This window comes from Cupriavidus sp. H18C1, assembly GCF_049311595.1.
GTDB classification, from domain to species: domain Bacteria; phylum Pseudomonadota; class Gammaproteobacteria; order Burkholderiales; family Burkholderiaceae; genus Cupriavidus; species Cupriavidus cauae.
On the sequence record NZ_CP186009.1, the window covers coordinates 286,660 to 1,209,405 of the forward strand.

Annotated in this window: 661 protein-coding genes, 7 tRNA genes, 3 rRNA genes, 146 pseudogenes and 1 riboswitch (2 of these 818 cut by a window edge); of the genes and pseudogenes, 374 read left to right on the forward strand and 443 right to left on the reverse strand. The window is 68.3% G+C overall.

Annotated elements, in window-relative coordinates:
* The 13 genes and pseudogenes from OJJOAM_RS17145 to OJJOAM_RS17205 all read right to left on the reverse strand — a co-directional run.
* On the reverse strand, positions 1 to 487 hold the 5' portion of the coding sequence (locus OJJOAM_RS17145; RefSeq protein ID WP_422650511.1) for a phosphotransferase-like protein. The gene continues 62 nt to the left of window position 1, outside the view; the window shows 487 of its 549 coding nt (coding positions 1-487); its start codon is at positions 485 to 487; its stop codon lies off the left edge, out of view.
* Positions 488 to 499: 12 nt separating this feature from the next.
* The gene (locus tag OJJOAM_RS17150; RefSeq protein ID WP_422650512.1) at positions 500 to 1,099 is read right to left on the reverse strand and encodes a hypothetical protein; all 600 of its coding nucleotides are present in this window, start codon (positions 1,097 to 1,099) and stop codon (positions 500 to 502) included.
* 50 nt (positions 1,100 to 1,149) lie between these two features.
* Positions 1,150 to 2,910: pseudogene (locus OJJOAM_RS17155) on the reverse strand (ShlB/FhaC/HecB family hemolysin secretion/activation protein).
* A gap of 276 nt (positions 2,911 to 3,186) precedes the next feature.
* Positions 3,187 to 3,450, reverse strand: a complete 264-nt coding sequence (locus OJJOAM_RS17160) for a hypothetical protein (protein ID WP_422650513.1) — start codon at positions 3,448 to 3,450, stop codon at positions 3,187 to 3,189.
* A gap of 63 nt (positions 3,451 to 3,513) precedes the next feature.
* Positions 3,514 to 4,584: a hypothetical protein gene (locus OJJOAM_RS17165; protein ID WP_422650514.1), complete on the reverse strand. Its 1,071-nt coding sequence runs from the start codon at positions 4,582 to 4,584 to the stop codon at positions 3,514 to 3,516.
* Positions 4,502 to 4,867 carry a hypothetical protein gene (locus OJJOAM_RS17170; RefSeq protein WP_422650515.1) on the reverse strand — a complete coding sequence of 122 codons (366 nt, stop codon included), beginning with the start codon at positions 4,865 to 4,867 and terminating at the stop codon, positions 4,502 to 4,504. Before OJJOAM_RS17170 ends, OJJOAM_RS17165 begins: the two co-directional genes overlap by 83 nt.
* Positions 4,864 to 5,682, reverse strand: coding sequence for a hemagglutinin repeat-containing protein (locus OJJOAM_RS17175; protein WP_422650516.1), 819 nt, complete (start codon positions 5,680 to 5,682; stop codon positions 4,864 to 4,866). The genes OJJOAM_RS17170 and OJJOAM_RS17175 overlap by 4 nt, the downstream gene beginning before the upstream one ends.
* Positions 5,679 to 8,852: a hemagglutinin repeat-containing protein gene (locus OJJOAM_RS17180; protein ID WP_422650517.1), complete on the reverse strand. Its 3,174-nt coding sequence runs from the start codon at positions 8,850 to 8,852 to the stop codon at positions 5,679 to 5,681. The genes OJJOAM_RS17175 and OJJOAM_RS17180 overlap by 4 nt, the downstream gene beginning before the upstream one ends.
* A complete protein-coding gene (locus tag OJJOAM_RS17185) occupies positions 8,758 to 9,756 on the reverse strand; it encodes a hypothetical protein (RefSeq protein WP_422650518.1) in 999 nt (332 codons plus the stop codon). Before OJJOAM_RS17185 ends, OJJOAM_RS17180 begins: the two co-directional genes overlap by 95 nt.
* A gap of 16 nt (positions 9,757 to 9,772) precedes the next feature.
* Positions 9,773 to 11,230: a beta strand repeat-containing protein gene (locus tag OJJOAM_RS17190; RefSeq protein ID WP_422651078.1), complete on the reverse strand. Its 1,458-nt coding sequence runs from the start codon at positions 11,228 to 11,230 to the stop codon at positions 9,773 to 9,775.
* Positions 11,231 to 11,383: 153 nt separating this feature from the next.
* Positions 11,384 to 11,662, reverse strand: a pseudogene (locus OJJOAM_RS17195) (hypothetical protein); the annotation flags it as partial.
* Between the two features lie 49 nt (positions 11,663 to 11,711).
* Positions 11,712 to 14,087 (reverse strand): annotated as a pseudogene (locus tag OJJOAM_RS17200) (filamentous hemagglutinin N-terminal domain-containing protein); the annotation flags it as partial.
* Positions 14,088 to 14,587: 500 nt separating this feature from the next.
* Positions 14,588 to 15,493, reverse strand: a complete 906-nt coding sequence (locus OJJOAM_RS17205; protein WP_422650519.1) for a LysR family transcriptional regulator — start codon at positions 15,491 to 15,493, stop codon at positions 14,588 to 14,590.
* 147 nt (positions 15,494 to 15,640) lie between these two features.
* Here OJJOAM_RS17205 and OJJOAM_RS17210 point away from each other — a divergent pair, with 147 nt between their 5' ends.
* The 8 genes and pseudogenes from OJJOAM_RS17210 to OJJOAM_RS17245 all read left to right on the forward strand — a co-directional run bounded on the left by OJJOAM_RS17210 (position 15,641) and on the right by OJJOAM_RS17245 (position 23,146).
* Positions 15,641 to 16,639: a 2Fe-2S iron-sulfur cluster-binding protein gene (locus tag OJJOAM_RS17210; protein WP_422650520.1), complete on the forward strand. Its 999-nt coding sequence runs from the start codon at positions 15,641 to 15,643 to the stop codon at positions 16,637 to 16,639.
* A 66-nt stretch (positions 16,640 to 16,705) separates the two neighbouring features.
* The gene (locus OJJOAM_RS17215; RefSeq protein WP_422650521.1) at positions 16,706 to 17,959 is read left to right on the forward strand and encodes an aromatic ring-hydroxylating dioxygenase subunit alpha; all 1,254 of its coding nucleotides are present in this window, start codon (positions 16,706 to 16,708) and stop codon (positions 17,957 to 17,959) included.
* 2 nt (positions 17,960 to 17,961) lie between these two features.
* Positions 17,962 to 18,432 (forward strand): aromatic-ring-hydroxylating dioxygenase subunit beta, encoded by a 471-nt coding sequence (locus tag OJJOAM_RS17220; RefSeq protein ID WP_422650522.1) that lies wholly within the window; start codon positions 17,962 to 17,964, stop codon positions 18,430 to 18,432.
* A 14-nt stretch (positions 18,433 to 18,446) separates the two neighbouring features.
* Positions 18,447 to 18,794: a non-heme iron oxygenase ferredoxin subunit gene (locus tag OJJOAM_RS17225; protein ID WP_422650523.1), complete on the forward strand. Its 348-nt coding sequence runs from the start codon at positions 18,447 to 18,449 to the stop codon at positions 18,792 to 18,794.
* 97 nt (positions 18,795 to 18,891) lie between these two features.
* Positions 18,892 to 19,587 carry a GntR family transcriptional regulator gene (locus OJJOAM_RS17230; RefSeq protein WP_422650524.1) on the forward strand — a complete coding sequence of 232 codons (696 nt, stop codon included), beginning with the start codon at positions 18,892 to 18,894 and terminating at the stop codon, positions 19,585 to 19,587.
* Between the two features lie 33 nt (positions 19,588 to 19,620).
* The gene (locus OJJOAM_RS17235; protein ID WP_422650525.1) at positions 19,621 to 20,298 is read left to right on the forward strand and encodes a DUF2848 domain-containing protein; all 678 of its coding nucleotides are present in this window, start codon (positions 19,621 to 19,623) and stop codon (positions 20,296 to 20,298) included.
* Positions 20,295 to 21,618, forward strand: a pseudogene (locus OJJOAM_RS17240) (amidase). The gene OJJOAM_RS17235 and the pseudogene OJJOAM_RS17240 overlap by 4 nt, the downstream one beginning before the upstream one ends.
* Before the next feature lie 190 nt (positions 21,619 to 21,808).
* Positions 21,809 to 23,146 (forward strand): MFS transporter, encoded by a 1,338-nt coding sequence (locus tag OJJOAM_RS17245; RefSeq protein WP_422650526.1) that lies wholly within the window; start codon positions 21,809 to 21,811, stop codon positions 23,144 to 23,146.
* A 96-nt stretch (positions 23,147 to 23,242) separates the two neighbouring features.
* On the opposite strand, the gene OJJOAM_RS17250 is transcribed toward OJJOAM_RS17245, so the two are convergent.
* Entirely contained in the window at positions 23,243 to 24,085 is an 843-nt protein-coding gene (locus tag OJJOAM_RS17250; RefSeq protein ID WP_422651079.1) for an AraC family transcriptional regulator, read from the reverse strand.
* Between the two features lie 145 nt (positions 24,086 to 24,230).
* On the opposite strand from OJJOAM_RS17250, the gene OJJOAM_RS17255 reads away from it, so the two are divergent.
* Together OJJOAM_RS17255 and OJJOAM_RS17260 are read left to right on the forward strand one after the other, a co-directional pair.
* On the forward strand, positions 24,231 to 24,776 hold the full coding sequence (locus tag OJJOAM_RS17255) for a carboxymuconolactone decarboxylase family protein (protein ID WP_422651080.1): 546 nt from the start codon (positions 24,231 to 24,233) through the stop codon (positions 24,774 to 24,776).
* A 104-nt stretch (positions 24,777 to 24,880) separates the two neighbouring features.
* Positions 24,881 to 25,586: pseudogene (locus tag OJJOAM_RS17260) on the forward strand (glutamine amidotransferase).
* A 40-nt stretch (positions 25,587 to 25,626) separates the two neighbouring features.
* Here the strand turns inward: OJJOAM_RS17260 and OJJOAM_RS17265 are convergent.
* Positions 25,627 to 25,779, reverse strand: a complete 153-nt coding sequence (locus tag OJJOAM_RS17265) for a hypothetical protein (RefSeq protein WP_422650527.1) — start codon at positions 25,777 to 25,779, stop codon at positions 25,627 to 25,629.
* A gap of 75 nt (positions 25,780 to 25,854) precedes the next feature.
* Positions 25,855 to 26,289 (reverse strand): NUDIX domain-containing protein, encoded by a 435-nt coding sequence (locus OJJOAM_RS17270; RefSeq protein WP_422650528.1) that lies wholly within the window; start codon positions 26,287 to 26,289, stop codon positions 25,855 to 25,857.
* 216 nt (positions 26,290 to 26,505) lie between these two features.
* Here OJJOAM_RS17270 and OJJOAM_RS17275 point away from each other — a divergent pair, with 216 nt between their 5' ends.
* Positions 26,506 to 27,870, forward strand: coding sequence for a porin (locus OJJOAM_RS17275; RefSeq protein WP_422650529.1), 1,365 nt, complete (start codon positions 26,506 to 26,508; stop codon positions 27,868 to 27,870).
* Positions 27,871 to 28,253: 383 nt separating this feature from the next.
* Positions 28,254 to 29,270: a cation diffusion facilitator family transporter gene (locus tag OJJOAM_RS17280; protein ID WP_422650530.1), complete on the forward strand. Its 1,017-nt coding sequence runs from the start codon at positions 28,254 to 28,256 to the stop codon at positions 29,268 to 29,270.
* A gap of 85 nt (positions 29,271 to 29,355) precedes the next feature.
* Here the strand turns inward: OJJOAM_RS17280 and flgL are convergent, their stop codons facing one another.
* The 11 genes and pseudogenes from flgL to flgB all read right to left on the reverse strand — a co-directional run bounded on the left by flgL (position 29,356) and on the right by flgB (position 40,243).
* Complete coding sequence (flgL, locus tag OJJOAM_RS17285; protein ID WP_422650531.1) at positions 29,356 to 30,582, reverse strand: flagellar hook-associated protein FlgL; 1,227 nt, start codon at positions 30,580 to 30,582, stop codon at positions 29,356 to 29,358.
* Positions 30,583 to 30,616: 34 nt separating this feature from the next.
* Complete coding sequence (flgK, locus tag OJJOAM_RS17290; RefSeq protein WP_422650532.1) at positions 30,617 to 32,512, reverse strand: flagellar hook-associated protein FlgK; 1,896 nt, start codon at positions 32,510 to 32,512, stop codon at positions 30,617 to 30,619.
* A gap of 283 nt (positions 32,513 to 32,795) precedes the next feature.
* The gene (gene flgJ / locus OJJOAM_RS17295; protein WP_422650533.1) at positions 32,796 to 33,803 is read right to left on the reverse strand and encodes a flagellar assembly peptidoglycan hydrolase FlgJ; all 1,008 of its coding nucleotides are present in this window, start codon (positions 33,801 to 33,803) and stop codon (positions 32,796 to 32,798) included.
* A gap of 16 nt (positions 33,804 to 33,819) precedes the next feature.
* Positions 33,820 to 34,986 (reverse strand): annotated as a pseudogene (locus OJJOAM_RS17300) (flagellar basal body P-ring protein FlgI).
* Between the two features lie 24 nt (positions 34,987 to 35,010).
* On the reverse strand, positions 35,011 to 35,700 hold the full coding sequence (gene flgH / locus OJJOAM_RS17305) for a flagellar basal body L-ring protein FlgH (protein ID WP_422651081.1): 690 nt from the start codon (positions 35,698 to 35,700) through the stop codon (positions 35,011 to 35,013).
* 11 nt (positions 35,701 to 35,711) lie between these two features.
* Positions 35,712 to 36,497, reverse strand: coding sequence for a flagellar basal-body rod protein FlgG (gene flgG, locus OJJOAM_RS17310; RefSeq protein WP_023264122.1), 786 nt, complete (start codon positions 36,495 to 36,497; stop codon positions 35,712 to 35,714).
* Positions 36,498 to 36,579: 82 nt separating this feature from the next.
* A complete protein-coding gene (flgF, locus tag OJJOAM_RS17315) occupies positions 36,580 to 37,323 on the reverse strand; it encodes a flagellar basal-body rod protein FlgF (RefSeq protein WP_006579130.1) in 744 nt (247 codons plus the stop codon).
* 74 nt (positions 37,324 to 37,397) lie between these two features.
* Positions 37,398 to 38,615, reverse strand: coding sequence for a flagellar hook protein FlgE (flgE, locus tag OJJOAM_RS17320; protein ID WP_422650534.1), 1,218 nt, complete (start codon positions 38,613 to 38,615; stop codon positions 37,398 to 37,400).
* Between the two features lie 98 nt (positions 38,616 to 38,713).
* Positions 38,714 to 39,376 (reverse strand): flagellar hook assembly protein FlgD, encoded by a 663-nt coding sequence (flgD, locus tag OJJOAM_RS17325; protein ID WP_422650535.1) that lies wholly within the window; start codon positions 39,374 to 39,376, stop codon positions 38,714 to 38,716.
* Between the two features lie 43 nt (positions 39,377 to 39,419).
* Positions 39,420 to 39,827 carry a flagellar basal body rod protein FlgC gene (flgC, locus tag OJJOAM_RS17330; protein ID WP_006579133.1) on the reverse strand — a complete coding sequence of 136 codons (408 nt, stop codon included), beginning with the start codon at positions 39,825 to 39,827 and terminating at the stop codon, positions 39,420 to 39,422.
* A 7-nt stretch (positions 39,828 to 39,834) separates the two neighbouring features.
* Positions 39,835 to 40,243: pseudogene (gene flgB, locus OJJOAM_RS17335) on the reverse strand (flagellar basal body rod protein FlgB).
* Between the two features lie 329 nt (positions 40,244 to 40,572).
* On the opposite strand from flgB, the pseudogene flgA reads away from it, so the two are divergent.
* The 3 genes and pseudogenes from flgA to OJJOAM_RS17350 all read left to right on the forward strand — a co-directional run bounded on the left by flgA (position 40,573) and on the right by OJJOAM_RS17350 (position 42,329).
* Positions 40,573 to 41,359 (forward strand): annotated as a pseudogene (gene flgA, locus OJJOAM_RS17340) (flagellar basal body P-ring formation chaperone FlgA).
* A gap of 109 nt (positions 41,360 to 41,468) precedes the next feature.
* Complete coding sequence (gene flgM, locus OJJOAM_RS17345) at positions 41,469 to 41,777, forward strand: flagellar biosynthesis anti-sigma factor FlgM (RefSeq protein WP_149319459.1); 309 nt, start codon at positions 41,469 to 41,471, stop codon at positions 41,775 to 41,777.
* 93 nt (positions 41,778 to 41,870) lie between these two features.
* Entirely contained in the window at positions 41,871 to 42,329 is a 459-nt protein-coding gene (locus OJJOAM_RS17350; RefSeq protein WP_422650536.1) for a flagella synthesis protein FlgN, read from the forward strand.
* A 17-nt stretch (positions 42,330 to 42,346) separates the two neighbouring features.
* Here the strand turns inward: OJJOAM_RS17350 and OJJOAM_RS17355 are convergent, their stop codons facing one another.
* Complete coding sequence (locus OJJOAM_RS17355; protein ID WP_422650537.1) at positions 42,347 to 42,778, reverse strand: hypothetical protein; 432 nt, start codon at positions 42,776 to 42,778, stop codon at positions 42,347 to 42,349.
* 395 nt (positions 42,779 to 43,173) lie between these two features.
* Between OJJOAM_RS17355 and OJJOAM_RS17360 the strand changes: the two genes are divergently transcribed.
* The gene (locus OJJOAM_RS17360) at positions 43,174 to 43,308 is read left to right on the forward strand and encodes a hypothetical protein (protein WP_422650538.1); all 135 of its coding nucleotides are present in this window, start codon (positions 43,174 to 43,176) and stop codon (positions 43,306 to 43,308) included.
* A gap of 20 nt (positions 43,309 to 43,328) precedes the next feature.
* Here OJJOAM_RS17360 and clsB read toward each other — a convergent pair whose 3' ends face one another.
* The 7 genes and pseudogenes from clsB to flhB form a co-directional block, all read right to left on the reverse strand.
* Positions 43,329 to 44,540 carry a cardiolipin synthase ClsB gene (clsB, locus tag OJJOAM_RS17365; protein WP_422650539.1) on the reverse strand — a complete coding sequence of 404 codons (1,212 nt, stop codon included), beginning with the start codon at positions 44,538 to 44,540 and terminating at the stop codon, positions 43,329 to 43,331.
* A 140-nt stretch (positions 44,541 to 44,680) separates the two neighbouring features.
* Positions 44,681 to 45,085, reverse strand: coding sequence for a flagellar protein FlhE (locus OJJOAM_RS17370; protein ID WP_422651082.1), 405 nt, complete (start codon positions 45,083 to 45,085; stop codon positions 44,681 to 44,683).
* Between the two features lie 111 nt (positions 45,086 to 45,196).
* Entirely contained in the window at positions 45,197 to 45,913 is a 717-nt protein-coding gene (locus tag OJJOAM_RS17375; protein WP_053824398.1) for an RNA polymerase sigma factor FliA, read from the reverse strand.
* A 19-nt stretch (positions 45,914 to 45,932) separates the two neighbouring features.
* Positions 45,933 to 46,710: pseudogene (locus tag OJJOAM_RS17380) on the reverse strand (MinD/ParA family ATP-binding protein).
* Positions 46,613 to 49,366 (reverse strand): flagellar biosynthesis protein FlhF, encoded by a 2,754-nt coding sequence (gene flhF / locus OJJOAM_RS17385; protein ID WP_422650540.1) that lies wholly within the window; start codon positions 49,364 to 49,366, stop codon positions 46,613 to 46,615. Before flhF ends, OJJOAM_RS17380 begins: the two are co-directional and overlap by 98 nt.
* Before the next feature lie 482 nt (positions 49,367 to 49,848).
* Positions 49,849 to 51,936 (reverse strand): flagellar biosynthesis protein FlhA, encoded by a 2,088-nt coding sequence (gene flhA, locus OJJOAM_RS17390; RefSeq protein WP_422650541.1) that lies wholly within the window; start codon positions 51,934 to 51,936, stop codon positions 49,849 to 49,851.
* Positions 51,933 to 53,075, reverse strand: a complete 1,143-nt coding sequence (flhB, locus tag OJJOAM_RS17395) for a flagellar biosynthesis protein FlhB (RefSeq protein ID WP_422650542.1) — start codon at positions 53,073 to 53,075, stop codon at positions 51,933 to 51,935. The genes flhA and flhB overlap by 4 nt, the downstream gene beginning before the upstream one ends.
* 407 nt (positions 53,076 to 53,482) lie before the next feature.
* Between flhB and OJJOAM_RS17400 the strand changes: the two genes are divergently transcribed.
* Complete coding sequence (locus tag OJJOAM_RS17400; protein ID WP_422650543.1) at positions 53,483 to 55,588, forward strand: hypothetical protein; 2,106 nt, start codon at positions 53,483 to 53,485, stop codon at positions 55,586 to 55,588.
* A gap of 15 nt (positions 55,589 to 55,603) precedes the next feature.
* On the opposite strand, the gene cheZ is transcribed toward OJJOAM_RS17400, so the two are convergent.
* The 17 genes and pseudogenes from cheZ to OJJOAM_RS17485 all read right to left on the reverse strand — a co-directional run bounded on the left by cheZ (position 55,604) and on the right by OJJOAM_RS17485 (position 73,485).
* On the reverse strand, positions 55,604 to 56,242 hold the full coding sequence (gene cheZ, locus OJJOAM_RS17405; RefSeq protein WP_149319450.1) for a protein phosphatase CheZ: 639 nt from the start codon (positions 56,240 to 56,242) through the stop codon (positions 55,604 to 55,606).
* Between the two features lie 10 nt (positions 56,243 to 56,252).
* Positions 56,253 to 56,648: a chemotaxis response regulator CheY gene (gene cheY / locus OJJOAM_RS17410; RefSeq protein WP_006577576.1), complete on the reverse strand. Its 396-nt coding sequence runs from the start codon at positions 56,646 to 56,648 to the stop codon at positions 56,253 to 56,255.
* 82 nt (positions 56,649 to 56,730) lie between these two features.
* Complete coding sequence (locus tag OJJOAM_RS17415) at positions 56,731 to 57,807, reverse strand: protein-glutamate methylesterase/protein-glutamine glutaminase (protein WP_226109396.1); 1,077 nt, start codon at positions 57,805 to 57,807, stop codon at positions 56,731 to 56,733.
* A 22-nt stretch (positions 57,808 to 57,829) separates the two neighbouring features.
* Positions 57,830 to 58,477 carry a chemoreceptor glutamine deamidase CheD gene (gene cheD, locus OJJOAM_RS17420; RefSeq protein WP_265634940.1) on the reverse strand — a complete coding sequence of 216 codons (648 nt, stop codon included), beginning with the start codon at positions 58,475 to 58,477 and terminating at the stop codon, positions 57,830 to 57,832.
* On the reverse strand, positions 58,477 to 59,331 hold the full coding sequence (locus OJJOAM_RS17425) for a CheR family methyltransferase (RefSeq protein ID WP_422650544.1): 855 nt from the start codon (positions 59,329 to 59,331) through the stop codon (positions 58,477 to 58,479). The genes cheD and OJJOAM_RS17425 overlap by 1 nt, the downstream gene beginning before the upstream one ends.
* Before the next feature lie 194 nt (positions 59,332 to 59,525).
* Positions 59,526 to 60,021, reverse strand: a pseudogene (locus OJJOAM_RS17430) (chemotaxis protein CheW).
* Between the two features lie 34 nt (positions 60,022 to 60,055).
* On the reverse strand, positions 60,056 to 62,089 hold the full coding sequence (gene cheA / locus OJJOAM_RS17435) for a chemotaxis protein CheA (protein WP_422650545.1): 2,034 nt from the start codon (positions 62,087 to 62,089) through the stop codon (positions 60,056 to 60,058).
* 101 nt (positions 62,090 to 62,190) lie between these two features.
* Positions 62,191 to 63,144: a flagellar motor protein MotB gene (gene motB / locus OJJOAM_RS17440; RefSeq protein WP_422650546.1), complete on the reverse strand. Its 954-nt coding sequence runs from the start codon at positions 63,142 to 63,144 to the stop codon at positions 62,191 to 62,193.
* Positions 63,145 to 63,202: 58 nt separating this feature from the next.
* Positions 63,203 to 64,066 (reverse strand): flagellar motor stator protein MotA, encoded by an 864-nt coding sequence (gene motA / locus OJJOAM_RS17445; RefSeq protein ID WP_174106419.1) that lies wholly within the window; start codon positions 64,064 to 64,066, stop codon positions 63,203 to 63,205.
* Between the two features lie 118 nt (positions 64,067 to 64,184).
* Positions 64,185 to 64,787, reverse strand: a complete 603-nt coding sequence (flhC, locus tag OJJOAM_RS17450) for a flagellar transcriptional regulator FlhC (RefSeq protein WP_422650547.1) — start codon at positions 64,785 to 64,787, stop codon at positions 64,185 to 64,187.
* Positions 64,784 to 65,101 (reverse strand): flagellar transcriptional regulator FlhD, encoded by a 318-nt coding sequence (gene flhD, locus OJJOAM_RS17455; RefSeq protein WP_006579236.1) that lies wholly within the window; start codon positions 65,099 to 65,101, stop codon positions 64,784 to 64,786. Before flhD ends, flhC begins: the two co-directional genes overlap by 4 nt.
* Before the next feature lie 403 nt (positions 65,102 to 65,504).
* A complete protein-coding gene (locus tag OJJOAM_RS17460; RefSeq protein WP_149319443.1) occupies positions 65,505 to 66,284 on the reverse strand; it encodes a DUF4088 family protein in 780 nt (259 codons plus the stop codon).
* Positions 66,285 to 66,348: 64 nt separating this feature from the next.
* On the reverse strand, positions 66,349 to 68,184 hold the full coding sequence (locus OJJOAM_RS17465; RefSeq protein ID WP_422650548.1) for a methyl-accepting chemotaxis protein: 1,836 nt from the start codon (positions 68,182 to 68,184) through the stop codon (positions 66,349 to 66,351).
* A gap of 249 nt (positions 68,185 to 68,433) precedes the next feature.
* Positions 68,434 to 70,089, reverse strand: a complete 1,656-nt coding sequence (locus OJJOAM_RS17470) for a methyl-accepting chemotaxis protein (protein WP_422650549.1) — start codon at positions 70,087 to 70,089, stop codon at positions 68,434 to 68,436.
* Positions 70,090 to 70,123: 34 nt separating this feature from the next.
* Positions 70,124 to 70,606: a chemotaxis protein CheW gene (locus OJJOAM_RS17475; protein WP_422650550.1), complete on the reverse strand. Its 483-nt coding sequence runs from the start codon at positions 70,604 to 70,606 to the stop codon at positions 70,124 to 70,126.
* Positions 70,607 to 70,814: 208 nt separating this feature from the next.
* On the reverse strand, positions 70,815 to 71,210 hold the full coding sequence (locus tag OJJOAM_RS17480; RefSeq protein ID WP_149320208.1) for a response regulator: 396 nt from the start codon (positions 71,208 to 71,210) through the stop codon (positions 70,815 to 70,817).
* Between the two features lie 328 nt (positions 71,211 to 71,538).
* A complete protein-coding gene (locus OJJOAM_RS17485) occupies positions 71,539 to 73,485 on the reverse strand; it encodes a putative bifunctional diguanylate cyclase/phosphodiesterase (RefSeq protein ID WP_422650551.1) in 1,947 nt (648 codons plus the stop codon).
* Positions 73,486 to 74,282: 797 nt separating this feature from the next.
* On the opposite strand from OJJOAM_RS17485, the gene OJJOAM_RS17490 reads away from it, so the two are divergent.
* Positions 74,283 to 74,588 (forward strand): H-NS family nucleoid-associated regulatory protein, encoded by a 306-nt coding sequence (locus OJJOAM_RS17490; protein WP_149320206.1) that lies wholly within the window; start codon positions 74,283 to 74,285, stop codon positions 74,586 to 74,588.
* Positions 74,589 to 74,833: 245 nt separating this feature from the next.
* Here OJJOAM_RS17490 and galE read toward each other — a convergent pair whose 3' ends face one another.
* Entirely contained in the window at positions 74,834 to 75,853 is a 1,020-nt protein-coding gene (gene galE, locus OJJOAM_RS17495) for a UDP-glucose 4-epimerase GalE (protein WP_422650552.1), read from the reverse strand.
* A gap of 56 nt (positions 75,854 to 75,909) precedes the next feature.
* Positions 75,910 to 76,929 (reverse strand): tyrosine-type recombinase/integrase, encoded by a 1,020-nt coding sequence (locus OJJOAM_RS17500; RefSeq protein ID WP_422650553.1) that lies wholly within the window; start codon positions 76,927 to 76,929, stop codon positions 75,910 to 75,912.
* 253 nt (positions 76,930 to 77,182) lie between these two features.
* Here OJJOAM_RS17500 and OJJOAM_RS17505 point away from each other — a divergent pair, with 253 nt between their 5' ends.
* The 3 genes from OJJOAM_RS17505 to OJJOAM_RS17515 all read left to right on the forward strand — a co-directional run bounded on the left by OJJOAM_RS17505 (position 77,183) and on the right by OJJOAM_RS17515 (position 79,125).
* A complete protein-coding gene (locus tag OJJOAM_RS17505) occupies positions 77,183 to 78,172 on the forward strand; it encodes an NAD(P)H-dependent flavin oxidoreductase (RefSeq protein ID WP_422650554.1) in 990 nt (329 codons plus the stop codon).
* 260 nt (positions 78,173 to 78,432) lie between these two features.
* Complete coding sequence (locus tag OJJOAM_RS17510) at positions 78,433 to 78,705, forward strand: AbrB/MazE/SpoVT family DNA-binding domain-containing protein (protein ID WP_422650555.1); 273 nt, start codon at positions 78,433 to 78,435, stop codon at positions 78,703 to 78,705.
* A gap of 102 nt (positions 78,706 to 78,807) precedes the next feature.
* Positions 78,808 to 79,125: a type II toxin-antitoxin system PemK/MazF family toxin gene (locus OJJOAM_RS17515; protein ID WP_422650556.1), complete on the forward strand. Its 318-nt coding sequence runs from the start codon at positions 78,808 to 78,810 to the stop codon at positions 79,123 to 79,125.
* A gap of 66 nt (positions 79,126 to 79,191) precedes the next feature.
* Here the strand turns inward: OJJOAM_RS17515 and OJJOAM_RS17520 are convergent.
* A pseudogene (locus tag OJJOAM_RS17520) lies at positions 79,192 to 79,735 on the reverse strand (PadR family transcriptional regulator).
* A 219-nt stretch (positions 79,736 to 79,954) separates the two neighbouring features.
* Between OJJOAM_RS17520 and OJJOAM_RS17525 the strand changes: the two are divergent.
* A pseudogene (locus OJJOAM_RS17525) lies at positions 79,955 to 80,180 on the forward strand (hypothetical protein).
* A 330-nt stretch (positions 80,181 to 80,510) separates the two neighbouring features.
* Here the strand turns inward: OJJOAM_RS17525 and OJJOAM_RS17530 are convergent.
* The 7 genes and pseudogenes from OJJOAM_RS17530 to OJJOAM_RS17560 form a co-directional block, all read right to left on the reverse strand.
* A complete protein-coding gene (locus OJJOAM_RS17530) occupies positions 80,511 to 81,515 on the reverse strand; it encodes a Bug family tripartite tricarboxylate transporter substrate binding protein (protein ID WP_422650557.1) in 1,005 nt (334 codons plus the stop codon).
* A gap of 66 nt (positions 81,516 to 81,581) precedes the next feature.
* Positions 81,582 to 82,313, reverse strand: coding sequence for an SDR family NAD(P)-dependent oxidoreductase (locus OJJOAM_RS17535; RefSeq protein ID WP_149320200.1), 732 nt, complete (start codon positions 82,311 to 82,313; stop codon positions 81,582 to 81,584).
* Between the two features lie 4 nt (positions 82,314 to 82,317).
* Entirely contained in the window at positions 82,318 to 82,506 is a 189-nt protein-coding gene (locus OJJOAM_RS17540; RefSeq protein WP_422650558.1) for a hypothetical protein, read from the reverse strand.
* Positions 82,507 to 82,682: 176 nt separating this feature from the next.
* Positions 82,683 to 83,887 (reverse strand): annotated as a pseudogene (pcaF, locus tag OJJOAM_RS17545) (3-oxoadipyl-CoA thiolase).
* Positions 83,888 to 83,971: 84 nt separating this feature from the next.
* A complete protein-coding gene (locus OJJOAM_RS17550) occupies positions 83,972 to 84,619 on the reverse strand; it encodes a CoA transferase subunit B (RefSeq protein WP_422650559.1) in 648 nt (215 codons plus the stop codon).
* A 37-nt stretch (positions 84,620 to 84,656) separates the two neighbouring features.
* Positions 84,657 to 85,373: a 3-oxoacid CoA-transferase subunit A gene (locus OJJOAM_RS17555; protein WP_422650560.1), complete on the reverse strand. Its 717-nt coding sequence runs from the start codon at positions 85,371 to 85,373 to the stop codon at positions 84,657 to 84,659.
* Positions 85,374 to 85,899: 526 nt separating this feature from the next.
* Positions 85,900 to 86,106, reverse strand: a complete 207-nt coding sequence (locus OJJOAM_RS17560; protein WP_422650561.1) for a dodecin — start codon at positions 86,104 to 86,106, stop codon at positions 85,900 to 85,902.
* A gap of 379 nt (positions 86,107 to 86,485) precedes the next feature.
* Here OJJOAM_RS17560 and OJJOAM_RS17565 point away from each other — a divergent pair, with 379 nt between their 5' ends.
* Positions 86,486 to 86,971 carry a phospholipase D family protein gene (locus OJJOAM_RS17565; RefSeq protein WP_422650562.1) on the forward strand — a complete coding sequence of 162 codons (486 nt, stop codon included), beginning with the start codon at positions 86,486 to 86,488 and terminating at the stop codon, positions 86,969 to 86,971.
* A 49-nt stretch (positions 86,972 to 87,020) separates the two neighbouring features.
* Here the strand turns inward: OJJOAM_RS17565 and OJJOAM_RS17570 are convergent, their stop codons facing one another.
* Positions 87,021 to 87,368: a hypothetical protein gene (locus OJJOAM_RS17570; protein WP_422650563.1), complete on the reverse strand. Its 348-nt coding sequence runs from the start codon at positions 87,366 to 87,368 to the stop codon at positions 87,021 to 87,023.
* Between the two features lie 121 nt (positions 87,369 to 87,489).
* The gene (locus OJJOAM_RS17575) at positions 87,490 to 88,302 is read right to left on the reverse strand and encodes a hypothetical protein (protein ID WP_422650564.1); all 813 of its coding nucleotides are present in this window, start codon (positions 88,300 to 88,302) and stop codon (positions 87,490 to 87,492) included.
* A gap of 121 nt (positions 88,303 to 88,423) precedes the next feature.
* On the opposite strand from OJJOAM_RS17575, the gene OJJOAM_RS17580 reads away from it, so the two are divergent.
* Entirely contained in the window at positions 88,424 to 88,636 is a 213-nt protein-coding gene (locus OJJOAM_RS17580; RefSeq protein WP_422650565.1) for a hypothetical protein, read from the forward strand.
* Between the two features lie 167 nt (positions 88,637 to 88,803).
* Here the strand turns inward: OJJOAM_RS17580 and OJJOAM_RS17585 are convergent, their stop codons facing one another.
* Positions 88,804 to 89,196: an endonuclease gene (locus OJJOAM_RS17585; protein ID WP_422650566.1), complete on the reverse strand. Its 393-nt coding sequence runs from the start codon at positions 89,194 to 89,196 to the stop codon at positions 88,804 to 88,806.
* Between the two features lie 707 nt (positions 89,197 to 89,903).
* On the opposite strand from OJJOAM_RS17585, the gene ligD reads away from it, so the two are divergent.
* The 4 genes from ligD (at position 89,904) to OJJOAM_RS17605 (ending at position 97,012) form a co-directional block, all read left to right on the forward strand.
* Positions 89,904 to 92,900, forward strand: coding sequence for a DNA ligase D (ligD, locus tag OJJOAM_RS17590; RefSeq protein ID WP_422650567.1), 2,997 nt, complete (start codon positions 89,904 to 89,906; stop codon positions 92,898 to 92,900).
* 171 nt (positions 92,901 to 93,071) lie between these two features.
* The gene (locus OJJOAM_RS17595) at positions 93,072 to 93,422 is read left to right on the forward strand and encodes a hypothetical protein (RefSeq protein ID WP_149320188.1); all 351 of its coding nucleotides are present in this window, start codon (positions 93,072 to 93,074) and stop codon (positions 93,420 to 93,422) included.
* A 194-nt stretch (positions 93,423 to 93,616) separates the two neighbouring features.
* Entirely contained in the window at positions 93,617 to 95,842 is a 2,226-nt protein-coding gene (locus OJJOAM_RS17600; protein WP_422650568.1) for a response regulator, read from the forward strand.
* Positions 95,843 to 95,890: 48 nt separating this feature from the next.
* Positions 95,891 to 97,012 (forward strand): Ku protein, encoded by a 1,122-nt coding sequence (locus tag OJJOAM_RS17605; protein ID WP_422650569.1) that lies wholly within the window; start codon positions 95,891 to 95,893, stop codon positions 97,010 to 97,012.
* A 13-nt stretch (positions 97,013 to 97,025) separates the two neighbouring features.
* Here OJJOAM_RS17605 and OJJOAM_RS17610 read toward each other — a convergent pair whose 3' ends face one another.
* The 5 genes and pseudogenes from OJJOAM_RS17610 to OJJOAM_RS17630 form a co-directional block, all read right to left on the reverse strand.
* The gene (locus OJJOAM_RS17610) at positions 97,026 to 97,508 is read right to left on the reverse strand and encodes a PRC-barrel domain-containing protein (RefSeq protein WP_422650570.1); all 483 of its coding nucleotides are present in this window, start codon (positions 97,506 to 97,508) and stop codon (positions 97,026 to 97,028) included.
* Positions 97,509 to 97,661: 153 nt separating this feature from the next.
* Positions 97,662 to 98,238 (reverse strand): annotated as a pseudogene (locus OJJOAM_RS17615) (hypothetical protein).
* Between the two features lie 104 nt (positions 98,239 to 98,342).
* Positions 98,343 to 98,654, reverse strand: coding sequence for a hypothetical protein (locus OJJOAM_RS17620; protein ID WP_422650571.1), 312 nt, complete (start codon positions 98,652 to 98,654; stop codon positions 98,343 to 98,345).
* Between the two features lie 320 nt (positions 98,655 to 98,974).
* Positions 98,975 to 99,916, reverse strand: coding sequence for a sensor histidine kinase (locus tag OJJOAM_RS17625; RefSeq protein ID WP_422650572.1), 942 nt, complete (start codon positions 99,914 to 99,916; stop codon positions 98,975 to 98,977).
* A gap of 137 nt (positions 99,917 to 100,053) precedes the next feature.
* On the reverse strand, positions 100,054 to 101,496 hold the full coding sequence (locus tag OJJOAM_RS17630) for a sigma-54-dependent transcriptional regulator (protein WP_422650573.1): 1,443 nt from the start codon (positions 101,494 to 101,496) through the stop codon (positions 100,054 to 100,056).
* Positions 101,497 to 101,878: 382 nt separating this feature from the next.
* Between OJJOAM_RS17630 and OJJOAM_RS17635 the strand changes: the two are divergent.
* Positions 101,879 to 102,926, forward strand: a pseudogene (locus tag OJJOAM_RS17635) (sigma-54 interaction domain-containing protein).
* Here OJJOAM_RS17635 and OJJOAM_RS17640 read toward each other — a convergent pair.
* The 3 genes and pseudogenes from OJJOAM_RS17640 to OJJOAM_RS17650 all read right to left on the reverse strand — a co-directional run bounded on the left by OJJOAM_RS17640 (position 102,911) and on the right by OJJOAM_RS17650 (position 106,184).
* Positions 102,911 to 103,072, reverse strand: coding sequence for a hypothetical protein (locus OJJOAM_RS17640; RefSeq protein ID WP_422651093.1), 162 nt, complete (start codon positions 103,070 to 103,072; stop codon positions 102,911 to 102,913). The pseudogene OJJOAM_RS17635 and the gene OJJOAM_RS17640 overlap by 16 nt on opposite strands.
* 278 nt (positions 103,073 to 103,350) lie before the next feature.
* Positions 103,351 to 103,683: pseudogene (locus OJJOAM_RS17645) on the reverse strand (endonuclease/exonuclease/phosphatase family protein); the annotation flags it as partial.
* A 96-nt stretch (positions 103,684 to 103,779) separates the two neighbouring features.
* Positions 103,780 to 106,184 (reverse strand): annotated as a pseudogene (locus tag OJJOAM_RS17650) (VTT domain-containing protein).
* Between the two features lie 235 nt (positions 106,185 to 106,419).
* Between OJJOAM_RS17650 and OJJOAM_RS17655 the strand changes: the two are divergent.
* Positions 106,420 to 107,197, forward strand: a pseudogene (locus OJJOAM_RS17655) (dienelactone hydrolase family protein).
* A gap of 20 nt (positions 107,198 to 107,217) precedes the next feature.
* Here the strand turns inward: OJJOAM_RS17655 and OJJOAM_RS17660 are convergent.
* The gene (locus OJJOAM_RS17660) at positions 107,218 to 107,670 is read right to left on the reverse strand and encodes a MarR family winged helix-turn-helix transcriptional regulator (RefSeq protein WP_422650574.1); all 453 of its coding nucleotides are present in this window, start codon (positions 107,668 to 107,670) and stop codon (positions 107,218 to 107,220) included.
* Positions 107,671 to 107,874: 204 nt separating this feature from the next.
* Between OJJOAM_RS17660 and OJJOAM_RS17665 the strand changes: the two genes are divergently transcribed.
* The 4 genes from OJJOAM_RS17665 (at position 107,875) to OJJOAM_RS17680 (ending at position 111,986) form a co-directional block, all read left to right on the forward strand.
* Positions 107,875 to 108,444, forward strand: a complete 570-nt coding sequence (locus OJJOAM_RS17665; RefSeq protein ID WP_149320178.1) for a YggT family protein — start codon at positions 107,875 to 107,877, stop codon at positions 108,442 to 108,444.
* Positions 108,445 to 108,695: 251 nt separating this feature from the next.
* Entirely contained in the window at positions 108,696 to 108,974 is a 279-nt protein-coding gene (locus tag OJJOAM_RS17670; RefSeq protein ID WP_149320177.1) for a hypothetical protein, read from the forward strand.
* Between the two features lie 293 nt (positions 108,975 to 109,267).
* Entirely contained in the window at positions 109,268 to 110,860 is a 1,593-nt protein-coding gene (locus OJJOAM_RS17675; protein ID WP_422650575.1) for an MFS transporter, read from the forward strand.
* A 262-nt stretch (positions 110,861 to 111,122) separates the two neighbouring features.
* Positions 111,123 to 111,986, forward strand: coding sequence for an IclR family transcriptional regulator (locus OJJOAM_RS17680; RefSeq protein WP_422650576.1), 864 nt, complete (start codon positions 111,123 to 111,125; stop codon positions 111,984 to 111,986).
* A 137-nt stretch (positions 111,987 to 112,123) separates the two neighbouring features.
* On the opposite strand, the gene OJJOAM_RS17685 is transcribed toward OJJOAM_RS17680, so the two are convergent.
* The gene (locus OJJOAM_RS17685) at positions 112,124 to 112,975 is read right to left on the reverse strand and encodes a phytanoyl-CoA dioxygenase family protein (RefSeq protein WP_422650577.1); all 852 of its coding nucleotides are present in this window, start codon (positions 112,973 to 112,975) and stop codon (positions 112,124 to 112,126) included.
* Positions 112,976 to 113,260: 285 nt separating this feature from the next.
* Here OJJOAM_RS17685 and OJJOAM_RS17690 point away from each other — a divergent pair.
* Positions 113,261 to 113,750: pseudogene (locus tag OJJOAM_RS17690) on the forward strand (MarR family winged helix-turn-helix transcriptional regulator).
* 176 nt (positions 113,751 to 113,926) lie between these two features.
* A pseudogene (locus OJJOAM_RS17695) lies at positions 113,927 to 115,419 on the forward strand (MFS transporter).
* 69 nt (positions 115,420 to 115,488) lie between these two features.
* Here OJJOAM_RS17695 and OJJOAM_RS17700 read toward each other — a convergent pair.
* The 8 genes and pseudogenes from OJJOAM_RS17700 to OJJOAM_RS17735 all read right to left on the reverse strand — a co-directional run bounded on the left by OJJOAM_RS17700 (position 115,489) and on the right by OJJOAM_RS17735 (position 123,790).
* Positions 115,489 to 115,806 carry a hypothetical protein gene (locus OJJOAM_RS17700; RefSeq protein WP_149320172.1) on the reverse strand — a complete coding sequence of 106 codons (318 nt, stop codon included), beginning with the start codon at positions 115,804 to 115,806 and terminating at the stop codon, positions 115,489 to 115,491.
* 389 nt (positions 115,807 to 116,195) lie between these two features.
* Positions 116,196 to 117,671 carry a DegQ family serine endoprotease gene (locus OJJOAM_RS17705; protein WP_422650578.1) on the reverse strand — a complete coding sequence of 492 codons (1,476 nt, stop codon included), beginning with the start codon at positions 117,669 to 117,671 and terminating at the stop codon, positions 116,196 to 116,198.
* Between the two features lie 207 nt (positions 117,672 to 117,878).
* A pseudogene (locus tag OJJOAM_RS17710) lies at positions 117,879 to 118,208 on the reverse strand (GIY-YIG nuclease family protein); the annotation flags it as partial.
* 292 nt (positions 118,209 to 118,500) lie between these two features.
* Positions 118,501 to 118,614 (reverse strand): 5S ribosomal RNA (rrf, locus tag OJJOAM_RS17715).
* A 112-nt stretch (positions 118,615 to 118,726) separates the two neighbouring features.
* Positions 118,727 to 121,706, reverse strand: a 23S ribosomal RNA gene (locus OJJOAM_RS17720).
* A gap of 320 nt (positions 121,707 to 122,026) precedes the next feature.
* Positions 122,027 to 122,102 (reverse strand) — tRNA-Ala (locus OJJOAM_RS17725).
* A gap of 13 nt (positions 122,103 to 122,115) precedes the next feature.
* A tRNA-Ile gene (locus OJJOAM_RS17730) sits at positions 122,116 to 122,192 on the reverse strand.
* A gap of 63 nt (positions 122,193 to 122,255) precedes the next feature.
* A 16S ribosomal RNA gene (locus OJJOAM_RS17735) occupies positions 122,256 to 123,790 on the reverse strand.
* The 16S, 23S and 5S rRNA genes sit together here with 2 tRNA genes alongside, the layout of an rRNA operon.
* Positions 123,791 to 124,371: 581 nt before the next feature.
* Between OJJOAM_RS17735 and OJJOAM_RS17740 the strand changes: the two are divergent.
* The 11 genes and pseudogenes from OJJOAM_RS17740 (at position 124,372) to OJJOAM_RS17790 (ending at position 136,977) form a co-directional block, all read left to right on the forward strand.
* Positions 124,372 to 125,979 (forward strand): annotated as a pseudogene (locus OJJOAM_RS17740) (exonuclease domain-containing protein).
* Positions 125,980 to 126,281: 302 nt separating this feature from the next.
* Entirely contained in the window at positions 126,282 to 126,611 is a 330-nt protein-coding gene (locus OJJOAM_RS17745; protein ID WP_422650579.1) for a hypothetical protein, read from the forward strand.
* Positions 126,612 to 127,026: 415 nt separating this feature from the next.
* The gene (locus OJJOAM_RS17750; RefSeq protein ID WP_422650580.1) at positions 127,027 to 128,100 is read left to right on the forward strand and encodes an ABC transporter substrate-binding protein; all 1,074 of its coding nucleotides are present in this window, start codon (positions 127,027 to 127,029) and stop codon (positions 128,098 to 128,100) included.
* Positions 128,101 to 128,181: 81 nt separating this feature from the next.
* On the forward strand, positions 128,182 to 129,219 hold the full coding sequence (locus OJJOAM_RS17755; RefSeq protein WP_422650581.1) for a Rieske 2Fe-2S domain-containing protein: 1,038 nt from the start codon (positions 128,182 to 128,184) through the stop codon (positions 129,217 to 129,219).
* A gap of 3 nt (positions 129,220 to 129,222) precedes the next feature.
* A complete protein-coding gene (locus tag OJJOAM_RS17760; protein WP_422650582.1) occupies positions 129,223 to 130,062 on the forward strand; it encodes an ABC transporter ATP-binding protein in 840 nt (279 codons plus the stop codon).
* Between the two features lie 101 nt (positions 130,063 to 130,163).
* Positions 130,164 to 130,889 carry an ABC transporter permease gene (locus OJJOAM_RS17765; RefSeq protein WP_422650947.1) on the forward strand — a complete coding sequence of 242 codons (726 nt, stop codon included), beginning with the start codon at positions 130,164 to 130,166 and terminating at the stop codon, positions 130,887 to 130,889.
* A 33-nt stretch (positions 130,890 to 130,922) separates the two neighbouring features.
* A pseudogene (locus OJJOAM_RS17770) lies at positions 130,923 to 132,373 on the forward strand (amidohydrolase family protein).
* A gap of 287 nt (positions 132,374 to 132,660) precedes the next feature.
* Positions 132,661 to 133,233, forward strand: a complete 573-nt coding sequence (locus tag OJJOAM_RS17775; RefSeq protein WP_422650583.1) for a sigma-70 family RNA polymerase sigma factor — start codon at positions 132,661 to 132,663, stop codon at positions 133,231 to 133,233.
* Positions 133,230 to 133,337, forward strand: a pseudogene (locus OJJOAM_RS17780) (hypothetical protein); the annotation flags it as partial. The gene OJJOAM_RS17775 and the pseudogene OJJOAM_RS17780, both read left to right, overlap by 4 nt.
* Before the next feature lie 288 nt (positions 133,338 to 133,625).
* A complete protein-coding gene (locus tag OJJOAM_RS17785; protein WP_422650948.1) occupies positions 133,626 to 134,336 on the forward strand; it encodes a FecR family protein in 711 nt (236 codons plus the stop codon).
* A gap of 433 nt (positions 134,337 to 134,769) precedes the next feature.
* A complete protein-coding gene (locus tag OJJOAM_RS17790) occupies positions 134,770 to 136,977 on the forward strand; it encodes a TonB-dependent siderophore receptor (RefSeq protein WP_422650584.1) in 2,208 nt (735 codons plus the stop codon).
* A gap of 11 nt (positions 136,978 to 136,988) precedes the next feature.
* Here OJJOAM_RS17790 and OJJOAM_RS17795 read toward each other — a convergent pair whose 3' ends face one another.
* Complete coding sequence (locus OJJOAM_RS17795; RefSeq protein ID WP_422650585.1) at positions 136,989 to 138,041, reverse strand: pyridoxamine 5'-phosphate oxidase family protein; 1,053 nt, start codon at positions 138,039 to 138,041, stop codon at positions 136,989 to 136,991.
* 27 nt (positions 138,042 to 138,068) lie between these two features.
* Positions 138,069 to 138,734 (reverse strand): glutathione S-transferase family protein, encoded by a 666-nt coding sequence (locus OJJOAM_RS17800; protein WP_422650586.1) that lies wholly within the window; start codon positions 138,732 to 138,734, stop codon positions 138,069 to 138,071.
* Positions 138,735 to 138,889: 155 nt separating this feature from the next.
* Here OJJOAM_RS17800 and OJJOAM_RS17805 point away from each other — a divergent pair, with 155 nt between their 5' ends.
* A complete protein-coding gene (locus tag OJJOAM_RS17805) occupies positions 138,890 to 139,780 on the forward strand; it encodes a LysR family transcriptional regulator (RefSeq protein ID WP_226107009.1) in 891 nt (296 codons plus the stop codon).
* Between the two features lie 63 nt (positions 139,781 to 139,843).
* Here OJJOAM_RS17805 and OJJOAM_RS17810 read toward each other — a convergent pair whose 3' ends face one another.
* The 4 genes from OJJOAM_RS17810 to OJJOAM_RS17825 all read right to left on the reverse strand — a co-directional run bounded on the left by OJJOAM_RS17810 (position 139,844) and on the right by OJJOAM_RS17825 (position 145,489).
* Positions 139,844 to 140,797, reverse strand: coding sequence for a Bug family tripartite tricarboxylate transporter substrate binding protein (locus tag OJJOAM_RS17810; RefSeq protein ID WP_422650587.1), 954 nt, complete (start codon positions 140,795 to 140,797; stop codon positions 139,844 to 139,846).
* A gap of 94 nt (positions 140,798 to 140,891) precedes the next feature.
* On the reverse strand, positions 140,892 to 142,118 hold the full coding sequence (locus tag OJJOAM_RS17815) for a DUF1254 domain-containing protein (protein WP_422650588.1): 1,227 nt from the start codon (positions 142,116 to 142,118) through the stop codon (positions 140,892 to 140,894).
* A 219-nt stretch (positions 142,119 to 142,337) separates the two neighbouring features.
* Entirely contained in the window at positions 142,338 to 144,473 is a 2,136-nt protein-coding gene (locus OJJOAM_RS17820; RefSeq protein WP_422650589.1) for an acetate--CoA ligase family protein, read from the reverse strand.
* 209 nt (positions 144,474 to 144,682) lie between these two features.
* The gene (locus OJJOAM_RS17825) at positions 144,683 to 145,489 is read right to left on the reverse strand and encodes an IclR family transcriptional regulator (RefSeq protein WP_422650590.1); all 807 of its coding nucleotides are present in this window, start codon (positions 145,487 to 145,489) and stop codon (positions 144,683 to 144,685) included.
* A 296-nt stretch (positions 145,490 to 145,785) separates the two neighbouring features.
* Between OJJOAM_RS17825 and OJJOAM_RS17830 the strand changes: the two genes are divergently transcribed.
* Together OJJOAM_RS17830 and OJJOAM_RS17835 are read left to right on the forward strand one after the other, a co-directional pair.
* On the forward strand, positions 145,786 to 146,469 hold the full coding sequence (locus tag OJJOAM_RS17830) for a TetR/AcrR family transcriptional regulator (protein ID WP_422650591.1): 684 nt from the start codon (positions 145,786 to 145,788) through the stop codon (positions 146,467 to 146,469).
* Positions 146,470 to 146,573: 104 nt separating this feature from the next.
* Positions 146,574 to 147,587: a Bug family tripartite tricarboxylate transporter substrate binding protein gene (locus OJJOAM_RS17835; protein WP_422650949.1), complete on the forward strand. Its 1,014-nt coding sequence runs from the start codon at positions 146,574 to 146,576 to the stop codon at positions 147,585 to 147,587.
* Here the strand turns inward: OJJOAM_RS17835 and OJJOAM_RS17840 are convergent.
* Entirely contained in the window at positions 147,574 to 149,274 is a 1,701-nt protein-coding gene (locus OJJOAM_RS17840) for a pentapeptide repeat-containing protein (protein WP_422650592.1), read from the reverse strand. The two genes, OJJOAM_RS17835 and OJJOAM_RS17840, sit on opposite strands and share 14 nt — an antisense overlap.
* Before the next feature lie 132 nt (positions 149,275 to 149,406).
* On the opposite strand from OJJOAM_RS17840, the pseudogene OJJOAM_RS17845 reads away from it, so the two are divergent.
* Positions 149,407 to 150,086, forward strand: a pseudogene (locus OJJOAM_RS17845) (histidine phosphatase family protein).
* A gap of 83 nt (positions 150,087 to 150,169) precedes the next feature.
* The gene (locus OJJOAM_RS17850; RefSeq protein WP_422650593.1) at positions 150,170 to 151,039 is read left to right on the forward strand and encodes a crotonase/enoyl-CoA hydratase family protein; all 870 of its coding nucleotides are present in this window, start codon (positions 150,170 to 150,172) and stop codon (positions 151,037 to 151,039) included.
* A gap of 92 nt (positions 151,040 to 151,131) precedes the next feature.
* Here OJJOAM_RS17850 and fusA read toward each other — a convergent pair.
* Positions 151,132 to 153,239 (reverse strand): annotated as a pseudogene (gene fusA, locus OJJOAM_RS17855) (elongation factor G).
* Positions 153,240 to 153,474: 235 nt separating this feature from the next.
* Between fusA and OJJOAM_RS17860 the strand changes: the two are divergent.
* Positions 153,475 to 155,760 carry a mechanosensitive ion channel domain-containing protein gene (locus OJJOAM_RS17860; protein ID WP_422650594.1) on the forward strand — a complete coding sequence of 762 codons (2,286 nt, stop codon included), beginning with the start codon at positions 153,475 to 153,477 and terminating at the stop codon, positions 155,758 to 155,760.
* A 214-nt stretch (positions 155,761 to 155,974) separates the two neighbouring features.
* On the opposite strand, the pseudogene OJJOAM_RS17865 reads toward OJJOAM_RS17860, so the two are convergent.
* From OJJOAM_RS17865 to OJJOAM_RS17880, 4 genes and pseudogenes are all read right to left on the reverse strand, one after another.
* Positions 155,975 to 157,508: pseudogene (locus tag OJJOAM_RS17865) on the reverse strand (SpoVR family protein).
* Positions 157,509 to 157,642: 134 nt separating this feature from the next.
* Complete coding sequence (locus OJJOAM_RS17870; RefSeq protein ID WP_422650595.1) at positions 157,643 to 158,923, reverse strand: YeaH/YhbH family protein; 1,281 nt, start codon at positions 158,921 to 158,923, stop codon at positions 157,643 to 157,645.
* Between the two features lie 38 nt (positions 158,924 to 158,961).
* Positions 158,962 to 160,883, reverse strand: a pseudogene (locus OJJOAM_RS17875) (PrkA family serine protein kinase).
* A gap of 1,145 nt (positions 160,884 to 162,028) precedes the next feature.
* A complete protein-coding gene (locus OJJOAM_RS17880) occupies positions 162,029 to 162,955 on the reverse strand; it encodes an SDR family NAD(P)-dependent oxidoreductase (RefSeq protein WP_422650596.1) in 927 nt (308 codons plus the stop codon).
* A gap of 184 nt (positions 162,956 to 163,139) precedes the next feature.
* On the opposite strand from OJJOAM_RS17880, the gene OJJOAM_RS17885 reads away from it, so the two are divergent.
* From OJJOAM_RS17885 to OJJOAM_RS17900, 4 genes are all read left to right on the forward strand, one after another.
* Positions 163,140 to 164,042: a LysR family transcriptional regulator gene (locus OJJOAM_RS17885; protein WP_422650597.1), complete on the forward strand. Its 903-nt coding sequence runs from the start codon at positions 163,140 to 163,142 to the stop codon at positions 164,040 to 164,042.
* A 219-nt stretch (positions 164,043 to 164,261) separates the two neighbouring features.
* Entirely contained in the window at positions 164,262 to 165,431 is a 1,170-nt protein-coding gene (locus tag OJJOAM_RS17890; RefSeq protein ID WP_149318648.1) for an acyl-CoA dehydrogenase family protein, read from the forward strand.
* 100 nt (positions 165,432 to 165,531) lie between these two features.
* Positions 165,532 to 166,902: an MmgE/PrpD family protein gene (locus OJJOAM_RS17895; protein WP_422650598.1), complete on the forward strand. Its 1,371-nt coding sequence runs from the start codon at positions 165,532 to 165,534 to the stop codon at positions 166,900 to 166,902.
* Between the two features lie 103 nt (positions 166,903 to 167,005).
* On the forward strand, positions 167,006 to 167,899 hold the full coding sequence (locus tag OJJOAM_RS17900) for an FAS1-like dehydratase domain-containing protein (RefSeq protein ID WP_422650950.1): 894 nt from the start codon (positions 167,006 to 167,008) through the stop codon (positions 167,897 to 167,899).
* A 121-nt stretch (positions 167,900 to 168,020) separates the two neighbouring features.
* On the opposite strand, the gene OJJOAM_RS17905 is transcribed toward OJJOAM_RS17900, so the two are convergent.
* The 6 genes and pseudogenes from OJJOAM_RS17905 to OJJOAM_RS17930 all read right to left on the reverse strand — a co-directional run bounded on the left by OJJOAM_RS17905 (position 168,021) and on the right by OJJOAM_RS17930 (position 175,342).
* The gene (locus OJJOAM_RS17905; RefSeq protein ID WP_422650951.1) at positions 168,021 to 169,004 is read right to left on the reverse strand and encodes a Bug family tripartite tricarboxylate transporter substrate binding protein; all 984 of its coding nucleotides are present in this window, start codon (positions 169,002 to 169,004) and stop codon (positions 168,021 to 168,023) included.
* Between the two features lie 422 nt (positions 169,005 to 169,426).
* A complete protein-coding gene (locus tag OJJOAM_RS17910; RefSeq protein ID WP_422650599.1) occupies positions 169,427 to 170,413 on the reverse strand; it encodes a hypothetical protein in 987 nt (328 codons plus the stop codon).
* A 614-nt stretch (positions 170,414 to 171,027) separates the two neighbouring features.
* Positions 171,028 to 172,200 carry a thiolase gene (locus OJJOAM_RS17915; RefSeq protein ID WP_149318644.1) on the reverse strand — a complete coding sequence of 391 codons (1,173 nt, stop codon included), beginning with the start codon at positions 172,198 to 172,200 and terminating at the stop codon, positions 171,028 to 171,030.
* Positions 172,201 to 172,204: 4 nt separating this feature from the next.
* The gene (locus OJJOAM_RS17920; RefSeq protein WP_422650600.1) at positions 172,205 to 172,612 is read right to left on the reverse strand and encodes a Zn-ribbon domain-containing OB-fold protein; all 408 of its coding nucleotides are present in this window, start codon (positions 172,610 to 172,612) and stop codon (positions 172,205 to 172,207) included.
* A 248-nt stretch (positions 172,613 to 172,860) separates the two neighbouring features.
* A complete protein-coding gene (locus OJJOAM_RS17925; protein WP_422650952.1) occupies positions 172,861 to 174,399 on the reverse strand; it encodes an acetolactate synthase large subunit in 1,539 nt (512 codons plus the stop codon).
* Between the two features lie 174 nt (positions 174,400 to 174,573).
* Positions 174,574 to 175,342 (reverse strand): annotated as a pseudogene (locus OJJOAM_RS17930) (GntR family transcriptional regulator).
* Between the two features lie 343 nt (positions 175,343 to 175,685).
* Here OJJOAM_RS17930 and OJJOAM_RS17935 point away from each other — a divergent pair.
* The gene (locus OJJOAM_RS17935) at positions 175,686 to 176,183 is read left to right on the forward strand and encodes an acyl-CoA thioesterase (protein WP_422650601.1); all 498 of its coding nucleotides are present in this window, start codon (positions 175,686 to 175,688) and stop codon (positions 176,181 to 176,183) included.
* Positions 176,184 to 176,261: 78 nt separating this feature from the next.
* On the opposite strand, the gene OJJOAM_RS17940 is transcribed toward OJJOAM_RS17935, so the two are convergent.
* Entirely contained in the window at positions 176,262 to 177,839 is a 1,578-nt protein-coding gene (locus tag OJJOAM_RS17940) for an ATP-binding protein (protein ID WP_422650602.1), read from the reverse strand.
* 340 nt (positions 177,840 to 178,179) lie between these two features.
* On the opposite strand from OJJOAM_RS17940, the gene OJJOAM_RS17945 reads away from it, so the two are divergent.
* Both OJJOAM_RS17945 and OJJOAM_RS17950 read left to right on the forward strand, forming a co-directional pair.
* Positions 178,180 to 179,088 carry a DMT family transporter gene (locus OJJOAM_RS17945; RefSeq protein ID WP_422650603.1) on the forward strand — a complete coding sequence of 303 codons (909 nt, stop codon included), beginning with the start codon at positions 178,180 to 178,182 and terminating at the stop codon, positions 179,086 to 179,088.
* Between the two features lie 217 nt (positions 179,089 to 179,305).
* Entirely contained in the window at positions 179,306 to 179,746 is a 441-nt protein-coding gene (locus OJJOAM_RS17950) for an HU family DNA-binding protein (RefSeq protein WP_053824472.1), read from the forward strand.
* Positions 179,747 to 179,991: 245 nt separating this feature from the next.
* On the opposite strand, the gene OJJOAM_RS17955 is transcribed toward OJJOAM_RS17950, so the two are convergent.
* The 4 genes and pseudogenes from OJJOAM_RS17955 to OJJOAM_RS17970 all read right to left on the reverse strand — a co-directional run bounded on the left by OJJOAM_RS17955 (position 179,992) and on the right by OJJOAM_RS17970 (position 183,166).
* Positions 179,992 to 180,714: a PA1136 family autoinducer-binding transcriptional regulator gene (locus tag OJJOAM_RS17955; protein WP_422650604.1), complete on the reverse strand. Its 723-nt coding sequence runs from the start codon at positions 180,712 to 180,714 to the stop codon at positions 179,992 to 179,994.
* A pseudogene (hchA, locus tag OJJOAM_RS17960) lies at positions 180,714 to 181,563 on the reverse strand (glyoxalase III HchA). The gene OJJOAM_RS17955 and the pseudogene hchA overlap by 1 nt, the downstream one beginning before the upstream one ends.
* A gap of 143 nt (positions 181,564 to 181,706) precedes the next feature.
* Entirely contained in the window at positions 181,707 to 182,021 is a 315-nt protein-coding gene (locus OJJOAM_RS17965) for a hypothetical protein (protein WP_422650605.1), read from the reverse strand.
* Positions 182,022 to 182,314: 293 nt separating this feature from the next.
* Positions 182,315 to 183,166 carry a GntR family transcriptional regulator gene (locus tag OJJOAM_RS17970; protein ID WP_422650606.1) on the reverse strand — a complete coding sequence of 284 codons (852 nt, stop codon included), beginning with the start codon at positions 183,164 to 183,166 and terminating at the stop codon, positions 182,315 to 182,317.
* A gap of 52 nt (positions 183,167 to 183,218) precedes the next feature.
* Here OJJOAM_RS17970 and OJJOAM_RS17975 point away from each other — a divergent pair, with 52 nt between their 5' ends.
* Both OJJOAM_RS17975 and OJJOAM_RS17980 read left to right on the forward strand, forming a co-directional pair.
* Positions 183,219 to 184,121 carry an enoyl-CoA hydratase/isomerase family protein gene (locus tag OJJOAM_RS17975; protein ID WP_422650607.1) on the forward strand — a complete coding sequence of 301 codons (903 nt, stop codon included), beginning with the start codon at positions 183,219 to 183,221 and terminating at the stop codon, positions 184,119 to 184,121.
* A gap of 38 nt (positions 184,122 to 184,159) precedes the next feature.
* Positions 184,160 to 185,391, forward strand: a pseudogene (locus OJJOAM_RS17980) (CaiB/BaiF CoA transferase family protein).
* Positions 185,392 to 185,454: 63 nt separating this feature from the next.
* Here OJJOAM_RS17980 and OJJOAM_RS17985 read toward each other — a convergent pair.
* From OJJOAM_RS17985 to OJJOAM_RS17995, 3 genes are read right to left on the reverse strand one after another with little or no spacing between them, the layout of a single operon-like run.
* Complete coding sequence (locus tag OJJOAM_RS17985) at positions 185,455 to 188,595, reverse strand: efflux RND transporter permease subunit (protein WP_422650608.1); 3,141 nt, start codon at positions 188,593 to 188,595, stop codon at positions 185,455 to 185,457.
* Positions 188,596 to 188,608: 13 nt separating this feature from the next.
* Complete coding sequence (locus OJJOAM_RS17990) at positions 188,609 to 189,790, reverse strand: efflux RND transporter periplasmic adaptor subunit (RefSeq protein ID WP_422650609.1); 1,182 nt, start codon at positions 189,788 to 189,790, stop codon at positions 188,609 to 188,611.
* Positions 189,791 to 189,824: 34 nt separating this feature from the next.
* Entirely contained in the window at positions 189,825 to 191,258 is a 1,434-nt protein-coding gene (locus OJJOAM_RS17995; RefSeq protein ID WP_422650610.1) for a TolC family protein, read from the reverse strand.
* Between the two features lie 313 nt (positions 191,259 to 191,571).
* On the opposite strand from OJJOAM_RS17995, the gene OJJOAM_RS18000 reads away from it, so the two are divergent.
* Complete coding sequence (locus tag OJJOAM_RS18000) at positions 191,572 to 192,309, forward strand: sulfite exporter TauE/SafE family protein (RefSeq protein WP_422650953.1); 738 nt, start codon at positions 191,572 to 191,574, stop codon at positions 192,307 to 192,309.
* 203 nt (positions 192,310 to 192,512) lie between these two features.
* Here the strand turns inward: OJJOAM_RS18000 and OJJOAM_RS18005 are convergent, their stop codons facing one another.
* Positions 192,513 to 193,127, reverse strand: coding sequence for a DUF938 domain-containing protein (locus OJJOAM_RS18005; RefSeq protein ID WP_422650954.1), 615 nt, complete (start codon positions 193,125 to 193,127; stop codon positions 192,513 to 192,515).
* Between the two features lie 136 nt (positions 193,128 to 193,263).
* Here OJJOAM_RS18005 and OJJOAM_RS18010 point away from each other — a divergent pair, with 136 nt between their 5' ends.
* Positions 193,264 to 193,878 carry an IMPACT family protein gene (locus OJJOAM_RS18010; protein ID WP_422650611.1) on the forward strand — a complete coding sequence of 205 codons (615 nt, stop codon included), beginning with the start codon at positions 193,264 to 193,266 and terminating at the stop codon, positions 193,876 to 193,878.
* Positions 193,879 to 193,982: 104 nt separating this feature from the next.
* Positions 193,983 to 194,291 carry a 2Fe-2S iron-sulfur cluster-binding protein gene (locus OJJOAM_RS18015; protein ID WP_422650955.1) on the forward strand — a complete coding sequence of 103 codons (309 nt, stop codon included), beginning with the start codon at positions 193,983 to 193,985 and terminating at the stop codon, positions 194,289 to 194,291.
* Between the two features lie 11 nt (positions 194,292 to 194,302).
* Here OJJOAM_RS18015 and OJJOAM_RS18020 read toward each other — a convergent pair whose 3' ends face one another.
* The 5 genes and pseudogenes from OJJOAM_RS18020 to OJJOAM_RS18040 all read right to left on the reverse strand — a co-directional run bounded on the left by OJJOAM_RS18020 (position 194,303) and on the right by OJJOAM_RS18040 (position 198,174).
* The gene (locus OJJOAM_RS18020) at positions 194,303 to 194,914 is read right to left on the reverse strand and encodes an alpha/beta hydrolase family esterase (protein ID WP_422650612.1); all 612 of its coding nucleotides are present in this window, start codon (positions 194,912 to 194,914) and stop codon (positions 194,303 to 194,305) included.
* Positions 194,910 to 195,467, reverse strand: a pseudogene (locus OJJOAM_RS18025) (PHB depolymerase family esterase); the annotation flags it as partial. The pseudogene OJJOAM_RS18025 and the gene OJJOAM_RS18020, both read right to left, overlap by 5 nt.
* A gap of 255 nt (positions 195,468 to 195,722) precedes the next feature.
* Positions 195,723 to 196,478 carry a sulfite exporter TauE/SafE family protein gene (locus tag OJJOAM_RS18030; protein WP_422650613.1) on the reverse strand — a complete coding sequence of 252 codons (756 nt, stop codon included), beginning with the start codon at positions 196,476 to 196,478 and terminating at the stop codon, positions 195,723 to 195,725.
* 11 nt (positions 196,479 to 196,489) lie between these two features.
* Positions 196,490 to 196,853: pseudogene (locus OJJOAM_RS18035) on the reverse strand (antibiotic biosynthesis monooxygenase family protein).
* A gap of 79 nt (positions 196,854 to 196,932) precedes the next feature.
* Positions 196,933 to 198,174 carry a cytochrome P450 gene (locus OJJOAM_RS18040; protein ID WP_422650614.1) on the reverse strand — a complete coding sequence of 414 codons (1,242 nt, stop codon included), beginning with the start codon at positions 198,172 to 198,174 and terminating at the stop codon, positions 196,933 to 196,935.
* A gap of 181 nt (positions 198,175 to 198,355) precedes the next feature.
* Between OJJOAM_RS18040 and OJJOAM_RS18045 the strand changes: the two genes are divergently transcribed.
* Together OJJOAM_RS18045 and OJJOAM_RS18050 are read left to right on the forward strand one after the other, a co-directional pair.
* Entirely contained in the window at positions 198,356 to 199,045 is a 690-nt protein-coding gene (locus OJJOAM_RS18045) for an ArsR/SmtB family transcription factor (RefSeq protein WP_422650615.1), read from the forward strand.
* A 128-nt stretch (positions 199,046 to 199,173) separates the two neighbouring features.
* Positions 199,174 to 199,677, forward strand: coding sequence for a DUF6630 family protein (locus OJJOAM_RS18050; protein WP_422650616.1), 504 nt, complete (start codon positions 199,174 to 199,176; stop codon positions 199,675 to 199,677).
* Between the two features lie 108 nt (positions 199,678 to 199,785).
* Here OJJOAM_RS18050 and OJJOAM_RS18055 read toward each other — a convergent pair.
* From OJJOAM_RS18055 to OJJOAM_RS18070, 4 genes and pseudogenes are all read right to left on the reverse strand, one after another.
* A pseudogene (locus OJJOAM_RS18055) lies at positions 199,786 to 200,700 on the reverse strand (LysR substrate-binding domain-containing protein); the annotation flags it as partial.
* A gap of 109 nt (positions 200,701 to 200,809) precedes the next feature.
* Positions 200,810 to 201,895, reverse strand: a complete 1,086-nt coding sequence (locus OJJOAM_RS18060; protein ID WP_265635095.1) for a Zn-dependent alcohol dehydrogenase — start codon at positions 201,893 to 201,895, stop codon at positions 200,810 to 200,812.
* Between the two features lie 219 nt (positions 201,896 to 202,114).
* A complete protein-coding gene (locus OJJOAM_RS18065) occupies positions 202,115 to 203,857 on the reverse strand; it encodes an MBL fold metallo-hydrolase (protein ID WP_422650617.1) in 1,743 nt (580 codons plus the stop codon).
* An 88-nt stretch (positions 203,858 to 203,945) separates the two neighbouring features.
* The gene (locus OJJOAM_RS18070) at positions 203,946 to 205,184 is read right to left on the reverse strand and encodes a mechanosensitive ion channel family protein (RefSeq protein ID WP_422650618.1); all 1,239 of its coding nucleotides are present in this window, start codon (positions 205,182 to 205,184) and stop codon (positions 203,946 to 203,948) included.
* A gap of 153 nt (positions 205,185 to 205,337) precedes the next feature.
* Between OJJOAM_RS18070 and OJJOAM_RS18075 the strand changes: the two genes are divergently transcribed.
* Positions 205,338 to 206,822, forward strand: coding sequence for an amino acid permease (locus OJJOAM_RS18075; RefSeq protein ID WP_149318620.1), 1,485 nt, complete (start codon positions 205,338 to 205,340; stop codon positions 206,820 to 206,822).
* 178 nt (positions 206,823 to 207,000) lie between these two features.
* Here OJJOAM_RS18075 and OJJOAM_RS18080 read toward each other — a convergent pair whose 3' ends face one another.
* The 5 genes from OJJOAM_RS18080 to OJJOAM_RS18100 form a co-directional block, all read right to left on the reverse strand.
* Entirely contained in the window at positions 207,001 to 208,629 is a 1,629-nt protein-coding gene (locus OJJOAM_RS18080; protein ID WP_422650619.1) for a sulfite reductase subunit alpha, read from the reverse strand.
* The gene (locus OJJOAM_RS18085) at positions 208,626 to 209,846 is read right to left on the reverse strand and encodes an FAD:protein FMN transferase (protein WP_422650620.1); all 1,221 of its coding nucleotides are present in this window, start codon (positions 209,844 to 209,846) and stop codon (positions 208,626 to 208,628) included. The genes OJJOAM_RS18080 and OJJOAM_RS18085 overlap by 4 nt, the downstream gene beginning before the upstream one ends.
* Before the next feature lie 65 nt (positions 209,847 to 209,911).
* Positions 209,912 to 210,736, reverse strand: a complete 825-nt coding sequence (locus OJJOAM_RS18090) for a DUF4198 domain-containing protein (RefSeq protein ID WP_422650621.1) — start codon at positions 210,734 to 210,736, stop codon at positions 209,912 to 209,914.
* Positions 210,737 to 210,822: 86 nt separating this feature from the next.
* Positions 210,823 to 211,374, reverse strand: coding sequence for a DUF2271 domain-containing protein (locus tag OJJOAM_RS18095; RefSeq protein ID WP_422650622.1), 552 nt, complete (start codon positions 211,372 to 211,374; stop codon positions 210,823 to 210,825).
* Between the two features lie 12 nt (positions 211,375 to 211,386).
* A complete protein-coding gene (locus tag OJJOAM_RS18100; RefSeq protein WP_422650623.1) occupies positions 211,387 to 212,106 on the reverse strand; it encodes a PepSY-associated TM helix domain-containing protein in 720 nt (239 codons plus the stop codon).
* Between the two features lie 408 nt (positions 212,107 to 212,514).
* Between OJJOAM_RS18100 and OJJOAM_RS18105 the strand changes: the two genes are divergently transcribed.
* The 3 genes from OJJOAM_RS18105 to OJJOAM_RS18115 all read left to right on the forward strand — a co-directional run bounded on the left by OJJOAM_RS18105 (position 212,515) and on the right by OJJOAM_RS18115 (position 216,631).
* Positions 212,515 to 214,068 (forward strand): methyl-accepting chemotaxis protein, encoded by a 1,554-nt coding sequence (locus tag OJJOAM_RS18105; protein ID WP_422650624.1) that lies wholly within the window; start codon positions 212,515 to 212,517, stop codon positions 214,066 to 214,068.
* Between the two features lie 240 nt (positions 214,069 to 214,308).
* The gene (locus tag OJJOAM_RS18110; protein ID WP_422650625.1) at positions 214,309 to 215,472 is read left to right on the forward strand and encodes an asparaginase; all 1,164 of its coding nucleotides are present in this window, start codon (positions 214,309 to 214,311) and stop codon (positions 215,470 to 215,472) included.
* Between the two features lie 865 nt (positions 215,473 to 216,337).
* Complete coding sequence (locus OJJOAM_RS18115) at positions 216,338 to 216,631, forward strand: hypothetical protein (protein WP_422650626.1); 294 nt, start codon at positions 216,338 to 216,340, stop codon at positions 216,629 to 216,631.
* 241 nt (positions 216,632 to 216,872) lie between these two features.
* On the opposite strand, the gene OJJOAM_RS18120 is transcribed toward OJJOAM_RS18115, so the two are convergent.
* Both OJJOAM_RS18120 and OJJOAM_RS18125 read right to left on the reverse strand, forming a co-directional pair.
* Positions 216,873 to 217,784, reverse strand: a complete 912-nt coding sequence (locus OJJOAM_RS18120; RefSeq protein WP_422650627.1) for a DMT family transporter — start codon at positions 217,782 to 217,784, stop codon at positions 216,873 to 216,875.
* Positions 217,785 to 218,246: 462 nt separating this feature from the next.
* Positions 218,247 to 221,066, reverse strand: a complete 2,820-nt coding sequence (locus OJJOAM_RS18125) for a bifunctional diguanylate cyclase/phosphodiesterase (protein ID WP_422650628.1) — start codon at positions 221,064 to 221,066, stop codon at positions 218,247 to 218,249.
* 239 nt (positions 221,067 to 221,305) lie between these two features.
* Between OJJOAM_RS18125 and OJJOAM_RS18130 the strand changes: the two are divergent.
* From OJJOAM_RS18130 to OJJOAM_RS18145, 4 genes and pseudogenes are all read left to right on the forward strand, one after another.
* Positions 221,306 to 223,385, forward strand: a pseudogene (locus OJJOAM_RS18130) (diguanylate cyclase domain-containing protein).
* Between the two features lie 201 nt (positions 223,386 to 223,586).
* Positions 223,587 to 224,963: a class II fumarate hydratase gene (fumC, locus tag OJJOAM_RS18135; protein ID WP_422650956.1), complete on the forward strand. Its 1,377-nt coding sequence runs from the start codon at positions 223,587 to 223,589 to the stop codon at positions 224,961 to 224,963.
* A gap of 164 nt (positions 224,964 to 225,127) precedes the next feature.
* Positions 225,128 to 226,114: a diguanylate cyclase domain-containing protein gene (locus tag OJJOAM_RS18140; protein ID WP_422650629.1), complete on the forward strand. Its 987-nt coding sequence runs from the start codon at positions 225,128 to 225,130 to the stop codon at positions 226,112 to 226,114.
* A gap of 134 nt (positions 226,115 to 226,248) precedes the next feature.
* A riboswitch (glycine riboswitch) is annotated at positions 226,249 to 226,365 on the forward strand.
* Between the two features lie 56 nt (positions 226,366 to 226,421).
* Positions 226,422 to 227,759 carry a D-amino acid dehydrogenase gene (locus OJJOAM_RS18145; RefSeq protein ID WP_422650630.1) on the forward strand — a complete coding sequence of 446 codons (1,338 nt, stop codon included), beginning with the start codon at positions 226,422 to 226,424 and terminating at the stop codon, positions 227,757 to 227,759.
* 461 nt (positions 227,760 to 228,220) lie between these two features.
* On the opposite strand, the pseudogene OJJOAM_RS18150 reads toward OJJOAM_RS18145, so the two are convergent.
* The 8 genes and pseudogenes from OJJOAM_RS18150 to zwf all read right to left on the reverse strand — a co-directional run bounded on the left by OJJOAM_RS18150 (position 228,221) and on the right by zwf (position 235,771).
* Positions 228,221 to 229,016: pseudogene (locus OJJOAM_RS18150) on the reverse strand (SDR family NAD(P)-dependent oxidoreductase).
* Between the two features lie 304 nt (positions 229,017 to 229,320).
* A pseudogene (locus OJJOAM_RS18155) lies at positions 229,321 to 229,584 on the reverse strand (BrnA antitoxin family protein); the annotation flags it as partial.
* Positions 229,547 to 229,837, reverse strand: a complete 291-nt coding sequence (locus OJJOAM_RS18160) for a BrnT family toxin (RefSeq protein ID WP_422650631.1) — start codon at positions 229,835 to 229,837, stop codon at positions 229,547 to 229,549. The gene OJJOAM_RS18160 and the pseudogene OJJOAM_RS18155, both read right to left, overlap by 38 nt.
* A 234-nt stretch (positions 229,838 to 230,071) precedes the next feature.
* Positions 230,072 to 231,571, reverse strand: a complete 1,500-nt coding sequence (locus tag OJJOAM_RS18165) for a sensor histidine kinase (protein ID WP_422650632.1) — start codon at positions 231,569 to 231,571, stop codon at positions 230,072 to 230,074.
* Positions 231,571 to 232,410 carry a response regulator gene (locus OJJOAM_RS18170; RefSeq protein WP_422650633.1) on the reverse strand — a complete coding sequence of 280 codons (840 nt, stop codon included), beginning with the start codon at positions 232,408 to 232,410 and terminating at the stop codon, positions 231,571 to 231,573. Before OJJOAM_RS18170 ends, OJJOAM_RS18165 begins: the two co-directional genes overlap by 1 nt.
* 43 nt (positions 232,411 to 232,453) lie before the next feature.
* Complete coding sequence (glk, locus tag OJJOAM_RS18175) at positions 232,454 to 233,428, reverse strand: glucokinase (RefSeq protein WP_422650634.1); 975 nt, start codon at positions 233,426 to 233,428, stop codon at positions 232,454 to 232,456.
* A gap of 144 nt (positions 233,429 to 233,572) precedes the next feature.
* Entirely contained in the window at positions 233,573 to 234,253 is a 681-nt protein-coding gene (gene pgl / locus OJJOAM_RS18180) for a 6-phosphogluconolactonase (RefSeq protein ID WP_422650635.1), read from the reverse strand.
* A 68-nt stretch (positions 234,254 to 234,321) separates the two neighbouring features.
* Positions 234,322 to 235,771 (reverse strand): annotated as a pseudogene (gene zwf, locus OJJOAM_RS18185) (glucose-6-phosphate dehydrogenase).
* Positions 235,772 to 236,029: 258 nt separating this feature from the next.
* On the opposite strand from zwf, the pseudogene edd reads away from it, so the two are divergent.
* A pseudogene (gene edd, locus OJJOAM_RS18190) lies at positions 236,030 to 237,854 on the forward strand (phosphogluconate dehydratase).
* Positions 237,855 to 237,907: 53 nt separating this feature from the next.
* Here edd and OJJOAM_RS18195 read toward each other — a convergent pair.
* The 7 genes and pseudogenes from OJJOAM_RS18195 to OJJOAM_RS18225 form a co-directional block, all read right to left on the reverse strand.
* Positions 237,908 to 238,897, reverse strand: a complete 990-nt coding sequence (locus OJJOAM_RS18195; protein WP_422650636.1) for a mechanosensitive ion channel family protein — start codon at positions 238,895 to 238,897, stop codon at positions 237,908 to 237,910.
* A complete protein-coding gene (locus OJJOAM_RS18200) occupies positions 238,888 to 240,147 on the reverse strand; it encodes an osmoprotectant NAGGN system M42 family peptidase (protein ID WP_422650637.1) in 1,260 nt (419 codons plus the stop codon). The genes OJJOAM_RS18195 and OJJOAM_RS18200 overlap by 10 nt, the downstream gene beginning before the upstream one ends.
* A gap of 59 nt (positions 240,148 to 240,206) precedes the next feature.
* Complete coding sequence (gene ngg / locus OJJOAM_RS18205) at positions 240,207 to 242,102, reverse strand: N-acetylglutaminylglutamine synthetase (RefSeq protein WP_422650957.1); 1,896 nt, start codon at positions 242,100 to 242,102, stop codon at positions 240,207 to 240,209.
* A gap of 134 nt (positions 242,103 to 242,236) precedes the next feature.
* Positions 242,237 to 243,460: an N-acetylglutaminylglutamine amidotransferase gene (locus tag OJJOAM_RS18210; RefSeq protein ID WP_422650638.1), complete on the reverse strand. Its 1,224-nt coding sequence runs from the start codon at positions 243,458 to 243,460 to the stop codon at positions 242,237 to 242,239.
* 118 nt (positions 243,461 to 243,578) lie between these two features.
* A pseudogene (locus tag OJJOAM_RS18215) lies at positions 243,579 to 243,656 on the reverse strand (hypothetical protein); the annotation flags it as partial.
* A gap of 79 nt (positions 243,657 to 243,735) precedes the next feature.
* Positions 243,736 to 244,020 (reverse strand): annotated as a pseudogene (locus tag OJJOAM_RS18220) (N-acetylglutaminylglutamine amidotransferase); the annotation flags it as partial.
* Positions 244,021 to 244,395: 375 nt separating this feature from the next.
* Complete coding sequence (locus OJJOAM_RS18225; protein WP_422650639.1) at positions 244,396 to 245,658, reverse strand: MFS transporter; 1,263 nt, start codon at positions 245,656 to 245,658, stop codon at positions 244,396 to 244,398.
* A gap of 368 nt (positions 245,659 to 246,026) precedes the next feature.
* Here OJJOAM_RS18225 and OJJOAM_RS18230 point away from each other — a divergent pair.
* Positions 246,027 to 248,268 (forward strand): annotated as a pseudogene (locus OJJOAM_RS18230) (TonB-dependent receptor family protein).
* Between the two features lie 133 nt (positions 248,269 to 248,401).
* Here the strand turns inward: OJJOAM_RS18230 and OJJOAM_RS18235 are convergent.
* Together OJJOAM_RS18235 and OJJOAM_RS18240 are read right to left on the reverse strand one after the other, a co-directional pair.
* Positions 248,402 to 249,977, reverse strand: a pseudogene (locus OJJOAM_RS18235) (peptide chain release factor 3).
* Between the two features lie 159 nt (positions 249,978 to 250,136).
* Positions 250,137 to 251,109 (reverse strand): annotated as a pseudogene (locus tag OJJOAM_RS18240) (YihY/virulence factor BrkB family protein).
* Between the two features lie 424 nt (positions 251,110 to 251,533).
* Between OJJOAM_RS18240 and OJJOAM_RS18245 the strand changes: the two are divergent.
* Both OJJOAM_RS18245 and OJJOAM_RS18250 read left to right on the forward strand, forming a co-directional pair.
* Positions 251,534 to 251,716, forward strand: a complete 183-nt coding sequence (locus tag OJJOAM_RS18245) for a hypothetical protein (RefSeq protein ID WP_422650640.1) — start codon at positions 251,534 to 251,536, stop codon at positions 251,714 to 251,716.
* A gap of 1,131 nt (positions 251,717 to 252,847) precedes the next feature.
* Positions 252,848 to 252,988, forward strand: coding sequence for a hypothetical protein (locus tag OJJOAM_RS18250; protein WP_422650641.1), 141 nt, complete (start codon positions 252,848 to 252,850; stop codon positions 252,986 to 252,988).
* A gap of 69 nt (positions 252,989 to 253,057) precedes the next feature.
* On the opposite strand, the gene OJJOAM_RS18255 is transcribed toward OJJOAM_RS18250, so the two are convergent.
* From OJJOAM_RS18255 to OJJOAM_RS18265, 3 genes are all read right to left on the reverse strand, one after another.
* Positions 253,058 to 254,428, reverse strand: coding sequence for a sigma 54-interacting transcriptional regulator (locus OJJOAM_RS18255; RefSeq protein ID WP_422650642.1), 1,371 nt, complete (start codon positions 254,426 to 254,428; stop codon positions 253,058 to 253,060).
* 125 nt (positions 254,429 to 254,553) lie between these two features.
* Positions 254,554 to 255,033, reverse strand: a complete 480-nt coding sequence (locus OJJOAM_RS18260; RefSeq protein ID WP_422650643.1) for a hypothetical protein — start codon at positions 255,031 to 255,033, stop codon at positions 254,554 to 254,556.
* 536 nt (positions 255,034 to 255,569) lie between these two features.
* On the reverse strand, positions 255,570 to 256,853 hold the full coding sequence (locus tag OJJOAM_RS18265; protein WP_422650958.1) for an NCS2 family permease: 1,284 nt from the start codon (positions 256,851 to 256,853) through the stop codon (positions 255,570 to 255,572).
* Between the two features lie 459 nt (positions 256,854 to 257,312).
* Here OJJOAM_RS18265 and OJJOAM_RS18270 point away from each other — a divergent pair, with 459 nt between their 5' ends.
* Both OJJOAM_RS18270 and OJJOAM_RS18275 read left to right on the forward strand, forming a co-directional pair.
* Positions 257,313 to 257,516, forward strand: coding sequence for a cold-shock protein (locus OJJOAM_RS18270; RefSeq protein WP_006576725.1), 204 nt, complete (start codon positions 257,313 to 257,315; stop codon positions 257,514 to 257,516).
* 1,733 nt (positions 257,517 to 259,249) lie between these two features.
* Positions 259,250 to 260,344 (forward strand): replication protein RepA, encoded by a 1,095-nt coding sequence (locus tag OJJOAM_RS18275; protein WP_053823267.1) that lies wholly within the window; start codon positions 259,250 to 259,252, stop codon positions 260,342 to 260,344.
* 138 nt (positions 260,345 to 260,482) lie between these two features.
* Here the strand turns inward: OJJOAM_RS18275 and OJJOAM_RS18280 are convergent, their stop codons facing one another.
* Positions 260,483 to 260,686: a cold-shock protein gene (locus tag OJJOAM_RS18280; protein WP_006576252.1), complete on the reverse strand. Its 204-nt coding sequence runs from the start codon at positions 260,684 to 260,686 to the stop codon at positions 260,483 to 260,485.
* Between the two features lie 362 nt (positions 260,687 to 261,048).
* Between OJJOAM_RS18280 and OJJOAM_RS18285 the strand changes: the two genes are divergently transcribed.
* Both OJJOAM_RS18285 and OJJOAM_RS18290 read left to right on the forward strand, forming a co-directional pair.
* Positions 261,049 to 261,705 (forward strand): ParA family protein, encoded by a 657-nt coding sequence (locus OJJOAM_RS18285; protein ID WP_149318590.1) that lies wholly within the window; start codon positions 261,049 to 261,051, stop codon positions 261,703 to 261,705.
* Positions 261,706 to 261,710: 5 nt separating this feature from the next.
* Positions 261,711 to 262,727 (forward strand): annotated as a pseudogene (locus OJJOAM_RS18290) (ParB/RepB/Spo0J family partition protein).
* A gap of 63 nt (positions 262,728 to 262,790) precedes the next feature.
* Here the strand turns inward: OJJOAM_RS18290 and OJJOAM_RS18295 are convergent.
* Both OJJOAM_RS18295 and OJJOAM_RS18300 read right to left on the reverse strand, forming a co-directional pair.
* Positions 262,791 to 262,982 (reverse strand): hypothetical protein, encoded by a 192-nt coding sequence (locus tag OJJOAM_RS18295; RefSeq protein ID WP_422650644.1) that lies wholly within the window; start codon positions 262,980 to 262,982, stop codon positions 262,791 to 262,793.
* Positions 262,983 to 263,221: 239 nt separating this feature from the next.
* Positions 263,222 to 264,532: a phage integrase family protein gene (locus tag OJJOAM_RS18300; protein WP_422650645.1), complete on the reverse strand. Its 1,311-nt coding sequence runs from the start codon at positions 264,530 to 264,532 to the stop codon at positions 263,222 to 263,224.
* A gap of 667 nt (positions 264,533 to 265,199) precedes the next feature.
* On the opposite strand from OJJOAM_RS18300, the gene OJJOAM_RS18305 reads away from it, so the two are divergent.
* The 12 genes and pseudogenes from OJJOAM_RS18305 (at position 265,200) to OJJOAM_RS18360 (ending at position 279,689) form a co-directional block, all read left to right on the forward strand.
* A complete protein-coding gene (locus OJJOAM_RS18305; protein ID WP_422650646.1) occupies positions 265,200 to 266,057 on the forward strand; it encodes a LuxR C-terminal-related transcriptional regulator in 858 nt (285 codons plus the stop codon).
* Between the two features lie 108 nt (positions 266,058 to 266,165).
* The gene (locus tag OJJOAM_RS18310; protein ID WP_422650647.1) at positions 266,166 to 266,684 is read left to right on the forward strand and encodes a DNA-binding response regulator; all 519 of its coding nucleotides are present in this window, start codon (positions 266,166 to 266,168) and stop codon (positions 266,682 to 266,684) included.
* A gap of 99 nt (positions 266,685 to 266,783) precedes the next feature.
* Positions 266,784 to 267,092, forward strand: coding sequence for a hypothetical protein (locus OJJOAM_RS18315; RefSeq protein WP_422650648.1), 309 nt, complete (start codon positions 266,784 to 266,786; stop codon positions 267,090 to 267,092).
* Positions 267,093 to 267,491: 399 nt separating this feature from the next.
* Complete coding sequence (locus tag OJJOAM_RS18320; RefSeq protein ID WP_422650649.1) at positions 267,492 to 268,187, forward strand: phosphatase PAP2 family protein; 696 nt, start codon at positions 267,492 to 267,494, stop codon at positions 268,185 to 268,187.
* A gap of 110 nt (positions 268,188 to 268,297) precedes the next feature.
* Positions 268,298 to 269,710 carry an undecaprenyl-phosphate glucose phosphotransferase gene (locus tag OJJOAM_RS18325; protein ID WP_422650650.1) on the forward strand — a complete coding sequence of 471 codons (1,413 nt, stop codon included), beginning with the start codon at positions 268,298 to 268,300 and terminating at the stop codon, positions 269,708 to 269,710.
* 108 nt (positions 269,711 to 269,818) lie between these two features.
* Complete coding sequence (locus tag OJJOAM_RS18330; protein ID WP_422650651.1) at positions 269,819 to 270,070, forward strand: acyl carrier protein; 252 nt, start codon at positions 269,819 to 269,821, stop codon at positions 270,068 to 270,070.
* Positions 270,067 to 271,302, forward strand: a complete 1,236-nt coding sequence (locus tag OJJOAM_RS18335; protein WP_422650652.1) for an acyl-CoA dehydrogenase family protein — start codon at positions 270,067 to 270,069, stop codon at positions 271,300 to 271,302. The genes OJJOAM_RS18330 and OJJOAM_RS18335 overlap by 4 nt, the downstream gene beginning before the upstream one ends.
* Before the next feature lie 11 nt (positions 271,303 to 271,313).
* Positions 271,314 to 272,327 carry an amino acid--[acyl-carrier-protein] ligase gene (locus OJJOAM_RS18340; protein ID WP_422650653.1) on the forward strand — a complete coding sequence of 338 codons (1,014 nt, stop codon included), beginning with the start codon at positions 271,314 to 271,316 and terminating at the stop codon, positions 272,325 to 272,327.
* Positions 272,320 to 273,313, forward strand: a pseudogene (locus OJJOAM_RS18345) (DUF1839 family protein). Before OJJOAM_RS18340 ends, OJJOAM_RS18345 begins: the two are co-directional and overlap by 8 nt.
* A 34-nt stretch (positions 273,314 to 273,347) precedes the next feature.
* Positions 273,348 to 276,254 (forward strand): glycosyl hydrolase 2 galactose-binding domain-containing protein, encoded by a 2,907-nt coding sequence (locus OJJOAM_RS18350; RefSeq protein WP_422650654.1) that lies wholly within the window; start codon positions 273,348 to 273,350, stop codon positions 276,252 to 276,254.
* Between the two features lie 306 nt (positions 276,255 to 276,560).
* Positions 276,561 to 277,283: a Crp/Fnr family transcriptional regulator gene (locus OJJOAM_RS18355; RefSeq protein WP_006577453.1), complete on the forward strand. Its 723-nt coding sequence runs from the start codon at positions 276,561 to 276,563 to the stop codon at positions 277,281 to 277,283.
* Positions 277,284 to 277,310: 27 nt separating this feature from the next.
* On the forward strand, positions 277,311 to 279,689 hold the full coding sequence (locus OJJOAM_RS18360) for a polysaccharide biosynthesis tyrosine autokinase (RefSeq protein WP_422650655.1): 2,379 nt from the start codon (positions 277,311 to 277,313) through the stop codon (positions 279,687 to 279,689).
* A gap of 375 nt (positions 279,690 to 280,064) precedes the next feature.
* Here OJJOAM_RS18360 and OJJOAM_RS18365 read toward each other — a convergent pair whose 3' ends face one another.
* Positions 280,065 to 280,613, reverse strand: a complete 549-nt coding sequence (locus tag OJJOAM_RS18365) for a hypothetical protein (RefSeq protein ID WP_422650656.1) — start codon at positions 280,611 to 280,613, stop codon at positions 280,065 to 280,067.
* 100 nt (positions 280,614 to 280,713) lie between these two features.
* Here OJJOAM_RS18365 and OJJOAM_RS18370 point away from each other — a divergent pair, with 100 nt between their 5' ends.
* A complete protein-coding gene (locus tag OJJOAM_RS18370) occupies positions 280,714 to 282,024 on the forward strand; it encodes a hypothetical protein (RefSeq protein WP_422650657.1) in 1,311 nt (436 codons plus the stop codon).
* A 582-nt stretch (positions 282,025 to 282,606) separates the two neighbouring features.
* Here the strand turns inward: OJJOAM_RS18370 and OJJOAM_RS18375 are convergent.
* The 5 genes from OJJOAM_RS18375 to OJJOAM_RS18395 form a co-directional block, all read right to left on the reverse strand.
* The gene (locus OJJOAM_RS18375; RefSeq protein ID WP_422650658.1) at positions 282,607 to 284,850 is read right to left on the reverse strand and encodes a polysaccharide biosynthesis tyrosine autokinase; all 2,244 of its coding nucleotides are present in this window, start codon (positions 284,848 to 284,850) and stop codon (positions 282,607 to 282,609) included.
* Complete coding sequence (locus OJJOAM_RS18380; protein ID WP_422650659.1) at positions 284,847 to 285,311, reverse strand: low molecular weight phosphotyrosine protein phosphatase; 465 nt, start codon at positions 285,309 to 285,311, stop codon at positions 284,847 to 284,849. The genes OJJOAM_RS18375 and OJJOAM_RS18380 overlap by 4 nt, the downstream gene beginning before the upstream one ends.
* Positions 285,312 to 285,320: 9 nt before the next feature.
* The gene (locus OJJOAM_RS18385) at positions 285,321 to 286,415 is read right to left on the reverse strand and encodes a polysaccharide biosynthesis/export family protein (protein ID WP_422650959.1); all 1,095 of its coding nucleotides are present in this window, start codon (positions 286,413 to 286,415) and stop codon (positions 285,321 to 285,323) included.
* A 343-nt stretch (positions 286,416 to 286,758) separates the two neighbouring features.
* The gene (locus OJJOAM_RS18390) at positions 286,759 to 287,694 is read right to left on the reverse strand and encodes a DNA-binding response regulator (RefSeq protein ID WP_422650960.1); all 936 of its coding nucleotides are present in this window, start codon (positions 287,692 to 287,694) and stop codon (positions 286,759 to 286,761) included.
* Positions 287,695 to 287,960: 266 nt separating this feature from the next.
* Entirely contained in the window at positions 287,961 to 288,989 is a 1,029-nt protein-coding gene (locus OJJOAM_RS18395) for a hypothetical protein (RefSeq protein ID WP_422650660.1), read from the reverse strand.
* Between OJJOAM_RS18395 and OJJOAM_RS18400 the strand changes: the two genes are divergently transcribed.
* The 6 genes and pseudogenes from OJJOAM_RS18400 (at position 288,988) to OJJOAM_RS18425 (ending at position 294,893) form a co-directional block, all read left to right on the forward strand.
* Positions 288,988 to 289,761 (forward strand): glycosyltransferase, encoded by a 774-nt coding sequence (locus tag OJJOAM_RS18400; protein ID WP_422650661.1) that lies wholly within the window; start codon positions 288,988 to 288,990, stop codon positions 289,759 to 289,761. The genes OJJOAM_RS18395 and OJJOAM_RS18400 overlap by 2 nt on opposite strands.
* A 20-nt stretch (positions 289,762 to 289,781) precedes the next feature.
* Positions 289,782 to 290,543 (forward strand): ChbG/HpnK family deacetylase, encoded by a 762-nt coding sequence (locus OJJOAM_RS18405; protein WP_422650662.1) that lies wholly within the window; start codon positions 289,782 to 289,784, stop codon positions 290,541 to 290,543.
* Complete coding sequence (locus OJJOAM_RS18410; protein ID WP_422650663.1) at positions 290,540 to 291,487, forward strand: glycosyltransferase family 2 protein; 948 nt, start codon at positions 290,540 to 290,542, stop codon at positions 291,485 to 291,487. The genes OJJOAM_RS18405 and OJJOAM_RS18410 overlap by 4 nt, the downstream gene beginning before the upstream one ends.
* A gap of 31 nt (positions 291,488 to 291,518) precedes the next feature.
* Positions 291,519 to 292,664: a glycosyltransferase family 4 protein gene (locus tag OJJOAM_RS18415; protein ID WP_422650664.1), complete on the forward strand. Its 1,146-nt coding sequence runs from the start codon at positions 291,519 to 291,521 to the stop codon at positions 292,662 to 292,664.
* Positions 292,665 to 292,815: 151 nt separating this feature from the next.
* Positions 292,816 to 293,651, forward strand: a pseudogene (locus tag OJJOAM_RS18420) (NAD-dependent epimerase/dehydratase family protein).
* Between the two features lie 75 nt (positions 293,652 to 293,726).
* Positions 293,727 to 294,893, forward strand: coding sequence for a glycosyltransferase family 4 protein (locus OJJOAM_RS18425; protein WP_422650665.1), 1,167 nt, complete (start codon positions 293,727 to 293,729; stop codon positions 294,891 to 294,893).
* 51 nt (positions 294,894 to 294,944) lie between these two features.
* Here the strand turns inward: OJJOAM_RS18425 and OJJOAM_RS18430 are convergent, their stop codons facing one another.
* Positions 294,945 to 295,502 carry a putative colanic acid biosynthesis acetyltransferase gene (locus tag OJJOAM_RS18430; RefSeq protein ID WP_422650666.1) on the reverse strand — a complete coding sequence of 186 codons (558 nt, stop codon included), beginning with the start codon at positions 295,500 to 295,502 and terminating at the stop codon, positions 294,945 to 294,947.
* Positions 295,503 to 295,656: 154 nt separating this feature from the next.
* Here OJJOAM_RS18430 and OJJOAM_RS18435 point away from each other — a divergent pair, with 154 nt between their 5' ends.
* Positions 295,657 to 296,532: an MBL fold metallo-hydrolase gene (locus tag OJJOAM_RS18435; RefSeq protein WP_422650667.1), complete on the forward strand. Its 876-nt coding sequence runs from the start codon at positions 295,657 to 295,659 to the stop codon at positions 296,530 to 296,532.
* Between the two features lie 532 nt (positions 296,533 to 297,064).
* Here OJJOAM_RS18435 and OJJOAM_RS18440 read toward each other — a convergent pair.
* The 3 genes from OJJOAM_RS18440 to OJJOAM_RS18450 form a co-directional block, all read right to left on the reverse strand.
* Positions 297,065 to 297,385, reverse strand: a complete 321-nt coding sequence (locus OJJOAM_RS18440) for a hypothetical protein (protein ID WP_422650668.1) — start codon at positions 297,383 to 297,385, stop codon at positions 297,065 to 297,067.
* 157 nt (positions 297,386 to 297,542) lie between these two features.
* Entirely contained in the window at positions 297,543 to 298,805 is a 1,263-nt protein-coding gene (locus OJJOAM_RS18445; RefSeq protein WP_422650669.1) for a glycosyltransferase WbuB, read from the reverse strand.
* Between the two features lie 30 nt (positions 298,806 to 298,835).
* Complete coding sequence (locus OJJOAM_RS18450; protein WP_422650670.1) at positions 298,836 to 299,837, reverse strand: GDP-L-fucose synthase family protein; 1,002 nt, start codon at positions 299,835 to 299,837, stop codon at positions 298,836 to 298,838.
* Between the two features lie 311 nt (positions 299,838 to 300,148).
* Here OJJOAM_RS18450 and OJJOAM_RS18455 point away from each other — a divergent pair, with 311 nt between their 5' ends.
* Genes OJJOAM_RS18455 through OJJOAM_RS18465 form a run of 3 tightly spaced genes read left to right on the forward strand, consistent with a single transcriptional unit; the run spans position 300,149 to position 302,891 of the window.
* Positions 300,149 to 301,420, forward strand: coding sequence for a hypothetical protein (locus OJJOAM_RS18455; protein ID WP_422650671.1), 1,272 nt, complete (start codon positions 300,149 to 300,151; stop codon positions 301,418 to 301,420).
* Positions 301,417 to 302,220, forward strand: coding sequence for a glycosyltransferase family 2 protein (locus tag OJJOAM_RS18460; RefSeq protein ID WP_422650672.1), 804 nt, complete (start codon positions 301,417 to 301,419; stop codon positions 302,218 to 302,220). Before OJJOAM_RS18455 ends, OJJOAM_RS18460 begins: the two co-directional genes overlap by 4 nt.
* Complete coding sequence (locus OJJOAM_RS18465; RefSeq protein ID WP_006577967.1) at positions 302,217 to 302,891, forward strand: acyltransferase; 675 nt, start codon at positions 302,217 to 302,219, stop codon at positions 302,889 to 302,891. Before OJJOAM_RS18460 ends, OJJOAM_RS18465 begins: the two co-directional genes overlap by 4 nt.
* Positions 302,892 to 303,118: 227 nt before the next feature.
* On the opposite strand, the gene OJJOAM_RS18470 is transcribed toward OJJOAM_RS18465, so the two are convergent.
* The 6 genes and pseudogenes from OJJOAM_RS18470 to OJJOAM_RS18495 all read right to left on the reverse strand — a co-directional run bounded on the left by OJJOAM_RS18470 (position 303,119) and on the right by OJJOAM_RS18495 (position 309,206).
* Entirely contained in the window at positions 303,119 to 304,423 is a 1,305-nt protein-coding gene (locus tag OJJOAM_RS18470) for a lipopolysaccharide biosynthesis protein (RefSeq protein ID WP_422650673.1), read from the reverse strand.
* Between the two features lie 107 nt (positions 304,424 to 304,530).
* Entirely contained in the window at positions 304,531 to 305,757 is a 1,227-nt protein-coding gene (gene gmd, locus OJJOAM_RS18475; RefSeq protein ID WP_226106902.1) for a GDP-mannose 4,6-dehydratase, read from the reverse strand.
* Positions 305,744 to 307,169 (reverse strand): annotated as a pseudogene (locus OJJOAM_RS18480) (mannose-1-phosphate guanylyltransferase/mannose-6-phosphate isomerase). The gene gmd and the pseudogene OJJOAM_RS18480 overlap by 14 nt, the downstream one beginning before the upstream one ends.
* A gap of 241 nt (positions 307,170 to 307,410) precedes the next feature.
* The gene (locus tag OJJOAM_RS18485; RefSeq protein WP_422650674.1) at positions 307,411 to 307,740 is read right to left on the reverse strand and encodes a hypothetical protein; all 330 of its coding nucleotides are present in this window, start codon (positions 307,738 to 307,740) and stop codon (positions 307,411 to 307,413) included.
* 203 nt (positions 307,741 to 307,943) lie between these two features.
* Positions 307,944 to 308,321, reverse strand: coding sequence for a hypothetical protein (locus OJJOAM_RS18490; RefSeq protein WP_422650675.1), 378 nt, complete (start codon positions 308,319 to 308,321; stop codon positions 307,944 to 307,946).
* A gap of 27 nt (positions 308,322 to 308,348) precedes the next feature.
* Complete coding sequence (locus OJJOAM_RS18495; protein ID WP_150084722.1) at positions 308,349 to 309,206, reverse strand: MurR/RpiR family transcriptional regulator; 858 nt, start codon at positions 309,204 to 309,206, stop codon at positions 308,349 to 308,351.
* A gap of 220 nt (positions 309,207 to 309,426) precedes the next feature.
* Between OJJOAM_RS18495 and OJJOAM_RS18500 the strand changes: the two are divergent.
* From OJJOAM_RS18500 to OJJOAM_RS18515, 4 genes and pseudogenes are all read left to right on the forward strand, one after another.
* A pseudogene (locus OJJOAM_RS18500) lies at positions 309,427 to 311,395 on the forward strand (bifunctional 5-dehydro-2-deoxygluconokinase/5-dehydro-2-deoxyphosphogluconate aldolase).
* Positions 311,396 to 311,406: 11 nt separating this feature from the next.
* A pseudogene (gene iolB, locus OJJOAM_RS18505) lies at positions 311,407 to 312,223 on the forward strand (5-deoxy-glucuronate isomerase).
* A gap of 140 nt (positions 312,224 to 312,363) precedes the next feature.
* Entirely contained in the window at positions 312,364 to 313,371 is a 1,008-nt protein-coding gene (locus OJJOAM_RS18510; protein ID WP_422650676.1) for a Bug family tripartite tricarboxylate transporter substrate binding protein, read from the forward strand.
* A 72-nt stretch (positions 313,372 to 313,443) separates the two neighbouring features.
* Positions 313,444 to 314,424 (forward strand): tripartite tricarboxylate transporter substrate binding protein, encoded by a 981-nt coding sequence (locus OJJOAM_RS18515; protein ID WP_422650677.1) that lies wholly within the window; start codon positions 313,444 to 313,446, stop codon positions 314,422 to 314,424.
* A gap of 204 nt (positions 314,425 to 314,628) precedes the next feature.
* Here OJJOAM_RS18515 and OJJOAM_RS18520 read toward each other — a convergent pair whose 3' ends face one another.
* Together OJJOAM_RS18520 and OJJOAM_RS18525 are read right to left on the reverse strand one after the other, a co-directional pair.
* Positions 314,629 to 316,029, reverse strand: coding sequence for an MFS transporter (locus tag OJJOAM_RS18520; protein WP_422650678.1), 1,401 nt, complete (start codon positions 316,027 to 316,029; stop codon positions 314,629 to 314,631).
* Positions 316,030 to 316,034: 5 nt separating this feature from the next.
* On the reverse strand, positions 316,035 to 316,478 hold the full coding sequence (locus OJJOAM_RS18525; RefSeq protein ID WP_150084724.1) for a nucleoside deaminase: 444 nt from the start codon (positions 316,476 to 316,478) through the stop codon (positions 316,035 to 316,037).
* A 282-nt stretch (positions 316,479 to 316,760) separates the two neighbouring features.
* Here OJJOAM_RS18525 and OJJOAM_RS18530 point away from each other — a divergent pair, with 282 nt between their 5' ends.
* Positions 316,761 to 317,645: a LysR family transcriptional regulator gene (locus OJJOAM_RS18530; RefSeq protein ID WP_422650961.1), complete on the forward strand. Its 885-nt coding sequence runs from the start codon at positions 316,761 to 316,763 to the stop codon at positions 317,643 to 317,645.
* Here the strand turns inward: OJJOAM_RS18530 and OJJOAM_RS18535 are convergent.
* The 3 genes and pseudogenes from OJJOAM_RS18535 to OJJOAM_RS18545 all read right to left on the reverse strand — a co-directional run bounded on the left by OJJOAM_RS18535 (position 317,586) and on the right by OJJOAM_RS18545 (position 319,434).
* Positions 317,586 to 317,735 (reverse strand): hypothetical protein, encoded by a 150-nt coding sequence (locus OJJOAM_RS18535; RefSeq protein WP_422650679.1) that lies wholly within the window; start codon positions 317,733 to 317,735, stop codon positions 317,586 to 317,588. The two genes, OJJOAM_RS18530 and OJJOAM_RS18535, sit on opposite strands and share 60 nt — an antisense overlap.
* A 60-nt stretch (positions 317,736 to 317,795) precedes the next feature.
* Positions 317,796 to 318,822: pseudogene (locus OJJOAM_RS18540) on the reverse strand (MBL fold metallo-hydrolase).
* 93 nt (positions 318,823 to 318,915) lie between these two features.
* Positions 318,916 to 319,434: a MarR family winged helix-turn-helix transcriptional regulator gene (locus tag OJJOAM_RS18545; RefSeq protein ID WP_150084726.1), complete on the reverse strand. Its 519-nt coding sequence runs from the start codon at positions 319,432 to 319,434 to the stop codon at positions 318,916 to 318,918.
* A gap of 371 nt (positions 319,435 to 319,805) precedes the next feature.
* On the opposite strand from OJJOAM_RS18545, the gene OJJOAM_RS18550 reads away from it, so the two are divergent.
* The 12 genes from OJJOAM_RS18550 to OJJOAM_RS18605 all read left to right on the forward strand — a co-directional run bounded on the left by OJJOAM_RS18550 (position 319,806) and on the right by OJJOAM_RS18605 (position 333,058).
* A complete protein-coding gene (locus tag OJJOAM_RS18550; protein ID WP_150084727.1) occupies positions 319,806 to 321,089 on the forward strand; it encodes an amidohydrolase/deacetylase family metallohydrolase in 1,284 nt (427 codons plus the stop codon).
* Between the two features lie 10 nt (positions 321,090 to 321,099).
* Positions 321,100 to 323,601: a xanthine dehydrogenase family protein molybdopterin-binding subunit gene (locus OJJOAM_RS18555; protein WP_422650680.1), complete on the forward strand. Its 2,502-nt coding sequence runs from the start codon at positions 321,100 to 321,102 to the stop codon at positions 323,599 to 323,601.
* Positions 323,602 to 323,715: 114 nt separating this feature from the next.
* On the forward strand, positions 323,716 to 324,429 hold the full coding sequence (locus tag OJJOAM_RS18560) for an FAD binding domain-containing protein (protein WP_422650681.1): 714 nt from the start codon (positions 323,716 to 323,718) through the stop codon (positions 324,427 to 324,429).
* A gap of 9 nt (positions 324,430 to 324,438) precedes the next feature.
* On the forward strand, positions 324,439 to 324,924 hold the full coding sequence (locus tag OJJOAM_RS18565; RefSeq protein WP_422650682.1) for a (2Fe-2S)-binding protein: 486 nt from the start codon (positions 324,439 to 324,441) through the stop codon (positions 324,922 to 324,924).
* 62 nt (positions 324,925 to 324,986) lie between these two features.
* The gene (locus tag OJJOAM_RS18570; protein WP_422650683.1) at positions 324,987 to 325,691 is read left to right on the forward strand and encodes an SRPBCC family protein; all 705 of its coding nucleotides are present in this window, start codon (positions 324,987 to 324,989) and stop codon (positions 325,689 to 325,691) included.
* Between the two features lie 58 nt (positions 325,692 to 325,749).
* The gene (locus OJJOAM_RS18575; RefSeq protein WP_150084732.1) at positions 325,750 to 326,943 is read left to right on the forward strand and encodes an amino acid ABC transporter substrate-binding protein; all 1,194 of its coding nucleotides are present in this window, start codon (positions 325,750 to 325,752) and stop codon (positions 326,941 to 326,943) included.
* 24 nt (positions 326,944 to 326,967) lie between these two features.
* Positions 326,968 to 328,830: an ABC transporter permease gene (locus OJJOAM_RS18580; protein WP_422650684.1), complete on the forward strand. Its 1,863-nt coding sequence runs from the start codon at positions 326,968 to 326,970 to the stop codon at positions 328,828 to 328,830.
* A complete protein-coding gene (locus OJJOAM_RS18585; RefSeq protein ID WP_422650685.1) occupies positions 328,830 to 329,624 on the forward strand; it encodes an ABC transporter ATP-binding protein in 795 nt (264 codons plus the stop codon). Before OJJOAM_RS18580 ends, OJJOAM_RS18585 begins: the two co-directional genes overlap by 1 nt.
* Positions 329,621 to 330,409 carry an ABC transporter ATP-binding protein gene (locus OJJOAM_RS18590; protein WP_422650686.1) on the forward strand — a complete coding sequence of 263 codons (789 nt, stop codon included), beginning with the start codon at positions 329,621 to 329,623 and terminating at the stop codon, positions 330,407 to 330,409. Before OJJOAM_RS18585 ends, OJJOAM_RS18590 begins: the two co-directional genes overlap by 4 nt.
* Before the next feature lie 18 nt (positions 330,410 to 330,427).
* The gene (locus tag OJJOAM_RS18595) at positions 330,428 to 331,711 is read left to right on the forward strand and encodes a DUF1116 domain-containing protein (protein ID WP_422650687.1); all 1,284 of its coding nucleotides are present in this window, start codon (positions 330,428 to 330,430) and stop codon (positions 331,709 to 331,711) included.
* 127 nt (positions 331,712 to 331,838) lie between these two features.
* Complete coding sequence (gene folE / locus OJJOAM_RS18600; protein ID WP_150084737.1) at positions 331,839 to 332,603, forward strand: GTP cyclohydrolase I; 765 nt, start codon at positions 331,839 to 331,841, stop codon at positions 332,601 to 332,603.
* Positions 332,604 to 332,614: 11 nt separating this feature from the next.
* Entirely contained in the window at positions 332,615 to 333,058 is a 444-nt protein-coding gene (locus OJJOAM_RS18605; RefSeq protein WP_149318550.1) for a BLUF domain-containing protein, read from the forward strand.
* Between the two features lie 254 nt (positions 333,059 to 333,312).
* Here OJJOAM_RS18605 and OJJOAM_RS18610 read toward each other — a convergent pair whose 3' ends face one another.
* The gene (locus OJJOAM_RS18610; protein WP_053823305.1) at positions 333,313 to 333,498 is read right to left on the reverse strand and encodes a glycine zipper 2TM domain-containing protein; all 186 of its coding nucleotides are present in this window, start codon (positions 333,496 to 333,498) and stop codon (positions 333,313 to 333,315) included.
* 350 nt (positions 333,499 to 333,848) lie between these two features.
* Here OJJOAM_RS18610 and OJJOAM_RS18615 point away from each other — a divergent pair.
* The 7 genes and pseudogenes from OJJOAM_RS18615 (at position 333,849) to OJJOAM_RS18645 (ending at position 340,362) form a co-directional block, all read left to right on the forward strand.
* A pseudogene (locus tag OJJOAM_RS18615) lies at positions 333,849 to 334,470 on the forward strand (2-hydroxychromene-2-carboxylate isomerase).
* Positions 334,471 to 334,527: 57 nt separating this feature from the next.
* Entirely contained in the window at positions 334,528 to 335,043 is a 516-nt protein-coding gene (locus tag OJJOAM_RS18620) for a class IV adenylate cyclase (RefSeq protein WP_422650688.1), read from the forward strand.
* 141 nt (positions 335,044 to 335,184) lie between these two features.
* The gene (locus OJJOAM_RS18625) at positions 335,185 to 335,412 is read left to right on the forward strand and encodes a hypothetical protein (RefSeq protein WP_422650689.1); all 228 of its coding nucleotides are present in this window, start codon (positions 335,185 to 335,187) and stop codon (positions 335,410 to 335,412) included.
* Positions 335,413 to 335,604: 192 nt separating this feature from the next.
* Positions 335,605 to 336,783, forward strand: a complete 1,179-nt coding sequence (locus tag OJJOAM_RS18630; protein WP_422650962.1) for an ABC transporter substrate-binding protein — start codon at positions 335,605 to 335,607, stop codon at positions 336,781 to 336,783.
* A 99-nt stretch (positions 336,784 to 336,882) separates the two neighbouring features.
* A pseudogene (locus OJJOAM_RS18635) lies at positions 336,883 to 338,802 on the forward strand (ABC transporter permease); the annotation flags it as partial.
* Between the two features lie 45 nt (positions 338,803 to 338,847).
* Positions 338,848 to 339,649: pseudogene (locus OJJOAM_RS18640) on the forward strand (ABC transporter ATP-binding protein).
* A 107-nt stretch (positions 339,650 to 339,756) separates the two neighbouring features.
* Complete coding sequence (locus OJJOAM_RS18645) at positions 339,757 to 340,362, forward strand: ABC transporter ATP-binding protein (protein WP_422650963.1); 606 nt, start codon at positions 339,757 to 339,759, stop codon at positions 340,360 to 340,362.
* A gap of 54 nt (positions 340,363 to 340,416) precedes the next feature.
* Here the strand turns inward: OJJOAM_RS18645 and OJJOAM_RS18650 are convergent, their stop codons facing one another.
* From OJJOAM_RS18650 to OJJOAM_RS18660, 3 genes and pseudogenes are all read right to left on the reverse strand, one after another.
* On the reverse strand, positions 340,417 to 341,313 hold the full coding sequence (locus tag OJJOAM_RS18650) for a hybrid sensor histidine kinase/response regulator (protein WP_422650964.1): 897 nt from the start codon (positions 341,311 to 341,313) through the stop codon (positions 340,417 to 340,419).
* A gap of 120 nt (positions 341,314 to 341,433) precedes the next feature.
* Positions 341,434 to 341,547: pseudogene (locus tag OJJOAM_RS18655) on the reverse strand (histidine kinase dimerization/phospho-acceptor domain-containing protein); the annotation flags it as partial.
* Between the two features lie 139 nt (positions 341,548 to 341,686).
* Positions 341,687 to 342,715: pseudogene (locus OJJOAM_RS18660) on the reverse strand (MEDS domain-containing protein); the annotation flags it as partial.
* Positions 342,716 to 342,883: 168 nt separating this feature from the next.
* Here OJJOAM_RS18660 and OJJOAM_RS18665 point away from each other — a divergent pair.
* A pseudogene (locus tag OJJOAM_RS18665) lies at positions 342,884 to 343,379 on the forward strand (MarR family winged helix-turn-helix transcriptional regulator).
* Positions 343,380 to 343,442: 63 nt separating this feature from the next.
* On the opposite strand, the pseudogene OJJOAM_RS18670 reads toward OJJOAM_RS18665, so the two are convergent.
* Positions 343,443 to 345,847 (reverse strand): annotated as a pseudogene (locus OJJOAM_RS18670) (molybdopterin cofactor-binding domain-containing protein).
* A gap of 163 nt (positions 345,848 to 346,010) precedes the next feature.
* Here OJJOAM_RS18670 and OJJOAM_RS18675 point away from each other — a divergent pair.
* Positions 346,011 to 346,787 carry a TetR/AcrR family transcriptional regulator gene (locus tag OJJOAM_RS18675; RefSeq protein ID WP_422650690.1) on the forward strand — a complete coding sequence of 259 codons (777 nt, stop codon included), beginning with the start codon at positions 346,011 to 346,013 and terminating at the stop codon, positions 346,785 to 346,787.
* Between the two features lie 40 nt (positions 346,788 to 346,827).
* Here OJJOAM_RS18675 and OJJOAM_RS18680 read toward each other — a convergent pair whose 3' ends face one another.
* The 4 genes and pseudogenes from OJJOAM_RS18680 to OJJOAM_RS18695 form a co-directional block, all read right to left on the reverse strand.
* Positions 346,828 to 347,460 (reverse strand): N-carbamoylsarcosine amidohydrolase, encoded by a 633-nt coding sequence (locus tag OJJOAM_RS18680; protein ID WP_422650691.1) that lies wholly within the window; start codon positions 347,458 to 347,460, stop codon positions 346,828 to 346,830.
* Between the two features lies 1 nt (position 347,461).
* Complete coding sequence (locus tag OJJOAM_RS18685) at positions 347,462 to 348,541, reverse strand: 2,5-dihydroxypyridine 5,6-dioxygenase (RefSeq protein WP_422650692.1); 1,080 nt, start codon at positions 348,539 to 348,541, stop codon at positions 347,462 to 347,464.
* Between the two features lie 43 nt (positions 348,542 to 348,584).
* A pseudogene (locus OJJOAM_RS18690) lies at positions 348,585 to 349,371 on the reverse strand (alpha/beta fold hydrolase).
* Positions 349,372 to 349,430: 59 nt separating this feature from the next.
* Positions 349,431 to 350,132, reverse strand: a complete 702-nt coding sequence (locus OJJOAM_RS18695) for a maleate cis-trans isomerase family protein (RefSeq protein ID WP_422650965.1) — start codon at positions 350,130 to 350,132, stop codon at positions 349,431 to 349,433.
* A 386-nt stretch (positions 350,133 to 350,518) separates the two neighbouring features.
* On the opposite strand from OJJOAM_RS18695, the pseudogene OJJOAM_RS18700 reads away from it, so the two are divergent.
* The 5 genes and pseudogenes from OJJOAM_RS18700 (at position 350,519) to OJJOAM_RS18720 (ending at position 357,948) form a co-directional block, all read left to right on the forward strand.
* Positions 350,519 to 351,710, forward strand: a pseudogene (locus OJJOAM_RS18700) (FAD-dependent oxidoreductase).
* 188 nt (positions 351,711 to 351,898) lie between these two features.
* Positions 351,899 to 352,375 (forward strand): (2Fe-2S)-binding protein, encoded by a 477-nt coding sequence (locus tag OJJOAM_RS18705; protein ID WP_422650966.1) that lies wholly within the window; start codon positions 351,899 to 351,901, stop codon positions 352,373 to 352,375.
* Positions 352,372 to 355,566, forward strand: coding sequence for a c-type cytochrome (locus OJJOAM_RS18710; protein WP_422650693.1), 3,195 nt, complete (start codon positions 352,372 to 352,374; stop codon positions 355,564 to 355,566). The genes OJJOAM_RS18705 and OJJOAM_RS18710 overlap by 4 nt, the downstream gene beginning before the upstream one ends.
* A gap of 201 nt (positions 355,567 to 355,767) precedes the next feature.
* Positions 355,768 to 357,078 carry an MFS transporter gene (locus tag OJJOAM_RS18715; RefSeq protein ID WP_149318532.1) on the forward strand — a complete coding sequence of 437 codons (1,311 nt, stop codon included), beginning with the start codon at positions 355,768 to 355,770 and terminating at the stop codon, positions 357,076 to 357,078.
* A 126-nt stretch (positions 357,079 to 357,204) separates the two neighbouring features.
* Positions 357,205 to 357,948 carry a GntR family transcriptional regulator gene (locus tag OJJOAM_RS18720; protein ID WP_422650694.1) on the forward strand — a complete coding sequence of 248 codons (744 nt, stop codon included), beginning with the start codon at positions 357,205 to 357,207 and terminating at the stop codon, positions 357,946 to 357,948.
* Positions 357,949 to 358,055: 107 nt separating this feature from the next.
* On the opposite strand, the gene OJJOAM_RS18725 is transcribed toward OJJOAM_RS18720, so the two are convergent.
* From OJJOAM_RS18725 to OJJOAM_RS18740, 4 genes are read right to left on the reverse strand one after another with little or no spacing between them, the layout of a single operon-like run.
* Positions 358,056 to 358,799, reverse strand: coding sequence for an aspartate/glutamate racemase family protein (locus OJJOAM_RS18725; RefSeq protein ID WP_422650695.1), 744 nt, complete (start codon positions 358,797 to 358,799; stop codon positions 358,056 to 358,058).
* A gap of 53 nt (positions 358,800 to 358,852) precedes the next feature.
* On the reverse strand, positions 358,853 to 360,277 hold the full coding sequence (locus OJJOAM_RS18730; RefSeq protein WP_422650696.1) for an amidase: 1,425 nt from the start codon (positions 360,275 to 360,277) through the stop codon (positions 358,853 to 358,855).
* The gene (gene hydA / locus OJJOAM_RS18735; RefSeq protein WP_422650697.1) at positions 360,277 to 361,713 is read right to left on the reverse strand and encodes a dihydropyrimidinase; all 1,437 of its coding nucleotides are present in this window, start codon (positions 361,711 to 361,713) and stop codon (positions 360,277 to 360,279) included. Before hydA ends, OJJOAM_RS18730 begins: the two co-directional genes overlap by 1 nt.
* Positions 361,714 to 361,762: 49 nt before the next feature.
* Positions 361,763 to 363,103 (reverse strand): MFS transporter, encoded by a 1,341-nt coding sequence (locus OJJOAM_RS18740; RefSeq protein WP_422650698.1) that lies wholly within the window; start codon positions 363,101 to 363,103, stop codon positions 361,763 to 361,765.
* A 441-nt stretch (positions 363,104 to 363,544) separates the two neighbouring features.
* On the opposite strand from OJJOAM_RS18740, the gene OJJOAM_RS18745 reads away from it, so the two are divergent.
* On the forward strand, positions 363,545 to 364,570 hold the full coding sequence (locus OJJOAM_RS18745) for a hypothetical protein (RefSeq protein WP_422650699.1): 1,026 nt from the start codon (positions 363,545 to 363,547) through the stop codon (positions 364,568 to 364,570).
* 30 nt (positions 364,571 to 364,600) lie between these two features.
* Here the strand turns inward: OJJOAM_RS18745 and OJJOAM_RS18750 are convergent.
* Positions 364,601 to 365,537: pseudogene (locus OJJOAM_RS18750) on the reverse strand (LysR family transcriptional regulator).
* Positions 365,538 to 365,669: 132 nt separating this feature from the next.
* Between OJJOAM_RS18750 and OJJOAM_RS18755 the strand changes: the two are divergent.
* Both OJJOAM_RS18755 and OJJOAM_RS18760 read left to right on the forward strand, forming a co-directional pair.
* Positions 365,670 to 366,458, forward strand: a complete 789-nt coding sequence (locus OJJOAM_RS18755; RefSeq protein WP_422650700.1) for an alpha/beta fold hydrolase — start codon at positions 365,670 to 365,672, stop codon at positions 366,456 to 366,458.
* Between the two features lie 117 nt (positions 366,459 to 366,575).
* A complete protein-coding gene (locus OJJOAM_RS18760) occupies positions 366,576 to 366,914 on the forward strand; it encodes a VOC family protein (protein ID WP_422650701.1) in 339 nt (112 codons plus the stop codon).
* Between the two features lie 152 nt (positions 366,915 to 367,066).
* Here OJJOAM_RS18760 and OJJOAM_RS18765 read toward each other — a convergent pair.
* Positions 367,067 to 369,225 (reverse strand): annotated as a pseudogene (locus OJJOAM_RS18765) (TonB-dependent siderophore receptor).
* A gap of 351 nt (positions 369,226 to 369,576) precedes the next feature.
* Between OJJOAM_RS18765 and OJJOAM_RS18770 the strand changes: the two are divergent.
* A pseudogene (locus OJJOAM_RS18770) lies at positions 369,577 to 370,274 on the forward strand (phosphoribosyltransferase).
* 13 nt (positions 370,275 to 370,287) lie between these two features.
* Here the strand turns inward: OJJOAM_RS18770 and OJJOAM_RS18775 are convergent.
* The 4 genes from OJJOAM_RS18775 to OJJOAM_RS18790 are packed head-to-tail and all read right to left on the reverse strand — an operon-like array spanning position 370,288 to position 374,192.
* On the reverse strand, positions 370,288 to 370,902 hold the full coding sequence (locus OJJOAM_RS18775; RefSeq protein WP_422650702.1) for a 3-isopropylmalate dehydratase: 615 nt from the start codon (positions 370,900 to 370,902) through the stop codon (positions 370,288 to 370,290).
* Entirely contained in the window at positions 370,899 to 372,203 is a 1,305-nt protein-coding gene (locus OJJOAM_RS18780) for a 3-isopropylmalate dehydratase large subunit (protein WP_422650703.1), read from the reverse strand. The genes OJJOAM_RS18775 and OJJOAM_RS18780 overlap by 4 nt, the downstream gene beginning before the upstream one ends.
* Entirely contained in the window at positions 372,200 to 373,357 is a 1,158-nt protein-coding gene (locus OJJOAM_RS18785) for a tripartite tricarboxylate transporter substrate binding protein (RefSeq protein WP_422650704.1), read from the reverse strand. Before OJJOAM_RS18785 ends, OJJOAM_RS18780 begins: the two co-directional genes overlap by 4 nt.
* A gap of 52 nt (positions 373,358 to 373,409) precedes the next feature.
* Positions 373,410 to 374,192 carry a GntR family transcriptional regulator gene (locus tag OJJOAM_RS18790; RefSeq protein ID WP_149318515.1) on the reverse strand — a complete coding sequence of 261 codons (783 nt, stop codon included), beginning with the start codon at positions 374,190 to 374,192 and terminating at the stop codon, positions 373,410 to 373,412.
* A 734-nt stretch (positions 374,193 to 374,926) separates the two neighbouring features.
* Between OJJOAM_RS18790 and OJJOAM_RS18795 the strand changes: the two genes are divergently transcribed.
* From OJJOAM_RS18795 to OJJOAM_RS18805, 3 genes are all read left to right on the forward strand, one after another.
* Positions 374,927 to 376,318 carry a hypothetical protein gene (locus tag OJJOAM_RS18795; RefSeq protein ID WP_422650705.1) on the forward strand — a complete coding sequence of 464 codons (1,392 nt, stop codon included), beginning with the start codon at positions 374,927 to 374,929 and terminating at the stop codon, positions 376,316 to 376,318.
* A 135-nt stretch (positions 376,319 to 376,453) separates the two neighbouring features.
* Positions 376,454 to 376,933, forward strand: coding sequence for a hypothetical protein (locus OJJOAM_RS18800; protein ID WP_422650706.1), 480 nt, complete (start codon positions 376,454 to 376,456; stop codon positions 376,931 to 376,933).
* A gap of 32 nt (positions 376,934 to 376,965) precedes the next feature.
* The gene (locus tag OJJOAM_RS18805; RefSeq protein ID WP_422650707.1) at positions 376,966 to 377,658 is read left to right on the forward strand and encodes a C39 family peptidase; all 693 of its coding nucleotides are present in this window, start codon (positions 376,966 to 376,968) and stop codon (positions 377,656 to 377,658) included.
* A gap of 332 nt (positions 377,659 to 377,990) precedes the next feature.
* Here the strand turns inward: OJJOAM_RS18805 and OJJOAM_RS18810 are convergent, their stop codons facing one another.
* A complete protein-coding gene (locus OJJOAM_RS18810; protein ID WP_422650708.1) occupies positions 377,991 to 378,224 on the reverse strand; it encodes a hypothetical protein in 234 nt (77 codons plus the stop codon).
* An 86-nt stretch (positions 378,225 to 378,310) separates the two neighbouring features.
* Here OJJOAM_RS18810 and OJJOAM_RS18815 point away from each other — a divergent pair, with 86 nt between their 5' ends.
* From OJJOAM_RS18815 to gcvA, 4 genes and pseudogenes are all read left to right on the forward strand, one after another.
* Positions 378,311 to 378,565 (forward strand): hypothetical protein, encoded by a 255-nt coding sequence (locus OJJOAM_RS18815; protein WP_422650709.1) that lies wholly within the window; start codon positions 378,311 to 378,313, stop codon positions 378,563 to 378,565.
* Between the two features lie 189 nt (positions 378,566 to 378,754).
* Positions 378,755 to 380,181: pseudogene (locus tag OJJOAM_RS18820) on the forward strand (acetate kinase).
* A gap of 305 nt (positions 380,182 to 380,486) precedes the next feature.
* A pseudogene (locus tag OJJOAM_RS18825) lies at positions 380,487 to 381,000 on the forward strand (DUF1269 domain-containing protein).
* 208 nt (positions 381,001 to 381,208) lie between these two features.
* Positions 381,209 to 382,130, forward strand: a pseudogene (gene gcvA, locus OJJOAM_RS18830) (transcriptional regulator GcvA).
* 54 nt (positions 382,131 to 382,184) lie between these two features.
* On the opposite strand, the gene OJJOAM_RS18835 reads toward gcvA, so the two are convergent.
* Entirely contained in the window at positions 382,185 to 382,856 is a 672-nt protein-coding gene (locus OJJOAM_RS18835; protein ID WP_422650710.1) for a hypothetical protein, read from the reverse strand.
* 331 nt (positions 382,857 to 383,187) lie between these two features.
* Between OJJOAM_RS18835 and OJJOAM_RS18840 the strand changes: the two genes are divergently transcribed.
* Positions 383,188 to 383,913 carry an SDR family oxidoreductase gene (locus tag OJJOAM_RS18840; protein WP_422650711.1) on the forward strand — a complete coding sequence of 242 codons (726 nt, stop codon included), beginning with the start codon at positions 383,188 to 383,190 and terminating at the stop codon, positions 383,911 to 383,913.
* Positions 383,914 to 383,936: 23 nt separating this feature from the next.
* Here the strand turns inward: OJJOAM_RS18840 and OJJOAM_RS18845 are convergent, their stop codons facing one another.
* Positions 383,937 to 384,863, reverse strand: coding sequence for a LysR family transcriptional regulator (locus OJJOAM_RS18845; RefSeq protein ID WP_422650712.1), 927 nt, complete (start codon positions 384,861 to 384,863; stop codon positions 383,937 to 383,939).
* A 322-nt stretch (positions 384,864 to 385,185) separates the two neighbouring features.
* Between OJJOAM_RS18845 and OJJOAM_RS18850 the strand changes: the two genes are divergently transcribed.
* The 4 genes from OJJOAM_RS18850 to OJJOAM_RS18865 all read left to right on the forward strand — a co-directional run bounded on the left by OJJOAM_RS18850 (position 385,186) and on the right by OJJOAM_RS18865 (position 389,679).
* Positions 385,186 to 386,550 (forward strand): acyclic terpene utilization AtuA family protein, encoded by a 1,365-nt coding sequence (locus OJJOAM_RS18850; protein WP_422650713.1) that lies wholly within the window; start codon positions 385,186 to 385,188, stop codon positions 386,548 to 386,550.
* 8 nt (positions 386,551 to 386,558) lie between these two features.
* Positions 386,559 to 386,900, forward strand: coding sequence for an AtuA-related protein (locus OJJOAM_RS18855; RefSeq protein ID WP_422650714.1), 342 nt, complete (start codon positions 386,559 to 386,561; stop codon positions 386,898 to 386,900).
* 94 nt (positions 386,901 to 386,994) lie between these two features.
* Positions 386,995 to 388,017, forward strand: a complete 1,023-nt coding sequence (locus tag OJJOAM_RS18860) for a Bug family tripartite tricarboxylate transporter substrate binding protein (protein ID WP_422650715.1) — start codon at positions 386,995 to 386,997, stop codon at positions 388,015 to 388,017.
* Positions 388,018 to 388,200: 183 nt separating this feature from the next.
* Entirely contained in the window at positions 388,201 to 389,679 is a 1,479-nt protein-coding gene (locus OJJOAM_RS18865) for an AMP nucleosidase (RefSeq protein ID WP_422650716.1), read from the forward strand.
* An 87-nt stretch (positions 389,680 to 389,766) separates the two neighbouring features.
* On the opposite strand, the gene leuA is transcribed toward OJJOAM_RS18865, so the two are convergent.
* Positions 389,767 to 391,452 carry a 2-isopropylmalate synthase gene (gene leuA / locus OJJOAM_RS18870; RefSeq protein ID WP_422650717.1) on the reverse strand — a complete coding sequence of 562 codons (1,686 nt, stop codon included), beginning with the start codon at positions 391,450 to 391,452 and terminating at the stop codon, positions 389,767 to 389,769.
* A gap of 831 nt (positions 391,453 to 392,283) precedes the next feature.
* On the opposite strand from leuA, the gene OJJOAM_RS18875 reads away from it, so the two are divergent.
* Positions 392,284 to 393,492, forward strand: coding sequence for a hypothetical protein (locus OJJOAM_RS18875; RefSeq protein WP_422650718.1), 1,209 nt, complete (start codon positions 392,284 to 392,286; stop codon positions 393,490 to 393,492).
* Positions 393,493 to 393,683: 191 nt separating this feature from the next.
* Here OJJOAM_RS18875 and OJJOAM_RS18880 read toward each other — a convergent pair whose 3' ends face one another.
* The 10 genes and pseudogenes from OJJOAM_RS18880 to OJJOAM_RS18925 all read right to left on the reverse strand — a co-directional run bounded on the left by OJJOAM_RS18880 (position 393,684) and on the right by OJJOAM_RS18925 (position 403,579).
* On the reverse strand, positions 393,684 to 394,331 hold the full coding sequence (locus OJJOAM_RS18880) for an OmpW/AlkL family protein (RefSeq protein WP_422650967.1): 648 nt from the start codon (positions 394,329 to 394,331) through the stop codon (positions 393,684 to 393,686).
* Between the two features lie 228 nt (positions 394,332 to 394,559).
* The gene (locus tag OJJOAM_RS18885) at positions 394,560 to 394,916 is read right to left on the reverse strand and encodes a DUF6587 family protein (protein WP_422650719.1); all 357 of its coding nucleotides are present in this window, start codon (positions 394,914 to 394,916) and stop codon (positions 394,560 to 394,562) included.
* Positions 394,917 to 394,933: 17 nt separating this feature from the next.
* Positions 394,934 to 396,820 (reverse strand): ferrous iron transporter B, encoded by a 1,887-nt coding sequence (feoB, locus tag OJJOAM_RS18890; RefSeq protein ID WP_422650720.1) that lies wholly within the window; start codon positions 396,818 to 396,820, stop codon positions 394,934 to 394,936.
* Positions 396,821 to 396,843: 23 nt separating this feature from the next.
* Positions 396,844 to 397,168: pseudogene (locus tag OJJOAM_RS18895) on the reverse strand (FeoA family protein).
* 293 nt (positions 397,169 to 397,461) lie between these two features.
* Positions 397,462 to 398,163, reverse strand: coding sequence for an ABC transporter ATP-binding protein (locus tag OJJOAM_RS18900; protein WP_149318501.1), 702 nt, complete (start codon positions 398,161 to 398,163; stop codon positions 397,462 to 397,464).
* On the reverse strand, positions 398,163 to 398,939 hold the full coding sequence (livG, locus tag OJJOAM_RS18905; RefSeq protein ID WP_149318500.1) for a high-affinity branched-chain amino acid ABC transporter ATP-binding protein LivG: 777 nt from the start codon (positions 398,937 to 398,939) through the stop codon (positions 398,163 to 398,165). Before livG ends, OJJOAM_RS18900 begins: the two co-directional genes overlap by 1 nt.
* Positions 398,936 to 400,180, reverse strand: a complete 1,245-nt coding sequence (locus tag OJJOAM_RS18910; protein WP_422650721.1) for a high-affinity branched-chain amino acid ABC transporter permease LivM — start codon at positions 400,178 to 400,180, stop codon at positions 398,936 to 398,938. The genes livG and OJJOAM_RS18910 overlap by 4 nt, the downstream gene beginning before the upstream one ends.
* Before the next feature lie 10 nt (positions 400,181 to 400,190).
* Positions 400,191 to 401,118 (reverse strand): annotated as a pseudogene (gene livH / locus OJJOAM_RS18915) (high-affinity branched-chain amino acid ABC transporter permease LivH).
* Between the two features lie 183 nt (positions 401,119 to 401,301).
* Positions 401,302 to 402,417 carry a branched-chain amino acid ABC transporter substrate-binding protein gene (locus OJJOAM_RS18920; protein WP_422650722.1) on the reverse strand — a complete coding sequence of 372 codons (1,116 nt, stop codon included), beginning with the start codon at positions 402,415 to 402,417 and terminating at the stop codon, positions 401,302 to 401,304.
* A 364-nt stretch (positions 402,418 to 402,781) separates the two neighbouring features.
* Positions 402,782 to 403,579: an IclR family transcriptional regulator gene (locus OJJOAM_RS18925; protein ID WP_422650723.1), complete on the reverse strand. Its 798-nt coding sequence runs from the start codon at positions 403,577 to 403,579 to the stop codon at positions 402,782 to 402,784.
* Positions 403,580 to 403,806: 227 nt separating this feature from the next.
* On the opposite strand from OJJOAM_RS18925, the gene OJJOAM_RS18930 reads away from it, so the two are divergent.
* The 3 genes and pseudogenes from OJJOAM_RS18930 to OJJOAM_RS18940 all read left to right on the forward strand — a co-directional run bounded on the left by OJJOAM_RS18930 (position 403,807) and on the right by OJJOAM_RS18940 (position 406,442).
* Positions 403,807 to 405,036 carry a CaiB/BaiF CoA transferase family protein gene (locus OJJOAM_RS18930; protein WP_422650724.1) on the forward strand — a complete coding sequence of 410 codons (1,230 nt, stop codon included), beginning with the start codon at positions 403,807 to 403,809 and terminating at the stop codon, positions 405,034 to 405,036.
* A gap of 33 nt (positions 405,037 to 405,069) precedes the next feature.
* A pseudogene (locus OJJOAM_RS18935) lies at positions 405,070 to 405,664 on the forward strand (cysteine dioxygenase).
* Positions 405,657 to 406,442: an enoyl-CoA hydratase/isomerase family protein gene (locus OJJOAM_RS18940; protein ID WP_422650725.1), complete on the forward strand. Its 786-nt coding sequence runs from the start codon at positions 405,657 to 405,659 to the stop codon at positions 406,440 to 406,442. The pseudogene OJJOAM_RS18935 and the gene OJJOAM_RS18940 overlap by 8 nt, the downstream one beginning before the upstream one ends.
* Here the strand turns inward: OJJOAM_RS18940 and OJJOAM_RS18945 are convergent.
* On the reverse strand, positions 406,439 to 407,335 hold the full coding sequence (locus tag OJJOAM_RS18945) for a LysR substrate-binding domain-containing protein (protein ID WP_422650726.1): 897 nt from the start codon (positions 407,333 to 407,335) through the stop codon (positions 406,439 to 406,441). The genes OJJOAM_RS18940 and OJJOAM_RS18945 overlap by 4 nt on opposite strands.
* 266 nt (positions 407,336 to 407,601) lie before the next feature.
* Between OJJOAM_RS18945 and OJJOAM_RS18950 the strand changes: the two genes are divergently transcribed.
* Positions 407,602 to 408,654, forward strand: a complete 1,053-nt coding sequence (locus OJJOAM_RS18950) for a DnaJ C-terminal domain-containing protein (RefSeq protein ID WP_422650727.1) — start codon at positions 407,602 to 407,604, stop codon at positions 408,652 to 408,654.
* Here the strand turns inward: OJJOAM_RS18950 and OJJOAM_RS18955 are convergent.
* On the reverse strand, positions 408,569 to 408,925 hold the full coding sequence (locus OJJOAM_RS18955; protein WP_422650968.1) for a tripartite tricarboxylate transporter substrate-binding protein: 357 nt from the start codon (positions 408,923 to 408,925) through the stop codon (positions 408,569 to 408,571). The genes OJJOAM_RS18950 and OJJOAM_RS18955 overlap by 86 nt on opposite strands.
* A gap of 76 nt (positions 408,926 to 409,001) precedes the next feature.
* Positions 409,002 to 409,652: pseudogene (locus OJJOAM_RS18960) on the reverse strand (tripartite tricarboxylate transporter substrate binding protein); the annotation flags it as partial.
* A 320-nt stretch (positions 409,653 to 409,972) separates the two neighbouring features.
* Between OJJOAM_RS18960 and OJJOAM_RS18965 the strand changes: the two are divergent.
* The 8 genes and pseudogenes from OJJOAM_RS18965 (at position 409,973) to OJJOAM_RS19000 (ending at position 417,776) form a co-directional block, all read left to right on the forward strand.
* Positions 409,973 to 411,763 carry an acyl-CoA dehydrogenase family protein gene (locus OJJOAM_RS18965; RefSeq protein ID WP_422650728.1) on the forward strand — a complete coding sequence of 597 codons (1,791 nt, stop codon included), beginning with the start codon at positions 409,973 to 409,975 and terminating at the stop codon, positions 411,761 to 411,763.
* Positions 411,764 to 411,965: 202 nt separating this feature from the next.
* Positions 411,966 to 412,955: a Bug family tripartite tricarboxylate transporter substrate binding protein gene (locus tag OJJOAM_RS18970; protein WP_422650729.1), complete on the forward strand. Its 990-nt coding sequence runs from the start codon at positions 411,966 to 411,968 to the stop codon at positions 412,953 to 412,955.
* A gap of 81 nt (positions 412,956 to 413,036) precedes the next feature.
* Positions 413,037 to 414,065 (forward strand): annotated as a pseudogene (locus OJJOAM_RS18975) (CaiB/BaiF CoA transferase family protein); the annotation flags it as partial.
* Positions 414,066 to 414,337: 272 nt separating this feature from the next.
* Positions 414,338 to 414,691 (forward strand): DUF1428 domain-containing protein, encoded by a 354-nt coding sequence (locus tag OJJOAM_RS18980; protein ID WP_422650730.1) that lies wholly within the window; start codon positions 414,338 to 414,340, stop codon positions 414,689 to 414,691.
* 120 nt (positions 414,692 to 414,811) lie between these two features.
* Entirely contained in the window at positions 414,812 to 415,411 is a 600-nt protein-coding gene (locus OJJOAM_RS18985) for a TetR/AcrR family transcriptional regulator (protein WP_265633522.1), read from the forward strand.
* Between the two features lie 73 nt (positions 415,412 to 415,484).
* Entirely contained in the window at positions 415,485 to 416,342 is an 858-nt protein-coding gene (locus OJJOAM_RS18990) for a Bug family tripartite tricarboxylate transporter substrate binding protein (RefSeq protein ID WP_422650731.1), read from the forward strand.
* A complete protein-coding gene (locus OJJOAM_RS18995) occupies positions 416,266 to 416,577 on the forward strand; it encodes a Bug family tripartite tricarboxylate transporter substrate binding protein (RefSeq protein WP_422650732.1) in 312 nt (103 codons plus the stop codon). Before OJJOAM_RS18990 ends, OJJOAM_RS18995 begins: the two co-directional genes overlap by 77 nt.
* A 7-nt stretch (positions 416,578 to 416,584) precedes the next feature.
* Positions 416,585 to 417,776, forward strand: a pseudogene (locus tag OJJOAM_RS19000) (M24 family metallopeptidase).
* A 54-nt stretch (positions 417,777 to 417,830) separates the two neighbouring features.
* On the opposite strand, the gene OJJOAM_RS19005 reads toward OJJOAM_RS19000, so the two are convergent.
* The 5 genes and pseudogenes from OJJOAM_RS19005 to OJJOAM_RS19025 all read right to left on the reverse strand — a co-directional run bounded on the left by OJJOAM_RS19005 (position 417,831) and on the right by OJJOAM_RS19025 (position 423,582).
* Entirely contained in the window at positions 417,831 to 418,253 is a 423-nt protein-coding gene (locus tag OJJOAM_RS19005; RefSeq protein WP_422650733.1) for a hypothetical protein, read from the reverse strand.
* A 148-nt stretch (positions 418,254 to 418,401) separates the two neighbouring features.
* A pseudogene (locus OJJOAM_RS19010) lies at positions 418,402 to 420,124 on the reverse strand (lactate permease LctP family transporter).
* A gap of 180 nt (positions 420,125 to 420,304) precedes the next feature.
* Positions 420,305 to 421,751, reverse strand: a pseudogene (locus tag OJJOAM_RS19015) (LutB/LldF family L-lactate oxidation iron-sulfur protein).
* A 152-nt stretch (positions 421,752 to 421,903) separates the two neighbouring features.
* Positions 421,904 to 422,623: pseudogene (locus tag OJJOAM_RS19020) on the reverse strand (LutC/YkgG family protein); the annotation flags it as partial.
* A complete protein-coding gene (locus tag OJJOAM_RS19025) occupies positions 422,620 to 423,582 on the reverse strand; it encodes a (Fe-S)-binding protein (protein ID WP_422650734.1) in 963 nt (320 codons plus the stop codon). The pseudogene OJJOAM_RS19020 and the gene OJJOAM_RS19025, both read right to left, overlap by 4 nt.
* 307 nt (positions 423,583 to 423,889) lie before the next feature.
* Between OJJOAM_RS19025 and OJJOAM_RS19030 the strand changes: the two genes are divergently transcribed.
* From OJJOAM_RS19030 to eutC, 3 genes are all read left to right on the forward strand, one after another.
* The gene (locus tag OJJOAM_RS19030) at positions 423,890 to 424,591 is read left to right on the forward strand and encodes a FadR/GntR family transcriptional regulator (RefSeq protein WP_422650735.1); all 702 of its coding nucleotides are present in this window, start codon (positions 423,890 to 423,892) and stop codon (positions 424,589 to 424,591) included.
* A 407-nt stretch (positions 424,592 to 424,998) separates the two neighbouring features.
* Positions 424,999 to 426,381 carry an ethanolamine ammonia-lyase subunit EutB gene (locus OJJOAM_RS19035; protein WP_149318479.1) on the forward strand — a complete coding sequence of 461 codons (1,383 nt, stop codon included), beginning with the start codon at positions 424,999 to 425,001 and terminating at the stop codon, positions 426,379 to 426,381.
* A gap of 18 nt (positions 426,382 to 426,399) precedes the next feature.
* On the forward strand, positions 426,400 to 427,185 hold the full coding sequence (eutC, locus tag OJJOAM_RS19040; protein ID WP_422650736.1) for an ethanolamine ammonia-lyase subunit EutC: 786 nt from the start codon (positions 426,400 to 426,402) through the stop codon (positions 427,183 to 427,185).
* On the opposite strand, the gene garD is transcribed toward eutC, so the two are convergent.
* The 3 genes and pseudogenes from garD to OJJOAM_RS19055 form a co-directional block, all read right to left on the reverse strand.
* Positions 427,163 to 428,725: a galactarate dehydratase gene (gene garD, locus OJJOAM_RS19045; RefSeq protein WP_422650969.1), complete on the reverse strand. Its 1,563-nt coding sequence runs from the start codon at positions 428,723 to 428,725 to the stop codon at positions 427,163 to 427,165. The two genes, eutC and garD, sit on opposite strands and share 23 nt — an antisense overlap.
* Before the next feature lie 25 nt (positions 428,726 to 428,750).
* Positions 428,751 to 429,711: pseudogene (locus tag OJJOAM_RS19050) on the reverse strand (Bug family tripartite tricarboxylate transporter substrate binding protein).
* A 126-nt stretch (positions 429,712 to 429,837) separates the two neighbouring features.
* A pseudogene (locus OJJOAM_RS19055) lies at positions 429,838 to 430,975 on the reverse strand (L-talarate/galactarate dehydratase).
* Positions 430,976 to 431,254: 279 nt separating this feature from the next.
* Here OJJOAM_RS19055 and OJJOAM_RS19060 point away from each other — a divergent pair.
* A pseudogene (locus tag OJJOAM_RS19060) lies at positions 431,255 to 432,264 on the forward strand (LacI family DNA-binding transcriptional regulator).
* Positions 432,265 to 432,358: 94 nt separating this feature from the next.
* Here the strand turns inward: OJJOAM_RS19060 and OJJOAM_RS19065 are convergent.
* Entirely contained in the window at positions 432,359 to 433,282 is a 924-nt protein-coding gene (locus OJJOAM_RS19065; RefSeq protein ID WP_422650970.1) for a LysR family transcriptional regulator, read from the reverse strand.
* 252 nt (positions 433,283 to 433,534) lie between these two features.
* Between OJJOAM_RS19065 and OJJOAM_RS19070 the strand changes: the two genes are divergently transcribed.
* Together OJJOAM_RS19070 and OJJOAM_RS19075 are read left to right on the forward strand one after the other, a co-directional pair.
* Entirely contained in the window at positions 433,535 to 434,692 is a 1,158-nt protein-coding gene (locus OJJOAM_RS19070; protein WP_422650737.1) for an acyl-CoA dehydrogenase family protein, read from the forward strand.
* 28 nt (positions 434,693 to 434,720) lie between these two features.
* Complete coding sequence (locus tag OJJOAM_RS19075) at positions 434,721 to 435,707, forward strand: hypothetical protein (protein ID WP_422650738.1); 987 nt, start codon at positions 434,721 to 434,723, stop codon at positions 435,705 to 435,707.
* Positions 435,708 to 435,725: 18 nt separating this feature from the next.
* Here the strand turns inward: OJJOAM_RS19075 and OJJOAM_RS19080 are convergent, their stop codons facing one another.
* The 3 genes from OJJOAM_RS19080 to OJJOAM_RS19090 all read right to left on the reverse strand — a co-directional run bounded on the left by OJJOAM_RS19080 (position 435,726) and on the right by OJJOAM_RS19090 (position 437,995).
* Complete coding sequence (locus OJJOAM_RS19080; RefSeq protein WP_422650739.1) at positions 435,726 to 436,379, reverse strand: hypothetical protein; 654 nt, start codon at positions 436,377 to 436,379, stop codon at positions 435,726 to 435,728.
* Positions 436,380 to 436,573: 194 nt separating this feature from the next.
* Positions 436,574 to 436,945 carry a PHA-granule associated protein 4 gene (locus OJJOAM_RS19085; RefSeq protein WP_150084824.1) on the reverse strand — a complete coding sequence of 124 codons (372 nt, stop codon included), beginning with the start codon at positions 436,943 to 436,945 and terminating at the stop codon, positions 436,574 to 436,576.
* A 132-nt stretch (positions 436,946 to 437,077) separates the two neighbouring features.
* Positions 437,078 to 437,995, reverse strand: a complete 918-nt coding sequence (locus tag OJJOAM_RS19090) for an NmrA family NAD(P)-binding protein (protein ID WP_422650740.1) — start codon at positions 437,993 to 437,995, stop codon at positions 437,078 to 437,080.
* A 160-nt stretch (positions 437,996 to 438,155) separates the two neighbouring features.
* On the opposite strand from OJJOAM_RS19090, the gene OJJOAM_RS19095 reads away from it, so the two are divergent.
* Positions 438,156 to 439,049, forward strand: a complete 894-nt coding sequence (locus OJJOAM_RS19095) for a LysR family transcriptional regulator (RefSeq protein ID WP_422650741.1) — start codon at positions 438,156 to 438,158, stop codon at positions 439,047 to 439,049.
* A gap of 63 nt (positions 439,050 to 439,112) precedes the next feature.
* Here the strand turns inward: OJJOAM_RS19095 and OJJOAM_RS19100 are convergent, their stop codons facing one another.
* Positions 439,113 to 439,535, reverse strand: coding sequence for a VOC family protein (locus tag OJJOAM_RS19100; RefSeq protein WP_422650742.1), 423 nt, complete (start codon positions 439,533 to 439,535; stop codon positions 439,113 to 439,115).
* 184 nt (positions 439,536 to 439,719) lie between these two features.
* Here OJJOAM_RS19100 and OJJOAM_RS19105 point away from each other — a divergent pair.
* The 5 genes and pseudogenes from OJJOAM_RS19105 to OJJOAM_RS19125 all read left to right on the forward strand — a co-directional run bounded on the left by OJJOAM_RS19105 (position 439,720) and on the right by OJJOAM_RS19125 (position 444,318).
* Positions 439,720 to 440,615, forward strand: a pseudogene (locus OJJOAM_RS19105) (LysR family transcriptional regulator).
* Between the two features lie 79 nt (positions 440,616 to 440,694).
* Positions 440,695 to 442,146: pseudogene (locus OJJOAM_RS19110) on the forward strand (DNA-3-methyladenine glycosylase 2 family protein); the annotation flags it as partial.
* 126 nt (positions 442,147 to 442,272) lie between these two features.
* Positions 442,273 to 442,810 (forward strand): annotated as a pseudogene (locus OJJOAM_RS19115) (methylated-DNA--[protein]-cysteine S-methyltransferase).
* A 115-nt stretch (positions 442,811 to 442,925) separates the two neighbouring features.
* Positions 442,926 to 443,483 (forward strand): RNA 2',3'-cyclic phosphodiesterase, encoded by a 558-nt coding sequence (gene thpR, locus OJJOAM_RS19120; RefSeq protein ID WP_422650743.1) that lies wholly within the window; start codon positions 442,926 to 442,928, stop codon positions 443,481 to 443,483.
* A 91-nt stretch (positions 443,484 to 443,574) separates the two neighbouring features.
* Positions 443,575 to 444,318 (forward strand): flagellar brake protein, encoded by a 744-nt coding sequence (locus OJJOAM_RS19125; RefSeq protein ID WP_422650744.1) that lies wholly within the window; start codon positions 443,575 to 443,577, stop codon positions 444,316 to 444,318.
* Between the two features lie 157 nt (positions 444,319 to 444,475).
* Here OJJOAM_RS19125 and OJJOAM_RS19130 read toward each other — a convergent pair whose 3' ends face one another.
* The 18 genes and pseudogenes from OJJOAM_RS19130 to OJJOAM_RS19215 form a co-directional block, all read right to left on the reverse strand.
* Entirely contained in the window at positions 444,476 to 444,709 is a 234-nt protein-coding gene (locus OJJOAM_RS19130; protein ID WP_006576881.1) for a hypothetical protein, read from the reverse strand.
* A gap of 364 nt (positions 444,710 to 445,073) precedes the next feature.
* Positions 445,074 to 445,815 (reverse strand): annotated as a pseudogene (locus OJJOAM_RS19135) (IclR family transcriptional regulator domain-containing protein).
* Between the two features lie 362 nt (positions 445,816 to 446,177).
* Positions 446,178 to 446,963 (reverse strand): histidinol-phosphatase, encoded by a 786-nt coding sequence (gene hisN / locus OJJOAM_RS19140; RefSeq protein WP_422650745.1) that lies wholly within the window; start codon positions 446,961 to 446,963, stop codon positions 446,178 to 446,180.
* Positions 446,939 to 449,128, reverse strand: coding sequence for a sigma-54-dependent Fis family transcriptional regulator (locus OJJOAM_RS19145; protein ID WP_422650746.1), 2,190 nt, complete (start codon positions 449,126 to 449,128; stop codon positions 446,939 to 446,941). Before OJJOAM_RS19145 ends, hisN begins: the two co-directional genes overlap by 25 nt.
* A gap of 268 nt (positions 449,129 to 449,396) precedes the next feature.
* Positions 449,397 to 450,974, reverse strand: a complete 1,578-nt coding sequence (locus OJJOAM_RS19150; RefSeq protein ID WP_422650747.1) for a GMC family oxidoreductase — start codon at positions 450,972 to 450,974, stop codon at positions 449,397 to 449,399.
* Positions 450,975 to 451,106: 132 nt separating this feature from the next.
* A complete protein-coding gene (locus OJJOAM_RS19155) occupies positions 451,107 to 451,700 on the reverse strand; it encodes a gluconate 2-dehydrogenase subunit 3 family protein (RefSeq protein WP_422650748.1) in 594 nt (197 codons plus the stop codon).
* A 140-nt stretch (positions 451,701 to 451,840) separates the two neighbouring features.
* Entirely contained in the window at positions 451,841 to 452,620 is a 780-nt protein-coding gene (locus OJJOAM_RS19160) for a lipoate--protein ligase family protein (protein ID WP_422650749.1), read from the reverse strand.
* Positions 452,620 to 453,363 carry a 2-oxo acid dehydrogenase subunit E2 gene (locus OJJOAM_RS19165; RefSeq protein WP_422650750.1) on the reverse strand — a complete coding sequence of 248 codons (744 nt, stop codon included), beginning with the start codon at positions 453,361 to 453,363 and terminating at the stop codon, positions 452,620 to 452,622. Before OJJOAM_RS19165 ends, OJJOAM_RS19160 begins: the two co-directional genes overlap by 1 nt.
* Positions 453,364 to 453,366: 3 nt before the next feature.
* Entirely contained in the window at positions 453,367 to 453,612 is a 246-nt protein-coding gene (locus OJJOAM_RS19170) for a lipoyl domain-containing protein (RefSeq protein WP_422650751.1), read from the reverse strand.
* Entirely contained in the window at positions 453,609 to 454,688 is a 1,080-nt protein-coding gene (locus OJJOAM_RS19175) for an alpha-ketoacid dehydrogenase subunit beta (RefSeq protein ID WP_422650752.1), read from the reverse strand. The genes OJJOAM_RS19170 and OJJOAM_RS19175 overlap by 4 nt, the downstream gene beginning before the upstream one ends.
* 52 nt (positions 454,689 to 454,740) lie before the next feature.
* Positions 454,741 to 455,748, reverse strand: coding sequence for a thiamine pyrophosphate-dependent dehydrogenase E1 component subunit alpha (locus OJJOAM_RS19180; RefSeq protein WP_149318455.1), 1,008 nt, complete (start codon positions 455,746 to 455,748; stop codon positions 454,741 to 454,743).
* Positions 455,749 to 456,104: 356 nt separating this feature from the next.
* Positions 456,105 to 456,872: an IclR family transcriptional regulator gene (locus OJJOAM_RS19185; RefSeq protein WP_422650753.1), complete on the reverse strand. Its 768-nt coding sequence runs from the start codon at positions 456,870 to 456,872 to the stop codon at positions 456,105 to 456,107.
* A gap of 93 nt (positions 456,873 to 456,965) precedes the next feature.
* Positions 456,966 to 458,186 carry a CaiB/BaiF CoA transferase family protein gene (locus OJJOAM_RS19190; protein ID WP_422650754.1) on the reverse strand — a complete coding sequence of 407 codons (1,221 nt, stop codon included), beginning with the start codon at positions 458,184 to 458,186 and terminating at the stop codon, positions 456,966 to 456,968.
* 42 nt (positions 458,187 to 458,228) lie between these two features.
* The gene (locus OJJOAM_RS19195; protein ID WP_422650755.1) at positions 458,229 to 459,395 is read right to left on the reverse strand and encodes an acyl-CoA dehydrogenase family protein; all 1,167 of its coding nucleotides are present in this window, start codon (positions 459,393 to 459,395) and stop codon (positions 458,229 to 458,231) included.
* Positions 459,396 to 459,566: 171 nt separating this feature from the next.
* Entirely contained in the window at positions 459,567 to 460,556 is a 990-nt protein-coding gene (locus tag OJJOAM_RS19200; protein WP_422650971.1) for a Bug family tripartite tricarboxylate transporter substrate binding protein, read from the reverse strand.
* A 67-nt stretch (positions 460,557 to 460,623) separates the two neighbouring features.
* Positions 460,624 to 461,014: pseudogene (locus OJJOAM_RS19205) on the reverse strand (cupin domain-containing protein).
* Between the two features lie 297 nt (positions 461,015 to 461,311).
* Entirely contained in the window at positions 461,312 to 462,931 is a 1,620-nt protein-coding gene (locus OJJOAM_RS19210; RefSeq protein WP_422650756.1) for an ATP-binding protein, read from the reverse strand.
* A gap of 195 nt (positions 462,932 to 463,126) precedes the next feature.
* Positions 463,127 to 464,347: a tetratricopeptide repeat protein gene (locus OJJOAM_RS19215; RefSeq protein ID WP_422650757.1), complete on the reverse strand. Its 1,221-nt coding sequence runs from the start codon at positions 464,345 to 464,347 to the stop codon at positions 463,127 to 463,129.
* Between the two features lie 467 nt (positions 464,348 to 464,814).
* On the opposite strand from OJJOAM_RS19215, the pseudogene OJJOAM_RS19220 reads away from it, so the two are divergent.
* From OJJOAM_RS19220 to OJJOAM_RS19240, 5 genes and pseudogenes are all read left to right on the forward strand, one after another.
* A pseudogene (locus OJJOAM_RS19220) lies at positions 464,815 to 466,137 on the forward strand (BTAD domain-containing putative transcriptional regulator); the annotation flags it as partial.
* Between the two features lie 43 nt (positions 466,138 to 466,180).
* Positions 466,181 to 466,759 (forward strand): annotated as a pseudogene (locus OJJOAM_RS19225) (AAA family ATPase); the annotation flags it as partial.
* 586 nt (positions 466,760 to 467,345) lie between these two features.
* A complete protein-coding gene (locus tag OJJOAM_RS19230) occupies positions 467,346 to 468,782 on the forward strand; it encodes a tetratricopeptide repeat protein (protein WP_422650972.1) in 1,437 nt (478 codons plus the stop codon).
* Positions 468,783 to 469,063: 281 nt separating this feature from the next.
* Positions 469,064 to 470,260: an F-box protein gene (locus OJJOAM_RS19235; protein ID WP_422650758.1), complete on the forward strand. Its 1,197-nt coding sequence runs from the start codon at positions 469,064 to 469,066 to the stop codon at positions 470,258 to 470,260.
* A 512-nt stretch (positions 470,261 to 470,772) separates the two neighbouring features.
* Positions 470,773 to 472,476: a hypothetical protein gene (locus OJJOAM_RS19240; RefSeq protein WP_422650759.1), complete on the forward strand. Its 1,704-nt coding sequence runs from the start codon at positions 470,773 to 470,775 to the stop codon at positions 472,474 to 472,476.
* A 43-nt stretch (positions 472,477 to 472,519) separates the two neighbouring features.
* Here OJJOAM_RS19240 and OJJOAM_RS19245 read toward each other — a convergent pair whose 3' ends face one another.
* Both OJJOAM_RS19245 and OJJOAM_RS19250 read right to left on the reverse strand, forming a co-directional pair.
* Positions 472,520 to 474,028, reverse strand: coding sequence for an ankyrin repeat domain-containing protein (locus OJJOAM_RS19245; RefSeq protein ID WP_422650760.1), 1,509 nt, complete (start codon positions 474,026 to 474,028; stop codon positions 472,520 to 472,522).
* 304 nt (positions 474,029 to 474,332) lie between these two features.
* Positions 474,333 to 474,584 carry a GlsB/YeaQ/YmgE family stress response membrane protein gene (locus OJJOAM_RS19250; protein ID WP_006577258.1) on the reverse strand — a complete coding sequence of 84 codons (252 nt, stop codon included), beginning with the start codon at positions 474,582 to 474,584 and terminating at the stop codon, positions 474,333 to 474,335.
* Between the two features lie 215 nt (positions 474,585 to 474,799).
* Here OJJOAM_RS19250 and OJJOAM_RS19255 point away from each other — a divergent pair.
* Positions 474,800 to 475,715: pseudogene (locus tag OJJOAM_RS19255) on the forward strand (DedA family protein/thiosulfate sulfurtransferase GlpE); the annotation flags it as partial.
* A gap of 222 nt (positions 475,716 to 475,937) precedes the next feature.
* Positions 475,938 to 476,969 (forward strand): LLM class flavin-dependent oxidoreductase, encoded by a 1,032-nt coding sequence (locus OJJOAM_RS19260; protein WP_422650973.1) that lies wholly within the window; start codon positions 475,938 to 475,940, stop codon positions 476,967 to 476,969.
* Positions 476,970 to 477,054: 85 nt separating this feature from the next.
* Here OJJOAM_RS19260 and OJJOAM_RS19265 read toward each other — a convergent pair whose 3' ends face one another.
* Entirely contained in the window at positions 477,055 to 481,101 is a 4,047-nt protein-coding gene (locus tag OJJOAM_RS19265) for a transglycosylase domain-containing protein (RefSeq protein ID WP_422650761.1), read from the reverse strand.
* 244 nt (positions 481,102 to 481,345) lie between these two features.
* Positions 481,346 to 482,986: a nitric oxide reductase transcriptional regulator NorR gene (norR, locus tag OJJOAM_RS19270; RefSeq protein WP_422650762.1), complete on the reverse strand. Its 1,641-nt coding sequence runs from the start codon at positions 482,984 to 482,986 to the stop codon at positions 481,346 to 481,348.
* A gap of 163 nt (positions 482,987 to 483,149) precedes the next feature.
* Between norR and hmpA the strand changes: the two genes are divergently transcribed.
* A complete protein-coding gene (gene hmpA, locus OJJOAM_RS19275; protein WP_422650763.1) occupies positions 483,150 to 484,337 on the forward strand; it encodes an NO-inducible flavohemoprotein in 1,188 nt (395 codons plus the stop codon).
* Positions 484,338 to 484,515: 178 nt separating this feature from the next.
* Here hmpA and OJJOAM_RS19280 read toward each other — a convergent pair whose 3' ends face one another.
* Both OJJOAM_RS19280 and OJJOAM_RS19285 read right to left on the reverse strand, forming a co-directional pair.
* The gene (locus OJJOAM_RS19280; RefSeq protein WP_422650764.1) at positions 484,516 to 485,376 is read right to left on the reverse strand and encodes a hypothetical protein; all 861 of its coding nucleotides are present in this window, start codon (positions 485,374 to 485,376) and stop codon (positions 484,516 to 484,518) included.
* Positions 485,377 to 485,662: 286 nt separating this feature from the next.
* Positions 485,663 to 486,289 carry an HAD domain-containing protein gene (locus OJJOAM_RS19285; protein WP_422650765.1) on the reverse strand — a complete coding sequence of 209 codons (627 nt, stop codon included), beginning with the start codon at positions 486,287 to 486,289 and terminating at the stop codon, positions 485,663 to 485,665.
* Positions 486,290 to 486,696: 407 nt separating this feature from the next.
* Between OJJOAM_RS19285 and OJJOAM_RS19290 the strand changes: the two genes are divergently transcribed.
* Positions 486,697 to 488,217, forward strand: a complete 1,521-nt coding sequence (locus OJJOAM_RS19290) for an alanine/glycine:cation symporter family protein (protein WP_422650766.1) — start codon at positions 486,697 to 486,699, stop codon at positions 488,215 to 488,217.
* 54 nt (positions 488,218 to 488,271) lie between these two features.
* Here OJJOAM_RS19290 and OJJOAM_RS19295 read toward each other — a convergent pair whose 3' ends face one another.
* The 4 genes and pseudogenes from OJJOAM_RS19295 to OJJOAM_RS19310 all read right to left on the reverse strand — a co-directional run bounded on the left by OJJOAM_RS19295 (position 488,272) and on the right by OJJOAM_RS19310 (position 492,608).
* Entirely contained in the window at positions 488,272 to 488,943 is a 672-nt protein-coding gene (locus OJJOAM_RS19295) for a response regulator (RefSeq protein ID WP_422650767.1), read from the reverse strand.
* Positions 488,944 to 489,307: 364 nt separating this feature from the next.
* Complete coding sequence (locus tag OJJOAM_RS19300; RefSeq protein ID WP_422650974.1) at positions 489,308 to 489,511, reverse strand: Hpt domain-containing protein; 204 nt, start codon at positions 489,509 to 489,511, stop codon at positions 489,308 to 489,310.
* Positions 489,512 to 489,716: 205 nt separating this feature from the next.
* Positions 489,717 to 492,116, reverse strand: a pseudogene (locus OJJOAM_RS19305) (ATP-binding protein); the annotation flags it as partial.
* A 69-nt stretch (positions 492,117 to 492,185) separates the two neighbouring features.
* The gene (locus OJJOAM_RS19310) at positions 492,186 to 492,608 is read right to left on the reverse strand and encodes a hypothetical protein (RefSeq protein WP_422650768.1); all 423 of its coding nucleotides are present in this window, start codon (positions 492,606 to 492,608) and stop codon (positions 492,186 to 492,188) included.
* On the opposite strand from OJJOAM_RS19310, the gene OJJOAM_RS19315 reads away from it, so the two are divergent.
* On the forward strand, positions 492,607 to 492,855 hold the full coding sequence (locus tag OJJOAM_RS19315; protein WP_422650769.1) for a hypothetical protein: 249 nt from the start codon (positions 492,607 to 492,609) through the stop codon (positions 492,853 to 492,855). The genes OJJOAM_RS19310 and OJJOAM_RS19315 overlap by 2 nt on opposite strands.
* 81 nt (positions 492,856 to 492,936) lie before the next feature.
* Complete coding sequence (locus tag OJJOAM_RS19320; protein ID WP_422650770.1) at positions 492,937 to 494,073, forward strand: alpha/beta hydrolase family esterase; 1,137 nt, start codon at positions 492,937 to 492,939, stop codon at positions 494,071 to 494,073.
* Positions 494,074 to 494,234: 161 nt separating this feature from the next.
* Here the strand turns inward: OJJOAM_RS19320 and OJJOAM_RS19325 are convergent.
* Positions 494,235 to 495,549, reverse strand: a pseudogene (locus OJJOAM_RS19325) (MFS transporter).
* Between the two features lie 372 nt (positions 495,550 to 495,921).
* Between OJJOAM_RS19325 and OJJOAM_RS19330 the strand changes: the two are divergent.
* The gene (locus OJJOAM_RS19330; RefSeq protein ID WP_422650771.1) at positions 495,922 to 500,010 is read left to right on the forward strand and encodes a DUF748 domain-containing protein; all 4,089 of its coding nucleotides are present in this window, start codon (positions 495,922 to 495,924) and stop codon (positions 500,008 to 500,010) included.
* On the opposite strand, the gene OJJOAM_RS19335 is transcribed toward OJJOAM_RS19330, so the two are convergent.
* A complete protein-coding gene (locus tag OJJOAM_RS19335) occupies positions 499,994 to 501,274 on the reverse strand; it encodes a cytochrome P450 (protein WP_422650772.1) in 1,281 nt (426 codons plus the stop codon). The two genes, OJJOAM_RS19330 and OJJOAM_RS19335, sit on opposite strands and share 17 nt — an antisense overlap.
* Positions 501,275 to 501,455: 181 nt before the next feature.
* Between OJJOAM_RS19335 and OJJOAM_RS19340 the strand changes: the two genes are divergently transcribed.
* The gene (locus OJJOAM_RS19340; RefSeq protein ID WP_149318430.1) at positions 501,456 to 501,641 is read left to right on the forward strand and encodes a rubredoxin; all 186 of its coding nucleotides are present in this window, start codon (positions 501,456 to 501,458) and stop codon (positions 501,639 to 501,641) included.
* 78 nt (positions 501,642 to 501,719) lie between these two features.
* Here the strand turns inward: OJJOAM_RS19340 and OJJOAM_RS19345 are convergent, their stop codons facing one another.
* On the reverse strand, positions 501,720 to 501,932 hold the full coding sequence (locus tag OJJOAM_RS19345) for a hypothetical protein (protein ID WP_422650773.1): 213 nt from the start codon (positions 501,930 to 501,932) through the stop codon (positions 501,720 to 501,722).
* A gap of 88 nt (positions 501,933 to 502,020) precedes the next feature.
* Entirely contained in the window at positions 502,021 to 502,203 is a 183-nt protein-coding gene (locus OJJOAM_RS19350; RefSeq protein ID WP_006578697.1) for a hypothetical protein, read from the reverse strand.
* Between the two features lie 195 nt (positions 502,204 to 502,398).
* Between OJJOAM_RS19350 and OJJOAM_RS19355 the strand changes: the two genes are divergently transcribed.
* The 6 genes from OJJOAM_RS19355 to OJJOAM_RS19380 all read left to right on the forward strand — a co-directional run bounded on the left by OJJOAM_RS19355 (position 502,399) and on the right by OJJOAM_RS19380 (position 508,069).
* The gene (locus OJJOAM_RS19355) at positions 502,399 to 502,902 is read left to right on the forward strand and encodes a sodium/proton-translocating pyrophosphatase (protein WP_149318428.1); all 504 of its coding nucleotides are present in this window, start codon (positions 502,399 to 502,401) and stop codon (positions 502,900 to 502,902) included.
* A 264-nt stretch (positions 502,903 to 503,166) separates the two neighbouring features.
* Positions 503,167 to 504,339, forward strand: coding sequence for a c-type cytochrome (locus OJJOAM_RS19360; RefSeq protein WP_422650774.1), 1,173 nt, complete (start codon positions 503,167 to 503,169; stop codon positions 504,337 to 504,339).
* Positions 504,340 to 504,510: 171 nt separating this feature from the next.
* Entirely contained in the window at positions 504,511 to 506,268 is a 1,758-nt protein-coding gene (gene ctaD / locus OJJOAM_RS19365) for a cytochrome c oxidase subunit I (protein WP_422650775.1), read from the forward strand.
* Positions 506,265 to 506,918, forward strand: a complete 654-nt coding sequence (locus OJJOAM_RS19370) for a cytochrome c oxidase subunit 3 (protein WP_422650776.1) — start codon at positions 506,265 to 506,267, stop codon at positions 506,916 to 506,918. Before ctaD ends, OJJOAM_RS19370 begins: the two co-directional genes overlap by 4 nt.
* 39 nt (positions 506,919 to 506,957) lie before the next feature.
* Positions 506,958 to 507,680 (forward strand): heme-copper oxidase subunit III family protein, encoded by a 723-nt coding sequence (locus tag OJJOAM_RS19375; protein ID WP_422650777.1) that lies wholly within the window; start codon positions 506,958 to 506,960, stop codon positions 507,678 to 507,680.
* Positions 507,681 to 507,718: 38 nt separating this feature from the next.
* Entirely contained in the window at positions 507,719 to 508,069 is a 351-nt protein-coding gene (locus OJJOAM_RS19380; protein ID WP_422650975.1) for a cytochrome C oxidase subunit IV family protein, read from the forward strand.
* Between the two features lie 48 nt (positions 508,070 to 508,117).
* On the opposite strand, the gene OJJOAM_RS19385 is transcribed toward OJJOAM_RS19380, so the two are convergent.
* Complete coding sequence (locus tag OJJOAM_RS19385; RefSeq protein WP_422650778.1) at positions 508,118 to 509,626, reverse strand: MATE family efflux transporter; 1,509 nt, start codon at positions 509,624 to 509,626, stop codon at positions 508,118 to 508,120.
* A gap of 82 nt (positions 509,627 to 509,708) precedes the next feature.
* On the opposite strand from OJJOAM_RS19385, the gene OJJOAM_RS19390 reads away from it, so the two are divergent.
* Positions 509,709 to 510,605, forward strand: coding sequence for a DMT family transporter (locus tag OJJOAM_RS19390; protein WP_422650779.1), 897 nt, complete (start codon positions 509,709 to 509,711; stop codon positions 510,603 to 510,605).
* A 37-nt stretch (positions 510,606 to 510,642) separates the two neighbouring features.
* Complete coding sequence (locus OJJOAM_RS19395; protein WP_422650780.1) at positions 510,643 to 511,863, forward strand: MFS transporter; 1,221 nt, start codon at positions 510,643 to 510,645, stop codon at positions 511,861 to 511,863.
* 38 nt (positions 511,864 to 511,901) lie between these two features.
* Here OJJOAM_RS19395 and OJJOAM_RS19400 read toward each other — a convergent pair.
* A pseudogene (locus OJJOAM_RS19400) lies at positions 511,902 to 513,423 on the reverse strand (gamma-glutamyltransferase family protein).
* Positions 513,424 to 513,632: 209 nt separating this feature from the next.
* Positions 513,633 to 514,619 carry a Bug family tripartite tricarboxylate transporter substrate binding protein gene (locus OJJOAM_RS19405; protein ID WP_422650781.1) on the reverse strand — a complete coding sequence of 329 codons (987 nt, stop codon included), beginning with the start codon at positions 514,617 to 514,619 and terminating at the stop codon, positions 513,633 to 513,635.
* Positions 514,620 to 514,741: 122 nt separating this feature from the next.
* Between OJJOAM_RS19405 and OJJOAM_RS19410 the strand changes: the two genes are divergently transcribed.
* On the forward strand, positions 514,742 to 515,704 hold the full coding sequence (locus tag OJJOAM_RS19410) for a LysR family transcriptional regulator (RefSeq protein ID WP_422650782.1): 963 nt from the start codon (positions 514,742 to 514,744) through the stop codon (positions 515,702 to 515,704).
* 48 nt (positions 515,705 to 515,752) lie between these two features.
* Here OJJOAM_RS19410 and OJJOAM_RS19415 read toward each other — a convergent pair whose 3' ends face one another.
* Both OJJOAM_RS19415 and OJJOAM_RS19420 read right to left on the reverse strand, forming a co-directional pair.
* Positions 515,753 to 516,127 carry a BON domain-containing protein gene (locus tag OJJOAM_RS19415; RefSeq protein WP_422650783.1) on the reverse strand — a complete coding sequence of 125 codons (375 nt, stop codon included), beginning with the start codon at positions 516,125 to 516,127 and terminating at the stop codon, positions 515,753 to 515,755.
* A gap of 455 nt (positions 516,128 to 516,582) precedes the next feature.
* Positions 516,583 to 518,011 (reverse strand): annotated as a pseudogene (locus tag OJJOAM_RS19420) (NAD-dependent succinate-semialdehyde dehydrogenase).
* 385 nt (positions 518,012 to 518,396) lie between these two features.
* Here OJJOAM_RS19420 and OJJOAM_RS19425 point away from each other — a divergent pair.
* The 3 genes and pseudogenes from OJJOAM_RS19425 (at position 518,397) to OJJOAM_RS19435 (ending at position 520,752) form a co-directional block, all read left to right on the forward strand.
* Positions 518,397 to 518,858 carry a tripartite tricarboxylate transporter TctB family protein gene (locus tag OJJOAM_RS19425; RefSeq protein WP_422650784.1) on the forward strand — a complete coding sequence of 154 codons (462 nt, stop codon included), beginning with the start codon at positions 518,397 to 518,399 and terminating at the stop codon, positions 518,856 to 518,858.
* A gap of 11 nt (positions 518,859 to 518,869) precedes the next feature.
* Positions 518,870 to 520,373: pseudogene (locus OJJOAM_RS19430) on the forward strand (tripartite tricarboxylate transporter permease).
* A gap of 82 nt (positions 520,374 to 520,455) precedes the next feature.
* Positions 520,456 to 520,752: a helix-turn-helix transcriptional regulator gene (locus tag OJJOAM_RS19435; RefSeq protein ID WP_023264200.1), complete on the forward strand. Its 297-nt coding sequence runs from the start codon at positions 520,456 to 520,458 to the stop codon at positions 520,750 to 520,752.
* Positions 520,753 to 520,802: 50 nt separating this feature from the next.
* On the opposite strand, the gene OJJOAM_RS19440 is transcribed toward OJJOAM_RS19435, so the two are convergent.
* On the reverse strand, positions 520,803 to 521,597 hold the full coding sequence (locus OJJOAM_RS19440) for a DUF4397 domain-containing protein (RefSeq protein ID WP_422650785.1): 795 nt from the start codon (positions 521,595 to 521,597) through the stop codon (positions 520,803 to 520,805).
* A 464-nt stretch (positions 521,598 to 522,061) separates the two neighbouring features.
* Here OJJOAM_RS19440 and OJJOAM_RS19445 point away from each other — a divergent pair.
* A pseudogene (locus tag OJJOAM_RS19445) lies at positions 522,062 to 523,400 on the forward strand (putative bifunctional diguanylate cyclase/phosphodiesterase).
* Positions 523,401 to 523,550: 150 nt separating this feature from the next.
* Here the strand turns inward: OJJOAM_RS19445 and OJJOAM_RS19450 are convergent.
* The 5 genes from OJJOAM_RS19450 to OJJOAM_RS19470 form a co-directional block, all read right to left on the reverse strand.
* Entirely contained in the window at positions 523,551 to 524,729 is a 1,179-nt protein-coding gene (locus OJJOAM_RS19450) for an ABC transporter substrate-binding protein (protein ID WP_422650786.1), read from the reverse strand.
* A gap of 106 nt (positions 524,730 to 524,835) precedes the next feature.
* Positions 524,836 to 525,543, reverse strand: a complete 708-nt coding sequence (locus OJJOAM_RS19455; protein ID WP_174106123.1) for an ABC transporter ATP-binding protein — start codon at positions 525,541 to 525,543, stop codon at positions 524,836 to 524,838.
* On the reverse strand, positions 525,530 to 526,294 hold the full coding sequence (locus OJJOAM_RS19460; RefSeq protein WP_149316434.1) for an ABC transporter ATP-binding protein: 765 nt from the start codon (positions 526,292 to 526,294) through the stop codon (positions 525,530 to 525,532). The genes OJJOAM_RS19455 and OJJOAM_RS19460 overlap by 14 nt, the downstream gene beginning before the upstream one ends.
* Positions 526,273 to 527,352, reverse strand: coding sequence for a branched-chain amino acid ABC transporter permease (locus tag OJJOAM_RS19465; RefSeq protein ID WP_422650787.1), 1,080 nt, complete (start codon positions 527,350 to 527,352; stop codon positions 526,273 to 526,275). Before OJJOAM_RS19465 ends, OJJOAM_RS19460 begins: the two co-directional genes overlap by 22 nt.
* Before the next feature lie 45 nt (positions 527,353 to 527,397).
* The gene (locus OJJOAM_RS19470) at positions 527,398 to 528,261 is read right to left on the reverse strand and encodes a branched-chain amino acid ABC transporter permease (RefSeq protein ID WP_149316432.1); all 864 of its coding nucleotides are present in this window, start codon (positions 528,259 to 528,261) and stop codon (positions 527,398 to 527,400) included.
* A gap of 505 nt (positions 528,262 to 528,766) precedes the next feature.
* On the opposite strand from OJJOAM_RS19470, the gene OJJOAM_RS19475 reads away from it, so the two are divergent.
* From OJJOAM_RS19475 to OJJOAM_RS19485, 3 genes are all read left to right on the forward strand, one after another.
* A complete protein-coding gene (locus OJJOAM_RS19475; RefSeq protein ID WP_422650788.1) occupies positions 528,767 to 529,645 on the forward strand; it encodes an IclR family transcriptional regulator in 879 nt (292 codons plus the stop codon).
* 77 nt (positions 529,646 to 529,722) lie between these two features.
* Positions 529,723 to 530,538, forward strand: a complete 816-nt coding sequence (locus tag OJJOAM_RS19480) for an SDR family oxidoreductase (protein WP_422650789.1) — start codon at positions 529,723 to 529,725, stop codon at positions 530,536 to 530,538.
* A 155-nt stretch (positions 530,539 to 530,693) separates the two neighbouring features.
* Positions 530,694 to 531,680: a Bug family tripartite tricarboxylate transporter substrate binding protein gene (locus tag OJJOAM_RS19485; protein WP_422650790.1), complete on the forward strand. Its 987-nt coding sequence runs from the start codon at positions 530,694 to 530,696 to the stop codon at positions 531,678 to 531,680.
* A gap of 39 nt (positions 531,681 to 531,719) precedes the next feature.
* Here OJJOAM_RS19485 and OJJOAM_RS19490 read toward each other — a convergent pair whose 3' ends face one another.
* The 8 genes from OJJOAM_RS19490 to fliL form a co-directional block, all read right to left on the reverse strand.
* Positions 531,720 to 533,111 (reverse strand): MFS transporter, encoded by a 1,392-nt coding sequence (locus tag OJJOAM_RS19490; protein WP_422650791.1) that lies wholly within the window; start codon positions 533,109 to 533,111, stop codon positions 531,720 to 531,722.
* A gap of 274 nt (positions 533,112 to 533,385) precedes the next feature.
* Complete coding sequence (gene fliR, locus OJJOAM_RS19495; protein ID WP_422650792.1) at positions 533,386 to 534,171, reverse strand: flagellar biosynthetic protein FliR; 786 nt, start codon at positions 534,169 to 534,171, stop codon at positions 533,386 to 533,388.
* Positions 534,172 to 534,271: 100 nt separating this feature from the next.
* The gene (fliQ, locus tag OJJOAM_RS19500; protein WP_149316426.1) at positions 534,272 to 534,541 is read right to left on the reverse strand and encodes a flagellar biosynthesis protein FliQ; all 270 of its coding nucleotides are present in this window, start codon (positions 534,539 to 534,541) and stop codon (positions 534,272 to 534,274) included.
* Between the two features lie 52 nt (positions 534,542 to 534,593).
* Positions 534,594 to 535,382 carry a flagellar type III secretion system pore protein FliP gene (gene fliP, locus OJJOAM_RS19505; RefSeq protein WP_064574341.1) on the reverse strand — a complete coding sequence of 263 codons (789 nt, stop codon included), beginning with the start codon at positions 535,380 to 535,382 and terminating at the stop codon, positions 534,594 to 534,596.
* Complete coding sequence (gene fliO, locus OJJOAM_RS19510) at positions 535,379 to 535,924, reverse strand: flagellar biosynthetic protein FliO (protein ID WP_422650793.1); 546 nt, start codon at positions 535,922 to 535,924, stop codon at positions 535,379 to 535,381. Before fliO ends, fliP begins: the two co-directional genes overlap by 4 nt.
* Entirely contained in the window at positions 535,921 to 536,358 is a 438-nt protein-coding gene (fliN, locus tag OJJOAM_RS19515) for a flagellar motor switch protein FliN (RefSeq protein WP_006576009.1), read from the reverse strand. Before fliN ends, fliO begins: the two co-directional genes overlap by 4 nt.
* Positions 536,351 to 537,358, reverse strand: a complete 1,008-nt coding sequence (gene fliM, locus OJJOAM_RS19520) for a flagellar motor switch protein FliM (protein WP_149316423.1) — start codon at positions 537,356 to 537,358, stop codon at positions 536,351 to 536,353. Before fliM ends, fliN begins: the two co-directional genes overlap by 8 nt.
* A gap of 141 nt (positions 537,359 to 537,499) precedes the next feature.
* Complete coding sequence (gene fliL / locus OJJOAM_RS19525; RefSeq protein ID WP_174105354.1) at positions 537,500 to 537,979, reverse strand: flagellar basal body-associated protein FliL; 480 nt, start codon at positions 537,977 to 537,979, stop codon at positions 537,500 to 537,502.
* A gap of 239 nt (positions 537,980 to 538,218) precedes the next feature.
* Between fliL and OJJOAM_RS19530 the strand changes: the two genes are divergently transcribed.
* Positions 538,219 to 539,595 (forward strand): esterase-like activity of phytase family protein, encoded by a 1,377-nt coding sequence (locus OJJOAM_RS19530; RefSeq protein WP_422650794.1) that lies wholly within the window; start codon positions 538,219 to 538,221, stop codon positions 539,593 to 539,595.
* Here OJJOAM_RS19530 and OJJOAM_RS19535 read toward each other — a convergent pair.
* The gene (locus OJJOAM_RS19535) at positions 539,583 to 540,077 is read right to left on the reverse strand and encodes a hypothetical protein (RefSeq protein ID WP_422650795.1); all 495 of its coding nucleotides are present in this window, start codon (positions 540,075 to 540,077) and stop codon (positions 539,583 to 539,585) included. The genes OJJOAM_RS19530 and OJJOAM_RS19535 overlap by 13 nt on opposite strands.
* A 260-nt stretch (positions 540,078 to 540,337) precedes the next feature.
* Between OJJOAM_RS19535 and acnB the strand changes: the two genes are divergently transcribed.
* The 8 genes from acnB (at position 540,338) to OJJOAM_RS19575 (ending at position 547,547) form a co-directional block, all read left to right on the forward strand.
* Positions 540,338 to 542,929 (forward strand): bifunctional aconitate hydratase 2/2-methylisocitrate dehydratase, encoded by a 2,592-nt coding sequence (acnB, locus tag OJJOAM_RS19540; protein WP_422650796.1) that lies wholly within the window; start codon positions 540,338 to 540,340, stop codon positions 542,927 to 542,929.
* A gap of 264 nt (positions 542,930 to 543,193) precedes the next feature.
* Positions 543,194 to 543,373 (forward strand): helix-turn-helix domain-containing protein, encoded by a 180-nt coding sequence (locus tag OJJOAM_RS19545; RefSeq protein ID WP_422650797.1) that lies wholly within the window; start codon positions 543,194 to 543,196, stop codon positions 543,371 to 543,373.
* On the forward strand, positions 543,339 to 544,205 hold the full coding sequence (locus OJJOAM_RS19550; RefSeq protein ID WP_422650798.1) for an ImmA/IrrE family metallo-endopeptidase: 867 nt from the start codon (positions 543,339 to 543,341) through the stop codon (positions 544,203 to 544,205). Before OJJOAM_RS19545 ends, OJJOAM_RS19550 begins: the two co-directional genes overlap by 35 nt.
* Positions 544,206 to 544,324: 119 nt before the next feature.
* A complete protein-coding gene (locus OJJOAM_RS19555) occupies positions 544,325 to 544,765 on the forward strand; it encodes a hypothetical protein (RefSeq protein WP_422650799.1) in 441 nt (146 codons plus the stop codon).
* A gap of 147 nt (positions 544,766 to 544,912) precedes the next feature.
* Positions 544,913 to 545,305, forward strand: coding sequence for a DUF2846 domain-containing protein (locus tag OJJOAM_RS19560; RefSeq protein WP_422650800.1), 393 nt, complete (start codon positions 544,913 to 544,915; stop codon positions 545,303 to 545,305).
* Between the two features lie 231 nt (positions 545,306 to 545,536).
* Positions 545,537 to 546,130, forward strand: a complete 594-nt coding sequence (locus OJJOAM_RS19565; protein ID WP_422650801.1) for a tetratricopeptide repeat protein — start codon at positions 545,537 to 545,539, stop codon at positions 546,128 to 546,130.
* Positions 546,131 to 546,181: 51 nt separating this feature from the next.
* Complete coding sequence (locus OJJOAM_RS19570) at positions 546,182 to 547,009, forward strand: hypothetical protein (protein WP_422650802.1); 828 nt, start codon at positions 546,182 to 546,184, stop codon at positions 547,007 to 547,009.
* A gap of 184 nt (positions 547,010 to 547,193) precedes the next feature.
* Positions 547,194 to 547,547 carry a hypothetical protein gene (locus OJJOAM_RS19575; protein WP_422650803.1) on the forward strand — a complete coding sequence of 118 codons (354 nt, stop codon included), beginning with the start codon at positions 547,194 to 547,196 and terminating at the stop codon, positions 547,545 to 547,547.
* Here the strand turns inward: OJJOAM_RS19575 and OJJOAM_RS19580 are convergent.
* The 10 genes and pseudogenes from OJJOAM_RS19580 to OJJOAM_RS19625 form a co-directional block, all read right to left on the reverse strand.
* Positions 547,519 to 548,343, reverse strand: a complete 825-nt coding sequence (locus OJJOAM_RS19580; protein WP_422650804.1) for a tetratricopeptide repeat protein — start codon at positions 548,341 to 548,343, stop codon at positions 547,519 to 547,521. The two genes, OJJOAM_RS19575 and OJJOAM_RS19580, sit on opposite strands and share 29 nt — an antisense overlap.
* Positions 548,246 to 549,052 carry a tetratricopeptide repeat protein gene (locus OJJOAM_RS19585; protein WP_422650805.1) on the reverse strand — a complete coding sequence of 269 codons (807 nt, stop codon included), beginning with the start codon at positions 549,050 to 549,052 and terminating at the stop codon, positions 548,246 to 548,248. Before OJJOAM_RS19585 ends, OJJOAM_RS19580 begins: the two co-directional genes overlap by 98 nt.
* A gap of 14 nt (positions 549,053 to 549,066) precedes the next feature.
* Complete coding sequence (locus OJJOAM_RS19590) at positions 549,067 to 549,945, reverse strand: hypothetical protein (protein WP_422650806.1); 879 nt, start codon at positions 549,943 to 549,945, stop codon at positions 549,067 to 549,069.
* Positions 549,942 to 551,369, reverse strand: coding sequence for a hypothetical protein (locus OJJOAM_RS19595; RefSeq protein ID WP_422650807.1), 1,428 nt, complete (start codon positions 551,367 to 551,369; stop codon positions 549,942 to 549,944). The genes OJJOAM_RS19590 and OJJOAM_RS19595 overlap by 4 nt, the downstream gene beginning before the upstream one ends.
* A gap of 14 nt (positions 551,370 to 551,383) precedes the next feature.
* Positions 551,384 to 553,109, reverse strand: a pseudogene (locus OJJOAM_RS19600) (Hsp70 family protein).
* Positions 553,110 to 553,282: 173 nt separating this feature from the next.
* Positions 553,283 to 554,149 (reverse strand): NmrA family NAD(P)-binding protein, encoded by an 867-nt coding sequence (locus OJJOAM_RS19605; protein WP_422650808.1) that lies wholly within the window; start codon positions 554,147 to 554,149, stop codon positions 553,283 to 553,285.
* 139 nt (positions 554,150 to 554,288) lie between these two features.
* Positions 554,289 to 555,548 carry an MFS transporter gene (locus OJJOAM_RS19610; RefSeq protein WP_422650976.1) on the reverse strand — a complete coding sequence of 420 codons (1,260 nt, stop codon included), beginning with the start codon at positions 555,546 to 555,548 and terminating at the stop codon, positions 554,289 to 554,291.
* 245 nt (positions 555,549 to 555,793) lie between these two features.
* A complete protein-coding gene (locus tag OJJOAM_RS19615; protein ID WP_150082883.1) occupies positions 555,794 to 555,997 on the reverse strand; it encodes a DUF2783 domain-containing protein in 204 nt (67 codons plus the stop codon).
* Positions 555,998 to 556,035: 38 nt separating this feature from the next.
* Positions 556,036 to 557,782, reverse strand: a pseudogene (locus OJJOAM_RS19620) (FAD-dependent oxidoreductase).
* 43 nt (positions 557,783 to 557,825) lie between these two features.
* The gene (locus OJJOAM_RS19625; protein ID WP_422650809.1) at positions 557,826 to 558,785 is read right to left on the reverse strand and encodes an MBL fold metallo-hydrolase; all 960 of its coding nucleotides are present in this window, start codon (positions 558,783 to 558,785) and stop codon (positions 557,826 to 557,828) included.
* 271 nt (positions 558,786 to 559,056) lie between these two features.
* On the opposite strand from OJJOAM_RS19625, the gene OJJOAM_RS19630 reads away from it, so the two are divergent.
* Both OJJOAM_RS19630 and OJJOAM_RS19635 read left to right on the forward strand, forming a co-directional pair.
* Entirely contained in the window at positions 559,057 to 559,830 is a 774-nt protein-coding gene (locus tag OJJOAM_RS19630) for an IclR family transcriptional regulator (protein WP_422650810.1), read from the forward strand.
* Between the two features lie 3 nt (positions 559,831 to 559,833).
* On the forward strand, positions 559,834 to 560,679 hold the full coding sequence (locus OJJOAM_RS19635; protein WP_422650811.1) for an IclR family transcriptional regulator: 846 nt from the start codon (positions 559,834 to 559,836) through the stop codon (positions 560,677 to 560,679).
* A 759-nt stretch (positions 560,680 to 561,438) separates the two neighbouring features.
* Here the strand turns inward: OJJOAM_RS19635 and OJJOAM_RS19640 are convergent.
* Complete coding sequence (locus tag OJJOAM_RS19640; RefSeq protein WP_422650812.1) at positions 561,439 to 561,834, reverse strand: hypothetical protein; 396 nt, start codon at positions 561,832 to 561,834, stop codon at positions 561,439 to 561,441.
* Positions 561,835 to 561,893: 59 nt separating this feature from the next.
* Between OJJOAM_RS19640 and OJJOAM_RS19645 the strand changes: the two genes are divergently transcribed.
* Both OJJOAM_RS19645 and OJJOAM_RS19650 read left to right on the forward strand, forming a co-directional pair.
* Positions 561,894 to 564,923 (forward strand): autotransporter outer membrane beta-barrel domain-containing protein, encoded by a 3,030-nt coding sequence (locus tag OJJOAM_RS19645; protein ID WP_422650813.1) that lies wholly within the window; start codon positions 561,894 to 561,896, stop codon positions 564,921 to 564,923.
* A 93-nt stretch (positions 564,924 to 565,016) separates the two neighbouring features.
* A complete protein-coding gene (locus OJJOAM_RS19650; RefSeq protein WP_422650814.1) occupies positions 565,017 to 565,517 on the forward strand; it encodes a cupin domain-containing protein in 501 nt (166 codons plus the stop codon).
* Positions 565,518 to 565,579: 62 nt separating this feature from the next.
* Here the strand turns inward: OJJOAM_RS19650 and OJJOAM_RS19655 are convergent, their stop codons facing one another.
* The 3 genes from OJJOAM_RS19655 to OJJOAM_RS19665 all read right to left on the reverse strand — a co-directional run bounded on the left by OJJOAM_RS19655 (position 565,580) and on the right by OJJOAM_RS19665 (position 568,920).
* Positions 565,580 to 566,971 carry a tripartite tricarboxylate transporter permease gene (locus OJJOAM_RS19655; RefSeq protein ID WP_422650815.1) on the reverse strand — a complete coding sequence of 464 codons (1,392 nt, stop codon included), beginning with the start codon at positions 566,969 to 566,971 and terminating at the stop codon, positions 565,580 to 565,582.
* Positions 566,972 to 566,994: 23 nt separating this feature from the next.
* Entirely contained in the window at positions 566,995 to 567,513 is a 519-nt protein-coding gene (locus OJJOAM_RS19660) for a hypothetical protein (RefSeq protein WP_422650816.1), read from the reverse strand.
* Positions 567,514 to 567,669: 156 nt separating this feature from the next.
* Positions 567,670 to 568,920, reverse strand: a complete 1,251-nt coding sequence (locus tag OJJOAM_RS19665) for a hydroxymethylglutaryl-CoA reductase, degradative (protein WP_422650817.1) — start codon at positions 568,918 to 568,920, stop codon at positions 567,670 to 567,672.
* Positions 568,921 to 569,150: 230 nt separating this feature from the next.
* Between OJJOAM_RS19665 and OJJOAM_RS19670 the strand changes: the two genes are divergently transcribed.
* Complete coding sequence (locus OJJOAM_RS19670) at positions 569,151 to 570,572, forward strand: PLP-dependent aminotransferase family protein (RefSeq protein ID WP_422650818.1); 1,422 nt, start codon at positions 569,151 to 569,153, stop codon at positions 570,570 to 570,572.
* A 220-nt stretch (positions 570,573 to 570,792) separates the two neighbouring features.
* Here OJJOAM_RS19670 and OJJOAM_RS19675 read toward each other — a convergent pair.
* Positions 570,793 to 570,869 (reverse strand) — tRNA-Val (locus tag OJJOAM_RS19675).
* Between the two features lie 193 nt (positions 570,870 to 571,062).
* On the opposite strand from OJJOAM_RS19675, the pseudogene xth reads away from it, so the two are divergent.
* The 3 genes and pseudogenes from xth to OJJOAM_RS19690 form a co-directional block, all read left to right on the forward strand.
* Positions 571,063 to 571,866: pseudogene (gene xth, locus OJJOAM_RS19680) on the forward strand (exodeoxyribonuclease III); the annotation flags it as partial.
* Positions 571,867 to 572,248: 382 nt separating this feature from the next.
* On the forward strand, positions 572,249 to 573,268 hold the full coding sequence (locus OJJOAM_RS19685) for a MerR family transcriptional regulator (protein ID WP_422650819.1): 1,020 nt from the start codon (positions 572,249 to 572,251) through the stop codon (positions 573,266 to 573,268).
* A 106-nt stretch (positions 573,269 to 573,374) separates the two neighbouring features.
* Positions 573,375 to 574,265: a class I SAM-dependent methyltransferase gene (locus tag OJJOAM_RS19690; RefSeq protein WP_422650820.1), complete on the forward strand. Its 891-nt coding sequence runs from the start codon at positions 573,375 to 573,377 to the stop codon at positions 574,263 to 574,265.
* Positions 574,266 to 574,437: 172 nt separating this feature from the next.
* Here OJJOAM_RS19690 and OJJOAM_RS19695 read toward each other — a convergent pair whose 3' ends face one another.
* Together OJJOAM_RS19695 and OJJOAM_RS19700 are read right to left on the reverse strand one after the other, a co-directional pair.
* Positions 574,438 to 575,211 carry an aldolase gene (locus tag OJJOAM_RS19695; RefSeq protein ID WP_422650821.1) on the reverse strand — a complete coding sequence of 258 codons (774 nt, stop codon included), beginning with the start codon at positions 575,209 to 575,211 and terminating at the stop codon, positions 574,438 to 574,440.
* Between the two features lie 102 nt (positions 575,212 to 575,313).
* Positions 575,314 to 576,291 (reverse strand): Bug family tripartite tricarboxylate transporter substrate binding protein, encoded by a 978-nt coding sequence (locus tag OJJOAM_RS19700; RefSeq protein WP_422650822.1) that lies wholly within the window; start codon positions 576,289 to 576,291, stop codon positions 575,314 to 575,316.
* Positions 576,292 to 576,426: 135 nt separating this feature from the next.
* On the opposite strand from OJJOAM_RS19700, the pseudogene OJJOAM_RS19705 reads away from it, so the two are divergent.
* Both OJJOAM_RS19705 and OJJOAM_RS19710 read left to right on the forward strand, forming a co-directional pair.
* A pseudogene (locus tag OJJOAM_RS19705) lies at positions 576,427 to 576,558 on the forward strand (helix-turn-helix domain-containing protein); the annotation flags it as partial.
* 190 nt (positions 576,559 to 576,748) lie between these two features.
* Complete coding sequence (locus tag OJJOAM_RS19710; RefSeq protein ID WP_422650823.1) at positions 576,749 to 576,979, forward strand: cupin domain-containing protein; 231 nt, start codon at positions 576,749 to 576,751, stop codon at positions 576,977 to 576,979.
* A 129-nt stretch (positions 576,980 to 577,108) separates the two neighbouring features.
* Here OJJOAM_RS19710 and OJJOAM_RS19715 read toward each other — a convergent pair.
* Both OJJOAM_RS19715 and OJJOAM_RS19720 read right to left on the reverse strand, forming a co-directional pair.
* Positions 577,109 to 577,964, reverse strand: a pseudogene (locus tag OJJOAM_RS19715) (D-amino acid aminotransferase).
* A 383-nt stretch (positions 577,965 to 578,347) separates the two neighbouring features.
* Positions 578,348 to 579,409 carry an alpha/beta hydrolase gene (locus OJJOAM_RS19720; protein WP_422650977.1) on the reverse strand — a complete coding sequence of 354 codons (1,062 nt, stop codon included), beginning with the start codon at positions 579,407 to 579,409 and terminating at the stop codon, positions 578,348 to 578,350.
* A gap of 211 nt (positions 579,410 to 579,620) precedes the next feature.
* Between OJJOAM_RS19720 and OJJOAM_RS19725 the strand changes: the two are divergent.
* The 5 genes and pseudogenes from OJJOAM_RS19725 (at position 579,621) to OJJOAM_RS19745 (ending at position 587,672) form a co-directional block, all read left to right on the forward strand.
* A pseudogene (locus OJJOAM_RS19725) lies at positions 579,621 to 581,628 on the forward strand (alkaline phosphatase D family protein).
* Between the two features lie 371 nt (positions 581,629 to 581,999).
* A complete protein-coding gene (locus OJJOAM_RS19730; protein WP_422650824.1) occupies positions 582,000 to 584,702 on the forward strand; it encodes a M16 family metallopeptidase in 2,703 nt (900 codons plus the stop codon).
* A 149-nt stretch (positions 584,703 to 584,851) separates the two neighbouring features.
* Positions 584,852 to 585,583 (forward strand): glutathione peroxidase, encoded by a 732-nt coding sequence (locus OJJOAM_RS19735; protein WP_422650825.1) that lies wholly within the window; start codon positions 584,852 to 584,854, stop codon positions 585,581 to 585,583.
* A 177-nt stretch (positions 585,584 to 585,760) separates the two neighbouring features.
* Positions 585,761 to 587,162: pseudogene (locus OJJOAM_RS19740) on the forward strand (dihydrolipoyl dehydrogenase).
* 207 nt (positions 587,163 to 587,369) lie between these two features.
* Complete coding sequence (locus tag OJJOAM_RS19745) at positions 587,370 to 587,672, forward strand: H-NS family nucleoid-associated regulatory protein (RefSeq protein ID WP_149316543.1); 303 nt, start codon at positions 587,370 to 587,372, stop codon at positions 587,670 to 587,672.
* Positions 587,673 to 587,944: 272 nt separating this feature from the next.
* On the opposite strand, the gene OJJOAM_RS19750 is transcribed toward OJJOAM_RS19745, so the two are convergent.
* Entirely contained in the window at positions 587,945 to 588,283 is a 339-nt protein-coding gene (locus tag OJJOAM_RS19750) for a DUF2917 domain-containing protein (RefSeq protein ID WP_422650826.1), read from the reverse strand.
* Between the two features lie 272 nt (positions 588,284 to 588,555).
* On the opposite strand from OJJOAM_RS19750, the gene OJJOAM_RS19755 reads away from it, so the two are divergent.
* Positions 588,556 to 589,476, forward strand: coding sequence for a LysR substrate-binding domain-containing protein (locus tag OJJOAM_RS19755; protein WP_422650827.1), 921 nt, complete (start codon positions 588,556 to 588,558; stop codon positions 589,474 to 589,476).
* Between the two features lie 91 nt (positions 589,477 to 589,567).
* On the opposite strand, the gene OJJOAM_RS19760 is transcribed toward OJJOAM_RS19755, so the two are convergent.
* Both OJJOAM_RS19760 and OJJOAM_RS19765 read right to left on the reverse strand, forming a co-directional pair.
* Positions 589,568 to 590,644: a porin gene (locus tag OJJOAM_RS19760; RefSeq protein ID WP_422650828.1), complete on the reverse strand. Its 1,077-nt coding sequence runs from the start codon at positions 590,642 to 590,644 to the stop codon at positions 589,568 to 589,570.
* A 374-nt stretch (positions 590,645 to 591,018) separates the two neighbouring features.
* The gene (locus tag OJJOAM_RS19765) at positions 591,019 to 591,942 is read right to left on the reverse strand and encodes a LysR family transcriptional regulator (protein WP_422650829.1); all 924 of its coding nucleotides are present in this window, start codon (positions 591,940 to 591,942) and stop codon (positions 591,019 to 591,021) included.
* A gap of 207 nt (positions 591,943 to 592,149) precedes the next feature.
* On the opposite strand from OJJOAM_RS19765, the gene OJJOAM_RS19770 reads away from it, so the two are divergent.
* Together OJJOAM_RS19770 and OJJOAM_RS19775 are read left to right on the forward strand one after the other, a co-directional pair.
* On the forward strand, positions 592,150 to 592,575 hold the full coding sequence (locus tag OJJOAM_RS19770) for an OsmC family protein (RefSeq protein WP_422650830.1): 426 nt from the start codon (positions 592,150 to 592,152) through the stop codon (positions 592,573 to 592,575).
* Positions 592,576 to 592,718: 143 nt separating this feature from the next.
* Positions 592,719 to 593,456 (forward strand): BON domain-containing protein, encoded by a 738-nt coding sequence (locus OJJOAM_RS19775; RefSeq protein ID WP_422650831.1) that lies wholly within the window; start codon positions 592,719 to 592,721, stop codon positions 593,454 to 593,456.
* A 58-nt stretch (positions 593,457 to 593,514) separates the two neighbouring features.
* Here OJJOAM_RS19775 and OJJOAM_RS19780 read toward each other — a convergent pair whose 3' ends face one another.
* Positions 593,515 to 594,642, reverse strand: coding sequence for a GlxA family transcriptional regulator (locus tag OJJOAM_RS19780; protein ID WP_422650978.1), 1,128 nt, complete (start codon positions 594,640 to 594,642; stop codon positions 593,515 to 593,517).
* 206 nt (positions 594,643 to 594,848) lie between these two features.
* On the opposite strand from OJJOAM_RS19780, the gene OJJOAM_RS19785 reads away from it, so the two are divergent.
* From OJJOAM_RS19785 to OJJOAM_RS19815, 7 genes are all read left to right on the forward strand, one after another.
* Positions 594,849 to 596,120 (forward strand): M20/M25/M40 family metallo-hydrolase, encoded by a 1,272-nt coding sequence (locus OJJOAM_RS19785; protein WP_422650832.1) that lies wholly within the window; start codon positions 594,849 to 594,851, stop codon positions 596,118 to 596,120.
* 344 nt (positions 596,121 to 596,464) lie between these two features.
* Complete coding sequence (locus OJJOAM_RS19790; protein ID WP_422650833.1) at positions 596,465 to 597,640, forward strand: hypothetical protein; 1,176 nt, start codon at positions 596,465 to 596,467, stop codon at positions 597,638 to 597,640.
* 87 nt (positions 597,641 to 597,727) lie between these two features.
* A complete protein-coding gene (locus tag OJJOAM_RS19795) occupies positions 597,728 to 598,477 on the forward strand; it encodes a DUF892 family protein (protein ID WP_422650834.1) in 750 nt (249 codons plus the stop codon).
* A 155-nt stretch (positions 598,478 to 598,632) separates the two neighbouring features.
* Entirely contained in the window at positions 598,633 to 598,953 is a 321-nt protein-coding gene (locus OJJOAM_RS19800) for a hypothetical protein (RefSeq protein WP_422650835.1), read from the forward strand.
* Positions 598,950 to 599,228 (forward strand): DUF2795 domain-containing protein, encoded by a 279-nt coding sequence (locus OJJOAM_RS19805; protein ID WP_422650836.1) that lies wholly within the window; start codon positions 598,950 to 598,952, stop codon positions 599,226 to 599,228. Before OJJOAM_RS19800 ends, OJJOAM_RS19805 begins: the two co-directional genes overlap by 4 nt.
* 141 nt (positions 599,229 to 599,369) lie before the next feature.
* Positions 599,370 to 599,615 (forward strand): type II toxin-antitoxin system Phd/YefM family antitoxin, encoded by a 246-nt coding sequence (locus tag OJJOAM_RS19810; protein WP_422650837.1) that lies wholly within the window; start codon positions 599,370 to 599,372, stop codon positions 599,613 to 599,615.
* Positions 599,612 to 599,998, forward strand: coding sequence for a type II toxin-antitoxin system VapC family toxin (locus OJJOAM_RS19815; RefSeq protein WP_422650838.1), 387 nt, complete (start codon positions 599,612 to 599,614; stop codon positions 599,996 to 599,998). The genes OJJOAM_RS19810 and OJJOAM_RS19815 overlap by 4 nt, the downstream gene beginning before the upstream one ends.
* A 30-nt stretch (positions 599,999 to 600,028) precedes the next feature.
* On the opposite strand, the gene OJJOAM_RS19820 is transcribed toward OJJOAM_RS19815, so the two are convergent.
* Positions 600,029 to 600,994: a LysR family transcriptional regulator gene (locus OJJOAM_RS19820; protein ID WP_422650839.1), complete on the reverse strand. Its 966-nt coding sequence runs from the start codon at positions 600,992 to 600,994 to the stop codon at positions 600,029 to 600,031.
* Positions 600,995 to 601,310: 316 nt separating this feature from the next.
* Here OJJOAM_RS19820 and OJJOAM_RS19825 point away from each other — a divergent pair, with 316 nt between their 5' ends.
* The 4 genes and pseudogenes from OJJOAM_RS19825 (at position 601,311) to OJJOAM_RS19840 (ending at position 608,613) form a co-directional block, all read left to right on the forward strand.
* On the forward strand, positions 601,311 to 602,231 hold the full coding sequence (locus OJJOAM_RS19825; RefSeq protein ID WP_422650840.1) for an alpha/beta hydrolase: 921 nt from the start codon (positions 601,311 to 601,313) through the stop codon (positions 602,229 to 602,231).
* 194 nt (positions 602,232 to 602,425) lie between these two features.
* Entirely contained in the window at positions 602,426 to 603,673 is a 1,248-nt protein-coding gene (locus tag OJJOAM_RS19830; RefSeq protein ID WP_422650841.1) for an efflux RND transporter periplasmic adaptor subunit, read from the forward strand.
* 170 nt (positions 603,674 to 603,843) lie between these two features.
* A pseudogene (locus OJJOAM_RS19835) lies at positions 603,844 to 607,045 on the forward strand (efflux RND transporter permease subunit).
* Positions 607,046 to 607,125: 80 nt separating this feature from the next.
* Positions 607,126 to 608,613, forward strand: a complete 1,488-nt coding sequence (locus OJJOAM_RS19840) for an efflux transporter outer membrane subunit (RefSeq protein WP_422650842.1) — start codon at positions 607,126 to 607,128, stop codon at positions 608,611 to 608,613.
* Positions 608,614 to 608,746: 133 nt separating this feature from the next.
* Here OJJOAM_RS19840 and OJJOAM_RS19845 read toward each other — a convergent pair whose 3' ends face one another.
* Positions 608,747 to 609,508 (reverse strand): SDR family NAD(P)-dependent oxidoreductase, encoded by a 762-nt coding sequence (locus tag OJJOAM_RS19845; protein WP_422650843.1) that lies wholly within the window; start codon positions 609,506 to 609,508, stop codon positions 608,747 to 608,749.
* Positions 609,509 to 609,663: 155 nt separating this feature from the next.
* Here OJJOAM_RS19845 and OJJOAM_RS19850 point away from each other — a divergent pair, with 155 nt between their 5' ends.
* The gene (locus OJJOAM_RS19850; RefSeq protein WP_422650844.1) at positions 609,664 to 610,572 is read left to right on the forward strand and encodes a LysR family transcriptional regulator; all 909 of its coding nucleotides are present in this window, start codon (positions 609,664 to 609,666) and stop codon (positions 610,570 to 610,572) included.
* Positions 610,573 to 610,679: 107 nt separating this feature from the next.
* A complete protein-coding gene (locus OJJOAM_RS19855) occupies positions 610,680 to 611,624 on the forward strand; it encodes a cation diffusion facilitator family transporter (RefSeq protein ID WP_422650845.1) in 945 nt (314 codons plus the stop codon).
* Here the strand turns inward: OJJOAM_RS19855 and OJJOAM_RS19860 are convergent.
* Positions 611,621 to 611,833, reverse strand: a complete 213-nt coding sequence (locus OJJOAM_RS19860; RefSeq protein WP_006576618.1) for a DUF3820 family protein — start codon at positions 611,831 to 611,833, stop codon at positions 611,621 to 611,623. The genes OJJOAM_RS19855 and OJJOAM_RS19860 overlap by 4 nt on opposite strands.
* Positions 611,834 to 611,914: 81 nt before the next feature.
* On the opposite strand from OJJOAM_RS19860, the gene OJJOAM_RS19865 reads away from it, so the two are divergent.
* Positions 611,915 to 612,385, forward strand: coding sequence for a nucleotidyltransferase domain-containing protein (locus tag OJJOAM_RS19865; RefSeq protein WP_422650846.1), 471 nt, complete (start codon positions 611,915 to 611,917; stop codon positions 612,383 to 612,385).
* Positions 612,386 to 612,423: 38 nt separating this feature from the next.
* On the forward strand, positions 612,424 to 612,705 hold the full coding sequence (locus tag OJJOAM_RS19870) for a hypothetical protein (RefSeq protein ID WP_422650847.1): 282 nt from the start codon (positions 612,424 to 612,426) through the stop codon (positions 612,703 to 612,705).
* Between the two features lie 33 nt (positions 612,706 to 612,738).
* On the opposite strand, the gene OJJOAM_RS19875 is transcribed toward OJJOAM_RS19870, so the two are convergent.
* Entirely contained in the window at positions 612,739 to 613,929 is a 1,191-nt protein-coding gene (locus OJJOAM_RS19875) for an MFS transporter (protein ID WP_422650979.1), read from the reverse strand.
* A gap of 178 nt (positions 613,930 to 614,107) precedes the next feature.
* Between OJJOAM_RS19875 and OJJOAM_RS19880 the strand changes: the two genes are divergently transcribed.
* The gene (locus OJJOAM_RS19880) at positions 614,108 to 615,031 is read left to right on the forward strand and encodes a LysR family transcriptional regulator (RefSeq protein ID WP_422650848.1); all 924 of its coding nucleotides are present in this window, start codon (positions 614,108 to 614,110) and stop codon (positions 615,029 to 615,031) included.
* Here the strand turns inward: OJJOAM_RS19880 and OJJOAM_RS19885 are convergent.
* From OJJOAM_RS19885 to OJJOAM_RS19925, 9 genes and pseudogenes are all read right to left on the reverse strand, one after another.
* Entirely contained in the window at positions 615,024 to 615,635 is a 612-nt protein-coding gene (locus OJJOAM_RS19885; protein ID WP_422650849.1) for an AAA family ATPase, read from the reverse strand. The genes OJJOAM_RS19880 and OJJOAM_RS19885 overlap by 8 nt on opposite strands.
* A 74-nt stretch (positions 615,636 to 615,709) precedes the next feature.
* Positions 615,710 to 616,231 carry a M23 family metallopeptidase gene (locus OJJOAM_RS19890; protein ID WP_422650980.1) on the reverse strand — a complete coding sequence of 174 codons (522 nt, stop codon included), beginning with the start codon at positions 616,229 to 616,231 and terminating at the stop codon, positions 615,710 to 615,712.
* 70 nt (positions 616,232 to 616,301) lie between these two features.
* A complete protein-coding gene (locus tag OJJOAM_RS19895) occupies positions 616,302 to 616,706 on the reverse strand; it encodes an OsmC family protein (RefSeq protein WP_422650850.1) in 405 nt (134 codons plus the stop codon).
* Between the two features lie 199 nt (positions 616,707 to 616,905).
* Positions 616,906 to 619,122, reverse strand: a complete 2,217-nt coding sequence (locus tag OJJOAM_RS19900) for a glycogen debranching N-terminal domain-containing protein (RefSeq protein ID WP_422650851.1) — start codon at positions 619,120 to 619,122, stop codon at positions 616,906 to 616,908.
* A 19-nt stretch (positions 619,123 to 619,141) separates the two neighbouring features.
* Positions 619,142 to 620,035, reverse strand: a complete 894-nt coding sequence (locus OJJOAM_RS19905; RefSeq protein WP_422650852.1) for a glycosyltransferase family 4 protein — start codon at positions 620,033 to 620,035, stop codon at positions 619,142 to 619,144.
* A pseudogene (locus OJJOAM_RS19910) lies at positions 620,025 to 620,261 on the reverse strand (glycosyltransferase); the annotation flags it as partial. The gene OJJOAM_RS19905 and the pseudogene OJJOAM_RS19910, both read right to left, overlap by 11 nt.
* A 260-nt stretch (positions 620,262 to 620,521) precedes the next feature.
* Positions 620,522 to 621,022 (reverse strand): GFA family protein, encoded by a 501-nt coding sequence (locus OJJOAM_RS19915; RefSeq protein ID WP_422650853.1) that lies wholly within the window; start codon positions 621,020 to 621,022, stop codon positions 620,522 to 620,524.
* Positions 621,023 to 621,210: 188 nt separating this feature from the next.
* Positions 621,211 to 621,287 (reverse strand) — tRNA-Asp (locus tag OJJOAM_RS19920).
* Positions 621,288 to 621,388: 101 nt separating this feature from the next.
* Positions 621,389 to 621,464 (reverse strand) — tRNA-Glu (locus OJJOAM_RS19925).
* 157 nt (positions 621,465 to 621,621) lie between these two features.
* On the opposite strand from OJJOAM_RS19925, the gene OJJOAM_RS19930 reads away from it, so the two are divergent.
* The 3 genes from OJJOAM_RS19930 (at position 621,622) to OJJOAM_RS19940 (ending at position 623,326) form a co-directional block, all read left to right on the forward strand.
* On the forward strand, positions 621,622 to 622,017 hold the full coding sequence (locus OJJOAM_RS19930) for an NINE protein (RefSeq protein ID WP_223129660.1): 396 nt from the start codon (positions 621,622 to 621,624) through the stop codon (positions 622,015 to 622,017).
* A gap of 49 nt (positions 622,018 to 622,066) precedes the next feature.
* Complete coding sequence (locus tag OJJOAM_RS19935) at positions 622,067 to 622,534, forward strand: DUF2127 domain-containing protein (protein WP_422650854.1); 468 nt, start codon at positions 622,067 to 622,069, stop codon at positions 622,532 to 622,534.
* A gap of 195 nt (positions 622,535 to 622,729) precedes the next feature.
* Positions 622,730 to 623,326, forward strand: a complete 597-nt coding sequence (locus OJJOAM_RS19940) for a CDP-alcohol phosphatidyltransferase family protein (RefSeq protein WP_422650981.1) — start codon at positions 622,730 to 622,732, stop codon at positions 623,324 to 623,326.
* 168 nt (positions 623,327 to 623,494) lie between these two features.
* Here OJJOAM_RS19940 and OJJOAM_RS19945 read toward each other — a convergent pair whose 3' ends face one another.
* The 4 genes and pseudogenes from OJJOAM_RS19945 to OJJOAM_RS19960 all read right to left on the reverse strand — a co-directional run bounded on the left by OJJOAM_RS19945 (position 623,495) and on the right by OJJOAM_RS19960 (position 628,737).
* A complete protein-coding gene (locus OJJOAM_RS19945) occupies positions 623,495 to 624,880 on the reverse strand; it encodes an aldehyde dehydrogenase family protein (protein WP_422650855.1) in 1,386 nt (461 codons plus the stop codon).
* A 219-nt stretch (positions 624,881 to 625,099) separates the two neighbouring features.
* Entirely contained in the window at positions 625,100 to 626,935 is a 1,836-nt protein-coding gene (locus tag OJJOAM_RS19950) for a hybrid sensor histidine kinase/response regulator (RefSeq protein ID WP_422650982.1), read from the reverse strand.
* Between the two features lie 71 nt (positions 626,936 to 627,006).
* A pseudogene (locus OJJOAM_RS19955) lies at positions 627,007 to 627,656 on the reverse strand (response regulator).
* A 400-nt stretch (positions 627,657 to 628,056) separates the two neighbouring features.
* On the reverse strand, positions 628,057 to 628,737 hold the full coding sequence (locus OJJOAM_RS19960) for a flavodoxin family protein (protein ID WP_422650856.1): 681 nt from the start codon (positions 628,735 to 628,737) through the stop codon (positions 628,057 to 628,059).
* A 134-nt stretch (positions 628,738 to 628,871) separates the two neighbouring features.
* On the opposite strand from OJJOAM_RS19960, the gene OJJOAM_RS19965 reads away from it, so the two are divergent.
* The 8 genes from OJJOAM_RS19965 to OJJOAM_RS20000 all read left to right on the forward strand — a co-directional run bounded on the left by OJJOAM_RS19965 (position 628,872) and on the right by OJJOAM_RS20000 (position 635,640).
* The gene (locus tag OJJOAM_RS19965; protein WP_422650857.1) at positions 628,872 to 629,753 is read left to right on the forward strand and encodes a LysR substrate-binding domain-containing protein; all 882 of its coding nucleotides are present in this window, start codon (positions 628,872 to 628,874) and stop codon (positions 629,751 to 629,753) included.
* Between the two features lie 298 nt (positions 629,754 to 630,051).
* On the forward strand, positions 630,052 to 630,840 hold the full coding sequence (locus OJJOAM_RS19970; RefSeq protein ID WP_422650983.1) for an alpha/beta hydrolase: 789 nt from the start codon (positions 630,052 to 630,054) through the stop codon (positions 630,838 to 630,840).
* 103 nt (positions 630,841 to 630,943) lie between these two features.
* Positions 630,944 to 631,309, forward strand: a complete 366-nt coding sequence (locus OJJOAM_RS19975) for a glyoxalase superfamily protein (protein WP_422650858.1) — start codon at positions 630,944 to 630,946, stop codon at positions 631,307 to 631,309.
* Between the two features lie 124 nt (positions 631,310 to 631,433).
* A complete protein-coding gene (locus OJJOAM_RS19980; RefSeq protein ID WP_223819544.1) occupies positions 631,434 to 632,111 on the forward strand; it encodes a LuxR C-terminal-related transcriptional regulator in 678 nt (225 codons plus the stop codon).
* A 510-nt stretch (positions 632,112 to 632,621) separates the two neighbouring features.
* Positions 632,622 to 633,953 (forward strand): sensor histidine kinase, encoded by a 1,332-nt coding sequence (locus OJJOAM_RS19985; protein WP_422650859.1) that lies wholly within the window; start codon positions 632,622 to 632,624, stop codon positions 633,951 to 633,953.
* A gap of 45 nt (positions 633,954 to 633,998) precedes the next feature.
* A complete protein-coding gene (locus tag OJJOAM_RS19990; RefSeq protein ID WP_422650860.1) occupies positions 633,999 to 634,517 on the forward strand; it encodes a GNAT family N-acetyltransferase in 519 nt (172 codons plus the stop codon).
* A gap of 149 nt (positions 634,518 to 634,666) precedes the next feature.
* Complete coding sequence (locus OJJOAM_RS19995) at positions 634,667 to 634,849, forward strand: hypothetical protein (protein ID WP_422650861.1); 183 nt, start codon at positions 634,667 to 634,669, stop codon at positions 634,847 to 634,849.
* Positions 634,850 to 635,187: 338 nt separating this feature from the next.
* Complete coding sequence (locus tag OJJOAM_RS20000; RefSeq protein WP_422650862.1) at positions 635,188 to 635,640, forward strand: hypothetical protein; 453 nt, start codon at positions 635,188 to 635,190, stop codon at positions 635,638 to 635,640.
* A gap of 152 nt (positions 635,641 to 635,792) precedes the next feature.
* On the opposite strand, the gene OJJOAM_RS20005 is transcribed toward OJJOAM_RS20000, so the two are convergent.
* The 4 genes from OJJOAM_RS20005 to OJJOAM_RS20020 all read right to left on the reverse strand — a co-directional run bounded on the left by OJJOAM_RS20005 (position 635,793) and on the right by OJJOAM_RS20020 (position 638,620).
* Positions 635,793 to 636,695 (reverse strand): NAD(P)/FAD-dependent oxidoreductase, encoded by a 903-nt coding sequence (locus OJJOAM_RS20005; RefSeq protein ID WP_422650863.1) that lies wholly within the window; start codon positions 636,693 to 636,695, stop codon positions 635,793 to 635,795.
* Positions 636,685 to 637,149: an Rrf2 family transcriptional regulator gene (locus OJJOAM_RS20010; RefSeq protein WP_149316532.1), complete on the reverse strand. Its 465-nt coding sequence runs from the start codon at positions 637,147 to 637,149 to the stop codon at positions 636,685 to 636,687. Before OJJOAM_RS20010 ends, OJJOAM_RS20005 begins: the two co-directional genes overlap by 11 nt.
* A 163-nt stretch (positions 637,150 to 637,312) precedes the next feature.
* Positions 637,313 to 637,732 carry a cupin domain-containing protein gene (locus tag OJJOAM_RS20015; RefSeq protein WP_422650984.1) on the reverse strand — a complete coding sequence of 140 codons (420 nt, stop codon included), beginning with the start codon at positions 637,730 to 637,732 and terminating at the stop codon, positions 637,313 to 637,315.
* A gap of 63 nt (positions 637,733 to 637,795) precedes the next feature.
* Positions 637,796 to 638,620 (reverse strand): AraC family transcriptional regulator, encoded by an 825-nt coding sequence (locus OJJOAM_RS20020; RefSeq protein WP_422650864.1) that lies wholly within the window; start codon positions 638,618 to 638,620, stop codon positions 637,796 to 637,798.
* A 162-nt stretch (positions 638,621 to 638,782) separates the two neighbouring features.
* On the opposite strand from OJJOAM_RS20020, the gene OJJOAM_RS20025 reads away from it, so the two are divergent.
* Positions 638,783 to 640,285, forward strand: coding sequence for an argininosuccinate lyase (locus tag OJJOAM_RS20025; RefSeq protein WP_422650865.1), 1,503 nt, complete (start codon positions 638,783 to 638,785; stop codon positions 640,283 to 640,285).
* 92 nt (positions 640,286 to 640,377) lie between these two features.
* On the opposite strand, the gene OJJOAM_RS20030 is transcribed toward OJJOAM_RS20025, so the two are convergent.
* A complete protein-coding gene (locus tag OJJOAM_RS20030) occupies positions 640,378 to 641,268 on the reverse strand; it encodes a DUF72 domain-containing protein (RefSeq protein WP_422650866.1) in 891 nt (296 codons plus the stop codon).
* Positions 641,269 to 641,509: 241 nt separating this feature from the next.
* Here OJJOAM_RS20030 and OJJOAM_RS20035 point away from each other — a divergent pair, with 241 nt between their 5' ends.
* The gene (locus OJJOAM_RS20035; protein WP_006576660.1) at positions 641,510 to 641,680 is read left to right on the forward strand and encodes a hypothetical protein; all 171 of its coding nucleotides are present in this window, start codon (positions 641,510 to 641,512) and stop codon (positions 641,678 to 641,680) included.
* A gap of 5 nt (positions 641,681 to 641,685) precedes the next feature.
* On the opposite strand, the pseudogene OJJOAM_RS20040 reads toward OJJOAM_RS20035, so the two are convergent.
* Both OJJOAM_RS20040 and OJJOAM_RS20045 read right to left on the reverse strand, forming a co-directional pair.
* A pseudogene (locus tag OJJOAM_RS20040) lies at positions 641,686 to 642,629 on the reverse strand (EamA family transporter).
* 10 nt (positions 642,630 to 642,639) lie between these two features.
* Complete coding sequence (locus OJJOAM_RS20045; RefSeq protein ID WP_422650867.1) at positions 642,640 to 643,257, reverse strand: nitroreductase family protein; 618 nt, start codon at positions 643,255 to 643,257, stop codon at positions 642,640 to 642,642.
* A gap of 205 nt (positions 643,258 to 643,462) precedes the next feature.
* Here OJJOAM_RS20045 and OJJOAM_RS20050 point away from each other — a divergent pair.
* The 3 genes and pseudogenes from OJJOAM_RS20050 to OJJOAM_RS20060 all read left to right on the forward strand — a co-directional run bounded on the left by OJJOAM_RS20050 (position 643,463) and on the right by OJJOAM_RS20060 (position 646,302).
* A pseudogene (locus tag OJJOAM_RS20050) lies at positions 643,463 to 644,359 on the forward strand (LysR family transcriptional regulator).
* 129 nt (positions 644,360 to 644,488) lie between these two features.
* Entirely contained in the window at positions 644,489 to 645,508 is a 1,020-nt protein-coding gene (locus OJJOAM_RS20055; RefSeq protein ID WP_422650868.1) for a Bug family tripartite tricarboxylate transporter substrate binding protein, read from the forward strand.
* 59 nt (positions 645,509 to 645,567) lie between these two features.
* Positions 645,568 to 646,302, forward strand: a complete 735-nt coding sequence (locus OJJOAM_RS20060; protein WP_422650869.1) for an aldolase — start codon at positions 645,568 to 645,570, stop codon at positions 646,300 to 646,302.
* A 15-nt stretch (positions 646,303 to 646,317) separates the two neighbouring features.
* Here the strand turns inward: OJJOAM_RS20060 and OJJOAM_RS20065 are convergent, their stop codons facing one another.
* Complete coding sequence (locus OJJOAM_RS20065) at positions 646,318 to 647,214, reverse strand: LysR family transcriptional regulator (RefSeq protein ID WP_422650870.1); 897 nt, start codon at positions 647,212 to 647,214, stop codon at positions 646,318 to 646,320.
* 126 nt (positions 647,215 to 647,340) lie between these two features.
* Here OJJOAM_RS20065 and OJJOAM_RS20070 point away from each other — a divergent pair, with 126 nt between their 5' ends.
* The gene (locus OJJOAM_RS20070; RefSeq protein WP_422650871.1) at positions 647,341 to 648,168 is read left to right on the forward strand and encodes an AraC family transcriptional regulator; all 828 of its coding nucleotides are present in this window, start codon (positions 647,341 to 647,343) and stop codon (positions 648,166 to 648,168) included.
* Between the two features lie 103 nt (positions 648,169 to 648,271).
* On the forward strand, positions 648,272 to 649,231 hold the full coding sequence (locus tag OJJOAM_RS20075; RefSeq protein WP_422650872.1) for a DMT family transporter: 960 nt from the start codon (positions 648,272 to 648,274) through the stop codon (positions 649,229 to 649,231).
* On the opposite strand, the gene OJJOAM_RS20080 is transcribed toward OJJOAM_RS20075, so the two are convergent.
* Positions 649,214 to 649,972 carry an AraC family transcriptional regulator gene (locus OJJOAM_RS20080; RefSeq protein ID WP_422650873.1) on the reverse strand — a complete coding sequence of 253 codons (759 nt, stop codon included), beginning with the start codon at positions 649,970 to 649,972 and terminating at the stop codon, positions 649,214 to 649,216. The two genes, OJJOAM_RS20075 and OJJOAM_RS20080, sit on opposite strands and share 18 nt — an antisense overlap.
* 172 nt (positions 649,973 to 650,144) lie before the next feature.
* Here OJJOAM_RS20080 and OJJOAM_RS20085 point away from each other — a divergent pair, with 172 nt between their 5' ends.
* The gene (locus tag OJJOAM_RS20085) at positions 650,145 to 650,408 is read left to right on the forward strand and encodes a hypothetical protein (RefSeq protein ID WP_422650874.1); all 264 of its coding nucleotides are present in this window, start codon (positions 650,145 to 650,147) and stop codon (positions 650,406 to 650,408) included.
* A 35-nt stretch (positions 650,409 to 650,443) separates the two neighbouring features.
* On the opposite strand, the gene OJJOAM_RS20090 is transcribed toward OJJOAM_RS20085, so the two are convergent.
* The 9 genes from OJJOAM_RS20090 to OJJOAM_RS20130 all read right to left on the reverse strand — a co-directional run bounded on the left by OJJOAM_RS20090 (position 650,444) and on the right by OJJOAM_RS20130 (position 659,773).
* Positions 650,444 to 650,869 carry an organic hydroperoxide resistance protein gene (locus OJJOAM_RS20090; RefSeq protein ID WP_149316340.1) on the reverse strand — a complete coding sequence of 142 codons (426 nt, stop codon included), beginning with the start codon at positions 650,867 to 650,869 and terminating at the stop codon, positions 650,444 to 650,446.
* A gap of 136 nt (positions 650,870 to 651,005) precedes the next feature.
* Entirely contained in the window at positions 651,006 to 651,476 is a 471-nt protein-coding gene (locus tag OJJOAM_RS20095) for a MarR family winged helix-turn-helix transcriptional regulator (protein ID WP_422650875.1), read from the reverse strand.
* A 115-nt stretch (positions 651,477 to 651,591) separates the two neighbouring features.
* On the reverse strand, positions 651,592 to 653,688 hold the full coding sequence (locus OJJOAM_RS20100; RefSeq protein WP_422650876.1) for an acetate--CoA ligase family protein: 2,097 nt from the start codon (positions 653,686 to 653,688) through the stop codon (positions 651,592 to 651,594).
* 92 nt (positions 653,689 to 653,780) lie between these two features.
* On the reverse strand, positions 653,781 to 654,818 hold the full coding sequence (locus tag OJJOAM_RS20105) for a tripartite tricarboxylate transporter substrate binding protein (protein ID WP_422650877.1): 1,038 nt from the start codon (positions 654,816 to 654,818) through the stop codon (positions 653,781 to 653,783).
* Between the two features lie 129 nt (positions 654,819 to 654,947).
* Positions 654,948 to 655,334, reverse strand: coding sequence for a Zn-ribbon domain-containing OB-fold protein (locus OJJOAM_RS20110; RefSeq protein WP_422650878.1), 387 nt, complete (start codon positions 655,332 to 655,334; stop codon positions 654,948 to 654,950).
* Positions 655,334 to 656,488, reverse strand: a complete 1,155-nt coding sequence (locus OJJOAM_RS20115) for a thiolase family protein (protein ID WP_422650879.1) — start codon at positions 656,486 to 656,488, stop codon at positions 655,334 to 655,336. The genes OJJOAM_RS20110 and OJJOAM_RS20115 overlap by 1 nt, the downstream gene beginning before the upstream one ends.
* Before the next feature lies 1 nt (position 656,489).
* On the reverse strand, positions 656,490 to 657,713 hold the full coding sequence (locus OJJOAM_RS20120; protein ID WP_422650985.1) for an ABC transporter substrate-binding protein: 1,224 nt from the start codon (positions 657,711 to 657,713) through the stop codon (positions 656,490 to 656,492).
* Between the two features lie 95 nt (positions 657,714 to 657,808).
* Complete coding sequence (locus tag OJJOAM_RS20125) at positions 657,809 to 658,861, reverse strand: cyclase family protein (RefSeq protein ID WP_422650880.1); 1,053 nt, start codon at positions 658,859 to 658,861, stop codon at positions 657,809 to 657,811.
* A 75-nt stretch (positions 658,862 to 658,936) separates the two neighbouring features.
* Positions 658,937 to 659,773 (reverse strand): IclR family transcriptional regulator, encoded by an 837-nt coding sequence (locus OJJOAM_RS20130; RefSeq protein WP_422650881.1) that lies wholly within the window; start codon positions 659,771 to 659,773, stop codon positions 658,937 to 658,939.
* A 262-nt stretch (positions 659,774 to 660,035) separates the two neighbouring features.
* On the opposite strand from OJJOAM_RS20130, the gene OJJOAM_RS20135 reads away from it, so the two are divergent.
* Together OJJOAM_RS20135 and OJJOAM_RS20140 are read left to right on the forward strand one after the other, a co-directional pair.
* Positions 660,036 to 660,290 (forward strand): helix-turn-helix domain-containing protein, encoded by a 255-nt coding sequence (locus OJJOAM_RS20135; RefSeq protein WP_422650882.1) that lies wholly within the window; start codon positions 660,036 to 660,038, stop codon positions 660,288 to 660,290.
* A 50-nt stretch (positions 660,291 to 660,340) separates the two neighbouring features.
* Positions 660,341 to 661,558, forward strand: a complete 1,218-nt coding sequence (locus tag OJJOAM_RS20140; RefSeq protein ID WP_422650986.1) for a type II toxin-antitoxin system HipA family toxin — start codon at positions 660,341 to 660,343, stop codon at positions 661,556 to 661,558.
* Positions 661,559 to 661,607: 49 nt separating this feature from the next.
* On the opposite strand, the pseudogene OJJOAM_RS20145 reads toward OJJOAM_RS20140, so the two are convergent.
* The 6 genes and pseudogenes from OJJOAM_RS20145 to OJJOAM_RS20170 all read right to left on the reverse strand — a co-directional run bounded on the left by OJJOAM_RS20145 (position 661,608) and on the right by OJJOAM_RS20170 (position 671,246).
* A pseudogene (locus tag OJJOAM_RS20145) lies at positions 661,608 to 664,417 on the reverse strand (molybdopterin-dependent oxidoreductase).
* 76 nt (positions 664,418 to 664,493) lie between these two features.
* A complete protein-coding gene (locus tag OJJOAM_RS20150) occupies positions 664,494 to 665,723 on the reverse strand; it encodes an NAD(P)/FAD-dependent oxidoreductase (RefSeq protein WP_422650883.1) in 1,230 nt (409 codons plus the stop codon).
* A complete protein-coding gene (gene nirD, locus OJJOAM_RS20155) occupies positions 665,720 to 666,073 on the reverse strand; it encodes a nitrite reductase small subunit NirD (protein WP_422650987.1) in 354 nt (117 codons plus the stop codon). The genes OJJOAM_RS20150 and nirD overlap by 4 nt, the downstream gene beginning before the upstream one ends.
* Positions 666,074 to 666,169: 96 nt before the next feature.
* A complete protein-coding gene (nirB, locus tag OJJOAM_RS20160; protein ID WP_422650884.1) occupies positions 666,170 to 668,776 on the reverse strand; it encodes a nitrite reductase large subunit NirB in 2,607 nt (868 codons plus the stop codon).
* Between the two features lie 88 nt (positions 668,777 to 668,864).
* Entirely contained in the window at positions 668,865 to 670,109 is a 1,245-nt protein-coding gene (locus OJJOAM_RS20165) for an MFS transporter (protein WP_422650885.1), read from the reverse strand.
* A gap of 627 nt (positions 670,110 to 670,736) precedes the next feature.
* On the reverse strand, positions 670,737 to 671,246 hold the full coding sequence (locus OJJOAM_RS20170) for a winged helix-turn-helix transcriptional regulator (protein WP_265633625.1): 510 nt from the start codon (positions 671,244 to 671,246) through the stop codon (positions 670,737 to 670,739).
* Positions 671,247 to 671,334: 88 nt separating this feature from the next.
* Between OJJOAM_RS20170 and OJJOAM_RS20175 the strand changes: the two genes are divergently transcribed.
* Positions 671,335 to 671,955: a GNAT family N-acetyltransferase gene (locus OJJOAM_RS20175; RefSeq protein WP_422650886.1), complete on the forward strand. Its 621-nt coding sequence runs from the start codon at positions 671,335 to 671,337 to the stop codon at positions 671,953 to 671,955.
* A 19-nt stretch (positions 671,956 to 671,974) separates the two neighbouring features.
* Here the strand turns inward: OJJOAM_RS20175 and OJJOAM_RS20180 are convergent, their stop codons facing one another.
* The gene (locus OJJOAM_RS20180; protein ID WP_422650988.1) at positions 671,975 to 672,625 is read right to left on the reverse strand and encodes a DsbA family oxidoreductase; all 651 of its coding nucleotides are present in this window, start codon (positions 672,623 to 672,625) and stop codon (positions 671,975 to 671,977) included.
* A gap of 164 nt (positions 672,626 to 672,789) precedes the next feature.
* Here OJJOAM_RS20180 and OJJOAM_RS20185 point away from each other — a divergent pair, with 164 nt between their 5' ends.
* The 3 genes from OJJOAM_RS20185 (at position 672,790) to OJJOAM_RS20195 (ending at position 675,397) form a co-directional block, all read left to right on the forward strand.
* Complete coding sequence (locus tag OJJOAM_RS20185) at positions 672,790 to 673,383, forward strand: TetR/AcrR family transcriptional regulator (RefSeq protein ID WP_422650887.1); 594 nt, start codon at positions 672,790 to 672,792, stop codon at positions 673,381 to 673,383.
* A 144-nt stretch (positions 673,384 to 673,527) separates the two neighbouring features.
* Positions 673,528 to 674,217, forward strand: a complete 690-nt coding sequence (locus tag OJJOAM_RS20190; protein ID WP_422650888.1) for a type 1 glutamine amidotransferase domain-containing protein — start codon at positions 673,528 to 673,530, stop codon at positions 674,215 to 674,217.
* Between the two features lie 82 nt (positions 674,218 to 674,299).
* On the forward strand, positions 674,300 to 675,397 hold the full coding sequence (locus OJJOAM_RS20195; RefSeq protein ID WP_422650889.1) for an NADH:flavin oxidoreductase/NADH oxidase: 1,098 nt from the start codon (positions 674,300 to 674,302) through the stop codon (positions 675,395 to 675,397).
* A 191-nt stretch (positions 675,398 to 675,588) separates the two neighbouring features.
* Here OJJOAM_RS20195 and OJJOAM_RS20200 read toward each other — a convergent pair whose 3' ends face one another.
* A complete protein-coding gene (locus tag OJJOAM_RS20200; protein ID WP_422650989.1) occupies positions 675,589 to 676,440 on the reverse strand; it encodes an EamA family transporter in 852 nt (283 codons plus the stop codon).
* Between the two features lie 276 nt (positions 676,441 to 676,716).
* Here OJJOAM_RS20200 and OJJOAM_RS20205 point away from each other — a divergent pair, with 276 nt between their 5' ends.
* Entirely contained in the window at positions 676,717 to 677,346 is a 630-nt protein-coding gene (locus OJJOAM_RS20205) for a hypothetical protein (protein WP_422650890.1), read from the forward strand.
* Complete coding sequence (locus OJJOAM_RS20210) at positions 677,346 to 678,053, forward strand: RES family NAD+ phosphorylase (RefSeq protein ID WP_422650891.1); 708 nt, start codon at positions 677,346 to 677,348, stop codon at positions 678,051 to 678,053. The genes OJJOAM_RS20205 and OJJOAM_RS20210 overlap by 1 nt, the downstream gene beginning before the upstream one ends.
* Before the next feature lie 7 nt (positions 678,054 to 678,060).
* Here the strand turns inward: OJJOAM_RS20210 and OJJOAM_RS20215 are convergent, their stop codons facing one another.
* Together OJJOAM_RS20215 and OJJOAM_RS20220 are read right to left on the reverse strand one after the other, a co-directional pair.
* On the reverse strand, positions 678,061 to 678,438 hold the full coding sequence (locus tag OJJOAM_RS20215; protein WP_422650892.1) for a hypothetical protein: 378 nt from the start codon (positions 678,436 to 678,438) through the stop codon (positions 678,061 to 678,063).
* Between the two features lie 42 nt (positions 678,439 to 678,480).
* Positions 678,481 to 678,903, reverse strand: coding sequence for a VOC family protein (locus tag OJJOAM_RS20220; protein ID WP_422650893.1), 423 nt, complete (start codon positions 678,901 to 678,903; stop codon positions 678,481 to 678,483).
* Between the two features lie 632 nt (positions 678,904 to 679,535).
* On the opposite strand from OJJOAM_RS20220, the gene OJJOAM_RS20225 reads away from it, so the two are divergent.
* Positions 679,536 to 680,825 carry an FAD-binding oxidoreductase gene (locus OJJOAM_RS20225; RefSeq protein WP_422650894.1) on the forward strand — a complete coding sequence of 430 codons (1,290 nt, stop codon included), beginning with the start codon at positions 679,536 to 679,538 and terminating at the stop codon, positions 680,823 to 680,825.
* 70 nt (positions 680,826 to 680,895) lie between these two features.
* On the opposite strand, the gene OJJOAM_RS20230 is transcribed toward OJJOAM_RS20225, so the two are convergent.
* Positions 680,896 to 682,065 carry an MFS transporter gene (locus OJJOAM_RS20230; RefSeq protein WP_422650990.1) on the reverse strand — a complete coding sequence of 390 codons (1,170 nt, stop codon included), beginning with the start codon at positions 682,063 to 682,065 and terminating at the stop codon, positions 680,896 to 680,898.
* A gap of 314 nt (positions 682,066 to 682,379) precedes the next feature.
* On the opposite strand from OJJOAM_RS20230, the gene OJJOAM_RS20235 reads away from it, so the two are divergent.
* The 7 genes and pseudogenes from OJJOAM_RS20235 to OJJOAM_RS20265 form a co-directional block, all read left to right on the forward strand.
* Positions 682,380 to 684,038, forward strand: a complete 1,659-nt coding sequence (locus tag OJJOAM_RS20235) for a RecQ family ATP-dependent DNA helicase (RefSeq protein ID WP_422650895.1) — start codon at positions 682,380 to 682,382, stop codon at positions 684,036 to 684,038.
* 161 nt (positions 684,039 to 684,199) lie between these two features.
* Positions 684,200 to 685,450 carry an efflux RND transporter periplasmic adaptor subunit gene (locus OJJOAM_RS20240; RefSeq protein WP_422650896.1) on the forward strand — a complete coding sequence of 417 codons (1,251 nt, stop codon included), beginning with the start codon at positions 684,200 to 684,202 and terminating at the stop codon, positions 685,448 to 685,450.
* 13 nt (positions 685,451 to 685,463) lie between these two features.
* Positions 685,464 to 688,631, forward strand: coding sequence for an efflux RND transporter permease subunit (locus OJJOAM_RS20245; RefSeq protein ID WP_422650897.1), 3,168 nt, complete (start codon positions 685,464 to 685,466; stop codon positions 688,629 to 688,631).
* Positions 688,632 to 688,770: 139 nt separating this feature from the next.
* Positions 688,771 to 689,220 (forward strand): hypothetical protein, encoded by a 450-nt coding sequence (locus OJJOAM_RS20250; protein ID WP_422650898.1) that lies wholly within the window; start codon positions 688,771 to 688,773, stop codon positions 689,218 to 689,220.
* 110 nt (positions 689,221 to 689,330) lie between these two features.
* Positions 689,331 to 689,855 (forward strand): host attachment protein, encoded by a 525-nt coding sequence (locus OJJOAM_RS20255; RefSeq protein ID WP_422650899.1) that lies wholly within the window; start codon positions 689,331 to 689,333, stop codon positions 689,853 to 689,855.
* Positions 689,856 to 689,868: 13 nt separating this feature from the next.
* The gene (locus OJJOAM_RS20260) at positions 689,869 to 690,831 is read left to right on the forward strand and encodes a YihY/virulence factor BrkB family protein (RefSeq protein ID WP_422650900.1); all 963 of its coding nucleotides are present in this window, start codon (positions 689,869 to 689,871) and stop codon (positions 690,829 to 690,831) included.
* Between the two features lie 95 nt (positions 690,832 to 690,926).
* A pseudogene (locus OJJOAM_RS20265) lies at positions 690,927 to 691,658 on the forward strand (YoaK family protein); the annotation flags it as partial.
* A gap of 17 nt (positions 691,659 to 691,675) precedes the next feature.
* On the opposite strand, the gene OJJOAM_RS20270 reads toward OJJOAM_RS20265, so the two are convergent.
* From OJJOAM_RS20270 to OJJOAM_RS20290, 5 genes and pseudogenes are all read right to left on the reverse strand, one after another.
* A complete protein-coding gene (locus tag OJJOAM_RS20270) occupies positions 691,676 to 692,563 on the reverse strand; it encodes a DUF3626 domain-containing protein (protein ID WP_422650901.1) in 888 nt (295 codons plus the stop codon).
* Positions 692,564 to 692,684: 121 nt separating this feature from the next.
* Positions 692,685 to 694,952, reverse strand: a complete 2,268-nt coding sequence (locus OJJOAM_RS20275) for a molybdopterin cofactor-binding domain-containing protein (RefSeq protein ID WP_422650902.1) — start codon at positions 694,950 to 694,952, stop codon at positions 692,685 to 692,687.
* A pseudogene (locus OJJOAM_RS20280) lies at positions 694,945 to 695,944 on the reverse strand (FAD binding domain-containing protein). The gene OJJOAM_RS20275 and the pseudogene OJJOAM_RS20280 overlap by 8 nt, the downstream one beginning before the upstream one ends.
* A complete protein-coding gene (locus OJJOAM_RS20285; RefSeq protein WP_422650903.1) occupies positions 695,941 to 696,651 on the reverse strand; it encodes a 2Fe-2S iron-sulfur cluster-binding protein in 711 nt (236 codons plus the stop codon). The pseudogene OJJOAM_RS20280 and the gene OJJOAM_RS20285 overlap by 4 nt, the downstream one beginning before the upstream one ends.
* Before the next feature lie 237 nt (positions 696,652 to 696,888).
* Positions 696,889 to 697,155: a hypothetical protein gene (locus OJJOAM_RS20290; RefSeq protein ID WP_422651094.1), complete on the reverse strand. Its 267-nt coding sequence runs from the start codon at positions 697,153 to 697,155 to the stop codon at positions 696,889 to 696,891.
* Between OJJOAM_RS20290 and OJJOAM_RS20295 the strand changes: the two genes are divergently transcribed.
* Positions 697,042 to 697,401 carry a helix-turn-helix domain-containing protein gene (locus tag OJJOAM_RS20295; RefSeq protein ID WP_422650991.1) on the forward strand — a complete coding sequence of 120 codons (360 nt, stop codon included), beginning with the start codon at positions 697,042 to 697,044 and terminating at the stop codon, positions 697,399 to 697,401. The genes OJJOAM_RS20290 and OJJOAM_RS20295 overlap by 114 nt on opposite strands.
* Positions 697,284 to 697,952, forward strand: coding sequence for a substrate binding domain-containing protein (locus OJJOAM_RS20300; RefSeq protein ID WP_422650904.1), 669 nt, complete (start codon positions 697,284 to 697,286; stop codon positions 697,950 to 697,952). The genes OJJOAM_RS20295 and OJJOAM_RS20300 overlap by 118 nt, the downstream gene beginning before the upstream one ends.
* A gap of 36 nt (positions 697,953 to 697,988) precedes the next feature.
* Here OJJOAM_RS20300 and OJJOAM_RS20305 read toward each other — a convergent pair whose 3' ends face one another.
* Together OJJOAM_RS20305 and OJJOAM_RS20310 are read right to left on the reverse strand one after the other, a co-directional pair.
* Positions 697,989 to 699,425 (reverse strand): alpha/beta hydrolase family protein, encoded by a 1,437-nt coding sequence (locus tag OJJOAM_RS20305; RefSeq protein WP_422650905.1) that lies wholly within the window; start codon positions 699,423 to 699,425, stop codon positions 697,989 to 697,991.
* A 234-nt stretch (positions 699,426 to 699,659) separates the two neighbouring features.
* Positions 699,660 to 700,365 (reverse strand): annotated as a pseudogene (locus OJJOAM_RS20310) (glutathione binding-like protein).
* 322 nt (positions 700,366 to 700,687) lie between these two features.
* On the opposite strand from OJJOAM_RS20310, the pseudogene OJJOAM_RS20315 reads away from it, so the two are divergent.
* Together OJJOAM_RS20315 and OJJOAM_RS20320 are read left to right on the forward strand one after the other, a co-directional pair.
* Positions 700,688 to 703,121: pseudogene (locus OJJOAM_RS20315) on the forward strand (penicillin-binding protein 1A); the annotation flags it as partial.
* Between the two features lie 396 nt (positions 703,122 to 703,517).
* The gene (locus OJJOAM_RS20320) at positions 703,518 to 704,189 is read left to right on the forward strand and encodes a MarC family protein (RefSeq protein WP_149316305.1); all 672 of its coding nucleotides are present in this window, start codon (positions 703,518 to 703,520) and stop codon (positions 704,187 to 704,189) included.
* Positions 704,190 to 704,289: 100 nt separating this feature from the next.
* Here OJJOAM_RS20320 and OJJOAM_RS20325 read toward each other — a convergent pair whose 3' ends face one another.
* The gene (locus OJJOAM_RS20325) at positions 704,290 to 705,723 is read right to left on the reverse strand and encodes a methyl-accepting chemotaxis protein (protein WP_422650906.1); all 1,434 of its coding nucleotides are present in this window, start codon (positions 705,721 to 705,723) and stop codon (positions 704,290 to 704,292) included.
* A 421-nt stretch (positions 705,724 to 706,144) separates the two neighbouring features.
* Between OJJOAM_RS20325 and OJJOAM_RS20330 the strand changes: the two are divergent.
* Both OJJOAM_RS20330 and OJJOAM_RS20335 read left to right on the forward strand, forming a co-directional pair.
* Positions 706,145 to 707,003 (forward strand): annotated as a pseudogene (locus OJJOAM_RS20330) (SDR family oxidoreductase).
* A 177-nt stretch (positions 707,004 to 707,180) separates the two neighbouring features.
* A complete protein-coding gene (locus tag OJJOAM_RS20335) occupies positions 707,181 to 709,328 on the forward strand; it encodes an ATP-binding protein (protein WP_422650907.1) in 2,148 nt (715 codons plus the stop codon).
* 102 nt (positions 709,329 to 709,430) lie between these two features.
* On the opposite strand, the gene treY is transcribed toward OJJOAM_RS20335, so the two are convergent.
* The 5 genes and pseudogenes from treY to OJJOAM_RS20360 all read right to left on the reverse strand — a co-directional run bounded on the left by treY (position 709,431) and on the right by OJJOAM_RS20360 (position 718,859).
* Positions 709,431 to 711,425, reverse strand: coding sequence for a malto-oligosyltrehalose synthase (gene treY, locus OJJOAM_RS20340; RefSeq protein WP_422650908.1), 1,995 nt, complete (start codon positions 711,423 to 711,425; stop codon positions 709,431 to 709,433).
* Between the two features lie 280 nt (positions 711,426 to 711,705).
* Positions 711,706 to 712,158, reverse strand: a pseudogene (locus OJJOAM_RS20345) (alpha-amylase family glycosyl hydrolase); the annotation flags it as partial.
* Positions 712,159 to 712,177: 19 nt separating this feature from the next.
* Positions 712,178 to 714,238, reverse strand: a complete 2,061-nt coding sequence (locus tag OJJOAM_RS20350; protein ID WP_422650909.1) for an alpha-amylase family glycosyl hydrolase — start codon at positions 714,236 to 714,238, stop codon at positions 712,178 to 712,180.
* An 84-nt stretch (positions 714,239 to 714,322) separates the two neighbouring features.
* On the reverse strand, positions 714,323 to 716,092 hold the full coding sequence (gene glgA, locus OJJOAM_RS20355) for a glycogen synthase GlgA (RefSeq protein ID WP_422650910.1): 1,770 nt from the start codon (positions 716,090 to 716,092) through the stop codon (positions 714,323 to 714,325).
* Between the two features lie 241 nt (positions 716,093 to 716,333).
* Positions 716,334 to 718,859 (reverse strand): annotated as a pseudogene (locus tag OJJOAM_RS20360) (glycogen/starch/alpha-glucan phosphorylase).
* A gap of 596 nt (positions 718,860 to 719,455) precedes the next feature.
* Here OJJOAM_RS20360 and OJJOAM_RS20365 point away from each other — a divergent pair.
* Positions 719,456 to 720,474: pseudogene (locus OJJOAM_RS20365) on the forward strand (DNA topoisomerase IB).
* 7 nt (positions 720,475 to 720,481) lie between these two features.
* Here the strand turns inward: OJJOAM_RS20365 and OJJOAM_RS20370 are convergent.
* The 9 genes and pseudogenes from OJJOAM_RS20370 to OJJOAM_RS20410 all read right to left on the reverse strand — a co-directional run bounded on the left by OJJOAM_RS20370 (position 720,482) and on the right by OJJOAM_RS20410 (position 736,839).
* Positions 720,482 to 720,847 carry a response regulator gene (locus tag OJJOAM_RS20370; protein ID WP_422650911.1) on the reverse strand — a complete coding sequence of 122 codons (366 nt, stop codon included), beginning with the start codon at positions 720,845 to 720,847 and terminating at the stop codon, positions 720,482 to 720,484.
* Between the two features lie 183 nt (positions 720,848 to 721,030).
* A complete protein-coding gene (locus tag OJJOAM_RS20375; RefSeq protein ID WP_422650992.1) occupies positions 721,031 to 721,597 on the reverse strand; it encodes a 4-alpha-glucanotransferase in 567 nt (188 codons plus the stop codon).
* 151 nt (positions 721,598 to 721,748) lie between these two features.
* A pseudogene (gene malQ, locus OJJOAM_RS20380) lies at positions 721,749 to 723,371 on the reverse strand (4-alpha-glucanotransferase); the annotation flags it as partial.
* A gap of 161 nt (positions 723,372 to 723,532) precedes the next feature.
* Positions 723,533 to 725,662 (reverse strand): glycogen debranching protein GlgX, encoded by a 2,130-nt coding sequence (gene glgX, locus OJJOAM_RS20385; protein ID WP_422650912.1) that lies wholly within the window; start codon positions 725,660 to 725,662, stop codon positions 723,533 to 723,535.
* 11 nt (positions 725,663 to 725,673) lie between these two features.
* On the reverse strand, positions 725,674 to 727,950 hold the full coding sequence (gene glgB, locus OJJOAM_RS20390) for a 1,4-alpha-glucan branching protein GlgB (protein ID WP_422650913.1): 2,277 nt from the start codon (positions 727,948 to 727,950) through the stop codon (positions 725,674 to 725,676).
* A gap of 61 nt (positions 727,951 to 728,011) precedes the next feature.
* A pseudogene (treS, locus tag OJJOAM_RS20395) lies at positions 728,012 to 731,396 on the reverse strand (maltose alpha-D-glucosyltransferase); the annotation flags it as partial.
* Positions 731,393 to 734,734 carry an alpha-1,4-glucan--maltose-1-phosphate maltosyltransferase gene (locus tag OJJOAM_RS20400; RefSeq protein ID WP_422650914.1) on the reverse strand — a complete coding sequence of 1,114 codons (3,342 nt, stop codon included), beginning with the start codon at positions 734,732 to 734,734 and terminating at the stop codon, positions 731,393 to 731,395. The gene OJJOAM_RS20400 and the pseudogene treS, both read right to left, overlap by 4 nt.
* A complete protein-coding gene (locus tag OJJOAM_RS20405) occupies positions 734,688 to 735,869 on the reverse strand; it encodes a hypothetical protein (protein WP_422650915.1) in 1,182 nt (393 codons plus the stop codon). The genes OJJOAM_RS20400 and OJJOAM_RS20405 overlap by 47 nt, the downstream gene beginning before the upstream one ends.
* 385 nt (positions 735,870 to 736,254) lie before the next feature.
* A complete protein-coding gene (locus OJJOAM_RS20410; RefSeq protein ID WP_422650993.1) occupies positions 736,255 to 736,839 on the reverse strand; it encodes a type 1 glutamine amidotransferase domain-containing protein in 585 nt (194 codons plus the stop codon).
* 472 nt (positions 736,840 to 737,311) lie between these two features.
* Here OJJOAM_RS20410 and OJJOAM_RS20415 point away from each other — a divergent pair, with 472 nt between their 5' ends.
* From OJJOAM_RS20415 to pdeM, 4 genes and pseudogenes are all read left to right on the forward strand, one after another.
* Positions 737,312 to 738,532, forward strand: coding sequence for a ligase-associated DNA damage response exonuclease (locus OJJOAM_RS20415; protein WP_422650916.1), 1,221 nt, complete (start codon positions 737,312 to 737,314; stop codon positions 738,530 to 738,532).
* A pseudogene (locus tag OJJOAM_RS20420) lies at positions 738,529 to 740,142 on the forward strand (ATP-dependent DNA ligase); the annotation flags it as partial. The gene OJJOAM_RS20415 and the pseudogene OJJOAM_RS20420, both read left to right, overlap by 4 nt.
* A 318-nt stretch (positions 740,143 to 740,460) precedes the next feature.
* On the forward strand, positions 740,461 to 743,133 hold the full coding sequence (locus tag OJJOAM_RS20425) for a ligase-associated DNA damage response DEXH box helicase (RefSeq protein WP_422650994.1): 2,673 nt from the start codon (positions 740,461 to 740,463) through the stop codon (positions 743,131 to 743,133).
* Positions 743,134 to 743,141: 8 nt separating this feature from the next.
* The gene (gene pdeM, locus OJJOAM_RS20430; protein ID WP_422650917.1) at positions 743,142 to 743,885 is read left to right on the forward strand and encodes a ligase-associated DNA damage response endonuclease PdeM; all 744 of its coding nucleotides are present in this window, start codon (positions 743,142 to 743,144) and stop codon (positions 743,883 to 743,885) included.
* Positions 743,886 to 744,122: 237 nt separating this feature from the next.
* Here the strand turns inward: pdeM and OJJOAM_RS20435 are convergent, their stop codons facing one another.
* The 7 genes and pseudogenes from OJJOAM_RS20435 to OJJOAM_RS20465 all read right to left on the reverse strand — a co-directional run.
* Entirely contained in the window at positions 744,123 to 745,478 is a 1,356-nt protein-coding gene (locus tag OJJOAM_RS20435; RefSeq protein ID WP_422650918.1) for an efflux transporter outer membrane subunit, read from the reverse strand.
* A gap of 181 nt (positions 745,479 to 745,659) precedes the next feature.
* Entirely contained in the window at positions 745,660 to 746,757 is a 1,098-nt protein-coding gene (locus tag OJJOAM_RS20440) for an HlyD family secretion protein (RefSeq protein ID WP_422650919.1), read from the reverse strand.
* A gap of 115 nt (positions 746,758 to 746,872) precedes the next feature.
* Positions 746,873 to 748,546 (reverse strand): MFS transporter, encoded by a 1,674-nt coding sequence (locus tag OJJOAM_RS20445; protein ID WP_422650920.1) that lies wholly within the window; start codon positions 748,544 to 748,546, stop codon positions 746,873 to 746,875.
* Positions 748,547 to 748,731: 185 nt separating this feature from the next.
* Positions 748,732 to 749,538 (reverse strand): fatty acid hydroxylase family protein, encoded by an 807-nt coding sequence (locus OJJOAM_RS20450; protein ID WP_422650921.1) that lies wholly within the window; start codon positions 749,536 to 749,538, stop codon positions 748,732 to 748,734.
* Positions 749,539 to 749,740: 202 nt separating this feature from the next.
* Positions 749,741 to 751,054 carry an MFS transporter gene (locus OJJOAM_RS20455; RefSeq protein ID WP_422650922.1) on the reverse strand — a complete coding sequence of 438 codons (1,314 nt, stop codon included), beginning with the start codon at positions 751,052 to 751,054 and terminating at the stop codon, positions 749,741 to 749,743.
* 293 nt (positions 751,055 to 751,347) lie between these two features.
* A pseudogene (locus OJJOAM_RS20460) lies at positions 751,348 to 752,659 on the reverse strand (iron-containing alcohol dehydrogenase).
* A gap of 132 nt (positions 752,660 to 752,791) precedes the next feature.
* Positions 752,792 to 753,439, reverse strand: a pseudogene (locus OJJOAM_RS20465) (alpha/beta fold hydrolase); the annotation flags it as partial.
* 219 nt (positions 753,440 to 753,658) lie between these two features.
* Here OJJOAM_RS20465 and OJJOAM_RS20470 point away from each other — a divergent pair.
* The 7 genes and pseudogenes from OJJOAM_RS20470 to purT all read left to right on the forward strand — a co-directional run bounded on the left by OJJOAM_RS20470 (position 753,659) and on the right by purT (position 761,856).
* A complete protein-coding gene (locus OJJOAM_RS20470) occupies positions 753,659 to 754,726 on the forward strand; it encodes a type IV toxin-antitoxin system AbiEi family antitoxin (protein ID WP_422650995.1) in 1,068 nt (355 codons plus the stop codon).
* On the forward strand, positions 754,723 to 755,148 hold the full coding sequence (locus tag OJJOAM_RS20475; protein WP_422650923.1) for a hypothetical protein: 426 nt from the start codon (positions 754,723 to 754,725) through the stop codon (positions 755,146 to 755,148). The genes OJJOAM_RS20470 and OJJOAM_RS20475 overlap by 4 nt, the downstream gene beginning before the upstream one ends.
* Before the next feature lie 90 nt (positions 755,149 to 755,238).
* A complete protein-coding gene (locus tag OJJOAM_RS20480) occupies positions 755,239 to 755,964 on the forward strand; it encodes a GntR family transcriptional regulator (protein ID WP_422650924.1) in 726 nt (241 codons plus the stop codon).
* Between the two features lie 211 nt (positions 755,965 to 756,175).
* Positions 756,176 to 757,204 (forward strand): hypothetical protein, encoded by a 1,029-nt coding sequence (locus tag OJJOAM_RS20485; protein WP_422650925.1) that lies wholly within the window; start codon positions 756,176 to 756,178, stop codon positions 757,202 to 757,204.
* A gap of 175 nt (positions 757,205 to 757,379) precedes the next feature.
* Positions 757,380 to 758,171 carry an SDR family NAD(P)-dependent oxidoreductase gene (locus OJJOAM_RS20490; protein WP_422650926.1) on the forward strand — a complete coding sequence of 264 codons (792 nt, stop codon included), beginning with the start codon at positions 757,380 to 757,382 and terminating at the stop codon, positions 758,169 to 758,171.
* Between the two features lie 193 nt (positions 758,172 to 758,364).
* On the forward strand, positions 758,365 to 760,395 hold the full coding sequence (locus OJJOAM_RS20495; protein WP_422650927.1) for a gamma-glutamyltransferase family protein: 2,031 nt from the start codon (positions 758,365 to 758,367) through the stop codon (positions 760,393 to 760,395).
* A gap of 253 nt (positions 760,396 to 760,648) precedes the next feature.
* Positions 760,649 to 761,856: pseudogene (gene purT / locus OJJOAM_RS20500) on the forward strand (formate-dependent phosphoribosylglycinamide formyltransferase).
* On the opposite strand, the gene OJJOAM_RS20505 reads toward purT, so the two are convergent.
* The 3 genes from OJJOAM_RS20505 to OJJOAM_RS20515 all read right to left on the reverse strand — a co-directional run bounded on the left by OJJOAM_RS20505 (position 761,778) and on the right by OJJOAM_RS20515 (position 764,474).
* Positions 761,778 to 763,253: a sensor histidine kinase gene (locus OJJOAM_RS20505; RefSeq protein WP_422650996.1), complete on the reverse strand. Its 1,476-nt coding sequence runs from the start codon at positions 763,251 to 763,253 to the stop codon at positions 761,778 to 761,780. The pseudogene purT and the gene OJJOAM_RS20505 sit on opposite strands and share 79 nt — an antisense overlap.
* Positions 763,254 to 763,255: 2 nt before the next feature.
* On the reverse strand, positions 763,256 to 763,963 hold the full coding sequence (locus tag OJJOAM_RS20510) for a response regulator (RefSeq protein WP_422650928.1): 708 nt from the start codon (positions 763,961 to 763,963) through the stop codon (positions 763,256 to 763,258).
* A gap of 133 nt (positions 763,964 to 764,096) precedes the next feature.
* The gene (locus OJJOAM_RS20515; RefSeq protein ID WP_422650929.1) at positions 764,097 to 764,474 is read right to left on the reverse strand and encodes a hypothetical protein; all 378 of its coding nucleotides are present in this window, start codon (positions 764,472 to 764,474) and stop codon (positions 764,097 to 764,099) included.
* Between OJJOAM_RS20515 and OJJOAM_RS20520 the strand changes: the two genes are divergently transcribed.
* Positions 764,467 to 766,341, forward strand: a complete 1,875-nt coding sequence (locus OJJOAM_RS20520; RefSeq protein ID WP_422650930.1) for a ligand-gated channel protein — start codon at positions 764,467 to 764,469, stop codon at positions 766,339 to 766,341. The two genes, OJJOAM_RS20515 and OJJOAM_RS20520, sit on opposite strands and share 8 nt — an antisense overlap.
* On the opposite strand, the gene OJJOAM_RS20525 is transcribed toward OJJOAM_RS20520, so the two are convergent.
* A complete protein-coding gene (locus OJJOAM_RS20525) occupies positions 766,311 to 766,604 on the reverse strand; it encodes a hypothetical protein (protein ID WP_422650931.1) in 294 nt (97 codons plus the stop codon). The genes OJJOAM_RS20520 and OJJOAM_RS20525 overlap by 31 nt on opposite strands.
* A 1-nt stretch (position 766,605) precedes the next feature.
* Between OJJOAM_RS20525 and OJJOAM_RS20530 the strand changes: the two are divergent.
* A pseudogene (locus OJJOAM_RS20530) lies at positions 766,606 to 767,058 on the forward strand (ABC transporter substrate-binding protein); the annotation flags it as partial.
* Between the two features lie 79 nt (positions 767,059 to 767,137).
* Positions 767,138 to 767,440, forward strand: coding sequence for a hypothetical protein (locus OJJOAM_RS20535; protein ID WP_422650932.1), 303 nt, complete (start codon positions 767,138 to 767,140; stop codon positions 767,438 to 767,440).
* A 129-nt stretch (positions 767,441 to 767,569) separates the two neighbouring features.
* Here OJJOAM_RS20535 and OJJOAM_RS20540 read toward each other — a convergent pair whose 3' ends face one another.
* Together OJJOAM_RS20540 and OJJOAM_RS20545 are read right to left on the reverse strand one after the other, a co-directional pair.
* Positions 767,570 to 768,070, reverse strand: coding sequence for a DinB family protein (locus tag OJJOAM_RS20540; protein ID WP_422650933.1), 501 nt, complete (start codon positions 768,068 to 768,070; stop codon positions 767,570 to 767,572).
* A gap of 171 nt (positions 768,071 to 768,241) precedes the next feature.
* On the reverse strand, positions 768,242 to 768,595 hold the full coding sequence (locus tag OJJOAM_RS20545; RefSeq protein WP_226106145.1) for a thioredoxin family protein: 354 nt from the start codon (positions 768,593 to 768,595) through the stop codon (positions 768,242 to 768,244).
* 169 nt (positions 768,596 to 768,764) lie between these two features.
* On the opposite strand from OJJOAM_RS20545, the gene OJJOAM_RS20550 reads away from it, so the two are divergent.
* Positions 768,765 to 770,369 (forward strand): methyl-accepting chemotaxis protein, encoded by a 1,605-nt coding sequence (locus OJJOAM_RS20550; RefSeq protein WP_422650934.1) that lies wholly within the window; start codon positions 768,765 to 768,767, stop codon positions 770,367 to 770,369.
* 204 nt (positions 770,370 to 770,573) lie between these two features.
* Here the strand turns inward: OJJOAM_RS20550 and OJJOAM_RS20555 are convergent, their stop codons facing one another.
* From OJJOAM_RS20555 to OJJOAM_RS20565, 3 genes are all read right to left on the reverse strand, one after another.
* A complete protein-coding gene (locus OJJOAM_RS20555) occupies positions 770,574 to 773,261 on the reverse strand; it encodes a PEP/pyruvate-binding domain-containing protein (RefSeq protein WP_422650935.1) in 2,688 nt (895 codons plus the stop codon).
* On the reverse strand, positions 773,258 to 774,124 hold the full coding sequence (locus tag OJJOAM_RS20560; RefSeq protein ID WP_422650936.1) for a TetR/AcrR family transcriptional regulator: 867 nt from the start codon (positions 774,122 to 774,124) through the stop codon (positions 773,258 to 773,260). The genes OJJOAM_RS20555 and OJJOAM_RS20560 overlap by 4 nt, the downstream gene beginning before the upstream one ends.
* 89 nt (positions 774,125 to 774,213) lie before the next feature.
* The gene (locus tag OJJOAM_RS20565; RefSeq protein ID WP_422650937.1) at positions 774,214 to 774,666 is read right to left on the reverse strand and encodes a YybH family protein; all 453 of its coding nucleotides are present in this window, start codon (positions 774,664 to 774,666) and stop codon (positions 774,214 to 774,216) included.
* Between the two features lie 379 nt (positions 774,667 to 775,045).
* On the opposite strand from OJJOAM_RS20565, the gene OJJOAM_RS20570 reads away from it, so the two are divergent.
* The 4 genes and pseudogenes from OJJOAM_RS20570 (at position 775,046) to OJJOAM_RS20585 (ending at position 780,034) form a co-directional block, all read left to right on the forward strand.
* Positions 775,046 to 776,356, forward strand: coding sequence for a PQQ-dependent sugar dehydrogenase (locus OJJOAM_RS20570; RefSeq protein ID WP_422650938.1), 1,311 nt, complete (start codon positions 775,046 to 775,048; stop codon positions 776,354 to 776,356).
* Positions 776,353 to 778,479, forward strand: a complete 2,127-nt coding sequence (locus tag OJJOAM_RS20575) for a TonB-dependent receptor family protein (protein ID WP_422650939.1) — start codon at positions 776,353 to 776,355, stop codon at positions 778,477 to 778,479. The genes OJJOAM_RS20570 and OJJOAM_RS20575 overlap by 4 nt, the downstream gene beginning before the upstream one ends.
* 174 nt (positions 778,480 to 778,653) lie before the next feature.
* A pseudogene (locus OJJOAM_RS20580) lies at positions 778,654 to 779,824 on the forward strand (DUF4382 domain-containing protein).
* 36 nt (positions 779,825 to 779,860) lie between these two features.
* Positions 779,861 to 780,034 carry a hypothetical protein gene (locus OJJOAM_RS20585; RefSeq protein ID WP_174105085.1) on the forward strand — a complete coding sequence of 58 codons (174 nt, stop codon included), beginning with the start codon at positions 779,861 to 779,863 and terminating at the stop codon, positions 780,032 to 780,034.
* Between the two features lie 106 nt (positions 780,035 to 780,140).
* Here OJJOAM_RS20585 and fdxA read toward each other — a convergent pair whose 3' ends face one another.
* From fdxA to xsc, 17 genes and pseudogenes are all read right to left on the reverse strand, one after another.
* Positions 780,141 to 780,473 (reverse strand): ferredoxin FdxA, encoded by a 333-nt coding sequence (gene fdxA / locus OJJOAM_RS20590; RefSeq protein WP_422650997.1) that lies wholly within the window; start codon positions 780,471 to 780,473, stop codon positions 780,141 to 780,143.
* A gap of 312 nt (positions 780,474 to 780,785) precedes the next feature.
* Positions 780,786 to 781,844 (reverse strand): porin, encoded by a 1,059-nt coding sequence (locus OJJOAM_RS20595; RefSeq protein WP_150082486.1) that lies wholly within the window; start codon positions 781,842 to 781,844, stop codon positions 780,786 to 780,788.
* A gap of 322 nt (positions 781,845 to 782,166) precedes the next feature.
* Positions 782,167 to 782,919, reverse strand: coding sequence for a M48 family metallopeptidase (locus OJJOAM_RS20600; protein ID WP_422650940.1), 753 nt, complete (start codon positions 782,917 to 782,919; stop codon positions 782,167 to 782,169).
* A 182-nt stretch (positions 782,920 to 783,101) separates the two neighbouring features.
* On the reverse strand, positions 783,102 to 783,842 hold the full coding sequence (locus OJJOAM_RS20605) for an enoyl-CoA hydratase (RefSeq protein ID WP_422650998.1): 741 nt from the start codon (positions 783,840 to 783,842) through the stop codon (positions 783,102 to 783,104).
* Complete coding sequence (locus tag OJJOAM_RS20610) at positions 783,815 to 784,003, reverse strand: hypothetical protein (protein ID WP_422650941.1); 189 nt, start codon at positions 784,001 to 784,003, stop codon at positions 783,815 to 783,817. The genes OJJOAM_RS20605 and OJJOAM_RS20610 overlap by 28 nt, the downstream gene beginning before the upstream one ends.
* Positions 784,004 to 784,010: 7 nt before the next feature.
* A pseudogene (locus tag OJJOAM_RS20615) lies at positions 784,011 to 784,947 on the reverse strand (Bug family tripartite tricarboxylate transporter substrate binding protein).
* A 199-nt stretch (positions 784,948 to 785,146) separates the two neighbouring features.
* On the reverse strand, positions 785,147 to 786,298 hold the full coding sequence (locus OJJOAM_RS20620; protein WP_422650942.1) for a CaiB/BaiF CoA transferase family protein: 1,152 nt from the start codon (positions 786,296 to 786,298) through the stop codon (positions 785,147 to 785,149).
* A gap of 114 nt (positions 786,299 to 786,412) precedes the next feature.
* Positions 786,413 to 787,346 (reverse strand): annotated as a pseudogene (locus OJJOAM_RS20625) (LysR family transcriptional regulator).
* Positions 787,347 to 787,410: 64 nt separating this feature from the next.
* Positions 787,411 to 788,802: an erythromycin esterase family protein gene (locus OJJOAM_RS20630; RefSeq protein ID WP_422650943.1), complete on the reverse strand. Its 1,392-nt coding sequence runs from the start codon at positions 788,800 to 788,802 to the stop codon at positions 787,411 to 787,413.
* 105 nt (positions 788,803 to 788,907) lie between these two features.
* A complete protein-coding gene (locus OJJOAM_RS20635; RefSeq protein WP_422650944.1) occupies positions 788,908 to 789,606 on the reverse strand; it encodes a protein-L-isoaspartate(D-aspartate) O-methyltransferase in 699 nt (232 codons plus the stop codon).
* A gap of 211 nt (positions 789,607 to 789,817) precedes the next feature.
* Positions 789,818 to 792,037, reverse strand: a complete 2,220-nt coding sequence (locus tag OJJOAM_RS20640; protein ID WP_422650945.1) for a tannase/feruloyl esterase family alpha/beta hydrolase — start codon at positions 792,035 to 792,037, stop codon at positions 789,818 to 789,820.
* 322 nt (positions 792,038 to 792,359) lie between these two features.
* Positions 792,360 to 793,544: a PLP-dependent aminotransferase family protein gene (locus OJJOAM_RS20645; RefSeq protein ID WP_422650946.1), complete on the reverse strand. Its 1,185-nt coding sequence runs from the start codon at positions 793,542 to 793,544 to the stop codon at positions 792,360 to 792,362.
* Positions 793,545 to 793,680: 136 nt separating this feature from the next.
* Positions 793,681 to 793,884: pseudogene (locus OJJOAM_RS20650) on the reverse strand (GntR family transcriptional regulator); the annotation flags it as partial.
* A gap of 275 nt (positions 793,885 to 794,159) precedes the next feature.
* Positions 794,160 to 795,642, reverse strand: a pseudogene (locus tag OJJOAM_RS20655) (FAD-dependent oxidoreductase).
* 28 nt (positions 795,643 to 795,670) lie between these two features.
* Complete coding sequence (locus tag OJJOAM_RS20660) at positions 795,671 to 796,093, reverse strand: nuclear transport factor 2 family protein (protein ID WP_149316512.1); 423 nt, start codon at positions 796,091 to 796,093, stop codon at positions 795,671 to 795,673.
* A 228-nt stretch (positions 796,094 to 796,321) separates the two neighbouring features.
* The gene (locus OJJOAM_RS20665) at positions 796,322 to 797,722 is read right to left on the reverse strand and encodes an amino acid permease (RefSeq protein WP_265635364.1); all 1,401 of its coding nucleotides are present in this window, start codon (positions 797,720 to 797,722) and stop codon (positions 796,322 to 796,324) included.
* A 203-nt stretch (positions 797,723 to 797,925) separates the two neighbouring features.
* A pseudogene (gene xsc, locus OJJOAM_RS20670) lies at positions 797,926 to 799,694 on the reverse strand (sulfoacetaldehyde acetyltransferase).
* A gap of 339 nt (positions 799,695 to 800,033) precedes the next feature.
* On the opposite strand from xsc, the gene OJJOAM_RS20675 reads away from it, so the two are divergent.
* Positions 800,034 to 800,972 carry an AAA family ATPase gene (locus OJJOAM_RS20675; protein WP_149316509.1) on the forward strand — a complete coding sequence of 313 codons (939 nt, stop codon included), beginning with the start codon at positions 800,034 to 800,036 and terminating at the stop codon, positions 800,970 to 800,972.
* Positions 800,973 to 801,100: 128 nt separating this feature from the next.
* Positions 801,101 to 802,859 (forward strand): annotated as a pseudogene (locus OJJOAM_RS20680) (cobaltochelatase CobT-related protein).
* A gap of 82 nt (positions 802,860 to 802,941) precedes the next feature.
* On the opposite strand, the gene OJJOAM_RS20685 reads toward OJJOAM_RS20680, so the two are convergent.
* Both OJJOAM_RS20685 and pta read right to left on the reverse strand, forming a co-directional pair.
* On the reverse strand, positions 802,942 to 803,715 hold the full coding sequence (locus tag OJJOAM_RS20685; protein ID WP_422649654.1) for a TSUP family transporter: 774 nt from the start codon (positions 803,713 to 803,715) through the stop codon (positions 802,942 to 802,944).
* On the reverse strand, positions 803,712 to 804,809 hold the full coding sequence (pta, locus tag OJJOAM_RS20690; RefSeq protein WP_422649655.1) for a phosphate acetyltransferase: 1,098 nt from the start codon (positions 804,807 to 804,809) through the stop codon (positions 803,712 to 803,714). The genes OJJOAM_RS20685 and pta overlap by 4 nt, the downstream gene beginning before the upstream one ends.
* Before the next feature lie 482 nt (positions 804,810 to 805,291).
* Between pta and tauA the strand changes: the two genes are divergently transcribed.
* The 3 genes and pseudogenes from tauA to OJJOAM_RS20705 all read left to right on the forward strand — a co-directional run bounded on the left by tauA (position 805,292) and on the right by OJJOAM_RS20705 (position 808,077).
* A complete protein-coding gene (gene tauA / locus OJJOAM_RS20695) occupies positions 805,292 to 806,302 on the forward strand; it encodes a taurine ABC transporter substrate-binding protein (RefSeq protein ID WP_150082493.1) in 1,011 nt (336 codons plus the stop codon).
* Between the two features lie 57 nt (positions 806,303 to 806,359).
* Positions 806,360 to 807,137: pseudogene (locus tag OJJOAM_RS20700) on the forward strand (taurine ABC transporter ATP-binding protein).
* A gap of 10 nt (positions 807,138 to 807,147) precedes the next feature.
* Entirely contained in the window at positions 807,148 to 808,077 is a 930-nt protein-coding gene (locus tag OJJOAM_RS20705; RefSeq protein WP_422649656.1) for an ABC transporter permease, read from the forward strand.
* A 203-nt stretch (positions 808,078 to 808,280) separates the two neighbouring features.
* On the opposite strand, the gene OJJOAM_RS20710 is transcribed toward OJJOAM_RS20705, so the two are convergent.
* The 6 genes from OJJOAM_RS20710 to OJJOAM_RS20735 all read right to left on the reverse strand — a co-directional run bounded on the left by OJJOAM_RS20710 (position 808,281) and on the right by OJJOAM_RS20735 (position 815,558).
* Positions 808,281 to 809,066 (reverse strand): IclR family transcriptional regulator, encoded by a 786-nt coding sequence (locus tag OJJOAM_RS20710; protein ID WP_149316507.1) that lies wholly within the window; start codon positions 809,064 to 809,066, stop codon positions 808,281 to 808,283.
* Positions 809,067 to 809,291: 225 nt separating this feature from the next.
* Positions 809,292 to 810,143, reverse strand: a complete 852-nt coding sequence (locus tag OJJOAM_RS20715; protein WP_226106118.1) for an EamA family transporter — start codon at positions 810,141 to 810,143, stop codon at positions 809,292 to 809,294.
* A gap of 154 nt (positions 810,144 to 810,297) precedes the next feature.
* On the reverse strand, positions 810,298 to 811,431 hold the full coding sequence (locus OJJOAM_RS20720; RefSeq protein ID WP_422649657.1) for a 2-aminoethylphosphonate--pyruvate transaminase: 1,134 nt from the start codon (positions 811,429 to 811,431) through the stop codon (positions 810,298 to 810,300).
* A 56-nt stretch (positions 811,432 to 811,487) separates the two neighbouring features.
* Positions 811,488 to 813,176 carry a putative 2-aminoethylphosphonate ABC transporter permease subunit gene (locus tag OJJOAM_RS20725; protein ID WP_422650999.1) on the reverse strand — a complete coding sequence of 563 codons (1,689 nt, stop codon included), beginning with the start codon at positions 813,174 to 813,176 and terminating at the stop codon, positions 811,488 to 811,490.
* Positions 813,177 to 813,278: 102 nt separating this feature from the next.
* A complete protein-coding gene (locus OJJOAM_RS20730) occupies positions 813,279 to 814,388 on the reverse strand; it encodes a putative 2-aminoethylphosphonate ABC transporter ATP-binding protein (protein WP_422649658.1) in 1,110 nt (369 codons plus the stop codon).
* Between the two features lie 138 nt (positions 814,389 to 814,526).
* On the reverse strand, positions 814,527 to 815,558 hold the full coding sequence (locus OJJOAM_RS20735; RefSeq protein WP_422649659.1) for a putative 2-aminoethylphosphonate ABC transporter substrate-binding protein: 1,032 nt from the start codon (positions 815,556 to 815,558) through the stop codon (positions 814,527 to 814,529).
* 310 nt (positions 815,559 to 815,868) lie between these two features.
* On the opposite strand from OJJOAM_RS20735, the gene OJJOAM_RS20740 reads away from it, so the two are divergent.
* The 5 genes and pseudogenes from OJJOAM_RS20740 to gdhA all read left to right on the forward strand — a co-directional run bounded on the left by OJJOAM_RS20740 (position 815,869) and on the right by gdhA (position 821,948).
* Complete coding sequence (locus tag OJJOAM_RS20740) at positions 815,869 to 816,639, forward strand: phosphonate utilization associated transcriptional regulator (RefSeq protein WP_422649660.1); 771 nt, start codon at positions 815,869 to 815,871, stop codon at positions 816,637 to 816,639.
* A gap of 128 nt (positions 816,640 to 816,767) precedes the next feature.
* Complete coding sequence (phnA, locus tag OJJOAM_RS20745; RefSeq protein ID WP_422649661.1) at positions 816,768 to 818,057, forward strand: phosphonoacetate hydrolase; 1,290 nt, start codon at positions 816,768 to 816,770, stop codon at positions 818,055 to 818,057.
* A gap of 72 nt (positions 818,058 to 818,129) precedes the next feature.
* On the forward strand, positions 818,130 to 819,593 hold the full coding sequence (gene phnY, locus OJJOAM_RS20750; protein ID WP_422649662.1) for a phosphonoacetaldehyde dehydrogenase: 1,464 nt from the start codon (positions 818,130 to 818,132) through the stop codon (positions 819,591 to 819,593).
* Between the two features lie 129 nt (positions 819,594 to 819,722).
* Positions 819,723 to 820,478 (forward strand): DeoR/GlpR family DNA-binding transcription regulator, encoded by a 756-nt coding sequence (locus OJJOAM_RS20755; protein WP_422649663.1) that lies wholly within the window; start codon positions 819,723 to 819,725, stop codon positions 820,476 to 820,478.
* Positions 820,479 to 820,602: 124 nt separating this feature from the next.
* A pseudogene (gene gdhA, locus OJJOAM_RS20760) lies at positions 820,603 to 821,948 on the forward strand (NADP-specific glutamate dehydrogenase).
* Positions 821,949 to 822,121: 173 nt separating this feature from the next.
* Here the strand turns inward: gdhA and OJJOAM_RS20765 are convergent.
* Positions 822,122 to 822,652 carry a hypothetical protein gene (locus OJJOAM_RS20765; protein ID WP_422649664.1) on the reverse strand — a complete coding sequence of 177 codons (531 nt, stop codon included), beginning with the start codon at positions 822,650 to 822,652 and terminating at the stop codon, positions 822,122 to 822,124.
* Positions 822,653 to 822,703: 51 nt separating this feature from the next.
* Between OJJOAM_RS20765 and OJJOAM_RS20770 the strand changes: the two genes are divergently transcribed.
* Together OJJOAM_RS20770 and OJJOAM_RS20775 are read left to right on the forward strand one after the other, a co-directional pair.
* The gene (locus OJJOAM_RS20770; RefSeq protein ID WP_422649665.1) at positions 822,704 to 824,314 is read left to right on the forward strand and encodes an SDR family oxidoreductase; all 1,611 of its coding nucleotides are present in this window, start codon (positions 822,704 to 822,706) and stop codon (positions 824,312 to 824,314) included.
* On the forward strand, positions 824,302 to 824,775 hold the full coding sequence (locus OJJOAM_RS20775; protein ID WP_422649666.1) for a DUF2269 family protein: 474 nt from the start codon (positions 824,302 to 824,304) through the stop codon (positions 824,773 to 824,775). Before OJJOAM_RS20770 ends, OJJOAM_RS20775 begins: the two co-directional genes overlap by 13 nt.
* 211 nt (positions 824,776 to 824,986) lie before the next feature.
* On the opposite strand, the gene OJJOAM_RS20780 is transcribed toward OJJOAM_RS20775, so the two are convergent.
* Both OJJOAM_RS20780 and OJJOAM_RS20785 read right to left on the reverse strand, forming a co-directional pair.
* On the reverse strand, positions 824,987 to 825,406 hold the full coding sequence (locus tag OJJOAM_RS20780) for a hypothetical protein (RefSeq protein ID WP_422649667.1): 420 nt from the start codon (positions 825,404 to 825,406) through the stop codon (positions 824,987 to 824,989).
* Between the two features lie 112 nt (positions 825,407 to 825,518).
* Positions 825,519 to 827,139 (reverse strand): annotated as a pseudogene (locus OJJOAM_RS20785) (glucan biosynthesis protein).
* Positions 827,140 to 827,508: 369 nt separating this feature from the next.
* Between OJJOAM_RS20785 and OJJOAM_RS20790 the strand changes: the two are divergent.
* The 3 genes from OJJOAM_RS20790 to OJJOAM_RS20800 all read left to right on the forward strand — a co-directional run bounded on the left by OJJOAM_RS20790 (position 827,509) and on the right by OJJOAM_RS20800 (position 829,421).
* Complete coding sequence (locus OJJOAM_RS20790; protein ID WP_149316245.1) at positions 827,509 to 828,483, forward strand: 2-dehydropantoate 2-reductase; 975 nt, start codon at positions 827,509 to 827,511, stop codon at positions 828,481 to 828,483.
* A gap of 17 nt (positions 828,484 to 828,500) precedes the next feature.
* Complete coding sequence (locus OJJOAM_RS20795) at positions 828,501 to 828,635, forward strand: hypothetical protein (RefSeq protein ID WP_422649668.1); 135 nt, start codon at positions 828,501 to 828,503, stop codon at positions 828,633 to 828,635.
* 66 nt (positions 828,636 to 828,701) lie between these two features.
* A complete protein-coding gene (locus tag OJJOAM_RS20800; protein WP_023263628.1) occupies positions 828,702 to 829,421 on the forward strand; it encodes a GntR family transcriptional regulator in 720 nt (239 codons plus the stop codon).
* A 105-nt stretch (positions 829,422 to 829,526) separates the two neighbouring features.
* Here the strand turns inward: OJJOAM_RS20800 and OJJOAM_RS20805 are convergent, their stop codons facing one another.
* Positions 829,527 to 830,441 (reverse strand): LysR substrate-binding domain-containing protein, encoded by a 915-nt coding sequence (locus OJJOAM_RS20805; protein WP_422649669.1) that lies wholly within the window; start codon positions 830,439 to 830,441, stop codon positions 829,527 to 829,529.
* A 206-nt stretch (positions 830,442 to 830,647) separates the two neighbouring features.
* Between OJJOAM_RS20805 and OJJOAM_RS20810 the strand changes: the two genes are divergently transcribed.
* The 6 genes from OJJOAM_RS20810 to OJJOAM_RS20835 all read left to right on the forward strand — a co-directional run bounded on the left by OJJOAM_RS20810 (position 830,648) and on the right by OJJOAM_RS20835 (position 836,335).
* Complete coding sequence (locus OJJOAM_RS20810; protein WP_422649670.1) at positions 830,648 to 831,649, forward strand: Bug family tripartite tricarboxylate transporter substrate binding protein; 1,002 nt, start codon at positions 830,648 to 830,650, stop codon at positions 831,647 to 831,649.
* Positions 831,650 to 831,760: 111 nt separating this feature from the next.
* Positions 831,761 to 832,780, forward strand: coding sequence for a DUF1338 domain-containing protein (locus tag OJJOAM_RS20815; RefSeq protein WP_422649671.1), 1,020 nt, complete (start codon positions 831,761 to 831,763; stop codon positions 832,778 to 832,780).
* A gap of 10 nt (positions 832,781 to 832,790) precedes the next feature.
* Positions 832,791 to 833,369: an FAD-binding oxidoreductase gene (locus OJJOAM_RS20820; RefSeq protein WP_422649672.1), complete on the forward strand. Its 579-nt coding sequence runs from the start codon at positions 832,791 to 832,793 to the stop codon at positions 833,367 to 833,369.
* On the forward strand, positions 833,299 to 834,219 hold the full coding sequence (locus tag OJJOAM_RS20825; RefSeq protein WP_422649673.1) for an FAD-binding oxidoreductase: 921 nt from the start codon (positions 833,299 to 833,301) through the stop codon (positions 834,217 to 834,219). The genes OJJOAM_RS20820 and OJJOAM_RS20825 overlap by 71 nt, the downstream gene beginning before the upstream one ends.
* Positions 834,220 to 834,249: 30 nt before the next feature.
* Entirely contained in the window at positions 834,250 to 835,473 is a 1,224-nt protein-coding gene (locus OJJOAM_RS20830) for a PLP-dependent aminotransferase family protein (protein ID WP_422649674.1), read from the forward strand.
* 112 nt (positions 835,474 to 835,585) lie between these two features.
* Entirely contained in the window at positions 835,586 to 836,335 is a 750-nt protein-coding gene (locus OJJOAM_RS20835) for a sulfite exporter TauE/SafE family protein (protein ID WP_422649675.1), read from the forward strand.
* Between the two features lie 57 nt (positions 836,336 to 836,392).
* On the opposite strand, the gene OJJOAM_RS20840 is transcribed toward OJJOAM_RS20835, so the two are convergent.
* The gene (locus OJJOAM_RS20840; RefSeq protein WP_422649676.1) at positions 836,393 to 837,202 is read right to left on the reverse strand and encodes an IclR family transcriptional regulator; all 810 of its coding nucleotides are present in this window, start codon (positions 837,200 to 837,202) and stop codon (positions 836,393 to 836,395) included.
* A 117-nt stretch (positions 837,203 to 837,319) separates the two neighbouring features.
* On the opposite strand from OJJOAM_RS20840, the gene OJJOAM_RS20845 reads away from it, so the two are divergent.
* The 6 genes and pseudogenes from OJJOAM_RS20845 (at position 837,320) to OJJOAM_RS20870 (ending at position 843,970) form a co-directional block, all read left to right on the forward strand.
* Positions 837,320 to 838,141 (forward strand): enoyl-CoA hydratase, encoded by an 822-nt coding sequence (locus tag OJJOAM_RS20845; protein ID WP_422649677.1) that lies wholly within the window; start codon positions 837,320 to 837,322, stop codon positions 838,139 to 838,141.
* Positions 838,131 to 840,245: an acetate--CoA ligase family protein gene (locus OJJOAM_RS20850; protein ID WP_422649678.1), complete on the forward strand. Its 2,115-nt coding sequence runs from the start codon at positions 838,131 to 838,133 to the stop codon at positions 840,243 to 840,245. Before OJJOAM_RS20845 ends, OJJOAM_RS20850 begins: the two co-directional genes overlap by 11 nt.
* A 168-nt stretch (positions 840,246 to 840,413) precedes the next feature.
* Entirely contained in the window at positions 840,414 to 841,397 is a 984-nt protein-coding gene (locus tag OJJOAM_RS20855; RefSeq protein ID WP_422649679.1) for a tripartite tricarboxylate transporter substrate binding protein, read from the forward strand.
* 4 nt (positions 841,398 to 841,401) lie between these two features.
* Positions 841,402 to 842,193, forward strand: a complete 792-nt coding sequence (locus tag OJJOAM_RS20860; protein WP_422649680.1) for an acyl-CoA dehydrogenase family protein — start codon at positions 841,402 to 841,404, stop codon at positions 842,191 to 842,193.
* A gap of 76 nt (positions 842,194 to 842,269) precedes the next feature.
* A pseudogene (locus OJJOAM_RS20865) lies at positions 842,270 to 842,554 on the forward strand (acyl-CoA dehydrogenase family protein); the annotation flags it as partial.
* A 210-nt stretch (positions 842,555 to 842,764) separates the two neighbouring features.
* A complete protein-coding gene (locus OJJOAM_RS20870) occupies positions 842,765 to 843,970 on the forward strand; it encodes an acyl-CoA dehydrogenase family protein (protein ID WP_422651000.1) in 1,206 nt (401 codons plus the stop codon).
* A gap of 56 nt (positions 843,971 to 844,026) precedes the next feature.
* Here the strand turns inward: OJJOAM_RS20870 and sucD are convergent, their stop codons facing one another.
* A complete protein-coding gene (sucD, locus tag OJJOAM_RS20875; protein ID WP_422649681.1) occupies positions 844,027 to 844,902 on the reverse strand; it encodes a succinate--CoA ligase subunit alpha in 876 nt (291 codons plus the stop codon).
* 1 nt (position 844,903) lies between these two features.
* A pseudogene (gene sucC / locus OJJOAM_RS20880) lies at positions 844,904 to 846,113 on the reverse strand (ADP-forming succinate--CoA ligase subunit beta).
* A gap of 429 nt (positions 846,114 to 846,542) precedes the next feature.
* On the opposite strand from sucC, the gene OJJOAM_RS20885 reads away from it, so the two are divergent.
* The 5 genes and pseudogenes from OJJOAM_RS20885 (at position 846,543) to OJJOAM_RS20905 (ending at position 853,298) form a co-directional block, all read left to right on the forward strand.
* Positions 846,543 to 848,297 carry a thiamine pyrophosphate-binding protein gene (locus OJJOAM_RS20885; RefSeq protein WP_422649682.1) on the forward strand — a complete coding sequence of 585 codons (1,755 nt, stop codon included), beginning with the start codon at positions 846,543 to 846,545 and terminating at the stop codon, positions 848,295 to 848,297.
* Positions 848,298 to 848,475: 178 nt separating this feature from the next.
* Positions 848,476 to 849,706: pseudogene (gene frc, locus OJJOAM_RS20890) on the forward strand (formyl-CoA transferase).
* Positions 849,707 to 849,784: 78 nt separating this feature from the next.
* On the forward strand, positions 849,785 to 851,914 hold the full coding sequence (locus OJJOAM_RS20895; RefSeq protein WP_422649683.1) for an acetate--CoA ligase family protein: 2,130 nt from the start codon (positions 849,785 to 849,787) through the stop codon (positions 851,912 to 851,914).
* A gap of 232 nt (positions 851,915 to 852,146) precedes the next feature.
* Positions 852,147 to 852,921: pseudogene (locus OJJOAM_RS20900) on the forward strand (fumarylacetoacetate hydrolase family protein).
* Between the two features lie 47 nt (positions 852,922 to 852,968).
* Positions 852,969 to 853,298, forward strand: a complete 330-nt coding sequence (locus OJJOAM_RS20905; protein ID WP_422649684.1) for a hypothetical protein — start codon at positions 852,969 to 852,971, stop codon at positions 853,296 to 853,298.
* 123 nt (positions 853,299 to 853,421) lie between these two features.
* Here the strand turns inward: OJJOAM_RS20905 and OJJOAM_RS20910 are convergent, their stop codons facing one another.
* Both OJJOAM_RS20910 and OJJOAM_RS20915 read right to left on the reverse strand, forming a co-directional pair.
* Positions 853,422 to 853,745 carry a LysR family transcriptional regulator gene (locus tag OJJOAM_RS20910; protein WP_422649685.1) on the reverse strand — a complete coding sequence of 108 codons (324 nt, stop codon included), beginning with the start codon at positions 853,743 to 853,745 and terminating at the stop codon, positions 853,422 to 853,424.
* Positions 853,746 to 853,948: 203 nt separating this feature from the next.
* A pseudogene (locus tag OJJOAM_RS20915) lies at positions 853,949 to 854,906 on the reverse strand (LysR substrate-binding domain-containing protein).
* A 414-nt stretch (positions 854,907 to 855,320) separates the two neighbouring features.
* Between OJJOAM_RS20915 and OJJOAM_RS20920 the strand changes: the two are divergent.
* The 5 genes and pseudogenes from OJJOAM_RS20920 to fdhF all read left to right on the forward strand — a co-directional run bounded on the left by OJJOAM_RS20920 (position 855,321) and on the right by fdhF (position 863,537).
* Positions 855,321 to 856,229, forward strand: coding sequence for a LysR family transcriptional regulator (locus OJJOAM_RS20920; protein ID WP_422649686.1), 909 nt, complete (start codon positions 855,321 to 855,323; stop codon positions 856,227 to 856,229).
* A 128-nt stretch (positions 856,230 to 856,357) separates the two neighbouring features.
* Entirely contained in the window at positions 856,358 to 856,570 is a 213-nt protein-coding gene (locus OJJOAM_RS20925) for a hypothetical protein (protein WP_422649687.1), read from the forward strand.
* Positions 856,571 to 857,202: 632 nt separating this feature from the next.
* Entirely contained in the window at positions 857,203 to 858,522 is a 1,320-nt protein-coding gene (gene oxlT / locus OJJOAM_RS20930) for an oxalate/formate MFS antiporter (protein ID WP_422649688.1), read from the forward strand.
* 159 nt (positions 858,523 to 858,681) lie between these two features.
* Positions 858,682 to 860,392 (forward strand): annotated as a pseudogene (locus tag OJJOAM_RS20935) (NADH-ubiquinone oxidoreductase-F iron-sulfur binding region domain-containing protein).
* 76 nt (positions 860,393 to 860,468) lie between these two features.
* Positions 860,469 to 863,537, forward strand: coding sequence for a formate dehydrogenase subunit alpha (fdhF, locus tag OJJOAM_RS20940; protein ID WP_422649689.1), 3,069 nt, complete (start codon positions 860,469 to 860,471; stop codon positions 863,535 to 863,537).
* On the opposite strand, the pseudogene OJJOAM_RS20945 reads toward fdhF, so the two are convergent.
* The 4 genes and pseudogenes from OJJOAM_RS20945 to OJJOAM_RS20960 form a co-directional block, all read right to left on the reverse strand.
* A pseudogene (locus tag OJJOAM_RS20945) lies at positions 863,536 to 864,462 on the reverse strand (glycosyltransferase family 9 protein); the annotation flags it as partial. The gene fdhF and the pseudogene OJJOAM_RS20945 overlap by 2 nt on opposite strands.
* Complete coding sequence (locus OJJOAM_RS20950; RefSeq protein ID WP_422649690.1) at positions 864,443 to 865,174, reverse strand: DUF4254 domain-containing protein; 732 nt, start codon at positions 865,172 to 865,174, stop codon at positions 864,443 to 864,445. The pseudogene OJJOAM_RS20945 and the gene OJJOAM_RS20950, both read right to left, overlap by 20 nt.
* 188 nt (positions 865,175 to 865,362) lie before the next feature.
* The gene (locus tag OJJOAM_RS20955) at positions 865,363 to 866,337 is read right to left on the reverse strand and encodes an alpha/beta fold hydrolase (protein ID WP_422651001.1); all 975 of its coding nucleotides are present in this window, start codon (positions 866,335 to 866,337) and stop codon (positions 865,363 to 865,365) included.
* 261 nt (positions 866,338 to 866,598) lie between these two features.
* Positions 866,599 to 867,198 carry a TetR/AcrR family transcriptional regulator gene (locus OJJOAM_RS20960; RefSeq protein WP_422649691.1) on the reverse strand — a complete coding sequence of 200 codons (600 nt, stop codon included), beginning with the start codon at positions 867,196 to 867,198 and terminating at the stop codon, positions 866,599 to 866,601.
* 249 nt (positions 867,199 to 867,447) lie between these two features.
* Here OJJOAM_RS20960 and OJJOAM_RS20965 point away from each other — a divergent pair, with 249 nt between their 5' ends.
* The 5 genes from OJJOAM_RS20965 (at position 867,448) to fahA (ending at position 874,454) form a co-directional block, all read left to right on the forward strand.
* Entirely contained in the window at positions 867,448 to 867,849 is a 402-nt protein-coding gene (locus OJJOAM_RS20965; RefSeq protein ID WP_422649692.1) for a helix-turn-helix domain-containing protein, read from the forward strand.
* A 457-nt stretch (positions 867,850 to 868,306) separates the two neighbouring features.
* Positions 868,307 to 869,266 (forward strand): MBL fold metallo-hydrolase, encoded by a 960-nt coding sequence (locus tag OJJOAM_RS20970; RefSeq protein ID WP_422649693.1) that lies wholly within the window; start codon positions 868,307 to 868,309, stop codon positions 869,264 to 869,266.
* Between the two features lie 65 nt (positions 869,267 to 869,331).
* Positions 869,332 to 871,674, forward strand: coding sequence for an FAD-dependent monooxygenase (locus OJJOAM_RS20975; RefSeq protein ID WP_422649694.1), 2,343 nt, complete (start codon positions 869,332 to 869,334; stop codon positions 871,672 to 871,674).
* A 71-nt stretch (positions 871,675 to 871,745) separates the two neighbouring features.
* Complete coding sequence (gene hmgA, locus OJJOAM_RS20980) at positions 871,746 to 873,074, forward strand: homogentisate 1,2-dioxygenase (RefSeq protein WP_422649695.1); 1,329 nt, start codon at positions 871,746 to 871,748, stop codon at positions 873,072 to 873,074.
* A gap of 99 nt (positions 873,075 to 873,173) precedes the next feature.
* Entirely contained in the window at positions 873,174 to 874,454 is a 1,281-nt protein-coding gene (gene fahA / locus OJJOAM_RS20985) for a fumarylacetoacetase (protein ID WP_422649696.1), read from the forward strand.
* 250 nt (positions 874,455 to 874,704) lie between these two features.
* Here the strand turns inward: fahA and OJJOAM_RS20990 are convergent, their stop codons facing one another.
* The 10 genes and pseudogenes from OJJOAM_RS20990 to OJJOAM_RS21035 all read right to left on the reverse strand — a co-directional run bounded on the left by OJJOAM_RS20990 (position 874,705) and on the right by OJJOAM_RS21035 (position 886,091).
* Positions 874,705 to 875,160 (reverse strand): hotdog family protein, encoded by a 456-nt coding sequence (locus tag OJJOAM_RS20990; RefSeq protein WP_422651002.1) that lies wholly within the window; start codon positions 875,158 to 875,160, stop codon positions 874,705 to 874,707.
* A 62-nt stretch (positions 875,161 to 875,222) separates the two neighbouring features.
* A pseudogene (locus OJJOAM_RS20995) lies at positions 875,223 to 876,027 on the reverse strand (beta-ketoacyl synthase chain length factor).
* Positions 876,024 to 877,298, reverse strand: coding sequence for a beta-ketoacyl-[acyl-carrier-protein] synthase family protein (locus OJJOAM_RS21000; RefSeq protein WP_422649697.1), 1,275 nt, complete (start codon positions 877,296 to 877,298; stop codon positions 876,024 to 876,026). Before OJJOAM_RS21000 ends, OJJOAM_RS20995 begins: the two are co-directional and overlap by 4 nt.
* 126 nt (positions 877,299 to 877,424) lie before the next feature.
* A complete protein-coding gene (locus tag OJJOAM_RS21005) occupies positions 877,425 to 878,423 on the reverse strand; it encodes a methyltransferase domain-containing protein (RefSeq protein WP_422649698.1) in 999 nt (332 codons plus the stop codon).
* On the reverse strand, positions 878,420 to 879,274 hold the full coding sequence (locus OJJOAM_RS21010) for a polysaccharide deacetylase family protein (RefSeq protein ID WP_265633724.1): 855 nt from the start codon (positions 879,272 to 879,274) through the stop codon (positions 878,420 to 878,422). The genes OJJOAM_RS21005 and OJJOAM_RS21010 overlap by 4 nt, the downstream gene beginning before the upstream one ends.
* A pseudogene (locus tag OJJOAM_RS21015) lies at positions 879,271 to 882,289 on the reverse strand (MMPL family transporter). Before OJJOAM_RS21015 ends, OJJOAM_RS21010 begins: the two are co-directional and overlap by 4 nt.
* Positions 882,286 to 882,918: a LolA-related protein gene (locus OJJOAM_RS21020; RefSeq protein ID WP_422651003.1), complete on the reverse strand. Its 633-nt coding sequence runs from the start codon at positions 882,916 to 882,918 to the stop codon at positions 882,286 to 882,288. The pseudogene OJJOAM_RS21015 and the gene OJJOAM_RS21020 overlap by 4 nt, the downstream one beginning before the upstream one ends.
* Positions 882,919 to 883,027: 109 nt before the next feature.
* Complete coding sequence (locus tag OJJOAM_RS21025) at positions 883,028 to 883,981, reverse strand: acyl-CoA synthetase (protein ID WP_422649699.1); 954 nt, start codon at positions 883,979 to 883,981, stop codon at positions 883,028 to 883,030.
* Entirely contained in the window at positions 883,978 to 884,448 is a 471-nt protein-coding gene (locus OJJOAM_RS21030) for a hypothetical protein (RefSeq protein ID WP_422649700.1), read from the reverse strand. The genes OJJOAM_RS21025 and OJJOAM_RS21030 overlap by 4 nt, the downstream gene beginning before the upstream one ends.
* A complete protein-coding gene (locus OJJOAM_RS21035; RefSeq protein WP_422649701.1) occupies positions 884,445 to 886,091 on the reverse strand; it encodes an AMP-binding protein in 1,647 nt (548 codons plus the stop codon). Before OJJOAM_RS21035 ends, OJJOAM_RS21030 begins: the two co-directional genes overlap by 4 nt.
* Before the next feature lie 302 nt (positions 886,092 to 886,393).
* Here OJJOAM_RS21035 and OJJOAM_RS21040 point away from each other — a divergent pair, with 302 nt between their 5' ends.
* The 3 genes from OJJOAM_RS21040 to OJJOAM_RS21050 all read left to right on the forward strand — a co-directional run bounded on the left by OJJOAM_RS21040 (position 886,394) and on the right by OJJOAM_RS21050 (position 888,367).
* Positions 886,394 to 886,654: a phosphopantetheine-binding protein gene (locus OJJOAM_RS21040; RefSeq protein ID WP_006577304.1), complete on the forward strand. Its 261-nt coding sequence runs from the start codon at positions 886,394 to 886,396 to the stop codon at positions 886,652 to 886,654.
* The gene (fabG, locus tag OJJOAM_RS21045) at positions 886,654 to 887,424 is read left to right on the forward strand and encodes a 3-oxoacyl-ACP reductase FabG (protein ID WP_422649702.1); all 771 of its coding nucleotides are present in this window, start codon (positions 886,654 to 886,656) and stop codon (positions 887,422 to 887,424) included. Before OJJOAM_RS21040 ends, fabG begins: the two co-directional genes overlap by 1 nt.
* 154 nt (positions 887,425 to 887,578) lie before the next feature.
* Complete coding sequence (locus tag OJJOAM_RS21050; protein ID WP_149316214.1) at positions 887,579 to 888,367, forward strand: glycosyltransferase family 2 protein; 789 nt, start codon at positions 887,579 to 887,581, stop codon at positions 888,365 to 888,367.
* Positions 888,368 to 888,616: 249 nt separating this feature from the next.
* Here OJJOAM_RS21050 and OJJOAM_RS21055 read toward each other — a convergent pair whose 3' ends face one another.
* From OJJOAM_RS21055 to OJJOAM_RS21065, 3 genes are all read right to left on the reverse strand, one after another.
* A complete protein-coding gene (locus OJJOAM_RS21055) occupies positions 888,617 to 888,775 on the reverse strand; it encodes a DUF3309 domain-containing protein (RefSeq protein WP_006577307.1) in 159 nt (52 codons plus the stop codon).
* A 281-nt stretch (positions 888,776 to 889,056) separates the two neighbouring features.
* Positions 889,057 to 889,920 carry an NAD(P)-dependent oxidoreductase gene (locus OJJOAM_RS21060; RefSeq protein WP_422649703.1) on the reverse strand — a complete coding sequence of 288 codons (864 nt, stop codon included), beginning with the start codon at positions 889,918 to 889,920 and terminating at the stop codon, positions 889,057 to 889,059.
* A 149-nt stretch (positions 889,921 to 890,069) separates the two neighbouring features.
* Positions 890,070 to 892,280: a cation:proton antiporter gene (locus OJJOAM_RS21065; protein WP_422649704.1), complete on the reverse strand. Its 2,211-nt coding sequence runs from the start codon at positions 892,278 to 892,280 to the stop codon at positions 890,070 to 890,072.
* Between the two features lie 266 nt (positions 892,281 to 892,546).
* Between OJJOAM_RS21065 and OJJOAM_RS21070 the strand changes: the two genes are divergently transcribed.
* Positions 892,547 to 893,032, forward strand: a complete 486-nt coding sequence (locus tag OJJOAM_RS21070; RefSeq protein WP_422651083.1) for a hypothetical protein — start codon at positions 892,547 to 892,549, stop codon at positions 893,030 to 893,032.
* Between the two features lie 201 nt (positions 893,033 to 893,233).
* On the opposite strand, the gene OJJOAM_RS21075 is transcribed toward OJJOAM_RS21070, so the two are convergent.
* Positions 893,234 to 893,620, reverse strand: a complete 387-nt coding sequence (locus tag OJJOAM_RS21075) for a hypothetical protein (RefSeq protein WP_422649705.1) — start codon at positions 893,618 to 893,620, stop codon at positions 893,234 to 893,236.
* Between the two features lie 404 nt (positions 893,621 to 894,024).
* Here OJJOAM_RS21075 and yjdN point away from each other — a divergent pair, with 404 nt between their 5' ends.
* The gene (gene yjdN, locus OJJOAM_RS21080) at positions 894,025 to 894,456 is read left to right on the forward strand and encodes a VOC family metalloprotein YjdN (RefSeq protein ID WP_422649706.1); all 432 of its coding nucleotides are present in this window, start codon (positions 894,025 to 894,027) and stop codon (positions 894,454 to 894,456) included.
* Between the two features lie 249 nt (positions 894,457 to 894,705).
* On the opposite strand, the gene OJJOAM_RS21085 is transcribed toward yjdN, so the two are convergent.
* Entirely contained in the window at positions 894,706 to 894,975 is a 270-nt protein-coding gene (locus OJJOAM_RS21085; RefSeq protein WP_422649707.1) for a hypothetical protein, read from the reverse strand.
* 105 nt (positions 894,976 to 895,080) lie between these two features.
* On the opposite strand from OJJOAM_RS21085, the gene OJJOAM_RS21090 reads away from it, so the two are divergent.
* Complete coding sequence (locus OJJOAM_RS21090) at positions 895,081 to 897,357, forward strand: heavy metal translocating P-type ATPase (protein WP_422649708.1); 2,277 nt, start codon at positions 895,081 to 895,083, stop codon at positions 897,355 to 897,357.
* Positions 897,358 to 897,574: 217 nt separating this feature from the next.
* Here OJJOAM_RS21090 and OJJOAM_RS21095 read toward each other — a convergent pair whose 3' ends face one another.
* The 9 genes and pseudogenes from OJJOAM_RS21095 to OJJOAM_RS21135 all read right to left on the reverse strand — a co-directional run bounded on the left by OJJOAM_RS21095 (position 897,575) and on the right by OJJOAM_RS21135 (position 907,026).
* Positions 897,575 to 898,465 carry a polysaccharide deacetylase family protein gene (locus OJJOAM_RS21095; protein ID WP_422649709.1) on the reverse strand — a complete coding sequence of 297 codons (891 nt, stop codon included), beginning with the start codon at positions 898,463 to 898,465 and terminating at the stop codon, positions 897,575 to 897,577.
* Between the two features lie 84 nt (positions 898,466 to 898,549).
* A complete protein-coding gene (locus tag OJJOAM_RS21100; protein WP_422649710.1) occupies positions 898,550 to 899,602 on the reverse strand; it encodes a bifunctional UDP-4-keto-pentose/UDP-xylose synthase in 1,053 nt (350 codons plus the stop codon).
* Positions 899,603 to 899,615: 13 nt separating this feature from the next.
* Positions 899,616 to 900,549, reverse strand: a pseudogene (locus tag OJJOAM_RS21105) (formyltransferase).
* A complete protein-coding gene (locus tag OJJOAM_RS21110) occupies positions 900,537 to 901,775 on the reverse strand; it encodes a glycosyltransferase (RefSeq protein ID WP_422649711.1) in 1,239 nt (412 codons plus the stop codon). The pseudogene OJJOAM_RS21105 and the gene OJJOAM_RS21110 overlap by 13 nt, the downstream one beginning before the upstream one ends.
* Positions 901,754 to 902,932, reverse strand: a pseudogene (locus OJJOAM_RS21115) (DegT/DnrJ/EryC1/StrS family aminotransferase). The gene OJJOAM_RS21110 and the pseudogene OJJOAM_RS21115 overlap by 22 nt, the downstream one beginning before the upstream one ends.
* A gap of 119 nt (positions 902,933 to 903,051) precedes the next feature.
* Positions 903,052 to 903,423, reverse strand: a complete 372-nt coding sequence (locus OJJOAM_RS21120) for an EamA family transporter (protein ID WP_422649712.1) — start codon at positions 903,421 to 903,423, stop codon at positions 903,052 to 903,054.
* Positions 903,420 to 905,196, reverse strand: a pseudogene (locus OJJOAM_RS21125) (glycosyltransferase family 39 protein). The gene OJJOAM_RS21120 and the pseudogene OJJOAM_RS21125 overlap by 4 nt, the downstream one beginning before the upstream one ends.
* Before the next feature lie 411 nt (positions 905,197 to 905,607).
* A complete protein-coding gene (locus OJJOAM_RS21130) occupies positions 905,608 to 905,898 on the reverse strand; it encodes an amino acid ABC transporter permease (protein WP_422649713.1) in 291 nt (96 codons plus the stop codon).
* 183 nt (positions 905,899 to 906,081) lie between these two features.
* Complete coding sequence (locus OJJOAM_RS21135; protein WP_422649714.1) at positions 906,082 to 907,026, reverse strand: amino acid ABC transporter substrate-binding protein; 945 nt, start codon at positions 907,024 to 907,026, stop codon at positions 906,082 to 906,084.
* 245 nt (positions 907,027 to 907,271) lie between these two features.
* Here OJJOAM_RS21135 and OJJOAM_RS21140 point away from each other — a divergent pair.
* The 7 genes and pseudogenes from OJJOAM_RS21140 to OJJOAM_RS21170 form a co-directional block, all read left to right on the forward strand.
* Positions 907,272 to 908,165 (forward strand): annotated as a pseudogene (locus OJJOAM_RS21140) (acyltransferase family protein); the annotation flags it as partial.
* A gap of 376 nt (positions 908,166 to 908,541) precedes the next feature.
* Positions 908,542 to 909,780 (forward strand): GTP cyclohydrolase II, encoded by a 1,239-nt coding sequence (locus tag OJJOAM_RS21145; protein ID WP_422649715.1) that lies wholly within the window; start codon positions 908,542 to 908,544, stop codon positions 909,778 to 909,780.
* Positions 909,777 to 911,099, forward strand: a complete 1,323-nt coding sequence (locus OJJOAM_RS21150) for a URC4/urg3 family protein (protein WP_422649716.1) — start codon at positions 909,777 to 909,779, stop codon at positions 911,097 to 911,099. Before OJJOAM_RS21145 ends, OJJOAM_RS21150 begins: the two co-directional genes overlap by 4 nt.
* A 219-nt stretch (positions 911,100 to 911,318) precedes the next feature.
* Positions 911,319 to 911,937 (forward strand): annotated as a pseudogene (gene upp, locus OJJOAM_RS21155) (uracil phosphoribosyltransferase).
* 213 nt (positions 911,938 to 912,150) lie between these two features.
* Positions 912,151 to 912,603 (forward strand): annotated as a pseudogene (locus OJJOAM_RS21160) (TetR/AcrR family transcriptional regulator); the annotation flags it as partial.
* A gap of 366 nt (positions 912,604 to 912,969) precedes the next feature.
* Complete coding sequence (locus OJJOAM_RS21165; RefSeq protein WP_422651004.1) at positions 912,970 to 914,277, forward strand: amidohydrolase family protein; 1,308 nt, start codon at positions 912,970 to 912,972, stop codon at positions 914,275 to 914,277.
* 103 nt (positions 914,278 to 914,380) lie between these two features.
* Positions 914,381 to 914,467 (forward strand) — tRNA-Leu (locus OJJOAM_RS21170).
* Positions 914,468 to 914,923: 456 nt separating this feature from the next.
* Here the strand turns inward: OJJOAM_RS21170 and OJJOAM_RS21175 are convergent.
* Positions 914,924 to 915,451, reverse strand: a complete 528-nt coding sequence (locus OJJOAM_RS21175; RefSeq protein ID WP_422649717.1) for a hypothetical protein — start codon at positions 915,449 to 915,451, stop codon at positions 914,924 to 914,926.
* On the opposite strand from OJJOAM_RS21175, the gene OJJOAM_RS21180 reads away from it, so the two are divergent.
* From OJJOAM_RS21180 to ampC, 3 genes are all read left to right on the forward strand, one after another.
* Positions 915,444 to 915,851, forward strand: coding sequence for a hypothetical protein (locus tag OJJOAM_RS21180; RefSeq protein WP_187829065.1), 408 nt, complete (start codon positions 915,444 to 915,446; stop codon positions 915,849 to 915,851). The genes OJJOAM_RS21175 and OJJOAM_RS21180 overlap by 8 nt on opposite strands.
* 213 nt (positions 915,852 to 916,064) lie before the next feature.
* Positions 916,065 to 916,141, forward strand: a tRNA-Arg gene (locus OJJOAM_RS21185).
* A gap of 335 nt (positions 916,142 to 916,476) precedes the next feature.
* On the forward strand, positions 916,477 to 917,658 hold the full coding sequence (gene ampC / locus OJJOAM_RS21190; protein WP_422649718.1) for a class C beta-lactamase: 1,182 nt from the start codon (positions 916,477 to 916,479) through the stop codon (positions 917,656 to 917,658).
* A gap of 220 nt (positions 917,659 to 917,878) precedes the next feature.
* On the opposite strand, the gene OJJOAM_RS21195 is transcribed toward ampC, so the two are convergent.
* Both OJJOAM_RS21195 and OJJOAM_RS21200 read right to left on the reverse strand, forming a co-directional pair.
* A complete protein-coding gene (locus OJJOAM_RS21195) occupies positions 917,879 to 919,258 on the reverse strand; it encodes a sensor histidine kinase (RefSeq protein ID WP_422649719.1) in 1,380 nt (459 codons plus the stop codon).
* 176 nt (positions 919,259 to 919,434) lie between these two features.
* Positions 919,435 to 920,094: pseudogene (locus OJJOAM_RS21200) on the reverse strand (response regulator transcription factor); the annotation flags it as partial.
* 762 nt (positions 920,095 to 920,856) lie between these two features.
* Here OJJOAM_RS21200 and OJJOAM_RS21205 point away from each other — a divergent pair.
* The 5 genes in view from OJJOAM_RS21205 to OJJOAM_RS21225 are tightly spaced (at most 44 nt apart) and all read left to right on the forward strand, a layout consistent with a single transcriptional unit that may run on beyond the window.
* The gene (locus OJJOAM_RS21205) at positions 920,857 to 921,582 is read left to right on the forward strand and encodes a helix-turn-helix transcriptional regulator (protein WP_422649720.1); all 726 of its coding nucleotides are present in this window, start codon (positions 920,857 to 920,859) and stop codon (positions 921,580 to 921,582) included.
* A gap of 4 nt (positions 921,583 to 921,586) precedes the next feature.
* Positions 921,587 to 921,811 (forward strand): EscF/YscF/HrpA family type III secretion system needle major subunit, encoded by a 225-nt coding sequence (locus OJJOAM_RS21210; RefSeq protein ID WP_422649721.1) that lies wholly within the window; start codon positions 921,587 to 921,589, stop codon positions 921,809 to 921,811.
* Positions 921,812 to 921,855: 44 nt separating this feature from the next.
* Entirely contained in the window at positions 921,856 to 922,140 is a 285-nt protein-coding gene (locus OJJOAM_RS21215) for a DUF1039 domain-containing protein (protein ID WP_422649722.1), read from the forward strand.
* 27 nt (positions 922,141 to 922,167) lie between these two features.
* The gene (gene sctI / locus OJJOAM_RS21220; RefSeq protein ID WP_422649723.1) at positions 922,168 to 922,494 is read left to right on the forward strand and encodes a type III secretion system inner rod subunit SctI; all 327 of its coding nucleotides are present in this window, start codon (positions 922,168 to 922,170) and stop codon (positions 922,492 to 922,494) included.
* Positions 922,491 to 922,746: the 5' portion of a hypothetical protein gene (locus tag OJJOAM_RS21225; protein ID WP_422649724.1), read on the forward strand. 35 nt of this gene lie beyond the right edge of the window; only the first 256 of its 291 coding nucleotides appear in the window; it begins with the start codon at positions 922,491 to 922,493; its stop codon lies beyond the right edge, outside the window. Before sctI ends, OJJOAM_RS21225 begins: the two co-directional genes overlap by 4 nt.

A 922,746-nucleotide genomic window follows, 5' to 3' on the forward strand; every position in this document is an offset into this window, starting at 1 on the left:
CCGTCATGGCGGAGGTATCGAGCCACAAGCCGATTCGCGGCGTGTGCTCCAGCCCTGCCGCCAGCGAAGCAGGGGTCCAATCACCGGCATAGGCGGTCTTGCGCCGTTCGGCATCGCGCCGCGCGACCACCTCCAACGCAGGGTTGAGCACCAGTACGCCGGGGGACCAGCGGGACAGCCTCGTGTGGACCTCGTTCAGATACTCGCCGAGTATCACGTCCTGATAGATCACGGTAAAGCCCGCATCGGCATAGGCTTCGCACGCGTCGCACGCCAGGCGGTAGCGCAGCGAGAGTTGTTGCAGGGCCTCGTGCGTCAGTTCGGGTGTGATCTCCGCTCTGCCGTTCACGATCATTTTGCGGAACGTGTCGCCACGCAGGTGGACGGACTTTGGCAATCGCTCCGCGATGGCCTGAGCCACCGACGATTTGCCGGCGGCCATCAGGCCGGTGATGATCAGGATGTTGGGGAAGGCGGAAACAGTCATCGGAAGACGGACTCAGGAACTAGCGCTGCACCGCGACGCCTCGTTCGGCTTGATTGGAATGTCCTTTCCGTCGGCGTCGATCTCGCGGACTTCGATCCAGCACCGTCTATATTGGGTCGACATGAAGACGTCATAGTCCTTCCCCGGCTCCGGCACGAAGGATACGGAAGGAGGATCGCACTTCCAGTTCTGCGAAGTCTCGGACATCGAAATGGTCATGGGCTTGGCGCCCTTTACAACATATTCGTTGATCGCAGATTTGAAAACGAGCCCTTCGAAGCGCATCCAGGGACGGGGGCTTTGCGGCATTCCAATCGTCGTACTGTGCGACGAGTATTTCCAGCTGTCAAAGAGACCTGTGCCGGTAACCGCCACGCGCTTGCTGTCCTCCTCATACCACGGTGAATAGCATGTCGAATCGGCGCGATATGACGCAGAGGTCCCCGCCTCTACGTAAAACCGGACCCGTGCTGAATCGGCCGGGTTGTAGTCGACGGTCACTTCGGACAGGTATCGCTTCGGCTGCGGTATCAGGGAACATGCGGACAGGACAAGCGCTCCGCCTATCGTCAGGACAAGCGTGCCGATCCACTCGATGCGTTGAATTTTCATGATGAACGTTGCAATAGAAACAGGATTTTCTGAATACTGAAATCGGTGCGTCAGTACTGATACACCAATTGAAATCCACCAGTGACGCCGGCGGTATGGAAAGCCGTTGGCTTGTACACGGGCGTACCGATGAACACGTCATACGAGATCGCACCCAATCCGGTTCCAACGCCCCCCGCGTAAACCCAGCACTGCGCCCGCAAGCTGGGTACCGACCAACGCGGCGGTGGAAGGCCCAAACACGCGGCCGTAATCCAGCCCTGCGTAGAGTGCCTGCCCAGTATTCGCGACCGGAAGCTGCAGTTCGTTCCGCCAATAGAAGCCCCTCTCCCCGGCGAGCAAGTTCTCTCCATCGAAGCCACGTACGGTATAGCGGCTGCCGATGGTGATGGCATCGACGAAGTACAACCGGTCGTTGGTGAACTGGCCACGGAACGTGGTCACATAGCGAAGGGGCTGATTGCCCAGCTTGAACGGCACGGAAAGGTTGACATCGGCTACCGCCATCTTGAATTGCCAAGTCGGCCCTCCCTGCGCCGCCAGCGTGTCGGCCTGCGATCCGAAGCCGCCGACACCCTGGCGATACAACAGGCTCGCGTCGAGTTGCGCAGCGCCAAAATAATGCCGGTCGGTAATGCCGAACTCCGCCACGGTGTTGTTGCGCCGTTGCTGCGCGATTTCCGTGTCTTCGATATAGCTCTTGCCGAAACGGCGCGACAACCGCCATTGCAAACCCAAGACGTCGTTCTGCGAGCGGCGAATTACACGATGCAGTTTGAGGTCGACGCTCTGCGACTCACCGCTGAAGACAAACGTTTGATTGACGCCGGCGACTTGCTGGAAATAGTCGCTGCGATAGGCGGAAAGCGTCGCGGTCCAATAGCCCCACGGTACGGAATAGAAGCCATTCCACCCTTTGGTACCGCGAGCCTTATCGCCAAATTCCAGATCTCGGGAATAGCCCACGTTGAAGAGATCGTTGAGCCCGATTGGATTGTCGATGGCGAGACTGACATTGCCTTGTCGCTTGCCGGTCGACCGGCTGCCCGAATCGTCGATCGACGCAACGACCGTCCAACGTTTGCTTCGCTTGACCGCGATGACGACGTCGCTGACTCCGGGCGTTGCGGTCGGCACGACCTGCATATCGACGTCCTGGCTCGCGACGCGCTTCATCTGCTCAAGCCCTTGCTCGAGATCGCGCAGGTTCAGTAGCTCACCGCTCCGGGTGGGAAATGCACTCCGCCACGTTCCCCATATCTCCGGCTCGGCAAAGCGCAATTCGCCAATGACACCGGGTATCAAGGTCAACCGTAGCGCTCCTGCGCTCAGGTTCTGCTCAGGCACCAGCACGCGGCTGGTCACGTAGCCGCGGTCGAGGATGGCTTGCGAGACGCCTTTGATCAGCATGTCGACGCCATGCTTGCCAATACAGCTGCCCTTGTAGTGGTCTAGCCACGCACGGGCGAATGCAAGGGGTCCTGCGGCAGACCGGACGCGCCCTGTTCTCGTACAGGTGCCGGCAGATCGGCCGGCAGATCGAGAACGAAGTGCTCGATGCGGAAGCATGGAGTCTCGTCCGGGAGGGCGGGATATTCCGCCGGCGCCGACGCGGCTGCGCGAACGCCGGGAGCATCTACCGTCTGCGCTCGTTCACGTGCTTCCTGTTGTTGGCGGATGCGTTGCTCTTGCTCGATTACGGCTTGAGCCGCGGGCTGGCCAGGGCCGACGGGGGGAACCTGTCCCTGGCTGACCTGAGATAAAACCAGGGCACCCCCGGCGCACAACCAACGCGCGGGAGAAGCGATCATCTTCTGTAGCTTCATGAGTCTTTATGGCAGTGCCAGTAGCGCTTTCGTGCGGACTTCCTTCCAGAAACGCGGCACGACGTTCTGGCCATTTTCCCGAAAGACTGCGATTCCTTCACCATATGGCTACGAACTCGATATGTTTATTTTTGCTTTTTTGTCGTAGGCAGGAGAGAGCGCATACCACGCAACCGATTTATCCGAGTGCATGACGACGGTCACTATACTGCACGTTAAATTTAGTAATCACTTAACCATCGTCCATGAGGCAAAAGAATTCTACGGAAGCAGAAAGATCCATTGCGAACGAATTAAGTTTACGAACCCAGCCAGCGCCATTGCAATCACAATGGCGTGCACAAAGCTTATGCCCGGCTCCTTATAAAAAATCCACGCAGAAATACACGCCCCCATGAAAAGGCTTGATTTAAGCCAATACAAGAATCTAGCCGATTTTTTATCCATCAACTCTCGACCGAAGGCAAACCATGTTACAAACATTGAAACGATACAAATCAAAACTACGCCAATCTCGAGACTCATCGATTCTGCCCCTTAACGCTTTCCATCGTATTTCTTAGACCCCACCAAGGGTTGGTACTTGGATCAAAAAGAGGGTCTACTGCTCCCCCCTAGGCCTGAAGCGTTTCCGATTGGAATAGCCGTTTGCTTACCAGCAAAAACAGGTGCCATCTTCGTGCCTCCCAGTACGAGCCTCTCATACCAAGTGCCAAGTTCTCCGGCCCAGGAACTGAGATTCGCACCATACGCTGCCCCGACCAACCCGCCCAATGCACTTCCGAAAGCTTCGGCCGTAGTGAATGGACTATTCGTAATATAACTTGTAGCGGCCCCCATACCGAACCCAGATGCCGCCGCTTGGCATGCCGTTCCGCCTGAAATAGCACATGCAGTGATAGCCAGCGCGCCCTTACCGAAACGCTCGTATATCAGATTTTTTTCCCTCAATTGAGCACTACTCATTCCAGTGCCAATCTGCTTCTGTCCCGATTTAAACGCCTCCTCATACAATGAAACATATTGGCTGTTATAATCGTGGTCCGCGTAGTTCTTGTCGTTCTTATATCCATCGCAATTGAGATTATTACAGCCAATAATACTTCTCACTTCATAGTCACGCCTCCCTCCAGCACCATCGGCTGTTTGTTTATCGGAATTACGAAGAATTTCGGCAACAATTCTTCCCTCAGCCTCTTCTTGCGAAATTCCAAGCTTTTCTGCCACCACTCTTGCGTTCTTCTTCGCAAATTCGTATTCATCAGGGTGCAATTGTCTGTTAAACCGATCCACGTTCGCGGCCGTCGCGGCACCCGAGCCCTCCCCCACAGCAGCACCCAATCCTCCGGCAACAATGTTGGCGACGAGGTTCCCCAGCGCCTCATTCAGATCGGCATTGCCTGTCCCGATACTGCCCGCGACCGTATTTCCAAGTTCGGAGAGCTTCGGCGCCGCTAGTGACGACAACCCAGCGCCCGCTGCTCCGGCGAGCGCATTGCCACCGCCGAGTCCAGCCACCAACGCGCCGCCCGCCGTATGCAATGCCGCGCGATACTGTCCGCCCTCCTTCCAACCGTCAACAGCGGCTTGCGCCTCGGCGATGGCCGCGCGATTGGCGTCGGTAGGATCGTTTTGGTAGGCCGCTTCCGCCTTCTTCAACGCGATTTGCGCATCCTTCTGCTTGCTGTCGGCAATATCCCCCCACGGTGCGCGCTACCGCCTCGCCAGCCGCCTGCGCCGCGGCCATCATATCGGCCTGCTCGCTCAATACATTAGCCAGATCCGGGTTCTTGCCCACGGTGGAGTTCGTGGAGGAGGTATCCCGGTTCAGCGTCGCCACATCCTGCTTCTGATTCGCCGCATCGGTAATCGAAATGGTGCCGCCAGAAACCCCGGCTTGGGTGAGACCCTCCTGGCTGCCGCTTTCGCTCTGCGGGATCATCGGACTGACGCCACCGGTATTTTTCCGGACGTCGGGCCGCTGTTGCTTTGACCCACGGGACCACCGAAGGCGCCCCCGGCCGAGATGCCGACCGAAGTTGCGCTGAAGTCGGAATGATTGCGGACGTCGTTCCACGACAGCGTTCCAGTCGTCAAACTGTTCTTGTCGGCCGTCGCCGTACTGGAAATCACCGCACCATCGAGGTCCGTGTTGCCCTTGACCGTGATATCGAAGCCACCTTCACCAGCTCGAATCGCAGTCTGCTCTGTGACGTTCGCGTAGCTACCGTCGGCCTTGCCCTTCGATGCCGAGAAGCTCGCAGACCCGCCACCCTGACTGATGCTGAAGCCACCGCCCTTGCTTTCCTGACGGGCGTGGAATTCCTCGGTGTCTTGACGGCTTTGCAAGTTCAGGTCGCCCCCCACATTCGCCGCAACCTTGCCCCCGGTGACGACGCCGCCCAGGATACTGGTGTCGCCTCCGGATACGATGGTGACGGAATCGGTCCCGCTGATGTGGCTGTTCACCTGTGTCGCGCTAACGCTATCCGAATTTCCTTTGGCCTTCGAGGCCGACGCCGACACGCCGAATCCCTGAGCGCCATACGAGATGCCAATGCTGCCGCTGCTCGATTTGTTGGTGCTGTGGCTCTCCGCCGTATCGGTCGCCGACACGATGTTGACTTGGTTTTTCGCTCCCAACGCGACATTGGCACCAGACACATCAGAGCCGACGATATTGATATTTCCCCCAGTTGCATTGCCCATGGCGTCCACGCCCGATGCAACAAACTTGGCATTGCCCCCAGCCGTCACGCTGGACGCTGTATGAGTCGTGCTGTCCTCCGTGAACGTTTGCTTGCTATGGCTCGTCCCCCACGAGAGAGTGATCGCTGCCCCTTCTGTTGGGCTCTTCCCCCTGCTAGCGCGCTACCAGCGTCGAACGCATCGCGCCCGGCCGCCATGCCCCACAAGGCGGTGGCACGTCCGTCCTTGCTCTGGCTAGCCGAGCTGACCTTTTGGCCGGCACTAATGGCCGAGCCGATTGCGCCCCCCGAAACGCCAAGCGTGAACCCACTTTGCTTTACTTCATGGGTTTCATCATGATGCTGCGTCCCCTTGGCGGCCTCGATCGTGATATCCGCCGCGATGCCGGTAATGTCCTTCGCGGCGATCAGGTCGCTGCCGCTGACCATCAACGCATTGCCTGCTGACATATGGACGCTTCCGTCCGTACTGCCCACCAGACTACCGGTCTGTGTCACCGAGCTCTGGTTGATCGTGTCTTTCTGATCGCGTTTGCCGTAGGACAAGCCAGAACCCGTAGCGCCAAAGCCCGTCTTCGTAGTGTGCTCAAAGTTGTAGCTTGAGCTAGTGCTCCCGGCACTTCCAATTGTGAGATCACGGCCGGCGCTCAGCGCGATGTCGTTGGTAGCCGCCACGGTTGAACCGTTGATCGTAATGTCCCGGCCCGCGTTACTCTCCACACTATCGGCGGACACCATCGAGCCGACCGCAACACTATCGCGCTGGCTGCTCTCTTTCGTGGTCTTCGATTTGGATAGGAAGCCGGACTTCTTGCTCTCGGACCAGCTATCCGATTGGTGTGTTTCATTGACCGTGCCGACGGTCACGTCGCCGGCAGCGATCAGTTGTGCCACGCCACCACCGCCGGACTCATCACCCGTCGTTACGCTGGATCCAAGCACCGAGAGATTGCCGGTGTTGGTTCCATTGTTGGTATCGAGGATCGGCGAGATGCCATTGCTTTGCAGCATCGCAGAGGCAAGCGCGCTTTGGCCGGCTGCCAAGGTGGCATTGCCGCCCGCCTGCACCGCGCTCCCCCGGGCAGTCTCGTCATACGACGACTGCGTGTACTGCGCACCCTTCCCGCCTAGCGATCCTTCGCTGTGCGTATGTGTGTCCATCACGGCGGTAACCGTGGTGTCGCGGCCGGCGATCAACGAGGCGTTGCCACCAGCCTCGATTGCCGAGCCGCTCAGCGTCGCATCGCGTCCCGCGACGGCGACGATGTACTGCCCTGCCTGGATGGTACTGCCGGCGTTCGTCACGACTTGATCGTGGCTGTAGCTCTGGCCTCCGCGGGACACGGCGTCTTGCGTGGTGCCCAGCGCCACTGTGCCGATATTCAGATCTCGGCCTGCTGCAAGCAACGCGTTCGCCCCGGCATCCACTCGTCCGCCGTTCATATTGATGTCCCGGCCCGCAAGCACGGCCGTCGTGCCGCTGGACGAAATCGTCCCAACAGCGCCCACGCCTGTGCCGCCCGCACTGTAACCGTTGGAGAGCGTCCGCAAGGCCGTGATGGCATGCGTTTCATTTACGACGTCGCGTCCCGCCGCGACCACCGTGTCTTTACCGGTGATCGTTCCACCCTTGTTCAGAACGTCGAGCGCCGCCTGGACAACCGTATTGCTGCCGGAACCACCGATGGTGCCGCGATTGACGATGCTATTGCCCAGCACCTGGGTCGCGACGTCGCCGACAATGCGGCCGCTGTTGTCCGCATTACCGCTCGCGTCGATGGACACCGACTTGCCGGTCACCAGCGCGCCGGTGTCATTGAGGTTGACCGTATTGGCTTGGGCCAGATAGAGCTTCGGTACCAGCACCGATTGTGTTGTGCCATCGGGCAGCGTCACTTCCTGGGAAACGAGCCACACCATGTCCGTCGTCAGCTGTTGCATCTGCTCGTCGGACAGGCCAATTCCGGGCGTTAGCCCGAACGCCTTGCCGTATGCAACGCCATTGTTCATCAACGCCTTGTACTCTTCCATCTGGTCGGAATAGCCGACCAGGAAGGTTCGCCCAGTGAGCTGCGTCACCTGGTCGCGTATCAACTTCTCTTCATAGAAGCCGTCACCGAGTCGCTTCTGCACCTTGTGAGGATCCAGCCCAAGTTCGCCCAGCAGGTAGTCGCTGGAGATGAAGGACTTGTATTGCGTGAAACGCGGGTCGGTGGCAACGAGGTAGGTTGCGCTCGGTGCAGGCTGGATCCTGAATAGGCCGTTTGTCGGTAGCGTCAGGTTGGGGAGGCCGCCGCGAGCCGTACCAACGGTCTGCGGACGGACTGGTTGGCCGGATATACCGCCCACCGGCGCTCCAGCTGCTCCTCCACCGCTGACATTGCCGCCCGTCATGTTTCCACCGGTAACGCTGCTACCGGTCATGTTGCCGCCGGTGACGCCACCAGCAGTCGCGTTTCCGCCGGAGACACCGCCGTTCGTCATTCCCGCTCCGTTCACACCACTACCGGTCACCGTGTTTCCCACACGATCCACCGTTGTCACCGAAACATCCCGAGCCGTGGTCTGCACCGACTGGTTGGACGATGCGATGGCCGGGAGCGCCATCACGGTTGTGGAAGCGACGGGGATGGTCGGGTAGGGCACCACCTGGGTGTCGCTGTTGCCACCGGACTTTTGATGCCAATAGAAGGTGGAGGTGTCGGTCGTGGTAACGGTCTGCTGCAGCGCCGTACCCACATCGCTTACCGAGCCCCCGATGGCACGGCGGACCAGATCGCCGCCGGCGGCCATCGTGGAGGACTGGTTCAGGATGGCGCCGCCATCGCTGTTGATGCGGATGGCGCCCTGTGCGCGCACGATGCCGGCAGCGGTTGCGCTGACGAGGCGATCGGTACTGACCGAGGTCGTGGTGGTTCGCTCGATCTCGCTGTAGTCGTGATTGTCTACGCCCAGATCGAAGCGAAGCCGAATCTGGTCCGGCCGGATATGGCGAGCCGGATCATAGTCGGGCCAGAAGGTTATCTTGTAGCTTGCGCCCGTGTCTTCGATGGCCTCGTAATGCTGTGTCGCGTTCGTGGTGAGCGGCCGCGTCAGGATCTCGTCCCAAGGTTGACAATTATTGTCATCGCAGATCTTTGACGACCTGTTGTAAAACTCCTCGATCGGAGCCTTGGTAAAACGAAAGGGTCTTGTTGGCCGTATCAAGGTTCCCAACATCGGATTTCGGTACTTCAATCGTGATCGGGTTCCGCAACGCCTGCATCAGTGCAGCGCTGATTTTCGCTGCTCCACCAGTCCATCGCCATTGCGGGATGGTGATGCTTTGATGGCCCGACAACTCGAAGTCAGGCAAGCCGGCGAGCCATGCCTTGAGTGTTTGAGTCGTCGACGTCGGCGTGCCCGCCTCAGTCACCACGCTTGTACGCGAATTCGTAACCGACCTCGCCGCGATATCCACGTCCCCATCCGCTTCAATCGTGGCGGATCGGTTCAGCAGCGATCCGGTCTGGTTCGCCAGCATCCCGCTACCATCGCGGATGCCATCGCGACCGATCTGGAGATTGCCTGCGCTATAGATCGTCGCGCCGTCCAGGTTTGAAACCGAATTGCTGGCGTAGAGCTTGAGATCCTGTGCAGCGGCGATGATCGCGGCAGCTCCATTGTTGACGATGTCCCCTGCCTGGACCTGCACCGCATACCCGATGATCGTGCCGGTATTGTCGAGCGAGGCACTGGTGGTGTGCACAGTGCCGCCATCGATGCGGCCCGCGTTCGTGATCGCGTTGCCGGCGCTAACCGTGGCGGTAGCGCCCGTGAGGACGGCGCCAGCGCCGTTCACCAGATTGGCGCCGGTAACCGACAAGTTCCCGGCGGCCGCGAGTGTACCGGTATTGGTCAGCGTACCGGTGCTCGACACACGAAGTTCGCCATCTGCCTTCAGCTTGTTGGCGGCATCGTTCAGGTAATCGCCCGTCACGTCGAGCGTCAGATTGCGGCCGGCCGTCATTTCACCACTGCCGCCGACGGCGCCGGCGACGCCGATATCCCGATTGGCGCGAACGATACCGCCGGCATTGGCTACCGAAGCAACCTTGACGACGACATCTTGCCCGCCCAGCACGGTGCCACCTTGATTGTCAAGGGGAAGCGCCCGCCTGGGCCCACGTCAGCGCAGTGCCGCCGTATACCGTGCCCCCGCGATTGTCGACGGTACGCACGACCTGAAGTCCGAGATCACGGCCTGCGGTCACATTGCCGCTGCCGGTATTGGCGAGGTCTTGTGCGGCTACGGTGGTGTTGCCATTGCCGCCGAGCACGCCGGCATGATTGAAAAGGGCACCGACCATTTTGATAGTCGTTGTACCGTCGCCGGCATTGACCACCCGTCCGGCGTTGTTGTCCAAACTCGCCGCGGATACGGACATGGTGCCGTGCTGCCCATTGGCGGCGAGCGTACCGCCGGCATTCGACAGCGCTCCGCCGGCCGACAGCGTCATGTCCCCCGTGGTCTGTACATCGCCGTGGTTGTTGTCGAAGCCTGCGCCACTTGACGCGGCCAATCCCGTCTGCCCGTAGAGGGTGCCGCCGCTGTTATCGACAGTCTGCGCGACATGCAAGGCCAGCGCCTTATCCGCGACGATGTTGCCGCCCGACGTATTGATCAGGCCGCTCGCCGTCACGGTGGTATTGCCGTTGCCTCCAAGGACTCCGGCCGCGTTTGTCAGCGCGCCGGTGGAAGCCACCATCGTAGCTTCATCTCCTGCATTGACAAGCTTCCCACCGCTGTTGTCGATACTGGCCGCCGATACCGTCATGGCGCTGTCCTGACCATTGGCGGCGAGCGTGCCGCCAACGTTGCTGATTGCACCCAGTGCGGTGATGGCGAGATCTCCGCTGGTTTCAATATCTCCTGCGGCATTGTCTATGCCAGCACCCGTATTCAGTGTCAGGCCAGTCTGACCGAACAGGGCACCACTACGGTTGTTCAGTGACTGTTCGACTGCCAGATTCAAGGCACGGGCGGCCACGACACTGCCGTTCGCAGTATTGATCAAGTCGCGCGCCGCGATGGTAGTGTCGCCATTGCCGCCGAGTACGCCGCGACTGTTGGTCAGCGTACCTGTCGCCGTCACGGAGGTTGCGCTTTCGCCTGCATTGGCAAGCTTGCCGCCGCTATTGTCGATGCTTGAGGCCGATACCGCCATGGCACTGTGCGCGCCATTGGCGGCAAGCGTGCCATCGGTATTGTTCAATGCGCCACCAACCGTGGCGATGAGGTTTCCATTGGTCTCCACATCGCCGCTGGAGTTGTCGAAAGTGCCGCCGGTTTTGACGTTCAGGCCACTCTGGCCGTATAGCGTGCCACTGCGGTTATCGACGCTCTGCTCGACATTCAGCGACAGCGATCTGCCGGCCACTACGCTGGCCCCGGACGTATTGACGAGGGCGCCAGCAACGACAGACGTATCGCCATTGCCGCCCAGCACGCCAGCTGCGTTGCTCAAGGTTCCTGCGACGGTCATCGTCGTAGCGCCATCGCCGGCGTTGGTCAGCTTGCCGCCACTATTGCCCAAGCGATCGGCCGACACCAGCATGGTGCTGTGCGATCCGTTTGTCACGAGCGTGCCCGTATCGTTCGCCAGCGCCCCGCCCGCCGTCACGGAAAGGTCGCCTGCAGTTTGACTGTTGCCCCCGCGGTTGTCGAAGTCTCCTCCGCTGGAGACCGATAGCCGTGTCTCCCCGTACAGGGTACCGTCGCGGTTGTCCAGATCTCGTGCGACCTCCACCGCGAGGGCACCAGCTGAAGTGAGTTTCCCACCTGATGCGTTGGCGAGGTGTTCCGCAACGATCGTCGTGTCGCCATTGCCGCCGAGGACCCCACCCGTGTTGCTCAGATCGCCATGCGACGTCACTGTCGTGGCGCCATCCCCCCGCATTGACCATTCGGCCGGCGCTGTTGTTAATGCCGTTCGAGGACACTGCCATTGCGCTGTGCATGCCGTTCGCGGCCAAAATGCCATTGGCATTGCTCAACGTGCCGCTCCCAGAAAGCGTCAGATTTCCCGAAGTCTGTACGTCGCCTCCCGTGTTATCGACGCCTGCATTGCTCCGCAGTGCCAGTCCCGTCTGCCCGTACAGCCGACCATTCCGATTGTCGATGGCGCCCGCCTGCGCCACCAGAGAGCCATTGGTCTGGATCGTGCCACGTTCGTTTCCGAACGATCCGGCACTGGACAACATCAGGGTGCCCGCACCGGCTTGCTTGATCTTGCCACCGCTGTTGTCGATGGCACTGGCTGTCACATTCAAGTTCTGGCCGTTCGTCGCCAAGGTGCCGCCGTTGTTGTCGAGCACACCGCCCACGGCAATGGTCGTGTCGCCCTGCCCGTACTGGCTGATGGCGCCGCCACGGTTGGCAAGGCCGGCCTCTGTCTCTATCGCTACATGGCCGGCTTCGATGCGACCGGCCGAGTTGTCCAACGCGTTCGCGGAGACGGTCGCGGTCGCCGCTGCCAGCTTGCCGCCACGGGTCGTCAGCGAGCCGGTGACATCGGCGATCAGTGCGCCACCCGCGGCGATGCTTCCGCCATCGTTGTTCAGGGAACCGGCGACGAGGTTGGCGTTTGCCGCCGCCTCGATCCGGCCATGGTTGTCCAGTGACTGGACAGCAAGGCCTACGTTGCCGTTGCTCCCAATCACGCCTCCTTCTTCGCCCGTCGCGCTATTGCCGCCAGCATTGATGACAGTGCCAGCATCGATCGACAGGCCCTCTCCGTTGAGCGAAACGATCCGCCCCGCGGTGTTGTCGATCAAATTCGCCGTCGAGATTGCGAGAGCGCCGCTGGATTGCAGCGTGCCTCGGGTGTTGTTCGTTACGCCATTGGACCGGATGATCATCGGCCCTTGCGCCAGGATCTGACCGGATTGATTCGAGACTGTCCCGGCATTCACCGTAACCGCGTTCTCACTCGAGAGCCGGCCACGATCATTGATCAGTGCACCTCGCGCCCGGACGTCTAGACCAGCGCCCGCGCTTGTTGTTGCGCCTGAGAGATCGAGATTACCGCCGGCTGCCGTCAGGCTCACGTTTCGATTGCCGGCCGTCTGACTGCCGACGAGATTCAAGGCACTGCCATGCAGCGTGACATTCGCGCCAGCCACATTCCGGCCGGTCGCGGAGAGTGCGCCGGTGGATACGATAGTCAGGTCGCCGACCGTCCCTACCGATCCATCGCTGCCAACGCCAGCGCCGAACGTCCCGCTGGAAGCCACGCTACCGGCATGCACCGCGAGTCCTTGCTGCGCGGCCAGCATTCCGGTGTTCGACAATGTGCCACCGGTGTCCATCGACACGGCACCGGCGCCATAGGTCGTGCCGCTATTTTCTATCCCATCGCGCGCGTTGGCGGTGAGGCGGCCGCTTGCGTTGGTTTGTCCGGCCAATACCAGCCGGCCTTCCGTCGTAAGGGTCAGCTCTCCAGCCTGTGCGGCCACTACGCCCCGGTTGGAAACGCCCACGCCGAGTTCGGTCGACGCGAGGAGGATCTTGTTGGCATACATGCCGCCCAATTGACTGACGTCGATGCCGAACGCGGGCGCTCCGCCAACGCCTTCGATGGAAGTCGCCGCCAACGTTCCGCGCTCCACGCGGTTTGCGCCGGCAACGATGTTCAACTGATTGGCGTAGAGAGCGGCATTGGCCCTCACCGCCCGCGCGATCAGGTCCACCTGGTCGACGTTGGTGGCATTCAGGCCGGCGCCATCGATACTGATCTGTCCGCCGGTAACCCGATACGCGTCCAGACTCCCGCTGCCGCCAAACATCGGCACCCCGGTGGTCAACGTGGCGCGACTCGTATTGATGAAACCGGCGCCATCGACCAGGATGCCGTTCGGGTTGGCAACGATCACCTCGCTGCGTGGCCCTGCGACTTCCAGATATCCGCGCAACTGACTGGGCAGCGCGCTGGTGACCTGATTGACGATGATGCGTGCTGACCCGCCAGGCAAGAGATTGGGGTTGCCGTTGATGTAGCCCCCCTGCTGTGTCGCGATGATCTCGGGCGAGTTGTTCAGGATCACGCCCGCACGCGGAACATCAAACTGTGTGAACGCATTGGTGGATACGCCCGCCGCCGAGGGGCGGGTGATGTTCACCTGATTGAGGCCGTTCGCAGTCTGTACCACCGTCGGTCGGTTGACCCCGGCGTTGGGGTCCGCGACCACTTGCGCGGCAACCTGCGCCGGTAGTCCGCACGCTAGCCACACTCCCAACGTCAGGGCCGGCAGCGCAAAGCGGACGAGGACACGTCCACCCGCCCCTTCTGCCGTTCCCGCTGTCGCGCGCGACCCACCCTGACGTCCCTTGCACATACCGACGGCCGACTCTTCGACGGCCATCAGCATGCGACGGTGTTGGTTGAAAACCAGGCGGTAACGGTGGCGATTCATGGGATAACAATGCGGAGAGAAATGGCCGGGGGACTATAGCGAGAAATGCGCTGGCCTAATGTCAAGAATTGATTCTTTACGCCCCGTTCTCTTATGGGGGCCAAGCCTTTTCCCGTCGTCGAAGGCTAATTAAAAATTATTTTTATCTGATAAACAAAAAACTTATCACTCTGCGCTCTCATTGACATGCGCGAACACCAAGCACCGTGCAGGGGATCCAAGCGCAACGACATGGGCTCTCCGCAGGCGGCGAGGCGGAATGGTCGCGCAAGAAGGAAAACCGCAATACCCCCGATTAGTAGGAAACGGGAGATGTGTCGTCGATTTGCAATAAGCAAATCAACCTGTCCGACGGTAGATTTAAATGCCTTTAACGCAAATCAATCTATTTCGCGTTAAAGGCATTTGTTAACGGCATTAAGGGTCAGAACTTTTCCCTACTGAAGTCGGGTTGCAAACGTTTCGACCGCAGCACCGATTCCGCGCCCGGCTTCCAACGCTCACCCCTCCGCAAACAACTCAAATATCAAATCCCGCAACCACTGATTGCCGGGATCGCGGTGATACCGCCCATGCCAGAACAGATTGATCTGGATGTCCGGCAGATCGACCGGATGGCGGATCGATTTGAGGCCGAAGTACGCGGCGCTGCGCTGGGCGAACTTCTCGGTGACGGTCGCCACCAGGTCCGTGGTGGCGACGATATCGGCCAGCGCGACGAAATGCGGGACGCGCAGGCGGATGTTGCGGCGGACCCCGAGTTTGGCGAGGATTTCGTCGACCCGGGCGTGGCCGGTGCCGGCCGCGGTGACCACGACGTGGTCCGCGCGCTCGAAGTCCTGCAGTCGCACGGTACGCTTGTCCAGCGCATGGCCCGCGCGAAACATGCAGACGTAGCGCTGGCGAAACAGCCGGCGCTGGTAGAACTCCGACGGCAGTTCGGGCAGATGGCCCACCGCCAGATCGACCTGTCCCACGCTCATCGCGTCGGCGAGGTCGATCGCGGTATTGCGCACAGTGGCGATCGACACGCCGGGTGCCCTTTCGCGCAGCGCGCTCATCAGCCTGGGAATGAAGTGCACCTCGCCGATATCGGTCATCGCCAGCTGGAAGCTGCGGTCGCTGCGCAATGGGTCGAACTCGACCTTGCGGTTCAGGGCTGACTGCAGCGCGTCCAGCGCGTAGGCGACCGGTTCGGCGAGGTCCTCCGCCACCGGCGTCGGCAACATTCCCTTGGCGCTGCGCACGAACAGCTGGTCATCGAAGATTCGCCGCAAACGTGCCAGCGCATTGCTGACGGCCGGTTGCGTCAAGCCGAGTTCGCGGGCCGTTCCCGACACGGTACGCAGCCGCAGCAGGTGCTCGAACACGACGAGCAGATTCAGATCGACGTCCTGCAGCCGCATGTCTCCCCCTTTCTCGTTATCACTATGGTGAATGGGTCATATAAGCGGGATTCTATTGGTTTATCACCGGTGATGTCCGATGATGGGCCCGGACCATAACGACCACACCCACAACAACCACAACAACAACGACGAACCGGAGACGACATGGAAGTCCGCGTCCTTCCCCATGGACAGCGTCTGGACGTGCCGCAGGGCGAGAATCTGCTGCGCGCGTTGCAGCAGCATGGCGTGCCGATCTCGTACAGCTGCATGGCGGGCCGCTGCGGCACCTGCCGCTGTCGTCTGCTCGAGGGCGATGTGCGGCCAGCCGGCGATGACAGCGCCCACGCCCCCATCAACGACGATGAGCAAGGCGGACGTGCCCTGCTCGCCTGCCAATCGATGGTGATGGGCCCCTGCATCATCGAGATTCCCGAGCCCGACGAGGTGGTCGTCCACCCCGCTCGCATCGTAAAAGGCACGGTGACCGCACTGGCGGACCTGACGCACGACATCAAGCTGATCCGGCTCGCGCCGTCCAAGCCGTTGTCGTTCTCTCCGGGCCAGTACGCGACGCTGCAATTCACGCCGGACCATATTCGCCCCTACTCCATGGCACGGCCGCCGGGCGATGGGGAGCTGGAATTTCATGTGCGGATGGTTCCGCAAGGCCGCGTCACCGGCTATATCCGCGGGCAGTTGAAGGTGGGCGATACCGTTCGCGTCAGCGGGCCGCTCGGCACGTCCTATCTGCGCATGCGCAACGACGATCCCATTCTTTGCATTGCCGGAGGGACGGGCCTGGCGCCGGTGCTCGCCATCGTGCGAGGCGCGATCGCCGCCGGGCTCTCGAATCCCATCCATCTGTACTTCGGCATTCGATCGCCGCGCGACGCGTATGGGCTGGACTGGTTGAACGAACTAGCGCAGCGGCATCCGCGCCTGCGCATCGATGTGGTTTCCACTGAGATGGGCAGCGACCGCGATCTGCGCACCGGGCTCGTCACGGAAGCGGTCGCGCACGACTACGCCGATTTGAACGGATGGCGTGCCTATCTATGTGGCGCACCGCCGATGGTCGAGGCCGCGACGGTACTGCTGCGCGATCGCGGCATCCAAGCCGACCATATCTACGCGGACGCCTTCTACGCATCGAACGCTTGATTCACCCGCGCCCCGAATGCACTGACCAACGACAGCCAACCGTCCAACAAGAACAGGAGACATCGCATGGACAGCAACGCCCCACGCAGCGACCCGATATGGACCGACGACGGCATCAGCCGCATCCCATTCCGCGTCTACACCGACCAGCAGCTCTATCAGCGCGAACTGGAGCGCTGCTTCTATCGGGGCCATTGGAACTATGTCGCCCTCGAAGCGGAAATTCCCAATCCTGGCGATTTCAAGCGCACCGCGATCGGTGAGCGCTCCGTCATCGTGGTCCGCGATGCGGATGGCGATATCAATGTGGTCGAGAACGTCTGCGCGCATCGCGGCATGAAGTTCTGCCGCGAGCGCAGCGGTAATCGCAAGGACTTCCACTGCCCCTATCACCAGTGGAACTACGACCTGAAGGGCAATCTGCAGGGCGTGCCGTTTCGGCGCGGGGTCAAGCAGGACGGCAAGATCAACGGCGGCATGCCCGCGGATTTCCGGCCGGAGGAACACGGGCTGACCAGGCTGAAGGTCGCCACGCGCGGCGGGGTGGTCGTCGCGTCGTTCGATCACGAGGTCGAACCGCTGGAGGGCTATCTCGGCCCGGACATCCTCGGCTACTTCGATCGTCTCTTCAACGGCCGCAAGCTGAAGCTGCTCGGCTACAACAAGCAGCGCATCCCGGGCAATTGGAAGCTGATGCAGGAGAACATCAAGGACCCCTACCACCCCGGCCTGCTGCATACGTGGTTCGTGACCTTCGGCCTCTGGCGCGCCGACAACAAGGCGCGCCTGGTGATGGACTCGCATTTGCGTCACGCCGCGATGGTTTCGACGCGCGGACAGGGCGGAAAGAGCGACGTGACTTCGGGCGTCGCCAGCTTCAAGGACCAGATGGCATTGCAGGACGACCGGCTGCTCGACATCGTGCACGAACCCTGGTGGGGCGAACCCACGGCCGTGATGATGACGATCTTTCCGAGCGTGATCTTCCAGCAGCAGGTCAATTCGGTATCCACGCGCCATATCCAGCCGCGCGGTCCCGATGCGTTCGATTTCGTCTGGACGCATTTCGGCTTCGAGGACGACGACGAGGCCATGACGCGCCGCCGCCTGCGCCAGGCCAATCTGTTCGGTCCCGCCGGCTTCGTCTCGGCCGACGACGGCGAGGCCATCGAATGCTCGCAGCAAGGATTCGCGCAGAAGCCATGGCATCGCGTGCTGGCCGAACTCGGCGGACGCACCGCGGAGAACACCGACCATATGGTGACCGAGACGCTGATTCGCGGCATGTACGCCTACTGGCGCAAGGTGATGGAGGTCTGAAGATGGAATTCGCCGACTACCACGCGTTGCTGACCTTGTACGCCGATTACGCCAGCGTCGTCGACAACGGCGACTGGGACCGCTGGCCCGATTTCTTCACCGACGACTGTATCTACAAGGTCCAGCCGCGAGAGAACCACGAACGCGGCCTGCCGCTGGCGACGCTGTCGTTCGAAAGCAAGGCCATGCTGCGCGATCGCATCTACGGCATTCGCGAGACGCTGTTCCACGACCCCTATTACCAGCGCCACATCGTCGGCGCGCCGCTGGTGCGCAGCGCCGACGGCGAGCGCATCGTGTCCGAGGCCAATTACGCGGTACTGCGCACCAAACCCGATCAGCTGACCGATGTGCTGAACACCGGCCGCTATCTCGACACCGTCGTGCGCACGCCCGATGGCCTGCGTTTCGCCTCGCGGCTTTGCATATTCGACAGCGAGATGATCCCCAACTCGCTGATCTACCCGATCTGATGCTGGAGAGAACGATGACGGAAAGCTGGACCGAGGCCGCTCCGCTGGCGAGCGTGCCGCAGGACGACGTGATCGCCGTGGATGTGGGCGGGCGCGAGATCGCGCTGTACGGCGTCGATGGCGAGATCTATGCCACCGACAACCTCTGCACGCATGGCCACGCGAGGCTGTGCGACGGCTTTCTCGACGGACACGAGATCGAATGCCCGCTGCATCAGGGCAAGTTCGACGTCCGGACCGGTGCAGCCCTCTGCGCGCCGGTGACGGAGGGCGTTCGCAGCTATCCAGTGCGGATCGAGGAAGGGAAGGTCTTTATCGACCTGGGCCTCCAGCACGCCGCACGGGGGGAACCGCTGGGCTAAGAACGACCCCGCGTAAACCCTGATAAATCCGGCCCTTGTCCTCTGTGAAATATCACACTAGTATCACTCCAACTTCAGAGAGAACGAGAACCGGACCATGGCGACATCCATCCGACTGGTAGGAACCGACGACGACAGTGGCAAGCAGACCGCCTCCCAGACCGGGGCGGCCATGCGCGAACTGGCCTATACGGAAATCAAGCGACGCATCATTTCGTGCGAATTCCGGCCTGGCGAGCCATTGAACGAGGCCCAGGTGGCGACCATGCTCGGGCTGGGCCGCACGCCGGTCCACCAGGCGCTGCATCGGCTGGAGGTCGAAGGGCTGGTGTCCATCATGCCGCGCAAAGGCGTGCTGGTGACCCCGCTGTCGCTGAACGAAGTGCTGGACATGATCGAGGTTCGCGCCACCAACGAGGTGCTGTGCGCCACGCTGGCCTGCGAGCGCGGCCACGACAGCGATTTCAAGGCCATGCGCGACATCGTCGACCGCTCGCCCCCGCTGATCGCCGGTCGTGACATCCCCGCTTTGGCATCGTTGGATCTGAAGTTCCATACGGCGATGTCCGCCGCCTCGCGCAATCGGGTGCTGGCCGAATTGCTGCGCGGCCTGCACGAGAAGCAGGCCCGCTTCTGGTTCCTGTCGCTGTCCGACCCGCAGCATCTCGAGAACGTCTACCAGGAACACCTGGAGATCGTCGACGCGCTGGAGCGCCGGGATGTGCCGGCGGTGCGGGAAGCGGTCCGCACGCATATCGACGAATTCCGGAAGAACATCATCCGGACGCTCTAACCCCCCTCTTTTCCCCAATCAAGGTAGTACGCAATGCCGACACTGCAATTCCAAGTCGCCGGCGGGGGCGAACTCGCCCTCGACATTCAACGCCTGATCGTTGCCGGATGGACCGGGCGCGATCTCGAGGCCGTCCAGCACCATATCGAAGAGCTGCAGGCCATCGGCGTGAAGCCGCCCGCCAGCGTGCCGACCTTCTATCCGCTGGCGGCGTCGCTGCTGACCACGGCCGATGTCATCGAGGTGCCGCGCGACGACTCCTCCGGCGAAATCGAAGTGGTGCTGCTGCAGGCGGACGATGGACTGTACGTCGGCGTCGGCTCGGACCATACCGACCGCAAGGTCGAGGCCTATGACGTGACGGTGTCCAAGCAGATGTGCGACAAGCCGGTCGGCAAGCAGGTCTGGCGCTTCGAGGAAGTGGCCGACCATTGGGACAGCCTCGAGATGCGCTGCTGGCGCGTGCGCGATGGCGAGCGCGCGCTGTACCAGGAAGGCAAGGTCACGCGCCTGCTCGATCCGCGCGAGCTGATCCATCGGCTGACCGGCGAGTCGTCGCTGCCGTCCGGCACGGCGATGTTCTGCGGAACCCAGGCGGTGATCGGCGAGCTGGGCCATGGCGAGGCCTTCGAGGTCGAACTGCATGACCCGGTGCGCAACCGCACGCTGCGCCACGCGTATCGCGTCGAAAGCCTGGCGGTGGCCGAATGAGCGAGTCGACCATTGCGGCGCTGGCGGCCAAGCTGGCCGCCGGACAGACCACCAGTGTCGCGCTGACCGAGCAGGCGCTGGCGCGCATCGACAGCCATCGCCGCGCCGGCGGTGTGGCCTTTATCGAAGTGGACGAGGCCGGCGCGCTCGCCGCTGCGCGCGCTGCCGACCAGGCACGTGCAGCCGGCCTGGTGACCTCCCCCTCTCGCCGGACTGCCGGTGTCCATCAAGGACCTGTTCGATGTGCGCGGACAAGTGACCCGCGCCGGTTCGCGCGTCCTCGACGGCAATGCGCCGGCGACCGCCGATTCGCCCGCCGTGGCGCGCCTGCGCGCTGCCGGTGCGGTGCTGATCGGTCGCACCAACATGAGCGAATTCGCGTTCTCGGGACTGGGCCTGAACCCGCATTACGGCACGCCGCGCACGCCCCTCGACACCGAGCGGATCGCCGGAGGGTCCACCTCCGGCGGCGCGGTCAGCGTGGCGGGCGGCATGGCGGTGGCCGCGCTGGGCACCGATACCGGGGGCTCCATCCGCATTCCGTCGGCGTTCTGCGGCCTGACCGGTTTCAAGCCGACCGCGCGCCGCGTGCCGCTCGATGGCGCCGTCCCGCTGTCGACGTCGCTCGATTCCGCCGGCCCGTTGGCCCGATCGGTTGCCTGCTGCGCGGCCATGGATGCGGTGCTGAGCGGCGAAGCACTGGACGCGCGTCCGGCTTCGCTGGCAGGGCTGCGCCTCTACGTGACCCGCGATTTCGTTTGCGATGGCCTGGAGGCCGAGGTCGCCCAGGCATTCGAGGACATGCTGTCGCGGCTGTCGGCGCAAGGCGCGCGAATCGTGCCGTTCGACTTCCCCGAGCTGCGGCGCTTGCCCGAGATCAACGCGGCCGGCGGCCTGACGGCGGCCGAAGCGTGGGCGCTGCATCGCGACTGGCTAGCTGCACAGGGAAACCGCTACGACCAGCGGGTCGCGCAGCGCATCCGGCGCGGCGAACAACTGAGCGCGGCGGACTACATCACGCTGCTCGCCGAGCGCCGCGCGATGCAGCGCCACGCCACCGAGCGGCTGCGCGATGCCGATGCGTGGCTGATGCCCACCGTCGCGATGCGCCCGCCGCGGCTCGATGCGCTTGACCGTGACGAGGACTTCTTCGCGACCAACGCGCTGGTGCTGCGCAACCCGAGCGTGATCAATTTCCTGGACGGCTGCGCGGTGTCATTGCCGGTCGCATCCGGGATCGGCCTCGGCGTTTGCGGCCTGCATGGCCAGGATGCCCGCGTGCTGCAGGTCGCCGGATCCATCGAGCCGCTGCTGCGCTGATGCGGCCGCCGTCCGCGGTCGGCCCGCAGTAGCGCCGACCGCAGCGGCCCCAGCAGGCGCACGCAGCACGCCGCACGCCGCGGCAGAGAGAAGATCGCGCCGCCACCGCGGCGCCCCCCAGCACAGCGACCGTCCGAGGGCTGCGCCAACGCAGCGCAGCCCCGTCCACCACACCCAAGGAGCAACACCGATGTCTTCCGTGATGAGCGGCGCCGCGGGCGCCTTAGAGAACTTGCAGCCCACCGAGGTGGCGCGGCAATGCGAAGTGGCATATCGCAAGATCGCCGTCCGCCTGATTCCCTTCCTGGTCTTTCTCTTCATCCTTGCCTGGATCGACCGCGTCAACGTCGGCTTCGCCAAGCTGCAGATGCTGCAGGACCTGCAATTCAGCGAGGCGGTGTACGGCTTCGGCGCCGGTATCTTCTTCCTCGGCTATTTCCTCTTCGAGGTGCCCAGCAACCTGCTGCTCGAGAAGATCGGCGCGCGCAAGACGCTGGCCCGCATCACGATCCTGTGGGGGCTGGCGTCGATGGCAATGATCTTCGTCAAGACGCCGATGCAGTTCTACGCGCTGCGCTTCCTGCTCGGCGTGTTCGAGGCGGGCTTCTTCCCCGGCGTCGTGCTGTATCTGACGTACTGGTTTCCGGCGGCGCGGCGCGCGCGCATCAACGGCCTGTTCATGACGTCGTTCGCCATCGCCGGCGTGATCGGCGGCCCGCTGGCGGGCTTCATCATGACGACGATGGATGGCGTCGATGGGCTTGCCAACTGGCAATGGCTGTTTGTGCTCGAAGGCATTCCGTCGGTGCTCGCCGGCATCGCCGTGATGATGTACCTGCCGGAGAAGCCGGCAAACGCGCGCTGGCTGTCCGACGCCGAAAAGCAATTGGTCACGCGCACCATCGAGGCCGAGAACCGCGATCCGGCCAAGCACTCGACGCTGAAGGCCGCGTTCGCCAATTCCCGCGTGTGGATCTGCGCCGCGATCTACTTCTGCGTCGTCAGCGGCAACGCCACCATCGCGTTCTGGTCGCCGTCGATCATCAAGGAGCTGGGCGTGCAGGGCAATCTGCAGATTGGCCTGGTATCGGCCATCCCGTTCATCGCGGGCACCATCGCCATGGTCCTCAACGGCATTCATTCGGACCGCAGCGGCGAACGCCGGATGCACTGCGCGATGGCGACATTGCTGGCGGCCGTCGGCCTGACGCTGACCGGTCTGTGGCTGCACAGCGCCATGCTGGCCCTGGTGGCGCTGACGCTGGCGTCGATCGGCATCCTGGCCGCGTTCCCGGTGTTCTGGTCGCTGCCGTCCGCCTTTCTGGCCGGCACCGCTGCCGCCGGCGGCATCGCGCTGATCAACTCGATCGGCAACCTGGCGGGCTTCGTGGCGCCGTACATGATCGGCTGGTTCAAGACCAATACCGGCCAGCTGTCGTCGGGCCTGTACTTCGTGGCGTTCCTGGAGGCGTGCGCGACCGTGCTGGTGCTGGCCGCCATACGCGGCCGCGCCGCGGTGGTTCGCTGACACCGGGAATTGCGCTCGCCTGCCGAGGCCCCCACAAGGCAACGCGTGGGGGGAACGCGAAAGCCCGCCTCGTCCGTCGATCGATGGCGGCGCTCGCTACACCGACTCCGCCAACCACTTGCGCGGCGACACCCCCATCCGCTGCCGGAACGCCTTCGAGAAAGACGACGCACTGGCAAACCCGAGCTCCGTGGCGATCAGGTTCACCGGTCGCCCGGAGCGCATCATCGATGCGCCGAGGCTGAGCCGCCAGTCGGTCAGATAAGCCGCCGGCGTGGTACCCGTCGCGTCCTTGAACGCCGCGGCAAACGCGCTGCGGGACATGCCCGCGGTCGAGGCCATCCGTGCCAGCGACCAGTCCTCATACGGCGAACGATGCAGCGCGACGAGCGCCTTCGCCAGGCGCGGGTCGGACAGCCCCATGATCAATCCGCTCGTCACACCGACCTCCGCGGGATGGTCAATGATCCAGCGCAGCAGCTGGATCAGCACGACCTCGAACAATCGGTCGGCCAGCACGCGCGAGCCGCAGCGGACGTGATCCGCCTCGGCGAACAGCAGGTCCAGCGCAGGCCGCAGCCCTTCCACCGCATCCAGCGGCACCCGCACCAGCGAAGGCAGCGATTGCACGATCGGGTTGCGTTCGCCGCCGTCGAAATCCAGCGTGGCGCAGGTGAAATCCGAGCCGTCCTCGGGCGGATTGACGAACTGATGGTGCACGGGGCGGGGATAAAGCAGCAGCGTCGGCTCGGCAAGGTGGAAACGCGGCACGTCTGTGTCGCCGGGCCGGTGCCGTACCTCCATCTCGCCACGGCGCAGCACGTGCAGGAAGGCGCGTCCCGGCAGCGGCTCGAAGGTCGATCGCCCGCACAGCTTGCCGGTATGGAACAGCTTGGTGCGGACACGGAACCGGTCCAGCAACGCGGTCAGCCGATCCACCGGATCGGGCGTGGGCTGGGCGAGCGTTTCGGATGGAAGGACAAGTTTCATGGACGTTATTGCACCTCGCGTCCAGCCATTCTACCTACCATGGATTCCGACCGCTCCATTCGGACGGCAGCCATCCACTTCAAGGAGTTACCCCATGTCCCGTGTCCCGCTGATCGATCCCCATCACACCACCGCGGACCGCCAGGCGCTGCTGGCGCAGATCCACGGCGCGTTCGGTGCCACGCCGAACATGTTCAAGGCCGTGGCCAACTCTCCTGCGGCGCTGCAGAGCATGTGGGGCAGCTTCGGCGCACTTGGCGGCGGCGTCATTCCTGCCCGGCTTGGCGAGCAGATCGCCGTGGCGATCGCCAACCGCAATGCCTGCGAATACTGCCTCGCGGCCCACACGGCGCTGGGCCGCAAGGCAGGCGCCAGTGCCGAGGAAATGTCCGCGGCGCAGGGGGGCGAGTCCGCCGATCCTAAGACCGCCGCAGCCCTGCGCTTCGCGTTGAAAGTCGTCGAGGCGCGCGGGCAGGTCAACGATGCCGATGTCCGGGCCGTTCGCGAGGCAGGCTTCAGCGACGAGGAAATCGTCGAGATCCTCGCGCACGTGGCGCTGAATCTGTTCACCAATTACGTCAATGTGGCATTCGCCGTGCCGGTGGATTTTCCGGCGGTGAAGCTGCGCGCCGCGGCGTAAGCGAGCCGGCCATGGCGGCGGGCGGGCCGGAGCATGCATCCCGCCCTGCCGATCGAATTGCCAACCAATATCGCGAATCGTTGGATTGAATGGAGCAGAACCGGATGAATCGCATCGCATTGGCGATCCGCCATGTCGCCTTCGAAGACCTGGGCATCGTTGAACCGCTATTGACCGAACGCGGTTATACGGTCCGCTATCTGGAGGCCGGCGTCGATGCGATCGACAGCGCGACGGTGACGGCTGCGGATCTGTTGGTAGTGCTGGGCGGCCCGATCGGTGTGTACGAGACCGAGCGCTACCCCTTTCTCGCCGCGGAGAAGGACGACATCGCGGCGCGGCTCAGGCAAGACAAGCCGACCCTGGGCATCTGCCTCGGTGCGCAATTGATGGCGGCGGCGTTGGGCGCAACGGTGGCGCCGACGGGCAAGGTCGAAATCGGCTACGGGGCGCTGACGCTGACCGGGGAAGGTAGAGCGTCGCCATTGCGGCATCTCGGCGACATTCCAGTACTCCATTGGCATGGCGACCAGTTCGCGATTCCGGAGGGGGCATCGCGTTTGGCTGAAACGCCTGGATTCCCCCAATCAGGCGTTCGCGCTAGGGCCACGCATTCTCGGCCTGCAATTTCATCTCGAGGCCGATCACCGGCAGATCGAGCGCTGGTTGATCGGCCATGCGCATGAACTGGCGGCGCATCGGCTGGATATCGCTGCCATTCGTGCGGATGCGGCGCGGCATGGCGCGGTACTCGAGCGCGCCGCGCGTGCCGTCATCGGCGAATGGCTCGACGCACTGCGGTTCGGCTAAACACTCGGATGAACCGGAATCGAGACAGGCTGGACCGGCCCTATCTGTCCCGCGTGACGCTGACGCCGGCGTCGACAGTCCCATACATGGTGATGCCGGATTGCCGGTCGCCCGGGGCGCCGGTGCTGCTGCAGCCGGACACCACGCCCAGCAGCAAGACAAGACTCGCGGCACTGAAAAAGACTCTTCGCATGACGGTTCTCAAATCGGTCTGGATCGGGGTTGGACGATATCGGGCCGCGCGAGTTTCCGGGCATGCCATCCCTTGCTACGGATATTGTCCGGCGCCGGCTTCCACCACGGCCTGCGCCCATTGCAAAATCGGCCCGAAGCGCGGCGGCAGCAATTCGAGTGCCGCGGCGAACGACACCCAGCGAAATTCGTGATGCTCGGGCCGCCCGAGCTCCGCGCTGACCGGAAGGCCGACCTGCCCTTCGCGGGACAGGGCAATGTAAAAGCGCGCGACCTTGCCTTTGGCGTACGGCTCGGTCTCCCGATAGTCATCGCCCCAGGGCAATGTCAGCGCCGACAAATCCGTCTCCTCGGCAGTCTCGCGCAGTGCCGTCTCCAACAGCGCCTCACCGGGCTCCGGCCTTCCCTTCGGAAGGTCCCAATTGCGGTACGCGCGCAGGACCAGGCAACGCCATTGGCCTTCGATCCGACGCACCACCACCAGCCCCGCCGAACGGTTCGCGACGGCCATGTCTCCCTCCGCTTCTCGATCCGGTGACTGTACCCGATTGGCCAGATTGCATCGCTGTTCCGGCATGTGGCATCGCGCAGCACAGTGAGCGGAAATGACACACGGCATGCGACGGACAGCGTGGCGGCCGTGCCGGCGCATCGCTGACCGATTCCGCAACAACTGTCCTCGCGCGGCGCATCGGCCGGTCATTGAACGCGGCGTCTCGGGGCGCCCATGCCGAGCCTCCTGTTTCGTTTTGCCGCATCGATCGGCACGGCTGCTTCAAGCGTGCACATCGATGCCTCACCGCGCCACAACCCTTCGATCTGCTCCTCTTCTTCCACTGCTCCGGCACGCCGCTTGCGCAATGCGCCCCGCCGGCAAACCGGCCGCATCAGATCAACAACACAAGAGGAGACATCCATGCAGAAGAAACACGCAACACCGAAACCGGGCCAACCATCCATCCGTTCTGCCTGTGTCATCGGCGCACTTGCCTGCGCCAGCCATGCAGGCGCGGCGGAGTTCCAGGCCGGCGACTGGACGCTGACGGTGGGCGGCAATATCAATGCCTTCTATACGACGAACTCATGCTCGGGCGACAACATCGGCGGCCTCGCGCTTGGCAGCCGCGCGCTCGCTTGCGGCGGCAAGGACAACAGCACGGTGATCGGCAACGGCCTGCTGCCCAGCTATCTGTCCGTCGGCGCGAAGTCGCGCCAGGACGAATACGATGTGGCCGCGCTGATCGGTATCGGGGCGGCAGCCGCGACCGGCGACGCCATCTCGCAGAACAATGTGGTGGACGTGCGTCAGGCCTACCTGACGTTCGGCAATGGCAGCATGGGCACGGTCAAGCTCGGTCGCGACTATGGGCTGTTCGGCTACAACGCGATCATCAACGACATGACGCTGCTCGGCGTCGGTGCCGCAACCCGTGCCACGCAGCGCGGCCGCGTATCGCTCGGTCATATCGGCGCGGGGTACGCCTATGTCGGCACCTATGGTCAGTTCGTCTACACCACGCCGTCCTTCAGCGGCTTGTCCGTCGACGTGGCGGTGATGAGCCCGGTCGACCAGCAGCCCGTGATTGGCGTGCCCGACTACACGGCGAAGAACACGCCGCAGTTCCAGGGCCGCGTCAATTTCGGCACCGACCAGTACAAGCTGTGGCTCGGCGGCAAGTCCCAGCGGCTCGAAGATGCTGCCGGAAGATCGCTGAACATGACGGCAGTGGAAGTCGGCGGCTCCGTGAACGCGGGGCGTTTTGGTCTGCTGGCAAACTTCCAGACCGGCAAGGGCCTGGGCATCCTTTCGGACGCCGACCAGGGCGACGTGCGGAGCTCGGCCTACCTTGTGCAAGGGACCTACAAGGCAACGGACCGAATCAAGCTGGGCCTTGGCTATGGCCAGAGCCGCAACAGCGACAACCCCGGGACCGGCCTCAAGTCCAACGCCAATCTCACTGCGGGCCTGTACTACAGCCTGACCAAGAGCATCACGCTGGTCGCCGAGATCGGCGAGACGCGATCGAAGTCGTTCGACGGGCTGTCGGCAAGACAGCGGGGCGGCGCGTTGGGGGGCATCCTGTTGTTCTGATCGCAGAGCTGTGGCCTGAAGCTGCCGACGTGAAGGCGGATCAGGCGACGACGCGAGCCCACGATATCCGCCCGTCATCCCGGCGCAAGGGACACGGGCGGAGACCGCCGGGCGTGCCGGCGTACGATTTACATCGCGTCAAGAACAATTTACCGGTAGCCAACGGCCTGGAGACGGTCTCTGCCGCTCTGTGCCGCCACGACAAGGGAAGGGACCGATCGGGAACGCGTGTTGCATCACGACGCATGGGCCGCGAATTGAGAACCGCCGCACGACGATCTGCTCGGCTGGCGGGTCGGCATTCGAGACGCCCTGGCGGACAAACACCTTGGCGCAAGGAGCGGCAGCGCCGTCATCGCGAGTGCGGCGCCGCAACGGGCAACATGATCGGATACCAGGATTCCCCCGCACGCAACCCGGCACCGGCGACGGGGGCGGGCAAATCAGCGAAATCGCCCATCGCCATCTATGGAGCGATCGCGGCCAACTCCGCCATTGCCATCACGAAGTTCATCGTGGCCGGCGTCACGGGCAGTTCGGCAATGATCTCGGAGGCCATTCACTCCACGGTCGACACCGGCAATGAGGTCCTGCTGCTGATCGGGATTGCGCGCAGTCGCCGCGCCGCCGATCCCCAGCATCCCTTCGGCTACGGCAAGGAGCTCTACTTCTGGAGCCTGATCGTGGCGGTGCTGATCTTTGGCGTCGGCGGCGGCATCTCGGCGTACGAGGGCGTCCTGCACATGTTGGATCCCGAGCCGTTGCGCGACCCGCACTGGAACTACGTCGTACTCGCCAGCGCCGCGGTATTCGAAGGCATCAGCTTCGGCATTGCGTTGCGCCAGTTCTACCGCGAAAAGGGCGACGTGCCGCTCTGGACCGCCCTGCGCGCGAGCAAGGACCCCACCACCGTCACCGTGCTGGCAGAGGATGCCGCCGCGCTGGCGGGCCTGGCCCTCGCGGCGTTTGGCGTCTACGCCAGCCATCGCTGGAACATGCCCATCCTCGACGGCGCCGCATCCGTGGCGATCGGCGTGCTGCTGGCCGGCGTTGCGACGGTGCTGGTCGTGGAGAGCCGCAGCCTGCTGGTGGGCGAAAGCGTGAACCGGGAGATGGCGCTGGGGATCCAGCGTCTCGCACAGGATGATCCGTGCATCGAGCGCGCCGGCAGGCCGCTGACCATGCATTTTGGTCCCGACGACGTACTGGTCACGCTGGACGTGCAGTTCATCGCCAGCGCCAGCCGCGACGACATAGCGCGTGCGGTGGAGCGCGTCGAGCGGCAGATCCGCGCTCGCTACCCTGCCGTCAGGCGCATCTACATCGAGGCGCGCCTGTTGTCGGCGGCCGCGCAACGCCCCAACGTGCACGGGCCTGAGGGCGGGACGTCCGGCACGTGAGTGGGGCGCAATGAAAAAGGGGCTGGTCTGACGCCAGCCCCACCTGTCGTGCAAGAGGACCACCCCGGAGGGATGGTCCCTGCCCTTACCGCAGATAATTAAACAGATTCATCCCCTGAATCTGCATGAACGACTGCTGCGCCGCCTGCAGCGCGGTCTGGCGCTGGTAGTACTCGGCAATCGCCGACGCATAATCCAGGTCCTGCAACCCCGACAGCGTCTGCTCGTAGTTCAGGTCGCGATTGGCGCCGATGGTGTCGAGCGCATCCAGTTCCTGCATCCGCGAGCCGACCGATGCGCGCACCGTCAGCACGTTGTCGAGCGAGTTGGACATCTTGCGGTTGGCGGTTGCCAGGGCGTTGTCCAGCCGCGCGCGATCGGCTTCGGTGGTCACCGGCTGCTTCAGCGCGTCGATGGCGGCCTTGATGTTGGCGAAGATGTCGGTGCCGGCCTGCTTGGCCGGGGCCAGCGCCATCGAGTCGCCGTTGGCGGGCGCGCCCTTGACGGTGAACGACACACCGCCGAACTGGATCGCATCGCCGGCGACGTACGGCGTCGCGGGCACGATGGCCGTGGGCGGCACGGCGCTGTTGTCGGTGACGGTGTAGCTGGTATTGCCGGCGCCGTCGACCGTGAAGTCGATCGAGAACGCATGGCCGTACAGCGGGTCGGTCGGGTCGGTGACCGACAGCGCGCCGTAGAGCGCCGTGCCGGTGTTGCCGCCGTCGGCGGTCATCACGTAGTCGGCCGAGCCGGCGACGCTGAGGAACACATCGCGGCCGTTGTCGCCGGCGGCCATCTGGCGGGCGACGTCGACCTGCAGCAGCTGCGAACCGGTATCACCGACGTACTGCACGGTGCCGCCATTGGCGGCGAACGGCGGCGTGCCCGACTTGAAGCCGGCAAACAGGTATTGGCCGTTGCCGTCGTCCGCATTGGCCAGGCCCAGCAGCTGCTCGTAGTTGCTCTGCAGTTCCGAGGCGATCGACGCGCGGTCGGCGTTGCTGATGGTGCCGTTGCCGCCGGAGACGATCAGCGTCTGCACGTTCTGGATCGTGGTGATCACGCTTTGCAGCGTCTTTTCCTCGAGCGCCAGGCTGATGTTGGCCTGGGTGCGCGAGGTCGCGTACTGCTCGTTGACGGCCCCGGCCTGCGCCACGCCCAGCGCGCGCGTGGCGGCGATCGGGTCGTCGGACGGGTTCAGCACGCGGCGGCCGGTGCCGAGCTGCTGCTGCACGTGCAGCAGCGAGGACTGCTGGCCGTTCATCGCGGACAGGCCGAGCTGGTAGAACGTGGAAGTGGCGACACGCATGATGGTTTCCTGGTCTCGGTAGGCGGGCGGCCCGTCAGCGGATATTGATGATGGCGTCGAACAGCGACGAGGCGGTCTGGATCACCTGGGCGCTGGCCTGATAGAGCTGCTGGAATCGCAGCAGGTTGACGGTTTCCTCGTCCATGTTGACGCCGGAGACCGACTGCTGGGCGGTACGCACCTGCGTCGTGATGCTGTTCTGCGAGGTCGACGCGATATTGATCGCCTTGGTGCGACTGCCGATGTCGTTGACCAGCTGGGCGTAGGCGTCGTTGAAGCTCGACACGCCGTTGATGGTCTTGGCGGTCTGCAGCTTGGCCAGCACCAGCGCATTGCCGTTGTCGGACGAGCCGCCGACATTGGAGCCGATGGTGAAGCTGTCGCCGACCTTGGGCGCGCCGTCGAAGCTGACCGTCACGCCGTCGAACGTATATTCGACCGCGGTGCCGTTCGGGACCGGGCCGGCGTCCGGCGTCACCGGATTGCCGGCGGCATCGGCAAACGTATAGGCGGTGCCGTCGAAGGTTGCGACGATCTTCGAGGGCGGCACGTTGAAGCCCTGCGCGACGTTGCTGACCTTGGCCGTGCCCGTGCCGACATTGGAGGCGCTGCTTTCGGCGCGCACCGGCGAGGCAGCGGCGACCTTGGCCGGATCGGTGATGACCAGGTCGAACGAGCCGGCGACATTGCGGGTCGGCTGGATCTGGAAGCTGTCGCCGGCGCCCATGGTGCCGCCGACCGTGATGCTCAGGCCGTCGGCCGTGAAGGTCGGGCCGGCGCCGCTGGCGACCACTTCGTTGTCGGACACCCGCACCAGGCTGTAGCTGGTGCCGTCGTACGTCACCGTGTAGTCGCTGGTGGTCAGCGCGGTCGCATCGGCGATCGTGGCGGCCACGGTGCCGGTGCCGGTATTGCGGGTGTTGCCGATCACCGTGGGCGAACCCAGCGCGAACATTTCGCCGCCGATCTGGCCCTTCAGGTCCATGCCGAGGCGGTGCTGCGCGTTGAAGGTCTGGCCGATCGCCAGCGACAGGCGGCCGACCGCGTTCTGCGCGGCGTCGAGCGTCTCGCTGCGGAATTGCATCAGGCCGCCGATGCTGCCGCCGCTGAACAGCGCGTCGTCCATCTCGATCGCGGTACCGTCGGGCAGCGTATAGGCGATGCCCATGCGGGACGGGTCGGCCGACGAACGCACGGCCTTCAGGTCGTACGAGTTGGCGCCGACGACCAGCGGCTGGCCGTTGCCCACGAACACGTTGTAGCTGCCGCCATCCTGCGCGACCACCTTGACGCCGACGACCTTGTTCATCTGCGCGATCACTTCGTCGCGCTGGTCCAGCAGGTCGTTGGGGGGCTGGCCGCCGCTGGCCGCGGTGGCCTTGGCGATCTCGCTGTTCAGCGAGGCGATCTGCTTGGCATAGGCGTTCACCTGCGTGACCGAGCTCTGGATCTCGCCGTTGATGCCTTCCTGCTGGTTCTGGAAGTACGCGGCCGCGGAACGCAGCTGGCCGGCCAGCGACTGGGCGGCGTTCAGCATGTTCTGGCGCACCGCGGTGTCGCCCGGCTTGTCGGCCACGCCCTGCACCGCGGCGAAGAACTTCTGCATCAGCGGCGCGATGCCGCCCTTCTGGTCGGCCAGCAGGCTGTCGATCTGGCTGATCTGCTCGGAGTACGTCGCCAGGTGGGCGCTCGACGTTTCCGCGCTGCGCAGCTGCCCGGTCAGGAATTCGTCGTAGACCCGCATCACCGTGGTGGTGGTCGAGCCCTGGCCGAAGAAGCCCTGGCTGGTGTACTGGCCGCCCGACGAGGCGATGATGGTGTTCTGGCGCGTGTAGCCGGCGGTCGCCGCGTTGCTGACGTTATGGCCGATGGTCGTCAGCGCGTTCTGTGCCGTATTCAGGCCGGACAGGCCGATATTGAAGAGAGACATGCACTAGCCCCGATTCTGTTGGTCGCCATGGCCGCGCGATGCAGTCGCGACCGTGGCGGTGGATGAGGGTGGTAACGGCAGATTGGGCGGCGGACTTTAGGGTGGGGGGGCGATTTATGCGATCAAGGCGGGTGGGGGGTTAGCGAGCGTCCCATGCCCTCCCCCGGGGGCCCGCTCCCCGCCCTCTCCCGCCCTCTCCCACCCCTATCCCCCCAGGCGGGGAAGAGGGAGAAAACCGGACAGCACCGGTGATGTTCCCCGCCGGGCACGGGCAACCGATCCCTTAGACCGGCACCTTCTTCATGATCCGGACCAGCTTGGCGCCGTATTCGGGGTCGGTGGCATAGCCGGCGCGCTGCAGGCCGTGGGCCGCTTCCTCGGCCGAGCCGGCCGATACCACGCCGGCATAGCGCGGGTTGTTGGCCAGCAGCCGCGCGTAGTCGGAGAAGGCTTCCTCGTACGAGCCGTAGGCGCGGAACTTCGCCTTGATCTTCTGCGGCTGGCCGTCGATGTATTCGGTGGTAGTGATCTCGGCGACCGGGCCCTTCCAGTTGGCACCGGCCTTGATGCCGAACACATTGTGGGTGGTGCTGCCGTCCGCATGCGTGATCTCGCGGCGGCCCCAGCCGGACTCGAGCGCGGCCTGGCCGAGGATCAGCCGTGCCGGCACGCCGCTGGCGCGCGACGCGGCCACCGCTGGGCCGGCCATGCGGCTGACGAACGCGCTGATATGGGATGGCGTGTCCTCGGGCATCGCCGCGCCGCCCTGCCACTGCTCCGTCTGCTGCGCTTGATACTGGCGCAGGCCCGCGGTCGGGTTCCAGTTGCCGCCGGGCACCACGGTGCCGGCGCGCGGCACCTGCTCGTCGTCGCCGCCGGCCGCGGCCGTGCTGCGTCCGTCCAGCAGCGGGCCCAGCGTGCCGGCCACATCGTCCATGCGGCTGGCGGCCGTGGCCTCCGGCGGCAGCGGCTTGCCGCTGGCACGCGCCAGCTGGCGCGCCATCACCTCGGCCAGGCCAATGCCCTTGGACGACAGGTGCTGGGCCAGCTGCTGGTCCAGCATCGACATATAGAGCTTGGTCTGCTCGTTGTCGAACAGCCCGTCCTGCGGCGTCGCCTCGCGCATGCTCTTGAGCACCATCTGCGTGAAGACGGCCTCGAACTGCCTGGCGGCCGCCTTCAGCGTGTCGGCGCTGCCGCCCCGCGCGCTCTGCTTCAGCGCCTCGAATCCCTGCGTGTCGAGCGCGAAGCGCTGCGACAGGTCGGCTTGAGCGTGGATCGGTTGGCTCATGCGATGGCCCGTGCGATCAGATGATTTCGAGCTCGGCGCGCAGCGCTCCCGCCGCCCGCATCGCTTCCAGGATGGTCTGCAGATCGGCCGGCGTCGCGCCCAGCGAGTTCAGGCCGCGCACCACCGCCGACAGCGAGGCCCCGGCGCGCACCAGCTGCAGCGAGCCGCCGTCGCGCTTCAGGTTGATCTCGGAGACCGGCGCCACCACGGTTTCGCCGCCGCTGAACGGCGCCGGCTGGCTGATCACCGGCTGCGTATTGATGACCACCGACAGGTTGCCGTGCGCGATCGCGCAGTCCTGCACGGTGACGTCCTGGTTCATCACGATCGAGCCGGTGCGGGCGTTCAGGATGACCTTGGCCGCGGCACGGGCCGGCGTGACGTCGATGTTCTCGATGCGCGCCAGCATCGCCACGCGCTGCGACGAGGCCTGCGGCACGCGCACCTGCACCACGCGCGCGTCGAGCGCGCTGGCCCACGCCGCCGCCCAGATTGCGGTTGATCGCCTCGACCACGCGCTCGGCGGTGCCGTAGTCCGCGCTCTTGAGCTCGAGCGTCAGCATGCCGTTGTCCGACTGGAACGCCGGTACCGCGCGTTCGACGATGGCGCCGTTGGCGATGCGGCCGACCGCCAGCTGGTTGATCTGCACCTTGCTGCCGTTGGCGGACGCGCCCGCGCCGCCGACCAGCAGATTGCCCTGCGCGATCGCATAGACCTGGCCGTCGGCGCCCTTGAGCGGCGTCATCAACAGCGTGCCGCCGCGCAGGCTCTTGGCATTGCCCATCGACGACACCACGATGTCGAGCTGGCTGCCCGGCTGCGCGAACGGCGGCAGCGTCGCGGTGACCATCACCGCGGCCACGTTCTTGAGCTGCATGTTGCGGCCGGCCGGCAGGGTGATGCCCAGCTGCGACAGCATGTTGGTCAGGCTCTGCGTGGTGAACGGCGTCTGCATGGTCTGGTCGCCGGTATTGTCCAGACCGACCACCAGGCCGTAGCCGACCAGCGGGTTGTCGCGCACGCCCTGGATGGTGGCCAGGTTCTTCAGGCGCTCGGCATGGGCCGTGCCTGTCGGCAGCAGCAGGCCAAGCGCGAGCGCAAGCGCCAGGGCGAGCAGCGGCAGGAAGCCCGGCGTGGAGACGCCGGGACGGCTAGAGCGGCGGCAACCGCGGAGGCAAACAGCCAGGCGCAAAGACATGACGCGATTCAGAACGGTGAAACGTTGAGGAAGAAGCGCTGCAGCCAACCCATGTTCTGCGCTTCGTCGATATAGCCTTTGGCGGTGTATTCGATGCGCGCGTCGGCCACCTGGGTCGACGGCACCGCGTTGTCGCCGGTGATCGTGCGCGGATTGACCACGCCCGAGAAGCGGATGAATTCCGCGCCCTGGTTGATCGCCATCTGCTTCTCGCCGGAGACCACCAGGTTGCCGTTGGCCAGCACCTCGATCACGGTGACCGTGATGGTGCCGTTGAAAGTATTGGCCGCGCTGGAGCCGCCGCTGGAGCGGATCCCGTTCTCGCCGCTCATGTTGGCGTTCTGGCTGGCGCCGAACAGGCCGCCGAGCGCGCGCGGCACCGCGTCGAAGGCCAGCGCCGCGTTGCTGGTGCGCGAGGCGTTGGTGCCCGAGTTCTTCGACGCGTTGACGTTCTCGCTGATCACGATGGTCAGGATGTCGCCGACGTTGCGCGGGCGGCGATCCTCGAACAGCGGGTTGCCGGCGTAGGAGTTCTGGTAGATCGAGCCGGTCGGCGCGATCGTCGGCCGCTGCTCGGCCCGGGCCGTGGTCGGCATCTGCACCAGCGGCTCGCGCGGGATCAGCGCGCAGCCGGTGGCCAGCAGGGGCCCGAGAATGCAGGCCAGACGGCAGGCCGACCGGCCCAGACGGAACAGCATGGCGTTCATGTTCAACCCAGCTGAGTCAGGCGTTGCAGCATCTGGTCGGACGTCTGTACGGCCTTGCTGTTGATTTCGTAGGCGCGCTGGGTCTGGATCATGCTGACCAGCTCCTCGACCACGTTGACGTTCGACGCTTCGACGTAGTTCTGCTGCAGAATGCCGGCGCCGTTCAGGCCGGGCACGGTGGGGTTCGGCGCGCCCGACGCGTCGGTCTGCACGTACAGGTTCTCGCCCAGGCTTTCCAGACCGGTCGGGTTCATGAAGGTGGCCAGTTGCAGCTGGCCGACCTGCACGTTGTTGGCATTGCCCGGCTGCGTCACCGACACGGTGCCGTCGCGGGCGATCGTCAGCGAGGTCGAGTTGGCCGGGATGGCGATGGCCGGCTCGATCACGAAGCCGCTGGCGGTCACCAGCTGGCCGTTCTGATCGACCTGGAACGAGCCGTCGCGGGTGTACGCGGTGGTGCCGTCCGGCAGCGTGACCTGGAAGAAGCCCTGGCCGATGATGGCCACGTCCTTGGCATTGCCGGTCTGCTGCGGGTTGCCCTGCGTGTGGATGCGCTCGGTGGCGACCGGACGCACACCGGTACCGAGCTGCAGGCCCGACGGCAGCGTGGTCTGGTCGGACGACAGCGCGCCCGGCTGGCGGATGGTCTGGTACATCAGTTCCTCGAACACCGCGCGGCTGCGCTTGAAGCCCGTGGTCGACACGTTGGCCAGGTTGTTCGAGATCACGTCCATCTGCGTCTGCTGCGCATCGAGGCCGGTCTTCGCAATCCAGAGAGAGCGGTTCATGGTGTTCCTTGGTGGCGGGCACGCGCGGCGGCGTGCCCTGTCGATTCATTGGTGGGCGCCTGGGGGCGCTCAGGGTCGGCGATCAGCGGTTCGACAGCAGCGCATTGGCGCGCTGCTCGTTGGCGTCGGCGCCCTGGATCATCTTGATCTGCATCTCGAAGCGGCGCGCGTTGGCGATCATGTCGACCATCGCCTCGACCGGATTGACGTTGCTGCCTTCCAGCGCGCCGGCGATCACGCGCACGGTCTGGTCAGTCTCCAGCGGCGCGGCGCCGGGCCGCAGCCGGAACAGGCCGTCGTCGCCGCGGGCGATCGCATCGGGCGGCGGATTGACCAGCCGCAGCCGGCCCACCTGCGCGAGGCCATTGGCGGTCTCGCCGGGGCCTCGCGCGGTGATGGTGCCGTCGTTGCCGATCGTCACCGTCGAGCCGGGCGGCACCGCGATCGGGCCGCCGTCGCCGAGCACCTGCAGGCCGTTCGAGGTCAGCAGCTGGCCGTCCGGGCCCACCTGCAGCGAGCCGGCACGGGTATAACCCTCCGCGCCGTCGCGCCCCTGCACCGCCAGCCAGCCGTTGCCCTTGATCGCGATATCGAGCGGACGCTCGGTATAGGTCAGGGGTCCGGCCTTCATGTCTGCGCCCGGCGTGCTGGCCAGCGTGAAGGCGCGGGTGGGCGTTTCCTGCCCGACCACCGGCACCGCGCGGAACATGTTGACCTGCGCGCGAAAGCCCGTGGTCGACACGTTGGCCAGGTTGTTGGCCACCGCGGCCTGCTGGTCCAGCGTCTGTTTGGCGCCCGACAGGGCGGTGTAGATCAGGCGATCCATCTGCGATTCCTATCCAATGCTTGCGGCCACTGCTGCGGCTTTCCGTTGTTGCCCGGTGATGCCGATCATGCCGATCAGATGTTGACCAGCGTCTGCAGCACCTGGTCCTGCGCCTGGATGGTCTGGGCGTTGGCCTGGTAGTTGCGCTGGGCAATGATCAGGTTGACCAGCTGGCCGGACAGGTCGACGTTCGAGGCTTCCACCGCGTTCGATTGCAGCTGGCCCATGCTGCCGCCCGGCGAGCCGAGCAGCGGCTGGCCCGAGGCGCCGGTGGCGCTCCAGACGTTGTCGCCTTCCGGCTTGAGGCCTTCGAGGTTGCCGAACGTAGCCATCACGACCTGGCCCAGCGCCTGGGTTTCCTCGTTCGAGTAGCTGCCCAGGATGGTGCCGTCGGCTTCGATCGAGAAGCCCAGCAGCGCGCCCGTGGTATAGCCGTTCTGCACGATCGACTTCGGATCGTTGTCGTCGCCGAACTGCGTGGTGCCAGCCAGATCCAGCTGGATGTTCATCGCGGCGGCGCCGCCGGCGGCGGGCACCGTCACCGGAATCGTCGCGCCCGGCGCCGGCGTGACCAGCGCGCCGTTCAGGTCGAAGCGCATCGCGTTCGGCCCCGACAGCTGCGCGCCGGTGGCGTCGGTCACGTAGACCTGCCAGTCGGTGCCGGTCGCGTCGGTGGCGCCCTTGCGGAAGTAGGCGGTGACCTGCTGCGCGTTGCCCAGCGAGTCGAACACTTCGATGGTGCTGCTGTAGTTGAACATCGCGGCGGCCGGCGGGTTGCCGGCCGAGGTGGCGAACGGCACGGTGGGCGCGGTGCCGCGCGAGTCCAGGTTGTATTGCGCGGTGATGCGGTCGGTGGCCTTCGGCGGCATCTGGGCGTTCGACACCACCAGCGGTTGCGGCTGCACGCCGCCGCCCGGCTGCACGCCGGCGGGGTAGCCGGTCAGCTGCAGGCCCTGCGCATTGGTGATGCGCCCGTCGTCGGTGCGCAGGAACTGGCCGTTGCGCGAGAAGAAGACCGAGCCGTCGGTGCCGACCATGCGGAAGAAGCCGTTGCCGCCGGTGATGGCCACGTCAAGCGAGCGGCCGCTCGCCTCGATATTGCCCTGCGTGAACGACTGCACCACCGAGTTCACGCGCGTGCCCAGGCCGACCTTCGAGCCGGCGTACACGTCGGCGAACTGCGCGGTCGATTGCTTGAAGCCGACGGTGTTCGCGTTGGCGATGTTGTTGCCGATCACGTCCAGATTCTGTGCCGCGGCATTGATGCCGCTGACTCCTTGACCGAAACCCATGATTTCCCCCTTGTTACGCGTCGTACGAAGTTGCCCGCGCCGGCGCCGATGGCACCGCCGCGCTGGCGTTCTGTTGAATACCGATTACCGATTACCGATTAAAGAATCTTGCGGACGTCGTCGACCAGCGCGGTATGGCCGCCGCCGATGTCGACCAGCACGCCGTTGGCGTCGCCGCTGATGGCCTGCACCTTGCCGTAGACCAGCGCCACCGGCTCCACGCTCTTGCCATCCGCGGTCGCGTTGACCTTGAACGTGTATTCGCCGTCCGGCACGGTGCCGCCGGCGTTGTTCTTGCCGTCCCAGCTCACGTCGTGCACGCCGGCGGTCTGGCCCTTCAGGTCGATGGTGCGCACCACGTTGCCGTCCTTGTCGAGCACGTCGACGGTGACCGCGTCGGCGGTGGCCGGCAGGTCGATGCCGAACTGGCTCGGCTTGCCGCCGGAAACCGCGACTTCCTTGCCCGGCACCATCACCGTGCGGCCGATCAGCGCGGCCGAGTCCATCGCGCGGCCGGCGCTGACCTGGGCCAGCAGCTGGCCCAGCGTCGCATTCATCGTCTGCATGCTGCTGACCGTGCTGATCTGCGCGAGCTGCGAGGTCAGCTGCGAGTTGTCCATCGGCTTGAGCGGATCCTGGTTGTTCATCTGCGTGACGAGCATCTTCAGGAAGTTGTTCTGCAGGTCGGCGGCGCTGGACGCGCTGTTGGCCAGCTGATTCGACGCGCTGTTGTTGTTGCTGACGGGTGGCGTGGTGGTCATCGTTGGTCCCGTTGGTCCGGTTGGTCCCGTTGATATGGCGGAATCACTGACCGATGGTCAGCGTCTTGAGCATCATGTTCTTGGCGGAGTTCAACACCTCGACGTTGGCCTGGTAGGACCGCGACGCCGAGATCATGTTGACCATCTCCTCCACCGGATTGACGTTGGGCATGACCACATAGCCGTCGGCGTTGGCCAGCGGATGGGTGGGGTTGTGCACCATGCGGGGCGGCGACGGGTCTTCCATCACGCCGCGCACCTGCACGCCGCCGATGTCGGCCTGGCCGGGCGTCGGCGCGAGGCCGAACACGACCTGCTTGGCGCGATACGGCTGGCCGTTGGGCGCGACCGCGCTGTCCGCGTTGGCCAGGTTCGAGGCCGTGACGTTCATGCGCTGCGACTGCGCGGCCATCGCCGAGCCCGTCACGTCGAAAATATTCATTGCCGGCATGGTTTCCTCACGACTGGATGGCGGCCAACATGCCCTTGATCTTCGAATTCATCACCGTCAGGCCGAACTCGTACTTGACCGAGTTGTCGGCGAAGGCCACCCGCTCGGTGTCCATTTCGACGGTGTTGCCGTCGATGCTCGATTGCATCGGAATGCGGTACGCCAGCTCGAACTCGCTGGCGACCGAGGCCTGCCCCGGCAGATGACGCGTCGACGTGGTCGAAAGCGACACGCCGTTGGCCTGGCGCCCCCCGCTCGACCGATTCGGACAGCTGGCTGGCAAAGTCGAAGTCGCGGGCCTTGAAGCCCGGCGTATCGGCATTGGCGATATTGGCGGCGATTACCGATTGCCGCTGATTGCGCAAGTTCAACGCTTCCTGCTGGAAACGGAACGACGCATCTAGTCTGTCGATCATGTCCGTATCTCGCTATCTCTCGCTATCGAGGAACGTGTGACGAAACCACGCGCCCCTGCGTCGGCAAAGGCGTGAGGGCGGCCGGGACTGGACCCGGCCTTCTTTACGGGTGCCATCTTAGGTGCCGGGTGGCCAGTGCAATCGGATGAATAGGACGGGGAAATCTGCGCATTTCGGGCGGAGGTCGCGCGGGCCGCTGCCTACAATGGGGTCTCGTTGCCGGGTTCGTCGCCTCTACGCGCGCCCCTACACGCGCGACAAGCGCTACATCGCGCGCCCGCGCCCGGCCTCCCCATTTGGTTTTACGCTCCGCCCGCTGGGATCACGCCATGCCTTGTTCGCTCCGCTGCCCGCCCCGTCGCTCGCGCCGATCGGCACCGGCCCGCCTCGCCTTGCTGGCGCTGTGCGCTGCGCTGCCATGCACCGCCGCGCTCGCGGGCAACGCCACGACGACGCCCGTGCCGTCCTCCCCGCCGCAGGCCGCGCAGCCGTCGCCGTTTACCGACGACCCGGTGCGCGTCGCGGTCGAGCAGTTCCTGCTGCGCGAGACCGCCGGGCTGCCGGGCAAGGCCAGCATCCAGCTGGTGCCGCCGTCGGGCGGACGCGCGCGCGAATGCGTGTCGCCGCAGCCGTTCCTGCCGGGCGGCGCGGCGGCCTGGGGCCGCGTCTCGGTCGGCGTACGCTGCGGCGGCGAGCGGCCGTGGACGCGCTACGTCCAGGCGCGCGTGTCGGTGGTGGCCGATTACTATGTCGCCGCGCATGCGCTGGCCCCCCGGCCAGCCGATCGGCCCGGCCGACCTGGAACAGCGCCAGGGCGATCTGGCCGGGCTGCCGCGCGCGGTCGTCACCGACCCGGCCCAGCTCGAGGGCGCCGTCACGGCCAACCGGATCGCCGCCGGCTCGCCGCTGCGGATGGACATGGTCAGGAAGGCGATCGCGGTCAAGCAGGGCCAGATGGTCGCGGTGACCATCGAGGGCGAGGCCTTCCAGATCCGCAGCGAGGGCAAGATCCTGGCCGACGCCGCCGCCGGCAATACCGTGCAGGTGCGGCTCAAGAGCGGTCAGGTGGTCAACGGGCTGGTCCGGGACGCGGACACGGTGGTGCTGCAGCAATAGCCCCGAAGCCCCCGAAGCCCCCCGACTTCGTTACAGCGTGTCACAATTCGCGTCCTAAAGTTTGGCGGCCCCGCGCCGTTAAGCTGAGCAAACCCAGCAAGGACATCCCGTGAAGATCCACCAATCGACTCTGCCGCGCACCGGCGAAGGTGCCGCTGAAAGCACTGGACGCACCGCGTCGAGCCCCGTCGCGGGCGCCGCACCGGCTGCGGGCGGCCTGACCATGAGCCCCCTGGGCACGCAGGTTCGCGATATCGGCACGCGACTCGCCCATGAGGCCGACGGCGATATCGACCAGGCCAAGGTGGACGAGATCCGCCAGGCCATCGCCGAAGGGCGCCTGAAGATGGACCCGAGCAAGATCGCCGACGGTCTGCTGGCCACGCTGCGCGAACTGACGCAGGACAACGGCCGCTGATCGCGCATCGATTTCGCCTCGATCCGCGTTGACGCCAACATCCGCGCCGCCCGGCCCACCGCTTCCCCACCGACTTCCTTCGACTTCGCGCCCATGAGCCAAGCCCTCATCGCCAGCATGCAGCACGAAACGCAAGCCATCGCGGCCTTCGTCGACGCCCTGCAGCAGGAACGGAACGCGATTCGCACCGGCGACTTCCAGTCGCTGGGCGAGCTGGTGCAGCGCAAGCAGGAACTGGCGCAGCAGATCGCCCAGCTGGGCGCCGCGCGCCAGGCGCAGATGGCCGCGCTCGGCATCCGCGTCGGCGGCGGCCGGCAACTGGTGGGACTGCATATCGATGAAGGCGTCGCCACCGCCTGGCGCACGCTGGTGCTGACCGCGCGCGGCGCGGCCGAGGCCAATGCGCTGAGCGGTGCCGTGGTGTCGGCGCATCTGGAATACACGCGTGACGCGCTGCAGGCGCTGCGCCAGCGCGGCGACACGGCCACGGTCTACGGCCGCAACGGCCGCGCGCAGGCCGGTCCGCGCGGCGTCAGCCTGGCCAGCGGCTAAAGCGTCCGCCCTTCCCCTCACGCGGTCGGCTCGACCGTGCTGGCGCGCCGTCCGCGCGCCTCCAGCAGGAAATACCCCACCACCGCCGGCAGCATCGGCAACAGGTAGTACATCGCCCGATAGGCCAGCAGCGCCGCCAGCAATGCGTGGTGCGGGACGCGGTCGCCCAGCAGCACCACGAACACGGTCTCCAGCACGCCCAGGCCCGCCGGGATATGGGCCACCGCCCCGGCGATGCTGCCGATCAGCACCACGCCGAGCACCACCAGCAGCGGCACCGACGACGGCAACAGGGTCTGGATGATGGCCGAGATCGTCAGCCAGTTGGTGATCGACAGCACGCACTGCATCACCGCGAAACGCAGCGGCGGCAGATGGAAGGCATGCCCGCGTACCGTCCAGCGGCGCCGCCGGGACTTCGCGCAGGCCAACAGGTAGGCGGCGACCACGGCGAGCAGCGCAAAGCCGGCGATCTGCAGCAGCGTGGCATTGAGCCCCCCATTCGACCGGCAGCACCACCGTGCGGGCGGCCAGCACCGCGCCCAGCAGCGCCAGATAGCCGATCCAGTTGCTGACCACGCCGATGGTATAGACCGAGGCGATCTGCGCGCCCGACAGTCCCGCCCCCGAATAGAGCCGGTAGCGAATGCCCAGGCCGCCGACCAGCGCGCCCAGGTTCAGGTTGAAGGCATAGCTGACGAAGGCGATCACGAGCACGCGCGGCGACGACAGCCGATGCCGCGCATACCAGCGGCCCAGCAGGTCGAACGCCGAATGCCAGAAATAGCTGAGCATCACCAGCAGCACGGCCGGCGTCAGCGTGCGGTAGTCGTATTCCTGCAGCGTGACCCAGACCTCGGCCCACTCGACCTCGGCCAGCTTCCTGACCACCAGCACCACCACCAGCGCCACGAAGGCGATGCCGAGTATGCGGCGCACCTGCGCCCAGCGGCTGCGCCGCCGTGCTCCCGTGGGATGACCTGCCTGTCGCGCCGTCATCTATTCGGCGCCCCGCTTCAGGATGGGAAATCGCCAGGGCCGGCGCGGCGGCTCGGCGGTGGCCACCACCAGCTTCGGCGTGTGGGCCGGCAGCCAGCCGGCCCACGCCGGGAAGCGGCGCAGGAAGTGGAACATCAGCGTGGTCGCCGCCAGTTGCAGCGGCGCGCGCGGCGCCTCGCGATTGGGCGGGATCTCGCGGCAGGCATTGGCCATCAGCGTGTCGAGGTTGGCGCGCAACTCCCGCGCGAAGCCGGCGTCGCGGATCACCAGATTGGCTTCGAGATTCAGCGACAGGCTCAGCGGGTCCAGATTGCTGGACCCGACGGTGGACCAGTCGCGGTCGATCACCGCGACCTTGCCGTGCAGCGGCCGCTCGCAATACTCGAAGATGCGTACGCCGGCGGCCTGCAGATGGGCGTACAGCATGTCGGCCATGCGCTTGACCCACAGCATGTCGGGATTGCCCTGCAGGATCAGCCGCACGTCGACGCCGCGCTGGGCTGCTTCGCAGATCGCATGCAGCAGGCGATAGCCGGGCAGGAAGTAGGCGTTGGCGATCACCACCTGATGCCGCGCGGCGCGGATCGCCTGCAGGTACTCCCATTCGATATCGGTCGGATGCGCGTCGTTGTCGCGCGTGACCAGCCACGCGTCCATGTTGCCGGCCGGCGGCGCGGGCGCGACCGCGGGCACCTCGACGTCGCCCGGCGGCAGCGTCTGCACGAGGAAGCGATGCACCTCGGCAGCGGCCGGCCCTTCGACCTCCACCGCATAGTCCTGCTTGGCCTGCGGGCCGTGGTCGGTCAGGTGCTGCGCGGAGAAGTTGATGCCGCCGATGAAGGCGATGCGCCCGTCGATCGCAACCAGCTTGCGATGCAGCCGGCGGAACAGGTTGGTGCGCACGCCCAGCAGCCGCCGGCGCGGCGCGAAGATATGGAAGCGCACGCCGGCCGCGACCATGCCCGAGACGAACTCCGGCGGCAGATCGGGCGAGCCGTAGCCATCGACGGTGATGGCCACATGCACGCCGCGCGCGGCGGCTGCGATCAATGCCTCGCGCAGCGCCACGCCGACGCGGTCGTCGAACAGGATGAAGGTTTCCAGCAGGACGCTGGTCTGGGCGGCGGCGATCGCGGCAAATACACGCGGGAAATATTCGTCGCCGTTTTCCAGCAGGCGGATGCGATTACCGCTGGTTCGGTTGGGGCTCATTTCGATGTCTCGCTGCCATATTCTCGCTAGGCAACAAGCACATTCAATGCCACCCGTTTCGGGCCGGCAAGAACATCGCAAATCACATCGTCATGACGGCGACTTGGAGGTCACCTGGCCGCGTCGCGCCGCCCCCCGATTCAGCGATAGCTGACCGTGACCTGGCTCGCCTGCCCTTGCAGCACGGGCGTCAGCGGGCCTTGTCCCGGTATGCGGAACGCGAACACGAAGCCCTTGTCGGCATCGTCGCCGCGGAAGGCATCGGTCTTGCCTTCGGCCCCCGGCAGCATCACGCAGCGATTGGCATTACAGAGATAGGCTTGCAGATTTGGCGGTGGCACACGCGCAAAACGGTAACGCCAGCGCACCGCGGTGATCACGCCCTCGGACTGCGTCAGATAGCCGCTGGGTAGGATAGGCGCCGACAAGGCGCGCACGCCGCGGCCATGCAGCGCGGGCGCCACCACCGAGGCGGTCCACGCATGGCGCGACTCGCTGCCGAAGTTGGCGTGCATCAGCGGCGAGGCGGCGCCGGGGGCCGCCATCGTCATCGCCACCGTCGCCGCGGCCACCGTTGCAACTGCCACCATCGGGCGGGGAGATCGGGCGCCGCAGCGCGCGGCACCACCGGACCGGGCGAGCTGGCATGCGAACCATCACAGCAGCCCGCGCAACTGGCTGCGCAGCCGGTTGATCGCCTGGCTGCGGATCTGGCACACGCGCGATTCGGTGACCTCGAGCACCGCGCCGATCTCCCGCAGGTTCAGCTCCTGGTCGTAGCACAGCGACAGCACCAGCTTCTCGCGTTCGGGCAGGCGCTCGATCGCGCGGATCAGCGCACCGCGCATGCCGCTCTCCATCAGCAGCGTCAGCGGATTGCCGTCCTCGCTGACCGTCAGGTGGCGATCGAGGAAATCCTCCTCGCCGGAGCGCTCGAAGTCCTCGTAGTGCAGCAGCTGGCAGCCATAGACCTCGTTGAGCATGCTCTGGTATTCGTCCAGCGGCATCTCCAGTTCTTCGGCGACCTCGGAGTCCAGCGGCGTGCGGCCGAGCTTCTGCTCCAGCGCGCGCACGGTCCGCTCGATCCGGCGCGTCGACTGGCGCAGGCTGCGGGACTGCCAGTCGTTGGCACGCACCTCGTCGAGCATCGCGCCGCGGATACGCTGGCTGGCGTAGGTTTCGAAGCGCGCGCCGTGGGTGTCTTCGTAGCGGCGGGCGGCGTCGAGCAGGCCGATCATGCCGGCCTGGATCAGGTCGTCCAGTTGCACGCTGGCCGGCAGCTTCGCCGCCAGTTGCAGGGCAATGCGCCGTACCAGCGGCGCATGGGTCTGGACGGTGTCGGTCTGTTCGAGCTTTCCCTGGATCGTGTACATGGTGGAATTCTCGCGAGTGCTAGCAGGCCATCGCCGAGGCGGGCGGCGCGGCGCCGGCGGCAGCGGTCGCTGCGCCCGGCGCGCCCGCAGCGGGCATCGGTTCGGGATCGGGTGAAAGAGGCCAGCCAGCGATGCTGGCGGCAAGTCGGCGCAGCATGGCGGTGGCCGGCGCGCCGGGGGAAGGCATCGACGACGCCGCGCGCGAGCGCCGTGCCGCGCGCCACCAGCGGGTCGGCCGGCAGCACGCCGGCGCAGCGCGCCTGCACGCCCAGGTACTGGCCCGCGGTGCGCGCCAGATTGCCGGCGATCGCCATCGCCGACGCTTCGCTGGCGGCGCCATTGACGACCAGTTCGAACTGCCGGCAGGCATAGCGGTGATGCAGCCGCTTGATGCAGGCGTAGGCCGCGGTCAGCGATTCGCGTTCGGGCCGCATCACCACCACCAGGTTGTGCGCGGCGCCGGAGAAGCGCGACAGCGTGCCATCGGCGCCAAGCCGCGCGTCGCTGACGACCGTTCGAAAGCCCTGCAGCGCCTGCAGCGCGCCCCACGCCGACGCATCGCCGGGCAGCAGCGCGGGCATGCCGGCTTCGCGGCGCCCCACCGCGGCCTCGGCCGCGATGGCGCCGGCGAGCACCTGGGCCAGCGTGCCCGACGGCGAAGCGCCGGCAAGGCGCGTCGCCCGCGCGTGCTGCTGATCTTCATCGACCAGCAGCACGCGCTCGCCCTGCAACGCCAGCGCATGGGCCAGCCCCAGCGCGACCGTGGTCGCGCCGGCGCCCGGCTCGCAACCGAGCACGGCGATACGGCGGGTGGCGCGCGGCGCCAGCATGCGGCGCAGGCTTTCGGCCTGATCGACGGCGAGCATGTTGGGTCAGTCTCCGAGCGCGGCCAGATCGAACCGGGCCGAGGCGTTCGCTGGCGCGCCGGCGGCCGTCTGCGTCATCCGTTGCGCCAGATGCTGGGCGGATTCGGGCAGGGCCGACGTGGCCAGCATCGATTCCGTGGTGGCGTGCCTGGCGGCGGAAGTGGCGGCCGAAGTGACGGCAGCGGTCGCGGCGGTGGTCACGGCGTCCGTGGGGGGCGTTGTTGACGGCGATGGCATCAAGCCCCGCCTTCTTCTCGTTCGCCACCGCATTGGACGCCGGCGCGCCGTTGCGGCCCGGGAAGTTCTCCAGCACGTCCAGCAAGGCCAGCAGGCGGCCCAAGCCTTCGAGCAGCGCGGCGGCGCCCGGCGCCGCATCCTTCGCGGCGGCACGGCCGGCCAGGCCGGCCAGGCAATCGATCGCCGCCGCGGCCGGCGCATGGGCCAGCCGCAAGGCGGTCATGCCGGCCTGCAGCGCGACCAGCGCGTCGACGTCGAACACTTGCGGCGAGGTACCGGCCGGGCGGCCGAGATGGTCCAGCGCATGGCGCAGCGTGCGGCCTTGCAGCGCCGCGGCATCGCCCCAGCGCGCCCACTGGGCGAGCTGCGCGCCGGCCCCGGCCAGCGCCGGATCGGCCAGCAGATAGTCGACGGCCAGCGTCTGGCCGCTGTCGCGCTCGATGGTGCGCACGGCCAGCAGCACGGCATCGATGCCGCCTTCGCTGGCGGCGCCGCGCGCCGCGCGCGCCTGTCCTTCGACCACGCGCACGCGCGTCTGCGCCATCCATTGCACCGCGTCGCGGTCGCGCCAGCGCAGTTCGGCCTGCGCGTGGAAGGTCAGCGTGTCGGCCAGCGCGTCGAGCTTCCACGCGGTGCCATCGCACAGCACGCGCGCGCTCTTGCGCGCGGACGCCAGCCAGCGCTCGCCGCTCGACTGCCAGCGTTGCAGCGTGGCGCCGGCCGGCATCGTGTCGAGCAGATGGACGACGGTACGGCGCGCGGCCAGCGCGGCGCGCCAGTCGGCCATCTCGGCGTCCCAGCCGCCGGCCTGCTGCGCGCGCGCCAGCGGCGTCACGGTGGCCATCAGCGGCATGCCGTCGCGATCGCCGAGCCACAGCGTGTGCTGCCACGGCTGCGGCGCGCGCCGGCCCGGCACCGCACAGGGCAGCGTCACCGAGGCGGACAGCACAAAGTGTTCGCAATGCCGGCTTGCGTCCTGGCAGATCGCATCGCGGACCTGGCGTACCAGCGGACGCAGCTCGGCCTGCGCGGCGCGGCTTGCCCACAGCTCGCGCAGCAGCGCAAAGCCATAGGAGCCGTCGCGCAGCGCGTTGACGCAGGCGCCCACGGCGTGGCCGCTGTCCGCGATCGAGCGCAGCACGTCGTGCGCTTCGTTGCGCGCGCCCTGGCCCGCATCGGCAGCGTCGTCCGCACCTTGGGCAGCCAGCGCACGCCGTGCGGCCTGCGCATCGGCGAACACCGAGCCGCGCCGCGGCATCAGGAAGGCGCGCTCGACCAGCGCGTCGCCGCGCGCCAATTCCAGATGCTCGGGCACGCGCTGGCCGGTCGAGGCGTAGAACACCGGCAGCCGATGCCGGATCACGACATCGAGCACCGAACCGAGATGGGTCGCCTCGTCGAGCTTGCTGATGATGCAGCCGTCGATGCCGGCGCCCGGCGCGGCGTCGTGGCGGTAGGCGTGCACCACCTCGTTGAGCGTATCGCCGTGGCTGGCGCCGTTGAGCAGCAGCACGCGTTGCACCGGCGCGGGCGCGCCCGCCAGCATCGCGATCTGCTCGGACAGGTTACGGTCGCGCTGGCTCATGCCGACGGTATCGATGATGACCAGATGCTTCTGCGACAGCGCGCCCAGCGCGAGGCGCAGATCGGACGCGTCCTTGACCGCATGCACCGGCACGCCAAGGATGTCGCCGTAGATGCGCAGCTGCTCGTGCGCGCCGATACGGAAGGTGTCGGTGGTCAGCAGCGCCAGCTTGTCGGCGCCGTGCTTGAGCACGAAGCGCGCGGCCAGCTTGGCGGTGGTGGTGGTCTTGCCGACCCCGGTGGGGCCGACCAGCGCCAGCACGCCGCCCTGGCCGAACAGCGCGTCCTCGTCGGCCAGTACCGGCACCTTGCTGGCGATCTCGTGGCGGATCCAGCCCATCGCTGCCGGACGGTCATAACCGGCCGGCAGCCGCGCCAGCAGCGTGCGCGCCAGTTGCGCGGAGAAGCCCGCGCCGACCAGCCATTCGAACAGCGACTCGCGCAGCGGATCGGCGGCGGCGGCCGGCACGGCGGGGACCGCGATGCCCGACAGTTGCCGCTCGATCAGCGCGCGCATCGATTGCAGTTCGCCGCGGATGCCGTCGATGTCTTCTGCGGCCGCGACCTGGATCGGCTCGCGCACCGGCGGCTGGAACCGGGGCGCACTGTCGGAGATCGCACCGAGATCGGTATCGCGCATCGCCACGATTTCCACGCCGCCGTCGACGGTGCGGTTGGACAGCACCACGGCGTCCGGCCCCATGGCTTCGCGCACCTGGCGCAAGGCTTCGCGGCCGGTGGCCGCCACAAATTTGGCTACGCTCATGTCTTGCGACCCTTGTATCAGCGGATTCCAGCGGCACCGCCGGTCATGGCAATCAATCGATGTTCGGCTGTCCGCACCGCGGCATGGCAAGGCGGTGCACGACGGTGTCGGCGTACGGCCGACGGGCGCCGGCCGGCTTGTCGTCGCGCGGTGGCAGCGGGCGTCTCGCGCAGGGAAGAGAAGCGGGACGTTGCGGGGGATCGCCGCGCTCGGCCATCGACACCACATTCCGAAGCGGCAGCCAGCCTCTTCGACGTGTCGATTATGCGAGGGACGCCCTGGTGCTATTGGGCGGAATAGGCGGGGGATTGCGGCGCTATTTGGGCGATGACGGCGCCGCACGTCTTCATGTTCGGGTTAACGGCAGCGCGCGGGATTTTTTCGGCCCATGATGAGAAACAGGCGACAGGGAGTGCTCCCGTCGCCTGCCATCGCGCCTGCCATCGCGCCGGCCGTTCGACGCCGGCCCTGTCGAAATGCACTCAGCCCGCCCCGCCGATCATCGCGGTGATGCGGATATTGCGGTTGTCCGGCACCTCGGAGTGCGACAGCACCCGCAATTGCGGCATGGTCCGCCGCAGGAAGCGGGACAGCAGCGGCCGCAGCGCATGCGGAACCAGCAGCACCGGATCGAGACCCATCTGCTCCTGACGTGCCACCGCCCCCTGCGCCTGCTGCAGCAGCGCATCGGCCAGGCCCGGCTCGATGCTGCCGCCGGAGTTCAGGGCCTGCGACAGCACGCGCTCCAGGCCCGCATCCAGGCCGATCACCTGCAGGTCGGCGCCGTTCGGGAACCACTGCTGCGTGATCGCGCGGCCCAGCGCCATGCGCACCAGCGCGGTCAGCTCGTTCGGATCGCTGATCTTCGGCGCATGTTCGGCGATCACATCCAGGATGGTGCGCATGTCGCGGATCGGCACGCTTTCGTCCAGCAGGTTCTGCAGCACCTTCTGCAGCGCCGTCAGCGTGATGGTCTTGGGCACCAGGTCCTCGGTCAGCTTCGGCGATTCCTTGGCGATGCGGTCCAGCAGCTGCTGCACCTCCTGGCGGCCCAGCAGTTCGGCCGCGTGCTGATGGATCAGATGGTTCAGGTGCGTGGCCACCACCGTGCTGGCGTCGACCACGGTGTAGCCGAGCGCCTGCGCCTGTTCCTTGATGCCGCTGTCGATCCAGACCGCCGGCAGGCCGAAGGCCGGGTCGCGCGTCGGCGTGCCGGGCAGCGTGCCGCTGACCTGGCCCGGGTCGATCGCCATCCATTGGCCGGGCACCGCTTCGCCGTAGCCGATCTCGACGCCCTTGAGCGTGATGCGGTAGGCGTTGGGCTTCAGTTCCAGGTTGTCGCGGATATGGACCACCGGCACCAGGAAGCCGACCTCCTGCGCCACCTTCTTGCGGATGCTCTTGATGCGGCCCAGCAGTTCGCCGTTCTGCGCGCGATCGACCAGCGGAATCAGCCGGTAGCCGACTTCCATGCCCAGCGGATCGACCAGCGTGACGTCGTCCCAGGTGGCCTCGGTGTTTTCGTTGGCCAGCGCCGGCGCACGTTCTTCGCGCTTGGCGGTCTGCTTGGCCGCCTGCTGGCGCTTGCCGACATAGGTGCCGAACCAGATCAGCGCACCGGCCAGCAGCAGGAAGGCGATGTGCGGCATGCCGGGGATGATGCCGAGCAAACCGATGATGCCGCCGGTGATGTACAGCACGCGCGGATCGGAGAACAGCTGCCCGGTCAGCTGCTCGCCGACGTCCTGGTTGTTCGACACGCGCGAGACGATGACACCGGCGGCGGTCGAGATCACCAGCGCCGGAATCTGCGCGACCAGGCCGTCGCCGATGGTCAGCAGCGTGTAGTTGCGCACCGCCGTCGAGAAGTCCAGGTCGTGCTGCACCATGCCGACCACCATGCCGGCAAACACGTTGATGAACATGATCAGCAGGCCGGCGATCGCATCGCCGCGCACGAACTTGCTGGCACCGTCCATCGCGCCGTAGAAGTCCGATTCCTGCGCGACCTCGGCGCGGCGCTTGCGCGCGCCTTCCTCGTTGATCAGGCCGGCGTTCAGGTCCGCGTCGATCGCCATCTGCTTGCCGGGCATCGCGTCCAGCATGAAGCGCGCGCCGACCTCTGCGATACGGCCCGCGCCCTTGGTGATCACCATGAAGTTGATCACCACCAGGATCGCGAACACCACGATGCCGACCGCGAAATTGCCGCCGACCAGGAAGTGGCCGAAGGCCTCGATGACCTTGCCGGCCGCGTCGGGGCCGGTATGGCCCTCGAGCAGCACCACGCGCGTCGAGGCCACGTTCAGCGACAGTCGCAGCAGCGTCGAGAACAGCAGCACGGCGGGAAACGCGGCGAAGTCCAGCGGGCGCTGCGTGTACATGCCGACCAGCAGCACCATGATCGACAGCGCGATGTTGAAGGTGAACAGCAGATCGAGCAGGAATGGCGGCAGCGGCAGCACCATCATGCCGAGGATCATCACGATCAGCAGCGGCCCGGCCAGTGCCTTCAGCTGGCCGGCGGACTGTCCGCCGGACAGTCGGAACAGCGAGTTCAATGCATTCATGCGCGGCTTTCCGGTACGGCAAGTTCATCGGGCACCGGCAGGCCGGTCGGGGCCTCGGGCAGCGGCCCGTTGGCGTGGTGCCAGTGTTTCAGTTGGTAGACCCAGGCCAGCACTTCCGCCACGGCGGTGTACAGCCCGGACGGGATCTCGTGGCCAAGTTCGACATGGCGGTGCAGCGCGCGCGCCAGCGGCGGCGCCGACAGGATCGGCACGCGATGCTCGGCGGCCAGTTCGCGAATGCGCGCGGCCACCTCCTCGGTGCCCTTGGCGACCACGCGGGGCGCGCCCATGCGGCCTTCCTCGTAGCGCAGCGCCACGGCGAAATGGGTCGGGTTGGTGACCACCACGTCGGCCTTCGGCACTTCGGCCATCATCCGGCGCCGCGCCATCTGGCGTTGAAGCTGGCGGATGCGGCCCTTGACGTGCGGGTTGCCCTCGCTTTCCTTGTGCTCCTGCTTGACCTCTTCCTTGGTCATGCGCAGCTTCTTGAAGTAGTCCCAGAATTGCCAGGGCACGTCGATGCCCGCCACCAGCAGCAGCGAACCGGCGGCCAGCGCGCAGCACAGCAGCACCAGTTCGAGCAGGCGCAGCAGCGCCTCCTGCACCGGCGCGTTCATCAGCGCCACGGCGTCCGGCAGATGGCGCCACAGCACCCAGAAACCCACGCCGCCCACCAGCAGCGACTTGGCGACGGCCTTGGTCAGCTCGACCAGCGACTGCGCCGAAAACAGCCGCCCCAGCCCCTTGAACGGGGACAGCCGGGAGAAATCCGGCAGCAGCGACTTGGTCGAGAACAGCCAGCCGCCCAGCACCATCGGCGCCAGCAGCGCCGCGGCGGCAAACAGCAGCAGCAGGGGCAGCACGCCCAGCAGCGATTCCCACACCAGCTGCGCGAAGCCGGCCAGCATGCGGGCCGGATCGTGGGCCACGGCGGGCTCGAACGACAGCGCGGCGCGCATCACCGTATCGAGCTTGCGGCCCAGCGTGCCGCCGAGCCCCCACAGGCCGGCCACGCCGGCCATCAGCATCACGAAGGTGCCGAGCTCGCGCGAACGCACCACCTGCCCCTCCTCGCGCGCCTTCTCCAGGCGCCGGGGTGAGGCGGGTTCGGTTTTTTCGAGATCGCTTTCTTCGGACATGGCCGCTCCGTGGCGAAGCGGCATGCCGCCCTTCGACGGGGTCGATTATCGGAGTGGGGGGGCGGCGGGTATTAGCCCGAATAGGCAGGGGATTGCGGCGCTATTTGGGCGATGGGATGGGGGGACTGCGCAGCGCAGGCCGGGCAAACGGTCCTGTCAGGGAGTTAACGGCAGCGCGCGGGTTTTCTTTTATGGGCAAGAGCGCGCGCGATGGCGCTATAGCGGTAAAGCGGCCGCGATTCGGAAAGATCGTCGCCCGGTATGCCGCTATGGTCGCGGGCTCGATGCCGATGCCGCTCCAGGGCCGCCCCCTGCCGCTCCCCTGCCACGAGGCCGCGCCCGGGCCCCGGCGTCGGTGCCTGGTGGCCACCCACCACATCGCCCTCCTCATTTCTTCGAGCTTCCCGATGCCTTTCGGTACCTTGTTCCCCTTGCCCGCTCCGCGTTCCACCCCTGAGATATCGACTCCGTCCTGGTCCGACGCCGCCGCCCAGCCGGTTGGCGAATCCCCCGCGCTGCGGCTGGACGCGATGCCCGTCGAGATCCTGGTCCATGTGGCCCGCTACCTGCGCCCGTCCGACGCCTTTGCGCTGAGCCAGAGCTGCCACGGCATGACCGCGGCGCTGGACCGCGACATCCTCGCCCCCCTGCGCCTGGCCGAACGGATCCGCTGGATCAGCGGCGTATCGGCGTTCGAGGCGGCGATCCGGGGCGTGCTGGCCGCTCCCGCGGACCAGCGGGCCGCGCTGTTCCGCATGTTGGAGCAGCGCGTACGGCACCTCTATCCCGGGCTGGACAAACGCGCGCAGACTTTGCTGGCGCCGCACCTGGCGCTGCCGGCATGGCGGGCCGACGCCGTGGCGGTCGCCCTGGATGGCGCTCGCACGGCCCAGGCCCGGCAGCAGGAAACCGCGGTACCGGCCCTCCACGACTGGCCGAGCCTGATCGAGGCATGCCCATCGCAAGATCGGGCCAGTCTGCTGGCGACGCTGGCGGACAATATTCCGGACGATGTCGGGCACAGGGACTACCTGGTGGCGCAGAACATCCTGATCTCTGCGTTGCGCAGCGCCGGCGAGCTCGACGGATCGCTGCCGGCGGACCATGCCGAGGCATTGGCCACCCTGGCAACGCGGCTTGCCCTGGGGGGACCGGATTGGACCCCGGCCGCGTTCGGCGAGTATTGGGACGCCATCTGGGCGCTCGCCTGCCGGCTTCCCTTGCCGGCCCAGCCGAAGGTCCTGTGCGCGCTGACGGAGTCGGTGCATCACGATCCGGCCACCCGGCACGGCCATGCGGTCGAGCTTGCCCCACGCTGGCGCCGCTTCATCGATCATGTCGGCGTGAATTTCGAGTCCGAAGATGCAGTCGGCATCCTCGTCGGGCTGGCCGAGCATGACTGCGACGAACCGCAGCGCGATATCCACGTGGGCATCATCCACGCTTTGCTGCGGGCGGCGGCGGCTTTGCCCGATCCATGTGCCGCGCAGCTGCTTGCCGCGATCGTGCGATGTCGTCCGAACGACGAGCCGATCGTCGCAACGCTATGGGATACCACGTTCGCTGCGTCGGAACCCGTGGCGGGCGCACATGCGGCTCCGCCGTACGAGGAGCTGGCCTGGGCCATCGAGGACTTGCCGGTGCCGATCCAGAACGCCCGCTGGGATGCGCTGTGCCAGCGCATCGGCACGCTCCCGAAGGGCGAGGTAGCCGTCGGCGCACTGAGAATCCTTGCGAGATTCGAGCCGGCCCGGCGTTCGCCGGCGCGGCGCGCCGCACTCGCCGGCATTGCGGCCAGCCTGGAGCCCGCGCGTCGCGCCGAGCTTTGGATCGCCATGATGGTCAGCCGTGGCATCACGGCGCCCATCTGGCATGCAATGGTCATGGAGCTATGCGAACTGCCCTTGCATGTCCGTCTCGAGCCGGCCAGGCGGCTCGGCGATATGCTGTTCCACTTTGCCGCCGGAGATGGCGTGTTCGCTCCGGACCATGGTCCCGCGGACGCGGGGCGCGTTCTCGCCGCCACGATGCCACGGACGCCGTCCGACGCGCTCGCCAGGCTTTCCGACATACTGGCGCTGTTGCCCCTCGGACACCGAAGCGCCGTATTGCTGGACTTCACGTTGACGACAAGGCGGCCTGGCGGCGCGCAGCCCCTGCCCGGGCCGTGGCACCTGGGGCGCGCACTGTGGCTGCTGCAGGAGGCGATGCGGCTTGGCCCCCTGCACCGCCATGCCATCGGCATCGTCACCAACGTCGCGATGCTGGCGACGCGGTACTGCGCCGCCGAACAGGAGGCGCGCTCCATCGTTCCACCATTGCAGCGGGCCGTGCTGGCGCTCCCGGCCGAAGCGCGCGCGACGGCCTTCTACTGCGTCATCACCTTGATCACGCGGGCCAACTACGATGTCGCGCGCAAGCGTGCATGGGCTGGACACGTCGCCGCGCTGCCGCCGATGGACCGGCCCGACGGCGCACCGGTCTCCCGCAAGCGAAAAGACCTGCCGGCATAGACCCGGCCCGTCGGCTCAGAACCCGAGGCTCGCCAGCAGGTCGTCGACCTGCGACTGGTCCGACACCACGTCGTGCTTGCCCTCCGGATTGACCTGCGGCCCGTTCATCAGCGTGGCCGGGCCGGCCTCGACGCGGCGCTCGGCCGGGACATTGTCGATCAGCATCTGCAGCAGTTCCTGCTCCAGCGTCTGAATCATGTCCATCATCTTCTTGATGACCTGGCCGGTCAGATCCTGGAAGTCCTGCGCCATCATGATGTCGAGCAGATGGCTGCCGGTGGCCCGGGCCTGCGTCGGCACCTCGGTCAGGAAGGCACGCGTGTCGAGCACCAGCTCGCGCGCGTCGGCCAGCTCGACCGGCCGCGCAAACCAGTCCTCCCAACGCTTGTCGAGCGCCTCGGCGTGCTTCTCCAGGTCGGCCTGGATCGGCTGCGCCAGCTCGACCGCGTTCAGCGTGCGCTCGGCCGCCTTCTCGGTCATGTTGGCGATGTAGCTCAGGCGATCGCGCGCGTCGGGGATCGCCTGCGCCGCGCGCTCGATCTCCTTGTCCAGGCCCAGCTCGCGCATGCTGTCGCGCAGCATGCGGGTCAGGCTGCCGATACGCTGGATGATCTGCTCGGCGGACTCGATATTGATATTCGACGTGGTGGACATAGCGGCTGCCTCAGGCCCCTTCCTTGGCGATCTTCTCGAAGATCTTGGTGATCTTCTCGTCCAGCGTCGCCGCGGTGAACGGCTTGACCACATAGCCATTGGCGCCTGCCTGCGCCGCCGCGATGATGTTTTCCTTCTTGGCCTCGGCCGTCACCATCAGCACCGGCGTCTTCGCAATGGCCGGATCGGCGCGAATGCCCTGCAGCATCGTCAGGCCGTCCATGTTCGGCATGTTCCAGTCCGAGACCACGAACTGGAAGCTGCCGTCCTTGACCTTCTCCAGGCCGGCGGCGCCGTCTTCGGCTTCCTCGACGTTGGCGAAACCGAGCTCCTTGAGCAGGTTGCGGATGATGCGGCGCATGGTCGGGAAGTCGTCGACCACCAGGATCTTCATGTTCTTGTCCACTCTACGGCTCCATTACGGTTGTGGATGATTGCGTCTATCCGGACGCGCCGCGCAGGCCAGCCGCGCCGCGTCCGCGTGGTTGTCAAACGCGCTGCGCGCGTGTGCCGAAGGTCGCCAGCCGTGCCATCACGCGCTGGCTCATCGCCGACAGCGGCACCACCTCGTGCGCGCCGCCAGCGGCGATCGCCTCCTTCGGCATGCCGAACACGATGCAGCTCTGCTCGTCCTGCGCCAGGTTGTAGGCGCCGGCCTCGCGCATCCGCAGCATGCCGCGCGCGCCGTCGCGGCCCATGCCGGTCAGGATCACGCCGATCGCGTTCTTGCCCGCATGCACGGCGGCCGAGTCGAACAGCACGTCGACCGACGGTCGATGCCGGTTGACCGGCGGGTCCTGCGACAGGTGCGCGACGTAGTTGGCGCCGCTGCGCGCCAGCAACAGGTGCTGGTCGCCCGGCGCGATATAGGCGTAGCCCGGCAGCACGCGTTCGCCATGCTCGGCCTCCTTGACCTTGATGCGGCACAGCCCGTCGAGCCGCTGCGCGAACGAGCGCGTGAAGCCGGCTGGCATATGCTGGACGATCAGCACCGCGGGCGCATCGGGCGGCAGCGGCATCAGGAATTCCTTGATGGCCTCGGTGCCGCCGGTGGACGCGCCGACGATGATCAGCTTCTCGGTCGACAGCAGCGGCGTGCGCAGCATCGGCGCGGGCTCCGCGGGCTGGGCGCCGGGCGCCGCCGCCGGCCGCGGGCGCGCGCGCGAGGCGGCGCGCAGCTTGTCGGCGATGGTGTCGGTGTATTCGAGCAGGCCGTCGCGGATGCCGAGCTTGGGCTTGGTGATGAAGTCCACCGCGCCCAGCTCCAGCGCGCGCATCGTGATCTCGGACCCGCGCTCGGTCAGCGAGGACACCATCAGCACCGGCATCGGGCGCAGCCGCATCAGCCGCTCGAGGAAATCGAGGCCGTCCATGCGCGGCATTTCGACGTCCAGCGTCAGCACATCGGGGTTCAGGCGCTTGATCATCTCGCGCGCGACCAGCGGGTCCGGCGCGGTGCCGACCACCTCCATGTCGGGCTGGCTGTTGATGATCTCCGTCATCAGGCTGCGGATCAGCGCGGAGTCGTCCACGCAGAGCACCTTGATCTTGGCGGCGGCGGTCATGTCGAAAACGGGTCCTTCGAATTCAGGAAACGGTGGAGGCGGTGCCGCGCCGCCCGAACAGCTCGACGCCGCCGCGCACCGGCGTCGCGGAAATGGCGCGCGCCAGCGCGCGCTCGCTGCGCTCGACAACCGCCTGGTCGTCCTGGCGCGTCAGCCGGCGCACCAGCGCCAGGCCCGTCTGCGGGAAATAGCTGACCCGGCGCGCGTGCGGCCCGCGCAGGTCCTGCGCCGCGACGCGGATCTCCTCGGTCTTCAGATAGCGCAGCACGAACTCGGCGTTGCGGTCGCCGATGTTCAGCGTGGTCATGTTGGCCAGCACCGCGCCGCCGCCGAACACCTTGGCCTCGAGCCGCTCGCGGCGCGCGCCCATCTTCAGCAGCTCGTTGATCAGCACCTCGAGCGCATAGCAGCCGTAGCGCATGGACGCCGACAGCACGCGATCCGGCCCGGCATTCTCGTCGTCCGGCAGCATGAAGTGGTTCATGCCGCCGACGCCCGCCTTCTCGTCGCGGATGCAGGCGGCCACGCAGGAGCCGAGCACCGTGGTCAGCACCACGTCGTCGCGCGTGACGTAGTACTCGTTGGGCAGCAGCTTGATGGCCTGCTTGCCGAACTCGCGGTCGAAGTAGGTGCGCGTGGCGATCGCCTCCGGCAGGTGCGGCGTCTGCATCAGGCGGCTCCGGCCCTGGCGGCGCCCGGCGCCAGTTCGTAGACGGTCTGCCCGCGCAGCTGGAAGGCGCGCGTCACGTACGAGAAGTTCTCCGAATGGCCGGCGAACAGCAGGCCATGCGGCTTGAGCAGCGGGACGAAGCGCTCCAGGATGCGGCCCTGGGTCGGCTTGTCGAAATAGATCATCACGTTGCGGCAGAAGATCGCATCGAAGCGCTCGCGGATGCCCCAGTCTGGCGCGAGCAGGTTCAGCGGTTCGAAGGCGATCGTCGAAGCCAGCTCGGGCTTGACCTTGACCTGGCCGGCACGCTGCCCGGTGCCTTTCAGGAAGAAGCGCTTGAGCCGTTCCTGCGACAGCCGCGCGACCTGCTCGGCCGAATAGACGCCGGTACGCGCCTTGGCCAGGACCTGGGTGTCGATGTCGGTGGCCAGCACCGTCGCGGCGCGCTCGCCGAGCGCCTCGGCCAGCGTGATCGCGATCGAATACGGTTCCTCGCCGGTCGATGCCGCCGCGCACCAGACCGAGTACGGCCGGCCGATCCGCTTGGCATGCTCGGCCAGCAGCGGAAAGTGGTGCGCCTCGCGGAAGAACGAGGTCAGGTTGGTGGTCAGCGCGTTGGTGAAGAATTCCCACTCGCCGGAATACTCGTCGCCTTCCAGCAGCGCCAGGTAGCTGGCGAAGTCGTTCAGATGCAACGCGCGCAGCCGGCGCGCCAGCCGGCTGTAGACCATCTCGCGCTTCTGCGCGCCCAGCGAGATGCCGGCGCGGCGGTGGATCAGCGCGCGCACCTTGTCGAAGTCGCGGTCGGTCAGCAGGAAGTCGCGCGCGTCGTCCCGCAGCGTGGCGAGCGGCATGGCGGGGGCCGCGGCGCGGGGGAGCGGGGGTTCGATGCGGCGTCATGTCTGCGGTGGATCGACGAGGGGTGGGACGAAGGTGGATGCGGTGCGGCGACTGTATGGCGGCTGTGCGGCGACGGGATCGCGATGAGGCGAAGGGCTGGCGGACGCGGGCGGCGGGCCGGTCGGGGCCGGCTGCGGCCCGCGCCCGCTCAGGCGACCTCGCCCTCGATCAGCGCCATCTCGGGGCTGGTCATCATCCGTTCGATGTCGAGCAGGATCAGCATGCGGCCTTCGACGGTCGCCAGGCCGGTCAGATGCTCGGTCGACACCGACACGCCGAACTCCGGCGCCGGCTTGATCGCCTCGCCAGTCAGCGTCAGCACGTCCGACACGCCATCGACCACGATGCCGACCACGCGGCCGGCGATGTTCAGGATGATGACGACGGTCTGGTGGTCGTACTTGACGTTGCCCAGGCGGAACTTCATGCGCAGGTCGACGATCGGCACGATCACGCCGCGCAGGTTGGTCACGCCCTTGATGAAGTCTGGCGCATTGGCGATCCGCGTCACGCCGTCGTAGCTGCGGATCTCCTGCACCTTCAGGATGTCGATGCCGTATTCCTCGGAGCCCAGCGTGAACACCAGGAACTCCTGGCCCGCCGCCTCGCTTCCGGGGGGTGTCGCTATGTCCGATGCCGGCCATGATGTGTTGCTCCTTGTTGATTCTTGCCTTCGCCTCAAGCCAGCGCCGGCTCCTGGCGCCGAACGCCGGTGCGCTGCAGCGCGGCGACGTCGACGATCAGCGCCACGCTGCCGTCGCCCAGGATGGTCGCGGCCGAGATGCCCGGCACCTTGCGGTAGTTGGTCTCCAGGTTCTTCAGCACGACCTGGTGCTGGCCGATCAGCTGGTCGACCAGCAGCGCGAAACGCTTGCCCTCGGCCTGCAGGATGATGGCGATGCCCTGGGTCGGCTCCTGGACCGCGTTCTCGACGTTGAAGACGCGGTGCAGCTCCAGCAGCGGCAGGTATTCGCCGCGCACGTGCATCACCCGCTCGGTATTGGCGGCGGTGCGCACGTCGTCGGCCTTCGGCTGCAGCGACTCCATCACGCAGTTCAGCGGCAGGATGAAGGTCTCCTCGCCGACCTTGACCGACATGCCGTCGAGGATCGCCAGCGTCAGCGGCAGCACGATGCGGGTGGTGGTGCCGTTGCCCGGGCGCGAGCTGATCTCGACATGGCCGCCCATCTCCTGGATGTTGCGCTTGACCACGTCCATGCCGACGCCGCGGCCGGACAGGTCGGTGACCGCCTCGGCGGTCGAGAAGCCCGGCGCGAAGATCAGCTGCCACACTTCCTCGTCGCTCATGCTCTCCGACACCGGCAGGCCGTTCTGCATCGCCTTGGCCAGGATCTTGTCGCGGCGCAGGCCGCCGCCGTCGTCGCTGACCTCGATCACGATGTTGCCGCCGTGGTGCTGCGCCGACAGGATCAGCTGGCCGGTCGGGTCCTTGCCCGCGGCGACGCGCTTGTCGGGCGTCTCGATGCCGTGGTCCAGGCTGTTGCGCACCAGGTGGGTCAGCGGGTCGATGATCCGCTCGATCAGGCTCTTGTCCAGTTCGGTGGCCTTGCCGAAGGTCACCAAGTCGATCTGCTTGCCCAGCTTGGCGGCCAGGTCGCGCACCAGGCGCGGGAAGCGCGAGAACACGTAGTCCATCGGCATCATGCGGATCGACATCACCGCTTCCTGCAGATCGCGCGCATTGCGCTCGAGCTGGCCCATGCCGGAGAACAGGCGGTCGAACAGCACCGGGTCGAGCGACGATGCGGTCTGCGCCAGCATCGACTGCGTGATCACCAGTTCGCCGACCAGGTTGATGATCTGGTCGACCTTCTCGGTCGGCACGCGGATCGAGCCCGATTCCTGATGGGCGGCGGCGGCGCTGGCCTTGGCGCGCTCCTTGTCCTTGGCGGCGGGGGGCGGCGGCCGGTGCCGGCACGGAGGGGGGGCGGGCGCCGGAGCAGCCACCGCCTCGGCCACGGCTGCGGGCGCGGGGCCAGGCGCAGCCGCGGCTGCACCGGTCGAGGGCTCGATCACGATCTGCTCTGCGTCGATCACGAAGCAGCAGACCGCGACGATGTCGTCCGGGCTGCATTGCGTCGCCAGCTCGATCGCCAGCTCGCTGTCGCCCTGGGTCTCGCCGAGGATCTCGCCGAGGTTGCCGAGCTCCTCGCGCAGCAGCGCCTGGTCGTCCTTCGACACGTTCAGCAGACGCACCTTCAGCGCGCCGCCGGCCGGGGCGGCCGCCGCGGCGGCGGAAGCGGGGGCCGGGGCCGGAGCGGCCGCTACCGGCGCCGGGGCCGGAGCCTCGCCGCCGGTCTCGTAGGCCAGCTGCTGCAGCACCGCACAGATGCGCGCAAGGGTCTGCGGATCGGGTTCGGTACCGTTGCGGTAGGCGTTGAGCTGGTCTTGCAACACGTCCTTGGTTTCCAGAAAGGTATCGATGATGGCCCTGGACAACGCCAGTTCCCGCCGGCGCGTGCGGTCCAGCAGATTCTCGAGCAGGTGGGTGGTCTCGGTCAGCGCGCTGAAGCCGAAGGTCGCCGCGCCGCCCTTGATCGAATGCGCGGCGCGGAAGATCGCATTGAGGTCTTCCGCGTCGGGCGCCTCGATGTCGAGGCCGAGCAGCAACTGCTCCATTTCAACGAGCAGCTCTTCCGCTTCCTCGAAGAAGGTCTGGTAGAACTGCGTGATATCGATATCGACAGACATGACCGTCCTGAATCACTGATTGCTAAGCATTGAGCCGTTACCAGCTGGTTATCGACCTCGCCGACGGTCTTATTAAATTTTGTTACTGATTTAAGTGCCGGCTACTGCCGCGCCTGGGGCGCCGATGCGCCCGTCGCCTCTTCCATGCCCTGCTGCAGCGCCTGCGCCGACTCGCCGGCCTTGGCGCGCACCGCGACATCGGCCGCGCTGGCGTTCTCCGCCTCGAAGCGGGCCTGGGCGCGCTGGTTCAGCACCACGATGCTGATGCGGCGGTTGACCGGGGCCAGCGGATCGTTCTTGTCCAGCGGCATGGTGGCGGCCAGGCCCAGCACGCGCAGCACCTTGCCCTCCTGCATGCCGCCGGCGATCAGCTCCTGGCGCGAGGCGTTGGCGCGATCGGCCGACAGCTCCCAGTTCGAGTAGGTGCGCTCGCCATTCATGTAGTTGGACGAATCGGTATGGCCCGACAGGCTGACCTTGTTCGGCATCTCGTTGAGCACCGGGCCGATCTCGCGCAGGATGTCGCGCATGTACGGCTCGACCACCGCCTTGCCGGTGCGGAACATCGGCCGGTTCTGCGTATCGAGGATCTGGATGCGCAGCCCTTCGCTGGTGATGTCCAGCAGCAGCTGCGGGCGGAACTGGCGCAGCACGGGGTTGTTCTCGATCAGCTGCTCGAGCCGCTGCTTGAGCGCGCGCAGGCGCTCGGTCTCGAGCTGGTCGCGGCGCTTCTGCAGCGACTGCGGATCATCCTCGCGCATGCGTCGCGTTTCGCCGTCCTTGCTGGCCGGATCGATGCCGCCGCCGGGAATCACGCTCGGCGACTCGCTGACCTTCTGCCCACCGGCAATCGCGACCTTCAGCGGCGTGCGGAAGTACTCGGCCACCTGCACCAGGTCCTTCGGCGTCGACGTGCTCAGCAGCCACAGCACCAGGAAGAAGGCCATCATCGCCGTCATGAAGTCGGCGTAGGCAATCTTCCAGCTGTGGTTGCCGTGCGGCTTGCCGTGGGCGGCAGCGCGGCGGACGACGATGGGGCGCGCGTGATCGGTCATGCTTGGCCTGCGTTGGACGGACGGATGGACTGGCTCGGGGAGTGGCTGGCCGGCGCGCTTACGTCAGGCTCTTGACTTCGCGCACGTGGTCGTCCAGTTCCAGGAACGACGGACGCTCGCTCGAGTACAGCACCTTGCGGCCGAACTCGACCGCGACCAGCGGCGCATAGCCGTTGAGCGAAGCCAGCAGCGTGACCTTGATGCACTGGTACATCTTGACCGTCTCGGCAACCTGGTGCTCGACGCGCGAGGCCAGCGGCGAGACAAAGCCGTAAGCCAGCAGAATGCCCAGGAAGGTGCCGACCATCGCATGCGCGATCAGCGCGCCCAGCACGGACGGGGGCAGGTCGGCCGAGGCCAGCGCATGCACCACGCCCATCACCGCGGCGACGATGCCGAAGGCCGGCAGCGCATCGCCGACCCGCGCCAGCGCGTGGGCGGGCACTTCGGCCTCGTGCTTGAACGTCTCGATCTCGTGGTCCATCAGGGCCTCGATCTCGAAGGCATTCATGTTGCCGTTGACCATCATGCGCAGATAGTCGGTCAGGAATTCCATCATCGCCGGGTCGGCGAGGATGCGCGGATACTGGCTGAAGACGCTGCTGGCGGCCGGATCGGCGATTTCCTTCTCGAGGAACAGGATGCCCTCGCGGCGCGCCTTGGACAGCAGCACGTACAGCAGCGCCATCACTTCCATGTACAGCGCCTTGTTGTATTTGCTGCTGCGCAGCAGCTGCGGCAGCGCGCGCAAGGTGGCCTTGATGGCCTTGCCGCTGTTGGCGCTGATGAAGGCGCCGAGCGCGGCGCCGCCAATGATCACCAGTTCTGCCGGTTGATATAGCGCGCCCATGTGGCCGCCAGTCATGGCGTAACCACCAAGCACCGCCGCCACTACGACGACATAGCCAAGAACAACTAGCACGATCGATTCCCCGTCAGAAAAACACGCGTCGGACACGCGCGAGCCGGACCTCGGAAGGACACGGCAAGCTGCGCGCCGTGCCGCCTCGGTCTGGCTCGCCGCGCAAGCCCGGCGTGAATCAGGCGGGTTGCGCTGGCGTGGCGTCCTTCGAGGGCTTCTTTGCCTTGCCCGCGCGCGATGGCGGCCGGCACAGGCTGCAGACGAAGTTCGCGTTCGGCTCGTAGGCGTGTGTGACGAACTGTCCTCCGCAGCATGTGCAACTGGAAAGCTGCAGCATATTGCTCTCGAAGAACCGTACTAACGTCCAGGCACGCGTAAAACTTAAGACAATTTCGCCGCCGAGCAGGGACACATGCTCGAGGTAGAGGCGGTATGCGGCGACCACGGCACGAATGCCGCTCGCCTCGCCCTGCTCGACCATGAACTGGTAGGCCGAGAAGAACAGCGACGAATGGATGTTCGGCAGCCAGGTCGTGAACCAGTCCGTCGAGAACGGCAGCATGCCCTTGGGCGGGGACACGCCGCGCAGTTCCTTGTACAGACGGATCAGCCGGTCGCGCGAGAGCGTGGTCTCGGCTTCGAGCACCTGCAGGCGCGCGCCCAGGCCGATCAGCTCGATGGCGAGCTGGGTCTGGTTGGCATCCTGCAGTACGCTCTTGCGCGGGGTAGCCGGAGCAGCCGTGTAGCTCCGGGCCGGTTGGGCCTGCAGCAGCGCGCTCAATTGAGCGACTCCACCGGCTGGCGCGCGAGCAGGATCGCAGCGTGGATCTGCTGCATATCGTGGCTCTTGGCGGTATGCGTCAGCGTGGAGAGCAACGCATGGTCGTCGAACCGGAATCGGCACAGGACCATGTTGGAGGCCGCCAGCTTGACCAGCTGAGCAGGCGTCAGCTTGGCCAGGATGTCAGCGATTTCCTTGCTGACGCCCAGGCGGAACATGGCTTCGAGTTGGTTTTCGCGCACCAGGCGTTGCGCGAGCAGCAGATAGGCGAGATTGACCTCCCTGATCTCCTGCAGAAGTTCACTGCTTTCCAATTTATCCCCGCTACCAAGGAACCCTCGCCCGCTTGTCCAGCGCTTACCGGTGGCAGACCTCCGGCGTCCAGATCGTTTCAGTGCGTGTGCGACGGGTACTACATCTGATCGGAACTACTCAGGCCCAGTTACAAAACTCACATCTGGTAACAAATGTTACGGAATGTAAATGGACTGTCCGCTTTATATCGGCAATCGCATGCCGCTGCCAATCCCTACTTACGTTGGGGATACGCATTGTCGTGCGGATGATACATGGCCGAAACGACACGGACAGATGTAACAACCTTGTAACGTGATCTGGATCAAATCTGTAACAGCAGACATGCTGCGAGAATCACTTCCATAGCGATTCCGCGCAGTTTTCGAGGGGAATTTCCGCGTGACTGAAAACGCTTCGCGTTCAGGGCGAGCGCCTGTCGCTTTCCACCATTGACGGCGCGGCCGGCATCGGCTTGAACACGCGACGCAGCCATGCGGCGAGCCGCGCGAAGACATCGTCGGGCTCGTCGCGGAACAGATGCGGGCGGGCATGCTCGATCTGCTCCATCACGCGGCCCGCTTCCTGCGCGTCGATCGCGCCGTAGTCGAGCGCGAGGCCCACCATCGCGCGCAGCTCGCCGAGGCGGGTCAGCGCGGCGCCGGTGCCGCGTTCGGTCTGCACCAGGTACAGCAGGTCGTAGACGCGCCGGCGCAGGCTGTCCGCCAGGCGCCATGCCGGCGTCTGCATCTGTTCCTCGATCGTGCGCACGTCGACCGCGGCGTTGGCGATGTGTTCGGCCAGCGTATCGGCCAGCGCCGGATCGGCACCGGCGTGATCGAGAATCTCGACCGCCCACTTGCGCGCCTGCGCCAGCCGCTCCGACTGCGACCATTCCGAACGCACCGCGAGCCCGAAGCCGAAGCGTTCGGCGTCGCGCATCAGGTTGGCCAGCGCGTGCGGCAGCTGCTTGTCGAACACGCGCTTGGCCCAGGCATACTCGCCGCCGCTGAGCAGGCGCGTAACCGCGCGCTCGGTCAGCGGCCCGTCCTGGTGCATCACGCGCGCACGCAGGAAGTCCTCGAACGAGGGCGGCACGAATTGGCGGTCCAGCCCCGTGGAGAGCCGGACGAAATGGTCGAACTCGCCGCGCAGCTTGTCCGCGGCCTCACGCGGCAGGGACAGGGTGATTTCGCTGTTCATCGTCTGTCATGGTCGGAGGCGCGCCATGCCGGCCGCGCCCTCCCCGCCGCGGCGGGGTGTTGGTTCAGAAGGCGCTCCAGTCGCTGTCGGCACCGGCGGTGGCGGCAGCGGCTGCCGCGGCGCGCGGCGCCGGACGGCCCGGCAGGCGCGGGGCGGACTTGGCCGGGGCCGGTTCGGCACGTTCGGTACGCTCGGCGCGGTCGGCGCGATCGGCCCCAGCGGGCTCGTCGTGGCGGCTGGCTGCCGCCGCGGGCGATGCCGGTGCGGCAGGTGCGGCGATCGGCTTGGCGACCGACGGGGCCTGCAGCGACGGGGCGAACAGCTCGTCGGCGGCCAGGCGGAAGCGGGCCAGCGACGCCTGCAGGCGGGCGGCCTGGTCTTCCAGCGAGCCGGCCGCGGCGGCGGCCTGCTCGACCAGCGCCGCGTTCTGCTGCGTGACCTCGTCCATCTGCGCCACCGCCTGGTTCACCTGCTCGATGCCCGAGCTCTGCTCGGCCGACGCCGCGCTGATCTCGCCCATGATGTCCGTCACGCGCTTGACCGCCTGCACGATCTCACCCATGGTCTGCCCGGCCTGGCCCACCAGCGCCGAGCCGTTGTCCACCCGCGCCACCGTATCGCCGATCAGCCCCTTGATTTCCTTGGCCGCATTCGCGCTGCGCTGCGCCAGGCTGCGCACCTCGCCGGCCACCACCGCGAAGCCGCGGCCCTGTTCGCCGGCACGCGCCGCTTCCACCGCCGCGTTCAACGCCAGGATGTTGGTCTGGAAGGCGATGCCCTCGATCACGCCGATGATGTCGACGATCTTCTTCGAGGCGCCGTTGATCTCGTCCATGGTCTGCACCACGCGACCGACCACCTCGCCGCCCTTGACCGCGGTCTCCGAGGCGTTGGCCGCCAGGCCGCTGGCCTGGCGCGCGTTGTCGGCGTTCTGGCGGACCGTGCCCGTCAGCTCTTCCATGCTCGACGCGGTCTCCTCCAGCGAGGCCGCCTGCTGCTCGGTGCGCTGCGACAGGTCGCTGTTGCCCGCGGCGATCTCACGCGAGGCCGAGGCGATCGACTCGGCCGCCGTCTTGAACTCCTGCACCATGCCCGACAGCTGCAGCTGCATCTGCTTCATCGCGTACAGCATGCTGCCGCGGTCGCCGGCGCGCAGCTTGATCTCGGTCGAGAAGTCGCCGTCGGCGATGCGCGACGCGATCGCGGCCGCGTAGTCCGGCTCGCCGCCCAGTTGGCGCGACAGCGCGCGAGCCAGGAATACGCCGAGCAGCAGCGACACCGCCAATCCGCCCAGCACCAGCGCCAGCATCCACAGGCGCGAGCTCTCGTAGACGCCCTGGGCCTCTTCCATGTTGGCGCGGGCACCGGCGTCGCGGCGCTTGACCATGTTGAACATCAGCTCTTCGATCGCATGGCCATCCTTGAGCAGGGCCGTGCTTTCCTCGAAGACCTGGCTCTCGAACTGTGAGGTATCGAGCGGCTGGCGCGAGACCAGCTCGACGTACTTGCCCATGCGGTCGCGATAGGCTGGCAGCATCGCGTCGAACTGCTTGATCAGCGCCTGGCCCTGCTCGGTCTGGAACGAGTTGCGCGCCTGCTTGATGCGCTCGTCGACCACGCCGAACGACTTCTCGATCAGCGTCTTCTCGGTCGCGCGCTCGCCCATCGTCGAGGCCGACAGCAGCGCGATCTGCGCGCGGCTCGCGTACAGCAGGTTGATGTTGGCGTCCTGCACCGCCTTCAGGGCCTGCAGGTCGGTGTTATAGATCCGGCTGGTCCACTCGGTCATCCGGCCCATATTGACCACCCCCAGCAGGCCCATCGCCATGCCGATGACGGAAACGATCAGAAAGCCGACGACCAGCTTCGTCGCGACTCGCAGTTGCTTGAACCATTGCATGAGAACTACCTCTTCTTCTGGATGACCGTCCGGCCGGATTGCGGCGCCGATCGTCGGGAATCGGGCGCCGCGCTTACCGGCTTCGTTGTAATGCCGGGCGATGTTGCTGTCCGTGCTTCGATTGGTGCCGGGCCCTGTCGGGGTCCGGCCTCCCTGCCCATCAAATACCTGTCAAATACCCATCAAATGCCGATCACGGGCCCATCCCTTGCGCAGCGATGACCTGTCCGATGCGCATCGGGCTGGCTCTCAGGCGCGCGCCAGCCGCGGCGCCTCCGCCGGCTGCGCCGAGGCGGCACGCGGACGCATCGGGCGCGGCTCGGCGTTCAGGCTGACGCGGAACACCGCCACCGCGTCGCGCAGCCGCGCGGCCTGGTCTTCGAGCGAACCGGCCGCGGCGGCGGCCTGCTCGACCAGCGCCGCGTTCTGCTGCGTGACCTCGTCCATCTGCGCCACCGCCTGGTTCACCTGCTCGATGCCCGAGCTCTGCTCGGCCGACGCCGCGCTGATCTCGCCCATGATGTCCGTCACGCGCTTGACCGCCTGCACGATCTCGCCCATGGTCTGCCCGGCCTGGCCCACCAGCGCCGAGCCGTTGTCCACCCGCGCCACCGTATCGCCGATCAGGCCCTTGATTTCCTTGGCCGCATTCGCGCTGCGCTGCGCCAGGCTGCGCACCTCGCCGGCCACCACCGCGAAGCCGCGGCCCTGTTCGCCGGCACGCGCCGCTTCCACCGCCGCGTTCAACGCCAGGATGTTGGTCTGGAACGCGATGCCCTCGATCACGCCGATGATGTCGACGATCTTCTTCGAGGCGCCGTTGATCTCGTCCATGGTCTGCACCACGCGGCCCACCACCTCGCCGCCCTTGACCGCGGTCTCCGAGGCGTTGGCCGCCAGGCCGCTGGCCTGGCGCGCGTTGTCGGCGTTCTGGCGGACCGTGCCGGTCAGCTCTTCCATGCTCGACGCGGTCTCTTCCAGCGAGGCCGCCTGCTGCTCGGTGCGCTGCGACAGGTCGTTGTTGCCCGCGGCCACCTGGCGCGTCGCCGTGGCGATCGCGCTCATGCCTTCCTGGATTTCATGGACGACGGACAGCAGGCTGCGCTGCATGGTCTGCATCGCCTTGGCGAGCGCGCCGATCTCGTCGTTGCTGGAGAACTCGTAGCGCGTGGCCAGGTCGCCGGCGCCCAGGCGCAGCGCGAAGTCCAGCATCTCGCGCATCGGCCGGTGCACCATGGCCAGCAGCGCCGCGCCGGTGGCCATCGCCGACAGGCCGGCCAGCACGAAGCCGCCCCACAGCCACGGCCGCAGTGCCGCGCGCGTCTGCGGCTCGGCCAGCAGCTCGAAGGCGACCAGCGCGGCCAGGAACCATGCCAGGCCCACGCCCTGCGACAGCATGATGCGGCCGCGCAAACCCAGCCGGCGCAGGCCGTCGATCCAGCCCAGCGGCCCGCGGCGGACCACCACGCCCTCGCGGATGCGGATGCCTGAGCCGTTGCCGGCGCGGATGCGCGCGTACGCTGCCTGTGCCGCCTCGATCTGCTCGGCGCTCGCCATCGAACGCACCGAGGTATAGCCGACGGTCTGGCCGTCGACGCGGGTCGGCGTCACCGTCGCGCTGACCCAGTAGTAGTCGCCGTTCTTGCGGCGGTTCTTGACCAGCCCGACCCAGGAGCGGCCCGCCTGCAGCGTGCGCCACAGATCCTCGAAGGCCTCGGGCGGCATGTCGGGATGGCGCACCAGGTTGTGCGGCGCACCAAGCAGTTCCTCGGCGGTGAAGCCGCTGACCTCGATGAACGCCCGGTTGGCGAAGGTGATGCGGCCCTTCAGGTCGGTGCGCGAAATCAGGTAATCGTTCGGCGCGAGCTTGTATTCGCGCGCGGTAACAGGCTGGTTGTTTCTCATGACGTTGTGCTGCTGGATTTCGTTCGGACGCGCCTCAGGCCGCCGCGGCGGCTTCGATCGCGGCCAGTTCCTCGGTCGCCAGCAGTTTCTCGATATCGACCAGGATCAGCATGCGATCCTCGATGGAGCCCAGGCCGCGGATGTATTCGGTGTCGAGATTGCCGGAGAACTGCGGCGTGGGCTTGATCTGGGCGGGGGCCAGCGTCAGCACGTCGGAGACGCCGTCGACGACGATGCCGGTGGTGCGATGGTTCAGGTCGACGATGATGACGACCGTGTACTGGTCGTAGCTGACCTTCTGCTGCTGGAACTTGATGCGCAGGTCGACGATCGGCACGATGATGCCGCGCAGGTTGATCACGCCCTTCAGATAGGGCGGCGCGTTGGCGATCTGCGTGACCGCCTCGTAGCCGCGGATTTCCTGCACCTTGAGGATGTCGACGCCGTATTCCTCGCGACCCAGCGTGAAGGCGAGGAACTCCTCGCCGCTTCCTTCGGTCTTGCTGCTGAGATTCATCTTGCGCTCCCGCTCCCCGGTTGTGGCCGTCGTTGCACGCTGGCGGAGTGCACCCCAACCGGCCCGACTGCCTTTTTTGGCGACTGCAACTGCATGGCGATGGCGCCGCGATGGCGCGGCACTGGCCGCGCCTGCGAACGGCGCGCCTCGCCCCTTGCTGGTTATCGGCAGTTCCGATGCGCGGCTGAAGGGTCGGAAGCGGCCGGTATTACCCCTCTTCGGAGGGGGATAGCAGCGCGGCGACCGACTGCATCAGCTGGTCGGGATCGAAGGGCTTGGGCAGGAAGCCGCTGGCGCCGGCCTCCCGGGCCTGGGCGCGGATCTGGCCGTCGGCCTCGGTGGTCAGCATCAGGATCGGCATCGCGGCGTAGCGCGGCGTAGCGCGCAGCCGGCGGATCAGCGTCAGGCCGTCCATGCCGGGCATCACCTGATCGGTGACCAGCATGCCGAACGGCTGCGCCTGCGGTGCGGCCTCGGCCGCCGCGTGCGCCTCGTCGCCGTCGGCTGCCTCGGCGACGTCGTAGCCGCCGGCGCGCAGGCAGGCGGCGATCATGCGACGCAGGGAAGGCGAATCGTCGACGACAAGAATGCGTTGAGCTGGCATGGCGGCTACCTCGAAACGGCGGCGGATCGGCCGGCAGGCGGCGTGGGGCGATCCGTGTTCTGTGCTGGTCGGCGCCGGCCCCTGCCGGCGCATCGCTGCGGCGCGTGCCGCCGTATCGGACCGGAATCGGTCCCATACCGCGACGCTGTGCGCCAATCAGGCTTATCGGCGGGCGAGCGTGCTTCCTTTAGCCGGTGTGTTGCGGGCGCGGGGCGTTCTTGGCGCGCAGCGTTGAGCGGCGCGGCGGGTAATCGGCGCGCGCGTTCAGCAGGGCGGAGGGTTGTCGGCGCGGACGTTCAGCGGGGCGGAGGGTTGCCGGCGCTGGCGGTCAGCGGCGGGGGCTGGACAACAGGTCCGCGAAGCCGCTCGCTTCCATCGGACGGGCCAGCAGATAACCCTGGACTTCGTCGCAGCCCATGCGCGCCAGGATGTCGAGCTGGGCCTGCGATTCGACGCCTTCGGCCACCACGCGCATGCGCAGCTCGTGCGCCAGCGCCACCATCGAACCGACGATGGCGCGGCCCTGCGGGTCCGACTCCAGGCCGCCGATCAGCGTACGGTCGATCTTCAGCGTGCCGACCCGCAGCCGCTTCAGATATCCCAGGCTGGAATAGCCGCTGCCGAAGTCGTCCAGGGCGACGTGGATGCCAAGCGCCTGCAGTTCGGCCAGCGTCTCCAGCGATTGCGCGATGTCCTTCATCGCGGCCGTCTCGGTGATCTCGAGCGTGACGGCCGACGGCGGGATGTCGTGCTGGTGGATCTGCTCGAGCAGGTACTGCGGGAAATCGCGGCTGGCAAAACGCAGCCCGGACACGTTGATGGCGACCGGCACCACCGGCAGGCCGGCGTCCTGCCACTCGCGCACCTGGCGGCAGACGCTGGCGATGACCCAGTCGTCGAGCTTGTCGATCTGCCCGGACTGCTCGGCCACCATGATGAATTCCGCCGGATTGACCGCGCCGAGCGTCGGATGGCGCCAGCGGCAGAGCGCCTCGGCGCCCACCACGGTGCGCGCGTCGACATCGAACTTGGGCTGGTATTCGAGCGACAGGCCGTCGTCCTGAATCGCCAGCCACAGATCGCGGCGGATCACGCGCATGCGGCGCGCGCGCTCGCCCGCCGCGGAATTGAAGGTGCGCACCTGGTTCGAGCCGGACTCGCGCGCCTCGGACAGGCTGACGCGCGCGGCCTGCATCAGCGCCTCCGAGCTCTGCGCGTCGCGCGGATAGACCGCGATGCCGATATTGACGCCGATCTGCATCTGCAGGCCGCGCGCGGTGACGAACTCGGAGATCGAAGCCAGCACGCGCGAGCCGAGCTCGTGCGCGCGATTGGAGTTCAGCAGCGCCGGTACGCCGACGGCGAACTCGTCGCGCGCCAGGCGGGCCAGGAAGTCGTGCGGTTCGAGCGCGGCCTGGGCCAGCACGCTGGCGTCCTGCGCGAGGATGTCGTCGGCACGCACCTCGAATACCTCGTCGACCTCGCGGAAGTCGGCGATATGGATCAGCAGCACCGCGCAGCTGGTCTCGGCCAGGCGCGCATGCGCGATCGACTGGTCGAGCCAGCGCGCGAACGCGGCGCGGTCCGGCACGTCGGTGGCCACGCTGTATTCGCCGACCGTCGCCTGGCCGCGCCCCACGGGACGGACCGTCAGCCGGCCCGGGATGCGGCCATTGAGGCGGCGCACGATCCGCGTCGGCAATCCCGGCGGCGCGCTGCCGTTGCGCTCGCCGTCGGGCTCGCCGGACTCGTTCAGCAGGACGTCGCGCTCGCGCTGCGGCGCATGGCGGCGGTCCGACAGCAGCAACAGTGCGAACGCCGCCGTGCCCAGCACGGCCAGGCCGAGGCCGAACCATGCCGGATGCAGCAGATTCACCGCCTCGATGCAGGCGGTGCGCGAGCTGGCGCCGCCGCACTGGTGGCCGAGCCCGATCCCGGCCGCGGCGATCACGCCCGCGCCGGCGAGCGTCGCCAGCATCGCGGCACCGCGCCAGTACGCCAGCGCGCGGTGCAGCCATTGGGCCAGCACCGTCGTGGCAATACCACCCGCCAGCGCGGCCAGCGCCTGCGACCACTCCGCCGATCCCGGCACCGAGCCGGACAGCAGCACGACCCAAACCGGCAGGCCGACCGACGCCTGCGACATCAGCCCGGCCGTCAGGGCCATCATGCGGCCGGGCCATCCCGTCCCATCGCGGCCGCGGCCAGCAGCGCGAAGGCCGAGGCCGACGGCGATGCCGAGCAGGATGGCGAGCAGCAGAACGCTAAAACTCATATCGAAGGGGGCGCTGCGGAATGCGTGTAGGGGGCGCCCGTCAGGCTCCGGCCGAGAGGCCGGTGACGGAAAGCCCGTGGTATTGCGGAGCCGCAGCAAGCGCGGCAAATCGTGTTGCGGGACCCGGGCGCACGGCGGGCGCGCCGGCTGCGGCCGGCCGCCGGCTCGACACCGCCCGGGACGTTAGCATAGCCATTGCGCGTAGTGCACGCAGCGTCACCTTATTGCAACGCGAGCGGCCCTCTCGGGTGGCACGGCGCCCGGCTTCGCCCGCGCTGGCGGCACGCCGCGCGCAGGCATTCGACGACGAAGAGACGACAAGGCGACGCAAGGACATGGGACGACTCGGATCGATCAGTAGCGGCGGACGGCCCGCCAACACGCCGGGCGACAGCCCATGCTGAGGGGATATCGACCGCTGACGGGGATTACTTGAATCGGGGAATGGCGGCGGCGGCACCGGCGGGGATGCGGAAGGCCACGCGCCGGGCGATGAAAACCCAACCACCACAACATCGCATCCGTTTTACCGCGCCATATTGCTCAAAACGAAAGCGGCAAACGAAAGACCCGAACCAAACGCCTCGACCAAGGCAGGCCGGACAGGCGGCAATCGTGCGGAAATGCGGTCGGGACGGCCAGCGGCGACAGAGTGGCCCGGAAAAAGTTCACCTTGAAAGGTTTCGTGATCGATTTTGTCAAAAATCGGTTTCAACCTGCGCCGGCATTTGCATCGCTAACGCAGGCCGTTATAATTCATGCCGTTCGTCTCGCCCACCGTAATCAGAGGTCTCAAAATGGCAACCTATCAGGAAATCGTTCAGAAAATCAACGAATTGCAGAAGCAAGCCGAAGAGATCAAGGCACGAGAGCAAGCTGCGGTAATCGACGATATCCGCAAGAAAATCGAAGAATATGGCTTGACCGCAGAAGATCTGGGTTTTGGCAGCAAGGCGGTACCCAGCAAGAAAACCGCGCGCAAGGTCCCGGTCCGTTACCGCGACAGCGCCGGCAATACCTGGACCGGCCGCGGCAAGCGCCCGGGCTGGCTGACCCAGGCGCTTGCTTCGGGTAAATCGATCGACGACTTCCTGGTGCGATAAACGCAGCGCCTGCCGGGACGCCTTCCCGGCGTCATCGCGTCACCGCGCCGGCACGCAACGCGTCACCGGGATTCCCGGCCGCGTCGCGCAATAAAAAACCGGGCTTCTTGCTTGAGGCCCGGTTTTTTATGATCCCGGCGACGGCCAATCGCGGCGGGCCAATCGCGACCCGCCAATCGGGGCGAGCCAATCGCGGCACGCCGAGGCGGCCGCCGATGAACGGCGGCGACCGTTGCCACCGTGAATCAGGACGCAAACCCCAGCGGATTCATCGACTGCCAGCGCCACGAATCCGCGCACATCCGGTCCAGGTCGTGGCGCGCCTCCCAGCCGAGCAGGCGCTGCGCCAATGCCGGATCCGCGTAGCACGAGGCAATATCGCCGGGGCGGCGCGCAACGATTTCATAGGGAATCGGTTTGCCGCTCGCGCGCCGATACGCCTCCACCACTTCCAGCACGCTATAACCGCGGCCGGTTCCCAGATTGACCGTCATGCCCTCGCCGCGCTCGTTCAAATAGCGCAGCGCCGCCAGATGGCCGTCGGCCAGGTCGCAGACGTGGATGTAGTCGCGCACGCCGGTGCCATCCGGGGTCGGATAGTCGCCGCCGAACACCATCAGCCGCTCCCGGCGGCCCGCCGCCACCTGCGCCACATAAGGCATCAGATTGTTCGGCACGCCGCCCGGGTCCTCGCCGATCAGGCCGCTTTCGTGCGCACCGACCGGATTGAAATAGCGCAGATAGCCGATACGCCAGTGCGGATCGGCGCGCTCGAGATCCCGCAGGATCTGCTCGCCCATCAGCTTGGTCTGGCCGTAGGGATTGGTCGCCGACAGCGGAAATTCCTCGCGGATCGGCACCGTATGCGGATTGCCGTAGACGGTCGCCGACGAGCTGAATACCAGCGTCTTGACGTCGGCCGCCTGCATCGCCGCGCACAGCGTCAGCAGGCCGTTCAGGTTGTTGTCGTAATAGGCAAGCGGTTGCGCCACCGATTCGCCGACCGCCTTGAGCGCGGCGAAATGGATCGCGCCGCCGATCTTGCGTTCGGCGAACAGCCGGTCCAGCAGCGCCCGATCGCGCACATCGCCTTCCACGAAATCCGGGGTCTGGCCGGAAATGGTGGCGATCCGCTCGACCACCGCCCGATTGCTGTTGGACAGATTGTCCAGGCCCACCACGTGGTAGCCGGCCGCGAGCAGGGCAACCCAGGTATGCGAAGCGATATAGCCGGTGGCACCGGTCAGCAGCAGAGTGTCTGGCATCGTGAACTTGATCGATTGAGAATGCGGACGGCGCCGGGCCGCCAGGGTCAGGGGCGTTATGGTAACCCGGCGGGCGATTCGGTCCCGGCCGCGGCCAGCTGGCCGCTGCGAGCCTGCCAGGCGGTGTAGGCGGCATGCAGCCGCCAGCCGGATTCCAGATCGCGCATGCCCAGGTACTGCGCGACTGCCGCCGGCTCGGCGCCGGCTTCGAAATGCAGCGCGCCATAGGTATTGCGCAGCGTCTGCGGCGACGCGCGCTCGGTGCGTCCGGCCAGCACGCCCGCCTCGTCCAGCAACTGCTCGACCCGGCGGTACAGCGAGGCGGCATGCAGCGGCCGCCCGGCCGGCAGCGCGGGGAACACCAGCGTGCCAAGCGTGCCGCCCAACGCGCGTACCGCCAGCCAGGCGAGCAGCGGCCGGCGGGCGAAGTCGAACACGGGGGCGCGATAGGTACGGCCGTTGTCGGTCCGGGTCAGGCGCAGTTCGCTGGCGTCGGCCGCGACGCTGTCGAGCCGCAGCGCGCGCACCTCGCCGACCTTGAGACCGGCGCCCAGCATCGCGGCGACCACGGCGATGTCGCGCGCGCGTTTCCAGGCGGTCGGGCTCGGCGTGGCATCCGGGTCCGGCAGCGTGACCGGTGCCAGTACCCGCGCCACCAGCGCATCGCACTCCGCAGGCAGCAGGAAGGGCGTCGGATCGTTGTCGCCATCGGCCAGATGGGCGCGCACCGCCTGGCTGCCGGGGTTGTGCAGCCCCGCCTGCTGCAGCGACAGGTAATGAAAGACGCGCTCGATCAGCCGCGTATAGCGATAGCGATGGCGCTTGTGCAGCCCCTCCGCATCGAGAAAGGCCCCGATCTGCGCCGCCGTCCACGACAGCGGCGCGACGCCATGCTCGCGCGACCAGCGCAGCAGCTTGCCCCACATCGCGCGATAGACCACCGCGGTGCCGTGGCCGAAGCCATGCACGGCCAGCCAGCCGTCGAAGGCCCGTTCGGGATCGGCATGCCAGTCCGCCAGATTGCCTTCGAACAGATCGCGGCGGGTTCCGCTCGCCGGTCGAGGATCGTCGCTCACCTGCACTCCTGCTGATTCATTGGGCACATTGTAGACAAGGCGCCACCGCGCCCCCACAGCGCGGATGCGGGGCACCGTACGGTAATCGCCCGGCGCAAGCGTCACAGCGCGCGGTTCGGTGCGGGAGGGCTATTGAAAGCGCGCGACGGCCATGCTAACTTTCGTCTCACTATGCAACTGGTTGCATAAAAAAGCTGCATATCGCATCTCCCATCAGCCATCCCGATTCACTCTCTTTCGAACCGAGGCCGCCATGTCCCTTCCTCCGCTCCTGCAACGCCTGCGCCTGCCGGTGGTGTGCTCGCCGCTGTTCATCATCTCCAACCCCGATCTGGTGATCGCGCAGTGCAAGGCCGGCGTGGTCGGCTCCTTTCCGGCGCTGAACGCCCGGCCGGCCTCGCTGCTGGAGGAATGGCTGGACCGCATCACCACCGAACTGGCCGAGCACGACGCGAAGCATCCGGACCGCCCGTCGGCGCCGTTCGCCGTCAACCAGATCGTGCACAAGTCGAACGACCGGCTTGAGCACGACCTGGAGCTGTGCGTGCGCTACAAGGTGCCGATCGTGATCACCTCGCTGGGCGCGCGTGTCGAGGTCAACCAGGCGGTGCACTCGTATGGCGGCATCGTGCTGCACGACATCATCAACAACACGTTCGCGCACAAGGCGATCGACAAGGGCGCGGACGGCCTGATCGCGGTGGCCGCGGGCGCCGGCGGCCATGCCGGCACGCAGTCGCCGTTCGCGCTGCTGCATGAAATCCGCGAGTGGTTCGATGGCCCGCTGCTGCTGTCGGGCGCCATCGCCAGCGGCAACGGCATCCTGGCGGCGCAGGCCGCGGGCGCCGACCTGGCGTATATCGGCTCGGCCTTTATCGCCACCGAGGAAGCCAACGCGCAGCCGGCCTACAAGCAGATGATCGTGGACAGCACCGCCGGCGATATCGTCTATTCGAACCTGTTCACCGGCGTGCATGGCAACTACCTGCGCCAGAGCATCGTCAACGCCGGACTCGATCCGGAAGCCCTGCCCGCGTCCGACCCGACCGCGATGAACTTCGGCTCGAATCGCGTCAAGCCGTGGAAGGACATCTGGGGTGCCGGCCAGGGCGTCGGCGCGATCAAGCGCGTGGTCCCCGCCGCCGACCTGGTGGACCGCTTCGCCGAGGAATACGCGCTGGCACGCCGCCGGCTCGGGCTGGCGGAGACCGGCGCCGCGGCGAGCGTGCGGGACCTGGTGTAAAGGAAAGGGACGGGAACGTTCCCGTCCCCCCTCATCGCGGCGCGCCTCATTGACACCTCTGCCGCGCGTATCTACACTGTAGATACGTAGGCGCGTCGTACTGCAGTCGTGCCCGTTACCAAAGTTATGAATCGGGGGAACGGGCGCGCTAAAGAATAGCGAAATCTGCGATACAGCCTGCGTTCCAGACCCCCGAACATGACGACCGGATCACGGGGGGCTCTCCTCACGGGCGAAGTGTCAAAGCAGAGGAACAGCTAATGACCGCATTGACAGTGAAGCGCTGGGGCAACAGCCTCGCGCTTCGCATTCCGTCGTATCTGGCAGAAGAAGCCAATATCACCGAAAACGCGGTGATAGAGGCGACGGTACTCGAGGGGAAATTGGTCCTGGAGAAGAAGGCGGAGCCTTCGTTCTCGCTGGAAGAATTCATCCTCGAGTTGCAAGCCGGGCATGAGGTCGAGCCGACCGTTGATTGGGGCGCTCCGGCAGGCAATGAATTTGGTGCCGTGGGCAATCCTGATAACGACTGATGATTGTCTATGCGATCAACCACGACGAGCGGCACGGCAACCGGCACCTTCGCAGCTGCCGACGTTCAGCATCGGATTCCCCAGGCAGGGGAGATCTGGTGGATGAGCCTCGATCCAACCAAGGGACATGAACAAGCGGGGTTCCGGCCCGTACTTGTGTTGTCGCCGGCAGGGGTGAACGGCCCGACGAAACGCTTTATCGGGGTCCCGCTGACGAGCTCTCTTGCCCCGGCAGGCAGCGCTCGTGCCCGCATGCAAGTGCGTATTTCCGGCATGCCGCGTGAATGCGCAGCCTTGCCGGATCAGATCACCACGCTGGATTGGATGGCGCGCAATGCCCGCTACGAAGGGCAATGCGCGACGGAACACGAACTCAAAGAGATCCGGCTACGGGTGGCAGCGATCTGCGGTATCGAATAGCGAAGCCGCATTCCATAGGTCCCGCTGCAATCTAGGCCGATATACGACGCCCTGACTTGCCACGGGCTACCGCCCGCCTTCCGGCTCCAGCAGCGGCAGCACCGCCGTGCCCCAGGCCACCCAGTCCTCTTCGTAACGGATCCCGCGCCGCAGCAGCGCATGCCGCAGCTGTTGCGCGCGGTCGGGGTGCGGGTCGGCGAAGTCGCGCTGTTCGATCGCGCGATAGGTCGCCAGGCGCTCCTCGTGCAGCGCGATCATGCGGCGCATCTCGTCGCCCAACCCTAGCGGACCGGCCACCGCGTCGGCGCGCAGCTTGACCAGGATCTCGTCGCGCTGGTCCAGTCCGGCCGTCGGCGACAACACCCAGCGCACCAGTTCCTCCCGCCCCGCCGGCAGCACGCGATAGACCTTCTTGCGGCTGCGCGCATCCCCCTTCGTCATCCTGCGCGGCGATCCAGCCGCGTTCGGCCATGCGGCCCAGTTCGCGATAGATCTGCTGATGGGTGGCGTGCCAGAAATAGCCGATCGACTTGTCGAAGCGCCGCGCCAGTTCGTAGCCTGACGAGGGCTTCTCCATCAACGAGGTCAGAAGGGCGTGCTGGATCGACATGCGGGCGGGGGTCGGGAAGCGCGCCGGGGAGGCGCGCAAAGCACCAATGGTAGCGCAAGGAGGCGGCGTGCAAGCCATCGGCTGGCCCCTGCACCCTATTGCTCGCAATATGACAAATCGAGCCGGTAGCTAGGCCAGAATTAAAAAAGGCGAAATAGCAAAGCGGCTGACGCTGCAATACATTGGAGACAAAGTCGCATTTGATCAGGAACAGCCGCCATGCCCGGACCACACGATCTCGCCGAGGAGCGCGATATCCCATGGGAAGGCGACGGACCCTCCGCAGTGGAAGGCCGGTCCGCCGGCGCCCCGTCCAGCGCCATTTACTACCGCCTGCCGGATACCCCGATAGGCCATCACATCAAGGGAGTATCCCAGCGGGCTGCGCCAGCTGGTCCGCTTTGTCGGCGTCGAGGAGCAGGTGGTCAAGGTCAGCCTGAACTGAGGCGCGGACCTGTCCCCAGACCCGCCGCATACTCGATGCCCCGTGCCGAGGCAGCCGCGCTGCCGCGGCGCCCCACGATGTCTCCTCCTGCCCGGGTGGGCCGGAACTCGAGCTCGCTGCCAGTCGCGAGCTTTTTTTGCCGGCGCCGTGCACCGGTAGTCAGCGCCGCACTCGGCGCCGCACTCGGCGCCGCATTCAGTGCCGCATTCCCGGAAGTGTGCCTCGCTGACATCGATCCCGAACGCCTTGCCGGCCATGAAAAAAGCCGGCCCGAAGGCCGGCTCTCCCGTCGTTGCGCCCGCGCTCGTGGCGCGGAACGCCTGACGACGATCAGTCCACGGTCGCGCCCGAGGCCTTGACGACCTTCGCCCACTTGGCGGCTTCAGTCTTCATGAACGCGGCCAGTTGTTCCGGCTTTTCGGGGTTGGGCTCGGCGCCCTGACCCGCCATCTGCTTCTGCACGTCCGGCATGGCCAGGATCTTGACCACTTCGGCGTTGAGGCGATCGATGATGGGCTTGGGCGTGCCGCCAGTGGCGTACAGCGCAAACCACGAAGTTGCTTCATAGCCCGGGACGCCGGCTTCGGCGACGGTCGGCACGTCGGGCAGCGCCGGCGAGCGCTTGGCCGAGGTCACGGCCAGCGGACGCAGCTTGCCGGCCTTCACGTGCTGGTACGACGACGGCAGGTTGTCGAACATCAGGCCGATCTGGTTGCCCAGCAGATCGTTGACCGCCGGGGCGCTGCCCTTGTACGGCACGTGCTGGATGTTCAGGCCGGTCATCGAGTTGAACAGTTCGCCCGACAGGTGCATCGACGAGCCGTTGCCCGACGAGCCGTAGCTGATCTTGTTCGGATTCGCCTTCACGTAGGCGATCAGTTCCTTGACGCTCTTGGCCGGCACGTTGGGGTTGACCACCACCAGGTTCGGCACCATCGCGACACGGGTGATCGGCGCGAAGTCCTTGACCGGGTCGTACGGCAGCTTCGAGTACAGCGACTGGTTGATCGCGTGGGTACCGATGGTGCCCATGAACAGCGTGTAGCCGTCGCCCTGCGCCTTGGCGGCGAGCGAGGCGCCGATATTGCCGCCCGCGCCCGGACGGTTCTCGATCACCACCGGCTGGCCGAGCGCCTTGCCCAGCTGCAGGCCGACGATGCGCGCCAGGATGTCGGTGGTGCCGCCGGCCGAGAACGGCACGATCATCGTGATCGGCTTGCTCGGGTAGGTGTCCGCGAACGCGGCGCCGGAGACGCCGGCGAACGTGGTAGCCAGCGCGACGCCGGCAGCCAGCAGGCGGCGACGCGCCTGCGAGGGTTGCGACTTGAACTTCATCGTATGCTCCAGGGAGTTTCCTCGGTGGCCGTCCATGCGGGCCACGACTTGTAATAGGGGCCGCGCCTAGACCGGTGCGACGCCCAGCGTGGTACCGCCACAGACGTACAGCACCTGTCCGGTGACGAAACCGTTTTCGGGAGAGAGAAAGAACAGCGTGGCGCGCGCCACGTCCTCGGGCGTGCCCATGCGCTTGACCGCGATGCTGGCCAGGATGCGCTTCGTTTGTTCGCTGCCCTCGGGATTGCTGCGGCGGAACAGTTCGGTGGCGATCGGACCGGGCGCGACCGCGTTGACGGTGATGCCGTCGCCGCCGAGCTCCATCGCCAGCGTGCGCGTCATGCCGACCATGCCAGCCTTGGTGGCGGAGTACACCACGCGCTCGGGCTTGCCCAGCGCCGCGCGCGACGCCATGTTGACGATGCGGCCGAAGCCCGCGGCGCGCATGGCCGGCAGGCAGGCCTGGGTCAGCAGCAGGCTGGCCTGCAGATGCAGGCCCACCACGTAATCGAGATCCTCGACGGTCGCGGTATCCGCCGTGCCGGGACGCGTCGCGCCGGCATTGTTGACCAGGCGCGTGATGGCGAATCGCGACGTCACCTCGGCGGCCGCGGCGCGCGTTGCAGCGGCGTCGGTCAGGTCCGCCTGGAAAAACGTCATGTTGGGATGCGACCAGCCCGGGGCGGCATAGTCGACATTGACGACGCGGGTCACGCCGTCGGCCAGCAGCATTTCGCTGATGGCGCGGCCGATGCCGGAACTGGCGCCGGTGACGAGCGTGGCAACGGGAAGAGACATCCGATTACTCCATGCCGGTATCGAACCGGTACTGCGAAGGTTCAGCTGAAATGCCGCGGAAGTTCAGCGGGAATGCAGCGTTGCATTCGGCGGTGAGTCCGGCGGCGAACTCGATCGTCAAGCCGGCGGTGAATTCGGCCGCGAAGCCGGCGATGAATCCACCGAACACCGCGGCGCTGGAACTGCCGCGCAAATTCGGGCGCAAAGAAAGCGTGCGGCGGACCGGCGAGCCAGTCGGCCCGGCCGCACCAACTGCGTTGGGAAATCTGTCGCAGCGCTGAGGGTCGACGCCTCGCCTTGGTCTACGGCAGGCGCGCCGCAAAACTTGAGCGGCTCAATCCCTCTCGCGCCGGCCGACGCGGGCGCCGCTCAGACGCGCTCGATCACCATCGCGATGCCCTGGCCCACGCCGATGCACATCGTGCACAGCGCGAAGCGGCCGCCGGTGCGATGCAGCTGGTACATCGCGGTGGTGACCAGGCGTGCGCCGCTCATGCCGAGCGGGTGGCCCAGCGCGATCGCGCCGCCGTTCGGGTTCACGCGCGCATCGTCGTCGGCGACGCCGAGCTCGCGCAGCACCGCCAGGCCTTGCGCGGCGAACGCTTCGTTCAGCTCGATCACGTCGATCTGGTCCATCGTCATGCCCAGCTGCTTGAGCAGCTTCTGCGTGGCCGGCGCCGGGCCGATGCCCATCACGCGCGGCGCCACGCCGGCGGTGGCCATGCCGACGATGCGGGCCTTCGGGGTCAGGCCGTGCTGGCGCGCGGCGGCTTCGCTGGCGAGCAGCAGCGCGCAGGCGCCGTCATTGACGCCCGAGGCGTTGCCGGCGGTCACGGTGCCGTCCGGGCGCACCACGCCCTTGAGTTTGGCCAGCGCTTCCATGCTGGTCGCGCGCGGATGCTCGTCGCGCTCGACGACGATCGGATCGCCCTTCTTCTGCGGGATCGTGACCGCGGTGATTTCCCTGCGCCAGCGTGCCGTCGGCCTGCGCGCGCGAGGCCTTTTCCCGGCTGCGCAGCGCCATCAGGTCCTGGTCCTCGCGGCTGATCTTGTAGTCGGTGGCGACGTTCTCGGCGGTCTCGGGCATCGAGTCCACGCCGTACGCCGCACGCATCGCCGGGTTGATGAAGCGCCAGCCGATGGTGGTGTCGAAGATCTGCGCATCGCGCGAGAACGCGCTGGTGGCCTTGCCCATCACGAACGGGGCGCGGCTCATGCTTTCCACGCCGCCGGCGATCATCAGGCCCGCTTCGCCGGCGCGGATCGCGCGCGCGGCCGTGCCGGTCGCGTCCATGCCCGAACCGCACAGGCGGTTGATGGTGGCGCCCGGCACGCTCTGCGGCAGGCCGGCCAGCAGCAGCGACATGCGCGCGACGTTGCGGTTGTCTTCGCCCGCCTGGTTGGCGTTGCCGTAGATCACGTCGTCGATGGCGCTCCAGTCCAGGTTCGGATTGCGCGCCATCAGCGCCTTCAGCGGTACCGCGCCCAGGTCGTCCGCGCGCACCGCGGACAGGCTGCCGCCGTAGCGGCCGATGGGGGGTGCGGATCGCGTCGCAGATAAAGGCTTCGGTCATGGTTGTCTCGTCCTTGGTTTCAGTGGTGGCGGCGGCGGTATCGGCAAGTGCGGGCAAGTGCGATCCGTCGCCATCGGGTCGGCATCAGGCGGGCTGCGCCTGCTTGAGCGGCACGCCGGTCAGGCGCTGCAGCTCGTCGAACGACAGGCCTTCGACCAGGTCGCGGGCGACCAGGCCGTCGGGCGTCACGTCGATGGTGGCCAGATCGGTATAGATGCGCGTCACGCAGCCGATGCCGGTCAGAGGATACGTGCATTCGGGCACGATCTTGCTCTCGCCCTGCTTGGTCAGGTGCTCCATCATGACGAACACCTGCTTGGCGCCGATCGCCAGGTCCATCGCGCCGCCGACGGCCGGGATTGCGCCCGGCGCGCCGGTGTGCCAGTTGGCCAGGTCGCCGGTCGCCGACACCTGGAAGGCGCCCAGCACGCAGTAGTCCAGATGGCCGCCGCGCATCATCGCGAACGAATCGGCGTGATGGAAATACGAGGCGCCGGCCTTGATGGTGACCGGCTGCTTGCCGGCGTTGATCAGGTCGCCGTCTTCCTCGCCGGGCGCGGGCGCCGGGCCCATGCCGAGCAGGCCGTTCTCGCTGTGCAGCAGGATCTCGCGGTCGGCCGGCAGGTGGTTGCCGACCAGGGTGGGCAGGCCGATGCCGAGGTTGACCACGGCACCGTCGGGAATGTCTCGGGCCACGCGGGCGGCCATCTGATCGCGGGTCAGGCGTTGCATATCGCTTCTCTCTTCGATGCGGGTTGGCGTCCGCGCGTCAGGCGGCGTTCGCCGCGCCGGTGGCGGCGGCATTGGCGGCATTCGCGGTGTTGGCGTCGACCTTGACGACGCGCTTGACGAACAGGCTCGGCGTCACGATGTGCTCGGGGTCCAGTTCCCCCAGTTCGACCACATGGCTGACCTGCACGATCGCGCATTTGGCGGCCATCGCCATGATCGGGCCGAAGTTGCGCGCGGTCTTGCGATAGGTCAGGTTGCCCCAGCGGTCGGCGGTATCGGCCTTGATCAGCGCGAAGTCGGCGTGAATCGGCGTCTCGAACACATAGCCCTTGCCGTCGATGATGCGGGTTTCCTTGCCCTCGGCCAGCGGCGTGCCGTAGGCGGTGCGGGTGAAGAAGCCGCCGATGCCGGCGCCGGCCGCGCGGATGCGTTCGGCGAGGTTGCCCTGCGGCACCAGTTCCAGCTCGATCTCGCCGGCGTGGTACAGCGAATCGAACACATAGGAATCGACTTGGCGCGGGAACGAGCAAATGATCTTGCGCACGCGCTTGGCCTTGAGCAGCGCGGCCAGGCCCGTTTCGCCGTTGCCGGCGTTGTTGTTGACGATGGTCAGGTCGCGCGCGCCCTGGGCGATCAGCGCATCGATGAGTTGCGCCGGCATGCCGGCCAGGCCGAAGCCGCCGATCATGATGGTCGCGCCGTCATGGATGTCGGCCACCGCCGATTCCACCGAGTCGAAGAGCTTGTTGATCAATTGCGTTCCAGTCGAAAAGGCCTGGCCGGACCGGCCGGAGCCCGCCGCCCGCTGGTGTGGGGCGGCCGCTGGAAGCGTCGTCTCCGGAGGTTCTGCCTGGCGTGGTTCCGGGCGCGCCGTGGCGGCGCCCATAAAGGCCCTAGCAGTCAAACGATGGTCCGTCGTGCGGACTCTTGTTCTTGGGTGCTGAAGTTCGCTATACGAACTTCGATTCGCAGAATGAACATCGAATGCAGAGGTTACACCGGTGCTGTTGCGGGGTCAAGGCGGGGTCAAGTTCGGGCCAAAGCCAGGATCCGGACGGGGTCCGGGCCGGGGGCAAGGGGGTCAAGGCCGGTCCGGCCGCCGGCAAGCGCGCAGCCGGGCGGACGGCGTGGCGCTTCCACGGCAGCCGGCTGCAGGCATGACCGCGAGAGGGACACCGAGGCGGAGAGGCGGAGAGGCAGAAAGGCAGAAAGGCAGAAAGGGAGAGAGCAACCACGGTGGCTGCCGCCGCGGCGTGCGCGGCGCCAACCGTGCGACACGCTCACTCGACGCGGAAGCCGACTTTCAGCGTGACCTGGTAATGCGCGATCTGGCCATTGAGGATATGGCCTCGCATCTCGACCACCTCGAACCAGTCCATGTTCTTGATGGTCTCCGACGCCTTGGCGAGCGCGCTGCGGATCGCGGCATCGGTGCCGTCGGGCGAGGTGCCCACGATTTCGACGAGCTTGTAGGTGTGATTCGACATCGCTTGCCTCCAGGGTTGGGCGCCAGCTGGCTGGCACCGGGGGTGGGATCACCGAGCGTCGCCGCACGCAACGCGCATGCGACGACGCGAGTTTCATCATAGGCAGCCGTGCCGCGCCGTTCCAGCCGCCTTGCCTTTGCTTGCTGCGGCTGCTAACTTCCCCCGCCTTCGCAACGTTTCCATTTCGATTCGTTATCCGATTGGTTACTGTTTGCCGCGAGCGGCGCGCTCCGCGGCAACGCATTCACGCCGTCTCATGTCCTTTGTGTCTCGCGCGCCCACTATCGTTGCCGGCGCCCTGTTATCCGTTCTGCTTTCCTCTTCAATCCTGGCGCCCGCCGCCTCCGCACGCAGCCTGCCGCGCAGCGGCGAAGCGCCGATGGCCCTTGCCGACGGCGCGCGCAGCTTCGCCGACGGCGCCAATTACGCGCTGTGCTTCACGCCCGATGGCGAGAGCTGCCAGGCCATGCTGGTCGACGCGATCCGCAACGCGCGGCGCAGCGTGCTGGTGCAGGCCTACTCGTTCACCAGCAAGCCGATCGCCGAGGCGCTGATGCAGGCGCGCAAGCGCGGCGTCGATGTACGCGTGATCCTCGACAAGAGCCAGGTGTCCGAGCGCTATACCAGCGCCACCTTCCTGAAGCACCAGGGCATCGAGGTGGTGATCGACTCGCGCCCCGCCATCGCGCATAACAAAGTCATGATCTTCGACGGCGAGGCAGTCTTCACCGGCTCGTTCAACTTCACCAAATCGGCCGAGGAACGCAACACCGAAAACGGCATCCTGATTCGCGGCGATGCGCGCCTGGTCAAGCGCTACGTCGACAACTGGCAGAGCCGGCATCGGCTGTCGCTGCCGTACTGAACGGCCAGCGGCGCGAACGACCGCGGCGGCAACCGGAGCCGCCGCGCGCTCAATCGTTGTCCTCCGCCGCAGCGCCGCCGCGGCGCCCGCGCGAGCCATACAGATCGGTTTCCTCGAGCCCGCGCTCGATATCGCGCGCCGCTTGACGTCCCACCGGCCGGCTGCCGGTGTGCTGGCTCTGATGCGATTCGTCGCGCTCGTGCGGCAGGCGCGGCATCGGTTCGCCGCCGCCCTTCTGCGGCAGCGTGCCGGGGTCCGGCTGCGACTGGTCGGCCAGCGGCCCGGGACCCTCGCTGGTGCCCTGGGCGGTACGTTCGCGAGTCGTCTCGCCCTGCGGCTGTCCGGTCGTCTGCCCCTGCCGCGGTTCGCGTTCCGGATGCGTAGGTTGCTTGGTCATACGGCTCTCCCCGTGATGATGGCGCGCCATGCCGGCACGCGAATGTTGACCTTCGATGACACGCAAACGCCATACCTGCGTTGCACAGCGCTCCCACCACAGCGTGTGAATTCCGTCGATTTCATGTTGCGGCGCGGTGGCACGCCCATTGCACGACACCAAGGCGCGGCATTTCGCCGCTGATGGAGACCAGCAATGAAACAGCAACAGCAACCGCAAGCGCAGCAAGGCGGCACCGAAAAGGGGTGGCATGGGCCAAGGTGGCCAATCGTCTCAGCAGCATCAGCAGAGCGGCGGCCAGACCGGCCAGCAGGGCGGCATGGGCAACCAAAGCGGCCAAGGCGGTCAGCAACAGCAAGGCGGTCGCCAGAGCGGTCAGCAAGGCGGCATGGGTCAGAGTGAAGGCGGCATGGGTGGCATGGGCGGCCAGTCGCAGCAAGGCGGCGGTCAGAGCGGCCAGCAGGGCGGCCAAGCCGGCCAAGCCGGTCAAGGTGGCCAGCAGCAGCAAGGCGGCAGGCAGAGCGGCCAGCAGAGCGGCGGCATGGGCGGCCAGAGCGGCGGGCAGCAGCAACAGCAGTCCGGGACGAGCGGCCAGCCTGGCCAGCAGTCGTCGCAAGGCGGCCAATCCGGCCAATCGGGCCAAACCGGCCAGAATCGCGAGCGGTAAATGCCGAACATCGGCTGACACGCCGGTCATTCCGCGAACGCGGGAATCCAGCGTCGTTTGAACGCGCTGGGTCTGCAGACGCGGGGACGACCGGCTCTGCTGACCAAGGGGCGCATGGGCGCCCTTTTTTTGCCCTCCCCTTTTTGCCGTCTTTTGTCGCTTGCCTTCCCTCCCGTTCTTACGACGCGTGAAAAATCGCCACGTCGTCGCTGTCGTCATTCGCTGACAATGCAATCCGTCGAACGCCGAGGCCGCGCTGCGCGTCAAGCCGACGCGTCGGCGCCGCCGCCGCTTCTACGCTGGTAAGCAAGAAGACAGGATCGCGATCATGCCGCCTCGCCGCATGGAACGAGCGCGGCATCGCGTTCCAACATCAGGGGAGCATGCGATGCAAGGCAAGACGACCTCCCTGCGCGAGGCCGCGCAGAAATGGCTGCCGCTATCGGCCAGCCACCCGTGCCGCGTCACGCGTTTCGGACATACCGGCAACCGCCGCGTGCCGTATGCGTGCATCGGCTTCGAGCGCGCGGGAAAGCGGCTATCGATCGTGTTCTTCCGTCATCGCGACGGCTCGTGGTACGTGTTTCCGCCGCTGCATTAGCGCAGCCGTGCGAAACGCTGCGAAGCGGTGCCCAGGACGTCGTCGATGCTACGACCCGCAGGGATCCATCTGACTGAAACACGACAGGATGAAACGACAAGAGCGCGACGGGCCTGCCCCATCGCGCTCCTTGCTGTCCCCGGTACCGGATTCAATGCAGCCTGCGATCAGTCTCCATCGAGGAACTGGCTGCGCTTGCCGACGCGCGATCCCAGCGTCGACAGGTCGTGATAGTGCGTATCGTGGTTTTCCATGCGGCCGTCGTAGCTGCCGCTCATCGGCATCGGCTGCGTGCCCGTCGGCGCCAGGTATTGCTGCGTCGGCTGATTGGTGCCCTGCGTGTACGGATCGAACTTGTCGCCGACGCGTGCGCCGCTGCTGTACGGATCGCGCGTACCCGCGGCGGCGGGATTGGCGGGATCGTATTGGCCCGCCGGAGCCATGCCCGGCGCGGTGCCCGTGGCAGTGCCGCGATCGCCCGGCACCTGCGCCAGTGCCACGCAGGAACCGGTCACCGCCAGCGCGGCGAGGGCGGTACGTACGAGGTGGTGTTTCGTCATGTTATTCACTCCTGAGACTGGCCCATGCATGCTGCGCTGGCGCCCGCAATGGGCGGCGCGCCAGCGACGACGCCAGGCGGGGTTCATGAACAGGCCCTGGTGGCATCGCATCGCGGCGGCGCGACAAGCGCCGGCACGACGATGCCCCCCGCGCAGGACCCGGCCTACCCCGCCGATCACGCGAAACGCATGCCAGAAACAGGCGCGCTTGCAAGCCGTGCCGGCAGCGCCGGCGGCGGGCCGCGTTCGCGCAGGGCTGGCGGCATCGGTGGGCCGCCGCCGTGCGGCCAGACGCGTCCGCACCGTCAAGCGCCGCCACGCCATGCGTCTCGCTCGTACTTTTTACTCGGCCATGCAGGATGTGCACGCCGCCGTCTGTGCGGCAGCGCGCATAGCGGGTTACCGGCCCTGCCATCTGCGCATGCGGCGTCGATTGCCCCCGCCATCGCGGCACGCCGCCGATCGTTGCGGGCGTTGCGGATGTAGGACGGTGGCCGATGGATCGCCGCATTCCGATTGCCTATAAGCGAAGTGACAGAGCAAGGTGACAGCGCAAAGTGACAGCGCGAGGTGACAACGCAAAGCGCCGAGCGAAATCACAGCGCGCAGTGACAGCGAGCGAAGCGACAGCAAACGACGATGCCGCGCTTCACGCGCAGGACCGAAGGCCACGCAATGCCGCGTGGCCCGATCGAGGAGCGGCCGCAATGGCGACCAAGCGAGCAGCAGCGAAGCAGCCGGCCAAGGCGGCAACCAAGCGAACCGGCAAGGACAACGCCGCAGCGGCGGCCAAGGGCGCGACCGCGCGGCCGACCCCGCGCACCGCGACGCGTCCCAGTGCTCCGCGGGCGGCGCGCGGCGCGAGCCCGGACCCGCTGCAGCGCTATCGCACCATGCGCGACTTCGGCACGACCGCGGAACCGGCAGGCGGTGCGGTGGCAAGGCGCGCCGCCGCGAAAGCCCAGGAGCTGTCCTTCGTCGTGCAGAAACACGCGGCGCGCCGGCTGCACTACGACTTCCGTCTGGAGCTCGACGGCACGCTCAAGAGCTGGGCCATTCCCAAGGGCCCGAGCCTGGACCCGGTCGACAAACGGATGAGCGTCCATGTCGAGGACCACCCGCTCGAATATGCGAACTTCGAAGGCGTGATCCCCGAAAAGCAGTACGGCGCCGGCACCGTGATCGTCTGGGACCGCGGCACCTGGGTGCCGATCGGCGATCCGCGTCAGGGCTATCGCGACGGCAAGCTCAAGTTCGAGCTGCATGGCGAGAAGCTGCATGGCGCCTGGACGCTTGTGCGCATGCGCGGCCGGGACGAGCGGCAGGAACCGTGGCTGCTGATCAAGGAGCGCGACGACGCGGCGCGGCCGGCGGCGGAGTTCGATATCACCGAGGCGATGCCGGACAGCGTGCTGGGCGGCGGCGCGCTGGAGCCGGACGGCAAGATCGCGCGCAAGGCGTCAACAAAGGCGGCGTCGAAGACCCCGACGACGACGGCGACGAAGACGGCAACCAGGACGGCGACGAAATCCGCCGCCGGCACATCGACGAAAACCGCGAAGAAAACGGCCTCGGGCAAATCGGCGGCCGACAGCAAGACCGCCGGCAGCAAGCGGTCCGCGACCGGCGCCATCCCGCTTCCACCGGGCGCGCGCCGTGCCGCGCTGCCGCTGACGCTGGCGCCGCAACTGGCGACGCTGGTGCAAGGGCCGCCCGCCGATGCGCAGAACTGGGTCTACGAGGTCAAGTTCGACGGCTATCGCGTGCTGGCCCGCATCGACGGCGGCGACGTCAAGCTGTTCACGCGCAACGGCCACGACTGGACCTCCAGGCTGAAAACGCTGGCGCGCGAGCTCGGCACGCTCAATCTGCCGTCGGCCTGGCTCGACGGCGAGATCGTCATCGTTGACAAGGACGGCAGCACCGACTTCCAGGCGCTGCAGAACGCCTTCGACAGCGACCGCACCGACGCCATCCAGTTCTTCGTGTTCGACGTCCCCTACTATGCCGGCCACGATCTGCGGCAGGTGGCGCTGGTCGAGCGCCGCGACCTGTTGCGCCGCGTGTTCGAGGAGCACAACGTCTCGGCGCATCTGCGCTTCAGCGAGAGCTTCGAGGCCGGTCCCGAGGAAATCCTCAGCGCGGCCTGCCGGCTGCGGCTCGAGGGGCTGATCGGCAAGCGCGTCGATGCGCCCTATGTCTCGGCGCGCTCGCCGAACTGGATCAAGCTCAAATGCAGCGAGCGGCAGGAGTTCGTGATCGGCGGCTTTACCGAGCCCAAGGGCACCCGCAATGGCCTGGGCGCCCTGCTGCTGGGGATTCACGACGAGGCGGGCCGGCTGGTCTATGCCGGCAAGGTCGGCACCGGCTTCGATGTGCAGACGCTCGATACGATCCGGGCCAAGCTCGACGCCCTGCGCACCGATGCCTCGCCGTTCGACAGGATGCCGGCGATCGCCAAGGGGGTGAAGGGCATCTGGGTCCGGCCCAAGGCGGTGGCCGAGGTGTCGTTCGGCTCGTGGACGCGCGATGGCTTGATCCGCCATGCGGTGTTCCATGGGTTGCGATCCGACAAGAGCGCCAGCGCGATCGGCAAGGAGAAGGCGATGCCCGCACCGGGCAAGACAGTGGCCAAAAGCGTAGGCCGGGCGAAATCGGCGGGGGCGAAGGGCAAGGCGGAGGACAGGGCCGAAAGCAAGGCCGAAGACAAGCCGGCGAAGGCAAGAGGAAAGGCTGGCAAGGCCGCTCAGGCCGAGACAGCGGATGCCACGCCACCGGCCAAACCCGCCCGGACGAAGGCCTCCTCCGGCCGCGAGCAGATCGGCAACGTCCGCGTCAGCCATGCCGACCGCGTCATCGATCCGTCGACCGGCGCCACCAAGGGCGATCTGGTGCGCTACTACGAAGCGGTCGCGCCGCGCATGCTGCCGGAATTGCGCGGCCGGCCGCTGGCGGTGTTGCGCGGCCCCTCCGGCGTGGGCGGCGAGCTGTTCTTCCAGAAGCATGCCGAGACATTCAATATCGCCGGCGTCAACCGGCTCGACCCGTCGCTGTGGCCGGGCCACCCGCCGATGATCGAGGTCGCCAGCGAGACCGGCATCGTCGCCGCGGCCCAGCTCAACGTGATCGAGTTCCACACCTGGAACGCCGACAAGCGCCAGATCGAGAAGCCCGATCGCGTGATCTTCGACCTGGACCCCGGCGAGGGCGTGCCGTGGAAGCATGTGGTCGAGGCCGCCGCGCTGACCAAGGGCATGCTCGACGAGCTCGAGCTGACTGCCTTCCTGAAGACCAGCGGCGGCAAGGGCCTGCACGTGGTGGTGCCGATCGCGCGCCGGCTCGGCTGGGACGAGGTCAAGGACTTCGCCCAGCAGCTGGTCGTCCATATGGCCAGGACCATCCCGCAGCGCTTCGTCTCCAAGAGCGGTCCGCGCAACCGCGTCGGCAAAATTTTCATCGACTACCTGCGCAATGGGCGCGGCGCCACCACCGTCGCCGCCTTTTCGGCGCGCGCACGGCCGGGCCTGGGCGTGTCGATCCCGTGCAGCTGGGACGAACTGACCTCGCTGCGCTCCGGCGCCCAGTGGACCATCGCCAACGCCCTGGCCCGCATCGAGGAGACCGAGCACGCCGATCCCTGGGCGGACTACGGCAGCACGCGGCAGACGCTGACCGCGGCAATCCGGCGCCTGGGCAACGGCTGAGCACGCCGGACTGGCCCGCCCGCCGCCGTGCTGCCCCCGCAGTGCATCATGCGGCCACTCCGTGTCGGACAAACGAGGGCATGGTTCTTGCCACTTCGGACACATGCGTCCGCGCATTGGTGCGACGGACGCGTGACCGAACGACGACGCAAGCACGAACCGGGAGCCACCATGACAACCCCTCGGACCACGATCCGCATTGCCCACTATGCCGCCCTGGCGCTGATGACGGCGCTCGCCTGGGCGCCCGCGCAGGCCCGCCTGCCGGCCCCCAGCGCCGAACAGCAGCGCGCCGCCGACGAACGCAAGGCCAAGGAGGCCGAAGCGGCCAAACAGCAGGCCGAAGCGTTGACGCGCGTGCAGGACCAGATCGCCGCCCGCTTCGGCAAGGGCGCGCAGCCGTCCGGCACCACGCAGCCCGGCGACGTCTCGCAGAAGGCCGCCGAAGTCCGGCCCAGCGGCCCGCACGGCGGCACCGCGCCGAGCGCGGAGGCCCACTCCGGCGAAGTACAGCGCCGCTGAAGCCACTTTATTCGGTCGTTTGCCGCCTGGAAGTGGCTTTGCATCAACTACAAGCGTTGGAGAGCTAGATTGGTAATTATTACAAACCGCGTCGGCAGCGGGGTCGCGCCGAACGCAAAAACCGACCTGCCGCCCCCTTGGCGCCCCGCATGCCTGCCCATGGCGAGGACAGCATGAGTCCGATCGATACCAGAATGTCGTCCGATTCCCGGGACAACCGGCCCCTGGTGCTGGTGGTCGACGACAACGAGGGTTCGCGCTACATCAAGGGCCGCATCCTGCGCCGCGCGGACTATGCCGTGCTGGAAGCGTCGACCGGCGAGTCGGCGCTGTCGCTGGTGCGCCGCTACGCGCCGGACCTGGTGCTGCTGGACATGAAGCTGCCGGACATCGACGGCCTGGATGTCTGCCGCATCATCAAGGACGACCCGCAAAGCTGCCGCACGCTGATCCTGCATACGTCCGGTTCGGCCAGCGACCCGCGCTACCGGGTCGAGGCGCTGGACCACGGCGCCGATAGCTATCTGGTGGAACCGGTCGAGCCGGAGGAGCTGGTGTCCAGCGTCAAGGCGCTGCTGCGGCTGCGGCGGGCCGAGGAGGCCTACCACCGTACCTCGCAGGCGCTGCGCGACAACGAGTTCCTGTTCCGCCAGCTGGCCGACAACCTGTCCGACGTGCTGTGGATCTTCGATCCGCAGGAGCGCAAGTTCCTGTTCGTCGGCCCGGCGTTCGTCACGCTGACCGGCCGTCCGGTGGAAGACCTGCATCAGCACGGCAGCGCCTGCTTCGGCTGGGTGGCGGAGTCCGACCGGGAACGCGTGCAGGCGGCCTGCGAGGCGATGCTGCGCGATGGCCATATGGATCTCGAATTCGCGCTGGTCCACGCCGACGGCCAGACGCGCGACGTCCGCGCGCGCGCCTTCCCGGTCAACAACGCCAGCGGCGAGTTCTACCGCGTGGTCGGCGTGTGCGAGGACATCACGCAGCAGAAGCGCGCCGAGAAGATGCTGCGCGAGGAAGAACGCCGCAAGGACGATTTCCTCGCGATGCTGGTGCACGAGCTGCGCAACCCGCTGGCGCCGATGCGCAGCGCCGCCGATCTGCTGATGCACTGCGCGCCGTCGCGCGAGGACAGCTTCAAGGCGCGCGACATCATCGCCCGGCAGCTCTATCACCTGACCCGGCTGGTCGACGATCTGCTCGACATCTCGCGCTTCACGCGCGGCACCATCACGCTGCGCGACGACCTGGTCGAGCTGCGTTCCGCGCTGAACACCGCGGTGGAAACCGTCCGCCCGCTGATCGAATCGCGCAACCATCAGCTGCGCCTGTCGGTGCCCGAGGGTCCCATGCCGGTGCGCGGCGACCTGGTGCGCCTGACGCAGATCTTCGGCAACCTGCTGAACAACGCGGCCAAGTACACGCCTCCCGACGGCCTGCTGTCGATCGAGGCGCAGGCCGATCAAGGCATGGTGACCATCCGGATCACCGACAACGGCACCGGGCTGTCGCCCGAACGGCTGCAGGGCCTGCGCGAGACCTTCGAGCGCGACGGCGCCAACGGCAATATCGCCGTGGCCGGCGGCAATGGCCCCGGCATCGGCCTGTCGCTGGTCCATCGGCTGGTCAGCATGCATGGCGGCCAGCTGTCGGTGCAGAGCAACGGGCCCGGCCATGGCAGCAGCTTCATCGTGCAGCTGCCGATGCAGCCGTGGCGCAGCTGGCAGCCGACGCTGGGCGGACGGCAGGCACCGGCCGGCAAGCCGCGCACCGTGATGGTGGTCGACGACAACGTCGACGCCCTCGAGGCGATGGCGATGACGCTGGAAGCGCTGGGCCATACCGTGATCACGGCGCTCGACGGCGCCGCCGCGATCGTGCGCGCGGTCAAGTACAAGCCCGAGCTGGTGCTGCTGGATCTGGGCATGCCGGGCATGGACGGCTTCGAGATCGCGCAGCGGCTGCGTGCGATACCGGAGCTGCAGGCGATGAAGGTGGTGGCGCTGACCGGCTACGGCCAGCCCGGCGACAAGCTGCGTACGCAGGCCGCCGGCTTCGACGACCACCTGACCAAGCCGGTCGACCTGGAGGTGCTGTCGCGCCTGCTGGACGAATGCCGCGATGGCCGCAGCGAGGGGCGCACCGAGGGGCGCGCCGAGGCCAATGCCGGCGCGGCCACGCCGCCGCCCCTGCATTCGCCGTTGGGGCGTCCGGTGGACAGCAGCACGGACACCGGTTCCACCGCCTCCGGGCCGACATCTTCGATGGAGAAACGCATGCATACCACGCCAGAACCGGATCAAACCCCGGACCAGCCGCCGACTACGCCCGAACCCGAGGTGCCGCCGATCGATCCGCACGAGCCGGTCATCGACCCGCCGCCGGGCGACGTGCCGCCGCCCCCGCCGCAGCGCGCCTGAGGGCGCGCGGCCGCCCTCGCCTGACGGTCCAAGACCCGGAGTTTCCCTGTGCCACGCATCATCTGGAAAGGCGCCATCTCCTTTGGCCTGGTCAATATCCCGGTCGTGCTGAAGGCGGCCGCGCGCGACAACGCGCTCGACTTCGACTGGCTCGACGAGCGCGACATGGCGCCGGTCGGCTATCAGCGCATCAACAAGAAGACCGGCAAGCCGGTCGACAAGGACCATATCGTCAAGGGCTACCAGTACGAGAAGGGCGAGTACGTGCTGCTGTCGCCGGAGGACTTCCGGCAGGCCAACGTCGAGGCGACGCAGACCGTCGATATCGTCAGCTTCGTGCAGGCCGACCAGATCCCGCCGTACTACTTCGAGACGCCCTACTATCTCGAGCCGGACCGGCGCGGCGAGAAGGGCTATGCGCTGCTGCGCGAGACCCTGCGCCGCACCGGGCGCGCGGCGCTGGCCCTGGTGGTGGTCCACAACCGCCAGCATCTGGCGGCGGTGCTGGTGCTCGGCGATGCGCTGGTGCTCAACACCATGCGCTGGGCCGAGGAGGTGCTGCCGATGGACGAGCTGAAGCTGCCCAAGAGCACCGGCAAGCAGCAGGGCGTCAGCCCGCGCGAGATCGAGATGGCGACCCGGCTGGTCGAGGACATGCAGGAGGACTGGAACCCCGAGGCCTATCGCGATACCTATCGCGACGACCTGATGGAGCGCATCGAAGGGAAGATCGCCGAAGGCAAGACGCACCTGCTGACGCCGGCCGAGCCGGACAGCGGAGAACCGCGCAAGTCGGCCGAGGTGATCGACATGATGGCGCTGCTCAAGGAAAGCATCAAACGCCGTGGCGGCCGCGGAGGTGCGCGCGCGGAAGCGGACGACGACGCGCAGCCCGGGGAAGCGGACGAGCAGGAAGAAGACGAGACTCCGCGCGCGAGCCCGCGCAAGCGCGCCACGGGGGCGCGCAAGACCGCGCGCAAATCGACGTCTCGTACCGACACCAGGGACAGCAAGGACAAGGACGCCAAGCCGGCAAGCAGCCGCAAGAGCGCGGCCAAGTCCGGCAAGGCGTCAGCGTCGACAAAGAAGACCGCGGCCAAGCGGGCCAGTACGGCCGCTACCGCCAGTTCCGACAGCGGATCGCGCAGCCCGCAGCGCAAGCGGGCCTAGCACTGCAACGCCATCAAGCCCACGGATCGTACGAATCCTCCTTCCAATACGGCGAGGTCCCGTAGTACTGGTGGATGCTGGTCGCCCATTGCGGGTCCGCCATCGCCGGCCAGTGGTCCTTGTCGAAGCCGGGCGCGGCCTTCAGCTTGTCCTTGTCGACCCCCAGCACGAAACACTTGCGCCGCGTATCAAGCGTCAGCGCCGACCACGGCACCGCGAACAGCTTCTCGCCGATGCCGAGGAAGCCGCCGAACGACAGCACCGCATAGGCGACGCGGCCGCCCTGCACGTCCAGCATGATGTGGTCGATGGTGCCGAGGTCCTCGCCGGCGGGTCCGATCACGCTGTTGCCTTCGAGCGTATCGGCCGCCATCACGAAGGGACCGGGCCCGCTCGCATTGGTGTCGACATCGCCGACGATGGTCGCGCCGGCCGGCGCGCGGGCCGCGGTCGGATCGCGCAGGTCCCGGGGGATCGCGGGGATCGCGAGGGTCACGGATATCTCGCGGATCGCGCGGGTCTCTGTCGAGTGGGTTCATTGGCGACTCCTGCTTCGGTTGTCGGTTGACACAATGGCGCCCTCGCGCCCCTTCATCGCCGCCGCATCGTCATCATCGCGCGGCGTCGGCACGCATCGGCATGGCCCACGTCACGGACGGCTGGCCGGCACCGGCGGCGCCAGCGGGTCGAAATCGACCCAGCGGCCTTCGCTCCAGCGCCCGTAGGCACGTTCGACGTCCTTGGCGCCCGCCTGGCGCAATACCTCGGCGGCCGTCTCGCGCGTGTCGGGATTGACGTGCACGGCCAGCAGCACGCCGGCATCGCGCTCGGTCTTGACCTGGCGATCGGGATCGGGGGGCGTTCGATACCCGGTCGGGATCGCGCGTCATCGACAGCGCGCCGACCAGCGAACCCAGATAGGCGCCCAGGCCCGTGGCCAATGCCAGCACCAGCACGGAGGCCTGCATCAGCGCCAGCGCCACCGCGCCGATCACGGCGCCCGCGATGGCACCGAATACGATGCCGCGGCCGGCGCCGGCACCCGCCTTGCGGGTACCCGCATCGACCGCCACGTCGCCGCCGAGCGGGAAGCGTCCATGCTGCCCCGGGGGATTGACGAAGAACAAGGTCACGTCGTCCTCGGCGAAACCCCGGGCAAACAACTGGCCCGCCGCCGCCTCGGCCTGGGCGAACGTATCAAAGCGTCCGGCGATGATCAGGGACATGCTGGCTCCTTCGAATCGGTTGGCAGACACCCGCTTGGCGAGCGATGGATCGGCAATCGGATTCGGCATGGCGTTCGGCGGTCGCGACGCCAGCCCGGCTGGCATCAGGACTTGCCCTTGGACTTGGCGGTGGAGCCGGTCTTCGTCGCAGCGGCTTTAGCGCCCGCGGTCTTGCCGGACTTTTCGCCCTTGTCGTCCCTGCCCTCCTTCTCGTCCTTCTCGTCCTTGTCGTCCGAAGCCTTCGCCCCGTCCTTGCCCGCTGCGCCCTTGCGTTCGGCCGCGGGACGCGCGCCCTCGGGCTGGTGCGCGCTGCCCGGTTCGATCTCCCAGTCGGTGTCGTCCACGTCGGTGCTGGTCTCCTTCTCGGCATGCATGGCGGCGCTGGGCGAGATCGGATCGCTGGCCGGGAAGGTCATCTCCACCGATTCGTCGACGGCTTGCTGATAGGTGCACGCGCTGCTCTGCTTTTCGTCGTCCTGCTGCGCGGCGCTCTTCTGCTTGCTCGGCTTCGCCGCGCTGGCGGAAGCAGACTTGGCGGCGGTTCCATGGGCGGAGGGGGGTCGCGGTCTTGGCCTTCTGCATCATCGGCTCCTGCTCGATTGGAATAGCGAAACAGATGCAAGCGACGGGCCAGAAGAGGGGATGCCGGGACCGGCGCGCAAGCGGCGCATACGACAGCACTTCCCGTTGCACAAAGTGCATCGCACGTAAAAAGTACTTGCGACGCGAACGCGGGTCAGGCGGGTAGGAAAGGGAGAAAAGGACGGCGGGGAAAAAGCGAAATCAAGCGCCGGCAGAAGGTCCCGAAGGGGGGCAGGGAAGGTGCCTCGATGCCTGTCGCAGCGGCCGCCGGCGGCACGCGCGGGAAGGTGACAGCGATGCAGGCGCTCTCGCCGTCCTGCTCGCATTGCGTCGACGGCTCGGCGCCGAGCGTAGCGCCATGCAGTTCCGCCATGCGGCGCGCCAGCAGCAGCGCGGAACTCTGCCGCGCCGGCGCGGCGCCGTCATTGCCAACATCGCGCCGGAAAAACTCGGACAGTACCGACAGGCGTTCCTTGATGCGATCGGCCGTCGTGCGGCTTTCGGTGAGGCGCAGCTTTACATGGTCGTCCGCCGGTTCGAGATGCGCGTCGATGGTGTCGCCATTGCGCGCCTGCTTCAGGCAATGCAGCACCAGATGGCGCAGCATCGGCTCGAGCCGGCGCGGGTCCGCTTGCACGAGCGCATCGCCGCGGCTGCCCTCGCCGTCGTGCACCAGCACGTCGGCCAGCGTGACGCGGCGCGATTCGGCTGCCGGCTTGACCGCATCCATCGCCTGCGCCATCGCGGCCGCCAGGTCCACCGCCTCCCATTGCGGCTCGGTCTCGTCGGCCAGCAGCCGCACCGCCTCTTCCATATGCTGGATCAGCATGACCTGCTGCTGCATGGCCGTACGCAGCCCGGCCAGCGCGCGTTGCACCGGCGCGGTGGGCGCATCCAGCGAATGGTCCAGCACGTAGGCCCAGCTCTGGACGCCGTTCAGCGCCGAGCGCAGATCGTGCGAGACCTGGTCGATCAGCGTCGTGACCTCGGAAGTCGCATCGACAGTCGCCGGCACCCGGTGCTCGGTGCCCGCTCCGCCGGATTGGCCGCCGTTTTCCGCATCGGCGCGGCTGGAGGGGAAAGGTCGCTTGGACATGAAGGATGGAATCATTTCGGGGGTCGCTGCGCCGATGCGGCGGGGCCGTATTTCCGAGCCCAAGCATAGTTTGGGCCAGGCCATTGGCTTCGGCAGTAGGGGCGGGAAGGACAGGCGGCAGGGGCTCTCGTGTAACTTCAACTGGTGGCCGGGGGCCGATCGTGCGCGCCGCTGTTGGCGCCGCTGCCGGTTCCATTGCTGGCGCCATTGCCGGAGGTCTTGAACGACTCCGGCAGCTTGCCGCCGGCCGCATATTCCTCGAGCCGGTTGTACAGGGTCTTCAGGCTGATGCCGAGGATTTCCGCGGCATGTTTCTTGACGCCGGCGCACTGCTCCAGCGTGGCGAAGATCAGTTCGCGATCGGCATCGGCCAGCGACATGCCGACCGGCACCGTGACGATCGCGGTGGCCGGCACCTGCGAGGCCGCGGCCTGCAGCGGCACCGGCGATTCGGCGATGACATCGTCCTCCGCCATGATGAAGGCGCGCTGCACGAAGTTGCGCAACTCGCGCACATTGCCCGGCCACGAATGCAGCCGCAGATTGGCCAGCACCTCGGGGCCGAAGCGGCGCTGCGTGCCGTGCTCGGCGTTGAGCTGATCGAGGAAGGCGCCGGCCAGCTGCGCGACGTCGTCGCCGCGGGTGCGCAGCGGCGGCAGTTCGATCGGGAACACGTTGAGGCGGTGATACAGGTCCGCACGCAGCTTGCCCTCGGCAACCGCCTCCTCCGGATTGCGGTTGGTCGCCGCGACCACGCGCACGTCGGCGCGCAGCTCGCGGTTGGTGCCCACGCGCATGAAGGTGCCGGCCTCGAGCACGCGCAGCAGCTTGACCTGCAGCTCGATCGGCATCTCGGTGATTTCGTCGAGGAACAGCGTGCCGCCGGCCGCGCGCTCGAAATAGCCCTTGTGCTGGCGCTCGGCGCCGGTGAAGCTGCCGCGCTCGTGGCCGAACATCTCCGACTCGATCAGGTTCGGCGAGATCGCGCCGCAGTTGACGGCGAGGAAAGGCTGGCGCCGGCGCGGCGACAGTTCGTGCACGGTCTGCGCGGCGAGCTCCTTGCCGGTGCCGCTCTCGCCGACCAGCAGCACGGTGGCCTCGGTGGGCGCGACCTTGCTGATCTGGTCATAGACCGCCTGCATCGCCTCCGAACTGCCCAGCAGCCGGCCGAAGCGCCCGTAACGGCGCAGTTCGCCGCGCAGCGAGCGCACCTCGGCCTTCAGGTCCCCGGTGGTGGCGATGCGCTTGAGCACCGTCTGCAGGCGCGCGACATTGATCGGCTTGACCAGATAGTCGGTGGCGCCCAGGCGCAGCGCCTCGACTGCGCTCTCGACGCTGGCGTAGCCGGTCATCAGGATGATGTCGACGCCGGCCGAGCCGACTTCGTTGAACAGATCCTTGCCGTCGCCGTCGGGCAGCTTCAGGTCGGCCAGCACCGCATCGGGCATCTGCCAGCCGATCTGCAGGCACGCTTCGCGCAGGTCGCCCGCGGTGGCCGCGGTGAAGCCCTCGGCCGCGGCGATCTCGGCCAGCGCTGCACAGGTGTTCTCGTCGTCGTCGACGATCAGGATGTGAGGCATAGGCTTGACTGATGCCGGCCGCTGAAACCCTTGACCGGAATGGTGGAAATGAGACAGGCGCCGTGGCGGTTGCCGCCGCGGCGGGCGTTGCTGCCCTGAATAGACCCCATTCTATGCAAGCGGCAAGCCCAGCCATACCGGTGTTAGTCTGACATCGTCCGCCGTCGGGCCCCCTTCAGCCGCCGGCCGCGCCAGACCGGCTTGTCGGACAAACGGCAATGGTGGCCGGCGCGATCGCAGGCTAGCATGGCGTTACGCGAGCCGCGATGCGGCGCTCGCGAAGAGCGTGGACGCACTGCCAGCACCCGTCCACCGTCCGCCGGCCGCCCGTCTTGACTTTCATCTCTACCGTCGTCTCTATTTCCGCTCCGCCTTTCGCTACATGTCGACCAGCACCTCGAACGATCTGCCGGACACGACGCGCTCCCGCCATCGGGAACCCGCGCGGGACCACCCACGCGAGGATGGCGGCCACGGGCCCGCGCGCGACGACTTTGCGCTGCTATGGCGCAGCACCTCGCCGGCGATGCGCCGGCTGCTCGAACAGATTCCCCCGCGTCGCGGCCACCGACGTGCCGATGCTGGCCGTCGGCGAAAGCGGCACCGGCAAGGAGCTGGTGGCCCGCGCGATACATGAGCGCAGCAACCGGCGCGGCAAGCCGTTCGTGGCCGTCAATTGCGGCGCGATCGCCCCGACGCTGATCGAATCGGAACTGTTCGGCCACGAAAAGGGCGGATTCACCGGCGCGATGCAGCAGAAGGCCGGCTATTTCGAGCAGGCGCACGGCGGCACGCTGTTCCTCGACGAGGTCACCGAAATGGCGCCCGACATGCAGATCAAGCTGCTGCGGGTGCTGGAGACGCGCACCTTCCATCGCGTCGGCGGCGACGCCCAGGTGGTCTGCGACGTGCGCATCGTCTCGGCGACCAACCGCGATCCGCTGGAGGCCGTGCGCAGCGGCGTGCTGCGCGAGGACCTGCTGTACCGGCTCGCCGTGGTGCCGCTGCATATCCCGCCGCTGCGCGAGCGGCGCGAGGACATCGTTCCGCTGGCCAAGCACTTCCTGGCCGAACTGAACGCCGCCGAAGGCGCCGACAAGGTGTTCTCGGCCAGCGCGCTGGAGCGCCTGTGCCAGTACGGCTGGCCGGGCAATGTGCGCGAGCTGCGCAACACGGTCTATCGCGCCTTCATCCTGGCCGACCGCGTGATCGAACTGCCGAACCCGAACATCGCCTCCCAGCCGCCGCTGCCCACCGCCGCCGACGGCGTGCTGAACGTACGGATCGGCACCACGCTGGCCGATGCGCAGCGCGGCCTGATCCTCGCCACGCTGGCCCGCTTCGACGGCGACAAGCGCCGCGCCGCGCAGGCGCTCGGCATCAGCCTGAAGACCCTGTACAACCGCCTGGACGCCTACCGCGACGGCTGATCGGCCTGCCTGGCCAGATCGGCTTCCTCGTCCGCCACCGCCGCGGATGACGTGGCCGCCGGCACGGCCGGCCGCGCATGCAGCCGCGCCAGCAGCGGCAGATGGTCCGAGGCGATCCGCGCCAGCGGGCTGCGGTGGCTCGACACCGAGGCCAGCACCGAGCGGGGGACAGCACCACAGCCGATCGAGCGCCAGCACCGGCATCCGCGACGGGAAGGTGGGCACGTGCGGCGCCCCGTCGAAGTACGCATGCAGCCAGCGCAGCGGCCGGCCCCACAGGAACCATTCGTTGACGTCGCCCAGCAGCACGGTGGGCACGCCGGGCTGTTCGGCCAGCGACGTCAGCAGCCGGCGCACCTGCATGCGGCGCTCGCCCGGCCACAGCCCCAGATGGGTGGCGATCACCCGCAGCGGGGGCGGCATGCACGCCATCGGGACAGCTCAGCGTCGCGTCGATCGCGCCGCGCGGTTCGTGGCGGCCCACGCTCAGGTCGATCTGGCGGACCCGGCTCGGCGGAAAGCGCGTCAGCAGCGCGTTGCCATATTCGCCGTCATGCCGGGTCAGCGTCGGCCCGGGAATCGCGTGATAGCCGGTCTCGTCGCGCAGATAGGCCAGCATGTCGAAGCCGGTGCTGCGCGATTCGACTTCCTGCAGCGCGACGATGTCCGCCTGCAGTTCCGACAGCACGCCGGCGATCCGCTTCGGCAGGAAGCGCCCGTCCACGCCGATACCGCCGTGGATGTTGTAGCTGGCCACCAGGAACTGCGCCGGCGCCGCGGCGGCGGCGGCTTCCCCTCGGTGTGCGCGGGACCGGTTCCGCGAGGTCGCCGGCCCGGAATGGATAGATCCGACTCATGCATGCCCTCCATGGCGGGGTTCGCCGATGGCGGCGCGATGCACCGCCTGGGTGGTCTGCGCGGGCTGCATCGCCTGCGCGACCTGGGCCTCCCTGGCGGCCTGGGCCGCCTCCGCCGCCTGCGCCGCCTGGGCGGCATCCGCGCGCCGGCGCCGGCGCAGCAGCCACAGCACGCTCAGCGGGATCAGCAGCACCAGCAGCAGCAGCGCCACCGTCAGCGGGTTCGGATTGCGCGCCACCGCGGCGATGCGGTCGACCAGCGAGGCGGAGATCACGATGCCCGGCGTCATGCCGATCAGCGTGCCGAGCAGGCAATCGCGAAAGCGGATGCGCGAGGCCCCCACCACCAGATTGACCAGCGTGAACGGCGCGACCGGCACCAGCCGCAGCACCACCATCGCCAGCAATCCGTGCTGGCCGACCTGCTGGCTCAGCGCGTTCAAGCGCTTGCCGCCATAGCGCCGTACCGCGTCACGGCCGACGAAGCGGCCGATGCCATAGCCGGTGGCGGCGCTGAGCACCACGCCGCCGAGCGCGCACAGCGCGCCCTTGACGGGGCCGAACACGATCACCGTGACCACGATCAACAGCGTCACCGGCACCATCACCAGCCCCGCGGCCACATAGGCGCCGAGCATCGCCAGCGGCGCCATCGGCATGTCGCGGATCCGCTCGACCACGTCTAGCACGCGGCGGAAGTCCGCCCATTCGCGCAGCGGGGTATAGCGCCACGCAAATGCCAGGCCTGCCAGCACCACCAGCAGCAGGATCGCCATGCCCAGGCGGCCGATCACGCGCGGACGCGCCTCGTGCGTCAGGAATTCATCGACCAGGCCGTCCGGATCGATCGGCTCGATCGGGTCGAGCAGGCGCTCGTCGGGCACCACCGCGTCCACCTCGGGCACCAGCGGCGGATCGAAGGCCTGCAAGGTCCGCTGGCCGGGCCGATGGCAGCGGGCGATGGTGTCGTGCAGCGGCTCGCCGCGCGCATGGGCGGCGGCCAGTTCGCCGGCATCGCAGGCCAGGTGCTCGGCCACCAGCCGCGCGCGCATCGCGCGGATCGCGGCGGCGATGCGGGCGTCCCCCGCCGGCCTCGATCACCAGATTGCATTCGGTGTCGAGCCCCATCGAGCGATTGTTCAGGTTGGCCGAGCCGATCGTCAGCAAGGTGTCGTCGACCACCATGACCTTGCTGTGCACATTGATGCCGGGCAGCGGTTCGCCATCGGGGCCCGGCTCGCCCTCGCCCGGCAGATGGGGGTAATAGAGCCGATAGCGATGGTCCGCATCGACGCTGCGCAGCTTGCGGTGCGCGCGGGCGCGCAGCACGCCCATGCTGTGCTCCTCCAGCCAGCCGCTTTCGCTGCGGCGCGAGACCAGCACCACCTCGGGGCCGCCGGGTTCGGCCAGCCGCGCGGCCAGCGCGTCGGCCAGCACGCCGGAGCTGAAATACTGGTTCTCGAGATACAGGGTCCGCCTCGCGGCAGCGATCGCGTCCAGATGCAGGGCGCGGATTTCGCCGACGCCGGGCTCGCCGGCGAAGGCGGGGGCGGTGCGGGCGATCGCCACCGGCACATCGGTCAGCAGCGGGGCGACGCCGTCGGGCCACAGCCGCCGGCCGCGGCCTTCGGCCGGATCGGCCGCGCGCGGCTCGCGCCGGGTGCCCCGGCGCCAGCGCTCGGACGCCATTTCGCCAAGCGCGCGGGCCACGTCGCCCTCGACCACCGCCTGCACGTCGTGGAACGGGCCATAGGGCTTGCCGTCGGGATCGACCCGCCGGGGGGTCCTGCAGCGCATGCGAGGGCGTGTCCCAGCGGCAGCGCGTCAGGTCCAGTCCGCCGACGAAGGCCAGGCTGTGGTCGATCACCACGACCTTCTGATGATGCGAGGCGCCCACCGGATGGCGGGCGTCGAGCCGGAACGACAGCCGGCGATGGGTCTGCCAGTCGAGCTTGACCGCCGGCAGCCACTCGCGCTCCATCGCGTAGACCATCGCGAAATCCCAGCTCAGCACGTAGACGCGCAGCCGGCGGCGGCGCCGCACCAGCGCATCGAGGAAATCGCGCAGCCCGCGCGGAAAGCCGTCGTCGGCGCCGCCGGGCACCAGCTCGAAGCGGCTGTCGATATCCCAGCCGAGGATGAAGACGGTGTGTTCCGCCTGGATCAGCGCCGAGCGCAGCGCGCGGAAGTACTCCTCGCCATCGACCAGCATGGAGAAGCGCGATGCGCGTTCGATGCGCCAGCAATTGCGGCCGGGCTGCAGCAGCGCAGGTTGGTGCAGCCCTGCGGCGGGTGCCGGCGCACGGTTTCCCGCGGCGGCACGCGGGGCGCCATCGCGGCGCTCCGTCTGCGCTACGCCGGCTGCAAGCTGCCGGTTTTCAGGCGCGTCTTCAGCGGTCATCGACATCCCTGCGGAAACGAAGGAGGCGCAGCGGGACCAGGATGTCCCGCGGACCTCCGCCAGCAGTATGGCAAGCCCCGCACGGAACCGCCGTCCGCCGCCGGCCCCGGCGCTTGTCGGAATCCGCCTACATGGGCGGCCGCGCAACGTCCGCGCGGCGCGCAGCCGGGCTTGCGCGCTTGGCAAGCGCGCGCGGCTTGCCTTACCCTGTCCGCCCACCGATGGAGGAATACCCATGGCCGCTAACCAATCTGCCACCGGCGCCGCAGCCGGCCCCGCCACCGGCGCCGCAGTCGACGCGCTCCGGCGCTGGATCCGCGTCGGCACCGGCGCCCACGCCTTCGATGCCTACCTGAGCCTGCCACCCGGCGGCACGCGTCCCGGCACGCCGGGCATCGTGCTGATCCAGGAGATCTTCGGCGTCAACGAACACATCCGCGCGGTGGCCGACCAGTACGCGCTGGACGGCTATGTGGTGATGGCGCCCGACCTGTTCTGGCGCGAGGCGCCGCGGGTCGAGCTCGGCTATGCCGGCGCCGACATGGAGCGCGCGCTGGCGCTGCGCCAGGCCACCGATCCGAACCTCGCGCTCGACGATATCGCGCTGACCGCACCAGGCGCTGCGCGCGCAGGTCGGGCCGGACGGCAAGATCGCCGCGGTCGGCTACTGCTTTGGCGGGCTGCTGGCGTACCTGAGCGCGGCGCGCGGGCTGGTCGATGCGGCGGTGCCCTACTACGGCGGCGGCATCCAGCGCGCGCTGGACCAGGCCAGCGCGGTGCGCGTACCGATCCAGTTCCACTATGGCGAGCGCGATGCCCATATCCCGCCCGAGGCGGTCGAACAGGTCCGCGCCGCGATGGCCGGCAACCCGCGCGCCGAGATCCACGTGTATCCGGGCGCGGACCACGGCTTCAACTGCTGGGCACGTGGCTCGTATCACCAGCCGTCGGCAGTGCTGGCCCATGGCCGCGCGCTGACCTTCCTCGCGCAGGCGCTGGCGCAGCCGGCCTGAAAAACCCTGAAACGCCGGCCCTAGACGCGCGACGCGCCGTCGTCGTTGAAGGCGGTCAGGCGCGAGATGCGGAAGGTGTGGCGCAGCGATTCGAGCTCGCTCCGGTGCAGCAGCGCCAGCCGGTTCAGGCAACGCTCGCCCTTGGGCTGCAGATGGACCTGGACCACGCGGCGGTCGGCCGTATTGGTCCTGCGCTTGACCAGCCCGGCCGCCTCGCAGCGATTGACCAGCGCGACCACGCCGTGCTGCTTGGCCTGCAGCCGCTCGGCCAGTTCGCCGATCGAGGCCCAGTCGCGCCCGGGGAAGCCGCGGATATGCAGCAGCAACAGATACTGCTGCACGGTCAGGCCCTCCTCGCGCACGGCGTCTTCGGAGAACCGCATGAAGCGCCGCAGCTGGTAGCGGAAGTCGGACAACGCCTCGAAGTCCTGCTTGGCAAGCTCGGTGGCGCTCGGTGAACGGGGCTGGGTCATGGCGTGCGATGGCGCGGCCGGCGTGGCAGCGCGGCCGCAATCTGGAGTCGGCCGTCATTATAGGTGCGCGGCAAGGCGGTCAGGCATCGTGCGGCGCACCGGTATGCGTCTGCGGCCGAGGCCACCGTTGCGCTACGCGGGGCATCCTGGGTATGGCAGAATCTGTGCGTCCGCAGACACCTGCGTCACGACCACGGAAATCCGATGCTCTCGCAAATCGCCATCTTTCTGCTCGACACCGTTTTCACGCTCTTCGGCATGGCGCTGCTGCTGCGGCTGTGGATGCAACTGACGCGCTTGCCGGCGCGCAATCCGATCTCGCACGCGGTATTCCAGGTCACCGACTGGCTGGTGCGGCCGCTGCGGCGAATCATCCCGGGTGTGGGCGGCATCGACTGGGCCACCGTGGTCGCGGCCTGGCTGACCGCCGTGGTGTTCCTGCTCGCGGTGATCGGGCTGACCGCCGGCAACCCGCTCGGCCTGCTGCCCGCCGTGCTCGGCATCGCGGTGCTCAACGTGCTCAAGTGGGGCATCAGCCTGGTGATGTGGGTCACGCTGCTGATGGCGATTCTGTCCTGGGTCAACCCGCACTCGCCGATCACCCCGGTGATCCAGCAGCTGACCGATCCGCTGCTCGATCCGATCCGCCGCGTGATCCCGCGCCTGGGCGGCTTCGATATCTCGCCGCTGGTGCTGTTCATCCTCGCGCAGGTGCTGCTGATGGTGATCGCCGGGCTGAGCGTCAATCTGTTCGGCCTGCGGCATCTGCTTTGAGCCAGGATCTCCGGCGCTGCCGGACCCGGTGTAGCCCTGCCAGTGGGTCTCTGCTGGCGCTTCCTTGCCGGCGGTTCCCTGTCGGCGGTGCCCTACCGATGGTTCCCTGCCGATGGTTCGCTGCCATTGTCCGCCTGCCTGAACAGTGTGTTGCTGCCGGCCCTCTTTTTCCACGCAAACGACGGGCGTAGATTCGGGCGGTGTGGTCGGCTGATGCCGGCCACGCGGCTTTGATCAAAGGAAAAAGAACCATGAAGACTCTTGCACAACCCCGTCGCCTGGCCTTCGCGCTGCTCTGCGCCGCCGGCCTGTCCCTGTCCGCCACCGCGCTGCACGCCACCACGCTCGATCGCGACGTGCTGCGCCTCGAAGGCGCCTCGATGCATGTCGGCAAGGCCGACCCGTACAGCGACGGCGCCCGCACGGTGGACGCCTACACCGATGGCGCCCGCAGCGTCGACGCGTACACGGACGGCGCCCGCGCCGACCACGTGTCGGACGGCCGCGACCGCTTCGGCCAGGGCGCCTGACGCCTCCGCACGCCAGCGCGCGCCTTCGGGCGTGCCAGCGAAAACCGGCCCACGGGCCGGTTTTTCATGGGCGCGGGCGTTGGACGCAGATGCCGGGAGGCCCGCGTTGTCCGCTCGTTTCGCGCGCGTTCCCTGCGCTCGCTGCGCTCATGCGCGCTCCTACGCGTTCCCTGCGGGCTCCCCGCACATTCCCCACGCGTTCCGTCCGGCCCCACACGATTGTTCCGGCAGCCGGACGAAGTTTCCAGCCCACGCGGTTTTTCCCGCACGCGCGCGCCGCTAAGCTGGCGCCCATGCCCCACCAACCGCTGCCGGCCGGCCATCCCGCGCCCAATCCTGGCCCGAACCCCGCGCCGAACCCCGCTTCCCCGCCACCTTCGCTGCGCCTCGCCTCGCACCCCGAGATGGGTCCGCTGCGCCTGTCGGCGTTTGGCCTGACGCTGGGGCTGGTCACCGGGCTGGACTTCTCGTCGACGCTGATGATGGCGGTGGCGAGCCAGCACATCCAGGGCGGCGTCAACGCGACGCCCAGCGACTACCTGTACGCGGTCAGCGCCTATGCCGCCGCCGCGGTGCTGATGAACATGCTGCTCGACCAGGTCGCGCGGCGCATCACCTACAAGCGCTTTACGATGGCGTCGCTGGTGGTGTTCGTGCTCGGTGCGATCCTGTGCGCGGAGGCCGGCTCGCCCACGGGCCTGATCGTCGGCAAGACCGTCGAGGGCCTGGGTGCCGGGGGCCTGTTCGCGGCCTCGCGCATCCTGGTGCAGCTGCTGACGGCGCCGGCCGAGCGCGCCCCGCTGCTGCTGCGCTTCGGCCTGGGTTCGTTCGGGCTGCTGGCGGTGACGCCCTGGCTGACCGGCATCTTCCTTGACGAGATCGGCTGGCGCGCGGTCTTCCTGTTCCAGGCCGTGATCGCGCTGCCGGTGCTGGCGCTGGTGGCGCTGACCTACCCGCGCCGTGGTCCGCGCGACCCGCATCCGCCGGTATCGACGCTGGACTGGCCCGCCGCGCTCAGCGCCGCGGCCGGCGCGCTGGTGCTGCTGCACACGCTGCAGGAGATGCGCTACACGCGCTTCTTCAGCACGCCCCACATGCCGCTGATGGCCGCGGCCGGGCTGGCGCTGCTGCTGTTCTGCGCCTGGCGGCTGCACCGGCACCAGGACCCGTGGATCGACCCGTCGCGGCTGCTCGGCCGGCGCTACCTGTACGGCCTGGGCTTCTACACGCTGTACTACCTGCTGTCGGCGATCTGGGCCTATCTGCTGCCGACGCTGACGCAGAGCGGGCTGGGCCTGACCTTTCGCACCACCAGCATGCTGCTGTCGGTCAGCGGCACCGTGTCGGCGATCGGCGCGGTGGTGCTGACCCTGTGCATGGCGATGGTGTTCCGCAAGCGGCGGGTGATCGCGGCCGGCCTGGTGGTCTACGCCTGCGCCGCGATGCTGCTGTCGCAGCGGCTGATGCCGGGCGCGCCCGACTACGCGCTGGTGCCGGTGGTGCTGCTGGAAGGGCTGACGCCGGTGCTGCTGATGATCCAGGTCGCCTCGATGACCTACCTCGATCTGCCGGTCGAGGACTTCGCCCACGCCTACCAGTTCAAGAACGTCTGCAAGCAGATCGCCTCGGCGACGGGCACCGGGCTGGCCAGCATGTGGATGCAGGAAGGCGCGGCCACGCACCGCACCCATCTGGTCGAACACGTGACGCGCTTCGAGCCCGCCCTGCAGCAGGGTGGCGGGCTGTCGGCCTTCGATCTGGCGCGGATCTCGCAGGAGGTGGACCGCCAGGCCACCTTGCTGGCCGGCATGGATCTGCTGCACGGCTTCGCGCTGGTCTGCGTGCTGATCGCGGCGTTCGTGCTGGTGCAGAAGAGCTTTCGCTGAGGAGTCTCGTGCGGGCTGGCGGGCCTCGGGATGCCCGGTCGCCGGGTCGCCGAGTCGCCGAGTCGCCGGGTCTCCCGGTCTCCCGGTCTCCCGGTCTCCCGGTCTCCCGGTCTCCCGGTCTCCGGGTCTCCGGGTTCGCAGCCAAGCGGTGCCCGTCCACGCGTCGTCGCGCAACGCGGCATGCCCCTCTGGCGGTTTGCGGCCTTTTCCACTACTCTTTCGGCCTTTCCGTGCGCATTCGGCATCCAGCCGGGATACCTCGATGGCCAGCCACGCCCCGAACGATTCCAAGGATTCCCAGCCGTCCGCCGCCGAAGCGGCGGGCAACGTCGCCAACACCGGCAGCAGCGGCACCGCCGAGAAGCCCAGCGACAGCTACGTCCAGTCCTTCGCACGCGGGCTGTCGGTGATCCGCGCCTTCAATGCGCAGCGTCCCGCCCAGACCTTGACCGAAATCGCGCAGGCCAGCGGCCTGACGCGTGCCGGCGCGCGGCGCATCCTGCTGACGCTGGTCGGATTGGGCTACGTCGAGGCCGACGGCCGGCTGTTCCGGCTGACGCCGAAGATCCTCGACCTCGGCTTCGCCTATCTGACCTCGATGCCGTTCTGGAACCTGGCCGAGCCAATCATGGAGGCGCTGTCGCAGCAGGTGCACGAGAGCTGCTCGGTGTCGGTGCTGGACGGAACCGAGATCGTCTACGTGCTACGCGTGCCCGCGCGCAAGATCATGACGATCAATCTGTCGATCGGCAGCCGGCTGCCCGCCTATTGCTCGTCGATGGGCCGCGTGCTGCTGGCCGGACTGTCCGACGCGGAGCTCGACCGCGTGCTGCGTGCCAGCGATCTGCGCAAGCGCACGCAGCGCACAGTCACCGATATCGACGAACTGAAGGCGATCATCGCGCGCATCCGCGAACAGGGATGGGCGCAGAACGATCAGGAGCTGGAGGAAGGACTGGTGTCGCTGTCGGCGCCGATCCGCAATCGGGCCGGCCAGGTCATTGCCGCGATGAACATCAGCGGCCAGGCCAACCGCACCAGCGCCGAGGAAATGGTGCGCCGTTTCCTGCCGCCGCTGCTGGAAGCGTCCGAGAAGATCACCAATCTCGTCAGCCTGCGCACCTGAGGGCTGCGCACCTGGGGGCTGTGCATCCGAGTGCTGCGAATCCGAGGGCCGCGCACCCGAGGGCCGCGCACGTGGTCCTGCGCGCCTCGGGGCTGCGCCTTCCCCGGTTTTCTTCCGCGCTTTCGCGCTTCAGCGCTTCAACTGGCCATGGGGCCCGGCAGCTGCACCATGCCGTGCTGCGCCGACCGCGTGCCGGGCAGCGGCCGATTGCTCAGGCCGAGATAGGCGAAGGCAACCGACAGCTTGACCGCGTCGGACAGGTTCTGCCCCGCGCTATGGAACAGCCGGCTGTCGAAGAACAGCACGTCGCCGCGCTGCAATGACAGCGGCGTCGCCCCCGCCAGCAGCGAGGCGCTGGCCGGATGGCTGTCGACCAGAAACTCCGCGGCATCGAGCTGACCCGGTTCCAGCGCGACGCGATGGGAGCCGGGTATCACGCGCAGCGCGCCGTTGCGCTCGTCCTCGTTGCCCAATGCCAGCCACACCGTCACCAGTTCCGGACTGGCGAACGACCAGTAGCGCGTGTCGCGATGCCAGCCGGTCTGGCTGCCATAGGTCGGATGCTTGGTCATCACGCAGTTGTGGTGGGCCAGCGTCAGCTGCGCCGGCTCGCCGAGCAGCGCGGTGACCAGCATGGCCACGCGCGGATCGGTCGCCCATTGCTGGAACACCGGATCGCGGTCGTAGGCCTGGCGCAGGCGCCGCACGGTGGCCCCGCCTGCCGCGTCGCGGCTGCGGGGTGCCCCGGGATAGCCCAGTTCGGCCTCGTATTCGACGGGCTCCACTGCCGCCGCCAGCTGGGCGCGCGCCACGCGCTCCATCGCATCGCACAAGGCGGGCTCCGCCAGGCCGCGCAACACCACGAAGCCGTCGCGGTGAAACGCCGCGGCGAGCGCCTCGAGTTCTTGTGCGTCGAAGGAGGACGTGGCGGGCGGTGCGGCGGCGTCGCCGGTGGCTTCGGGATCTTGGGGAGCGGCAGGGGTCGTCATGGCGACAGCGGGACGGGCAAGGCGGCGAGGCGATTAGCGTTGCCGCGGGTTCAGCAAGGCGCGAAGGGGGACGGTTCGCGCGCCAATAACCGGATGATGCCAGAAGCGGGCGCGGCGTGTGCGGGCGGCCTGCGGACGCGGCAGGTCTCGCCTCGCATGCCGCGCCGGAGCGGGGGACCGGGGCTGGAACCGGGGCAGGGATCGGGGCTGGGATCGGGGTCGTCAGGGCGAGGATTGATATCATTCGATATAATTGCGTTTGTAACCATATCCGGGGATCGCACCATGTCCTTCGAAGACCGCATCGACCGCTTCTGCGCTGCCCATCCCGAGGCGCCGCGCGACCTGATCATGGCCTCGCGGCTGCTGATGCGCACGGCACGGCTGCTGCGCGCGCATATCGACCAGGCCCTCGCTCCCTTCGATCTCGACATGTCGCAGTACCTGTGCCTGAGCATGCTGGCCGCCGACGAAGGCCAGCCGAGCATGCCGTCGGAGCTGAGTACCACGCTGGATGCGACCCGTACGCAGATGACGCGGCTGCTCGACGGACTCGAAGCGCGCGGCTTGCTGCGCCGGCGCGCGTCGACGCAGGACCGGCGCAGCCTGGAACTGCGGCTGACCGCGGCCGGGCGCGGCCTGGTCGAGCGCGCCGCGCCGGTCGTGCACGCGGCGTACGGGGAAGCGTGGGGCCCCCTTGGGCGAGACGGGACTGGCCGGGGCGACGCGCGCGCTCGCCAAGCTGCACCAGCATCTGGACACGCTGGAATCATGAGCGCGCAGGCCCTGCCGCGCGGGTCCACGCGGCTGCGTCGCGGACGGATGTGGTGGCGGCTGGGGCTCCGGCTGCGATTACGGGTACTACTACGGCTGCGGCTGCCGCAGCGATTGGGGCTGGGGCTCGGGCTGCAACCGCAACTGCTCGGCCACCGCCAACGCCAGACGCTGCTGATGCTGCTGCTGGCATTGGCCACCGCGGTCGAATTCCTCGAGAACATCATGTTCGTCTTCGCCGCCAGCCATATCGTCGGCGGCATCGACGGCGATCCCCCGCAGCTTCGCGCTGGTGCAGGCCGCCTTCGCGGTCGGCAGCATGCTGACGATCCTGAAGCAGCCTTGGCTGGCGCAGCGCTTCGGCTATCGCCGTTATCTGACCGGCGCGCTGCTGCTGTTCATTGCCGGCGCGCTGGCCGCCGCGGCCAGCCATTCGGTGGCGCAGCTCGGCGCGGCGCGCCTGCTGCAAGGCCTCGGCGGCGGTGCGCTGTTTTACCAGCTGCCGCATCCTCGTCAATCTGATGTTTTCCGCCGCCGACCGGCCGCGCGCCTTGCGCATCTTCATGCTGGGCATCTTCGGCGCCTCGGCGCTGGCCCCGGCCTTCGCCGCCGCGCTGATCGAGCATGGCGTCTGGCAGGACGTGTTCTACGGCGTGCTGCCCTTTGCCGCGCTGGCCGCCGTCGCGGCATGGTGCTTGTTGCCGGATGCCGAGCCCTCCGCCGCTGCCGCGGAAGCGCCCGCGATCGGCCCGCTGCTGCTGTTCGGCGTCGCCATCGTCGCGCTGCAGGCCGCGTTGAGCGAGGCGCGCTTCGATGTGCTGTCGCACCCGTTGCGGCTCGCCGCGCTCGCCGCCGGCGGCGCCGCGCTGCTGGCGCTGTTCCTTTGGCACCAGTGGCATCACGGCAAGCCGCTGCTGGCGCTGCGCAATCTGCGCCATCCGGTTTATCTGACCGGCCTGGCGATGTATTTCGTCTACTACCTGATCAACAACCTGAGCGGCTACCTGTTTCCGATCTATGCCGAACAGGGGCTCGGACTGCCGCTGCAGACGACCGGCTGGCTCAACACGTTCTCTGCGGCGGTCAGTCTCGTGGGTATTGCCATCTATCTGAAGAGCGCTTCGCGCCTGCCGCGCAAGAAGCCGCTGATGACCGCGGGTCTGCTGGTGATGGCCGGCGCCGCGTGGTGGTTCTCGCGCTTGCCGCCCGATGCCGATGTCGGCGCGCTCGCGTGGGGTCTGGTCGGCAAGGGCCTGTTCGGCGTGATGGTGATCATCCCGATCGCGGGTCTGACGTTTCGCCCGCTATCGGCCGAGGATTTTGCGCACGGCTATCGCAGCAAGAACCTGATGCGGCAGATCGCCAGCTCGTTCGCCTCCGCGCTCGGCGCGATCCTGCTGCAGAACCGGCAGTTCGCGGTCCACCAGGGCATTGTCGATGCGCTCGGCAATCGGCCGGAGCAGACCGAGCAATGGATGCGCGCGATGGAAGGCACGTTGGCCGCGCGCGGGCTCGACGCCGCGCACGCGCATCGGTTCACGCTGGCATGGCTGGCGCGGCTGGTCGATCAACAGGCCAGGCTGATGGCTTGCGAGGATCTGTATCGCTGGATCGCGCTGCTGGCGCTGTGCGCGGCGGCGGCGATGCTGTGGCAGCGGCGGCTCGATTGAGCGCGCCGCGTGGGACCGCAGCAGAGGCTGCGGTCGAGATGAAGGTCTTGCCCGGCGGCGTTGCCGTCGTCAGAACAGCGGCAGCTGCCGCATGCCGAAGCCCACGGTCTCTTCGACGCGCATGCGCGCGTGCGCCAGCGAACCTTCGGCACCCGAATAGTTGCCGGCCGCCCAGCGATAGACCACGGGGACTTCGCCGCGCTCGGACAGATGTACTTCGCCCAGCTTGTCGCCGCGCTCGTTGCGGTAGTAGTGGGAACGATAGCCGCGCTCCCAGTAGGTGACCTCTACCTTCTTGCGACGACGGGGCGACGGCGTCGCGCGCGGCATGCGCCGCGCCCGGTCGTTCGCCGTCACCGTAGATGCACGCGTGAGATCCAACTGCATAGACTTCCTTTTCGATCGAGTCCACAAGACGATGGCACCGATGCCTCGTCATGCATCGCAGTCGTGATGATACGCCGTGATTGCGTTCCTGTGTGGCTATGCAGCCCGGAAAACCGCTCTGGGCAACGATTTCCGGGTGGGTACGGTACCGTATACCTGCCGTATACGTGGGCGCGTGCCCACGGCAGGTATACGGGGTCGTATACGTGGGCGTATACCTGCCCGTATACCGACGGGTCTCCCTCGCCGTGCACATCGAAAGGTCACAGCGCGCCGACAAAAAAGGCGTCGCGCCCGGGCTTGTCGATGCCCGTTCGCGACGCCTTTGCACGCCTCGATCAGCGCAATTTGGTCAGTTCATTTTGGTCAGCGCAATTTGCTCGACTCGATCAGCCCAATTCGATCGGCACGAAGAGCTGCGTGTCGTCACGCTGCACCAGCAATGCGACCTCCTTGCCGGCCTTCGACACCATCGTGCGCAATTGCTCGACGGACTTGATCGGCGTACCGTTGAAGGCAAGGATCACGTCGCCGGCCTGAATGCCCACGCGTGCCGCAGGGCCCGACGCGCCTTCCACCACCAGGCCCCCGGCGATGCCGCTCTCGCGCTGCTCGGCGGGCGACAGCGGGCGCACCGCAAGCCCGAGCTTGCCGCCGGACTCGGCGCCATCGCTCTTCTGCGCGACGGTCTGCTCGTTGGCCGCGCCGACCTTGACGGTCAGCGTGACGGGCTTGCCCTCGCGCACGACCTTCAGCTTCGTTTCGGTACCCGGCTTCAGGTCGGCCACGTGCTCCGGCAGGTCGGTGGAGCGATCCACCGTGTCGTCGCCGATCTGCACGATCACGTCGCCAGGCTTCAGTCCGGCCTTTGCGGCGGGGCCGTCGGGCTCGACCGTGTTGACCAGCGCGCCCGCCGGCTTGGGCAAACCGAACGACTGCGCCAGGGCTTGGTTAACCTCCTGCACGCCGATGCCCAGGCGTCCGCGCGTCACCTTGCCGTGCGCGACCAGCTGCTGCTGAACCTTGGTGGCCACGTCGATCGGGATCGCGAACGACAGGCCCTGATAGCCGCCGGTCCGGCTGTAGATCTGCGAATTGATGCCGATCACTTCGCCGCGTTGGTTGAACAGCGGACCGCCCGAGTTGCCGGGGTTGACCGCGACGTCGGTCTGGATGAACGGGACATAGGTATCGTCCGGCAGCGCACGCGACTTCGCGCTGACGATGCCGGCGGTCACGGTGTTCTCGAAACCGTACGGCGAACCGATCGCCACCACCGGCTCGCCGACGCGCACCTGCGAGGGATCGCCCAGCTGCACGGTCGGCAGATCCTTGGCGTCGATCTTGATCACCGCGATGTCGGTCTGCTTGTCGACGCCAAGCACCTTGGCCTTGAACTCGCGGCGGTCGGTCAGCTTGACGACGACCTCCTGCGCGCCGTCGACGACGTGCGCGTTGGTCAGGATCATGCCGTCCTGGCTGACGATAAAGCCCGAGCCCAGGCCACGCGCCAGCTGCGGCTGGTCCGGCTGCGGTCCGTACGGGAACGGGATGCCGAAGCGCTTGAAGAACTGGAACATTGGATCGTCGGGATCCATGCCCGGCGGCATCTGCGCCGCAGTGCGCTGGGCGCGTGCGGTCACGCTGATATTGACGACGGCGGGACCGTAGCGGTCGACGATGCCGGAGAAGTCGGTCGGTGTTGCCATCGCGCGTGCGGGAGCGGCGCCGACCTGCGCGGTCACCGGGGTCGGCGCGGCATAGCTCGATGACACCGCTTCCTTCTGGAGATAGTTGTAGCCGCCTGCCAACACGCCCAGGGCAGCAATGGCGACGGCCGTACGAGCAACGGTTCGGCGAATCATCTAGTTCTCCTCGTTGGTTCGGCGCCCAAGGTGGGCGCGACGAGGACATGCTAGGGGGCGAGACTTAAACTAGCCTTAAGGGAAGGAAAGCGATAGCCGGAAAGCGATGGCCGGGTCGGCGGGATCGGTGGCCGGTTTGTCACCACCGGGACCGTTGACTGCGCCACGCCGCTTCGATTGAGGATTGATTCAGGACTTCGAGGGCAACGCCGCGGCGTCGGATCGGCGACCGCCCTCGCGTAGCCACGCCAGCAAGGCCGGCATCTCGGCTTGGGCCAGCATCTCGCATAGCTCCCGTTTGCGGGCGGCATGCAGGCGCTTGACCAGCGCTTCCAGCCGGGATGCTTCCGCCCGGTCGGCACAGCGCAACTGGGCGGCGATCGCAATGGGTTTACGCGAGCGCGTGTAGCGGGCGCCAGTGCCGGCCTGATGCTGGGCGAAGCGGCGGGCGACATCGGTGGTGATGCCGGTATAGAGGCTGCCATCGGCGCATTCGAGCAGGTACAAGTACCAGGAATGGTCGGATGGGGTGGTCACTTTGGAATCAGAGAGGGAGGGCGCGGCCGCGAAGCCGGCATTGTGCGGCACTTGCGGTAATGAGGAAAGCGCTCTGAACTGCTGTGCTGCGGTACTGCTGTACTGCTGTACTGTGTACTGCTGGCCGTGCTGCCGTGCTGCCGTGCTGCCGTGCTGCCGTGCTGCCGTGCTGCCGTGCTGCCGTGCTGCCGTGCTGCCGTGCTGCCGTGCTGCCGGCATTGTGACCATTCCCGCCGCCACAAAGCAAAACACCCCAGACCTTGGGAGATCTGGGGTGTCTTGGGGATGGAGAGCCTGGCGATGACCTACTTTCACACGGGTAGTCCGCACTATCATCGGCGCGAAGTCGTTTCACGGTCCTGTTCGGGATGGGAAGGGGTGGTTCCGACTTGCTATGGTCACCAGGCATAAAGGGTTGCCGGACTGGCTGGGCCAATCTGGCGTATTGGGATGTAGCGTCGGGTTGTGCTGTATGGCACGTGTGCGGCAACACCAGCGGATTTAAACGCACTGGTTATAGGATCAAGCCTTACGGGCAATTAGTACTGGTTAGCTTAACGCATTACTGCGCTTCCACACCCAGCCTATCAACGTCCTGGTCTTGAACGACCCTTCAAGGAGCTCGAGGCTCCAGGGAATCCTCATCTTCAGGCGAGTTTCCCGCTTAGATGCTTTCAGCGGTTATCTCTTCCGTACATAGCTACCCTGCGATGCCTCTGGCGAGACAACAGGTACACCAGCGGTACGTCCACTCCGGTCCTCTCGTACTAGGAGCAGCCCCCGTCAAGATTCCAACGCCCACGGCAGATAGGGACCAAACTGTCTCACGACGTTTTAAACCCAGCTCACGTACCTCTTTAAATGGCGAACAGCCATACCCTTGGGACCGGCTACAGCCCCAGGATGAGATGAGCCGACATCGAGGTGCCAAACACCGCCGTCGATATGAACTCTTGGGCGGTATCAGCCTGTTATCCCCAGAGTACCTTTTATCCGTTGAGCGATGGCCCTTCCATTCAGAACCACCGGATCACTATGTCCTGCTTTCGCACCTGCTCGACTTGTCGGTCTCGCAGTTAAGCACGCTTTTGCCATTGCACTTTAGGTACGATGTCCGACCGTACCAAGCGTACCTTCGAACTCCTCCGTTACACTTTGGGAGGAGACCGCCCCAGTCAAACTGCCTACCATGCACTGTCCCCGACCCGGATTCACGGGCCTAGGTTAGAACCTCAAACAAACCAGGGTGGTATTTCAAGGACGGCTCCACGAGAACTGGCGTCCTCGCTTCAAAGCCTCCCACCTATCCTACACAGATCGGTTCAAAGTCCAATGCAAAGCTGCAGTAAAGGTTCATGGGGTCTTTCCGTCTAGCCGCGGGGAGATTGCATCATCACAAACACTTCAACTTCGCTGAGTCTCGGGAGGAGACAGTGTGGCCATCGTTACGCCATTCGTGCAGGTCGGAACTTACCCGACAAGGAATTTCGCTACCTTAGGACCGTTATAGTTACGGCCGCCGTTTACCGGGACTTCAATCAAGAGCTTGCACCCCATCATTTAATCTTCCGGCACCGGGCAGGCGTCACACCCTATACGTCCACTTTCGTGTTTGCAGAGTGCTGTGTTTTTATTAAACAGTCGCAGCCACCATTTTATTGCAACCCCGTCACCCTTCTGGCGCAGGCCAGTCAAGCTACCAGGGCGTACCTTATCCCGAAGTTACGGTACCAATTTGCCGAGTTCCTTCTCCCGAGTTCTCTCAAGCGCCTTAGAATACTCATCTCGCCCACCTGTGTCGGTTTGCGGTACGGTCTCGTATGACTGAAGCTTAGAGGCTTTTCTTGGGACCCCTTCCGATTGCTTCGCAGCACTAGGCCGCTCGCCCCACATCCTTGAATTCCGCGCCCGGATTTGCCAAAGCGCCTTCTCCAATGCAGGGACCGGGACTTCCAACACCCGGACAACCTTCCGCGATCCGTCCCCCCCATCGCATCATACGACGGTGCAGGAATATTAACCTGCTTCCCATCAGCTACGCATCTCTGCCTCGCCTTAGGGGCCGACTCACCCTACGCCGATGAACGTTGCGTAGGAAACCTTGGGCTTACGGCGAGGGGGGCCTTTCACCCCCTTTATCGCTACTCATGTCAGCATTCGCACTTCCGATACCTCCAGCATCCTTTACAAGACACCTTCACAGGCTTACGGAACGCTCTCCTACCACGCGTGCGCTCCTTTAAATCCACTAGCATTCACACCACAACGATCATTGTTGGGTGCTTTGTCGATGCTACGCATCGACAAGCTTGGTGCACTTAAAGGAGCGCACGCGTCCGCAGCTTCGGTGACTGGCTTAGCCCCGTTACATCTTCCGCGCAGGACGACTCGATCAGTGAGCTATTACGCTTTCTTTAAAGGGTGGCTGCTTCTAAGCCAACCTCCTGACTGTTTTAGCCTTCCCACTTCGTTTCCCACTTAGCCAATCTTGGGGACCTTAGCTGGCGGTCTGGGTTGTTTCCCTCTTGACACCGGACGTTAGCACCCGATGTCTGTCTCCCGTGATTGCACTCTTCGGTATTCGGAGTTTGCTATGGCGGGGTAATCAGCAATAGACCCCCCAACCATGACAGTGCTCTACCCCCGAAGGTGAGACACGAGGCACTACCTAAATAGTTTTCGGAGAGAACCAGCTATTTCCAGACTTGTTTAGCCTTTCACCCCTATCCACAGCTCATCCCCCTAACTTTTCAACGTTAGTGGGTTCGGTCCTCCAGTACGTGTTACCGCACCTTCAACCTGGCCATGGATAGATCGTCTGGTTTCGGGTCTACACCCAGCGACTCAATCGCCCTATTCGGACTCGCTTTCGCTACGCCTTCCCTAACCGGTTAAGCTTGCCACTGAATGTAAGTCGCTGACCCATTATACAAAAGGTACGCCGTCACCCGTTTCCAGGCTCCGACTGTTTGTATGCATGCGGTTTCAGGATCTATTTCACTCCCCCTCCCGGGGTTCTTTTCGCCTTTCCCTCACGGTACTGGTTCACTATCGGTCGATCACGAGTATTTAGCCTTGGAGGATGGTCCCCCCATCTTCAGACAGGATTTCACGTGTCCCGCCCTACTTGTCGTACCCCTAGTTCCACAACGCGGTTTTCGCATACAGGGCTATCACCTGCTATGGCCGGGCTTTCCATCCCGTTTTGCTAACCACACTGCTAAAAAGTACAAGGCTCATCCCATTTCGTTCGCCACTACTTTGGGAATCTCGGTTGATTTCTGTTCCTGCAGCTACTTAGATGTTTCAGTTCGCCGCGTTCGCTTCCCACACCTATGGATTCAGTGTGGGATGACCCATACGGGCCGGGTTTCCCCCATTCGGACATCTCCGGATCAAAGCTCGTTTGCCAGCTCCCCGAAGCTTTTCGCAGGCTACCGCGTCCTTCATCGCCTGTGATCGCCAAGGCATCCACCACATGCACTTGTTCGCTTGACCCTATAACGAGTGCGTCTACGACGCGCCCCGCTACAGGTTGAGTTCTCGCATTTGTGCCGTATTCCAAGTCATCTTTCGATCACTTAAATACTTTGGTTGATACAATCACAACCCGGTATCGCGCGATCAGTCTCGATCGTCCACGCGCCTCATCAACGCGTCGCGACACCTTTACTACATCCCATTTTGTTAAAGAACAGCCAACGTGCATGCGCACATCGTCTTGGCCAATGCCAAAGGCAAACGCTCATGCGAAGCGCTTGCCTTTGACAACTGCCCGGTCTTGCTCGCACCGACAGCAATGCTTGCTGTCAGGCGGGTGGTGGAGGATGACGGGATCGAACCGACGACCCCCTGCTTGCAAAGCAGGTGCTCTCCCAGCTGAGCTAATCCCCCCCTCATCTAAGACTGGTGGGTCTGGTAGGACTTGAACCTACGACCCCCGCCTTATCAAGACGGTGCTCTAACCACCTGAGCTACAGACCCTTGGCTGTAACACTCGAACCAACCGATAAGTGTGAACGCTCGACTTGAGCAAGTCGTGCTCGGAAAGGAGGTGATCCAGCCGCACCTTCCGATACGGCTACCTTGTTACGACTTCACCCCAGTCATGAACCCTGCCGTGGTAATCGCCCTCCTTGCGGTTAGGCTAACTACTTCTGGCAAAACCCACTCCCATGGTGTGACGGGCGGTGTGTACAAGACCCGGGAACGTATTCACCGCGGCATGCTGATCCGCGATTACTAGCGATTCCAGCTTCACGTAGTCGAGTTGCAGACTACGATCCGGACTACGATGCGTTTTCTGGGATTAGCTCCCCCCTCGCGGGTTGGCAACCCTCTGTACGCACCATTGTATGACGTGTGAAGCCCTACCCATAAGGGCCATGAGGACTTGACGTCATCCCCACCTTCCTCCGGTTTGTCACCGGCAGTCTCTCTAGAGTGCCCTTGCGTAGCAACTAGAGACAAGGGTTGCGCTCGTTGCGGGACTTAACCCAACATCTCACGACACGAGCTGACGACAGCCATGCAGCACCTGTGTCCACTTTCCCTTTCGGGCACCTAATGCATCTCTGCTTCGTTAGTGGCATGTCAAGGGTAGGTAAGGTTTTTCGCGTTGCATCGAATTAATCCACATCATCCACCGCTTGTGCGGGTCCCCGTCAATTCCTTTGAGTTTTAATCTTGCGACCGTACTCCCCCAGGCGGTCAACTTCACGCGTTAGCTACGTTACTGAGGAAATGAATCCCCAACAACTAGTTGACATCGTTTAGGGCGTGGACTACCAGGGTATCTAATCCTGTTTGCTCCCCACGCTTTCGTGCATGAGCGTCAGTCTCGTCCCAGGGGGCTGCCTTCGCCATCGGTATTCCTCCACATCTCTACGCATTTCACTGCTACACGTGGAATTCTACCCCCCCTCTGACGCACTCTAGCCTTGCAGTCACAAGCGCCATTCCCAGGTTGAGCCCGGGGATTTCACGCCTGTCTTACAAAACCGCCTGCGCACGCTTTACGCCCAGTAATTCCGATTAACGCTCGCACCCTACGTATTACCGCGGCTGCTGGCACGTAGTTAGCCGGTGCTTATTCTTCCGGTACCGTCATCCACGCCAGGTATTAGCCAGCGCGATTTCTTTCCGGACAAAAGTGCTTTACAACCCGAAGGCCTTCTTCACACACGCGGCATTGCTGGATCAGGGTTGCCCCCATTGTCCAAAATTCCCCACTGCTGCCTCCCGTAGGAGTCTGGGCCGTGTCTCAGTCCCAGTGTGGCTGATCGTCCTCTCAGACCAGCTACTGATCGTCGCCTTGGTAGGCCTTTACCCCACCAACTAGCTAATCAGACATCGGCCGCTCCTATTGCGCGAGGCCTTACGGTCCCCCGCTTTCACCCTCAGGTCGTATGCGGTATTAGCTAATCTTTCGACTAGTTATCCCCCACAACAGGGCACGTTCCGATGTATTACTCACCCGTTCGCCACTCGCCGCCAGGCCGAAGCCCGCGCTGCCGTTCGACTTGCATGTGTAAGGCATGCCGCCAGCGTTCAATCTGAGCCAGGATCAAACTCTTCAGTTCAAATCCTTGTGATCCCGAAGGATCTCGCTCTTTCGAGCGGTCGCTCACTCTCAGAAAACTGACTGACTCCATCGTCTTGACGCCGATGAAGCCACGTTTTGCTGTGCGAGCACTTGATAACTTTTGAGCTGTCGCCGACCCCAAAGAATCGGCTGTGACTGCCGCTATCGAGCGCCCACACTTATCGGTTGTTCGTTTGTTAAAGAACTGCGCGGCCGGCTTTGCCGTTCGCGTCGCTGCGTTGTCAGCAGCAGAGAAACGAGATTATGCAGAACATTTCGCTTCTCGTCAACAGGTTGTCAGCACTTTTTTGCTGCGGCTCCAGCACCGCAGCGCCTTCGCCTTCCCTGCCAACCCCGCCGCCGTTCGGCTGCGAGGGGGGCGAATATTAAGGGAGCGTGACAGCCATGGCAAGCGCTTTTTCCAGACCCCGCGATCCCGCTTCACAAGCCGCATCAATCACTCCTCGAATCGATGGGGTGCCAGGGATGGGATCAATCAAGCGCCAGCAATGGAATCAATCAGGCGCCACCGATCGATCAATCCGATCCCAACGCCATCGCGGCGCTTAGAATCGCTGGATGCCGAACCCGCCCAGCCACCACGACCAGCCTACTTATCTAGCGGAGCGCCTGCCCGCGGACGCGCCGCGCCAGCTCGACGCCGTCACCCTGGCGGCCGCCCTGGCCCGGCCCATCGTCTTCGTCGATCTGGAAACGACCGGCACGGACGCGCAGCGCGACCGCATTACCGAGATCGGCGTGGTCGAGGTCGGCCCGGACGGCGTGACCGAATGGGACACGCTGCTGGACCCCGGCTGCGCGATCCCGCCCTTCATCCAGCGCATGACCGGCATCACCGAGGAGATGGTGCGGGGGGCAGCCGACCTTCGAGTCATTGGCCGAGAGCCTGGCGGAGCGGCTGCAGGGCAAGCTGTTCGTCGCCCACAATGCCCGCTTCGACTACGGCTTCCTGAAGCAATCGTTCACCCGCGCCGGCATTACCTTCCGCGCGGACGTGCTCTGTACCGTCCGCCTGTCGCGCGCGCTGTTCCCCTCGGTGGAGCGCCACGGGCTCGACGCGCTGATCGCACGCTTCGGCCTGCAGCCGAAAGGCCGGCACCGCGCCCTCGCCGACGCCGAGCTGTTGTGGCAGTTCTGGCAACAGGTGCACGGACTCTATTCAGTCGAGCTGGTCGAATCGGCGATCGCCTCGCTGGTCAAGCGCGCGAGCCTGCCGGCGGGCCTGGAAGAGACCGCGCTCGACGACGTCCCCCCAGGCGCCCGGCGTCTATCTGTTCCACGGCGACAACGACGCGCCGCTCTACGTCGGCAAGAGCGTCAACCTGCGCCAGCGGATCGGCGCGCATTTCTCTGGCGACTATCGCTACGGCAAGGACCTGCGGCTGTCGCGCGCGGTGCGGCGCGTCGAATGGCGCGAGACCGGCGGGGGAGATCGGCGCGCTGCTGCAGGAGGCGCTGCTGGTCAAGCAACTGGAGCCCGTGCACAACACGCTGTTGCGGCGCAAGGGGCCGCTGTTCGCGTGGGAACTGCCCGACGGCCTGATGGTGCCGCGCCTGCGTTCGGACCGCGATACCGACTTCAGCCGGCATCGCGGCCTGTTTGCCGTCAGCGCCAGCCGCGCGGGCGCGTACGCCCGCCTGCGCGAACTCGCCGAACAGCACGGCCTCTGCCAGGCCACGCTGACGCTGGAGCAGCGGGCTCGGATCGGGACCCCGTGTTTCGCGCGCCAGCTCCATCGATGCGCCGGCGCCTGCGTCGGCGCGGAGCCGCTGCGCGCCCATCGGGAGCGCCTGGCCGACGCGCTTCGTCCGCTGGCGATCGCGCCGTGGCCGTTCGCCGGCCCGATCGCCTGGCGCGAGCAGGACCACGCGCGCGCCCAATGGCACGTCATCGAGAACTGGTGCTATCTCGGTTCGGTGGCTTCGCTGGACGATGCGCAGACGCTGCTGGGCGAGCCGGCCCGCTTCGACCTGGACAGCTATCAGATCCTGGCGCCGCACCGCGAGCGGCTGCTTGCGGAGGCCACCGTGCTGCCACGTCCGTTCACCTTCGAACTGCGCCCGTGCGAGCCGATCGTCGCCGCGCGACGAGACAGCGCCGCCGGACCGGCACGGCCCAGGCGCATACCCGCCGCGCAGACGCCGCTGCCGCTATTCGAGTTCTGAGCAACCACCAGCCATCCACGCGCACCGACCGAGATAGTCAAGGAGTCGATCGTCTGTACGCCGCCGCACACTGCCGCCTTGGCAATGCGCGCCAGGTCGCATAGCCTGCCTCGTAACGGAACAGCCGCAGCGGAGCCGCCATGCCTTCGATTCGCGCTTCATCCCGGGCCCACACACCGGCCTCGCGCTGGCCCGAGCGCCTTGCGAAAGCGAAAGGGAGAGCGAAAGCGACAGCCCCAGCCGCGGCCACGGCCCTTGCCGCCGCGTCGCTGTTCGGCTGCGCCAGCCCGCAGACCGGCGCGATGCAGTCGATCGTCGACTCGTGGCGCGGGACCCCGATCGATCAGGCCAGGACCCAATGGGGCCCGCCGGCCTCCGTGCAGCCTCTGGCCAATGGCAACGCCTACGTCTGGGTCGACGAATTCCCGCGCGCGCAGGCGCCCGGCAGCGGACCCCGCGAAGCGCGCGCGCCGACCGACCCGGCGCCCGCCACGATCGGCCGCTGCCAGCGCCGGCTGATTGCCGGCGCCGATGGCATCGTCCGCGGCGGCGACTGGAGCGGCGACACCTGCTGCCTGACCACCGCCTTCGGCCGCTGCGCCGCGCTGCTCAATCGCAAGTCCAAAGCTTGAGCCGCACCGGATCGCATCACGCTGCACCAAAGCCGCGATGCGATTCCAGCCCTGGCGCTCTCAATTGGCGCATCGAGCCCCGCCCATGCCCCCCGCGGGTGCCGATCGCGCGTGGCATGCCTCTTGCGATATTCCCGTTCGAGTAGAAGCGGTTAGCGCCGACGCATCGCCATCGCAGGCCGATGCCCCGGCGCGGGACATTGCTCTCACGACCACCGGTCGTCACCGGCAGCGCCATGCGCGCGCCGCGTGTTGAACCCGGCCGCCCCGGCCGCGAACGAGAGAGAGCGCACACGATGTCCCGTACCTGCCATTCCTTCCCGTCCCCTCGCCTGGCCGTGCCGCGCCCGCCGTAAGCGCCGGTGCGGCCCGGCTTCGCCCTTCCCTTCGACGACGACACGACACCACAGACCCCATGAACACGTCGCACCTCGCTCCCTCGCTCGCTCCTTCGCTCGCGGCCGAGCCCGCATCGGCCATCGTCCCGCACCGCCCGCGCAAGCGCCTGCTTGCCGGCGCATTCGCGGCGGCGGCCGTCACGGCCGCCGCCGCACTGGCCATCGCACCGCTGACCGCCTTCGCCGCCGACAAGGTGACCTTCCTGACCTCCTGGTATGCGCAGGCCGAGCACGGCGGCTTCTACCAGGCCGTGGCCGAGGGCATCTACAAGAAACACGGCCTCGACGTGACCATCCGCATGGGCGGGCCGCAGGTCAACGGCATGCAGATCCTGACCAGCGGCCAGGCCGACTTCCTGATGGGCTACGACCTGCAGGTGCTCAAGAGCATCGAGCAGGGCGTGCCGGTGACCACGGTCGGCGCCTCGTTCCAGAGCGATCTGCAAGGGATGATGACGCACGACGACGTCAATGGCCTGGCCGATCTGAAGACCCGCACCGTGCTGGTCTCCACCTCGGGCCGCACCACCTGGTGGCCATGGCTGAAGGCCAAATACCAGCTCGACGAGGCCCAATCGCGCGTCTACACGTTCAACCTGCAGCCCTTCTTCGCCGACCGCAACACCGCGCAGCAGGCCTACGCCTCCTCGGAGGTGTTCGCCGCGGAAAAGGCCGGCGTCAAGACGCGCTTCTTCCTGTTCGCCAACGATGGCTATCCGCCCTACGGCACCACCATCGTGACGATGCAGAAGACCGTCAAGGACAAGCCCGATCTGGTCGCACGCTTCGTGCGCGCGTCGATGGAAGGCTGGAAAAGCTATCTTGCCAACCCGGCCGCGGCCAACGCGCTGATCAAGCGGGACAACCCCAACATGAAGGACGACCAGCTCGCCTGGGGCCTGGCCAAGCTCAAGGAATTCCGGCTGGTCGACGGCGGCGACGCGGCGCGCCATGGCATCGGCGTGATGACCGACGCGCGCTGGCAGAAGACGCGCGACTTCATGGTCGGCGCGGGGCTGCTGAAGGCCGAGACCGACTGGAAGCAGGCCTACACCACGCAGTTCGTCAGGGACCTGAAGGTCATGCCCTGAGCGCGCAAGCCCGCCACTGGCCACCGCACATTCAAACCCGGCGCCATCGCGCGTCTTCCCTACGCATTCCGAGGATTCATCATGCTGGTCACCCGACAACCCGTGCTGCGCCGCTTCTGGTACGCGCTGATGCCGGTCTCGATGCTCGACGACGGCCCCAAGCCCTTCACGCTGCTCGGCGAAAACCTGGTGCTGTGGAAACGCCCCGACGGTTCGCTGGCCGCGCTGCGCGACCGCTGCTGCCACCGCACCGCGAAGCTGTCCAAGGGCTGGGTCAACGAACGCGGCGATATCGTCTGCGGCTATCACGGCTGGGAGTACGACTGCACCGGCGCCTGCGTGCGGATTCCGCAGGCGCCCGACAACCGGGTACCCGCGGGCGCCCGCGTGCCGGCCTATCGCGCGCAGGAGAAGTACGGCTACGTGTGGGTCGCGCTGGACGATCCGCTGCAGCCGATTCCCGACTTCCCCGAAGAAGGCGACCCCGCCTATCGCCGCATCCTGCAGTACTACGAGAGATGGAACACGAGCCCGCTGCGCGTGATGGAGAACGCCTTCGACAACTCGCACTTCAGCTTCGTCCATCGCGCCAACTTCGGCATCGCCGACCAGCCCAGGCCGGAGAAATATGAGCTGACGCAGCGCGACTGGGGCTTCGAGGCCGAGACGCTGGTGCCGATCCGCAATATCGAAGCGGGCCATCGCGTGACCGGCACCACCGAGCCGATCACCTACCGGCATATGTTCAACCGCTGGGACATGCCCTTCACGCGCCGCTTCGGCTGCATCTATCCGGCCAGCGGACGCCATCACATCATCTACAACTGCGCGACGCCGATCGACGACGGCACGGTGATGCTGTCGCAATGGCTGTACCGCAACGATCGCGAGGAGGATTGCTCGACCGAGGAGCTGATCGCCTGGGACGCGCCGATCGTCGCCGAAGACCGCGAAATCCTCGAGGCCACGGACTACGACGCCTGCATCGATACGCGCCGCCGCGTCGAGTTCCATATGGAGTCGGACAAGCCCGGCCTGCTGATGCGCAGGATGCTGCTGGATCTGCTGGAGCGGCACGGCGAGAAGGAAGTGTTCCGCGTGCCCGTCGTCGGCGGCTGAACCATGTTCGCGGACCCGCGCGATACTCGCGCCTTCGAGGCGCCGATCCTGTTCGCCAACCAGGTCGAGAAGACCTATCCCAACGGCACCGTGGCGCTCGAGCGCGTCAAGCTGTCGATCCGGCCCGGCGAATTCGTCTCGCTGCTGGGCCCGTCCGGCTGCGGCAAGAGCACGCTGCTGAAGCTGTTCGCCGGGCTGGAAGCGCCCTCGGCCGGCCATCTGCGCTGGTGGGGCGAAGGCGCGTTGCCGGGCGCCAGGCCCGCTGCCGCCGACGGCGCGCGCCGCACGCTGGCGATGGTGTTCCAGGAGGCCACGCTGATGCCTTGGGCGAAGGTCGCCGACAACGTACGGCTGCCGCTCGATCTCGCGCGCATGCCGCGCGAGCAGGCCGACGAACGGGTGCGGCGGGCGCTGGCACTGGTCGGACTCGCGCAGTTCGGCCAGGTCTATCCGCGCGAGCTGTCCGGCGGCATGCAGATGCGCGTGTCGATCGCGCGGGCGCTGGCGACGGAGCCGGACCTGCTGCTGATGGACGAGCCCTTCGGCGCGCTCGACGAATTCACGCGCAACCGGCTAGACGCCGATCTGCGGTCGCTGTGGGCCGAGCGCGGCCTGACCGTGGTGTTCGTCACGCACAGCATCTACGAGGCGGTCTATCTGTCGAGCCGCGTGGTGGTGATGGCGGCGCGGCCGGGCCGCGTGATCGCCGATGTGGCGATCGACGGTCCCGCGGTCCGCGACGAGGCCTACCGCGTCTCGCCCGACTTCATGCAGCACTGCGCGCGGCTGTCGGCGCTGCTGGCGCAGGCCAATACCGGCGCCGCGCCGGCCGATCCCGCATAGCCGCGCCAACGCGCCTCGAAGGAGTCCGATCATGGCATCCCCCCCTGCTGTCCCGTCCCGCCGTGCAGCGCATCGCCGCGCCGCTGGCCGTCGGCGCGCTGATGCTGCTCGCCTGGCAGGCCGTCTGCGTCTGGCTCGACGTGCCGCCCTATCTGGTCCCCACGCCGTCGGCGATCGCCCGCACGCTGGTCGAGGACTGGGCGCTGCTGTCCGGCTCGCTCTGGGTGACGCTGCGCATCACGATGCTGGCGTTCGCGCTGGCCGTCGTGCTCGGCACCGCGGCCGCCTTCGTGTTCGTCCAGAGCCGGCTGATCGAGGCGAGCCTGTTTCCCTACGCCATCCTGCTGCAGGTCACGCCCGTCGTCGCCATCGCGCCGCTGATCATCATCTGGGTCAAGGAGCCCACGCTGGCGCTGGTGATCTGCGCCACCATGGTCGCGATCTTCCCGATCATCTCGAACACCGTGCTCGGCCTGCGCAGCGTCAATCCGGGGCTGCTGAACCTGTTCCGCATCAACCGCGCCACGCGCTGGGACACGCTGCGCCGGCTGCGGATACCGAGCGCGCTGCCGTATTTCTTCGGCGGCCTGCGGATTTCCTGCGGGCTGGCGCTGATCGGCGCGGTGGTCGCGGAGTTCGTCGCCGGCACCGGCGGCACCGGGGCGGGGCTGGCCTACCAGATCCTGCAGGCGGGCTTCGCGCTGAATATCCCGCGCCTGTTCGCCGCGCTGGTGCTGATCACGGTGACCGGCGTGCTGCTGTTCGGCGCGATGGTGATGCTGTCGCGTCTGGCGCTGTCCCATTGGCATGAAAGCGAGCTGGCATGAGCGAAGCCTCCCCCTTCCATCGAGATCGGCCGCATGGCGGCAAACACCGAACCGACCCTGCTGATCCGCAACGCCACCGCGATCCTGACCGGACTCGCCGGCGATGCGGCGCGCCATCCCGGACCGGACATCCGCCTGCGCGGCGGCAGCATCGAATCGATCGGCACGCTGCCGCCGCTCCCCCGGCGACACCGTGATCGACGCCACCGACTGCGTGGTCTATCCCGCCTGGGTCAATACGCACCACCACCTGTTTCAGTCGCTGCTCAAGGGCGATCCGGCCGGACTGAACCTGACGCTGACACCCTGGCTCGGCGCCACGCCGTACCGCTTTCGCGCGGCCTTCGACGAGGCGACCTTCCGCCTGGCGGCCCGCATCGGCCTGATCGAACTGCTGCGCAGCGGCTGCGGCACGGTCGCCGATCACAACTATCTGTACTACCCGGGCATGCCGCTCGACAGCTCGGCCATCCTGTTCGAGGAAGCGCAGGCGCTGGGCCTGCGCTTCGTGCTGTGCCGCGGCGGCGCGACCCGCACGCGCCAGCTTGAAAGCGAGCTGCCGCAGGCGCTGCGCCCGGAGACCCTGGACGCCTTCCTCGCCGATTGCGAACGCCTGACCGCGCGCTATCACGACGGCGCCGCCGACGCGATGCGGCGCGTCGTGATGGCGCCGACCACGCCGCTGTACTCGATGGCGCCCGACGAACTGCGGACCTGTGCCCGCACGGCACGGCGGCTCGGCATCCGGCTGCACAGCCATCTGTCCGAGACCGTCGAGTACCAGAACGCCGCCCGCGCGATGCACGGCGCCACGCCGGTCGGCTTCTGCGCCGAGGTCGAATGGCTCGGCCCCGACGTCTGGTTCGCCCATCTGGTCAAGCTGGACCGCGACGAGATCCGCATGCTGGGCGCAACGAAGACCGGCATCGCGCATTGTCCTCAGAGCAATGGCCGGCTCGGCAGCGGCATCGCGGATCTGCCGGCGCTGGAGGCGGCCGGCGTGCCGGTCTCGCTCGGTGTCGATGGCGCCGCGTCGAACGAGGCCGCCGACATGATCAGCGAGGCTCACGCCGCCTGGCTGCTGCAACGGGCGCGGCGCGGCCACGCGGCACGTCCGGTGTTCGAGGGCGGACGCTTCGAAGGCGGGGCGGATGCCGCGAGCATCGAGGACGTGGTGCGTTGGGGCACGGCCGGCGGCGCCGCCGTGCTCGGTCTCGACGCGGTCGGCGCGCTGCGGCCGGGCATGGCCGCCGATCTGGCGATCTACCGGCTCGACGATCCGCGCTGTTTCGGCCTGCACGACCCGGCCATCGCGCCGGTCGCCAGCGGCGGCCGCCCGGCGCTGCGCGCGCTGATCGTGGCCGGCCGCGTGGTGGCCGAACACGATGCGATTCCGGGCGTGGATCTCGCGGAACTGGGGGGCGCAAGCCCGCGAGGCGGTGCGTCGGCTGAAAAAGCACGCGTGCGAGGCCTCCGGGACATGAGGGCATCGATAAGGGCACCGGATCGAGACAGGAGAAAACCGAGGGGCTTGCCGTCGGACGCGATGGTCTGCCCGGTGCGCAGACGATCTTCGCCCCGCTAGCTGGCACCCAGCGCGCGATGGAGCGGGCGGACGGCCATCCGCCGATCGCCCGCCGATCGCCCGCCGATCACCCGCCGATCACCCGCCGATAACCGTTGCCAAACCCGACCCACATTCATAAAATGCGAATCGTTCTCATTTCCTAGCACTCACCGGACCTGGACCCGCGCCATGGCCGGAGCCCCCATGTCCGCCGCCGAGTCCCTGCCGTCGCCGCCGATCGATGCCCTGTACAGCGACCATCATTCGTGGCTGTTCGGCTGGTTGCGCAAGAAGCTGTCCTGCCCGCACGACGCGGCCGACGTGGCGCACGACACCTTCGTGCGGATCCTGGCCTCGCGCGATGCGCTGGCCGGCGTCCGCGAGCCGCGCGCGTATCTGACCACCACCGCGAAGCGGCTGATCATCGATCGCGCGCGGCGGCACAAGCTCGAGCAGGCCTATCTGGCCGAGCTGGAACAGGCCGCGGCCTCGCTGGAAGGCTTTCCGTCGCCGGAGCAGACCGTGGCCGCGCTGCAGGCGCTGGCGCAGATCAGCGCCGCGCTCGACGGCCTGCCGCCGAAGCCGCGCGAGGCCTTCCTGATGCACTACCTCGACGGGCAGACGCATGCCAGCATCGCCGCGCATCTGGGCGTGTCGACACGGATGATCCATAAATACCTGGTGCAGGCGCTGGCGCATTGCGCGTTGGCGGATGACGACGCCGGTGCGATGGAGACCGATCACGGCGTCACCCCTGCAGCGTCGCGCGCGCGATGACCGCGCGCCTTGAGGACGACGACCCGGTCGCGCAGGCCGCCGACTGGGTTGCCCGGCTGACCGCCGACGATCCCCAGCAGCGCGCCATCGCCCAGATCGAGTTCGCACGCTGGAAGGCCGCCGACCCGCGGCACGCACGCGCGGCCGCTCGCGTGGAATCGCTGCTCGAGCGCCTGCAAGGCCTGCGCGAGCACGCCGGCGGCGATGCCCGCCCCGCCCGCGCCGCGTTGCGCGCCGCCTTCGACGACGGGCGGCATGATGGGCGGCATGTCGGACGAGATGACCGACGACATGACGGACCGCATGATGGACCGCACGACGGCATGCGCGACGGTAAACCGTCGCGCCGCCGCCGTGCGCCACGCCATCTCGGCGCCCTGGCGGCCGCGCTGGTGACGACCGCCGTCCTCGCGCTGTCGCTGCACGCGTGGCCGCCGGCCTATCTGCTGGCCGATCTGCGTACCGGCACCGGACAATGGCAAACCCACACGCTGCCCGACGGCAGCCGCCTGACGCTGAACAGCGGCAGCGCGGTGGACCTGCGCTACGACGAGGGGCGCCGCCTGATCGAGCTGATCCGCGGCGAGGTGCTGATCGACGTCGCGCGCGATCCGGCACGGCCCTTCGTGGTCCGCACCGCGCAGGCCGATATCGAGGCGCTCGGCACGCGCTTCAGCGTCGACCGCGACGATGGCCGGACCGTGCTGACGATGCTGGAGTCGAAGGTCCGGGCCCGCGCCACCGGCGCGCACAGCGAGCCGCGCCAGGCGGTGGTGTCGGCCGGCGAACGCGTCGCGGTGACGGCGGCCGGCCTCGGGCCGATCGAACGGGTCGATGCCAACAGCATCGAGCAGGCGTGGCAACGCCACCAGCTGATCGCGCGCGGGCAGCCCCTGCCCGAGCTGCTGGACGCGCTGAATCGGCATCGCCCCGGCTGGATCGGCTATGACCGCAAGCAGATCGCCGACGTGCGGGTGTTCGCGGTACTGCCGCTGGACGATACCGAGCAGGCGCTGCAATTGCTGGCCAATGCGCTGCCCGCGGTGCGGGTGCGGCAGTTGACGCCGTACCTGGTGTGGGTGGACGCGCCGGCCGCGCAGTAAGTCGACGCGCCGCGATGGTGTTCTCCCTCGCCCCCTGCAAAAGGGGGGAGGCAGAACACCGTCGCCGCACCTGCTTCCGGTTCCGACTTCCCTGCCTCATCCGTCAAACACAAGAACAACAAAAGCACGGAAACCGCGAAATCATGAGCCACACCCAATCCGAGCCCGCGCGGCCTCGCTTGCATCCGCGCGCCCTGGCCGTCCAGCTGACGGTGCACCTTGCCGTGGGCGCCGCGCTGGCGAGCGCCATGGCGCTGCCCGCGCACGTCCACGCGCAGACGCCGCAGCAGACGCCAACACCGACGCCAACGCCAACGCCAAGACCAGCGCCGGCCCAGTACGACATCCCCGCCGGCCCGCTGGCCGAGGCGCTGACGCGCTATGCGCAGCAGGCCGGCGTCGCCATCACGGTCGACGCCGACAAGCTGCGGGCTTGCGCACGCAGGGCCTGCGCGGCCGCTACGGGGTCGACGAGGGCTTCGGCGTGCTGCTGCGCGGCAGCGGCTACGCGATCGGCAGGACGCCGGCCGGCTATCTGCTCGTGCCGGCCGCCACGCCGGCGCCGCAGGCCAGCGCCGCCCCGGCCGATGCCGCGATGCTGCCGGCGGTGACCGTCACCGGCAGCCAGGAAACCGCGCTGAGCCCCGGCGTCGGCTTCGTCGCCAGGCGCAGCGCCGCCGGCACCAAGACCGACACGCCGCTCGCCGAGACGCCGCAGTCGATCTCCGTGGTCACGCGCCAGCAGCTGGACGACCAGAAGCCGCGCAGCGTGTCCGAGGCGCTGAACTACACGCCGGGCGCCTTCACCGCGCTGGTCGGCGCGACCAACCGCTACGACTACGTCGCGCTGCGCGGCTTCATCGACAGCAGCGTCGACAACTCGCTGCTCGACGGCCTGAAGGTGCTGGGCGATCCCGGCAGCTACAGCTCGATGCAGGTCGATCCGTATTTCCTCGAGCGGATCGACGTGATTCGCGGTCCCGCCTCGGTGCTGTACGGACGCGCCTCGCCCGGCGGCGTGGTGGCGCTGACCAGCAAGCGGCCCCAGTTCGAGCGCGCCGGCGAGGCCCAGGTCACGGTGGGCAACCGCAACCGCTACGAGGCCGGCTTCGACCTGACCGGCCCGATCGACGACAACGGCGTCGCCGCCTACCGGATCACCGCGATCGGCCGCTCGATGGACACGCAGTACCGCCATGTCGAGGAAGAACGCTTCGCCATCGCGCCGTCGCTGCTGCTGAACATCAGCCCGGACACGCGCCTGCTGCTGCAGGCCTATCTGCAGCGCGACCCGCATGGCGGCTATCACGGCGCGATTCCGTCGGATGCGACCATCAACGCCGCACACAACGGCCGCCGCATCCTGCGCAGCTTCTTCGACGGTGAGCCCGGCCACAACGACTTCACGCGCACGCAACGCATGGTCGGCTACCAGTTCGAGCACGCGTTCAACGACCGCTGGCAGTTCCGGCAGAACTTCCGCTACCTGTCGTCCGACGTCACGCTGCAGCAGGTCTATGGCTATGGCTGGGCCGGCCCCAACACGCTGACGCGCTACTACTCGGGCGCGGACGAGAGCCTGGACGCCTTTATCGTCGACAACCAGCTGCAAGGCCAATTCGATACCGGTCCGCTCAAGCACACGCTGCTGTTCGGCGTCGACTACCAGCACCGCCATGTCGACGGCTGGTGGGAATCGGGCGGCGCCGCGCCGATCGACGCGTTCGATCCGGTCTACGGCAATGCGGGCCTGTCCGGCCTGTTCCGCGCCAATATCGACCGCAAGCTCGAGCAGACCGGCCTCTATCTGCAGGACCAGATCGCGTGGGATCGCTGGCGCCTGGTGCTGGGCGGGCGCCACGACATGGCCAAGGTCTCGAACCTCGGTTTCGGCGCCGCCTCGCGCTCGGAATGGGACGGTTCGAAATTCACCAAGCGCGCGGGCCTGGTCTATCTGTTCGACAACGGCATCGCGCCCTATGCCAGCTATAGCGAGGGCTTCAACCCGAGCGGCAGCACCGCCCGCGACGGCAGCCTGCTGCCGCCGACCGAGAGCCGGCAGGTCGAGGTCGGCGTCCGCTACCAGCCGCCACGCAGCAGCACGCTGCTGTCGGCCTCGCTGTACGACCTGACGCAGGACAAGGTCGCGGCGCGCGTGCTGTCGACCCCGTACTACCAGCCGGCCGGCAAGGTCCGCTCGCGCGGGCTCGAACTGGAGGCGCGCTCGCGCGTGACCGACAAGCTCTCGCTGCTGGCCAGCTACACCTACACGCATATGCGCTACGTCGAGTCGCCCGAGGGCGTGGTCGGCAACACGCCGTACCAGGCGCCGCAGCACATGGCCTCGGTATGGGCCGACTATCTGGTGTTCCCCGGCTTCACCGTCGGCGCCGGCGTGCGCTATGTCGGCACCAGCTGGGCCGACAACGAGAACTCGCTGAAGGTGCCGTCGTACACGCTGGTCGACCTGATGATGCGCCTGGACCTGAGCCGCATCAGCCCGTCGCTGAAGGGCGCGGGACTGCGCATCGCCGCCACCAATCTGTTCGACAAGACCTACGTGTCCTCGTGCGCCGGGCTGCTGAACTGCTACTACGGCGAAGCGCGCAACGTGATGGCGACGCTCACCTATCAGTGGTGATCAGCGGGTGATCAGTGGTGATCGGCCGCTGTCGCGAACCCGTTCGCGGACCCGTTCGCGGACCCGTTCGCGGACCGGTTCGCGGATCCATTCCCCGGCCATTCGCCGGTCTGCGCCAGCACCGGCGACACGCTGACGAGCCGGCCGCGCAGCGGCAGCACGCGCGGGCGCCGGATCACCTGCACGACCCGCATCCGCACCAGCCGCTCGGCGCCCGCGTAGGCCTGCACCTCCGGCCCTTCCCAGACGATCTCGGCGCGGACCGCCACATGCAGCAGCGTGCCGGTCTCCCAATCGACGAACAACAGGCCGGCGCGCGGGCTCGCGACCAGATTGCCGATCGTGTTGAAGTAGGCATTGCCGTTGAAGTCGGGCATCACCAGCGTGTCGTCGCCATCCACGCGCACGAAGCCCGGCTTGCCGCCGCGATGCGAGACATCGGCGCCGCCGCTGTGCGGTGCCTCCGGATCGCTGTGATGCGAGGCGATGAACAGCGTGTCGGCGCGCCGCACCAGCGCGATCGCCTCGTGGTCGAGCCGGTCCAGTACCTGCGGCTCGGCGACACCCGCGTCCACTGAGGGCGCGTGCACCGGCAACAGCTCCCGCTGCTGGATATAGCGCGGACAGTTCCCGAAGCTCTGCCGCACCTGCACCGTGAAGCCGCCCGCGTCGCGCCCCGCGATCACGCCATTGAGGCGATTGCGCCGGCGGGTCGGCAATTCGATGCCGAGCAGGCCAAGCTCGGCGCCATCGCGCAGCGCGCCATCGAGCGGATCGCCGGGCAGCGGCAGCGCATCGATGCGCAGCTGCAGCGGATCCAGCGCGTGCGCAAAGCCGGGCGCACCGGCCAGCATGGTCGCCCAGACGCCGCCGTCGTCGGTGCGCGCGCCGGCCAGCATGAACGGCAGCTGTGCGTAGAACAGCCGGTGCTGTTCCAGCATTTCGCCGCGCACCACGCGGCGCCCTACCCCTTCCATCTGCTCGCGCTTGCCGGCGCGCTGCTGCGCCAGGCGTTCGCCGCTGTGGAAGGGAGAACCCTCGTAGGGCCAGGTCGGCAGTTCCATGATCGCGCTCCGCAATGGCAGGTGGGTTCAGGCGGCCTGGGCCACGGGCATCGGCACGAAGCGTGGCAGCGCCTCGACGCGTGCGAGCCATGCGCGGATCGCGGGATACGGCGCCAGGCTGACGCCGCCCTCCTCGGCGCGCGCGATATAGGCGTACGCCGCCACGTCGGCCAGCGTCGCATGGTCGGCCGCGAGGTAGGGCGCGGCCGCCAGCAGCGGCTCCATCACCTCGAACAGGCGGGTGGCCTGGTGCCGCGCGTCGTCCACCGGCAGGTCGCGGCCGAACAGCTTGGCGATGCGCGCACGCGCCGGGCCGTAGGCGATCTCGCCAGCGGCCACCGACAGCCAGCGCTGCACGGCCGCGGCCTGCACCGGATCGCGCGGCAGCCAGCGGCCCTCGTGGTCGTAGCGCAGCGCCAGATAGACCAGGATCGCGTTGGAGTCGGCGATCACGGTGCCGTTGTCGTCCAGCACCGGGATCTGGCCGAACGGATTGAGCCGCAGGAAGGGCTCGGCCTTGTTCGCGCCGCCACGGACATCGACCAGCTCGCAGCGGTAGGGCAAGTCGAGCAGCGACAGCAGCAGCTGGACGCGATGGCAATGGCCCGACAGCGGCACGTGATACAGGACCAGCGGGGCGGCGGGATGCGAGGGGGAGGTGGGGACAGTGGGGACAGTGGGGACAGCGGACATGGTCGGCTCCATTGACGGCAAGCGTTCGGTAGAGGTCGAAGAGGTTGAAGACGTTGAAGCGGTTGGTGAATGCCCGCATTGTGGCCGGCGACCGGTCCGCAATAAAGCGCGCCGAATGTATTTGACTACTCCGATAAATGGAGTAATGTCGCGCGATGGACAAACTTCGCGCGATGCAGACTTTCGTTCGGATCGTCGACAAGGGTAGCCTGACCGCCGCCGCGGCCTCCCTCGGCACCTCGCTGCCGGCGGTGGTGCGAACGCTGGCCGCGCTGGAGGCCCATCTGCAGGTCCGCCTGCTGAACCGCACCACGCGCCGGCTGGCGCTGACGGAGGACGGCCGCAGCTACCTGGACAGCTGTCGCCGCATCCTGGCCACCATCGACGAGGTCGAGGCCGGCCTGACGACGCGGCAGGTCGAACTCGCCGGCCACCTGACCGTGACCGCGCCGATGCTGTTCGGCCAGATGTATGTGGCGCCCGCGGTCACGCGCTTCGTGCAGCGCTATCCCGCGGTGCATTGCTCGCTGAACTTCGCCGATCGGGTGGTCGACCTGCTCGAGGAAGGGGTCGATGTCGGCGTGCGGATCGGGCCCCTGCGCGATTCGACGCTGATCGCGCAGCCGGTCGGCCGGATCCGCCGCGTGGTGGTCGCCACGCCGGCCTTCCTGCGCAAGCATGGCGTGCCGCGCCATCCGGAGGACCTGACGCGGCAGCCGTGCCTGCGCTTCAGCAATGGCAATCCGCACTGGTGGACATTCCAGGACGATGGCCGCGTGTTCCAGGTGCCGGTCACCGGCAATCTCGAATTCAACCAGACCGCCCCGGCGGTTGCGGCCTGCGCGGCCGGCGCCGGCTTCGGCCACTTCCTGTCGTACCAGGTCGCGCCGCTGGTCGCCGAGAAAAAGCTGCGCATCGTGCTGGAGGACTACGAGCTGGCGCCGTGGCCGCTGTCGGTGCTCTATCCGCACGCGCGGATGCTGCCGGCGCGCACGCGCGCGCTGATCGACTGGCTCAAGGCCGATCTGGCGCCGCGCTTTCCGTAGTGGCTGCGATCCCGCCGGCGATACCGGCGGGGCCCGCTTTTTCCTGCACCTTATTCCTGCACCTTATTCCAGCACCAGCCCGGTCCGCCGGATCAGCTCGCCCCATTTGCGCACCTCGCCGTCGACGAACTGACCGAAGGCCGCGCTGCTCATCGGCTCCGGCTGCAGGCCAAGTCCGTGCAGCTTCGCCCGGATGGCGGGATCGGCAAACACCGCGCTGGCATCGCGGTTGAGCTGGCGCACGATCGCGTCCGGCGTGCCGGCCGGCGCGACCAGCCCGAACCAGCCGTAGCCGACCACGCCGGCATGGCCCTGCTCGGCGAAGGTGGGCGCGTCCGGATACACCGGGCTGCGCTGCTCCGACGCGACCGCCAGCACGCGCAGCTTGCCGGCCTTGATGAAGGGCAGCGCCGAGGTGATCGCGGTCAGGGTCGCGTCGACCCGCCCCGCCAGCAGTTCGGTATAGGCGGTGGCGTCGCCCTTGTAGTGCACGGTCAGCGCCTTGAAGCCGGCCTGCGCGGCAAACAGTTCGCCGGTCAGATGCGGCCCCGAGCCGATGCCCGGCGAGGCGAACGTGATGCCGTCCTTCTTCTCACGCGCGAGCTTGATGAAATCCGCCAGCGTGCGCGCGGGCGAGGCGGCGTTGACGATCAGGAAGACCGGTCCGACCACGCGCGGGCCGACCGGCTTGAAGTCCTTGGCGACGTCGTAGCGCTGCTTCAGCCCCGCCGCGGTATTGATCGCGAACGGCGCGGCCGCCCACAGCAGCGTGTAGCCGTCGGGCGCCGCATGCGCGACCAGCTCGTTGGCCACGCGCGTGCCCGCGCCGGGCCGGTTCTCGACCACGAACTGCTGCCCGTACTTCTGGCTCAGCGCGTCGGCCAGCACGCGCGCCGAGGTGTCGTTGGACCCGCCGGCGCCATAGGGCGAGATCAGCTTGACGGGGCGCGAAGGGTAGCTGTCGGCGTGGGCGAGCGGGCCAAGGGCAAGGCCGACGGCAAGCAGTACGGCGGCCATCAGACCTTTGGCCAGCCGGCCGCCGCGAACGGCAGCAAGGACACGAAAGACACGAAGGACAGGAACGACATCGGCGCGCATCATCGCGGCCCTCTCAGGCGATCCGCCGCACGGGCGGAATGACGTACTGGCCCGCGATGAAGGCGGGGCTCGGGTGATAGAGGCGCAGGATCAGATAGAACGGTCCCGCCGGCGCCGGCAGCCAGTTGTCGATCGAAGCGGGACGCGCATGCGAGATGGCGATCGCCAGGCTGCCGTCGGCCTCGTAGCGCAGGCCCGGCGTGCGGTCGCCGATCGCATAGCGGCCGATGGCGTTGGCGGTAAAGAAGCGGTCCTCGCCGTACAGCGACACCGACCAGAACGCCTGCGCGGGCGGCAGATGGCCCGCCGGGAAGCGCAGCTCGTAAGTGCCGGCGCCGGTCAGCGGCTGCCCGTCGGCATCGAAGTCCGCCATCGCGTAGACCGCCTCGTCGGCGCGCAGCGCGCCCAATCCCTTCATCGCGGTGGTCGCGCGCATCAGCCAGTCGTCGCCATAGACGCCGAGCTTCAGGCTGTAGCCCCAGCTCTTGCGCCCCTGGCTGCGCGTATGCGCCTCGATCAGATCCATGCCCTGGCGATAGGCGCTGGCCAGGCCCGCCTGCACCGCCGGCCGCAGCGCGGCGATTTCAATCTCGTCCTCGAGACGGATGCCCAGGCGCCGCAGCAGCGTCAGCAGACCGCGTTCCTCCGGCGATGGCGGGAACTCGCGCAGCGCCTGGAACAGGTTGTGGAAGAAGTCGAGCGCGGCGTCGCCGTTCTCGCGCCACAGCCGCACGCATTGGGGCTGGCGCCCGATCGCCGGCGCATCGAGCCGGAAGCCCTGCTCGAACGCATGCGCGGCCGGCAGGTCCGACTCGCCCTGTACCAGCACGCGGCCGATCAGCCAGACCAGCGACGTCGGACAAGCGACCGCGCGGGCGCTGCCCGTCTGCTGGCCGGGGCCGACCAGTTGCACCGCGGCGCCGTCCGCCGGCACATTGCGCGGCCCGAGATTCTCGAAGTTGTTGGTGTGCGCGTCGAGCAGTTCGACCACGTAGTAGCGGTCCGGCTCGCTCAGCGGCGGCACCTGCAGCGTGACCGGACCGTCGGTCAAATCGACCCAGCCGCAGAAGTACAGCAGGTCGTTGGCGGGCGTGACGATGTCGCGGTCCTCGTGGGTCCATTGGCGCGTGCTGGCCGACAGCACGTTGACCGGCGCGCGGCCATAGCCGGTGGCGGTTTCGACCGAGGTCTGCACGCGGCAGGTGCGCAGCGTCTCGATCAGCGGGTAGCCGTAGATCACCAGCGGCAGCGCGGCGGCGGCGGTCAGGGCCTGCTGGGGGGTTGTCGTAGACGGGGGGCGGAGAAGATGGGGCTGGCGGGATGATTCATGTCGGGTGCTCGCTTGGGTTCGGTGGGATGTACGGGTGCGTGTGCCGATGGATGTGCCGATGCAGGTGCGGGTGCGGAAAGACCACCGCTGGCCCCCGCGTGGGCGGGGGCGACAGCGGTGCGCCCGGCGTCAGGGCCGCAGCGTGATGACGGCATCGGCCGCCACCGGCCCGTCGGCCGTGACGATGAAGGGATTGATCTCCAGCGTGTCGAGCCGTGGCCCGATTGCGGCGGCGGCCTGCGACACGCGCACCAGCACCTGGGCCGCCTGTTCGAGCGGCACGGCCGGATTGCCGCGATGGCCGGCGAACAGCGCCTCGGCGCGGCTGTCGCGCAGCATCGCCAGCGCGCGCGGCATCGACAGCGGCGCCAGACCGAATGCCATCTGGCGGAACACCTCGACCGCGGTGCCGCCGATGCCGGCCAGCGCGACGAGCCCGAATACCGGATCGCGCCGCACGCCGACCATCAGTTCGCCCCAGCCGCGCACCATGCGCGCCACCACCACGCCCTCGAAGGGCGCCGGCGCGCCGCCATGCCGGGCCGCATGTCGGCCGATCGCGTCGCGCACCCGCGCAAAGGCTGCGCGCACCGCATCGGCATCGTGCAGGTTCAACGCCACGCCGCCGACATCGCTCTTGTGCAGGATCTCGCGCGAGCACAGCTTGACCGCGACCGGATAGCCGAGCCGATCGGCGATGCGCACCGCCTCGTCGGCATCGCGCGCCAGACCGTGCGGGGCCACCGGCACGCCGGCCTCGGCCAGCAGCTGCATCGCCTCGTGTTCGGACAGCGCGTTGGCGTCGGCGGCAATACGTGGCAACTGTGGCAACTGTGGCAAGGGCTCAGCCGCGGACTCGCCGCGGCTTTCCGCACCCTGCGCCGCCGCACGCGCCAGCGCGGCAACCGCTTCCATCGCATGCGCGGGCTCGCGGAACACCAGGCAGCCGTGCTGCTCCAGCCAGGCGCGGCGATCGTCGGCCACCAGCCCGCACAGCAGCAGCGGCGCGCTGGCGGCGGTCTCGTGCAGCGCGGCGACGGTGCGCTGCAGCTCGGGCCACAGCGCCGGTGCATTGGCGCCGGCGGCCAGGAACGCCACCACGCTGCCGTATTCCCCGCATTCGGCAACGTCGCGCAGCGCGTCCAGCAACACGCGCGGCTGGGCCACGATCTGGCCGGTGACGTCGATCGGATTGGCGGTGCTGGCGAACGGGATCGCGCCGCGCAGCGCCTGGGCCGGGCCTTGCGGCATCGCCGGCATCGGCAAACCCAGCTGCTCGGCGCGATCGGCCATCATGATGCCGACGCCGCCGGACACGGTGACGATCGCCACCGGCGCCACCGCATCCGCGGCCAGGCCGCTGCCGCTGTGCCAGCGCGACGGCCGGCGGCCGCGCGACAGCACGTAGCCAAGCCGGAAGAACGCCTCCAGCGATTCGGCGCGATGCACGCCGTATTCGTCGAACACCGCCTGGTAGACCGCGTCCTCGCCCGCGAGGCTGGCGGTATGCGATTGCGCCGAACGCGCGCCGGCCTCGGTGACGCCGACCTTGGCCACCACCACCGGCTTGCCGGCCGCGCGCGCGGCGGCCAGCGCGCGGCGCAGCCGTTCGCCATCGCGGCAGCCTTCCATATAGGTCAGGATCACGCGCGTGTCGTCATCGTGCGCGAGCCATTCGATCACGTCGGCGACCTGCAGCCCGGCCTCGTTGCCGGTGGTGACCCAGTGGCTCAGGCCGAGCCCCGCCTCGCGCGCCAGCGCAAAGGCATAGGCGCCGAAGGCCCCGCTCTGGCTGACCAGTCCCACATCGCCCAGCGGCGGCAGCCCGCTCAGCGGAATCGGCGAGAACGTCGCGAACATGCGCTCGCGCAGGTTCATCGCGCCCAGGCAGTTGGGCCCCAGCAGCGTGATGCCGTGATGCCGCGCCTGCTCGGCCAGCGCCTGCTGCATGCGCGTGCCCGCCTCGCCGACCTCGGCGAAGCCCGACGTGAAAAACACCGCCGCGCGCGTGCCGTTGGCCGCCAGCTGCGCCATCACGTCCGCGCTGGCCAGCGCCGGCACCGCGACGATGGCCAGGTCGACCGGCTCGCCCAGCGCGGCGAGCGAGGGCGTGGCGGGTAGCCCCTGGATCTCGGCCGATGCCGTGTTGACCGGATGCACGCGGCCGCCATAGCCGAGCTCGCGCAGCAGCCGAATCGGCATGCCGCCGACCTTCTCGGGCTGGGACGAGGCGCCGATCACGGCGATCGAGCGCGGCCGCAGCAAGGCGGTCAGGTCGGGGCGCGGGGGCGGGGGTCGGTTCGCGGGTCGGTTCGCGGGTCGGCGCGGGGGGTCGGGTCTGGCATCGATGTCTCCGTTGTCGTTGTGGGCCGATGCCGCCGTGGCGGCGGCATCGTGGTGTCTCTCGTGCTGTGTCGTTGGCCAGGCCGTGGGGATGTGCTGCGGCGGGGCGGCTGGGTAGCGGCCCGGCGTCGCTATCGCCCGACGCCGGCCGCCTGCTCGATGCTGCGGACCATCTCGGCCAGCATCGGCGCCACGCGCTTTTCCAGCATGCCGCGGCGCAGCTTGCTGCCGGCGACCGCGCAGTTGAACAGCAGCGGGCGGTTCAGATAGACGATGCGCGAGTAGATGCCGACGCCATGCACGCCGATGCCCGCCTCGCCCTCGTTGGTCGCGAAGCCGCGCTTCGGATAGTGGGCGACGTTGTGGCAGATGCGGTCGTAGCTGGCGGCGTATTCGTCGGGACGCTCGCGCTGCGCGATCTCCATCAGCCGCTGGAACTCGGCCTTGGACAGCGTGCAGAGGAACGCGCGGCCCATGCCGGTGTTCAGCACCGAACGCACCGCGCCGACACCCGGCCGCGCCGGCGTGCCCTCGTTGTGCGTGCAGGTGAGCAGATAGGTCACGTCGAGCCGGTGCGCCACGCCCATCGACACCGCGCCCTCGATACGGTCGGCCAGCGCCTGCATCAGCGGCCGCGCGGTATGCCGCATCGGCAGGCCGGTCAGGTAGGGATAGCCGAGCGCCAGCACCTGCGCGCTGACGAAGTACTTGTCGAGCTTCGGGTCCCAGTCGAGATAGCCCAGCTCGTACAGGGTCTTGCAGATGCGCGACACCGTGGCGCGCGGCAGCTGCAGCCGGCGCGACAGTTCGCCATTGCCCATCGGCTGCGGCTCGTCGATGAAGCAGCGCAGCAAGGCAAAGCCCTTGGCGAGCAGGCCGCCGAACGACGGGTCGTCGCGGCGGCGCTCGGCGATGAATTGTTCGACCGGCGTGTTCATGTTGTCTCCTGAAATCCAGTGTGGGTGGCTGCGGCAACGACCGTCAAATGATGGAACGAATTTCCAGATATTGGAAATAGAGCGGCTGCCGTTGACGCTCCGCGCACGTGCCCCTAACGTGACCGGACGCTGGATCGGACGCCGGGATCGGACGAGTGGCCCGCGCATCGGCGCCGCGGGTGCGAGCCGGCATCCGGATGCGCGTCACGTTGCGCATCCCATTGCGCATCCCTGTTCGCATCCCTGTTCGCATCCCTGTTCGCATCTCTACCCGTAGCCGCCCTCCGGAAGCCGCCATGACCCCTGCCTCCCCGTTCCCGCTGCCGGGCACCGCGCGCAGCGGCTTCCCCGCGCTCGACACCCGTTCGCTGCTGCACGCGCCCAAGCGCCAGCGCGCCCGCGACACCGAGCAGGCGCTGCTGGCGGCGGGCCGCACGCTGCTGGCCACGCGCGACTTCGAATCGATCTCGGTGGCGCAGATCGTCGCGGCCTGCGAGCTGTCGGTCGGCGCCTTCTATGGGCGCTTCCGCGACAAGGCGGCCTTTTTCGAAGCGCTGCAGACCGCGGCGGTGCACGACGCGCAGCAGGCGATGGCGCACCATCTGGCGCCTTCCCGCTGCGCCGCGCTGCCCACCGCGGTGCTGCTCGACAAGGCGATGCGCCTGCTGGTGCGCGGTTGCCGCGCGCAGCGCGGCCTGCTGCGGGCGGCGCTGCAGCAGGCCGGCGCGCGGCCGCAGGCCTGGCAGCCCCATCGGGACTGTGCGACGGCCTTCGCGGACCGGACGGTGGCGCTGCTGGTGCCGCGGCTCGGCGGCGACGCCCGGGCCGAGGCGAAGGTGCGCTTCGCCATGCAGGCCGTGTTCGGCATGCTGGTCAATGCGCTGCTGCATGACCCGCTGCCGGTGCGGCTGGACGACGACGAACTGCCCGTGCAGATGGCGCGGCTGATCGGCAGCTATCTGGCGCCGATGCGGGATTGAAGCCGGCGAGCGGGCGCATCGCGATCCCAAACCATCATCACAAGACGGAGACCAGCATGAACCCACGCAGCAAGGCGGCCAGGCATGAGGCGCCACGATGCACGATGGCGCGATACACGATGGCACGATGGTTGGCGCGACGCACGACGGCGATGCGCGCCGCCACCCTGGCGCTGTTGACGCTGGCGGCCTTGCCGTTGCATGCGCAGGACCCCTACCCGAGCAAGCCGATCCGGATCGTCGTGCCCTATCCCGCCGGCGGCTCGACCGACACGCTGGCCCGCACGCTGGGCGACACGCTGAGCCAGCGGCTGGCCCAGCCGGTCGTGGTCGAGAACAAGGGCGGCGCGGGCGGCATCATCGGCACCGACCATGTCGCCAAGTCCGCGCCCGATGGCTACACGCTGCTGATGACGGTGCCCGGGCCGATCACGGCCAACCTGGCGCTGTACAGGAAGCTGCCGTACGACCCGCGCACGGATCTGCAGCCGGTCTCCGACATCGCCACCATGCGCACCGTGCTGGTGGTCAACAGCACGCTGCCGGTCAAGAGCGTCGACGAATTGCTGGCCTATGCGAAGGCGCATCCCGGTGCCTTGCGGATGGGATCGTGGGGTCCGGGCACGCAGCCGCATACGATCCAGTCGTACCTGGCCAAAACGAAAGGGCTCGATATCCTGCACGTGCCCTATCGCGGCGAAGGGCCGATGGTGTCGGACCTGCTGGCCGGGCAGGTGAACATGACGATCGGCTCGGTGACCGCGCTGAAGCAGCATATCGCCACCGGCAAGCTGCGCCCGCTGGCGGTGATCGGCACGCGCCGGGCGGTGGGCCTGCCCGATGTGCCGACCTTCGCCGAGGCGGGTTACCGCGATCCGGCCTACGAGGTCGTCGGGCCGACCACGCTGCTGGCCCCCGCGAAGACGCCGCCTGCCATCGTCGAGCGGCTCGGGCGCGAGGTCAGCGCGCTGGTCAGGAGCGGCCCGCTGGCGCGCCGGATCGACGAGATGGGCGCCGAGCCGGTCGGCAATCTGCCGGCCGAGGCCAGCAGCGCGTATCGCGCCTATCTGCCGGTGGTGCTGAAGCTGACCGCCGATACCGGCGTCAGGCTCGACTGACCGAGGACGGCCGGAACGTCAGCGGCACCTCCCATGGCAGGCCGCCGCGCTCGGCAAACATGGCGCGATAGCGGTCCGCCAGTTGCAGCAGCGCCCCTTCGCAGGGCTCGGGCAGCGCGTCGGCCAGGCGCAGGCACTGATGCCGGGCCAGTGTCTGGATCCAGCCGTTCAGCGCGATGTCCGCGTTCATGTCGCCCGGGTCGCCCCAATAGTCATCGATGTTCTTGAGCAGCACCCCGGCGAGGGCATCATGAGTGTCGGAGACGTCCTCGCCCTGGGTGACCGCGTGCGCCAGCGCCCGCACGATCGCCTGCATCAGTCCGCGCCGCTGGTCGCGGTCCGGCAGCGAGGCCAGCGTCCACAGCAGATTGTCCTCGCGCTGATGCAAGGGCTTGAGCACGGCCCGGCGTACCGCGCCGTCGATCAGCGCATCGTGGGCCAGCACCAGGCGCGCGTCCGTGAGGTTCGCCCCGTGCAGCGCCGCGCCGGCCAGGGCCATCATGTCGAGCGTCTGGCCGCGCAGGTCCGCATCATGCAGCGAGGCGTTCTGCAGCCGCGCCGCGGCGAGCCGCGTACCGGCCAGCTTGGCGCCGTCCAGCCGGGCGCGGCGCAGGTCGGCACCGCGCAGATCGGCCCCCTGCAGGTCGGCACCGACGAGGCCGGCCCCGATCGCCTTGCAACGGACCAGCACCGCGCCGCGCAAGTCCGCGCCGCCCAGGTCGAGCGGGCCCAGGTCGCTGTCGCGCAGATTGCGCCCGCGCAAGTCCGCGCCGGCGCCCAACAGGTGCGCCGCGACATCGGGGCACAGGCGGCGCAGATCGATGTCCGACGGCAAGGGCGGGCCCTGGGGCGGCACCTCGGCGCTGCCTTCGGACGCGCCATCGGGTTCCGCTTGCGGGCGCCGAGCGTGCCGCAGCAGCTCGGCGCGGCGCCGGCGGCCGGCCTCGCGGCTCTCGGCAGACATGTCCGTGGCATCGAGAGCCGGCGGCAGCCAACCCTTGACGTAGAGCGGCACCATGCGCGGCCGCGCGCGATCGTGGCTGCCCTCCTGGCGGACCTCGCGGCTGATTTCGTGGCTGACTTCGTGGCTGACCCCGCCGCCGCCACGGCCGTCGCCACCGTTCTCCACGCGCAGCGCGCAATGCTTGACGAAGCGCCGCACCCTCGCTTCCCACAGCACTTCGTCGCCACCGAGGCGCAGGCACCGCATCAGCCGCGCGAAGCGCTGGCGGTGCGTCATCTGCCAGAGCGTAGCGGTCTTGATTTTCCAGCCCGAGCCCGAGCGGCACAGGCGGAATCGATGTCCCTGTACTTCGATGACCTCGCCGCGCGCGAGCGCCGCGCCGATCGCGGGCCCCAGACGCGGCGATTCGACTGCCGCGCCGAAGGCAGTGCAGTCGCGGTACGACAGGGTGTGATACGTACGCATCGTCTTGGCCCTCTTGATTCCTGATGTCTTGATGTTCCGATGTCCCAGGTCCCCGCTATCCCCGCTATCCCCGCTATCCCCGCTATCCCCGGTGTTCCGGTGTTCCGATATGCCGATGTCTGGGTGGAATGGAGAATGCCCTCCGCCGGGCAGGCGCCAAGGTAACCGCGTATGGCGACGCCATTTGCGTAACATGCCGCCACTTTTGGAATTTGAGACGCGAAAGGCGCGCCGACGACGACAATGCAGCGCGGCCATGACCGGTATGCAGCGTGTCACGCTTGCTTGGCCGGCACTCGGAGCGCGCCCTACAATCGAGCGCGACGGCCATCGCCGGCCCGCCGGCCGGACCCGTGGACCCGCCTTCTCCCAACCTTTCGCTCTCCCTCTATGGCAACGCTATTTCTCGTGCGCCACGGCCAGGCCTCCTTCGGCGCGGCCAATTACGACTGCCTGTCGGCACAGGGCCGCCAGCAATCGCGCTGGCTCGGCGAGTATTTCGTCGAGCGCGGGGTGCGCTTCCGCCGCGTGATCGCCGGCTCGCTGGTGCGTCAGCAAGACACGGCCAGCGAGATCCTGGCCGCCATGGGCGAAGCCGGTGCCGGACTGACGATCGAGACGCATCCGGGCTTCAACGAGTACGACGGCGAGGCGCTGTACTGCGCCCACACCGGCGGCGCGGATCATCGCGCGCATCAGAACGGCGACTACGCGGACTACTGGCGCACCTTCCGCGCGGCGTTCGCGGCCTGGACCTCCGGCACGCTGACCGGCATGCCCGAGAGCTGGGACGAATTCGGCAAGCGCATCGCGGCGGGGCTGGCGCACGGCGCCGAGGGCTCGGCGCGCGAGGACGCGATCCTGGTGGTCAGCTCGGGCGGCGCGATCGGCCGCGCGGTGGCCGACATGCTGCACGCGCCGGCGCAGACCGCAATCGAGCTGAACCTGCAGTTCCGCAACACCGCCTTCTGCGAAATCATCTGCGGCCGCACACGCAGCGGCTGCTCAGTTTCAACAACGTGCCGCACCTGGAGCGCGCGGACCGGCGCGGCGCGATCACCTTCGCCTGAGCAGCACGGCGCCGGCATCGCCGGCGTCCGTCGGCGGCCACCCTCCACCTTCCCGGCATTTGATCGGCAACCTCGGAGCCCCCATGCAACCATCCCAGTTCGAAACGCTGCGCTACGCCGTCGCCGACGGCATCGCCACCATCACGCTGCACCGGCCGGAACAGATGAATACGTTCAACGCGCAGATGATGCAGGAGCTGATCGCGGCCTTCGATGCCAGCGACGCCGACGATGCGGTGCGCGCGGTGGTGGTGACGGGCGCGGGACGCGCGTTCTGCGCCGGCGCCGATCTGTCCTCGGGCGGCTCGACCTTCGATTTCGAGAAGCGCTACGGCGCGCCGGCCGACGCGCCGCACCGCGACGGCGGCGGCCGCGTCGCGCTGCGGATCTACCGCAGCCTGAAGCCGGTGATCGGGGCGATCAACGGCGCGGCGGTGGGCATCGGCGTGACGATGCAGCTGCCGATGGATATCCGGATGGCCTCGACCACGGCCAAGTTCGGCTTCGTGTTCTCGCGTCGCGGGATCACGCCGGAGGCCGCGTCGTCCTGGTTCCTGTCGCGCGTGGTCGGCATCTCGACCGCGCTGGAGTGGTGCTACACCGGCCGCGTGTTCCCGGCCCAGGAGGCGCTGGAGCGGGGCCTGGTGCGCTCGCTGCATGCGCCCGACGAGCTGCTGCCGGCGGCCTACGCGCTGGCGCGCGAGATCGCCGACAACGCCGCGCCGGTGTCGGTCGCGATCTCGCGGCAGATGATCTGGCGGATGGCCGGCGCAGCGCACCCGATGGAGGCGCACAAGCTCGACAGCCGCGCGATCCAGTCGCGCGGGCGCTCGCCGGACGCGAAGGAGGGCGTCGAGGCCTTCCTGCAGAAGCGCCCGGCCGCGTTCCCGCAGACCGTCTCGCGCGACATGCCCGACTTCTTCGACTGGCAGGGCGAGCCGCCCTTCGTTTGAGCGCCGTTCGATCGGGCGCCGTTCGATTGGCGCCGTTCGATTGGGCGCCCTTCGTTTCAGCGCCCATCGTTCGGGTGCCGTTCGTTCTGCGACTACTGCCGGCGCGCGTTGACCACCGCGTCGGCGACGTTGGCCGGCGCCTCGGCGTAGTGCTTGAACTCCATCGTGTAGGTCGCCCGGCCCTGGGTCAGCGAACGCAGCGAAGTCGAGTAGCCGAACATCTCGGCCAGCGGCACCTCGGCCCGCACCAGCTTGCCGCCGCCGCCCGCGATCTCGTCCATGCCGTGCACGATGCCGCGCCGCGACGACAGATCGCCCATCACGTTGCCGGTGAACTCCTCCGGCGTCTCGACCTCGACCGCCATCATCGGCTCGAGCAGCACCGGACGCGCGCGCCGCATGCCGTCCTTGAATGCCATCGAGCCGGCCATCCGGTAGGCGTTCTCGTTGGAATCGACCTCGTGGTATGAGCCGAACACCAGCGTGACCTTGACGTCCACCACCGGGAAGCCGGCCAGCACGCCGGCATTGAGCGTCTCCTGAATGCCCTTGTCGACCGCGGGGATGAACTCGCGCGGGATCACGCCGCCCTTGATCGCATCGACGAACTCGTAGCCCTTGCCCTGCGGCTGCGGCTCCAGGTCGATCACCACATGGCCGTACTGGCCGCGGCCGCCCGACTGCTTGACGAACTTGCCCTCGACGCCCTTGATCGCCTGGCGGATGGTCTCGCGATAGGCGACCTGCGGCTTGCCGACGGTCGCCTCGACGCCGAACTCGCGCTTCATGCGGTCGACCAGGATTTCGAGGTGCAATTCGCCCATGCCGGAGATGATGGTCTGGCCCGATTCCTCGTCGGTCTTGACGCGGAACGACGGGTCTTCCTGCGCCAGGCGGTTCAGCGCCACGCCCATCTTTTCCTGGTCGGCCTTGGTTTTGGGCTCCACCGCCTGCGAGATCACCGGATCGGGGGAAGGTCATCCGCTCCAGGATGATCACGTTGGCCGGGTCGCACAGCGTGTCGCCGGTGGTCGCCTCCTTCAGGCCCACCGCCGCGGCGATGTCGCCGGCTCGCACTTCCTTGATCTCGTTGCGCGTGTTGGCATGCATCTGCAGGATACGGCCCAGGCGCTCGCGCTTGCCCTTGACCGGGTTGTAAACGGTGTCGCCGGAGTTCACCACGCCGGAATACACGCGGAAGAAGATCAGCTGGCCGACGAACGGGTCGGTCATGATCTTGAAGGCGAGCGCGGAGAACGGCTCGTCGTCGTTCGGATGGCGCTCGGCATCGCGATCGTCCTCGGTATGGCCGCGGATCGCCGGCACGTCGGCGGGCGACGGCAGGTAGTCGACCACCGCGTCGAGCATTGCCTGCACGCCCTTGTTCTTGAACGCGCTGCCGCACAGCATCGGCACGATCTCGTTGGCGATGGTGCAGCTGGCGCAGGCCGGCCTTGATCTCGTCCTCGCTCAGCGGCTCGCCGCCGAGGTATTTCTCCAGCAGCGACTCGTTGGCCTCGGCCGCGGCCTCGACCATCCGCTCGCGCCACAGCTGCGCGGTGTCGACCAGCTCGGCCGGAATCTCCCGGTATTCGAAACGCACGCCCTGGCTGGCCTCGTCCCAGACGATGGCCTGCATGCGCACCAGGTCGACCACGCCCTGGAAGTGGTCCTCGGCGCCGATCGGAATCTGCACCGGCACGGCCACGCCCTTCAGGCGCTCGGCGATCTGCTCGCGCACGCGGAAGAAGTCCGCGCCGACGCGGTCCATCTTGTTGACGAAGGCCAGCCGCGGCACGCCGTACTTGTTGGCCTGGCGCCAGACCGTCTCCGATTGCGGCTGCACGCCGCCGACCGCGTCGTAGACCATCACGGCGCCGTCGAGCACGCGCATCGAGCGCTCGACCTCGATGGTGAAGTCGACGTGCCCGGGGGTGTCGATGATGTTGATTCGGTGCTCGGGATACTTGCCGGCCATGCCCTTCCAGAACACGGTGGTGGCGGCCGACGTGATGGTGATGCCGCGCTCCTGCTCCTGCTCCATCCAGTCCATGGTGGCGGCGCCTTCGTGCACCTCGCCCAGCTTGTGGCTGACGCCCGTGTAGAACAGGATGCGTTCGGTCGTGGTCGTCTTGCCGGCGTCGATATGCGCACTGATGCCGATGTTGCGATAGCGCTCGATGGGAGTTTTGCGGGCCACGACAATCTCCTGAGTTAGGGGCCTGAGTAGAACCTGAGTAGAACCTGAATAAAGGGGTCGGAGAAAAGAGGGGAATTAGAGTAGCACTATCGGCCAAGTTGCGTGCGGCGCGGGATGGGCAGCCCCGCGGCGTCGGACGGACACCGGTCGTCCGGCCCTTTGGCATCGGTTACAGTGCGCCCATGGCGGCCCGCCCACCGGGCCGAGGACCGGTTTCGACGAGGCACCCGCGACGATGAAACTGCGATGTCATCTGCTATGGCTGGCGCTGATTTCGCTCTGCGCTATCGGTACCGTGCCCCACGCCGGTGCGGCAACGACCTTGGGCAAGCCCGCCGCCCATCCCGCGGCCGGCGCGTCGGCATCCGCATCCGAGGCCGCGGCAAGCGTGCCGCTGGCGCAATCGCTGGATCAGGTCATCGAGACGCTGCAGAACGACCAGCAACGCACCGCGCTGGTCGGCCAGTTGCGGGCAGTGCGCGACGGCCTCGGTGCGTCGGCGCCGGCCGCCCCGGCGGTGACCGCAGCCTCGGACGCCGAGGCCGGCGGACTGGTCGGGGCGCTGGCCGAAGCGGTCGAGCAGGTCGACGACCGGCTCGGCAAGGATCAGGGACCGTGGCGCTACTGGAGCTGGCGCCTGCGTTTTGCCGGCGAGGAATGGCAGCAGGCGCTGACCGATCGCGGACGGGGCAGCGCACCGCGTTCGGCGCAGCTGTTCGCCGCGGTGCTGGCGGGCTGGGCCGTGGGCGGCTGGCTGCTGCACGAACTGGCGCGGCGCGTGCGGGGCCGGCTGATGCGGCCGGTCGATCGGGTCCAGCTGCCCACCGTGCCATCGTGGACCGACGTCGGCATCTTCATGCTGCGCCGGGTCGGCCCATGGGCGATCGCCTTCGGCGTGGCGATCTGGATCGTGCGCGCCCTGGCGCTGCATCTGGTGCCGGCCGGCGTGGCGGCGCTGACGGTGGCCTACGCGCTGGTCGCCGGCGCGGTGCTGTCGGCGATATCGCAGACGCTGTTCGCGGTCTTCAATACCGCGCACCGGCGGCGCGCGGTCCATGACCTGCACCAGCACTCGCGCTCGGTGCTGTTCGCGATCGGCTCGCTGGCGGCGCTTGGCGACGCCGCGACCAACGCCCGCGTGATCGCCGCGCTCGGCATCAACCTGTCCGCCGTGACCGCCAATCTGTCGAACATCGCCGCGGCGCTGCTGATGGCCTGGTTCTGCCTGCGCTTTCGCCGGCAGATCGGCCATCTGATCGCCAATCGGCCGCTGGCGTTCCGCCAGGCCCATCCGGCCATCACCGACGTGCTGCGGCTGGCCGGCGGCACCTGGCATCTGCCGGTGCTGGCGGTGGTGTTCGCCTCGGTGGTCGGCACCCTGCTCGCCGCCGGCCATGCCGACGACTATCTGGGCCGGACCATCCTGACGGTGGCGCTGCTGGTCGCCGCGTTGGCGCTGACGGTGGTGACCGGACGCTCGCCCCAGGCGACCCAGCACGGGCCGCGGCAACGCTGGCAGCGGCGTTCGGCCTATCTGGCGCGCTTCGGCCGCTTTGCGGTCGCGCTGGTGCGCCTGGCGATCTGGCTGGGTTTCCTGGAACTCGCCAGCCGCGTCTGGGGCAATTCGCTGCTGCATCTGATGCATTCGACCGCGCTGGGCCGCCGCTTCGCCGACGCGGTATTCGGCGCGCTGGCCGCGGTGCTGCTGTCGTGGCTGTTCTGGCTGGTGATCGACACCGCCATCACGCAGGCGCTGTCGCCGGGACACGGGCGCGGGCAGCCGCCCAGCATGCGGGCCCGCACCATCCTGCCGCTGCTGCGCAACGCGGTGTTCGTCGCGTTGCTGGTGATGGCGCTGATCGCGGTGCTGGCCAACCTCGGCGTCAACGTGACGCCGCTGATCGCCGGCGCGGGCGTGGTGGGGCTGGCCATCGGCTTCGGCGCGCAGACGCTGGTGCAGGACCTGATCACCGGGCTGTTCATCGTGATCGAGGACTCGATCGCGATCGGCGACGTGGTCGAGCTGCCCGACCACAGCGGCACGGTCGAGGGCATGACGATCCGGACCATCAAGCTGCGCGACGGCAAGGGGGCGCTGCACGTGCTGCCGTACAGCCAGATCAAGGCGATCAAGAACCTGTCGCGCGGCCATGCCTTCGCGGTCTTCAATATCGGCCTGCGCTACGACAGCGACCTCGACCGCGCGATGGCGCTGATCCGCGAGGCCGGCGACGAGATCGCGCAGGACATCCGCTTCGCGCACCGGCTGCTGTCGGGGCTCGACATTCTGGGGCTGGACCGCTTCGACCCGTCGGGGCCGGTGGTGCTGGCCCAGTTCAAGACGCTGCCGCTGGCCCAGTTCGAGATCACGCGGGCGTTCAACGCGACGCTGAAGCAGAAGTTCGACGCGGCGGGGATCCGCATGGCCTCGCCCTACATGACGCTGCAGCTCGACGGCGGCGGCGCGGCGGAGGTCAAGCCGCTGATTGCGGGAAGCGAGGGGAGCGCGGGGACGGCGTAGGGATGCCTGGCACAGGAAGAACGCTTTGAACCGGTTCCCACCCGTCCAACCGCTTCCAAATAAAACGAGCGGAGATTTCAGCGCTGAAATCCCCGCTCTTGCCTTGCCCGCTGACCGGGACCCGGCTCGCCGGGTCGGACCGCTATCGGATCGTTTTCGGCCGGCTTACTCAGCCTCACGCCGCCTCACGTCTCTGACGGCGGCTTGCGCCGCCTCATGCCGCCTTGCGATGGTGCTTGCGCTCGGGCCGGCATTCGTACTTGATCTCGTGACGGCCGTCCTCGTAGACCACCTCGAGCCGCACGGTGAAGCCCCATAGCCGCGTGACATGGCGGATCACCTCCTCGAAGTTCTGCGCCAGCGGCCGGCGGTCGTTCTGCAGATGGCGCAGCGTCAGCGAGCGGTCGCCGCCGACGTCGACGTTGGTCACCTGGATGTTCGGCTCGATATTGGACAGATCGTACTGGCTGGCCAGCAACTGCCGGATGCGGCGATAGCCTTCGTCGTCGTGGATCGCGGTCACGCGCAGCTTGCTTTCGCGGTCGTCATCCAGCACCGAGAACAGTTTCAGTTCGCGGATCACGCGCGGCGACAGGAACTGCAGCAGGAAGCTCTCGTCCTTGAAGTTGCGCATGGCAAAGTCCAGCGTCTTGCGCCAGTCGCTGCCGGCGATCTCCGGCGCCCAGCGATAATCCTCCTCCTCGGGGCGCTCGCACATGCGGCGCAGGTCCTGGAACATCAGGAAGCCCAGCGTGTAAGGATTGAGCCCGCTGTAATAAGGGCTGTGGTACGGCGGCTGGTAAATGACGTTGGTATGCGCCTGCAGCAGCTCCATCATGAAGGCGTCGTTGACCAGCCCCTGTTCGTACAGCTCGTGCAGGATCGTGTAGTGCCAGAACGTGGCCCAGCCCTCGTTCATCACCTTGGTCTGGCGCTGCGGGTAGAAGTACTGCGCGATCTTGCGCACGATGCGGACGATCTCGCGCTGCCACGGCTGCAGCTTCGGCGCGTTCTTCTCGATGAAGTACAGCAGGTTCTCCTGCGGCTCCGGCGGGAAGGTGGCCTCGGCCTCGGGCGCTTCGTCCTCGGTCACCAGCGCGTGCGAGCGGTGCTTCGGCAGCGTGCGCCACAGATCGTTGACCTGCATCTGCAGATAGTTCTCGCGCTCGGCCTGGCGCGCCTGCTCCTCGGTGATCGACAGCTTCTTCGGCCGCTTGTAGCGGTCCACGCCGTAGTTCTGCAGCGCGTGGCAGGAATCGAGCAGCAGTTCGACCTCCTGCTCGCCGTAACGCTGCTCGCATTCGGCCACGTAGTTCTTGGCGAACAGCAGGTAATCGACGATGGCGTCCGCGTTGGTCCAGGTGCGGAACAGGTAATTGCCCTTGAAGAAGGAGTTGTGGCCGTAGCAAGGCGTGCGCGATCGTCAGCGCCTGCATCGGCATCGTGTTCTCCTCCATCAGATAGGCGATGCAGGGATTGGAGTTGATCACGATCTCGTAGGCCAGGCCCATGTGGCCGCGCTGGTAGCTGCGCTCCGAAGCGAGGAAATGCTTGCCGTAGGACCAGTGGCTGTAGCCGACCGGCAGTCCCGCGGACGCGTAGGCGTCCAACATCTGCTCGGCGGTGATGATCTCGATCTGGTTGGGATAGGTATCGAGGCCGAAATCGGCCGCGATGCGCGCGATCTCCCGGTCGTACCGCTGGATCAGTTCGAAGGTCCACTCCGAACCGGTAGAGAGGTATGCCATTTCCCACCCCATGTCGGCGGCCCGCCTTCGCGGCGCCGCCGGTTAGCCAAGGCCTGTCCGGCGCGGCACCCCTGCATGGACACCATGCCCGGGGGCCGTGCGCCGGTACATCGACGCATCAAGGCGTCAGCGCATCAACGCCCGGTGTTCGGCCAGGCCGCCTTCTTCTGAAACAGGTCGTGCAGCACCGGATAGATCTCGTCCGCGCCGATGATCCGCTGCATCGCGAAGTTTTCGTGCGTGCCCTTGACCGTCATGTACTCTTCCCACAGGTTCTGCGGCTCCTCGGACGCGACTTCGACATAGGCGTAGTACTGCACCAGCGGCAGGATGGATTCGCGCAGCAGCCGGCCGCACAGCTCCGAGTCGCCGGCCCAGTTGTCGCCGTCCGACGCCTGCGCGCAGTAGATGTTCCACTGGCTGGCCGGGTAGCGGTTATGGATCACGTCCACCATCAGCTTCAGCGCGCTGGACACCACCGTGCCGCCCGATTCGCGCGAGTGGAAGAAATCTTCCTCGTCGACTTCCTTGGCCACCGTATGGTGGCGGATGAAGACGACGTCGATGCGTTCGTAGTTCCGCTTCAGGAACAGGTACAGCAGCATGAAGAAGCGCTTGGCCAGGTCCTTGCGGCTCTCGTCCATCGAACCCGATACGTCCATCAGGCAGAACATCACCGCCTGCGCCTGCGGACGCTTCTTCAGCACGCGGTTGTTGTAGCGCAGGTCCAGCTTCTCGATGAAGGGCACGCGGTCGATGCAGGCGCGCAGATGGCGCATCTCCTTCATCATCTCCTGTGCGCGGGCCGTGTAGGGCCCCTCTTCCTCGAGCACCTCGCTGTACTGCTGCTCGAGCGCCTGCAGGCGCCGCTGGTAGGGCCCGGACAGCGCGATGCGCCGGCCGAGCGAACTGCGCATCGTGCGCAGCACCGACAGGTTCGAGGGCGTGCCGTCGATCGAGAAGCCGGCGCGCACCTTGCGCACCTCGGCGATCTTGGCCAGATGGCGCTTGGCCATGTCGGGCAGCGCCATGTCCTCGAAGAAGAAATTCAGGAAGTCCTCGCGCGAGAGCGTGAAGACGAAATCGTCCTCGCCCTCGCCCGAGTCGCTCGCCCGGGAGCCGGTTCCGCCCGCCCCTTGCTGCTGGCGGTCGAAACTGTCTCCGCGGACGAACTTCTTGTTGCCGGGGTGGATCCACTCGCGCTTGCCGCCCTGGCCATGGTGGAAGATCGGCTCGGAGATGTCCTTGACCGGAATGGACACCTGCCCGCTCTGTTCGATGTCCATGATCTTCCGGCCGGACACCGCCTTCGCTACGGCTTGCCGAATCTGCTCGCGGTAACGCTTGATGAAACGCTGCTTGTTGACCGCACTCTTGTTGCCGCCATTCTCCCGCCGATCGATGACCGTGGCCATATTGGTTGCCCTCGTTCAGAGGCCCCGTGCAGGCGCCGTTACGATGATTTTCGAACGCGCAAGTACCACTCCACCAGCAGCCGGACCTGCTTGGGCGTATAGCCCTTCTCGACCATGCGGTTGACGAAGTTCTCGTGTTTCTCCTGGTCCTCGCGCGAGGACTTGGCGTTGAAGGAAATGACCGGCAGCAAGTCCTCCGTGGTGGAGAACATCCGCTTCTCGATCACCATGCGCAGCTTCTCGTAGCTGGTCCAGTTCGGGTTCTTGCCGCCGTTGTTGGCCCGCGCCCGCAGCACGAAGTTGACGATCTCGTTGCGGAAGTCCTTCGGGTTCGAGATACCCGCCGGCTTTTCCACCTTCTCCAGCTCGTCGTTCAGCGCGTTGCGGTCGAGGATTTCGCCGGTATTGGGATCGCGGTACTCCTGGTCCTGGATCCACAGGTCGGCGAAGACGACGTAGCGGTCGAAGATGTTCTGGCCATATTCGGAATACGACTCCAGATACGCGGTCTGGATCTCCTTGCCGATGAACTCGACGAAGGGCGTCGTCAGGTATTCCTTGATGTACGAGAGCAGCTTCGCTTCCTGCTCCGGCGGGAACTGTTCGCGCTCGATCTGCTGCTCGAGCACGTACAGCAGGTGCACCGGATTGGCCGCGACCTCGGTGTTGTCGAAGTTGAAGACCTTGGACAGCACCTTGAACGCGAAGCGCGTCGACAGCCCGCTCATGCCCTCGTCGATGCCGGCGTAGTCGCGGTACTCCTGGTACGACTTCGCCTTCGGGTCGACGTCCTTCAGGCTTTCGCCGTCGTAGACCCGCATCTTCGAGAAGATGTTCGAGTTCTCCGGTTCCTTGATCCGCGTCAGCACCGCGAACTGCGCCATCATCTTCAGCGTGTTCGGCGCGCATGGCGCGGCCGACAGCGAGCGCTGCGCAGCAGCTTGTCGTAGATCTTGACCTCGTCGGACACGCGCAGGCAGTACGGCACCTTGACGATGTAGATCCGGTCGAGGAAGGCCTCGTTGTTCTTGTCCGCCTTGAACGATTGCCATTCGGCCTCGTTCGAGTGGGCCAGGATCACGCCGTCGAACGGAATCGCGCCGAAGCCTTCGGTGCCCTTGTAGTTGCCCTCCTGCGTCGCCGTCAGCAGCGGGTGCAGGACCTTGATCGGGGCCTTGAACATCTCGACGAATTCGAGCAGGCCGCGGTTCGCCAGGCACAGGCCGCCGGAGTACGAGTACGCGTCCGGGTCGTCCTGCGGATAGTCCTCGAGCTTGCGGATATCGACCTTGCCGACCAGCGAGGAGATGTCCTGGTTGTTCTCGTCGCCCGGCTCGGTCTTCGCGATCGCGATCTGCGACAGCACCGAGGGCCGCAGCTTGACCACGCGGAAGCGCGTGATGTCGCCGTTGAACTCGTGCAGCCGCTTGACCGCCCATGGCGAGGCGATCGTGTTCAGATAGCGGACCGGGATGCCGTAGTCCTCCTCCAGAATCTTGCCGTCTTCCTCGGGCGAGAACAGTCCGAGCGGCGATTCATGGATCGGCGAGCCCTTCAGCGCGTAGATGGGAATCTGCTCCATCAGCGCCTTGAGCTTCTCGGCGAGCGAGGACTTGCCGCCGCCGGGAGGCCCGAGCAGGTAGAGGATCTGCTTGCGTTCCTCGAGACCTTGCGCGGCATGCTTGAAGAACGAGACGATCTGCTCGATCGTGTCCTCCATGCCGTAGAACTCGCGGAACGCCGGATAGATCTTGATGACCTTGTTGAAGAACAGGCGCGACAGTCGCGGGTCGTGGTGCGTGTCTACCAGCTCTGGCTGCCCGATCGCGGCGAGCATGCGCTCGGCCGCGGTCGCATAGGCAGTAGGGTCTTTCTTACAGATCTCCAGGTACTCCTGGATGCTGTATTCCTCTTCCTTGCGAGCTTCGAAGCGCGTGGCGTAGTGGCCGAAAATGTCCATACCTCACTCCCGTCAGAGTCTCGTCCGAGGCGAACGCAGTCCGTCTGCAGGTAGGTACCCTGCCTCATTCCACGTATCAGCCTTTGAATACCGCCACCCCGGCTTGGCGGAAGACTGACCATGTTGCGAAGTCTTTACTTCATCATAGTCAAATAACGCCCAGGGGGGAAGAGCTTGTTGACGCGCATTGCGCACTGGCAACGGCGCGGTCCTGCTCGTGAAAACTGCGTCCTGGCTGCGTGCGACTGAGCGGCACGCTGACCGGTTCGCACTGGGCGGCGCGACCATGTTCTCGGACACACCTTACACCTTTCGCCTTGGTGCTGCACTGCCCGGTTTGTAACGATTGCTTCCGACGAGCATCGACGACATACCGGGACTGCAAAACCTTGGAACGGGTGGGGTCGTACGTTGGCACATCCTGCATCGTTGCGGGTGCCCAGGCCTCGCGCGCAACGTTGCGCGACACGCTGCCGTCGTGTTCCCGGTGCGTGTGATCGCGACCGAAGCGGCGATCGAAGCGGGGATCGAAGCGGGATGAAAACGGAGCGCCGCGACATCGCGCATCGCGCTGAGAAAAAGCAGGGTTAACCCATCGGCCCGGGCGCTGGCCTGCTGTCGGCCCGGGTGTGGCGAAGCATCGTTCGCCGGTTGTCTCCATGCACCGTCGAGGCAATCGCGTCTCCCCTTTGGAATCGTGGCGCGCACCGTGCGGGTGCGTGCCCATTGGAATGCCGAAACCGCTACAGGTTCCAGTTCGCATTCGATCGCGTCGATCGCATCGCTGTCTCCCCGTCGCGGTTGCCCGCGCGGCGGCATCCGTCGGCCACCGTTGCCGGTACACCAGCAAGTTGCGGGCCACATGCGACGTCCGAGCGGATCGCTCTGCGAACGGTCGGCGAAGCAGGCGGTGGGCAAACGGCGATCACCGACGGCAGTCGGCGACGATCAGGGGAAACCGCAATGCGCGACGACGTGCGCGCCGGCGAGAATCGATGGAAGGGGAAGAGGCGGAACGGCGGAGAAAGCCGAGGCGAGGCGAGGCGAGGCGAGGAGAAGAGAGACGACCAGAGCGAGCCAGTGAAAGCGCCGGGCGTCAGCACCCGGCGCGTCGTGCTGCCAGCGTGCGGCCGGCAGAGCCAGGATCAGATCGGATCCCAGTTGATGACGTCGGGCGAGCGCTCCAGCGGATAGAAGCTGTTGCGCATCGCCGGGATCGCGATCTCCGCGATCGTCTCCGGTGTCCACCCCTCGCTGGCATGCACCGAGCGCACCGGCCGCGGCTGGCTCATCAGCATGATCTCGTTGGCGCGCACCGCGAAGATCTGCGCATTGACCTCGCGCGCGGCGTCGCTGGCGAGGAACACCGCCATCGGCGCGACCTTGCCGGCCTCCATCTTCTGCAGCTTGGCCACGCGCGCCTGCTCCTCCGGCGTCTCCGACGGAATCGAGCTCGTCATCCGGCTCCAGGCGAACGGCGCGATGCAGTTCGAGCGCACGTTGAAGCGGGCCATGTCCAGCGCGATCGATTTGGACAGCGCCGCAATGCCGAGCTTGGCGGCCGCGTAGTTGGCCTGGCCAAAATTGCCGATCAGGCCCGAGGTCGACGTCATATGGACATAGGCGCCGCTCTGCTGGTCCTTGAAATAGGGCGCGGCGGCGCGGCTGACGAAGAAGGTGCCGTGCAGATGCACGTCGATCACCGCGCGCCATTCCTCCTCGTTCATCTTGAAGAACATGCGGTCGCGCAGATTGCCGGCGTTGTTGATCACGGCGTCGATGCGGCCGAACCGGTCGAGCGCGCACTGGACGATCGCGTTGGCGCCCTGCCAGCTCGACACGCTGTCGGTGTTGGCCACCGCCTCGCCGCCGGCCGCCCGGATCTCCTCGACCACCCGCTGCGCCGGTCCGGCATCGCCGCCCTCGCCGCTCAGCGACACGCCGATATCGTTGACCACCACGCGCGCGCCCGCGGCGCCCAGTGCCAGCGCGATGCCGCGGCCGATGCCGCCTCCCGCGCCGGTCACCACCGCGACCTTGCCCGCCATCGTGCCAGCCGTCGAGTCTGCCATCGCGCCTGCCGCGGATCCTTCCACCTTCGCCGTCATCATCGGTCTCCTGTCCCACCTACGAGGTTCTATTGAAGCGGCATATACGATAAATTGCCGGCAGCGAAAGGGGAATTCGCCAATCCCAAAAGACGCCTTCCGCCTCCCGAAACCCTCCGTTCGATCCCGCCAAACCCATCACGACGCGATGCATTACGACCTGACCGACCTGCGCCTGTTCCTGAATGTAGGGGAAACCCATAACCTGACGCGGGCGGCCGAACGCAGCTTCCTGTCGCTGCCGGCGGCAAGCACCCGCATCAAGCAGCTGGAGGAAGCGTTCCAGACCCAACTGCTGATCCGCCAGGTCAAGGGGGTGCGCCTGACGCCGGCCGGCGACGCGCTGCTGCGGCACGCGCGCGAGGTCTTTCGCGAGCTCGAATGCCTGCACGCCGATCTGCGCCCCTACGCCAAGGGCGTCAAGGGCAAGGTCCGGCTGCTGGCCAACACCACCGCCACCAACTCGTTCCTCGCCAGCGCGCTGTCGCGCTTCCTGTCGGAGAACCCGGACGTCGACATCGAGCTGGAGGAACACCTGTCGCAGGAGATCGTCTCGGCCATCGGCGCCGGCGCGGCCGACCTGGGCATCGTCGCCGGCGAGGTCGCCACCGAGGACCTGGACGTGATGCAGCTGTGCAGCGACGAGCTGATCGTGATCGCGCCGGTCAACCACCCGCTGCCGCAGTTCAAGCGGCTGCATTTCGCCGATCTGCTCGATACCTGCCGCTTCGTCGGCCTGAACCAGTTCAGCGCGATCCAGTCCTTCCTGGACCGCATCGCCAGCGGCATGGGCAAGCGCATCAGCCTGCGCATCCAGGTCGGCAGCTTCGACGCGGTCTGCCGCATGGTAGAGGCCGGCGCCGGCATCGCGATCGTGCCCAACAGCTGCGCGCGCCGCTACGCCAGCCGCAAGGTGCTGCGCTTCATCACGCTGGAGGACGACTGGGCCAAGCGCGAGCTGCGCCTGGTGCGCCGGCCCGGCCGCGAACTGCCGCAGTTCGCCGAGACCCTGGTGCACTACCTGATCGACGCGGCGCGCGAGCCGATCTGAGCCGCCGCTGCCGGCACCGCGGATCGCCGCGGACCACCGCGGACCACCGCGGGCCAGCACGGGCCAGCACGGGCCACCGCGGGCCGCGGCGGGCCACAGCGCCGGCCCGGGCCCAGGTAAGGCGCGCCCTAAGCCGCTCTTTGGCAAATGCGAATGTCGGTGCGCGGCGGGCTCGGGAATAATGGCCCCATTCCCGTGATTCCGCTGCGAAGGCCCTTGATGACGATCGACCAGGCGCACGATGCGCATTACCCCGAAATCCGCGAGGCCGTGCGCGACCTGTGTGCCGGCTTCGATTCCGCCTACTGGCAACGCGTCGAGGAGCAGGACGCCTTTCCCGAGCAGTTCGTCCAGGCGCTGACGCAGGCCGGCTGGCTGTCGGCGCTGATTCCCGAGAACTACGGCGGCTCCGGCCTGCCGCTGACGGCCGCCTCGGTGATCATGGAGGAAATCAATCGCAGCGGCGGCAATTCCGGCGCCTGCCACGGCCAGATGTACGTGATGGGCTGCCTGCTGCGGCACGGCTCCGAGGCGCAGAAGCAGCGCTGGCTGCCGGGCATCGCCGCGGGCGAGCTGCGCATGCAGTCGATGGCGGTGACCGAGCCGACCACCGGCACCGACACGACCAAGCTCAAGACCACCGCGGTGCGCCAGGGCGACCGCTATGTCGTCAATGGGCAGAAGGTCTGGATCTCGCGCGTGCAGCATTCGGACCTGATGCTGCTGCTGGCGCGCACCACGCCGCTGGACCAGGTCAAGCGCAAGTCCGAGGGCCTGTCGGTGTTCGTGGTCGACCTGCGCGAGGCGATCGGCAACGGCCTGACGGTCCAGCCGATCCGCAACATGGTCAATCACGAGACCAACGAGCTGTTCTTCGACAACCTCGAGATCCCGGCCGAGAACCTGATCGGCGAGGAAGGCAAGGGCCTGAAGTACATCCTCGACGGGCTGAACGCCGAGCGGATCCTGATCGCCGCCGAATGTATCGGCGACGGCTACTGGTTCGTCGAGCGCGCCAGCCACTACGCGCGCGAGCGCGTGGTGTTCGACCGCCCGATCGGCCAGAACCAGGGCATCCAGTTCCCGATCGCGCGCTCCTACGTCAATGTCGAGGCCGCCAGCCTGATGCGCTACAAGGCCGCCGAACTGTTCGACGCCGGCCAGCCCTGCGGCAAGGAGGCCAACATGGCCAAGCTGCTGGCCGCCGATGCCTCGTGGGAAGCGGCCAACGTCTGCCTGCAGACCCACGGCGGCTTCGGCTTCGCCGCCGAATACGACATCGAGCGCAAGTTCCGCGAGACGCGCCTGTACCAGGTCGCACCCATCTCGACCAACCTGATCTTGTCCTATGTGGCCGAGCACGTGCTGGGACTGCCGCGGTCCTTCTAGGCCGGGGTCTTCTCCACGCTGCTGCCCCTTGCGCCAGACCTTCCGCGCCAGACCGATACGCACCAAGCCGATACACACCAAGCCGATCCCCGCCAAGCCGATGCCAAGCTCCTATCCCACGCGCGAACTCTGCGAGTTCCTTGCCCGCTTCACGCTGTCCGACGTGCCGCCGCCCGTGGTCGAGCGCACCAAGGACCTGTTCCTCGACTGGATCGCCTCGGCCCTCGCCGGCAAGGACGCCCCGGCGATTCGCCGGCTGCAGGAGTTCGCCGTGGCGATGGGCCCCCAGCACGGTCCGTCCGAGGTGCTGGTCGACCGCCGCCGCACCTCGCCGTGGTTCGCGGCGCTGGTCAATGCCGCGGCCTCGCATGTGGTCGAACAGGACGACGTGCACAACGGCTCGGTGCTGCATCCGGCCGCGGTGGTGTTTCCCGCCGTGCTGGCCGCGGCCCAGGCCGAGGGCAAGAGCGGCGCGCAGCTGCTGACCGCGGCGATCGCCGGCTACGAGGCCGGCATCCGCATCGGCGAGTTCATGGGCCGCTCGCACTATCGCGTGTTCCATACGACCGGCACGGTCGGCACGCTGGCGGCCGCGGCGGCGGTGGCCAAGCTGTACGGGCTCGATGCCGAGGGCATCAACCAGGCACTAGGGTCGGCCGGCACCCAGGCCGCCGGCTTGTGGGAATTCCTGCGCGACGCCGCCGATTCGAAGCAGCTGCATACCGCCAAGGCGGCGGCCGACGGGCTGATGTCGGCCCATCTGGCGCGGGCCGGCTTCACCGGCGCACGCCGCATCCTGGAAGGCGCGCAGGGCATGGCGGCCGGCATGTCGAGCGACGCCGATCCGGCGCGGCTGACCGACGGCCTCGGCACGCGCTGGGCCACCGCCGAGACCTCGTTCAAGTTCTTCGCCTCGTGCCGGCACACCCATCCGGCGGCCGATGCGCTGAAGGCGCTGATGCAGCGCGAGCGCCTCGACCCCGAGCTGATCGCCGGCGTCACCGCGCATGTGCACCAGGGCGCGATCGACGTGCTCGGCCCCGTGGTCGATCCGGTCACGATCCATCAGGCCAAGTTCTCGATGGGCACGGTGCTCGGGCTGGTGGCCTGGCATGGCCACGCCGGCCTGGGCGAGTTCGAGCAGCATGCGCTGGAGGATGCGCGCGTGGCGGCCTTCCGCGAGAAGGTCGCGATGGCGCTCGACGCGGAGATCAACGCCGCCTATCCGCGGCAGTGGATCGGGCGCGTCACGGTGACGACCACCGACGGCCGCACGCTCGAGGCGCGGGTCGACGTGCCCAAGGGCGATCCGGACAACACGCTGAGCCGGCCCGAACTGGAGGCGAAGGCGCTGCAGCTGGCAGCCTTCCGCCAGGGCGCCAGCGAGGCCGAGATGCGCACGATCATCGCGCGCGTCTGGGCGCTCGAACACACGGACAGCATGGCGGACTGGTTGCCGGCCGCGGCCTGAACTCCTACGCTCGCAGGAACGGCGCGAAGACTGCCGTTCCTGCCGTCCCTGCCGTTTCCCCACCACCTCCCGAGAGGACTTCCCAACCGTGGCCCAACAACGCATGGCCGATCCGGCCGCCTCCGATACCCATCTCGATACCGATACCAGCCTCGAAGCGCTGCGCCAGTGGATCGGCCGCAGCGAGAGCCGCACCGAAACGCTGGCGCTGCAACCGGTGCTCGGCCTCGCCGCCACGCTGGACCTGGACGGCGAGGCGATCGCGCGCGGACCGCTGCCGCCGCTGTGGCACTGGCTGTATTTCCTGCCGCGCGCGCCCCAGCACAGGCTGGGCCGCGACGGCCACGCGGTGCTCGGCGGCTTCCTGCCGCCGGTGCCGCTGCCGCGCCGGATGTGGGCCGGCAGCGAACTCGACTTCCAGCGTCCGCTGCGCGTCGGCGACACCGTGACACGTACCTCGACCATCGAGGAGGTGCAGCAGAAAACCGGCCGCAGCGGCGAGCTGTGGTTCGTCTCGGTCCGCCACGTGCTGACCGTCGACGGCGAGACGGCACTGAGCGAGCGCCACGACATCGTCTATCGCGCGATGCCGGAGCCGGGCCAGGCTCAGCCGCCGCGCCCGCGGCTGCCGCACCAGCCGCAATGGCAGCGCCAGTTGCATGCCGATCCGGTGCTGCTGTTCCGTTTCTCGGCGCTGACCTTCAACGGCCACCGCATCCATTACGACCACGACTACGTGCGCGACGTCGAGGGCTATCCTGGCCTCGTCGTCCACGGCCCGCTGCAGGCGGTGCTGATGGTGGACCTGTTGCGGCGCGAACTGCCGCAGGCGAACGTCAAGCGCTTCGGCTTCCGCGGCATGGCGCCGCTGTTCGACCACGACCTCGTCACGGTCGGCGGCCGGCGCGACGAACAACAGCCCGGGCGCGTGCTGCTGTGGACCGGCGACGATGCCGGCGGGCAGGCGATGGAGGGATGGGCGGTAGTCGAGGAGTAATCCGCCCCCTGCGCCGCCCCCCTGCGCCGCTCCCTTGCGCCACCCCCCTGCACCGCCGCCTCCGCTCCACCGCCACACCTGCATCCGTCGTTCCCGCATCCGCGGGAACGACGGTACTGCATCACTCCACCTCGATCTTCGCCGTCTTGACCACCCCGCCCCACAGGCGCAGTTCGCGCTCGATCCGCTCCGCCAGCGGCTTCGGACCGGTGATGTTCAGGTCGTAGCCGCCCTGCGTCATCCGCTGGCGGAAGGCCGGATCGTCGCCGACGGTCTGCTGCGCCTTGACCAGCGTGTCGACCACCTCGGCCGGCAGCTTCGGCGGCCCGATCAGCGCGTACCAGCCGGTCACCGCATAGTCCTTCAGCCCCGACTCGACCATGGTCGGCACGTTCGGCAGCGCGGCGTTGCGCTCCTTCGACGTCACCGCCAGCGGCCGCACCTTGCCGCCCTGGATATGGCCGATCGCGGTGCCGGTGATATCGAACATGAAGGCGATCTTGCCGCTGATCACATCGGTCATCGCCGGCGAATTGCCCTTGTACGGCACGTGCAGCATCTTCACGCCGCTCATCTGCGCCAGCAGTTCGGCCGACAGATGGTTGGACGCGCCGACGCCGGCCGAGCCGAACGCCACGCCCTGCGGGTGCTTGCGGGCGTACTCCACCAGCTCGCCGACGTTGCGGGCCGGGAAGTCCTTGTTGATCAGCAGCACGTTGGTGTAGTCGGTGATCAGCCCGATGTGGCTGAAGTCCCGGCTCGGATTGAAGTTGACCGCCTTCTGGATCAGCGGCGTCATCGTCATGGTCGGGCTGGCGACGAAGTACAGCGTATAGCCGTCCGGCGGCGCCTTCGCGGTGATCTCGGCGGCGATCGCGCCGCTGGCGCCGGCACGGTTGTCGACCACCACCGGCTGCTTCAGCACCCGTCCCAGGTGATCGGCATAGACGCGCGCCGCGGTATCGACGGGACCGCCCGGCGTATAGCCGACGATCAGCTTGATCGGCCGCGACGGATAGGCGTCGGCCGCCGCGGCGCCTTCGCTCAGCGCCAGCGAGGCCACGCCGGCCAGTGGAACCAGCGCGCCCAGCACGGTCGCCAGCATGCCGGCGGGCCGCCATCGTGTTTGCTTCGTTGCCATGCGTCTCCTCCTGTAGTGAACGGTCTGGCTCGGCCGGCGCACTTTCTTGTTTGCGCACGTGTGGTCCGCATACGTCCGTATACATATAGAGGAAGCCCGGGCGCTCCCGCCGATGCCATCACCGCAGTGTGTGGGCGCGCCGCAGCGCTCGCCATTTGCATTTGGCTAAGACGGCCTTTCGCGCCGCCGTGGGTGCGGTGCGGCAAATCGCGGGCACGGATCGCCAGCATGGATTGGGAGAACGGATCGGGAACGCGGGTCCCGAGCACGGAGCGAGCACGGATCGGGAGCGCGGGGCGAAGCACGGATCATGAACGGATCGGGAGCGCGGATCCGGAGCACGGATGGAAAGCACGGTAGCGCGCGCTACACCGCGGCCCGGCGGCTCAATAGCAGCGCACCTCGTCGTCGTCGCGCACCGCCGGCTCCGGCGGGCGTGCCGCGAGCAGACGACGAGGGCCTGCCAGTTCCTGCCTGACCGCTTCGACGCCGTGGATGGCCGCACGGTATCCTTCGCGGCGCTTCCCCTCGCCGCTCATCCGCACGACCACCGCCGCGCGACCGTCGCGCGGCATCGGATAGACCTTCAGCTGTGCCCTGCCCGCGATCACGCCGCGGCGGGGCATCGGCAGGCGAAACAGCCGGATCAGCAGCATCAGCAGCGCGCCACGCCAGTCGCCGGCGGCGAGCCGGTCGCGCACGCCGGGGCCGGGTACCGGCACGGCTTCGTGCATGCGCTGTGCATCGCCCACGCGCACCGGCCGGATGCGGCAACGGAGCAGCACGCGCCGCGGATCGCCGCGGCGCGGGCGCGCGGTCCGGCGCCACGGCTCGATCCGGAAGGCCAGGGACGCGTCCATTTCGGTGGCATGCGCTCCGGGACTGTCCGGGCTATCCGGACTACCCGGAACACCTGGACTACGCGGACTACCCGGACCGTCCGCGCGACCCTTGGGATCGGCACGATGCGCACTAGCGGCAATAGCGGCAGTAGCGGCACGATCGGCGCAATCCGACGGGCCGGTGCCGCCGTTGCAATCGGTCCCCCGCTCCGATGGCCGCTGCCACCGCGAGAACTTGTGCAGGCGGATCTCGCCGCCTGCGCCGACGGAAATCGTCAGGCAGCGCCGCACCGGTGCGGCGTCGGCCGTCACGGCGCGCTCGTCGCGGCAGATCAGCGCCTCGTCGGCAATCGCCGCCGCGCATTCGATCAGCGCGGCGCGGCGGGCGATATCGTCGCCATGAACGTCGCCATTCACGTCGCCCCGGACGTCGCGCCGTGCGGCGCTTGCTGCGTCGTCCCGTACGCCGTCCTGCGCCCCGAACAGGGCGCCGAGGCAATCGCTCAACCGCATCAGCACCTTGACGCCCATCTCGAGCTCCAGCGCGGCATGCGCTGCCCTGGGATCGGGCGCGCGGTCGCAGCCGCGTCGGCCGACGCGGTACTCCCGCGCGATGTCGGCGAAGACCGAGCGCAGGCGCCCGCCGCCATCGGCTGCCAGCGTGACGTCGATGCTGCCTTCGCCGAGAAACAGCGTGGTCGCGGTGCGCGCCACCTGCGCGGCATCGCGCGGGCGCAGTGGCGCCTGCCATCCGCGGGAGCGCGGGTCTCCGATACGTGGCGTGGCGGGAAGGAACGATGAGATGGGGCGGGCGGGCAGCGTCATGGTGCGGGCAGGCTTGAAAGGACAAGGCGCAGGGGCGTGGAGGAACCACAGGCCGAGCGGCAGCGTGGACGGTCCACGGGCCGAGCGGCAGCGCCTTGCCGGTCCGCGATTCGCCGTCGCACTCTCTAGACGAGTGGCGCGGCGCCATCGTTGACGGCCAATGCCGGCTTCACGAGACTTCGCCGGGACCTGTTGTCGCCAAACGAAAAAATGCGGACGAACGCGTTAATTGTTCGTCCGCATTGCCTTGCGCGCTTGCGTACCTGCCTGCCGGCTTGCTGCGGCATGCCGTCGCAGCACCGGCCCGAAAGCCGAGCCCGCTACAGCGCCGCCGCGGTGCCGAGGATCGCGGTCGACTGGCTCGACAAGGTGCCGCCATTGCCGTGTACCAGCGCGATCTCCGCACCGCCGACCTGCCGCTCGCCGCATTCGCCGCGCAGCTGGCGCACCGCCTCGATGGTGATGAACATGCCGTACATGCCGGGATGCACGCACGACAGTCCGCCGCCGTTGGTATTGACCGGCAGCCTGCCGCCGGGCGCGATAGCCCCGCCGCTGACGAAGGGTCCGCCCTCCCCCTTGGCGCAGAAGCCAAGATCTTCGAGGAACAGCAGCGTGTTGATGGTGAAGGCGTCGTACAGCTCGAGCACGTCGACATCGGCCGGCTTGACGCCCGCCATCGCGAACGCGCGCTCGCCCGATTCCTTCGCCGCGCTGACGGTCAGGTCCGGCATGCTGGAGATCTGCCGGTGCCAGGTCGCGGTGGCGTTGCCCAGTACATAGACCGGCGGCTTGGCCAGATCCTTGGCGCGCTCGGCGCGCACCATCACATAGGCGCCGGCACCGTCGGTGACCAGGCAGCAGTCGCGCACCGACAGCGGGTCGGAGACCATGCGCGCGTTCAGCACGTCGTCGATGCTCAACGGATCGCGCATCAGCGCATCGGGATTGAGTTGCGCCCACTTGCGCGCGGCCACCGCCACCTCGGCCAGATGCTCGCGCGTGGTGCCGTACTGGTGCATGTGCCGCGCCGCCGCCAACGCGTACGAGGTGATCGGCTGCATCGGCTGGTAGGGGTTCTCGTACGGCTGTGGGTCCAGCACCGAGCGCACCTTGGCGATGCCGGCGCGGCCGACCGTCGAGGTCCGCTGATTGCTGCCGTAGCAGACCAGCACCGCGTCGCACAGGCCGGCCTCCAGCGCCAGCATCGCGGGCAGCATATGGGCGACGAAGCTGGAGCCGCCGATCATCGTGCTGTCGACGAACTTCGGATGGATGCCGAGATATTCGGCCACCGGCATCACCCACATGGTGGCGCCGACGCTGGCGGTGGCGATGCCGTCGATCTCGCGCATCGACATGCCGGCGTCCTTGACCGCGGCCTTGGCCGCCTCCACCAGGATTTCCATTTCGGTCTTGCCGTGCGCCTCGCCGAGTCCGGCCTGGCCCACGCCGACGATGGCGACGCCACCGCGCAACGATTGTGCTGGCATCGCGTCAGCCCTCCATCGGATCGAACACCACCATCGCGGGAACGCCATCGCCGGCGGCGGGCGCCACGCGCGCCTTGACGCGCATGCCGATCCTCACCGCCTGCGGCGCCACGCCCTCGACCCGGCTCATCATGCGTACGCCTTCGTCCAGGTCGATCAGCGCGACGTTGTAGTCGCCGCCGGCCTCGGGCTTGCGGCGCACCACGCTGGTCGAATAGACGGTGCCGGCGCCCTTCGGATCGGTCCAGTCCAGCGCCTCGCCGCCGCAGTGCGGGCAGAGATTGCGCGGATAGAACACGTGGCGGTCGCAGTCGCGGCAGTGCTGGATGCGAAAGCGCCCTTCGTTCAGCAGGGCCGCGTAGAGGCGGTCCGGCCCCTGCTCGGCCTGCGCCTCGGTGGTGGGTGTTGTCATGCTGTCTCCTGGCTCGGTGCCTTCCGGGGGCAGCTTGCCGCAGTCATTGGCGCCTGCGCAATTCGCTTGTCCGGAAGGGTGGATTATTCAATCGCGAATGGAGCCGCCCTTGCCGTCTCCCCGGCCCACTCCCGCAAGCGGGAGAGGGAGAACACCACCGGTCGTTCGTCGGCGCGGCGGTTTGCGTCCCTCTCCCGCATGCGCAAGAGGGGCTGGGGGAGAGGGCAAGCGGCGTCTCATCGCCCATGTCAAATCACCAGCTCGATCAGGAACGGGCCCTTGCGCTTGTTCGCCATCGCGAACAGATCGGCGAAGCTCTCCATATCGACCGCACGCGCGCCCTCGACGCCCATGCCGGCGGCGAGCTTGACCCAGTCCAGATCCGGATTGCCGATGTCGAGCATGTCGAGCGCCGTCTTGCCCGGGTTGGCGCCGACGCCGGCCAGTTCGCCCAGCAGGATCGCGTACTTGCGATTGGCCAGCACCACCACCGTGACGTCAAGCTGTTCGCGCGCCATCGTCCACAGCGACTGCACGGTGTACATGCCGGAGCCGTCGGCCTGCAGCGCGACCACGCGCCGGTCGGGCACCGCCACCGCGGCACCCACCGCCAGCGGCAGGCCGGCGCCGATGGCGCCGCCGGTCAGCTGAAGCCAGTCGTGCGGGGCGGCATGCACGGTGCCGGGATAGAAGGCGCGGCCGAAGCTGACGCTCTCCTCGACCACCACCGCCTGCTCGGGCAGCAGCGCGCTCAGCGTCTGCGCGACGGCTTCCGAGGTAACCGCGCCCTTGGCGATGCCGGCGGGTGCGACGGCGTCCGGCACCGGCACCGCGGGCGCGCCGAGCGCGTCGGCCAGCCGCGCGAGCGCATCGGCCAGATCCTGCTCGGGGCGCGCCAGCACATGGATCTGCGCGTCCTCCGGATAGGGGCGCGGCGACTTGCCGGGATAGGCGAAGAAGGTCACCGGCGGCGGCGCGCCGACCAGGATCACCTGGCGGATGCCGGCCAGCCTGGCGCGCGCCGCATCGCCCGAGTAGGGCACGCGCTCGACCGCGAAACGGCCGCGGCCGCGCGACACGCGCGCATTGGACATCGGCGTGATCAGCCGCGCGTCGGTGGCGGCGGCGATGCGATGCGCGTCGGCCAGCGGCGCCTCGCGCAGCGCCGTGCCGGCCAGTACCAGCAGCGTCGGCTGGCCCGAGCGCAGCCAGCGCGCGGCCTGCTCGATCGCGTCGGGCGAGACCTTGGGCGCGCTCAGCGGCGGCAGCGGCGCCGCGACCTGCCCGCCCTCGTCCCAGCACACATCCGACGGCAGGATCAGGCTGGCCACGCCGCCGGGCGCGGCGCAGGCGGCCTGCACCGCCGCCGCGGCATCCGCACCGACCTGATCGGCGCGCTGCGCGGTGCGGGTCCACACCGAAACCGGACGGGCCCAGCCCTCGGTGTCGGCGGTCAGCGGTGCATCGAGCGGCCGGTGATAGGTGGCCTGGTCGCCGATGATATTGACGATCGGCGTCTGCGCGCGCCGCGCGTTGTGCAGGTTGGCCAGGCCGTTGGCCAGGCCCGGTCCGCAATGCAGCAGCGTCGCGGCGGGCTTGTCGGCCATGCGGGCATAGCCGTCGGCCGCGCCCGTCACCACGCCCTCGAACAAACCCAGCACGCAGCGCATGCCGGGAATGCGGTCGAGCGCCGCGACGAAATGCATCTCGCTGGTGCCCGGGTTGGCGAAGCAGGTATCGACACCGCAGGCGAGCAGGGTCTTGACCAGGCTCTCGGCGCCGTTCAGCGTCTGCCCGGGTTGCTGGGATTGGTTCGTCTCCATATGCGCGCTTCCTTGGTCTGAGGTCGGTCGATTCGAAATCGGATGGGGGATCGGTTGTGCCGGGGTTGGCGTTGTGTTCGCGTTGTGTTCGCGTTGTGTTCTTGATCTGTTCGCGCTGTATTCGTCAGGCGTTGCCGTTCAGCCCGCGAGGCCGCCCGGGTCGAGCAGGTCGAAGTCCAGGCAGACGTATTCGGTCGGAAATTCGATGCGGGCGTAATAGACGATCACGCCGTCGGCGCAGGCATGGCGGCGCAGTTCGGCCACCGGCGCGCCCACCGGCAGCGCCAGCGCCGCGGCCGACTCCGCGCCGGCGGCGATGATCGACAGCCGCTGCCGCGCGCTCGATACCCGCAACCCGGGAAAGCGGTCCAGCACCGGCACCGATGCGCCCTGCCGGAACGCCCGCGGATTGCGCGCGAACAAGCCTTCCTCGATATAGACCTCGCCGATCGCGAAGGGCCGGTCGTCGAGCCGGTGCAAGCGGCGCAGGAAATGGTAGGCGGGCGCGCGCTCGGCCTCGCAGGGCATGCCGAGTTCGTCCGGGAGCGGCACGCTGCCCGCCGACTCGACCAGCGCCTCGGTGCCGAGCTGCTCGCCGACCTCGACCGCCTGGCCCCAGGTGACCGGCAGCGACACCGGCCGGCGCCGCTTGCCGCCGTCCTTGACGAAGGTACCGCGGCCGCGCGCGCGCGCGACCAGCCCCTCGTCGTCGAGCACCGACAGCGCGTGATGCATCGTCATGCGCGCGACCCCCGTATTGGCGGCACAGATCCTCCAGCGACGGGATGCGTTCGCCGGGACGCCAGGCGCCGCTCTCGATGCGGCGGCGAAAGATGGTCGCCAGCTGCAAATAGACGGGCTCGCGGCTGCGCGACAGCAGTTCGGTCGAGGACAGGGATTCGGGCATCGATGGCGGCGGACGAAGGGGGATCCGTGCGCGGCGCCGGGCCGCGGATGGACGCGAGGCAAACGAACGCGGTGAGTCCCCCCGAAAAGGGGGGATCGGCGAACTGCCACTGTAATAAGGTCTAGTTACCTATACCACTAGGGTTTACCGCGGGTTGGTGCGGCATCCCGCAGTCAGCATCACGCCTGCAATGGCAAGTTCCGCTTACGTGTGCCGGCCCCTGGTCTACCCGCAAAGGTGGGTGACGTCCGTGCAGGGTCTCCGGCCAGAATGCGGCATGCCCCCCTCTCCCCCCGGGGCAAGCGCGGCTGCCGCTCGCAGCCATTGATCCAGGAGCTTTTCCATGTTGATGCGCGACGTGATTCCCCACATCCTGAACCGCGGTGCCGGCCAGCTGGCGCAGGATCAGGTCGAGACCCCACCCCGCAAGACGTTCCACCACACGATCGACATCTACCTGAAGGATTCCAACGCCTTCATGAACACCTACTTCGCGCGCTATTTCGAATGGCAGGGCATCTGCCGCGAGCGCTGGTTCCACGAGTGCATCCACGGCAATCTGCTGGCCGCGGGCGGCGTCTTCGTGACCAAGCGCGCGCACCAGGAATATGTCGAGGAAACGTTCCCGTTCCAGCGTGTGGACTGCTACCTGAACACGTTCCAGGTCAAGCAGTGCTCGGCGTATCTGCTGTTCCGCTTCTGCGTCGACGAGCGGCCGGTCTCGCTGGGCTACCAGCAGATCGTGTTCGCCGACAAGGAGAAGCGGATCGCGCGGTTCCCGAAGGAGATCGTCGAGCGGGTCAAGGAGTATGAGGTGAGTGCGCCGGTGCTGGCCAACTAGCGCCCGCCAGCGCCAAACTAGCGCCAACCAGTGCCAGCCGGGCCGGCAATGTGAGCCGGTCCGGGCACGGCCGCCGCGTCAGGCGGCCGTGCCGTGGCCCAGCGGCTGGATCGGCTGGATCGACTGCATCGGCTCGATCCGCTCGATCCGCTCGATCCGCTCGATCCGCTCCAGCGTTTCCAGTGGACCCAGCGGGCCCATCGACGTGGCCGCGTTCGCCGGGGCCGGCGGTTCGGCCATCAGCGCGACGGGAAGATGCAACGTGAAGACGGTATGCCGGCCGGGCGCCGATTCGCACTCGATGCGGCCGCCGAAGGCCTCCATCACGCGCCGGCAGAAGGCCAGGCCCATGCCGGCACCGCTGCCGTGCGGCTTGGTGGAGAAGAAGGGATCGAAGATGCGCGGCAGCACGTCCGCCGGAATGCCCGGCCCGGTATCGCGCACGCGCAGCTGATAGAAGCCGCCCGACTCGCGCGCCGAGATCTCGATGCGGCCGCCGTCCGCACTGGCGGCCGGGTTCGCGGCCGGGTTCGCGCCCTGGTGCGCGCGCATGGCCTGCAGCGCGTTCTTCAGCAGATTGAACAGCACGTAGACCAGCAGCGTGTCGGAACCGCGGAAGCGCCAGCCCGCCGGTATCGCGTGCACGGAGACCCGTTCGCGTTCGCCGGCGCGGAACGGGTAGCGCTCCAGCGCGGAATCGACGCATTGCGCCACGCCGTGCGGCACGAAGCTGCCGCGGTCGAGCCGCTCCAGCGTGATCGAGGCCAGCGCCATCTCGATCACCGCCTGCGTGCCATCGACCTCGCCGCGGATCGCGGCCAGCAGCGTGGGCAGCCGCTCGAGCTGGCCCGGGCGCAGCCGGTCCTCGATCAGGCCGTGCTCGACGGCGCGGCGGTAGCCGTCCAGCACCGTGGGCCAGGCCACCGCCAGCTCCTGCGTCTGCATGCGGATCGTCGCCAGCGGCGTGCGCACCTCGTGGGCGACCGTGGCGGCCAGCGAGTACGGATGCATCAGGTCGTAGCGCACGATCGACAGCGCGATCAGCCCCAGGCTGACGGCGATGAAGACCACGCCGGGCGGATAGAAGTCGTGGCCGTAATTGACCGCATAGTCGATCGCCGCCAGCGAATACAGGCCCAGGCTCCACAGGCACAGCGTCAGGCGTTGGCGCTTCTCGCCCACCGCGCTGCGGCGCGCGTCGAGCAGCAGCCAGCCGCTGCGCAGCGCCAGCAGCACGGTCTGCCCGACATGGATCGGATGGAGGGCGCCCGCGCGCGGGTAATTGCCGAAGCTGTAGAGGTAGTAGTCGGAAACCAGGCGGTCCGACGTCAGCAACACCACTGCCAGCAGCAGCGACATGCCGTACGACACCAGCAGCCATGGCCGCTCGCCGCGGCGCTCGGTCACCTCGGTCATGAAGTGATAGAAGGTGGTCGGCAGGAACAGGATGAACAGATAGCCGACCTTGGCAAGCAGCAGCGCCACATCGGGATGCATGGTCTGGAACAGGAAGGCCCAGGTGCCCTGCCACGCGAACGTGGTCGCGCACATCAGGAAGAAGGTCGTGGTCAGGCGCGTGACGCCCTTCGTCACCAGCACGTAGAGGCCGTAACCGAGAAAGATCGACGAGACGAAGGCGGGCAGGATGGCGTACATGGCGTGACCGTTTGAGCTGCCAGACCGGCGGAAAGCGGACATGGTATGCCCTAACGCTGCGCCGCCGTACTGATTTCGGTTGCACTCTGCGGTAACCGGGGTTGAATACGCCATCCCCGATCGGGGGTAGCACGCCGGTAGGGTTGCGAGCCGCAATCCCCCCCAGAAAGACCGGGGCCGCGCGCATCCGGATCCGCCGCAGGCGGCATAATGCGCGCTCCACTTGCTACGCCGCCGCGTCCGCGGCAAGGGCCATTGGCGACGCTGCCCCGAGGCGGTACCACTGCTTCGGGCCCGCGTCGCCGACATCGACGCCCCTACCTGCGCGCCTTCCGACCGCATGTCCTCCTCTCCGATCGCCGGCTCGCACGCCGGCTGGCTGACCCTCTTCCTGCTCGCCTTCCCGCCGCTGAGCTGGGCCGGCAATGCGATCGTCGGCCATCTGGCGGCCGGCGCCGTGCCGCCGATCACGCTGAACTTCCTGCGCTGGCTGCTGGCCGGCCTGCTGCTGACGCCGCTGGCATGGAACGGCGTGCGTGAGCACGCCCCCGCGTTGCGGCGCCATGCGGGCCTGATCCTCGCGCTCGGCGTGCTGTCGATCGCCAGCTATAACGCGCTGCAATATCTGGCGCTGACCACCTCGACGCCGATCAACGTGACGCTGATCGGCGCCTCGATGCCGCTGTTCCTGCTGGCGGTCGGCGTGAGCTTCTTTCGCGAGCCCGCCACGCGCAGCCATATCGCCGGCGCGCTGCTGTGCCTGGTCGGCGTGACCTTCGTGCTGGTGCGCGGCGAACTGGGCCGGCTCGCGCAGCTCGACTTCGTGCCGGGCGACCTGTTCATGCTGGCGGCCACGCTGGCCTGGAGCGGCTATACGTGGCTGCTGCGCAAGCAGCGGCCGGCGCTGCCGCTGATCGTGCTGCTGTACGCCCAGATCGTCGCCGGCGTGGTGGTCAGCGTGCCCTTCGTCGCCTGGGAACTGGGCATCGACGGCCAGGCCATCGTCTGGAGCACGAAGACGGTGGGCATCCTCGCCTATGTCGCCACGGTGCCCTCGCTGCTGGCGTATTTCGCCTGGGATCGCGCGGTGGCGCGTGCCGGCGCGCAGCTGCCGGTGTTCTTCGTCACGCTGACGCCGGCCTTCGCCGCGATCCTCTCCACGCTGCTGCTCGGCGAGTGGCCGAACTGGTATCACGGCGTCGGACTGGCCGCGATCGTGGCCGGGATCTGGGTCGCGCAACGCCGCTGATCGGCGCACCGGATCGCAGCGCGCAGGGCATCGCGACAGCGGCGATCGCGAAGATGGTGGCATCCGCGCGACACATTGCACGGCCCGACCGCCAAATCGCGCCGAAAACCCCTTGAAAATAGGCACCGATCGCCCGTTTTGCTATTCTGTGCGCGGCGCTGCCCGGCGGCTTCCGACGGTACTGCGCTCCAACATTGAACCTGTTCACGACATCGATATGGCCACCAAAGCTAAACCGACCGCGAAGACTGCAGCAACCAAGACCGCCGCCAAGGCGCCCGCCAAGAAGGCCGCCGCTCCGGTGAAGGCCGCCAAGAAGGCAGCGCCGGCAGCGCCGACGCCCAAGCCGCTGAAGGACACCTTCAACAAGTCGAGCCTGGTGTCGCACCTGGTCGCACAGACAGAACTCGATCCGAAGACGGTCAAGACCGTGCTGGCCCAGCTGGAAAGCACCATGATCGGCGCGCTGAACAAGAAGGGCGCGGGCGAATTCACGCTGCCCGGCCTGCTGAAGGTCACCGCCGTGCAAGTGCCCGCCACCAAGAAGCGTTTCGGCAAGAACCCGTTCACCGGCCAGGAGCAGTGGTTCGCTGCCAAGCCGGCGTCGGTCAAGGTCAAGGTCCGCGCGCTGAAGAAGCTGAAGGACGCGGCGCTGTAATCGGCCCGCGTTTGCCGCTGCGCCGGCGCGACTCCCGCGCCGGCATGCAAGACCCTCGCCTCGTTGAGGCGAGGGTTTTTTGTTTCAGGGCACCCTCGTTGCCGGCTTCCCATTCAGGATGGCGCCGGTGGGTCGCAGCGCGTTCATGCTCGAGTGCCGGACAAACGGGGGCGAGCGGCGCCAGCCGGCGCTTGATCTTCCGTGGACCAGGTCGCACGACATTGTCGTTTTCCCGAGGGATGCCGTCAGGCGGCAATCTCGCCGTTGCGGATCGCCACCCGAATCGCCTGCGCTGTCGTTGCGACACCCAGGCGCTTGCGTATGCGACGCAGATGGTTTTCTACTGTGCGCTCGGAGAGTCCGAGGGTCGCGGCGATATCGGTCTGTCGCCTGCCCGCCGCCGTCCAGGCGAGTATCTCGCGCTCTCGGTCCGAAAGTGCTCCGGTCTGATTACCCGGGGGCAACTCCAGCAGCTTGCGTGCTGCAAAAAACGCCGCTTCGGCAATGAGTCTCAGCGCCAACCGGGCCTGTGGAGACGCATCGATACGCTCCCCGCCCAGGCTCAGTGCGCCTTCCAGTCCAAACGGCCCGAACACGGGAACCTGCAGCCCGTGAATCCCGTGGCCCTGTGGAATGCGGACGATCCGGTAGAACTCGCCTTCCTGTCCTGTCGTCTTGGTCCAGAAGAACGGCTCGTGGGCTTCCAGAATGTGGCGCGTCACCGGACAGCGCCGGATATAAGTCTCCGCGTCGACCGGTTCGCCCGTACCGAACCAATCGCCTTCGATCCAATAGATGCTCTGGACCGCATCGTCCCGCGCAGCCGTAGCGGAGAACAGCACGAAGCGGTCGTACCGAAGCGGGGCACTGAACGCCCGAACTTCGTTCTGGATCGTGGCAAGGGTCCTGGCGCCCTCGATGGCGAGGGCGGTCCGGAATGCCGCCTCCACTGCGACTGCAGTCGTCATCAGGCCGTGACTTCCCGGAGCAGGGTCTGCGCCGCGAGCTTGCCGAGGGCGTTGCCGGCCAGCGGGCTGTCTCCGGTGATCAGCTTGCGATCCCGGTGCACTGCACCCGAGATGTTGTCGTTGATGATTTCAAAGCCGAGAGCCTTGAGCCTTTCGCCGAATTTCCAGGTCAGATGGCCCGGCATATAGCCGATATCGGGGGGTCTGGGCGTCGAGCGTATCGGGGAAGGCACAAATCTTGTACCCGCGATAGATGTCGCTGTCGCCTACCGCGAGAAAGGCCGCGGGGCCGTGGCACAGGGAGATGACGAACCTGTCGTTGGCCGCCGCCCACTCCAGCACCGCGCCGACATCCTTGCTCTTGGGAATGCCGATCAGCGCGCCGTGGCCACCCGGGATAAAGATGGCGGCATAGTCGTCGAGACCTTGCGCGATGGCCTTCGACAAGGTCAACGGCTGCTTGAATTGCGAATGATATTTGTCGAAGAAGTCCTTCACCTCCTCGTCTTCGGAAGGCATCGCCCAGTATTCGAATTTGACAGGATTGCCGGATACGGTCGCTACGTCGAAGGCAAAGCCAGCCTTGTCGAGGTGATACATCGGCAGCAGCGTCTCCACGGGGTGGTTGCCGGTCGAGAAGAAAGTGCCGTTGTCGGTCAGAAGATAGCGCTCGTCAGCCCCGATCATCAGGATCTTTTTCTTTCCCTTATACGGGTCTGGATAGTCGGCTCCGCTCAAATCGGACTTTGGCGAAGTGAACTGACTCAGCGAGTAGCTTGAGGGAAAGAAAGCATTCTTCTCCGCCGGATCAGGTTGCGGTTGCTTGTCGGAAGCATGTTGATCGGACATATCGGGCCTCATCGGTGGTCGTGGAGAGTCCGAGGATGCCGTGGCCAGTGGCTTGGTGCAATGAGGGGATTTCCGTCAACGAAATGCCGGCCAAACCGGCCGGCATTTTCCTGGCAGCGGTCGCAAGACCGCCGTCCCGCTGCTCAGCGCGTCCAATACCCCGGACGCCGCACGACATGCCCGTGCGAGTCCCGGACCCAGCGCTCCGGCACGTAGCGGTGTCCCGGGCGCGACACGTAGTGGCCGTGGCCATGGTGCGGACGGGCGTGGTAGCGATGGTAATGGTCATGGCGGTAGTGGTGGCGCCGCACATGCGGCGGGGCCGGACGGTAGTGCTCGTGCCGATGGTAGCCATGCCGATGATCGTGGCGGTCCGAGTGCGCCTGGGCCGGCGACACCAGCCCGAACAGGGCGCCGGCGGCCAGGGTTCCGAGTGCGATCAACCATTGGCGAGTCATGTTTTTCTCCTGTTGCGCTGCCCGGCTTGGCGGCGCGTTGAACATGGCTCGACTGTAGCGATGCGTCGGGGTCTCGGACGGATGCAGTTGTAAGGCGGTCTCACAAGCTCGACGCCATGGAGAGCGGCGCGGGAACACCCGCGGCGAAGGGCCATGCCCTTGTCGGCGCGGGGATAGCGGCCTTTGCAGCGGGCTTCCCGCCCTGCGGCGGCCCGTGCGGCCGCCCATCCAGCCGTATTCGCCGCGTAATGCGGCGTTACAGCCGAAATAACTGCTTGCGACTATCGCCGCGACTACCGCGCCGCGACGCCCTCGCGCGCGCGGGCCTCGCGCATCGCGAGCGCCTTCTTCTGCAGCGCGTGCTCGCGCATCAGCGTCTCCACCGTGGCGCCGTCGCGCGCCAGCAAGGCGGTGACGAAGCGCTGGTGGTCTTCGACGCCGTGGGCCCATTCGTCGCGGTTCTGGTTCGAGCGGAAGCGCAGGTTCTGCACGCGCAGATTGAGGCGGCGATGGGTGTCGGCCAGCGTCGGGTTATGGGCGGCCGCGCTGATCGCCAGATGGGTGCCCATGCTGGCCTCGTAGTAGGCATGCAGATCGCGCGCGGCATAGGCGTCGAGCATCGCGCGATGCAGCCGGGCGATCTGCGCCAGCTCCTCTTCGCTGGCCTTCTCCGCGGCGAGCCGTCCGGTCAGTCCTTCCAGCACGGCCAGCACATCGAACACGTCGGCGACGTCGCGTTCGGACATCGCGATCACCTGCGCGCCGCGCTTGGGCAGCAGCATCACGAGGCCATCGGCGGCGAGGATGCGGTAGGCCTCGCGCAGCGGCGTACGCGAGACGCGCAGCCGTTCGCACAGATCGCGCTCGTTGAGCCACACCCCGGGCACCAGCGTGCCGTCGATGATCAGTTGCCGCAGCCGTTCGGCCACCACCGCGGCCAGCGTCGGATGCGCGATCGCCAGCGGGTCGTCGCCGTCCGCCGGCAGCCCGGCCGCCGCGGTGGCGGGACCGGTGCGGCGGCCGCGCTCGCCGCCGCTGCGCGCCTGCGGCAGGTCCGGCGCCAGCGTTGCCGGCGCGTCTTCGGGGGTAAACCATGGGCGATGCTTCCTTGGTGAGCGGCATTGATTTGGGATATGGTATACCAAATCAACGATACGGCAAGACACCGTGTCGCCAACCCCGCCAGGAGCGCCCTCGATGACCGTGATGCCCGCCTCCGCTTCTCCCGATGCCGGACCTGATTCCAAACCCGCCGCCGGACCCGCTGCGGCCGCCGCTTCCGGATCCGATCCCCGAGCCGACCACCGCCATGACGGCAGCGACGACACCCCCGTGCTGACGATCCGCGACGGCGCCATCGCCACCGTCGTGCTGAACCGCCCCGCCAAGCTCAACGCGATGACGCTGTCGATGTGGCAGCAGCTGGGCGACGCCTTCCGCGCCCTCTCCGCCGACGACGGCGTGCGCTGCGTGATCGTGCGCGGCGCCGGCGAGCGGGCGTTCTCGCCTGGCAACGACATCGGCGAGTTCGCGCAGGCGCGCTCGAACAAGGCGCAGGCCACCGCCTACGGCAAGGTGATGCACGCCACCGCGGAGGCGCTGCAGGACTGCCGCCACCCGGTGGTCGCGCAGATCCACGGCATCTGCGTCGGGGGCGGGCTGGAGATCGCGGCGATGGCCGACATCCGCATCTGCGGCCAGGGCAGCCGTTTCGGCGCGCCGATCAAGAATCTCGGGCTGGTGATGGCCCATGCGGAAATGGCCCCGCTGATCCGGCTGATCGGCGAGTCGCGCACGCTGGAGCTGCTGTTCGAAGGCCGGATCGTCGGCGCGGATGAGGCCCATGGCATGGGCTTGGTGTCGCGGGTGGTGCCCGACGACCAGGTCGCCGCCGAAGCGGCCGCGACCGCGCAGCGCATCGCCAGCGGCGCCCCGCTGGTCGCGCGCTGGCACAAGAAGTTCGCGCGCCAGCTGGCGGCCGGCACGCCGCTGAGCGAGCGCGAGCGCGACGAGGCCTTCGACTGCTTCGACACCGAGGACTTCCGCACCGGCTATCGCGCCTTCCTCGCCAAGCAGACGCCCGAGTTTCACGGCCGCTGAGCGGCCTCCACCTCGAAGGACAGCGATGGCTTCCCCCCATGCAATCCGAACGTTCTCCCCGGGCCGGCGCCCTCGCCGGCATGCGCGTGCTCGAGCTGGCGCAGATCATGGCCGGCCCGACCTGCGGCATGATGCTGGCCGACCTCGGCGCCGACGTGATCAAGATCGAGAAGACCGACGGCGGCGACGATGCGCGCGGCTATCGCGATCCGCGCATCAACGGCGTGTCGGCGCCCTTCCTGATGCTGAACCGCAACAAGCGCGCGATCGCCCTGGATCTGAAGACGCCCGAAGGCAAGGAGGTGCTGCTGCGGATGGTGCGCGACGCCGACGTGCTGATCGAGAACTTCCGCAAGGGCACGCTGGAAAAGCTGGGGCTCGGTTACGACGTGCTGTCGGAAATCAATCCCGGCCTGATCTATTGCGCGATCTCCGGCTATGGCCGCACCGGCCCGGCCGCCGACAAGGGCGGCTTCGACCTGATCGCGCAGGGCTATACCGGGCTGATGAGCATCACCGGCGAGGAAGGCGGGCCGCCGCTGCGCACCGGCAATTCGATCGCCGACATCAATGCCGGCATCCTGGCCGCGGTCGGCATCCTGGCGGCGTACCAGCACAAGCAGAAGACCGGGCGCGGCCAGATCGTCGAGACGTCGCTGATCGAGGCCGGCCTGCAGCAGCTGTACTGGCATGCGGCGATCCATTTCGCCACCGGCGAATCGCCGGGGCCGAGCGGCTCGGCGCATGTGCTGGCGACCCCGTACCAGGCCTTTCCGACGCAGGACGGCACATCATCGTCGGCGGCGCCAACGAGAAGAACTGGGAGCGGATCGCGCAGGTGCTGGGCCGGCCCGAATGGCTGACCGATCCGCGCTATCGGCTGAACTCGGACCGCATGCGCCACCGCGACACGCTGCTGCCGGCCATGGCGGAGATCCTGCGCACCAAGCCCTCGGCCGAATGGCTGGCGGCGTTCGACGCGGCGGGCGTGCCGGCCGGGCCGGTGCATTCGATCGGCGAGGCGCTGTCGCATCCGCAAACGCTCGCGCGCGAGATGGTGGTCGAGCAGCAGCATCCCGAGGCCGGGCCGGTCAAGAGCATCGGCCTGCCGATCAAGCTGTCGGAGACGCCCGCGCAATACCGGCGGCCGCCGCCGCGGCTGGGCGAGGACACGCGGGCGCTGCTGGCCGAGTGCGGGTATGGAGAGGCCGAGATTGCGCGGATGCTGCGGGCTGGCGTCGTGTGGGACGTGACGGCGGCGGAGGGATAGCGAACGCCGTTGCCGTCCCCCGCCCCTTTCCCTCCGGCGGCGCAGGCGGTAGAAAGGCGACAATCAAACCACCGCCTCGTCGTCCCGTCGCACCCCTGCTGCCCCCGCCGCAACCTCATCTTCCTCCGCCGCCTCATCCGGCCAGCTGCGGCTGACCATCCATTCGTACAGCGTCGGCAGCACGATCAGCGTCAGCACGGTGGCGGTGATCAGCCCGCCGATGATCACGATCGCCAGCGGGCGCTGCGTCTCCGAGCCGATCGCGCGCGAGACCGCCATCGGGAACAGGCCGAGCATCGCCAGCAGCGCGGTCATCAGCACGGTCCGCAGGCGATCCATCGATCCGGCCAGCACTGCCTCGCGCAGCGGCAGCCCCTGCTCGCGTAGCTGGTTGAAGTAGGTCACCATCACCACCCCATTGAGCACGGCCTGGCCGAACAGCGCGATAAACCCGATCGCCGCCGACACCGACAGCGGAATGCCGGTCAGGAACAGCGCGAACACGCCGCCCACCAGCGCGAACGGGATGTTCGACAGGATCAGCGTCGCGCTCTTGAACGACTTGAACGCCTGGAACAGCAGCAGGAAGATCACCAGCACCGACAACGGCACGACGATCGACAGCCGCGCCATCGCGCGCTGCTGGTTCTCGAACTCGCCGGACCAGCCGATCTTGACGTCGTCGGCACGCACGTTCTTCGCCACCAGCGCCTGCATGTCCTTGACCACGCTGCCCATGTCGCGGTCGTGAATGAAGACGCCGATCGACGTGGTGCGCTGGCCGTTCTCGCGGCTGATATTCATCGCGCCGGAGGCCGCATGGAAATGCACCAGCTGCGACAGCGGCACCTGGGCGCCCTCGGCGGTCTGCATCAGGATGTTCGGCAGGTTCGGCAGCTCACGTTCGCCGGGCGCCAGCCGCACCACCACGCTGAAGTGCCGCTCGCCTTCCCACAGCTCGGTGGCGGCCTTGCCCGCCAGCGCGGTCTCCATCAGGTCCTGCACGTCGGCCACGTTGATGCCGTAGCGCGCGGCCTGGGCGCGGTCGAAGTCGAGCACATACTGCGGCAGCTCGCCGTCGCGATCGATGAAGGCGCGCATCACGCCCGGCACGGTCTGCACGTTGGCGAGGATCTGGTCGGCGACGCGCTTGTTCTGCTCGAGGCTGTCGCTCTGCACCTTGATGACGATCTGGCCCTTGATCTGCGAGATGCTCTCGAGGATGTTGTCGCGCACCGGCTGCGAGAAGTTGGGTTCGATGCCCGGCAGCTTGCGCAGGTTGGCGTTGATCTCGCCGATGATGCGGCGTTTGTCGAAGCCGCGGCGCCACTCCGCTTCCGGCTTCAGGTCGACCAGGATCTCCACCGTATTGATCAGCTTCGGGTCGGTGCCGTCGTCGGGACGGCCGACCTTGGAGATGGTCGACTTGACCTCCGGCGTTTGCCGGATCGTGCGCCGCAGCCGCGCGGCCTGCTCGCGTGCCTCGTCGGTCGACACCGAGGCCGGCAGGTCGAAGCTGACCCACATCGCGCCCTCGTCGAGCTCGGGCAGGAATTCGCTGCCCAGCAGCTTGCCGACGCCGGCGGTGACGACCAGCAGCGCCACCGCGCTTGCCACCACGGCGCGCTTGTGGTCCAGCGCCCACGCCAGCATCGGCGCATAGGCGCGCTTGCACAGCCGCACCACCGCGTTGTCGTGATGGGCGATGTCCTTCTTCAGCAGCAGGTAGCACAGCAGCGGCACCAGCGTCAGCGACACGATCAGCGAGCCCACCAGCGCGCCCGTGACCGTGTACGCCATCGGCGCGAAGATCTTTCCTTCGTGCCGCTGCAGCGTGAAGATCGGCAGGTGCGCGGCGATGATGATCACCATCGAGAACACCGTCGGCCGGCCGACCTCGGTCGTCGCGCGCGCGATCGCCTGCAGCCGTGCGCGGCTGTCGCGGATCTTCTGCTCCTTCAGCTCGCCCAGCCGCTTGAAGATGTTCTCGACTACGATCACCGCGCCGTCGACGATGATGCCGAAGTCCATCGCTCCGAGCGACAGCAGGTTGGCCGGAATGCCGACCCAGGTCAGGCCGATGAACGTCGACAGCAGCGCCAGCGGGATCACCAGCGCGACGATGGCGGCGGCCCGCACGTTGGCCAGGAACAGGTACAGCACCGCCATCACCAGCAGCGCGCCCTCGACCAGGTTGCCGAACACCGTGTGCAGCGTCTTGTCGATCAGGTCGGCGCGGTCGTAGTACGGCACGATCTCGACGCCGCGCGGCAGGATCTGCTCGTTGAGCTGCGCGATCTTGGCCTTCAGCGCGGTCAGCACCTCCGACGGGTTCTCGCCCTTGCGCATCACCACGATGCCCGAGACGATGTCCTCCTCGTCGTCCTGCGCCATCAGGCCCTGCCGCGGCGCGGCGCCGACGCGCACCTCGGCGATGTCCTTGACCAGGATCGGCGTGCCGTTGACCTCGGACACCACCACGTTCGCGATATCGGCCGAGCTGCGGAAGCTGCCGAGCGAGCGCAGCAGATACTGCTGCCGCCCCTGCGCGACCGCGCCGCCGCCGGCGTTCGAGTTGCCGCGCTGCAGGGCCTCGAACAGCTGCGCCAGCGAAATATGCGCGTCGCGCATGCGGGCCAGATTCGGGTTGACCTCGTACTGCTTGATGGTGCCGCCGATGGTCACCAGGTCCGCGACGCCCGGTACCTGGCGCAGGTTCTTCTCGACCACCCAGTCCTGCAGCGTGCGCAGCTCCTGCGGCGTGTGGCCCTTGCCCTTCAGGCGGAAGCGGTAGATCTCGCCGATCGCGGTCGACAGCGGTGCCAGGTCCGGCTGCACCCCGTCGGGCAGATCGACGCCGCGCAGGCGCTCGATCACCTGCTGGCGCGCGGTGACGTCGGTGGCCTTGTCGTTGAAGGTCACCATCAGGTAGGACAGGCCGAACTGCGTGTGCGAGAACACCCGCACCGAATTGGGCGTGCCGGCCAGCGCGGTCTCGATCGGAATCGTGACCTGGCGCTCGACCTCCTCCGCCGCGCGGCCGGGATACAGCGTGATCACGTTGACCTGCACGTCCGAGACATCGGGAAAGGCCTCGATCGGCAGGTTCTTGAAGGCGGCCAGGCCGGCGGCGACGAACAGCGCCAGCCCCATCCAGACGAACAGCTTCTGGTGCAGCGCGAAATGGACGATGCGCGAGATCATGACGCTTCCGGCCTCATCGAGCTTGTTGGCGCAGCGCGGCCTGCGTCGCGCTCGCATCGCGCAGGATGTCCTGCAGATAGAGATTGCCGTCGGTCACCACCTGCATGCCCGGCTCCAGCCCGGCCACCACCTCGGTCACGCCCGGCAGGCTCGCACCGACCTTGACCTCGCGGCGCTCGAAGCGATGCGCGTCGACGCGCACGAACACATAGTGATGGTTGTCGGCCAGGAAGACCGCCCGCGCCGGCACGGCGATGCCGTCGAAGCCGGCGGCCTCGATGCGCGCGGTGACGAACATCTCCGCCTTCAACCGGCGCTCCGGGTTCGGCACCGACAGGCGCACCTTGATGCTGCGCGCGGCCGGATCGACGTAGTCGGCGATCTTGACCACCTTGGCCGGGAATGACTCGCCCGGATAGGCGGTCGACGTCAGCGTCACGCTGCCGCCGGGGCGGAACAGCGCCAGATCGGCCTCGGCCGCGTCGAGCTGTGCCCACAGGTCGGAGGGGTCGGTCAGCAGGAACAGCGGCGCGGCCGGCGGCTGGTCGGGCCGCAGCTGCATGCCCGGATTGACGTTGCGCTCGACCACCAGGCCGGCGATCGGCGCGCGCAGTGCGAAGCGATCCGGGGCGCCCACACCGATCGCGCCCGGCTTGCCCAGTTCGCCGCCGACCTGCCGCAACGCCGCCTGCGCACGCTGCAGTTCGGCACTGGCGCGCGCGGCCTCGGCCTGGGCCTGCTCCAGGTCCTTCTGCGCGACGATGCCCGCGCCATACAGCTCGCGTTGCCGCGCCAGGCCCTTGGACGCCAGCGCGGCATCGGCGGCGGCCTTGCGCGCATCGGCCTGCGCCGCGCCGAAGTCGGGCGAGGACAGCAGCACCAGCGGCTGGCCCGCGGCGACGGTGGTGCCGGGCTGCACCAGGATCTCGGCGACGCGGCCGGCGAACGGGCTCATCACGCGCACGGTGCGATCCTCGTTCCAGACCAGCCGGCCGGGCAGCGTCAGCACGCGTTCCGCGCCGCGCCGCACCGGTTCGGCGGCGATGCCGGGCAGCGACTTGACCGTATCGGGAAAGACGACGGCCGCGCCTTCGACACGCGGCGACTCGGACTCCGGTTCGGCCTTCCGGCCGCATGCGGTCAGGCTCAGCAGCGTGCCAAGCAGGACGATCGTCAACAGGGAACGGAGGGTCATGGCGACGGAGATGGGAAAGCCGGAACGTGTCCGGTCAGTGGACGGAAAGGTAGGGGGCGACGTCTTGCAACGGCAGATCGGCAGCACCGGCCGGAGCCGCGGCGGCCGGTTCCTCCGCAGTGCGCGTGGCGGCCAGATAGGCGGACAGCGCCTTGGCATAGGCGCCGCGCGCCTGCGCGGCATCGAGGCGTGTCTGCCGCAGCGCGCGGCGCGCATCGAGCAGTTCGAGCACGCCGATCGCGCCCTTGCCGAAGGCGAACTCGGCATCGGCGGCGACGCGCTCGGCCGCGGGCAGCACGGCCTCGTCGATCTGGCGCAGCGATTCGCGCGCGGCATCGAGTGCCGTGCGCAGCCGGCCGACCTCGTTGCCCGCGGCCAGCAGCACGCGGTTGCGTTCGTCGAGCGCCGCGTAGTAATCGACCTCTGCGCGCTGCGCCTCGCCGCCATAGCTGTGGCGCAGATACAGCGGGATGCTGACGAACACGCCGAAGCTGTTGCCGCTGCCCTGCTGGTTGGTGGCCGAGGCCGGATAGCGCTCGGCTTGCGCGCCGACAGTCACGTCGGGCACCCGTCCGGCGCGTGCCAGTTCGCGCGCGGCCGCGGCGGCCTGCAGGCGCGCCTGCGCCACGGCGACATCGGGCCGCGCCTGCAAGGCCTGTTCGTCCAGCGTCGGCACCGGCTCGGCCAGGCCCGGCCACTGCGGCGACAGCGCGACGTCCTGCAGCGTGCCCGGGATGCCGATGCGCTGCGCGAGTTCGGCCAGGTCGCGCTGATGATCGGCCCGCGCCTCGCGCCAGTCCGCCCGGGCGCGCAAGGCATCGAGCTCGAGCCGAGTCACGTCGGCGCGCGCCAGGTCGCCGGCCTTGTAGCGGGTCCTGTTGGCCTGCTCGGTGCGCTCGTACAGCGCCAGCGTCTGCGTCAGCACGTCCACGCGCTGCTGGCTGACCGCGGCATCGAAGTAAGCCTGCTCCAGCGCGGCGATCTGCTGCACGGTGGCCGCCTGCACCTGCCGGCCCGCCGCCACGCTGGACGCCTGCGCGGTCTTGACGCGCAGGCCGGCCTTGTTGGCGGTCTCGATCACCTGGTCGATGCGCACCGTCGAATCGACGGTCTTGTTGCGCCAGCTGCCGGCGCCGACGCCGGCATGCGGGTTGATGTTCTCCACGCCCAGGCTCAGCACCGGGTTCGGCCGCTGCCCGGCGATCTGGATATCGGCCTCGGCTGCCTGCACGGCGCGGCGTGCCGCGATCAGGTCCGGATTGCAGCGCAGCGCCAGCGCGCGCGCCTCGGACAGCGTCAGTGTCGCGCCCGCGCCGGGCGCGCGGCATTCGCCGTCAGGCTGCGGGGCGACGGCGGCGGGCAGCGGCGCCGCGGCGGCGAAGCGGGCCGGCGCGCCGAGCAGCAGCGAGGCGGCGATCGACGCCAGCAGCAGGCGGAGGTGGGCACAGCGATGACGACGGACTTGCACGATGACAGGCTCGATTCAGGCAACGCAGACACGAAGCGCGCCGGCAGGGCCGGCGCGACGCGACCGTGCGGCCCCTTTGGCAATGGGCCCGGCACGATCTCCGGCGGCATTGGAGCGAAACGGGATTTCAATCGGCTTTCAACATCTTGACGATTAGCTTGCAGCGCGCGATTCCGCGGGAATGCCCTGACGTCCAGCGTGTGGGCGATGTCTCCATGTTTTATGATCGATACTTTTGCGCGAGGCCGCCGCGGTGGCGCCCGCCCCCCTTCCACGCGATCGACGATGCCCGATATTCCGCTGCTCCCCCGCGCTGTTGACCTTCCTTCTCGGCGGTGCGCTCGGCGCAGTCGGCGGGCTCTTCGGCATCGGCGGCGGGCTGATCGCGATCCCGGCGCTCGGCTTGCTCTACGGCATGGACCAGCAACTGGCGCAGGGCACCGCGCTGGTGATGATCGCGCCCAATGTGCTGATCGGCTTCTGGCAGTACCGCCGCCGCGCGGACATCGCGCTGCGCACCGCGCTGGTGCTGGGCCTGTCCGCGGTGCTGGCGACCTATGTAGGCGCGCGGCTGGCGACGGCGATGGACGCGGTGCTGCTGCGGCGGATCTTCGCGCTGTTCATGATCGGCATGGCCGTGTATTTCCTGTGGCGGCTGTTGCCTGGCCGCGCGGTCACGGTGCAGAAGGACCGCCTGTCGTCGCGCTGGATTCCGGCCGTGGGCGTGGTCGGCGGCGCGTTGTCGGGATTCTTCGGCGTGGGCGGCGGCGTGGTCGCGGCGCCGGCACTGGTGGGCCTGTTCGGTTTCCGCCAGGCGGCGGCGCAAGGGCTGGCACTGGCGCTGGTCACGCCCGGCGCGGTGGTCGCGCTGGCGACCTATGCACAGGCCCGCCACGTCGACTGGGCCAGCGGCATCCCGCTGTCGCTCGGCGGCATGCTGACGATCTCCTGGGGCGTGGCCCTGGCGCACCGCATGCCCGAGCGCCATCTGCGGGCGTGGTTCTCGCTGTGCCTGATCGCCACCGCGGTGGTGATGTTGGTGCGGGGTTGAGCCAGTGTTGATGCTGGCGCGCGGCCGACGCGGTTGGTGATGCTGGCGCGCGGCGACGCGGCGTGATGCCCGCGCGCGGCTGAGGCGGGCGTGATGCTGGTGCGGGGCTGAGGCGGCGGTAATGCTGGCGCGGGGCCGAGGCAGTGTTGGTGCCGGTGCGCGGCCGGGGCGTTTGCCGCTGCGGACGGTCTTTTTGCCGCAGGCTAGTTCTTTCTGAACACCACGCTGAAGTTGTTGGCCGGCATCGGCACCGCTTCCTCGAAGCGCAGGCCGACGCTGTCTCCCAGCGCGATCACGGCCTCGATATCGCGCACGCCCCACGAGGCATCGCTCGCGCGCAGCTGCTCGTCGAAGATCGCGTTGCTCGGCGACGTGTGCTGACCGTCGCGACGATAGGGACCATACAGATAAAGCACGCCGCCGACGGGCAACAAGCGCGCCGCGCCCGCGAACAGCGCTTCCGCCGCCTGCCACGGCGAGATATGGATCATGTTGATGCAGACGACGGCATCGGCCTGCTCGATGCCCCAGTCGGCCTGCAGCACGTCCAGCGCCAGCGGATCACGCAGGTTCGGCAAACCCGCCTCCACCTTCCACGCCGCGATCGACCGCCGCGCGGCAGCGTCCGGATCGCTGGGCTGCCAAGTCCACGCCGGATTCGCGGCGGCGAAGTGCCTGGCATGCTGGCCGGTGCCGCTGGCAATCTCGAGGATCGTACCGGCCGCCGGCAATACGCGACGCAACACCTCGAGAATCGGCTCGCGATTGCGGTCGGCGGCGGGGGGCGATGCGGCGGTGGTTGGGATGGACGTGTTCAGGCAGCATGGGCATCGGTCGGTCGGGCGGCCGGTTCGAACGGCGAGGTTGACAGCCTACCAGCAACGCCCGTCCGTCGACCCAAATCGCCACTGCGATACACTGCCCCCGCCGTTGCCATTTCCCCGCCGTAGCCCCTTGCCCACGTACACCCTTTCCGCCCCCGTTCACGCCGAGCTCGATATCCGCAAGAGCCGCTTTCTCGCCGTCGCCATGCCGGTCGCCGATCGCGACGAGGCGATGTGCGTCGTGCAGTCGCTGCGCGCCGAGCATCCGACGGCGACGCATGTCTGCTGGGCGCTGCTGGCCGGCGGGCAGTCCGGCATGTCGGACGACGGCGAGCCGTCGGGCACCGCGGGGCGGCCGATTCTCGAGGTGCTGCGCCATCATGAACTCGATGGCGTGCTGGCCGCGGTGGTGCGCTACTACGGCGGCATCAAGCTCGGCGCCGGCGGGCTGGTGCGGGCCTATACCGATGCGATCGCCGCCGCGCTGAAGACCGCCGAACGGGTCGAGCGCATCGCGTATGCGAGCCTGGCGGTCGAGGTGGACTATGCCGACGAGGCGCGGGTGCGGCGCTGGCTCGAACAGACCGGCCACACGTTGGCCGACAGCGCCTATGGCGCGACGGTCCAGTTGTCGATACGACTGCCCGCCACCGAACTGGACGCGGCCCAGGCAGCGCTGCGCGATGCCACGCATGGCCGCGCACAGTTTCCGCGGGTGGATCCGGACCACGAGGGACGCCGATGAGCGAGGCGATGAGCGGGCCGATGACCGAGCCGAAGGGCGAGGTGGTAGCCGAACCGATGAGCGAGCCGAAGGACGAGCAGATGAGTGAGGCGATCGGCGAGCCAATGAGCGAACCGGACAGCGCATTACCGCTGCGCGTGCGTATCGCCCCATCGGGGCTGGAGTTCGCGGCGGAGCCTGGGCAATCCATTCTCGAAGCCGCGCTGCGCGCCGGCATTCGCCTGCCCCACTCCTGCCGCAACGGCACGTGCCGCGCCTGCCTGTCCCGGCTGGTGTCCGGCAGCATCCGCTATCGGATCGAATGGCCGGGCCTGAGCGCCGACGAAAAGGAAGACGGCTATCTGCTGCCTTGCGTCGCCTGCCCCCAATCCGATCTGGAGATCGTCGCACCGGGCGCGCGGCGGCAGGACTAAGCCCGCGACGCTCAGGCGACCGCGCGCCTGCGCACCGGCGCCGGCGCAACCGCGGCAAAGAACGCCAGCGCGATCCGCAGCGCATCGGGCCCCGCCGGATCGGCATAGGCCTGGCTGGCCGCGCCGCCGCTCCACGCATGGCCCAGCCCTTCAACCCGTACCAGGCGGACATAGAGCCTGCCGTCGCGGCGCCAGTCATGCACCGCGACCGGACGGCGCTCACCCCGCCGCAGCACGCGCACCGAAGGCTGGGCCGCCGCGGCCGGCAAAGCGCCCGGGGTCGACAGCGACAACCACAGCGTCGCGCTGGCGATGGCGTTGTCGTAGGCGACCACACGATCAGCATCGCCATGAATCAACAGCAGCGGCGGCGGCATCCTGCCCTGCAATTGCAGCCGCAGCGCCTGCAATTGCGCGGCCGTATGTCCGTTCAGCGAGCCGCGCATGACGCGGCCGGCCTGCGTGGCGTTGCGGGCGAGATGCGGGGCCGCGCCCGAGTGCGAGCCGACGGCGACGAAGCGGTCGGGGTAGCGCAGCGCCAGCATCAGCGCCATCGCGCCCCCCGGCCGAGAGTCCAAGCAGGTGCACGCGATCGGACTGCACCGGATGCGCGCGGCAGACATGGTCGATCATTCCCATCAGCAGGCCGGCCTCCGCCGCGGCCTGCGCCTCGCCGCGGAACCAGTTCCAGCATCGATGCGCATTGGCGCGCGAGGACTGCTCGGGCAGCAGCACGATGCAGCGGCGCGCCCGCGCCAGCGCGGCCACGCGCGTGCAGGCGGCGAAGCTGGCGGCATCCTGGCCGCAGCCATGCAGCAGCACCAGCAAGGGCGCGGGCCGCGACGTGCCGACGCCAGACGGGATAAACAATCGATAGTGGCGCTGCGCCAGCGGACCGAAGCCCCAGACGCCCTCCTGCCATCGGCCGCCGCGGCTGGTCGGCGCCGGCACCGGCGAGGTGACACCGGACAGCACGCGCCGCGCTTCCCGGCCCTGCTGGGCCGCATGGCCGACCGACTGCGCCACGGTATGCGCGACGGTCTGCGCCACCGTCTTCGTGACGGACTTCGTCACCGAGCGCGCGACCGCGCGCTGCATCTGCTGCATCTGGCGGGCAGCGGTCTTGCCAAGCTTGGCCCAGGGATTGACGGTGCGGCGGCGGCGTGGGGTCGGCATCGGTCAGCCTTGCGCTTTACGCGTTACGGTCCGCGGGTCGGGACCGAGGCCATTATGCGGCAAGCCGGAGCGCGGCATGCCGATGCGCTGCAGACGCCTATACCGTTGCCGTTGCCGTCGCCGTTGCCGTTGCCGTCGCCGTTGCCGTCGCCGTTGCCGTTGCCGTTGCCGTTGCCGTCGCCCTTGCCCTTGCCGGTGCGGTGGCCGTGGCCGACGCGGATGCCATTACTGTGCCGGTGCCGGGCAAACCGGCCCTCAATGCCAGCCGCGCCAGGCCAGGTCCGCTCCCAGCAACAGCAGCCCAATAAAGAACAGCCGCCGGAACAGCGCCGCGCTGATCCGGTTGCGCAGCCGCTGACCCAGCCACATGCCGGCCAGCGCGGGCACCAGCGTCGCCAGCGAGGCGCCCAATACCGGCGTCTGCGCCAGCACGCCATGCATCAGCAGATTGATCGCCAGCGCCACGGTCGATACGGTGAACGACAGGCCGAGCGCCTGCACCAGTTCTTCACGCGCCAGCCCGAGGCCCTGCAGATAGGGCACCGCCGGAATCACCAGCACGCCGGTCACCGCGGTGATCGCGCCGGTGGCCAGGCCGATCAGCGGCGCCAGCCAGCGCTCGTGCGCCGCCGGCACGTTCAGGTGCCACGACGACAGCCCGACCGCCGCATAGGCGATCAGCGCGATGCCGAGCGCCGCGGTGGCCTGCTGCATCGCCGACGGCGGCGCCAGCGCACCGGCCACCAGCGTGCCGGCGACGATGCCGAGCAGCATCGGCCAGAGCCGCATCACCAGCGCGCCGAAGCGCGGACCGGCGGCCAGCTGGACCACGTTGGTCACCATCGATGGCGCAACCAGCAGCGCGGCGGCCTGCATCGGCGGCATCACCAGCCCAAGCAGGCCGACAGCGACCGTCGGAAGGCCGAGTCCGACCACGCCCTTGACGAAGCCCGCCAGCAGAAAGGTCAGGCCGATGAACAGCGCCTGTGCGCCCAGCGTGTGAGCATCCATGCCGCGTTCCCTTACCGCTCGCCGGCATGCGCGTCGTGCACGGCACGGCTGTCGCCGGGCGCCTGCTCGCGCCGATGCATGCCGTAGTCGCGCAGCACCTGCGCCACGCGCAGCCGGTAGTCGGCAAACACGCCGCCGCGGCCCGCGGCCTGCGCGTGGCGGTGCTCGACCGTATTGCGCCAGGCCTGCACCGCGGCCTCGTCGCGGAAGAAGGACAGCGACAGCACCTTGCCTGGGGTGCTCAGGCTCTGGAAGCGTTCGACGGAGATAAAGCCGTCGATCGCTTCAAGCGTGGGTCGCAGATGCGCGGCGATATCGAGATAGGCGTCCTTCTGCCCGGGGGGCGAATTCGACTTCAAAGATCACGGCAATCATCGGGGCGTCCTTTGGTTGTGTTGGGTGGTCCCGTGCGGAGTTCGGGATCGGAAGAAATGGGGATCGGAAGAAATGGGGATCAGAGGAAATGCGGGATCCGTGCGTTCAGCGATGGCCGATAACGATACGCCTTTGCCAAGGCGGCCGGCTCGATGCCGCGCGCCAGCAGCGCGGCGACGGTGGCTTCGGCCAGCGTCGCCGCCAGCGCGTCGCCGGGACAGCGATGCGGGCCATGGCCGAAGGTCCAGGTCCGCTCGCCGGAATTCGGCGGCCCATACACCGAGGCACTCACCGAGGCACTTACCGGGGCACTTACCGGGGCACTTACCGGGGCACTTACCGGGGCACTTACCGGGGCATTCACCGGCGCATTCGCCGAGGCACTGGCTGGTCGGCCTTCCGATGCGGCCGCCGCGGCCAGCAGCACCAGGATGCCGTCGCCGCGCCGCAGCGGCACGCCGCAGACGTACGCATCCTCGGCCATGAAGCGGCGCGTGTTGTGGATCGGCGGATCGGCGCGCAGCACCCGCGCCACCGTCGCGCGCAGATCGTCGGCCGCGGCGGCATCGCGCGCGAGCCGCAGCAGCGTATTGCCGATCAGGCCGGCGGTGGCCTCGCAGCTCTGCACCATCAGCCCCAGCAGATTGGCGGCGATCGCGGCGTCGTCGACCCCGGCCGCGCGCGCCTGCTCGCGCAGCGCCTGCGTCCACGACGTATCGGCACGAACCGACAGGCCCTGCAGCGCCGCGGCGGCCTCGATGCCGGCCGCGATCTCGGCCGGACCCGCCAACGGCGACATGGCCGCGGCAAAGCTGGCGATCTGCGTCGCGATCCGGCTGGCCGTGGCTTCGTCGTCGGGAGCGGTGAAGCCGAGCAAACCCGCGAGCGAGATCACCGGCAGCGCGCTGCTCCAGCGATTCGCGGTGGCGCCGTGATCGTGCGTCACCGGCAGGACACGCGCCCATGCCGAGGCGGCAGCACGCACGTCGTTCAGGTCCAGCGTCGCCAACTGCCGCTGCAGCACCGCCTTCAACGGCGCATGGCCCGGCCCGTCGTTCATGCGGATCAGCCGCGCGAACAAGGTCCCGGCGGGCGACTGCGCGAGCGGCGGCGGCACCGGCTGTCCCGGCGGCCGCACCCGGCACGCCGGATGCGACAGCACCGCGGCCACCTCGTCCGGTCCCGCGGCGACCCACAGCATCAGCATCGCATCGCGGTGAAACGGCTGTGCGCGTGCGAGTTCGCGATAGTAGGGATATGGGTCGGGATGCGTGGCGGCGGCCAGCGGATCGGGAGGCGGCTTGGTCGGGTCCAGGGTCATGGGGATCACAGGGGGTTCACGGCCGCGTTGTGGCGGCATTACCTCGGCATTGCCGCGGCATCGGGGCGGCACTACGGCGGTATCGCCGCGACATTACCGCGGCATGACCGCCGACAAGGCATGGTTGATATCGGCAAGTATCGGCCTATACTGCGATCGTTGTTTCACCGTGGAATGAACTATGGAATACGCTCCCAGCATCAGTCAGTTGGCCGGCCTGCTGGCCGACCCGGGCCGCGCCGCGATGCTGTGGGCGTTGATGGACGGCAGCGCGAGACCGGCCGGCGAGCTGGGGCTGATCGCGGGGCTGTCGGCCTCGTCGACGAGCGGCCATCTGGCCCGGCTCGCCGAGGGCGGCCTGCTGGCGGTCGAGACGCATGGCCGCAATCGGTATTACCGGCTGGCCGCGCCCGAAATCGGTGTCGCCATCGAGGCGCTGGCCGCGGCCTCGCTGGCAAGCCGTCCGCCCCGCCTGCGTGCGGTGCCGCCCTCGCGCACCGCGCCGGCGACGCTGCGCCACGCGCGGACCTGCTACGACCACCTGGCAGGCGAGCTGGCGGTCGACCTGTTCGCGCGCATGACCGATTCGGGATGGATCCTCGTGCGGGACAGCGCGGTGGAATTGTCCGAGCACGGCGCGCACGGCATGGCGCAGCTCGGCGTGGATCTGGACGGCGCGCGCCGCAAGCGCAGGCAATTTGCCTGCACCTGTCCCGACTGGAGCGAGCGCAAGCCGCACCTGGGCGGCGCGCTGGGCGCGGCCCTGCTGGACGCGATGCTGCAACGGCGCTGGATCGAGCGCACGCCATCGTCGCGCGCGCTGCGGGTGACGCCGCGCGGGATGCGGGAAATCGGGCAACTGGCGAATTAGGTTGGCCGCTGGGTCGGCACGGCGGATCAACGCGGTGAACCGACGCAGTGGACCGGCACAGCGGACCGACACAGTGGACAGCGGTCCGGCACACGGGATGTTTTGCATAGGATGCGGGAGGGCGAGCCGTGAATGGAGTCATCGACGACGAGTCGCGCCAGGCGGTCGAACGGCTGCTCGGCATGATCAACTTCGACGACGGCGCAATGGTCGAGAAGCAGCTCGCGCTGCTCGACGAGGCGCTGGAGGAAGCCGACGATACGGTGGAAGGCACCGAACTGCTGTCGCTGGTGCAGGACGTGGTCGACTGGGAAGCAGGCTTCCAGGTCGAACAGAATGACACCGCGACCTTTATCGACTGCATGAACCAGCTGGCGGCGCGCGTCGCGCTGGTGCTCGATTGGGGCGTCGACGACCCCGAGGACGAGGACTTCCTGGGCAGCACCAGCGTGCCGGAACTGATGGAGCAGGCGCACGAACAACTGCGCGCGGCCGGCATCACGCTATGGCACTGGGAGATCGGTTCGGGCGTCTACGCGGGCTGGATCGCGCGCGCCGAGGACGATGACGAGATCCTGGCGATCGGCGAAACGCTGGGTGTCGAACTGCGGACCGGCGACCAGCCGTTCTGAGCGGAGCCGCCGGCGCGGCATCAAGCCTTCACGTCCGTCCTGGCATCGGCCTTGGCGCCGGCCTTGGCATCCACCTTGGCGTCCGCCCTGCCCTCCACCTTCCCCCGCGCGCCGCGTCCCACGCGCCGGCGCCGCGGCCCCCACCGTGTGCTCCATCACATCGAGCAGCGCGCGCACCGCGGCCGGCATCAGTTTGCGCGCGGGCATCAGCACGTAGACCTTCAGCGGCGACGAGGCATAGGCGGGCAGCACGCGCACCAGCTGGCCCTGGCGCACCTGCTCGTCGACGAATTTCGGCGACAGCCGTGCGACGCCCAGCCCGTCGGTGGCGGCCTTCAGGCGAATCTCGGCGTTATGCGTGCGAATGCGCGGGTCGACCGGCAGCACGGCCACTTCGGCTCCGTCCTGCACGAACTCCCAGCGGCGGTCGTCGGCGTTGCCGATCACGGGCCAGCCGTTCAGATCGCCGGGCGAGCGCGGCAGCCCGCGCGCCTGGATCAGCGATGGCGCGGCATAGAACGCGCGCTCGACCAGCACCACCCGCTTGCTGGCAAACGAGCTGTCGTGCAGCGTGGTGTTGGTCATCACGAAGGCCAGGTCGTAACCGTGCTTGAGCAGGTCGGGCTGGTCCCAGGTGACGTCGATCTGCACCTTCAGGTTCGGATGCAGCGACAGAAGACGCGACAGGCTCGGGGCCAGATGCTGCGAGCCGACCTCGTACGGCGTGGCGATCCGCAGCGTGCCGCTGACCTGTTCGCTGGCCGAGGCGGCCTCGGCGCTGATCTCGCGCAACGCGGCGAAATGCGGCGCGACGCGTTCGTACAGGCGCTGGCCCTGCTCGGTCACGCGCACGCGGCGCGTGTTGCGCTCGAACAGCCGTCCGCCGAGCTGCGCTTCAAGCCGGGCGATCGCCGCGCTCGCGGACGACTTCGGCACCTCGGCCAGTTCGGCCCCATGCGTGAAGGTGCCTGCCTCGACCACGCGGCAGAAGATTTCCCAATCCTTCCATTCGATCGTCTTCATCGTCCCGTTCGCCGGCGCCTGAGATGCGGCGCGCGAGCGGGGATTTTCCCACAGCGCGCGCGGCATCGCTGGAGCGGGGCTCTGCCGCGGCCGGACTGCCGCGACCGGACTAATGCTCGAACAGGATCACCGAGCGCGCCAGCTCGCCGCGCCGCAGCTCGTCGAAGGCCTCGTTGATGCGCTCGAGCGGCAGCCGCTGCGCGATCAGCGCATCGAGCTCCAGCCGGCCCGACAGATAGAAGTCCACCAGGCGCGGCATGTCGATCGGGAAGCGGTTCGAGCCCATCATCGAGCCCTGGATGCGCTTTTCGGCGAGGAAGTCGGTGCCCTTGAGCTCGACCTTGACGCCCGGCGGCAGCATGCCGATCACGGTGGCGGCCCCGCCCCGGCGCAGCATGGCGAACGCCTGCTCGGCCGTGGCCTTCAGCCCGATCGCCTCGAAGGCGTGATGCACGCCGCCGCCGGTCAGCGTGCGCACCGCGTCGACGGGATCGGCCGCGCTGGCGTCGACCACATCGGTGGCGCCGAAACGGCGCGCCAGTTCCAGCTTGCCGGGCAGCCGGTCGATCGCGATGATGCGGCCCGCGCCCGCCAGCGCCGCGCCGTTGATGGTGGCAAGACCGATGCCGCCGCAGCCGATCACCGCAACGGTTTCACCGGGCCGCACGCCGGCCGTATGCGTGACCGCGCCAAAGCCGGTCGTCACCGCGCAGCCGATCAGCGCGGCGCGATCCAGCGGCATGTCGCGCCGGATCGCCACCAGCGCATGCTCGTGGATCAGCATCTGTTCGGCAAAGGCCGACAGGTTCAGGAACTGGTTCATCGCCGCGCCGGTGGCGCGCAGCCGCGGCGGCTCGTCGTCACGGCGGCGCGTATCGGGCGCGACGCACAGCGACAGATGGCCGCTCAGGCAGTGTTCGCAGTGGCCGCAATAGGCCGACAGGCAGGTGATCACATGATCGCCGGGCTTGACGGTGCGCACTTCCGCGCCGACCTGCTCGACCACGCCGGCCGCTTCGTGGCCCAGCACCACCGGCATCGGAAACGGATAGGCGCCGTCGAGAAAATGCAGGTCCGAATGGCAGACGCCGACCGCCGCGGTGCGCACCAGCACCTCGCGCGGGCCGGGCTTGTCGATGGCGAGGTCTTCGATGACCAGCGGGGTCCTGGGCTGATGCAGCACGGCAGCTTTCATGGTGTCTCCTTGTTCCGCTTGATGGGCTATCGGGAAATCCACTGCGATGTTGCGCGCGCCGGCGCATCGGCCGGGACGGGTCCGGGTCCGGGCTCGGGTGCGGACTCCGGCTCCGGCTCCGGCTCCGGCTCCGGCTCGGGCTCGGACTCGGGCTCGGGCTCGGGCTCGGGCTCGGGCTCGGGCTCGGGCTCGGGCTCGGGCTCGGGCTCGGAGCGAAGCCTACTGCAGCATGCGCCAGTCGCCCTGCGCTTCCTGCGCCTGTCCGTCGGCCTGCAGCTTCAGCAGGTGCGCCAGCAGCGAGCGCTGCGCGACCGGCAGCATGCGCGGCGGCACATCGTCGTAGACGCGCGGCAGCAGCGTTTCGATCGGCGCCGGCCCGAGCTCGCGCAACGCATTGACGACCTTCGCCTCGCGATGCTGCCGATGGCGCATCAGCAGGCGGATCGCGTCGCGCGGCCGCGGCATCAGGAAGCCATGGCCGGGCGCGAGCCATTCGAGATCCTCGTCCAGCAGCGCGGCGAGCGACGCCAGATAGGCGCGCATGTCGCCATCGGGCGGGCCGATCACCACGGTCGAGCCCTGCATCACGTGGTCGCCGGTAAACAGCAGCTTCTCTTCCTCGAGCAGGAAGCACAGGTGATTGGACGCATGGCCGGGGGTATGCACCACGCGCAGCGTGATGGCGTCGCCCGGTACATCCGTGTCGCCCAGCACGATGCGCTCGCCGTGTTCAAGCACGCGGTCCGGCGCAAAGGTCGGATCCTGCCGCTCGGGCCGGCTTGCCAGGCGCCCCAGCACCTGGGCCCCGGTCGCTTCGCGCAGCCGCACCGCGCCCGGGGAATGATCGATATGCGTATGCGTGGCGAGGATCCAGCGGATCGGACCGGGCGCGGCGGCCAACACCGCGCGCTGATGCGCCTCGTCGTCGGGGCCCGGATCGATCACCGCCCATTCGTTGCGCTTGCCGCCGCCGACCAGATAGGTGTTGGTACCGGGCCCGGTCATCGCGTTGCCATTGTCGGCGGTCACGCGCCAGACGCGTTCGGACAGCCGCACCGGCACGCCCGGTTCCAACGCATAGCGGCCATGGCCGGCGCCGTCCGGATCGATGCGGGCGATCTCGGCGTAGGGCGGCTCGTCCGGCTGCACCGGGCGCACGCCCTTGGGGCCATTGGCCAGCCGCGGCATGATCAGCGCGATCTCGCGCAGGCCCTGCGCGTAGTCGAAGCAGGCCTGCGCCGTGGGGAAATGCGCGATCGATGCCAGCATGCGCCGCGTCACGTTGACCAGCGTCATGCCGCTGTCCGGCGCGATCGCCTCCGCCGGGCGCACCCAGCGATGATCGACCGCCTCGATGCCGTCGTGCATCGCGCTCTGGCCCGGCGGCAGCACCGCGACGAAGAAGCGCGTATCGAAACGCTTGGGCAGCCCGGGCGGCGTCAGCCAATGGCTGATATAGGCCATCCTGTCCATCGCCAGCCGCAGGTCGAAGCGGCGGCAGACCTCGGCGATGCCCGGGCCGCCGTAGCGCACGGCCTCGCGCAGCCAGGCCAGCTGCGCGTCGTCGAAGCGTTCGAGCGCGACCATCTCGCCGTCGCGCTGGTAGGCGAACAGCAGACCGGCCTCCTCGCAGCATTCGCGCACCGCGCACAGGTAGAAGTCGAGCCCTCCGGCCGGCAGGCGCAGCCGCGCGCTGGCGGCGGCATCGTCCAGCCCTTCGCAGAGGCCGTGCAGCTGGTTGTCCTGCGGATCGAGCGTGCCGCCGGGGAACACATAGGCGCCGCTGCTGCGATCGTCCTGGCGTTCGGGCCGGCGCACCAGCAGTACTTCCATGCCGGCCGCGCCGTCGCGCAGCACCAGCACGCTGGCCGCGTGGCGCAGCGAAGGCGCGCGCGGACGCTTCGCTGGCGCGGCAGATGGGGCGCCAGCGGCGGCGTCCGGAGTGCGATTCGATGGATTCATACGGGTCGAACAGATCGGGTGGGCGGCGCGCGGACATGGCGCGGGCCGTCATCGGATCGCCCTAGTGTAAGGGCAAGCGTCGCGGCGGTCATGGCGCACTGCGCCAGTGGAGCGGCAGCGCTGTGCGGTCACCGGCCGCAAGTTGGGCTGCGAACCGGGCTGCGAACCGGGCTGCGAACCGGGCTGCGAACCGGGCTGCGAACCGGGCTGCGAACCGGGCTGCGAACCGGACTGCGAACCGGACTGCGAACGAGGCTACGGACCGGGGCCGCGAGCTGGGTCCCGAACTAGGCCGCAAGCCGGGCCGGTATGCCAGGCCCGTTACAGGGCAGCCAATCAGAAGGCAGGCGACGAGGCGGGCGGCCCGCTGGTGCCGGGCGCGCCCGGGCCGCCGGCTGCGCCGGGGCGTCCGCTGCGGGCCATCCGCGCCCGGTCCTCGGCGGCCTCGCGCTGGTCGGCTTCCGTGGCCGCCTCGGCGGCCGCATCGGTGCTGGTTTCCTTGCTGTCGCTCATCCGCTGCCGATAGAAACGCCGGATGATCTGCTGCGCCACCGGCAGCCGCCCGCCCACCGGCGCGGGGGAAGCGCACGATCGCGTCGAGCCGGTCGGTGCCGACCGGTTCGAACATCACGCGCGGCGCGAACTGCGACAGGTCCAGGAAGCGCGTATCGCCATAGCGGCGCAGGCTCTGGCCCGCGGCCTCGAGAAACGGCTCGCAGGCCTGCTGCGCGATGTCGAGCAGTTCCGCCTCGATGCGGTCGGGGTCGCACTGCGCCGCCAGCGGAATGCGCACGGTGTCCAGCGTGTATTTGCCCGCCTGCGAATGGTTGCGCACCGCTACCGTCAGCAGCAGGCTGTTGGGCACCTGCACCGTGAAGCCGGTGAATTGCCGCGTCGGCGCGACCTCGACCAGCGTCGTCGTCAGCGCGTCCATGTCGATCACCTCGCCGGCGTACTGGCCGATCTCGACCAGGTCGCCGAGCTGGAACGGCCGCGTCAGCATCCGCATGAACGCGCCGAGGAAGCACATCACCAGCTCCTTGCCGGAGATCATCAGCGCGGCGGCAAAGGCGGCCAGCGAGATCGCGACGCTCTTCAGTTCGGAGACCCAGATGCCGAGCAGCAGCAGGAACACCACCGCGCCGATCAGGTTGCGCGAGGCCACGGTCCAGGTGCGATAGCTGCGCAGGTTGTCGCGATCGGCCAGCTGGCGCGAGACGAAGAAGCGGTTGCTCAGCTTGACCAGCAGCACGCCCACCAGGACGATGAGCACGCTCAGCACGATATGCAGCAGGATGCTGTCGTTGAAATCGAGATTCAGCTTCATGGTGTCGGGGCGGCGGCGCTGGAGCGCCGCTCGGCCGCGCGGGCAGGGAAGCCACGATTCTACCGAGTTGGCGGCCCGGGCATCCCGCCGTCTATCCCGCCGGCGGGTTTTCTTATAGGATGCCGCCCCATTGCTGGCCTTCCTGTCCTGACCATGACCGCTTCCCAAGACACGCGCGCCGCGGCGGCCGCCGACACCGCGCGTCCGACCTTGCAGCGCAAGCTGCGGGCCCGCCATCTGAGCATGATCGCCATCGGCGGCTCGATCGGCACGGGACTGTTCGTCGCCTCCGGCGCGACCATTGCCCAGGCCGGCCCGGGCGGGGCGCTCGCCGCCTACCTGCTGATCGGCGCGATGGTCTATTTCCTGATGACCAGCCTGGGCGAACTGGCCGCCTATATGCCGGTGGCCGGCTCGTTCTCGACCTACGGCTCGATGTATGTCGAGGAGGGCTTCGGCTTCGCGCTCGGCTGGAACTACTGGTACAACTGGGCGGTGACCATCGCGGTGGAGCTGGCCGCGGCGCAACTGGTGATGCAGTACTGGTTCCCCGACACGCCGGGCATTCTGTGGAGCGCGCTGTTCCTCGCGCTGATGTTCGGGCTCAACGCGATCTCGGTGCGCGGCTTCGGCGAGGCCGAATACTGGTGCTCGCTGGTCAAGGTGGTGACCGTGATCGCGTTCATCGCGATCGGCACGCTGATGATCTTCGGCATCCTGCGCGGCGACGTGCCGGCGAGCCTGGCCAACCTGACGCTGGGCGATGCGCCCTTCGTCGGCGGGCTGCCCGCGATGATCGGCGTGGCGATGATCGCCGGCTTCTCGTTCCAGGGCACCGAGCTGATCGGCGTCGCCGCCGGCGAATCGGCCGATCCGGCGCGCAATATCCCGCGCGCGGTGCGCCAGGTGTTCTGGCGCATCCTGCTGTTCTATGTGCTGGCGATCGCGGTGATCGGCGTGCTGATTCCCTATACCGATCCGAGCCTGCTCAAGAGCGATGTGCAGACCATCGGCGTCAGCCCGTTCACGCTGGTGTTCCGCAATGCGGGGCTGGCCTTCGCCGCCGGCCTGATGAACGCGGTGATCCTGACGGCCGTGCTGTCGGCCGGCAATTCGGGCATGTATGCCTCGACGCGGATGCTCTACAACCTCGCCACCGAGGGCCGCGCGCCGCGCGTGTTCGCACGGCTCACGCGCAACGGCGTGCCGATGCCCGCGCTGCTGGCCACCACCGCGGTCGGCGCGCTGTGCTTCCTGACCTCGCTGTTCGAGAGCAAGACGGTCTATCTGTGGCTGCTGAGCCTGTCCGGCATGACCGGCTTCATCGCGTGGCTGGGCATCGCCATCAGCCACTACCGCTTCCGCAAGGGCTGGACCCGGCGTGGCCTCGATCTGTCGCGGCTGCCGTACCGCTCGCCGTTCTTCCCGTACGGCCCGATCTTTGCGTTCGTGCTGTGCCTGGTGATCGCGCTGGGCCAGAACTTCCAGGCCTTCCTCAGCGGCAATATCGACTGGTGGTCGGTGGCCGCCACCTATATCGGCATTCCGATCTTCCTGGCGATCTGGCTGGGCTACCGCTGGACGCGCAAGACGCGCTTCGTCCGGTACGAGGACATGCGGTTTCCGGGCGTCGAATGAGGGCCGGCGAAGTGGCCGGCAAAGTGGCCGGCAAAGCGGCCGGCGAACGCTCGAACCGCTGCCACGCCGGACATCGCGTCGTTGCCGCGCAAGCGGGAATCCAGCGACTTGCCTGGCCACTGAGTCCCCGCTTTCGCGGGGACGACAGACCGTTCAGCGAACGGCCCTCGGATCCCGCTCAGTAGACGTCGCGCCGATAGCGGCCGTCCTCGGCCAGCGCCGCCAGCGCCTGCGCCCCCAGCACCTCGGCCAGCGCGTCGTTGACGCCGGCGGCCATGCCCTGCAGGCTGCCGCAGACATAGATCGCCGCGCCGGCCGCGACCCACTCCCGGATCTGCGGGGCGGCGGCGCGCACGGCGTCCTGCACGTAGCGCAGCGGCGAGCCGTCGCGCGACCAGGTCCTGTCCAGCCGCGGCAGCGTGCCGTCGGCCTGCCAAGCCTCCAGTTCTTCCCGATAGAAGGCGTCGTGCGCCGCGCTGCGTTCGCCGAACAGCAGCCAGTTGCGCCCGTGCCCGGCGGCGGCGCGCGCCTTCAACAATGCGCGCAGGCCCGCCATGCCGGTGCCGTTGCCGATCAGCAGCAGCGGCCGGTCGTCGGCCGGGGGATGGAAGGCGCGGTTGGTGCGTACGCGCAGCGCGATGGGCGCGCCGAGCGGTGCGTGTTCGGTCAGCCAGCCCGACGCCAGGCCAAGCCGGCCATCGTCGTGGCGGGTCTGGCGCACCAGCAGGTGGAGCCGGCCATCGCCGGGCAGCGAAGCGATCGAATATTCGCGATGCGGCAGCGGCGGCAGCGCGTCGATCAGCGCCTGCGGGGACAAGCCGCGCATCGCTTCGGCATGCGGCGCGGGCAACGGCATGCGGGTGGCCAGCGCGTCCGCCAGCGGCATCGCCTCGCCATCGCAGCGCACCGCCGCCGCGCCGTCGAGCGACAGGTCACGCAGCAGTTGCGCGACCTGCGCCGGCGGAAGCCGTGGGCCGATCTCCGCGATATCGCCCGCCTGCCAGTCCAGCGCGGCCGGCGACTCGGCCTCCAGCGCCAAATGGAAGGCCGGCGCACCGGCGCTGCCCGGATTCATCAGCCGGCGTTCGATCAGCCGCCAACGGCCGTAGCGCGGCGCCTCCCAGTCGGCGATCTCTGCGCCGCCGGCCAGCGCGGACAGGTGGTTCTGCCAATGGCGCAGCGCGCCGGTGTCGCCGTTGTCGACCTCGACCAGGTCGAACAAGGGCTGCGCCTGCGCGCGTTGCAGCGCCACGCTCAATGCATGACCGTAGGCGCAGAAATTCGCGTAGCTGCTGTCGCCCAGCGCCAGGATGCCGTAGCGCAGGCGGCGCAGGCCGTCGCCGCTCGCGGCGGCCAGCTTGCGCGTGAAGCCCGCGGCGCTGTCGGGCGCATCGCCCTCGCCGGTGGTGCTGGCGACGAACAGCGCCTGCCGGCAACGCGCGAGCGCGGAGGGATCGAGATCGGCAAACGAGGCGACCCGCACCGGCAGGCCGGCGTGTTGCAGCGCCTGCGCGGTCTGCAGCGCCAGCTGTTCGGCAAACCCGGTCTGGCTGGCATAGGCGATCAGCGTGGCATCGTCGGCGGTCGACGCGAAGGCGGCGCTGCCCTGGCGGCGACGGCGATGCAGCGCGAGGATCGCGCCGCAGAAGCCGGCATAGGCGAGCGCGACGCCGCCGGCGGTCGGCCACTTGCCCGCGCCGGCCAGCGACAGCGCCAGGCCGGACACGCCGGCCAGTCCGCTAAGCGCGCTGATCGCGCTGAGCGCGCTCGCCAGCGATGGCAGGCCGAATCGCCGCGGCGCGCTCATGCCAGCATCGCCGCGAAGGCCGGCGATACGCGTTCGGCAAAGCCCTGCGGCGTGCGCAGCAGCATCCGCGCCGCGATGCCGCGCTGGGTGGCGAAGGCCATGCCGGCCTCGGGGCCGAGCACCGTCAGCGCGGTCGACAGCGCGTCGGCCATCATGCATTGCCGATGCAGCACGGTCACCGAGGCCAGCGCGTGGCTGGCCGGATAGCCGGTACGGGGATCGAGCGTGTGGGCGTAGCGGCGGCCGCCGCTGTCGAAATAGCGAAGGTAATCGCCGGAGGTCGCGACCGACAGGCCGTGCAGCGCGACCACGGTCGAGGCGGCGGCATCGCCGGCGTGCGAGGTGGCATCGCCGCCGCGGGCATCATCCTTGGCCGGCGGACTTTCCAGCTCGACCCACCACGGCATGCCATCGGGCTTGACGCCCTCGCCGCGCAGCTCGCCGCCGATCTCGACCAGATGGTGCGACACGCCGCGCGCCGACAGCCATGCCGATACGGCGTCGACCGCATAGCCCTTGGCGATCGCGCACAGATCGATCGACACGCCGCCGGGCTGGCGCGCGCGCTGCCCTTCCTCGTCGAGCTCGATGCGCGCCCAGCCGCAGCGCACGCGCGCCGCTTCGACTTCGGCGGCGGTCGGCGGCAGCGCGCGTGCGCCGTCGGGGCCGAAGCCCCACAGCGACACCAACGGGCCCGCGCTCGGATCGTAGGCGCCCCCGCTGTCGCGCGCGACCGCCAGCGCGGCCTGCAGCACGGAAAAGCAGGCGGGCGGCAACGACTGCCAGCTGCCGGCGGGCGCGCCGTTGAAGCGGCCGATGTCGGAGTCGTCGAGCCAGTTGCTCATCTGCGCGACGATCTGCGCGAGCAATGCGTCGATGCCGGCCTGGATCGTTGCGGCATCGACAGCGGCAGCGGCAGTGGCATCGATATCGGCATCGCCATCGGCATCGAGACCGGCCGCGTCATTGCCCGCGTCATTGCCCGCGACTTTGCCTGCGTCATTGCCCGCGTCCTTGCCCCTGTCATCGGCAGCATCATCGGCGGCCAGCAGGCAGCGCACCGACCAGGTCGTCCCCATCGTCTGCCCGCCGCATCGATGCAGCACCACCGCGCCTTCGGGCGGCGACGGTGGCGCATCGAAACGCAGCGGCACCAGCACGCGCCGCGCGGCGGCTGGCGGCGCGGACGGTAGCTCGGATGACGGCGTGGACCGCATGCGAGCCGCCGCGGCGGCGGACAACGGCAGCATCGGAGGACCCAACTCGACCCAACGCGCCGCGCTTACTGCGGCAGCACCTCGAAGGTCGCCATATAGGCCGCGCGGCGCGCCTTGGCGGGCTTGATCGAAACCTTGTCGTCCCGCACTTCGGCCTCGATCCAGTACATGCCCGGCGACGGCCACTTGACGGTGAACTTGCCGTCCGCATCGGTCTTGACCTTCATCTCGCCCAGCTGGTCGCGATAGCGGTTGCCGCCCGGCACCACCTCGACCTCGACGTTGGCCGCCGGCTTGCCGTCGAGCAGCAGCCGGAAATTGGCCGGCTCGCCCGCGAACAGGTCATTCGGATGCGTGACCGGCGCCAGCTCCAGCCCGCGGCCGGTGGTCTTCAACGCCTGGGTGGTCGGCTTGCCGGCGGTCACGAAGGTTTCGAGCCGGCTTTCGGACTGGGTCACCTGCAGGTCCTGCGCGTTGGCCGGCACCTTCTGCGCGAAGTCCTCGGCCGAGCCGCGCCAGCGCTTGGTCTGGCCATTCTCCTTGTAGCTGGCGAACAGGCCGTTGTTGACCACGGCCAGCTTGTAGGTGCCCGGCGCGCTCAGGTGCACGTCGAAGGTGCTGCGATAGCGGCCGGTGCTCTGGTTCTCGGCCTTGGCCGGGCTGCCGTCCGGCGCGCTGACGCTGAGGTTGTCCAGGCGCAGCGGGAAATGCTCGAAGTAGAACAGGTCGTTGGACACCGCCGCATCGACGGTCACCCACGGGTCGCTGCCGGACAGCACGGTGGCCGACGGCAGCAGCCATTGGCGGTGGGCGTGCGCGGACAGCGGCAGCAGCGCAACCAGGGCCAGCGCGGACAGCCTGGCGGAGAGGGACATCGCGGAACGGTTCATCGAGGGCTCCAGGGCACGGGATCGGAAAAGAACGGAAGGAATGCGGCGGGCGGCGGCGCGGCGGGTGACGGCGCGGCGCGCAGCGCTCACGGCTTCAGGCTGACGGTGACCGCGCCCAGCTCGTGCTGGCCCTTGGCCTGCGCCGACTTGGCGGCTTCCGGCGGCCAGGCGAACGGCACGCGCAGCAGCTCGCGGCCGCCGACTTCGCGCGCGGCCTCGACCACCAGCTGGTATTCGCCCGCGGGCAGCTTGGCCAGCGGCGCCTTGCCGTCGGTGAAGGTCACGGTGTGTTCGCCGGGTGCGCGGGTCGCGCCGGAAATGCCGTCGGCCGGCATCTGCAGATCGCGGCCGGCCTTGCGCCACCACTGGCGCATGTCCTTGAGCCACTTGGTGCCCTCGGCGTTCTTCAGCTTGACGTCGTACCAGACCGACAAGGTCGCGACCGGGCTCTGGTCGGCGCGCTCGAGCCACATCGCCACATAGGGGCGGTGATATTCGGCGACGCTCAGGCGGGGAATCTCGACCTTGACGTTGATCTCCGCCGCCGCGGCGGGCGCGGCGAACGAGACCGCCGCCAGGCCGCTCAGGCCGCTGAGGCCGCCCAGGCCGGTCATGGAGACGCTAAGCAAACGACGCATACAGGAACCTCGTCAATGGATAAACAGGATGGCCAGCAGCAGCGGTGCCACCAGCCCCAGACCGACCAGCGGCCAGGTGGCGACGCGGGCGCCGGCGTGCAGTTTCAGCAGGAACAGGCCGGTCACGCAGAACACCAGGCAGGCAAACGCGAACAGGTCCAGGAACAGGCTCCAGGCGCCGCCGGTATTGCGGCCCTTGTGCAGATCGTTCAGGTAGGAGATCCAGCCGCGCGTGGTCAGCTCGTACTGCGCCTCGCCGCTGTCGAGCGCGACGCTGACCCAGGCATCGCCACCGGGGCGCGGCAGCGGCACGTAGATTTCGTCCGGGGACCATTCCGCCTCGCGGCCATGCGCGTCGATATCGAATTCGCGCTGCAGCCAGTCGGCGAGTTCGGCGGGAACCGGGGTTTTGTCCTGCGCGGCGTTATTGCCGCGGTTGCCGTCGCGGTTGCCGCCGTTATTGCCGCTGCGATCGCTGCGATCGCCGGTATCACCCTCAAGGGCCGCCTTGCGCGCCTGCAACGCCGCCAGCACTGGGCCCGGCGCCTCGGCATTGCGGACCACGACCTTGGGCTCGGCCTCGATCTGCCCGGCATGGTTCAGCGTGAAGCCCGTCACCGCGAACAGCAGCATGCCGATCAGGCAGAGCGCGGAGCTGATCCAGTGCCATTGGTGCAGATGCTTGAGCCAGAACGCCCGGCGCTGCTGCGCCGCGCCCATATGGGATTCCATACGCGGCTCCAGAGAGGGTTCCAGGCGGGATTCGGTCATGACTTTGTTCCGGCGCTACTGCGTGTTGCTCGTCGCCGGGGCAATGCGGCGTGCGGGACGGCGGCGCAGCGGCTTGCCGCGGGCTCTCGCCGTCCGTCGTGGGCCCGTCGTAACGGGCGTTTCAGAAGACCGAAAGAATAATTGTTCTCATTTGGTCCTGCAATCCACGCGTGATTAATAAGTATTACAGCGCATTTCACGCAACCTGAACTTGTAATTAAGTGCATGTAACTTTACGCGTACTGCCACGATTGTGCCCGCATTTGCACTCATGGAAAGCCCTAGGCCCTCCCCGGTCAAGTTTGTCCGCCGGTCCGCCGTTATGCCGCGGACAAACACAATTTTTACGGTGGACCACGGGGAAACACGATGCTGGAACGTCTTAGCTTGAGAAAGAAATTGCTGCTGCCATTGGTGCTCAGCTGGGTGTGCCTGTTGGCGCTGCTGCTGTGGGACGCCTGGCAGATGCGCAACATGCGGCTCGACGAGCGGCGCACCGACCTCGTCCATGTCACCGAGACCGCGCTGTCGGTGGTCAAGGCCTACGAGGCCGAGGCGAAGGCCGGCAAGCTGACCGTCGAGCAGGCCAAGGAATTCGCGGTCGACAAGGTGCGGGCGATGCGTTTCGGCAGCGACGGCTATTTCACGCTGATGCGCTCGGATACCGTGGTCGTGATGCACCCGATCAAGTCGGAGATGAACGGCAAGAGCATGGCCGACTTCAAGGATCCGGCCGGCACCTACCTGTTCCGCGACATCGCCGAGATCGGCAAGGGGCCGGGCACGGGCTTCGTCCACTACCTGTGGCCCAAGCCGGGCGCCGAGGCGCCGCAGCCCAAGCTCAGCTATGTGGCCAACTTCAAGCCGTGGGACTGGAACTTCATCTCGGGCGTCTATCTGGACGATATCGACGCGGCCTTCCGCGCCTCGCTGTGGCAATCGCTGGGACTGCTGCTGGTAATCGGCACGCTGATGAGCCTGGTCGTCGTCCGGATCGCAAACGGCCTGCATAAACAGCTTGGCGGTGAGCCGGCGCTCACATCGCATATCGCCAGCCGGATCGCGGAAGGCGACCTGGCCAGCCGCGTCGAGGTGGCGCCCGGCGACCAGCGCAGCGTGCTGTTCGCGATGGCGCAGATGCAGCAGCGGCTGACCGGCGCGATCGGCACCATCCGCGGCTCGGCCGACTCGATTGCCGGCGCGGCCAAGCAGATCGCCGCCGGCAACGCCGACCTGTCGCGCCGCAGCGAGGAGCAGGCCGCCTCGCTCGAGGAGACCGCCGCCAGCATGGAGCAGCTGACCAGCACCGTGCGCCAGACCGCCGACAACGCCCGCCAGGCCAGCCGGCTGGCCGAAGGCGCGTCGGACATCGCGGTGCGCGGCGGCGAGATCGTCCATCAGGTGGTTTCCACGATGGGCGAGATCAAGGACGCGTCGGGCAAGGTGGTCGACATCATCGGCGTGATCGAAGGCATCGCCTTCCAGACCAATATCCTGGCGCTGAACGCCGCGGTCGAAGCGGCCCGCGCCGGCGACCAGGGCCGCGGCTTCGCCGTGGTGGCCGGCGAGGTGCGCAGCCTCGCCCAGCGCAGCGCCACCGCCGCCAAGGAAATCAAGGCGCTGATCGGCAACTCGGCGCAGCGCGTCGAGGACGGCTCGGCGCTGGTCGAGAACGCCGGCAAGGCGATGGGCGAGATCGTCGAGGCGGTCAAGCGCGTCACCGACCTGATCGGCGAGATGCGCGCCGCCACCGAGGAACAGACCGGCGGCATCGAGCAGGTGAACCAGGCCGTCACGCAGATGGACCAGATGGCGCAGCAGAACGCCGCGCTGGTCGAACAGGCGGCAGCCGCCGCGGCTTCGCTGGAAGACCAGGCCGACGCGCTGCACCGGGCGGTGGGGGCGTTCCGGTTGGCGGCGTGATCGCCAAACTGATCGCCAATTGATCGGTAACTCAATCTGGCCGATTGGCCGGGCACTTTGAGGAGGTGCCCACACCTCTGGATGGCCTACGGTGTCGTGTGTATAGTCCACGCTCTGCGCTTGACGTGAACCGGTGAACAGCCGGCCCGCCCGGCGCAGGGCATCCAATACGAACAAGGACAGTTGCACACGGCCGCGCGCTCACAAGGCGACGCGAAGCCATCCATTCAGAGGAGCATCATGGCCCGTACCACCACCCTTCACCCCGTCCGCCCGATCGCCGCGCTGCTGCTTTGCGCCGGCCTGCTCACCGGCGCGGCCCACGCACAGACCGTCGTCGCACCCGCCGCACCCGCCGCGACGGCGGCTCCGGCAGCCACCACGGTCCCTGCGGCGGCCGCGCCGAGCCAGGTCCGCAAGGCGAATATCGTGATCGTCGGCACCGGCGGCACCATCGCCGGCGCCGGCGCCTCGGCCATCAATACCGCCGCCTACCAGTCGGCGGTGGTGCCGGTCGACAAGATCATCGCGTCGGTCCCGGAAATCTCGAAGGTCGCCAACGTCAAGGGCGAGCAGATCTTCCAGATCGGTTCGGAGAGCTTCAACAACGAGCGTCTGCTCAAGCTGGGCAAGCGCGTGTCCGAGCTGCTGAAGCAGCCGGACGTGGACGGCGTCGTGATTACGCACGGCACCGACACCATTGAAGAGACGGCCTACTTCCTGAACCTGACGCTCAAGAGCGACAAGCCGGTGGTGGTGGTCGGCTCGATGCGTCCCGGGACGGCGCTCGGCGCCGACGGCGCGCTGAACCTGTACGACGCGGTGCTGGTCGCTTCCAGCCCGGAGTCCAAGGGCAAGGGCACGCTGGTGGTGCTGAACGACGAGATCCACACGGGCCGCGACGTCACCAAGAGCAACACCTTCAAGACCGAGACCTTCCGCTCGCCGTTCGGCCCGCTGGGCTACGTGGTCGAGGGCCGCACGCTGTATTACCGCCTGCCGGCGCGTCCGCATACCACCGCGACCGAATGGGACATCGACCGCATCGACCGCCTGCCTGAAGTGGCGATCGTCTATGCCTACGGGAACGCCAATCCGGGCAGCGTCGACGCCGCGGTCAGGAACGGCGCCAAGGCCATCGTCTATGCCGGCACCGGCAATGGCAGCGTCGGCGAATACATGGTCGAACCGCTGAAGGCCGCGCGCGCCAAGGGCGTCCAGATCGTCCGCGCCTCGCGCACCGGCAGCGGCGTGGTAATCCGCAACGGCGAGCAGCCCGACGACAAGTACGACTGGGTGGTGGTCGACGACCAGCTGCCGCAGAAGGCCCGCATCCTGACCGCGTTGGCCTTGACCAGGACCAACGACACGCGCGAGCTGCAGAAGATCTTGTGGAAGTACTGAAGCGCTGAGGCGGGTGCGTTCGGGCCCGGGGTAACCCGGGCTTTCTCAGTGCCGCGTGCGATCCGCCGTCCAGCGCCGCACGTAGGCGATCAGCCGCCGAAGGCCGGCCTCTGTCGTCATCATGCTGGCCGTCATAGAAGTTGTAGCCGTCCACAACATAGACCCGAGTACGTAGAGCACTCGGCGCCTTTTCCCCTCGCTGCATGGAATGTCCCCTGGAAACGAAAAAACCGGCTTTCGCCGGCTTTTTCTCCCAGGCACCGGATGGCTGAACCACGCCGGTTTCGAGGGTTAGTTGTTCAGCAAAGGGATCGGGCCCTCTCGGTGACGTCAACATGCTCTATGCCACGCTGATGAGGCGGCCGTCACGTGGCTCTTGGATGTAACAAAAAGTATCTCCGCCAATCAATACTTGTAATGAGATCAATTCTCATTTACTATCGCATCACTGTCTGACGACGCCGACACCCGAGTTTCACGGTGGCGTCTCAGACCAAGCCGGCAGCGCAACGCTTGCGCCCGCCGCACGAATTCCGCGACGCCGCCTGGCGGTGTCCGACAACCGTCTTTTGTGGGGACCGCTCCGTACCGCGGAGCGTTTGGCAGTAGCCAGTCGCCGGAGGATCAGGGAAGCAACCAGACCCCGCTTTCTTGATCGCCAAACTCCGTCGGCAAGCAAAGCCACCTTTTTATTCCTGGCGCCGTGCTTCTGCACGGCGTGTCTTTCCGGGCGCCCGGCCAGGCGCGGCAGCCGGAACATCCGTCGCCCGGCGCGCTTCTCGCGCCGGCGCATCGAGCGCCCTCCACTGGCTGTCCGCCGCTTCGCCATGCCGGCCCACCCGATGGCACCCGATGGAGCTTCGCGATGGAACGCCTGTTCAAGCCATTGACCGAACTGAAACGCATCCTGGCGCGGCAGTTGCGCGAGCAGCCGGGTTGCCACGATTGCCAGCTGCGCGCGGTGTGCGTGCATCGGCCGGACCATACCGGCTGCAACTGGAGCGCGGAGGTCGACTTTCCCGGCCGATGCGACGACGATGCCGTCCGCGACCTGCGCCATGCGCGGCAGGTCATCATGCTGGTGCGCGAACGCTATAACGTCACCGCCGCCAGTCTTGCGGGCCAAGGCAGCCGCGCGGCGGGGCCAAGTCCCGCCTAGCGACCGACCGGCCAGGCAGGTGCGCCTCTCGCCCAGGCCGCGCGGATGCCCGGCAGGGGCGACTCCCACCCACGCCGCCGGACGCCCGGCAGGGCGACTTCCGACCATGTCACTGGATGCGCGGCAAGCGCGGCGGCTGCCCAAGCAGCCGGACGCCCCGTCAGGGGCGACTCTCGCTGGGTCAGCGGACGCTCCGGCAAGGGGAAGCCCGGCCCCGGCAGCCGGACACCGCCTCATTCCATCACGGCCGACCCGCAGCCGGTACCGCCGGCACGCTCGCCGGCCTCAACACCAGCCACAACGCCACGCCGATCAGCGCCCCACCCACCGCGTGGGCCCACGACAGCGACTCGCCAAGAAACACCGCGCCCCACACGATGCCGAACGGCGGAATCAGGAAGGTCACGCTGAGCGCGCGCACCGGTCCAATATCGGCGATCAGCCGGAAATAGAGGATGTAGGCCAGCGCGGTACAGACGACGCCCAGCGCCGCCATCGCGGCCCAGACACCGGCACTCGCAGCGGGCAGCGTGTTCTCGCGGAGCAGGGCCGCCACGCAAAACGGCAGCAGGAACAGCGTCGCGCCGACCATGCTGCCGGCCGCGACCAGCCGCGCGTCCAGCCCGCCCTGCTGGCTGATCCAGCGGCGCGTCAGGAATCCGGCCAGGCCATAGCAAGCGGTGGCGGCAAGACATGCCAGCGCACCGAAAAGCACTTCAAGACTGAACGCGACCGGTCCGGTCCGCGTCAACACCGCCACGCCGGCTACGCCGATCAGTACGCCCGCGGCCTTGGTCAGCGTCATGCGTTCGGCGAAGAACAGCGCGCCGATCAGCACGCCCATCAGCGGCGTCATGGCGTTGAACACCGCCGAATAGCCGGCCGGCAGCCACAGCGCGGCCACCGAGTACATCACGAAGGGGATCCCGGAATTGATGGCGCCGAGCACCATCACGCGTCCCCATTTGCCGCGCATGTCCCAGCGGATACGCAGTGCTGCGAGGATCGCCGCCAACGCCAGCGCACCGATCACCACGCGCACGAAGGCGGCGGTCAGCGGACCGAGCACCGGCGCACCGACACGGATAAACAGGAAACTGGCGCCCCAGATGGCGGACAGCGACAGCAGGCGGAGGAAATCGGCGGGGGTCATGACGGGATCGGCACTCGTGGCGCGCGGTGGATGCGCGCGGGTGTGCGCGGATGGGCGGATTTGACGCCCGTCGCCGGCCAATGGCAAGCCGTTTTCGGACATGCGCATCGTCCCGGCGCGCTGAACGGCGATGTAGGGACGCAACTGTTGCGCGACGGCATCAGCTTGACCACACAATGGAAAGGGTAAATATTACAAGGAGTGACAAAACGCATTAAGTGAAATTAAACTCTGACCTGCGCCAGAGTTAATTGACCCCTCCGACGCATTCCCGACGAGCCGCCAGGCAACTGGCGGCTTCTTTTTTTGGTGCGGAGGATCGCGGTGATCGCCGTCATCGCGCAGGGTCGCGAAGGGCCGTAAAAAGCCGCAAGAGGAGCTTGAAGCGCCGCGCCGGGCCGATCCGCCGCCCGCCCACGTCGAAACGTACCCGTTTCTGCGGACCGTCCGGCGAACGCGGCGCTAGACCGGCTGCAACGTCACGCACCGTTCGCAGCGCTCGATCAGCTCCGCCAACGGCACGCCGGCGCCGAACAGGAAGCCCTGTACCGCGTCGCAGCCCTGCTCGCGCAGGAAGCGGAACTGGTCGGCAGTCTCCACGCCCTCGGCCACCACCTGCAGCCGCAATTGATGGCCGAGCGCGATGATCGCGGCCACCACGGCGCGGTCTTCGTCATTGCTGTCGCCGCCGGCGAGATTGGCGACGAAGGAGCGGTCGATCTTCAGCTTGTTGATCGGCAGCCGCGTCAGATAGCTCAAACCCGAATACCCGGTGCCGAAGTCGTCGATCGACAGGCCCACGCCCAGCGCGCGGATGCCGCGGAACGCCTCGATGGTCTGCGGCGTGCCCTCGATCAGGATGCCTTCGGTGACCTCGATCGCCAGGTTGCGGGCCGGCAGGCCGCTTTCGCGCAGGCAGCGGTCGACCAGGTCAGGAAAGTCCGCCTGCTGCAGGTGCGGCGGCGAGATATTGACCGCGACCTCCAGATCGATGCCGGTGCGCATCCGCAGCGTCTGGATCTCGCGGCAGGCGGTCGACAACACCCACTCGCTGATCGGCACGATCAGCCCGCACTGCTCGGCGATCGGGATGAACTGGCCCGGCTGCATCGCGCCGCGTTCGGCGGTGTGCCACGAGATCAGCGCCTCGACGCCGACGATGCGCTGGCTGGCGGTGTCGACCAGCGGCTGGTAGCGCAGCGTGAATTCCTGCTCGACCAGCGCGCGCCGCAGCAGGCCCTCGATGGTGAAGCGGGCCAGCGACGCTTCCTTCATGTCCGGCGAGAAGCGGCGCACCTGGCCGCGGCCGCCCTGCTTGGCGGCATGCAACGCCGCATCGGCCGCCTGCAGCAGGTCGGCGACGGTATTGCCGTCTGCCGGGAACAGCGCCATGCCAATCGACGGCACCACCCGCAGCCGCACCCCGCCCAGCCGCAATTCCTCGGACAGCCGCGCCACGATCTTGGCGGCCGCCAGTTCGGCCTCGCTTTCGTCGGCAATGTCGGACAACACCACCGCGAACTCGTCGCCATCCATCCGCGCCGCCAGGTCGGCACGGCGCACGGCGGCGCGCAGCCGGTCGGCCATCGTGCGCAGCACGTCGTCGCCGACATGGTGTCCGAGCGAATCGTTGATGCGCTTGAACTGGTCCAGGTCGATCAGCAGCAGCGCGACCCGTCCGTCGCGGGCACCGATCGCCTGCAGCAGCGCGTCGGCGCGTCCGCTCAGATAGTCGCGGTTGGGCAGCCCGGTCAGCGTGTCGTGGTGCGCGAGATGATCGATATAGGCATCGGCGCGCCGGCGCTCGGTCAGATCGTGCGCGATCGCCAGGTAGCCGCCGGTGCCGTCCTGCGCGGCATCGCCGTGTTGCTTGCCGGCGTCGCCACCGGCCACCGGCAGCGGCAACAGCGTCAACTGCACGGGCAGCGTCGAGCCGCCCTTGCGGACGTAATGCCAGGTGTGCTCGTCGACCAGCCCGAGGCGCGGCTTGGCGATCAGCGCTTCGAAACCGGGAGCGACCGGCTGGCCCAGCTCCGCGGACAGTGCGCGGGCCCGCGCGGCCAGTTCGCCCGGCTCGTGCAGCGCGCTGTACGGAATGCGTCCGACCAGTTCGTGCGCCTGGTACCACAGCATTTGCTCGCCGGGCCGATTGATCGAGGTGATGGTGCCGTGCCGGTCGAACGCGATCACGCAGATCGGTGCATGGTCGAGCAGGCGTGCGTGCCGCTGCGCCACCACGTCGGCCGACTGCCTGGCGCGCTCCGCGGCGCGGCGCCGCGCCGCCAGATGCCACACCAGCCAGCCGAGCAGCGCGGTACCCAGCGTGCCGGCCGCGATCACCAGCGGTACCGGGGCGGGGCCGCCATCCTCGAAGGCGGGCAGCGTGGTCGCGCGCACGGTCCAGAGCTGGCCGCCGAACGACAGCTCGCGATCGAGCTGGCGCAGCGGATGCGAATGCGCGCGGGGCGCCGCCTCGCCCCCGGCCCGGGCCAGCAGCAAGGGGCTGGCGGCGGAGGGCCGCCCCTGATACAGCGCCAGGGACAGCTTGCCGCCATGGACGGCCGCCGCGTCGGCAAGCAGGTCGCCGAGCCGGTAGGCGGCATAGACATAGCCGAGCAGCGCCTGCCGGCGCTCCTCCACCGCGTTCAGCGGCATGCCGTTGCGGTAGACCGGCAGATACAGCACCGTGCCCTGCAGCGCGACGCTGCGATGCGCTTCGCGCAGCAGCGTCACGCGGGAAGTCATGCGCGCCTGCATCGCGTCGCGCGCCGCCTCGGCCGCCGCACGGCGTGCCGGGTCGGACAGATGGTCGAAGCCCAGCGCGCCGATGGTGCGGCCGGCGAAGGGCTCGACATAGACGCCCGGCGCGTAGACCTCGCGCTCGCCGCGCGGGAACACATCGAAGGCGGGCAGGCCGTCGGCGCGCACGGCGTCGATCAGCGCGTCCAGCCCGGAGGCGTCCGTCAACCTGGCATAGCCGACCGAGTGGATGCCGGCCGGCAGATCGTCGATCTGCGTGGCGAGCATATAGGCGCGCCATTGGTCGCGCGTGGTCTCGGGATCGGCCGCCAGCAGGCCGCTGGCCCCGCGCAGCAAACGCTCGCCGGTGTCCAGCCGCTGGCGCACCGCCATCACGCTCGCCGCGAGCATCGCATCGAGCCGCTGCACGGCCGCCCGCTCGCTCCACGCGGCGGTCTGCACGGCGGCCACCGCGGTGGCGCAGGCGCCGGCGGCCACGACCAGCAGAGCCAGGACGGCGGGAGGGAGCGAAGGCAGTTTCATCGCGATAGCAAGGCGGCCGGGCGGCCTGGATTTGGGGGCGCCGGAGCGTGGCGCCAGAGCGGTGACCGGCACCGATGCCGCTGGCGTCCAGGCTCCGATCACGGCTTGGACTATACCGCGCGAAATGCACTTTGCGACAGCCGCCAGGCCCGTGCCGGCTACTCGCACCATGCCGCTCGATGTGATACGGTGACGCCTACGGAACCCGCCGACCCCGGGGAACGCCCTTGCGGGCACGCATGCAACCGTCCCCCTTGCTCGACGCCTCGCCCAACGCACCGCAGAAAGGACCGCACGACGCACCGAACGACGATCGCCGCGAGCAACCGGCCGCGGCACAGGCCCGTCGTCCGCGTTTTGCGCTGTCGTTGACGACCCGCATCGCGCTGGTCACCGCCGGCCTGTCGACGGTGCTCGGCACCGCGCTGGTGGTGGGCTCGCTGCAATCGGCCCATGCCGACCTGCGTGCCGCCCTGCAGGCGCAGCAGGATTCCGTGGTCAAGCTCACCGCGGAACAGCTCGACACCGCGGTCACCGATCGCCTGATCCTGCTCGAACACCTGGCCCCGCAATTCAAGACCATGATGGACGCGCCGCCGGCGCAGTTGCAGGCGATGCTGATCCGCGCGCTGCCGATTCCCGGCACCTTCAACGGCGCTGTCGTCGTTGACGCCAAGGGCATGCTGCTGGCCCGCGACGGCACCATGGTATCGGTCGCGGATCGCACCTACTTCCGCGAGACCGCACGCACGCTGGCGCCGGTGATCAGCCCGCCGATCCGGGCGCGGGCGGACGGTTCGGTTGGCGTGCTGCTGGCCGTGCCGATCGTCTCGGACGACAAGACCTTCCTCGGCCTGGTGGGCGGCTGGATCGACCTGGGCCGCTCCAACTTCCTGGTGGAAGTGCCGCACAGCCCGATCGGCAGCACCGGATTCTATTGCCTGGTTTCCGCCGGGCCTCAACCGGTCTACGTGCAGCACCGGTTGCAGCAGCAGGTGGGACGACCGGCGCGCGCCCAGGGCGAGACCTGCGGGGTGCAGGCGCAACCGGCCACGTTCGAGTTCGTGACCCCGCGCGAGCCGATCATCGCACGGTATTTGATGGCCACCACCGGCTGGGAGCTGGTCGCGGTGCTGCCGGCCAAGGAGGCCTTCCAGCCCTTGCACGCGATGCAGCAGCGCTTCCTGCTGTGGTCGGCGGTCGCGGTCGGCATGGTGGCGCTGCTGAACTGGTTCGCGGTGCACTGGATGTTCACGCCGCTGGCGCAGTTGCGGCGCGTGGTGCGCGACAGCGCGCGCGACCTGTCGGCCTATGAGCGGCTGTCGACCCATCGCCACGACGAGATCGGCGTGCTGGCGCGCGCCTTTGCCCGCCTGATGCGCGACGTGCGCGAGCGCCGCGAACAGCTGCATCGCAGCGAGGCGCGCCTGCGCGCGGTCACCGACACGCTGCCCTCGCTGCTGGCCTTCATCGACACCGACGAGCGCTACGTCTTCAACAACCTCGCCTACGAGCGCACCTTCGGCATTCCGCTCGAGCAGCTGCGCGGGCATGACGCTGCGCGAACTGCTGGGCGAGGCTCGCTACGCGCGCATCCAGCCGTACCTGCAGCAGGCGCTCGCCGGCACCGCGGTGACCTTCGAGACCGAATTCCACGATCCCGACTACCACTGCACCGAGACCAATTTCCGCCCCGAGTGGAGCGCCGACGGCAGCCGCGTCGAGGGCGTGCATGTCCATGTGCAGGACATCACCGCGCGCAAGCTCGAGACGCTGCGGCTGGCGCAGATCTCGCGCCTGGACCACCTGACGCAGCTGCTTAACCGCAGCGCCTTCGAGACGCGGCTGGCCGAAGCGATGGCGCGCAGCCGTTCGCAGGAGCGCTTGATGGCGCTGCTGTACCTCGACATGGACCGCTTCAAGGCGGTCAACGACCACTATGGACACGCGGCCGGCGACCAGCTGCTGCAGAGCTTCGCCAAACGCGTGCAGCGCTGCGTGCGCGAGCGCGACGCGGTGGCGCGCCTGGGCGGGGACGAGTTCGCCATCGTCATGGAGGACATCGACCGGCCCGATGTCGCGGTGCGCGTGGCCGGCGCGATCCTGCATTCGGTGGGCCGCCGCTTCTTCATCGAAGGCGCCTTCGTCGACGTCAATGTCAGCATCGGCATCGCGTTGTACCAGGGTGCCCCGATCACGTGGCAGCAGCTGGCCAAGGAGGCCGATGCGCTGCTGTACCGCGCCAAGGACGGCGGACGCGGGCGCTTCGAGATCGGCCCGCCGGAGCTGGCGAACCGGTCGCGCGAAGCGCGCTCGTAGGGCGACCTTCGCCGCCGGGGCCGCAATGCGCGTCGGCGGCATTCGCGGCATTCGCGGCATTCGCGGCACCGACAGCGGCATCCGGGCCACCGGCGGCACCAGCGGCAACCGCGGCACCGTCGGCGTATCCTAGAAGACCGATTCGTACCGTTCGTTCACAGGAGCCAGTCATGTCAGACCAGCAGCCCCCCAGCGACCCGCATCGAACAGGACAGCCTGGGCCAGGTACCCGTCCCCGCCGACCACCTGTGGGGCGCGCAGACCGAGCGCTCGCGCCAGAACTTCCGCATCGGCAACGAGAAGATGCCGCCGGCGCTGATCGAGGCATTTGCGATCCTGAAGCTGTGCGCGGCACGCGCGAACCGCGAACTGAACGTGCTCGACGCGGGGCTGGCGCAGGCGATCGAACAGGCCGCCGAGGAGATCATCGCCGGCCAGTGGCCCGACGAGTTTCCGCTGTCGGTCTGGCAGACCGGCTCGGGCACACAGACCAACATGAACCTGAACGAGGTGATCGCCAACCGTGCGATCCAGCTGCTCGGCGGCGAGGTCGGCAGCAAGCGGCCCGTTCATCCCAACGACCACGTCAACGCGAGCCAGTCGTCCAACGACAGCTTCCCGACCGCGATGCATATCGCCGCGGCGCGGGCGGTGCAGCGCCAGCTGCTGCCGGCGCTTGAGACGCTGCAGAAGACGCTCGGCAGCAAGGTCGAGGCCTTCGCCGATATCGTCAAGGTCGGCCGCACCCATCTGCAGGATGCCGTGCCGCTGACGCTGGGCCAGGAGTTCTCCGGCTACCAGGCGCAGGTCGCCGACGCGCAGGCGCGGCTGCACCAGGCCGTGCTGCGCGCGATGCCGGTGCCCCAGGGCGGCACTGCGGTCGGCACCGGCCTCAATGCGCCGGCCGGCTTTGCCGCCGCCTTCGCGCGCGCGCTGGCGGACTACACCGGCCTGCCGTTCGAGCCCGCCGCCAACCGCTACGCGCTGCAGGCCGCGCACGACGCGCTGGCCGACCTGTCGGGCGCGCTGAACACCACGGCTTCGTCCTTCCTGAAGATCGCGCGCGACTTCATGCTGCTGGGCTCGGGCCCGCGCGCGGGCTTTGCCGAGCTGCAGCTGCCGGCCAACGAGCCGGGTTCGTCGATCATGCCGGGCAAGGTCAATCCGACCCAGGCCGAGGCGCTGGCGATGGTCTGCTGCCGCGTGATCGGCAACCACACCACCATCACGCTGGCCAACGGGCTGGGCACGCTGGAGCTGAACGCCTACAAGCCGGTCATCGTTTACAGCCTGCTGCAGTCGGTTACACTGCTGGCCGACGCGGCGGCCAGCTTCGCCGAACACATGGTGGCCGGCGTCGAGGCGGACCGGGCGCGCATCGCCGACCTGCTCGAACGGTCGCTGATGCCCGTCACCGCGCTGAACCCGCATATCGGCTACGACAAGGCGGCCGAAATCGCCAAGCTCGCCGTGGCACGCAATCTGTCGCTGCGCGAGGCGGCGATCGCCTCCGGCCATGTCACCGCCGAGCAGTTCGAGCAATGGATCGACCTGAAAGGGATGACGCGCGAGGTGTAGCGCCGGCGCACCGGTGCTGGCGGCCACGTCCACGACGGCGCATACGGCCGCCCACACATGGAACGACCCTATCGACCGGCCCCGCGCTGCCGCGGCGGCCGGCGACAAACCCGCTTGAGACGGGCAGACGACGATCGGGGGGTAACAACGATCGCATTGACGAGATGATTCCTGCTCCCATTCCCGCCGATGACCAGCGGCGCCTCGACGCGCTGTACTCCCTGAACCTGCTCGATACCGCCGCCGAAGAGCGCTTCGACCGGCTGACCCGCCTGGCCAGGCGGCTGTTCGACGTACCGATCGCGCTGGTCAGCCTGGTCGACGCCAGGCGCCAGTGGTTCAAGTCCTCGTTCGGCCTGGCCGCCCGCGAAACGCCGCGCGAGCAATCGTTCTGCGGCCACGCGATCCTGCGCGACGATCTGCTGATCGTGCCCGATGCGCTGCAGGACCAGCGCTTTCACGACAACCCGCTGGTCACGGGCGCGCCCGGCGTGCGTTTCTATGCCGGCTGCCCGCTCGCGGTACGGGGCGGCGCCAAGGTCGGCACGCTGTGCCTGATCGACACCGAGCCGCGCGAGTTCGACAAGGACGATCAGGCGCTGCTGCACGATCTGGGTCGCCTGGCCGAGCAGGAACTGGAGTCGGCGCAACTGGCCTCGATGGACGACCTGACGATGCTGTCGAACCGCCGCGGCTTCTCGGCGCTGGCGCAGCATGCGCTGGCGGTCTGCCAGCGCCAGGGGATGCCGGTCACGCTGCTGTTCTTCGACATGGACGGCTTCAAGGCCATCAACGACCGCTTCGGGCACGCCGAGGGCGATCTGGCGCTGGCCGCCTTCGCCGACCACCTGCGCCAGGCCTTCCGCGAGTCCGACCTGATCGGACGGCTGGGCGGCGACGAGTTCGTCGTGCTGCTGGTCGACGCCTCGGCCGACCCGTGCGACGCGATGCTGGCCCGGCTGCGGCAAGTCGTGGACGCGTACAACGCGCAGAGCCAGCGCGGCTATGCGCTGGATTTCAGCGCCGGCGCGGTCGCCTTCGATCCCGCCCGGCACACCGGCATCGCGGACCTGCTGGCGCAGGCCGACCAGGCGATGTACGCCAACAAGCAGGCACGCAGGAAGGGAACGCCGCCCGCCGCGCCACAGTAACTCGCGTTGCGGCCGCCGCCGCGCCGTGTTACTGTCCGCCCATCCAGGAGAAAGCGAGCCTGCGGCGCGACAGCGCGGCGGCGGCGCTGCCGAAGCGCGTACCCCCGAAACGCTCAGGTACCGAAGACTGGAGACGACAACGAACTGGAGAGCGCCGCCATCATGGTTAAGCGATGACGGCCGCCGAAGGGGCAAACCGGGTCCGGGGCGGACGCGGTGAATCTCTCAGGCAAAAGGACAGTGGGGGCAGCCGGGTTGGCATCGACGATGCCGGCCGGCTGCCCCTTTTTGCATCCTGGAGCCTGAAATGAAAGTCATCGTGATGGGGGCCGGCGTGATCGGCGTGGCCTCGGCGTGGTATCTGTCCAAGGCCGGCCACGAGGTCGTGGTGCTCGAGCGCAATGCCGGCGCGGCACGCGAAACCAGCTTCGGCAACGGCGGCCAGATCTCGGTCAGCCATGCGGAACCCTGGGCCAACCCGTCGGCGCCGCTGAAGCTGCTCAGCTGGCTGGGACGCGAGGACGCACCGCTGCTGTTCCGCCTGCGCGCCGACCCGGCGCAATGGTCGTGGGGCCTGAAGTTCCTGCGCGAGTGTCCGGCCCGCCGATCCACCCGCAACATGATCCAGCTGCTCAACCTCGGCACCTACAGCCGCGCCAGCCTGCAGGCGCTGCGCGCCGAGACCGGCATCGAATACGATCATCTGACCCGCGGCATCCTGCACTTCTATACCAGCCAGAAGGAATTCGACGCGGCCATCGAGCCGGCGCGCATCATGCGCGAGCTGGGCTGCGAGCGCCGCGTGATCGGTCCCGACGAAGTGGTGAAGCTCGAACCGGCGCTGGCCTCGATCGCGCCGCGGCTGGCGGGCGCCACCTACACCAGCGAGGACGAGTCCGGCGACGTGCACCGCTTCACCACGGGGCTGGCGGCGCTGTGCGAGGCGCGCGGCGTGCGCTTCCGCTACGGCGTGCGCGTGCAGCGGCTGCTGGCCGAAGGCGGGCGCATGCGCGGGGTCGAGATCGCCGACGAGACCGGCGCCTACACCGTCGAGCAGGCCGACGCCTATGTGCTCGCGCTCGGCAGCTTCAGCCCGATGCTGGCGCGGCCGCTCGGCGTCAAGCTCGACATCTATCCGGCCAAGGGTTACTCGGCCACGCTGCCGGTGCTCGACCCGGAGCGCGCGCCGAGCGTCAGCCTGACCGACGACGAGTACAAGCTGGTGTTCTCGCGTCTGGGCGACCGGCTGCGCATCGCGGGCACCGCGGAGCTCAACGGCTATTCGATGGAGCTGAACCCGGTGCGCTGCGAGGCCATCGTGCGGCGCACGCTGGAGATCTTCCCCGGTGTCAGCCGTCCCGAACTGGCGCGCTACTGGACCGGCCTGCGACCCGCGACGCCGGGCAACGTGCCGTATATCGGCGCGAGCGCGGTGCAGGGGCTGTACCTGAACACGGGCCATGGCACGCTGGGCTGGACCCACGGCTGCGGCTCGGGACGCGCGATCGCCGAGCTGATCAGCGGCCGCGTGCCGGAAGTGGACTTCGGCTTCTGCGGTCCGCTGCCGGAGGCGCCGCGGATGGCGCGACCGCTCGCGCCGGTGGTCGCCACGCGCGCGGCCGCGTCGGAGCCGGCCGAGGCCTGATGCCCTGATACAGGCCTGAAACAACGACACCGGCGCGGCATCGACATGCGCGCCGGTGTTTTCGTTTTCATCGTTGGCGTGGATCCAACCGGCACGCATCGGGACGCGCATCGAGACAGGCATGCGGACATGCATCCGGACCCGCCTGCGCTCGAAAGCGTACCCGTTTCTGCGTGCGCCTTGCGCAAACCGTACCCGTTTCTGCGTACCCTTTCACGAGCGTCGACGGGACGGCTGATGACGATGAATCCCGCGGTAAAACCGCCGTGCCGGCACGCGATGGAAAGCGGCACCGTACCCGTTTCTGCGTAGCCGGAACTCGATCAATATGGACGCCGCGCGCAAAGCGTACCCGTTTCTGCGTGCCGGGCAGCGGTGCGAAACCAGGTCCTGCGCGACCGCGATGCGCCACCACCCCACCATCACGCCAGCACCGTCGCACCATCCCGCCATCGCCGGGCTCAGGCGATGGTATCCACCACGCCGCCATCGACCCGCAACGCGGCGCCGGTGGTCGCCGATGCCTGCGGCGAACAGACGTACACCACCATGTGCGCGACCTCCTCCACCGTGGCCGCGCGCTGGAGGATCGAGCTGGGCCGATGCGCCTTGACGAACTGGGCCGCCGCCTCCTCGATCGACAGCCCCGCCTTGTCGGCGTCCTCGCGCAGCATCTCGCGCAGGCCGTCCGACAGCGTCGGCCCCGGCAATACCGCATTAACCGTGACGCCGGTACCGCTGAGCCGTTTGGCGAGGCCGCGCGACACCGCCAGCTGCGCGGTCTTCGAGAAGCCGTAGTGGATCATGTCCTCCGGCGTGTTCAGCGCGGACTCCGACGAGATGAACACCACGCGGCCCCAGCCGTTCGCCGCCATGGCCGCCGGAGTACGCCCGCGCCAGCCGCACGCCCGACATCACGTTGACATCGAAGATGCGGGTCCAGTCCTCGTCGCTCAGTTCGTAGAAGTCGCGCGGACCGTAGATGCCGGCGTTGTTGACCAGAATGTCCACCGCCGGCTCCGCGGCCACGATGGCATCGCAGCCCTCGGCGCCGCCCACATCGGCCGCGACGCCGCGCACCGTGGCGCCCGGCACCTCGCGCACCACGTCGGCGATGGCGCCCTCGACGGTGTCCTGCTTGCGGCCATTGACGACGACGGTGGCACCGCTGCGCGCGAGGCCGATGGCGATGGCCAGCCCGATGCCCGCGGTCGAGGCGGTGACGAGGGCGGTCTTGCCGGTGAGATCGATCTGCATGAGTACCTCGCTATGCGATTCAAATACCGCTCAGGCATTGGTCCAGGTTCGAAGCCGAAGCCTCCCAGGCACGTAGCGCCCTTCGTTTTCCTTCGGCAGCGTTCATCTCTTCGCTGAGAAAGAAGTCCCGCTCCAGGACTACGCCCTGAACTTCGCGTTTGACCGTGACGCGGTGATACATGACTTTGCGGAGCGGGTCGTCTGGAAAGGCCTCGATCGGTCGATAGCTGAGCAAGGCCGTGAGGGTGTAAGGATTGTCCCGAACGGTCTGTCCGTCCAGCGGACCGCCAATGAACGTGATATTGAGGGTCTGTGCCAACGCATCGTTCATTCTTGTCTGCCAACCCTCTCCGCTTGCCTTGAACGCGTTGATGATCTCCTGCTCGTAGCGCACTGTGACAAGTTTCTTCGGGGACTCCATGGGTGGTCGACCACGCCGCCCCAGGCGCTTCATCTTCGCGAAGTCCTCCGAAGGAACCTCGTAGGTGTCCGGATCCTCGGCAATACCACGATTGATCGCGGCATCTTCCTCATCTGTCGGCATGATGAGCCTGGGTTTCTTCGACATAGCTCTTCACCTCTCTCTTGTTGGCCTTGCGCATGCTGATGATGTGCATGGCGTTGCCCCGCTGCGTGAAGACGACGCAATACAGGCGATTCGCAATCACGCCGAAGCCCACCTCTCGCACTTCACCGTAATCCCGGCGGCTGTCCACGTACGCCATCACCTCGGGCCAATCGAGCTTGTCGGCCATTGCCAGCGAGATGCCATGCTTCGCAAGGTTTGCGGCGTCCTTGCTGGAGTCGAATGTCGTCTCCATGGTTTATTGTAGTTACGGTTAATCTGCGCCGCAAGAACAGTCTGTAGTTGCAGATAAAAGGGGTCGCGAGCGACTGGGCGGCGCGGATGTCGAAAGGGGACTCGCGACGCGCGGATTGCATCACGCAGAACCCTTCGCTGCTATGTACAAAACGCGCGCGCTTTCACATCGGATCGGGATCAGAATTCCGGCGTCAGCAAGGGACGCAGAAATGGGTACGCCGAGCAGCGTTTTCTAGCGTGGCGGCACACCAGCGACCGTTGCTACGCCGGTCTCCGGAAACACCACGCGCACCCGCAGCCCCGGCTCGTTATCTTCCAGCGACAGCGTGGCGCGATGCACCTGGGCGATCTCGTCGACGATGGCCAGGCCCAGGCCGCTGCCGCCGCTGGGTGCATCGGGCAAGCGGTAGAAGCGATCGAGCACGCGGGCGCGCTGCTCGGGCGGGATGCCGGGGCCGTTGTCGGCGACGATCAGCGCGACGCGGCCGGCGTCGGCGCGCTGCACGCGCACGTCGACCTTGCCGCCGGCGGGCACATAGCGCAGCGCGTTGTCGATCAGATTGGTCAGCAGGATGCGCAGCGCGTCGGGGTCGCCCTGCACGGTCAGCCCGGCCAAGTCTCCATCGCGGCCATCGTGACCGCTGTGGCCATCCCGACCATCCCGACCATCCCGACCATTGCGACCGTCCCGACCCTCCCGACCGTCCCAACCATCCTCACCATGGCGACCATCGGCACCGCTGTCGCCATCGGTAGCGTCAAGCCCCAGGTCGATATGCCGATCGAGGGCGGCCTGCGTCATCTCGCCGACCACGGTCGCGGCCAGCGCCCGCAAGTCCACCGCCTGATGGCCGGCAACGGCCGCGCCGGGCTCGTGGCGCGCCAGCGTCAGCAGCTGCGTCACCAGATGCGTCAGCCGCTCGAGCCCGTCGCGCAGCTTGCCGATCGCCTCGCGGCGCGCCGGCTCGCTGTCGGCGCGTTCGACCAGTTGCGCCTGCAGCTGCAGCGCGGTCAGCGGCGTGCGCAGCGCGTGCGCGGCATCGGCGATGAACGCGCGCTGCGTGTCGATCGCGTCGGACAGCCGCGCGAGCAGCAGGTTGAGCGCCTCGGTCAGCGGCGCGATCTCGGCCGGCATCTGCGCCACCGCCAGCGGCGACAGCGCATTGGCATCGCGCTTGCCGACCTGCCGCGCGATCTCGCGCACCGGCCGCAGTCCGCGGCCCACCGCCAGCCAGACCATCCAGCCCAGCAGCGGCAGCAGCAACAGCAGCGGTGCGACGGTGCGCAGCGCCATCCGCGCCGCCACCTCGCGGCGCGCGCTCATCGGCTGCGCGATCTGCACCACCGCCGGCCCGAGCTGCACGCTGTAGATGCGGAACTCGCCGTCGTCGGTGCGCACGTTGGAGAAGCCCAGTTCCGCGCGCGGCGGCAGCGACGGCCGCGAATGCGACAGATAGAGGCTGCGGCCGGTACCGTCCCAGATATGGATCACCACGTCCTCGTCGGAGCGGAACAGGTTGTCGGTGCCGGGCGGCAGCGGCGGCGGCAGCGATGGCATCGCCGGGCCGCTAAACTGGCTCGGCAGCGCGAGCGCGACCTGCCGCATCTGGTAGTCGAACAGCGCGTTGGCCTCCTGCCGAGCCTGGCCGTAGATCAGCGCGGTGGCGGCGGCGATGCCGGCCAGCAGGCCGAGCGCCAGCCACCACAGCAGTGTCCGCTGGATCGATCGCATCAGCGCGCTCCCCTTGCCGCGTCGTCGATGCCGTCCGGTTCGCCACCCGGGTCGCCGCGTTGTCCGCCACGTGGATCGCCCCGCTGTCCGCCACCCGGTTCGCCACCCGGTTCGCCACCCGGTTCGCGACCCGGTTCGCGAGCTTCATCGAGCTTCGGACAGACATAACCGACGCCACGGATATTGCGGATCAAACCCTGGCCGAACTTCTTGCGCAGCGCGTGGATATAGACCTCGACCGTATTGCTGCCGACCTCGTCGTCCCAGCCGTACAGCTTCTCCTGCAGCTGCGGCACCGACCACACCTTGCCGGGGCGGGCCAGCAGCGCCGCCAGCAATGCGTATTCGCGCGCCGACAGATGGACCGGCTCGCCGGACAGCGTGACTTCGCGCGTGGCCGGATTGAGCACGATCGCGCCGTAGCGGACCAGCGGCTCGGCACGGCCCTGCGCGCGCCGCGCCAGCGCATGGATGCGCGCCACCAGCTCCTGCAGGTCGAAGGGCTTGACCAGGTAGTCGTCGGCACCGGCGTTCAGGCCGGCGACGCGATCGGCGACCGCGTCGCGCGCGGTCAGGATCAGCACCGGCGTGGCGACGCCGCGCGCCCGCATGCCGGACAATACATCGAGACCGGATCGGCGCGGCAGGCCAAGATCGAGCAGCACCAGATCGTGCTGCCCTTCGGCCGCGCCGCCGGCAGCGACGCCGGGCGGTTGGGTGGCGGCCGACAGGCCGGCCTCGCCGTCGCGTACCCAGTCCACCGCGAAGCCTTCCTGACGCAGCGCCAGCCGCACGGAATCGCCGATCATCGTGTCGTCTTCGATCAGCAGCACGCGCATCGCTTCGCTCCGTTCGTTGGCCACGCCGGGCCGGCTCGGCGGCTCATTGCCGATCGACCGCTTCGGCCAGCGCGTGCGCCAGCCCGGGCAGCGCGGGAAAGCGCGCGGTGATGACCTGCACCGGCACCGGCTCGAGGAACGCGCGCATGCGGCCCTTGTCGACGAAGCGCGCGTTGAAGCTGGACGCCGCCAGCGCCTCGACGAAGCGCGGCACGATGCCGCCGCCGATATAGACGCCGCCGCGCGCGCCGAGGATCAGCGTCACATCGGCCGCGACCGAACCGAGCAGGCCGCAGAACACCGCGAGCGCGCGCTGGCACAGTGCGTCGCCGCGCTGCAAGGCGCCCTCGGTGACCTCCGCCGCGGTCAGCGGCACGCGCACGGGCGTACCCGTTTCTGCGGCCAGCGCGGCATGCGTATGCGACAGGCCCATGCCCGACAGCAGCCGTTCGGCCGAGACGCGGCCGTGCTCGCGATGCGCGGCATGCCAGGCGATCCACTCGTCGTCGGTGGCCGGCATCAGTTCGACATGCCCGCCCTCCCCCGCCAAGGCCACGGGCCCCGCGCCGTGGCGGCCGGGGATCAGCCCCGACACGCCGAGCCCGGTGCCGGGGCCGATCAGGGCCAGCGGCGTGTCGGCCGCGGGCGTGCCGGCACGCACCGGCGCGAGCTCACCGGGCTGCAGATACGGCAGGGCCAGCGCCAGCGCGGTGAAGTCGTTCAGCGCCAGCAGCGTCTCCAGGCCCAGCGCCTGGCGCACCGCCTCGATCGAGAAGGCCCACGCGTGGTTGGTCAGCTTGACGCGATCGCCGGTAACCGGATTGGCAAGACCGATCGCCGCGTGGCGCGGCTGCGGGCCGGACAGCTGCGACAGGTATTGCCGCATCGCCGCTTCCAGCGACGGATAGTCGGCGACCTTCAGCGCGGTCACCGGTCCGATCGCGTCGGGCGCGGTCTGCAGGGCGAAGCGGACATTGGTGCCGCCGACATCGGCGAGCAGGCGGGGGTAGGTAGTCATCGCAGGGCGGAAAACATCGGGCGAAATTCGGGCCGTGGTGGCAACGCGTGCATTCAGGCTACGTGTTCGGGAGGCGTGTTCAGGCGGCGCGTTCAGGCAGCGTATTGAAGCGGCGTATCGAGTCAGCGTAGTCAGGCCTCGCAGTCAGGCAGTGAACACATCGAACCCATGCCGATGCCGGCTGGCCACCAGCCCCACCGGCAACGCGGGCCCCGGCTCCTGCAGGGCGCGCTCGAACACCTCGGCCTTGGCCGCGCCGGCAAACGCCAGGAACACGCGCTCGGCGGCCAGCAAGGCGGCCAGGTTCAGCGTCACGCGCGCATGCGGCGCGCTGGCCGGGCGCGTCACCACATAGCAGGGCGTATCGCCGTTCAGCGCTTCGCCGAGCTCCGGCGCATCGGCGAACAGCGACGCGGTATGGCCGTCCTCGCCCATGCCGAGCACCGCCACGTCGGGCTGGCGAAACGCGGCATTGAGTCGCACCACCGCCCGCGCGGGCTCGGACGCCTCGACCGCATCGGCGATCAGCGGCACGAAGCTGGCCGCGGCCGCGGCATCGCGCAGCAGGTGTTCCTGCACGAGGCGCGCGTTGCTGTCCTCGTGTCCGGGCGGCACCGCGCGCTCGTCGACCAGCGTGATGGTGACCGCGTCCCAGCGCACCGGCCGATAGCGCAGCCGCTCGAACATCGGCACCGGCGAGCGCCCGCCCGAGACGGCCAGCACCGCGTGTCCGCGGTCCTGGATGGCGAGGTCGAGCGCGTGGCTGACGGAGGTGGCCAGCGCTTCGGCCTGGTCCAGCAGCGAGGGATGTTCGAAGCGACGCATGGCGATTTCCGGTCAGGGTTCGTTGGGGCGGAGCGGCGGGCCGATCCGGCAAAGCGGGCGAGCCGGCGTCAGACCTCCTCGTGCCACAGCGCGTTGTCGCGCGAGAGCAGCGCGGACGAGGCGGCCGGCCCCCACGTACCCGCGGTATAGGGCTTGGGCGGCAGCGAACTCTCGGCCCAGGTGTCGATGATCGGCTCGACCCAGCGCCATGCCTGTACCTGTTCGTCGCGGCGCACGAACAGGCCGAGCCGTCCGCGTATCACGTCGAGTAGCAGGCGTTCGTAGGCGCCGGCGCGGCGCACCTTGAACGAGTTGGCGAAATCGAGATCGAGCGAGGTCGGCGTCAGCGCCACCGTGTCGCCGGGCTGCTTGACGAGGAAGTACAGCCGGATGCTTTCCTCGGGCTGCAGCCGGATCACCAGCCGGTTCTGCGGCGACAGCGTCAGCGGGCGCGGAAAGATGGCATGGGGCACGTCGCGGAAATGGATGACGATCTCGGCCACGCGCGACTGCATCCGCTTGCCGGTGCGCAGGTAGAACGGCACGCCGGCCCAGCGCCAGTTGGCGATCTCGGCCTTGATCGCGACGAAGGTCTCGGTGCGGCTGTCCGGCGCGATGCCGGCCTCTTCAAGGTAACCGGGTACCGGCTTGCCGGCGATGGCGCCGGCGCGGTACTGCCCGCGCACGGTCTTCTCGGCGACCTCCTGCGGCGAGATCGGCTTGAGCGCCTTCAGGATCTTGATTTTCTCGTCGCGCACCGCGTCTTCGGTCAGGCTGGTGGGCGGTTCCATCGCGACCATGCACAGCAGCTGCAGCAGGTGGTTCTGCACCATGTCGCGCAGCGCGCCGGTCTGGTCGTAGAAATCGCCGCGGCCCTCGACACCGAGCTCCTCGGCGATCGTGATCTGCACGTCCTGCACCCATTCGCGCCGCCACAGCGGCTCGAACAGCGCGTTGCCGAAGCGGATCGCCATCAGATTCTGCACCGACTCCTTGCCCAGGTAGTGGTCGATCCGGTAGATCTGCTCCTCGGCGAAGTAGCGCGCCACCGCCGCGTTGATCGCCTCGTTCGAATCCAGATCGTGGCCCAGCGGTTTTTCCAGGACCACGCGCACCTTGGGATGGTTCAGGCCGGTGCGGCCGAACTGCTCGCAGATCGGCACGAACAGATGCGGGGCGGTGGCCAGATAGCACACCACGACCTCGGGCTGGCGGTCCAGCACCTTGCGCGCCAGCGCGTCGAAATGCTCGGGTTTGCGGGCGTCGGCCTGCACGTAGCACAGACGCGCGACGAAGCTGGCCCAGTCGCCCGGCGGGGGCGTGTTCGAGGCCCGGCCGCATGCCCTGCTCGAGCGTGGCGACGTATTCCTCGGTGGTGGAAGGATGGCTGCCCGTGGCCAGGATGCGCGCCGCGGGATGCAACAATCCGGCGCGATGCGCGTCGAACAAGGCCGGCAGCAGTTTGCGCCTGGCCAGGTCACCGGTGCCGCCAACCAGCACCATGTCGAAATCGGGCATGCTCACCCTGACCTCCTTGTCGCTTGATAGAGACCCCGTAGCGCGGCCGTTGCGGCCAGTTTACGTGAGTCGCGGGCGCTTTGCGAGCCACGCGGCAACCGGCGGCGGCCGTGGTCGTGTGTGTGGCGGCGCGTGTGGCGGCCCGTGTCGCCACGAGGTGCGGCGGCGCGGCGGGCATGCTCCGTGCAAGCCCCTGCAACATGCGCTAGGCTGAACTGCGACGCGCCAAGCATTGAAGAATCCGCTGGAGAGAGCCCCATGCCCCATCCCGTACTCGAACAAGTGACGGCCCGCATCGTGGCCCGCAGCGCGCCGACGCGCCAGGCCTACCTGTCCCGCACGCAGGCCATGGCCGGCAGCAAGGTGCAACGCGCGCAGCTGTCCTGCACGAACCTCGCGCACGGCTTCGCCTCGATGCCCGAGCCCGCCAAGATCCGCCTGAAGGCCGAGGAACGGCCCAACGTGGCGATCGTTTCCTCGTACAACGACATGCTTTCGGCGCACCAACCGCTGGGAGAGTTCCCCGCCTGGATCAAGGAAGCCGCGTTGGAGGCCGGCGCGACCGCGCAATTCGCCGGCGGCGTGCCGGCGATGTGCGACGGCGTGACGCAGGGCCAGGACGGCATGGAGCTGTCGCTGTTCTCGCGCGACGTGATCGCGCAGGCCACCGCGGTCGCGCTGTCGCACCAGATGTTCGATGCGGCGCTGTACCTGGGCATCTGCGACAAGATCGTGCCGGGGCTGGTGATGGGGGCGCTGTCGTTCGGCCATCTGCCCGCGGTGTTCGTGCCGGGCGGGCCGATGCCGACCGGCATCCCCAACGAGGAAAAGGCCCGCATCCGCCAGCTGTATGCGCAGGGCAAGATCGGCCGGGAGGAACTGCTCGAGGCCGAGAGCAAGTCGTACCATTCGCCGGGCACCTGCACCTTCTACGGCACCGCCAATTCGAATCAGATGCTGATGGAGATCATGGGCCTGCATCTGCCGGGCACCGCCTTCATCAATCCCCCACACGCCGCTGCGCGAGGCGCTGACGCGCGAGTCCGCGCGGCATGTGCTGCGGCTGGTGCACCAGGGCGAGCGCTATACGCCCATCGCGCAGGTGCTCGACGAACGCGCCTTCGTCAATGGCATCGTGGGCCTGCTGGCCACCGGCGGCTCGACCAACCACACGCTGCATTTGATCGCGATGGCGCGCGTGGCCGGCATCGTGCTGACCTGGGACGACTTCGACGAACTGTCGGCGGTGGTGCCGCTGCTGGCGCGGGTCTATCCGAACGGCCAGGCCGACGTCAACGGCTTCCAGGCGGCGGGCGGCCTGGCGCTGGTGATCCGCGGCCTGCTGGCGCGCGGGCTGCTGCATGACGATGTCACCACCATCGTCGGACAAGGCCTGGAGGACTACACGCGCGAACCGGCGCTGCGCGAGGGCAAGCTGGTCTGGATCGACGGTCCGACCGAATCGCTGGACGCGTCGGTGGTGCGCGGCACCGGCGAGCCGTTCTTGCCGGACGGCGGCATCAAGGTGCTGGACGGCAATATGGGTCGCGCGGTGATCAAGACCTCGGCGGTCAAGGCCGAGCATCAGGTGGTGCAGGCGCCCGCGCGCGTGTTCCATCATCAGGACGACATGCTGGCCGCCTTCAAGCGCGGCGAGCTCGAGCGCGATTTCGTCGCGGTGCTGCCGTACCAGGGGCCGGCGGCCTGCGGCATGCCCGAGCTGCACAAGCTGACGCCGACGCTGACGGTGCTGCAGGACCGCGGCTTTCATGTGGCGCTGGTCACCGACGGCCGCATGTCGGGCGCCTCGGGCAAGGTGCCGGCCGCGATCCACGTCTGCCCCGAGGCGCTGAAGGGCGGCGCGATCGGCAAGGTCCGCGACGGCGACATCATCCGCGTCGATGCGCCGGCCGGCATCCTGACCGCGCTGGTGCCGCAGGCCGAATGGGACGCGCGCACGATCGACGTGCCGGACCTGAGCCGCCATCGCCATGGCGTCGGCCGCGACCTGTTCGGCAACTTCCGCCGCAACGTCAGCACGGCGGAGGAAGGCGCCTGCACGCTGTTCGCGGACGAGGCCTGAGCGGAAGCGGCGAGGGCCTGAGCGGCAAGGGGCGCGGCCCCTGCCTGCCAGCGCTAGGCGTGTCGCTGTGCGCCGCCTGGCGCGGATTGCGGCGGCTGGGGCGGCTGGGGCCGCTGGGCCGGCTGCGGCGTATGGGGCGGCGTATGGGACTGCATATGGGGCTGCGGCGTGTGGTTCAGCACCAGCGCGGTCTGTTCGCCCTGACCGCCATTGCCCGGCACGCGCAGCTCCTGCACCGGCACCGCGATATCGATGCCGACCGCCTGCAGCTCGCGCTTGACGCGCTCGTAGAAGGCGAAGCGCAGGTTCCAGTAGTTGTCGTTGGAGGTCCAGCAGCGCAGGTTCAGCGTCACGCCCTCGCTGGTGAAGTTGACCACCATCGCCTCGGCCGCCGGCACCTCGAGCACGCGCTCGTCGTCGGCCAGCATATGGCGCAGCACCCGCAGCGCGGTCTGCACGTCGGCGCCGAACGGCACCGTGACCTCGATATCGAGCCGGCGCGTCGGATTTTCGCTGTAGTTCGTGATCGCGCTGCCCCAGATCTTGTTGTTGGGCACACGCAGGCAGACGCCGTCGAACGTCGTCAGCTCGGTCATGAACAGCCCGGTCTCGCGCACGGTGCCGGCGATGCCCTGGGCGTCGATGTACTGGCCGACGCGGAACGGCCGCAGCAGCACCAGCATGATGCCCGCGGCGATGTTCTGCAGCGTGCCCTGCAGCGCCAGCCCGATCGCCAGGCCCGCGGCGCCGAGCATCGCGATGATGCTGGCGGTCTGCACGCCGAACTGCGACAGCACCAGGATCACGGTGACGACACGCACGACCCACTGCGTGACGCTGCCCAGCATCGGCCGCAGCGTCGCGTCGACATGCGGGCGATCGAAGGCGTGCAGCACCGCGTTGCGCGCGCGGCCGCTGAGCCACCAGCCGACCAGCAGGATGGCGAGCGCGGCCAGCACGTTCAAACCCTGGTGCACGGCCAGCTGCAGCAGATAGGCCCAGGTGGCCTGCAGCTTGTCGGCGTCGATGAAATTCAGATCCATGGCGTCGGCTCCGGAAAGGATGGCATCACGAAGGCGTCACGGTGCATCACGACGAACCTTCGCGGCGGGTATGCACCAGTTCGCCGGCATCGGGCAACGGCGTCTCGCTGCGCGTCAGCTGGCGCGGATCGAGTTGATGCGAGAAGCCCGCCACCGAGCCCATGCGGCGCTGGCGGTCCTCCGGCAGCGTCGGCCCGCTCTGGATATAGACGGTCAGCAGCTCGGCCAGATTGACCAGCACGTCCAGATGGGTCCGCTCGTAGCCATGCGAGGCATCGGCGCCGAAGCACAGCAGCGCGGTGCGCACGTCGTGGCCCGCGCTGACCGCGGCGCCCGCGTCCGAATGGTAGAAGCGGAACACGTCGCGATGGCTGGGGGATGCCATGCTCGTCGCACAGCCGCAGCAGGCGCCGCGTCAGGTGATAGTCGTGCGGGCCTGCCGAGTCCATCAGCGGAATCGTCACGCCTTCCTCGCGCGCGCCCTGCCCCGGCGCCACCGGGCCGATATCGATGCCGATCACCTCGCTGACGTCGTCCTCGATCACCGCGGTCGCGCCCGAGCCGACTTCCTCGGTCAGCGTAAACACCGCATGGCAGTCCATCGGCACCGAGGCGCCGCTCTCGCGCACGGCCTTCAGCGCGGCCAGCACCGCGGCGACGCCGGCCTTGTTGTCCAGATGCCGCGAGACGACATAGCCGTTGTCGAGGATCTCGGGGTTGGCGTCGAAGGCGACGAAATCGCCGACCTGGATGCCGAGCGCGCGCAGCTGCTCCGGCGTCGCCGCCGGTTCGTCGAGCCGCAGTTCGAGCTGGTCCCAGTTGACCGGCTGCGTATCCACCGCCTCGTTGTAGACGTGGCCCGAGGCCAGCAGCGGCAGCACCGAGCCGCGATGCCGGCCGTGTTCGGTAAACAGCGTCACGCGGCCGCCTTCGGCCCAGCGGCTGGACCAGGTGCCGATCGGCGCCAGCGCGAGCCGGCCGTTGGGCTTGAGCTCGCGCACCATCGCGCCGAGCGTGTCCAGGTGGGCGACGATCGCGCAGTCGGGCCCCATGCCGCTGTTGGCGCGGTTGCCGCGCAGCGTCGCGCGGATGGTGCCGCGCCGGGTCAGCTGGTAGGGGATGTCGAGCCCGTCGAGCACGTTGGCGGTGTAGTGCACGATCTCGTCGGTCAGCCCGGCCGGGCTGGGGATGGCGAGCAGCTCCAGCAACGCGGTCTTCAGGTACAGCCGGTCGATCTTCAGTTTCTGCATGGATGTCGATGCCTGGCGCCGCGCGCCCGGGGGACATGGCGCGCGAATCAGCTCAGGAATTAGCTCAGGAAGTAAAGGGGGAACAACAGATCGACGAAGCGCTCCGCGGTCGGCTGCGGCTCGTGATTGGCCAGGCCCGGCCGCTCGTTCGCTTCGATGATCACGTACTCGGGCTGGTCGGCGGCCGGCACCAGGAAGTCCAGGCCGACCACCGGGATGCGCAGCGCGCGCGCCGCCGTTTGCGCGGCCTCGCGCAGCACCGGATGCAACTGGCCGGTGACGTCGTGCAGCGTGCCGCCGGTATGCAGGTTCGCGGTCTTGCGCACCGGCACGCGCTCGCCCGCGGCGGGCACCGATTGCAGCGTCAGCCCCTGCGCCGCCAGGCAGCGCTCGGTCTCGGCATCGAGCGGAATGCGGCTCTCGCCGCCGGTGGCGGCGCTGCGCCGCGCGCTGTGGCGCTCGATCAGCGTCTTCAGGTCGGCCTGCCCATCGCCGACCACCTCGGCCGGCTTGCGGATCGCCGCGGCAACCACCTCGTAGCCGATCACCACGATGCGCAGGTCCTGGCCCGGGCAGAACGATTCGAGCAGCACGGTGCCGCCCTCCTGGTGCGCGGTCTCGATCGCGCTGCGCAGATGGTCCTCGGTGCGGACGTCGACGCTGATGCCGCGGCCCTGTTCGCCGAAGGCAGGCTTGACCACCACCGAACCGTGCTCGGCGAGGAAGGCCAGGTTCTCGGCATCGGTGCCGATCTGGCGCTGCGCCGGCACCTTCAGTCCGACCTGCTCCAGCCGCTTGCGGGTCAGCGCCTTGTCCTGGCACCAGGTCATCGCCACCGCGCCGGTCAGCTCGGACAGCGACTCGCGGCACAGGATCTCGCGGCCGCCGTAGCGCAGGCTGAAGATGCCGGCATCGGCATCGATGATCTCGACGCCGATGCCGCGGCGGCGCGCTTCCTTGACGATCAGCGCGGCGTACGGATTGAGGTTGTCGCACTCGCTCGAGCCGGCGAACAGCGGCTCGTTGATCGCGTTCTTGTGCTTGACGACGAAGCCGTCGACCTGCACGAAGCCGAGCTTGTGGTACAGGCCGATCGCATGCTGGTTGTCGTGCAGCACCGATAGATCGAGATGCTTGCGTCCGCGCGAAGCGAACAGCGCGATCAGCTCGCGCACCAGCGCCTGGCCGACGCCGGCCAGATGCGTCTGCGGATCGACCACCAGGCACCACAGGCTGCTGCCGCCGCGCTCGTCGCCGAAGGCCAGCAGATGATCGACGCCCATCGCCGAACCGATGATGTCGCCGGTCGATTCGTCCTCGGCGATCAGATAGACCACCGCGTCGTGGTCGCGTTGGCGCCAGACCGTGGCGGGGTCGAGCGGCACCATGTGGCGCGCCGCGTAGAGGCGGTTGATCGCGGCGATATCGGCGCGCGTCGTCAGGCGCCGGATCGTGACGCCCGCCGCGCCGGTTACGCCGGTCGAGGTCCCGCCGATCGCCGCCGCGGCGGCATCGCCGTCCTCGAGCGTGCGGCGGAACAGCAGCGACGGGTCGAGGAACAGCGTCTGCGGCGCCTCGGCCAGCAGCAGTTGCGGCGCTTCCACGTAGAGCGCGATATCGCGCCGGCCCGGCGCTTCCTGCTGCAGCTCGGCGGCCAGCCGCGCCGGCGATTCGAACGACGGCGCGAACATCAGCCGGCCCCAGCCGCAATCGAGCATCGCATTGGGGCGCGCCGACACCGGCGCGGGCGCGGGGCTCGGCTGCACGGCGGGATCCTGCTGCACCGGCGCGCCGCCGGCGTCGTGCATCACGGCGCGCGGCGGCTGCCCTTCGGCGCCGGCGGGCGCGCCGAGATGGAGCGAATCGGCCAGTACCGAGGGCTTGGCCGACGGCTTGGTCGACGGCTTGGTCGAAGGCTTCGTGGCTGGGCGGACTTCCGCATTGACGGTCGACATTCGATCTTTCTCCTCGTTGTTGTCCGTGTTCCGGCCCCTGTCGTTGCCGACACGGGGCAGCGGCCGCGCGCGGCGGCCGTTGGCTTCATCGTCAGAATGGGGGGCTGCCGGTCGGTCGCCAGTCATGGCCGGCCTCACAGGCCATGCGACTGCAGCCAGCCCTCGAGCAGCGCGACCTGCCACAGCTTCGAGCCCTTGAGCGGGGTGATGTGGGCGTCGGGGTCGGCCAGCATCGACTCGACCACGCCGGGCCGGTACAGGCCGCGCTGGCGTGCCGCGTCGCTGTCGATGAGGCCGCGCACGTAGTCGAGGAAGGGACCACGCAGGTACTTCAGCGCCGGCACCGGGAAATAGCCCTTGGGGCGGTCGATCACCTCGGCGGGAATGACCTGCCGCGCGGCTTCCTTCAACACGTGCTTGCCGCCCGCGGCGATCTTGTGACGCGCCGGCATGCGCGCGGCCAGCTCCACCAGCCGGTGATCGAGGAAGGGCACGCGTGCCTCCAGCGCATGCGCCATCGTCATGTTGTCGACGCGCTTGACCGGGTCCTCGACCAGCATCACGGTGGTGTCCAGCCGCAGCGCGCGATCGATCGCGCTGTCGGCGCCCGGCATGGCGAAATGCGCCGCCAGGAAACGGCCGCTCGGATCGTCGGCCAGCCATTGCGGCGACAGCAGCTCGGCCATCTCCGACTGCGTGCGGTCGAAGAACACCTTGCGGTAGGCCGCGACGCCGCCGTCGGCATCGGTATTGGCCGCCAGCGGCGGATACCAGTGGTAGCCGCCGAACACCTCGTCGGCGCCCTGCCCGCTCTGCACCACGCGGCTGTGGCGCGCCACCGCGGCCGACAGCAGATAGAAGGCCACGCAGTCGTGGCTGACCATCGGCTCGCTCATCGCGTGGATCGCATTGGGCAAGGCGTCCAGCAGATCGGCCGCGGGGATCATCATCTTCTCGTGGCGCGTGCCGAAATGCCGGGCCACCAGATCGGAATAGTGGAACTCGTCGCCGGCCTCGCCGCCGGCCGCCTCGAAGCCGATCGCATAGGTGCGCAGGTCGGGCGTACCCGTTTCTGCGAGCAAGCCGGTGATCAGGCTGGAGTCGACGCCGCCCGACAGCAGCACGCCGACCGGCACGTCGGCGACGGTACGCAGGCGCACCGCGTCGCGCAGCGCGGCCAGCGTCATGTCGCGCCATTCCTCGAAGGAGCGCGCCTCGTCGGCGGCGTCGTGGACGAAGTCGAGCCGCCACCAAGTACGGGTTTCGGTGCGGCCGTCCGCCTGCACGGTCATGTGCGTGGCGGGCGGCAGCTTGCGCACGCCCTGCACGATCGTATGGGGGGGCCGGCACCACGGCATGCAGCGTCAGGTAGTGATGCAGCGCGATGGGATCGAGCGCGGTATCGATGTCGCCGCCGGCCAGCAGCGCCGGCAGCGTCGAGGCAAAGCGCAGGCGCCGCGCGTCCTGGCTGTAGTACAGCGGCTTGATGCCGAGGCGGTCGCGCACCAGGTGCGTGATGCCGGTGTCGCGCTCCCACAGCGCGAACGCGAACATGCCGGCCAGGCGATCGAGCGCCGCGGGGGCCCCAGGCGTGCCAGGCCTTGATGATGACCTCGGTGTCGCCCGTCGACGAGAAGGTGTAGCCGCGCGCGCTCAACTCCTCGCGCAGCGCGTGGTGGTTGTAGATCGCGCCGTTGAAGACGATGCCCATCCCCAGCGCGTTGTCGATGAAAGGCTGATGGGCGCGCTCGGACAGATCCATGATCCGCAGGCGCCGATGCCCGAAGGCGCGCCGGCCCAGGCCGAACAAGCCTTCGCCGTCAGGGCCGCGCGCGGCCTGCACCCGCGCCATGTCGGCCACGGCGTGAAGGTCCGCCATCTGTTGATCGAAACGTATTTCTCCTGCGATACCGCACATCGATGGTCTGCTCCCTTCCCGCAGGCGCGCGGGACCTCCTTGCTTATCGCACGGGGCGATGCCGGGTTCTGCCCGCGCTCATCCGACGCAATGTCGGAATTCGCCTACAGATAATCGAAATTGACAATATTTTCGGGACAGATCGATGGAGAAATGGTTTCCGTGAATATTTGGCACGGCCCGGGCGAACGGGCGCGAGCCCTTGCTGGGCAAGGGCTGCAGCGGATTGGAAAAATTTTGGAAAGAGTGCCGCCGGCGTCGCTTTCAGCAGCGTGGCCGCACGCAGAAACGGGTACGGTCGGCTGGGACTCCGGTCGGACTCCGGTCGGACTCCGGTCGAACTCTGGTCGAACTCCGGGCGGAATCAGGCGGGATTCAGGTAGCCCCGGGGCTGTCGTGGAGCCGGTTGCGGTTCGCCAGCGCCGGGAACAGCCGCATCCACACGGCCACCACCACCAGCGTGCCGATGCCGCCGAGCAGCACCGCGCCGACCGGACCCAGCCAGGCCGCCGTCACGCCGGACTCGAATTCGCCGAGCTGATTGGAGGCGCCGATAAAGACGGAGTTGACCGCGCCGACGCGGCCGCGCATGTCGTCCGGCGTATCGAGCTGGACCAGCGTCGAGCGCACCACCACGCTGATCATGTCCGAGGCGCCCAGCACCACCAGCGCCAGCATCGACAAGGGCAGCAGCGTCGACAGCCCGAAGCAGATCGTCGCCAGGCCGAACAGCGCCACCGCGCCGAACATCACACGGCCCACCTTGCGTTCGAGCGGATGACGGGCCAGCCAGATCGCGGTGGCCAGCGCGCCGATCGCCGGCGACGAGCGCAGCAGCCCCAGGCCCCACGGACCGGTATGCAGGATGTCGCGCGCGTAGATCGGCAGCAGCGCGGTCGCGCCGCCCAGCAGCACCGCGAACAGGTCCAGCGAGATCGCGCCCAGCAGCACCGGCCGGCCGCGGATATAGGCAAACCCGGCGAACAGCGTGCTGATGCTGACCGGGGCGGTCAACCGCTGCGGCCGCTGCCGCAGCTTCAGCAGCGTGATCAGCGTGGCGGCCGCCAGGAACAGCAGCGCGCCGATGCCGTAGACCACGCCGGGGCCCGCCACATAGGCAAAGCCGCCGAGCGCCGGGCCGACGATGATCGCCGTCTGCGTCGCCGAGCTCGACAGCGCGACCGCGCGCGGCAGCTGGCGCGGCGTTACCACGCTGGGCAGCAGCGCCTGCAGCGTGGGGGTTTCGAAGGCGCGGGTCGCGCCGAGCAGCGCGACGAACACGAAGATGTGTTCGTGCCGGACCCAGCCGGCGAGGCTCGCCGCCGCCATGCCGAGGGCAATTGCCGCTTCGGTCAGCTGGCAGATCCGCACGATCTGGCGGCGGTCGAAGCGGTCGGCGACGTGGCCCGACATCAGCAGCAGCACCACCGACGGCAGGAACTGCACCAGGCCGACCAGTCCCAGCATCAGCGCATCGCCGGTCAGGTCGTACATCTGCCAGCCCACCGCCACGGTCAGGATCTGGTAGCCGATCGTCGTACAGAGACGGGCGCACCAGAACATGCGGAAACCGGGGTCGCGAAAGACCGAATCCGGATCGGAGGCAGCCGGGGTGCTGCTGGCAGGGGTGGGAGGCATGGCGGGAGAGAGAAGCGGCGCCGCCTTGTGCGGTGGCGGCTGCCGGGACAGCGGGACGCCGGTGCAGGGGCCATGGGTGGCGCATGGCTTGCCTCGCCGGCAAGCCGCAATTCTAGCGGAGCGGCGCCAGGCGCGCTGGACGTTACATGAATCCCTGCTGGCAGCGCGGTGTTGGCCTCGTGCAACGTCGACCATCACGGCGGGGCAGCTTTGCCACGCTTGAGAATGCTTCGCATTTATAATTCGCCGCTTCTTGGGTGACGCCGACGCCGTGATGTCGCTTTCACCCGATCGCGGTCCGGTCACCGCGCCATCGCGCGATCCCGACCCGCTTTCGCCGCTTTCCCGCCTCTCTTCAGGATCCGACCTTGCAAGCCGCTTTCCGCCTGACCGCCGCAGCCGCCGGCGTCGCCCTGCTGTGCCTGTCGTCCCCGGCCCGTTCGGCCGAGCCCGTCGTGATCGCCCAGGCTTCGCCGCAGGCGCACACGCAACTTCAGGCGCAAGCTCAGACGCAGCCCCAGGCGCAAGCTCAGGCGCAAGTTCAGGCGCAAGCCGCCCCGGCCGCCGCGGACGCCGACAAGACGCTGAGCACGGTGACGGTGGTCGGCAACTGGCTGGATCAGCCGAACGAAACCAAGGTGCTGGAGCATCCGGGTGCGCGCACGATCGCGGACCGGCGGACCATCGAGGAAAGCGGCGCCACCAATGTGCGCGAGGTGCTGCGCCGCATGCCGGGCGTGCAGGTGCAGGACAGCAACGGCACCGGCGGCAGCGACATCTCGCTGAACGTCGGCGTGCGCGGTCTGGCCTCGCGGCTGTCGCCCCGCTCGACCGTGCTGCTGGACGGCGTTCCGCTGGCGGTCGCGCCCTACGGCCAGCCGCAGCTGTCGATGGCCCCGCTGTCGATGGGCAATATCGACACCATCGACGTGGTGCGCGGCGCCGGCTCGGTGCGCTATGGCCCGCAAAACGTCGGCGGCATCATCAACTTCGTGACCCGGCCGATTCCGCAGACCTTCGCGGCCCAGGCTTCGGTGGAGACCGAGGTGGCGACGCACGGCGGCAAGGTGAAGACCATGCCGAGCGTCTTCATCGGCGGCACCAACGACAATGGCCTCGGCGGCGCGCTGATGTATTCGGGCGTGCACGGCGACGGCTATCGCCGAAGCAACGACCGCGTCGATATCGACGACCTGATGCTCAAGGGTTCGTACCGCATCTCCAGCACGGACCAGATCACCGCCAGCTATCACTACTACGAGGCGCTGGCCGACATGCCGGGCGGCCTGACCGCCGCGCAGTACGCCGCCGATCCGTTCCAGTCGGTACGGCCCTACGATACCTTCGCCGGCCGCCGCAGCGACGTCTCGCTGAAGTATTCGCACCAGGACAACAACCGCAAGTTCGAGGTGCTGACCTACTACACCGACAGCTTCCGCGGCAGCCAGATCGAGAGCGAGAGCGCCGGCCGCCGTCGCCTTGGCTCGTTCCCGCGCCACTACCACACGTTCGCCGTCGAGCCGCGCTATTCGCAGCTGTTCCGCGGCGCCAACATGAGCCACGAGGTCAGCGTCGGCTACCGCTACCTGCGCGAGGCCAGCGACGAGCAGGCATCGCGCACGGCGTTCTACACGCCGGGCACGGTCGATCCGACCACGATCGCCTCGCCGATGTACCAATGGCGCAGCGGCGGCACCACGGCGAACGCGGTCTATATCGACGACACCATCAACGTCGGCAACTGGACCATCACGCCGGGCCTGCGCTATGAAATGATCCGCTCGAACATCACGGACCATTTCACGCAGCGCCGCACCGACATCAAGTCGGACGAGCCGCTGCCCTCGCTGGCGGTGATGTACCACGTCAGCGACAACTGGAAGCTGTTCGGCAATGCCGGCGTCTCGTTCGGCCCGCTGCAGTACTTCCAGATCGCGCAGACCACCAACGGCCTGGCGCCGGAGAAGGCCAAGACCTACGAGCTCGGCACGCACTTCAACGCCAACGGCTGGGGCGGCGAGCTGACGCTGTTCAACATCGACTTCGACGACGAGCTGCAGCTGCGTGGCGGCACGATGGGCAGCCCGGACGCGTGGACGAACCTGGGCGCGACGCGCCACCGCGGCGTCGAGAGCTCGCTGCGCTACGACTTCGGCACGCTGTCGAAGACGCTGGCCGGCCTGTCGGCGTATGCGGGCTACACCTATACCGAGGCCACGTACAACCACGGCACCTTCGCCGGGCGGGACCTGCCGTTCTATTCGCGCCATGTGGCCACCGCCGGCGTGCGCTACAGCCGCAACCGCTGGACGCTGAACGTCGATGGCTTCGCGCAGTCGCGCCAGCATTCGCCGGGCGATCCTAACGGCGACGACCCATATCAGACCGTCGAGACTCCCGATGGCCAACATGGCGACATCCCCCGGCTATGCGCTGGTGCACATGCGCCTGGGCTACGACTTCGGCAAGTCGATGTCGAACCTGAAGCTGGCGGTGGGCGTCAAGAACCTGTTCGATCGCCGCTATTTCACGCGCTCGACCGACAACAACCTGGGCAAGTACGTCGGCATGCCGCGCACGTTCTACGTGCAGGCGACGTTGGCGTTCTGAGCGGAGTTTGCGCTGGCTGGGGCGGGGTTTGAAGCCAGGCCTGCTGCGCGCTTGCCCCGGGCACGTTGCGTGTCCGCGGGCAAGACGCTGAATCCCCCTGCTGAGCGGGGGACGGCGATGCGGCGCGCGCCGCCTAGACGATCTCGCGCGTTTCCATGAACTGCAGGTTCGGGAAGCGTTCCTGCGTCAGCCGCAGGTTGACCATGCTCGGCGCCAGATAGACGTGGTCGCCGGCGCCGTCGAGCGCGACGTTGTGGCCGGCCTTCTCGATCAGCTTCTCGATCTCGGCCGGGTCGCCCTTGAGCCAGCGCGCGGTCGCGCACTCGTGCGATTCGAAGATGGCGTCGACGCCGTACTCGTGCTCGAGCCGGTGCGCCACCACGTCGAACTGCAGGATGCCGACCGCGCCGAGCACCAGCTCGTTCGAGGCGATCGGGCGGAACATCTGCGTCGCGCCTTCCTCGGCCAGCTGCTGCAGGCCCTTCTGCAATTGCTTGACCTTCAGCGGATTGTTCAGCCGCGCGCGGCGGAAGTGTTCCGGCGCAAACGACGGGATGCCGGTGAACTTGAGCGCCTCGCCTTCCGTGAAGACATCGCCCAGGCGGATCGTGCCGTGGTTGGGCACGCCGATGATGTCGCCGGCGTAGGCCTCCTCGGTGGTGTTGCGGTCCTGCGCCATGAAGGTGATCGCGTTGTTGATCGCCACCGTCTTGCCCGCGGACACGTGCAGCAGCTTCATGCCGCGCGTGAAGCGGCCGGAGCAGACCCGCACGAACGCAATGCGGTCGCGGTGGCGCGGGTCCATGTTGGCCTGGATCTTGAACACGAAGCCGCTGAACTTGGCTTCCTCGGGCTGCACCGTGCGGCTGTCGGTCGCGCGCGGCTGGGGCGAGGGCGACAGGTCGCACAGCGCGTCGAGCAGCGACTGCACGCCGAAGTTATTGATCGCCGAGCCGAAATAGACCGGGGTCTGCTTGCCGGCCAGGAAGGCGTCCTTGTCGAAGGCGTGCGAGGCGCCGCGCACCAGCTCGATCTCGACGCGCAGTTCCTCGGCCTGCGAACCGAGCACGCGGTCGAGTTCGGGATTGTCCAGCCCGTCCAGGATGGCGGCGGTGCCCTTCTCGCCGTGCGGATCGAACAGCTGCACCTTGTCGTCGATCAGGTGATAGACGCCGCGGAACGCCTTTGCCCATGCCGATCGGCCAGGTCATCGGCGCGCACTGGATCTTCAGCACGTCCTCGATCTCGTCGAGCAGCTCGATCGGCGAGCGCCCTTCGCGGTCCAGCTTGTTGATGAAGGTCAGGATCGGCGTATCGCGCAGCCGGCAGACGTTCAGCAGCTTGATGGTCTGCGCCTCGACGCCGTTGACCGAATCGATCACCATCACCGCCGAGTCGACCGCGGTCAGCGTGCGGTAGGTGTCTTCCGAGAAGTCCTCGTGGCCCGGGGTGTCGAGCAGGTTGACGATGTGCTCGCGGTACGGGAACTGCATCACCGACGAGGTCACCGAGATGCCGCGCTGCTTTTCCAGCTCCATCCAGTCGGAGGTCGCGTGGCGGTCGGCCTTGCGCGCCCGCACCTCGCCGGCGACCTGGATCGCGCCGCCGAACCACAGCAGCTTTTCCGTCAGCGTGGTCTTGCCGGCGTCGGGGTGGGAAATGATGGCAAAGGTGCGACGACGCGCAATTTCAGATACGAGCGAGCTCACGGTAGGACGTTCGGATGGCAGGCGGATGGATCGGGACCCGGAGGGCGCGGCAGAGGCGATGGCGAAGCCGATCGCACCGCGCCTGGTGTGTCGCGTTCCGCGGCGGCCGGCTTGGGATCGGCTGTCGCGGCGGAGCGCCCGAGGGAATGGGCCGTTATTCTACCGGTTCCCGGCGCTGACCGGTTCCGGCACCTCGCCGCGGCGCTGCCGCTCGCGCAGGCTGCCGAATTGCAGCGCGTACTGATGGGTCAGTTCGGCGCCGAAGAAGAAGATCTGGGCCGAGTAGTACACCCACAGCATCAGCGCCACCACCGAACCGGCCGCGCCGTACGAGGACGCCACCGCGCTGTTGCCCAGGTAGATGCCGATCAGGCGCTTGCCGACCGAGAACAGCACCGCCGTGATCACCGCGCCCATCGTCACGTCGCGCCAGGTTACGCGCACGCGCGGCAGCATCTTGAACACCACCGCGAACAGCGCGGTGACCACGGCGAACGAGAAGCCGTTGGAGATGGTGGTCGCGACCGGCGCCAGCCACGACTCGAACCACATGCCGTCCCAGAAGCGCTGCACCACCGCGATCGCGGCATTGACGACCAGCGACACCAGCAGCATGAACGCCAGCACCAGCACCAGGCTGAACGACAGCAGCCGCGTGCGCACCAGCGAGCGCCAGCCGCTGGCAGGGGGTCGCGTCGGCCTCCCAGATATCGTCGAGGCTGGCCTTGAGCTCGGCGAAGGCGCTGGTCGCGCCGACGATCAGGATGCCGGTGGCGACCAGCGCGGCCACGCCGCTGCCGCCGGCGCGATGCGTGGCGGCCAGGATCTGCTGGATCGCCGCCGCGCCCTGGGTACCCAGCAGGCCCTCGAGCTGCGCGAAGATCTCGCCGCGCGCCGCTTCGGCGCCGAAGAACAGCCCCGCGATCGAGATCACCAGCACCAGGATCGGCGCCAGCGAGAACAACATGTAGAACGACAGCGCGGCGCCCTTGCTGGCGGCGCGGTGCGCGAACCAGGCCTGCACGGCGCCCGTGACCACCATTGCGGTGCGGTGCAGGGTATGACGGTCGGGCAGCATGCGGGCCAGGCCGTGCCAGCGGCCGTTGCGGTGCTCGGGATCGGGTGGGTACATCGGCAAGAAGGCGCTCCCTGGCTTGGTCGGTGGGCTGAGGTCCGGATGGGCTGGGGTCCTGCCACCGCCGGGCGTGTGGCCCGGCGGGGCAGCGTTCAGGATACCGCGCCTGGCGCCGGTGCCCAAGCCGCGCTCAGGGCAAGGGCTGGTGAAGGCGGCGCGAGAGCCTGTGCAAGAGTCGTTGCAAGAGTCGTTGCAACAGTCGTTCCAAGAGCCGTTGCAAGAGCCGGTGCAAGAGTCGTTGCAAGAGCCGGTACAGGGGCGGGTGCAAGGGCTGGCGCGAGCGTCAGTACAAGGGATTGCGCGAGGGCCTGTGAAAGAGCGGGCGCAAGGGCCGGCCGCGACCAACTGCTAGAGTAAAAGCGGGCGGCGCGCCATTCCGCCGCCGCGTCTTTCGTCTCTTCTCTCTCCTTCAGGAGGTACCGTGATCCGTTTTCCGATCGCACCCTTCCCCGCTCTCCGGCTCGGCACACTAGCGCTGGGCATCGCCGCCATCCTTGCGACCGCCGGCTGCGACCGCAGCCAGCCCGGCCCCAAGCCGATTTCGGGCGACACGCCCGCCGCCGACACCGCCCCTTCGACCAATCCGCCGGCACGCAAGGAATGACGTCGATGCGCGGGCGCGTTGGAGGCCGCGGCTGGAGCGCCACCGCTGCGCGGTCGCGTTGGGGCCGCGGTTCGGGACCGCCGATTGGCGGTCGCGGCCCGGGGCGTACCCGTTTCTGCGGACGTTCCTGTGAGTGTTTGGCGAGGGTTGTGGACGCACCGTGTGCGGCCGTCGCGCTTTTCGCCCGTCCGCACCCGCCCGCACCGGTGCGTTAAGCGGGTGTAACCGCTCCGCCCTCGCCTGCGCGGCGTGGCGAAAGCACGGGACTTCCCCCGTATCGGCGAGCCCGCCGCGCCGTTTCCTGCCCCGACTTCATCCGAATTTCCTCCTTTGGACGGATGCCGGCGCCCGTGCCGTTGTGCCGGCGCGCCGTCGGCCACCGTCCTGGCGTCGACGGCATGGCCGGGACGGAAACACCGTGCGGGCAGCCGCCGCCACCCCGGTTTCAGGGCCGCAACAGAATCGGACCGGTCCGTCCAGGGCGATGCCTCGCGCTCGCGGCCCATCGCCGCAAACCCAGCGGGGACAACGGCGGGCGCATCTTGGCACGCTTGTCGCAACAGGCCGTGGAGAGCCAGGACCTACGCTTCAGCCACGGGAGAGCGCCCCACCATGCGTCACCCTCCAGCACGCATGACGGCACGACGCCGCGCCCAGCGTCCGGCGCGTGCCGCGCCGTCGGTATTGCAACTGCTGTCGCCCCCGCTATTGCCTGCGCCGCGGTTGCCGCACCGGGCGACATCGTCGTTCTGCATGGAGTCCAACCGCGTCCTGCCGATCGCGGCCTTCCGCAGCCGGACACGGCGATAGCCGCCCTTCCGTGGATCGTCGGCGGCCACGGGCCGCCCACCGGTCGGCCTGTCCACGCGCCGCAGCGCTGCGGGGTCGTCCGTATCCGATCAGGGAGGAGAGAGACAATGAAAACCAAGCTTTGCGCATTCGCTGCCATGGCCGCGCTCTGTAGCGGCGCCGCGGCCGGCAGCTTCAGCCATCTGGACCGGTCCGACGATGCCGAGATCCACAGCCATACGGCATTGAGCAACGATATCTACGTCAAGGGCTTCGGTTTGTCGCTGGGCGTGCTCGGCGCCGGGGGCGCAGGACGACGAGGCACGCGGCCAGCGGCCCGCGGTGGACGACGACGGCAAGACACGGCAGGTGGCCCGCCTGCCGATCGATCTGCTGGCGGCATCGGACAATGTGGTCGGCTACGGTGGCGGCCTGGGATCGGGATGCTGGAAGCCGGCCTCGTCATTGGCGCCGCGGCGCTGAGCGGCAAGCGCCATGAAAAAGGGCCAACGAATCGTCGGCCCCGGTGATTGCCGCTGTCTCGGCGGTCCGCTACTCGGCGTGGCTCGACTGGCCTTCGACGCGGATATTGTGCTTGTGCATCAGCCGGTAGAGCGTGACCCGCGACACGTTGAGCTCGCGCGCGGCGGGCACCACGTGGAAGCCGTGGCTCGCCATCACCGAACGGATGGCCTCGCGCTCGGCCTCTTCGCGGATCGCGTCGAGGGTCTTGCGCGGCGCGTCGCTGTTGCCGTGCAGTTGCAGGTCCTCGGCGGTGATCTTGCGATTGTCGGTCATCACGATCGCGCGCCGTACCCGGTTGATCAGCTCACGCACATTGCCGGGCCAGCCGTACTGCATCATCGCCTGCGTCGCGCACGGCGAGAAACCGCGGATGCGCCGATGGGCCTCGTGGCCATGCTCGGCGAGCACGGCGTTGGCCAGCAGCAGGATGTCCTCGCCGCGCTCGCGCAGCGGCGGGATCGACAGCGTCAGCACGCACAGCCGGTGGAACAGGTCGGAACGAAAGCGCCCCTCGGCCTGCGCCGCGACCAGGTCCACGTGCGTCGCCGAGATGATGCGCAGGTCCAGCGGTATCGACTGATGGCCGCCCAGGCGCGTGATCATGCCCTGCTGCAGGAAGCGCAGCAGCGCGACCTGGCTCTCCAGCGGCAGATCGCCGATCTCGTCGAGGAACAGCGTGCCGCCCTGCGCCTGCTCGATCCAGCCGATCTTGCGCTGGTTGGCGCCGGTGAAGGCGCCCTTCTCGTAGCCGAACAGTTCGGACTGCACCAGGTGCGGCGGGATCGCGCCGCAGTTGATCGCGACAAACGGCCCCTTGCGCCGGTTCGACGCTTCGTGGATGGCCTGCGCGGCCAGTTCCTTGCCGGTGCCGGACTCGCCCGAGATGAACACCGGGGCGTCGTTGTGCGCGACCTTGGCCAGCGAGCGGAACATCGCCCGCATCGGGGCGCATTCGCCGATCATCTTGCCCTGCACCGCCGTGTCGGGCCCGCGGGCGGCGTGCAGCGTGGCCATGCCGTGCGCGTGCTTGAGCGTGTAGGCGAGCTCGCTGTAGGAGAACGGCACGCGCACGTAGTCGACGCAATAGTCGCGGATCAGGCGCCGCACCCGCTCGTCCTCGAGCCGCTGCGGCGAGGTGATCGCGACCCACATCACGTGCAGGCATTGCAGGCTCTGCTCGAGCAGCGCGATCTCGGCATCGGTGTAGTCGCTCTCCAGGTCGAGCACGCCCGCCATGGGCGCGCTGCTGCGCACGACCCGTGGCAGGTCGCGCAACTGGTGATGGTGGCGGATCTCCCAACCGGGTCCGAACTGGCTCGCGTCGATGCCGAAGTTCTGCTGTCGCGATACCACCAGGACCTGCGCGGCCCGCGATGTCGGCTTGTTGAGTCGGTCCATCCCGTTCTCCCGCGCGTTTGGCGTGGCCGCATGCCGCACGGTCTCGCTGCGCCGGCTGGCGGACGGGATCGGGCTGCGGTCCAGTTGTATGCGGTGCGGCTGCGCACCCATGTGGGCGGCCGCCATTACACGCTCGATACGCTGTGGGGAGGGAGATCGAACATCGCGGTCGGCGTCGTGCCGCTGCGCAATTGTTCACGGATGGTGCGGCGCATGCTGTCCCGCTCACGCATCAGGCGATCGCTCGGGGCATGCAGCGTCTGGCCGGAATAACGGTGATAGAGGGCCTGATAGGTCAGCACGTTGACGATCCATTCCTCGCGCTGGGCGCGCAGGCGGGCAACATCGGCTTCGAGCTGGCGGTGGCGTTGCAACAGGCCTTCGATGGCCTGCCGGACGTTCGGTGGCACGCTGTCGTCGGCCGCCAGCACGGCGGCGACCGCATCGGCGATGGATTCGTCGCGATGCTCGCGATGGGACTGGCTGGGATCGTGCTCGGGTTTGGCGCCGGCAACATCGGCCAGATGGCTCCAGGCGCGGGTAATCGAAGGCGTGGCGGATCGAGTCGGCTCGAGAACGGGCCGATGGACTTCTCCTGCGGTCATGATTCTTCCCCGTTGAACAACATCCCCCGGCACTACACGTTCGCGATTACCACTTGTTCCGCTTATTGTTTCGGCACGCTTCGCGCATGCTCTCGTCGTGGAGGCGAAGCCGCCTGCAGGCGGTCTGTCTGTACGTCCGCTTCGAGCGGATCGAATGGGTCTGCGTCGCGCCATTGGCGCACTCCGTTGCCCGGAGTCAACAAGGGGCGCCTCGAAGCGCCCCCGGAATAGCTTGCCTCTAGTTCAGTGCATTTGGCTTCGTTTGTCTAGCCCCCACGCGGGGCATGCATCCAAAATCATCCTTCGGTATGACGGTAACAACGGCGGCCCATCATGGTCCGCAAGGTAAATAAGCACTTACCTTGAACGCAGAAACGGGTACGGTGCCGGCGTTCCGCCCTGCTGCGGCGCACGCAGAAACGGGTACGGTGCCCTGACCTTGCAGCGAAAATTCGAACGTTTCGGCGGACATCCCGGACGATGGGCATGAAAAAGGGCGGCCGTGGCCGCCCTGGCTGCGAAGCGCTGCCGCCAACTCAATGGCCGGGCAGGTAGTAGAACTTGAAGACAAACACGGCGGCGATGATCCACACCATGATCGGCACGTCCTTGGCCCGGCCGGTCAGCAGCTTCAGGCCCGCATACGTCACAAAGCCGAAGGCGACGCCGTTGGCGACCGAATAGGTGAACGGCATGCCCAGCGCCGTCAGCACCGCCGGCACCACTTCGGTGGCGTCGTTCCAGTCGATGTCGACCAGTTCGCGCAGCATCAGGCAGGAGACATAGAGCAGCGCCGGGGCGGTCGCGTACGCCGGCACGGTGCCGGCCAGCGGGGCGATGAACAGGCAGGCGAGGAACAGCACGGCCACCGTCACCGCGGTCAGGCCGGTGCGGCCGCCGGCCTGCACGCCCGAGGCGCTTTCGATGTAGGCCGTGGTCGACGAGGTACCGAGGAAGGAGCCGGCCATGATGGCGGTGCTGTCCGCCATCAGCGCCTTGTTCAGCCGATCCATCTTGCCGGCCTTGAGCAGGCCGGCGCGATTGGCCACGCCCATCAGCGTGCCGGTCGCATCGAACAGCTCGACCAGGAAGAACACCAGCACCACATTGATGATGCCGATCGACAGCGCGGCGGTGATGTCGAGCTTGAACAGGGTCGGATCGATCGACGGCGGGGCGGACACGATGCCGTGGAAGGTGTTGCCCCCGAAAGCGAAGCTCAGCAGCGTGGTCAGCAGGATGCCGATCAGGATCGCGCCCTTCACCTTGAGGCGGTCGAGCGCGACGATTGCCAGGAAGCCGACGATGGCTAGCACCGCCGAGGGCTGATGCAGATCGCCGAGCGTGACCAGCGTGGCGGGGCTGGCGGTGACGATGCCGGCGTTCTTCAGCGCAACGATGGCGAGAAACAGCCCGATGCCCGCGGTGATCGCCACGCGGATCGAATGCGGGATGCCGTTGACGATCATCTCCCGCACACGCAGCAGCGTCACCAGCAGGAACAGACAGCCCGAGATGAACACCGCGCCGAGCGCAGCTTCCCACGGCAGGCCCATGCCCTTGACCACGGTGTAGGCGAAATAGGCATTGAGCCCCATGCCCGGCGCCATCGCGATCGGATAGTTGGCGTAGAAGCCCATGATCAGCGTACCGAGCGCCGCGGCCACGCAGGTGGCGACGAACACCGCGTCCTTCGGCATGCCCGCATCGCCCAGGATGGTCGGGTTGACGAAAATGATGTACGCCATCGTCAGGAAGGTCGTGACGCCGGCCAGTATCTCTGTGCGCACGTCCGTCTGGTGCTCGTTCAGCTTGAACAGGCGTTCGAGCGGGGGAGCGGCGCGCCGGCGCCGCGATGGCGGGTGTGTCGTTGGGTTCGGAAAGGGGTTCGGGCATCGACATGCTGTGTCTCCTGTATCGTTTTGTCCCGTCTCTCGCAAAGGCAAGAGCCTCCTTCCGGCGCGTTGGCCAGGGAGGCACACGTAATGTCTTACACTTTTGTATACAGGTGCGCCGATACGGACAAATAGACTGTATGCAAAATGGGTGATGATCGCACGAGGGCACTCGCGTGATCTAGCCTGCAGCAGGGGAACACCGCTCTTGACGTGGGCTGCGATCCCCCGTATAAAGCGCGCTAGATTCAAGCGACGAGGCAACAGCACATTCGTTAGCCACCGTCATGGTACTTCGGTTGTCCATGGTGTCCTTTCCTTGAGTTGCTCTGCCGGAAGCGCCGCGCGCCTCCGTTTTTTAATTTTTTTAGGAAATGCAAGACCATGAAAACCGGTATCGTCAAATGGTTCAACGACGCCAAGGGTTTCGGTTTCATCAAGCCGGACGAAGGCGGTGATGATCTGTTCGCCCACTTCTCGGAAATCCAGGGCTCTGGATTCAAGTCGCTGCAAGAAAACCAGCGCGTTTCGTTCGAAGTGAAGAACGGCCCGAAGGGCCTGCAAGCAGCGAACATCACCCCGCTGTAAGGCCTCGCGCCCCTCGCCCTCGGGCGAGAAGACGCTGAAAGCCCGCCCCGTGCGGGGCTTTTTGTTTTTGTGGCGTGGCGATTTTCGTCGGTCGCCCAGCTCTTGCGGCGGGGCGGCGCTGTTCGGGTTGGGCCTCCCGCCGCCTTGGCCTTCACCCTTCGCCTCTCCGGTCTCCCCTCGCCTCTTCCGTCGCCCGTGGCCTCGCCTCGCCACTCCCCCTCGCCGCTCGCTTCGCCCTCCTCGGTCCCGTCCCTGGATCCCGCCTCTTTCTCTCCCCTTGCTGCTCTGCCCTTGTGGCGTTTCGTCCCGACCCTCTCCTTTTTCTCCGGTCCTTTCCTCGTTGCCGTCTCGCCGGAGCGGTTGGGCGTGCCACCGCGAGCCAGGCATCAGCGCGCAGAAACGGGTACGGACGGCGACCGTTTGCGCTCGCAGAATCGGGTACGGATCCAGGGCCTACCGGAGCTCCTTCGGAGGGTCGATGGCCGCAGAAACGGGTACGCCATAGTGGCCGGCCGGGAGTCGGCCGCACGCAGAAACAGGTACGGATCCGCTGATTCCGTAGCGCGATCCGCGGTCCGTGCAGCGGTCACGTACGCAGAAACGGGTACGTTCGGCGGGTTTTTTTGGGGTGACGCAGAAACGGGTACGGTTTTCTGAGCGCCACCGTCGCCGGACGAAGGGCCGCCGTTCGCCGCAGAAACGGGTACGCGGATCGGCCCACTGAAGACCCGCGCCGATGGGCAGAAACGTGTACGGCCCTCCGGCAGCTGCCCCGCGACTTCTTCTGCCAAGGCCCGGCTCCGGCGCAGAAACGGGTACGCTCCCGACCATGGCCGAGGCTTGGGCTCTGCAAACGTTTGGAAGCACTCGCTCTCGACAGGACGTACGGACTCCGTGGGCCTCGTGCGCCAGGGGCGCGTCTTCATGGCCTGAAAGCGTCGCAGAAACAGGTACGCTTGCCGTGCACCCGATGTCCAATTCCGTACGCAGAAGTAGGTACGCTTTACGAAGGCCGCTCAAGAGGTGATTGTTCGCAGAACTGGGTACGCCGCAGAAACGGGTACGCCCAGACCTCGCTTCATTGCGCGCGCCTGGCACGCAGAAACAGGTACGCAGCGGGCAGGGCCGGCGCTACGCCGGCCTCTAAGGGCTTTATGAGGCGCTTTATCGGCCTCTCAGCCCGGCCAACGCGCCGATATGGCGCAGAAACGGGTACGCAGCGGACGCGTGGCCGCTGTGGATAAGCCTGTGCAATGCCGAAGTTATCCCCGCAGAAAGCGGTTCGCGGCTTTCGCTGAAACAGGTTCGGGGATACGCAGATTCGGGTTCGACGCTTCGCAGAATCGAGTACGCTGCAGCGCAGAATCGGGTACGAAGGGGGTCGGTTTACGTTTACGGTTCAACGGCTTAGGTGCCGCGTATACGGTTTACGAGTAGTTAACCGTAAAGGTATGTATTGCTTGTAGTGGATGACCGCGCGGCAGTGGACAACCCTGCCGGGTTGCCCCCTGCCGCACGGCATGCGAGCTGGCAAAAGAGAGACATCGGCACAAAGCCAAGGGCTACCAGAGCCGGCGCGAGGTCGGCGCCAGGTAGGCGCCAAGTAGGCGTATACCCGGGCGGATTTCCCGCCACGGCGGCGTACTCACGGCCGAATCTCCGAACGTACCCGTTTCTGCGTGACAAGGGTGGCGGCATCAAGTAAAAAGGCGGGTAATTCGAAGCACGCCGATATGCCGATCAAACGTTCCCTGGCCACCCCGGACGACCGCACCGTCACTGACGTGGAAACCGGTCCCTCGCGCATCATCGTTCCTGGCAACGATGCGCCGTTGGTCCCGTCCGAAAAATTTCAGCGGCTGTTCGACGAAGCGCAGGCCATGGAGCGCGAAGACGCCTGGCAAAGTGGCGAGGTCGGCTTTCTGAGCCGCGCCAGTGTGCAGGTTACGCTGCCCTACCGGGCGCCAAAGGGCGCGCCGCCCGTCTGGACCCGGACCAGCGGCAATATCTCGCTGATGATCCAGCCGGGTTACTTCACGCAGCAGCGGTCCGAGCGCGCCAGCAACGGCCGCCAGAAGCTGGTGTCGGAAACCGTGTCGCTCGGGTATCCCTATGGCTCCTATCCGCGGTTGATGCTGGCCTGGATCGGCAAGGAGATCATGGCGAAGAAGAAGCGGGGCGAGTTTACCGGCACCGTGGACGACCGCCGCATCTCCCTGGGCAATTCGCTGTCCGAGTTCATGTACAACCTCGGCATCCCGATGGCCACGGGCGGCAAGCGGGGCACCATGACGCTGGTGCGCCAGCAGATGATCCGCCTGTTCTCCGCCACCATTGCGATCGTCCAGAACAAATCGGCGCCGACGCAGAACCAGACCAACAACCACGAACCGATGTCGATCGATCGCGTCGGCTACCTGCTGGCCGATCAGCTGTCGACCTGGTGGGATCCGATGCAGCCCGGCCAGGGCTCCATGTTCGAGAGCTTCGTGGTGCTGTCCGAGCCGTTCTTCAACGAGCTGGTCAATCGCCCGGTGCCGGTCGATATGCGGGCGCTGAAGGCGCTGAAGCAGTCGCCGTTCGCGCTGGACGTCTATTCCTGGCTGACCTACCGCTTCTTCACCATCCAGCGGCGCACCGAGATCCCCTGGGAAGCGCTGCAGATGCAGTTCGGTACCGAGACCGAGAGCGAGCGCAAGTTCCGCGCGCTGTTCCGCAAGGCGTTGAAGGACGTGCTGGTGGTATATCCGGACGCCAAGGTCGACGCCGATTCGTCGAAGGCGCTGATTCTGCAGCCCTCGCGTACCAGCGTGCGCAAGCTGGCCTGAGCGGCGGTCCATCCAGGAAAGCGCCGCAGGCCCTTCGCTTCGGTAAGGTTCGGCGCGGCAATAAAAAAAGCAGGTGTTGAACACCTGCTTTTTTGCTGGCTCCCGACGAGTGCCGCGAACCAGCGGCGACGCGGGCGATCAGGCCGGCTTGATGCCGGAAGCTTGCTTGCCCTTCGGACCTTCCTTGACTTCAAAGGTCACTCGCTGGCCGTCCTTCAGCGTCTTGAATCCAGTGCCCTGGATTTCCGAGAAATGGGCGAACAAGTCCGCGCCACCATCGTCCGGGGTAATGAAGCCGAACCCCTTGGTTTCGTTGAACCACTTAACCGTACCGGTTGCCATGTGAGTTTCCTTTCGACGCAAGTTCTTTGTACACGACGCAAACAACCGTTCAAGCACGTTGATTTCTCGCAGATACCGAACGGAAGCCGACGAGGGTGACACGACTTGACGCGACTGTGTTGGGCATCATATCCAGTTTGTCTAACCGTGTCATGTGCGGCGTACAACGCACAACCTCTAATGTAGGCCGATTCTCGACCGATTTTCAAGCACAACTTTTGAAGAAACTTGTGCGACTTTTTGGCTTCCAGGCTGCAACGAATTCGTTTATTTGAAGAAATCGGTTGATAGCACCAAGGCGATTGACTAAAGTTTCGCCTACAGTCAAACCGCGCTTTCAGCGCTGAAAGAGAGAGGCCCCGGTGGCAGCGAAAATCATCACGGTGTTCAATCAGAAGGGCGGCTGCGGCAAGACAACGGTCAGCATGCACTTGGCCGGGACGCTGGGTTTGCGCGGCGCCCGCGCGATGCTGGTCGATATGGACGAGCAGGGAACCGCGACCCGTTGGGCGGCGCAAGCCTCAGACGAGCGTCCGTTCCCGGCCTCCGTCATTGGATTGGCGGCTTCGGGCGGCGCGATGCATCGGGAAGTCCGCAAGTTCGTCCAGGACTACGACTATATCGTCGTCGACTGCCCGCCTGCCGTGCATTCCGCGGCGCCGTCCAGCGCCCTGCTGATCTCGGATCTGGCGGTGATTCCCGTCGTCCCGTCGCCCCCGGATCTGTGGGCGGCGGTGGCGGCCAAGACCCTCGCGCAGCACGCGCAGGTCCAGAACGAAACATTGACCGTCCGCGTGATGGCCAATATGGTGCAACGCCGCGTTTCCATCGCGCGCCAGGCGATCGAAATCCTGGGCGATGACGGCGACTTTCCCCTGTTGCAATCGATGATCGGCTCCCGCTCCGCGTTCCGCGAGTGCCAGGCCATCGGTTGTACCGTGCACGGCGTACCGGGCGCACGCGAGGCGGTGCAGGAAGTCGACATCATGGTGGACGAGGTGCTGTCCCTGATCGAGTAAAGAGAATGGCAACGAAGAAGAAGAATCTGCGCGCCGGCATGCTGGCCGGCATGGCGGCGGAAAAGAGCCGCGCCGACACGCTGGACCGCTTCGCCCGCGCGGAAGCGGCGATCGCCAAGCATCCGCACGGTCTGCTGCAGGCCAAGGGCGCGGAAACGACGCCGACTTTCAGCGCTGAAAACGAGGAGCGCTCGGGGGGGATGGCCGCGTCCTCAAGCGCATCCCGCTGGCGCAATTGCACGACAACCCGTTGAACGCGCGCCGGATCTACGATCCCGCCGTCGTGCAGGAGCGCGCCGCGTCGATCGCTACCCACGGCCAGAAGACCCCCCGGTCTCGCGGCGCCGGATCCGTCCCGCCCCGGTCACTACATCCTGATCGACGGCCACTACCGCAAGCGCGCGCTGGCGGCGGCCGGCAAGCTCGAGATGGAGTGCTTCGTCGAGCGCGACCTCAGCGACCTCGACTTCTACCGCCTGTCCTTCCTGCTGAACGAGCAGCGCTCGGACCAGTCGGCGCTGGACAATGCCATCGCCTGGCGCCAGCTGCTCGACGAGGGCAAGGTTGCAAAGGAAGAAGATATTTGCGAGCTGACCGGCATGTCGGCCGGCACGGTCAACAAGACCCTGGCGCTGCTGAAGCTGCCGGAGTCGGTGCTGATGGTGATGCGCGAGCGTCCCAGCGCGATCGGTATCGCGGCGGGCTACGAGCTGACGCTGTACTACAAGCTGGCGGGGGAGGAGCGTACCCGCGAGCTGGCGATGCGCATCATGAACGACGGACTGTCGAGCCGCGAGGTCGAGGCGATTCGCAAGCAGGCGCAAGAGGGCAAGGCGCGCAAGGTCAAGGAAATCAGCCGCCAGTACAAGATCCGCACCAGTGGCGGCGAGCTGCTGGGGACGATCAAGGAATGGGACTCGGGTCGCGTCGTGCTCGACGTCCAGCTGACCGATCGCGATGCCCGCGAAGCGCTGCTGGAAGCCTTGAAGGCGCGCTTCGGCCTGGACAAATCGCTGCTGTAGCAGACCCACCGGGCTGCGTGCCGCAGCAGGGGCGGGATGAAGATCCCGACGCGCGGCCCGCCATCACGGCTCCCCAGCTTCCCGCCGCACCAGCATGCGGGGCGTGAACCGGACGCTGCGATGATCGGCGTGCTCGGGCAACGCAACGAAATCCCGCCACGCCGCGCGAAGCAGCCGGTCCAGGCCGCTCGGGGAGTAACCGGCAAGCGGCAGACTGGCCCGCTTGGCCTGGCCCCGCGCGGTTGGCGGCAGCATCAGGGGGACCCAGCAGCGGCGCGGCCTGCGGTAGCCCGTCCGCCGCCAAACCACGGTCGGCCCAGTGCCGGGAGAGGGCATCCCAGGCATCCTCGCTCAGCATGGCGAGCCGCATCCCTACCTGGCCCGATCCAATCCGTGGCAGGGCGATTCCCGGGGCCTGGAGGTCGAAGCGTGGGCGCAGCAGCCAGCGCCCGCCGTCCCCAAGCTGAAGATGGCCCCCGGTGGCCAATACCGCTTCACCGATTCGCATCCCGCAATCGCCGATCAGATAGGCTGCGGCATTGGCGGTCCGCCATATCGGCGTGCCGTTCGATCCATCGAGCCAGCGGCGAAACGCGGCCACACTCGTACCCGCGCCGGCCGCCTGCCCGGGAGCCGTTTCCCGGTGACCGGCCAGCCCAGCCAGACCATCTGCCTGATCGGCTGTCTGATCCTCTAGCTCTCCGTCCGCCTTGTCGCCTAGCCGATCGTCGTGCGATACCACCGCCCCAGCCGGTATCGCAAAGCCATCGAAGGGATGGTGCGCCAGCACGCCACGCTTCCGCAGCCAGCCGAACAGCGCCCGTATCACGCGCATGGCCGCCTGGCGAGAGCTGCCCCGCAATCCGCCCTCGAACGGCCGCCACGGCATCCGGTCGCGCGGCCCGGCCGGACCCTGCCAGAACGCCGCGGGTTGCGGATCGGCCAGGAAATCCCAATACGCCGACAGGTCTTCCCCCGTCATGCTGCGCAAGGGCTGCCGCCGCCGTGCCGCCCACAGCAGCAGCCGTTCGGCCTCGCGCCGATAGCTGGCCCAGGTATGGGGAGCCGGGCCGCTTGCTCTCGAGCCATTGGCGTACCAGCTGCAGCTCCTCCCCAAGAACCGCACGCCAGTCACCATAGAGTGCTGTACAAAGCATATATTCCAGAGGAACAGGCACCTCCAGCCGATCGTCCAGCGGTGCCAACGTCATCGGCGGCCGCTGCGACGGCACCACCAGCGCGCCCACCTGAGGCCCCAACACCGGTCTCCCATCGCTCGCCCGCAGCGTGTCGCGCTGCCGCTCGAGCCAGTGCCGCACCACATCGGCGGATTTGGCGCCGAGGCGTGGCACCGCGCGCCACCAGGCGGCGCCGCGCCGGTTGACCCGCTCCACCAGGTCGCCGATGCGTTCGATGCCGCCCGCCGCGAGGCGGCGCGACAGGCTGGGCCCGAACCACAGCGACACCGCGTGATCGAGCGCCGGTCGCCCAGGGGACAAGCGCTCCAACGACGACAGCGCGTCGACGCGCCGGTCCATCGCGACATTGGAGCGACCCTTGAGCGAGTCGAACATCGCCGCGATATCGGGCCGGTTGTTCTGCAGCGCGAACTGGACCAGCCGATCGCGCAGCCGCAGGATGCGCTGCACCGCCTGATGCTCGGTCAGCGCCTCCTCCTCGTCCGGGTCGAGCAGATAGCGGTTGGCGATATCGACCGCGGCCATGCCCTGGGCATACGCCCGTACCACGGCGAATTCGGTCCGGGTCAGTTTCGAGGGATCCAGCGTGTCGTCCCGCACAGACATCGGCAATCGGCCTTAAGTGATTGATTGATAACGACTTTGAGCAGACGAGTAGCGCAACCTGCCCAAATTGCTACCCGAAGTGTAATGTAAATTATTTTCTCGGCACAGCATCCGAATGCCGCCGCCCGGCGAGCAGAGCATGGCGAAAAATCGCCGCTGACAACGCCCGAAACATTGGGGAAACATCGACCCAACTTCACCCAAACACCGCCCAAACACCGCCCAAACACCGCCCAAACACCGCCCAAACACCGCCCAAACACCGCCCAAACACCGCCCAAACATCGGTCCGAACCCTAAGAACGCGGCCGCTTTGCGATTGACGTAAGGGAAAATCCTTACCCCGCTTCCAGCCTTGCGCTGCGTACGCATTCGCACAAAAGCGACTTACCCACCATCTGGCGAGCCTTGCTTTCCTGTTTTGGCGTGCATATGCTGGACCGCAGAATAAGTGAAAGTTAAGTCTGTCTTTAGAGGGATCGAAAGCGTGCAAACACGCAAACGGGGCGATTGCATCACGCTTGACGGGAAGGGACGGCCGCGCTGAACGGCGCGCCGAACTGAAGCGGGGTGAATCGTAGGGAGGGGCAGGCGCAACATAGCGCCGCACTTCCGATCACACGGGCGACCGTCGCGGCGCACGTGTCGCAACAAGAACGAGAGCGGCATGGCCACCATTCTGTTGATCGAGCCTCATCCATTACTGCGATTGGGCCTGCGCCAGCTACTGGCGCAATCCGAACTCCCCGTCCACGTCATCGATGTCGAACCGGCCGCGCTGCCATCGGCCGACGATGCCCGGCTGCGCGACGCCGACCTGCTGATCTACGGCTGGTACGACGATGGCAGCGGCAGCTGGCGCGCGATGGAAGACGTGTGCCGCTACCTCGCGCCGCAGCGGGTGCTGGTGCTGGCCGACGGCCTGCCCGCCGCGATGGCGCAGGAATCCGTGCCGCCGATGGTGGCAGGACTGCTGTCGAAGAACTGCTGCGCCGAGGTGCTCGATGCCGCCATCCGCCTGGTGCTCGCCGGCGGCGAGTGCTTCCCCGCGCTGGTCCACGCGGAGCCGACGCGGCAGACGGGCCTGTCCGGCATGCAGGACACCGGCGACAGGGAAGCGGCCGCGAGCCGGCCAAACGAACCGATCGAGTCGACCCGCGCCGCGCCCGGCTGGTCCACCGACATCGCCATCCGGACCGCGCCGCTGATCCAGCCCGATATCGAGACGCCGTCGTTCGGCTCGCATCTGCTCAATATCACCGAGCGCCAATACGAGGTGCTGGCGCTGCTGGCGCGCGGCTATCCGATCAAGACGGTCAGCCGCGTGCTCAACATCTCGGTGGCCACCGCCAAGACCCACGCCTGCACGCTGTACCACCGCCTGCATGTGCGCAACAAGGGCGAGGCCGTCTACGAAGCGCTGCGGCGCGGCGCCAAGCTGAACTGGCCGGGACCGTCGACGCTGGGCGCGGTGCCGCTGCACGTGGACGGCATGCGATTGCCGGCGGTCTGCCAGGCGGCCTGAGTTGCAAGGCGCCAGTCACGGAGGCATGTGCTGGCGCGAACTCATCCTTTCGGCTGAGGGACTTCATGCCAATGGTCGAGGCGGCCCGGGAGGCGGCTTGCTAGGCTTATGGACATGCACGCCGGCAGTCACCTCGCCCCCCTGAGCTCGCCCGAGTCGATGACGACCCTTCTTCTGGCCAACAACGCGATCATGCTGCGCGCGCTGTCGCGCTACCTCGGCAAGCGTCAGGCCTCCTGCCCGTTGACCTTGCAGTCGCCGGAATGGCTGCTGCTCGCGCCCGACGCCCAATTGCCCAGACAGCCCGTCGATTTCGCGCTGCTCGACTGCAGCAGCAGCGACGCGGATGCCGGCGCGCTGATCGACGCCTTGTGCCAGCGCATCGCGCCGCGCCGGTGGCTGCTGATCGCCAGGCCAGGCGCCACCGCGCTGACGCAGCGCGCGGCCCGGCTCGGGGCCGGCGGCTGCCTGCTGGCACCGGCCTCGCCCGATCTGGTTTCCGCCGCGGTGGCGCTCGTCAGCGCCGGCGGCCAATGCTTTCCGCGCGCCAGCATGGCCTGGTTGATGGCGCCCGCACCAGCACCGACCTCCAACTTTCTGCGCCCTGGTTCTACGGCAAGCGGCTGATGGTCGTCCACCGGGGATGCGGCCTATGCTGGCACTACGCTGCTGGCGTAGCCGGACCCGGGATCAGAAGGTCCGCCGCCGGCAGGAGCGGGGGGTCATATGAATGGAGGATCGGCGGTGCTGATCGTGCGCGGCTTCGCCGTGCCCGAGGGCCGCAACAAGTGGGCATGCTGTTATGAGATCCGGCTGGCGTCGGCGTGCGATGGGCCGCTGGTCCATCGCGGCGAACTGCATGGCCGCGCGTTCTGCAGCGAGGATGCCGCGATCATCGCGGCCCGCGAAGCCGGCGAGCGCGAAGCGCGGCGGCGCATCGCCGCGGGACTGGCGACGTCGTTCCTGTCGGTGGCGCCCGGCACGTGCGCGGGCGATGGCCGCGACATGAAGACGCCGCGGCCGAACGAGCGGTAAGCGCTGGAGCCGCGCGAACGAACACGAAGGGGGAAATAAGGCGCGTGCTCGGGGGAGCCGCATGTCGAATGACGAATCGAACGACATGCGTACACGCGCGTATCGGCCGCGGCGATCGCCCGGCCGGATCTGCGGACCACGGCGGAGCCGCCGCTCGACAGACGGCACGCCGGGGTCCTTTCTTTTTGGGGAGGGCGCGGACGTCGGCGACGACCGCAACCCGGGGAAGGGGGAAAAAGAAGCCCGCAGACCGGGGGACCATGCGGGCTCCAAAGTGGCAGGCCGATTCCGCCTGGCCCACCACAAGACTGACGATATCCAATCGATCTTGCGACTTCCATCAACCAAAAGGACCAACAGCCCACGGCCGCCAAGCGGCAGCGCGGGGCCTTCGACACCATGTGGCACTGGCATTTGATTTCGCGCTTCGGCGACACCGCGCTGCTGCTGCCGTGCGCCGCGCTGTTGCTGCTGTCGCTGTGCCATCGCGGCGAATGGCGCGCGGCGCGCGACTGGAGCCTGACGTTCGCCGCCGCCGCCGGACTGACGCTTGCATCGAAGCTCGCCTTCATCGGCTGGGGCATCGGCGTGCCGGCGCTGAACTTCACCGGTTTTTCCGGCCACAGCATGATGGCGGCAAGCGTGCTGCCGGTGCTGCTGCATCGGCTCGCACCGGGACAGCGGCCGCACGTTGGATGGATCGCCGCAACGCTCGGCGCATCGCTCGCGCTGCTGGTCGGCTATTCGCGTTTGCCGCTGGGCGCGCATTCATTCAGCGAAGTGGCAGGCGGACTCACGCTCGGTTTCGCCGTCAGCGGCGGCTATCTGCTGGCCACCGCGCCGCGGCGGCGCTCGCGGCGGCACCGATCGCCGCGCGCGTCGCTGTTGCTGCTGATCGGCGCCTTGCTGCTCGGGGTGCCGGCATCGGGTGCGCATGCGCCCACCGAGCAATGGATCGAACAGATCGCGCTGTACCTGTCCGGACGCGCGCGGCCGTTTCAGCGCGAGGATTGGCAGCGGCGCGACGCCGCGACGATCGCGCCGCCATCCCCGTCTCCGTTTGCGTCTGCCTCGCCGTCTTTCTTCCCCGCGTAGCAGCCCCACCTGTGTGGGGGACCCAACAGACCCCACGACGACCCGGGCGCGACGATGTTCTCGATATGCCGACGCACGGCATCGAACACGGCAGCAAGGGGGAGAGGGTCATGGCAACGGCAAGCGCGCAGGCGATCGTCGAGCGGCAGACGGCGCTGCAACTGCTGTATCGGGTCTCGGATGCATTGACGGTGGGCATCTGCGGCATCCTGGTCGGCGAATTCTGGTTTCCCGAGGGCGGCCTGGCATCGGCGGCGCCGATACATGGCTTCCTGACCGCGTTCTGCGCGGTCGCCACGCTGATCGTGTTTCCCGCCTGCGGACTCTACGAATCGTGGCGCGGCCGCAGCCGCGCCGCACTGGGCCTGCGCACGCTGGCGGCATGGAGCCTGGTCGCGGTCAGCGGCCTGGTGCTGGCCTACCTGATGCATCAGATCGGCGCAGTGTCGCGCCTGTGGTCGACCTCCTGGTTCGGCGCCGTCTCCGTGGCGCTGGTCGGCTCCCGGCTGGTGCTGTACCAGCTGCTGGGCAATGTGCGGCAGCAGGGCATCAACGCCAAGCGCGTGCTGATCTTCGGCTACGGTCCGCTCGGCAACGAGATGTACCGGCGCGTGCAGCGCATCCGCGAAGCCGGCTATCACGTGGTCGGCATCTACTGCGACCACGAGGACGACACGCTGCCCTCCGGCGTGCCGATCCTGCGCGAGATGAGCGACGTCACGCGTTTCGTGCGCAGCCAGGACGTGCGCGAGATCTGGCTGACGCTGCCGATGGCGGCGTGCCGCGACCTGTGCGACGTGGTCTACCAGTTCCGCAACGACCTGGTCGACATCCGCTGGGTGCCCGACATCATGTCGGTCGAGCTGCTCGGCCACCGCTTCAGCGAATTCCTCGGCCTGCCGGTGATCGACCTGAACAGCCCGCCCGATTCGCGCATCACGGGCCTGCTGAAGGCAAGCTTCGATCGCGTCTTCGCCGCCGTGGCGCTGCTTGGCATGTCGCCGCTGCTGATCGCCATCGCGATCGGCGTCAAGCTGTCCTCGCCGGGCCCGGTGCTGTTCCGGCAGAAGCGCCTGGGTATCGACGGCAAGCCATTCGACGTGTTCAAGTTCCGCACGATGGTCGTCCACCAGGACCGCGGCGTCACGCAGGCGGTGCGCAACGATCCGCGCGTGACGCGCATCGGCGCCTTCCTGCGCCGTACCAGCCTGGATGAGCTGCCGCAGTTCTTCAACGTGCTGCGCGGCGAGATGTCGGTGGTGGGTCCGCGCCCCCATGCGCTCGAACACAACGAGATCTACAAGGAGCTGATCGACCGCTACATGCTGCGCCATCGCGTCAAGCCCGGCATCACCGGCTGGGCGCAGATCAACGGCCTGCGCGGGCAGACCGACACGGTCGAGAAGATGCGCGCGCGCATCGAGTTCGATATCTACTACATCCGCAACTGGTCCTTCCAGCTGGACCTGCGGATCATCGCGCGCACCGCGCTGCATGGCTGGACCGGCAAGAGCGCATTCTGAACGGGGTCCGGCCCACGGCCGTGGCGAACGTGCGTTGGCAAGCGCACGGTGCCGGCGGGTACGGTCGAGCCAAATGGGGCATACCAAGACCCCAGGGAGAGGGAGACCATGAAAGCCACGATTCGCACGATCCTGGCGGAGGTGGGCCGGCTCGAGGTGCCAGCGGACACGCTGGACGACCAGGCCGATCTCTACGAAGCCGGTCTGTCGTCGCTCGCCACGGTGCATGTGATGCTGGCCATCGAGAACGCCTTCGATATCGAGATTCCTGACCGCATGTTGACGCGCCAGCTGTTTCGCAGCATCCAGTCGCTGGCCGACGCGATCGTGTCTCTGCGCCAGCAGCAGGAGGCAGCATGAACGCGTTCACGGCGCAGGCGGTGCAGCCCCGCCCGCACGCCGCCGGCACCGATGCGGCGCATGTCGATCCGCCGGACGCGGCGCATCCACCGCGGGACATGCTGGCTGCCGCGCGCGAGGTGGTGCCGCTGGCGGCGGCGCAGGCCGATCGCGTGGACCGCGAGGCGGCGTTCCCCGAGGCGGCCCTCGCCGCGTTGCGCGAGCGCGGCCTGCTCGGAGCGATGGTGCCGGTGGAACTGGGTGGCGGCGGCGCTTTGCTCGATACCATCGCGGCGGTCTGCCGCGTGCTCGGCGGCGCGTGCGGGGCCACCGGCATGATCTACGCGATGCATCAGATCCAGGTTGCCTGCCTGGTCGCGCATGCGCGCGGCAGTATCTGGCATGAGCGCCTGCTTGCGCGCATCGCCGGCGAGCAGCTGCTGCTGGCCTCGGCCACCTCGGAGCAGTCGATCGGCGGCGCGCTGCGCACCAGCGGCTGTGCGGTGGCGACCGATTGCGGACGCTTTCACCTGGTCAAGATGGCGCCGACCATCTCCTACGGCGCGCAGGCCGACGTGATTCTCGCCACCGCGCGCCGCCATGCGGAGGCCCCGCAGTCCGACCAGGTATTGGTCTGCGTGCTGGACGGCGACTGCACGCTGCAATGCACGAGCGGCTGGGACACGCTGGGCATGCGCGGCACCTGCAGCAACGGCTTCCGGCTGGAGGCGCGCGGCGCCTGCGAGCAGATCGTGCCGGTGCCGTTCGGCGAGATCGCCGAGGCGACCATGACGCCGGTGTCGCACATCCTGTGGAGCGCGCTGTGGACCGGCATCGCCGCCGACGCGGTACAGCGTGCCAAGGCCTTCTTCCAGGGGCAGGCGCGCTCGCGGCCCGGCACGCTGCCGCCGTCGGCCACGCGGCTGGCCGAGGCGGCGGCGATGATCGACACGATGGAGGCGCGCGTGCAGATGGCGCTCGCGCATTACCGTCAGCACACGCCGGGCCGATCCGTCTCCGCGGACTTCGCCTTCGCCGCCGAAATGAACGGCCTGAAGACCAGCGTGTCGACGCTGGCCCTGGAAGCGGTGCAGATCGCGCTGCTGATCTGCGGCATGGCGGGCTACAAGCAGGGCACACCGTTCAGCGTCGGCCGCCATCTGCGCGACCTGTGGTCGGCGCCGCTGATGATCAGCAACGACCGCATCCTGACCAATACCGCCAGCCTGCTGCTGGCCGAACGTTCGCATTGAGGAGAATCGGCATGGACTACCAGAGCGGCCAGCACGGTGGCGCCGTCGAGCCTGCCGACACCGCGGCGCCGCCGCAGCGTCTGTCCCGATCGCCGGAGGCGGCCGCGCTGGCGGCGCAGCGGCGCTTTCGCCAGGCGCTGATCGAGGCCGGCCTGCTGATTCCGACCGGCGTCGATGGCCTGTATGGCCGCAGCGCCGACTTCGAAGCCATTGCCGACGGCCTGAACGCCGCCATCGGCGCGCTGGGCGCAGACCAGCAGGCCGAGGTGATGCGCTTTCCGCCGGCGATGGCGCGGCAGGACTTCGAAGCCAGCGAATACCTGAAGAGCTTCCCGCAGCTGGCCGGCACCGTGCACAGCTTCTGCGGCAGCGATCGCGATCATCATCGGCTGCTGGCGCGGCTCGATGCCGGCGAGGAATGGGCCGACCAGCAGCGGCCCACGCGCGTGGTGCTGACGCCGGCCGCCTGCTATCCGATCTATCCGGTGATGGCCGCGCGCGGCCCGCTGCCGCCGCAGGGCCGCGTCGTCGACGTGCTGTCGTACTGCTTTCGCCATGAGCCCTCGGTCGATCCGGCGCGCATGCAGCTGTTCCGCATGCGCGAGTACGTGCGGCTGGGCACCGCCGAGCAGATCGTCGCGTTCCGCGCGCAGTGGATCGAGCGGGGCAGCGCGCTGGCGCAGCAACTCGCCTTGCCCTGGCAGCTGGACCTGGCCAACGACCCGTTCTTCGGCCGCGGCGGCAGGATCGTCGCCGACGGCCAGCGCGAGCAGAAGCTGAAGTTCGAACTGCTGATTCCGATCCACGACGACGCCCCGCCGACCGCCTGCATGAGCTTCAACTACCACAAGGACCACTTCGCCGAAGTCTGGCCGCTGCGCACCGCCGACGGCGCGCGCGCCCACACCGGCTGCGTCGGCTTCGGCATCGACCGGCTGATCCTGGCGCTGCTGCGCCACCATGGTTTCGCGCTGGCGCGCTGGCCCAGCCAGGTGCGCGAGCTGTTGGGACTGCGCCATGTATGACGGCACCGGGCGGCTGTCGCCATCCGTGCATGCCTCGCATGTGCTGCATACCGAGCAGGCGGTCTGGCCGCAGACCAACTGCTATGTCGACCTGTGGATCGAACTGCTGCACGGCTGGCAGCTCGATCCGCTGGCGGCGCTGCCGTTTTACCGTCGCGCAGGACTTCGAGGGCGATCAGTTCACCTTCTTCAAATATCCGGTCGAGGACCTGGAGCGGCTCTATGGCGTGGTGGTGCAGGAGCTCTCGCTCTACGACGCGATGGAGCGCCATGTCGCGACGCAGACCGCGCGCGGCCACGTGGTGCTGCTCGAGGTCGATGGCTATTACCTGCCCGACAATCGCGCCACGTCGTACCGGCGCCAGCACACCAAGACCACCATCGGCATCGACGTGCTGATGCCGGAGGCGCGCGGCGTCGGCTATTACCACAACGACGGCTACCACGTCGCGCGCGGAGACGACTATGCCGGCTTGTTCCGCCTGCTGCCGGACCTGGAGGCCGATCCCAATCTGTTGTTCCCGTATGCCGAGGTCGTGCGGCGGCGCTTTCCGCCACTGTCGGGGCCGATGCTGCTGCGCGCCTCGCTGGCGCTGTTGCGGCGGCATCTGGCGCGTCGCCCGCGGCAGAATCCGATCGCGGCGTACCGGCAGGTGTTTCCGCAGCATCTGGACGAACTGGCGGTGCGCGGCGAACCGGCCTTCCACCCGTACGCGTTCAACGTGCTGCGCCAACTGGGCGCCAACTTCGAGCTGCTCGGCAAGTACCTGCGCTGGCTCAGCCTGCAGGGGCAGCCGCTGCCGGCCGCGATCGCCACGGCGTGCCAGCGGCTCGCGTCGGAGGCGATGGTGATGCAGTTCCGGCTGATCCGCTCGATTCTCGGCCGCCGGCCCGACGCTTGCCAGGATTGCCTCGACCAGATGGAAGCCTGCTACGAGGCCGCGGTACCGGCGCTGGCCGCCTATGTCGGCGAGGGCGAGCCCTGAGGCCGCGGGCGCGGCGGCGACCGCGACCGCGCCCATGACCGCGCCCACGACCGCGCCGGACATATGCGAACGGATGGCGGCGGCCATGCCGCTGGGCCGGCCGCTGACGCGACAGCCGCTGGCCGGTCCGTGGCGGATGCTGGAAACCGAGGCCGATGCGGTCACCACGCCGGCTGGCTTGCCGACCGACGTGCCGACCGACGTGCCGACCGATGTGCCGACCGATGTGCCGACCGATGTGCCGACCGATGTGCCGACCGACTTGCCGACTCCCTTGCCCGAAGCCGTGCCGGGCAAAGCCGGCTGGTTGCCGGCGCCGGTCCCCGGCACCGTCGCGCAGGCCCTGCAGGCGGCCGGCCGCTGGTGCGCCGAGGCGCCGCCCCCGCTGCACCAGCGCGACTACTGGTATCGCGTGCCGATCTCCGGCGAGGGCGCGCACTGCCTGCGGCTGCGCGGCCTCGCCACCGTCTGCGAGGTGTGGCTCGACGACACGCGCGTGCTCGACAGCCGCTCGATGTTTATCGAACACGAGATCGCGCTGACGCTGTCGGGCACCCACACGCTGTCGCTGTGCTTCCGTTCGCTCGAGCGCGCGCTGCGCGGCCGGCGCGGCCCGGTGCGATGGAAGCCGCGACTCGTGTCGCCGCCCTCGTTGCGGCATGTCCGCACCACGCTGCTGGGCCATATGCCAGGCTGGTGTCCACCGGTACATGCGGTGGGACCGTGGCGCGAGGTCGAGCTGCTGCCGGCGCCCGCCTCCGCGCGAGCGCTCGACGCCGCGCGCTGCGAAGTCATCGCGCGCCTCGACGGCGACGACGGCGTCGTATCGGTGCAGGTGCGCGGCGTCGCTGCGCTCTCGCAAGGGCCGCTGACGGTGACGGTCGACGGCCACGAGGCCGCGCTGACGCGCCGGCACGACGCACAGCACGGCTCACAACACGGCCCACAACACGACCCGCAACACGACCCGCAACGCGGCCTGGAGCACGGCCTGGAGCACGGCCCGCAGCACGGCCTGGTATGGCACGGCAGCGTGCGCGTGCCGCGCGTGCGCAAATGGTGGCCGCATACGCATGGCGAGCCCGTGCTGTACGACGTCATGCTGCGCGCCGGCGCGCAGACGCTGCCGTGCGCGCGGGTCGGCTTCCGGCATATCGATGTCGATGAGCGCGATGGCGGCTTCGTCGTTCGCGTCAACGGCGTGCCGGTGTTCTGCCGCGGCGCCTGTGTGGCCAGCCTCGACCTGCATGGCCACGCGCCCGATGCGCGGACCTGCGCGGCGTGGCTGGAGCAGGCGCGCGAGGCCGGCATGAACATGATCCGCGTCAGCGGCGTGGCGTGCTATCAGGGCGAGGCGTTCCACGCGGCCTGCGATGCGATGGGCCTGCTGGTGTGGCAGGACTTCCTGTTCGCCAACTTCGATTATTCGAGCAATGCCAGGACCAGCGTCGGCACCGGCGTCGGGATCAGCGCCGGCAGCGACGCTGCGACCAATGTCCGGACCAATGCCGGCATCAACGCCGGGCCCAACGCCGGGACCAACCCCGAAACCGACCCCGGCGCCACGCTGCTCGACGACGCACGCCGCGAAGTGCACCAATGGCTGGCCGCGCATGCGCACCATCCAAGCCTGGCCGTGCTGTGCGGCGGCAGCGAGGCGGAACAGCAGGCCGCGATGCTGGGCGCTCCGCGCGACGCGTGGCGCCAGCCGCTGTTCGACACGGTGATTCCCGACTGCATCGCGGCGCATGGCGTTGCCGTGCCCTATGTCCGCAACTCGCCGGTCGGCGGCGCGTGGCCGTTCCAGCCCGATCGCGGCGTCAGCCACTACTACGGTGTCGGCGCCTACCAGCGGCCGCTCGACGATGCCCGCCGCGCGCGCGTGCGCTTTGCCGCCGAATGCCTGGCCTTCGCCAACGTGCCATGCGAGCGCACGCTGCGCGAGGCGATGGCCGGCGTCGCGCCGGTGCACGACCCGCGCTGGAAGCGCGCGGTGCCGCGCGATGCCGGCGCGAGCTGGGACTTCGAGGACGTGCGCGACTTCTATCTGCAATCGCTGTACGCGGTCGATCCCGCGCGCCTGCGCAGGGAGGATCCGGCGCGCTATCTGCAGTGCTCGCGCGCGGTTGTCGCCGAGCTGATGAGCGAGGTCTTCGCCGAATGGCGCCGCGCCGGCTCATCCTGCGCCGGAGCACTGGTGTGGCAATGGCAGGACCTGGTACCCGGCGCCGGCTGGGGCATCGTCGATGCGCTGCGCCGGCCCAAATCCGCCTGGCATGCGCTGCGCCAGGTCTGGCAGCCGCGGCAGCTGCTGCTCACCGACGAAGGGCTGAACGGCGTGCATGTGCACCTGATCAACGAGACCGCCGTCGCGCAGCCGATGCGCCTGCAGCTGCGCTGCCTGCGCGAGGGACTGACGCCGTTGCTCGACGTAGTGCGCGAAATCACGCTGGCGCCGCGCTCGGTGCAATGCGTCAGCGGCGCCGAGCTGGCGGGCGAGTTCTTCGACTTCGCCTATGCCTATCGCTTCGGCCCGCGCCTGCATGACGTCGTGCATGCGGCGTGGTTCGACGCCGGCGGCTCGCTCGTCAGCGAGGCCTTCTATCTGCCGGATCGCGGCGCCGACGCGCTGGCGCCGCCGGAGCTGCATGCGCAGGTCGAGCGCATCGACGGCCAGTGGTGGCTGACGGTATCGGCGCGCCGCTTCGCCCGCTGGGTGCAGATCGACGATGCCAACCTGCAGCCGGCAAGCGATTGCTTCCATCTCGCGCCCGGCGCGAGCCACCGGGTGCTGCTGCGTGCCGACGATGGACCACCTCATCGTGCGGGGCGCGGCAACGAGGGCGGCGGAGAAGGCCTAAACCGTCTGGCGAGCGCTGCCATCCCGATGGGTGAGATTCGCGCGCTGAACGCGCCTCGTCCACTCGGCTACCGCGCGTAGCGCATCGGCCCGCAAGCCAATCCCCATCACAGCGCGCGCGCGCATCGCCGCCGCGCCGTGCCGAATGGTTGCATCGCTGTAACGCGGTCCCCTCCCGATTCCCACCTACCGAAGGATGAGCAGGTTTCAGCCGTGCGGCTACTGTTGGGCGTCCCACAGATGGAACTTAATGGAAGCACGCAAGCCGCACCGCGTCGCCGTCACGGTCAGCGTCGTTGTCTCGTGGTTGTGACGGACGTCGTCGATGGGCATCGGTGCGAGGCGGGGGAAAAACAGCAACAAAAAGGACAAGAAGGGAGAACAGAAATGATCGGTCAACGTTCGGATTTGCACGTCAACCACCTGCTGGCCTCGCTGCCACGCAAGGAGTGGGAGACGCTGTCGGGGCACCTGGAGCTGGTACGGATGCGTGCGGGACAACTGCTCACCGACTCGGGTCAACGCATCCACCATGTGTACTTCCCCACCACGGCGATCGTGTCGATGCTGTCGCTGCTGGAGAACGGCGCGACGGCCGAGATCGCCGCGATCGGCAACGAAGGCCTGGTCGGCATTCCGGTGCTGACCGGCGGCGACACCATGCCGTGCCGCGTCGAAGTGCGCACGCCCGGCTTCGCGTACCGCCTGTCGGCGGGCACGCTGCGCCAGGAGTTCATGCGCTCGCCGACGATCCAGCGCGCCACGCTGCTGTACGTGCAGGCGGTGCTGACGCAGATCGCGCAGACCGCGGTCTGCAATCGCCACCATTCGCTGAACAAGCAGCTGTGCCGCTGGCTGCTGCTCGCACTCGATCGCATGGCCACCAACGAGCTGGTGATCACGCAGCAGGTCATCGCCAACATGCTCGGCGTGCGCCGCGAGGGCGTAACCGAGGCCGCCGGCAAGCTGGAGGACCTCGGCCTGATCCACCACAGCCGCGGCCATATCACGGTGCTGGATCGTCATGGGCTCGAAGCGCATTCGTGCGAATGCTACAAGCTCGTCAAGCGCGAGTTCGACCGGCTGCTGCCGGCCCTCGCCGAAGCGTGAACTGCGCCAGTGCGTCAGGAGATTGCCGTGGACAGGTTGTCTTTCGCCGGAACGATGCCGGCTCCCAACGTGGTGCCGCAGCGGCCGGCCGGCTATGCGCGTGCGCTGCAGGACCGCGCCGGCCTGCTGGTCGGTGCGACGCTGGCCGGCGCCGCCGTGGCCGGACTGGCCGCGTTGACGGTGCCGCCGCGCTACGAGGCCGCGGCGCTGATCCAGGTCGCGCAGCCTGACGTCGCCGTCGCCGGCGCGCCGGGCGCGCCATCGAATCCGGCTGCCGGCTTCGACGCCAGCATTCTGAAGAGCCGCGCGGTGGCCGCGCCGGTGATCGAGCAGCTTCGGCTCGGCGTCACCGCCGAGCCCGTGCGCGCGCCGCTGGTCGGCGCACTGGCGGCACGCCTGTCCGAGCCGGGACAGGTGCGCGGCGCCTGGCCGCCGGGGATGGGTTATGCGTGGGGCGGCGAGCGCATGGCGCTCGATACGCTCGCCGTGCCGGAGCGGCTGCTGAACAAGCCGCTGACGCTGGAGGTGCTCAGCGGCGGCGCGTTTCGCTTGAGCGATGGCAACCGTACGCTGCTCGAAGGCCGTGTCGGCGAGTCCGCGGCGGTCGATGGCGTCGAGGTGCTGATCTCCCGCATCGACGCACGCCCGGGCACGCGCTTCACGCTGATGCGGCGCGATCCGGTGGCCACGGTCGATGCCGTCGCGAACCAGCTCAAGGTCAGCGAAATGCCCGGCGGCACGGTGCGGCTGTCGTGGCAGAGCGGCGATCGCAAGCAGGCCGCCGATCTGGTCAACGGCATCGCCGATGGCTATATCCGCGGGCAGACGAGCGCGCGGCGCGGCGACGCGGCCGAATCGCTGGCCTTCCTCGCGGCCGAGCTGCCGCGCGTGCAGGCCGAACTCGAGCGCGCGGAGGCGGCGCTGACCCGCTACCGTTCCCGCTCCGGCTCGATCCAGCCGACGCAGGACGCCCAGTCGTATCTGCAGGGCAGCATGGAGTATCAGCGCCAGATCGCCGCGCTGCGGCTCGAGCGTACCAAGCTGCTGCAGCGCTTCACCACCGATGCCAACGAGGTCAAGACCGTCGACAGCCAGATCCAGCAGCTGATCCGCGAGCGGCGCGAGCTCGACGAGCGCATGCAGAACCTGTCGCTGTCCGAGCGCGAATCGGTGGCGCTGACGCGCGACGTCAAGGTGGCCGAGGACATGTACATGACCCTGCGCCGCAAGATCGAACAGCTGTCGCTGGTGCAGGCCGACCGCAGCAGCGCGGTGCGCATTGTCGATGCCGCCGCGGCGTCGACCGTGCCGGTCGGCGTCGGTCCATGGCCGGCCGCGATCGCGGGCGGCGCAGCGGCGCTGGCGCTGGCGATCGGCGGCGTGATGCTGCGCCGGCGCGTCAAGCCGGTGGTCGCCGATGCCAACGAAGCGGAGGCGCGCCTGGGCCTGTCGATGCTGGGCGATGTCGCCTTCAGCGACGAGCAGGCCGAACTGGAACGCCAGGCGGAACTCGAACGGCGCTTCGGTGCGATGGCGGCGATGGGGCTTGCCGACGCCGCGCGGCAACGGCTGGCCGCGCCCGCGCCGGGCACCGCGCTGGCCGAGGCGCAAGGCGGCGACGATCCGCAGGCCGGCGCGCGCAATGGCAACGGACTGCACGACCGCTTCCTGCTGGCGCGGCGCTCGCCGCATGCGCTGGCGGTCGAAGGGTTGCGCAGCGTGCGGGCCTCGCTGTACTTCGGCCTGCGCGGCGCGCCCGATGGCGTGCTGGCGATCACCAGTCCGGCGCCGGGGGCCGGCAAGACCTTCGCCGCGGTCAACCTTGCCGTGCTGTTCGCCGAGGCCGGCCAACGCGTGCTGCTGATCGATGCCGACATGCGGCGCGGCAAGGTCGCGACGTGGTTCGGCCAGGCCGCCGAGCCGGGACTGTCGGACGTGCTGGCCGGCCGCATTCCGGTGGGCGCGGCGGTGCAGCCGACCGTGGTCGCGGGCCTGTGCATCCTCGGCGCCGGCGCGACGCCGGTCAATCCGTCCGAGCTGCTGATGCTGCCGACGCTGAAGGACGCGCTGCAGCAGTGCAAGGAGCGTTTCGACCTGGTCATCGTCGATACGCCGCCGGTGCTGTCGGTCGCGGACGCGATGCTGATCGCCAGCCTGGCCGGCTCGACGCTGCTGGTCATGCGCGCCGACGTGACGCTGCCCGGCCAGGTCGACGACACGCTCAAGCGGCTGTCGCGCGCCGACGCGCGCATCGCGGGCGGCATCATCAACGGCGTCGCGCAGCGCCGCAGCAACCGCGCGGACTTCGCCACCATCAATCCGTATCTCGGCATGCCACTGCCGCCTGCCACACCGGCGGCCCGTGCCCTGGAACGTCCGGTGGCGACCGCGGCGGGCAAGGCATGAAAGGACCATGAAGGCGGCATGAAGGCGGCATGAAGCGGGCAGCGTACCCGTTTCTGCGTAGGGACTGCGCAGGATTGCCGAGGCAGCAGGAAGGCGTCGAGATGGCACGCGCGGGCTCTTGCCCGCGCACCATCCTGGCATCCGGGGGAAGACCGATGAAGCGAGTGGCGTTCGACCACTGCGTCGGCTGGCTGCACGCCGGCCCTGGCGCAACCGGCGTGGTGCTGTGCGCGCCGTGGGGCCACGAAGCGATGTGGTCGCATCGCGCGTGGCGGCATCTGGCCGCGGATCTTGCCAGCGCCGGCATGCCGGTGCTGCGCTTCGACTATCCCGGCTGCGGCGATTCGGCGGGAACCGACGAAGGTCCCGATCGGCTCAGCGCCTGTGCGCACAGCATCGTGCGCGCCGTGCAGAGCGCTGCGCGCGCACACCGGGGTCGAGCGCGTGGTGCTGTGCGGCCTGCGGCTGGGCGCGACGCTTGCGGTGCTGGCCGCCGAGGCGATGGCCGCCGACGCAGGGCAGCGTCCCGACGGACTGATCCTGCTGGCGCCGCCGGTGACCGGCCGAACCTATCTGCGCGAGCTGCGCGCGCTGCAGCACAGCTGGTGCAATAACGCGATCCCCGATATTGCGGTCGCGCCGCCGTGCGACGGCAGCTGCGAGGTGCTGGGCTACCGGCTGCCATCCGATGCCGTGGCCTTGCTGGAGGCGCTGCGGCTCGAACGCCGTGCCACCTGTCCCGGGCCGCGCGTGCTGCTGCTCGATGCGTGGCCCGGCGCCGGTTCGCCGGTCGCCGCGCTGGCGAGCCGCTATCGTGCCCAGGGTGCGCAGGTGACGCGGCTCGACTTCGACGAATACCCGGCCATGATGCGCTCGGCCGAGAACAGCAGCGTGCCCGAGCAGGCGTGGCAGCAGATCGCGCAATGGCTCGGTCCGGCCGCTTCGGTCGCGCGCCGCGGCCAGCCCTCGGGCCACGTCCCGGACGATGCCGTGCTGCGCGTCGAGGGGGGCGGTGGAGCGGCCGGTGTGGCTCGATGGCGGCCGTCAGTTCGGCGTGCTGTGCACGCCGGGCGATGGCGGCGATGCGACCGGCACGGCGGTGCTGTTCCCGAACACCGGCGGCAACCACCATGTCGGCGATTGCCGGCTGTTCGTCACGCTGTCCCGCCAGCTCGCCCATGCCGGCGTGGCGGCACTGCGGCTCGACGTGTCGGCGCTGGGCGACAGTCCGCTGGCCGCGCGCACGATGCGGATCGCGGCGCTCTATGGCGAGCAGCCGTGGCGCGACGTTGCGGCGGCGGCGGCGTGGCTCAAGGCGCGCGGCTACCGGCGCGTGGTGGTGGCCGGGATCTGTTCGGGGGGCTTTGTCGCGCTGCAGGCCGCATTGGCCGCCGCGCCCATCGATGGGCTGGTGCTCGCCAACCTGCTGAAGTTCCGCTGGGACAGCCGGGACGGCGGCAAGGGGGCAAATGCCGACGCCGAAGCCGAATCGGAAGCCGACGTCGATGCCGAGCCGCAATCGACGCGGGTCTATCTGGCCGCGGCGCGCAATCCGGCGCAATGGCTGCGGCTGCTGCGCGGCGAGATCGATCCGTGGCCGCATGCCGCCGCGCTGGCGCGCCGGCTATTTGCGCGCCGCGCCGGCGCCGATCCGGGCGCGAGGGATCTGGACGCGTATGCACGCGAGGCGATGCACGACCTGCAACGCCGCGGCGTGCGCGTCGATCTGCTGTATGGGGCGGGGGGATATCGGCCTGGAGGAAGCGCGGGCGCGCTTCGGCCGGCATCTGGAGGCGCTGGCCCCGCTGAGCGGCATTCGCGTCCATGTGCTGCCGCGGCTGGACCATTCGCTGTTTCTCGCGGAGAGCCGCGCGCAATTCGCGGCTTGCCTGATGCGGCATCTGGCGGCGTTCAATGCGCCGGTGGCAGCGGCATCGAGGTCTTCGCTGGCCGCGTCGTCGGCCGCTTAGTCGGCGGCTTGGTTGGCGGCTTGGTTGGGCACTCAGGCGGCGGCATCGTCGGCAACCTGGCCGGCTACCCGGTTGGCGACCTTGCCGCCGCGCGGGCCGCCTTGAAGGCCCTGGACTGGCGCTCGGCCATCGTCCGGAGCCAAAGGCGGCCCACGGTGCATCAGCGTGCCGGCGGCGTAGTCAGTTCGCGCTTGGCCTCCTCGTTGGCCTCGCGCATCTCCTGCTTGCGTTCCTGCTTGGCGGCCTTCACTTCCTGCTTGTATTCCTGCCGCGCTTCGGACTTGCGCGCGCGGTACTCACCGCGTGCCTCGGCGCGTGCCATGCGCCGCTCGACGAGCGGGTCCAGCTTCGGTTGGAGCTGGTAGACGCCCGGCCCGTGAGGAACGGCGACCATGCCGGCCGGAACGCTGCCGGGAGCGGGGCCGGTCGTCGGCATGGTCGAGGCGGCGCCGGCCGGCGCCATCGTGCCGGCACCGGCGCCAACGCTGGCACCAGCACCAGCACCCACGCCGACACCGGTACCGCCGGCGCCAGCGGCGGCGCCCGCGCCCACGCTGGTGTCGGCACCGGTGCCGGTGGAAGGCGCCATCGGCGCCTGCGCAAAGGCGGTCGCGCTGATCAGACCCGCGGCCAGCGCCGCCAGGGCGGTTCGGGTGCGCACAGTCAGGTTTCGGGACATATCGGACCTCGTGAGTTGTTATCGAACGAAGCCCGCGGCCGAAGGGGCCGCGGGGACGACGGTGGCGGCACGCGATCCAAGGATGCTGCCGCTCGCTCGATTTTTGATGGCAAGCGCTCGTTGCCGTTTCCGCCTTTCAACAACTCCTTACAAATGGCCAAAAGACCGACAGCGCGTTCCTACGCGGCGCGCGCCCGCTGTCCTACAAAACGCCGATCCCCGCACTGGGCGGGGATCGGCGTTGATACGGCGGTAGGGTGGTTGCGGATCAGGCGCGCTTGGCCTTGATCGCGCTGTACTGGTTCATATAGCGATACTTGCCGAAGTGGTAGTGCGAGCGGTACCAGCGGCCCTCGACATGCAGGCCGTTGAACAGCACGCCCTTGACGTCGCCGCCGGCATGGCGGATCGCCTTGTCGGTCGCCTGCAGCTCGCTCGCCGTGGTGACATCGGCGCGCGCCACCAGGAACACCGCGCCCGCCCGGCTGGCCAGGATGCCGGCATCGGCCGCCGCCAGCACCGGCGGCGAGTCGATCAGCACCACGTCGTAGCGCGACTTCAGTTCATCGATCAGCGCTTCCATGCCCGGGCTGTTCAGCATGTCGGCCGGCTGCGGCGCCTGCGTCCCGGTCGGGATGAAGTCCAGCCCCGGCGCGACCTGGCGCTGCACCACCTTGTCCAGCGGCGTGCCGAGCAGCACGTCGCTCAGCCCCGGCGAGCGGCGCGAGCCGAAGCGGTGGTTCAGGCCGCCGCGGCGCAGGTCGGCGTCGACCAGCGCGACGCGCTTGCCGCCGGCGCCCAGGATCGCGGCGAAGTTCGCGGCGATGAAGGACTTGCCGACGCCCGGCGCGGGGCCGGTGATCACCACGATGCGGTTGCGGCTGCCGACCAGCGCGAACTGCAGCGCGGTGCGGAAGCTGCGCAGGCTTTCCATCGCCGGGTCCTCGGGCTCCTGCAGCGCGAGCAAGCCCGGCAGCGGCCTGGCGCCGCCGAACTTGCGCGCCTGCTGCTGGCTCTGCGGAATCGTCGCGTAGACGGTCAGGCCGGTATGCTGCTCGATCTCGTCGGCATCGGTCAGTCCGCCGTCGAGCGAGCGGCGCACCACCACCATCAGCAGACCGGCCAGCACGCCCAGGCCCACCGCCACCGCGACGATCAGCGGGCGGTTCGGCCGCACCGGCTTGAGCGGCACGTTGGCCGGATCGACCAGGCGCGCGGTACCGACCTTGCTCGCCTTCATCAGCTTGAGCTGCTGCACGTCGTTGAGCAGCGCCTGATAGAGCTCGGTGTTGACCTTGACGTCGCGCATCAGCCGCAGCACGTTCTGCTCGACATCGGGCAGGCGCTGGATGCGCCCGGTGACGCCGTTCAGCTGCGCGGTCAGGCTGTCGATCTGGCCGTCGATCGCGGTGATGCTCGGGTGGTCGCCGACGAAGCGCATCGCCAGTTCCTGCCGCTTCTGCTTCAGCTCCTGCAGGCGGGTCTGGATCTGCACCGACTGCGCCAGGATCAGCTTCGATTCCTCGCTCAGGTCCACCGTGCCGCGCTGGTTGCGCATCGCGTTATAGCGCGATTCGGCGGCCTCGACCTGCTGGCGCAGCTGCGGCATCTGGCCCTGCAGGAATTCGAGCGATTTCTCCGCTTCGGCGGCCTTGCGGCGGACGTTCTGCTCGACGTACTCCATGCCGATCTCGTTCAGGATCGCCGCGGTCAGCTGCGGCGAATCGCCTTCGAGCGTGACGCCGATCACGCCGCTCTGCTTGCCGCGCTCCATGATGTGAAGCTGCTGCTGCAGGCGGGCGATCGCGGCCAGGCGCGGCAGGTGGCGCAGTTCGAACTGCGCGCCGGGGCGGCCGTCGAGCTTGCTGATGGTCAGGTTGACCGGGCCGTAGGCGGTCTTCACCGTCAGCGGCTCGCCGACCTTGCCGTTGGCGCGCGCCGGATCGCTGGCGAAGCTGACGCGGTAGTCGCCCTTGCCGAGCGCGGTCACCGTGATCTTGCGCTCGTCCATCTCGGCCGGCACCGTCAGCTCGCTGACCGCGATCGATTCGCTGCCCCAGGCGAAACCGCCCCAGCCGAGCAGGCCCGGCTGCGACAGCTCGCTGTTGTTCTGCGCGATCGCGCGGCCCACGATCGGGAAGTAGCGCGGCGACGCCTCGATGTTCAGCATCAGGTTGTCGACCGCGCGCCCGACCACCATGCGCGACTGCAGCAGCTCGATCTCGGCGGAGGCGGCCGACTTGACCTCGATGATCGGCGAGATCTGCGCGGCCACGCGGTTGGTCGCCGCGGTGGTGTTGGTGCTCTCCTCGACCTGCACCATGATGTCGGCGCGATAGACCGGCCGCGCGATCAGCGCATAGATCGCCCCGAGCGCGATGACCAGACCCGCCACCGTCAGAAAGGTCCAGCGGTATCGCGCCAGCACGTCGAACCAGGAGGTCAGATCGACCATGCCATCGCGCTCGTCCGCGCGTTCGGAGTGGGTGCTCCGGATGTTGTTGCTATTCATGATGCCTCCCCGTGACATTCGGCCGGCGCAATGGCTCTTATGCGTACCGACCAGGATTCGATGCCCGTCTTGATCAAGCCGAGTGCGATGGCGAACATGCTGTGCGAACCGCCGAAGGGGTCGGGCACGTCGGCCGCGATGAACTCGCAGATGCGATAGACGCGGCCGCGTGCATCCGGAAACCGGCGCTCGACCTCGTCGCGCTGCTCGAGGTCCATCACCAGCACCAGATCGGCCCAGTCCACCAGCTGCGCATCGAGGACGCGGGCGCGATGCCCGCGCAGTTCATGCCCTTCGGTGGCCATCAGCGTGATCGCGCACGGATGCGCCGCCGCGCCGACCGGCGGTGCCAGTCCGGCCGAGGCCACCTCGCACGTTGGCAACGCCTGCCGCAGCAGCGCTTCGGCCATCGGACTTCGGCAGGTATTGCCGATGCAGACCACCAATATGGTTCGGATCATCGTGCCCGCCTATCGGACGACGCCGGCCGTACCGATCACCGGCTGGGTCGACGGGATCAGCAGGTTGATGACGCGGCTCCAGCGCACCAGCTCGCGGGCATCGACATAGACGACGTCCTTCGGCTCGAGCTCGAATCCTTCCGCGATGGCCAGGGCCACCGGCGAGCTGCCGTCGAGGTGGAACACCTTCGGCTCTTCGCCGGCGGTGGTCTTGCGGATGACGTAGATCTGGTCGGCGCTGGCCGAACTCGGATTCACGCCGCCGGCATCGCCGAGCGCCTCGTTCAGCGTCATGCGTCCGTTGCGCATCAGCAGCGCGGTGGGCCGCAGCACTTCGCCGGTCACGAACACCTTGCTGTCCTCGCGCTGCTCGACGCGCACGATGTCGCCGTTGCGCAGCAGGATGCGCGACGGGTCGACGCCCTTGGCCAGCAGCGCCGGCATGTTGATGTACCAGCTGCGCTCGCCGCGCGTGACGCGGATACGGCTGCTGTCGCCGGTCTGCGTCAGCACGCCCCCGGCGCGGTTCAGTGCCTCGACCAGCGTCATCGGCGCGTCGTCGATCGGCAGCATGCCGGGCGTCTTGACTTCGCCGTCGACATAGACGCGCTGGCTGCGGAAGGCCAGCACGCGCACCGTCATCTGCGGATCGCGCACCACGCGCGACAGCGCCTTGGCGATCTGGTCGCGCACCTCGTTGGCGGTCTTGCCGCCAACCTTCATCACGCCCGCGTACGGGAACTGGATGTCGCCGTTGGGACTGACCACATAGCCGGGCACGTTGGCGCTGCCGCCGGTGGCGGGCAACTCGTAGGCCTGGCCGATGCTGTAGGTCTGCGTCGGGAAGACCAGCTCGGGGTGGTCCCACACCACCACCGAGATGATGTCGCCCGGGCCGACGCGATAGGGCTGCGGCGCGGCGAACAGTTCCTCGACGTTCTCGTTGTCCCGGCGCGAGTTGTTGCGCAGCTCGCGCACCAGGTCCATCGTGATCGGCGTGATCTTGGGCACCGCGTCGGGGCCGATGGCGGAGACCGGCGCCTGCTTGTCGAAATACATGCCCGGCGAACTGGCGCAGCCGGCCAGCAGCGCCGCCGCTCCCATCGCGCCGGCGGCGACCAGTCCCGCCACTCCCCCGACCGCGGCGCACACTGCGTGGACCGCGTTGCTGATGCTGTTCCAATGCTTTCATGGCAACCTCCCCCCACTGCGACTTGCACATGGACACGCGCACGGCCATGTCCCCCGGATGCAGCCATCGTGTCCGCGCAGGCACTGGGTATCGGTGCGTTGTCACACATTTGATGCGGAGTGGATCGGGAGCCCAACGCAAGGGGTTGGAGAGGACGCCATTCGCGGGCGTTCCAACGCGGAAAAACGCTCGCATCACGCAAAAAAAACGGGCCGGATTCCATCCGGCCCGCCTTCGTTCGAACCCCGCCCGGCGTCAGCGCATGCCGCCTCCGGCCTGCAGCGGCAGTTCGGTAATCTCCGCGCGTTCGTTCGCCGGACGCGGCATGCGCGTGACCGACGCAACCGGCGCCGCGCCGTCGCCATTGACCCATTCGAGCTTGGCTCCGCGTTGCAACGCGGTGTAGACCGCCTCGCCCTTGTTGCGCACCTTCAGCCGCTGGTACAGCGTGCAGGCGTGGCTCTTGACCGTGGCCACCGAGATATTGAGCATGCGGCTGACAGTCTTGATCGGATGGCCGCGCGCCAGCAGCACCAGCACCTCGTACTGGCGCGGCGTGATCTGCAGCATTTCGGCTTCGTCGTAGTAGGTCGATTCCGCGCTGCCGGTGTCGACCGGAGCGGGACGCGGCGCGGCCGCGGCAGCGTGCGGCGGCACGATGCCGCTGCGCGAGGACGCCGGCATCGCCGGATGCGGCGCCACGGTGGCGGTGCCCGCAATCGTCGGGCGCACGCCGAGCGAGGCAGGCGCGACCACCGGTCCGCCATAGCCGGCGCCCGGCAGCGAGGACGACAGCGTGCCGGCGGCGCCGTTGCCGCGCACGAAATAGCCGCCGACCATCGCCAGGCGAATGGCCGCTTCGAGCACGGCGAGCGAGGCGGATTTCGGCAGGCACCCGCAGACGCCCTGCGCCATGGCGGCGGCCGGAACCTGCAGCGGGACCATATCGGAGAGCAGCAGCACGCGCTGCGCGTTGAGCACGCGGCGTACCTGGGTCAGCAGCTGCCAACCGGCGTCGACATCCTGCGGCATGCCGAACACCATCAGGTCGGTATCGCCGTCGGTGCCGTCCAGCAGAGAAACATCGGCGGGATCGATCGCGATGACCTGATCGATTCCCTCGATGCGCTCCAGCATCTGGTGCAGGCCCAGCCGGAGCAAGGGATGGCTTTCAATCAACAGTGCATTCATGTTCTTTTTCCCCCGTATCTGTGGGCGGAAAACAGGTAAACACACTGGTGAATGCAATTGCCGCATCGCAGGCGACTTCCCGGCGAAGCGGCTCAGGCCTTCCCCCCGTCTGTCGGTCTCGGCATCACCAGGCCACTGTGGTGCGCCGGCCCCGATAGCCGACCCTGATCCCCACCCCAAAACATTTATCTTTAATCCGTTTAGGGCATCTTATGGGTTGAGTCAGTCGAAATCAAGTCACCTCCCAGGGGCCCGGAAGGATGGGATTACCCCCACTTTTCATAATCCGGTAACCCTTGATCCATAAGCGTTTCCAGTCTCCCCAAATGGGTGAGAATAAATGCGCGCATTAGAGTTTCAATAATGAAACAGCGCGCTCGCGATAATGTTTCAACGTTGAAACTCGTGCCATCGCCGATGGCGCTCGCATCGCAGTAATACACGGCCGGCGCGGCCCCTCGATACAGCGCTGAAACAGCGCCCGCATGCCCCGTCGTGGACCGCGCCGCGCACACCGATGAAGCCCCTCGGAAGGGGTACCCGCCAAATGGATGAGCGGGTTCTCCACCATCAGGATGATGGCCGCAAGGCAGGGCACGTCGTCCCCGCCTCCACCCTGTTTCCGCCCCGCTTCCACCCTGCTTCCACCCTTCGGCCGCCGTTCTTGCGGACGGGATCGAGCCGCGCGCGGGCCACGCCGGGGGCACGTCGGCTGGGTGCGCCAACGAACAGAGCTTGCCCATCGCGCTGCCTACGCTTTGTGGCACGGAGCGCCGCCCACCAGCACGGCGCGTCTTGGCGCGGCATGTTCGGTCGCTGTGCGCCATCCCATCTTGCTGCATGCCGATACGGTCAGGGCCATGAAGCTTCTTCACATCATTGCGACAATCAATCCGGCCGGCGGCGGCCCGATCGAAGGGCTGCGGCAGCTGCGCATGCCGCTGGTCGAGCGCGGCGTGCACGTCGATGTCGTCTGCGGCGACGATCCCGATGCGCCATGGGTGCGCGAGAGCGAGCTCAACGTGATCGCGCTGGGGCCGTCCAGGGGCATCTACACCTATAACCCGCGCCTGCTGCCCTGGCTGCGCGAACACGGCGCGCGCTACGACGCGGTCATCATCGAAGGTCTGTGGCAGTTCCACAGCCTGGCCGCGCTCTCGGTCCTGCGCGGCAAGGTGCCGTATTACGTGTTCACCCACGGCATGCTGGACCCCTGGTTCAAGACCCGCTATCCGCTCAAGCATCTGAAGAAGCTGGTGTACTGGCTGCTGTTCGAGCGCCGCGCGCTGCGTCATGCCACGGGGGTGCTGTTTTACCTGCGACGAAGAGCGCCGGCGTGCGCGCCTGTCGTTTCCCTGGTACCGCTGCACCGAACGCATCGCGTCCTATGGCACCGCGCAGCCCCCCGCCGACGACGGCACGCTGCGCGCGGCCTTTCACGCGGCCTTTCCGCAGACCGAGGGCAAGCGCATCGTGCTGTTCTTCGGGCGCATCCACGAAAAGAAGGGCTGCGATCTGCTGATCGAGGCCTTCGCCCGCGTGGCGAACGTCGATCCCGCGCTGCAGCTGGTGATCGCGGGCCCGGGCGCGCCGGCGTTGCGCGAGGACCTGGAGATGCTGGCCGAGCGGGTCGGCGTCGCCCCGCGCGTGGTGTGGACCGGCATGCTGTCCGGCCCGCAGAAGTGGGGCGCCTTCCATGCCGCCGAAGTGTTCTGCCTGCCGTCGCACCAGGAGAACTTCGGCGTCGCGGTGGTCGAGGCGCTTGGCTGCGGCGTGCCGGTGCTGATCTCGGACAAGGTCAATATCTGGCGCGAGATCGAGGCGGACGGCGCGGGCATCGTGCGCACCGACACCGTCGACGGCACCGAACAGGCGCTGCGCGAATGGCTGGCCGCCGACGCGGCCACGCGCGCGCGCATGCGCGCCGCCGCGCCGGCCTCGTTCGCGCGGCGCTTCCAGAGCAGGCAGGTCGGACAACGCCTGCTCGACATCATTCAGGGCCGCGCCGATGGCGCGCCGCCGGCCGATCGCGATTCGGGACCGGCGCTTTCGCATGCGGCCCCTTAGCGGTTGACCGGGAGACTGACATGCGAGAACTGATCCTCAATGCCGACGATTTCGGCTGGGATGCCGATACCTGCGACGCCACCATTGCCTGCTTCGAGGCCGGGTTGCTGACCAGCGCCACCATCATGACCGGCCGGCCGGCATCGCTGCAGGCGTACGACTACGCGCGCCGCAATCGCGGCCGCTTCTCGTTCGGCCTGCATTTCAACATGGTCGACGGCCATCTCCCGCATGCGGGCCGGCCCTCGTCGCTGTGCACGCCCGACGGGCGCTTTCGCGCGAGCCACAGGCAGCGCGTGCGCGCGCTCGCGTGGATGCTGTCCGAGGACGATATCGCGCGCGAGTTCCGCGTGCAGCTCGAAGAGCTGCGCGACCACGGCGTCGAGGTGACCCATGTCGACAGCCATGGCCATCTGCACAAGTTTCCGGTCGTGATCAGCGCGCTGCGCACCGAACTCGAACGCGCCGGCCTCGAATGGGTACGGCGGCCGCAGAACTTCTACTTCACCGCCAATCCGCGCCAGGCCGTGATGAACAACTATTGCCAGCGCTACTTCAACGGCCTGCGCCATACCCATTACTACGGCGCGATCAACCACGACAACACCGACTGGGCCGCGCGGCTGCCCGAGCTGCTGCGCGAGGGCCTGACCGAGATCTCGGTCCATCCCGGCTTTGCGGAGCCATGGCGGCGCTGCGAGACCGAACCGCTGGTCAGCGCCACCGAGTTGCGCACGGCGCTGCAGCGCGCCGGCATCGCGCTGCGGAGGTACGGCCAATGACCGCTCCGCTGGCCCGTAGCCTGCCGGCGCAGGCGGTGGCGCGTCCCGAGACGCCGCAGGCCGCCGCCGACGGCACGCATGCCGTGCCGTCCAGGACCGCGAAGGTGTCGGTGCTGATCCTGACGCTGAACGAGGAGAAGAACCTCGCACGGTGCCTGGAGTCGGTGTCGTGGTGCGACGATGTCGTCGTGCTGGACTCGTACAGCACCGATCAGACGCTGGAGATCGCGCGGCGCCATGGCGCGCGTGTGTTCCAGCGCAAGTTCGACAACTGGTCGGCCCACCAGAACTGGGCCAACGAGAACATCGACTTCAAGCACCGGTGGGTCTACTACTCCGACGCGGACGAGGTGGTCAGCCCGGAGCTGGCGGCGGAGCTGCGCGAGATCGCCGACCAGGTCCCAGGCGACGAGGCTGCGGCGCCGGTGGCCTACCGCGTGCGCTACAAGAACTACTTTCTCGGCAAATGGATCCGCTTCGCCGGCGGCTATCCAATCTGGGTGCTGCGCTTCTTCCAGCCGGACAAGGTGCGCTGGGAGCGGCTGGTCAATCCGGCGCCGGTGGTCGACGGGTCGGTCGGCTTCCTGCGCCATCATTTTATGCACTACAGCTTCAACAAGGGCTTCGACGCCTGGTTCGACAAGCACAACAAATATTCGATGGGGGAGGCGCTGGAGACCATCCGCAGTCTGGACGAGGACAAGTTCCGTTTTTCCTCGCTGTTGGCCTCCGATCCGCCGGCGCGCCGGCGGGCGCTGAAGGAGCTGTCGTTCCGCCTGCCGATGCGGCCGGTGGCGCGCTTTCTGTACCTGTACCTGCTGAAGTTCGGTTTCATCGACGGGAAGGCCGGATTTCATTACTGCGTGCTGGTATCGATCTACGAATACATGGTGGTGCTGAAGGTACAGGAGCAGCGACGACGGGCGATGCAATTACCCCTGTAGCCGGCGTGCGCCGCCACCGCTGGAGAGAACCATGCGAGTGGCCTATGTGACGACGTACGACGCTTCCGATCCCCATGCCTGGTCGGGATCGGCGAGCTATATCCCGCGCGCGCTGCGCAGCAGCGCGATCGAGACCGAGGTGATCGACAAGGTCGACGAGGGACCGGTGCTGGCCTGCCTGCTGCGCGCCAAGGCGCTGGCCTATCGGCGGCTGCTGCGGCGCGACTACCAGCGCGACCGCTCGCCGACGGTGGCGCGCCGCTATGCGCAGCGCGTGCAGCGCCGCCTGGAGGGCGCGCATTGCGACGCGGTGCTCAGCCCCGGCACGCTGCCGGTGTCGTGCCTGGACACGGACCGTCCGATCGCGATCTGGACCGACGCGACCTTCGACGGCATGGTTGGCTTCTATCCGGGCTTCAGCAACTTCTGCAGGGAAACGCTGCGCGACGGCCATCGGCTCGAGCAGCAGGCGCTGTCGCGCTGCCGGCTGGCGATCTTCAGCTCGGAATGGGCCGCGGCCACCGCGCTGCGCCACTACGACGTCGATGCGGCCAAGGTCAAGGTGGTGCCGTTCGGCGCCAACCTCGATTGCCGGCGCACGTCGCAGGACATCGAGCGGATCGTGCTCGGCAAGGACTACCGCGTCTGCCGGCTGCTGCTGGTCGGCGTGGACTGGATGCGCAAGGGCGGCGAGACCGCGCTGGCGGTGGCGCAATGCCTGAATCGCCGCGGCCTTCCCACCGAACTGCACGTGGTCGGCTGCCGTCCGCCGTACGAGCCGCCGAGCTTCGTCAAGCTGCACGGCTTCGTGCCAAAGAGCACGGAAGCGGGCCGGCGCCACTTCGAGCGGCTGATGAGCGAGGCCCATTTCCTGCTGCTGCCCTCGACCGCGGAGTGCTACGGCGTGGTGCTGGCCGAGGCCAGCTCCTTCGGACTGCCGTCGCTGGCCACGCGGGTCGGCGGCATTCCGACCGCGGTACGCGATCGCCGCAACGGCATGACCTTCGAGCTGCAGGCCGATCCGGCCGAGTGGTGCGACTACATCGAGCGCGTGTTCCAGTCCGCGCCGCACTATGGCGCACTCGCCCGCGGCGCGTACCGCGAGTACGCCGAACGGCTGAACTGGCGCAGCGCCGGCGAACAGGTCAAGCAGCTGCTGCGCAGCCATTGCGCCTAGCGGCACACGCCGCGCGCCGCACTGCACGGGCATCGCGAAAACAGTCACTTGACCTTATGAGGTCGAGGCAACAGTGCGAGGGCATGTTGGACGCTACATTGTCTGCACAACCGAACGTTGTGGTTCGCAACACGTTGCAGAGCGATCGACGATGACTGAAAAGACCGTACTGGTCACCGGGGCGAGAGGGTTCTTCGGCGGTTACGTCGTGGAGCACTATCTGGCCGCGGGCTGGCGGGTGGTCGGCCTCGGCCACGGCAACCCGGGCAGCGCCTGCGAGGGCCACGTGGTCTGGCACCACGCCCCGGTCTGCCTCGAGCGCCTGGAGCGGCTGGAGATGGAGCCGGACCTGCTGGTGCACTGCGCCGGCGGCGGCTCGGTGTCGGTATCGCTGCGCGATCCTTTCGGCGACCATGCCCGCACCGTCGACACGACCGCCGCCGTGCTCGAATACGTCCGGCGACATTGCCCGCGCACCCCGGTGGTCTATCCGTCCAGCGCCGCGGTCTATGGCAACGCCGCGCATCTGCCCGCCAGCGAAGGCAGCACGGCGCGGCTGCGGCCGGCCTCACCCTATGGCATGCACAAGCTGATGGCGGAGCAGTTGTGCGCTTCGTATGGCGCGCACTTCGGCGTGTCGGTGGCGGTGGTGCGCTTTTTTCGCTCTATGGCGAGGGGCAGCGCAAGCAATTGCTGTGGGATGCATGCCGCAAGATCGGCCAGCGCGACGACCTCTATTGCGGCACGGGCGAGGAGAGCCGCGATTGGCTGCATGCCGAGGATGCGGCGCGCCTGGTGGCCGTGGTGGCAGCGCAGGCCTCGCCGGCGTGCCCGATCTACAACGGTGCCAGCGGCACCACCACCACGGTCAGGCACGTGCTGACGCTGTTGTATCGGGAACTGGCGCCGTCGCGCCATCCGCGCTTTCGCTCGAAGTGCGCCAAGGCGACCCTTGCGACCAGTGCGCCGATATCGCGCATACGCTGACCACGGGCTGGGCCCCGCAAATCCGGCTGGAAACGGGCGTGCAGCGCTTTGCGCGGTGGTTCGAGGCGGTGTGCGATGACTAGGGTCGGTTTTGTCTTCGCCTTCCAGGATCGCGGCTGGCTCGGCGGCATCAGCTACTTTCGCAACCTGCTGTGGGCCCTGTACACACTGCCCGGACGCACGATCGATCCGGTGATCCTGACCGGCGAGCGCACGCCGGCGGACCTGCTCGAAGGCATGCCGCCGCTGCCCGTTCATCGCACGGCGCTGCTCGACCGCCGCCGTCCGTGGTGGTACGTGCGCAAGGCATGGCAGGCGGCGAGCGGCACGGACCTGATGCTCGCGCGCTATCTGGCCCGCAACGGCATCGCGGTGCTGTCGCACCACAACCCGCTCGGTCCGCGCGCCGGCGTGCCGACGCTGGGCTGGATCCCCGATTTCCAGCACCTGCATCTGCGCGAGATGTTTTCCGCGGAAGAGATCGCGATGCGCGACCGCCTGTTCGCGTCCCTGTGCGAGGGTTCGGCGCGCGTGCTGGTCAGCAGCCACGCGGCGTGCCGCGACCTGCAGCGCTGCTTTCCGGCGCAGGCGCATCGCGCCCGCGTGCTGCAGTTCGTGGCCAACATGAATCCGCTGGCGCCGGCGCCGCCGGTGTCCGAGCTGGAACGCCGCTATGGCTTCCATGGCCCGTACTTCCATCTGCCGAACCAGTTGTGGCAGCACAAGAACCACGGCATCGTGATCGAGGCGCTGCGCATCCTGAAGCAGCGCGGGATCGAGGCCCTGGTGCTGTCGACGGGCCAGACCGCCGATCATCGGCAGCCCGGCTATGGCCAGCGGCTGCTCGACAGCGTCGAGCAAGCCGGGCTGCAACGCAATTTCCGCTTCCTCGGCGTGGTGCCGCACGGCGATCTGGCAGGCCTGATGCGTGGCGCGGCCGCGCTGATCAATCCGTCGCGCTTCGAAGGCTGGAGCACCACGGTGGAGGAGGCCAAGTCGCTGAACAAGCCGATCCTGCTGTCCGATATCGAGGTCCATCGCGAACAGGCGCCGCCGCGCGGGGTCTTCTTCGCCCCGGACGATGCGCCGGCGCTGGCCGACGCCATGGCGCAGACGCTCGCCCGTCCGGCCTCGCCCGAACGCGACGCCGAGCAGGCGCGCCTTGCCCGCGACGACCTGGCACGGCGGCGTCGCCGTTTCGCCGAAACCTACCAGCAGATCGTGATGGAGTTGAGCGCCTGAGCGCCTGAGCACCTGAGCGCAGCGTCGCGCCGCTGCGTCGCCCTGCGCCGCTCAGCGTCCCTGCGGCTTGCGCGTGCCGATCGCCCGGGCCGGCGTGCCACCGTAGACCGTCCACGGCGTCGGCAGCGATTTGGTGACCACCGAGCGCGGCGCGACCACCGCGCCTTCGGGCACCGACACGCCGGGCGACACGAAGCTCTCCGCGCAGATCCACACGCGCGGCCCCAGCGTGATCGGCGAGGCGATCAGCTGGAAGTTCGGGCTGTTGTAGTCGTGCGAGCCGGTGCACAGGTGCGTGCCTTGCGACACCACGCAGTACTCGCCGATGTCGATCCGTTCGATGTTGTACAGCGTGACGCCGTCGGCCACGCCGGCATTGTTGCCGATGCGCAGGTTCCACGGCGCCCAGATGCGCACGCCGGGATAGACATGGACATGGCGGCCGAGCTGCGCGCCGAACAGCCGCAGCAGCGCGGCGCGCCAGGCGTGCGCGGGCCGCGGGCTGGGACGGAACAGGAACAGCCAGACCCAGTTCCAGATCTGCCGCTGCACGCGGTTCCCCAGCGAGAACGAGGGGCCCATGGTCGGATCGTCTTGGGTAATCAGCATCGGCTGTTCCGGTAAGCGCGCGGCGCGCATGGGACGATGGTGTGCCGGGACGCGCCGGCGGTCGGTGCGGCCGGTCACAGACCGCCCGCCATCGAGGCCTTGACGGCCTGGAATGGGACTTGCACGAGGGTCGGGATCCTGCAGGAGGACATTCATGCGGATCCATCATCTGAACTGCATCTCGACCTGCCCGCTGGGCGGGCGCCTGATGGACGGACGTTCCCGCTCGATCCTGGAGCGCGGCGAACTGGCCTGCCATTGCCTGCTGGTCGAGCTGCCGCAGTGCCTGGTGCTGGTCGATACCGGCATGGGACGGCGCGACGTGCAGGATCCGCGCTCGCGCCTGAGCGGCTTCTTCCTGACCTTGTTGCGGCCCGATTTCCGCGACGAGATGACGGCCTATCGGCAGGTGGCGGCGCTCGGCTTCGATCCGCGCGACGTGCGGCATATCGTGCTGACGCACCTGGACTTCGACCACGCCGGCGGACTCGACGATTTTCCCTGGGCCACCGTTCACCTGATGGCGGCCGAGCGCGACTACGCGCGGCTGCAGCGGACCTGGCTGGACCGCCAGCGCTTCCGCCCGCAGCAGTGGTCCACGCAGGAGCGCTGGCGCACCTATGCGCCGGACGCGGGCGAGCGCTGGTACGGCTTCGACCGGGTCCGCACGCTCGAGGGCCTGCCGCCGGAGATTGCGATGGTTGCGTTGCCGGGCCACACCTTCGGCCACGCGGGCATCGCGGTGCAGGCGCAGGGCGAATGGCTGCTGCAGGCGGGCGATGCCTACTTCCATCACGGCGAGCTCGACCCGGTGCGGCCCTACTGCACCCCAGGGCTGCGCTTCTATCAATGGATGATGGAAAAGGACCGCGAGGCGCGGCTGGCGACGCAACGGCATCTGCGCGAGCTCAAGGAACGGCGCGACGGCCATATGACGGTCTGCTGCGGCCACGACGTGGCCGAGTTCGAACGGCTGTCACGGCGCTCGGCCCGCGTGCCGGCCCGTGCGTTTGCCACGGCGCCTGGATGACACCGGAGCGGCCCGCCGCGCCATCGCGTGCAGTCCCCAAAATGTGCAAGCCCGTGGAGCAAATTCTGCAAGCGCCGCGGGACGGCGGAGGGGCCGCATGTCGCGGATGGCCCGCAAATACCGGCATGCGGTTTGCGTGGCGAGCGGGTAGATCACCATGACAATCAGGAGAGACGGCATGAAACCACGAGATCTGCTGGTGGTGGCCGCGTCGTGCCTCGCGCTGGCCAGCCAGTTCGCGATGGCGCAGGGCCGCTCGAGCGGCGGCAGCGGCAAGGCGGGATCCACGGGCATGAGCGATAGCGCCGGCGCGCAGGGCACCACGGGCACGGGCTCGACCTCATCCGGAGCCGGCGCAGGGGCTGGTGCGGGGGGCTGGTGCAGGAGCGGGCGCGGGTGCGGGCGCAGGGGCAGGTACCGCGGGCGGCGCAAGCGGTCCTCTCAGCGGCGGTGCGCGCGGCGCGGTCGGTCCGGGGCAGGGCGCGCGGTCGAGCGCGCAAGGCGCCGGGCCAGGTGGGGCTCAAGGCGGGGCTCAGGGCGGGGCGCAAGCCGGCGCCGGCGACTCCCGCCAATCCCGCGCGGGCGATCTCGAGCATGGCGGCAGTCCGACCACCGGCTCGCCCTCGGGCGGACGCCAGCCGCCCGGCAGCGCGAAGGCCGCGCCCGGCGGCGGCCAAGCAAATACTGCCGGAAACACCGCCGCCAACAGCGGCGGCGCCGCGACCAGCGGCAAGCCGGCGACCGGCTCGCGCCGCGCCGGCGGCGTGTCCGACTCGACCCAGGGCAGCAGCCGCGCCAGCGCCGGTGGCGGCAAGGGCAGCACGCCGTCCGGCGCGACCAAGGGCAGCGGCACGTCGGATCGCGGCACGGGCGGCGGCGGCGTGACCAGCGGCAGCGACCGCTAAGGCAAACCAGCTACCCGGAAGGGAATCCGCTACCTCGAACGCCGTCGGCTACCTCGGACGCCGTCCGCTACCCGGGACGCAATCCACGACCCGGACCGCCGTCCGCTACTCGGTCCCGACGCTGGCGGCCGGCACGCTGACCGCCGCGTGCTCGCCGCACAGGGCTTGCATCGCGGCTTCCCAGCGGCCCAGCACGGCGTCGCGGTCCAGATGCCGCTCGGCCCAGGCGCGGCCTGCGGCGCCGAGCGCGTCGCGCGTCGCGGGATCGGCAGCCAACCCATCGATCGCCGCGGCAAGCGCGAGGCCGTCGCCCGGCGCGACCACGCGCCCACAGCGCGCCGCCAGCCGGGCCAGCTCGGTGCCGGGATGCGCGGTGGCGACCACCGGCCGGCCGCTGGCCAGCATGCCGGCCAACTTCGACGGCAGTACCAGGTCGGCGGCATCCGCGCGCTGCGGCAGCAGGTGCAGATCGGCGGCGGCCAGCAACGCGGGGAATCGCGAGGCCGGCTGCAGCGGCAGGAAGCGGACCTGCGGCAGCCCGGCGCAGGCGTGCTCCAGCGCGGGACGGCCCGCGCCGTCGCCGCACAGCACGAACCAGATGTCGGGCCGGTCGCGCAGCTGGCGCGCGGCCTCGGCCAGCACTTCCAGGCCCTGCTTGTTGCCCATGTTGCCGGAGTACAGCGCCACCGTGGCATCGGCCGGAATGCCGAGCCGACGCCGATAGAGACTGCCGCGGCCGGGCCGGATCGCGCGCAGGTCGACCCAGTTCGGGATCAGCTGCGTGCGTGGCTCCGGCGCGCCCTTGTCGCGCGCCAGCCGCAGCATTGCCTCGGAGATCGTCGACACGCGGTCGAAGCCGGCCATCGCGTGGCGCTCGAGCGCATAGGCCAGCTTGCGCAGCAACGGCTGCTTCAGCAGTCCCAGCGCGAAGGCGGCATCGACCTCGTAGTCCTGCACATGCAGCCAGGTCTTGGCACCGGTCCAGCGGCCGAGCAGCAGCGCGGCCGGGCTGCACAGCAGCGGCGGCTCGACCACCATCACCACGTCCGGACGCCAGCGCCATTGCGCCAGCAGGCAAGGCAGGCTGCTGAGCGCGAAGCTGGCCAGATGCAGCACGCGCTTGAGGCCCGACGGGCGGCGCGGCACCCAGATCGGCGCGCGCCATACCTGCACGCCGTCGTGCTGCTCGCGCCGGTATTGCCACGCGCGGTAGCCGGCGCCGACACGCCAGGCCGGATAGTAGGGCGGCGCCGTGACGACGCGCACCTGGTGCCCGCGCGCGGCGAACCAGCGAGCCTGCTCGCCGGTGTACTTGCCGATGCCGGTCAGCTCGGGAGAGTAGTTCAGGCAGTACAGGAGGATCTTCATCGGCGCGTACCGTGCTCGACCGGCGCGCGCTCAGCGCAGCGCGACGAGCCGCGCCTGGCGTCGCGGCGGACTTTGCAGGCGGCCGCTTTGCAGCGCGTCCCGATAGGCCAGCCGCAGTCCGTCGACCAGCGACACCGTCGGCTTCCAGCCGGTCGCCTCGATCCGGTGCGAGTTCAGCCGCTTGCGCGGCGTGCCGTCGGGTTTGCTGGGGTCGAAGCGGATCGTGCCGCGAAAGCCCACGGTGTCGGCGATCAGCTCGGCCAGCACGCGGATGCTGACCTCGTCGGGGCTGCCCACATTGAAGAAGCCCGGCGCGCCGGCGTGGTTGCGATATTCCTGCTGCGGCAGCGCCATCAGGTGCACGCAGGCCTGGCCGAGATCGTCGGCGTAGAGGAATTCGCGCAGCGGCGTGCCGGTGCCCCACACCACCACCTCGCTGGCGCCGTTCTGCTTGGCCTCGTGGAAGCGCCGCAGCAGCCCGGGTATCACGTGGCTGTTCTCGGGGTGGTAGTTGTCGCCGGGGCCGTACAGATTGGTCGGCATCGCGCAGCGGAAGTCCGTGCCGTACTGCCGGTTGTAGCTCTCGCACAGCTTGATGCCGGCGATCTTGGCAATGGCATAGGGCGCGTTGGTCGGCTCCAGCGCGCCGGTGAGCAGCGCCGCCTCGTCGATCGGCTGCGTGGCGAAGGCCGGATAGATGCAGCTCGAACCGAGGAACAGCAGGCGCTTGACGCCCGAGCGCCACGATTCGTGCACGACGTTGGCCGCGATCAGAAGGTTCTGCTGGATGAATTCGGCCGGATAGGTGTTGTTGGCATGGATGCCGCCGACCCGCGCCGCGGCCAGGTAGACCTCGTCGATGCGCTGCTCGGCGAAGAAGGCACGGACCCTGGCCTGGTCGCACAGGTCCAGTTCGGCATGCGTGCGGGTGATCACGGTGGTGCCGGGACGCGCGCCGAGCGCGCGCACGATGGCGCCGCCGACCATGCCGCGATGGCCGGCAACGAAGATGCGGTGTGGAGGCTGATTCATGGCTGTGACACTGACTTTGGGTCGGCGAAGTGGGCCACCAGCGTGGCGATTGGGCGAGGGTCGGGCACGCCGGGCTGCACCCGGAAGGGCGTGCACTGGACGGACTCTAGCGCGCGATCCGGCCCCCGACTGTGGGCTTGCGCACGTTCGCGCGGAGCGGCTCGAACCGGTGTGCGCCATCGAACGGAAAACATGCTTACCCCCCGGCATCGTGCGGCCATGCGGGTCCGTGGCTCGCGGGTCCGGATTGCCGGATCCGCCCTTGGTCCCGCACGGCATACCCGCTCACCGACTCAGAAGGCGGCCAGACCATGCAAACCACCTCGACCCTGCCGATCGGCGCCCACGCCCGCCACGCGGCCCTGCTGATGTACCTCGGGCTCGGCGCACTGTGTGCGATCAAGCTCAATGTGATCGGCGAAGTGTACGTCGGCGAATTCATCGCGGCGGCATACGGCCTGGCGATGCTGTCGACGCTGCGGATCGAGCGCGGCTATGCCTCCTTCCTCGCCCTGACACTGATGTGGGCCTTCGCCCAGGCGTTGTCGGACCTGTCCAATAGTACGCCGCTGATCAATTCGCTCAAGGGCGTGCTGGCGCCGGGCGTGTTCTTCCTGACGGTGTTCGCGATCGGCACGCACTTCAGCCAGGGCAGTCCGAAGCGGATCTGGTATTTCCTGATCGGCGCCGCGCTCTGCGAGATCTTCAACGTGAGCCGGGCCCCGACCGAGGAGATGCTGTACAACCCCTGGAAGTGGGGCTATGCGACGCCGGTGCTGATGCTGCTGCTGTGCTATCTGGCGCTGGCGCGCGCCGGCGCCGTGCGCATCGCGCTGTGCATCGTGGCCTATTGCGCGGTGTCCGTGGCGTTCGACTTCCGCAGCGCGGCCGGGCTGCCGCTGCTGGCGCTGGTGATCTACCTGCTGCGCCGCACCGCCGTGGTTGCCTGGGTGCGCAGCCTGACCAATACACGCGGCGGCATTCCACTGCTGTTCGGCGTGCTGGTGCTGGTGATCGCGGCGCTCAACGCGCTGTTCTCGATGATCTTCGCGCAAGCCGGCGAGTTCAGCTTCCTCTCCCCCGAAGCGGCGCACAAATACACCGTGCAGGCCACCAGCGAGCTGGGCATCCTGTTCGGCGGCCGCTCGGAGATCCTGATCTCGGTGCGCGCCTTCCTCGACGCGCCCCTGCTCGGCCACGGCTCCTGGGCGGTCGACCGCAACGGCTACCAGGACGCCTACAGCGTGATCGTCTACCAGATGGGCGCGGCGCTGAGCGACGCGATCGTCGTCACCGACGACACGCTGATTCCGGCGCACTCCTTCCTGATGGGCGCGCTGGTCTGGAGCGGCGTTGTCGGCGGCTTCTACTGGCTTTGCATGCTGGCCCGCACGCTCTGGCTGTTCGTGCGCAATATGCCGACGCTGCCCATCTTCTTCTATGTCGGCACCGCGCAGTTCGTCTGGGACGTGTTCTTCTCGCCGTTCTCGGCGGACCATCGCTGGGAGACCGCCCTGTTCCTCGGCATGCTGTTCGCCTGGCACCAGAGCCATCGCCATCGTCAGCTGCGGAGCGTGCAATGAAATTCAGCGTGGTGACGGTCTCGTTCAACCAGGCGCGGTATCTGGAGCAGGCGATCCGCTCGGTCACGGGCCAGCGCGGATGCGAGATCGAATACATCGTGGTGGATCCGGGCTCGACCGATGGCAGCCGCGACATCATCGCGCGCCATGCCAGGTCGATCGACCATTGCATCCTCGAGCCCGACAACGGCCCGGCCGACGGCCTGAACAAGGGCTTCGCCGCGGCGACCGGCGAGATCTTCTGCTATCTGAACTCCGACGACCTGTTTCTGCCGGAGGCGTTCGCCAAGGTGGCCGCGTACTTCCGCCGCTATCCGTCGTCCGACGTGATCTGCGGCAACGGCTACGTGATCGACGGCGAGGGCGCGCTGGTGCGGCGCGTGTACTCCGACCGCTTCGGCCTGCGGCGCGCCGCCTATGGCGCCAGCATCGCGATCCAGCCGTCGACCTTCTTTCGCGCCGAGACCTATCGCGCGGTCGGCGGCTTCAATGTCGAGAACCGTTCGAACTGGGACGGCGAACTGGTGGTCGACATGGCGCTGAACGGGGCCACCTTCCGCAATGTGCCTGACTTTCTGAGCTGCTACCGCGTCTACGCCGAGTCGATCACCGGCTCGGCGCGGATGGCCGAGGCGCACCGGCAGTTCGAGCAGCGCATGTTTCGCAAGATTCTTGGGCGCGATCGCCGCCGCTACGACGATCTGGCGTCGGCCTGGTACCGCGTGACCAAGCATCTGGCCAATCCGCGCGCGGCCTATGAGCGCGTGGTACGCGGCCCCGTGTTCGGGAGGCAGTCATGATCCGGAAAGTGCTGGCGGCCGTCTCGATCGGCCTGCCGTGGCCGCTGCGGCGGCGGCTGCTGAACCGCTTCTGCGGCGCGCGCATCGATCCGAGCGCGCGCATCGGCTGGTCGCTGGTGCTGTGCGACGAGCTCGAGATGGGGCCGCACTCGCATATCGCGCATCTGACGCTGGTCAAGGGCATCCGCCGGCTGAGCCTGGGCGAGCATGCCATTCTCGGCAGCCTGAACTGGGTGTCGGGATTCCCGCAGGGGCTGACCGATTCGCCGCACTTTCGCGATGCCGCCGACCGCGATCCGGCGCTGGTGATCGGCCGGCATGCGGCGATCACCTCGCGCCATATCCTCGATTGCACCGACACCATCACCGTGGGCGCGTATTCGACGGTGGCGGGCTATCGCAGCCAGATCCTGACGCACAGCGTGTCGATCCGCGAATCGCGCCAGCGCTGCGCGCCGGTGACGATCGGCGCCTACTGCTTCGTCGGCACCGGCTCGATCCTGCTGCCCGGCGCGGCGCTGCCCGACTACAGCGTGCTGGCGGCCGGCGCGGTGCTGAACCGCAGTATGGCGGCGCCGCATATGCTGTACGGCGGCTGCCCGGCGAAGGCGGTGCAGGAACTGCCCGAGGACCTGGCTTATTTCCGGCGCGAGGAAGGGTATATCGTCTGAGGGCGCGCGCGGCCCCGATGCCGCATGCGCCGTCTCCGTGTCCGCGGAGACCTGGCCCGCTTGCGAAGGCGGTGGATTGCCCGATGGATTCGCCGCTTGATTCCCCCGCTTGATTCCCCGCTTGATTCCCCGCTGGATCCCCGCATCCGCCGCAATGGCAGCCAACGACGGGATGACGCGATTCAAGGCTGGACCGGCTCAGGCTTTTGACCGGTCCAGGGCCCGGTTCAGGGCTTGACCAGCACCCCGGCCAATCCATGCCGGGCGAAGCCGTGAATCAGCGGCAGCAGCGCCAGCAGGATCAGCAGTTCGGTGGCCAGCACGCCGAACGACACCGCGGACTGGCCCAGCAGCTTGCCGCCCACCACCGCGATCAGCAGACCGGCGGAGTTCGCCGCCAGATACACCAGCGACAGCCGTGCATGGTTGTTGGTCGAGGTCACCATCACCGACGCCGTATGCCACAGCGAATTGACCACCGCGGCGGCCAGCAGCCAGCTGTAGTCGGGATGGATCGGCGCGATCTTGCCATGCGTCCACAGCTGGCAGATCCATTCGCCGGCGATATACAGGAACACGCCGCAGGCGCCGGCCAATCCTGCCGAGGCGCTGAGCGCATGGCGGAACAAGGCGCGCAGCGCGCGGGCGTTGCGCTGGCCATAGAGCCGGCCGATCTCCGGAGACAGCGACTGGCTGATCAGCTGGCCCAGCTGGTACGGAATGCGCGAGAGCGTGCGCATCGCGCTGAAATAGGCGACGAAGGCCGGACCGAAGACAAAGCCGGCGCACAGCACCATGCCCTGCATATTGAGGGCGTTGCCGATCGGGAAGGCATTGAGCGCCAGCGCGGGCACCAGCATCTCGCGCAGTTCGGCGCGCGAGAACGCCGATACGCCGACGCGGGCCCATGCGGCCAGGCGCACCATGCGCACATACGTCACCGCCACCAGCAGCACCCGCACGATCGCCAGCAGCGTCAGCAGCAGCAGGAAGCCGCCATCGAACAGCAGCACGCCGGCGGCCAGCGCGACGAATTCGAGCAGCCGGAACAGGTTCAACCACATGATCGCCTCGGCGTAGCGCCCCACGCTGTAGAACACGCCGTGCGACAGCAGTGCGAACATATAGCCGACCACGTAGATCGCGATCATCAGCATCGACAGCACCGCGGCGCCGCCGCCCAGGCCGGTCCATCCCTGGATCGCGTCGCCGAAGGCCGCGCCTGCCAGCATCGCCAGCGCGGTCAGCACGGCGCCGATCAACAGCAGCAGCACCAGCGTCGACTGGTAGCACACCACGGCGGCGCGCTGGTTGCCCGCCGCGATGCTCATGTTGATGCGATTGACCGCCACGCCGGTGAAGCCCAGGTCGGCGAGCCCCAGATAGACCGGTACCGCAATGACCATCAACCAGGTGCCGTAGCGCTCGGGCCCCCAGGCCGCCAGGAACAGCGGCACGCTGAGCAGCTGGGTCAGGATGGTGACCACCTGCCCAAGGGCGTTGGCGCCGATGCCGCGCAATATCCGCTCCACGCTTTCCTCTTTCTTTGCGCGGCCCGGGCCCGCCGCAGCAGGCCCGGGCCGCCATCCATGCGCCGGCGCTTGCGCGCCGCCGCACTGACGCGTTTGCCATCAGCCCATCATTCGTGGTGATCGTAGGCGCGGAAGCCTGCCAGCTTGCACAGGGCATCGCGCCGCGCCGCCGCGTAGTCGGCGCCGATCATCTCGCGTACCAGTTCATCGAAGGTGGTGGTCGGCGACCATCCCAGCCGCTCGCGCGCCCGCGTGGGATCGCCCAGCAGCGTGTCGACCTCGGTGGGGCGGAAGTAGCGTGGATCGACCCGCACGATCACGTCGCCGACCTTGCGTCCGGGCGCCAGCTGGTGGCGGCTGTTGTCGATCGCGTCGATCACGCCGATCTCGTCGACCCCGCTGCCTTCGAAGCGCACCGTGATGCCCAGTTCGGCGGCGGCCCGCTGCACGAATTCGCGCACGCTGTGCTGCTCGCCGGTGGCGATCACGAAGTCCTCCGCCTGTGCCTGCTGCAGCATCATCCATTGCATCTGCACGTAGTCGCGCGCATGGCCCCAGTCCCGCAGCGAGGACAGGTTGCCCAGGTGCAGCGTGTCCTGCAGGCCCAGCGCGATCCGCGCGATGGCGCGCGTGATCTTGCGCGTCACGAAGGTCTCGCCGCGCAGCGGGCTCTCGTGGTTGAACAGGATGCCGTTGCAGGCGTACATGCCGTACGCCTCGCGGTAGTTCACCGTGATCCAGTACGCGTAGAGCTTGGCGGCCGCATACGGGCTGCGCGGATAGAACGGCGTGGTTTCCTTCTGCGGAATTTCCTGCACCAGCCCGTACAGCTCCGAGGTCGACGCCTGATAGAAGCGGGTGGTCTTTTCCAGGCCGAGGATGCGGATGGCCTCGAGCAGCCGCAGCGTACCGAGCGCGTCGGTGTTCGCGGTGTATTCCGGCTCCTCGAACGACACCTGCACATGGCTTTGCGCGGCCAGGTTGTAGATCTCGTCCGGCTGCGATTGCTGCACCACGCGCACCATGCTCGCGGTATCGGTCATGTCGCCGTGGTGCAGGAACAGGCGGCGGTCGGGCGCCTGCGGGTCCTGGTACAGATGGTCGATGCGCTCGGTGTTGAACAGCGAGCTGCGGCGCTTGATGCCATGGACCTCGTAGCCCTTGGCCAGCAGCAGCTCGCACAGATAGGCGCCGTCCTGGCCGGTGATGCCCGTGATCAGCGCACGCTTGCGGCGTGCGCCGCTGCCGGCCGATGCCTCGTCGTGCTGCCGCGGCTGGAGTTCGAGATCGCCGGCCGCCAGCGGGCCGAGCGGTTGCAGGTCAAGTGCGCCCATAAATGTCTGCCATCCTGATGATGTCATCTTCGCCAAGGTACGAGCCGGACTGGATCTCGATCAGCTCGAGCGGGATCCGGCCGGGATTTTCTAGACTGTGGGTCTCGCCGATCGGGATATAGGTGGACTGATCCTCGGTCAGCAGGAATTCGACGTCGCCGCGGCGCACGCGCGCGGTGCCCGACACCACCACCCAGTGCTCGGCGCGGTGGTGATGCTTCTGCAGCGACAGCTTGGCGCCGGGTTTGACGCTGATGCGTTTGACCTGATAGCGCTGGCCATGATCGACGCTGTCGTACGACCCCCAGGGCCGGTAGACCTGCCGATGCTGCGTCGCCTCGGGGCGTCCCTTGCGCGCGCAGCGTTTCGACCAGTTGCTTGACGTCCTGCGCATGGTCCTTGTGCACGACCAGCACGACGTCGGGCGTCTCCACCACGATCACGTTTTCCAGTCCCGCCACCGCCACCATCCGGTGCGAGGCATGGACCAGGCAATCGCGCGCGCGGTGCGTGACCACATTGCCGACCGCCGCGTTGTTGCCTTCGGTCTTCTCGGCCGCCTTCCACACCGCGTCCCACGAGCCGATATCGCTCCAGTCGGCGGCCAGCGGCGCCATGCGCCCGTCGCGCAGATGCTCCATCACCGCGTAGTCGATCGAGTCCGACGGGCAGGCGCCGAAGGCATCGGCGTCCAGGCGGCAGAAGTCGAGGTCGGATTTGCCGCGCGCCAGCGCCTGTTCGGCGGCCCGCAGGATGTCCGGGGCGAACTGCCGCAACGCGGCCAGATAGACTGACGCGCGGAACAGGAACATGCCGCTGTTCCAATAGCAATTGCCTTCGCCCAAGAAGTCGGTGGCCTGCTCCAGCGAAGGCTTCTCGACGAAGCGCTTGACCGTCATCAGCGCGCCATCGTTGGTCGGTACCGCCTTGATATAGCCGTAGCCGGTTGCCGGAAAGGTCGGCACCACGCCCAGCGTGGCGACGGCGCCCGCGGCGGCGGCCGCGCTGGCCGCGGTGACCGCGCTCGCGAACGCGGCGTGGTCGCGGACCAGATGGTCCGACGGCAGTACCAGCAGGATCGGATCGTCGCCGCCCGCCTGCGCCTTGATCGCGGCGACCGCGGCCGCCGGCGCCGTGTTGCGCGCATGCGGTTCGAGCAGGATCGCCGCGGGTTCGCAGCCGATCTCGCGCGCCTGTTCGGCGACGACGAAGCGATGCGCTTCGTTGCTGACGAGGATCGGCGCACCGACACCATCGATGTCGCGCACGCGCAGCAGCGTGTCCTGCAGCAAGGTATGGTCGCCGAGCAGACGCAGGAACTGCTTCGGATGGCCGTCGCGCGACAGTGGCCATAACCTCGAGCCGGTGCCGCCGCACAGCACCACCGGTACGATTCGATTCTCGCTTGCCATGACACCTCCAACCGGCCGCTGCACGCGTGCCGATGCGATTGGGTGAAACCGTCAGGGCAAGTGTATCGACCGCTGTCCCGCAGCAATGTTTGTTAGGCAACAGAGATCGACGGTCACCGTCGGGCGCCGCAGGTGGCGCGACGATGACAAAAAGGGCCGGCGCAATGGCCGGCCCTGCAGGGCGCAAAACGAAGGAATTGAGGGGGGCGCGTCTGTCGTTGCGGCGCGAGAGCGGGCCGGTTTATCGCACCCAGTGTCCCGGCCGCATCACCCAGCCATGCGGCCCCCGCACCCAGCGCTCAGGCACATAGCGGTAGCCGGGGCGGGCGCGTTCCCAATGGCCCGGTTGCCACACATAACGCGGACCGGCGGCACGCCAGTAGCCCGGCACCCACACCTGTCCCCGGCGTGCGGCCCGTGGCGCTTCGTAGCGCGGCGGTGGCGGCGCGTCACGGCGATAGCCATGGTCGCGATCGTAGCGATGGCCGTCATGCGCCTGGGCCGGCGACACGAAGCCGAAGGCCGAGCCGGCGGCGAGGGTGGCGAGCGCGAGAATCAGAGAGCGGTTCATCAGGTACTCCTACTTCGGGTAACAAGCTTGGCGTTGCGGTGATGCACTGCGATGCAAATCGGGGCCAATGGCGCCGCCGCATTCACTTCAATAGCGGTGATGGCGATGGTGATGCCCGTGTCCATGCCCATGCGGGACGACGATGCAGGCGGACAACATGGCGGCAGTGGCGGACAGCAGCACGAGGATGGACAGGGTTCGTTTCATCTGTGAGCTCCTTGGCGGGGCGCGTTGAACATGGCTGCAATGTAGCGGCGCGCCCGCTGCGGCGGCCGTTGCACTTGTAAGGCACTCTCACAGCGCAATGGCATCGCGGCGGCCGCGACGATCGACGGCGCCGGCGCGCGTATCTCCTTGCGCCGCAAGGCTTTTTCGCCGGCATGACGGGGCGCGGAATTGCCGCGACTCGTTGCGCGTGCGTAATGTGGCGTTACATCGGAAATGAATGCGGGCAGGGCGGCATGGCGATCGGCACGCCGTGTCTGCGGATTGACCAGCGAATCGGCGAGCAAATCGGCCAGCGAGCAGGCCAGCGAACAGGCCAGTAAATCGGCCGTTGAATCGGCCAGGGAATCAGCCAATCAGCCGAGGAGCCTGCCGTGAGCGCGTCAGTGCGCCGTGCTGGTGTACTCGATCTCGAGCCGGTAGGCGACCGCGAGAAATAGCGATTGCGCCAGGCACAGCGTGCTGGTCAGCGAACGGAAGCCGAAGGTTGCGCCATCCTGGACCTGCAGCAGCACGCTGGCGTGTTCGGCCAGCGGGCCGAGAGCACTGTCGCTCAACGCGACGATGCGCGCGCCCTGCGCTGCCGCGGTTCTCACGCAGGCCAGCGTTTCCTCGGCATAGGGCGCGAACGAGACCGCGATCATCACGTCGCCCGGCCGGAGCGCGCGCAATTGGCCCTGCTGCATATGACCCAGGCCATTGAGCCACTGGATCGGCTTGCTGGTGTGCTGCAGCGCGTAGGCCAGGTAGGCGCCCACCGGGAAAGCCCGCCGCGATGCCACCAGCCAGATCGACGGCGCGTCGACCAGCAGCTCGACGGCCTGGCCGAAGCGTTCGCCGTCGACCTCGCGCTGCAGCGCCTCGAGGCTGTCGAGGCTGCCCGCGATGACCTCGTGCGCGATGTCCGCCGGCGCCAGCGGACCGCCCTTGCTGCCGATCAGCGCGCGCAGCCGGTCGCGATAGTCGCGATTGGGCGCCAGCTGCCGGGCCGCCGCGGCACGGAACAGCGCCTGCATCTGCGAATACCCCGACAGTCCGAAATGCTTGGCGAAGCGGACCATGGCCGAAGGCTGCACGCCGCAATGGCGGGCCGACTCGTTGACGCCGTCGAGCACCAGTTGCTCTCGATGGCTCTCGACGTACTGTGCGATCGCCTTGAGCTGCTTGCTCAGTTGCGGAAAGCCGGCGCGCACGGCGGCCAGGAATTGATCGGCGTCTGCGTAGGGAAGGGATTCGCTCATCGGTGATCGGTGTCGCCGCGCTGCCTCTCCGGCGGCAGCATCGTGCAGGCCGCATGTGGAGAGACAGGCATTGAATTGGAATTTATTTTCTCACACAACAAAAAAAGAGAACAAATTTTCTATTCTCGCGCTATCATCGCTTCCATCGTTGGCGCAGCCGCTCGGTCTCGACCCATGGCAGCGACCACAGGACAAGACAGCAGACAGAGACAGCACCTTCATGCGTACCCTCCCATTTCCCGATCAGCGCGATTTCGACGTGGCCTGCCTTGGCCGGCTGGCGGTCGATCTCTATGCGCAGCAGATCGGCTGCAACCTGGAGGCGGCCAGTACCTTCGCCAAATACCTGGGCGGGTCGTCGGCCAATATCGCCTTCGGTACTGCGCGGCTCGGCTTGCGCTCGGCGATGATTTCGCGCGTCGGCAACGAGCAGAACGGGCGCTTCCTGCTCGACACGCTGCGCCGCGAGGGCTGCGACGTCAGCCAGGTGCAGATCGACGACGCGCGGCTGACCGGCATGGTACTCCTGGGCATCAAGGACCAGGGACACCTTCCCGCTGCTGTTCGCGCGGGAGAACTGCGCCGACATGGCGCTGGACGCCGAGGCCATCGATGCGGCCTTCCTGGCCCGTTGCCGCAGCCTGGTCATTACCGGCACGCATCTGAGCACGCCCGGCGTGCTGGCCGCCTCGCGGCGCGCGCTCGAGATCGCGGGGCGCCATGGCGTGGTGCGCGTGCTGGACATCGACTACCGCCCGGTGCTGTGGGGCCTGACCGGCAAGGGCGACGGCGAGACGCGCTATATCGGCAATGCCGAAGTCAGCCGCCACCTGCAGGCGCAGCTCGGCGCGTTCGAACTGATCATCGGCACCGAGGAGGAATGGCTGATCGCCGGCGGCGTCGAAGGCGACCTGATGGCCAGCCTGCGCCAGGTGCGCGCCTGCACGCAGGCCGCGCTGGTGGTCAAGCGCGGACCGCTCGGCTGCACGATTGTCACCGGCGAGATTCCGCCGACGCTGGACGATGCGCTGACGGTGCTGGGCGAGCGGGTCGAGGTGCTCAACGTGCTGGGCGCCGGCGATGCCTTCGCCTCGGGCCTGCTTGCCGGCCTGCTGCGCGGCAAGGACTGGCGCGAATCCGCGGCCATCGCCAATGCGTGCGGCGCCATCGTGGTGTCGCGGCACGGCTGCGCGCCGGCGATGCCCACGCCTGCCGAACTGGCGCACTGGTTCTCCGGCCATCGGCATCCGCGGCCGGACCGCGATCCGACGCTGGCCCATCTGCATCGCGTGTCGGCGCCGCGCCAGCCCTGGCCCGAGCTGTACGTGCTGGCCTACGACCATCGCTCGCAATTCGAGGAGCTGGCGCGCGCGGCAGGCGCCGACGTGGCCGAGATCCCGCGGCTCAAGCGGCTGATCAACGAAGTGGTGGCCGAGGTCGAAGGCGATCCCGGCTGCGGCGGCAAGATCGGCGTGCTGATCGACGGCCGGCTGGGCGAATCGGCGCTGCATCGGGCCACTGGACGAGGCTGGTGGGTGGGCCGCCCGATCGAGTTGCCGGGCTCGCGGCCGCTGCGCTTCGACGGCACGCGCTCGCTCGCTTCCGAGCTGGCGCACTGGCCGCGCGAGCAGGTCGTCAAGTGCCTGGTGTTCTATCACCCGGACGATCCGGCCGCGCTGCGCGCCGAGCAGGACGACTACCTGCAGACCGTATGGGAAGCGACCCGCCACAGCGGCCACGAGCTGCTGCTTGAAGTCATTCCGCCCAAGGACACCCTCGCGCCGGACGACAGGGGCGAAGCCGTGGTCCGCGCGATCCGCCACTTCTACGACATCGGCTTGAAGCCGGAATGGTGGAAGGTCGGCGCGATGTCCGCCGCGCAATGGCAGGCGCTGGACCGGCTCGTGCAGGAGCGCGATCCCTGGTGCCGCGGTGCGGTGATTCTCGGCCTGAACCAGCCGCTCGAGCAGTTGCTCGACGGCTTCGCGCAGGCCCGCTCGCCGCTGGTCAAGGGCTTCATGATCGGCCGCTCGGTATGGGCCGAGGCGAGCCTGGCATGGCTGCGCCGCGAACTCGACGACGATGCGTTCCGGGCAAGGGTCGCCGACAATTTCCGTCGGCTCATTGCAGGTTGGCGCAGCACGCGGCCCGCGCCGACGGGCGACAGCGCCGCACGGGAGGCAGCATGAAGCCGACGTCGATGGGCAATACGGGCAGCCTGCTGGTCAAGGCCCAGCCGGGCCGCGATATCGTCGACATCACGCCGCAGTCGGCCGGCTGGCGCTATATCGGCTTTCGTGCGATCCGGCTCGACGCCGGCGAGGTCGAAGCGTTGTCCACGGGCGCGCGCGAGCTGTGCATCACGGTGTTGTCGGGGCAGCTCGACGTGGTGGTCGGCACGCAGCGGTTCAGCGCGCTGGGCAGCCGCCGGTCGGTCTTCGAAGAACAGTCCCCGTATGCCGTCTATGTGCCGCCGGGCCGCGACGTGCAAGTCATCGCGCGCGATGCGGCGGAGATCGCGTTCAGTACCGCACCGGCCGAGGGCCGCCTGCCATGCCGCGTGATCGAGCCCGCTCAGATGCGGCGCAGCGTCCGCGGTCAAGGCGCCAACACCCGCCATGTCTGCGACATCCTGCCCGAGACCGAGGCCGCCGAATCGCTGCTGGTGGTCGAGGTGATCACGCCCGCGGGGGAATTCGTCCAGCTATCCGCCGCACAAGCACGACAGCGCCAACGCGAGCGACCCGCTGGCCGAAACCGCGTTGGAGGAGGTCTATTACCACCAGCTCAATCCCTCCCAGGGCTTCGCCTTCCAGCGCGTCTATACCGACGACCGCAGTCTCGACGAGGCGATGGCGGTCGAGCATCGCGATGCGGTGCTCGTGCCGCGCGGCTATCACCCGTGCACGGCGCCGTACGGCTACGACCTCTATTACCTGAACACGATGGCCGGGCCGGAACGGCGCTGGGCCTTCCGCAACGACCCCGCGCATGAGTGGCTGATGGCGCCGCGCTGAAGCGCCGCGCCAGTGCCGCTCGAGTGCCGCCCGACACTGCTCAAACGCCGAACCCGCTTGATCGCCGCCGCAGGGCGGACACCCGCATCGCCATACGACAAGGGAACACCGCAGTTCCCGCCAAGACAGGAGACGACACCATGAAGACCCGCATCCCACGCGGCATTGCCCGCGCGTTCGCCACGCTCGCCACGACACTGGCCACGACGCTTGCCTGCGTTGCCGCGGCCGGCGCGCAGACCTTCCCCAGCCAGCCGGTCAAATGGATCGTGCCCTATGCGCCCGGCGGCACTACCGACGTGATTGCGCGCAATCTGGCGCAGCGCATGGGCCAGGACCTCGGCCAGCCGGTGGTGGTCGAGAACCGGCCCGGCGCGGCCAGCATCATCGGTGCCACCGCCATCGCGCGATCGGCGCCCGACGGCTACACGGTCGGCACCGCGGACTCCGGCACGCTGGCGTTCAACCCGGCGATGTATTCGAGCTTGACGTATGACGCGGGCAAGGACTTCACCTTCATCGGCGGACTGGGCCGGATGCCGCTGGTATTGGCCGTGCATCCGTCCTTTCCGGCGAAAGACCTGAAGGAGTTTGTCGCGCTGGTGCGCAAGTCGCCCGGCCGCATTTCGTCGGCGTCGTCGGGGCCGGGCTCGCCGCTGCATGTCGCGCTGGAACTGTTCAAGCAGCGCACGCGTACCGACATCCTGCACGTGCCGTACAAGGGCTCATCGCCGGCGCTGCAGGATCTGATGGCCGGCCAGGTACAGACCATGTTCGTCGATCTGCCGCCGAGCCTGTCGATGATTCGCAGCGGCAAGCTTCGTGTGCTCGCCGTGGCCACGCCCCAACGCCTGCCGATCCTGCCCGACGTGCCGACCATGGCGGAGTCCGGCCTGCCGGAACTGGCCGGCTTCGAAGCCTATGCATGGCAGGGCTTCGTCGGGCCCGCCAAGCTGCCGCAGCCGGTGATTGCGCGGCTCAATCAGGAACTGGTCGCCGCGCTGCGCCATCCGGGCACGCGCGCCAAGCTCGAGGAGCTTGGCATCGAGCCGATGCCGATGTCCGCGGCGGAATTCGGCGACTTCACGCGTAGCGAGCAGAAGCTGTGGTCCGGCGTAATCAAGGCAGCCGGCATCCGGCTCGATTGAGCGCGGCCTGCGCCGGTTCTCTCCTCGCTCCTGCTCTCGCTCCAGTCTTTACCGTACCCCGGAGTCTTCGTCATGAATGAACCGCTTCATCAACGCCGCGCCGTGCTGCGCGCGCTCGCTGCGATGTCCGCCACCGCGGCCTGCCCGGCGCTGGCCCAGGGCGGCGCCTACCCGTCGCGCCCGATCGAACTGATCGTGCCGTTCGCCGCGGGCGGCGGCACCGATGTGCTTGCGCGCGCCTTCGCGGAAGCCGCGCGCAAGCATCTGCCGCAGAACCTGGTGATCCTGAACAAGTCCGGCGCCAGCGGCGCGGTGGGCTGGGCCGATCTGGTCAGCGCCAAGCCCGACGGCTATCGGCTGGCGGTGATCACCGTGGAGCTGACGATGATTCCGCATCTGGGCCTGGCCAAGTTCGCGGCTGACGACATGACGCCGGTCGCGCGCCTGAACGCGGACCCAGCCACCATCGCGGTGCGCGCCGACTCGCCGTTCACGACCATCGAGGCATTCCTTGCCGCCGCGCGCAAGCAGCCCGATTCGATGCGCGTGGGCAATGCCGGTCCCGGCTCGCTCGGGCATCTCTCCGCCGCCGCGCTGGAGGACAAGGCCGGCGTGCGCTTGAACCATGTGCCGTTCCGCGGCGCGAATCCGGCGGTGCTCGATCTGCTCGGCGGACATATCGAAGCGGTGGCGGTGACACCGGTCGAAGTCGCGACCTATGTGGCCGCCGGCAAGATCCGCCCGCTCGCGGTGATGTCCGAGCAGCGGATCAAGGCCGGCTGGGAGAATATCCCCACACTGAAGGAGCGCAACGTCGATCTGGTCATTCACGGCTGGCGCGGCATCGCGGCGCCCAAGGGCACGCCACCGGACGTGGTCGCCCGCCTGGGCAGCGCCATCGCCAAGACCATGCAGGACCCCGCGCTGCGCGAGACGATGGCCAAGCAGAACATGGGCGAAGGCTATCTGGACGAAGCCGCCTTCAAGCGCGTGATCGCCCGCGACAACGCTACCTTCAAGGCGCTGATCGAAAAGCTGGGGATCAAGACCTGATTGGAAGTCCGGGCCGACCTACGCAGAAACGGGTACGGTCGGCTTCGGCAGCTCGGCTGCGGTACGCAGAAACGGGTACGCATCGTCGTGCAGTGTGCCCCGTTGCGGCGGCCATGCGGGCGAACTCGTAGCGTCGGAAAGAGAAGAAGGAGAGCCGATATGGCCGAAGGCGAAGACCGAAGCCTTCGCCTTCGCAGGCACCCTTCAGGCCCGGCTCGGCATCGCCAGCAGATACCGGCGCGGATCGAAGCGGGTGGTGGCCAGCATGACCAGCACGACCGCGGCGAGGTGGTACCACCAGGCGGCGGCGAAGCTGCCGGTTGCGTCGTGCAACACCGCCGCCAGCCAAGGGGCGCAGCCGGCCAGCAGGAAGCCGCCGCCCTGCATCAGCGCGCCCAGCGCGGCGGCGTCTTCGGGGCGGGGCAGGTGGTCCAGCGCGACCACCAGATAAAGCGAGAAGCAGCCGCCCAGGCCGGCGCCGCCGATGATGGCCCATGCGAGCGGCGCAAGGTCCGGCCATCCGGCCAGGCCGGCGAAGCCGATCGCCTGCAGGGCGAGCGCGAGGGCCAGCCATGCGCGGCGATCCGGGCTGCGGGCCGCCAGCGTCGGCAGCGCCAGCGCGGCAACGGCCTGCGCCACCGACATCACCGCGATCAGGCCGCCCGAGGCCGGGCCGCTCCAGCCGCGTTCCTGGTAGTAGGCGGCGAGCCACGCGATCAGCGAGGCATAGCCGCCGTTCATCACGCCGAACGAGGCCATCAGCAGCCAGGTGCGTGGGCGCTTGAACAGGCGCAGCACCGGAATCGCGGTTGGGCGGCCGGCGTTGGCTTTGGCGCTGGCATCAACGGTGTCGGCGGCGTTCGCTTTGGGCCTGGCATCGGCGACGTGAGCGGCGTTGGCTCTGGCATCAGCGATATCGGTGGCGTTGGCTTTGGTCTTGGCATCGGCGACGTCGGCGGCGTTCGCGTTGGCCGTGGCATCGGCGGCGTCGCGGCAAGACATCGCTGGCTCGGCGGCCGCATCGCGGGGCAGCGTCCGCCACGCGAGCAGCCATCCGGCCCATGCGGGCAGCGCCCACACCGCCAGCCCCGCATGCCAGCTGCCGCTCAGGCCGGCGATCCACGGCGTCAACTGCGCACCCAGCGCGCCGCCCGCCATCAGCGCGGCCGAATAGAGGCCCATCACCATCGCCATCCGTGCCGGAAACTGGCGCTTGACGATGGCCGGCAGCGCCGCCTGCGCGGCGGCCGTCCCGAGGCCGCACAGCGCGGCCGTGGCGATCAGCGCCGTGCCGCCGGGCCACGCGAGCCGCAACAGCGAACCGATGCCGACCAGTGCCAACGCGAGCAGTACCGCGCGCCGCTCGCCGAGCCATCGGCGCATCGCCGGCGCGAGGCAGGCGCCGACGCCGATCAGCACCATCGGCAGCAGCGTCAGCCACGCCATGCCGCGATAGTCCAGGCCGGTGCTGTTGCGGATGACCGGCGCCAGCGGGCCGATGCCGGTCAGGAAGGGACGCAGGTTCAGGCCAGCCAGCACGATGGCCGCCAGTGCCCAGCCCGGCGCGCCGATGCCGCGCCGGCCGGTGGGGACTTCAACTGCCATGGATCTCAACGGCCATAGACCGCATCGGCGGTGACACCCACATCGAGGCGGATCAGCGGCAGCGGCGGCGGATCGAGCGTCAGCCGCAACGCCTGGTAGGTGGCCTCGCTGGACAGGCCGTAGGGCGCGGCGTCGTTGTTGTCGAAGGCGTAGTAGACCTCCTGCACGCCGCTGATCACCAGCGCGGCCAGGCACATCGGGCAGGGATGGCCGCTGGCATAGACCGCGCAGCCGCGCAGGTCCGGGCTCTGCAGGCGCCGGCTGGCGGCGCGGATCGCCTCCATCTCGGCATGGCTGGTCGGATCGTGGCTGTGGACGATGCCGTTGACGCCGGTGGCGATCAGCTGGCCTTCACGCGCCAGCACGGCGCCGAAGGGCCGGCCGCCGCGTGCGCGGTTGGCCTGCGCCAGATGCACGGCTTCGCGCAACAGGGATTCGTGGTTGGACATGGGGATGCCTCGCGGAAAAGAGCCTGCGGGTAGAGGACCAGACTGTACGCGCGCGCTTGGCAATTGGGAAATTAAATGATGGACTGCGGGGCAGTGAGAAATCAAATAGCCCGGCAAAGGGCCGCTCAAAGGGCGCGCCAAAGACCTGCGCAAAGGACCTGGAAAAGGACCCGCGCAAAGGACCCGCGCAAAGGACCGCGCAAAGGACCGCGCAAAGACCGGTCCAATCCCTGCCCGAATCCCTGGACACATAGCCGCCTCGAACGCCACCCCTTGAACGACATCCTCGATCCCCAACTGCTGCGCAGCTTCGTCGCCGTGGCCGACAGCGGCAGCTTCACCCGCGCCGCGGAGCGCGTCCATCTGACCCAGTCCACGGTCAGCCAGCAATTGCGCCGGCTCGAGGAGCAGTGCGGCTGCGCGCTGCTCGACCGCGGCGGGCGCTATGTCACGCCGACGCCCGAGGGCGAACGCCTGCTGGGCTATGCACGGCGGATCCTGCAGCTGTCGGGCGAGGCCGTCGCGCTGATCCGCGACAGCGCGGTGCAGGGCGAGATCCGGCTCGGCGTGCCGGAAGACTTCGCCGCGCAGACGCTGACGCCGGTGCTGGCCGATTTCGCCGACGCGTGGCCCGGCGTGCGGCTCGAGGTCACCAGCGGCCTGAGCCACGAGCTATGGCAGGGATTCCAGGAGGGCGACTTCGATCTGGCGCTGATCAAGCAGCGCGAGGGCAGCGCCGCCGGGCTGGCGAGCTGGCCCGAGCCGTTGTGCTGGATCGACAGCCGCCGGCGTCCCGCCTTCGGGCGCGAGCCGGTGCCGCTGGCGGTCTTTCCCGGCGGCGCCCTGTATCGCGGGGAGATGACGCATGCGCTGGAGGCGAGCGGCCGGCGCTGGCGCATCGGCTTCGTCAGCGCGAGTCTGGCCAGCCTCAGTTCGGCGGTGGCCGACGGCCTGGGCATCAGCTTGCTGCCGCGCCGCGTGGTCACGCGCGCGCATCGCGTGCTGGACGAGCCGGCGCTGATCGGCGCGGTGCCGCCGGTCGAGCTGAGCCTGCATGTCAGGCCGGAACCGTCGGCGCCGGCGCGCGACATGGCCGCGCGGCTGCAGTCAATGTGCGATGCCATGATGCGGCGCGACCAGCGGCGCGGTCAGCCGCGCGATGCGTAGCCCCACGATTGGCGCGAGCAGCAGCCCGAACAGCAGGGCGAACAGAAGCGCCAACAGCAGCGCCAACAGCAGCGCCAAAAACAGCGCCAAAAACAGCGCGATAACTGGCGGGCCGCGTACCCCGATGACCGGCCGGCTCAGCCAGCCGGATCAGCGATCCGTGCGGATCGGCCCGAACTCGACCGGCACCCACGTATAGCCGTTGCCGTCGGCCCGCACATGGCCGATGCCGGGGAAGGGCAGATGCATGCCGGCGACCCACAGCTTGTTGCGCGCGGCGTCGTTGAACAGCCGCTTGCGCGTGCGCACCGCGGCGCGGCTGTCCACGTCGAATTCGATCGCGACATCCGGCCGGCGGAACTGCACCGCATGGCTGTGCACGATGTCGCCCCACACCAGCAGGCTCTGCGCCTTGCCGTTCTTCTCCGAGCGCACCAGATAGCCGGTATGGCCGGGGGGTGTGGCCATAGGCGGCCACCGCGGCGATGCCCGGCACCACCTCGTCGCCGGCCTTGAAGGTGCGGAAGCGCCCGCCCGCCTGATACGGTGCCACCGCATCGCGCGCCATCTTGAAGTAGGGCTGGGCCTCGGCCGGGGCCTTGTCGGCGATGTCCTGCGACAGCCAGTAGTCCGCGTCCATCTGCGAGGCATGGACCGTCGCGGTGGGAAACACCGGCTTGCCGTCGACCGCGAGGCCGCAGGCATGGTCGCCATGCAGATGGGTCAGCAGCACGGTGTCGACCTGCATCGGGTCGTAGCCGGCCGCCCGGATGTTGTCGACGATCTTGCCCAGTGCGGGGCCGAAGCAGGCGCCGGCGCCGGTGTCGACCAGCACCAGGTGCTTGCCGGTGTGGATCAGGAACCCGTTGACCGCGGTCTGCACGCCGGGTGTCGAGTCGAGGAACATGCGAGCCAGCAGGGTTTGCACCTCGCGCGCGCTGGTGTTGCGCAGCAGCTTGGGGTCGACATCGATATACCCGTCGTACAGCGCGGTGATCTCGAACTCGCCGAGCATCATCCGGTAATAGCCGGGCACCTGATTCTGCTGCTGCGCCGGTACGCCCTGCGCGTGGGCCGGCGTGCCGGCGAGCGCCGCGCACGACAGTGCGGCGGCCAGCGCGAGAGGAAGAACACGACGCGGAAGGGCAAAACGGGACGGGTTCATGCGGCGCTCCATGCGGAAGAACGTTGTTTGGCGCAATGACGGGAACAACAAGCCGGAAATCGGGCTGGCGCTAATGTATCACTCGGCACATTTCCCCGCAGGCCGTCACTCCGCTGGCGGCAGCCGATACGGCACGCTGCCGTGCTCGTTGGTCGCCTCGACCAGGCGGATCAGATACAGCAGGAACCGTTCGCGGTCGGCCGGCGGCAGATGGTCGACGGTGCGATCGTGCGCGCGCTGAACCGCCGCCTCCATCTTCCTGACCAGTGTCTTGCCCTTGCGGGTCAGCTTGACGAGCTTGACGCGCCGGTCGGTTTCGCTTTGCCGCCGCTGCAGCAGTCCGCGCGCCTCCAGCCGAGGAATGACTTCGGCCACCGTGGTGCGCTCCAGGCCTACCTCGAGGGCCACGGTGTTCTGGTCGAGTTCGCCGTGCTGCTCCAGTGCCGTCAACAGGCTGTATTGGACGGGCGTGATGCCGAACGCCTCGGTCTCCTCGAGGAACAGCGAGCAGTGGACCTGATGCAGGCGCCGGATCAGGAAGCCGGGGCGCCCCAGCAGCGTGGAGCGGTGCCGGGCGGCGTCGATCTCGGTCTGGATGGCGATGGGTCGTTTGGTCGTCGTCATGCGGTGCGGTGTTCGGAAACGGACGGCATTTCGCCGCCGGCGGTTGGCGCCAGGTCAGGGGGCAGCCGTTCCAGCGTGGCTTCGGTTGCCGCCATTATCGCCGAATAGGTGGTATGCCCCGTATTGCACAGCAACGGGGCAGGTTTGCTGCCCGCTGGGCTCGTAGTACGCCGATTCCCGGTGCGCCGGCACCAGCCTCGCGCATCCGGAATCGACCCGGATACGTGGCATACCCCGTATTTCGTTGCGTCGGCGGAAGACCGCAAAGCCTTGGCCGGCAAGGGTTTCCGGCAACGGGGGGCCGGGCCTGCGGCATGCACTGGCAAAGTTCTTGCGTTTTGCAGGCAGCGTTTTCACCCCACGAGGCCAGCATGACTGCAAGCAAGCGCGACATCGTTCTTCGGCAAGGCCGCGTCATCGATCCGGACGCCGGCATCGACGCGGTGTGCGATGTATGGATCCGCAACGGCCGCATCGCCGCCGTCGGCGACGGCTCGGCGGCCTTGCCTGCGGACGCCGATGCGGCCGAAGTCGTCGACTGCCGCGGCAAGCTCGTGCTGCCCGGCCTGATCGACACGCACGCGCACGTGTACCAGTACGTGACCGGACGCTTCGGCCTGAACGCGGACATGTGCGGCGTACATTCCGGGGTCACCACGCTGATCGACCAGGGCGGCGCGAGCTGCATGACGCTGCCCGGCTTTCGGCACTACGTTGCCGAGCCGGCAAGCAGCCGCATCTACGCCTTCCTGTCCGCCTATCTGGTCGGCGGGCTCGAAGGCCATTACTACGCCGAGCTGTATCGGCCCGAATGCGTCGATGTCGATGCCACGGTGAAGGCCGCGCTAGCCAACGCCGACCTGGTGCGCGGCATCAAGGCCCATGCCGAGCTCGGCGGGTTTGCGCGGTGGGGCGTCGAGGTGATGCGTGCGTCCGCCGAGATCGGCCGTCAGGCAGCGCTGCCGGTCTACGTCCACTTCGGCCAGTTGTGGCCGATGCCTGGCCACCCCGAGCATGAGGTCGACCCCGACACGATCCTCGAGCAGGTGGTCGACATGCTCAAGCCCGGCGATGTGCTGGCGCATCCGTTCAGCCGCCATCCCGGCGGCTTCGTCAACCGCGATGGCACCGTGCACCCGCTGGCGCGCGAGGCCGCGGCGCGCGGCCTGAAGATCGACGTCGGTCACGGCTCGCACTTCAGCTACCGGATGGCGCGCACCGTGCTGGACGCCGGCATCGTGCCCGATACGCTGGGCGCCGACATGCACGGCTACAACACGCACGTGCCCGCGCCAGCGGGTACGCCGGCGGAACATCCGGACCAGGACCATATGTTCCTCGGCCGCGTCCGCTTCAGCCTGGTGTCGGCGATGACCAGCATGCTGGCGCTCGGTTTGCCACTGGACCATGTGGTGCGCATGGCCACCGTCAATGCGGCACGCATGGCCGGCCTGAAGGACGGCGCCGGCACGCTGCGGGTCGGTGCCGAGGCCAACGTCTCGGTGCTGGAAGACCTGCGTGGCCGCTGGGTCCTCGCCGACAACGAGGGGACCCAGGTGGTGGTCGAGCGGATGCTGGAACCGGTGTTCTGCCTGCGCGCCGGGCAGCGCTTCGATGCGGCCGCGTCCATCCTGCCGGTTGCGCAGGTCGCCTAGGGAGATCGCGATGACGACCCCGGCAGCGCACGGCGACCGCAGCAGGAACGGCGGTAACAACGGCGGCAACAACGGCGGCAACAACGGCGGCAACATCGGCAGCAAGACCGGCGGCATCGGCGCGCGGCTGCGCCGCAAGGAGGACGACCGTTTCCTGCGCGGCCGCGGCGACTATGTCGCCAACCTGCGCATGGTCGGCATGCGCGATGTCGCGTTCGTGCGCAGTCCGCTGGCGCATGCGCGCATCCGCGGCATCGAGAAGCCCGAAGGGCTGGCCGATGCGGTATTCACGCTGGCCGACCTCGACGGCGTGCGGCCCATCGTCGCCGACTCGGGGCTCGCCGGCTTCAAGTCGTCGGCGCAGCCGGTGCTCGCCGACGGCAAGGTGCGCCAGGTCGGCGAGATGATTGCGATGTGCGTGGCCCCGACCCGCGCGCTGGCCGAAGACATTGCGGCGCAGGTCTTCGTCGACTTCGAGGAGCTGCCGGCGGTGGTCGACATGCTGGCCGCACGCGAGGCCGGCGCGCCGCTCGTGCACGAGCACTGGGGCGACAACGTGTTTCTTTCGACGGCGGTCGGCACGGACGGCGACAACGAGGCCGCGTTGGCCGCGATCCGCGCGAGCGCGCCGATTCACGTCATCCGCACGCTGCGGACCGCGCGCCAGAGCATGGCGCCGATGGAGGGCCGCGGCGTGGTCGCGTGGTGGGACCGGCGCCTGGCCCAGCTGGTGGTGGTCACCGCGGCGCAAATGCCGCATATCAACCGCACGGGGCTGGCCGGCTGTCTGGGCCTGGACGAAGGGCAGGTTCGCGTGATCTCGCCGGACGTCGGCGGCGGCTTTGGCTACAAGGGAATCCTGCTGCCCGAGGAGGTCTGCGTCGCGTGGCTGGCGATGCGGCTCGAGCAGCCGGTGCGCTGGATCGAGGATCGGCGCGAGCAGCTGACGGCCAACGCGAACTGCCGCGAGCACGCCTATCGCATCGAGGCCTGGGCCGAGCGCGATGGCCGCCTGCTGGCGGTCGACTGCGAGGCCACGGTGGATTCGGGCTGCTATTCGTCGTACCCGTTCTCGGCCTGCCTGGAGGCCGCACAGGTCGGCAGCATCCTGCCGGGGCCCTACATGATGGAGCGCTATCGCTGCCGCACCTGGTCGGTGGCGACCAACAAGCCGCCGATCCTGCCATACCGCGGCGTGGCGCGCACCGGCGTCTGCTTCGCGATCGAGAGCGTGATGGACGCGATCGCGGTCGAGGCGGGGCTGGAACCCCATCAGGTGCGGCTGCGCAATCTGGTGCCGCCCGAGCGCATGCCGTTCGACAACATCACCGGCAAGCACTTCGACAGCGGCGACTATCCCGAATGCGTGCGACACGCCGTGGCGGCCATCGATCTGCCCGGCCTGCGTGCGCGCCAGCAGCGCGGCGAGCCCGACGGGCGCCGCATTGGCGTCGGGTTTGCGGTGTTCTGCGAGCAGGGCGCCCATGGCACTTCCGTCTATCACGGCTGGGGCATTCCGATGGTGCCGGGCCGCGAGCCGGCCGTGGTGCGGCTGACGCCGGACGGGGTGCTGGAGATCCGCGCCGGCGTGCATTCGCACGGGCAAGGCATGGAAACGACGCTGGCCCAGATCGCGCACGAGGTGCTCGGCGTCGACACCGATCAGGTGCGCGTGCTGCTTGGCGATACCGCGATCACGCCGTACTCCACCGGCACCTGGGGCTCGCGCTCGATCGTGATGGCGGGCGGGGCCGTGGGCCAGGCCTGCAAGCAGTTGCGAACACGGCTGCTGCACATCGGCGCCCATCTGCTGGGCCTGCCTGTGCCGGCGGCGCGCTGGGAGGACGGGGCGGTGGTGGGCGGCGGCGGCCGCGTGCCGCTGGCCGAGCTCGCCCACGTCTGGTACCGGCAGCCGCAGAAGTTGCCCGCCGATGTCGATCCTGCGGGGCTGGAGGTCATGACCACCTACCAGGCAACGCGCGATACCGGCACCTTCAGCTATGCGTGCCATGCGGTGGCGGTCGCCGTCGATACCGAACTCGGCAAGGTCGAACTGATCGACTACGTGATCGTCGAGGACGGCGGCGTGCTGATCAATCCGATGGTGGTCGACGGCCAGGTCTACGGCGGGGCGGCGCAGGGCATCGGCACCGCGCTGTACGAGGAGATGCGCTACAGCGAAGACGGCCAGCCGCTGGCATCGACGCTGGCCGACTACCTGCTGCCCGGCGCTACCGAAGTGCCTGCGATCCGCATCCACCATATGGAAACGCCGGCGCCCTACACCGAGTTCGGCCAGAAGGGCATCGGCGAGAGCGGTGCGATCGGCTCGCCCGCGGCGATCGTCAACGCTATCAATGACGCGTTGCGGCCGCTGGGCGCCGAACTGCGCGAGCTGCCGGCAAGTCCGCGGGCGATCCTCGCCGCGCTCGCCAATGCGCGTGCCACGGATGCCCGCCACCCCGGCCACTTCAGCCCGATGCCGCCGTCGCCTGCGCAGGTGGCGGCATGAAGCCGGCGCCGTTCGACTATCGGCGGCCCGACACCGTCGAAGCGGCGCTCGCCGCGCTCGCCGGCAGCGGGGGGCGTTGCCAAGGCCGTCGCCGGTGGCCAGTCGCTTGGCCCGATGCTGAACCTGCGGCTGGCACAGCCGGCCGAGCTGATCGATCTGGGCGGCATCGCGGCACTGCGCGAATGCCTCGACGCGGGCACGTCGGTGCAACTGGGCGCCGGCATCACCCATGCGCAGATCGAGGACGGGCGCATTCCCGATCCGAGCCGCGGCCTGATGTCCTTCGTCGCGCGCGGCATCGCTTATCGAGCCGTGCGCAACCGCGGCACACTGGGCGGCAGCCTGGCCCATGCCGACCCGGCGGCCGACTGGATCAACGTGATGGCGCTGCTCGACGCCACCTGCATCGTGATGGGCCCGCGCGGCCGGCGCGAGATCGCGCAGCGCGACTGGATGGCCGGCGCATTCACCACGGCGCTGGCGGACGACGAAGTGCTGCTCGGGGTCCGGATCGCGCGCTTGAGCCCCGGCGCGCGCTGGAGCTACTACAAGGTCAACCGCAAGCCGGGCGAATTCGCCGAGGCGATCTGCGCCTTCGTCGACGACGGCGCACAGGGCAGGCGTCGCGCGGTGATCGGCGCCATCGATGGCGCGCCGTTCGTGATCGCCGACGCCGGCGCGCTGATCGAGCGCTGGGACGAAGCGCTGGCGCACCGCCACCTGTGCGAGGCCGGGCTCGAGCCCGGCACGCTTGAATACCAACTCCACGCGGTGGCGTTGCGGCGCGCCGCCGCGGCGCTGGCTGTCTTTACCGGAGAAGGCGCATGACACTCCCCCATGCCTGTCGAACTGTGTGTCAACGGCGAGCGTGTCAGCGCCGCCATCGAGCCCCGCACGCACCTGGCCGACTTCCTGCGCGAACACCTGAACCTGACAGGCACCAATCTCGGCTGCGAGCAGGGCGTCTGCGGCGCCTGCACGTTGCAGGTCGACGGCGTGCCGACGCGTTCGTGCACCGTGCTGGCCGTCAGCTGCACCGGCGCCGAGGTACGCACCATCGAGGACTTCGATGCCGACCCCGTGATGGCGCAACTGCGCGAAGCGTTCAGCGCCGAACACGCGCTGCAATGCGGATATTGCACGCCGGGCATGCTGGCCACCGCGCGTGACATCGTGCTGCGGCTGCCGGATGCCGACGATGCGCGCATCCGTCACGAGCTTGCCGGCAACCTGTGCCGCTGCACCGGCTATGTCGGCCTGGTGCGGGCGATACGCAGCGTGCTCGATGCCCGCAAGACCGCCGGCGCGGTCAATCGCACCTGACCAGAACCCGCGCGAACCGACACGACAGTCTACCGACGCCACCCCAGGAGGCCGAGCCCCGCATGGAACTCCAACAAACGATCTTGCTGCCGTTCGCGCGCGACGCGGTATGGCGCTGCTTCCGCGATACCGAGGGCGTGATCGCCTGCCTGCCCGGGGCGTCGCTGTCGGCGCCGCCACGAGACGGCCGGTTGCCCCTGACGATGACCGTCAAGCTCGGGCCCATCGTCGCGGTCTTCGCCGGCGACGGCGAGATGCGCCTGGACGATGCCGATTACCGTGGCGCGGTGACAGGCACCGGCGCGGACCGCAAGAGCGGCTCGCGCGTCAAGGGCGAGGCCGCGTTCTCGCTGCATGACGTCGCGGACGCGACCGGCGGGCCCGCCACGCGCGTCGACATCGCGGTCGACTATGCGATCGCCGGCAGCCTGGCGCAGTTCTCGCGAGGCGGCATCGTGCGCGAGCTGGCCGCCCGGCTGACCGAGGCCTTTGCCGCCAACCTGCGCCGCAAGCTCGAAGCCGAGGCCGGACCGGCCGTTACCGTTGCGGTGGCTCCCACGGTAGCCGCCTTCGCCGCGGCCGAGCCGCCTGCCTTTGTCGAGACGGCGCCTGCGCCGTCGAGGCAGGCGCCAGCCAGTGCGCCTGCCAGTGCGCCAGCCCGTGCGCCTGCCAACGCGCCTGCCAACGCGCCGCTCGACCTCAATGCCCTGTTCTGGCCCGCGCTGTGGGGCCGCCTGCGGCAGTGGCTGTCGTTCGGCCGCCGCTGACTTTGCCGTCCCTTTTCCTGATTCGCTCCGCAAGACCTGTCCCCTGACGAGGTATTCCATGACTCCCAAGCTGATCCGTACCGCGCTGCTGTCCGCGCTCCTGATGGGCGCCACCGCGCTGGCCCAGGCCCAGTCCACCATCCGCATCGGCGCGCCGCTCGCGTTGACCGGAGGCCTGGCCGACGAAGGCAAGAAGCAGCAGGTCGCCTATGACATGTGGCTCAAGCGGGTCAACGCGGCCGGTGGCATCAATGTCGGCGGCACCCGGCGCAAGGTGGAGCTGATCACCTACGATTACCAGTCGGACGAGAAGCGCGCGCAGCAGATGGCCGAGAAGCTGATCACGCAGGACAAGGTCGAATTCCTGACCGCGCCCTTCGGCTCCGGACATACCAAGGTTGTCGCGGGCGTGGCCGAGCGCTATGGCATTCCCGTCATGGCGTCGGCCGCGTCGTCGGAGTCGGTGTTCGATCAGGGCTACAAATACCTGTTCGGCACGCTGGCACCGAACGGCGGCCTGGTCGATTCGATGATCCGCACCTTCACCGCACAGATGCCCACGGTCAAGAAGATCGCCATCCTGGGCCGCGAGGACGTGTTTCCGCGCTCGATGGCCGCGACCATGAAGGCACATGCGGAGAAGGCCGGGCTCAAGGTCGTCCACAACGAATATTTCCCGGTGGGAGCGCTCGACCATTCCGCGTCGCTGTCGCGCATCAAGGCATCGGGCGCCGAGTGGATCTATATCACCGGCTACACCAAGGACCTGATCCTGGTGCGCAAGCAGATGGCCGATCTGGGCACGACCGCGCCGATCATCACGATGATCACCGGTCCGGCCTACCGCGAGTTCATCGATGCGCTGGGCCCGCTCGCCAACAACGTCAGCAGCGCGACCTGGTGGCATCCGTCGTCGCAATACAAGGCGGACGATGTGTTCGGTTCGACCAAGGCGTTCTACGACGAGTTCGTCGCCCGCGAGAAGCACGACCCCGACTATGTGCACGCCTCCGCGGCGGCGGCGCTGATCGCGCTGCAGAAGGCCATCGAGAAGGCGGGCAGCACGCAGGGCGCCAAGGTGCGCGACGCGCTGGCCTCGCTCGATGCGATGACGTTCTACGGCCCGGTCAAGTTCGGCCCCAATGGCATGAATGCCGGGCGCGACCTGCCGATCATCCAGGTCCAGTCGGGCAAGGTGGCGGTGCTGTATCCGCAAGCCGTCAAGCAGGCCGACCTCGTCGCCGTGCGCTGACACGGACCGCCGGAAGCCACCGCCATGAGTCTCTACGCACAAATCGTCGTCAACGGCCTGATGCTGGGCGCGCTGTACGCCTGCATCGCCGTCGGCTTTTCGCTGGTCTGGGGCGTGCTGAACGTGATCAACATGCTGCACGGGTCGTTCATCGTGCTGGGGGGCTATCTGGCCTACTTCGCGTGGCTGCACTGGCAGGTCAGTCCCTTCGTGATGCTGCTGGTGGTATCGGTGGGATTGTTCCTGCTCGGCTTCCTGCTGCAGTACGGGCTGGTCAACCGGGTCGTGTCGCAGCCGGTGCTGACCACGCTGACGCTGACCTTCGGCCTGGACATGATCCTCTACAACCTGATGAACGTGTGGTTCGACGCGACGCCGCGCCGGATTTCGCTGGACCTGGGGCGGCTGGACCTGAACGGCGTGATCGTGCCGAACGACCGGCTGCTGGCGATGCTGCTGGCGCTGGCGATGACCGGCGTGCTCTATCTGGTGCTGCGCAGCTCGCGCATCGGCCGCGCGATCGTCGCGGTGCGGATGGACCGTGATGCCGCCACGCTGATGGGCATTCGCGTGGGCCGCGTCTACGCGATCACGTTCGGCATCGGCGCGCTGATGGCCGGCGCCTGCGGCGTGCTGATGTCGGTGGTGTTCCCGATCACCACCAATATCACCGGGCTGCTGCTCGGCAAGGCCTTCGTGATCTGCGTGATCGGCGGGCTCGGCACGGTGCCGGGCGCGCTGGTCGGCGGCCTCGCACTGGGGCTGATCGAGAGTGTGGCTGGCAACTTCCTGGGGGGCGCAGAGCGCGATCCTGGTCGGCTCGCTGCTGATGCTGGTGCTGTTGATGACGCGGCCCACCGGGCTGATCGGCAAGCGAGGGTACCAATGAACGCCAACCGTTCCCGCTTCCCCGCGCGCGGCGCGCATTTGCTGTTCGCCGGCGGCGTGCTGTTGCTGGCCGCGATGCCGTTCCTGGCCGACAACTACTTCGTGCGGCTCGCCACGTTCGTCTGCATGTACGGGGCGCTGGCGCTGTCGTGGAACTTCATCGGCGGCTATGCCGGCTATCCGTCGTTCTCCACCGCGGCCTTTGTCGGCCTGGGCAGCTATGTCGGCGGCCTGCTGCAGAACGCGGGCGTGCCGATGGTACTCGCCTGGCTGGGCGCGACCGTGTTCGTCAGCCTGTTCGCCGCGCTGCTTGGCGGCGCAATCCTGCGGATGAAGGGCCATTACTTCGCGATCGGGTCGATCACGCTGGTCGAGGTGCTGCGCATGGTCGCCTCGCTGTGGGTCGATGTGACCGGCGGCGGTGACGGGCTCAATATCCGCATCCTCGGCGGCGGCCCGGACTTCGCCGGCCGTGTCTTCCTGTACGCGATGCTGGCGGTGATGCTGTGCGCGTGGGCCACCACGCTGGCGGTCGAGCGCTCGCGGCTCGGCTTCGGCCTGCGCTGCATCAGCCAGAACGAGGAGGCCGCCGATATGGTTGGCATCGACACCAACCGCTACAAGACCGCGGCCTACACACTGTCGGCCGTCTATTGCGGCACCGTCGGCGCCATCTACGCGTCGTGGGTCTCGTATATCGCGCCGACCGACGCGTTCGGCATCCTGCTGACGCTGAAGGTGCCCGTGATGGCGATGCTGGGAGGACTTGGCACAGTGTACGGGCCGCTGGTCGGCGCCACCGCCTTCGTGCTGATGGAGGAAACCATCTGGGCGCGCTTTCTCGACTACCACCAGGCGATCCTCGGCGTGGTGATCGTGCTGCTGATCTTCTTCCTGCCGGGCGGCCTGCTGAAGATCGACTATCGGCGCGGGCTGGCACGCATCCGATCGGCCGCCTGGGCGCGCGCCGGCCGCGCCACCGCGACGGAGGTGCGCTGATGGGCAAGCTGCTGGAGGTCCAGGCACTGGACAAGCATTTCGGCGGGTTGCATGCGACCCGCGAGGTCAGCTTCGCGCTGGAGGAAGGCGAGATCGTCGGACTGATCGGACCGAACGGCGCGGGCAAGACCACGCTGGTCAATCTGATCACCGGCGTGGTGCGCGCCGACGGCGGCTCGGTGGTGTTCCGCGGCCGGGACGTGACCGCGCAGCGGCCGTGGCAGGCGGCCCGCAGCGGCCTGGCGCGGACCTTCCAGATCGTGCAGCCGTTTCCGCAGATGACGGTCCTCGAGAACGTCTGCGCCGGCGCGCTGTTCGCGGGCCACGCGGCGAGTCTGGCGCAGGCCGAGCGCGACGCGATGGACCATCTCGAATTCGTCGGCCTCGCGCATGAGGCGCGGCGCCCGGCCACCGCGCTGACGCTGCCGTCGCGCAAGCGGCTGGAACTGGCCAAAAGCCTGGCGATGCGGCCGCGCCTGCTGCTGCTCGACGAGGTCAATGCGGGGCTGAACAGCGCCGAGATCGACCAGGCGCTGGCGCTGATGCGCGCGATCGCGGCGCGCGGCGTGACCATCCTGCTGATCGAACATCTGATGAAGGTCGTGATGTCCCTGAGCCAGCGCATCCTGGTGCTGCATCAGGGCGAACTGATCGCGCAGGGCGAGCCGCAGGCCGTGATCCGCGACGCGCGCGTGGTGGAGGCCTATCTGGGCAGCAAGTTTGCCGCGCGCCAGGCGGCGCATGGCGTAGCGGCGACGTCGGCGGCGGACACCACCACGGAGGTCCACCGATGAACGTCCAAACCCGCGCCGCCATGGGCGCTCGCACCAGTGCCGCGCCCGCCGGCGCCGCCGCGCCCCTCAACACGCCGCTGCTGGAGATTGCCGGGCTGCACGCCGGCTACGGCGACGTGCAGGTGCTGTGGGGCATCGACCTGCAGGTGCCGGCCGGCGAGATCACCTGCATCGTCGGCTCCAACGGCGCCGGCAAGTCCACGCTGCTGCGGACGATCTCCGGCATGGTCAAGCCCTCGGGCGGGCGACTCGCGTTTGCCGGCAAGGACATGACCGGCGCCAGTCCCGACGCGATGCTGCGCGCCGGCGTCGCGCATGTGCCCGAAGGGCGGCGGCTGTTCCGCGGCCTGTCGATACGCGACAACCTGCTGCTTGGCGCGTATCTGCGCAGCGACAGCCGCGCCGACATCGAGGCAGACCTCGACTTCGTCTTCACCATGTTTCCGATCCTGAAGACGCGCCAGAAGCAGGATGCCACCACGCTTTCCGGCGGCGAGCAGCAGATGTGCGCGATCGGCCGGGGCATCATGTCGCGCCCGCAACTGCTGATGATCGACGAGCTGTCGCTGGGGCTGGCCCCGCGTGCGGTCGAGAACCTGGGCGAGGCGCTGCTGCAGATCAACCGCGCGGGGCTGACCATCCTGCTGGTCGAGCAGGATGTGCTGACGGCGTTCGAGCTGGCCCGCCATGCAAACGTGGTCGAGACCGGACGCATCTCGCTTGCAGGCGACACGCGCGTGCTGGCCGACGATCCCCGTGTGCGCCAGGCCTATATGGGGATGTGAGGCGGCATGAGAATGGCAATGGACGCGATCGATGCCAATCAAGCGGACCGCCGCGCCGCCAATGCGCGCGTGCTGGCGCGGCTCGTCTCGGTGCAACCCGCGTGGACGGCCGTAAGACCCGCGCGCGAGGCGCTCGGTCTGGAGCACCACACCCTGCTGCACGCCGGCCCGCCGCTGACGGACCCGTGCCGGCCGCCGGGACCGCTGCTCGCTTCGGCGGTGCTGTGCTGCCTGCACGAGGGCTGGGCGCGCGATGCGATGGCGGCCGAGCGCGCGATTGCATCCGGGCGCATTGCGTTGCGGCCGGCGCAGGACTTCGGCGCAGTCACGCCGCTGGCCGCGTTGATTTCGCCTTCCTCGGCGCTGGTGGAGGTTGCCGACGTCGCGGCTCCCGCCGCGTACTACCCGCATGCCCGGGCGTGGTCGCTGCTGGGCAGCGGAGCGGGGCCGCAGTTGCGCTTCGGCAGCCGGGATCCCGCGATCCTGCCCAGGCTGGCGTGGCGCGATGGCCCGCTGGCGCGCCGGCTGAGCGCCGTGCTGGCCGCCGGGCCGCTGCCCCTGCTGCCGCTGGCGGCGGCGGGACTGGCCGGTGGCGACGATCTGCATGCGCGTACCGTCGTGGCCAACGCGGCCCTGTGCAAGCGGCTGATCCCGGCGCTGGACACCCTTCCCGACGTGGCGGCCGACGCCACCGGCGAAGCAGACGCGTACGCGGTGGCGCAGATGCTGCGCCAGACGCCGCTGTTTTTCCTGACGCTCTGGATGGCGGCCTGCCACCTGATGCTCGAACGCGCCGCCGATGGCGGCCGCGACGCGGCGTCGACCCTCGTCGTGGCGCTGGCCGGCAATGGGCAGCAGGCTGGCATCCGGCTGGCCGGCCAGCCGCATCGATGGCATACCGCGGCTGCCGCCGCACCGGTCGGGCCGCCGCTGAACGCATCGGCGGCCGCGGCCACCGCCTCGCCGGTAATCGGCGACAGCGGGGTCATCGATGTGTTGGGCTGTGGCGGGCAGGCATTGACCGGAGCGCCGGAGATCGCCACCGTGCTGGCGCCATGGTTGCCGGCCGACTGGCGCGAGCGGTCCGGAACCTTGCTGGCGGGCCGGCATCCGGGCCTGGCGCCGCAAGGGCTGGCCGTGGGCCTCGATGCCGCACGCGTCGCCGCGGGTTGCGAGCCGCTGACCGCGATCGCCATGATCGATGCCGCCGGGGGAACGGGGCCTGCTCGGCCGCGGGCTGTACGTGCCGCCCGCGACCCTGTTCGTGCAGGCCGCGCGGGACATCGCGGCAGCGGCCGGTGAGGCCTGACGCCGCCGGGCCATTGCGGGCGCCGATTTCGCCAGGCAGCGCCAGGTTCGTCCCTGCGCTTGCCGCCACTGTGCCGTCCCCCCTATAGTCGGGCCAATGTCCTTCAACTCGGGAAACGGCATGACCACCAGCGATTCCGCTCCGAAACGGCAAGCAGCCGGCGCCTCGACGCCCGTCGTGGCCGACGCGCGCGGCCACGTCGTCGAGCAACCGGTGTCGGAGCGCATCCGCGCCCGGCTTCTCGCCGCGCGCCAGCGCTTCCACGCCAACGACAATATCTCGCGCTTCATCGAGCCGGGCGAGCTCGACCAGTTGTCGAAGGAGGTCGAAAACCGGCTGGCCGACGTGCTGCGCAGCCTGGTGATCGATATCGACAACGATCACAACACGCAGGAGACCGCGCGCCGCGTCGCCAAGATGTACCTGAAGGAAATTTTCGCCGGCCGCTATGTGCATGCGCCGAGCGTGACGGAATTTCCCAATGTCGAGCAGCTCAGCGAACTGATGATCGTCGGTCCGATCCGCGTGCGCAGCGCGTGTTCGCACCACCTGTGTCCGATCATCGGCAAGCTGTGGGTGGGCGTCATGCCGAACCAGCACTCGAACCTGATCGGCCTGTCCAAATATGCGCGGCTGGCCGAATGGATCATGTGCCGGCCGCAGATCCAGGAAGAAGCAGTCAGCCAGATGGCGGACCTGCTGCAGCAGAAGATGAATCCGGATGGCCTGGCCATCGTGATGGAGGCTGAGCACTTCTGCATGCACTGGCGCGGCGTGCGCGACACCGACGCCAAGATGACCAACAGCGTGATGCGCGGCTCCTTCCTGAAGAACGACAGCCTGCGGCGCGAATTCCTGACCCTGCTCAATCTGAACCGCGGCTGAAGGAGGCCATCATGCTTGTTCGTCTGCTTTACGCCAGCCGCGCCCGCCAGCCCGCCGACGAGGATCTGGTCGATACCATCGTCGCCACCAGCATCGAGCGCAATCCGCCGCAAGGCATCACCGGGGTGCTGTGCTACGGCAACGGCGTGTTCCTGCAGGCCCTGGAGGGCGCCCGCGCCGAGGTGTCGGCGCTCTATCACCGGATCGCACAGGACCCGCGGCACGAGGACGTGGTGCTGCTGCACTACGAGGAAATCGCCGAGCGGGAATTCGCCGGCTGGGCGATGGGGCTGGTCGATACCTGCCGCATCAATACCGCCACGCTGCTGAAGTATTTCCCGCGGGCGGAGTTCGATCCGTACCGCACCAGCGGCCGCGCCTCGCTGGCGCTGCTGGGCGAATTGATCGCCGGGAATGCGGTGGTGGCGCGCAGCGCGGAACGGCCGCGTTATTGAACCGTTGCCGTTTAGGGTTCGATGGCCGCCGAGCGGTCGGTGGTGGCCGTCGCGGGATCGCTGGCCATCGAAGGGGTCGCCGACCATCGACGGCCAGCGAGGGTGAATCAGGCCGCCGCGCGAAGGCAGGGCGGCCCGCCAGCGCCGATCAGGCGCGGGTCATATGCCAGTGATGCGCCGGTGATGCGCCGGTGATGCGCCGGTGACGCGCCGGTGACGCGCCGGTGACGCACCGGTGTGCGCCGGCCAGGCCGTCAGTCCTTGCCGAGCTCGTGGCCGATATAGCCGCCCACCGCTGCGCCGCCGATGGTGCCCCACGGGCTGCCGTCACTGACCTCGTGGCCGATTGCGCCGCCGGCGACCGCGCCGCCCAGCGTACAGCCCTGCATCGAGATGGTCATCGCGCCCGCCGCAACGAGCGTCGCTATCAGCTTCCACATGATGATCTCCTGAGCGGCGTGTTGCCGCCTGATGCGTCCAGCTTAGGCCCGGCCGGCGCGGCGTCGATTCGGCCCCGGGCTGAATTGCCTGTAGGAAAGGGACGACACCCCGGGCGGCGGCCGTGTCACAGCCTGCGCCCCGCTCGTGCCCCGCTGGCGCCCCTGCCTGCGCCGCGCTTGTGCCCCGCCGGGCGCCCCTGCCTGTGCCTCGCTTGTGCGTCGCTTGTACGTCGCTTGTGCGCTGCCGCATGCCGCGCCGGCATGCCCGCCATGCCGAGGCCGCGCTTGAGCGGCACCGGGACTCCGCGCGATCATCGTGCCGTCGCTGCAGCGCCCCACGAGGAGACACGATGTCGGCCGCGCCCCCGCCCACCCTGGAGTTCTGGTTCGAGTTCGGCAGCAACTACAGCTATCTGAGCGCGATGCGGATCGAGCCGCTGGCCGCCCGGCACGGCGTGGCGCTGGCGTGGAAGCCCTTCCTGCTCGGCCCGGTGTTCGCCGCACATGGCTGGGAAGGCTCGCCCTTCGTGGTGCAGCGCGCCAAGGGCGCCTACGCGATGATCGACACCGCCCGCCAGTGCGCCAAATACGGCCTGCCATGGCGGCAGCCGAGCCAGTTCCCGCGCCGGGCGCTGCTGCCGATGCGCGTGGCGCTGCTCGGCGCCGAGGAGCCCTGGATCGGCGCCTATTGCCGCCGCATCATGCGGATGAATTTCGCCGAGGACCGCGATATCGACAATCCCGAGGCGGTCGGCGAGGCCCTGGCCGAACTGGGTCTGCCGGCCGACGCGCTGCTGTCCGCCGCCGTGCTGCGGCAGAACAAGGAGGGCGCTGCGCGCGCAGACCGAACGGGCGCTGCGCCGCGGCATCTTCGGCGCGCCGACCTTCTTCGTCGGCGAGCAGATGTTCTGGGGCAACGACCGGCTGGAAGACGCGCTGGCGCTGGCCATCGGGCAGGCCGCGAACGCCTGAGCGCGTGGGGCGGGGTGGGCTGGGCACGGGGGGCACGCGTGCTACCATCGTCGCCCCATGCCGACCAATATCGAAATCAAGGCCCGCGTCGACGACCGCGACGCCCTGGCGCCCCTCGCGGCCGAACTGGCCGATCACGGTCCCGAACTGCTGCAGCAGGACGACACCTTCTTCCATTGCGGCAATGGGCGCCTGAAGCTGCGCGCGTTTCCGTCGGGACGGGGCGAGCTGATCTTCTACCGCCGCGCCGACGACAGCGGTCCCAAGCCCAGCCACTACCAGATCGTGCCGACCGCCGAGCCGGACCAGCTGCGCGCCGCGCTGTCGGCCGCCTACGGTGAGGCCGGGCGCGTGCGCAAGGCCCGCATCCTCTACCTGATCGGCCGCACCCGCGTGCATCTGGACCGCGTAGAGGGACTGGGGGACTTCCTCGAACTCGAGGTGGTGCTGCGCGACGGCGAAGCGGCCGAGCACGGCGTGGCCGAGGCGCAGGCGCTGCTGGGCAAGCTCGGCGTCGACGCCAGCCGGCTGGTGCCGACCGCCTATGTCGATCTGCTGCGCACAAGGGCCTGATCCCGGCTCTCTTTTCGCAGACGGCTTAATTGCCGCGCCGGTTTCCTGCTCGCTCTTGCTGCCTGCCTCGCCGGCTTTCTCGCCGCCTGCCTTGTTCGCCGATCTCCCGCGCTGCACCGCCTCGCCGCCGGTGCCATTCCCGTGAACACCCTGATTTCCACCCGCTTTGATGTAGTACATACTGAACGTCCATTCGGTAAACACTACATCAAAGACAAAGGTGTCGAAACGCCGCGGCCGGGCGTATCCGCCACGGACGAGCGCGAAGCCGCCTGCCGTGGCATGCTTGCACGGCTCGGCATGGGCAGCCGCTGGCCCGTTCCTTGCGTCAACCCGGCCGTCGCGATTTATGTAGTGAATCCTGAATGAAAACAGTGCGCGGCGCCCCGCCCGGGCGGGGCGCCGCGCACCAGCGCTGTGCCGGCGCTGTGCCAGCACAGCGCCGGCGTGCCTTGCCGTTCCACCGTCCATTCCCGCCATCCGGCGACTCGCTTCAGCAAAGGAAGAACGATGCACAACCGAATCCGCCCCCAACGACGACTGCGCCGCGCCACCGCCGCCATGGCAGTCACCGTGTCGGCGCTGCTCGGCAGCGCCGCGGCGCTGGCGCAGAACACCATCAAGATCGGCGAGATCAACAGCTACAAGGCGCAACCGGCGTTTCTCGAGCCGTACAAGCGCGGCTGGGAAATGGCGGTCGACGAGGTCAATGCGGCCGGGGGCGTGCTAGGCAAGAAGCTGGAGGTGGTATCGCGCGACGATAACGGCAATCCCGGCGATTCCGTGCGGGTGGCCGAGGAACTGGTGGCGCGCGAGCGCGTCGCGCTGCTGTTCGGCGGCTTCCTGTCCAATACCGGCCTCGCGCTGACCGACTATGCCAAGCAGCGGCGCGTGTTTTTCCTGGCCGCCGAGCCGCTGACCGACAAGATCGTCTGGCAGAACGGCAACCAGTACACCTACCGGCTGCGCCCGTCGACCTATATGCAGGTCGCGATGCTGGTGCCCGAGGCGGCCAAGCTGAAGAAGAAGCGCTGGGCCATCGTCTATCCCAACTACGAATACGGCCAGTCGGCGGTCGCCACCTTCAAGAAGCTGCTGAAGCAGGCGCAGCCGGATGTCGAGTTCGTCGCCGAGCAGGCGCCGCCGCTGGGCAAGGTCGACGCCGGCTCGGTGGTGCAGGCGCTGGCGGACGCCAAGCCCGATGCCATCTTCAACGTGCTGTTCGCCGCGGACCTCGGCAAGTTCGTGCGCGAAGGGAATACGCGCGGCCTGTTCGAGGGACGCGAGGTGGTGTCGCTGCTGACCGGCGAGCCCGAATACCTCGATCCGCTGCGCGGCGAGGCGCCGAAGAACTGGGTGGTCACCGGCTACCCGTGGTACGCGATCGATACGCCCGAGAACAAGAAGTTCGTCGAGGCCTACCGCAAGAAATTCAACGACACGCCGCGCGTCGGCTCGGTGGTCGGCTACGCCGCGGTCAAGTCGATCGCGGCCGGGCTGCAGAAGGCCGGCAGCACCGACAGCGACAAGCTGGCGGCGGCCTTCTCCGGCCTGCGCGTCGACACGCCGATGGGGCAGATCGTCTATCGCCCGCAGGACCATCAATCGACGATGGGCGCCTACGTCGGCCGCACCGGCGTGCGCGACGGCAAGGGCGTGATGACGTCGTTCGTCTACGTGGACGGCGCCAAGGTGCAGCCGAGCGACGCCGAAGTGAAGGCGATGCGGCCGGCGCAATAACGGCGATGCGACAAGGTCGATGCAATAAGGTCGATGCAATGAGGCCAATGCAATGAGGCCGATGCAACAGGGCCGGCGCGTCCCGGCTGGAGTCGACACATGACACTGACAAGCTTGCTGGTCCAGTTGCTGAACGGCCTGGCGGAAGCCTCGACGATGTTCCTGGTGGCCGCCGGGCTGTCGCTGATCTTCGGCGTCACGCGCATCGTCAATTTCGCGCACGGCTCGTTCTTCATGCTGGGCATCTATCTGTCGTACACGGTGGTCAGCCGCATCGGCGAGACCGCTGCCGGATTCTGGGGCGGCGTGCTGGTGTCGGCGCTGCTGGTCGCCGCGATCGGCGCGCTGGTCGAATGCGTGATCCTGCGGCGCATCTATCAGGCGCCGGAGCTGTTCCAGCTGCTGGCGACCTTCGCGCTGGTGCTGGTGATCAAGGACGCGGCCCTGTTCGTCTGGGGACCCGAGGACCTGTTCGGCCCGCGCGCGCCGGGCCTGAGCGGCGCGGTGGAAATCCTGGGCCAGCGCTTCCCGCAATACGACCTGGTGCTGATCGCGATCGGCCCGCTGGTGCTCGGCCTGCTGTGGCTACTGCTGACGCGCACGCGCTGGGGCACGCTGCTGCGCGCGGCGACGCAGGACCGCGAGATGGTGGGCGCGCTCGGCATCAATCAGGCGTGGCTGTTCACCGGCGTGTTCGCGCTGGGCTGCTTCCTTGCCGGGCTGGCCGGCGCGCTGCAGGGTCCGCGCGTCCCGGCCAACCTGGCGCTGGATCTGGAGACCATCGGCAACGCCTTCGTGGTGGTGGTGGTCGGCGGCATGGGCTCGATTCCCGGCGCCTTCCTCGCGGCGCTGCTGATCGCCGAGATCAAGGCGCTGTGCATCGCGCTCGGCACGGTGTCGTTCGGCGGCGTCGAGATCGCGCTGACCAAGATGACGCTGGTGGTCGAGTTCCTGGTGATGGCGGTGATCCTGGTGGTGCGGCCGTGGGGGCTGCTGGGCAAGCCGCAGGCGCCGTCGCGCAATGGCGCCGAGCTGGAGGCGCCGCTGCGCGTGCCCGGCAAGCCGGTCAAGCTCGCCGGCGCGCTGACCGTCGCGGCGCTGCTGCTGGTGCCGGTGCTGGCGCAGGCCTATCCGTACCTGACCGTGCTGCTGGTCGAGATCCTGATCGCGGTGCTGTTCGCCGCCAGCCTGCACTTCATCATGGGGCCGGGCGGCCTGCATTCCTTCGGCCATGCCGCCTACTTCGGCCTGGGGGCCTATGCGGCCGCGTTGCTGCTGACCAAATGGCAGCTGCCGATGGAGGCCACGCTGCTGCTGGGGCCGCTGGTCGCCTGCGTTGGCGCGGTAGTGTTCGGCTGGTTCTGCGTGCGGCTGTCCGGCACCTATCTGGCGATGCTGACGCTGGCCTTCGCGCAGATCGTCTGGTCAGTCATCTATCAATGGGACGGCTTCACCGGCGGCAGCAACGGGCTGCTGGGCGTGTGGCCGGCCGGCTGGCTGTCGTCACCGACCGCGTTCTACTACCTGACCATGGGGCTGTGCTGCCTGTGCGTGCTGGCGCTGCGGCGCGTGCTGTTCGCCCCGTTCGGCTACGCGATGCGCGCGGGCCGTGATTCGGCGCTGCGTGCCGAGGCGATTGGCATCGACGTCAAGCGCGTGCAGTGGGTGGCCTTCGCCATCGCGGGCCTGTTCTGCGGCATGGCGGGCGTGCTGTTCGCCTACTCGAAGGGCAGCATCTCGCCCGAGGCGATCAGCGTCGGCCGCTCGGTCGACGGCCTCGTGATGGTGCTGCTCGGCGGCGTGCAGACGCTGGCCGGGCCGCTGGTCGGCGCGTCGGTGTTCACCTGGCTGCAGGACACCATCGCGCGCGAAACCGATTACTGGCGGGCGCTGCTGGGTGCGACCATGCTGCTGCTGGTGATCCTGTTCCCGGCGGGCATCGTCGGCTCGCTGCGCAAGCGCTTCGCGCGCGAGACGGAGCCGGCCGATGCCGAGCGGGCGGCCGGCCCGTCCGCTGCCTCTTCCTCCTCGTCCTGGCAATCCCCCCTCGCTGAAGGAGCCGGCATGACGCTGCTGCAAGTCAGACATCTGGGCAAGGCGTTCGGCGGCGTCAAGGCGGTCAGCGACGTGTCGTTCGACCTGCCTGCCGGCCAGCTGCTGGCGCTGCTCGGCCCGAACGGCGCCGGCAAATCGACCTGCTTCAACATGCTGAACGGCCAGCTGAAGCCGGACCAGGGCTCGATCCGCTTCGACGGGCACGAGATCGCCGGCATGCGGCCGCGCGACATCTGGCGGCTCGGCGTCGGCCGGACCTTCCAGATCGCCGCCACCTTCGGCTCGATGACGGTGGTCGAGAACGTGCAGATGGCGATCCTGTCGCGCGAGCGCAAGCTGTTCCAGCTGTGGCGCCCGGTGCGCGCGCACCATCGCGAGGAGGCGATGGCGCTGCTCGAGCAGGTCGGCATGGCGGGCCAGGCCGAGCGCGCCTGCGGCGTGCTGGCCTACGGCGACGTCAAGCGTGTCGAGCTCGCGATCGCGCTGGCCAACCGGCCCCGGCTGCTGCTGATGGACGAGCCGACCGCCGGCATGGCGCCCGAGGAGCGCCGCGCGCTGATGGCGCTGACCAGGCAGCTGGTCGTGCGGCACCAGTTGTCGGTGCTGTTTTACCGAGCACAGCATGGACGTCGTGTTCGCCTATGCGGACCGGATGATCGTGCTGGCGCGCGGCCAACTGATCGCCGAGGGCGACGGCGAGGCGATCCGCAACGATCCGAAGGTGCGCGAGGTGTATTTCGGCACCGGCAAGACCTTCGAACGCCAGGCGGGACAGCGCCGGTCGGCACAGATACGGGAGGGCTCGGCATGAGCGCCGACACGCTGTTGGAAGTGAGCGGCCTGAACGCCTTCTATGGCCGCGCGCATATCCTGTTCGATGTCGGGCTCGAAGTGCGGCGCGGCGAGGTGGTCGCGCTGATGGGCCGCAACGGCGCCGGCAAGTCCACCACGATGAAGGCGCTGATGGGCCTGCTCGATCGCGCGCACGGCAGCATCCGCTTCCGCGGCCGCGACCTGGCGCGCGCCAAGCCGTACCAGATCAGCCGCATGGGCATGGGCTTCGTGCCCGAGGACCGGCGCATCTTCACCGACCTGACGGTGATGGAGAACCTCGAGATCGGCAAGCAGCCGCCGCGCCCCGATGCGGTCGAATGGACGCCGCAGAAGCTGTTCTCGCTGTTTCCCAATCTCGGCGAGATGCCGCACCGTCCGGGCGGCCAGATGAGCGGCGGCGAGCAGCAGATGCTGACGGTGTCGCGCACGCTGATGGGCAATCCCTATCTGGTGCTGCTCGACGAGCCGTCCGAGGGCGTCGCGCCGGTGATCGTCGAACAGATGGCCAACATGATCCTGGCGCTCAAGCGCGAGGGCATGTCGATCCTGCTGTCCGAGCAGAACCTGCATTTCGCCGAACTGGTCAGCGATCGCGCCTATGTGCTGGAGAACGGCCACATCCGCTATCACGGCACCATGGCGGAACTGGCGGCCAACGACGCGGTACGGCGCGACTACCTGGCGGTGTAGGGAGCGAGTCGACAGGCGCGCTGGCAAGCGCGCCGGGAAGCGCGCCGCCGCGTCTCAGCGGCCGGTGTCCTCGATCAGGCGCAGCAGCGCATCGGGGCTGACCGGCTTGACCAGATGCTGGCCGAAGCCGGCGGCCTTGCTGCGATCGCGGTCGGTCTCCTGCCCGTAGCCGGTCAGCGCGACGAAGCGGCAGGGGTGCTCGCCGAGCGCTTCGCGCAGCCGGCGCACCAGCTCGTAACCGTCCATCACCGGCAGCCCGATGTCGAGCACCGCGACATCAGGGGCGAAGCGTTCGACGATACGGAGCGCGGAAACCGGGTCGTAGGCGACCTGCACATGGTGGCCGTAGGCCGTCAACAGCTGCGCCAGCGCCTGTACCGAATCGACGTTGTCGTCGACCAGCAGCACGCGGCGCGCATCGCCGGGGGCCACCACGGCGGCAGGTTCCTCGCGGTGCGCAGCGGCGACCAGTGCGGCGCTGGCGTGCGCGGGCAGCCGGATCGTGAATTCGCTGCCGTGACCGGGTCCTTCGCTGGTCGCCGTGACGCTGCCGCCGTGCAACTCGACCAGATTCTTGACCAGCGCCAGGCCGATGCCGAGCCCGCCCTCCGGGCGGTCGATCTTGCGCGGCCCCTGATAGAACAGGTCGAACAGATGGGGCAGCATCTCGGCGGCGATGCCGATGCCGTTGTCGCGCACCTGGATCACGATGGTGCCGTCGGCGCTCTCACCGCTGCCGCTGCCGCTGCCGCTGCCGATGTCGTCTCCGCCTTCATCGTCGCGCCGTGCCGACAGCAGGATCTCGCCGCCGATATCGGTATAGCGCGCGGCATTGGTCAGCAGATTGGCCACTGCCTGCGCGAGCCGCACGGGGTCGCCCTGCCAGACCAGCGTGCGGTCGACATCGACGGTCAGCCGATGGCTGCGCTGCTCCAGCAGCCGGCTTGCCATCTCGACGGCCTTGGTCAGCACGTCGACGAGCTGCACCGTCTCGACCTTCAGTTCGATATTGCCGCGCGTGATGCGCGAGACGTCGAGCAGATCGTCGATCAGCCGCACCAGATGATCGACCTGGCGCTCGATGATGGCCCGCTCGCGCTGGGTCTCGGTGGAGCCGCGCATGCGCATCAGTTGCAGCGCGGTGACGATCGGCGACAGCGGATTGCGCAGCTCGTGCCCCAGCATCGCCAGGAACTCGTCCTTGGCCTGGCTGGCGCGCTCCAGTTCGCGCAGCAAGGCGTTCGCGCTGCTGCTCGGCGATCTCGCGCGCGACGCGATCGCTGGCGTCGCGCGTGAAGCAGCGCGTATAGCGCAGCTTGCCGTCCTCGAAGCAGCCGTTCGAGTGGATCAGCACGGGCTTGATGCTGCCGTCCTTGCAGCGCAGCCTGGCCGGTTGGTCGTACAGCGTCTGCCCTGCCTTCAGGCTGTCGAGGATGTGTTCGATGACCGGGGCGTCGACGTGGAATTCGGTGATCGGGCGTCCCACATACTCGTCGTAGCGATAGCCGAGCATCTGCAGCTCGGCCTGGTTGGCCCACAGGATGGTGCCGTCCGCGGCCACGCGGTGCACCCCCTCGGCGGCGTTGTCGAGGAAGTCGGTCAGCTCGATCTCGCGCCGGCGCAACGTGGCTTCGGCCTCGCGCAGGCGCTTGACCTCGTTCTCCAGCGCCAGTGCCTTCTGCTGCCATACCGCGGCGCGCAGCGCAGTGTCCGCGATATCCGGGGCCTTGCCCGCCGCGGTGGCGTAGAAGTGGGTGTGGACGTCGCAGACGCAGCGGAAGTGCCGCGCCTGCTCGTCGCTGGCGAACACGCGATGCGGATACGCGCACAGCAGCTTGAAGCCATGGCGCCGGATCAGGTCGTTCCACAGTTCCTCGAGCCGCAGCGCGGCGTCGTGCAGGCCCTGCTCGCACAGCAGCGCGACCATCTCGCCGAACGCATGCAGCGGCGGCGAGCGCCGTGATTCCGCGGCGACCAGCTCGCCCACGCTCGCCAGAAAGCGCTGCTCGTCGGGCCAGCCGTCGACCATGAAGCGGTCCAGCGTCGCCTGCGCCGGCAGTGCGACCAGATTGCCGGTGTACCACGGGCGGTCGTCGCGTCCGGGGCCAAGGCCGCGCAGCAGCGGCAGCAGGGCGTCCAGATGTTCCTCGGTGGCGATCAGGATCGCGCTGCCGCCGCAGCGCAAGGCCTCGTCGGCGAACTCGCGCACGTCCGCGAGAAGGATCGAATCCTCGTCGTAGAAGCGGACCATGTGGGAGGGATCGGGCCTGGCCAGATGCCCCGGGATGACGGCTGACATAGAAGCGATGTGGGCGCGCTGCGCCGTGTGCAAGGCCCCATCATACGCGCGCATGGGCAGGGGACGGACAAATCGCCCGCGAACGCGGCGAAATCGCTGTGACGACAGCCGCGCAGTGCCCGCGAGTTTCCCGAGAAATGCACGCCCGGGCCGTGCGGAAAGCGGCGGCGAAGGCCCCGTCTCGAGGCCGTGCCCGATATACTCTGCGCAACACTCCTTCCGATGCCGCCACGCAAAGTGTCCACCTCGTCATCCAACAAGAACAAGACGCCGGTTCCTTCGTACGATTTCACCGATCAGGTCGGCCACCTGTTGCGCCGGGCCTATCAGCGGCATGTCGCGATCTTCCAACAGACCATTCCCGATTCGCAGCTGACCGCGGCGCAGTTCGTCGTGCTGTGCGCGGTCAAGGAGCGGCAGTCGTGTTCGCTCAGCGAGATCGTGCGCGCCACGGCGATCGACCAGGCCACGGTGCGCGGCATCATCGAACGGCTGAAGGCGCGCGAGCTGATCGCGGTGTCGCATGACCCCAGCGACCGGCGCAAGGTGGTGGTCACCGTCACGCCGGCCGGATTGGCGCTGATCGACGAAACGATTCCCCTTCGCGCACCAGATCACCGAGCAGACTTTCGGTGACCTGAACCCGGCCGAACGCGTCGCGATCACCTATCTGCTCAAGAAGATGAGCGAGTTCGACGAGCGCGAGCCGGGGGCGTAGAACTCGCTCGAACGCGAACGCAATGGCCGCCGTTCCCGCGAACGCGGTGACGCAGCCGCTGTTTCAGCCGGCAAGGGCGGAGACACCGGGTCCCCGCGTTTGCGCGGGCGGCGCTTTCCCTGCGGGTTCGGCCAGCGCCGCGCGCACCGATTCGGGCGTGAACGGCGGCCGCCGCAGCCGCAGGCCGGTGGCATCGAACAGCGCATTGGCCAGTGCCGGCGCGCCCGGCAGCGAAGCCGACTCCCCGGCGCCCAGCGGCGCCTCGTGCTGGCGCGGCATCAGCACCACCGAAATCGGCGGCAGCTCGGGGGAAGGTCATCAGCGGATAGCTGCCCCATTCGCGGCTCGCCACGCCATCCGCGTGGAAGCGCACCTGCTCCTTCAGCGAGCGGCTCAGGGTCTGCACCACGTTGCCGTGCACCTGATGACGGACGCCGTCGGGGTTGACCATCATGCCGGTGTCCTGGCCGACCACCACGCGCAGCACGCGGATGCTGCCGCTGTCGGGCTCGACCTCCAGATCGACGACCCACGCCGACCAGGCCGCGCCGAAGCCGGGAAACTTGCTGTGGATATAGCGGGCATAGGCGATGCCGCGGCCGCGCAGCTTGCCGTCGGCAGCCGGGATGCCGCGCGTCCCTCGCTCGCCCTCGCGCCAGCCCGCTTCGTCGGCCACCGCGCGCAGCAGGTCCGCCGCACGTTCGTCGGCAAGATGCCGCAGCCGGAAGGCCAGCGGGTCCGCGCCCGCCTCGTGCGCCAGTTCGTCGATGAAGGACTCGTGCGCGAAGGTATTGGGCAGCGCCGACACGCCGCGCAGCCAGGCGGCGCGAACGATGGCCGGCGTATCGTCGCAGGCGATGTGCGTATGCGCGTAGTCGTAGGGCGGCACCGCGGTGCGGTCGCCCATTTCCAGCATCCGCGGCGCCGTGTCGATCGTGCCGGTCAGCAGCAGCGCCAGCGTCGGCGCGTCGTTGGACGGGTAGCGGCTGACGAAGTCGTAGCCCAGCAGCGCGCCATCGGCGCCGAGCGCGCCCTGCACGTCCATCAGCTGCGCCGCGCCCTTGGGCTCCCACAGATGTTCCTGCTCGCGCGAGAGCTGCACGCGCACCGGCCGGCCCACCGCGCGCGACAGCAGCACGGCGTCGGCGCAGACGTCGTCCGCGCAGTTGCGGCCATAGCAGCCGGCCGCCTCCATCCGCACGATCTCGATCCGGCTTTCGTCGAGGCCGGTCAGGCGCGACAGGTCGATGCGCAGCACATGGGGGGTTCTGCGTGCCGGACCAGACCGTCAGCGTGCCGCTGTCCGCATCGTTGTGCCGTTCTTCGCGCCCTTCGTTGCGCCCATCGTCGCGCTCTTCGTCGCGCTCCTCGTCGCGCCAGTGGGCCACACCGCAGGACGGCCCGATCGACGCGTGCATCTGGTAGGGCCATACATAGCTGCGCTGCAGCGTGGTGGCGGCCTGCTCCCGGGCAAGATCGACATCGCCCTGCGCGCGCAGCTCGCGCCGTTTGGCGGGATTGGCCCGCAGCGCGGGCTCGGGATCGTCCAGCGGCGGCAACGGCGGCGCGGCGCGCCAATGCACGCGCAGCCGGCGCGCCGCTTCGATGGCCTGCTCCTCGCGCTGCGCGACCACGCCGACAAAATCGCCGATCGTCACGACATCGACCACGCCCGGCACGTCGCGGATCGAGTCCCGATCCACCGAGATCAGGCTGCGGCCGACGAAGTCGCCGGCATCGCGTCCCGCATACGGGGGACGGATCACGCGCCCATGCAGCATGCCGGGCACGCGCACATCATGGACAAAGGTCAGCGCGCCGGTGGCCTTGCCCGGAATATCGACGCGCGGCGCGGCCTTGCCGACCACGCGATAGGCGCTTGTCGGCTTGAGCCCGACCTGGTCGGCCAGCGGCAGTTCGATGTGGTCGTCGCCGAGCAGGGATCCGTAGGACAGGCCCGTTTCGGCGGGCGTATGGCTGTCCGATGGACGGACGCGAACGCGGCCCTCGTCGACGACGAGGCCGTCGGCAGCCACGCCCAGGCGCTCGGCGGCGCGCGCCAGCAGGAAGGCGCGCGCCTGCGCCGCGGCCCGGCGCAGCGGCTGCGCGGAAATCTGGATGGTCGCGCTGGCGATGGTCGGGCCCTGATTCGGCGTGGCATCGGTATGCCCGAGCACCATGCGCACCGAAGCGAGCGGCACGTCCAGTTCCTCGGCGACGATCTGCGCGAGCGCGGTGCGGATGCCCGTGCCCAGATCGACGTGGCCGTTGAAGGCGAGCACCTCGCCATCCGCGTGCACGGCGACGAAGACATCCGGCAGCGCGGGTACGTAGTCGGACGCCGCGCCGGGCTGGCCGGGTGCGGGTTTGGGCGCGGCCTGCGCGGCGCGCGTGATCAGCAGCACGCCGCGGGCCTGCGACAGCGCCGCTCTCAGGGCGCGCGGAGAATCATCGTCGTGCATCGGCATTTCGTTCGCTTTCCTTCGATGGCGGCCGCGCCGCGATGGCGCCGCAGTGGTCTCCCTTCGCCTTGCATGAATCGCCTCGCATGGCCCGCCAGGCGTGCGGCCGCGGGCACCTTCGACAGTTATACTGGCAGCTTCGCAACGCCAGATCCTCGCAACCGACGACATGACCACCGCGACGGCAAGAACCAGGGCAGCGGCCGGCACGCGGGCCCGGCAAGCCCAGGATACGCGCGCCAAGATCCTCAAGGCGGCCATCAAGGTCTTCGCCGAGCGCGGCTATGACGGTGGACGGGTCGAGCGCATCTCGTCGCTCGCCAAGACCTACGACCGGATGATCTACTACTACTTCGGCAGCAAGGAAAAGCTGTTCGTCGAAGTGCTCGAGACCATCTACACGCAGCTGAACGAGGCAGAGCAGGCGCTGGAGCTGGACCCGGACAATCCGGTGCGCGCGCTGATGCAGCTGACCGATTTCGTCTGGCACTACTACCTGGACCACCCCGAGTTCGTCGCGATCCTGACCAGCGAGAATATCAGCCAGGGGCGGCATGCGAAGAAGTCCGGCCGGCTCAAGGAAATCTCCAGCTATGCGCTGTCGGTGCTCGACGGCGTGCTCGAGCGCGGCAAGGCCAGCGGCCACTTCCGGCCCGAGGTGCGCGCCCGCGACATCTATCTGGTGATCGCCTCGCTGGGCTACTTCTACAACTCCAACCACCATACGCTGAGCGCGTTCCTCGGCGAGCCGATGATGAGCAAGCCCGCGCTGGAGCACTGGCGCGACGTGATGCAGCACACCGTGCTCAACGCGGTCTGCCGGCCCGCCATTGCGGCGGAGCAGGCGGCAGCGGCCGAGCCGGCCGCGGCATCCCGTCCCGCCAGGTCCGCGCGCAAGCCGGCGCGCAAGACCGCGCACAACACCCGCGTGGCGGCGGCCGGTTGAAGCGGGGCGCATCGGGCTTCTGCGTCGGCTCGTCCAGGGCCTAGCGGTCCTGCGCGGCGGCGATCGCGCCCAGCGCTTCGTCGCGCGGCATCACGGTCGCGTACTTCTGCTCCATATCGAACAGATTGGCCTGATGCGGGCCCAGCGCGCGATCGCCGACGCAGTCGGACAGCACCAGCGGGCGGAAGCCGTGCGACATCGCATCGACTACGCTGGCGCGTACGCAGCCGCTGGTCACGCAGCCCGCCACCAGCAGCGTGCGCACGCCGCGGTGCGCCAGCCAGGCCGCCAGCGAGGTGCCGAAGAACGCCGACGGCACCGTCTTGCGCACCACCAGTTCGCCGTCGCGCGGCGCCAGCTCGGGCACGATCGCGCTGTCGTGGCTGGCCTCCTTCAGCGTCAGCATGCCCGGCACCTTCTGCGTGAAGACATTGCGGTCGGCGTCGTCGTCGGCAAAGACGATGCGGGTATGCGCGATCGGCCAGCCTTGTTCGCGCGCCGCGGCCAACAGCGGCCCGGTGTTGGCGATCGCCTGCGCAATATTGCCGCCGCCGAACACCGCCGGATCGGCAAAGCCGTTGACGAAGTCGATGATCAGCAGGCCGAACGGCGCGGCGATCTCCATGGTCGCGCCAAAGCCCTGGCGCTGGTACGTCGACACTTCATCGTGCATGTCAGGCTCCGTCGTTCCGATAGTCGAATGCATGCTGCACCGGCGCGCCGCCATCCATCACGCGGCCGCGCTCCACCACCGTCTCGCCATCGAGGCGGACGGTGCAATGGCGCACCGGGATGTCGATGTGGCAGGCGGTGGTGCGGCTGCCGCCGGCCTCGTTGTTCGGGCCGAACGAGCACAGGAAGTTGCCCTCGTAGGCGCGCGCGTCCATCCCGATGGTGGCCTCGCGGTCGTACATCGCCAGCGTGGACCAGCGCGCGCGCGGCTGCAGGCCCCAGCCGATGTGCGACATCGCATAGGCCTCCGGGTCGTTGAACGAGGCCATGTAGTCAGCCAGCAGCTCGGCATCGAGCTCGCCGTCGATCGACGTGACATAGCCGTTCTCGACCGTGATATCGATCGGTGCCTGCAGATAGGACTTCATCGGCAGCAGGATGTCGCCGCGGTCGAGCACGATGCGGCCATTGGTGCCGCCCTCGTTGGGCCAGGTCAGCACGAAGCCGCTGGGCCAGTGGTCCCAGCGTCCGGGTTCGTCGACGAAGCCGTACTCGCTGATGGCCGGGAATTCGCCGAGCGCGCAGCGCAGGTCGGTGCCGGCGTCGGAGACGATATGCATCTCCCGCGCCTTCGATAGCCGCGCGGTGGCCGCGCGCACGCGCGTGCGGTCCGCTTCGGTCGGCACCAGCCGCACCAGCACCTCGGGCGGCTCGACGGCCAGCAGGATCTTCGTGCCGGTGGCCAGGATCTCGTGCTGCTCGGGCGAGAACAGCAGCGTCATCAGGTCGAGCACCAGGTCGCTGGCCTTCAGCGCGGCGATCGCAGCCGGATTGCCGGTCAGCGGCGTGGTGCCGAGATAGGCCAGCGAATCCCGGCTCAACGCCTTCTCCGCGTTGACCGGCGGCAGATCCAGCCGGTTGACGATGGCGCCCATCGACGAGGCCGCCAGCAGCGCGGTGCGCATCGTCTGCGGATGCGTGGCGGCGCTGGTCAGCACGGTGACGCTCTGGCCCGGCTGCAGCTGCGACAGCGTCAGCACCTGCTTCCAGGCTTGCGTCAGATCATGATCGCTTACCGGCATGCGTTCTCCTTGCTCGGTGAATCGGTGAAGGTTGGCGGGGCGCTCATGGCTGCAACGGCGCGCCGAGGAAATCGCCGAAGGCGCGATAGAACCCGGCCTCGTCGTCCCACGGAATCATGTGGCCGGCGTCTGGCACGCGCGCGACCTGCAGCTGCGGCATCAGGCCGCGGATTTCCTCGACGTCCTCGGGGCGGATCACGTCGCCGCGGCCCGCGACCATCAGCAGCGCCGGCACGGCGACATGCGGCATGTCGGCATGCACGTCGTCCTGGTGGAAGCCGTCGAAGCTGGCCACCACCGCGCGTTCGTCGCAGGTATGCAGCCATTCGGCGCGCAGCCGCAGCTGCGCCTCGGTCCAGGTCGGGCAAAAGGCGCGCATGCCTTCCACATCGATGCCCCGGCGCGCCAGCCGGATCGAATCGACATACCAGGGCAGCTGCGAGGGGGTAGGGCCGGCGGCCGGGACCGGACACCGGCGGATCGATCATCGCCAGCCGCACCAGGCCGGCCGGCCTGGCGCGCGCCGCCCGCAGGCCGATGCGCGCGCCCATCGAATGGCCGACCACGCTGTAGCGCTGCAGGCCGAGGACCTCGGCAAACGCGATCACGTCGGCGGCTTGCGCATCGAGGCTGTAGTCGAGCGTGTCGCCCGCCTCGGACAGGCCGCGGCCGCGCACGTCGAGCACATAGGTATCGAACTGACGGCCCAAGCGCTCGCCGACGAAGCCCCAGGTGATGGCAGGCGAGGTGATGCCCGGCACGACGATGACCGGGTCGCGCGCGTCGCGGCCTTCGCCCGGACCGCCGTAGCGCAGGTAATGCTGGCGGATGCCGTTGGCAAGGACGTTGCCGCCGTAGGGGGAAGGACGCTGTCATGACGGCCCCTCGCTCAGTACGCGCCCGACAGCAGCGTGCCGCCGCCCGGCACCACCGCCTCCAGGTCCAGCGCCTTCAGCATCGCGTAGGTCGTCGCGATCGCGGCGGTGACCACCGGCTTGCCGGTCATCGCCTCGACCTTCTCCACCACCGGCAGCGAAGGCATCTGCACGCAGGCCGACAGCACCACCGCATCGACGTCGCGCGTATTCATCTGCGCGACGATGGCCGGCAGGCGGTTCGGATCGTGGCGGCCCACTTCGAGGTTGTCCGGAATCTCCAGCGCGCGCCAGTCGACCACCTCGTAGCCCTCGTTCTGGATGTAGTCGACCACCAGCTCGGTCAGCGGCTTCATATAGGGCGCGACCAGCGCAATACGCTTCGCCCCGATCACCTTCAGCGCGTTGACCAGCGCGCCGGCGCTGGTGACGACCGGCGCGGTGCCGTCGTTCTCGGCGGTGCGCGACTGCAGGCGCTCTTCCGACACGCGGTGATAGCCACGCCCCATCGACATGATCGCCACCAGGCAGGCGTAGCCGAGCACGTCGACCCGCGCGTCGCTGAGCTCGATCGCGCAGCGGTCCGACTCGGCGTCCATCGCGGCAAGCTCCTCCTTCTTGACCGTCTTCATTCGCATCCGGCTCGAGTGGAAGGTAAAGCGTTCCGGCCGCACCAGTTGGCGCGCCGCCAGCATCGCGGGGATCTCGGTTTCCATGGTGGTGTTGGAGCTCGGCACGATCTGGCCGATCCGGAAGACTTTCTGCACTGTCGACTCCGTTTGTCAGTAAAGGGGGCGCTACGGCAAGCCGTCTGGCGTGTGTCGAGTCATTGTAGTGTACACACTGTATTACCACAACCATCTCGGGCACCGTGCCGAATGCACCATTTTAGTAAGTACTCAACGAACGTAAAACGCTGATGGTGCGCAATTTCACGGAAATGGAGCATTGCAGCGTTCCGTCCACTTCAATACCTAGGGATTACACCGAGTCGGCGCATTCCGCCTTTACGTCAAAAAATATGGTGTGTACACTCGATTTCAATCGCTGGCCCCGGCCGGCGCGAACTGTGTTTGATGGAAGTGATGGCCAGGAGAAAAACGTGCAAGGCAAACCTCGGATCGCCGTGATCGGTGCAGGACTGGGAGGAACGGCCGCGGCCGCGCTGCTGCAGCGTGAGGGTTTCAACGTCAGGCTCTATGAGCAGGCCCCGGCGTTCTCGCGGCTTGGCGCCGGCATCCATGTCGGACCGAACGTGATGAAGATCATGCGCAGGATCGGCATCGAGGACGGACTCAACGCGATGGGCTGCCATCCGGACTACTGGTACAGCCGCGACTGGAAGACCGGCGAGGTGATCGCGCAGATTCCGCTGGGCGACTACGCGGTGTCCCATTACGGCGCCACCTACCTGACCGTGCACCGCGGCGACTTCCACGCGCTGCTGACCGATGCGGTCGCGCCCGGCACGCTGCTGTTCGACAAGAAGCTGACCCAGGTCGAGGATCTGGGCGATGTGGTGCGGCTGAGCTTTGCCGACGGCACCGTCGAGGAGGCCGATATCGTGATCGGCGCCGACGGCGTCAATTCGAAGATCCGGGAAACGCTGCTGGGCGCCGAGCCGCCGAAGTACACCGGCTATATCGCGCACCGCGCGGTGTTCCCGATCTCGCGCGTCAAGGGCTTCACGCACGACCGCTGTACCAAGTGGTGGTCCGACGATCGCCACATGATGGTCTACTTCGACACCGGGAAGCTCGACGAGATCTACTACGTGACGGGCGTGCCCGAGCCGACCTGGGACATGAGCAAGAGCTGGCTGCCGAGCAGCATCGACGAGATGCGCGCCGCGTTCGACGGCTGGCACCAGGGCGTGCAGTCGCTGATCGAAGGCACGGTCGAGGTCACCAAGTGGCCGCTGCTGGAGCGCGACCCGCTGCCGCTGTGGAGCCGCGGCCGTCTGGTGCTGCTGGGCGATGCCTGCCACCCGATGAAGCCGCATATGGCGCAGGGGTGCCGCGATGGCGATCGAGGACGCCGCGATGCTGACGCGCTGCTTCGTCGAAGCCGGGCTCGACGACTTCGGCACGACCTTTGCGTTGTACGAGGCGAACCGCGCCGAGCGCGCCAGCAAGGTGCAACGGGTCTCGCACGAGAACACCTGGCTGCGCACCAACGAGAATCCCGACTGGTGCTTCGGCTACGATGTATTCGAGGTACCGCTGGTCGAGCCTGCCGCGGCCGCGGTGCCCGCCAGCCCGGCCACCGCGGCTACCGCCACCGCCGCGGCCTGAGCGCAGGCCTTGCGCGGGTCTTCGGGCCCGCCGGCGCGGACCGGCCGACGCGGTCCGGTCGACGCGGACCGGTCGACGCGGTCCGGTCGACGATAACCGTGAATCCCGGAGGCGCGGCAACCTCGCATTGCCGCCCCCAAGCCAAGCCAGCCCCATGAGCGTGCCCCGCCCCCCCCAGCCAGCTCTCGCTGAACGTCAACCGCACCGAACGATCGGTTTGTGCCGACCCGGCCACGCCGCTGCTCTATGTCCTGCGCAACGACCTGGAATGCAACGGGCCGAAGTACGGCTGCGGGCTGGGGCAGTGCGGGGCCTGCACGGTGCTGATCGACGGCATCGCGGCGCGTTCCTGCGTGGTGCCGGTCAGGGCCGCGGTCGGACATGCGGTGACGACGCTGGAAGGGCTTGCGCAGGGCGAGCGGCTGGACCCGGTGCAGCAAGCCTTTGTCGATGAACAGGCGGCCCAGTGCAGCTACTGCCTGAACGGCATGATCATGACCGCCAAGGCCTTCCTGTCGATGCATCCCGATCCCACCGACGCGCAGATTCGTGAAGCGCTGCGCTTCAACCTGTGCCGCTGCGGCACGCATGTCGAGATCGTGCGCGCGGTCAAGCGCGCCGCGGTATTGCTGCGGCAGGCCGGCGAACAGGCGGAGCCGCGATGAACGATCTGGCACGGGTGGCCGGCGGCGAGATCGCCCACGCAGCTGGCGCGGCGATGCCGGTTCCACCGCCCGCACGCGCGCAATGGCTGTTCGGCGAAGTCGTCCGGCCCCGTCGTCCTCATGCCGCGACGCTGCGCCGCTTCGACGCCGAGGCCGCACGCGCGGTGCCCGATGTGGTCGCGGTGGTGTCGCGCGGCAGCTTCCTCGCCGTGGTGGCCCGCTCGCCCGCGCGGGCCGCAGCCGGCGCGGCCGCGTTGCGGCCTGTATGGTCGGAGGCTGGCGCGCGTACCGATCAGCGTGCGCCGCGCCGGCGTCGCGTGCTGGCCTCGCATGGCGACGCAGCGGCGGCGCTGTCCGCGGCGCCCTTGCGGCTCGAGCAGGACTATCGCTGGCCGCTGGCCGGCATCGCCCCGCCTGCCGCCACCGCGATCGCCGATTGGCGCGACGGCGAGCTGCGGGTCTGGCTTCCGGACAGCCGCCCCGGTGCGCTGCGCGCCGAGCTGGCGAAGCTGCTCGGGATTGCCGAGACCGCGGTTACGCTGATCTGCTGGCACGACGGCACCGATATGGCGGACATGGGCGACATGGTCGACATCGCTGACATCGCTGACATCGCTGACATCGCTGACATCGCTGACATCGCTGACATCGCTGACATCGCTGACATGGCAGACATGGCAGACATGAGCGGTGCGGCCGCGCGGGCAAGCGTGTCCCACCATGCCGCCGCCGATGCCGCGTTGCTCGCGCAGGCGGTCGGTGGACCGGTGCGGGTCCGCTTCGATGCGGCGGCGTTCGACGATGCCGCGGGATGGATCACGACCCGCATCGCAAGTGCGACGACCCGAGGCGAGCCCGATGGCGAGGCCGCCGCGATTTCCGCCTACCAGGTCACAGCCACGGCAATGCCCGCGCAGGCTCGGCCGCTGGCATCGATCCAGACCGGTACGCCGTCCGCGGTGTCCGATGTTTTCGGAAACGAAGATGCCGGGCTGGTGCCGCCGTATCGGATCGACCATTTCGAAGCGGTGTCGGCCGACACGGCGTCCACGGCTGCCGCCATCGCCGTCAATCCAATGGCGGGCGCCATCGCACAGGTCTTCGCGCGCGAATCGCATCTGGACGAGGCCGCCGCGCTGGCCCGCGTCGATCCGGTTGCGCTGCGCCTGAATCATCTGCAGGACGAGCGGGGCGCGGCCCTGGTTCGGCAGGTGGCGCGGCAGGCGGAATGGCAGGCGCCTGCGCTGCGCTCTGTGTCCCGCGCCGCGTCGCGCGATACGTCGGCAGGCGTTCGCCGTGGACGCGGCTTCGCCTACGCCAGCGTGGTCGATGCCGATGGCGAGCAACCCACGCAGAGCTGGGCCGCGTGGGTCGCCGACGTCGAGGTGGACGCGTTCAGCGGCGAAGTCAGCGTGACACGGGTCACGCTGGGTCACGACAGCGCGGTGTCCACGTCCACGCCTTCGCCGTCGTCCTTGCCGTCGCCTTTGCCTTCACCTTCACCCGACCGAACGCAGGCCGCTGCGCCGGCGCTGGAACACGATATCGCCGAAGCGACGCGGCAATTGACGGCACAGGCGCCGTCGTTCGATCGCTGGGCGACGGCGTCGCATGACGCCACCGCGCTGCCGGCCACGGTCGGCACGCTCGCTCCCGAGGTCCGCGTCGTCGGCGGCTTGACGACGACGGCGGGTCTGCGCGGCAGTGCCGCCGCGACGCTGCCCGCCGCCGCCGCGATCGCCAATGCGATCTTCGATGCCACCGGCGTGCGGCTGCGCGAGCCGCCGTTCAGCGGCGAACGCGTACGCCTGGCGCTGGCCGGAGAACGCACCGCGGGCGCACCCGCAAGGCGCAAGCGCCATTGGCTGATCGCGGCCGGCGCCGCCATCGCGGGACTGTGCGCCACCGTGATGCCTTGGCGCTCGGCGATCGCGCCCGTTGGCCCCCCCGAGCCGGGCTTCTATTCGGCCGCGACGATCGAACGGGGCCGCCTGGTGGCGGCGGCCGGCGATTGCGCCGTCTGCCACACCGCGCCCAACGGCGCGAAGAACGCCGGCGGTCTGCCGCTGGAGACGCCGTTCGGCACGATCTACAGCACGAACATCACGCCCGATGTCGACACCGGCATCGGGAACTGGTCGTACGCCGCCTTCGAGCGCGCGATGCGCGAAGGCGTCCATCGCGACGGACGCCGGCTGTACCCCGCCTTTCCCTATACCGCCTTCGCCAAGATCAGCGAGGGCGATATGCGCGCGCTGTATGCGTACCTGATGTCGGCCGAGCCGGTGCATGCGCCGGCGCCGAAGACCGAACTGGCGTTCCCCTTCAATCTGCGGCCGCTGATGGCCGGCTGGAACCTGCTGTTCCATCGCAACGCGCGCTTCCAGCCGGACCCGTCGCGCTCGGTGCAATGGAACCGCGGTGCGTATCTGGCCGAAGGGCTGGGACACTGCAGCGCCTGCCATTCGCCGCGCAATGCCTTCGGCGCCGAGAAGGGCGGCCGCGCCTATCTGACCGGCGGCGAGGCCGAAGGCTGGGAAGCGCCGGCCTTGACCTCGCTGTCGCGCGCGCCGATTCCCTGGACCGAGGATGACCTGTTCCAGTACTTGCGCACCGGCTATTCGTCGCGCCATGGCGCCGCCGCCGGACCGATGGCACCGGTGGTCGACGAACTCGCGCAATTGCCGGAGAGCGACGTTCGCGCGATCGCGCACTACGTGGCCTCGTTCAACGCGCCGCCGCCCGATGCCGCCACGCTCGACCGGCATGCGCGCGCCCTGGAGCAGCGCAGCGCGACGCTGGCCCGCACGATGACCGGCCCCGCCGACCGGCTCTACCAGAGCGCCTGCGCGGTCTGCCATCAATCCGATCAGGGCGTGCCGATGTTCGGCGCCAAGCCGTCGCTCGCGCTGAACACCAATCTGCATGGCGACAAGCCGGACAACGTGATTCAGGCCGTGCTCAAGGGCATTCCGGCGCCGCCATCGAACGCGCTGGGCGACATGCCCGGCTTTGCCGACAGCTTCGATGACCGGCAGGTCGCCGAACTGGTGCACTACCTGCGCGCCCGTTTCGCGCCCGACAAGCCGGCCTGGCAGGGCGTGGACGCAGCGGTGGCGCGAATACGCGGCAGCGCGTCCACCGGCGCGAAGGTCGTACATGGCGCCAATGGCGCGCATCACGGGCAATAAGGTCGAACAGGCTCAAGACATCGAAGAGGTCGCCGCCGCTACTCACAACCGCACCACTGCTTCACAACGCATTCCCGATCACGATGCAGCACGCACTGCATCGGACCCCAGTCACGCCGACTCCGCACCTTGCGTCATCGACGCCGAGGCGGGGACGGTGTTGGCGCCAGCACCCAAAGGTAGACCAAGCAAGGAGCGAAGATGTCGTATCAGTACCCTCAAGGAACGGCCGGCGTGCTGGCCCCAACGACGGAACCGGATGTCTACCGCAAGGTGACATGGCGCCTGATTCCGTTCTTCTGTCTGTGCTATCTGGCCGCTTATCTGGACCGCATCAATGTCGGGCTGGCGAAGCTGCAGATGCTGGACGACCTGAAGTTCAGCGAGACGGTGTACGGACTGGGCGCCGGGCTGTTCTTCGTCGGCTACATCCTGTTCGAAGTACCGAGCAACCTGGTGCTGCAGAAGGTCGGCGCGCGTATCTGGATCGCCCGCATCATGGTGACGTGGGGCCTGCTGTCGGGCGCCACCATGTTCGTCACCACGCCCACGCAGTTCTATATCGTGCGCTTCCTGCTCGGCGCGGCCGAAGCGGGCTTCCTGCCCGGCGTGCTGCTGTATCTGACCTACTGGTATCCGACCCATCGGCGCAGCAAGATCATCGCGCTGTTCATGATCGGGCTACCGCTGGCCAGCATGATCGGCAGTCCGATCTCGGGCTGGATCATGACGGCGTTTGCCGGCGTCTACGGCTATGCCGGCTGGCAATGGCTGTTCTTCCTCGAGGCGCTGCCTTCGGTGCTGCTCGGCGTGATGGTGTTCTTCTATCTGCCGAACAACATCGACTCGGCGAAATGGCTCGATGCGGGCGAGAAACGCACGCTGCAGCGCAATCTCGAGGCCGACGTGCTGGTCGAGAACCAGCATTCGCTGAAGGCGGCCTTCACCGACCGCCGCGTGTGGATGCTCGGCGTGATCGACATGTGCCTGCTGATGGGAACGTATTCGATCGGCTTCTGGATGCCGACCATCATCCGCGATTCGGGCGTCGCCAGCCCGCTGCATATCGGCCTGCTGACCGCGATTCCGCATGCCGTGGCGGTGGTGGCCATGCTGATCAACGGCGCGCATTCGGACCGCACGCGCGAACGCCGCTGGCATATCGTCGTGCCAGTGCTGTTCGGCGCCTTCGGGCTGGTCGCCAGTACCTTCGTCACCGGCCATACCGGCGCCACGCTGGCGCTGCTGACGCTGGCCAACGTCGGCATCGTGGCGACGTTTCCGGTGTTCTGGTGCCTGCCGTCCACCTTCCTGAGCGGCACCGCGGCGGCCGCGGGCATTGCGCTGGCCTGCTCGATTGCGAACCTGGGCGGTTTTGCGGCGACCTATCTGCTGGGCTGGATGAAGGACACCTTCAACAGCCCCAGCGCCGGTCTGATCCTGTTCGCCGTCTGCCTGCTCGGAAGCTGCCTGCTGGTGCTGGCGATGCCGGCGAAGACGGTCAACCGATAGCGTCACAGGTGGGACGGCAGACGGCGCTGCGGCGGCCGCTGCGGTGATCGGACGGCGGAGGCGATATACAGTCGCCCGGCAGCCGCCGTACAATAGGCGCTCCAACTGCCCGTATCCGACCCCATCATGCCTCGAGCGAAAGCCGCGCGCCTCGACACCGACAGCCCCGCCGAACCGCTGGACGACGGCAGGGCCGTGTCCGGCATCCAGGTCGACGAGATCGCCGAGCGCATCCTGATCGCAATCTGGGAGCACCGGCTGCCGCCCGGCACCAAGCTGGTCGAGGAGAAACTGGCCACTGTGTTTGGCGTGAGCCGGACCAAGGTGCGGCTGGCCTTCACCAAGCTCGCCCACGAGGGCGTGGTGACGGTGTATCCGAACCGCGGCACCTTCGTCTCCAGCCCGAGCGTGCAGGAGGCCCGCCAGGTCCTGCATGCGCGGCGGCTGATCGAACCCGAGCTCGCGCGCGACCTCGCGGCCGGCATGACGCGCGAGCGCCTACGGCCGCTGCGCGCGATCACGCGCGACGAAGCGCAGGCGCGACGCAAGAACGATCGGCGCACGATCATCCGGCTGTCCGGCGAATTCCATGCGCGGCTCGCCGACCTGTCGGAGAACCAGTACTTGGCCAGGTACCTGCGCGAGCTGTGCTCGCTGACCTGCCTGATCATCGCGCTGTACGATGCGCCGGGCGTGCCGTCCTGCCCGCATCACGAACACGACGACATTCTCGATGCGCTCGAAGCGGGAGACGGCGAGCGCGCGGCCACGCTGATGACCGAGCATCTGGCGCATGTCGAGAGCACCTTGCACCTGGACGCGCCGGCCGACGAAGAGGTCGACCTCGAGGCGGTGTTCGCCTCCGTGTAGCACGGCGCGGCAGCGCCGGTCATCGGAGCACCGACGTGCGGACTGACCTGCGGACTGGGGTGCGGACTGAGGTGCGGACTGCCGATCAACGACTGGCGAACGATGGCCTAACGATGCTCGATACGCGCCGCGAGCGCATCGGGCAGACCTAACGTGGACTTGGCATCGGGCCGGCGGAACGTACCGGCGGTTGCCTTGCGCGTGTTCAGCGCGACCAGTCCCTCGGCCTGCTTGACGGCGGCCGCCATCTGATCGACCACGGGTACCGGGATGCGGTCGCGCACCCGCGCCGCCAGCCCGGCCAGCGGCGCACCGGCAAGGATCACCACATCGGCCTCGTCCTCGGTGACGGCGCGGTTGGCCAGCGCCACCAGCAACGCTTCCTTCTCGTCCTGCACGTCCGATACCGACGCGAACGCGTCGTCGAGCATGCGGATGCCGGCCAGCCGGCCGCGCAGTCCATGCATGTCGACGCATTCCTCGTACCACGGGCCCAGCGCGCGGGCGAAGGTGACGATGGCGAAGCGCCGTCCCAGCATGCAGGCGCTGAACATCGCGGCCTCGGCCATGCCGACGACCGGCAGGTCGAACAGTTCGCGGGCGCCGAGCAGGCCCGGGTCGCCGAAGGCGGCGATGATCGCCGCATCGACGTTCGCATGATGCTCGGCCAGCATCTCCAGCGCGATGGCGCCGCCGATCTGCGCCTCGGCACGGGTGGCGATATAGGGCACGCCGCGTGGCGCGGTCAGCGGCACCAGTTCGGTACCGGGCGCGGCGGCATCGCTGCCGGCGGCCATCAGCCGTGCGGTGATGCCTTCACTGGTATTGGGATTCAGGACAAGGATGCGCATGGTGTCTCGGGATGGAATCGCGGGTTCGTCAGGTCCGGGGGGCGGCCATCGCCTCAGCCGGCCGCCATCAGTTGTTCGACCAGGCGGGCGGCGGCCAGTACGCGCCAGTCGGCGCCGCGCGGGCCGGCGATCTGCAATCCGACCGGCAGGCCGTCGCGCCCGGTGCCGCACGGCACCGAGATCGCCGGCGCCTGCGCATGATTGAAGAACGGCGTGAAGACGGCATGCGCCCGCGGTTCGACGGCGACGCCGCCGATCCGCTCGGGGCCAAGCCGGTCGTTGCGCCAGGCCACGCACGGCGTGGTCGGGCACAGCAGCAGGTCATGGTCGGTGAAGAACGCCGCCAGTGCCAGGCCGATGCGGCGGCTCGCCTCGCGAGCACCTGCTACCTCGGCGCCGCTCCATGACAGGCCGCGCTCGATCTGTCGCGCGATGTCCGGATCGAAGCGATCCGGGTCGCGCCGCCAGGCCTCGCCATACAGATTGGCCAGCCCGACATGCTGCAGCGGCATCAGCGCCGCCTCGCCGGCCCCTTCCGGCCAGACCGGATCCTGCCGCGCGATGCGCAGCCCTGCCGCACGCAGGCGTGCCACCGCCGCTTCGAAGGTCTCGGCGACATCGTCGTCGACCGGTGTATCCAGGCCCAGGCGCGGGCTGACCGCGATGCGAAGCCCCTCCAGCGGCTCGGCGGCAGCGCACTGAAAGCCCATGGAGTCGGGATCGCGCGGATCGGGTCCGCACAGCGCGCGGAACATCAGCGCGGCGTCGTCGACCGTGCGCGTGATCGGCGCCATCACCTGGATGCCCGGAAACGCGTGCGGAAAACCCGCGGCATCGGGAATCGCGCCGAACGACGGCTTGAAGCCGACCACGCCCGCGTGCGCAGGCGGGCGGCGACTGGAGCCGCCGCCATCGGTGCCCAGCGCCAGCGGCGCCATGCCGGCGGCCACCGCCACCGCGCAACCGCCCGACGAGCCGCCGGCGGTCAGCGCGGTGTCCTGCGGATGGCGCGTCAGCCCGTAAACCTTGTTGGTGGTCAGGCCCTTGCAGGCGAATTCCGAGGTATTGCCCATGCCGAGCACGATGGCGCCGGCCGCGCGCAGCCGTTCGACCGCGATGGCGTCCTCGGGCGCGACGAAGTCGCGGTACAGCAGCGAGCCCTGGGTCACGCGGCGGCCGCGTACCCACACCACATCCTTGACGACCACTGGCACGCCGGCGAGCGGCAGCCGTTCGCCGGCGGCCAGGCGCTCGCGCAGTCGCGCGACGTCGGCGTCGACCAGATCGCGGCGCTCTTCGAAGACGGCATTGAGCTCGCCGTTGCGCGCGTCGATGCGTGCCTGGCACGCCGACACCACCGCGCCGGGATCGAGCTCGCCCGCGTTGACCTGGGCCGCGATGCCGGCGGCGTTCAGGTACGGCGGCGCGGCATTGTGCTCATGGCCGCTATCCTGCCGACTGCGATTCGGATGGGACATCAAAGGCTTCCTCCCGAAGTCCGGTAACGCGGCTTTGCCATCTCCGGCAGCGCGCACGGCAGGAATTCGCCGTGCCCCGCCGTCGCCTGCATCTTGCCCTCGTGCGCGACGACCTTGCCGCGCACCAGCGTCGTGATCGGCCAGCCCTTGACGCGCGTGCCTTCGTACGGCGTGTAATCGACCGCGTGGTGCAGGTCGGCATTGCGGATGACCACCTCGCGCTCCGGGTCCCAGATCGCCAGATCGGCATCCGCGCCGATCGCGATGGTGCCCTTGCGCGGATGCAGGCCGTAGAGCTTGGCGGGGTTGGTCGACGTCAGCGCGACGAACTGGTTCAGCGAAATGCGTCCGCCGCCGACGCCCTCGGAGAACAGCAGCGGCAGCCGCGTCTCCAGCCCGGGGATGCCATTCGGAATATAGCGGAACGGCACCTCCTGTCCGCCCGGCTGCTTGCCTTGCGGATCGTCGTAGCGGAACGGCGCATGGTCCGACGAGAAGATCGTGAACAGGCCATCGGCCAGGCCGTCCCAGATCACCTCCTGGTTGGCGCGGTCGCGCGGCGGCGGGCTGCAGACGCATTTCGCGCCATGGTAGCCGGGCTGATCGAGGTCGGACGCCGTCAGGAACAGGTACTGCGGGCACGTCTCCGCGAAGATCTTCATGCCGCGCGCGCGGCTCCAGCGGATCTGTTCGACCGCTTCGCGACCCGACACATGGACGATCAGGATCGGCACGTCGACCAGTTCCGAGAAGGTGATGGCGCGGTGCGTCGCCTCGCGCTCGATCGCCATCGGCCGCGCGATGGCATGAAAGCGCGGCGCGGTCTTCTGCTCGGCCTCCAGCCGGTCGGTCAGCCAGGCGATGCAGTCGGAGTTCTCGGCGTGAATCATCACCAGCGCGCCTTCCTGCCTCGCCACGGTCAGCACCTCGAGGATTTCGCGGTCGCCCAGCTTCAGGTCGTCGTAGGTCATGTAGACCTTGAACGACGTGTAGCCCTTGCGGATCAGGGAAGGCAGCTCGTCGCGCAGGACCGTCTCGGTCGGATCGGAGACGATCAGGTGGAAGGCGTAGTCCACCACGGCACGCCCTTCGGCCCGGCGATGGTAGTCGGCCACGGCGGCGCGCAGCGACTGGCCCTTTTCCTGCGCCGCGAACGGAATCACGGTGGTGGTGCCGCCGCACGCGGCCGAGATGGTGCCCGACTGGAAGTCGTCCGCCATCTTCAGGCCATCGGGCATCGGCTGGTCGAGGTGGCAATGCGCATCGACACCACCCGGCAGCACCAGCTTGCCGCTCGCATCGATCTCCTCGCGGGCGCTGCCCAGATCGTGGCCGAGTTGGACGATGCGGCCACCGGCGATCGCGATGTCGCACTGCACGGTGTCGCTGGCGGTCACCACCGTGCCATTGCGGATCAGAAGGTCGAACTGTTTCACGGGTATCTCGTTACGATTGTTGTTCTCGCGCGGCATACGCGGCGCTCGTTCAGCGTCCGGCCTCATTGCCGAGGTCGGACAGGCGGGCCCGTGCGGTCTCGCGGGCGACGCCCGCTGCGACGGCGATCAGCACGCATACCACGGCCAGGTAGATGGCGACCGGCGTGCTGCTGCCGAAGCGGTCCAGCAGGCCGACGGCGATCAGCGGGGCCAGCGCGCCGCCGAACACGCCGGCGAACTGGAAGCCCAGCGAGGCCCCGGTGACCCGCACCTTCGTGGCGAACAACTCCGGCAGGAAGGAAGCGAGCGGCGAGAACATGAAGGACACCAGCACCATGCCGATGAACGAGGCCAGCATGATCAGCGCCGGGCTCAGCGTATGGACCAGCGCGAAGAAGCCGAAGGCCCACAGCGCGCCGCCGATGCCGCCGATCATCAGCACGGGGCGGCGGCCGATGCGGTCGGCCAGCAGGCCGGCAACGGGGATGAACAGGATCTGCGCGACGGCGCCAAGCAGTACGGCATTGAGCGCGATGCTCTTGGGCAGGCCCAGCTTGGTCGGCACGTAGTACAGCAGGAACAGCGTGAAGACGTAGAAGGCGATATCGCCGCCCAGGCGCGCGCCGAAGGCGATCAGCAGCTGCTTCTTGTAGTGGCGCAGCACTTCGGCGATCGGCGCGCGCGCTTCGGCGTGCTGTGCTTCGGCCTTCTCGAACACCGCGGACTCGCGCACATTGGCACGGATGTACATGCCCACCGCGACCAGCAGCGCGCTCAGCAGGAAGGGCACACGCCATCCCCAGCTCAGGAACGCCTCTTCCGACACCATCCACGTCACCATCGCGAAGACGCCGTTGGCCAGCAGCAGCCCGATCGGCGCGGCCAGCTGCACCAGACTGCCCAGCAGTCCTCGACGCCTGCCTTCGGGATCGAGCTCGTTGACCATGATGGCCGCGCCGCCCCACTCGCCACCCAGCGCGAGGCCCTGGATCACGCGCAGCAGCACCAGCAGCAGCGGCGCCAGCATGCCGACGCTGCCGTAGGTCGGCAGCAGCCCGATGCCGAAGGTCGCCAGGCCCATCATCAGCAGCGTGACGATCAGCACGGACTTGCGGCCGAACTTGTCGCCGAAGTGGCCGAAGATCGCTGCGCCCAGCGGCCGCGCGACAAACGCGACGCCGTAGCTGGCGAAGGACAGCAGCGTCGCCGTCAGCGGATCGCTCTGCGGGAAGAACAGCTTCGGAAAGACCAGCGCGGCGGCCGATCCGTAGATGAAGTGGTCGTAGAACTCCAGCGTGGTCCCCGCCACGCTGGCGCCCGCGACCCGCGCGACCGACTGGGGACGGTCCTGCGCGGTACGCGCGGTTGCGTCGACACTGACTGCTTGCATGATGCGTTCTCCTCCGGAGGGCCGCCTGTCGGCGGTTGGCATGTTGGCGTAGTGGGTGGGACTGCCGCATCCGTGCCGTCGGCACGGCCCTCGCATGGCGTCTCACTGTCCCGTACAGTAGTCCAATAACCGCCATACAATAAAGACGAAAATTGTTTGACGAAAGTGGTGCATGTGCATGCCGGCTATTGGTGCGGCGCACGGTTTCGGGGGCACGGCCGCGGTCGTGCAGGCCAAGCGGGGAAAGGGTTTGCGGGGTGGGAGCGGGAATTGGCTGCGGTGCAGCACCGACCGGCGTCGGTGAACGCCGATGGTCCGCTCGCTAGGGAAAACGAGGGGGGTCGCCTGGCCGTGCGAGGCAGTCCTGCCGTCACACGTCGACGATGGCAAGGCTCAACAACGCCGCGCTCATGCCGATATCCGAATGATCCGCACGGGTGTGTGGATCGTCGGCCTTTCCGACGCTATCAACGCCTATACCGACAGACAAATAACATGCTCAAGGCAGCCATCTACAGGGTCATCCCGGTCGCACTTTGCATTGCCACACTGGCCGGCTGTGCCACGTTCAACAATTCCGAGCCCTTCCCCAAGGAACAGAAGCAGGTCGCAGTGGACATCAGCAAGGAGATGCCGTCGACGTGGTCGGAAATGCCGACCGGTGTCTATGCCGTGCCGAATACGCGCTTGCTGGTCAGCGGCCATCAGACCGGCTCCGGCGCCGCCATGCTGTTTGGCCCGCTGGGCGTGCTGGTCGGCAGCGCCATCAATGCGGAGCGCGCCAAGTCGCTGCTCGGCGACGACAAGGCGATCGCGGACCACGATATGGTGGCCGTCACCGAGAAGCTGCTGAAGGAGGGCCTCGCCGCCGACGGTGCGACCAAGCTGACTTACGGCCCCGCCGCCGCTGGCGCCTCGCAACTGACGCTGACCCCGTTCGGCGTGCTCAGCTACATAAACGACAAGGACGTGCGCCCGTATGTCGTGGTCCGAACCGCGCTCAAGGATGCGTCCGGCAAGCAGCTTTGGAGCACGCGCTATATCTCCGCCAGCGCGGAAGCCAAGCCGTTCGCGGGCGAGGGCGGCTGGTTCGCCGACAACGCAAAGTCGCTCAGGGCGGCGCTCGACCAATCGCTGAAGCGAAGCATCGACGTGATGCTGCGCGATATCGCCGGCAAGACGCTGCGCGATGCGACGAAGTGGACGTATGTCGGTGGCCAATATGCCTTCGTCAAGGAACCGCTGAAGGTCAAGGGTACCGTCGTTCTCGACGAGCCGGACTATATTGCGTTCACCCCTCGGCTGGGCGATGTGATCGTGTTCACCGGCGTCAATATCTTCGACCGCAAGATCGTCTCGATCGCCGAGGCGACCGAGCAGGACCCGAACTTCGCCAAGTACGAGCCGGTGCCTGTGGAACCCGCAAAGAGCGCGGCCACAACGGTGTCGGCACCGGCGGCGCAGTAATCCGCTTGCGTGGCCCTCGCGACGTTGGCGTTACGGCCTTGCTGGCTCTCGACTGCGATGGCGAAGCGCCGCGCGAAATCGCGGCGCCGCCTCGCCCAGATGCTCCCACAGCCGGTTCGCGACGGGCCCATGCGGCCGGTCGCGCCGGCGGGCGGCGACCAGCTCCTCGACACGACCCGGCAGATAGCGGCCGGCGATCGACAGCAGCCTTCCTTCGGCCAGTTCCCGCTCGATCAGGAAGCGGGGCAGATGCCCCCCACCCCATCCCCTGCAGGATGATCTCCTTCTTCATCATCGGATCGGGCACCGTGCATTGCGGCGCGCCGGCGATCACGAAATGCTCCTGAGCCACGGGACGCCGTGCGCTGTCGCGGATCACGCATTGCGTGAGCGCACGCAATTGCTCGGGGCGGATCGCGCGCGAGACCGGAACCGGCAGGAAGCCCGGCGCCACTACCGGGATCAGCTCGATCTTGCATAGATCCAGCCATTCGATGCGCGTGTCGCTCTTGTCGACGCGATGCACGATCAGGTCCGCCTCGCCGTCGAACAGGCGCTCCCACGGCCCGGTCACCGCTTCGACATGCAGGTCCAGCCGTGTGGCCGGATGTTCCCCGAAGAACGGACCCAGCAGCCGCAGCGTCTGCGGCGGCGGACACAGGTCGCCGATCACCACGCGCAGTTCGCTTTCCTCGCCCATCGCCAATTGCTCGGCATGAAGCTGCAGCGCATGCAGCTCGCGCAGCAGCGACTGGGCGTGCCGATGAAACGCGCGCCCCGCTTCCGTCGGGCTGACCCGGTAGCCGCTGCGATCGAGCAGCGCCAGGCCAAGCTGCCGCTCCAGCCTGGCCACCGCCGCAAACACCGCGGGATGCGTCCGATGCAGAACCGTCGCGGCCGCCTGGAAGCCTCCCTCGCGGACGACGGCGTCGAAGCACTGCAGGTCTTGCAACGTGAAGCGGGACATTGTCTGTTTCCCTGACAGAGAAGCTTAGAACTTTGTAATTTTCTCAGAGTTGGTCCGCCGCTACGATGGTTCGCGTGATTGACCCGGCGCCGATTCGGCGAAGGGCCTTCCCAACCTTCCAGGAGAACCGAGATGCAAGCGCTTTCGACCTTCACCACCAGCGACGCCCAACGGATTGCCTACCGCCTCGAGGGCGGAGCCGGCCGCCCCGTGCTGATGCTGTCCAATTCGATCGCGACGGATATGTCGATGTGGGACGGCGTGATGCCGCAACTGCTGGAACGCTTTCGCGTGCTGCGCTACGACATGCGGGGCCACGGCGCCTCCGACGTGCCGGCCGGCGCCTATTCGCTGGACCGGCTCGGGCGCGACGCGCTCGAACTGATGGATGCGCTGGAGCTTGAGCGCGTCCACTTCCTCGGCCTGTCGCTGGGCGGCATGGTCGCGCAATGGCTGGGCATCCACGTCCCCGAGCGAATCGACCGCCTCGTGCTCGCGCATACCGCCGCCTATCTCGGCCCGGCCGCGGATTGGGAGCCCCGCATCCAGACGATCCTGACCGCGACGCCGAACGAGACCGCCGAGGCGTTCCTGGGCAACTGGTTTCCCGCCGAAATGCGCGAGAAGAACGATCCGCGGATCGAGCCGTTCCGTCAGGTCCTGCTCGAAACGGACCCACGCGGCATCGCCGGCGCGCTGGCCGCCGTGCGCGATATGGACCTGCGTCGGACCATTACGCTGATTGCGCGCCCGACGCTGGTGATCGGCGGGAAGTGCGATACGGTGACACGCGCCGAGCACAGCGAAGAGATTGCAGCGGCGATTCCGGGCGCGAAGCTGGCGCTGCTGCCGGCGGTGCATATGTCGAATGTGGAGATGCGCGAGGGGTTCTTGGCGGAGGTCGGCAGGTTTCTGCGCTGATGTTGCCGCGAACACGCGCCCAGTGAGAAGGAGTTCAGTACTATTCGCCCACGGCGAGAGCGCCGGTTCCTGTCGGTCTGCACGGCACGCAGTTTGGCCATCCACCATGGAGTGAAAATGTCTCTGACCCTTCTGCTTCGCTGCAACAATCTCCAGCAAACGCGAGAGTTCTATGAAGCCGTGCTGGCGTTCTCCGTTTCCGACTCGGCGGAAAACACCATCACGGTCGAGAAGTATGGGTGCAAGCTGCTGTTCACCGAAGCGAACCTCTGGAATGCGGCTCCTGCCTTGACCGGCACCATCTACTTCACCGTTTCGGAGGTGGATGATCTGTATGCGATGGTCAGGGACGAAGTAGAGGTGGCCTGGCCGCTGCAGAACATGGGATATGGGTCCAGGGAGTTCGCTCTGGCCGACTGCAACGGATACTTGCTGGCGTTCCGAGAGCGGGTTTGACGCTTGACGTCGGGACTCTGAAAGAGCCGGACCGACTCGCGGACCGGAAGCGGCGAACACTCGAATCGATGGGTCAAAAAAAGCGCCGCCCAAAGGCGGCGCAATCAGGCTTCGTCCATTAGCCCAAGTGTCGATAATCTTTCCGAGCTGGATCAGAACCGGTAGGTAACGCTGCCCACCACGGTCCGGCGGGCGCCGAAATAGCAGTCGCCGCGGGCGAGGCAGGTACTGATGTATTCCTTGTCGAACAGATTCGTAAAGTTCAGTGCGACCCGCACCGGACCGTGGTCGTAGGCAAGCATCGCATCCACCAGCGTCGCGCCGTCGACCTTGTTGTTGTCCGTGCCGTCATAGCTTGCGCTGAAGTAGCGCACGCCGGCACCCGCGGAGAACCCCGGCGTATCGAACAGCTTGAATTTGTAGGTGCCCCACAGCGAAGCCATATGCTTCGGAATGCTGGCGAGCCGTTTGCCGGTGTCGGTTGCCGTGCCCTGGAGGATGCGCGCGTCCAGGTACGTGTAGTTCGCGATCACATCGAAACGGTTGTTCAGCGATGCCAGCGCTTCCACTTCGACACCGCGCGTGCGAGCCTCGCCGACCTGCACGTTGTCGGGCTGCCCGTTCACCACCCCAGCTACCTTGCGGTTCTTCTCGCGCATGTCGAACACGGCCATCGTCACCATCGCGTTCTTGCCGGGCGGCTGGTATTTAAGACCGGCTTCCCATTGCTTGCCGCGCAGCGGTTTGAAGGGTTCTCCGGCGCGGTTGAAGCCGGCCTGGCCCTGGAACGATTCCGAGTAGCTGATATACGGGTTCAAGCCGATATCGGAGCGATACATCAGCCCGGCCCGCTTGGTCAATTCGTTGTCGTCGCGGGAGGCCGACGGCGTGTTGTCCTGCCCGGCGCGCGACCAGTCGTAGCGCAGGCCGACCATCAGCAACCATTTGTTCCACGCCATCTGGTCCTGCATGTACAGGCCCGTCTGGATTTGCTTGCTTGGGTTCATGTCCCTGAACGACGTCGGTCCCGTGTAGTTTCCATAGACGGGGTTGAATACATCGATCGGAGCCGCGGTCACGCCTACGCCGGTCCGGCCTGTAATTTCCGAGTGCTGGTAGTCCACGCCGGTCAAGAGCGTGTGATCGAGGCTACCGGTGCGGAATTTCGCCTGGGCCTGCGTGTCGACAACGAACGCGTTCAGCGTTGGCTGGCTGAAGGTGGCGGTGCGCCTCAACAGCCGATCGCTGCCTGGCACCCAACCATGGCCGGCTCCATTGAATCCCGCCGTATAAATGCTGCGGTAGTCCACGGTGCTATGCGAATACCGGAGGTTCTGCCGGAACGTGAATACTTCATTGGCCTTGTGCTCGAACTGATAGCCCACCGCTGCCTGTTCGGCCTTGTATCGGTCGAATCCCGGTTCGCTGACGAAGAAGCTGTCGGGAATTTGCCCGGCCGGATTGTTGTACAGCATGCCGCGCCATGGCAGGAAGCCCGCGGTGGTATTGCTGTCATCCCGCTGGAAATTCGCCAGCAGCGTAAAACGACGTATCGCTGTTCGGCCGATACGTCAGCGACGGGGCGATCAGATAGCGATTGTCCTGGGCAAAGTCGACATGGGTGTCGCTGTCGCGCGCCAGCGCGACCAGTCGATACAGCCATTTGCCGTCCGCATCGAGCGGCCCGGTCAGGTCGGCCTGCACCTGCTTGCGGTTGTTGTTGCCGAACTGCACGCCGATTTCGCGCGCTGCCTCGGCCTGCGGCCGCTTGCTGACCAGGTTCAGGATGCCGCCGACTGCGCCCTGACCGAACAGCATCGACGACGGGCCGCGCAGGATGTCGATCCGCTCCAGCGCATACACGTCGGGGCGGACGTTGTTGTAGAAGCCCACCGCATTGAGCAGGCCGTCCTGGTATTGCGTGAAATCGGTGCCGCGAAAGCGTCCCCAGTCGCCGCGATTGTCGTTGCCGTAGAGGCCGGCGTGGACGCCCGCGGTATAGCCCATCGCCTGCTGCACCGATTGCGCGCCCTGCGCCTCGATGCGGTCGCGCGTGATCACGGTGATCGACTGCGGGGGTTTCCATGATCGGCGTATCGGTCTTGGTCGCGGTGGCGCTGCGCTTGGCGACGTAGCCAAAGACCGGGCCGGTGGCGGTTTCGTTGTCGCTGGTGGCCCGCACGGTGACCGCCGGCAATTCGGCGGCGGCGGTGGCCGTAGCGGCGGCGGGGGCGGTGGCAGGAGCAGAAGAGGCGGGGGGCGCAGCCGGCGCCGAAGCATCGGCGGTTGCGGACTGCTGGGCCCAGACCATGCCGGCGGCTTGCAGGCCCAGGGCGAGAGTCGTCAGGCGAAGGGCATGGCCGCGGTGGCGGCCGCGGCGATGGGTTGCACGCTGTGGCATGGTCGGTTCCGTCTATATTTTTTCAGAACGCCCGCGAAATGCCGCCGCGGTGCGGCAGCGCGGACCGTGACGTCGATCCGTGCGGGTCGGAGGCTCAGTGGTCGAACGATAAATGCGAATCGTTCGTGTTAACCTTGGCATTGTAACGGCATGTGTCGAGCCGGACATAAAAGGGTGAGCGCGCCACAGGGTTAATCGCCTCGCGTGCTCTCCCAGATGTCATGCCGCCCAGGGAAGCACCAACAGGACAGGAGGGCCGCGATGCCGCTGCCGCCGTATTTCGCCGATCGACGCGACGCCGGCGTCCAATTGGCGCGCCGCGTGAGCGAACTGGGCTACGCGAAACGAGAGGGAAGCCAGCCGCCGCTGGTGCTGGCCCTGCCGCGCGGCGGCGTGCCGGTCGCGTTCGAGGTGGCCCGCGCGCTGGGCGCGGCGCTCGACATCCTGCTGGTGCGCAAGATCGGTGCGCCCGGCTATCCCGAACTGGCGCTGGGGGGCGGTGGTGGAGGGCGATGCCACCGGTTCGCCGCCGCATACCGTCGCCAACGACGACGCGTGGACGCGCCGCGCGGTCGACAGCGGCGCCTTCGAACTGGAGCGCGGCCGGCAGTTGGGAGAAATCGCTCGGCGCCAGCAGCGCTATCGCGGCGGGGCCCCGGTGGCGGCGATGCGCGACCGCGTCGTGATCATGGTCGACGACGGCGTGGCGACGGGCGCGACGATGCGCGCGGCGCTGGAGAGTGCGCGCCATGCCGGGGCGGCGCGCGTCATTGCGGCGGTGCCGGTCGCTTCGGTGGAGGGGGCTGGCGTCGCTGCGGGACGCCGCCGACGAATGCGTCTCGCTGTGGGTGCCCGATGACTTCGGCGCGGTAGGCGCGTATTACGCGGACTTCGAGCAGACCACCGACGAAGAGGTGATGGCCTTGCTGCGCGAGGCACTCAACGCGCAGCGCTCCTGAGCGGCGCAGGCCGTCAGGCGCGCTGCTGCGCCAGCCGCCGCTTCAGATGCGGAATCAGTCCGCCGGCGCGCAGCATGTCGAGCAGGAACGCCGGGATCGGCTCGCAGGGCACGCGGCCGCCGTCGGGCAGCACGACGGCCGCGTTCTCCAGATCCAGGGTCGCGTGTTCGCCGTCGACCAGTCTGGCGGTATCCGCGCAGACCAGCGCCGGCAGGCCAAGATTCAGGGCATTGCGATAGAACAGGCCGGCGAACGATGGCGCGATCACCGCCGCCACGCCGAGATGGCGCAACGCCTGCGGAGCCTGCTCGCGCGACGAGCCGACGCCGAAATGCCGTCCGCCGACGACCACATCGCCCGGCCGTACGGTGGCAGGAAATTCGGGGCGCAAACCGGCCAGGCAATGGCGCGCGATCTGCTCGATGCCGCCTTTCATCTGCGTGGCGGGCGCCATCGCATCGGTATCGACGTTGTCGCCGAAGCGCCAGATGCGGCCAGCGGCCTGGCGTTCGGGCCCGGTATGGGGTCCGTTATCGGGTCCGTTATCGGGTCCGTTATCGGGTCCATTATCGGGTCCATTATCGGGGCCGTTATGGCTCGGCGTATCCATGCGGATCTCGGTCGTCACAGCAGCGAGCGGGGGTCGGTGATGCGGCCCGTCACCGCCGATGCGGCCACGGTCATCGGCGAGGCCAGCCACACCGCGCTGCCGGCATCGCCCATGCGTCCGGCGAAGTTGCGCGCGGTCGAGGCGATCGCCCGCGTGCCGGCGGCGAATCGCGTGGGTCCGTACCCGGCGCAGGCATTGCACGCATTGGGCAGCAGTTGCGCGCCGGCATCGACGAGCGCCGCCAGCGTGCCTTCGCGCTCGGCCTGCTGCTGGTCGCGCAGCGAGGCCGGCGCCAGTTGCAGCGAGACGCCCGGCGCGACCTTGCGCCCGCGCAGGATCCGCGCGGCCATGCGCAGATCGTCGAGCTTGGCGCCCGTGCAGGCGCCGAGATAGGCAAGGTCGATCGGCTCGCCCTGGGCGTCGCTGACCGGCGCGCCGTTGGCCGGCGAGTGCGGCGCGGCGACCTGGGGCGACAAGGCGGCGGCGTCGAAGCGGTGGGTTTGCAGCAGCGGCGCATCGGCATCGCTGCGCCAGTGCTGCAGATCGATCTGCGCCAGCGTGGCGGCCGGCACGCCGGCCTGTTCCAGCCATTGGAGCGTGGTGGCATCCGGTGCGACGAGGCCGGTCTGCGCGCCCAGCTCCGCGCTCATATTGGTCAGCGTCATCCGCTCCTGCATCGACAGCGCAGTCACCGCCGAGCCGGCATATTCGACGGCCTCGTAGCGGCCGCCGCCCAGCCCAAGCCGGGCGCACAGGAACAGCATGATGTCCTTGGCGCAGACGCCGTCGGCCAGCGTGCCGTCCCATTCGATGCGGATGGTCTGCGGCACGCGCAGCCAGATCTCGCCGGTGGCCAGCACGCCCGCCATCTCGGTGGCGCCGATGCCGAACATGTAGGCGCCGAACGCGCCGCCGGTCGGGCTGTGGCTGTCGCCGCCGACGATGAACTGGCCCGGCAGCACGTAGCCGCGCTCGGGCAGCACCACGTGGCAGATGCCTTCGTTGTCGATCAGATGCGGCAGGCGCTGTTCGCGGACCCAGTCGCGCGTGAAGCGCACGATGGCCTCGGCCTCGGCATCCGCGGCCGGCACGAAGTGGTCGGTCACGACGACGAAGCGCTCGGGGTCCCAGACCTTGGCGCCCAGCTCGCGCAGCAGCGGCGCGACGCGGCGCGGTCCGCTGGAGTCGTGCGACATCGCCAGATCGACCTTGCATGTCACCACGGTACCGGGCGTCACGCTGTCCAGGCCCGCGGCGCGGGCGACCAGCTTCTGTGCGAGGGTTTGCGCCGAGGCGGTCCCGGCGCCGGCACGGCTCATTCCACCTTGGCTCCCGAATAACGCACGACGGTGGCCCAGCGCTTGATGTCCTGCTTGACGAAGGCACCGAAGGCCTCCGGCGTGCTGGCGACCGGCTGCGCGCCATCGCTTTCGAGGCGCTTGGCGACCGACGGCGTCTCCAGGCCCCGCCGTGCGGCCTGGTAGAGCGTGCGCGTGACCCCGGGCGGCAGCCCTGCCGGTCCGAACAGCCCGAACCAGGCGTTGGACTCGAAGCCCTTGACCGTCTGCGCGATCGGCGGCACGCCCGGCAGCTGCGGCAGCGGCGCAGGGCTGGTGACCCCGAGCGCCTTGAGCTTGCCGGCCTTGATATGCGGCAGCACGTTCAGGGTGCTGGCGAACATCAGCTCGACGCGGCCCGACAGCAGGTCGGTGACGGCCGGCGTCGTGCCCTTGTACGGAATGTTGACGATGTACGTGCCGGTCATCATCTTGAACATGTCGCCGGCCAGATGCACCGACGAGCCGACCGCGCCGATGCCGAAGTTCAGCTTGCCGGGACGGGACTTGGCCAGCTGGATCAGCTCGGCGACATTGTTGGCCGGCACCGAGGGATGGGCGACCAGCACGCTCGGCACGCTGGCCACCAGCGTGATCGGCGTGAAATCCGCGACGGGATCGAAGGGCAGGTTCTTGTACAGCGTCGCGTTGATGGTATGGCTGGTGAAACTCATCAGCAGCGTGCTGCCGTCCGGCGCGCTCTGCGCCACCAGCTCGGCGGCGATATTGCCGCCGGCGCCCGGGCGGTTCTCGACCACGACGGACTGGTCCAGCAGCTTGCCCATCTCGTTGGCGATGGTACGGGCCAGCGTATCGGTGGTGCCGCCGGCCGGCGCGCCGACCAGGATGCGGATGGCCTTGCCGCCGGCGATCTGGCTAAGCGGGGCCGCCGACGTGCCGGATGTCGCGGAGGTGCCCGATGTCGCCGGTGTGCCGGATGTGCTCGCCTGCCCGGCAGTCCCGTTGGTTGCGCCGATGGCGCTGGACGGCGCAAGCAGCGACAGCAGCGGTATCGGCGACGCCAGCGATGTCAGCAGCGTTGCCGCGCCCAGCCGGAACGCGGCGCGGCGGGTCTTGACGATGCCAGCGGGGTGCGCCGGTGGCGGAAGGGAACGGCTGGCTCGGTGCAGCGGCATGACGCGAGTCTCCTTGTCTGATCGTCGAAGCGCGCAGCATGGCGCGCCTGCGTCAGTCGCGCAAGCTGGTGCGGGTCCCGTTGTCGACCCAGACGTTGGCGCTGTCGCCGCCTGCCGGCGACAGTTCCATCCGGTATTCGTAGCGGTCGGGCCGGTACTGTCCCAGCAGCAGCTGGATCGGCCGGCCGGACTTGTCCTGCACCACCCGGCGCGTCGCCAGCAGCGCGGCGCCGACCGGCACCTCCAGCAGCGGGGCCACCACCACGTCGGCCAGCCGGGCCGACAGCACCTGGGTGGCACGGCCCAGCTTCAGGCCGCCGCGGTTCTCCAGCAGCCGCAGGATCGGCGTGGTTTCCAGGTCCTTGCGCGTCAGATGGCGGCCCAGGTCGGCCGGCACGTAGACGGTGATATGGGACAGCGGCTCGCCGTGGTAATGGCGCACGCGCACCACCTTGGTGACGGGATCGCCCGGCTGCAGGCACAGCGATTCGGCGACGTCCGGGGCGGCCTGCACCTCCTCGATCGAGATCACGTTGACCGAGGTCTTCTGCCCCATGTCCAGCAGGTTGTCCAGCAGGCTGACGGTGCGCGGCGCATTGGCGGCCGGCGCGATCGGATGCGGATTGACGAAGGTGCCCAGCCCGCGATGGCGGCGCACCAGGCCTTCCTGCACCAGGCGATCGAACACCCGGCGCATGGTCACGCGCGACGCATGAAATTGCTTGGCCAGGTCGATCTCGCCCGGCAGAGGCCCCTGGCCAAAACGGCCTTCCACAATCTGTTGGCGCAGCACCACGTAAATCTGGTGATACAGGGGAACGACGGCTTCACTCATGGTTTCCCTTGCGAGTCGACGACAGGTCGGCAATTAGTTTAATGTACTTTAAATCAGACATGGATCAAAGTGACAACGGAATACTTGCCGCCGTCTGAATTCGCACATTCGGTTGGCAAGCCGGTCACGGCCCTTGGCGGAACAACGTCGATGCAATGTCGACACCATTTCGATGCAATGCGGCCGGCGTTTTCGGGCCTGCGTTTCCGCAACGGGAAGCGACGCATGAAGCGCGCCCCCTGGCGACGGCCGCCCATGATCCTCGATGCGGTCCATCCGAAACATCCCCCCCAATGCAGGACGTGCTTAAAAAAACACCACCCACGCCTTGCCCGATTCCTCGTTTCATTTCCGTAACGCGACGTCGGCCGGATCGGTTTTATCGGGTGTCCGACTTAACTATCCGGCGATAAACATATTTTTTTGCCGCAGTCGGAATTCACGGCCGGCGGGACTTTTCGCCCGCTGTCACATCGATGTGACATGTCTGTTCCGGTTCACAGTATTTGGGCTCCCAGTGTCGCACCGAAAGCGGGATCTTGCACCGCAGCAGGGCCATTTTGGCCTTGTTTTACAAGGGGAAAGCGACGCGTGCGCGGGGTGCTGGCACCGAATATGCGCAGGGCGCTTCGGTTTGGCCAATGCCGGACCATGACCTGGCTACCGCTTCGTTTTCCGTCTGACGAGGGCGGCGCCGGGCTGAGTCGCAGAGAACATCCTCCTGGGAGCTATGTATGAAAAAGACCTTACTCGCGTCCGCCGTCGCCCTGACTCTCGGGGTGACAGGGCACGCCTTGGCACAGACCGCAACCGACGACGCCGTGGCGGTGAATGTCAATGTCACCGACAACGACACCACCACCACGACCAAGACCAACTCGGAGAACCGCGGACGCGCATGGGCTGAGGGCCTTGGCACGACTGCGGCAAACAACGGCTCCACCTCGACCGCCAACTTCTCCAATGCCTTCAATACGAGCCGTGCGGTCGCCATGACGCGCCTGAACGGCACGGTCAGCGGCCTGACCGTCAGCCATATCGGCAACGTGGCCCGCCAGATGGGTAATGCCAGCGGCGGCGCCGGCGGCCGCGGTGGCGCGGGCACCGGCGGTAATGCCATGGGCGGCACCGGCGGCAATGGCGGCAACAGCGGCAATGGCGGCGCCGGAGGTAACGGCGGTGCCGGCGGCTTGGCAACCATCGGCGATGCGACCGCGGGCGATGCCACCAACGGCAGCGCAACGGCGGGCCGCGGCGGCTATGGCGGTAACGCCAACGGCACCGCGGGCCGGGGCGCGAACGGCGTCGGCACCGGCGGCGGCGCATTGGCCGCCAGCGTGGGCGTCGGCGCGCGCGGCGCCAATGGCACCGGTGCGGGCGGTAACGGCACCGGCGGCAGCCTGGCCGGCGGCGGCGATGGCGGCGGTGCCGGTGCGGCGTCGGGCGGCTCGCTCGGCGCAAGCGCCGGCCTGGGCGGCAGCAGCAGCTCGAGCGGCGGCGGCGCACGCGGTCCTGGCGCTGACACCACGGCGACCACCGCTGGCGCGGGCGGCGCAGGCACCGGCGGCGCAGTGACCACCGCGGGCGGCACGTCCGGCGCGGCGGGCGGTGCCGGCGGCGCTGGCACCACCGGCGCGGTGGCGGCCACCGGCGGCGCGGGCACCGGCACCGGCGGTGCGGGTGGCGCAGGCACTGGCGGTGCGGCGACGGCTTCGGGCGGCGCCGGCACGGGCACCGGTGGCGCGGGCGGCGCGCAGACCAGCGTGGCCGGTAACGGCGGCGCCGGCGGCAATGCCACCAACGGCGGCGCGACCACCACGGCCAGCAATGGCAATGCCACGGCCGGCGCTGGCGCAGTCGGCGCGGCTGGTGCGGCCAGCGGTGCCGGCGGTGCCGGTGGCGCGGGTGCGGGCGGTACCGGCGGCGTGGGCAACGGTGCGACCGGCGGTGCCGGTGGTGCCGGCGGCGCGGCCCTAGCCGATGCAGGCACGTTCAACATGTCCAACGCGATGAGCAGCGTCGGGCAGTCGGCGGCCGGCATCATGATCGCCAACCAGAACAGCGGCCTCGGCTCGCTGGTGCAACAAGCCGTCACGGTCCAGGCCAACCTGGCTGTAGGCAGGTAAGACACTGCGCGCTCGCGCATGCCGTTGCGTGGATGGCGCACCGGCATCGCGCCTTGCGCGGTGTTGCTCTGCAGGAGTGGGCGTCCCGGCCTCGCGTCGGGACGCCCGTTCGACGGGACACAAGGAGGCACCATCATGCGAGCGGTCCGCACCGCTGTCGGCGCTTTGACGACAGCATTCCTGCTCTGGCCCGGCCTGCACGCCGCGGCGGAGCCGTCCGCCGCGCCAGAAGCGGCGAGCCCGACGGCCGCGATGCCGGCCAACGTCGGCATGCCGGAAGACAACAGCGAGGACACCACCGTGGCCGCGGCACCGCGGACAACGGTCGATGCACCGGCGCCAGCGCAATCGGGCACCGTGCTCGCCGGCTTCGGCAAGGCGGTCGGCACCGACACGCTGGCCGATATCCGCGGCGGCGCCGAAGTGGTGGTCAACGACATGCGCCTGGCCGGCGTGGTGGCGGACAACACCGCCAATCGCGTCATCACGGGCAGCAACGCGATTTCGGATGGGGCGTTCGCCAACGCGAGCGGCCTGCCCACGGTGATACAGAACACCGGCGCCAATACGCTGATCCAGAACGCGACGATTCTGAACGTGCGATTCGGGCCATGAAGCGGGCCATGAAGCCGGCCATGAAGCGGGCCATGAACCTGCCACGCCTTGCCGCGCTGGCGGCGCTCGCCTGGGCGTCGGCCATGGTGCCGGCGCACGCCGCCGATACGGTGGTGCTCCAACCGGCCGGCAGCGACTACAAGGTCCGGACGGTGAGCCTGAAGGAAGCGCGCTTCAAGACCACCATCCGGCAGCAGTACGACTTCAGCTGCGGCTCGGCCGCAGTGGCGACCCTGCTTACCTATCAGTACGGCCATCCGGTCACGGAAGCCGAAGTGTTCCAGCAGATGTACCTGACCGGCGATCGCGCCAAGATCCAGCGCGAGGGCTTCTCGCTGCTGGACATGAAGCGTTTCCTCGAAACGCGCGGCTTCATGGCCGACGGCTTCGAACTGCCGCTGTCCAAGCTCGAGGAAACCCAGGTCCCGGCGATCGTGCTGGTGGTCGAGAACGGCTACCACCATTTCGTCGTGATCAAGGGGGTGCGCGGCAACCGGGTGTTGGTTGGCGATCCCGCGCTCGGTACGCGAGCGTTGTCTCGCGAACACTTCGAACGGATCTGGGACAGTAGTCTTCTGTTCGTGATCCACAACCGCACCGATATCGCGCGCTTCAACCAGGCTTCGGACTGGCGCGTCGCACCCAGTGGGCCGTACTGGATGGGGGTCAATCGGGACAGTCTGTTCTTTACCGTCATGCCCAAGCATGGCGCTGGAGACTTCTAGGGACCCGTCACCATGTATCGACAAGCTATGACTACGCGGCCGGCGCGCCGCGGCGCAGCCCGTGGTGCTGCAAGCTCGGCCGCGGCAGCAGTGCTGCTCGGCGCTGGGCTGACCTGCGCCGGCCAGGCGTGGAGCACGCAGGCCCCGCGCGACGGCGGGATGGACGCCGCCCTGGCGTCCCACCCCGCCGCGGATCCGCATCACGACGCCATCGCTGCCGCGCGCAGCGGCATGGCCGGCTGGAAACCGGTCGCATCGGCACGCTTGGAAGAACTGCGCGGCGGCTTCGAGACCGGCGGCCTGCAGGTCTCGTTCGGCATCGAACGCGCCGTCTATATCAACGGCAATCTGGTGGTATCGACCAGCCTGGTGATTCCCGACGTCAGCCGCATCACCTCGGAGCAGGCCGGTCGGCTCGCCGCCGCGCTGCAGAGCGCGGCCAATGCCGGCTCGGTCGCGACCAACGCGCTGGGGCAGGCAGGGCAGGCGGGGCAGGCCGGGCAGGGCACCTCGACGCCCGGCAGCGGCAGCGCCAGTTCCTCGGCCAGCGCGGGACAGCCGGGCACGTCCACCTCCACGCCGGGCACCGCCACGGTGGCGGCGCCATCGCCCCCACCGTCTTCGGGGGACGCCCCCGATGCCGGCGCCGGCGGTGATCGCCACCGCGACCGGTTCGGTCACCACCAACGGCCTGCTCAACCTGATCCAGAACGGGCCGGGCAACAGCTTCAACGCGGGGGCGCTGGCGGGCACGCCGGCGACCGTGATCCAGAACTCGCTCAACAACCAGTCGATCCAGAGCCTGTTGACCATCGATGCGGGCGTGAACACCTTGCAGGCGTTCCGCGCGGGGGTCGCCGGCGCGGCATTGAACAGCGCCCTGCAACGGGCGGCGAGCATGCGGTAGAGCCAAACACGCATACGGGACCACACGGAACCACACGCAACCACACCGAAACCACACCGAAACCACACGGAAGCAAGCGGAAGCAACGGATGCACGCGGTCGCATCCGGACTCACAGGGGTGAAGAGCAACAACGCCAAGCAGGTCGCGGACTCCTGAATCAGTCCGCCATCCGGGGGGGAGGAGAGTCATGAGAAAAAGGTCGATGCAGGGCATCCGGCAGGCGGGATGCTCGACCTTGCTATTGCTGGGGGGGATTGGCGCATGCGCAGAATCTGCCCGACGACGGGCCGACGGCCGCCAAGCTGGAGGCCCTGAAACGCGAGGTCGCCGAACAGGCCGCCGTGCTCGACGCGATGAAGCGCTCGATGGCCCAGCAAGAGGCCACGATCCGCGAGTTGCGCAGCATCGTCGGCGCCGATGCGCTGGCCAACAAGCGCGGCGGACAGCGCGGCGGCGTGACCGGTGCCGATATCGCGACCGGCGCGGCGACGGCGCCGGCGGCCGCCAGCGGCAACACGGGCCTGCCGAATACGCGCAACGTGCCGGTCAATCAGGCACAAGGTCCGGCACAAGCCCCCCGCACAGGGCCCCGCCAATGGCAGCACCACCGTCGCGCAGGCGCAGGAGCCCGTGGGACGGCCGCCCGAGCGCGAGACACGGCCGCCGGAGATCGCGCCGATCTTCGATCAGCCCGGCGTGCTGACGCCGCCCGGCAGGCTGGTGGTCGAGCCGGCGTTCCAGTACGGCTACTCGTCCAACAACCGCGTGGCGCTGGTCGGCTACACGGTGATTCCCGCGATCCTGATCGGGCTGATCGACGTGCGCGAGGTCAAGACCTCGACCTATGTCGCCTCGGTCGCCTTCCGCTACGGCATTACCAAGCGGCTCGAAATCGAGGCCAAGGTCCCGTACGTGCATAGCTCGGGCTCGACCATCAGCCGCGAAGTCTTCACCGGCACCGCGGTCGACAACGTCTTCAATTCGAGCGGCAGCGGACTGGGCGACGTGGAGGCGACGCTGCGCTATCAGCTGAACTACGGCAACGACCGCATGCCGTATTTCGTCGGCTGGCTGCGCTACAAGTCCAATACCGGCAAGAGCCCGTTCGATGTGGTCACCGATTGCGTGCAGCGCTGCATCGGCAATACCACCGGCACCGGTCTGCCGCTGGGCATGCCGACCGGCACTGGCTTCCACGCGATCCAGCCGGGCATCACGTGGCTGCTGCCGACCGATCCGGCGGTGTTCTTCGGCACCTTCAGCTATCTGCACAACTTCGGCCGCGACAACGTCAGCCGTACCGTGCTGAACGGCCAGAAGGAGCCGCTGGGCAAGATCGAGCCGGGCGACATCTTCGGCTTCAACTTCGGCATGGGCCTGGCGCTGAACGAGCGCGCGTCCTTCAGCATCGGCTACGACCAGAGCATCATCTGGCCGACCAAGCAGAACGGACAGACCGTGCCCGGCTCGGTGCGGATGACGCAGGGTTCGCTGCTGGTCGGCTATTCGTACCGCTTCAGCGACCGCTATACGCTCAATATCTCGGTCGGGGCCGGCCTGACGCGCGATACGCCCGATCTGCAGGTCAACGTGCGGCTGCCGATCACGTTCTGAGCGGCTTCGGCTTCGGCTTCGGCTTGGGCTTCGGCTTCGGCGCGGGCTTTGGCTGCGGGTCGGGCTTCCGCGTGGGCTGCGGCTTCCGCCGGGCATTGCCCTGGCGTCATCGCCGTCACGTCGGCCCGGTGCCGGCGTGACGGCTACGTGACGCGGCGTCGGCACGGTGCGCTGCACCCCACGGCTTCGCTTGCGAATCCCTGCCTGGTGGCGTACAAAAGTAAAACCCGCCCCGCTGGCGGATTCAGCCGCCACCTGCCAGCCTCGGCAGCCCACGGACGGGACCTCGCTCGGAGGAATCCGTCATGCGCAAACGCATCTACTGGTTATTGCCCGACGTGGTCAGCGCTCGGCGCACCATGGACGATTTGCTGATCAATCGCGTCGAGCACCGGCACATCCACTTCGTCGCCCGCGACGGCATGGACATGACCGGCCTGCATGAAGCCAATCTGTTCCAGACCTCCGATATCGTTCACGCCGCCGAGATGGGTTTGATGATCGGTGGTGCGGTCGGCGTGGTCGCCGGCGTGGTGGTCGCGATGTTCCCGATCGTCAGCGATACCCCGCAATGGGGCCTGGTCGGCGTGCTGGCCGTGCTCGGCGCGGTGTTCGGTGCCTGGGCCTCTAGCATGATCGGCAGCTCCGCGCCGAACAGCCGGCTCAAGCCCTTCGAGGCCGATATCGCCGACGGCAAGATCCTGTTGATGGTCGATGTGCCGCGCGGCCGTGTCGAGGAAATCGAAACCCTGCTGCGCAGCTCGCATCCGGAAGCCCGCTTCGCGGGGGATGGACCCGGCGGTGCCGGCATTCCCCTGATCCGGTGCGATGCATTGCATCGGCGGTTCGATGGTCTGATGGTCTGACGGTTTGATGGTCTGATGGTCCGATGACGCGTGGTGCAGGGGCGGTGCCCGTGCACCACGTTCTCTCTCTGCGCGCCAGCTCGGCGCGACTCCCTGCGCATTGACCCCTCGCCGAGAAACCGGTAGTTTTCGGCCGACCCTTCCATCTCGCCTGAAGATCGATGAATCGCATGCTGCCGGGCACGCGCGCCCTCCGGACCTTCGAAGCGGCGGCGCGGCACCTCAATTTCACCCGCGCGGCCGACGAGGTCGGCCTGACGCCCGCGGCGGTCAGCTACCAGATCAAGGAAATCGAGGAACAGCTCGGCATCACGCTGTTTACGCGCACCAGCCGCAGCATCCAGCTGACGCCCGCCGGCGCGGTCCTGTACGAGGCCGCCGCCGACGCGCTCGACACGCTGCGCCGCGCTACCGCGCGCGCCCGGCGCATGGCGCGGGGCGCGACGCATCTTCGGATATCGCTGGAGGCGCGCTTCGCGTCCAACTGGCTGCTGCCCCGGCTGCCGCAATTTCGCGCGGCAAATCCCGGCCTGGAGCTGACCTTCGATATCAGCGAGCAGGTCCGCGATTTCGAGGCCGACGATATCGACGTCGCGATCCCGCTTCGGCGCGGGCCACTACGAAGGCGCGCGCGCCGAGCGGCTGTTCGGCACGGTGGTGGTGCCGACCTGCAGTCCCCGCCTGCTCGAATCCGGCCCGCCGCTGCGCGAGCCGCGCGATCTGCTGCACCACACGCTGTGCCATGTCGACTGCCGAACCGATGGCATCGTCTGGCCCGACTGGCCGATGTGGATGGCGGCGGCCGGCATCGAGGACTTCGACGACAGCCGCTGCATGGCCTTCGCCGATTCCACACACGTCGTGCAGGCCGTGCTGGACAGCGGCGCCATCGGACTGGTCGAACTGCCGATGATCGCCAACGACCTTGCGGCCGGCCGTCTGGTCAGGCTGTTCGACATCGGGGTCAGCGTGGCGCAGGACTATGCGTATCACCTCGTCTATCCGGAGAGCAGCAGCGACGATCCACGGGTGATGGCGTTTCGCGCCTGGATACTGCAAGAAGCTGGACAACCGGTGGCGTGATCAGGCTTCTCCGGCCGGCGTCGCGGTACATCATCGTGCCGTCGCGCTACCCCGTCATTGTTTCAATGTCTCACAGTGGCGTACGGCCGGTGGGTCTGAAACGGTTACGGGCGCGCAATATGGCTTGCGGTGAATCAGTTTGGTGGCGGTCTGATTCCGATGGAGCCATTCGGCCGTGATGGCACATCGATACGCCACGAGATCCCGGATCTTTCGATAGTCGTCGCTTAGCGTACGGCCGAAGATCGGTTCATGGTGAGCGATCCGATTGCGCAGTTTTCGGACTTGCTCGAGGTCGCTGTAGATCGCATGTCGTCGTTCTGCGATCGTCCCGCCGATTGGTATGCCCGGGAGTACTCGCTTCAGGTGAGGAGCCCACAGCCGAGCGTCATGACGACCGGTGAACATCTTCTGCCAGAACACGAACGTGAGTTCCGGGATAACTTTACCGGCGCTCTCTTCATATTTCCGCGCGCCCTGCAAATCCCTTCGCGGGCTATAGCCCACCGGCGGATCGGGCAAGCTTCGCTCGAAGCTCGCCGACCAAGGCCACGACTTGCCGTAGACAGCCTCCAGGGCATCTGCAACGGCGTTCCGAATGACCACCTCGCAGACATGCAGCGGTGCCAGCAGCGCCCCTGAGACTTCGGCGTTCCAAGCGTAGAGGACCAGGGCCGCAGGATCGTCGTCCGCGACCACGCCGGCCGCGATCTCGTAGCTTCCCATCCGTGCTGGCGACAACGCCGCCCTGACCGCATCGATCGTCGCCCTGTCGTGAATTGACGCCATTCTTCGAACGCTATATATTTCGACCACTAGCCACGGGACTTGCGGGCGCAAGCCTCCCCCCGAGGACAGACGATAGTGCCGAAAGAACCCGCCATGTGCGGGTTTTTTCATTTGTTATCAGTGTGCGCAACGGGGTCGCGTTTCGGTGCGTCCCCGTTGGTTGTTTAACGGCGCAGTGATCGAGCCCACCTCTGCGGTATATTTCCCCGCATGTCCGCGCATACCCCATCCCATTCCTCCTCCCATCCCCTTCTCGCTGACCGGCCGCGTGGCGCTCGTTACCGGCGGTACCCAGGGTCTTGGCATCGCCATTGCGAAAGGCTTGATCGACGCCGGTGCCACCGTGCTGGTGGCCGCGCGCAATGCGCAGCGTGTCGAGCAGGCCGTGGCCATGCTCGGCGAGGGCGCCAATCCGCTGGTGCTCGACATTACCGACGAGGCCGCGGTAGCGAAGGCATTCGGCAGCATCGACGCGCAATACGGCCGGCTCGACATCCTGGTGAACAACGCCGGCGCGCGCAATCGGCAAACCATGGCCGAGCTCGATACCGGCGATCTGCGCGCGATGATGGAGACCAATCTGGTCGCGCCGTACAACCTGTGCCGGCATGCGGCGACGCGGATGCGCCGCGGCGGCTATGGCCGCATCATCAATGTCAGCTCGATCGCGGGGCAGGTGGCGCGCGGCGACGACGTGCTGTATCCCGCCACCAAGGGCGCGCTCGATGCGCTGACGCGCTCGCTATCGGCGGACCTGGGGCGCGATGGCGTCACCGTCAACGCGATTGCGCCGGGGTTCTTCGCCACCGAGCCGAACCAGCCGATGGTCGGCGACGCCGGCGTGAAGGACTGGCTGCAGCGCCGTACCTCGCTGGGCCGCTGGGGCCAGCCGGACGAGATCGCGGGTGCCGCGGTGTTCCTGGCCTCGCCGGCGGCGTCCTATGTCACCGGCCACGTTCTTGCCGTCGACGGCGGCTATCTGGCTCATTTCTGACTCACATCCGACTCACTTCTGACTCACTTCTGACGCGTCGGCCGCGCGGCGTCCTGCGCGCCACGCCGCTTGCGAAAGTGCGCGTAGACGTAGTCGAGCATCGCGCTGGCCGCGGCCGAATCGCCGCGGTCGCGCAGCCGCACCAGGCAGATGTCGCGCACCAGCGATTCGAGCCGCAAAGGCCGGATTGCCAGATTGGGCAGCTGGAACTGGAACAACGCCAGAGACGGCACCACGGTGACGCCGAGTCCCGCGGCCACGAGTCCGGCCACCGTGGCCAGGTGCTCGACCTCCATCACGCCATTGAGCCGCGTCGGATGCAGCGCGGCGTCCAGATGCTGCCGCACGCTGCTGGTGCGCGACAGATGGATGAACGGCAGGCCGGCGAGCGCGGCCGGGGCGATGCTGCGGCGCGTGGCGAGCGGATGATCGGCCGGGCTGACCACGTGGAAGGAGTCCGCCACCAGCGGCTCGATCTTCAGATCGGCATCCTGGCCGGGCGCCGGCGCCAGCGCGAAATCGACGCGGCCGCGCCGTACCAGATCGATGCAGCCGTCGGCCAGCACATCGTGCAGCGCCAGCGCGATGCCTGGGTAGCGCGCGCGGAAGGCGGCGAGGACCGGCGGCAGATCGCCCGCGGCGATCGACGGCAGCGCCGCGATCGCGACCCGTCCCTTGCGGCGCTCGGCATGGTCGCGCAGGTCGGCGAAGGCGTCCTCGAAGTCCGCCAGCAGCCGCTCGGCCACCTCTTCGAACCGGCGACCCTCGGCACTGAGTTCGACAAAGCGCGTGGTGCGCTCGAACAACCGGGCCCCGGCCTGTTCTTCCAGCGTGCGGATCAGCGCGCTGAACGCCGACTGCGACAGATGGCAGGCCTGCGCCGCGCGCGTGAAATTGCGCTGCTGGGCCAGCGCGACGAAGGCGCGTAGATGCTTGACGGACAGGTTCATGGCAGCGAATGGTCGGCGAATGGACGGTGAATCGAGGACGAATGGACGGCAAGCGGACGTCGAACGGACGGTGAACGGACGGCGAGCTGACCGCCAAACGTCCACGGATTGCTCGCGCATCGATGCCGGATCGATCGCACATTGATCGACCAGACCGCTAGATTAATCCAAATAATCCGTTTTTCCGAACTGGCCATCGTGCCTAGAATGCCGGGACCGGCTGCGCACCCGCGCAGTCCGTTTTTGGTTCCCGTTATGGATGCCGTTTTGGATCCCGTTTTGTCCTGTTTCCGACCGTCGTCCTCCTGATATCGCGCCCGCCATGGCTTCTTCCCTCTCGATCGGCTCCGGTGCCGGCTTCTCGGGCGATCGCATCGACGCCGCGCTGCCCGTGGTGCGCACGCTGATCGCCGACGGCGGTCCCTCGGCGCTGATCTTCGAAACGCTGGCCGAGCGCACGCTGGCGCTGGCCCATCTGGCCCGGCGCGCCGATCCCGAGCGCGGCTACGAGCCGCTGCTCGATGCCTTGCTGACCCCGGTGCTGGGCCTGTGCCTGGCGCACGGCATTCCGATCATCGGCAATTTCGGCGCGGCCAATCCGCACGGCGCGGCGCGCCGCGTGCAGGCGCTGGCGGCCGAACTGGGCCTGCCCAGGCCACGCGTCGCCGTGGTCGAGGGCGACGATCTGTCGGGCGATGCCGGCCGCGCGCTGCTGTCCGGCATCCTGGGCGAGGCCTTTCCCGAGCGCCGCTTCGTCTGCGCCAACGCCTATATCGGCGCGCAGGGCATTGCCGATGCGCTCATCGCCGGTGCACAAGTGGTGGTGTGCGGCCGCGTCGCCGACCCGGCCCTGGCGGTCGGCCCGGCGATGGCGCATTTCAAATGGTCCTGGCAGGAGTGGGACCGCCTCGCCCGCGCGACCATGGCCGGCCATCTGCTCGAATGCGGGGCGCAGGTGACCGGAGGCTATTTCGCCGATCCCGGCATCAAGGACGTTCCCGACGTCCATGCGCTCGGCTATCCGATCGTGCGACTCGACAGCGATGGCGGCATCGAGATCGGCAAGGCGGCCGGCACCGGCGGCTGCGTCGACCTGCGTACCGTCAAGGAACAGCTGCTGTACGAGGTCCACGACCCCGCCGCCTATCTGACGCCCGACGTGGTGGCCGACATCAGCGCGGTCACGGTCGAGCAGGTCGGTCCGGACCGCGTCGCGGTGCGCAATATCCGCGGCCACGCGCGTCCCGAGCAACTGAAGGCCAACCTGTTTCATGAAGGCGGCTGGATCGCCGAGGGCGAGATCTCCTACGCTGGACCGAACGCCGCGGCGCGCGCGCGCCTGGCCGGCGACATCGTGCGCAAGCGGATGGCGATGCTGGGCATTGAGGCGCCGGTGCGGCTCGACCTGATCGGCGTGCTCAGCGTGCTGGCCGACGATGGCGGCGCATGGCTGTCCGCGCCGCAACCAGATGAAGCGCAAAGCCAGGACGTGCGGCTGCGCGCCGCGCTGGCGCACGAGGACAAGGCCGTGGCCGAGGCGCTGCTGCGCGAGGTCAACGCGCTGTACTGCTGCGGCCCCGCTGGCGGCGGCGGCGTGCGCACGGCGCTGCGTCCGCGGCTGAACGCGATGTCCTGCCTGGTGCCGCGCGATGCGGTGTCGCCGCGCCACACGATGATCGAAGGCTGAACATGACCATGCCCGACACCATTGCGCTCTATCGCCTCGCCCACGCCCGCACCGGCGACAAGGGCGACCGCTCGAACATCAGCGTGATCGCCTACGACGAGCGCGATTTTCCCCATCTGCTGCAGCACGTCACCGAGGACGCGGTACGCGACCTGTTCCGCCATCGCCGTCCCGCCGCGGTGACGCGCTACGTCGTGCCGAGCCTGCACGCGATGAACTTCGTGCTCGATGGCGTGCTCGACGGCGGCGTCAACGATGCGCTCAATCTCGACGCGCATGGCAAGGCGCTGTCCTTCCTGCTGCTGCAGTTGGAGATTCCCTTGCCGCCGCGCCTGCGCGGGGACGGCTGACGCGGTGCCACGTATCGGCCCATCCTGACCCGACGACTGGCCTGATCACCGACCTGATAACTGACCTCATAAAACACCCAGAGGAGACCACACCATGCCATCCCGAATCCTGCCCGCGGCCGTGCGAACGCAAGCGGCGCCGCGCCTGAAGACCCTGCTGCCCGCGCTGGCCGCGCTGACGGCCTTCGCCGCGCTCGCGCTGCCGTCAGCGCCGGCGCGCGCGGAATTCCCCGACAAGCCGGTCCGTTTCGTCGTGCCCTTCGCCGCCGGCAGCGCCACCGACCAGCTGGCCCGGGCGATCGGCCAGGCCATGACCACCGATGCCAAGGTCACCGTGGTGGTCGACAACAAGCCCGGCGCCAACGGCTTCATCGCGGCCTCCGACGTCGCCAAGGCCGCGCCGGACGGCTATACGGTGCTGATCACGACCAACACCACGCACGCGGCCAACGAGCATCTGTTCAAGAAGCTGCCCTACGATCCGGTCAAGGACTTCACGCCGATCACCGCGCTGGGCAAGGGCGGGCAGATCATGGTGGTCAATCCGCAATTGCCGGTGAAGACGGTGGGCGAATTCATCGCGCTGGCCAAGCAGCAGCCGGGCAAGCTGAGCTTCGGCAGCGGCAGCTCGTCGTCGCGCATCGCCGGCGAACTGTTCCAGCAGATGGCGCAGGTCCAGTTGCTGCACGTGCCCTACAAGAGCAATCCGCTGGCGGTGACCGACCTGCTCGGCAACCAGATTCAGATGATGATCACCGATACCGCCACCGGCCTGCCGCAGGTCAAGAGCGGCAAGCTGCGCGCGCTGGGCGTGTCGGGCAAGACCCGCTCGCCGCTGGCGCCCGAGGTGCCGACCATCGACGAGGCCGGCGTCAAGGGCTACGAGATGAGCTACTGGTTCGCGGCGTACACGCCCGCGGGCACGCCGCAGCCGGTGGTGGCGAAGCTGAACGACCTGCTGGTCAAGGCGGCGCGCAGCCAGACCGCGAGCAATTTCTATCGCAGCACCGGCACCGAGATCTTCACGAGCACGCCGGCCGAACTGGCGACCTTCCAGCAGCAGGAATCGGCCAAATGGGGGCGCATCATCCGCGCCGCCAATATCCAGCCGGAATAAGGCGGGCGAACAAGCCGGCGAAGTGAGCCGAGGAAATAAGCCGGCGAAGTAAGCCGATGAAATAAGCCGGGCAGCCGTTCCCGCATGCCGCTCCCGCATTCGCGGGAGCGGCATCGCGATGGTTTGCCGGGTCGCCAGCACGGTCATGTGCAGGGTGCGTGCGCTCCGGAGTATGATCGTCGCATGCAAGCCTCGATCTTCTCTTCCGCCCATCCGGCCGACCAGTTGGCCGAGTTCACCGACCCAGAAGCCGCGCTGGCGCGCATCGGCGAGATCTACGACAACGCGGTCGGCGCGGTGCGCGCGCGTTTCGATGCCTTCGCCCGCGGCGAGCCGCTGCCCTCGGCGGCGCATGCCTGTTATCCCTATCTGGGCATCTCGGTCAATATCGAAACGATGGTGACCGACAGCCGGCCGTCGTGGGGCACGGTGGCGTATCCCGGCGTTTATGGCACCACCGTGACACGGCCCGATCTGTTTGCGGACTACTACCGCGACCAGATCGAACGGCTGATGCGCTACCACCGCGTGCCGGTGGTGGTGGGCACCAGCCGGCGGCCGATTCCGCTGCCCTTCGTGATCGAGGCGTCGACCACCGATATCAGCTACACGCAGGCCCGCGAACTCGAGGCCTCATTCGTGTTGCCCGAGCTCAGCCGCATCGACGACGGCATCGCCAATGGCACCTACGAGCCCGCGCCCGGCGAGGCCTGGCCGCTGTCGCTGTTTCCCGCCGAGCGCGTCGATCTGGCGCTGCAGCGGCTGTACCACTACACCGGCACGGCGCCGCAGCACTTCCAGCGCTTCGTGCTATTCACCAATTACCAGCGCTATGTCGACGAGTTCGTCGCGCTGGGCCGTTCGCTGATGACCAGCGCCGATGGCGACGAGTACATCCGCTTCGTCGAGCCCGGCGATATCGTGCAGAACCACGGCGAGGCCGAGCCCGATCTGGCGCTGTATCCGCGCGCGCTGCCGCAGATGCCGGCCTATCACCTGGTGCGCGAGGACCGGCTCGGGGTCACGCTGGTCAATATCGGCGTCGGCCCGTCCAACGCCAAGACGATGACCGACCATCTGGCGGTGCTACGCCCGCATTGCTGGCTGATGGTGGGGCATTGCGGCGGCCTGCGCCGCTCGCAGCAGCTTGGCGACTACGTGCTGGCGCACGCCTATGTCCGGGACGACCACGTGCTGGACCAGGACCTGCCGCCATGGGTGCCGGTGCCGCCGATCGCCGAGATCCAGGTGGCACTGCAGGAGGCGGTGGCGCGCGTGACCGGGCTGTCGGGCAACGAGATGAAGACGCGGATGCGCACCGGCACCGTGGTCTCGACCGACGACCGCAATTGGGAATTGAAATCGAAGACGCTGTACGCGCGCTTCAACCAGTCGCGCGCGATCGCGATCGACATGGAAAGCGCGACGGTGGCGGCCAACGGCTTCCGCCTGCGCGTGCCCTACGGCACGCTGCTGTGCGTCTCGGACAAGCCGTTGCATGGCGAGCTGAAGCTGCGCGGCATGGCCAACGCCTTCTATCGCCAGCGCGTCAGCCAGCATATGACGATCGGCCTCGAAGCGATCCGCATCCTGCGCGAGAACGGCGTCGAGGCGCTGCACTCGCGCAAGCTGCGCAGCTTCGACGAGCCGGCGTTCCGGTGAACGACAAGGCCGGATAGCCCTGATGGTTTCCTCTCCCGCAGGGGAGAGGAAACCGACCCTGCGGCGTCGCAAGGACGGCCGCGTACGTCAAGCGGCCTGCTGCTCCGAATCGCGCTGCGCCGCCTCGGCCCGCAAATGCCGATTGACCCCCGACACCACCGCCTTCAGCGACGCCGTCACCAGGTTCGCGTCGATCCCCGCGCCGAAGCCGGTCGCTGATTCCCCGACCCGTACCTCGACATAACAGGCGGCTTGCGCATCGGCGCCGGACGATTGCGCGTGCTCGTGATAGTCCATCACGCGCACCGGCATGCCGAGCGCGCGCACGAAGGCGTCGATCGGACCGTTGCCCTTGCCGCGCACCACGCGCGTGGCGCCATCCTGCACCAGCGTCGCCTCGATCTCGACCTGATCGTCCGCGCCCGACATCATCCGGTGCGACACGTAGCGCAGCGGCGCATCGACATCCAGATATTCGCGGCGGAACAGCGCATACAGATCGTCCGCGCTGGCCTCGGCCCCGGTCTCGTCGGTCATGCGCTGCACCGCGCGGCTGAACTCGATCTGCAGCCGGCGCGGCAGATACAGCCCGTGCACCTGTTCGAGCAGATAGGCCATGCCGCCCTTGCCGGACTGGCTGTTGACGCGGATCACCGCGTCGTAGCTGCGGCCCAGGTCGGCGGGATCGATCGGCAGGTACGGCACCTCCCAGACGGCGTCCGGCTTCTGCTGCGCGAAGCCCTTGCGAATCGCGTCCTGGTGCGAGCCCGAGAACGCCGTGAACACCAGATCGCCGGCATAGGGATGGCGCGGATGCACCGGCAGCTGATTGCAATGCTCCACGCACTGGCGCACCTCGTCGATATCGGAGAAGTCGAGCTGCGGATCGACGCCCTGCGTGTACAGGTTCAACGCCAGCGTGACGAGGTCGACGTTGCCGGTGCGCTCGCCATTGCCGAACAGGCAGCCCTCGACGCGATCGGCGCCGGCCATCACGGCCAGTTCGGCCGCCGCCACCGCGGTGCCGCGATCGTTATGCGGATGGACCGACAGCACGATGTCGGCGCGGCGCGCCAGATGGCGATGCATCCATTCGATCTGGTCGGCGAACACATTGGGCGTGCTGCATTCGACCGTGCTCGGCAGGTTCAGGATCATCGGCCGCGACGCGCTCGGCGCCCAGATATCGGCGACCGCGTCGCTGACTTCGAGCGCGAAATCGAGCTCGGTCATGCTGAAGGTCTCGGGCGAATACTCGTAGGTCCACGCGGTGCCGGGAATCGCATCGGTCAGTTCGCGGATCAGCCGCGTGCCGGCCAGCGCGATCTGCTTGACCTCGTCGCGGCTCGCGCCGAACACGATGCGGCGAAACGCCGGCGCGATCGGGTTGTACAGATGCACGACCGCACGCGGCGCGCCGCGCAGCGATTCGATGGTGCGGCGGATCAGGTCGTCGCGCGCCTGCGTCAGCACGACAATGGTCACGTCGTCGGGAATGCGGTTCTGCTCGATCAGCATGCGCACGAAGTCGAAATCGGTCTGCGATGCCGACGGAAACGCGACCTCGATCTGCTTGAGGCCGATCTTCACCAGTTGTTCGAAGAAGCGCAGCTTGCTGGCCACGCTCATCGGTTCGATCAACGCCTGGTTGCCGTCGCGCAGATCGGTGCTCATCCAGATCGGCGCGCGCGCAATGCGCTGGTTGGGCCAGCTGCGATCCGGCAGATCGACGGTGGCGGCGGGGCGGTATTTGACGGCGGGGTTGCGCAGCATGAACGGGTCCTCCTCGCGAGGGGAATCGCGATAGCAAAAGAAAAGCGGGACGCATGGCACGCGGACGATCGAATGCCGATCCGGCGCGATCAGGACCGCGATCGAAGCCGATTGCGGCGTGCCAATGCTAACGGAAAGGTGGCGACAGGCTGCCGAACTGCCACGGGGCGCTAGGCCCGGCAACCGATCGGTAGGTCTAGTTGTAGCGAGGAGAGGGCGCAGGCGAGCGCGCGGACCGAGCCGAGGCCATCGAGGGCGATCGCACGACGCGCGCGCGCCGACGCGGCGATGCGCAGGGCATCGGCGGCTTGGCGGTGGACGGTCGGCGCAACGGACATCGTGCTGGCTGGTGTGAGGTGTCGAGATTCGTCGAGATTCGACGAGGATTTACGGGATCGACGGTGTGGAAGCCACAAAGCGTAGTGCATCGAGTGTCGACTCGTCAAGCACGCACTCCCGCTGCTGCCTTGCGCCGCCACACCGCGGCCTCGGCCAAATGGATGAGATCGTTCTGCCCGGCCTCGTACCTGAACGCGTGTTGCCACACGCAAACCGCGGCGATGGTCCACCGCTTGGCCGGTACAGCGACGCCGCCGTCGCGCCTAGCCTGAATGGGGACATTGGCCCAGCAAACGGGGAGACATCATGAGAACGGGAACGGGGTCGAAGGCGCTCGCCTGGGTCGCGGCGGCGCTGACAGCGATGGTATTGGCCGCATGCGGCGGAGGCGGCGGCAGCGATGGTGCGGCAGCGGGTCCGAGTTCGGGTTCGGGTTCCGGCGGATCGACGGGACCCGGGTCCAACGGCTCACCGACAACGGTCAGCTATACCGTGACCCTCGGGCAATCGGCGGGACAGGTCGGCGTCGGCCGCACGCTGACGCTGGCCGCCGTCATCGTCGACAGCAATGGCAAGGACGTTACCGCCCAGGGCCGCTACGCGTGGACCTCGTCCGATCCCGCCGTCGCGACGGTGACGCCGAGCGCCACCGTCGCCGGTGCCGCGGTCGTGACCGGCATTGCGCCGGGCACCGTCAACGTGCAGGTCGCCGCCACCATCAACGGCGCCGACGGCAATGCCATCGTGCTGCCGGTGCAGACGGCCACGATCACCGTCTCCGCCAGCCACCACTACAGCCTCGCGGTCTCGCATCCGCTGCTGACGCTGGCCAATGGCGAAACGCGGCAGATCCGCGCCACGCTGCTCGATGGCGACGGTATCGACGTGTCCGCAGCCGTGCACGACTGGGCGTGGGCCAGCTCGGCGGCCGGCATCCAGCTCGGTGCGGATCGCGAGCGCGCGACGCTGCACGGCGTCAATCCGTCCACCACCAGCACGGTCGAGGGCACGGTCACCGTCGGCGTGACGGCGCCCAATGGCGTCGCGCTGGCCGCGCGGATCGCCGTGGTGGTGCTGAAGAACGGCAGCTACGCCTACACGCTCGAACTGCTGCGCAACGGCACGCCGATCGACGCGATCTCGATCCTGAACGGCTATCCGGCCACGCTGTCCGCGCGCGTGATGCGCAGCGACGGCCTGGATGCGACCGCGCAGTTCGACGGCCAATGGTCGTACGCCAGCACCTCGCCGTCGCTGTCGGTCCAGCCCACGGCGAGCGGGCGCGGCTTCACGCTGAACACCAGCCGTCCCAACGGGGCCGATCCGCTGCAGAGCCTGTTGAAGGTCACGGCCACCAGCAAGGCCCTCGATGCCACGCCAAGCGCCGGGCTGACGGTGACCGAGCAGCCGACCTGGGCGCTGGTCTACGACGGTCCGCAACCGCTGCGCATCGCGACGATGCCGCCGCTGCCGATCCCGGTCACCGCGACCGTCAGGCATCGCGGCAACGCGCTGACCTTCCTCGAATGCGAGGCGTGGGACTGGCAGCAGGCCGGCAATATCGCCGTGACCCCGGCCACGCATCCGGGCCAGGTCGGCGTGACGCCGTTGACGCCGGGCGACTTCTCGCTGACCGCGAGCTGCAGCGTCAGGAAGACCGGGCAACGGTTGTCGGTGACGATTGCGGGCACTGCGATCTAGGGCGAGCAGTTGGCGCGCGGTTGGCGGGCATTTGGCGGGCATTTGGCGCGCGGCTGGCGCGCGGCTGGCGCGCCGTGCCGTGCGATCCGAAACGCCCCCATGGCGACGAGCCCTGGGGGCGTTTTATCGGTCCGCAACAGCGGCAGCGAGAGACGAGCGTACCTGTTTCTGCGTGCCAATAAGACCGGCCCTCAGAACCGATATCCCACGCCGACGCTGAACAGCCACGGGTCCAGCTTGACCTCCGACACCTTGGCGCCGGCCGCCTTCACATCGCTGGAGAGCCACACCTTCTTGATGTCCGCATTCAGGTACCAGTGGCGCGTCAGCCGGTAGTCCATGCCGATCTGCAGCGCGGGCGCGATGCTCCAGCGGTCCAGCGACAGCGTATTGCCGGCGAGATCCGCGCCCCAGATCCGCGTGAAGTTCAGCCCCGCGCCGACATACGGCCGGATGGTGGCATGCGGCAGGAAGTGGTACTGCACCAGCAGCGTCGGCGGCAGATGCTTGAACGTCCCGATCCAGTTGCCGTCGAGATGGACGTCGTGCTTCTGCGGAACGGTCAGCACCAGTTCCGCGGCAATGTGCGGCGTGAAGAAATAGGTGACATCCAGCTCGGGGATCCACTTGTTGTTGACGCCGATGCGGTCCGAGGCGCCCGCGCCGCCGACGGGGTCGGACTTCTGCGCAAAGTCGAGATAGGTGCCGCGCAGGCGGACCATCCAGTTGCCTTCGGGCTCGGTGCCGGCCGCGGTACCGGCCGCGGTCCCAGCTGCGGCGCCGGTTGCCGTGTTGGTGGCAGCGTCGGCCGCGATGGCGTGCAGCGGCGGGAAGGCCATCATGACGGCCGCCGCGGCGACCGTTGCCAATCGGGTACGAGGAGATTGCATCGGGCTCATGTTGTGATCGACAGGACTGGGAAAGACCCCATGCCGAGTGTGCCCTTGCTGCTTGCGGACCCGTTTGACCTAAAGCAAAGGGCCAGCAAAAGCTGGCCCTCTCTTCTATGGCGTGCGTCTGCGGGGTGCTGCTACGACGTACTACCGCGCGCTGTCGTGTACCTGCCCCTAGCCCTTGCCCTGCGGCTTGCGCACGATGCGGATCGGCTTCTCCTGCGCGGCCGGGGCGGGGGTGGACGCGTTGCCCGCAGCGTTGCCCGACAGATTGCCCGACGTATTGCTGTCGCAGCTGTTGCACCCGCCGCTGTCGCAGCCGGTGGCGCAGCCCGCCGCCGGCGCCTGCGGCGCCAGCCGCGCCACCAGCCGCGCGCGCCATCCGCGCGCTTGCGCGCCGCCAAGGCTGGCGGCCAGCGCGGCCTTGGCCCGCTCGCGCGTGCGCGGCATGTAGCGTGCCGCCACCGACAGCGCGCATGCCAGCACGATCAGCGGCACCAGCACGGATTCGATGACGTGATAGAGCGACATGATGGCTTCCGGCTGCCTCAGCTGAACAGCAGCGCCACGCGATAGGTGACGAACGCCGCCAGATAGCCCAGGCCCGCGAGATAGAGCGTGGAGGCGGCCATCACCTTCCACGAGTTGGTCTCGCGGCGGATCACGGCCAGCGTCGAGATGCACTGCGGCGCGAACACGAACCACGCCAGCAGCGCCAGCGCGGTGGCCAGCGACCATTGCGCGGCGATCATCGGCGCGAGCTGCGCCGCCACCGTGTCCTCGCTGCCGGACAGAGCATAGACGGTCGCCAGCGCGCCGACCGCGACCTCGCGCGCGGCCAGGCCCGGCACCAGCGCGATACAGATCTGCCAGTTGAAGCCGACCGGCGCGAATACCTTCTCCAGCGCGTGGCCGATCATGCCGGCGAAGCTGTAGTCGATCGGCGGCAGCGTCGCGCCTTCGGGCGGGGACGGGAAGGTGGCCAGGAACCACAGCAGCACCGTCAGCGTCAGGATTACCTTGCCGACGCGCGACAGGAAGATGCGGGCGCGTTCCCACAGGCCGATCGCCACATCGCGCGGATTCGGAATGCGGTAGGCCGGCAGTTCCATCAGCAGCGGATGCTCGGTGCGGTCACGGCGGAAGAACTTCAGCGCATAGGCGACCACCAGCGCGCTGACAATGCCGGCCACATACAGGGCGAACAGCACCAGCCCTTGCAGGTTGAACACGCCCATCACCGTGTCCGCCGGAATGAAGGCGCCGATCAGCAGCGCATAGACCGGCAGCCGTGCCGAGCAGGTCATCAACGGCGCGACCAGGATCGTGGTCAGCCGGTCGCGCGGGTCCTGAATCGTGCGGGTCGCCATGATGCCGGGAATCGCACAGGCGAAGCTCGACAGCAGCGGGATGAACGAGCGGCCCGACAGCCCGGCGCCCATCATCAGCCGATCGAGCAGGAAGGCCGCGCGCGGCAGGTAGCCCGATTCCTCCAGCGTCAGGATGAACAGGAACAGGATCAGGATCTGCGGCAGGAACACCACCACGCTGCCCAGGCCCGCGATCAGGCCGTCGACGATCAGGCTGCGCAGCAGTCCGTCGGGCAGCAGGCCGCCGACCAGTTCGCCGGCATAGGCCACGCCGCCCTCGATGCTCTCCATGATCGGCTCTGCCCACGAGAACACGGCCTGGAACATCAGGAACAGCAGCACGGCGAGGATCGCCAGGCCGAACACCGGGTGCAGCACCACGCGGTCGATCCGGTCCTCGAGGCTGGCCGATGCCGTCGGCATCGTCACCGCCGCGTCGAGCAGGCGCTTGACCTCGGCATGCGTGTCGAAGTCGTCGGCCGGCGCCGGCGGAGGCGGCGGGGCCGACGGCAGCGCGCCGTCGAGCACCGACAGCAGCGCGGCGGCACCACCGCGCCGCACGGCGACCGTCTGCACCACCGGCACGCCCAGCGCGGCCGCGAGCTTGTCGCGGTCGATGCGGATGCCGCGGCGTTCGGCCGCGTCGCTCATATTGAGCACCACCACCATCGGCAGGCCGAGGCGGCGCAGTTCCAGCACGAAACGCAGGTGCAGGCGCAGATTGGTGGCATCGACCACCGATACCAGCAGATCGGGCACCGCTTCGCCGGGGCGGTTGCCCATGCAGACGTCGCGCGTGATGGCTTCGTCCAGGCTGGTCGCGTGCAGGCTGTAGGCGCCCGGCAAATCGAGGATGCGGACCTGCCGGCCGGACGGCGCGACGAAATAGCCTTCCTTGCGCTCGACCGTGACGCCGGCGTAGTTGGCCACCTTCTGACGGCTGCCGGTCAGCCGGTTGAACAGCGCGGTCTTACCGCAATTGGGGTTGCCGACCAGCGCGACGCGCAGCGGCGCCTGCGCGGTGGCGGCGGAAGCGGGAGTGGCGGGAGAAGTAGCGACGGACATGGCGTAATTCGAATCGGTCCGCTTCATGCGGTACTGGCTGTATCGGCGGAATGGGCTGCACCGGCGGCACCGGCGGCATTGACCGCAGCGGCCGGATTGCCGGTGCGGGCGCCCTCGGGCTGCACCGTCACGCGGGCCGCTTCGGCACGGCGCAGCGCGAAGCGCGTGCTGCCGACCTGGGCGACCAGCGGGTCCTTGCCGAACGGACCGAAGGTAATGATCTGCACGGCCTCGCCGGGCACGAAGCCGAGTTCGCGCAGGCGTCGGGCGATGGGATCGTTGGGGGGTGCTGTCGTCGACCGACAGTACGATGGCCGCGGTGCGCCGCGGCAATTCTGACAAGCGCATGTGCTTTGGTCCCGCGGGCGGGTTGCCGGCGTGGCGCCGGTACTACCTGACCGCTTGCTTAGTGATGAATCAGCGGGCGTAGATGAGAATCGTTTGCATTGTACTGCATTCACTCCCGCCCGATGTGCCGTACTGGCGTGGGGTGCCGCTCGGCGTGCCGCCTGACGTACTCGCAATGTGCCCTGTGGCATCGCGGGGCGCCGGAAGGACAGCGGCCCGGCCACCGCCGCCCCATCGGGCTGCGGTGGCCGGGCCGGTGCCTGGCTGCGGTGCGTCGGTCCGAGCGCGTTCCCCTAGCCGCCCAGATACGCGTTGCGCACCTGGTCGTTGGCCAGCAGGTTCGCGCCGGTATCGGCCAGCACCACCTTGCCGGTTTCGAGCACATAGCCGCGGTCGGCGACCTGCAGCGCCTTGTTGGCGTTCTGCTCGACCAGGAACACCGTCACGCCGTCCTCGCGGATGGTGCGGATGATGTCGAAGATCTGCGCGATGATCATCGGCGCCAGACCCAGGGTCGGCTCGTCGAGCAGCAGCAGCCGCGGCCGGCTCATCAGCGCGCGGCCGATCGCCAGCATCTGCTGCTCGCCGCCGGACATGGTGCCGGCGCGCTGCGAGGCGCGCTGCTCCAGCCGCGGGAACAGCTTGAACACATGCTCGATGCCCGCCTCGATCTCGTCGCGCTTCGCGAAGAACGCGCCCATCTTCAGGTTCTCGAGCACGGTCAGGCTGGGGAACACGCGCCGGCCCTCGGGCGAGATCGCCATGCCCATGCGCATGATCTCGTGCGTCGAGCAGCCGGTGATGTCGCGGCCCTCGAACAGCACGCGCCCGCTGGACGCGCGCGGGCTGCCGCAGATGGTCATCATCAGCGTGGTCTTGCCCGCGCCGTTGCTGCCGATCAGCGTGACGATCTCACCCTGGTTGACCTCGATCGATACGCCACACAACGCCTCGACGGCGCCGTAATGGGTATGGACCTGTTCCAGCTTCAGCATCAGTCCTCTCCCAGGTATGCCTTGATCACGCGCGGGTCGTTGCGCACGTCCTCGGGTTTGCCGATGGTGATCGGGCGGCCGTGCTCCATCACCAGGATGCGGTCGGACACGCCCATCACCAGGCTCATGTCATGCTCGATCAGCAGCACGGCGATGCCGAACTCGCGCCGCAGCTGGTCGATCAGCGTCTTGAGCTCGACCTTTTCCTGCGGGTTCAGGCCCGCGGCGGGTTCGTCCAGCATCAGCAGGCGCGGCTGCGTGATCATGCAGCGCGCGATCTCCAGCCGCCGCTGGTGGCCGTACGACAGCGTGCCGGCCTCGCGGTTGGCCACCGCGCGCAGGCCCATGCGGTCGAGCCATTCGGCGGCGCGCTCCAGCGCCTCGCGCTCGGCGCGGCGATAGGCGGGCGTGGCGAACAGCCCGTGCAGCAGCCCCGATTTGACGCGGCGGTGCTGGGCCACCATCAGGTTCTCGACCACCGTCAGATTCTTGAACAGACGGATGTTCTGGAAGGTGCGGACCAGGCCCTGGCGCGCGACCATATGGCTCGGCAGGCCGGCGATGGGCCGGTCGTCCAGCATCACCTCGCCGGCGGTGGGCTTGTAGAAGCCGCCGACGCAGTTGAACACCGTGGTCTTGCCCGCGCCGTTCGGCCCGATGATCGCGAACACCTCGTCGTTGCGGACGCTGAAATCGATGCCGTCCACCGCCAGCAGGCCGCCGAAGCGCATCTGCAGGCCGGACACTTTCAACAGTTCTGCGCTTTGTGCACTCATTGCGGCAACTCCACGTGCGGGCGGCTGGCGGGCAACAGGCCCTGCGGGCGCCACATCATCATCAGCACCATCACCAGGCCGAACAGCAGCATCCGGTATTCGGCGAAGCCGCGCGCGACCTCGGGCAGCACCGTCAGCAGGATCGCGGCGATGATCACGCCGAGTTGCGAGCCCATGCCGCCCAGCACCACCACGGCCAGGATCAGCGCCGACTCGATGAAGGTGAACGATTCCGGATTGACCAGGCCCTGGCGCGCGGCGAAGAACGCGCCGGCCAGGCCCGCGAAGGTCGCGCCCAGCGTGAAGGCCGACAGCTTGATGCGCGTCGGATTCAGGCCCAGCGAGCGGCAGGCGATCTCGTCCTCGCGCAGCGCCTCCCAGGCGCGGCCCATCGGCATGCGGATCAGCCGGCTGGTGACGAACAGCGTCAGTCCCACCAGCAACAGCGCGAGCAGGTACAGGAAGATCACCATGTGCTCGCCGCTGTAGTCCAGCCCGATCAGGTCGTGGAAGGTGCGGGCACCGTCCTCGCCGGCGCTGCGGGTCATCGGGATGCCGAACACGGTCGGCTTCGGGATGCCGTAGATGCCGTCGGGCCCGCCGGTCAGGCTGGTCAGGTTGTTCAGCAGCTGGCGGATGATCTCGCCGAAGCCCAGCGTCACGATGGCCAGGTAGTCGCCGCGCAGGCGCAGCACCGGAAAGCCCAGCAGGAAGCCGAACAGCGCCGCCATGCCGGCCGAGATCGGCAGGCATTCCCAGAACGACAGCCCGAAGGCCTGGTTCAGCAGCGCATAGGTGTAGCCGCCGACCGCGTAGAAGCCGACATAGCCGAGGTCGAGCAGGCCGGCGAAGCCGACCACGATGTTCAGGCCCAGGCCCAGCATCACGTAGATCAGCGCCAGCGTGGCGATGTCGACCGCGCCGCGCGAGCCGAAGAACGGCCAGATCAGGCCGACCGCCAGCAGCACCCAGACCGCGGCGCGCTGCTGTCCCGGCGCGAGCGTGGGCAGCGCCGGCAGCCTGACCGCCGAGGTGGTGCGGTGGATCACCGGCTTGAACAGCTGGAACAGGAACACCGCGGCCACCGCGATCCACACCGGGCGCCAGTGCGGTTCGAGCACCACGCGATAGCCCTCGAGCTTGAGCTGCAGGCCGAGGATGGGGATCGTCAGGATGGCGGTCAGCACCGCCGCCGAGACGGCGTTCTTCAGCGATTGCGTCATCGAAATGGAGGAATTCATGGCGCGGTCCTCAGACTTTTTCCACATCCGGCTTGCCGAGCAGGCCGGTGGGACGGAACAGCAGGATCAGCACCAGCAGGCCGAACGCGACCACGTCCTTGTATTCGGCCGGCATGTAGCCCGAGGCGAAGGTCTCGGCCAGCCCCAGCAGCACGCCGCCGAGCATCGCGCCCGGAATGCTGCCGATGCCCCCCGAGCACCGCCGCGGTGAAGGCTTTGATGCCGGCGACGAAGCCGATGAAGGGGTTCAGCTTGCCGATCGTCAGCCCGATCAGCACGCCGCCCGCGGCGGCCAGCATCGCGCCGAGCACGAAGGTGAACGAGATCACGCGGTTGGTGTCGATGCCCAGCAGATTGGCCATGCGCATGTCCTCGGCGCAGGCGCGGCAGGCGCGGCCCATGCGGGAGTGGCCGATGAACAGCGTCAGCGCGATCATCAGCACCAGCGTCACGCCGACGATCAGCAGGCGCGAATACGGCACGGTCACGGTGAAATCGCCGCCCATCTCGAGCTCGAGCGCGCCGCTGATCAGCACCGGCACCGACACGTCGCGCGCGCCCTGGCCGATCTGCACGTAGTTCTGCAGGAAGATCGACATGCCGATGGCGGAGATCAGGGGCACCAGCCGCGGTCCGCCGCGCAGCGGCCGGTACGCGACCCGCTCGACCGCGAAGCCGTACAGGCCGGTGACGATCACCGACACCAGCAGCGCGGCGCCCAGCACCAGCGGCAGCGGATAGCCGGCCGCCACGCCGATGGCGGTCAGCGTCACCAGGCCCACATAGGCGCCGATCATGTAGATCTCGCCGTGGGCGAAATTGATCATGCCGATGATGCCGTAGACCATCGTGTAGCCAATGGCGATCAGCGCATAGATCGCACCCAGCGTCAGCCCGTTGACCAGCTGCTGGGTGAATTGAGGTAGGAATTCGTTCATGGGTACGTCCCGTCTGTACTGCACGTCGGCCGGGTTCAGCCCGTTCGGGCCGGTTCGGTGAGGCCGGCGTGCCTGTCGCGGCGGGCCCCTTCCGCGGAGGGAGGGGCGCGATCGAAGCGGCCCGGCATATCAAAACGCCCCGTTCGGCGACGAACGGGGCGTTGGCACGGACCGCGCCGGCGATCAGTTGGCGGCCGTCTTGGTGGCGTCCTTGTGCCAGGTGAAGACGACGAACTTGAACGACTTGAGGTCGCCTTGCGCGTCGTATTCCACCTTGCCGATCGGGGTCTGGAAGGCGTTCTTGTGCATGTATGCCGCGACCTTGGCCGGGTCGGTGCTCTTGGCGCCCGCGATCGCGTCGGCAATGATCTTGACGCCCGCGTAGGCCGGCATCTGGAACGGACCGTTCGGATCGCGCTTCTTGTCGGCGAAGGCCTTGACCAGCGCCGCGTTGGCCGGGTCGGCCGAGAAGTCTGCCGGGAGCGTGACCAGCATGCCTTCCGAAGCCGGGCCGGCGATCGCGGTGACGTCCTTGTTGCCGACGCCTTCCGGTCCCATGAACGTCGCCTTGACGCCCTGCTCGCGCGCCTGGCGCAGCAGCAGGCCCATCTCGGGGTGATAGCCGCCGAAGTAGACGAAGTCCACGCCCTGCGACTTCAGCTTGGTGATCACGGCCGAGTAGTCCGAATCGCCGGCGTTGATGCCTTCGAACAGCACCACGGGGATCTTGGCCGCTTCCAGGTCCTTGCGCACCGAGGCGGCGATGCCCTGGCCGTACGACTGCTTGTCGTGCAGCACGGCGACCTTCTTGGGCTTGACCTTGCCGATGATGTACTGCGCGGCGGCCGGACCCTGCTGGTCGTCGCGGCCGATCGTGCGGAAGATCATCTTGCGCTTCTTGCCTTCGGTCAGCTGCGGCGCGGTGGCCGACGGCGTCACCATCACGACGCCTTCGTTCTCGTAGATGTCGGCGGCCGGAATGGTCGAGCCCGAGCAGACGTGGCCGATCACATAGCGGATGTTCTGGCTGACGATCTTGTTGGCGACGGCCACGGCCTGCTTCGGTTCGCAGGCGTCGTCCATCAGCACGACTTCGAACTTGTTGCCGCCGGCGCCCCCGGCAGCGTTGATCTGCTCGATGGCGGTCAGCGCGCCCGCCTTGACCATATCGCCGTACTGCGCGACCGAGCCGCTCATCGGGCCGGCGATGGCGATCTTGACGGTTTCCGCATGCGCGGCGGCACCCAGGGTGAGCAGCGCGGCGGCCAGAGAAAGGGAGGTAAGACGGGAATGCTTCATTGGGAGCTCCTCGATCGTGTTTGTTCGAATCATCCAGGCGCGGGCCTCGGACGTGCGCAAAATCGAAGAACTCCCCGGCGACTTGACAGGCTGGTCGGGGGCGCGCATGCACGACCGCGGCTCAGGCCTGAAAGGGCACTACTTGACCACGTTCTTGTTATTGCGCAGGCCAATCGCCCGCCTGCCCACCGCACCGGTAAGGACTGGGTAAGTCCGTTCGGTGTCGGCCAGGTGGCGGCATTATAAGGTGAATCTTGGAGCGGCCTATGCGCGCTGCACCAATCCGAGGCTGTTGTGGCTTTCGCGGAACACTCGCGTGCGCGCAGTCCCCGCCGATGGGGGGGTAAGACGTGTTGTCCGGCGCTCAGCGCCCCGCGGCGACCATGCCGCGCGTGGCCAGCGCGAGCGCGCTGTGCCGGGTGCCGCCACGCAGGCTCGACGAGATTTCGGCGGCGGCGTGCTGCACCATTTCCGCGAACGTGCGCAGCTTCTGCGGCTTGAAGCGCTCCGCCGGCCCGGACAGGCCCACCGCGGCGAAGACCTGGCCATGCCCGTCGACGATCGGCGCGGCCACGCCATGGACCGATTCCCGCCATTCGCCGCGATTGACCGCATAGCCCTGCCGCCGCACCTTGTCCATCTCTTGCAGGAAGCGCGCCGGTTCGACGATCGAATTGGCGGTGGCGCTCTCCAGCGCGGCCGACATCCGCTGCAGCACGGTCGGCGGCTGGAAAGCCAGCATTGCCTTGCCGGTGGCCACGCAATGCGCCAGTGCGCGCCCGCCGATCTGGGTGTACGCGCGGACCGGATTGGGGCTGTCGATCTTGTGCACGTAGACGACCTCGCCGCGATCGAGCACCGACAGATGGACGCTTTCGCCGCTGTCGTGCATCAGCCGTTCCATCCAGCCCTCGGCGTGGCGGCGCAGATCCAGCCGGCCCAGCACGGCCGAGCCCAGCTCCCACAGCTTGATCGACGCGCTGTAGGCCGCGGTGTCCTCGTCGCGGATCACATAGCGCAGCTCGGTCAGCGCCTGCAGCAGCCGATGGACATTGCTCTTGGCCATGCCGAGCCGGTTGGCGATCTCGGTCAGCCCCAGCGGCCGGTCGCTGTGGGCCAGCAGTTCGACGATGCCCAAGCCTTTGATCAGGGTGTTGTTCATGGTTTGCGGTCTGAGTTGGCCTGCGTCCCGGTTTCGCGCCTCTCTTCTGCTGCAGAAGAGGGGCGGGCGGGGGGGCAGCGGACGCGTCGTCCGCCCCGTTCTCAAATACGGAACCGTTGTCCCGTATTCCGGCACGTCCATATAATGCCTCGCGTGCCCCGCCGCCCGCAAGCCGGGCGCCGGCGTGCCTTCCCGCCAACCGGCGCCATCCCACCGCTGCCACTGTCATGTCCGATCTGAACGAGAAGGATCTGCCGCTCGCCGGCGTCAAGGTATTGGAGTTCTGCACCGTTGCCGCCGGGCCGTTCTGCGGCATGCTGCTGGCCGACATGGGCGCCGACGTCGTCAAGATCGAGCCGCCCGACGGCGATACGCTGCGGCAATGGCCGCCGATTTCGGCCGGCTTCTCGGAGAACTTCGCCTCGCTGAACCGCAACAAGCGCTCGGTGGTGCTGAACCTGAAGCAGCCGGAAGACGTCGCGCTGGCGCGCCAACTGATGCTCGAGGCCGACGTGGTGGTCGAGAACAACCGGCCTGGCGTGATGGACCGCCTGGGGCTGGGCTATGCGAGCCTGCGCGAGGACCATCCGGGGCTCGTCTACTGCTCGGTGTCGGCCTATGGCCAGAGCGGGCCGCGTGCCACCGAGGGCGGCTTCGACCTGACCATCCAGGCCGCCGCCGGCGTGATGAGCGTGACCGGCGAGCCGGACGGCGCCCCCGTCAAGTGTGGCGTGCCACTGGCGGACTTCGCGTCCGGCCTGTACGGGGCCTTCGCCATTGCCAGCGCGCTGGCCCGCGTGCGCGCCGGCGGCGCCGGCATGCATATCGATGTGCCGATGTATGGCTGCACGCTGGGCATCGCCGCGCTGCAGACCAGCGAGTACTTCGGAACCGGCCGCAGCCCGGCCAAGCTGGGCTCGGCGCATCCACGCAACGCGCCGTACCAGGCGTTCCAGGCCGCCGACGGCTACTTCGCGATCGCCGCCGGCAACCAGAAGCTGTGGCTCGAGGTCGTGCGCGTGGTCGAGATGCCCGAACTGGCCGAGGACCCCCGCTTTGCCACCACCCGTGATCGCGCGGCCAATCAGGTCGCGTTGAAGGAGCTGCTGGAGCAGCGCTTTGCCCGCGCCGGTGTCGATCACTGGATCGCGGCCTTCCAGGCGGCCGGCGTGCCGCACGCGCGCATCAACGACTACGCCGCCGCGCTGCAGGATCCGCAGGTCGAACACATGGAATGGGTGCGCCCGCTGACGCTGCCGAGCGGCGTGGCGACGCGGACCTTCGTCTCGCCGTTGCGGCTGGACGGCATGGGTCTGCCGGTGCGCCGGCCGCCGCCCGCGCTCGGCGAGCATACCGAGGCGATCCGCGCCGCCCATGCCGGCGGCGCCGGGCAGGGGCAAACAGCCGGGGCAAACGCAGGAACGAGCGCCGGAACGAGCGCAGGAACGAACGCATAAACAAGCGCACGACCAAACGCAGGAGAAAACGCCATGAGTCGCACCATCGAACCGCTGCGGACCTTCGTTGCCGGCGTCACGTCGCTGATGGAAGGACCCAACCGCGACGAGGCGGTCTTGCTCGACGGCACGCGGCCCCTGCTGCAGGCGCTGGTCGCCCGCGACGACTGGCTGCCGGACGAACTGGCGCAGCCGCATCCGACCTACTACCAGCAATACCTGCTGTACGGCGATCCGCTCGATCGCTTCTCGGTGGTCAGCTTCGTCTGGGGGGCCGGGCCAGCAGACGCCGGTGCACGATCACACGGTGTGGGGCTGGATCGGCGTGCTGCGCGGCGCGGAGATCGACATTCGCTATCGCCGCGATGATCGAGGGATCCATCAGGACGGCGAGGAAACCCGGCTCGAGGCAGGGCAGGTCGCGGCGGTATCGCCATCGCTCGGCGACATCCACCGCGTGCGCAATGCCTTCGACGATCGGGTCTCGGTCAGCGTCCACCTGTACGGCGGCAATATCGGCCGTATTCGCCGCCATGTCTTCGATCCGGCGACGGGCGCGCCGAAGGAATTCGTCTCGGGTTATGCCAACCGCTTCGCGCCGAATCTGTGGGCCGCTGCCGATGCCTGACGACGCATCGACCGTCGCCGCCAAGGCGGAGCCGGCGCTGCTGGTCGACCGGCAAGGCGATATCACGCGGCTGACGCTGAACCGCCCCCAACGCGGCAATGCCTTGTCGGCCGAGCTGGTGCAGGCCCTGCACGACGCCGTCCTGGCCTGCCAGCGCGACGGCACTCGGCTGCTGCTGATCGAAGGGGCGGGCAAACACTTCTGTACCGGTTTCGACCTCGGCGACCTCGACTGCCTCGATGGCGAAAGCGACGACACGTTGCTGGCCCGCTTCGTCCGCGTCGAGCTGATGCTGCAGGCCATTTACACGGCGCCGTTCACCACCGTCGCGCGGGTCCATGGCCGCGCCATGGGCGCGGGGGCCGATCTGGCGGTGGCCTGCGAACAATGCTGGGTCGCCGACGACAGCCGCTTCGCGTTTCCCGGCGCGGCCTTCGGGCTGGTGCTGGGGACCGCGCGGCTTGCCGCCCGGGTCGGGCCGACGCTGGCGCGCCAATGGATCGGCGCCGGCGCCACCATCGATGCCGACACGGCTCTCGCTACGGGCCTGGCCTCGCGGCCCTTCGAGGCCGACGAACACGGCAAGCCGGACACCGCGCTGGAGGCGCTGGCGCGTCAGGCGCGCCGGCTCGACACCGAGACGCAGGCGGCGATCCATGCCGCGTCGCGCGCCGGCGACGACGAACTCGCCAGGCAGCTCGCCGCGCTGGTCCATTCCGCCGCGCGGCCGGGTTTGCGCGAGCGCATCCGCGCGTATCGCGCGGCGTCGGCCCGCTAGGCCGTCCGTAGCCGCGCGGCCGGCGTCGGGAAGATATCGACGAAGCGATCGCGCGCCGGATGGTCCGGCGCCGCCTTCCACACGCAATAGACCTCCGACGGCACCGTGCTGGGCTTCAGCGGCCGGAATGCCGCGCCGGCCAGCGCCGAATGCCGCAGGGCGGCCGGCACCACCGCCACGCCCATTCCCTGCGAGACCAGCGACACCACCGACAGCCAGTGCCGGACCTCGTGGCGGATCTGCGGGTAGAAGCCCTCGGCCGCGCACATGTCGACGATGCGCGCGTAGTAGTCGGGCGACGCATTGCGGGAGAACAGCACGAACGGCTCGCCGCGCAGCTCGGTCAGCGCGATGGTGCGCCGGGTTGCCAGCCGATGGGCGGCCGGCATGCAGCAGACGAAGGGCTCGCTGTGGATCAGCCGCGTCGCCAATTCGTCGGGCACCCGGCTGGTGTGGATGAAGCCGACGTCGAGCTGCCCGTGCAGCAACGCCTCGATCTGTTCCTGCGAATTGAGCTCGGTCAGCGCGATCTGGATGCCGGGCTGATCGGCCTCGAACTGCTGCAGCTTCTGCGGCAAGCCCCGGTACAGCATCGATCCGACGAAACCGACGCGCAGCCGGCCCACGGCGCCGGCCTCGATCTGCCGCGCCAGCAGCCGCGCCTCCTCGGCCTGCGCCAGCAGCGCGGTGGCCGATTCGCGGAAGGCCCGGCCCGCCGCGGTCAGCCTCACGCCCTTGCTGTCGCGCTCGAACAGCCGGGCGCCGACCGACGCCTCCAGCTGCTGGATGTTCAGCGACAGCGGCGGCTGGGAGATCGACAGCCGGCGTGCGGCGCGGCCGAAGTGCAGCTCGTCGGCCAGCACGAGGAAATAGCGCAGATGGCGGAACTCCATGGCAGGGGCGGCGTTCGATGACGCTTCGATGAAGGTTCGTTGAAGAGGGCGGCAACCGGCGCGGCAACCGGCGCGTCAATCGGCGCGATACCCGGCGCGATAACGGGCCGATAACGGGCCGGTAACGAGCGCCGGTAACGGAGAAGCGGGCCTCATTCTATGCCTACAGTTTGCGCGCGGCATGCCGTTATCCCTTCGATGTGCCGCCTGAACAGGTAGCGCGCAGCAGCAGTGCGGGCTGCGCCAACGGCGAATACAAGGCCCCCGTGACGCACCATGACCACTACCAGACCCTAGGCGTTGCCCCGACGGCCACGGCGGAAGAGATCCGGCAGGCGTACCGGCGGCTGGCCATGCGCTGGCATCCGGACCGCAATCCGGACGACCCGCAGGCCGCGGAAGAGCGGTTCAAGCGATTGCAGCATGCCTTCGCGGTGCTCAAGGATGCCGGCCGCCGGATGGCCTACGACGCCGAGCGCGCCGCGCCGCGTGGCGCCGCCGGCCACGGCGCGGGCAATGGCACCGGCAACAGCAACGGGCGCGGCGCTCATGGCCCGCGTCCGGCGCGCGAGGCCTGGCCGCATGGCGGCCCGCGCCGCAACGCGCAGGGCAAGGCCGGCGTCGACTACCTGTGCGAGACCAGCATCGCGCTGGAAACGGCGGTGCTGGGCGGCATGGCATCGACCCGCGTCAGGATGACGGTCGATTGCCTGCACTGCGATGCGCGCGGCATCCGCATGATGGCCTGCAAGCCGTGCGCCGGTACGGGCCAGGTGCGACGCGGCCTGTTCCACGCGTATGGCGCCTGCGAGCGCTGCGCGGGTCGCGGCGTCGAGCCGGCTCCCTGCGATGCCTGCGGCGGGACCGGCAAGGTCCGCGTCGACAAGGCGCTGCGCGTGCAGATCAAGCCGGGCGTGATCGACGGCACCGTGCTGCGCGCGCGCGGCATGGGCGGCGCCGGCATCGACGGCGGCCCCAATGGCAATCTGATGTGCAAGGTCCGGGTGCGCAAGGACCGCGTGTTCGGCGTCGATGGGCTGGACCTGACGCGCGAACTGAAGATCGACTTCGTGCTGGCCTGCCTCGGCGGCCGCGTGCCGGTGGTGCGCTTTCGCAAGACCGTGATGGCGGAGATTCCGGCGATGACGCGCAGCGGCACCGTGATTCGCGTGCGCGGCATGGGCCTGCACGATCGGGCCAAACAAAAGACCGGCGATCTGCTGCTGACGGTGGTCATCGATCTGCCGTCGCGGCTGCGCACGCTGACCGAGTCGCAGCAGACGCTGCTGCGCGAACTCGGCCGCGGCGCCGGCGAATGAACGCTGAATGAACCCTTACTGGTTCTTCATGGCCTCGGCCAGCCGCTGGATGATCGCCCCCCTCGCTCTTGAAGGCCTTCTGCGCATAGGCGGTGTACTGCTCAGGACCCATGTAGTTGGTCGACATGCCGTACTGCTGCGTCACCGCCAGCAGCTTCGGATCCTTCAAGGCATTGCGGAACGCGGTGTCGAGCTTCTTGACGACCTCGGGCTTCATGCCGGCAGGGCCGACGATGCCGAACGGCGAATTGGACCAGACCGGATAGCCGATCTCCTTGAGCGTCGGCGCATCGGGGGAAGTCCGGCGCGCGCTTTTCCGACAGCACCGCGAGCACGCGCAACTGGCCGTTCTTCACATAGGGCAGCAGCGTGTTGGTCAGCATCGCCACGTCGCACTGGCCGCCCAGCAGCGAGGTGATGGCCTCGGCGTCGCCCTTGTAGGGCACATGCGTCCAGTTCGATTGCGTGATGCGCGCCAGCTCGGAGATCGTCAGATGCTGGCTGCCGTAGATGCCGGTGGTGCCGTAGCTGATGCCGCGGCTCGACGCCTTGGCCTCGGCCACCAGCTCCTGCATGGTCTTCCATTTGGCATCGGTGCGCACCGCGACCGCGAAGTTGTAGTCCGCGATCATCGAGATATAGGTCAGGTCCTTCAGCGGGTCGTAGCGCATCTTCTGCACGTGCGGCAGGCGGAAGATCACCACCGGCGCCATCGTCAGCGTATAGCCGTCCGGCTCGCTGGTGGCCATCTGCGTCGCGCCCAGCGTGCCGCTGACCCCGGGCTTGTTCTCGACGATGATCGATTGACCCAGCTCGCGTCCCGCCGCATCCGCCAGCGCGCGGCCGATCTGGTCGGTGATGCCGCCCGCGCCGTAGGGCACGATCAGTTTGATGGGACGACTGGGAAAGTCCTCTGCGTGCAGGCGTCCGACCGGCATCCCGGCCACGCCCGCCGCCCATGCCGCGCCGGCGAGGCGCAGAATCTGGCGTCGTTGCATGTTGTCTCCTTTGTATGGTGTCGATGCGACGGTGTCGATACGACGGCCAGGCTGTCCCGCCCGGCTCGCACGGCTCGGCCGTGGCGGGACAGTATGCAACGCGTTGCGCTCTGGTGGTGAGACAGGGCGGGTTTGTCCCTAGCGCTGCAAGCGACGCATGAGCGCGTAGCGAGGTGAGTCCCCTGTGTGGGCGCCTATATAAAAAACATATCGTCCAAGCCATTATTAGTATTGGACGCAAATCGCTGCTTCCTCGAACATTCCAGCATCCGGCGGGCTCGGTCCGGCCGCATATCGAGAAGTGGGAAGAGGAGACAAGCATGCCGACCAGCGCCGTCCGTCAGGACGTTTCATCGCAACCCGCCGCCGCGGCGACGCCGTCCGTGCACCCGGTGCCGGACCAGCATGGCGTCAATCTGTTTGCCAGCGATCCCGATCTGCGCGCGCTGCTGCCGCTGTATCTGCCGGCGGACCTGTACCAGCACCTGCTGCCGCATCTGGACCGGATGGGCGCGCTGGCGGGCGGCGTGCTCGATGCGCTGGCCAACACCGCCGATCACCATCCGCCGACGCTGACGCATCGCACGCGCACCGGCATCGATGCGCAGCGCATCGACAAGCATCCGGCCTATGTCGAACTCGAACGCGTGGCGTTTGCCGAGTTCGGCCTGGCGGCGGTATCGCATCGCGGCGGCGTGCTGGGCTGGCCGCAGCCGATGCCGGCGGCCGCCAAGTACGCGCTGACCTATCTGTTCGTGCAGGCGGAGTTCGGCCTGTGCTGCCCGCTGTCGATGACCGACTCGCTGACGCGCACGCTGCGCAAGTTCGGCGATCCGGCGCTGGTCGAACGCTTCCTGCCGAACCTGACCACGCAGGTGTTCGAGGACCTGTACCAGGGCGCGATGTTCATGACCGAGCAGGGCGCGGGCTCCGATGTGGCCGCTACCGCCACGCGGGCGATGCCCGATCCCGAGGCGCAGGGCGGCTGGCGCCTGAGCGGCGACAAGTGGTTCTGCTCGAATCCGGACGCCGAGCTGGCGATGGTGCTGGCGCGTCCGGACGGTGCGCCCGACGGCATCAAGGGCGTGTCGCTGTTTCTGCTGCCGCGCCGGCTGGCCGATGGCAGCCCGAACCACTATCGCATCATCCGCCTGAAGGACAAGCTGGGCACGCGCTCGATGGCGAGCGGCGAGATCCGCCTCGAAGGCGCGCACGCCTGGCTGGTCGGCGAGCCTGGCCGCGGCTTCGTGCAGATGGCGGACATGATCAACAACTCGCGCCTCTCCAACGGCGTGCGCGCCGCCGGACTGATGCGGCGGGCGTTATCGGAAGGACTGTTCATCGCGCGGGAGCGCCGTGCGTTCGGCAAGCGGCTGATCGACATGCCGCTGATGCGCCGCCAGCTGCTGAAGCTCGCGCTGCCGACCGAGCAGGCCCGCACGATGGTGTTCCAGACCGCCGAGGCGCTGCGGCGGGTCGACGCGGGCGAGGCCGATGCCTATCCGCTGATGCGCATCCTGACGCCGCTGATCAAATTCCGCGCCTGCCGCGACGCGCGCAAGGTCACCGGCGACGCCATGGAGATTCGCGGCGGCTGCGGCTACATCGAGGAATGGAGCGATCCGCGGCTGGTGCGCGACGCCCACCTCGGCTCGATCTGGGAAGGCACCAGCAATATCGTCGCGCTCGACGTGCTGCGCGCGATCCGGCGCGAGGGCGCCCTGCCGGTGCTGCGGGCCCATCTGCAAGCGCTGCTGGCGCAGACGCCGATGCACGCCAACGCGCGCGCGGCGTTCGACAGCGCGCTGGACCGCGCCTGCGCGCTGGCCGGTGATGCCGCGCAGGCCGATGCCGCCGGCGATGTGCTCGCGCGCCAGGCCGCATCCGCGCTGTACCACGTGACCAGCGCGGTGGCGATGGCGTGGGAAGCGGGCCGCATCGGCTCGGTGCGCCGCATGCGGCTGGCCCAGCTGGTGCTGATTCACCGCGTGCTGCCGCGCGATCCGCTCACGGGCGGCGCCGAGCCGGACTGGCTGGCCGACACCGTGGCGCCATCGACGGACGGCGCGGTGCATCCGGCCGGGGCGGTCGATCAGGTCGATCTGTTCTGAAGATCTACTGAGCCGCCAGATCCGCAGACCTGCCGATCCGCGGAGCTGCGGACCCCGGACCGCAGACCCACGGTTCCACGGCTCCACAGACTCACCCGCCGCGACGCGCAATGCCTCGCGGCGAATCCCAACCCTACAACAACCCAAACAAGCGCCCGGGACGACGAAGCCCGCGGCGCATGGCCTGACAAGGAGACACGAGATGACCCCCTGGCAACGCATCGCGGCGCTCGCCGCCGCTTCCACGCTGACGCTGTGCGCCGGCATCGCCCCCGCCTTCGCGCAGAAGGACTATCCGTCCAAGCCGATCATGATGGTGGTGACCTACCCGCCGGGCGGCCCGACCGACGCGATGGCGCGCACGCTTGCCGCCTCGCTGAAGAACTCGCTGGGCCAGCCCGTGGTGGTCGAGAACCGCGCCGGCGCCGGCGGCAATATCGGCGCGGAGGCCGTCGCGCGCGCCGAGCCCGATGGCTACACGCTGATGTTCGGCACCTCGGCGCCGCTGGCGATCAACGTCAGCCTCTATCGCAAGATCAATTACGACCCGGTCAAGAGCTTCACGCCGGTGATCCAGATCGGCCATCTGCCCAATGTGCTGGTCGTCAATCCGTCGGTGCCGGCGAAAAACGTCACCGAGCTGATCGCCTATGCCAAGGCCAATCCCGGCAAGCTGACCTATGCCTCGTCGGGCAACGGCGCGTCGTCGCACCTGGCCGGCGTGCTGTTCAACAACCTGGCGGGCACCGACTTCCAGCACATTCCGTACAAGGGCACCGGCCCGGCGCTGAACGATCTGCTGGGCGGCCAGGTCAGCATGACCTTTACCGACGTGCTGACCGCGCTGCCCTTCATCAAGAGCGGCAAGCTGCGCGCGCTTGGCGTGACCACGCGCGAGCGCTCGCAGGCGCTGCCCGATGTGCCGACGGTCGCCGAGCAAGGCGTCGCCGGCTTCGACGTGTCGGTGTTCTTCGGCGTGGTGGCGCCGGCCGGTACGCCGAAGGAAGTCATCGGCAAGCTCAACGCGGCCTTTGCCGACGCGCTGAAGCAGCCGGAGGTCCGCAAGACGCTGCAGGGACAGGGGCTCGAGTTCGCGCCCTCGATCAAGCCGGAACAGCTGGGCGGCTTCATCAAGGCCGAGGTCGGCAAGTGGCGCGCGGTGGTGCAGAAGTCCGGCGCGCAGCTGGACTGACCTGGTTTGAACTGGATGGACGACACTGCCGGCGATGGCACCGACCATGGCGCCGACGATGGCTACGAGCAAGGGAATCCGATGACGCAAGCAAGCACCGGCGCGCTCGCCGGTATCCGGGTGGTCGACCTGTCGCGCATCCTGGGCGGCCCGTATTGCGGGCAGATCCTGGGCGACCACGGCGCCGATGTGCTGAAGATCGAGCCGCCCCAGGGCGACGACACGCGGACCTGGGGTCCGCCGTTCAAGGACGGCGTGGCGTCCTACTACTTCGGCCTGAACCGGAACAAGCGCGTGATGCGGCTCGATCTGGCGGCGCCGGCCGAGCGCGAGGTATTGCTTGCGCTGCTGGCCGACGCCGACGTGCTGATCGAGAACTTCAAGACCGGCACCATGGAGAAATGGGACCTGGGCTACGAGGCGCTGTCCGCGCGCTTCCCGCGCCTGGTGCACTGCCGCGTGTCGGGCTTCGGCGCCGACGGCCCGCTTGGCGGCCTGCCCGGCTACGATGCCGCGATCCAGGCGATGGCGGGCATCATGAGCATCAACGGCGAGGCGGACGGCGAAGCGCTGCGCGTCGGCCTGCCGGTGGTCGACATGGTGACCGGGCTGAACGCCGCGCTGGGCGTGCTGCTCGCGCTGCAGGAGCGCGAGCGCAGCGGCCGCGGCCAGTTCGTCGAGGCGGCCCTGTATGACTCCGGCCTGTCGCTGCTGCACCCGCACGCGGCCAACTGGTTCATGAGCGGCAAGGCACCGCAGCGCACGGGCAACGCCCATCCGAACATCTATCCGTACGACACGGTCGCCACCGCCACCGATCCGATCTTCCTGGCGGTCGGCAACGACCGGCAGTTTCGCATCCTGTGCGAGCACCTTGGCGTGGCCGCGCTGGCCGACGACGAGCGCTATGCGACGGCCGGGGCGCGCTCGGTCAATCGATCCGCGCTGAAGGCCGAACTGGAGGCGCTGCTCGGCACGCGTGACGGCAAGGCGCTGGCCGACGCGCTGGTGCAGGCCGGTGTGCCGTGCGCGCCGGTGCTGTCGGTGCCGGACGCCCTGCAGCATCCCCATACGGCGCATCGCGAGATGGTGGTCGAGATGGAGGGCGGCTATCGCGGGCTCGGCGCGCCGGTGAAGCTGTCGCGCACGCCGGCGACCTATCGCTTCGCGCCGCTGGCCGAGGGGGGACCGCTTCCTGCCTCGCGACGGGGGAGAGTTAAACGGAAGAGCCAAGCGGGAGGGCTAGCGGGAGGGCTGGCCTGCTGTCCACTTTGGACATTGCGGTTCTTGCACTATGGTAACGAGACGCATTCCGAGCGTGAGGCTGCGCCACCCGGCGCGGACATGAGCGCCGGTGCCAATCGATTCCCAAGGAGACCACCATGTCCTATGTCGACGGTTTTGTCATTGCCGTGCCCACCGCCAACCGCGAGGCCTACCGCGAAATGGCGCAGAAGGCCGCGCAGGTGTTCAAGGAGTACGGCGCCCTCCGGGTGTACGAGTGCTGGGGCGACGATGTGCCCGAGGGCAAGGTCACGTCGTTCACCATGGCGGTCCAGCGAAAGGACGACGAGTCCGTGGTGTTCTCGTGGATCGAGTGGCCGTCGCGCGAGAAGCGGGACGAGGGCATGAAGGCGTCGATGGCCGATCCGCGGCTGGCGAACGACATGCAGAACATGCCCTTCGATGGGCAGCGGATGATCTACGGCGGCTTCGAGACGATCGTCCAGGCCTGAGCGCCGGGCCGCCTCGCCCGCCAAGGCGTAGCGGCGGAATGGCTTGCGATGGGGCGGACCGCGGCTAGAATCGCGGTTCGCGACGCCCGTGTCGCTGTCCCGCCTACCGACCGCTTCCCGATGCCCACGAAGAAATCCGACACCAGCACGCGCGCGACCAGCGAGCAAGCCCTTCAACTGCTGGATGCGGCCACCGAGCATGTGCTCAACCACGGCCTGGGCGATCTGTCGCTGCGCAGCGTCGCGGAGGCCCTGGGTACCAGCCATCGCATGCTGATCTACTACTTCGGTTCCGCGGACGGATTCTGGCAGGCGCTGCTGCATCGCATCCGGCATGCCGAACAGCAGGCGCGGCAGCAGACGCTGGCCGAAGGCACGGATCCGAAGACGGCGCTGGTCTCCGCCTGGCAGCGATACTCGGCGTCGAACTACCTGCCCATCATGCAACTGGTGTTCGAAATATACGGCCGCGCCATCCGCGACCGCGAGCGCTTCAGCGGCTTTCTCGAGGACGTGATCGGCAGCTGGACCGGCATGCTCGCCGAACGCTTCGAGCGCAATCTGGGGATGAGCCGCACCGAGGCCAGGCTGCTCGCCCGCGTCGAAGTCGCCACGATTCGCGGGCTGCTGCTCGATCTGGTGACCACCGGCGACCGCAAGGGCACGACCGCTGCCATCGAGTACTTCGCGGAAATGATGGCGCGCCACCGCCGGCCGTGATCCCCTCGCTGCCGCTACGCACCAGCCCCTGATTTCCCGCGGTGATTCGCGTATACCCTCGCTACACCCTGCAATGTACCACATGGTACATTGCGTCTCGATTCGACTGCCGCGGGTGGCGGTCGAAGTGATTCTCGACCGAGATGATCGACCGGACGGATCGGCCGGGATGGATCGAAGACAAGGTGAGTGCAGCATGAAACGGCGAACATGGATGAGCTGGACTGCGGGCGCAGTGCTGGCAGCGGCGCTGCCCGGTATCGGGCAGGCTGAAACCTACCCCGCCCGCCCGGTACGGCTGGTGGTGCCCCAGGCGGGCGGAACGGGCAACGACGTACTGGCGCGGGCTCTGGCCGAACGGCTGGGACACGCGTGGAAGCAGGCCGTCGTGGTCGAAAACAAGCCGGGCGCCAACGGCGCGCTGGCTATCAACTACGTGCTGTCTCAGCCGGCCGACGGCTACACGCTGTTCTTTGCCGGCGTGTCGAATCTGAGCTTCAACCCCCATCTGTATCCGAAGCTGCCCTATCGCCCGTCGAAGGATCTGGTCGGGGTCGCGATGCTGGCGAACTCGCCTTTTGTGTTCGTCGCCGCGCCGTCGCTGGGCGTCAAGACCTTGCAGGAGTTCGTGCAGATGGCGAAGGCGCGTCCGGGCGAGATCAGCTTCGCATCGGGCGGCGTCGGCAACTCCACCCACCTCGCGATGGAGCTGGTGGCCGAAAAGGCCGGCATCAAGCTGCAGCACGTCCCGTTCAATGGCCCGGGCGGCGCCACCAGCCTGATGAACGGACAGACCCCCGGTGATGATGAACGTGGTGGCGGGCGTGCACGCGAACATCGCCGGACAGAAGCTCGTGCCGCTCGCCGTCACCGGGGACAAGCGCCTTGCGGCGCTGCCCACCGTGCCCACCTTCAAGGAACTGGGCTATGACATCGCGGTGCCGGGCTGGTATGCGATCGTCGCCAAGGCCGGAACGCCGGCCGCGCTGGTGCAGAAGATCAACGCCGATATCAACCAGGCGCTGGACGACCCGCAACTGAAGGAAAAGCTCGCCTTCCAGTTCCTCGAACCGATCAAGGGCCCCTCGACGGAAGTGGAGCGCTACATGAAGCGCGACTCCGACGCCTGGGGTCCGATCATCCGCCAACTCGGCATTTCTCTCTGACACCGCCATGCCCCATTTGACAAAAGCCGTCCACGAATACCGCCTGGCGTCGATGCGCAAGCTGATGGATCGGCTGCGCGTCGATGCGCTGGTCTTCGGCACGCCCGACTTCTTCCAGTTCGCCACCAACTTCCAGCTGGACGTATGGCCATGGGAACGGCCGGTCTTCGTGGTCGTTCCGCGTAATGGCGACACCTTCGCGGTGATGAACGAACTGTCGACCAACCATATGCGCTTCGCCACCGAGAAGGGAAAGGTGTGGTTGTCGGATATCACCTATTACGCCGAGCACCCACGCATTTCCCATCGCCTGCCGCTGGTGCCGCAACTGCCCGAGGTCGTCGCCGGGCTGCTGTCCGAGAAGGGTCTTGGCATGTCGCGCATCGCCGTCGATGTCGCGCACCCCATCCTGACGGCGGCGCAGCGCTATCTGCCCGAGCTGACGCTGCGGCCGGCCATGGGCGACATGCGCACCCTGCGTTGGGTCAAGCATCCCGAGGAATTGCAGGTGATGCGCGAACTCGGCGCGTTGACGGACTGGGTGCAGGATCGCTACCGCGAGAACATCCGCGCGGGCCGGCTGGTCCAGGAACTCGACCACGCCATGGCGGCCCTAATGGTCGAGGAAGCGGCGCGCCGCTTCCCCGGCGAGGACTTCGACATTCTCAAATGCTGGACGCTGTCCGGGCCCGCATCCGCTTCGCCCCACGGCGACGGCGCGGCTTGCGGCGCGCGCATTTCGGCGGGCGACACGATCGTCAATCTGGTGCTGCCGCGGCTGAACGGCCTCTACGTCGAGAACGAGCGCACGTGGTTCTGCGGCAAGCCGACGGACCAGCAGGCGCGCCTGTACTCCGTCGCGGCCGAAGCGACCGATGCCGCGGTGGCGGCGGCGGTGCTGGGCAAACGCGTGTGCGACATGGATGCCGCGGCGTTGCAGGTGATCGAGCGGGCCGACTGCGCGCAGTACGTCTTCCACCGGACGGGCCATGCCGTCGGCCTGATGCTGCATGAGTATCCGGAAGACATGGCGTTCAATACGCGGCCCCTGCTGGCAGGGGGAGGTGTATTCCGCCGAGCCGGGGCTGTATGTCTATGGACTCGGCGGCTTCCGGCTCGACGACACGGTAATCGTGGGCGAACGGCCCGAGGTCATCGTCAAGACGCCGAAGACGCTGGCTTACGCGACGGTGGAGTAGGCGGGGAGGGTGGGGCGGGCCATTCGCGGGCATGCGGATGGGCCCCGCAGCGATCTACTTGCCAAGCAGGCGGTCGAGCTTGGCGTCCATCCGCTCCAGCCGGGTCTCTATCGCATCCATTCGATTCTCAATGGCATCGAGTCGGAAGCCGATGCGAGCGAGCCTCTTATCCATTGCGTCAAGCCGGCTGCCGAGCCGAGCTTCCATTTCCACTGATAGGAAACGCAGCGGCACGGTGCTCGGAGTGGTGGTGGATTGGTAGCTGATTACCGAGATGATCACGGCGATCGTGCTTCCCACGTACGCGAACACGGCCCACGGCGGAATGCTTGCCACCGTCTGCGTCCTGACCAGTTGCAGCACGTCCGCGCGGGACAGGGGGTCGTCTCGACGTCGGAAGCCCTTGGCGCGGCGAGGGTCGGCAAGCATCGGATCGTGTTCGGTGGCGTTTGTGTCGCGGGCGGTGATCGTGGACATCGTTCAGGCAAGGTCGAAGAGGATGGCATCGATCGGCGGCACCTGCTCGGGCGCTTCGATCGATGCGGCACTATCCCATCCCACCCGATCGCCGGCTTTCGCTTTTTGCCGATGTCCATCGAAGAGCGTGCACGTGGCGATCGGCGTCCTAGCCTGGAATCATCCCCGTCAACCAATACGCCTGCACCATCGTGATGATGCCGACGATCACCGCGAACAGCAGGCTGTGCTTGACCGTGAAGCGGAACAGCTCCGACTCGCGGCCGACAAGGCCCGTCGCGGCGCACGCCACCGCGATCGACTGCGGCGAGATCATCTTGCCCGTCACGCCGCCCGTGGTATTGGCGGCGACCAGCAGCGTGTCGGAGACGCCGATCTGATGCGCGGTCGTGCTCTGCAGCGAGCAGAACAGCGCGTTCGACGAGGTATCGGAGCCGGTCAGGAACACGCCGAGCCAGCCGAGGAACGGCGAGAAGAACGGAAAGGCCGCGCCGGTGCCGGCTAGCAGCAGCGCCAGCGTCGACGACATGCCCGAGTAGTTGGCAACGAAGGCGAAGGCGAGCACCAGTCCGATCGACAGGATCGGGCGGCGCAGCTCCAGCAGCGTCTCGCCGAAGGTCGCCACCAGCGCGCGCGGCGACATGCGCAGCAGCACGGCGGAGATCAGTGCGGTCAGCAGGATCGCGGTGCCGACGGCGGACAGCAGGTCGATCTTCAGCACGGCATCGTAGGCCTTCGGCGCGGCGACGATCGGCGCGGTCTTGACGACCAGCTGGTCCAGCCACGGCACCGGGAACTTCAGCACCGTCCCGGCCAACGCGCCGCCGGAGGCGAACAGCGCCTTGAATGGCTGCAGGCTCCAGACCGTGACGATCGCGGTCAGGATGCCGAACGGCGCCCACGCGCGTACCGTTTGCGCGAGCGTGTACGGCGAGGCCTTGCGCTGGTTGGTGTTGCCGATCGCCGGGAAGCCGTCCATGTCGCCGAAGCCGCCGAGCGCCGCGGCGCCGCCGTGGCCGGCACGCAGCGATGCGCTGGCGGTGCGCGTCGCGCTGCGCGGCTGCCACACCTTCAGGAAGGCCGACAGCGACACCAGGCTGATCAGCGCCGAGGTGATGTCCGGCAGCTCCGGCCCGATATGGTTGGCGGTGAAGTATTGCGTCACCGCGAAGCTTGCGCCGGTGACCAGCGCGGCGGGCCAGGTCTCGCGCACGCCCTTGACGCCGTCCATCATGAACACCAGCCAGAACGGCACGGCCAGCGACAGCAGCGGCAATTGCCGGCCGGCCATCGCGCCGATATGGAAGGGATCGATGCCGGTGACCTGGCCGGCCACGATGATGGGGGATGCCCATCGCGCCGAAGGCCACCGGTGCGGTATTGGCGATCAGGCACAGTCCCGCCGCGTAGAGCGGATTGAAGCCGAGGCCGACCAGCAGCGCGGCGGTGATCGCCACCGGCGCGCCGAAGCCCGCCGCGCCCTCGAGGAAGGCGCCGAAGGCGAAGCCGATCAGCAGCACCTGCAGGCGCTGGTCGTCGGTGATCGCCAGCACCGAGGCGCGGATCACGTCGAACTGGCCCGTCTTGACGACGATCTTGTACAGGAACACCGCGGTGACGATGATCCAGGCGATCGGCCACAGCCCGTACAGGAAGCCGTAGCCCGCGGCGGCGAGCGCCTGCGGCACCGGCATGCCATAGCCGGCGATCGCGACGGCCAGCGCGAGCGCCAGCGTGATCGCGGCGGCCACATGGCCCTTCATGCGCAGCAGCGCCAGCGCGACGAAGAAGAACAGGATGGGAATGGCGGCCGCCAGCGAGGACAGCCATAGGCTGCCCAGCGGCATATAGACCTGTTGCCAGGTTTGCATATCGGTCTCCTCCGAGGGATGCGAGTCTAGAAAGGAAAAAATCGTGGCCGGCGAAGCCGCCGACGAGGTTGCGGTTGCCACCGCGTCGTTGCCGCGAATGCGCGAATCCACCGTCTTCGGAAGCCGCTGGGTCCGCGCTTTGGCGGGGACGAGGGGCTCTTGTCGGCGAGGGTGCCGGGCTTATTCGGGTTGTCCGCGCTCGCGCAGCAGATCGGCCAGGCTGCGCGCGGCCGGCCGCAAGGGCTCGCGGTGGTCGGTCCACCCCATCTGCCGCGATGGCGTGAAGGCCCGCAGCCGCGTCGCCGCCCAGCGGAACAGCCGATACAGGCGCGGATGCGCGAACGCGCCGCGCCAGAAGCGCCAGATCAGCTGTTCGCCACGGCTGTAGCGCGCGCCCTGGCCGCGCAAGGGGTGCTGCACCGCCTCGTCGGGATTGCGGTTGGCCTCGGTGCGCAGCCGGATCAGCAACTGGGGAATCGGAATCCGCACCGGGCAGACCTCGCCGCAGGCGCCGCACAGGCTCGACGCGGTCGGCAGGTCGGCGGTGGCGTCCAGTCCCAGCAGATGCGGCGAGATGATCTTGCCGATCGGGCCCGGATAGGTCGTGCCGTAGGCGTGCCCGCCGATGCGGGTATAGACCGGGCAGTGGTTCATGCAGGCGCCGCAGCGGATGCACTGCAGCGTCGCGCGCAGTTGCGCGTCGGCATAGGCCTGGGTGCGGCCGTTGTCGAGCAGCACCACGTGCATCTCGCGCGGGCCGTCGAGCTCGCCGGCGCGGCGCGGACCGGTGATCAGGTTGAAGTAGGTGGTGATCGCCTGGCCGGTGGCCGAGCGCGTCAGCAGCGTGGCGAGCGGCACGATGTGGTCCAGGCTCGCCACCACCTTCTCGATGCCCATGATCGCGATATGCACCGGCGGCACGGTGGTCGACAGCCGGCCGTTGCCCTCGTTCTCCACCAGCCACAGCGTGCCGGTATCGGCGGCGGCGAAGTTGACGCCGGACAGGCCGATGTCGGCCTCGACGAAGGCATGACGCAGCGCGCGGCGGCCGGTCTGGATCAGCGTGTCGACGTCCTCGGTGTAGGGCGTGTCGGGGATATGCTGCTCGAACAGCGCGGCGATATCGCCGCGCGTCTTGTGGATCGCCGGCATCACGATATGCGAGGGGCCTTCGCCGGCCAGCTGGACGATGTATTCGCCCATGTCCGACTCGAGGCTGCGGATGCCGCGTTCGGCGAGGTAATGGTTCAGCGCGATCTCCTCGCTGGCCATCGACTTGCCCTTGATCACGCTGCGGGCGCCGTGGCGCTCGGCAATGCCGGCGATGATCGCGTTGGCCTCGTCGGGGGGTCTGTGCCCAATGGACCTGCACGCCCGCTTCGGTCAGCTTCACTTCCAGTTGCTCCAGCAGCTGCGGCAGATGCGCCAGCGCGTGCTGGCGCACCGCCTCGCCGAGATCGCGCAGCGCCTGCAGCTCGTCGCCGTCGGGAAACTGGAGCGCGCGCTTGTTCTGCAGGAAGTCCATCGCGCCGCGGAAGCTGCTGCGCAGCTTGGGATCGTCCAGCGCCGCGCGCGAGCGCGCCTTGAAATCGGCGGAGGGGACGAAGTGCATCGGGGTCGCGCTCATGCGGATTCTCCCCGTGCCGGTACCGCGCCCGGTACCGCGCTCGATGGCGTGGCGGATACCGCGGCCGATAACGCGCTCGATATAGCGCCCGATACAGCGCCCGATACAGCGCCCGATACAGCGCCCGATACAGCGCCCGATACAGCGGCCGATGGCGCCTTGCCGCCGCGCTCGACGATCAGCACCCACAGCCGGCGCGGTCCATGCGCGCCATAGGCCAGCGTCTGCTGGATGTCGGAGGTCTTCGACGGACCGGACACCAGCACCAGATTGGTCGGCATGCCGTCCTGCCAGCGTTCGGCGCGCATCGCGGCGTGCAGATCGGCATGCAGCGTGTCGGTGTAGACCAGCGCCACGTGCAGCGGCGGCACCAGCGAGACCGTGCGCGGCGCGCGCGCGTCCGGAACGAGCACCAGCGTGCCGGTGCCGGCGATGCCGGAGCGCGCCACCGTGAAGCCGGCATCGATGGTGTCGAACAGCTCGCGTTTCCAGTCTTCGATGGGGCGTTGGTAAGCGACGGCTTCCACGGTCGGCGACAGGGCGCGCGACAGCGCGGCGCCCTCCGGACCCTGGCAATCGAACAGCAGGCGGCGCACGCCATCGGCGGCCAGGCACCCGGCAAGCAGCGCGGGCCAGCCGGCCTCGTCGGTGCGCCAGACCTCGGCGTGCGCGGCCTGCAAATTGGCCTGCATCGCGTCCGTCAGCGTGGCGGCGTCCGCGGGCGGGTGCATCGCGCGCCGGAGGTCGAAATGCGCATCGATGCGCCGGCTCAGCGTTGGCGCGGCGGCGAGTTCGTCCGCTGCGTTCGCTGCATCAGGCGCGGCGGCGCGCAGCCGTTCGAGAATGCGGGTGCGGGCGTCGTCGGCGTTCATCGCTGTGGCTCCGTTCCGGCGATGGCCACGTCCCGACCGCCGCCGCCGCCGCTTCCGCCGTCGATGCTGTCACGGCTGCCATCGTCACCGCTGCCGCTGTTGCTGCCGCTGTCGCCGCTGCCATCGCCGCTACTGAGGCGGCGCCACAGGAACGTGGCCATGTGTTCGACCTTGAGCCCGAGCGCCTGCCGGCGCGCGGCGTGGCCGATATTGAGCAGGCAGCCGCAGTCGGCCGATACCAGCGTGTCGCAGCCGGTCGCGCAGGCCGAGCGGACCTTGTCCTGCACCATCGCCCCCGAGATATCCGGATGCTTCAGCGAGAAGGTGCCGCCGAAACCGCAGCACTCGGACTCGCGCTCGTGTTCCAGCCGTGTGACACCGGGCAGCGCGTCGATCAGCTCGACGCCGTGCACGCGCGTCCCCATCTCGCGGCGGGCCGCGCAGGAGGTATGCAGCACCACGGTTTCGGGTCGGTCCGATCCGGAGCCCGAGTCCGACCCCAGCCCCGACTGCGACCCCGACACCGATCTGGACCTCGATTCCGAGGCCGCTGCGGCGGGAAAGCGGACCTTCAGTACGCGCAGCAGGAACTCGCTCAGTTCGTACACGCGCTCGGCCAGCGCGCGCGCCTTCGGCCCGGCGACGGCGTCGTCCTCGAACAGCCTGGGCCAGTGATGGCGCATCATGCCGGCGCAGGAGCCGGAGGGCACCACGATCGGCCAGGGCTGCGAGAACAGGTCCAGCTGCGCGCGTGCGACGGCGCGCGCCTGCTCGGGGTTGCCGCTGCTGTAGGCAGGCTGTCCGCAGCAGCTCTGCCCGCGCGGGAAATGCACGGTCAGCCCTTCGCGCTCGAGCAGGCGGACCGCGTCCAGGCCGGCTTGCGGCACGAACAGGTCGACCAGGCAGGTCGCGAACAGGTACACCTCGGCGGGTGCCTCGGGGTATTGCCTCGGAATCATGTCTCGCTCCGGAGATGGCCCGCCTGCAATGGCGGGCTCGATACGTGGTGCTGGGGACGTCGTGATGCGTCTGATGGCGGGCGCGATGGGGGCGCGGTCGAGGCGCGCTCGGGACCGATCGGGAACGATCGGCGCCGCAAGGCGCGTCCGCTTCGGCGGCATAATTCCCGCTGCGGCGACAAGGTTCAAATTGGTTGGACCAGTTGGCGAGCCGGGCGGCAAGCAGGGTGGCTGACTGGTGGCCAGCCGCGGTGGCGGGCCGGTTGGCGGACCAACACGTGGCATGGCGATGCGAAGGGAGAAAACGATGGCGGCAGGCATGCGCGAGCGCGGCCGGGTGGAAGAGGTGATGCGCAAGATCGAGACCGCGCTGCTGGACGGCACGTGGCCGGCCGGTACGCGCCTGCCGGCCGAGCGCGTCCTGGCCGAGACCTACGGCGTGGCACGAAACACCGTGCGCGAGGCCACCCAGCGGCTGGCGGCGCGCGGCCTGCTGCAGAGCCGGCGCGGCGCCGGCGTGTTCGTCACCGAGCAGCTGCGCAGCGGCATCGCCTCGCCGTGGCGCCAGCTGGTGGCCGATCACCCGGCCTTGCGCGAGGACATTCTGGAGTTTCGCCGCGTGCTGGAAGGCGCCACCGCCTATTTCGCCGCGCTGCGCGCCGACACGCAGGACCTGCGCCGGATCCGCGCGCTGTTGGACCAGTTGGAGCGCGCGCGCGGCTGCGACGACAAGCAGGCGGAGGCCGACGCCGACGCCAAGCTGCACGAGGCGATCGCGCTGGCCTCGCACAACACGATGTTCCTGCACCTGCATACCAGCGTGATCGGCATGCTGCGCGAGCACATCACGACCAATGGCACCGGCCTGCGCGAGCAGGACGCCGAGGCCTCCGAACAACTGCTGCTGCAGCATCGCACGCTGTGCGCGGCGATCCTGGCGCGGCGTCCGGAAGAGGCGCGCACGGCGATGCAGGCGCATATCGATTACGTGCGGAGCCGGGCGGAGTAACGGTGCAGGGCACGGAAGGCGACGCGCATTCCCCCGCTATTGCGCAGCCCCGTGCCTCCGGGTAACACGTACGCGAACGTACGCAGAAACGGGTACGGTCTCACCGGCTGAGCGGAAGGACAGCCCTACGGCGGGGCGCTCGAGCGAGCCACGGGAGCCGTCCCAACACCGGAAAGGGGGGAAATCGAACCCGTTCGGCGGGCCGCCGAGCCCGCGATAGCGGCACGCAGAAACGGGTACGCCTTGCGCCCAGCCACCCCGCGATATGCCCCTCGCCCCGCTCCCGCAACGTTTGCGCGCTATATTGCGGACCAGGGGCCCCGCCATCGCGCCAAACCGCGCCAAGCCACGACAGGCCGTGCCAAGCCGCGCCATGACCGGGCCACCGCTCCTTGCCGGGGGAACAGATGGCGTTCACTGAAACGATCGGCGCGCGGCGCTATGCGTTCGCGGACCTGAAGACCCTGCTGGCCAAGGCCAGCCCCGCCCGCTCGGGCGACCAGCTGGCCGGCCTCGCGGCCGACACCGAGGAAGAACGGATGGCCGCGCGCATGGTGCTGGCCGACCTGCCGCTGTCGCGCTTCCTGAACGAGGCGCTGATTCCCTACGAAAGCGACGAGGTCACGCGCCTGATCGTCGATCGCCACGACGCCGACGCCTTCGCCGAGATCGCCGCGCTGACGGTCGGCGAATTCCGCAACTGGCTGCTGCTGCATGAGACCGACGGCACGGTGCTGGCCCGGGTGGCGCCGGGCATCACGCCGGAGATGGCGGCGGCGGTCAGCAAGCTGATGCGCAACCAGGACCTGATCGCGGTGGCGCGCAAGTGCCGCGTGGTCACGCGCTTTCGCGACACCATCGGGCTGCCGGGCCGGCTGTCGGTGCGCCTGCAGCCGAACCATCCGACCGACGACCCCAAGGGCATCGCCGCCTCGATCATCGACGGCCTGTTCTACGGCTGCGGCGACGCCACCATCGGCATCAATCCCGCCGGCGACAACCTCGCGTCGATCGTCGCCCTGCTGCGGCTGATCGACGAGCTGCGCGAGCGGCACGGCGTGCCGACGCAGTCGTGCGTGCTGACCCATGTCACCAACACGCTGCGCGCGATCGAGCAGGGCGCGCCGGTGGACCTGGTGTTCCAGTCGATCGCCGGCAGCGAGCAGGCCAACGCCAGCTTCGGCATCGACCTGGCGCTGCTGGCCGAAGCCCGCGCCGCGGCGCTGTCGCTCGGCCGCGGCACGGTCGGCGACAACCTGATGTACTTCGAGACCGGGCAGGGCAGCGCGCTGTCGGCCAATGCCCACCACGGCGTCGATCAGCAGACCATGGAGGCGCGGGCGTACGCGGTGGCGCGCGCGTTCTCGCCGCTGCTGGTCAATACCGTGGTCGGCTTCATCGGTCCGGAGTACCTGTACGACGGCAAGCAGATCGTGCGCGCCGGGCTCGAGGACCATTTCTGCGGCAAGCTGCTGGGCGTGCCGATGGGCTGCGACATCTGCTACACCAACCACGCCGAGGCCGATCAGGACGACATGGATACGCTGCTGACGCTGTTCGGCGTGGCGGGCGTCAACTTCATCATGGGCGTGCCGGGCGCGGACGACATCATGCTGAACTACCAGAGCACCGCCTTCCACGATGCGTTGTACCTGCGCGAGACGCTGGGCCTGGCGCCGGCGCCGGAGTTCGAAGCGTGGCTGCAGCGCACCGGCATCCTGGGCGACGACGGCAGGCTGGTCGAGCCGGCCGAGCGCCAGCCCCTGCTGCAACTGGCGCACGACCTGTAACTGATCCGGGAGCGAACGATGCCTTCGAACCTTGCTCCGCCGCATCCCTGGCAACGGCTGCGCCAGTTCACCTCGGCGCGCATCGCGCTCGGCCGCGCCGGGCACAGCCAGCCCACCGACGCGGTGCTCGCGTTCGGTCTCGCCCATGCGCAGGCGCGCGACGCGGTGCATCAGCCGCTGTCGTGCGAGGCCGTCCAGGCCGCGCTGGACGAGGCGGGGTTTGCCAACCTGCGGGTGCATAGCGCCGCGGCCGATCGCGCGCAGTATCTGCGCCGCCCGGATCTGGGCCGCCGACTGGACGAGGACAGCCGCGAGCGGCTGCGCCAGGCGGCGGACGAGCCGTGCGACGTGGCCTTCGTGATCGCCGACGGCCTGTCGTCACAGGCGGCGCAGCGTCATGCGGTGCCGGTGCTGAGCTTGGTACGGGAGCGGCTGCCCGACTGGCGGATCGGCCCGGTCGCGATCGCCGAGCAGTCGCGCGTGGCTCTCGGCGACGAGATCGGCGAGCTGCTGCGCGCGCGCCAGGTCGTGATGCTGATCGGCGAACGCCCCGGGCTCAGCTCGCCGGACAGCCTCGGCATCTATCTGACCTACGACCCGCACCCCGGGCGCACCGACGCGCAGCGCAACTGCATCTCCAACGTGCGGCCCGAGGGGCTGTCCTACCAGCAGGCGGCCGACCGGCTGGCGTGGCTGCTGCGCGGCGCGCTCGCGCTGGGCTGCAGCGGCGTGCGGCTCAAGGAGGACAGCGGCGAGCTCGGCCAGAACGAGGCCGCCGCCCTCAGGTCACCGGCGCCGGATTGAACAGCACCAGCGCGTTCTGCAGCTTCCACTGCTCGGCATACGACTTGCGACCGCTGGCGATCTCCAGCATTGCGTGGAACAGCTGCCAGCCCACCTCTTCGATGGTGGCCTCGCCGGTAGCGATCCTGCCGGCGTCGATGTCCATCAGGTCGTGCCAGCGGCGCGCCAGATGGCTGCGTGTGGCGACCTTGATCACCGGGACTTCGGCCAGTCCGTACGGTGTGCCTCGTCCGGTGGTGAACACATGCAGGTTCATGCCAGCGGCCAGCTGCAGCGTGCCGCAGATGAAGTCGCTGGCCGGCGTCGCCGCATAGAGCAAGCCTTTCTGCTTCGCCTTCTCGCCGGGGGCCACCACGCCGTGGATCGGCCCGGTGCCCGACTTGACGATCGAGCCCATCGCCTTCTCGACGATGTTCGACAGGCCGCCCTTCTTGTTGCCCGGCGTGGTGTTGGCGCTGCGGTCGACGCGGCCCTTGCTGAGGTAATGGTCGTACCACGCCATCTGATCGATCATCGCCTGCGCGACCTCGGGCGTGGCGGCGCGCGCGGTCAGCTGGTCGATGCCGTCGCGCACCTCGGTGACCTCGGAGAACATCACGGTGGCGCCGGCCCGCACCAGCAGGTCGGTGGCGAAGCCGACCGCGGGATTGGCCGTGACGCCGGAGAACGCATCGCTGCCGCCGCACTGCACGCCAACGACCAGGTCCGACGCCGGGCAGGTCTCGCGCCGGCGCGCGTTCAGCCGTTGCAGATGGCGCTCGGCCGTCTCCAGGATCGAATCGATCATCGAGCCGAAGCCGACATGGCGCTCGTCCTGCAGGCACACCACATCGGGCGCGCCGCCCTCGACCTGCAGCGGGATCGTGCCGGCCTCGATCAGGCGCGTCGGCTGCAGCTTCTCGCAGCCCAGGCTGACGATCATCACTTCGCCGCCGAAGTTCGGATTGAGCGCGAGGTTGCGGATCGTGCGGATCGGGATGACCGCATCGGGCGCGTCGATGGCCACGCCGCAGCCATAGCTGTGTTCCAGCGCGACCACGTCGTCGACGTTCGGATAGCGCGGCAGCAGCTCGGCCTTGATCCGGCGCACGGCGAAGTCGACCACGCCGGCCACGCACTGCACCGTGGTCGTGATCGCCAGGATGTTGCGTGTGCCGACCGAGCCGTCGGCGTTGCGGTAGCCCTGGAAGGTGTAGCCCTCCAGCGGCGGCAGCGCGGGCGGCACGCGATTGGCGATCGGCAGCGCATCAAGCTCGGGCGCGGACGGCATCCGCAGCACGCGCTCGTTGACCCAGCTGCCGCGCGGCAGCGGCTTGACCGTGTAGCCGATGACGACGTTGTAGCGCAGCACCGGCGCGCCCTCGTCGAGATCGACCAGCGCGACCTTGTGGCCCTGCGGCACGTTCTCGACCAGCTGCAGTCCGCACGGGAAGGTCGCGCCGGCCGGCAGGCCGCCGTCGTTGGCGACGATGGCGACGTTGTCGGCCTCGTGCATGCGGATATAGAGCGGTTGGCCGGGGCCCCGGCTCGCCGTTTGCATCATCAGTGGTTCTCCTGTGCCGCCATCAGTCGGCGGCGATCTTTCCGGTTTCGATGACGCGCTTCCAGCGGGCCGACTCGGCGGCCTGGAAGCGGGTGAACTGCTCGGGCGTGTTGCCGACGATCTCGAAGCCGACCTCGAGCAGCTTGTTCTTGACCGCGGGGTCGTTCAGCCCGGCGACGATGCCCTTGTGCAGCCGCTCGCGGATATCGGCGGGCAATCCCTTGGGCGCGGCCACGGCCTGCCACGAATAGACGACCAGGTTCTTGATGCCGGCCTCGTCCATGGTCGGCACCGACGGCAGCACCGGCGAGCGCTGCGTGCTGGTGATCGCCAGCGCCCGGATCTTGCCGGCCTTGACGTGCGGCATCGCGGTGTTGATGTTCATGAAGGTCGCATCGACCTGGCCGCCGATCAGGTCGTTCATCGCCGGCGCGCCGCCCTTGTAGGGGACATGCGTGCCGCTGGTGCCGGTCTGCTGCCAGAACAGCTCGGCGGTCAGATGGTCGCTAGTGCCGTTGCCGGCCGAGGCGAAGGTCAGCTTGCCGGGATTGGCCTTCAGGTACGCCACGACTTCCTGCAGCGTCTGGAAGCGCGAGTTCGCCGGCACGGCGAGGATGTTCGGCGCCTGCACCGCGACCGAGATGTAGTCGAAATCGCGGGCCGGATCGTAGGGCGTGCTCTTGATCAGATGCGGCGCGATGACCAGCGGCCCCAGCGAGGACACCAGCAGCGTATAGCCGTCCGGTGGCGCGCGCTTGACGAAGCTGGCGCCGATCGCGCCCGCCGCGCCGGGCTTGTTCTCGACCACGAAGCTGGCGCCGGTCTGCTCCTGCAGCTTGGCGCCGAGGATGCGGGCGATCACGTCGGTCGAGCCGCCGGCGGGGGAAGGGCACCACCATCGTGACCGGCTTGTCGGGCCAGGCGGCGTGGGCGGACAGCGTGGTGGCGAGGCCGAGGGCCAGCGTGGCGATCAGGCGTTTCATCAGTGTCTCCTTGAGGATGGGGTCTGCGCTTGTCGTGCATCGGCCGGTCTTGGGCGCCGGCCTGTTTCTGTCTATTTCTGCCTGTTTTCTGCCTGCGTCTGGCGCGTTCTCGTCGGCTGGTCGCCCTTACGGACGCTCGCCGAATTCGGCCTGCGCGCGGGTCCATGCCCGCGCCTGCTCGCTGATCGATACGCCCAGGCCCGGCCGCGTCGGCACGACGATGCGGCCGCCACGGATGTCCAGCCGCTCGTTGAACAGCGGCTCGAGCCAGTCGAAATGCTCGACCCAGGGCTCGCGCGGATACGCCGCCGCCAGGTGGATATGCAGCTCCATCGCGAAATGCGGGGCCAGCATCAGGCCGGCGTGCTCGGCCAGCGCGGCGACCTTCAGGAAGGGCGTGATACCGCCCACGCGCGGGGCGTCGGGCATCAGGTAGTCGGCGGCGCGGTGGCGGATCAGGTCCCAGTGTTCGGCGGCGCTGGTCAGCATCTCGCCGGTGGCGATCGGGGTATCGAACTGCGCGGCCAGCGCGGCATGACCCTCGTGGTCGTAGGCGTCCAGCGGTTCCTCGATCCAGACCAGGTTGAACGGCTCCAGCGTGCGGCACATGCGCTGCGCGGTGGGGCGGTCCCACTGCTGGTTGGCGTCGACCATCAGGGGCACGGCGTCGCCCAGGTGCTTGCGGACGGCGCCGACCCGTTCGAGGTCGCGCGCGCCGTCCGGCTGGCCGACCTTGAGCTTGATGCCGCCGATGCCGCGCTCGACCGAGGCTGTGGCGTTGATCAACAGCTGATCGAGCGGCGTATGCAGGAAGCCGCCCGAGGTGTTGTAGCAGCGCACCGCATCGCGCTGCGCGCCGAGCAGCTTGGCCAGCGACAGGCCGGCGCGGCGTGCCTTCAGGTCCCACAGCGCGACGTCGAAGGCACCGATCGCCTGCGTCGCCATGCCGCTGCGGCCCACCGAGGCGCCGGCCCAGCACAGCCTGTCCCACAGCCGCGCGATATCGCTGGGGTCTTCGCCCAGCAGCGTCGGCGCCAGCTCGCAGGCATGGGCGTACTGGCCGGGACCGCCGGCGCGCTTGGAGTAGCTGAAGCCCATGCCCTCGCGGCCGTCCGCGGTGGCGATCTCGGCGAACAGGATCGCGACCTCGGTCATCGGCTTCTGGCGGCCGGTCAGCACCTTGGCGTCGCTGATCGGGGGTGGCCAGCGGCAGATAGCAACTGGACAGGCGGATCCAGGCGATGCGGTCGGCGGCGAGGGTCATGGGGTGTCTCCGTTGTGCGGCAGGTCGTCTTTGTCGTGCAGCGAACATGACAACGTTGTCATTTCACCGCCAAAACAAGCCCGTTACAATGTCGGGCGCCGTGCACAGCGATTTTGTGCGGCGGCGCGACAGGAACGGGCACGTTTCGGCGAAATGCTAACGTTGTCATATCATCGCTGTCAACGCGCTTCGCCACGATGCCGGCTAATGGCTTTCCCGAAGCCGCCTGTCCGTTGCCTGTCGTTGCCCCTACCTTTTGCCTTGATCCGAGACCCCGACGTGGCCGCCACCAAAGCCCAGAACAAGTCCGTGACCCTGCATGACGTCGCCCGCGAGGCCGGCGTGTCGCTGATCACCGCGTCCCGCGCGCTGAGCAATCCCGGCATGGTGTCGGCCAAGACCATCGAACGCGTGCAGCAGGCGGCCGAGGCGGTGGGCTATATCCCGAACCTGATCGCCGGTGGACTGAAGTCGCGGCGCAGCCTGATGGTGGCGGCGGTCGTGCCCGATATCGCGGTGACGCAGTTCCTGCCGACCATCAAGGCGCTGACCGAGACGCTGGAGGCGGCCGGCTACCACCTGATCCTCGGCCAGAGCAGCTACGACGATTCGCGCGAGGAGGCGCTGCTCAACGCGATGATCGGCCGGCGCCCGGACGGCATCGTCGTCACCGGGCTGATCCAGTCGGAGGCGGCGCGCGAGCGGCTGCGGCAGTCCGGCATTCCGGTGGTCGAGACGTGGGAGCTCAGCGACCGGCCGGTGGACATGGCGGTCGGCTTTTCGCACGTCAAGGTCGGCAGCGCGGTGGCCGGCTATTTCCTGTCCAGGGGTGGCAGCGTGTGGGCATCGCCACCGGCGACGATCGCCGGGCGCGGATCCGCTCGGAAGCGTTCGTATCGACCTTCGGCCGGCCGGTGCCGACCGCGGTCGTGCCGGCGCCCAGCAATCTGCCGTTGGGACGGCGGGCACTGGCCGAGCTGCTGGAAAAGGAGCCGCGGCTGCAGGCGATCTGCTGCAGCTCGGACCAGCTGGCGCAGGGCGTGCTGGTCGAAGCGCAGGCGCGCGGCCTGCGCGTGCCCGAGGATCTGGCGGTCTGCGGCTTCGGCGATGCCGAGGCGTCCGCGCACATGGCGCCGTCGCTGACCACCGTCCAGGTCGATGCCGCGCGTATCGGCGCGACCGCCGCGCGGCTGATCCTGGACAAGTGCAAGGGCCTGCCGGTGGAGCCGCGCATCGTCGACGTGGGCTTTCGCGTGATCGAGCGGGCGTCGACGGGCGGGGCGGATTAGAGGGGCTGCGCGCCCGCCGGCGGCTTGCGGTCACCGCGTTACTGCATCACTGCGCCACTGCGCCACTGCGTCACGGAGTCACTGAATCGCTGCGTCACTGCGGCATCGCCGCCAGCCGCGGCCAGATCGCCTGCAATTCCCCCTTCAGGAACGTCAGCAGGCAGCGCGTCGCCATGGTCTGGTAGCGGTTCGGCAGGGTCAGCATGTAGAGCCGGCTGCCGAACACGCTGATGCGGTAGTCGCGCAATACCGGCGTCACCAGGCCTGCGGCGAGCTCGCGCCCGATCGCGTAGAGCGGAAAGATGCCGATGCCGACGTCGCCCAGCACGGCCTCCTTCAGGAAGGCGAAATTCTCGGAGCTCAACGTGGGTTCGAGCGCAACCTGCTCGCGCTCGTCGTCACCGGCGCGCGTGCCGAAGGCCTTCAGTTTCTGCCCGACCGGCGAGGCGCAGACGATCGCATGGCGCTGCAGATCGGCAAGCGTTTGCGGCGCCGGCTGCGCGGCCAGATAGGCCGGCGACGCGCATACCACCCAGTCGACCTCGCCGATCTCGGTGGCCACCACCGAATCGGGCGGCGTCGAGATGATCCGCAGCGCGACCTCGACATCCTCCGACACCAGGTTGTGGATGCGGTTGTCGAACACCACATCGAGCGTAATGTCCGGGTAGCGGTGCTTGAACTGCACCAGCAGCGGCGACAGCAGCGCGTGGCCCAGGCCGGTCGGCACCGACAGCCGCACATGGCCCTGCAGCGTCTTGCCCATATTGGTGATCAGCGCATCGGCCGCGGCCACCTCGGCCAGGATGTTGCGGCCGTGTTCGTAGAGGCCGGCGCCCACCGGGGTCGGCTCGACATGGCGGGTGGTCCGGCGCAGCAGCTGCACGCCCAGTTCCTCCTCCAGCGCCTTGAGTCGATAGCTGACGTTGGCGCGCGTCATCTTCAGCTTGCGCGCGGCGGCGGACAGGTTGCCGGCGTCGACGATATCGACGAACAGGCGCAGGGCGTTCAGATCCATCATGGCGAAATGGTGGTGGGGTGCGGCAGGAGCGGCAGGGGCGGGACGGCGGACCGGATAACGGCGCCGGCCGGGGGATTGTCAAATATGGCTGTCCATTCTGTCCAAGCTGGCGTGGATTGTCAAAATCCGGGGTCGGCGTACCATGACGGCGATCCGCCCGCACTGCCGGATCGGCCGGTCCGGCCCCGGACCGCTGCCGGCCCCCGCGGCTGCCACCCCTTCCTCCACCGAATTCCCACGGAGATCGCCATGACCCTGGACACCGAATCGTTTTCCCTGCTGCGCGCCTCGGTGCAGCGCTTCATCGAAGAGCGCCTGAAGCCCGCCGAGGACATCCTCGAGGAAACGGACGACGTGCCGGCCGATATCGTGGCCGACATGAAGGAGATGGGCCTGTTCGGCATCTCGATCCCGGAAAACTACGGCGGCATCGGCCTGTCGATGTCGCAGGAGTGCGATGTCGTCTATGACCTCGGCCATACCGCGCTGGCCTTCCGCTCGGTGTTCGGCACCAACGTCGGCATCGGCTCGCAGGGCATCCTGATGGATGGCACCGAGGAGCAGAAGCAGAACTACCTGCCGCGCATCGCCAGCGGCGAGCTGATCATCTCGTTCGCGCTGACCGAGCCGAACGCGGGTTCCGACGCGGCCTCGCTGCAGACCAAGGCGGAGCTGGACGGCGATCACTATGTGATCAACGGCACCAAGCGCTTCATCACCAATGCGCCGCGCGCCGGCGCCTTCACGCTGATGGCGCGCACCGGCGGCCCGGGCGCCTCGGGCATCTCGGCCTTTATCGTGCCGGCCGACACGCCCGGGATCTCGCTGGGCAAGCCCGACAAGAAGATGGGCCAGCGCGGCACCAAGACCTGCGACGTGGTGCTGGAAAACGTGCGCGTGCCGGCCGCCAACATCATCGGCGGCGTGCCGGGCGTGGGCTTCAAGACCGCGATGAAGGTGCTCGACCGCGGCCGCCTGCATATCTCGGCGCTGGCCTGCGGCATGGCCCATCGCCTGCTGACCGATGCGGTGGCCTACGCCAAGGACCGCAAGCAGTTCGGCCGCCCGATCGGCGAATTCCAGCTGATCCAGGGCATGCTGGCCGACAGCCAGGCCGAGCTCTACGCCGGCCTGTCGATGGTGCGCGAGTGCGCGCAGCGCTACGACGCCAAGGAGCCGGGCAAGAGTGATCCCGAAGTCAGCATGCTGGCCTCGTGCGTCAAGATGTTCTGTACCGAAATGGTCGGCCGCGTGGCCGATCGCGCCGTGCAGATCCACGGCGGTGCAGGCTATATCGCCGAATACAAGGCCGAACGCTTCTACCGCGACGTCCGTCTGCTGCGCCTGTACGAAGGCACCACGCAGATCCAGCAGATGATCATCGCCAAGCAGCTGCTGCGCGATTGAAGCCGGTCCGGACGCGGAGGGTTCGAGCATGAAACAGCTTCAACGCGTCCGCCTCGCCGGCACGGCACCCGGGGTGGCACACCCCGGTGCCGGCGCGCACGGCTGGGCCCCGCATTTGGGATGGACCGCGGACGAGCCGGTTCGTCCGCCATGCTTTCCGATCATCGCCGCGCTGCGCGCCGCCTGCGCCACGCCGCCCACCGCACCGCTCGACGTGGGCGCGCTGGCGCTTGGCGCGGCGGCGATTCTGGGCCGCCGCGATCCGATCGTGTCGGTCCAGGCGGCGGAACTCGGCGACGTCGACGGCGTGCTGTACCGGACCGGTACCGGCGGCTGGACGCTGCTGCACCGGGCCGCGCTGCGTCCGTCCGAGACCCGCTTCGTCCAGGCCTGGCTGCTCGCCTGCTATGCGATGCGCGGCGAGCATGCCGATACCGATGCCTTTGAATGCCGGCAAGCGAGCCTGTATTCGGTGGCCGATGACGACAGCCCGGCGGCGCGCGCCTACAGCTTTGCGGCGCGGCTGACGATGCCTGCCGCGGCCTGCCATCTGGGTCTGGCCGGCCATGTCGATGGCGATGTGCTGATGGCCTTTGCCTCGCAATTGCAGGTGCCGCTGCTGCATGCCGCGCGGCGCTGGCTCGCGCGGACGGCGCAGAAGGCCGTGCTGGTGCTCGATGAGGCCGGGACGGTGCGCGCCAGCTGGCTCAGCGAAACGGCGTGCTCGGCGGGGTGGCGGATCGATCCGGCCGCGGTGCCGGCGCGACAGTGGCGGGGCGAGGTCGAATCGTCCAGCGATGCCATGCCGGATGCCGTTGTCCACGAACGCCGCGTGGCGATGTCGGACTGGTTTGCGCAGGCGCCGGCCGGGGGCCAGCTGATGGAAGCGTCGTTGGGAATGGTCGACAGCGAACGGGGACGGCTCGGCCTGACCTTGTTGCAGCTGCCGCGCGATGCGGTCTGTCCGCAACCGCGCGGGATATGGCCGCAATACCGCGCCAGCGTCAGAGCGTAGCGCGCAGCGGCCGGTGATTCAGCGGATCAGCAGCCGGCGATCCGGGGCGCCGCGCGTCACGCCGCCGCAGTTTGCCGCGCCGTTTTTCGCGCCATTTTCCACGCAATTCGCCGCGCCGCGTGGCGCCAGCCGCTCGAGCTGGCGCTGCATCTTGGTCAGATAGGTGATCATCATGCCGCGCTCTTCCAAGCTCAGCGGCGAGACCCAGACCGATTGCAGCGCCTTGATGGCCTGACCGAGCTTCTCCATGCGATGGCTGGCGCTCGAGCGGATCACCGGAATCGGCTGCGCCGCATGCGGGCCGGGCTGCTGCTCGAGCCATCCCTGGTCCGACAGGCTGCGGACCATCGCCTCGAATTCCTCGGCCTCGAGCCAGGGCAAGGCGCAAGCCGCCGTGATGCGATCCGGTTCGGTGCGCTGCCGGTGTGCGAGGTGTTGCAGCAGATGCCATTCGGTCGGCGAGATGCCGGACTGCGACAGAACGTGATCCAGGGCCGAATGCCAACCGGCCAGATTCTCTTGCAGACAGCGCAGCAGCGGTTCCTTGGCGTCGTACAGGTTGGCTGACATGGTGTCGCGAGTCTCCTGTTGTGTTTTGCCTGATGTGTTCCGTTCGCTGGACTGCCCGGCGCTGGCGCGTTGGCCAACCCCGCCTGCGATCGGGGGCACCATCGTGCGTTGCCCGGATACCGCTTTCTTTCGAAAAGCTCACGAAAGTATTTGGTAGATCTTCGGGTAAAGCGATGGTTTTGGCGATATCCCTGCCGCTGCGGCACGGGGTCGCAGGGGCGCGCCGCGCGTCACGCTGCCCTCGCGCCGCCATCGCGCGCCTCAATCGCACCTGGCCCGTGCGCTGCCATCGCGCCTCAATGCCAGAAGGCATCCACCTCGCGCAGCAGATGGCCGGCCAGGATGTAGTCGCCGAGGCGGCTGGCGCGCGCTTCGAGCTCATGCAGTTCCTGGTCGGCAATGGCGCCGAGATCGAACAGGCAATAAAGATTGCGCTGACGGAACGTGGTCTTGGGTTTGGCGAGCCCTTCGATCAGGGCCTCGTGCGAGCGCACCGCGATGCTTTCCTGGCCGCGGTACTGGACCCGAATGCCGCGTTTTTCCCCCAGCCGGCCCAGTTCGACGGCGTCCTGCCAACCCGTTTCATAGTCCAGCTCCAGCGCCAGAACCTCACGGGCGGCCAGCAGACGCAGGGCCTCGTTTTTGCTGCCGGCTCGTGCGATTGACATGCTTACCTCCGTGGCGATCAAGGACTGTACAAATATACAGTCCTTGGGGTCACCCGGCAAGCAGAAGGTGCCCCCGAATGGCGCGCCGATCCGGGGGCGACGCCACGCCCGTGCGGCGTGGCCGATGACCGCTCACGCCGCCGCGCGCGTACCCATTGCGAGCTCCCGCAGAAACGCCTGCATCGACCTGGGCGGACGACCCAGGATCGCCTGCAGCACCAGCGTATTGGCGCGCAATCCATGGGCTGCGTAGTGTTGCTGGATCCGGCGCAGCAGCTCCCATTGGGCCGCGGTGTAGTCCAGCGGCAGGCGTGCCCTCCATCGCTCGAAATCGATCTCGCCGGGGACGATGTTGCGGCCGAGCGCGTCGCTCATCAGCGCGGCGATCTGCGTACGCGTCAGTCCCGCCTCGCCGGCCAGCTCGAAGCAGCCGTGGGCCAGCCGGTCGGTGGTCAGCGCCAGCGCGGCGACCTCCGCCACATCGCGATAGTCCACGCGCGCCACCGGCACGTCGACCGGATAGGGCTCGGCGAAGCTGCCCTCGGCCACCACGCGCGCCCAACCGCCCAGCAGGTTCTGATAGAAGTTCGCGGGCTGCAGCACGGTGAACTGCAGGCCCGAAGCGAACAGCGCCTGCTCGACCGGAATCTTGCTGGCGTGGTTGGCCAGCGTCACGTCGGTCGGCTGGATCACCGACGAAAACACGAAGCGCCGTACGCCGGCCTGCCGCGCCGCGGCGACCATGTTGACGCCCAGTTGCGATTCGTCCGGCGCGAAGGCCGGGCCGATGTAGAAGACCCCGTCGACGCCGTCCAGCGCGGCCGCCAGCGTCTCGGGCGAGCGCAGGTCGGCAACCGCGATCTCGTCGACGCCGTTGGCCAAGGCGTGGGGAGCGCGTTGCGCGTCGCGGACCAGTCCGCGCACGGTCACGCCCTTGTCCCGCAGCGCCTGCGGAACCAGGCCGGCAAACCGTCCGGCGGCGCCGACGACCAGCACGCGGCGCGCTGCCGCGGATTCGGAGGGAGATGTTGCTGTGGTGATGGATGTCACGGTGCGTTTCCTCGTTCGTGGTGGATGATCCGGACACGATAGAGAGTCACGCATTGGAGGAGAATACGGGCGCCCGATGATTCTGTCTTCCACAAATCGAGAGAATCGACGGGCAACGATCTTCGGGCAGCGAATCTTCCAATCCAACCGTGGGGCGCCGATGGACCGCGTATCCGACATCCTGACCTTCCTCGCCATCGCCGAGCAGGGCAGCCTGAGCAAGGCCGCCCGGCATCTGGGCCGCTCGCTGCAATCGGTCAGCCGTTCGCTGGCGCTGCTGGAACGCAGCCTGGGCGTGCAGTTGGTGCAGCGAACCACCCGCCGCTGCCAGCTGACCGAGGCCGGCGAGGCGTTCCGGCATCGCGTCGCGCCCGCCATGGCGGAGTTGAACGAGGCATGGGATGCGGCGTCGAGCCTCAGTTCGTCGGCATCCGGCACGCTGCGGGTCAGCGCACCGGTGCTGTTCGCACCGGCGTATATCGTGCCGGTGGTCGCGCGCTACATGGAGCGGCATCCGAAGGTGGAAGTGGAGCTGGCGGTCAGCGACGCCTTCACCGATCTGCGCGCGGAAGGGCTGGACCTGGCGGTACGGATCGGCGAGGTGACCGACGACAACCTGAAGGCGCGCCGGTTGGCGATGCTGCGGCGCGTGGCCTTCTGCTCGCGCAGCTATGTCGCGCGCCACGGCGTGCCGGCGCATCCGCGCGAACTGGCCGCGCATCGCTGCGTCGTGCGCAGCAGCGAGGGCAACGACGCGCGCTGGCCGTTCCTGGTCGACGGCAAGCTGCGGCGTTTCGCGGTGGGTGGGAGATTCCGTGCAGGGAGCACGGCGGCGGTCAACGAGGCCGTGACGCTGGGCCTGGGCATCGGCTTCGGTCCGCTATGGCAGGTGCGGCATCTGCTCGACCAGCGGCGTCTGGTCACTGTGCTGGACGCGTTCGAGGCGCCGACGATCCCGGTGCAGGCGGTATGGCCCGCGGCGCGCGCGATTCCGGCCAAGACGCGGGCCTTTATCGATCTGCTGGCGGACCATCTTGACGGCCAGTCGTTATAGCGCTGCCGGCCTCTGCGCTGCAGCGTTGCCGCTCCTGCGACTGCCAGCGCGGGGCGGCAGTCCTTACTTCGCGAATACCTGACTCATATCGCCGAAGGCCTTGAATTCGAGCGCATTGCCCGACGGATCGAGGAAGAACATCGTCGCCTGTTCGCCGACCTGGCCCTTGAATCGCACATGCGGTTCGATCACGAACTTGACGTTGGCCGCGCGCAGCTTGTCGGCCAGCGCCTCCCATTGCTCCATGGACAGGATCGCGCCGAAATGGCGCACCGGCACGTCGTCGCCATCGACCGCGCTGGTCGAGCGATGCCCGGTCTCTTCGGGCGACAGGTGCGCGACCACCTGATGGCCGTAGAAGTTGAAATCGACCCAGCTGTCGGAGCTGCGGCCCTCGGGGCAGCCGAGCAGTTCGCCGTAGAAGCGCCGGGCCTCGGCCAGATCGTGCACGGGGAACGCGAGGTGGAACAGGGGAATGGTTTGCATGGGTGTGTGTCGGCCTTTGTGGAGGGGAAGCCCCGGGCTGCGGCGTGGTATGGTCCCGGAAATTCTACTCAGCACAAGTCGCGATATGAAGCGGATCATTTTTGCGCTCAGTATCAGAGATTTCGATGAGATTTCGATCTGATCCCGAATCAGATCCCGATGCGTTGCCGCCGAGTCCTTCGCCATGATCCGTTACTTCCGCACTTTCCTCGTCGCCGCCGAGACCGCTTCGTTTTCCCGCCGCGGCGGCGCGGCTGTCGCTGACGCAATCGGCGGTCAGCACGCAGATACGGCGGCTGGAGGAGGATCTGGGCTGCGCGCTGTTCGATCGCACCGGCAAGTCGGTGGCGCTCAGCGAGCAAGGGCGCAAGCTGCTGCCGGAGGCGGTCCGCTTCGTCGAGCTGTACGAATCGATGAAGGGGCAGGCGCACGCCGCTCCGGCGCTGACGCCGATCGACCTGGGCGCGGTGTCGACGGTGCAATCGACGCTGCTGCCCAAGGCGATGCAGCGCTTTCGCGCCGATTATCCGAAGACTCACGTCAATATCGTGCCCGGCATGTCGACGCAGTTGCTGACGCAGGTCGACGCGCGCGAGCTCGAGGTCGCGGTGATGATCAAGCCCCGGCTCGGCATTCCGGCCGAGCTGAAATGGCTCCCCCTTGCTGAGCGAGCCCTTCGTCGCGATCGCGCCGCGCGGTGCGCCGCGCGAGCTGAAAGCGATGCTGGCCGCGCTGCCCTTCATCCGCTACAACCGGCACTCGGCCGGCGGACATCTGGTCGACCGCTATCTGAAGCGCCATCGGCTGCGCGTCGACGAAGGCATGGAGCTCGACGAGCCGGCGGTGATCCTGCAGATGGTCGACCAGGGCCTGGGCTGCGCGATCGTGCCGGCCGATCTGCTGCCGCTGGCGCAATGTCCGAACGTGCAGGCCGAGCCGTTGCCGGGCCGGCCGATCCATCGCGAGGTCGGCGTGCTGGCGCGGCCGTCGGCGCTGTCGCGCGCGCCGACCGCTGCGCTGATCGAGGCCTTCGTCATCGCGGCGCGCCAGTGGCGCGGGCGGCGGACCCGGTCGCGCTGAGCGGGACCTGGCCGGACGGCTCCGACTCGCATGTCCGAATCCGGCTGGTCGCCTCGCCGGAAAGCGGTAGCATGCAGCCATGGAACTCGATCCCGACACTTGCTACCGCGCCGTGGTTTCGCACGACCGCCGCTTCGACGGGCGCTTTTTCGTCGCCGTGTCGTCGACCGGCATCTACTGCCGGCCGGTCTGTGCGGTGCGCACGCCCAAGCGCGAAAACTGCAGTTTCTTCGCCACCGCGGCGGCGGCCGAGAAGCACGGCTATCGGCCCTGCCTGCGCTGCCGGCCCGAGCTGGCGCCAGGCCACGGGATTGCCGACCTGTCGGGCCGGCTGGCGCAGGCGGCGGCGACGCTGATCGACGAGGGCTTCCTGGCCGATGCCGGTGTGCCCGAGCTCGCCGCGCGCATCGGCGTCACCGAGCGGCACCTGCGCCGGCTGTTCACCGCGCAGTTCGGCGTCTCGCTGGTCGACTATGCGCAGACGCAGCGCCTGCTGCTTGCCAAGCGGCTGCTGACCGATACCGCGCTGCCCGTCACAGAGGTGGCGCTGGCAGCCGGCTTCGGCAGCGTCCGCCGCTTCAACGACGTGCTGAAGACGCGCTACGGCCTGGCGCCCACGGCGATGCGCAAGCGCGCCGCGGGCATGCCGGCCGACCGCCTGGTGTTCGAGCTCGGCTACCGGCCGCCGCTCGCGTGGGCCGCGCTGATGCAGTTTCTCGGCGCCCGCGCGGTGCCGGGCGTCGAGCAGATCCGGCCGGATGTGCACGGCGGCGAATACGGGCGCACCGTGGCCGTCGAAGTGGGCGGACGCCTGCACAGCGGCTGGATACGGCTCGCCCTGGTCCCGCAACGCCACGTGTTCCGCGTGACGCTGTCCGGTTCGCTGGCGCATGCCATTCCGCAGGTGCTGGGCAAGGTCCGGCGCCTGTGCGATCTCGGTTGCCGGCCCGACGTGGTCGATCGCCACCTGGGCGCGTTGGCCGCCGAGATGCCGGGCATGCGCTTGCCGGGGACCGTCGACGGCTTCGAGATCGCGGTGCGGGCGGTGCTCGGCCAGGTCGTCTCGCTGGCCCAGGCCCGCGCCATGCTGCATCGGCTGGTGCAGGCCCATGGCGTGCCGCTGGCCGTGCCGATGGACGAACTGCGCGCCTGCTTTCCGAGCGCGGCCACGCTGGCCGCGCTGCCGGTAGCGGAACTCAATGCGCTCGGCGTGCCGATGGCCAAGGCCCGCGCGATCCACGCGATCGCCACGGCCGTGGTCGACGGCAGGGTGTCGCTGGAGCCGGGCGTGGAGCCAGCGCAGACCGTCGCGGCCCTGTGCGCCATCGACGGGGTGGGCGACTGGACCGCGCAATACATCGCGATGCGCGCGCTGGGCTGGCCCGATGCGTTCCCGGCCACCGACTATGCGCTTCGCAAGGTGCTCGGCATCGAGCGCAACGGCGAGATGCTGCGGCACGCGGCGCAATGGGCGCCGTGGCGCGCCTACGCGGCCATGCATCTGTGGCGGCAGTACCAGGACATGCAGGACCGCCGCGAGCAGGAACGTGCCACGGCGCGCGCGGTGCCCCCCGGGCGGTGGCGGGACGACCGGCGCGCAAGCCGTGTCGCCCCGCGCCCGACGGACGCGCCGCCCTCAACTACAGGAGCAGCCAACATGATTCACTATCGTTCGATGCCGGGCCCGCTCGGCGACGTGCTGTTGCGCGCCGAAGACGGCCATCTGACGGGGATGTTCTTTGCCGGCCAGAAATACCATCCGGCCGGACCCTTCGACACCGGTGCCGTTGACGCGCGTAATGCGCGGCTGCTGGCGCAGGCGGCGCAAGAACTGACCGAATACTTCGCCGGTGCGCGGCAGCGTTTCACCGTGCCGCTGCGCCTGGCCGGCAGCGCCTTCCAGCAGCAGGTCTGGCAGGCGCTGTGCGAGATCCCGTTCGGCGAGACCGTCAGCTATGGCCAGCTGGCGCTGGGCTTGGGCCTGCCGCCCGGCCATGCGCGCGCGGTCGGCAGCGCGGTGGGCCGCAACCCGATTTCGGTGATCGTCCCCCTGCCATCGCGTGCTGGGCGCCAAGGGTGCGCTGACGGGCTATGCCGGCGGTACCGACCGCAAGCAGGCGCTGCTGCGGCTGGAAGGCACGGCGGCGGCGCCGCACCTGCCGCTGTTGCGCGACGCGGTGGCGGCCGCCGCATGACGGCAGCCGCATAACGAGGGCCCGTAACGGTAGCCTCGTAACGGCAGCCCCGTAACGGCAGCCACATCGCGCTACCCGCGCCGCACCCGGAACGCACCCGTAACCGCGCGCCGACATGCCACGGCTCTTTGTCGCACTGGAAACCCCGCCCGCGCTGGCGGCCTCGCTGCTCGCGACGCTGCCGCGCGAGCGCGGAATCCGTCCGACGCCGGCCGCCCAGGTCCATCTGACGCTGCGCTTTATCGGCGAGGTCGATGAGGAACGGGCCGCGGCGATCGACGAGGCGCTGGCCACGATCGCCGCCGTTGCGGTCCCGGTGCAAGTCGTCGGCGTCGGCCGCTTCGGCAGGCGCGGCGGCATCCTGTGGGCCGGCGTCGCGCCCGCGGAACCGCTGCTGGCCCTGCATGGCGCGCTCGATCTGGCGCTGCGCGATGCCGGGATCGAGCCCGAGGCCCGTCCCTTCCATCCGCACCTGACGCTGGCGCGCTGCGCGCCGCATGCGCCCGAGCCGCTGCTGCGCGAGTGGGTGGCCGCGCAACGGGAACTGGCCTGCCCGCCCTATCTGGCGCGGCGTTTCGTGTTGTTCGAGAGCCGCCTGCAGCGGCAGGGCGCCGAGCATCGCTGCCGTCGGGCCTTCGGCTTGCTCGAGGCGGACCGGGACAACCCCCCGTAAGTCGGGCTCAAGTTTTGCGCCGAGGATGCCGTTTCTGTACTAGAGTCCCATCGCCCGCAATCTGGATCCCCGCACCCGCCCGCGTGATTTCATGAGTTCCCACGAGTCCATCGACCAACCCGAGGCCGCCGCCCCGTCCGACGAGCAGTACCGCCTGACGCATGCCTCGCAGATCGGCACGGTGCTGCGCGATCTGGCGTGGCAGAAATGCACGCTGAACGTGCGTTCCGGCCGCGGCCGGGAAACCGTTTCCTCGGTGCTCCACGTCGATCCAGGCAGCCGCACCTTTATCTTCGACTGGTGCCGGACCGACGAGGAAGCGCGCGCGGTGCTGGAAGCCGAGGAAAACGCGATCTCCGCTTCGCTGCGCGGCGTGCCGGTCAACTTCACCATCGGCCAGCCGGAACCCGTGCAGTATCAAGGCGGCCCGGCATTCAAGGCCCCGTTCCCGGACAAGCTCTATCACTTCCAGCGCCGCCGGCATTTCCGCGCGCGCACGCTGGTGACGCGAGGCTATGGCTGCGAAGGGCGGCTCGACGACGGTACCGTGGTCAAGCTCGATATCTCGGATCTGTCGCTATCGGGAGTGGGCCTGCGCTCGCGCACGGTCGGCGATACGCAGTTGCCGGTCGGTACGCGCATCGCGCGCGCCCGGCTCGATTTCCGCGAGCTGGGCAAGCTCGATCTGGATCTGCAGGTGGTGGGACATTGGCTGGTGGGCCGCGACGACAGCGCGATACATCATTTCGGCTGTGCCTTCGTCAATCCGGACGGGCGGCTGGAAAATACGCTGCAGCGGCTGGTATTCGCGCTGGAATTGGCCCATCGCGGCTGATAAAAGGCGCGAGCGGATCGCATCCGAAATCGGCGGAAATTGCCGCCGGCTATCACATCGTTCCGGCCAAAACGGGATATCCAGCGTCGTTGAAAGCCACTGAGTCCCCGCTTTGGCGGAATGACGCGCGGCTTGGCGGCCTCGCGCCGTTTCTTCCTTATTGCGGCTTGCTCTGCGCCACCATCGTAAGGGCGAGCATCACATCGCCGGACAGGCGGCCACCGTTCGATGGCATGCCGGCATCTTCCAGAATGGCCCACAAATTCTCGGAGCCGGCTGCAATCCGTTGACGCAGTTCGGCGAGATAGGCCTGTTCGGCGGGCATCAGGGGTCTCTCTGCCATGCGCATATCCGCGACGATTGCGCCAAGCGAGATGTCATCGAAAGTCATATTGGTGTTGCGGTAGTCTCTTTTTTTGGCAAGAGTCTTTCGGGTTCGGACTTGTTGGACGGTGATTTTAGCAATGTATATCGCAACGCGATGCATTGAATACCGCGACTTTTTTCCAGTCTATTCCGAGGAGTGATGGCGGCGACGCGCCTCGCGCTTTAAAGCGTCACGATTGTGAGCATTGCGACATGATTGGCTTCCAATAAGCGGCGCAATATTGGCGCACCATGTCGATTGTCGTTGTGGCGAGGCGACAGCCGCGCAGGAATGGCTTGATGCGGCATGGTCATGCCGCGTCGTTATGCCACGTCCTCATGCCCTGTCGTCATGTCCCGTCGTCATGTCCTGTCGTCATCCCCGATATTTACGCCGCAATCAGCCTGCTCATTTCCATCGCGGCCTCGCGCATGCGGGGCAGCATGCGGGCAAGCATCTCCGCTTCGCCGACCTGCGTGGGCCGCACGCTGACGCTGATGCCGGCCACGACCTCGCCCGATTCCGCATGCACCGGCACCGCGAGCGCGCGCAGATCGAGCTCCAGTTCCTCGTCCACCACCACATAGCCGAGCGTGCGGGCCTGCTCGAAGCACGCCTCAAGCTCGGTGCGCGATACCTTGGTCTGCAGCGTGCGCGGCCGCAGCTCGGCGCGCTCGAAGTACGCGTCGCGTGCCGGCTCGTCCAGATGGGCCAGCAGCATGCGGCCAATCGACGTGCAGAAGGCCGGCAGGCGGCTGCCCATGCCGAGCGCGTGCGACAGCATGCGGCGCACCTCGCAGCGGGCGAGATACAGGATGTCGGTGTCTTCGAGGATCGCCAGCGCGGAGGTCTCCCCCGACCGCCGCGCTGAGCCGGTCCAGGATCGGCTGTGCCTGCGCGACCAGCGCGGTCGACGAGAAGTAGGCGTGGCCGAGATGCAGCACGCGCGGGCGCAGCGCGAAGCGGCCGTCTTCCTGGCTGACATAGCCGAGCCGCTGCAAGGTATAGAGGCAGCGCCGTACCGAGGCGCGCGACAGCTGCGTGCGCTGCGCGATCTGTGAAATGGTCAGGGGCCGCCGGCGCTCGGAGAAGGCTTCGAGCACGTGCAGGCCGCGGGCCAGCGACAGCATGAAATTCGGATCGCCGGCGTACTGGTCCAACTGGTCCGGACGCGCCGGCGCCGTGCGCGGTGGGGCGGCATCGGCGCGCGCGGCGTCGGAGGCAGCGGGAGCAGCGGGAGCAGCGGGGGCGGCAGGCGCCGGAGCGGCGGTGGAGCGGGTGGCGTCCATACGGAAAAGGGCCGGAAGAGGGCCGCAGCGATCGTTCGATAATCGCGCATCATAACCGGCGCCGCGCCGTGCGGGGAAATCCGCGGCTGGCGCCGCGGGGCGATGCCCGCGCGCTCCGCGCATACGCCGCCGCGGGATACAAGCATTCGCCGCCGCGCGATCCGAGCATTCCCCGCCGCGCGATCCGCCCGTTCGCCGTCGCGCTATTCCGCCAGCGCCGCCAGGATCTCCGCATGCAGCCGGCGATCGCCGCAGGCCACCACGCGTCCGCCATGCTGGGGATCGTCACCGGTCCAGCTGGTGATGATGCCGCCCGCGCCTTCGACGATCGGGATCAGCGCCTGCACGTCGTAGGGCTGCAGCCCGGCCTCGACCACCGCGTCGACATGGCCCGCGGCGACCATGCAGTAGGCGTAGCAGTCGCCGCCATAGCGCAGCAGCCGCGCGCGATCGGCCACGCAGCGGAACGCCTTCCATTCGGGCTCGTCGCCGAACATCTCCGGCGTGGTGCACATCAGCTTGGCGTCGGCCAGGCTCGCGCAGGGCCGCGTGCGCAGCGGGGTCTTGCCGAGCCACGCGGCGTCGCAGGTGCCGACGAAGCGCTCGCCGGTGAACGGCTGGTCCATCACGCCGAGCACGGGCCGGTCGCCGTCGTTCAGCGCGATCAGCGTGCCCCACAGCGGCAGGCCGGTGATGAAGGCACGCGTGCCGTCGATCGGGTCGAGCACCCAGGTCAGCGGCGACGTGCCCTCGATGCGCTCATGCTCCTCGCCATGGATGCCATGGTCGGGATAGGTCGCGGCGATCAGCTCGCGCATCGCGGTCTCGGCGGCCTGGTCCGCGGCGGTGACCGGGTCGAAGCGCCGACCGCCCTTGTCCTGCACCTCGGCATGGGTGCGGAACAGCGGCAGGCTTTGCGCCGCGGCCGCGTCGGCCAGGCGGTGGGCGAAGTCCAGATATTCGTTCAGGCGTTCGGCGGGTAGCGGCATGGCGGTGGCGGCGGTGGTTGCAGGAAGGGACGTGGAACGAGACGCAGGCAAGGGCGCAGGAAGGGCCGGCAACGATCGGCCGATGCAGCGATGGTACGTCGGTCCCGGCGGCCATGCCAGCCGCCTCGCGGGAAGCGCTCGCCCCGGACCCGGCCTAGCGCCGGTTCGGCGCGACGATGCCGAACCGCTCCATCTGCCGGTAGACCGTCGCGCGCGAGATGCCGCAGGCCGCGGCGACCTCGGTCACGTTCCAGTGGTGCGCCTGCAGCGCGGCCAGCAACTGGCGCGCCTTCGGATCGTCGGGGACCGGCGAGCCGGCGGAATCGGATGCGGGCACGGATGCGGGCACGGACGGGGGGCATGGAGGCGGGTACCGACGCGGCAAGCGCGCGCGGCGGGCTCGCCGTGCCGGCGTCGGTCACCTCGGGCGGCAGGTCGCCGAGATCGATATGGCCGCCGTCGCTCATCGCCAGCGCGAAGCGCAGCACATTGCGCAGCTGCCGCACATTGCCGGGCCAGTCGTAAGCCAGCATCGCGCGCCACGCGTCGCTCGACAGCGTGGCGTCGATCTGCAGTTGGGCCGCTTCCTCCTGGCAGATGCGTTCGATCAGATAGGCCTTGTCCTGGCGTTCGCGCAGGGTCGGCAGATACAGCGTCGCGCCGCACAGCCGGTAATACAGGTCCTCGCGGAAGCGGCCCTCGGCGATCAGCTGGCGCAGGTCCCGGTGCGAGGCCGCGACCACGCGCAGGTCGACCGCGACCGGACGCTGCGCGCCGAGCGGGGTGACCTCGCGCTCGGACAGCACGCGCAGCAGCCGGCTCTGCAGGTGCAGCGGCATGTCGCCGATCTCGTCGAGGAACAGCGTGCCGCCATCGCTCTGCGCGATCAGGCCCCGCATGCCCTTGCCGCGCGCGCCGGTGAAGGTGCCCGCGGTGTAGCCGAACAGTTCGCTTTCGATCAGCGTCTCGGGAATGGCGGCGCAATTGACTGCGATGAAGGCATGCTCCCGCCGGTTGCTGCTCTGATGCAGCGCCTTGGCCAGGACCTCCTTGCCGGTGCCGGTCTCGCCGTGGATCAGCACATTGAGCGGCTTGTTGGCGAGGCGCTTGGCCTGCGTGATCAGCCGCTGCATCTGCGCGTCGTCGGCGCCCAGCGCATCGAGCGCGGCGGTGTCGCCGGGCTCGGGCGCCGCCGGCGCGGCAATGCGATGCGGCATCACGCGCGGCGCGATCGCGCTGGCGTAGTAGACCTCGTCGCCATGCGTGCGCAGCGTGGCGCGATCGGACGACATGCCGGCGCGTGCGATCCGCCACAGATCGCTCATGCTCTCGCGGAACAGCATCGTCAGCGGGCGCCCAATCACCGGGCCATGGTCCGCCGCCCGCAGCGCGCGGCGCGCGCCGCTGTTGATGCCGCAGACGATGCCGTCGGCGTCGAAGGCCACCATGATCTCGCCGCTGACGTCGACCAGCGACCAGGTCGCGCCCAGCCGCAGGATCCAGCGGTCGCGGAAGTAGCGCAGGAAATTCGCGTCCTCGATCATCTGCGCGTACATCGCCGTCATCTGCAGCGCCAGATGCTGGCTCTCGCGCGGACCGGGCGAGGTCAGCGCCGAGACGTCGAGCACGCCGAGAAAGCCGCCGGTGGGGTCGAACAGCGGCGCGCTATTGCAGGTCAGGCTGATGTGCGAGACGTCGAAGTGGTCAGTCTGGTGGCAGGTCACCGCATGCTGCTCGACGATGCAGGTGCCCACCGCGCAGGTGCCGGCCTGGCGCTCGCTCCAGTCGGCGCCGAGATAGAGGCCGGAACTCTTGAGTTCGCGATCCCACTGGTCGTTGCCGATGAAGTCCACCGCGATGCCGTGCGAATCGGTCAGCAGCAGCACGTAGCCGAGCGAGGACATGCGCTTGTACAGCTGCTCCATGCCGGTGCGGGCCACACCGAGGAAGTCCTCGATCTGGTCCTTGTGCTCTCGCAGCCGTCCCGCCTCGACGATATGGGCCGGCATGCGGCGGCCGGGGTCCATGCCGTACTCGTTCACGCAGCGGATCCACGAGCGCTCGATCTCGCTGAGCGGCGGCCGCTCCGGATCGGCCTGGCTGGCGAGCGTCAGCACCTGCTCGACATGCGCGTGCCGGTGGGCGGCTTGCTTAGCACTGATCACAGGGTCTCCTTCGCTGCGCCTTGCCGTGGGGACGGTCGACGCTTATCTGCTGTTGTCTTCGTGGTGTTATCCAATATAGACCCGGAGGCGGACGGCGTCGGTACTGCGGGCCGCCTTTTCCCTCTCCCCGGCCCCTCTCCCGCGGGCGGGAGAGGGGAGCCCCCCAACGGTGGGCGAGAGCGCTGCCCCTTCCCAGGCACGACGCCTTCCCAGGCGCGACGACCTTACACCAGCCCCGGGGCGGACTTCAATCCCGACAAGCCCGGGCTCAGACCTCGCCCTTGCGCAGCGCGCCGGCCAGGTATTCGGCCTGGCGGATGGCCAGCGCGACGATGGTCAACGTCGGATTGGCAGCCGAGCTGGAGGTGAACTGGCTGCCGTCCGAGACGAACAGGTTCTTGACGTCGTGCGCCTGCCCCCAGCGGTTGACCACGCCGTCGCGGGCGTTGGCACTCATCCGGTTGGTGCCCATATTGTGACTGGCGGGATACGCCGGCATATCGATGACCCGGGTCGCGCCGACCGCCTCCGACAGCTTGCGGAACTGCTGCAGCCCGTGCGCCGCGATGGCGTCGTCGTTGCGGTGGTAGGTCTTGGTCACGATCGGGATCGGCAGGCCGTACTGGTCCTTCTCGGTCGGATGCAGCGTGATGGTGTTCTGCTCGCGCGCCATGTCCTCGCCACAGACCCAGATCGCGGTCATGTGGTCGTACTGCTCCAGCGCCGAGGTCACGTCGCGTCCCCAGCCGCCGGGCTTCATGAAGGCGGCCGTATAGGGCAGGCCCAGCGCCAGTCCCTCCAGGTAGTAGCCGCCGTTGAAGCCGCGCTTGGTGTTGAGCGCGACCTCGTCGGCCACCACCGCGCCGATATCGAAGCCGCGGTACATGTAGACCGGCTTGCGATGGATCGCCACCGCGGCCGCGGTGGCGTGGTTCATGTAGTTGCGGCCGACCTGGCCCGAGGAATTGGCCAGTCCGTTGGGGAACAGCGTCGACGCCGAGTTCAGCAGCAGACGCGCCGATTCGATCGAATTGCCGGCCACGCAGACCACGCGCGCCTTCTGCAGATGCTTGCGCCCCTTGCTGTCGGCATACAGCACGCCGTTGACCTTGCCGGACTTGTCGTGCTGGACCTGCAGCACCATGCTCTCGGGCCGCAGCTCGACGCGGCCGGTCGCCAGCGCCTTCGGGATCTCGGTGTAGAGCGCCGACCATTTGGCGCCGATCTTGCAGCCCTGCATGCAGAAGCCGGCCTGCTGGCATGCGGGACGCCCGTCGTAGGGCGTGGAATTCGAGGCCACCGGCCGCACGATCTTGCGATAGCCGATCTTGCGCGCGCCGGCTGCCACCACCTTGTACTGGTTGCTTTCGGGCATCGGCGGCTGGCCGCTGGCGGCGCTGCCGGTCACGCCCATCTTCTTCTCGGCCTTGTCGTAGTACGGCGCCAGTTCCTCGTAGGTGATCGGCCAGTCCAGCACGTTGGCGCCTTCGACCTGCCCGTAGATCTGCCGCGTGCGGAAGTCGTGCGGCTGGAAGCGCAGCGCGACGCCGGACCAGTGGATGGTCGAGCCACCGACCGCCTTGACGATCCACGCGGGCAGGTTCGGATAGGTCTTGGTGTGGTGCCAGCCGCCGGCCGAGATCCGCTTGTCGAGCCACGAGATCTTGCGGAACATCGCCCATTCGTCGTTCTCGAAGTCGGCCTGCGTGTAGTGCTTGCCGGCCTCGAGGATCACGATCTTGCCGATGCCCCGCTGCGCCAGTTCGTTGGCCAGCGTGGCGCCGCCCGCGCCGGAGCCGATGATGACGACCGCGTCGCGGTCGTTCAGGTCGATCCGTGTTGCCATGTTTTGTCTCCAGTGTTGTCTCGATGCGGTACCGCGGTACGGTCAGCGGTGCCGTCTGTGCGGCCCTGCGATGCGCTTGCGGATCGAATCGCGGACCAGATTGCGGACCAGATCGCGGATCGAATGGTCCGATCAGATCCAGTCGATGTCGTTGAAGCCGCGGTTGGCGTAGCCGCCCTTCTCCCAGGAAGAGCCCTCGTAGCCGAGCAGCGGCCAGACCGCCTTGTTGTCGTAGAGGCTGGTCACCATCTCGCCGCGCACCTTCTCGAAGAAGGGCGTGGTCTCGATGGCCTTGAGCAGCGCGACGCGGTCGGCCTCGTCCTGCAGCTGCGCATAGGGTTTGCCGTGCTTGCGCTGCGCGGCCGCGTCGAGTTCGCGTACGCCCCGCTGCAGCAGCGTGCGCACGGCCTTGTCCTTGGCGGCGGCCTGGTCCAGCGGCGCGATGGCCTGCACGTAGTAGCGGTCGGCGAAGCGGTCGTGCGGAAAGATGTCGCGCGCCATCACCAGCAGCGTGCGCGCGGTCGGCGTGCCCAGCGCCTTCAGGTCAGTGACCAGCGCCTCGCGGGCAGGCTTGGCCAGCGCGCCGGGCGAGACCACGGCGACGCCGATGGCGGCCAGCCCCGTGCCGCGCAGAAAGCCGCGCCGGGTCACCGGCTGGGTCTTGGCCACGATGCGCATGCCGGCCGCGGGCGCGGCGGCATCCGCTTGCTGGATGTCGTCTTGCATTTGTCGTCTCCTTCGGTGGGATATCGGTATCGTTGTGTTTGCTGCGTTGGGCGGCGGTTGGGCGGCATCCGGCGGCATTCGGCGGCGTTTGCTGCGTTTGGCAGCTTCGGGCCGCATCGGGCAGCGTTGGCCGCGTCGCGCTAGCCCGGCGGCGCCGCGGCACCGCGCGGCCGCGTCGCGTGACGGATGGAAGCGCGCGGCATGGCCTCGTGGTCGTTGGCCGCGACGCTGCCGAGCACGTCGGTCAGCATGTGGTGCAGGCGGTCGGCCAGCACCTCGGCGATCACCGGCGCGCCCAGCTCGGTCTCGCATGAGGTGGTGCGGTCGGCTAGCGCATCGCCCAGGCCGGCCGGCTGCCCGAGCGCTTCGCACAGCAGGCGCCAGTCGGGCGGCGCGATCAGCGTGCCCGAGGTCAGCAGCACGCCGGTGCGCCGGCGCAGCTGCGCGAGACCGACGATCTTGCGCGAGTCCACCACGACCTCCCACGGCGACAGGCCGCCGTAGCAGGCCCAGGTCAGCGCCGCATCGGTCCGGTGGCTGCGCGCCTGCTCGGGCGGCAGCGCGAACGCCGCGATGCCCATGTCGCGCAGCAGGCCCGCGTGCAGCACGCCGAGCCACCGGTAGCTGCCGATCGGTCCGCTCGACAGCAGCGCGTGGTCGGGCGGGAGCACGATCGAGGCCGACAGCATCCACGGCCCGGTCAGCACCGCGCCGCCGCCGGAGCCGCGCACGACCGCGCGGTCCGCCAGCGCGGTGCGCTCGTGCAGTGCCCGCTGCGAGCAGCCGAACACCACGCCGGGCGCGCGATAGGTCCACAGGCGCAGGCGCGGCTCGGTGACCGGCTCGGCCAGCTGCCGCGCGTTCCACGCCTGCTCGGCGTGCGGCGTCGCGGTGACGAGGGTCGGGGCGAGTGCGGCCATCACAGGTCTTCCGCGGATTCGAGGCGCCGCTTCAGGTCGCCGAGGAAGGCCGCGGCCGGGTAGCCGTCGACGGCACGATGGTCGAACACCAGATGCAGGCCCATCATCGGCGCGATGCTGATCCAGTCGTCCTTGACCACGGCGCGGCGGATCACGCGCGTGACGCCGAGAATCGCCGCCTGCGGCGCGTGCAGGATCGGCGTGAAGCGCTCGACCTCGGTCATGCCCAGGTTGCTGATGGTGAAGGTGCCGCGCTGGTAGGCGCCGGCGCTCAGCGTGCCGTTGCGCGCGCCCTCGGCCAGCGTGCGCGCCTCGCGGGCGATCTCCTCGACCGGCTTGCGATCGACCTCGCGCAGCACCGGCACCACCAGACCGTCGTCGAGACTGACCGCCAGCCCGATATTGACGTCGGGCATCAGCTCGATCTCCTTGTCGGTGACGCGCGCGTTCAGCCTGGGATGCGCGCGCAGCGTCAGCGCGGCGGCACGCAGCACATAGGCGGTCAGCGTGACCTTGACGCTGTCGCCCAGCTCCGCCTGCAGCGTGGCGCGCTTCGCTTCGACCGCACTGACGTCGGCCTCGAGCGAATGCGCGACCCGGGGAATCTGCCAGCCGGCCGTCATGCCGCGCGCGATCGCGCCGCGCATGCCGGTCAGGGGAATGGTCTGCCGCGTGGGCCCGTCCCCGAGCGGGGGCGCGGCGGCGCCGTTGTCAGCCGCCAGCGTCAGTGAGGCTTCGGCCATGGTCTACTCCTCGATGCGCGCCAGCACGGCGCCGCGCGCGAAGGTGTCCTGCGACTGCACCAGGATCTCGGCGATGCGGCCGGGCACCGGCGCGACGATCTCGTGCGTGGTCTTCACCAGCTCGGCCACCACCAGCGTCTGACCCTCGGCGACGCTGTCGCCGACATTGACCTGCCAGTCCTGCAACAGGGCCTCGGTGCCTTCCTCGACATCGGCCCACACGTCGTCTGCCATCGTTACGTCGGTCATGCTGCTTCTCGCTTCAGTTCTTGGGTGGGTTGCATCAGCGCGCGGACGCTGGCGGCGATCGTGTCCACTTGCGGGATCACGAAGTTCTCGAGGGGACGGCTGAACGGGATCGGCACGTCGGGCACGGCGAGGCGCCGCACCGGCGCCTTCATCGACAGGGTGTCGAGATGCTCGGCCACGATCGCGGCGATCTCGCCGGACAGGCCGTAGCTCAGATAATCCTCGTCGGCGATCAGCAGGCGGCCGGTCTTGGCCACCGACTCGAGCACGGCCTGTTTGTCCAGCGGCACCAGCGTGCGCAGGTCGATGACCTCGGCGTCGATGCCTTCCTGCGCCAGCTGCTCGGCGGCCAGCACGGACTTCTGCACCATCTGGCTCAGCGTGACGATGGTCACGTCGCGGCCCTCGCGCACCACGCGCGCCTTGCCGAACGGTATCGTGTAGGCCTCGGTGGGGACGGCCGTGGTGCTGCCTTCGAAGTACGACATCCACGACAGGCCCATGATGCCCTTGTGGTAGCAGAACACCACCGGGTTGTCGTCGCGGATCGCCTCGATCATCAGGCCCTTGGCGTCGTAGGCGTTCGACGGCACCACCACCTTCATGCCAGGCATATGGGCGAAGGTGCTGTACAGGCATTGCGAGTGCTGGGCCGCGTCGTTGTAGCCGCCGCCGATGCCGGTCATCACTACGGCCGGCAGCTTGACGCGGCCGCCGGACATGTAGGTGTTCTTGGCCAGATGGTTGTAGATCTGGTCGAAGCAGACGCCGAAGAAGTCGACGAACATCAGCTCGGCGATCGGCCGCAGCCCTTCGGCCGCGGCGCCGATCGCGGCGCCCATGAAGGCGGTCTCCGAGATCGGCGTGTCCATGATGCGCTCGGGACCGAAGCGGTCCAGCAGGCCGGTGGTGGCGCTGAAAATGCCGCCGTACTTGCCGATGTCCTCGCCCATCACGAAGACGCTCGGGTCGCGCTCCATCTCCTGGCCGATGGCCTCGGCGATGGCCTGCGCCATGGTCAGCTTGCGCGCGGCCTGGGCCGGCTCTGCCGAGAGTTGGGTGTCGTTGGGTTGCATCTGGTTGTCTCCTGTTCCTGTCATGGCGGGCAGCGTGCGGTGCCTGGTGCGATCACGCGAACACGTGCTGCAGCGCTTCCTCGGGGGCGGGGTAGGGGCTTTCGCGGCCGAACGCATAGGCGGCGTCGACCCGTTCGACGATCTGCCGGCGCAGCGCGGCATCGGCCTCGTCGTCGAGCAGGCCCTGTTCGCGCAGCTGCTTGCCGAGCCGGTCGATCGGATCATTGCGGCGCAGCGTCTGCGCTTCGTTCTTCGGCCGGTAGGTTTCCGGATCGCCCTGGAAGTGGCCCAGGTAGCGGTCGGTCTTGACCTCGATCAGCGTGGGCCCTTCGCCGCGCCGCGCCCGCGCGACCGCGACGCCGGCCGCGCGGAACACGGCAACCGCATCGTTGGTGTCCACCAGTACGCCGGGTATCCCGTAGCCGGCGGCGCGGACCGCATTGCTGTCGACCGACGTCGAAGCCGACTTCTCGACCGAGATGCCATATTTGTTGTCCTCGCAGACGAACAGCACCGGCAGCTTCCACAGCGCCGCCAGATTCAGCGCCTCATGGAAGGCGCCCTGGTTGGCCGCCCCTTCGCCGAAGAAGGCGATGGCAACCCAGTCCTTGCCGAGCTTGCGCGCGGCCAGCGCGGCGCCGCAGGCCTGCGGCGCGCCGGCGCCGACGATGCCGCTGCACGAGAACTTGGTTTCGGGGTGGAACAAATGCATGTGGCCGCCCTTGCCGCGGCCCAGGCCGGTGACCTTGCCAAACATCTCGGCGGTCATTTCATTCAGCGGCACGCCCTTGGCGATCGCGAAGTGGTGCGGGCGGTGGGCGCCGACCACGGTGTCCTCGGTGCGCAGATGCGCGCAGACGCCGACCGCCACCGGTTCCTGGCCCGCGGCCAGATGCATTTCGCCGGGCACCGGGCCGGCACCGATATCGAAGGCCAGACCCTTCTGGATCTTCGGCGGCAGCTTCCCTTCGAGATACACCTTCGCCATCGTCTCCTCGTAATGGCGAATCTCGACCATCTTTTCGTACATCCACAGCAACTGGTCCGTGGTCGGTTCCATCGTCGTGTCTCCTGTTTCTTTCGCTTGGCGAGGCGCCCGTGTCCGCGTGGGGAAGCGCGAGTGCGGCGGGCGCCGCGGCTGCCATGTCATTGCAAGCGCGATGCCAGTGCGGGAAAGCGGGGGGGGATGGCGGGGGGACCGACCGAGCGGGGTCGGAGGCCGCAAAGCCTTGCGTGGCGCGGCTTCGCGGCGGATCGGGGGAGGGTGGATCAGGGGCGGTGCGGCGCGCGCGGCGGCGATGCGGCGGCGCCCGGCGCGTCGCGACGCCGTCGCGGCATGCGACAGGTGTCGCGTCCGGAATGCGACAGGTGTCGCAGGGAGACCGGCGGCGGGAGGGGGCGGAGGTAGGCGGAGGTCTAGCTCTGCAGCGCGCGTATCGCCGTGCGCAGCGGCATTGCGATGTCGGCGGCGCGCGACTCGACCCGGTGGATCGGGCCGGCCACCGACACGCCGTAGACCACCCCGGCCAGCGTCAGCGGCACCGCGACGGCGCCGAGGTCGGCCAGCGACTCGCCGAAGTTCTGCGCCCAGCCGCGTTCGCGCGAGATGTCGAGCTCGGCCTCCAGCGCTGCGCGCGAGGCCAGCGTGCGGGCCGTCAGCGGCGCGAACGAGGCGCGCGCGAGCAGCGCGTCGCGGTCGGCGGCGGGCAGCGCGGACAGGATCGCGCGTCCGATCGAGTTGGTATGGGCCTGCCGCAGTTCGCCGGCGGTGGCGATGTAGCGCACCGGATTGCTCGACTCGACCACGTCGAGATAGACCACGCGGCCGTCGTCCTGCAGCTTGCCGAAGATTACGGTCTCGCCGGTCTCGTCGCGCAGCGATTCGAGCACCGGCTGCACCCGCTCCAGCAGCGGGTCGTTGGCGGCGATGCGTTGCGCGATCGCGAGCAGGCGGCCGGTCGGGTAATAGCCCTGGCGCCGTCCGGTCTCGTACAGATAGCCGAGCGCCGCCAGCGTGCGGATCAGGCCCAGGCAGCTCGACATCGGCGCGCCCAGCAGCCTGGCCAGTTCGGTCAGCGTCAGCGAGCGCCCTTCGCGCGCGTAGATCTCCATGATCTCGACCACGCGCAGCGCGGTCTTGACGTTCGAACTCGCGGCTTTGTCGGCGGGTTCCACGGCGGTCATCTGCTTGTTCCTGTCGGCCTGTTGATCGGGGGCATGCTGCGCAAGGCCGACAGTGTAAGGCCTTGGCGGCCGCCGCCGCGGCTTGCGCCGACGCTAGGCGGGATCGTTGGCCGCGTCCGTGGCGGCATCCGCGGCGGCATCCATCCCGCGCCTGGGCAGCGGCTCGGGCCAATGCCGGATATTGCCCGGCGTGCGCGAGAAGCGGGTCGGAATGCCGACCGCACGCAGCTGCCCCTCGCTCGGATGCGCGTATTCGAACACCATGCCGGTCGCGCGCAGGTGGGGGTCGTCGAGCACGCTGTCGAAGCGCGGCACCTCGCTGTGCGGAATGTCGGCGTCGCGCAGCAGGTCCAGCCATTGCGCGGTGGTCCTGGTGCGCACGATGTCCGCCAGCGTCGCGTACAGCGAATCGATATGCGCGCTGCGGCCGGCGGGATTGGCGTAGCGCGGATCGGCGGCAAGCTCCGGCCGCCCGGCGACCGCGAAGAAGCGGGCCCACTGAGCGCTGGTGTACGGCAGCAGTGCCAGATAGCCGTCGGCGGTCTGGTAGGGCTTGCGGTGGAGCGACATCACGCGCCCGTAGCCCGCGTCGCCCAGCGGCGGCACGAAGGTGCGGCCGGCCAGCTGTTCGACCGCGAGGAAGGACACCAGCGTCTCGAACATCGGCACCTCGATCGCCTGGCCCTGCCCGGAGCGCTCGCGTTCATAGAGCGCCATCGGAATCGCGTAGGCGACGGTCAGTCCGGCGACCTTGTCGGCCAGGATCGTGTTGACGTAGCGCGGGCCCTGGTCGCCGTTGGCGCCCTGGAACTGCGCCAGGCCGCTGCGCGCCTGGATGATGTCGTCGAACGCCGGCTGCCCCGCATACGGACCATCCTCGGCATAGCCGTAGGCGCCGCAATAGATCAGGCGCGGGTGGTCTTCGCGCAGCGACGCGTAGTCCAGCCCCAGCTTGCGCAGCGAGGCGGGACGGACGTTGGAGACGAACACGTCCGCGTCGGCGAGCAGGCGCTTGAGCGCGGCCAGGTCTTCCGCCCGCTTCAGGTCCAGCACGACGAAGCGCTTGTTGCGGTTCAGGTTCAGGAAGGCCGCGCCCATGTTCGGATGCCGCGCCGGCTCCGCGTGGCGGAACACGTCGCCTTCCGGGGATTCGACCTTGATGACCTGCGCGCCCATGTCGCCCAGGATCTGGGTTGCATAGGGGCCCATGCCGACCGAGGTCATGTCGACCACGCGCACGCCGGCCAGCGGACCGGTGGCGGCGGTGGCGCTGGTCTCCTCGGTGTCGGGCGTGTCCCAGGGCGAATTCGTCATGCCGTGATCCATCACGCGTTGTGCTCCGGTGTTCAGTTCGGTTCAGTACGACTTCGGCAGGCCGAGCACGCGCTCGGCGATGAAGCACTGGATCAGCTGCGGGCTGACCGGCGCAATGCGCGGGATATACGATTCGCGCAGCAGCCGCTCGACGCGGTACTCGCGCGAATAGCCCATGCCGCCGAGGGTCAGGATCGCGGTCTGGCAGGCGTTGTGGCCCGCTTCGGCCGCCAGGTATTTGGCGGTGTTGGCCTCGGCGCCGCAGGGCAGGCCGGCGTCGTAGCGCGCCGCGGCCTTCATGACCATCAGGTTGGCCGCTTCGAGCTGCATCCACGCCAGCGCCAGCGGATGCTGCACGCCCTGGTTGGCGCCGATGGGCCGGCCGAACACCACGCGGTCCTTCGCGTATTGCGTAGCGATCGCCAGCGCGGCGCGGCCAAGGCCGACCGCTTCGGCGGCGATCAGGATGCGCTCGGGATTGAGCCCGTGCAGGATGTACTCGAAGCCGCGTCCCTCCTCGCCGATCAGGTCCTCGTCCGGCACGAACAGCTCGTCGATGAACAGCATGTTCGAGTCGACGGCGCCGCGGCCCATCTTGTCGATCTCGCGCACCTCGATGCGGTTGCGGTCCAGCGCGGTGTAGAACAGCGACAGGCCCTCGGTGGGCTTGCCGACCGACTCCAGCGTCCGTGTGCGCGCCAGCAGCAGCATGCGGTCGGCAACCTGCGCGGTCGAGATCCAGATCTTGCGGCCGCTGACCTGATAGCCGCCGTCGACCTTGCGCGCGAAGGTCTTCAGCCGCGTGGTATCGAGCCCCGCGTCGGGCTCGGTCACCGCGAAGCATGCCTTCTCGCGGCCTGCGATCAGCGGCGGCAGGAAGCGGGACTGCTGCTCCGGCGAGCCGAACACCACCACCGGATTCAGGCCGAACACGTTCATGTGCACCGCCGAGGCGCCGCTCATGCCGGCACCCGATTCCGAGATCGCCTGCATCACCAGCGCCGCCTCCAGGATGCCGAGACCGGCGCCGCCGAGCGCTTCCGGCATCGCCACGCCGAGCCAGCCGCCCTCGCACATCGCCGCGTGGAAATCATGCGGGAAGGTGTGGTCGCGGTCGAGCCGGTCCCAATATTCCATGTCGAAGCGGGAGCAGACCGTGCGAACCGCTTCGACAATGGCGGTCTGCTGGTCCGAGAGTTCGAAATTCACGTCGATGTCCTCGTGTTGCGGCTGTTGTTCGGTGGGGGCGTGGCGGCTTGGTGCCGCGCCAATGCCGCTGATGCGGCGTCAGTGTGGGCGTTGGCGCCGGGTGGATGCCGCGTGGGTGTGTGCATCGGCGCGGCATCACGGCGCGGCATCACGACGCGGCACGATCGCCGGTCATTCGGGCTGGATGCCCGCGTCCTTGACCAGCTTCGACCATTTGCGCAGCTCCGCCGTGACGAAGTTGCCCAGCTCGGCCGGCGTGCTGCCGAAGGGTTCGAAGCCGAAGGCGTAGTACTGCGCGGCGTGCTGCTTGTTGGAGACGATCGCCACCAGTTCGCGATTGAGCCGTTCGACCACCGGCGCGGGCGTACCGGCCGGCGCGAACACGCCGTTCCACGACGTGATGTCGAAGCCCTTGAGCTCGGGCACGCTCGCCAGCGGCGGCACGTCGGGCAGCAGTTCGCTGCGCTGCGCGGTGGTCACGCCGAGCGCGCGCAGCTTGCCCGCCTTGACGTTGGCGATGCCGGCGGCGAAGTCGACGAACATCAGCTGGATCTGGCCGCCGATCACGTCGGTCATTGCCGGCGGCGTGCTCTTGTAGGGGACGTGCAGCATATTGAGGCCCGCCATCCGCGCCAGCGTCGCGCCGGCGACGATGCCGGTGCTGTTGCCGCTGCCATAGGACAGGCCCGGATGCGACTTCGCGTAGGCGATGAACTCAGGCAGCGTCTTGACCGGCAGCGAGGGGCTGACGACCAGCATGAAGGGCAGGTTGCCCATGCGCGCGACCGGGGTGAAGTCCTTGACCGGGTCGTAGCGCAGCTGCTTCATCAGCGACGGGTTGGCCGAGTGCGTGGTGTTGGTCGTCATGAACAGCGTGTAGCCGTCCGGCGCCGCCTTGGCCACGTATTCGGCGGCGATGGTGCCGTTGGCGCCCGGCTTGTTTTCGACCAGCACCGACTGGCCGAGCGACTCACCGAGATACTTGGCCGTCAGCCGGGCCACCGCATCGGTGCCGCTGCCGGCGGCGAACGGCACCACCAGCTTGATCGGCTTCGAAGGGAAGGTGTCGGCCAGCGCCGCGGGCGCGGCCACGGTCAGCGCCATCGCCAGGGCGGCCGCGGTGCCACCCAATAGTCGGCCCAAGCCCTGCCTGGTCAGCATGTTCATCGTCTGTCTCCTCGTTATGGTGGGATGGCCCGACTGGCGCGGGCTCAGGGTTGGACGCGGCTCAGTGGGGCCGCACCACGCGTTCCGGCGATTCCTCGTACGGCGGCGAGTAGATGACCAGCACCTTGACCGGTTCGTCGCTGACCACCGTGAACACATGCATCTCGTCGGCGGGGGAAGAAGCAGCAGTCGCCCGGGCCGAGCTCGCGGCGCTGCCCGCCGACTTCCGCCAGCGCGCGGCCCTCGAGCAGGTAGCAGACCTGCTCGATGCCCGGATGCGCATGCGGCAGCGCGCCCTTGCCCTTCTCGATGGTGCCGTGCACCACCTCCAGATGGCGCGCGCCGACGGTTTCGGGGCCGATCAGGCGGCGATTCAGGGTGCCGACATGGTTGGCCGGGTGATAGCCGGGGACGTCGTCGAGCGATACGAAGTAAGTGCGGCGGTCTGGCACGGGCAAGCCTCGGTATGAAGTCTCGGGAATGACTTTAAAATTCGAAATGATGAATCGCAGTTTATATCCATGAATTCGACGGTCAAGCGAATTGTGGCCGGCCGCGGGTTTACGCCTATCGCGGCCAGCGCAGGGCGAACGGGGACGCGACGCCGCACCGAGCCGTCAGGGGCGCGCCGCGTACGTGCCGAGCGGGAAGGGAGAAGGGGAGAAGCGGGAAAAGCGGGAAGGGCAGGCGGGACCTGCGTAGCGGCCGCACCTTGCCGGCGGGCCGCTACGCCTTCGTGCGGAGGCGGCCTATGCCGCCGTCGAGGGATTGCCGCCCGGGCCGGCGCCGGCGACCGTGCCCTGTTCGACCATTGCCAGCAGCATCTGCAGCTTCGGCAGTTCGACCGGCTTGACGATATGGAAGTGAAAGCCCGCCGCCTTGGTCTCGGCCCGGTCGCTCGGCTGGCCGAAGCCGGTCATCGCGGCGAACACGGTGCCGGACCAGCCCCGCATGTTCTTCAGTCCGCGCAGCAGCGCAAAGCCGTCGACCACGGGCATCGCGATATCGATCAGCGCCAGCTGCGGCACGAAGCTGCCCGCGATCTCGACCGCGCCCTCGGCGTCGTACGCGATATGGACCTCGTGCCCCATCGCCTGCAGCAGCATGCCCAGGCTGTCCGCGGAATCGCGGTTGTCGTCGACCACCATCACTCGCAGCGCGCCGGCCGGGAGCGGCACCGCCGTATCCTGCTTCTCCTCGGCGCTCCCGATGCCCAGCGGCAAGCGGATCGTGAAGGTGCTGCCCATGCCTTCGCCGGGGCTGCTCGCGCGGATCGAGCCGCCGTGCAGCTCCACCAGCGAGCGGCACAGCGACAGGCCGATGCCCAGGCCGCCGTCGTCGGACACCTTGCCGTGCTTGTGCTGCACGAACAGGTCGAAGATGGTGTCGATCTCGCTGGCGGGAATGCCGATGCCTTCGTCGCTGACGCGCAGTTCCACCGCCTGCGGCTGCAGCTCGGACTCGATCGCGATCCGGCTGCCCGTTGGCGAGAACTTCGACGCGTTCAACAGCAGGTTCTGCAGCACCTGAATCAGACGGGTCGGATCGGCGCGCATCGCGATCTGGCCGGGCACCCGCAAATCCAGCCACTGCCTGCGCCGCTCCAGCGTTGGCTTGGCGGCTTCGGCCGCCCGCGCGACGATGTCGGCCAGATCCACGCGGCTGTATTGCAGCTCGACCTTGCCGGAGGTGATGCGGCCCATGTCGAGCAGGTCGTCGACCAGCCGCGTCATATGGGACAGTTGCCGGTCCAGCACGCTCTGGCACTGGCGCAGCGTCGCGCTGTCGCGCGGCGCCCGCTGGTCGCCCGAGCCCAGCGTCTCGAGCCGCATCAGATTGACGGCGTTGCGCATCGGTGCCAGCGGATTGCGCAGTTCGTGCGACAGCGTGGCCAGGAACTCGCTCATGCGCCGGCTCGACTGTTCCAGCTCTTCCAGCCGCTTGCGCTCGGTCATGTCGCGCGTGACCTTGGCGAAGCCCTGCAGCATACCCTGCTCGTCGAACATCGCCGTGATGGTGACGTTGGCCCAGAACAGCGTGCCATCCCGGCGCACGCGCCAGCCTTCGTCCTCGAAGCGGCCATCGGCGGCGGCCCGGCGCAGCTCGTAGTCCGGCCAGCCGCGCGCCACCGCATCGGGCGGATAGAAGACCGAGAAATGCTTGCCGATGATCTCGTGCGCCGCATAGCCCTTGATCTTGGCGACGCCGCGATTCCAGCTGGTGATATTGCCGGACACGTCGAGCGTGAAGATCGCGTAGTCCTGAATGGCCTCGACCAGGGCCCGATATTTGGCTTCCAGCTGCTTCGGCGTGCCTTCCGCGTTGGCTGAAGCCTCCGTACCGTGCGCCGGTTCGGTGGGGTGTGTCATGTTGAAGCTCCGGGCGGGGGATGACGCAAAGGATACGCCAGCCCTGGCGGCGGGCCAAAAAACCGCAGGCGGCACGAGGCCGCCTGCGGTGTCTTGCGGCGCATCGGCGATGCGCCCCACACGTGCCGATACGTTCGATACATTCGATACGCAGGCCGGTTGGCGTGGAGCGTCGACGGCGCCCGCGAGCGCGGCTCAGGCCGCCCGCGCTGCCGGTGTGCGGCCTGCCGCCTCGGCGCTCTCGCGGTACAGCGTCGAGGCGCGCTGCACCAGCGTGCTCAGGCTCGGCGTCATCGGCTTGAGCTCCATCCGCTCGGCCGCGAGCGCGCAGGCCAGGTTGGCCCTGTCGCCGCGCAACGCCGCTTCGATCAGCGTCAGGTTCAGGATGTCACGCTGCGCGTGGCTGCCGCCGAAGCGATGCGCGATCAGGCGCACCGGCATCAGCAACTCGATCGCATGGTCGTAGTCGCAGGCCTCGAACGCGTACAGCGCCTCGATCACCGGCAGGCCGACCTCGCGCGTCATCGCGGCGTTGGTGCCCGTTCCCGCCGCCGCCCGCCGCATGTTCGCCATCAGCCTGGAGAAGGACGCCGGGCGGTCGTCGCCGAGATAGGCGAGGCCGGCGTGCACGTCGTTGAAGGCGTAGGTCCCCTCCGCGCCGCGCGCCTCGCAGGTATCGGCCAGTTCCGCCCAGCGCGAGCCGACGTCGATGCCGCGCAGCTGCAGCCGCCACAGCATCGCGCTGGCGTCGATCACGTCGAGCGCCACCGCGGAGCGCGCGGCGCGGATGCGCTCGTCGTACAGCGCCAGCACCTGGTCGGCATGGCCCAGCTCGAGGTGGAACAGCGCCAGATGCCACCAGTTATGGACGGCCATCATGTTGTCGGTGGCCCAGTCCGCGGTGCGCGACTGCAGCCAGCCGATGCCCTGGTCCGGCCGGCCCTGCATCTCCATCACATGCGCCACCGCATGAATCGCCCACGGATCGCGCGGATCGAGCTCCAGCGCGAAGCGCCCGCGTTCCTCGGCCTGTTCGTACAGATGGGTCTCCTCCAGGCCGAACGCATGCATGCCCAGCACATGGCTGAAGCCCGGCACGCGCGCATTCCAGTTCGGCAGCACCTGCGCGATGCGGTCGCGCAGCATGCTCGACTGGCCGAGCAGGAAGTCGGTGATATGCGCCACCTGCAGCGCCAGCGCGTCGCGCGGGTAATCGATCACGATGTCGCCATACATCTGGTTCGCGCGGGCGAACTCGCCGTCGAGCCAGGCACGGGCGGCGGCGATATGCCGGCGCTCGCGCTCGTTGGCGATGCCGTGCAGCGCCTCGGCGGCCTCGACGGTCTGGCGCAGCAGCGGCGCGACCGCGCCATCGCCGGCGGTGATCAGCATCCCCGCGCGTAGTGCATGCCCCATCATGAACTCGGGGGTCTTCTGCCAGGGTCTCGTCGATCATCGTCAGCGGATCGCCGTAGTAGCCCTGCAACAGTTCGAGGGCGGATTCGAAACGCTCCATCGAACGGCTATTGCCCGACGAAACCTGCAGGTGCCGGGAATCGGTGTGTGCCATGGAAGTCATCCTTGTTTCTAATGCGCAATCCAGCAGCCCGGTGGTCTTGTCGCTGTCTGCGCCGCATCATGCGGCCGGCGGGCGTCGCGGCTGGCCTCGCCGTTGGAGAGTCTTGGAGGCGGGGCAGTAGCGAGGTTAGGGGGGCCGGCGTGATATGGCCGTGCGCGCCGGCGTGAAAGAAGCGTGAAAGTTCTGGGGCAACAGTACCGCGCTGCGTCAATCCGTGGCCTATAAAAGAGCTTTCCAGGCCAGCTTCGCAAGCCGATGCCGCCGCGCCTGCCTCAGACATCGGCCACGGCAAGGACACCAAGCGATGGCGGCGGTCCGTCTCGATCTGTTCGGCGGCTTCACGCTGAGTTCGCCGGACGGCACTCCCATCCCCCTATCCGCGCGCAAGGCGCGCGCGGTGCTGGCCTATCTCGCGCTGACCCACGGCCGGCCGCAGCCGCGCGACAAGCTGGCCGCGCTGCTCTGGCCCGACAGCCATGCCGAACAGGCACGCACCAGCCTGCGCCAGGCACTCAGCGCGGTGCGCCGCGCCGTGGAGGGATATCCCGTGGTGCTGGCCGATGCCGACCGCGTGGCGCTGTGCGGCGTCGCGGTCGACGTGGTGGCCTTCGAGGACCATCTGCGCGCCGCCACCCCTGACGCGCTGGAAGCCGCGGTCGCGCTGTATCGCGGCGATCTGCTCGAGGGATTCGATGCCGCCGCGCCAACTTTCGACCATTGGCTCGCGGTCGAGCGCGAACGGCTGCGCGGCCTGGCGTTGCAGGCGCTGGCGCGGCTGATGGATCGGCACGAGCAGGCGGGCGAGCTCGATCGTGCGATCGCCTGCGCCACGCGCCTGCTGACGCTCGATGCCCTGCAGGAGTCCGTGCACCGGGCACTGATGCGCCTGTACGATCGCCAGGGGCGGCAGGCGCTGGCGCTCAAGCAGTACCGCCTGTGCCGGATCGCGCTGCAACGCGAGCTGGGGGTGTCGCCCGAGGCGGAAACCGAGGCCCTGCATCAGCAGATCCTGCGCGCGCGGCGGCAGGCGTCGCCGGTGCCGGCGGCAACGGTGGCGATGGCGGCCGCGCCGGTGGTGGGGAGCGCCGCGCCGGTGATGGCGAACGCGCCGGTCGACGCCGGCCCCGCCACCGCACCGATCGCCGGTGCCGGCCCTGCCGCCGCGGCGGTCACGCCCAGCACACCGGAGCCGCGCCATGCCGTCGTCGTAGTCGCCAGCGTTGACGATATCGGCGCCCATGCCGCCGGGCTCGACGCCGAGCAGATCCATGGCTTGCTGATGCGCTGGCGCGAGCGCGCCCGCGCGCTGGCCGCTGCCTGCGGTGGTGCCGTCACCGACGAGATCGGCGCGCGGCTGACCGTCGTGTTCGGCGTGCCGGTGGCCCACGGCAACGATGCCGAACGCGCGATGCATGTCGCCGTCGGTCTGCACGACGGCGTGCGGCGCCTGTGCCCCGAGTGCGCGACGCCGCCGGCCGTGCGGGTGGGCGTCGCCAGCGGACAGGTGCTGTTCGCCGCCGCGTCGGCCGCGGGCGGCGCGATGACGCTGACCGGCCCGCCCGTCAACGTCGCCGCGCGCGTGATGGAGCACGCCCAGGCCGGCGAGACCGTGGTGTCGAATCGCGTGTTCCTCGCCTTGCCGGGGCGCCTCGAGGTCGAGCATCTGACCGATGTGTCGATGCCGGGCATCCCCGAGCCGATTCCGTTATGGCGCGTGCGCCGGTTCCTCGATCCCGCCGAGACCGCGCCCCCAGCACGCCTTCGTCGGGCGGCAGGCGGAACTGGTGCAACTGGCCGGCGTCGCCGGCGATTGCCTGCGCTCCGGACAGGGCCGCGTGGTGGTGATCCGCGGCGAGGCCGGCATCGGCAAGAGCCGGCTCGCCGAGCGCTTCGTCGCGCTGGCGCGCGAACACGGCATGGAAGCGCTGCGCGCGCTGGTGCTCGATTTCGGCGTCAGTACGTCGGGCGATCCGCTGCGCGTGCTGGTGCGCGGGCTGTTCGGCATCGATGCGTGCGCCAGTACCGAGGCGCGTGCGGCGGTCATTGCAGGATCGGTCGCCAGCGGCCGCATCGACGATGACGACGTGCCGTTCGCCTTCGATCTGCTCGACGTACCGCAGCCCGAGGCGCAGGCCGCGGCGCTGGCGGCGATGGATGCCGGCGCGCGGCAGCGCGGCGTGCAGCGCTTCCTGCTGGCGCAGGTCGCGCGCCGCAGCACGTTCAAGCCGCTGCTGATCGTCGTCGAGGACGCGCACTGGGCCGAGCGCGCGCTGCTCGATTGCCTGGCCCGGCTGGCTGCCGCCACGCGCACCTGCCGGCTGGTGCTGGCGATGACGGTGCGGCCCGAGCAGGATCCGCTCGACAGCGCGTGGCGTGGGGCCGCGGGCAGCGCGTCGTTGACCACGATCGACCTGGGGCCGCTGAACGACGCGGAGGCGCGCGAACTGGCGACACGCTATCGCCATGTCGACGAGCAGCTGGCCGATTCCTGCATCCGCCGCGCCGAAGGCAATCCGCTCTTTCTCGATCAGCTGCTGCGCAATGCGGCCCCCGGCACGGACGCCGAGGCGCTGCCCGGCACGCTGCAGAGCATCGTGCTGGCGCGCATGGACCGCTTGCCCGAGTCGCATCGCCAGGCGCTGCAGGCCGCCGCGGTGCTCGGTCAGCGCTTCTCCCCGGCGGCCTTGCGCCATCTGCTGGGCACGGCCGACGATCCCTGCGATGCGCTGGCGCGCCAGGCGATGCTGCGGCCCGAGGGGGGAAGACTACCTGTTCATGCACGCGCTGATCCATCAAGCCGTTTACGCGTCGCTGCTCAAATCGCGCCGGCTGGCGTTGCATCGCCGCGCGGCCGACTGGTATCGGAGCCGCGATCTGACGCTGCATGCCGAGCATCTCGACGCCGCCAGCGATGCCGAGGCCGCGGCGGCCTACGAAGCGGCGGCGCGGCACGAAGCCGGCCACTTTCGCAACGAGCGTGCGCTGCGCCTGGTCGAACGCGCGCTGGAGATTGTCGGCGATGGCGCGACCAGGCAGTCGCTGGCCTGCCTGCGCGGGGAACTGACGCTCAATCTCGGCCAGCCCGCCGAAGCGTTGAAGGCGTTCGAGCACGCGGTGGCGCTGGCCGACGACCATAGCCAGCGCGCCCATGCGTGGTTCGGCGTGGCCTCGGCGCTGCGGCTGCTGGACCGCTACGAGCGCGCGTTGATCGCCCTGCAACACGCACAGCGCGGCGCCGCGGCGACCGGCGATGCCGACATGCTGGCGCAGATCGAATCGCTGCGTGGCAACGTTCATTTCCCGATGGGGGACCTCGACGCCTGCCTGACCGCGCACCAGCGCGCGCTGCAGCATGCCGGCGCGGCGGGCTCCGCGCTGGGCGAGGCACGCGCGCTCGGCGGCCTGGGCGATGCCTATTACCAGCAGGGCCGCATGGTCACCGCCCGCGCGCATTTCGTCCGCTGCGTCGAGCTGGCCCGCGCGCGCGGCTTCGTGCGGATCGAAGGGGCGAACTTGCCCATGGTCGGCGCGGTGGACATCCTGTGCAATGCCTTGTCGTCCGCGCTGGCGCGTTGCGAAGAGGCGCTGCGCATCGCCCGCCGGATCGGCGATGCGCGCATCGAACTGCTGGCCTACGACGTGATGGCGTCCACCGAGCAGCAGACCGGCGAATGGGCGAAGTCGCAGGCGCATGCCGAGCGGGCGTTGGTGCTGGCCCGGCGCCTCGGCGCGCGCCGCTTCGAAGCGGAACTGGCCGGGCGGCGGGCGCTGGCCATCGGCAACCAGGGCCATCCGGAAGCCGCGGAGCAGCTGCTGGACGAAGCGCTGGCGCTCAGCCGCGACACCGGCATGCGCTACTCCGGCCCGATGATCCTGGGGTTCCTGGCCCGCACCTCGCGCGATCCGGACAAGCAGCGCCGCGCGTTGGCGCAGGGCGAGGCGATCCTGGCGCAAAGCTGCGTCAGCCATTGCCACCTCGATCTCTACGAAGCCGCGATCGACGTCTCGCTGCGCAACGGCCGCTGGGACGATGCCGACCGCTATGCGGACGCGCTGCAGGCCTACACGCGGCCGGAGCCGTTTCCGTGGGCGCAGTTCCAGATCCGCCGTGCCCGGGTGCTGGCGGCGCTGGGCCGCAGCCAGCGGGGCGCCAGCCAGACCGGGCTGCGGGCCGAGCTGATGGCGCTGCGCAAGGAGGCCCTCGGCGCGGGCATGCTCGCGGCCATCGCGGGAATTGAAGAGGTGCTGCGGCGGGTCGGCATCTCTCACTGACCCCTGCGGCGCGGTCAGGTCGGCCTATTTGGCCATGTACCGCGACTGAAACAAAAACCCGACAACAATTTCCAATAGCGCCACCGCATTGCCAGCCAGCACTATCTGACGAGCGTCGGCGGTACGCCGCCGAGGCACCACCCCCCGCCAGGTCTGGCGGTACCCACCCCACTTCGTCAGGAGCAATCATGGCTGGCACTCACACTGTCGCTTCGTCCGCCATTGTCGACTCGCGCCCACCGCCCCATTCGGGCGCCCAGGCGCCACGCGATCATGGCACGATGGCCGTGCAAGCAGGCGGGAGCTCGGCTCGCATCCAGTATGTCCGTGCCGCGGACGGGCCACCGGTCCCCCCGGTCCCCCGGGTCTACCCGGCACGCGACGGGCAGGCCGGTCCCTGGGACAAGGTCCTGTCGTTCTTCGGTATCCGAAAGCCCGCTCCCAATCATGATCGGCCGCACAGCACCGACGGCCGGGCAGGTTCAGACAAGCCGCCGGGCGAGAGCCGAGTCGAAACGACGGCGGTCAAATCGGCCACTCCCCCGGCCAAAGCGGAATCCGCGACACCGTTTCCGATTCTGAAGCTTCCGTTCGAGTTGCTTTGTGAGGTGATGGCGCGCGTGCCCGCGGGCGATCGTCATTTCTTCCGCGGCGACGCACCGCTCGGGACGACATGCAAAGCGTTCCACAACGCCATCAACGCGGTATCGGCGATGCCGCAGCATCGCGACAGCGATGTCATCGCGCGGCGCGTCGCGGGAATGAAATGGTCGAATCAGGTTGTGCCAATGGTGGATGCATTGGTCAATGCGAAGCCATCGACCCGCGAATGGGCGCTGCCAGCGGTCATTCGCATGACCTGCGAGATGTCGGTCGCGGGAAGGCGAGACATGGTGACGATGGCGCTCAATCGGGCGAAGCAGCACTCGGCGCAGTGGGAGCTCGAGCTGATGCGGCACCTTGCCCGCTGGTTGCCGGATACGGATAGTGAGTTGTTGACTCTGTTGGCCGATCGCGCACTACGGCACGATCCGAAGGACGACGATGAACGTCTGTCCAAGGCACGGGTTCTTGCACAACTCGCACAGCGGATCAGCCCGAACGATCTGCCTGGCACCGTCCGACGGTGGGAGTCGATATACAAGGCGGTCTCGGCCCATCCTTACCCAGAGGATGTCCTGACTGTGCGCGGCCTGAGAGCCGGATTCGATCATCTGAGCAGCGACACGTTCAACTGCAAGTTCAGCGTCGAATCCGAGGGAATGCTTCTCTGCAGGTTGATTTGGCTTTACCGCGCCGTGGACAGCGTTCATTCGAAGCAATACATGGCCGCCTGCAACGAAGACGAACTGGTGCTGCGGAAACCGCCGAAGCCATTACCTGGCACGGTAAAGCCGCCTGATCCAATGCGCGCATACAGCAGCGTCACGACTCGTCCGATTCCGAGGATCGATCGTTTGCCATCCCACATCATGTAGCCGAACAGGATCGGTGAGTCATCGATGCCATTGGCGAGGGCTGCCGATGGTCAAGAATAGCAAGAGCGGAGGAGACGATGCGCATAGATGGAATCTGTACGCACACTTACTCGAATGCGGACACGTTCACCGACTCCAAGCGTGAGCGATCAGACTCGATGCCTCGAGATGACATCGCGGTAGATGGAATCCCCTCAGGGAACGGCATCGACCCCATAGTGCAAGGCACCGAGGATATCGAGCAGGATCCCAAGCTGTTGGGCCAGCCATGTATTGAGCCACTTACCCAACGCACCGCTATGGAAGTACAGAACGCGGAGGCGGCTGGGCCAGCGGCAGGCGAGCGGAACCTCCAAACTCCAATTCCCCGGAATGCTGGCCACTCCTCCCAGGCAGCCACATGGCCTCCCCCGTATCTCTCTCACGCGAAGCTGTCGGAGACAAAGGGATGGCATCTGCTCAATGAAGTTACCTACGGCTTATGGAGCGCGGTAACGGTAGGACGCGAGGCGATGCACATCGCCGTGTCGTCGACCGACGAGTTGAAAACCTTCTCGGCCACTTCGTATCTGCCCGCAGCCAATGAAGGCGCCCTGGTCGGCAGCACGTTCGCACTGATCGAGGCCATCGGTACGGCTCATCTCGTATGGAAGGCAGGACGGAAGAAATCGGAACTGGACCAGGCGCTGGGCAAGCATGCTGAAGGACGGGACCGCTTTGTCAATGGCAATCCGGAAATCGCCAGTTTGCTCGGTGAGAGACACGCGCTGTCCACGTTGCTGAATACGTGGCCGTGCGATGCGGAAGCGAAGTTGCTGCCGGATTGGCAACGGGATTCGTCCGCATCCCCGTTGAACCTTCAGAGAACCCAGGCCGACCTGAAGGGGGTCGAAGAAAAGCTCGAGAAACTGGCGCTCGATCTCGCGGCGGATTTCGAGCACTACGTCCGCTACGAACAGGCCGCGAATCAGCTCGCGGAAGCGACCGACAATCTCCATTCCATGGGCGTTGCCGCCGCTCGGGACAGTGTCGTACAACTGGGCGGGGCCGCGTGCAATGCGACGGAAGCCGCGGTGAAACTTGGCGTGCAAGGCGTCGATCTTGCCGCAACCAGCATCGCCAGTGGTGCCTTCAGCCTTGCGATGGGCGCGTTTCACATGGGCGCAGGCGCGGTGGGATGGTATCAATCGGAACGGCGGCTCGTGGATCTGGCAGTGGTCCGTCAACGCGGCATGGATTTGCAGACCGCCGATGGACGGGAGCGGCAGGTTCTCGGGGCAGCCGAGCGTCATCGGCAATGGTTGACCGAGCAGGCGGCGCGGACGGGATCCGCGGCCGTGCAGCAGTCGCATGTCGCCAGCGCTGCCGCAGCGGCATCGCCGCAATCTGCCAAGGACGTCGAGAGCGCGAAGGAGCTGATCGAGATCGTGCTGCATCATCAGGAGAAGGCCTTCCAGGCCATCGAGGCAACCGAATTGAAGAAGAAATCCCGGGCGAAATTCCGCATGGGATATGCGACGGCTGCGATGGCAATTGGCGTTGGTTTCGTTGTGTTCGCGACGCTCGGCTCTGGCGGCGTGGTTGGAACCATATTGCTCGCCGCCGCCCTGGCGTTGGGCACCTTCTGGCTGGTTTCGGGCGTCGTCCGCTTCGTGAAGGACCGCATCGAGGCGAACGGGCAAGCGCAGCGCGACAAGCAATGGTTGGCGACGGCGCAGCGAATCGCCCAGGAGCAGCGGAAACCGACTGTCGACGAAATGCGCGAGAACCGATTTGTCGCCATCGATGCCATGCTCAAGGCCCTGCTCGACAGCGAGCGTCCAATCACGCGATGCGCGTTGACGGAAGCGCTGGTATCGCTAGGGATGGACGCGAACCTGCTCGAAGCGATCAGGCTGCGTTCATCGATCCGGCTGGATTCGACCTATGCGAAGGACCGCGAGGAAATCTCGCAGAAGCTGCGCTGTTTCGCATCGCAGGCGCAGACCGAAGCGCTGAAGAGCGCAATGGAAGGGATGGCGCTGCGTAGCGACGAGGCCATGCTCAAACCGCTGCGGCACCTGTTCCAGGAATTCATCGAAGGCAAGACTGCGATGCGACAGCAGTACGAGCGCCGGTCTGGAGCGTTGGCGTTCCTGCGAGACAGGTTGCCCGAACCCTTCTGGAAGAAGATCGGCGTTGGCAAGGTGGCCTACCGGCCGTTGGAGCCGCAATAAGCGCCAATAAGCGCAGGCCAACGCGCCGATCGCGCCGCGGTCTTCAGCCCTGACAGGCCTTCAGCACTCGCGCGGCATGCGTGTGTCCGGCCGCGGTCGCGTAAGTCAGCGCGGTTCGGCCGGAGTTGTCCCGCAGTTCCCAGTCGGCTCCCGCACCGAGCAGCACCGCCAGAATTTCGATATGGCCGTTTGCGGCGGCATGCATCAAGGCGGTGGCGCCGCGAATATCTCTCGAATCCACCGCGGCACCGTGGTGCAGCAGCGTCTGGGCGGTGTCGCGGTGTCTGCCGGGACCGAACCCGGAAGGGCCCTGGCGCCGTTCGTTTGCGGTCAACGTTGCGCCGGAGCGCGTAAGGGCGGCAAACGAACCCATCGTATCGACGCGGATCGCGCAAACGCGCTCCTGTAACGACGACCCGGAATAGAGCGTCGCGGAGTGCAGGGCGGCAAAGGCCAGTGCGGTGCGCCCTTCGCCATCCTTCGCATCGACCGCTGCGCCATGGCGCAGCAGGACCTCCACCGTGCCCCGGTGTCCGGCCACGGCGGCGAACATCAACGCCGTCCGGCCCAGCGCATTGCGGCTATCGACCACGGCGCCGGCATCCAGCAGCCGCTCGACAATGCCGTCGTGGCCGGCGATGGCGGCCGCCATCAGCGCGGTGTCGCCGCACTGGCTTGGCACGTCGGGGGCCGCCGAGGCGGCGAGCAGGCGCTCCACGACGGCACCATGCCCGTGAAAGGCAGCCAGCATCAACGCGGTATCGCCACTGTCCGCCGCGCCCAGATTCAACTGCCGCATGCCGTGCTCGTCGGCGTGGGCCAGCAGCATGTCGACGACGGCCTCGTGGCCCAGTTCGGCGGCGACCATCAGCGCCGTCTTGCCGCGCTGAACGGCGAGATCCAGAGGCATCTCGCACGACAGCAGCGTCGCGAGCTCGGCGAGGTCCGCCGAGGACACTGCCCGGGCCATGTTGGCGAGGTAGGCCCGATACCAGCCGTCCTGCCGTTGGAGCCCCGCCATGATCGGCTCCATGCCGGGTCGGGGCTGACGCTGTGTCCCGAGCCCATACTCATAGGCATAACGGCCATCGGCATCGGGGACGAAGGCGGCGAGCCAGGCGCCGGCGTCCCCCTTGCGACCGGCCTGGCTGAGCAACCACGCCAACCAGGCCGGATCGGTGTGTTGGCGGCTGAAGGCGATATGCATCGCGGTTTCGCCGCGCATATTGCGCGCATCGAGACGGGCGCCGTGTTCGAGCAGGCATGCCAGCACGGCGACCGGCGCCGCCGAACGGACCGCGTAGTGCAGGGGCGGATCGCCGTGCCGATCGCAGGTCCGCAACGCGTCGGGCACGGCCGCGAGCGCCTGCCGGACCAGCGTCAGTTTGCCGCTGCGGATGGCGGCGTGCAGGGCCGGGAGGGCGCTGTTGGCCGCGTTCGATGAGAGGGATCCGGGATACGGGGACGCGGACCGGGAAGCGGCGGCGCGCGGGGCCGGATGACCGCTGGCATTCGCGTCGTCGGGGATCGGTTCAAATGGGTTGCGCTGCATGGCGGCGTCCTCCGTCGGGACTGGCTCGCCGTCCGCCGCAAGGGGAGTGGGCGGGAACGGTGGCGGGCTTGGGGGAACGCCAGCCTACGCACGGTGCAGCGCGATTTCTTACGGAAATGTGTCGGCAGTTCAATCTTTCGCAACAAAGAGCGCCCGCACTGTTGTGCGAACGCAGCGAACTGCGGTCGGCGTGCCGGCGTGCGAGCCGCCGGGTGCCGAGGCGAGGGAGCGCGGGGCCGGAAGCGGGCCCGGGCGCCAAAAACGATGGGCGAGGCCGTCAATGGCCCCGCCCCCTGGGCAGGCGTCAGGCTCGGCGCCGCACCAGCCCGTAGATCACCAGCAGCACGATCGCGCCGATCACCGAGGCGATCCAGCCGGCCGGCTCCCCGGGGCGATACCAGCCGAGCGCCTGGCCGACATATCCGGCGATCAGCGAACCGCCTATGCCAAGCAATATGGTCAAGATCCAACCCATCTTGTCGTCGCCAGGCTTGATGGCCCTGGCGATCAGCCCGACGATCAGGCCGACGATCACCGTACCGAGGAATGACAGCATACGCATCTCCCAGTTGCGAGCGGCCGGCGGGTCCGAGCCGCTTCGGCGCCATCTTGCCACGCCTTTGGGCGCAGGGCGAGCAGTCCAGCGCACCGGACATTCAGACTTTTTGAAACGATCGTCCACGCCAGGACCGGCCGCAGTGGCCGCAGTGCTGGCAAACTGCGCCCATATCGCGAATCATCGCGCCATCGATCATTCACTGGGAGACCGCCGTGGGCGAATTGCAGGTCCTGCTGGAACAGCACGGGCTGACGCTGGTATTTCTGAACGTGCTCATCGAGCAGGCCGGGCTGCCGGTGCCCGCCTATCCTTTGTTGCTGGTTGCCGGGGCGCTGGGCATGCGCGAGACCGGCCCGTCGATCGGCGCGGTGCTGGGCGCCGTCGTGGTGGCCTGCCTGATCGCCGACTCGCTGTGGTACGCCGCAGGCCGGCGCCTGGGCCAGCCCATGCTGCGCACCATCTGCAAGGTATCGCTGTCGCAGGACAGCTGTATCCGGCAGACCCAGTCGCTCTATCTGCGGCTGGGGCCGCGCTCGCTGATCTTCTCCAAGCTGTTGCCGGGCGCCGGTGCGCTGTCGACCGCGATGGCGGGCATGACGGCCACGCCGTTCACGGTCTTCCTGTTCTACGACGCGATCGGCGCCGTGGTCTGGGCCGGCGGGGCGCTGATGATCGGCGCGGCGTTCAGCGATGCGATCGACGCGGTGCTGGACGCCTTCGGCACCTATGGCCACCTGGCGCTGCTGCTCGCGTTGCTGGCGCTCGCGCTGTTCATCGTATGGCGCTGGTGGAAGCGGGTCCGGCTGCTGCGCCGCACCCGGCTGATTCCCCGCATGAGCGTCATCGAGCTGGAGGCGCGGCGCCAGGACGGCCGCCTGCCGCTGGTGCTCGACGTGCGCGCGCCGGGCAGCGCGGCGCTCGAGCGTATCCCCGGCGCGCTGGCGGTGGACCCGGAGGCGCCGCTGGACGTCCTCGCCGAACATCCCCCCGGCCGTGGAGATCGTGATCTATTGCGCCTGCCCCAACGAGCTGTCCGCCGCGATGCTGGCGGAGCGGCTGCGCGCGGCCGGCTATGCCAATACCTGGGCGCTGCTGGGCGGCATCGACGCATGGAAGGAGCTGCATGGGGGAGCGCGTGCTGGCGGTCTGACGGGGCTTGCGCGCAGCCGACTGGGGCGGGAGACCCTTCCGACAACGCGGGAAGAGAACGGCTATAGTTGCCCTTCCAACTCGATCGCCGTCCATGGCGGACGCCTGGCGGCGCCGCGGCGTGCCGATGCGTCGATGTGCCGAATGGCCATCGATCGCGCCACGCCCGGCCAGAAAACCGTTCCCGCATCGCCTTCCCGCATGACCGCTCCCATTCCTGCCTACTCCCTGCTCGACCTGTCGCCGATTCCCGAGGGAAGCGACGCCGCCCAATCGATGCGCAATTCGCTGGATCTCGCGCAGCACGCCGAGCGCTGGGGCTATCGCCGCTTCTGGCTGGCCGAGCACCACAACATGCCCGGCATCGCCAGCGCCGCCACCGCAGTGCTGATCGGCTACGTCGCCAATGGAACCTCGACCATACGCGTCGGCTCGGGCGGCATCATGCTGCCCAACCATTCGCCGCTGGTGGTCGCAGAGCAGTTCGGCACGCTGGCCTCGCTGTTTCCGGGCCGTATCGACCTGGGACTGGGCCGCGCGCCCGGCACTGACCAGCTGACGGCGCGTGCCCTGCGCCGCAGCGCGACCCACGACACGGCCGACACCTTCCCGCAGGACGTCGAGGAGCTGCAGGCCTATTTCGACGAGCCGCGGCCCGGCCAGCGGCTGCGCGCGGTACCGGGCGCGGGCCTGAAGGTGCCGCTGTGGCTGCTGGGCTCCAGCCTGTTCAGCGCGCAGCTGGCGGCCTCGATGGGACTGCCGTTCGCCTTCGCCTCGCATTTCGCGCCGGGCTTCATGCGCCAGGCGGTGGATCTGTATCGGCAGACGTTCCGGCCTTCGGAGGCGTTGTCCCGGCCCTACGTGATGCTCGGCCTGAACGTGTTCGCCGCCGATACCGATGCCGAGGCGACCCGTCTGTTCAGCTCGCTGCAGCAGCAGTTCCTGGCCCTGGTGCGCGGCACGCCGGGCCGCATCCGTCCGCCGGTCGACGATATCGAATCGATGTGGAACGAGACCGAGGCCGCGCATATCCGCCGCTCGCTGTCCTGCTCGGTGGTCGGTGGCCTGGATACGGTGTGCGAGGGCATGCAGCGCTTCGTCGACGATCTGCACCCGGACGAGCTGATGCTGACCGCGCAGATCTACGATCATCAGGCGCGGCTGCGTTCCTTCGAGCTAGCCGCGCAGGCCGCGCAGCAATTGCGGCCGGTCAGCGGCGCGCAGACGCTGTAGCGCAGGCAGTCGTCATCGGCCCGTCGGCGGCGCGCCGGCGTACGCTCACACTTGTGCGCCGACCTGCGCGGACCTATGCGCCGACCTACGCGGCCGCGGTGGTGACGCCTGTCGCCGCGCCGCTCTGCGCCTGCCGATGGCGGCGCACGTTCTCGAGCAATTCGCGGCGCGCGGCGTCCAGCCAGCCGGTGCGGTGCCTGACCGGATCCCTCGGCGACAGCTTCGCCGCGCTGATCTCGCCAAGGAAGTAGCGCACCATGCTGCCCGCGCGCGCGGGCACCGGCATCATGCCCAGCAGCTGGCCGGGACCGATCACGCCCGTCTGCGCCGCGTGGCACAGGCCCGCCCATGCGGTCCGGCCCAGCGCCAGATAGAGCGCATCGTCGCGGACGCGTGTCAGCCGCTCGATAAACTGCGTCTCGAATGCGCGGCGCAGCATCGGTATGGCCAGCAGCGCTTCCAGCGTGCCATCGAAGGCCAGGCCACGTCGCATGGTCGCCTGCGGCAGCAGGGCCAGCGGCTGCAACAGGTGAAAGCCGTCTTCCCACAGCACGGTCGCCCGTTCGGCGCCGACCAGCGACGGAATGCCGAAATGATCGAGCATGCGGATCAGGTTGGGCCGCACCAGCGGCCCGCCCAGCTCGATCTGGCGCTTGTTTTCCAGCTGGACGATGCGGCCCGGCGCGTGCGCGCGCAGCAGGGCCTCGGTCAGTTCGGCGGCGAGCCGCACATGCATGTGTCCTGGCGTAGTGCTGACCAGCACCAGCCGGGCCGTGGCGTTGACATGTTCGAACGGCACGTAGCTCATCACGTAGGTGCCGTCGCTGTCCACGACGACGGGATGCGCGATCACGGCGTTGGCGCCGCCTTGCCGGACGCGTGCGCAGTAGTCTTCGATGTAGCTGCTCAAAGGTGCCCCCCGTTCCTCGGCGACGTATTTTCTGCCTGCGTATCGGCGGTTGCCGATGCTCGTCGTTTGCTTGCATGGTAAGCGCAGGGACGGTGCGGGCAAAGTCGCGGCGCGACGTTTCGGGCGCGGCGCGGCGGGGGATTGGTGGGGCAGCGAACAGATGGCGTCAACCGCGCGCGCAGAAGCGCCGGCCATGGCCACAGCGGGCTCGGGTTCGTTCAACCGCCGGTGCAGGCGAGCGTCGCGGGTCCGGCCCGCGGGTCCATCGCCACGATCGTCGGTGCCAGCCCGCGCAGCAGCTTGACCGACAAGGCGCTGGTGAAGTTGTAGCGCGCCGCGTGCGGGCCGCGTACATGCAGCGTGACGGTGCCGAAGTAGCGCTCGCCGATGGTGAAGACGAAGGTGGCAGAGCGGCTGACGGCGCGCGAGGCGATCACGTAGCCGCCGCGGCCGAACACCATGTGCCGATGATCGCCGGTACCGGTCTTGCCGCCGAGCGCCATGCCGCGATCGGCCGGAAACACGCCTTGCGCCGAGCGCGCGGTGCCGCCCTCGACCACGTCCAGCAGCGAGCGCCGCGCGAGCTCCGCGACGTCCTCCGGCAGCAGACGCTTGCGCTGCGCGGGCCGCAGCACGAAGCGGGTCTCGTAGGGCGTGCCGGCGGCGAAGTCGAGCCAGCGCACGGTCTCGGTGTACGGCTGTACGCCGTCGCTGAGCAGGATGCCGACCAGCTCCGACAGCGCCGCGGGACGATCGCCCGAGGCGCCAACCGCGCTGCCGTAGGAAGCGCGTCAGCGTATCGAAGGGATAGCCCAGCCGGCGCCAGCGCTCGCCGATCCGCTCGAAGGCATCGCGCTCGAGCAGGATGCGGATGCGGTTGTCCTGCCCCGCCTTGCTGCGCGTGCGGAACAGCCAGGTGTAGACCTCCTGCCGAATGTCGGCGCTGGCCTCCAGCACCTGCTTCAGGTCGGCCTCGGAATGGTCGTCCAGATAGTCGATCAACCACAGTTCGAGCGGATGGATGCGCGACAGGTAGCCCCGGTCGTTCAGCGAGAATTTGTCCTTGCCGTACTTGTCGTAGAGCTTGAACACATCCTCGTCGTCGAGTTTGGTGCCCAGCTTGGCGCGCAGATGCCGTGCGAAGGTGGCCTCGTCCATCGTCGGATCGGCGCTGCGCAGGGCGACCGCCACGCGCACGGCAACAGGCTTGACCCGCTGCAGCAGCAGCGCGATGCGGCCGTTCTTGTCGAGCGCGTTGTACTTGCGATAGAAGCCGGTCAGGAACTGGCTGCCCTCCTCGTCGGCGAAGCGCTCCAGCCATTTGCGCCGGCCGGGCGCATCGCGATCGGCCAGCAGCTCGCTGGCATCGGGATGCGCGCGGTGGACTTCGTAGCGGACGATGTCGCGCATCATGCGGATGAACACCAGATTGACCGAGTGCTGGAAGGCCCGGCGCACGGTCAGGTTTTCCACGCTGGCCGAGCGCTCGAAGTTGGTGAAGGTCTGCAGCCCACCGCCGGTGAAGAACGCCTCGCCGGCGCCGCCGGCGTACTTGCGTTCGAGCGCGGCCTCGAGCATCGCGCGGCGATCGCGGTTGGGGTTCTTCAGCAGCCAGTCGATCGTCCAGCGCGTCAGCCCATCCTGCGGCGAGACCGGGACGCGCTGCAGCTCGGCGCGCGTCATGCCCGCGTAGCGGTCGTGCAGCTCTGCCAGGATCTCGAGATAGGTCACCAGCGTGCGCAGCTTGGCGGTCGAGCCGAGATTGAGCCGGGCGCCGCTGTTCAGGTCGAATGGCTGGTCGATGTTGTCCGCCTGCACGCGCAGATAGCTGGCATTGCCGACCCGTTCGAACAGCGTGAAGCTGGCCGCCAGCTTCGACGGATCGTCGTGATCGCGCAGCATGTTGTGGCCGTAGAGGCCAAGTTCGCGCGCGCCCTCCTTGTCGCGCAGCTTCATCAGCGTCGCGGTGATCTGGCGCTGCGCTTCGGTATTGATCGTGCTGGCGACGGTCAGGTCGAGCCGGTCCAGGTCGTAGCGGCTCGATACACCGAGCAGGCGCGACAGGTCGGTGCGCACCTGGTTGATGGCCTTGCGCGTGACGAAGGGATCGGCGGGCGGCAGCGAGGGAATCGGCGCCTTGTCGAGCCGCGCGGCCAGCGCGGCGTCGCGCAAACGCGGCGAGATCACGCCCGCGCCGGCGAGCAGGCGCAGATAGCTGTCGGTCAGCGGCTCCAGGTTGGTGTCGTAGCGGCGCAGATGGTACGAGGGACGGCGCTGCGCGATGATCAGCGACAGCGCCTGCTTGAAGACCTGCGCCTCGCGCGGCGTCGGCGGCCTCGACTCGATCTCGTGCAGCATCCGGTTCGCTTCGTCGAAGTCCTCGCCGTACCAGTAGTACATGCCATCGCCGATGCCGTGGATTTCGCCGCGGCCATTGCGCGCCGACAGCGGTACCGTGTTCAGGTAGTCGACCACGATGCGTTCGCGCGCGCGCACGGTATCGCGGCCATCGAGATAGGCGCGCACCGAGGCCGAGCCCATCTGGCGCAGCTTCTCCGAGATCGACGACGTGCGCCCCTGCGGCGAGTGGCGGTATTTCTCGATCTGCGTCGCCAGCGTGCTGCCGCCCGGCGTATCGCGCTCGCGATCGACGATGGCGAACAGCTGGTCGACGCCGGCGCGCGACAGCCGGCGCCAGTCGAGCGCCGGATTGCGGGTCGGATATTCGGGATTGAGCAGGCCCTGGTTCTCGACGAACAGCAGCGAGTTGGCCAGGACCTGCGGCACTTCGCGGTAGTCCTGGTACTGGCGTTCGGGAAAACGCTGCACCGACACGTTGCGGTCGTTGCAATCGAGCAGCGCCAGCCCGGCGCGGGTCTTTTCGCGGTAGGGCGCGTACAGGCCGAGATCGAGGTATTCGAGCATCGCCTGGGACATCCGCGCCTGGTGCTCGCGCACGAAGCCGCGCGCTTCCAGCAGCTCGGTGTAGTGCGGAATGCGGGCATAACCGAGCCGCATATCGTAGGGCCCGGCATCGGGGAAGCGGATGCGGTCGCTGGCCCCGGGCGCGATGGTGTAGGTCAGGCGCTGGCCCCAATCGTGAAAATAGCGCGCCTGCCACCGCGAGGTGCGAACCTCGTCAGCGATCAGATGGGCGGCGAAATAGCAGGCGCCGCCAACCAGGACCAGCAGGACAACGATAGGCCAGACACGACGCGACACGGTTGGCTTCCGGTGCTATGGGTGGTCGATCGAAGCGTCATTGCGCACTACGGGCCGCGCGCCTCCGACTCTAGTATTGGCGCTAGTCGGCGTTTGCACAGGGGCCGCCGACAGAAAATTTTCCGGCCCGATCCTCGAGGTCGGCAAATGCGGCAGGGGGAGCGGCTCGCAGGGCCAAGTATGCCTTGGGCGCCGCTCGTGGTGAAGGGTGGGCTGCAGACAGGGCTCGGCCGCCGGCGCGCGACTAGTGCGGATCGGCGTCGCGGCCCGTCTGGCGCCTGGCCTCCGGCGCAACGCCCAGTCGCCGCGCCAGCCGGTGGAAGTTGCTGCGATCCATGCCGGCCGCGCGCGCGGCGGCCGCATAGGCGCCGCCGTGCCGCGCCAGCGCGGCTTCGATCCAGCGGCGCTGGAATTCGTCGGTGGCCTCGCGCAGCGTGCCGCTCCCGATGGGCTGGCTTGCCTCCGGCGAGCTTGCCGCCATGGGTTGCGCGGCGCGAGGGGCCGGCCTTTCATCCCGCTGCGCCGCGGCCGGCCGGCCGTGGAGGCCGACGTCTTCGTTGCCATGCGCCAGCCGGCCGGTGCCGCTGTCGAGCCCCAGGTGGCGCGGCTCGATCGCGATCCAGCGCGCGCCGCGGCGCGATTCGGCCAGCGCGCGCAGTGCCGCCCGGCTGATCAGATGTTCGAGTTCGCGGACATTGCCCGGCCAGGCATACGCCATCAGCGCCAGCGCCGCGTCGGGCGACAGCCGCAGGTTGCGCGCACCGAGCCGGTGCTGGTTTTCCTCGAGAAAGCCGCCGGCCAGCGCCAGCACATCACGCCCGCGCTCGCGCAGCGGCGGCACGCGCAGCGGATAGACCGACAGCCGATGGTACAGATCGGCGCGAAAGCGGCCCTCGGCCACCGCCTTGCCCAGGTCGCGGTTGGTTGCCGCCAGCACGCGGACATCGACCCGCAGCAACCGGTCGCTGCCGGGCCGCTGCACTTCCCCGCTCTGCAGCACGCGCAGCAGCTTGGCCTGGACCGGCAACGGCAGTTCGCCCACCTCGTCGAGAAACAGCGTGCCGCCGTCGGCCAACTCGAACTTGCCGACGCGGTCCTGCACCGCGCCGGTGAAGGCGCCGCGCTTGTGCCCGAACAGCTCGCTGTCGGCCAGCGTCTCGGGCAGCGCCGCGCAGTTGATCTGCACCAGCGGCCGGTCGCGGCGGGCGGAACGGTCGTGCAGCCGCTGCGCGACCAGTTCCTTGCCGACGCCGGTCTCGCCCAGGATCAGGACGCTCAGATCCGACCCCGCCACGGTGTCGATTTCCTGCTTGAGCCGCTTCATCGCCGTGCTCTTGCCAAGCAGCTCGCGCGGCTGGCCACGGGCCTGCAGCGCGCGGCTCATTTCGCGCTCGCGCGCAGCCCGTTCGGCCAGCGCGCGGATCGTCTCGTCGGCCTCGATGCCCGATTCCAGCATCGTCACCACCGCCTGCATCTGCGTCGCCGAGATGTCGGCGAAGGCGCCGGGCTGCAGCGCGTCCAGTGTCACCAGGCCCCACAGCCGGCCGCCGCAATGCAGCGGGGCGCCCATGCAGTCGTGGATCGGCAGAATGTCCGGCTGGCCTTCGATCAGGCCGTCGTACGGGTCCGGCAGGCCGCAATCGGCGGCAAACCGCACGCCGTCCTCGCTGTCGAGCAGTTGCGCCAGGCGCGGGTGGGCCGAGACGGGGAAGCGGCGTCCGAGCGCATCGTCGCTCAGGCCGTGGACGGCGACCGGCACCAGCACCTCGCCTTGCAGCCGCAGCAGGGCCGCGGCATCGCAATGCACGATGCCGCGTGCGGCGGCCAGCAACTGGCGGAAGCGGCCTTCGTCGGCGAGCGTGGGGAAATCGGAATTCGTGGTCATGTAGACAACATTGTGGTCTTTTGAACCACGTCCCTCGTGTAGTCATTCGGACAACTGCGCGACATGATGCCATGAAAATCAAGGGCTTGCGCCGGGTGTTTCCCCTGGCACGCCGCTTGATATGACAAGGTACCCATTGACGTCCAATCCAAGGAGCGTTTTCATGCTGTCCCCGAATACCATCGCGCTGGTCAAGGCCACGGTGCCCGTGCTGAAGCAGCACGGCGAAGCGATCACGCAACACTTCTATCGTCTGTTGCTGACCCAGCATCCGGAACTGAAGGCCTTCTTCAATGAGGCCCACCAGGTCCACGGCACGCAGGCGCGCGCGCTGGCCGGCGCGGTCCTGGCCTTCGCCAGCCATATCGACCAGCTCGACGCGCTGGCCGGCGCGCTGCCGCGGATCGTGCAGAAGCACGCCGCACTCGGCGTCCAGCCTGAGCACTACCCGATCGTCGGCGGCTGCCTGCTGCAGGCGATCCGCGACGTGCTGGGCGAAGCGGCGACCGACGAGATCATCGGCGCCTGGGGCGAGGCCTATGGCGTGCTGGCGAAGATCCTGATCGATGCCGAGGAGGCGGTCTACCGCGACAACGCGGCCCAGCCGGGCGGCTGGCGCGGAACGCGCGGCCTGCGCATCGCCCGCAAGGTGCAGGAGAGCGAGATCATTACCTCGTTCTACCTGGAGCCCGCGGACGGCGGCGCGCTGCCCGCCTTCCGGCCCGGCCAGTACCTGACGCTGCTGCTGACCATCGACGGGGCGCCGACCCGCCGCCACTACTCGCTGTCCGATGCGCCTGGCAAGCCGTGGTACCGGATCAGCGTCAAGCGCGAGCCCGGTGGCCGCGCGTCGAACTGGCTGCACGACCATGCCGCGGTGGGCGATGTCCTGCAGGCGCTGCAGCCTTGCGGCGACTTCGTGCTGGAACAGGCGGCCAACGACCGGCCGCTGGTGCTGGTGACCGGCGGTGTCGGCATCACGCCCGCCATCAGCATGCTGGAAGCGGCCGCCCCCGCCGGCCGGCCGGTCCACTTCATCCATGCCGCGCGGCACGGCGGCGTGCATGCCTTCCGCGAGCGCGTCGACGCGATCGCCGCCAACCACGGCAATGTGAGCGTTTGCTACGTCTACGACACGCCGCGGGAGGGAGATGACCCGCACGCCGTGGGCTTCGTCACGCGCGAGTTGCTGGCGAGCCGGCTGCCTGCCGACCGCGACGTCGACTTTTACCTGCTGGGGCCGAAGGCCTTCATGCGCTCCGTCTATGCCGACGGGCGCGCGCTGGGCATCGCGCCGGAGCGCCTGCGCTTCGAGTTCTTCGGACCGCTGGAGGACCTGCAGGCGGCGTGAGCCGAGGGGTGGTGAAGGCGGATGCCCGCGGGATCGGCAGCCGTGCCGCCCTATGCGGACCCTACGCCTACGCGGCCCCTACGCCGCCCCTACGCCGCCCCTACGCCGCCCCTACGCCGCCCCTACGCCGCCCCTACGCCGACCCCGCGGCCGGCCCCGGGCGAGCCGGCCGGCGGCCTTACCGCCCGCCCTCCGGCATGCCGATCGCCGTGGTCTCGATGACCTGCTGCTGGTCGCCCTGGCGGATCTCCGTGCGCAGCACGAAGGCTTCGCTGGGGCAGTACCAGTCGGTCACGGTCATGCTGTAGGGATCGGGCCGTTCGACGTCGTCGCCGATATGGACCTCGCCCAGCGAGGCCTGCTTGTCGTACCGGATCGGCAGGCATTCTCGCCGGCCGAGCGGCGTGTCGATATGTTGCCGGCGGCCGACCCGCCGCTCGCCGATGTGGATCGAGGCCCGCGGCACGCGGATGGTAGTCACCGCTTCGCCCGAATGCAGGCTGTTGATCTGCAGGCTGGCGCTCGAGTGCAGCGACTCGCCGGGCAGCGTGACGCCCTCGCGGATATCGTGGCCGGCATAGGACAACAGGCCCGTGCCCTCGAACGAGGCCTCGCCAAACAGCCGGGCATAGCGCGCCTGGGCGTTGATGGTGGCGTGCTGGCTGCTGATCCGGCCGTTGGTCGAGCCCGTATCGCGCACCAGCGTCAGCCGGTGCATCTGATCCATGACCACCGGCGGACCCATCATCGCCGCCAGCGCGGACTTCGAGTGGATGTCGAGCCAGGCCGCGCAGCCGCCCGGTACGGGGCCGGGATGGCGCACCGTCATCGTGATCGACATCGGCATCTGGCCGTCGGCCTCGAGCTGCGCGCGGGCGCCGCCGCGGAACCACGGTGCCTGGCAGACCGGCGGAACGGTGGCCTCGGCGGGTTGGGCGGAGGGGCTGGCCGGAGGGGCGGCAGCGGTAGCCGGGGCAGCAGGGCCGGCAGTGGCAGGAGCCGCCGAGGTTTCCGGCGAGCCGGCAGGCTGTGCGTGCAAGTCCGGCGCCCAGAGGGCGGCAATGACGGCCGCGAGGACGGCCGCAAGGGCCCGGGCGAGGGCCGGGGCAACCGTCGCGGCAAGGGCGGTCGGCAGAGGCCGCGGCCAGCCGCGTCGCCAGTGGATGCCGCGTCGGTCAGCCAGCGCGGCTGCTGTCATCTCCGCCCCCTCGGTTCATGCCGCCACATTATGCAGACGGGGGGCGGGACTGCCTATGCGGGCTGATCCCGACGGAGAAGGTCAGGCGTGCGCGGCGTCTCGGCGTGCGCCAAGCTCAGGCTTGCGCTCAGCTCAAGCGTGCGCCGCGGCAAGGCGTGGGCCGAACTCGGGCGTGCGCGGGCTCGGCCAACGGCAACGGCACCAATCCGGGCAGGGCGCCATGGCGAGCGGCGCGCCGCAGCTGCTGCAGGCGTGCCTGCAGGCGCGGGTCGGGCTGCGTCGGCGGATACATGCCGTTGGGGCAGGCCACGCCCAGCAGGTCCAGCGCCTGCTTGAAGTCGTCCAGCGTCAGACCCTTGGCTGGATCGAGCGCGATCAGGCGCGACTGCAGCGATGCGTCGACGGAGGCCGCATCGGCGGTCAGCACCACGAAGTTCTGCGGAACGGGCCGGGTCGCCGCCAGATAGGCGGCCACCTCGGCGCCAAAGCCGCCGTTGGTGGCCGGCGCGAAGGCATGCACCTGCAGGTCCAGCTGCTGCACCAGGGCCGAGCGGGCGCCGACGCCCCAGGCATGCGGCAGCACCACGCGGGCGCCGGCCAGCCCGAACAGCCGCCGTACAAAGCCCAGCGCGACCGGATCGAACAGGCGCAGTTCGCGCACCGCGCCGGTCTCGGGTTTGCCGCCCAGCCGCGCGGCGGAGCGCTCGGAGAACAGCACCCCGGGCACATCCAGCATGATCAATCGTTCAGACATGAGATTCCTCTGCATCCATCGGAGCGGTAGGGGAGCGTTCAGGTTACGACGCACGATCAGGCCTGCGGCCGGCCTCGGCGGCGACAACATGAAACAGTTCTGTAACTTGTGGTTCGGTGACGTAAAAACCGCCTGACAGTGCCGACTTTTGTTTCCCGGCGACACAATTTCAGGCGCTTGCGGCCCCGTCGATCATGCCCGCTCGTGGTGCACGATCCTGCATCCCACAACGCGCCAGGCGCCGATTCGGACGACGAATTCGGGTTCTCCCTAGGTGGGGCGATAACGAACGGTTGCGGTATGGTTACGCCTTTTTCCAGGGGGGGCGGTTTTGCCTCGACCCCGGGGCGCCTCGACCGCTGACATGACGGGCACCATCTCGCCCGAACCCGACTCGGAGATTCGCCATGAACGAAATCGTCGATGCCGTCAACGGCATCATCTGGAGCTCGGCACTGATCTACCTGTGCCTGGGCGTCGGCCTGTATTTCTCCATTCGCACTCGATTCGCCCAGGTGCGCCACTTCTTCGGCATGATCCGGCTGATGCTGGACGGCAAGTCCTCGGCGCAGGGGGTCAGCTCCTTCCAGGCCCTGGCGATGTCGCTGTCGGGACGGGTCGGCACCGGCAATATCGCCGGCGTGGCGACCGCCATTACCTTCGGCGGTCCGGGCGCGGTGTTCTGGATGTGGGTGATGGCCTTCCTCGGCGCCAGCACGGCGTTCGTGGAATCGACGCTGGCGCAGATCTACAAGGAAGAGGTGGACGGCCAGTATCGCGGCGGCCCGGCCTACTACATCGAGAAAGGGCTGGGCACCAAGTGGTACGCCTGGATCTTCGCGCTGGCGACGATCCTGGCCTGCGGCGTGCTGATGCCCGGCGTGCAGTCGAACAGCATCGCGGCCGGCATGACCAATTCGTTCGGTATCGATCCGGCGGTAACCGGCGCGGTGCTGGTGATCCTGCTCGGCCTGATCATCTTTGGCGGCGTCAAGCGCATCGCCAAGTTCGCCGAGATCGTCGTGCCCTTCATGGCGCTGGGCTACATCCTGGTGGCCTGCGTGATCGTCGCGCTCAATGTCGGCAAGCTGCCCGAGGTCATGAGCCTGATCCTGCGTAGCGCCTTCGGCCTGGAGTCGGCCTTCGGCGCGGTGCTCGGCCTGGCGATCCAGTGGGGCGTCAAGCGCGGCGTCTACTCGAACGAAGCCGGCCAGGGTACCGGCCCCCATCCGTCGGCGGCCGCCGAGGTGTCGCATCCGGCCAAGCAGGGCCTGGTGCAGGCGTTCTCGATCTATGTCGACACGCTGTTCGTCTGCTCCGCGACGGCCTTCATGATCCTGATCACCGGCGCCTACAACGTGGTTGGTCCCGCCAAGGAAGCCCTGCACACCGGCCTGGCCGGCGTGGAGGCGGGCCCGGGCTTCACCCAGCATGCGGTCGAAAGCGTGCTGCCTGGCTTTGGCGCCGCCTTTGTCGCGATCGCGCTGTTCTTCTTCGCGTTCACGACCATCGTCGCCTACTACTACATCGCCGAAACCAACGTCGCGTATATCAACCGCAAGATTCACCGCCCTTGGATGGTGTTCCTGCTGAAGATCGCGATCCTGGCCGCCACGCTGTACGGCTGCGTGCGCACCGCGACGCTGGCCTGGGCGCTGGGCGATATCGGCGTGGGCCTGATGGCATGGCTCAACATCGTGGCGATCGTGATCCTGCAGAAGCCCGCGCTGAAGGCGCTGCGCGACTACGAGGCACAGAAGCGGCAGGGCCTCGATCCGAATTTCGTGCCCGGTCCGCTGGGCATCGATAACGCGGTGTTCTGGGAGCAGCGCGCTGCCGGCGCCAAGCAGCGCCGCCCGGGCGACGATCAGGATGGCGGCGAGCCCGCCGTCTCGCCGGTCATCGCGGCGCCGCGCTCCGCTGAATAAAGAAACGAACAAAGGTGCACGAACAAGGGTGCATCCCGGGCCGTATGCCGTCGGCTAACCCGCCGACGGCTGCGGCAGCATCAAATCCTGGCGGGCGGCAAAGTCGAACAGTTCCCTGTCGTTGCTGGCCCCCAGCTTCTGCATCGCGCAGTTCTTCTGCCGGCTGATGGTCTTGACGCTGCGACTCAGGGCCGTCGCGATCTGCGTCACCGACTTGCCGCTCAGATAGAGCCGCAGCACCTCCGTTTCCCGTACCGACAGACTGCCGACGCCTGCCCGCTCCTCCGGACAGGGGTAGCGCGCGCTCGATTCCGCCAGGATGCGCGCGGCCGATTTGCCGATATAGGTCTGGCCGCGCTCGACCTGGACCAGGGTATGGACCAGTTCGTCGAGCGGCGAATCCTTCAGCAGGATGCCCTGCACGGGGACCTCCGCGATGGCGCGCAGGATCAGCGGGTTGGTCATCATCGTCAGCACCACCACCCGCATCTGCGGATGCTGCCGTCGCATCTGGCCGAGCATCCGCAAGCCATCCTTGGCTTGGCCGCCGGGCATGTGGTAGTCGGTGACCACGACATCGGGCGTACACGTCGCGATGGCGCGAAACAGCGCCTCAGGCGTCGTCACGTCGGCGCAGACCTGCCAGCCGGCGTGCCCCTGCAGAACGCTGCGGATCGCCAGGGAGATCGCGGGGTGGTCGTCGGCGACGACGATGTTCAGTGCCATGCCATTGCTCCTGCGCCCGCTTGCCGGGCCCCATCGCGGAGCGCGGCGGGTGCCAGGAGCGTGCGGTCCATCGGAAAAGAAGCGCCGCGCGGCAAATGCCGTGCGGCGCAAAGCGCGTGAAATCTGTATCGGGCCCCGTGACACGATGGAGGTACGGACAGGACGACACTACCGCCCGACACAGCGCCAGCGCACATGCCCCACCCTCGGACCAAAAACGGGAAACAGTCGGAAAGCGCTGCAATGCCCCGCCAGATTAGGGGGGCAGGGGAGCGCGAGGCGATAAGACGAGTCTCAAAACGCGATCTGGGGCGAGGGTGTGCGGATGCATCCGGCCGGGAAGCTTCGGCCAGCGAAGCTTGGCTCAGCGCGACAGCGTCCTGCTCCACCGCGCGAGCGCCGGCACCAGCTGCGCCATCGCGGCCGCCACGCCGGCGGCATCGCCGTCGCGGCACGCGGCCTCCAGCGCCTCGCAGCCCGCCGCGACGGCATCGGCCGACACCATCCGCGCGGCGCCCTTGATACGGTGCGCGATGGCGTGGGCCGCCTGCCAGTCGGCGCGCGCCACCGCGACGTGCAGCGCGGCCAGGTCCGCCGTGTTGCCGGCCAGCAAGGCCGCCCGTACCGCCGCATCGGGGGGCCGGCGCGAGGGGCGCCGCGGCGAATGCCGTCGAAGGGCAGCGACCGCCCGGCGGGTCGCCCAGCCAGTGTTGCAATGCGCGGCCGAGCGTGTCGAGATCGATCGGCTTGAACAGGCAATCGTCCATGCCGGCCGCCAGGGCCTGCTGGCGGTTATGCGGCCGCGCGTCGGCGCTGTAGCCGAGCACGGGCACGTGCGGCCGGGCCAGAGCCTGCTCCTGCGCGCGCAGCTTGCGCGCCAGCGTGAAGCCGTCCATGCCGGGCATATTGCAGTCGAGGATCACGAGATCGAAGGTGGCGTCCGGCGCCGCGCACCGTACCAGCGCCTCGTGGGCATCGCCGGTACCGACTGCCTCGACGCCCAGATGGCGCAGCTGCCGGGCCAGCAGCATCCTGCCCGCCGGATGGTCGTCGACGATCAGCGCGCAATAGCCCTTGCGCAGCGGCGAGATGGCGGGCCGGCGGCAAGCGGCTTGGCGGCTGTCGCCGCGCAGCGCGCGTCCTGCGCAGGCATCCGCGGCCAGCGTCAGGGTCAGCAGCGCGGTGGTGCCGTGGCCGGGCCGGCTGAGCAGCTCGAGCTCGCCGCCCATCTGGCGGGCGAGCTGCCGCGAGATCGACAGGCCCAGGCCGGTGCCGCTGGTCGCGCCCGCTTCCGCGGCCCGGTAGAACGGCTCGAACAGCCGCGGCATCTGGTCCGCCGCGATGCCGGGGCCGCGGTCGCGCACCACGATGCGCACGGTTTCCCGATCGACGTCCTCGCCCGCGCTCTCGAGCTTCACCATGATGTCGCCATGGCCGCTGAACTTGATCGCATTGCTGAGCAGATTGCCGACCACCTGCCGCAGCCGCTGCGGATCGGCCCGATGGCGGCGGGCCCGCAGCGTGCCCAGCTGCAGGCGGATACGCAGCCCGCGCGATGCCGCCAGCGGCCGAAACGCCTGGACCCACTGCTGCAGCAGCGTATCGAGCTGCACCGGCTCCGGACGGATTTCCATCCGCCCCGCCTCCAGCCGTGCCATGTCGAGCAGGTCGCCGACCAGCGCGACCAGCGACTTGGCGCAGTCGTGCGCGGTGTCGATGTAGTGGCGGGCCTCGCCATGGATCGCGGTCTTGTGCCTGAGCAGATCGAGGATGCCGATCACCGCGTGCATCGGGGTACGGATCTCATGGCAGATCGTCGCCAGCAGGCCCAGGCGATCCGCATCGGCCGATGCGCCGGCGCAAGCGCCGACGGAGGCGCCGACGGAAGCCCCGGCACAAGGCGAGGGTCCGCGGTGGCTGCCGTCCGCCGACGGACGCATGCCGGCCGCGCTGCGCCGACTGGCCGGGCGTGCATTGCCCAGGCGCCGGTGCAGCGTGTTGGCGGCGCGGGCGATGCGCCGGCCGTGGCGATGCAGGGCCACCGCGCACGCGCCCATCGCCGTCATCCACAGCAAGGTGCCGAGCGAGCAGGTCAGCAGCCAGGGGCGACGACCCGGGTGCGCTTGCACCGGTGCGGGCAGCGCGGCGGGCAGCGGCGCCGTCGAGGCGGTTGACGGCGTCGACGCCCAGCGGGCCTGCAGCGCGTCCCAGTGCGTCGGCGGAATGGCCGCCAGTGCCTTGTTCAGGATCATGCGCAGCTGCGGCGCCGCCGGCGAGACGCCGAAGCCGATCGCGGCCGGCTGCGGGCCGAGCGGAGCGGCCACGCGCAGCCATGGCGCAAACGCGTAGCGGACCATGTAGTGCGCGCAGGTCAGCGTGTCGACCGCGGCGTCGGCCTGGCCGTGCGCGACCATGCGGTAGGCCTCGGTGGTGGAACTGGTACGGATGATGGTGGCGTTGGGCACCTGTGCGAGCCGCTCCGCCAGGGCGCGGCTGCTGCGGCGCACGGCGATGCGCATGCCGGCGAGGCCGGCGGCGTCGCGGATCGCGCCGTTGGCGGCGTGGGTGGTGATGACCCACGGCGTGATCAGATACGGCAGCGATGGCTGCAGTCGGCGCGCCCGGCGTCCTGGTTCGCGCATCCCGCCGGCGTCCGGCGGCGGCAAGTCGGCCGTCACCGCGGGCACCAGCAGCACCGTGCCATCGCGCAGGGCGGCTTCGCGCGCCCCGGGGTCTTGCTGCCAGACCGGTTCGAAGCGCAGGCCGGTAATGCGGCCGACCTGCTCGAGCGCCTGTACGGCGATGCCGGCCGCGTGTCCGCCGGTGCCGACGAAGGCCATCGGGCCGCCGATCGGCGACGCGCTGTAGCGCACCACCGGATGGGCCGCCAGCCAGCGCCGCTCGGCCCCGGTCAGCGTGTCGGCGAGCCGTTCGCGCACCGCTCCGGTATCGTCGCGCTGCGTCTGGGTGCGGCCGAGCTGCGCGGCCACCAGCGCCGCCCACAGCAGGCAGCCGCACGACATCAGCCCGTACAGCCGACGCTTAGAGCGCTGCATCGGCCGGCCGTCGCATCGTCGCCGCCATGCACGGCGTGCGGTTGGCAAGAGGGGGATGGCATCGGGGCGACCTCCGGGCGGACACAGGGAAGCGGAGGAATCTAGCCAATGCGCCATGCCGCGACTATCGCAGTTCGACGCGGACGGTGTTCTATCGGACGCGTTGCTCCGAATCCGATGCAGCGATCATTCCTGTTCGCAACGGCCGGGCGCGATCGCGATTTCGCCGACCGGCCGGTCGCCGATGCCGGTGTAGCGAAACACCAGTGCGATGCCGAGGCGGCCCAGCACGGGCACATCGGGATTGCGGCAGATGCCGCGCACCAGGGCCGGCGTGGCGCTGGCCATGAAGGCCGCGGTGCCCTCGCGCGAGGCGTCGAAACGAACGAGATTCAGATGGAAGACCACGCGCTTGCCGCTTTCGCCGCGGCAGCCATCCAGGCGCGTGGCGGTATCGAGCAGGATCGGACCGGAGCGTGTCAGCTCGCGGCACGCGGTGCGCAGCGCCACGTCGGTATTGTTGCCGGAACCGGTCAGCCGCGTGACGCCATTCATGCCGGTGGGCCGGCCATCGGCCACGCCAACCAGCAGCCGGGCCAGTGCCGACATGCTCGACGGCGCCGTGGTCGAGGCGGCGGCGTTGCCATGCTGGGCCACCGCCGGCCACGATGCGCAGGCGATCAGGGCGGCTGCGCGCCAGGGGGTGGGGCAACGAAATCAAAAGCGTGTTCCGCATGAAGATACCGGTATCGAGTTGGCCTCGAATGGCGGCTGCGGGCGGGCTGCCCGTTCGCCATGGCGAAACCATAGCGAGCCGATTGCCGGTGTGCTGTCAGTCACTGTCCTACATTGGTAAGTCAAATGCGTTCCACCCCATGTGCTATGCTGCAACGCAGCAAAATGAACCGGAGCGTTCGCGCGCTTCCGCAATCCGCGCATGGCAAGAACCTTGATGGGAAATTGGCAGCGTCCGTGGCGGCAGATCGGCACGCTGCCGCGCCAGTCGGCCCGTCACCTTGGCGACTGGCTCGAACGATGGCACGGACGGACCGCCGCGGCTCCGGCCGCCCGCACGCGGGTGCCGCCGCCGCTCGCGCTGCCTGCCGGTCCGCTGCCGGGGCAGTGGTCGCAGCGGCGCCTGAAGCTGCCCGCAATGCCGGGCGAACTGGTGTCGCAGCTGAGCTACTGGCTCTACGAGCCGTCGCGCCGGCACCGCGGTCCGCTGCCGCTGGTGGTGATGCTGCATGGCTGCCGGCAGACCGCCGAGGACTTCGCCGCCGGCACGCGCATGAATGCGCTGGCCGAGCGCGAGGGCTTCCTGGTCGCCTATGCCGAACAGCCGCTGCGGCGGCAGTTGCAGCGCTGCTGGCAATGGTTCGACCTGGCCGCCAGCGAGGGCGCGCGCGAAGCGCAGGCGATCGCCGCGCTGATCGATGCGCTGGCCTTGCGGCGCGATGTGTGTCCCGACCGGGTGTACCTCGCCGGCCTGTCCGCCGGCGCCGCGATGGCGGCCGTGGTGGCCTTGCGCTATCCGGACAGGATCGCCGCGGTCGGGCTGCATTCCGGCGTGGTGGTGGGCGCCGCCGATTCGGCGCGGGCGGGTTTGCGGGCGATGCAGCACGGCTCGCGGGCCGAGCCGGCGGCCCTGCTCGATGCGGCCGGCGTCGCGCTGGCCGGCAAGCCGATGCCCGCGCTCATCCTGCATGGCATGGACGACGAGGTGGTGCACCCCGTCAATGCGCGCCTGCTGGCGCGGCAATTCCTGGCGTATAACCGCTTGCCGGATCGCGTCGATGGCGAGCGCCGCAACGGTGAGCCGGTGCGGGCGGCCGTCGCGTCGACGCACCCGGAGTCGGGCGGCACGAACGGCAACGGCGATTCGGCGGACATGCCCGCCGGCCACTATCTCGAATCCCGCTTCGGCTACGCGCGCCGCGATCTCGTGCAGCTGTGCGAAGTGGCCGGGCTAGGCCATGCCTGGAGCGGCGGCGATCCCGCCTATCGCTATCACAGCGACACCGGGCCGGCAGCGAGCATGCTGATGTGGGAGTTCTTCCGCGAGCATCGGCGCTGAACCACGGCACTGGCCGGGCGGCCGGGGTGCCAGGGCAGGGCGCCCGGGGGGCCTGGTGTTGGACCAGCCCCCGGATCGGCCTCCGGATCGGCCTCCGCAATCGCGCCCCGGACCGGCCCCGGAATTGGCCTCCGGATCGCCCCGGTTCGGCCTCGGTCCGCTTACAGCCTGGTCGACTTGCGCGCGAACAGCGCGGTCACCATCCCCAGCGCGCACAGCGCGACGACGTAGTGCGCGGGCGCCAGCGGATCGTTCTTCAGCATCAGCGTCACCGCCATCGGCGTCAGCCCGCCGAAGATCGCGTACGACAGGTTGTACGAGAACGACAGGCCCGAGAAGCGGACAGGCGCGGGGGAAGGCGTTGACCAGCACGAACGGCACCGCGCCGATGGTGCCCACCGCAAAGCCGGCCAGCGCGTACAGCGGCAGCAGCAGGTCGGGGCGCTGGTGGATCACCGTGTAGAACAGATAGCTGCTGACGGCCAGGAACAGGCCGCCGAAGAACAGCGTGCGGCGGGCGCCGATGCGGTCGGCCAACGCGCCGGCCACCACGCAGCCGATCGAAAGGCACAGCGTCGCCACGCTGTTGGCGACCAGCGCCGTGCGTGCGTCGAATCCGTAGAGCTTCTGCAGGAAGGTTGGCGTCATCAGGATCACGACCACGATGCCGGCCGACAGCATCCACGTCAGCAGCATCGAAACCGCCACCGCGCCGCGGTGATCGCGCACCACGGCCTTCAGCGGCATTTCGGCGGCCAACGCCTTCTTGCGCTGCAGCTCGGCAAATACCGGCGTTTCATGCAGCCAGCGGCGCAGGTACATCGACGCGATGCCGAACACGCCGCCGAGCAGGAACGGCACGCGCCAGCCCCAGTCGGTCAGCTGCTCCGGCGTGAAGATCGTGTTGATGCCGGTCGCCACCAGCGAGCCGAGCAGGATGCCGGCGGTCAGCCCCGCGGTCAGCGTGCCGCAGGCATAGCCGACGTGGCGGCTGGGCACGTGTTCCGAGACGAAGACCCAGGCGCCCGGCACCTCGCCGCCGACCGCCGCGCCCTGCAGCACGCGCAGCAGCAGCAGCGCGACCGGCGCCAGCAGGCCGATCGCATGGTAGGTCGGCAGCAGGCCCATCAGCAGCGTGGGCACCGACATCAACAGGATCGACAGCGTGAACATCTTCTTGCGCCCGAGCAGGTCGCCGAAGTGGGCCATGATGATGCCGCCCAGCGGACGCGCCAGATAGCCGGCGGCGAAGATGCCGAAGGTCTGCAGCTGCCGCAGCCAGTCCGGGATCGAGGGCGGGAAGAACAGCTGCCCGATCACGGTGGCGAAGAAGACGAAGATGATGAAGTCGTAGAACTCGAGGGCGCCGCCGAGGGCGGCGAGGGACAGGGTCTTGTAATCCTGGCCGGTCAGCGGGCGCGCGGCGCGTTCGAGCGACGCGCCGCCGGCGCCAACAGTACTGCTGGTGGTGGACATTGAGGGAACTCGCAGAAAACTCGCATGGAGGAGATCGCATGCGAAGCGCGCTAACACGGGTAAGTGTGAGGGGACGGCCGGCGGGTACAGCGCGGGAGAGAGGCAGGGCCAGAGGACGGATGGGCCTCGGCATGCGACGGAACGCTTCGCAAAGGCGAAACGATACCAGATCGACGGCCGGGGCGCCGCTGCGCCGGTCGCAATAATCCCCCGCGCCGTGTCATGAAGCATTACCATAATGCCCAAAAAAGTGGGATCCAGAGCACAACTGGAGCCCAAGACGTGCATCGGGAGGGCGCAAGGCCGCGCTGGCGGCAAGGCGAAAACCGCCGGGCATGTGCGGCTGTGGGGGGTCATTTTCTTCGGGACGACATGGCATTCAAGATTTCGATGCAGGCCGCCACCGCGACGCCGCGCCGGCGTACGGGCCTGCGCGTGGCGGGCGGCATTGCGGCGGCAGTGGCGATCTTCGGTCTGGCCGGCTACTTCGGCGGGCCGCCGCTGATCCGCTCGCTGGCCGCGAGCCAGGCCAGCGAGGCGCTGGGGCGCAAGGTGACGATCGGCGCGGCGCAGGTGCGGCCGTTCTCGCTGGCCGCGACGGTCGGCGATGTCACGATCTTCGAGCCGGACGGCACCACGCCGATGCTGACGCTCGGGTCGGCCGATATCGACGCGTCGATTGCCTCGCTGTGGCGCCTCGCGCCGGTGGTCGACGCGGTCCACATCGACCGGCTCGCGGTGCATGTCGTGCGCGAAGCCGACGGGCGGCTGAGCTTCGACGACATCCGCGACCGGCTGGACGCCAGGCCGAAGAGCCCGGACGATGGCAAGCCGGCCCGCTTCTCGATCAACAACATCGCGCTGACGGAAAGCTCGCTGCGCTTCGACGACAGGATGCTCGGCGAAACGCAGCGCATCGACCATCTGACGGTCACGCTGCCCTTCCTGTCCAATCTGCCGCACGACGTCAATATCGTCACGCAGCCGACCATCAGCGCCCATATCAACGGCTCGCCGCTGGCGGTCAGCGGCACCATGCTGCCGTTCGCCGATGCGCGCGAGGCGAAGCTGAACCTCGATCTGGATGGCCTCGACCTGGTCCGCTTCATGCCGTTCGCGCCGCGGCTGACCGACGCCGAAGTCAAGGCGGGCAAGCTCGACACGCGGCTGGTGGTGGGCTTTCGCCAGCACCAGGACCAGCAGCAGATCGAAATCTCGGGCACCGCCACGCTGCGCGAGGCCGACGTCCGCAAGCGCGACGGCGCGCCGCTGCTGCAGGCCGGCAAGCTGACGGTCGATATCGCGCGGCTGGCGCTGGCCGACAATCTGGTCCATCTGCGCGGCGTGACGCTGGACGGGCTCGACCTGCGCGCGCTGCGGCGGGCGGATGGCACGCTCGATCTCGCCACCGCCTTCCTGCCGCGTGCGGCGACGCCGGCGAAGGCGGCCGCGCCCGCGGCTTCGTCGTCGGCCTCGGCTTCCGCCTCCGCGCCGGCGGCGGCCGCTGCTTCAAGCTCCGCTTCGAAGTCGACCTCGACCTCGACCGCGGCCCCCGCGCCGCTGGCCTCCGCCTCCGCACCGGCCGCCTCGGCCCCGCTCGCCTCCGCGTCCGCATCGGCCGCCGCCGCCGCTTCGGCCCCGGTGGCACGACAGCCTGCCGGCGATGCCAAGCCCTGGCGCTACACCATCGATCGCGTCGCGCTGAAGCAGGCCCGTGTGGCGCTGCGCGACGAGGCGGCGTTCTCCGGCCCCGGCACGCTGGCGCTCGGACCGATCGACGTGCAGGTCGACGGCCTGTCCGGCGACAGCGACAAGCCGGCCAAGCTCGACGCCACGCTGGTGGTCGCCGACGGCCAGACCATCGCGCACCAGGGCGCGCTGTCGCTGCGCGACGCCACGCTGGCCGGCACGCTGCGCGCCAATGGTCTGCGGCCGCAGACCTTCGCCGCCTGGTTCCCGGGCGAACTGCGCGTCCAGCTGGGCCAGTCCGCGCTCGATGCCGAGCTGAACTACCGGATGTCGTGGGCTGCGCCGGCCTTCACGCTGTCGCTGGACAATTCGCGCGTCGCCATGAGCGGCGTCCATGTCGCGCTGCGCGATCCGGCCGCCGCGCCGCGGGCCGCCGCGCCCTCCGACGATGCCGTGGCGAAACGGCGCGAGCAGCGCGCGCGCCAGCGCGGCGATCTGGTCGGCGACAAGCTGCCGCTGCTCAGCGCCGACAAGCTGACGCTGGACGGCCTGCGCTTCGATCTGGCCGCGCAGTCGCTGCAGGTCGCGCAGATCGGCCTGAGCAACCCGCAATTCGCGGCGGTGCGCGATCAGCGCGGCGAGCTGGTGGAGGCCTCCCGCATCTGGGTGGCGCAGTCGCGCGCCGCCAGTGCGAAGGTGGCCCAATCCGCGGGCAAATCCGCTGCCCAATCCGCTGCTCCGCGCACGAACGCCGCCGCGGCGCCCGCCAAACCGTGGCAGGTCGAGGTCGGCAGCGTGGCGATCGAGGGCGGCAAGCTGCGCCTGACCGACTACCAGCCGGCGGCCGCCAACGGCAACCGCCCGGTGGTCCACCAGCTGCGCGGGATCGACGTCAAGACCGGCGCCGTCCGCTGGCCGCTGCCCGCCACGCCGATCGCGCTGAAGGCCAAGGCCGAATCGGGCCGCCGCGGCGTGCTGTCACTCGATGGCACCGTGCAGCCGACGCTGCCGGCGCTGCAGATGCGCGTCGATGCGCGGCAGTGGGAACTGACGCCGTTCCAGCCCTATCTGGCCGACCGCTTCAACGCGGCGCTGCGGGCCGGCAATGTCACCGTCAATGGCCGGCTCTCCGTCGCCGTGCCCACCGGCAAGCCGCTCGCCGCGACCTTCGCCGGCACCGCGCAGCTGAGCAATGTGCGCACGGTCGATCGCCTCAACGGCGAGGACTTCATCCGCTGGCGTTCTCTGGGCCTGAGCGGCATCGACTTCCAGATGGACGACAGCAAGGGGCCGCTGCGGCTGGCGCTGGGCCAGATCGCGCTGAACGACTTCTATGCGCGCGTGATCCTGAACGCGAACGGCCGCCTGAATCTGCAGGACGTGGTCTCGGGCGGCGCGCAGCAGGGCCAGCCGGCACCGACCACCAGCCTGACGCAGGCCAATACCGCGCCGGCACCGGCCAGCGCACCCGAGGCCCCGTCCGCGTCGGCGACGGTGGCCGCCAGTCCCTCCGCCCCGGCGGCGGGTTCGACCAAGGGCACCGCGGCCGGTCCGCAGATCCGCATCGGCGGCATCAAGATCGACAAGGGCAACATCAACTTCTCGGACTTCTTCGTCAAGCCGAACTACACCGCCAACCTGACCGGCATGCACGGCTCGATCTCGAAGGTGTCGACCGGCGATCCCGCGCCGGCCGACCTGGTGCTCGAGGGCCGGCTCGACGACGATGCGCCGGTGACGATCAGCGGCAAGCTGAACCCGCTCGGCGAACAGCTCTACCTCGATATCGCCGCCAAGGCAGCGGGCGTCGAGCTGACGCGCCTGACGCCGTATGCGACCAAGTACGCCGGCTATCCGATCACCAAGGGCAAGATGACGGTCGACGTCGCCTACAAGATCGAGAACGGCCATCTGAACGCCAGCAACCACCTGTTCCTGGACCAGCTGACGTTCGGCGACAAGGTCGACAGCCCCACCGCGACCAAGCTGCCGGTGCTGCTGGCCGTGTCGCTGCTGAAGGACCGCAATGGCGTGATCGACGTCAACCTGCCGGTATCGGGCTCGCTGTCGGACCCCGAATTCAGCATCGGCGGCGTGATCGTGCGCGTGATCGTCAACCTGCTGACCAAGGCCATCACCTCGCCGTTTTCGCTGATCGCCTCGGCCTTCGGTGGCGGCGACGAGCTGGGCTACGTCGAGTTCGCCCCCGGTTCGGCGAACCTGACCGACGCGGGGCGCAAGAAGGTCGAGACGCTGGGCAAGGCGCTGAACGATCGGCCGGGCCTGCGGCTGGAGATCACCGGCCGCATCGACCCGGCCACCGACGCAGCCGGCGCGCGCCGCGCCTGGCTCGACGAGCAGGTCGCCGAGCAGAAGGTGCGCGAACTGCGGCAGTCCGCGCGCGAGCAGCGCGCGGCGGACGACGAGGACGACGAGCAGGGTGCCAAGGTCACGGTCAGCCCGCAGGAGTATCCGAAGTACCTGGAGGCGGTCTACCGGCGCTCGTCGATCAAGAAGCCGCGCAACCTGATCGGCATGGCCAAGTCGCTGCCGACCGCCGAGATGGAGGCGCTGCTGCTGCAGAACGCGCCGGTGACCGATGGGGGACTGCGCCAGTTGGCCGAGCGCCGCGCGCTGGCGGTCAAGCAGGCGCTGGAGCGCCAGGGCAAGGTGCCCGAAGCGCGCCTGTTCCTGACCGCGCCGAAGCTCGATACCGAGGGCATCAAGGACAAGGGCTCGCCGAACCGCGTCGACTTCACGATCCGGCAGTAGTGGCGCCGGCGCGCCGGTGCACCAGCCGCGCGTCGCGTATCACCATGCGGTCGCGCGGCAGCGCCGGCAGGCGGGCGAAGTCCAGCGTCAGGTCCTGCTCCGGCACGCTGTAGCGCAGCCCGCGCAGCAGGAACAGGACCGCCTGCTTCATCAGCGCCACGGTGATCCCTTCGCCGGGACAGCGATGATGATCGGCGGCCTGCGCGCCGCCCTGCGGGATGAAGCCGAACGGCGGGGGCGCGCGGGCCACGAACCGTTCGGGCGCGAAGGCCTCGGGCTCGTCCCAGCTGCGCGGATCGCGGTTGGTGCCGTACAGGTCCAGCATCACGCGCCGCCCGCGCGGAAAGCGGTAACCCTGCCAATCGAAGTCCTCGCGCACGCGCGCCACCACCGCCGGAAAGAACGGATACCAGCGGCGCACCTCCTGCACGAAGGCATCGAGATAAGCCGGGTCGCCTTGCTGCAAACGTTCCCGGCATGCCGGATGCAGGTGCAGCGCGTGCGCGACGAACACGATGAAGACCGAGACCGCCACGGTCGGCCGCAGCAGGTTCGCCAGTTCCACGGCGGCGATGCGCGGCGGCAGCAGCTGGCCATCCGCATCGTGGTGCCACGCGACCGTATGCATCGGCGTGTGCTCGAGCAGCTCGAACTGCCCAGCGCGCGCCTGATCGATCAGCCGCGACAGCCAGGCCTCGACGCGGTCGCGCGCGCGCCGCGAGCGGAAATGCCCCAGCCCCGGCGCGGCCGCCTGGTCGAACAGCGCGGTCAGCTGCCGGCAACGCGGCTCGACCTCATGCTCGCGCAGCGGCACGCTGGCCCAGCTGCAGACGGCCCGGGTCAGCAGCGGATGCAGCGCGTCGTACAGCGCCACCGGCTGGCCATCGGACCACGATCGCGCGGACAGCAGCCATTGCTGCGCGACCGCGTCGCACAACGAGGCAATGCGCTCGGGCGCGGTCGCATGCATGAACAGGGCCTTGCGCATCCTGTGCGCGTCGCCGTCGAGCGTCTGCACGCCGCCCTTGCCGAACAGCGTCGCGCGCAGCGGCTCGGGCGCGGCACCGCCACGCTGGAAGCGCTGCGGATCGTAGAACAGTGCTGCGGCCTCGGGCCCGGTCATGCAGAGCGTGCGGCGCAGCAGCAGGCGGGTTTCGAAGACATCGGATTGCAGGGCGCGGCAGCGTTTGGCGATGAAGCGATAGGGGTCGGCCAGCAAGGCCAGGCTATGGTCCCCGGGCGTGTCGCGTGGAATGGCGGGCATCGGCAATGCTCGGAACGGAGGCTTGATCGCCGATCCGCTGCAACCTGCATGCCAGCGCGGCGCGCTCGCGGCACCAAGTCCGGGCGCAGCGCCGTTCGCGGCGCATCCGACCGCGCCCGGGATCGTGGCGCCGCAGCAAAAACGCGTATGATTCGCTCCGGATTGAATAAAGGAGCTTGTTTTGCAGCAGGAAACCGTCGCCTACAAGACCTGGGTGTGCCTGATTTGCGGTTGGGTCTACGACGAGGAGCAGGGCTGGCCGGATGACGGCATCGCGCCCGGCACGCGTTGGGAAGAGATTCCCGAGGACTGGCGCTGCCCGGAATGCGATGTGGCGAAGGCCGATTTCGCGATGATCGAGATCTGACGCAGCGCGTCGTTCATCGACGTGTGCGCGACTCGCGCGTTCGGCTCGCGCTCCAATGATGCGCCGCAAGGCGCTTGGTCAGCCGTGGTGCAGGCCGCGGTGCAGCCGCCCATGCGCGCTCGCGTGCGGCCGGCTATGTGGCCGATGATGCGGCGTCGGCATGGCGCGCCGCCGCATCTGCCGGCAGCGGCGCCAGCGCATCCGCGTGGGCCGCATGCTGCGCCACAGCGCGCGTCCGACCGTCAAGATCAGCGCGGCAACGAGCAGGATGGCGATCCAGAACAGGGACATGTCAGCCTCCCTGCCGGTTGCGATGCCTCGCACCGGCAAGTGCCGAGTCGGCGTTGGACCGGCTCGGACCCGTGGCCAGCTGGTCCGCTCAGATCAGCAGCGGGATCGCTTCGAGTACGGCCAGGCCCAGCAGCGCGCCGGCGATTGCGCCGAGCGTGCGGCAACTGATCTGCAGTGGCCGCGCTGCAACGGGCACCATGCCCATCACGATAATCCCAACCAGCGCCATCGGAATCAGGAACACGAGGTCGTGCATGTCCAGGGTCGGCATGGCGGTCTCCTTTCCTCTCTCTCTCTGTGGGTAATGCTGTTATGCCTGCAGTATAGGCAGCGGGGCGCACTATCCAAGCTCTTTGCCGCTCGGGGTTGACCCGAAGGCCGCGCGCCTTCCCGCCGATCGCCGCCGCGTGTCCTATGCTGTGCAAATGAACGGGACCCGGTCTCGTCACAGCATACGGAGGTGGCAATGGAACTTCACATGCATTCGCACCACTACGTGCGCCGCGTGCCGGACTGGAGCGCGGCCGCGGTGTCCGGCCTGGCTGCCGGCGCGCTGCTGCTGGTGCTCGAGCTGTTCTGGTCGACCATGATCGCGGGCACCAACCCGTGGCCCACCACGCGCATGATCGCGGCCATCGTGATGGGCCCCGACGTGCTGCAGAGCGGCATGTTCAGCGTGGCCACGGTCACCGCCGCCCTGGTGATCCACTTCGTGCTGGGCGCCGTGCTCGGCATGATCCTGGCGGCCATCATGGCGCCGTTCCAGCTCGATTCGAGCCTCGGCATGGCGCTGCTGGTCGGCGCGGTGTTCGGCCTCGTGATCTACGTGATCAACTTCTACGGCATGACGCGCTTCTTCCCGTGGTTTGCCGATGCGCGCGGCTGGCACACGCTGTTCGGCAACATCGTGTTCGGCATGTGCGCGGCAGCGGCGTACTGGAAGCTGGAAAGCAAGGACGTCACGCACTGAGGCGCGACGGCGAATGCACGGCGGTCGGAGCCTGGCTCCGGCCGCCGTTTTTTTATGGGCGCCTGTGTCGGGACCGTGCCCTGCTTGTGCGCCGCCGATGCGTTGCCTGTGTGTTGCTCAGGCGTTGCCCGTGCGCGGCTTGTGCGATGCGGCACGGCCCGCGCGCCGCATCGCCTTGAATCGACCGGATCGGATGCACTAGTCTTATCCTACCTGCGTGACTTGGGCAGCCCTCGTGCCGGCGGCACAGAAGGAGGGGTCGATATGGCGCTCGCCATCGCACTCGTGGTCATGGTTGTCGCTTCGGTGCTCTTCCACTTCCTGAGCCCGTGGTGGGCGACGCCGCTCGCGTCCAACTGGAAACAGATGGACGACACGCTGACCATCACGATCGTCATCACCGGCGCCTTCTTCATCGGCATCAACCTGTTCGTGGGCTACATGGTCTGGCGCTATCGCCATCGCGAAGGCAGCCAGGCGGCCTACCAGCCGGTCAATCACAAGCTCGAACTCTGGCTGATCGGCGGCACCACGCTGGGCATCATGGCGCTGCTGGCGCCCGGCCTGTTCGTCTATGCCGACTATGTGCGGCCGCCGCGCGACGCGATGCTGGTCGAGGTGGTCGGCCAGCAGTGGTCGTGGGGCTTTCGCTTCCCCGGCGCGGGCGGGCAGTTCGGCACCACCGATCCGCGCTTCGTCGGTCCGGGCAATCCGCTCGGGCTGAACCCCGACGACCCCAACGGGCAGGACGACATCATCGTTGCCGGGCCCGAGCTGCACCTGCCGCTGGGGCGGCCCGTCAAGATCCTGGCGCGCTCCAAGGACGTGCTGCACGACTTCTATGTGCCGGAATTCCGCGCCCGCATGAACATGGTGCCCGGCATGGTGACCTCGTTCTGGTTCACGCCGACGCGCGCCGGCACCTTCGACGTGCTGTGCGCGCAGCTGTGCGGCGTCGGCCATCACAACATGCGCGGCAAGGTGGTGGTCGACGAGCCCGCCGCCTTCACCGCCTGGCTGCAGAAGCAGCAGACCTTCGTCGCGATGCGCGCGGGGCAGCCCGCGGCGGCGGCCACGGTGCCCACCCAGCCGAGCGGCACACGCGGCCCCGGCCCGGCGGCGACCGATCTTGCCGAACAGGGCAAGGCGCTGGCGCAGAGCAAGGGCTGCGTCGCGTGCCACAGCGTGGACGGCTCGCCCAGCGTGGGGCCGACGTGGAAGGGCCTGTACGGACATACGTCGACGTTCACCGACGGCAGCAGCGCCAAGGTCGACGACGACTATCTGCGTACCGAGATCCGCGAGCCGCAGCAGCGCGTGGTCAAGGGCTTTGCGCCGATCATGCCGAAGATGCCGCTCAGCGACGACGAGGTCAACGCGCTGATCGCGTTTATCCGGTCCACCGCCGGGCCGCCCCGCGAGGCGGCCGGCAAATAGCGAAAAGCCCGGGCGCTGCGCTGCGGTTCCGCAGCGAAGCCGCGGCCGAACCGCGGCGGCACCACAGCGCAGCGCCGGCGCGCCGAAGCACAAGCGAGTACAGAGGCAGTGCCGCGTCCGGAGCCGGACGCCGCCCGCCACGACAGGTCACCGACCGCAGGAGAGATCACCATGGCCTACACCGACGATGCCGTCCACCACGGGCCCACCAGCTTCTGGACGCGGTATGTCTGGAGCCAGGACCACAAGGTGATTGCGGTGCAGTACACGATCGTCGCCATCGTGGTGGGGCTGGTCGGCGTCGTGCTGTCGAACCTGATGCGGATGCAGCTCGGCTTTCCGGGCCGTTTCGACTTCATCGACGCCAACGCCTATTACCAGTACGTGACCATGCACGGCATGATCATGGTGATCTACCTGCTGACCGCGCTGTTTCTCGGCGGCTTCGGCAATTACCTGATCCCGCTGATGGTCGGCGCGCGCGACATGGTATTCCCGTTCCTGAACATGCTGAGCTTCTGGGTCTACCTGCTGTCGGTGATCGTGCTGCTGGCCAGCTTCTTCGTGCCGGGCGGACCGACCGGCGCCGGCTGGACGCTGTATCCCCCGCAGGCGATCCTGGCCGGCACGCCGGGACACGACTGGGGCATCATCCTGATGCTGGTGTCGCTGCTGATCTTCATCGTCGCGGCCACCATGGGCGGCCTGAACTACGTGACCACGGTGCTGCAGGCGCGCACCGAGGGCATGACGCTGATGCGGATGCCGCTCGCCGTCTGGGGCATCTTCATGGCGACGATCCTGGCGCTGCTGGCGTTCCCCGCGCTGTTCGTCTCCGGCGTGATGATGCTGCTCGACAAGACCATCGGCACCAGCTTCTTCATGCCCTCGATGGTGTCGATGGGGCAGCAGCTCGACTACAAGGGCGGCAGTCCGTTGCTGTTCCAGCACCTGTTCTGGTTCTTCGGCCATCCCGAGGTCTATATCGTCGCGCTGCCGGCCTTCGGCATCGTGTCGGACCTGATCAGCGTGCACGCGCGCAAGAGCATCTTCGGCTATCGCACGATGGTGTGGGCCATCCTGGCGATCGGCGTGCTGTCGGTGGTGGTGTGGGCCCACCACATGTTCGTCAGCGGCATGAACCCGTACTTCGGCTTCTTCTTCGCCACCACCACGCTGATCATCGCGATTCCGACCGCGATCAAGGTCTACAACTGGGTGCTGACGCTGTGGCGCGGCGACATCCATTTCTCGGTGCCGATGCTGTTCGCGATCGGCTTCATCAGCACCTTCCTGATCGGCGGGCTGACCGGGCTTTTCCTCGGCAACGTCAGCGTCGACATCCCGCTGTCGAATACGTATTTCGTGGTCGCGCACTTCCACATGGTGATGGGCGTGTCCCCCATCCTGGTGGTGTTCGGCGGCCTCTATCACTGGTATCCGAAGGTCACCGGCCGGATGCTGAACGACACGCTGGGCCGGGTGCATTTCTGGGTGACCTTCGTCGGCACCTACGCGATCTTCTTCCCGATGCACTACCTCGGCATCCTCGGCATGCCGCGCCGCTATTACGCCTTCGAGAACTACGCCTTCATTCCCGAATCGGCGCATGTGCTGAACGCTTATATCTCCGTGGCGGCCTTCGTCGTCGCCGCGGCGCAATTGCTGTTCGTCGCCAATCTGATCTGGAGCGCGCGCCGCGGCGAGCCGGCCGGCGCCAATCCCTGGCGCGCCGCTTCGCTCGAATGGCAGACGCCGCATACGCCGCCGGAACACGGCAACTGGGGCCCGCATCTGCCGGTGGTGTATCGCTGGGCCTATGCCTATAGCGTGCCCGGCGCACGCGAGGACTTCATCGCGCAGAACGCGCCGCCCGAAGCCGGCGGCGCCGAACCCGAACCGCATGCCAGCCAGGGAGCCGTCGCATGAATACCGGAGCACTGTACCGAGTCGCGCGCGGCGACGATGGCCCGGCGCCGCGCGGCGGCGACGCGATGCGTCAGCACGCCTCCGGCTCGACGCCCGGCAGCGTCGCGCTGTGGGTCTTCATGGGCGTGATCACCTCGCTGTTCTCGCTGTTTGTGGTCGCGTTCGGCCTGCGCATGGACTCCGCGGACTGGCATCCGATCGCGCTGCCGTGGCAGGTGTGGCTGTCCACGGCGCTGCTGGTCGCCGGCAGCGTGGCGATGTGGCGGGCGTCCCGGGCGGCGCAGGCCGGCGAGCCGGCGAACGCGCGTCGCATGCTGATGCTGGGCGGGGTCGGAGCTCTTGCCTTCGTCGCCAGCCAGCTGTGGGCGTGGCAGGCGCTCGGCGCCGCCGACGTCCTGCCGGCCAACAATCCGGCCGGCAGCTTCTTCTACATGCTGACCGGGATGCACGGCCTACACATGGTCGGCGGCCTGGTGGCGTGGCTCGGCGCATGGCAGGGCGTGCGCGCCGGGGCGCGCGCCGGTGCCGCGCTGCGCGTGCGGCTGCTGGCGCGCTACTGGCACTTCATGCTGGCGGTCTGGCTGGTGCTGCTGGCCGCGCTCGGCTGGCTGACACCGGAAATCGTGCGCATCATCTGCGGCACCGCCTGATCGCGAGATCGGCGCGGGCAGGCAAGCGAAGGAGGCGATATGGCGACCCAACTGCATCCCGGCGATGGCGTGGCCGACGCCGCGGCGCACACCGCGGCCCACACCGCGTCCGTGCACGGCGGCTGGCGCGGCATGCTGGCCGACTGGGGTTCGGACCGGCATGCCTTCCAGGTGTCGTGGGGCAAGGCCATGATGTGGATCTTCCTGTTGTCCGATACCTTCGTCTTCAGCTGCTTCCTGATCAGCTACATGACGGTGCGGATGACCACCACGGTGCCGTGGCCCAATCCCAGCGAGGTGTTCGCGCTGACGATCGGTGGCGAATCGATTCCGCTGATCCTGATCGCGATCATGACCTTCGTGCTGATCACCAGCAGCGGCACCATGGCGATGGCCGTCAATTTCGCCTACCGGCGCGACCGGGCCCGCTGCGCGATGCTGATGTTCGGCACCGCCGCGCTGGGCGCCACCTTCGTCGGCATGCAGGCGTTCGAATGGACCAAGCTGATCGAGGAGGGCGTGCGCCCCTGGGGCAATCCGATGGGCGCGGCGCAGTTCGGCTCGTCGTTCTTCATGATCACCGGCTTCCACGGCCTTCACGTGTCGTGCGGCGTCATCTATCTGCTGGTGGTCGCCACGCGCGTGCTGCGCGGCCGCTACGAGCGCACCGGCAACTACCAGATCGTCGAGATCGCGGGCCTGTACTGGCACTTCGTCGACCTGGTCTGGGTGTTCATCTTCGCGTTCTTCTACCTGTGGTGAGGTCCGCCATGTCCGAACCCATCCTGCACGATTCCCCGATGCCCTCGCACGGCGGCGCGCCGGCCGCCGACCCCGGGCACGGCGCCACCGGCCAGGCCCATCCGATCGGGCTGTACCTGAAGATATGGGGGCTGCTGTTCGTGCTGTCGGCGATGTCGTACGCGGTCGACTACTTCCACCTGCAGGGCGCGCTGCGCTGGACGCTGATCCTGATCTTCATGATGGCCAAGGCCGGCCTGATCGTCGCCGTGTTCATGCACATGGCGTGGGAGCGGCTGGCGCTGGTCTACGCGATCCTGCTGCCGCCGCTGTGCCTGCTGGTGCTGGTCTGGCTGATGGCGGTCGAGGCGGACTATACGTTCCTGATGCGGGGCGAGTTCTTCCGTTAGCCGCCTGCCAGCCGTCGCTGGCCGTCCGGTAGACCCCGCTAGCTCCCGCTAGCCCCGCCAGCCGCGCCGGAACGCATTCAGGGAAGCGGTCAGACCGTTTCCGTCTCCCCCCGCCGGCTTCAACGCATCCTGCGCCGGCGTCCCCATGCTGGTGTCCGGCGCCTGCCCGACGACTTCGCAGGCTGTCGACGCGACCGGCAGCATCTGGCTGGCGCGCCAGTTGCCGAAGCGGTAGTAGGCCGCCGCCAGCGTGATGGACACCACCGAGCCGAGCGGGAAGCTCCACCACACCGCGTCCGCGCCCATCGTGCGGCCGAGCCACCAGGCGAACGGCAGGCGCACCACCCACATCGAGACGAACAGCACCGCCAGCGGTGCCATCACCGCGCCGGTCGCGCGCACCGTGCCGAACAGCACGATGGTGAAGCCGAACAGGATGAACGACCACAGCACGATCGCGTTGATGTGCTGGGCGATCTCGATCGCGCCGCCATCGTCCGGCAGGAACAGGCCCAGCGAATGCCGGTTGAACAGGTAGACCAGGCCGACCAGCGCCCCGGTCATCGCCAGGTTGAACGTCAGGCCCATGCCGGTAATGCGCCCGACGCGATCCCAGCGGCCCGCGCCGACGTTCTGCGCGACCATCGACGAGACGCTGGCGCCCACCGCCAGCGCCGGCATCTGGACGTAGGTCCACAGCTGCGAGGCCACGCCGTACGCGGCCGCGGTCTGCGAGCCGTACTGGTTGACCAGCGCCATCATCACGATCGCGGACGACGAGATCACCACCATCTGCAGGCCCATCGGCAGTCCCTTGGCCACCAGCGAGCGCAGGATGCCGAGGTCGGGCCGCAGGTAGCGCAACTGATCGCGATGCAGCGTCAGGAAATGATTGCGGCGATAGAGCAGCCACATCATCGCGGCCAGGCTGACCAGCTGCGCGATCAGCGTCGCCAGCGCGGAGCCGGCGATGTCCATGCGCGGGATCGGCCCGAGGCCGAAGATCAGCAGCGGGTTCAGCGCGACGTCGAGCACCACCGACAACAGCATGAAGTAGAACGGCGTGCGGGAGTCCCCGGCCCCGCGCAGCGTCATCATCACGAAGTTGTAGAAGTACATGAAGGGCAGCGCGAGGAAGATGATCCGCAGATAGCGGATCGCCAGCGGCCGCGCGTCCGCCGGCGTGCCCATCGCACTGAGGATGTCCGGCGTGAACAGGTAGCCCAGCGCCGCGGCGATGACCGACAGCAGCACGAAGAACGTGGTGCTGGTGCCGACCACGCGCCGCGCCTCGTCGAGATCGCGGGCGCCGACGGCCTGCCCGATCATGATGGTGTTGGCCATGCTGATGCCGAACACCACGCCCAGCAGGAAGAACAGCACGATATTGGCGTTCGACGTCGCAGTCAGCGCCGCCTCGCCGAGATAGTGGCCGACCCAGATCGAATTGATCGACGCATTGAGCGATTGCAGGATGTTGCTGCCGAGCACCGGCAGCGAGAACAGCAGCAGGGTGCGGCCGATCGGGCCGGTAACGAGTCTGGCGTCGGGCTTCATTGTTATTGGTCGGTGAGCCGCTGGGGCGGGAGCCGGGGAGCGAGTTCGTATAGTATTCCAGGCGACTAACATCCCGCCCTCCATGATCCAGCCCACCTCCTCCGCAAGCGCCGCGCCGGCATGGCTGAAGGTCGGGCCCGCGCTGTTCCTGCTGCTGTGGTCGAGCGGCTTCGTCTTCCTCAAGCTCGGTCTCGCCTACGCCGATCCGCTGACCTTCCTCGCGCTGCGCTATGCCTGCGTGGTGGCGCTGCTGATCCTGCCGTGGCTGTGGCTGCGGCCCGCTCTGCCGGCCACGCCGGCGGCATGGGGCCATCTGGCGATGGTGGGCCTGCTGATGCAGGCGGGGTATTTCTCGTTCACCTATCTGAGCCTGAAATACGGACTGTCGTCGGGCGCGGTGGCGCTGATCACCTCGCAGCAGCCGATCCTCGTCGGCCTGCTTGCGCCGGCCATTGCCGGCGAACGGGTCGGGCGGGTGCGCTGGATCGGGCTGCTGCTTGGCGCGAGCGGCGCCGCGATGGTGATTGTCGCGACCTCGTCGATCGACCTGTCCTCGCGGCTGGCGCTGCTGTTCGCGGTGCTGGCCCTGCTGGTGATGACCGCCGGCACGCTGTGGGAGAAGCGCTTCGGCCGGGACACCCATCCGCTGACGGCCAATCTGGTGCAATACGGGGTCGGGCTTGCGGTGACCGCGCCGCTGGCCTGGTGGCTGGAGCCGATGCAGGTGCAATGGACCCCGGCGCTGTTCGGCTCGCTGACCTATCTGGTCGTCGCCAATTCGATCGTCGCGATGACGCTGCTGCTGGCGATGGTCCGCCACGGCGAGGCCTCGCGCGTGTCGGCGCTGTTCTTCCTGGTGCCGCCCACTACCGCGCTGATCGCCTGGGCCGTGCTGGGCGAAACCGTGCCGCTGGCGGCGTGGCCCGGCATGGCGATCGCGGCGGCCGGTCTGTATCTGGTGATGCGGCGGCGGACCTGACGGGTCCGTGCCGACTGCAAGGAGTCTGTCTTTGTCGATGCCATCGATTCGTACGGTCCTGCCGCTGGCCATCATCACGGCGGCCAGCATGCTGACAATGGACCTCTACCTGCCCGCCGTGCCGACGATGCAGGTCGATCTCGGCATCACGGTGGCGCAAGGACAGCTGACCATCGCGATCTTCCTGCTTGGCCTGGCCGCTTCCCAACTGGTCTGGGGCGAGATGCTGCACCGGATCGGCCCGAAGCGCTGCGTGCAGGCGGGCCTGCTGGCATTGATCCTGACCAGTTTCGGATGCGCGCTCGCGCCCGATCTGACGATGCTGCTGGGCCTGCGCCTGGTGCAGGGCATCGCGGCCGGCGCGGCGACCGTGGTGGTGCCGACCGTCGTGCGCGCGACACTGCCGGAGCAGGACGGCGTGCGCGGCATCGCGGCGATCGCGATGATCGAAGCGATCGTTCCCGCAGCGGGGCCCGTGCTGGGTACCGCGCTGCTGCTGATCGCGGACTGGCGCACGACCTTTGCGATCATCGGCGTCATCGCACTGGCGTCCGCGCCCTTCGCGCTGCGGGCCACGCCCGTCGCGCTGCCATCGCAGGAGGACGAGGGCGAGGGCGAGGGCGGAAGGGTCGGCTATCGCGCGCTGCTGCGCAACTGGCATTTCGTCGGACTGGCGCTGGCGCATGCGCTGTCGTTCGGCGCGCTGATCACCTTCGTCGCGAGCGCGCCGCAGGTGCTTCCGGCATTGGCCAACACCGGCCAGAGCGGCTTCGCGCTGGCGCAGGTCTGCGGCGTGGCGGGATTCATCGCGGCCGCGAGCCAGGCCGGCCGGATCAGCAACCGGCTGGGCCCGCGCCACGCCATCCAGCTTGGCGCGCTGCTGCACGGGCTGCTGTGCACCGCGCTGCTGGCGGCATGGTGGGCCGACCGGCTTTCCTATCCGTGGCTGCTGGCGTTCTGGGCGGCGTTCTGCGCCGTGCTGGGGATACGCGGCCCGACCGCATTCAGCGAGGCGCTGTCGGTACCGAACGCCCAGCTTGGACGCGCGTCGGCACTGATGGTGCTGGCGCTGCTGGCGGCCGGCGCGCTGGCGACACAGGCGACCGCGCCCTTCCTGCCGACCGGCCAGCTCGGTGCCGTGGCGGTGTCCATGAGCCTGCTCTGTTGGGCGAGCTATGTGCTGGTCGCCCGTTATCCCGACAAGCAGGTCAGCGTCAGCGCGCAACAGCGGCCGGAACAGGAGCAGGCCAGCCTCTGAGGATGGCCTGCCCCGGCCGCCGATGGAAAGCAGGCTCGCTATGCCGCCGGCACCTCGATCTCCAGCGCCACGCCGTCGCGTCCCGGATCGGCGCCGCCTTCCAGCCGCCCGTCCACGATCCGCACCGCGTGCACCCAGCCGATCGTGTAGTTGTACGGGTTGCGGATCACCTGATAGCCGTCCCGCTCCAGCTCGCGGGTGATATAGCGCGGGATGCGGTTGCAGACGTCGATCGCGTTGCTGGTCGACGAGAAGCGCGGCGCGGATACGGCCGCCTGCATCGGCATGTCGAAGTCGACCACATTGACGATGCTCTGCAGCACGCCCATCGCGATCTGCGTGCCGCCCGGCGCGCCGAGCACGATCTCGGGCCGGTCGTCCTTGAACACGATGGTGGGGCACGACGAGGTGAAACGGCGCTTGCCCGGCGCGATGCTGCCCGCGCGTCCCGGCCGCGGGTCGAACACGCCCATGCAGCCGTTGTACATGAAGCCCAGGCCCGGCGTGATCACCCCCCGACGGCATCGCCAGCGAGTGCGTCAGCGAAACGCAATTGCCTTCGCCATCCACCACCGACAGATGCGTGGTGTCGCGCGGCACCGTGTGCCCCGGATTGACGCGCGGCACTTCGGCGCGCTGCCCATCGCGGATGCGCTGCGCGACCTCGCGGGCGTAGACGGGCGACAGCAGCCGGTCCAGCGGCACGTCGACGAAGGCGGGATCGCCGATGAAGCGGTCCTTGTCGCAGGTCGCCTGCTTCATCGCCTCGCAGACCACGCGAATATAGTCGGGGCTGTTGTGCCGCAGCGCGCGCAGATCGAACTGCTCGAGGATCGCCAGCATCTGCAGCAGCATCGCGCCGCCGCCGGGCGGCCGGTTGGTGGTGACGCGGCGGTCGCGGTAGCCGCCAACCAGCGGCGCGGTGCGCACGGCCTGGTAGCCGGCCAGGTCCTCCCGCGACAGCAGCGCGCCGTGTTCGCGCATGTCGGCGACGATCTGTTCGGCGATCTCGCCCAGATAGAACGCGTCGACGCCGCCGGACGCGATCCGCTCCAGCGTGTCGGCATAGTCGCGGTTCTTCAGCGGGGTGCCGATCGTATGCGGCGAACCGTCGGGGCGGCAATACAGTTGCCGGCCGCTTTCGCTGAAGGCCAGGCGCTCGCGGTTGCTGGCGCGGCCCAGCGTCGCCTCGTCGATCCAGAACGCATACATGCCGGGGCGCACGAAGTAGCCGTCGCGCGCCCACTGGATCGCCGGCTGCACCACCTCCTTCCACGGCAGCCGGCCGTGGCTGCGATGCAGCGCCTCCAGGCCGCGCAGCGTGCCCGGCGTGGCGATCGATTGGTAGCCGATGTCGTTGAGGCGGTCCTTGATGAAGAAGCCGAAGCCGTCGCGCGCTTCGCCTTCCAGCAGGTCGGCCCACATGTCGGGGCGCGCGGCCGCCGGCGCGGTGGCATGGAAGTCGATGTATTCGTGCGCGCCGCTGCCGGGCATATAGACGGCGGCGGTGCCGAAGCCCGCGATGCCGCACATCAGCGGATCGACCACGGTTTGCGCCAGGGCGCAGGCGACCGCGGCATCGGCCGCATTGCCGCCCGCGCGCAGGATCTCGATGCCGGACTCCGCCGCTTCGGGCTGCGGGCAGGACACCATTCCACTACGGGTCATTGCTTGTCTCGATAGGTTGGCGCCGGAGTGCGCCAACGGCGATGCCGATGGCGCATCCCGGCACGGGATCGTGGTGATGACTAGATGGGCGGGACCTGGACTTACTTCGCGCTCAGGTCCAGGTCGCCGATCGCGCCCTGCCACTTCGCGGTATCGCGCACGGTCAGTTCCATCAGCTGGTCGGACGGGCCCGGCATCGGCAGCACCTGCATCGACTTGAGCTTGTCGACCACGGCCGGCTCGGCCAGGAAGGTCTGGGTGGCGGCATGCAGGCGCGCGATGACGTTGGCCGGCGTGCCGGCCTTCGCCGCGATGCCGCTCCAGCCGATGTTCTCGAAGCCCTTCAGGCCTAGTTCGGCGGCGGTCGGCACGTCCGGCAGCTCGGGCACGCGCTTCGAGGCGAACAGCACCAGCGGCACCAGCTTGCCGGCCTTGATCTGCGGCAGCGCGGTGCTCAGCACCGGCGCCATCACCTGCGTCGCGCCGGAGACGGTCGACACCACGCCATCCGGCTCGCCGCGATACGGCACGTGCAGCAGGCGGATGCCCTGCTGCTTCTGCATCAGCTCGACCACCAGATGGGTCGAATTGCCGTTGCCCGACGAAGCGAAGCTGATGGTGCCGGGCTTGGCCTTGGCGGCGTCGACCAGCTCGCGATAGTTGCGCAGGCCGGATTGCGGATTGGCGACCAGCACGAACGGCACGGTGGCCAGCATCGACACCGGCGCGAAGTCGGATTCGGGCTTGTAGGCCAGCGGCGCGTAGACGAACTTGTTCAGCACCATCTGCGAGACGCCCGCCAGGAACAGCGTGCAGCCGTCGGCCGGCTGGCTCAGCACGTACTTGGCCGCGATGATGCCGCCCGCGCCGGCCCGGTTCTCGACCACGATCGGCGTTTGCAGCGTCTTGCCGACGCGCTCGGCCCACATGCGGGCCAGGGTGTCCGTGCTGCCACCGGCCTGCTGCGAGACGACCATCCGGATCGGGCGCGACGACGCGCCAGGCTCACCGCAGCCGTAGCTTGGCGCGGCCACGCCGAAGGCGAGCGCAAGGGGAACAGCGAAGTGGAAAAGGGAAGTTTTTCTCATAGGTGGTGGCAGTGTCCAGGTCCGTCGAATTCCAGGTCTGGTGCCTGGATGCCGGGAAATTATTGGCCCCAACCGCAAACTCACCTAGTGAATTGTTTCGAACCATCTATTAGTATTCGCTCATGGATCCATCCGACCACAGCATCGCCTGGGCGCGCCGACTGCGGGTGCGGCACCTCGAGTCCTTCCTGATTCTTCACGATGCGGGCACGCTGTCGGCCGCCGCGACGCGGCTGCATATGACGCAGTCCGCGGTGTCGCACTGGCTCAGCGAAATGGAGGAACTGGCCGGCGTCAGGCTGGCGATCCGCGGCCGGCGCCTGCAGCTGACGCCGGCCGGCGAGGCGGTGCGCCGGCTGGCCGTGCGCGTGCTGGGCGAGGTATCGCGCGCCCACGACGAACTGGGCGCGATCGCCAAGGGCGCGGTCGCGCGCCTGCATGTCGGCAGCGTGCTGGCCGGCGTCGCGCACCTGATTCCCTGGGCCATCGTCGCGTTCCAGCGGGTGCAGCCCAATGTCTCGATCCAGGTCACCGAGGGTGCGTTCAATACGCTGCTCGATCGCCTGGAGACACGCGAATTCGATCTGGTGGTCGGCTCGATCGATGCGCGCGCCTATGGTCCGCATCTGGCGCACGAGGTGCTGTTCGAAGATGCGATGGCGGTGGTGGTGGGCCCGCACCATCCGCTGGCACAGGCAAAACGGCTGCGCTGGGGGCAGTTGTTTTCGTATCCGTGGGCGATGCCGCAGCGCGAGACGCTGATGCGCACGCGGCTCGATACCGTGCTGCTCGAGCACGGCGCCGCCGGGCTGCGGCCGGCGGTCGAGACCGGTTCCATCGTCACGATGCAGGCGGTGCTGCGCGAAACCGACTATATCGGCGTCTGCTCGGCCGCGATGGCCGAGCATCTGGCCTCGCTGGGCCTGCTGCATATCCTGCCGCTGGGCGACCGCGAATCGTTCGGGCCGGTCGGAGCGGTATGGCGCAAGGGCGGCGACGACGAGGTGCTGCACGCCTTCATGCAGGCCCTGCGGGACGAGGCGGGCCGGATCCGTGCAGCCGAGCCGGGGGCGGCCGCGCGGTAACGCACCGCCCCCTCGCTCCCTCGCGGCACGGCGGCAAGGCTTACGCCGTCAGCGCGGCACGCGGATATTGTTCCTGACCTCGTCCACGCCCATCACTTCCTCGGCGATATCCTCGACGCGGTACTTGGCGCGCCGGTCCGATACGGTGCCGCTCAGCGTGACGATGCCCGAGCCGACCTCCACGGTGACCTCGGACACGTCGAGGTCGCGCGCCTCGGCCAGCCGCTCGCAGACCTCGTCGCAGATGCGCTCGTCGGTGCGACGATAGCCCTTGGGCAGGGTGCGGGGGGCGCCGTGTCGCCGTACTGCCGCCCATGCCCCCGCCTCCGCTCGCGCCGCGCTCGCCGAATTCGTTGAAGCCGACGCTGCCGCCGCCGGAGCCCATCGCCCCGGTGTCGCCGCGCCGATAGTGGTAGGCGTCACGCATGCCGCGCGAGCCGCCATAGCCGCGATGGCGCCAGGTCTCCGCGACCTCGCCGGTGCGTGGGTCCTCGGGGAACCACTCCATGCCGCCGGTCACGGTGCCGCGTCCACGGCGGTCCTCGCCGGTTTCCCGGGGCCACATCTGGCGCGTACCGCTGGTGTCCCGGTTGCCGGTGTCTCTATTGCCGGTGTTTCTATTGCCGTTCATTTCGGTCTCCATCGATCAGGGACGTAATGGGCAATGGCCGCAAAATCCGTACCCCCGCCGGGCGGTGCAAGCGCGGTCGCGCGGCATGGTGCGGGCACGCGCGGTGCAATCTTTGCCGGGATGGCTTGTAAATAAAACGCGCCTGGACGCCCCATCGACGTCCGAGGGCGATGTAAAAAAGGCCTTCCCGTGTGGGAAGGCCCGGATTGCCGCAGAGCGTCAATCAACCATCACGTCGGCCGGCGCATCACACCTGCGTGATGAATTTGGTCACCAGATAGCCGTCGAAGGTCTCCATGCCGCCTTCGCTGCCGATGCCGGAGTCCTTGATGCCGCCGAACGGCGTTTCGGCCAGCGCCATGCCGAAATGGTTGATGTTGACCATGCCGGCCTCGAGACCGTTCGAGACCAGCGTCGCGGTCTTCAGCGAGTTGGTGAAGACATACGAGGCCAGGCCGTAGGGCAGGCTGTTGGCGCGCCGCAGCGCTTCCTCGGCGTCCTTGAAGCGCGTCACCGGCGCCACCGGGCCGAAGGGTTCGTCGACCATCAGCTTCGCGTCGTCCGGCAGGTCGGTGACCACCGTGGGCGCGAAGAAATAGCCCTTGCTGCCGATGCGCGCGCCGCCGGCGACGACCTTGCCGCCGCGATGGCTGGCGTCGTCGAGGAACTGCTCCATCGACGCGATGCGGCGCTCATGCGCGAGCGGGCCCATCTGCGTGCCGTCCTCCAGGCCGTCGCCGACCTTGATCGAGCCCATCACCTCGGTGAAGCGGGCCAGGAAGCGGTCGTAGGCTTTCTCCTGGACGTAGAAGCGGGTCGGCGACACGCAGACCTGGCCGGCGTTGCGGATCTTGAAGCGGGCCAGCATCTCTGCGGCCGGCTCGATATCGGCATCGTCGAACACCAGCACCGGCGAATGGCCGCCCAGCTCCATCGTCACGCGCTTCATGTGCGCGCCGGCCAGCGCGGCCAGCTGCTTGCCGACCGGCACCGAGCCGGTGAACGAGATCTTGCGCACGATCGGCGATTCGATCAGATAGGTCGAGACCTCGCTCGGCACGCCCCAGACGATGTTCAGCACGCCCGGCGGCAGGCCGGCATCGTGGAACAGCTGGGCCAGCGCGACCACCGCGCTCGGCGAATCCTCCGGCCCCTTCAGGATCAGCGTGCAGCCCGCGCCGAGCGCCGACACGATCTTGCGGATCGCCTGGTTGAAGGGGAAGTTCCACGGCGTGAAGGCCGCGCAGACGCCGATCGGCTCGCGCACGACGATCTGCCGCACGTTCGGGTTGCGCGGCGGAATCACGCGGCCATAGATGCGGCGGCATTCCTCGGCATGCCAGTCGGCGTGCTCGGCGCAGATCATCACCTCGGCGACCGCCTCGGCCAGCGGCTTGCCTTGGTCCAGCGTGATATTGCGGCCGATCTCCTTGGCGCGCTCGCGGGTCAGCTCGCCGACGCGGCGCAGGATCTTCGCACGCTCCAGCGGCGAGGTCTTCTTCCAGCTGTCGAAGGCGCGCTGCGCGGCGGCCAGGGCGCGGTCCAGATCCGCGGTGCTGGCGTGCGGCAGTTTGCCCAGCACCTCCTGCGTGGCGGGATTGATCACGTCCTGTTCGCGGCGCCCGCCGCCTTTGACGAACTCCCCCATCGATATAAAGGGCGAGGTCCTGGTACATGGCTTCTCCTGTGTCCTGAGTCGTGAGTGCTGGGTCCGCTGTCGGGAACCGGGGCGTGTGCCGCGCGGGCGCCCGGGGCTCCGAACCCGTTAGCTTACCGCGTCGGCCATCGCGGCGTGCGGCCACCTATGCGGCCACCCATGCGGCGGCCGGCCCGAATGCGCTGCGCGCCTTCGATCGCGATTCCTTTCAACGAGCCTACATCTCGCTTTCACGTCCCTTTCAAAATGCATCACGTCATGATGCAAACGCGGATTCCTTGCCGTGGTTAACCCTGAAACCAGACAACTGAAAGGGCGCTGAAAGCACGCATCTCTAACGTTGCATCCGCTTTCGGCACAGATGCCCGTGCCGTGCGGCTTTGTATTTAACGAGGAGAATCATGTTGCGCATACGCAGCCAAAAGGACTTCGCCTCCGGCCTGATGTTCGTGCTGGTCGGCCTTGGCTTTTCCTTTGTCGCTCGCGGCTATTCGATGGGGACGGCCGCGAAGATGGGTCCCGGATATTTCCCCTTCCTGCTCGGCCTGGTACTGGCCGCGCTCGGCGCGCTGGTGTTGCTCGGCTCGCTGTCGAGCAAGGGCGAGCAAGACCGGATGGATCGCTGGGACATCAAGATCCTGCTGTGGATCCTGGGTTCGGTGGTGCTGTTCGGCCTGTTGCTCAAGCCGCTCGGCATGGTGCTGTCGGTGTTCGTGCTGGTGGTCGTGTCGTCGATGGCCAGTCACGAATTCAGCTGGAAGGGCGCGCTGCTCAACAGCGTGGTGCTGGTGCTGATCAGCCTCGGTGCCTTCGTCTACGGCATCAACCTGCAGATGCCGGTGTGGCCGGCGTTCATCACGGGCTAAGGAGCGCGCAGATGGAATTGCTTGAACATTTGACGCTCGGGTTTTCGACCGCGCTGTCGTTCCAGAACCTGGCCTACGCCTTCCTCGGCTGCCTGCTCGGCACGCTGATCGGCGTGCTGCCGGGCCTTGGCCCCCCTCGCGACCATCGCGATGCTGCTGCCGATCACCTACACGCTGCCGCCGGTGGCCGCGCTGATCATGCTGGCCGGCATCTACTACGGTGCGCAGTATGGCGGCTCGACCACCGCGATCCTGGTCAACCTGCCCGGCGAATCGTCGTCTGTGGTGACCACCATCGACGGCTACCAGATGGCGCGGCGCGGCCGCGCCGGCGTGGCCCTGGCCACCGCCGGTATCGGTTCGTTCTTCGCCGGCTGCGTGGCCACGCTGATCCTGGCGGCCTTCGCGGGTCCGCTGTCGGAACTGGCCTTCAAGTTCGGTCCCGCCGAGTACTTCTCGCTGATGGTGCTGGGCCTGATCGGCGCCGTGGTGCTGGCCTCTGGCTCGCTGGTCAAGGCGATCTCGATGATCGTGCTGGGCCTGCTGCTGGGCCTGGTCGGTACCGACGTCAACTCGGGCGCGGCGCGCTTCTCGTTCGATATCCCGGAACTGACCGACGGCATCGACTTCGTCGCACTCGCCATGGGCATGTTCGGCTTCGCCGAGATCATCGCGAACCTGGAGCAGAAGGAGAACCGCGAGACCTTCACCGATCGCGTGACCAACCTGTTCCCGACCAAGGCGGACTTCAAGCGCATGATCCCGGCCGTGCTGCGCGGTACCGCGCTGGGCTCGGCGCTGGGCATCCTGCCGGGCGGCGGCGCGTCGCTGGCTTCGTTCGCGGCCTACACGCTGGAGAAGAAGTCGTCGAAGTACTCGCACGAGTTCGGCAAGGGCGCGATCGAAGGCGTGGCCGGTCCCGAATCGGCGAACAACGCGGCGGCGCAGACCTCGTTCATCCCGCTGCTGACGCTGGGCATTCCGCCCAACGCGGTGATGGCGCTGATGGTCGGTGCGATGACGATCCACAACATCCAGCCGGGTCCGCAGGTCATGACCAGCAACCCGCAGCTGTTCTGGGGCCTGATCGCCTCGATGTGGATCGGCAACCTGATGCTGATCATCCTGAACCTGCCGCTGATCGGCATCTGGGTCAAGCTGCTGACCGTGCCGTATCGCTTCCTGTACCCGGCGATCCTGGTGTTCTGCGGCATCGGCGTCTACTCGGTCAACAACCAGACCTTCGACGTCTTCATGGCCGCGGGCTTCGGCGTGGTGGGCTATCTGTTCCTGAAGCTCAAGTGCGAACCGGCACCGCTGCTGCTCGGCTTCGTGCTCGGACCGATGATGGAAGAGAACTTCCGCCGCACGCTGCTGCTCTCGCGTGGCGAGTTCTCGGTGTTCGTCACGCGTCCGCTGTCGATGGGCCTGCTGATTGCCGCCGCGGCGCTGGTGGCGGTGGTGGCGCTGCCCTCGATCAAGGCCAAGCGCGAAATCGCCTTCCAGGAGGAGTAGAGAAAAACCGGGCCGGCCGGCGCCTCGGAGCCATTCCGGGCGCGCCGGCCGGCCCGGTCGTTTTGCGCATGTCTATCGTTGCATGAAAAGACCAACCATCGATAGTCTCGTTTCCCGGCTCTATATCCTGAAGTTCGTGCAGTCCAGCCCGGCCACGGTGCTCGCCCTCGTCGAGCGGCTGCGCGAACATGGCATCGAGAAGAACATCCGCTCGCTGCGGCCCATCCTGCGCAGTCTGCTGATCGCACGGGCGATCACCGCGGAACTGGTCGAAGGCAATGGCCGGGTCTACTCGATCACCGACAGTGGGCGCGAAGAGCTGGATGCCTACCTGTCCCATCTCGATGTGCTGCAAAACGAAATCGGCGGCGACCGTTGAGGCCGCCGCCGATTGTCGTTCGAGCGATCGGACTTTGTTGCCGAACCGCTTTACTGGCTGACCAGCTCGATCGCGGTCTGCGAGTCGTCGTTGGCCTTGGCCACCAGCACCTTGATGTTGTTCGGCACGGCCGACGCGATGCCATCGACCGGGATCGGCATGATCAGCCAGTCGGCGTTGTTGTCGATGGTGATCGCGCCCGAGCTGAAGATCACCTGCTTGGTGCCCGCCGTGGTGACCCGGATCTGGTAGTTGTTGCCGCCGTCGAACTCGTTCGAGTCCCGGCCCGAGGCCGGCACTGCCGACTTGTAGCCCACGTTGGCGAAGGTCGGGTTGACCGTATTGATGTCCACCGACGGGGCGGTCACATAGATATCGACGTTCTGCGCATTGAACGCGGCGTTGACCGCGCGCACCCGCGCCTTGGTCGACAGCAGGCCCTTCTCGTACGGATCGTCGATCACCAGCGTGTCGGCGCGGTCGTCGCCCGGCAGCGCCACGATGGTGTACTTGTGGCCGGTGGCCGCATCGACCTGGGCGCGGCCCACTTCGGTCTGCGTGCCCGCGGCGTTGAAGGTGAACAGGTGGTTGCCATCGTCGACGTCCGAATAGCGGGCGACGAACTTGTACGGAATGTTCTGCAGGGACGTCTTGGCGCCGTTCTGGTAGACGTCGAGATTGAGTGCGGTCGGGATCGGAGGCACGGCGTGGATCACGCGCGTCTGCGGTTCGTTCAGGCCGAGACGGTCGTCGATGCCATCATCGCCGCCGCCGCATGCCGCCAGCATGGCGCTGGCCGCCACCATCAGTCCCAGTGCAATCCCGGATTTCGAGAACAGCTTCATGGATTTCCCCTTGCAGGTGAAATGAAAAGCGAACAAGTTACGGGGCCGACCGCGTAGCGCCACGGGATGGCCAAGGGTTGGCCAAGGTCTGGCGAATGCGTTGGCATGCATGGCCAACGCATGGCATCCAGTCTGGTGTGGTCGGGGTCCGGCCGCGTGCCGTGATGGAACGATAGTGGTGGCCCCGTTGGGCCGAAACGCTGCGCGCTCCGATATAGCTGTCGGAGGAATCCGACAGCCGATTGAATCACTCCGGGGAGCCCAGGCCCAGCAAGGGCTGGCGGGTCTGTTCCGCACAGCGGAATCGACGTGGTAGCAAAAGCCGGTTTGTCTATCGCCGTTTGCCATTGTTTTCACTGGCGAAGCCCCTCATCCTTCACCCCGCTTGATTTTTTCCAATTTTTCGTCACACTTGCCGGGATAGCTGACCGAGCACGATGTCGACAATCACAAACGGGGCGGGGATAGTGGCCAGGTCGGAGGCGATGGCGGCTGGCGCGGTTCCGGCGGCGGACACCGATCCGTTGACCGGGGTAGCAAGCCGCCCATTCTTCTTGAGCAAGCTCGAAGCACGCCTGCAGAACGAGGCCGTGCCGCGCTGCGCATTGATCCTGCTCGGCATCGACGACTTCCGCGCCTTCAATGACATGCACGGTCATGGCGAGGGCGACCGCATCCTCCAGCAGATGGCCCGCCGGCTGCGCGACGCCTCGCCGCGCGATGCCGTGATCGGCCGCACCGGCGGCGACGAGTTCGCGGTGCTGCTGCCCTCGATCTACGATCCCACCCTGGTGCGCCACGTCAGCGCGGCGATCCTGTCGCTGCTGTCCGAGCCGTACGACTGCAACGGCCACCGCCACTATGTACTGGCGAGCCTTGGCGCCTGCGTGATGCCGGCCGGCGGGGGACAACGCCTCGGACGCGCTAGCCTCGGCCAGCCTGGCGCTGGCACGGGCCAAGCGCGACGGCGGCCGCACCATCCGTTTCTTCAAGGCGCAGATGCGCGCCGACGTGACCAGCCGGCTGTCGCTGGTGCAGGCGCTGCGCGAAGCCTATGCGCAGCGGCAATTCGAGCTGCTGTACCAGCCGCAGGTCGACTTGCGCGACGGCCGCATCGTCGGGGCCGAGGCGCTGATGCGCTGGCGGCATCCGACCCAGGGCCTGCTGGCCCCGGCCGCGTTTATCGATGCGCTGGCCGCCAGCAGCGTCGCCGTCGACGTGGGCATGTGGCTGCTGCAGACCGCCTGCGCGCAGGCGCGGGCCTGGTCGCTGCAGTTCGAGCAGGCGCCGCGCGTGGCGATCAACCTGTTCGCCGCGCAACTGGCGGAAAGCCGCCTGCTGACCGAAGTCCGGCACGTGCTGCGCGAACTGGCGCTGGAGCCGAACCGGCTGGAGCTGGAAATTACCGAGACCATCGCGCTGCAGCAGGGCGACGAGGTGTCCGGCCAGCTGCAGACGCTGCGCCGCGATGGCGTGACGCTGACCTGCGACGACTTTGGCACCGGCTATGCGTCGCTGAGCTTCCTGAAGACCTTCCCGGTCGACCGCATCAAGATCGACCAATCCTTCATCCGCAACGTGACGCAGGACCCGGTCGATGCGGCCATTGTCCGCTCCGTGATCAACGTCGGCGCGAGCCTGCGCATCGGCGTGATCGCCGAAGGCGTCGAGACGGTGGACCAGCGCGATTTCCTGCTGGCGAACGGCTGCCACGAGGTCCAGGGCTATCTGTATGGCAAGCCGATGCCAGCCGACCAGCTGACGGACCGCCTGTACGAGCAGCAGCGGCTGGCCAAGGACTGAACGGCCCAAGGACTGAAACGCCCGAGGACCGAACGAGCCCGGCAATCCCGATTCCGAACCGTCAAAACGACGATCCCCGCCGCAGCGGGGATCGCAGGGAAGGGGCCCGTTGCGGGCCCTTTCCTTTTTCCGCCTGCGGGGATCGCTTCCTTACTTTGCCAGCTCCGACAGCCGCACCTGGCTGATCTTGCCGCCCTGCACCCAGCCGACCACGGTATCGGCCATCGAACCGCCCTTGGCGTCGATGCCGTCGACCTCGTTCGGGTTGAGTTCCTTCGGCAGCGTCTTCATCGCGTCGGGCATCTTGGCGCGGATCGCCGTGGCGTCGCTGGTGGTACCGGCCAGCTTCATCGCGTGGGCCAGCGCATGCACCATCGTGTAGTTCAGCGACATCTCGGTGGTGGCGTCCTTGCCCTCATGCAGCTTCTTGTACTTGGCGTTGAAGGCCTGCGCCGCCGGGCGGCTGTCGCTGTTGAGCGGCAACACGCCGATCGAGCCTTCCAGCATGCCCAGGCCGTTGGTCACGCGCGCCATCTCGTCGAGCTTGGCCTGGTCCATCACGATGAAGCCGCCCTTGAAGCCCAGTTCGCGCGCCTGCTTGACGACCAGCGCGGTCGGCTCCGACGGGCCGCCGACGAACAGCACGTCCGGCTTGTCGGCGATCACGCGCGACACGCCGCTGTAGAAGTCGGTCGCCTTGGTATAGGACATCGGGTTGTTGCCGACGACCTTGCCGCCCGCTTTCTCCCAGGCCGGCACGAAGGCCTGCACCCACGCCTTGGCGTAGTCGTGGTCGGCTGGCACCAGCGCGACGTTCTTGCCGAAGCGCTTCATCTGCGCCTTGACGAAGGGCTCGATATACCCGGTGTACGCCGGCGGGATCCGAATGGTCAGCTTGTTGCCGGCGTCGGTGATGCGCGGCACGCTCGAGTACGCCATCACCATGAACTTCTCTTGCTCGTTGAAGGCCTGCAGCGCGAAGATGCCGCCCGAATGCGGCACGAACACGGCCGGCGTCTTGTGCTGCTGCACCAGGCGGCGCGCGTTGATCGCCGATTCGGCCGGCGCGTACTTGTCGTCGAGCGCGACCACTTCGAACTTGACCTTCTTGCCGCCGACCTCGACGCCGCTGGCGTTCAGTTCGTCGACCGCCATCTGGATGCCCGACAGCACGTTCTTGCCGTACAGCGCGGCACCGCCGGACAGCGGGCCGGTATAGCCGAGCTTGACCACTTCCTGCGCGAAGGCCGCGCCGGAAGCCAGCAATGCGGCCAGCGCGGTGGCGGCCAGCGGCAACAGCTTGCGGCGGGGTTTGGTGGCGTTCTGCATCTTCCGTCTCCTTAAACGATGAAAGTGCCATCGGGTCGTGGCCCGGATGGTCTTGGTTGAATGCGGTGTTGTTTCGATTGGTGCGGGCGGGCCGTTCCGGGGTATATCAACCGCCGATATAGGCCCGGCGCACACCCTCGTCATTGAGCAGCGAATCGCGATCGCCCTCCATCACGATGCGTCCGCCTTCGATCACGTAGCCGCGATGGGCGATGCCCAGCGCCGCATAGGCGTTCTGTTCGGCCAGCAGCACGGTGGTGCCGGCGCGGTTGATGCGCTGGATCACCTCGAACATCTGCTTGACCACCAGCGGCGCGAGCCCCAGCGACGGCTCGTCGAGCAGCAGCGCGCGCGGCCGGCCCATCAGCGCGCGGCCGAGCGCCACCATCTGCTGCTGGCCACCCGACAGCGAGCCGGCCGGATCGTCCTTCTTCTGCTGCAGGATCGGAAAGAGCTCGTAGACCTCTTCCAGCGAGCGCTTGATGCCCGCGCTGTCGCGGCGATGCACGTAGGCGCCCAGCGTCAGGTTCTTCTGCACGCTCATCGCCGGGAACAGCTTGCGGCCCTCGGGGCAGTGCACCAGCCCGGCCTGCACGATCTGCGACGGCTTCATGCCGGACAGCTCGCGGCCGTCGAAGCGCATGCTGCCGCCGCTGGTCCGGTGGATGCCGCTCATCGCCAGGAAGATCGAGCTCTTGCCGGCGCCGTTCGCGCCGAGCAGCACCACCAGTTCGCCCGCCTTGGCGTGCAGCGTGATGTTGTCGAGCGCGCGGAAGCTGCCATAGGAAAGCGATACGCGTTCAAGCTGCAACATGGTCGGCTCCCAGATAGGCTTCGATGACCTGCGGATTGCGCTGGATTTCCGCCGGCGTCCCCTCGGCGATCTTCTCGCCGTAGTTCAGCACCATGATCTTGTCGGCGAGCCGCATGATCATGTCCATCTTGTGTTCGATCAGGCAGACCGTCTTGCCGTGCCGGACCATCTTGCGGATCAGCTCGGCCAGGCCCACGGTCTCCTCGGGGTTGACGCCGCCGGCCGGCTCGTCGAGCAGCAGCAGCTCGGGCCCGGTGGCCAGCGCCAGCGCGAAGGCGACGCGCTTGCGCTCCTCCTGCGTGATGTCGGACGCCACTTCATGCGCGAGGTGCGACAGCCCGACGAAGTCCAGCGCCTCCTCGGCCTTGTCGCGGCACAGCCGCTCTTCCTCGCGCAGCCGCCTGGTGTTGAACAGCACGTCGCGCAGCCCTGCATGCGTGCGCAGCCGGTGGCCGACGATCAGGTTGTCGAGCACGGTGGCGCGATCGAACAGCGCGGTGGCCTGGAAGGTGCGGGCGATGCCCAGGCGGGCGATGCGGTCGGCCCGCATGCCGGCCACGTTGGTGCCCTTGAACAGCACCTCGCCGGAGCTCGGCGCATGGGTGCCGGCCACCAGGTTGAAGAAGGTGGTCTTGCCGGCGCCGTTGGGGCCGATGATGGCGTTGATATGGCCGGCCTCGAAGGTCACGGAGACATCGTTGACCGCGGTCAGCCCACCGAATTTCTTGGTCAGGTTGCGGATCTCAAGCATGGTCGGCTCCGGCGGAAGCGGGGGGCGGGGGCGGCGGTCTTGGCGTCGGCCGCATCGACGTCGGCATGGTCACCGGCGGCGCGGCGCGCCGGCTGGCGCTGGCCGCGGCGCGCGGCGGCGGCACGGCGTGCCTGGCGCTTCAGGTACGTCCCGACGATGCCGTCGGGCAGGAAGATGATCAGCAGGATCAGCACCGGGCCGAACACCAGCATGCGGTAGTCCTGCAGGAACTGCAGCGTCTGCGTGACCCAGGGCACCAGCAGCGCGCCCAGCAGCGGCCCGAGCAGCGTGCCGATGCCGCCGACCAGCATCGCCATCACCATGTCGAAGGTCAGGTCGGTGCGCGCGATGTCCGGGCCGAGGAAGCGCACGTGGCCCGCATACAGCGCGCCGGCGAAGCCCGCATAGGCGACCGACAGCACGAACGACAGCACCTTGGTGCGCATCAGGTCGATGCCCAGCGCCTCGGCCAGCGCGTCGCTGTTGCGCACCGCCATGAAGCTGCGGCCCAGCAGCGAGCTGACGATCCGGTGCATCAGGAAGGCGCCGATCACCAGGAAGAACAGCACCAGGTAGTACTGCGCCTGCACGCTGTCGAAGGTCACGGGCCCGATCGCGGCCGGCACCGGAATGCCGATCAGGCCGACCGTGCCGTGCGTCAGGCTTTCCCACTTCTCGATCAGCAGATAGATGATGTAGCCGATGCACAGCGTGAAGATCGAGAAGTAATGACCCTTGAGCCGCAGCGATACCACGCCGACCACATAGCCGACGATCATGCAGACCACGCCGGACAGCACGAAGGCGGCCCAGAACGGCATCTGGTGATCGACGGTCAGGATGCCCAGCGTATAGGCGCCGATGGCCATGAAGCCGCCGTGCGCGAGATTGAGCTGGCCGGTGTAGCCGGTGATCAGGTTCAGGCCCAGTGTGGCAATCGCGTAGATGAAGGCCAGCGTCATCACCGTCAGGTAATAGCTGTTGGTCGTCAGCAGCGGAAACGCGATGGCCAGTGCCAGCAGCAACGCCCAGCCGGTCTTGCCTTGCAATGCGTTCATGTCGAGAGTTCTCCTACCTTGTGCGCTTCGATGCGGCGGCGGCCTTCAGGCGGCCTTGCCGGCGAACAGGCCCTGCGGCCGGATCGACAGGATGATCACCAGCAGCACGAAGGCGATGATGTCCTTGTAGTCGGTCGACACGTAGAAGCCGCCGAAGCTCTCCGCCATGCCGATGATCAGGCCGCCCAGGATCGCGCCGGGGATGCTGCCCATGCCGCCGAGGATGATGATCACGAAGGCCTTGGTGATGACCAGGTGCCCCATCGCCGGATAGACCAGGTTGATCGGCGCATACAGCGTCGCGGCGATCGCGGCCAGCGCGCCGGAGATCGCGAACACCAGCAACGTGACGCGCGTCGCGTCGATGCCGACCAGCGCCGCGCCTTCGCGGTTCTGCGCCATCGCGACGATGGTCGAGCCGGTCACGGTGCGGGTCAGGAACAGATGCAGCACCACCATCAGCGTGAAGGCGGCGGCGATGATCAGCAGCCGCTGCAGCGGCGCGGTCAGGCCGAACACTTCGACCAGCTGGCCGTACGGCGTCGGCATGCGGTGGAAGTCGGCGCCCCACAGCGCCTGCGCGCCCGCTTCGAGGAACAGCAGGATGCCGATCGCCGCGATCATGTCGTGCAGCTCGGGCGCGTTGCGCAGCGGATGGAAGACCAGCCGCTCGGCCAGCATCGACAGCAGCGCCACGGCCAGCGCCGCGGCCACCATCGCCAGCCAGTAGTTCACGCCCAGCGACGTCATCATGTAATACGAGACGTAGGCACCGGCCATGTAGAAGGCGCCGTGGGCGAAGTTGGGTACGTGCAGGATGCCGTAGACCAGCGTCAGGCCGAGCGCGACGAGGCTGTAGACCCCGCCGAGCGTCAGCCCGTTCAGAAACTGTTGGAAGAACATTGACACCGACTCACCTCATGCAGATCGAAATCGCAAACGGGGGCGCGCTTCGGCGAACCGATGCGCGTGGCAGGACAGCGCCGCGCACGGACGCGGACTGCCGGTCAACCGATGTGGGGGTCAACTGCGCGGCTTGGCGCGCATCGGAAAGGGCTGCATGGCGGTCTCCTGAAACGGTCTTGCCGGGCCGCAAAATGCCCAGCTTTCATACCGGTTATTCGTGTCGTGACTGACCGCCGCGATGGGTGCCGCAGCGTCTCCGCACGATCGTTCGTTTTCGTTGACTGTTGCATAGGGCTTGAGGCACAGTCAAGGAATACGGAATAGTCTTTCGCACAGCGAAATAGGGCTTTCCCGCCCGGCTGCGCAGAGGTTTTCGCGGTCGCGGCGGGGTGAAATTCCGCGCGGGTTTTCCCTGCTTTTTGCGCCGCTGCCGCAGCGCTTGTTGCCTGAATTTCCGCCCGACTTTCCGTCTGACTTTCCACCTGGATTTACGCCTGGACCGTCGATCATGAAGCGCACCGCCACCGTGATTCCCGTTGTCGCCGAGCCGCCCTCGACGGTGCCGGCGGGCGCATTGCGCGATGCCGACGAGACGGGTCCCGGAAATCCCGCGGAGGCGGAGGATCGCAGCTTCGTCACGGCGCTCGCGCGCGGGCTGGATCTGCTGCGCGCCTTCGGTCCGCACGACGACTACCTGGGCAATGCGGAGCTGTCGCGCCGTACCGGCATTCCGCGGCCGACGGTGTCGCGGCTGACCTATACGCTGACGCGGCTCGGCTACCTGGTTTATGTCGAGTCGCTGGAGAAATACCGCCTGGGCCAGGGCGCGATGGTGCTCGGCCATCGCTATCTCGCGACCTCCGGCATTCGCGAGGTCGCGCAGCCGCTGATGCAGTCGCTCGCCTTCGCCACCGGCTGCACCGTTGCCCTTGCCACGCCCGATCGCCACGAGATGGTCTATCTGGAAGTGTGCCAACCGCGCGGCGCGCTGGTGATGCGGCTGACGCCGGGCTCGCGCCTGCCGATCGCGACCTCGGCGATCGGCCGCGCCTGGCTCGCGGGGTTGCCTGCGCCGCGGCGCGCGAGCGTGCTCGCCGATCTGGAGCGCCACTATCAGACGCGCTGGCCGACGATACGCAGCAAGCTCGACCGGGCGATGCGCGACTACGGGCGGCGCGGCTTCTGTGTCGCGCATGCCGAATGGGACCGCACCGTCAGCGGCGCCGCCGCGCCCGTCGTGCTCGAAGGCGGCACCGAAGTGCTGTCGATCAATATCGGCGGCGCGGCCTCGCGGCTGACGCCGGAAATCCTCGAGGCGAATCTCGGCCCGCGCGTGCGCCAGCTGGCCGAGGCGCTGCAGGGAAGGCTGTGGCGCGTCCACGGCTGAGCGCGCCTGGCCATCGGGACCATCACCAATACCCACGACATCTCGACCACCACAATCATCAGCACAAGGAGACAGGCATGGAGATCAGCAACAAGACCGTCGTCGTCACGGGCGGCGCCACCGGCATCGGGCGGGCGCTGGCACTGGCGTTCGCCAAGGCGGGCGCGCGCGGCATCGCGGTCGCCGACCTGGACGAGCGCGGCGCGCAGCAGGTCGCCGCGGAAGCGGCCGAACTGGCGCCGTCGTGCCAGACCTTCGGCTGCCGCACCGATGTCGCCGATGCGGCCGCGGTGCAGGCGCTGGCCGACGAGGCTACGCGCCGCTTCGGCCAGGTCGACGTGTTCTGCTCGAACGCCGGCATCATCCTGCGCAAGGGTCTCGATGCCACCGCCGACGAATGGCAGCGCATCTGGGAGATCAACGTGATGGCCCACATCCACGCCGCCAATGCGGTGCTGCCGCAGATGCTCGAGCGTGGCGAGGGCTATTTCGTCAACACGGTGTCGGCGGCGGGGCTGCTGTCGCAGATCGGCTCGGCGCCGTACGCGGTGACCAAGCACGCGGCGATCGGGTTTGCCGAATGGCTGGAAATCACCTACGGCGATCGCGGCATCAAGGTCAGCTGCATCTGCCCGCAGGGCGTGCAGACCAAGATGCTGTTCGGCGAGAACGGCGAGCGCAAGGGCTTCCTGCAGGAGGGCTCGGTGACGGCCGAGCACGTGGCCGCGGTAACGCTGGAAGGCATCCGCGACGAACGCTTCCTGATCCTGCCGCACCCCGAGGTGCTCGAGTACTACCGCCGCAAGGGGCAGGACTACGACCGCTGGCTCAAGGGCATGCGGCGGCTGCAGGAGAAGGTGATGAGCGAGTTCGGTGGAATCGGCAAGCAATGACCTCGCCCGCGCGCCGATGTTCCAGATGGATTGACCGATAGCGGCCACAGGGACCGATCGAGACCGATGGTCCGATTGGCCCCAATTGGCCCCGATTGGCCCCGATCCAGACGACAGAGACCGAACAAGCGTCCAACACAAAGGAGACAAAGATCATGCGGATTTCCCCATTCACCGGCGCGCTGTCCGCGCTTGCCACGGTGCTCGCCACCGCGTTCGCCGCGCCGGCGGTGCAGGCCGAAACCTATCCGGGCCGGCCGATCCGTATCGTGGTCGGCTTCCCGACCGGCGGCGCGCCCGACACGCTGGCGCGCATCGTGTCGGAGAAGATCTCGCCGTCGTGGGGCCAGCCGGTGGTGGTCGACAACAAGCCCGGCGCGGGCGGCAATATCGGCGCGGAAGCGGTGGCGCGCGCGCCCGGCGACGGCTACACGCTGGCGCTCGGCACGGTCGGTACCCATTCGATCAATGGCGCGGTCTACAGCAAGCTGCCGTACGACATGGTCAAGGACTTCACGCCGGTGATCCTGCTGGCGACGACGCCCAATGTGCTGGTGGTCCATCCGGGCGTGCCGGCCAAGACCACCGCCGAGCTGATCGCGCTGGCCAAGTCCAAGCCCGGCGCGCTGACCTTCGGCACGCCGGGCATCGGCACCTCGCCCCACGTGGCCGGCGAGCTGTTCAATACGGTGGCCGGGGTCAAGATCACGCACGTGCCCTACAAGGGCCGCGCGATGGCGATCCCCGACCTGCTGGGCGGCCATATCACGATGATGTTCGACAACCTGCCGTCGGCGCTGCCCGTGATCAAGGAAGGCAAGCTGCGCGCGCTGGGCGTGACCAGCCTGAAGCGCTCGGCCTCGGCCCCGGATATCCCGACGCTCGCCGAGCAGGGGTTGAGCGGCTTCCAGGCCGACTCGTGGTTCGCGATCTTCGCGCCGGCGACCACGCCGAAGGACGTGGTGGCCAAGCTCAATACCGAGCTGAACCGGATCTTCACGCTGCCGGACGTGCAGGCCAAGCTGAAGACCCTCGGCCTCGATCCGGTGCTCGGCACGCCGGACGCGCTGGCCTTGTTCCAGAAGGCCGAGATCGCGAAGTGGGCGAAGGTGGTGAAGGATTCCGGGACGACGCCGCAGTAATGGGCGGCAGGGGCGGGGGAGAGGGCAGCAACTACCCCGCTATTCCTCCAGCGCCGTCGTGCCCCGTTCCGCCAGCTGGTCCGGCACGCCCCGCAGGCGCGCCAGGCTGACCGCCGCGCCCACCGCCGCCACGCAGGCCGCCACGCCCAACGCCGTGCGCGAGGCGGACGTCCCGATCAGCGCAAACAGCAAGGCCACCACCGCAGTACCCGTGGTCTGCCCCAGCAGCCGCGTGGTGGCCTGCGCGCCGCTGGCGCCGCCGCTGCGATGCGGCGGCGTCGCGCCGATCATCGCGCGGTTGTTGGGCGACTGGAACAGGCCGAAGCCGAGCCCGCACATCGCCATGCGCCACAGCACGTCGAGGCTGCTGCTGCCGCGATCGAGCATCGCCAGCAGGACCAGCCCCGTGCACAACAGCGCGAGCCCGAGCCCGGCCAGCACGCTGGCAGGGAAACGATCGGAAAGCCGGCCCGACAGCGGCGCCATCACGGCCACCATCAGCGGCCACGGCGTGATCAACAGCCCGGTCTCCTGCAGCGACCGCCCCAGCTGGTATTCGAGATAGAACGGCAGCGCGACGAAGGCCAGCATCTGCGTCATGAACGAGCAGAACGACGTGCCCACCGCCAGCGTGAAGGCGCGATTCGCGAACAGGTCCACCGGCACCAGCGGCGCCGCCTTGCCGCGTTCCATCCGTGCGAGCCACCAGCCGAGCAGCAGCGCCGCGATCAGCCCGCCGACTGCCGCCCGGCGCAGCCCGTCATGGCCCAGGCCATCGACGCCGAGCACGAACAGGCCGATCACCACCGCCGACAGCAGCGCGCTCGGATAGTCGAACGCGCGCGGCTGCGGCGGCGTGACAGGCAGCGCCCAGCGGCTCAGGCTCAGCGCGATCACCGCCACCGGCACGTTGATGGCGAACAGCCATTGCCAGCTGGCGAACGACAGGATCAGCGCGCCGACCGACGGGCCGATGCCGGTCGTGATGCCGACCACCAGCGCATTCAGGCCGATGCCGCGGCCGAGCTTGGTGGGCGGATAGATGTAGCGCACCAGCGCCGTGTTGACGCTCATGATGCCGGCGCCGCCGATCCCCTGCAGCACGCGCGCCGCCACCAGCATCGGCAGATTGACCGACAGCGCGCACAGCAGCGAGCCGACCAGGAAGGTCGCCAGGCCAATGCGATAGACGCGCTTGTAGCCGAGGATGTCGCCGAGCGAGGACAGCGGCAGCAGGCAGACGGTGACCGTCAGCTGATAGGCGTTGACGACCCAGATCGTGTGCCCGGGATCGGTGCCGAGCTGGCGGGAGATCGACGGCAGCGCGATATTGGCGATCGAGCCGTCGAGCACGGCCATGATCAGGCCGCAAAAGACGGTGAGGATCGCCCACTGGCGTTGCGGATGGGGAAGACCTTGATCTGAATGCATCGACGGTACGGCGGGGGAAGGCGAGGATGGCGGCTGGCCGGCCCTGTGCGATCGCGCACGAAGTACGCCGCGGCGAGCGGACCGATGGCCCGGCCCGATGCTGGCCGGCGCCGGGCGGCGACATTATCGGCGCAGCGCCGCGCGCTCGCAAATCGCCGCGTTGTGGTATATCGCGCGCGCTGGAATCATGCGCACGTGCTGCGTTTTCGCACAGACATTGCAGACATGGCGCCGCCGTGCGCGCCCGTAACCGCCGCCGTGCCGGCGTTCGCGCTCAGCGCGCCAGCTGGCCGAGCACGCTCTCGAGCGACGACAGCCCGGTCTCGATCAGATGCGACATGTAGACGTTCATCTGCGGCATCACCAGCATCAGCAGCAGCAGGCCGCCGGCCAGCGTCACCGGGAAGCCGACCGCGAAGATCGACAGCTGCGGCGAAGCGCGGTTCAGGATGCCCAGCAGCAGGTTCAGCGTCAGCAGCGCGGCCACCAGCGGCAGCGCCAGCAGCAGGCCCGACGAGAACACCGTGCCGCCCGCACGTGCAACGGCCGCCCAGCCAGCGGCCGACAACGGCGTGCCGCCGATCGGCAGCGCCGAGAAGCTGTCGACCAGCGTAGCCAGCATCAGCAGGTGGCCGTCCAGCGCCAGGAACAGCAGCATCGCGACGATGCCGAGGAAGCGCCCCAGCACCATGGTCTGGCCGCCGGCGCTCGGATCGAAGAACGAGGCGAACGACAGGCCCATCTGCAGGCCGATGATTTCGCCGGCGTATTCGACCGCGGCGAACACCAGCCGCATCGTGAAGCCGAGCGCGATACCGACGCCGATCTCGTTCAGGATCAGCAGAAAGCCGTCGAAGGAATAGACCGGCACCACCGGCAGGTTCTCGATGGTCGGCGAGATCGCGATCGCGATCAGCGCGGCCAGGCCGATCTTGGCCTGCCGCGGAATGGTGCCCTCGCCGAACAGCGGCGCGGTGGCGATCAGCGCGAGCAGCCGGAACAGCGGCCACAGGAAGGCCGCGATCCATTCGTAGAGCTGGGCCGTGGTCACCGATACCATCGCGTCTCGCCTCCTGGCTTGGTTGTCGTTGGTTGCGTCGCTGCCTGGGTCGGTCTCTGCGTCGCTATCCGCGTCGCAATCTGCGCCGGGCGCGGCGGACTCAGCGCACCAGCCCCGGAATACCCTCGAACACTTCCCGCATGTAGTCGACGAAGGTGTTGATCATCCACGGACCCACCAGCACCAGCGTGATGAACAGCGCCAGCAGCTTGGGAATGAACGACAGCGTCATTTCGTTGATCTGCGTGGCGGCCTGGAACAGGCTGATCGCGAGGCCCGCGATCAGCGCGACCAGCAGCAGCGGGCCGGCCAGCAGCAGCGTCATCTTCATCGCCTGGGTGGCGATGGTCATTACGGTTTCCGGCGTCATTTGGCCTCCGGTGCGCTTGCGGCGTCGGCGTGGGACATCAGGGGGCGGCACGTCAGGTCAGGAAGCTCTGCGCCAGCGAGCCCAGCAGCAGCTGCCAGCCATCGACCAGCACGAACAGCATCAGCTTGAACGGCAGCGAGATCGTCGCGGGCGGCACCATCATCATGCCCATCGCCATCAGCACGCTGGCAACGACCAGGTCGATGATCAGGAAGGGAATGAAGATCGTGAAGCCGATCTGGAACGCGGTCTTCAGCTCGCTGGTGACGAAGGCCGGCACCAGCACGCGCAGCGGCACGTCCTCGGGGCCCTGCATCTCCGGCGTCTTGGCCATCTGCGCGAACAGCGCCAGGTCCTTCTCGCGGGTCTGCTTCAGCATGAAGGCCTTCATCGGCGCGGCGGCGCGCTCGGCGGCCTGCTCGAGGCTGATGCGGTTCTCCGACAGCGGCTTGTAGGCCTCGGTGTAGACGCGGTCCAGCACCGGCGACATCACGAAGAAGGTCAGGAAAAGCGACAGGCCGATCAGTACCTGGTTCGGCGGCGACGTGGCCGTGCCGAGCGCGGTACGCAGCAGGCCCAGCACGATCACCACGCGGGTGAAGCCCGTCATCATCAGCAGCGCGGCCGGCAGGAACGACAGCGAGGTCAGCAGGACCAGCGTCTGGACCGACAGCGACCAGGTCTGGCTGCCACCGGGGCCGGGGCGGCTGACGATGCCCGGCAGGGCCTGCGCGGCCGCGGGATCGGTGCCGAGCGCGAGAGCGGCGGCCAGCAGCAGGCCGAGCGCCAGCGTCAGCGGCGCTCCGGACCGACGCCGGCTGGCGGCGTACATGGTGTTCATGACTTCAGGGTCTGTTGCAGGTTCTGTTGCATCGAGCGCAGCAGCTTCTGCGCGAAGGTGGCCTTGTCGCCGAACGGGGCCTGGGGCGACATGGGCGTCGAGCCCTTGCCGCTCATGCCAGCCGTGCCGGTCATCGCGGCGATCGCCTCGCCGGGCGTGGCGGAGCCGGCCGGCAGCGTATGCAGCGTGCGGATTTCGCCGGCGCTGACACCGAGCACCAGCCAGGTATCGCCGACCTCGACCAGCAGCAGGCGCTGGCGTGCGCCCAGGCTGGTGCTGCCGACGACCTTCATCACGCCGCCCTGGACATGCCGCACCAGGCCGGCGCGGCGCGCCAGCCAGGCAAGGCCGAGGATCAGCGCGATGATCGCGAACAGGCCGAGGCCGGCCTGCGCCAGCGCGCCGGCACCGGTCGCGCCGGTCACGGCATCGGCCGCGTGCGCGAGGACCGGCAGGCCGGCCGCCGCACCGCAGATCGAGCGGGCCGCGTACGAGCGCGTGCCCGGCGCGGGCCGCAATGCGCGGCCCCGAGCGGGTTTCATTTGTTCAGCTTCCGGATGCGTTCGGACGGCGTGATGATGTCCGTCAGGCGGATGCCGAACTTGTCGTTGACCACCACCACCTCGCCCTGCGCGATCAGATAGCCGTTGACCAGCACGTCCATCGGCTCGCCGGCCAGGCCGTCGAGCTCGACCACCGAACCTTGCGCCAGTTGCAGCAGGCTCTTGATCGGTACCTTGGTGCGGCCCAGTTCGACCGTCAGTTGCACCGGGATATCGAGAATCATCTCGATATCGTTGTGGAAGCCGCTCGACGCTTCGCGCTCCAGCGGCTGGAAGACCGTCGCGGCCGCGGGCGTGGCCGTCGCCACCGTGGCGGCGGGCTCAGGCGCAGCGGTCGCGCTGGTTTGCTCGGCCAGGGCGCTCGCCCAGTCGTCCATCGGATCGGCCGGCTTGTCCTCTTTGCCGTCAGTCATGGTCGGTTTCCTTGTTGGAATCGCTGTCTTGATGATTGAACATGCGCTGCACACGCAGCGCGTACTGGCCGTTCATCGTGCCGTAGCTGCACTGCATGACCGGCACGCCGTCGACCTTGCCGATCACGTTCTCGGGCAGCTCGATCGGCAGCACGTCGCCGGCGCGCAGCGCCAGCACTTCTGCCACGGTGCTGCGCAGATGCGCGAATTCGGCCACCAGTTCCACCTCGGCGGCGCGCAGCTGCTGCGACAGCTGCTGCAGCCAGCGCTTGTCGACCTCGACTTCATCCTGCAGCGGATTCATCAGCAGATCGCGCACCGGCTCGATCATCGAGTACGGGAAGCAGACGTGCATCTGCCCGCCGACCGCGCCCAGCTCGATATGGAAGGCGGTGGTCACCACGACCTCGTTGGGGATCGCGATGTTGGCGAATTTGGTGTGCATCTCCGAGCGGACGTATTCGAACTCGATCGGATGGACCGCCTGCCAGGCATGGCCATAGCTGGCCAGCGCCAGATCCAGCATGCGGCGGATGATGCGTTGCTCGGTCTGCGTGAAGTCGCGGCCCTCGACGCGCGTATGGAAGCGCCCGTCGCCGCCGAACAGGTTGTCGACGACCAGGAACACCAGGTTCGGGTCGAACACGAACAGCGCGGTGCCCCGCAGCGGCTTCATGTGGACCAGGTTCAGGTTGGTCGGCACCGGCAGGTTGCGGACGAACTCGCCGTATTTCTCGATCCTGATCGAACCGACGGAGATGTCCGCGCCGCGGCGGATGAAGTTGAACAGCGCCGTGCGCAGCTGGCGAGCGAAACGCTCGTTGATGATCTCCAGCGTATGCAGCCGGCCGCGGACGATGCGCTCCTGGGTCGCCAGGTTGTAGGGCCGCACGCCGTCTTCGGAGACCGGCGCGGCGGCCTCGGGCGTCTCGGCTTCGCCGGATACGCCCTTGAGCAGCTCGTCTACTTCATCCTGCGAGAGGAATTTGTCGTAAGCCATTTAATGTCCTGCCCCAATGAACGACTGGATTAAAGAAGCGCCGCACGCACGCCGGCCTGGGCGCGCGCGAGGTGCGCATCGGCGGGCGAGAGTCGGGTGGTCGGCTTCATATCGGGTTGGCAAGCGGGGCAGGGCACGGGCTTACTGCACCACGAAGGAAGTGAACAGGACATCCACGATCTGTTGGCTCGGCAGCGCCGGTGCGAACGGCTTTGCCAGCGCCTGCTTGATTTCTTCGGCGAGCTTCTGCTTGCCCTCGACGGTCGACAGCTCCGGCGGCTGCTTGGCCGACAGCAACAGCAGAATGCGGCTGCGCGCCTCCGGCAGATACTCGGCGATGCGCGACTGCGTCTGCGTGTCGGCCACCTTGACCGACAGGCCGGTATGCAGGAAGCGGTCGCCGTCCTCGCCTTTCAGGTTGACGGTGAAGGCGTCGAGCGCGACAAAGATCGGCGCCGGAACCACGGGGGCGGCCGGCGCGGCGGGTGCGCGGTTGTTCAGCAGGCTGCCGAGGAAGAAACTTCCCGCGCCCAGCACGGCCGCGACCGCGACACCGGCGAGAATCAGCACCCCGCGCTTGCTGGAGCCGGATGCCTGGGGAGTCGTGAGCGTTTTCGCCATGAGATGCCTGTATCGGAATGCCACGCCATTCTCGGTCAATCGGTGGCGGGCAATGGGCCGAAAAAAGGGGGAAACCCGCTCAGCTTGGCCGTTTGAGTCGAGCGGGAGCGACCGTCGGCGGCAGCGGACGGTCATCTCATGGGTTAACGTTGGTCGGCGGCGGAACTTGAGCGGGCTGTCATCGGCGGGTCATTGCCGGACGCCAGACTCGCGGGATTTCCTTCCAGGAGAGCCTGCGCATGCGCCGTTCCGCCGTCCGTTCCGCCGCCTGTTCCGTCCTCAGTCCCGTAGTCCCGTCCGCCGATCCTTCCCTCGAAGCCGACGTTGCACGTGCCGCCGCGCCTGCCCGCCGTGCCGGGGCCCGGGTACTGGGCCTGGCCGCGCTGGCGATGTCGACCGCGCTGCTCGCCGCCTGCGGCGGCGGCGACGAGCAGGACGACGGCCCGCGGCGCTCGGTGGGTTCCGTCCGGCTGATCGGCGAGCAGACGCTGCCGAACGACCTGCAGGTCGGCGGCACCACGGTGGGCGGCCTGTCCGGCATCGACTACGATCCCGCGGCCAATCTCTGGTATCTGGTCTCGGACGACCGCTCTGACAAGCAGCCGGCGCGCTTCTATACGGCGCGGATTAGCTATGACCTGGCCCGCCTGCAGCCGGTGCAGATCGCCAGCGTCGTGACGCTGCGCCAGGCCGACGGCAGCGCCTTTCCCAATCGCACGGCGGGCGGCGTCGTGCCCGATCCCGAGGCGATCCGCTTCGATTCGTCCACCGGCGGCCTGTGGTGGACCAGCGAGGGCGATCGCGCGCTGGACCTCGATCCGTTCGTGGCCCGGGCCCGCACGGACGGCACGCTGACCGGCACCCTGCCGCTGCCGGCGGCGTTCCAAATGTCGCCCACGCAGGAGACCGGCTCGCGCAACAACGCCACGTTCGAGGGGCTGTCGCTGTCGGCCGACGGCAAGTCGCTGTGGGTCAGCATGGAAGGGCCGCTGTACCAGGACGGGCCGCTGCCGACGCCGTCGTCCGGCTCGGTCTCCCGCCTGCTGCGCTACGACCGCAACGGCAACGTGCTGGCGCAGTATGTCTATCCGCTCGACGCAATCCCGGCCGCGCCCGCGCCGGGACGCAGCGCCGACAACGGCGTGACCGAGATCCTGGCGATCGACGACAACCGGCTGCTGACGCTGGAGCGCGCCGGCGTGCAGGGCGCCGACGGCAACTTCACTACCTATGTGCGGCTGTACCAGATCGATATCCGTGGCGCGACGGACGTGCGCAGCCTGGACCGGCTCGCCGGCGCCAGCTACGTGCCGGTGCGGAAACGGCTGGTGCAGAACCTGAACGCGCTCGGGCTGAAGACCGTCGACAACATCGAGGGCATGGCCTGGGGGGCCGAAGCTGTCCAACGGCCGCGACAGCCTGGTGCTCGTCTCGGACAACAACTTCAACGCGAAGCAGATCACGCAGGTGCTGGCGTTCGAGGTGGTGCCGGAGTAGAAGGGGGCCGGCGCTGGTGGCATTCCTCGGCTTCCGTCAGTCGCCGTCAGCCACCGTCAGCCACCGTCAGCCGCCGTCAGCCGCCGTCAGCCGCCGTCAGCCGCCGTCAGCGCCCGTAGCCGTACCCGTCGTAGCCGCGGCCGTCATAGGGCTGGTCCGGATGGCCCTGCTGGTAGGCCGGCGGATACCCGCGGCGGTCCTCGCCGTATTGCCGCTGCCGCGCCGGCCCGTCGGACCGGATGCGGGCGGCGCGGATCGGCCCGGCCGCTTCCAGCGGCCCGTTGACGATCAGATCGCCCTGCACCCGCAAGGGACCGTGCACGGTCAGCGGGCCGTTGAAGGTGCGCTGCGGCGCCCCGCGCATCGAGGGGCCGTCGTCGGTCTCGAACCACTGCCCCGTCACCGGTCCGCGTACCCGCACGCGGCCGTCGACCTCGACCGGCCCCTGCACGGTGACCGGACCGTTGACCACCAGCGTGCCGGCCACCGTCATCGGCCCGGATTCCACCGGTTGCGCCAGCGCCTGGCCGGCCAGCATGGTCACGCCGCACATGGCCATCACGGCCAGCCCTCGGCGCAGGGCAAAAATTCCTGCATTCACACCGTTCTCCCCATGATTCGGCAGCTTCCGTTGTACCGCGCGACGAGGCCGCCCGGGGCCGCCGTTTCCCTTTGTTGCCAACGACTTACGGCGGTTACACCCGGTAACGGCGGGGTGGTGTTGCGTGGCTGTTGCCCGGTCGCTAGTCCTAGGTCTTATATAAGATATAAGACGTTTGACCGAGGACCGGCGTTGAGCGTACAATCCTCATCACAACGGTGTTGTTTAACCCTCATTCCTCTATCACCCCGCAGGTTCCCATGCTCGAAAACTATCGCGCCCATGTCGCCGAACGCGCCGCGCTTGGCATTCCTCCGCTGCCGCTGTCCGCGCAGCAGACCGCCGAACTGATCGAACTGCTGAAGAATCCGCCCGCCGGCGAAGAGCAGACCCTGCTGGACCTGATTACCTACCGCGTGCCGGCCGGCGTCGATGACGCCGCCAAGGTCAAGGCCTCGTACCTGGCCGCCGTCGCCCTCGGCAAGGAAACCTGCGCGCTGATCAGCCGTGCCCGCGCCACCGAACTGCTCGGCACGATGCTCGGCGGCTACAACATCTCGCCGCTGATCGAGCTGCTGGACGACGCCGAAGTCGGCACCGTCGCCGCCGACGCGCTGAAGAAGACCCTGCTGATGTTCGATGCCTTCCACGACGTCAAGGAAAAGGCCGACAAGGGCAACGCCAACGCGCGCGCCGTGCTGCAAAGCTGGGCCGACGCCGAATGGTTCACCAGCCGTCCGGAAGTCCCGCAAAGCCTGACCGTGACCGTGTTCAAGGTCCCGGGCGAAACCAATACCGACGACCTGTCGCCGGCGCCGGACGCCACCACCCGCCCCGACATCCCGCTGCACGCCCTGGCGATGCTGAAGAACAAGCGCGAAGGCGCCGCGTTCCAGCCCGAGGAAGACGGCAAGCGCGGTCCGGTCAAGTTCATCGAAGCACTGAAGGAAAAGGGCCACCTGGTCGCCTACGTCGGCGACGTGGTCGGTACCGGCTCGAGCCGCAAGTCGGCCACCAACTCGGTGCTGTGGTTCACCGGCGAAGACATCCCGTTCGTGCCGAACAAGCGCTTCGGCGGCGTGTGCCTGGGCGGCAAGATCGCCCCGATCTTCTACAACACGATGGAAGACGCCGGCGCGCTGCCGATCGAGCTCGACGTGTCGAAGATGGAAATGGGCGACGTGGTCGAGCTGCGTCCCTATGAAGGCAAGGCGCTGAAGAACGGCGAAGTCATCGCCGAATTCCAGGTCAAGTCCGACGTGCTGTTCGACGAAGTGCGCGCCGGCGGCCGCATTCCGCTGATCATCGGCCGCGGCCTGACCGCCAAGGCGCGCGAGGCGCTGGGCCTGGCGCCGTCGACGCTGTTCCGCCTGCCGCAGAACCCGGCCGACACCGGCCGCGGCTACACGCTGGCGCAGAAGATGGTCGGCCGCGCCTGCGGCCTGCCGGAAGGCAAGGGCATCCGCCCGGGCACCTACTGCGAACCGAAGATGACCTCGGTGGGCTCGCAGGACACCACCGGCCCGATGACCCGCGACGAGTTGAAGGACCTGGCCTGCCTGGGCTTCTCGGCCGACCTGGTGATGCAGTCGTTCTGCCACACCGCCGCCTATCCGAAGCCGGTCGACGTCAAGACGCATCACACGCTGCCGCAATTCATCAGCACCCGCGGCGGCATCTCGCTGCGCCCGGGCGACGGCGTCATCCACTCGTGGCTGAACCGCATGCTGCTGCCCGACACCGTCGGCACCGGCGGCGACTCGCACACCCGCTTCCCGATCGGCATCAGCTTCCCGGCCGGCTCGGGCCTGGTGGCGTTTGCCGCCGCCACCGGCGTGATGCCGCTGGACATGCCGGAATCGGTGCTGGTCCGCTTCAAGGGCAAGATGCAGCCGGGCGTCACGCTGCGTGACCTGGTCAATGCGATTCCGCTGTACGCGATCAAGCAGGGTCTGCTGACCGTCGCCAAGCAGGGCAAGAAGAACATCTTCTCCGGCCGCATCCTGGAAATCGAAGGCCTGCCCGACCTGAAGGTCGAGCAAGCGTTCGAGCTGTCCGACGCCTCGGCCGAACGCTCGGCCGCCGGCTGCACGGTGCGCCTGAACAAGGAACCGATCATCGAATACATCAACAGCAACATCACGCTGCTGAAGTGGATGATCGCCGAGGGCTATCAGGACGCCCGCAGCCTGTCGCGCCGCATCAAGGCGATGGAAGCCTGGCTGGCCGATCCGAAGTTGCTGGAGCCGGATGCCGACGCCGACTACGCCGCCGTGATCGAGATCGACCTGGCCGACGTGCACGAGCCGATCGTCGCCTGCCCGAACGACCCGGACGACGTGAAGACGCTGTCCGACGTCGCCGGCGCCAAGATCGACGAAGTGTTCATCGGCAGCTGCATGACCAACATCGGCCACTTCCGCGCCGCATCGAAGCTGCTGGAAGGCAAGCGCGACATCCCGGTCAAGCTGTGGGTCGCGCCGCCGACCAAGATGGACCAGAAGCAGCTGACCGAGGAAGGCCACTACGGCGTGTTCGGCACCGCCGGCGCCCGCACCGAAATGCCGGGCTGCTCGCTGTGCATGGGCAACCAGGCACAGGTGCGCGAAGGCGCGACGGTGATGTCGACCTCGACCCGCAACTTCCCGAACCGCCTGGGCAAGAACACCAACGTGTATCTGGGCTCGGCGGAACTGGCCGCGATCTGCTCGCGCCTCGGTCGCATCCCGACCAAGGAAGAGTACATGGCCGACATGGGCGTGCTCAACGCCAATGGCGACAAGATCTACCGCTACATGAACTTCGATCAGATCGAGGATTTCAAGGGGGTGGCGGATACGGTGACGGTTTGATAGCGGGGATGTTGGTTGGGTCTTTGGGGTGAGGTTGTTGTTTGGCCTGAGCCCCAGGGACTGAGCTGAACTGCTGCTGGATTTGTTGCTGTTGGAAAGCCTCGGAGGCGGGAGTCTCCGGGGCTTTCTTGTTTTGGGGCAGGTCGTCTGGGACGGTCCTGGGGCGGCGTCCTCCCAGTGGGCCTTGTCTCGGCTTGACCGGCATAGGTTTACAAACAATAATGAAATGATCATTGTTGTAAACCAGTCTGCCCGGGAGGTGCGATGATTGGAAACCGACTGAAGAGGGCACGTGAGGCGCTTGGCCTGTCCTTGCGCGACCTCGAAGCGGCGATCGAGGGTCTGGTGTCCGCACAAGCCATCGGCAAATACGAGCGAGACGAGATGATGCCGAGTTCCACCGTACTTCTTGCCATGGCGAAGGCGCTGCGCGTCTCCCCCTGAATTCCTGCTCAGCGAGCGGAAGATCGAGCTGACCGGCGTCGACTTTCGCAAGGCACCCCATACCGCAGCACGAGAAGAGCGCGCTGTCGAGGCCGCGGTACTGGACCAGGTCGAGCGCTACCTCGAGCTCGAAGAACTGCTGGCGGCAGACGAAGGCACCTGGTCTCCGCCACGCAGCGCCCCGTTCGCCATTGGTGAAGTCGAAGACGCCGAACTGGCCGCGGAGGCGCTGCGACGCCTCTGGTCGCTGGGAACCGACCCGATCCCTGCGATGACCGAATTGCTCGAAGACATGGGCATCAAAGTGATCGCGCTCGATCTGCCTCAGTGCGTCTCGGGCTCCAAGGCGTTCGTCCAGCAAAGCGGGCAGTGCGCCGTCCCCGTGATCGTCATCAACAAGAACCACAACGGCGAACGTCAACGGTTCACGCTGGCGCACGAGCTTGGGCATCTGGTGCTCCGCTTCACGGAAATGAGCGACGCAGAGCAGGAAAAGGCGGCGGACCGTTTTGCCGGCGCCTTGCTGATGCCGAAGGAAATGATGACCCGGCTATTGGGTGGCCATCGCACGTCCATTTCGATCGGCGAACTGGTGGAGCTGAAGAAGATTTTCCAGGTCAGCGTTGCGTCGCTGGCGGTACGGTGCTCGCAGCTTGGCGTGATATCGAAGGCCGCCCACGGCCGCCTGTGGGGACAAATTCGCGCAATGGGCTGGAACAGCCCCGGATCCAATGAACCTCACAAGCTCCCCCGCCGAAGTGCCGCAACGCATGGAGCGCATGTGCCTGCGAGCCGTCGCAGAGCAGGCCATTTCGGAAGCGAAAGGGGCTGAGCTGCTCAATATCAGCGTCCGCGAACTGGATCGCCGCTTGATGGGGCACATCCACTGATTCGCCATGATCGTCCTCGTTTCGGATACGTCTGTTCTGATCGATTTGGAACGAGGGGGGATTGCTCGAAGCCGCCTTTTTGTGCGGCTTGACGATGGTCGTGCCTGATCTGCTCTACGAGCGGGAGCTCGAAGCGGAAAACGGGCCGCTCTTGCGAAAGCTCGGGCTTGGAGTGGTTGCGCTGACGCCCGATGAAGTGGCATTCGCCCAGCGAGTGAGAACCGAACGGCGAAAGTTGTCACTGGCGGATTGCTTTGCGCTGAGCTACGCCACACGGCCGAACCACGTCCTCGTCACGGGAGACGGGGAGTTGCGGGCCGAGGCCATATCGAGGCTCGGAAAGGTGTATGGGCTTCTTTGGCTGCTCGATCAGATGGCTTCTTCAGGGGCATTGTCGAACTCGCAGCTTCATGAAGGATTGTCTCGGATAGCTGCGCATCCGCGGTGTCGGTTGCCGCAAGCGGAGGTCAGAAGTCGATTGAGCGCTTGGGCGCCGGCGTAGCTTGGTCGATGTAAAGCTGAGATGGCGGGTCTGGTACGCCTGGCAGCGAGACTAGTACCCAACGACGGAGGGGTACAGAAATGAGGCGCTGTGGTCGATAGCCGGGAGCGTTCCTGTTGCGCGTTGACCGGCTGCGCGTCCGTCGACATGGCTAGCAAGGAGCAGTCCGACCAAGCCAAACAGTTCAGCGCCCCGAGCGCAGGCAACTCTGGTCTTTATGTCTACCGCAATAGCTTCGTCGGCAAGGCGCTGAAGAAGGACATTTGGGTAGATGGCAGGTGCCTGGGCGAGAGCGCATCGGACGTGTTTTTCTACACGCAGGTCGAAGGCGGCAAGAAGCACAAGATCAAAACGGAATCGGAATTCTCGCCCAATGCCCTGGAAGTGGCCATGGAAGCCGGCAAGAACTACTTTGTCCGCCAGTTCATCAAGCTCGGCGCTTTCGTTGGCGGAGCTGATCTCGATTTGATCCCCGAGGAGCAAGGCAAGGCCGACGTCGCTAAACTTGAAATGGCAAAGCCGGGCACCTGCGGCCAGTAAGACGCCTGATTTGGCGGTCGGCCTACGCGCCGGCGAGCGTATTGTCCGAGCGCGCTGCCTCAAGCAATTCCCCGAACGCCCCCTTACGCCACCTCTTCGCACGGTGCAACGAGGGCCGTACACCTACGGCGGTTGGGTGCAAATATTCCCTGCCGAAAATACAATCCATACGCCTTCTCAAAAGGCGAACAAATACAGAACGAATAAAAGCAGACCTCGGGGGGGTCATCTATGCGTGTTCTTGTTCCATTGCTGTTGGCCACGGCTTTGGGCTTTGCCGGTTGCGCGCAAACGCCTGAAGAACAGTTGGCGCCGCGGTCGTCCACGGTGCGCCTGTGCGACGGGAATGCCTGCACCGAACAGGATCGACGCGTAGCGACCGCGCAGCTCGCCTCGAACGAAGCCGATCCGCGCATGCAGGCATTGGCCAACGTGGCCGAGAAGAATCCGGATGCCGCCTACGACCTGGGCCTGCGGCTGCTGCGTGGCGACGGGGTGAAGCGCGACAGCTATCAAGCCTTGGAATGGCTGCGCAAGGCCGGCGACAACGGTCATACGCAAGCGCAACTGGCGCTTGGTCGAATTTATCTGATGGGCTTTGAGGAAATGGGTTCGGACCCTGCCGAAGCCGAGGCTTGGCTGATGCGAGCCGCAGCCAAGGGCAGCAAGGAAGCCAAGGATTTGATTCCGCAGGCCCAGGCTGCCAAGAAAGACGAACAGAGCGCGTACCGGGTTCGCGAGGCCTACCGTACCTCCTGGGTCGCCTGGTACAGCAGCTATCCGTATTACTGGGTATGGGGCCCTTCCGGCTGGTATCACCGCTAAGCCTTCCCACCCGGATTTTTTCGTCAATTTCCTCGACAGGAACGCCCTATCATGCCCAAGAATATTTCCTTGCGCGCGGCCGCATTGGCCGCGTCCCTCGTTCTCGCTGGCTGCGCCACGGCCGGCGGCGGTCTGATCAGCACCGGCACCGCGCCCACCGCTGCCACCGGCGCCGCGGGTGGCGCCACCAGCGTGAACGCCAATGCTTCGCTGGAGCGCTGCGACGCGCCGCTGGGCACGCTGGCGGTGGACGATGGCCGGGGCAAGGAGTGGTACGCGAGCTTTGGCGCGGCCACCAAGGTCACCAGCATCGAGCCGCTGATCCGGCTGGCCGTGCAGCAGTCGAACTGCTTCGTGATCACGTCGATCGGCAACAATCGCACCGAAAGCAAGCTGTCGAACATCACCGACAAGCAGCGCAATTCCGGTGAATTCCGCGCAGGCTCCCGCCAGCAGAAAGGGCAGCGCGTCGCGGCCGACTACTACATGGAGCCGGCCATCATCATCGACAACGACTCCACCGGCCAACTGGCGGCCGGTGTGGGCAGCCTGTTCGGCAGCGTCGGAGCCCTTGTCGGCGGCGCCATGCAAAGCAAGGCATCGGTCGTGACGCTGACCATGTTCGACATCCGCTCGGGCGTGCAGGTGTCCATCTCGGAAGGCAACTCGACGGCCACCAACTTCGGCGCGGCCCTCGGCGCCTTTGGCGGCAACACGGCCGGCGGCCTGGGCGGTTTCTCTCGCACGCCGGAAGGCAAGGCCACCGTCGCCGCATTCATGGACGCGTACAACAACATGGTGATCTCGCTGCGCAACTACAAGGCGCAGGAGGTCAAGGGTGGGTTGGGACGTGGTGGGCGGTTGAAGGTCGGTTCGTAAGTTCCTTCCGCGATCTCCCGCGTTTGCCGTTGTTCGCTGTCGGTCAGAAACCTGTGGATCGATAGCGCGGGGGATCGGTCCTTCATTACGGCCCGTGGGAGATTTGTCCCTTGCTCTCGTAGCGTTCGCCCTTGGCCGTTGAATTCCGCTGTTGATTCTCGGCTCCCGTGCCGATAACCAGTGGATGAAACGAAAGTCCGCACCTGGCTTGAAAGCACGTTCGCGGCTGGCCTGGCTGTTGGGCGCCGCGGTCGTCGCTTTATCGGCGACGGGGCATCGCATGGCCTTCGCGACCGACGTGGGCGGCGCGAAAGCAACCATCGTGAGCTGGTCACTCCTTCAGAAGTTGAAGGATGTTTGCCCCGGCGCTCCGGATCAGCATTGGCGGTTGCAGCGCCTTGCCACTGCCATCGGTTCATCAGTCCCGTTCGATGCCATGCAGTATGCCGCCGATCTGCGAGCAATCCCCCGCACGAACGAAAGCGCCTTGCCGAACGGCGATAGTCAAATCACCGTCCCGGCGCAAACGGCGCATTAAGATTGAATTGCCCGACAGCCATGCCGCCGACAGGCGGCACGGCTACGACGATGTCGGCGCCGATACGCCATTGTTGTGCCGCCTCGATGCCACGCCTTACCTGGTCCTGTGACATATCGAAGGAGAGCCCTTTCGCTTCCTCTGCGGCAAGGGCGTAGCCCCGTGCCTTGGCCAGGCTCATCCATGCATACGCACGTACCGGGTCGACGGCGACATGTTTGCCTTCCCGATAGGCCTTGGCCAACCAGTACTGCCCTTCAGGATTGCCAGCGATGGCGGACTGCGTCAGCCAATGCAGCCCCTTGACATCATCACGGCCCAGCGGCTCCCCCCACAAGTACAGGCGTCCCAGCAGCATTTGGCCGTCCGGATCGCCGGCGTTGGCGGCGCGCATTAACCACGCCGCGCCTTCCGTGACGTTCTTCGGCGTGCCGCGACCGGCGAGATACAGGCGGGCGGCCATTACTTGCGATGGCGGATCTCCCGCCTCCGCAGCCTTCAAATACCAGGCAAAGGCGGCGGCTTCGTCCTTCTTCACGCCTTTGCCGTTCAGGTGCATCCAGCCCAGCCCCTGCCAGCCAGCGATGACACCGGCCTCGGCGGCTTTTCGGTACATCTGCGCGGCACGTTCGCCATTGGGTTTGCCGTCTACGCTGCCTTGCGCGTACAAATTCCCGAGATCGACGAATGCCGTCACATCACCCGCGTCTGCACCCTTCTGCAGCCATTGCGCAGCGCGCTCTTCGTCCTTGGCAACGCCGAGGCCTTTGGCGAACAGGCGGCCAATCGCCGTCATTGAGGGGGGAAAGAGAATGGCGAGCCGCACGGCGATACCACGTCATGGCCAGCAGGTAGTCGGTCTCAACACCACGGCCGGTTTCATAGGCGACGCCCAGTGCGTATTCCGCCGCCGACAGGTTTTTCTTCGCGGCTTCGCGGTAGAGGGCAACAGCCCGCGCGCTGTCTTGCGGAACACCGTTGCCGGCGTCATACATCCAACCCAGCAGATACGCGCCGAACGCATTCCCCTGGTCAGCGGCTGACTGAATCCAGTGCAATGCCCGTACAGGGTCGCGCGGCACGCCCGCGCCGTGCAGATACCTCTGGCCAAGATAGGCCTGTGCCCAGGCGTCGCCTTGCTCGGCATACTTTCGCAGAACGGGCCCGGACTTCTCGTAGGCTTCCTGGCGTGGGTCAATCACCGTCATCATGCCGGCCAACATGATGGCGGCCTCGCGATTGCCCGTGCTTGCCGCATGCTCCATCATCCTGCGGCCCGTGACCGGATCGCGCGGCAGCGTACCGAAGCCTGTCATCATCATCCAGCCAAGACGCGCCTCGGCACGAGGGTCGCCGGCGCTGGCCAATCTGCGTAGCTCTGCCAAGCCTGCCTCGTACTGCTCTGCGTCAAACGCGCGGTCGGCGTCTTCGACGGAGGCGTGGGCGGGACTCACGAAGTGCAGCAGGATTGCGATCCAGATGGCGCGCCTAGACTTCTCCAGCATGGCGTATCGCTCCGTCAGATGGCCCAGCGCTCGCGCTTGCGTGACTGCCGCGGTGACGAGCACATTCCCAGAAGGCCGACGCCGGCCATCAGCGGCACCACCACCCACGAGCTGTGTACCGCAGGTGCGACGTAGTAGGAGTAGCCGGCGCCCAGCGTGCCGGTACGCGCGTAAGGAGCGTATCCAAGCAGAACAAGAAAGGTGGCAAGTCCCTCGATGACCAGGAACATGCCCGCGTGCCAGAGTCTTTCGCCCTTGCGTGTGCATACCGTGCAGGCGATCGGCAGGGCCAGCATCGCCAACGTCAGCCAACCGCGCCAGACTCCGGGCGACACCTCGGCAAGCCAGCCCGTGTTGGTCAGCCGGGCCACGTACATGGCGTAGTATCCGGCGGCAGCCAATACCCACATGGCATGGCCCGCACGTCCGCGCAACGATGAGTCGGTTTGCCGTGTCGCAATGTCCGACAGGTATCGGCTGGCAGCCGGACTGAGCAGCAGGGCCGACGCCACGAGCGGCAGCAGGATTCCGCTGAGGGCCAGTGGCAAGGGTGCAAGAGCAAGCATTGCGAGGATCCACAGTACTGCTCCGCCGACGTACGCCCAGCGGCCGGCCCGCATACCACGGCGCAGCGCCAACATGGCTGCAAAGGCGATGCACGACCATATGGCCGCCGCCAGCCAAAGGGCGATGCGTGACGATGAATAAGTCTGGGTGATTTCATCCCAGGAGGTGCTACGGTCCAAGGACCACGCCACGGCATGAATGATCGCGAACCCGGATTGCAATAGTGTCAGGCCGATCAGGACGCGTATGGTCGTATGGCGCTCCACGATGTCAGTGCTTCTATGGTGCATTTGCTGGTTGATAGCCGTCGATTTGGGTCGCTTCACCGCAACGCTCCCGGGCTGGCCACGGTCTTGGTGTCGTCCGGCGGCGTTTCTGCACTTGTACCTGTGCCTGTGCCGCGAGGAAACTCAGTCGCCTGGCCGTGGTTGCGTACGTCGGTACGCATCCTTGGATCGAGCACCAGGGCTTTTTCTCGTTCTGCGACCAACCGCAACCTGTCGCGCAGTAGCACTTGGCCGATCGCCGTGTCATGCAGAGTGGATTGCGGCCATATCAGCTTTCCAATGCAGGCCGCGATCTGGCGATCGAAGCTTTCGCCGAGCTTCACGTCCTGGAACGACGTACCGGTGCCAAACGCCACATAGATTCTCGAGATCTCTTCGCACACTTGGGGACTGGGGGCTTTGCCGACGAGCTCGGGTAGCGTAACCGGAAGCTCGCTGCTGGTCGCGAGACGAAGCGGTACCGGGGGCGGCGGGTGTGATGGTTCGCCGTTGAGATGTCCTATCCCTTTAATCAGCAGGATCAATGCAGTCATCAGCGCCCAGCCATGCCAGTAGGAGATGACGGGTCGCTTTCGGGCGAGGATGGGTCTTCCCCGTTGGCGGGGTGGAAGGGCAGCATGTAGTTCGCGCCAACGCGGCAGGTTATTGAGATCGGTAACGATGCCAAGCCAGGTCGGAAAATTGGCATACAGGTCTTCCAGCAACCAGTAAGACGATCTCAACTCCCGAGCGTCGGGTGCCGATGGGCTGCGCAGACGCGCAATCAGCAATTCCCGTTGGCGGCGGGTTCTTGGCTTCAGGCGGTCGAACATGGCGCGCTCCTGCAGCGCCCGGTCGATCTGGAACCCGACTTCCCCCAGATCGTAAAGGTGGCGACGATCCTCATCCCATCGGAATACGTCAGTCACGGCGACAAACAGCGCTTCGTGGCCGGGTTTCCATCCCTGGATCAGCAAGCAGGCGAAACCGTGCTCCAGGATGTTCCTGGCGACCATGTTTACCAGCGCGTCACCCGCCATGGTTTCCTCGAGCATGGCCCGTACGGCCTCGACGTCGGAAACTGTTTGCCGATTCGCGGTTGCGGCGCCGAATGCCTCGGTAAACCGGGTAAAGGCATCGGAGGCAAGCACCCTTGCTTCGTCGTCAGATCGGCGATCGTCCTTTGACGCGCGATGAACCCATGGCGTCGGAAACACCATGTCCCAAGGCGCGTTCGCTGGCACCGGCTCGACGACCTGCGGGGCATCGCAAGTGCCATCGCTCGGCAAATCCGCTGCCGCATTCCGGTTATCGTCCCGTACCCAAGCCAAGGCTGCCTCGTAGGCGGACCTGAGCGCCTGGAAGCCCGCGGGGTCGGCGGCCTGATCGATCTTCTTGAGCTTTTGCGCATAAGCACGCCGGATCGCCCGTTCATCCGCCGTGGTATCGAGTTCGAGTTGTTGCAGGCAATAGGGCACCATCATCGTTGTCCCGTCCGTCAGCCTTGCGGCTCGGCCTGCGGCAACACGCGCAGTACGCGTTCCATATGATCGACAAGCTCGCCAAACGCCTGTCGAGCCGTCTCGACGCGACGCCGATCCTGCGATGCCAACGAAGCTTCGAACAAGCGGATCTCGGCACCGAACGATTCTCGCTCCTGCCCACGCACTTGCTGGTACACGCGTTCCGCACGCGCCAGCAGCGTGCGGTTCTCCACCCGATCGCGCGGATGGATCTTGAGTTCGGACAGGGCGGCAAACCTTGCCGAGATCTCCGCGTCCGACAGCAGGCCGGGATTTCCCTCGATGACGACCGTCACCGTATGCTGTGTCTTCTGAACCGTTGCTTCGACTTCCAGCAGGCCATTGACGTCATACGTAAAGCGCACGTCGACCGCACAATCCTTGCTGGGCAGATCCGGCAGCCGCACCTTCAAGGATCCCAGCAGGATGTTGTCGGCAACAAGCCGAGCCTCGCCCTGATAAATCTTGAGTTCAAGCTCACGCTGCCGATCCCTTATCGGGGAATAGGTCTTTACCCGACTGATCGGTACCGGGCTACTACGATCGATGATGGGATCGAAGTGCCCCTCGCTGAAGGAGCCATCGTAAAGGCGCATCGCCACCTCGACGCCAAGCGTGTACGGAGCGACGTCCGTCATCACGACATCCTCCAGCGCGGCGTCCTTCATGCTCAAGCCGGCTTGCACAGCGGCGCCGAGTGCCACAACCTCATCGGGATTGATGTCGCACTCGGGGGAAACGACCGAACATGCGCGCTACCAGGCGCCGGACCAGCGGCATGCGCGTAGCGCCGCCCGCCAGCACGACTTTATCTAGTTCGGTACCTCGCAGGTTTGCATCGCGTAGAACGCGCTCGATGGGAGCGCGCAGCCGCTGCAGCAAGGGCGCACATATCTGCTCCAAGGTCGGCTCATCCAGATCAAGCGAGTAGGACTGGTCCCCGTCCAGGACCTCGATCGTCGCCGTGGGTTTCTCCGACAGCGTCCGCTTTGCGGCTTCGGCATGTGCGATGAGGCGCTGCATGAATGCAGCGTCGGCTTTGAGACGGACGGGTGCCCCGGTTTGCTCAAAGAATCGATCGATCATGCAGGCGATGAAGTCCTCGCCGCCTAGGAAGTTGTCGCCGGCGGATGCCCTCACCTCCATGACACCCTCGAAGATCTCGAGCACCGAGACATCGAACGTGCCACCACCAAGATCGACGACAAGGAAGCGAGACTCTGCGTCGAGTTGGTGAATGCCATACGCCAGAGAGGCCGCGGTCGGTTCGTTCAACAGGCGATCGACCTTGAGTCCGGCCAATACACCCGCCGCTCGCGTGGCCTTGCGCTGCGCGTCGGAGAAGTATGCCGGGACCGTGATGATGGCCTCTGTGACGGGCTGGCCCAATGCGGCTTCCGCATCTTCCTTGAGCGAGCGGAGGACCAGTGCGGAGAGTTCTTCGGGACGGAACAGGCGTTTGCCGAGCCGGATCGTGCGTTCACTACCCATGTAGCGCTTGAAGACAGCAGCCGTCTTGTCTGGATGCGTCTGCAAGCGCTCGCGCGCTGCCTTTCCCACCAGGATCGTGCCGTCCTCATCGAGGCTCACGCATGACGGAGTCAAGTACTCGCCGAGGCCGTTCGGGATCAGGTGCGGCCGCCCGTCCTTCCAGGCAGCGGCGAGGCTATTCGTGGTCCCCAGATCAATCCCGATAATCATCCCGATCCCGACAAAAAAATATGAGGCGTTCCGGCCACCTTCCAGCGGCGCTCAATCGTTGTACTGTGATCCAGCGCGTCGCCAGCGCGAGATTGCGCGCGAAGAGATAACGGCAGATTTGTTGTTGAGATGAACCCTACAAAAGGAGGGGGCGTGCGCGGTATAACTCACCGCTACGTATCGCCGTTAGCTACAAGCGTCTTGATGTACTCCTCCAACCCCGTCCCACCCCTCATCGGTTCCTCCGCCAAATCGAACCCACTGTCCACACTGACCGCAGTCATCCGCGCATACGAATCGGCAGCGGCATCCGAAAACCCCAACCCCAAAAACGTCTCCTTCCACTTTTCCCGCGGCACGACTTCCAACTCGACGGGCCGACCAAGCGCCCGCGCGAAAGCCATCGCAACGTCTTGCGACGAATACCGACGCGGCCCTTCGACATAACGGACGCCAACGTCGTCGAGCGGGGACATCAATCTCGCCGCTGCCGCCTCTCCCAAATCGCGTGGCGCGGCCATGGGGATGGGTAGATCGGCAGGGAACATCGTCGGCAGCTTGCCAGTGCTGCGTACCGCATCGAGCAGCCAGTCCCAATTGCTCATGTAGTAAGCGGCCCGATTGATCGCGGCGGGAATCGATTGGCGGCGCAGTCCTTCTTCGAGTTCCCACAGGACGCTCAAGTCGCCGATGCGCTCGCCGGGCTGGGCGCCGCCTGTGGACTCGGCGACGACTTTCTCCAGGCCCGAGCCCTGAAGCGCGGCGAGGATGTTGGCCACCGTGTGCCGCTCGATCGCATCGGTGTCCTTGCTGGTATCGGCGGGCGGATTGAGCAGGAACGCTCGCCGTCCACGCTGAAACGCGGCGCGCAACGACCCCACGTCTTCCACGTCCGCCTCGATGATAGCGGCGCCTTTGTCGCGCCATTTGGCCGCGCGGGCGGCCGAGCGGGTCACGATGGTGACCGCCTGGCCGCGGGCGAGCAGCGCTTGCGCTGTCGCCGATCCAACATGTCCGGTACCGCCCATGATGATGTACATGTGCTTGCCTCCCGCGTCCCCTGAGCCGCTGTCAGGAATGGACGCATTAGTCATCGCTCATGCCGGAACCATATCAAAGACGGGCGCGGCGTTGGCAATTCCCCCTCGAAATGGCGGAAATGGCGTGAAATGGCGGCGATCACTGCCTGGCATTCCTCGGCACGGCTTTCCACATCACCACCCCGGCCGCCACCAGCAGTCCCGCCAATAGATACAACGCGTTATCCATGCTGCCGGTCTGGACCTTGACCTGCCCGATCACCCACGGGCTCACGATCCCGCTGGTAATGCCGACACTGCTGATGAACGCAAGTCCGGTTGCAGCGGTATGTCCGGGCAGATAGCTGCGCGGCAGCGACCAGAAGATCGGCAGCGCCGCGAAGATCAGCACCGCCGCCACCGACAGGACCGCCAGCATCGCGCCGAAATGCGGCAGCCGCAGGGTCAGCAGCGCGAGCGCCAGCGCACCGCCGCAGCAACACAGCAGGAAATGCTTGTGCCGCTCGCCGGTGCGGTCCGAATTCCGCGCAATCAGGATCAGGCCGACGGCGCCCACGGCATTAGGAATGACGCTATACAAGCTGATCGACACGACGTCGGTAATGCCGAAATCGCGGATCATCAGCGGCATCCAGAAATTCAGCGTCAACGAGCCGCAGGTCAGCGCGAAATAGATAAACGCAAACACATACAGCTTCGGATTGCGCAGCGCCTCGCGCAGGGCGCCGAGCGTATGGGCCGCGTGGCTGCCTTGCTCGCCTTCCAGTTGCCGTGCCAGCAGCGCCTTCTCGCGGGCGGTCAGCCATTTGGCATCGGCGGGGCTGTCGACCAGATACCAGGCGGCGATCAAACCGAGCAGCACGGCGGGCGCGCCTTCGATGGCGAACATCCATTGCCAGCCGAACAGGCCCATCACGCCGGCCATATCGCGCATGATCCAGCCAGATACCAATCCGCCCAATACGCCGGCAATCGCGACACCCGCGAAGAAGATGGCCATCACGGCCGCGCGCCGGTGCGCGGGGAACCAGTAGGTCATGTACAGCACGATGCCGGGGAAAAAGCCGGCCTCGAATACGCCGAGCAGGAAACGCAGCGTGTAGAACTGCGCCGGCGTGGAGACGAATGCCATTCCCACCGAGACGGCGCCCCACAGCAGCATGATCCGCGTGAAAGTCCGCTGGGCGCCGAAGCGGGCGAGCAGCATATTGCTTGGCACTTCGCACAGCACATAGCCGATATAGAACACCGCGGCGCCGAGTCCGTACATCGCATCGCTGAAGCCAAGGTCATGCTTCATCTGCAATTGCGCGAAGCCGATATTGATGCGGTCGAGGAAAGAGACGACGTAGCAGACGAACAGGAAGGGGACGATGCGCAACCAGATCTTCTGGTGCAGGGCGTCTTCTTCATGTGCGAGGGCGAGCGGGGGGCGTCGCGGTACCCGCGTGGAGTTGGGGCATGCTTTGTCTCCGTAAAGCAGGAAGGAGGAAAAAGAGGGGCGGATCGCACCGCCCTTAACGGGCCGGTGTCTTGCGCACCGTGGGCCCGGAGTGGATTCCGTGGTGTATCAATCGTTGGCGCGAGCGCGCCCTGAATTTCGTCGAATATTTCGCCGAGTATTTCGTCGAGAATTTCGTCGAATCAGGCCGCAGCGGTTTCGGCCTCGCGTGCCAGTTGCAGCGCCGACAGCAGCGTCTCGTGGTCGCCGATATGGTTGGCCAGCAGCAGGATCAGTCGGGCATTGGCCGCCTGGCTTTGCGCATCGTCCAGATCGCGGTGCATGTCGATCAGCGCTTCGTAGAAGTCGTCGGGACGGGCCAGATTGGGAGCGGTGATGAGGGGCATGGTGTCTCCAGGGTAAATCGTTGCCGCTTGCCGAGGGATCACGCCGCGAGCGCTTCGACGCAGGCCGATGTTCCCGGCGCCGCCGGCGCGGCCTCCGTCAGACGCTTGCCTTGGGCCCGAGCCATTGCCTCCATCACGCGTTCCGCATCCACGGCACGCCAACGAGCGCAGACATGCTGATCCGGACGAATCAGGTACGTGGTACCCGGTACCGCGTCGTAGCGTTGCGCGACTACGCCATCGCGATCGCATGCCACGGCCATGTCCGACGTCGTGGCAGCCCGATGACCGTCCGGTGCGACGAACAGCATCCGTGGCGCACCGGCCTGACCGCAAAGCGCCGCGACGTGCCTGGCGGACTCCGCATCGAGATCGTCGGGATGGCCGTAGACCAGCAAGCTGAATCCGCCATGCAGCTGCGACAGCAGCCAATCCTCGGCGCCATCGACAACGACCGGCGCATCGGCACATGGCGCCCCAGGGACCATGGCGCCGGCGAAGGCATCGGTGTCGGCCGTATTCAACGGCGACGAGGCCAGCACGCTCGGCACCGACAGGCGCCCGCTGTTCACCAGCGTCCGCGCAAACGGATGCTTTGCCGCCAGCGTCAGCACCGCATCGCGAAACACACGGCTTACCTGGCTCTTCGGTGTGATGAAGTCCGTGGAGCGTGTCGAATTGCAGATGTTCTCGTCCGCCGCGTATTCCCGCTCGCTGGCATAGGTGTCGAGCAGCGCGTCCGGTGCCTCGCCGCGCAGCACGTGCACCAGTTTCCAGGCCAGATTGTCCGCATCCTGCACACCGCTATTGGCGCCGCGCGCGCCGAAGGGCGACACGCCATGCGCGGAATCGCCGGCGAACAGCACGTTGCCATGCCGGAAGCTGTCCATGCGCAGGCAGGAAAAGGTATAGACGCTGACCCATTCGAGCTCGAACGTCGCTTCGGGGCCGAGCAGGGCCTGCACGCGGGGGAATCACACGTTCCGGCGATTTCTCCAACACCGGATCGGCGTCCCAGCCGAGCTGGAAATCGATGCGCCAGACGTTATCGGGCTGGCGATGCAGCAGCACCGACTGATTGGGATGGAAGGGCGGATCGAACCAGAACCAGCGCTCACTCGGAAAGCCCGCCTCCATCCGGATATCCGCGATCAGGAAGCGGTCCTTGAAGGTGCGGCCCTTGCTGTCCAGGCCGAGCAGATTGCGCATCGGGCTGCGCGAGCCGTCGGCGGCGACGACATAACGCGCCCGCACGGGATAGGTGCCATCGGGCGTTTCCACGGTCAGCGTGACGGTGGCATCCGCGCCGCCTTCATCGCGGCGCTCGATGCCGACCACCTTGTTCTTCCAGCGGATCTGCAGATTCGGCAGTTCGAGCGCGCGCTCGAGCAGGAAGCCCTCGACGTAGTACTGCTGCAGGTTGATGAAGGCCGGCCGCCGATGTCCGCTTTCCGGCAGCAGGTCGAACGCGTAGACCAATTGATCCCGCAGAAAGACCTTGCCGAGATTCCAGCGCACGCCCTTGTCGACCATGCGCTCGCCGCAGCCCAGCCGATCGAAGATCTCCAGCGTGCGCTTGGCAAAGCAGATCGCACGCGAGCCGGTCGACAGCGTGCAATCGTCGTCCAGCAGCACGACCTCGATGCCTTGCTGGGCCAGGTCGATCGCGGTGGCCAGGCCCACCGGCCCGGCACCCACCACCACGACCGGATGCACCGCGCCGGCCGCCGATTGCTCCGCGCAAGGCCGGTATTCGAAGGTCAATCGTTGATAGTCGACCGTCATCGTGTTGTCTCCTTCCACCATCCCGGATGCCGATCTCGCTGTGTCAGTCCTGCAGCGCGGCCCACATTTCCTTGTCGCGCTGGGCGGTCCAGATGCGCGGATGCGTGATGCCTGACGCCTCGTCATAGGCGCGCGTCACGTCGAAGGGCAGGCAGTGCTCGTAGATGAAGACGTGGCCGAACTTCGGGTCCATGCTCTTGCGGGTATGCGCCATCGCGGCCTTCAGATCCATCTTCTGAGCGACCGCTTCCTGGCCGGCGCGGTACAGCGTGGTGACGAAGTCCTTGGTGTAGGCGATGCCCTCGCGTACCTGCTGCGGCGTGGTCAGGGCCGGACCGCGCCCGGGGACGAGCTTCTCGGCGCCCAGCGCCTGCAGCGCGTCCAGCGTGGCGGGCCATTCGGCCAGCTGCGCGTCGCCGCAATAGCAGGCCGCCTCGTATTCGACCAGGTCGCCAGAGAACAGCACCTTCTGCGACGGCAGCCAGACCACGGTGTCGCCCTTGGTGTGGCCCGAGCCGAGATGCGCGATGCGGACTTCGAGCTTGCCGAGGAACAGCGTGATTTCCTTGTCGAACACCAGCGTCGGCCAGGTGAGGCCCGGCACGGTCTCGACGCCGGCGAACAGGCGCGGGAACCGCTCGATTTCCGACTTCATGTCCGCCTCGCCGCGCTCCACGATCATTTCGTAGGTGCCGCGGCTGGCGATGATCTGCTGCGCGCCCTCGGCGAAATACGCCGACGCGCCCAGCACGCGCACCGCGTGGTAGTGCGACAGCACGACGTACTTGATCGGCTTGTCGGTCACCGTGCGGATCCTGGCGATCAGGTCCTGCGCCATCGCGGGCGTCGCGGTGGTGTCGACGATCAGCACGCCGTCGTCGCCGATGATCACGCCCGAGTTCGGGTCGCCTTCGGCCGTGTAGGCGTAGGCGTTCTCGGACAGCTGGGTGAAGGTGACCTTTTTGGCTTCCAGGTCGGCTTGCGATGCGAATGCTTTGGCCATGCTTGCCTCGTCGTGGGTGACGGGGCGCGGCAGCGGGCGGCATTGCGCAGCGGCAATGCACAGGTACTGTCTCGCCCCTTCGTTATTGGATTGGCCGCGCGCTGCGATGCGCACGGCGTTGTCGGGGTAGACGGATGGTAGGAGGTCTCTTCGTGTTAGTCAATGGATAAATTATTGGCTAAAACATAAACAAAAGGATGACATGTCCCCGCGCGGCAAGCGCGGCACCGATGCGGCGTTGGATTAATATCCAGCCTTTCGGAGGGCGACGATGAGCGAGGCAGGGCAGGCGGGACAGGAGAAGACGCAGCGCGGCGTGCAGAGCGTCGATGTGGCGGGCCGCTTCCTGCTCGCGCTGGCGCAGGCGCGATCCCCGCTATCGGCGGCGGAGCTCGCCACGGCCGTGGGCATCGCCCCGGCTCAGGCCCATCCCTACCTCGTATCGCTGACGCGCCAGGGCTGGATCAAGCGCGATCACCTGGACGACCGCTTCGAACCGGGGCCGCTGGCGCTGCAACTGGCGCGGATGCGGCTGGAACTGGATCCCGGGCTGCATGCCGCGGTGCCGCTGGTCGCCGCGCTGACCGCGCAAACCGGCTGCAGCGTGGCCGTCAGCGTGCCGGGCCCGCAGGGTCCCACCATCGTGCGCTACGAACGCGGCAATGCGCCGCTGCACGTCAACCTGCATGTCGGCACCGTGATGTCGCTGGCGACCACCGCTACCGGCCGGATGTATTGCGCCTGCATGCCCGAGGCGCAATGGGTGCCGCTGTTCGACGCACTGCCGGCGCGTCCCAAACGCGCCGCGTTTCTGGCAGAGCTCGACGAGGTGCGCAGCCGCGGCATCGCACGCAGCATCGATATTCCGAGTCCCGGCGTCAGCAGCCTGTGCGTGCCGGTACGCGACGCGGCGGGCGCGCTCCGTCTGCTGCTCACGGCAATCGGCCCGACGGCGAACATCGACACCACGTGGCGAGGCGAACTGGCGCGCGCCCTGCAGGCAACCGCGGCGCAGATCGCCGAGTCGCTGCACGCGGAAGGCTGAGACATGACGAATGCCATCGGAACCACCGACGAGGCCACGGGCAAGCCGCAGCGCGGCATTCAGGCGCTCGATGCCAGCGCCCAGCTCATCGGTGCGCTGCTGCGGACAGGCGGTCCGCTCGCGCTGAGCGAACTGGCGCGCGGCGCGGGCATGGTGCCCGCCAAGGCGTTTCCGCACCTGGTCAGCCTGGTACGAGCCGGCTTGCTCGAGCGCGATGCCGATGGCCGCTTTCTGCCGGGGCCGCTGGCGCTGCAATTGGGACTGATCGCGTTGCAGCGCCTGTCGCCGGTGCGCGAGGCCGAGCCGGAAGTGCGCGGCCTTGCCGTGGATACCGGCCTCAGTGTCGCAATGGCCGTGCTCGGGCCGCTCGGCCCGACGGTCGTGCGGCTCGAAGAATCGGCGCGGCCGCAGCACGTCAGCCTGCGCGTCGGCACGGTGCTGTCGCTGGTGAATACCGCAATCGGCCGCGTGTTTGCAGCGCATCTGCCGGAAGACGTGCTCGGCGGAATGCTCCAGCAGGAAGCGGTGCGGATGGCAGGCGCATCGGCGAAGGACAGCGCGGCCGGCAAGAGCGCTTATGCCGCGAGGCTGGCCCGAATTCGCGCGCAAGGCATCGACGATGCGCGCGACATGCCGGTGCCCGGCATCCATACGTTGGCGGTGCCGGTGTTCGACCACACCGGTACGGTGGTGCTGGTGCTGGCGGCGATGGGGACGGCGGGGAGTTTCGATAGCGGGCACGACGGCAACGTCGCGCGCCAATTGGCCGGCGCGGCGCAACGGCTGTCGTGGCGGTTCGGCAGGCCGGCCCATCAGGACGGGGATCGGCACATCGAGGCATCGACGTAACGGCGTTATCGGTGTACCTGGGCATGCATCGGCGTGCATCGCAAGCAGCCACACCCGAGCGCTGGACCGCAATCCGTCATGCCGTGACAGGAGCGGAAAATCGGCGCCTCAAATTCGCGCCACCTCACTATAATCGCCAGCGGGTCAAGGGGAATCGGCGCGGCATGCCCTCGCCGCCAATTCGACGGGAACGCTTCGGCACGAGCCGCGGCACACAATAAAGAAGAACAATGCAGACAACTCAGGTCAGCCGCGCGGCTCGCCCGCGCCGGCATGCGATTGCGCTCGCCGTATCCATTCAAATGCTCGCACCACCGGCGGCATGGGCGCTCCCCCGCGGGCGGAAGGGGCGGCGAAGCCAGCTCATACGGACATACGATGCCGATCCGAGGCGGCCACGGCGGCATAAACGCGCCAGGTGGCGACGGTCTGGTCGATTTCAGTCCCGGCACCGGCGGTGGCGGCGGGGGGCAAGGCCAGGCCGGTGGCCGCGGAGGCCTCTCGGAGCTCCGTGCTGGCGACTGGGTCGACCCGATGGGCGGTAGCGGTGGTACTGCGCTGAGTCCCAATGGCGGTTGGGGTATGAGCGGCCACATCGCAAACGACGATCTGATGGAAATGGGCGATGGCGGCGGCGGCGGAGGAGGGGGCGCCGCGGCAAAGACCGTAATCGGCGACCACACCGAGAGTTCCGCCGGCTCACCCGTCTGGGTGTTCGGTGGAATGGGGGGCAACGGCGGCAGGGGCGGCGGCTATATCTCAGGCGGAGTCGTTTATTACACCGGCGGTGGCGGCGGCGGCGGGGCTGGCGGCGCTGCCATTCAGCATTCGGACGGCGGGACCATTCGGATTCGCGAGCAGGTCAACATTTCCGGCGGCCACGGCGGAGCCGGTGGCGAGGGTGGCGCCTTTCAACGACAGCCTGGCGTCACGGTCCGCGGCGGCGGCAACGGCGGTGGCGGCGGCAGCGGCATTTCCGCGAGCGGAGTCGCGCGCCTCGAAATCGAGCGTCAGGCGTCTGTGCTCGGTGGCAACGGAGGAGCCGGTGGAAAGGGTGCCGATATGGATCCGTACTCCCCCCGATTCCCCGTCCAGCGGCGGCGACGGTGGCGACGGTGGAACGGCAATCGAACTGTCGAACGCTGGCGGCGTCATTGTCAACGCCGGGACGATTCGCGGCGGGGGATGGCGGAGTCGGCGGCGCCGGCTCGGTCATGTACGGCAACACCGGTTTCGCGGGAGTCGCCGGGAGGGGCGGCTACGCGATCACCGGCAGCAATGTCAGCATCGTCAACAGCGGAGAAATCTCCGGTGGCATGGGACGGTTCGGCCGTTCCTACGCGATCCTGCTGAATACGGGCACCAATCGGCTCGAGTTGTGGAGCACGAGCGTGATCAACGGCAGCGTCCTCGCCGGTGGCATCAACAATGTGCTGGCACTCGGCGGCAGCACGGATCAATCGTTCAGCGCCTCGCAGATCGGCATCAGCTACGTCGGCTTCTCGCAGTTCGAAAAGACCGGTACATCGACCTGGACGCTCACCGGCAACACGCCCGTCACCACCCCATGGAGGATCCTCGGCGGCACGCTCAGCATCGCCAGCGATTCCAATCTCGGACAGGCGAGCGGCGGCCTGACACTGGACGGCGGAACGCTGCGTACCACGGCGTCGCTGACGACCGCACGCGCCACCACGATCGGCGGCAATGGCGGTACGTTCGCCGTCGACCCGGGCACGACACTGGCCCATAACGGCACGATTTCCGGGCCCGGCCAATTGACGAAGGACGGTGACGGCATGCTGGCGCTGACGGGCGCCAATACCTACGCAGGCGGCACCGTCGTCAACGGCGGCAGCCTGCAATCGACGGGCAATGCGCTCGGTACCGGACCGATTACCGTGAACGGCGGCACGTTGTCGTTGCTGCAGGGGTTCGACGCCGGCAATCGCGTGGTGCGCAATACCGGCGGCATGATCCTGATGTACGAGAACGCATCGCTCGCGCAGGCGACGGTGGAGAACCTGGGCGGCATCACCTACCTGAACCGCAACGGTACCGCCGCAGACGCCACCATCATCAACAGCGGCGGCACCATGTCGTTCCAGGAAGGGTCGACCGCCGGGAACAGCCTCGTCGTCACCAATGACGGCAGCCTGACGGAGTTCTGGGGCTGGAGCGATCCCGCCAATGCGACGCTGATTGCCAACGGCTCCGGCACGGTGGACTTCTCCGGCACGAGCGGCCCGGGTGCGAACCGGCGGTTGACGGCAGCGTCGATCGCCGGTTCCGGCCGTTTCCTGCTCGGGCGCAACCGCCTCACCGTGGGCGGCGACAACCGATCCACCGAGGTCGCCGGCACGATCGAAGACGACGGCGCGGGCGGAGGCACGGGCGGCGGCCTGACCAAGATCGGCACCGGCACGCTGCTGCTCAATGGGGCGAACACCTACACCGGCACGACAGAGATCAACGGCGGCAAGCTGGTGGTTGGGGATGCTTTGCATGCCAGCGCGCGCGTATCCGGGCCGGTCAACGTGAATACCGGCGCCACGCTAGGCGGTTTCGGCACGGTCGGCAGCACCGTGGTGGCCAATGGCGCGACCATTGCCCCGGGCAATTCCATCGGCACGCTGACGGTCGATGGCAATCTGCGGCTCGAGGCGGGCTCGACGTATCTGGTCGAAGCCGATCCCGGCTCGTCCGCCAGCGACCGTATCGCGGTCACCGGCACCGCGACACTGGGCGGCGCGGTCGTCCATATCGGTCCGGACGGGAATTTCGCCTCGACGCGCAGCTATACCATCCTGACGGCCGGCGCACTGCAGGGCAGCTTCGGCTCGGTGGCATCGAACTACGCGTTTCTCGATCCGACGCTGACATACGGCGCCAATGACGTCACGCTGCAATTGACGCGCAAGCAGGTCCCGGTCGATCCGCAGCCGCCGGAGCCGGGGCAGCCGCAGCCGCCGCAGCCGCCCGTTCAGCCCCAACCGCCCGTACAACCGGGGCAGCCTGTCGATCCCGGCCAACCCGGCCAACCCGGCCAACCCGGCCAACCCGGCCAACCCGGCCAGCCCGGTCCTACGAGACCGATCCGTTTCGCCGACGCGGCGATCACCGGCAACCAGGTTGCGGTGGCGAATGCGCTCGACAGCCTGCCCGCCAGCAATGCGCTGCATGAAGCGGTGCTGACGCTGCCGCAAGGCGCCCCACCCGCGGTATTCGACAGCCTGTCCGGCGAGGCCCATGCGAGTACCGCGACCGGCCTGATCACGCTGGCGGGCGCGGCACGAAGCCTGCCGCTGAGCCATCTGCGCGATAGCCTGTCGGCCGGACTGATGCCCGGCGCCTTGATCGCGCAGGTCGGCGGTCCGCTGCCCGCCGCCGCGCTGCCGGTATCGGCGGCGCAGCCGATTTGGGTCGACGTGGTCGGAAACTGGCAGACGCTGAACGGCGATGGCAACGGCGCTCGCGTGCGGCAGCAGACCGGTGGTTTCCATGTCGGTGCCGATGGCGATGTGGGCGCAGGGTGGCGCGTTGGCGGCGCGTTCGGCTATGCCAACAGCACGCTGCGCGTATCGGAGCGCGCCTCGCGCGCGATCACCGATTCGTTCAGCGGTACGCTGTACGGCGGCCGCGCGTTGGACATCGGCGGCGGCAAGCTGAACCTGCTGCTGGGTAGCGCATATAGCTGGCACGAGGTCGACACCGACCGGCAGGCCACGATCGGTACGAACGTGCAGGCATTGAGCGCCAGCTATTCGGCAAGCACTGCCCAGCTGTTCACCGAACTTGGCTATGCGATGCCGCTGTCCCGCACCGCGCATATCGAGCCGTATGCCGGCGTGGCATGGAGCGACACGCGCACGCGCGGCTTCGGCGAAACCGGCGGGTCGGCGGCGCTGCACAGCAGCGGCGACCGCAACACGCTGACCATGACGACGGTGGGCCTGCGTGCCGGCACCCGCTTCCAGCTCGGCAATGTCGAAGGCACGGTGCACGCCGGCGCCGGCTGGCGACACGCCTTCGGCGATGTGCTGCCGGCCACGACGCTGGCATTCGCCGGGGGCCAGACCTTTACCGTCACGGGCGCACCGATCGCGCGGAATGCGGGGCTGGCGGAATTGCGGGCGGATCTCGCGCTGTCGCGCGCGGCCACCTTCAGCGTGCGCTATGCGGGACAGTTCGGCGACGGCAATCGCGACCATACCGCTTCGGCGGGCCTGCGGTGGCGGTTCTGATGATCGATTGGAATGGTTCGGCGGGGCGTGGCTCCATGGTGATGCGCCAGCGGTAGACTGCCCGCATTCGACGACCCACAAAGGAGATGCGCCATGCCGCAACCGGTCCTCAACATCGCCGACGCCCAATACCTCGATTTCGCCGACCTGTCCCGCCAATACGGCTCCGAACTGCCCGCCGACCGCTACGGCGGGCGCATGGCGCCGATCGGTCGCATGCTGGGTGCGCAAAAACTCGGCTACAACCTGACGGTGATCGAGCCCGGCAAGCGCGTGTTCCCTTTCCACAGCCACCGTGCCAACGAGGAAATGTTCTTTATCGTCGAAGGCAGCGGCGAGGTGCGCATCGGCGAGTCGCGTCATCCGGTTCGTGCGGGCGACGTGATCTGCTGCCCGGCGGGCGGCCCGGAAACCGCGCATCAGATCGTCAATACCGGTACGCAGGAACTGAAAGTGCTGGCCGTCAGCACGATGACCGCGCCGGAGCTTTGCCACTATCCCGACTCGGGCAAGTTCGGCGTGCTCGATCACGGCAATGGGTTTGCCTATATCGGCCGCGCGGAAAGCAGCCTGGACTATTGGGAAGGGGAGTGAAGCACGGTTCGCCGGCCGCGACGCTGGCGAACCGCAGAGGCAGGAAGCGGTAAGCGGTACGCTTATCCCGCCAGCTTGATCAGCGCCGGCACCGTCAGCACCGCCGTGTAATACCCCATGAATTGCACGCCGGTGTTGAAGCCCAGCACGCGCGACAGCAGGCCGCCGATCGAGCCCAGCGTGACGATCACCAGCAGGCCAAGCAGCTGTCCTTCCCACACGCTGATCACCAGGATCAGGCCGACGAAGGTCGCGACGATGGCCTCGTGCGAAATGCGGCGCGATACGAACAGCGCGGCGCGGCGTGCGTAGTTCATCGCGAACGGATAGGACACGATCGCCGCCAGCAGCACCGCCAGCAGGCCGTAGCCGAGGAATTCCCAATGGCTCAGCGGGTTGTGCAGGTTGTGGGTCTGGCCGTTGCCGGCATCGACGGTGAACACGGGCGGGGCATTGAACAGGGGCGCGGCCGGACCGGCGGCCACCGGGCTCAGCGGCAGGCCGAAGGCGATCAGCGGAATCAGCGCCTCGGCGATATAGGTCGCCTCGGTGACGCCGTTGCGGGCGCTGAGCACCGTGGTCAGCCGATGATAGGCGTGCTTGATGCGCGAGCCGACCAGTTCGCCCAGCACCACGGTCATCGCGACCGGGCTGAACACGAAGGTTGCGCTCGAGATCGCGGCGGTCGCCACGGTCCAGCGGGTCTGCGTGCCGTCCATTACCTTCAACGGATTGGGGAAATAGCCGCTCCATCCCTTGACGTCAGGTGCCAGCGTAAACGTGCGGGCTTCCTTGCGCTGCATGCGCGGACGGTCGACCGGCGACAGCGTCGAGAACAGGTCCGCGATCAGCGGGCCGATCGCAATGCCGAGGAAATAGCTGATGCTCAGCTTGACGCCGAATTTCGCGGTCAGGGTCTGCAGCGCGACGATCACCACCACGAAGGGCACCAGCGTTGCCGCCGAGGCCCAGCGGCCCGGCGACGCGTAGGCGATCACCAGCGCGGCGGCCACGAAGATCCACGGCGCCGCCTTGGTGATCGTGGCGCCGAACGGGGCCAGCAGCACGGCGAATAGCACGGCCAGCGGCACCGCGCAGAACGCGGCGACGATGGCGCCGGAAATCATCTTGCGCAGCGCGATATGCGGCACGCCGAGATTGCGCAGATGGTTGGCGTCCTGCATCAGCGGCGTGGCCATGGTATCGCCGGGAATGCCGAGCAACGCGGTCGGCACCGCGTGCGTCATGTGCTTGGCGACCGCGCCGGCCAGGAAGAAGGTGAACACGCCGGCCGGCGGCACGCCGAGCAGCACGACCAGCAACGTCAGTGGCGCGAGCGTGGTGGTCTCGTCGGTGCCCGACACCAGGCCGATCGCCGCGAAGACGATGGCGCCGGCCAGGCCCATGCCCAGCGCGACGAGGATCTGCGTCAGCAGAGGGGTGGATTCGATCATGATGCGCTCCAGGCGGTGGCGGGTCAGGCGGCGTTGGGGCGAGCAGGAGCGGCGGCCGCGTCCGCATCCGGTATCGCGACGTCGGCGTGGCCGGCGGCCATCGCACCGCGTTCGCGCGCGGCAAACAGCTCGTAGAGCTGGAGTTCGCGCAGTTCCTGCACCGTGGCGGCGGGGAGGTCGGCCATGGTTCCGAGTCCACCGGATTCCTCGGCAAGACGGTCGAGCGCCTGCTCGCGTGCGGCGGCCGCGGTGGCGCTGCTCGCATCGCTTCCGCTGTCCTCGGTGACCACGCGCTTGGGTTTGAAGAGGCAGGCGCAGATGAAGCCGGCCAGCACGCAACCGGCCAGGCCGGCCAGCATCGCATAGGCGCGCGCGAGCTCCGGTGTGCGGACCAGTTCGGTCAGGATGCGGCTGGCAATGGCAAAGGCTGCGAGGCTCAGCGCGCCGCCGATGACGATGGCGCAGGCGAGATGGCGCGGATTGGCGGTATCGCCCCAGACTTCGACCAGCGGGCTGCCGGCGGGCTTGGGTTGTGGTTGCATGGTTGTCTCCTGTGTGGCGCCTCACTTGTCGCGGGCGCTTTTTCTTGGTGTAGCGAGAGGGGGGTGGTCGGCAGGTCGCTGCCCGCTCACTTAACCCCTTGCCCGCTCGCGGGAGAGAGGCCGGGGAGAGGGAAGTCTCCGCCGCCGGGGGCGCCTCTATCCCTGCCGCAGCTGCGCGAGCAATTCGATTGCGCGGTCCGTGCGCACGTCCTTTTCCTCGGCCATCCGGCGCGCCACCTGTTCGACCTCCTGGCCGACGGCGCCGGCGACCAGCGCGATATTGCGGGCGTGCAGCGCCATATGGCCGCGCTGGATGCCCTCGGTGGCGAGCGCGCGCAAGGCGCCGAGATTCTGCGCGAGTCCGACCGCGGCGGCGATTTCGCCAAGTTCCTGCGCGCTCTGCACGCCCAGGATCTTCAGCGCGAGCCGCGCCAGCGGATGGGTCTTGGTCGCGCCGCCTACGAGGCCCACCGGCATCGGCAATTCGATGGTGCCGACCAGCGCGCCGCTGGCGTCCTTCTCCCAATGCGTCAGCGAGGTGTAGCGCCCCGCGCGGCAGGCATAGGCATGCGCGCCGGCTTCGACCGCGCGCCAGTCGTTGCCGGTCGCGACGATGACCGGGTCGATGCCGTTCATGATGCCCTTGTTGTGTGTCGCCGCGCGGTACGGATCGATCGCCGCGAAGGTGTACGCGTCGAGCACGCCTTCGATGATGGCGTCGCCGCTGCGCTCGCCGGTGGCCAACGCTTCGGGCGTCAGCCTCACGCGTGCGCGCGCAAGGCGCAGGTCGGCGAGGTTGGACAGGATGCGCAGCCGGACCGGCGCGCCGGTGATGCGCTCGACCACCGGCGATACCGCCTCGGCCATCGTATTGACGGTATTGGCGCCCATCGCGTCGCGCACGTCGACGATCAGGTGCATCACCACCATCGCGCCGCGCGGCGTGTCGGGAAACACATGGACCTCGATGTCGCGGCAGCCGCCACCGAGGCCGATCAGCACCTTGTCGCGCGCGTTGGCAACGGCAAGGATCTCGTCGCGATGGCGCAGCAGCGCCTGCCGCGCGCCATAGGGATCGGCGACGCCGACCACCTGCACCTGCGCGCGCATCAGCGGGCCGGAACTCGAGGTTTCGAAACCGCCGCAGCCGCGCGCCAGCTTGGCCATGTACGAAGCCGCGGCGACAACGGACGGTTCCTCAACCGCCATCGGCACCAGCACATCCTTGCCATTGACCTGGAAATAGCCGGCCACGCCGAAAGGCAGCTCGAAGGTGCCGATCACGTTTTCGATCATGCCGTCGGCGCGGGCCGCGCCCAGCGCGCCGGGCTCGGCCAGCAGCGCGTGTTCGTCATCGTCGAGGCCGACCGCGTCGGCGATGGCGGCCAAGCGCTGGGCCGGCGTCATCTCGCGAAAGCGCGGCAGGCGGGAATCGACGGGTTTGGGGCGGGGCTCGGCCGCGGCGGTCGCATCGGAGGCAGCGGCGGCATCGGACGAGGGGGAGGGAGGCGAGCATCGAGGTCTCCGTTCTATGGTTCTCTGGTATGGAATGGAGACAGTCTAGGGTGACTGTACCAGTCAATAGGGGTACAGTTTGCGGGGACAGTGACCAGCCGGCCGTTTTTTGCGCCTCCTCGATGACCTCCACCGCTCCCGGCACCGCACGCCGATCTCCGTCTCTCGCCGCCACGCTGGCCGACTCCATCGCCCGCCAGATCGCCGAAGGCGCGTATCGCACCGGCGATCGCCTGCCCTCGCTGCGCGAACTGGCGCAACTGCACGGCTACAGCAAGAACACCATCGTTGCCGCTTTCGAGCTGCTGGTCGCGCGCGGGCTGGTCGAGCCGCGGCGTGGCTCGGGCTTCTTCGTTCGGGAGGTGGCGGCCCGGCCCGCGCCCGAGGAGGATGCCGGCACACTGGGCCGCGCGATGGACATCGTCTGGCTGATGCGCGAGCAGTTGAAGAGCCGGCCCGACGTGCTGGCGGTCGGCGACGGCTTCCCGCCGGTGTCATGGCTGGCCGAGGCGCGGCTGGACCGCTATCACCACAAGGTCGTGCGCACCGGCCTTGGCGCGCTGTTCCGCTACGGCAACCGTTTCGGCTTCGGCCCGCTGCGCGACCATCTGGTCCGCAAGCTAGGCGATGTCGGCATCGGCGCGCAGGCCAGGCAGATCGTGCTGACGCACGGCGCCAACGAGGCGCTGGACCTGGTCATCCGCTACTTCGTGCCGGCCGGCGGCACGGTGCTGGTCGACGATCCCGGCTATTACCCGCTGTTCGGCAAGCTGAAACTGGCCGGCGCCCGCATCGTCGGCGTGCCGCGGCTCGCGGATGGTCCGGACATCGAGGCGCTGGAGCAGATCCTGACCCGCGAGCGGCCGCGGCTGTTCTTCACCCAATCGGTCGGCCACAACCCCACCGGCTCGGATCTTTCCGCGGCCAAGGCCTATCGCCTGCTGCAGCTGGCCGAGCGCTTCAATCTGCTGGTGGTCGAGAACGACGCGCTGGCGGATTTCAAGCCGACCACGCTGCCGCGGCTGTCGGCGCTGGACCAGTTGCAGCGCACGATCTATATCGGCAGCTTCTCCAAGTCCTTCTCGGCCGCGCTGCGTGTCGGCTATATCGCCTGCAACGATGCGCTGGCCAGCGATCTCGCCGACCTGAAGGCGCTGATCCATGTCAGCAGCTCGGAATACTGCGAGCGCACCGTCGACGTGATCCTCAGCGAAGGCCATTACCAGCGCTATCTCGCCAAATTGCGGGCGCGGCTGGCCGATGCCACCGAGCAGGCGTTGGCCTTGTTCGATCGGCTGGACGCGGACGTATGGGTGCGCCCGCCGCAGAGCCTGTACTTGTGGGCCGCGTTTCCGGGCGCGCCGGACTCGTTGGCGCTGGCCGAGGCCCTGCTCGCGCAGAAGGTGATGATCGCGCCGGGGCGGGTCTTCCGTGTCGATCCGGAGGCCCGCTCGCCCTGGGCGCGGTTCAATGTGGGCGCGGTGCTGGATCCGCGCTTCGAGGCGGCCGTCAGGCGGGTGTTGGGGCGGCGCGGGCGGGGTTAGCCCGTCGGTCACATCCCGAGCGCCAATGCTGCGGCCCGGCCAATGCGGACGTGCGGCGGCGTGGCGCCATGACGTCATGCGGCCGGCGTGATGGCGCGCGATACGGAAACGGCCAAGGAAACGACTGAGTGGAAAACCGGGATGCAGAACGCGATCGCGGTGGGCAAGGTCGTCGCCGGCACCGGATGGCGATGCCTCCGGTGCCGTCGTCGATTTGCGTTGGTAGGCTCGATTGGACTCGAACCAACGACCCCCACCATGTCAAGGTGGTGCTCTAACCAGCTGAGCTACGAGCCTGTGGAAGGCGCGGATTATAGAGAAGCTTTTGCGCACGCACAAGCCTGTCGCGGAAAAAATGCGGCGCGGCTTTTCGGGGTGTGGGACACCGCCCGATTGCCGGGCTCGCGCGGCTCTCCTAAAAAGGGAACAACGGCAAGCCAACAAGCCTGTCCAGCCAGCCATTCGGCCCATTCGCCCATTCACACGTGCCATGCTGAAGATCGCCACCTTCAATATCAACGGCATTCGCGCCCGCCTGCCGGCATTGCTGGAATGGCTGGAGCGCGAGGCGCCCGACGTCGTCTGCCTGCAGGAATTGAAGACCGTCGATTCCGGCTTTCCGATCGATGCGATTCGTGCCGCCGGGTATGGCGCGATCTGGCATGGCGAGAAGTCGTGGAATGGCGTCGCGATCCTGTCGCGCGGAACCGAGCCGATCGAGAGCCGGCGTGGATTGCCCGGCGACGATGGCGACAAGCAGAGCCGCTATATCGAGGCGGCGGTGCATGGCGTGCTGGTCGGCTGCCTGTATCTGCCCAACGGCAATCCGCAGCCGGGGCCGAAATTCGACTACAAGCTCGCCTGGTTCGAACGCCTGCTGAAGTACGCGGCCACGCTCTACGACAGCGGCCATCCGGTCGTGCTGGCCGGCGACTACAACGTGGTGCCGACCGACGAGGACATCTACAACCCGCGTTCCTGGCTCAAGGACGCCTTGCTGCAGCCCGAAAGCCGCGCCTGCTATCGGCGCCTGCTGGAGCAGGGATGGGTCGATGCCTTGCGCGAAAAGTATCCCGACGAGCGGATCTATACCTTCTGGGATTACTTCCGCCAGCACTGGCAGACCAATTCGGGGCTGCGCATCGACCATCTGCTGCTGAACGCGACGCTGGCGCCGGCGCTGCGCGAAGCCGGCGTCGATCGCTGGGTCCGCGGCGCCCCGCAGGCGAGCGACCATGCGCCGGCGTGGATCACGCTGGAGTTCGGTGGTGGCGCGGGAAGGCGCAGGGCGTCGTCGAAGGCGGCGGCGAAGGCGCCGGCGAAGAAGGCTGCCACGAGCGGGGCCGCGGCTGCGAAAGCGGTTATCGCGAAGGCGCCTGCGGCTGCCAAGCGGGGCGCCGCTGCGGAGAAGGCCACCGATACAAAGAACGCTACCGCCGCAAAGAAGGTCACTACGGCCAGGAAAGCCACCGATACAAAGAACGCTATCGCTGCAAAGACGGCCACTTCGGCGAGGAAAGCCACCGCAGCAAAGAAAGCCACCCCAGCAAAGAAAGCCACCGCCAGGAAGGCCACCGCCGCCAGGTGAAGCGCGACTGAGCGACAATGACGCCCGTCGCGGCCACAGGCGCCGCGCCAATGCCGTTTGTCGATTGAACTCCCCCCTCGCTTCGCCCATGCTCCTGAAAGTTGGCGCGCTCGCCAGGCAGACGGGCCTGACGGTCCGCGCCCTGCATCACTACGACCGCATCGGCCTGCTCAAGCCTTCCGGGCGTTCGGCCGCGGGCTATCGCCTCTACAACCGCGACGACGTGGCCCGGCTGCATGCGATCCAGGTCTTGCGCCAGTCCGGTCTGTCGCTGGCCGCGATTGGCGCGCTCCTGGCGGGCGAGGGGCCGCCGCGGCATCGTATCGTCACGCAGCAGATCGAGGCGCTCGATCGCGAGATCGCGCGGGCCACCGAACTGCGCGGCCGACTGGTGCTGTTGCAGACGGTGCTGGCCGCGGGCGGCGAGCCCGAGATCGAGCACTGGCTCGCGGCCCTGCGCCAGATGCGGGCCTATCGCGAGTACTTCAGCGAGGCGGAGCTCGAAACGATCTTCCGCGAGTGGATCGCCACCGAGGCGGAATGGCAGCCACTGCTGGACGAGATCCACGAGGCGATGGCCGGGCAATGGCCCGCGGATGCGATCGGCACGCAGGCGCTGGCGGCCCGCTGGATGCATCTGGCCATGCGCTGGATGCAGGGCGACATGGCACGGGCCATCCGTTGGGGCGAGATGATCAAGCAGGCCGCGCAACAGGGCTTTGGCGGCATCGACGCGGCGATGGTCCGCTATATGGAGGCGGCCGTCGAACTGCGCATGGCGGCGTGGCTGCGGCACCTGTCGCCGGACGAACTGGCGCGGCTCGACAAACGGCTCGAACCCGAATGGCGGGCGCTGGCGCAGCGCGCCCGTGCGCTGATCGCGGCTGGTACCGATCCTGCCGCGGCGGCGAGCCGCACGCTGTTGCGGGATTGGGATGCCTTGGTCGACCGTATGGTGGGCCACGATGCAGGGCTGCGCGACAAGCTGCTGAAGGCCTACCGCGACGAGCCGGTGCTGCAGGTCGGGCATATGGTCGATCCCGGCGTGCGCGAGTTTGTCGAGGCGGTGCGCACGCACGCCGGTAAGGCGCCGTCGCGGCGGCGCTGACGATCGGGTCACGCCGTGACATGACGGGAACCGGCACGCGCGGGGGGTTGACCCTGACGTGCACGTCAGGGTCTATGCTGCTCCGCTTTCGCAGCAGGAGACCGCCATGTCCCACACCGATACCACCGCGCTGGCCCAGGGCCGGCCCAGCACGACAGCGCTGATGATGGCCATTGCGCGCGCCGTTCACCAGTTGCTCGACGATCCGATCGTGCTGCCGGATCCCATTGCCTTGCCGATTCTCGGCCCCGAACTCGAACGCGCCGTGCGGGACGATCCCTATCGCCATAACGACCCGATGGCGCGCCCGATGCGCGCCGCGGTGGTGGCGCGCGCGATGGTCGCCGATGCCGAGCTGGCCGAGGCCGCTTGCGCCGGCGTGCGCCAATGCGTGGTGCTCGGCGCGGGTCTCGATACGCTGGCGTGGCGCGTGCCTGCGGCGGATGACGGCATGCGCGTATTCGAGGTCGACCATCCCGCCACGCAGGCGTGGAAGCGGGACCTGATGCGGCGGGCCGGGCTGAGCATGCCCGACGGTGTGACCGCCGTGCCGGCCGACCTTCAGCATGCATCGCTGCAGGGCGTGCTGGAGCGAGCGGGCTTTCGCCGCGACCGGCCCGCCTGCTTCGTATGGCTCGGCGTGACGCCGTATCTGACGGACTCCGCGATCGAAAGCACGTTGCGCTATGTCGCGAGCCTGCCGGCGGGCACGCGCATCGTGTTCGACTACCGCGTCGATGCCCGCGTGCTGCCGCCATTCGAGCGCGTGATGGCGGCGCATATGGCCGAGCAGGTGGCCGCGCTCGGCGAGCCCTGGCTGTCGGAATTTGTGCCGGAACAACTGGTGCAACGGCTGACCGCCAAGGGCTTTACCGAGGTGACCGATCTCCACGCGCCGGCGCTGAACGCGCGCTACTTCCCTCGCCGCAAGGACGGCCTGCAGACCGCCGGCGGCGGCCTGCGGGTGCTGTGCGCCCGCGTGGGGGAAGCGCGATAGCCTGGCGTCGTGGAGGCGCGAGGCGCGAGACGGCAGACGCCTGACGCCTGACGCCTGACGCCGGAAGCCGGAAGCCGGAAGCCGGAAGCAGGAAGCCGGAAGCAGGAAGCCGGAAGCCGGAAGCAGGAAGCCGGAAGCAGGACGCAGGACGCAGGACGCCAGACGCCGCCACTCAGCCGCGTGCCGCCGCCAGCGTCCGGCGGGCGTAGTACTCGAACGTCAGCTGCGAGCGGCGCGGCGTCAGGATCCAGTCGTGCGCCTCCGTGGCCAGCGCCTCGGGCAGCGGCTTGATGGTGCCGGCCGCCATCGCGGCCAGTTGCATGCGGGCCGCGCGCTCGAACAGCAGCGCCATCACGCAGGCCTCCTCGACCGAGGTCGCCGCGATCAGCAGGCCGTGGTGGGCCAGCAGGATCGCGCGCTTGTCGCCGAGGGCCGCCGAAATGATTTCGCCTTCCTCGTTGCCGACCGGCACGCCCGGCCATTTCTCCAGGAACGCGCAATCGCCATACAGCACGCAGGTATCCATATGCGACACCGTCAGCGGCACCTCCAGCATCGACAGCGTGGCCGCGTGGAACGGATGCGTGTGGATGATGCAGTTGACGTCCGGCCGCGCGCGATAGATCCACGAGTGGAAGCGGTTGGCGGGATTGGCCATGCCGCCGCCCTCCAGCACACGCAGGTCTTCGTCGACCAGCAGCAGGTTCTCCGCGGTGATCTCGTCGAAGCCGAGCCCCAGCTGCTGCGTGTAGTAGCGGCCGGGTTCGTCCGCCCGCGCCGTGATCTGGCCGGCAAGGCCGGAATCGTGGCCGCCGTCGAACAGGATGCCGCAGGTCAGCGCCACCTTTTCGCGCAGCGTTCGTTCCGGCACGGTCAGCCGGGTTTGCATCTCGCCCTGTGCGCGGGCGATCAGCTCGTCTTTCTTCAGATCGAAGGTATCAGCCATATTGGATGCTCCGTTGGGATGTTGAAGGGCCGGGTTGTGGTCGTCCGGTTGCGGTCGTCCGGTTGCGGTCGCCCGGTTGTGGTTGGCCGGTTTTGGTTGTTGTTACTCGGCCTTGATCTTTGCCGCCTCGACCACCGCCGCCCACTTCTTCTTCTCGGCGGCCATCATCGCGGCGTATTCCTGTTGGGTGCCGGCCAGCGCCTCGCTGCCTTGCGCCGCGAGCCGGCTGCGCAAGCCCGGGCGCGCCAGCGTGGTCCGCAGCGTCGTGGCCAGTTTGTCGACCACTTGCGGCGGCGTGCCGGCCGGGACATACAGCGCATTCCATGAGCTCGTCTCGAACGACGGCAAGCCGGCTTCCTGGCTCGTGGGCACGGTCGGAGCGGCGCTGGAACGCGTGCCGTTGGCGATCGCGAGCGCGCGCAGCTTGCCGGCCTTGACCTGCGGCATCACCACCGGCACGGCGTCGATCACCGCGGCGACATGGCCGCCGATGGCGGCGTTGACCGCTTCCGCGCCGCTCTTGTACGGCACGTGATTGATCTTCGTCCCGCTCAGCAGCTTGAACAGTTCCATGCTCATGTGCGGCGCGCTGGCGCTGCCTGCCGATCCGTAGTCGAGCCGATCCGGATGGCTGCGCGCGTAGGCCAGAAATTCGTTGAGGTCGCGCGCCGGCACGCTGGCGGCCACCGCAAGCATGAACGGCGATTTCGACACCATGCCCAGAGGCGTGAACTGGCTGTCCGGCGAGTAGGGCAGCTTGCCGGCCGGATAGATCAGCGGATTGACGATCTGCGTGCCCACCGTGCCCATGAACACCGTATAGCCGTCGGGCGCCGCCTTGGCGGCCGCCTGCGCGGCGATCAGGCCGCCGGCGCCAGGCCGGTTCTCGATCAGCACGGTCTGGCCCAGCGCGCCGGACCATTCCTGCCCGACCAGGCGGGCGATGTTGTCGGTGATGCCGCCGGCGCCAAAGGGCACCACCAGCCGGATCGGCTTGGCGGGGAACGGCTCTGCGGCCAGGGCATTGGCGGTCAGCAGGCAACAGCCGGCCACCGCCACCATCCATCGGGGCGCTTTCATCTGGAACTCTCCGTTATGTGTCATGTGATTGCCGGCATGACACAATGTATCCTACGGAGTGTGTTGTGTCAAGTAGGACATGTTGTACCCGGAGCGTCGATATAATGCCGCGGTCGCTTTCGCTACCGCCTCGTCATGGTCAATCTGGCGCATCGCCTCCGCACTCTCCGCCGCCAGCGCGGCTTTTCGCTGGAAACGCTGGCCGAGCAGACCGGCCTGACGCGCAGCTATCTGTCCAAGCTCGAGCGGGGCCTTAGTTCGCCATCGATCGCCACGATCCTGAAGATCGCCGATGCCTACGGCATGGGAACGGGTCAGCTGCTGGGCGATGCCCGCGACAGCGCGCACGAAGTGGTATGCATCTCGCGCGCCGGCGAGCGCGAGCCGCTGTCACCCTCGGAGCGCGAGGGGGACCTATCGCTACGAGGCGATTGCCGCGCAGCGCAAGGTCAAGGCGATGGAGCCCTTCATCATGTATCCGCCGCGGGAGTTTCCCGACGAAGCGCGCTCCGCGCACAGCGGCGAGGAGTTCCTGTTCGTGCTGAAGGGCCAGGTCGAGGTAATGCTGGGCGAGGAAACGATCGCGCTGACGATCGGCGATTCGCTGTACTTCGATGCCGATCTGCCGCACCGCATTCGCACGGTGGGGCGCGCGCAGGCCGAGGTGCTGGTCACCACGGCGAAGTAACAGCCGGAGCAAGAACCGGAGCAAGAACCGCAGCCGCAATGGAAAAGCCGCCGGGGCGCATCGCTGCCGGCGGCTTTGGCGGGTGGAAGGAAAGCCGGCACGCCGCCGGCTCCCTCCGTCGAATCGGCTTCAGGCCGTCTTGGCTTCCTGATAAGCCGCATACAGGCGCTGGAACACCGGTCCTGGCACGCCCTTGCCGATCGTCTTGTCGTCGATCGTTACCACCGGAAGGATTTCCTTGCTGGCCGACGACAGCAGGACTTCGTCGGCTGCAAACACCTCGTCCCGCGTGATCGGACGGGAGACTAGCGGAATCTCGAAGCGGGCACACAGCTCTTCGATCAGGCCATAGCGGATCCCTTCGAGGATCAGATTGTCCTTCGGCGGCGCCGCGACGACGCCATTCTTGACGACCCAGACGTTGGACGCCGAGGCCTCGGTCAGCATGCCGTCGCGGAACTGGATGGCCTCGGTGACGCCATGCTCGGCCGCATTCTGCGCGGCCAGCACATTGCCCAGCAGCGAGGTCGACTTGATCTGGCAGTGCAGCCAGCGCTTGTCCTCCATCGTGACGCAGGCCACCCCACGCTCGGCTGCGGCGGCCGGCGGCAGCGACATCGGATTGGTCATGATGAAGACGGTCGGCGTGACTTCCTTCGGGAAGGCGTGCATGCGCTTGGCGACGCCGCGCGTGACCTGGATATAGATCATCTGGTCCGGCATCGGATTGGCCTGCATCACGCGCGCGATCAGCGCCGTCCATTGGCCCTGGTCATGCGGATTCGGAATACCGATCGCATCGAGGCTGCGCGAGAGCCGGGCCAGATGCTGTGCCGCACGGAACGGCTTGCCGGCATAGACCGGGATCACCTCGTAGACGCCGTCGCCAAAAATAAAGCCGCGGTCGAGCACGGGGGATGCGCGCCTCGGACAGCGGCGTCAATTCGCCGTTCAGATAAACGATGGCGTCGGAGCTGGAAGTCATGGCATTGGATGCGAGTGGAACAGGATGAGGCATTGTTCCACAGCGGCTCGCGCGGGGTCATGCCGAATCCGCATAACGTTTGTGCCGGGGGGCTTCCGGACGAAAGCCGGACGAACGCCGGACGAAAGCAAGCCCGGCCTTGCTTGTAGGACGAATCCTTGCCGTAATCAGCCGCCCGCCGACGCCGCTGTCCGGTTTCCTGCGAAATACTCCCGGGAAAACGACTGACAGCGTGGCGCCGTGCTCACCTTCGTGTTGCTGACCCTCGCCGCGATCGGACTGATCGCGATCGTGATCTACCTGTCGAAATGACCGGCAGGCGGCTGGCCCTTGCCGTGCGACGAGGCACGGGGCAGGACCGGTGCGCGCGGGCGGCGCGCCCGTCAGCTCGCGCCGTCGGTACGCAGTGGCGCGGCGGCAACCGGCAAGCCGGGAGGCTCCTGGCCGCCGCCCGTATCGTTGGCAGCGACGCGCTCGTCCGGTGCCGGGGCCGCCGTGGGCGTGGGCGTCTCGTCAAGACGATTGCCATGCGCGTCCAGGTCCGGCCGACGCGCGAACAGCAGCGCGAAGTCGCTCAGTGCCTGCCACGTGCTTTGGTGCGCGATGATGTCCGAATGGTTGCTGCCGGGAATGGTCTCCACCGCGACCGGCCCCGGCCACGCCGCCATCAGCCGCTCGGAGCATGCATGCGGGACGACGTCGTCGACCTCGGCGAGCAGCACCTTGGTCCGCTGTACCACCTTCTTGCAGTGCGAGATCGAATCGAAGTGATGACGCATCAGCTGGCGCAGCGGCACTAGCGGGAAACGCTTGCGCACGAGTTCCAGCAGCGAATCGTAGGGCGTGATCAATTGCAGGCTCTCGAAGTCCTGCAGATCGGCCAGCTGGATCGCGACCCCGGTGCCCAGGCTGCGGCCGACCACGTGGACCCGCGTGCCCGGCAGCACACGCCGCAGATGCAGCAGGAACTGGCTGGCATCGGCGACGGCCGCGGCCTCCGAGGGACTGCCGTCGGAATGGCCCAGGCCCCGATAGTCGAAGGTGGCGAAGCCGACTTCGGCCGGCAGCCAATGTAGAAATTGCATGGTCTCGAGAACGTCTTCCCCGCGACCTGGCAAATAGAACAACAGATCGGTGACGGCGCAGTGCGCATCGCCGCGATACACGTAGCCGCGCAGCATCCCGCCGGGGATGGTGTGCGAATAGGCGGTGATGCCTTCCGGCAGTTCGCGCGGCGGGCGCCGCCTCGCGTCGAACAGCAGGCGGCCCTGGTTGATGCCGAGGTAGGTCCAGTAGCTGAGAAAGCCGGCTGCCGTCAGCACCGCGGCGGCGCCGATGGTCTTGTAGGGCAGGTGCGTCAGGACCTGCCGGAACAAGCTGCGGTTCGCGTGGTGATTCACATTGCGATTCGCATTGCGGTTCGGGTTGCGTTTCTGTTCATCCATGAGGCGCACCTTATACGAATTCGCCCCTGCGCGGCAAATCGCTGCCGAACACGGGCGGATAGCGGCAATTGCCGGCAGTACCCCAATGGTGAGGACCTGTGCGCCGCGGCATCGCATCCGCATCGGGGTCACCCCCCTCGCGATCGGCGGATCGATTTCCTATGCTGCCTGTGTCCCCTCCACCTGTCCCTGTCCTGACAAGGAGAACAACATGGATCGTCGCCAGTTCTTGAAATGGGGAAGCTTCATCACCGTCTCGGTCGCCACCACAGGGTTGGCCGGCTGCGGCGGTGGCGATGACAATCCCGATCCGCCCGAACCGGACCTGTTCGACTTCCGCCACGGGGTCGCCTCCGGCGATCCTCGTCCCGACAGCGTCGTGTTGTGGACACGCGTCGAAGGCGACAACGGCAGGCGCCACGTCAATGTGCGCCTGCAGGTGTCGACCCAGGAGGACTTTTCCACGCTGGTCGTCAATGACCATTTGCGCGCCTTGCCCGAGTGGGACTACACGCTGCGCACCAAGGTCACCGGCCTGAACGCCGCCACCACCTACTACTACCGTTTCCGCGTGGGCAGCCGCTTCAGCCCCGTCGGGCGCACCCGCACCGCGCCCGCGGCCGGCACGCCGCTGTCGCAGCTGAAGTTCGCCTTTGTCAGTTGCCAGGACTGGAGCATCAACCACTGGGCCGGCATGGAGGAGCTCGCCCAGCAGGACCTCGATTTCATCGTGCACACCGGCGACTACATCTACGAGGCGGTGGCCGACGGCGCGCCGGTCAGTCTGGTCGAAAGCCGCCATACGCCGCTGTCGCTGCCCGATGGCACGACGCTGCCGAGCGGCTTCCGCTACGCGACCACGCTGGAGGACTACCGCTATCTGTACAAGGCCTATCGCAGCGACGCGCGTCTGCAGGCGCTGCATGCGCGCTTCCCGATGATCGCGATCTGGGACGACCACGAGTTCTCCGACGACTGCTGGCAGGACCGCCAGAGCTACGATGCCGACGACGACCAGTCGCCGCAGACCGCGCGGCGGCGCAGCGCCAACCAGGCCTGGTTCGAATACCTGCCGGCCGATGTCACGCTGGACCTGAACAACCCTTCGTTCCAGAACATCCAGATCTATCGCTCCTTCACGTTCGGCAACCTGGCGACGCTGCTGATGACGGACGAGCGGCTGTACCGCGCCGACCATCTGATTTCCGAGGCCAATGCAGGCGGCGATGTCGGCAGCCGCTTCTTCATCCGGCGCGATGCGCTCAAGGCGGCGGAGGACGCCAAGATCGCCGCGGCGGGCGGTGCGCTGACGCAGGTCTCGATGCTGGGCGATGCGCAGCGCGCATGGTGGCAGGACCGCGTGGGCGGCGCGGCGACGACGTGGAAGCTGTGGGGCAACCAGGTCTCGCTGCTGCGCATGCAGATCGATCTGACGGAGGCCATCGCGGAGCTGATGGTGTTGCGGCTGATCGCAAGCAATACGGCGCTGACGCCGCTGCGCGACCAGATGGAAACGGCGTTGACTGCGGACCTGCGCGCCGCGCTATCGTCCGGCACCTATCCGAACAACGTCGCCTACGCCAATCTGCGGCAACTGCTGTCCACGCAGGCCGGCATCGACAGCGCGACCTTCGACGCCAATATCAAGCCGACGCTCGACAGCCGCCTGCCACCGGCCTCGCTGCTGGCCACGTATGTCCTGAACGCGGACCAGTGGGATGGCTACGACGCGGAACGCCGCAATCTGATGGCCTTCCTGAAGACGAACAACGTCCGCAATGTGGTGGCGCTGACCGGGGGATATCCACGCCTTCTTTGCCGGCGTGGTGATGGACGACTTCGATGCGGCCACGCCGACGCCGGTGATGGTCGATCTGGTCGGGGCAGGGCTGTCGAGCAATACGCTGATGAGCACGTACAAGAGCGTGGTCGACAACGACCCACGCTTTGCCGAGATCAAGGCGCTGATCTACGAGGAGGTCAGCGGCGCGGTGGTCAATACGCTCAATCGCACGCTGCAGCATTTCAATCCGTGGATGCGGTACGCGGAGACCAATGTCACCGGCTATGCGATCGTCACGTTGACGCCGGACAAGCTGAACTGCGCCTTCCATATCATGAAGGGACTGGTCGACGGCAATGCGCCGCCGCAGCCGGCGACGGCGAGCGTCACCACGGTCGAGGTGCCGGCGGGCTCGGCGGTGGTGAACGTGGTCTGAGGGTTGGCGGCGCGGCGGGCCGGCGGCCCCGGCCGCTGCGTCGGGCATGGGTTTGGTACGATCAGTGACGGCGCGCACCCGATGCGGTGCGCGCCGGGAGGGGCCACCCGAAGGCGGGCACCCGAAGGCGCGTCCACCTGTCTGTCTGATCCACCACGGAGTTCCCATGCGTCGCAGCGCTGCCGGCCCGGTCCTGTCCGCCGTCCCCCCTTGCCATCCTTGGCACCGTCCTGATCGCCGCGTTGTGCGGGCCCGACTCGGCCCACGCCGCGCGGTCGTCGGTTGAAACACCGGCGGCGCTACCGGTCGCAGCGGCCGCATCAGCCGCAGCGGCCGCAGCGGCCGCAGCGGCCGGCGACACCGCCCCGGCCTTGCCCGCGCCCGTCGCCACCGCCGAAGGCATCAGCGAATACCGCCTGCCCAACGGACTGCGCGTGCTGCTCGCCCCGGATGCCGCACAGCCGACCACCACGATCAATATCACCTATCTGGTCGGCAGCCGGCACGAAAGCTACGGCGAAAGCGGCATGGCCCATCTGCTCGAGCATCTGCTGTTCAAGGGAACACCGAGCGTTCCCGATGGCGCGATCGGCCGGCAGATGGCGAGCCGCGGAATGCAGTTCAACGGCACCACCGCGCACGATCGCACCAATTACTTCGCCACCTTCGCCGCCAGCGAGGAAAACCTCGACTGGCTGCTGCGGATGGAAGCGGACCGCATGGTCAACAGCACGATCTCGCGCAGCGCGCTCGACAGCGAGATGACGGTGGTGCGCAACGAGCTGGAGCGCGGCGAGAACAGCCCGACCGGCGTGCTGCTGCGGCAGCTGGCGGCCAGCGCCTATCACTGGCACAACTACGGCAAGGCGCCGATCGGCGCGCGCAGCGATATCGAGCACGTCGGCATCGATGCGCTGCAGGCCTTCTATCGCCGCTACTACCAGCCCGACAACGCGGTGCTGGTGATCACCGGACAATTCGATCCGGCTCGCACGCTGGCCAGCGTGACGCGCTATTTCGGCGCGATTCCCCGGCCCACCCGCGTGCTGGCGGAACAGTACACCGTCGAACCGCCGCAGGAAGGACCGCGGGAAATCCTGCTGCAGCGGCCCGGCGATATCCAGGTCGTCGCCGCGCAATACCACATCGGCCCGGGCGCGCATCCGGATACCGCCGCGATGACGCTGCTGGTCGATATCCTGACGGCGATACCGGGAGGGCGGCTGTATCGCGGACTGGTCGAGCAGAAGAAGGCTGCGTCGCAGACGGGCTTTCTGCGGGCGTTGAAGCAGCCGGGCAGCGTGGTGTTCCTCGCGCAGGTCGGCAAGGCGCAATCGCTGGAGCCGGCGCGCACCGGACTGCTGGAGCTGGTGGAAGGTATCGCCACCCAGCCGGTCACGCAGGAGGAACTTGACCGCGCGCAGCGGCGCGCGCGCAACGGCTACGAACGCATGCTGAACGATCCGGCCAGCTACGGCGTGGCGCTGTCCGAGGCCATCGCCAAGGGCGATTGGCGGCTGATGCTGATCGCGCGCGATCAGATCGAGCGGGTCACGGTCGACGACGTCAATCGCGTCGCCCGCCACTATCTGCAGCGCACCAACCGCACGCTGGGCCAGTTCATTCCCGTCGACGTGCCGAGCTACGTCGCGGTTCCGCCGGCGCCGGACCTGGCCGAGCTGACGCGCGACTATCGGGGCAAGCCGGGCAACGCGCCGGTGGCACCGTTCGCGCCGACGCCCGCCAATATCGAGGCGCATACGCTGCGCGCGACGCTGCCGAATGGCATGGCGATGGCGATGCTGCCCAAGCCCACGCGCGGCGCGCGCGTGCACGGCCAACTGGTGCTGCGCATGGGCGATGTCGACAGCCTGCGCGGCCTGGACGCGGTGGGCACGCTGACCGCCGGCATGTTGATGCGCGGCGCCGGCGGACGCGATCGGCAGCAGCTGATCGATGCGTTCGAGGCGCTAAGGACGACGGTCGGGGTTTCGGGCGACGCCGAACGCGTGACCGTCAGCTTCCAGGCGCCGCGCGAACATCTGCCGCAGGTGTTGGCGCTGCTGCGCGATGTGTTGCGCGAACCGACCCTGCCCGCCGCCGAACTGGAGGTGCTGCGCACCACCGCGATCGCCGGCATCCAGAGCCAGGTCCGGCAGCCCGAGGCCCTTGCGCCCGTCGTGCTCGGCCGGCACGGCAATCCCTATCCGAAGGGCGATCCGCGCTACGTGCCCACGCTGGAGGAATCGATCGCCGAGCTGCGGGCGGTCCAGCTCGAGCAGGTGCGCAACTTCCATCGGCGCTTCTACGGCGCCAGCCACGCGCAGTTTGCGCTGGTCGGCGATTTCGACGCCGAGGCGGCGCGGCAGCAGGTGCAGGCGCTGTTCGGCGACTGGAGCGCGCCGATGCCGTTCGCCCGTGTCGAGCGCGCTTTCCTGCCGCTGCATCCGGCGAGCCTGGCCGTGCCGACGCCGCACAAGGCCAATGCCAGCTTCATCGCCGCGCTGCCGATCGGCATGACGATCGACCATCCCGACTACGCGCCGCTGGCGATCGCCAACCGGATCTTCGGCGGCAGCTCGATGAAGAGCCGGCTGGCCGATCGGCTGCGCCAGCAGGAGGGCATCAGCTACGGCGCCACCAGCTATCTGCGGATCGGCGCGCTGGATACCGCCGGCCGCTTCGGCATCCAGGCCTCCTTTGCCCCGCAGAACCTGCCGCGGCTCAAGGCCGGCGTGCAGCGGGAGCTGCGGCGCTTCCTGCGCGAGGGCGTGACGGAGGAGGAACTGGCCGAGGCCAAGAGCGGACTGCGGCAGCAGGGGGTAGTGACCCGCAGCCGCGACGAGGCGCTGGTATCGATGCTGGCCTATCAGCTGTTCGTCGGCCAGACCATGGCGTTTACCGAGCAGCTGGAGCGCCGCATCGACCAGGCCACGGTCGAGCAGGTCAACGCCGCGATCCGGCGCCATCTGGACCCCGACCGCTTCGTCGAGGTCTATGCCGGCGCCTGGCCGGATGCTGGTGGCACCGGCGACCCGGGCAAGGCCGCAGCCTCGCCCGAGGGCGGTCAATAGTCATACCTAATGACGGCGGTTTAAACGATAAATTGTACAAATGGATGGGGCGTCGCCAGAATGGGGCCTTCGCTGCGACACATCACCACGCAGCACAAAGAATCTCACCCCGGAAACCCGAACCTACTACCCAACCAGGAGCGATCCCAATGCTGCAATCCCGTGAAGGCCAACGCGTCCCCAATGTCACGTTCCGCGTCCGCGAGAACAATGAATGGAAGAACCTGAACACCGCGGAGCTGTTCGACAACAAGACCGTCGTGGTCTTCTCGCTGCCCGGCGCGTTCACCCCGACCTGTTCGTCGACCCACCTGCCGCGCTACAACGAGCTGGCGCCCGTGTTCGCCAAGCATGGCGTCGACGCGATCCTGTGCGTCTCCGTCAATGACACCTTCGTGATGAACGAGTGGGCCAAGGACCAGGAATCCGAGAACATCGTGATGATCCCGGACGGCAACGGCGAATTCACCGACGGCATGGGCATGCTGGTGGACAAGACCGACCTCGGCTTCGGCAAGCGCAGCTGGCGCTATTCGATGCTGGTCAAGAACGGCGTGGTCGACAAGATGTTCATCGAGCCGGAAGAGCCGGGCGACCCGTTCAAGGTCTCCGACGCCGACACGATGCTGGCCTACGTCGCCCCGGATGCCAAGAAGCCCGACCAGGTCGTGGTGTTCTCGAAGGAAGGCTGCCCGTTCTGCGCCAAGGCCAAGCAACTGCTGGCGGACAACGGCTACCAGTACATCGACGTGCCGCTGGAACACAAGATCCGCGGCAAGGTGCTCGGCGCGGTGTCCGGCACGATGACCGCCCCGCAGGTGTTCATCAACGGCAAGCTGATCGGCGGCGCGGAGCAGGTCGAGCAGTACCTGGCGGCCTGATCTCCCGCAGCGCCTTTACCTCCCATTCCACTGATTCTGTCCGTGGCGCGGTCCGGCAGTCGCCGGACCCGATGGCGGCGTGCCGCCCTCGGGTCCGTGGATTGAACCGCCCCGAATACGTCGAATATCCCGAATAGCTCGAATTCAACCATCGTCTCTCCGAACAGGAATTTCGCCATGCAAACCATCGTCACCGACATCGCCGTGATCGGCGCAGGCACCGCCGGCCTCGCGGCCTATCGCGCCGCCAAGGCCGCCGGCAAGCGGGCCGTGATCATCGAAGGCGGGGGAATACGGCACCACCTGCGCGCGCGTCGGCTGCATGCCGTCGAAGCTGCTGATCGCGGCGGCGGAGGCCGCGCACGAGCTGCGCCATACCGCGCCGTTCGGCGTCCATGTCGATGGACAGATCCGCATCGACGGCCGTGAGGTGATGGACCGCGTGCGGCGCGAGCGCGATCGCTTCGTCGGCTTCGTGGTTCGCGGCGTCGACAATATTCCCGAGCAGGACCGCCTGCGCGGCTATGCCCGCTTCATCGACAACACGGTGCTGCAGGTCGGCGACGATGCCGACGGCACCGTGGTGCGCGCGAGCCGGGTGGTGATCGCCACCGGTTCGAGCCCGGCCGTGCCGCAGCCCTTCCGCGTGTTCGGCGACCGGCTGGTGGTCAACGACGACGTCTTCGACTGGCAGGACCTGCCGCGCCGCGTGGCGGTGTTCGGCCCCGGCGTGATCGGCCTCGAACTGGGCCAGGCGCTGTCGCGTCTCGGCGTGCATGTGCGCGTGTTCGGCGTGCGCGGCGGTGTCGGTCCGCTGACCGACCCGGCGATTCGCGCCTACGCCGCCCAGGCCTTCCAGCAGGAGTTCTATCTGGACCCGGATGCCAAGCTCACCGACATGGCGCGTGAAGGCGACGAGGCCGTGATCTCGTTCATCGACCGCGACGGCAATGCCGTCACCGAGCGCTTCGACTATGTGCTGGCCGCCACCGGCCGCCAGCCCAATGTGCGCAATCTCGGCCTGGAAAACACCGGGTTGGAGTTGGACGCGCGCGGCGTGCCCGTGTTCGACCCGGCCACGCTGCAATGCGGCGCGTCGCCGGTCTTCATCGCCGGCGACGCCAACGATGTCCTGCCGCTGCTGCACGAGGCCGCCGACGAGGGCAAGAGTGCCGGCGAGAATGCCGCCGCCTGGCCGCAGGTTTCGCCGGTGCCGCGCCGTGCGCCGATCGCGGTGGTGTTCTCCGACCCGCAACTGGCCATGGTCGGCCAGCGTTATGCCGACTTGCCGGCCGGCAGCTTCGTCACCGGCGAGGTCAGCTTCGAGGACCAGGGGCGCAGCCGCGTGATGCTGAAGAATCGAGGGCTGATGCACGTCTATGCCGACAAGGCGAGCGGCCGATTCCTCGGCGCGGAATGGATTGGCCCGCGCGCCGAACATATCGCGCATCTGCTGGCATGGGCTTATCAGCAGCAATTGACCATCGATCAGATGCTGGCGATGCCGTTCTATCACCCCGTGATCGAAGAAGGATTGCGCACCGCGTTGCGCGATGCACAAGCCGGGCTGCGCGCCTGAGCCGGTTAAATGCCGCCGTGGCGGCGTTCCTTGCCATTGCCGTTATGCGGCTTGCCGCGCATCCCCGCCTCGACATTGCGGGGGGTGCGCATTATTATGTAATTGCCGAATATTGTGATTCTGTCTTAATGGATTACATTTTTTATGGTGACGCACAGATAACCGTGAGCTAGCATAACGGCACCCTACAACTGGCAAGGAATGACGATGGCGACTTACAAACAATTACTGGCGGAAAAGGAAAAACTCGAAGCTCAACTTGAGGAAGCCAGGCAAACCGAAGTGGCGACGGTGATCGCCCAGATCCAGCAACTGATGGAGGATTACGGTTTGACGGCCGAGGATCTGGCGCCGCGCCGCCGTGGCCGTCCTCGCAAATCGGCGGGACGCTCGGGTACGCCCGCGCCGGCCAAATATCGCGATCCCAAGACCGGCAAGACCTGGTCCGGCCGCGGCCGCGCACCGGCATGGCTGGGCAAGAATCGCGATCGCTTCCTGATTGCCGAGTAAGCTCGCGCGTGTAACCTCGGGCGTGTAAGGTCGTGCGTTATTGCATTTCGCGAACGGTAATGCGTCGAATCGCAATATCCGACGTGCCCGATGTCCTGCCAGGGGGACGCGATTTGCCGACGGCCCGCCTGCGATTCTGTGCGATAGCGGTTCCACGGGTGGCGGCATACCCATTGGTCTTTTGCGGGAATTCCCGCGTTTTGCACCGGTTCCGCCAAGTCTGCTTGCAGGAAGACATTGCGACAAGACAATGCGCAAGACACTGACGGCACTCAATTAAGTCTTTTCTTACAATCGAGCCGATCCTCCGTATTGCGCCGGGTCAACGCAATACGGGCCGGCCGCCGCCGAATTGCCGAAACGATAACGGTAACGGTGCGCCGCGCATCGAAACGCTCGCCGCGGGCCAATACGATATCCCGCGCCGCTTCGGCGCGATCCTCCGATTCGCAGGTCAGCCATACCGCGCCTTGCAGGCAAATGACGGTGTATCCTTGGCCGATCACCAGGCGAAGCGGTTCGGCGCCAATCCGGCCAATCCGGCCGATCTCGCCAATACAGCCAATCCGGTCGGCCCCATCTATTCCGTCGAGTTCAGCGAATGCATGCATGGCAGTCTCCTGGCGTGCCCCGCATCGAGAGAGGGCGCCTTGTCATTGTGGCCACGCGCCTGATTCCCTGGCCGGATGTTTCGTCATCCCCCGGTATTCCGCCGCATCATGGCCGCCGCCGATGACAACGCCATCGGGGCCATATCCCTATCGGCTTCGGTCCGCGCCTCTGTCCGGGCCTCTGTCCGCGCCTCTGTCCGCGGCTCTGTCCGGGCATTTGTGCCGGCCTCTGTCCGCGCATTTGGTCGCGCATTTTTCCGCATCAGCCCGCCATGACGCCAATCAGCCAGGCCGCTTCCCAGGCCCTGCGCGCGATGTCGCTCGATGCGCTGCGCGGATTCGACAGCGCGGCGCGGCATTTGAGCTTTACCGCCGCGGCTGACGAGTTGTGCCTGACGCAGTCGGCCATCAGCAAGCAGATCAAGAGCCTGGAGGACGCGCTCTGCGTGCCGCTGTTCCTGCGCGGGGCCAAGGGCTTGTCGCTGACGCCCGAGGGACGCCTGCTGCAGCAGGCCGCCAGGGAGGCCATCGAACAGCTGGCCGGCACCGTCGAGCGCCTGATCGCACCGGAGCGCAGCGCGATCTCCGTCACCACCACGCCGTCATTTGCCTCGCTTTGGCTGGTGCCACGCCTGGCGCGGTTCCAGGCGGAGGCGCCGGAGATCGACGTGCGCATCGACGCCTCGGAGGCGATCGCCAATCTGGACAGGGATGGCTTCGACCTGGCGATCCGGCTGAGCCAGCCGGGGCAGGCCCCCACCGCGCTGCTGCGCGAACGGCTGATGCTGGTGGCGGCGCCACAGGTCGCCGCGCGCATTCATCGGGCGGACGACATCCGTGCCGCGACGCTGCTGGTCTATCACGATCCGAATGCGCGCTTTGGCTGGATGTCGTGGGGCGAGTGGTATCGCCGCCTGGGCTTGACGCCGGTGGCCAGTCAGCCGTGCCTGTATTTCTCGCGCTACGAGCACGTCGTCGCCGCGGCCGCGGAAGGCGCGGGCGTCGCGATCGGCCGCACGCCGCTGATCCTGCCGCTGCTGGCCCGCGGCGAGCTGCAGGTGGTACTGCCGGATGCCGGAATCGACGGCATGGAATACCAGGTCGTGACCGCGGACCATGCACAGGCACGGCCCGCGGTGCACCGTTTCGAGGCCTGGTTGACGCGCGAACTCACGCGGGACGTCACCGGTTGACGAGAGGCGCCGCGCGCTCCCGGGCCGACACCGATGACCCGATAGCACCGATGACACCGGCGACACCGGCGACACCGGCGACACCGGGCGATCAGAAGCGATGGCGCACGCCGACCCCGTAGTTGTTGCCGTGGGACAGGCCGCCGACCTTGTCGTAGTAATAGGCGACATAGACGTCGGTGCGCTTTGACAGGTTGTAGTCGTAGGCCACCGCCGCGGTGTTGCGCTCCACGTCGGCGACCTCGTTCTTCACCTTGCCGTAGGCATACGACAGCAGCAGGCTGCCCGCGCCGATCGGCACCGACGCGCCGATCTGCCCGTTGGTGTGCTTGATGTCGCCGGTCGCGCTGTCGATGTCGGAGCGGATGTGCTGGCCCTGCGCGAACAGCTTGACCACCTTGAAGTCGTAGCTCAGGCCGGCCTGCACGGCGTTCTGCTTGCGAAAGCCCACCATCGCCGCGGGCGAGGTCACGTCGCCCGGCGTGTTGTGGAACTTGACCTGCTGGAAGGCGACGGTCGCGGCAAACGGGCCGTTGAAGTACAGCACGTTGCCGCCCCATTTGTTCTTGCCGTTGTCGCCGGCCTGTTCGCCAAAGGCATAGATCGCATTGAAGCTGAGCCCGCCGAACTTCGGCGACGAATAGACCAGCGAATTGCTCCAGCCCGAATCGCCGACGATGCCCGGGTCGTAGACCGTGCCGCCATTGCTGCTGACATAGGTGTGGAAGATGGTCGGCGAGAAGTGGTACGAATCGACCAGCGGATTGAACAGGATCGTCGACAGGAAATAGGGCGTGGTATTGCGACCGAGCCGGAGAGTGCCGGCCCTGTCGCTCTGCAGCCCGACGTAGGCGCTGCGCGTGAACATGCCGTCCGCATCGAAGCGGCCCGCGCGTCCGCCATCGGCGCGATAGAAGCCGTTCAGGTCGAAGATTGCCTTCAGGCCGTTGCCCAGGTCCTCGGTGCCCTTGATGCCCCAGTACGAGGTCTGCATGCCGCCGGCGCCCAGCACATAGGCGCGATCGCCGCCGACCGCCTTGTTGCTGCCGACGTAGGTGTCGACCTGCCCGTACAGTGTGACGCTGGACTGCGCCAGCACGCCCCCGCTTGCCAATGCCGCCATGGCGGCCGCCAGCGCGCGCGCCGGCCCGAATTTCGTTGTTGTCATGCGAACCTCCATCGTTGACCCTGATTTCTCTCGTGCTTCGTTGTGATGTTTTTGTCGTGACGTCGCCGTGATCGTGCGCGCCGACCCCGCTCGGCTGGCTCGGCCGTTGGACGGGGCGTTCGGATCAGTGTGCGGAAATCAGGCGGGACCGACCACCATCATTTTTCGCGCGACGCGAGCGCAAAATGTGTGCGGTGCCGGGGCAAGGATGGTGAGCCGGATCGGCGCGCAGAGCCGACGCCGGGCGCTACGCGGCTACCGAGGCTACGCGGTTACCCAGTGCCAAATGAACGGCCAATGAGCGGCCAATGAGCGGCCAATGAGCGGCCAATGAGCGGCCACCGAGGGGCTATCGAGCGGATACCGGCCGACCACTACGCGACCAACGTCAACGGCGGATGCAGCGCCCCGATGGCCGTCTTCAGATGTTCGGCGAATGCGGCCGCGGCGGGCGGCAATGCGCGGCCCTTGCGCGTGGCCAGCACCAGCCGGCCCAGCGCCAGTTCGGGATCGCTCAGCGGCACCGCCGTCAGCGTGCCCTGCCGCGTTTCGCGCAGCGTGCCGGCATGGAACTGGAAGCAGATCGCATCGGTCTGCCGGACGAAACCCTTCAGCGTCTCCACCGTGGTCGCCTCCAGCATCACCGACAGATGCAGCCGATTGCGCGCGGCGATGGCCTCGATCAGCCGGCGGCTGGCAAAGGTGGCCGGGCCGAGGGCGACCGGAAACGCCGCGCAGTCGGCCAGCCGCAACGTGCGCCGGGCGGCGAGCGGATGGTCGGGCCGCATCATCGCGCAGAACGGCTGCGGCGCGGCAGCGAGCGCCTGCAGCAGCGGACTGGCGGGCGGATCGTGCGCGAGCAGCAGGTCGGCGTCGTCCTGCTTCAGCGCATCCATCAAGGCATCGGTGCCGGCGATCGCCACATGGAATTGCACGCCGCGATAACGCGCCTGATAGCGGCCGATCGCATCGGGCAGGAAATCGGTCGCCACCGACTCCGCCGACGCGATCCGCACCGAGCCGCGCACCAGCCCGCGCAATTGCGCCATCTGCGCCGCGGCCGCATCCAGGTCGGCCAGGCTGCGCCGGATCGTCGCCACCAGGACCTCGCCGGCCGACGTCAGGCGCACGCCGCGCGGCAGCCGCTCGAACAGCGGCGTGCCGATCTGCTGTTCCACCTCGAGAATCTTGCGGTTCAGCGCGGTGGAGGCGACATGCAGCTGTTCGGCCGCCTTGCGGATCGAGCCGCAGCGGGCCACGGTGTCGAGGTACAGATAGACGCGGGGAGGGTGAAGCATCGGCTGAGGGGCGCGGCGGCAGGAATCGGAACGATCACTGCCTAGCAAGGATCGTGCGCACCCTGCGCCCCCTTCCGGACAACACCGAGGGCGCGGCCCCGCGCTGGCCGATCGTCCGTTCGCGTCCTATTGTGGGACGTGGTTGGGTCGGTCGGGACGGTGCGCGGCCGGCCCGTGTCTGTAACAACTTCGACGGAGCGCATGGCTATGCAGAAGATTGGATCGGCAAGATGGCAAGGCGGCATCAAGGACGGCGGCGGCACGATTTCGACCCAGAGCGGCGTGCTCAAGGATGCGCCATACGGCTTCAAGGCGCGCTTCGAGGGCGGTCCCGGCACCAATCCCGAGGAACTGATCGGCGCCGCGCATGCCGGCTGCTTTTCGATGGCCCTGTCGCTGATTCTCGGCGAGGCGGGCATGGTGCCGGAGAGCATCGACACCAAGGCCACCGTGACGCTGGAAAAGGAAGGTGGCGGCTTCAGTATCACGGCCATCCATCTCGACGTGGCGGTGCGCATCCCCGGCGCGGACCAGGCCGCCTTCGACAAGTGCGCGCAGACCGCCAAGGAGAATTGCCCGGTGTCCAAGTTGATGAAGGCGCCGATCACGATGAATGCCACCCTGAATGCCTGAGGCCGGGACCGCCGCCGTGCCGCGCCAACATGGCCCGGCGGCGAGATTCGCGGGAACCGGGCGCGAAACGCGCTTTCTATAATGGACAGGGCGCAGCGCCCCGCCATCCGGCGCTGCTGCCCGCCACCTCAGGAGGCAACATCATGCAGAGCAGCGAAGCGGTGCTCACGCAGGCCCGCGCGGCGCTGGCCAATCTGCCGTTCCACGGCCAGCATCTCCATCCCACCATCAATCTGCGCCTGTCCGACGGCGCTCTGATCCTCGAGGGCGACGTGCCGGATATCGTCGCCAAGACCCGGGCCGCGGCCCGGATGCGCAAGATCGACGGCGTATCGTGCGTGATCGACCATCTACGCGTGGCCAACGGCGCCGCGCCCGCCGGCGATGGCGAACTGCGCAATGCCGTCTGCGAGCGGCTGCTGCAGGCGGTGGATTTCCGCAGTTGCAAGATTTGCGTGCATGCCAAGGGCCGGCTGGAAACGCTGCGCGAGGCGGTCGGCGAGCGCAGCGGCTGGATCGAGGTCAATACGGTCGATGGCATCGTGACCCTGCGCGGACAGGTGATCAGCCTTTCCCATATGCGGCTGGCCGGCGTGCTGGCCTGGTGGTCGCCCGGCTGCCAGTGCGTGGTCAATGAGCTGGAGATTGCGCCGGCCGAACGCGACAACGACGAGGAGATCACCGAGGCGCTACGCCTGGTGCTGGAGTCCGACCCGATGGTGAATGCGGATCAGATCGTCATCCGCACCGAAAACCGCGTGGTCACGCTGGAGGGCTATGCGGGCGAGGGCGCGCGCCGCCAGGCCGAACGCGATGCCTGGTATCTGCATGGCGTCGAGGACGTGATCAACCGGATCGAACGCCGGCCCGACGCCGTCTGAAGTCTGAGCGCACGGCAAGCGCTGCCGAGGGGTTTGCCTCGGTGCGGGCTGCGGCCGGTCAGGCCGCGGCGCCTTCGCGCAGCGCGTCCTCCACGCGCCAATAGCGGCGCCGCGCCCGCAGCGCGTAGCGGGCGCGATAGTGCGACATCGACATCCCCGTCGCGCGCTGGAACAGCCGCCGGAAGGTGGCGGCATCGCTGTAGCCGCACGCTTCGGCGATCGCCTGCGTGCCGTGCAGCGACACCTCCAGCAGCGTCTTCGCGCGCTCGATCCGCAGCGCATGCAGGTAGGCCAGCGGCGTCACGCCGGTGACCTGGCGGAAATGCCGCAGCAGGGTCCGCTCGCTGACCGCGGCGGCGCGCGCCACATCGGCCAGCCGGTATGGCGCGCCGATATGGTCCTGCAGCCAGCGCTTGGCGCGGAACACCGGGCTGTCCGACGTGGGCGTGAGCCAGCGCTGCGCCGTCAGCGCCGGCGTCAGTTGCTGGCGTTCGGACTGCAACAGCAGCACGCGCGCGCTGGCCTGGGCCAGGTCGGGATCGTGCAGATGCCCGAGCACGCGCAGCATGAATTCGGTCTGCAGGGCCGGCGCCACGCTGTGGAAGACGCGCCCGTGCACGCCCATCGGCTCGTCGTGGGTGAAGTCGCACAGCGGATAGCGGCGTGCCATCCAGCTCTGGTACAGCCACGGCGCACCGATGCGGGCGCCGTCGAGCAGTCCCGCTTCGGCGGCATAGGCGATGCCGTTGAAGGACGCGGCGATCCACCCGCCCGCCTGCGCATGCCGCTCCACCAGCCTGAGCACCGCGCGCTGCTGTTCGAACAGCTCGCCCAGATGCGGCGCGTTGCGCGCCATCACCCCGGGGATCACCAGCAGTGAATGCGCGTCGGCATGCCGGGGAGGGCGGTCGCCCGCGCGTTCGACAGTGCGCTCCGCCGTGCGCTGCGCCGCGCGCGAACGCCGGCGCGGCCGCGCCAGCCCGGGTACCGGCATCGGCAGCGCGCGCCCCGTTTCGCCGATCACCTGCCAGCTGAGGCCGCAATCGCGCCCCGGGCGCTGCAACTGCGCGATGCCGCTGGCCGTGCGCAGCACGTCGAGCGCGGCAAACAGCGAGCCCGGCATGCCGTGGGGCAGCCACAGCAGCCGCACGTGCAGCTCGGGCCCGGGGCGATCCGTCGCCGGCAGCGGACCGACTTCGGGGAAATCGTGCGCGGCAGCGTCGTGGTCTGGGCAGGGCGGGCGGGGCACGGACATGGCGGGATCGGCATCGGAAATGGCGATATTGGTCCTCCCCGATGCGGCGGACAAGCCCTAGCATCCCGGATTGACTCCCGGCACAAGGCGGCCCCTGCCGCCACGATTCCTATCCCGGGCCTTCACCAGGAGACTTCATGCAGCCACGTCTGCAACCCGCCGTACGCCGCCTCGCCGCGGCCGCGCTGTTCGTTTGCACCGTCGCCGCGACCGGTGCGGTCCAGGCCGCGCCCGATGCGACGCTGTTCGAGGCGGCGCGCGCCGCGCAGCCCAAACTGATCGAATCGCTGAAGGAGATGGTGTCGATCGAATCGGGCAGCCGTAACGCGGCCGGACTGGCGCAGATGGCGGCGTATGCCGAGAAGCGGCTCGCGGCGCTGGGTGCGACCACCGAGCGCGTCAAGCCCAGGAGGGGAGACAGTCCGATCGTCAAGGCGACGCTGACGGGCAACGGCAAGGCCCGCATCATGCTGATCGCGCATATGGACACCATCTATCCGGCCAATACGCTGGCGACGCAGCCGATCCGCCAGGACGGCAACAAGCTGTACGGACCGGGCATCGCCGACGACAAGGGCGGCATTGCGGTCATCCTGCACGCGCTGGAAATCCTGCAGGCGAGCGGCTGGCGCGACTACGCGCGGATCACGGTGCTGCTGAACGCCGATGAGGAAATCGGCTCGGAGGGCTCGGGCGAGCTGATCGCCGCGCTCGGCGAGCAGCACGACGTGGTGCTGTCGTGCGAGCCCACCGCGGCCAAGGCGGTGGTCAAGGCCGAGGCCTTGCTGCTCGGCGCCAGCGGCACCGCCAGTGCGACGATGGAGGTCAAGGGACGCGCCTCGCATGCGGGCGCGGCGCCCGAGCATGGCCGCAACGCGCTGCTCGAACTCGCCCATCAGCTGCAGCAGACGCGCGATATCGCCAAGGCGGTGCCCGGCACGCAGCTGAACTGGACCGGCGCGCAGGCGGGCGTCGTGCGCAACCAGATTCCCGAAGTCGCGGTGGCGACCGCCGATGTGCGCACCACGGTCAAGGATGGTCCGCAGAAGCTGAAGGCCGCGCTGGAGCGCAAGGTCGCCGAGAGCCGGCTGATTCCCGATACGCACACCACGGTGTCGATGGAAGAGGGCCGTCCGCCCTTCGTCGTCAACGAAAAGGGCCGCGCGCTCGCCAAGCGGGCCCAGCAGATCTACGCCGAACTGGACGGCCGCCCGCTCGCGCTGGCGGAGGGAACCGGCGGCGGCACCGATGCCGGCTATGCCGCGCTGTCGGGCAAGCCGGCCGTGGTGGAGAGCTTTGGCCTGGCCGGCTTCGGCTATCACGCGCGCGACGAGTACATCGAAATCGACTCGATCGTGCCGCGGCTGTATCTGATGACGCGCATGCTGCAGGAAATCGGCAAGCAATAGCGCGGCGGTCCATTCCGCGGCAGTCGCATTTCGCGGCAATCCGATTCCGCGGCATTTCCGTTTCGCGGTCGTTCCGTTTCGCGGTCGCTCCGTTTAAAACCCGCGCCATACCGCTTTACCAATGCGCCCGCCAGCCAAAAAACCGGCGGGCGCATTTTTTCGCGCAACGCTGCGCAAGCCGCCAGCGCAAGTTTTGCAAGGCGTGCAGGGATTGTCTGCCGGATTCACAACGTGGGGCCCGCGCTGGCGCGCAGCGGGATCGGCACGCCCGTTGCTAGAGCTAGAAACGCGTCGCCGGCGGCATGCCGCACGGCGTCTTTCGCTCACCCCACAATGGAGTTTCCATGGACACCTTGACCGATCTGCTGGATGCCAAGGGCTGCCCGCTGGGCCAGCAACATTTCACTTGGAAGGACCTGGTCCAGGCGCCGATCAGCAAGCTGGACGACGACGCATTCACCCGCGTCCGGATCATTCTGATGAATGGCATCGAATCCGATGCGCTGCGGCTCAAGCACATCATGTCGCGCTGCAATCGGGAATTGCGCATTCCGCTCGCGCAGATCCGCCGCGTCGAGCATCACCAGGCCACGATGATCAACTGGCTGATCGGCGCCGACCATTCCCCGCTGGAGACCACGATCGCCTACGAGCAGGTGGCCATCGAGGTTACCGCGGCGGTCGCGCAGACCGAGCCCGATCCCTACCAGGCGCAGGCCTATCGCTTCGGCCTGCTGGAGGACTTCGATCACCTGTACCGCTATAGCGCGCTGCTCGACCGGCTCGAAGGCAAGGACGCGAATTCGATCACGCAGGGCCATACCGACATCGTGCCGGGACGCTCGACCTGGGTCGAACACCGCGCGCCGCAGGACGATGTGCGCGAGAGCTACGACCGCGCCAACGCCGCGCTGATCACCAAGATCCACGCCGCGATGATCACCGCGGCCGAATACCAGACCCACGACTACTACATGAATATCGGACCGCTGTTCACGGACCCGCTGGCGCGCCAGCTGTACGCCGAGATCGCGTCGATCGAGGAGCAGCACGTGACCCAGTACGGCTCGCTGATGGATCCCGACGAAAGCATGATCGAGAAGTGGGTGATCCACGAAGCGATGGAGGCCTACAACTACTACAGCTGCGTGCAGCAGGAGAGCAACCCGCGCATCAAGGCGATCTGGGAACGCTTCCTCGACTACGAGCTGGGGCATCTGCATGTTGCCTGCGAAATGCTCAAGCGCCACGAGAATCGCGACCCGGCCGAGATTCTTGCTGGGCCGCTGCCCAAGCCGATCGACTTCGCCAGCCAGCGCGATTTCGTGCGCAAGGTGCTCGCGGACGAGGTGGACCTGCGCGCCAACGGCATGGACTTCGTACCGCTCGACAAGGACAGCCCCGCCTCGATCGAATACCGCCGCGTGATGAATGCCGACGGCTCGCCGTCGCAACTGGTGTCCGCCGGCTATGTCTGGACGCCCGGCACGGAGCTGGCGCGGATGCATACGACCGCCTGAGGCGATCGCCGAGGCGGCCGCCGAGACCATCGCGCTGGACAACCGCGCTGAACCATCTAGCTGGATAACCGAAACTGGAGAGAACGCATGCAACAGACTACCCAGATGGGCGTCAACCGTACCGGCGCGCAGATGTCGCCGATCGACACCGAGACCATGGAGCGCTATGCGGAAAACATGGGGCCGGACAGCGGTATCGACGACATGAACGTGCCGGCAGAATCGCAGCCCGCCGCCGACATGCGCGCCCAATATATCGACGCGGCCGATCCGGTCGGTTCGGTGCCGCTGCCCGGGACGCTCAAGGGCGCGATGAGCACGACCATGGACAAGCTGACCGGCAATCGACCCGAGGTGCTGATCGACAAGCTCGGCGAGCGCCTGGCTTTCGAACGTACCGGTACGCGCCTCTACGAACTGATGATCGCCAAGTGCAAGGAGATGGATACCAGCGCGGTCGATCCGGACGTGCTCGGCACGCTGATGCACTTCCACGATGAAGAGGCCGAGCACTTCGCGATGGTCGACGAGACCATGCGGGCGATCGGCGCGGACCCGACCGCGGTCACGCCTTGCGCCGACGTGGCTGGCGTCACCGCGATGGGCGTGCTGCAAACCATCGCCGATCCGCGCACGAACTTCGCGCAATGCCTCAATGCGCTGCTGACCGCGGAGATGACCGACAACGCCGGTTGGGAGCTGCTGATCAAGCTCGCGACGGAGACCGGTCATACCGAGATGGCACAGAAGTTCCAGCAGGCGCTGACGGAGGAAGAGCAGCACATGGCCACGATCCGGCAGTGGCTGGAGCGGGCGGTCATCACCGAAGCGACGTAAGGCGAGGCGTGCCGGCACCAGCACCAGCACCAGCACCAGCACCCGCACCAGCACGAGCACCAGCACCAGCACGAGCACGAGCACGAGCACGAGCACGAGCACCAGCGCCGGTTGCCGCGGCGGCCCCGCGGCGCCGCCCGCCTCAAGGAGAGCGCATGAAGGAAATGTTCTATCGCGATCATCTGATCGCCGCCCACGCGGTGCCGGTCGGCGCCAGTGCGGGCGTGCGCTACGGCTACCAGGGCGAGATCCTGCCGGCCGGGGCGCGTGCGGCCACGACGCAGGACCCGCCGACGTCCTTCGCCTCCGATGTCGACACGGCGTTCGACAACGCGGCCACGGCGATCGAGGCCTGCCTGCTCGAGGGCCGGCGGCTGATCGATACCCGGCTCGATGGCGCCGACACGCCGGCGGCATCTTCCGACCCGGCCCGGGCCCCCGGCGCGGGCAACAGCAAACAGAGGAGCATGCAATGACCCAGAAGCAGACCGACCAAGGCAAGAGCGGATCGAGCGGCAAGGGCGCCGCGCAGGGTGGCAAGGGCGCCGGAGGCGGACGCGAGGAGCCAAGCCCGATCGATGTGCAGAAGTCCCTGAAGGGCATCGACTTTCCCGCCACCAAGGACGACATCCTCTCGCGCGCCCGCGACGGCGGCGCCAGCGAGGAAGTGATGGCCGAACTGGAACAACTGCCCGAGCGCGACTACGATTCCCCGGCAGAGATTTCGCGGGAGTTGGGCAAGCTGCATTGAGCCCGGCCCCCCTGCGGGGGTATCCGCGCCGGCGCCCTTCGTTGCACGCGTTCCGTGTGCGACTTTTCGCAAAAGCGCGCCGCAGACTTGCGGCGCGTTCGCACGTCCTCTAGATTGGCCCATCCACTTTGGAGGGCCAACATGCGCACGATCAACATTGATGAAGCTTCGGCCGACTTGCCGCACCTCGTGGAGATGGCGGCCCAGGGAGAATCGTTCGTCATCGCCAAAGGCGGCAAGCCCATGGTCAGGGTCGTTCCCGTCCACGCCCCGCATCACTCTGGCGGAAAGCGGATCGGCATTCTGCAGGATCGGTTCGACGTTCCCGAGGATTTCGACCGGCTGTGCAGTGACGAGATCGAAGTGCTGTTCACCGGCCGGATATGAAGCTGCTATTCGATACGCATATCCTGCTGTGGGCCTTGGTAAAGCCCGGACGGCTTCCTACCGGCGCGCGCCTGCTGATCGAAGACGACCTCAATGAGCCGGTATTCAGCGCGGCAAGCATATGGGAAATCGCCATCAAGGCGTCGTTGTGCCGGCGCAGTTTCGATGTCGACCCCAAGATCATGCGCCGGGGTCTGCTGGAAAGCGGCTATCGCGAATTGCCGATCGTCTCGGAACACGCCATGGCTTTGGAAGACCTGCCGCTATTGCATAAGGATCCGTTCGATCGCGTGCTGGTTGCGCAAGCCATCGTGGAAGACATGGCGCTGATTACGGCGGATCCGGTGGTCGCGCGATATCCCGGGCCGGTGCGGCACGTCTGACGCTGGACAGGGGGGCGGCCGGATCTGGCCCTACGACACCGCCTCCAACACCGGCGCCACTACGGGACGCGGTCCCGGAAAGGAATCGCGATACCCCATTTCCGGATCGCGGGCGAATATCTCGGCGGCCCAGTCGACGAAGACCCGCACCTTGGCCGACAGGTTCCGGTTCTGCGGATACATGGCCGAGATCGGCATGACCTCTTCCTGCCAGTCGCCCATGATTTCAACCAGCCGGCCGCTTTCCAGATACGGTTGCGCCATGATGCGCGAGATCACCGCGATCCCGTGTCCTTCCAGCGCGCAGCCAATATAGACCTCGGGATCGTTGGTCGAGATGGCCGAGGGCAGCAGCAATTCATGGCGTTCGTCGCCGCGCGTCAGGATCCATGGCATTTCGCGGCCGGTGCGCGTCGACAGGTAATTGATCGCGCGATGCTGCATCAATTCTTCCGGCGTGGTCGGCGTACCGTGCTCCTTTAAATAAATCGGCGACGCGTAGAACGCCAGCCGTAATTGACCGATGCGGCGCGCCACCATCGTATCGTCGACGGTATCGCCGACGCGAATCACCACGTCGACGCCTTCCTTCAGCAGATCGATCGGTTTGCCATTGATGGTCAGTTCGACCTTCAGGTCCGGATAGCGCGCGAAGAACTCATGCAGATTCGGCACCAGCGCCAGGCGCGCCAGCCCGCCGACGGTATCGACGCGCAGCGTGCCGCGTGGGGTCTGGTTCTGATGCGTCAGCGATTGCTCGGCTTCGTCGACATCGGCCAGAATGCGCACGCACCGTTCGTAATAGGCGGCGCCTTCGGAAGTCACGCTGATCCGGCGCGTGGTACGGTGCAGCAGCTTGACGCCCAGATGCGTTTCCAGATTCTGGATCAGCCGCGTCAGCGTGGCCTTGGGCAAATCGAGCGATTCGGCCGCGCGGGCGAAACTGCCGACATCGACGACGCGGGTAAAGGCTTGCATTGAGACGAAGCGGTCCATGGCGGCTGTCCGATAAGAAGCCATAGCGAGCGGACGGCGCCGCGCGGCTGGCGAGGGCGAATCTTACTCACTCTCTCGGTCGTATGCACGGTAGGGTCTTTCATTGGCATAACCGCAACAGTGGAGCGGTTATTTGCCGAATGGGGACGATCTACCGGAACAGACCCGGGGCCGGCGCGATTATTCCATCCGCAGAATAGTGCGTTGGCAAACTGCGCCTTTATCCCGTCTACGTCAATCACCATAATTCGATGCAACGCAACATGCAAACCATGCGTCGAGCCGTTTTCCCGGCCGGCGCAACGGGACCCAGACCATGACCAAACCGACGCAAGCTACCGCTTCCCAGCCCGCCAAGGCCGGCGCCGCGGCGCGCGTGGTGCGGCATGAGATCGCCAGCGGCGAGCGCACCATCGCTGTGCACGTGTGCTATCCGGCCGGGTATCCGACCGCCTGGGCGCCGTCGCCGCTGCCGTGGCTGCTGTATCTGCACGCCGGCAGCTTCGTCGACGGCGGCATCGAAAAGGCGGCCCATCTGACCCGCCAGCTGGCCGGCGCGGTGCCGGCCGTGGTGGTGGCGCCCGAATATTCGCTGGCCCCGGACCATCCGTTCCCGGCCGCGCCGGAAGACGCCTTCAATACCGCCGAATGGGTATTGCGCCAGGCGCGCCGGCTCAAGGTCGACAAGATGCGTTTCTCGCTGGTCGGCGAGGAAGCCGGCGGCAATCTGGCGATTGCGGTGGCGCAGATGCTGCGCGATCGCGGCCTGCCCGCGCCGCGCGCGCAATGGCTGATCCGGCCGGTCACCGACCCGTGCCTGCAGCACGCCTCCTGCGCCGGGCAGGCGCACGTGCCGCTGGAAACGCTGCAGCGCATGGCGGGTTGCTATCGCGAATACCTGCCGACGCCCGCCGCGTCGGTCCACCCCTACGCCGCGCCGGCGCATGCGATGCGCTTGGCCGGCTTGCCGCCGACGCTGATCCAGGTAGCCGAGCTCGATGCCCTGCGGCCCGAAGGCGAGGCCTTCGGACGCAAGCTGCTCGACCGCGGCGTGGCGGCGGAAACCCGAATCATGCCCGGCGCCTGTGGCGCCGGTGTCGAAGCATCCCACGACCGATGTCAGGTATGGGTCGATGAAGGCGCGCGCTTTCTGCGAGAACGATTCGCGGACAGCGACGATGCCTCGCCACAGGCCGAACGCCGGCCGGCAGCCAAGCCTTCCGGTTGGGCGCCGTGACGTGCCAGCGGCCGCGCCAGCGTTCATCGCGCTAGCGCCGGCCGCCATTCGAGAAGTCAGCCGCGTGTGAATGTCTCCGGACCCCGCGTCGGCGCCCCAGGGTGTGTTCACCCGCAAGGCGCCGAACGGGCCCGGCGGGCGGCGTTCGTCCTTTTGCTTTTCCGGTTGAAGAAAACCCGAAACGGAGTGAAGAAATGAAGCTGCAATCCCGACGTAGCCTGATCGCCGTCGCCATCGTGGTCGTGCTGGGCACCGGCCTGGCGACCTCGATCCTGCGCCCCTGGCATGCGGGCGAGGCGCAAGCCGTGCCGAGCCCCGCCGCCAGCGCGGCGGCGGTCGATGTCGCCGCCGCCATCGGCAAGACCATCACCGAGTGGGACGAATTCTCGGGCCGCCTGGAGGCGATCGACCGCGTCGAGGTCCGTCCGCGCGTCGGCGGCACCATCGACGCGGTGCACTTCCGCGAAGGCGCGATGGTCAAGAAGGGCGATCTGCTGTTCACCATCGACCCGCGTCCGTACGCGGCCGAGGTGGCACGCGCCGAGGCCGCGCTGGCCGCCGCGCAGGTGCGCGCCAGCCACGCGCAGAGCGAGCAGGTGCGGGCGCAGCGGCTGCTGGACGACAACGCGATCTCGCGTCGCGAATTCGACGAACGCATCCACGCGGCGCGCGAGGCCAACGCCAACGTGCGCGCCGCGCAGGCGGCGCTCGACTCCGCCAAGCTGAACCTGGCCTACACGCGCATCACCTCGCCGGTCACCGGCCGCGTCTCGCGCGCCGAGATCACGGTGGGCAACCTCGTCGCGCCGGGCGCCAATGCCCCGGCGCTGACCACGGTGGTGTCGGTGTCGCCGGTGTACGCCAGCTTCGAGATCGATGAGCAGAGCTATCTGCGCTACACGGCGCCGGGCGCCGCGGGCGGGGCCAACGGCAAGGGCATGGCGGTGTATCTGGGCCTGGCCAACGAGGAAGGTCATCCGCACGAAGGCCGCATCCAGTCGGTCGACAACCGGCTCGACCCGCGTAGCGGCACGATCCGCGTGCGGGCGGTGTTCGACAACCCGGACGGACGCCTGCTGCCGGGGCTGTACGCCAAGGTCAAGCTCGGCGGCAACGCGCCGCACGACGCGGTGCTGATCAACGACCGCGCGATCGGCACCGACCAGGGCAAGAAGTTCGTGCTGGTGGTCGACAAGGACAACAAGCTGAACTATCGCGAAGTCCAGATGGGGCCCAGCTACGACGGCCTGCGCGTGATCCGCTCCGGCCTGAAGGCGGGCGAGGTGATCGTGGTCAACGGCCTGCAGCGCGTGCGGCCGGGCGATACGGTCGCGCCGACGCCGGTGCGCATGGCGCTCAAGCGCGAGCTCGAACGCGGCAATGCGACCGAAAAGAGCGCGGACAACCAGCCGGAGCCGGCGAAGAAGGAGTCGGTCGGATGACGTTTGCCAGCCTGATCTTCGCGCCTCGGCAGCTTGCGGGCGAGGGAGAACCTCCCCGCCTGCTGCGGCATCCTGAACTGATCTAGCCAGCCAGCTGCATCGCCCAAGTCCTTTTCCATGGCGTCCAGAAAACGGACCGCCAGGGGGCTCCCCTTTTATCGAGACCCGTCATGAACCTCTCGAAATTCTTTATCGACCGGCCGATCTTCGCCGGCGTGCTATCGGTGCTGATCTTCCTGATCGGCGCGATCGCCATGTTCAAGCTGCCGATTTCCGAGTATCCGGAAGTCGTGCCGCCGTCGGTCGTGGTGCGTGCCCAGTATCCGGGCGCCAACCCGAAGGTGATCGCCGAAACCGTCGCCTCGCCGCTGGAAGAGCAGATCAACGGCGTCGAGGACATGCTGTACATGTCCTCGCAGTCGAACAGCGACGGCCTGCTGACGCTGACCGTGACCTTCAAGCTGGGTACCGACCCGGACAAGGCCCAGCAGCTGGTGCAGAACCGCGTCTCGCAGGCCGAGCCGCGCCTGCCCGAGGACGTGCGCCGGCTCGGCATCACGACCGTCAAGAGCTCGCCCGACCTGACCATGGTGGTCCACCTGGTCTCGCCGAACGATCGCTATGACATGACCTACCTGCGCAACTACGCGGTGATCAACGTCAAGGATCGCCTGGCGCGTATCCAGGGCGTGGGCCAGGTGCAGCTGTTCGGCTCGGGCGACTATGCGATGCGCGTGTGGCTCGATCCCGAGAAGATGGCCGAGCGCCAGCTCGCCGCCAGCGACGTGGTGCGCGCGATCCGCGAGCAGAACGTGCAGGTGGCCGCCGGCGTGATCGGCGCCTCGCCGTCGCTGCCGGGCACCGACCTGCAGCTGTCCGTCAACGCGCAGGGGCGCCTGAACACCGAGGAAGAGTTCGGCGGCATCATCGTCCGCACCTCGCCGGACGGCGGCGTGACCTATCTGCGCGATGTCGCGCGCATCGAGCTGGGCGCGTCCGAATACGCGCTGCGCTCGCTGCTCGACAACAAGCCGGCGGTGGCGATTCCGATCTTCCAGGCGCCGGGATCGAACGCGATCCAGATCTCGGACGATGTGCGCAAGACCATGGAAGAGCTCAAGGAGAACTTCCCGGACGGCGTCGACTACAGCATCGTCTACGACCCGACGCAGTTCGTGCGGCACAGTATCGAGGCGGTCACGCACACGCTGTTCGAGGCGATCGCACTGGTGGTGCTGGTCGTGATCCTGTTCCTGCAGACCTGGCGCGCGTCGATCATCCCGCTGCTGGCGGTGCCGGTGTCGATCGTGGGTACGTTCGGCCTGATGTACGCGTTCGGCTTCTCGATCAACGCGCTGTCGCTGTTTGGCCTGGTGCTGGCGATCGGTATCGTGGTCGACGACGCGATCGTGGTGGTCGAGAACGTCGAGCGCAACATCGAGGAAGGACTGTCGCCGAAGGAGGCCACGTACAAGGCCATGCGCGAAGTCAGCGGGCCGATCATCGCGATCGCGCTGGTGCTGTGCGCCGTGTTCGTGCCGCTGGCCTTCATGACGGGCCTGACCGGCCAGTTCTACAAGCAGTTCGCGCTGACCATCTCGATCTCGACGATCATCTCGGCGTTCAACTCGCTGACGCTGTCGCCGGCGCTGTCCGCGCTGCTGCTGCGCAGCCATGACGCGCCGAAGGACTGGCTGGCGCGCGCGATGGATCGCGTGCTGGGCGGCTTCTTCAAGCGCTTCAACCGCTTCTTCGGCGCGAGCTCCGAGCGGTACGGGCAGGGCGTCAAGGGGCGTGGTGCGCCGCAAGGGCGCGGTGTTCGGCGTCTATGCCGTGATGCTGGCGCTGACCTGGGGCATCTTCCAGATGGTGCCGAAGGGCTTCGTGCCGGCGCAGGACAAGCAGTACCTGGTCAGCTTCGCCAAGCTGCCCGATGGCGCGACGCTCGATCGCACCGAGGACGTGATCCGCCGCATGTCGGAGATCGCGCTGAAGCATCCGGGCGTGGAGTCGGCGGTGGCGTTCCCGGGCCTGTCGATCAACGGCTTTACCAACAGTCCGAGCGCCGGCATCGTGTTCGCCACGCTCAAGCCGTTCGAGGAGCGCAAGTCGGAAGACTTGAGCGGCAATGCGATCGCGGCGCAGTTGAACCAGCAGTACGGGGCGATCCAGGACGCGTTCATCGCGGTGTTCCCGCCGCCCCCGGTGCAGGGCCTGGGCACCATCGGCGGCTTCAAGCTGATGATCGAGGACCGCGCCGCGCTCGGCTACGACGCGCTGTTCGCCGCGACCAACGCGTTCGCCACCAAGGCGCGCGCGACGCCGGAACTGGCGGGCATCTTCAGCAATTACCAGGTGAACGTGCCGCAGCTGGACGTGCAGCTGGACCGCGTCAAGGCCAAGCAGCTGGGCGTGCCGGTGACGGACGTGTTCGACACGCTGCAGACCTATCTGGGTTCGGCCTACGTCAACGACTTCAACAAGTTCGGCCGTACCTACCAGGTCAAGGTGCAGGCGGATGCCAGCTACCGTCAGCATGCCGAGGACATCCTGCAGCTGAAGACGCGCAACGCCGCCGGCGAGATGGTGCCGCTGTCGTCGATGGTGCAGGTCAAGCAGGGCTTCGGTCCGGACAGCGTGGTGCGCTACAACGGCTTTACCGCCGCGGACATGAACGGCGGACCGGCGCCCGGCTTCTCCTCGGGCCAGGCGCAGGCCGCGGCCGAGCGCATTGCCGCGGAGACGCTGCCGAAGGGCATCAAGTTCGAATGGACCGAGCTGACCTATCAGGACATCCTGGCCGGCAATGCGGGCGTGTGGATCTTCCCGCTGTGCGTGCTGCTGGTATTCCTGGTGCTGGCCGCGCAGTACGAGAGCCTGACGCTGCCGCTGGCGGTGATCCTGATCGTGCCGCTGTCGCTGCTGGCCGCGCTGACCGGGGTTTGGCTGTCGGGCGGGGATAACAACATCTTCACGCAGATCGGCTTCATCGTGCTGGTCGGCTTGTCGGCGAAGAACGCGATCCTGATCGTGGAGTTCGCCCGCGAGCTGGAGCATCAGGGCCGCACCATCGTGCAGGCCGCGATCGAGGCGAGCCGCCTGCGTCTGCGCCCGATCCTGATGACCTCGTTCGCTTTCATCATGGGCGTGGTGCCGCTGGTGGTGTCGACCGGCGCCGGCGCGGAGATGCGCCAGGCGATGGGCGTGGCGGTGTTCGCCGGCATGCTGGGCGTGACGTTCTTCGGCCTGTTCCTGACGCCGGTGTTCTACGTGGCGCTGCGCAAGCTGGCCACGCGCGGCAAGGCGCGGCCCGAGCCGGCGCCGGAGCCGAAGCCCGACAACACCGTGGCACTGGCTGAACCGCAACATTGAGTCGCAGTGAAGGTGTGCTCGCTCCCCCGGGCAGGGAGCACACCGAACGAGCCAAAGAACGAGAATCAAGGAACAACGACATGACAGCAAACCTGCAATCGTGGATGCCGCGGCTGGCCACGCTGGCCGCCGCGCTGGTGCTGGCAGGCTGCTCGCTGGCGCCGACCTACAAGGTGCCGGAAACCGCGACCGCCCCGGCCTTCAAGGAGGCCGAGGCCGCGCAGGCCGAAGGCGCCCAGTGGAAGGTGGCGACGCCGGCCGAGGGCGTCGAACGCGGCCAATGGTGGAAGGTGTTCGGCGACGCCGAACTCGATCGGCTGATCGACGCGGCCAACAGCAATAACCAGGACCTCGCGGCGGCGGCCGCGCGCGTCAAGCAGGCGCGTGCCTTCACCGGCGTGGCCGAAGCCGACCTGTATCCGCAACTGAGCGTCGGCCTCGATCCGACGCGCAGCCAGCCGTCCGCGGCATCGCTCGGCCTGCCCGACGGCACGCCGGTGTCGCCGCGCACTGTGCTGCGCGCCCGTGCGATCGCCAGCTACGAAGTGGATCTGTTCGGCCGCGTGGCCGACAGCGTTCGCGCCGCGCGCGCCGAGGGCGAAGCGGCGGAAGACCTGTTCCGCTCGGTGCAGCTGACGCTGCAGGCCGACGTCGCGCAGGCCTACTTCGTGCTGCGTACGCTCGATGCCGAGCGGCAACTGCTGCGTGCGACGATCGCGCTGCGCGAGGACGCGGTGCGCCTGCTCAAGCGCCGTTTCGATGCCGGCGAGACCACCGATCTCGATCCCGCACGTGCCGAGGCCGAGCTTGGCACCGCGCGTGCCGATCTGGCCGATATCGAGCGCCGTCGCGCCAACCAGGAGCATGCGCTGGCGGTGCTGACCGGCGTGCCGCCTTCGCAGTTCGCGCTGGCCGAACGTCCCTTCGACGCCGCGCCGGTCGCGATTCCGGCCGGGTTGCCGTCGGACCTGCTCGAGCGCCGGCCCGACATCGCGCAGGCCGAGCGCCTGATGGCCGCGGCCAACGCGCGCATCGGCGTGGCGAAGTCGGCCTTCTTCCCGCGCATTTCGTTGACCGGCGTGTTCGGCTTCGAGTCCAGCGAGCTGTCCAATCTGTTCCGCTGGTCCTCGCGTGCGTGGCTGCTCGGCCCGCTGATCGGCTCGACCATCGCGGCACCGATCATCGATGGTGGACGCAACCGCGCCAATCTGGCGGCGGCGCGCGCCCAGCATGAGGAAGCGGTCGCGGCCTACCGGCAGACGGTGCTGGTGGCGTTCCGCGAGGTCGAGGATGGGCTGGCCGATGTCCGCTGGCTGTCGCAGCAGGCCAGCGCGCTCGACAGCGCGCTCGCCGGGGCGCGCCGCGCGCAACGGATCTCGCGCAGCCGCTACGATGCCGGCGCGGTCGACTATCTGACCGTGATCGATGCGGACCGGACCGTGCTGCAATCGCAGCGCGCGGCCAATCAGGTGGCCGGCCTGCGCGCCGCCGCTACCGTGGCGCTGGTGCGCAGCCTGGGCGGCGGCTGGGGGCCGGTGCAGGCGTCGAACGACGCCGCGGCACGGTGATCGCGGTCAGGGTGATCGCGGTCAGGTTGATCGTGGCGAGGCAATAAAGCAACACGCCCGCTGTCTGCTGTGCGCAGGCAGCGGGCGTGCCGCAACAGGGGAGAGGCCGGCGTGACCGGCCTCTTTTTTTGCATCAAAGCATCATGCCGCCCGAGGCTTCGACCCGCTGGGCGTTGATCCAGCCGGTGCCCGGCGCGAACAACGCCGCCACCACGGCGCCGATATCGTCCGGCTTGCCGGGCCGACCCAACGCGGTCACGGAGGAAACGAAGGCATTGACCTGCGCGTTGTCGCGCACGGCGCCGCCGCTGAAGTCGGTCTCGATGGCGCCGGGCGCCAGCGTGTTGACACTGATGCCGCGCGCGCCCAACTCCTTCGCCAGATAGCGCGTCAGCACTTCGACGCCCCCCTTCATCGTCGCGTAGGCCGAGTAGCCCGGCAGCGCGAAGCGGGCGAGGCCGGTCGACACATTGAGGATGCGTCCGCCGTCGGCGATCAGCCCCAGCAGGGCCTGCGTCAGGAAGAACGGCGCCTTCAGATGGACGCGCATCAGTTCGTCGAACTGTTCTTCGGTGGTATCGGCAAAGGCGGCATGCAGGCCGATGCCGGCGTTGTTCAGCAGGAAATCGAAGCGGCTGCGGCCCCAGCCGGCCAGCACCGACTTGACCTGGGCCGCGAAGTCCGCGAACGAGCGGCTGTCGGCCACGTCCAGTTGCAGCGCGGCGGCGCGCCGGCCGAGGCGCTCGATCTCGGCGATGGCGCTTTCGGCCTCGGCGCGCTGGCCCCGGTAGGTCAGGATCACGTCGGTGCCCTGGCGGGCCAGATGGATCGCGGCATTGCGGCCCAGGCCGCGGCTACCGCCGGTGATCACGGCGATGGGGGAGGTTGTGGTCATGAAGTGGACTCCGGATAAGGGGTTTCGGGTTTCGCGTTGCGGATCGCGGTAGGGCCGCGTGAATTCACTTTATTGATCCATCCATGGCGCATAAACTGGCGTGGTGCGATAGCTCTGTTTTCTTCTGATAAACAATCGTTCGGACGACCGGCCCCATGGACTCCCTCGACACACTGCGCATCGTTCTGCGCGTCGCCGAACTCGGCGGCTTCGCCCGGGCCGCGGACAGCCTCGACCTGTCGAAGGCCGCCGTTTCGATCGCGGTGCAACGGCTGGAGGCGAGCCTCGGCACGCAACTGTTCCATCGCACCACGCGCCGGGTCCAGCTGACCGCCGACGGGCAGGCGTTCTACGAGCGGGCCCGCGATCTGCTCGACGACATGGACGAGCTGCATGGGATGTTCCAGCGCGACGGCGGGGCGCTGAAGGGCCGGCTGCGCGTCGACATGCCGGCCGGCATGGCGTCGATGTTCGTGATTCCGCGGCTGCCGGAATTCCTCGACAGGCATCCGGAGCTCTCCATCGAGATCAGCGGCACCGACCGTCGTGTCGATGTCGTGCGCGAAGGCTTCGATTGCGTGATGCGTATCGGCACGCTGGAGGACAGCAGCCTGGTGGCGCGGCCGTTGGGCGTGGTGCGGCTGATCAACTGCGCCAGTCCCGGCTATCTGCGTCGCCATGGCACGCCCCGCACCATCGAGGATCTTCGCCATCATCGGCTGGTGCACTACGCCAGCACGCTGGGGCAGCGCCCGCTCGGCTTCGAGTACCCGGATGGCGACGGCCATGCGGCGATGCCGATGGCGGGTGCCGTCACCGTCAACAACGGCGCCGCGTACGAGGCAGCCGCGGTCGCGGGCCTGGGCATCATCCAGGTACCGGCCACGGCGATGCAGGCAAGGCTCGCCGCGGGCGAGCTGGTCGAGATCCTGCCGGACTTCGCCCCGCCGCCGATGCCGATCGCGCTGCTGTATGCGCAGCGGCGCAATCTGCCGCGGCGCGTGCGCGTGTTCATGGACTGGATCGCGCAGATCCTGGCACCTCATCTCGAACCGCTGCCGTGACGCTCGTGCGGTGACGCTGATGCGGTGCCTTGCCTGGGTGGCGATGGGATGACGCCCAAGGCCGCCGTAGCATGAATTGCCCACGCTGCTGCGGTACAGTCGAGCCCATGAGCAAGCCCCGTCCCATCGAGCCCGCCCACGACCATGGCGATGCCGCGCTGCGGCAGCGCGCCGCGCGCCGCAGCACGCTGGTCAGCGTGGCGGCCAACCTGGTGCTGACCGTCGCGCAGGCCGTCACCGGCATCGTCGCCGGCTCGCAGGCGCTGCTGGCCGATGCCGTCCATTCGCTGTCGGACATGCTGTCCGATTTCATCGTGCTGTTCGCGGGCATGCACAGCGGCAAGGGGCCCGACGAAGACCACCAGTACGGGCACCAACGCTTCGAGAACGCGGCTTCGCTGGCGCTTGGCTTGCTGCTGCTCGCCGTCGGCGTCGGCATGCTGTGGTCGGCGGCCGGCAAGGTCGATCCCGCAGGCGATACGCCGCCGGTCGGCATGGTCGCGCTGTGGGTGGCGCTCGGCACGCTGGTGCTGAAGGAATCGCTGTTTCGCTATCTGCTGTCCGTCGCGCAGCGCGTGCGCTCGAGCATGCTGGCTGCCAATGCATGGCATTCGCGCTCGGATGCCGCGTCGTCGCTGGTGGTCGCGCTCGGCATCGGCGGCAACCTGCTCGGCTATCGCTGGCTCGATCCCGTCGCCGCGATGGTGGTCGGCCTGATGATCGTTCGCATGGGCTGGCGCTTCGGCTGGAACGCGATGCAGGACCTGATGGACCGCGGCGCCGACGCGCACACCGTCGAGGCGATCCGGCATAGCCTCTTGTCGACGCCGGGCGTGCTCGGCGTGCACGACCTGCGCACGCGCAAGATGGGCGACTTGATCCTCGTCGACGTGCACCTGGAGATGGAAGCGATGCTGACCGTCGAGCAGGGCCACGCGATCGCAATGGAGGCGCGCCGGCGCGCGATGGAAAACCGCGACGTGCTCGACGTGATGACCCACATGGACCCGGTGCGCCGCGGCGGCGCCACCGTCGACCGCACGGCCGGCTAGCGCTTGCGCAGCGGCGCGAGCAGATGCGACAGGCCGTTGTGGTCGAGCTCCTGCATCAACGCCAGCAACCGCCCGATCTCACCCGGCGGAAACCCTTCGCGCGCAAACCAGTTCAGGTAATTGCCCGGCAGATCGGCGATCAGCCGGCCCTTGTATTTGCCGAACGGCATGGTGCGGGTAACGAGGAGTTGCAGGTCTTCGGGTTGCATGGTGGCGGAAGCGGTTCGGCCGGTTGTGGGCGCTTGCCGAACTGTTCGGGTTGGTCGGCGAGAACTACAATCGTAGCCGAGATGCAATCCAGGCAACCGTCCACCTCCTCGTTGGCAACGCAGCAGGCTCTCCTTGTCGCCTTGCTGAGCGCGCTCGATCGTTGCAACGCCGCCATCGATGCCGCCTTCGTATTCGGCTCGCTGGCGCGCGGCGCGGCCTCCCCAGCGAGCGATGTCGATGTCTTCATCGTCGGCGACATCGATTTCAGAGAAGTCGTACGGCTTTTCTATCCGGTCGAAGGTACGCTCGGCCGTGATGTCAATCCCGTGGTATTGACAGCGCGAGCATGGCGGACCCGGGTTCTCGAGCATGACCCCTTTCTTTCCGACGTGCTGACCAAGCCGAAGCTGTTCCTGATCGGAAGTGAGCATGTCCTTGCAGAACTTGGTGGGGGATCAGCCTCGACGTCGTCGTCCCGGATCGGCGGCACATTCAGCGACTCCTGGCTGCGATCCGGCGAAATCTCGCTGATGCCCATATCGACGCTCTGAGCAACGAGAACCGCTTCGATGTCGCTTACAAGGCCATCATGCAGTTGTCCATGCTGGTGTTGCATGCCTGCGGATACCGCACGCTGACGAGCCGCGCAGGACATCACCGTACGGCTATCCAGGCCTTGCAGGTAGCCATGGGCCTGCCCGTCGAACGACTGATCGTGCTGGACACCTTGCGCAAGCAGCGCAATGCCACGGATTACTCGGGAGACACGTTGCCGCCCGGACTGGTGGTCGATTGCATCGAGGCCGGCACAGCGCTGCTCGGTGATGTCCTGCGTTGGCTGCAGGCCGAAAAGGCAGAGCTGCTCGCCTAGGCCGGCAAGGCCGGTGGCGAACGGGCGCTCCTGTCAACCCGCCTCGACCCCTGCCGCACACGCAGGCAACGACGGCCGTGCCCGCTCCAGCCGCACGCTCCAGGCCGCGACCGCCAGTGCCGACAGCGGGGCGAGCGCGGCGACCCAGGGCAGGGCGGTCAGGCCCGGGCCGTGGTCGATCACCACGCCGCCGAGCCAGGCGCCCAGCGCATTGCCGAGGTTGAAGGCGGCGATATTGAAGCTCGACGCCAGGTTCTGGCCCGGTCCGCGCGCGTGCCGCAGCACGCGCAGTTGCAGCGGCGACACAGTGGCGAAGGCGGCGATGCCGAGGATGCCGACGAAGGCGACCACCGCGACCTGGTGGTGGATGGCGAAGGTCATCAGCGCCAGCACGGACGCCAGCGACAGCAGCGTGGCGAGCACCGCGGCGACCGGACGGCGGTCCGCCAGCCGGCCCCCGAGCAGATTGCCGACGATCATGCCGGCGCCGAACAGCAGCAGGATCGGCGACACCGCCGCCTCGCCATAGCCGGCCACCTTGGTCAGCAGCGGCTGCACGTAGGTGATCACCGCAAAGATGCCGATGGCCTGCAGGATCGTCATGGCCAGGCCCAGCATCACCTGCGGCCGCACCATGGTCGCCAGCTCGTCCTTCAACGAGGCCGGCGCGCTGTGGTCGCGGCTGGCCTTGACCAGCATGCCGATCACGACGAGCGATGCCAGCCCGATCAGCGTCATCGCCCAGAAGGTCGAGCGCCAGCCCAGATGCAGGCCGAGCCAGGCGCCCGCGGGCATGCCGAGCAGGGTGGCCAGCGTCAGGCCGGAGAACATCACCGAGATCGCCGAGGCACGGCGGTCTTCCGGCACCAGGCCTGTCGCCACCACGGCGCCGACACCGAAGAAGGTGCCATGCGTGAGCGAGGTGATCACGCGCGCGATCATCAGCGTGGTGTAGTCGGGCGCCAGCGCGCAGGCCGCGTTGCCGACGGTGTAGATCACCATCAGCGCCAGCAGCACGGCCTTGCGCGGCATGCGGCGCGTCAGCAGCGTCAGGATCGGGGCGCCGGCGGCGACGCCGAACGCGTAGCCGGACACCAGCATGCCTGCCGAGGCGATCGACACGTGCAGGTCGGCGCTGACCTGCAGCAGCAGCCCCATGATCACGAATTCGGCGCAGCCGATGCCGAAGGAACCGGCCGTCAGCGCGTAGAGCGCCAGCGGCATGCCTGCGCGCGCGGGCTTGGTAGTGGGCTTGCTAGTGGGATTGTTGGTGGACGGGGTAGTGGCAGTAGGCGGGGCGGCCATGACAACTCTCCTATTGGAAGGCCCGCAGTTTGCCTGTCCGCATCTTTTTGAAAAACCGGCGGTATCATGAATCAGTTTCAATATTCGATTGATAGTCATGGACCGTATCGGCGATATCGCGCTGTTCCTGCGGGTGCTGGACCTCGGCTCGATCAGCGCCGCCGCGCGCAGTCTCGACCTGTCGGTGGCAGTGGCCAGCCAGCGCCTGAAGCGTCTGGAGCAGGACCTGGGCGTACGCCTGCTGCACCGGACCACGCGCCGGCTGCATGCCACGCCCGAGGGCGCGGCGCTGGCCGAGCAGGGCCGCGGGCTGGTCGAGGAACTGGAGGCCCTCGGCAGCTCGTTGCGCCGGGCCGGTGGCGAGGTCACCGGTACGCTGCGTGTGACCACGGCATCGTCGTTCGGCCGCCAGTATCTGTCGCCGCTGCTGCCCGAATTCATGGCGCGGCATCCGCAACTTCGGCTGAACATCCATCTGGACGACCGCGTGGTGGATCTGGTCAGTGCCGGCTTCGATCTGGCGGTGCGCATCGGCGCGCTTGACGATTCGACGCTGGTCGCGCGCAAGCTCGCCAACAATCGGCGGTTGCTGTGCGCGTCCCCTGACTATCTGCGCCGGCATGGCACGCCGCGCACGCCGGAAGAGCTGGCCCAACACGAATGCCTGGTGCTGGTAGGCAGCCAGGGCAGGCAGGACCTGTGGCGGCTGGAAGACCGTGACGGCCGAGAGATTGCTGTGCGGGTGCGGGGCCGGATCGAGGCCAATACCGGCGAATTGCTGTCGGACGCGGCGCTGGGCGGTCTCGGCATCGCGCTGCATTCGTACTGGCATGTCTGCCCGATGCTGCGTGCCGGCCGTCTGGTGCAGGTGCTGTCGGACTACCAGATCCCGGACACGGGCATCTATGCGGTGATGCCGCAGCGACGCCTGGTGCCGCCGCGCGTGCGTGCGCTGGTCGATTTCCTGGCCGAGCGCTTCGGCGACATCCCACCGTGGGAACGCGACAGCGGACTCAGATGACAGCGCGCGCGGCGCCGATCCGCTCGGTCACGAAACGCACACGCGCAGCCACGTCGACGCGCGGCAGCTCGATCAGCGTATAGCCGCAATCGCGATAGGCCTGTGCCACCGCGTGGCAGGTCCGTTCGGCCTCGTCCAGGCTCTGCTTGCGCTCGGCGTCCTGCCGGTAGATTTCCGGCCAGGGCGGTGCGATGAAGACCTGCTGGCGATAGCGGAACGTCGCCGCGGCACGCAGCAGATGGTCGGGCACCGGCAGTTCGCACAGCCGCAGATAGCCGATCACGTCCGGCACGCCGCGGTCGAACAGCACCGGGCCGGAATGCCGCTGGGCCAGTCGATAGGAACGCAGTTCCCAGCCGAGCATCGCCTCGGCGAAGGCCTTTCGGTCGCGCCATGGCAGCGCCGGGCCGTCGATCGCGACCTGGTCCTGGATGATGCCGCGACCGGCTTCTTCCGAGCGGGCATAGCCTTGCCGCTCCAGCGCATCGATCAGCGTGCTCTTGCCCGAGCCCGGGCCGCCGGTGAAGACAATCAGGCGGTCGATATGGCCGGCGACGCCGGCCGCGGCATGGTGTTGGGTCTCGTTGAAGCTTGGTGCCGACATGGGCTCCTTCCTGGATGATTGGAATTTCGGGGCGCTGCGAATGGCGAAACATGGACGGCCGGGCGCGTGCCGGCTTACTTCGACGTCGCGATGCGCGCCGTCAGCAGCGGATAGGGATTGATCGCGCCGGTCGTCGTATAGATGCCGTAGTGCAGATGCGGCGGTGTGCCGCGCGCGTTGCCGGTATTGCCGACATAACCGAGCACGGTGCCCGGCATGACACGATCGCCGGGCGCGATCTCGCCATAGCGATCGAGGTGGGCATAGTAGTGCATCTGCCGGCCCGGTCCCATGACCCAGACCACCTGGCCACCGAGATTGTTGGTGCCGACGCGCGAGACGATGCCTTCGGTGGCCGACACGACTTCGCGTCCGCGCGGCGCGAAGATGTCGATGCCCTGATGCTGCCGTCCGCCGGAGCGCGCGGCGTTCCAGGTATCGCGCAGGGCGTTGGCCGATACGCCCGCAACCGGCACCGGCAGGGTCTTCGGCGCCGGCATCGCGGCGAGGCGCATGCCGTAGAACATGCGGTCCAGCACCGGCTGGACGCGCGGCCAGGCCCACCAGGCCGCCGCCGCGAAGGCCGCGACCCACAACCACCCCGAACGCCTGCGCAGGATCGACACGGGGATCAGCCTGCGGTGGTGTTGGCCGATCCGCGCGGACTCAGGCTGTTGCTCTGCTGGTCGCGATCGACACGCCGGCCTGCAGTGTCAGCGTGACCGGCGTCTTGCCGGCGATCTCCAGCAAGCGTTCCCATTGCTCGTCGCTCAGCGCCGTCGACGCATGCAGCGTGCGTTCGATGCGCGTATCGCCGTCGCGGTTCTTCAGCAAGGTCAGCTCGACGCGAAGATCGCCGAGGTCCCAGCCCTTGCGGTCCGCATACATGCGCAGCGTGATCGCGGTGCAGGCACCGAGCCCGGTCAGCACATAGTCGTACGGAGCCGGCCCGGCATCCTGCCCGCCCGCCTTGGCGGGTTCGTCGGACACCAGCTGATGCTTGCCGGTGGTGATCTCGTGCCGGTAGTTCGGTCCGGCGGCGCGGACACTGGCGTGGGAAACCGGGGTCATGACGGGCGGCTCCTTGCAGGGAAGGGAAGGGAAGGCGAGGCGAGGAAAAGATGGGACGGTACCGGCAATGCTGACTGCCGAGGCCGGTGCCGGAGCGGCTCACACTATCACTTAAGCGCTTGCGCGTACAGCCGGCCCCGGCGCCGGGGTGCCTCGATGCCTCGCCGATTCCTCGATCGTTCCTCGGTCGATTCCTCGTTCAATTCGTCGTCAACACCCGCACCGGTCCGCGCCGCTCCAGCATGTCCACGACGACATGCCGGCCCGAGCGCCGCAGCGCGACGTCGGCCGAGCCGCCGCCGACCGCGAGATTGCGGAAGACCACCTCGTCGAGGAAGGCCGGCAGCGCCGGCTCGTCGAAGGTGATATGCACGCGCTCGGTGTCGAAGCCGAGTCCGAGGCTGGCCTGCAGCATGTACAGGGGTGCGGCCGCGGCCCAGGCCTGCGGGGTGCAGGCAACCGGATAGAAGGTCGGGCCTTGCGTGCCCTGGCGCGGGAAGCCGCAGAACAGCTCGGGCAGCCGGCGCAGGTCGATATAGGTGGACGCGGCGAACAGGCCCTCGAAAATCCGCGCTGCCTCGCGATGGAAGCCGTAGCGCGCCATGCCGCCCGCGATCAGCGCATTGTCGTGCGGCCAGACCGAGCCGTTGTGATAGCTCATCGGGTTGTAGCGCGCCTCGGTCGACGCCACGGTCCGCACGCCCCAGCCGCAGAACGACGTTCCCGACATCAGCGTGCGTACCACCGCGCTCGCGCGCTCAGGCAGCGCGATGCCGGTCAGCAGCGCATGGCCGGCGTTCGATGTGCGCACGCGGCACGGACGCTTGTCGCCATCGAGCGCCAGCACATAGGTGCCGAGCGCCTCGTCGAAGAACTCCGCATCGAAGGCCGCGCGCAGCGCCTCGGCGCGCGCGGCGCATTGGGTGGCGCGCTCGGTCATGCCCAGCTGCGCGGCGATATCGGCGGCGGCCTGCCAGGCGCCGTAGACGTAGGCCTGCACCTCCGCCAGCGCGATCGGGCCCTTGGCCAGCGTGCCGTCGGCATGGAAGACCGAGTCCTGGCTGTCCTTCCAGCCCTGATTGACCAGCCCTTCGGTGGTGCGCCTGCCGTACTCGACGAAGCCGTCGCCATCGCGATCGCCATAGCGCTCGATCCATTGCAGCGCGGCCTCGAGGCTCGGCCACAGCCGCTGCAGCGTGCCCAGGTCTCCGGTGCGGTGCAGATAGGCGCCGGCCAGCATCACGAACAGCGGCGTCGAGTCGATGCTGCCGTAGTAGCGGCGGAACGGCACCTCGCCCAGCTCGGCCATCTCGCCGTGCCGGACCTCGTGCAGGATCTTGCCGGGCTCGGCGTCGGCGGCCGCATCGTTCTCGGTGGCCTGATTGGCCGCCAGATAGCCGAGCACGCCGCGCGCAATATTGGGGTCCAGCCACAGCGTCTCCAGCGCGGTGATCAGCGCATCGCGGCCGAACACGGTGCTGAACCACGGGATGCCGGCGTAAGGGTAGGGTCCCTCCGGCGTATCGGTGATCAGCATGTACAGGTCCGACACGCTGCGCCGGACGGCCTCGTTGAAGATCTCGTTGGAGGTCACGATCGAGGCCGCGCGCGAAGCCGAGTTGCGCAGCGCGCGCCGGGCGTCGCGCAGCGCGCTGAAGAAGGCGCAGCGCGTCTGCTGCGGAATCTCGCCGATGCCGCAGCGGATCTCGACGAACAGCAGGCGGGCCTCCTTCGGCTGGATATCCAGCGTGAAGCGCGCGCAATTGCCGGTCAGCCGGGTCGGCGCCGGATCGAACAGCAGCGCGGTGTGCCGGCTCTGCTGGTCGAGCCCGGTATAGCTGAGGATGACCCGATTGTTGCTGATGCGGGGCGGATGATGTTCGCCGCGGCGCTCGCGTTTCGAGCCCCGGACCTCGAACAGGTCGGCGAAGTCCGCGGCGAACGCGAGCTCGAGTTGGATGCGGCGCGGCTTCTCGTCGAAGTTGCGGATGACCAGCCGCTCGTAGCAGGTCGCATTCCACAGGAAGCGCGAGCGGCGCAGATGCAGCAGATCGTGTTCGATCTTCAATTGGCCATCGCCGTCGAACAGATCGGGATTGGTCAGGTCGCAGGTCAGCGTCGCGTTGTCGTCGCGCAGCGTCGAGGACAGCAGCATCGGCCGCGCGCCGTCGATCGACAGGAACAGGTGCGACAGGTGGCGGGTGTCCCGATGGAATACGCCCTCGGGACTGCCGGGGCCGGACAGCGCGTCGCCATTGTGGTCGAACACCGCGAAGGTGTCGCCATGCTTGAGCGTGCGCGGCCTTCGCTCCTGCAGCGACGCGGCGGCCGGGATGAAGAACTGGGCGAGCTGGGTACCGCCGGGCCCGGTGGGCGCCGGCGCGTGGGAGGCGGCAACAGTGCTGGCGGTTGGCATCGTCGCGATCCTTTGCGGTTCAGGCGAGAGCGCGCAGGCCGACGCGGTCGCTGCCGGCCGCGCCGCCCACCGTTGCCCCCATGGCACGGCGCAGCAGCGCACCGGCGCTGAGATCGGCCAGGCTGCGATAGATCTCGACATACTGCTGCGCCATTCGTTCCACCGTGAAGCGCTGTTCGAAGGTGGCGCGGATCGTGCTGCGGTCGAGTTCGTCGATGCGTCCCACCGCCTGCGCCGCCTGCTCGATGTCGTCGACGATAAAGCCGGTCACCCCCTCGTCGATGACTTCGGGCACCGAGCCGCAGCGGTAGGCGATCACCGGCGTGCCGCAGGCCATCGCCTCGATCATCACCAGGCCGAAGGGCTCCGGCCAGTCGATCGGGAACAGCAGCGCACGCGCGTTGCCGAGGAATTCGGCTTTCTGATGCTCGTTGATTTCGCCGATGAACTTTACCTTTGGATGCGCGGCGATCATCGGCGCGATGACTTCGTCCCAATAGGCCTGGTCGGCCTTGTCGATCTTGGCGGCGATCTTCAGCGGCATGCCGGTGCGCGCGGCGATCTCGATGGCGCGATCGGGCCGTTTTTCGGGCGAGATGCGGCCGAGGAAGGCCAGATAGCCGCCCTTCGGCTCGGCGGTGTAGGGCAGCAGATCACACGGCAGGCCATGGTGCACCGTGCCGACCCAGTTGACGGGCGGCATCGGGCGGCGCTGGTCGTCGGAGATCGACACCAGCGGAAATTCGGGGAAGGCGCGATAGAACGGCACCAGATCGGGCAGATCGAGCCGGCCATGCAGCGTGGTGACGGTGCGCTCGGCGATGTCGCGGACCAGCGGGAAATGCAGCAGGTCGATGTGGAAGTGCAGAACGTCGAAGTCGTCGGCGCGCCGGCGGACCTCGTCCAGCATCATGATGTGATAGGGGGATCGGGTCTTTCACCCTGGGATCGAGCCGTAGCGCGATGTCCGAGCCGCGTACCAGCCGGGCGGCGGTCCTGGAGTCGCCGCTGGCGAACAGGGTCACGTCATGACCCTGGCGGACAAGCTCTTCGGTCAGATAGGACACGATGCGCTCGGTGCCCCCGTAGAGCTTGGGCGGGCAACGCTCGGCAAGCGGGGCGATCTGGGCAATCTTCATCAGCAAACCTCCTCTTCAAGCGAAGTTGACTGTCCGGAAGCCGCACGGCCGCGATGGCCGATGCGGCGTGGGTGCCGTTCCAGAGAAGACGGGCCGACGCCAAATTAAGGGCGGCTGTGTGACCTTCAAGAGCCGCCCGGCAAAAATTTTTTCGGGCGGCGCGCAGCGGCGCCGCCCTCCTCAGCTAGTTATATGCGATGCCGAAGCGGTGTGAAGGGCGGGCCGCATGTGGCCCTTGCCCGGCCGGTGGTCCGACGGCCTCAGCGCTCGCCGTCGCCCTCGCCGAGGCCATGCCGCGCATGCCATTGCGCCAGCGATTCGTCGGGCCACTGGCGGCAATGGACATGCCCCTTGCCGCGCGGCACGTCGACCCAGGGCGCGGCATAGTCCAGCGCCGCCTCGACGACCTCCGGCGGGCGCGGCAGCGGGGTGTCGATCGCCGACGCATGGGGATGGACCAGTTCCGGCCAGCGCGGGTCCCACAGCCACAGCGGGCTGCCGCATTGCAGGCAGAAATGCCGCGATGCCGGCGAGCGGGTCGCGCGCTTGCCGGGCTCGCGCATCACGGCGTGATAGATGCCCAGATGCTTGCGGCCGCGTACGCGCAGCGTGTTGGCATCGGCGCCGAGATTGATCGCATAGCCGCCCGAGCCCGCGGTCTTGCGGCAGATCGAGCAATGGCAATGCATGAAGGGGTAATACGAAGAGGACTCGACGCTGAAACGCACCGCGCCGCAATGACAGGAGCCTTCCAGATGCATGGCGACCTCATCTTCCAGGAGTGGTGGATCGAGGTTCTTATTGTGGAAGTTCGCCCGCGGAATACCAATCGGAATACCAATTGGAATACCAAGCCAATACCGGTCCGCTGGCAGGGCAGCAGCGAAGATGCCCCGCCAAAACAAAAAAACCCGCCGATCTTGCGATTGGCGGGTTTTCTGCTTGTTGCTGGCGGAGTGGACGGGACTCGAACCCGCGACCCCCGGCGTGACAGGCCGGTATTCTAACCGACTGAACTACCACTCCTTGTCGGCTTGCCTGCTGGCGCCGCCGCACTGCTTGGCATGGTTGCCGGCATTGCAGCGATCGGTCCAGTCGGCATCCGGATGCATGGCATCCGGTCAAGCTGGCGTCCCCTAGGGGATTCGAACCCCTGTACTCACCGTGAAAGGGTGATGTCCTAGGCCTCTAGACGAAGGGGACTGGAACCGTTTCGCATTGACGCTGTGTTTTGCGTCGCGAGGGGCGCAAGTATAACGCCGTTTTTTTAGCGTGTGAAGTCTCTTCGCTGCAGTTTGCGAATCGGCGGGTTCGACAGATGCCTATGGCATCATTCCGGCACGACAACATGAGGATGGACATGCTTCAGGACACGCACAGCAAGCTGATCGGATATTTGCTCTGGATCTTCGGTTTTACCGGCTCGCATCGTTTCTACTACGGCAAACCGGTGACTGGCACGATCTGGTTCCTGACGCTCGGCCTGCTGGGCATCGGCTGGCTGATCGATCTGTTTCTGATTCCCGGCATGGACCGGGATGCCGATCGCCGCTTTACCTCGGGCCGCGTCGATTTCAATATCGCCTGGATTCTGCTGACCTTCCTCGGCATCTTCGGTGTGCATCGGATGTATATGGGCAAATGGCTGACCGGCCTGCTGTATCTGGTGACCGGCGGCTTCTTCCTGATCGGCGTGCTGTACGACTTCTGGACGCTCAATGACCAGGTGTCCGACAAGAACCGCGTGTTCTCCTGAGCTTCTCCTGAGCGGCGGACCGCGTCCCATGCGCACGGAGCGCTGAACCATGGCAGGCAGGCAAGGCGCGCTCGGGCTGAAAGGCATTGCGCTGCTGGAGGCGACCAAGGGCGCGCTGGTGGTGCTGGCCGGCATCGGCCTGGCGGCGCTGCTGCATCGCGACGCGCAGGCGCTGGCCGAGGCCATCGTCGCGCGGCTGCACCTGAATCCCGGCAGCCGCTATCCGACGATCTTCCTGTCGCTGGCCGCGCATCCCGACGATCCGCGCCTGTGGGCCATCGGCGCGTCGGCCGCGCTCTATGCGGCGATGCGATTCGCCGAGGCGTACGGCCTGTGGCACGAACGCGCCTGGGCCCAATGGCTGGGCGTCTGGTCCGGTGCGATCTATATTCCGGTGGAACTTTACGAAGCGGCGCGGCATCCGACCTGGATACACATCGGCGTGGCCGTCGCCAACGTGGCGATCGTCGCCTATCTGGCCGCAAGCCTGGCCCGCCGACGCGGCACGCCGCGATGACCGGCGCCTGATGCAGGCACGGCCCGTGCATCGGGGGAGGACAGGGGGGATCGCCAGGGGACAAGCGGAACGAGGGGACGAGAGGGCCCAGGGGGGACTCTCGAAGACCGACCACGCGAGGAGCCAGACATGCCTGAATCGAACGATCCGACCCGATCATCGGCCGATCCATCCGCACGGCCGCGGCATTTCTCGATGATCCGCGAACTGGCGCTGGCCGACGTCTTTACGCTGGCCAATGCGGCCTGCGGCATGGCGTCGGTATTCTTCGCGATGTTCTACATCGACAGCCAGTCGCTGCGGCACTTCCTGATCGCGGCGGCCTTCGCGCCCGCCGCCTTCTTCTTCGACGTGATCGACGGCCGCGTCGCGCGCTGGCGCCATGCGCATTCGGCGCTGGGCCGCGAGCTCGATTCGCTGGCCGACATCATCTCCTTCGGCGTCGGTCCCGCGACGCTGGCCTTCGCCGCCGGCATGCGCGGCGGCTGGGATCTGCTGGCGCTGATCTATTTCGTCTGCTGCGGTGTCAGCCGGCTCGCGCGCTTCAACGTCACGGCCGAATCGCTGTCCGGGGCCAGCGGCAAGGTGTCCTATTTCGAGGGCACGCCGATCCCGACCAGCGTGGTGCTGACCGGCGTGCTGGCGCTGTGCGCCTGGCAGGGCCGCATCGGCGATGCGCTGGTCGGCGGTGCCTGGACGCTGGGTCCGGCGGTGCTGCATCCGCTCGTGCTGCTGTTCGTGCTGTCGGGCTCGCTGATGATCAGCAAGACGCTGCGGATCCCGAAGTTCTGACGGCGTGATCGTCCGCGGCGATCGTCCGCGGCGATCGCCTGCGGCGACTGAATGCGGCGACCGAATGCGGCCACCGAATGCGGCGACCGAATGCGGCCACCGAATGCGGCCACCGAATGCGACGACCGAATGCGGCCACCGAATGCGACGACCGGATTCGGCGATCGCCTATCGCAGCGACAGCCAGACGGTCTTCGGTTCGGTGAAGTTCTGCAGCGCCGCGTCGCCGTGTTCCCGGCCCAGCCCCGAATCGCCGGCACCGCCCCAGGGCAGCCGGACATCGGTATAGCCGTAGGTGTTGATCCATACCGTGCCCGCCTTCAATTCGCCGGCGACGCGGTGCACGCGCCCGATGTCCGCGCTCCAGACGCCGGCCGCCAGGCTGAACGCGGTACCGTTGGCGATGCGGATCGCATCGGCCTCGTCATCGAAGGGAATCACGGCGGCCACCGGGCCGAAGATCTCCTCCTGCGAGATGCGCATCTCGTGCGCGACGTTGGCGAACACCGTGGGCGCGACGAAGTAGCCGCGCTCACCGACCCGCATGCCGCCCGCGACCGCGGACGCGCCTTCCTGCTTGCCGATCTCGATATAGTCCAGCACCGTCTTCAGCTGCGCCTTCGACACCAGCGGTCCCATCGTCGTCTCGGGCGAGGCCGGGTCGCCGACGCGGATCGCGTTGGCACGTGCCGCGAGCCGCTCGACCACCTCGTCGTAGATGGCGCGTTGCGCGAGGATGCGCGATCCGGCGGAGCAGACCTGGCCGGCGTTGAAGAAAATGCCCGATGCCGCGGCCCGTACCGCCGCGTCGAGATCCGCGTCCGCAAAGATCAGGTTGGCCGATTTGCCGCCGAGCTCGAGCGTGACGCGCTTGAAGTTGCCCGCCGCGCCCTGCATGATGCCGCGGCCCACGCCCGGCGAGCCGGTGAAGGTCACCTTGTCGATGCCGGGATGGCCGACCAGCGCATCGCCGACCACGCTGCCCTTGCCGGTGACGATATTGAGCACGCCGGGCGGCAGGCCGGCTTCGAGCGCCAGCTCGCCGACGCGCAGCGCCGACAGCGGCGTGATTTCCGCGGGTTTGACGATCACGGTGCAGCCGCATGCCAGCGCCGGTGCGATCTTCCACATGCCGATCATCAGCGGGAAATTCCACGGCACGATCGCGGCCACCACGCCGACCGGCTCGCGCACGGTATAGGTCAGCGCGTCGGGGCGCGCCGGTATCACGTCGCCGTGGATCTTGTCGGCCCAGCCCGCGTAGTAGCGCACGGTGTCGATCACCGCCGGCAGGTCCTGCCGGCGTACCGCGGCCAGCGGCTTGCCGGCGTCGAGGCTCTCCAGCGCGACCAGCTCGTCCCGATGCGCCTCGAGCAGGTCGGCGAAACGCTGCAGGATGCGGCCCCGTTCGGCGGCGCGCATGCGGCTCCAGCCCTTCAGTGCGCGGCGCGCGGTCTGCACCGCGAGGTCGACCTCGGCCGGGCCGCCCTGCGCGACCAGCGCGATCGGTGTCTCGGTGGCGGGATCGATATCGGTCGAATAGGTGCCGGACATCGGCGCGATACGTTCGGCGCCGATCAGCAGGTCGTGGCGCGGTAGCGAGGACGAATTGGGCCAGATCGGTGAATTCGGGGGAGGGCAGCGAACGCGTTGGCGGCAGAGGCGACGGCATGATGGCTCCTCGCGGGATCGACCCGGTGCAGTGTCGATTCAGTGTCCGCAAGGCTTGGACCAAAGTCCAATTAATAGATCGGATTGATTTATCCGAAAAAGTTATGGCGCCGACGCGTCCGGTTTGCCGGGTCTATCTGGCTGCTCGGTTTCGCCCGGTTCGTCAGGTCCGCCCGCTCCCTCGCCGGGGCGCACCGTGCGTACTTGGGCCGCGAGCGGCGGGACCAGCTCCACGATCGCCGCATGCAGTTCCGCGGCGACCACGGGCTTGTGCAGCAGCACGGTGCCGCTCGCATGTACGCTGCGCAGCCGGTCCGCCGCGGTATCGCCGGTGATGACGATCGCCGGTACCGCTTCTCCCAGCTGCTTGCGCAGCGCCGCCATCGCCTGCAGGCCGTCCCGGTTTCCGCGCAGCCGGTAGTCCGCCACGATCAGGTTGGGCCGGAACGCCGGCAGGCAGGCCAGCGCGTCGCGCTCGGACTCCGCCGCCCGGCAGTCGCATTGCCAGCCCGACAGCAGCTCCGTCATCGCCAGCCGGATATGCGGATCGTCGTCGATGACGAGGGCCCGCACGCCGGGCAGCGGTTCCAGCTGCGCCGGAACATCGCTCGGCAGCCGATGTACCAGCGTCTCCATGCCGGCCGGCGGCAGCCAGGCCCAAGGCAGCGCCATGCGGAACACCGAGCCGCGCCGCGGTGCCGAGGCCAGCGTGATGTCGGTGGACATCGTGCGCGCGAGGCCGCTGGCGATCGACAGCCCGAGTCCCAGCCCCTTGCGCTGATCGCGCTCGGGATTGCCGAGCTGATGGAACTCCTGGAAGATCGCCGCGTGCTGCGACGCCGGAATGCCGATCCCCGTGTCCCATACCTCGAGCACCGCCTGTTCGCCGCGCCGGCGGCAGCCCACCAGCACGCCGCCGCGCTCGGTATAGCGGATCGCATTGGCGATCAGATTGCGCAGCACCAGTTCGACCAGCGCGGGATCGGCGAACACCGCGCAGGTCGTCTCGCGCGTCCGGTAGACCAGGCCGCGGGCTTCCGCCAGCGGCGCGAACTCGTTCTCGAGCCGGTAGAGCAGCGGCTGCAGGCGAAACGCCATCGGCCGGGCCTGTACCACGCCGGCTTCGAGCTTGGAAAAGTCCAGCAGCGTGTTCAGCATCTCGCGCGCGGCATCGGAGGCGGCCTCGACATGCGTCAGCAGCTCGCGCTGCTTGCCGTCGAGCGCGGTGCGTCCGAGCGAGACCAGGAACAGGCCCAGCGCATGCAGCGGCTGGCGCAGATCGTGGCTGGCCGAGGCGAGGAACACCGATTTCGCGCGGCTCGCCTGCTCGGCCGCTCGCTGGGCCGACTCGGCGCGCGCGGTCTGCTCGCGCAGCTGGCCGATCAGCTCGACATTCTCGAAGCGCAGCGCGATCGAATGCCGCGCCACGCGGGCGTAGTTGCGCGCGAACACGATCAGCACGATCAGGTAGAGCGGTGTCGCCAGGAACATCGGCAGATAGTCGGGATCGCCGGTGGCCAGGAAGCTGATCCATACCGGCAGGATCGCCGGTACGAAAAAGCCGACGGCGACCGGCAGGCAGGCCGAGAACACCGCGAGCGCCGCCGCGCTCATTCCCGCGATCAGCGACAGCACCGAAATGACGATCGGCGGCTCGCGGACGTCGAGATAGAGCAGCGCGATCACTCCCCACAGCGAGCCGATGCAGGTCAGCAGCATCGTCATCCAGCGCGCGTAGTAGGGCGCCACGGCCTCGGTGGTGCGTTCCGGCATTCGCTGCCGGCCGACCAGGCCGTAGGCGCAGGCCAGCGTCATCGCGATGGCCCACGGCAGGGCAAGGGGCCGATCGCCGGACAGCACCAGGCCGGCGGTGAGAAACCACGCCGCCAGCGCGCAGCCGATCATCGCGACGCTGAAGCTCTGGTCCAGCAGATCCATCTGGGCTGCCAGCAGCCGTCCCTCGTCGAAGCGCGGCAGCAAGGGCAGCCGCCTGCGGCCGCGGGCGCGCTTCACCGGGCGGCCTGGATCAGGCCACGCCGCTGCGCCTCGATGATGGCCTCGACGCGGCTGACCACGCCAAGGTGATCGAGGATGGCGGCGACATGCACCCGCACCGTGTTCTCCGACAGGCCGAGATGGTGCGCGATGATCTTGTTGGAACGGCCCAGCGCCAGCTGGCCCAGCACCTCGAGCTGGCGCGGTGTCAGCTGGCTGGGCCGGTAGCGCGCCGCATCCGTGGCGGACGGGTCCGGCGCGATGGCGTCATCGGCATGGCAGAAGTAGCTGCCGCCCTGCAGGCAGCGGGCGATCGCCTTCTCGATGCGCGTGGCGTCCGCCGATTTGGGCAGGAAGCCGGCCACGTCCTTCAGCACGTCGGGGGGGGAATCGCGTCGCGCCCCGAGGTACCCGAGACGATCAGGATGCGCGCCGCGGGGAAATACCGGCGCAGCACCCGCACGCCCTCGATGCCGTTCAGGCCGGGCAACTGGATATCGAGCAGGATGATATCGACCGCGGTCCCGGCATGGTCCTGCACCGCCTCCATCACCGTGCCGGCCTCGACGATCGCGGACACGCTGGCGCTGTCGGCCAGCAGCAGCCGCAGCCCGGTGCGGAACAGCGTATGGTCGTCGATCAGCAGCAGGCGGGCATCGGGCATGGCGGTCGATATGGGGCCGGTCATCGGCGTGGCGGGCCGCGATAACCCTGCGGTCCGGGCACGGCATGGCAGGGCGCGATGCGCGCGGATTGCGGCCGGCCGCCCTTGCCAGTGGTGGATTGGAATCGATTCCCGCCTGCTTGTCCATGCCCGCCGATCGGGCGCGACCTAGTCCGGATGGATTATTGGCGTGGCGAGCGCGTGATGCGAGGATGCGTCCTGAGCGGAACCGCGACTCGCTCATACCACTTTGGAATACCCGCACCTCCCGGCTGCGGGTATTTTTTTGCCCGGCGTCGTTCATCGATATGGCCGCCATGCATGACGATCATTGACGGCCATGATGGCACCGGCCATGCGTGCGCGATCTTGCGCCCTCCCTGCGTCATGCCCGCACCCATCATGCCGCCCGATCCAGCGGCCATACCCGCGTATCGCGCGGCGTATCGAAACGATAGTCGCTGTAGGAGCGCGCAAACAGCTCGGCGCCCAGGCGTTCGGCCTGCGCGATCGCATCGGTCGGATCGCGCACCACCTCGCCGCGGCGATTGCCGGTACCGCGCACCACGCCCGCCAGCTGCGAATCGGTATAGCGGGCATACTCCTGCAGCTGATGCACGATGCCAAGCGCCGCGCCGGCATAGCTTTCCTCGGAGGCCAGCACCAGGCCGAGGCGCTTGCGGGCGAGCTTCGGCACTACGTTGGCCGAATCCGGATGCGAGGCGGCGTAATAGCAGAACATCCGGTCGAAGAAGGCCTTGGTCTGCGCCGACAGGCCATACCAGTAGATCGGCGAGCAGAACACCACGCCGGCCGCGGGCAGGAAGTCCTGCAGCAACAGATCGCGATAGCCGTCCTCGATGCCGCAGCTGCCGTCGGCGCGCCGGCATTGGCGGCAGTCGCGCAGCAGGCCGCCGATATGGTCGTCAAGAAAGCGCAGCTTGACCGGATGGCCCGCGCGCTCGACGCCGCGCTGCACCGCTTGCGCCATCGCCGCCGAATTGCCGTCGCGCCGCGGGCTGCCGACCAGGATCAATACCGGCCCGGCGGGAAGGGTTTGGGGGAAAGTCGTATCCGTCATCATGTTCCTTGCATGGCGTGGTAGGGACACGGCGACTGTAGGATGGCGGCTGCGGCGCGACAAACGAGCAATTCTCGCGTCGAACAAATTCGATTCATCTCTGGGTTTCCTGCGCATTTTTCGGAGCGCAATGCATGTTCGCTTCCCTGCCGATCGCCGCCTTGCGGGTATTCGAATCCGCCGCGCGGCATCTGAGCTTCAAGGCCGCGGCGGCCGAGCTGTCGGTGACGCCGGCCGCCGTCTCGCATCAGGTGCGCGGGCTCGAGTCCTGCCTGGGCGTGGCGCTGTTCACGCGCCTGCCGCGCGGCGTGGCGCTGACGGTCGAAGGCGAACGGCTGTTCCACCGGATGCATGGCGCGCTGCTCGATGTGGCTCAGGCCATCGACGAGCTGCTGCCGCAGCCGGCGGCGGGCTCGCTGACCGTGACCACCACCATGTCGTTCGCCGCGCTGTGGCTGGTGCCGCGGCTGGGGCGCTTCTATCAGGCGCATCCCGATGTGCATGTACGGATCGACAGCGATGGCGCACCGGTCGACCTGCACCAGGACGCTCGCATCGACCTGGCGATCCGCTATGGCACCAGCGCGTGGCCCTCGCTGCTGAACGCATGCCGCCTTGGCGAGACGTTCGGCGTCTACGGATCGCCGGCGCGGATCGTGGCCGCCGGCGAGGAAACACCCGAACTCATCACGGTGCGATGGACCGATTCCACGCTGTACGACGATGGCTGGCAGGCGTGGTGCGATGCGGCCGGCGTGCGCTGGTTGCAGGATGGCGCGACGATGCGCGCCTACGACGAGGAAAGTTATGCGCTGCAGGCCGCCGTCGCGGGGCAGGGGCTGGTGCTCGCCAGCTCGATCATGGTGTCCGACAGCGTGCGCAATGGGCTGCTGGTGCCGTATCGCCCCGATATCACGGTGGCCGGCGCCGCCTATACCGCGCTGTGCGTGCCGGGACGCGAGCGGCATCCGCCAGTGCGGGCGTTTCTGGCCTGGCTGGCGCGGGAATGGGCCTGAACGTGCGGGTTTGAGCCGATGCCGTTCAATGGCCGGCTCATTCACTGGCCCCTTGACCGGCTCTGACCGGCTCGATGACCGGCTCGATGACCGGCTCAATGAACGGGTCCATGAACCCGTGCATGGCGCCCCGCATGGCGCGACGCAGCATGGCGATTCCTCCTGCCGTCCGGCGCTTCGCGTTGCCTATCATGCAGATCGTGGCGGTTCCGCCAGCGGCCATCGGGAGGAAAGCATGCCCACCGCAGTCCGACACCGTTTTCCCCTGGCTGCCCGCATCGCCAGCATGGCGCTCGGCATGGTGTGCCTCGCCGGCATGGCGCCGACGGCAACGTTGGCGGCATTGCAGGACCACTTCCTGTACTTCCCGAGCAAGGCACCGCTGGCCGCGCTAGTGTCCGACCAATTGAGCGCCTGGCCCGGTGAAGACGACTTCATGGGCCTGCTCGCCGAACCCAGGGGACCGGCGCGTGCCACCGTGATCGTGTTTCATGGCAACGCGGGCCATGCCGGCCATCGGAAGGTCTATGCGGACGCGCTGGTGCAGCATGGCGTCCGGGTCATCCTCGCCGAATATCCCGGCTATGGGCCGCGCGATGGCGAGGTAGGCGAGGCCAGCTTCGTCGCCGATGCGCAGCGCACCATCGAACTGGCCCATGCGCGCTTCGGCGCACCACTGCTGTTGATCGGCGAATCGCTGGGCGCCGGCGTGGTGGCCGCAGCCGCCGCGCGGCAACGCGACCGGATCGCCGGCCTGATGCTGATCACCCCGTGGGACCGGCTGGCGCATATCGCCTCACATCACTACGCATGGCTGCCGACCTCCTGGCTGTTGCGCGACCGCTATGACAGCGTCGCCAATCTCGCCGCCTTCGACCGCCCGGTATTGGTGGTGGTGGCCGAACGCGATCGCATCGTGCCGGCACGCTTTGGCCGCGCACTCCACGACGCGCTCGGCATGCGGCGCCAATTGCGCGTGGTACCGGGCGCCGACCACAACGACTGGTTCAATCGCGTCGATGCAGAGTGGTGGCGGCAGGCGCTCGCCTTCCTGCTCGAATCCGGGCCCAACGCCGCCGCGCCGTGAGCCCGGTTTAGCCGCTTCAACGGCAATTGCATTAATGTTGGAACTTACGGATTTGGACCCGCATTGGTTATGCTTGTGTCATTGCATTGAATGAACCAATCCGATGAAGCTCTCTCCCGCCATTCCAATTCTGCGTATCTTCTCGGTGGACAAGGCCAGGGAGTTCTATCTCGATTTCCTCGGATTTTCTCTGGACTGGGAGCATCGGTTCGAGGAAAGCCTGCCGCTGTACATGCAGATATCGCGCTCGCAATTGCTGCTGCATCTGAGCGAGCATCACGGCGATGGCACGCCGGGAACGGCAATATTCCTGCGGGTCGACGATATCGACGCGCTGCAGCGGGAATTGGCGGCGAAGCCGTACCGATATGCGCGCCCCGGCGTCGAAACGATGGACTGGGGCAAGGAAATGCAGGTGACCGACCCGTTCGGTAATTCCCTGCGTTTCTGTCAGCTCATTGACGATTAATTAAATTTCGAACACCTACCGTAGTAGGGGTAACGCGGCGCCACGCGAATTCCGTTGTGCGAAATCAATTACACTGGCGCAAAAAATAAGCTTTATTTCGGCAGGGGTCAGGAGCCAAAGCTTGGTGAAGAGTCGAATTGCGTCGGGCATGGCCCCGGCGCGCCAGTCGTATGCCATCGTCGTCGACGACCATCCGCTGGTGGCGCGCGGTATTGCGGGATATCTGACAACGCATTGCGACTACGCGGTGGCGCACTATGCCGCGAATGCGCAGGAGTGCTTTCAACGGATCGATAGCGACGGTCCTCCCAGCCTGCTGGTGGTCGATTTCTGGCTGCCCGGCGGCACCGCCCTGGCGCTGCTGCGCGAGGCCGCCGCGAAGCTGCCATCGTGCCGCCTGCTCGTGATGAGCGGCGATGAGGACGCGCGCGTACAGATCAAGGCCATGGAGGCGGGCGCGCACGGCTTTCTGCGCAAGAGCGAGCCGCCGGAGACGTTCGCCCAGGCGGTGGCCACGCTGCGGCAGGGCGGCACCTGGTTTCCCGCCGTGCCCGCGGCGGAACTGACGCCGGCCTTGCGCCGCGAACTGCCGCTGAGTCCGCGCGACCTCGGCCTGACCGATCGGCAGGGCCAGGTACTCGCGTTGATGCTGCGCGGCTTGCCCAACAAGCAGATTGCCAAGGAACTGGCAATTTCCGAGCAGACCACCAAGGAACACGTGACGGCCATTCTCGGCAAGCTGGGCGTCAGCAATCGCGTCGAGGCCATCACGCTGCTGCACGGACGCCGGCTCGAACCGTGAGCGAGCCGTTCTCGCAACGGCTGGGCCTGCGTGCCGCCGCCACCGAATCGAGCGTCAGCCCGCGTGCCCGTGCGCGGCTGGTCGACATGACGTTCGAGCGGCTCGTCTTCAGCGTCAACGCGATCCCCTTCGTCGGCCTGCCGTTCGTCGCCTGGCTGCATGTCACGGGCAGGGATGCCCGTTCGCTGCTGGTGTGGACGCTCGCCTACTGCCTGGCCGCCGGCTGGATGCAGATGGAGCGTCGGCACTATCGCCGCGAGCGGGCGCAGTCCGACGACGCGGCGATGGCCGAGCGCTGGCTGCCGGTGGTCCGGCGCATCGCGCTGGTCCACGGCCTGTGCCTGTCGATGGCGACGGTATTGACCGCGGGCCAGGTGAGCTTCGACTTCGCGCTGCTGCTGCATATCAGCCTGGCCGCCATTCTTGCGGCCAACGCCACGCACCAGACGCCGATATTGGGCGCCTTCCAGCGGTTCTTCTTTGCGTGCTGGGGGGGTGGTGACGGTCAACGTGCCATGGAGTTTTCCTCATCATTGGCAGGTGGTGCTGCCGCTGACGCTGCTGTATGCGGTGGCGATCTATCGGCACGCGCTGATCGCCAATCAATTCTTCCGCCAGCAGGTGCAGCTCGAGGACGACGGCATCCGGCTTGCGGAGAGCTATCGGCTCGCCAAGGAGGAGGCCGAGGATGCGCTGCGCGCCAAGAACCTGTTCCTGACCACCGCCAGCCACGACCTGCGCCAGCCCGTTCATGCGATGGGATTCCTGATCGAAGCGATCGCGCAGCGCAATCGGGATCCGGCGCTGAATCCGCCGCTGGAGGACCTGCGGCGCAGCGTCCGATCCGTTCATCTGATGTTCAACTCGCTGCTCGACCTGTCGAAGATCGAGCAGGGCATGGCGATGCCGCGCAGCGCACCGGTGGCGCTCGCACCCATCATGGAGGAAGTCGCCGCGCTGTTCCGCGAGGAAGCGCATAGCCGCCATCTCGATCTGCGCGTGCGCGTGCCGAAGCAGGCCGCCGCGGTGCTGGCCGATGCTGCGCTGCTGCGCCAGTCGCTGGTCAACCTGGTCCACAACGCGCTGCGGTACACGCAGCGTGGCGGCGTGCTGCTGTCGGCCCGGCGCCGCGAAGCGGACTGGCTGCTGGAAGTCTGGGATACCGGCATCGGAGTGGCCAACGAGGACAAGAGCCGGATCTATTCGCCGTACTATCGCAACGAATACGCGTGGCGCATCGACAGCGCGGGACATGGCTTGGGACTCGCCGTGGTTGCCCGCTGCGCGACCATGATGGGTGCCGCCTACGGGCTGGACTCCGTCGAACGTCGCGGCTCGCGATTCTGGCTGCGCTTTCCGGCCGCCGACCCCGGGCAGGCCCATGTGCACGCGATGGCGGCCGAGTCCCAGGCCCGGCCGACGAGCGCGCTGCCGCCGCTGAGCGGTTGCTGTCTGATCGTCGAGGACGATCCGGTCGTCGTCAGGGCGTGGGGGGAGCCTGATGCAGGCATGGCACGTCGATGCACACTGCGCGGCCTCGGCGACGGAAGCGATCGCGCTGCTCCATGCCGGCCTGCGTCCGCAGGCGATCCTGTGCGACCAGCGCCTGCGATCCGGCGAGAGCGGCTTCGAGGTGCTGAAGGAGCTGCTGGAGCGCTGTCCCGGCGCCAGCGGCGCAATGGTCAGCGGCGAATTCGATTCGCCCGCCCTGCTGCAGGCCGAACGCGAGGGCTATGTGGTGCTGCGCAAGCCGGTGGAGCCGGCGCAGCTGCATGCATTGCTGTACCAGTGGCTTCGGCCGGAAGAGACGCTGCACCGCGCGTCGTGATCCGTGGGCGATGATCCGGTGCCAGCATCGCCATCCCACCTCCTTGCAGAGGACCCCCTATGCCAATCCAGATCCGTGACGAAGTCCCCGCCGATATTCCGGTGATCGAGTCGGTCGTCGCCGAAGCCTTCCGCAGCGCGACGCATGCCAGCGGTACCGAACCGCTGATCGTCAATGCATTGCGCGCGCGAGGGCAGCTGTCGATTTCACTGGTGGCCACGGACGCCGACCAGCTCGGCGGCCGCATCGTCGGTCATGTGGCGGTGTCCCCGGTCGCGATCTCCGATGGCAGCGAAGGCTGGTATGGCCTTGGACCGATCTCCGTGCTTCCTGCCTGGCAGTCGAAAGGCGTCGGTACGCTGCTGATGAACGCGGCACTGGACGCGCTGCGCCGCCGCGGCGCGCGAGGCTGCGTGGTGCTGGGCGAGCCCGCTTACTACGGCCGCTTCGGCTTCGTTTGCCGTGCGGACCTCGTATTCCCCGATGTCCCGCCCGAATATTTCCAGGCGGTACGCTTCGAGGGCGAGTGGCCGGCCGGGACGGTGCAGTATGACGAGGCGTTCTGGGTGACGGGGTAGAGTGTGGGCGCTGGCGACAACAGCAGCGAGCCATGAAAGGAGCTGCCTCTGCGGCGAGATCGCGGGGACCGGCCAGCTGCCCACTTGCCGGCGCAGACTTCCCCCGTTCACCTGCGTACAATGCCGGCCTCGACTACCGAGATGATCCCGTGAAGAAAACCGACCTCGAAAAGAACAAAGGCCTGAAGATCGCCAACAGCATGAAACAGGCCGGCGCCAAGCGCGGCGGCCCGGCTCCGAAGACCGAGCGCCGCGGCGCGGCAGCGGCCAAGACCGGCTTGCTTGGCAAATTGCTGGGGAAGGCGGTGCCGCCGGAGAAGTCCGAGGACTGAGGGGGGGCGGCCGTTGTATCGGCGCCCTGTTTCACTGTCGCGCTACCGCTGGCGGGGAAGCGTACTACGCCCTAAAGTATTCCGCGCTCAGTGCCGTTGAACCGGCATTGAAGTGTCGCGGGATGCCAGACGGCATCCGTTCGCTTTTCCATCATTTGCCAGACCGACGTTGTCACATTATGCGCATTGCTCTCACCGCTCTTGTATCTGCCTCTCTATTGGCTGGTTGTGCCTCTGAAGTGCGCGAAAGGGTAGCCAGCAACTACGGTCGAGTCGGAGCGGCAGCAATAATGCAAGGCGATTGGGACACCGCCCGCCGGGCCTTCGCTCGCGTTACCGTGAATGCGGATCTCGCCGAGCTTCCCGCTGCGCGGCGGGCGCTTGCGCACTACGAATACGGGCGTTCGTTGGGTGTCACCTGTTACTTCGACCGGGCAGAAGAAGAGCTGAACACGGCCTACAAGCTGGACAAGGAGGCGGGCCAGCCTCTCTATTTGTCCTTGGTCGAATTGGCACGTTTGAATCTGGATCAGAACAAGTTTTCGCAAGCGGCAGCGTACTTCGAAAGAGCAATCCCGTTGCTCGAAGCAGATGGCGTTACCAAGGCGGCGCCTATCGGGTACGCTGATATCCTTGATGAATACGCAAGTGCGCTTGTTGGAGTGGGGCGTCCGGCGGAGGCGAAGCTATCGGCGGATCGTGCTGCCACGCTTCGAAAGGCCGCAGAGGGCCAGCGCTCGATTACGGACCGCACGCCATATGGGAAGTTCTGCGGCAAATCCAGATCATAAGGTGCTGTCGGGTCGCGCGTAATCGTCTGCCGCTATGGGCCTGCGATCCTTGAACGGTTGATCTGCGAGGCTCGCGGAGCAATGCATCCCGTGGAACGCAACGCCAGTTCGAGATGAAATCGCGAACTACGGCGTCACACAGAAAATTCGCCTTACCGCGCCCCAAACACCAGCGACTGATGCGCGGCCACGCCCGCCATCACGCCGTCGGCGCTGGCGAACGTCGCGCTGTGCATGCCGCGGGCGATATCGCCCGCGGCGTAGACGCCCGGTACCGTGGTGTTTTTCTGCGCATCGGTACGGATGATCGAACCGAACGGCATGTCTTCCATTTCGCAGCCCAGCTGCTGTGCCATGTCGCTGTTCTGGCGGCTGCGAACGGCGAGATAGAGCGCATCGACCGCGGTGGTTCGGCCATCGGCAAACTCGATTGCCGATAGCGCCGTGCCCTCGCCGTGCAGTGCCTTGATCGGCGCCGCTTCGATCGCGACACCACGCTTTTCCAGTTCCGCGAGCGCGGTTTCGTCGGCGGCCGGCTCCCCATTCAAATAGAGCGTGGTCGGACCCCATTCGGCGATCAGCATGGCCTGATGGACCGACATCGGCGACATGCTCAGCACGCCCAGGCGTTGATCGCTGAATTCGAAGCCATGGCAGTACGGGCAATGAATCACGGACTTGCCCCAGCGCTCCTTCAGTCCCGGCAGGTCGGGCAGTTCGTCGGAGATGCCGTACGCGAGCACCAGCCTGGCGCCTTGCACCACCTCGCCGTTCTCGAGGCTCACCGAGAAGGCGCCCAGCTCTCCCGACGCACCGATGGCTCGACCTTCGATAAACGTGGTCGTGGGATACGCCGCGACCTGCTGTCGCGCGGTCGCCAGCACGGCGGCGGGATTGCTGCCGTCCTGCGCCAGGAAGCCGTGCGAATGCGTGGCAAAGCGATTGCGCGGGGCGCCCGCATCGACGATGCAGACCGAGCGCCTTGCCCGCGCGATATAGGTGGCTGCCGACAGGCCGGCGAAACTGCCGCCGATGACAATGGCGTCATACCGCATGGACGTGCTCCAGATCGTGGCGGCCGCCGCGGGCAACCATCCGTTTGTGGAAATCGGCGCTCAGCATGGCCAGCGTGACCTCGCCCAGCCGCGCCAGCAGCAGCGCTTCCGCGTCGTTGAAGGCTTGGTCGAGCGCGGCATTGACGGCCTGCTCGACCAGGCAACCGGGCGATTCCGTCCGATTGCCGATTGCCAGAAGCGAGGGGCAGCCCAGCGCCGTGTAGACGTCGCGCAGCGTGACCCTGGACAGGTCGCAGGCGAGCGTCCAGCCGCCGCCATGGCCTTTTTCCGAGCGCACGTAGCCCTGCTCGCGCAGGCCGGCCATCACGCGGCGGATGACCACGGGATTGGTTTCCATCGCCTTGGCGAGGACCTCCGATGTGACCGGGCCATCGTGCTCGGCCATGTGCAACAGGACGTGGAGCACGCCTGACAGTCTGCTATCGCGTTTCATGGAACTTATGGTGTTACATGAAACGCCGAATGTCAAGGTAAAGGTCGGTGAAAGCCGCGAGGGGCCGCGAAGCCGCGAACGTCGCGAACGTCGCGAACGCCGCGAAGGCCATCAAGGGCCGCCATGGCGGCGATCGCGGTGATCGCGGCCCTCGCGCAGCGCCTCAGACCCAGATATCGTTCTGCGCGGTCCGTTCGCCGCCTTCTTCACCGGTATTGCGCACGCCGCGCGGCTCGATCAGCAGCAGTTTCACTTCTTCGGCGGCAAAGGGCTTGTGTTCGACACCCTTGGGCACGACCGCCATCTGGCCGGCGCGCAGCACGATCGCGCCATCGCGAAGATCGATCCGCAATTCGCCGTCGAGCACGATGAAGGTCTCGTCGGTATCGGCGTGTGTATGCCAGATGAAATCGCCCTTGAGCTTGACCGCCTTGAACTGGTAGTCATTCATTTCGGCGACGACGCGGGGCTGCCAGTGGCTGTCGATCTGGCCGATTTTGCCGATCAGATCGATCGCGACGCCCTGGCCGCGGGAAGCGGGGGGCCGATGATGGGGTGGCTTGCATGGGTTCTCTCCGTGAATGGGGGAGAGAGCAGCGTAATGCGGACGCGGCTGCGGCGTCTTGAACGATTGTGCGAGCGGAAATCAGCGGCCGTTGGCGTGCTGGACCATGCGCAGCCACCGGGCCGGCGGAATGCCGTAAGCCTTGGTGAAGTGCCGCGTCATGTGGCTCTGGTCCGCAAAGCCGGCTGCGATGGCGCTGTCGGCCAGCGCGACACCGTGCTGCATCAGCCGGCGTGCCGCCTCCAATCGGCGCATCGTCAGGTAGTGATAGGGGCTGGTGCCGTAGAACGTGCGGAAGTCGCGCGACAGGCTCCAGCGATCGCGGCCGCAGGCGGCGGCGAGTTCTTCCAGCGTGACGGTGCGATGCGAAGCGGCATGCAGATAGTCGCGCGCCAGCTGGGCCGCCCGGAAGTCGCAGGACGGCCGCAGCGGTCTTGCGCCGGAAGCGGCGTCGAGCGCGAGGGCAAGCTCGACCATGCCGTCGTCCCGTTCGAGCGGATCGAGCAGGGTCTCTGGCCGCTGCAGCAGCGCTTCGGTCGCCGCGAACAAGCGCGGGTCATCGGTGATGCCGCCTTCGATGAACGGCAGCGCCTTGCCGCCGAGCACCGCCTGAAAGACGGCCGGCTCGACGTAGATCATCCGATAGCGAAAGCCCTCATCGGTACCGGCCTGTCCGTCGTGCGCCTCGTCGGGATGCAGCACGATGGTCTTGCCCGGCACGCTGGCGCGCAGCCTGCGCCGATACTGGAAGCACTGCACGCCTGCCAGCGTACGGCCGATGGCATAGGTATCGTGCCGGTGCATCGCATAGGCGTTGCCGGTGAAGAAGGCCTCGATGCGTTCGATGCCCTGCGCCGGTTCGGCGCGATGCACCCAATCGGGGCTTTTACCACGACGCATTGTCATGGCGGGCAGGGCCGGCATTGGGACCTTTTTGGGCAAGGGAGGCTGTCATTGTCTGCTGAATGTATAGCCTTGCGCCTGCCTCCGCAATCGGCTGTAATCCCGTGGCGCCTTTGCACCGGCGTCGCCCGACAATGACCGAATAACGAGACAAGCGAACCAGCCGTGTTGAAAACCCGAATTGGCATTCTTGCCCTGGCGATTTCCGCCCACGCCATTCCCGCCTTTTCCCAATCCGCAGTCAATCGCGACGAGTTCTATTGGCTCGGCGAAATCAACAAGGCCACCACCGTGATCAATACGGAGGAAGGGCTGTTGGACAAGTCGCTCGCGCCGCGCATTGCCTCGGGCATCGTCAAGGTGCTGGAAGACGGCAATCGGCCGGGCGGCAAGCGTCCCTCCACGGTGATCACCTTCGAGCCGTTGCTGATCCAGGCCGCCGGCGTCGAGGTGACCCTGCTGCATGCGGGGCGGTCCAGCCAGGACATGCATGCGACCTACCGCGCCGCGATCCTGCGGGACCATCTGCTGAGCCTGGCCGACCAGTTGAACAAGACCAGCCGTTCGCTGGTGTCGCTGGCGGAGAAGCATGCCAATACCATCGTGCCGAATTACACCAACGGCGTGGCGGCGCAACCGAATAGCCTGGGGCATTATCTGCTCGGCCATGCGGCGGGACTGGAGCGCGACGCACAGCGGATTCGCGAGGCCTATGCGCGCATCGACCGCTCGCCGATGGGGACGACCGTATTGAACGGCACCAGCTGGCCGCTGAATCGCGCGCGCATGGCCGACTATCTCGGCTTCTCGGCGATCGTCGACAACGCCTACGATGCCGCGCAGATTTCCTCGACCGAACAGCCGGTCGAGGTCGGCGCCATTGTCACCAGCATTGCGCTGCATGCGGGCAACTTCATCGAGGACGTGATGACGCAATATGCGCAATCGCGTCCGTGGATGCTGTTGCAGGAGGGCGGCAGCAATACCTATGTTTCCAGCGCGATGCCGCAGAAGCGCAATCCCGGTCTGCTGAACACGACGCGCCGGCACGCGTCGACCGCTGTCACGCTGGCGATGGGGCCGGTGATTCAGGCGCACAACATCACGCCAGGCATGGGCGACGCCAAGGAGGTCAAGCCCAACAGCGAAATGGTGCAGAGCGCGATCCGCGTGTTGCAGGGCTGGGACAAGATCCTTAACGCACTGGTGATCAGCCCCGAACGTGCGCTGGAGGAACTGAACAGCGACTGGACTGCCTCGCAGGAACTGGCCGATGTGCTGATGCGCAAATACAAGCTGCCATTCCGCGTGGGCCATCACTTCGCATCGGAAGTCGTCGATTACGCGAAGGCCAACAATATCCGGCCGAGCGAATTTCCCTATGCGCAGGCGCAGCGGATCTATGCGGAAGCGGTCAAGGGCCAGGGGCCGGCGCAATTGCCGATGAGCGAAGCGGAATTCCGCGCGACGCTCGATCCGGTGGCGATCGTTCGCCATCGCGCCACCGTGGGCGGTCCGCAGCCAGCCGAGATGGAGCGGATGCTGAAGGCGGCAAAACAGACGCTGGGGCAGCAGGATGCCTGGATCAAGGAAAAGCGCGGCCGGATCGATGCATCGCTGGCGCGGCTGGATCGGGATTTCGGCAAGCTGGCCAAGGCGGCGAACTAGGAAAACAACCAGGCCAACAACGACGCCATCAACGGGGCCGCCAACGAGGCGGCCAACGAGGCGGCCAACCAAGCCGCCAACGAAGCCGCCAACTAGCTTTCTGTGCGATGCCGATCGGGTGAAATCCGCTCCATCAGCCGTTGCGCATCGAATGGCGCCTTGACCTTCTGGTCGTTATCGAAATAGCAGTACACATCGCGCCGTGCCGCCTTGCGTGCCTTGATCCGGGAAATGCGTCTGGCGTCGTGCGGCTCGCCGCCGGCGCCCCATGCGCGCAAGCGCTCGGCCCAGCGGTCGAGCGCGGGGTCCGAATAGGACCCGCCATACAAGGTCTCGGTCCCGTGCAGCCGCAGATAGACGAAATCCGCGGTCACGTCCTCGACGTAGGGCCAGTCGGCAACCGCATCGGAGACCACCAGCGCGACGCGATGCTTGCGCAGCAGCGCGGGAAATTCCGGCGTGCAGAAGCTGGCATGGCGGATTTCGATAGCGTGGCGCAGGCGCCGTTTTCGTGTCGGCTCGAACCAGGGCTGCTTGACGCGGCCATCGTGCTGGCTGGCCAATTTCCTTGCTTCATCGGTGGTGCGAGGCAGCATCGCGAGGAAGCGTTCCAGCCGGTCCGGCTTGAAGCTGAAATTCGGCGGGAATTGCCACAGGAAGGGCCCCAGCTTTTCCTGCAATGCCAGCACCCCGGAGGCAAAGAAATTCGCCATGGCGGGCCGTGCCTTTTCGTCGCGGAAACGCAGCATGTGGGTCAGATAGCGCGGCCCCTTGACGGCGAAGACGAAGTCCGATGGCGTCGCCTCGTACCAGGCGCGGTAGCTGCCGATGGTCTGCAGCGAATAGTGCGAGCCGTTGATCTCGATCGTATCGACGGCGCGCGCGGCGAATTCGAGTTCGCGCGCCTGGGCCAGTCCCTTCGGATAGAAGACGCCACGCCAGCCCTCGTAGCGCCACCCCGAGATGCCGATTCGAATAGTCATCGGATTACGCCGGCGAGGGGCCCATTCGCCTTGCGTCGTGGCGATGGCTTCGCTGGGCGACGAATGATCGATATGGACGATCATACGCGAGCGCCGGCAAATTTCAGGTGCCGCGACATCCACCGCGCGCGTAGGAACCGGCCTACGCCAGTCTCCGCTGCCGACCGATCCCTGCCACGCGGCATGGCCCCTACATTGCACTTAAGCCGCAGCCGATCGCGGCAATTGCCAGGAGCTGGTTATGTCGTTTGCACTATTCCTGATTGGACTGCTGATCCTCGTCGGCGGCATCGCCTGGGGCCTGATCACGGCCGGCGTGCCGGAGACCTACGTCGCCATCGCCTGTGTGATCGTGCTCGGCCTTGGCATTATGGGCGCGGTGTCGCGCACACGGACCAAGGATCCGTCATAACGGCATCAAGCGCGCGGCGATTCGGGGCTGGAGGCCGATGAGGGCGACGAGCGTGAAGAGGCCGAGGAGGCCGCCTGCTCCATCGCTGATGCCTTCGTCGGGCCCGCCGCCCCGCGTTGGCTCAACCACATGCTGGCCAGCACCAGCGCCATGCCCGCCAATTGCGGCGCGCTGAGCCACTGATCCAGCAAGCCCCATCCCAGCAGTACCGCACTGAGCGGGCTCAGAAAGCCCAGCGACGCCACCACCGGTGGGCCCAGCCGCGCGATGCCGCGAAACCACAGCACATAGGTCAGCGCGGTGCCGATCAATCCCAGATAGAGAAAGCCCAGCACATTGGCCTGTGTCAGGGGGGCCCAGCGGGGGGTTCGTACCAGAGCGCGACCGGTAGCAGCAGAATGCCGCCCGCCACCAGTTGCCATGCGGTGAAGGTCAGCGCGGATACCGGCGGTTGCCAGCGCCGCGTCAGCACCGTACCGAGCGCCATCGACGCGGCGCCCAGCAGGCCGGCGGCCACGCCGGTGGTGTCGAGCGCGGCCTTGGGCGTCAGCACCAGCAGCGCCACGCCGAGCATGCCGCCGATCGCGGCGACCACGGCCACCGGCCGGATCGCGTTGCCGAGCAGCAGCCGGGAAAAGAGGATCACGATCAGCGGCTGCACGGCGCCCAACGTCGCCGCCACGCCGCCCGGCAGGCGGTAGGCGGCGACAAACAGCATCGCCTGGAACACCGAGAAATTCAGCGCGCCGAGCACGAATACGCGCAGCCACCAGCCGTGCTGCGGCAATTGGCGGACCCACAGCAACAGCAGCAGGCCGGCCGGCAGCGCGCGCAGCATCGCCACCGTCAGCGGATAGCCGGCGGGCAGCAGGCCCGTCGTGACGACATAGGTGCTGCCCCAGATCGCCGGGGCAAGGCTGGTCAGCAGCAGGTCGGTGGCGCGGTTCACGATGCGTGCCTCAGGCGAAATCGAGTACTTCGGCCAGCGGGCGGCGCGGCTTTTGCGGCCAGTTGCCCGGCGCCGCCTGGCCGACCGCCACCAGGATGGCCGGCACCTCGTCGGGCCGCAGCGCGAATTCCCGTGCCACGCCCTGCGGATCGAAGCCGGTCATCGGACCGGTTGCCAGGCCCATGCCGTGCGCGGCCAGCATCAGGGTGGCGGCGCCCAGCGAGGCGGTGCGGATCGCTTCGTCGCGCCGGCTCTGCGGCTGCTCCAGATATTGGCCGCGCGCCGCATCGACCCAGGTCTGTACCATGCCGGCGGGCATCAATCCGGCTTCGACCGAAGGCTGAAGGCGCTGCGCCAGCGTGGCGGGATCGGCCAGCACGCCGCAGACGATAAAGACAACCGCCGCATCGGTGACCTTGGGCTGGTTCCAGGCGACCGCGCGCAGGCGCGCCTTGGCTTCGGCGGTCCGGACCGCGATAAAGCGCCAGTTCTGCAGGTTGTAGGCGGTGGGCGCGCGAGTGGCCAGCGCGGTCAGCGCTTCGATTTGCGCGTCGGACAGCGGACGGGAGGCATCGAAGAAATTGGCGGAGATGCGTTGCTCGATGGCGTCGATGATGGGATGGCTCATGGTCGTTCCAGCTCTGAATGGTGTCGTTGAATGCCGTGGCGTTGGCGTTGGCGTTGGCGTTGGCGTTGGCGTTGGCATTAGCCCAATGGCCGATTTAGACGGCCGTTTATTCACGGTCCAAGATTAATCGCCATCCTCGCGCGTTGAAATATGCGATATGCTCACCACAATCTTTACCGGCAGTGAATAATCGGATCAATTCACCGTGGACCATTTGACGGCGCTGCGCGTATTTCGGGAAGTCGTCGAGCGCAACAGCTTTGCCGCGGCGGCGCGGCGGCTTTGCCTGTCGCCGGCGGCGGTAAGCAAGAACATTGGCGAGCTTGAGGCGCATCTGTCCACGCGGCTGCTGAACCGCACCACGCGGCGGCTCAGCCTGACCGAGGCCGGCCAGCAGTACTACACGCAGATTGCGCAAATTCTCGACGACCTCGACGAGGCCGATCGCGCGCTGGGCCCGATGCAGAGCGAGCCCACTGGCACGCTGCGCGTCAGTGCGCCGATGTCGCTGACGCTGACGCAGCTGGCCGATGCGATCCCGCAGTTCCTGTGCCGCTATCCGCAGCTGTCGCTGGATCTGCGCCTGGATGATCGCCGCGTCGATCTCGTCAAGGAGGGCTTCGACGTTGCAATACGCGGCAGCGACAAGCTGGAGGATTCGAGCTTGGTTGCGCGCAAGCTGATGTCGATGACGCACGTGCTGTGCGGCGCGCCGGCGTATTTTTCGCGGCATGGCGTGCCCGATTCACCCGAAGCCTTGCGCTAGCACGAATGCGTGCAATTCAGCTTGTCGGGCCACGCCAGGCTATGGAGCTTTCGAAAGCATGGCGCGCAGGGCGATGTCCAGGTCGACGTGCCGATCGATGGCCGCTACAAGGTCACGTCGAGTCTCGCGGTGCGCGAGGCGCTGCTGGCGGGCTTCGGCATCAGCCTGATTCCGCTGGTCTATGTGCGCGACGACATCGAGCACGGGCGGCTCGTGACCGTATTGGACGAATGGTCCACCGTCGAGACGCATGTCTATGCCGTCTATCCGTCGCGGCGGTATCTCAATTCGAAGGTGCGCGCCTTCGTCGATTTCCTGATCGAGACCCTGGCCTGAACGCTCGGGACTGCCGCATCGCGCCTCCGAGCCTTAACCTGCGTTCAAGGCAGCCATGCCGCGGGGCGTGGGCAAGCCGTCCTAGACTGGCTTCGTCCCGTCAGACCACACCATAAAAGGCTGCGCCCCATGATCCGTCTTCCCTCCCTGCGCCGGCTTTGCGCCTGCCTGGCGCTGACCGTTGCCACGCCGCTGGCGATCGCGCAGTCCGCATCGACATCATCGTCATCATCGTCATCCAGCGCCGGCTACCCGGAACGCCCGATCCGCCTGCTGCTGGGGCAAGCCGCCGGCGGCGCGGTGGACACCATCGCCCGCATGCTGGCCGAGCGCCTCGGCGCGACGCTGCGGCAGCCGGTGGTGGTGGAGAACCGGCCCGGCGCCGGCGCGATGATTGCGGCGGAGGCCGTGGCACGCGCCCCTGCGGATGGCTACACGCTGGCCCTGCTCGACGAAGGCGCGCTGACCGTCAATCCGGTGCTGCAGAAGAAGATTGCCTACGACGTTCTCAAGGATTTCAGTTACCTCGGCACCGTTGCGCGCATCCCGCTGGTGATGGTGGCGCATCCCTCGCTGAACGTCGCGACGTCCGACGAATTGACGCGTTACAGCAAGGCGCATCCGTCGGCATTGAGCTATGCGTCGGCGGGCGTCGGCAGCCCGCCGCATCTGGCCTTCGAGGCCTACAAGCAACAGTCGGGCGCGATCGTTGCGCATCTGCCCTATCGCGGCGGCGCGCCCGCGCTGGCCGATGTAGTGGCCGGCCACGTGCATCTGACCTTCATCGACACCAATCTGGGCAGCCAGTATGCGAAGACGGGCCGCGTCAAGCCGATCGCGGTGTCGACGCGCCAGCGCAGTCCCTTGCTGCCGTCCGTGCCGACCTTCGAGGAGGCCGGCCTGAAGGGCTTCGAATTCGCCCCGTGGGTCGGGGTGGTGGGACCGGCGGGGCTGCCGACGCCGGTGGCCGAGCGCATTGCGCAGGCGCTGCAGACGGTGCTGGCCGACCGCGACCTGCTGGCGCGCGTGCGAGGCAGCGGCTTCGAGCCCTTCGCCAGCGGCAGCACCGCCTTCGCGGCGCTGATCCGGCAGGACCTCGAGGCCCGCCGCACGCTGATCCGCGAACGCAATATCCGGCTCGAGAACTGAGCCGCCGCCGCACCCGCCCACCGCCGAACCCTACGTCGACCCCCCTCTCGCTCCCTGCCATGACCAAGACCCTGTTGCTCGATGCCGTCCCTGGCGCCAACGCCGGCGCCGATCTCGATACCTTCGTCGATGCCTGCCTGATCCTTGCCGCCCAGGGCCATGCCGCGGGGCTGGCCGGGCAGATCACGATGCGCGATCCCGACTCCGGCGGCATGGTCACGCTTGCGCTCGGCACGGGCATGGAAGAGGCCAGCGCCGCCAATGTGCTGTTGGTCGATGCGGAGCTGAACACGCTGCAGGGCAAGGGCCGGGCCAATCCCGGCGTGCGCTTCCACAGCTGGATCTATCGCCATCATCCGCAGGTCAAGGCCATCGTGCATACCCATCCGCCGGCGTTGTCGGCGCTGTCGATGCTTGGCATCCCGATGCCGGTCGCGCATATGGATGCGGCGATGTTCCATGACGATTGCGGTTTCCTGGCGCACTGGCCCGGCGTGCCGACCGGCGACGACGAAGGCGAACTGATCTCGGGCGCGCTGGCGGGGCGACGCACCGCCTTCCTGGTCAATCACGGCGCGGTCTGTACCGGTGCGACGCTGCAGGAGGCGGTCTATCTGAACGTGTTCGCCGAGCGCAATGCACGCATGTGCCTGGACGCGCTGGCTGTCGGACCGTTGCAGCCGGTCGATCCTGCGGCCGCGCGCGAGGCGCACGATTTCCTGCTGCAGCCGGCGATCGTCAACGCGACCTTTGCCTACTGGGCACGCCAGGCGAAGACGACGCTGCGCCGTTGATACACGGGCCGCGCGCTATCGCGTCGCGATGCGCGACGCGGCTGCTTCGATCGCGCGGATGGCGCGACTGACCGCCTGGCTCGGGGTCGTGCCGCTGCGGTGGATCAGCACCACATGGCGATGCAGATTGGCTCCTTCGATGGCAAGCCGATGCAGTCCGCGCGCCGTAATGGCGATGTCGGGCAGATCGCGCGGCAGGATCGTGGTGCCGACGCCCTGCATCGCCAGGTCGAGCGACATGCTGACCGAATTGCTCTCCACGGCGATCGACAGCGGCGCGGGCAATTCCCGTTCGATCACGCGCCGCAGCGCGTACGGCCGCGGCGGCACGATCAGCGGCCGCTGCGCCAGCGCGGCGACGCTCAGCGTTCCCGGCGTCGGCGCGCCCGGCTCGCGGCTATAGGCGGCGATCTGCTCGATGCACAGCCGCCGCAGCGCCACCGCATCGGTATCGACCGCGAGATCGTAGACCAGCCCGATATCGGCGAGCCCGCGCTCGACCCGTTCCACCACATCGGGCGAGCTGGCATTGAACACGCCGAGCGTGATGCGCGGATGGGCGGCGCGCAGTGAGGCGACCACCTCCGGCATCAGATAGGCCGCCAGCGTATTGACGGTGGCGATGGTCACACGCCCATAGCCGCCGGCCGAGGTCTGCCGCGCGACGTCCAGCGCGCTGTCCACCATGCCGAATCCCTGATCGATATCGCCGACCAGGCGTTCTCCCAGCGGCGTCGGCCGCATGCCGCGCCCGTGCCGGTCGAACAGTGGCGCCCCGAGGAACGCTTCCAGAGCGGCGACCTGCTTGCTGACGGCGGCCTGCGTGATGCCCAGGGAAGTCGAGGCGGCGCGCAGTGAGCCGGCGCGCGCGACGGCGAGAAAGGTGCGAAGCAGGCGGTCTTTGTCTTGCATCGAAGGAGGGCGCTGGACAGTATCGGACGAAGCACGTGCTCAGTGGCGTCTGCATTGGAATCGATTCAACCGGCGCTGTCCATCGGGTCGCGTGCTATGGTTCCAATACCGTTTCCCACCGATCCCATGCCTGCCGGCCAGTTCCAGCTCCTCCCTTGCGCATTGCCCGGTGTGCTCGCCGTCCAGGCCAGCTCACGGCACCGTTTCGCCCGCCATACGCACGAACAGTTCGGCATCGGCGTGGTCGAGCGGGGCGCGCAGCGCTCGGCCAGCGGCCGTGGCGAGGTGCAGGCGGTCGCCGGCGACATCATCACGGTCAATCCCGGCGAGGTGCACGACGGCATGCCGCTGGACGAGGCGGGGCGGTCGTGGCGCATCCTGTATTTCGATCCCGAGGTGGTGGCGCCGGTCTGTCACGATGTGAGCGAAGGGGCCGCGCAGCTCGGGGAATTCGTGCTGCCGGTGCTGAGCGATCGTGCGTCGACTGCGGTCTTCACGCAATTGTTCGATGCGATGACCGGCGGCAACGCCCCGGACGCGGCCTTGCGTCGCGACAGCCTGCTGCTGATGCTGGTCGCCCGCACGATGGATTGCCGCCACGGCCTGCGGGACGGCGACGGCACCCCGGCGGCGATTGCGCATGCGCTGGCGCGCATCGACGATGATCCCTCGGTGCCGGTGACGCTGGACGACCTGGCCCATGCCAGCGGGCTGAGCCGCTTCCAGGTGCTGCGCGCCTTTACCCGGGCCACCGGACTGACGCCGCATGCCTACCTGGTGCAGCGGCGGATCGACCTCGCGCGTCGGCTGATCGCACGCGGCGAGCCGCTGGCCAATGCGGCGATCGGCAGCGGGTTTGCCGATCAGAGCCATATGACGCGCATCTTCGTGAAGAAATACGGCCTGTCGCCCAGCGCCTATGCCGCCGTCGCCACCGGACGGTCCCTGCGCTGACGGGCGCCGTCCGAAGGACGGGTTTCCGCGCCGCTGCAATTTCGTTCAAGACGCCCGCCACGTCGCGGCCTAGCCTTAGGCATCCAACGATGCGGAGGCGGCCATGTCCGGCAAATCCGAAGGTTATTTCTATCTGGCGCTGGCCATGGTGCTGGTCGGCAGTACCGTCATTGCCAGCAAGGTGATCGCCGCGGGGCTGCCGCCGTTCACTGCGACGGCGCTGCGCTTTGCCATCGCCTTGCCCGGCTTCCTGTTGCTGATGAAGCTGACCGGCACGCGCCTGCCGGCCATCGGCCGTGGCGACGGGCTGTTGCTCGTCGTGCAGGCGGTCGCCGGCAGCGTCGGCTATACCACCTTGCTGATCTCCGGCCTGCGGATGAGCTCGGCCGCGGACGCCGGCGTGATCATCGGCACGCTGCCCGTGGTGTCGGCGCTGGTTTCGATCGTCGTGCTGAAGGAGCGGCCGGGCGTCGCCTTGCTGCTCGCCATCGGGCTGGCGACGGCCGGCGTGCTCGTGGTGGCGGTGCCGGGAGAGGGCGCCGACGGCGGCCGGGGGACGTGGCTTGGCAACGCCCTGGTCATGGGCGCGGTGGTCTGCGAGAGCCTGTTCATCCTGCTGAACAAGCGGCTGCGCCAGCCGCTGCAGCCGCTGGCCCTGTCGACCGTGATGACGGCGATCGGCCTGGCGGCATCGATCGTTCCCGCGCTGTTCGAGGCGCCATGGCGGCATGGACTGCCGAGCGGGGCGCTGGCGGCGGTGCTGTACTACGCGCTGGTGCCTACCGTGGCGGGCTTCGTGCTGTGGTATGCGGGCTCCGCGCGCACCACCGGCACCGAGGCATCGCTGTTCACCGCGCTGGCGCCGATATCGGCGGTGGCAATGGCCTTTCTGCTGCTGGGCGAGCCGGTCGGCACGAGCCAGCTCGTCGGCATCGGCTGTGTGGTGGTGGCCGTGCTGAGTCTGGTGCTGGTCGGCAAGCGCAATCCGGCCGGACCGCGCAAGGCCGCATGCCGCAAGCATGCATCCCGCAAGCACGCATGCGGGCTAGCGGAGCGATCGTGAGCGCGCGGCGTCGCTCGCGGGCAGATACGCGCGCGGCGTCGTGCCGAGATAGCGGCGGAACACCGCGATAAAGCTGCTGACGCTGGCATAGCCCAGATCGAGCGCGATCGCCGTGACGCTGTGGCCGGCGGCGAGCCGCTCCATCGCCGCAAGCAGCCGCATCTGCTGCCGCCACTGGCCGATGGTCCATCCGGTCTCGGCCTGGAAGCGTCGTGTCAGCGTGCGGCGGCTCATGCCGATGCGCGCGGCCCAGCCATCGAGATCGGTGTTGTCGTCTGGCGCGGCCAGCATCCGCGTCGCCATCCGCACCAGCCGCGGCTCGCGCGGCATCGGCAGGAACAGCGTCTGCGCCGGCTCGCGCGCGAACGCATCGGCGAACACGGCGAGGTAATGATCGAGCGTCGTGCCGGTGGGCGCGTCGTCGCCCGTCAGCGCGACCAGCAGCGCATCGAGCAGCGGCGACAGCCTGGCCATCTTGACCGTGTCCGGCATCGCGGCACGGCTCCACGCGCCGTCGAAATACAGGCTGGTACCCACCATGCCGCCCTGCACGCTCGCGCCATGCACGATGCCGGGCGGAATCCACGCGATGCAGCCCGTCGGCATCACCCATCGGCCGCCGTCGGCCTCGATGGCCACCACGCCCGTCCGGATCGTGAAGAGCTGTCCATCGTCATGACGGTGCGGACGGCGCTCGCGGATGCCGGCGTGCGACAGCCGGCGGATGTGCTTCAGCGACACGATCGATCGAATGGTTGGCCCGATTGCATTATCGACTGGCATTCTAGCGTTAGCGGGCAAGTGGGGCGCTACCTACACTACGTCCATCGCCCGTTATCGGGTACCCAGGAAGCCATTCGATGACACCTGCCACGCCATCCCGACCGTTCGCCGAAACCCACGGAGCACGCGCATGAAGCCCGAAACCATGCTCCCGGACCATGTCGATGCCGTACAGGCCAACGGCATCACCGTACGCAAAGGCAGTGTCGGGGCGTTCCTCGCCAGCTGGCGCGTGCTGTCCGATCCCGCGCAGTCCGGCGAGAGCCGTGCCGCGGCGAGAGAGGACCTGATCGCGCTGATTCCGGCGCTGACGGCCTTGGGTCTGTTCGACGTGCTCGAGCCGCGCGATCCGCAACTGCGCGAGCTGATTGCACAAGGCCGCGGCGGCGCCTGAGCGCTCGCCACGGCCTCGTGCCGGCGTGGTCCGGATCAGACCAGCGTCAGGCGCACGTCGATGTTGCCGCGCGTCGCGTTCGAATACGGGCAGACGACGTGGGCCTTGTCGACCAGCGCCTGCGCGGTTTCGCGCGCCACGCCCGGAATCGAGATCTGCAGTTCGACCTCGATGCCGAAGCCGGTCGGGATCTGGCCGATACCGACGTTGCCGGTGATCGTGGTCTCGGCGGGCAGGGCGACCTTTTCGCGGCCGGCGACGAACTTCAGGGCCCCGAGGAAACAGGCGGAGTAGCCCGCGGCGAACAGCTGCTCGGGGTTGGTGCCGGGACCGCCGGCACCGCCCAGTTCGCGCGGCGTGCTGAGCTTGACCTCGAGCGCGCCGTCGGACGAGACGGCACGGCCGTCACGGCCACCGGTGGCTTGGGCTTGGGCACGGTACAGGACTTTTTCGATCGACATGGTTGGCTCCTTCGGGTTGATGGCCGGGTTCGACTTCAGGGTTGTACTTCTGAATTGCACTTCAAACATATCGCACTATTGAATAGCGCACTATATAAGTACGTCAAGACAAGACGGCGTCGTCATCCCTTGCGGCTCAGTCCGCCGCGTTCCGGGCGATCTTCGCCGTCACGCTATCGAGCTTGCGCTTCAGGCTCGTCAGTTCCTCGACGCTGCACGCCGACGCGCACAACACCGACTCCGGGACCTTGCCGGCCTGCGTCTTCAGCGCGCGGCCGGCCTTGGTCAGGCTGACGATGACCTGCCGTTCGTCCGCCGCCGCGCGGGCCCGCGACACCAGCTCCTGCGTCTCGAGGCGCTTGAGCAACGGCGTCAGCGTGGCCGAATCCAGATTCAGCCGGGCACCGATCTCCGACACCGTCAGTCCGTCCTGCTCCCACAACACCATCATCACCAGGTATTGCGGGTAGGTCAGGCCGAGCGGACGCAGCAGCTTGCGGTACAGCTTGTTCAGCGCCAGCGAGGCCGAATAGACCGAGAAGCAGAACTGCCGATCCAGCAGCAGCGCGGTGGCAGGGTCGATCCGGGAGTTCGATGCGGCGTTCATGGAGAAGAATATAGATCGTGCGCGATTGAATAGCAAGAAATTTAATTGCGGGAATGCCGATGGAGGGCGAGGATGGAGGGCCGGGCATCTTTCGCGGATACCCGGCCCTCCATCGTCAAGCCGCCACTTCCATCAACGCATCGACCACCACCACGCCGTCGGGGCTCGCCATCACCGGGTTCAGGTCGACCGACCGGATCGCACCGCTCGCGGCGTGCACCATCCTGCCGACCGCCACCCCGGTGCGGCACAGCGCCGCCATGTCCACGGCCGCTTCGCCGCGCACGCCGGCCAGCAGCGGCGCGATGCGCAGCGTCCGCAGCGCGCGGGCCACATCGCCTTCGTCGCAGGTCGCCAGCAGCACAGCGGTGTCGCGCAGCACCTCGACATACTTGCCGCCGTCGCCGACCACCAGCACGGCGCCGAACACCGGATCCCAGTGCGCGCCGATCATGCATTCGCGCTGGCCGCGCACCATCGCCGCGACGATGACGCCCTCGGCCTCGACGCCCATGCCGGCCAGCGTGGCCATCTGCCGCTCGAATGCCGCGACGATCGAATCGGCGTCGTTGCAGCCGAGCGCGACCAGGCCGTGTTCGCTCTTGTGGGGCACCGCGGCCGCACAGGCCTTGACCGCGACGGGTCCGCCGAGCGCACGCCAGGCCGACACCGCCTCATCGGCGCTGCGGCACAGGCGATGCGCGACGACCGGAACGCCGGCCTCGGCCAGGCGTGCGAGGCTGGCCGCTTCGCTCAGCGTCGCCGAGGGCGACGAGACATCGGGCGGAACTGCCGCGGGCGGCGCCGGCGGACGCGCGAACAGCTCCGCCAGCCGCAGCCGGTGCGCGCGCCACTGGCTCAGCGCCGGCAGCGCCTCGCCGGCGTTGGCATAGACCGGTACGCCGCGCTGCCGGAACGGGGCGACCACGCCCTGCTGCCAGGCCGCCACCACGATGGGCTTGCCGCTGGTATCGGCAAAGGCCGCCGCATCGGTGGCAAAGCGTTCGATGTCGTAGCCCATGCCCGCCACCGGAATATCGAGCAGCACCATGTCGGCCGCCGCGTCGCCCGCGATCACCGGCAGCACATCGCCGAACAGCGCGCTGTTGGTCAGCAGGGCGGCGGTCACGTCGACCGGATTGGCGGTCGCGGCAAAGCCGGGCAGGCGTTCGGCCAGCGCGGACTGGGTCTGCGCCGCCAGCGGCGCCATCGACAGTCCGCACGTTTCGGCGGCGTCGGCCGCCATCACGCAGCTCGCCCCCGAATTGCTGACGACGACGAGGCCGCGTCCCTTCGGTTGCCAGTCGCGCAGATACAGCGGTGCGCAGCGCGCCAGCGCATGGGCGTCGTCGACGCGCCAGATGCCGTGGTGCGCGAGGAAGGCATCGACGGCGCGGTCCTCGTTGGCGAGCGCGCCGGTGTGCGAGGCGGCCGCCCGCTGGCCCGCGCTGGTGCGGCCGGCCTTGACCGCGACGATCGGCACGCCGCGTGCGCGCGCCACCGCGGCCGCCTGCGCCAGCGTGGCTGGATCGTTCAGCGTTTCCAGATACAGCAGCATCAGCTGCACGTCGTGATCGTGCGCGACGGCCAGCGCCAGGTCGCTGACCGTGACGTCCGCCTGATTGCCGGTCGCATGCATGTGCCGCACGCCGATGCCCTGGTGGCGCAGCAGGCCGTAGACCATCGCGCCCATGCCGCCGCTCTGGCTGATCACCGCGACCGGCCCATCCTGCGGCGGCACTTCGATGAACATCGTCGAGAAGCTGGCGATCGCGCCGCTGCCGAAATTGGCCAGGCCCTGGCTGTTCGGGCCGACCATGTGCAGATTTCCCGCGCGCGCGATGTCGACCATCTTCTGCTGCTGGCGCCGGCCTTCCTCGCCCGCTTCGCCGAAGCCCGAGGCGATCACGATGGCCGCCGCCACGCCGAGCCGCGCGCAATCGCTGACGGCCTGCACGGCGGCCTCGCCGGCGACCACGACGATGGCCAGCTCCGGCGCTTCCGGCAGCGCATCGAGCGAGGCGTAGCTGCGCAGGCCCTGGATCGTGTCGCGCTGCGGGTTGATCGGATACAGCGTGCCGCGGTAGCCGTGCTGCTGCATGTAGTGGATCGGCCGGCCGCCGATCTTGTGGATATGGTCCGAGGCGCCGATCACCGCGATCGAGCGCGGCGTCAGCAGGGCCTGCAGGCCGCGGGGGAGAGAAGCCGACATGTCGTTGTCCTGTAGTCGATCGGTTCAATGAAGTCGTTCAATGCATCGGCTCAATGCACCGGCTCAATGCACTGGTTCCATGCAAGTCAAGGTCAGTCGATGGTGGCGCCGGAGGTCTTGACCACGCCGGCCCATTTGTCGATCTCCGCGCCGAGGAAGCGGCCGGTCGCGTCGGGCGAGGTCCATTCCGCGCCGAAGCCCTGTGTGGCGAAGCGCGAGCGGACTTCGGCATCGTCCAGCACGGCGCGCAGCGCGTGGCTCAACTTGTCGGTCACCGGAGCGGGCGTGCCGGCCGGCGCCAGCAGCGCGTTCCATGCGGTGGCCTCATAGCCGGCCAGGCCCGCCTCGGCAATGGTCGGCACATCCGGCGCGGCTGGAGAGCGTTTGGCGCTGGTCACGGCCAGGGCCTTGAGCTTGCCGTCGCGCACGAACGGCATGGCCGACAGCATGGTGTCGAACATCACGGTGGCCTGGCCGCCGATCACATCGGTCAGGGCGGGCGCGCTCCCCTTGTACGGCACGTGGGTCATGCGCACGCCGGCCATCGCGTTGAACAGCTCGGCGGACAGATGGGTCGACTGCCCATTGCCCGAACTGGCGAAGCTCACCTGATCCGGCTTTGCCTTGGCCAGCGCGATCAGCTCGGCGACATTGCGCGCCGGCGTCGACGGCGCGGTGACCAGCACCAGCGGTCCGCGCGTCAGCAGGCTGACCGGTGCGAAGTCGCGGCGCGTGTCGTAGCCCGGCTTGCGGAACAGGGTCATGTTGATCGCATGCGCGGTGGTGGCGACCAGCAGGGTATAGCCGTCGGGCGCGGCCTTGGCGGCGGCCTCCGCGCCGATATTGCCGCCCGCACCCGGCCGGTTCTCGACCACCACCGGTTGCCCGAGCCGCTCGCCGAGCTTCTGCCCGACCACGCGCGCGACGATGTCGGTGGGACCGCCGGGCGGGTAGGGCACGACCATGCGGATCGGCTTTGCCGGCCAGGTTTCCGCTTGGCCGGGCCGCGGCAATACCGCGCACAGCGTGCCCAGCGCCAGCACCGGCAGCAGGGCGCGCAACGCTTCCCGTCTGGCTGAGGAAAACGGACGGGCGAGCGCGGCCCGCCGATGCTGCTGATTCGGCTGCATAGGTGTCTCCATCTGGTTGTTGTCGTGCCTGGGCCGTGTTTCCGTACCGGCTCGCCGGGGCGCGGCAATTTCCGCCGCGACTCCCGCCGGGTATTCGAGCCCGTTATTTCGTCCCGATATTCCGGCTCACTATTCGCGCTGGAATCGCAACAGCATCCGTTCGCCATGCCGGAAAAACCCGGCGCGCACACGGTCGCCGATCGCCACGCCGGGCTCGGCATGGGCCATCACGCGCGGCCCTTCGTCGAGAGTGGCCAGCACCAGCGTGTACGGGACCAGCGTGCGGAAGCTGTCGTCCGGCGCGCGCGCAACCTCGGTCACGGCGTAGACGGTGGCCACACCGGCGGCATCGCGCCAGGCGAGCCGGACGCTGCCGCAGCGCTGGCAGGCATGGCGCTCCAGCGATTGCGCCGCGCCACAGTCGCCGCACGACTGGTAGCGAACGCGGCCCGCTTCCAGGCCTTCGGCATAGGGATGAAGCCCTTCGGGCAGGGCGGATTCGGCTGAGATCGCCATCACAGGGCCTCCAGCACCAGGCTGACATGGGACGACAGCACGCCGCCATCGGCATGGAACAGCGCGCGGCGACGCGGACCGATCTGGCGCTCGCCGGCACGTCCGGCAAGCTGCCGCGTCGCCTCGGCCAGATGCATCAGGCCGCCCGCGACGCCGGAATGGCCGAACGCGAGCAGGCCGCCATGGGTATTGAGCGGCAGCGCGCCATCGACATCGAAGTCGCCGGCCAGCAGCCGCGCATGCGCGCCGCCGCGCGGCGCCACGCCGATTTCCTCGAGCAGCATCAGCAGCGTGATGGTGAACGAGTCATAGATCGCCAGATAGTCGAGGCCATCGACCCCGATGCCGGCCTCGCCAAGCGCCCGCGTGGCCGCTTCGCCGGCGCCGGTCGTCATCACGCTGTCGATCGCGCACAGATGCTGATGGCGATGCGCCTGTCCCGCGCCGGCAATGCGTACCGCCCGGCCCGGCCCCGGCTCCGCCGACACCACCAGCGCCACCGCGCCATCGGAGATCGGGCAGCAGTCCGACAGCAGCAGCGGCGTCGCTACCGCCTTGGCGGCGCACGCGGCGGCCGCGGTCAACGGCTCGCGCAGATGTGCGTCGGGGTGGGCGCCCGCATGCTTGCGCATCAGCACCGCGAAATCCGCCAGCGCGTCGCGTGGCAGGCCGGTCTCCATCAGATAGCGCGAGGCCAGCAGCGCGTAGTACGCCGGCACCGAGGCGCCGTTGGGCACTTCGATCTGCGGCTCGCCGACCTGGGCCAGCGTCTGCACCGACTGGTCGCGGCTCTGGCCGCTCAGGCGGTTCTCGCCCGCCACCACCAGCACATGGCGGCAGCGGCCGGCACGCACCAGTTCGCGCGCCAGCATCGCCATCGCCCCGCCGGTGGCACCGCCGGCGGCCATGCCGTGCGCATAGGCGGGTTGGAGCGACGCGTATTCGCAGAAGCGGTCGGCCAGCATCAGATGCGGCAGCGTGGTCGCGTAGCCGCACAGCACGCCGTCGATCTCGGCGCGCGACAACTCCGCCTCGTCCAGCGCGGCATCGGCGGCCTGCGCCATCAGCGTCAGCGGCGTGCTGCCCGCGAGCCTGCCGAAGCGCGTATTGCCGGCGCCGCGCAACCAGGCGCCGCGTTGAAGGGAGTCGTTCATGTCAGCGCTTCAGCAACGGGCACTTCGACTTCGACGGCGGGATGAACGCCTGGTCGCCGGGCACTGTGGCGAGGACCTTGTAGTAGTCCCATGGATACTTCGATTCGGCCGGCGTCTTCACCTCGAACAGGTACATGTCGTGCACCATGCGTCCGTCCTCGCGGATACGGCCATTGGCGGTGAAGAAGTCCTGGATCGGCATCGCCTTCATCTGCTTCATCACCGCGGCCGTCTCGTCGGTGCCGGCCGCCTGCACGGCCTTCAGGTAGTGCATCACCGACGAATAGACGCCGGCCTGGCTCATGTTGGGCATCTTCTTGAGCTTGTCGAAATAGCGGCGCGACCATTTACGGGTAGCGTCGTTCATGTCCCAATAGAAGGCCTCGGTCAGCACCAGCCCCGCGGCGGTCTTCAGGCCGATCGCGTGGATGTCGTTGATATAGAGCAACAGGCCGGCCAGCTTCTGCTTGTTGTCGCGCGTCAGGCCGAACTCGTGCGCGGCCTTGATCGCGTTGACGGAGTCGCCGCCCGCATTGGCCAGGCCCACGACCTGCGCCTTGCTGGCCTGCGCCTGCAGCAGGTACGAGGCGAAGTCGCTGGCGCCGATCGGATGGCGCGCGGCGCCGAGCACCTTGCCGCCGGCCTCGGTGACCACGGCGGTGGCCGAGTCCTGCAGCGTGTGCCCGAACGCGTAGTCCGCCGTCAGGAAATACCAGGTCTTGCCGCCGCGCTGGACCATCGCACGGGCGGTGGTATTGGCCAGCGCATAGGTGTCGTAGGCGTAGTGCACCGAGATCGGCGTGCACAGGTCGTTGGTCAGACGCTCGGTACCCGGGCCGGAGAACACCACGATGCGGTTCTTCTGCTTGGCGACTTCGAGCACGGCAAGCGCGGGCGCCGACGCCGCGACATCGAGGATCGCGTCGACCCGGTCGGTGTCGAACCATTCGCGCGCCTTGTTGGCGGCGATGTCGGCCTTGTTCTGATGATCGGCGACCACCAGTTCGATCTTGCGGCCGAGCACCTTGCCGCCGAAGTCGTCGATCGCCATCTGCGCGGCGGTGGCGCTGCCGCGGCCCGTCACATCGGCATAGAGGCCGCTCATGTCGAGGATCAGGCCGACCTTGACCAGATCGTCGGAGAGAGTGGCCTTTGTCTGGGCCTGCGCCTGTGTCTGGGCCTGGGCGTACGCGGCGCCGAGCGACAGCGCGCATGCGCCCAGCATGCCGGCGAGCGCGCGCGAAACAAGGCCGGCAATGCGCCGGCGTGCGGGAAATGGCTTCATATCGTGGGTCTCCTCCGGATCGTTGTTGTCGCCGCTCAGACGGTGGCGATCGGCGTGGTGGGCGAACCGACCGCCCCGGGCAGGCGCAGCGGCGGCGCCGTCAGCATGAAGCGGGTGCGGCCGTGCTCGCGCAGCCATTGCGCCAGGTCGCGCAGATACCAGAGCTCGCCCAGCGGCAGGCCAAGCTTGAACAGGCAGTGGTGGTGCAGCGGCAGCAGCGGATGCGGGCCCGGACCGCTGGCGGGCTGCGCCGGATAGCGCTCCACCGCGTAGTTGTCGGCGATCAGCGCGGCGATGCCGGCGTCGGTGATCCACTGCAGCAGCTTGTCGTCGCGTCCGTTCAGCGCGCTGCAGCTGTGGTGCAGCACATTCTCGTCGGGCTCGCGCCGCATCGACAGCACCACCTCGGCGAAGCCGGTGCGCAGCAGCAGCATGTCGCCGCGCTCGACCTCGACCCGGTCCGCCTCCATCGCCCGCATCAGCTCGTCGTAGCCGATATCGCGGAAGTCGGTGCCGTAGCAGTGCGCCAGATCGACCAGCACGCCGCGGCCCTGCATGCCCTTGACGGCGAAGTTCTCGATGCCGAGCGCGCGCGCCTCGCTGTGTTCGTGATTGCAGCCGTGCGCGGCGAAATGATCGTCGTCGGCGTAGTCGACCGGACCGACGATGTGCTCGTTGGCGCGATAGCCGTTGTAGTAGACCCGCTCGGGGCGGCCGTCGCCGTCGGCATCGAACAGCGCGCCGACGTGGGCCAGCGAATCCCATTGCGTCGAGTACTGCAGCGACAGCAGGACCTGGTCGTCGCTGATCACGTCGGTGGCCTCGGGGTCGACCTTGGCCAGCGGGAAATTGACGTAGGGCAGGTCGTCGCGGAAGGTCGGGCGCAGCACCGGCGGATGGCGGCGCGGATTGAGCTTGTTGCCGCCGGGATAGTCGAGCGGCAGCGACAGGCAGAAGCTCAGACCCGCCTGGACCTCCTGCGCGGCCTTGCGTACCTGCTCGGCGCCGATCAGATTGAGCCGCCCGATCTGGTCGTCGGGCCCGAAGTCGCCCCAGGTGGAGCCCTGCGGACGTTGTTTCCAGCGCATGCCTGATGTCTCCATAGCCGTGGTCCTTTTCTTGTTGAGGGTCGTGCAGGGGGTGTGTGCCGCGCAGTTTTTTTGCTACGGCGTATCGGCTGCTGACAGCGTGGCGCCGCCGGTGCGTGCCGCGGCGCCGCGATGGGGCCAGCGGTCGGGCAGCGACGCCTCGATGGCGCCCAGATTGGCAACGATGCCGTCGGCCTCGCGCCGCAGCGCCCTGGCCATCGCGGCCTCCCGTTCGGTGATGCGCTCGTTCAACGCGGCGATGCTGAGCGCGCCGAGCGGATAGCCGTCCGGGCCCGGCAGGGCGATCGCGATGCCGCCCATGCGCTCGACCACCACATCGAGCAGCACCGCATAGCCGCGTTCGCGCGTCGCTTCGACATGGCGCAGCAGCGCGGCCGTGCTCAGCCGCGGATAGCGCTTGAGCGCCGGCGCCACGCAGCGCAGCACCGCATCGATTTCATCGTCGGGAAGGGCGGCCAGCAACGCGAGGCTGCCGGCGCCCACGCCGAGCGGGCGGCGGCTGCCGATATCGAGATAGTTGGCGCGGATCGGGAAATTGCCGAAGCGCAGTTCGGTGCAGACCGATTCCCAGCCGCTCGGTACCGACAGGATCGCGGTGTCCTCGAACGAGCAAGCCAGGCGGATCAGCGCGGGGCGGGCGAGCGGGCGCATGTCGAGGCGCCGCAGCGCGGCAGCCCGCAGCACCAGCCATTCGGGGCCTGGGCTGAAGGCCTTGGTGGCGGGGTCGCGCGAAACCAGTCCCTCGGCCGCCAGCGTGTCGAGCAGCCGCAGCGCCGACGCCTTGTCGACGCCCGACGCCTGCGCCAGGTCGGTCAGCCGCGTATTACGCGGATCCGACAGCGCCCGTAGCAGCTGGCAAGCCTTGCGCAGCGACGATCCCTGCGTCGTCATCCGGCCGTCTCCCTGTTCTGATCATTTTGCGGAATGAAACCGCAGATGCCGTTATAGGGCGGCTGGAGGGCTGCGTCATTTTGCGGCGCGTCAAAGTTTCGCCGGATGAAACTTGCGGGCATGTCGTTCGTTCGTTGCCGACTGGCGTTGTCGGGAACAGAGTTCCAACACGAAGCCATGCTTACAGAAAACCGTCCCTGATGTTCGTTTTTTTGTACATTTGCCTATAATCAAACAACGAAGGTTCGGTATTTTTGACATCATGCAAACTGCGCACACCCCACAAGAGCTTGGTCAGCTGATCCGAAGCACACGTAGGGCGGTCGGCACGACCCAAGCGGAGATGGCCGCCGCGTTGCAGGTGCGCCGTCAGACGATCGCTGAATTGGAAAGGGGTGGGAACGTAGGTATGCACGTGATGTTCAACGCCCTGGTCTATTTGGGTAAAGGGATCGCCATCGCAGATGCGCGTCCCACGGCCGAGGCGTTGCGAGCCATGTTGGACGACGATGAATGACAAGCTGAAACGCCTGCAGGTCACCACCCCCTCAAGGGATTTCGGGCACGATCGACAAGGAGTCCCGTTATGTCTTCAATTACACGGCGACGGAGCGCGCATGCGAGGTTGCACTGGGCATGCCCATTCGCGCCGAAAGCTACGGCAGCACCGTCTTGCATCCGATCTTTGCGATGAACCGGCCCGAGGGCTATTTGCTCGATCGCATTCGACATCGCTTTGGAAAGCTCATGCAGCTCGACGATATGCGCCTGCTCGCGCTGACCGGCGAGAACCAGATTGGACGCCTGCGCTACGAGGTACCGGGTACCGGGGTCAAGCGTTCCAAGGCGTCGACGGTGGGCCTCTCCACAGTCCTGGAGACCGACGCGTCGACCGACTTGTTCGAGTATCTCGTCGACACCTATCTGCAATCCGGCATTAGCGGAATTCAGCCCAAGGTCATGATTCCGGACGCGGACAAGGACAGTACGGGGCTGGTCGAGCGCGCGACGTTGATTGCCCCCGACCTGATAGTCAAGGCCAGCGGCGAAGGCTATCCGTATCTGGCGCAGAACGAGTTCTTGTGCATGGAGGCAGCTCGGCGGGCCGGCATCTCGGTGCCTCAGTTCTGGCTGTCCCAGAGCGGCGAGCTGTTCGTGATGGGGCGCTTCGATATGGCGGAGGAGCGGCAGCTCGGCTTCGAGGACATGGCCGTGCTAATGAACAAGACCGCCGAAGAGAAATACCTCGGCGCGTACGAACATATCGCGAAGGTGATCAATGCCTATTGCGGGCCGAACGCGCCGGACAGCTGCAGGCGGTTCTTCGACTATCTCGCCTTGACCGTGATGGTGCGCAATGGCGATGCACACCTGAAGAACTTCGGGCTGCTCTATCGGGACCCTCACACGAGCGCGCCGGAGCTTTCACCGCTTTACGACGTGGTAACGACCACCGTGTACAAGTACCAGAATCGGTACGGTGTGGAGCTGACCGACCGCGAGCTGGCACTCAAGCTCGCGAAATCGAGGCGCTATCCGGACCGCAAGACGCTGCTCGATTTTGGCAGGAACGTGTGTGGAGTCGCCAATCCAGAGCAGGCCCTGGAGCGCATCGGCGATGCAATGAGCGACACGCTGCAGGCCGATTTCCCCGGAATCGACCCCAAACTGTTGAAGGCCCTGCGCAAGGAATGGGACGGTGGTCGTCTTGCAATGGCGCCTGACCACGTCTATCAGCAGGCAGCCATCAACCATCTGTCCGGCTCGCCCCCGGAATCGATTTGAATCGGGAGCCTGCAGATACGGCGGATCAGCGGGCCGCTCCCGTTGCGAACTAACCCGCAAACACCGGCTCGTCCCGATCCACCTTCGTCGCGACCAGCAGGGCGTTCAGTTCGGGCACGCACGATCCGCAGTTGCCGCCGGCCTTGACGCAGGCGGTGATCTCGGCCGCGCTGCGCAGGCCGTGTTCGCGGATCGCGTCGCAGATGGTATTGCGGCCGACGCCGAAGCACGAGCAGACCGTCGGGCCGGCATCGACACCGGGCTGGGCGGCCTGGCCGATCAGCAGGCCGATGCGGTCGTCGTCATCCAGCTCGCCCTTGGCGAACAGGCTGCCGAGCCAGGCCCGGGCCGGCAGGTCGGGCCGCGTCGAGACGTAGACGCAGGCCTGGAGCCGGTCGTCGACGACCAGGGCGGCGTGGTAGACGCCGGCGGAACGGTCTTCGTACTCGATCCAGTCGGCCTCCGGGTCCGCCGCGCCAAGCAGCTGCCGCGCCCACGCAGCGCGATCGGCGACCGACTCACGGCCGGCGAACTCATAGCGCTGGAACTGCCGTCCTGTCACGCGCGTCCACCAGGTCAGCGCGCCGCAGTCCAGCGGGTCGCGCGCCAGCGCGAAGCCGTGCCACGAGACTGGAAAGGGATCGATGCGGACCGGCGTGTGCTTGAACTCGGGCTCGCCGGACACCGGATCGACCACCGGATTGACCAGCGCGCCGACGCGCGCGTCGGAACTGAACTGGCCGTTCCAGTGGATCGGCACAAATACGCTGCCGCGCGGGATGCCGCCGCCGTGGCGCACGCGCACCACCATCGCGCCCCAGCGCGTCGACACCCGCGCGAGACGGCCTTCGCCGACGCCGCACAGCAGCGCGTCCTGCGGATGCATGTCGACGAAGGGTTCGGGCAGATGCTCGGCCAGGCGCGCCGACTTGCCGGTGCGGGTCATCGTGTGCCATTGGTCGCGCACGCGGCCGGTGTTCAGGATCAGCGGATAGTCGTCGTCGGTCGCGTGCACCGGCTTGCGCGGCGCGGTGGCGACGAAGCGCGCGCGCCGGTCCGGATGCGAGAAGCCGCCGTCGGCGAACAGCCGTGTCGTGCCATTGCCATTGCCGCTGGCGCGCACCGGCCATTGCACCGGTTGCAGCGTGTCGTAGCCGCGGGCGTCCAGGCCGGCCAGGCCGCCGATGTCGAAGGCGCGCGGGACCGTATCTTCCCTGCGGGCATGGCCGTTCTCGTTGCTTTCGTCGCTGTCGTTGCTTTCGTCGCTGTCATTGCTGTCATTGCGGTAAGCCGACAGCCGCGCATGCTCGTCGAAAATTTCGCCCGGCGAACCATAGTCGAAGCCGGCAAATCCCATCCGGCGCGCCACCTGGCAGACGATCCACCAGTCGGGGCGCGCCTCGCCGGGCGCGGGAAGGAAGGCGCGCTGGCGCGAGATGCGCCGCTCGGAGTTGGTTACCGTGCCGTCCTTTTCGCCCCAGCCCAGCGCCGGCAGCAGGACGTGCGCGCTGTCGTTGGTATCGGTGCGGGTGACGATGTCCGACGCGATCACCAGTTCGCAGCGCTGCAGCGCGCGGCGGGCCTGGTCGGCGTCGGGCAGGCTGACCACCGGATTGGTGGCCATCACCCACACCGCCTTGATGCGGCCCTGTTCGATGGCCTCGAACAGCTCGACGGCCTTCAGCCCGGGACGGTCCGCGATGGCCGGCGCATCCCAGAAGGTCTGCACCAGTTCGCGATGGCGCGGCTCGGTCAGCTCCAGATGGGCGGCCAGCATATTGGCCAGGCCACCTACCTCGCGTCCGCCCATCGCGTTCGGCTGGCCGGTCAGCGAGAACGGGCCCATGCCGGGCTTGCCGATGCGGCCGGTCAGCAGGTGGCAATTGATGATGCTGTTGACCTTGTCGGTGCCAGCCGACGATTGATTGACGCCCTGCGAGTACGCGGTAACCGTACGTGGGGTCTCGGCGAACCATTGGTAGAAGGTCAGCAGATCGGTGGGATCGACCTTGCAGGCGCGGGCGACGGCGGCCGGATCGGCCTCGCCCGCCGCAGCTTGCAGGGCTGCCGCCAGCGCGTCTTCCCCATCGGTATGCGCCTGCACGAACTGCGCATCGATGGCGCCTTCCCGGTGCAGATGATGCAGCAGGCCGTTGAACAGCCAGACGTCGGTGCCGGGCCGGACCGGCAGGTGCAGGTCGGCCAGATCGCAGGTCGCGGTGCGGCGCGGGTCGATCACCACCAGCTTCATCTGCGGGCGTTCGGCCTTGGCCCTGGCCAGCCGCTGGAACAGGATCGGATGGCACCACGCGGTATTCGAGCCGACCAGCACCACCAGATCGGCCAGCTCCAAGTCCTCGTAGCAGCCCGGCACGATGTCCTCGCCGAACGCGCGCTTGTGGCCGGCCACCGCCGACGACATGCACAGCCGCGAGTTGGTATCGATATTGGCCGTGCCGATGAAGCCCTTCATCAGCTTGTTGGCGACGTAGTAGTCCTCGGTCAGCAGCTGCCCGGAAACATAGAGGGCGACCGACTCGGGACCGTGGCGCGCGATGATTTCGCGCAGGCCCGAGGCCGCGCGCTCGAGCGCCTCGTCCCACGACGCGCGCCGCAGCTTGCCGTCGGCCGCGCGCAATTGCGGATGCAGCAGGCGCTCGTTCAGGTCGACGGTTTCGGCCAGCGCCGAGCCCTTGACGCAAGGCGTCCCGCATTGGCGGGATGCGAGGGATCGCCGGCAACCTCGACGGTACCGTCGGCGTGCCGCTGCGCGCGCACGCCGCAACCGACGCCGCAGTAGGGGCAGGTCGTCTGCACGCTGGCTACCGGCGTGGATGGCGCGGCGGCGTCTTCCGCGATCGCGACTGCGGCGATGGCGACTGGAATATCGGAGAGTTTCACACCTTGCCCCTTGCTGGCTTGCTGCTGTGCGCGATCACGCGGCCACCGCCTCGCACTGCGCCTTGCCGAACAGCAGCCGGCTGCGCATCGCGCCGATCGGCGTGCCGTTCTGGATCAGCTCGAAATACCACGGACCATCCTGCACGTCGCCGTACAGCACGGCGCCCGCCAGCCGGCCCTGTTGCAGCACCAGGCGCTTGTAGACGCCGCGGCGCGGGTCGCGCAGCACCAGGTCCTCGCTGTCCTCGCCGCCGACGATGTCGCCGGCCGAGTACAGCTCGACGCCACTGACCTTCAGCCGCGTGGCCGTGGCCTGCTGGACATAGCGGCGGTGTCCGGCACCGGCCAGGTGCGCGGCGCACACTCGCGCCTGATCCCAGATCGGCGCCACCAGCCCGAAGGTGGCCTGGCGGTGCTGCACGCATTCGCCGACGGCATAGATGCGCGGGTCGTAGGTCTGCAGCGTGTCGTCGACCACGATGGCGCGCTCGCAATGCAGGCCGGCGGCGCGGGCCAGCTCCGCGTTCGGACGCACGCCCGCGGCCATCACGACCAGATCGGCGGGAATCCGCGCGCCGTCGGCCAGGCGCACGCCGGTGACACGCTCGTCTCCAAGGATCTCGCTGGTATTGGCGCCGAGCAGGATGCGCAGGCCGCGCCGTTCCAGCGTGCGTTTCAGCAGCGCGGCGGCGCTGGCGTCCAGCTGGCGATCCATCAGCGCATCGCCCAGATGCAGCACGGTGACGTCCATGCCCTGGCGCAGCAGGCCGTTGGCCGCCTCCAGCCCGAGCAGGCCGCCGCCGATCACCACGGCATGGCGATGCGCGCGCGCCGCGGCCAGCATGGTCTCGACGTCCTGGATGTCGCGGAACGCGATCACGCCGTCGAGCTGATGTCCGGGTACCGGGACGATGAAGGGGCGCGAGCCGGTCGCCAGCAGCAGCCGGTCGTAGCGGACCTCCCTGCCGGACTGCGAACGCACCCGCCGGCGCGCACGATCGATTTCCACCACCGGATCGCCGGCCAGCAGCGTGATGCCATGGCGCGCATACCACTCGCGCGGATGCAGCATGATGTCGTCGACCGTCTTTTCCCCGGCCAGCACCGGCGACAGCAGGATGCGGTTGTAGTTGCCGTGCGGCTCGGCGCCGAACACGGTGATGTCGTACAGGTCGGGCGCCAGCGCCAGCAGCTCCTCGACGGTGCGCATGCCGGCCATGCCGTTGCCGACCACCACCAGACGGGGCTTGTCGGTTCGCGTCATGCGGCCACCCATACCTTGCCGTCGTAGACGCGGGCCGGATAGGCGGGCACCGAATGCTCGGGCGCCTCCAGGCATTCGCCCGTGCGCAGGTCGAAATGCTGCTTGTAGATCGGCGAGGCCACCACCAGCCGGTCGCCGAGGTTGCCGACCAGTCCGCGCGACAGCACCGCCGCATCGGCGTTCGGATCGTAGTTGCCGATCGCAAAGACCTGATTGTCCGGGCCGACGCGGAACACCGCGATCTGTTGATGCCCGACCAGTGCGCAGACGCCGGTGTTCGGCACGATGTCGCGCAGCGCGCAGACGGCGGTCCACTGTTCGGAAGAAGCGTGCGTGGCAAGCTGGCTCATGATGATTTCCTCGGCTGCGTAGGGCATGGCGGCTGATGTGGCGACTGACGTGGCGGCTCGCGTGGCTGATGTCGTTCGGTTGGAGACAGGGTCCGGTTACGCTACCGGGTCCGCCTCCGCGACCCGATCCATGCGGACCAGCGGCACCGCCACCGGGCGCTGCGACGGCATGCCGCCGCCGGCCACGCGTTGCAGGTTCCGTTCCTCCGGTGTGGCCGGACGGATCTGGCCGCGCTCCTGCACGAACACGACATGCTCGTCCCCTCGCTCGCTGTTGACGAAATGGTGGAAGCGCTGGCGCGTCTGCGGATCGGTGACGGCCTTTTTCCATTCGCACTCATAGGTATCGACCACCAGTTGCATCTGCGCCTCGAGCTCGGCCGCGATGCCGAGGCTGTCGTCGATGACGACGGCCTTCAGGTAGTCGAGGCCGCCTTCGAGGTTGTCGCGCCAGACGCTGGTGCGCTGCAGGCGGTCGGCGGTGCGCACGTAGAACATCAGGACGCGGTCGATGTAGCGGACCAGCGTGTCGCGATCCAGATCGCTGGCCAGCAGCTCGGCATGGCGCGGCTTCATGCCGCCGTTGCCGCAGACGTACAGGTTCCAGCCCTTGTCGGTGGCGATCACGCCGATGTCCTTGCCCTGCGCCTCCGCACATTCGCGCGTGCAGCCGGACACACCGAACTTGATCTTGTGCGGCGCGCGCAGGCCCTTGTAGCGGTTCTCCAGGTCGATGGCCAGGCCCATCGAATCGCCGACGCCATAGCGGCACCAGGTCGAGCCGACGCAGGACTTCACGGTGCGCAGCGACTTGCCGTAGGCGTGGCCCGATTCGAAGCCGGCTTCGATCAGCTCTTCCCAGATCAGCGGCAGCTGCTCGACGCGCGCACCGAACAGGTCGACGCGCTGGCCGCCGGTGATCTTGGTGTAGAGGCCGTACTTCTTGGCGACGCGGCCCACCGCGATCAGCCCGTCGGGCGTGACCTCGCCGCCCGGCATGCGCGGTACCACCGAATAGGTGCCGTCCTTCTGGATATTGGCCAGGAAGTAGTCGTTGGAGTCCTGCAGGCTGGCGTGCTCGGGCTTGAGCACGAATTCGTTCCAGCACGAGGCCAGGATGCTGGCGACGGTCGGCTTGCAGATATCGCAGCCGTGGCCCTTGCCGTGCGCGGCCAGCAGCGCGTCGAAGGTGCGAAAGCCGCCGACGCGGACCAGGTGATACAGCTCCTGGCGCGAGTAGGCGAAGTGCTCGCACAGGTGGTTGTTCACCGCCAGGCCCTGCTTCTTCATCTCGGCCTTCATCAGCTGCGTGACCAGCGGCACGCAGCCGCCGCACGCGGTGCCGGCCTTGGTGCAGGACTTCAGCGCGCCGATGCTGGTGGCGCCGTCGCCCACCGCGGCGCAGATCTGGGCCTTGGAGACGTTGTTGCAGGAGCAGATCTGCGCGCTGTCGGGCAGCGCGTCGGCCCCGAGGCCGGGCTTCTCCTTGCCGTCGGACGGCGGCAGGATCAGGAACTCGGGCGATTCCGGCAGCGGCATGCGATTCAGCATCATCTGCAGCAGCGTGCCGTATTCCGCCGCGTCGCCGACCAGCACGCCGCCGAGCAGATAGGTGCCGCACTCGGACACCACCAGCTTCTTGTAGACCTCCTTGCGCTCGTCGGCGAACTGGTAGACGCGCGCGCCGGGGGTGTGGCCGTGCGGGTCGCCGAGGCTCGCCACGTCCACGCCCATCAGCTTGAGCTTGGTGCTCATGTCGGCGCCGGTGAAGGCGGCCTCGTCGCCCAGCAGCTGGCTCGCGGTCACGCGCGCCATGTCGTAGCCGGGCGCGACCAGGCCGAAGATCTTGCCCTGCCACAGCGCGCATTCGCCGATCGCGAAGATGTCCGGGTCCGACGTGCGGCACTGGTCGTCGATCACGATGCCGCCGCGCTCGCCGATCGCGAGGCCGGCCGCGCGCGCCAGTTCGTCGCGCGGACGGATGCCTGCCGAGAACACGATCATGTCGGTGTCCAGATGCGTGCCGTCGGCAAAGCGCATCCGGTGCGTACCGTCCTCGCCGTCGACGATCTCGACGGTGTTCTTGCCGGTATGCGCGGTGACGCCCAGCGCCGCGATCTTCCGCCGCAGCATCTGGCCGCCGCCGTCGTCGACCTGCACCGCCATCAGCCGCGGCGCGAACTCGACCACGTGGGCCCCCAGACCCATGTCGCGCAGCGCCTTGGCGCATTCCAGGCCCAGCAGGCCGCCGCCGACCACCACGCCGGTGCGGGCGCGGGCGCCGCATTCGCGCATCGCTTCCAGGTCCTCGATGGTGCGGTAGACGAAGCAGTCCGCGCGATCGCGGCCCGGCACCGGCGGCACGAAGGGATAGGAGCCGGTCGCCAGCACCAGCTTGTCGTAGTGCAGCGTCTCGCCGGTCGATACGGTGACCGTGCGGGCGGCGCGGTCGATCGCCGTGGCGCGCGCGTTCAGCCGCAGCGCGAAGCCGGTCTCGTCGAAGAAGCCCGGCTCGACCAGGGACAGGTCCTCCGCGCTCTTGCCCGCGAAGAATTCGGACAGATGCACGCGGTCATAGGCGGGGCGCGGTTCCTCGCACAGCACGGTGACCTGCAGGTCGGGGCCGCCTTCGTCGCGCGCCTGCGCCAGGCATTCGAGCAGTTTGTGGCCGACCATGCCGTGGCCGATGATGACGAGCTTCATGATGCGTTCCTTGTTCGTGGGCGCCTGCGTGGGCATCTGTTCTTGCGTTCCGGTCCGTTCTTGTGGGCAGTAGGGCGGGCGGGATCGGCTAGCTGGCGAGCGCGCTTTCCAGCAGCGCCTGTTCACGGGCCTTGTGCTCGGCCGAGAAGCGCACCGCCACCGCGCACAGCGCCGACAGCACGACCAGCACGCCGAGCACCATCAGGGTTTGCTGCAGGCTGCCCAGGCTCTTCATCAGCAGGCCGGCGGCCACCGCGCCGACGTTGCCGCCCGCGCCGATGATTCCGGACACGCCGCCCAGGGCCTTGCGATCGATGAAGGGCACCAGCGCATAGGTGGCGCCGCATGCCATGTGGGTGAAGAGACCAAAGGCCAGCATCGCGATCACCGCCAGTGCGACCGAATTCGACTGCGAGAACCACAGCAGGCCCAGGCCCTCGCCGAGCATCAGCACGAACAGCAGCGTGGTGCGGGCGCTCAGGCCATGGGTGCGCGCGACCTTGTCCGAGGCCCAGCCGCCCAGCGCGCGGGCGAACAGCGCCAGCAAGCCGAAGCTCGCGGCGGCCAGGCCCGCTGCCTTCAGCGACAGTTCGAACTTGTCGACGAAGTACATTGCGGCGACGTTGTGGATGAAGATCTCGACGCCGAAGCAGGCGCCGTAGGTCACGAACAGCAGCCACACGCGATAGTTGGCGCTGGCGGCGACGAAGCTGGCCCAGCCGCCTTTCTTGCCGCCGTCGATGGCAATGCCCTGCGCGCGCAGTTCGGCGTAGTTGCCCTGCGGGCAGTCCTGCGTGAAGCGCCAGTACAGCGCGGCCATCAGCAGCATCGCGACGCCGGGCACCAGCAGCGCCACGCGCCAGCCCATCGCCTCGCTGACGCCGAGCATCAGCACGCCGGCCAGCAGCAGCGGCATCAGCCCTTGCGCGGCGCCGCCGCCGGCATTGCCCCAGCCGGCCGAGGCGGCATTGGCGGTGCCGACCACGTTGGGCGCGAACATCACCGAGGTGTGGTACTGCGTGATCACGAAGCTCGCGCCGATCGCGCCGATCAGCAGCCGGAAGAACAGGAAGGCCTCGTAAGTCTGCGCCATCGCCACGCCCAGCACGGGAATCGCGCCGAGCACCAGCAGGCCGGTATAGGCCTTGCGCGGGCCGTAGCGGTCGCACAGCGGACCGATGATCAGCCGCACGAGGATCGTCACCGCGACGGCGGCGATATTGATGTTGGCGACCTGGTCGGGCGTCAGGCCGAACTCGCCGCGCAGCATCGGCATCAGCGGCGCGCAGGCGAACCAGGCGAAGAAGCAGATGAAGAACGCCATCCAAGTCATATGGAAGGCGCGCATCTGTGGCGTGCGGAAGGTGAACAGCGCGATGCGGGTCGCTTTGCCTTGCGCGCTGGAATTCAGGCTTGCATCGGGGCTGGGGGGTCGCTGCCATGCTTGGCTCCAAGAAAACAAAAGGCGTCCCGAGAGCCGAAGCGGGAATGCGATCGGTTCAGGGGACGCCGTTGTCCTGACGCCGGCGGTAAAAACCGCCGACGCGCTGTGTGTCTGGAGCGGGCCGCCGTTGGTCCGCTCGCGTCACAATTCAGCAAGCGTCATGCCAGGGGGGTTTTGTGCTGTGGGATGCAGAAACGGCGCTGCCGCGGCGCGGCATACGCCACGCGATGCGCGCTGTTGGGGCGGGGCGGCACGACGATGGTGCGGCGCAATGCGCGGCGGCGGTGCGGCTGCCTGGTCGGCGTGGGAGGGGGCCGGGGATGCTGGAGGGCCGGGTGGCGTCGGTCGCCTTCGTGACGTCGCTGGCGTGGGTCGGCTCGGACCGGGGGGCAGGGCCAAGGCCGGGTAGGGCAGGGCTACGGCCGGCCAAGGCCAGGGGGCTAGGGCTAAGCCTAGGGCTAGGGCTGGGCCTAGCGCCAGGGCCAGGGCCAGGGCCAGAGGGCGGGGCCCGTCGGACTAGCTGGCTTCGGACGGCGATGGCTGGGAGCGGGCGGCCTCGCCCGGCGCCGCATCCGCGTCCGGATAACGTGCGCGCACCACCTTCAACTGATTCGGCGGCACCTCGTTGCCGGCCTCATCCAGCAGAGCGGCGTGGACCTTGAGCCCGCTGCTGGCCGAACGCACCTCCATCAGCCCGCAGCCATCCTTCAGATGACGGTCGCCCCACTGCATCAGCCCGATCAGCACCGGCAGCAGTTCGACCGCGGCGCGTGTCGGCCGGTAGGCGAAGCGCTCCCGCTCACCGGGCTCGCGATAGCCGACCCGGCGCAGCAGGCCGGCCTCGGTCAGCGTCTTCAGCCGGGCGGACAGCACCGCCGGCGAACATTGCAGCCGTCCAAGCAGGTCGTCGAAGCGGCCGACGCCGTTCAGCACATCGCGCAGGATCAGGATCGACCACTTCTCGCCGATCAGCGAGAGCGTGCCGGCGATCGAGCAATGGCGGAGGTCTTCGTGGGTCAGTTCCATGGCGAAAGCATAGCAGGCTGACTTCATTTGCAAAAGTCAGGTTTCCGCCTATACTCTGGCTACGATAAATGAAGTCAGGATGCCAGTCATGCCCGCCGTCTTGCGTGCCGCCGAAATCGCCCCCTTCCTGTTTGCCAAGCCCCTGGCGTTCGGCGACTTCCCGCAGACCTGGACCATCAAGGGCGGGCAGACCTTGACGGCCCGTGCGGTGCGGCCGGACGACTTCGCCCGCCAGCGTGCCTTCGTCGATGGGCTGTCGCGCGAAAGCCGCTACTACCGCTTCCTGACGGGTGGACTGGTGTCCGACGAGTTCATCGCGCAATTCGTCCGCAGCCGCTGCGCGCTGGTGCTGACCACGCGGGAGGAGGCTGACGGTGCCGAAGAGCGCATCGTCGCCAATGGCGAATACGTGGCGGGGGAAGGCGGCGTGGCCGAATTGGCCTTGGCCGTCACCGACCGCTGGCAGGGGCGGGGCATCGGGCGCCGGCTGGTGCAGACGTTGGTGCAGGGCGCCCGGGCCCAGCGCCTGCGCGCGCTGCGTGGCGAGGTGTTGAGCGAGAACCGCCGCATGCTGGCGATCCTGCGCGAGCACGGCTTCTCCGTGCGGCTGCATCCGGGCGACGCGCTGCTGCACGAGGCCACGCTGACGCTGGCACCGCCGCGGCAAGCCACCGAGTGGCTGCCGGAGGACTGGTTCGCGATGCGCTGAGCCGAGGTGGCGCGGCGTTTCAGCCTTCAGCGCGTTCAGCGCCTTCCGAGCCTTCCGCTAGGATCTGCCGGATCACCCGTTCGAACGCCTCCGCCGGCTGTCCGCCGGTGACCAGATAGCGATCGTTGAAGATGATCGACGGCACCGAGTGAATGCCCATCGACTGGTATTCCCGTTCCTCGGCGCGGACCTCGTCGGCATAGTCGCCGTCTTCGAGCACGCGCCGCGCCGCGGCGCCATCGAGTCCCGCCGACTGCGCGGCCTCGACCAGCACATCTTGGTCGCTCGGATCCTTGCCCTCGCCGTGATAGGCCCGCAGCAGCGCGAGCTTCAGCGGCACCTGCCTGCCCTCCAGCCGCGCCCAATGCAACAGCCGATGCGCGTCGAAGGTGTTGTACACGCGCTCGCGTGGACCGAACGAAAAGCCGACGTCGGCGCCGCGCTCGCGAATCATCGCCTGCGTCTCGGCGATCTGCGCCGGCGTGCGGCCGTACTTGTTGCCAAGATAATCGACGATGGCCTCGCCGTCGGGCCCCATGTCGGGGTTCAGCTCGAACGGGTGCAGCACGACCTCTGCGTCGACCTCATCCCCGAGGTGTGACAGCGCCAGCTGCAGCGAGGACAGGCCGATCGCGCACCACGGGCAGGCGATGTCGGAGACGAAGTCGATTTTGAGGGCTGGGGGGCATGGGGAATCCTGGTTGCTCGGCGCGAAGCCAGTTTCAAGGCAAGGGCGGACAGGGTAACGGGGATCGGGGCCGCCTGCACAGACGCTTGTGTGGGAGGGTATCAAGCCACTAGACGACCGGTCTAATTCTGCTATCATGCCACCCCATGGCAACCTCCACCACCGCTGACGTCCGCCAGCACATCCTCGACACCGCCAAGCCGATCATGCTCCGCAAGGGCTTCTCGGCGGTCGGGCTGAACGAGATCCTGCAGGCGGCCGGGGTGCCGAAGGGGTCTTTCTATCACTATTTCGGCTCCAAGGAAGCGTTCGGCGAGGCGCTGCTCGAATCGTATTTCGCTGACTATCTGGCCCACCTCGACCAGATGCTGGTGCACGGACAGGGTGACCATGGCGAGCGTTTGATGCGCTACTGGACCGAGTGGCAGAACGCGCACGGCACCGAGGACCCGGAGGGCAAGTGCCTTGCGGTGAAGCTCGGCGCCGAGGTCTGCGACCTGTCGCAGGCGATGCGCGGCGCGCTGGAGCGCGGCACCGGGCAGATCGTGCAGCGGCTGGCGGCCTGCATCGAGGCGGGGTTGCGCGATGGCTCGCTGCGCGAGATCGACGACCCGCAGGGGCTCGCGACGACGCTGTACCAGCTGTGGCTTGGCGCCACGCTGTTGGGGAAGTTCCGGCAGGACGGCAAGCCGTTTGCGCTCGCGATGGCCGCGACGCGGCAATTGCTGAAGCTGTCGTAGCAGGACAGGGCCGGCGGACGGCCCGCCGGTGGCGACGCGGAAATGCGCGTCGCTTTTTTTGGCTTCGTTACTAGACGACCGGTCTAATTCCGTTGTCTCCATTTGAGTCATCTCCGTTTCACCGAACCGACAAGGATTCGCATCATGAAACTGCTGATCGTATTGACCTCGCACGACCGCCTCGGCGACACCGGGCAGAAGACCGGCTTCTGGCTGGAGGAACTGGCGGCGCCGTACTACGTGTTCCGCGACCAGGGCGTGGACATCACGCTGGCTTCGCCGCAAGGCGGGCAGCCGCCGCTCGATCCGAAGAGCAGCGACCCCGCCTCGCAGACCGATGCCACCCGGCGCTTCGAGGCCGATGCCGAGGCGCGCGCCGCGCTGGCGTCGACGCGCAAGCTGGCCGAGGTGTCGATCGACGATTTCGACGCCGTGTTCTATCCCGGCGGCCACGGCCCGCTGTGGGACCTCGCCGAAGACCGGCATTCGATCGCGCTGATCGAACACGCCATCGCCGCCGGCAAGCCGGTCGCGGCGGTGTGCCATGCGCCCGGCGTACTGCGCCACGTCAAGGGACCGGACGGCAAGCCGCTGGTTCAGGGCAGGGCGGTGACGGGCTTCTCCAATACCGAGGAGGAGGCGGTCGGCCTGACCGACGTGGTGCCGTTCCTGGTCGAGGACGTGCTGAAGGCCAATGGCGGCCGCTACGAGAAGGCCGCGGACTGGCAGCCGTACGCCGTCACCGACGGGCTGCTGATCACCGGCCAGAATCCGGCCTCGTCCGAGCCGGTCGCGCACGCGCTGCTCGGCGCGCTGGCGGCACAAGGCCATTGAGCCCGGTTCGAGCCGATTGCCTTGCTCCTTGCTCCTTGCCGAAGCCCACTCCTGTTTTGATCTCACTGAAGGAAAACGATAGATGTCCGCGCTGTTCCAACCGTTCCAACTGAAAGATGTCACGCTGCGCAACCGTATTGCGGTGCCGCCGATGTGCCAGTACGTCGCCAAGGATGGCGTCATCAACGACTGGCACAAGGTCCACCTGGCCGGCATCGCGCGCGGCGGCGCGGGTCTGGTGATCGCCGAGGCCACGGCCGTCTCGCCCGAAGGCCGGATTACGCCGGGGTGCGCCGGCCTGTGGAACGACAGGCAGGCCGAGGCATTCGCTCCCGTGGTGGGCACCATCAAGGCCGCCGGCGCGGTGCCCGGCATCCAGATCGGCCACGCCGGACGCAAGGCCAGCGCGAACCGGCCGTGGGAAGGCGACGACCACATTCCCGACGGCGATCCGCGCGGCTGGCCGACCATTGCGCCCTCCGCCATCGCCTTCGGTGCCGGCCTGCCCAAGGTGCCGCGTGCGATGACGCTCGACGATATCGCCCGTGTCCGCGCCGATTTCGTGGCCGCCGCCGAACGGGCGCGCGACCTCGGCTTCGAATGGCTGGAGTTGCATTTCGCGCATGGCTATCTGGCGCAGAGCTTCTTTTCGCCCCACTCCAATCAACGCGACGATGCCTACGGCGGTTCGGCCGAGAATCGCGGCCGCTTCCTCGTCGAGACGCTGGCGGCGGTGCGCAAGGTCTGGCCGGAGCGCCTGCCGCTGACCGCGCGCTTCGGCGTGATCGAATACGACGGGCGCGACGAGGAAACGCTCGGCGATGCCATCGCGCTGACGCAGCGGCTCAAGCAGGAAGGGCTGGACATGCTGAGCGTCAGCGTGGGCTTTTCGACGCCGGAGGCCAATATTCCGTGGGGCCCCGCGTTCCTTGCGCCGGTGGCAGAGCGGGTGCGCCGCGAGACCGGCCTGCCGGTGGCATCGGCCTGGGGCATCGATACGCCGCAGCTCGCCGAACGCGTCGTCGCCCAACAGCAGCTGGACCTGGTGATGGTTGGGCGTGCCCATCTGGCCGACCCGCACTGGCCGTATCACGCGGCCAAGGTGCTCGGCGTCGAGCGCGCCGCGTGGACGCTGCCCGCGCCCTACGCGCACTGGCTCGAGCGCTACAAGGTCGCCTGAGCGGCGAAGGCCCCGCTGGGGCGGGGCGCTGAGCGCGGCCTGTGCGCAAGGGCTCGACAGCTACAAAGTCCCTGAGTGGCGAAGGCCCCGCTGCGCCTGGACGCTGCCCGCGTCCTACGCGTATTGGCTCGAGCGCTACAAGGTGGCCTCAGCGTGGCCAAGGCCTTGCTGTGACCGGCCGCTGGGCGCAATCACGCTGCCGTGCCGGTGCCGCGCGCGTCCGCCTTGGCCGGGCGGCGCGCACCGGCGGTCGCGGTGCAGCCGATCGACGCGACGATGATGCAGCCGATCGCGAGCCACTGCGTGGCGCTCAGCTGCTCGTGCAGCATCACCAGCCCCGCCAACGCCCCCATCGCCGGCTCCATGCTGAGCAGGATGCCGAAGGTCCGCCGCGGCAGCCGCTTGAGCGCGACCATCTCCAGCGAATAGGGAATCGCGCTGGACAGCACGCCCACCGCCAGCCCGGCCAGCAGCAGCGCCGGGCTGAACAGCGCCGTGCCCGCGTGCGCCACGCCGAACGGAAACACCACGAGCGATGCCATCAGCAGGCCAAGCGAGGTCGCCTGGCCGCCGTGCGCATTGCCCGCGCGTTGCCCGAAGATGATGTAGAGCGCCCAGCCGACCCCGGCCGCGAGCGCGTAGCCAATGCCAACCGGATCGAGATTGTCCGCGTGTTCCCGCAGCGGCAGCAGCAACAGCAATCCCACCACCGCGAAGGCGATCCACACGAAATCGATCGCGCGCCGCGACGAGGCGATCGCCACGGCCAGCGGGCCCGTGAATTCGATCGCAATCGCCAGCCCGAGCGGCACCGTCCGCAGCGACATGTAGAACATCAGGTTGGTCGCGCCAAGCGCCGCGCCATACAGCGCGATCGCGCGCGCATCGCTCCCTTTAAGCGGCCACCGCCACGGCCGCCATGCAATCAGCAGGATCAGCGCGGAAAAGCCGACCCGCAGCGCAGTGGTGCCCTGCGCGCCGACCGCATCGAACAGGCTCTTGGCAAACGACGTGCCGATGCACAGCGAGGCCATCGATCCCATCAGCGCGAGCACGGCAAGCAGGGTGGAACGGTCTTGGGAAGCGGGAGAGGACACGGCTTCTAGTCTTATGGTCCGGCCGGCGAGCCGTGCGGAACCGCGCGGAGCGATCCCGGCGCGGACAAGGAACCCGAAAGTGTAGTGGAAGGCGGCGCGTGTGGGCCAGCCTGCGAAACGATCCGGCCGCAGATTGCCTTCGTCGGCCCGATGAGAAGTTTGCGAAAAATGAGAAGAGCCAGTAGATTGTCAGAACGACCAGGTCGCCCTTCAGGAGTGGATATGACTCACCGAATCGTGCCGAATGCAGATCGGCGCCAAAATCTCCGCGCCCCACAGCTAATTGAGAAATTGGTACATGACATCGACGAGCGACTGATTCAGGCTATCGATTCTGCCGATCGTGCTCGCGTGATGGCAATCGTGCGCCAATGCTTGACCGCGGCGCTCGGCAGCGGGGTGTCACCAGGGCCGGCGGCGAACAAGCTGTCGATCTCGAATCTGAAACCGTCGGAGGTGATCGGCCATGGCTTGGTGGCGATGTCCCAGGCGACTCTCTATCGCGCGGTCGAGGACGGTCGCTTCTATTGCGTTACGCCGCGCGGCAAGGCGAACGGGCGGGTGTTTCCGGCCTGGCAATTTTCTGCACCGGTGATCGAATTGCTGGCGCCGATACTTCGCCAGATGAAGGGTTTGCCGGGCAGCGAAACCCATGCGTTCTGGGTAACGCCGGTCGATGCCTTCGATGACCTGACCCCTGCCGAATTGCTCGCTGGCAAGCCCTTCGAAACACGCAGCGACTTGACGCTCGTGCAGCAGCAGCATTTGTCGCAGCCGGCTCTGCAACGTCAGGCGAGTGTGGCGGAGGAGTTGGCTGCGAGGACATCGCGCGGTTCCAACCTTATTGGCTGATGCTGATCCCGACCACGACCGAGACTGCCCCGCCCGCCATACTCGAAACCCTGCCTTCCGAAGAACGGCTGCGACAGGCGTTGGGAGAGGATCCAGCCTGCTTGCCCATCGGCACGCGCGTTTATCGCGCCATCCGTCACCCGGGCGCAGTCGTTCCTGCCTATGTCCAACGTACATATCGATTCGGCCCGCCGGACGTGCTGCGAAGCCCGGATGGGCACTATCCCTTCTATTGGATGTATGCCGCCGAAGATCTGACCACGGCGCTGTGGGAGTCGCAGTTCTGTCTGAACGACATGACCCAACCGGGCACCTTCTACATTCCTCAGGGGGTATTGCGCGACGGTCTGGTGGCGACCTTTACGTTGCAGGCGGAAATACGGATTCTCGATCTGACGGGGACCGTGCTGAGCAAGCTGGGTATTTACGACCAGATCAACGGACACCACGCATGGTGCCAATGGTTTGGTGTCCGACTGAGCGAGCTGCTGCGGGGTTGGAAAGACGGGTCACCGATCGGATTTCGTTATCCGTCACGCAAGCACAAATGCCATCGTGCATTGGCGCTTCATTCCGAGGCGCTGGCGAAGTGGAAGGAGACGGTCCGCACCCAGGTGTCATCGTTCGCCGACATGGCGGCCTGTGGCACGTTGTTGGCAGACCCGAACTACGCGGATCCGCTGCCGGGGCATTTCACTTTGGGTTGAACGGCGATTACTGCGCCTCCGCACTTCCTGCCGGTCCTGCCTGCGTTGCCCCGTTCTCTTCCACCTGCTTCGCCTTGCGCATCCCCCGCAAATTCAGCGCGGCCAGCGCGAATTGCAGCACCACCAGCGCATAGGCGCTGGTGTGCAGGCCCCAGACGACCCACAGCAAATTGCTGAGCAGGAAGACCCAGAAGCCGACCTTGCGGCGCGTGGCGATGCGTGAACCGATCAGCCAGGTGGCCGCGACGGTGATGGCCATCGCGGGCCATTGCAGCATGTCGATCCAGTCCATCGCCTCTCCCGGTTGCGTGTCGGCCTGATGCGGGCCAAACGCCGCCAGCATAGGCCGGGGCGGATACCGCAGGGCACCGGCGTCGGGCCGCATCGGCTGTCAGCCGATTCCGACACCGACGCCACGGCGGCAGCTTTAGCTCGAGAAGGTGACGTAGCCCTCGGGCGAGATCGGCCAGGCCGGGTTATGGGCTACCTCCCACAGGTGCCCGTCCGGATCGGCGAAATAGCCCGAATAGCCGCCCCACGGCAACGCCCGCGCCGCCGACACCAGTTCGGCGCCGCTGGCCACGGCCTGCGCCATCAGGCGGTCCACTTCCTCGGGCGATTCGACGTTATGGCCGAGCGCCGAGCCGCGTGCGCCCGGGCTCGACGGGCCATGGATCTCGGCTTCGAAGGAGGTCTTGTTCCACAGCCCGACGATGAAGCCGTTGAACTGGAAGAACGCGATATCACCGTTGTCGAATACCGGCGACCAGCCCAGCCCACCGCAATAGAAGGCCTTGGCGCGATCGAGATCGGCGACGGGAAGGGTAACGATGGAGATGCTTTGTTTCATGATGGCCTCGCTGAAAAGGCTGCACGGCATGCCGATGGGGCAGCCGGCACAGCGTCGAACGAAAAGGCTTCGCGCCGAGACCGGGGATGGACAGCAAGTCGACGTGTCGACGTGGACGCACGCGGCCCTGCCCACCGGATCTGCGGGCGAAGGTCGCGGGTCGGCAGGTGCCGACAGAACCCCTGATTCGGGGCGGGCGGACTAACCGATACCGCCGCTGTCTTTTTCGACGCCGCGATTATCCCGCACGAGGTCGGCACCTGCAAATTCCGCTTGCCTTCCCATGGAATGGCGAGAATGGCGCGCGGAATGGCACGCAATCAGCCCGGCTTTACATTTGCCAACCCCCCGCCTTAAATGTTCCGCACCAGCGCCCTCCGCCGATCCCGCCTTCCACCCTCATCCTCCCAGGTCCCAGACCCGATCGATCCGGGCACGCACACCACGTGATGGCCATCACCCCGCCACCGCGCGGCCCCAGGCTGGACAGCCTGTCGAGGGCGCTGCGTCAAAAGCAAGACGAGGTGCGCCATGACAAGTGTGACCAGGGGAAACCATCGACCAATGGAAGTCGGGTATGCGGGGGAGCGGTGTTGCAGGCGGACGATCCCGGCTATGAGGAAGCGAGAACGGTGTGGAATGCCACGGTGGATTGCCGGCCGGGCGCGATCGCCCGCTGCGCCGGCGCCGCTGATGTCATCAGCGCGATCCGCTTTGCCAGGCAGAACGGCATGCGCGCCGTGGTGCGAGGCGGCGGCCACAACATCGCCGGCACGGCGGTCTGCGACGAAGGTCTGGTGCTCGACATGTCGACCATGCGGTCCGTGGTCGTCGATCCGCAGGCGCGGGTAGCCTGGGTCGATCCGGGCGCGACGCTCGCCGATTTCGATCATGAGGCGCAGGCATTCGGGCTGGCGACGCCCCTTGGCATCAACTCGACCACCGGCGTCGCGGGCCTGACGCTGGGCGGCGGCTTCGGCTGGATCAGCCGAAAGTACGGCACCACGGTAGACAATCTGCTGGGCGCGCACATCGTCACGGCGGATGGCAAGTTCCGCCGCGTCGATGCCGACAACGACCCCGACCTGTTCTGGGCCATCCGCGGCGGCGGCGGCAATTTCGGCGTGGTCACGCAGTTCGAATTCGAGGTGCATCCGGTCGGCCCCGAAATCTACGGTGGCCTGGTGGTGTACCCGTTCGAACAGGCGGCGCAGGTGTTCCCGCGCTATCGCGACTTCATCGAGGCCGCGCCGGACGAGCTGACGGTATGGGCGGTGTTCCGACTGGCGCCGCCGCTGCCTTTCCTGCCGGCCGAGGTGCACGGCAAACCGGTGATGGTGCTGGCCAGCTGCTATATCGGCCCGTCGGCCGATGGTGCGGACGCGGTCGCCCCGCTGCGCGAATTCGGCCAGCCCTATGGCGAGCATCTGGGCGCGATGCCCTATACCGCGTGGCAGAAGGCCTTCGATCCGCTGCTGACGCCGGGGGCTCGCAACTACTGGAAATCGCACAATTTCGCGCGGCTCGACGACGGCATGCTGGCGGTGCTGAACGATGGCCTGGCGACGCTGCCGTCGCCGGAATGCGAGATCTTCATCGGCGCGCTCGGTGGACATGTTGGCCGCGTGCCGGTGGACGCCACCGCCTATGCGCATCGCGACGCCAACTTCGTGATGAACATCCACGGCCGCTGGCAGCAGCCCGCCGACGACCAGCGTTGCATCCAGTGGACGCGCGGCCTGTTCGATGCGCTGACGCCGTTCGCGCTGGGCAGCGTCTACGTGAACTTCCTCACGCAGGACGAGATCACGCGGGTCGATGCGGCCTATGGCAGCAACTATGCGCGGCTGGCGCAGATCAAGCGCGAATACGATCCGGACAATCTGTTCCGCGGCAATCAGAACATCCGACCGGCGCAATAAGGACGCGGTGCACGCCGGCGCGGATGCCGTGTCGCGGTCGCCGTGAACAACCCTCGCGCGGTGGCGCGGCCTAGGCCGTCGCTACCCGCGGCGGCCGCGGCCGCGTCGCCACGGCGAACGCGATCTGCGCGAGGCCGGCGGCCAGCCCCAGCGATACGCCGACCTGCCAGGCAAGCGTGTACGAGCCGAGCGCGTCGAACAGCAGTCCGCCGCCGAAGGCGCCGACGAAGCTGCCAATCTGGTGGCTGAAGAAGGCCACGCCGCCCAGCATGGCCTGCCAGCGCAGGCCGAAGGTCTCCGCGATCCAGCCTGCCACCAGCGGCGCCACGCCCAGCCACAGGAAGCCCATCACCGCGGCGAACACCAGCGTGCTCTCGGGCGTCGGTGCCGACGAGAAGTACCAGGTCAGCGCCAGCGAGCGCACCGTGTAGATGCCGCCGAGCAGCAGCAGCTTGTTGACGCGGCCGCCGGCCCAGCCGAAGAACAGGCTGCCCAGCACGTTGAAGCCGCCGATCACGCCGAGCGCCTGCGCGCTGAGCATCGCGTCCATGCCGCAGACGTCGAGATAGGACGGCAGATGCGTGGTCAGGAAGACCAGCTGCATGCCGCAGACGAAATACGCCAGCGCCATCACCAGGAAGGGCGCGTGGCGCAGCGCGGTGCCCAGCGCCTGGCGTGCGTTCTGCTCGATCCCGGTCGTCGACACCGGCGCGGGCAGGCGGTCGACCCGCCCAGCGAACCACGCGGCAGGCAGCATCGCCAGCGCCAGCACGACGAAGGCCACCATGCCGACGCGCCAGCCGTAGCCCTGAGCGACGACCTGGCCGATCGGCGCGGCGATCAGCGCGCCCAGCGACCCGGCGGCCGACACGATGCCGAGCACCGTGCTGCGCAGCGTCGGCGAGATCGGACGGGCGGCGACCGCCATCGCGATCGCGCTGCCGGTGCAGGCCATCGAGGCACCGATCGCGACGCCGGCGCCCAGCGTGACGCCGATCATCCCCTCCGCCCCGGCAAGCAGGGCCAGCCCCAGCACATACAGCGCGGCGCCGCTCATCATCAACGGGCGAAAGCCGACCCGAACCGCCCACGCGCCGGCGACCGGCTGCAGCAGTCCCCACGCGAGGTTCTGCACCGCAATCGCGACGGTGAAGTCCGATACCGAGATGCCGATATCGCGCGTCAGCGGCGGCATGAAGATGCCCAGGCTCTGGCGCAGGCCCATGGCCAGGCTCAGCATCACGGAGGCGCCGATCAGGATCGGCAGGGCAGGACGCAGCTCGCTGAGCAGCGAGGGGTTCAGGCGGGAGGAAGGCACGGTGGGGCTGTCTCGGAGAGTCTTGTCGTTATGGGTATGGGGGGTACGGCGGTGCCCGGAAGGGCTTGCGGCGCGGCGGCGGGAGGCGGCGTGCGGGGCATGTCCAGGGACGACCCAGCGTAAGTCCGTCCGTTTGGGGGGTGTCAATTTTTCTCAAAGACGGACCGCCGCGGCCGCATCGTGGAACGCGCGCGGCAGGGAGGGCGCGGCACGGAAATTGCAGCCGCCGCTCCGACATGACGACCACGCTGCCCGATTCCATCCGGCGCCTGCTGCGCGAGCGCTTCGACATCCAGCGGCTGCGCCCCGGCCAGGCCGAAGTCATCGACAGCGTGCTCCAGGGCCACGACACGCTGGCGGTGATGCCCACCGGCAGCGGCAAGTCGCTGTGCTACCAGGTGCCGGCGATGTGCCTGGACGGCCTGACGGTGGTGGTCTCGCCGCTGATTTCGCTGATGCAGGACCAGGCCGAGAAGCTGGAAGGACTCGCGCTGGACCCGGCGGTGGTCAACAGCGCGGTCGGCGATGCCGCGGCCGATGCCGCGCTGGACAGCCTGGCGCGCCGCGACGAGCGGATCGTGCTGACCACGCCGGAGCAGCTGCAGGACCCCGAAGTCATCGCGTCCATCCAGCGCAATCGCGTCGCCTTGCTGGTCGTCGACGAGGCGCACTGCATCTCGCAGTGGGGCCATGATTTCCGTCCCGCGTATCTCGGCATTCCCGATGCGGTGCGCGCGCTCGGACGCCCGCCCGTGCTGGCGCTGACCGCGACCGCCACCGACGCGCTGATCCACGATATCGCCGCGCAGCTGGACCTGCAGTCGCTGTGCGTGGTCAAGGCTGGCCTGTACCGGCCCAATCTGATCTATGCGGTCCAGCATGTCGCCGGCGACGACGAGCGGCTGGCGCAGGTGCGCAGCCTGGTCGCGCGCGAGCCAGGCGCGGGCATCGTCTATACGGCCACGGTGCGCGAGGCCGAGCGGCTGCATGCCGGGCTCAAGCAGGCCGGGCAGGACGTTGCCCTCTATCACGGCCGCTGCACCGCCGCGCAGCGCCGCGACAGCCAGGCCGCCTTCATGGCCGGCGATTGCCGCGTGATGGTCGCCACCAACGCCTTTGGCATGGGCATCGACAAGCCCGATGTCCGCTTCATCGTCCATGCCCAGCTGCCCGGCAGCCTCGATGCCTATTACCAGGAGACCGGCCGTGCCGGTCGCGATGGCGAGCCGGCCCGCTGCACGCTGCTGCACGACGAGCGCGACAAGCGGGTCCAGCAGTTCTTCCTGGCCAACCGCTATCCCGGCGCCGATACGCTCGAACAGATCGTCGCGGCGATGGGCGGCCGCCGCGATGCCGCCGCGCCGCTGTCGCTCGACGCGCTGCATGAACAGCTGCCGAACGTCGCTCGGCGGAAGCTGCAGGTCGCGCTGACGATGCTGTCCGAGGCCGAGATCGCGCGCCGCCACAAGGACGGCAGTTACAGCCGGCAGCCGGGCAAGAACGACGCCCAGGCGGTGCGGACCATCGCGGCGCAGTACGCCGAACGCAGCGACAAGGACCGCGCCACGCTCGAGGCCATGCTGCACTACGCGCGCAGCGGCCGCTGCCGCTGGGCGATGCTGCTCGAGTACTACGGCGAGGAAGGCGGCCCGGAGCGCTGCGGCACCTGCGACAGCTGCGTGCGGGCGGCCGAGGCCGCGCGCCATCCGGTCGAGCCGCTGCCCGAATCGAAAGCCGGCGCGAGCGCGCCGCGTTTCGCCGAAGGGGACAAGGTGCGCGCCCGCCGCCATGGCATCGGCACCGTGGTGGCAACCACGCGCGAACGCGTCGATGTGCGCTTCCCGGACGGCACCATCCGCCGCTTCGTGCCGCGCTATCTGCGGCGGGAGGCGTAGGACGCCGGTCGTACGCATGGCGGTCGCCGTCCTGTGGCAGCGCGGAAAAGGCGCCTGAGCCGTGCCGGGCGATACATGACAAAACCGTCAGCCTGGCGCCAGCGGCTTGACCGGCAGCGACGGATAGCATCGGTGCCGCCCGATGTTCTCCGATTGCCGCCATGCCTGCCGATCCCGCCTTCGCCGCATCTCGTTCGCCTTCTTCATCCGCTTCGTCTTCTTCGAGGCTGCCAGCCACCGCGCCGCTGCTGCTGCCACCGCTGCTGGCGGCATTGACCCTGGCCGCCTGCGGCAAGGAGCAGGCCCCCGCCGCCGCCCGGACCCCCGAGGTCGCCTATGTCACGCTGCGGCACCAGCCGGTGGCGCTCAGCACCGAACTGCCCGGCCGTACCGTGGCCTACCGCGTCGCCGAGGTTCGGCCGCAGGTCGACGGCATCATTCTGAAGCGGCTGTTCAAGGAGGGCAGCGAGGTCCGGCAGGGCCAGCAGCTCTACCAGATCGACCCCTCCATTTATCAGGCCGCGCACGCCAGCGCGTCGGCGACATTGGAGTCGACCCGGCAGACCGCGCAGCGCTACGAGCGGCTGGCGCGCGATCGGGCGGTGAGCCAGCAGGAATACGAGCAGGCGCGGGCGGCCTGGCTGACGGCGCAGGCGGCAGTGGACCGCGCTGCGATCGATCTGCGCTACACCCGGGTGCTCGCGCCGATCTCCGGGCGCATCGGCCGCTCCTTCGCCAGCGAGGGCGCGCTCGCGACCAACGGCCAGGCCAACGCGCTGGCCACCGTGCAGCAGCTCGATCCAATCTATGTCGATGTCACGCAGCCGTCGTCCGCGCTGCTCGGGCTGCGGCGCGATCTCGCGGCCGGTCGCCTGGAAGCAGCCGGCGAAAACGCCGCGCGCGTGCGCTTGATTCTCGAGGACGGCAGCGAGTACGCCGAACCGGGCCGGCTCGAGTTCACCGAGGTGGGAGTGGACACCGGCACCGGCTCGGTGACCCTGCGCGCGGTGTTCCCCAATCCGCGGCATGAACTGCTGCCCGGCATGTTCGTGCGGGCGCGGATGCAGCAGGGCGTGCGGCCCGCCGCCATGCTGGCGCCGCAGCGCGGCGTCACGCGCGACGCGAAGGGGCAGGCCACCGCGCTGCTCGTCAATCAGAACGACGAGGTCGAGCTGCGCCGGATCGAGGCCGAACGCGTGATCGGCGACAACTGGCTGGTCAGCGGCGGCCTGCAGCCGGGCGAACGGCTGATCGTGGACGGAGTGCAATTCGTGCGGCCGGGCATGAAGGTGCGGCCGTTGCCGCTGACGGCGGCGGTGCCGGCCAATGCAGCCAACACGGCCAACACGGCCAACGCGCCTGACGCAGCGAATGCGCCCACCGCGGCCAGCGCCGCCGTCTCGCAGCGTTGAACGGAGCGCCTCGATGTCCCGCTTCTTTATCGAACGCCCCATCTTCGCGTGGGTCATCGCGCTGGTGATCATGCTGGCGGGCGCGCTGTCGATCGGCGCGCTGCCCGTGAGCCAGTATCCGGCCATCGCGCCGCCGACCATCGCGATCCAGGTCAATTACCCGGGCGCGTCGGCGCAGACCGTGCAGGACACCGTGGTGCAGGTCATCGAGCAGCAGCTCAATGGACTGGACCGCCTGCGCTACATCTCGTCCGAGAGCAACGGCGACGGCAACATGACCATCACCGTCACCTTCGAGCAGGGCACCAACCCGGACATCGCCCAAGTGCAGGTCCAGAACAAGCTGCAGCTGGCCACGCCGCTGCTGCCGCAGGAGGTGCAGCAGCAGGGCATCCGCGTAACCAAGTCGGTGCGCAATTTCCTGATGATCGTCGGCGTGGTATCCAGCGACGGCAGCATGACGCGCGAGGACCTCGCCAACTACATCGTCTCGAACATCCAGGACCCGCTGTCGCGCACGCCGGGCGTGGGCGACTTCCAGGTATTCGGCGCGCAGTACGCGATGCGGATCTGGCTCGATCCGGCCAGGCTCACCGCCTACCAGCTGACGCCGTCGGACGTCAGGACCGCGATCCAGGCGCAGAACGTGCAGGTCGCGTCGGGACAGCTGGGCGGACTGCCGTCGGTCGCCGGCCAGCAGCTGAACGCGACCGTGGTCGGCAAGACGCGGCTGCAGACGCCCGAGCAGTTCCGCGAGATCCTGCTCAAGGTCAACGGCGACGGCTCGCAGGTCCGGCTCAAGGACGTGGCGGAAGTCGGCCTCGGCGGCCAGGACTACAACATCAATGCGCAGTACAACGGCCGCCCGGCCTCCGGCATCGCGATCCGCCTCGCCAGCGGCGCCAACGCGCTCGATACCGCCAAGGCGATCCGCGCGACGCTGGGCGAGCTCGAGCCGTTCTTCCCGCCGAGCATGCAGGTGGTCTATCCGTACGACACCACGCCGGTGATCTCGGCCTCGATCGAGGGCGTGGTGCGCACGCTGCTCGAGGCCGTGGTGCTGGTGTTCCTGGTGATGTATCTGTTCCTGCAGAACGTGCGTGCCACGCTGATTCCCACCATTGCGGTGCCGGTGGTGCTGCTGGGCACCTTCGGCGTGCTGGCGGCGTTCGGCTATTCGATCAATACGCTGACGATGTTCGGCATGGTGCTGGCGATCGGGCTGCTGGTCGACGACGCCATCGTGGTGGTCGAGAACGTCGAGCGGCTGATGGCCGAGGAAGGGCTGTCGCCGAAGGAAGCCGCGCGCCGATCGATGGGGCAGATCCAGGGCGCGCTGATCGGCATCGCGCTGGTGCTGTCCGCGGTGTTCCTGCCGATGGCGTTCTTCGGCGGCTCCACCGGCGTCATCTACCGGCAGTTCTCGATCACCATCGTGTCGGCGATGGTGCTGTCGGTGCTGGTCGCGCTGGTGCTGACGCCGGCGCTGTGCGCGACCATGCTGCGTCCGCTGCCGCAGCACGGGCATGGGCATGGAGGCGGGAACGGGCATGGCGCGCCGAAACGCGGCCCGCTGGGCTGGTTCAATCGCGGCTTCGACGCGGCCACGCGCGGTTACGAACGCGGCGTGGTGGCGGTGCTCAAACGCCGCGGCCGCTACTTCGCCGTCTACCTGCTGATCCTCGCGCTGGCGGCGTGGATGTTCACGCGGATCCCGACATCGTTCCTGCCGGACGAGGACCAGGGCGTGCTGTTCGCGCAGGTGCAGACGCCGCCCGGCGCGTCGGCGCAGCGCACGCAACAGGTACTGGACCGGCTGCGCGAATACCTGCTGCAGGAGGAGGGTGGCGTGGTGCAGTCGCTGTTCACCGTCAACGGCTTCAACTTCGCCGGCCGCGGCCAGAGCTCGGGCTTTGCGTTCGTGCTGCTCAAGCCGTGGCACGAACGCCTCGGCGAGGCGACCAGCGTGTTCGATCTTGCGCGGCGGGCGCAGGCGCGGTTCAGCGGCATGCGCGATGCGATGGCCTTCGCCTTCGTGCCGCCGGCCGTGATGGAGCTGGGCAATGCGACCGGCTTCGACGTCTATCTGCAGGACCGGGCCGGCGTCGGCAGAGCGGTGCTGATGCAGGCGCGCGACCGCTTCCTGCAGCTCGCCGCCCAGCGTCCGGAGCTGCAGCGGGTGCGGATGAACGGCCTGAACGACGAGCCGCAATACCGGCTGGAGATCGACGACGAGAAGGCGCGCGCGCTCGGCGTGTCGCTGGCCGAGATCAACAGCACGGTGTCGATCGCCTGGGGCTCCAGCTATGTCAACGACTTCATCGACCAGGGCCGCGTCAAGCGGGTCTATCTGCAGGGCAGGCCCGACGCGCGGATGAACCCCGACGATCTGGCCAAATGGTTCGTGCGCAACGAGCGCGGCGCCATGGTGCCGTTCACCGCGTTTGCCAGCGGCAGCTGGGGCTACGGCTCGCCCAAGCTGCAGCGCTACAACGGCGTGGCGGCGATCCAGATCCTGGGCGAGCCGGCGCCCGGCCACAGCTCCGGCGAAGCGATGGCCGCGGTGGAGGCGATCATGGCGCAGATGCCGGCCGGCGTGGGCTACTCCTGGAGCGGGCTGTCGTACGAGGAGCGGCTGTCGGGCGCGCAGGCCCCGGCGCTGTACGCGCTGTCGCTGCTGGTCGTATTCCTGTGCCTGGCCGCGCTGTACGAGAGCTGGACGATCCCGTTCTCGGTGATGCTGATCGTGCCGCTCGGCATCGTCGGCGCGCTGGCGGCGACGCTGCTGCGCGGCCTGCCCAACGATGTGTTCTTCCAGGTCGGCCTGCTGACGACGATGGGGCTGTCGGCCAAGAACGCCATCCTGATCGTCGAGTTCGCCAAGGCGCTGCACGACCAGGGCAAGGGCATCGTCGAGGCCGCGATCGAGGCGAGCCGGATGCGGCTGCGGCCCATCGTGATGACATCGCTGGCCTTCGTGCTCGGCGTGGTGCCGCTGGCCACGTCGGTCGGCGCGGGCTCGGGCAGCCAGCATGCGATCGGCACCGGCGTGATCGGCGGCATGATCACGGCGACGGTGCTGGCGATCTTCTGGGTGCCGCTGTTCTATGTCGCGGTGCACCGCTGGTTCGGCGGAAAGTACGGCCCACAGGCCGCCGAAGCCTCGACAAGGACCGCGTGAAGAACCTTACCGCCCGGGTATTTGTTACTCACGGACCCGGGGCCCGGTCGCGAGCCGATGCCGGCGGCACAAGCCTTCCTCCGGCCGCAGGCGCGCGCTGACGCGGATTGCGGCCCCTGCTGCGCATGCGCCGCCGCCAATGGCAGGCTTCTTGCAGCTTGCCCGCAGGCATCGTGATGAATGGAGGGCACCATGGCACAGCAACCGCAAGGTGGGCAGGGCGGAAAGGGCGGCAGCGGCGGGGGGTGGACAGAACGCCGGGCAGAATCCCGCCACCGATCCGGCGCAGCGTCCCGATCCCGAGGCCGCGAATACCGATGAGACCGTGCAGGCCGAGGAGCGCGCCGCGGGCGGCGGGTCGGGCGGCGCCTCGGGCGGCGTGTCCGGCAGCGGCAACACGCTGGGCGATGGCATGACGGCCGGCGGCGCGGAGAACGTCGAGGAGCGCAAGGTCCTCCAGCAGGATCAGGGCGACCAGGACGACCAGGACGGCCAGAACGACAACAAGGGAGACAAGGGCCAGCAGGGCCCCGTGAAGATCGCCGTCGCCGGCGACGAACACGGGGACGAGGACGCGACCAGCCAATAGCAATGGATTGCCGCGGCGCACCGGCGCAGGTCCACGGCGCGATGGGTGCCGTGGACGGTTCGGCGCCGGTACGTCGGGCATCAACCGCTGAGCAAGCAGAGGAGCACCCGATGAAAACCACCTGGGTCCTGGTGGCCGACGAGGCCATCGCCCGTATTCTCGAAGGGCACAAGCCCGGCCAGGAACTGGCCTGCATCGATGAACTGACCGACGCCGGCGCGCATGCCGATGCCGCCGACCTGCGTCGCGACGCCTACGGACGCCGCGCAGGCGCCGGAGCGGGCCCCGGCGCGGGGCCGGCCGTGGGCGGCGGCACGGGCCGCCAGCGTGCGCCATCGAGCGTCACGTCGTCGGCCGGCGAGGACGAACTGCATCTCGAGGCCGAGGGCTTTGCCCGGCGCGTTGCCGAGCATCTGGCCGATGCACTGCAGAAGCAGCGCTATGACGAGTTGCGCATCGCCGCGGCGCCGCGCTTCCTCGGCCTGCTGCGCAAGCACCTGCCCGCGCAGGTCGCCAACGTGGTGACCGAGGAGGTCGACAAGGACCTGGTGCATCTGCCCGAGCGCGAACTGACCGAACGGCTGTTCGCCGCGAAGTTCGCCGGCGATCGGGCCGGCGGCCAGTCCGCCAGCTGAGCGCGAGGCCGCCATGCCGCGCCGTGCGGTGGGTGCGGTCCGTAATCTCTACGGACTGCTGAAGGACACGGTCACCGCCTGGATCGACGATTACGCGCCCAGCATGGGCGCGGCGATCGCCTACTACACGGTGTTCTCGGTGGCGCCGCTGCTGCTGATCGTCATTTCGGTGGCGGGCGTGGTGTTCGGCGCCGACGCCGCACGCGGGGCCATCGTCGCCGAGCTGCAGGGCTTTTTCGGCACCGAGGGCGCGAAGGCCATCGAGGACATGCTGGCGGCGGTCAGCGAACCGGCCACCAGCACGCTGACGGCGCTGGCCGGGCTGGTCACGTTGCTGATCGGCGCGACCACCGTGTTCGCCGAACTGCAGAGCGCGCTCGACCGCATCTGGCGCGTGCCGGAACGGCAGAAAACCTCGGGGTTGTGGGGCCTGCTGCGCGCGCGCGTGCTGTCGTTCGGCATGATCCTCGGCATCGGCTTCCTGCTGATCGTGTCACTGCTGGCGAGCGCCGCGCTGGCTGCGCTGTCGCGCGGATGGGCGCCGCTGTTCGGGGAAGAGGAGGCGCTGGCCCATGCCGTCGACTTCGTCTTCAGCCTGGCGGTGATCACCACGGGCTTCGCGATGATCTACAAGATCATGCCGCGAGCCCGCGTGCGCTGGCCCGACGTCTGGCTGGGCGCGCTGGTGACCGCGCTGCTGTTTACGTTCGGCAAGTTCCTGATCGGCCTGTATATCGGCAAGACGGGCGTGGCATCGGGCTACGGCGCCGCGGGTTCGCTGGTGGTGCTGCTGGTGTGGGTCTATTACTCCGCGCAGATCTTCCTGCTCGGGGCGGAATTCACCTGGCTGTATGCGCATCGCTACGGCTCGCTGCGCGGGCAGCAGCCGGCCGAACGGACGGTGCAGGTCAAGACCGGGCGCTTTGTCGAACGGCAGCCGGCCGAGCATCCCGGCGAGCGCTCGGGCCAGTCCTAGGCGCGGATCCGGCCGCCGCCGCGGCGGGACGCCATGGTAGAGTACCTGCGGCCGCTGCCCTGTGCGGCGGTGCCCCTCCGCCGAGCGCCCGCACCATGCCGATCACGTACCTGCGCAATCTGACCGGAAAGGACAGGAGTACCCTGGCCAACTGGCAACTGGCCCGCTACCTGGCCTTCGTCGCCGGGGCCATCAATGCCGGCGGCTTTCTCGCGGTACACCAGTACACCTCGCACATGACCGGCATCGTGTCCGCGATGGCCGACGACCTCGCCGTCGGCCATGCCGCGCTGATGCTGGCCGGATTGGGCGCGTTGATCTGCTTCGTGGCGGGCGCCGCACTGTCGGCGATGCTGGTCAATTGGGCGCGGCGGGTGCGGCTGCACAGCCAGTACGCGCTGCCGCTGATGGTCGAAGCCGCCCTGCTGCTGTGCTTCGGTCTGCTGGGCGGCAATCTCGAACGTCGCGAATGGCTGTTCGTGCCCGCCACCGTCGCGGTGTTGTGTTTCATCATGGGTCTGCAGAACGCGTTGATCACCAAGCTGTCGCGCGCCGAGATCCGTACCACGCACGTGACCGGCATGGTCACCGATATCGGAATCGAACTCGGCAAGCTGTTCTACTGGAACCTGACCGAAGGCGAGGGCGCGGCGCGCGTCGTCGCCGATCGGCGCAAGCTTGTCATGCTGGCCACGCTGGTTGGCCTGTTCTTCGTCGGCGGCGCCGCCGGTGCGCTGGGTTTCAAGCAGGTCGGTTTTGGCATGACGGTGCTGTTCGCGGCGCTGCTTGGCGCGCTGGCGGCCGTACCGGTCTGGGATGATCTGCGCCGGCTCGCGTCGCGCCGCTAGTCCGCCGCCGGCTCGCGGCGCCGCTCGCCGAAGCGGGCGAGGTAGTGCCATACCTTCTTCAACTCCTGCGAGTCATGCTGTCCGCCGCGGGCCGCCTCGCCGATCAGCGCGGGCGTCAGCCAGCCGCCGCGTGCCAGCGCGCAGCCCAGTTCGACGTAGCGCGGGCCGCGATAGCCGGGGTGGCGGCGCAGTTCGTCGACCGACAGCCGGAAGCCCGCATGCCATTCCAGCGCGCAAGGCAGCGCGCGGGCCATCGCCTCGATCTCGGTACCGCGATAGCAGGGATCGAGCACAAGCGCCTCGATATCGCGCGCCAGATCGACCGGTCCGTGCACCTGCGCCTCGATATAGTCGTCGAGCGGGTCGGGCTGCGCCGTGGCTGCCAGCGCCATCAGGCCCATGCGCTCGGCCACACCGAACGCGGTGGGCTCGTAGACGCTGTCGGGATAGCAGAAGGTGGTGCGGCCCAGCACCGCGCCGGTCAGCCGCAGATGCGCCGAGCCGAAGCGCGGCGAGCCGCCGGTGGCTCGGCGGCGGAAATTGAGCGCGCCGTACTTCGGGCGCTCGGCCGGCGCGGCGTCATCGTAGGCGCCGCCGAACAGCCGGCTCTCCCACTGCCAGCGGTCGCCGCCGGGGTGCGCGGTCAGTCCGCCATTGCTGGTGCCGGTCTCGAACTGCGAGCGATAGACGCCGTCGCGCGCGAGCGCGTGCAGGAAGGGCAGGCCGCGATGCAGGCGGTCCGGATGGAAATTGAGCGTGACGCGCAGCGTCGGGTCGATCGGCTCGCCGAGGCTGCGTGCGGCGACATGGGCGAGGGCGCGCGCCTGCGGAGAATCCGGGGGCGGCACCCATGCATTGCGGGCATCGATGGCGTGGACGGGCATGACGGTCGCTCGGCGTTCGGCTGGCTTGCGGCTTGATCTTGCGCTCACCGCGTCGGCGCTCACTGCGCGCCTTGCATTCTAACGTCGCCGATGCCGATGCCGATGCCTGTCCTTCGTCCCATCAAGCCTGCATGCCGTCCAGCACCTTGTCCAGCGTCAGCGGATAGCTGCGCAGCCGGATGCCGGTGGCGTTGAACACGGCGTTGGCCAGCGAGGCCCCGGCCCCGCAGATGCCCAGCTCGCCGACGCCCTTGGCGCCGAGCGGATTGGCCTTGTCGTCGTATTCGTCGAGGAAGACCGCCTCGATCGCCGGGATGTCCGCATGCGCGGGCACGTGGTAGCCGGCCAGGTCGCGATTGACGAAGGCGCCGTAGCGCGGGTCCACCATGGTCTCTTCCATCAGCGCCGCGCCGACGCCCCAGATCATGCCGCCGATCATCTGCGAGCGCGCCGTCTTTGGGTTCAGGATGCGGCCCGCGGCGAATACGCCCAGCATGCGCCGCAGCCGGATTTCGCCGGTGTCCATGTCGACGCCGACCTCGGCGAAATGCGCGCCGTAGGCGTGCTGCGAATAAGTCTGGTATTCCGGACCGCGCTGCACCTCGCCGGTGACGCTGAGCCCGTCGGGCATCGCACGGGCGAGCAGCGCGCCCACCGGCTCCGATCTGCCACCGGCATGCAGGCGGCCGTCCGCCAGGCGAGCCTGCGCCGGGTCGGTGCCGAACAGCGGCGAGGCGCGGTCCGCCGCGGCGACCTCCGCAAGCCGGCGGCACAGCGCGGCGCAGGTATTGAGCACGGCCGAGCCGGTGCTGGCCGCGCCCCAGGAGCCGCCGGAGCCGGGCGTCGGCGGGAAGTCGCTGTCGCCCATCTCGACCTGCACCGCCTGCAGCGGCAGGCCAAGCGATTGCGCCGCGATCTGCGTCAGGATCGTATAGGTGCCGGTGCCGATATCGGTCATCGACAGCCGCACGCGCGCGGTGGCATCGCGATACAGCGTGACCTCCGCCTTTGACGCCTGCAGGTAGTTCGGCCGGATTGCCGCCGACATGCCGTAGCCGATCAGCCAGCGCCCGTCGCGCATATTGCCCGGCGTCGAGGGGCGGCGCGACCAGCCGAAGCGCTCGGCGCCCTCGCGCATGCAGGCGACCAGGCCCCGTGTGGAAAATGGCACGTTGCGCTCGGGATCGACGCGCGGCTCGTTGCGGATACGCAATTCGATCGGGTCCATCCGCAGCGCATGCGCCAGCTCGTCGACCGCGCACTCCAGCGCCAGCGCGCCCGGGGCCTCGCCCGGCGCGCGCATGATGTCCGACGGCGGCAGGTCGAGCCGCACCAGCCGATGGCTGGTGCGGCGGTTCGGCGCCGCATACAGCGAGCGCGTGAAGGCCGCGGTCTGCTCGGCGAATTCGTCGTACATCGCGGTCTGCTCGATCACGTCGTGCGCCAGCGCGGTCATGCGGCCATCGCGTCCGGCGGCCAGGCGGATGCGCTGGCGTGTTTCGGTGCGATGGTTGGTGTTGGCGAACATCTGCTGCCGCGTCAGCGTGACCTTGACCGGCCGCCCTGTCATGCGCGCGCCGATCGCCGCCAGGATCGCGTCGGCATGGGTCGGCACCTTGGAGCCGAAGCCACCGCCGACATGCTTGCAGACCACGCGCACATTCTCGGCCGGCAGATTCAGCGTGCGCGACACCGCGATCTGGCAGGTATCGACCATCTGCGTCGAGGTATGGATCAGCAGCCGGTCTCCCGACCACTGCGCGACAGTGCCGTGCGGCTCCATCGGATTCACGTGTTCGTACGGGGTCGTATAGGTGGCGTCGATTCGCACCGCCGCGGCGGCAAACGCCGCATCGAAGTCGCCGACCGCGGTGTCGTGCGGCATGCCCGCGTTGATGCCGTCGGGAACGTAGGCGTTGCGCAGCTCGGCCGTCATGTCGAACTTCGCGCCCCATTCCGGCGTGTACCGGACCCGTACGTGTGCCGCGGCGTCGCGCGCGGCCTCGAACGATTCGGCGATCACCAGCGCGACCGGCTGGCCGTAGTGGCGCACGCGGTCGCTGTCGAGCATCGGCTTCGGCCGTTCGAAGCGCCGCGCCACCTTGGGCGGGCCGTAGGGCGATTGCGCCGGCGCGTTGCGATGGGTGACGATCAGGATCACGCCGGGCATCTGCGCGGCGGCCTCGGTATCGATGGCGGCGATGCGGCCGCGCGCGATCGCGCTTTCGACGAGGTAGCCGTAGGCGAGCGGGCCGTTGGGCACGTGATCGCAGGCGTAGACGGCGCGGCCCGTGACCTTGAGGCGTCCCTCGACCCGGTCGACCGGCGTGCCGATCCATTGCTGGCCGGCGTTTTGATCTCTCCGCTGGCGCTGCTGAAGTTCATCCATGGTGGGCTCCGTCGCGTTGGGATGCCTGCGTCAGGCTGGCCTGCAATACCCGCCTTGCCAGCGGAATCTTGAAGTCGTTGCCGCCGAAGCCGCGCGCGCCGGCCAGCGCCGTATCGGCGGCACGGGCGAACAGCTGCGCGGACGGCGCCTTGCCGGTCAGCATGGCCTCGGCCTCCGGCACGCGCCAGGGACGATGCGCGATGCCGCCGAAGGCCGCGCGCACGTTCTGCAGGCGGCCGCCTTCGACCTGCGCGATCAACGCCACCGACACCAGCGCGAAAGCGAACGAGGCCCGGTCGCGCACCTTGCGGTACGACTGGACGCCGGGCGGGGGGCGGCGGCAGCACGACCGCGCCGATCAGCTCGCCAGGCGTCAGATCGGTTTCCAGATGCGGTGTCTGTCCCGGCGCGCGAAAAAGCTGCTGGATCGGGATCACGCGCATGCGCCCGTCGGGCTGCACGGTCTCGATGCGCGCGTCGAGCGCGCTCAGCGCAACCGCCATGTCGGACGGATGCACCGCGATGCAGGCCTCGCTGTGGCCGACCACCGCATGCATGCGGTTGGCGCCGCGCAGCGCCGCGCAGCCCGAACCAGGCGTGCGCTTGTTGCAAGGCATCGCGGTGTCGTAGAAGTAGGGGCAGCGCGTGCGCTGCAGCAGATTGCCGGCGGTGGTGGCCTTGTTGCGGATCTGCGCGGAGGCGCCGGCCAGCAGCGCGCGCGTCAGCAGCGGATAGCGTTCGCGCACCAGCGGGTGGGCCGCCAGGTCGCTGTTGCGCGCGGTCGCGCCGATGCGCAGCGTGCCGTCGGCGCCGGCCTCGATGCCCTGCAGCGGCAGCGCGTTGACGTCGACCAGCCGCGTTGGCCGCTCGATCTGCAGCTTCATCAGGTCGAGCAGATTGGTGCCGCCGGCGATGAAGCGCGCGTCGGGCTGCGCCGCGGACGCGACCGCGTCCCTGAGCGCGGTCGGGCGCTCGTAGGTAAAGGGGATCATCGCTGGCTCCCGGCCGCGCTGCGGATCGCGGCGACGATATTCGGATAGGCGCTGCAGCGGCACAGGTTGCCGCTCATGCGTTCGCGCACCTCGGCCTCGCTCAGGTCCTGCAGCGATACCGTGCGGGCGCCGCTCAGGTCGGCACTGGCATGGCTGGGCACGCCGTCGGCGACCTCGCGCAGCATGCCGACCGCGGAGCAGATCTGCCCGGGCGTGCAGAAGCCGCACTGGAAGCCGTCGTGCGCGATGAAGGCGGCCTGCACCGGATGCAGCTGTCCACCGCGCGCCAAGCCCTCGATCGTGGTGATCTCGTCCTGCTGGTGCATCACCGCCAGCGTCAGGCACGCGTTGATGCGGCGGCCGTTCAGCAGCACCGTGCATGCGCCGCATTGCCCGTGGTCGCAGCCCTTCTTGGTGCCGGTCAGATGCAGCGTCTCGCGCAGCGCGTCGAGCAGCGAGGTGCGGACATCGAGCGCGAGCTGATGGCGTTTGCCGTTGACCGTCAGCATGACCGGTGCGTTCGGTGCGCCCGGCCTGCCGGGTTCGCCGGCTGCGGCCGGCATCGGCGCGCTGTCCGCGGCGCCCGGTGTTTGCGCGACGGCCGGCGTGACGGGCAGCACCGTGATGCCGCCGGCGGCCACCGTGGTACCGAGAAACGCGCGCCGGCTGAGCCGTGGCGTGCCTGTGTCGTCGTGGCGATTGCCCATGGGGGAGCTCCCGAGTCGAGGTGGCGGGGGCGCGGTGCTGCCATGGAGGGGACCGAGGCGCAGCAGCGCGATGCGGCGCAGTTTGCGCAATCGCTGGATCGGGTGGTAGCCTCGGCGCGGTTGAAACCTCTTCAACCGAATGGCAGGAAACGAGGCGGGCATTGGCTTTGGCGGCGACGCCGTCAGCGCATCGTCACGACGCTGTCAGCGTGGTGACAGTTTCGGGTCAGCGGCTTGTCAGCGCGCTGCCGCGATACTGCAAGCCAGGGGCCGCCGGGCGCGATCGACGCGGGCCGCGACGGCCCCGATCATCCCCACATTCCCCCCTTCGAACCGCACGGACAGGATGGCGCGATGGACCGCTTGCGAGCGCTGACGGTATTCGTACGTGTGGCCCAGGCCCGCAGCTTCAGCCAGGGCGCGCGCGAGCTCGGCATGTCGCCGCAGGCGGCCAGCAAGCAGGTGATGCTGCTCGAACGGATGCTCGGCGTGCGGCTGCTGCACCGTACCACGCAGAAGGTCGGGCTGACCCGCGAGGGGGGGAGCAGCTGCTGGCGCAGTGCCAGCGTCCCGTCGAATCGCTCGAGGTGGCGCTGCGCCATATCGATGGCGACCGCGAACACGTGGCCGGCGTGGTACGCGTTGCGGCGCCGTATTCGCTGGCGCACCGCTATGTCGCGCCGGCCATCGCCGCGTTCGTGCAGGCGTATCCCGACGTCGCGGTCGAGTTGCTGGTCGGCGACCAGCTGACCGACGTGATCGAGCAGGGCATCGATATCGGCCTGCGTACCGGCAGCCTGCCCGACAGCTCGCTGGTGGCGCGCCGCATCGCGCCGCTGCAGCTGATCGTCTGCGCGGCGCCTGCCTATCTGGAGCGGCACGGCGTGCCGCGGAGCATCGCCGAGCTGGAGCGGCACCGTTGCACGAGCTTCCTGCATCCGCGCACGGGCAAGGTGTTTCCGTGGGAATTTCTCGTCGACGGCGCGATCGAGACGCGCACCTTTGCGCCGTTCGTCGCGACCAACGATGTCGATGCCGAGGTCGAGACGGTGGCCAGCGGCGCGGCGATCGGGCAGTTCTTCCAGTACGCGGTGGCGCAGCACCTGCGGGCCGGGCGGCTGGTGCCGGTGCTGCCCCAGCATACGACCGAGCGCTACGGGGTGTTCCTGTACATGCCGGCACGCGCGCACGTGCCGCGGCGCAATCGCCTGCTGGCGGATTTTCTGGTGCAGACGCTGGCCGAACATGAGGACTTCCAGCGCATTGTGCTGGAGCTGCCGGCCGTGCGGCGGCGCGCCTGATCGACGCGCCGCCGCGGTTCCACTACGCGGCTCGCCTTACGACGCCGGACACGGCAGGGCCGCCGCGATCTGCGGCCGGCCCTGCGCGATGGCCGGCGAATCGTCCGCGCTCACCGTGTTGTCGGTGAACCTGCAGCCGTAGTCGGGCCGCGCCACGGTGGCGGCGTCGAGCACGTTGTCGCCCTCCGGCCTCGGCCCGCCCTGTTCCCACTGCACCATCGCCTCGAACGCCGCCTTCTGCTCGGCCACCGTGAAATCGCAATGGCTGACGCCGCGGATCGCGCGCTGCACCAGCCATTGCGCGGTACCCTGCGCATCGGCCCGCCGCTTGTAGATCTGCTGCATGCTGAACGGCACGTACATGTCGCCGAGCGTATGCAGCGTGACCACCGGCACGTTGATGCGCGCATTGGTCTTCGGGATCCAGCGCAGGCCGTCGCGCCGCAGCCGGTTGGCCTCGGGATCGGCCCTGGCGCGCAGGATGGTCTCGTTCAGCGTGGTTTCCTCCGCCGACAGCGCCGGATCGCCGTCGAGCTGGTAGACGATGTTGGCGGTCGAGACGCCGTTGCGGTTCAGGATGCCGTTGATGGTGCCGTCGCCGCCGAAGGTGCCCCACACGGTGTTCTGCACCGGGCCAGCGAAGCCCTGATCGAACATGGGCCGGGCGCCGCCAGTCAGGTTCTGCACGATCGCCTTGACCTTGTCGCCCTGCGCGGTGGTCGCGCTCGGGAACGTGGTGAACAGCGCGTCGCGCACCGCTGGCGCGATCTCGGCCCAGTTGTTCACCGGCCAGGCCGTGGCCGGACGGCCCGCGTATTGCTGGGCCGCCAGCTGGTAGGCCGCGAAGTAGTCGAACAGTTCGGTATCGCCGAGCACGCCGCACATCGGCACCGCGCCGTGATAGCGGACCTTGTTGTTGGCGGTATCCAGCGTTTCCTGGTCGACCGCCGCTGCCGCGATATGGCCGCCCATCGAATGGCCGACGATATAGATGCGGCTGGGCGGCGCCAGCGGCCGCCGGTTTTGCGCGGCGATCTGCACGAAGGCCAGCGCGAGCGCGTTGGTGTCCTCGACGCCGGCGCGCACGTCGTAGTAGTTCTTGCTGTAGCTCGAGGCCGCCCATGCGTAGCCGGCCTCGATCAGATGGCGGCGGATGCTCGGCGTGGTGACGCCCAGCGCCGCGCCGGTGCCGGCATAGCCGTGCGCGTACATCACCAGCTTGCCGTTCCACTGCTTGGGAACCTCGATGCGATAGCCGGAGCCCTTCAGCGTGCCGGTCCAGCGGTCGGTCTCCGGAGCGTCGGGCAGCGCCGCGAAGGCGAGGGCGGCTTCGTTGACGGTGAAGGTGCGGCTGTCCTGGGCGCGGGTCTCTTCGGGCTGGCGCGGCGGATCGTCGTCGTCGCCGCCGCAGGCAGCGAGCGGCAATGCGGCGGCCAGCGCCAGCGCCAGGGCGGCGCGCTTGGTGAGCTGCATGGTTGTCTCCTCGTTATCTCGTTTTCGATACTGGGAGGCCTTCGCCTTCATGCCGCACTGCCACATCGCTTCGTCACGAAAACGAACGACCGTGCACGAAGTCTAAAGACGAGGAGACGAAAAGTAAAGAAAAGCCGCCCGACGTTTCGCGTGGCGAAATGCCGGGCGAGGTGGCCGGTATTCCCGTCGTCCCCGCAAGGCGTGGGGACCACAGCAGCAGCAGCGCATGGAAACCTAGCCGCGCTTCGGGATTTCCAGGCCCCGGATCACGGCCGGCCGCGCGACAAAGGCGTCCAGCACCCGCTGCACCTGCGGAAAATCGTCGAAGCCGACCAGCTCCCGGGCCTCGTAGAAGCCGACCAGGTTGCGGATCCACGGGAAGGTCGCGACATCGGCGATGGTGTACTGCTCGCCCATGATCCAGTCGCGCCCGGCCAGGTGTTTCTCGAGCACGCCCAGCAGGCGCCGCGATTCGGCGACGTAGCGGTCGCGCGGGCGCTTGTCCTCGTACTCCTTGCCGGCGAACTTGTGGAAGAAGCCGACCTGGCCGAACATCGGGCCGACGCCGCCCATCTGGAACATCACCCACTGGATGGTCTGATAGCGCGCGGCCGGATCGGCGGGGAGCAGCTTGCCGGTCTTCTCGGCCAGGTACAGCAGGATCGCGCCGGATTCGAACAGCGCCAGCGGCTTGCCGCCCGGGCCGTTGGGATCGAGGATCGCCGGGATCTTGTTGTTCGGATTCAGCGACAGGAATTCGGGCGAGAGCTGATCGTCGGCCTCGAACCGAACCAGGTGCGGCTCATAGGGGGAGCCCGATTTCCTCCAGCATGATCGACGCCTTGACGCCGTTGGGCGTCGTCAGCGAATACAGCTGCAGCCGGTCGGGATGTTGGGCGGGCCATTTGCGGGTGATCGGGTACGCGGAAAGATCGGGCATGGTTCCTTGGTCTTGGTCCTGGTTTGACGGGACGGTTGCCGCCGCGGATGGCGATGTCGCGGGGCGATGCTACCGGAGGGCACCGGGAGGGCGCCGACGATGGCGCCGAGGGTGGCTCCGTGCGTCGCGATCGGCCGCGGCGGGCAGAGGCGATCATAAGCGCTTTGCCCGCGACGCGCCGGGACGGGCCCGCGCCGGCCCGCGCCGGACATCGGCGGAGACCACCGGCCGTTTTGGTACGATGCACGCTTCCCGAATTCGCAGTCCTCCGTGTGAAGCGTCTTTTCCTACTCAGCGCCGGCCACGCCGGCGAGCGCGCGCCATGATGCGCGACCGTCTGCGCAGCACCCTCGCCGACTGGCGGGCGCGGCTGCGCCGGCCGACCGGCCGCCAGATCGCCTGGGGCGTGGCCGCGGTGCCCGTCCTCTTTCTCGCCTATACGCTGGTGCTGGTGCCGTTTTACGCCCGGCATCAGCGATATCCGCAAGGCCAAGTCCGAGCGCCCCGCCCAGGTGCTGTCGGCCGACGGCAAGGTGCTGGCCGAGTTCAAGCGCGCCAACCGCGACTGGGTGCCGCTGGACAAGATTTCGCCCAACGTGGTGGCGGCATTGATCTCCACGGAGGACCACCGCTTCTACGAGCATTTCGGCCTGGACTGGCGGCGCACCGCGGCGGCGGCCTGGTACACGCTGTCCGGCGACCGGCAGGGCGGCTCCACGCTGACCCAGCAGCTGGCGCGCAACCTGTATCCCGAGGAGATCGGCCGCGCCGCCAGCGTGACGCGCAAGATCAAGGAAGCGATCACCGCGCTGAAGATCGAGGCGCTGTATTCGAAGGACGAGATTCTCGAGACCTATCTGAACACGGTGCCGTTCCTGTACAACGCGACCGGCATCGAGATGGCGGCGCGCACCTATTTCGACAAGCCGGCCGACCGGCTCGACGTGCTCGAGAGCGCCACGCTGGTTGGCATGCTCAAGGGCACCAGCTACTACAACCCGGTGCTCAATCCCGAGCGCGCGGTCGAGCGCCGCAATACGGTGCTGGCGCAGATGGTCAAGCGCGGCAAGCTCAAGCCCGCGCAGTTCGATGCGCTGAAGAAGCGCCCGCTGCGGATCGACTTCGAGCGGCAATCGCCCGAGGAGGGACCGGCCCCGCATTTCGCGCAGCAGCTGCGCAAGTGGCTGATCGACTGGGCCGACCGCAACGACTACAACATCTACACCGACGGGCTGGTGGTCCATACCACCATCGATTCGCGGCTGCAGGCGATGGCCAACCAGGCGGTGGCGCGCCAGGGCGCGCGGCTGCAGGGCATCGCCAATGCCGCGTGGTCCCCGCGCGGCGGCTGGAGCGCGAATCGCGCGCTGGTCGAGGCCTTCATGCGCGAGACCGCCCAGTACCGGGCCGCGCGCGAGGCGGGCCTCGCCGATGCCGACGCGCTAGCGCAGCTGCGCAAGGACGCCGACGCGATGCAGAAACTGCACGAGCAGAAGACGCGCATCCAGGCGGGCTTTCTGGCGCTCGATCCGCGCACCGGAGAGATCCGCGCGTGGGTCGGCAGCCGCGACTTCGCCGAGGATGCGTTCGACCACGTGCAACAGGCGCGCCGCCAGCCCGGTTCGACCTTCAAGCCCTTCGTCTATGGCGCGGCCTTTGCGCAGGGCATCGGCCCGGACACGACGCTGCGCGACGAGGCGGTCGAGATCCGGCTGGCCGGTGGCGAGGTCTGGCGCCCGACCGACGGTGGGCCGCCGAGCGGTCGCGATCTGACGCTGCGCGACGGCCTCGTCTATTCGAAGAACACCATCACCGCGCAGCTGATGCAGCAGGTCGGCCCGGTGCGCGTGGCCAATCTGGCACGCGCGATGGGCGTGCGGCAGAGCCGGCTCGATACGGTGCCCTCGCTGGCGCTGGGCACCAGTCCCGTGACGCTGAAGGAAATGGTCGCGGCCTACGGCACCATCGCCAACGGCGGCGCCTATCTCGAGCCGACCATGGTGACCCGCATCGAGGACCGCGACGGCCATGTGCTGGAGTCCTTCCGCCCGGCGTCGGCGGAGCGCGTCTTGCCGCCCGCGGTCGCCTACACGCTGCTCGACGTGATGCGCGATGTGGTCGCCCGCGGCACCGGGGCCAGCATCCGCACCCGCTACGGCATCCATGCCGACGTCGCCGGCAAGACCGGCACCACGCAGGACAACGCCGATGGCTGGTTCATCCTGATGCATCCGCAGCTGGTGGCCGGCGCCTGGGTCGGCTTCAACGACGCGCGCGTGACGCTGCGCAGCGACTACTGGGGCCAGGGCGCGCACAGCGCGCTGCCGATCGTCGGCGACGTGTTCCGCCGCGCCTTGCAGACGCGCGCCATCGACCAGCGCGTGCGCTTCGAGAACCAGCAGCAGCCCGGCATGCTCGATCCGTGGCTGAAGTCGGTGGAAGGCTGGTGGGCGCGCACCTTCGGTTCCGCGTCGGAGCCGGAGGCGACGGCCGAGGTCCACGTTGCGCCGGCGCCGGCCGGGCGGCCGGAGGCGCCGGTGGATAGCGGCATGGCTTCCGAGCCAGAGGTGCTGGACGAGGCCGAGCCGGTACCGCTGCCGACCGATCCGCAGGCATCGGCGCCGTTCGGGGAAGCGGTGCCGGGGTCCGGGCAGCCGGCATCGGCCGGCGCGGCGCCCGGGGCGATCAACGGAACGGTCGGCACGCCTTCTGCGGCCGGGACGAATGCGGGGCCGAATACGGGGGGCTATCCGGGAACCTATCCAGGTTCGGGCACTGGCGCCGGCACGGGCACGGGCACGGGCACGGGCACCGGCACGGGCATCGGCAACCCCGCGCCGCCGGCGGTGCAGGGCGGTGGCGCCGCGCAAGGGCCGGCGAACGGATCGGCCGGTGCGCCGCCATCGGCCACGTCGCCGTCGCCGGCGGCTCCCGCTCCCTCTGCTGCACCGTCCGCTGCGCCGCTGCCGCAGGCCGCACCGCCCGCCGTACCGTCGACACCGGCACCGGCGCCAACCCCGGCCCCAACCCCGGCACCGGCATCGCCGGCCACCAACGGCGCGGCCGGCTCCAATGCACCCGGCTGATCGCAGTAGTCGCCGCAGTGCCCCATGCGCTATGCTTGCGCGATTTGGTGAGGATAGGCGCGCACAATGGGCATCCTGAGCTTGAGCAATCTGGTGGCGGAATTCCTGCTCGCGTTCTCCGCGCTGCTCAGTATCATCAACCCGTTCGGCATGGCCTTCGTGCTGTTCGACCGGACCCGCTTCCTGACCGTCGAGGAGCGCCGCAAGCTGAGCCGCCAGGTCGCGATCAATTCGCTGATCGTGCTGCTGGTGACCTTCTTCCTCGGCACCGCGATCCTCGGCTTCTTCGGCATCTCGCTGCAGGCGCTGCGCCTGGCCGGCGGCTTCGTGGTGGCGTTCAGCGGCTGGACCATGCTGAACGCGCCGACGCAGCCCGCCGAGAAGCGCATCGAATCGGTCTCGACCGGCGACGTCACCCAGATGGCGTTTTTCCCGCTGACGATTCCGCTGACCACCGGCCCCGGCTCGATTGCCACCGCGATCGCACTGAACGCCAGCCGCAGCCGCGAATGGCGCGATGCGATCGAGTCCGCGGTGGTGTCGGTGACGGTCAGTGTCGCCGTGGCGATCGTCGTCTATGTGGTCTACAGCCGCGCCGAACTGCTGGCCCGCGTGCTCGGACCGGAAGGCACCAACGTCGTCACGCGCCTGTCGGCCTTCCTGCTGCTGTGCATCGGCGTGCAGATCATGATGACCGGCATCAGCGAATACCTGACGACGCTGCCGGGCCTGGGCTGAGCGCCGGCATCGCGCGCACCCCCGCACCCCCGCACCCCCCGCACCCCCCGCACCCCCGCACCGCCCGGCGGCGCGTGCGGATGGCCGGTCATCCCGCGACCTAATCCAGCCTGAACTGTCCCACCGCGCCGGTCAGCCGCGCCAGTTGCTGCTGCTGGCGCGCGACCTCTTCCGCGGTCTGGTCGACATGGTCGGCGTTCTGGCGCGACGCCGCGTCGATGCCGGCGATATTTACCTCCACCTGATCGATGCCGGCGCGCTGTCCGCCGGTGGCGAGCGCCATCTGGTCGACGATGGCGGCGAGCCGCGCGACGCTGGCCTCGAGCTCGCCCATCGTGCTGCCCGCGGTGCCGACCAGCTCCGAGCCGGCGCGCGCGCGGTCGACCGATTCGCCGATCAGCGCGCGGATCTCCTTGGCCGCCGCGGCGCTGCGCTGCGCCAACGTGCGCACCTCACCCGCGACCACCGCGAAGCCGCGGCCCTGCTCGCCCGCGCGCGCGGCCTCGACCGAGGCGTTCAGCGCGAGGATATTGGTCTGGAACGCGATGCCGTCGATCACGCCGATGATGTCGGCGATCCGTTCGCTGGCCGCATGGATCTCGCCCATCGTGCGGATGACCGAGCCTATCACCTCGCCGCCCTGCGCGGCCACCGCGCGCGACGTGCCCGCCAGCGTGTGGGCCGCCTGCGCGTGGTCCGCGTTCTCGTGGGCGCTGCGGCGCAGCGCGCTCATCGCCGTGACGATTTCCTCCAGCGCGCGCTGCTGGCTGTGCGTACGTTCGGCCAGCACCGTATTGCGCTGCAGGATGTCGCCGGAGGCGGCCGCCGCCTCCGCCGCGCTGTCGTGCACCTGCAGCAGCGTGCCGCGCACCGCGTCCAGCGTGGCCTGGAACGAGCGCGCCAGCGCGCTGGCCGGCCGCGGCGCGCCGGCGCGCGCCGGCGTCAGCGTCAGGTAGCCGGGATCGCTGCCGATGCGCGCGGCCAGCGCCGCCAGTTCGCCGGCGGAGCGGGCGTCGGCCTCCATCCGATGGGCCAGCACCACCAGCACCGCGGTCTGCACCACGACGAAGGCCGCATGCAGCAGCACGATGCCCAGGCCCGGCTCGGTGAAGCAGATCACGCCCCAGCCCCAGGTCTGGAAATAGTTGAAGCTCAGGTGGTGCACGGCGATCAGCGCCGCGGCCAGCAGGATCGGCCGGAAGTCGCGATAGGCCAGCAGCACGGACAGCAGCACGAACACCGCGAAGTGGTACTCGGCCTGCCCGTGCGCCTGGTGGATCAGCAGCCCGACCATCGCCATCGAGATCGCCGCGGTCGCCAATCGCGTGCCGAGCCGGCCCGGCAGCGCCGCGGCCCACAGGCTGGCCGCCGCCGACAGCGGCAGGCCGACCGCCAGGCTCGGGCCGAGCGTGCCGTAGCGCCAGCCCGTCAGCAGCGATGCCGCCCACAGCAGCCAGATCGTTCCGACCAGCAGGCGGTCGGCGCGCCGGTGGACGGCCTCCAGCAGCGTGCCGGCGGCCTGCGCCTCCGGCAAGCGTTCATCCGGTCGCGTGGCGGTGTGACCCGCTTCCGCGCGCAAAGCGAGCGTGCTGCTACCCATTCGACCCCCTGTCGTTGCAATTTCGCATTCGTTGTGGATGTTGTTATCGCGGCCGCACGACGGCATGCCGCCGCACCGACGATATCGGCAGATCGGAGGCGGACCTTAGGCCGGACGCGGTCATGGTTTACCCGCAAGGACGCGGGACGACCGGTGTCGCCGGTAAGGATTGCCAGCGCGGTTGTAAGGAGGAGAGCGCCGGGGCGGGGCCATCCGGACCGATGAGCGGGGTAGAAGCGGCTGGGGCGGGGAAGGACGCCATATGCCGGCGGCGGCATGAAAGTTGCGGCCCCACGGCAAGGTGCCACGCGCCAGGCGTGGCGTTCGCCAACGTTTGCCAGACAGGAGAAAGCCCATGGCCACACCCGAGCAACTCCCGCCGCAGCACCAGGACCGGCAGCCCGGCCTGGAAAGCGAAATGCATCCGAAGCCCGACAGCGGCGCCGACGACTATGTCGGCAGCGGCCAGCTGACCGGCAAGGTCGCACTGATCAGCGGGGGGCGACAGCGGCATCGGCCGCGCCGTCGCGGTGGCCTTCGCGCGCGAGGGCGCCGATGTCGCGGTGGCCTATCTGAACGAGCACGAGGACGCCAAGGAAACCGCAAGGCTGGTCGAGGAAGCGGGCCGCCGCTGCCTGCTGATGGACGGCGATCTCGGCGACAGCGCCCATGCCGCGCAGGTCGTCGAGCGGACCGTCAAGGAACTCGGCAAGCTGGACATCCTCGTCAACAACGCGGCCGAGCAGCATCCGAAGCAGCAGCCCGAGCAGATCGACGAGGCCCAGGTCGAGGCGACCTTCCGCACCAATGTCTTCGCGATGTTCCACCTGACCCGCGCCGCGCTGCCGCATCTGCAGCCTGGCTCGGCCATCGTCAATACCACCTCGGTCACCGCCTATCGCGGCAGCGCGCACCTGCTCGACTATTCGTCGACCAAGGGCGCGATCGTCTCGTTCACGCGCTCGCTGGCGCTGCAGGTGGTCAAGCGCGGCATCCGTGTCAACGGCGTGGCGCCGGGCCCGATCTGGACCCCGTTGATCCCGTCGACCTTCCCGCCGGAGCAGGTCGAGAAGTTCGGCAAGGAGACGCCGATGGGCCGCCCCGGCCAGCCGTTCGAGGTGGCGGCCGGCTTCGTCTTCCTGGCCTCGCGCGCGGCCAGCTATATCACCGGGCAGGTGCTGCATATCAACGGCGGCGAGGTGATCAACGGCTAGGCAAAGGCAAGTTTCGTTGTGGCAAGGGATCGATGGGTCGTCCGGCACCGGCCCATCGGGGGGGGCGCTCGCGCTTGACGTTCGGGGCTCGGCGTCTAACCTGAATGCTTGCTGGGGTAAGCTGCGCATTCGTGCAGTGGCCGCCATCGCGGTTGCCCGGTCCAGCCCCTTGCCACCATGCCCCACAGCTATCTCGGCACGCGCCACTACTTCGCCACGCAGCGCCGTACCCTGGTCGCGCTGCTGTTCGGCGCGATCCTGTTCCCCGCGGCGGTGCTGGCCACCTGGGCGTGGCTGTCGCTGCGCGCGGACGTGGCCGAGGCCGAGCAGCGCTCCGCGCGGCTCGCCCGCGTGATTCAGGAGCACGCCAGCAAGGTCTTCGAAGGCAATCACCAGATCAACAGCCGCATCCGCGATGCCACCGCGGGCTGGAGCAACGCGCAGCTGCGGCAGCACGAGGACGACATCCATACCCGCCTGGCCGATATCGTCGGCGGCCTGCCGCAGGCGTCGTCGCTGGCGGTCTACGACGAGCAGGGCGTGCTGCTGGCCAGCAGCCGCTTCTACCCGGTGCCACGCGTATCGATCAGCGAGCGCGAGGATTTCCGCGCGATCGTCGGCGGGCTGCGTCCGTTCGACGTGACCGGCGTCGTTACCGACAAGGTGGTACCCGAGCGGGTGATCAACGTCAGCATGCCGCGGCTCGGTCCCGATGCGAATGTCGCCGGGCTGGTGTCGGTGGCTTTGCGCCCCTCGTATTTCGCCGACTTCTATCGCGACGTGCTGAGCCAGGAGACCGGCGCCGAGGCCGCGCTGGTGCGCGGCGACGGCGTCGTGCTGGCCGCATATCCGGACAGCGTGTCCGAGCACGTGCCCGATGCGGTGCGGGAGGGGCTGCAGCGGGTATCGGAAGGGTCCGGCGACAGCGTCGCGCGGATGGCGGGCCTGGGCGGCGACGACAGCATCGTCGCGCACTGGTCGATGGGCAGCGGGCTGCTGCACGCGGTGGTCGGCATTCCGATGCGCGTGATCCACGCGCAGTGGCGGCACCGGCTGTATATCGGCGCGACCGTTGCGGCGATCCCCGCCTTCGCGCTGTGGGCGCTGGCCTGGGTGAGCCTGCGCCGGCTCAAGCGCGAGGAGCAGTCGTATTTGCGCTGGCAGGAGGAGGTCACGCGCCGGCAGGAGGTCGAGGAGCGCTATCGCCAGTCGCGCAAGCTCGAGGCGGTGGGGCATCTGATCACCTCCGTCGCGCACGACTTCCGCAACGTGCTGTCGGTGATCTCGTTCAATACCGACCTGATGATCACGCGCCCCGATGTCGCGCGCGAGAAGGCGCTGGCCGGCATCAAGCGCAGCGTGGCGAGCGGCGTCGCGCTGAGCAACCAGCTGATCGGCATGGCCCGCAAGCGCCAGCACCGCAAGGAGGTCCTGCTGCTGCCGCAGGAAGCCGAGGGCTGGACGCCGCTGATCCGCTCGACGCTGGGGCCGCGCGTGCAACTGCGCTACGAGATCGATCCGGCCTGCTGGCCGGTATGCGCCGACAAGAACGAACTCGAACTGGCGATGATGAACCTGGCCTCGAACGCGCGCGATGCGATGCCCAGCGGCGGCCAGTTCGTGGTCGCGGCGACGAACGTGACGCTCGATGGCAGCCGCCCCGGCGGCATGCGCGGCAACTACGTCTGCCTGTCGGCGCGCGACAACGGCAAGGGCATGCCGCCGGAGGTGGTCGAGCGGGTCTTCGAGCCGCTGTTCACCACCAAGACCGCGGGCCTGGGCAGCGGCCTCGGACTGGCGCAGGTGCACGATTTCTGCCGCGAGGTCGACGGCGTGGCGGTGATCGACTCCGAGGTCGCCAAGGGCACCACGGTGCGGCTCTATCTGCCGGCCTGGCAGCATGGCGACAGCCATGCGCGCACGCGCTGGGGGGCCGGCGCCAGCGCGGTGCTGATCGTCGCCGACCAGCCGCGCAGCGTGCAGAGCGCGGTCGAATCGCTGCAGGCCACCGGCCATCGCGTGACGCTGGTGCGCGACGAGGCCGAGGCGATGGCGGCGACCGACCGCTACGGCTTCGACCTGGTGATCGCGGATGCGCGCCTCGGTCCCGCGCTCGGCGGGCTGGCGCTGCGCGATCGGCTGACCCGCAGCTTTCCCTTCCTGCCGGTGATCCTGATGACCGACGACGCCGACATGATCGCGCTCGCATCGGTGTCGGGGCTGCCGTTCCTGCTCAAGCCCTGGAACGCGCAGACGCTGGTCAAGGCCGGCATCCTGGCGCCCGCGCGGGCCGTGGACGGCCAGTCGAGCCCGTCGCGGCTGTAGCGCTCAGCCGGCACCGCTCTGACGGTACCGATTCGGACGGTACCCATACAGACGGCACCGGTCGGCAGATGCGCACCGCACGGTGGCATCGGCGCAGACCCCTCAGCCGGTACGGCGCAGCAGCGCGACCGGGAGCGGGTCCAGCACGTCGGCCACGCGCAGCCGGCCGTTCGGCGCCGACAGCGTGCGCCCTGTCAGCGCATCGGACCAGCGGCTGGCGCCGGGTTCGCCGACGCACAGCAACGTGTCGCCCCACGCCGCCTGCGCAATGGCGGGCCGGTCCTGCACCAGCCGTGCGGCCAGCCGCGCGGTGATGGCGATGACGCGGTCGCCGCCGTGGCGCCGCTCGAACGCCAGCACATGCGAGGCCGCCGGACCCTCGCCATGCAGTTGCCGGTAACCGCCATCGCGGAACAGCGCCGGCTGCGCCTGACGCGCGGCCAGCAGCGCCCGCACCAGCTGCACCTTGATGCGTCCGTCGCGCCATTGTTCGAGCCAGGTCTGCCAGCCGGCCGTGCAGGCCAGCGCCGCGCGCAGCGCGTCGTAATCGACCGGGCGGCGGTTGTCGGGATCGACCAGGCTGAAGTCCCAGCCCTCCGTGCCCTGATAGCGGTCCGGCACGCCGGGCGCGGTCAGCTGCAGCAGCGTCTGCGCCAGGCTGTTGAGCGCGCCGGCCGGTGCGATGCGCTGCGCGAAGCGCGCCACGCTGCCGAGCAGGTCGCCCTGCGCCATCGCCTGCAGCAGCCCCGCGTAGGCCTGTTCGTAGCCCTCGTCCGGCCGGGTCCAGTGGCCGTGCCGCTTGGCCTCGCGCACCGCCTTGGTCTGCCACGCGCGCACGCGCTCGAGCAGCGCCTGCACATCCTGGTCGCCGGCATCGCGGTCGGCGGGCAGCTCGGGCGGCCAGATGCCGACCAGGGTTTGATACAGCATCAGCCGGTCGGACCCATCGGGGCCGGCGCGGTCGCCGGAGCCCGCCAGCCGCAGGGCGCGGGCTTCCCACTCGCCGACCGCGGCCTGCCATTCCGGCGCCAGTTCGCTCAGCACCGCGAGCCGCATCCGCATGTCCTCGCCGCGCTTGTGGTCGTGGGTCGCGGTCGCCAGCATCGCGTGCGGCCAGACCTGCGCGCGTACCGCCATGCGCGCGTGGAAGCGATCCGGCGGCATCGCCAGCGTGGCGGGGTGGCTGCCCACCTCGTTGCGCGACAGCAGCCGCCCGTAGCGGTAGAACATCGTGTCCTCCGCGGCCTTGGCAGCCAGCGGCGGCATCAACTGCTGCACGCGGGCGCGCGCCTCGCGCAGCGCGCCGCTGGCATGCGGACCCGCGCAGAGCCAGGCCAGCAGCCGATCGACGGTGGCGGTGTCGTCGGGCCGGACCGCGCGGCGCGCCACCTCGGCGGCGGTCTCCAGCCGCAGGCGGTCCTCGCGCGACCACGCATGCTCGCCCAGATAGGTGCGATAGACCTCCAGCGGCTCGAGCAGCGCGGCCAGCGCGCGGCGCCAGCTCGCCAGCGTCAGGTCGCGCGTGGCGGGCTCCGCGCGCGCGCAGGCATGCAGGCGTCGGCAGGCGCCTTCGAATTCGGTGACGAGAAAGCGCGACAGCAGATGGCGGCGCGCCTGGCGCACCTGCTCGCCATACTCCTCGCTGTCGCCGCTGACCTGCTGCCACAGCGTCGTCAACGCCGTTTCGCCGGCACCGTCGTGCAGCACCGCGCCAACCTCGTCCATGAAGTCGTAGCCGGTGGTGCCGTCGACCTGCCATTCGGTGCGCAGCGTTTCGCTCTCGGCCAGGATCTTCTCGATCACGATCCACGGGCGCGCGCCGCGCGCCGCCATCGCGGCGTTCAGTTGCCCGCGCAGCTGCTGGCAATAGCCGCCCGGGTCGGCCAGGCCATCGACATGGTCGACCCGCACGCCGTCGATCAGGCCGTCCCTGGCCAGCCGCAGCACCAGCGCGTGCACGTCGTCGAATACCGGCGGCTGCTCGACGCGCACCGCGACGAGTTCGCTGACCTCGAAGAAGCGCCGCCAGTTCAGTTCGTCCGCCGCGGTGCGCCACCAGGCGAGCCGATAGTTCTGCTGCTCCAGCAGCGCATGCAAGGCGTTCCACGCCGCCCGGCGCCGCCGTATCGAAGCCAGCGCCGTCGCGGCCGGCGTCGAACGCGGCCATCGACTCCTCGGACAGCGGCACCTCGTGTTCGCCGTACTGCAGCCAATGGCGCTGGCCGTCGCTGCGCACCGCGATCTCGCCGGCCTGCAGCGTTTCCCAGTACGGGCGGCCCAGGATCGGCAGCAGCACCTTGCCATGCAGTTCGGGATCGGGCGAATGCCAGTCGATATCGAAGTGCCCGGCGTAGGGACTCTCCGCGCCGCGCGCCAGCACGTCGGCCCACCAGCGGTTGTGGGTCGAGCTGGCGGCCATGTGGTTGGGCACGATGTCGATGATCACGCCGAGCCCGGCCGCCCGCGCGCGGCCGGCCAGCGCCTGGAAGCCGGCCTCGCCGCCGAGTTCGGGGTTGATCTGCTGGAAGTCGGTGACGTCGTAGCCGTGCGTCGAGCCTGGTTTGGCGGTGAAGATCGGCGACAGGTACAGATGGCTGACGCCGAGCGAGGCGAGATAGTCGACCTGGCGCTGCGCGTCGGCGAAGGTGAAGCCGGCATGCAGCTGCAGCCTTGCCGTGGCGCGCGGCACGATGGTGTTGCCGCGTTCGGCGGCGCGATCGGCGGGGTAATCGGCGGCGCGATCGGCAGCGGGATCGGCGGGGTGCGCGGCCGGATGCGCGGCCGGATGCGCGGCGGCGGAATGCGATTCGTTGCTCGAGGCTGACGACATGGTGGCAAGCGCCCGGCGTTCAGCCGGCGGTGTGTTCGGACGGCGTCTGCTGCCCGGATTGCAGATAGGCGACCGTGACGCCGGCGGGCAGCGTGCCCTTCTCCAGCTGGCGCGCGGCGCCGGCCTCGCTCTCGGCCAGCAGCTCGCCTCGCGGCGCGTCGCCGCAGGAAACGACCGCGTCGCCGAGATTGGCCCACAGCGTCAGCAGCGCGCCGTCGCCCATGCGCCAGCTCGCGCGCACCGCCGCGTCGCCGAGCACGTCGACGCCTTCGCAGCGCGTGCCGGGCAGCCGCGGCAGCAGTTCGCGCCGGCGCAGCGTGATCAGCGACTTGTAGTACTGCGCGTCGTCGCCTTCCGGATCGAACTCCGGACGCGACGCCTCGAAGGTGGTCGGCGCGTTCGGGTCAGGAATGCTGTGGGCGCGCGCGCCGTCGGCAAAGCCGGCCATCGAGCCGAACTCGCGGCGGCGGCCTTCGCGCACGGCCTCGGCCAGCTCGGGCGGATGGCTGGTGAAATAGAGGAAGGGCGTGCGCGTGCCGCCTTCCTCGCCCATGAACACCATCGGGATCTGTGGGCACAGCATCTGCAGCGCGATCGCGGCGCGCAGCGGGCGCGGCTGGGCCAGCGCGGTGATGCGCTCGCCGAACGCGCGGTTGCCGATCTGGTCGTGGTTCTGCAGGAAGCTGATGAAGGCGGTCGGCGGCAGATGCGCGCTGCGCTGTCCGCGATGGACGGGCTTGTCGCCGCCCGTCTCGCGCGTGCGGTGCGGCGACGCCTCGCCCTGATAGGCGAAGCCCTCGGCCAGCACGCGCGCCAGATGTCGGGTGGTGGGACCGAGCGGCTGATGATCGCCGCGCGGCGCCGCGTCCTGGTCGTAGGCGCGGCCGTAGTCGGGGCCGGGATGGCTGCCGGAGTCGGCCCGGTGCGCGGCGTCGGCACCGGCGCCGAATTCGGGCGCGACCACCGCGCCATAGTCGGCGTAATAGCCGTCGTGTTCGCCGGTCAGCAGCACATGCAGCACGTGGTGTGCGTCGTCGTTCCACTGCGCGTCGTAGCCGCCGGCGAGCAGCTCGGCGTCGTTGTGGTCGTTCTCCAGCACCAGATGGATCTGTCGGCCCGCGCAGCGCTGCCGCAGCGTCGGCGCCAGTTCGGCCAGCCAGCCCTCGTCGGCGATGGCATGCACGGCGTCGAGCCGCAGCCCGTCGAAGCGGAAGTCCTCGAGCCAGTAGCAGGCGTTCTCGGTGAAGAAGTCGCGCACCTCCTGGCGGCGGAAGTCGATCGCCGGACCCCAGGGAGTACGGACGTCCTCGCGGAAGAAGGCGCTGGCGTAGCGCGGCAGATAGTTGCCCTCCGGGCCGAAGTGGTTGTAGACCACGTCGAGCAGCACCATCATGCCCAGCCCGTGCGCGGCGTCGATCAGCGCGCGCAGCTGGTCGGGCGTGCCGTAGCTCGATTCCGGCGCGAACGGCAGCACGCCGTCGTAGCCCCAGTTGCGGCTGCCGGGAAACTCGGCCAGCGGCATCAGCTCGACCGCGGTAAAGCCCAGCGCCGCCAGCCGCGGCAGTTCGCGCGCCGCGCCGGCGTAGCCGCCGCACAGGCCGACGTGCATTTCGTAAATGATGGCTTCGTGCCAGGGCCGGCCCTGCCAGTAGGGATGGCACCACTGATAAGTGGTCGGATTGACGACCACGCTGGCGCCGTGCACGTCGCCGGCCTGCGCGCGCGAGGCCGGGTCCGGCACGATGGTGCCGTCGCCGAGACGGAACCAGTAGCGCGCGCCTTCGCAACAGGCAACGATGGCCTCGAACCAGCCGTCGCCGGCGGGCGTCATCAGCACCGGGCCGGCGTCGTGGATCTCGAGCCGGGGGATTTCGCCCTGTGCCGCCATATCGGGCGCCCACAGCCGGAAACAGGTGCGGCCGTCGGCCAGCCGCAGGGGGCCGAAGCGCGGCTGGTGCGCCGGCGCGGCTTCAGACGCGCTGCCCAGCGGTGCGGGCGCCGGCGCGGTGCCCAACGTTTCCCAGCCGCCGCGCGGCTGGGCCGCGGCCGCTGCGGCGGCGGGGTTCGGCTCTACGCTCATGATGAATTCCGTATCGATTGAAAGCACGCGGCGGGAGCGGCGGCGCGCGGCCCGCGCACCTTGCCGTCCCGCCGGCTTGCGGCATCAGGCGGCCGCTGTCGGCAGCGCATCGCCGAACCCGCCGCTGGTGCCGGCCGCACCGGCCTGCGCCGGCACCGCGCCGCGGTCCACCCCGGCGCTGCGACTGCGCCGCCGCGACGGCGAGGCCTGGATCGCGAGTTCGGGCGTCGGCTCGGGCGCCATGACAGGGGTGCTGGCGGGCGTGGAACGCGGCACGCGCTGCGGCGAGCGTTGCGGCTGGGGCACGGCCTCGACCTGCGCCACTTCCGTCGCCCGTTGCGCGGCGCGCTGCATCGCCAGCGCCGAGGCCAGGGCCGGCGACAGCGCGCTGTACAGCGACAGGTATTGCTCGGCCGGCCGCGTCCAGCAGAACAGCGCCTGCATGCCGGCGCGCTGCAGCACCTTCCACGCGCGCGGACGCCGCAGCCATTGCAGCGCGCGCTCGATCGCCGCGCTCATCGCCTCGGCGGTCTCGCCGTCGAACAGGAAGCCGGTCGCCCCGGGCTGCGGTGTCGACCCATGGCCGGCGTCGCGCACCGTATCGACCAGGCCGCCGACGCGCGAGGCGACCGGCACCGTGCCATAGCGCATCGCGTAGACCGGGGTCAGGCCGAAGGGCTCGAAGCGGCTGCCGTGCAGCAGCACGTCGGCGCCCGCATGCAGCAGGTGCGCGGTTTCCTCGCGGTAGCCGATCGACACGCCGACGCGATCCGGATAACGCGCGGCCAGCGCCTCGAAGCCGCGCTCGATGGCGGCCTCGCCGCAGCCCAGCACGGCGAACTGCACGCGGTCGTCGGCCTGCAGCGCGCGCTCGATGGCGCCCAGCGCCACGTCGGCCATCTTCTGGTGGGTCAGGCGGCTGCCCATCGCGACCAGCGGCGCGGCCGGATCGGCCGGCAGCCCGAAGCGGTTCTGCAGCGCGGCCTTGCAGGCCCGCTTGCCGGCCATCGCATTCGGCGTATAGCAGTGCGGCAGCAGATCGTCGCTGGCCGGGTCCCAGTCCTCGGTATCGATGCCGTTGGGGATCGCGCCCAGCACCTCGCGCCGCGCCTGCAGCAGTCCTTCCAGCCCGTGGCCGAACTGCGGCGTCAGCATCTCCTGCGCATAGTTGTGGCTGACCGTGGTGACGCGGTCGGCGTAGCGGATGCCGGCCTTCAGGAAATTGAGCTTGCCCCAGAACTCGACGCCGTCGGACGTCAGGCACTCTTCCGGCAGGCCGAGCTGCCCCGCCAGGCACAGCGGGAAGATGCCCTGGAATGCGAGGTTGTGGATCGTCAGGATGCTCGGCGTGTCGAGGCCGGCGGCGCGCATCAGGAGCGGCGTCAACCCGGCATGCCAGTCGTGGGCGTGCACGGCGGCGGGCACCGGCAGCGGCGTGCGGCCCGCGGCGATGGCGGTCGCCGCATGCGCCAGCGCCGCGAAGCGCTGCGGATTGTCGGCAAAGTCGCGACCGGTCGGGTCGGTGTACGGCGTGCCGGCGCGGTCATAGAACGAGGGGCAGTCGAGCAGGGCGACCTGCACGTTGCTGCCCGGCATGCGGCCAGCCATCAGCCGCATCGCACTATGCCCGGGTGCCAGCGCCAGCCCGGGCGCGTTCTCGGCAAGTTTCAGCGCGCCGAGGCTGCGTAGCCCCACGGCGCGAGCCAGGGCCTGCGGATAGCCCGGCATCAAGATCGTGACATCGAGGCCCCGCTGCTGCAGGGCGCGGGCCAGCCCGCTGACGACATCTCCCAAGCCGCCTGTCTTGGCCAAGGGCATGGCCTCGGCCGCCACGAATAGCACGTTCGTGTTCAAGTTGATCTCCGCCATTCTGAGTGCGCTGGTGGTGGGGCGGCGGTCGGGCTGCACCGCCGCTGCTGCGCTTCACTCGCGGAGCGTCGTTGCATGGCGTCGGCGCGTGAAGCGTTGATGCCATGCGAATGGCATGCCAGCGTGGCGGATGTTTCGCAAAGGCTTTGCGTTCAACGGTTTGCGTAACCGGTTCGTAACTGTTGAAACAAGCAATGCGTAAAGCCTCCGCCGGCCGATGTAAGAACTACATGCCGGGGCCGCCCTTGTGCCGCGTGCCCGCCGTGCTCATCGCGGCGCGATGCAGCAGCGGCACCGGCACCGGTTTCACGCGCCAGATCCGCTCGCAGTACTCCCGAATCGCACGGTCGGACGAAAAACGGCCCGAGCGCGCGCACGACAGCACCGACATCCGCTGCCAGCGCGGCTGGTCGGTGAACGCGGTCGACACGTCCTGCTGGCAATGCAGATAGGAGGCGAAGTCGGCCAGCAACATATAGGGATCGTGCTGCAGCAACCCGCCGAAGATCGGCTGGAATACCGACGGATCGCCGCGCGAGAAAAGCCCTGGCCGATCAGGTCGATCACGGCGCGCAGCTCGGCATGGCTCTCGTAGCAGGCGGCCGGCCGGTAGCCGGCGGCCTTCAGCGCGTAGACCTCGGCGGCCGACAGGCCGAACGGGAAGAAGTGGTCGGGGCCGATCGCTTCGCGCAGCTCGATGTTGGCGCCGTCCATGGTGCCGATCGTGATCGCGCCGTTCATCGCGAACTTCATGTTGCCGGTGCCCGAAGCCTCCTTGCCGGCCAGCGAGATCTGCTCGGACAGGTCGGCGGCCGGATAGATCTTCTGCCCATAGGTCACATTGAAGTTGGGCAGGAACACCACCTTGAGCCGGTCGCGCACCTGCGGATCTCGGTTGATGACGTCACCCACCGACGTGATCAGCCGGATCATCAGCTTGGCGTAGTGGTAGCCCGGGGCCGCCTTGCCGGCGAACAGGAAGGTGCGCGGCACGATGTCCGCGTTCGGGTCGGACTTGATCCGGTGATACAGCGCGACGATGTGCAGCACCGCCAGATGCTGGCGCTTGTATTCATGGATGCGCTTGACCATCACGTCGAACATCGACGACGGGTCGACCACCACGCCGGTGGTCTCGCGCACCAGCCGCGCCAGGTCTTCCTTGTTCTCGCGCCGCGCCGCCTGCCACCGGTCGCGAAAACCGGTGTCGTCGGCGTACGGCTCGAGCTCCCGCAGCCTGTCGAGGTCGCCGATCCAGCCGTCGCCGATCGACTCGCACACCAGCCGCGACAGCCGGGGATTGGACAGCGCCAGCCAGCGCCGCGGCGTGACGCCGTTGGTGATGCTGGTGAACTTCTCCGGCCACATGGCGTAGAAGTCCTTCAGCACGTCCTCGCGCATCAGACGCGAATGCAGCTCGGCCACGCCGTTGATGGTATGGCTGCCGACGCAGGCAAGATGCGCCATCCGCACATGGCGCTGGCCGCGCTCGTCGATCAGCGACAGGCGCGACAGCTGCGACTCGTCGCCGAAGAAGCGGATGCGCACCTCGTGCAGGAAGCGCGCGTTGATCTCGTAGATGATTTCCAGATGGCGCGGCAGCGTGCGCTGGAAGAGCGGCAGCGGCCACATCTCGAGCGCTTCCGGCAGCAGCGTGTGGTTGGTATAGGCGAAGGCCTGCCGGGTGATCTGCCAGGCTTCGTCCCAGGCCACGCCGTGCTCGTCGACCAGCAGCCGCATCAGCTCGGCGATGCCGATGGCCGGATGGGTGTCGTTGAGCTGGACGGCAAACTTTTCATGAAACCGGGTGACCGGAATGCCGTGCGCGTCCAGCAGCCGCAGCATGTCCTGCAGCGAGCACGACACGAAGAAATACTGCTGCTCGAGCCGCAGTTCCTTGCCCTGCTCGGTCTCGTCGTTCGGGTAGAGCACCTTGGTCAGGTTCTCGGAGGTCACCTTCTTGCTGACCGCGCCCAGATAGTCGCCGCGATTGAACACGCCGAAGTCGAAGGCCTCGGTCGCCTCCGCCCGCCATAGCCGCAATGTGTTGACGGTGTTGACCTGATAGCCAAGGATCGGCGAGTCGAACGGCACGCCGACCACCGTCTTGGCGGGCACCCAGCGCACCCGGTAGTGGCCGCGGTCGTCGGTGTAGTGCTCGGTCTGGCCGCCCAGCTTGACCTGCACCGCCCATTCGGAACGCTGGATCTCCCACGGATTGCCGTGGCGCAGCCAGGTATCGGTGCTCTCGACCTGCATGCCGTCGATGATCGACTGGTGGAAGATGCCGTACTCGTAGCGGATGCCGTAGCCGAGTGCCGGGATCTGCATCGTCGCCAGCGAATCGAGGAAGCACGCCGCCAGCCGGCCGAGGCCGCCGTTGCCCAGGCCCGGCTCCAGCTCCTGCGCCAGCACCGTGTCGAGGTCCAGGCCGAGCTCGGCCATGGTCTCCTTGACCTCGTCGAAGATGCCCAGATTGACGAGGTTGTTGCCCAGGTGGGGGGCCGAGCAGGAATTCGGCGGACAGATAGGCGACCGTGCGCGAGGGCTGGCCCAGATAGGTTTCCGCGGTACTGATCCAGCGCTGCACCAGCCGGTCGCGCACCGTATGGGCAAGTGCCTGATACAGATCGTTGGGACTGGCAAGCCCGGGCAGCTTGCCCTGCGTGTAGAAGACATGGTCGAGGAAGGCGCGGCGGATGGTCGCGCCCGACATCGCGGTGCGGGTGTCCTCGTGGCTGTCGGCGGGCATGGTTTCGGCGAGCTGGGCCCGGGCGGCTTGCGACATGGCGGTCCTCCGGTTGGGAAAACCGGAGGGAGTTGCAAGAGACGTACCTTGCCCCGGGTAAGCGGGTTTTGCTGGCCCGGACGGGTAGGGCGCCGGGCGGTTCTTGCCAATTATTGGTGAGTTTGTAGAAAACGGTTAGGACTGCGGTTCCTCGGCGGCCGTTTGCTGTGCCCGGCGATCCCGGTCAGCGGCGAACGCAGATCACCGATCCCTAGGTGAACGACAGCGGGCGGACACTGCCATGTCGGCTCTTTCCTACAAGCGATTGCGCGCGCGGCGGGATGTGCCGGGGGGCGACGGGGACTAATGTCGGAATGCCATCTCGACAAACGGCGCCGCACGACGCGACGAGCGTCGCAACCAGCGTCGCAACAAGCGGCGCGACGGACGGTGCCACAACGGCGCGGCCACCGCGCCGGACGGGAAGGGTGGAGACGGGAGCCACGATGCGCGCTTCGACGCCAGCCGCTGAGAGCGTGACAGCAGGAACGACGGCGGGAACCACGGCAGCAACCACCGCGGCGGCCACGGCGGCGACTGCAGTTGCAGCGCGCGAGACGCTGCCGCCCGGGGTCCGCTATGTCAACGACACCGGGCCCGGCATCACGCGGCGCCTGGTGCGCGGCCGCTTCGCCTATTTCGCGCCGGACGGCACCCGCATCCGCGATCGCGACACCATTGCCCGCATCGACGCGCTGGCGATTCCCCCGCTTACCAGGACGTCTGGATCTGCCCCGACCCCCGCGGCCATATCCAGGCCACCGGCCGCGACGCCCGCGGCCGCAAGCAGTACCGCTACCACCCGGCCTGGATCGCGCTGCGCGACGAGGAACAAGTACGACCGTCTGCTCGCGTTCGGCCGCGCATTGCCGCGGCTGCGGCGCCGCGCGCGCCGCGATCTCCAGCGCAACGGCATTCCGCGCGAGAAGGTGCTGGCCGCCGTGCTGCTGCTGCTCGACGCCACGCTGGTGCGGGTCGGCAGCCGCCGCTACGCGCGCCAGAACCGCACCTATGGACTGACCACGCTGCGCCGCCGCCATGTGCAGGTGCGCGGCAGCCGGCTGCGCTTCCTGTTTTACCGGCAAGAGCGGCGTCGAGCACGACGTCACGCTGCAGGACCGCCAGCTCGCGCGGCTGGTGCGCACCTGCGCGGACCTGCCGGGCCAGCACCTGTTCAAGTACCGCGACGAGGACGGGGGAGATCCGCGAGGTCGGCTCGGACGATGTCAACGCCTACCTGCGCGAGGTGGCCGGCGAGGACTTCACCGCCAAGGACTTCCGCACCTGGGCCGGCAGCGTGCATGCGCTGGCCGAACTGCGCAAGGCGCCGGTGGCGGAAACCGAGGCCGCCCGCAAGCGCGCGGTGGCGGCCACCATCAAGATCGTGGCCCGGCGCCTGCGCAATACGGTGGCGGTATGCCGGCAGTGCTATGTCCACCCGACGGTGGTCGACGCCTATATGAACGAGCAGATGGCGGCCTGCGCGCAGTGCCGCCGCGCGGTGAGGGCGCTGAGCATGGACGAGACCCGGCTGCTGGCGTTGCTGGAAGGGCAGAGCGCCGCGGCCGGCCGCGGCTAGCGCGGCGTCAGGCGGGGCCGCTGTGTTCCAGCAGCTCGTCGATGGTGCGGATCAGCGTGTCCGGCGCGCACGGCTTGCGGCAGTAGCGCACGTTCGGATTCGGCACCTCGGGCAGAGTCTGGATGCTGGAGAAAACGACAATCGGTGTACGACTTAGCGACGCGTCGCCGAGCAGCAGATGGCACAGCAGCGCGCCGTCGCCGCGCGGCATCACCCAGTCGGTAACCACCACCGACGGGTGCAGCCGCTGTGCGGCATCGAAGCCGGCCAGCCCATCTTCGGCCAACTCGACGCTAAATCCCGCGCGGCTCAGCGCGCTGGCCACTGCATGGGCCACGGCAGGATCGTCATCGACGACGAGTACGGTTCGCACGGTGAGACCTTGTGTTGGCAGATCGCAATCGTTCCGACCTTGCCATGCAAGCGGCGCGCCAGGGGGCGGCGGCAGCGGCCGCTGCGAGCCGTGACGGTATGACGGTATGCCGTGCGGCGTCCCGGTGTCCAGGCGTGCGGACGTGAGGCGTGAGGCGCGAGGGCCTGCGCGCCGTCCGGCCTCTCAACCCTTGGGCGCGCGGCCCGAGCGCAGTGCCTCGATGCGCCGCTGGACCCCGGCCTGGCCGAACAGGGTCTGCACATCGAAGCGCAGCCGGCGCTGCCAGTTCGGATGGCCGCTGGTGGTGCCCGGCAGATTGGGCTGCTCGACATCGGCCAGCAGGTCCTCGACCGGTACCAGCCGCAGCGGCGTGCGCGCGCGCGACAGCCAGGCCAGGATCGTCGCCACCGGCGCGCGGTCGGGGTCGGGTGCCTCGCCCCTGGCGAGTCCCGCTTCGCACAGCGCCTGCCACAGCGCCTCCCGGTCGCGGGCGCGCTCGGCGCGCGCGCCGGCCTCGGTCACGTCCGGGCCGAGCTGGTCCAGGCGGGCGCGCCAGGTGATGTCCTGCCCCGCCCACCACCCGGCAATGGTCGGCAGATCGTGCGTGGTCGAGGTCGCGATCGCGTTGGGCGGCCAGCGTTCGGGCGGCACGAAGGGGGGCGGGGGCCTCCGGCGCGGGCGTCGCCGTGTTTTCCGCCGGTTGCGGTACGGGTTGGCTGCGGGTGTCGCCTGGCGCGCGGCCGCTCGCATTGCTGTTCATCGCGCCGGTCTCTTCGCTGGTCGAGCGCCCGGTGGATTTGCCGCCGGCGCTTCCCGCCGTCCCGTCCTTGCCTTCGCTCTCCGGCTGCGCCCGCTCGAACCACAGCACATCGATGCCCAGCATGCCGCGCTCGGCCAGCGTGGTATTGAAGGTGGCAGGCACCGTGCCCAGGTTCTCGCCGATGATGATCGCGCGATGGCGCCACGATTCCAGCGCGATCAGCCGCAGCAGGTCGTCCATCGGGTAGCGCAGATAGGCGCCCGATTGCGGCGGCACGCCTTCCGGCACCAGCCAGACGCGCGCCAGCCCGAGGGCATGGTCGATGCGCAGCCCGCCGACGTGCGCCAGGTTCGCCCGCAGCATCTCGATGAAGGCCGTGTAGCCATGCCGGCGCAGCCCGCGCGGCGAAAACACCGTGATGCCCCAGCTCTGCCCCAGCGGGTTGTACACATCGGGCGGAGCGCCGGCCGAAAACCCCTGCAGCATCTCGTTCTGCCGGGTCCAGGCGTGGCTTCCGGTGGGATCGGTGCCGACCGCCAGGTCGCCGATCAGCCCGATCGCCATGCCGGCATCGCGGGCACTGCGCTGTGCGGCACGCAAACCGTCCTCGGCCATCCATTGCAGGAACACGTGGTAGCCGATCTCGTCGGGGAAGGCGCTGGCGAAGGCGGTCAGCGCGGCGTCCTGCGGCGAGCGATGCGTGACGGGCCAGCGCCTCCAGTCCGCGGCCACCTGCATCTCGGCGCGCGTCCCCGCCTCGGCCACGTGCTGCGCCTGTAGGGCCTCGAAGGCGGCGTGCGCCAGCAGCGGCGTGCCGCCCTTGCTGCGGAACAGCGCCAGGTCGTCGGCGGCGTCGGCGGGCAGCAGCTGGTCCCGGTGGTCCCACAGCCAGCGCGTGATCTTCAGCCGCGCCTGCGCCACGGCCGGCCAGTCGATCTCGGCCTTCGCTTCGAGCGTCTGCATGATCCCGCCCAGCTGCAGCGCCGAGATGGCGCGCGCCACCGCGGCGTGGCCGAACACCGGCGCCGGGTCGGCATACAGCACGTTCAGGAATAACCGGCTGGACGGCGAGTAGGGGCTGTAGCGTTCGGGAAAGGCGGCAAAGCCGGCGTGCAGCGGGCTGATCGCGACCGCGTCGGCACCTTCGCGGGCGGCCGCCTCGGCGAACATCGCCAGCGCGCTCAGGTCGCCCATGCCGGCCGGCGCGCCGCGGCGCAGCCCGTAGACCTGCACCGACGGGCCCCAGGGCTTGCGCCGCATCCGCTCCTGCTCGGACAGGCCGATGCCGCGCAGCGCGTCCTGCACGCCGAAGCAGCGTGACGGCGCGACCGCGACCTTCACCTCGACATCGCCCATCAGCAGGCGATGGTAGCCGGCGCTCTGCACGGCCGGCACGATCAGCGCGCCGCGCGCATCGCGCCGGGCGACGCCGGTCTGCACGCTGCCGTCCTCCAGTTCGAGCCGGAACGGCTGCTCCTGACGGGTATGCGCCAGCGGCACGCGGATCGGCTTGCCCTGGTCGGCGGTCAGCAGCGGCGCCAGCGCGGTGGCGGCATCGTCGGCCAGCATGCGGGCGCGCGAGGCCTCGCACTGGCCGATGGTCTTGCACGGCAGGCCCAGCCGTTCGAGCACGGTGCGCAGCGATTCCTCGGGGACCACGCGATCGCGCCCCTGGGCATCCTGCCAATGCACCAGCAGGCCGGCGCGCTCGGCGAGCAGGTGCAGCGATGCTAGCGCGGCATCGGGATTGGCTTGGCGCGGCATGGTGAGACTCCTTTGTGGCTGGCTGGTGGGATGGCGGACGTTGGCGGACGTTGGCGGCCGGCGGCCTGTGATCGGGTGGCCGGATCGGGTCCCGGATCGGGTCGCCGAAGGTCGCCGAATCCGGTCGCCCGCCGCACCGGGCCGATGGACAGAGCCGTCCGCTACGACGGTCCCGACGGCGCCAGCGTGGCGGCCAGCAGCACCGCGGCGTGCGGCGCCACCGGCTGGACCGGATGATCGAGCGGCGCTTCCGGCAATTCCGGCCGGGCGCTGTCGAACAGCCGGGACCAGATCAACGCCGGCGGCGGCAACTTGTACTCGACCGCCTCGGTGCCCGCGTTCAGCAGCAGTACCGTCACGTGGACCTGCCCATCGGCGTCGCGTCTGGCGCGCCTGAGCGCCAGCGTCCGTTCCTCGGGATTGGACCACTGTTCGGGCGTCAGCGGTTCGCCATCGACGCCGAACCAGCCGATATCGTGAAGACCTGGTGCGAATTCCTGACGACCATGGAGAAACTGCCGCTCCGCATAGGCGGGCAGCCGCGCCCGCAGGCCCAGCAGCCGGCGCACGCATTCGACCATGCCGCGCCCGGTGGGCGTCTGCGCCTCGTCCCAGTCCAGCCACGACAGTTCGTTGTCCTGGCAGTAGGCGTTGTTGTTGCCCTGCTGCGAGCGCAGCCATTCGTCGCCGGCGGTCAGCATCGGCGTGCCCTGCGACAGCAGCAGCGTGGCCATCATCGCGCGCGCCACCTGGCCGCGGGTGGCGAGGATCGCCGGATCGTCGGTCGGGCCCTCCACCGAGCCGTCGGGACTCCAGTTGGCGCTGGCGTTGTCGTCGGTGCCGTCGCGGTTGTCCTCGCCGTTGGCCTCGTTGTGCTTGGTGGCGTAGCTGACCAAGTCCGCCAGCGTGAAGCCGTCGTGCGCGGTGACGAAGTTGATCGAGGCCCAGGGCTTGCGGTGGCGCCGGTCGAACAGGTCGGCCGAACCGGTCAGCCGCGCGGCCAGTTCGCCGCGCTGGCCGGGGTCGCCGCGCCAGTAGCGCCGCACCGTGTCGCGGAACTTGTCGTTCCATTCGGCGAAGCCCGGCGGATGGTTGCCGACCTGATAGCCGCCCGGGCCCAGGTCCCACGGCTCCGAGATCAGCTTGACGCGCGACAGCACCGGGTCCTGCAGCACCGCGTCGAAGAAGCCCGCGCCCGGATCGAAGCCGTTGCCCTCGCGCCCGAGCGTGCTGCCCAGGTCGAAGCGAAAGCCGTCGACGTGGTAGCACTGGACCCAGTAGCGCAGCGAATCGAGCACCATCTGCAGCACGCGCGGATGCGACAGGTTCAGCGTGTTGCCGCAGCCGGTGTCGTTGATGTAGTGGCGCTCGTCGCCCGGCACCAGCCGGTAGTAGCTGGCGTTGTCGAGCCCGCGCCATGACAGCGTCGGGCCCAGCTCGTTGCCTTCGCAGGTGTGGTTGTAGACGACGTCGAGAATCACCTCGATGCCGGCCGCGTGCAGCCGGCGGATCGCGACCTTGACCTCGTTGAGCTCGCCGCCGCTGAGGTAGGCCGGCTCGGGCGCGTAGTAGCTCAGCGTGCTGTAGCCCCAGTAGTTGCGCAGGCCACGCTGGACCAGGAAACGGTCCTGCAGGAAGGCGTGGATCGGCAGCAGCTCGATGGTCGTCACGCCGAGGTGATGCAGATGGTCGACGAAGCGCGGGTCGGACAGCGCGGCGAAGGTGCCGCGCTGGTGCGGCAGCAGGTCGTCGCGCCGCATCGACAGTCCGCGCAGGTGCGCCTCGTAGATGACGGTGCGCTCCCACGGCACCGCCGGCGGGCGGTCGTCGCCCCAATGGAAGCTCTCGTCGACGACGATGGCCTTGGGCATCATCGGCGCGCTGTCACGCCGGTCCGGCGTCAGGTCGGCGCGCGGGCTCTGCAGCCGGTAGCCGAACAGCGCATCGGCCCAGCGCAGCGGGCCGGTCAGCTTGCGTGCATAGGGGTCCAGCAGCAGCTTGGCGGGATTGAAGCGATGGCCGTGGTGCGGCTCGTAAGGGCCGTGCACGCGATAGCCGTACACCGTGCCCAGCGAGGCGTGCGGCAGATAGCCGTGCCAGACCTCATCGGTGCACTCGGGCATCGTCAGCCGCGCCAGTTCCTTGCGGCCGTTGCGCGAGAACAGGCACAGCTCGACCTTGGTGGCATTGGCCGAGAACACCGCGAAGTTGATCCCGAGGCCGTCCCAATGGGCGCCGAGCGGGTAGGGTTTGCCGGGAAGGAGCGTGCTGGCGATCGGGGAACGCGACAAGCAGGACCCTCCTAGTCGGGCAGATGGCGCAACAGCAGCATCGCCAGCGGCGGCAGCGTCAGCGACAGCGAGGCGGGCAGCCCGTGCGACGGCACGGGGTCGGCGAACAGCTCGCCGCCGTTGCCGACATTGCTGCCGCCGTAGCACGCGGCATCGGTGTTGACGATCTCCCGCCAGCGTCCGGCATGCGGCACGCCGAGCCGGTACCCCGGCCGCGGCAGCGGCGTCATGTTGACCACGACCAGCACCACGTCGTCGCTGTCGGGCGCGGCGCGGCGCAGATAGGCGAACACGCTGTTATGGCTGTCGTCGCCGATCACCCAGCTGAAGCCGCCCGGATGGTGGTCGCGGGCGTGCAGCGCGGGCAGCTCGCGATAGGCGCGGTTCAGGTCGCGGATCAGCATCTGCATGCCGCGATGGTTGGGGTGGTCGAGCAGTGCCCAGTCCAGCTCGCTCTCGTGGTTCCATTCGTGCCATTGCGCCAGCTCGCCGCCCATGAACAGCAGCTTCTTGCCGGGGTGGGTCCACATGAAGCCGAAATACGCACGCAGGTTCGCCAGCTTCTGCCAGTGGTCGCCCGGCGCCTTGCCGATCAGCGAGCCCTTGCCGTGCACCACCTCGTCGTGCGACAGCGGCAGCACGAAGGCCTCGGACCATGCGTAGACCATGCCGAAGGTCATGTCCTGGTGGTGCCAGGCGCGGTGCACCGGATCGTGCGACAGATAGCGCAGCGTGTCGTGCATCCAGCCCATGTTCCACTTGAAGGTGAAGCCCAGTCCGCCGCTGTCGACGGGCGCGGTCACGCCCGGCCAGGCGGTCGATTCCTCGGCGATCGTCATCGCGCCGTGGCAGCGTTCGCGCACCACCGTGTTCAGCTCGCGCAGGAACGACACCGCTTCCAGGTTCTCCCTGCCGCCGAAGCGGTTCGGCACCCACTGGCCGGCCTTGCGGCTGTAGTCGCGGTACAGCATCGAGGCGACGGCGTCGACGCGCAGCCCGTCGATATGGAATTCGCGCAGCCAGTGCAGGGCGCTCGCCAGCAGGAAGCCGCGCACCTCGTTGCGGCCGAGGTTGTAGATCAGCGTGTTCCAGTCCTGGTGGAAGCCCTCGCGCGGGTCCTGGTGCTCGTACAGCGCGGTGCCGTCGAATTCGGCCAGCCCGTGCGGGTCGGTCGGGAAGTGCGCCGGCACCCAGTCGAGGATCACGCCGATGCCGGCCTCGTGGCAGCGGTCGACGAAGGCGGCAAAGGCCTGCGGCGGCCCGAAGCGCGCGGTCGGCGCGAACAGCGACAGCGGCTGGTAGCCCCACGAGCCGCCGAACGGATGCTCGGTGATCGGCAGCAGCTCGATATGGGTAAAGCCGAGGTCGCGCACATAGGGGATCAGGCGCTCGCCGAGGATCTCCCAGCCGCGCGCGGGGTCGTTGACCTCGCGCAGCCACGAGCCGGCATGCACCTCGTAGACCGACATCGGCGTGGAATACGGATCCTGGCTCGAGCGGCGGCTCATCCAGGCCTGGTCGGTCCAGCCGAACGGCGGCGCCGACACGCCGGCCTGCGTCACGACCGACGCGGTGCCCGGCGGCAGCTCGGTGGCGAGCGCCAGCGGATCGGCCTTGTCGGGCAGCGGGTGGCCGTGCGCGTCGCTGAGGTCGTACTTGTAGCGGCTGCCAGGCTGCACGCCGAGTCCGGCCGGCACGAACAGCTCCCACACGCCGACGCCGTAGCGCAGCCGCATCGGATGGCGCGCCGGATGCCAGCCGTTGAAGTCGCCGATCACCGAGACGCGGCTCGCGTTGGGCGCCCACACCGCGAAGCGCACGCCCTCGATGCCGTCGATCGTCATCCATTGCGCGCCCAGGCAGCGGCCCAGTTCGAAATGCCGGCCCTCGCCGATCAGGTGCAGGTCGAGTTCGCCGAGCAGCAGGTCGAACGAATACGGGTCGGCGCTCAGCTGGCGGGTGCCGTCCGGCCAGGTGATATCGAGCCGGTAGTCGCGCCGGCCCAGCTTGTCGGGCAGCGTGCCGGCGAAGATGCCGCCGGCGTGGATGCATTGCATCGGGCCGATGGTATTGCCCAGGTTGTCGGCCAGCGCGACCGACTGCGCGCCGGGCAGGCAGGCGCGCACCACCGTGCGGTCGCCCTCGCGATGCGGTCCGAGCAGCGAGAACGGGTCGGCGTGGCGCGCATCGAGCAGCGCCTCGAATTGCACGGCGGCGTGTTCCGAGTGCCCGGAGTGTCCGTGCTGGCCCCGCGTCGACGCGGGGCCGGAGGAAGTCATGGTGGCCATGGTTGCGTCTCAGACGTGGGGGGGCGGGAGGCGGCGAGGCGGGCGGTGCCGCGCCGGTGCCGGCGGAGCTACCCGCCGCGCCGGTCAGCGTGCGGATCAGCCGCGCCAGTCCATGCACCGGCAGGTCGATCCAGGTCACCCGGTTGTCGGCCTCGTACTTGACCTCGTAGGCGGCGCGCTCCAGCAGGAACAGGTCGAGCAGCGGCTGCAGCTGTGCCGCGCTGGCCCACGGGTGCAGCGCGGTGTCCGCCACCTCGCGGTAGCCGCCGAGGAAGGCGTCGGTCGCGGTCTGGCGGAAGCGCTCGAGCAGTCCTTCGCGCCGCTCGGCCTGCGCCGGCGGCAGCGCCGAATGGGTGCGCTCGCTGCGGTCGGTGCCGACGGTGGCGGCGGCATAGTCGAACGAGCGCAGGATGCCCGCGACATCGCGCAGCGGCGAGGTCTTGCGGCGGCGGTAGGCCAGCGGCAGGCCCGGTTCGCCCTCGAAGTCGATGATGTAGGTGTCGTTCTGCGCGATCAGCACCTGCCCCAGATGCAGGTCGCCGTGAATGCGCGTCTGCAGGCTGCCCGGCGCCGCCGCGGCGAGCGAGGCGACCAGTTCGGGCAGCCGCTCGCGGCTGTCGAGCACCGCCTGCACGTCGGCGCGGTAGCGCTCGCCGATCGCGCCCTGCGGCGGCTGGCCGGCGCCCGCGCTCATCAGCTGCAGCGCGGTGTCGAGCGCGGCCATCGCGTCGTCGGTCCACTCGCGCACCTGCGCCTCGCCGGCCGGCACGGGCGTGAACGCCTCGTCCTCGCTGGGCCGCGCCAGCACCGCATGCAGCTCGGCCAGGCGCCGGCCCAGCGTCGTCGCCATCGCGGCAAAGCCGTGCATCGCCTCGGTGAACTCGTCGTCGCCGTTCTCGTTCTCCATCGGCAGCGCATCGTCGATGGCGCGGCCGATATAGTCGAGTGTCCAGTTCCAGCCGTCGCCCTGGTTCAGGATGTAGCCCTGCAGCAGCATCAGCGTGTGCGGCGTGCCGTCCGCGCCGGTGCGCACGACTTCGCCGAGCAGCGCGGCGGCATTGGCGTAGCCCTGCTCGGTCAGGTAGCGCGTCATCTCGGCTTCGGGATGGATGCCGCCGGAGACGCGCCGCACCAGCTTGAGCACCGCCGAGTTGTTGAACGACAGCGAGCTGTTCGACTGCTCGGCGGACATCCACTGGATCGGATCGTCCTCCAGGGCCAGCGCCGCCAGTCCCGGTCCGCCGCGGAAGTGGATCTGGCCGCGCGGCGTGGCGATCTCGGTGCCGGCGCGAAGGGCCTTGACGACCTCCCGCGCGAAGCGCTCGACCACGAAGCCGTCGGTGGCCAGCCCGACGCGGCTGCCGCGGCGCACGCGCGCCATCGCCAGCCCGTGCGCCAGCTGCGGCACGCTGGCGCCGGGGGGCGTCGTGGTCCCACAGCACGCTGACGGGCAGCTGGTAGCACTCGCTGCGCCCCTGCAGCGCGACTTCCACCTCGGACAGGTAGATCGCTTCGCCCGGCGCGGCGGCGCCGAACGGCACCGCGTAGGCGATGGTGACGCCCTGGATCTTCTCGCTCTTGGCGCCGAACCAGCGGCGCCGCCCGATGTAGTCCGGCAGCACCTCGTTGGACAGGATGCGACGCGACGCCTCGGTCAGGTCGGCTTGCGCGGTGTTTTGCATGATCAGCGTGATCAGCTCGGGCATCTGCTGCGGCGCGTCGACGTGCCAGGACGGCGGCTGCGCCTCGGTGGATAGCACGAACCAGTAGAAGCCATAGGGCGGCAGCGTCAGCAGATAGGTCAACTGGCCGATTGCCGGGAACGGGGTCGCGCCGAGCATCTCGACCGGCACCCGGCCCTCGAACTCGGACAGGTCCAGTTCGACCGCCTGCGGCGCGCGCGACAGATTGGCCACGCAAAGAATGTGCTCGCCCTCGTATTCGCGCAGATAGGCAAGGATTTTCCGGTTGCCGGGGAACAGGAAGCGGAAGCTGCCGCGGCCGAAGGCGCGGTGCTGGCGCCGCAACGCCAGCATGCGGCGCATCCAGTTCAGCAGCGAATGCGTATCGCGCGACTGCGCCTCGACGTTGACCGCCTCGTAGCCGTACAGCGGGCCCTGCAGCGGCGGCAGCACCAGCCTTTCCGGATCGGCATGCGAAAAGCCGCCGTTGCGGTCGGGCGACCACTGCATCGGCGTGCGCACGCCGTCGCGGTCGCCCAGGTGGATGTTGTCGCCCATGCCGATCTCGTCGCCGTAGTAAATCACCGGCGTGCCGGGCATCGAGAACAGCAGGCTGTTCATCAGCTCGATGCGGCGGCGGTCGCGCTCCATCAGCGGCGCCAGCCGGCGGCGGATACCCAGGTTGATGCGGGCGCGGCGATCGGAGGCATAGACCTCCCACAGGTAGTCGCGCTCGCTGCTGGTCACCATCTCCAGCGTCAGCTCGTCATGGTTGCGCAGGAAGATCGCCCACTGGCAGTTCGGCGGAATCTCCGGCGTCTGGCGGATGATGTCGGTGATCGGGAAGCGGTCCTCCCGCGCGATCGCCATGTACATGCGCGGCATCAGCGGGAAGTGGAAGGCCATGTGGCATTCGTCGCCGTGCGCGGGCCGCTCGCCGGTGGCCGGCGCGCCGCCGAAGTACTGCTGCGCGTCCTCGGGCCACATGTTGGCCTCGGCCAGCAGCAGCCTGCCCTGGTAGTGGTCGTCCAGATGCTTGCGGATCTGGCGGATCACCGTATGGGTCTCGGGCAGGTTCTCGTTGCTGGTGCCCTCGCGCTCGACCAGATAGGGCACGGCGTCGAGCCGCAGCCCGTCGATGCCCATGTCGAGCCAGAACCGCATCACCGACAGCACGTCGCGCAGCACCAGCGGATTGTCGAAGTTCAGGTCCGGCTGGTGCGAATAGAAGCGGTGCCAGAAGTAGGCCCCGGCCACCGGGTCCCAGCTCCAGTTCGACTTCTCGGTATCGCAGAAGATGATGCGCGTGCCGCTGTAGGCCTGGTCGGTGTCGGACCAGACGTAGTAGTTGCGCGCGGCGGAGCCCGGCTTGGCGTGGCGCGCGCGCTGGAACCACGGATGCTGGTCGGAGGTGTGGTTGATCACCAGCTCGGTGATCACGCGCAGCCCGCGCGCATGGGCCGCCGCGATGAAGCGCCGCGCCTCGGCCAGCGTGCCGTATTCCGGGTGGACGTTGCGGTAGTCCGCGATGTCGTAGCCGTCGTCGCGGCGCGGCGAGGGGTAGAAGGGCAGCAGCCAGATCGTGTCGACGCCGAGGCTGACCAGATAGTCGAGCTTGGCCAGCAGCCCGGCGAAGTCGCCGACCCCATCGCCATTGGCGTCGTAGAACGATTTGATGTGCAGCTGGTAGATGACCGCGTCCTTGTACCAGAGCGGATCGGCGTTGAGCAGCGCGGTGCTGCCGCGCTCGGAGAGGCGCTTCATGCAGACTCCTCGCGTCTTGGCTTGACATGCCACAGGGCGAACGGCAGCGCGTGCGGATCGAGCCGGATGCGCTGATGCTTGCCTTGCCACTGGAAGCGGTGGCCGTGCATCAGGTCCTCGGCGGCCAGCGCGCCGTGATCGGGCAGGCCCCATTCCCACAGCGGCAGTTCGATATCGGCCTCGCGCACCGTGCGCGGGTCCAGGTTGATCGCGACCAGCACCACGTCGTCGCCGAAGGCCGCGTCCGCATCGTGCGAAGTGGGGACGTAGCGCGCGAAGTACAGCACCGCGTCGTCGCTCGCGTGCAGGAAGCGCAGGCCCAGGTGGTTCTGCAGCGCCGGATGGCTGGCGCGGATCTGGTTCAGCCGCGTGATTTCGGCAACGATATTGCCGGGCCGGTTCCAGTCCCAGGCGCGCAGCTGGTACTTCTCCGAATCGAGATACTCTTCCTTGGTCACGCCGTTGACCACCAGCGGCGTGCCCTCGCACAGCTCGAAGCCGTTGTACATGCCCCAGAGCCCGGACAGCAGCGTCGCCAGCGCGGCGCGGATCAGGAAGCCGGGCCGCCCCGAGTCGTGCAGGAAGTAGGGGTTGATGTCCGGCGTGTTGACGAAGAAGTGCGGGCGGAAATATTCGCGCAGCGGCGTGCGCGTCAGCTCCGTCATGTACTCGATCAGCTCGCGCTTGTGGTTGCGCCAGGTGAAGTAGGTGTACGACTGGCTGAAGCCGAGCTTGGCCAGCCGCGCCATCATCTTGGGCCGCGTGAAGGCCTCGGCCAGGAAGATGGTGTCCGGATGGCGCTCGCGCACGTTGGCGATCATCCATTCCCAGAACGGCAGCGGCTTGGTGTGCGGATTGTCGACGCGGAAGATGCGCACGCCCTCGTTGACCCAGAACATCACCACGTCGCGCAGCGCGATCCACAGCGCGGGCGCGGCGCTGCCCTTGGCGTAGAAGTCGACGTTGACGATGTCCTCGTACTTCTTCGGCGGATTCTCCGCGTAGCGCAGCGAGCCGTCGGGCCGGTGCGCGAACCATTCGGGATGCTCGCGCAGCCACGGATGGTCGGGCGAGCACTGGATCGCGAAGTCGAGCGCCAGCTCCAGCCCCGCCGCGGCGCTGGCCGCGCGCAGCCGGCGGAAATCCTCGATGGTGCCCAGCTGCGGGTGGATCGCGTCGTGGCCGCCCTCCGGCGAGCCGATCGCATACGGGCTGCCCGGATCGTCGGGCGCGGCGCGCAGGCTGTTGTTGCGGCCCTTGCGGTTGGCGCGGCCGATCGGATGGATCGGCGGGAAATACAGCACGTCGAAGCCCATCGCGCGGATCGCCGGCAGGCGCTCGATCACGTCGTCGAAGGTGCCGTGGCGCTCGGCGTCGCCGCTCTGCGAACGCGGAAACAGCTCGTACCAGCTGGCGAAGCGCGCCGCCAGCCGGTCGGCCTCGACCGGCATCGCGACCGGATGGCGCGTGGAGAAGTGGCGCGGATCGGCCGCCTGCATCAGCGTGCGCGTGTGCGGCGACAGCAGGATCTCGAGCCGGCGCAGGTCGTCCTTGGCCGCGGCTTCGAGTTCGGCGACCAGCTCGCGCAGCGCGTGCGATGCCTCGCGGTCGCCGGTGCGGCCGTGCCGCAGCGTATTGGCGACCAGGCGCGCGCCTTCCTCGATTTCCAGCGTCACGTCGACGCCGGCCTGCTTCTTCTTGGTGACCTCGTCGCACCAGGTCGCGAAGGCATCGTGCCACGCCTCCACGGTGAATTCGTGCCGGCCCAGCGCGGTCAGCGCGAAGCTGCCGACCCAGCGGTCGTTGACGGTCGGCACCATCGGCGCCTCGTGCCAGCTTTCCTCGCCGGGACCGCGCCACAGCACCGCGGCGGCGAGCTTGTCGTGGCCGTCCATCCAGATGTCGGCGCTGACCTCGACCCGCTCGCCGGTCACGCGGCGCACCGCGAAGCGGCCGTTGTCGCAGGCCGGCGCGACGTTCTCGATGGCGATGCGCGGCGCCTGCACGGCCGCGGCGACGCTGCGCTCGAGCGCGGCGCGCACCGAGGCGCCGAAGCGCTTGCCCTCGCGCCGGGCGGGCTCGGCCAGTGCCGCCGACGGGGCGGCATGGAACAGCTGCACGCCGGCCGGGGCGAGCGTGATGTTGTCCAGGGCATCGAGCAACGTGCCGGGCTCGACGCCACCGCCGGGTCCGCCGTCGGCCGCCAGCAGCGTGCCCGCGCCATGCGGCAGCGCGCTGAGGATGCGATCGGCGCCGAGGCTGGCCGGCTGCTGCGCATCGGGGTTGATGACGATGGCCAGCGGCAACGGCGCGCCGGCCGCGGGCATCGGCAGCCGCGCCAGCGCGATCAGCGCGCCATCGGCGCCGCTCAGCTGGCGCACGGCCAGCGCCGGCGCCGGACCGCGCGCGGCGATCCAGGCATTGGCATGGATCAGCTCGTGCGACAGGTCGTAGCCGAGGCCCGGGTCCGCTTCGCCGTCGCGGCCGCCCGGCTCGTTGTGGGATCGGTCGCGGGGCGGATCTTCCTCGCAATCGCCGCCGCCGCATTCGAAGCCGGCGGGCACCAGGATGCCATCGCCCAGCGCCGCCGCGGTCCACAGCGCGCGCCGCGCCGCCAGCGCATCGAGGCCGCGAGCCTGCATCGCGGGCGCCGCCAGCACCGCGCCGAAGGGGCGCAGCCGCGCGATTTCCTCGGTCAGCCAGGGGCTGCGGTAATCCCACCAGGGCAGCGAGCAGAAGGCGCCATCAAAGCCCACACCAGCGCCGGCACCAGCGCCGACACCGGCCAGATCGGCCAGTTGCGCCGGGCTGGTGCCGGGCGTCCAGGCCAGCATCAGCGGCGGACGGCGCGCGTCGCCGCGCTTGCCGCCTGCGCCCTTCAACGCCGCGATCAGCTTGCGCCAGTGCCGACCTGCCACGCGGGCCGGCGCGCGGCACACATAACCGGCGATATCGAGCTCGGCCAGGCCTTGCAGCCGTTCGGTCCACCAGGACACCAGCGCCGTGGCGGCGCCTTCGTCGTGCCAGCGCAGGCGCGCCCCGGGCAGATGATTGTCGGTGTCGCGCGGATCGGGCATCGCGCCGTCGTGCCGCCAGCCGGGATCGATCGGCGCCGCGCCGTCGGGATAGCGGTCCAGCGCCAGCTCCAGCAGGCAGCCCAACCCTTGCGCCCGGCAGTGGGCGGCCATCGCGGCCAGCGTTTCGGGCGCGGCATGCAAGGGAGAGACGCCTGCCAGCAGCACATGATCGAAGCCGAGCGCCTTGGCCCGGGCCACGGCCCCGAGGGTGCCGTCATTGGCCTGGTGGACAAAATTCGGATCGATCTGGCAGATGCGCACGGATGGGCTCGTTGGAAGAGGACAGTCCGGGCACTGATGCGAAGCGCGTGCCAATATACCGCCGCGTCGGACAAGCACCGACGCGCCAACAGAGCGTCCCTTGCCCCGCAAGGCATCGCGCGCGATTGCGGCAGGAACGCCGCTTGCCGAAATGACAAGCACCAAAATGTGGCCTGTAAAAACTACAGTGCCGCGCTGGCAGAAAGTATCCGAAGCGGTGCCGCGCGATCGGGCTCAGGCGGCCGGGCGTCCCGCGCCGGCACTGCGCCGGCGCCGGGTGGGGCCGGTGGGGCGCCGTGTGGCGGCGGCGGGACGGCCGCCGTCTCCATCCGCGGCGGTCACGGCCAGCGCGGCGCCCGTGACAGCGGCGGCCGGCAGTGCGGTGCGCGAAGGCGCGGGCGTCGTGCATTCCCGCGCTGCGGCGGCACACCAGCACGCAGCCCTGGTCTGGCCTGCGGCAGTAATCGCGGTGCAGCACCGCGGCCACGATGGCCGGATGGCAGGCCAGCAGGCCCGGATAGGCCTCCAGCGCCCATGGCCACGACAGGCCGTCGTCATGCAGTACCAGCAGCGCGTGCGGCGGCCAGGCGGCCTGCGCCTGCGCCAGCGGTCCGCGCACCATCGCGCCGCCGTCAACAAGGGCCTCCCGCTGGCGCAGCAGCGGCCGCACCGCGACCGTGGCGGCGCCATCGGTGCCATCGGCCCCATCGGCCCCATCTGCCCCATCGGCCCCATCGGTGCCGGGTTCCACCACGCAGGCACAGAAGCGGCCCGCGCCGGCCACGCGCACGTGGCCCGTCTGCGTTTCGATCTGGGCGGCCGCCAGCGCCATGTCGCCGCCGCCGGGCAGCGTGGCGCGGACGCGGTCGATCTGCTGCATCTGCGCGCCGAAGCCCTGCAGCGCGGCGACGCGGCGCGCTGCTTCCGCGCCGCGTCCCAGGCCCAGCACCACCGTCGACAGGCCGCGTGCCGAATGGATGTTGAGGCCGCCCGGCGCCGCATCGCCGTCGGCCGGCGCCCATACCAGGCCGACCGCCACCGCCGGCAGGGACACCGGGCCGGGGCGATCGGCCGGGGACAGCGTCATGCGGATCACCGAGCCGGCGGGGCCGTCGTAGCGGTCCAGTGCGGTCACCAGTTCGTACAGCGCGGCCAGCCTGCCGCCCGCGCGGGCGCCGGCGTGCCGGCCGTCCGCGCCGTGCGGGGTATCGGGTCCGACGAGGGCATCGGGCGTATTGAAGGTATCGGGGGGATCGGGGCCGGTCGACGGCCAGGATCTCGACCTGCGGCGCGGCGGCCCCCGTTACCTCCTCCTGCAGCGGCCGCAGATGCAGCACGCCGCCGCCGGCGTGGTCGAGCATGCCGGTGGCCGCCGCGACCGCCGCGCGGCCGAGCCGCTCGGTGGCGAATTCGCCGAAGCCGCAGCGCACCGCCAGTTCGGTGGCCGCGTCATGCGCGTTCGCGAGATCGTCGATCGCGTCGATGGCGATACGGGTCTGCATGGCTGCGTGCCGGGTCGGTCAGGCCTGGCCGGCGCGCGCTTCGCTGCCCTGCGCCGTGCGTTTGCCCAGCTCGCCGAACAGCGTGACGATCTCCTGGTTGAACGCGGGGATATCGTCCGGCTTGCGGCTGCTGACCCAGTTGCCGTCGCGCACGACCTCGCGGTCGACCCATTCGCCGCCCGCGTTGCGGATATCGTCGGCCAGCGAGGGCCAGCTGGTCAGCGTGCGGCCCTGGACCAGCCCCGCGGAGACCAGCAGCCACGGACCATGGCAGATCACCGCGATCGGCTTGCCGTCGTCCTGCATCTTCTTCACGAAGCGCTGCGCGGCCTGCTCCGTGCGCAGCGCATCGGCGTTCATGGTGCCGCCGGGCAGCACCACGCCGTCGAAGTCGTCGGGATGGGCGTCGGCCAGCGTGGCCTGCACGCCGAAGCGGTCGGCCTTCTTGTCATGCTGGGCGCCCTGCACCTCGCCATCGTGCGGCGCAACGATGACGGTTTCGGCGCCGGCCTGCTGCAAGGCCTGGCGCGGGCCGGTCAGTTCGACCTGCTCGAACAGGTCGGTGACGAGGAAGGCGATGCGCTTGCCCGTCAGGGGGATGATTGGCGTCGGGAGACGTGTTCCGGTTCATCTTGCGGTCCTCGTTGCACGGGAAGTTGCTACGTCGATGCGTCGAAGCGAACGCGTCGATACGGAAGCGGACCGGCCCGACCTTGTAGCTTTTTCGGTCGGCGGTAAAAAAAAGCGCTCGCCGCCGCGCCGCGGGTCTTGCGGGAAGGCGGCGTCCGTGTCCACTTCGGTCCAGAGCGGCAAGAAGCGTGCCCCCGCGACCTGGCGCTGCAATGTGCCCCCCGCAATATGCCCCAGCGATAGGGCGACGCGACTGGGCGACGCGATCAGGGGCCGCGACTGGGGACCGCGATTGTTGGCCGCGATTTGCCCCGCGATTTGGCGCCGCGCGCCACGTCGGCCTAAGCCCGATGGGCCGGCAGCGGCCGCTGGCATACCATCGTTGTATCGATGTGCCTGCCGATGGACCCATCGGCCTGGCGATCGCAGCCGGAGTCCGCCTCCCATGGACCTTGTCGTAGCGCGGCCCGAGGGCCTGTACTGCCCGCCGGGTGACTTCCATATCGACCCATGGCGCCCCGTGGCGCGGGCCGTCATCACGCACGCCCATTCCGACCATGCGCGCGCCGGCAGCGGCCACTATCTGTGCGCGGCGCCCGGGCGCGGCGTGCTGCTGTCGCGCCTGCCCGATATCCATCTCGACAGCCTCGACTACGGCGAGACCGTGGTGCACAACGGCGTTCGCATCAGCCTGCATCCGGCCGGACACGTGCTGGGCTCGGCCCAGGTCCGACTGGAATACGGCGGCGAGGTCTGGGTCGCATCGGGCGACTACAAGCTCGCGCACGACGGCACCTGCGCGCCGTTCGAGCCGGTGCGCTGCGACACCTTCATCACCGAGAGCACCTTCGGCCTGCCGATCTATCGCTGGCAGTCGCAGGCCGAGCTGATGGCGCAGATCCTGTCGTGGTGGCGCGCCAATGCCGAACAGGGGCGGGCCAGCGTGCTGTACTGCTACGCCTTCGGCAAGGCGCAGCGCATCCTGCATGGGCTGATGACGCAGGCCGGCGAAGCGGGGCTGCCGGGGCCGATCGTCGAGCATGGCGCGATGACGGCGCTGAACCGCGCCTATGCGGCGGCGGGCGTGGCGCTGCCGGCGACGATGCATGCCTCCGAATTGCCGCCGCGCAGCCCGCTGCTGCGCCAGGCGCTGGTGATCGCGCCGCCGTCGGCGCAGCGCTCTCCGTGGCTGCGGCGCTTCGGCGATGCCTCGCAGGCCTTCGCCAGCGGCTGGATGCGCATTCGCGGCACGCGCCGGCGGCGCGGCGTCGATCGCGGTTTCGTGATCTCAGATCATGCCGACTGGCCCGGCCTGCATGCGGCGATCGAGGCGACCGGGGCCGAGCGCGTGTTCGTCACGCATGGCTATGTGCACGCGATGGTGCGCTACCTGTGCGAGCGCGGCCTGCAGGCGCAGGGCTTCGAGACGCAGTACGGCGACGAGGAGGACCACGACCGCGACGAGCCGGACAGCGAGGCCGAAGCGGGAGCCGGAGCCGGAGCCGGAGCCGGAGCCGACGCCAACGCCGATGCCGATGCCGACGCCGATGCCGACGCCGATGCCGATGCCGATGCCCAGGCCTCGGCCGCGGACGGGCGGATCGATAACGAGGCCGCCCCCTCCGCCGTCGCCCGCTCCGCCACCGACCCGCGGGACGCATCATGAAGGCCTTCGCTGAGCTGTACGCCGCGCTCGACGCGACCACCTCGAACAACGCCAAGCTGGCGGCGCTGCGCACCTATCTGCAGGCCGCGCCGCCCGCCGATGCCGCCTGGGCGGTCTATTTCCTTGCCGGCGGCAAGCCGCGCCAGATGGTGCCGGTGGCGATGCTGCGCACGCTCGCCGAGCAGGCGGCGCGGCTGCCGACCTGGCTGTTCGAGGAGAGCTACCAGGCCGTCGGGGACCTGGCGGAGACCATCGCCTTGCTGCTGCCCGAGTCCGAGCATACAGACGATGCGGGGCTGGCCGAGTGGGTCGAACAGCGGCTGCTGCCGTTGCGCGGCCTGCCGCCCGACGTGCTGCTGCCCAGGCTCGATGCGCTGTGGCGGCCCCTCGATGCGCAGGCGCGGCTGGTGCTGTTCAAGCTGATCACCGGCGCCTTCCGCGTCGGCGTCTCGCGTCTGTTGGTCACGCGCGCGCTGGGCGACGTGGCCGGCATCGATCCGAAGCGTGTGGCCGAACGGATGGTCGGCTATACCGATATCTCGGCGCGGCCCGATGCCGAGCACTATCTGGCGCTGATCGCGCCCGACGGCAGCGGGAAGCTTGGCGAGGACGCGCGCGATGGGACGAACGTTCCGCGCAGCCGCGGCGGCCAGCCCTATCCGTTTTTCCTCGCCCATCCGCTGCAGGCGCCCCTTGACCAGTTCGACGCGGTGCTGGGCCCGGTCTCGCAATGGCAGGTCGAATGGAAATGGGACGGCATCCGCGCGCAGATCGTGCGCCGCGATGGCCAGACCTGGATCTGGTCGCGCGGCGAGGACCTGATCACAGAGCGCTTTCCCGAACTGGCCGAGGCGGCCGCGCCGCTGCCGGACGGCACCGTGATCGACGGCGAGATCGTGGTCTGGCGCGACGAACGCGTGCAGCCGTTCGCCTTGCTGCAACAGCGCATCGGCCGCAAGAACCTCGGCGCCAAGCTGCTGCGCGACGCGCCGGCGGCGCTGCTCGCCTACGACCTACTCGAGTGGCAGGGCGAGGACTGGCGCCGGCGCGCGCAGGCCGAGCGCCGTGCGGCGCTCGAGCGCGTGCTGGCCGCGCATCCGCATTCGTCGCTGCGCGCGAGTCCGCTGGTGCAGGCCGATGACTGGCCCGGCTATGCGGTGCTGCGCGAATCGTCGCGCGAGCTCGGCGTCGAGGGCTTCATGCTGAAGGCGCTCGATGCCGCTTATGGCGCGGGCCGGACCAAGGATGTCGGCGTCTGGTGGAAATGGAAGATCGATCCGTATGCGGTCGATGCGGTGCTGATCTACGCGCAGCGCGGCCACGGCCGCCGCGCCAGCCTGTACACCGACTTCACCTTCGCGGTCTGGAGCGCGCCGCCCGGCACCGAGGGCAGGGTGTTGGTGCCGTTCGCCAAGGCCTATTCGGGCCTGACCGATCAGGAGATGCGGCAGGTCGACGCGATCGTGCGGCGGACCACCATCGAGACCTTCGGTCCGGTGCGCAGCGTCGAGCCGACCCAGGTGTTCGAGCTGGGCTTCGAGGGCATCGCCCGCAGCAGCCGGCACAAGAGCGGCATCGCGGTGCGCTTTCCGCGCATGCTGCGCTGGCGTACCGACAAGACGATCGAGGAGGCCGACACGCTCCAGACGCTGCAGGGCATGCTGCCGTCCGCCGAACGCAGGGAACGCGGGGAACGCGGCGAACGCGTGGAACGCGTCGGGGAACGCGGGGGAACGCGCCGAACGGGACGAACGGGACGAACGCACCGAACGCACCGAACGGGACGAACGCACCGAACGCACCGAACGCACCGAACGCGGCGAAGGCGGCGAAGGCGGCGAAGGCGGCGAAGGCGGCGAAGGCGGCGAGCGCGGGGAGGCCGCATGAGCGCGCGCGCCGCCGATGCGCTGGCCTTGCCCGCCGCGCCAATGGCGCAGGCGCTGCCGCAATGGTTCGCGCAGCGCGGCTGGCAGCCGTTCCCGTTCCAGCGCCAGGTGTGGCAGGCGATCGCCGCGGGCCGCAGCGGCCTCGTGCATGCGACCACCGGCACCGGCAAGACCTACGCGGCCTGGCTCGGCGCGCTGCTGCGCCATGGCGAACCGGCGGCGCAGTCTTCCATTGCACCGCCGTTGACCGTGCTGTGGCTGACGCCGATGCGCGCGCTCGCCGCCGATACCGCGCGCGCCCTGCAGGCGCCGCTGGCCGACCTCGGACTGAACTGGACCGTCGGCCTGCGCACAGGCGACACCGGCAGCAGCGAGCGGGCCGCGCAGGCGCGTCGGCTGCCGACCGCGCTGGTCACCACGCCGGAGAGCCTGTCGCTGCTGCTGACACGCGCGGATGCGAAGGAGGCGCTGGGGCGCGTGCGCATGGTGGTGGTCGACGAATGGCACGAGCTGATCGGCAACAAGCGCGGCGTGCAGGTGCAGCTGGCGCTGGCACGGCTGCGCCGCTGGTGTCCCGATCTGGTGGTCTGGGGTTTGTCGGCCACGCTCGGCAATCTGGAACATGCCAGCGAGGTGCTGCTGTCGGGCACGCCGGCCGAGCGGCGCGAGCTGGTGCGAGGCAAGATTCCCAAGCAGCTGATCGTCGATACGCTGCTGCCCGATGCCGCCGGGCGCTTTCCGTGGGCCGGGCATCTGGGCCTGTCGATGCTGCCGCATGTGGTGCGCGAGATCGATGGCAGCAGCACCACGCTGGTCTTCCTGAACACCCGCTCGCAAGCCGAGCGCTGGTATCTGGCGCTGCTCGAGGCGCGGCCGGACTGGGCGGGACAGCTGGCGCTGCATCACGGCTCGCTCGACCGCGACGTGCGCGATTGGGTCGAGGTGGGACTGAAGACGGGCACGCTGAAGGCGGTGGTCTGTACCTCCAGCCTCGATCTGGGCGTCGACTTCCTGCCGGTCGAGCGCGTGCTGCAGGTCGGCTCGCCGAAGGGCGTGGCACGCCTGCTGCAGCGTGCGGGACGCTCCGGCCATGCGCCGGGCCGGCCTTCGCGCGTGACGATCGTGCCGACCCACAGCCTCGAACTGGTCGAAGCGGTGGCGGCGCGCCACGCGGTCATGGCCGGGCGCATCGAATCGCGCGAGTCGCCGGACAAGCCGCTCGACGTTCTGGTCCAGCATCTGGTCACGGTGGCGCTGGGCGGCGGCTTCGTTCCCGATGCGCTGCTCGACGAAGTGCGTGGCGCCTATGCCTACCGCACGCTGACCGAGGCCGAGTGGCAATGGTGCCTCGACTTCGTGCGGCAGGGCGGCAGCAGCCTGTCGGCCTATCCGGACTACCGCCGCGTGCAGCCCGACGAGCAAGGCGTCTGGCGCGTGCCGGACGTTCGCCTCGCGCGCCGCCACCGGATGAGCGTCGGCACCATCGTCAGCGATGCCACCATGCAGGTGCGCTACTGGAGCCGCGCGGGGCGCGGCGGCGCGTCGCTCGGCACGGTCGAGGAGGGCTTTATCGCACGGCTGTCGCCGGGCGACTGCTTCCTGTTCGGCGGCCGTCTGCTGGAACTGGTGCGCGTGCAGGAGATGACCGCGTACGTGCGCCGCGCCGACAGGGGGCGGCCCGTAGTGCCGCGCTGGAATGGCGGGCGTATGCCCTTGTCGACGGAACTGGCCGACGCGGTGGTCGCCACGCTGGAGGATGCCGCTGCGGGCAAGCTCGATCCCGCCGATACGCCGGAGCTGCCGCTGATCCAGCCGCTGGTCGATCTGCAACAGCGCTGGTCGGCGCTGCCGACGCGCACCACGCTGCTGGCCGAGACGCTGAATTCGCGCGAGGGCTCGCATCTGTTCCTGTATCCGTTTGCCGGCCGCTCGGTGCATCTCGGGCTGGGCAGCCTGCTGGCGTGGCGGCTCGGCTCGCAGTTGCCGACCACGATCTCGGTCGCGGTCAACGACTACGGGCTGGAACTGCTGTCGGCCGCGCCGCTCGACTGGGCGCACTGGCTGCCGCTCGTGCTGGCGCAGGAGCGGCAGCGCGACCTGGTCGCCGACGTGCTGGCCAGCCTCAACGCCGGCGAGCTGTCGCTGCGGCGCTTTCGCGAGATCGCACGGGTGTCGGGGCTGGTGTTCCAGGGCTATCCCGGCGCGCACAAGAGCGCGCGCCAGTTGCAGGCCTCGTCGAGCCTGTTCTACGAGGTCTTCCGCAAGCACGACCCCGGCAACCTGCTGCTGGGGCAGGCCGAGCGCGAGGTCCTGAACCAGGAGCTCGATGCCGCGCGGCTGTCGCGCACGCTCGACCGGCTGGCGGGGCTGCGGCTGGACCTGCGCGTGCTGAAGCGGCCGACGCCGCTGTCGTTTCCGCTGATCGTCGAGTTCCTGCGCGAGAAGCTGAGCACCGAGAAGCTGGCCGACCGCATCGCACGGATGCTGGCGGAGCTCGAGCGGGCGGCGGGGCCGGGGGGCGCGAGCGAGGGCGATGGGGTCTCGGTACTGGTGGAAGAGCCGCCGTCCGATCGCGTCGCGGAGATCGCGCGCTTCGGCATGGCCGATCATGCCGGGTCGTCGTCGCGGTCGTCCTCGTCCTCGTCTTCGTCTTCTTCGTCGTCTTCGCGCCGTCGGCGCCCGCGCAAGATCTCGAAGCCGCTGCCGCCGCTGTGAAGGTGCCGATGTCGCTTGCTTCTTCGTCCTCTTCGTCCGCTCGCTCGCCCTCGCACTCGTCCGCGCCGTCGTCGGCATCGTCCTCCGCGCGCCAGGTGGAAGTCGCGGGCGAGACGCTGTGGCTGCTGCCCGAGCGCGCGGTCTGGTGGCCGGCGGCGTCGATGCTGCTGGTCGCCGACGTGCATTTCGGCAAGGCCGCGGCCTATCGCGCGCTGGGCCAGCCGGTGCCGGCCGGCACCACGCGGGACAATCTCGCACGGTTGTCGGATCTGGCGGCACGCTATTCGGCGCGCGAGTTGGTGTTTCTCGGCGACTTCCTGCATGCCCGCGCCAGCCGCACGCCGGCGGTGCTGGCCGCGCTGGCCGACTGGCGCGCCGGCCTGCACGCCGTGGTGCAACCGGGGCTGCGATGCACGCTGGTACGCGGCAATCACGATGCGCGCGCCGGCGATCCGCCGCCCTCGCTCGACATCGCCGTGGTCTCGGAACCGTGGCGGCGCGGGCCGTTCGCGCTGTGCCATCTGCCGGGCGCGGCCAACGGGGGCTACGAACTGGCCGGGCATCTGCATCCGGCCTATACGCTGCGGGCCGGTTCGGATTCGGTCCGCCTGCCGTGCTTCGTCTTCGATGCGGATGCCGGCATCCTGCCGGCGTTCGGTGCCTTTACCGGCCACGCTCCGGTCAGGCGCGCGCCGCAGCGGCGCGTCTATGTGATCGGCGACGGCCGCGTGTGGGCGGTGCCGGCGCGGTAGTGTCGCGTGACGCGGAGGCGCACGGAAGCGCTCTCCGCTCATCCGCTCACCCGCTCACCCGCTCACCCGCTCACCCGCTCACCCACTTACCCGCTCACCCACTTACCCGCTCACCCACTTACCCGCTCACCCGCTCAGGATCACGCTCACAGCTCACAGCTCACAGCTCACAGCTCACAGCTCACGGCTCACGGCTCACGGCTCACGGCTCATGGCTCATGGCTCATGGCTCATGGCTCACCGTGGCCACGTCCAACCGCCCCCCATCGCCTGGTACAGCGCCACGCTGGCATTGAGCCAGTCGGCATGCGCCTGGATCAGGTTCAGCTCCGCGCTCAGCAGTCCGCGCTGCGCATCGAGCTGCTCCAGGTACGGCGAATAGCCGGCGCGATAGCGATTGGTCGCATGGCGCAGCGCGGCGGCGAGCGCGTCGCGCTGTCGGCCCAGATGCAGGACCTGCGCCTCGAGCTGACGCAACGCGGCGAGATTGTCGTTGACCTCGCGGAAGGCGGTCAGCGCGGTGCGGCGGTAGGCGAAGGCGGCCTGATCGCGCTGTGCCGTCGCGACCTGGGCGCCGGCCTCGATGCGGCCGCCCTCGAACAGCGGTGCCAGGATGCTGCCGCCGAGCGACCAGATACGGACCGGGTTGGCCACGCCGCTGGCGTACAGCAGTCCGGCTGACCCCGAGAGGTGCAGCTGCGGCAGGAAGGCCTTGCGCGCGGCGCTCAGGTTGGCATCGGTCGCGGCAAGCTGGAATTCGGCTTGGGCGATATCCGGGCGGCGCCGCAGCAGGTCGGCGGGCAGGCCGTCGGGCACCGGCGGAGGCCGCAGCGCGGACAGCGCGGCGCCGCGCGATACCTCGCCAGACGGCGGATCGCCGATCAGCAGCAGCAAGGCGTTCTCCTGCCGTGCGACCGCCAGCTCGGCCTGGGGCACCGCCTGCGCGGTGGATTCGTACTCGGCGCGCGCCTGCGCAAACTCCAGTTGCGAGGTGTAGCCCGCATCGGCACGGCGCCGCGCCAGCCGCAAGGCGTCCTCGCGGGCAGCCAGCGTCTGCCGTACGACGGCAAGCTGGGCGTCGAGCGCGCGCAGCGTCAGATAGGCCCGCGCCGTGGCCGCGGCGACCGACAGCACCGCCGCGTCGTGCGCCGCTTCGCTGGCCTGCGTGCCGGCGCGCGCGGCCGCCGACAGGTCGGCGAGGCGCCCGAACAGATCGACCTCATAGGCGGCCTGGAACTGCGGCTCGAACGAATTGGAGATCGATTCCCGTCCCAGCGCATTGAGGCTGCGGGAGCGTCCGCCAGTCGCGGTGGCATCGAGCGTCGGCAGCAACTGGGCCTGCGCGAGGAGCTGCTGCGCGCGCGCTTCGGCGACCCGCGCCGCGGCGACGCCGAGATCGGCGTTGTTGGCCAGTGCGCGCTCGACCAGTTGCGCCAGCACCGGGTCGCCATAGCGGCGCCACCAGTCGCGCTCGAGCGGCGCGCTGGGACCGGGTTCGACGCGCCATGCGGGGGCGGCGTCAGCGCGGCGGCGGCCGGCGGCTCCGGCCGCGGGCCCATGCAGCCGAACAGCAGCGGCAGCGCCGCCGCGCACAGCGCCGTGCGCAACACGGCGCCAATGCGGGCGTGGATACGCGGGGCAATGCGCGGGGCAATGCGCGGGCCAATGCGCGGGGCAATGCGCGGGCCGATACGCGGGCCGATACGTGGACCGATACGCGGACCGATACGCGGACCGATAAGCGAGCCGAAGCGCCGAATACGTGAGCCGGCCGTCATCGCGCGTGGGACTCCGCCTGCCGGGTATCGACCTCGACCCGCACCGACATGCCGGGCCGCAGCCGCGCTGCGAGGGGTTGGTCCGGATCGATGGCGATTCGCACCGAGATCCGTTGCGCGACCTTGACGAAGTTGCCGGTGGCGTTGTCCGGCTGGATCACCGCGAACTCCGAGCCGGCCGCCGGCGCCAGCTGCTCGACATGGCCGGTCAGCCGCGCATCGTCGAGCCCGTCGACGCGAAAGCTCGCCGGCTGGCCGGGCGCCATGTGCGAGGTCTGCGCCTCCTTGTAGTTGGCGATCACCCACAGCGTCGGCGGCACCAGGAACATCGCCTGCGTGCCGGCCGTGACGTATTGCCCCAGGCGCGCGCCGATCTGGCTCAACTGCCCGTCCTGCGGGGCGCGCAGCACCGTGTTGGCCAGATCGATCTCGGCGAGCTTCAACGCCGCGCGCGCCGCTTCGACCGCCGCCTGCAGTCCCTCGCGGCTGACCGCGACGGCCTGCACGTCCTGACGCGCGATCTCGGCGGCGGCGCGGGCCTGGCGCACCGCGGCCTCGGCCTGCCGCAGCGCCGCGCGGGTCTGGTCGCGCTCGCGCAGCGAGACCGAACCGTCCGCCACCAGCTCGTCGACCCGCCGCATATCGGCCTGGGCCCTGAGCAGCTGCGCCTGCGCGTTGGCGAGGCTGGCCTGCTGCGCCAGCACCGTAGCCTCGCGCGAGCGGCGCGTCTGGTCGGTGTTGCTCAGGTTGGCGATCTGCGTGTCCAGGTTCGCGCGGGCCTGCTCGACCCGCTGGCGATAGATGCGGTCGTCGATCTTCAGCAGCACCTGGCCAGCCTTGACCTGCTGGAAGTCGCGCACCGGCACGTCGACCACATAGCCGCTGACCTGCGGGCTGATCACCGTGGTCTGCCCGCGCACATAGGCGTTGTCGGTGCCCTGGATCACTCGGGTGAAGGGCGGCAGTCCCCACGCGTACAGGATGATCAGGATGCTGGCGAGCGCGATCGCGACGACGATGATCGTGGCCCGCCGCGTGCCCTTGGGCGGCGACCAGCCGGTCGGCGGGGCGGACGCCTGCTGCGGTACCTCCACAGGGTCCTGCAGGCGCTCGGGCGAGTTGGCCTGGCCGGTCTTCGGCGCGGAAGGGGGCGGGGCCGGGTCCGCGGCCCGGCGTTTGGTCGGTCACCGGTGGCTCCAGATGTTGTTGTTATTGCTGGCGTTGCCGCATTCGTGCCATCGCTTCCAGCGGCTCGGCCATCGGGTTGTGGCCGCGGATGCGGTCGCGGATGTAGAGCGCCAGCAGCCAGACGAAGGTTGCGGACGCAATGATGCCGATCGTCAGGAAGACGTCGTTGAACGCCAGCACATTGGCCTCGCGCGTGACCTGCTGCGCCAGCAGGGCCGAGCCTTCGGCCTGCCGCAGCGCGGGATCGCTCAGCACGCGTCCGTAGGCGCCGCCCAGCGCCTGGATGCGCGCCGCATCGAACGGGTCGGTCAGCGTGATCGACTGCACCAGCGAATGCGAATGGAATTTCTCGCGATAGATCTGGAAGGTGCCGAGCAGCGCGGAGCCGGCGAGCCCGCCGAGCGATTGCGTGATGCCGAACAGCGCCGAGAAGCTGACGATATGGCTCATGCCCTTCGACAGCGCGCGCAGCATGCCGATCAGCAGCGTCGGCCCCATGAAATAGACCGCGGCGAAGGCGATCAGCGCCTGGCTCAGGTACATGTTGGCCGGCCGCGTCAGGTTGTTCGAATGCGCGTCCATGAAGGCGCCGATCGCGATCAGCAGCAGGGAGATGCGGATCGGCCGCTCCAGGTTCAACGGGTTGACCGTCAGCGCGCTGAGGACCAGCCCGGCGATGGTCGCCAGCGAGACCACCACGTACAGCGGAACCAGCTGGTCGTTGCCCATGCCCAGCGCGGTCAGCAGCCCGACCGCACCGTAGGCCTGCTCGGACAGCAGCACGCGCACGGCGATGGCGACCAGCGCGAAGCGCAGCATCGCACTGCTGCCGAGCCAGCGGGTATTGAGCAGCGGATTGGCGCGGTTGTGCTCGATCCACAGCGCGGCGGTGATCAGCGCGACCGCGCCGCACAGCGCGTAGCCGAGCCACGCGGCCTCGGTCCACCACAGGATGCGGCCCTGGCTCAGCACCGCGCACAGCAGCGCCATGCCCGGCGCGAACAGCGCGAAGGTCAGGAAATCCAGCTTCTCGAACGCGCGGATGCGCTCGCTCGGCGGCAGCCGCAGCAGCGCCACCGCGACCAGCGACAGCAGGGCCAGGCCCAGTTCGAACAGGTAGAGCGCCTTCCAGTTGCCGGCCTCGAGCATGCCGGAGGTGAAAACGCGCGCCAGCGGCGTGGCCAGTTGCGGTATGCCGATGCCCAGCACGATCGCCTTGAGCCGGTGCGCCGCCGGCATCGACTGGATCATGTAGTACAGCGCCAGCGTGCTCAGCCCGCTGGCCGCGATGCCATTGGCCGCGCGCACCAGCAGCGCGGTCTCGAAGGTATGGACGAAGATGTGGGCGAGCGTGATGACGACATAGCCCAGCAGGAACAGCCGCGCGAAATGCTGCAGGCCGTATTGCTGCCGGAACTTGATCAGCAGCATGCTGGCGCAGACGTTGGTCATCACGTAGACCGTCGACAGCCACGCCGCCTGATCGCTGTAGAGGCCGAACACGCCCTGGATATTGTTCAGGTTGGCGATCACCAGCGCGTTGCCGAAGCCGGCGGTCAGGCCGATCAGCACGCCGACGCAGAAATAGCCGACGCGCCGTGGCGTTGGATGATCGGGCGTCGCCGGCGAGCCCGGAATGGTGGGCCGTTCGTGCGGCTTGAACTGGTATTCGGCCGTGGCAGCGCCCATTGGCATGACGGGGAAGCGGGTTCAGCGAAGGTCCAGCGGGTTCGATGATTGCCGCTGCGGGGCTGAAGTGTCAAGCCGCGAGATAGCCGCCAGGAAAGGCCGCGTGAGGAAGGAAGAGGGCCGCGGCCGGTCGAAAAAAGATGGCCGGGAGCGAAGTCCCGGCCATCCGTGGCGCTGCTGTCGGTCTGTCGTCAGGCCGCCATCGCGCGTCGTTCGTCCTCGGTCAGCTGCGGGCCGTCGAGCGTCACGCGCGAATCGTCGTGGCGGAACTTGCGGATGATCGGCTTCAGTTCCTCCTTGATGTGGTCCTCGCTGTAGCCGTTGAACAGGTGGCCCAGCAGGCCGCGGCGCAGATCGCTGGTGCCCATCAGCCAGTCGGCGATCGGGAAGGTCAGGTTCATGTTGTAGTGCATCATGATTCCCTGGTTGTGGTGCGCGGTATGGTGCCGGCGGATCGTGTTGATGAACGGCATATTGCGCACGAACCAGTTGTCATGGACGTGGCAGCAGTAGTGGAACACCTCGTAGACCAGGTAGTGGCCGACCATCGTCATGAAGACGATGTACGCCGCATTGGCATTGATCAGCAGATAGGCCAGGTAGCCGAGCAGGCCGCCGCCCACGCCCAGCGTGATCAGCACGCGCCAGGGGAAGAACACGATGCGGAATTCGCGCGTGGTATCGATGGTGGGCTCGATATCGGTGAAGTACTGGTGATGCTGGCGCGTGTGCCGCTCGTAGATGGCGCGCAGCGCGAACACGTCGATGCGCCGGTGCATCACGTACTTGTGCATGAACCATTCGACCAGGTTGCCGGCGAGAAAGACCGGCAGCACCAGCAGCCACTCCCACGTCGCGTTTTCCAGCTTCGTCGCGCAGTAGTAGAGCGCGGCGATGCCGGCGGCGAAGATCACGCCGATATGCAGCAGACCGTTGTACAGCGGGCTGATATCGGCCTTGTATTGCTCGCGGAATTTGCGTTGGCGTTCGCTCATCATGATGATTGTCTCCTGTCTATAGCGTACTGACATCGTACTAATATATTAGTGGTATATGGCGCGTTGTCAAACGGTTTGTGCCATCCGGTTCGTGTCAAACGATTTCTGGCTGCTGCCTGTCGCCCCAAGAAAACGGCCCTCGCAAGCGAGGGCCGTGGAAGCGGTCGTCCACGCGTCGGCGCGGACGACATCGCATGTTTATTCAGCTCGACACTTCCTCCAGGCACTTGCCCTTGGTCTCGATGCCGAGCCACAGCACGGTGATCGCGGCGATTGCGAACGACAGCGCGCCCAGCGTGAAGATGCCGCCCTGGCCGGTGATCGGCAGCAGCACGCCCACCAGATACGGGCCAACCAGCGAGCCGATGCGGCCGATCGACGAGGCGAAGCCCGATCCTGTTGCGCGCGAGCGCGTCGGATACAGCTCGGGCGTGTAGGCATACAGCACGGACCACATGCCGAACAGGAAGAACTGCATGCACAGGCCGGCCGCGATCAGCTGTTCGACGGGCAGCTTGAGCACGGCGGCCTGGCCGTACAGATAGGCGGACGCGGCGCTGCCGAGCAGCATCAGTGCGCAGGTCGGCTTGCGCCCCCATTTCTCCAGCAGCCATGCCGAGAAGATGAAGCCCGGAATGCCGGCCAGCGAGATATAGACCGTGTACAGCACCGACTTGGTGACCGCGTAGCCCGCCTGCTGCAGCAGTGCGCCCAGCCACGTGGTCAGGCCGTAGTAGCCGAGCAGCGCGAAGAACCACACGCCCCACAGCATCACGGTGCGCTTGGCATACGGGCCTTTCCACAGTTCGCCGAACATGGCCTTGCGATCGTGCACGGTAGCGGGCGCGAAGCCCTGCTGCACGGCCGGCAGCGGCTTGCCGCTGGCGCGCTCGACGCGTGCCTCGATGCCGGCCATCACGGCCTCGGCTTCGCGTTGCCGTCCGGCGCCTTCGAGCCAGCGCGGGGATTCCGGCACCATCCGGCGCACCACGAACACGAACGCAGCCGGCAGCGCCATCGCGATGAAGATGCCGCGCCAGCCGATCACCGGCAGCGTCAGATATGCCAGCAATCCGGCGGCGATAAAGCCGATCGGCCAGAAGCCTTCGAGGATCGCGACATACTTGCCGCGGCTCTTGGCCGGCACGATCTCGGAGACCATCGACAGCCCGATCGGGAACTCCATGCCCATGCCGAAGCCGAGCAGCACGCGGTACAGCATCAGCGAGGTCACGCTGTCCGCCAGCCCGCACATCAGGCTGCCCACGCCCCAGAAGATCATGCTGACCTGGAACACCGGCTTGCGGCCGAAGCGGTCGGCCAGCATGCCGGCCACCGCCGCGCCGGCAAACATGCCGAGAAAGCTGGAACTGGCCAGCAGGCCGGTCTGCGCCGCGCTCAGGCCGAACTCGGCTTTGATCGAGCCGAGCACGAAGGTCATCATGCCGAGGTCCATCGAATCGAAGAACCATGCGGTGGCGATGATGCCGAACAAGGTGCGCTGATAGCGGGTCATGGGAAGGCGCTCGAGCCGCGCCGCGACTCCGGGGGGTCAGCGCCACACTGCCTGCCGACATGTCCATGGTTGTCTCCTGTCGTTGTCGTGGGGCCGCCTGTTGGCGGTCTGGCTAATATATTAGATGGATGCGATAGGTATGCAAACCGCGTACGGCCGAATCCGGGCCGCGCCGGCCTCCGGGGCGGCGGCTTGCCGCCCGGAAAGCGTTATTCGGCGCGGCTTGCCGGGCGAAGCTCCGGATTTGCCCTAAGGCGCCGCCTTAAGCGGTCTTAAGCCGCAAGACAGCCGCCTTAAGCCGCCTGTCTCGCGGCCGCGGCGCGGCCATGGGCGGCGAGTTCGCCGCGCCACGCGTGCTCGATCACGCGCGCATAGGTGCCCGGCACGTCCTCGACGGGAAACGCCTTGCGCCAGCCGCGTGACGCCCAGTGCGTCGCGCGTCAACGCCGGCAGCGCGTCGCGCGGGACCCCGAAGGTCTGCAGATTCGAGGGGATGCCGACCGCGTCGATCAGATCGCGCACGGCCAGCGGCACGCCGGCGACGCGCGCTTCGTCGCTGCCCTGGTCGAGGCCGAACAGCGGCGCCAGCGCCAGCAGATCGGCAGCGCGCGTGGTGCGCAGCGCGTCCAGGACATAGGGCAGCATCACGGCATTGGTGCTGCCATGCGAACGGTGGGTCAGGCCCGCGACGGCATAGGCGATGCCATGCACGGCATTCAGGCCGGCGCTGCCGTAGGACAGCGCGGCGTAGAGGCTGGCGTAGGACATGCCGATGCGTGCCTCGATATCGCGGCCGCCACCTGCACTGCCGCCGTTGTCGTTCGCTTTGCCGCTGTCGCGGTAGGCCCGCAGCAGATAGCGGCTGCACAGTGCGATCGCCTCGCGGGCGAACAGCATGGTCAGCGCCGAGCGGCCGCTGTAGCCAGGATCGGCATTGCCCTGGCGCGGGTAAGCCGCGCTGTCGACGGTCAGGTAGGACTCGATCGCGTGCGTCAGCGCATCGATGCCCGCGTCCGCGGTCACGCGCGGCGGACAGGTATAGGTGAACTCGGGATCGATCAGCGCGATCTGCGGACGCAGCGCGTTGTCCATCACGGCGATCTTGGTCGCGTTGTCGGGATCGACCAGGATCGCGCCCGGCGTCGCCTCCGAGCCCGTGCCGGAGGTGGTCGGCAGCGCCACCAGCGGGATCGGCCGCGTGCCGGCGGGCAACGTACCGGCGAAGTCGCGCACCGGCCGGCCCTCCAGCAGCGTCAGGCTCAGTGCCTTGGCGAGGTCGATATTGCTGCCGCCGCCGAGCGCCACCAGATGGTCCGGGACACGGCCGCCCAGCCGCTCGCGCAGCGCCAGCGTGGCCTCGTCGCACAGCGTCGTGCTCGGATCCGGCATGCCACCGTCGTAGACCACCGTCTCGATGCCCGCGGCGCGCGCGGCCTCGATGTATTCGGCGACCCACGGCGTACGTTCGGTGAAGAAGGGATCGGTGACCAGCACGCCGTGGCGATGGCCGAGGCGCTGCAGCAGCGCCGGCAATTGCGCGCGCGTACCGGGGCCGACGATCAGCCGCGCCGGCGCGCAGAAATAGACCAGGTCTTCGATTCTCATGGCAACTCCAGGGGGGATGGGCGAAGGAAGGGCGGTTGCGCCGGCAGGGCGCATCGACTCGGCGAGGTGCCGCAACCAGGGCAGCGCGAGCTCGGCGACGGCATCGGCATGGCCGGTCAGCAGACCGTGGCCCGCCCGTTCGATGGTGGCCAGCCGGCCGTCAGGCAATCCATCGGCCAGCGCCTGCGCGTGCGGCCACGGGCAATCGCCATCGTCGCGGCCATGGATGACCAGCGCCGGCATCGGCAGCGTGGGCAAGCGCGAACGCTGGTCGGTCTGCCGGATCGCCTGCCACGTCCGCGCGACGGCGGCGTGGTCGGCTGCCTCGCTCAGCCCCAGGCGGTGCTCCCGTGCGGCGATCTCGTCCATCAGCGCCGCGCCATCGCCGGCGCGAAACCAGCGCGTCTCGCACAGGGCAGGGGAGCCCGACAGCAACATCAGCGCGAGCGGTGCGCGTTCGTCGCGATAGCGGTCGGCGTACTCCAGCGCCACCGACACGCCCATGCTCCATCCCGCCAGCGCGAATGGCCGCGTGCGGGCATGCCGCTCCACGACCTCGCGCACCGCGGCCGCATAGCGCTCCAGCGTGTATCCGTCGACGGTGCCGGGCCGCGGCGCCGTCCCCCGTCCCTGCAGATTTGGCAGCACGAAGGTACAGAGCGCGCTCAGGCGCTGCACCACCGGCAACCACGCCGCCCTAGTCCCCTGGATGCCGTGCAGCGCCACGACGCACAACGGCCCGCTGCCGACTTCGATCACGTCCATGGAGTCTGCTGCCATGGTGTCTCCTGTACATCTAATATATTAGATGGATCATAGTAGTGGACAGGATGGCGGAAAGGCAAGCCGGCGGTGGAATTGGCGGCGGGAAGGAAGGCTCGGGGCGTACCGACCGCAGCATTTTCAGTGAAATGGCTCTTTTCAGCATTTGCTGAAAGTCGGCGTTTCAGTGAAAATCAGTCGAATGTTTCCGTCGACAGCGTCATCCGACGCCAAATCATGCCCACTGAAGCAACGATTAAGCCATTTCATCTCGAGGCGGCCGCTTTGCATGCGCTCCTTCAGCGAGTGCCCGTGGTCGAACGCCTGGAATTCGCCTCGATGCCTTCGAGTGAGATGGGGGCGGACGTTGTCGCGGAGGTTTGTGTCCAGGGCCGGCGGCATACCTTGGTCTGCCTCGTCAGTACGAGCGGCCAGCCTCGCCATGTACGCACCGCGCTGCTTCAGCTTCGGCACCGCGCGGCGCATCACGGAGAGAACGCGACGCCCGTGCTGATCGCGCCGTATCTGTCTGCCGCGGCGCAGGCCCTGTGCCGCGAGCACGATGCGGGTTTCCTCGACCTCGAGGGAAATATTCACCTCGTCTTCGGCAGCGTTTTCATCGAACGGACGGTGGCGAGCAAGCCGGTCGCCGAACGCCGCGATCTGCGCTCCTTGTTCAAGCCCAAGTCCGCCCGGATGCTGCGGATCATGTTGCGCGATCCAGGACGGGGTTGGCGCGTGGCGGCACTTGCCGAGGCAGCCGGCATCAGCCTCGGCCACGCCAGCAACGTCCGTGCTGGCTTGCTCGATCGCGAGTGGGCGAAGGTCTCGCGAGACGGTCTGTCTCTTTCCGATCCCGATGCGCTGCTCGATGCCTGGCGCGAGGCCTACGAGCCGCCGGCCGGCAGGCGTCACGGCTTCTATACGCCTCTGCATGGCAGCGCGCTCGAGCATGCGATACGAGCTGCGGTGCGGGAGCGAACCGGACTGATGATGCTCGCCTCCTTTTCGGCGGCGCAATGGCTTGCCCCGTACGCTCGCACGGCGACGCAATATTTCTATGCCGACGAGGCGGGACTCGAACAACTGCGCTCGGCGTTGAAATTGTCACCGGCATTGAAAGGCGAGAATGCCGTAGTGATGACGCTGCAGGACCTAGGCCCATTCCGCGACACGGTCGAGCCGGCCCCCGGTGTCATCTGCACGAGCCCCGTTCAGACCTACCTCGACCTCGCGGTTGCCGGCGAGCGGGGCCGGGAAGCGGCCGATCATCTGCGACAACATCAGCTCAATTGGCAGACATGACACCCGGCGAACCGCAATCCGCGGTGGATTACGACGATCGCACGACAGCGGCGGTCCAGACGGTACTGATCGAGATCGGTCAGATTCTTGGGAGCTTCAAGGGAAAATTCGCCATCGTTGGCGGCGCGGTACCCTGGCTGTTGCTGGGCAAGACAGATGATATGCCGCATGTCGGCACCATGGACGTCGACCTCGGACTGGATGCCGAGGCATGCCGTCCTTTGCTCGATCATCCCAGCGGTGCGATCGGCTTCGATTGCATTGCCCGAAAATTCGATTCTGTGGAAGGCTTCGGGCCGACCTGCGTGCGCCGGTTCGTCGAGGACACCGATGTGCTGCGCGACCGAACGCCGGAACAGTGGCAGCAGGATGCATTTGGGCAGGTCGATGCCTGGCTGCGCACGCTAGGCTTGCGCAGCTGAACGTTGCCGCCATATCGCATCCCGCCTCGCCGCCCCTGCCGAAAATGACTCATATACAATTTGCATTCGTCAAACATGCAAACGACGTCAATGGTCAAGAAAGCGGCGACAGTCAGGCGGGCGGCAGCGGCCCATGTCGAGGACGATGGCAGTGAGAACGGGGCGGGGGCGCGCGGGCGGCTGACGGATCAGGCTTATCGGTGGATCGAGGAAGCGATCGTCACCTTGCAACTCGCGCCCGGGTCGTCGGTCTCCGAATTCCAGTTGAGCGAGATGACCGGTATCGGCCGCACGCCGATCCGCGAGGCGATTCAGCGGCTGGCGCGCGAGCATCTGATCGTGGTGCTGCCGCAGCGCGGCCTGCTGATTCCGCCGATCGACGTGGCCAAGCAATTGCGGCTGCTGGAGACGCGCCGCGAGGTCGAGCGGCTGATCTGCCGCAGTGCGGCGCGCCGCGCCACCGTCGAGGAACGCCAGGGCTTCCGGCGGCTGGCCGCGGAGTTCGAGCGCTCGGTCAAGAAGAGCGACGAAGTCGCGTTCGTGCGCGCCGATGCGGGCTTCAACGAGCTGTGCCTGCAGGCCGCGCGCAATGAATTTGCCGAAGGCGCGATGCGGCTGATGCATGGGCTGTCGCGCCGCTTCTGGTATTTTCACTACAAGCAGGCCGCCGATCTTCCCGAGATGGCGCGCCTGCACGCCCGTGTCGCCGCAGCCATCGCCGAGGGCGATGTCGAAGGCGCGGGCGCGGCGCTCGACGCGCTGCTGGACAATATCGAGGACTTTACCCGCGCGACCGTGCTGGGCGACCGCCGCTAGGGGTTGCCCGGCCAGGCCCGGCGAGGCCACCGCAACGCCAAGGCAACGCCAACGCAGACCTAGGCCTGTCAAGGCAGGCCCAGGCAGGCCCAGGCCGGCCAGGCAGGCCAAGCACGCAGGCCAAGGCAAGCCACGGCCACGGCTACGGCCACGGCAGGCCAAGGCGTTCAGCCGGCACGGCGCGGGTTTGAAACAAGGAACCCACCAACGCATGCCAAGCCGCCAGATTCGCCCGCTTCGACTGATCCCGTCCCTGCTGTGCAGCCTGCTGACGGCCACCGCCGTCGCACAATCGCCCACGTCGCCCACGTCGCCAACGTCGACCACTCCGCTCGCATCGACCGATCCCGTCCCGGCCGCGGTCGAGGTCCGCAACCTGACCACGTCGACCACCTGCGCCGAAGAGGACAACGTCTCCTTCGCGCTGGCGGCCCCGTCGATCCAGCGCTTCCGCGTCGAGGCGCTGCATCCGGCCTACATCGGCACGATTCGCAAGGACAGCTCGGCGCCGGACTTCTCGGGCTGCAATTTCGGCGATACCCCGCATCCCACCGATCCGCGCCACAGCTTCAAGCCGCGCAAGGTCCGTCTGTATGACGGCAAGGACCTTGCGATCGTCGGCATCACCTTCGACAGCTTCTGGCGGCCCCAGCGCGTGCCGGTCACCGTGGGCGGGCGCAAGGACGGCGGTTTTCATCTGATCCAGTTCTTCGACAAGCGCAAGGGCCCCAAGGGCAAGGTCGTCGAGACCGAGGTGCTGGTGCTCTATCCGTCGGACGGCTACTGGCGCGCCAAGCCGCTGCCCGCCGCGCACCTGCCCGACAACGCCTATGGCTCCTCGTTCCTGATGGGGCCGGTACAGCAGGACCTGCGGCCGATCGTCGATATCGCCCAGATCGATATCGACCCGCGCCGGCGCACCATCGGCCTGCGCTTCACCGCCGGCGGCGAGGCGCAGGTCGCGATCCGCGAGATCAGCCGCACGCGCACCGCGCTCGATGTCGCCTTCAGTCCGCCGTATCGCGCGCAGGCGCCGTTCGCGATGCTGCGCTCGATGTACGTGACCGAGGACAACGCCGACATGAGCCGCGTCAGCTGGCAGGACCCGGCCGGCCAGGCGCGCGACGCCACGGTCGCGGAGGTGTCGACCTGGCAGGCCAACGATGTCCGCTTCGGACGCACCGTCCCGTCGCGGCACAACACCAGCGCACCGGACATCCGCTTCAGCGATTTCCGCTGACGTGCCGGCACGGCCTGCCGGCTTTGTAATTCCGGGCAACGGAAGCACGAAGCGGCGGGCGCGCGGCGGCATCGCAACGCGCGGAACGAACTTTGCTTGAGGGACGGGTTGGCCGTACCGCCCCGCGCAGCGTTGCGCCGGGCGATACGAACCGAGCCGCCATCAGGAGATCGCCGTGAACCAAGCCGCCCGTCCCTTTGCCGTCGTCACCGGTGCCTCGTCGGGCATCGGCTTCGAGCTTGCACGCTGTTGTGCGATGCAAGGTTACGATCTGCTGATCGCGGCCGACGAGCCCGCCATCGACACCGCGGCGGTGGCCCTGCGCGATACCGGCATGGCCGTCGATGCGCTGTGCGTGGACCTGGCCGATCCGGCCGGTGTCGAGGCGCTGTATCGCGCCACGAACGGGCGTCCCGTCGACGTGCTGTGCGCGAACGCGGGCCGGGGCCTGGGCCGGGCCTTTCTCGACCAGGAATTCCGCGACATCCAGCGCGTGGTGGAGACCAATGTCACCGGCACGCTGGACTTGCTGCACCGCATCGGCCGCGACATGCGAGACCGCCGCACCGGCCGGATCCTGATCACCGGCTCGATCGCCGGCTTCATGCCGGGCACCTATCAGGCCGTCTACAACGCGACCAAGGCCTTCCTCGATTCGTTCTCGTTTGCGCTGCGGCACGAATTGCGCGATTGCGGTGTCACGGTGACCTGCCTGATGCCGGGCGCGACCGAGACCGACTTCTTCGAGCGCGCCGACATGCTTGACACGCGCCTGGGCCAGCAGAAGAAGGACGACCCGGCCGAGGTAGCGCGCGAGGGCTTCGAGGCGATGCTGCGCGGCGACGGCGACGTCGTCACCGGCTGGCAGAACAAGCTGCGCGCCGCGATCTCGAACGTGACACCGGCCGATCTGCTGGCCGAGCAGCACCGCCGCATGGCCGAGCCGGGCGGCGGCATCGAGCGCTGAGCCCGCCGAAGCGAAGGCTCGCCGCGCGCCAGATCGTCGTTGAGGACCATTGCATAGCGGCCGTGCGCGTACTAGCGTCGTAGTTGTCGTTCCCACCGCCGCCGTTCCGGTGCCCCATCCGCGCCGGCGGACGTCCGCATCCCGGGCACCGAGCCAGCCCTGCCAGCCGATGCCCGACAACAAGGAGACAGCCATGCGACAGCGCACGACCTTCGATCCCGCCTTTCCCGCATCCCCGCCGCGCAGACGTCCCCGCGGCTGGCTGATGATGGCCACCGCCGCGCTGTTGCTGTCCGCGTGCGGCGGCGACGATGACGACGACCACCATGGCCACAAGCCGCCGCCCCCGCAACCGGTGGCGGGCTGCGAGTTGAATGGCACGACCGGCGGCGAAGTGATCGTGCTGCCCGGTGAACCCGGCGCCCCCGAGGTCGCCACCGGCTACGCGCCGAAGCGCACGGTCTACGCGAAGACCTATATGGCGGTGACCAACAACCCGGTCTCGACCAAGGTCGCCTGCGACATCCTGAAGGACGGCGGCACCGCGGTCGATGCGGCGGTGGCCGCGCAGATGGTGCTGAACCTCGTCGAGCCGCAGTCGTCGGGCATCGGCGGCGGCGCCTTCATCATGCATTACGACGCGCAGACGAAGAAGGTCATCGCCTACGACGGCCGCGAGACCGCGCCGGCCGGGGCCGACGAGAACTATCTGCGCTGGAAGTCCTCGACCGACCAGACCCCGCCGCTGCCCAACGCGGTGCGCAGCGGCCGCTCGATCGGTACGCCCGGCACGCTGCGCGTGCTCGAGCTCGCCCATCGCGACTACGGCAAGAAGACCTGGAAGGAGCTGTTCTCGCCGGCGATCAAGCTGGCCACCGACGGCTTCGCGATTCCGCCGCGCATGGCCGCGTCGATCTCCAGCGCCACCACCGTGCAGAACATCAAGCGCGATCCGGAGATGGCCGCCTACTTCCTGAACCCCGACGGCACGCCGCGCGCGGTCAATACGATCCTGAAGAACCCGGCGCTGGCGCAGACCTTCACCGCGGTGGCAGAGGGCGGGGCCGATGCCTTCTACAAGGATGGGCCGATCGCCCGCGGCATCGTCGACAAGATCCGCACGACCTACGACGGCAACACCACGCCGGGCGCGACCACGCTCGACGACCTTGCCAACTACCAGGCGAAGAAGCGCGAGCCGGTCTGCACCACCTACCGGCAATACGAGATCTGCGGCATGCCGCCGCCATCCTCGGGCGGCATCGCGGTCGGGCAGATTCTCGGCATCCTGGAGAACTTCGACATGGCCAGCCATGCGCCCACCAGCATGGACCAGAACGGCGGCAAGCCCAGCGTCACCGGCGTGCACCTGGTCGGCGAGGCCGGCAACCTGGCCTATGCGGATCGCAACCAGTACGTGGCCGACACCGACTTCGTGCCGCTGCCGGGCGGCAGCCCCGACACGATGCTCAACAAGAGCTATCTGGCCCAGCGCGCGGGCATGATCAGCCTGACCGCGACGATGCCGCGACCGGTGCCGGCCGGCAACTTCGGTGGGGCGCCGATGGGAGCGCCGATCATCGCCGAGCGCGGCACCACGCATCTGTCGCTGGTCGACAAGTACGGCAACGTGGTGGCGATGACGACGACGATCGAATCGGGACTGGGTTCGTACCACATGACCGGCGGCTTCCTGCTGAACAACGAGCTGACCGATTTCAGCGCGGAGCCGGTCGATGCGAAGGGGGCGCAGATCGCGAATCGCGTGCAGCCGCTGAAGCGCCCGCGCAGCTCGATGTCGCCGACGCTGGTGTTCGAGCGCAAGGGCGACGGCAGCCGCGGCGACTTCAAGATGACCACCGGTTCGCCGGGCGGGGCCACCATCATCCAGTACGTCGCCAAGACGCTGGTCGGCGTGCTCGACTGGAAGATGGACGCGCAGCAGGCGGTGTCGATGATCGACTTCGGCTCGAACAACGCGACGATGATCGTCGGCGGCGAGCATCCGAACGTCGATACCAGCACGCCGCAGGGCGGACTGCCGGGCGACAACGATCCGCTGGTCAAGGGCCTGCGCAATCTGGGCCATACCGTCAGCGTGGGCAACCAGTCCAGCGGCCTGAGCGCGATCGTGCGGGAGACGATCGGCGGGGCACCGGCGCTGGTCGGCGGTGCCGATCCGCGGCGCGAGGGCGTGGTGCTGGGCGATACGTTCCGGCCGTGATGGCGGCGCATTAGCGCCGCAGTAAAGGGGCGGGCCGGATCCTGTGCAAGCAGGTCCGGCCCGCTTCGCTTGCGTGCCGCGGGGGGCACCTGGACCGCTACAGGGCTGCAGGGCTGCAGGGCTGCCGGGCTGACGGGCTGACGGGCTCCGGGCCGCCCGGGCGGGTGAGCGCCTGAACACCTGGGCGCTTGGGCCCCAGGCCCCGGTACAATGCCCGCTTTCCGCCCGCCCTGATTTCTTATCCCTCGCTCCCATGACCACGCTAGGAACGCCCCCTTTCTCCCCGCGCCACCAAAGTGATGCTGCTCGGCTCCGGAGAGCTCGGCAAGGAAGTGCTGATCGCCCTGCAGCGGCTCGGCGTCGAAACCATTGCGGTCGACCGCTACGACAATGCGCCGGGCCAGCAGGTCGCGCACCACGCGCGCACCATCGCGATGAGCGATCCCGAACAGCTGAAGGCGCTGATCGAGGCCGAGCGGCCCGACCTGGTGGTGCCCGAGATCGAGGCGATCGCCACGCCGATGCTCGAAACGCTGGAAGCGGCCGGCACGGTCCGCGTCATTCCGACCGCCCGCGCCGCGCGGCTGACCATGGACCGCGAGGGCATTCGCCGCCTGGCGGCCGAGACACTGGGCCTGCCGACCAGCCCGTATCGCTTCTGCGATTCGCTGCAGGAACTGCGCGACGCCATCGACGGCGGCATCGGCTACCCGTGCGTGGTCAAGCCGGTGATGAGCAGCTCGGGCAAGGGGCCAGAGCAAGCTCGACGGCCCGCAGGATGTCGAGCGCGCGTGGGAATACGCGATGGCCGGCGGGCGCGTCAGCCACGGCCGCGTGATCGTCGAGGGCTTCATCGATTTCGATTACGAGATCACGCTGCTGACGGTCCGCGCGCGCGGCGCCGACGGCGGCATCGAGACGCATTTCTGCGAGCCGATCGGCCATCTGCAGCAGGCCGGCGACTATGTCGAGAGCTGGCAGCCGCATCCGATGCATCCCGCCGCGCTGCAGAAGGCGCGCGAAATCGCCCGCGCCGTCACTGGCGACCTCGGCGGGCAGGGCCTGTTCGGCGTCGAGCTGTTCGTCAAGGGCGAGCAGGTCTGGTTCAGCGAGGTCAGCCCGCGCCCGCACGATACCGGCATGGTGACGATGATCACGCAGTGGCAGAGCGAGTTCGAACTGCATGCGCGCGCGATTCTCGGCCTGCCGGTCGATACCACGCTGAAGAGCCCGGGCGCCAGCGCGGTGATCTATGGCGGCGTGGACGGCGAGGGCGTGGTGTTCGACGGCGTCGACCAGGCGCTGCGCGTGCCGCGCACCGATCTGCGCCTGTTCGGCAAGCCGGAGAGCTTCGCCAAGCGCCGCATGGGCGTGGCGCTGGCCTACGACGCCGACGTGGAGGCCGCGCGGGCCAACGCGCGCGAAGCGGCGGGCAAGGTCGTGCCGCGGCTGCCGGACTGATCCACCGCCCGCGGCAGCCACATGCCGACCCACAGCCCGCGCGGCAACGCATTGCGCGCCGCGATGCCACCGCCGTGCGCCGCGATGCTCGCCATGGCGATGCTCAGGCCAAGCCCGGAGCCCTCGCTGTCCGGCCGCGCGCCGTCGCGGACCCGATAGAAGGGCTCGAACAGATGCGGCAGCGCGTCGGGCGGCACGCCCGGCCCGCCATCGACGATATCGAGTTCGAGGCGATCGCCTGCGGCGCGCAGCGTCACGCGGATCGGCGCGCCCGGATCGGTATGCCGGATCGCGTTGCGCAGCACGTTGTCGATCGCGCTGGACAGGCGCACGCGATCGCCCATCACCATGGCGGGCGGCGGTGCCGTCCATTCGACCGAGACGCCGCGTGCCGCGGCTTCGAAGCGGGCGTCCTCGACCACGGCGTCCACCACGCCGACCAGCTCCAGCGGCTGCAACGGCAGCCCCTTGGCGCCGAGCCGGGCCAGCGTCAGCGTATGCGCGACCAGGCCGTCGAGCCGCTCGATCTCGCGTTCGATCCGATCGAGCTGCACCGACAGCCGGCCATCGTCGCGCCTGGCCAGTTCGCTCGACACCTGCAGCCGCGCCAGCGGCGAGCGCAGTTCGTGGGCGATATTGCGCAGCATCCGTTCACGCGATCTGACCAGCGCCTCCAGCCGCGCCGCCATGCTGTCGAAGTCGCGCGCCAGATGGCCGAGCTCGTCGGCGCGCGCCGCCATCGCGGGCGGCATGCGCGCGCGCAGATCGCCGCCGGCCAGGGCACGGACCGCCTCGCGCAGGCTCCGCACCGGCGCCGTGACATGGCGCGTCAGCGCCCAGCACAGTGGCGCGCTGACCGCCAGCGCGAACAGGCCCAGCGCCAGCATCACCGGCGACAGGTGCAGCATCTCCCAGCGCGAGGAATCGAACGGCAGGAAGACCATCAGCAGGTCCTCGCCATCGGGCAGCGGGATCGCCTGCGGGTCCCACCATGACACGCTGGCGCCGGGCGCCGGCGGCAACGTGCCGCGATCGTGGTCGAGCGGCGCGCTCGCGGCGAGCGCATGGCGCGGGCGTTCCAGCGTACTGACCCAGTCATGGACCCGTGTCGGCAGGCGGCGGCCGAGGATGTCGACGTTGTGCTCGTCGACCAGGTAGATCTGCAGCGCCGAAAAGCGCGAGTCCATCGCGCGCACCCAGCGTTCCAGCCCCGGCCGGCCCTGCGTGCGCGCGATCTGCAGCGCGTCGTAGGTCAGGCTGGCGGGATTGAGGCCGTCCAGCGCCTGGAAGCGATACCAGGCGACCGACGCGGTCAGCGCCATGCCGATCGCCACGATCGCGGCCATGCCGGCCCAGAAGGCGAGGAAGTTGCGCCAGAACAGCGGCAGCGAGGCCATCGTCACGCCACCAGCACGTAGCCGCGTCCGCGCTGGTTGCGGATGGCCGCTGTTGCCGCGAAGCCGTCCCCGCCGAGCTTGCGGCGCAGGCTGCTGATATGCGTGTCGATGCTGCGGTCGTAGCGGTCGGGCACGCGCCCCAGCGCGTACTGCCCGAGCTGTTCGCGCGCCACCACCTGGCCGGCCGAGCGCATCAGCATTTCGAGAAGCCGCGCCTCCGTGCCCGTCAGCGACACCTCGCCATGGGCCTGCGTGACCTTGCCGGAGACCACGTGCAAGGTCAGCCCGCCGACCGTCAGCGGGTCGGTGCCACTGTCCGGCGTCGTGTCGAAGCGGCGCAGCACCGCGCCGATGCGCGCCTTCAGTTCGCGCGGGCTGAACGGCTTGGCCAGATAGTCGTCGGCGCCCAGCTCCAGCCCGATCACGCGATCGGTCTCGTCGCCATGCGCCGTGAACATGATGACCGGGCGCTGCGAGCGCGCGCGATGGCGGCGCAGCAGGTCGAGCCCGTTGCCGTCGGGCAGCATCAGGTCGAGCAGCGCCAGGTCGTGGTCGTCGCGCGAGAGCAGCGCCTCGCCGTCGGCGCCGCGATGCGCGACCGAGAACTGCCAGCGCTCCGGCTCGAAATACTCGCGCAGCATCTGCGTCAGCTCGACGTCGTCGTCGATCAGCAGGATGCGGCGGGGCGCGTCGGGCGAGCGTACTTGCATGCGTGTCGGAAGGGGATGAGGCACCGTCCCGGCGGCGCGATCGCGCGCCACGTCAAGAAGTGCCAAGAAGTCAAAAGCTGTCCAAAGCTCGTTGATGAGCCCGGCGGGCCACATTCTAATATGAGAATGATTGTCATTCACGGAATCGGCCGCAGACGACGTGCCGGGCATACGGGGAAATCGCGAGCATGAGCAGTAGCAGCAGTGACATGGGCAGCGGCGCGGCCAGCGGTGGCGCGAGCTTGATGACGGTAACGACGGGGACGACTGGAAGGACCGGGACGACTGGAACGACGCGGCACCGGGCAACGACTCGGCGACGCAAGCTGCGCGCGGTGGCAAGGGGCGCGGCCATGCTGTGCGCGGGCGCCGCTGGATGGATGGCAAGCGGTGCGTTGGCGCAGCAACCCGTCGGCGATGCGACCGCGCCGGCAACACGCGCCACATCGGCCACACTGGCCACACTGGCCGCGCCAGCCACACCAGCCACGCTGGAAACCGTGGTGGTCACCGCCTCCGGCTACGAGCAGCAGATCAAGGAGGCCCCCGCCTCGATCTCGGTGATCACGCGCGAGGAACTGGAGAAGGGCGCCTATCGCGATATCAACGACGCGCTGATCGGCGTGCCCGGCGTGGTCGTCACAGGCGGCGCCGACCGGCAGGACATCAGCCTGCGCGGCATGGGCGCCAAGTACACGCAGATCCTGATCGACGGCAAGCGCCAGAATTCGCGCGAGACCCGAACCAATTCCGACAGCGCCGGCGTCGAGGGCGGCTGGACGCCGCCGCTGGCCGCGATCGAGCGGATCGAGGTGGTGCGCGGCCCGATGTCCTCTCTGTACGGCTCCGACGCGATGGGCGGCGTGATCAACATCATCACGCGCAAGGTGCCGAAGCGATGGACCGGCGAGGTGCGCACCGACGCCACGCTGCAGCAGCACAGCCACTCCGGCAACATCTACCAGGGCAATTTCTATCTGGCCGGCCCGCTGCAGACCGACCTGCTGGGCCTGCAGCTGTACGGCCAGTACACGCACCGCGAAGAGGACGACATCGCCTACGGCTTTCGCGGCCGCGATACGCGCAACGTCACGGCGAAGCTCGCGCTGACGCCGAACCGCAACCACGACATCGTGCTCGAGGCCACCTCGATGCGGCAGAACATCGAGGAGACGCTGGGCCGGACCGTGGCGCCGCTGCCGCCCGGCGCGAGCTGCCCGCGCACCGGCTGCCCGGCATCGTCCGAGACCGACTACCGCAGCGAGAAATACGCGCTGTCGCACACCGGCCGCTGGGGCTTCGCGACCTCGGACAGCTATATCCAGCAGGAAGAGTTCGACAACCGCACGCGCCGGATGAAGATCCGGAATCTGGACATGCGCACCAGCTGGACGATGCCGCTCGGCAACCACATGCTGACCGTCGGCGCGAACTATCTGAACCAGCGCCTGAACGACCAGACCGGCAACCAGATCGCCGGCGGACCGAACCAGGTCGAGCGCTATCAATGGGCGTTGTTCGCCGAGGACGAATGGCGGCTGACCGAGCGCTTTGCGCTGACCGGCGGCCTGCGCATGGACAAGGACGAGAAGTTCGGCGACCACTACAGTCCGCGCCTGTACGGCGTCTGGCAGGTGGCCGACCGCTGGACCGTCAAGGGCGGCGTCTCGACCGGTTTCCGCGCGCCCGACCTGCGCCAGACCGTGGCGGGCTGGGGCCAGACCAGCCGCGGCGGCAATATGTACGGCAACCCGGACCTGAAGCCCGAGACCTCGGTCACGCAGGAAATCGGCCTGCTGTACGACAACGGCACCGGCTTCCACGCCGGCTTCACGGTGTTCAACAACGACTTCAAGGACAAGATCACCCGCGTCGCCTGTCCGCTCACGCGGTGCACCGATGGACCGAACCAGTTCGGCGCCAATCCGACGACCTACATGAACGTCGACAAGGCGTACTCGCGCGGGATCGAGGCGAGCCTGAAGTGGCCGCTGGCGCGCGACTGGTCGCTGGTCGGCAGTTATACCTTCACCAAGTCGGAGCAGGAGAGCGGCCAGTACCAGGGCCAGCCGCTGAACCAGCTGCCGAAACACCTGCTGAGCGCGACGCTGAACTGGCAGGCCACCGGCGCGCTGCGCGCCTGGACCCGCGTCAACTATCGCGGCAAGGAAAGCCAGCCGATCACCGGGCCGTCGTCGAGCACCGTGGTGGCGCCGTCGTACACCTTCGTCGACCTCGGTGCGACCTATGCGGTCAACAAGAACGTGTCGGTGTTCGCCGGCATCTACAACCTGTTCGACAAGTCGGTCCGCTATGCCGACTACGGCTATGTCGAAGACGGCCGGCGCTACTGGATGAGCGTCTCGGTCAAGTTCTGAGGAGGAGCCATGCCATCGATTCCGTTCACGATGTCCGCCGCGACGCGGGCCTTGCGCCGCGCCCGTGCCGGCGCGCTCGCCGCGGCGTGCGTTGCGTCTTCTGCGTTCTGCTGCGCCGCCTTTGCTGCGGCACCGGCGGCATCGGCGGCACCGGTGGCATCGGCGGCACCGGTGGCACCGCTCCCCGCCACCGGGCCCACGCTGTCGATCGCCCATGCAAAGGGCACCGCGACGCTGCCCGCGCAGCCCGCCAAGGTCGTCACGATGGACCTGGTCGCGCTCGATACGCTGGACGCGCTTGGCGTGCCGGTCGCCGGCGTTCCCGCCACGACGCTGCCCCCGCATCTGGCCCGCTATCGCGATGACAGCGTGGTCAAGGTGGGCACGCTGTTCGAACCGAACCAGGCCGTGATCGAGGCGATCGCACCGGGCCTGATCGTCGTCGGCGGGCGGTCGGCAAAGCAGTACGACGCGCTGTCCCGTCTCGCGCCGACGGTGGACCTCAGCGTCGATCGCGCCGACCGCATCGGCGCCATCGCGCGCCATGCCGAGAGCCTGGGCCGCGTGTTCGGCCGGCAGCAGCAGGCGGCGACCGCGGTGCAGGCGCTGCGCGCCGGCGTGGAGACGCTGAAGCATAGGGCGGCCACCGCGGGCACGGCGCTGATGGTGCTGACCGCGGGCGAGAACATCAGCGCGCAAGGGCCGGGCTCGCGCTTCGGTACCGTGCACGATGCGTTCGGCTTCCAGGCCGCGCTGCCGGATTTGAATCCGGAGGGCAGGGGGAACGAAGCTGACGGTGCAGCAGATCCGCGACGCCAATCCCGACTGGCTGTTCGTGATCGACCGCGACGCGGCGGTCGGCAAGCCGCCCTCGGCCGCGCTGGCCTCGCTCGACGGCGGCGCACTGGGGCGCAATGCCGCCGGCAAGCCGGTGCGCGTGGTCAAGCTCGATCCGATCCTGTGGTACCTGATGGATGGCGGCGGGCTGCGCGGCATGCAGCTGACCGTGCGGCAACTGAACGAGGCGATCGACGCCGCAGCGGCGCAAGGCGCCGCTGCGCCGGCGAACGCGGCCAGCGAGCGCCTTTCGCAGCGTTAGGCCAGCGCCAACCCAGCGCTATCCCGCATGAGGCCAGCGTCAGGCCAGCGTCAGGCCAGCGTGAGGTCAGCGTCGGGCCAGCGAGGTCAGCGTCGGGCCAGCGTTATCCGGGCGGGTCCGCCGCGCCGCTCAGGCCAACGGCTCGGCGTGGATCTTCCCCAGCAGCCATTGCATTCCCGCCAGATGCTGCTGGTCGTGGCTGCACAGGTAATGCACGAGGCTGCGGACCGTCAATGATCCGTAGCCCTCGAACTCGGCGGTGCGGGCAAGCTGCCGATCGTCCAGGCCGGCGATCAGCGCGACGGTCTTCTCGCGCGCCGCGCGGAAGTCCGCAAGCACCTGCGCGGCATCGGCCGTGGCATACGCACGCTCGATCGCCAGCGCATCGCCGTCGATCGACGGCAGCAGCGGATGCGTTTCGGCGAGTGCGCGCGCGAAGCGCACGTGATAGCCGTCGATCTCGATATCGCGCACGTGGCACAACTGGCCGATCGCGGTGAACGGCTCGCTCGGCACGCCGTCCCAGCTGGCCGGTGACCAGTTGCGATGCGTGGCCGGAACGGCGGCGTGGAAGGCTTCCAGTTGGCGCGGGAAATCGCGCAGGGCGGCAAGGGTGGCGGCGTCGATCATGTCGTGGGGGCGCTGGTGCGGGGCGTGGTGGAACGCATCGCGCAATGTACCCAGCCACGGGGCGCCCCGGCAATCATCACGCCGCTGTTCTCCCTCGCCGCACCGGAACAGAGAGAGTCAGCCCGGACATACCCGCACAGGCAACACCGACCCCTCAGACCCGCACTACCGCTATGCGGCCGCCGCCTCGTCGCCGGCATTCCGGTCGATCTGCCGCATCGCCTTCTCGATCTCGTCCGCATCGGTCGGCCTGACGAGCCGTGCCACTTCCTTGCCGTCGCGCAGGAACACCAGCGTCGGCCACAGCTTGATGCGGAACGAGCGGCCGAGCGGGCGGCCGCTGCCGTCCTCGACCTTGATGTGCCGTACCTGCTGATGGCGCGAGAAGGCCGAGGCGATCGGCGCCTGCGCCCGCATGCAGTAGCCGCACCAGGGCGCGCCGAATTCCAGCACCGCGGCGCCCGGCAGCGCGTCGATATCCTCGCGTGGCGGTTCGATCGCCATATAGGTTTCGGACATGGCCATTTGTCGTCTCCGTCGTTTGTCCTCGATATCCCTGATCTAGCGAAATTCACGCCAAGCGCGGCTCAAGTGTGCGGCAGGGCTGACGTAAACCCTGAATGAAACCACACTAACATCAGAATTAAGCGTCTAGTGAGTCGCTTTTCTGATGATAGCCGTCCCCTGGCCCATCATGAACATCAGTCAACGTCTGCTTTTCACGCTGTTCTTTTCCCTGCTCGCCTTGCTGGTCGTCGGCCTCGGCGGCATCTGGCAACTGAACCAGGCCGAACAACGCCTCGAGTACTTCAACGAAAATACGCTGACCAGCGTGCGCCGGCTCAATGCGATCAAGGACAGCACCACCGCGATCCGCGTCCAGCTGTATCGCCATGCGCTGGCCGACGACGCCAAGGCCAAGGACGACGCCGAGCAGGAGGTCGCCAACGCGATCAAGCGCTTCGACGACCTGGCCGCCCGGTACGAACGCGAGGACATCTCCAACGATGCCGACCGCAAGCTGCTCGAGGAGGACCGCGCCGCGCTGGCCCGCTATCGCGCGCAGCACGCCGCGTTCTTCGCGCTGTCCCGCAGCAACGACACCGCGGCCCTGCACGCGATGCTGTCGTCGGGCGAACTGCATCTGGCCTCGGCCGCGCTGCGCAAGCAGATCGACGCGCATCTGGACTTCAACAGCAAGATGGGCGACGACTCGGTGATCGAGAACAAGCGCGCCAGCACGATCGCGGTGCGCGTGTTCGGCACCGTCATCGGCGTGACCGTGCTGATCGTGGCCGTGCTGGCGTGGCTGCTGTATCGCCGCATCCGCGACAGCCTGGGCGAGATGCAGGCCAGCATGCAGCATGTCAGCGAAACGCTGGACCTGGCCCATCGCTCGCCGGTGCGCCGTCTCGATGAAGTCGGCCGGACCGCGCAGAGCTTCAATGAACTGCTCGACCGCGTCGCCGCGGCGATGCGCGAGGTGCGGCAATCGAGCGATTCGGTCGGCGTGGCCGCACGCCAGATCGCGGCAGGCAACGCCGACCTGTCGTCGCGCACCGAGCAGCAGGCCGCCTCGCTCGAAGAGACCGCCTCCAGCATGGAAGAGCTGACCACCACGGTTCGCCACAATGCGGACAGCGCGCGCCAGGCCAGCACGCTGGCCGACAACGCCGCCGCGGTCGCGCAGCACGGCCATGTCGCCACCGGCCAGATGGTCGAGACCATGGGCGCGATCAGCACCAACTCGAACCGCATCGCCGAGATCACCGGCATGATCGAGGGCATTGCCTTCCAGACCAACATCCTGGCGCTGAACGCCGCGGTGGAAGCCGCGCGTGCCGGCGAACAGGGCCGCGGCTTCGCGGTGGTGGCCGGCGAGGTGCGCACGCTGGCGCAGCGCTCGTCGAGCGCCGCCAAGGAGATCAAGGAACTGATCGACGCCTCGGTGTCGACGGTGCGCACCGGCTCGGCCCAGGCCGAAAGCGTGGGTGCGACCATGAACGAGATCCAGCAGGCGGTCAAGCAGGTGTCCGACATCATCGGCGAGATCGCGGCGGCCACTGGCGAACAGAGCCGCGGCATCGAGCAGGTCAACCAGGCGGTCGGCCAGATGGACCAGGTCACGCAGCAGAACGCCGCGCTGGTCGAGGAAGCCGCCGCCGCCGCACATTCGCTGGACGAACAGGCAACGCGCCTGCTGGAAACGGTCGCGATGTTCCGCCTCGCGGCGGGCCACGGTGCCGCCGCGCCGTCGAAGGCCCCCGCGGTCGCCCGCGCGCAGCTGGCCGCGGCCTGACGCACCGGCCTGAGCCTGGACGGCTCGGGCTTCGCCAACTCGTGCTCGGACGGCGCTTCGACGGCTCGGGCTTCGACGGCTCGGGCTTCGACGGCTCGGGCTTCGAGGGCTCGGGCTTCGACAACTCGACGTCGACAACTCGGCGTCGACAACTCGGCGTCGACAACTCGGCGTCGACAACTCGGGCTTCGACAGTTCGGGCCGCTAGCGGGCGGCCACCCGTTTTGCGGCCATCCGCTGTACGGTGCCGCGATTGCCGTCCACCGCCAGCGTGTCGCCGTCGGCCAGCTGCGACAGGATGCCGGGCAGATTGACCACCGCCGGAATGCCGAACTCGCGCGCGACGATCGCGCCATGCGACAGGTAGCCGCCGGTCTCCATCACCAGGCCGCCGGCGCGCAGGAACAGCGGCGTCCAGGCGGGATCCGTGCTGGGCGCCACCAGGATGTCGCCATTGGCCATCGCGGTCGCCTGTTGCGGGCTGCGGGCGACGCAGGCCGGCCCTTGCGCCTGCCCGGCGCCCACCGGCGTGCCCGACCAGCGCCCGGCGGCGGCATCGGCCACCGACGCGGCGCTGGGCTCCGCCGACGGGAACACCGCCGGCAACGCGCCCGGCTGTTCGACGATCACCGCCGGCTCGGTGTGCCCGGCCTGACGGGCCAGCGTCTCGGCTCGCCGCGCCGCGCGCCGGGCGGCGTGCTGCAGCGGCATCCGGCCTTCCGCGGCCGCGAGCAATTCGAACGCGGTCAGATGGAACACATCGTCGGCCCGCTTCAAGCCGGCGTCGTTACCGTTCTCCTTGTCGTTCTCGCTCCTGTCCTCGCTCCTGTCCTCGCTGCCGTCCTCGCCAGCGTCCGCGCCCGCACGGGCCAATTGCGCGCCTAACGCCAGCGCGGTGCGCCGCACCGCTTCGAGATACCGCATCAACGCGCTGCGCGCCGCCTCGCGCTGATTGCACTCGCGCGTCGCGACCCGCACCATCCGCCGCAGCAGCGGCAGCATCGCGGGCCGAGCCAACGGCGGTATCGCGGCGCGCAGGCGCTGCCATGCCTGGCGCGCGGCATCGCGCTGGCGCTGCCGCACCGCGTGGGCGTCGCTGCCGATCATGCCGAGCACGGTGTCGAGCAGATAGTCGGGCGCCTCGCGCCAGCGCGGCTGCCGCACATAGCTTTCCGCGGTGGCGCGATGGCCGTAGCGCTCCAGGAACTCGCCAAAGGCGCGGCGGAAGGGACTGTGCGCGGGCAGCCGTTGCTCCCACTGCGCGCCGTTGCGCTGCGGACTGCGCAGCCATGCCAGCGCTTCGGCATCCGCCGCGGCAGTCTCGGCGAGCGCGATCAGCGCATAGCCCTGCTGCGCGGTGACGCTCGGCTCGCCTCCGGCCATCAGCGCCGCGGTCACCGCATAGCCTTCGCCGGGGCAGTACTTCTCGACCAGATCGATCAGCCCGGCGAGCGTGCCGCCGGCCGAGCCCTGCAGGAAGAACAGCGGATCGGCCTGCGCGACCGTGCGGAACTGCTCGCGCAGCAGCCGGGCCAGCGCGCCGCGATCGGTGGGCAGCGCCTGCTGGCGCCACTGGCGCGTCTGCTCGGCGGCGCGCGCCAGCGCCGCTTCGCCCAGGCGCCGTTGCCCCGGTGAGCGCGCCAGATAGCGCAGCATGCGCAGGCCGCGGGCGAGGCGGTCGCGCGCGCTCGGCGGCGGCACAGCGATCTCCGGCTGCGTGCCGCCGAGCAGGCGGTTGACCGCGTCGGGACGCACACCCAGCGCGTCGTAGCACTCCCACTGCATCAGCGACACGTCGAGATACAGGCGGCCGTCGAACAACGCCGCGTGCTCGGTGCCGGGCAGGATCGGATAGCCGGACAGCGAGAAGCCGAGCGTCAGCATCCGGTTGGCCATCGTCCGGCAGCCGTGCCAGTCGAGCGCGGACAGCGGGTCGGGCATGATCTCGCGGGTATTGCCGCGCGACCAGTAGCGCGGCTGCTCGCGCAGCGCCGGATAGGTGTGCCGCGCACGCGCGGTGACGGGCCGCGCCTGCACGATCCAGAACTGCTTGCCGTCCCAGACCCATTCGATGTCATAGCGCGGATTGGCGAAGTCCAGCGCGCTGGCGGCGTCGCGCGACAGTTCGCCAAGCGCGATGGCCTGCGCGTCGGACAGTACCGCGTCGGCGGCCTGCTGCGCGGGCGTGTCGATCACCGTGGTGCCGCCGCCGGACAGTACCTGCGTCATGCGCTGCTTGCCGCCGAGGCGGCGCACGATCACGCGCAGCGCATCGTCGCCATCGGTGCTTTCGCTGCTTTGCAGCCGGTATTCGTCGCCATCGGCCTGCCCGCCGACCAGCGCCTCGCCCAGGCCCCAATGCGCGTGGATCAGCAACTGATCGTCGCGGCCGGACAGCGGGTCGCAGGTGAAGGCGATACCGGCCGCCACCGCCGGCAGCAGCGGCATCACGACCACCGCCATCGCCGGTTGGTGTCCTTGCTGGTCGAGACCCAGGCGTTGCCGATAGGCGACCGCCGCCGGCTCCCATACCGAATCCCATGCCGCCTGCACCGCCTCGGCCACGGCATCCACCCCGGGCACGTTCAGCCGCGACAGGTGGATGCCGGCGAACGAGGCCTGCGCCGAATCCTCCTGCGGGGCCGACGAGCGGACCGCGAGCGGCGTCGCTTCCCAATCCCGCACCGCCAGTTCGCGCGCGAGCGCGTCGCGCAGAGCCTGGGGCACCGGATCGCCGGCGCGCCGGCCGCGGCTCGCGTCGGCATGGATCACGAAGCCGTCGGGCACCGGCACGCCGAGCTGCGCCATCAGCGCCAGCTGCCAGCCCTTGCCGCCGGCGGCGGCCGGCCCTTGCACCGCGGCGGCCGGCCAGTCGAGCAGCAGGGCGCTCATGGTGCGCGCTCCGGCTCGGCCGCGCGTGCCGCGCCGTGGAAGAACAGGTCGACGATGGCCGCGAACTCGGCGCGCAGGTCGCCGGCGGGCGCCGCGAGCCAGCGCATCAGCGCGCCCAGATACAGATGATGGAACAGCGAGGCGAGCTGCCCCGACGGCAGGTCGCGCCGTAGCTCGCCGCTCTGCTGGGCCGCCGCCATCAGCGCATCGAAGGCGAGGTCCATGCCGCTGCGTGTCGGGGCCGCTTCGCCGATGTCGTTTGCACCCGCGTTGGCACTCGCCCTGGCCCCCACGTTGGCGTTCGCGCTGGCATCCGCGCTGGACTCCGCACTGGCATCCGACGTGGTGCCCGAGCTGGGGTCCGACCTGGCGCGGGACTTGGCGTCGGAGTTCGTGCCGGAGTTCGTGCCGGCGCCCTGCCCGAAGCGGCTCGGCCCCAGGTCGAGAAACCGGAAGCGCAGATAGTGGGGCAGGTAGCCGCGGCGCGCCTCGCACCAGTCGGCCGAGGCCGACAGCAGATAGCACAGCCGCGCCTGGAAGCTGCCGAGGCCATCGAGCGCCCCTCGCAACTGCTGCAGTCCCGCGGCCAGCTCGCCGTGGAACTGGTGGGCCAGCAGCGCCTCCTTGACCGGAAAGTGGTTGTACAGCGTGCCCTTGGCCACGTCGGCCTGCGCGGCGATCTGCTCCATCGTCACCGCGTCGTAGCCATGCGCCTCGAACAGATCGAAGGCGGTGGCCGCCAGATGATCGAGCGTCTGGTTGCGCTTGCGCTGACGCCGCCCCGTGGGAGGCAGGGCGGCGGCGGGTGGGTCGAACGGGGTCTGGGCGGTTCGCTGGGCGGTTCGCTGAGGCTTGGCTTCCATTTGCACGACGATTAATTTTGAACGTCGTGCAATTTTATGCTTCGTACTCCCCTTGTCAAGCCGTTCGGTGAAAACGCCCGGATGGGTGTTCAGGCCGTCTCCGCCTCCCTATCGCCGATATAGACGACCTTCTCGGTCATCGGATCGAACGGCAGCGAGCCATGCTCGTGCACCACCAGCCAGCGCCCATCGCGTTTCTGGAAGCAGACCGTGATGCGGATCCAGGTGCCGCCGGCCGGATGATCTGGCTCGTCCACCGGCGCGATGCGGCTCAGGCAATGGCAGAACGCCAGATCGGCGCCGACGGTCAGCGCGATGTCCTTGCGTTCGGAGCGGAAGCGCCGGGGCAGGTACGGAAAGCACGCTTCCCAGGTGGCGCGATATGCGTCGACGCCTCGCAGCGCATAGGGCGGCTTGACGTCGAACAGCGCCACGTCGGGCGCGTAGTTCGCCGTCATGGCGGCGGCGTCGCGCCGTTCCAGCGCGCGGGCCCAGTCTTCCATCATCTGCGCGATGGTCTGCTCGTCCTTGCTGATGCTCATGATGTGCTCCTTGTCGGTTCGGTTTCGAACCCGCCGCATGGGGTGGACCGGCGTGGCCGGTGTGGTCGGTGTGCCTGGGCGGCGGCTCCTGTCCTGTTGTCGAACGGCTTCGAGTCAAATCGACATCCGACGCTGCATCGGTCGCGCCCCCGAAGGCGCGGCCGACGGCCTCTGGGCGGCGGCAGGGCGCCGGGTCCGCGCGTTGCGGGGGTCCGCGCGTTCACGGGGACGACGGACAGCTGTGCCTTAGAATGCACAGAACCGGGTTTGCCACCGCTGGCAGCGGCGGCATTCGCGCCGATACTTGTCGGAAGACCTGTCAGGTCGCAAACCATCGAGGAGTGCGTCATGAGGAAGGTTCGCCTTGTCATCGTGATGGGTGCCGTCATGCTGCTGGTCGGCGGCTGCTTCCTGCTGGGCATGGGGGGACCGCGCCACGCTGACGGTGGCGCAGGGTACCGGTCCGTCGCCGACCCTGCCGCCGCCGAACAAGACCCTGCTGCCGACCGTGGACATCGCGCCGGCGATCGGCTGGCCGGCAGGCGCGCGGCCGACGCCCGCGCCCGGGCTCGCGGTGACCGCGTTTGCCGACGGGCTCGATCATCCGCGCTGGCTCTATGTGCTGCCCAACGGCGACGTGCTGGTGGCCGAGTCCAATGCGCCGCCGAAGCCGGAGTCGGGCAAGGGCATCCGCGACTGGGTCATGAAGATGGTGATGAAGCGCGCCGGCGCCGGCACGCCCAGCGCCAACCGCATCACGCTGCTGCGCGACACCGACCGGGACGGCGTCGCCGACAAGCGCTCGGTCTTCCTGCAGGGCCTGAACTCGCCGTTCGGCATGGTGCTGGTCGGCAACGACTTCTATGTCGCCAATGCCGACGCGCTGGTCCGCTTCCGCTATCGTCCCGGCGCCGACCGCATCGAGGAGCCCGGCGTCAAGGTGGTGGACCTGCCCGCCGGCATCAACCATCACTGGACCAAGAACGTGATCGCGAGCCACGACGGCCGCAAGCTGTACATCACGGTCGGCTCCAACAGCAACGTCGCCGAGAAGGGCATGGAAATCGAGCAGGGCCGGGCCGCGATCTGGGAGCTCGATCGCGCCAGCGGCAAGATGCGGCTGTATGCAACGGGCCTGCGCAATCCGAATGGCCTGGCGTGGGAACCGGTCACCGGCAAGCTGTGGACCGCGGTCAACGAGCGCGACGAGATCGGCAGCGACCTGGTGCCGGACTACATCACGTCGGTGCGGGATGGCGGCTTCTACGGCTGGCCCTATAGCTACTGGGGCCAGCACGTCGATACGCGGGTCAAGCCGCAGCGACCCGAGCTGGTGGCCACCGCGCTGGTGCCCGACTATGCGCTGGGTCCGCATACCGCCTCGCTCGGCATCACGTTCGCGGATGGACTGCACTGGCCCGCGCCGTTCCGCGAGGGACTGTTCGTCGGCCAGCATGGCTCATGGAACCGCAAGCCCAAGAGCGGCTACAAGGTGATCTTCGTGCCGTTCCGCGGCGGCATGCCGAACGGCGAGCCGATCGATGTGCTGACCGGCTTCCTCGACGGCGAGGAGCGCGCCCATGGCCGCCCGGTCGACGTCAAGGACGATCGCCGCGGCGGCCTGCTGGTGACCGACGATGTCGGCAACGTGGTCTGGCGCGTGACGGCAATGACGGCGAAGCGCCGATGAGGGGCGGTGGAGCGGGGTGGGCGGCGGCCATGCTGCTGCCGCTGTCGGGATGGGCGGGCGCACAGCAAGCGCCCGCCGCGCCGGAGCCGGACGCGCAGCCGGCGCTGGCGCCGGTGGTGGTGACGGCCACGCGCATCGACGCCTCGGTGTTCGATACGCCCGCATCGGCCGATGTGGTGTCCGGCAGCGCGCTGCGCGAGGGCCGGCCGCAGATCAATCTGAGCGAGGGGCTCGGCGGCGTGCCGGGCTTGCTGGTCAAGGACCGGCACAACTACGCGCAGGACTTGCAGTTGTCGATCCGCGGCTTCGGCGCGCGCTCGAGCTTCGGCGTGCGCGGCCTGCGCCTGTACGTCGACGGCATTCCCGCCACGATGCCGGATGGACAGGGGCAGACCTCGAATATCGATATCGCGTCGATCGATCGCGTCGAGGTATTGCGCGGCCCCGCATCGGCGCTGTACGGCAACGCATCGGGCGGCGTGGTCCAGGTCTGGACCGAACCGGGCGCGCGTCCGCCGCTGCTCGAAGGCAGCGTCGGCGCCGGCAGCTACGGCACCTGGCGCTACGGCCTGAAGGCCAGCGGCGCGCCGGCCGAAGGCGAGCCCGGACTGGACTATCTGGTCAGCGCATCGCGCTTCACCACCGACGGATATCGCGATCATAGCGCCGCGCGCAAGAACCTCGGCAATGCCAGGCTGACGTGGCGTCCCGATGCGGACAGCAGCTGGACGCTGGTCGCCAATGCGGTCGACCTGAGCGCGCAGGACCCGCTCGGGCTGACGCGCGCGCAGTTCGAGAGCGCGCCGCGCTCGGCACCGCTGGCCGAACAGTTCCATACGCGCAAGACGGTGCAGCAGACGCAGGGCGGCCTGCGCCATGAGCGTCGCATCGACGCCGACAACACGCTGATGGCGATGGTCTACTACGGCCGGCGCGAGACGCGCCAGTTCCTGTCGATTCCACCGGCGGCGCAGCGCAGCCCGCTGTCGGCCGGCGGTGTCATCGATCTGGCGCGCGACTACGGCGGCGCGGACCTGCGCTGGACGCGCCATGCTCGAATCGGCCACATGCCGCTGACGCTGATTGCAGGGCTCGCCTACGACACGATGGAGGAAGCGCGCCGGGGCTACGAGAACTTCATCGGCGGCCCCGAGCAGCCCGTGCTCGGCGAACAGGGCCGGCTGCGGCGCGACGAACGCAATACGGTGTGGAACTTCGACCAGTATCTGCAGGCGTCGCTGGGCCTCACGCCGCGCTGGACCGTCGAAGCGGGCCTGCGCCACAGCACCGTGCGCTTCTCGTCGAGCGATCGCTATATCGTCGGCGCCAATGGCGACGACAGCGGCTCGGTGCGCTACGACAAATGGCTGCCGGTGGGCGCGCTGCGCTATCGCGTCGGCGACTCGCTGAATCTGTATGCCACCGCAGGACGCGGCTTCGAGACGCCGACGCTGAACGAGATCTCGTATCGGCCCGATGGCCCGGCGGGCCTCAATTTCGCGTTGCGCCCGGCCACCAGCACGTCGGTGGAAGTGGGCGCCAAGCAGAAGTTCGGCGGCGGCCTGCTGACGGCGGCGCTGTTCCAGACCCGCACCGACCAGGAGATCGTCACCGCGACCAGCAGCGGCGGACGGGCCAGCTATCGCAATGCCGGCCGCACGCTGCGCCAGGGCGTGGAACTGGGCTGGAGCGGCGTGCTGCACCGGCACTGGCAGGCGCAGCTGGCGTACAGCTTTCTGGATGCGACGTTTCGCGACACGGTGCCGCCCGGCATCGTCGCCGGCAAGCGCCTGCCCGGCACCGCGCGCCACGCGTTTTATGGCTCGCTGGGCTGGGCGCCGCCGCGCGGCTGGCGCGCCGGCATCGACCTGCGCTATCTGAGCGCCGTGCCGGTCGACGACCGCAACAGCGACCGCGCGCCGGGTTATTTCGTGACGGGCATCCACGCCGGCTACGCGATGCCCATCGGCCGCTGGACGCTGAATGCGTTTGCGCGCATCGACAATCTGTTCGACCGCCGCTATGCGGGCTCGGTGATCGTCAACGATGGCAATGGGCGATATTTCGAGCCGGCGGCGGGGCGCAATGCCTTTGCGGGGATATCGATGTCGTATGCGTTCTGAGCGCCAGGCTCGGCGTCCATTTGCGGTAATTGCTTCGTTAATTCCATGCCGCGAAGACAGCCATGGAGTTCGCAAAAAGCGCGCCGTGTTTCAGCTCTTACAATATGTCACGCCTTTCCGGATCGATCGGAAATTATGCTCAAGATTCCCAATAAGGAAGTCAAGGAGAGGGAAATGAGAACCAATTTCAAATACCGGGGGCTGGCGTTCGGCGTGGCCGCGTCTGCCGCAATCCTGGCCGCCTGCGGCGGCGGCGGCGATGACGACGGCGGTGGCAAGGGTACGCTGAGCGTATCGATGACCGACGCACCCGCCTGCGGCTTCGATCATGTCTTCGTCACCGTCGACAAGATCCGCGTCCATACCAGCGCCAACGCCGAGGACGGCACCGGCGGCTGGGCCGAGATCGATGTCAATCCTTCCCGCCGCATCGATCTGCTGTCGCTGCAGAACGGCACGCTGACCAAGCTGGGGCAGACCGTGCTGCCGGCCGGCCAATACCAGCAGATCCGCCTGGTGCTCGATCGCAATACCGGCAACTCGCTCGCCAACTCCGTGGTGCCGACGGGCGGCGCCGAACAGCCGCTCGATACGCCGAGCGCGACGCAGAGCGGGTACAAGATCATCCGTCCGTTTTACCGTGCAGCCCGACACGCTGGTCGACCTGGTGCTCGACTTCGATGCGTGCCGCTCGATCGTGCAGCGCGGCAACGGCTCCTATGCGCTCAAGCCCGTGGTGACCGCGGTGCCGCTGGTGGTCAGCGGTGCGATCCAGGGCTATGTCTCGCCCGCGCAGGCCGGCGCGACCGTCTATGCGCAGCAGAATGGCGTGACCATCAAGGGTACGCTGGCGGACAGCAATGGCGCCTTCACGCTGTCGCCGCTGCTGCGCAGCAGCGACGCGGGCAATTACAGCGTGGTGGTGGTGCAGAACGATCGCGCGACCGGCGTGATCCAGAACGTGCCGGTCACCGCGCAGACCACCACCACGGTCTCGACCTCGGCGGCGCCGATCACGCTGCCGGCCTCGCCGATGCGCCGGATCACCGGCTCGGTGCTGCCCGCATCCGCACAGGCCTTCGTGCAGGCGAAGCAGGCCGTGGCCGGCTCGCCGATCGAAGTGGCCGTCGCCAACGCGAACTTCGATACCGGCGCCTATCAGCTGAACGTGCCGGCCGCCGCGCCGCTGGTGGGAACGTATCAGCCGACGCTGCCGATCGCGCTCGCCGCCGACCCGGCCGCGGCAGGCAAGTACACTGTCACGGCGACATCGATCACTGGCGCCACGCAGAGCACCGACCGCGACGTGTCGGCGGCCGATGCGACGGCGAACTTCCAGTTCTGATGCACTGAGCCCCCAACGAAAAACCAGGAAAACGCAATGAAGGCAATGAAAGGAATTTGCGCGCTGCTGATCGGCGCCGGCACGCTGCTCGGCGGCTGCGCCGTCTATACCCCGCACGGTGCGGTGGTGACGCCGGGCGCGGTCGTGGTGGACCCGGGCCCCGGCCCGTACCACTGCCCGCCGGGACAGGCGAAGAAGGGCCGCTGCTGATCGCGCGACCCGGTTGACGGCGGCCGGTTCGCGATCCGCCAACCGCCACGGTGAAGATGGGCCTGCGGGCCCATCTTTTTTTGCCGTTACGGTCGAGGGCGATGCGTCAATCGCGAATCAGCTTGTCGAGCTTGCCCTGGACCCTTGCCCAGGCCTCATGCTCGGGCAACGGCCCCTTGGCCTGCAACAGCGGTTTCCATTCCGGCTTGCGCGCCAATTCGGCATTGATCGCAACGAAATGCCGCTGGTCGTCGGGAAGATTCTCTTCGGAATAAATGGCACCGACCGGGCATTCGGGCACGCACATCGAGCAATCGATGCATTCGTCGGGATCGATCACGAGGAAATTCGGCCCTTCGTGGAAACACGACATCGGGCAGACCTCGACGCAATCGGTATAGCGGCACTGGATGCAGGCATCCGTTACGACAAACGTCATGGGGCAATGCGCGGGGACACGGAACAACGAAAGCCCCGATGCTAGCGCGCGATCGGGTCGCCGTGCCGGCGCCGGTTTGTGCGACACCATCAAAAATCTTCAAGCCATGCCGCGGTACGGCATTCGATGGGGCCAAGGAGGGCGCCAATGAGGGCCGCCAATGAGGGGCGAAATAAAAAAGGGGCCGGTAATCCTACCGGCCCAACGTCCTTGCGCCCATGAAGAAGACAAGGTCGATATGATCGTTCGCGCGGCGGCGCGTGAGTGGCTGGCGCCGCCGCATGCCCGCGCGGCGGGCGTTCGGAGCTTCGCTTAGAAGCGGTGACGCATGCCGATGGTCACGCCGGTCTGGTTCTCGCCGGCCTGGGCGGTACCCGCGCCGTTCAGGCCCAGGTCCGAACCATCCTTGTTGCGCACGTAGCCAACGTTCATATAGACGTCGGTGCGCTTGGACAGCGAGTAGTCGGCGGACAGCACGAACATCCACGGATCGGCACCGGTGTTCTTGGTGTCTTCGTAGTAAGCCGCGCCGGTCAGGCTGAAGGCCGGGGTGAACTTGTAGCGAGCGCCGGCCCAGTACAGGTTGCTGCGGACGCTGGTGGCGGTGGCGCTGCCCACGCCCTCGTCGCGCATCCAGCGATAGCCGGCGAACACCTTGGCGGCGCCGAACTCGTAGGCGGTACCGACCGCCAGGCGCTTGGCCGCGCGGTCCTGCAGCGCGACGGTGGCGCCCTGGTACTGGTCATAGGCCGTGCCGACCGAGAAGCCGCCCGCCGCGTACGACAGGCCACCGCCGAACTGGCGCGCCACCTTGGTTTCGCCCGGGACTTCGCCGTTGTTGTCGCGGCCGAAGCTGTAGAAGCCGGTCGCGGTCAGGCCGCCGAACTTGCCGGTGTACTTGATGTTGTTGTCGGCGCGGCCGTTGAAGGCCGAGTCGACGCTGTTCAGCGAGTAGCGCGGACCGACGCCCATCGGGTCGAAGGCGCCGAACAGGTCGTACAGCGCGTTCTGCTGGCGACCCAGCGAGATGGTGCCGAAGTTGCCTTGCAGGCCGACGTAGGCGGCGCGGCCGAACAGGCGGCCACCCTGGGCCGAACGGCCGGTGTCGATGTCGAAGCCGCTTTCCAGCACGAACAGGCCCTTCAGGCCGCCGCCCAGGTCCTCGGTGCCGCGCAGGCCCCAGCGCGAGCCGGACAGATTGCCCGAGTTCATGCGCACGGCGGTGTCGCCGCCGCCGTCGCTCGGGGCGTTGCTGATGACTTCGATGCCGGCATCGACGATGCCGTACAGCGTGACGTTGGTTTGGGCGAACGCTGCGCCGGAGGCGGCGGTGGCAGCGGTCGCGGCCAGCGCGAGGAGGGCTTTCTTCACGGTGTGTTCTCTTTTTGACTGGTGATGGAAGACAGAGTCTGTCGCCGGCAGCGTGGCGCGGGTTCGACCCGTGAACCCCTGCCGGCGCAAACGGGGGGCGATCATCGCTTGCTTTTATGACATCTATAAGTAAGGTGAAAATCACGTTGCAAAAAGCCGCAGCGAAAGCCCCTACGCCGTGAAAACCCGTACGCCATAAAAGCCTTTATTACCGGCCGGCGCGTGTCCGTGAAGACATGGAATCGCGCAGATATGACAAGGGCGAAGCGCCAAAGCGCTTCGCCCCAACGGCCCTTCAGGTCAAATGACGACCCGCGGCGCCTCAGCTGCCCTTGGCCAGACGGCTCTGCATGCGTTTGGCGCGATCGGCCGAACCCGGGTGCGAATCGAACATGCCGGACTTGCCGCCATCGAGCTTGGCGAGCTTCTCGAAGGCCGTCACCAGCCCCTGGCGGTTGGCCTTGTTCTTCGTCAGCAGATCGAACGAGTAATCGTCGGCGGCCGTTTCCTGCGCCTGCGAGAACTGCGCGTTGATCAGCTTCTCGGACAGGTCGCCCAGCTGCGACTGCGACAGCGCGGCCACGGTGCCGTTGGCGCTGGCGGCGAGCGCGCCGCGCGCGGCGACGGCGGTATAGGCCACCTGCATCTGGCTCTTGCTGTGGCCCAGCGCCACGTGGCCGATCTCATGGCCCAGCACGCCGCGCACCTCGTCGTTGTTCATCATGTCCATCAGGCCGCTGTAGACGCGCACGCAGCCGTTGGCCATCGCCCGGGCGTTGACGTCCTTGGTCAGGTAGACCTTGGCCTGGACCGGCACGCCGCTGTCCTTCAGGCCGGCCATGATCGCGGTCAGGCGCTTGGTGTACGGGCTGTTGGCCGGCGCGATCTTGTTTTCCTTGTCCGATTCGGCGCAGGCCTGTTCCGACAGCGTCTTGACGTCCGCGTCCGACAGCGTGGCCGCCTTGAACAGCGAGCCACCGGCATCGACGAGGCCATTGACGTTGCTGCCGGCGCAGCCGGCGATCAGCGCCGCGGCGCAGGTGGAAAGCAGAGTGAGAGAGAGAACCTTGGTCATCAGTGGAATTGCCCCTGGATTTTTATTGATTCGTTTCAAGCATGCCCGACGAATAAAAGGCGCCGCATTGTACGATTTTTTGGAATCCCGGATTGCAAACAACGGTAATAAAAAAACGCCGGACCGGCCGGCGTTTCAAGGCAATTCGAGGTAATTCGAGGCAATTCGAGCCGATGGCCGTATCAGGATCGCTTGCGATTGACGAATTCCGCCATATAGCGCTGCGGCTCGCCGGTATCGAAAGCGCTGCCGAATTCGGCCACGCTGTTGGCGATCGCCGTATCGACCGGTTGCTCTTCCCATTCGCGCAGCAGCCGCTTCTGCTGGCGCACCACCGTCGGGCCTAAGCCGGCCAGCAGTTGCGCGACCCGCTCGACTTCGGCGTCGAGCTCGGCCAGCGGCACCACGCGATGGACCAGGCCCCACGACAGCGCCTGCGCGGCGTCGCACAGCTCGCCGGTCAGCAGCATCCATGCCGTGCGGGCATTGCCGATCAGGCGCGGCATCAGCGCGGCGTGGATCACCGACGGAATGCCGACCTTGACCTCGGGCATGCCGAGGTTGGCGTTGTCGGCGGCGATCCGCAGATCGCACGCCAGCGCCAGCTCCAGTCCGCCGCCCAGGCACCAGCCCGGCATGCGCGCGATCACCGGCACCGGGCAGTGGCGCACGGCGTCGCACAGTTCGCGCAGGCCGCCGATGAAGCGCTCGGCGGAGTCCCGCGTCAGCGCGACCATCTCCTTGATGTCCGCGCCGCCGATGAAGCCCTTGTCGCCGGTGCCGCGCAGGATCAGCACGCGCACCCGCGGATCGGCGGCGAGCCTGCGTACCGCGTCGGTCAGCGCGGCGATCACCGGCGTGCCGAGGATATTGAGCGAACCGGCGTCGCTGATCGTCAGGGCGGCAATGCCGCGCTCGTCGATGGCGACGGCGGCGTGGCGGCCCGGATGGGCGTTCGTATCGCCGGGGGATTGGCCGGCGTATTGGTGGGCCCATCGGTCGGCGTATTCGTCGGCGTATTGGTCGGCGTATTGGTCGGCGTATAGGCGGGCGTAGTCGTCGGCGGATTGGCGGGAGCGCTCATGAAGTCCTCACTGCAGTTTGGCGAACTGGATCTTGTCGACGACGCGCTTCCAGTGCTGGTTTTGATTGCGGATCAGGTCGGCGAAGGCCTTGCGCGAGGTCCACGCCGGAATCGCGCCCTGCTTCTCGATGGCGGCAATGACCTCGGGATCGGCCAGCGCCTGGCGCACCGCATCGTTGAGCTTGTCGAGGATCGGGTCGGGCGTGCCGGCCGGCGCGCCGAGGCCGAACCACGACGGATTGTTCATCGCGGGCAGCCCGGCCTCCGCGTAGGTCGGCACATCGGGCAGCAGTTTCAGCCGCTGCCTGGCGGCCACCGCCAGGGGCTTCAGGCGCTTCCCTTGGATCAGGCCGGACGACGACGGGATATTGTCGAACACCACCTGGATCTGCCCGGCCACCGCGTCGTTCAGCGCCGGTCCCAGGCCCTTGTAGCGAACATGCAGCATGCGCGTGCCGGTCTCGCTCATGAACAGCTCGCCGTTCATATGGCTCAGGCCCCCCATTGCCGGAGGAGCCGAACGAGTACTTGCCGGGGTTGGCCTTCAGCAGCTTGACGAACGAGGCCACGTCGGTGGCCGGGAACGACGGATTGACCACCAGCACGTTGGGCACGTCGGCCAGGTTGCTGATCGGCGCGAAGTCCTTGACCGGGTCGTACGGCGTCTTCACATAGACGTTGGGATTGACGGCGTGCGAGCTCTCGACCTCCATCACCAGCGTGTAGCCGTCGGCCGGCTGCTTGGCCGCATAGGCGCTGCCGACCGCGCCGCCGGCGCCCGGACGATTTTCGACCACCACCGGCTGCGCCAGGATGGTGCCCATTTTGGTGCCGACGATGCGGGCCAGGATGTCGGTGGTGCCGCCGGCCGCGTAGGGGACGATCAGCTTGATCGGCTTGCTCGGATAGCTGTCGGCATGCGCGGGGTTTGCGATGGTCGCGATGGCGGCCGTGGCGGCGGTGGCGGCCACCGCGGCGATCAGCTGGGGGGGATTTGCGCACGGTGGCGCGATGCGGATGTTTCAAGGTTGTCTCCTCGTGGGTCTTCGTGATTCGCGGGTGTTCGTGGTGTTCGTGGTGTTCGCGGGGTTCGTAGGCGTTTGGGCGTTCGTGGCCGGTCCTGGGCGTTCGTATGGCAAAGCGTCAGGCGCCGTGCTCGCCCAGCAGCGGCGGCGGAGCGAGCGCGGCGGCGGGCGAGTCGGGCAGCATCGGATTGCGCACCATCGGAATGCGGCCGAGCGTAGGATGCTCGGCGTGTTGCAGCAGGCCGCGATGCCGGACCTGCGGATGGGCGAACACCTCCTCGATCGAGTGGATCGGCCCCCATGGCACGCCGGCCGCGTCGAAGGCATCAGTCCACTGCCGGCGGGAGCGCGTGGCGAATATCTGCGCCAGCTGCGCCCGCAATGCCGGCAGATTGGCGATGCGCGCGCTGTTGGTGCGATAGCGCGCATCGGTCGGCAGGTCGGGCAGCCCGGCCACTTCGCAGGAGCGCGCGAACTGCGCGTCGTTGCCGATCGCCAGGATCAGATGGCCGTCGGCGCAGCGGAACACCTCGTAGGGCGCGCAGTTCGGGTGCGCATTGCCGCTGCGCGGCGGATTGCGCCCGGAGAACAGATAGTTGGCGCCCTGGTTGGCGTTGAGCGCGACCGCGACATCGAGCAGCGCGATGTCCAGATGCTGTCCCACGCCGCTGGCCTGGCGCTGGAACAGCGCGGCCAGCACCGCCGAGGTCGCATACATGCCGGTGCTCAGGTCGACGACCGCGACGCCAGTGCGCAGCGGTCCCTCACCCGGCTCGCCATCGGGCTGGCCGGTATAGCTCATCAGCCCGCCCATGCCCTGGAACACGTAGTCGTAGCCGGGCTTGTCGGCCATCGGGCCGCTCTGGCCGAAGCCGGTGATCGACAGGTAGACCAGCCGCGGATTGCGCGCCCGCAGGCTCGGATAGTCAAGCCCGTAGCGCCGCAGCGTGCCGGCCTTGAAGTTCTCGACCAGCACGTCGGCCTCGTCGGCCAGCGCCAGGATGGCGGCCTTGCCCTCGGCGGTGGTGAAGTCGATCGCCAGCGAGCGCTTGCCGCGATTGCAGCAGGCGAAGTACGCGGACATCCGCTCGCCGCCGTCGGCCGATTGCAGGTAGGGCGGGCCCCAGCCGCGCGTATCGTCGCCGCGCTCCGGATGCTCGATCTTGGTGACCTCGGCACCGAGGTCGGCCAGATTCTGGGTACACCAGGGCCCGGCAAGGATTCGGGACAGGTCCAGCACCTTGATGCCGGACAGGGCCTTGTGCAGCATGGGATCTCCGCGTCGATTCGATCGCGGAGCAGTATATTTTTGCGCCTCCCGGCCAACCAGTCGAATGTCTTCAAGCCACCGTTCGCGGCAATTCAACGGTACGGCCGTGCCCCGTCATGGCAGCGCGTCGCGCGTCGCGGCCACATGCGGATCGCCCAGCAGGAACTCGGCAAAGGCCTCGGCGAAGGCGGGCAGCTTGCCCGCCGCCGGCAGCACCAGATTCAGCTGGCGGCGCGCCCACTCCTCGGCGAGACGTACCCCGGCCACGCGGCCGTCGCGCAGCGAGGCCGCGGCGAGCGCTGCGCGGCACCAGCGCCAGCCCCACGCCCGCTTCGACCAGCGCCAGCACCGCGTCGAAGGTCGGCGCATGCAGGCGGACATTGGGCGTTCGTCCCAACCGGTGCGCGGTATCGCGCAGGAACACCACATTGCTGGTATCGCGGCCGGGGCAGACGAAGTCGTGCTCCAGCGCCGCGCCGAAGCGCACGCCGCCGGGTTGCGCCTGCGCCTCGCGCGTCAGCGGATGGTCGGCCGGCACGGCCAGGATCAGCTCGTCGACCGCGTACGGCAGCCAGCGCACGCCCTGTGTTTCGACCTCGCCGGCCAGCACGCCCACGTCGGCCTCGCCCGCGGCGATGGCGGCCGCGATCTCGCGGCTGGCCCGTTCCTCCAGGTCGATATTGACCTCGGGATGGGCATTCAGGAAGCGGCTGACGCTCGGCAGAATGAAGCCGTTCAGCGAACTGCTGTTGGCGATCAGCCGGATATTGCCCTTCAACCCCGCGGAAAACCGACCCAGCTCGCCGTGCATCCGCTCGAGGCCGCGCAGCAGTTCGCGCACGTGGCCGAGCAGCGCGGTGCCTGCCGCGGTCAACTCCATGCCGCGCGCGGCGCGCACGAACAACGGCGTGCCCAGCGCCAGCTCGAGGTTCTTGAGCCGATAGCTGGCCGCCGATGCGGTGATATGGATGGCGGCAGCGCCGCCGGACAGGCTTTGCGATTCGGCGATGGCCTGGAACAGCCGTAGGTCCGTCAATTCGTAGCGCACCGGGGTCTCTCTGGCGGGTCGATCGGGCGGGCCATGCCGTCCATTGCGTGGCCCGTGCCGCATTCTAAGCCGCGCCCCGCGCCGGACGCCGGTGGAGCCACGTCGTGGCTACAGGCCGAACGGATACGTCTCCGGCATGCCGGTGCGCGCCACGGTGGGGGAGCGCCTTCACGGCGTCGGTGCGGTCGAACCATGCCAGCGCATCGAACTGCTGCGGCAGGCACGCGAACGCATAGTGGCTGGCGAACTCGGTATCGTGCCGGTAGACCACGCCGATGAAGCGTTCCTGCCGCGGCACCGTCAGCAGCGCGCGGGCCTGCTCGTGGACGCCTTCGCGCAGGTCGATGAAGCAGCGGTCGATGCCGGTGCGCTGGAACAGCGCCTCGTAGCTGTCGGCGCGCGCGGGCACGACGTCCATCACCTGCATCGGCCCGTCCCAGTCGGACGCCGCCGCCACGGTGCCGCGCGACGTCGAAAAGCCGATCAGCGCCGCCTCCCTGCCGAAGCGCGCGCGGCACAGCCTTCCGATATTGGTCTCGCCATGGTCGCGTCCCATCGCGGTCGCGTCGGCATCGCCGATATGCGAGTTGTGCGCCCACACCACCGCCTTGGCGCCCGGCGCATAGGTGTCGAGCAGCCGCGCCAGCGTGTCGAACATATGGGTATCGCGCAGGTTCCAGCTTTCGGGCCCGCCGTAGTACATCAGCCGGTAATACTGCTCGGCCGAGGCCACCAGATGCGCGTTCTGCGCGGCGTCAAAGAAGGGCTCGCGCCCGCGCATCGCGTAGTCGAGCTGCCGCTCGAGCAGCGCCTGCAACTGCGCGATGACTTCGTCCTCGCAATCGCGCGCCCGGCCGCTCAGCACCGCGCGGCCGTAGCGCGACGGGTCCTCGCGCCACGGCAACAGGCAGCCGTAGCGTTCACGCGCCTCGCGCGCGCCGTCGGGATCGATGCGGTTCAGATAGCCCAGCACGGTCGAGATCGAGCTGCCCAGGCTGTAGATGTCGAGGCCGAAGAAGCCCGCGCGCTGGTCCGGCGCGCGTTCGGCGTTGTAGCCGTGCATCCATTCGACCAGCGCCTCCACCGACGTATTGCGCCACATCCAGGTCGGAAAGCGCCGGAACGGCGGTTCCTGATGCTCGGCCGCGGGCAGTTGGCGGACGTAGCGGTCGATCGCGGCAGCGTCCGGCCAGTCGGCCTCGACCGCCACGATGCGAAAGCCGTGCCGCTCGATCAGCCGTCGCGTGAAGGCCGCGCGCGCATCGTAGAACTGCGCGGTGCCGTGCGTCGATTCGCCGAGCAATACCACGCGGCAGTCGGCAAACCGGTCCACCGCCGCGGCAAACGCAGGATCGTCGATGGCCGGCAGCCGCTCGGCCGCCTCGGCGATCCGTTCGACGATATCGGTGTCGGCGAGCACCTGGCCGGTCACGGGATCGTGCAGTGCGCTGATCATGTCGGTCCTCCGGGAGTTCGTCGATGGGTCGATGGTCCCCGGTCGACGGTCGTACATCGATGCGATGCGGGGTTCTCGAGTCGATGATTCTGGAGTCGATGGTCCTCAATCGCCGGCATTCTCGTTGCCCGCTTCCTCCGCCGTGCGCGCGACCAGCGGCACGAAGGCCACGCCGGCGAGATCCTCGCGCTCCAGCGTGCCGTCCGCACGCTTGCCGATGCGCAGCAGCCGCTGCGCGTGGCCGGGATGGCCGTGCGGCATCACCAGCGTGCCGCCCGGTGCAAGCTGCGCCAGCCAGGCGGCGGGGATATCCGGGCTGGCCGCGGCGGAAACGATGGCGTCGTACGGCGCGCCCGCTTCCCAGCCGGCGGTGCCGTCGGCGAGGTGGACCTCGACGTTATCGAAGCCGAGCGCGCGCAGCACGTCGCTGGCGCGCTCGGCCAGCCGCCGCCAGCGCTCCAGCGTGACGACGCGGGCCGCGATGCGCGCCATCACCGCGGCCGCATAGCCGGAGCCGGTGCCGATCTCCAGCACGCGCGAGGCGGGATGCAGCCGCGCGGCCTCGACCATGCGCGCGACGATATAGGGCTGCGAGATAGTCTGGCCCGACCCGATCGACAGCGGCGCGTCGTCGTAGGCCGATTGCCGCAGCGCGTCGGGCACGAAGCGCTCGCGCGGCACCTCGCGCATGGCCGCCAGTACCGCCGGATCGCGGATGCCGCGCGCGGCGATCTGCAGCTCGACCATGCGCTGGCGGTAGCGTTCGGGCTGCTGTTCGGGGCCGTTGGAGAGGGGAGGATGCATGGCGGGATCGAGGCGCGGCGCGTGGGGGCGCATGTCGGATTCGTGTTTCGCGTGTCACGCATCGACCGTGCCACCGATGGGCGGCGGCGACTGCCGCATGGTTTCGATCACGTCGCTTCGCCAGCCTTCGTGGGGCTGGAAGATCGTGCACGGGCCCGCGTACAAGCCGTGTAAATGCTCCATGCGCATGCGCGCCGCCGCCGGCACGACGCTACCGGGGCGCCGCTGGCAACGTTCTTGCGTACCGCTCGACTTCTTTTCCACCGCCGTCCGGCGACTTCCAAGGAGCATGACGATGAAGAGCAAAGCACCACGCGCGAATCCGATGACCGGTGTCACGGATGTGACCGATGTGACCGATGTGACCATCGGGCAGTTGGCCGGGGAGCGGCCGATTCCCGCGGTCACCGAAGTGCCCGACGCTTCCACCATGCTGGCGCGCGACTGCCTGAAGCTGGCCGCACTGGGCTGGAGCTTCTATGGGGCGCTGATGGAGGAGGCGGGTTTCCAGTGGACGTCGTGGATCTGGAAGTGGGACCCCGACGAACGCCTCGCGCAGCAGATCGCCGGCCCGGCACCGGCGCTGTCGATGGCAAGCAAATACGGGCAGACCGCCTGGGAGATCGGCGCCGACATGCAGGGGCGCTGGCTCGATGCGTGGATGCGGTTTTTCACCTGGAATCCCGCGGCGGCGTTGGGCGGGATGACGGGCGGGGCGCAGGCGAGCACCACGGTGCATTAGCCGCGGCTGTGCGCACGTCGGCGGTGTGACCGTGTAGCGCTGGCGTTGGTGGAGGGCTCCCCTCTCCCGCCCGGCGGGGAGGGAAGCGAGTCGTCCCGGGCGCTGGCGTTGCCCGAGGTTTACGGCGCGGTGCAGGTGTAGTTCGACGCCTGCGCCGCGGCCGCCGGGTCGTTCGCCGGTCCCGTATAACGCGGATATTGCGGATAGCGGCACAGCGGACGCGAGAACGCGGTGGCGCCGTTGGTCTCCTTGGTGGCCGTCAGCGTGCCCGGTGCAGTGCCCTTGGTCACCCACGTATCGAGCGCCGTCAGCAGGTCGGTCTGGTCGGCGCCCGGTCCGCCGGCGCAATGATTGACGCCCGGCGCGAGGTAGTAGCGCACGAACTCGTCGGCCGATGCCTGTCCACCGACCGCACCGACCATCCCCCTCGTAATAGGCGTTGGTGGCCTTGAAGCTCAGGGCCGAGTCGTTGGTGCCGTGCCAGAGGATCAGCTTGGCGTCGCTGTTCTTCAATGGCCGCAGGTCGATGTTGGTCGCGTCGTTGAGATTCGACAGGTTGGCCAGCGCGGCGACATTGCTGTCCCAGGTATAGGTCAGCGAGTTCTGCGAACGGTCGCGTGCCAGATAGTTCTTCACCGTCGTGTCCTGGAACAGGAACTGCAGCGCCATGTTGACGTTGCCGTTGCCCGTCAGCCAGACGCCCCACGCGCCCGGATCGTCCTCGTTGCCGCTCAGCGCCCAGCCCGCATTGGAATAGGCGCCGTTGGCCCACACCGCCGGCGTGGTCCAGGACTGCACCACCGCCAGCTGCGCGTCGGACAGGCACGCGTCGCCGGCATCCGTGCCGCCGGAACAACGAAGCACCGCCGGATCGAAGCGGCACGCCTGCGGATTCGATACCACGCCGTCGGTGATGCCATCCTGCGCGTCGCAGGCATCGCGCACGGCCTTCGCCAGCAGATTGGTCTTTGCGCTGTTGAACATGCCGCCCGGCGCGGCCAGCGCCTTGGCATTGCGGTTGAATGCCCCCATGAAGCCGACCCAGTTGTAGGCCGGCGCGCGGGCGATGATGCCGTCGAACAGGTCCGGATTGCGCTGCGCCGCCATCAGCGCCTCGCGGCCGCCATTGGAGCAGCCCTCGAAGTAGGACCGTTCCGGCGCCTTGCCGTAGGCGGTCCGAAGCATCTCGCGCGCGGACGACATCACCGTCGGCACCGACTGATGGCCGAAGAGCGCGGCGGCGTGCGGATCGTCGAGGGCGAAGTCCGCGGACAGTACATTGCCGGAATGGCCCGAGTCGCTGTTGACGGTGGCGTAGCCCTGTTTCAGCGCGGTGAGGTTGGTGGGCACGTCGATGCCCGGGATCGATCCGTTGTATCCGCCGCCGCCGCCGTAATACAGCTTGCCGTTCCACCGATCGGGAAGCCGCAGCTCCAGCTTCAGTTGCGGCGCGATGGTGGCGTTGACCCGGCAGAAGAGCGGTTGCGGGCCGCTCGCGGCGACGGTCGCGGCCGCCGTGACGGTGGCGCCGGCGACGGTCTTGCCGGCCAGCTCCGCGCACGCCTGCGCGGCGTTGGCCGATGGCCGGGGTTTGTGATCGTCGTCGCTGCCTCCGCACGCGGCCAGCACGGCCACGGTCACGGCAGTCAGGGCGATACGATGCCAATGGAAAGCCAAAGTCGGTGCCATGTCGTCTCCTTCGATGTCGTGGAGTCCGGCCAGGACGGGCGCGACCTGCCCCTCGACACCGGTCTGGCGCAAACTCGAGCGGCTGCTGCGGTTGCTGCGGTTGCTGCTGCTTGGGGGCGGTCCGAAGAAAAGCATAGACGCCGGGGACGATGCAGATTGTCCCCGCGAGGACAATCCCGGCGTCATGGCATCGGGACTTGCCCTAGGTTCGGCGGTGAAGTGATTGGCGGGGAGCCTGCCTGGGGTGGCGAAGATTGGAAAGACGCGGGGAAAACGCGCGGAAACGCGGGACGTTCCGGGAAGCGCCGGACTCCGCCGCGTCTCAGCGCCGCCGCTCGTGCTCGATCAGCTGGGCCAGCAGCCGCACGCCTTCCTCGATCCGTTCCTCGGCAATCCCCGTGTAGCCCAGGCGGAAGTGCGGCGACGGTCCGTCGGCGGCAAAGAACACGTCGCCGGGCTCGATGATCACGCCATGCCGCAGCGCGACATCGCCGAGCTTGCGTGCATCCAGGCCCGGCGGCCCTTCGACCCAGAAGGACGACGCCCCTGGCGAATTCTGTACGCGGCATTGCGGCAGATGCCGCGCCAGCATGTCGCGCAGCACGGCCGCGCGGCGCTGGAAGATCGGCGCCACGCGCCGCAGCAGCGCGTCGTGGTGGCCCAGCGAGATGAACAGGGCGGTGGCGCGCTGGTTGTTGGCCGGCGGGTGCCGCAGCATGTAGCGCCGCAGCGCCCGCGCCTGGCGGATCACCGTGCTGGGCGCGACGATATAGCCGAGCCGGATGCCGGGCACGAAGGACTTCGACAGGCTGCCGACATAGATCACGCGGCCCTCGCGGTCCAGGCTTTTCAGCGCGGGGATCGGCTGCGTCAGCGCGGGATTCTCGGTGTCGTAGTCGTCCTCGATCAGCACCACGTCGTGCCGGTGCGCCTCGGCGAGCAGCGCCTCGCGCCGGTCCAGCGGCATCGTCACCGTGGTCGGGCACTGGTAGCTCGGCGTGACGAAGGCATAGTCGCAGCGCGCCAGCTCGCCCTCGGGACGCAGGCCGGAGTCATCGACCGGCAGCGGTACCACTTCGCGTGCGCGCATGCCGAAGATCGCGCGCGCATCGCTGTAGCCCGGCTCCTCCAGCCCGACCACCGCGTCGCGCATCAGCAGGTCGGCCAGCAGATAGAGCGCATGCTGGGCGCCCAGCGTGACCATGATCTCGTCGGGATTGGCCCAGACCCCGCGGCGCGGCAGCACGTGCCGCTGCAACTGCTCGATCAGCAGCGGATCGTCGCGGTCGATCAGGTCGGAGGCCCAGCCGCGGATCTCCAGCACGGCCAGCGCCATGCGCGAGCATTCGCGCCAGTCCGCGGTCGGAAACAGCGCCGGGTCGAACTGGCCATAGATGAAGGGGTAGGGATAGTTCTGCCAGTCGTTGGGCTTGACGATCGCGCGCAGCCCGCTGATGTCGGGCAGCCGTTCGCTCCAGTCGGGGCCGGGGGGATTCGCTACCGCCATCCGTGCTGGCCGGCGTGCCCGCGGTGCCGGCGTTGTGCGCGGACGGCGGCCGCGCCACGCTCGGCAGTTGTTCGACGACAAAGTAGCCGCGCCGCGGCCGTGTCTCGAGGAAGTGCTCGTCGACCAGTTGCTGGAACGCCAGGATCACGGTATTGCGGGCGATGCCCAGCGTCGCAGCGAGTTCGCGGCTCGACGGCAGCGCGCTGCCTTCGGGCAACTGCCGCGACAGGATCGCGGAAACGATCTGCTGGCGCAGCTGGGCCTGCAGGCTCAGGCCCGAATCGGCGGGCAATTGCAGCAGCCGATTCCAGAAGGTGTTTCCCTTGCCCGCCGTGGCCATGCCGTTCGCGCTCCATCTTGTGTTGGGGTCGGGGGAGCATTATCGGGCAAGGGGCGGGGGAGGGGATATGGGTGGAAAGCCGGTAATCGAAGGCCGTGTGCCGCTGGCGGGTTTGCTCCCCGCTCCCGCCTGCGGGAAACGGGCTGGGGGAGAGGCGCCCGCAAAAACGATATCGCGTGCGCGACCGCCCGGCCCTCTCCCCAACCCTCTCCCACAAGTGGGAGAGGGAGCGTGTTCGCGGTATGCGAGCCGCATGGGTACGGCTCGCTCCTGAACTACAGCACGTCGTCCTTCAGGTGATACCAGTGGTACAGGAACCGCTGCCCCAGCCGCCGGAACGGTGCGAACGCCGGGGACTCGACCCATTCGCGCACATTGGGGAAGGGCAGCGCCGAACGGAAGATCGGCAGCTCCGGCCCCGGGTTCTTGCCCGCGATCATCGCCGCCATGCGGCGGCCCGCCTGGGCCGAGTACATGACGCCGTTGCCGCCGTAGCCCATCGCGTAATAGAGGGTCTGCGCGGGATCGGGCTGGAAGATGCGCGGCATCATGTCGTGGCTGACGTCGACCCAGCCCCACCAGGAGTAATCGATCGGAATGCCCTTGAGCGCGGGGAACTTGCGCACCATGTCGTCGACCAGCTTCTGCTCGTATTGGGGCCGCGGCGCGTCGGTGCCGGTGATCGCGCTGCGGCTGCCGATCTGCAGGCGGCCGTCCGGCATCAGCCGGTAGTAGTGGCGCAGGATGCGGGTGTCGGTGATCACCTGCGTCGTGCGGAAATTGCACGCCGCGATCTCGTCGGGCGTCAGCGGCCGTGTCACGATCGAGTTCGACAGGATCGGGAACAGCCGGTTCTTCAGATGCGGATGCAGGCTCTGCGAGGTGTAGCCACCGGTCGCGACGCCGACCGCGCGCGCCCGCACGATCCCGCCCGGCGTGCGCAGGTAATGCACGCCGTCGCGCGTGGTCCAGTCGAGCACCGGGCTCGACGGATGCACGGTGGCGCCCAGCGCGCGGGCCCGGCGCAGATAGCCGAAGGCCAGCTTGCCGGCATGGATGCCGATGCCTTCAGGCTCGTGCATCGCGCCGGCCGCCTCCCTTGTCGTCGACGTATTCGCGCTTGACGGTATCGGCATCGAGAATGCGGGCGTCGTAATGGAACACCTCGCGCAGCAGCTTGGCTTCCTTCTCCAGCGCGGGCATCGCCTCGGGACGATGCGCGATATACAGGTGGCCGCCCGGCTGCGGATCGCAGTCGATATCGCGGATCAGCGTCTTGAAGGTCTCCATGCCGGCGCACACTTCCTCGTGCAGGCGCAGCGCGGCGTCCAGGCCGTAGCGCTGGATCCATTGCGAGCGCTTGAGCCGGCCCGATGCGCATTGCGCCTGCCCGCCGTTGCGCGTGCTGCAGCCCCAGCTGACGCGGTTGGCCTCGAGCACGGTCGCCTTGATGCCGTGTTCCTGCGCCAGGAAGATCGCGCAGGTCAGCCCGGTGAAGCCCGAGCCGATGATCGCGACATCGACGTCGACGTCGTGCGTGATCGGACCGTCGTCGGGCGGGGGCTCGCCGGCGGTGCCGATCCAGTAGGTCGGCGCGTAGTCGCGGCCCTGGCCGGGCGTCGGCGCAACCAGCGGGTCGTAGGCGGGATCGTAGGGCCGGGACGGACCGGTGGCCCCGTTGTGTCCGGTGTGTCCACCGGCCTGGCCCGGCGCTCCGTTTTCCCGACCGATGGCGGTGATATCGGCAATGGCTTCCATCGCTGCGCTCCTGTTGCGACGCGTTCGATCAGCCGCGGGAACCGGCCGCCAGCGCGGGACGGTCCTTGCGATAGGCGTTCTTGACCGCGATCTTGCCGTCGCGGAAGGTGAACACGTCGACCATGCGCGCCTCGATGCGCGAGCCGTCGGCCTTGGTGCCGCGGAAGGTCGATTCGCTGACGCCGCGGTCGCCGCAGACGAAATGCTCGCCGTCGAGCCAGGCCGCGTCCGGGAAGGTCTGCCAGGCCAGCTGGAAGCCCTCGCGCACCGCCTCGCGGCCGCTGAAGGTACGGCCGAACAGCTCGCCGCCGGCCACCGCGTGGAACACGCAGTCGTCGGTCATGAAGGACATCAGCGCGTCGATGTCGTGGCGGTTCCAGGCATCGCTGAAGGCCTGCAGCGTGGCGGCGGTGACGCCGCCGCTGGCGCCACCGGCCTGCTGTCCGGACAGGTTGCTGTCGGCCGCGGTCGCTTCGGTGCCGGCCTGCTTGCTTGCGTACTCCACTTGAATCTCCTCGATGTTGTTGCGGTCCGCGCGGCAGCGGACCCGGTCCTTTGCACGTTCCCAGCATAGGGAAGCGCCGGGACGCGCTGTAGGGCCAGTTGGATGGAATCGATTGGGCCAGCGGGTGCCGGCCCGGTGGGCTTGTCGTCCCCGGCGGACGCGGTGACGACGGGATCAGCGCCGTACCGCGTGGGCGCGGGGCATGTCGCCCAGATGCTGCTGGTGCGGGTCGATCTCGCTCTCGCGCCGCTCCGCGCCGCGGCGGTACTGCCGGCGCACCAGATAGACCAGCAGCAGGATGCCGAGGCTGACCACGCCGAGCAGCAGCGGCTTGCGCTGGTCCGGAATGAAGGCCATCGCCACCACGATGCCGGTCATGCCCAGGATCGCCACATAGGTCAGATACGGATACATCCACATGCGCACGCGCAGCTTGTGCGGTGCCTCGCGTTCGAGCCGCGCGCGCAGCCGCAGCTGCGATACCGCGATCAGGATGTAGACGAAGATCGCCACCGTGCCGTACGAATTGACCAGGAAGGCGAACACCGTATCGGGCGAGACGTAGGACATCACGACCGCGGCGTAGCCGAACAGCGTCGAGAACAGGATCGCGCGGACCGGCACGCCGTTGCGGTTCAGCTTGGCCAGGCCGGCCGGGGCATCGCCGCGGCGCGTCAGCGCGAAGATCATCCGCGACGAGGCGTACAGGCCAGAGTTCAGCGCCGACAGCACCGCGGTCAGCACCACCGCGTTCATCACCTGTGCCGCGCCGCGGATGCCCATCGCGTCGAGCGCGCTGACGTACGGCGTGGCGATGCCGGGCGAGTTCCACGGCACCAGGCACACCACCAGCAGCACCGAGCCGACGTAGAACACCAGTACCCGCGTGATCACCGAGTGGGTGGCCTTGGCCACGGCCTTCTGCGGCTCCGCGGTTTCGGCCGCCGCGATGGTCACGATCTCCGCGCCGAAGTAGAAGCCCGTCGCCGCGACGGCGCCGGTCAGCACCGGCATGATGCCGTTGGGCGCGAAGCCGCCGTGCGCCGTCAGGTTGGCGACGCTGGGCGCGGTATCCGGCCACATGCCGAGCACGAACAGGCCGGCCAGGAACAGGAACACGACGATCGCGGCCACCTTGATCGAGGCGAACCAGAACTCGAACTCGCCGAAGGACTTGACCGAGAACAGGTTGGTCAGCGTCAGCATCACCAGCAGCACCAGGCTGATGGCCCAGGAGGGCACGTCGGGCAGCCAGTAGCGGATCAGGTCGGCGCCGGCCACAGCCTCGAGCGCGACCACGATGACCCAGAAGTACCAGTACATCCAGCCGGTCAGGAAGCTGGCGAGCGCGCCGGCCTCGGGCTTGCCGTGCCACGCTTCGCGCGCGTATTCGTAGAAGGAGCCGACGGTGGGCAGCGCGCAGGCCATCTCGCCGAGCATCCGCATCACCAGCACCACCAGCATGCCGGTCAGCAGGAAGGACAGGACGGCCGCCGGGCCGGCCGACTTGATGACGACGCCGCTGCCGACGAACAGTCCGGCACCGATCACGCCGCCGAGCGCGATCATCGTCATGTGGCGCTGTTTCAGGCTGTGCTTGAGGCCGCGCGAGCCCTCGGGGTTATCCAGCAATTTTTGTCTCCAGTGCTTCTCATGATGGTGTCGTCACGGCTTCGCTGTCTTTGTTTTGTCTGTCCGGGGCCGCATTGCTGCGGCGGCCCCGAAGGCCGTGATCGCGCGGCGCGGCAGGGCCGCACCGCGCGCCTCGTTTGCTTCCGTTATACGTAATCCTTGTACTTGTCGAGCAGGCGGACCGGCTTGGACAAGGCATCGCGGCGGAACGGATCGCCCAGTTCGCGGGTGCACATGATTTCCACGATGGTGGTCTTGCCGTGGTTCATCTGCAGGTCGATGGCCTTCTTCAGCGCGGGGCCGACGTCTTCCAGCCGGTCGACCACGATGCCTTCGGCGCCCATCGCGCGGGCGATCTCGGCGAAGCTCGGATTGTCCAGCTCGCCGGCGACGAAGCGGCGGTTGTAGAAGTCCACCTGGTTCTTCTTCTCCGCGCCCCACTGGCGATTGTGGAAGACCACCGCGGTGACCGGGATGTTGTGGCGCACGCAGGTCATGGTTTCCATCAGGCTCATGCCCCAGGCGCCGTCACCCGCGTACGAGATCGCCGGACGGTGCGGTGCCGCGACCTTGGCGCCGATGATGGTGGGGAAGGCGTAGCCGCAGTTGCCCCAGCTCATTGCCGCGAAGAAGCTGCGCGGCTTTTCGAAGCGCAGATAGCTGTTGGCCACCGAGTTGATGTTGCCGATGTCGGTCGACACCATCACGTCGGCCGGCATGGCCTTCTCGAGCTCGCGCAGCACCTGGCGCGGATGCAGGTAATAGCCGCCGTTCGGCGTGCGCTCGTTCTTCTGCTCCTCGATCATGTCCAGGCTGAAGGCGTCGCGCTCGTGCGTCCACTCGTCCAGTTCCTTCTCCCAGGCCGCCTTTTCGGTGGCGATCTGGTCGGCGCGCGCGGCGCGGGTCGCGTCGCAGGCCAGCGTGCGACTGGCCAGGCGTTCGGTCAGCGCGACGGCGGCCGCCTTGGCGTCGCCGCAGATGCCCACCGAGATCTTCTTCACCAGGCCCAGCATCTTGTGGTCGGCATCGATCTGGATGATCTTGGCCGTCTTCGGCCAGTAGTCCATGCCGTGCTGCGGCAGCGTGCCGAACGGTCCGAGACGCGAACCGAGCGCCACCACCACGTCGGCGCGCGAGATCAGCTTCATCGCCGCCTTCGAGCCCTGGTAGCCCAGCGGGCCGCACCACAGCGGGTGGCTGGCGGGGGAAGGAGTCGTTGTGCAGGTAGCTGTTGACCACCGGCGCGCCCAGCCGCTCGGCCAGCGCCTTGCATTCCTCGACGCCGTCGGCCATCACCACGCCGCCGCCGGAGATGATCACCGGGAACTTGGCCTGCGCCAGCAGCTCGGCCGCTTCGTTCAGGCTCTGCTCGCCGCCGGGGCCGCGGTCCAGCCGGCGCGGTTGCGGGAATCTCGGCCTTGATCTGGCCGTAGAAATAGTCGCGCGGAATGTTCAGCTGGGTCGGGCCCATCTCGGCCATCGCGCGATCGAAGCAGCGGCCGGTGAATTCGGCCATGCGCGCCGGGTTGGTGACGTGGCCCTGGTACTTGGTGAACTCCTGGAACATCGGCAGCTGGTTGGCTTCCTGGAAGCCGCCCAGGCCAATGCCCATGGTGCCCGCCTCCGGCGTGACGATGACGACCGGGCTGTGCGCCCAGTAGGCCGCGGCAATCGCGGTCACGCAGTTGCTGATGCCCGGACCGTTCTGGCCGATCACGACGCCGTGGCGGCCCGACACGCGGGCATAGCCGTCGGCCATGTGGCCGGCGCCCTGCTCATGCACCACCGGGATCAGGCGGATGCCGGCCGGCGCGAAGATGTCCATCGCATCCATGAAGGCCGAGCCCATGATGCCGAACATGTCGGTGACGCCGTTGGCGGCAAGGGTTTCGACGAAGGCCTCGGAAGGCGTCATGGCCTGCGGGCCGGCGGCGGTGGGGGGTGTGATCGGACATGCTTGCGGTCTCCGGTAGGTTGGGATCGTTGTTGATCGTAAAACGGTACGTTGTGTACCGAAAACTGTTGTTTCGCTGAAATGTAGGACGGACCGCGAGCATCGTCAATAGGAAAATCCATTATTCGGAATGTGTTGTGTCTAAAAATGAGACTGAGCTATGATGGCTCCATGGAACCGCGGGGCCATGGCGCGCGCCTGCGCCGCCGCGGGACATCGGGGAAATCCCTGCAGCCTCATCCAGCCTCATCCAGGAGAACCGAAGTGGCGATCGACCTTGCCAGCGTGGAACCGGACCGCATGGTGTCGGTGCGTGATGTGTTCGGCATCGACAGCGCGATGCGGGTGCCGGCCTTCGGCGTGCGCGACGACCACGTGCCGGAAATCGATCCGGGCTACCGCTTCGAGCCCGAGGTCACGCTGGCGATCCTGTCCGGCTTCGTGCGCAATCGCCGCGTGCTGGTGCAGGGGCTGCACGGCACCGGCAAGTCGACCCATATCGAGCAGGTGGCGGCGCGGCTGAACTGGCCGTGCCTGCGCGTCAACCTCGATGGACATATCGGCCGCATGGACCTGGTCGGGCGCGACACCGTGGTGCTGCGCGATGGCCAGCAGGTCACCGAATTCCAGGAGGGCATCGTGCCGTGGGCGCTGCAGCGGCCGATCGCGCTGGTGTTCGACGAATACGACGCGGGCCGTCCCGACGTGATGTTCGTGATCCAGCGCGTGCTCGAGCGCGATGGCCGCTTCACGCTGCTGGACCAGAACCGCGTGATCCAGCCGCATCCGTTTTTCCGGTTGTTCGCGACCGCCAATACCGTCGGGCTCGGCAACCTCACCGGCATGTATCACGGCACCCATCTGCTGAACCACGCGCAGATCGACCGCTGGAACGTGGTGGCGACGCTCGACTACCTGCCGCGCGAGGCGGAAATCGACATCGTGCTGGCGCGCGTGCCGGAGCTGGCCGACGCGGCCGGACGCGAGCTGGTCGGCGCGATGGTCGCCGTCGCCCAGCTGACGCGCGAAGGGTTTGCCGCGGGCGACGTGTCGACGCTGATGTCGCCGCGCACCGTGATCGCCTGGGCCGAGAACTGCCAGATCTTCCGCGATCCGGCGCTGGCGTTCCGCCTCAGCTTCCTGAACAAGTGCGAGCCGGGCGAGCGCCCGATCGTGGCGGAGTATTTCCAGCGGGGCTTCGGCACCGAGCTGGCGCCCTGCGGCGACGCGGCGGCCTGACGATGTCGGCGCCGGCGATACCGGAGGCCGACCACGCGGCGGCGTCGAAGGTTGCGGCCGCGGCGACGCGGGAGGTTGGGGCCGTGCTGACGCCGGAGGCTGAGACCGCGGCGACGCCGGAGCAAGCATTGCCCGCGGCTACGCAGCGCCGGCGCGAGGCGTTGTGCGCGGCGGCCCTGCGTGCGCTGGCGGGCGACGCCGCGCTGCATTACCGCGCGGGCAGGCCCTGGCGCGGCCAACGGCCGCTGCCCTTGCACGCACCGCACCTTCTGACCGATGCCGGCCGCGATACCTTTGCCGACCTGCGCGGCAGCGTGGACGCCGTCGCGCTGCGCCTGCGGCATGGCGATGCGGCCCTGCACCGCGCGCTGCGTCCCGCCGACCCCGTCGCGCGGCTGCTGTTCGAACTGTTCGAGCAGCTGCGCTGCGAAGCCCATCTGCCCGCCGGCATGCCCGGCGTGGCCGCCAACCTGCACCGGCGCTTCGCGCAATGGTCGCTGGCCTTCCATCGCTCCGGGCTGACCGAAGGGCGTTTCGGCATCCTGATCTACACGGTCGCGCAGGTGGTCTGGTCGCGCCTGTCGGGCCGGCCGGTGGTCGAGGAGACCGAGGACCTGATCGAGGCCACGCGCGCCGCCATCGTGCCGGCCCTGGGCGCGGCACTGGCCGGCATGCGGCGCACGCGCGCCGACCAGCGCGCCTTTGCCGAACATGCGCTCGCCGCGGCCGAGATGGTGGCGGCGATGCTGCGCGACGATGCGCGGCGAGCCGGCCTGGCTGACGACGAGGGCCGCGAATCGCCCGAGTCGGTGCGCGACGGCTTCTCGCTGCTGCTCGATTTCGAGGACGAGGCGCCGTTGCAGGAGGCAGGCGGCGCCGGCCCGGGCGGCGCGCGTGTCGACGCCCACGGTGCACTCGCACCGGGCTACGCGGCCTTCACCACGCGCTATGATCGCGAGCTGCGCGCCGCCACGCTGGCGCGCCAGGCTTCGCTGCAGGCATGGCGCGAACGCCTGGACCGGCGCATTGTCGAGGGCGGCATCAATCCGGTCCGCATCGCGCGCACGCTGTCGTCCGCCTTCGCGATACCGGCGGCCGACGGCTGGTCGTCCGGCGAGGAGGAGGGGCCGGCTCGACCGCAGCCGGCTCGCGCAGCTGGCCTGCGCCGGCGGCCAGCCGCGCATCTTCCGCCAGCCGCGGCTGCAGCCGCGCACCGACGCGGTACTGAGTTTCCTGATCGATTGCTCGGGCTCGATGAAGGCGCATATCGACCAGATCGCGTTGCTGGTCGACGTGATGACCCGTGCGGCCGATGCCGCGGGCCTGGCCACCGAAGTGCTCGGTTTCACCACGGGCGCCTGGAACGGCGGCCGCGTGGCGCGCGACTGGCAGGCCGCGGGCCGCCCGCCATCGCCTGGCCGCCTGAACGAGGTCTGCCATCTGGTGTTCAAGGATGCCGACACCAGCTGGCGCCGCGCACGGACCGGTATCGCCGCGCTGTTCAAGGCCGACCTGTTCCGCGAAGGGATCGACGGCGAGGCGGTGGACTGGGCCTGCGGCCGCCTGCTGTCCCGCCCGCAGTCGCGCCGCCTGCTGGTGGTGGTATCCGACGGCAGCCCGATGGACCGCGCCACCGCGCAGGCCAACGGCGAGCGGCTGCTGGACGACCATCTGAAGGACGTGGTGGCGCGCCACGAGGCGCAGGGGCGCATCGAAGTGATGGGACTCGGCGTCGATCTGGACCTGAGCCCCTACTACCGGCGCCACTTCCCGCTGGATACCACGCGGCCGCTGGACACGGCGGCGATCGACGCGATCGCGCGCTGGGTGGGGGAGCGGGGACGGGGGAGGGCTGGGGTAGCCGGCGCGCGATGGCGTCACGCATAACGTAGCCGAGCGGCTACGTTATGGGCATTTCGGCCGCGAAACGGCAATAAAAGATACGAGCGGCTACGTTATGCCCTGCGCCTTATTCCGAAGGCGCCGCGAACCACTGCCACAGCGGCCCCGCCATCAGATACGCGCCCAGTACCACCAGCACCCCGAACGCCACCCGCCGCGTCGCCTCGGCCGACAGCGGCGGCGGGAAGCGCCGTGCCGCGATCGTGCTCAGCGCGACCACCGGGAAGGCCAGCGCGGCCTGCAGCCAGACGTCGCCGGCCAGTTCGCCTTGCCAGGCGCTGTAGGCGGTGCGCACGGCCGAGGTGGTGGTGAAGACGAGGATCAGCGCGCAGCGGATCTGCACCATGTTCAGCGGCTGGCGATAGAACTGGAAGATCAGCGGTGGCCCGGAGACGCCGAACAGCCCGCTGAGCAGGCCGCCACAGACGCCGCTGACGAAGAAGCTGCCGTCGCCGGAGCGGCTGGACAACGCGGCGGGACGCAGGGCCGCGCCGATGCCGCCGTACAGCACCACGGCGCCGAGCATCAGCTGCAGCACGCCGGCGGCGGTGCCGCTCAGGTAGTGCAGCAGCACGACGCCGGCCACCACGGACGGCAGGATGCCGAGCGTGGCGGCCCGCACCGCGCGCCAGTCGATATGGTGCAGCTTGCCGGGCAGCGCGAGCGCGCCGTTGGCGAGCGTCAGCAGGCTGACCAGCGCGGCCAGCGTGGCGACCGGCGCCAGATGCAGGCCGCTGGCCGCGCCCATCACGATCAGACCCATGCCGAACCCGGTCACGGTCTGGAAATAGCTGCCGAGGCCGAGCAGGGCCAGTACCGGCAGCAAGGTGTCGAGATTCATCGGGACTGCGCGGCTCCCGATGGTGTGGTGTCGGCTGGCAGGCCTTCGAGCAGGCCCGGCAGCGCCATCTGGGCGTTGGCGTCGCCCGCTGCCAGGTCGGCGGCCTGCGCCTGCACCACGGTGACCGCGATCACGTGAAAGATGTCGTCCGCGCTGCAGCCGCGCGACAGATCGTTGGCCGGGCGCCGCAGCCCTTGCAGCATCGGCCCGATCGCCACCGCGCCGCCCAGGCGTTCGGCGAGCTTGTAGCCGATATTGCCGGCCTCCAGGCTCGGGAACACCAGCACGTTGGCATGTCCGTGGACCTGCGACGCGGGCAGCTTGCGCTCCGCGATCTCGGCAACGATGGCCGCGTCGAGCTGCACGTCGCCATCGATGGCCAGGTCCGGCCGCAGCGCGCGCACGCGTTGCGTCGCCGCGGCGACCTTGTCGACGGCGGCGTGGTGCGCGCTGCCATTGGTCGAGAACGACAGCATCGCCACGCGCGGCGTCTCCATCAGCAGGCTCTGCGCGCTGTCGGCGGCGGCCATCGCGATCTCGGACAGCGCCTCGGCGTCCGGGTCGATCACCAGGCCGCAGTCGGAGAAGATCAGTCCGCCCTTGAGCGAGTGGAAGGGCTCGCAGAACATCATCAGGAAGAAGCTCGACACCAGCCGGAAGGACGGCGCGATGCCGATGATCTGGATCGCGTGGCGCACCACGTCGGCGGTGGTATGGACCGCGCCCGCGACCGAGCCGTCGGCGTCGCCGGCGCGCACCATCAGATTGGCGAAGCACAGCGGCGCCAGCACGTCGCGCTGCGCCTGCTCGGGCGTCATGCCCTTGGCTTGGCGCAGGGCCAGCCATTGCTGCGCGTAGCGATCCCGCAGGGCGGCGCTGGCGGGATCGACCACCTCCATGCCGTCCAGCGCGATGCCGTGGCGCTGCGCCGCATCGGCGATGCGGGCGGCATCGCCGACCAGCACGATGCGGGCGATGCCTTCCTGCGTGGCGCGCCGGGCGCCCTGCAGCACGCGCGGGTCCTCCGCCTCGCACAGCACGATGCGCCGGGGGGACGAGCGCGCGCGCTCGATGATGCGGTGGATCGCTTTCATGGCCGGATTGAAAAATGGGATGAAATGTACCGGAAACGGTGGTTTGACCGAAGGATAGGGCGGCGAGCCCCCCTCGGTCAATAGAAATCTCGGAAAACGGTACGATGGGTGCACTAAAACGAGACAAAAACGCGCCGCCCTGGTGCGAAGGCGCCGCGGAACCGGGCTCGGGGAGGGGCGATCCGCCCGGTTCGGCGGCCGGCCGGCGCTTGGACCCACGATTGCCGCCCAGTGGCACTATGGCCCGCGCCACCCGCTGCCTACGATAGCGCTACCCAACGTGCAAGGCGTTGGCCGCCGATTGCCACCACGATGTGGCGACGGCCGATTCAAGGACGCGACAGCCGTCCACTGCAAGGAGACATTGGCATGCGACCTGCTTTCTGTCTTCCCCCTCCTCGAGTAGGCACCTTGCCGGTGCCTGGATCTCCGTGCCGCTCCCTGCCGCGGCACGCAACCTGTTTTTCTTGAGGAATACGACGATGCGTTGGATCGAGCGTTGGATCAAGCAGTTGGCAACGGGCGCGGTGCTGGCCGCCGCCGTGCAGACGGGCGCGCTGGCACAGCCCAGGGAAGTGGTGATCGCCTACCAGGACATGGTGGTGCCATGGCGCCATGTGCAGGACGCCAAGGAGATCGAGAAGCAGACCGGCTACAAGGTATCGTTCCGCCAGTTCTCCGGCGGCGGCGACGTGATCCGCGCGATGGCGTCGGGACAGATCGCGATCGCGGAGGCCGGCACCTCGCCGATTGCCTCGGCCCTGTCGCAGGGGCTGGACGTCGAGCTGTTCTGGATTCTCGACGACATCAACGCCGCCGAGGCGATGGTCGCGCGCAACGGCACGCGCATCGAGAACGTCGCCGATCTGAAGGGCAAGCGCATCGGCGTGCCGTTCGTCTCGACCACGCACTATCACACGCTGGTCGCGCTGGAGCAGGCCAAGGTCGATCCGAAGCAGGTCCGCATCATGAACATGCGGCCGCCGGAAGTCGCCGCCGCCTGGCAGCGCGGCGACATCGACGCGACCTTCATCTGGGACCCGGTGCTCGCGCGCATCAAGCCGACCGGCAAGGTGCTGCTGACCTCGGGGCAGATCGCGCAGTCCACCGGCAAGGCGACCTTCGACGGCATGATCGTCAGCAAGAAGTTCGCGCGCGAGAACCCGGACTTCATGGTCAAGTTCGTCAGGATGCTGGCGGCCGCGGACGACAACTACCGCAAGAACAAGGCGGCGTGGACCGCGGATTCGCCGATGGTCAAGACGGTGGCCAGGATCTCGGGCGCCAAGCCCGAGGACGTGCCGGGCAGCATGTCGCTGTACGCCTTTCCGACGCTGGAGGAACAGGCCTCGGCGCGCTGGCTCGGCGGCGGCGCGGCCAAGGCCCTGCAGTCGGCGGCGCAGTTCCTGAAGGAGCAGGGCACGATCCAGACCGTGCTGCCGGACTACTCCGCCGGCGTCAACGCCGAGTGGGTCAAGCGGGCGATGCGTTGAGCCGCCGCCTATCCCCCCTCAGCCAGCCCTTCGCCAACGACCCAACAGGGAACCGAGATGGCCAAACTCGAAATCGACAACCTCAGCGTCAACTATGGCGGCGCGGGCGGTACGCAGACGCTCGCGCTGTCGCAGGTCAACCTGACCATGGCGCGCGGCGACTTCGTCGTCGCGCTGGGCGCCTCCGGCTGCGGCAAGACCACGCTGCTGTCCTGCATCGCCGGCTTCATGCAGCCGTCCGAAGGGGGAGATTCGCCTCGACGGCCACGCCGTCAACGGCCCCGGCGCGGAGCGAGGCGTAGTGTTCCAGAAGCATGCCCTGATGCCGTGGCTCAATGTCGCCGACAACGTCGCGCTGGGTTTGCGCATGCGTGGCGTCGGCCGCGCGGAGCGGCTGCGGATCGCGCGCGACAAGCTGGCGCTGGTCGGGCTGGAGCACGTCGCCGACAAGCCGGTCTATCAGCTGTCGGGCGGCATGCAGCAGCGCGTCGGCATTGCGCGTGCGCTGGCCAACGATCCGGCGGTGATGCTGATGGACGAACCGCTCGGCGCGCTCGATGCGCTGACGCGCGAGTCGATCCAGGCGCTGATCCTGAAGCTGTGGGCACGCGAGCAGAAGATCGTTTTCTTCATCACGCACAGCGTCGAGGAGGCGCTGTTCCTGGCCACGCGGCTGATCGTGATGACGCCGTCGCCGGGCCGCATCGCCCACACCTACGAACTGCCGTACGCGCGCCGCTATATCGAATGCGGCGATGCGCGCGCCGTCAAATCTGATCCGGATTTCATTCGCCACCGCGAGGAAATCGTCGACCTGATCCATGCCACGCCATAAGGATAAGCCGATGCCTGCCACCGTTCAGAGTCTGTCGGGCGCGCCGCGCGCGCCGGGCGCCATCGTTGCCGACGAGATGTCTTCCACCACGAACGCCGCCGCCGTTGGGTCGGTGGGGCCGGCCGCGCCGGCACGCAAGGTCCGCCCGGTCTCCGGCTACCGGATGCCGGGCGAGGGGTCCAGCTCGCGCATTTCCGCCGTCACCGTGGTGTCGCTGCTGGTGCTGTGGTGGGTCGCCAGCCATTTCGGCTGGCTGCCGCCGCTGTTCCTGCCGACGCCGGAGTCGATCGGCAAGGCCTTTGTCGATGCGTGGAACGGCAATGTGCAGGGCGGCCTGCCGCTGCTCGACCACTTCTGGGCCAGCATGGTGCGCGTGTTCGGCGCCTTTGCGCTGGCTGCGATCACGGCGGTGCCGGTCGGCGTGCTGATGGGCGTGTCGCGCATCGCGCGCGGCGTCTTCGATCCGCCGATCGAGTTCTACCGGCCGCTGCCGCCGCTCGCCTATCTGCCGCTGATCGTGATCTGGTTCGGCATCGACGAGACCTCGAAGGTGCTGCTGATCTTCCTGGCCTGCTTCGCGCCGATGGCGATGTCGGCGCGCGCCGGCGTGCGTTCGGTGACGATCGAGCAGATCAACGCGGCCTATTCGATGGGCGCCACGCCGTGGCAGGTGATTCGCCATGTGGTGCTGCCCGCCGCGCTGCCCGACATCCTGACCGGCATGCGCATCGCGATCGGCTTCGGCTGGACCACGCTGGTCGCCGCCGAGATGGTGGCCGCCACCGCGGGCCTGGGCCAGATGGTGCTCAACGCCTCGAACTTCCTGCGTACCGACGTGGTGGTGATGGGCATCGTGCTGATCGGCCTGATCGCCTATGGCTTCGATCTGCTGATGCGCGGCGTGGAGAAGTGGCTGGTGCCGTGGAAGGGAAGGGCTTGATGCCTCATGCTCTCGCGCGGGTTGCTCCCCTCTCCCGCAAGCGGGAGAGGGCTGGGGGGAGAGGGAAAACGCCGCTCGATGCAGCGCCATCGTTCGACGCCGCGTGGTTGCCCTCTCCCTGCCCTGTCTCGCAAGCGGGCGAGGGAATGCAAAAGGGATGTCGAGACGTCGCGCGAGATGGCAGCCCCGCGCGCTCGCCTTCCTCAGAACGTCGATGCCAGATCCCTTGCCGCCTGCTGCAGCCGCGGCACGAATTCCAGCGAACGCGACAGCGGCGAGCGCACCGTCGGCGCATGGACCGCGAGGGCGGCCACCACCTGGCCGCGCTCGTCGCGCACCGGCACCGCGACGCAGCTGATGCCGGCGACGAACTCCTCGTTGTCGACGCCGATCTGCTTGTGGGCGCAGCGGTCCAGCTCCGCCTCGAGCAGTTCGACATCGGTGATGGTGTTCTGCGTGAAGCGTTCCAGCGGCAATTGCTTCACCAGCGCGCGGCGCTGCTCGCGCGGCAGCAATCCGAGCAGCAGCTTGCCGCTGGCCGAGCAGTGCAGCGGCACGTGGGAGCCGGGCTTCAAGTCCAGCCGCAGCGGCCACGGGGCCTCCATGCGGTCCAGATACAGCACCGCGCTTTCGTGCAGCATGGTCAGGTTGACGGTCTCGCCGATGTCCTCGACCAGCCGCGACAGGATCGCGTGGCGCAACTGACGGGTGCCGGAGTGCGTGACGATGGCCACGCCCAGCCGAGCCAGCCGCGGTCCGACCGCGTAGGCGTTGCGCGCGCCCGGTTCACGGATCACCAGCCCGCCCGCTTCGAGCGCGCCCAGCATCCGGTGCAGCGAGGCCTTGGGCGCCTCGAAGCCCTGCATGATCTCCGCCAGCGTCAGCGGCCGGTCGGCGGCGACCAGGAATTCGAGCAGCGCGAAGGCGCGCAGCGTGGGCGTGTCGCCACGGTCGTTGGCGGCTTCGCTGGGCGAGGGCGGGGGCGGCACCGGGGCGGGCCGCTCGGCGGCCTTGGCCGCGGCGGCCGAGTTGGCCTTGGCGGCCCCGCGCGCGCGCGGAGCGGATGCCGCGGCGGTGGTGGCGGTTTTCAAAGCGATTCCTCCGTTCCGGAAAACGAGACAAAGCGATTGTACTTCCGGATGGGGTGAGCCGCCATGAGACCGCGGTATGGCGCGGCAGGACGCCGCTCCTCGGACCCTGCCTCTGCTGGGACCTTATCGTGCCAGCTGCAACGTCACGATCCCCGCCAGCACCAGCGCCGTCGCCATCAACCGCCGCCGGTCGAATGGCTCGCGCAGCAGGAAGTAGCCCAGCAGCGCGGCGAAGATCACGCTCGATTCGCGCAGCGCGGCGAGCTTGGCCACCGGTGCCAGCGTCATCGCCCACAGCATCAGCGCGTACGAGCCGACCCGGTTGATGCCGCCGATCCACGCGCGCTTCCACTCGGTGCGCAGCAGCGTCAGCAGCGTGCGGCCCCGGCGGACCGCCGCATAGCTCGGCATGAACAGGTGCGACAGCGTCTGCAGCCAGACGATGTACGAAAACACCTCGCCGTGGCGCTTGACCGCGGTGCCGTCGATCACCGTGCCGCCCGCGAGGCACGCCCCGGCCAGCAGCGCGAATCCCATCAGCTGCGGCGACTGCGTGCGCCAGCGCACCAGGCTGACCAGTCCGCAGCAGATCAGCGCGATGCCGGCGTAGCCGCCCGGGCCCAGCCGCTCGCTGCCCATCGCCAGCAGCAGCAACGCGACCATCATCGGCGCGCAACCGCGCATCAGCGGATAGGCCTGGCTGAAGTCGCCACGGTTGTAGGCCGCGACCAGGGACAGCTTGTAGACGACCTCCAGGCAGACCGTCGCCAGCAGGAAGGGCCAGACCGCCGGCGCGGGCAGCGGTACCACCAGCAGGAAGGGCAGCGCCGCCAGCAGGCAGAAGGTGTCGATCAGCGCCATCGACGACAGGCGGTCGCCGCCGATCTTGACGATCGCATTCCATGAGGCGTGCATCACGGCGGACAGCATCACGGCGACGAACGCCATCCAGTGGAAGTCGGCGGGAAGGGTCATGCTGGCCCTGTCGGGGAATTGGCACGGCCGGCCCGGCAGCTCGCATCGTGCGCGCGGGCTGCCGGGGCCGGCCGGAAAGTCGATCGGTGCAATGCGTGGCGAGCGGAGCGGCGGGATCGGTGGGTTCGGTGGGATCCGTGGCGAGCGCCGGGGCTCAGGCCGCCTTGGCCAGCTGCGCCGCCATGTCGATGCCCATCTCCCGCAGCGTCAGCCCGATCGCCGACACCACGTTGCGCATCTCGTTGTCGTCGATCGCGCCGATGCAGCCGACGCGGAAAGTCTCGACCTGCGTCAGCTTGCCGGGATAGAGGATATAGCCGCGCTCGCGCACTTTCGCATAGAAGGTCTTGAAGTCATAGCGCGGATCGTCCGGCGCGTGGAAGGTGACGATGATCGGTGCCTGCACCTCCGGACGCAGGAAGGGGCGAAAGCCCAGCTCGCGCATGCCGTCGATCAGCGCGGCGCAGTTGCGGCGATAGCGCTCGCCGCGCACCGCCTGTCCACCCTCGCCCAGATACTGGTCCAGCGCCGCGCGGAAGGCCGCGACCACGTGCGTGGGCGGCGTGAAGCGCCACTGCGTGGTCTTCTGCATATAGACGTACTGGTCGTACAGATCCAGCGCCAGCGAATGGCTGTTGCCCTGGCTGGCCTCGAGCACGTTCTTCCTGACAAGCACGAAGCCCATGCCGGGCACGCCCTCGATGCATTTGCCGGTGGCCGCCACCAGCGCGTCGAACGGCATCGTGCGCGCATCGATCTCGATCGCGCCGAACGAGCTCATCGCATCGACGATCAGCCCCTTGCCGAGGCGCGCGCATAGCTGCGCGATCTCCGGCAGGGGATTGAGCACGCCGGCGCCGGTCTCGCAATGGACCTGGGCCACATGGGTGATCGACGGGTCCGCGGCGAGCGCGGCCTCGATCGCCGCGGCGCTGGCGGGCTGGTCTTCGGGAATCGGCAGTTCGACGCAGGCGCGGCCGATCGCCTTGCAGATCTTCAGGATGCGCTGGCAATAGGCGCCGTTCTGCGGCACCAGCACCTTGCCGTCGCGCGGGACCACATTGGCGATCGCCGCCTCGACGGAGAACGTGCCGCTGCCCTGCATCGGCACGCAGACGTGCGTGCCTTCGCCGTGCACGATGCGCACGAGATCCTCGCACAGGCTGCCGGTGATGGCGTTGAAGGCGGCGTCCCACGAGCCCCAGTCGCGCAGCATGGCTTGCTTGGTCGCGAGCGAGGTGGTCAGGGGGCCGGGCGTCAGCAGAATGGGGTCGTTGCCGCGAATCATGGTCGAATCTCCTGGCAGGGGGTGGCGGAGCGGGAATCGTGTGGTGGTTGTTCGGTTCAGTCGCGTTCGTCGGCGCCGCGCCAGGCCTGGGTGCGGCGCTCGAGCCAGCGCTGCAGGCCGTAGTAGGCGAGGCAGGCGGTGGCGCAGGTCAGCACGACCAGCGTGGCCATCGCGGCGGCCGGGCCGATATCGCCGGACTCGTCCAGATTGACGATCTCGACCGAGGCGAGCTTGGTATCGGTGCCGTACAGGAACACCACCGCGGACACGGTGGTCATCGCATTGATGAACAGGTAGCGCGAAATCTCGACGATCGCGGGCAGGCAGGCCGGCACCGTTACGCGCAGGAAGGTCGTGTAGAACGGCACCTTCAGCGAGGCCGACACCGCCTCGAACTCGCCGTCGAGCTGCTTGAGGGCCGTGACCGCCGTCAGATGGCAGGACGCGTAGTAGTGGACGATGGTGACCAGCACCAGGATGCCCAGCGTCTGGTACAGGACGTTGAGCGGATTGGCGGCCGGCACGAAGAAGAAGATATAGCCCAGTCCCAGCACCAGCCCCGGCACGCCCATCGGCAGCACCGCCATCAGCCGCACGAAGCCGCGCAGCCACTGCAGGCCACGCGTCTTCTCCAGCAGATAGGCCGTGGTGAAGATGAAGACCGGACCGATCAGCGCGCAGGCCAGCGCCAGCTTCAGGCTGTTGAAGTACGAAGCGACGACGCCGCCTTCCACCAGGCCGACCCGGTAGTGGTTCAGCGACAGCGAGAAGTTGTAGGGCCACAGCTTGACGAACGACGCGTAGATCGCCATGCCCATCACGGCGACCATCAGCGCGGCGACCAGCCAGCAGAACGCCGCCATCGCCAGGTCGAAGCGGCGGCTGCGGCGCGGCACGTAGGGCACCGAGCGGGCCGACATCTGCGCCATCTGGCGGCGCTGCACGCGCGCGTCAATGCAGTACGTGACCAACACCGGCACCAGCAGCATCAGCGCGACCACCGCGCCCTGCGAGAAGTCCTGCATGCCGATCACCAGCTTGTAGATGTCGGTGGCCAGCATGTGGAAGTTGCCGCCGATCACCTTCGGAATGCCGAAGTCCGAGATCGCATAGGTGAACACCACCATCGCGGCGCTGACCAGGCCATAGCGTGCGGCGGGCACGGTGATCGTGAAGAACTTGCGCACGGTGGACGTGCCCAGCGCGTCGGCCGCCTCGTACAGCCGTGCATCGGTCAGCGACAGCGCCGTGATCAGGATCATCAGCGCGTGCGGGAAGGTCGCGAACACCAGCGCGCCGACCACGCCGAGCGGCCCGTAGATCTGCAGCTCGCCCATATAGGGCTTGAGCAGCCCCTGGTTGCCGAACCAGTAGATGAAGGAGATCGCCGCCAGCAGCGATGGCGCCAGCAGCGGAATCAGCGCGAGATTGCGCAGCAGGCCCTTGGCGCCGATGCGGCTGCGCGTCAGCGCATAGGCAAAGGTGAAGGCGATCGGCACCGTGATGGCGGTGGCCAGCGTCGATACCCAGACGCTGTTCCAGACCGAATGCCACAGCGCGGGCGTGGCCAGATACGTGCGGAAATGCGCGATGCCGGCCAGCGTGCCGTCGCGGTTCTGCACGCTCTTGGCGAGGATCATCACGATCGGCGCCAGCACGAAGCACAGCAGCGCCAGCGCGGCAGCCCACAGCAGCGCCTGCGCAATGCGGTCGGTCCAGTGGGTACGGACCGCGCCGAGGGCGATGCCGGGCGCGGCGGAAGGGGGATAGCGGCGGCACGGGCGCGGCCGACGGAACGGGCGGAAGGGACGGAACGGGCGGCACGGTGGCCTTGGACAGGAGCAGGCTCATGGCTGACGGAACACTCGCAGGCGGTCGGCGGGAATGGCCAGGCGCAGCGGATCGCCCGCGCTGGGACGCAGTTCGTGCATGTCGTTGAGCGACAGGTCGGCATAGAGCGGCGCCGACGCGCCGGCACCGTCCGCCAGCTTCAGCGTCAGCCGCGAAAAGGCACCGAGGAACTCGATCTTGTCGACGGTGGCGTCGAGCACGTTTTCGCCCTGCTGATCGCAGCCGCGCACGCAGACGTCCTCGGGCCGGAAGAAGACCTGCACGGTGTCGTCGGCGCAGCAGCCCGGCGGCGCGATGCATTGCAGGCGGCGTTCGCCCAGCCGCAGATGGCCGTCGCTGTCCACGGTCGCCGGCAGCATATTGGTCTTGCCGACGAAATCGGCGGCGAACGGCGTGGCCGGGCGCTGGTAGATCTGCGCCGGCGTGCCGATCTGCTCGATCGCGCCCTGGTTCATCACGACGATGCGGTCCGCCATCGACAGCGCTTCCTCCTGGTCGTGCGTGACCAGGATGGTGGTGATGTTCAGCCGCTGCTGCAGCGCCCGGATCTCGCTGCGCAGCCTCACCCGCACGCGGGCATCCAGCGCGGACAGCGGCTCGTCGAGCAGCAGCAGGCCCGGCGAGGTGGCCAGCGCCCGTGCGATCGCCACGCGCTGCTGCTGCCCGCCCGACAACTGGCTCGGGTATTGCGCACCGCGCTCGGGCAGGCCGACCAGCGTCAGCAGTTCGGCCACGCGCGCGCGCCGCTGCTCGCGCGGCATGCGGCGATTGACCAGCCCGTAGGCGACGTTGTCCGCGACCGTCAGGTTGGGGAACAGCGCATACGACTGGAACACGATGCCGTAGTCGCGCTCCATCGGCGGCAGCGTCGAGATGTCGCGGCCCGCCTGCAGGATGGTGCCGGCGGTCTGCGATTCGAGACCGGCGATGATCCGCAGCAGCGTGGTCTTGCCGCAGCCGGACGGGCCGAGGAAGCACAGCAGCTCGCCCTCGCGCACGTCGAGGTCGATATGGCGCAGCGCGGTGAAGCCGTCGGCGCCGCCGAACCGCTTCTGGATGCCTTTCAGGCTCAGATAACTGTCGTGCCTGGTGGGGGACGTGGTCATGGGTGTGGGCTCCATCGAGTCGGACGGGGGCGGCGCGTCTGGTGGATGCGTCTGTTCAGTGCGGCGGGCGGATGCAGCGGTCGGGTTCGGCGGGCGGCGAGTGGCCGGCAAGCGCGATGCCCTGCTGCCTGCCGCTGCTTACTGCTTTTCCGCCTTGGCGCTGTAGCGCTTCTGCCATTCGGCCAGCACGCGCTCGCGGTTCTTCGCGATATGGCTGAAGTCGTTCTTGACCAGCATCTTTTCGTAGTCGGCCGGAATCGTGTCGATCTTGCGGGCCACGCCGGGGTAGGCCACGATGGCCCAGTCGCGCGCGAACAGCTCGTTGGCTTCCTTGCTGGCGAGCCAGTCCAGATAGCGCTGCGCGGCCTCCTGCTTCCGTGTGCCCTTGACGATGGCGGCGGCCTCGATGTCGTAGCCCAGTCCTTCGCGCGGGAAGATGATGTCGATCGGCGCGCCCGCTGCCTTGGTCTTGTGCGCGCGCAGCTCGAACGAGATGCCGATCGGGAATTCGCCGGCGCCGGCCTGCTTGCACGGCTTCGAGCCGGAATGCGTGTACTGGGCGATGTTCTCGTGCAGCGCGTCCATGTACTTCCAGCCTTCCTGCTCGCCGAACAGCTGCAGCCACGCGGTCACGTCGAGAAAGCCGGTGCCCGACGAGGCCGGGTTGAGCATCACGATCATGCCCTTGTAGATCGGCTTCGTCAGATCGCGCCACGTCTCGGGCTTGGGCAGATTGCGCTTCTTTGCTTCGATGGTGTTGAAGCACACCGTCGCGCCCCAGACGTCCAGGCCGAGCCACGAGGGCGGCGTCGCCTTGTCGCTGTAGTCGCGCGTCAGGCGTTCGAAGCCCTTGGGCGTATAGGGCTGCAGCATGCCTTCCTGCTTGAGCAGCTCCAGGCTCGAGGCGGCCAGGCCGGCGATCACGTCGGCCTGCGGATTGGCCTTCTCGGCCAGCGCCTTGGCGGTGATCACGCCGGTCGAGTCGCGGACGTACTTCAGCTCGATATCGGGCGCGACCTTGGCGAACCCCTCCGCGTAGGGCTTCAGCGTCTCGGTTTCCCAGGCGGTGTAGACGGTCAGCGTGGTCTTCTGCGCGAATGCGGCACCGGCCAGAAGAAGGGCGGCGCTGGCGGCGAGGGCTTGCTTGGCGAGTGTCATGGCGGTTCTCATTGTGGGGCTCCTTGCGGCATTGTATGTGCTGAGTTGTGTCAATTTGGTGAATTAGTTGCAGTGCGTGGCCAGACCCGTGCACCACCGTGAATCACCTTAAACCCTTGTGCAGCAACGCTTGCGAGACATATGCCCAAACGAATCCGCCCAGTCTCCCCGATTTCGCGCTCGTCGGCGTCTTGGTTTGTTGACAATATACAAACCGCTTGCTTTAATCGCAACCAGGAAATGCACGCACGCCAGCCGGGCCCAAAAGACGGTGGAAATGAATGCGCGGCGCGTGCACCGCCATCCCGTGTCAGGAGTCTTCATGTCCCGCCAAGCGCCGCTGTCGAGCGAAATCGAAATCCTGCAGAGCCAGTCGCTGACGTCGCTGGTGCAGCGTGAGCTGGAGCGGCGTATCACCGCGGGAGAGCTCGCGCCGGGCGACAAGCTCAACGAGATCGAGCTGGCCGGCGAGCTGAACGTGTCGCGCGGTCCCGTGCGCGAGGCCTTTCGCGCGCTCGAACAGACCGGGCTGCTGCGTACCGAAAAGAACCGCGGCGTCTTTGTCCGCTCGGTGTCCCTGCACGAGGCGGACGAAATCTATGCGCTGCGCGCCGTGCTGGACGAATACGTCGGCCGGCAGCTGGCCCAGCGCATCACGCCCGAGGCGCTGCGCGAACTGCGCGCGATGATCGAGGCGCTGGGCGCCGCCAGCGCGGCGCGCGACCTCGACGAATATGCGCGGCTGAACTTCGCCTTCCACGATCGCATGGTGGAGCTGGCCGGCAACGGCAAGCTGCTGGAGACCTATCGCCGCCTGGTCAAGGAATTGACGCTGTACCGGAGGGAAGCACTGTCCGCCGCGCCGACCGCGATGCCGACCTCGACGCGCGAGCATCGCGACATCGTCTCGGCGATCGCCTCGCGCGATCCCGAGCTGGCCGGCCGGCTGATGCGCGAACACGTCGAGCGCGGCCGCGCGCGGCTGCATGCGGCGGTGCAGGGCCAAGCCGGGGCCGGCACCGGCATTGACGCCGGCACCGGCACTGGCTCCGACGCGACATCGGGGGCCGCTGCGCCGCCGGGCGCCGCCTGATCCAATCCATCTGCAGGCGCGGGCCCCCGGCCGCGCGCCTGCCGGCCCTTACGCTCCTTACACCCCTTACAGCCCTTACGCGCCTGTCCCTTACGACTCTCACGACTTTTTCCGCACAGGACCCCGACATGCCCGCCCCTCGCTCCGACTCCTCGCCCGGCAAGCCCGCCGTGACCGTCAACCAGCGCACCTACCGATGGATGCAGCAGCCCGTGGTGGTGGTCTGCGTCGACGGTTGCGAGTTCGACTATCTGGAAGCAGCCGCCGCCAGCGGCAAGGCGACTTATCTGAAGCGGCTGCTGGCCGACGGCGCGGCGTTTCGCGGCGCCTGCGTGGTGCCGACCTTCACCAACCCGAACAATCTGTCGATCGTCTGCGGCGCGCCGCCGTCGGTGCACGGCATCTGCGGCAACTACTTCTTCGATCGCACGGCCAATGGCGGCCGCGGCGAGGAAGTGATGATGAACGACCCGAAGTACCTGCGCGCCGGCACCATCCTCGCGGCGTTCGCCGAAGCGGGCGCCAGCGTCGCCGTGGTCACCGCCAAGGACAAGCTGCGTCGGCTGCTGGGCCATGGGCTGCGCGGCATCTGCTTCTCGTCGGAAAAAGCGGACCAGGCCAGCGTGGAAGAGAACGGCATCGACAACGTGCTGGAACTGGTCGGCATGCCGGTGCCCAGCGTCTACAGCGCCGAGCTGTCGGAATTCGTGTTCGCCGCCGGCGTGCGGCTGATGGAGACGCGGCGTCCCGACCTGATGTATCTGTCGACGACCGACTATATCCAGCACAAGTTCGCCCCGGGGTCGGACGGCGCCAACGCCTTCTACGCGATGATGGACCGCTACCTGGCGCGGCTCGACGAGCTGGGCTGCGTGGTGGCGCTGACCGCCGACCACGGCATGAACGCCAAGCACGACGCCCAGACCAAGGCCCCGAACGTGGTCTTCCTGCAGGACCGGCTCGATGCCTGGCTCGGCCGCGGCGTGGAGCAGGGCGGCGCGCGCGTGATCCTGCCGATCACCGATCCCTATGTCGTCCACCACGGCGCGCTCGGTTCGTACGCGACTGTCTATCTGCCCGACGATGCCACCGCCGGCGACGCCGCCGCGTTGAAGGCGAAGCTCGGCGATATCGAGGGCGTCGAAGCGGTGCTCGACAATGCCGAGGCCTGCGCGCGCTTCGAGCTGCCGCCAGATCGCGTCGGCGATCTGGTGGTGATCAGCGGCAAGCATGTGGTGCTGGGCACCAGCCGCAGCCGCCACGACCTGAGCGGACTGGACGCGCCGCTGCGCTCGCACGGCGGCGTGTCGGAGCAGACCGTGCCGCTGCTGTTCAACCGTCCCACCGCCGGCATTCCCGGCAAGGCGGTGCTGCGCAACTTCGACATCTTCGATGTCGCGCTGAATCATCTGCATTGATCCGGCCCGGCCCGGCCTCAGCCTGGCCTGAACCGCATCGCCCCCTTTGCCTGCACCTCACGGAGCCCGAACATGAACGCCCCCCAGTTTCCCGCCGCCCCGGTCAGCCCGCATTTCCGCGCCGAAGCGCTGCGCATCGACGGCGAGAAGGTCGTGCGCGACCGCGTCATCGACGTGCGCAATCCCTACGACGGCACGCTGGTCGGCACGGTGCCGAAGGCGACCGTCGAGGACGTGCGGCGCGCCTACGCGGTGGCGCGCGCCTATCGCTCGACGCTGACGCGCTACGAGCGCGCCGCGATCCTCAATCGCGCCGCGGCGCTGCTGCGCGAGCGCACCGAGCCGGCCTCGGACCTGATCACGCTCGAGTCGGGGCTGTCGAAGAAGGATTCGCTGTACGAGATCGGCCGCGTCGCCGACGTGCTGAACTTCGCCGCCAACGAGGCGCTGCGCGACGACGGCCAGATGTTCTCGTGCGATTTGACGCCGCACGGCAAGAAGCGCCGGGTGATGACGCAGCGCGAGCCGCTGCTGGGCGTGATCACCGCGATCACGCCGTTCAACCACCCGATGAACCAGGTCGCGCACAAGGTCGCGCCGTCGATTGCCACCAACAACCGGATGGTGCTCAAGCCCTCGGAGAAGGTGCCGCTGTCCGCGTACTACCTGGCCGATCTGTTGTACGAAGCGGGGCTGCCGCCGCAGATGCTGCAGGTGCTGACCGGCGATCCGGCCGAGATCGCGGACGAGCTGATCACGCATCCGGCGGTGGACCTGATCACCTTCACCGGCGGCGTGGCGATCGGCAAGTACATCGCGGCCAAGGCCGGCTACAAGCGCGTGGTGCTGGAGCTGGGCGGCAACGATCCGCTGATCGTGATGGACGACGCCGACCTCGAGCGCGCCTCGGACCTGGCGGTGCAGGGCTCGTACAAGAACTCCGGCCAGCGCTGTACCGCGGTCAAGCGCATGCTGGTGCATCAGGCCGTCGCCGCCCGATTTACCGAGCTGGTGGTCGAGAAGACGCGGGCGTGGAAATACGGCGACCCGATGGACCGCGGCGTCGACATGGGCACGGTGATCGATGCGCAGGCCGCAGCGCTGTTCGAGGCCCGCGTCAACGAGGCGGTGGCGCAGGGCGCGCGGCTCTTGATCGGCAACCAGCGCGACGGCGCGCGCTATGCGCCGACGGTGGTCGACCGCGTCGATCCCGCGATGACGCTGGTGCGCGAGGAAACCTTCGGCCCGGTCTCGCCGATCATCACGTTCCGCGACATCGACGAGGCCATCCGCATCTCCAACGGCACGGCCTTTGGCCTGTCGTCGGGCATCTGCACCAACCGCATGGACGACTTCACGCGCTTTGCCAACGAGCTGCAGGTCGGCACCGTCAACCTGTGGGAGGTGCCCGGCTACCGCATCGAACTGACGCCGTTCGGCGGCATCAAGGATTCCGGGCTCGGCTACAAGGAAGGCGTGCAGGAGGCGATCAAGAGCTTCACCAACCTGAAGTCGATCACGATGCCGTGGGGGTAAGTGCGGTGAGAAGGGTGAGAGGGGGCGAGGTCAGAGGTGCGTCGGCAAGCAGCGTGCGCAGTTGCCGCTGCCGTCCTGTCACAACGCTCCGCTAAAATCCCCGCACCTTCCACAAGCCTCGGAGCTCCCGTGCTGGCCGAACAACGGCAGAAATACATCCTCGACCAGCTGGCCGCCAGCGGCGCGCTGCAGATCAGCCAGCTGGTCAGCGAGCTCGACGTCTCGCGCGAGACCATTCGCCGCGATCTCAATGCGCTGGCCGCGCGCGGCCTGCTGACGCTGACCCACGGCGGTGCGCTGGCGTCGAGCCGGGCCGAGGCCGATACGCAGACGCGGGCGGCCGTCAATGCCGAGGGCAAGCGCGCCATCGGCGTGCGCGCCGCCGAGCTGGTGCCCGACGGCGCCTCGGTGATCATCGACTACGGCACCACCACGCACGCGGTCGCGCAGGCGCTGCTGGGCCACCACAACCTGCTGGTCTTTACCAATGACCTGTCGATCGCGCTGCTGCTCGGCCGCCGCAACGGCAATCGCGTGGTCGTGCTCGGCGGCGAGCTGCAGGACAACGAGGACGCCACCAACGGCTGGGACACCGTCGAGCAGCTGTCGCGCTATCACGCGGACTTCGCCTTCATCGGCATCGGCGGCATCAGCAACGACGGCGAAGTCAGCGAGTATTCGCGCCCGGCCGCCGAGCTGCGCGGCCGGATGCTGCTGTCGGCCAGCGTGCCCTGTGTGGTAGCCGACCATACCAAGTACGGCCGGCATACCGGCGTGCAGGTCCGGCACTTCGACAAGGCGGCCTATCTGATCAGCGACATGGCCCCGGAGGCCCCGCTGGCCGAGGCGCTGAAGCGCCGCGGACCGGCGCTGCTGATCGCCTGAATCGGGTGCCGGAACCCGCCGTTCCGCATTTTTGCGCTCCGGGTCACAACACTTTTGACTGTCGAATTTCACCATTTCGGTGCTAAAGTCGCGCTCCGAACCAAGAAAATCGACAGAGACAGCTGTGAGCCTTCCGACCCTCGATGCCTTCCCTTGCCGGCGTGGCCCGGCGCGATCCTGACCAGCCCGAGTTCCAGCAGGCGGTCAAGGAAGTGATGATGACCCTGTGGCCGTTCGTCGAGCGCAACCCGCGCTACGCCGACCAGGCCCTGCTGGAACGGCTGGTCGAGCCGGAGCGCGTGATCCAGTTCCGCGTGGCATGGACCGACGACCAGGGCAAAGTGCAGGTCAACCGCGCCTTCCGCGTGCAGCACAGCTCGGCGATCGGCCCCTACAAGGGCGGCATGCGCTTCCATCCGACCGTCAACCTGTCGGTGCTCAAGTTCCTCGGCTTCGAGCAGACCTTCAAGAACGCGCTGACGACGCTGCCGATGGGCGGGGGGCAAGGGCGGGTCGGATTTCGATCCCAAGGGCAAGTCGGACGGCGAGGTGATGCGCTTCTGCCAGGCGCTGATGACCGAGCTCTATCGCCATCTCGGCGCGGACACCGATGTGCCGGCCGGCGATATCGGCGTGGGCGGCCGCGAGGTCGGCTTCATGGCGGGCATGATGAAGAAGCTGTCGAACCAGTCGGCCTGCGTCTTTACCGGCAAGGGCCTGGCCTTCGGCGGCAGCCTGATGCGTCCCGAGGCGACCGGCTACGGCACCGTCTATTTCGCGCAGGAGATGCTGCACCGTACCGGCCGCGACTTCGACGGCCAGCGCGTGCTGATCTCGGGCTCGGGCAACGTCGCGCAGTACGCCGCGCAGAAGGCGATCGAACTGGGCGCCAAGGTGCTGACCGTGTCCGACTCGGGCGGCGTGCTGCACTATCCGGAAGGCATGAACGACGAGCAGCTCGCCGCGCTGATGGCGTTCAAGAACGAGGAGCGCGGCCGCCTGTCGGACTTCGCCGAGCGCCAGGGCCTGCGTTTCGAGGCGGGCCGCACGCCGTGGCATGTGCCGGCCGATATCGCGCTGCCGTGCGCGACGCAGAACGAGCTCGATGGCGAGGATGCGAAGCGGCTGCTGGCCAATGGCGTGTTCTGCGTGGCCGAGGGCGCCAACATGCCGTCGACGCTGGAGGCGGTGGACCATTTCCTCGCCGCGCGCATCCTGTACGCGCCGGGCAAGGCCAGCAATGCCGGTGGCGTCGCGACGTCGGGCCTGGAGATGTCGCAGAACGCGATGCGGCTGTCGTGGCATCACGCCGAGGTCGACTCCAAGCTGCACTTCATCATGAAGGACATCCACCAGAACTGCATCCACCACGGACGCAAGGACGACGGCTACATCAACTATGTCGAGGGCGCCAATATCGCCGGCTTCGTCAAGGTGGCCGACGCCATGCTGGCGCAGGGCGTGATCTGACGCGCTTGACGCTCAGGTCGGGCGCGCGGCGATGTAGCTTCTTACCCGCTTCTTGACCGTGTCGCCGCGGCGGCGCTTGCGGCGTGGCAATTCTGCAAGCCCGTGTAAGAACGCGCCGCCGGCGCCCGGCGATACCGCACCGCACAGCGGGCCTTCGGGCCCGCTTTCTTTTGTCAGTTGGTGCCGGCCGACGGTGTCGCCGCCGGAATGGCTCTTGCATCTTGGCCCTGGCGCGGCCGGCATAGCGTGACCAGCGGCAGCGCGAGTCCGAAGGCGACGTAGACCAGCGCCAGCGACCACGGCGACAGGCGCCGCTCGAAGCCCGGCGTCAGCCGTTTCGGCGTCAGGCGCAGGTCGACCACGCAGGCCGCCGCCGCGACCGCGAGGCCGGCCAGGATCGCCGCCGCGGGCCGCTGCCGCTGCGGTGAGCGGCCCACCCAGGCTTCGTAGAACGCGGCCCAGAATACCGACATCGCATGATGGATCACGTATCCCACCGCGGTATAGCGCCACGCCGGACCATTGGCATGGATCGCCCGATCGCCCCAGACCCAGTGGCTGACCGCATTGACCGGGGCCAGCGTGTTGCGGCAATCGAAATGGCCGCCGCAGGCCAGGGCGATGGTGGACAGCACACTGGCGCTGGTGCCGGAGACCAGGCTGCGGCCAACGAAATCCTTGATGGGGCTCATGTTGGCGGTCATGTCGGTTCCTTCGAACGGGATGCGGCGACCGGCGGCACCGCGCGTCCCACGGTGCTGCTGACCGGCGCCAGCGGGTTCATCGGCGCCGCGATTGCCGCGGCGCTGGCACGGGCCGGCTGCCGGGTCCTCTGCGGCGTGCGCGATCCGGCGAAGGCCGCGCGCGACCTGGGCGCATGCGAATTCCGTGCCGTCGATTTCGGCGCGCTGACCGACGCGCAGGCATGGCTGCCGCTGCTCGACAGCGTGGACGTGGTCGTCAATGCGGTCGGCATCTTTGCCGAGCGCGGCACGCAGACCTTCGAACTGCTGCATCGGCGCGCGCCGATCGCGCTGTTCGCCGCCTGCGCGCAGGCCAACGTGCGCGCGGTGATCCAGATCTCGGCGCTGGGCGCGGACGAGCAGGCCACCACGCCGTACCACCTGAGCAAGAAGGCCGCCGACGATTTCCTCGCCGGCCTTGGTCTGCCGGCCGCGATCCTGCAGCCCTCGCTGGTCTACGGGCCGGGCGGGACCAGCGCGCGGATGTTCGGCACGCTGGCGACGATGCCGCTGCTGCTGTTGCCCGAGGGCGGCAGGCAGCGCGTGCAGCCGGTCCATCTGGACGATGTGGTGGCCGCGATCGTGCGGCTGGTAATGATGGCCGGAGACACCGACGGCGGCGGTCCCGGCGGTGGTCCTGGCGGTGGTCCCGGCGGTGGTCCCGGCGGTGGTCCTGGCGGTGGTCCTGGCGGTGGCCCTGGCGGTGGTTCTGGCGGTGGTCCTGGCGGTGGTCCCGGCGGTGGTCCTGGCGGTGGTCCTGGCGGTGGCCCTGGCGGTGGTTCTGGCGGTGGTCTCGGTGGTGGTCTCGGTGGTGGTCGCGGCGGTGGTCCCGGTTGTGATTCCGGTGGTGATTACAGCGGCGGTCGCGGAGTCGGTCGTGGAGGCGATCCCGGGAGCGATCCGGCAATGCGGTCGGATTGGCCGCAGGGACGCATCCCCGTCGTCGGACCGACGGCCCTGAGCCTGCGCGACTACCTTGCCGAACTGCGTCATGCGCTGGGGCAACCGGGCGCGCTGCGCGTGCTGCCGGTGCCCGACGCGCTGGTCCGCGCCGGCCTGCCGCTGATGACGCGGCTGGCGCCGGGGCTGCCGCTGAACGAGGACGCGCTGGCGATGCTCGCGCGCGGCAATACCGGCGACCCCGCGCCGATGCATCGGCTGCTCGGCCGGCCCCCGCGTGCCGTCGCCGAATTCGTGCCGGCGCGCTGGCGCGAGGCCGCGCGCACGCAGGCCGTGCTCGGCTGGCAGCTGCCGATATTGCGCACCGCCGTCGCACTGGTATGGATTGTCACCGGCATCGTCTCGCTGGGGCTCTATCCGGTGGAGGACAGCTATGCCTTGCTGGCACGCGCCGGCGTACCGCAGGCGCTGCGGCCGCTGGCGCTGTACGGCGCGGCCGGGCTCGACCTGCTGTTCGGGCTGATGTGCTTCGCCCCCGCGCGGTGGCGCTTTCCGTGGATCTGGGCCGCGCAGGCCGCGCTGATCCTCGGCTACACCGTGATCATCAGCGTGCGTCTGCCCGAATTCTGGCTGCATCCCTATGGTCCGCTGACCAAGAACCTGCCCATGCTGGCCGTGCTGTGGCTGCTGGGTACGCTGGAGCGCAAGCGATGGACTACATGATCGTCAAATGGATCCACGTGGTCGGCAGCACGCTGCTGTTCGGCACCGGCGTGGGCAGCGCCTTCTATCTGCTGGCCGCCACGCTGACGCGCGACAGCCGCGCGGTCGCGGTGACCTCGCGCCATGTGGTGATCGCCGACTGGCTGTTCACCGCCAGTACGGCGGTCCTGCAGCCGGTGACCGGCTACATGCTGATGCGCATCGCCAATTTCTCGTGGGAGCTGGCGTGGCTGCGCGTGTCGATCCTGCTCTATGTGGTCGCCATCGCGTGCTGGTTGCCGGTGGTCTGGCTGCAGATGCGGATGCGCACCGTGTCCGCCGCCGCCGCGGGCGCGCAGGCGCCGCTGCCGCCGGCCTACTGGCGGTACTTCCGCTGGTGGTTCGCGCTGGGCGTGCCGGCGCTGTTCAGCTTCCTCGCGATCTTCTATCTGATGATCGCCAAGCCGGCCACGCTGTTCTGAGGGCGCGCCGATGGGGCGCTCGGCGCTGCCAGTGGCGCGCCAGTGGCCGGCTTCGGCATGCGCGTGGCACGCATCAGCGCACGCCCGTGGTCGGCTTGGGCATGCGCCCGTGGCCCGCATCAGCGCACACCAGTGGGCAGCTTCGACGCGCGTCGATGGCCGGCCTTAACGCGTGCCAATGGCCAGCTTCAACGTGTGCCAGTGGCCAGCTTCAATGCGCGCCAGTGACCGGCCTCAACGCGCGCCTGTTTCGCGGGGGATCGGTGCTGGGCTCGCGGGCCTGATCGATCGCGGCGCCGCCGCTGCCCTTGCGCTCGCGCCCCTTCAGCGGGGCCGGTGGGGGCGACGGCGCGGCACCCGAGGCCTGGGTACGTGGCGAAGGCTCGTCCTTGCCACCGGGCGCGCTGGGCAGCGGATCGCCCAGCTTGCCCAGGCCCCCCGGATTCGACCGGATCGCCTCACCCTCGCGGGTCGACGGCTGGGTCACGGCCTTTGGCTGGCGCGACATCTGGCTGCCGCTGCCGCGTTCGGATTCGGTCGGCACATTGGCCGGCTGCGCCCCCGCCGTGGTCGCCCATGCCGCGCCGAGCGCCAACAATGCCGTGCACAGCCCATTTCGATGGAACAGCATGATCTCTCTCCTCGTTGACGGGATATCGACCCTTGAAGCACAACCCGGGCCAAGGAGAGGCTGGGTATGGCGGCATTGCCGATATCGCGTCAAACGGGGCGACGTCGTCCGCTCAGACGTTCGTCCGGAACGGGTGGTACTGATACAACCACGTCTCCGACAGCGGCTTGCCGTTCAGACGCAGGAACAGCCGCATGTCGACCGGCTCGTCGCCGTCGACGGTCAGGTCGAACTGCGCGCGCCAGTGGCCCGGCACGCCGTTGGGCACGGCCTCTGTGAAGATGTACGAGAACTTGCCGCGCGAGGCCCACAGCACGGCCTCGGGCTTGGTGCCGAACGGTAGGCCCTCGAGCGGCGCGCCCTTGAATTCGACCATGAACTTGCGCACGCCCGGCGGGCGCGGCTGGCCGGGCTGGCCGCCGTTGCCCATGCGCGTGGCCACGCAGCGGGCCAGCGGCGTGGGGTAGGGCTCGTCGGCCAGCCAGTGCAGGCGGTAGCGCAGGCGATAGGCGCTCCCCGCCTTGGCCGGCGCCTTCGGCACCCACATCGCGACGATGTTGTCGTGAATCTCGTCGTCGGTCGGGATCTCGATCAGCTGCACGGTGCCGGCGCCCCAGCCCTCGCGCGGCTCGACCCACAGGCTGGGCCGGCGTTCGTAGAAGACGCCGTCCTGGTAGTGGTCGAAATTGCGGTCGCGCTGCAGCAGGCCGAAGCCGCGCGGGTTGTCGTCGCCGAAGGCCGACGCGATGGTGCGCGGCGGATTGTTGAGCGGGCGCCAGATGCGCTCGCCCGCGCCGGTCCACATCGCCAGCCCGTCGGAGTCGTGCACCTCGGGGCGCCAGTCGACGCCGGTGCGCTTGACCGACTCCGAGTACCAGAACATCGACGTCAGCGGCGCCAGGCCGAGCCGGCCCACGTCCTTGCGCAGGAACAGCGCGCAGTCGACGTCCATCACCACGCCCTTGGCGCGCTGCATCGTGAAGCGGTAGGCGCCGGTGACGCTCGGCCCGTCGAGCAGCGCGTGCACGGTGACGGTATCGCTGCCGTCGCGCGGCGCTTCGAAATAGAAATGGGTGAAGGCGGGGAATTCCTCGGGCTTGTCGGGCTGCGCGACGTCGACCGCGATGCCGCGCGCCGACAGGCCGTACTGATAGAGCTCGCCGATCGCGCGGAAGTACGAGGCGCCGAGAAAGGCGACCCAGTCGTTCTTGCGCCAGTCGAGCTTCTTCTGGTCGCCGAGCCGGCTCTCCTGGAAGCGAAAGCCGGCGAAACCGCTGCCGCGCGGCAGCTTGCGCGCCGGGCTGTTGGCCGGCATGTCGAAATACGACTCGTCGTAGACGATCTCGCGCGCGGTGCCGGCCGAACTTGCGCCGCCGGTCTCGACCAGATGCATCCGTACCGGCACGCGGAAGAAGGTGCCCAGGTGGAAGAAAGTCACCGGGGAACTGGCCGGGACCGTCGGCAAACAGCGCATCGTCGGTGCGATAGCGGATCTTGCCGTGTTCCTCGTAGTCGATGCGGGCCAGGATGTCGGCCGGCGGCGAGGGCGGGGCGACATACGGCCGGCTTGCCATGGTGCGGGCCAGTTCGACCAGGCCCTCGTGGGTGAAGGGTTGGCCCTTGGCCAGCTTGATGCGGCCAGCGGCCAGCGCGGAGGCGGGAATGCCCAGCGCGGCGAGCGCAGCAGTGGCGGCGGCGGAGACCAGCACGGTCCGTCGGTTCATTTTCGGCATGCGGTGAATCGGCGTCTGGCGCCTTCAATGAAGTTGCAGAAAAGACGCCCGCTGGCGCAAAAAGTTCGACGGCTCTGTGGGGAACCGGACGCCGCGGGCACGACAGAACGCAGCATGGTACCGCATGGTCCCGGCGCACTCGGCACTTGAAGACATGCGCAACGGACGCGATCGAGACGTGCCAAGGAGCAGACGAGACGCCGCTGAGACCGGGCTGAAACCGTGCCGGACGCTGGTTGGGAGGCTGCCTGGAGCCTGCTGGACCTTGCTCGGGCTTGCCCCACACGCAAATAGAGGTTGTGATTCCGTACTTGTGAAATATAGTATGTGATATATCAATTCACCAAAAAAGCACGGGAGACAGCCATCATGAAGGTATGTATCTACGGCGCCGGCGCCATCGGCGGCTATATCGGCGCGCAATTGGCCGGGGCGGGCGTCGACGTCAGCTTCGTCGCACGCGGGCCGCATCTGGCGGCGATGCAGGCGAACGGCGTCAAGCTGCTGATCGACGGCGAGGAGCGGGTGCAAAAGGTCCGCTGCACCTCGGACCCCCGCGAACTCGGCGAACAGGACTATGTGTTCATCACGCTGAAGGCGCATTCGGTGCCCGGCGTGGTCGATCTGATGCAGCCGCTGCTGGGGCCGAATACCGCGATCGTCACCGGCGTCAACGGCATCCCCTACTGGTATTTCTATCGGCACGGCGGCGAGCTGGCCGGTACCACGCTGCAGAGCGTCGATCCGGGCGGCCGGCAATGGAGCGGCTTCGGTCCGGAGCGGGCGATCGGCTGCGTGCTGTATCCTGCGGCGGAGATCGCCGCGCCGGGCGTGATCCGCCACGTCTACGGCAAGAAATTCCCGCTTGGCGAGCCCGACGGCACGCGTTCGGAACGGGTGCTGCGGCTCAGCGAGGCGATGATCGCCGCCGACCTGGAGGCGCCGGTGCGCGAGGACATTCGCAACGAGATCTGGCTCAAGCTGTGGGGCAATCTGTGCTTCAACCCGATCAGCGCGCTGACCCACGCCACGCTGGACGTTATCACGTCCGACCCGGGCACGCGCGCGCTGTCGAGGCAGATGATGCTCGAGGCCAAGTCGATCGCCGAACGCTTCGGCGTGCATTTCCGCGTCGATGTCGAGCGGCGCATCGACGGCGCGGGGGCCGTGGGGGCGCACAAGACCTCGATGCTGCAGGATCTTGAGGCGGGCAGGGCGATGGAAATCGACCCGCTGCTGACGGTGGTGCAGGAGATGGGCCGGCTGGTCGGCCAGCCCACGCCGATGATCGACGCGGTGCTGTCGCTGATCAAGCAACGCGAGCGGATGGCGCAGGCGGCGTGAGCGAGGCGGGGCCCGCCATGGCGGCCACCATGGCGCTGACCGTGGTGACCGCCATGACGGTGACCATGGCCGGCGCGACGCAGCGGGTCGGTTGCGCCGCCGCCACGCCTGGACGATGCCGCCAGATCGAAGTGGCGGTGCACGCGTTCTGATATACCATATACAAAAATCGAAAGAGCGATCCCATGTCCGTGCAACCCGCGCAACGTCAAGCCGAGATGTCTTCCGCCACTGCCTCAGATGCGCCTCCCCCGGGCCTGGCGCTGTCCCTGCAGCCGATCAATGCCGGCGCGAGCCTGCGCGACCAGGCCTACGCGATGCTGCGGCAGGCGATCGCCGATGCCGACATCTACCAGTCGCGCGAGGAGATCCGGCTGGACGAGCGCGTCCTCAGCGAAGCGCTGGGTGTCAGCCGCACGCCGATCCGCGAGGCGATGACGCTGCTGGAGCAGGAAGGCTTCCTGCGCACGGTGCCGCGCCGCGGCATCTACATCATGCGCAAGACCAAGCGCGAGATCGTAGAAATGATCCAGATGTGGGCCGCGCTCGAGAGCATGGCCGCGCGCCTGGCGACGTTGCATGCGACCGACGAGGAAATCTCGCGGCTGCGGCATATGTTCGACAACTTCCGCGATACCACGCCGGCCGAGCATATCGAGGAATACTCGGACGCCAATATCGCGTTCCACCAGGCGATCGTGCAGCTGTCGAAGTCGCAGATCATCATGGACACGATCAAGAACATCTTCATCCATGTCCGTGCGATCCGGAAGATGACGATCTCGCAGAGCGACCGCGCCGCGCGCTCGATCGTCGACCATCTGCGCATCATCGAGGCGCTGGAAAAACGCGATACCGAACTGGCGGAACGGCTGGTACGGCAACACTCGCTGGATCTGGCCGACTACGTCGAGAAGAACTGCGATTTTCTCGACTGACGGCAGCCCCGCGGCAAGCGCCGCAAGCATCGAAGGCCGGTTCGCCGGCCTTTTTCATGCCCGCGCCCGCCTCATGTCCCGGCCCGAACCATGTCCCCGCGGGAATCATGCCCGCGCCTGCGTCTCCCGCACGAATTCCGAGGCCGACTCCAGCAGCCATTCCCGCACCCGCGACATCGCGTCGCTGACCGGCTGCATTTCGGGATAGACCAGGTAGTACCCGCCCGATGACGGCATCGCCAACGGCACCGGCATCACCAGCTCGCCTTCCTCCAGATAGCGCTCCACCAGGAAGCGCGGCACCAGCCCGATGCCCAGCTTCGCGCGCGCGGCGGCGATCACCATGCTGTGGTGGTCGTAGCGCGTGCCGCGCATCGCATTGACATCCTCGACGCCCGCGAGGCGCATCCACTGTTCCCACTCGAACTGGCGCGTCGACAGATGCAAAAGCTCCGCCCCGGCGATATCGGCCGGGCGGATGCGCTTGCGGCCGCCGAAGTAGTCGGGATGGCAGACCGGCACCGACTCCTCGGGAAACAGCGGGTCGGCGCGCGCGCCGGGGTAGTGCGGCTCGCCGAAGTGGATGGCGGCGTCGAAATCCGTTCCGTCGAACAGGAACACGTCCGAGCGCGCCGTGAGGTTCAGCACCACCTGCGGATGGCGTGCGTAGAAGTCGGGCAGCCGCGGAATCAGCCATTCGACCGCCAGCGTCGGCAGGCATGCGAGCTCGACGATGCCGCCGCTGCCCTCGTGCGCCATGATGTCCAGCGTATCGCGCTGCAGCTTGCGCAGCGTTTCGCGGACCTGCCGGCTGTACAGCGTGCCGGCCGGCGTCAGCGTCAGCCGCTGGTTGACGCGATGGAACAGCTGCACGCCGAGCTGGCTTTCCAGCGTGGCGATCTGCCGCGACACCGCGCTCTCGGTGACGTAGAGATCGGCGGCCGCGCGGCGCAGGTTCAGATGCGAGGCGGCGGCCTCGAAGGCGCGAAGACTGGACAGGCTGGGGACGCGAAAAGCCATTGGCGCGATGGGGTGGAACGTGGTTGCGAAGTGGGCAGGACGTGGGTGCGACGTGGCTGGCAAAGTTGATGCGTTTTTCTCATCAACCCCGGCAAATTTCTCGCTTGAGCACCGTTCGGGGATGAGAAAGAATCGGCGCCGTAGCAAATACCAAAGCCAATACCAACACCAATACCAACACAGCAAGAGCCCCCGGAGGAGACCGCATGACAAAGACGAACCCGTCCCGCATTCCCGCCGCCATCGCGGCAGTCGCGCTGGCCGTGCCGATGACCGCAGCCATTGCGCAGGCGCAGGATTTTCCGAACAAGGCGGTCCGCATCGTCGTGCCGTACCCGCCGGGCGGGACGACCGATATGGTAACCCGGCTGATCGGCGATCAATTGTCGAAGGTCTGGGGCCAGCCGGTCATCGTCGACAACCGTCCCGGTGCCGGCGGCATCGTCGGCACCAGCCTGGCGGCGAAGGCGCCCTCCGATGGCTATACGCTGCTGATGGGCTCGGTCGGCGAGTTCGCCATCAACCCGACGCTGTACCGCAAGCTGGCCTACGACGTCGCCGATTTTGCGCCGGTGTCGCTGGTCGCCCGCGTGCCGAACGTGCTGGTGATGTCGCCCGCGTTCGCCGAGCGCTCCAGGGTGATGTCGCTGCCCGATTTCGTCGCCTACGTGAAGGCCAATCCGAAGAAGGTCAATATGGCCTCGGCCGGCAACGGTACCTCGACCCATCTGGCCGGCGAGCTGTTCCAGCGCATGACCCACACCGAGATGAGCCACGTGCCCTACAAGGGCAGCAGCCCGGCGATCTCGGACATGATGGCCGGCAATGTCGACGTGATGTTCGACAACCTGCCCGCCTCGCTCGAATTCATTCGCGCCGGCAAGCTCAAGCCGCTGGCGGTGACCTCGGCGCAGCGCTCGCCGGCGCTGCAGGACGTGCCCACGGTGGCCGCCGCCGGTCCGGTGCCGGGCTTCGACGCGACGCCGTGGTTCGGGCTGTTCGCGCCGAAGGGCGTGCCGCCGGCGGTGGCCGAGAAGATCAGCAAGGACCTGGCGGTCGCGCTGAATGACGCGAAGATCCTCGGCCGCATGCGCAATATTGGCGCCGAGCCGGCCTTCAACACGCCCACCCAGTTCGCCGAGCTGGTCAAGCGCGACCGCGAGAAGTGGGGCGAGGTCGTCAGGCAGTCCGGCGCGACCATCGATTGATTTCCGTTGGCGGCGGCCTGCATGGCGGGCCGCCGTTCTTTCGCAGGCCGGCGCCGCCGCGCCCGCGATCCGTTTTCCCAAGCCATCGTCTTCATTGTCTTCAGAGTCTCCATGTCCGACCACATCCTCTCTCTGGTGTCCGCCTGCGTGGGCGCGACCAAGGCCGCCAAGCTGCTGTCGCTGATCGAAACGCCCGCGGGCCTGCCCGCCGGTGCCGCCGGCCAGCCCAGCCGTGCCGAAATCGCGCACGCGCTGAACGTGGTGCTGTTCGACGGCATCCTGACGCGCGTGCCGACCGGCCGCGAGTACACCGAGGATGTCGCCGCCGCCGGCGGCAAGGTCAACTTCGACCATGGCGCGCTGCGCACGGTGGCGTGGCAGGCCAATGGCCAGCTGCCCCCCGGCGAGGCGGCCTTCACGCGCTTCCTGCGGCCGCTGGGCTATCGCCTGAACGGCACCTATCCGCTCGACCGCATCGGCATGACCGGCCGCTCCTATGCGCATGAAGACGCGCCGGACGGCATCGCGCAGTTCTTCGTCAGCGAATTCCACCCCGAGCGCTTCAGCGCCGAGCTGCAGGCCGCGGTGACGCGCGTGGTGTCGACCTCGGTCGATCCGCTGCGCCCGGACACGGTGGCGCTGTTGTGGAAGCTCGACCGCGACCGCACGCTGCCGCAGGACGAGGCCATCCACGTGATCCGCAACCTCACCGCCTGCTTCGAGCGCCATCACGACACGCCGCGGCTGGAGGACTACCAGCGCATCCTGCAGGAATCGGCCGAGATGGCGTGGATCGCCACCGAGGGCAATGCCTTCAACCACGCGACAGACCGCGTCGAGGACGTGTTTGCGCTGAGCGACCAGCAGCGCGCGCTCGGCCGGCCGATCAAGGAAAAGGTCGAGGTATCGGGCAGCGGCCGCGTCAAGCAGACCGCGTTCCGCGCCGATCCGGTGATGCGCGAGTTCGTCGGCGCCGCCGGCGAGATCGTGATGCGCGAGGTGCCGGGCTCGTTCTACGAGTTCATCACGCGCGACCGCTATGCCGATGGCGGCAGCCAGAACAAGCTGGACCTGGGCTTCGATGCCTCCAACGCGCAGGGCATCTTCAAGATGACCGCGGCCACGGTCTGAGGCCGCGCAGATGTCGTCCAGCAAGGAGCTGATCGGGTTTCTGTCGCAGGCCCATCCGGACCTCGACGTGCTGACCGATGCGACCGACCGCGCCGGCTACGAGACCGGCGCGCGCTACGGCGCCGGCACCGCAGCGGCGGTGGTGCGGCCGGCCACGTGCGAGCAGGTGCAGGCCGTGGTGGCGGCCGCGCAGCGCTTCGGCGTGCGGCTGGTCGTGCAGGGCGCGAACACCGGCCTGGTCGGTGCGTCGACGCCCGATGCGGGCGGCGAGCAGATCGTGCTGAGCACCGCGCGCCTGAAGGGTGCCATCGCGGTCGACCCGCTGAACCAGTCGGTGACCGTCGGTGCCGGCGTGCTGCTCAGCGAGCTCAATACCCGGCTCGCGCAGGACGGCCTGTTCTTCCCGGTGGACCTGGGCGCGGACCCGACCATCGGCGGCATGATCGCCGCCAATACCGGCGGCGCGCGGCTGCTCAAGTACGGCGACGTCCGGCAGAACCTGCTGGGGGGTCGAGGCGGTGCTGGCCGAGCCGGCCGGCGAACTGCTCGATCTGAACCGGGCGCTGCGCAAGAACAATGTCGGCTTTGATTTCAAGCAGCTGTTCGTCGGCACCGGCGGTGCCTTCGGCGTGGTCACCGCGGCGACGCTGCGGGTCTATCCGGTGCCGGCGCAGACCGCCACCGCGCTGCTGGTGCCCACCGGCGTGGCCGAGCTCGAGGCGCTGCTGCTGGCGCTGAACGCGGAGCTGGGCGATTTCCTGTCGTCGTGCGAGGGCATCTCGCGCGAAGCGGCGCAGGCCGTGGTGCGCCACCTGGACGATGTCGAGGACCCCTTCGCCGAGATGGAAGGGGCCGACTACGCGATGCTGGTCGAGCTGTCGTCGACGATGCCGAGCCGCGCCGGCGGGCTCGATCTCGAGGCGCTGCTGATGGACTTCCTGGAGCGCCACTATGGCACGCTGATCGGCAACGCGGTGGTCGGCAAGCCCGAGGCGCTCTGGCGCCTGCGCCATTCGATCACCGAGGCGATCCGCCGCGAAGGCAAGATCATCGCGCTGGACCTGTCGGTGCCGCGCTCGCGCTTCCCGGCGTTCCGCGCAGAGGCGCGCGCGCTGATCGCCGCGCGCTATCCGTGGCTGCGCATCTACGACTTCGGCCATCTCGGCGACGGCGGCGTTCACCTGAACATGGTCTGGCCGCTGCAGGACGCGCCGGCCTACGACGAGGCGGTGGCGAGCGAGGTCCGTGCGGAGCTGTACCGGCTGACGGTCGAGCGTTTCGACGGCAGTTTCAGCGCGGAACACGGCATCGGCCCGTACAACGAACGCTTCTATCGCGATTTCACCGCGGACGCCGTGCTCGACCATGTCGGCGCGATGCAGTCGCGGCTCGATCCGCGCCGCACGCTGAGCCGCCTGTGGCTCGGCAAGGGCGAATGACCGGCACGGACGAATGACCAGACCGGACCAATGACAAGCACGGACGCCACCATGTTCCCCTTTGCCTCGGCTTTCCAGCAGCCGGTCGGCTCGCCGATCCGCGAGCTGTTCCCCTACCTGTCCCGCCCCGGCATGATCTCGTTCGCCGGCGGCTACCCGGCCGCCTCGACCTTCGATACCGCGGCGATCGGCCAGTGCATGGCCGAGGCGCTGGCCATCCATCCGGCCGAATGCCTGCAATACGGCGCCACCGAAGGCGTGCCGGCGCTGCGCGAGGCGCTGAGCCGGCAGATGGGGCAGGCCGGCGCGCCGACGCCCGCCGAACGGATCCTGGTCACCTCGGGCTCGCAACAGGGCTTCGACTTCCTGGTGCGCGCCTTCGTCGAGCCCGGCGTGCCGGTGATCGTCGAGGCGCCGACCTATCCGGCCGCGATCCAGGCGCTGCGCCTGGCCGCTGCCCGGCTGGTGCCGGTGCGGGCCGATGCAGAAGGGATCGATACCGTCGCGCTGGAGCAATGCCTGCGCGACTGCGCGCCGGCCGAGCGCCCGCGCCTGATCTATCTGGTGCCGACCTTCGCCAATCCGACCGGCGCGACGTTGTCGCTTCGGCGGCGCGAGGCGGTGCTGCGGCTCGCCGCGCAATACGAGCTGCTGGTAATCGAGGACGACCCGTACGGCTGCCTCGCCTTCGACGGCGCGCCGCCCGCGACGCTGCTGTCGATGGCAAACGGCGAGCCCGCACTGCGCGACCGCATCATCTACCTGGGCAGCCTGTCGAAGACCGTGGCGCCCGGCCTGCGGATCGGCTGGATGGCCGCGCATCCCGACGTGGTGCGGCGCGCGGTGCTGGCCAAGCAGGCCTCGGACCTGTGCACGCCGCCGTGGATCCAGCGCGCGATGGCCGCCTATCTGGACGCCGGCCATCTGCGCGGACAGATCGCGCGCATCGTCGCGGTCTACCGCGACAAGCGCGACGCCATGGTGTCGGCGCTTGATCGCGAGCTCGGCGGCCGTATCGACTATGCGCGGCCCGGCGGCGGCATGTTCGTCTGGGCCTCGCTGCCGGACGGTGTGGATTCCGCCGAACTGCTGCGCGAAGCGATCGAGGAAAACGTGCTGTTCGTTCCCGGCAAGGCCTTCCACGTGGCAACCGGGCAGCCGTCGCCGGCGCTGCGGCTGTCCTTCGCGACGCCGTCGGTGGCCGAAATCGAAGAGGGCGTACGGCGCCTCGCGCGCGCGCTGGCGAGGGTCTGACGGGCCCGGGCGGCGGCATTCCCCGGTAATATCGCGGGGCCTCGGGCTTGCCCGTCATCCTGTCCTTGATCGCATTGCCCGCCGCCCTCCCGACAGCCTTCCCGACCGCCCGATGGAATATCTGATCATCGCCCTTGGCGCTGCCCTCGCGGGATTCGTGCAAGGCCTGTCGGGCTTTGCCTTCGGCATGGTCGCGATGTCGCTGTGGGCATGGATGCTGGAACCGCGCATGGCCGCGGTGCTGACGGTGTTCGGCTCGCTGACCGGGCAATTGATCGCCGCGGTGCGCGTGCGGCGGGGCTTCGATGTCGCGGCGCTGGCGCCTTTCATTGCCGGCGGGCTGGCCGGCATTCCGCTGGGCATGCTGCTGCTGCCGTATCTCGACATGGCCTCGTTCAAGACCGCGATCGGCGCCTTCCTGGTGCTGTGGTGCCCGGCCATGCTGATGGCGCGGCGGCTGCCGCCGCTGCGCTGGGGCGGCCGCAGCGGCGATGCCGGCGCCGGCCTGATCGGCGGCGTGATGAGCGCGATCGGCGGGTTCAGCGGCACCGTGCCGACGCTGTGGTGCACCTTGCGCGGCTATCAGAAAGACCGGCAGCGCGCCATCATCCAGAACTTCAACCTGACCATCCTGGCCGTGACGATGGCGGTCTACCTGATCGCGGGCAACGTCACCGTCGAGATGCTGCCCCGGTTCGCGGTGGTCGCGCCCGCGATGCTGATTCCCACGCTGATCGGCGCAAAGGTCTATCACCGCATCGACGAGGCGCGCTTCCGCGCGATCGTGCTGACGCTGCTGACGGTGTCCGGCGTGATGATGCTGGCATCGGGTTTGCCGACGGTGCTCGGCCGCATCGGCTGACGACGGCGATCCTGCTGCAGGCCACTCGGCCACTCGGCCACTCGGCCACTCGGTAGCTCAGGCCGGCTCGCCCCCGAACGCCTGGCCGAGTTCTTCGCGCAGCAGCCGGCCCAGCTCCACCCGTCGCCCGGGATGCATGCGGCTGCTGATCGCGCCCAGGCTGATCGCCGCCTCGGCGCCATAGGGCAGCGAGAAGGCGCAGCCCACGCCCGACACGCCGACCGTGATGCTGTCGACGATCTCGGCAAAGCCCTTCTTCCGCGCACGCTCGACCGCGCTGTTCAGCTTGGCCAGCGTCATGCCGTGTTCGGCGTAGAGCGCGGCGCGCCGCTTGAACACCTCGCGGATCGCGTCGTCGCGCATCTTCGCCATCAGGGCCAGGCCGCCGGCGCCGATGCCGAGCAGCCGCCGCTGCTGCGGCACCGTGGTGAAGATGCGCACCGGAAAGGGCCCTTCCTCGCGATGCAGGCAGACGGTGAAGTCGCCCTGCTGCACCACCAGGAACACGGTATCGCCGGACAGCCGCGCCAACCGCTTCATCGCCGGCAGAACCAGGTCGACCACCGGCGCCTTGTCGTGGACGGCGGCGCCCAGCTGCAGCGCGTCCAGTCCGAGCCGATAGCGCTTGCTGGCCGGATGGCGCTCGGCGAAGCGTTCCTCCTCCAGGCAGCACAGCAGGCGGTAGGCGGTCGGCCGCTCCAGTCCGGTGGCCTCCACCAGCTCGGCCAGCGACAGTCCTTCCTCCTGACGATCGGCCATCAGCCGCAGCAGTTGCAGGCCGCGCCGCAGCGTCTGCGCGCCGGCGGTCCGGGCGCCCGGTTCCCTAGTCTCCTCGGTCTGCCTCACCCCCTTGGCCGCCTTGCTCATCGCATTGTCCATATAGTGGTCATTTGGTGCGGATAAGTTTGTATTGTAGAAACCCTGCTTTCTACACTGGCCCTCGCCTGACGACAAGACCAAACCACACAAGACGAGGAGACCGGGATGGGCGATGCCACCATCGAGATCGAGCAGACGGGCGCGGTACGGCGCCTGTGGCTGTCGCGCGAGCGCGCGCGCAATGCCCAAAGCCAGCAGATGCTGGACGAACTGGACGCCGCGCTGCAGGCGGCCGAGCACGACGACAGCGTGCGCGTGGTGGTGATCGGCGGCCGCGGCGCCCATTTCTCGGCCGGCCACGACCTGAAGGAAGCGCAGGCCAGCCGCGCCGACTTCACCGTGGAGGAACGCTGGGCCTACGAGAGCCGGCGCTATTTCGACTACTGCCTGCGCATCTGGGACTTTCCCAAGCCGACCGTCGCGCAGGTGCAGGGCGCCTGCGTCTCCGGCGGCTTCATGATCGCCAATATGTGCGACCTGATCGTGGCGAGCGAGTCGGCCTATTTTTCCGATCCGGTCGGCCATACGCTCGGCGCCGCGGCCACCGAGGTGCTGATCCATCCGTGGGTGATGGGCCTGCGCAAGGCCAAGGAAATGCTGTATGCCGGCGGCCGAGTCGATGCCGCGGAGGCGCTGCGCATCGGCATGGTCAACCGCGTGGTGTCGGACGCCGCGCTGGACGACGAGACGATGGCGCTGGCCGCGCGCATTGCGCAGGCGCCGCCGTTCGGCCTGCGGCTGATCAAGCGATCGCTGAACCGGACGCTGGATGCGCAAGGGCTGCGCTCGGCGCTGTCGGCCCACTTCGATACGCACCAGCTGTCGCATCTGAGCGAAGGCTTCCTGCGGGCGCGCGACGCCGGGCTGGCCAAGGCGATCCAGTCGGGCCCGGCCCGCGAACCGCGGAGCGGCGAACATGGCGCATAGGCTCGATCCGCTGCTCGATCCGCAATCGATCGCCATCGTCGGCGCGAGCGACGACGCCGGCCGCATCGGCGGCATGCCGATCGACCTGCTGACGCGCTTCGGCTACCGGGGCGAAATCCATCCGGTCAATCCGAAGTACGAGACGGTATTCGGGCTGCGTTGCCATCCGTCGATCGAGGCGCTGCCCGAAGGCATCGACCTGGCGGTGCTGGCGATCGGCGCGGAGCAGGTCACGCCGATGCTCAAGCGCTGCCACGCCCGCGGCATCCGCGCCGCCATCGTCTATGCGGCCGGCTTTGCCGAGGCCGGCGAAAGCGGCGCCGCGCTGCAGAACGAGATGGAGGCCTTCGTGCGAACCACCGGCATGGCGGTCGCCGGCCCCAACTGCATGGGCTTCGCCAATCTGAACACGCACGCCTATACCGCGTTCGCCTCGGTCTTTCGCACCGCGCCGCCGCAGCGCGAACGGGGCACGGTCAGCCTGCTGACGCAGAGCGGCAATGTTTGCGCCGCCGTGTTCGCCATCGCGCGCGAGCTTGGCGTGCCGTTCAGCCAGTTCATCAATACCGGCAACGAGGCCTGCCTCGATTTCGCCGAGTATCTGCAGTTCCTTGCGCAGGACCCGGATACCGACGTGGTGCTCGGCTATATCGAAGAGCTGCGCGACGGCGCGCGCTTCATCGACGCGGCGATCGCCTGCGCGGAGGCCGACAAGCCGGTGATCGTGTTCAAGGCCGGCGAGACCGACAAGGGCCGCGAGGCGGTGCGCTCGCATACGTCGGCGCTCGCCGGCAACCAGCAGATCTATCGCGCCGCGTTCGCGCAGCTGAACGTGATCGAGTGCCAGGACTTCGCGCAGATGGCGCATCTGGCGGAACTGGCGCGCTACCGGGACCGCAGCGCCGGCCGCCGCGTCGCGATCGTCAGCATCTCCGGCGCGGTCGGCGCGATCCTGGCCGACAAGTGCATCGGCGCGGGACTGGAGGTGCCGACCTTGCCGGAGGCGCTGCAGCAGACGCTGCGCGCCGGCATACCGGACTATGGCATGGTGTCGAATCCGGTCGATGTGACCGGCAACGTCGTCAACGATCCCGGCTTCGTGCGCACCGCGCTGGCCGCGCTGGCGACCAGCGACGCGATCGATGCCGTGATCGTCTACGCGCCCGGCTATCTGCTCGACCGCATGGCCGACGATCTGATCGACACGGCCGCCGCCCATCCACGCTTGCTGTTGGCGATCGACACCGGACGCGCGACGCGCCGCGACGATCTGCGCGCGCAAGGCGTGCCGGTGATGACCGATATCGGCATGGCGATGCAGACGCTGCCGCCGCTGCTGCAATGGCACGAGCGCCGCAAGCAGCGGCCGTGGCGCGCGCTGCGGCAGCGGGAAGGGCGGGCGGTACGGGAAGGCGGCACGCCGCCGGTGGCGCCGCCCGCCTTGCCTTGCGATGAACACGCGGCGCGCCGCTATCTGGCCGCGCACGGCGTCGGCGATATCGCCGGCCAGGTGGTGCGGCACGCAGACGAGGCGGCCGCCGCGGCGGTAGCGCTGGGATTTCCGGTGGTGCTGAAGGTGCTCAGCGCCGACCTGCCGCACAAGACCGAGGCCGGCGGCGTGCGGCTGAACCTCGGCGATGCCGGCGCGGTGCGCACGGCCTGCGACGAGATGCTGGCCGGCGTCCGACAGCACGCGCCGCAGGCCCGCATCGACGGCTTGCTGGTGCAGCCGATGCTGCGCGGCGGCGTCGAACTGATCGTCGGCGCGGTGCGCGACCCGGTGTTCGGCCCGACGCTGACGGTCGGCCTCGGCGGCGTGCTGACCGAGCTGTATCGGGACGTCAGCCATCGGCTGCTGCCGGTCGATCGGCGCACCGCCGAGCAGATGCTGCGCGAGCTGCGGGCCTTCCCGCTGCTCGACGGCTTCCGCGGGCGGCCGTTGTGCGACGTGCCGGCGGCCTGCGCGGCGATCGCGGCCTTCTCCGACGCGGTGCTCGCGCTGGGCGATGCGGCCGACGAGGTCGAGATCAATCCGCTGCTGGTACGCGAGCGCGGGCAGGGCGTGGCGATGCTCGATGCCCTGATCGTGCCGAAGCGGGAGTAAGACAAGGGCACGCACCGCGCAGGTAGCGAGCAGCACCACACAGGCACTGGGCGGGCACTGCGAGGGCACACGCGGCACCACGCGGACCGCTCAGGCACCACGCGGGCCGCAGGTACCCCAACCGAAACCACGAAGCGCAACACAACAACAATCGAGAGGAGACTGACCATGACCCGACCCTGGATCGCCGCCCTGGCGCTGGCCCTGCCGCTGACCCTTGCGGTAGTGCCCGCCGCCCGTGCCGCCGACGCCGGCGCCTATCCCACCAAGCCGGTGCGCATCATCGTGCCGTTCACGCCCGGCGGCGCGGCCGACATCATGACGCGCGCGCTCGGCGAACGGCTGCGCCAGCATCTCGGCCAGCCCGTGGTGATCGAGAACAAGCCCGGTGCCGGCACGGTGATCGCCTCCGACTACGTCGCCAAGCAGGCGCCCGACGGCTATACGCTGCTGATGGCCGCTTCCTCGCTGGGCATCGCGCCGGCGGTATTCAAGACGGTGGGCTACGACCCGGTCAAGGACTTCACGCCGATCACGCTGGTGGCCTCGGTGGTGCACGTGCTCGAGGTCAATGCCAAGCTGCCGGTGACCAACGTCAAGGAGCTGATCGACTATCTGAAGACCAGCGGCAAGTCGGTCAGCTACAGCTCCGCGGGTTCGGGCACCTCGACCCATCTGGAGGCCGAGCTGTTCAAGACGATGGCGGGCGTCCAGATGTCGCACATTCCGTACAAGGGCAGCGCGCCGGCGCTGAACGACCTGGTCGGCGGCAACGTGCAGGTGATGTTCGACGCGTACGCATCGTCGGCCCCGCATATCAAGAGCGGCAGCGTGCGCGCGCTGGCGGTGACCACGGCGAAGCGCTCGGCCACGCTGCCCGATCTGCCGACGGTGGCGGAGTCGGGCCTGCCGGGCTACGAGGCGATGCCCTGGCTGGGCCTGCTGGCCCCGGCCGGTGCGCCGCCCGACGTCGTCAAGCGCGTCCACGCCGCCACGCAGCAGGCGCTGAAGGATCCGGCGCTGCGCGAGCAGTTCCGCGCGCTGGGCCTGGACATCATCGGCAATACGCCGGAGCAGTTCGCGACCTTCATCAAGCAGGACGCGCAGAAGTGGGCCAAGGTCGCCAAGGCCTCCGGCGCGCAGGCGGACTGAGCCGATGCAGTTGACGCTGAACGAACAACAGCGGCTGATCGAGGAGAGCGCGCTGAACTTCCTGTCGCGCCAGCCCGATGTCGCGGGGCCGTGGTACGACGCCAGGCCGGAATCGCGGTGGATGCCGATGTGGCGGGCCTTCGCCGAGATGGGATGGCTGGGACTGCCGCTGCCCGCGGAAGCCGGCGGCTTCGATGGCGGCGCGGTCGAAACCGGACTGCTGATGCGCGCCTTCGGCCGGCACGGCATCAACGTGCCGTACCACGGCGGCATCCTGCTGGCGGCGCGCCTGCTCGCGGCGCTAGGCACGCCGGCGCAGCGCGACCGCTGGCTGCCGGGCGTCATCGATGGCAGCCGCCGACTGGCGCTGGCCCACGACGAAGCGCAGTGCCATGACCCGTGGGCACCGCGTGCCACGGTGGCGCGGCGCGATGGGACGGGTTGGCGGCTGCATGGCGCCAAGCTGCTGGTGCCGGATGCCGGCGGCGCGGACGCGCTGCTGGTCAGTGCGCGGATCGACGGCGAGGGGAGGGGGGCGATGCCGCTTTCCAACCGCGACCCGAAGCCGGACCCGCAGCCCGACCCGAAGCCGGACGCGAACACCGACCGGAACGCCGACCCGAAGCCGGGCACGTACGGCGCCACGCATGCCGTGTTCCTGCTGCCGATGCGCGATACGCAGGCGCAAAGGCTGCGCCTGCACCGCTGCCATACCGTCGACGGCGCCGCCGCCGCGGGACGTGTGGCTCGACGGCGTCCATGTCGATGCCGACGCGATGCTGGGTACCGCGCATGAAAGCGATGCGACTCCGGTGCTGCACCGCCTGCTGGCCGAGGCGTCGATCGCGCTGTGCTGGGAAGCCTGCGGCGCGATGCAGGCCGCCTTCGCGCGCACGGCCGCCTATACCCGCCAGCGCGAGCAGTTCGGCCGTCCGATCGCGAGCTTCCAGGCCGTGCAGCACAGGCTGGCCGAGATGGCGGTCTGCTGCGAGGAGGCCGTCGCCGCCTGCGAGCTGGCGGCGCTGCGCGTCGACGCCGGCTTGCCGGATGGCAGCGCGGCGCTCGCGCTGGCCGCGATGGCGAAGTCCAAGGTCGGACGCGCGGCCCGCTACGTCTCGCAGCAGGCCGTGCAACTGCATGGCGGCATGGGCGTCTCCGAGGAACTGCCGATCGCCGGACTGTTCCGCAAGCTGACGCGGTTCCAGCAGCAGGGCGGCATCCCATCCTGGCATGCCGCGCAATATGGCCGCGCGATGCTGGCCTCCGGGGCATGGCGCGACAGCCGAACCTTGCCGTCCCCCCGGCGCGTGGGGCGACAGCCGGACCCTGCCGTCCTCCAATCGATCTTCTGCCGAGGCTCCCGCTCCATGGATCTCCAACTGACCCCCGAACTCGCGGCGTTTCGCCACGAGGTGCGGGCTTTCCTGCGCGACAGGCTGACGCCCGCGCTGCGCCGCGGCCAGCGGCTGACCACCGCGATGTATCCCGAGCCCGAAATCTCCGGCCCCTGGCAGGCGATGCTGCGCGAGCGCGGCTGGCTGGTGCCGCTGTGGCCGAAGGAATGGGGCGGCACCGGCTGGAGCCCGGTACAGCGCTTCGTCTTCGAGACCGAGTGCGCGCTGGCCGGCGCGCCGCTGGTCCATCCGATGGGCGTGCGGCTGCTCGGGCCGGTGATCCTGCGTTTCGGCACCGAGGCGCAGAAGCAGCGCTACCTGCCGCGCATCCTGTCGGGCGACGACTACTGGTGCCAGGGCTTCTCGGAGCCCGGTGCCGGCTCCGACCTTGCGGCGCTGCGCACGCGCGCGGTGCGCGATGGCGACGACTATGTGGTCAGCGGCGCCAAGCTGTGGACCACGCACGCGCATCACGCCAACCGCATGTTCGCGCTGGTCCGTACCAGCAACGAGGGCCGGCGGCAGGACGGCATCAGCTTCCTGCTGATCGATATGGACGCGCCCGGCATCACCGTGCGCCCGATCGCGACGATCGGCGGCGATCACGACGTCAACGAGGTCTTCTTCGACGAGGTGCGCGTGCCCCAGGCCAATCGCATCGGCGAGGAGAACGCCGGCTGGGCCTGCGCGCGCTACCTGCTCGAGTTCGAACGCGGGGCCGGCATCTTCAGCCCGCGGCTGCGCTCGCAACTGATGCGGGTCGGCGATGCGATGGCGGCCTTGCAGGCGCGCGGCCTGCGCCATGACGGCGCGCAGCGCGAACTGCTGCATGTCCGCTTCGGCGAGGTCTGCGCCGATCTGGATGCCTTCGAGATGCTGGAGCTGAAGACGCTGGGCCAGCTGACGCCCGGGCAGAGTCCCGGTCCGGTGTCGTCGATCCTGAAGCTGCGCGCGAGCCGGCTCAAGCAGCAGATCGGCGAGCTGGGCGTGGAGATGCTGGGTCTGGAAGGGCAGCGCTGGCGCGACGATGGGGCCGCCCGGGCCGATGGTGGGGGAAGCGACGACGAGATCGTCGGCACCTTGCTGCCGGAATACCTGAACAGCCGCGCCTTCACGATCTTCGGCGGTGCCGCCGAGGTGCAGCTGGGCATCATCGCCAGGAGCGTGGTGGGCCTGTAGCACGGCCGCCGCCGCCGCGGCATCCCGCAACGGCGGCGGCGCGCCAGGCGACGGTGCTACACCCCCAGCGCCTTCGCCATCGTCTGCCCCAGCTCGGCCGGCGAGCGCGACACGTGGATGCCGGCCGCGCGCATCGCCTCGATCTTGGCATCGGCGGTACCGCTGCCGCCCGAGATGATGGCGCCGGCATGGCCCATGCGCCGGCCCGGCGGCGCGGTGGTGCCGGCGATAAAGCCGACCACCGGCTTGTCGCTGCCGCTGTCGCGCAGGAACTGCGCGGCTTCCTCCTCGGCCGAGCCGCCGATCTCGCCGATCATGATGATGCCCTCGGTGTCGTCGTCCTCGAGGAACAGCCGCAGGCAATCGATGAAGTTGGTGCCGTTGACGGGATCGCCGCCGATGCCGATGCAGGTCGACTGCCCCAGCCCGGCCGCGCTGGTCTGCGCCACCGCTTCATAGGTCAGCGTGCCGGAGCGCGACACCACGCCGATCCTGCCGGGCCGATGGATATGGCCGGGCATGATGCCGATCTTGCATTGCCCCGGCGTGATCACGCCCGGACAGTTCGGACCGACCAGGCGGGTGCGCGAGCCGGCCAGCGCGCGCTTGACGCGCACCATGTCCAGCACCGGGATGCCCTCGGTGATGCAGACCACCAGCTCGAGGCCGGCGTCGACCGCTTCGAGAATCGCGTCGGCCGCGAAGGGCGGCGGCACGTAGATCACGGAGGCCTGCGCGCCGGTGCGCTCCGCCGCCTCGGCGACGGTGTCGAACACCGGCAGGCCGAGATGGCTCTCGCCGCCCTTGCCGGGCGTCACGCCGCCGACCATCCTGGTGCCGTAGGCCAGCGCCTGTTCGGTATGGAAGCTGCCCTGCGCGCCGGTCAGGCCCTGGCACAGCACCCTGGTGTTGTTGTCGATCAGCACGGCCATCTCAATGTCCTCCCCGCTTGGTGTTCCTCGTGGCCGCGACGACCTTGGTCGCGGCGTCGGCGAGGTCGTCCGCCGAGACGATCGGCAACCCCGAATCGCGCAGGATGGCCTTGCCCAGTTCGACGTTGGTGCCTTCGAGCCGCACCACCAGCGGCACGGTCAGGTCGACCTCGCGCGCGGCCGCGACCACGCCCTCGGCGATCACGTCGCAGCGCATGATGCCGCCGAAGATATTGACGAGGATCCCTTCGACATTGCGGTCGGCCAGGATCAGCCGGAAGGCTGTCGCCACGCGCTCGCGCGTCGCGCCGCCGCCGACGTCGAGGAAGTTGGCCGGCTTGCCGCCATGCAGCTGGATGATGTCCATCGTCGCCATCGCCAGGCCGGCGCCATTGACCATGCAGCCGATATTGCCGTCGAGCTTGACGTAGTTCAGCGCATGGCGCGCGGCCTCGGTCTCGGCCGGATCTTCCTCGGCCTCGTCGCGCATCGCCTCGATATCGGGATGGCGGAACAGCGCGTTGTCGTCGAAGTTGAACTTGGCGTCCAGCGCCATCACGTGGCCGCTGTGCGTGACCACCAGCGGATTGATCTCGACGATCGAGGCGTCCAGCTCGGTGAAGGCGCGATAGGCCGCCAGGAACAGCCGCGTGGCCTCGCCGACCTGCTTGCCGCGCAGGCCGAGCCCGAAGGCCAGGCGCCGCGCGTGGAAGGGCTGGATGCCGGTGGCCGGATCGATTGCCAGCTTCAGGATCTTCTCCGGCGTGTGCGCGGCCACCTCCTCGATGTCCATGCCGCCTTCGGTCGATGCCATCAGCGTGATGCGCGAGGTGGCGCGGTCGATCAGCATGCCGAAATAGAGCTCGCGCGCGATGTCGCAGCCTTCCTCGACATAGAGGCGCCGCACCTCGCGGCCGGCCGCGCCGGTCTGCTTCGTGACCAGCACCGCGCCGAGCATCTTGCCGGCTTCCTCGCGCACCGCCTCGAGCGAGCGCGCCACGCGCACGCCGCCCTTGCCGCCGGGATCATTCTGGAAGCGTCCGGCGCCGCGGCCGCCGGCATGGATCTGCGATTTGACGACCCACAGCGGGCCCCCCGAGCGTGCGCGCCGCGTTGGCTGCCTCGTCCGGCGTGAACGCAACCGCGCCCCGCGGCACGGCGACGTCGTAGCGCCGCAGCAGCTCCTTGGCCTGATATTCGTGAATGTTCACTGTCTCCTCACTGGTTTGGATACGTCGTTGTGGTGGCTGACAGGAGGGGGCGGCATTGCGCCGGAAGCCTGCGTGGATATGGTATGTAATATATCAATGCACAACAAGGCGAATTATTGGCCGGCAGTGGTCCACGATCACGATCGCCTCGGGATTGATGCGCGCTGCCACTGAGCGCAAGCGTTTATAGGAGTTGGCCGAATTTATCGGCATGAAAACGGCTGATTTGCTGCGATGCGTCGTCGAAATTCGGCGCCTCTCCTACATTTTCTCCTTGCCGACCTTTGATATATCACATACGGTATGTCATCAAGATCGCCCGAAACGATCGATTCGCGTCGCAAGCCGGCAGCCCTGCCGAAAGAAGAAGGTGAAGCGGTGCGTGCCCATGCAAACGGCCCGCCCGGAGTCCAACGAGGAGACCAACACATGTCTGCAGTCGTATCGCTGCGGCCGGAATCGACGACGGCCGATGACACCCTGAAGCAGAAGAGCCGGGATGCCGGCGTCGTGTCGGGCGGCCATCTGGTCGCGCGGGCGCTGAAGAACGAAGGGGTCGATACCATCTTCACGCTGTGCGGCGGCCATATCATCGACATCTACGATGGCTGCGTCGACGAGGGGATCCGCATCATCGACGTGCGTCACGAACAGGTCGCCGCGCATGCGGCCGACGGCTATGCGCGCCAGACCGGCAAGCTCGGCTGCGTGGTGACCACCGCCGGTCCGGGCTGCACCAATGCCGTCACCGGAATCGCCACCGCGTTCCGCTCCGAAAGCCCGGTGCTGCATATCGGCGGGCAGGGCGCGCTGACGCAGCACAAGATGGGCTCGCTGCAGGATCTGCCGCACGTCGACATGATGGCGCCGATCACCAAGTTCGCCGCCACCGTGCCGAGCACCGAGCGCGTCGCCGACATGATCTCGATGGCCGCGCGCGAATGCTTCAACGGGGCGCCCGGGCCGGCCTATCTGGAGATTCCGCGCGACGTGCTGGACCGCGAGGTCGACGTCGCCCGCGCGGTGGTGCCGCGCCCCGGCCACTATCGCGCCTCGACCAAGTCGATCGGCGATCCGCGCGACATCGAGAAGCTCGCCGACATCCTGGTCAATGCCGAACGTCCCGCCATCCTGTATGGCCAGCAGGTCTGGACCGCGCGCGGCCACGAGGAAGCGATCGCGCTGCTGCGCGGCCTCGATATCCCGGGCTATTTCAATGGCGCGAGCCGCGGGCTGCTGCCGCCGGGCGATCCGCATCACTTCGACCGTACCCGCTCGCAGGCCTTCGCCAACGCCGACGTGCTGGTGATCGTCGGCACGCCGTTCGACTTCCGCATGGGCTACGGCAAGCGAATCAGCAAGGAGCTGACGCTGGTGCAGATCGACATGGACTACCGCACCGTCGGCAAGAACCGCGAGATCGACCTGGGCCTGGTCGGCGATCCCGGCGCGATCCTCGGCGCGGTGCTGCAGGCCGCCAGCGGCCGCATCAAGCAGGACAAGCGCCAGGCGCGCCGCAAGTGGATGGCGGACCTGACCGAGGCCGAAGGCGTGGCCACGCAGAAGCTGATGCCGCTGTTCCTGTCGGACAGCACGCCGATCCATCCGTATCGCGTCGCCCATGAGCTGAACGCCTTCCTCGGCGAGGACACGATCTATATCGGCGACGGCGGCGACGTGGTCACGATCTCCGCGCAGGCGGTGCGGCCGCGCAATCCGGGCCAGTGGATGGACCCGGGCGCGCTCGGCTCGCTCGGCGTCGGCACCGGCTTCGCCATCGCGGCGGGCCTGGCCAATCCGGGCAAGGAGGTGCTGTGCTACTACGGCGACGGCTCCTTCGGCATGACGGCCTTCGACATGGAGAGCGCCAACCGCTTCGGCGTGCCGTATCTGGCGGTGATCGGCAACAACTCGGCGATGAACCAGATCCGCTACGGGCAGCTGGCCAAGTACGGCGAGTCGCGCGGCAACGTCGGCAACCTGCTGTCCGACGTGCCGTTCAGCCAGTTCGCGCAGATGCTGGGCGGCTACGGCGAGGAGGTGCGCGATCCCGCGCAGATCGCCGGCGCGCTGCAGCGCGGGCGGGAATCGATCGCGCGCACCGGCAAGTCGGCGGTGATCAATATCTGGGTCGATCCGCGCGAATACGCCCCGGGCACCAAGAACCAGACCATGTACAAGTAGCGGGCCGCCGGCCCTGGCCGGCAGCGCGATCGCGGCGAGCGACACCGGATGCGCGGGTTTGCCCAAGGCCCATGCATCCGGCGGGCGGCTCACGCCCGTGCCAGCCCTCGCGCACCGGCCGCGCCGACCCGCTCCCGTGCAACCCACGATCACACCATAGAGGCGAGGAGACGACGCCATGAGCAAGGCATTGGAAGGAGTACGCATCCTGGACATGACGCACGTGCAGGCGGGGCCGTCGGCCACGCAGCTGATGGCGTGGCTGGGGGCGGACGTGATCAAGGTCGAACTGCCCGGCCGGGGCGACATCACGCGCAGCCAGCTGCGCGATGTGCCCAACGCGGACAGCCTCTATTTCACGATGCTCAACTCCAACAAGCGCAGCCTGACGCTGAACATGAAGACGCCGGAAGGCAAGGCGCTGCTGGAGGACCTGGTCGAGCGCTGCGACGTGCTGGTCGAGAACTTCGGCCCGGGCGTGCTCGATCGCGCGGGCTTCGACTGGGACCGGCTGCGCGCGCTCAATCCGCGCCTGATCTACGCCTCGATCAAGGGCTTCGGCCCCGGCCCGTACGCCGACTGCAAGGCCTACGAGAACGTCGCGCAGTGCATGGGCGGCTCCGCCTCGACCACCGGCTTCGAGGAAGGGCCGCCGACGGTGACCGGCGCGCAGATCGGCGACTCGGGCACCGGCGTGCATTGCGTGATCGGCATCCTGGCCGCGCTGCTGCAGCGCGAGCAGACCGGCAAGGGCCAGCGCGTCGAGGTGGCGATGCAGGACGCGGTGCTGAACCTGTGCCGCGTCAAGCTGCGCGACCAGCAGCGCCTGGCGGCCGGCGCGCTGCGCGAATACCCGAACAAGGAATTCGGCGACTACGTGCCGCGCGCGGGCAACGCCTCGGGCGGCGGGCAGCCGGGCGCGGCGCTGCGCTGCGCGCCGGGCGGGGCCAACGACTACGTCTACGTGATCGTGCAACCGCAGGGGATGGGAACCGCTGATGCGGCTGTGCGGGCGCGAGGACCTGATCTCGCATCCGCAGTTCGCCACGCCCGAGGCGCGCCTCAAATGCCTGCCCGAATGCTTCTCGATCATCGAGAAATGGACGCGCACGCGCACCAAGTTCGAGGTCATGGAAGCGCTCAACGAGGTCGACGTGCCGTGCGGCCCGATCCTGTCGATGAAGGACCTGATCGAGGACCGCTCGTTGTACGAGCGCGGCTACCTGGTCGAGGTCGATCATCCGCAGCGCGGCCGCTATGTGCAGCTCGGCTGCCCGATCAACCTGTCGGAATCGCCGGTCCAGGTCGATCGCTCGCCGCTGCTGGGCGAGCACACCACCGAGATCCTCGAATGGCTCGGCCGCACGCCCGCGCAGATCGAGGCGCTGCGCGCGGCCGGCGCGGTCTGACGCCGCCTTGCCCGGGCGGCCCGGTGCCGCCCTTCGTTCGCAAACTCCGCTGCAACCATGACCCGATGGAGGTCTGACATGGCGTATGACAAGGACGCGGTGCGCAATATTCTCGCCACCGCCAAGGAACAGGGACGCACCGCGCTGACCGCGCCCGAAGGCAAGCTGGTCTGCGATGCCTATGGCATTGCCGTGCCGGGCGAAGGGCTGGCGAAGTCTGCGGCCGAAGCGGTCGAGCTCGCCGGCCGCATCGGCTTTCCGGTGGTGATGAAGATCGTGTCGCCGGACATCCTGCACAAGACCGAGGCCGGCGGCGTGCTGGTGGGCCTGGACGACCCGCAAAAGGTCGAGCAGGGCTATCAGACCATCCTGGACAACGCGAAGCGCTACAACGCCGAGGCGGACATCGTCGGCGTGCAGGTGCAGAAGATGATCGGCGGCGGCCAGGAGGTCATTATCGGCGCTGTCACCGATCCGTCGTTCGGCAAGCTGGTCGCCTTCGGCCTCGGTGGCGTGCTGGTCGAGGTGCTCAAGGACATCACCTTCCGCATGGCGCCGGCCAGCGAGCAGGATGCGCTCGGCATGCTCGACGGCATTGCCGCCGCGCAGGTGCTCAAGGGCGTGCGCGGCGCCGAGCCGGTCGATCGCGCGGCGCTGGCCAACATGATCCAGCGCGTGTCGCAGCTGGTGACCGACTTCCCCGAGATCGCCGAGCTGGACCTGAACCCGGTGTTCGCCAGCCCCAGCGGCGCGATCGCGGCCGACGTGCGCATCGTGCTGGACCACGCGCCGCAGCCGCAGCGCTATCGCCCGACGCAGGAGCAGATCGTCGCGCAGATGAACCGCATCATGCGGCCCGACACGGTCGCGGTGATCGGCGCCTCGTCCGAGGACGGCAAGATCGGCAACTCGGTGATGAAGAACCTGATCAACGGCGGCTACCAGGGCAAGATCTATCCGATCCACCCGAAGGCCGAAGAGATCATGGGCATGACCGCGTACAAGAGCGTGCTCGACGTGCCCGGCGAGATCGACGTGGCGGTGTTCGCGATCCCCGCCAAGCTGGTGGCGCAGGCGCTGGAGGAGGTCGGCAGGAAGGGCATTCCCGGCGCCGTGCTGATTCCCTCCGGGTTTGCCGAGACCGGCAATGTCGAAGGGCAGGAGGAGATCGTCGCGATCGCGCGCAAGCACAACATCCGGCTGATGGGGCCGAACATCTACGGCTTCTACTACACGCCCAAGAACCTCTGCGCGACGTTTTGCACGCCTTATGACGTCAAGGGCAAGGCCGCGCTGTCCTCGCAGTCGGGCGGCATCGGCATGGCCATCATCGGCTTCTCGCGCTCGGCCAAGATGGGCGTATCGGCGATCGTTGGCCTGGGCAACAAGTCCGACATCGACGAAGACGATCTGCTGACCTTCTTCGAGCAGGACGACGAGACCGAGATCATCGCGCAGCATTGCGAGGACCTGAAGGACGGGCGCGCGTTCGCCGAGGCGGCGCGGCGCGTGTCGAAGGTCAAGCCGGTGGTGGTGCTCAAGGCCGGCCGCACCAGCCTGGGCGCGCGCGCCGCCAGCTCGCATACCGGTGCGCTGGCCGGCGACGACCGCATCTACGAGGATGTCTTCAAGCAATGCGGCGTGATTCGCGCCCGCTCGCTGCGCGACCTGCTCGAGTTCGCGCGCGGCATCCCGAAGCTGCCGACGCCGAAGGGCGAGAACGTGGTGATCATCACCGGCGCGGGCGGCTCGGGCGTGCTGCTGTCCGATGCCTGCGTCGACAACGGGCTGTCGCTGATGACGATGCCTGAGGACCTGGACGCGGCCTTCCGCAAGTTCATCCCGCCGTTCGGCGCGGCCGGCAATCCGGTCGACATCACCGGCGGCGAGCCGCCGACCACCTATCGGAACACGATAAAGCTCGGGCTGGAAGACCCGCGCATCCACGCGATCATCCTCGGCTACTGGCACACGATCATCACGCCGCCGATGGTGTTCGCCAAGCTGGTGGTCGAGGTCAAGGAGGAGATGGCGGCAAAGGGCATCGAGAAGCCGATCGTGGCGTCTCTGGCCGGCGACGTGCAGGTCGAGGAAGCTGCCGAATACCTGTACCAGCATGGGGTGCCGGCGTACGCGTACTCGACCGAGATCCCGGTCGCGGTGCTCGGCGCGAAGTACAAGTGGGCGCGCGGCGCGGGCAAGATCTGAGCGCGCGTGGATGGGGGGAGGGCGGCGGCGTTGGGAGGCGCCGCTGACCCTCTCCCTCGACCCCTCTGCCGCACGCGAGAGAGAGGGGCGCTCGGTACGCGGGCGACGACAGCGTTGCCGAGGCCCGCGGTTTTCTCCCCTCTCCCGCCTTGCGGGAGAGGGGCCGGGGGAGAGGGCACGTCCCCCCGACACTGCCCGCACTGAACATTAACCCGCGCCACAGGAGACCCCCATGCAAACCTGGATTCGCTTCGACGCCGGCGATGGCCGGCCACGGATGGGCCGGCTCGATGGCGAGCGGGTGTTCGAATACGACGGCCCGGGCTACGCCTCGCCGAAGCCGACCGGCGTTTCGTTCCCCGCGCAACGAGGTGCGGCTGCTCGCGCCCTGCGAGCCGTCCAAGATCGTCGCGCTGTGGAACAACTTCCGCGCGCTGGCCCAGAAGCTGGGCAAGCCCGAGCCCGCGCATCCGCTGTTCCTGATCAAGCCCGGCACCTCGCTGGCGGGCCCCGGCGATACGATCGCGCGGCCGGTCGGCTATGGCGGCAAGATCGTGTTCGAGGGCGAGCTCGGCATCGTGATCGGGCGCGTCTGCCGCGATGTGCCGGTCGCCGACGCGGCCGCGCATATCTTCGGCTATACGGTCGTCAACGACGTCACCGCGGCCGACCTGATCGCCGAAGACCCGAATTTCCCGCAGTGGTGCCGTGCCAAGGGCTTCGACACCTTCGGCTGCCTGGGCCCGGCCATCGTCACGGGCTTCGACTGGCGCGATGCCAGCGTGGTCACGCGGCTCGATGGCGCCGAGCGCCAGCGCTATCCACTGGACGACATGGTCTTCACGCCCGAGCAGGTGGTCAGCCGGCTGTCGCGCGACATGACCTTGATGCCGGGCGACGTGATCGCCTGCGGTACCTCGCTCGGCGTGGGCTCGATGAAGGCCGGCGCGGTCGTCGAAGTGCGCATCGAAGGTATCGGTGCGCTGGTCAATCCGGTCGGCGGCTAGCCCGCGCGGCAACGCGCCGCCGGCCTCGCTCGCGATGGAGGCCTGCCATGACGGACCCGGAGGAACTGGCTTATCTGCTCGCCGGCGCGTCGATGCTGGCCGGCCTGCTCGGCTACGGCCACGCCGGTGCATTCACACTGCACGCCGGCTGTCTCGGCGGGCTGGGCGTGGCCATGTCGGCCGCCTGGCTGTCCGGCGGCCATGGTCCGTGGGTGGTGCTGGCGGGATTGGCGCTGGCCGCCGTGGCGGCAGCGGGGATCGCGATCGGCGCGCGGACCGGTGTGCGCGGCGCGCGGTCGTCGGGGGGCGAAGTAGGAGAAGACAGCCAGGGGGAAGAGCGCCACAGCGCAGAGAGCCGGCGGAAGCAAGTCCGTTGAAGACAGCCATCGGCGCCCCGCGCAGGCGGAGCGCCGATGGCTTTCGTCGATCGACGTTGGATTTCCGTCTGCGCGGGACGACGTGATCAGGCTCAGGCCGCCGCAGGCGCGGCGGCTCGACGCTCAGCTTGCGCGCCGGCCCATCGCTTCCAGGTACGCGTTCTTCTTCTCCAGGATCAGCTGGCTCAGGAACGGCGCGTCGTACGCCGTCAACAGATGCGCGTGGTAGGTCTCGATGTAGTGCGCGATACGGGTGCGCTCGCACTCGACCACGCCGCACAGCCAGCCATACATCGCCTCATCCCAGCGGAAGCGCAGCCCCAGCTCGACGAAGGCCGAGTTGTAGGCGGCCAGTTGCTGCTGCACCGACGGCTGCTGTTGGTGCTGCTGTTGTACCGGGGCCGCGGCGGGAATCTCGTTCTGCCGTTCGATCTGCGCTTGTTCCATGTTCGCTCTCCTTTGCCGGTGCGGTGGGACATGCAGGCAGCATAGGGGCCGCGAACGATTAACAACAATTGAAGTTGATCGGCAAAACCATAAGTGATCGTTTATGGGTCGAGCGATGCATGCGCAAGGGGCAAGGCTGGGGCGAGGGCCACGCCGGGGCCAGGGCGGGGCCAGGAGGGGATCAGGAGGGGGTCAGGAGAGGGTCAGGAACGGGCGGCGGCGCCCTTGCCGCGAATCAGCCCATCGACCGCGGTGATGCGATCGATCTGCGCCGCGCCTTCGCTGAGCAGGAAATGCTTGAACGCCAGCGCGACCGGCGGCAGCCGCTTGTTCTTGCGATGGACCACGTACCAGTTGAGCATCACCGGAAAGCCTTCCACGTCGAGCACCGCGAGATGGCCGGTGCGCAGTTCGAGCGCGACCGTGTGGGCAGACAGGAAGGCGATGCCCATATTGGCGATGACGGCCTGCTTGATGGTCTCGGTGCTCTTGATCTCCATCGTGATGCGCAGGTTCTGCAGCCGCGCCGCGAAGCCCTCCTGCATCGAGTTCCACGTATCCGAGCCTTTCTCGCGGCAGATGAAGGCCTCGTCGGCCAGCGCGGACAGCGGCACGTTGCGCTTGCCCACCAGCGGATGGTCGGGCGCGGCGACGATGACGTAGGGGTGGGGGCGCGAACGAATCGTTGACGGTGTCCATGCCGGCCGGCGGCCGCACCATCACGGCCAGATCGGTCAGGTTTCCCGCCAGCTGGTGCAGCAGTTCCTCGCGGTTGTGCACCGCCAGGTTCAGCGTCACGCCGGGATGGCGCCGCATGAATTCGGCGATCACGCGCGGGAAGAAGTAATCGCCCGCGCTGATCACCGCGATATTGAGCCGGCCGCCCGCGATGCCGCTCAGTTGCGCCATCGCGTCCTCGGCCTCGCGGAACTGCTGGATGATGCTGCGGCTGTAGTGCAGCATCTCGGTGCCCGCGGGCGTCAGGTAGATCTTCTTGCCAAGCTGCTCGAACAGCGGCAGGCCGACGTGGTGCTCGAGCTGGCGGACCTGCGTCGAGACGGCGGGCTGGGTCAGGTGCAATTCCTCGGCCGCGCGCGAAAAGCTCAGGTGACGGGCCACCGTTTCGAAGACCTTGAGCTGGCGCAGCGTGGCGTTTTTCATGGCGGCCTCGTTCGGTCGGCGTTGCGTGCGCTGCGGCGCTTGCTGCGGCGCGTGATCGGGATCGTTTCGCCGCAGTGCATTGCGGCATCGCGGCATCGCGGCACCGCTGCACGCGGTGGGCGTGGTGTGTGCGCCGCGGGATGGGCGTGTGTCTGTGGCGCGCGGTATGGTGCCGGCAGCGCCGTCCATCCATAGACGGTCGTCAATGATCTTAATAAAAAAGTTAAGGCGTCGTGGATAGTCGTTTGCACTAGCATCGAAGGACCCATCGGCGCCGCGCAGGCCCTGCCGTACCGCAGTCCTGCCGGACGACCGTGGCACATAAAAAGCACAGCGCTGCCCCGCCGGCTCCACGCCGGCGGTACCGGCAGCGGCCGCAAGCCCACGAGGCATGCGGTGCCAGAGGAGACCACGATGAATGTCTCGCTTCCGCAGTTGAAGGCCTTCGCCGCCGTCGCGCGGCATCGCAGTTTCACCCGTGCCGCCGCCGAACTGGGACTGACGCAATCCGCCGTCAGCCGCAGCGTGCGCGAGCTGGAAGAGGAGATCGACCTGCGCCTGTTCGACCGCACCACGCGCCAGGTCGAGTTGACCGAGGCCGGCACGCTGCTGTCCGAACGCATCTGCCATTTGATCGACGAGGTCGAGCAGACCTTGCACGAAACGCACTCGAGCGCGCGGCCCGCGCATGGGCGCGTGCAGCTGGCGGTGGCGCCGATGCTGTCCTCCATGCTGGCGCCCGCGTGGCTGCAGGCCTGCCAGAGCGCGTGGCCCGACATCGATATCGTGCTGCGCGATGTCGCCCCCGAGGCGGCGCTGCATGCCGTGCGCGGCGGCGAGGTCGACTTCGCGGTGGTCAGCGACCCGGAGCCTTGCGCCGAGCTGCAGTTCGAGCCGCTGTACGAGGAGACCTTCCATGCCGTGCTGCCGACCGGACATCCGCTGGCCTCGCGCGAGGCGCTGGGATGGGGCGACCTGAACGATGCGCAGCTGTTCGGCCTCGACCGCCAGTCGGGCATGCTGGGGGCCATCGAACGCGCGATGGCCGCCTATCACGTGCGGCCGCGGGTCTATCGGCCCCTGGGCCATTTCTGCGCGGTGCTGGGCATGGTGGCGCGACGGCAAGGGCTCGGCGTGGTGCCATCGCGCGCCCGCGCCGCCGGCGTCCCGCCCGGCGTGGTGCTGCTGCCGCTGCGGCCGCATGCCGCCATGCAGGTGGTGCTGGTGCGCCGCAAGGGGCGGTCGCTGAAGCCGAACGCTGCCGCCATCTGGCGCGTCATCACCGAGCAGGAGGGCCCCGATGTGGCGTTGAAGACCGGCTGAACCCGGTCCGTGGCGCACGAACGACAGAATAGGGCGCTTTCTGATATACCACATACAGAATATTTACTTCTGGTGCGTTGCACCATATACTGGGCATTCCTTGATTGATGTCTTATCGGAGTGTCCTGATGCAAACCACCCTGTTGACCCTGCTGTCGCTTGGCCTGTTCTCCCTCGGCGTGTCCGCCACCGTGCTGCTCGCCACCTGCCTGCCCGCGCCGACGCTGCTCCGCGCCCAGGCGCACGGCCGCTTCGCCGGCCTCGGTAGCGCCCCGCGCGAGGACGGCGCCAGCGAGGATTCGCACAAGGCCGCCGGCCAATTCGTGCTGACCCATGCCTGAGGCGGTCTGCTGGCCGCGCCGCCGCTTGCCGTGACCTTCGGCAGGCGGGGGGCGGCCCGCCCCCCCGGCGGCCAGCTTTCTCCCGCTTCCCTCGTCCTCCCCCCTCGTCCTTCCCCCTCGTCCTTCCCCCCCTCGTCTTTCTTTTTCTCCTCGTCCTCCTCCTCCTCCTCCTCCGACGCACCCGGTCGTCCGCCTTCCATCGCGGCCTGCGTGCCATCGGCTGTCCGCCGCAGGGCCATCGTTCCAGCATAGGGATTTACCCGTAGCGCCGTACTCGTGATGAATAACCGCGAGCCCATCCGGCCGGGGACCTTGTGCAACGCCTTTGCGTCTTCCGCGCGCCGCATTGATGCGGGAGGGCGCGCTAACTCACTGATATGCCGAGGCTTGCCGATATGCGGGGCAGTGGTGTTGATGCGTGCTGTGCAGCAATGCCAGCCTTGGTGCATCAGGTTAATGCAAGGAACTTCTCAATGGCCGTGCCGCGACTGGGGACGGAGGGCCGGTAAATCGCCTTGACCTAATTGATATATCACATACCGTATAGCACTGACGGCGCCGCCGACGCGTTGCCAGGTCGGGCGGTTTCATCGCAGAGGGTCGCTCAAGACCCCATTCCGCAAGGAGACACCATGCAACAACCCCAGGAAGCGCAGCGCTCGCCCTTTGCCTCGCCGTGGGTTCAACTGGCCTTCGGCGTCATCTGCATGGCGATGATCGCCAACATGCAGTACGGATGGACGCTGTTCGTCAATCCGATCGACGAGAAATACCAATGGGGACGCACCGCGATCCAGGTCGCGTTCACGATCTTCGTGGTCACCGAAACCTGGCTGGTGCCGATCGAGGGCTATCTGGTCGACAAGTACGGGCCGCGTCCGGTGGTGGTCGGCGGCGGGCTGCTGTGCGCGGTGGCGTGGGTGCTGAACTCGATGGCCGAGTCGCTGCCGATGCTGTATTTCGCCGCGGCGGTCGGCGGCATCGGCGCCGGCGCGGTCTATGGCACCTGTGTCGGCAACGCGCTGAAGTGGTTTCCGAACCGGCGCGGGCTGGCCGCGGGCATCACCGCGGCGGGGTTCGGCGCCGGCTCCGCGCTGACCGTGGTGCCGATCGCCTACGTGATCAAGAACAGCGGCTACGAGGCGGCCTTCCTGTGGTTCGGCCTCGGCCAGGGCCTGGTGGTGTTCTTCCTCGGCATGGCCCTGTACCCGCCGTCGGCGAAGATCCTCGACGAGGTCAAGAGCACGCTGAAGGCCGCGGCGACCTACAACGCCTCGCCGCGCCAGGTGCTGGCCTCGCCGATCTTCTGGATCATGTACGCGATGTTCGTGATGATGGCCGCCGGCGGCCTGATGGCCACCGCGCAGCTGGGCCCGATCGCCAAGGACTTTGGCCTCGACAACACGCCGGTGTCGATCCTCGGCCTGACGCTGCCGGCGCTGACGTTCGCGCTGACGATCGACCGCGTGCTGAACGGCCTCACGCGTCCGTTCTTCGGCTGGGTCTCCGACAACATCGGCCGCGAGAACACCATGTTCATCGCCTTCGCGGTCGAGGCGGTCGGCATCCTGCTGCTGTCCAAGTATGGCCATCATCCGGTCGCCTTCGTGGTGCTGACCGGCGTGGTGTTCTTCGCCTGGGGCGAGATCTACAGCCTGTTCCCGGCCACCTGCGGCGACACCTTCGGGCCGAAGTTCGCCGCCACCAATGCCGGCCTGCTGTACACGGCCAAGGGCACGGCGGCCTTGCTGGTGCCGTTCAGCAGCGTGATCACGGCCGCCACCGGCGACTGGCATGCGGTCTTCATGCTGGCCTCGGGCATGGCGGCGTTCTCGGCCTTGCTGGCGGTCTTCGTGCTCAAGCCGATGCGCGAGGCGCATCTGCGCAAGCACGTGCATGCCAGCCCCGTGCACCCGATGGGCTTGCAGCCGGTGCCGGACGATCTGACGTAGCGGGGTCTGCAGCAAGGGCGGGGCGCGCCCACCGTGATGCCGGTGGGCGCGGGAATCAGCGGCGGCCGGAGGGCCCGTGGCCGATGGCGCTATCATCGACCCGGCGGCGTCCCCCGCGCCGCTTCCCACAGGCATCCAGGACAACGAACAGAGATGGCCATGAACCAGGTCGTGATCCCCATTCCGGTCGACAGCATCGGCCGGCAGCGCAAGCGCCGCCAGCCCAAGGGGGCGGCAAGTCGACCCCGCCGCGCTCGCCGAGGTGCGCGCGCTGCTCGGCGAGGCGCCGCGCCGGCGCGATCTGCTGATCGAGCATCTGCACGCGATCAACGATCGCTATGGGCAGCTCGCCGCGCCGCATCTGGCTGCCCTGGCCGCCGAGATGAAGATGGCGCAGGCCGAGGTCTACGAGGTCGCGACCTTCTATCACCACTTCGATGTCGTGCGCGAGGATGCCGACGGCGCGATAGCCCCGCCGGCCGCGCTGACCGTGCGCGTTTGCGAGGGCATCGCCTGCGAGATGGCCGGCGCGCAATCGCTGCTCGCCAAGCTGCCGGCGCTGCTCGGCAGCGACGTGCGCGTCGTCGCCGCGCCCTGCATCGGCCGCTGCGAGCGTGCGCCGGCGGCGCTGGTCGGACAGAACCCGGTCGACGTGGCCAGCGCGGAAGCGATCGTCGAACGCGTGGCCGCGGGCGCGGTGCGCCACGAGCCCGAGCCGTACGTCGACTATCCGGCGTATCGCGAGCAGGGCGGCTACCGGACCTTGCGCGCGGTGGCCGAAGGCGCGCTGTCCGCCGACGACGCCATCGCCACGATGGAGCATGCGGGTCTGCGCGGTCTCGGCGGTGCCGGTTTCCCGGCGGGACGCAAATGGCGCATCGTGCGGGCCGAGGCCGGCCCGCGCCTGATGGCCGTCAATATCGACGAAGGCGAGCCCGGCACCTTCAAGGACCGCTTCTATCTGGAGCGCGATCCGCATCGCTTCCTCGAAGGCATGCTGATCGCCGCCCGGGTCGTGCAGGTCGATGCGATCTATATCTACCTGCGCGACGAGTACGCCGGCTGCCGTGCGCTGCTCACAGAGGAACTGCGGCGGCTGCGCGAGGATCCGCCGTGCGCGGACCTGCCGCCGATCGAGCTGCGGCGCGGCGCCGGCGCCTATATCTGCGGCGAAGAGTCCGCGATGATCGAGTCGATCGAGGGCAAGCGCGGCTGGCCGCGGCTGCGCCCTCCCTATGTGGCGCAGGTCGGCCTGTTCGGCCGGCCGACACTGGAGCACAACTTCGAGACGCTGTACTGGGTGCGCGACATCCTGGAACGCGGGGCGGAGTGGTTCGCCGGGCAGGGCCGGCATGGACGCAAGGGGTTGCGCTCGTTCTCGGTGTCGGGCCGCGTCAATAAGCCCGGCGTGCATCTGGCGCCGGCCGGCATCACCATCACCGAGCTGATCGACGAGTATTGCGGCGGCATGCTCGATGGCCACCGTTTCTACGGCTATCTGCCGGGCGGCGCGTCGGGCGGCATCCTGCCCGCGTCGATGGGCGATATCCCGCTGGACTTCGACACGCTGCAGCCGCATGGCTGCTTCATCGGCTCGGCGGCAGTGGTGGTGTTGTCGGACCACGACCGCGCGGTCGACGTGGCGCGCAACCTGATGCATTTCTTCGCGCACGAGTCCTGCGGGCAATGCACGCCTTGCCGCGTCGGCACGGCCAAGGCCGTGCAGCTGATCGCGCAGCCGCAGTGGGACCGCGAGGCGCTGGCCGACCTGTCCGCGGTGATGCGCGATGCGTCGATCTGCGGGCTGGGGCAGGCCGCGCCCAATCCGATCGATTGCGTGATCCGCTATTTCCCGCACGAACTGGCCTGAGCCGCAACACGCTGCAACAAGCCGCAAGCAGCCGCAAGCAGCCGTACGACAGATCCGACAGATCCAAGAGACCGCCATGAATGCATTGACCCGCGCCGAACGCGCCCTCGTCCAAGCCTCCGATCCGGCTTCGGTCGCCTTCCAGCTGAACGGCCGCGAGGTGATGGCCGCGCCAGGTGAAACGCTGCTGCAGGTGGCCAGGCGCGAGGGCGTCGAGATTCCGCACCTGTGCTACAAGGACGGCCTGGAGCCGGCCGGCAACTGCCGCGCCTGCATGGTCGAGATCGACGGCGAGCGCGTGCTGGCGCCGTCGTGCTGCCGGCAGCCGGCCAACGGCATGAAGGTGCAGACCGATTCGCCGCGCGCGCGCAAGGCGCAGAGCATGGTGCTCGAGCTGCTGCAGTCGGACATGCCCGAGACCGCGTACACGCGCGACAGCGAGCTGGACCAGTGGTCCGCGCGCCTCGAGATCGGCAAGCCGCGCTTCGCGCCGCGCGCACCCGTGGCGCCCGATCTGTCGCATCCGGCCATCGCGGTCAATCTCGATGCCTGCATCCAGTGCACGCGCTGCCTGCGCGCCTGCCGCGACGAGCAGGCCAACGACGTGATCGGCATCGCGCTGCGCGGCGCCGACGCGAAGATCGTGTTCGACATGGACGACCCGATGGGCGCCTCGACCTGCGTGGCCTGCGGCGAATGCGTGCAGGCCTGCCCGACCGGCGCGCTGATGCCGGCGCGCGCGGCCGCGCTGGCGGTGCCCGACAAGCAGGTGCAATCGGTCTGCCCGTACTGCGGCGTCGGCTGCCAGCTGACCTATCACGTCAAGAACAACCGCATCCAGTACGTGGAAGGGCGCGACGGCCCGGCCAATCATGCGCGGCTCTGCGTCAAGGGCCGCTACGGTTTCGACTACGCCGCGCATCCGCACCGGCTGACGGTGCCGCTGGTGCGCCGCGAGGGCGTGCCCAAGCGCGGCGATGCGGTGATGGACCCGGAGCGCGCGATGGAGGTGTTCCGCGAGGCGACGTGGGAGGAAGCGCTGGCGCTTGCCGGCGGCGGTCTCGCTCGCATTCGCGATATCCACGGCAAGCGCGCGCTGGCCGGCTTCGGCTCGGCCAAGGGCAGCAACGAGGAGGCCTATCTGTTTCAGAAGCTGGTGCGGACCGGCTTCGGCAGCAACAACGTCGACCACTGCACGCGGCTGTGCCATGCGTCGTCGGTGGCGGCACTGCTCGAAGGGATCGGCTCGGGCGCGGTGTCCAACCCGGTGATCGATGTCGGCAAGGCCGAGGTCGTGATCCTGATCGGCGCCAATCCGACCGTCAATCATCCGGTCGCGGCCAGCTGGATCAAGAACGCGGTGCGCAACGGCACCAAGCTGATCGTCGCCGATCCGCGCCGCTCGGACCTGGCGCGCTTCGCCTATCGCTTCCTGCAGTTCCAGCCGGATACCGACGTCGCGCTGCTCAACGCGATGATGCATGTGATCGTCACCGAAGGGCTGGTCGATCGCGACTTCATCGAAAGCCGCACGATCGGCTACGACGAGCTCGAACGCAATGTCGCCGCCTACAGCCCGGAGGCGATGGCGCCGATCTGCGGCATCGACGCCGAGACGATCCGCCATGTGGCGCGGCTCTATGCAACCGCAGGCAGCGCGATGATCCTGTGGGGCATGGGCGTGTCGCAGCACGTGCACGGCACCGACAATGCGCGCTGCCTGATCGCGCTGGCGCTGATGACCGGCCAGATCGGCCGGCCCGGCACCGGCCTGCATCCGCTGCGCGGCCAGAACAATGTGCAAGGCGCCTCGGACGCCGGGCTGATTCCGATGATGTATCCGGACTACCGGCGCGTCGACGATGCCGACGCCGCGTCGCGATTCGAGGCGCTATGGGGCACGCCGCTCGATCGCCAGCCGGGTTTGACGGTGGTCGAGGTGATGCAGGCCATCGAGCGCGGCGAGGTGCGCGGCATGTACATCATGGGCGAGAACCCGGCGATGTCCGACCCCGATGCGCAGCATGCGCGCGAGGCGCTGGCCGCGCTCGATCATCTGGTGGTGCAGGACATCTTCCTGACCGAGACCGCGTATCTGGCCGACGTGGTGCTGCCGGCCTCGGCCTTCCCCGAGAAGACCGGCACCTTCACCAATACCGACCGCATCGTGCAGCTGGGCCGGCAGGCGATCGATCCGCCGGGACAGGCGCGCCAGGACCTGTGGATCATCCAGCAGATGGCTGCGCAACTGGGCCTGGACTGGCGCTACGGCGACGTGGCGGACGTGTTCGACGAAATGCGGCTGGCGATGCCGAGCATCGCGGGTATCACCTGGGAGCGGCTGCAACGCGAACACGCGGTGACCTACCCATGCCGCGCCGAAGGCGATGCCGGCGAGCCGGTGATCTTCACCGACGACTTCCCCACGCCGACCGGACGCGCGCGCTTCGTGCCGGCCGATATCGTGCCGGCGGCGGAGCGGCCGGACCAGGACTATCCGTTCGTGCTGATCACCGGGCGCCAGCTCGAACACTGGCACACCGGCAGCATGACGCGCAGGGCCGGGGTGCTCGACGCGCTCGAGCCCGACCCGACCGCGCTGGTCCATCCGCTCGATCTGGCGCAGTGGGGCGGCAAGCCCGGCGACGTCATCACGCTGGCGTCGCGCCGCGGCGAGGTCGCGCTGTATGCGCGCGCCGACGAAGGCACGCCGCGCGGCGCGGTGTTCGTGCCGTTCTGCTATTACGAGGCGGCGATCAACAAGCTGACCAATTCGGCGCTCGATCCGTTCGGCAAGATCCCGGAGTTCAAGTACTGCGCGATCCGGGTGACGCTGGGTGGCACACCGCCGGAGCAGTCGAGCTATGGGGGGCGGGCAGATCCTGGCCCGCGTGGGGGTAAGGGGGATCGGCTCCACGCACGCGGTCGTTCTCTCGCTCGACGCTGGCCCGATACGCCGCCAACGCGAGTTCGACCACCGCGTCGGCGGCGATCTCGTCGAGCAGGGATGCGCCGTGGCCGCAATGGCGGTCAAACACGCGCGCGCCGCATACCGGGCAATGGATCCGGTACGACACCGCGACGCGATGCCATCGCGCCGACAGCGGGCCATAGCTGGGCAGATTGCCGATCCAGTACAGCGTGACGGTGGGTATGCCGAGGGCGCGTGCGAGATGGGCGGGCCCGGTATCGTTGGACACCACCAGGCAGGCGCGCGCCAGCAGCGCGCACAGCGCGCCGAGCGACAGCGTGCCCGGCAGCGCCACCGCGCGATGCCGCATCGCGCCGGCGACCCGATGCACCAGTTCTGCTTCGGCGGGATCGCCGTTGATCGCGACGACCGCACCCTGCTCGGCAAGCGCATCGCCGACCTCGGCAAATCCCTCCGCATGCCAGCGGCGCCGTGGGTCGGTCGCGCCCGGCTGCAGCACCACCAGGCGTTCGGCGATCCGATGCAGGGCCGGCAAGGCGCGCGACAACTGCGCATGGTCCCGCTCGCGCAGCGACAGCCGCGGCTCGACGGAGGCCGCGCGCGCGCCGACCAGTCCGACGCATTCGTGCAGCAGCAGGGCGCGCGGATGCAGGTCGATGTCGGGCACGAGATAAGGGAAATTGCGATCGAGCGCGCTGGCGCCCGGTGCACGGAATCCCGCCGTCACCCTGGCGCCGAGCGCGCGCACGAGCGGATTGCTGTACTGGCCGCCGCCGTGCAGCTGCAACGCCAGGTCGAATTGGCGCTGCCGCATTTGCGCAAGGAAATCGCGCAGCTCTTCGTCGCCGGAATCGCCGGAATCGCCGGTCGCCAAGGGCGTATCGGCCGGTGCCGTCAGGCCGGGCACCGCGGGCAGGCAGACCACCTCGTCGACCGGTCCCGGCCTGCCATCGAGAAATTGCGCATGCCAGCGTTTGCCCAGCAGGGTCAGTGTCGCTGCGGGATAGGCGGCCTTCAGCGCCTCCAGCGCGGGCAGCGTCAGCACGTAGTCGCCGACCGCGTTGGCGCGCAGCACCGCGATGCGGCGCACGCCGGGGACGATGGCTGCGGCGTGCTGGTCAGCGGCGCCGGTCGTCATGGGAGGCTGCCGGCATTACGCTTCCCGCGCGCTTCCCGCGCGCCTCCCGCGCGCGGCCCGCGGCATCGGACGGCGCGGCGGTGCCGTACAGGAAGGGATTCAGCGCGGGATCGTTGTACATCTTGAATTGACGGTGCGCCCGATAGGTGCAGCGGCCGGCCAGCATGCCGGACCACATCTGGCGCAGGCAGCGGCCGAGGTGATCGCGTTGCTCGCGAAGCGCCGCGAGCCTGGCCGCGCAGCGCTGCCGGTGCGCCTCGTCGGCGTCGCCGCGTTCGGCCTGCAGCGCCATGTGGTGGACCTTCAGCGTGCCGATCGACATGCGGTCGATCAGCGAGCCGGCGGTCTCGCTGTTGACCCAGGCATCGGCCGCGGGCGCAATGCGCTCGGCCGCGAGGGCTTCGAGGATGGCGGCGTCCATCGCCTCGATGGCATCGTTGCGCTGCTGGTTGTAGCGATCGATGGCGCGCTTGTTGGCGACGATCGCGCTGTCGGGCACGTCGGTGCGGCGCGCCTGGTCTTCCTGCTCCCACAGCAGCGCGTTGCAGCGGTGATTGTCGAGGACGTGGGCCAGCAGCGGATGGCGGGCGGGCAGCGACGGCACCGCGGGCCATCCCGGCATCGCCAGGGCGGCCAGATGCAGGGCGTCGATCGCGGCGACATCGCACAATACGGTCGCCGCATCGCACGGTAACAGCGTGAGCGTCGTCATGCCGGCTCCCTCCATCAGCGTCGGCGCGGCGCAAGTCCGCGAACCGGTTGCGGGCAGAGCGCATGGGAGCAAGCCGTATGCCGAGGCGCGCGGCGGTGGGCCATCCCGCATCGCGGCGGTGGCTGCGCGGGTCTGGCGACACGCGGGGAAGGGAAGGGCCGAAGGGCCGCCGGGCCGGCCGGTAAGATTTACCGGACCATGCCGAGATCTGCCGCCGGTACCGCGGAACGTACCGTCCGCTCGGCATGCTGCGGCAGTACCGCGGCAGCCGGCGCGCCGCGGGACGACAGGCGCTGCGCGAGGAAGGCGACGACCTGTTCGATCACGCCGGCATCGCGCAGGATGCGCCGATGGCCCAGGCCCTCGGTGGTCAGCAGCGTGGCACCGGGCCAGGAGCCGGCGATCGCGGCGCCGTCCTCCCAGCGCACCTCCTTGTCGTGGCGATCGTGGACGACCAGCGTCGGCGGCACCGACCTGCAGCGGCCGATATCGGGCACGTTGAACGCGCCCCATGGCATGCCGAGCCATTGTTCGCTGTTGCGCTGCACGCGCGCCAGCACCGCGGGCGCGACGCCGAGCTGCCAGGCCAGCGTGGCGGAGGCGTGGCGCATGTCGGCGGGCGGGCCGATCAGCACCGCGGCAGCGGCGGGCAGCCCTTCGCGCAGCGCCAGCGCCGCCGCGGCCGAACCGAGCGAATGCGCGACCACCGCATGGATCGGCCCGGCGTGCCACGCGGCCGCCAGCAGCGCGCGCGACATCTCGATCAGCGAACTTTGGCCGGGGCCCAGCGCGCCGGCATCGGAGGCACCGTGCGACAGCGCGTCGAAGGCGACCACGCGATGGCCGGCGGCGAGCAGCGCGGGCACCAGCGCCTGCCAGTGCGCGGCATTGCCGCCCCAGCCATGCGCCAGCAGCACCGCCGGGCCCTCGCCGTGCCAGCGGTAGACGCGCACGCGGCGCGTCGCCCCGCCGCCGGTGACCAACGCCCAATCGGCGCGCGCCCCGGCGAGGAAGGCCTGCCCGGCGGCATCGACGCTCGTCTCCGGCACGCCGAACCACTGCCGTTCGAAGGCGCGCGCGGTCTGCTCGGGAAACAGCGCCGACGCGGTCTGCCAGCGCAGGCGCCGCCATGCCAGGCCGGCCTGCGCCAGCCGCGCGGCGATCTGGCCCGGCGCGGCTTGGCCGGGGCGGCGGGGGAGACAGGGCCTGTGTCACGATATTCACTCCGTTTGCGGTTCCATCCCCAACCCGTCGACCTCGTTGCGCGGCCCCCTCGTGCTTCTCTCGGGCCCGGATAAGACCGACCGGTCGTGCTATTTATCGGCGAAAACAGTGCCGAGGAAAAACGTTGCCTCGGGGACCAGCGCAAACGTTCGGCGCTGGCGGCGTATGCAACTTGCGCGGCTTACGGCGCCTATGCGCGCCTACGCAGCCGCGCGTTTGCCACGCGTGACCAGCGATTGGAAGGCGCGGCGCGCCATCGCCTGCGCATCCGCGCGCCCAAGCATCTTCAGCGATTGCTGGAAGGCCATCACGATGCCGGCCATCTCGAAGGCAATCTGGCGCGGTTCCTCGTCCGCGCCGAGGCTGCCGTCCTGGATGGCGTCCGCCGCCACGCGGACCACGATGCCGTTCCAGTCCTTCAGCGCACGGACCAGCATGTCGCGGATCACGCCGGGCCGGTCGCGATATTCCTGCCCCAGCGCCATGAACAGGCAGCGTCCGCCGGAGTCGGTGCTGCCGATCCATTCGAGCTGCCCTTCGAACAGCGCGCGCAGGCGCGGTATGCCGCGCGGCTGGCGCAGCGCGGGCTGCACCACCATCGCCGTGAAGCGCTCGATCGCCAGTTCCAGCACTGCCTGCTGCAAGGCCTCCTTCGACTTGAAGTGCGCGTACAGGCCGCTCTTGGACATGTCCGTGCTGGCGGCCAGTTCGGCGAGCGACAGCTGCTCGAATCCGATCCGGGTCGCGGTATCGAATGCCTGAGCGATGATGGCGCTGCGCGTCAGATGGCCTTTTTGCATGCTCGGAAGAATAGCACGACCGGTCGGTCTGTCAAACCGAACTTGGCGCTAACGAGCCCTATTCGCTATTGTGGAAGCACGGGCACTTCAAAGGGCCCGATATCGCGACGGCAGGGCTGGAGGAAAGCCAACCGGCACAAACCGTGAATTCTGTAAAAAGTGTTTCCCTGATTACATACGGAACGCGACGTGTGCTCTATACTCGAATGCACGTCCGCGCACTTTCTTTTTTGGTGACTGGAGACCGATATGAACAGTACAGCCGTGCCACGAGGCGCTAGCGAACCGTTCCGGCAACTGCGGGCATTGCGCCGAGCGCGCAAGCTCAAGCAGGAGGACGTCGCCCGCAAGGCCGGGATCTCCCGGGAGGCGTATCTGCGCGCGGAGTCGGGCCAGGCCGATCCGCGTATGTCTACCTTCCTGGCCGCCTGCGAGGCGCTCGGTCTGGAGGTGGTGCTTGCCCCCCAGCATCTGGCGCAGGACGTCAACGCCTTTATCGCCAGCCGCAACGGCGGCGTGACCGCCGCCTCGATGGCCGGTCCGGCGGGCGGCGCATCGGCGTCCTCGGCTTCGTCCGCCTCCTCGGGCGGCGGCACGTCCGACGCGGGTGGCATGGGCACCCCGCAGGGCGAAGGCCAGAAGCCGGTCTGATCCTGTCATCTTCCCCTTGCGGCCGGCGTTCGTCCGGCCGCTGGTTCGGCGCTGCGCGGCCTCCCACCGCATCCGGCGTGACCGGGCGCGTTCGTCCAGGCGCCTTCGTCCGGGCGCGTTTGTCCGGTAGCACTTCCGCGTTCCCCTTCTCCGGCCGTTTCTCCCGCGCTTCCGGTTCTCCGGCCCGGCACAAGCCGCCGTGCGCACATCGCCGTGCCGCCGCGGGCCCTTCACGTCTTTTCCCGTCGCCTTCCTCTACACCGCTGCCGGCTTTTCGGCCGGATCCGGATTGACACCTTTCGTGTCGCTGATTACGATTCGGTAAATTCGTTTCACAATACGTAATTCATCGGCCGGCCGGGCCTGACGCCGCGCCATGCGGCCTATGCTGGGAAATGCGCGCCGACAAGCGCCGGACCACAGCCCCAGACAGCACAGCAGAACGGAGACAAGCCCCATGTCCAAAGCCTTTGCGTCGCAAGCCGATCTCGAAGCGAAGCAGGTCACCTTCACCAGGTTGTCCGACAACGCCTACGCCTATACCGCCGAGGGCGACCCGAATTCGGGCGTGGTGATCGGCGACGACAGCGTGCTGATCGTCGACACCACCGCGACGCCCGCGATGGCGCAGGACCTGATCGCGCGCATCCGCACGGTCACCGACAAGCCGATCAAGCACGTGGTGCTGTCGCACTACCACGCGGTGCGCGTGCTGGGCGCGTCGGCCTATTTCAGCGAAGGCGCGCAGAACGTGATCGCCAGCCGCGGCACCTACGAAATGATCGTCGAGCGCGGCGAGGCGGACATGAAGTCCGAGATCGAGCGTTTCCCGCGGCTGTTCGCCGGCGTCGAGACCGTGCCTGGCCTGACCTGGCCGAACCTGGTGTTCGAGCGCGAACTGACGCTGTTCCTCGGCAAGCTCGAGGTCAGGATCCTGCATCTGGGGCCCGGCCACACCAAGGGCGATACCGTGGTGTGGATTCCGTCGCAGAAGATCCTGTTCTCCGGCGACCTGGTCGAGTACGACGCGGCCTGCTATTGCGGCGACGCGCAGCTCGAGGAGTGGCCGGCCACGCTGGACGCACTGCGCGCGCTGCAGCCGCAGGCGCTGGTGCCGGGACGCGGTCCCGCGCTGACCACGCCCGAGCAGGTCGACAAGGGCCTTGCCTACACGCGCGATTTCGTCAGCACGCTGCTGCAGCGCGGCCGCGAGGCGGTGGCGCAGAAGCTCGACCTGAAGGGCGCGATGGCGCATGTGCGCGCGGCGATGGATCCGAAGTTCGGCCACGTCTTCATTTACGAGCACTGCCTGCCGTTCGACGTGGCGCGCGCCTATGACGAGGCGAGCGGCATCAAGCATCCGCGCATCTGGACCGCCGAGCGCGACAAGGAAATGTGGGCGGCGCTGCAGGACTGAACCCGGCGGCATGCTGGCCGCCGCAGTCCGCGGGACAGCGGGCGCGGCGGCGGGATGGAGACGATATGGAAACCCCAGCTCAGGCAAGCGAGAACGAAGCGGCCAAGGATGCGGCCAGGGACCCGGTGGCCAAGGACCCAGCCCAGGATCGGGGCACGGGTCCTGCCGACTATGCGGCCCGCACCTTCGCTTACCGGCGCTGCGCCGAGCAGCAGCTGGGCGTGCGGCACGACGTGCGGCAGGACGTGCAGCAGGACGTGCAAACGGGCGCGCAATCGGATGCGCGATCGGATGTGCAATCGGATGTGCAATCAGATGCGCAATCTGGCCTGCAGCCGGCGCTGCGGCCGGTGGTCGTGATCGGCGCCGGCCCGGTCGGCCTCGCCACCGCGATCGACCTGGCCCAGCAGCAGGTGCCCGTGGTGCTGCTCGATGACGACTGCACGCTGGCCAGCGGTTCGCGCGCGATCTGCTTCGCCAAGCGCACGCTGGAGATTTTCGATCGCCTCGGCTGCGGCGAGCGGCTGGTCGACAAGGGCGTGCGCTGGCACGTCGGCCGCGTGTTCTTCGATCAGGAGCAGGTCTACAGCTTCGATCTGCTGCCCGAGAGCGGCCATCATCGTCCCGCCTTCATCAACCTTCAGCAGTACTACGTCGAGGGCTATCTCGTCGATCGCGCGGGCGAACTGCCCGGTCTCGAACTGCGCTGGCGCCATCGCGTCAGCGGCCTGCGGCAGGAGGCCGATCGCGTCGTGCTGACGGTGTCGACGCCCGAGGGCGACTACACGATGGCGGCGCGCTATGTGGTGGTGGCGGACGGCGCGCGCAGTCCCGTGCGCCAGCTGATGGGGCTGCAGAGCCGGGGCCGGACCTTCCGTGACCGCTTCCTGATCGCCGATGTGCGGATGGCCGCCGGCTTCCCGGCCGAACGCTGGTTCTGGTTCGATCCGCCGTTCAACCTCAACCAGTCGGTGCTGCTGCACCGGCAGCCCGACAATATCTGGCGCATCGATTTCCAGCTGGGCTGGGACGCCGATCCCGAACAGGAGCGCCAGCCCGAGCGCGTGCTGCCGCGCCTGCGCGCGCTGCTCGGGCCGGACGCGCAGTTCGAGCTCGAATGGGTCAGCGTCTACACCTTCTCGTGCCAGCGCATGGAGCGCTTCCGCCACGGCCGCGTGCTGTTCGCCGGCGACGCCGCGCATCGCGTTTCGCCGTTCGGCGCGCGCGGCGCCAACAGCGGCGTGCAGGACGCGGAGAACCTGGCGTGGAAGCTTCGGCTGGTGCTGGCCGGTCTGGCGCCGGACGCGCTGCTCGACACCTATGCCAGCGAGCGCGAATACGCGGCCGACGAGAACATCCTGCATTCGACGCGCTCGACCGATTTCATCACGCCGAAGAGCGCCATCAGCCGCGTGTTGCGCGACGCGGTGCTGCGGCTCGCGCGCCAGCATCCGTTCGCGCGCCAGCTGGTCAACAGCGGCCGGCTGTCGACGCCGACCGTGCTGACGCCGTCGCCGCTGAACACGCCGGATACGGCGGCGTTCGGCGGCGCTATGGTGCCCGGTGCGGTCTGCGCCGATGCGCCGGTGCGCGTCATGGGCGAGGAAGGGCAGGGCACGGAAAGGCAGGGAAACGAGGCGCAGGGCGAGGCCTGGCTGCTCCCCCATCTCGGCAGCGACTTCACCGCGCTGGTGTTCGCCGACGCTCGGGGCCTGTCGCCGGCGGCGTGCGCGGCGCTGGAACAACTGAGCGCCGCGCCGGTGCCGGTCAAGGTGGTCTGCGTGATGCCGCCGACGCCATCGACGCAGCCCACGCCAACGTGCTCCGCAACGTCCTCGCCAACGCTCATGGCCCCGCCAACGCCAACGTCAACGTCAACGTCAACGCCGACGCCGACGCCGACGCAAAAGCCGACGCAAAAGCCGACGCAAAAGCCGATTCTGCCGCGCGGCGCAGTGGTCCTCGAAGACATCGACGGCCTGGCCGCGCGCCGCTACGACGGCCAGCCCGGCACCTGCTATCTGCTGCGCCCGGACCAGCATGTCTGCGCACGCTGGCGCCAGGTCGAGCACGACGCGCTGCTGACCGCGCTGCGCCGCGCGCTCGGCATGATGGACGTGCAGTGGCGCGCGGCGCCGGCCCAGCCGCAGTCGCCGGCCGCGCAGCTCGTCACCGAACCCAATCTCGCGCAGCCGGACGACGTCTACGAGTCGCTGCTCGAGATGCATCGCGACCTGAACGATGCGCAAAGCCAGGCCGCCAACGCGCAGCTGATCCTGCTGCTGGCCAACCATATCGGCGACACCGCGGTGCTGCGCCAGGCGATGGCGCTCGCGCGCGCCGCGGTGCCGCCGGCGGTCCCCGACCCGCAAGCGGACGCCGCCGTGCCGATTCCGGTGCCGGCGTAAGCCGATCACCCAAGCCCATCCTTCTCCGAGAACCTTCCAAGAACCTTTTCAGAACCTCTGTCAGGACCACCATGACCCAAGCACTACGCCAAGACACAGACGCCGGCGCGCTGCGCTACCAGTCCGGCTTCGCCAACGAGTTCGCCACCGAGGCCCTGCCGGGCGCGCTGCCGGTCGGACAGAATTCGCCGCAGCGCGCGCCGTACGGCCTGTACGCCGAGCAGCTGTCGGGCACCGCCTTCACGGCGCCGCGCGCGCACAACCGCCGCTCGTGGCTGTACCGCATCCGCCCGGCGGCGATGCACGAGTCCTTCGTCAGGATCGAGCAATCGCGCATCGTCAGCCGCTTCGACGACGTCGCGCCGTCGCCGAACCAGATGCGCTGGAGCCCGCTGCCGATGCCGGACGCGCCCACCGACTTCGTCGACGGCATCGTCACGATGGGCGGCAACGGCGGCCCCGAGGCGATGGTCGGCTGCGGCATCCACCTGTACCTGGCCAACCGCTCGATGCAGGGCCGCTTCTTCTACAACGCCGACGGCGAGATGCTGATCGTGCCGCAGCAGGCCCGGCTGCGCCTGGCCACCGAACTGGGCGTGCTCGAGGTCGAGCCGCAGGAGATCGTGGTGGTGCCGCGCGGCGTGCGCTTCCGCGTCGAGCTGCTCGACGGCGAGGCGCGCGGCTATATCTGCGAAAACTACGGCGCGCTGCTGAAGCTGCCGGACCTTGGCGTGATCGGCTCGAACGGCCTGGCCAATCCGCGCGACTTCCAGACGCCGGTGGCCTGGTACGAGGACGTCGAGGGCGATTTCGAGCTGGTGGCCAAGTTCCAGGGCAATCTGTGGCGCGCGAAGATCGACCATTCGCCGCTGGACGTGGTGGCCTGGCATGGCAACTACGCGCCGTACAAATACGATCTGCGCCGCTTCAACACGATCGGCTCGATCAGCTTCGACCATCCGGACCCGTCGATCTTCCTGGTGCTGCACAGCCCGTCCGACACCGAGGGCGTCGACAACATCGACTTCGTGATCTTCGGCCCGCGCTGGCTGGCGATGGAGCACTCGTTCCGCCCGCCTTGGTTCCACCGCAATATCGCCAGCGAGTTCATGGGCCTGATCGAAGGCGTCTACGACGCCAAGGCCGAAGGGTTTGCCCCGGGCGGCGCGAGCCTGCACAACTGCATGAGCGGCCACGGCCCCGATGCGGAGACCTTTGCGCGCGCGACCGAGGCGGACACCACCAAGCCGCATCGCATTGCCGACACGATGGCCTTCATGTTCGAGACGCCGACGGTGATCCGGCCCACGCGTTACGCCGCCGAATCGGCCGCGCTGCAATCCGACTACCAGCACTGCTGGCAAGGGCTGAAGAAGCATTTCAACCCGAACGTGCGCTGATGGCGCGCGCGCCGGCCATCGAGCAACGTACCGCGACGTACCGGACGTACCGCAAGGCACCGAACCCCGAACACAGACCCTATCCAACGCATTCCATCCATGACCCAAGCCCAATCCTCCCGCAGCTGGATCGAATCGGCCAATGACGCCGCCACCCATTTCCCGCTGCAGAACCTGCCCTACGGCGTGTTCTCGCACGGCTCGCAGGCGCCGCGCGTCGGCGTCGCGATCGGCGACCGCATCGTCGACCTGTCGGTGCTGGACGAAGCCGGCCTGCTGCCGGCCGCGGCCCGCGGTACCTTCGCCGCACCGGTGCTGAACCGCTTCATCGCGCTGGGCCGCCCGGTCTGGCGCGAGACGCGCCAGCGCATCGCCCAGCTGCTGGCGGCCGACACGCCGACGCTGCGCGACGATGCCGCGCTGCGCGAGCGCGCGGTGGTGCCGATGGCCGGCGCCCGCCTGCATCTGCCGGTCGAGATTCCCGGCTACACCGACTTCTACTCGTCGAAGGAGCACGCGACCAACGTCGGCCGCATGTTCCGCGACCCGGACAACGCGCTGCTGCCGAACTGGCTGGAAATCCCGATCGGCTACAACGGCCGCGCCAGCTCGGTGGTGGTCAGCGGCACGCCGATCCGCCGTCCCAACGGCCAGATCAAGCTGCCGAACGAGGCGCGCCCGATCTTCGGCGCCTGCCGCAAGCTCGACTACGAACTGGAGATGGGCTTCATCGTCGGCAAGGACTCGGCGCTGGGCGAGCCGGTGCGCGTGGACCAGGCCGACGACTATCTGTTCGGCATGGTGCTGCTCAACGACTGGAGCGCGCGCGATATCCAGCAGTGGGAATACGTGCCGCTGGGGCCGTTCAATGCCAAGACCTTCGGCACCTCGATCTCGCCGTGGGTCGTCACGATGGAAGCGCTGGAGCCGTTCCGCCGCGACAACCCCGAGCAATCGCCCGAGCCGCTGCCGTATCTGCGCCAGTCGGCGCGCAACGCCTACGACATCGAGCTCGAGGTCGCGCTGCGGCCGCAGGGCGCCGAGCGCGCCGAGCCGATCAGCCGCACCAACTTCCGCGCGATGTACTGGACGATGGCGCAGCAGCTGGCCCACCACACGGTGTCGGGCTGCAATGTGCGCGTCGGCGACCTGATGGGTTCGGGCACGATCAGCGGCACCACGCCGGACTCGTACGGCAGCCTGCTGGAACTGACCCGCAACGGCAACGAGCCGCTGAAGCTCGCCGGCGGCGTGGAGCGCGGCTTCCTGCAGGACGGCGATGAAGTGGTGATGCGCGGCTGGTGCCAGGGCGATGGCTATCGCATCGGCTTCGGCGAGGTCAGCGGCGAGGTGCTGCCGGCACCGAAGATCGAGGGCTGATCGCCCTCGCGCAGCAACGCCACACGAGCCGGGCCCGGACCGCCGCGCAGCAATGCCACGCGAGCCGGGCCCGGGCTGTCGCGCACCAACGCCGCGCAAGCCGGGCCCGGACCGCCGAAGCCACGCCACCCAAGCCGGGGCCGGACCGTCGCGCAGGGGACCGGGCCGGCGAGGGCCGGACCGTACCGCTGCTCAACCGGCCGTACCGTACCGCGCCGGACCCAGGCGCACGTACCGTGCCGTGCGCGACCTAAGCGGCCGGCGTGGCGTCCAGCACCACCGCCGCGCGGCCCGTCAGCAGCACGGCGCCGCCGGCGCGCAGCGCGAATTCGTAGAGCACCTGGCGATCGTCGCCGCCGATGCGTTCGGCCTCGATCGTCAGCGGCACCGCCACGGTATCGAGCCGCCCGACGAAGATCTCGACCTTGCGCACGCTGGCCAGATAGCCAAGGCTCGGCGTGGCCGCGGCGCCGGTGCGCAGCAGTGCGCCATGCACGGCCATCGCCTGCGCCGCATATTCGATGCCGCACAGCGCGGCCAGCCTGCCTTCGGCACGCAACGGATGATCCGGCGACGTGTGGTTGCGCGCCTCGCAGCGGATGCGCTGCGCATCCCAGTCGATCACCTCGTCGAGCAGGCACATCGCGCCGCGATGCGGGATATGCGCGGCGATCCAGTCGCGCCCGACCGGCGTGCCGGGCGGCATGGCCGCGGGCGACGCGCCGACCTCGTGTGCGCCGTTGGTGTCGTTGGCGTCGTTCACGTCGTTCACCGCCATGGCGCGACCTCGACGCGCAGCCGCAGCGGGTCCAGATAATCGAGCACCGCCGTGGCCTCGTCGCCGCGTGCCAGCGCCTGCAGCAAGGGCAGGGCGCGCGCGGCCGGGATGGCGGCGCGCAGCGCTTCCAGCGCGGCATCGGCCATCGGCGTCGGCGCGTCGCCCTCGAGCACCAGCGATGGCCGCAGGCTCGCCAGCGTTGCCACACCCGGTTCGGCCGTCAGCACCAGCGCGAGCCCGAAGGCATCGGGAATCGGCCGCGCACTGCGCAGCGGCTCGGGATAGTCGGTGTCGTAGGCGATCAGCACGCAGGGCGCGCCGGTCGCCAGCACCTGGCTGTAGGCATCGAGCAGGCCCGCGGCAAAGCTGCCGTCGTGCGCACACATCGCGTTGGACGGCGCCATCGCGCCGGTCGCGATGCTCCAGTAGCCGGCCGGTGCGTTGTGCACCGAGTTGTGGAAGCGGGTCGGCGAGATCATGGGGTCGTCGCCGGCCAGCGATTCGCAGATCGCATGGTAGTTGTGGCCGTCCGCGCCCGAGGCGCTGAACACCGTCGCCAGCGTGGTGGCGTCGCGTCCGCTGGCGGCGATCGCCTGCCGGCCCACCGCCAGCGCGAGCTTGACCGCGGGGCCGGTGCGCCGGCGCTCGGCCGACGGCAGCCCTTCCGGCGGGGGGCAACGCGGTGGCGGCGTGCAAATAGGGAGTCTCCCCGCGCAGCACCGCAGCTCCTTGCTGCCAGCCCGGAATTCCGGGACCGAGCAGGCCGATCCCTTCGACGAATACCGGCGCCGTCATGACCGCCTGCCTTGCAAATGCGCGTCGGCCCGGCCAAACAGCAGGCTGCAATTGGAGCCGCCGAAGCCGAAGGCATTGCTCAGCGCGTAGCGGGGGCGATGGCCGGCATCGGCCGTCCCGGTGCGCAGCAGATAGCCCACCGGCAGCGCGGGATCGAGCTCGGTATCGGCATTCCCGCCCGGCAGCCAGCCCTCGCGCAGCGCCAGCGCGCTGATCACCGCCTCGATCGCGCCGGCCGCGCCCAGCGTATGGCCGGTCGCGCCCTTGGTGGAGCTGCACGGCGTCGTGCCGAACAGCGCGAGCACGGCCTTGCCCTCGGCGGCGTCGTTGCTCGGCGTCGCGGTGCCATGCAGATTGATGTAGTCGATGTCGGCCGGCGTCAGTCCGGCGTCGGCCAGCGCCTGCTCCATCGCCAGCCGCGCGCCGAGTCCCTGCGGATGCGGGCTCGACATGTGGTGGGCGTCGCTCGATTCGCCGACGCCGCACAGCAGCACCGTATCGCCCGGCAGCGCCGGCGCGCCGGAGCCTGGCAGTGATTCGGGCAGGGATTCGGCCAAAGATTCGGGCAACCGTTCAAGCAAGCCGAACGCGCCGCCTTCGCCAATCGAGATGCCGTTGCGCCGCGCGTCGTAGGGCCGGCAGGGCTCGGCCGACACCAGCTCCAGCGAATGGAAACCGTACAGCGTGGTGTGGCACAGCGAATCGACGCCGCCCACCAGCGCCGCGTCGATCAGCCCGGCCTCGATCATCCGGCGCGCCGAGGCGAACACCTTGGCGCCCGACGAGCAGGCCGACGAGATCGCCGCCGCGGGACCCGTCACGCCCAGGTATGCGCGCACGAAGGCCGGCAGCGAGAACGGGCTGTGCCGGTGCGCGTACTCGAAGTCGGGCGGCAGCGCGCCGGTCGCGGGATCGCGACGCCGGTAGGCCTGCTCGGTCTCGAGGATGCCGCCGGTGCTGGTGCCGAAAAACACGCCGATACGGTGGGCGCCATATCGCGCGATGGCCTCGCGCACGCGTTGGGCGAAGCCGTCCTGTTCGAGCGCCAGCCGCGCCAGCCGGTTGTTGCGGCAGTCGAAGCTGGCGAATTCGGCCGGCAGCGGGGCGTCGTCGACGCCGGCGACTTCGCCGACATGGGTGCGCAGCCGCACGTCGCCGAAGCGGCAGGGCGCGAGTCCGCTGCGCTGCGCGCGCAAGGCGGCGGAGGTCGCGGCCAGGCCATGGCCCAGGCAACTGGTGACGGTGAAATGGGACAACTGCAGGGCGGACACGGGCGGGGGACAGCGGACGATCGGGATGCGAGGCGGCACGTTGCGGCGCGTCGCCGATATTGCGGGGGCGGCCGGGGTTGCCGGCGTTGCGGTCGGTGTCGGGCACCGATGGGCGGCGCGATTGTATCAAAGCGGCTCCATCTCGCCGGTGGAGGCGGTGGTGGAGGCCGCGGCGGAGGTCGTGGCCGAGGAGCGTGCCGCCGCCTCTCGGGACGCGGCGCCGGGCTCGGCCTGCGCGGCCTGCATGGCTCGCACGGCCTGCCCCTTGGGCGCGTCCGAAGCATCGAGCGCATCGGCCGCACCGACGGCACCGACCGCATCGACTGCATCGACCCCAGCGACCCCAGCGACCCCAGCGACCCCAGCGACCGCATCGACCGCATCGAGCGTGCCGACCATCAGCACATTGGCGCCATGCGCATCGCGCGGCAGCGGCACCTCGCGCAGCGTCATGCCCATGCCGCGCAGCAGCGCGCGCCATTCGTCGGCGGGCCGGCAGGTCAGCGGGCTGGTACGGCCGGCGCGCAGCCACTGCACCACGCGATCGACCGCGCGGCTGTAGCGGGCCCGCCAGCCCGCGCTGGCGTCGCCGACGCGCATCAGCAACCGGCCCCCGGGCGCCAGGCAGCGCAGCGCGTCGCGCAGCAGCGCCTCCTGCGCGGGGCGGTCGATGTAATGCAGCACGTCGAGCAGCACCACCAGATCGCAGGCCGCGGCGACCTCGGCCACCGCGGCGCGGGCATCGGCCTGGCGGATTTCCGCCGGCCACGGGCCCGGCTCGGCCAGCGCGGCGCGGGCGCGCTCGGCGTCGGCCGGCGTCAGCTCGATGCCGAGATAGGAGCGCGGCACCGGCGGCGCCGGCCAGCCCTGCGGCCAGCTGTCGGGATGGCATTGCCGGGCCGCCAGCAGCCAGCTGGCCAGCAGGCCCTGGCCGCAGCCGATATCGAGAATGCGTGCGCCGTCGGGGATCAGGCCCTGCGCCAGCGCGATCGCGAAGACCGGATCGTTGCGCAGCTTGAAGCGGGCGAAATGCACGGCGAACGGGTCGGCGGCGCGGTAGCGGGCGCTGGCCCGCGCGATCAGCGCCTCGCCGGCGGGGCCCGCGGCATCGGTCCACCGCGTCATGCCGGCACCGCCTCGCGCAGCGTCACGTAGCGCAGCCCCGCCTCGTCGATGGCGCGCAGCACGCGCGGCAGCACCACCAGGATCATCGGCGTGCCGGCGCGGTCGGTGCCCGGGTTGCCGTCATGCATCAGCAGGATGTCGCGCGCCGCCAGGTCCTTCAGCAGCCGCGCCTCGACCTTGTCGGGGTCGCCGCCGCGGAAGGTATCGAAGCCGCGCCGCGTCCAGCTGGCGAGCCGCAGCCCATGCCGGCACAGCGCCGGCTCCAGCAGCGGATTGCGCAGGCCGGCGGGCGCGCGGAAGAAGCGCGGTACCTGCCCGGTCAGTTCGGTCAGCAAACGCTGCGCTTCGCCGACCTCGCGCGTGATGCGGCCCGGGCCGAAGGTCGAGAAGTGCAGCCAGTGGTGCTGGGTATGGTTCTCGATCGCATGCCCGCGGCGCACGATGTCGGCCACCAGGTCGGGATGGCGCAGCGCGCGCTCGCCGATGCAGAAGAAGGTGGCGCGGGCGCCGTGCGCATCGAGCAGGTCGAGCACGGCCGGCGTGACCTCTGGATTGGGGCCGTCGTCGAAGGTCAGCGCGATGCTGTGGCCGGCGCTGGGCGGCAGCCGCAGCAGGTTCGGGCCCAGCAGCGTGCTGCGCGGCCACAGCCCGGCGCCGGCCAGCAGCAGATTGGCCGCGACCACCGAGCCGGCAGCCCAGGGCAGCGTCGCCGGCTGGGCCAGCACCGCGGCCACCGCGCCCAGATGGACGGCGGCCGCGCCGCCGATCAGCGCCGACGGCCGCCAGCTGCGGACCGTGCCCGGCGCGGCGCTCGATTGCGGCCCGGGATAGGAATTGCGCATGCGCGTCATGGTCTTGCCTCCTGATCGTGACCGGCCGCGGTCGGACGGGGCGAGGCACCCAGCATGGCCGCCGGCGCGAACACCGCAGAGAACAGCAGCGCCAGCACCGCGCCCGGACCGACCGTCTGGCCGAAGGCCTGCAACAGCGGCAGATGTGATAAGCCTAGCAGACCGAAGGCCGCCACCGTGGTCAGGTTGGCCAGCAGCAGCGAGACCAGGGTGCGGGGCGCGATCGCAGCGGGCTCGCTCGCTCCGGGCTGGTTCGTCCCGGTTTCGTTCGCTCCAGCTTCGTTCGCTCTTTCGTTCGCTCCTTCGTTCGCTCGGGTGTCGTTCGCCAGGGTCTGGTTCCCTCGGGTCTCATTCGTTCGGACCTCATTCGCTTTGGGCTCGCTTGCGCCGGGCATGTTACCTGCGGGTTCGTCCGCCCCTGCCGTCCCGGCCGCGCCGTTGAAGAACAGCGCGTAGTTCGAGCCCACCGCGACCAGCAGCAGCATGCCGACCAGATGCAGCAGCGACAGCGTCTTGCCGGCCAGCGCCAGCGCGGCGATCACGACCAGCGCGGCGGCGGCCAGCGGCAGCAGCGTGGCCAGCACGCGGCGCGGCGAACGCAGCGCCACCAGCAGCAGGATCGCGATGGCGGCGGCCCCGCCCAGCGACAGCCGCAGTGCCTCGCGCAGATAGCCCGCGTAGAGCCGGTCCGATTCGCCCTTCAGGTCGACGAACAGCGCATCGGCGACGCCCGCCCTGGCGATCGCGGCGCGGATCGCCGCGGGTACCGGCAGCGCGGCCGGGCCCTGGCTTGCCGCTGACGATGCGCCGGCATTGGCATCGGCATGAGCCCCGGCACCAGCACCAGCACCAGCACCAGCACCAGCATCGGCTTTGGTGCCGGCACGTGCGTCGGCATTGGGGCCGGCACTGGCGGGGGCATTGGCCTGAGCCGCGGCGCGCAGCGGCAGCGTCGCGGTCCAGCGGCCGCCGTGCTCGGTCAGCAGCGCATCGACCGCCAGCGCCATCGACGTGCCGCGCAGATCGGCCCGCGTCAGCGGCGGCATCTCGCGTACGCGCGCGACCTCGTCGAGGAAGGGCGCGAACAGCGCCGGCTTGACCGGCAGTTCCGCCACCGCCGCCTGCAGCCGTCCGGCCAGTTCGTCGCGCGGCGGCAGCGCGGCCTGCCGCGCGCGCTGCGTGGCCTCGCTCGGCAGGAAGCGCGCCGGACTGTCGAAGCCGCCGATCACGCCCTGCGCGACCAGCGGCGCCAATTGCGCGCCGACCCGCTCGGCGCCCTGCAGCGCCGCCTGTTCGCTGGCCGCGGACACGGTGACCAGGTAGCGCACGTCCGGGGCGCCGAGATCGGCGCGCAATTGGGTATCGAGCGCCTGCGTGTCGGCCGGCACCGGGCTCAGCGACGTCAGTTCCTGGCTCCACAACGGCGTGCGCTGCACGGCGACGAGCCAGACCAGCAGGAGCACGGCGCCGAGCACCACGGCGAGCGCCGGCCAGCGCAGCCGCGGCGCATGGGCCGCGATGCGGGCCAGCCGGTTGCCGAGCGGGCGCAGGTCGCGCATGCGCCAGCGCGCCGGAATCAGCTGCGGCAGCACGAAGCGCGTGACCAGCGCCGCGGCGGCCAGGCCCGCGATCGAGAACAGCCCGAGCTGCGCCAGCCCCGGGAAGCCCGACAGCAGCAGCGAGGCAAAGCCGCAGATCGAGGTCAGCACGCCCAGGCGCACCGTGGGCCAGAAGGCGCGCGTCCAGCGTTCGCGCGCGCCCGCGGCGGTGGTGGCAGCGCTGGCGGCGGTAGTCGTAACACTGGCGCCAGCTGCAGCGGTAGCGAGAGCGGCAGCGGTAGTGATAGCGGTAGCGGTAGTGGTAGCGCCGGCACCCGCACCCACAGCCGCGCCAGCGGTAGCGGCAGCGGTGCCGGCTTCAGCCGGCGCATCGTCATCCCGGTCCTGCGCGGTCTGCGCGAACAGGTAGATCGCATAGTCGACCGACTCGCCGATCAGCGTGGTGCCGAACCCGAGCGTCAGGCCGTGGACCATGCCGAAGCCCAGGCTGACCGCGCCGATGCCGGCCAGCACGCCGGACAGCACCGGCACCAGCCCGAGCGCGAGCGCGGTCGGGGGAGCGGTAGACGAACCACAGCAGCGCGACGATCACCGCCACGCCGATGGTCGACAGCCGCTCGACCTCGGCGCGGATGGTGTCGCGCGTCTGCACGCCGATCGCGCCCGGGCCGGACATCACCAGACGGAATTCGCCTTCCTTGGCGCCGGCCTCGGACACCGCCGCCGCAAAGGCCGAGCGGATCGCCGCCAGCGCCTGCGCCTGCGCGTCCAGGTCCGAGCCGGGCGCGGCGGTCTGCGCCAGCAGCACCGCGCGGCGGCCGTCGCGCGAGGCCCAGGCGCCGTCGCGCATTGCCGCGCCGTGGCTCGGATCGAGATCGGCCAGCAGCGTCGCCACCTCGCCGGTCGGATCGCGCGGCAGCAGCGGCTTGATCATCAGCCCGGCCGACGAGCCGAGCAGATCGATGGTGTCGCCGATGGCGGCGCGCAGGCCCGCCTCGGTGAAGCGCTCGGGCGTGACGGCGGGGCTCAGCAGATAGCGGTGCGCGTACAGATAGCGCTGGTCGCGCTCGCGGTTGACCGGCTCGCCGTTGTCGATCGCGGCAAAGCGGGGATCGCCGCGCAGCTTGCCGGCCAGGGCCCTGGACAGCGCCGCGCGCCGGGCGACGTCCTGCGCGGCGTCCTGGGTGTTGTCATGCCTGCCGTCCTGCGTGCCCTCATACCTGCCGCCGCCTTCGATGCCGATCAGCAGCAGCCGCGACACCAGCCCATCGCGCAGCTGATCGACCAGCAGTTGCTGTTCGGCGGTGGGCGCGCGCGGGAGGAAGGCCGACAGGTCGGCGGTGAAGGTGGTGCGCGCGGCGATGGCCGCGCAGGCCAGCACGAACGCCACCCAGATCGCGACCGCCAGTCGCGCCGGCAGGGTCCTTCGGTGCAGGCGTTGGCCGGCCGCGCTCATTGCCCGCCGGTTGGCACGATCGTCATCACCGAGCGGTCGCCGTCGGCCTGGCGGATCTCGACGCGCTCGAGCCGCTCGCCGGCGCCATCGATGCGGATGGCGGCAATCGCCGCGGCCATGCGGCTGTCGGACGGCGTCAGCGTCAGCGTCCACCGTTTGGCGGTGCCTTCCAGCGCGAGCCGGTAGTACTGCTCCAGCGCCTGCCGGTTGCCGGCCAGCGTGCCGCGCAGGCTCTCGATAAAGCCGGCGAGTTCGGGATGGTTGCCGAGCGGAATGGTGGTCTTGCGGCCCGCCCGCTCGACCGTCAGCATGTCGCCCTGCACCAGCAGCGTTTCCGGCTTGGGCGCCAGCGTGCGCTTCTCGAGGCGGTCGGGCGCGACGAAGCGCAGCTCGCCGCTCGATTCCAGCGGGCGCTCCAGCATCGCCATGTACTTCTTCTCGACGAAGCGCGCGCTGCCGGCCGGCTGCCGCGCCAGCGTCGCCATCAGCCGGTCCACGCTCCAGGCCGCGTCGGCGCGGACGGGGGGCGCCTTCGTGGATACCGCGGTGGACGCCGTCGTAGTTGCCGTCGTAGAAGCCGCCGTAGAAGCCGCCGCCACCGCGCCGGCCAGCGGCAACTGGCAGGCCAGCGCCAGGCAGCACGCCGCGCCGAAACGAAGGGGCACGAGCGGGGGAAAAAGCGAGGGGAAGGAGCGGGGGCAGGCAAGCGAAGGCCTTCGAAAATCCGGGTCATCGACATCATGCGTCGGCAGGCGTGCGCGCCGGCGCCTGCCAGAAATCGTAGAAGTTGAACCAGTTGTACGGCGCCGCGCGGCAACGCTGCTCGAGCAGCGCGACGTAGCGACGCAGCGCGGCGTCGATGGCGGCCTCGCGCTCGGCGGCCGGCGTCGCCGAGAAGTCGGCGATCGTGTCGAAGTGGATGTCGTAGCGGTTCCCGCCGCGATACAGGCCCGTCATGAACAGCACCGGCCGGCGCAGCATCGCCGCCATCCGCAGCGGCCCGGTGGCGAAGGGCGCCGGCGCGCCGAGGAATTCGCACTGCCGCGGCGGATCGGTGGCGAGCCGGGCCAGCGTGCGGTCGGCCAGCAGGCCGAGCAGGTAGCCGCGCTCCAGATAGTCGCGCGCCCGCAGCATCGCGTCGAGCCGGCCCAGCGGGACCACGTCCTGCCGCACCGCGGGATTGATCGCCGCCAGCACGTCGTTGAGGCGGCTCGCATTGTCCTGGTACATCATCACCGCCAGCCGCAGCGCCGGATAGCGCAGGCCGACCGCGCGCACCGCCTCGAAGCTGCCGAGGTGGGCGCCGAACAGGAAGACGCCGTCGCCGCGCGCGATCGCCTGCTGCATGAGCGCCTCGCCATGGACGCGGATATCGAACAGGTCCAGCCGGCCGTTCAGCAGATAGACGCGGTCATGGATCGTCGACGCGAAGGCGAAGCCCTGCCGCATCACGTCGGCGAGGCCGGCCGGACGGCCGAGCGCGCGCGACAGGTACTGCCGCGAGGTGCGGCGCGCGCCCGGCGAGATCAGCAGATAGATCGCCACCACCGGCCACAGCAGCGGGCGGCTGGCGCGCCGGCCCAGGCGCAGCGACAGCCAGCGCATCGCGCGCAGCAGGCGCAGATGGCTGCGCTCGGGTTGGCTGCTCCAGTCGTCGGCCGGCGCCGCGTGGCTCTTGTCCGGTGCCGTCATACGGCCGCGTCGGTCGGGCCGGCGTGGCCCGGCAGCGTCAGCACGCCGCTCGCGACGGTGCGGCCCGGGCCCTCCAGCTCGAAGCGGACCGTGTGGTCGGCTTGGTGGCCGGCTTGGTGGCCGGCTTGGTGACCGGCTTGGTGACCGGCTTTGTGGCCGGCCTTGCGGTCGGCGCTGCCGTTCGCTCGATCGCCGGCTCCGTCGCGTGCTCCGTCGTCGGCTCGGTCATCCCCTTGACCCTGGCTCACGCTGGCATAGCGCACCGTCACCGGCTCGTTCGGCACCACCGTTGCGAGGAATTTGACCGAGGCCAGGCGAGCCGGCTGCGGTGGAAGCCCGAGCGCCGCGGCGATGCGCACCACCGCATGGTCTAGCAGCACGACGCCCGGCACGATCGGCCGGCCGGGAAAGTGCCCCGGCAGCGCCGGATGACCGGCCTCGATGGTGAAGACGCCCGCGCTGTTCATGCCGGTCCCAGCACGGTGGTGGGCGCGCGATCGTCGTGGCGAGCCGCCTGGCCGCCCTGCAGCCGCGCCACCAGCGGCTCGAGCAGGTCGCGCGGCAGCTTGCCGGTGGCGTTGCGCGGCAGGCTGTCGACGAAGAACACGCGCCGCGGCAGGAAGACCGGATCGATGCGCGCGCGCAGCGCCTGCACGATATCGGCCGCGCTCACGCCCGGCGCGACCACCAGCGCGGTCAGGCGCGCCTCCTTGCCCAGCCCGCCCGCGGGCTCGCCGCGCGGCATATGGAAGACGCCGTCGATCACGCCCGGGATCGCGTTGAGGTGATGGTTCAGATAGGCCAGCGAGGTGCGCTTGCCGGCGATCTTGATCAGGTCCGCCTTGCGGCCGTGCAGCAGGAAGCGATGGGCGTCGAGCAACTCGATCGCATCGTTCAGCGGCACCGGCTGGGGCAGATGGGCGCCGCTCGCCAGCCAGACCGGACCGTCGTCGCTGTCGTTGCCATCGTTGCCCTCGTTGCCCTCGTCGTCCGCCGGAACGGTCGCGGCTTCGGCGCCGTGCAGGCGCTTGAGCCGCAGCGCCAGGCCGGGCAGCAGCTGCCAGGCGGCATCGTGCGCGGTGCGGCGTGTGGCGATATGGCCGGTCTCGGTGCTGCCGTAGATCTCCAGCAGCGGCGCGCCGGTGCGCGCCTCGATATCGCGCGCCAGCCGCGGCGCCAGCGGCGCGGTCGCGGACAGCAGCCGCGCCAGCGCCGGCAACTCGACCGGCGACAGCTGCAGCGTGCGCAGATGCACCGGCGAGGCCACCAGCACGCGCGGCGCCGGCACCGCGGCCAGCGCGGCGGCGACATCGTAGGGATAGAAGGGGTGCGCCGCGCTCAGCGCCACGCCGCCGTGCAGGGCCAGCATCACGGTGCATTCGAGCCCGTACATGTGCTGCGCCGGCACGGTGCCGACCAGCGTCGCGCCGGCCAGCGCATCGATGCCCAGCCGGGCCGCCGCCGCGCGGGCGTTGCGCACCATCGCGCCCCAGCTCTTGCGATGCGGCATCGGCAGGCCGGTCGAGCCGGAGGTGAACAGATAGGCGAGCGTGCGGTCGGCCGGGATCCGGGGGATCGTCACGGCGATGGCGTCGCCGGATCGATCCTCGTGCGGGTCCTCGTAGATGGGCCCGTGCTTGCCCTCGTGCGTGTCGTCGTACGGATTCCGCAAGGTCACGCGCAAGCCGGGCAGACCGGCGCCGCTGGCGTCGGCGGCGCTGCATTGGCAGCCGGCGCCGTCGTACAGGCAGAAGGTGTCCGGCGCGAACGTGGCCAGTTCCCGGACCATTTCCGGGGTGTGCGCCGGGGGCAGCAGGCTGATCTTGTCGGCCAGCAGGCTGGCGCACAGGCCGACGGTGAAGAGGTAGCGGTCCGCGCACATATTGAAGACGTGGCGGCCGGCCGGCAGTCGGGCGGCCAGGTCGCGGACGTCGGCGAGGAAGCGCGCCACGGTGACCGGGGCGCCGTCCCGGTACGCGACGATCTGGTCGCCGCGGGTATGCGCGATCAGCGGCAGAGTCCCGGCGGACGGGTTCGCCTCGGCGCCGCCGCCAGGGCGGGCGCTGGAATTCTGTGGGCGCGATCGGCGCGGAATGCGGGACACTGGCATGGCGGCGCGGTCGGGACTTCGGCCTGGCTTCCGGGGGAGGGCGGAGACTGCACTCCCGGTCCGGCGGCGAAGCGATCCGGTCATCGATCTTTTGGGGACTATGGCTGGAAGACCCGAAGTGTGGGGGTTCCGTTTCTCGCCGTGGCGGCGAGGTTGTTACCAAATTTCACCCGTGTGGAGCGAACCCGGAGGGCTTGGTAGCATTGCGCCCGAAGGCGGTGCCGCAGATGCCCCACGGCTTTGCGCGGCCCCGGGCCCGGCCCGGGCGGCCGCCGCGACGACATAACTTACATTTAGCGACAATGACCGATCTCGAAATCGAACTGGCCCGGATGATTCTCGGCGAACTGGACATTACCGAGCTGACGCTGGACCAGGTCACGGCCGATACGCCGCTGTATGGCGAAGGCTTCGGCCTCGATTCGATCGACGTGCTGGAAATTGCACTCCTGATCTCCAAGAAGTACGGATTCGAGCTGCGTTCGGACAATCCGGACAACAAGACCATCTTTGCCACGCTGGGCAGCCTGGCGGCCTACACCGCCGCCAACCGTACCCGCTGATGCCTCCCACGCCCAGGACGCCCCGGGCGGCGCCTGCACCCGCCCACAAGCTGGCGCTGGTCACCGGCGGCAGCGGCGCGCTCGGACAGGCCATCTGCCAGACCCTCGCCGCCGGCGGCTGCCGCGTCTGGGTCCATGCCAACCGGCGCCTGGACGAGGCCCGGCAGGTGGCCGAACGCATCCGCGCCGCCGGCGGCGACGCCGAGGCGATCGCCTTCGACGTGACCGATGCCGATGCCACCGAGCAGGCGCTGCAGCGCATCCTCGCCGAGGGCCCGGTGCAGGTGCTGGTCAACAACGCCGGCATCCACGACGACGCGCCGATGGCGGGCATGACGCGCGAGCAATGGCGCCGCGTCATCGACGTCTCGCTGCACGGCTTCTTCAACGTGACCCAGCCCCTGCTGATGCCGATGATGCGCACGCGCTGGGGACGCATCGTCAATATCGCATCGGTGGCAGGCCTGATCGGCAATCGCGGTCAGGTGAACTATGCTGCAGCCAAGGCGGGCGTGATTGCGGCCACGCGCTCGCTGGCGATCGAGATGGCCTCGCGCGGCGTCACGGTCAACGCGGTGGCGCCGGGCATCGTCGATTCGCCGATGGCGCAGCCGGCCTTCCCGCCCGAGCGGATCCGCGAGCTGGTGCCGATGGGCCGGGCCGGCCAGCCGGAAGAGGTGGCGGCGATGGTGGCCTATCTGGTCTCCGAGGCCGCCGGCTATGTCACCGGGCAGGTGCTGTCGATCAACGGCGGCATGGCGACCGGCTAGGCCAAACGGACGCAGAGTAACGAAGCGGGACGAAGCAAGGAACCAACCGTACGGCACAAACGTCGAGGAGAAGAGAGCAGTGCGCAGGCAAGGGCCGGCGGACGCCAAGCGCGCCACGCCGGCCAGGGACAACACATTGATGGAGCACGGCCGCATGACCGAACGTTCGACCACGCATCTGGTGATCATCCCGAGCTACAACCCCGGCCCCAAGGTGCGCGAGGTCGTGCGCGAGGCGCGAGCCCAATGGAACCCGGTCTGGGTCGTCGTCGACGGCAGCACCGACGGCAGCACCGAATGGCTGCAGCAGCAGGCCGAGGCCGATCCCGGCCTGCGCGTGCTGGTGCTGCCGAAGAACCGCGGCAAGGGCGCCGCCGTGCTGCACGGGCTGGAACAGGCCGCCGCCGAGGGCTACACGCACGCGCTGACGATGGATTCCGATGGCCAGCACCCCGCCGCGATGATCGGCAAGATGCTGGAGCTGTCGCGCCGCAACCCGGATGCGATGGTGCTGGGCAAGCCGGTGTTCGACGAGAGCGCGCCGCGCGCCCGCGTCTACGGACGGCGCCTGAGCAATGTCTTCGCCGACCTCGAGACGCTGTGGGCCGGCATCGGCGATTCGCTGTACGGTTTCCGCGTCTATCCGATCGCGCCGCTGTGCGCGGTGATGCGGGGCAACCGCTGGATGCGGCGCATGGACTTCGATCCCGAGGTCGCGATCCGGCTGTGCTGGCGCGGCGTGCGGCCGATCAACATCGATACCCCGGTGCGCTATTTCCGCGAGGACGAGGGCGGGGTGTCGCACTTCCACTATGTGCGCGACAACATCCTGCTGACCTCGATGCATATCCGGCTGGTGGTCGGCTTCCTGCTGCGGCTGCCGATGCTGGCGCTGCGGCGCCTGGGCGAACGCGGCAGCGCGGGGACGAAGCCCGCGGCCTGAGCGGGCCGATTCTCGCCGGGAGTTTCCTCTCCCGAGCGGGCGAGGGCATGGGCAGAGTAGAGGCAGCAACGGCGTCTTCCATGCCGACCCACGCCGACCGACCCATGCCCCTCGATACGGCCCGCATCGACGGCGCAAACAAAGAAAAGGCGGTCTCTCGACCGCCTTTTCACCTGCCCGTCGCCCCCTGTCCCCAAACAAGGCGGCGGGCAGGCCTACCGGTACCGCTGCGGCCTGGGCCGCAACGCGCTACAACCTGCCCATGACGACCAGCGCGATCACGATCAGCAGGATCAGGCCAAGCCCGCCGCTGGGCCAGTAGCCCCAGCCGCTGCTGTAGGGCCACGAAGGCAGCGCGCCGATCAGCAGGATGATCAGCACGATCAGGAGAATGGTGCCTAGAGTCATGGGAGGCTCCTTTGCCGAGGGCTAGCCTGGCGGGTTTGTTCGTTGGTCTTGAGTACCGTGCCACCCCTTGGCGCCGTCCGGCGCCTCGGGGTCCGCTCCCGGTTGCTTCAACGATAGACCCGCGCCCACGGCCTCCCACCCGGTCCGGCGCTGAAAGCCATGTAGGAATCGGACGACGCGCGGACGACGCGCGGACGATGCGCGGACGATGCGCGATCGCCTCGGCACCACGCGCGATCGCGCCGGCACCACGGTCCCGCGCGCCGATTCCGGGCCGATGGCTATCGGCGCAGGCGCCGGATCAGCGACGAGGTATCGTCGCGGCCGCCTCCGTCGCGCTGCAGCTCGGCGTAGAACTGGTCGACCAGCGCGGTGACCGGCAGCGTGGCACCGTTGCGGCGGGCCTCGTCCAGGCACAGGCCCAGGTCCTTGCGCATCCAGTCGACCGCGAAACCGAAGTCGAACTTGCCTTCGACCATGGTCGGTCCGCGGTTCTCCAGCTGCCACGAGCCGGCGGCGCCCTTGCTGATCACCGACAGCACCAGCGGCATGTCGAGCCCCGCGCGCTGGCCGAAGGCGATCGCCTCGGACAGCCCTTCGAGCAGGCCGGCGATCGCGATCTGGTTGACCATCTTGGCGAGCTGCCCGGCGCCCGGGCCGCCGATCCGCGTGACCGCGCGGGCGAAGGCGGAGATTACCGGCTCGGCGCGCGCGAACACCGCCTCGTCGCCGCCGCACATGACCGTCAGCACGCCGTTCTGCGCGCCGGACTCGCCGCCGGACACCGGCGCATCGAGGAAATGCAGGCCGCGCGCGTTGGCCTGCTCGTACAGTTCGCGCGCCACGTTGGCGCTGGCGGTGGTGTGGTCGACGAAGATGCAGCCGGCCGGCGCGGCGTCGAAGGCGCCGTCGGCACCGGTCAGTACCGCGCGCAGGTCGTCGTCGTTGCCGACGCAGCTGCAGACCAGCTCGGCATCGCGCGCGGCCAGCGCGGGCGTGGCCGCCGACTGGCCGCCGAAGCGCTCGACCCAGGCCTGGGCCTTGCTCGCGGTGCGGTTGTAGACCGTGACCTGATGCCCCTTGGCGGCCAGATGGCCCGCCATATGGAAGCCCATGACGCCGAGGCCGAGGAATGCGACACGCATGACTGCTACTCCGTGTGGTTATCGAATATGGAAGGGAAAGATCGGTGAGACGCGCTGTGCCGCGCGTTGGGGTGGGGCGCCGGATCGGGAGATGCGCGGCGCGCCAGGGTCATGAGTAGCCGGGGCGCGTTGGTCCGCCCCGGGGGCAGCTACCGGCCGTCCACGCTCGAAGCCCCGGCATCGCCCCCATCGAAATCGGCCGGCGCAACCTCGCCCGGCGCGCGGGGCGCGGGCACCTTGGCGGGTGGCGGCCGCGTGCGTGCGCCGTCGCCGAAGCTGCCGCGCAACGGCGGCCGCGCCAGGTTGGCCTCCCATGCCTGCCGTATCGCCCGCGCGATCTGGTTGTAGGCCTCGCGCGAGATCACGTTCTCCTCGCGCATCGCCTGCAGTTCGTGCTGGCCCTTGCGCAGCGCGAACAGCATCAGCATCCGTTTTTCCAGCGCGACGGTGTAGCTGCCGAATTCCTCGCGCATTTCCTGCAGCGCCTGCTCGGCGGCGTGGAAGCGGTCCTCGAGCACGCCGTCGAGCACGGCTGCCATGCGCGCGCCGAACACCGGCGACAGCATCGCGCGGTTGTATTGCCGCAGCCGCTGCAGCACGGTCTGGCGCACGATCATCAGCTCGAAGCGGTCGGCCAGCACGCGCGCCAGCGGCCTGTCGATCGACAGGCGCCGGTGCAGGAACAGCGCGATGCGAAAGCTCTTCTGGTAGTCGAGGATGTGGCGTGCGGCGCGGTTGTAGCCGATGCGGCCCTGTTCGCGCGCGGCGTCGATCATCTGCGCGGTGTTGCGCATCATCGCGTCGAGATTGGCCACCGACACCACGCCGTTGCCGTACTCGGGAATCAGCTCGCTCTCGCGCGTGGCCAGCGTGACCAGGCCGATCGACAGCCGCGCCCGCTCGGACAGCGCGCTGTCGAAGTCGAAATCGGCCGAGCCCAGTTCGATATCGCGCCGGTAGTGCGCGGCGACCTCGCGCGCGGCCGACGGCGGCAGGCCGAAGCTTTCGGCCAGGCGATCCAGCGCGCTTTCGACTTCCTCGGTCGACAGCCGGATCGCCTGGCGCTGCAGCGCCAGTTCCTGCGGCGACAGCGTGTCCAGTTCGAGCCGGCGGATCAGCCAGCGCAGCGTGGTGCCGTTGACCAGCAGGCTGACCAGCACGAAGCCGGTCGCCAGGATCGCGACGAAATGGCGCGTCTCGAGCGGCAGCGCGCGGTTCTCGGCGATGCCCAGCGCCAGCACCAGCGTGACCGCGCCGCGCAGCCCGCCCCAGGCGATCGCCAGCTTGTACGCCGAATCGATCGGGGCGGACAGGCGCAGCCAGGTCAATACCGGCAGCAGCCCGAACAGCGTCGCCAGCCGCGCCAGCAGCGCGGCCGCGACCAGCGCCAGCAGCAGCCAGCCGTGATGCGGCGTGACGCCCTGCAGCAGTGCCGGCACCCGCACCGCGGCCAGCAGGAAGACCACCGCGCCCGCGATGCCGGCGAACTGCTCCCAGATCATGCGCAGGTGCCGCCAGTTCGGCGGGTTCAGCCGGGTCGGACCGAGCGCGCCGAGCGTCAGCCCGGCGCAGACCACCGCGACCACGCCGGACACATGCAGCAGCTGCTCGGCCAGCAGATAGAGCGGATAGGGCAGCGCCAGCGTCAGCGCGGCCTCGGCCACCGCAAGGCCGGCGAGCGCCGGCAGCAGTTCGGCGAGCAGGCGGCCGGCGATCAGCCCGCATACCATGCCGCCGCCGAAGGCCCAGGCCAGCTCGGTCAGGCCGGCAGCAAGCGTGGCCTCGGCACCGTGGCCGGTCAGCATCGCGATCAGCACGCCGACCAGCGCGATCGCGGCGGCATCGTTCAGCAGGCTCTCGCCCTCGACCAGCCGGATCAACCGGGCCGGCGCGCCGACATCGCGAAAGATCGCGATCACCGCGGCGGGGTCGGTGGTCGCCACCACCGCGCCGAGCAGCAGGCAGACCACCAGGTTCATGCCGCTGGCCGCCGCGGTCACCACGCCGATCACGCCGGTGGCAACCACCACCGCCACCACCGCCAGCAGCAGGATCGGCGCGGCGTCCGGCAGCATGCTGCGGACATCGGCGGTCAGCGCCGCATGGAACAGCAGCGGCGGCAGGAAGATCCACAGATAGGCTTCCGGCGGCAGCGAAGGGTCGATCAGCGGATGCAGGAAGTGTTCGGCGAACTCGGGCAGCGTGGCGTCGATGGCCACGTAGCCGGCGCCGATCGCGATGCCGATCGCCGACAGCAGCGTCGATTCGGGCAGCCGCAGCCTCGCCGCGGCGACCTGCACCACCGCGACGATGGCCAGCAGCGCGCCGAGCAGGATCAGTACGTCGACGATGATATTCACGGGCGGGCGCTCCTGGCGCGCGCGGCAAGGCAGCGGCGCGGAAGGAGGAAGGGGAACGGCGAAAACACGGAGCGGTCCTGGCTTGCGGCGAAAGAGAGGCTCGACCTTAGCGCGAAGGCGTGGCGCAATTCAAGGTTTTGCGGCGGCGGCGGGGCGTATCGGCGCCGAGCCTGTAGAATCGCGATGTTCGACCGGCACCGCCGGGTCCTTCTGTTGTCCTCCTAGCCTGTCGGCCGCCTCGGGTCGGCAGCGTGCACGAAAACGCCATGTCCGAGTTCGATGAAGCCCGACTAGCCGCGGCCGCCTGGGTGCGCGCGCAGATGGATCGCTACGGCCTGTCGCTGGACGATCTGGTCGCGGCCGGATGTTTCTCCGGCGCCAGCCGGGCCAGACGGGGCCGCGCCGCCGCGGCGGACGCGACGGCATCGAGCCCAGCGTCCGCCGATCCGCCAACGTCGGCAAGCCCAGCCGCATTTGCCGCGGCTCCTACCGCCTCCACAGCCACCACAGCCACCACGGCTGCCCCGGCTTCCACAGCCGCCACGGCCTCCACGGCTTCCGCAGCCGCCACGGGCTCCACGGCCTCCACGGCCAAGGCTTCCAGCGCGAACGAATCCGCGCCGCCGCAGGCTGCCGGCGTCCTCTATCGCAATGCATTGGGTCAGTGCTGGGATGGCACCGGCGAGATGCCCGACTGGCTGCAGCGCGCCGTCAACGCGGGCCAGACGCCAGAGTTCTATCGCGTCAGCTGAATCGAGCCTGCAGAGGACCGGAAGGCCCCGCCGACCGGGCGCCGAGGTCCGGGAGGTCCGAGAGGTCCGCGGGGTCCGAAAGGTCCGAGGCCAGTGAGCCGATGGGCCGACAGGTCCGAGAGGTCCGAGAGGTCCGGGAGGTCCGGGAGGTCCGAGGCCAGTGAGCCGATGGGCCGAGAGGTCCGCGGGGTCCGCGCCCCCTCAGCAGCGTGCCGGGCTGGACAGGAACAGCGCGTCGGGCGTGGCGCCCGCCAGCGTGCCCAGCGGCGAGCGCGGCGGCATATGGCGATACTGGCTCAGCTCGAGCCCCGGCAGCACCGCGGCGATGGGGCACATGGCCGCGGCGCCGGAATGCCACGCGTGGCGGTCTTCGCCGTCGGCGGCATGGCCGCCGGCGCCATCGTCTTCCGTGTCCCGCTCCTTGTCCGCGCCCATGCAGCCAGCCTGGTCGCGCCCCAGCAGTTCCGCTTCGGCCTGCAGCTTCAGCGCCGCGTGCCGGCTCATCAGCGGCGTGGCCGCGGTGGCCTGCACCGCGCCGCACGTCGGCTTCGCCGTGCCGGCGATTCCCGGCAGGGGCAGGGCGAGCATGGCGAGAGACAGCAGGAGGCGTTGCGGCAGACGGTTCACGAGCGGATCGGCGAGTGGCGGACAGGTGAAAAAACGGGAAGGACCGTGTCGAAGGTGGTGCGTGGCAGACGCTTAGCACGCACCTCGCAGGCACCTCGCAGGCACCTCGCAGGGCACCTCGCAGGGCACCTCGCAGGCACCGCGCAGGCACCGCGCAGGCCACGCTGACAGTCAGGCCGCATTGTACCCGCAGCTCCACGGACACGACCCTGACGGCAACATGACAAAGCTGCAAGGCAGCGGGTTGGAGCGCCCCCGCGGCGCATAATGACTGCGCCTTGCGGTACGGCCGCGGGCCCGCGGCGCCGGCGCGACGGCCCGGCGCCGCCATCCATTCATCGACACGATCGACCCAGGAGACGGACATGCAGATACAGCCTTATCTCTATTTCGGCGGGCGCTGCGAGGAGGCGCTGGCGTTCTACGGCAAGGTGCTCGGCGCCAAGGTCAGCATGATGATGCGGTTCAAGGAGATGCCGGCCGAGGAAGGCGAAGCCGGCGACGGCCAGCCGCCGCTGCCGGCCGGCTGGGAGGACAAGATCATGCATGCCAGCGTGACGGTCGGGCAGAGCGAGATCATGGCCTCCGACGGCATGCCGGGCGCGCCGCCCGAGCCCTTCGCCGGCTTCAGCCTGTCGATCGTCGCGCCCTCGCTGGACCAGGCGCGGCAGTGGTTCGACGCGCTGTCCGAGGGCGGCCGCGTGATGATGCCGATGCAGAAGACCTTCTGGTCGGAGGGCTTCGGCATGCTGCAGGACCGCTTCGGGCTGAGCTGGATGGTCAACGTCACGCATTGAGCCGACGGCATTGCATCGGAGGAATGCGGGCGAGGAGCTGTGGCCACAGGGTGCGGCATCAAGGCACGGCATCGGAACGCCGCTTCAGGGCGCGGCATCAAGGCGCGGCATCGGGATGTGGCCGGCATCGGGATGGCCTCAGGGCGCGGCATCGTCGGGCGGCATCGGGCGGCGGCATAAAGGCACGGACTTGAGGAATTGACCGCGCCGGAGGTAGGGTGGCTTGACCCTGTAGCGGCTACAGGCTATTCAATGCCACCCATGCCACAGCCCACGGAACCTTCGATGGCCAGACTCTCGCCGGAAGACCCATCCTCCACGCCTTCCTCGTCCTGCTGCGACGCGAAAGCAGACTGTTGCAGCCAGCCCGCGCCGCAGGATGCCGGCGCCCGTGGCCACGCCCGGGGCGACAATCACGCCCACGATCATGACCACGCCCACGATCATGACCACGCCCACGATCACGGTCACGCCCACGATCACGGGCCCGATCACGTGCATGGCCACGAGCACGATCATGACGGCGCCAGCAATCGTCGCCACGCCGACTGCTGCCACGCCGCGCCGGCCACCCCTCCAACCCCGACTTCTTCCTGCTGCGGCAGCGCCTGCGGCGCCGTCGCGATGCCGTTCCCGCCGAGCGAAACCGCCGCGCCGGCCGGCACCCGCACCGCACGCTTCCGCATCGAGGCGATGGACTGCCCGACCGAGGAGGCGCTGCTGCGCGGCAAGCTGGGCGGCATGCCGGGCGTGGCGGGATTGCAATTCAATCTGATGCAACGGATCCTCACCGTGCATCACACCCTCGATTCGGAGCAGCCGCTGGTCGCGGCGATCGCCAGCGTCGGCATGCAGGCCGAGACCTTGGCGGTCGAAGGCGGCGCCTCGCCATCCACGGCACAGGCCGCGCCGGCGCCGGCCACGCCGTGGTGGCCGCTGGCACTGGGCGGCGTCGCCGCGCTGGGCGCCGAGCTGGCCGAATGGTTCTCGTTGGCCACGCCCTGGCTGCCCGCCGCCTTTGCGCTGGTGGCGATCGCCGTGGCCGGCCTCGGCACCTACCGCAAGGGCTGGATCGCGCTGCGCAACCGCAATCTGAACATCAATGCGCTGATGAGCATCGCGGTGACCGGCGCGCTGCTGATCGGCCATTGGCCCGAGGCGGCGATGGTGATGGTGCTGTTCGCGCTGGCCGAGCGGATCGAGGCGGCCTCGCTGGACCGCGCCCGCAACGCCATCCGCGGCCTGATGGCAATGGCGCCCGAGCAGGCCACCGTGCTGCAGGCCGACGGCGCCTGGCTGGCCGTGCCCGCTGGCAGCGTGTCGCCGGGTGCGGTCGCGCGGCTGCGCCCGGGCGAGCGGGTCGCGCTCGACGGCCGGGTGCTGCGCGGGCAGTCCGCGCTGGACCAGGCGCCGATCACCGGCGAAAGCGTGCCGGTCGACAAGCAGGCCGGCGATCTGCTGTACGCCGGCTCGATCAACCAGACCGGCGAGCTCGAATACGAGGTCACCGCGCCGGCCTCCGATTCGACGCTGGCGCGCATCATCCATGCGGTCGAGGCCGCGCAGGCCAGCCGGGCGCCGACGCAGCGCTTCGTCGACCGCTTCGCGCGCATCTATACGCCGACGATCTTCGTGATCGCGCTGCTGGTCGCCGTGCTGCCGCCCCTGCTGGCCGGCGGCGCCTGGCTCGACTGGATCTACAAGGCGCTGGTGTTGCTGGTGATCGCCTGCCCCTGCGCGCTGGTGATTTCCACGCCGGTGACCATCGTCAGCGCGCTGGCCGCGGCCGCGCGCCACGGCATCCTGATCAAGGGCGGCGTCTATCTGGAGCAGGGCAAGTCGCTGCGCTGGCTGGCGCTGGACAAGACCGGCACCCTCACGCACGGCCGCCCGCAGCAGATCGACTACGCACTGCTGCCCGGCGCGCCGGAGGACGCCCGCGCGATTGCGGCCAGCCTGGCGGCGCGTTCGGACCATCCGGTCTCGGGTGCGGTCGCCGCGGCGGCGCGGCGCGATGGCGTCGAGACGCTGGCGGTGCAGGACTTCGAGGCGCTGCCGGGGCTCGGTGTCACCGGCACGGTCGATGGCCAGCGGTATTGGCTCGGCAACCACCGGCTGATCCACGAGATGGGGCTGTGCTCGGACGAACTGGAGGCGCGGCTGGAGGCGATCGAACGCCAGGGCCGCACCGTGGTGCTGCTGGCCGGCGGCCAGGCGAACGCGGCCGGGGCCAACGACGGCGCGGCCAACGCTGGCGCGACCAATGCAGGCGCGGCCAACGCGGGTCCGGCCAACGAACGCGTGGGCAATGCCGGCGTGCAGGCGCTGTTTTCCGTCGCCGACACCGTCAAGCAAAGCAGCCGCGACGCCATCGCGGAACTGCACGCGCTCGGCGTCGGCACCATGATGCTGTCCGGCGACAACCCGCATACGGCACGGGCCATCGCGGCGGAGGTCGGCATCGACGAGGCGCGCGGCAATCAGCTGCCGCAGGACAAGGCCGAGGCCGTCGCGGCGCTGACCGCGCAGACGGCAGCACAGCGGGGTGCGAAGCAGGGCCGCGTCGGCATGGTCGGCGACGGCATCAACGATGCGCCGGCGCTGGCGCGCGCCGACATCGGCTTCGCGATGGGCGTGGCCGGTACCGACACCGCGATCGAGACCGCCGACGTCGCGCTGATGGACGACGACCTGCGCAAGATCCCGGCCTTTATCCGGCTGTCGCGCCGTACCGGCACGGTGCTGACGCAGAACATCGCGTTGGCGCTCGGCATCAAGGCGGTATTCCTGGCGCTGACCGTGGCAGGGCTGGGCACGATGTGGATGGCCGTGTTCGCCGATATGGGAGCGAGCCTGCTGGTGGTATTCAACGGGCTGCGGCTGGCGGGACGCCTGCGCTGAGCGTCGGCACCGGGCCGGCGCTTCCGGCCGCGGGAAAACCGCCGCCTCGGGGGTGGGGCCCAGGAAAACCGCCGCCTCGCGTGGGCCCCAGGGAAAGCCGCGCTTCCAGCGCGGGCCCCAGGAAAGCAGGCTGCCGGCGCGGGCCCCAGGAAAGCAGGCTTCCGGCGCGGGCCCCAGGAAAGCAGGCTTCCGGCGCGGGCGGCGAGGCCCCCGCGCTTCAGCGCTGCACGATCAGCTCGCCGCTGCGCCCGGGCACCGTGCCCCAGGCCAGCGGCAGATGCGGCAGCCGCGTGCGATCGAGCTGTTCATACAGCGCCGCCAGCGGCGCCAGCCGATGCCCCTGCCGGCGCCATCCCTGCAGCAGGCGTTCGAACACCGGCGCCAGCTTGCCGCCCTCCAGCTCCGCGTGCAGCGTGAAGACATGGTCGCGGCCGTCTTCGGTGCGCGAGAGCAGGGCCTCGTGGACGTTGCCCTCGTCGATGCCGTCGGCGCCGATCAGTTCGTCCAGCGTCGGCAGCGTGGTCGGCAGCTGCACGTGGCGGCACGGCGTGCCGTCGAGCACGGGCACATAGGGCTCCGCGCCGCGCCCATCCGATGCATAGCGCAGGCCCCAATCGTCGAGCTGCCGGAACGCTTCCGCATTCATCTGCCAGCCGGCCGCGCCATGCGTGGACGGTGGCTCCCCGAACACCGCTTCGAAGCGCTGCCACGCGCGCCGCATCTGCGCGCGCGTCCACCCGGCATCGCGCGTGCGCACATGATCCTGCCAGTAGACGTGATCCCAGGTATGGATGCCGCATTCATGGCCGGCATCGCGCGCCGCGCGCATCGCGTCGGCCGCGCGCAGGCCGATATCGGGGCCCGGCAGCAGCACGCCATACATCAGCGTGCGCAGGCCGTAGTGCGATACCACCGAGGTGCGCGACACCTTTTGCAGAAAGCCCGGCCGGAACACGCGCCGCAGCGCCCAGCCGGTATGGTCCGGGCCCAGGCTGAACAGGAAGGTCGCGCGGGCCTCGTGGGCGCGCAGCAGGGCGATCAGCGTCGGCACGCCCTCGCGCGTGCCGCGCAGCGTGTCGACGTCGACCTTCAGGGCGATCATGGCCATGGATTGTCGTCGAGCTTGTGATGGAGCTTGTTGTAGCGCTCGCTGTAGCGCTTGTTGAAGAGCTTGCAGTCGGGCACAGGCGGCCTAGTTGCCCGAATCCACCAGCGTGCGGGCCTCGATCACCTTCTCGCGATAGGCCTCGAAGATCCGCCGCAGCGATTCGGCCATCGTCACCGTCGGCTGCCAGCCGAGCTCCTGCATCGTGTTGTCGATCTTCGGCACGCGGTGCTGCACGTCCTGGTAGCCCTTGCCGTAGAACTCGCCCGACGACGTTTCCAGGATGCGGCTATGGCGCGCGCTTTCGGCGTACTCGGGATAGTCGGCCGCCATCCGCAGCATCATCTCGGCGAGCTCGCGCACCGAGTGGACGTTGCCCGGGTTGCCGATATTGAAGATCTTGCCGCTGGCGATGCAGCCGGGATTCTCGATGATCCGCATCAGCGCGCTGATGCCGTCCGAGATATCGGCGAAGGCGCGTTGCTGCGCGCCGCCGTCGACCAGCCGGATCGGCTCGCCGCGCACGATATGGCCGAGGAACTGCGTGACCACGCGCGAACTGCCTTCCTTCGATTCGAAGATCGAGTCCAGTCCCGGTCCGATCCAGTTGAACGGCCGGAACAGCGTGTAGTTCAGGCCCTGCTCGATGCCGTAGGCGTGGATCACGCGGTCCATCAGCTGCTTGGAGCAGGCGTAGATCCAGCGCGGCTTGTTGATCGGCCCGTAGACCAGCGGCGACGATTCGGGGTCGAAGGCCTCGTCGCCGCACATGCCGTAGACCTCCGAGGTCGACGGAAACACCAGGTGCTTGCGGTACTTGACCGCCGCGCGGACGATCGGCAGGTTGGCCTCGAAGTCCAGCTCGAACACCCGCAGCGGCTGCCGCACGTAGGTCGCCGGCGTGGCGATCGCCACCAGCGGCAGCACGACGTCGCACTTGCGGATGTTGTACTCGATCCATTCCTTGTTGATGGTGATGTCGCCCTCGAAGAAATGCATGCGTGGATGATTGACCAGCTCGCCGAGGCGGGCCGTCGACATGTCCATGCCATAGACTTCCCACGACGTGGTTTCGAGGATGCGTCGCGTCAGGTGGTGGCCGATGAAACCGTTGACGCCAAGGATCAGGACTTTCTTCATGGACTTCCAGACTTCAGGCTTGAGGAGAAGACTGCAGCAGCGCGGCGAGGGCGGCGGGCGACAGCGGCGCGTTGCCATCGGACAGCGTGTGGATCAGCACCAGGCCGCCGTCGCCGCACAGGCCGACGATGCGGCCGTCGACCACATGCAGCCCGGGGGCGAGTCCGGCGAGCGCCTGCGCGGCCGGCATCTCGGCCGGCAAGGGACGGCGCGCGCGTTCGACCACCAGGCGGCGGCCCTTCAGTTCGGTGAAGGCGCCGGGATAGGGCGGCGCGACCGCGCGGATCAGGTTGTAGACCGCGGCGGCCGGCTGCCGCCAGTCGATGCGGCCGTCCTCGGGACGGCGCCCCGAGAAGTAGCTGCCTTCGGCGAGCACATTGGGTCGGCGCGGCGTGTTGCCGGCCAGCATCGCCGGCAATACCTGCCACAGCGTCTGCTCGGCCGCCACGGTCACCTTGTCGAACACCTGCTGCGCGGTATCGTCGGGCAGGATCGGCACCGCGGTCTGCGCGACGATATCGCCGGCGTCCGGTTTGGCCTCCATCGCGTGCAGGGTTGCGCCGGTCTCGGTCTCGCCATGCAGCACGGCCCAGTTGACCGGCACGCGGCCGCGGTACTTCGGCAGCAGCGAGCCGTGCATATTGAAGGCGCCGCGCGGGGGCCAGCGCCAGCACGGCCGGCGGAATCATTGCGCGGTAGTAGAACGAGAACAGCATGTCGGGCCGCGCGGCCTTGACCGCGGCGGCCAGCGCCGGATCGTTCGGATCGTCGCCATGGAGGACCGGCAGGCCCAGTTCCGCCGCGGTGTCGGCCACGCGGCGGAACCAGATCGTTTCATCGGCACGGTCGCGATGCGTGACCACCAGCGCCACCTCGACGCCGCGCGCGTGCAGCACGCGCAGGCAGCGATCGCCGACGTTGTGGTAGGCGAAGACTACGGCGCGCATGGCGGCTTCCGGTCGTGATGGGGGCCGCGCGGATCGCGCCCCTCGCGGGAATCGCGCTCGGCGTCGCCGAATTCATCGAGCTCGTTGAATTCGCTGAATTCGTCCAGCGCCGCCCGGCGCCCGCCTTCTCCGCGCGGCGCATCGCCCTGCGACGCGTCGAGGATCGCCTTGATCCGATAGCGCGGCCGGTCCCGTACCTGCTGATAGATGCGGCCCACGTATTCGCCCAGCAGGCCAATGCCGAACAGCATGATGCCGACCAGGAAGAAGTTGAAGGCGAACAGCGTGAACAGCCCCTGTACTTCCGAGCCCAGCAGGAAACGGCGTACCAGCAGCACCACGAACAGGACGCCCGACAGCAGCGACAGGATCGTGCCGATCATCGAGAACCATTGCAGCGGCACGATCGAGAAGCCGGTGACCAGGTCGAAGTTCAGGCGCACCAGCTGATACAGCGAATACTTCGATTCGCCCGCGTGCCGCTCCTCGTGGCCGACCACGATCTCGACCGGATTGGACGAGAACGTGTAGGCCAGCGCCGGGATGAAGGTATTGACCTCGCGGCAGGCATTGATGGTATCGACCACGCTGCGGTCGTAGGCGCGCAGCATGCAGCCCTGGTCCGTCATCCGGATATGCGTGATGCGTTCGCGCAGCCGGTTCATCGCGAACGAGGCGACGCGGCGGAACGCGCTGTCATGGCGCTGGCGCCGGATCGTGCCGACATAGTCGTGGCCGGCGCGGATCGCCTCGACCAGCCGCGGGATTTCCTCGGGCGGATTCTGCAGGTCCGCGTCGAGCGTGATCACCATGCGGCCGCGCGCGTGCTCGAAGCCGGCCAGGATCGCCATGTGCTGGCCGAAATTGCCGTTGAACATCACCACGCGCGTGACCTCGGGCCGCTGGCGGAACTGCCGCGCGAGGATCTGCGCCGAGCGGTCGGTGCTGCCGTCGTTGACGAAGACGATCTCGTAGCTGGTGGCCAGGCCGTCGAGCGCGGGATAGAGCCGGTCGAACAGCGCCTGCAGGCCGGCCTCCTCGTTGTAGACGGGGATCACCACCGAGACCTCGATCGGCCTGGCGCGCGGCGGCGAGGACTGGCCCGGCAGCGGCGCGGTCTCGTCGTCGCGCGGGGTTTCCTCGCGGATACGCGTGGGCTGGCCCGGCAGCGGATGCGGCGTCGCGCAGGAGAGCAGGTCGGAAGTTACGGAAGCAGACGTTTGCATGTTTCGTTCAGCGTGGCGCAGACGCGCTCGACATCGGCCTCTTGCATGGCAGGGAAGAGCGGCAGCGTGAGAATGCCCCGCCCGATGCGCTCGGCGTGCGGCAGCATGCCTTCGCGCCAGCCCAGCGAGCGGTAGTACGTAAAACAGATGCAGCGCGGGGTAGTGCACGCCGGTGCCGATGCCGGCCTCGCGCAGGGCCTGCATCACCGCGGCCCGTCCGCCTTGCAGGCGCTCGGCGGGCAGTACCACTTGAAACATATGCCAGTTCGACAGCGCTGTCGCGGGGTCGCCGGCGACCGGCAGCTCGATGCCGAGTTCGGCAAGGCCGTGCCGCGCGGCGGCGTCCATGTAGGCGCGGGCCAGCGCCGCGCGGCGCGCGGTGATCGCGTCGAGCCGCGGCAGCTGTGCCAGCCCGATCGCGGCATTGACATCGGTCAGGTTGAACTTGCCTCCCGGCACCTCGACGTCCATGCCGTCCAGGCCGCTGCGGATCACGCCCTGCAGGCGCAGGCGCTCGGCGCGCAGCGCCTCGTCCTCGTCGTTCATCACCAGGCAGCCGCCTTCGACCGTGGTGATGTTCTTGTTGGCCTGGAAGCTGAAGCTGACCAGGTCACCGAAGCTGCCGATGCGCCGGCCGCGCCAGCGGAGTCGATCGCCTGCGCGGCGTCCTCGATCACGCGCAGGCCGTGTTGGTTGGCGATGGCATAGAGGCGGTCCATGTCGACCGGCAAGCCGGCCAGATAGACCGGCAGGATCGCGCGGGTGCGCGGCGTGATCGCGGCCTCGACCGTGTCGAGGTCGAGATTGCGCGTGCGCGGATCGATGTCGACGAAGACGGGCCGCGCGCCGACCGCGACGATCACGTTGGCGGTGGCGACCCAGGTGATCGCGGTGGTGATCACCTCGTCGCCGGGGCCGATGCCGGCGATCCGCAGCGCGATCTCCATCGTCGCCGAGCCGTTGGCGAAGGTGCGCACCGGCCGTCCGTCGAACAGCGCCGACAGCGCGGCCTCGAAGGCCTGCATCTTCGGGCCGGAGGTGATCCAGCCCGAGGCCAGCACCTCGCCGACCGCGGCGATCGCGTCGGCGTCGATGTCGGGCCGGACGAAGGGCAGGAAGGGCTCGGCGGATTGCGTGGGTTGGGCGGTAGCGGGCATCGGGCGAAGTCGTCAGGACGTCAGCGGCAACGGAAGGTCGGCAGCGTGGTCGGGCAGGCGTGATCGAGAAAGCGTGGTCGAGAAAGCGCGGTCGACAACAAAGCGGTCGGGAACACCGTTCACGAACGCGCGATCAGGAACACGCCGGCCAGGATCAGCAGGATGCCGGCCATCCGCAATGGTCCGATCATCTCACCGAACAGCCACCATGCGGCCACCGCGTTGACCACATAGCCGAGGGACAGCATCGGGTAGGCCATCGATACATCGACGCGTGACAGACCGACGATCCACACCGCGACGCTGGCGACGTAGAGGCCCAGTCCGGCCAGCACCGGCCATTGGGCCAGCACGCGCAGCGCGGTATCGAACAGCGTGGTGCGGTCCAGCGCGATCGCGCCGACCGCGTTGACGCCGGCCTTGAGCAGCAGTTGCGCGCAGGCGTTCAGCAGCACGCCGGTCAGGATGAAAGCGAAGGTGGTGATCGTCATCGGTTGGAAGGGGAAGCGGGCGCGGCGGGCGCCGCGGGCGTGGCCGGGGCAGCGAGCGCGGGCGGCGGAGCGAAATTGGTGACCACGACGCGGCGTACGTCTTCGGCGACCCGATACATGGGCAACGCCTGAGGCCTGCAATCTGGTGTACATCTCCGGCGACATGATCGCGACCGCGGGCCGGCCGTTGCGCCACGTCTGTTCGAACGCCTCCAGCGTCGGAATCCATTTGTCCGGTTCCTGCTGCAGGCCGAACTGCAGTTCGTCGGGATGCCAGACCAGCGTCAGCGGATGGCGCAGGTAGAACGGCAGCGTGTGGTCGAGCATGCCGACACCGTAGAACGGCATGTCGTCCTTCAGCACTCGCTCAATCGCGGGCACCAGGTCGATGCCGGAGGTGCGACGGCCCATCACCTCATGGCCGAGCAGCGCGACCGTGAAGCTGGTGTAAATCGCCAGGCCGTAGACCACGATGCTGGCCAGCCTGCCGTTGCGCCGCGCCAGCCAGTGGGCGAGCAGCACGCCGGCGAACATCACGACGAAGGCGGCGCCGATCCACAGCGCGAAGATCCGGTAATAGGCATTCGGCGTGTTGTCGGAATCGAGCGTGGCCACCACCGGCGTGGCGGCGAGCCCGAGCACCGAGACGGCCAGCATCAGCAGCACCAGGCGCCGCCAGCCGGTGTCACCGATGCGGTCCAGCGCGACGCCGGCCAGCATGCCCAGCGCCGGGAAGATCGGCACGATGTAGCCGGGCAGCTTGGAGTTCGACAGGCTGAAGAAGACGAAGATGGCGCCGGCCCAGACCAGCATCAGCAGGGCTGGGCGCAGCGGGACGGCATTTGCCGGCTCCCCCGCCTGCGTCGCCTGCGCGGCCTCGGTCCGCTCGCGCCGCACGGCGCCCCAGATGCCCGGCACCAGCGCCAGCCACGGCAGGAAGCCGGCCAGCAGCAAGGGCACGAAGTACCACACCGGCCCCTGTCGATGATGGACGCTGGTCGTATAGCGCTGCCAGTGCTCGTGGATGAAGAAGAAGCGCAGGAATTCCGGATTGCGCTCGGCGATCAGCCAGAACCACGGCACGGTGATCGCCAGCAGCAGCGCGGCGCCCCACACGAGATGCAGGCGGCGCCACAGCCCGAAGTCGCGCGTGATGGCGGTGTAGACCACCAGCACCAGCCCAGGCAGCGCGATGCCGATCAGGCCCTTGGTCAGGATGGCGACGCCCATCGCGGCCCAGCAGCCAAGCATCCAGCCGCGCCGCGCGGCCGGGGTGGTGGCCGGATGCTGCGCCAGCAGCATGCAGGCCAGCACGCAGGCGAGCGCGCCGGCGAGCGTCATGTCCAGCGAATTGAAGTGCGCGGCGACGCTCCACATCGGCGCCGCGGCCAGCGCCAGGCCGGTCAGCCAGCCGGCGCGCGCGCCGAACCAGCGGCCGGCCGCCCACATCGACGCCAGCAGGCCGATGAAGCCGGACAGCGCCACGCACAGCCGCGCCTGCCATTCGCCGAGCCCGAAGGCGGTATAGGAGAGCGCCGTCACCCAAAGGTGAAAGGGCGGCTTCTCGAAATACTTGACGCCGTTGTAGCGGATCGTGACCCAGTCGCCGCTGGCGAACATCTCGCGGGCGATCTCGGCATAGCGGCCTTCGTCGGAGCGCAACAGGTGGCGGGCGTCCAGCGTCCCGAACCAGAGCAGGACGATATACAGGACGACCAGGGCAATCACCGCCGCGGACAAGCCGGCGGCGCGCGTGGTCGGGGAACGGCGCATGAAACTCCTGAAACGGTGCTGCGCGGCCGCGGCCGCTTGCTGACAACCCGCTACGGAGCGCTGCGCTCCGTGTGGTGCATACGACGCCTATGTCAACGGCGAAGTTCGCATTTTGTGCGAAAGCTATGACGGCTGATACCGAAAAATGTCCTACATCGGGCTGTGCCCAAGCGCTTTTTCCGGCTCGGGACATATGTCCTGTGGCGTCTATTTCACTTTTGTCACCTCGCACTGGTCGGCACGCGCCGTCGCACCGGTCGGCACGGCGACGGAACGGTCGGCACGCGGGAACCCGGGCCGCGGACGCGCGTACGCACGGGCGGCGCACGGACGCAAAAAAACCCGCCGGCAGCGGGTTCGTGAATACGCCATCGGGACGGGCCGCCCCCGGGCTGGCCCGTCGGGCCGATGTCAGTTCGCCGGCTTGGCGGGCTTGGCCTTCTTCGCCTTGTGGCCGTTCTTCTTGCCTTCGTCCTGGCTCGGCGCGAGATCGGCGCGCGTGCTCTGGTTGGTGCCCTGGGTGTAGGGATCGAACTTGTCGCCGGCTTTCGCCCCCTGGCTGTAGGGGTCGAACTTCTCGCCCGCCTTGGCGCCTTGCGAGTACGGGTCGAACTGCTTCTTGCCGCCGGTGTTCTGGGCGTGCACCGCCAGCGAGGCGGTGCCGATGCACAGCGCGATGGCCGTCGCGACGAACTTGCTCATGGTGTCTCCTCGAAAGTTGCCGTCCATCGGATGGGCGGCTGACGATGGGCAGGCGCCGACGCGCCGCCCGCGCCAGTGTCTCCAACCTGTCTCGCGGCTGTCAAGCAAGTCACACCGGGCGTCGCGGCAGCGTCAGCCTCATGGAAAGCGAGGATTGCCGGGAACACCGCCGCCGGTATGCGCCTATTCCGTCACGGCGTCGGACGGGTCCTTCCACGCCTGCCGAACCTCGGCCGACGGGGCGAGCGCCAGGTTGATGCCGCGTCCGCCGATCGGCTTCTGGAACCAGCGCTGCTGCAGCGCCTCGATCTGCGGGCCGCGATAGACGCCGGCCAGGGTCTCGTCGACCAGCCGCTTCCATGCCGGGTCCGACTTCGACAGCATCAGCGCGTTCTGCTCGACCGACAGCGCGGGACCGACGATCACGAATTGCGATGGATCCTTGGCGCGGGCGCGCAGCCCGGCCAGCAGCACGTCGTCCATCACGAAGGCCTGGGCGCGGCCGGACTCGAGCAGCAGGAACGATTCGCCGTGGTCCTTGGCGTAGACGTCGCGATAGCCGTACTGGCCCTTGAGCCGGCGCACGTGGCGGTCGCCGGTCGAGCCGGCGCTCGTCACCACGGTCTTGCCGCGCAGGTCGTCGAGCGAGTCGATGCCCGCATCGGCGCGCACCAGCATCCGCACGGTCGACACGTAGTGCGAGACGCTGAAGGCCACCTGCTTCTGGCGCTCCAGCGTATTGGTGTTCGGCGCGCAGTCGAGGTCGACCAGGCCGTTGACGATGGCGGGGATGCGGTTCTGCGGGGTCAGCGGCATCCAGCGCACCTTCAGGTCCTTCAGTCCAAGTGCCTGGCGGGCGCCCTCGGCCGCGCGCAGGCACAGGTCGACCGCATAGCCGGCCGGCTGGCCCTTGTCGTCGGCGAACGAGAACGGCAGCGCGGACTCGCGATAGCCGAGCACGATGGTGCCGCTGGAGCGGATCTTGTCGATGACCGGACCGTGCAGCGCCTCGGCGCCGGCGGCGTGGGCGGTCCCGGTGCCGAGCAGGGTGGCAGCGAGCAGGACCGGGCGGAGCGAACGAAGAGGGCGACCGAAAGAGCGAGGGAAGGCGCGGAGGGAAGACAGCATGGCGAGGCGATAGAAAACAGCAAAGACCAAAGGGTAGCGATAGGGATGGGTCAGGGGGAAGGACAACTTCGTCATAAGTAAATACCCTAGGTCGATGCGATGACGCGGGCACAATGACCGGTCCAACATGGCGGCGCCGGCACCTGCACCCGGGTACAATCCCGGGCCACGCGCCCGGTGCCGCGTCGCGCACGGGCGCGTCGGTGCTGGGCAGCGATTACCGTTCGCTTCCTGTTTAGTCATCCATGTCTTCGCAACCCGCGCGCCTGGCCGGCATCGATGCGCTCAAGGCCATCGGCTCGCAACTGATCGTGCTGCACCATCTGGCCTTCTACGGGCCGATGTCCGATGCGGCCCATTCCCTCGCCCCCGCCCTGATCGACTGGCTCGCCGACTACGCGCGCATCGCCGTCCAGCTCTTCCTGGTGATCGGCGGCTTCCTGGCGGCGCGCAGCCTGGCGCCCGACGGCGTGCTGCGCACGTCCCGGCCGCTGGCGGCGCTGCTGCGGCGCTATCGCAAGCTCGCCGTGCCCTTCGCCGCGGCGATTGGCTTGGCCATCGTCGCGGCAGCGCTGGCGCGGCAGGGCATGGACCATCCCTCGATTCCGGCGCCGCCGCAATGGGGCCAGCTGCTGGCGCATCTGCTGCTGTTGCATGACGTGCTCGATATCGACGCGCTGTCCGCGGGCGTCTGGTATGTCGCGATCGACTTCCAGCTGTTCGGGCTGCTGTTGCTGACGCTATGGCTGGCGCGCCTGCTGCCCACCGGCTGGCGTGTCCGCGTGGGCGTGGCGCTGGTGGCGGCGCTCGGCGTGGCCTCGCTGTTCTGGTTCAACCGCGACGCGGACTGGGACATGTGGGCGATCTATTTCTTCGGCGCCTACGGGCTCGGCGTGCTCGGCTACTGGGCGTCGAATCCCGGACGTTCCGGCTGGTGGCTCGCGGCGCTTGCCGCGGTCGCCATCGCCGCGCTGATGGTCGATATGCGCTCGCGCATCGCGCTGGCGGTCGTCGTCGCACTGTGGCTGGCGCTCGCACGGCGCGGCGGCTGGCTGTCGGCGTGGCCGCGCGGCCGCGTCTTCGCGACGTTCGGCGCGATCTCGTACTCGGTGTTCCTGGTGCACTTCCCGATCTGCCTGCTGGTCAACAGCGTGATGTCGCAGCTGGCCCCCGGCATGCCGTGGCTGAACGCGGCCGGCATGGCGATGGCGTGGCTGGCCAGCAACGCCGCCGGAGCGCTTTTTTACCGATATGTCGAATCGCGCGACCCCCCTCGCGTCGCTCGGCAAGTTGTTGTTGCGCAACCGTACGGGGCTCGCCGGCTAGCAGGCGTTGCCTGCCTGCAACATCGGCGGCGCCGCACGATACGTGGGCGCCGCATGAACCGTTGTTGTGCCGCGATTGGTGAGGGAGCGTACTCAAAAGGGGAAAACGCCCATACGCGCTTGGCATGGCGATTGCCTACCATCAAGGTAAACCTGACCGTTTGGTCAGGATTCACGCCCCGAGGCTGCCATGTCCGATCACATCGTCCTGACCTCGCACGCACGCCGCGACAAGCCGGCAGAGCCGATCCACTGGGGGGCGCCGACCGCGGCCGAGCGCGGACCCGTGATCGCGACGCTGACCAATCCGGCGCATCGCAACGTGATCGGGACGCATGCCGGCGCCTACGCGGTCTATCGCGCGCTGGCCGTCGCTTCAGGCACGCTGCAGCGCGACCATCGCCCCGACCTGACCGACACCGCGCCCGCCGAGCCGATCGGACCGCATCCGCAATGGGGCGATCCCGACAAGATCGTGTCGCTGGACCCGTGGGGCCATCTGGTCTCCACCGTCTTCGCCGACCGCATCGCGGCCGGCGTCGACATCCGGCCGACCATCGCCGTCACCCGCGCCCATATCAACATGCCGGAACTGATGGCGGCGATCGCCGCCGGCCGGCTGATTCCCGACGGCAGGATCCTGTTTGCCAACGGCGACGTGCGGGTAACCAAGGCCGCCGTCGATCCCGTCTGGTATCTGCCCGGCATGGCGCGCCGCTTCGGCATCAAGGAAAGCGCGCTGCGCCGCAGCCTGTTCGAGCAGACCAGCGGCATGTTCCCCGAGCTGGTGACCCGTCCCGATCTGAAGGTCTTCCTGCCGCCGATCGGCGGCATGACGCTGTATTTCTTCGGCGACGTCAGCCAGCTGGGCAAGCCGCAGACCCCTGTCGCCTGCCGCGTGCACGACGAATGCAACGGATCGGACGTGTTCGGGTCCGACATCTGTACGTGCCGCCCGTACCTGGCGCACGGTATCGAGGTGTGCATCGAGATGGCGCAGCAGGGCGGGGTCGGACTGGTGGTCTACAACCGCAAGGAAGGCCGCGCGCTGGGCGAGGTCACCAAATTCCTGGTCTACAACGCGCGCAAGCGGCAGGTCGGCGGCGACCGCGCCGAAACCTATTTCGCGCGGACCGAATGCGTGGCCGGCGTGCAGGACATGCGCTTCCAGGAGCTGATGCCCGATGTCTTCCACTGGCTGGGCATCCGTCGCATTGATCGCTGGGCCTCGATGAGCAATATGAAACACGGCGCGCTGGTCGCGCAGGGAATCGAAGTGGTCGAGCAGGTGCCGATTCCCGATGCGCTGATTCCGGCCGATGCGAGGGTGGAGATCGACGCCAAGGTGGCGGCGGGCTACTTCACCCGTTACACGCCTCCGGACGCCACCGAACTGACGGTGGCCAAGGGCAGGGGACTGGACGAATGACAGAACGAAACGATGCGGCATCGATGGGCGCGGCGGGGCAAGCCGGCGCGCAGGCCCGTGCTTCGCGCGAGGGCTGGCAAGGCTGGGTGGAACCCGATCATCCGGCGTCGGCGTTGTTGACGGCGCAGGCGGTGCGCGCGCGCTGCGCCGCGGTGACGGCCGCGGTGGCGGCCGGCGATTCGCAGTGGTTCCGCTGGCATCCCGAGCGGGTCCCGGCGATCGCCGACTATGTGGCGACCACCATCCGCTCGCGCTACCGCGATCTGCAGGTGCCCTACCACAGCCGCTGGCGCCATTTCGAAAGCGGCGGACCGGGCGAGCTGCGCGACCGCTGGGGCATCCTGTGCGAACGCGCGGCGCTGACCGGCGACGATCATCGCGAAGAGCGCGCGCGCATCGGCATCGACCTGGTGATTCCGAGCGTGCTGCTCGACGCGGGCGCCGGGCCCGACTGGCGCTACCGCGACCCGGCCAGCGACCTGAGCCTGAGCCGCTCCGAAGGGCTGGGCGTGGCGAGCTTCGACCTGTTCGCGCGCGGCGGTTTTTCCGCGACGCCGGACGAGCCGTTGCGTTCGGATGCCGAGCGGCTGGCGCAGATCGACCCCTCGACGCTGGCCACTGCCTTCCAAGTCGCGCAGCACAATCCGCTGGTCGGCCTCGAGGGCCGCGCGGGTCTGGTGCGCCGGCTCGGCAAGGTCGCGCAGGCCACGCCGGCGGTGTTCGGCGAGCCGGCAAGACTCGGCAACCTGTTCGACTATCTGAAGGCGCATGCCACCGAGGGGCGCATCGACGCGGCGTTCGTGCTGCGCACGCTGCTGGTCGCGCTGGGGCCGGTCTGGCCGGGGCGGCTGCAGCTCGACGGCGTGTCGCTCGGCGATTGCTGGCGCCATCCGGCCAGCCCCGACGGCCTGGTGCCCTTCCACAAGCTGACGCAGTGGCTGACCTACTCGCTGCTCGAGCCACTGGAGGACGGCGGCCTGACGGTGACCGGACTCGATGCGCTGACCGGCCTGCCCGAATATCGCAACGGCGGGCTGCTGTACGACTTCGAGCTGATGGTGCCGCGCGATGCTAGCTTTGCCGAGGCGGTGCACCGGGTCGACGAGCCCGCCATCGTCGAATGGCGCGCTTTGACGGTGACCGGCCTGGACCTGGTCGCCGAGGCCACGCGGCAAGCGCTGGGCCTGTCCGCCGAGGCCTTTCCGCTGGCGCGCGTGCTGGAGGGCGGTACCTGGGCGGCGGGCCGGCGCATCGCGGCCAAGCGCCGGCCGGGCGGTCCGCCGCCGTTCGCGATCGACAGCGACGGCACCGTGTTCTGAGTTCCTGAGCCCGTGCAGGGCGCGGCTGTCGCAAACGCTACGCGCCTGCACGCCGTCGTTCCGCCCCGGCCGCACCCGGCCACGGCCGCATCGAGGAGTGCCATCGCGACCGCCCTGTCTGCCGATCTGTCCGTCGATCCGTCCGTGGCGCTGTCCACGGGGCTGCCCACGGGATTGCCCGCGGGCGTGCCGCCCATTGCGCCAGCCCCCGCTTCCGTGATGGTGGTCGACCACCCGCTGGTCCAGCACAAGGTCACGCTGGTGCGCAGCGAGGACACCACTACCGACAACTTCCGCCGCCTGGTGCGCGAGATCGCGCAGCTGCTGACCTACGAGGCCACGCGCGACCTGGCGATGGAGACCGTGGCGATCAAGACGCCGATCGCGCCGATGCAGTCGCCGATGCTGTCCGGCAAGAAGCTGTGCCTGGTGTCGATCCTGCGCGCGGGCAACGGTTTCCTCGATGGCATGCTCGACCTGCTGCCGGCGGCGCGGGTCGGCCATATCGGCCTGTACCGCGATCCGGAAACGCTGGAGCCGATCGAGTACTACTTCAAGATGCCGGACGATATCCAGGAGCGGCAGGTGATCGTGGTGGACCCGATGCTGGCGACCGGCAATTCCCGCGATCGCCGCGCTGAACCGGCTCAAGGAGGCCGGCGTCACCGCGCTCAAATACGTCTGCCTGATCGCCTCGCGCCCGGGTTTGCGGGCCCTGCAGGCCGCGCATCCCGATGTCGCGATCGTCACCGCCGCGATCGACGAGCAGCTCAACGAGCACGGCTATATCGTGCCGGGGCTTGGCGATGCAGGCGACCGGCTCTACGGCACGCGTTGACGCCATGGCTGCCGGCATGGCTCCGGCCGTGACGACGCTGGCCTTGCACTCGCTGCGCCAAGCCTCGCCATGGACGCGCTAGCTCCCGCCGCGCGCCTGCAGGCGCTGGCCGGCCGCGACGGCAACGCCGGCCGGATCCGCCAGCGCAACGAGGCACGCATCCTGCGTGCCGCCGAAGCGGTGTTCGCGCGGGCCGGCTTTGCCGGCGCCACCATGGCGGAGATCGCCACGCGCGCCGGCGTGCCGAAGTCCAATCTGCACTACTACTTCCGCACCAAGCAGGCGCTCTATCGCGCGGTGCTCGCCAATACGCTGCGGCTGTGGCTGTCGCAGGCCGACATCATCAGCGCCAGGCGCTCGCCGGAGGCCGCGCTCGAGCAGTACATCCGCGCCAAGATGCGGCTGTCGGCGCGCTATCCCGACGCGTCGCGCGTGTTCGCCAACGAGTTGCTGCACGGCGCGCCCGAGATCGGCGACGTGCTGCGCGACGCGCTGCGCAGCCTGGTGGGCCGCAAATCGGTGGTGATCCACGGCTGGATCGCCGCGGGACGGATGGCGCAGATCGATCCGAGCCATCTGTTCTTCACGATCTGGGCCGCCACGCAGACCTATGCCGACTTCGAGGCCCAGATCTGCGCGGTGCTCGGCGTGCAGCGGCTGGAGCGGCGCGACTACGAACGGGCGACCGAGCATCTGATCGCACTGGTGCTGCGCGGCTGCGGCCTGACGCCGCCCGCGCCGGCCCGCGCAGGCCGGCGTGGGGGGCGGTGCGGCGGCATCCGGGGCGGCGGGGGGCGGGCGGGGCGGCCGTGGCGCGCCAAGCAGGGGCGCAGCGGCGCGGCGCTTACCAGGGCAATGCCGATCCCTTGCCGTAAGCGCGCAAGCAATACGTCGAATACGTCGAATACGTCGAATACGTCGAATACGTCGAGCATCCCGAAGACCCCGATCACCGCGATCACCCGGCCCATCCCAAACATCCCGAATATCCGAATATCCCGAATATCCCGAAATATCCCGGAGCTCCCCGACATGCTCGATCTGATCGTTCGCGACTGCAATCTGCCCGACGGCCGCACCGGCATCGACATCGGCATTGCCGACGGCCGCATCGTCGCCGTCGAGCCGGCGCTGCCGGCGCAGGCGGCCGAGCAGATCGACGCCGCGGGCCAGCTGGTGTCGCCGCCGTTCGTCGACGCGCATTTCCATATGGACTCGACGCTGTCGCACGGGCTGCCGCGCGTGAACCAGTCCGGTACCTTGCTCGAGGGCATCGCCCTGTGGGGCGAACTGAAGCCGCTGCTGACGCAGCAGGCGCTGGTCGAGCGCGCGCTCGCATATTGCGACTGGGCGGTGGCGCGCGGCCTGCTGGCGATCCGCTCGCATGTCGATGTCTGCGACCCGCGGCTGCTGGCGGTCGAGGCGCTGCTGCACGTGCGCGAGCAAGTCCGGCCTTACCTCGACCTGCAACTGGTGGCCTTTCCGCAGGACGGCGTGCTGCGCAGCCCCGGTGCGCTCGACAACCTGAAGCGCGCGCTCGACATGGGCGTGCAGGTGGTCGGCGGCATTCCGCATTTCGAGCGGACCATGGCGGACGGCGCGGCGTCGGTGCGGCTGCTGTGCGAGCTGGCCGCCGAGCGCGGGCTGCCCGTCGACATGCATTGCGACGAGACCGACGATCCGATGTCGCGCCACGTCGAGACGCTGGCCGCCGAAACGGTGCGGCTGGGCCTGCAGGGCAGGGTGGCCGGCTCGCATCTGACGTCGATGCATTCGATGGACAACTACTACGTGTCCAAGCTGCTGCCGCTGATGCGCGAGGCCGGCATGGCGGCGATCGCCAACCCGCTGATCAACATCACGCTGCAGGGCCGGCACGACGGCTATCCCAAGCGGCGCGGCATGACACGCGTGCCCGAGCTGCTGGCCGCCGGCGTGCCGGTGGCGTTCGGCCACGACTGCGTGATGGACCCCTGGTATGGGCTTGGCTCGGGCGACATGCTCGAGGTCGCGCAAATGGGCCTGCATGTCGCGCAGATGACGGGACAGCAGGCGATGCGCGCCTGCTTCGACGCGGTCACGCAGACCCCGGCACGAATCCTGGGTTTGACGGACTACGGCATCGCCCCCGGTTGCCGCGCCGACCTGGTGCTGCTGCAGGCCGCCGATCCGGTCGAGGCGCTGCGCCTGCGCGCGACCCGGCTGCTGGTGCTGCGCGCGGGCAAGGTCATCGCCAGCACGCCGCCGGCCACGGCCGCGCTGCGCCTGCCCGGCAGGCCGGAGCGGGTCGACTTCCGCGTCGGTGGCGCGGCGGCGGCGCGGCCGCCGGCATCGGGGTAAATATTTTTTGTGTGAGGGTGTTGACGACCCTCGATGGGATCTGCATAATTGCGGTCTTCGCATCGCAGCAAACGTGACGCAAGACACGGAAGCGGCGAACGAAGCCCAGGTGGCGGAATTGGTAGACGCACTAGGTTCAGGTCCTAGCGGTGGCAACACTGTGGAGGTTCGAGTCCTCTCCTGGGCACCAAAATCCTGAAGAGAAGGCCGTTGCAAATCGCAACGGCCTTCTTTTTCGTCCGCGTTTCGTGCCGTCTTGCTGGCGCGCTTTCGTGGCGCGCTTCCTTCGTGCGTTTCCCCGTCGTATCACCTCCCGCGCCGTCCCCATTCCCTCGGCGATGACCTCCTGTCTCGCCGCCGATTCCCGCCGATTCCCCCCGCGATTCCATATCGCGGCGCGCCGTTTCAGTGCGTGCGCGTGGCCGCTGACGTAGCGCGCGCGAGCGGGCCTTCATCGGGTTGACGCCCCTAACGGTTGCGTTGCCTTTGACCTATGCTCAGATCAAATCGGGCACGCTGACATCAGCCCGAAGGTGGTCGCCATGGACATGGTCTTGTTGTCGAGAGAGAGGAAGACCGGCGTTGCCGCTGGCCGGGCTTGCACAGGCACCAACCATCGAAGGACCTGCCGCTGTCACCGATGGCGCTACGGCTCCTGCGTCGCCATCTTTTTGACCGCGATGGCCCAGGCCGAGAGCGGGCCCCCCGGCAGCGACGGCGGGCTCGGCTGGCAGCCATTGGGCGAGGAAGAGGCCGCCGCGTTGTTGACCGCGCTGGACCCGCCTTCGACATCGCCACCGTCCGATCCCTTCCAGCCGGCGCATTCCGCCGCGGACGCATCCACGCCGCAGCCATCGCTTCCCGAGTCATCGACGCCATCGTCCGCGCCGGTACTGCTCGCCTCGCTGCCGTCATCGTCGGCCTCCGCATCGCTGCCGTCTTCGGCGGTATCGCCGTCGACTTCGGCCTCTGCATCGCCGTCATCTTCAGCCTCCGCATCGCCGCCGTCTCCGGCGCCACGATCCGCGCTGGCACAGATCGCAGCGGAATCCGAGACTGCGATTCGCGCGGCCCTCGCCGCCGAATCACGCGATGGCGCGCGCCGGCCCACATGGCTGCTGCACGCCGACGATGCCGCCTCCGCCAGCGGATTCGTCGATACGCGCGTGCGCACGCTGTCGCTGGCGCTCGACGCGGTGCTGCCGCGCAGCGGGGTCACGATCCAGCCGCGCGTCCAGTTGGCCTACCAGCCCCGCGACGATGGCCTGCCCAACCCCGCGCTGGCCGCGATGCCGGCGGACGACCGGGCGACCGGCCTCGCGGTGCGACTCTACGGCGCGCAGCCGACCCGGCTGGCCGGGGTCTATCCCTTCGTCGAGGCCGACCTTTGGCAGGACAGCAGCCGCAAGACCATCAACATCAACGGCACCCGCATCGACACCGATCTGCTGCGCGGCCTGTTCTCGTTCAATATCGGCGCGCATGGCAGCACGCGCGGCGGCGTCAAGATCTGGGTCAAGGTCAAGACCGGCCGCAATGCGGGCGGCATCATCGGTGCGCGCTATCGGTGGTGATTGCTGGTGGCGACTGCTGGTGGTGACCGGTGGCGACTGCCGGTGGTGACCGCTGGTGGTGGCCGCTGGTGGTGGCCGCTGGTGGTGGCCGCTGGTGGGGACTGCCGATGGGACTGCCGATGGACTGCCGGTAGCGACGGCGGGGCCGGAGCATCGGCTCGCAAAAAAGGGCTTGCGTTCCCACGCCACTGCGATACAATTGCGCCCTCGCGTGCGGCTGTAGCTCAGTTGGATAGAGTACTTGGCTACGAACCAAGGGGTCGTGGGTTCGAATCCTGCCAGCCGCGCCACCTATACGAAGGGCTTCCATCACTGGAAGCCCTTTTTCTTTGCCTCCGCGCTTTGCGCTTCGGCTTGGCGCTCCCTCTTTGCCCCCCGCCTTTGCGGTCGGTCTTTGCCTCGCCCTTTGCGCTCATGGCGCAGGCATCGCCGCGCCATCGCCGCCGATTCCGGCATGCTCACCCTGCGACGTCCCCCCTGAGGTGACAGCCGTTACAGCGCGGCTCGACACGGTGCTGCCGGCATTCCCTACACTGCGGCCATACCGATTCACGCGACGCCAATCTGCCGGCAATCCGAATTCCGCAGCCCGCATCCCGCATAGCGCATCCTGCCCCGCATAGCCATGAAATCATCGAAGCCGCTGTTCCCACTGGTGGTCGGCCTGCTTACCTCCCTGCTTGCCCTGCCTGGCGTCAACGCAGAGGCCTACGCCGCCGAAGACGAGGCGGCCAGGATGGCGGCGATCGTGGATGCCGTCGTCAAGCCCGTGATCGAGCAGCATCGACTTCCGGGGATGGCGATCGGGGTGACCGTCGACGGCAAGCGCTACTTCTACAACTATGGGCAGACCGCGAGGCAGGGCGGCCGGCCGGTGACGAAGGAAACGCTGTTCGAGATCGGCTCGGTCAGCAAGACCTTTGCCGCCACGCTGGCGGCCTACGCCGAGGCGAGCGGCAAGCTGTCGTTGCAGGACCCGGTCAGCCGCCATCTGCCCGCGCTGCGTGGTGGCCCCTTCGACAAGGTCACGCTGCTCCATCTCGGCACGCATACCTCAGGGTTGCCGCTCGCGGTGCCGGAGCGGATCGACAGCGAGCGCGGCATGCTCGAATACCTGTCGGCATGGCGCCCGCCTTATCCGGTCGGCACGCATCGCGTCTATTCGAACAATGGCATCGGACTGCTCGGCGCGATTGCGGCGAACCGTCTCGGCGGGCCGTACAGCGAGCTGATCCGCACGATCGTGTTCGAGCCGCTCGGCATGAAGCACAGCCACTTCAAGGTGCCCGCCGACAGGCAGGCCGACTATGCGCAGGGCTATACCGCAACGGATGCGCCGATCCGGATGAAGGAGGGGTATCTGTGGGAGCCCGCCTATGGCATCCGCTCGTCGTCCGGCGACCTGCTGGCCTTTGTCGAAGCGAATATGCCGGGGGCACGCATCGACGACGCGCTGCGCCAGGCGATCGCGCGCACCCACGTGCCGCGCTTTCGCGCAGGGCCCATCACGCAGGACCTGATCTGGGAACAGTATCGCTATCCCGCGACCTTGCAGCAGCTGCTGGCCGGCAACGCGGCGATCCTTCGCGCCGAGGCTGCGACGCCGATCGACGCCGCCGCGCAATCCCGGCAGCCGGCGTATCTGCACAAGACCGGCTCGACCAACGGCTATTCGGCCTATGTCGCGTTCGTGCCGGACAAGCGGATCGGCATCGTGCTGTTGGCCAACAAGGCGTATCCGGTCGATCAGCGGGTGACGATCGGTTACCAGATCCTGTCGCGTGTGGCCGAGCCAGCGAAGCCATAACGCTGCGGCAATCATGCGGCCGCAATCAACGCGCGGCAATCACCCCCAACCAATCCCCCCGGCCAATTCCCGCGGCGAATCCCCGCGGCGAATCCCCCGCGGCCAATCCCCGCGGCCAATCCCCGCGGCCAATCCCCGCGGCCAATCCCCGCGGCGACCCACCGCGGCGATGACCCCGCACCGACCGCGTCAATGAACTCGCGGCGGCACGCCAGCACCGTCATCGATGCGCCAGCGGAAAGCGCACGCGCGCGACCACACCGGATGGCGCGTCGCCTCGGTTGTCGATGCTGGCGTCGCCGCCGTATCGCTCGGCGATCGCCTTGACGATCGCCAGTCCCAGGCCGCTGCCCTCCGTGCCGTGGGCGTCGGCGCGGAAGAAGCGGTCGAACACGCGCGGCAGCGCCTCCGGCGCGACGCCGTTGCCAGTGTCGCGCACTTCGATGCAGCCCAGCCCCGCTTCGCGATAGGCGCGCAGGTCGATCGTGCCGCCGTCGGGTGTGTATTTGATAGCGTTGTCGACCAGGTTGCTCAGTGCGGTGCGCACATCGGCAAGGTTGGCGCGCACCTGCAGGTCCTCCAGTTGCTCGACGCCGAGGTCGATGCCGTGCGCGGCCGCGCGAGGCAAGTGCATCTCGATGACGTCGGGCACCACATCGCGAATGGCCACCGGCTGCGATGAGGTGCGCTCGAGCGGGGCGTCCGCCCGTGCCAGCCGCAGCAGCTGCGAGATCATGCGCGTGCTGCGTGCGATCACCTGCTGCAGCGCGTTGTACTCGCGCAGGCTGTCCGGCTCCGACAGTGTGCGGCCGAGGTTGTCGGCCTGGATCTGCAGCGACGTCAGCGGACTGCGCAGCTCGTGCGCGGCATCGGCGATGAACTTCTTCTCGACCCGCAGCGACTGCGACAGCCGCGTGATCATCAGATTGATCGACTGGACCAGCGGCAGCAGTTCGCGTGGCACCTTGTCGGTCGGCAGGGGCTCCAGGTGGCCGATGTCGAGGCGCGCCGCGCGCTCGCCCAGCGCGCCGACACGGCGCAACGCGCGCCTGACCGTCACGAAGATCGCCAGCCACGCCAGCGGCATCATCACCAGCGCCGGCGTCGCGCTGGCGATCGCCGCGTCTTTCGCGATGCGCTTGCGCGAGGCTTCGCGCTGCGCGACGTTGATGGTCCAGTTCGGGCCGTGCTCCGAGTACACCCGCCACCGTTCCTGGTCGACCGTCTGCGTCGACAATCCCGGCGGCGCCTCGCGGCCGATAGCGATTTGGTCGCTGTCGGGATGGAGCGTCGGCTTCGGCGCGCCGAGCCAGATCTGGATCACGATGCCATCGGATGCGTCGCGATACAGGTAGAGCGGGTCGATTGCCCGCGTCATGTCGTCGCTGACGCGCGCCGCGACTTCCTGCAGGCGGCGGTCGAGCAGTTCATGGATCTCGGAGGTGGCCAGCACGTAGGTCCACGCCGTATGCAGCAGCGCGAAGACGGCGATTACCGTGCTGAGCGCGAGGCTCAGCATCAGGCTCAGCGAACGGTTGCGCGATCGCGCGGCGTGCGGCGCCGGGGACGTGGGGCGATGCAGTGCGGTGTGGGCGGGCATGTGGATCTGGCAGGTACGCGCCGGACTGCTGGCCGCGAGATTCAGCTTGGTGGATCGTTTGGCGGGTCGCTGTCGGGACCGCTCTCGGGATCGCTTGCGGGATGGCTCGGGGCGCCGCGATCCCACGTGCCGGACTCGGGCGCGGCCGGCCCCGTATCGCGCTTGACCTTGTCGCCGCCCAGCAGAACCGTCCAGCCGAGGCCACGCACGTTGCGGATGGCCGATGCGCCGAATTTCTTGCGCACCGAGTAGATCAGCACGTCCACCGCATTGCTTTCGACTTCCTGGCCCCAGCCATAGATCTTTTGCTCGAGCTGATTGCGCGACAGGATCGTGCCCGGCCGTTCGAGCAGCGCCAACATCAACGCGAACTCGCGTGCAGACAGCGTTTCGGTATGGCCGTCCACCGTCAGGCTGCGCGTATCGAGATTGAGGCGGATGGTGTCGTCGCCGAGGCTGGAGGTCGCGTAGCCGGCCTTGCGCCGGAGCACGGCACGCATGCGCGCCAGCAGTTCCGGAACCTCGAAGGGCTTCAGGACGAAATCGTCGGCGCCCGCGTCGAGCCCCTGCACGCGCGTGTCCAGGTCGTCATGGGCCGTCAGGATCAGCAACGGAGTCTGATTGCCCTGCGCCCGCAGCCGCTGCAGCAGATCGAGACCGCCCATGCGCGGCAGGCCGAGGTCGAGCAGGATGATGGTGTAGGAGCCTTGCTCGATCGCGTGCTGGCCGGCGACGCCGTCGCGCACCCAGTCGACGCTGCACTGCATGTTTTCCTTCAGTGCGCGCATCAGGCTGGTGCCGATCTGCAGGTCGTCCTCGATCAGGAGAATGCGCATGGTTTCCGCTCGATACGCGATGTAAAGGATAAGCAGAAGAGACATCGATACGGTGCCGTCCCGCTACGCACAGGCAACGCCGGGGCAACGTCGCGCGCGCTGCGGCTTCACTTATACCGCCGGGGGAATCGGCGAGGGAAGTGGCGCTTGCCCCATGGATGTGCCGTCGATGCTGTCGGCTGTGGAGTGGCCGAATCTCGGCGTGCCATCGCGCTGTCGAAGATCGAAAATCGGGCGCGATTTTCTGATGTACCCGCAGCGACGGAGGGTGACACTTCGCGCCGGTCGGACTCGTTCCCGGCCTCCCCCGCCTCTGCTTTGTCCGCCTGTCACAGGCGGATTTTTTTGCTCGCACGTTTTCCAACATCGTTTCCGACATCTTTCCAACATCAAGTCGGAACGCAAAGCGCGTGATCGCATGTTTGCGCTGTCCGCATCCACGATCGGAAGGTCTTCGACCGTGCGTTCGCGCACGCAAACCGCCGTACGCGTCTCACATTTCGGGTTGCGAGAAAGAAGTTATAAGAAATCGATCAAGACTTTCTCTAAACGATTCGAGTAGACCCTCAAATTCTCAAAGTTCATTCGATAAATGGTTTGATATCGGTGCGCTGTCCGGCGCCGTCCAACGCATCGAATCGAACCCATCGAACCGATCGCTCACGACGCCGGACAGCGACGTCTTTCAGGTCATCACCGGATCGGTATCCGGGTCCGGCGATGGAATGATGCAGCCACTGAGCACGAGTGTTCGAGGGAAAGATGGGGGCAGTCAAGCTAATGATCTTCAGCCGGTCCGGCCGGATCGAGTGCAACGGCGAGACGTACGAGGTGCCGGCATGCAGCCTGGTCTTTACCAACGGCAATGCGACGGCGATTCCGGCGCGCGATGGCATCGATACCTATGTCTTCCATTCGGGGGACTTCCAGGACATCTACCGCGAACTGCATGAGCTCGCGAGCCGTTACCGACGAGGCACGCAGTTCTGGCGGGAACCGGTCAAGCGGATCACGGTGCCGGAGGAAACGATCAACGTGATCCGGCATCTCGGTTCCGCCGAGCCGCGCGCGATGCTGCGCTTCGCCTACGTCTACTGCATGGGAACCGAGCCGGAGTACTTCTCCCGGCTTCTGCACCACCTGATCGACAGCAGCCGCGACTTCTTCGAGTTCATCGAGGAGAACAGCATGAGCGCGTGGCCGGTCACGCAGTACGCCAAGGCGCTCGGCATCCCGGTGCGCAAGCTGAACGTGATGTTCTACGAGAAGTTCGGCGTGTCGGCCAAGAACTGGCTGCTGGAGCGCCGGTTGCAGCGAGCGCGGGAACTGCTGCTGCTGACCTCGATGAAGGTCACCGATATCGCGCAGGAGTGCGGCTTCAACAGCCACGCGCATTTCAGCGTCAGCTTCCGCCGGCGCTACGAGGCGAGTCCTCGGCTGCTCAGGCAGCACCACCAAAGTATCAACGACGCAGCGAACGAGGAATAGAGACATGAGTGTCAACACAAACGCATTGATCGATAGCATCGACGGTCCGGTCGCTTCCGCCAATTTCAACATGGCCGAAGCGGTGCAGCGCGCGGTCAGCACCGGCGAGACCACCGACTTCATCCTTGCCCAGAAGATGACGGCAGCCTTTACCAACATGACCGCGCTGCAAAGCTCGCTGATCAAGGCGGTGCACGACATGATCGCCGGCATCATCCAGAAGATGTAGCCATGAGGCCCTTGCCAAGAGAGGTCAGGCGTCTGCTGGTCGAGTTGGCGTTTGCCGCGGGTAACCAGCGCCTGCTCGGAGAGATCGAGGTGTTTCTCGACACCCTCGACCTGCTGGTGGACGACGAACACGACCGCGCCATCTGCCGCGCGCATCTGTACATGCAAAGCGGCCGGCTTGCCGAGGCGCGTGCCTGCCTGGGCGAGCGCAACGATCCACCGGCTCTGCTGCTGGCGATGCTGATCGCCGCCAGGCGCGATGCCGCGACGACGCCCCGCGTGATATCCCCCCGCCACCCGCACGCGCCACTGAGGCCACTGAGGCGCTGAGGCCACCGAGTTTCGAAGGTTTTCATCATGAATATCGACCCCACCACCGTCGCCGGCCAGATGCTGGCCACCGCCACCAGCAAGGAGCCGGCGGCAGCCGACATCCAGGCGTTCATGGATGCGATGTCCACCCGCGTACCGAAGCCGGAGGCGATTGCCACGGACGCCGTGCGCAAGGCCGATGCCGCGGTCTCCGCACGTGTGCAGACCGTCGGTGCGAGCTCCCCACTGGATCCCGCCACCATGATGCGGACACAGCAGGCACTGCTCGAAATGCGCAACGGCGTCGACCTGATCGCGAAGATCGCCGGGACGCTGTCGCAGTCGATCAACAAGCTGACGACGATGCAATGAAGCGCTTCCGCACGATTGCCCTGGCCGTGCTCGCCGCGGCCACCATGGCCGGTTGCAAGATGACGCTGTACTCGAATGTCGCCGAGGCCGAGGCGAACCAGATGCTGGCCCTGCTGATGCTGCGCCATATCCCCCGCGGAAAAGGTGGTGGAGAAGGGCGGCACGGTGACGCTGCGCGTCGACAAGGGCGAGTTCATCAATGCCGTGGAGGTCCTGCGGCAGAACGGCTTCCCCCCATCACAAGCGGCTCGG

What these genes read in the sequence shown, in the direction of transcription:
- norR (WP_422650762.1), bottom strand. Translation starts at nt 482,986, where the DNA reads ATGACCACGAATTCCGATTTCCCCACGCTCGCCGACGAAGGCCGCTTC.
- OJJOAM_RS20030 (WP_422650866.1), bottom strand. Translation starts at nt 641,268, where the DNA reads ATGACTATTCGAATCGGCATCTCGGGGTGGCGCTACGAGGGCTGGCGT.
- OJJOAM_RS18565 (WP_422650682.1), top strand. Translation starts at nt 324,439, where the DNA reads ATGCCTGTCGAACTGTGTGTCAACGGCGAGCGTGTCAGCGCCGCCATC.
- OJJOAM_RS18630 (WP_422650962.1), top strand. Translation starts at nt 335,605, where the DNA reads ATGGCAGTCACCGTGTCGGCGCTGCTCGGCAGCGCCGCGGCGCTGGCG.
- OJJOAM_RS20230 (WP_422650990.1), bottom strand. Translation starts at nt 682,065, where the DNA reads ATGCTGAGCCTGGCCATGGGCCTGCGCCAGAGCCTGGGCATCTTCATG.
- OJJOAM_RS19320 (WP_422650770.1), top strand. Translation starts at nt 492,937, where the DNA reads ATGGCAAGAACCTTGATGGGAAATTGGCAGCGTCCGTGGCGGCAGATC.
- OJJOAM_RS18650 (WP_422650964.1), bottom strand. Translation starts at nt 341,313, where the DNA reads ATGGCAAGCCGGCTGCTGGAGCAGCGCAGCCATCGGCTGACCGTCGAT.
- OJJOAM_RS17915 (WP_149318644.1), bottom strand. Translation starts at nt 172,200, where the DNA reads ATGCCAGCACAATCGTTGCGCGGTGGCGTCGCCATCGTCGGCGTGGGC.
- OJJOAM_RS20920 (WP_422649686.1), top strand. Translation starts at nt 855,321, where the DNA reads ATGAATGTCTCGCTTCCGCAGTTGAAGGCCTTCGCCGCCGTCGCGCGG.
- OJJOAM_RS18945 (WP_422650726.1), bottom strand. Translation starts at nt 407,335, where the DNA reads ATGGAGTTCCGCCATCTGCGCTATTTCCTCGTGCTGGCCGACGAGCTG.
- OJJOAM_RS20820 (WP_422649672.1), top strand. Translation starts at nt 832,791, where the DNA reads ATGTCGTCCAGCAAGGAGCTGATCGGGTTTCTGTCGCAGGCCCATCCG.
- OJJOAM_RS19965 (WP_422650857.1), top strand. Translation starts at nt 628,872, where the DNA reads ATGTTCGCTTCCCTGCCGATCGCCGCCTTGCGGGTATTCGAATCCGCC.
- OJJOAM_RS18605 (WP_149318550.1), top strand. Translation starts at nt 332,615, where the DNA reads ATGCTTGTTCGTCTGCTTTACGCCAGCCGCGCCCGCCAGCCCGCCGAC.
- OJJOAM_RS18785 (WP_422650704.1), bottom strand. Translation starts at nt 373,357, where the DNA reads ATGCCGCTGCACCGAGCCAGCCGTTCCCTTCCGCCACCGGCGCACCCC.
- OJJOAM_RS19370 (WP_422650776.1), top strand. Translation starts at nt 506,265, where the DNA reads ATGAATACCGGAGCACTGTACCGAGTCGCGCGCGGCGACGATGGCCCG.
- OJJOAM_RS20800 (WP_023263628.1), top strand. Translation starts at nt 828,702, where the DNA reads ATGTCTTCCGCCACTGCCTCAGATGCGCCTCCCCCGGGCCTGGCGCTG.
- OJJOAM_RS18845 (WP_422650712.1), bottom strand. Translation starts at nt 384,863, where the DNA reads ATGAACCTGTCCGTCAAGCATCTACGCGCCTTCGTCGCGCTGGCCCAG.
- OJJOAM_RS20085 (WP_422650874.1), top strand. Translation starts at nt 650,145, where the DNA reads ATGAAGCCCGAAACCATGCTCCCGGACCATGTCGATGCCGTACAGGCC.
- acnB (WP_422650796.1), top strand. Translation starts at nt 540,338, where the DNA reads ATGCTCGAAAACTATCGCGCCCATGTCGCCGAACGCGCCGCGCTTGGC.
- OJJOAM_RS20715 (WP_226106118.1), bottom strand. Translation starts at nt 810,143, where the DNA reads ATGACCCTTCCCGCCGACTTCCACTGGATGGCGTTCGTCGCCGTGATG.
- OJJOAM_RS20905 (WP_422649684.1), top strand. Translation starts at nt 852,969, where the DNA reads ATGACGGACCCGGAGGAACTGGCTTATCTGCTCGCCGGCGCGTCGATG.
- OJJOAM_RS19200 (WP_422650971.1), bottom strand. Translation starts at nt 460,556, where the DNA reads ATGCTGACCAGGCAGGGCTTGGGCCGACTATTGGGTGGCACCGCGGCC.
- OJJOAM_RS19075 (WP_422650738.1), top strand. Translation starts at nt 434,721, where the DNA reads ATGAAACAGCTTCAACGCGTCCGCCTCGCCGGCACGGCACCCGGGGTG.
- OJJOAM_RS21050 (WP_149316214.1), top strand. Translation starts at nt 887,579, where the DNA reads ATGACCGAACGTTCGACCACGCATCTGGTGATCATCCCGAGCTACAAC.
- OJJOAM_RS17530 (WP_422650557.1), bottom strand. Translation starts at nt 81,515, where the DNA reads ATGAAGTTCAAGTCGCAACCCTCGCAGGCGCGTCGCCGCCTGCTGGCT.
- OJJOAM_RS20505 (WP_422650996.1), bottom strand. Translation starts at nt 763,253, where the DNA reads ATGGCCTCGCTGCCGCTGTTCTGGCGCAACTTCCTCGCCTTCTGGGCC.
- OJJOAM_RS21195 (WP_422649719.1), bottom strand. Translation starts at nt 919,258, where the DNA reads ATGCCCGCCCACACCGCACTGCATCGCCCCACGTCCCCGGCGCCGCAC.
- OJJOAM_RS18380 (WP_422650659.1), bottom strand. Translation starts at nt 285,311, where the DNA reads ATGATCCGAACCATATTGGTGGTCTGCATCGGCAATACCTGCCGAAGT.
- OJJOAM_RS20240 (WP_422650896.1), top strand. Translation starts at nt 684,200, where the DNA reads ATGCCTGCCGATCCCGCCTTCGCCGCATCTCGTTCGCCTTCTTCATCC.
- OJJOAM_RS18225 (WP_422650639.1), bottom strand. Translation starts at nt 245,658, where the DNA reads ATGCCTCCCACCCCTGCCAGCAGCACCCCGGCTGCCTCCGATCCGGAT.
- OJJOAM_RS19895 (WP_422650850.1), bottom strand. Translation starts at nt 616,706, where the DNA reads ATGACCCCGGTTTCCCACGCCAGTGTCCGCGCCGCCGGACCGAACTAC.
- OJJOAM_RS17870 (WP_422650595.1), bottom strand. Translation starts at nt 158,923, where the DNA reads ATGGCCACGGTCATCGATCGGCGGGAGAATGGCGGCAACAAGAGTGCG.
- OJJOAM_RS18920 (WP_422650722.1), bottom strand. Translation starts at nt 402,417, where the DNA reads ATGAAGCATTCCCGTCTTACCTCCCTTTCTCTGGCCGCCGCGCTGCTC.
- OJJOAM_RS19635 (WP_422650811.1), top strand. Translation starts at nt 559,834, where the DNA reads ATGACGAATGCCATCGGAACCACCGACGAGGCCACGGGCAAGCCGCAG.
- OJJOAM_RS21085 (WP_422649707.1), bottom strand. Translation starts at nt 894,975, where the DNA reads ATGATCGTGCTCGTGGCCATGCACGTGATCGGGCCCGTGATCGTGGGC.
- OJJOAM_RS17255 (WP_422651080.1), top strand. Translation starts at nt 24,231, where the DNA reads ATGTCCCGTGTCCCGCTGATCGATCCCCATCACACCACCGCGGACCGC.
- OJJOAM_RS20550 (WP_422650934.1), top strand. Translation starts at nt 768,765, where the DNA reads ATGAACATCAGTCAACGTCTGCTTTTCACGCTGTTCTTTTCCCTGCTC.
- OJJOAM_RS19630 (WP_422650810.1), top strand. Translation starts at nt 559,057, where the DNA reads ATGAGCGAGGCAGGGCAGGCGGGACAGGAGAAGACGCAGCGCGGCGTG.
- OJJOAM_RS19970 (WP_422650983.1), top strand. Translation starts at nt 630,052, where the DNA reads ATGGTGTGCCTCGCCGGCATGGCGCCGACGGCAACGTTGGCGGCATTG.
- OJJOAM_RS17515 (WP_422650556.1), top strand. Translation starts at nt 78,808, where the DNA reads ATGAGCCTCGATCCAACCAAGGGACATGAACAAGCGGGGTTCCGGCCC.
- OJJOAM_RS17535 (WP_149320200.1), bottom strand. Translation starts at nt 82,313, where the DNA reads ATGTCTCTTCCCGTTGCCACGCTCGTCACCGGCGCCAGTTCCGGCATC.
- OJJOAM_RS20870 (WP_422651000.1), top strand. Translation starts at nt 842,765, where the DNA reads ATGGATCTCCAACTGACCCCCGAACTCGCGGCGTTTCGCCACGAGGTG.
- OJJOAM_RS19580 (WP_422650804.1), bottom strand. Translation starts at nt 548,343, where the DNA reads ATGACGGCGATTGGCCGCCTGTTCGCCAAAGGCCTCGGCGTTGCCAAG.
- OJJOAM_RS21055 (WP_006577307.1), bottom strand. Translation starts at nt 888,775, where the DNA reads ATGACTCTAGGCACCATTCTCCTGATCGTGCTGATCATCCTGCTGATC.
- OJJOAM_RS19545 (WP_422650797.1), top strand. Translation starts at nt 543,194, where the DNA reads ATGATTGGAAACCGACTGAAGAGGGCACGTGAGGCGCTTGGCCTGTCC.
- OJJOAM_RS20480 (WP_422650924.1), top strand. Translation starts at nt 755,239, where the DNA reads ATGGTCAAGAAAGCGGCGACAGTCAGGCGGGCGGCAGCGGCCCATGTC.
- OJJOAM_RS17620 (WP_422650571.1), bottom strand. Translation starts at nt 98,654, where the DNA reads ATGACCTTCCCGGCCAGCGATCCGATCTCGCCCAGCGCCGCCATGCAT.
- OJJOAM_RS18210 (WP_422650638.1), bottom strand. Translation starts at nt 243,460, where the DNA reads ATGCCGTGGTGCCGGCCCCCCCATACGATCGTGCAGGGCGTGCGCAAG.
- OJJOAM_RS17280 (WP_422650530.1), top strand. Translation starts at nt 28,254, where the DNA reads ATGATCGGATACCAGGATTCCCCCGCACGCAACCCGGCACCGGCGACG.
- OJJOAM_RS19825 (WP_422650840.1), top strand. Translation starts at nt 601,311, where the DNA reads ATGACCAAACCGACGCAAGCTACCGCTTCCCAGCCCGCCAAGGCCGGC.
- OJJOAM_RS18100 (WP_422650623.1), bottom strand. Translation starts at nt 212,106, where the DNA reads ATGGAATCCCATATGGGCGCGGCGCAGCAGCGCCGGGCGTTCTGGCTC.
- OJJOAM_RS18485 (WP_422650674.1), bottom strand. Translation starts at nt 307,740, where the DNA reads ATGAACCGCTCTCTGATTCTCGCGCTCGCCACCCTCGCCGCCGGCTCG.
- OJJOAM_RS19290 (WP_422650766.1), top strand. Translation starts at nt 486,697, where the DNA reads ATGAACGAAATCGTCGATGCCGTCAACGGCATCATCTGGAGCTCGGCA.
- OJJOAM_RS17760 (WP_422650582.1), top strand. Translation starts at nt 129,223, where the DNA reads ATGTTCGCGGACCCGCGCGATACTCGCGCCTTCGAGGCGCCGATCCTG.
- OJJOAM_RS19025 (WP_422650734.1), bottom strand. Translation starts at nt 423,582, where the DNA reads ATGATTCCGAGGCAATACCCCGAGGCACCCGCCGAGGTGTACCTGTTC.
- OJJOAM_RS18070 (WP_422650618.1), bottom strand. Translation starts at nt 205,184, where the DNA reads ATGAAGCTGAATCTCGATTTCAACGACAGCATCCTGCTGCATATCGTG.
- OJJOAM_RS18060 (WP_265635095.1), bottom strand. Translation starts at nt 201,895, where the DNA reads ATGAAAGCTGCCGTGCTGCATCAGCCCAGGACCCCGCTGGTCATCGAA.
- OJJOAM_RS20450 (WP_422650921.1), bottom strand. Translation starts at nt 749,538, where the DNA reads ATGATGAGCGAACGCCAACGCAAATTCCGCGAGCAATACAAGGCCGAT.
- OJJOAM_RS18520 (WP_422650678.1), bottom strand. Translation starts at nt 316,029, where the DNA reads ATGGCAGTTGAAGTCCCCACCGGCCGGCGCGGCATCGGCGCGCCGGGC.
- OJJOAM_RS21090 (WP_422649708.1), top strand. Translation starts at nt 895,081, where the DNA reads ATGCCGTTCCCGCCGAGCGAAACCGCCGCGCCGGCCGGCACCCGCACC.
- OJJOAM_RS18090 (WP_422650621.1), bottom strand. Translation starts at nt 210,736, where the DNA reads ATGAACCGTTCCGCGATGTCCCTCTCCGCCAGGCTGTCCGCGCTGGCC.
- OJJOAM_RS19160 (WP_422650749.1), bottom strand. Translation starts at nt 452,620, where the DNA reads ATGGCCGCACTCGCCCCGACCCTCGTCACCGCGACGCCGCACGCCGAG.
- OJJOAM_RS18450 (WP_422650670.1), bottom strand. Translation starts at nt 299,837, where the DNA reads ATGAATCAGCCTCCACACCGCATCTTCGTTGCCGGCCATCGCGGCATG.
- OJJOAM_RS19865 (WP_422650846.1), top strand. Translation starts at nt 611,915, where the DNA reads ATGCAATCCAGGCAACCGTCCACCTCCTCGTTGGCAACGCAGCAGGCT.
- OJJOAM_RS20640 (WP_422650945.1), bottom strand. Translation starts at nt 792,037, where the DNA reads ATGGCACCGACTTTGGCTTTCCATTGGCATCGTATCGCCCTGACTGCC.
- OJJOAM_RS17775 (WP_422650583.1), top strand. Translation starts at nt 132,661, where the DNA reads ATGTCCGCCGCCGAGTCCCTGCCGTCGCCGCCGATCGATGCCCTGTAC.
- OJJOAM_RS20765 (WP_422649664.1), bottom strand. Translation starts at nt 822,652, where the DNA reads ATGACCGCCAACATGAGCCCCATCAAGGATTTCGTTGGCCGCAGCCTG.
- OJJOAM_RS20065 (WP_422650870.1), bottom strand. Translation starts at nt 647,214, where the DNA reads ATGCAAGACAAAGACCGCCTGCTTCGCACCTTTCTCGCCGTCGCGCGC.
- OJJOAM_RS19155 (WP_422650748.1), bottom strand. Translation starts at nt 451,700, where the DNA reads ATGCAAGACGACATCCAGCAAGCGGATGCCGCCGCGCCCGCGGCCGGC.
- OJJOAM_RS19350 (WP_006578697.1), bottom strand. Translation starts at nt 502,203, where the DNA reads ATGCCGACCCTGGACATGCACGACCTCGTGTTCCTGATTCCGATGGCG.
- OJJOAM_RS21095 (WP_422649709.1), bottom strand. Translation starts at nt 898,465, where the DNA reads ATGGCCATGATCGCCCTGAAGGTCGACGTCGACACGCTGCGCGGCACG.
- OJJOAM_RS20055 (WP_422650868.1), top strand. Translation starts at nt 644,489, where the DNA reads ATGATCCGTCTTCCCTCCCTGCGCCGGCTTTGCGCCTGCCTGGCGCTG.
- fdhF (WP_422649689.1), top strand. Translation starts at nt 860,469, where the DNA reads ATGAATGCATTGACCCGCGCCGAACGCGCCCTCGTCCAAGCCTCCGAT.
- OJJOAM_RS19615 (WP_150082883.1), bottom strand. Translation starts at nt 555,997, where the DNA reads ATGCCCCTCATCACCGCTCCCAATCTGGCCCGTCCCGACGACTTCTAC.
- OJJOAM_RS17220 (WP_422650522.1), top strand. Translation starts at nt 17,962, where the DNA reads ATGGAATTCGCCGACTACCACGCGTTGCTGACCTTGTACGCCGATTAC.
- OJJOAM_RS20120 (WP_422650985.1), bottom strand. Translation starts at nt 657,713, where the DNA reads ATGCTGGGCGCATGCGCGCTGTCGCTCGGCGCCGCGTACGCCCAGGCC.
- cheZ (WP_149319450.1), bottom strand. Translation starts at nt 56,242, where the DNA reads ATGTCCACCACGTCGAATATCAATATCGAGTCCGCCGAGCAGATCATC.
- OJJOAM_RS19885 (WP_422650849.1), bottom strand. Translation starts at nt 615,635, where the DNA reads ATGTCGGCACCAAGCTTCAACGAGACCCAACACCATGCCGCGGCCGGC.
- OJJOAM_RS20585 (WP_174105085.1), top strand. Translation starts at nt 779,861, where the DNA reads ATGAAGGCAATGAAAGGAATTTGCGCGCTGCTGATCGGCGCCGGCACG.
- OJJOAM_RS18575 (WP_150084732.1), top strand. Translation starts at nt 325,750, where the DNA reads ATGACTCCCAAGCTGATCCGTACCGCGCTGCTGTCCGCGCTCCTGATG.
- OJJOAM_RS19940 (WP_422650981.1), top strand. Translation starts at nt 622,730, where the DNA reads ATGATCCGCGAACTGGCGCTGGCCGACGTCTTTACGCTGGCCAATGCG.
- OJJOAM_RS20320 (WP_149316305.1), top strand. Translation starts at nt 703,518, where the DNA reads ATGGGCATCCTGAGCTTGAGCAATCTGGTGGCGGAATTCCTGCTCGCG.
- hisN (WP_422650745.1), bottom strand. Translation starts at nt 446,963, where the DNA reads ATGCCGCTACCCGCCGAACGCCTGAACGAATATCTGGACTTCGCCCAC.
- OJJOAM_RS19805 (WP_422650836.1), top strand. Translation starts at nt 598,950, where the DNA reads ATGACCCAGAAGCAGACCGACCAAGGCAAGAGCGGATCGAGCGGCAAG.
- OJJOAM_RS20005 (WP_422650863.1), bottom strand. Translation starts at nt 636,695, where the DNA reads ATGCGGTATGACGCCATTGTCATCGGCGGCAGTTTCGCCGGCCTGTCG.
- OJJOAM_RS19945 (WP_422650855.1), bottom strand. Translation starts at nt 624,880, where the DNA reads ATGTCCGGCACCTATTCGACCGATATCGATCCCGCCACCGAGACACCG.
- OJJOAM_RS18400 (WP_422650661.1), top strand. Translation starts at nt 288,988, where the DNA reads ATGCCACGGGGGTGCTGTTTTACCTGCGACGAAGAGCGCCGGCGTGCG.
- OJJOAM_RS17560 (WP_422650561.1), bottom strand. Translation starts at nt 86,106, where the DNA reads ATGTCGAATCACACCTACAAGCTCGTCGAAATCGTGGGCACCTCGCCC.
- OJJOAM_RS18085 (WP_422650620.1), bottom strand. Translation starts at nt 209,846, where the DNA reads ATGCGGTCCACGCCGTCATCCGAGCTACCGTCCGCGCCGCCAGCCGCC.
- OJJOAM_RS19870 (WP_422650847.1), top strand. Translation starts at nt 612,424, where the DNA reads ATGCAGTTGTCCATGCTGGTGTTGCATGCCTGCGGATACCGCACGCTG.
- OJJOAM_RS19185 (WP_422650753.1), bottom strand. Translation starts at nt 456,872, where the DNA reads ATGACCGCCGTGGAACCCGCCGACAAAGCCGCGAGTTCGAACGTCAAG.
- OJJOAM_RS19770 (WP_422650830.1), top strand. Translation starts at nt 592,150, where the DNA reads ATGCAGAAGATTGGATCGGCAAGATGGCAAGGCGGCATCAAGGACGGC.
- OJJOAM_RS17350 (WP_422650536.1), top strand. Translation starts at nt 41,871, where the DNA reads ATGAGCCAAGCCCTCATCGCCAGCATGCAGCACGAAACGCAAGCCATC.
- OJJOAM_RS19100 (WP_422650742.1), bottom strand. Translation starts at nt 439,535, where the DNA reads ATGCAAACCATTCCCCTGTTCCACCTCGCGTTCCCCGTGCACGATCTG.
- OJJOAM_RS20545 (WP_226106145.1), bottom strand. Translation starts at nt 768,595, where the DNA reads ATGGCCATGTCCGAAACCTATATGGCGATCGAACCGCCACGCGAGGAT.
- OJJOAM_RS17415 (WP_226109396.1), bottom strand. Translation starts at nt 57,807, where the DNA reads ATGACCGCCGCCGCCAAGATCAAGGTGCTCTGCGTGGACGACTCCGCG.
- OJJOAM_RS18865 (WP_422650716.1), top strand. Translation starts at nt 388,201, where the DNA reads ATGCAAGCCTCGATCTTCTCTTCCGCCCATCCGGCCGACCAGTTGGCC.
- OJJOAM_RS17215 (WP_422650521.1), top strand. Translation starts at nt 16,706, where the DNA reads ATGGACAGCAACGCCCCACGCAGCGACCCGATATGGACCGACGACGGC.
- OJJOAM_RS20840 (WP_422649676.1), bottom strand. Translation starts at nt 837,202, where the DNA reads ATGAGCAAGGCGGCCAAGGGGGTGAGGCAGACCGAGGAGACTAGGGAA.
- OJJOAM_RS18170 (WP_422650633.1), bottom strand. Translation starts at nt 232,410, where the DNA reads ATGCGCGTGCTGCTGATCGAAGACGACACGATGATCGGCGATTCCGTG.
- OJJOAM_RS17375 (WP_053824398.1), bottom strand. Translation starts at nt 45,913, where the DNA reads ATGTACACGATCCAGGGAAAGCTCGAACAGACCGACACCGTCCAGACC.
- OJJOAM_RS18555 (WP_422650680.1), top strand. Translation starts at nt 321,100, where the DNA reads ATGACGACCCCGGCAGCGCACGGCGACCGCAGCAGGAACGGCGGTAAC.
- OJJOAM_RS19935 (WP_422650854.1), top strand. Translation starts at nt 622,067, where the DNA reads ATGGCAGGCAGGCAAGGCGCGCTCGGGCTGAAAGGCATTGCGCTGCTG.
- OJJOAM_RS20185 (WP_422650887.1), top strand. Translation starts at nt 672,790, where the DNA reads ATGGCAACCTCCACCACCGCTGACGTCCGCCAGCACATCCTCGACACC.
- OJJOAM_RS20190 (WP_422650888.1), top strand. Translation starts at nt 673,528, where the DNA reads ATGAAACTGCTGATCGTATTGACCTCGCACGACCGCCTCGGCGACACC.
- OJJOAM_RS20270 (WP_422650901.1), bottom strand. Translation starts at nt 692,563, where the DNA reads ATGCCCGTCCACGCCATCGATGCCCGCAATGCATGGGTGCCGCCCCCG.
- fahA (WP_422649696.1), top strand. Translation starts at nt 873,174, where the DNA reads ATGACCCAAGCCCAATCCTCCCGCAGCTGGATCGAATCGGCCAATGAC.
- OJJOAM_RS18255 (WP_422650642.1), bottom strand. Translation starts at nt 254,428, where the DNA reads ATGGACCGACTCAACAAGCCGACATCGCGGGCCGCGCAGGTCCTGGTG.
- OJJOAM_RS17830 (WP_422650591.1), top strand. Translation starts at nt 145,786, where the DNA reads ATGACCCCTGCCTCCCCGTTCCCGCTGCCGGGCACCGCGCGCAGCGGC.
- OJJOAM_RS18335 (WP_422650652.1), top strand. Translation starts at nt 270,067, where the DNA reads ATGAACGCGTTCACGGCGCAGGCGGTGCAGCCCCGCCCGCACGCCGCC.
- motB (WP_422650546.1), bottom strand. Translation starts at nt 63,144, where the DNA reads ATGACCGATCACGCGCGCCCCATCGTCGTCCGCCGCGCTGCCGCCCAC.
- OJJOAM_RS19450 (WP_422650786.1), bottom strand. Translation starts at nt 524,729, where the DNA reads ATGCAGAACGCCACCAAACCCCGCCGCAAGCTGTTGCCGCTGGCCGCC.
- OJJOAM_RS18465 (WP_006577967.1), top strand. Translation starts at nt 302,217, where the DNA reads ATGATCCGGAAAGTGCTGGCGGCCGTCTCGATCGGCCTGCCGTGGCCG.
- OJJOAM_RS17745 (WP_422650579.1), top strand. Translation starts at nt 126,282, where the DNA reads ATGCAGTCGATCGTCGACTCGTGGCGCGGGACCCCGATCGATCAGGCC.
- OJJOAM_RS18715 (WP_149318532.1), top strand. Translation starts at nt 355,768, where the DNA reads ATGTCGTATCAGTACCCTCAAGGAACGGCCGGCGTGCTGGCCCCAACG.
- OJJOAM_RS19960 (WP_422650856.1), bottom strand. Translation starts at nt 628,737, where the DNA reads ATGACGGATACGACTTTCCCCCAAACCCTTCCCGCCGGGCCGGTATTG.
- hmpA (WP_422650763.1), top strand. Translation starts at nt 483,150, where the DNA reads ATGCTGTCCCCGAATACCATCGCGCTGGTCAAGGCCACGGTGCCCGTG.
- OJJOAM_RS19845 (WP_422650843.1), bottom strand. Translation starts at nt 609,508, where the DNA reads ATGACCACAACCTCCCCCATCGCCGTGATCACCGGCGGTAGCCGCGGC.
- OJJOAM_RS19785 (WP_422650832.1), top strand. Translation starts at nt 594,849, where the DNA reads ATGCAGCCACGTCTGCAACCCGCCGTACGCCGCCTCGCCGCGGCCGCG.
- OJJOAM_RS19180 (WP_149318455.1), bottom strand. Translation starts at nt 455,748, where the DNA reads ATGGAACCGACCACGGACCAGTTGCTGTGGATGTACGAAAAGATGGTC.
- OJJOAM_RS18405 (WP_422650662.1), top strand. Translation starts at nt 289,782, where the DNA reads ATGCGAGAACTGATCCTCAATGCCGACGATTTCGGCTGGGATGCCGAT.
- flhF (WP_422650540.1), bottom strand. Translation starts at nt 49,366, where the DNA reads ATGAGCGTAGCCAAATTTGTGGCGGCCACCGGCCGCGAAGCCTTGCGC.
- OJJOAM_RS20555 (WP_422650935.1), bottom strand. Translation starts at nt 773,261, where the DNA reads ATGAGCGCCCTGCTGCTCGACTGGCCGGCCGCCGCGGTGCAAGGGCCG.
- OJJOAM_RS19720 (WP_422650977.1), bottom strand. Translation starts at nt 579,409, where the DNA reads ATGGATGAACAGAAACGCAACCCGAACCGCAATGCGAATCGCAATGTG.
- OJJOAM_RS17955 (WP_422650604.1), bottom strand. Translation starts at nt 180,714, where the DNA reads ATGACGACTGCAGTCGCAGTGGAGGCGGCATTCCGGACCGCCCTCGCC.
- OJJOAM_RS20250 (WP_422650898.1), top strand. Translation starts at nt 688,771, where the DNA reads ATGGCAGGCTTCTTGCAGCTTGCCCGCAGGCATCGTGATGAATGGAGG.
- fliP (WP_064574341.1), bottom strand. Translation starts at nt 535,382, where the DNA reads ATGAACACCATGTACGCCGCCAGCCGGCGTCGGTCCGGAGCGCCGCTG.
- OJJOAM_RS19440 (WP_422650785.1), bottom strand. Translation starts at nt 521,597, where the DNA reads ATGAAGCTGTTCTCGAAATCCGGGATTGCACTGGGACTGATGGTGGCG.
- OJJOAM_RS20630 (WP_422650943.1), bottom strand. Translation starts at nt 788,802, where the DNA reads ATGATCAGCGCACTGCACGATCCCGTGACCGGCCAGGTGCTCGCCGAC.
- flgK (WP_422650532.1), bottom strand. Translation starts at nt 32,512, where the DNA reads ATGTCTCTCTTCAATATCGGCCTGTCCGGCCTGAATACGGCACAGAAC.
- garD (WP_422650969.1), bottom strand. Translation starts at nt 428,725, where the DNA reads ATGCAAACGGCGAGCCGGGGCCCCGGCCAACCGCTCTATATCCGCATG.
- OJJOAM_RS17945 (WP_422650603.1), top strand. Translation starts at nt 178,180, where the DNA reads ATGTCCTCCTCTCCGATCGCCGGCTCGCACGCCGGCTGGCTGACCCTC.
- OJJOAM_RS17700 (WP_149320172.1), bottom strand. Translation starts at nt 115,806, where the DNA reads ATGCAGTTGGATCTCACGCGTGCATCTACGGTGACGGCGAACGACCGG.
- OJJOAM_RS20730 (WP_422649658.1), bottom strand. Translation starts at nt 814,388, where the DNA reads ATGACCACGTCCCCCACCAGGCACGACAGTTATCTGAGCCTGAAAGGC.
- OJJOAM_RS19250 (WP_006577258.1), bottom strand. Translation starts at nt 474,584, where the DNA reads ATGCTGTCATTCCTCGGTACGGTGATCGTCGGCCTGATCGTCGGGCTG.
- OJJOAM_RS18685 (WP_422650692.1), bottom strand. Translation starts at nt 348,541, where the DNA reads ATGCCGGTAAGCGATCATGATCTGACGCAAGCCTGGAAGCAGGTGCTG.
- OJJOAM_RS18675 (WP_422650690.1), top strand. Translation starts at nt 346,011, where the DNA reads ATGACCACCGCGACGGCAAGAACCAGGGCAGCGGCCGGCACGCGGGCC.
- OJJOAM_RS18075 (WP_149318620.1), top strand. Translation starts at nt 205,338, where the DNA reads ATGACCGCTTCCCAAGACACGCGCGCCGCGGCGGCCGCCGACACCGCG.
- OJJOAM_RS17225 (WP_422650523.1), top strand. Translation starts at nt 18,447, where the DNA reads ATGACGGAAAGCTGGACCGAGGCCGCTCCGCTGGCGAGCGTGCCGCAG.
- OJJOAM_RS20255 (WP_422650899.1), top strand. Translation starts at nt 689,331, where the DNA reads ATGAAAACCACCTGGGTCCTGGTGGCCGACGAGGCCATCGCCCGTATT.
- OJJOAM_RS17245 (WP_422650526.1), top strand. Translation starts at nt 21,809, where the DNA reads ATGTCTTCCGTGATGAGCGGCGCCGCGGGCGCCTTAGAGAACTTGCAG.
- OJJOAM_RS18355 (WP_006577453.1), top strand. Translation starts at nt 276,561, where the DNA reads ATGATCGGTCAACGTTCGGATTTGCACGTCAACCACCTGCTGGCCTCG.
- nirB (WP_422650884.1), bottom strand. Translation starts at nt 668,776, where the DNA reads ATGAAGCTCGTCATCATCGGCCACGGCATGGTCGGCCACAAACTGCTC.
- OJJOAM_RS19390 (WP_422650779.1), top strand. Translation starts at nt 509,709, where the DNA reads ATGATCCAGCCCACCTCCTCCGCAAGCGCCGCGCCGGCATGGCTGAAG.
- OJJOAM_RS19335 (WP_422650772.1), bottom strand. Translation starts at nt 501,274, where the DNA reads ATGCCCGCCATTCCACGCGACACGCCCGGGGACCATAGCCTGGCCTTG.
- OJJOAM_RS19315 (WP_422650769.1), top strand. Translation starts at nt 492,607, where the DNA reads ATGCTCGACGGCGCCGTGGTCGAGGCGGCGGCGTTGCCATGCTGGGCC.
- OJJOAM_RS18795 (WP_422650705.1), top strand. Translation starts at nt 374,927, where the DNA reads ATGAAAAAGACCTTACTCGCGTCCGCCGTCGCCCTGACTCTCGGGGTG.
- OJJOAM_RS20455 (WP_422650922.1), bottom strand. Translation starts at nt 751,054, where the DNA reads ATGACCCGCTATCAGCGCACCTTGTTCGGCATCATCGCCACCGCATGG.
- OJJOAM_RS18590 (WP_422650686.1), top strand. Translation starts at nt 329,621, where the DNA reads ATGAACGTCCAAACCCGCGCCGCCATGGGCGCTCGCACCAGTGCCGCG.
- OJJOAM_RS18510 (WP_422650676.1), top strand. Translation starts at nt 312,364, where the DNA reads ATGAAGACCCGCATCCCACGCGGCATTGCCCGCGCGTTCGCCACGCTC.
- OJJOAM_RS17900 (WP_422650950.1), top strand. Translation starts at nt 167,006, where the DNA reads ATGGCCGATCCGGCCGCCTCCGATACCCATCTCGATACCGATACCAGC.
- OJJOAM_RS17370 (WP_422651082.1), bottom strand. Translation starts at nt 45,085, where the DNA reads ATGGCGGCCCCCGGCGCCGCCTCGCCGCTGATGCACGCCAACTTCGGC.
- OJJOAM_RS20610 (WP_422650941.1), bottom strand. Translation starts at nt 784,003, where the DNA reads ATGAGCGCTCCCGCCAATCCGCCGACGACTACGCCCGCCTATACGCCG.
- OJJOAM_RS18790 (WP_149318515.1), bottom strand. Translation starts at nt 374,192, where the DNA reads ATGAGTGAAGCCGTCGTTCCCCTGTATCACCAGATTTACGTGGTGCTG.
- ligD (WP_422650567.1), top strand. Translation starts at nt 89,904, where the DNA reads ATGGCGACCAAGCGAGCAGCAGCGAAGCAGCCGGCCAAGGCGGCAACC.
- OJJOAM_RS20780 (WP_422649667.1), bottom strand. Translation starts at nt 825,406, where the DNA reads ATGCTGTTCCATCGAAATGGGCTGTGCACGGCATTGTTGGCGCTCGGC.
- OJJOAM_RS17890 (WP_149318648.1), top strand. Translation starts at nt 164,262, where the DNA reads ATGACGATCGACCAGGCGCACGATGCGCATTACCCCGAAATCCGCGAG.
- OJJOAM_RS20965 (WP_422649692.1), top strand. Translation starts at nt 867,448, where the DNA reads ATGAACAGTACAGCCGTGCCACGAGGCGCTAGCGAACCGTTCCGGCAA.
- phnY (WP_422649662.1), top strand. Translation starts at nt 818,130, where the DNA reads ATGAACGCCCCCCAGTTTCCCGCCGCCCCGGTCAGCCCGCATTTCCGC.
- OJJOAM_RS18855 (WP_422650714.1), top strand. Translation starts at nt 386,559, where the DNA reads ATGCCCGACACCATTGCGCTCTATCGCCTCGCCCACGCCCGCACCGGC.
- OJJOAM_RS19125 (WP_422650744.1), top strand. Translation starts at nt 443,575, where the DNA reads ATGAGTTCCCACGAGTCCATCGACCAACCCGAGGCCGCCGCCCCGTCC.
- OJJOAM_RS19295 (WP_422650767.1), bottom strand. Translation starts at nt 488,943, where the DNA reads ATGGCACTGAACATCGTCGTCGCCGACGACCACCCCGCGATCTCCCTG.
- OJJOAM_RS18725 (WP_422650695.1), bottom strand. Translation starts at nt 358,799, where the DNA reads ATGCGCATCCTTGTCCTGAATCCCAATACCAGTGAAGGCATCACCGCA.
- OJJOAM_RS17755 (WP_422650581.1), top strand. Translation starts at nt 128,182, where the DNA reads ATGCTGGTCACCCGACAACCCGTGCTGCGCCGCTTCTGGTACGCGCTG.
- eutC (WP_422650736.1), top strand. Translation starts at nt 426,400, where the DNA reads ATGCCTTCGAACCTTGCTCCGCCGCATCCCTGGCAACGGCTGCGCCAG.
- OJJOAM_RS19065 (WP_422650970.1), bottom strand. Translation starts at nt 433,282, where the DNA reads ATGGATCTGAACGCCCTGCGCCTGTTCGTCGATATCGTCGACGCCGGC.
- OJJOAM_RS18760 (WP_422650701.1), top strand. Translation starts at nt 366,576, where the DNA reads ATGTCTCTGACCCTTCTGCTTCGCTGCAACAATCTCCAGCAAACGCGA.
- OJJOAM_RS18390 (WP_422650960.1), bottom strand. Translation starts at nt 287,694, where the DNA reads ATGAATGCACTGTTGATTGAAAGCCATCCCTTGCTCCGGCTGGGCCTG.
- OJJOAM_RS20445 (WP_422650920.1), bottom strand. Translation starts at nt 748,546, where the DNA reads ATGCCAATGGGCGCTGCCACGGCCGAATACCAGTTCAAGCCGCACGAA.
- OJJOAM_RS17460 (WP_149319443.1), bottom strand. Translation starts at nt 66,284, where the DNA reads ATGAACAGCGAAATCACCCTGTCCCTGCCGCGTGAGGCCGCGGACAAG.
- OJJOAM_RS20115 (WP_422650879.1), bottom strand. Translation starts at nt 656,488, where the DNA reads ATGAACGACTCCCTTCAACGCGGCGCCTGGTTGCGCGGCGCCGGCAAT.
- OJJOAM_RS20960 (WP_422649691.1), bottom strand. Translation starts at nt 867,198, where the DNA reads ATGCAAAAAGGCCATCTGACGCGCAGCGCCATCATCGCTCAGGCATTC.
- OJJOAM_RS19560 (WP_422650800.1), top strand. Translation starts at nt 544,913, where the DNA reads ATGGCTAGCAAGGAGCAGTCCGACCAAGCCAAACAGTTCAGCGCCCCG.
- OJJOAM_RS19850 (WP_422650844.1), top strand. Translation starts at nt 609,664, where the DNA reads ATGGACTCCCTCGACACACTGCGCATCGTTCTGCGCGTCGCCGAACTC.
- flgJ (WP_422650533.1), bottom strand. Translation starts at nt 33,803, where the DNA reads ATGAGCCAACCGATCCACGCTCAAGCCGACCTGTCGCAGCGCTTCGCG.
- OJJOAM_RS18045 (WP_422650615.1), top strand. Translation starts at nt 198,356, where the DNA reads ATGGAATACGCTCCCAGCATCAGTCAGTTGGCCGGCCTGCTGGCCGAC.
- OJJOAM_RS18620 (WP_422650688.1), top strand. Translation starts at nt 334,528, where the DNA reads ATGCCGACCAATATCGAAATCAAGGCCCGCGTCGACGACCGCGACGCC.
- OJJOAM_RS20100 (WP_422650876.1), bottom strand. Translation starts at nt 653,688, where the DNA reads ATGTCGGCTTCTCTCCCCCGCGGCCTGCAGGCCCTGCTGACGCCGCGC.
- OJJOAM_RS18925 (WP_422650723.1), bottom strand. Translation starts at nt 403,579, where the DNA reads ATGAACAACACCCTGATCAAAGGCTTGGGCATCGTCGAACTGCTGGCC.
- OJJOAM_RS18065 (WP_422650617.1), bottom strand. Translation starts at nt 203,857, where the DNA reads ATGAATCCATCGAATCGCACTCCGGACGCCGCCGCTGGCGCCCCATCT.
- OJJOAM_RS19750 (WP_422650826.1), bottom strand. Translation starts at nt 588,283, where the DNA reads ATGCATGCATTCGCTGAACTCGACGGAATAGATGGGGCCGACCGGATT.
- OJJOAM_RS20600 (WP_422650940.1), bottom strand. Translation starts at nt 782,919, where the DNA reads ATGACCAAGGTTCTCTCTCTCACTCTGCTTTCCACCTGCGCCGCGGCG.
- OJJOAM_RS17475 (WP_422650550.1), bottom strand. Translation starts at nt 70,606, where the DNA reads ATGAATCTCAGCAGCAAGACCGAAGGAAGCGGCGAGGAGTTCCTCGCC.
- OJJOAM_RS19605 (WP_422650808.1), bottom strand. Translation starts at nt 554,149, where the DNA reads ATGTACATCATCATGGGCGGTACCGGACATGTTGGATCGGCGACAGCG.
- OJJOAM_RS19530 (WP_422650794.1), top strand. Translation starts at nt 538,219, where the DNA reads ATGCGCCGTTCCGCCGTCCGTTCCGCCGCCTGTTCCGTCCTCAGTCCC.
- OJJOAM_RS18560 (WP_422650681.1), top strand. Translation starts at nt 323,716, where the DNA reads ATGCTGAACCTGCGGCTGGCACAGCCGGCCGAGCTGATCGATCTGGGC.
- OJJOAM_RS19150 (WP_422650747.1), bottom strand. Translation starts at nt 450,974, where the DNA reads ATGGCAACACGGATCGACCTGAACGACCGCGACGCGGTCGTCATCATC.
- OJJOAM_RS20175 (WP_422650886.1), top strand. Translation starts at nt 671,335, where the DNA reads ATGCCCGCCGTCTTGCGTGCCGCCGAAATCGCCCCCTTCCTGTTTGCC.
- OJJOAM_RS18270 (WP_006576725.1), top strand. Translation starts at nt 257,313, where the DNA reads ATGAAAACCGGTATCGTCAAATGGTTCAACGACGCCAAGGGTTTCGGT.
- OJJOAM_RS19760 (WP_422650828.1), bottom strand. Translation starts at nt 590,644, where the DNA reads ATGACAACAACGAAATTCGGGCCGGCGCGCGCGCTGGCGGCCGCCATG.
- OJJOAM_RS17850 (WP_422650593.1), top strand. Translation starts at nt 150,170, where the DNA reads ATGCAACCATCCCAGTTCGAAACGCTGCGCTACGCCGTCGCCGACGGC.
- OJJOAM_RS18835 (WP_422650710.1), bottom strand. Translation starts at nt 382,856, where the DNA reads ATGGGAAGCTACGAGATCGCGGCCGGCGTGGTCGCGGACGACGATCCT.
- pdeM (WP_422650917.1), top strand. Translation starts at nt 743,142, where the DNA reads ATGTCGCTTGCTTCTTCGTCCTCTTCGTCCGCTCGCTCGCCCTCGCAC.
- OJJOAM_RS19085 (WP_150084824.1), bottom strand. Translation starts at nt 436,945, where the DNA reads ATGTCAATCGCACGAGCCGGCAGCAAAAACGAGGCCCTGCGTCTGCTG.
- OJJOAM_RS20275 (WP_422650902.1), bottom strand. Translation starts at nt 694,952, where the DNA reads ATGGATGAACTTCAGCAGCGCCAGCGGAGAGATCAAAACGCCGGCCAG.
- OJJOAM_RS21030 (WP_422649700.1), bottom strand. Translation starts at nt 884,448, where the DNA reads ATGAACAGCGCGGGCGTCTTCACCATCGAGGCCGGTCATCCGGCGCTG.
- OJJOAM_RS19460 (WP_149316434.1), bottom strand. Translation starts at nt 526,294, where the DNA reads ATGCTTGAGATCCGCAACCTGACCAAGAAATTCGGTGGGCTGACCGCG.
- OJJOAM_RS17585 (WP_422650566.1), bottom strand. Translation starts at nt 89,196, where the DNA reads ATGACGAAACACCACCTCGTACGTACCGCCCTCGCCGCGCTGGCGGTG.
- OJJOAM_RS18295 (WP_422650644.1), bottom strand. Translation starts at nt 262,982, where the DNA reads ATGCTGCCGCCAACCGCGCGGGGCCAGGCCAAGCGGGCCAGTCTGCCG.
- OJJOAM_RS21130 (WP_422649713.1), bottom strand. Translation starts at nt 905,898, where the DNA reads ATGAGCAAGTTCGTCGCGACGGCCATCGCGCTGTGCATCGGCACCGCC.
- OJJOAM_RS20790 (WP_149316245.1), top strand. Translation starts at nt 827,509, where the DNA reads ATGAAGGTATGTATCTACGGCGCCGGCGCCATCGGCGGCTATATCGGC.
- OJJOAM_RS17935 (WP_422650601.1), top strand. Translation starts at nt 175,686, where the DNA reads ATGTTGATGCGCGACGTGATTCCCCACATCCTGAACCGCGGTGCCGGC.
- OJJOAM_RS18885 (WP_422650719.1), bottom strand. Translation starts at nt 394,916, where the DNA reads ATGTCGCTCTATCACGTCATCGAATCCGTGCTGGTGCCGCTGATCGTG.
- OJJOAM_RS18375 (WP_422650658.1), bottom strand. Translation starts at nt 284,850, where the DNA reads ATGAATAGCAACAACATCCGGAGCACCCACTCCGAACGCGCGGACGAG.
- OJJOAM_RS19975 (WP_422650858.1), top strand. Translation starts at nt 630,944, where the DNA reads ATGAAGCTCTCTCCCGCCATTCCAATTCTGCGTATCTTCTCGGTGGAC.
- ctaD (WP_422650775.1), top strand. Translation starts at nt 504,511, where the DNA reads ATGGCCTACACCGACGATGCCGTCCACCACGGGCCCACCAGCTTCTGG.
- OJJOAM_RS17920 (WP_422650600.1), bottom strand. Translation starts at nt 172,612, where the DNA reads ATGACAACACCCACCACCGAGGCGCAGGCCGAGCAGGGGCCGGACCGC.
- OJJOAM_RS20860 (WP_422649680.1), top strand. Translation starts at nt 841,402, where the DNA reads ATGCAGTTGACGCTGAACGAACAACAGCGGCTGATCGAGGAGAGCGCG.
- OJJOAM_RS17670 (WP_149320177.1), top strand. Translation starts at nt 108,696, where the DNA reads ATGAAGACTCTTGCACAACCCCGTCGCCTGGCCTTCGCGCTGCTCTGC.
- OJJOAM_RS18940 (WP_422650725.1), top strand. Translation starts at nt 405,657, where the DNA reads ATGCCTGACGACGCATCGACCGTCGCCGCCAAGGCGGAGCCGGCGCTG.
- OJJOAM_RS17600 (WP_422650568.1), top strand. Translation starts at nt 93,617, where the DNA reads ATGTCGTCCGATTCCCGGGACAACCGGCCCCTGGTGCTGGTGGTCGAC.
- OJJOAM_RS18120 (WP_422650627.1), bottom strand. Translation starts at nt 217,784, where the DNA reads ATGACCCCCGCCGATTTCCTCCGCCTGCTGTCGCTGTCCGCCATCTGG.
- OJJOAM_RS17190 (WP_422651078.1), bottom strand. Translation starts at nt 11,230, where the DNA reads ATGCTGGTGTCGGCCGATCGCTTGGGCAATAGTGGCGGCAAGCTGACC.
- OJJOAM_RS18305 (WP_422650646.1), top strand. Translation starts at nt 265,200, where the DNA reads ATGGCCACCATTCTGTTGATCGAGCCTCATCCATTACTGCGATTGGGC.
- flgE (WP_422650534.1), bottom strand. Translation starts at nt 38,615, where the DNA reads ATGGGTTTCGGTCAAGGAGTCAGCGGCATCAATGCCGCGGCACAGAAT.
- OJJOAM_RS17170 (WP_422650515.1), bottom strand. Translation starts at nt 4,867, where the DNA reads ATGATCCCGCAGAGCGAAAGCGGCAGCCAGGAGGGTCTCACCCAAGCC.
- OJJOAM_RS17805 (WP_226107009.1), top strand. Translation starts at nt 138,890, where the DNA reads ATGGACAAACTTCGCGCGATGCAGACTTTCGTTCGGATCGTCGACAAG.
- OJJOAM_RS18850 (WP_422650713.1), top strand. Translation starts at nt 385,186, where the DNA reads ATGGCTTCTTCCCTCTCGATCGGCTCCGGTGCCGGCTTCTCGGGCGAT.
- sctI (WP_422649723.1), top strand. Translation starts at nt 922,168, where the DNA reads ATGAATATCGACCCCACCACCGTCGCCGGCCAGATGCTGGCCACCGCC.
- OJJOAM_RS19655 (WP_422650815.1), bottom strand. Translation starts at nt 566,971, where the DNA reads ATGATCGAATCCACCCCTCTGCTGACGCAGATCCTCGTCGCGCTGGGC.
- OJJOAM_RS21110 (WP_422649711.1), bottom strand. Translation starts at nt 901,775, where the DNA reads ATGCAAACGTCTGCTTCCGTAACTTCCGACCTGCTCTCCTGCGCGACG.
- OJJOAM_RS20150 (WP_422650883.1), bottom strand. Translation starts at nt 665,723, where the DNA reads ATGACGCGAACCGACAAGCCCCGTCTGGTGGTGGTCGGCAACGGCATG.
- OJJOAM_RS18325 (WP_422650650.1), top strand. Translation starts at nt 268,298, where the DNA reads ATGGCAACGGCAAGCGCGCAGGCGATCGTCGAGCGGCAGACGGCGCTG.
- OJJOAM_RS19930 (WP_223129660.1), top strand. Translation starts at nt 621,622, where the DNA reads ATGCTTCAGGACACGCACAGCAAGCTGATCGGATATTTGCTCTGGATC.
- OJJOAM_RS17940 (WP_422650602.1), bottom strand. Translation starts at nt 177,839, where the DNA reads ATGTACGCCATCCTGCCCGCCTTCGTCTCGTCGATCTTTCTCGGTTAC.
- OJJOAM_RS17750 (WP_422650580.1), top strand. Translation starts at nt 127,027, where the DNA reads ATGAACACGTCGCACCTCGCTCCCTCGCTCGCTCCTTCGCTCGCGGCC.
- flgF (WP_006579130.1), bottom strand. Translation starts at nt 37,323, where the DNA reads ATGGATCGCCTGATCTACACCGCCCTGTCGGGCGCCAAACAGACGCTG.
- OJJOAM_RS17270 (WP_422650528.1), bottom strand. Translation starts at nt 26,289, where the DNA reads ATGGCCGTCGCGAACCGTTCGGCGGGGCTGGTGGTGGTGCGTCGGATC.
- OJJOAM_RS18410 (WP_422650663.1), top strand. Translation starts at nt 290,540, where the DNA reads ATGACCGCTCCGCTGGCCCGTAGCCTGCCGGCGCAGGCGGTGGCGCGT.
- OJJOAM_RS19875 (WP_422650979.1), bottom strand. Translation starts at nt 613,929, where the DNA reads ATGCCGCTGGCGCTCTACGCGCTGACGGCCGGTTCCTTCGGCATCGGC.
- OJJOAM_RS19690 (WP_422650820.1), top strand. Translation starts at nt 573,375, where the DNA reads ATGTCCCACACCGATACCACCGCGCTGGCCCAGGGCCGGCCCAGCACG.
- OJJOAM_RS19490 (WP_422650791.1), bottom strand. Translation starts at nt 533,111, where the DNA reads ATGCATTCAGATCAAGGTCTTCCCCATCCGCAACGCCAGTGGGCGATC.
- OJJOAM_RS17160 (WP_422650513.1), bottom strand. Translation starts at nt 3,450, where the DNA reads ATGAGTCTCGAGATTGGCGTAGTTTTGATTTGTATCGTTTCAATGTTT.
- OJJOAM_RS17680 (WP_422650576.1), top strand. Translation starts at nt 111,123, where the DNA reads ATGGCCAGCCACGCCCCGAACGATTCCAAGGATTCCCAGCCGTCCGCC.
- OJJOAM_RS20885 (WP_422649682.1), top strand. Translation starts at nt 846,543, where the DNA reads ATGTCTGCAGTCGTATCGCTGCGGCCGGAATCGACGACGGCCGATGAC.
- flhA (WP_422650541.1), bottom strand. Translation starts at nt 51,936, where the DNA reads ATGAATGCATTGAACTCGCTGTTCCGACTGTCCGGCGGACAGTCCGCC.
- OJJOAM_RS20815 (WP_422649671.1), top strand. Translation starts at nt 831,761, where the DNA reads ATGTCCGACCACATCCTCTCTCTGGTGTCCGCCTGCGTGGGCGCGACC.
- OJJOAM_RS18755 (WP_422650700.1), top strand. Translation starts at nt 365,670, where the DNA reads ATGCAAGCGCTTTCGACCTTCACCACCAGCGACGCCCAACGGATTGCC.
- OJJOAM_RS19475 (WP_422650788.1), top strand. Translation starts at nt 528,767, where the DNA reads ATGAAGCGCACCGCCACCGTGATTCCCGTTGTCGCCGAGCCGCCCTCG.
- OJJOAM_RS19855 (WP_422650845.1), top strand. Translation starts at nt 610,680, where the DNA reads ATGAGCAAGCCCCGTCCCATCGAGCCCGCCCACGACCATGGCGATGCC.
- OJJOAM_RS17465 (WP_422650548.1), bottom strand. Translation starts at nt 68,184, where the DNA reads ATGCAATGGTTCAAGCAACTGCGAGTCGCGACGAAGCTGGTCGTCGGC.
- OJJOAM_RS18395 (WP_422650660.1), bottom strand. Translation starts at nt 288,989, where the DNA reads ATGACGCAGCGCGCGGCGCTCGAACAGCAGCCAGTACACCAGCTTCTT.
- OJJOAM_RS19465 (WP_422650787.1), bottom strand. Translation starts at nt 527,352, where the DNA reads ATGAACGCATTGCAAGGCAAGACCGGCTGGGCGTTGCTGCTGGCACTG.
- galE (WP_422650552.1), bottom strand. Translation starts at nt 75,853, where the DNA reads ATGCCAGACACTCTGCTGCTGACCGGTGCCACCGGCTATATCGCTTCG.
- OJJOAM_RS20010 (WP_149316532.1), bottom strand. Translation starts at nt 637,149, where the DNA reads ATGAAACGCGATAGCAGACTGTCAGGCGTGCTCCACGTCCTGTTGCAC.
- OJJOAM_RS18125 (WP_422650628.1), bottom strand. Translation starts at nt 221,066, where the DNA reads ATGAAACTGCCTTCGCTCCCTCCCGCCGTCCTGGCTCTGCTGGTCGTG.
- OJJOAM_RS17950 (WP_053824472.1), top strand. Translation starts at nt 179,306, where the DNA reads ATGGCCACCAAAGCTAAACCGACCGCGAAGACTGCAGCAACCAAGACC.
- OJJOAM_RS19735 (WP_422650825.1), top strand. Translation starts at nt 584,852, where the DNA reads ATGCTGCAATCCCGTGAAGGCCAACGCGTCCCCAATGTCACGTTCCGC.
- OJJOAM_RS17565 (WP_422650562.1), top strand. Translation starts at nt 86,486, where the DNA reads ATGGCCCTTGCCGACGGCGCGCGCAGCTTCGCCGACGGCGCCAATTAC.
- OJJOAM_RS20165 (WP_422650885.1), bottom strand. Translation starts at nt 670,109, where the DNA reads ATGACTTGGATGGCGTTCTTCATCTGCTTCTTCGCCTGGTTCGCCTGC.
- OJJOAM_RS19710 (WP_422650823.1), top strand. Translation starts at nt 576,749, where the DNA reads ATGGAGCCCTTCATCATGTATCCGCCGCGGGAGTTTCCCGACGAAGCG.
- OJJOAM_RS19795 (WP_422650834.1), top strand. Translation starts at nt 597,728, where the DNA reads ATGCAACAGACTACCCAGATGGGCGTCAACCGTACCGGCGCGCAGATG.
- OJJOAM_RS18115 (WP_422650626.1), top strand. Translation starts at nt 216,338, where the DNA reads ATGGAACGCCTGTTCAAGCCATTGACCGAACTGAAACGCATCCTGGCG.
- OJJOAM_RS19030 (WP_422650735.1), top strand. Translation starts at nt 423,890, where the DNA reads ATGGCGGCAGGCATGCGCGAGCGCGGCCGGGTGGAAGAGGTGATGCGC.
- OJJOAM_RS19585 (WP_422650805.1), bottom strand. Translation starts at nt 549,052, where the DNA reads ATGCTGGAGAAGTCTAGGCGCGCCATCTGGATCGCAATCCTGCTGCAC.
- OJJOAM_RS20705 (WP_422649656.1), top strand. Translation starts at nt 807,148, where the DNA reads ATGCCTGCCACCGTTCAGAGTCTGTCGGGCGCGCCGCGCGCGCCGGGC.
- ampC (WP_422649718.1), top strand. Translation starts at nt 916,477, where the DNA reads ATGAAATCATCGAAGCCGCTGTTCCCACTGGTGGTCGGCCTGCTTACC.
- OJJOAM_RS20305 (WP_422650905.1), bottom strand. Translation starts at nt 699,425, where the DNA reads ATGCAGCTCACCAAGCGCGCCGCCCTGGCGCTGGCGCTGGCCGCCGCA.
- fliM (WP_149316423.1), bottom strand. Translation starts at nt 537,358, where the DNA reads ATGGCTTACGACAAATTCCTCTCGCAGGATGAAGTAGACGAGCTGCTC.
- OJJOAM_RS19625 (WP_422650809.1), bottom strand. Translation starts at nt 558,785, where the DNA reads ATGGCCAAAGCATTCGCATCGCAAGCCGACCTGGAAGCCAAAAAGGTC.
- OJJOAM_RS18595 (WP_422650687.1), top strand. Translation starts at nt 330,428, where the DNA reads ATGGACGCGATCGATGCCAATCAAGCGGACCGCCGCGCCGCCAATGCG.
- OJJOAM_RS18280 (WP_006576252.1), bottom strand. Translation starts at nt 260,686, where the DNA reads ATGGCAACCGGTACGGTTAAGTGGTTCAACGAAACCAAGGGGTTCGGC.
- fliL (WP_174105354.1), bottom strand. Translation starts at nt 537,979, where the DNA reads ATGGCGAAAACGCTCACGACTCCCCAGGCATCCGGCTCCAGCAAGCGC.
- OJJOAM_RS17550 (WP_422650559.1), bottom strand. Translation starts at nt 84,619, where the DNA reads ATGCAACGCCTGACCCGCGATCAGATGGCCGCCCGCGTGGCCCGAGAC.
- OJJOAM_RS20830 (WP_422649674.1), top strand. Translation starts at nt 834,250, where the DNA reads ATGACAAGCACGGACGCCACCATGTTCCCCTTTGCCTCGGCTTTCCAG.
- OJJOAM_RS19165 (WP_422650750.1), bottom strand. Translation starts at nt 453,363, where the DNA reads ATGGCCGAAGCCTCACTGACGCTGGCGGCTGACAACGGCGCCGCCGCG.
- ngg (WP_422650957.1), bottom strand. Translation starts at nt 242,102, where the DNA reads ATGTCGACCGTCAATGCGGAAGTCCGCCCAGCCACGAAGCCTTCGACC.
- phnA (WP_422649661.1), top strand. Translation starts at nt 816,768, where the DNA reads ATGCCCGCCCCTCGCTCCGACTCCTCGCCCGGCAAGCCCGCCGTGACC.
- OJJOAM_RS18980 (WP_422650730.1), top strand. Translation starts at nt 414,338, where the DNA reads ATGTCCTATGTCGACGGTTTTGTCATTGCCGTGCCCACCGCCAACCGC.
- OJJOAM_RS17265 (WP_422650527.1), bottom strand. Translation starts at nt 25,779, where the DNA reads ATGCGAAGAGTCTTTTTCAGTGCCGCGAGTCTTGTCTTGCTGCTGGGC.
- OJJOAM_RS18105 (WP_422650624.1), top strand. Translation starts at nt 212,515, where the DNA reads ATGCTGGAACGTCTTAGCTTGAGAAAGAAATTGCTGCTGCCATTGGTG.
- OJJOAM_RS17210 (WP_422650520.1), top strand. Translation starts at nt 15,641, where the DNA reads ATGGAAGTCCGCGTCCTTCCCCATGGACAGCGTCTGGACGTGCCGCAG.
- folE (WP_150084737.1), top strand. Translation starts at nt 331,839, where the DNA reads ATGACCACCAGCGATTCCGCTCCGAAACGGCAAGCAGCCGGCGCCTCG.
- OJJOAM_RS17510 (WP_422650555.1), top strand. Translation starts at nt 78,433, where the DNA reads ATGACCGCATTGACAGTGAAGCGCTGGGGCAACAGCCTCGCGCTTCGC.
- OJJOAM_RS19485 (WP_422650790.1), top strand. Translation starts at nt 530,694, where the DNA reads ATGCGGATTTCCCCATTCACCGGCGCGCTGTCCGCGCTTGCCACGGTG.
- OJJOAM_RS19575 (WP_422650803.1), top strand. Translation starts at nt 547,194, where the DNA reads ATGAAACGAAAGTCCGCACCTGGCTTGAAAGCACGTTCGCGGCTGGCC.
- OJJOAM_RS20665 (WP_265635364.1), bottom strand. Translation starts at nt 797,722, where the DNA reads ATGACGATGATCGCGCTCGGCGGCGTGATCGGTGCCGGACTGTTCGTC.
- OJJOAM_RS20575 (WP_422650939.1), top strand. Translation starts at nt 776,353, where the DNA reads ATGAGGGGCGGTGGAGCGGGGTGGGCGGCGGCCATGCTGCTGCCGCTG.
- OJJOAM_RS18910 (WP_422650721.1), bottom strand. Translation starts at nt 400,180, where the DNA reads ATGAATTCCTCCATTTCGATGACGCAATCGCTGAAGAACGCCGTCTCG.
- OJJOAM_RS19210 (WP_422650756.1), bottom strand. Translation starts at nt 462,931, where the DNA reads ATGACACACCCCACCGAACCGGCGCACGGTACGGAGGCTTCAGCCAAC.
- OJJOAM_RS17910 (WP_422650599.1), bottom strand. Translation starts at nt 170,413, where the DNA reads ATGGGCGTCAAGGTGCTGATGCGGTTGAGCGATTGCCTCGGCGCCCTG.
- OJJOAM_RS21210 (WP_422649721.1), top strand. Translation starts at nt 921,587, where the DNA reads ATGAGTGTCAACACAAACGCATTGATCGATAGCATCGACGGTCCGGTC.
- OJJOAM_RS19815 (WP_422650838.1), top strand. Translation starts at nt 599,612, where the DNA reads ATGAAGCTGCTATTCGATACGCATATCCTGCTGTGGGCCTTGGTAAAG.
- OJJOAM_RS20070 (WP_422650871.1), top strand. Translation starts at nt 647,341, where the DNA reads ATGCCTGCCGGCCAGTTCCAGCTCCTCCCTTGCGCATTGCCCGGTGTG.
- OJJOAM_RS17825 (WP_422650590.1), bottom strand. Translation starts at nt 145,489, where the DNA reads ATGAACACGCCGGTCGAACAATTCATCGCCGAGCGCCGCCGCGACGAC.
- OJJOAM_RS20245 (WP_422650897.1), top strand. Translation starts at nt 685,464, where the DNA reads ATGTCCCGCTTCTTTATCGAACGCCCCATCTTCGCGTGGGTCATCGCG.
- OJJOAM_RS20855 (WP_422649679.1), top strand. Translation starts at nt 840,414, where the DNA reads ATGACCCGACCCTGGATCGCCGCCCTGGCGCTGGCCCTGCCGCTGACC.
- OJJOAM_RS19310 (WP_422650768.1), bottom strand. Translation starts at nt 492,608, where the DNA reads ATGTCGGCACTGGCCCGGCTGCTGGTTGGCGTGGCCGATGGCCGGCCC.
- OJJOAM_RS19240 (WP_422650759.1), top strand. Translation starts at nt 470,773, where the DNA reads ATGCACATCGCCGTGTCGTCGACCGACGAGTTGAAAACCTTCTCGGCC.
- flgH (WP_422651081.1), bottom strand. Translation starts at nt 35,700, where the DNA reads ATGCTGTTCCGTCTGGGCCGGTCGGCCTGCCGTCTGGCCTGCATTCTC.
- OJJOAM_RS17150 (WP_422650512.1), bottom strand. Translation starts at nt 1,099, where the DNA reads ATGAAAATTCAACGCATCGAGTGGATCGGCACGCTTGTCCTGACGATA.
- OJJOAM_RS17965 (WP_422650605.1), bottom strand. Translation starts at nt 182,021, where the DNA reads ATGACTCGCCAATGGTTGATCGCACTCGGAACCCTGGCCGCCGGCGCC.
- OJJOAM_RS19170 (WP_422650751.1), bottom strand. Translation starts at nt 453,612, where the DNA reads ATGACCGACGTAACGATGGCAGACGACGTGTGGGCCGATGTCGAGGAA.
- OJJOAM_RS18610 (WP_053823305.1), bottom strand. Translation starts at nt 333,498, where the DNA reads ATGTGGAAGCTGATAGCGACGCTCGTTGCGGCGGGCGCGATGACCATC.
- OJJOAM_RS19245 (WP_422650760.1), bottom strand. Translation starts at nt 474,028, where the DNA reads ATGCAGCGCAACCCATTTGAACCGATCCCCGACGACGCGAATGCCAGC.
- OJJOAM_RS17885 (WP_422650597.1), top strand. Translation starts at nt 163,140, where the DNA reads ATGCATTACGACCTGACCGACCTGCGCCTGTTCCTGAATGTAGGGGAA.
- OJJOAM_RS20645 (WP_422650946.1), bottom strand. Translation starts at nt 793,544, where the DNA reads ATGGCGGTAGCGAATCCCCCCGGCCCCGACTGGAGCGAACGGCTGCCC.
- OJJOAM_RS18990 (WP_422650731.1), top strand. Translation starts at nt 415,485, where the DNA reads ATGTACCACATGGTACATTGCGTCTCGATTCGACTGCCGCGGGTGGCG.
- OJJOAM_RS18455 (WP_422650671.1), top strand. Translation starts at nt 300,149, where the DNA reads ATGCAAACCACCTCGACCCTGCCGATCGGCGCCCACGCCCGCCACGCG.
- OJJOAM_RS19375 (WP_422650777.1), top strand. Translation starts at nt 506,958, where the DNA reads ATGGCGACCCAACTGCATCCCGGCGATGGCGTGGCCGACGCCGCGGCG.
- OJJOAM_RS18110 (WP_422650625.1), top strand. Translation starts at nt 214,309, where the DNA reads ATGGCCCGTACCACCACCCTTCACCCCGTCCGCCCGATCGCCGCGCTG.
- OJJOAM_RS19380 (WP_422650975.1), top strand. Translation starts at nt 507,719, where the DNA reads ATGCCCTCGCACGGCGGCGCGCCGGCCGCCGACCCCGGGCACGGCGCC.
- OJJOAM_RS18805 (WP_422650707.1), top strand. Translation starts at nt 376,966, where the DNA reads ATGAACCTGCCACGCCTTGCCGCGCTGGCGGCGCTCGCCTGGGCGTCG.
- OJJOAM_RS17985 (WP_422650608.1), bottom strand. Translation starts at nt 188,595, where the DNA reads ATGATCTCGCGCATCGTCCATTTCGCGCTGCACCAGAAGCTGTTCGTC.
- OJJOAM_RS20470 (WP_422650995.1), top strand. Translation starts at nt 753,659, where the DNA reads ATGCCCACTGAAGCAACGATTAAGCCATTTCATCTCGAGGCGGCCGCT.
- OJJOAM_RS21165 (WP_422651004.1), top strand. Translation starts at nt 912,970, where the DNA reads ATGCTCGATCTGATCGTTCGCGACTGCAATCTGCCCGACGGCCGCACC.
- OJJOAM_RS19385 (WP_422650778.1), bottom strand. Translation starts at nt 509,626, where the DNA reads ATGAAGCCCGACGCCAGACTCGTTACCGGCCCGATCGGCCGCACCCTG.
- hmgA (WP_422649695.1), top strand. Translation starts at nt 871,746, where the DNA reads ATGACCCAAGCACTACGCCAAGACACAGACGCCGGCGCGCTGCGCTAC.
- OJJOAM_RS20975 (WP_422649694.1), top strand. Translation starts at nt 869,332, where the DNA reads ATGGAAACCCCAGCTCAGGCAAGCGAGAACGAAGCGGCCAAGGATGCG.
- OJJOAM_RS18550 (WP_150084727.1), top strand. Translation starts at nt 319,806, where the DNA reads ATGACTGCAAGCAAGCGCGACATCGTTCTTCGGCAAGGCCGCGTCATC.
- OJJOAM_RS21010 (WP_265633724.1), bottom strand. Translation starts at nt 879,274, where the DNA reads ATGACGCGCATGCGCAATTCCTATCCCGGGCCGCAATCGAGCGCCGCG.
- pgl (WP_422650635.1), bottom strand. Translation starts at nt 234,253, where the DNA reads ATGCGTCGCTTCGAACATCCCTCGCTGCTGGACCAGGCCGAAGCGCTG.
- OJJOAM_RS18515 (WP_422650677.1), top strand. Translation starts at nt 313,444, where the DNA reads ATGAATGAACCGCTTCATCAACGCCGCGCCGTGCTGCGCGCGCTCGCT.
- OJJOAM_RS17860 (WP_422650594.1), top strand. Translation starts at nt 153,475, where the DNA reads ATGAAACTGCGATGTCATCTGCTATGGCTGGCGCTGATTTCGCTCTGC.
- OJJOAM_RS19345 (WP_422650773.1), bottom strand. Translation starts at nt 501,932, where the DNA reads ATGTCCCTGTTCTGGATCGCCATCCTGCTCGTTGCCGCGCTGATCTTG.
- OJJOAM_RS20135 (WP_422650882.1), top strand. Translation starts at nt 660,036, where the DNA reads ATGCAAACTGCGCACACCCCACAAGAGCTTGGTCAGCTGATCCGAAGC.
- OJJOAM_RS19685 (WP_422650819.1), top strand. Translation starts at nt 572,249, where the DNA reads ATGCTCCTGAAAGTTGGCGCGCTCGCCAGGCAGACGGGCCTGACGGTC.
- OJJOAM_RS17905 (WP_422650951.1), bottom strand. Translation starts at nt 169,004, where the DNA reads ATGCTGGCGACCGTGCTGGGCGCGCTGGTTCCACTGGCCGGCGTGGCC.
- OJJOAM_RS18710 (WP_422650693.1), top strand. Translation starts at nt 352,372, where the DNA reads ATGAACGATCTGGCACGGGTGGCCGGCGGCGAGATCGCCCACGCAGCT.
- OJJOAM_RS18310 (WP_422650647.1), top strand. Translation starts at nt 266,166, where the DNA reads ATGGACATGCACGCCGGCAGTCACCTCGCCCCCCTGAGCTCGCCCGAG.
- OJJOAM_RS17470 (WP_422650549.1), bottom strand. Translation starts at nt 70,089, where the DNA reads ATGAGAAACAACCAGCCTGTTACCGCGCGCGAATACAAGCTCGCGCCG.
- OJJOAM_RS18525 (WP_150084724.1), bottom strand. Translation starts at nt 316,478, where the DNA reads ATGTCCAACCACGAATCCCTGTTGCGCGAAGCCGTGCATCTGGCGCAG.
- OJJOAM_RS19670 (WP_422650818.1), top strand. Translation starts at nt 569,151, where the DNA reads ATGACCTCCACCGCTCCCGGCACCGCACGCCGATCTCCGTCTCTCGCC.
- OJJOAM_RS18580 (WP_422650684.1), top strand. Translation starts at nt 326,968, where the DNA reads ATGAGTCTCTACGCACAAATCGTCGTCAACGGCCTGATGCTGGGCGCG.
- OJJOAM_RS18425 (WP_422650665.1), top strand. Translation starts at nt 293,727, where the DNA reads ATGACTAGGGTCGGTTTTGTCTTCGCCTTCCAGGATCGCGGCTGGCTC.
- OJJOAM_RS17800 (WP_422650586.1), bottom strand. Translation starts at nt 138,734, where the DNA reads ATGTCCGCTGTCCCCACTGTCCCCACTGTCCCCACCTCCCCCTCGCAT.
- OJJOAM_RS19215 (WP_422650757.1), bottom strand. Translation starts at nt 464,347, where the DNA reads ATGGGGCATGCACTACGCGCGGGGATGCTGATCACCGCCGGCGATGGC.
- OJJOAM_RS19830 (WP_422650841.1), top strand. Translation starts at nt 602,426, where the DNA reads ATGAAGCTGCAATCCCGACGTAGCCTGATCGCCGTCGCCATCGTGGTC.
- OJJOAM_RS20235 (WP_422650895.1), top strand. Translation starts at nt 682,380, where the DNA reads ATGACGACCACGCTGCCCGATTCCATCCGGCGCCTGCTGCGCGAGCGC.
- OJJOAM_RS19080 (WP_422650739.1), bottom strand. Translation starts at nt 436,379, where the DNA reads ATGGTGCCCCCGATCGCAGGCGGGGTTGGCCAACGCGCCAGCGCCGGG.
- OJJOAM_RS18095 (WP_422650622.1), bottom strand. Translation starts at nt 211,374, where the DNA reads ATGCGTCGTTTGCTTAGCGTCTCCATGACCGGCCTGGGCGGCCTCAGC.
- OJJOAM_RS17665 (WP_149320178.1), top strand. Translation starts at nt 107,875, where the DNA reads ATGCTCTCGCAAATCGCCATCTTTCTGCTCGACACCGTTTTCACGCTC.
- OJJOAM_RS17880 (WP_422650596.1), bottom strand. Translation starts at nt 162,955, where the DNA reads ATGGCAGACTCGACGGCTGGCACGATGGCGGGCAAGGTCGCGGTGGTG.
- OJJOAM_RS19005 (WP_422650733.1), bottom strand. Translation starts at nt 418,253, where the DNA reads ATGTCCACGATCACCGCCCGCGACACAAACGCCACCGAACACGATCCG.
- yjdN (WP_422649706.1), top strand. Translation starts at nt 894,025, where the DNA reads ATGCAGATACAGCCTTATCTCTATTTCGGCGGGCGCTGCGAGGAGGCG.
- OJJOAM_RS17630 (WP_422650573.1), bottom strand. Translation starts at nt 101,496, where the DNA reads ATGCCTCACATCCTGATCGTCGACGACGACGAGAACACCTGTGCAGCG.
- OJJOAM_RS20285 (WP_422650903.1), bottom strand. Translation starts at nt 696,651, where the DNA reads ATGGGCAATCGCCACGACGACACAGGCACGCCACGGCTCAGCCGGCGC.
- OJJOAM_RS20775 (WP_422649666.1), top strand. Translation starts at nt 824,302, where the DNA reads ATGGACTACATGATCGTCAAATGGATCCACGTGGTCGGCAGCACGCTG.
- OJJOAM_RS19095 (WP_422650741.1), top strand. Translation starts at nt 438,156, where the DNA reads ATGGACCGCGTATCCGACATCCTGACCTTCCTCGCCATCGCCGAGCAG.
- OJJOAM_RS17205 (WP_422650519.1), bottom strand. Translation starts at nt 15,493, where the DNA reads ATGCGGCTGCAGGACGTCGATCTGAATCTGCTCGTCGTGTTCGAGCAC.
- OJJOAM_RS20805 (WP_422649669.1), bottom strand. Translation starts at nt 830,441, where the DNA reads ATGGCTTTTCGCGTCCCCAGCCTGTCCAGTCTTCGCGCCTTCGAGGCC.
- glgB (WP_422650913.1), bottom strand. Translation starts at nt 727,950, where the DNA reads ATGGCCACCATGACTTCCTCCGGCCCCGCGTCGACGCGGGGCCAGCAC.
- OJJOAM_RS18570 (WP_422650683.1), top strand. Translation starts at nt 324,987, where the DNA reads ATGGAACTCCAACAAACGATCTTGCTGCCGTTCGCGCGCGACGCGGTA.
- OJJOAM_RS20075 (WP_422650872.1), top strand. Translation starts at nt 648,272, where the DNA reads ATGTCCGGCAAATCCGAAGGTTATTTCTATCTGGCGCTGGCCATGGTG.
- OJJOAM_RS18015 (WP_422650955.1), top strand. Translation starts at nt 193,983, where the DNA reads ATGAGCGAACCGGACAGCGCATTACCGCTGCGCGTGCGTATCGCCCCA.
- OJJOAM_RS19395 (WP_422650780.1), top strand. Translation starts at nt 510,643, where the DNA reads ATGCCATCGATTCGTACGGTCCTGCCGCTGGCCATCATCACGGCGGCC.
- OJJOAM_RS17275 (WP_422650529.1), top strand. Translation starts at nt 26,506, where the DNA reads ATGCCGAGCCTCCTGTTTCGTTTTGCCGCATCGATCGGCACGGCTGCT.
- OJJOAM_RS19455 (WP_174106123.1), bottom strand. Translation starts at nt 525,543, where the DNA reads ATGTTGCAGCTTGAACGCGTATCGCTTTCCTATGGCAGCTTCCGCGCG.
- OJJOAM_RS17975 (WP_422650607.1), top strand. Translation starts at nt 183,219, where the DNA reads ATGACCGTGATGCCCGCCTCCGCTTCTCCCGATGCCGGACCTGATTCC.
- OJJOAM_RS18900 (WP_149318501.1), bottom strand. Translation starts at nt 398,163, where the DNA reads ATGCTGAAGCTGGAACAGGTCCATACCCATTACGGCGCCGTCGAGGCG.
- OJJOAM_RS20685 (WP_422649654.1), bottom strand. Translation starts at nt 803,715, where the DNA reads ATGAATCTCGACACCTTGCTGCCGGTACTGGCCCTGCTCGGCCTCGGC.
- OJJOAM_RS17235 (WP_422650525.1), top strand. Translation starts at nt 19,621, where the DNA reads ATGCCGACACTGCAATTCCAAGTCGCCGGCGGGGGCGAACTCGCCCTC.
- OJJOAM_RS18315 (WP_422650648.1), top strand. Translation starts at nt 266,784, where the DNA reads ATGAATGGAGGATCGGCGGTGCTGATCGTGCGCGGCTTCGCCGTGCCC.
- flgG (WP_023264122.1), bottom strand. Translation starts at nt 36,497, where the DNA reads ATGAACCGCTCTCTCTGGATTGCGAAGACCGGCCTCGATGCGCAGCAG.
- OJJOAM_RS20895 (WP_422649683.1), top strand. Translation starts at nt 849,785, where the DNA reads ATGGCGTATGACAAGGACGCGGTGCGCAATATTCTCGCCACCGCCAAG.
- OJJOAM_RS20045 (WP_422650867.1), bottom strand. Translation starts at nt 643,257, where the DNA reads ATGAGCCATCCCATCATCGACGCCATCGAGCAACGCATCTCCGCCAAT.
- OJJOAM_RS19190 (WP_422650754.1), bottom strand. Translation starts at nt 458,186, where the DNA reads ATGACGAATTCGCCCTGGGACACGCCCGACACCGAGGAGACCAGCGCC.
- flgL (WP_422650531.1), bottom strand. Translation starts at nt 30,582, where the DNA reads ATGCGTGTCGCCACTTCCACGTTCTACCAGCTCGGCCTGTCCGCGATG.
- OJJOAM_RS20195 (WP_422650889.1), top strand. Translation starts at nt 674,300, where the DNA reads ATGTCCGCGCTGTTCCAACCGTTCCAACTGAAAGATGTCACGCTGCGC.
- OJJOAM_RS18040 (WP_422650614.1), bottom strand. Translation starts at nt 198,174, where the DNA reads ATGACCCTGGACCCGACCAAGCCGCCTCCCGATCCGCTGGCCGCCGCC.
- OJJOAM_RS19765 (WP_422650829.1), bottom strand. Translation starts at nt 591,942, where the DNA reads ATGCTTCACCCTCCCCGCGTCTATCTGTACCTCGACACCGTGGCCCGC.
- OJJOAM_RS19330 (WP_422650771.1), top strand. Translation starts at nt 495,922, where the DNA reads ATGGCATTCAAGATTTCGATGCAGGCCGCCACCGCGACGCCGCGCCGG.
- OJJOAM_RS19660 (WP_422650816.1), bottom strand. Translation starts at nt 567,513, where the DNA reads ATGCAACCACAACCCAAGCCCGCCGGCAGCCCGCTGGTCGAAGTCTGG.
- OJJOAM_RS18330 (WP_422650651.1), top strand. Translation starts at nt 269,819, where the DNA reads ATGAAAGCCACGATTCGCACGATCCTGGCGGAGGTGGGCCGGCTCGAG.
- OJJOAM_RS18145 (WP_422650630.1), top strand. Translation starts at nt 226,422, where the DNA reads ATGAAAGTCATCGTGATGGGGGCCGGCGTGATCGGCGTGGCCTCGGCG.
- OJJOAM_RS17660 (WP_422650574.1), bottom strand. Translation starts at nt 107,670, where the DNA reads ATGACCCAGCCCCGTTCACCGAGCGCCACCGAGCTTGCCAAGCAGGAC.
- OJJOAM_RS19790 (WP_422650833.1), top strand. Translation starts at nt 596,465, where the DNA reads ATGGACACCTTGACCGATCTGCTGGATGCCAAGGGCTGCCCGCTGGGC.
- OJJOAM_RS18880 (WP_422650967.1), bottom strand. Translation starts at nt 394,331, where the DNA reads ATGGCCTTCCCGCCGCTGCACGCCATCGCGGCCGACGCTGCCACCAAC.
- OJJOAM_RS20910 (WP_422649685.1), bottom strand. Translation starts at nt 853,745, where the DNA reads ATGGAACAAGCGCAGATCGAACGGCAGAACGAGATTCCCGCCGCGGCC.
- OJJOAM_RS19595 (WP_422650807.1), bottom strand. Translation starts at nt 551,369, where the DNA reads ATGATGGTGCCCTATTGCCTGCAACAACTCGAACTCGATACCACGGCG.
- OJJOAM_RS17485 (WP_422650551.1), bottom strand. Translation starts at nt 73,485, where the DNA reads ATGAGTTTTAGCGTTCTGCTGCTCGCCATCCTGCTCGGCATCGCCGTC.
- OJJOAM_RS17480 (WP_149320208.1), bottom strand. Translation starts at nt 71,210, where the DNA reads ATGCCAGCTCAACGCATTCTTGTCGTCGACGATTCGCCTTCCCTGCGT.
- OJJOAM_RS20925 (WP_422649687.1), top strand. Translation starts at nt 856,358, where the DNA reads ATGCAAACCACCCTGTTGACCCTGCTGTCGCTTGGCCTGTTCTCCCTC.
- fliO (WP_422650793.1), bottom strand. Translation starts at nt 535,924, where the DNA reads ATGAAACCCGCTCGGGGCCGCGCATTGCGGCCCGCGCCGGGCACGCGC.
- OJJOAM_RS19650 (WP_422650814.1), top strand. Translation starts at nt 565,017, where the DNA reads ATGCCGCAACCGGTCCTCAACATCGCCGACGCCCAATACCTCGATTTC.
- OJJOAM_RS21150 (WP_422649716.1), top strand. Translation starts at nt 909,777, where the DNA reads ATGACAGAACGAAACGATGCGGCATCGATGGGCGCGGCGGGGCAAGCC.
- OJJOAM_RS20990 (WP_422651002.1), bottom strand. Translation starts at nt 875,160, where the DNA reads ATGCCGCCCGGCACGCCGGTCGGGCGCGACTGGATCGCCGCGCATATC.
- OJJOAM_RS21025 (WP_422649699.1), bottom strand. Translation starts at nt 883,981, where the DNA reads ATGACGGCACCGGACAAGAGCCACGCGGCGCCGGCCGACGACTGGAGC.
- OJJOAM_RS18585 (WP_422650685.1), top strand. Translation starts at nt 328,830, where the DNA reads ATGGGCAAGCTGCTGGAGGTCCAGGCACTGGACAAGCATTTCGGCGGG.
- OJJOAM_RS19070 (WP_422650737.1), top strand. Translation starts at nt 433,535, where the DNA reads ATGACCCTGGACACCGAATCGTTTTCCCTGCTGCGCGCCTCGGTGCAG.
- OJJOAM_RS20415 (WP_422650916.1), top strand. Translation starts at nt 737,312, where the DNA reads ATGGACCTTGTCGTAGCGCGGCCCGAGGGCCTGTACTGCCCGCCGGGT.
- OJJOAM_RS20835 (WP_422649675.1), top strand. Translation starts at nt 835,586, where the DNA reads ATGGAATATCTGATCATCGCCCTTGGCGCTGCCCTCGCGGGATTCGTG.
- OJJOAM_RS21035 (WP_422649701.1), bottom strand. Translation starts at nt 886,091, where the DNA reads ATGCCAGTGTCCCGCATTCCGCGCCGATCGCGCCCACAGAATTCCAGC.
- OJJOAM_RS17490 (WP_149320206.1), top strand. Translation starts at nt 74,283, where the DNA reads ATGGCAACCTATCAGGAAATCGTTCAGAAAATCAACGAATTGCAGAAG.
- OJJOAM_RS18780 (WP_422650703.1), bottom strand. Translation starts at nt 372,203, where the DNA reads ATGAGCCGTGCCGGCGCCGGGACCGCCTCGGCGCAAACCCTCGCACAG.
- OJJOAM_RS19360 (WP_422650774.1), top strand. Translation starts at nt 503,167, where the DNA reads ATGGCGCTCGCCATCGCACTCGTGGTCATGGTTGTCGCTTCGGTGCTC.
- OJJOAM_RS19755 (WP_422650827.1), top strand. Translation starts at nt 588,556, where the DNA reads ATGACGCCAATCAGCCAGGCCGCTTCCCAGGCCCTGCGCGCGATGTCG.
- fabG (WP_422649702.1), top strand. Translation starts at nt 886,654, where the DNA reads ATGCCTCCCACGCCCAGGACGCCCCGGGCGGCGCCTGCACCCGCCCAC.
- OJJOAM_RS19820 (WP_422650839.1), bottom strand. Translation starts at nt 600,994, where the DNA reads ATGGACCGCTTCGTCTCAATGCAAGCCTTTACCCGCGTCGTCGATGTC.
- OJJOAM_RS19915 (WP_422650853.1), bottom strand. Translation starts at nt 621,022, where the DNA reads ATGCATCTGGAAGGCTCCTGTCATTGCGGCGCGGTGCGTTTCAGCGTC.
- glk (WP_422650634.1), bottom strand. Translation starts at nt 233,428, where the DNA reads ATGACTACCTACCCCCGCCTGCTCGCCGATGTCGGCGGCACCAATGTC.
- OJJOAM_RS18030 (WP_422650613.1), bottom strand. Translation starts at nt 196,478, where the DNA reads ATGGATGCTCACACGCTGGGCGCACAGGCGCTGTTCATCGGCCTGACC.
- OJJOAM_RS17705 (WP_422650578.1), bottom strand. Translation starts at nt 117,671, where the DNA reads ATGATTCGCCGAACCGTTGCTCGTACGGCCGTCGCCATTGCTGCCCTG.
- OJJOAM_RS19285 (WP_422650765.1), bottom strand. Translation starts at nt 486,289, where the DNA reads ATGTCTGAACGATTGATCATGCTGGATGTGCCCGGGGTGCTGTTCTCC.
- OJJOAM_RS19035 (WP_149318479.1), top strand. Translation starts at nt 424,999, where the DNA reads ATGGCGTTCACTGAAACGATCGGCGCGCGGCGCTATGCGTTCGCGGAC.
- OJJOAM_RS18740 (WP_422650698.1), bottom strand. Translation starts at nt 363,103, where the DNA reads ATGCAAGCAGTCAGTGTCGACGCAACCGCGCGTACCGCGCAGGACCGT.
- OJJOAM_RS18545 (WP_150084726.1), bottom strand. Translation starts at nt 319,434, where the DNA reads ATGACGACGACCAAACGACCCATCGCCATCCAGACCGAGATCGACGCC.
- OJJOAM_RS20105 (WP_422650877.1), bottom strand. Translation starts at nt 654,818, where the DNA reads ATGCAGCCGAATCAGCAGCATCGGCGGGCCGCGCTCGCCCGTCCGTTT.
- OJJOAM_RS20485 (WP_422650925.1), top strand. Translation starts at nt 756,176, where the DNA reads ATGCCAAGCCGCCAGATTCGCCCGCTTCGACTGATCCCGTCCCTGCTG.
- OJJOAM_RS18985 (WP_265633522.1), top strand. Translation starts at nt 414,812, where the DNA reads ATGCCCACGAAGAAATCCGACACCAGCACGCGCGCGACCAGCGAGCAA.
- OJJOAM_RS18645 (WP_422650963.1), top strand. Translation starts at nt 339,757, where the DNA reads ATGGGCCGCAACGGCGCCGGCAAGTCCACCACGATGAAGGCGCTGATG.
- OJJOAM_RS18195 (WP_422650636.1), bottom strand. Translation starts at nt 238,897, where the DNA reads ATGGATCTGAATTTCATCGACGCCGACAAGCTGCAGGCCACCTGGGCC.
- OJJOAM_RS19405 (WP_422650781.1), bottom strand. Translation starts at nt 514,619, where the DNA reads ATGAGAAAAACTTCCCTTTTCCACTTCGCTGTTCCCCTTGCGCTCGCC.
- cheD (WP_265634940.1), bottom strand. Translation starts at nt 58,477, where the DNA reads ATGCAGACGCCGCACCTGCCGGAGGCGATCGCCACGCGCACCTACTTC.
- OJJOAM_RS19700 (WP_422650822.1), bottom strand. Translation starts at nt 576,291, where the DNA reads ATGAAAGCGCCCCGATGGATGGTGGCGGTGGCCGGCTGTTGCCTGCTG.
- nirD (WP_422650987.1), bottom strand. Translation starts at nt 666,073, where the DNA reads ATGAGCCAGCTTGCCACGCACGCTTCTTCCGAACAGTGGACCGCCGTC.
- pta (WP_422649655.1), bottom strand. Translation starts at nt 804,809, where the DNA reads ATGAAAGCGATCCACCGCATCATCGAGCGCGCGCGCTCGTCCCCCCGG.
- OJJOAM_RS20125 (WP_422650880.1), bottom strand. Translation starts at nt 658,861, where the DNA reads ATGCGCTGGAAACAACGTCCGCAGGGCTCCACCTGGGGCGACTTCGGG.
- OJJOAM_RS21145 (WP_422649715.1), top strand. Translation starts at nt 908,542, where the DNA reads ATGTCCGATCACATCGTCCTGACCTCGCACGCACGCCGCGACAAGCCG.
- OJJOAM_RS20035 (WP_006576660.1), top strand. Translation starts at nt 641,510, where the DNA reads ATGTCGTTTGCACTATTCCTGATTGGACTGCTGATCCTCGTCGGCGGC.
- OJJOAM_RS21070 (WP_422651083.1), top strand. Translation starts at nt 892,547, where the DNA reads ATGTCCGAGTTCGATGAAGCCCGACTAGCCGCGGCCGCCTGGGTGCGC.
- OJJOAM_RS20720 (WP_422649657.1), bottom strand. Translation starts at nt 811,431, where the DNA reads ATGATTCGCGGCAACGACCCCATTCTGCTGACGCCCGGCCCCCTGACC.
- OJJOAM_RS18385 (WP_422650959.1), bottom strand. Translation starts at nt 286,415, where the DNA reads ATGGGAGCGGCGGCGCTGCTGGCCGGCTGCGCCAGTTCGCCGGGCATG.
- OJJOAM_RS19905 (WP_422650852.1), bottom strand. Translation starts at nt 620,035, where the DNA reads ATGATGCTGGACGAGGTCCGCCGGCGCGCCGACGACTTCGACGTTCTG.
- OJJOAM_RS17625 (WP_422650572.1), bottom strand. Translation starts at nt 99,916, where the DNA reads ATGTCCAAGCGACCTTTCCCCTCCAGCCGCGCCGATGCGGAAAACGGC.
- OJJOAM_RS19435 (WP_023264200.1), top strand. Translation starts at nt 520,456, where the DNA reads ATGAAAAGACCAACCATCGATAGTCTCGTTTCCCGGCTCTATATCCTG.
- OJJOAM_RS18720 (WP_422650694.1), top strand. Translation starts at nt 357,205, where the DNA reads ATGCCTCGAGCGAAAGCCGCGCGCCTCGACACCGACAGCCCCGCCGAA.
- OJJOAM_RS19860 (WP_006576618.1), bottom strand. Translation starts at nt 611,833, where the DNA reads ATGCAACCCGAAGACCTGCAACTCCTCGTTACCCGCACCATGCCGTTC.
- OJJOAM_RS21135 (WP_422649714.1), bottom strand. Translation starts at nt 907,026, where the DNA reads ATGCTGTCTTCCCTCCGCGCCTTCCCTCGCTCTTTCGGTCGCCCTCTT.
- OJJOAM_RS19570 (WP_422650802.1), top strand. Translation starts at nt 546,182, where the DNA reads ATGCCCAAGAATATTTCCTTGCGCGCGGCCGCATTGGCCGCGTCCCTC.
- OJJOAM_RS21005 (WP_422649698.1), bottom strand. Translation starts at nt 878,423, where the DNA reads ATGACGCGGTGGACCGATGCCGCGGGCCCCGCCGGCGAGGCGCTGATC.
- OJJOAM_RS17570 (WP_422650563.1), bottom strand. Translation starts at nt 87,368, where the DNA reads ATGACCAAGCAACCTACGCATCCGGAACGCGAACCGCGGCAGGGGCAG.
- OJJOAM_RS19130 (WP_006576881.1), bottom strand. Translation starts at nt 444,709, where the DNA reads ATGACTTTCGATGACATCTCGCTTGGCGCAATCGTCGCGGATATGCGC.
- flhB (WP_422650542.1), bottom strand. Translation starts at nt 53,075, where the DNA reads ATGTCCGAAGAAAGCGATCTCGAAAAAACCGAACCCGCCTCACCCCGG.
- OJJOAM_RS20130 (WP_422650881.1), bottom strand. Translation starts at nt 659,773, where the DNA reads ATGACGACGCAGGGATCGTCGCTGCGCAAGGCTTGCCAGCTGCTACGG.
- fliN (WP_006576009.1), bottom strand. Translation starts at nt 536,358, where the DNA reads ATGACTGACGGCAAAGAGGACAAGCCGGCCGATCCGATGGACGACTGG.
- OJJOAM_RS20200 (WP_422650989.1), bottom strand. Translation starts at nt 676,440, where the DNA reads ATGGGATCGATGGCCTCGCTGTGCATCGGCACGTCGTTTGCCAAGAGC.
- OJJOAM_RS20475 (WP_422650923.1), top strand. Translation starts at nt 754,723, where the DNA reads ATGACACCCGGCGAACCGCAATCCGCGGTGGATTACGACGATCGCACG.
- OJJOAM_RS19645 (WP_422650813.1), top strand. Translation starts at nt 561,894, where the DNA reads ATGTACGGCAACACCGGTTTCGCGGGAGTCGCCGGGAGGGGCGGCTAC.
- OJJOAM_RS20220 (WP_422650893.1), bottom strand. Translation starts at nt 678,903, where the DNA reads ATGAAACAAAGCATCTCCATCGTTACCCTTCCCGTCGCCGATCTCGAT.
- OJJOAM_RS17230 (WP_422650524.1), top strand. Translation starts at nt 18,892, where the DNA reads ATGGCGACATCCATCCGACTGGTAGGAACCGACGACGACAGTGGCAAG.
- OJJOAM_RS20510 (WP_422650928.1), bottom strand. Translation starts at nt 763,963, where the DNA reads ATGCAAGTACGCTCGCCCGACGCGCCCCGCCGCATCCTGCTGATCGAC.
- OJJOAM_RS19480 (WP_422650789.1), top strand. Translation starts at nt 529,723, where the DNA reads ATGGAGATCAGCAACAAGACCGTCGTCGTCACGGGCGGCGCCACCGGC.
- OJJOAM_RS18430 (WP_422650666.1), bottom strand. Translation starts at nt 295,502, where the DNA reads ATGCTGATTACCCAAGACGATCCGACCATGGGCCCCTCGTTCTCGCTG.
- OJJOAM_RS17685 (WP_422650577.1), bottom strand. Translation starts at nt 112,975, where the DNA reads ATGACGACCCCTGCCGCTCCCCAAGATCCCGAAGCCACCGGCGACGCC.
- OJJOAM_RS19840 (WP_422650842.1), top strand. Translation starts at nt 607,126, where the DNA reads ATGACAGCAAACCTGCAATCGTGGATGCCGCGGCTGGCCACGCTGGCC.
- OJJOAM_RS20565 (WP_422650937.1), bottom strand. Translation starts at nt 774,666, where the DNA reads ATGAGCATCAGCAAGGACGAGCAGACCATCGCGCAGATGATGGAAGAC.
- OJJOAM_RS17180 (WP_422650517.1), bottom strand. Translation starts at nt 8,852, where the DNA reads ATGTTGGGAACCTTGATACGGCCAACAAGACCCTTTCGTTTTACCAAG.
- OJJOAM_RS19810 (WP_422650837.1), top strand. Translation starts at nt 599,370, where the DNA reads ATGCGCACGATCAACATTGATGAAGCTTCGGCCGACTTGCCGCACCTC.
- OJJOAM_RS19800 (WP_422650835.1), top strand. Translation starts at nt 598,633, where the DNA reads ATGAAGGAAATGTTCTATCGCGATCATCTGATCGCCGCCCACGCGGTG.
- oxlT (WP_422649688.1), top strand. Translation starts at nt 857,203, where the DNA reads ATGCAACAACCCCAGGAAGCGCAGCGCTCGCCCTTTGCCTCGCCGTGG.
- OJJOAM_RS17425 (WP_422650544.1), bottom strand. Translation starts at nt 59,331, where the DNA reads ATGCCGCTCGCCACGCTGCGGGACGACGCGCGCGACTTCCTGCTGACC.
- OJJOAM_RS18340 (WP_422650653.1), top strand. Translation starts at nt 271,314, where the DNA reads ATGGACTACCAGAGCGGCCAGCACGGTGGCGCCGTCGAGCCTGCCGAC.
- OJJOAM_RS20110 (WP_422650878.1), bottom strand. Translation starts at nt 655,334, where the DNA reads ATGGCGATCTCAGCCGAATCCGCCCTGCCCGAAGGGCTTCATCCCTAT.
- fdxA (WP_422650997.1), bottom strand. Translation starts at nt 780,473, where the DNA reads ATGACGTTTGTCGTAACGGATGCCTGCATCCAGTGCCGCTATACCGAT.
- OJJOAM_RS18680 (WP_422650691.1), bottom strand. Translation starts at nt 347,460, where the DNA reads ATGCACGATGAAGTGTCGACGTACCAGCGCCAGGGCTTTGGCGCGACC.
- OJJOAM_RS19880 (WP_422650848.1), top strand. Translation starts at nt 614,108, where the DNA reads ATGGACCGTATCGGCGATATCGCGCTGTTCCTGCGGGTGCTGGACCTC.
- OJJOAM_RS18965 (WP_422650728.1), top strand. Translation starts at nt 409,973, where the DNA reads ATGCCGACCAGCGCCGTCCGTCAGGACGTTTCATCGCAACCCGCCGCC.
- OJJOAM_RS17810 (WP_422650587.1), bottom strand. Translation starts at nt 140,797, where the DNA reads ATGGCCGCCGTACTGCTTGCCGTCGGCCTTGCCCTTGGCCCGCTCGCC.
- OJJOAM_RS19410 (WP_422650782.1), top strand. Translation starts at nt 514,742, where the DNA reads ATGGATCCATCCGACCACAGCATCGCCTGGGCGCGCCGACTGCGGGTG.
- livG (WP_149318500.1), bottom strand. Translation starts at nt 398,939, where the DNA reads ATGAGTGCACAAAGCGCAGAACTGTTGAAAGTGTCCGGCCTGCAGATG.
- feoB (WP_422650720.1), bottom strand. Translation starts at nt 396,820, where the DNA reads ATGTCCGTCGCTACTTCTCCCGCCACTCCCGCTTCCGCCGCCACCGCG.
- OJJOAM_RS19950 (WP_422650982.1), bottom strand. Translation starts at nt 626,935, where the DNA reads ATGGATCTGCTGGACCAGAGCTTCAGCGTCGCGATGATCGGCTGCGCG.
- OJJOAM_RS20425 (WP_422650994.1), top strand. Translation starts at nt 740,461, where the DNA reads ATGGCGCAGGCGCTGCCGCAATGGTTCGCGCAGCGCGGCTGGCAGCCG.
- OJJOAM_RS17675 (WP_422650575.1), top strand. Translation starts at nt 109,268, where the DNA reads ATGCCCCACCAACCGCTGCCGGCCGGCCATCCCGCGCCCAATCCTGGC.
- OJJOAM_RS17840 (WP_422650592.1), bottom strand. Translation starts at nt 149,274, where the DNA reads ATGGCCGCGCTGCATTGTCGTCGTCGGCGCGCCTTTCGCGTCTCAAAT.
- OJJOAM_RS20215 (WP_422650892.1), bottom strand. Translation starts at nt 678,438, where the DNA reads ATGCGGCCCGACGCCGGTGCCCTGCGGTATCCGCCCCGGCCTATGCTG.
- OJJOAM_RS20540 (WP_422650933.1), bottom strand. Translation starts at nt 768,070, where the DNA reads ATGATCGACGCCGCCACCCTTGCCGCCCTGCGCGATTTCCCGCGCCAA.
- OJJOAM_RS19695 (WP_422650821.1), bottom strand. Translation starts at nt 575,211, where the DNA reads ATGGCTGATACCTTCGATCTGAAGAAAGACGAGCTGATCGCCCGCGCA.
- OJJOAM_RS20740 (WP_422649660.1), top strand. Translation starts at nt 815,869, where the DNA reads ATGTCCCGCCAAGCGCCGCTGTCGAGCGAAATCGAAATCCTGCAGAGC.
- OJJOAM_RS19640 (WP_422650812.1), bottom strand. Translation starts at nt 561,834, where the DNA reads ATGACGCCGCCAGCGTTCGACAGTTCGATTGCCGTTCCACCGTCGCCA.
- OJJOAM_RS18080 (WP_422650619.1), bottom strand. Translation starts at nt 208,629, where the DNA reads ATGAGCGCGCCGCGGCGATTCGGCCTGCCATCGCTGGCGAGCGCGCTC.
- OJJOAM_RS19745 (WP_149316543.1), top strand. Translation starts at nt 587,370, where the DNA reads ATGGCGACTTACAAACAATTACTGGCGGAAAAGGAAAAACTCGAAGCT.
- OJJOAM_RS18695 (WP_422650965.1), bottom strand. Translation starts at nt 350,132, where the DNA reads ATGGAAACCGAGATCCCCGCGATGCTGGCGGCGCGCCAACTGGTGCGG.
- OJJOAM_RS18140 (WP_422650629.1), top strand. Translation starts at nt 225,128, where the DNA reads ATGATTCCTGCTCCCATTCCCGCCGATGACCAGCGGCGCCTCGACGCG.
- OJJOAM_RS18730 (WP_422650696.1), bottom strand. Translation starts at nt 360,277, where the DNA reads ATGTCCCATCCGAATCGCAGTCGGCAGGATAGCGGCCATGAGCACAAT.
- OJJOAM_RS21040 (WP_006577304.1), top strand. Translation starts at nt 886,394, where the DNA reads ATGACCGATCTCGAAATCGAACTGGCCCGGATGATTCTCGGCGAACTG.
- OJJOAM_RS17895 (WP_422650598.1), top strand. Translation starts at nt 165,532, where the DNA reads ATGCCAAGCTCCTATCCCACGCGCGAACTCTGCGAGTTCCTTGCCCGC.
- OJJOAM_RS17990 (WP_422650609.1), bottom strand. Translation starts at nt 189,790, where the DNA reads ATGACCCTCCGTTCCCTGTTGACGATCGTCCTGCTTGGCACGCTGCTG.
- OJJOAM_RS20210 (WP_422650891.1), top strand. Translation starts at nt 677,346, where the DNA reads ATGCTGATCCCGACCACGACCGAGACTGCCCCGCCCGCCATACTCGAA.
- OJJOAM_RS21060 (WP_422649703.1), bottom strand. Translation starts at nt 889,920, where the DNA reads ATGCGTGTCGCATTCCTCGGCCTCGGCGTCATGGGCTTCCATATGGCG.
- cheA (WP_422650545.1), bottom strand. Translation starts at nt 62,089, where the DNA reads ATGTCTGTCGATATCGATATCACGCAGTTCTACCAGACCTTCTTCGAG.
- tauA (WP_150082493.1), top strand. Translation starts at nt 805,292, where the DNA reads ATGCGTTGGATCGAGCGTTGGATCAAGCAGTTGGCAACGGGCGCGGTG.
- OJJOAM_RS18930 (WP_422650724.1), top strand. Translation starts at nt 403,807, where the DNA reads ATGTCCGATCTGAACGAGAAGGATCTGCCGCTCGCCGGCGTCAAGGTA.
- OJJOAM_RS20335 (WP_422650907.1), top strand. Translation starts at nt 707,181, where the DNA reads ATGCCCCACAGCTATCTCGGCACGCGCCACTACTTCGCCACGCAGCGC.
- OJJOAM_RS21120 (WP_422649712.1), bottom strand. Translation starts at nt 903,423, where the DNA reads ATGACGATCACCACCTTCGCTTTCATCCTGACCGGCGTGCTGCTGAAC.
- OJJOAM_RS18415 (WP_422650664.1), top strand. Translation starts at nt 291,519, where the DNA reads ATGCGAGTGGCCTATGTGACGACGTACGACGCTTCCGATCCCCATGCC.
- OJJOAM_RS18970 (WP_422650729.1), top strand. Translation starts at nt 411,966, where the DNA reads ATGACCCCCTGGCAACGCATCGCGGCGCTCGCCGCCGCTTCCACGCTG.
- OJJOAM_RS20675 (WP_149316509.1), top strand. Translation starts at nt 800,034, where the DNA reads ATGGTGTCGGTGCGTGATGTGTTCGGCATCGACAGCGCGATGCGGGTG.
- OJJOAM_RS20970 (WP_422649693.1), top strand. Translation starts at nt 868,307, where the DNA reads ATGTCCAAAGCCTTTGCGTCGCAAGCCGATCTCGAAGCGAAGCAGGTC.
- OJJOAM_RS20205 (WP_422650890.1), top strand. Translation starts at nt 676,717, where the DNA reads ATGACTCACCGAATCGTGCCGAATGCAGATCGGCGCCAAAATCTCCGC.
- clsB (WP_422650539.1), bottom strand. Translation starts at nt 44,540, where the DNA reads ATGAGCCCCAACCGAACCAGCGGTAATCGCATCCGCCTGCTGGAAAAC.
- OJJOAM_RS20845 (WP_422649677.1), top strand. Translation starts at nt 837,320, where the DNA reads ATGGGCGATGCCACCATCGAGATCGAGCAGACGGGCGCGGTACGGCGC.
- OJJOAM_RS19900 (WP_422650851.1), bottom strand. Translation starts at nt 619,122, where the DNA reads ATGCCAACCGCCAGCACTGTTGCCGCCTCCCACGCGCCGGCGCCCACC.
- fliR (WP_422650792.1), bottom strand. Translation starts at nt 534,171, where the DNA reads ATGGTATCGGTGACCACGGCCCAGCTCTACGAATGGATCGCGGCCTTC.
- OJJOAM_RS18300 (WP_422650645.1), bottom strand. Translation starts at nt 264,532, where the DNA reads ATGTCTGTGCGGGACGACACGCTGGATCCCTCGAAACTGACCCGGACC.
- OJJOAM_RS21100 (WP_422649710.1), bottom strand. Translation starts at nt 899,602, where the DNA reads ATGAAGAAAGTCCTGATCCTTGGCGTCAACGGTTTCATCGGCCACCAC.
- OJJOAM_RS17580 (WP_422650565.1), top strand. Translation starts at nt 88,424, where the DNA reads ATGCAAGGCAAGACGACCTCCCTGCGCGAGGCCGCGCAGAAATGGCTG.
- OJJOAM_RS18275 (WP_053823267.1), top strand. Translation starts at nt 259,250, where the DNA reads ATGCCGATCAAACGTTCCCTGGCCACCCCGGACGACCGCACCGTCACT.
- OJJOAM_RS18800 (WP_422650706.1), top strand. Translation starts at nt 376,454, where the DNA reads ATGCGAGCGGTCCGCACCGCTGTCGGCGCTTTGACGACAGCATTCCTG.
- OJJOAM_RS18460 (WP_422650672.1), top strand. Translation starts at nt 301,417, where the DNA reads ATGAAATTCAGCGTGGTGACGGTCTCGTTCAACCAGGCGCGGTATCTG.
- OJJOAM_RS20635 (WP_422650944.1), bottom strand. Translation starts at nt 789,606, where the DNA reads ATGCATCCTCCCCTCTCCAACGGCCCCGAACAGCAGCCCGAACGCTAC.
- OJJOAM_RS20950 (WP_422649690.1), bottom strand. Translation starts at nt 865,174, where the DNA reads ATGACGACGCTCACGCTGTTACCGTGCGATGCGGCGACCGTATTGTGC.
- OJJOAM_RS20495 (WP_422650927.1), top strand. Translation starts at nt 758,365, where the DNA reads ATGCGACAGCGCACGACCTTCGATCCCGCCTTTCCCGCATCCCCGCCG.
- OJJOAM_RS20170 (WP_265633625.1), bottom strand. Translation starts at nt 671,246, where the DNA reads ATGGAACTGACCCACGAAGACCTCCGCCATTGCTCGATCGCCGGCACG.
- OJJOAM_RS20090 (WP_149316340.1), bottom strand. Translation starts at nt 650,869, where the DNA reads ATGTCGATCGAAAAAGTCCTGTACCGTGCCCAAGCCCAAGCCACCGGT.
- flgC (WP_006579133.1), bottom strand. Translation starts at nt 39,827, where the DNA reads ATGCCGGCAATGAATATTTTCGACGTGACGGGCTCGGCGATGGCCGCG.
- OJJOAM_RS18350 (WP_422650654.1), top strand. Translation starts at nt 273,348, where the DNA reads ATGACCGCGCCCACGACCGCGCCGGACATATGCGAACGGATGGCGGCG.
- OJJOAM_RS19565 (WP_422650801.1), top strand. Translation starts at nt 545,537, where the DNA reads ATGCGTGTTCTTGTTCCATTGCTGTTGGCCACGGCTTTGGGCTTTGCC.
- OJJOAM_RS20735 (WP_422649659.1), bottom strand. Translation starts at nt 815,558, where the DNA reads ATGAGAACCGCCATGACACTCGCCAAGCAAGCCCTCGCCGCCAGCGCC.
- OJJOAM_RS17835 (WP_422650949.1), top strand. Translation starts at nt 146,574, where the DNA reads ATGGCGCGATACACGATGGCACGATGGTTGGCGCGACGCACGACGGCG.
- OJJOAM_RS20095 (WP_422650875.1), bottom strand. Translation starts at nt 651,476, where the DNA reads ATGAACGCCGCATCGAACTCCCGGATCGACCCTGCCACCGCGCTGCTG.
- leuA (WP_422650717.1), bottom strand. Translation starts at nt 391,452, where the DNA reads ATGCTGCGCAACCCCGCCGTCAAATACCGCCCCGCCGCCACCGTCGAT.
- OJJOAM_RS21205 (WP_422649720.1), top strand. Translation starts at nt 920,857, where the DNA reads ATGGGGGCAGTCAAGCTAATGATCTTCAGCCGGTCCGGCCGGATCGAG.
- OJJOAM_RS19355 (WP_149318428.1), top strand. Translation starts at nt 502,399, where the DNA reads ATGGAACTTCACATGCATTCGCACCACTACGTGCGCCGCGTGCCGGAC.
- OJJOAM_RS18860 (WP_422650715.1), top strand. Translation starts at nt 386,995, where the DNA reads ATGCCATCCCGAATCCTGCCCGCGGCCGTGCGAACGCAAGCGGCGCCG.
- OJJOAM_RS18320 (WP_422650649.1), top strand. Translation starts at nt 267,492, where the DNA reads ATGTGGCACTGGCATTTGATTTCGCGCTTCGGCGACACCGCGCTGCTG.
- OJJOAM_RS19990 (WP_422650860.1), top strand. Translation starts at nt 633,999, where the DNA reads ATGCCAATCCAGATCCGTGACGAAGTCCCCGCCGATATTCCGGTGATC.
- OJJOAM_RS18435 (WP_422650667.1), top strand. Translation starts at nt 295,657, where the DNA reads ATGCGGATCCATCATCTGAACTGCATCTCGACCTGCCCGCTGGGCGGG.
- sucD (WP_422649681.1), bottom strand. Translation starts at nt 844,902, where the DNA reads ATGGCCGTGCTGATCGACAACAACACCAGGGTGCTGTGCCAGGGCCTG.
- OJJOAM_RS17765 (WP_422650947.1), top strand. Translation starts at nt 130,164, where the DNA reads ATGCTGCTCGCCTGGCAGGCCGTCTGCGTCTGGCTCGACGTGCCGCCC.
- OJJOAM_RS18160 (WP_422650631.1), bottom strand. Translation starts at nt 229,837, where the DNA reads ATGGAGACGACATTCGACTCCAGCAAGGACGCCGCAAACCTTGCGAAG.
- OJJOAM_RS18260 (WP_422650643.1), bottom strand. Translation starts at nt 255,033, where the DNA reads ATGACCGCAGGAGAAGTCCATCGGCCCGTTCTCGAGCCGACTCGATCC.
- OJJOAM_RS20850 (WP_422649678.1), top strand. Translation starts at nt 838,131, where the DNA reads ATGGCGCATAGGCTCGATCCGCTGCTCGATCCGCAATCGATCGCCATC.
- OJJOAM_RS17505 (WP_422650554.1), top strand. Translation starts at nt 77,183, where the DNA reads ATGTCCCTTCCTCCGCTCCTGCAACGCCTGCGCCTGCCGGTGGTGTGC.
- OJJOAM_RS19665 (WP_422650817.1), bottom strand. Translation starts at nt 568,920, where the DNA reads ATGACGCCGGCCCAGCGCTTGGCCGCCATCGCCGACGCGGTCGGCCTC.
- fliQ (WP_149316426.1), bottom strand. Translation starts at nt 534,541, where the DNA reads ATGACGCCGGAAACCGTAATGACCATCGCCACCCAGGCGATGAAGATG.
- OJJOAM_RS17400 (WP_422650543.1), top strand. Translation starts at nt 53,483, where the DNA reads ATGCCTTTCGGTACCTTGTTCCCCTTGCCCGCTCCGCGTTCCACCCCT.
- OJJOAM_RS20350 (WP_422650909.1), bottom strand. Translation starts at nt 714,238, where the DNA reads ATGAGCGTAGAGCCGAACCCCGCCGCCGCAGCGGCCGCGGCCCAGCCG.
- gmd (WP_226106902.1), bottom strand. Translation starts at nt 305,757, where the DNA reads ATGGGCGCACTTGACCTGCAACCGCTCGGCCCGCTGGCGGCCGGCGAT.
- OJJOAM_RS20375 (WP_422650992.1), bottom strand. Translation starts at nt 721,597, where the DNA reads ATGCGAGCGGCCGCGCGCCAGGCGACACCCGCAGCCAACCCGTACCGC.
- OJJOAM_RS19175 (WP_422650752.1), bottom strand. Translation starts at nt 454,688, where the DNA reads ATGCAACCCAACGACACCCAACTCTCGGCAGAGCCGGCCCAGGCCGCG.
- OJJOAM_RS19235 (WP_422650758.1), top strand. Translation starts at nt 469,064, where the DNA reads ATGGCCGTGCAAGCAGGCGGGAGCTCGGCTCGCATCCAGTATGTCCGT.
- OJJOAM_RS19775 (WP_422650831.1), top strand. Translation starts at nt 592,719, where the DNA reads ATGCAGAGCAGCGAAGCGGTGCTCACGCAGGCCCGCGCGGCGCTGGCC.
- OJJOAM_RS17595 (WP_149320188.1), top strand. Translation starts at nt 93,072, where the DNA reads ATGACAACCCCTCGGACCACGATCCGCATTGCCCACTATGCCGCCCTG.
- OJJOAM_RS17795 (WP_422650585.1), bottom strand. Translation starts at nt 138,041, where the DNA reads ATGGAACTGCCGACCTGGCCCTACGAGGGTTCTCCCTTCCACAGCGGC.
- OJJOAM_RS20020 (WP_422650864.1), bottom strand. Translation starts at nt 638,620, where the DNA reads ATGACAATGCGTCGTGGTAAAAGCCCCGATTGGGTGCATCGCGCCGAA.
- OJJOAM_RS18495 (WP_150084722.1), bottom strand. Translation starts at nt 309,206, where the DNA reads ATGAGCGAATCCCTTCCCTACGCAGACGCCGATCAATTCCTGGCCGCC.
- thpR (WP_422650743.1), top strand. Translation starts at nt 442,926, where the DNA reads ATGCCACGGCTCTTTGTCGCACTGGAAACCCCGCCCGCGCTGGCGGCC.
- OJJOAM_RS20260 (WP_422650900.1), top strand. Translation starts at nt 689,869, where the DNA reads ATGCCGCGCCGTGCGGTGGGTGCGGTCCGTAATCTCTACGGACTGCTG.
- flgD (WP_422650535.1), bottom strand. Translation starts at nt 39,376, where the DNA reads ATGACCACCACGCCACCCGTCAGCAACAACAACAGCGCGTCGAATCAG.
- OJJOAM_RS20810 (WP_422649670.1), top strand. Translation starts at nt 830,648, where the DNA reads ATGACAAAGACGAACCCGTCCCGCATTCCCGCCGCCATCGCGGCAGTC.
- OJJOAM_RS20795 (WP_422649668.1), top strand. Translation starts at nt 828,501, where the DNA reads ATGGCGGCCACCATGGCGCTGACCGTGGTGACCGCCATGACGGTGACC.
- OJJOAM_RS18020 (WP_422650612.1), bottom strand. Translation starts at nt 194,914, where the DNA reads ATGTCTGCCGCGCGCATCCGGTGCAGTCCGATCGCGTGCACCTGCTTG.
- OJJOAM_RS20060 (WP_422650869.1), top strand. Translation starts at nt 645,568, where the DNA reads ATGACCAAGACCCTGTTGCTCGATGCCGTCCCTGGCGCCAACGCCGGC.
- OJJOAM_RS18165 (WP_422650632.1), bottom strand. Translation starts at nt 231,571, where the DNA reads ATGCGATCGATCCAGCGGACACTGCTGTGGTGGCTGGCGCTCGGCCTG.
- OJJOAM_RS20620 (WP_422650942.1), bottom strand. Translation starts at nt 786,298, where the DNA reads ATGCTGCACAAGGCCCTGTCCGGCATCAAGGTGCTGGACCTGTCCCGA.
- OJJOAM_RS18200 (WP_422650637.1), bottom strand. Translation starts at nt 240,147, where the DNA reads ATGCAGAAACTGAAGATCGACCGGCTGTACCTGAAGACCGCGTTGCTG.
- OJJOAM_RS19260 (WP_422650973.1), top strand. Translation starts at nt 475,938, where the DNA reads ATGACCGCTCCCATTCCTGCCTACTCCCTGCTCGACCTGTCGCCGATT.
- OJJOAM_RS21075 (WP_422649705.1), bottom strand. Translation starts at nt 893,620, where the DNA reads ATGCTCGCCCTGCCCCTGCCGGGAATCGCCGGCACGGCGAAGCCGACG.
- OJJOAM_RS20560 (WP_422650936.1), bottom strand. Translation starts at nt 774,124, where the DNA reads ATGGAAGCCAAGCCTCAGCGAACCGCCCAGCGAACCGCCCAGACCCCG.
- OJJOAM_RS18445 (WP_422650669.1), bottom strand. Translation starts at nt 298,805, where the DNA reads ATGAAGATCCTCCTGTACTGCCTGAACTACTCTCCCGAGCTGACCGGC.